General features: G+C 64.7%; 819 protein-coding genes, 5 tRNA genes, 1 other RNA gene and 3 pseudogenes (1 of these 828 cut by a window edge). 439 read left to right on the top strand and 389 right to left on the bottom strand.

Features of this window, described 5'->3' with window-relative positions:
• Positions 1–542 precede the first annotated feature (542 nt).
• From JY500_RS19710 to JY500_RS19610, 21 genes are all read left to right on the top strand, one after another.
• Positions 543–1,040, top strand: coding sequence for a HEPN domain-containing protein (locus JY500_RS19710; protein ID WP_206254301.1), 498 nt, complete (start codon positions 543–545; stop codon positions 1,038–1,040).
• 91 nt (positions 1,041–1,131) lie between these two features.
• Positions 1,132–1,653, top strand: a complete 522-nt coding sequence (locus JY500_RS19705) for a hypothetical protein (protein WP_206254300.1) — start codon at positions 1,132–1,134, stop codon at positions 1,651–1,653.
• A gap of 124 nt (positions 1,654–1,777) precedes the next feature.
• Positions 1,778–2,191, top strand: coding sequence for a hypothetical protein (locus JY500_RS19700; RefSeq protein WP_206254299.1), 414 nt, complete (start codon positions 1,778–1,780; stop codon positions 2,189–2,191).
• A 187-nt stretch (positions 2,192–2,378) separates the two neighbouring features.
• Positions 2,379–2,786: a hypothetical protein gene (locus tag JY500_RS19695; protein WP_206254298.1), complete on the top strand. Its 408-nt coding sequence runs from the start codon at positions 2,379–2,381 to the stop codon at positions 2,784–2,786.
• Between the two features lie 653 nt (positions 2,787–3,439).
• Positions 3,440–3,862 carry a hypothetical protein gene (locus JY500_RS19690; protein WP_206254297.1) on the top strand — a complete coding sequence of 141 codons (423 nt, stop codon included), beginning with the start codon at positions 3,440–3,442 and terminating at the stop codon, positions 3,860–3,862.
• Positions 3,863–3,948: 86 nt separating this feature from the next.
• Positions 3,949–4,383, top strand: coding sequence for a hypothetical protein (locus tag JY500_RS19685; RefSeq protein WP_206254296.1), 435 nt, complete (start codon positions 3,949–3,951; stop codon positions 4,381–4,383).
• Positions 4,384–4,496: 113 nt separating this feature from the next.
• On the top strand, positions 4,497–4,835 hold the full coding sequence (locus JY500_RS19680) for a hypothetical protein (RefSeq protein ID WP_206254295.1): 339 nt from the start codon (positions 4,497–4,499) through the stop codon (positions 4,833–4,835).
• Between the two features lie 557 nt (positions 4,836–5,392).
• Positions 5,393–5,827: a hypothetical protein gene (locus JY500_RS19675; RefSeq protein ID WP_206254294.1), complete on the top strand. Its 435-nt coding sequence runs from the start codon at positions 5,393–5,395 to the stop codon at positions 5,825–5,827.
• 622 nt (positions 5,828–6,449) lie between these two features.
• Positions 6,450–6,719 (top strand): hypothetical protein, encoded by a 270-nt coding sequence (locus JY500_RS19670; protein WP_206254293.1) that lies wholly within the window; start codon positions 6,450–6,452, stop codon positions 6,717–6,719.
• A gap of 704 nt (positions 6,720–7,423) precedes the next feature.
• The gene (locus JY500_RS19665; RefSeq protein WP_206254292.1) at positions 7,424–7,849 is read left to right on the top strand and encodes a DUF695 domain-containing protein; all 426 of its coding nucleotides are present in this window, start codon (positions 7,424–7,426) and stop codon (positions 7,847–7,849) included.
• A 103-nt stretch (positions 7,850–7,952) separates the two neighbouring features.
• Positions 7,953–8,216 (top strand): hypothetical protein, encoded by a 264-nt coding sequence (locus JY500_RS19660; protein WP_206254291.1) that lies wholly within the window; start codon positions 7,953–7,955, stop codon positions 8,214–8,216.
• 929 nt (positions 8,217–9,145) lie between these two features.
• A complete protein-coding gene (locus JY500_RS19655; protein WP_206254290.1) occupies positions 9,146–9,406 on the top strand; it encodes a hypothetical protein in 261 nt (86 codons plus the stop codon).
• Between the two features lie 1,100 nt (positions 9,407–10,506).
• Positions 10,507–10,854, top strand: a complete 348-nt coding sequence (locus JY500_RS19650; protein ID WP_206254289.1) for a DUF2489 domain-containing protein — start codon at positions 10,507–10,509, stop codon at positions 10,852–10,854.
• 101 nt (positions 10,855–10,955) lie between these two features.
• Positions 10,956–11,465, top strand: coding sequence for a T6SS immunity protein Tdi1 domain-containing protein (locus JY500_RS19645; protein ID WP_206254288.1), 510 nt, complete (start codon positions 10,956–10,958; stop codon positions 11,463–11,465).
• Positions 11,466–11,575: 110 nt separating this feature from the next.
• Positions 11,576–11,887, top strand: coding sequence for an SMI1/KNR4 family protein (locus tag JY500_RS19640; RefSeq protein ID WP_206254287.1), 312 nt, complete (start codon positions 11,576–11,578; stop codon positions 11,885–11,887).
• A 92-nt stretch (positions 11,888–11,979) separates the two neighbouring features.
• On the top strand, positions 11,980–12,540 hold the full coding sequence (locus JY500_RS19635; protein WP_206254286.1) for a hypothetical protein: 561 nt from the start codon (positions 11,980–11,982) through the stop codon (positions 12,538–12,540).
• 88 nt (positions 12,541–12,628) lie between these two features.
• On the top strand, positions 12,629–13,069 hold the full coding sequence (locus JY500_RS19630) for an Imm50 family immunity protein (protein WP_206254285.1): 441 nt from the start codon (positions 12,629–12,631) through the stop codon (positions 13,067–13,069).
• An 86-nt stretch (positions 13,070–13,155) separates the two neighbouring features.
• The gene (locus tag JY500_RS19625) at positions 13,156–13,686 is read left to right on the top strand and encodes a hypothetical protein (RefSeq protein ID WP_206254284.1); all 531 of its coding nucleotides are present in this window, start codon (positions 13,156–13,158) and stop codon (positions 13,684–13,686) included.
• A gap of 106 nt (positions 13,687–13,792) precedes the next feature.
• Positions 13,793–14,242: a hypothetical protein gene (locus tag JY500_RS19620; protein WP_206254283.1), complete on the top strand. Its 450-nt coding sequence runs from the start codon at positions 13,793–13,795 to the stop codon at positions 14,240–14,242.
• Between the two features lie 1,232 nt (positions 14,243–15,474).
• Positions 15,475–16,215 carry a hypothetical protein gene (locus tag JY500_RS19615; protein ID WP_206254282.1) on the top strand — a complete coding sequence of 247 codons (741 nt, stop codon included), beginning with the start codon at positions 15,475–15,477 and terminating at the stop codon, positions 16,213–16,215.
• Between the two features lie 219 nt (positions 16,216–16,434).
• Entirely contained in the window at positions 16,435–16,695 is a 261-nt protein-coding gene (locus tag JY500_RS19610) for a hypothetical protein (RefSeq protein WP_206254281.1), read from the top strand.
• Positions 16,696–17,197: 502 nt separating this feature from the next.
• Here JY500_RS19610 and JY500_RS19605 read toward each other — a convergent pair.
• Together JY500_RS19605 and JY500_RS19600 are read right to left on the bottom strand one after the other, a co-directional pair.
• Positions 17,198–17,752: a hypothetical protein gene (locus tag JY500_RS19605; RefSeq protein ID WP_206254280.1), complete on the bottom strand. Its 555-nt coding sequence runs from the start codon at positions 17,750–17,752 to the stop codon at positions 17,198–17,200.
• 1,868 nt (positions 17,753–19,620) lie between these two features.
• Positions 19,621–20,673 carry an AraC family transcriptional regulator gene (locus JY500_RS19600; RefSeq protein ID WP_206254279.1) on the bottom strand — a complete coding sequence of 351 codons (1,053 nt, stop codon included), beginning with the start codon at positions 20,671–20,673 and terminating at the stop codon, positions 19,621–19,623.
• Between the two features lie 480 nt (positions 20,674–21,153).
• Here JY500_RS19600 and JY500_RS19595 point away from each other — a divergent pair, with 480 nt between their 5' ends.
• The 8 genes and pseudogenes from JY500_RS19595 to JY500_RS19560 all read left to right on the top strand — a co-directional run bounded on the left by JY500_RS19595 (position 21,154) and on the right by JY500_RS19560 (position 31,108).
• The gene (locus JY500_RS19595) at positions 21,154–21,633 is read left to right on the top strand and encodes a hypothetical protein (RefSeq protein WP_206254278.1); all 480 of its coding nucleotides are present in this window, start codon (positions 21,154–21,156) and stop codon (positions 21,631–21,633) included.
• A gap of 138 nt (positions 21,634–21,771) precedes the next feature.
• Positions 21,772–22,611, top strand: coding sequence for a hypothetical protein (locus tag JY500_RS19590; RefSeq protein ID WP_206254277.1), 840 nt, complete (start codon positions 21,772–21,774; stop codon positions 22,609–22,611).
• 94 nt (positions 22,612–22,705) lie between these two features.
• The gene (locus tag JY500_RS19585) at positions 22,706–23,299 is read left to right on the top strand and encodes a hypothetical protein (protein WP_206254276.1); all 594 of its coding nucleotides are present in this window, start codon (positions 22,706–22,708) and stop codon (positions 23,297–23,299) included.
• Positions 23,300–23,395: 96 nt separating this feature from the next.
• The gene (locus JY500_RS19580; protein ID WP_206254275.1) at positions 23,396–25,750 is read left to right on the top strand and encodes an arylsulfatase; all 2,355 of its coding nucleotides are present in this window, start codon (positions 23,396–23,398) and stop codon (positions 25,748–25,750) included.
• Between the two features lie 66 nt (positions 25,751–25,816).
• Complete coding sequence (locus JY500_RS19575) at positions 25,817–27,154, top strand: anaerobic sulfatase maturase (RefSeq protein ID WP_206254274.1); 1,338 nt, start codon at positions 25,817–25,819, stop codon at positions 27,152–27,154.
• Positions 27,155–27,221: 67 nt separating this feature from the next.
• Entirely contained in the window at positions 27,222–28,103 is an 882-nt protein-coding gene (locus JY500_RS19570) for a transporter (protein ID WP_206254273.1), read from the top strand.
• A 201-nt stretch (positions 28,104–28,304) separates the two neighbouring features.
• Positions 28,305–29,819 (top strand): DUF1254 domain-containing protein, encoded by a 1,515-nt coding sequence (locus JY500_RS19565; RefSeq protein WP_246479698.1) that lies wholly within the window; start codon positions 28,305–28,307, stop codon positions 29,817–29,819.
• A 139-nt stretch (positions 29,820–29,958) separates the two neighbouring features.
• Positions 29,959–31,108, top strand: a pseudogene (locus tag JY500_RS19560) (IS3 family transposase).
• Positions 31,109–31,139: 31 nt separating this feature from the next.
• Here the strand turns inward: JY500_RS19560 and JY500_RS19555 are convergent.
• On the bottom strand, positions 31,140–32,873 hold the full coding sequence (locus JY500_RS19555) for a hypothetical protein (protein WP_206254272.1): 1,734 nt from the start codon (positions 32,871–32,873) through the stop codon (positions 31,140–31,142).
• Positions 32,874–33,228: 355 nt separating this feature from the next.
• Positions 33,229–33,723 (bottom strand): DUF2938 family protein, encoded by a 495-nt coding sequence (locus JY500_RS19550; protein ID WP_206254271.1) that lies wholly within the window; start codon positions 33,721–33,723, stop codon positions 33,229–33,231.
• Positions 33,724–34,373: 650 nt separating this feature from the next.
• Here JY500_RS19550 and JY500_RS19545 point away from each other — a divergent pair.
• The 4 genes from JY500_RS19545 (at position 34,374) to JY500_RS19530 (ending at position 38,856) form a co-directional block, all read left to right on the top strand.
• Positions 34,374–35,450 carry a sensor histidine kinase gene (locus JY500_RS19545; RefSeq protein ID WP_206254270.1) on the top strand — a complete coding sequence of 359 codons (1,077 nt, stop codon included), beginning with the start codon at positions 34,374–34,376 and terminating at the stop codon, positions 35,448–35,450.
• Positions 35,451–35,492: 42 nt separating this feature from the next.
• Positions 35,493–36,299, top strand: a complete 807-nt coding sequence (locus JY500_RS19540; RefSeq protein WP_206254269.1) for a LytR/AlgR family response regulator transcription factor — start codon at positions 35,493–35,495, stop codon at positions 36,297–36,299.
• 785 nt (positions 36,300–37,084) lie between these two features.
• A complete protein-coding gene (locus tag JY500_RS19535; RefSeq protein ID WP_206254268.1) occupies positions 37,085–37,519 on the top strand; it encodes a FixH family protein in 435 nt (144 codons plus the stop codon).
• A gap of 20 nt (positions 37,520–37,539) precedes the next feature.
• Positions 37,540–38,856 carry a cytochrome-c peroxidase gene (locus tag JY500_RS19530; protein WP_206254267.1) on the top strand — a complete coding sequence of 439 codons (1,317 nt, stop codon included), beginning with the start codon at positions 37,540–37,542 and terminating at the stop codon, positions 38,854–38,856.
• A 205-nt stretch (positions 38,857–39,061) separates the two neighbouring features.
• Here the strand turns inward: JY500_RS19530 and JY500_RS19525 are convergent, their stop codons facing one another.
• The gene (locus JY500_RS19525) at positions 39,062–42,550 is read right to left on the bottom strand and encodes a carbohydrate binding domain-containing protein (protein WP_206254266.1); all 3,489 of its coding nucleotides are present in this window, start codon (positions 42,548–42,550) and stop codon (positions 39,062–39,064) included.
• Positions 42,551–43,070: 520 nt separating this feature from the next.
• Between JY500_RS19525 and JY500_RS19520 the strand changes: the two genes are divergently transcribed.
• The 14 genes from JY500_RS19520 (at position 43,071) to JY500_RS19455 (ending at position 55,681) form a co-directional block, all read left to right on the top strand.
• Complete coding sequence (locus JY500_RS19520; RefSeq protein ID WP_206254265.1) at positions 43,071–44,078, top strand: sulfate ABC transporter substrate-binding protein; 1,008 nt, start codon at positions 43,071–43,073, stop codon at positions 44,076–44,078.
• 225 nt (positions 44,079–44,303) lie between these two features.
• Positions 44,304–44,831, top strand: a complete 528-nt coding sequence (locus JY500_RS19515; protein ID WP_206254264.1) for a rhodanese-like domain-containing protein — start codon at positions 44,304–44,306, stop codon at positions 44,829–44,831.
• A gap of 36 nt (positions 44,832–44,867) precedes the next feature.
• Positions 44,868–45,842, top strand: a complete 975-nt coding sequence (cysK, locus tag JY500_RS19510; RefSeq protein ID WP_206254263.1) for a cysteine synthase A — start codon at positions 44,868–44,870, stop codon at positions 45,840–45,842.
• A gap of 58 nt (positions 45,843–45,900) precedes the next feature.
• Complete coding sequence (gene epsC, locus JY500_RS19505; RefSeq protein ID WP_206254262.1) at positions 45,901–46,863, top strand: serine O-acetyltransferase EpsC; 963 nt, start codon at positions 45,901–45,903, stop codon at positions 46,861–46,863.
• Positions 46,847–47,113 (top strand): helix-turn-helix domain-containing protein, encoded by a 267-nt coding sequence (locus tag JY500_RS19500; RefSeq protein ID WP_172196550.1) that lies wholly within the window; start codon positions 46,847–46,849, stop codon positions 47,111–47,113. Before epsC ends, JY500_RS19500 begins: the two co-directional genes overlap by 17 nt.
• A 99-nt stretch (positions 47,114–47,212) precedes the next feature.
• Positions 47,213–48,142, top strand: coding sequence for a family 2A encapsulin nanocompartment shell protein (locus tag JY500_RS19495; protein WP_172196552.1), 930 nt, complete (start codon positions 47,213–47,215; stop codon positions 48,140–48,142).
• Positions 48,117–49,973: a family 2A encapsulin nanocompartment cargo protein cysteine desulfurase gene (locus JY500_RS19490; RefSeq protein ID WP_206254261.1), complete on the top strand. Its 1,857-nt coding sequence runs from the start codon at positions 48,117–48,119 to the stop codon at positions 49,971–49,973. Before JY500_RS19495 ends, JY500_RS19490 begins: the two co-directional genes overlap by 26 nt.
• Before the next feature lie 298 nt (positions 49,974–50,271).
• Entirely contained in the window at positions 50,272–50,868 is a 597-nt protein-coding gene (gene ssuE / locus JY500_RS19485) for an NADPH-dependent FMN reductase (RefSeq protein ID WP_206254260.1), read from the top strand.
• A 77-nt stretch (positions 50,869–50,945) separates the two neighbouring features.
• Entirely contained in the window at positions 50,946–51,911 is a 966-nt protein-coding gene (locus tag JY500_RS19480; protein WP_206254259.1) for a sulfonate ABC transporter substrate-binding protein, read from the top strand.
• A 32-nt stretch (positions 51,912–51,943) separates the two neighbouring features.
• Positions 51,944–53,116 carry an FMNH2-dependent alkanesulfonate monooxygenase gene (gene ssuD, locus JY500_RS19475; RefSeq protein WP_206254258.1) on the top strand — a complete coding sequence of 391 codons (1,173 nt, stop codon included), beginning with the start codon at positions 51,944–51,946 and terminating at the stop codon, positions 53,114–53,116.
• A 7-nt stretch (positions 53,117–53,123) separates the two neighbouring features.
• Complete coding sequence (gene ssuC / locus JY500_RS19470; RefSeq protein WP_206254257.1) at positions 53,124–53,906, top strand: aliphatic sulfonate ABC transporter permease SsuC; 783 nt, start codon at positions 53,124–53,126, stop codon at positions 53,904–53,906.
• Between the two features lie 13 nt (positions 53,907–53,919).
• Positions 53,920–54,771, top strand: coding sequence for an ATP-binding cassette domain-containing protein (locus JY500_RS19465; protein ID WP_206254256.1), 852 nt, complete (start codon positions 53,920–53,922; stop codon positions 54,769–54,771).
• A 22-nt stretch (positions 54,772–54,793) separates the two neighbouring features.
• Positions 54,794–55,009 (top strand): TOBE domain-containing protein, encoded by a 216-nt coding sequence (locus JY500_RS19460; RefSeq protein ID WP_172196566.1) that lies wholly within the window; start codon positions 54,794–54,796, stop codon positions 55,007–55,009.
• 42 nt (positions 55,010–55,051) lie between these two features.
• Positions 55,052–55,681, top strand: a complete 630-nt coding sequence (locus JY500_RS19455) for an RBBP9/YdeN family alpha/beta hydrolase (RefSeq protein WP_206254255.1) — start codon at positions 55,052–55,054, stop codon at positions 55,679–55,681.
• 54 nt (positions 55,682–55,735) lie between these two features.
• On the opposite strand, the gene JY500_RS19450 is transcribed toward JY500_RS19455, so the two are convergent.
• The 3 genes from JY500_RS19450 to JY500_RS19440 are packed head-to-tail and all read right to left on the bottom strand — an operon-like array spanning position 55,736 to position 57,150.
• Complete coding sequence (locus tag JY500_RS19450; protein ID WP_206254254.1) at positions 55,736–56,542, bottom strand: class II glutamine amidotransferase; 807 nt, start codon at positions 56,540–56,542, stop codon at positions 55,736–55,738.
• 6 nt (positions 56,543–56,548) lie between these two features.
• The gene (locus tag JY500_RS19445; protein WP_206254253.1) at positions 56,549–56,851 is read right to left on the bottom strand and encodes a hypothetical protein; all 303 of its coding nucleotides are present in this window, start codon (positions 56,849–56,851) and stop codon (positions 56,549–56,551) included.
• A 5-nt stretch (positions 56,852–56,856) separates the two neighbouring features.
• Positions 56,857–57,150, bottom strand: coding sequence for a DUF2325 domain-containing protein (locus JY500_RS19440; protein WP_172196574.1), 294 nt, complete (start codon positions 57,148–57,150; stop codon positions 56,857–56,859).
• A gap of 322 nt (positions 57,151–57,472) precedes the next feature.
• Between JY500_RS19440 and cysT the strand changes: the two genes are divergently transcribed.
• The 4 genes from cysT to JY500_RS19420 are packed head-to-tail and all read left to right on the top strand — an operon-like array spanning position 57,473 to position 61,237.
• The gene (cysT, locus tag JY500_RS19435) at positions 57,473–58,303 is read left to right on the top strand and encodes a sulfate ABC transporter permease subunit CysT (protein ID WP_206254252.1); all 831 of its coding nucleotides are present in this window, start codon (positions 57,473–57,475) and stop codon (positions 58,301–58,303) included.
• Positions 58,303–59,193, top strand: a complete 891-nt coding sequence (cysW, locus tag JY500_RS19430; protein ID WP_206254251.1) for a sulfate ABC transporter permease subunit CysW — start codon at positions 58,303–58,305, stop codon at positions 59,191–59,193. Before cysT ends, cysW begins: the two co-directional genes overlap by 1 nt.
• Before the next feature lie 5 nt (positions 59,194–59,198).
• Entirely contained in the window at positions 59,199–60,302 is a 1,104-nt protein-coding gene (locus tag JY500_RS19425; RefSeq protein WP_206254250.1) for a sulfate/molybdate ABC transporter ATP-binding protein, read from the top strand.
• A complete protein-coding gene (locus JY500_RS19420) occupies positions 60,299–61,237 on the top strand; it encodes a CysB family HTH-type transcriptional regulator (protein ID WP_172196582.1) in 939 nt (312 codons plus the stop codon). Before JY500_RS19425 ends, JY500_RS19420 begins: the two co-directional genes overlap by 4 nt.
• A gap of 99 nt (positions 61,238–61,336) precedes the next feature.
• Here JY500_RS19420 and JY500_RS19415 read toward each other — a convergent pair whose 3' ends face one another.
• Positions 61,337–62,392: a porin gene (locus JY500_RS19415; RefSeq protein WP_206254249.1), complete on the bottom strand. Its 1,056-nt coding sequence runs from the start codon at positions 62,390–62,392 to the stop codon at positions 61,337–61,339.
• A gap of 181 nt (positions 62,393–62,573) precedes the next feature.
• A complete protein-coding gene (locus JY500_RS19410; protein ID WP_206254248.1) occupies positions 62,574–64,487 on the bottom strand; it encodes a B12-binding domain-containing radical SAM protein in 1,914 nt (637 codons plus the stop codon).
• Between the two features lie 372 nt (positions 64,488–64,859).
• On the opposite strand from JY500_RS19410, the gene JY500_RS19405 reads away from it, so the two are divergent.
• Both JY500_RS19405 and JY500_RS19400 read left to right on the top strand, forming a co-directional pair.
• Positions 64,860–66,038: an ROK family transcriptional regulator gene (locus JY500_RS19405; protein ID WP_206254247.1), complete on the top strand. Its 1,179-nt coding sequence runs from the start codon at positions 64,860–64,862 to the stop codon at positions 66,036–66,038.
• An 80-nt stretch (positions 66,039–66,118) separates the two neighbouring features.
• Positions 66,119–66,580, top strand: a complete 462-nt coding sequence (locus tag JY500_RS19400) for a tetratricopeptide repeat protein (protein ID WP_206254246.1) — start codon at positions 66,119–66,121, stop codon at positions 66,578–66,580.
• Between the two features lie 143 nt (positions 66,581–66,723).
• On the opposite strand, the gene JY500_RS19395 is transcribed toward JY500_RS19400, so the two are convergent.
• The 4 genes from JY500_RS19395 to JY500_RS19380 are packed head-to-tail and all read right to left on the bottom strand — an operon-like array spanning position 66,724 to position 73,073.
• Positions 66,724–69,870 carry an efflux RND transporter permease subunit gene (locus JY500_RS19395; protein ID WP_172196592.1) on the bottom strand — a complete coding sequence of 1,049 codons (3,147 nt, stop codon included), beginning with the start codon at positions 69,868–69,870 and terminating at the stop codon, positions 66,724–66,726.
• A 1-nt stretch (position 69,871) separates the two neighbouring features.
• Entirely contained in the window at positions 69,872–71,440 is a 1,569-nt protein-coding gene (locus tag JY500_RS19390) for an efflux RND transporter periplasmic adaptor subunit (RefSeq protein ID WP_206254245.1), read from the bottom strand.
• Entirely contained in the window at positions 71,437–72,705 is a 1,269-nt protein-coding gene (locus JY500_RS19385; RefSeq protein ID WP_246479697.1) for a TolC family protein, read from the bottom strand. Before JY500_RS19385 ends, JY500_RS19390 begins: the two co-directional genes overlap by 4 nt.
• A gap of 38 nt (positions 72,706–72,743) precedes the next feature.
• Positions 72,744–73,073 (bottom strand): copper-binding protein, encoded by a 330-nt coding sequence (locus tag JY500_RS19380; protein ID WP_206254244.1) that lies wholly within the window; start codon positions 73,071–73,073, stop codon positions 72,744–72,746.
• A 202-nt stretch (positions 73,074–73,275) separates the two neighbouring features.
• Here JY500_RS19380 and JY500_RS19375 point away from each other — a divergent pair, with 202 nt between their 5' ends.
• On the top strand, positions 73,276–73,956 hold the full coding sequence (locus tag JY500_RS19375) for a heavy metal response regulator transcription factor (RefSeq protein WP_172196621.1): 681 nt from the start codon (positions 73,276–73,278) through the stop codon (positions 73,954–73,956).
• On the top strand, positions 73,953–75,356 hold the full coding sequence (locus tag JY500_RS19370; protein WP_206254243.1) for a heavy metal sensor histidine kinase: 1,404 nt from the start codon (positions 73,953–73,955) through the stop codon (positions 75,354–75,356). The genes JY500_RS19375 and JY500_RS19370 overlap by 4 nt, the downstream gene beginning before the upstream one ends.
• Before the next feature lie 157 nt (positions 75,357–75,513).
• Here JY500_RS19370 and JY500_RS19365 read toward each other — a convergent pair whose 3' ends face one another.
• Positions 75,514–77,172, bottom strand: a complete 1,659-nt coding sequence (locus JY500_RS19365) for a methyl-accepting chemotaxis protein (protein ID WP_172196625.1) — start codon at positions 77,170–77,172, stop codon at positions 75,514–75,516.
• Positions 77,173–77,489: 317 nt separating this feature from the next.
• Between JY500_RS19365 and JY500_RS19360 the strand changes: the two genes are divergently transcribed.
• The gene (locus JY500_RS19360; RefSeq protein WP_206254242.1) at positions 77,490–78,419 is read left to right on the top strand and encodes a transporter; all 930 of its coding nucleotides are present in this window, start codon (positions 77,490–77,492) and stop codon (positions 78,417–78,419) included.
• A gap of 19 nt (positions 78,420–78,438) precedes the next feature.
• On the opposite strand, the gene JY500_RS19355 is transcribed toward JY500_RS19360, so the two are convergent.
• The 5 genes from JY500_RS19355 to JY500_RS19335 form a co-directional block, all read right to left on the bottom strand.
• Positions 78,439–80,682 carry a patatin-like phospholipase family protein gene (locus JY500_RS19355; RefSeq protein WP_206254241.1) on the bottom strand — a complete coding sequence of 748 codons (2,244 nt, stop codon included), beginning with the start codon at positions 80,680–80,682 and terminating at the stop codon, positions 78,439–78,441.
• A gap of 753 nt (positions 80,683–81,435) precedes the next feature.
• The gene (locus JY500_RS19350) at positions 81,436–82,185 is read right to left on the bottom strand and encodes an SOS response-associated peptidase (RefSeq protein WP_206254240.1); all 750 of its coding nucleotides are present in this window, start codon (positions 82,183–82,185) and stop codon (positions 81,436–81,438) included.
• 274 nt (positions 82,186–82,459) lie between these two features.
• Positions 82,460–83,095, bottom strand: coding sequence for a type II secretion system protein N (locus JY500_RS19345; RefSeq protein ID WP_206254239.1), 636 nt, complete (start codon positions 83,093–83,095; stop codon positions 82,460–82,462).
• Positions 83,096–83,193: 98 nt separating this feature from the next.
• Positions 83,194–86,520: a chitobiase/beta-hexosaminidase C-terminal domain-containing protein gene (locus tag JY500_RS19340; protein ID WP_206254238.1), complete on the bottom strand. Its 3,327-nt coding sequence runs from the start codon at positions 86,518–86,520 to the stop codon at positions 83,194–83,196.
• 554 nt (positions 86,521–87,074) lie between these two features.
• Positions 87,075–90,503 carry a hypothetical protein gene (locus JY500_RS19335; RefSeq protein WP_206254237.1) on the bottom strand — a complete coding sequence of 1,143 codons (3,429 nt, stop codon included), beginning with the start codon at positions 90,501–90,503 and terminating at the stop codon, positions 87,075–87,077.
• 440 nt (positions 90,504–90,943) lie between these two features.
• Here JY500_RS19335 and JY500_RS19330 point away from each other — a divergent pair, with 440 nt between their 5' ends.
• The 8 genes from JY500_RS19330 (at position 90,944) to JY500_RS19295 (ending at position 100,785) form a co-directional block, all read left to right on the top strand.
• Positions 90,944–91,813, top strand: a complete 870-nt coding sequence (locus JY500_RS19330) for a DUF4380 domain-containing protein (RefSeq protein ID WP_206254236.1) — start codon at positions 90,944–90,946, stop codon at positions 91,811–91,813.
• Positions 91,814–92,019: 206 nt separating this feature from the next.
• Positions 92,020–93,276 carry an ABC transporter substrate-binding protein gene (locus JY500_RS19325; protein WP_206254235.1) on the top strand — a complete coding sequence of 419 codons (1,257 nt, stop codon included), beginning with the start codon at positions 92,020–92,022 and terminating at the stop codon, positions 93,274–93,276.
• Between the two features lie 97 nt (positions 93,277–93,373).
• Complete coding sequence (locus JY500_RS19320) at positions 93,374–94,342, top strand: carbohydrate ABC transporter permease (protein ID WP_206254234.1); 969 nt, start codon at positions 93,374–93,376, stop codon at positions 94,340–94,342.
• 4 nt (positions 94,343–94,346) lie between these two features.
• Positions 94,347–95,189, top strand: a complete 843-nt coding sequence (locus tag JY500_RS19315; protein ID WP_172203465.1) for a carbohydrate ABC transporter permease — start codon at positions 94,347–94,349, stop codon at positions 95,187–95,189.
• A gap of 28 nt (positions 95,190–95,217) precedes the next feature.
• Positions 95,218–96,579 (top strand): GH1 family beta-glucosidase, encoded by a 1,362-nt coding sequence (locus tag JY500_RS19310; RefSeq protein ID WP_206254233.1) that lies wholly within the window; start codon positions 95,218–95,220, stop codon positions 96,577–96,579.
• A gap of 4 nt (positions 96,580–96,583) precedes the next feature.
• The gene (locus JY500_RS19305) at positions 96,584–97,681 is read left to right on the top strand and encodes an ABC transporter ATP-binding protein (RefSeq protein WP_172203463.1); all 1,098 of its coding nucleotides are present in this window, start codon (positions 96,584–96,586) and stop codon (positions 97,679–97,681) included.
• A gap of 388 nt (positions 97,682–98,069) precedes the next feature.
• Positions 98,070–99,338: a porin gene (locus JY500_RS19300; RefSeq protein WP_172203461.1), complete on the top strand. Its 1,269-nt coding sequence runs from the start codon at positions 98,070–98,072 to the stop codon at positions 99,336–99,338.
• A 154-nt stretch (positions 99,339–99,492) separates the two neighbouring features.
• The gene (locus JY500_RS19295) at positions 99,493–100,785 is read left to right on the top strand and encodes an ABC transporter substrate-binding protein (protein WP_206254232.1); all 1,293 of its coding nucleotides are present in this window, start codon (positions 99,493–99,495) and stop codon (positions 100,783–100,785) included.
• 20 nt (positions 100,786–100,805) lie between these two features.
• Here JY500_RS19295 and JY500_RS19290 read toward each other — a convergent pair whose 3' ends face one another.
• Positions 100,806–101,840: a LacI family DNA-binding transcriptional regulator gene (locus JY500_RS19290; protein WP_172203459.1), complete on the bottom strand. Its 1,035-nt coding sequence runs from the start codon at positions 101,838–101,840 to the stop codon at positions 100,806–100,808.
• 338 nt (positions 101,841–102,178) lie between these two features.
• Between JY500_RS19290 and JY500_RS19285 the strand changes: the two genes are divergently transcribed.
• The 7 genes from JY500_RS19285 to JY500_RS19255 all read left to right on the top strand — a co-directional run bounded on the left by JY500_RS19285 (position 102,179) and on the right by JY500_RS19255 (position 112,745).
• Entirely contained in the window at positions 102,179–105,541 is a 3,363-nt protein-coding gene (locus JY500_RS19285; RefSeq protein ID WP_206254231.1) for a hypothetical protein, read from the top strand.
• A 66-nt stretch (positions 105,542–105,607) separates the two neighbouring features.
• Complete coding sequence (locus JY500_RS19280; protein ID WP_206254230.1) at positions 105,608–106,516, top strand: SHOCT domain-containing protein; 909 nt, start codon at positions 105,608–105,610, stop codon at positions 106,514–106,516.
• A gap of 218 nt (positions 106,517–106,734) precedes the next feature.
• The gene (locus tag JY500_RS19275) at positions 106,735–107,445 is read left to right on the top strand and encodes a putative glycoside hydrolase (RefSeq protein WP_206254229.1); all 711 of its coding nucleotides are present in this window, start codon (positions 106,735–106,737) and stop codon (positions 107,443–107,445) included.
• 79 nt (positions 107,446–107,524) lie between these two features.
• Positions 107,525–109,786, top strand: a complete 2,262-nt coding sequence (locus JY500_RS19270; protein WP_206254228.1) for a glycosyl hydrolase — start codon at positions 107,525–107,527, stop codon at positions 109,784–109,786.
• Positions 109,783–110,667: a glycoside hydrolase family 16 protein gene (locus JY500_RS19265; RefSeq protein ID WP_206254227.1), complete on the top strand. Its 885-nt coding sequence runs from the start codon at positions 109,783–109,785 to the stop codon at positions 110,665–110,667. The genes JY500_RS19270 and JY500_RS19265 overlap by 4 nt, the downstream gene beginning before the upstream one ends.
• On the top strand, positions 110,664–111,680 hold the full coding sequence (locus JY500_RS19260) for a substrate-binding domain-containing protein (protein ID WP_172203454.1): 1,017 nt from the start codon (positions 110,664–110,666) through the stop codon (positions 111,678–111,680). The genes JY500_RS19265 and JY500_RS19260 overlap by 4 nt, the downstream gene beginning before the upstream one ends.
• Positions 111,681–111,860: 180 nt before the next feature.
• Positions 111,861–112,745: an AraC family transcriptional regulator gene (locus JY500_RS19255; RefSeq protein WP_172203453.1), complete on the top strand. Its 885-nt coding sequence runs from the start codon at positions 111,861–111,863 to the stop codon at positions 112,743–112,745.
• A 75-nt stretch (positions 112,746–112,820) separates the two neighbouring features.
• On the opposite strand, the gene JY500_RS19250 is transcribed toward JY500_RS19255, so the two are convergent.
• The 4 genes from JY500_RS19250 to JY500_RS19235 all read right to left on the bottom strand — a co-directional run bounded on the left by JY500_RS19250 (position 112,821) and on the right by JY500_RS19235 (position 116,210).
• Positions 112,821–114,551 (bottom strand): glycoside hydrolase family 17 protein, encoded by a 1,731-nt coding sequence (locus tag JY500_RS19250; RefSeq protein WP_206254226.1) that lies wholly within the window; start codon positions 114,549–114,551, stop codon positions 112,821–112,823.
• 134 nt (positions 114,552–114,685) lie between these two features.
• Entirely contained in the window at positions 114,686–115,252 is a 567-nt protein-coding gene (locus JY500_RS19245) for an arsinothricin resistance N-acetyltransferase ArsN1 family B (protein ID WP_206254225.1), read from the bottom strand.
• A complete protein-coding gene (gene arsN2 / locus JY500_RS19240) occupies positions 115,249–115,731 on the bottom strand; it encodes an arsenic resistance N-acetyltransferase ArsN2 (protein ID WP_206254224.1) in 483 nt (160 codons plus the stop codon). Before arsN2 ends, JY500_RS19245 begins: the two co-directional genes overlap by 4 nt.
• A complete protein-coding gene (locus JY500_RS19235; RefSeq protein WP_172203449.1) occupies positions 115,728–116,210 on the bottom strand; it encodes a MarR family winged helix-turn-helix transcriptional regulator in 483 nt (160 codons plus the stop codon). Before JY500_RS19235 ends, arsN2 begins: the two co-directional genes overlap by 4 nt.
• 187 nt (positions 116,211–116,397) lie before the next feature.
• Between JY500_RS19235 and JY500_RS19230 the strand changes: the two genes are divergently transcribed.
• Positions 116,398–116,952 carry a GNAT family N-acetyltransferase gene (locus JY500_RS19230; protein WP_206254223.1) on the top strand — a complete coding sequence of 185 codons (555 nt, stop codon included), beginning with the start codon at positions 116,398–116,400 and terminating at the stop codon, positions 116,950–116,952.
• Between the two features lie 38 nt (positions 116,953–116,990).
• Here JY500_RS19230 and JY500_RS19225 read toward each other — a convergent pair whose 3' ends face one another.
• Positions 116,991–117,161, bottom strand: a complete 171-nt coding sequence (locus JY500_RS19225; protein ID WP_172203447.1) for a hypothetical protein — start codon at positions 117,159–117,161, stop codon at positions 116,991–116,993.
• A gap of 496 nt (positions 117,162–117,657) precedes the next feature.
• On the opposite strand from JY500_RS19225, the gene JY500_RS19220 reads away from it, so the two are divergent.
• From JY500_RS19220 to JY500_RS19210, 3 genes are all read left to right on the top strand, one after another.
• Positions 117,658–119,292, top strand: a complete 1,635-nt coding sequence (locus tag JY500_RS19220; protein ID WP_206254222.1) for a methyl-accepting chemotaxis protein — start codon at positions 117,658–117,660, stop codon at positions 119,290–119,292.
• 68 nt (positions 119,293–119,360) lie between these two features.
• The gene (locus JY500_RS19215; RefSeq protein ID WP_172203445.1) at positions 119,361–119,711 is read left to right on the top strand and encodes a hypothetical protein; all 351 of its coding nucleotides are present in this window, start codon (positions 119,361–119,363) and stop codon (positions 119,709–119,711) included.
• 51 nt (positions 119,712–119,762) lie between these two features.
• The gene (locus JY500_RS19210) at positions 119,763–120,191 is read left to right on the top strand and encodes an EamA family transporter (protein WP_246479695.1); all 429 of its coding nucleotides are present in this window, start codon (positions 119,763–119,765) and stop codon (positions 120,189–120,191) included.
• Between the two features lie 18 nt (positions 120,192–120,209).
• Here JY500_RS19210 and JY500_RS19205 read toward each other — a convergent pair whose 3' ends face one another.
• Positions 120,210–121,115, bottom strand: coding sequence for a LysR family transcriptional regulator (locus JY500_RS19205; protein ID WP_206254221.1), 906 nt, complete (start codon positions 121,113–121,115; stop codon positions 120,210–120,212).
• A gap of 168 nt (positions 121,116–121,283) precedes the next feature.
• On the opposite strand from JY500_RS19205, the gene JY500_RS19200 reads away from it, so the two are divergent.
• The 3 genes from JY500_RS19200 to JY500_RS19190 all read left to right on the top strand — a co-directional run bounded on the left by JY500_RS19200 (position 121,284) and on the right by JY500_RS19190 (position 124,569).
• Positions 121,284–122,294 carry a zinc-binding alcohol dehydrogenase family protein gene (locus tag JY500_RS19200; RefSeq protein ID WP_206254220.1) on the top strand — a complete coding sequence of 337 codons (1,011 nt, stop codon included), beginning with the start codon at positions 121,284–121,286 and terminating at the stop codon, positions 122,292–122,294.
• A 32-nt stretch (positions 122,295–122,326) separates the two neighbouring features.
• The gene (locus JY500_RS19195; protein ID WP_206254219.1) at positions 122,327–123,409 is read left to right on the top strand and encodes an NADH:flavin oxidoreductase/NADH oxidase; all 1,083 of its coding nucleotides are present in this window, start codon (positions 122,327–122,329) and stop codon (positions 123,407–123,409) included.
• Between the two features lie 146 nt (positions 123,410–123,555).
• A complete protein-coding gene (locus tag JY500_RS19190) occupies positions 123,556–124,569 on the top strand; it encodes a Fe(3+) ABC transporter substrate-binding protein (RefSeq protein ID WP_206254218.1) in 1,014 nt (337 codons plus the stop codon).
• A gap of 58 nt (positions 124,570–124,627) precedes the next feature.
• On the opposite strand, the gene JY500_RS19185 is transcribed toward JY500_RS19190, so the two are convergent.
• Positions 124,628–126,265, bottom strand: a complete 1,638-nt coding sequence (locus JY500_RS19185; RefSeq protein WP_206254217.1) for an ABC transporter permease — start codon at positions 126,263–126,265, stop codon at positions 124,628–124,630.
• Positions 126,266–126,295: 30 nt separating this feature from the next.
• On the opposite strand from JY500_RS19185, the gene JY500_RS19180 reads away from it, so the two are divergent.
• The 13 genes from JY500_RS19180 to JY500_RS19120 all read left to right on the top strand — a co-directional run bounded on the left by JY500_RS19180 (position 126,296) and on the right by JY500_RS19120 (position 144,937).
• A complete protein-coding gene (locus JY500_RS19180; protein WP_206254216.1) occupies positions 126,296–127,360 on the top strand; it encodes an ABC transporter ATP-binding protein in 1,065 nt (354 codons plus the stop codon).
• Positions 127,361–127,456: 96 nt separating this feature from the next.
• Positions 127,457–128,233 (top strand): substrate-binding periplasmic protein, encoded by a 777-nt coding sequence (locus tag JY500_RS19175; RefSeq protein WP_206254215.1) that lies wholly within the window; start codon positions 127,457–127,459, stop codon positions 128,231–128,233.
• A 77-nt stretch (positions 128,234–128,310) separates the two neighbouring features.
• Positions 128,311–130,890, top strand: coding sequence for an ATP-binding protein (locus tag JY500_RS19170; RefSeq protein WP_206254214.1), 2,580 nt, complete (start codon positions 128,311–128,313; stop codon positions 130,888–130,890).
• Positions 130,883–132,055, top strand: coding sequence for a GGDEF domain-containing protein (locus tag JY500_RS19165; RefSeq protein WP_206254213.1), 1,173 nt, complete (start codon positions 130,883–130,885; stop codon positions 132,053–132,055). Before JY500_RS19170 ends, JY500_RS19165 begins: the two co-directional genes overlap by 8 nt.
• A 61-nt stretch (positions 132,056–132,116) precedes the next feature.
• Positions 132,117–133,178 carry an AI-2E family transporter gene (locus tag JY500_RS19160; protein WP_206254212.1) on the top strand — a complete coding sequence of 354 codons (1,062 nt, stop codon included), beginning with the start codon at positions 132,117–132,119 and terminating at the stop codon, positions 133,176–133,178.
• Between the two features lie 40 nt (positions 133,179–133,218).
• On the top strand, positions 133,219–133,668 hold the full coding sequence (locus JY500_RS19155) for a DUF411 domain-containing protein (RefSeq protein WP_206254211.1): 450 nt from the start codon (positions 133,219–133,221) through the stop codon (positions 133,666–133,668).
• Between the two features lie 101 nt (positions 133,669–133,769).
• Positions 133,770–137,270 (top strand): P-loop NTPase fold protein, encoded by a 3,501-nt coding sequence (locus tag JY500_RS19150; protein ID WP_206254210.1) that lies wholly within the window; start codon positions 133,770–133,772, stop codon positions 137,268–137,270.
• Between the two features lie 240 nt (positions 137,271–137,510).
• On the top strand, positions 137,511–140,303 hold the full coding sequence (gene ppdK, locus JY500_RS19145; RefSeq protein ID WP_206254209.1) for a pyruvate, phosphate dikinase: 2,793 nt from the start codon (positions 137,511–137,513) through the stop codon (positions 140,301–140,303).
• A 262-nt stretch (positions 140,304–140,565) separates the two neighbouring features.
• Positions 140,566–141,453, top strand: coding sequence for a ParB/RepB/Spo0J family partition protein (locus tag JY500_RS19140; protein ID WP_206254208.1), 888 nt, complete (start codon positions 140,566–140,568; stop codon positions 141,451–141,453).
• A 66-nt stretch (positions 141,454–141,519) separates the two neighbouring features.
• Positions 141,520–142,584, top strand: coding sequence for an RNA methyltransferase (locus tag JY500_RS19135; protein WP_206254207.1), 1,065 nt, complete (start codon positions 141,520–141,522; stop codon positions 142,582–142,584).
• 177 nt (positions 142,585–142,761) lie between these two features.
• Complete coding sequence (locus tag JY500_RS19130) at positions 142,762–143,880, top strand: cytochrome c3 family protein (RefSeq protein WP_206254206.1); 1,119 nt, start codon at positions 142,762–142,764, stop codon at positions 143,878–143,880.
• On the top strand, positions 143,873–144,559 hold the full coding sequence (locus JY500_RS19125; protein WP_172203427.1) for a cytochrome b/b6 domain-containing protein: 687 nt from the start codon (positions 143,873–143,875) through the stop codon (positions 144,557–144,559). The genes JY500_RS19130 and JY500_RS19125 overlap by 8 nt, the downstream gene beginning before the upstream one ends.
• Before the next feature lie 36 nt (positions 144,560–144,595).
• On the top strand, positions 144,596–144,937 hold the full coding sequence (locus tag JY500_RS19120) for a c-type cytochrome (protein WP_172203426.1): 342 nt from the start codon (positions 144,596–144,598) through the stop codon (positions 144,935–144,937).
• 178 nt (positions 144,938–145,115) lie between these two features.
• Here JY500_RS19120 and JY500_RS19115 read toward each other — a convergent pair whose 3' ends face one another.
• The 4 genes from JY500_RS19115 to JY500_RS19100 all read right to left on the bottom strand — a co-directional run bounded on the left by JY500_RS19115 (position 145,116) and on the right by JY500_RS19100 (position 151,620).
• Positions 145,116–147,206: an MtrB/PioB family decaheme-associated outer membrane protein gene (locus JY500_RS19115; protein ID WP_206254205.1), complete on the bottom strand. Its 2,091-nt coding sequence runs from the start codon at positions 147,204–147,206 to the stop codon at positions 145,116–145,118.
• A 61-nt stretch (positions 147,207–147,267) separates the two neighbouring features.
• A complete protein-coding gene (locus tag JY500_RS19110; protein ID WP_206254204.1) occupies positions 147,268–148,260 on the bottom strand; it encodes a DmsE family decaheme c-type cytochrome in 993 nt (330 codons plus the stop codon).
• A 49-nt stretch (positions 148,261–148,309) separates the two neighbouring features.
• Positions 148,310–148,696 carry a ComEA family DNA-binding protein gene (locus tag JY500_RS19105; RefSeq protein ID WP_206254203.1) on the bottom strand — a complete coding sequence of 129 codons (387 nt, stop codon included), beginning with the start codon at positions 148,694–148,696 and terminating at the stop codon, positions 148,310–148,312.
• A 116-nt stretch (positions 148,697–148,812) separates the two neighbouring features.
• The gene (locus JY500_RS19100) at positions 148,813–151,620 is read right to left on the bottom strand and encodes an OmcA/MtrC family decaheme c-type cytochrome (RefSeq protein WP_206254202.1); all 2,808 of its coding nucleotides are present in this window, start codon (positions 151,618–151,620) and stop codon (positions 148,813–148,815) included.
• A gap of 634 nt (positions 151,621–152,254) precedes the next feature.
• Between JY500_RS19100 and JY500_RS19095 the strand changes: the two genes are divergently transcribed.
• The 3 genes from JY500_RS19095 to JY500_RS19085 all read left to right on the top strand — a co-directional run bounded on the left by JY500_RS19095 (position 152,255) and on the right by JY500_RS19085 (position 154,576).
• Positions 152,255–152,953, top strand: coding sequence for a fumarylacetoacetate hydrolase family protein (locus JY500_RS19095; RefSeq protein ID WP_172203422.1), 699 nt, complete (start codon positions 152,255–152,257; stop codon positions 152,951–152,953).
• Positions 152,954–152,962: 9 nt separating this feature from the next.
• Positions 152,963–153,394, top strand: coding sequence for a DUF2147 domain-containing protein (locus tag JY500_RS19090; RefSeq protein WP_206254201.1), 432 nt, complete (start codon positions 152,963–152,965; stop codon positions 153,392–153,394).
• Between the two features lie 120 nt (positions 153,395–153,514).
• A complete protein-coding gene (locus tag JY500_RS19085) occupies positions 153,515–154,576 on the top strand; it encodes a hypothetical protein (RefSeq protein ID WP_206254200.1) in 1,062 nt (353 codons plus the stop codon).
• Positions 154,577–154,584: 8 nt separating this feature from the next.
• Here JY500_RS19085 and JY500_RS19080 read toward each other — a convergent pair whose 3' ends face one another.
• Positions 154,585–156,042 carry a peptide MFS transporter gene (locus tag JY500_RS19080; RefSeq protein WP_206254199.1) on the bottom strand — a complete coding sequence of 486 codons (1,458 nt, stop codon included), beginning with the start codon at positions 156,040–156,042 and terminating at the stop codon, positions 154,585–154,587.
• A gap of 225 nt (positions 156,043–156,267) precedes the next feature.
• Here JY500_RS19080 and JY500_RS19075 point away from each other — a divergent pair, with 225 nt between their 5' ends.
• On the top strand, positions 156,268–158,892 hold the full coding sequence (locus tag JY500_RS19075) for a fibronectin type III domain-containing protein (protein WP_246479694.1): 2,625 nt from the start codon (positions 156,268–156,270) through the stop codon (positions 158,890–158,892).
• 29 nt (positions 158,893–158,921) lie between these two features.
• Here JY500_RS19075 and JY500_RS19070 read toward each other — a convergent pair whose 3' ends face one another.
• Positions 158,922–161,924, bottom strand: a complete 3,003-nt coding sequence (locus tag JY500_RS19070; protein ID WP_246479693.1) for a transglycosylase domain-containing protein — start codon at positions 161,922–161,924, stop codon at positions 158,922–158,924.
• A gap of 234 nt (positions 161,925–162,158) precedes the next feature.
• Between JY500_RS19070 and JY500_RS19065 the strand changes: the two genes are divergently transcribed.
• Positions 162,159–162,704 (top strand): NanQ anomerase/TabA/YiaL family protein, encoded by a 546-nt coding sequence (locus JY500_RS19065; RefSeq protein ID WP_246479692.1) that lies wholly within the window; start codon positions 162,159–162,161, stop codon positions 162,702–162,704.
• A 63-nt stretch (positions 162,705–162,767) separates the two neighbouring features.
• On the opposite strand, the gene JY500_RS19060 is transcribed toward JY500_RS19065, so the two are convergent.
• The 3 genes from JY500_RS19060 to JY500_RS19050 all read right to left on the bottom strand — a co-directional run bounded on the left by JY500_RS19060 (position 162,768) and on the right by JY500_RS19050 (position 166,973).
• Positions 162,768–163,604, bottom strand: coding sequence for a nidogen-like domain-containing protein (locus JY500_RS19060; protein WP_206254197.1), 837 nt, complete (start codon positions 163,602–163,604; stop codon positions 162,768–162,770).
• A gap of 267 nt (positions 163,605–163,871) precedes the next feature.
• On the bottom strand, positions 163,872–164,471 hold the full coding sequence (locus JY500_RS19055) for a DUF3617 domain-containing protein (protein WP_206254196.1): 600 nt from the start codon (positions 164,469–164,471) through the stop codon (positions 163,872–163,874).
• Between the two features lie 75 nt (positions 164,472–164,546).
• Entirely contained in the window at positions 164,547–166,973 is a 2,427-nt protein-coding gene (locus JY500_RS19050; protein ID WP_206254195.1) for a protein kinase domain-containing protein, read from the bottom strand.
• 22 nt (positions 166,974–166,995) lie between these two features.
• Between JY500_RS19050 and JY500_RS19045 the strand changes: the two genes are divergently transcribed.
• The 10 genes from JY500_RS19045 to JY500_RS19000 all read left to right on the top strand — a co-directional run bounded on the left by JY500_RS19045 (position 166,996) and on the right by JY500_RS19000 (position 181,724).
• Positions 166,996–169,404: an MFS transporter gene (locus tag JY500_RS19045; RefSeq protein ID WP_206254194.1), complete on the top strand. Its 2,409-nt coding sequence runs from the start codon at positions 166,996–166,998 to the stop codon at positions 169,402–169,404.
• Positions 169,401–170,435 carry an ABC transporter substrate-binding protein gene (locus tag JY500_RS19040; RefSeq protein ID WP_206254193.1) on the top strand — a complete coding sequence of 345 codons (1,035 nt, stop codon included), beginning with the start codon at positions 169,401–169,403 and terminating at the stop codon, positions 170,433–170,435. The genes JY500_RS19045 and JY500_RS19040 overlap by 4 nt, the downstream gene beginning before the upstream one ends.
• Complete coding sequence (locus JY500_RS19035; RefSeq protein ID WP_206254192.1) at positions 170,432–171,118, top strand: GNAT family N-acetyltransferase; 687 nt, start codon at positions 170,432–170,434, stop codon at positions 171,116–171,118. The genes JY500_RS19040 and JY500_RS19035 overlap by 4 nt, the downstream gene beginning before the upstream one ends.
• A 79-nt stretch (positions 171,119–171,197) precedes the next feature.
• Positions 171,198–173,162, top strand: coding sequence for a DNA topoisomerase IV subunit B (locus JY500_RS19030; protein ID WP_206254191.1), 1,965 nt, complete (start codon positions 171,198–171,200; stop codon positions 173,160–173,162).
• 92 nt (positions 173,163–173,254) lie between these two features.
• Complete coding sequence (locus JY500_RS19025; protein ID WP_206254190.1) at positions 173,255–174,265, top strand: ABC transporter substrate-binding protein; 1,011 nt, start codon at positions 173,255–173,257, stop codon at positions 174,263–174,265.
• Positions 174,262–176,682, top strand: a complete 2,421-nt coding sequence (locus JY500_RS19020) for an ATP-binding protein (protein WP_206254189.1) — start codon at positions 174,262–174,264, stop codon at positions 176,680–176,682. Before JY500_RS19025 ends, JY500_RS19020 begins: the two co-directional genes overlap by 4 nt.
• A gap of 69 nt (positions 176,683–176,751) precedes the next feature.
• Entirely contained in the window at positions 176,752–177,747 is a 996-nt protein-coding gene (locus tag JY500_RS19015; RefSeq protein WP_206254188.1) for an ABC transporter substrate-binding protein, read from the top strand.
• Positions 177,744–179,744, top strand: a complete 2,001-nt coding sequence (locus tag JY500_RS19010; protein ID WP_172203407.1) for a sensor histidine kinase — start codon at positions 177,744–177,746, stop codon at positions 179,742–179,744. The genes JY500_RS19015 and JY500_RS19010 overlap by 4 nt, the downstream gene beginning before the upstream one ends.
• A gap of 271 nt (positions 179,745–180,015) precedes the next feature.
• A complete protein-coding gene (locus JY500_RS19005) occupies positions 180,016–180,804 on the top strand; it encodes a carbohydrate-binding protein (RefSeq protein WP_206254187.1) in 789 nt (262 codons plus the stop codon).
• A 137-nt stretch (positions 180,805–180,941) separates the two neighbouring features.
• On the top strand, positions 180,942–181,724 hold the full coding sequence (locus tag JY500_RS19000; protein WP_206254186.1) for a carbohydrate-binding protein: 783 nt from the start codon (positions 180,942–180,944) through the stop codon (positions 181,722–181,724).
• 75 nt (positions 181,725–181,799) lie between these two features.
• On the opposite strand, the gene JY500_RS18995 is transcribed toward JY500_RS19000, so the two are convergent.
• Together JY500_RS18995 and JY500_RS18990 are read right to left on the bottom strand one after the other, a co-directional pair.
• Positions 181,800–182,549, bottom strand: a complete 750-nt coding sequence (locus JY500_RS18995; RefSeq protein WP_206254185.1) for a TerC family protein — start codon at positions 182,547–182,549, stop codon at positions 181,800–181,802.
• A gap of 86 nt (positions 182,550–182,635) precedes the next feature.
• The gene (locus tag JY500_RS18990; RefSeq protein ID WP_206254184.1) at positions 182,636–183,118 is read right to left on the bottom strand and encodes a hypothetical protein; all 483 of its coding nucleotides are present in this window, start codon (positions 183,116–183,118) and stop codon (positions 182,636–182,638) included.
• A 169-nt stretch (positions 183,119–183,287) separates the two neighbouring features.
• Between JY500_RS18990 and parC the strand changes: the two genes are divergently transcribed.
• Positions 183,288–185,687 (top strand): DNA topoisomerase IV subunit A, encoded by a 2,400-nt coding sequence (parC, locus tag JY500_RS18985; protein WP_206254183.1) that lies wholly within the window; start codon positions 183,288–183,290, stop codon positions 185,685–185,687.
• Positions 185,688–185,759: 72 nt separating this feature from the next.
• On the opposite strand, the gene JY500_RS18980 is transcribed toward parC, so the two are convergent.
• Positions 185,760–185,918, bottom strand: coding sequence for a hypothetical protein (locus JY500_RS18980; RefSeq protein ID WP_206254182.1), 159 nt, complete (start codon positions 185,916–185,918; stop codon positions 185,760–185,762).
• A 403-nt stretch (positions 185,919–186,321) separates the two neighbouring features.
• On the opposite strand from JY500_RS18980, the gene JY500_RS18975 reads away from it, so the two are divergent.
• Genes JY500_RS18975 through JY500_RS18965 form a run of 3 tightly spaced genes read left to right on the top strand, consistent with a single transcriptional unit; the run spans position 186,322 to position 194,538 of the window.
• Positions 186,322–187,416 (top strand): response regulator, encoded by a 1,095-nt coding sequence (locus JY500_RS18975; protein WP_206254181.1) that lies wholly within the window; start codon positions 186,322–186,324, stop codon positions 187,414–187,416.
• A gap of 7 nt (positions 187,417–187,423) precedes the next feature.
• Positions 187,424–189,622 (top strand): PAS domain-containing protein, encoded by a 2,199-nt coding sequence (locus tag JY500_RS18970; protein WP_206254180.1) that lies wholly within the window; start codon positions 187,424–187,426, stop codon positions 189,620–189,622.
• Positions 189,619–194,538 carry a PAS domain S-box protein gene (locus JY500_RS18965; RefSeq protein ID WP_206254179.1) on the top strand — a complete coding sequence of 1,640 codons (4,920 nt, stop codon included), beginning with the start codon at positions 189,619–189,621 and terminating at the stop codon, positions 194,536–194,538. Before JY500_RS18970 ends, JY500_RS18965 begins: the two co-directional genes overlap by 4 nt.
• Before the next feature lie 22 nt (positions 194,539–194,560).
• On the opposite strand, the gene JY500_RS18960 is transcribed toward JY500_RS18965, so the two are convergent.
• From JY500_RS18960 to JY500_RS18940, 5 genes are all read right to left on the bottom strand, one after another.
• Positions 194,561–194,713, bottom strand: a complete 153-nt coding sequence (locus JY500_RS18960) for a hypothetical protein (RefSeq protein WP_172203397.1) — start codon at positions 194,711–194,713, stop codon at positions 194,561–194,563.
• Between the two features lie 178 nt (positions 194,714–194,891).
• The gene (tfpB, locus tag JY500_RS18955; protein WP_206254178.1) at positions 194,892–196,703 is read right to left on the bottom strand and encodes a type IV pilus assembly ATPase TfpB; all 1,812 of its coding nucleotides are present in this window, start codon (positions 196,701–196,703) and stop codon (positions 194,892–194,894) included.
• Between the two features lie 217 nt (positions 196,704–196,920).
• Positions 196,921–197,235, bottom strand: a complete 315-nt coding sequence (locus JY500_RS18950) for a hypothetical protein (protein WP_206254177.1) — start codon at positions 197,233–197,235, stop codon at positions 196,921–196,923.
• Between the two features lie 119 nt (positions 197,236–197,354).
• Positions 197,355–197,633, bottom strand: a complete 279-nt coding sequence (locus JY500_RS18945; RefSeq protein ID WP_206254176.1) for a hypothetical protein — start codon at positions 197,631–197,633, stop codon at positions 197,355–197,357.
• Between the two features lie 65 nt (positions 197,634–197,698).
• On the bottom strand, positions 197,699–199,885 hold the full coding sequence (locus tag JY500_RS18940) for a hypothetical protein (RefSeq protein WP_206254175.1): 2,187 nt from the start codon (positions 199,883–199,885) through the stop codon (positions 197,699–197,701).
• Positions 199,886–200,199: 314 nt separating this feature from the next.
• Here JY500_RS18940 and JY500_RS18935 point away from each other — a divergent pair, with 314 nt between their 5' ends.
• The 3 genes from JY500_RS18935 (at position 200,200) to JY500_RS18925 (ending at position 204,283) form a co-directional block, all read left to right on the top strand.
• On the top strand, positions 200,200–203,370 hold the full coding sequence (locus JY500_RS18935; RefSeq protein ID WP_206254174.1) for an AfsR/SARP family transcriptional regulator: 3,171 nt from the start codon (positions 200,200–200,202) through the stop codon (positions 203,368–203,370).
• Positions 203,371–203,390: 20 nt separating this feature from the next.
• Positions 203,391–203,603 (top strand): hypothetical protein, encoded by a 213-nt coding sequence (locus JY500_RS18930; RefSeq protein WP_206254173.1) that lies wholly within the window; start codon positions 203,391–203,393, stop codon positions 203,601–203,603.
• 71 nt (positions 203,604–203,674) lie between these two features.
• Positions 203,675–204,283, top strand: coding sequence for a hypothetical protein (locus JY500_RS18925; RefSeq protein ID WP_206254172.1), 609 nt, complete (start codon positions 203,675–203,677; stop codon positions 204,281–204,283).
• A 53-nt stretch (positions 204,284–204,336) separates the two neighbouring features.
• On the opposite strand, the gene JY500_RS18920 is transcribed toward JY500_RS18925, so the two are convergent.
• The 12 genes from JY500_RS18920 to JY500_RS18865 form a co-directional block, all read right to left on the bottom strand.
• A complete protein-coding gene (locus JY500_RS18920; RefSeq protein ID WP_206254171.1) occupies positions 204,337–204,882 on the bottom strand; it encodes a hypothetical protein in 546 nt (181 codons plus the stop codon).
• A gap of 216 nt (positions 204,883–205,098) precedes the next feature.
• Positions 205,099–205,722, bottom strand: coding sequence for a NapC/NirT family cytochrome c (locus JY500_RS18915; protein ID WP_425493210.1), 624 nt, complete (start codon positions 205,720–205,722; stop codon positions 205,099–205,101).
• A 70-nt stretch (positions 205,723–205,792) separates the two neighbouring features.
• A complete protein-coding gene (locus JY500_RS18910) occupies positions 205,793–206,248 on the bottom strand; it encodes a nitrate reductase cytochrome c-type subunit (RefSeq protein ID WP_172203394.1) in 456 nt (151 codons plus the stop codon).
• Entirely contained in the window at positions 206,245–207,126 is an 882-nt protein-coding gene (gene napH, locus JY500_RS18905) for a quinol dehydrogenase ferredoxin subunit NapH (protein ID WP_206254169.1), read from the bottom strand. Before napH ends, JY500_RS18910 begins: the two co-directional genes overlap by 4 nt.
• On the bottom strand, positions 207,123–207,938 hold the full coding sequence (gene napG / locus JY500_RS18900; RefSeq protein ID WP_206256546.1) for a ferredoxin-type protein NapG: 816 nt from the start codon (positions 207,936–207,938) through the stop codon (positions 207,123–207,125). The genes napH and napG overlap by 4 nt, the downstream gene beginning before the upstream one ends.
• 129 nt (positions 207,939–208,067) lie before the next feature.
• Positions 208,068–210,617 carry a nitrate reductase catalytic subunit NapA gene (gene napA / locus JY500_RS18895; protein WP_206254168.1) on the bottom strand — a complete coding sequence of 850 codons (2,550 nt, stop codon included), beginning with the start codon at positions 210,615–210,617 and terminating at the stop codon, positions 208,068–208,070.
• Positions 210,618–210,657: 40 nt separating this feature from the next.
• Positions 210,658–210,978 (bottom strand): chaperone NapD, encoded by a 321-nt coding sequence (locus tag JY500_RS18890; RefSeq protein WP_206254167.1) that lies wholly within the window; start codon positions 210,976–210,978, stop codon positions 210,658–210,660.
• On the bottom strand, positions 210,975–211,478 hold the full coding sequence (gene napF, locus JY500_RS22455; RefSeq protein WP_206254166.1) for a ferredoxin-type protein NapF: 504 nt from the start codon (positions 211,476–211,478) through the stop codon (positions 210,975–210,977). The genes JY500_RS18890 and napF overlap by 4 nt, the downstream gene beginning before the upstream one ends.
• Positions 211,479–211,597: 119 nt before the next feature.
• Positions 211,598–212,656, bottom strand: coding sequence for a GNAT family N-acetyltransferase (locus JY500_RS18880; protein WP_206254165.1), 1,059 nt, complete (start codon positions 212,654–212,656; stop codon positions 211,598–211,600).
• Complete coding sequence (locus JY500_RS18875; protein WP_206254164.1) at positions 212,593–212,964, bottom strand: VOC family protein; 372 nt, start codon at positions 212,962–212,964, stop codon at positions 212,593–212,595. The genes JY500_RS18880 and JY500_RS18875 overlap by 64 nt, the downstream gene beginning before the upstream one ends.
• A gap of 28 nt (positions 212,965–212,992) precedes the next feature.
• On the bottom strand, positions 212,993–213,394 hold the full coding sequence (locus JY500_RS18870; RefSeq protein WP_172203387.1) for a hypothetical protein: 402 nt from the start codon (positions 213,392–213,394) through the stop codon (positions 212,993–212,995).
• On the bottom strand, positions 213,394–213,780 hold the full coding sequence (locus JY500_RS18865) for an MAPEG family protein (protein ID WP_206254163.1): 387 nt from the start codon (positions 213,778–213,780) through the stop codon (positions 213,394–213,396). Before JY500_RS18865 ends, JY500_RS18870 begins: the two co-directional genes overlap by 1 nt.
• Positions 213,781–213,913: 133 nt before the next feature.
• Between JY500_RS18865 and JY500_RS18860 the strand changes: the two genes are divergently transcribed.
• The 3 genes from JY500_RS18860 (at position 213,914) to JY500_RS18850 (ending at position 218,174) form a co-directional block, all read left to right on the top strand.
• Positions 213,914–215,104, top strand: a complete 1,191-nt coding sequence (locus JY500_RS18860) for a class I SAM-dependent rRNA methyltransferase (protein WP_206254162.1) — start codon at positions 213,914–213,916, stop codon at positions 215,102–215,104.
• Positions 215,105–215,461: 357 nt separating this feature from the next.
• A complete protein-coding gene (locus JY500_RS18855; RefSeq protein WP_246479691.1) occupies positions 215,462–217,630 on the top strand; it encodes a primosomal protein N' in 2,169 nt (722 codons plus the stop codon).
• Positions 217,608–218,174: a thermonuclease family protein gene (locus JY500_RS18850; protein WP_206254160.1), complete on the top strand. Its 567-nt coding sequence runs from the start codon at positions 217,608–217,610 to the stop codon at positions 218,172–218,174. Before JY500_RS18855 ends, JY500_RS18850 begins: the two co-directional genes overlap by 23 nt.
• Positions 218,175–218,180: 6 nt before the next feature.
• Here the strand turns inward: JY500_RS18850 and glsA are convergent, their stop codons facing one another.
• The 3 genes from glsA to JY500_RS18835 form a co-directional block, all read right to left on the bottom strand.
• A complete protein-coding gene (gene glsA, locus JY500_RS18845; RefSeq protein ID WP_206254159.1) occupies positions 218,181–220,004 on the bottom strand; it encodes a glutaminase A in 1,824 nt (607 codons plus the stop codon).
• Between the two features lie 92 nt (positions 220,005–220,096).
• A complete protein-coding gene (locus tag JY500_RS18840; RefSeq protein WP_206254158.1) occupies positions 220,097–221,128 on the bottom strand; it encodes a threonine aldolase family protein in 1,032 nt (343 codons plus the stop codon).
• 148 nt (positions 221,129–221,276) lie between these two features.
• Complete coding sequence (locus JY500_RS18835; protein WP_206254157.1) at positions 221,277–222,212, bottom strand: DMT family transporter; 936 nt, start codon at positions 222,210–222,212, stop codon at positions 221,277–221,279.
• 118 nt (positions 222,213–222,330) lie between these two features.
• On the opposite strand from JY500_RS18835, the gene JY500_RS18830 reads away from it, so the two are divergent.
• Positions 222,331–223,233, top strand: a complete 903-nt coding sequence (locus JY500_RS18830) for a LysR family transcriptional regulator (RefSeq protein WP_206254156.1) — start codon at positions 222,331–222,333, stop codon at positions 223,231–223,233.
• A gap of 12 nt (positions 223,234–223,245) precedes the next feature.
• Here JY500_RS18830 and JY500_RS18825 read toward each other — a convergent pair whose 3' ends face one another.
• A complete protein-coding gene (locus tag JY500_RS18825; protein ID WP_206254155.1) occupies positions 223,246–224,259 on the bottom strand; it encodes an AraC family transcriptional regulator in 1,014 nt (337 codons plus the stop codon).
• A 141-nt stretch (positions 224,260–224,400) separates the two neighbouring features.
• Positions 224,401–224,946, bottom strand: coding sequence for a porin family protein (locus tag JY500_RS18820; RefSeq protein ID WP_206254154.1), 546 nt, complete (start codon positions 224,944–224,946; stop codon positions 224,401–224,403).
• A gap of 518 nt (positions 224,947–225,464) precedes the next feature.
• Between JY500_RS18820 and JY500_RS18815 the strand changes: the two genes are divergently transcribed.
• Complete coding sequence (locus JY500_RS18815; RefSeq protein WP_206254153.1) at positions 225,465–227,051, top strand: hypothetical protein; 1,587 nt, start codon at positions 225,465–225,467, stop codon at positions 227,049–227,051.
• A 98-nt stretch (positions 227,052–227,149) separates the two neighbouring features.
• Here the strand turns inward: JY500_RS18815 and lipA are convergent, their stop codons facing one another.
• The 5 genes from lipA to JY500_RS18790 all read right to left on the bottom strand — a co-directional run bounded on the left by lipA (position 227,150) and on the right by JY500_RS18790 (position 231,760).
• On the bottom strand, positions 227,150–228,100 hold the full coding sequence (lipA, locus tag JY500_RS18810; protein WP_172203376.1) for a lipoyl synthase: 951 nt from the start codon (positions 228,098–228,100) through the stop codon (positions 227,150–227,152).
• A 9-nt stretch (positions 228,101–228,109) separates the two neighbouring features.
• Positions 228,110–228,760, bottom strand: a complete 651-nt coding sequence (lipB, locus tag JY500_RS18805; RefSeq protein ID WP_206254152.1) for a lipoyl(octanoyl) transferase LipB — start codon at positions 228,758–228,760, stop codon at positions 228,110–228,112.
• Between the two features lie 153 nt (positions 228,761–228,913).
• Positions 228,914–229,177, bottom strand: a complete 264-nt coding sequence (locus JY500_RS18800) for an HP0495 family protein (protein WP_172203374.1) — start codon at positions 229,175–229,177, stop codon at positions 228,914–228,916.
• Positions 229,178–229,194: 17 nt separating this feature from the next.
• Entirely contained in the window at positions 229,195–230,340 is a 1,146-nt protein-coding gene (locus JY500_RS18795; protein ID WP_206254151.1) for a D-alanyl-D-alanine carboxypeptidase family protein, read from the bottom strand.
• 109 nt (positions 230,341–230,449) lie between these two features.
• Entirely contained in the window at positions 230,450–231,760 is a 1,311-nt protein-coding gene (locus JY500_RS18790; RefSeq protein WP_206254150.1) for a chloride channel protein, read from the bottom strand.
• Between the two features lie 144 nt (positions 231,761–231,904).
• On the opposite strand from JY500_RS18790, the gene JY500_RS18785 reads away from it, so the two are divergent.
• On the top strand, positions 231,905–232,372 hold the full coding sequence (locus JY500_RS18785) for a MarR family winged helix-turn-helix transcriptional regulator (protein ID WP_172203371.1): 468 nt from the start codon (positions 231,905–231,907) through the stop codon (positions 232,370–232,372).
• Positions 232,373–232,381: 9 nt separating this feature from the next.
• On the opposite strand, the gene JY500_RS18780 is transcribed toward JY500_RS18785, so the two are convergent.
• The 8 genes from JY500_RS18780 to JY500_RS18745 form a co-directional block, all read right to left on the bottom strand.
• Entirely contained in the window at positions 232,382–233,242 is an 861-nt protein-coding gene (locus JY500_RS18780; RefSeq protein WP_206254149.1) for a gamma-glutamyl-gamma-aminobutyrate hydrolase family protein, read from the bottom strand.
• Complete coding sequence (locus JY500_RS18775; protein WP_206254148.1) at positions 233,239–234,354, bottom strand: YbdK family carboxylate-amine ligase; 1,116 nt, start codon at positions 234,352–234,354, stop codon at positions 233,239–233,241. Before JY500_RS18775 ends, JY500_RS18780 begins: the two co-directional genes overlap by 4 nt.
• 185 nt (positions 234,355–234,539) lie before the next feature.
• Positions 234,540–235,649, bottom strand: coding sequence for a septal ring lytic transglycosylase RlpA family protein (locus JY500_RS18770; protein ID WP_206254147.1), 1,110 nt, complete (start codon positions 235,647–235,649; stop codon positions 234,540–234,542).
• Entirely contained in the window at positions 235,646–236,773 is a 1,128-nt protein-coding gene (gene rodA / locus JY500_RS18765; RefSeq protein WP_206254146.1) for a rod shape-determining protein RodA, read from the bottom strand. The genes JY500_RS18770 and rodA overlap by 4 nt, the downstream gene beginning before the upstream one ends.
• Positions 236,770–238,650, bottom strand: a complete 1,881-nt coding sequence (gene mrdA / locus JY500_RS18760) for a penicillin-binding protein 2 (RefSeq protein ID WP_206254145.1) — start codon at positions 238,648–238,650, stop codon at positions 236,770–236,772. Before mrdA ends, rodA begins: the two co-directional genes overlap by 4 nt.
• A gap of 16 nt (positions 238,651–238,666) precedes the next feature.
• A complete protein-coding gene (mreD, locus tag JY500_RS18755) occupies positions 238,667–239,188 on the bottom strand; it encodes a rod shape-determining protein MreD (RefSeq protein WP_206254144.1) in 522 nt (173 codons plus the stop codon).
• A 1-nt stretch (position 239,189) separates the two neighbouring features.
• Complete coding sequence (gene mreC / locus JY500_RS18750) at positions 239,190–240,104, bottom strand: rod shape-determining protein MreC (RefSeq protein ID WP_172203364.1); 915 nt, start codon at positions 240,102–240,104, stop codon at positions 239,190–239,192.
• Positions 240,105–240,209: 105 nt separating this feature from the next.
• Complete coding sequence (locus JY500_RS18745; RefSeq protein WP_172203363.1) at positions 240,210–241,253, bottom strand: rod shape-determining protein; 1,044 nt, start codon at positions 241,251–241,253, stop codon at positions 240,210–240,212.
• Between the two features lie 233 nt (positions 241,254–241,486).
• On the opposite strand from JY500_RS18745, the gene gatC reads away from it, so the two are divergent.
• From gatC to JY500_RS18705, 8 genes are all read left to right on the top strand, one after another.
• A complete protein-coding gene (gatC, locus tag JY500_RS18740) occupies positions 241,487–241,774 on the top strand; it encodes an Asp-tRNA(Asn)/Glu-tRNA(Gln) amidotransferase subunit GatC (RefSeq protein WP_206254143.1) in 288 nt (95 codons plus the stop codon).
• A gap of 13 nt (positions 241,775–241,787) precedes the next feature.
• The gene (locus JY500_RS18735; RefSeq protein WP_206254142.1) at positions 241,788–242,774 is read left to right on the top strand and encodes an aldo/keto reductase; all 987 of its coding nucleotides are present in this window, start codon (positions 241,788–241,790) and stop codon (positions 242,772–242,774) included.
• A gap of 27 nt (positions 242,775–242,801) precedes the next feature.
• Positions 242,802–244,274, top strand: coding sequence for an Asp-tRNA(Asn)/Glu-tRNA(Gln) amidotransferase subunit GatA (gatA, locus tag JY500_RS18730; protein ID WP_206254141.1), 1,473 nt, complete (start codon positions 242,802–242,804; stop codon positions 244,272–244,274).
• Positions 244,271–244,900, top strand: coding sequence for a LysE family transporter (locus tag JY500_RS18725; RefSeq protein ID WP_172203359.1), 630 nt, complete (start codon positions 244,271–244,273; stop codon positions 244,898–244,900). Before gatA ends, JY500_RS18725 begins: the two co-directional genes overlap by 4 nt.
• Positions 244,897–245,499: a hypothetical protein gene (locus JY500_RS18720; RefSeq protein WP_172203358.1), complete on the top strand. Its 603-nt coding sequence runs from the start codon at positions 244,897–244,899 to the stop codon at positions 245,497–245,499. Before JY500_RS18725 ends, JY500_RS18720 begins: the two co-directional genes overlap by 4 nt.
• A gap of 57 nt (positions 245,500–245,556) precedes the next feature.
• A complete protein-coding gene (gatB, locus tag JY500_RS18715; protein WP_172203357.1) occupies positions 245,557–247,017 on the top strand; it encodes an Asp-tRNA(Asn)/Glu-tRNA(Gln) amidotransferase subunit GatB in 1,461 nt (486 codons plus the stop codon).
• 334 nt (positions 247,018–247,351) lie between these two features.
• Positions 247,352–248,509, top strand: a complete 1,158-nt coding sequence (locus JY500_RS18710) for an ABC transporter substrate-binding protein (RefSeq protein ID WP_206254140.1) — start codon at positions 247,352–247,354, stop codon at positions 248,507–248,509.
• Positions 248,510–248,704: 195 nt separating this feature from the next.
• Positions 248,705–249,133: a GNAT family N-acetyltransferase gene (locus JY500_RS18705; protein WP_206254139.1), complete on the top strand. Its 429-nt coding sequence runs from the start codon at positions 248,705–248,707 to the stop codon at positions 249,131–249,133.
• Here JY500_RS18705 and JY500_RS18700 read toward each other — a convergent pair.
• From JY500_RS18700 to pyrE, 10 genes are all read right to left on the bottom strand, one after another.
• Positions 249,125–251,107, bottom strand: coding sequence for an acetoacetate--CoA ligase (locus JY500_RS18700; protein WP_206254138.1), 1,983 nt, complete (start codon positions 251,105–251,107; stop codon positions 249,125–249,127). The genes JY500_RS18705 and JY500_RS18700 overlap by 9 nt on opposite strands.
• A gap of 125 nt (positions 251,108–251,232) precedes the next feature.
• Complete coding sequence (locus tag JY500_RS18695; RefSeq protein WP_172203353.1) at positions 251,233–252,027, bottom strand: TIGR00266 family protein; 795 nt, start codon at positions 252,025–252,027, stop codon at positions 251,233–251,235.
• Positions 252,028–252,057: 30 nt separating this feature from the next.
• Positions 252,058–253,836 carry a DUF885 domain-containing protein gene (locus JY500_RS18690; protein WP_206254137.1) on the bottom strand — a complete coding sequence of 593 codons (1,779 nt, stop codon included), beginning with the start codon at positions 253,834–253,836 and terminating at the stop codon, positions 252,058–252,060.
• On the bottom strand, positions 253,833–255,932 hold the full coding sequence (locus JY500_RS18685) for a molybdopterin-containing oxidoreductase family protein (RefSeq protein WP_172203351.1): 2,100 nt from the start codon (positions 255,930–255,932) through the stop codon (positions 253,833–253,835). The genes JY500_RS18690 and JY500_RS18685 overlap by 4 nt, the downstream gene beginning before the upstream one ends.
• Positions 255,933–256,061: 129 nt before the next feature.
• Positions 256,062–256,535 carry a hypothetical protein gene (locus JY500_RS18680; RefSeq protein WP_206254136.1) on the bottom strand — a complete coding sequence of 158 codons (474 nt, stop codon included), beginning with the start codon at positions 256,533–256,535 and terminating at the stop codon, positions 256,062–256,064.
• Complete coding sequence (locus JY500_RS18675) at positions 256,501–257,763, bottom strand: hypothetical protein (RefSeq protein ID WP_206254135.1); 1,263 nt, start codon at positions 257,761–257,763, stop codon at positions 256,501–256,503. The genes JY500_RS18680 and JY500_RS18675 overlap by 35 nt, the downstream gene beginning before the upstream one ends.
• A gap of 29 nt (positions 257,764–257,792) precedes the next feature.
• Positions 257,793–258,179: a hypothetical protein gene (locus tag JY500_RS18670; RefSeq protein ID WP_172203348.1), complete on the bottom strand. Its 387-nt coding sequence runs from the start codon at positions 258,177–258,179 to the stop codon at positions 257,793–257,795.
• Between the two features lie 52 nt (positions 258,180–258,231).
• Positions 258,232–259,488 carry a hypothetical protein gene (locus JY500_RS18665; RefSeq protein WP_206254134.1) on the bottom strand — a complete coding sequence of 419 codons (1,257 nt, stop codon included), beginning with the start codon at positions 259,486–259,488 and terminating at the stop codon, positions 258,232–258,234.
• A gap of 80 nt (positions 259,489–259,568) precedes the next feature.
• On the bottom strand, positions 259,569–260,192 hold the full coding sequence (locus tag JY500_RS18660; protein WP_206254133.1) for a hypothetical protein: 624 nt from the start codon (positions 260,190–260,192) through the stop codon (positions 259,569–259,571).
• Positions 260,182–260,829, bottom strand: a complete 648-nt coding sequence (pyrE, locus tag JY500_RS18655; protein WP_172203484.1) for an orotate phosphoribosyltransferase — start codon at positions 260,827–260,829, stop codon at positions 260,182–260,184. Before pyrE ends, JY500_RS18660 begins: the two co-directional genes overlap by 11 nt.
• Positions 260,830–260,905: 76 nt before the next feature.
• On the opposite strand from pyrE, the gene JY500_RS18650 reads away from it, so the two are divergent.
• The 5 genes from JY500_RS18650 (at position 260,906) to JY500_RS18630 (ending at position 264,273) form a co-directional block, all read left to right on the top strand.
• Entirely contained in the window at positions 260,906–261,706 is an 801-nt protein-coding gene (locus JY500_RS18650; RefSeq protein WP_206254132.1) for an exodeoxyribonuclease III, read from the top strand.
• Positions 261,707–261,801: 95 nt separating this feature from the next.
• Positions 261,802–262,113 (top strand): ElaB/YgaM/YqjD family protein, encoded by a 312-nt coding sequence (locus JY500_RS18645; protein WP_206254131.1) that lies wholly within the window; start codon positions 261,802–261,804, stop codon positions 262,111–262,113.
• Positions 262,114–262,154: 41 nt separating this feature from the next.
• On the top strand, positions 262,155–262,541 hold the full coding sequence (locus tag JY500_RS18640) for a phage holin family protein (protein WP_206254130.1): 387 nt from the start codon (positions 262,155–262,157) through the stop codon (positions 262,539–262,541).
• Positions 262,541–262,861, top strand: a complete 321-nt coding sequence (locus JY500_RS18635; RefSeq protein WP_206254129.1) for a YqjK family protein — start codon at positions 262,541–262,543, stop codon at positions 262,859–262,861. Before JY500_RS18640 ends, JY500_RS18635 begins: the two co-directional genes overlap by 1 nt.
• Before the next feature lie 122 nt (positions 262,862–262,983).
• Positions 262,984–264,273 carry an NCS2 family permease gene (locus JY500_RS18630; protein WP_172203341.1) on the top strand — a complete coding sequence of 430 codons (1,290 nt, stop codon included), beginning with the start codon at positions 262,984–262,986 and terminating at the stop codon, positions 264,271–264,273.
• A gap of 42 nt (positions 264,274–264,315) precedes the next feature.
• Here JY500_RS18630 and JY500_RS18625 read toward each other — a convergent pair whose 3' ends face one another.
• Positions 264,316–264,732 carry a hypothetical protein gene (locus JY500_RS18625; protein ID WP_206254128.1) on the bottom strand — a complete coding sequence of 139 codons (417 nt, stop codon included), beginning with the start codon at positions 264,730–264,732 and terminating at the stop codon, positions 264,316–264,318.
• A gap of 84 nt (positions 264,733–264,816) precedes the next feature.
• Here JY500_RS18625 and JY500_RS18620 point away from each other — a divergent pair, with 84 nt between their 5' ends.
• The 4 genes from JY500_RS18620 to JY500_RS18605 all read left to right on the top strand — a co-directional run bounded on the left by JY500_RS18620 (position 264,817) and on the right by JY500_RS18605 (position 268,242).
• Positions 264,817–266,409 (top strand): tetratricopeptide repeat-containing diguanylate cyclase, encoded by a 1,593-nt coding sequence (locus tag JY500_RS18620; protein WP_206254127.1) that lies wholly within the window; start codon positions 264,817–264,819, stop codon positions 266,407–266,409.
• 131 nt (positions 266,410–266,540) lie between these two features.
• Complete coding sequence (locus JY500_RS18615) at positions 266,541–267,083, top strand: adenine phosphoribosyltransferase (RefSeq protein WP_172203339.1); 543 nt, start codon at positions 266,541–266,543, stop codon at positions 267,081–267,083.
• A gap of 34 nt (positions 267,084–267,117) precedes the next feature.
• Positions 267,118–267,678, top strand: coding sequence for a hypoxanthine-guanine phosphoribosyltransferase (locus tag JY500_RS18610; protein ID WP_172203338.1), 561 nt, complete (start codon positions 267,118–267,120; stop codon positions 267,676–267,678).
• On the top strand, positions 267,679–268,242 hold the full coding sequence (locus JY500_RS18605; protein WP_206254126.1) for a DUF1415 domain-containing protein: 564 nt from the start codon (positions 267,679–267,681) through the stop codon (positions 268,240–268,242). It begins immediately after the preceding gene.
• Positions 268,243–268,269: 27 nt separating this feature from the next.
• Here JY500_RS18605 and JY500_RS18600 read toward each other — a convergent pair whose 3' ends face one another.
• From JY500_RS18600 to JY500_RS18580, 5 genes are all read right to left on the bottom strand, one after another.
• Entirely contained in the window at positions 268,270–269,628 is a 1,359-nt protein-coding gene (locus tag JY500_RS18600) for a DUF1501 domain-containing protein (protein ID WP_206254125.1), read from the bottom strand.
• The gene (locus tag JY500_RS18595; protein ID WP_206254124.1) at positions 269,625–271,352 is read right to left on the bottom strand and encodes a DUF1800 domain-containing protein; all 1,728 of its coding nucleotides are present in this window, start codon (positions 271,350–271,352) and stop codon (positions 269,625–269,627) included. Before JY500_RS18595 ends, JY500_RS18600 begins: the two co-directional genes overlap by 4 nt.
• Positions 271,353–271,457: 105 nt before the next feature.
• Complete coding sequence (locus JY500_RS18590; RefSeq protein ID WP_206254123.1) at positions 271,458–272,075, bottom strand: cytochrome b/b6 domain-containing protein; 618 nt, start codon at positions 272,073–272,075, stop codon at positions 271,458–271,460.
• Positions 272,076–272,091: 16 nt separating this feature from the next.
• Positions 272,092–272,565, bottom strand: a complete 474-nt coding sequence (locus JY500_RS18585) for a diheme cytochrome c (RefSeq protein WP_206254122.1) — start codon at positions 272,563–272,565, stop codon at positions 272,092–272,094.
• A 1-nt stretch (position 272,566) separates the two neighbouring features.
• Positions 272,567–272,977 (bottom strand): DUF1924 domain-containing protein, encoded by a 411-nt coding sequence (locus JY500_RS18580; protein WP_206254121.1) that lies wholly within the window; start codon positions 272,975–272,977, stop codon positions 272,567–272,569.
• 102 nt (positions 272,978–273,079) lie between these two features.
• Here JY500_RS18580 and JY500_RS18575 point away from each other — a divergent pair, with 102 nt between their 5' ends.
• Together JY500_RS18575 and JY500_RS18570 are read left to right on the top strand one after the other, a co-directional pair.
• A complete protein-coding gene (locus JY500_RS18575; protein WP_206254120.1) occupies positions 273,080–273,745 on the top strand; it encodes a winged helix-turn-helix domain-containing protein in 666 nt (221 codons plus the stop codon).
• Positions 273,742–275,142: an ATP-binding protein gene (locus JY500_RS18570; RefSeq protein ID WP_206254119.1), complete on the top strand. Its 1,401-nt coding sequence runs from the start codon at positions 273,742–273,744 to the stop codon at positions 275,140–275,142. The genes JY500_RS18575 and JY500_RS18570 overlap by 4 nt, the downstream gene beginning before the upstream one ends.
• A gap of 17 nt (positions 275,143–275,159) precedes the next feature.
• Here JY500_RS18570 and JY500_RS18565 read toward each other — a convergent pair whose 3' ends face one another.
• Together JY500_RS18565 and JY500_RS18560 are read right to left on the bottom strand one after the other, a co-directional pair.
• The gene (locus JY500_RS18565; protein WP_246479690.1) at positions 275,160–275,618 is read right to left on the bottom strand and encodes an acyl-CoA thioesterase; all 459 of its coding nucleotides are present in this window, start codon (positions 275,616–275,618) and stop codon (positions 275,160–275,162) included.
• A gap of 84 nt (positions 275,619–275,702) precedes the next feature.
• Positions 275,703–276,428 carry a uracil-DNA glycosylase family protein gene (locus JY500_RS18560; RefSeq protein WP_172203328.1) on the bottom strand — a complete coding sequence of 242 codons (726 nt, stop codon included), beginning with the start codon at positions 276,426–276,428 and terminating at the stop codon, positions 275,703–275,705.
• Positions 276,429–276,693: 265 nt separating this feature from the next.
• Between JY500_RS18560 and JY500_RS18555 the strand changes: the two genes are divergently transcribed.
• A complete protein-coding gene (locus tag JY500_RS18555) occupies positions 276,694–278,706 on the top strand; it encodes a methyl-accepting chemotaxis protein (RefSeq protein ID WP_206254118.1) in 2,013 nt (670 codons plus the stop codon).
• A gap of 36 nt (positions 278,707–278,742) precedes the next feature.
• On the opposite strand, the gene JY500_RS18550 is transcribed toward JY500_RS18555, so the two are convergent.
• From JY500_RS18550 to JY500_RS18515, 8 genes are all read right to left on the bottom strand, one after another.
• Positions 278,743–279,429 carry a hypothetical protein gene (locus JY500_RS18550; RefSeq protein ID WP_206254117.1) on the bottom strand — a complete coding sequence of 229 codons (687 nt, stop codon included), beginning with the start codon at positions 279,427–279,429 and terminating at the stop codon, positions 278,743–278,745.
• A gap of 168 nt (positions 279,430–279,597) precedes the next feature.
• Complete coding sequence (locus JY500_RS18545; protein ID WP_246479689.1) at positions 279,598–280,974, bottom strand: alkaline phosphatase; 1,377 nt, start codon at positions 280,972–280,974, stop codon at positions 279,598–279,600.
• Positions 280,975–281,003: 29 nt separating this feature from the next.
• A complete protein-coding gene (locus JY500_RS18540) occupies positions 281,004–282,437 on the bottom strand; it encodes an alkaline phosphatase (RefSeq protein ID WP_206254116.1) in 1,434 nt (477 codons plus the stop codon).
• Between the two features lie 113 nt (positions 282,438–282,550).
• Positions 282,551–283,837 carry an RNA polymerase sigma factor gene (locus JY500_RS18535; protein WP_206254115.1) on the bottom strand — a complete coding sequence of 429 codons (1,287 nt, stop codon included), beginning with the start codon at positions 283,835–283,837 and terminating at the stop codon, positions 282,551–282,553.
• 6 nt (positions 283,838–283,843) lie between these two features.
• Positions 283,844–284,011 carry a hypothetical protein gene (locus JY500_RS18530; protein WP_206254114.1) on the bottom strand — a complete coding sequence of 56 codons (168 nt, stop codon included), beginning with the start codon at positions 284,009–284,011 and terminating at the stop codon, positions 283,844–283,846.
• A 37-nt stretch (positions 284,012–284,048) separates the two neighbouring features.
• Entirely contained in the window at positions 284,049–284,405 is a 357-nt protein-coding gene (locus JY500_RS18525; protein WP_172203321.1) for a YciI family protein, read from the bottom strand.
• 11 nt (positions 284,406–284,416) lie between these two features.
• Positions 284,417–284,902, bottom strand: a complete 486-nt coding sequence (locus JY500_RS18520; protein WP_172203320.1) for a VOC family protein — start codon at positions 284,900–284,902, stop codon at positions 284,417–284,419.
• An 88-nt stretch (positions 284,903–284,990) separates the two neighbouring features.
• Positions 284,991–285,407, bottom strand: a complete 417-nt coding sequence (locus JY500_RS18515) for a YciI family protein (RefSeq protein WP_172203319.1) — start codon at positions 285,405–285,407, stop codon at positions 284,991–284,993.
• 159 nt (positions 285,408–285,566) lie between these two features.
• On the opposite strand from JY500_RS18515, the gene JY500_RS18510 reads away from it, so the two are divergent.
• Complete coding sequence (locus tag JY500_RS18510) at positions 285,567–286,265, top strand: glutathione S-transferase N-terminal domain-containing protein (RefSeq protein WP_206254113.1); 699 nt, start codon at positions 285,567–285,569, stop codon at positions 286,263–286,265.
• Positions 286,266–286,277: 12 nt separating this feature from the next.
• Here JY500_RS18510 and JY500_RS18505 read toward each other — a convergent pair whose 3' ends face one another.
• A complete protein-coding gene (locus tag JY500_RS18505) occupies positions 286,278–288,020 on the bottom strand; it encodes a MalM family protein (protein WP_206254112.1) in 1,743 nt (580 codons plus the stop codon).
• 642 nt (positions 288,021–288,662) lie between these two features.
• Between JY500_RS18505 and JY500_RS18500 the strand changes: the two genes are divergently transcribed.
• Positions 288,663–290,393, top strand: coding sequence for an alpha/beta hydrolase family protein (locus JY500_RS18500; protein WP_206254111.1), 1,731 nt, complete (start codon positions 288,663–288,665; stop codon positions 290,391–290,393).
• Positions 290,394–290,435: 42 nt separating this feature from the next.
• Here the strand turns inward: JY500_RS18500 and JY500_RS18495 are convergent, their stop codons facing one another.
• From JY500_RS18495 to JY500_RS18475, 5 genes are all read right to left on the bottom strand, one after another.
• On the bottom strand, positions 290,436–292,424 hold the full coding sequence (locus JY500_RS18495; RefSeq protein ID WP_206254110.1) for a nitric oxide reductase activation protein NorD: 1,989 nt from the start codon (positions 292,422–292,424) through the stop codon (positions 290,436–290,438).
• A gap of 3 nt (positions 292,425–292,427) precedes the next feature.
• Positions 292,428–293,471, bottom strand: coding sequence for a 4Fe-4S binding protein (locus tag JY500_RS18490; RefSeq protein WP_206254109.1), 1,044 nt, complete (start codon positions 293,469–293,471; stop codon positions 292,428–292,430).
• Positions 293,472–293,477: 6 nt separating this feature from the next.
• Positions 293,478–293,864, bottom strand: coding sequence for a magnetosome magnetite crystal formation protein family (locus JY500_RS18485; RefSeq protein ID WP_343073337.1), 387 nt, complete (start codon positions 293,862–293,864; stop codon positions 293,478–293,480).
• Entirely contained in the window at positions 293,857–294,660 is an 804-nt protein-coding gene (locus JY500_RS18480; protein ID WP_206254108.1) for a CbbQ/NirQ/NorQ/GpvN family protein, read from the bottom strand. Before JY500_RS18480 ends, JY500_RS18485 begins: the two co-directional genes overlap by 8 nt.
• 101 nt (positions 294,661–294,761) lie before the next feature.
• Positions 294,762–295,568, bottom strand: a complete 807-nt coding sequence (locus tag JY500_RS18475; RefSeq protein ID WP_206254107.1) for a PEP-CTERM sorting domain-containing protein — start codon at positions 295,566–295,568, stop codon at positions 294,762–294,764.
• A gap of 446 nt (positions 295,569–296,014) precedes the next feature.
• On the opposite strand from JY500_RS18475, the gene JY500_RS18470 reads away from it, so the two are divergent.
• The 4 genes from JY500_RS18470 to JY500_RS18455 are packed head-to-tail and all read left to right on the top strand — an operon-like array spanning position 296,015 to position 299,608.
• Positions 296,015–297,175: a M48 family metallopeptidase gene (locus JY500_RS18470; protein ID WP_206254106.1), complete on the top strand. Its 1,161-nt coding sequence runs from the start codon at positions 296,015–296,017 to the stop codon at positions 297,173–297,175.
• A gap of 53 nt (positions 297,176–297,228) precedes the next feature.
• Complete coding sequence (locus JY500_RS18465) at positions 297,229–297,891, top strand: TIGR00266 family protein (protein WP_206254105.1); 663 nt, start codon at positions 297,229–297,231, stop codon at positions 297,889–297,891.
• Positions 297,892–297,902: 11 nt separating this feature from the next.
• The gene (locus JY500_RS18460; RefSeq protein WP_172203309.1) at positions 297,903–298,583 is read left to right on the top strand and encodes a TIGR00266 family protein; all 681 of its coding nucleotides are present in this window, start codon (positions 297,903–297,905) and stop codon (positions 298,581–298,583) included.
• A gap of 17 nt (positions 298,584–298,600) precedes the next feature.
• Positions 298,601–299,608, top strand: a complete 1,008-nt coding sequence (locus JY500_RS18455; RefSeq protein WP_206254104.1) for a TIGR00266 family protein — start codon at positions 298,601–298,603, stop codon at positions 299,606–299,608.
• 48 nt (positions 299,609–299,656) lie between these two features.
• Here the strand turns inward: JY500_RS18455 and JY500_RS18450 are convergent, their stop codons facing one another.
• The gene (locus JY500_RS18450) at positions 299,657–300,343 is read right to left on the bottom strand and encodes an alpha/beta hydrolase (protein WP_172203307.1); all 687 of its coding nucleotides are present in this window, start codon (positions 300,341–300,343) and stop codon (positions 299,657–299,659) included.
• Positions 300,344–300,450: 107 nt separating this feature from the next.
• Here JY500_RS18450 and JY500_RS18445 point away from each other — a divergent pair, with 107 nt between their 5' ends.
• Positions 300,451–301,065, top strand: coding sequence for a pyridoxamine 5'-phosphate oxidase family protein (locus JY500_RS18445; protein WP_206254103.1), 615 nt, complete (start codon positions 300,451–300,453; stop codon positions 301,063–301,065).
• Positions 301,066–301,071: 6 nt separating this feature from the next.
• Here JY500_RS18445 and JY500_RS18440 read toward each other — a convergent pair whose 3' ends face one another.
• The 4 genes from JY500_RS18440 to JY500_RS18425 are packed head-to-tail and all read right to left on the bottom strand — an operon-like array spanning position 301,072 to position 303,878.
• Positions 301,072–301,389, bottom strand: a complete 318-nt coding sequence (locus tag JY500_RS18440; RefSeq protein ID WP_206254102.1) for a cytochrome C oxidase subunit IV family protein — start codon at positions 301,387–301,389, stop codon at positions 301,072–301,074.
• Entirely contained in the window at positions 301,386–302,000 is a 615-nt protein-coding gene (locus JY500_RS18435) for a cytochrome c oxidase subunit 3 (protein ID WP_206254101.1), read from the bottom strand. The genes JY500_RS18440 and JY500_RS18435 overlap by 4 nt, the downstream gene beginning before the upstream one ends.
• Before the next feature lie 39 nt (positions 302,001–302,039).
• Positions 302,040–303,440 carry a cbb3-type cytochrome c oxidase subunit I gene (locus JY500_RS18430; protein ID WP_206254100.1) on the bottom strand — a complete coding sequence of 467 codons (1,401 nt, stop codon included), beginning with the start codon at positions 303,438–303,440 and terminating at the stop codon, positions 302,040–302,042.
• Between the two features lie 12 nt (positions 303,441–303,452).
• Entirely contained in the window at positions 303,453–303,878 is a 426-nt protein-coding gene (locus tag JY500_RS18425; protein WP_172203302.1) for a c-type cytochrome, read from the bottom strand.
• Between the two features lie 188 nt (positions 303,879–304,066).
• Here JY500_RS18425 and JY500_RS18420 point away from each other — a divergent pair, with 188 nt between their 5' ends.
• The 5 genes from JY500_RS18420 to JY500_RS18400 all read left to right on the top strand — a co-directional run bounded on the left by JY500_RS18420 (position 304,067) and on the right by JY500_RS18400 (position 308,306).
• On the top strand, positions 304,067–304,519 hold the full coding sequence (locus JY500_RS18420; RefSeq protein ID WP_172203301.1) for a hemerythrin domain-containing protein: 453 nt from the start codon (positions 304,067–304,069) through the stop codon (positions 304,517–304,519).
• On the top strand, positions 304,519–304,740 hold the full coding sequence (locus JY500_RS18415; protein WP_172203300.1) for a DUF2249 domain-containing protein: 222 nt from the start codon (positions 304,519–304,521) through the stop codon (positions 304,738–304,740). The genes JY500_RS18420 and JY500_RS18415 overlap by 1 nt, the downstream gene beginning before the upstream one ends.
• 11 nt (positions 304,741–304,751) lie before the next feature.
• On the top strand, positions 304,752–306,026 hold the full coding sequence (locus JY500_RS18410; RefSeq protein WP_206254099.1) for a hypothetical protein: 1,275 nt from the start codon (positions 304,752–304,754) through the stop codon (positions 306,024–306,026).
• Positions 306,027–306,198: 172 nt separating this feature from the next.
• Positions 306,199–307,491, top strand: a complete 1,293-nt coding sequence (locus tag JY500_RS18405) for an ABC transporter substrate-binding protein (RefSeq protein ID WP_206254098.1) — start codon at positions 306,199–306,201, stop codon at positions 307,489–307,491.
• A gap of 152 nt (positions 307,492–307,643) precedes the next feature.
• On the top strand, positions 307,644–308,306 hold the full coding sequence (locus JY500_RS18400) for an HD-GYP domain-containing protein (RefSeq protein WP_206254097.1): 663 nt from the start codon (positions 307,644–307,646) through the stop codon (positions 308,304–308,306).
• On the opposite strand, the gene JY500_RS18395 is transcribed toward JY500_RS18400, so the two are convergent.
• On the bottom strand, positions 308,294–308,983 hold the full coding sequence (locus JY500_RS18395) for a Crp/Fnr family transcriptional regulator (RefSeq protein WP_172203296.1): 690 nt from the start codon (positions 308,981–308,983) through the stop codon (positions 308,294–308,296). The two genes, JY500_RS18400 and JY500_RS18395, sit on opposite strands and share 13 nt — an antisense overlap.
• Positions 308,984–309,056: 73 nt before the next feature.
• Here JY500_RS18395 and JY500_RS18390 point away from each other — a divergent pair, with 73 nt between their 5' ends.
• Both JY500_RS18390 and JY500_RS22210 read left to right on the top strand, forming a co-directional pair.
• Positions 309,057–309,923 (top strand): DMT family transporter, encoded by an 867-nt coding sequence (locus JY500_RS18390; RefSeq protein WP_206254096.1) that lies wholly within the window; start codon positions 309,057–309,059, stop codon positions 309,921–309,923.
• A gap of 77 nt (positions 309,924–310,000) precedes the next feature.
• The gene (locus tag JY500_RS22210; RefSeq protein WP_246479687.1) at positions 310,001–311,428 is read left to right on the top strand and encodes a carbonic anhydrase; all 1,428 of its coding nucleotides are present in this window, start codon (positions 310,001–310,003) and stop codon (positions 311,426–311,428) included.
• A 65-nt stretch (positions 311,429–311,493) separates the two neighbouring features.
• Here the strand turns inward: JY500_RS22210 and JY500_RS18380 are convergent, their stop codons facing one another.
• The 4 genes from JY500_RS18380 to JY500_RS18365 form a co-directional block, all read right to left on the bottom strand.
• The gene (locus tag JY500_RS18380) at positions 311,494–312,081 is read right to left on the bottom strand and encodes a PEP-CTERM sorting domain-containing protein (RefSeq protein ID WP_206254095.1); all 588 of its coding nucleotides are present in this window, start codon (positions 312,079–312,081) and stop codon (positions 311,494–311,496) included.
• Positions 312,082–312,253: 172 nt separating this feature from the next.
• Positions 312,254–312,982: an anaerobic ribonucleoside-triphosphate reductase activating protein gene (locus tag JY500_RS18375; protein ID WP_206254094.1), complete on the bottom strand. Its 729-nt coding sequence runs from the start codon at positions 312,980–312,982 to the stop codon at positions 312,254–312,256.
• Positions 312,983–313,074: 92 nt separating this feature from the next.
• On the bottom strand, positions 313,075–313,266 hold the full coding sequence (nrdD, locus tag JY500_RS18370) for an anaerobic ribonucleoside-triphosphate reductase (protein ID WP_183636134.1): 192 nt from the start codon (positions 313,264–313,266) through the stop codon (positions 313,075–313,077).
• Between the two features lie 21 nt (positions 313,267–313,287).
• Positions 313,288–315,330 (bottom strand): ribonucleoside triphosphate reductase, encoded by a 2,043-nt coding sequence (locus JY500_RS18365; RefSeq protein ID WP_206254093.1) that lies wholly within the window; start codon positions 315,328–315,330, stop codon positions 313,288–313,290.
• A 98-nt stretch (positions 315,331–315,428) separates the two neighbouring features.
• On the opposite strand from JY500_RS18365, the gene JY500_RS18360 reads away from it, so the two are divergent.
• A complete protein-coding gene (locus tag JY500_RS18360) occupies positions 315,429–316,901 on the top strand; it encodes an AmpG family muropeptide MFS transporter (protein ID WP_246479686.1) in 1,473 nt (490 codons plus the stop codon).
• A 44-nt stretch (positions 316,902–316,945) separates the two neighbouring features.
• On the opposite strand, the gene JY500_RS18355 is transcribed toward JY500_RS18360, so the two are convergent.
• Positions 316,946–317,752, bottom strand: a complete 807-nt coding sequence (locus tag JY500_RS18355; protein WP_172203290.1) for a mechanosensitive ion channel family protein — start codon at positions 317,750–317,752, stop codon at positions 316,946–316,948.
• A gap of 245 nt (positions 317,753–317,997) precedes the next feature.
• Between JY500_RS18355 and JY500_RS18350 the strand changes: the two genes are divergently transcribed.
• Complete coding sequence (locus tag JY500_RS18350; RefSeq protein WP_206254092.1) at positions 317,998–322,827, top strand: EAL domain-containing protein; 4,830 nt, start codon at positions 317,998–318,000, stop codon at positions 322,825–322,827.
• A 93-nt stretch (positions 322,828–322,920) separates the two neighbouring features.
• Here JY500_RS18350 and JY500_RS18345 read toward each other — a convergent pair whose 3' ends face one another.
• From JY500_RS18345 to JY500_RS18300, 10 genes are all read right to left on the bottom strand, one after another.
• The gene (locus JY500_RS18345; RefSeq protein WP_206254091.1) at positions 322,921–324,468 is read right to left on the bottom strand and encodes a cytochrome D1 domain-containing protein; all 1,548 of its coding nucleotides are present in this window, start codon (positions 324,466–324,468) and stop codon (positions 322,921–322,923) included.
• Entirely contained in the window at positions 324,468–325,670 is a 1,203-nt protein-coding gene (gene nirJ, locus JY500_RS18340; protein ID WP_206254090.1) for a heme d1 biosynthesis radical SAM protein NirJ, read from the bottom strand. Before nirJ ends, JY500_RS18345 begins: the two co-directional genes overlap by 1 nt.
• Positions 325,671–325,767: 97 nt before the next feature.
• Positions 325,768–326,376 (bottom strand): LutC/YkgG family protein, encoded by a 609-nt coding sequence (locus tag JY500_RS18335; RefSeq protein ID WP_206254089.1) that lies wholly within the window; start codon positions 326,374–326,376, stop codon positions 325,768–325,770.
• Positions 326,373–327,785 carry a LutB/LldF family L-lactate oxidation iron-sulfur protein gene (locus JY500_RS18330; RefSeq protein WP_206254088.1) on the bottom strand — a complete coding sequence of 471 codons (1,413 nt, stop codon included), beginning with the start codon at positions 327,783–327,785 and terminating at the stop codon, positions 326,373–326,375. Before JY500_RS18330 ends, JY500_RS18335 begins: the two co-directional genes overlap by 4 nt.
• On the bottom strand, positions 327,782–328,546 hold the full coding sequence (locus JY500_RS18325; RefSeq protein WP_206254087.1) for a (Fe-S)-binding protein: 765 nt from the start codon (positions 328,544–328,546) through the stop codon (positions 327,782–327,784). The genes JY500_RS18330 and JY500_RS18325 overlap by 4 nt, the downstream gene beginning before the upstream one ends.
• Positions 328,547–328,648: 102 nt before the next feature.
• Positions 328,649–329,713, bottom strand: a complete 1,065-nt coding sequence (locus JY500_RS18320; RefSeq protein ID WP_206254086.1) for a hypothetical protein — start codon at positions 329,711–329,713, stop codon at positions 328,649–328,651.
• Between the two features lie 81 nt (positions 329,714–329,794).
• Positions 329,795–330,358 (bottom strand): crossover junction endodeoxyribonuclease RuvC, encoded by a 564-nt coding sequence (gene ruvC, locus JY500_RS18315; protein ID WP_206254085.1) that lies wholly within the window; start codon positions 330,356–330,358, stop codon positions 329,795–329,797.
• Complete coding sequence (locus JY500_RS18310) at positions 330,359–331,216, bottom strand: DMT family transporter (protein ID WP_172203280.1); 858 nt, start codon at positions 331,214–331,216, stop codon at positions 330,359–330,361. It lies immediately after the preceding gene.
• Between the two features lie 7 nt (positions 331,217–331,223).
• A complete protein-coding gene (locus JY500_RS18305) occupies positions 331,224–331,463 on the bottom strand; it encodes a hypothetical protein (RefSeq protein WP_172203279.1) in 240 nt (79 codons plus the stop codon).
• Between the two features lie 50 nt (positions 331,464–331,513).
• Positions 331,514–332,239, bottom strand: coding sequence for a YebC/PmpR family DNA-binding transcriptional regulator (locus tag JY500_RS18300; RefSeq protein ID WP_172203278.1), 726 nt, complete (start codon positions 332,237–332,239; stop codon positions 331,514–331,516).
• 159 nt (positions 332,240–332,398) lie between these two features.
• Here JY500_RS18300 and JY500_RS18295 point away from each other — a divergent pair, with 159 nt between their 5' ends.
• Positions 332,399–333,931 (top strand): helicase HerA-like C-terminal domain-containing protein, encoded by a 1,533-nt coding sequence (locus tag JY500_RS18295; protein WP_206254084.1) that lies wholly within the window; start codon positions 332,399–332,401, stop codon positions 333,929–333,931.
• 53 nt (positions 333,932–333,984) lie between these two features.
• On the opposite strand, the gene JY500_RS18290 is transcribed toward JY500_RS18295, so the two are convergent.
• From JY500_RS18290 to ruvB, 20 genes are all read right to left on the bottom strand, one after another.
• Positions 333,985–334,060 (bottom strand) — tRNA-Lys (locus JY500_RS18290).
• Positions 334,061–334,083: 23 nt separating this feature from the next.
• Positions 334,084–334,159 (bottom strand) — tRNA-Lys (locus JY500_RS18285).
• Between the two features lie 72 nt (positions 334,160–334,231).
• The gene (gene queC / locus JY500_RS18280) at positions 334,232–334,918 is read right to left on the bottom strand and encodes a 7-cyano-7-deazaguanine synthase QueC (RefSeq protein WP_206254083.1); all 687 of its coding nucleotides are present in this window, start codon (positions 334,916–334,918) and stop codon (positions 334,232–334,234) included.
• 42 nt (positions 334,919–334,960) lie between these two features.
• Positions 334,961–335,629: a 7-carboxy-7-deazaguanine synthase QueE gene (queE, locus tag JY500_RS18275; protein WP_206254082.1), complete on the bottom strand. Its 669-nt coding sequence runs from the start codon at positions 335,627–335,629 to the stop codon at positions 334,961–334,963.
• Positions 335,626–336,363 carry a tol-pal system protein YbgF gene (ybgF, locus tag JY500_RS18270; protein ID WP_172203274.1) on the bottom strand — a complete coding sequence of 246 codons (738 nt, stop codon included), beginning with the start codon at positions 336,361–336,363 and terminating at the stop codon, positions 335,626–335,628. Before ybgF ends, queE begins: the two co-directional genes overlap by 4 nt.
• A gap of 2 nt (positions 336,364–336,365) precedes the next feature.
• The gene (gene pal / locus JY500_RS18265) at positions 336,366–336,884 is read right to left on the bottom strand and encodes a peptidoglycan-associated lipoprotein Pal (RefSeq protein ID WP_172203273.1); all 519 of its coding nucleotides are present in this window, start codon (positions 336,882–336,884) and stop codon (positions 336,366–336,368) included.
• Between the two features lie 45 nt (positions 336,885–336,929).
• On the bottom strand, positions 336,930–338,225 hold the full coding sequence (tolB, locus tag JY500_RS18260) for a Tol-Pal system beta propeller repeat protein TolB (RefSeq protein ID WP_246479685.1): 1,296 nt from the start codon (positions 338,223–338,225) through the stop codon (positions 336,930–336,932).
• Between the two features lie 18 nt (positions 338,226–338,243).
• On the bottom strand, positions 338,244–339,086 hold the full coding sequence (locus tag JY500_RS18255) for an energy transducer TonB (protein WP_246479684.1): 843 nt from the start codon (positions 339,084–339,086) through the stop codon (positions 338,244–338,246).
• A gap of 12 nt (positions 339,087–339,098) precedes the next feature.
• Positions 339,099–339,518 (bottom strand): ExbD/TolR family protein, encoded by a 420-nt coding sequence (locus JY500_RS18250; RefSeq protein ID WP_206254081.1) that lies wholly within the window; start codon positions 339,516–339,518, stop codon positions 339,099–339,101.
• 79 nt (positions 339,519–339,597) lie between these two features.
• A complete protein-coding gene (gene tolQ, locus JY500_RS18245) occupies positions 339,598–340,275 on the bottom strand; it encodes a protein TolQ (RefSeq protein WP_172203271.1) in 678 nt (225 codons plus the stop codon).
• Positions 340,272–340,715 carry a tol-pal system-associated acyl-CoA thioesterase gene (gene ybgC / locus JY500_RS18240; protein ID WP_206254080.1) on the bottom strand — a complete coding sequence of 148 codons (444 nt, stop codon included), beginning with the start codon at positions 340,713–340,715 and terminating at the stop codon, positions 340,272–340,274. Before ybgC ends, tolQ begins: the two co-directional genes overlap by 4 nt.
• Positions 340,716–340,779: 64 nt before the next feature.
• Entirely contained in the window at positions 340,780–342,078 is a 1,299-nt protein-coding gene (locus JY500_RS18235; protein WP_206254079.1) for a DUF6445 family protein, read from the bottom strand.
• 31 nt (positions 342,079–342,109) lie between these two features.
• The gene (locus JY500_RS18230) at positions 342,110–343,432 is read right to left on the bottom strand and encodes a DUF58 domain-containing protein (RefSeq protein ID WP_206254078.1); all 1,323 of its coding nucleotides are present in this window, start codon (positions 343,430–343,432) and stop codon (positions 342,110–342,112) included.
• 7 nt (positions 343,433–343,439) lie between these two features.
• Positions 343,440–344,411 carry an AAA family ATPase gene (locus JY500_RS18225; RefSeq protein ID WP_206254077.1) on the bottom strand — a complete coding sequence of 324 codons (972 nt, stop codon included), beginning with the start codon at positions 344,409–344,411 and terminating at the stop codon, positions 343,440–343,442.
• Positions 344,408–345,625, bottom strand: coding sequence for a DUF4350 domain-containing protein (locus JY500_RS18220; protein WP_206254076.1), 1,218 nt, complete (start codon positions 345,623–345,625; stop codon positions 344,408–344,410). The genes JY500_RS18225 and JY500_RS18220 overlap by 4 nt, the downstream gene beginning before the upstream one ends.
• Complete coding sequence (locus JY500_RS18215; protein ID WP_206254075.1) at positions 345,622–347,127, bottom strand: DUF4129 domain-containing protein; 1,506 nt, start codon at positions 347,125–347,127, stop codon at positions 345,622–345,624. The genes JY500_RS18220 and JY500_RS18215 overlap by 4 nt, the downstream gene beginning before the upstream one ends.
• Entirely contained in the window at positions 347,117–348,100 is a 984-nt protein-coding gene (locus JY500_RS18210; RefSeq protein WP_206254074.1) for a stage II sporulation protein M, read from the bottom strand. Before JY500_RS18210 ends, JY500_RS18215 begins: the two co-directional genes overlap by 11 nt.
• Positions 348,097–348,783, bottom strand: a complete 687-nt coding sequence (locus tag JY500_RS18205; protein WP_172203263.1) for an RDD family protein — start codon at positions 348,781–348,783, stop codon at positions 348,097–348,099. The genes JY500_RS18210 and JY500_RS18205 overlap by 4 nt, the downstream gene beginning before the upstream one ends.
• Before the next feature lie 7 nt (positions 348,784–348,790).
• Positions 348,791–349,582, bottom strand: a complete 792-nt coding sequence (locus JY500_RS18200; RefSeq protein WP_172203262.1) for a BPSS1780 family membrane protein — start codon at positions 349,580–349,582, stop codon at positions 348,791–348,793.
• A gap of 105 nt (positions 349,583–349,687) precedes the next feature.
• Positions 349,688–350,749, bottom strand: a complete 1,062-nt coding sequence (gene ruvB / locus JY500_RS18195) for a Holliday junction branch migration DNA helicase RuvB (RefSeq protein ID WP_172203261.1) — start codon at positions 350,747–350,749, stop codon at positions 349,688–349,690.
• Positions 350,750–350,971: 222 nt separating this feature from the next.
• On the opposite strand from ruvB, the gene JY500_RS18190 reads away from it, so the two are divergent.
• From JY500_RS18190 to JY500_RS18145, 10 genes are all read left to right on the top strand, one after another.
• The gene (locus JY500_RS18190; RefSeq protein WP_206254073.1) at positions 350,972–352,114 is read left to right on the top strand and encodes a methyl-accepting chemotaxis protein; all 1,143 of its coding nucleotides are present in this window, start codon (positions 350,972–350,974) and stop codon (positions 352,112–352,114) included.
• A 15-nt stretch (positions 352,115–352,129) separates the two neighbouring features.
• Complete coding sequence (locus tag JY500_RS18185; protein WP_172203259.1) at positions 352,130–352,498, top strand: response regulator; 369 nt, start codon at positions 352,130–352,132, stop codon at positions 352,496–352,498.
• Between the two features lie 11 nt (positions 352,499–352,509).
• Complete coding sequence (locus JY500_RS18180) at positions 352,510–352,833, top strand: STAS domain-containing protein (RefSeq protein WP_172203258.1); 324 nt, start codon at positions 352,510–352,512, stop codon at positions 352,831–352,833.
• A gap of 15 nt (positions 352,834–352,848) precedes the next feature.
• Positions 352,849–355,032, top strand: a complete 2,184-nt coding sequence (locus tag JY500_RS18175) for a chemotaxis protein CheA (RefSeq protein ID WP_246479683.1) — start codon at positions 352,849–352,851, stop codon at positions 355,030–355,032.
• 64 nt (positions 355,033–355,096) lie between these two features.
• Positions 355,097–356,734: a methyl-accepting chemotaxis protein gene (locus JY500_RS18170; RefSeq protein WP_246479682.1), complete on the top strand. Its 1,638-nt coding sequence runs from the start codon at positions 355,097–355,099 to the stop codon at positions 356,732–356,734.
• A 14-nt stretch (positions 356,735–356,748) separates the two neighbouring features.
• A complete protein-coding gene (locus JY500_RS18165; RefSeq protein ID WP_206254071.1) occupies positions 356,749–357,288 on the top strand; it encodes a chemotaxis protein CheW in 540 nt (179 codons plus the stop codon).
• An 8-nt stretch (positions 357,289–357,296) separates the two neighbouring features.
• Positions 357,297–358,121: a CheR family methyltransferase gene (locus JY500_RS18160; protein ID WP_206254070.1), complete on the top strand. Its 825-nt coding sequence runs from the start codon at positions 357,297–357,299 to the stop codon at positions 358,119–358,121.
• Positions 358,118–358,639, top strand: coding sequence for a chemotaxis protein CheD (locus tag JY500_RS18155; protein ID WP_172203254.1), 522 nt, complete (start codon positions 358,118–358,120; stop codon positions 358,637–358,639). The genes JY500_RS18160 and JY500_RS18155 overlap by 4 nt, the downstream gene beginning before the upstream one ends.
• A complete protein-coding gene (locus JY500_RS18150; RefSeq protein ID WP_172203253.1) occupies positions 358,639–359,733 on the top strand; it encodes a protein-glutamate methylesterase/protein-glutamine glutaminase in 1,095 nt (364 codons plus the stop codon). The genes JY500_RS18155 and JY500_RS18150 overlap by 1 nt, the downstream gene beginning before the upstream one ends.
• Positions 359,723–360,973, top strand: coding sequence for an EAL domain-containing response regulator (locus JY500_RS18145; RefSeq protein ID WP_206254069.1), 1,251 nt, complete (start codon positions 359,723–359,725; stop codon positions 360,971–360,973). Before JY500_RS18150 ends, JY500_RS18145 begins: the two co-directional genes overlap by 11 nt.
• Positions 360,974–360,995: 22 nt before the next feature.
• Here JY500_RS18145 and JY500_RS18140 read toward each other — a convergent pair whose 3' ends face one another.
• From JY500_RS18140 to ruvA, 3 genes are all read right to left on the bottom strand, one after another.
• The gene (locus JY500_RS18140) at positions 360,996–361,886 is read right to left on the bottom strand and encodes a DMT family transporter (protein WP_206254068.1); all 891 of its coding nucleotides are present in this window, start codon (positions 361,884–361,886) and stop codon (positions 360,996–360,998) included.
• 88 nt (positions 361,887–361,974) lie between these two features.
• Complete coding sequence (locus JY500_RS18135; protein ID WP_172203478.1) at positions 361,975–362,694, bottom strand: UPF0149 family protein; 720 nt, start codon at positions 362,692–362,694, stop codon at positions 361,975–361,977.
• Between the two features lie 45 nt (positions 362,695–362,739).
• Positions 362,740–363,327 carry a Holliday junction branch migration protein RuvA gene (ruvA, locus tag JY500_RS18130; RefSeq protein ID WP_206254067.1) on the bottom strand — a complete coding sequence of 196 codons (588 nt, stop codon included), beginning with the start codon at positions 363,325–363,327 and terminating at the stop codon, positions 362,740–362,742.
• Positions 363,328–363,476: 149 nt separating this feature from the next.
• On the opposite strand from ruvA, the gene JY500_RS18125 reads away from it, so the two are divergent.
• Complete coding sequence (locus JY500_RS18125; protein ID WP_172203249.1) at positions 363,477–363,701, top strand: YgdI/YgdR family lipoprotein; 225 nt, start codon at positions 363,477–363,479, stop codon at positions 363,699–363,701.
• Between the two features lie 48 nt (positions 363,702–363,749).
• On the opposite strand, the gene JY500_RS18120 is transcribed toward JY500_RS18125, so the two are convergent.
• The 4 genes from JY500_RS18120 to JY500_RS18105 are packed head-to-tail and all read right to left on the bottom strand — an operon-like array spanning position 363,750 to position 366,284.
• Complete coding sequence (locus tag JY500_RS18120) at positions 363,750–364,361, bottom strand: glutathione S-transferase family protein (protein WP_206254066.1); 612 nt, start codon at positions 364,359–364,361, stop codon at positions 363,750–363,752.
• Positions 364,358–364,732 carry a hypothetical protein gene (locus JY500_RS18115; protein WP_172203247.1) on the bottom strand — a complete coding sequence of 125 codons (375 nt, stop codon included), beginning with the start codon at positions 364,730–364,732 and terminating at the stop codon, positions 364,358–364,360. Before JY500_RS18115 ends, JY500_RS18120 begins: the two co-directional genes overlap by 4 nt.
• The gene (locus JY500_RS18110; protein ID WP_206254065.1) at positions 364,729–365,376 is read right to left on the bottom strand and encodes an HAD family hydrolase; all 648 of its coding nucleotides are present in this window, start codon (positions 365,374–365,376) and stop codon (positions 364,729–364,731) included. The genes JY500_RS18115 and JY500_RS18110 overlap by 4 nt, the downstream gene beginning before the upstream one ends.
• On the bottom strand, positions 365,373–366,284 hold the full coding sequence (locus JY500_RS18105) for a prenyltransferase (protein WP_246479681.1): 912 nt from the start codon (positions 366,282–366,284) through the stop codon (positions 365,373–365,375). The genes JY500_RS18110 and JY500_RS18105 overlap by 4 nt, the downstream gene beginning before the upstream one ends.
• Positions 366,285–366,922: 638 nt before the next feature.
• Here JY500_RS18105 and JY500_RS18100 point away from each other — a divergent pair.
• From JY500_RS18100 to JY500_RS18090, 3 genes are all read left to right on the top strand, one after another.
• Positions 366,923–367,129, top strand: coding sequence for a hypothetical protein (locus tag JY500_RS18100; protein WP_206254064.1), 207 nt, complete (start codon positions 366,923–366,925; stop codon positions 367,127–367,129).
• A 138-nt stretch (positions 367,130–367,267) separates the two neighbouring features.
• On the top strand, positions 367,268–368,731 hold the full coding sequence (locus tag JY500_RS18095) for a YfjI family protein (protein WP_206254063.1): 1,464 nt from the start codon (positions 367,268–367,270) through the stop codon (positions 368,729–368,731).
• Positions 368,732–369,371: 640 nt separating this feature from the next.
• Positions 369,372–370,538 carry a YagK/YfjJ domain-containing protein gene (locus JY500_RS18090; RefSeq protein WP_206254062.1) on the top strand — a complete coding sequence of 389 codons (1,167 nt, stop codon included), beginning with the start codon at positions 369,372–369,374 and terminating at the stop codon, positions 370,536–370,538.
• 221 nt (positions 370,539–370,759) lie between these two features.
• Here JY500_RS18090 and JY500_RS18085 read toward each other — a convergent pair whose 3' ends face one another.
• The 7 genes from JY500_RS18085 to JY500_RS18055 form a co-directional block, all read right to left on the bottom strand.
• The gene (locus tag JY500_RS18085; RefSeq protein WP_206254061.1) at positions 370,760–371,713 is read right to left on the bottom strand and encodes a hypothetical protein; all 954 of its coding nucleotides are present in this window, start codon (positions 371,711–371,713) and stop codon (positions 370,760–370,762) included.
• Position 371,714: 1 nt separating this feature from the next.
• Positions 371,715–372,851, bottom strand: a complete 1,137-nt coding sequence (locus JY500_RS18080) for a DUF3696 domain-containing protein (RefSeq protein ID WP_206254060.1) — start codon at positions 372,849–372,851, stop codon at positions 371,715–371,717.
• Positions 372,844–374,616, bottom strand: a complete 1,773-nt coding sequence (locus tag JY500_RS18075) for a DUF262 domain-containing protein (protein ID WP_206254059.1) — start codon at positions 374,614–374,616, stop codon at positions 372,844–372,846. The genes JY500_RS18080 and JY500_RS18075 overlap by 8 nt, the downstream gene beginning before the upstream one ends.
• A gap of 12 nt (positions 374,617–374,628) precedes the next feature.
• Positions 374,629–375,978: a DNA cytosine methyltransferase gene (locus JY500_RS18070; RefSeq protein ID WP_206254058.1), complete on the bottom strand. Its 1,350-nt coding sequence runs from the start codon at positions 375,976–375,978 to the stop codon at positions 374,629–374,631.
• Between the two features lie 18 nt (positions 375,979–375,996).
• Positions 375,997–376,314: an XRE family transcriptional regulator gene (locus JY500_RS18065; RefSeq protein ID WP_206254057.1), complete on the bottom strand. Its 318-nt coding sequence runs from the start codon at positions 376,312–376,314 to the stop codon at positions 375,997–375,999.
• Positions 376,315–376,818: 504 nt separating this feature from the next.
• Positions 376,819–377,160: a hypothetical protein gene (locus JY500_RS18060; RefSeq protein ID WP_206254056.1), complete on the bottom strand. Its 342-nt coding sequence runs from the start codon at positions 377,158–377,160 to the stop codon at positions 376,819–376,821.
• Between the two features lie 12 nt (positions 377,161–377,172).
• Positions 377,173–377,316 (bottom strand): hypothetical protein, encoded by a 144-nt coding sequence (locus JY500_RS18055; RefSeq protein ID WP_206254055.1) that lies wholly within the window; start codon positions 377,314–377,316, stop codon positions 377,173–377,175.
• 128 nt (positions 377,317–377,444) lie between these two features.
• Here JY500_RS18055 and JY500_RS18050 point away from each other — a divergent pair, with 128 nt between their 5' ends.
• A complete protein-coding gene (locus tag JY500_RS18050) occupies positions 377,445–377,867 on the top strand; it encodes a helix-turn-helix domain-containing protein (RefSeq protein ID WP_206254054.1) in 423 nt (140 codons plus the stop codon).
• Here JY500_RS18050 and JY500_RS18045 read toward each other — a convergent pair.
• The 3 genes from JY500_RS18045 to JY500_RS18035 all read right to left on the bottom strand — a co-directional run bounded on the left by JY500_RS18045 (position 377,853) and on the right by JY500_RS18035 (position 381,001).
• Complete coding sequence (locus tag JY500_RS18045) at positions 377,853–378,785, bottom strand: recombination directionality factor (RefSeq protein WP_206254053.1); 933 nt, start codon at positions 378,783–378,785, stop codon at positions 377,853–377,855. The two genes, JY500_RS18050 and JY500_RS18045, sit on opposite strands and share 15 nt — an antisense overlap.
• A 129-nt stretch (positions 378,786–378,914) precedes the next feature.
• Positions 378,915–379,940: a YqaJ viral recombinase family nuclease gene (locus JY500_RS18040; RefSeq protein WP_246479680.1), complete on the bottom strand. Its 1,026-nt coding sequence runs from the start codon at positions 379,938–379,940 to the stop codon at positions 378,915–378,917.
• Between the two features lie 92 nt (positions 379,941–380,032).
• Positions 380,033–381,001 carry a DUF932 domain-containing protein gene (locus JY500_RS18035; protein ID WP_206254052.1) on the bottom strand — a complete coding sequence of 323 codons (969 nt, stop codon included), beginning with the start codon at positions 380,999–381,001 and terminating at the stop codon, positions 380,033–380,035.
• Positions 381,002–381,244: 243 nt separating this feature from the next.
• On the opposite strand from JY500_RS18035, the gene JY500_RS18030 reads away from it, so the two are divergent.
• Entirely contained in the window at positions 381,245–381,736 is a 492-nt protein-coding gene (locus JY500_RS18030) for a hypothetical protein (RefSeq protein ID WP_206254051.1), read from the top strand.
• 216 nt (positions 381,737–381,952) lie between these two features.
• Here JY500_RS18030 and JY500_RS18025 read toward each other — a convergent pair whose 3' ends face one another.
• The gene (locus JY500_RS18025) at positions 381,953–382,480 is read right to left on the bottom strand and encodes a hypothetical protein (RefSeq protein ID WP_206254050.1); all 528 of its coding nucleotides are present in this window, start codon (positions 382,478–382,480) and stop codon (positions 381,953–381,955) included.
• Positions 382,481–382,566: 86 nt separating this feature from the next.
• Here JY500_RS18025 and JY500_RS18020 point away from each other — a divergent pair, with 86 nt between their 5' ends.
• Positions 382,567–383,697, top strand: coding sequence for a hypothetical protein (locus tag JY500_RS18020; RefSeq protein WP_206254049.1), 1,131 nt, complete (start codon positions 382,567–382,569; stop codon positions 383,695–383,697).
• 195 nt (positions 383,698–383,892) lie between these two features.
• Here JY500_RS18020 and JY500_RS18015 read toward each other — a convergent pair whose 3' ends face one another.
• From JY500_RS18015 to rng, 3 genes are all read right to left on the bottom strand, one after another.
• Positions 383,893–384,795, bottom strand: a complete 903-nt coding sequence (locus JY500_RS18015) for a DUF6387 family protein (protein ID WP_246479678.1) — start codon at positions 384,793–384,795, stop codon at positions 383,893–383,895.
• Position 384,796: 1 nt separating this feature from the next.
• Positions 384,797–385,993, bottom strand: a complete 1,197-nt coding sequence (locus tag JY500_RS18010) for a tyrosine-type recombinase/integrase (protein ID WP_206254047.1) — start codon at positions 385,991–385,993, stop codon at positions 384,797–384,799.
• Positions 385,994–386,163: 170 nt separating this feature from the next.
• Positions 386,164–387,618 carry a ribonuclease G gene (gene rng / locus JY500_RS18005; RefSeq protein ID WP_172203244.1) on the bottom strand — a complete coding sequence of 485 codons (1,455 nt, stop codon included), beginning with the start codon at positions 387,616–387,618 and terminating at the stop codon, positions 386,164–386,166.
• 154 nt (positions 387,619–387,772) lie between these two features.
• Between rng and JY500_RS18000 the strand changes: the two genes are divergently transcribed.
• The 4 genes from JY500_RS18000 to JY500_RS17985 all read left to right on the top strand — a co-directional run bounded on the left by JY500_RS18000 (position 387,773) and on the right by JY500_RS17985 (position 392,290).
• The gene (locus JY500_RS18000; RefSeq protein ID WP_206254046.1) at positions 387,773–388,966 is read left to right on the top strand and encodes a BaiN/RdsA family NAD(P)/FAD-dependent oxidoreductase; all 1,194 of its coding nucleotides are present in this window, start codon (positions 387,773–387,775) and stop codon (positions 388,964–388,966) included.
• Between the two features lie 78 nt (positions 388,967–389,044).
• Positions 389,045–390,286 (top strand): hypothetical protein, encoded by a 1,242-nt coding sequence (locus JY500_RS17995; protein ID WP_206254045.1) that lies wholly within the window; start codon positions 389,045–389,047, stop codon positions 390,284–390,286.
• A 4-nt stretch (positions 390,287–390,290) separates the two neighbouring features.
• On the top strand, positions 390,291–390,731 hold the full coding sequence (locus JY500_RS17990) for a type 2 periplasmic-binding domain-containing protein (RefSeq protein WP_206254044.1): 441 nt from the start codon (positions 390,291–390,293) through the stop codon (positions 390,729–390,731).
• The gene (locus JY500_RS17985; RefSeq protein WP_206254043.1) at positions 390,731–392,290 is read left to right on the top strand and encodes a sensor domain-containing diguanylate cyclase; all 1,560 of its coding nucleotides are present in this window, start codon (positions 390,731–390,733) and stop codon (positions 392,288–392,290) included. Before JY500_RS17990 ends, JY500_RS17985 begins: the two co-directional genes overlap by 1 nt.
• A gap of 16 nt (positions 392,291–392,306) precedes the next feature.
• Here the strand turns inward: JY500_RS17985 and JY500_RS17980 are convergent, their stop codons facing one another.
• From JY500_RS17980 to JY500_RS17940, 9 genes are all read right to left on the bottom strand, one after another.
• Positions 392,307–392,918, bottom strand: coding sequence for a Maf family protein (locus JY500_RS17980; RefSeq protein ID WP_206254042.1), 612 nt, complete (start codon positions 392,916–392,918; stop codon positions 392,307–392,309).
• A gap of 17 nt (positions 392,919–392,935) precedes the next feature.
• Positions 392,936–393,406 (bottom strand): 23S rRNA (pseudouridine(1915)-N(3))-methyltransferase RlmH, encoded by a 471-nt coding sequence (gene rlmH, locus JY500_RS17975; RefSeq protein WP_206254041.1) that lies wholly within the window; start codon positions 393,404–393,406, stop codon positions 392,936–392,938.
• Positions 393,406–393,777, bottom strand: coding sequence for a ribosome silencing factor (gene rsfS / locus JY500_RS17970; protein WP_172203237.1), 372 nt, complete (start codon positions 393,775–393,777; stop codon positions 393,406–393,408). Before rsfS ends, rlmH begins: the two co-directional genes overlap by 1 nt.
• On the bottom strand, positions 393,777–394,469 hold the full coding sequence (gene nadD, locus JY500_RS17965) for a nicotinate-nucleotide adenylyltransferase (RefSeq protein WP_206254040.1): 693 nt from the start codon (positions 394,467–394,469) through the stop codon (positions 393,777–393,779). Before nadD ends, rsfS begins: the two co-directional genes overlap by 1 nt.
• Positions 394,453–395,265 carry a BPSS1780 family membrane protein gene (locus JY500_RS17960; RefSeq protein ID WP_172203235.1) on the bottom strand — a complete coding sequence of 271 codons (813 nt, stop codon included), beginning with the start codon at positions 395,263–395,265 and terminating at the stop codon, positions 394,453–394,455. The genes nadD and JY500_RS17960 overlap by 17 nt, the downstream gene beginning before the upstream one ends.
• A 1-nt stretch (position 395,266) precedes the next feature.
• Positions 395,267–396,004, bottom strand: a complete 738-nt coding sequence (locus JY500_RS17955) for a BPSS1780 family membrane protein (protein ID WP_172203234.1) — start codon at positions 396,002–396,004, stop codon at positions 395,267–395,269.
• Between the two features lie 87 nt (positions 396,005–396,091).
• Entirely contained in the window at positions 396,092–397,036 is a 945-nt protein-coding gene (locus JY500_RS17950; protein WP_206254039.1) for a homoserine kinase, read from the bottom strand.
• A gap of 39 nt (positions 397,037–397,075) precedes the next feature.
• Positions 397,076–397,417, bottom strand: a complete 342-nt coding sequence (locus tag JY500_RS17945; protein WP_172203232.1) for a DUF2782 domain-containing protein — start codon at positions 397,415–397,417, stop codon at positions 397,076–397,078.
• Positions 397,418–397,427: 10 nt separating this feature from the next.
• A complete protein-coding gene (locus JY500_RS17940; protein WP_206254038.1) occupies positions 397,428–398,156 on the bottom strand; it encodes an LOG family protein in 729 nt (242 codons plus the stop codon).
• Positions 398,157–398,231: 75 nt separating this feature from the next.
• Here JY500_RS17940 and polA point away from each other — a divergent pair, with 75 nt between their 5' ends.
• Complete coding sequence (gene polA / locus JY500_RS17935) at positions 398,232–401,027, top strand: DNA polymerase I (RefSeq protein ID WP_206254037.1); 2,796 nt, start codon at positions 398,232–398,234, stop codon at positions 401,025–401,027.
• Positions 401,028–401,072: 45 nt separating this feature from the next.
• On the opposite strand, the gene hutI is transcribed toward polA, so the two are convergent.
• From hutI to hutU, 4 genes are read right to left on the bottom strand one after another with little or no spacing between them, the layout of a single operon-like run.
• A complete protein-coding gene (gene hutI, locus JY500_RS17930) occupies positions 401,073–402,290 on the bottom strand; it encodes an imidazolonepropionase (protein ID WP_246479676.1) in 1,218 nt (405 codons plus the stop codon).
• Entirely contained in the window at positions 402,287–403,261 is a 975-nt protein-coding gene (gene hutG, locus JY500_RS17925) for a formimidoylglutamase (protein ID WP_206254036.1), read from the bottom strand. Before hutG ends, hutI begins: the two co-directional genes overlap by 4 nt.
• A 3-nt stretch (positions 403,262–403,264) precedes the next feature.
• Positions 403,265–404,809, bottom strand: a complete 1,545-nt coding sequence (hutH, locus tag JY500_RS17920; RefSeq protein ID WP_206254035.1) for a histidine ammonia-lyase — start codon at positions 404,807–404,809, stop codon at positions 403,265–403,267.
• Between the two features lie 25 nt (positions 404,810–404,834).
• Positions 404,835–406,556 (bottom strand): urocanate hydratase, encoded by a 1,722-nt coding sequence (gene hutU / locus JY500_RS17915; RefSeq protein ID WP_206254034.1) that lies wholly within the window; start codon positions 406,554–406,556, stop codon positions 404,835–404,837.
• 143 nt (positions 406,557–406,699) lie between these two features.
• Here hutU and hutC point away from each other — a divergent pair, with 143 nt between their 5' ends.
• The 3 genes from hutC (at position 406,700) to JY500_RS17900 (ending at position 408,973) form a co-directional block, all read left to right on the top strand.
• Positions 406,700–407,434: a histidine utilization transcriptional repressor HutC gene (gene hutC / locus JY500_RS17910; RefSeq protein WP_206254033.1), complete on the top strand. Its 735-nt coding sequence runs from the start codon at positions 406,700–406,702 to the stop codon at positions 407,432–407,434.
• A gap of 242 nt (positions 407,435–407,676) precedes the next feature.
• A complete protein-coding gene (locus JY500_RS17905; RefSeq protein ID WP_206254032.1) occupies positions 407,677–408,429 on the top strand; it encodes a hypothetical protein in 753 nt (250 codons plus the stop codon).
• A 328-nt stretch (positions 408,430–408,757) separates the two neighbouring features.
• Positions 408,758–408,973, top strand: a complete 216-nt coding sequence (locus tag JY500_RS17900; protein ID WP_206254031.1) for a hypothetical protein — start codon at positions 408,758–408,760, stop codon at positions 408,971–408,973.
• 184 nt (positions 408,974–409,157) lie between these two features.
• Here JY500_RS17900 and JY500_RS17895 read toward each other — a convergent pair whose 3' ends face one another.
• The 6 genes from JY500_RS17895 to JY500_RS17870 all read right to left on the bottom strand — a co-directional run bounded on the left by JY500_RS17895 (position 409,158) and on the right by JY500_RS17870 (position 413,989).
• Positions 409,158–410,951 carry a sulfatase family protein gene (locus JY500_RS17895; protein WP_206254030.1) on the bottom strand — a complete coding sequence of 598 codons (1,794 nt, stop codon included), beginning with the start codon at positions 410,949–410,951 and terminating at the stop codon, positions 409,158–409,160.
• 120 nt (positions 410,952–411,071) lie between these two features.
• Positions 411,072–411,809 carry a TetR/AcrR family transcriptional regulator gene (locus JY500_RS17890; RefSeq protein WP_206254029.1) on the bottom strand — a complete coding sequence of 246 codons (738 nt, stop codon included), beginning with the start codon at positions 411,807–411,809 and terminating at the stop codon, positions 411,072–411,074.
• A 24-nt stretch (positions 411,810–411,833) separates the two neighbouring features.
• Positions 411,834–412,565 carry a GNAT family N-acetyltransferase gene (locus JY500_RS17885; RefSeq protein WP_206254028.1) on the bottom strand — a complete coding sequence of 244 codons (732 nt, stop codon included), beginning with the start codon at positions 412,563–412,565 and terminating at the stop codon, positions 411,834–411,836.
• 73 nt (positions 412,566–412,638) lie between these two features.
• Complete coding sequence (locus JY500_RS17880; RefSeq protein WP_172203219.1) at positions 412,639–412,941, bottom strand: hypothetical protein; 303 nt, start codon at positions 412,939–412,941, stop codon at positions 412,639–412,641.
• 140 nt (positions 412,942–413,081) lie between these two features.
• Entirely contained in the window at positions 413,082–413,540 is a 459-nt protein-coding gene (locus JY500_RS17875) for a DUF3291 domain-containing protein (protein ID WP_206254027.1), read from the bottom strand.
• A 44-nt stretch (positions 413,541–413,584) separates the two neighbouring features.
• The gene (locus JY500_RS17870) at positions 413,585–413,989 is read right to left on the bottom strand and encodes a YybH family protein (RefSeq protein WP_206254026.1); all 405 of its coding nucleotides are present in this window, start codon (positions 413,987–413,989) and stop codon (positions 413,585–413,587) included.
• Between the two features lie 153 nt (positions 413,990–414,142).
• Between JY500_RS17870 and JY500_RS17865 the strand changes: the two genes are divergently transcribed.
• Complete coding sequence (locus tag JY500_RS17865; RefSeq protein ID WP_206254025.1) at positions 414,143–414,598, top strand: YaiI/YqxD family protein; 456 nt, start codon at positions 414,143–414,145, stop codon at positions 414,596–414,598.
• Here JY500_RS17865 and JY500_RS17860 read toward each other — a convergent pair.
• Together JY500_RS17860 and JY500_RS17855 are read right to left on the bottom strand one after the other, a co-directional pair.
• Positions 414,589–415,203, bottom strand: a complete 615-nt coding sequence (locus tag JY500_RS17860; protein ID WP_206254024.1) for a hypothetical protein — start codon at positions 415,201–415,203, stop codon at positions 414,589–414,591. The genes JY500_RS17865 and JY500_RS17860 overlap by 10 nt on opposite strands.
• A gap of 31 nt (positions 415,204–415,234) precedes the next feature.
• Positions 415,235–416,098: a metallophosphoesterase family protein gene (locus JY500_RS17855; protein WP_246479675.1), complete on the bottom strand. Its 864-nt coding sequence runs from the start codon at positions 416,096–416,098 to the stop codon at positions 415,235–415,237.
• A 274-nt stretch (positions 416,099–416,372) separates the two neighbouring features.
• On the opposite strand from JY500_RS17855, the gene JY500_RS17850 reads away from it, so the two are divergent.
• The 3 genes from JY500_RS17850 to yiaA all read left to right on the top strand — a co-directional run bounded on the left by JY500_RS17850 (position 416,373) and on the right by yiaA (position 420,714).
• Positions 416,373–417,491: an alpha/beta hydrolase-fold protein gene (locus JY500_RS17850; RefSeq protein WP_206254023.1), complete on the top strand. Its 1,119-nt coding sequence runs from the start codon at positions 416,373–416,375 to the stop codon at positions 417,489–417,491.
• Positions 417,492–417,512: 21 nt separating this feature from the next.
• On the top strand, positions 417,513–420,089 hold the full coding sequence (locus tag JY500_RS17845; protein ID WP_206254022.1) for a TIM-barrel domain-containing protein: 2,577 nt from the start codon (positions 417,513–417,515) through the stop codon (positions 420,087–420,089).
• A gap of 205 nt (positions 420,090–420,294) precedes the next feature.
• Positions 420,295–420,714, top strand: a complete 420-nt coding sequence (gene yiaA / locus JY500_RS17840) for an inner membrane protein YiaA (RefSeq protein WP_172203211.1) — start codon at positions 420,295–420,297, stop codon at positions 420,712–420,714.
• Positions 420,715–420,725: 11 nt separating this feature from the next.
• Here the strand turns inward: yiaA and JY500_RS17835 are convergent, their stop codons facing one another.
• From JY500_RS17835 to JY500_RS17790, 10 genes are all read right to left on the bottom strand, one after another.
• On the bottom strand, positions 420,726–421,499 hold the full coding sequence (locus tag JY500_RS17835; protein ID WP_206254021.1) for a LytR/AlgR family response regulator transcription factor: 774 nt from the start codon (positions 421,497–421,499) through the stop codon (positions 420,726–420,728).
• Entirely contained in the window at positions 421,496–422,566 is a 1,071-nt protein-coding gene (locus tag JY500_RS17830) for a sensor histidine kinase (RefSeq protein WP_172203209.1), read from the bottom strand. The genes JY500_RS17835 and JY500_RS17830 overlap by 4 nt, the downstream gene beginning before the upstream one ends.
• 123 nt (positions 422,567–422,689) lie before the next feature.
• Positions 422,690–423,865, bottom strand: coding sequence for a cardiolipin synthase ClsB (clsB, locus tag JY500_RS17825; RefSeq protein WP_206254020.1), 1,176 nt, complete (start codon positions 423,863–423,865; stop codon positions 422,690–422,692).
• Position 423,866: 1 nt separating this feature from the next.
• Positions 423,867–424,616: an endonuclease/exonuclease/phosphatase family protein gene (locus JY500_RS17820; RefSeq protein ID WP_206254019.1), complete on the bottom strand. Its 750-nt coding sequence runs from the start codon at positions 424,614–424,616 to the stop codon at positions 423,867–423,869.
• A 299-nt stretch (positions 424,617–424,915) separates the two neighbouring features.
• Positions 424,916–426,190 (bottom strand): T6SS immunity protein Tli4 family protein, encoded by a 1,275-nt coding sequence (locus tag JY500_RS17815; protein ID WP_206254018.1) that lies wholly within the window; start codon positions 426,188–426,190, stop codon positions 424,916–424,918.
• On the bottom strand, positions 426,187–426,417 hold the full coding sequence (locus tag JY500_RS17810) for a hypothetical protein (RefSeq protein WP_206254017.1): 231 nt from the start codon (positions 426,415–426,417) through the stop codon (positions 426,187–426,189). Before JY500_RS17810 ends, JY500_RS17815 begins: the two co-directional genes overlap by 4 nt.
• Before the next feature lie 97 nt (positions 426,418–426,514).
• Positions 426,515–427,114: a hypothetical protein gene (locus JY500_RS17805; RefSeq protein ID WP_206254016.1), complete on the bottom strand. Its 600-nt coding sequence runs from the start codon at positions 427,112–427,114 to the stop codon at positions 426,515–426,517.
• 7 nt (positions 427,115–427,121) lie between these two features.
• On the bottom strand, positions 427,122–428,687 hold the full coding sequence (locus JY500_RS17800; protein WP_206254015.1) for a hypothetical protein: 1,566 nt from the start codon (positions 428,685–428,687) through the stop codon (positions 427,122–427,124).
• Positions 428,684–431,788 carry a type VI secretion system Vgr family protein gene (locus tag JY500_RS17795; RefSeq protein WP_206254014.1) on the bottom strand — a complete coding sequence of 1,035 codons (3,105 nt, stop codon included), beginning with the start codon at positions 431,786–431,788 and terminating at the stop codon, positions 428,684–428,686. The genes JY500_RS17800 and JY500_RS17795 overlap by 4 nt, the downstream gene beginning before the upstream one ends.
• Before the next feature lie 224 nt (positions 431,789–432,012).
• Positions 432,013–433,038: a SphA family protein gene (locus JY500_RS17790; protein WP_172203203.1), complete on the bottom strand. Its 1,026-nt coding sequence runs from the start codon at positions 433,036–433,038 to the stop codon at positions 432,013–432,015.
• A gap of 219 nt (positions 433,039–433,257) precedes the next feature.
• Here JY500_RS17790 and JY500_RS17785 point away from each other — a divergent pair, with 219 nt between their 5' ends.
• On the top strand, positions 433,258–433,800 hold the full coding sequence (locus tag JY500_RS17785) for a chalcone isomerase family protein (protein ID WP_172203202.1): 543 nt from the start codon (positions 433,258–433,260) through the stop codon (positions 433,798–433,800).
• A gap of 71 nt (positions 433,801–433,871) precedes the next feature.
• On the opposite strand, the gene nadA is transcribed toward JY500_RS17785, so the two are convergent.
• Together nadA and JY500_RS17775 are read right to left on the bottom strand one after the other, a co-directional pair.
• Positions 433,872–434,975: a quinolinate synthase NadA gene (nadA, locus tag JY500_RS17780; RefSeq protein ID WP_206254013.1), complete on the bottom strand. Its 1,104-nt coding sequence runs from the start codon at positions 434,973–434,975 to the stop codon at positions 433,872–433,874.
• 74 nt (positions 434,976–435,049) lie between these two features.
• Positions 435,050–435,502 carry a rhodanese-like domain-containing protein gene (locus tag JY500_RS17775; RefSeq protein ID WP_172203200.1) on the bottom strand — a complete coding sequence of 151 codons (453 nt, stop codon included), beginning with the start codon at positions 435,500–435,502 and terminating at the stop codon, positions 435,050–435,052.
• A 371-nt stretch (positions 435,503–435,873) separates the two neighbouring features.
• On the opposite strand from JY500_RS17775, the gene glnA reads away from it, so the two are divergent.
• The 11 genes from glnA (at position 435,874) to JY500_RS17720 (ending at position 447,316) form a co-directional block, all read left to right on the top strand.
• Complete coding sequence (gene glnA / locus JY500_RS17770; protein WP_172203199.1) at positions 435,874–437,283, top strand: type I glutamate--ammonia ligase; 1,410 nt, start codon at positions 435,874–435,876, stop codon at positions 437,281–437,283.
• A 153-nt stretch (positions 437,284–437,436) separates the two neighbouring features.
• Complete coding sequence (locus tag JY500_RS17765; protein WP_206254012.1) at positions 437,437–437,913, top strand: DUF4124 domain-containing protein; 477 nt, start codon at positions 437,437–437,439, stop codon at positions 437,911–437,913.
• 146 nt (positions 437,914–438,059) lie between these two features.
• Complete coding sequence (gene glnL, locus JY500_RS17760; RefSeq protein WP_206254011.1) at positions 438,060–439,148, top strand: nitrogen regulation protein NR(II); 1,089 nt, start codon at positions 438,060–438,062, stop codon at positions 439,146–439,148.
• A gap of 62 nt (positions 439,149–439,210) precedes the next feature.
• Positions 439,211–440,605: a nitrogen regulation protein NR(I) gene (gene ntrC, locus JY500_RS17755; RefSeq protein ID WP_172203196.1), complete on the top strand. Its 1,395-nt coding sequence runs from the start codon at positions 439,211–439,213 to the stop codon at positions 440,603–440,605.
• A 132-nt stretch (positions 440,606–440,737) separates the two neighbouring features.
• Positions 440,738–441,529, top strand: a complete 792-nt coding sequence (locus tag JY500_RS17750) for a biotin--[acetyl-CoA-carboxylase] ligase (RefSeq protein WP_206254010.1) — start codon at positions 440,738–440,740, stop codon at positions 441,527–441,529.
• On the top strand, positions 441,529–442,239 hold the full coding sequence (locus JY500_RS17745) for a type III pantothenate kinase (RefSeq protein ID WP_172203194.1): 711 nt from the start codon (positions 441,529–441,531) through the stop codon (positions 442,237–442,239). Before JY500_RS17750 ends, JY500_RS17745 begins: the two co-directional genes overlap by 1 nt.
• Before the next feature lie 70 nt (positions 442,240–442,309).
• Positions 442,310–443,332, top strand: coding sequence for an SPFH domain-containing protein (locus tag JY500_RS17740; RefSeq protein ID WP_206254009.1), 1,023 nt, complete (start codon positions 442,310–442,312; stop codon positions 443,330–443,332).
• A 66-nt stretch (positions 443,333–443,398) separates the two neighbouring features.
• Positions 443,399–445,318: a DUF4178 domain-containing protein gene (locus JY500_RS17735; protein WP_206254008.1), complete on the top strand. Its 1,920-nt coding sequence runs from the start codon at positions 443,399–443,401 to the stop codon at positions 445,316–445,318.
• A complete protein-coding gene (locus JY500_RS17730) occupies positions 445,318–445,458 on the top strand; it encodes a hypothetical protein (RefSeq protein WP_172203191.1) in 141 nt (46 codons plus the stop codon). The genes JY500_RS17735 and JY500_RS17730 overlap by 1 nt, the downstream gene beginning before the upstream one ends.
• A gap of 15 nt (positions 445,459–445,473) precedes the next feature.
• Positions 445,474–445,692: a DUF350 domain-containing protein gene (locus tag JY500_RS17725; RefSeq protein ID WP_172203190.1), complete on the top strand. Its 219-nt coding sequence runs from the start codon at positions 445,474–445,476 to the stop codon at positions 445,690–445,692.
• A 106-nt stretch (positions 445,693–445,798) separates the two neighbouring features.
• Entirely contained in the window at positions 445,799–447,316 is a 1,518-nt protein-coding gene (locus JY500_RS17720) for a polyamine aminopropyltransferase (protein ID WP_172203189.1), read from the top strand.
• Between the two features lie 151 nt (positions 447,317–447,467).
• Here JY500_RS17720 and JY500_RS17715 read toward each other — a convergent pair whose 3' ends face one another.
• Positions 447,468–447,902, bottom strand: coding sequence for a hypothetical protein (locus JY500_RS17715; RefSeq protein WP_172203188.1), 435 nt, complete (start codon positions 447,900–447,902; stop codon positions 447,468–447,470).
• Positions 447,903–448,088: 186 nt separating this feature from the next.
• Here JY500_RS17715 and JY500_RS17710 point away from each other — a divergent pair, with 186 nt between their 5' ends.
• Positions 448,089–450,152 (top strand): ATP-dependent helicase, encoded by a 2,064-nt coding sequence (locus JY500_RS17710; protein ID WP_206254007.1) that lies wholly within the window; start codon positions 448,089–448,091, stop codon positions 450,150–450,152.
• Positions 450,153–450,155: 3 nt separating this feature from the next.
• Here JY500_RS17710 and JY500_RS17705 read toward each other — a convergent pair whose 3' ends face one another.
• Together JY500_RS17705 and JY500_RS17700 are read right to left on the bottom strand one after the other, a co-directional pair.
• Positions 450,156–450,881 (bottom strand): SLATT domain-containing protein, encoded by a 726-nt coding sequence (locus JY500_RS17705; protein WP_206254006.1) that lies wholly within the window; start codon positions 450,879–450,881, stop codon positions 450,156–450,158.
• Positions 450,882–451,044: 163 nt separating this feature from the next.
• Entirely contained in the window at positions 451,045–453,750 is a 2,706-nt protein-coding gene (locus JY500_RS17700; protein ID WP_206254005.1) for a sensor histidine kinase, read from the bottom strand.
• A gap of 364 nt (positions 453,751–454,114) precedes the next feature.
• Here JY500_RS17700 and JY500_RS17695 point away from each other — a divergent pair, with 364 nt between their 5' ends.
• The 4 genes from JY500_RS17695 (at position 454,115) to groL (ending at position 457,022) form a co-directional block, all read left to right on the top strand.
• Entirely contained in the window at positions 454,115–454,327 is a 213-nt protein-coding gene (locus JY500_RS17695) for a HAMP domain-containing histidine kinase (protein WP_206254004.1), read from the top strand.
• A 103-nt stretch (positions 454,328–454,430) separates the two neighbouring features.
• Positions 454,431–454,817 (top strand): hypothetical protein, encoded by a 387-nt coding sequence (locus JY500_RS17690; RefSeq protein WP_206254003.1) that lies wholly within the window; start codon positions 454,431–454,433, stop codon positions 454,815–454,817.
• 222 nt (positions 454,818–455,039) lie between these two features.
• Positions 455,040–455,330 carry a co-chaperone GroES gene (locus tag JY500_RS17685; RefSeq protein WP_172204934.1) on the top strand — a complete coding sequence of 97 codons (291 nt, stop codon included), beginning with the start codon at positions 455,040–455,042 and terminating at the stop codon, positions 455,328–455,330.
• Between the two features lie 48 nt (positions 455,331–455,378).
• Positions 455,379–457,022, top strand: a complete 1,644-nt coding sequence (groL, locus tag JY500_RS17680) for a chaperonin GroEL (protein WP_172204931.1) — start codon at positions 455,379–455,381, stop codon at positions 457,020–457,022.
• Positions 457,023–457,105: 83 nt separating this feature from the next.
• Here the strand turns inward: groL and JY500_RS17675 are convergent, their stop codons facing one another.
• A complete protein-coding gene (locus JY500_RS17675; RefSeq protein ID WP_172204928.1) occupies positions 457,106–457,651 on the bottom strand; it encodes a hypothetical protein in 546 nt (181 codons plus the stop codon).
• A 490-nt stretch (positions 457,652–458,141) separates the two neighbouring features.
• Between JY500_RS17675 and JY500_RS17670 the strand changes: the two genes are divergently transcribed.
• The 9 genes from JY500_RS17670 to JY500_RS17630 all read left to right on the top strand — a co-directional run bounded on the left by JY500_RS17670 (position 458,142) and on the right by JY500_RS17630 (position 467,131).
• Positions 458,142–458,816, top strand: a complete 675-nt coding sequence (locus JY500_RS17670) for a response regulator (RefSeq protein ID WP_206254002.1) — start codon at positions 458,142–458,144, stop codon at positions 458,814–458,816.
• Positions 458,803–460,302 (top strand): sensor histidine kinase, encoded by a 1,500-nt coding sequence (locus JY500_RS17665; RefSeq protein WP_206256533.1) that lies wholly within the window; start codon positions 458,803–458,805, stop codon positions 460,300–460,302. Before JY500_RS17670 ends, JY500_RS17665 begins: the two co-directional genes overlap by 14 nt.
• 148 nt (positions 460,303–460,450) lie before the next feature.
• Positions 460,451–462,124, top strand: coding sequence for an MFS transporter (locus tag JY500_RS17660; protein WP_172204920.1), 1,674 nt, complete (start codon positions 460,451–460,453; stop codon positions 462,122–462,124).
• A 99-nt stretch (positions 462,125–462,223) separates the two neighbouring features.
• Positions 462,224–462,412, top strand: a complete 189-nt coding sequence (locus tag JY500_RS17655) for a hypothetical protein (protein ID WP_172204917.1) — start codon at positions 462,224–462,226, stop codon at positions 462,410–462,412.
• Positions 462,413–462,440: 28 nt separating this feature from the next.
• Positions 462,441–463,184, top strand: a complete 744-nt coding sequence (locus JY500_RS17650) for a metallophosphoesterase family protein (protein WP_206254001.1) — start codon at positions 462,441–462,443, stop codon at positions 463,182–463,184.
• A complete protein-coding gene (locus tag JY500_RS17645; RefSeq protein ID WP_206254000.1) occupies positions 463,184–464,578 on the top strand; it encodes a serine/threonine protein kinase in 1,395 nt (464 codons plus the stop codon). Before JY500_RS17650 ends, JY500_RS17645 begins: the two co-directional genes overlap by 1 nt.
• 116 nt (positions 464,579–464,694) lie before the next feature.
• Complete coding sequence (locus JY500_RS17640) at positions 464,695–465,015, top strand: DUF485 domain-containing protein (protein WP_172204908.1); 321 nt, start codon at positions 464,695–464,697, stop codon at positions 465,013–465,015.
• Positions 465,016–465,018: 3 nt separating this feature from the next.
• Positions 465,019–466,923 carry a solute symporter family protein gene (locus JY500_RS17635; RefSeq protein WP_172204905.1) on the top strand — a complete coding sequence of 635 codons (1,905 nt, stop codon included), beginning with the start codon at positions 465,019–465,021 and terminating at the stop codon, positions 466,921–466,923.
• 132 nt (positions 466,924–467,055) lie between these two features.
• Positions 467,056–467,131: transfer RNA gene (locus JY500_RS17630), tRNA-Phe, on the top strand.
• A 58-nt stretch (positions 467,132–467,189) separates the two neighbouring features.
• Here the strand turns inward: JY500_RS17630 and JY500_RS17625 are convergent.
• Entirely contained in the window at positions 467,190–468,158 is a 969-nt protein-coding gene (locus JY500_RS17625; RefSeq protein ID WP_206253999.1) for a LysR family transcriptional regulator, read from the bottom strand.
• 139 nt (positions 468,159–468,297) lie between these two features.
• Between JY500_RS17625 and JY500_RS17620 the strand changes: the two genes are divergently transcribed.
• Genes JY500_RS17620 through JY500_RS17605 form a run of 4 tightly spaced genes read left to right on the top strand, consistent with a single transcriptional unit; the run spans position 468,298 to position 471,956 of the window.
• Positions 468,298–469,446, top strand: coding sequence for an iron-containing alcohol dehydrogenase (locus JY500_RS17620; protein ID WP_206253998.1), 1,149 nt, complete (start codon positions 468,298–468,300; stop codon positions 469,444–469,446).
• A gap of 9 nt (positions 469,447–469,455) precedes the next feature.
• Positions 469,456–470,040, top strand: a complete 585-nt coding sequence (locus tag JY500_RS17615; RefSeq protein WP_206253997.1) for an NAD(P)H-binding protein — start codon at positions 469,456–469,458, stop codon at positions 470,038–470,040.
• Positions 470,037–471,482, top strand: coding sequence for an MFS transporter (locus JY500_RS17610; protein ID WP_206253996.1), 1,446 nt, complete (start codon positions 470,037–470,039; stop codon positions 471,480–471,482). Before JY500_RS17615 ends, JY500_RS17610 begins: the two co-directional genes overlap by 4 nt.
• A gap of 51 nt (positions 471,483–471,533) precedes the next feature.
• Entirely contained in the window at positions 471,534–471,956 is a 423-nt protein-coding gene (locus tag JY500_RS17605; protein ID WP_246479674.1) for a (R)-mandelonitrile lyase, read from the top strand.
• An 82-nt stretch (positions 471,957–472,038) separates the two neighbouring features.
• Here JY500_RS17605 and JY500_RS17600 read toward each other — a convergent pair whose 3' ends face one another.
• The 5 genes from JY500_RS17600 to JY500_RS17580 form a co-directional block, all read right to left on the bottom strand.
• On the bottom strand, positions 472,039–472,410 hold the full coding sequence (locus JY500_RS17600; protein ID WP_206253995.1) for a c-type cytochrome: 372 nt from the start codon (positions 472,408–472,410) through the stop codon (positions 472,039–472,041).
• Positions 472,411–472,425: 15 nt separating this feature from the next.
• Positions 472,426–473,796 carry a cytochrome C gene (locus JY500_RS17595; RefSeq protein ID WP_206253994.1) on the bottom strand — a complete coding sequence of 457 codons (1,371 nt, stop codon included), beginning with the start codon at positions 473,794–473,796 and terminating at the stop codon, positions 472,426–472,428.
• Positions 473,797–473,842: 46 nt separating this feature from the next.
• Positions 473,843–474,415, bottom strand: a complete 573-nt coding sequence (locus tag JY500_RS17590) for a cytochrome b (RefSeq protein WP_206253993.1) — start codon at positions 474,413–474,415, stop codon at positions 473,843–473,845.
• 65 nt (positions 474,416–474,480) lie between these two features.
• On the bottom strand, positions 474,481–475,872 hold the full coding sequence (locus JY500_RS17585; RefSeq protein WP_206253992.1) for a sensor histidine kinase: 1,392 nt from the start codon (positions 475,870–475,872) through the stop codon (positions 474,481–474,483).
• Positions 475,865–476,542: a response regulator gene (locus tag JY500_RS17580; protein WP_172204884.1), complete on the bottom strand. Its 678-nt coding sequence runs from the start codon at positions 476,540–476,542 to the stop codon at positions 475,865–475,867. The genes JY500_RS17585 and JY500_RS17580 overlap by 8 nt, the downstream gene beginning before the upstream one ends.
• Before the next feature lie 222 nt (positions 476,543–476,764).
• Between JY500_RS17580 and hemA the strand changes: the two genes are divergently transcribed.
• The 4 genes from hemA to grxD all read left to right on the top strand — a co-directional run bounded on the left by hemA (position 476,765) and on the right by grxD (position 480,461).
• Positions 476,765–478,015 carry a glutamyl-tRNA reductase gene (hemA, locus tag JY500_RS17575; protein WP_206256530.1) on the top strand — a complete coding sequence of 417 codons (1,251 nt, stop codon included), beginning with the start codon at positions 476,765–476,767 and terminating at the stop codon, positions 478,013–478,015.
• 39 nt (positions 478,016–478,054) lie between these two features.
• Positions 478,055–479,137, top strand: a complete 1,083-nt coding sequence (gene prfA / locus JY500_RS17570; protein ID WP_206253991.1) for a peptide chain release factor 1 — start codon at positions 478,055–478,057, stop codon at positions 479,135–479,137.
• 79 nt (positions 479,138–479,216) lie between these two features.
• Positions 479,217–480,044 (top strand): peptide chain release factor N(5)-glutamine methyltransferase, encoded by an 828-nt coding sequence (gene prmC, locus JY500_RS17565; protein ID WP_206253990.1) that lies wholly within the window; start codon positions 479,217–479,219, stop codon positions 480,042–480,044.
• Between the two features lie 90 nt (positions 480,045–480,134).
• A complete protein-coding gene (gene grxD / locus JY500_RS17560; RefSeq protein ID WP_172204878.1) occupies positions 480,135–480,461 on the top strand; it encodes a Grx4 family monothiol glutaredoxin in 327 nt (108 codons plus the stop codon).
• Positions 480,462–480,515: 54 nt separating this feature from the next.
• On the opposite strand, the gene JY500_RS17555 is transcribed toward grxD, so the two are convergent.
• The 6 genes from JY500_RS17555 to argH all read right to left on the bottom strand — a co-directional run bounded on the left by JY500_RS17555 (position 480,516) and on the right by argH (position 485,992).
• On the bottom strand, positions 480,516–481,640 hold the full coding sequence (locus tag JY500_RS17555; protein WP_206253989.1) for a nucleotidyltransferase domain-containing protein: 1,125 nt from the start codon (positions 481,638–481,640) through the stop codon (positions 480,516–480,518).
• Positions 481,637–482,563, bottom strand: coding sequence for an HprK-related kinase A (locus tag JY500_RS17550; protein WP_206253988.1), 927 nt, complete (start codon positions 482,561–482,563; stop codon positions 481,637–481,639). Before JY500_RS17550 ends, JY500_RS17555 begins: the two co-directional genes overlap by 4 nt.
• A complete protein-coding gene (locus JY500_RS17545) occupies positions 482,560–482,814 on the bottom strand; it encodes an HPr-rel-A system PqqD family peptide chaperone (protein WP_172204872.1) in 255 nt (84 codons plus the stop codon). The genes JY500_RS17550 and JY500_RS17545 overlap by 4 nt, the downstream gene beginning before the upstream one ends.
• Positions 482,815–482,827: 13 nt before the next feature.
• Positions 482,828–483,454 carry a hypothetical protein gene (locus JY500_RS17540; RefSeq protein WP_172204870.1) on the bottom strand — a complete coding sequence of 209 codons (627 nt, stop codon included), beginning with the start codon at positions 483,452–483,454 and terminating at the stop codon, positions 482,828–482,830.
• 229 nt (positions 483,455–483,683) lie between these two features.
• The gene (locus JY500_RS17535; RefSeq protein ID WP_206253987.1) at positions 483,684–484,574 is read right to left on the bottom strand and encodes a fructosamine kinase family protein; all 891 of its coding nucleotides are present in this window, start codon (positions 484,572–484,574) and stop codon (positions 483,684–483,686) included.
• A gap of 5 nt (positions 484,575–484,579) precedes the next feature.
• Positions 484,580–485,992 (bottom strand): argininosuccinate lyase, encoded by a 1,413-nt coding sequence (gene argH / locus JY500_RS17530; RefSeq protein ID WP_206253986.1) that lies wholly within the window; start codon positions 485,990–485,992, stop codon positions 484,580–484,582.
• 88 nt (positions 485,993–486,080) lie between these two features.
• Here argH and JY500_RS17525 point away from each other — a divergent pair, with 88 nt between their 5' ends.
• From JY500_RS17525 to JY500_RS17515, 3 genes are read left to right on the top strand one after another with little or no spacing between them, the layout of a single operon-like run.
• Positions 486,081–487,118 carry a sensor histidine kinase gene (locus JY500_RS17525; protein ID WP_206253985.1) on the top strand — a complete coding sequence of 346 codons (1,038 nt, stop codon included), beginning with the start codon at positions 486,081–486,083 and terminating at the stop codon, positions 487,116–487,118.
• Positions 487,115–487,897, top strand: coding sequence for a LytR/AlgR family response regulator transcription factor (locus JY500_RS17520; protein WP_172204862.1), 783 nt, complete (start codon positions 487,115–487,117; stop codon positions 487,895–487,897). Before JY500_RS17525 ends, JY500_RS17520 begins: the two co-directional genes overlap by 4 nt.
• A 36-nt stretch (positions 487,898–487,933) precedes the next feature.
• The gene (locus tag JY500_RS17515; RefSeq protein WP_172204860.1) at positions 487,934–490,213 is read left to right on the top strand and encodes a substrate-binding and GGDEF domain-containing protein; all 2,280 of its coding nucleotides are present in this window, start codon (positions 487,934–487,936) and stop codon (positions 490,211–490,213) included.
• Between the two features lie 24 nt (positions 490,214–490,237).
• Here the strand turns inward: JY500_RS17515 and ppc are convergent, their stop codons facing one another.
• Positions 490,238–493,000: a phosphoenolpyruvate carboxylase gene (gene ppc / locus JY500_RS17510; protein WP_172204858.1), complete on the bottom strand. Its 2,763-nt coding sequence runs from the start codon at positions 492,998–493,000 to the stop codon at positions 490,238–490,240.
• A gap of 203 nt (positions 493,001–493,203) precedes the next feature.
• Between ppc and hemC the strand changes: the two genes are divergently transcribed.
• Genes hemC through JY500_RS17490 form a run of 4 tightly spaced genes read left to right on the top strand, consistent with a single transcriptional unit; the run spans position 493,204 to position 497,253 of the window.
• The gene (gene hemC / locus JY500_RS17505) at positions 493,204–494,145 is read left to right on the top strand and encodes a hydroxymethylbilane synthase (protein ID WP_425493209.1); all 942 of its coding nucleotides are present in this window, start codon (positions 493,204–493,206) and stop codon (positions 494,143–494,145) included.
• A 14-nt stretch (positions 494,146–494,159) separates the two neighbouring features.
• A complete protein-coding gene (locus JY500_RS17500) occupies positions 494,160–494,933 on the top strand; it encodes a uroporphyrinogen-III synthase (RefSeq protein WP_206253984.1) in 774 nt (257 codons plus the stop codon).
• 29 nt (positions 494,934–494,962) lie between these two features.
• The gene (locus JY500_RS17495; RefSeq protein WP_172204854.1) at positions 494,963–496,066 is read left to right on the top strand and encodes a uroporphyrinogen-III C-methyltransferase; all 1,104 of its coding nucleotides are present in this window, start codon (positions 494,963–494,965) and stop codon (positions 496,064–496,066) included.
• An 11-nt stretch (positions 496,067–496,077) separates the two neighbouring features.
• Positions 496,078–497,253, top strand: a complete 1,176-nt coding sequence (locus JY500_RS17490; protein WP_246479673.1) for a heme biosynthesis HemY N-terminal domain-containing protein — start codon at positions 496,078–496,080, stop codon at positions 497,251–497,253.
• A gap of 49 nt (positions 497,254–497,302) precedes the next feature.
• Here the strand turns inward: JY500_RS17490 and JY500_RS17485 are convergent, their stop codons facing one another.
• Positions 497,303–498,475 carry an acetylornithine transaminase gene (locus tag JY500_RS17485; RefSeq protein ID WP_206253983.1) on the bottom strand — a complete coding sequence of 391 codons (1,173 nt, stop codon included), beginning with the start codon at positions 498,473–498,475 and terminating at the stop codon, positions 497,303–497,305.
• Positions 498,476–498,823: 348 nt separating this feature from the next.
• Between JY500_RS17485 and JY500_RS17480 the strand changes: the two genes are divergently transcribed.
• A complete protein-coding gene (locus JY500_RS17480; RefSeq protein ID WP_246479672.1) occupies positions 498,824–500,041 on the top strand; it encodes an ABC transporter substrate-binding protein in 1,218 nt (405 codons plus the stop codon).
• 43 nt (positions 500,042–500,084) lie between these two features.
• Here the strand turns inward: JY500_RS17480 and hemF are convergent, their stop codons facing one another.
• The 12 genes from hemF to JY500_RS17420 all read right to left on the bottom strand — a co-directional run bounded on the left by hemF (position 500,085) and on the right by JY500_RS17420 (position 513,493).
• On the bottom strand, positions 500,085–501,005 hold the full coding sequence (gene hemF / locus JY500_RS17475; RefSeq protein WP_206253982.1) for an oxygen-dependent coproporphyrinogen oxidase: 921 nt from the start codon (positions 501,003–501,005) through the stop codon (positions 500,085–500,087).
• A gap of 87 nt (positions 501,006–501,092) precedes the next feature.
• Complete coding sequence (gene purD, locus JY500_RS17470; RefSeq protein ID WP_206253981.1) at positions 501,093–502,367, bottom strand: phosphoribosylamine--glycine ligase; 1,275 nt, start codon at positions 502,365–502,367, stop codon at positions 501,093–501,095.
• Positions 502,364–502,969 carry a phospholipid:lipid A palmitoyltransferase gene (locus tag JY500_RS17465; protein WP_172204844.1) on the bottom strand — a complete coding sequence of 202 codons (606 nt, stop codon included), beginning with the start codon at positions 502,967–502,969 and terminating at the stop codon, positions 502,364–502,366. Before JY500_RS17465 ends, purD begins: the two co-directional genes overlap by 4 nt.
• Before the next feature lie 11 nt (positions 502,970–502,980).
• On the bottom strand, positions 502,981–504,570 hold the full coding sequence (gene purH, locus JY500_RS17460; RefSeq protein ID WP_206253980.1) for a bifunctional phosphoribosylaminoimidazolecarboxamide formyltransferase/IMP cyclohydrolase: 1,590 nt from the start codon (positions 504,568–504,570) through the stop codon (positions 502,981–502,983).
• Between the two features lie 14 nt (positions 504,571–504,584).
• A complete protein-coding gene (locus JY500_RS17455; protein WP_172204840.1) occupies positions 504,585–504,821 on the bottom strand; it encodes a Fis family transcriptional regulator in 237 nt (78 codons plus the stop codon).
• Positions 504,818–505,861, bottom strand: a complete 1,044-nt coding sequence (gene dusB, locus JY500_RS17450; protein ID WP_206253979.1) for a tRNA dihydrouridine synthase DusB — start codon at positions 505,859–505,861, stop codon at positions 504,818–504,820. Before dusB ends, JY500_RS17455 begins: the two co-directional genes overlap by 4 nt.
• Positions 505,862–505,980: 119 nt before the next feature.
• On the bottom strand, positions 505,981–507,366 hold the full coding sequence (locus JY500_RS17445) for a DUF1501 domain-containing protein (protein WP_206253978.1): 1,386 nt from the start codon (positions 507,364–507,366) through the stop codon (positions 505,981–505,983).
• 12 nt (positions 507,367–507,378) lie between these two features.
• The gene (locus JY500_RS17440; RefSeq protein ID WP_206253977.1) at positions 507,379–509,100 is read right to left on the bottom strand and encodes a DUF1800 domain-containing protein; all 1,722 of its coding nucleotides are present in this window, start codon (positions 509,098–509,100) and stop codon (positions 507,379–507,381) included.
• A gap of 111 nt (positions 509,101–509,211) precedes the next feature.
• Positions 509,212–510,375, bottom strand: a complete 1,164-nt coding sequence (locus JY500_RS17435; protein WP_206253976.1) for an FAD-dependent monooxygenase — start codon at positions 510,373–510,375, stop codon at positions 509,212–509,214.
• A 19-nt stretch (positions 510,376–510,394) separates the two neighbouring features.
• Complete coding sequence (locus JY500_RS17430; protein WP_206253975.1) at positions 510,395–511,714, bottom strand: aminopeptidase P N-terminal domain-containing protein; 1,320 nt, start codon at positions 511,712–511,714, stop codon at positions 510,395–510,397.
• Positions 511,704–512,441: an N-acetylmuramate alpha-1-phosphate uridylyltransferase MurU gene (gene murU, locus JY500_RS17425; protein ID WP_246479671.1), complete on the bottom strand. Its 738-nt coding sequence runs from the start codon at positions 512,439–512,441 to the stop codon at positions 511,704–511,706. The genes JY500_RS17430 and murU overlap by 11 nt, the downstream gene beginning before the upstream one ends.
• 50 nt (positions 512,442–512,491) lie before the next feature.
• The gene (locus JY500_RS17420; RefSeq protein WP_206253974.1) at positions 512,492–513,493 is read right to left on the bottom strand and encodes an aminoglycoside phosphotransferase family protein; all 1,002 of its coding nucleotides are present in this window, start codon (positions 513,491–513,493) and stop codon (positions 512,492–512,494) included.
• A gap of 112 nt (positions 513,494–513,605) precedes the next feature.
• Between JY500_RS17420 and JY500_RS17415 the strand changes: the two genes are divergently transcribed.
• Genes JY500_RS17415 through rsmA form a run of 5 tightly spaced genes read left to right on the top strand, consistent with a single transcriptional unit; the run spans position 513,606 to position 519,964 of the window.
• Positions 513,606–515,924, top strand: coding sequence for an LPS-assembly protein LptD (locus tag JY500_RS17415; protein ID WP_206253973.1), 2,319 nt, complete (start codon positions 513,606–513,608; stop codon positions 515,922–515,924).
• A 41-nt stretch (positions 515,925–515,965) separates the two neighbouring features.
• Positions 515,966–517,267 carry a peptidylprolyl isomerase gene (locus JY500_RS17410; protein WP_206253972.1) on the top strand — a complete coding sequence of 434 codons (1,302 nt, stop codon included), beginning with the start codon at positions 515,966–515,968 and terminating at the stop codon, positions 517,265–517,267.
• A complete protein-coding gene (gene pdxA, locus JY500_RS17405; protein WP_206253971.1) occupies positions 517,264–518,259 on the top strand; it encodes a 4-hydroxythreonine-4-phosphate dehydrogenase PdxA in 996 nt (331 codons plus the stop codon). The genes JY500_RS17410 and pdxA overlap by 4 nt, the downstream gene beginning before the upstream one ends.
• Positions 518,256–519,167, top strand: a complete 912-nt coding sequence (locus tag JY500_RS17400; RefSeq protein ID WP_206253970.1) for a patatin-like phospholipase family protein — start codon at positions 518,256–518,258, stop codon at positions 519,165–519,167. The genes pdxA and JY500_RS17400 overlap by 4 nt, the downstream gene beginning before the upstream one ends.
• On the top strand, positions 519,164–519,964 hold the full coding sequence (gene rsmA, locus JY500_RS17395) for a 16S rRNA (adenine(1518)-N(6)/adenine(1519)-N(6))-dimethyltransferase RsmA (protein WP_206253969.1): 801 nt from the start codon (positions 519,164–519,166) through the stop codon (positions 519,962–519,964). The genes JY500_RS17400 and rsmA overlap by 4 nt, the downstream gene beginning before the upstream one ends.
• Positions 519,965–520,022: 58 nt before the next feature.
• On the opposite strand, the gene JY500_RS17390 is transcribed toward rsmA, so the two are convergent.
• The 5 genes from JY500_RS17390 to rpsU all read right to left on the bottom strand — a co-directional run bounded on the left by JY500_RS17390 (position 520,023) and on the right by rpsU (position 525,021).
• Positions 520,023–520,101, bottom strand: a tRNA-Ile gene (locus tag JY500_RS17390).
• Positions 520,102–520,266: 165 nt separating this feature from the next.
• The gene (gene rpoD, locus JY500_RS17385) at positions 520,267–522,231 is read right to left on the bottom strand and encodes an RNA polymerase sigma factor RpoD (protein ID WP_172204814.1); all 1,965 of its coding nucleotides are present in this window, start codon (positions 522,229–522,231) and stop codon (positions 520,267–520,269) included.
• Between the two features lie 47 nt (positions 522,232–522,278).
• Complete coding sequence (gene dnaG / locus JY500_RS17380; RefSeq protein ID WP_206253968.1) at positions 522,279–524,099, bottom strand: DNA primase; 1,821 nt, start codon at positions 524,097–524,099, stop codon at positions 522,279–522,281.
• A gap of 81 nt (positions 524,100–524,180) precedes the next feature.
• Complete coding sequence (locus JY500_RS17375; protein WP_206253967.1) at positions 524,181–524,627, bottom strand: GatB/YqeY domain-containing protein; 447 nt, start codon at positions 524,625–524,627, stop codon at positions 524,181–524,183.
• 181 nt (positions 524,628–524,808) lie between these two features.
• Positions 524,809–525,021: a 30S ribosomal protein S21 gene (gene rpsU, locus JY500_RS17370; protein WP_172204808.1), complete on the bottom strand. Its 213-nt coding sequence runs from the start codon at positions 525,019–525,021 to the stop codon at positions 524,809–524,811.
• Positions 525,022–525,179: 158 nt separating this feature from the next.
• Between rpsU and tsaD the strand changes: the two genes are divergently transcribed.
• Positions 525,180–526,202 carry a tRNA (adenosine(37)-N6)-threonylcarbamoyltransferase complex transferase subunit TsaD gene (tsaD, locus tag JY500_RS17365; protein ID WP_206253966.1) on the top strand — a complete coding sequence of 341 codons (1,023 nt, stop codon included), beginning with the start codon at positions 525,180–525,182 and terminating at the stop codon, positions 526,200–526,202.
• On the opposite strand, the gene plsY is transcribed toward tsaD, so the two are convergent.
• Positions 526,199–526,813, bottom strand: a complete 615-nt coding sequence (gene plsY, locus JY500_RS17360) for a glycerol-3-phosphate 1-O-acyltransferase PlsY (protein ID WP_206253965.1) — start codon at positions 526,811–526,813, stop codon at positions 526,199–526,201. The two genes, tsaD and plsY, sit on opposite strands and share 4 nt — an antisense overlap.
• A gap of 34 nt (positions 526,814–526,847) precedes the next feature.
• Here plsY and JY500_RS17355 point away from each other — a divergent pair, with 34 nt between their 5' ends.
• Complete coding sequence (locus JY500_RS17355) at positions 526,848–527,231, top strand: dihydroneopterin aldolase (protein ID WP_172204802.1); 384 nt, start codon at positions 526,848–526,850, stop codon at positions 527,229–527,231.
• A gap of 69 nt (positions 527,232–527,300) precedes the next feature.
• Here the strand turns inward: JY500_RS17355 and JY500_RS17350 are convergent, their stop codons facing one another.
• The 5 genes from JY500_RS17350 to JY500_RS17330 form a co-directional block, all read right to left on the bottom strand.
• Positions 527,301–527,672 (bottom strand): H-NS histone family protein, encoded by a 372-nt coding sequence (locus JY500_RS17350; RefSeq protein ID WP_172204800.1) that lies wholly within the window; start codon positions 527,670–527,672, stop codon positions 527,301–527,303.
• 145 nt (positions 527,673–527,817) lie between these two features.
• A complete protein-coding gene (xerD, locus tag JY500_RS17345) occupies positions 527,818–528,732 on the bottom strand; it encodes a site-specific tyrosine recombinase XerD (RefSeq protein WP_206253964.1) in 915 nt (304 codons plus the stop codon).
• On the bottom strand, positions 528,729–529,208 hold the full coding sequence (locus JY500_RS17340) for a methylated-DNA--[protein]-cysteine S-methyltransferase (RefSeq protein WP_206253963.1): 480 nt from the start codon (positions 529,206–529,208) through the stop codon (positions 528,729–528,731). The genes xerD and JY500_RS17340 overlap by 4 nt, the downstream gene beginning before the upstream one ends.
• 209 nt (positions 529,209–529,417) lie before the next feature.
• Positions 529,418–529,993 (bottom strand): chalcone isomerase family protein, encoded by a 576-nt coding sequence (locus JY500_RS17335; protein WP_206253962.1) that lies wholly within the window; start codon positions 529,991–529,993, stop codon positions 529,418–529,420.
• Positions 529,994–530,128: 135 nt separating this feature from the next.
• A complete protein-coding gene (locus tag JY500_RS17330) occupies positions 530,129–531,400 on the bottom strand; it encodes a glutamate-5-semialdehyde dehydrogenase (protein WP_206253961.1) in 1,272 nt (423 codons plus the stop codon).
• 206 nt (positions 531,401–531,606) lie between these two features.
• Between JY500_RS17330 and JY500_RS17325 the strand changes: the two genes are divergently transcribed.
• The 5 genes from JY500_RS17325 to efp all read left to right on the top strand — a co-directional run bounded on the left by JY500_RS17325 (position 531,607) and on the right by efp (position 535,485).
• On the top strand, positions 531,607–531,756 hold the full coding sequence (locus JY500_RS17325) for a hypothetical protein (protein ID WP_172204790.1): 150 nt from the start codon (positions 531,607–531,609) through the stop codon (positions 531,754–531,756).
• A 157-nt stretch (positions 531,757–531,913) separates the two neighbouring features.
• A complete protein-coding gene (locus tag JY500_RS17320) occupies positions 531,914–533,203 on the top strand; it encodes an MFS transporter (protein WP_206253960.1) in 1,290 nt (429 codons plus the stop codon).
• Complete coding sequence (locus tag JY500_RS17315) at positions 533,200–533,745, top strand: GNAT family N-acetyltransferase (protein ID WP_206253959.1); 546 nt, start codon at positions 533,200–533,202, stop codon at positions 533,743–533,745. Before JY500_RS17320 ends, JY500_RS17315 begins: the two co-directional genes overlap by 4 nt.
• Positions 533,742–534,869: an elongation factor P maturation arginine rhamnosyltransferase EarP gene (earP, locus tag JY500_RS17310; RefSeq protein ID WP_206253958.1), complete on the top strand. Its 1,128-nt coding sequence runs from the start codon at positions 533,742–533,744 to the stop codon at positions 534,867–534,869. Before JY500_RS17315 ends, earP begins: the two co-directional genes overlap by 4 nt.
• A 58-nt stretch (positions 534,870–534,927) precedes the next feature.
• On the top strand, positions 534,928–535,485 hold the full coding sequence (gene efp, locus JY500_RS17305) for an elongation factor P (RefSeq protein ID WP_172204782.1): 558 nt from the start codon (positions 534,928–534,930) through the stop codon (positions 535,483–535,485).
• A 64-nt stretch (positions 535,486–535,549) separates the two neighbouring features.
• Here the strand turns inward: efp and JY500_RS17300 are convergent, their stop codons facing one another.
• Entirely contained in the window at positions 535,550–536,374 is an 825-nt protein-coding gene (locus JY500_RS17300; RefSeq protein WP_206253957.1) for a symmetrical bis(5'-nucleosyl)-tetraphosphatase, read from the bottom strand.
• A gap of 28 nt (positions 536,375–536,402) precedes the next feature.
• On the bottom strand, positions 536,403–537,176 hold the full coding sequence (locus JY500_RS17295) for a glycosyltransferase family 2 protein (RefSeq protein WP_172204778.1): 774 nt from the start codon (positions 537,174–537,176) through the stop codon (positions 536,403–536,405).
• Between the two features lie 71 nt (positions 537,177–537,247).
• Here JY500_RS17295 and waaC point away from each other — a divergent pair, with 71 nt between their 5' ends.
• Together waaC and waaA are read left to right on the top strand one after the other, a co-directional pair.
• Positions 537,248–538,207, top strand: coding sequence for a lipopolysaccharide heptosyltransferase I (waaC, locus tag JY500_RS17290; protein ID WP_206253956.1), 960 nt, complete (start codon positions 537,248–537,250; stop codon positions 538,205–538,207).
• The gene (waaA, locus tag JY500_RS17285; protein WP_206253955.1) at positions 538,204–539,469 is read left to right on the top strand and encodes a lipid IV(A) 3-deoxy-D-manno-octulosonic acid transferase; all 1,266 of its coding nucleotides are present in this window, start codon (positions 538,204–538,206) and stop codon (positions 539,467–539,469) included. Before waaC ends, waaA begins: the two co-directional genes overlap by 4 nt.
• 45 nt (positions 539,470–539,514) lie before the next feature.
• Here the strand turns inward: waaA and JY500_RS17280 are convergent, their stop codons facing one another.
• The 6 genes from JY500_RS17280 to JY500_RS17255 form a co-directional block, all read right to left on the bottom strand.
• Positions 539,515–540,957 carry a TolC family outer membrane protein gene (locus JY500_RS17280; RefSeq protein ID WP_206253954.1) on the bottom strand — a complete coding sequence of 481 codons (1,443 nt, stop codon included), beginning with the start codon at positions 540,955–540,957 and terminating at the stop codon, positions 539,515–539,517.
• Positions 540,958–540,972: 15 nt separating this feature from the next.
• The gene (locus JY500_RS17275) at positions 540,973–541,296 is read right to left on the bottom strand and encodes a rhodanese-like domain-containing protein (RefSeq protein ID WP_172204770.1); all 324 of its coding nucleotides are present in this window, start codon (positions 541,294–541,296) and stop codon (positions 540,973–540,975) included.
• Positions 541,296–541,946, bottom strand: a complete 651-nt coding sequence (locus tag JY500_RS17270; RefSeq protein WP_172204768.1) for a protein-L-isoaspartate O-methyltransferase family protein — start codon at positions 541,944–541,946, stop codon at positions 541,296–541,298. Before JY500_RS17270 ends, JY500_RS17275 begins: the two co-directional genes overlap by 1 nt.
• A gap of 138 nt (positions 541,947–542,084) precedes the next feature.
• Entirely contained in the window at positions 542,085–545,237 is a 3,153-nt protein-coding gene (locus JY500_RS17265; protein WP_172204766.1) for an efflux RND transporter permease subunit, read from the bottom strand.
• Complete coding sequence (locus tag JY500_RS17260) at positions 545,234–546,331, bottom strand: efflux RND transporter periplasmic adaptor subunit (protein WP_172204764.1); 1,098 nt, start codon at positions 546,329–546,331, stop codon at positions 545,234–545,236. Before JY500_RS17260 ends, JY500_RS17265 begins: the two co-directional genes overlap by 4 nt.
• Positions 546,328–546,984, bottom strand: a complete 657-nt coding sequence (locus JY500_RS17255; RefSeq protein WP_206253953.1) for a TetR/AcrR family transcriptional regulator — start codon at positions 546,982–546,984, stop codon at positions 546,328–546,330. The genes JY500_RS17260 and JY500_RS17255 overlap by 4 nt, the downstream gene beginning before the upstream one ends.
• 725 nt (positions 546,985–547,709) lie before the next feature.
• Between JY500_RS17255 and JY500_RS17250 the strand changes: the two genes are divergently transcribed.
• From JY500_RS17250 to JY500_RS17235, 4 genes are all read left to right on the top strand, one after another.
• On the top strand, positions 547,710–547,943 hold the full coding sequence (locus JY500_RS17250) for a hypothetical protein (protein ID WP_206253952.1): 234 nt from the start codon (positions 547,710–547,712) through the stop codon (positions 547,941–547,943).
• Positions 547,944–547,989: 46 nt separating this feature from the next.
• The gene (locus tag JY500_RS17245) at positions 547,990–548,541 is read left to right on the top strand and encodes a hypothetical protein (RefSeq protein ID WP_206253951.1); all 552 of its coding nucleotides are present in this window, start codon (positions 547,990–547,992) and stop codon (positions 548,539–548,541) included.
• Between the two features lie 513 nt (positions 548,542–549,054).
• Positions 549,055–549,366: a helix-turn-helix domain-containing protein gene (locus JY500_RS17240; protein WP_206253950.1), complete on the top strand. Its 312-nt coding sequence runs from the start codon at positions 549,055–549,057 to the stop codon at positions 549,364–549,366.
• Entirely contained in the window at positions 549,363–550,448 is a 1,086-nt protein-coding gene (locus JY500_RS17235; protein WP_206253949.1) for a tyrosine-type recombinase/integrase, read from the top strand. Before JY500_RS17240 ends, JY500_RS17235 begins: the two co-directional genes overlap by 4 nt.
• Before the next feature lie 82 nt (positions 550,449–550,530).
• Here the strand turns inward: JY500_RS17235 and JY500_RS17230 are convergent.
• Positions 550,531–550,607: transfer RNA gene (locus JY500_RS17230), tRNA-Met, on the bottom strand.
• A 114-nt stretch (positions 550,608–550,721) separates the two neighbouring features.
• Here JY500_RS17230 and JY500_RS17225 point away from each other — a divergent pair.
• The 8 genes from JY500_RS17225 (at position 550,722) to pap (ending at position 559,210) form a co-directional block, all read left to right on the top strand.
• Positions 550,722–551,060, top strand: coding sequence for a hypothetical protein (locus JY500_RS17225; protein WP_206253948.1), 339 nt, complete (start codon positions 550,722–550,724; stop codon positions 551,058–551,060).
• A 54-nt stretch (positions 551,061–551,114) separates the two neighbouring features.
• On the top strand, positions 551,115–552,452 hold the full coding sequence (gene miaB / locus JY500_RS17220) for a tRNA (N6-isopentenyl adenosine(37)-C2)-methylthiotransferase MiaB (protein WP_206253947.1): 1,338 nt from the start codon (positions 551,115–551,117) through the stop codon (positions 552,450–552,452).
• A complete protein-coding gene (locus JY500_RS17215; RefSeq protein WP_374403539.1) occupies positions 552,452–553,429 on the top strand; it encodes a PhoH family protein in 978 nt (325 codons plus the stop codon). The genes miaB and JY500_RS17215 overlap by 1 nt, the downstream gene beginning before the upstream one ends.
• The gene (ybeY, locus tag JY500_RS17210; protein ID WP_172196681.1) at positions 553,395–554,087 is read left to right on the top strand and encodes an rRNA maturation RNase YbeY; all 693 of its coding nucleotides are present in this window, start codon (positions 553,395–553,397) and stop codon (positions 554,085–554,087) included. Before JY500_RS17215 ends, ybeY begins: the two co-directional genes overlap by 35 nt.
• Before the next feature lie 122 nt (positions 554,088–554,209).
• Positions 554,210–555,052 (top strand): CorC family transporter, encoded by an 843-nt coding sequence (locus JY500_RS17205; RefSeq protein ID WP_206253946.1) that lies wholly within the window; start codon positions 554,210–554,212, stop codon positions 555,050–555,052.
• Positions 555,053–555,127: 75 nt separating this feature from the next.
• Positions 555,128–556,588: an apolipoprotein N-acyltransferase gene (lnt, locus tag JY500_RS17200; protein ID WP_206253945.1), complete on the top strand. Its 1,461-nt coding sequence runs from the start codon at positions 555,128–555,130 to the stop codon at positions 556,586–556,588.
• A 48-nt stretch (positions 556,589–556,636) separates the two neighbouring features.
• Positions 556,637–557,641 carry a carboxylesterase family protein gene (locus JY500_RS17195; RefSeq protein ID WP_206253944.1) on the top strand — a complete coding sequence of 335 codons (1,005 nt, stop codon included), beginning with the start codon at positions 556,637–556,639 and terminating at the stop codon, positions 557,639–557,641.
• Between the two features lie 87 nt (positions 557,642–557,728).
• Entirely contained in the window at positions 557,729–559,210 is a 1,482-nt protein-coding gene (pap, locus tag JY500_RS17190) for a polyphosphate:AMP phosphotransferase (protein WP_206253943.1), read from the top strand.
• Between the two features lie 65 nt (positions 559,211–559,275).
• On the opposite strand, the gene JY500_RS17185 is transcribed toward pap, so the two are convergent.
• Both JY500_RS17185 and JY500_RS17180 read right to left on the bottom strand, forming a co-directional pair.
• Positions 559,276–559,815 carry an NADPH-dependent FMN reductase gene (locus JY500_RS17185; protein WP_206253942.1) on the bottom strand — a complete coding sequence of 180 codons (540 nt, stop codon included), beginning with the start codon at positions 559,813–559,815 and terminating at the stop codon, positions 559,276–559,278.
• A gap of 122 nt (positions 559,816–559,937) precedes the next feature.
• Positions 559,938–561,248, bottom strand: a complete 1,311-nt coding sequence (locus JY500_RS17180) for an MATE family efflux transporter (RefSeq protein ID WP_281391224.1) — start codon at positions 561,246–561,248, stop codon at positions 559,938–559,940.
• Between the two features lie 197 nt (positions 561,249–561,445).
• On the opposite strand from JY500_RS17180, the gene JY500_RS17175 reads away from it, so the two are divergent.
• From JY500_RS17175 to glyS, 3 genes are all read left to right on the top strand, one after another.
• A complete protein-coding gene (locus JY500_RS17175; RefSeq protein ID WP_172196695.1) occupies positions 561,446–561,844 on the top strand; it encodes a TerB family tellurite resistance protein in 399 nt (132 codons plus the stop codon).
• A gap of 95 nt (positions 561,845–561,939) precedes the next feature.
• Positions 561,940–562,908, top strand: a complete 969-nt coding sequence (gene glyQ, locus JY500_RS17170; RefSeq protein WP_206253940.1) for a glycine--tRNA ligase subunit alpha — start codon at positions 561,940–561,942, stop codon at positions 562,906–562,908.
• Positions 562,909–562,962: 54 nt separating this feature from the next.
• Entirely contained in the window at positions 562,963–565,044 is a 2,082-nt protein-coding gene (gene glyS, locus JY500_RS17165) for a glycine--tRNA ligase subunit beta (protein WP_206253939.1), read from the top strand.
• A 74-nt stretch (positions 565,045–565,118) separates the two neighbouring features.
• On the opposite strand, the gene pstS is transcribed toward glyS, so the two are convergent.
• Entirely contained in the window at positions 565,119–566,162 is a 1,044-nt protein-coding gene (gene pstS, locus JY500_RS17160; protein ID WP_206253938.1) for a phosphate ABC transporter substrate-binding protein PstS, read from the bottom strand.
• Between the two features lie 153 nt (positions 566,163–566,315).
• On the opposite strand from pstS, the gene gmhB reads away from it, so the two are divergent.
• From gmhB to gloA, 4 genes are all read left to right on the top strand, one after another.
• Positions 566,316–566,849, top strand: coding sequence for a D-glycero-beta-D-manno-heptose 1,7-bisphosphate 7-phosphatase (gene gmhB / locus JY500_RS17155; RefSeq protein ID WP_172196701.1), 534 nt, complete (start codon positions 566,316–566,318; stop codon positions 566,847–566,849).
• Positions 566,846–567,628 carry a lysophospholipid acyltransferase family protein gene (locus tag JY500_RS17150; protein ID WP_206253937.1) on the top strand — a complete coding sequence of 261 codons (783 nt, stop codon included), beginning with the start codon at positions 566,846–566,848 and terminating at the stop codon, positions 567,626–567,628. The genes gmhB and JY500_RS17150 overlap by 4 nt, the downstream gene beginning before the upstream one ends.
• A gap of 25 nt (positions 567,629–567,653) precedes the next feature.
• On the top strand, positions 567,654–568,424 hold the full coding sequence (locus tag JY500_RS17145; RefSeq protein WP_206253936.1) for a M48 family metallopeptidase: 771 nt from the start codon (positions 567,654–567,656) through the stop codon (positions 568,422–568,424).
• Positions 568,425–568,506: 82 nt separating this feature from the next.
• Positions 568,507–568,893, top strand: coding sequence for a lactoylglutathione lyase (gene gloA / locus JY500_RS17140; RefSeq protein ID WP_172196707.1), 387 nt, complete (start codon positions 568,507–568,509; stop codon positions 568,891–568,893).
• A gap of 25 nt (positions 568,894–568,918) precedes the next feature.
• On the opposite strand, the gene JY500_RS17135 is transcribed toward gloA, so the two are convergent.
• From JY500_RS17135 to JY500_RS22205, 6 genes are all read right to left on the bottom strand, one after another.
• A complete protein-coding gene (locus tag JY500_RS17135; protein WP_206253935.1) occupies positions 568,919–569,950 on the bottom strand; it encodes an HD domain-containing phosphohydrolase in 1,032 nt (343 codons plus the stop codon).
• A 44-nt stretch (positions 569,951–569,994) separates the two neighbouring features.
• Positions 569,995–572,364 carry a sensor histidine kinase gene (locus JY500_RS17130; RefSeq protein WP_206253934.1) on the bottom strand — a complete coding sequence of 790 codons (2,370 nt, stop codon included), beginning with the start codon at positions 572,362–572,364 and terminating at the stop codon, positions 569,995–569,997.
• A gap of 118 nt (positions 572,365–572,482) precedes the next feature.
• A complete protein-coding gene (locus tag JY500_RS17125; RefSeq protein WP_206253933.1) occupies positions 572,483–573,610 on the bottom strand; it encodes an ABC transporter permease in 1,128 nt (375 codons plus the stop codon).
• A gap of 2 nt (positions 573,611–573,612) precedes the next feature.
• Complete coding sequence (gene rbbA, locus JY500_RS17120) at positions 573,613–576,351, bottom strand: ribosome-associated ATPase/putative transporter RbbA (protein ID WP_206253932.1); 2,739 nt, start codon at positions 576,349–576,351, stop codon at positions 573,613–573,615.
• A 12-nt stretch (positions 576,352–576,363) separates the two neighbouring features.
• The gene (locus tag JY500_RS17115; protein ID WP_206253931.1) at positions 576,364–577,341 is read right to left on the bottom strand and encodes an HlyD family secretion protein; all 978 of its coding nucleotides are present in this window, start codon (positions 577,339–577,341) and stop codon (positions 576,364–576,366) included.
• A 195-nt stretch (positions 577,342–577,536) separates the two neighbouring features.
• A complete protein-coding gene (locus JY500_RS22205) occupies positions 577,537–577,974 on the bottom strand; it encodes an FKBP-type peptidyl-prolyl cis-trans isomerase (RefSeq protein WP_343073321.1) in 438 nt (145 codons plus the stop codon).
• 72 nt (positions 577,975–578,046) lie between these two features.
• Between JY500_RS22205 and JY500_RS17105 the strand changes: the two genes are divergently transcribed.
• The 4 genes from JY500_RS17105 (at position 578,047) to JY500_RS17090 (ending at position 581,700) form a co-directional block, all read left to right on the top strand.
• On the top strand, positions 578,047–578,796 hold the full coding sequence (locus JY500_RS17105) for a class I SAM-dependent methyltransferase (RefSeq protein WP_246479668.1): 750 nt from the start codon (positions 578,047–578,049) through the stop codon (positions 578,794–578,796).
• A gap of 101 nt (positions 578,797–578,897) precedes the next feature.
• Positions 578,898–580,196 (top strand): tryptophan--tRNA ligase, encoded by a 1,299-nt coding sequence (locus tag JY500_RS17100; protein ID WP_206253928.1) that lies wholly within the window; start codon positions 578,898–578,900, stop codon positions 580,194–580,196.
• A gap of 2 nt (positions 580,197–580,198) precedes the next feature.
• The gene (locus JY500_RS17095; protein WP_206253927.1) at positions 580,199–580,870 is read left to right on the top strand and encodes an HAD family hydrolase; all 672 of its coding nucleotides are present in this window, start codon (positions 580,199–580,201) and stop codon (positions 580,868–580,870) included.
• Positions 580,864–581,700 (top strand): CPBP family intramembrane glutamic endopeptidase, encoded by an 837-nt coding sequence (locus JY500_RS17090; protein ID WP_206253926.1) that lies wholly within the window; start codon positions 580,864–580,866, stop codon positions 581,698–581,700. The genes JY500_RS17095 and JY500_RS17090 overlap by 7 nt, the downstream gene beginning before the upstream one ends.
• A 354-nt stretch (positions 581,701–582,054) precedes the next feature.
• Here the strand turns inward: JY500_RS17090 and JY500_RS17085 are convergent, their stop codons facing one another.
• Positions 582,055–582,234, bottom strand: coding sequence for a hypothetical protein (locus JY500_RS17085; protein ID WP_206253925.1), 180 nt, complete (start codon positions 582,232–582,234; stop codon positions 582,055–582,057).
• 141 nt (positions 582,235–582,375) lie between these two features.
• Positions 582,376–583,176 (bottom strand): GGDEF domain-containing protein, encoded by an 801-nt coding sequence (locus JY500_RS17080; RefSeq protein WP_206253924.1) that lies wholly within the window; start codon positions 583,174–583,176, stop codon positions 582,376–582,378.
• Between the two features lie 223 nt (positions 583,177–583,399).
• On the opposite strand from JY500_RS17080, the gene JY500_RS17075 reads away from it, so the two are divergent.
• Positions 583,400–584,140, top strand: coding sequence for a substrate-binding periplasmic protein (locus JY500_RS17075; protein ID WP_206253923.1), 741 nt, complete (start codon positions 583,400–583,402; stop codon positions 584,138–584,140).
• 27 nt (positions 584,141–584,167) lie between these two features.
• Here JY500_RS17075 and JY500_RS17070 read toward each other — a convergent pair whose 3' ends face one another.
• The 7 genes from JY500_RS17070 to JY500_RS17040 form a co-directional block, all read right to left on the bottom strand.
• Positions 584,168–585,064 (bottom strand): substrate-binding periplasmic protein, encoded by an 897-nt coding sequence (locus tag JY500_RS17070; RefSeq protein WP_206253922.1) that lies wholly within the window; start codon positions 585,062–585,064, stop codon positions 584,168–584,170.
• A gap of 172 nt (positions 585,065–585,236) precedes the next feature.
• A complete protein-coding gene (locus JY500_RS17065; protein WP_172196732.1) occupies positions 585,237–586,532 on the bottom strand; it encodes a sulfate adenylyltransferase subunit 1 in 1,296 nt (431 codons plus the stop codon).
• A gap of 152 nt (positions 586,533–586,684) precedes the next feature.
• Positions 586,685–587,599, bottom strand: coding sequence for a sulfate adenylyltransferase subunit CysD (gene cysD / locus JY500_RS17060; RefSeq protein WP_206253921.1), 915 nt, complete (start codon positions 587,597–587,599; stop codon positions 586,685–586,687).
• A gap of 30 nt (positions 587,600–587,629) precedes the next feature.
• Positions 587,630–588,400: a phosphoadenylyl-sulfate reductase gene (locus tag JY500_RS17055; RefSeq protein ID WP_172196736.1), complete on the bottom strand. Its 771-nt coding sequence runs from the start codon at positions 588,398–588,400 to the stop codon at positions 587,630–587,632.
• 13 nt (positions 588,401–588,413) lie between these two features.
• Positions 588,414–589,013, bottom strand: a complete 600-nt coding sequence (locus JY500_RS17050) for a DUF934 domain-containing protein (protein ID WP_206253920.1) — start codon at positions 589,011–589,013, stop codon at positions 588,414–588,416.
• The gene (locus JY500_RS17045) at positions 589,006–590,694 is read right to left on the bottom strand and encodes a nitrite/sulfite reductase (protein WP_206253919.1); all 1,689 of its coding nucleotides are present in this window, start codon (positions 590,692–590,694) and stop codon (positions 589,006–589,008) included. Before JY500_RS17045 ends, JY500_RS17050 begins: the two co-directional genes overlap by 8 nt.
• A 30-nt stretch (positions 590,695–590,724) precedes the next feature.
• A complete protein-coding gene (locus JY500_RS17040) occupies positions 590,725–591,504 on the bottom strand; it encodes a sulfite exporter TauE/SafE family protein (protein WP_206253918.1) in 780 nt (259 codons plus the stop codon).
• A gap of 108 nt (positions 591,505–591,612) precedes the next feature.
• Between JY500_RS17040 and JY500_RS17035 the strand changes: the two genes are divergently transcribed.
• Positions 591,613–592,554: a CysB family HTH-type transcriptional regulator gene (locus tag JY500_RS17035; RefSeq protein ID WP_172196744.1), complete on the top strand. Its 942-nt coding sequence runs from the start codon at positions 591,613–591,615 to the stop codon at positions 592,552–592,554.
• A gap of 55 nt (positions 592,555–592,609) precedes the next feature.
• On the top strand, positions 592,610–594,385 hold the full coding sequence (locus JY500_RS17030; RefSeq protein ID WP_206253917.1) for a monovalent cation:proton antiporter-2 (CPA2) family protein: 1,776 nt from the start codon (positions 592,610–592,612) through the stop codon (positions 594,383–594,385).
• 21 nt (positions 594,386–594,406) lie between these two features.
• On the opposite strand, the gene JY500_RS17025 is transcribed toward JY500_RS17030, so the two are convergent.
• The 5 genes from JY500_RS17025 to JY500_RS17005 form a co-directional block, all read right to left on the bottom strand.
• On the bottom strand, positions 594,407–595,387 hold the full coding sequence (locus tag JY500_RS17025; protein WP_206253916.1) for an asparaginase: 981 nt from the start codon (positions 595,385–595,387) through the stop codon (positions 594,407–594,409).
• Positions 595,388–595,492: 105 nt separating this feature from the next.
• Entirely contained in the window at positions 595,493–596,221 is a 729-nt protein-coding gene (locus JY500_RS17020; RefSeq protein WP_172200579.1) for an amino acid ABC transporter ATP-binding protein, read from the bottom strand.
• 18 nt (positions 596,222–596,239) lie between these two features.
• The gene (locus tag JY500_RS17015) at positions 596,240–596,905 is read right to left on the bottom strand and encodes an amino acid ABC transporter permease (RefSeq protein WP_172196750.1); all 666 of its coding nucleotides are present in this window, start codon (positions 596,903–596,905) and stop codon (positions 596,240–596,242) included.
• Between the two features lie 10 nt (positions 596,906–596,915).
• A complete protein-coding gene (locus JY500_RS17010) occupies positions 596,916–597,653 on the bottom strand; it encodes an amino acid ABC transporter permease (RefSeq protein ID WP_172196752.1) in 738 nt (245 codons plus the stop codon).
• 95 nt (positions 597,654–597,748) lie between these two features.
• Positions 597,749–598,663, bottom strand: a complete 915-nt coding sequence (locus tag JY500_RS17005) for a transporter substrate-binding domain-containing protein (RefSeq protein ID WP_246479666.1) — start codon at positions 598,661–598,663, stop codon at positions 597,749–597,751.
• A 301-nt stretch (positions 598,664–598,964) separates the two neighbouring features.
• Here JY500_RS17005 and prsT point away from each other — a divergent pair, with 301 nt between their 5' ends.
• From prsT to JY500_RS16990, 3 genes are all read left to right on the top strand, one after another.
• Positions 598,965–601,781 carry an XrtA/PEP-CTERM system TPR-repeat protein PrsT gene (gene prsT / locus JY500_RS17000; protein ID WP_206253915.1) on the top strand — a complete coding sequence of 939 codons (2,817 nt, stop codon included), beginning with the start codon at positions 598,965–598,967 and terminating at the stop codon, positions 601,779–601,781.
• Between the two features lie 156 nt (positions 601,782–601,937).
• Positions 601,938–602,726 carry an exosortase-dependent surface protein XDP1 gene (gene xdp1, locus JY500_RS16995; protein WP_206253914.1) on the top strand — a complete coding sequence of 263 codons (789 nt, stop codon included), beginning with the start codon at positions 601,938–601,940 and terminating at the stop codon, positions 602,724–602,726.
• A 167-nt stretch (positions 602,727–602,893) separates the two neighbouring features.
• Entirely contained in the window at positions 602,894–603,535 is a 642-nt protein-coding gene (locus JY500_RS16990; RefSeq protein ID WP_172196762.1) for a ParA family protein, read from the top strand.
• Here the strand turns inward: JY500_RS16990 and JY500_RS16985 are convergent.
• A complete protein-coding gene (locus tag JY500_RS16985; protein ID WP_206253913.1) occupies positions 603,532–605,340 on the bottom strand; it encodes an ABCB family ABC transporter ATP-binding protein/permease in 1,809 nt (602 codons plus the stop codon). The two genes, JY500_RS16990 and JY500_RS16985, sit on opposite strands and share 4 nt — an antisense overlap.
• A 240-nt stretch (positions 605,341–605,580) precedes the next feature.
• On the opposite strand from JY500_RS16985, the gene JY500_RS16980 reads away from it, so the two are divergent.
• The 9 genes from JY500_RS16980 to JY500_RS16940 all read left to right on the top strand — a co-directional run bounded on the left by JY500_RS16980 (position 605,581) and on the right by JY500_RS16940 (position 618,986).
• Positions 605,581–606,258 (top strand): TetR/AcrR family transcriptional regulator, encoded by a 678-nt coding sequence (locus JY500_RS16980; RefSeq protein WP_246479664.1) that lies wholly within the window; start codon positions 605,581–605,583, stop codon positions 606,256–606,258.
• A gap of 17 nt (positions 606,259–606,275) precedes the next feature.
• Positions 606,276–608,771 (top strand): acyl-CoA dehydrogenase, encoded by a 2,496-nt coding sequence (locus JY500_RS16975; RefSeq protein ID WP_206253912.1) that lies wholly within the window; start codon positions 606,276–606,278, stop codon positions 608,769–608,771.
• Positions 608,772–608,856: 85 nt separating this feature from the next.
• Positions 608,857–610,140 (top strand): acetyl-CoA C-acetyltransferase, encoded by a 1,284-nt coding sequence (locus JY500_RS16970; RefSeq protein ID WP_206253911.1) that lies wholly within the window; start codon positions 608,857–608,859, stop codon positions 610,138–610,140.
• Positions 610,141–610,203: 63 nt separating this feature from the next.
• Positions 610,204–611,157: a DegV family protein gene (locus JY500_RS16965; protein ID WP_172196772.1), complete on the top strand. Its 954-nt coding sequence runs from the start codon at positions 610,204–610,206 to the stop codon at positions 611,155–611,157.
• A 100-nt stretch (positions 611,158–611,257) separates the two neighbouring features.
• Positions 611,258–613,183 carry a 3-hydroxyacyl-CoA dehydrogenase NAD-binding domain-containing protein gene (locus tag JY500_RS16960; RefSeq protein WP_206253910.1) on the top strand — a complete coding sequence of 642 codons (1,926 nt, stop codon included), beginning with the start codon at positions 611,258–611,260 and terminating at the stop codon, positions 613,181–613,183.
• A gap of 8 nt (positions 613,184–613,191) precedes the next feature.
• Positions 613,192–613,593: an acyl-CoA thioesterase gene (locus JY500_RS16955; RefSeq protein WP_172196776.1), complete on the top strand. Its 402-nt coding sequence runs from the start codon at positions 613,192–613,194 to the stop codon at positions 613,591–613,593.
• Between the two features lie 57 nt (positions 613,594–613,650).
• Positions 613,651–615,066: an OmpP1/FadL family transporter gene (locus JY500_RS16950; RefSeq protein ID WP_172196778.1), complete on the top strand. Its 1,416-nt coding sequence runs from the start codon at positions 613,651–613,653 to the stop codon at positions 615,064–615,066.
• A gap of 312 nt (positions 615,067–615,378) precedes the next feature.
• Positions 615,379–617,763, top strand: coding sequence for a 3-hydroxyacyl-CoA dehydrogenase/enoyl-CoA hydratase family protein (locus JY500_RS16945; RefSeq protein ID WP_206253909.1), 2,385 nt, complete (start codon positions 615,379–615,381; stop codon positions 617,761–617,763).
• A gap of 20 nt (positions 617,764–617,783) precedes the next feature.
• Complete coding sequence (locus tag JY500_RS16940; protein ID WP_206253908.1) at positions 617,784–618,986, top strand: acetyl-CoA C-acyltransferase; 1,203 nt, start codon at positions 617,784–617,786, stop codon at positions 618,984–618,986.
• A gap of 94 nt (positions 618,987–619,080) precedes the next feature.
• Here the strand turns inward: JY500_RS16940 and JY500_RS16935 are convergent, their stop codons facing one another.
• Positions 619,081–620,439 carry a phage tail protein gene (locus JY500_RS16935; RefSeq protein WP_206253907.1) on the bottom strand — a complete coding sequence of 453 codons (1,359 nt, stop codon included), beginning with the start codon at positions 620,437–620,439 and terminating at the stop codon, positions 619,081–619,083.
• A gap of 276 nt (positions 620,440–620,715) precedes the next feature.
• Between JY500_RS16935 and JY500_RS16930 the strand changes: the two genes are divergently transcribed.
• The 3 genes from JY500_RS16930 (at position 620,716) to JY500_RS16920 (ending at position 624,442) form a co-directional block, all read left to right on the top strand.
• Positions 620,716–622,161, top strand: a complete 1,446-nt coding sequence (locus JY500_RS16930) for a coniferyl aldehyde dehydrogenase (RefSeq protein WP_425493185.1) — start codon at positions 620,716–620,718, stop codon at positions 622,159–622,161.
• 113 nt (positions 622,162–622,274) lie between these two features.
• Positions 622,275–622,820, top strand: a complete 546-nt coding sequence (locus JY500_RS16925) for a hypothetical protein (RefSeq protein ID WP_172196788.1) — start codon at positions 622,275–622,277, stop codon at positions 622,818–622,820.
• Positions 622,817–624,442, top strand: a complete 1,626-nt coding sequence (locus JY500_RS16920; protein ID WP_206253905.1) for a GMC family oxidoreductase — start codon at positions 622,817–622,819, stop codon at positions 624,440–624,442. Before JY500_RS16925 ends, JY500_RS16920 begins: the two co-directional genes overlap by 4 nt.
• Here the strand turns inward: JY500_RS16920 and JY500_RS16915 are convergent, their stop codons facing one another.
• Genes JY500_RS16915 through JY500_RS16905 form a run of 3 tightly spaced genes read right to left on the bottom strand, consistent with a single transcriptional unit; the run spans position 624,443 to position 626,068 of the window.
• Positions 624,443–624,841: a carboxymuconolactone decarboxylase family protein gene (locus JY500_RS16915; protein ID WP_172196792.1), complete on the bottom strand. Its 399-nt coding sequence runs from the start codon at positions 624,839–624,841 to the stop codon at positions 624,443–624,445. It lies immediately after the preceding gene.
• Positions 624,792–625,244, bottom strand: coding sequence for a MerR family transcriptional regulator (locus tag JY500_RS16910; RefSeq protein ID WP_206253904.1), 453 nt, complete (start codon positions 625,242–625,244; stop codon positions 624,792–624,794). Before JY500_RS16910 ends, JY500_RS16915 begins: the two co-directional genes overlap by 50 nt.
• A gap of 53 nt (positions 625,245–625,297) precedes the next feature.
• Entirely contained in the window at positions 625,298–626,068 is a 771-nt protein-coding gene (locus JY500_RS16905; protein WP_206253903.1) for a YdcF family protein, read from the bottom strand.
• Positions 626,069–626,183: 115 nt separating this feature from the next.
• On the opposite strand from JY500_RS16905, the gene JY500_RS16900 reads away from it, so the two are divergent.
• Genes JY500_RS16900 through ypfJ form a run of 5 tightly spaced genes read left to right on the top strand, consistent with a single transcriptional unit; the run spans position 626,184 to position 629,263 of the window.
• The gene (locus JY500_RS16900; RefSeq protein ID WP_206253902.1) at positions 626,184–626,699 is read left to right on the top strand and encodes a DUF2802 domain-containing protein; all 516 of its coding nucleotides are present in this window, start codon (positions 626,184–626,186) and stop codon (positions 626,697–626,699) included.
• A 4-nt stretch (positions 626,700–626,703) separates the two neighbouring features.
• Positions 626,704–627,432, top strand: coding sequence for an SPOR domain-containing protein (locus JY500_RS16895; protein WP_206253901.1), 729 nt, complete (start codon positions 626,704–626,706; stop codon positions 627,430–627,432).
• 48 nt (positions 627,433–627,480) lie between these two features.
• On the top strand, positions 627,481–627,915 hold the full coding sequence (fliW, locus tag JY500_RS16890; protein ID WP_172196802.1) for a flagellar assembly protein FliW: 435 nt from the start codon (positions 627,481–627,483) through the stop codon (positions 627,913–627,915).
• 28 nt (positions 627,916–627,943) lie between these two features.
• Positions 627,944–628,330 carry a RidA family protein gene (locus JY500_RS16885; RefSeq protein ID WP_206253900.1) on the top strand — a complete coding sequence of 129 codons (387 nt, stop codon included), beginning with the start codon at positions 627,944–627,946 and terminating at the stop codon, positions 628,328–628,330.
• A gap of 60 nt (positions 628,331–628,390) precedes the next feature.
• On the top strand, positions 628,391–629,263 hold the full coding sequence (gene ypfJ, locus JY500_RS16880) for a KPN_02809 family neutral zinc metallopeptidase (protein ID WP_206253899.1): 873 nt from the start codon (positions 628,391–628,393) through the stop codon (positions 629,261–629,263).
• 38 nt (positions 629,264–629,301) lie between these two features.
• Here the strand turns inward: ypfJ and JY500_RS16875 are convergent, their stop codons facing one another.
• On the bottom strand, positions 629,302–630,345 hold the full coding sequence (locus JY500_RS16875; protein WP_206253898.1) for an acyltransferase family protein: 1,044 nt from the start codon (positions 630,343–630,345) through the stop codon (positions 629,302–629,304).
• 171 nt (positions 630,346–630,516) lie between these two features.
• Between JY500_RS16875 and recG the strand changes: the two genes are divergently transcribed.
• The 4 genes from recG (at position 630,517) to JY500_RS16855 (ending at position 636,492) form a co-directional block, all read left to right on the top strand.
• Positions 630,517–632,640 carry an ATP-dependent DNA helicase RecG gene (recG, locus tag JY500_RS16870; protein WP_206253897.1) on the top strand — a complete coding sequence of 708 codons (2,124 nt, stop codon included), beginning with the start codon at positions 630,517–630,519 and terminating at the stop codon, positions 632,638–632,640.
• 28 nt (positions 632,641–632,668) lie between these two features.
• A complete protein-coding gene (locus tag JY500_RS16865) occupies positions 632,669–633,148 on the top strand; it encodes a nuclear transport factor 2 family protein (RefSeq protein ID WP_206253896.1) in 480 nt (159 codons plus the stop codon).
• A gap of 90 nt (positions 633,149–633,238) precedes the next feature.
• Positions 633,239–634,138 (top strand): aldose 1-epimerase, encoded by a 900-nt coding sequence (locus tag JY500_RS16860; RefSeq protein WP_206253895.1) that lies wholly within the window; start codon positions 633,239–633,241, stop codon positions 634,136–634,138.
• A 74-nt stretch (positions 634,139–634,212) separates the two neighbouring features.
• The gene (locus JY500_RS16855) at positions 634,213–636,492 is read left to right on the top strand and encodes a patatin-like phospholipase family protein (RefSeq protein WP_206253894.1); all 2,280 of its coding nucleotides are present in this window, start codon (positions 634,213–634,215) and stop codon (positions 636,490–636,492) included.
• A gap of 63 nt (positions 636,493–636,555) precedes the next feature.
• Here JY500_RS16855 and JY500_RS16850 read toward each other — a convergent pair whose 3' ends face one another.
• The 3 genes from JY500_RS16850 to JY500_RS16840 all read right to left on the bottom strand — a co-directional run bounded on the left by JY500_RS16850 (position 636,556) and on the right by JY500_RS16840 (position 638,170).
• Positions 636,556–637,269 carry a queuosine precursor transporter gene (locus tag JY500_RS16850; RefSeq protein WP_172196818.1) on the bottom strand — a complete coding sequence of 238 codons (714 nt, stop codon included), beginning with the start codon at positions 637,267–637,269 and terminating at the stop codon, positions 636,556–636,558.
• 95 nt (positions 637,270–637,364) lie between these two features.
• Positions 637,365–637,751: an HIRAN domain-containing protein gene (locus JY500_RS16845; protein ID WP_206253893.1), complete on the bottom strand. Its 387-nt coding sequence runs from the start codon at positions 637,749–637,751 to the stop codon at positions 637,365–637,367.
• Positions 637,721–638,170 (bottom strand): YraN family protein, encoded by a 450-nt coding sequence (locus JY500_RS16840; protein WP_206253892.1) that lies wholly within the window; start codon positions 638,168–638,170, stop codon positions 637,721–637,723. Before JY500_RS16840 ends, JY500_RS16845 begins: the two co-directional genes overlap by 31 nt.
• Before the next feature lie 87 nt (positions 638,171–638,257).
• Here JY500_RS16840 and rsmI point away from each other — a divergent pair, with 87 nt between their 5' ends.
• Genes rsmI through JY500_RS16820 form a run of 4 tightly spaced genes read left to right on the top strand, consistent with a single transcriptional unit; the run spans position 638,258 to position 641,413 of the window.
• Positions 638,258–639,037 (top strand): 16S rRNA (cytidine(1402)-2'-O)-methyltransferase, encoded by a 780-nt coding sequence (rsmI, locus tag JY500_RS16835; RefSeq protein ID WP_246479662.1) that lies wholly within the window; start codon positions 638,258–638,260, stop codon positions 639,035–639,037.
• Positions 639,038–639,096: 59 nt separating this feature from the next.
• Positions 639,097–640,131, top strand: a complete 1,035-nt coding sequence (gene pyrC / locus JY500_RS16830; RefSeq protein ID WP_172196824.1) for a dihydroorotase — start codon at positions 639,097–639,099, stop codon at positions 640,129–640,131.
• A gap of 8 nt (positions 640,132–640,139) precedes the next feature.
• On the top strand, positions 640,140–640,610 hold the full coding sequence (locus tag JY500_RS16825; RefSeq protein ID WP_206253890.1) for a hypothetical protein: 471 nt from the start codon (positions 640,140–640,142) through the stop codon (positions 640,608–640,610).
• Entirely contained in the window at positions 640,607–641,413 is an 807-nt protein-coding gene (locus JY500_RS16820; RefSeq protein WP_206253889.1) for a DUF3025 domain-containing protein, read from the top strand. The genes JY500_RS16825 and JY500_RS16820 overlap by 4 nt, the downstream gene beginning before the upstream one ends.
• Positions 641,414–641,420: 7 nt before the next feature.
• Here JY500_RS16820 and JY500_RS16815 read toward each other — a convergent pair whose 3' ends face one another.
• The 6 genes from JY500_RS16815 to JY500_RS16790 all read right to left on the bottom strand — a co-directional run bounded on the left by JY500_RS16815 (position 641,421) and on the right by JY500_RS16790 (position 646,657).
• Positions 641,421–642,248, bottom strand: a complete 828-nt coding sequence (locus tag JY500_RS16815) for an HDOD domain-containing protein (RefSeq protein ID WP_206253888.1) — start codon at positions 642,246–642,248, stop codon at positions 641,421–641,423.
• Between the two features lie 117 nt (positions 642,249–642,365).
• Positions 642,366–642,560: a YgaP family membrane protein gene (locus tag JY500_RS16810; protein WP_172196832.1), complete on the bottom strand. Its 195-nt coding sequence runs from the start codon at positions 642,558–642,560 to the stop codon at positions 642,366–642,368.
• A 70-nt stretch (positions 642,561–642,630) separates the two neighbouring features.
• The gene (locus tag JY500_RS16805; RefSeq protein ID WP_206253887.1) at positions 642,631–643,284 is read right to left on the bottom strand and encodes a Crp/Fnr family transcriptional regulator; all 654 of its coding nucleotides are present in this window, start codon (positions 643,282–643,284) and stop codon (positions 642,631–642,633) included.
• A complete protein-coding gene (gene xth / locus JY500_RS16800; protein WP_206253886.1) occupies positions 643,281–644,042 on the bottom strand; it encodes an exodeoxyribonuclease III in 762 nt (253 codons plus the stop codon). The genes JY500_RS16805 and xth overlap by 4 nt, the downstream gene beginning before the upstream one ends.
• A 66-nt stretch (positions 644,043–644,108) precedes the next feature.
• Positions 644,109–644,606, bottom strand: coding sequence for a glutaredoxin family protein (locus JY500_RS16795; RefSeq protein ID WP_206253885.1), 498 nt, complete (start codon positions 644,604–644,606; stop codon positions 644,109–644,111).
• Entirely contained in the window at positions 644,603–646,657 is a 2,055-nt protein-coding gene (locus JY500_RS16790; RefSeq protein ID WP_206253884.1) for a M3 family metallopeptidase, read from the bottom strand. The genes JY500_RS16795 and JY500_RS16790 overlap by 4 nt, the downstream gene beginning before the upstream one ends.
• A gap of 128 nt (positions 646,658–646,785) precedes the next feature.
• Between JY500_RS16790 and JY500_RS16785 the strand changes: the two genes are divergently transcribed.
• Positions 646,786–647,643, top strand: a complete 858-nt coding sequence (locus tag JY500_RS16785; RefSeq protein WP_206253883.1) for an HDOD domain-containing protein — start codon at positions 646,786–646,788, stop codon at positions 647,641–647,643.
• A gap of 67 nt (positions 647,644–647,710) precedes the next feature.
• On the opposite strand, the gene JY500_RS16780 is transcribed toward JY500_RS16785, so the two are convergent.
• Together JY500_RS16780 and JY500_RS16775 are read right to left on the bottom strand one after the other, a co-directional pair.
• A complete protein-coding gene (locus JY500_RS16780; protein WP_206253882.1) occupies positions 647,711–648,604 on the bottom strand; it encodes a phosphoribosylaminoimidazolesuccinocarboxamide synthase in 894 nt (297 codons plus the stop codon).
• Between the two features lie 48 nt (positions 648,605–648,652).
• On the bottom strand, positions 648,653–649,879 hold the full coding sequence (locus JY500_RS16775; protein ID WP_246479661.1) for an HD-GYP domain-containing protein: 1,227 nt from the start codon (positions 649,877–649,879) through the stop codon (positions 648,653–648,655).
• Between the two features lie 241 nt (positions 649,880–650,120).
• Here JY500_RS16775 and JY500_RS16770 point away from each other — a divergent pair, with 241 nt between their 5' ends.
• The 19 genes from JY500_RS16770 (at position 650,121) to JY500_RS16680 (ending at position 669,563) form a co-directional block, all read left to right on the top strand.
• Positions 650,121–650,711 (top strand): pyridoxamine 5'-phosphate oxidase family protein, encoded by a 591-nt coding sequence (locus JY500_RS16770; RefSeq protein WP_206253881.1) that lies wholly within the window; start codon positions 650,121–650,123, stop codon positions 650,709–650,711.
• A 19-nt stretch (positions 650,712–650,730) separates the two neighbouring features.
• An RNA gene (rnpB, locus tag JY500_RS16765) (RNase P RNA component class A) lies at positions 650,731–651,112 on the top strand.
• A 360-nt stretch (positions 651,113–651,472) separates the two neighbouring features.
• Positions 651,473–651,919 (top strand): division/cell wall cluster transcriptional repressor MraZ, encoded by a 447-nt coding sequence (gene mraZ / locus JY500_RS16760; RefSeq protein ID WP_172196848.1) that lies wholly within the window; start codon positions 651,473–651,475, stop codon positions 651,917–651,919.
• Positions 651,916–652,842 (top strand): 16S rRNA (cytosine(1402)-N(4))-methyltransferase RsmH, encoded by a 927-nt coding sequence (gene rsmH / locus JY500_RS16755; protein ID WP_206253880.1) that lies wholly within the window; start codon positions 651,916–651,918, stop codon positions 652,840–652,842. Before mraZ ends, rsmH begins: the two co-directional genes overlap by 4 nt.
• A gap of 3 nt (positions 652,843–652,845) precedes the next feature.
• Positions 652,846–653,124, top strand: coding sequence for a cell division protein FtsL (ftsL, locus tag JY500_RS16750; protein WP_172196852.1), 279 nt, complete (start codon positions 652,846–652,848; stop codon positions 653,122–653,124).
• Positions 653,121–654,869, top strand: coding sequence for a peptidoglycan D,D-transpeptidase FtsI family protein (locus JY500_RS16745; RefSeq protein ID WP_246479660.1), 1,749 nt, complete (start codon positions 653,121–653,123; stop codon positions 654,867–654,869). The genes ftsL and JY500_RS16745 overlap by 4 nt, the downstream gene beginning before the upstream one ends.
• Complete coding sequence (locus JY500_RS16740; RefSeq protein ID WP_206253879.1) at positions 654,866–656,374, top strand: UDP-N-acetylmuramoyl-L-alanyl-D-glutamate--2,6-diaminopimelate ligase; 1,509 nt, start codon at positions 654,866–654,868, stop codon at positions 656,372–656,374. Before JY500_RS16745 ends, JY500_RS16740 begins: the two co-directional genes overlap by 4 nt.
• Entirely contained in the window at positions 656,371–657,750 is a 1,380-nt protein-coding gene (locus JY500_RS16735) for a UDP-N-acetylmuramoyl-tripeptide--D-alanyl-D-alanine ligase (protein WP_206253878.1), read from the top strand. The genes JY500_RS16740 and JY500_RS16735 overlap by 4 nt, the downstream gene beginning before the upstream one ends.
• 18 nt (positions 657,751–657,768) lie before the next feature.
• Positions 657,769–658,857, top strand: a complete 1,089-nt coding sequence (gene mraY, locus JY500_RS16730; RefSeq protein WP_172196858.1) for a phospho-N-acetylmuramoyl-pentapeptide-transferase — start codon at positions 657,769–657,771, stop codon at positions 658,855–658,857.
• A gap of 2 nt (positions 658,858–658,859) precedes the next feature.
• Positions 658,860–660,251, top strand: a complete 1,392-nt coding sequence (murD, locus tag JY500_RS16725; RefSeq protein ID WP_206253877.1) for a UDP-N-acetylmuramoyl-L-alanine--D-glutamate ligase — start codon at positions 658,860–658,862, stop codon at positions 660,249–660,251.
• Positions 660,248–661,489 carry a putative lipid II flippase FtsW gene (gene ftsW, locus JY500_RS16720; RefSeq protein WP_206253876.1) on the top strand — a complete coding sequence of 414 codons (1,242 nt, stop codon included), beginning with the start codon at positions 660,248–660,250 and terminating at the stop codon, positions 661,487–661,489. The genes murD and ftsW overlap by 4 nt, the downstream gene beginning before the upstream one ends.
• Positions 661,486–662,580 (top strand): undecaprenyldiphospho-muramoylpentapeptide beta-N-acetylglucosaminyltransferase, encoded by a 1,095-nt coding sequence (murG, locus tag JY500_RS16715; RefSeq protein ID WP_246479659.1) that lies wholly within the window; start codon positions 661,486–661,488, stop codon positions 662,578–662,580. The genes ftsW and murG overlap by 4 nt, the downstream gene beginning before the upstream one ends.
• Positions 662,581–662,644: 64 nt before the next feature.
• On the top strand, positions 662,645–664,033 hold the full coding sequence (gene murC, locus JY500_RS16710) for a UDP-N-acetylmuramate--L-alanine ligase (RefSeq protein ID WP_206253875.1): 1,389 nt from the start codon (positions 662,645–662,647) through the stop codon (positions 664,031–664,033).
• A 3-nt stretch (positions 664,034–664,036) separates the two neighbouring features.
• Positions 664,037–664,957, top strand: coding sequence for a D-alanine--D-alanine ligase (locus JY500_RS16705; protein ID WP_172196868.1), 921 nt, complete (start codon positions 664,037–664,039; stop codon positions 664,955–664,957).
• Positions 664,958–665,048: 91 nt separating this feature from the next.
• Positions 665,049–665,774, top strand: coding sequence for a cell division protein FtsQ/DivIB (locus JY500_RS16700; protein WP_172196870.1), 726 nt, complete (start codon positions 665,049–665,051; stop codon positions 665,772–665,774).
• A complete protein-coding gene (ftsA, locus tag JY500_RS16695) occupies positions 665,771–667,000 on the top strand; it encodes a cell division protein FtsA (RefSeq protein WP_172196872.1) in 1,230 nt (409 codons plus the stop codon). The genes JY500_RS16700 and ftsA overlap by 4 nt, the downstream gene beginning before the upstream one ends.
• Positions 667,001–667,160: 160 nt before the next feature.
• The gene (ftsZ, locus tag JY500_RS16690) at positions 667,161–668,300 is read left to right on the top strand and encodes a cell division protein FtsZ (protein WP_172196874.1); all 1,140 of its coding nucleotides are present in this window, start codon (positions 667,161–667,163) and stop codon (positions 668,298–668,300) included.
• 150 nt (positions 668,301–668,450) lie between these two features.
• Positions 668,451–669,371 carry a UDP-3-O-acyl-N-acetylglucosamine deacetylase gene (gene lpxC / locus JY500_RS16685; RefSeq protein WP_172196876.1) on the top strand — a complete coding sequence of 307 codons (921 nt, stop codon included), beginning with the start codon at positions 668,451–668,453 and terminating at the stop codon, positions 669,369–669,371.
• Positions 669,372–669,374: 3 nt separating this feature from the next.
• Entirely contained in the window at positions 669,375–669,563 is a 189-nt protein-coding gene (locus JY500_RS16680) for a hypothetical protein (RefSeq protein ID WP_172196878.1), read from the top strand.
• Here the strand turns inward: JY500_RS16680 and JY500_RS16675 are convergent, their stop codons facing one another.
• The gene (locus tag JY500_RS16675) at positions 669,564–670,019 is read right to left on the bottom strand and encodes a DciA family protein (protein ID WP_206253873.1); all 456 of its coding nucleotides are present in this window, start codon (positions 670,017–670,019) and stop codon (positions 669,564–669,566) included.
• Positions 670,020–670,097: 78 nt separating this feature from the next.
• On the opposite strand from JY500_RS16675, the gene secA reads away from it, so the two are divergent.
• The 4 genes from secA to JY500_RS16655 all read left to right on the top strand — a co-directional run bounded on the left by secA (position 670,098) and on the right by JY500_RS16655 (position 677,503).
• A complete protein-coding gene (gene secA / locus JY500_RS16670; protein WP_206253872.1) occupies positions 670,098–672,827 on the top strand; it encodes a preprotein translocase subunit SecA in 2,730 nt (909 codons plus the stop codon).
• A gap of 117 nt (positions 672,828–672,944) precedes the next feature.
• A complete protein-coding gene (locus JY500_RS16665) occupies positions 672,945–674,390 on the top strand; it encodes an HDOD domain-containing protein (protein ID WP_172196884.1) in 1,446 nt (481 codons plus the stop codon).
• A gap of 60 nt (positions 674,391–674,450) precedes the next feature.
• Positions 674,451–675,692, top strand: coding sequence for a bifunctional glutamate N-acetyltransferase/amino-acid acetyltransferase ArgJ (gene argJ, locus JY500_RS16660; protein WP_206253871.1), 1,242 nt, complete (start codon positions 674,451–674,453; stop codon positions 675,690–675,692).
• Between the two features lie 14 nt (positions 675,693–675,706).
• A complete protein-coding gene (locus JY500_RS16655; RefSeq protein WP_206253870.1) occupies positions 675,707–677,503 on the top strand; it encodes a diguanylate cyclase domain-containing protein in 1,797 nt (598 codons plus the stop codon).
• A gap of 33 nt (positions 677,504–677,536) precedes the next feature.
• Here JY500_RS16655 and apaG read toward each other — a convergent pair whose 3' ends face one another.
• The gene (gene apaG, locus JY500_RS16650) at positions 677,537–677,920 is read right to left on the bottom strand and encodes a Co2+/Mg2+ efflux protein ApaG (protein ID WP_172196890.1); all 384 of its coding nucleotides are present in this window, start codon (positions 677,918–677,920) and stop codon (positions 677,537–677,539) included.
• 134 nt (positions 677,921–678,054) lie between these two features.
• Between apaG and rpe the strand changes: the two genes are divergently transcribed.
• From rpe to JY500_RS16615, 7 genes are all read left to right on the top strand, one after another.
• A complete protein-coding gene (rpe, locus tag JY500_RS16645; protein ID WP_246479658.1) occupies positions 678,055–678,747 on the top strand; it encodes a ribulose-phosphate 3-epimerase in 693 nt (230 codons plus the stop codon).
• Between the two features lie 3 nt (positions 678,748–678,750).
• Positions 678,751–679,437 (top strand): phosphoglycolate phosphatase, encoded by a 687-nt coding sequence (locus tag JY500_RS16640; protein ID WP_206253868.1) that lies wholly within the window; start codon positions 678,751–678,753, stop codon positions 679,435–679,437.
• 234 nt (positions 679,438–679,671) lie between these two features.
• A complete protein-coding gene (gene trpE / locus JY500_RS16635; RefSeq protein ID WP_172196896.1) occupies positions 679,672–681,159 on the top strand; it encodes an anthranilate synthase component I in 1,488 nt (495 codons plus the stop codon).
• Positions 681,160–681,170: 11 nt separating this feature from the next.
• Complete coding sequence (locus tag JY500_RS16630) at positions 681,171–681,734, top strand: anthranilate synthase component II (RefSeq protein ID WP_206253867.1); 564 nt, start codon at positions 681,171–681,173, stop codon at positions 681,732–681,734.
• Between the two features lie 50 nt (positions 681,735–681,784).
• Positions 681,785–682,819 (top strand): anthranilate phosphoribosyltransferase, encoded by a 1,035-nt coding sequence (gene trpD / locus JY500_RS16625; RefSeq protein ID WP_206253866.1) that lies wholly within the window; start codon positions 681,785–681,787, stop codon positions 682,817–682,819.
• A 15-nt stretch (positions 682,820–682,834) separates the two neighbouring features.
• The gene (trpC, locus tag JY500_RS16620) at positions 682,835–683,662 is read left to right on the top strand and encodes an indole-3-glycerol phosphate synthase TrpC (protein ID WP_206253865.1); all 828 of its coding nucleotides are present in this window, start codon (positions 682,835–682,837) and stop codon (positions 683,660–683,662) included.
• Between the two features lie 18 nt (positions 683,663–683,680).
• Positions 683,681–687,700: a translocation/assembly module TamB domain-containing protein gene (locus JY500_RS16615; protein WP_206253864.1), complete on the top strand. Its 4,020-nt coding sequence runs from the start codon at positions 683,681–683,683 to the stop codon at positions 687,698–687,700.
• On the opposite strand, the gene JY500_RS16610 is transcribed toward JY500_RS16615, so the two are convergent.
• The gene (locus JY500_RS16610; protein ID WP_172196906.1) at positions 687,687–687,896 is read right to left on the bottom strand and encodes a hypothetical protein; all 210 of its coding nucleotides are present in this window, start codon (positions 687,894–687,896) and stop codon (positions 687,687–687,689) included. The genes JY500_RS16615 and JY500_RS16610 overlap by 14 nt on opposite strands.
• A gap of 119 nt (positions 687,897–688,015) precedes the next feature.
• Here JY500_RS16610 and msrA point away from each other — a divergent pair, with 119 nt between their 5' ends.
• From msrA to JY500_RS16565, 9 genes are all read left to right on the top strand, one after another.
• A complete protein-coding gene (gene msrA / locus JY500_RS16605) occupies positions 688,016–688,561 on the top strand; it encodes a peptide-methionine (S)-S-oxide reductase MsrA (RefSeq protein ID WP_206253863.1) in 546 nt (181 codons plus the stop codon).
• Between the two features lie 81 nt (positions 688,562–688,642).
• Entirely contained in the window at positions 688,643–689,269 is a 627-nt protein-coding gene (locus tag JY500_RS16600) for a DUF47 domain-containing protein (protein WP_172196910.1), read from the top strand.
• 41 nt (positions 689,270–689,310) lie between these two features.
• Positions 689,311–690,333 carry an inorganic phosphate transporter gene (locus tag JY500_RS16595; RefSeq protein WP_172196912.1) on the top strand — a complete coding sequence of 341 codons (1,023 nt, stop codon included), beginning with the start codon at positions 689,311–689,313 and terminating at the stop codon, positions 690,331–690,333.
• Positions 690,334–690,493: 160 nt separating this feature from the next.
• Positions 690,494–690,703 carry a hypothetical protein gene (locus JY500_RS16590; RefSeq protein ID WP_172196504.1) on the top strand — a complete coding sequence of 70 codons (210 nt, stop codon included), beginning with the start codon at positions 690,494–690,496 and terminating at the stop codon, positions 690,701–690,703.
• Between the two features lie 43 nt (positions 690,704–690,746).
• The gene (locus JY500_RS16585) at positions 690,747–692,558 is read left to right on the top strand and encodes an aminopeptidase P family protein (RefSeq protein ID WP_206253862.1); all 1,812 of its coding nucleotides are present in this window, start codon (positions 690,747–690,749) and stop codon (positions 692,556–692,558) included.
• Positions 692,559–692,576: 18 nt separating this feature from the next.
• A complete protein-coding gene (locus tag JY500_RS16580) occupies positions 692,577–693,644 on the top strand; it encodes an aminopeptidase (RefSeq protein ID WP_206253861.1) in 1,068 nt (355 codons plus the stop codon).
• A gap of 59 nt (positions 693,645–693,703) precedes the next feature.
• Positions 693,704–694,447: a hypothetical protein gene (locus JY500_RS16575; protein ID WP_206253860.1), complete on the top strand. Its 744-nt coding sequence runs from the start codon at positions 693,704–693,706 to the stop codon at positions 694,445–694,447.
• Positions 694,448–694,539: 92 nt separating this feature from the next.
• Entirely contained in the window at positions 694,540–696,822 is a 2,283-nt protein-coding gene (locus JY500_RS16570) for a PAS domain-containing sensor histidine kinase (protein WP_206253859.1), read from the top strand.
• 16 nt (positions 696,823–696,838) lie between these two features.
• Positions 696,839–697,771 (top strand): substrate-binding domain-containing protein, encoded by a 933-nt coding sequence (locus JY500_RS16565; RefSeq protein WP_172196922.1) that lies wholly within the window; start codon positions 696,839–696,841, stop codon positions 697,769–697,771.
• A 27-nt stretch (positions 697,772–697,798) separates the two neighbouring features.
• On the opposite strand, the gene trhP is transcribed toward JY500_RS16565, so the two are convergent.
• Positions 697,799–699,112: a prephenate-dependent tRNA uridine(34) hydroxylase TrhP gene (trhP, locus tag JY500_RS16560; protein ID WP_206253858.1), complete on the bottom strand. Its 1,314-nt coding sequence runs from the start codon at positions 699,110–699,112 to the stop codon at positions 697,799–697,801.
• A gap of 264 nt (positions 699,113–699,376) precedes the next feature.
• Here trhP and pta point away from each other — a divergent pair, with 264 nt between their 5' ends.
• The 10 genes from pta (at position 699,377) to JY500_RS16510 (ending at position 714,187) form a co-directional block, all read left to right on the top strand.
• Positions 699,377–701,428 (top strand): phosphate acetyltransferase, encoded by a 2,052-nt coding sequence (gene pta, locus JY500_RS16555; protein ID WP_206253857.1) that lies wholly within the window; start codon positions 699,377–699,379, stop codon positions 701,426–701,428.
• A 123-nt stretch (positions 701,429–701,551) separates the two neighbouring features.
• Positions 701,552–702,088, top strand: coding sequence for a superoxide dismutase family protein (locus JY500_RS16550; protein ID WP_172196928.1), 537 nt, complete (start codon positions 701,552–701,554; stop codon positions 702,086–702,088).
• Between the two features lie 286 nt (positions 702,089–702,374).
• On the top strand, positions 702,375–702,995 hold the full coding sequence (locus JY500_RS16545; protein ID WP_172196930.1) for a DUF642 domain-containing protein: 621 nt from the start codon (positions 702,375–702,377) through the stop codon (positions 702,993–702,995).
• 265 nt (positions 702,996–703,260) lie between these two features.
• The gene (locus JY500_RS16540) at positions 703,261–703,899 is read left to right on the top strand and encodes a DUF642 domain-containing protein (RefSeq protein WP_172196932.1); all 639 of its coding nucleotides are present in this window, start codon (positions 703,261–703,263) and stop codon (positions 703,897–703,899) included.
• A gap of 179 nt (positions 703,900–704,078) precedes the next feature.
• Positions 704,079–705,824, top strand: coding sequence for an ABC transporter ATP-binding protein (locus tag JY500_RS16535; RefSeq protein ID WP_206253856.1), 1,746 nt, complete (start codon positions 704,079–704,081; stop codon positions 705,822–705,824).
• Positions 705,814–707,568, top strand: coding sequence for an ABC transporter ATP-binding protein (locus JY500_RS16530; protein ID WP_206253855.1), 1,755 nt, complete (start codon positions 705,814–705,816; stop codon positions 707,566–707,568). The genes JY500_RS16535 and JY500_RS16530 overlap by 11 nt, the downstream gene beginning before the upstream one ends.
• Before the next feature lie 14 nt (positions 707,569–707,582).
• Positions 707,583–708,632, top strand: coding sequence for an NADP(H)-dependent aldo-keto reductase (locus JY500_RS16525; RefSeq protein ID WP_206253854.1), 1,050 nt, complete (start codon positions 707,583–707,585; stop codon positions 708,630–708,632).
• A 133-nt stretch (positions 708,633–708,765) separates the two neighbouring features.
• Positions 708,766–711,528 (top strand): type VI secretion system Vgr family protein, encoded by a 2,763-nt coding sequence (locus JY500_RS16520; RefSeq protein WP_206253853.1) that lies wholly within the window; start codon positions 708,766–708,768, stop codon positions 711,526–711,528.
• Positions 711,529–711,530: 2 nt separating this feature from the next.
• Positions 711,531–713,228: a hypothetical protein gene (locus JY500_RS16515; RefSeq protein WP_206253852.1), complete on the top strand. Its 1,698-nt coding sequence runs from the start codon at positions 711,531–711,533 to the stop codon at positions 713,226–713,228.
• Positions 713,225–714,187 carry a hypothetical protein gene (locus JY500_RS16510; protein WP_206253851.1) on the top strand — a complete coding sequence of 321 codons (963 nt, stop codon included), beginning with the start codon at positions 713,225–713,227 and terminating at the stop codon, positions 714,185–714,187. The genes JY500_RS16515 and JY500_RS16510 overlap by 4 nt, the downstream gene beginning before the upstream one ends.
• 357 nt (positions 714,188–714,544) lie before the next feature.
• Here JY500_RS16510 and JY500_RS16505 read toward each other — a convergent pair whose 3' ends face one another.
• The gene (locus JY500_RS16505; RefSeq protein WP_206253850.1) at positions 714,545–716,017 is read right to left on the bottom strand and encodes an aminoacyl-histidine dipeptidase; all 1,473 of its coding nucleotides are present in this window, start codon (positions 716,015–716,017) and stop codon (positions 714,545–714,547) included.
• A 219-nt stretch (positions 716,018–716,236) separates the two neighbouring features.
• Here JY500_RS16505 and JY500_RS16500 point away from each other — a divergent pair, with 219 nt between their 5' ends.
• The 12 genes from JY500_RS16500 to JY500_RS16445 all read left to right on the top strand — a co-directional run bounded on the left by JY500_RS16500 (position 716,237) and on the right by JY500_RS16445 (position 732,296).
• The gene (locus tag JY500_RS16500; protein ID WP_206253849.1) at positions 716,237–717,190 is read left to right on the top strand and encodes an MBL fold metallo-hydrolase; all 954 of its coding nucleotides are present in this window, start codon (positions 716,237–716,239) and stop codon (positions 717,188–717,190) included.
• On the top strand, positions 717,187–717,981 hold the full coding sequence (gene tcdA / locus JY500_RS16495; RefSeq protein WP_206253848.1) for a tRNA cyclic N6-threonylcarbamoyladenosine(37) synthase TcdA: 795 nt from the start codon (positions 717,187–717,189) through the stop codon (positions 717,979–717,981). The genes JY500_RS16500 and tcdA overlap by 4 nt, the downstream gene beginning before the upstream one ends.
• Before the next feature lie 22 nt (positions 717,982–718,003).
• A complete protein-coding gene (locus tag JY500_RS16490) occupies positions 718,004–718,372 on the top strand; it encodes a sirohydrochlorin chelatase (RefSeq protein WP_172196954.1) in 369 nt (122 codons plus the stop codon).
• A 93-nt stretch (positions 718,373–718,465) separates the two neighbouring features.
• A complete protein-coding gene (locus tag JY500_RS16485; protein WP_206253847.1) occupies positions 718,466–722,674 on the top strand; it encodes a PAS domain S-box protein in 4,209 nt (1,402 codons plus the stop codon).
• Positions 722,675–722,676: 2 nt separating this feature from the next.
• Positions 722,677–723,585, top strand: coding sequence for an ATP-binding response regulator (locus JY500_RS16480; protein ID WP_206253846.1), 909 nt, complete (start codon positions 722,677–722,679; stop codon positions 723,583–723,585).
• On the top strand, positions 723,582–725,117 hold the full coding sequence (locus JY500_RS16475) for a SpoIIE family protein phosphatase (protein WP_206253845.1): 1,536 nt from the start codon (positions 723,582–723,584) through the stop codon (positions 725,115–725,117). The genes JY500_RS16480 and JY500_RS16475 overlap by 4 nt, the downstream gene beginning before the upstream one ends.
• 85 nt (positions 725,118–725,202) lie before the next feature.
• Positions 725,203–727,623 (top strand): ATP-binding protein, encoded by a 2,421-nt coding sequence (locus tag JY500_RS16470; RefSeq protein ID WP_206253844.1) that lies wholly within the window; start codon positions 725,203–725,205, stop codon positions 727,621–727,623.
• A 59-nt stretch (positions 727,624–727,682) separates the two neighbouring features.
• Positions 727,683–728,261, top strand: a complete 579-nt coding sequence (locus JY500_RS16465; protein WP_172196964.1) for an ANTAR domain-containing response regulator — start codon at positions 727,683–727,685, stop codon at positions 728,259–728,261.
• 461 nt (positions 728,262–728,722) lie between these two features.
• The gene (locus JY500_RS16460) at positions 728,723–729,982 is read left to right on the top strand and encodes a CmpA/NrtA family ABC transporter substrate-binding protein (protein ID WP_206253843.1); all 1,260 of its coding nucleotides are present in this window, start codon (positions 728,723–728,725) and stop codon (positions 729,980–729,982) included.
• An 88-nt stretch (positions 729,983–730,070) separates the two neighbouring features.
• Positions 730,071–731,006 (top strand): nitrate ABC transporter permease, encoded by a 936-nt coding sequence (gene ntrB / locus JY500_RS16455; protein WP_246479657.1) that lies wholly within the window; start codon positions 730,071–730,073, stop codon positions 731,004–731,006.
• A 19-nt stretch (positions 731,007–731,025) separates the two neighbouring features.
• Positions 731,026–731,820 (top strand): ABC transporter ATP-binding protein, encoded by a 795-nt coding sequence (locus JY500_RS16450; protein WP_172196968.1) that lies wholly within the window; start codon positions 731,026–731,028, stop codon positions 731,818–731,820.
• Between the two features lie 158 nt (positions 731,821–731,978).
• Positions 731,979–732,296: a PilZ domain-containing protein gene (locus JY500_RS16445; RefSeq protein WP_172196970.1), complete on the top strand. Its 318-nt coding sequence runs from the start codon at positions 731,979–731,981 to the stop codon at positions 732,294–732,296.
• A 27-nt stretch (positions 732,297–732,323) separates the two neighbouring features.
• On the opposite strand, the gene JY500_RS16440 is transcribed toward JY500_RS16445, so the two are convergent.
• The 4 genes from JY500_RS16440 to JY500_RS16425 all read right to left on the bottom strand — a co-directional run bounded on the left by JY500_RS16440 (position 732,324) and on the right by JY500_RS16425 (position 736,220).
• Positions 732,324–732,764: a hypothetical protein gene (locus JY500_RS16440; protein WP_172196972.1), complete on the bottom strand. Its 441-nt coding sequence runs from the start codon at positions 732,762–732,764 to the stop codon at positions 732,324–732,326.
• Positions 732,764–734,002: a hypothetical protein gene (locus tag JY500_RS16435; RefSeq protein ID WP_206253842.1), complete on the bottom strand. Its 1,239-nt coding sequence runs from the start codon at positions 734,000–734,002 to the stop codon at positions 732,764–732,766. The genes JY500_RS16440 and JY500_RS16435 overlap by 1 nt, the downstream gene beginning before the upstream one ends.
• Positions 734,003–734,078: 76 nt before the next feature.
• On the bottom strand, positions 734,079–735,722 hold the full coding sequence (locus JY500_RS16430; protein ID WP_206253841.1) for an alpha-glucosidase: 1,644 nt from the start codon (positions 735,720–735,722) through the stop codon (positions 734,079–734,081).
• 3 nt (positions 735,723–735,725) lie between these two features.
• Positions 735,726–736,220, bottom strand: a complete 495-nt coding sequence (locus tag JY500_RS16425; RefSeq protein ID WP_206253840.1) for an SRPBCC family protein — start codon at positions 736,218–736,220, stop codon at positions 735,726–735,728.
• A gap of 145 nt (positions 736,221–736,365) precedes the next feature.
• Between JY500_RS16425 and JY500_RS16420 the strand changes: the two genes are divergently transcribed.
• The gene (locus JY500_RS16420; RefSeq protein ID WP_206253839.1) at positions 736,366–737,187 is read left to right on the top strand and encodes a substrate-binding periplasmic protein; all 822 of its coding nucleotides are present in this window, start codon (positions 736,366–736,368) and stop codon (positions 737,185–737,187) included.
• Positions 737,188–737,951: 764 nt separating this feature from the next.
• Here the strand turns inward: JY500_RS16420 and JY500_RS16415 are convergent.
• Positions 737,952–738,551: a hypothetical protein gene (locus JY500_RS16415; RefSeq protein ID WP_206253838.1), complete on the bottom strand. Its 600-nt coding sequence runs from the start codon at positions 738,549–738,551 to the stop codon at positions 737,952–737,954.
• Positions 738,552–738,792: 241 nt separating this feature from the next.
• A complete protein-coding gene (locus tag JY500_RS16410; RefSeq protein ID WP_206253837.1) occupies positions 738,793–739,248 on the bottom strand; it encodes a hypothetical protein in 456 nt (151 codons plus the stop codon).
• 173 nt (positions 739,249–739,421) lie between these two features.
• On the opposite strand from JY500_RS16410, the gene ahpC reads away from it, so the two are divergent.
• The 7 genes from ahpC (at position 739,422) to JY500_RS16375 (ending at position 746,650) form a co-directional block, all read left to right on the top strand.
• Positions 739,422–739,991, top strand: a complete 570-nt coding sequence (ahpC, locus tag JY500_RS16405; protein WP_172196986.1) for an alkyl hydroperoxide reductase subunit C — start codon at positions 739,422–739,424, stop codon at positions 739,989–739,991.
• A 248-nt stretch (positions 739,992–740,239) separates the two neighbouring features.
• A complete protein-coding gene (ahpF, locus tag JY500_RS16400; RefSeq protein WP_206253836.1) occupies positions 740,240–741,805 on the top strand; it encodes an alkyl hydroperoxide reductase subunit F in 1,566 nt (521 codons plus the stop codon).
• 844 nt (positions 741,806–742,649) lie between these two features.
• Positions 742,650–743,264, top strand: coding sequence for an acetate uptake transporter (locus tag JY500_RS16395; RefSeq protein ID WP_206253835.1), 615 nt, complete (start codon positions 742,650–742,652; stop codon positions 743,262–743,264).
• Between the two features lie 118 nt (positions 743,265–743,382).
• Complete coding sequence (locus tag JY500_RS16390) at positions 743,383–743,874, top strand: RNA methyltransferase (protein ID WP_172196992.1); 492 nt, start codon at positions 743,383–743,385, stop codon at positions 743,872–743,874.
• 80 nt (positions 743,875–743,954) lie between these two features.
• Positions 743,955–745,061 carry an MBL fold metallo-hydrolase gene (locus tag JY500_RS16385; RefSeq protein ID WP_206253834.1) on the top strand — a complete coding sequence of 369 codons (1,107 nt, stop codon included), beginning with the start codon at positions 743,955–743,957 and terminating at the stop codon, positions 745,059–745,061.
• Between the two features lie 91 nt (positions 745,062–745,152).
• Entirely contained in the window at positions 745,153–745,821 is a 669-nt protein-coding gene (lepB, locus tag JY500_RS16380) for a signal peptidase I (RefSeq protein WP_206253833.1), read from the top strand.
• Positions 745,822–746,011: 190 nt separating this feature from the next.
• On the top strand, positions 746,012–746,650 hold the full coding sequence (locus JY500_RS16375) for an alternative oxidase (RefSeq protein ID WP_172196998.1): 639 nt from the start codon (positions 746,012–746,014) through the stop codon (positions 746,648–746,650).
• A 109-nt stretch (positions 746,651–746,759) separates the two neighbouring features.
• Here the strand turns inward: JY500_RS16375 and JY500_RS16370 are convergent, their stop codons facing one another.
• The 10 genes from JY500_RS16370 to JY500_RS16325 form a co-directional block, all read right to left on the bottom strand.
• Positions 746,760–747,044, bottom strand: coding sequence for a sll1863 family stress response protein (locus JY500_RS16370; RefSeq protein ID WP_172197000.1), 285 nt, complete (start codon positions 747,042–747,044; stop codon positions 746,760–746,762).
• Positions 747,045–747,225: 181 nt separating this feature from the next.
• Entirely contained in the window at positions 747,226–748,908 is a 1,683-nt protein-coding gene (locus JY500_RS16365; protein ID WP_206253832.1) for a bifunctional protein-serine/threonine kinase/phosphatase, read from the bottom strand.
• 97 nt (positions 748,909–749,005) lie between these two features.
• Complete coding sequence (locus JY500_RS16360) at positions 749,006–750,220, bottom strand: nitrate/nitrite transporter (RefSeq protein WP_172197004.1); 1,215 nt, start codon at positions 750,218–750,220, stop codon at positions 749,006–749,008.
• A gap of 4 nt (positions 750,221–750,224) precedes the next feature.
• Positions 750,225–751,034 (bottom strand): type IV pili methyl-accepting chemotaxis transducer N-terminal domain-containing protein, encoded by an 810-nt coding sequence (locus tag JY500_RS16355; RefSeq protein ID WP_206253831.1) that lies wholly within the window; start codon positions 751,032–751,034, stop codon positions 750,225–750,227.
• Between the two features lie 21 nt (positions 751,035–751,055).
• Entirely contained in the window at positions 751,056–751,391 is a 336-nt protein-coding gene (nirD, locus tag JY500_RS16350; protein WP_172197008.1) for a nitrite reductase small subunit NirD, read from the bottom strand.
• A gap of 134 nt (positions 751,392–751,525) precedes the next feature.
• Positions 751,526–753,970 carry a nitrite reductase large subunit NirB gene (gene nirB, locus JY500_RS16345; RefSeq protein WP_206253830.1) on the bottom strand — a complete coding sequence of 815 codons (2,445 nt, stop codon included), beginning with the start codon at positions 753,968–753,970 and terminating at the stop codon, positions 751,526–751,528.
• Between the two features lie 343 nt (positions 753,971–754,313).
• Positions 754,314–755,057, bottom strand: coding sequence for a hypothetical protein (locus tag JY500_RS16340; RefSeq protein WP_206253829.1), 744 nt, complete (start codon positions 755,055–755,057; stop codon positions 754,314–754,316).
• 80 nt (positions 755,058–755,137) lie between these two features.
• Positions 755,138–755,650, bottom strand: coding sequence for a disulfide bond formation protein B (locus JY500_RS16335; protein WP_172197012.1), 513 nt, complete (start codon positions 755,648–755,650; stop codon positions 755,138–755,140).
• Positions 755,651–755,795: 145 nt separating this feature from the next.
• Positions 755,796–756,770 carry a DNA-binding protein YbiB gene (ybiB, locus tag JY500_RS16330; protein ID WP_172197014.1) on the bottom strand — a complete coding sequence of 325 codons (975 nt, stop codon included), beginning with the start codon at positions 756,768–756,770 and terminating at the stop codon, positions 755,796–755,798.
• Positions 756,771–756,900: 130 nt separating this feature from the next.
• The gene (locus tag JY500_RS16325; RefSeq protein ID WP_206253828.1) at positions 756,901–759,636 is read right to left on the bottom strand and encodes a nitrate reductase; all 2,736 of its coding nucleotides are present in this window, start codon (positions 759,634–759,636) and stop codon (positions 756,901–756,903) included.
• Positions 759,637–759,896: 260 nt separating this feature from the next.
• Between JY500_RS16325 and JY500_RS16320 the strand changes: the two genes are divergently transcribed.
• Positions 759,897–761,507, top strand: coding sequence for a methyl-accepting chemotaxis protein (locus tag JY500_RS16320; RefSeq protein WP_206253827.1), 1,611 nt, complete (start codon positions 759,897–759,899; stop codon positions 761,505–761,507).
• Between the two features lie 99 nt (positions 761,508–761,606).
• Here JY500_RS16320 and ybiB (JY500_RS16315) read toward each other — a convergent pair whose 3' ends face one another.
• Positions 761,607–762,518 carry a DNA-binding protein YbiB gene (gene ybiB, locus JY500_RS16315; protein WP_206253826.1) on the bottom strand — a complete coding sequence of 304 codons (912 nt, stop codon included), beginning with the start codon at positions 762,516–762,518 and terminating at the stop codon, positions 761,607–761,609.
• Between the two features lie 88 nt (positions 762,519–762,606).
• On the opposite strand from ybiB (JY500_RS16315), the gene JY500_RS16310 reads away from it, so the two are divergent.
• From JY500_RS16310 to JY500_RS16300, 3 genes are read left to right on the top strand one after another with little or no spacing between them, the layout of a single operon-like run.
• On the top strand, positions 762,607–763,494 hold the full coding sequence (locus JY500_RS16310) for an NAD(P)-dependent oxidoreductase (RefSeq protein ID WP_172197022.1): 888 nt from the start codon (positions 762,607–762,609) through the stop codon (positions 763,492–763,494).
• 2 nt (positions 763,495–763,496) lie between these two features.
• A complete protein-coding gene (locus tag JY500_RS16305) occupies positions 763,497–764,003 on the top strand; it encodes an LEA/WHy family protein (RefSeq protein WP_206253825.1) in 507 nt (168 codons plus the stop codon).
• 53 nt (positions 764,004–764,056) lie between these two features.
• Entirely contained in the window at positions 764,057–764,893 is an 837-nt protein-coding gene (locus JY500_RS16300; protein ID WP_206253824.1) for a bile acid:sodium symporter family protein, read from the top strand.
• Positions 764,894–764,999: 106 nt separating this feature from the next.
• On the opposite strand, the gene JY500_RS16295 is transcribed toward JY500_RS16300, so the two are convergent.
• The 4 genes from JY500_RS16295 to JY500_RS16280 all read right to left on the bottom strand — a co-directional run bounded on the left by JY500_RS16295 (position 765,000) and on the right by JY500_RS16280 (position 770,346).
• Positions 765,000–765,941 (bottom strand): carboxylesterase family protein, encoded by a 942-nt coding sequence (locus JY500_RS16295; protein WP_206253823.1) that lies wholly within the window; start codon positions 765,939–765,941, stop codon positions 765,000–765,002.
• A gap of 446 nt (positions 765,942–766,387) precedes the next feature.
• On the bottom strand, positions 766,388–767,026 hold the full coding sequence (locus JY500_RS16290) for a class II aldolase/adducin family protein (protein ID WP_172197033.1): 639 nt from the start codon (positions 767,024–767,026) through the stop codon (positions 766,388–766,390).
• Positions 767,023–768,063, bottom strand: a complete 1,041-nt coding sequence (gene mtnA, locus JY500_RS16285; protein WP_206253822.1) for an S-methyl-5-thioribose-1-phosphate isomerase — start codon at positions 768,061–768,063, stop codon at positions 767,023–767,025. The genes JY500_RS16290 and mtnA overlap by 4 nt, the downstream gene beginning before the upstream one ends.
• A gap of 60 nt (positions 768,064–768,123) precedes the next feature.
• Positions 768,124–770,346, bottom strand: a complete 2,223-nt coding sequence (locus JY500_RS16280) for a putative bifunctional diguanylate cyclase/phosphodiesterase (RefSeq protein WP_206253821.1) — start codon at positions 770,344–770,346, stop codon at positions 768,124–768,126.
• 144 nt (positions 770,347–770,490) lie between these two features.
• Between JY500_RS16280 and JY500_RS16275 the strand changes: the two genes are divergently transcribed.
• The 9 genes from JY500_RS16275 (at position 770,491) to JY500_RS16235 (ending at position 782,748) form a co-directional block, all read left to right on the top strand.
• The gene (locus tag JY500_RS16275; protein WP_172197039.1) at positions 770,491–771,645 is read left to right on the top strand and encodes a methionine aminotransferase; all 1,155 of its coding nucleotides are present in this window, start codon (positions 770,491–770,493) and stop codon (positions 771,643–771,645) included.
• A gap of 58 nt (positions 771,646–771,703) precedes the next feature.
• Positions 771,704–771,943 carry a PP0621 family protein gene (locus JY500_RS16270; RefSeq protein WP_172197042.1) on the top strand — a complete coding sequence of 80 codons (240 nt, stop codon included), beginning with the start codon at positions 771,704–771,706 and terminating at the stop codon, positions 771,941–771,943.
• An 11-nt stretch (positions 771,944–771,954) separates the two neighbouring features.
• Entirely contained in the window at positions 771,955–773,484 is a 1,530-nt protein-coding gene (locus tag JY500_RS16265; RefSeq protein ID WP_246479656.1) for a sensor histidine kinase, read from the top strand.
• Positions 773,481–774,863, top strand: a complete 1,383-nt coding sequence (locus JY500_RS16260; protein WP_206253819.1) for a sigma-54-dependent transcriptional regulator — start codon at positions 773,481–773,483, stop codon at positions 774,861–774,863. Before JY500_RS16265 ends, JY500_RS16260 begins: the two co-directional genes overlap by 4 nt.
• Positions 774,864–774,938: 75 nt before the next feature.
• Positions 774,939–775,469 carry a 1,6-anhydro-N-acetylmuramyl-L-alanine amidase AmpD gene (gene ampD, locus JY500_RS16255; protein WP_206256520.1) on the top strand — a complete coding sequence of 177 codons (531 nt, stop codon included), beginning with the start codon at positions 774,939–774,941 and terminating at the stop codon, positions 775,467–775,469.
• A 245-nt stretch (positions 775,470–775,714) separates the two neighbouring features.
• Positions 775,715–778,570 carry a ribonucleoside-diphosphate reductase subunit alpha gene (locus JY500_RS16250; protein WP_206253818.1) on the top strand — a complete coding sequence of 952 codons (2,856 nt, stop codon included), beginning with the start codon at positions 775,715–775,717 and terminating at the stop codon, positions 778,568–778,570.
• A gap of 372 nt (positions 778,571–778,942) precedes the next feature.
• A complete protein-coding gene (locus JY500_RS16245) occupies positions 778,943–780,058 on the top strand; it encodes a ribonucleotide-diphosphate reductase subunit beta (RefSeq protein WP_172197058.1) in 1,116 nt (371 codons plus the stop codon).
• Between the two features lie 138 nt (positions 780,059–780,196).
• Complete coding sequence (locus tag JY500_RS16240; RefSeq protein ID WP_206253817.1) at positions 780,197–781,540, top strand: hypothetical protein; 1,344 nt, start codon at positions 780,197–780,199, stop codon at positions 781,538–781,540.
• A 470-nt stretch (positions 781,541–782,010) separates the two neighbouring features.
• Positions 782,011–782,748 carry a transglycosylase SLT domain-containing protein gene (locus JY500_RS16235; protein ID WP_206253816.1) on the top strand — a complete coding sequence of 246 codons (738 nt, stop codon included), beginning with the start codon at positions 782,011–782,013 and terminating at the stop codon, positions 782,746–782,748.
• A gap of 91 nt (positions 782,749–782,839) precedes the next feature.
• Here the strand turns inward: JY500_RS16235 and JY500_RS16230 are convergent, their stop codons facing one another.
• Together JY500_RS16230 and JY500_RS16225 are read right to left on the bottom strand one after the other, a co-directional pair.
• Positions 782,840–784,024, bottom strand: a complete 1,185-nt coding sequence (locus tag JY500_RS16230) for a pyridoxal phosphate-dependent aminotransferase (RefSeq protein ID WP_206253815.1) — start codon at positions 784,022–784,024, stop codon at positions 782,840–782,842.
• 76 nt (positions 784,025–784,100) lie between these two features.
• Entirely contained in the window at positions 784,101–785,933 is a 1,833-nt protein-coding gene (locus JY500_RS16225; protein WP_206253814.1) for a phosphoenolpyruvate carboxykinase (GTP), read from the bottom strand.
• Positions 785,934–786,234: 301 nt separating this feature from the next.
• Here JY500_RS16225 and JY500_RS16220 point away from each other — a divergent pair, with 301 nt between their 5' ends.
• The 3 genes from JY500_RS16220 to pbpG all read left to right on the top strand — a co-directional run bounded on the left by JY500_RS16220 (position 786,235) and on the right by pbpG (position 790,956).
• Positions 786,235–788,514 (top strand): NADP-dependent malic enzyme, encoded by a 2,280-nt coding sequence (locus JY500_RS16220; RefSeq protein ID WP_172197073.1) that lies wholly within the window; start codon positions 786,235–786,237, stop codon positions 788,512–788,514.
• 90 nt (positions 788,515–788,604) lie between these two features.
• A complete protein-coding gene (locus JY500_RS16215) occupies positions 788,605–789,843 on the top strand; it encodes a patatin-like phospholipase family protein (RefSeq protein WP_172197076.1) in 1,239 nt (412 codons plus the stop codon).
• Positions 789,844–789,918: 75 nt separating this feature from the next.
• Complete coding sequence (pbpG, locus tag JY500_RS16210; RefSeq protein WP_172197079.1) at positions 789,919–790,956, top strand: D-alanyl-D-alanine endopeptidase; 1,038 nt, start codon at positions 789,919–789,921, stop codon at positions 790,954–790,956.
• Between the two features lie 65 nt (positions 790,957–791,021).
• Here pbpG and JY500_RS16205 read toward each other — a convergent pair whose 3' ends face one another.
• A complete protein-coding gene (locus JY500_RS16205) occupies positions 791,022–791,786 on the bottom strand; it encodes an IclR family transcriptional regulator (protein ID WP_206256519.1) in 765 nt (254 codons plus the stop codon).
• A 210-nt stretch (positions 791,787–791,996) separates the two neighbouring features.
• On the opposite strand from JY500_RS16205, the gene JY500_RS16200 reads away from it, so the two are divergent.
• From JY500_RS16200 to JY500_RS16190, 3 genes are read left to right on the top strand one after another with little or no spacing between them, the layout of a single operon-like run.
• On the top strand, positions 791,997–792,950 hold the full coding sequence (locus JY500_RS16200; RefSeq protein ID WP_206253813.1) for a D-2-hydroxyacid dehydrogenase: 954 nt from the start codon (positions 791,997–791,999) through the stop codon (positions 792,948–792,950).
• Positions 792,950–795,640 carry a cation-translocating P-type ATPase gene (locus JY500_RS16195; RefSeq protein ID WP_206253812.1) on the top strand — a complete coding sequence of 897 codons (2,691 nt, stop codon included), beginning with the start codon at positions 792,950–792,952 and terminating at the stop codon, positions 795,638–795,640. The genes JY500_RS16200 and JY500_RS16195 overlap by 1 nt, the downstream gene beginning before the upstream one ends.
• A gap of 2 nt (positions 795,641–795,642) precedes the next feature.
• A complete protein-coding gene (locus tag JY500_RS16190) occupies positions 795,643–796,983 on the top strand; it encodes a citrate transporter (protein WP_246479654.1) in 1,341 nt (446 codons plus the stop codon).
• 35 nt (positions 796,984–797,018) lie between these two features.
• Here the strand turns inward: JY500_RS16190 and JY500_RS16185 are convergent, their stop codons facing one another.
• The 4 genes from JY500_RS16185 to JY500_RS16170 all read right to left on the bottom strand — a co-directional run bounded on the left by JY500_RS16185 (position 797,019) and on the right by JY500_RS16170 (position 800,922).
• Positions 797,019–798,191: a GGDEF domain-containing protein gene (locus JY500_RS16185; RefSeq protein WP_206253811.1), complete on the bottom strand. Its 1,173-nt coding sequence runs from the start codon at positions 798,189–798,191 to the stop codon at positions 797,019–797,021.
• A complete protein-coding gene (locus JY500_RS16180; protein WP_206253810.1) occupies positions 798,188–799,336 on the bottom strand; it encodes a GGDEF domain-containing protein in 1,149 nt (382 codons plus the stop codon). Before JY500_RS16180 ends, JY500_RS16185 begins: the two co-directional genes overlap by 4 nt.
• Positions 799,337–799,372: 36 nt before the next feature.
• Positions 799,373–800,389: an AI-2E family transporter gene (locus JY500_RS16175; RefSeq protein ID WP_206253809.1), complete on the bottom strand. Its 1,017-nt coding sequence runs from the start codon at positions 800,387–800,389 to the stop codon at positions 799,373–799,375.
• Between the two features lie 77 nt (positions 800,390–800,466).
• A complete protein-coding gene (locus JY500_RS16170) occupies positions 800,467–800,922 on the bottom strand; it encodes a ferritin family protein (protein ID WP_172197097.1) in 456 nt (151 codons plus the stop codon).
• Between the two features lie 258 nt (positions 800,923–801,180).
• On the opposite strand from JY500_RS16170, the pseudogene JY500_RS16165 reads away from it, so the two are divergent.
• The 4 genes and pseudogenes from JY500_RS16165 to JY500_RS16150 form a co-directional block, all read left to right on the top strand.
• Positions 801,181–801,525, top strand: a pseudogene (locus tag JY500_RS16165) (FKBP-type peptidyl-prolyl cis-trans isomerase); the annotation flags it as partial.
• A complete protein-coding gene (locus JY500_RS16160; protein ID WP_206256517.1) occupies positions 801,511–801,852 on the top strand; it encodes an FKBP-type peptidyl-prolyl cis-trans isomerase in 342 nt (113 codons plus the stop codon). The pseudogene JY500_RS16165 and the gene JY500_RS16160, both read left to right, overlap by 15 nt.
• Positions 801,849–803,861 (top strand): pseudouridine synthase, encoded by a 2,013-nt coding sequence (locus tag JY500_RS22200; RefSeq protein ID WP_246479653.1) that lies wholly within the window; start codon positions 801,849–801,851, stop codon positions 803,859–803,861. The genes JY500_RS16160 and JY500_RS22200 overlap by 4 nt, the downstream gene beginning before the upstream one ends.
• 177 nt (positions 803,862–804,038) lie before the next feature.
• A complete protein-coding gene (locus tag JY500_RS16150) occupies positions 804,039–804,521 on the top strand; it encodes a glycine zipper domain-containing protein (protein WP_172197103.1) in 483 nt (160 codons plus the stop codon).
• Between the two features lie 47 nt (positions 804,522–804,568).
• Here the strand turns inward: JY500_RS16150 and JY500_RS16145 are convergent, their stop codons facing one another.
• From JY500_RS16145 to JY500_RS16120, 6 genes are all read right to left on the bottom strand, one after another.
• Positions 804,569–806,272: a potassium channel family protein gene (locus tag JY500_RS16145; protein WP_206253808.1), complete on the bottom strand. Its 1,704-nt coding sequence runs from the start codon at positions 806,270–806,272 to the stop codon at positions 804,569–804,571.
• Between the two features lie 13 nt (positions 806,273–806,285).
• On the bottom strand, positions 806,286–806,669 hold the full coding sequence (locus tag JY500_RS16140; protein ID WP_172197109.1) for a DUF6394 family protein: 384 nt from the start codon (positions 806,667–806,669) through the stop codon (positions 806,286–806,288).
• Positions 806,670–806,723: 54 nt separating this feature from the next.
• The gene (locus tag JY500_RS16135) at positions 806,724–808,595 is read right to left on the bottom strand and encodes a tetratricopeptide repeat-containing diguanylate cyclase (RefSeq protein WP_206253807.1); all 1,872 of its coding nucleotides are present in this window, start codon (positions 808,593–808,595) and stop codon (positions 806,724–806,726) included.
• Between the two features lie 72 nt (positions 808,596–808,667).
• Positions 808,668–809,936: a M48 family metallopeptidase gene (locus tag JY500_RS16130; protein WP_206253806.1), complete on the bottom strand. Its 1,269-nt coding sequence runs from the start codon at positions 809,934–809,936 to the stop codon at positions 808,668–808,670.
• A 103-nt stretch (positions 809,937–810,039) separates the two neighbouring features.
• Positions 810,040–810,840, bottom strand: a complete 801-nt coding sequence (locus JY500_RS16125) for an acyl-CoA thioesterase (RefSeq protein WP_206253805.1) — start codon at positions 810,838–810,840, stop codon at positions 810,040–810,042.
• 16 nt (positions 810,841–810,856) lie between these two features.
• Entirely contained in the window at positions 810,857–811,864 is a 1,008-nt protein-coding gene (locus tag JY500_RS16120) for an NADP-dependent oxidoreductase (protein WP_206253804.1), read from the bottom strand.
• Between the two features lie 257 nt (positions 811,865–812,121).
• On the opposite strand from JY500_RS16120, the gene JY500_RS16115 reads away from it, so the two are divergent.
• The 4 genes from JY500_RS16115 (at position 812,122) to JY500_RS16100 (ending at position 816,675) form a co-directional block, all read left to right on the top strand.
• Entirely contained in the window at positions 812,122–813,015 is an 894-nt protein-coding gene (locus tag JY500_RS16115) for a LysR family transcriptional regulator (RefSeq protein WP_206253803.1), read from the top strand.
• 87 nt (positions 813,016–813,102) lie between these two features.
• Complete coding sequence (locus JY500_RS16110; RefSeq protein ID WP_172197144.1) at positions 813,103–814,872, top strand: sensor domain-containing diguanylate cyclase; 1,770 nt, start codon at positions 813,103–813,105, stop codon at positions 814,870–814,872.
• 63 nt (positions 814,873–814,935) lie between these two features.
• Positions 814,936–815,895 carry a VTT domain-containing protein gene (locus JY500_RS16105; RefSeq protein ID WP_172197147.1) on the top strand — a complete coding sequence of 320 codons (960 nt, stop codon included), beginning with the start codon at positions 814,936–814,938 and terminating at the stop codon, positions 815,893–815,895.
• A gap of 33 nt (positions 815,896–815,928) precedes the next feature.
• On the top strand, positions 815,929–816,675 hold the full coding sequence (locus tag JY500_RS16100) for a 2OG-Fe dioxygenase family protein (RefSeq protein ID WP_206253802.1): 747 nt from the start codon (positions 815,929–815,931) through the stop codon (positions 816,673–816,675).
• Positions 816,676–816,700: 25 nt separating this feature from the next.
• On the opposite strand, the gene JY500_RS16095 is transcribed toward JY500_RS16100, so the two are convergent.
• The 3 genes from JY500_RS16095 to JY500_RS16085 are packed head-to-tail and all read right to left on the bottom strand — an operon-like array spanning position 816,701 to position 819,161.
• Positions 816,701–817,477 carry a ferredoxin--NADP reductase gene (locus JY500_RS16095; RefSeq protein ID WP_206253801.1) on the bottom strand — a complete coding sequence of 259 codons (777 nt, stop codon included), beginning with the start codon at positions 817,475–817,477 and terminating at the stop codon, positions 816,701–816,703.
• Complete coding sequence (locus JY500_RS16090; protein ID WP_206253800.1) at positions 817,474–818,412, bottom strand: electron transfer flavoprotein subunit alpha/FixB family protein; 939 nt, start codon at positions 818,410–818,412, stop codon at positions 817,474–817,476. Before JY500_RS16090 ends, JY500_RS16095 begins: the two co-directional genes overlap by 4 nt.
• Positions 818,409–819,161: an electron transfer flavoprotein subunit beta/FixA family protein gene (locus tag JY500_RS16085; protein WP_206253799.1), complete on the bottom strand. Its 753-nt coding sequence runs from the start codon at positions 819,159–819,161 to the stop codon at positions 818,409–818,411. The genes JY500_RS16090 and JY500_RS16085 overlap by 4 nt, the downstream gene beginning before the upstream one ends.
• 91 nt (positions 819,162–819,252) lie before the next feature.
• On the opposite strand from JY500_RS16085, the gene JY500_RS16080 reads away from it, so the two are divergent.
• Positions 819,253–820,179: a LysR family transcriptional regulator gene (locus JY500_RS16080; RefSeq protein WP_172197162.1), complete on the top strand. Its 927-nt coding sequence runs from the start codon at positions 819,253–819,255 to the stop codon at positions 820,177–820,179.
• Positions 820,180–820,201: 22 nt separating this feature from the next.
• On the opposite strand, the gene JY500_RS16075 is transcribed toward JY500_RS16080, so the two are convergent.
• Positions 820,202–820,402, bottom strand: a complete 201-nt coding sequence (locus tag JY500_RS16075) for a DUF3079 domain-containing protein (RefSeq protein WP_206253798.1) — start codon at positions 820,400–820,402, stop codon at positions 820,202–820,204.
• Positions 820,403–820,923: 521 nt separating this feature from the next.
• Between JY500_RS16075 and JY500_RS16070 the strand changes: the two genes are divergently transcribed.
• Positions 820,924–821,214 carry an STAS domain-containing protein gene (locus JY500_RS16070; protein ID WP_206253797.1) on the top strand — a complete coding sequence of 97 codons (291 nt, stop codon included), beginning with the start codon at positions 820,924–820,926 and terminating at the stop codon, positions 821,212–821,214.
• Between the two features lie 65 nt (positions 821,215–821,279).
• On the opposite strand, the gene JY500_RS16065 is transcribed toward JY500_RS16070, so the two are convergent.
• From JY500_RS16065 to scpB, 3 genes are all read right to left on the bottom strand, one after another.
• The gene (locus tag JY500_RS16065) at positions 821,280–821,525 is read right to left on the bottom strand and encodes a hypothetical protein (RefSeq protein ID WP_172197171.1); all 246 of its coding nucleotides are present in this window, start codon (positions 821,523–821,525) and stop codon (positions 821,280–821,282) included.
• A 199-nt stretch (positions 821,526–821,724) separates the two neighbouring features.
• Complete coding sequence (locus tag JY500_RS16060) at positions 821,725–822,423, bottom strand: class I SAM-dependent DNA methyltransferase (RefSeq protein WP_206253796.1); 699 nt, start codon at positions 822,421–822,423, stop codon at positions 821,725–821,727.
• A 95-nt stretch (positions 822,424–822,518) separates the two neighbouring features.
• On the bottom strand, positions 822,519–823,298 hold the full coding sequence (gene scpB / locus JY500_RS16055) for a methylmalonyl-CoA decarboxylase (protein ID WP_172197177.1): 780 nt from the start codon (positions 823,296–823,298) through the stop codon (positions 822,519–822,521).
• 154 nt (positions 823,299–823,452) lie between these two features.
• On the opposite strand from scpB, the gene JY500_RS16050 reads away from it, so the two are divergent.
• Positions 823,453–824,220 carry an N-acetylmuramoyl-L-alanine amidase gene (locus JY500_RS16050; RefSeq protein ID WP_206253795.1) on the top strand — a complete coding sequence of 256 codons (768 nt, stop codon included), beginning with the start codon at positions 823,453–823,455 and terminating at the stop codon, positions 824,218–824,220.
• On the opposite strand, the gene JY500_RS16045 is transcribed toward JY500_RS16050, so the two are convergent.
• A complete protein-coding gene (locus JY500_RS16045; protein WP_206253794.1) occupies positions 824,217–824,786 on the bottom strand; it encodes a flavin reductase family protein in 570 nt (189 codons plus the stop codon). The genes JY500_RS16050 and JY500_RS16045 overlap by 4 nt on opposite strands.
• A gap of 124 nt (positions 824,787–824,910) precedes the next feature.
• Here JY500_RS16045 and JY500_RS16040 point away from each other — a divergent pair, with 124 nt between their 5' ends.
• On the top strand, positions 824,911–825,807 hold the full coding sequence (locus tag JY500_RS16040; RefSeq protein WP_206253793.1) for an EamA family transporter: 897 nt from the start codon (positions 824,911–824,913) through the stop codon (positions 825,805–825,807).
• Here the strand turns inward: JY500_RS16040 and JY500_RS16035 are convergent.
• From JY500_RS16035 to JY500_RS16010, 6 genes are all read right to left on the bottom strand, one after another.
• Positions 825,755–826,633 (bottom strand): Rossmann-like and DUF2520 domain-containing protein, encoded by an 879-nt coding sequence (locus tag JY500_RS16035; RefSeq protein ID WP_206253792.1) that lies wholly within the window; start codon positions 826,631–826,633, stop codon positions 825,755–825,757. The two genes, JY500_RS16040 and JY500_RS16035, sit on opposite strands and share 53 nt — an antisense overlap.
• The gene (locus tag JY500_RS16030; RefSeq protein WP_206256515.1) at positions 826,633–827,223 is read right to left on the bottom strand and encodes an RluA family pseudouridine synthase; all 591 of its coding nucleotides are present in this window, start codon (positions 827,221–827,223) and stop codon (positions 826,633–826,635) included. Before JY500_RS16030 ends, JY500_RS16035 begins: the two co-directional genes overlap by 1 nt.
• A 144-nt stretch (positions 827,224–827,367) precedes the next feature.
• Positions 827,368–827,844 (bottom strand): cache domain-containing protein, encoded by a 477-nt coding sequence (locus tag JY500_RS16025; RefSeq protein WP_172197189.1) that lies wholly within the window; start codon positions 827,842–827,844, stop codon positions 827,368–827,370.
• An 89-nt stretch (positions 827,845–827,933) separates the two neighbouring features.
• On the bottom strand, positions 827,934–828,335 hold the full coding sequence (locus JY500_RS16020) for a hypothetical protein (protein ID WP_206253791.1): 402 nt from the start codon (positions 828,333–828,335) through the stop codon (positions 827,934–827,936).
• A 166-nt stretch (positions 828,336–828,501) separates the two neighbouring features.
• A complete protein-coding gene (locus tag JY500_RS16015; protein WP_206253790.1) occupies positions 828,502–829,350 on the bottom strand; it encodes a transglutaminase-like cysteine peptidase in 849 nt (282 codons plus the stop codon).
• Entirely contained in the window at positions 829,347–829,577 is a 231-nt protein-coding gene (locus JY500_RS16010) for a DUF350 domain-containing protein (RefSeq protein WP_172197198.1), read from the bottom strand. Before JY500_RS16010 ends, JY500_RS16015 begins: the two co-directional genes overlap by 4 nt.
• A 288-nt stretch (positions 829,578–829,865) precedes the next feature.
• Here JY500_RS16010 and JY500_RS16005 point away from each other — a divergent pair, with 288 nt between their 5' ends.
• The 4 genes from JY500_RS16005 (at position 829,866) to JY500_RS15990 (ending at position 834,900) form a co-directional block, all read left to right on the top strand.
• Complete coding sequence (locus tag JY500_RS16005) at positions 829,866–830,636, top strand: substrate-binding periplasmic protein (protein ID WP_206253789.1); 771 nt, start codon at positions 829,866–829,868, stop codon at positions 830,634–830,636.
• Positions 830,637–830,778: 142 nt separating this feature from the next.
• The gene (locus JY500_RS16000; protein ID WP_206253788.1) at positions 830,779–832,062 is read left to right on the top strand and encodes an acetyl-CoA C-acetyltransferase; all 1,284 of its coding nucleotides are present in this window, start codon (positions 830,779–830,781) and stop codon (positions 832,060–832,062) included.
• Positions 832,063–832,067: 5 nt separating this feature from the next.
• Positions 832,068–833,411, top strand: a complete 1,344-nt coding sequence (locus JY500_RS15995; RefSeq protein WP_206253787.1) for a 3-oxoacyl-ACP reductase — start codon at positions 832,068–832,070, stop codon at positions 833,409–833,411.
• A 157-nt stretch (positions 833,412–833,568) separates the two neighbouring features.
• Positions 833,569–834,900, top strand: a complete 1,332-nt coding sequence (locus tag JY500_RS15990; RefSeq protein ID WP_172197210.1) for an N-acyl amino acid synthase FeeM domain-containing protein — start codon at positions 833,569–833,571, stop codon at positions 834,898–834,900.
• On the opposite strand, the gene JY500_RS15985 is transcribed toward JY500_RS15990, so the two are convergent.
• A complete protein-coding gene (locus tag JY500_RS15985) occupies positions 834,887–835,732 on the bottom strand; it encodes a class I SAM-dependent methyltransferase (protein ID WP_172197213.1) in 846 nt (281 codons plus the stop codon). The two genes, JY500_RS15990 and JY500_RS15985, sit on opposite strands and share 14 nt — an antisense overlap.
• 220 nt (positions 835,733–835,952) lie before the next feature.
• Between JY500_RS15985 and JY500_RS15980 the strand changes: the two genes are divergently transcribed.
• Positions 835,953–836,213, top strand: coding sequence for a DUF1161 domain-containing protein (locus JY500_RS15980; protein WP_206253786.1), 261 nt, complete (start codon positions 835,953–835,955; stop codon positions 836,211–836,213).
• 57 nt (positions 836,214–836,270) lie between these two features.
• On the opposite strand, the gene ycaO is transcribed toward JY500_RS15980, so the two are convergent.
• Positions 836,271–837,995: a 30S ribosomal protein S12 methylthiotransferase accessory factor YcaO gene (gene ycaO, locus JY500_RS15975; RefSeq protein ID WP_206253785.1), complete on the bottom strand. Its 1,725-nt coding sequence runs from the start codon at positions 837,993–837,995 to the stop codon at positions 836,271–836,273.
• Positions 837,996–838,140: 145 nt separating this feature from the next.
• Between ycaO and JY500_RS15970 the strand changes: the two genes are divergently transcribed.
• Together JY500_RS15970 and JY500_RS15965 are read left to right on the top strand one after the other, a co-directional pair.
• Positions 838,141–838,971, top strand: coding sequence for a carbon-nitrogen hydrolase family protein (locus JY500_RS15970; RefSeq protein WP_206253784.1), 831 nt, complete (start codon positions 838,141–838,143; stop codon positions 838,969–838,971).
• On the top strand, positions 838,968–839,309 hold the full coding sequence (locus JY500_RS15965; protein ID WP_206253783.1) for a cupin domain-containing protein: 342 nt from the start codon (positions 838,968–838,970) through the stop codon (positions 839,307–839,309). The genes JY500_RS15970 and JY500_RS15965 overlap by 4 nt, the downstream gene beginning before the upstream one ends.
• On the opposite strand, the gene JY500_RS15960 is transcribed toward JY500_RS15965, so the two are convergent.
• The gene (locus tag JY500_RS15960) at positions 839,306–840,082 is read right to left on the bottom strand and encodes a substrate-binding periplasmic protein (RefSeq protein ID WP_206253782.1); all 777 of its coding nucleotides are present in this window, start codon (positions 840,080–840,082) and stop codon (positions 839,306–839,308) included. The two genes, JY500_RS15965 and JY500_RS15960, sit on opposite strands and share 4 nt — an antisense overlap.
• 57 nt (positions 840,083–840,139) lie before the next feature.
• Between JY500_RS15960 and JY500_RS15955 the strand changes: the two genes are divergently transcribed.
• Positions 840,140–840,778: a LysE family translocator gene (locus JY500_RS15955; protein ID WP_206253781.1), complete on the top strand. Its 639-nt coding sequence runs from the start codon at positions 840,140–840,142 to the stop codon at positions 840,776–840,778.
• A gap of 38 nt (positions 840,779–840,816) precedes the next feature.
• Here JY500_RS15955 and JY500_RS15950 read toward each other — a convergent pair whose 3' ends face one another.
• Positions 840,817–841,248 (bottom strand): tellurite resistance TerB family protein, encoded by a 432-nt coding sequence (locus tag JY500_RS15950; RefSeq protein WP_172197251.1) that lies wholly within the window; start codon positions 841,246–841,248, stop codon positions 840,817–840,819.
• Between the two features lie 10 nt (positions 841,249–841,258).
• The gene (gene htpX / locus JY500_RS15945) at positions 841,259–842,134 is read right to left on the bottom strand and encodes a protease HtpX (RefSeq protein ID WP_206253780.1); all 876 of its coding nucleotides are present in this window, start codon (positions 842,132–842,134) and stop codon (positions 841,259–841,261) included.
• Between the two features lie 307 nt (positions 842,135–842,441).
• On the opposite strand from htpX, the gene dinB reads away from it, so the two are divergent.
• Positions 842,442–843,557 (top strand): DNA polymerase IV, encoded by a 1,116-nt coding sequence (gene dinB, locus JY500_RS15940; protein ID WP_206253779.1) that lies wholly within the window; start codon positions 842,442–842,444, stop codon positions 843,555–843,557.
• Positions 843,558–843,587: 30 nt separating this feature from the next.
• On the opposite strand, the gene JY500_RS15935 is transcribed toward dinB, so the two are convergent.
• Positions 843,588–844,436: a hypothetical protein gene (locus JY500_RS15935; RefSeq protein WP_206253778.1), complete on the bottom strand. Its 849-nt coding sequence runs from the start codon at positions 844,434–844,436 to the stop codon at positions 843,588–843,590.
• A gap of 27 nt (positions 844,437–844,463) precedes the next feature.
• On the opposite strand from JY500_RS15935, the gene JY500_RS15930 reads away from it, so the two are divergent.
• From JY500_RS15930 to JY500_RS15905, 6 genes are all read left to right on the top strand, one after another.
• Entirely contained in the window at positions 844,464–845,387 is a 924-nt protein-coding gene (locus JY500_RS15930) for a M15 family metallopeptidase (protein ID WP_246479652.1), read from the top strand.
• A gap of 13 nt (positions 845,388–845,400) precedes the next feature.
• The gene (locus JY500_RS15925) at positions 845,401–845,667 is read left to right on the top strand and encodes a PAAR domain-containing protein (protein ID WP_172197282.1); all 267 of its coding nucleotides are present in this window, start codon (positions 845,401–845,403) and stop codon (positions 845,665–845,667) included.
• A 10-nt stretch (positions 845,668–845,677) separates the two neighbouring features.
• Positions 845,678–847,057, top strand: a complete 1,380-nt coding sequence (locus tag JY500_RS15920) for a hypothetical protein (protein WP_206253777.1) — start codon at positions 845,678–845,680, stop codon at positions 847,055–847,057.
• 103 nt (positions 847,058–847,160) lie between these two features.
• Entirely contained in the window at positions 847,161–850,820 is a 3,660-nt protein-coding gene (gene tssM, locus JY500_RS15915) for a type VI secretion system membrane subunit TssM (protein ID WP_206253776.1), read from the top strand.
• Positions 850,821–850,839: 19 nt separating this feature from the next.
• Positions 850,840–851,814: a type VI secretion system-associated protein TagF gene (gene tagF / locus JY500_RS15910; protein WP_206253775.1), complete on the top strand. Its 975-nt coding sequence runs from the start codon at positions 850,840–850,842 to the stop codon at positions 851,812–851,814.
• A 1-nt stretch (position 851,815) separates the two neighbouring features.
• Entirely contained in the window at positions 851,816–852,580 is a 765-nt protein-coding gene (locus tag JY500_RS15905; RefSeq protein ID WP_246479651.1) for an OmpA family protein, read from the top strand.
• A gap of 7 nt (positions 852,581–852,587) precedes the next feature.
• Here JY500_RS15905 and JY500_RS15900 read toward each other — a convergent pair whose 3' ends face one another.
• The 4 genes from JY500_RS15900 to JY500_RS15885 form a co-directional block, all read right to left on the bottom strand.
• The gene (locus tag JY500_RS15900) at positions 852,588–853,130 is read right to left on the bottom strand and encodes a DUF4124 domain-containing protein (protein WP_206253773.1); all 543 of its coding nucleotides are present in this window, start codon (positions 853,128–853,130) and stop codon (positions 852,588–852,590) included.
• Between the two features lie 9 nt (positions 853,131–853,139).
• The gene (gene ccsB / locus JY500_RS15895; protein WP_206253772.1) at positions 853,140–854,285 is read right to left on the bottom strand and encodes a c-type cytochrome biogenesis protein CcsB; all 1,146 of its coding nucleotides are present in this window, start codon (positions 854,283–854,285) and stop codon (positions 853,140–853,142) included.
• Positions 854,282–856,309 (bottom strand): cytochrome c biogenesis protein ResB, encoded by a 2,028-nt coding sequence (locus JY500_RS15890; RefSeq protein ID WP_206253771.1) that lies wholly within the window; start codon positions 856,307–856,309, stop codon positions 854,282–854,284. The genes ccsB and JY500_RS15890 overlap by 4 nt, the downstream gene beginning before the upstream one ends.
• Before the next feature lie 180 nt (positions 856,310–856,489).
• A complete protein-coding gene (locus JY500_RS15885) occupies positions 856,490–857,131 on the bottom strand; it encodes a c-type cytochrome (protein ID WP_172197306.1) in 642 nt (213 codons plus the stop codon).
• A gap of 126 nt (positions 857,132–857,257) precedes the next feature.
• On the opposite strand from JY500_RS15885, the gene yihA reads away from it, so the two are divergent.
• From yihA to JY500_RS15870, 3 genes are all read left to right on the top strand, one after another.
• Positions 857,258–857,908, top strand: a complete 651-nt coding sequence (gene yihA / locus JY500_RS15880) for a ribosome biogenesis GTP-binding protein YihA/YsxC (RefSeq protein ID WP_172197309.1) — start codon at positions 857,258–857,260, stop codon at positions 857,906–857,908.
• Between the two features lie 132 nt (positions 857,909–858,040).
• Positions 858,041–859,066, top strand: a complete 1,026-nt coding sequence (gene hemB, locus JY500_RS15875; RefSeq protein WP_206253770.1) for a porphobilinogen synthase — start codon at positions 858,041–858,043, stop codon at positions 859,064–859,066.
• A 41-nt stretch (positions 859,067–859,107) separates the two neighbouring features.
• A complete protein-coding gene (locus tag JY500_RS15870) occupies positions 859,108–859,575 on the top strand; it encodes a GNAT family N-acetyltransferase (protein WP_206253769.1) in 468 nt (155 codons plus the stop codon).
• Here JY500_RS15870 and JY500_RS15865 read toward each other — a convergent pair whose 3' ends face one another.
• The 4 genes from JY500_RS15865 to JY500_RS15850 all read right to left on the bottom strand — a co-directional run bounded on the left by JY500_RS15865 (position 859,576) and on the right by JY500_RS15850 (position 863,272).
• Complete coding sequence (locus JY500_RS15865) at positions 859,576–860,523, bottom strand: hypothetical protein (RefSeq protein ID WP_206253768.1); 948 nt, start codon at positions 860,521–860,523, stop codon at positions 859,576–859,578.
• Positions 860,520–861,629: a DUF2235 domain-containing protein gene (locus JY500_RS15860; RefSeq protein ID WP_206253767.1), complete on the bottom strand. Its 1,110-nt coding sequence runs from the start codon at positions 861,627–861,629 to the stop codon at positions 860,520–860,522. Before JY500_RS15860 ends, JY500_RS15865 begins: the two co-directional genes overlap by 4 nt.
• A gap of 84 nt (positions 861,630–861,713) precedes the next feature.
• A complete protein-coding gene (locus JY500_RS15855) occupies positions 861,714–862,376 on the bottom strand; it encodes a pyrimidine 5'-nucleotidase (protein ID WP_206253766.1) in 663 nt (220 codons plus the stop codon).
• The gene (locus tag JY500_RS15850; protein WP_172197324.1) at positions 862,376–863,272 is read right to left on the bottom strand and encodes a methyltransferase domain-containing protein; all 897 of its coding nucleotides are present in this window, start codon (positions 863,270–863,272) and stop codon (positions 862,376–862,378) included. The genes JY500_RS15855 and JY500_RS15850 overlap by 1 nt, the downstream gene beginning before the upstream one ends.
• A 52-nt stretch (positions 863,273–863,324) precedes the next feature.
• Here JY500_RS15850 and JY500_RS15845 point away from each other — a divergent pair, with 52 nt between their 5' ends.
• The 5 genes from JY500_RS15845 to JY500_RS15825 all read left to right on the top strand — a co-directional run bounded on the left by JY500_RS15845 (position 863,325) and on the right by JY500_RS15825 (position 869,322).
• Positions 863,325–864,194, top strand: a complete 870-nt coding sequence (locus JY500_RS15845; RefSeq protein ID WP_206253765.1) for a LysR substrate-binding domain-containing protein — start codon at positions 863,325–863,327, stop codon at positions 864,192–864,194.
• Positions 864,195–864,227: 33 nt separating this feature from the next.
• Positions 864,228–865,508, top strand: a complete 1,281-nt coding sequence (locus JY500_RS15840) for a glycerate kinase type-2 family protein (RefSeq protein WP_206253764.1) — start codon at positions 864,228–864,230, stop codon at positions 865,506–865,508.
• Between the two features lie 108 nt (positions 865,509–865,616).
• Positions 865,617–866,567 carry an alpha/beta hydrolase family protein gene (locus JY500_RS15835; protein WP_206253763.1) on the top strand — a complete coding sequence of 317 codons (951 nt, stop codon included), beginning with the start codon at positions 865,617–865,619 and terminating at the stop codon, positions 866,565–866,567.
• Positions 866,568–866,746: 179 nt separating this feature from the next.
• A complete protein-coding gene (locus tag JY500_RS15830; protein ID WP_206253762.1) occupies positions 866,747–868,753 on the top strand; it encodes a GGDEF domain-containing protein in 2,007 nt (668 codons plus the stop codon).
• Positions 868,754–868,767: 14 nt separating this feature from the next.
• Positions 868,768–869,322: a BRO-N domain-containing protein gene (locus JY500_RS15825; protein ID WP_206253761.1), complete on the top strand. Its 555-nt coding sequence runs from the start codon at positions 868,768–868,770 to the stop codon at positions 869,320–869,322.
• A gap of 14 nt (positions 869,323–869,336) precedes the next feature.
• Here the strand turns inward: JY500_RS15825 and bioB are convergent, their stop codons facing one another.
• Positions 869,337–870,326: a biotin synthase BioB gene (bioB, locus tag JY500_RS15820; RefSeq protein ID WP_206253760.1), complete on the bottom strand. Its 990-nt coding sequence runs from the start codon at positions 870,324–870,326 to the stop codon at positions 869,337–869,339.
• A gap of 115 nt (positions 870,327–870,441) precedes the next feature.
• Between bioB and JY500_RS22345 the strand changes: the two are divergent.
• Together JY500_RS22345 and JY500_RS15815 are read left to right on the top strand one after the other, a co-directional pair.
• Positions 870,442–870,579: pseudogene (locus JY500_RS22345) on the top strand (double zinc ribbon domain-containing protein); the annotation flags it as partial.
• 9 nt (positions 870,580–870,588) lie between these two features.
• Complete coding sequence (locus tag JY500_RS15815) at positions 870,589–871,101, top strand: ComF family protein (RefSeq protein ID WP_281391265.1); 513 nt, start codon at positions 870,589–870,591, stop codon at positions 871,099–871,101.
• Here JY500_RS15815 and JY500_RS15810 read toward each other — a convergent pair.
• From JY500_RS15810 to metG, 8 genes are all read right to left on the bottom strand, one after another.
• Positions 871,098–874,160: an EAL domain-containing protein gene (locus JY500_RS15810; RefSeq protein WP_206253759.1), complete on the bottom strand. Its 3,063-nt coding sequence runs from the start codon at positions 874,158–874,160 to the stop codon at positions 871,098–871,100. The genes JY500_RS15815 and JY500_RS15810 overlap by 4 nt on opposite strands.
• A gap of 164 nt (positions 874,161–874,324) precedes the next feature.
• Complete coding sequence (locus tag JY500_RS15805; RefSeq protein ID WP_172197348.1) at positions 874,325–874,927, bottom strand: peroxiredoxin; 603 nt, start codon at positions 874,925–874,927, stop codon at positions 874,325–874,327.
• Between the two features lie 193 nt (positions 874,928–875,120).
• Complete coding sequence (locus JY500_RS15800; RefSeq protein ID WP_206253758.1) at positions 875,121–875,411, bottom strand: acylphosphatase; 291 nt, start codon at positions 875,409–875,411, stop codon at positions 875,121–875,123.
• A complete protein-coding gene (locus tag JY500_RS15795) occupies positions 875,408–877,096 on the bottom strand; it encodes a SulP family inorganic anion transporter (protein ID WP_206253757.1) in 1,689 nt (562 codons plus the stop codon). The genes JY500_RS15800 and JY500_RS15795 overlap by 4 nt, the downstream gene beginning before the upstream one ends.
• Before the next feature lie 71 nt (positions 877,097–877,167).
• Complete coding sequence (locus JY500_RS15790; protein ID WP_343073305.1) at positions 877,168–877,911, bottom strand: LrgB family protein; 744 nt, start codon at positions 877,909–877,911, stop codon at positions 877,168–877,170.
• Complete coding sequence (locus JY500_RS15785) at positions 877,908–878,270, bottom strand: CidA/LrgA family protein (protein WP_206253756.1); 363 nt, start codon at positions 878,268–878,270, stop codon at positions 877,908–877,910. Before JY500_RS15785 ends, JY500_RS15790 begins: the two co-directional genes overlap by 4 nt.
• Before the next feature lie 10 nt (positions 878,271–878,280).
• The gene (locus JY500_RS15780) at positions 878,281–878,550 is read right to left on the bottom strand and encodes a hypothetical protein (protein ID WP_172197363.1); all 270 of its coding nucleotides are present in this window, start codon (positions 878,548–878,550) and stop codon (positions 878,281–878,283) included.
• Positions 878,551–878,562: 12 nt separating this feature from the next.
• Entirely contained in the window at positions 878,563–880,653 is a 2,091-nt protein-coding gene (metG, locus tag JY500_RS15775; RefSeq protein WP_206253755.1) for a methionine--tRNA ligase, read from the bottom strand.
• A 252-nt stretch (positions 880,654–880,905) separates the two neighbouring features.
• Between metG and apbC the strand changes: the two genes are divergently transcribed.
• On the top strand, positions 880,906–881,997 hold the full coding sequence (gene apbC / locus JY500_RS15770; RefSeq protein ID WP_172197369.1) for an iron-sulfur cluster carrier protein ApbC: 1,092 nt from the start codon (positions 880,906–880,908) through the stop codon (positions 881,995–881,997).
• 45 nt (positions 881,998–882,042) lie between these two features.
• Here the strand turns inward: apbC and JY500_RS15765 are convergent, their stop codons facing one another.
• The 4 genes from JY500_RS15765 to JY500_RS15750 form a co-directional block, all read right to left on the bottom strand.
• Positions 882,043–883,152, bottom strand: coding sequence for a hypothetical protein (locus JY500_RS15765; protein WP_206253754.1), 1,110 nt, complete (start codon positions 883,150–883,152; stop codon positions 882,043–882,045).
• A 107-nt stretch (positions 883,153–883,259) separates the two neighbouring features.
• Positions 883,260–884,600 (bottom strand): tRNA lysidine(34) synthetase TilS, encoded by a 1,341-nt coding sequence (gene tilS / locus JY500_RS15760; RefSeq protein WP_206253753.1) that lies wholly within the window; start codon positions 884,598–884,600, stop codon positions 883,260–883,262.
• Positions 884,593–885,561, bottom strand: coding sequence for an acetyl-CoA carboxylase carboxyltransferase subunit alpha (locus tag JY500_RS15755; protein ID WP_172197378.1), 969 nt, complete (start codon positions 885,559–885,561; stop codon positions 884,593–884,595). The genes tilS and JY500_RS15755 overlap by 8 nt, the downstream gene beginning before the upstream one ends.
• Positions 885,562–885,652: 91 nt before the next feature.
• The gene (locus tag JY500_RS15750) at positions 885,653–887,125 is read right to left on the bottom strand and encodes a cytochrome P450 family protein (RefSeq protein WP_172197381.1); all 1,473 of its coding nucleotides are present in this window, start codon (positions 887,123–887,125) and stop codon (positions 885,653–885,655) included.
• A gap of 126 nt (positions 887,126–887,251) precedes the next feature.
• Here JY500_RS15750 and JY500_RS15745 point away from each other — a divergent pair, with 126 nt between their 5' ends.
• From JY500_RS15745 to JY500_RS15735, 3 genes are read left to right on the top strand one after another with little or no spacing between them, the layout of a single operon-like run.
• On the top strand, positions 887,252–888,046 hold the full coding sequence (locus tag JY500_RS15745; RefSeq protein WP_172197384.1) for a thymidylate synthase: 795 nt from the start codon (positions 887,252–887,254) through the stop codon (positions 888,044–888,046).
• A complete protein-coding gene (locus JY500_RS15740; protein WP_172197387.1) occupies positions 888,046–888,534 on the top strand; it encodes a dihydrofolate reductase in 489 nt (162 codons plus the stop codon). The genes JY500_RS15745 and JY500_RS15740 overlap by 1 nt, the downstream gene beginning before the upstream one ends.
• A 20-nt stretch (positions 888,535–888,554) precedes the next feature.
• A complete protein-coding gene (locus JY500_RS15735) occupies positions 888,555–889,127 on the top strand; it encodes a DUF4337 domain-containing protein (RefSeq protein WP_206253752.1) in 573 nt (190 codons plus the stop codon).
• Between the two features lie 59 nt (positions 889,128–889,186).
• Here JY500_RS15735 and JY500_RS15730 read toward each other — a convergent pair whose 3' ends face one another.
• From JY500_RS15730 to JY500_RS15675, 12 genes are all read right to left on the bottom strand, one after another.
• Positions 889,187–889,864, bottom strand: coding sequence for a MarC family protein (locus tag JY500_RS15730; protein ID WP_172197393.1), 678 nt, complete (start codon positions 889,862–889,864; stop codon positions 889,187–889,189).
• A 46-nt stretch (positions 889,865–889,910) separates the two neighbouring features.
• Entirely contained in the window at positions 889,911–891,065 is a 1,155-nt protein-coding gene (locus tag JY500_RS15725; RefSeq protein ID WP_206253751.1) for an ABC transporter permease, read from the bottom strand.
• Positions 891,062–892,237, bottom strand: coding sequence for an ABC transporter permease (locus JY500_RS15720; protein ID WP_206253750.1), 1,176 nt, complete (start codon positions 892,235–892,237; stop codon positions 891,062–891,064). The genes JY500_RS15725 and JY500_RS15720 overlap by 4 nt, the downstream gene beginning before the upstream one ends.
• A gap of 3 nt (positions 892,238–892,240) precedes the next feature.
• Positions 892,241–893,212, bottom strand: coding sequence for an HlyD family secretion protein (locus JY500_RS15715; RefSeq protein ID WP_206253749.1), 972 nt, complete (start codon positions 893,210–893,212; stop codon positions 892,241–892,243).
• Complete coding sequence (locus JY500_RS15710; protein WP_206253748.1) at positions 893,209–894,585, bottom strand: TolC family protein; 1,377 nt, start codon at positions 894,583–894,585, stop codon at positions 893,209–893,211. The genes JY500_RS15715 and JY500_RS15710 overlap by 4 nt, the downstream gene beginning before the upstream one ends.
• Positions 894,586–894,809: 224 nt before the next feature.
• On the bottom strand, positions 894,810–897,902 hold the full coding sequence (locus JY500_RS15705) for an efflux RND transporter permease subunit (RefSeq protein ID WP_206253747.1): 3,093 nt from the start codon (positions 897,900–897,902) through the stop codon (positions 894,810–894,812).
• 17 nt (positions 897,903–897,919) lie between these two features.
• Positions 897,920–899,029, bottom strand: a complete 1,110-nt coding sequence (locus JY500_RS15700) for an efflux RND transporter periplasmic adaptor subunit (protein ID WP_206253746.1) — start codon at positions 899,027–899,029, stop codon at positions 897,920–897,922.
• Positions 899,030–899,208: 179 nt separating this feature from the next.
• The gene (locus JY500_RS15695; RefSeq protein WP_206253745.1) at positions 899,209–899,874 is read right to left on the bottom strand and encodes a YiaD family glycine zipper/OmpA-like lipoprotein; all 666 of its coding nucleotides are present in this window, start codon (positions 899,872–899,874) and stop codon (positions 899,209–899,211) included.
• A gap of 120 nt (positions 899,875–899,994) precedes the next feature.
• Entirely contained in the window at positions 899,995–902,238 is a 2,244-nt protein-coding gene (locus JY500_RS15690; protein ID WP_172197417.1) for an arginine/lysine/ornithine decarboxylase, read from the bottom strand.
• 275 nt (positions 902,239–902,513) lie between these two features.
• Positions 902,514–903,080, bottom strand: a complete 567-nt coding sequence (gene dcd, locus JY500_RS15685) for a dCTP deaminase (protein WP_172197420.1) — start codon at positions 903,078–903,080, stop codon at positions 902,514–902,516.
• A 104-nt stretch (positions 903,081–903,184) separates the two neighbouring features.
• On the bottom strand, positions 903,185–903,736 hold the full coding sequence (locus JY500_RS15680) for a hypothetical protein (RefSeq protein WP_206253744.1): 552 nt from the start codon (positions 903,734–903,736) through the stop codon (positions 903,185–903,187).
• 158 nt (positions 903,737–903,894) lie between these two features.
• Positions 903,895–904,380 (bottom strand): hypothetical protein, encoded by a 486-nt coding sequence (locus JY500_RS15675; protein WP_206253743.1) that lies wholly within the window; start codon positions 904,378–904,380, stop codon positions 903,895–903,897.
• Positions 904,381–904,602: 222 nt separating this feature from the next.
• Between JY500_RS15675 and JY500_RS15670 the strand changes: the two genes are divergently transcribed.
• From JY500_RS15670 to JY500_RS15660, 3 genes are read left to right on the top strand one after another with little or no spacing between them, the layout of a single operon-like run.
• On the top strand, positions 904,603–905,451 hold the full coding sequence (locus JY500_RS15670) for a DUF4349 domain-containing protein (RefSeq protein ID WP_206253742.1): 849 nt from the start codon (positions 904,603–904,605) through the stop codon (positions 905,449–905,451).
• Positions 905,452–905,477: 26 nt separating this feature from the next.
• The gene (locus tag JY500_RS15665) at positions 905,478–906,119 is read left to right on the top strand and encodes a glutathione S-transferase family protein (protein WP_206253741.1); all 642 of its coding nucleotides are present in this window, start codon (positions 905,478–905,480) and stop codon (positions 906,117–906,119) included.
• A 2-nt stretch (positions 906,120–906,121) separates the two neighbouring features.
• A complete protein-coding gene (locus tag JY500_RS15660) occupies positions 906,122–906,730 on the top strand; it encodes a DUF2238 domain-containing protein (RefSeq protein WP_206253740.1) in 609 nt (202 codons plus the stop codon).
• 14 nt (positions 906,731–906,744) lie between these two features.
• Here the strand turns inward: JY500_RS15660 and JY500_RS15655 are convergent, their stop codons facing one another.
• From JY500_RS15655 to JY500_RS15640, 4 genes are all read right to left on the bottom strand, one after another.
• Positions 906,745–907,365 carry a zf-TFIIB domain-containing protein gene (locus JY500_RS15655; protein ID WP_206253739.1) on the bottom strand — a complete coding sequence of 207 codons (621 nt, stop codon included), beginning with the start codon at positions 907,363–907,365 and terminating at the stop codon, positions 906,745–906,747.
• Positions 907,362–907,970, bottom strand: coding sequence for a response regulator transcription factor (locus tag JY500_RS15650; protein ID WP_172197438.1), 609 nt, complete (start codon positions 907,968–907,970; stop codon positions 907,362–907,364). The genes JY500_RS15655 and JY500_RS15650 overlap by 4 nt, the downstream gene beginning before the upstream one ends.
• A gap of 59 nt (positions 907,971–908,029) precedes the next feature.
• On the bottom strand, positions 908,030–909,970 hold the full coding sequence (locus JY500_RS15645; protein ID WP_206253738.1) for a sensor histidine kinase: 1,941 nt from the start codon (positions 909,968–909,970) through the stop codon (positions 908,030–908,032).
• 61 nt (positions 909,971–910,031) lie between these two features.
• Positions 910,032–911,165, bottom strand: a complete 1,134-nt coding sequence (locus tag JY500_RS15640) for an HPP family protein (protein WP_246479650.1) — start codon at positions 911,163–911,165, stop codon at positions 910,032–910,034.
• Between the two features lie 233 nt (positions 911,166–911,398).
• Between JY500_RS15640 and JY500_RS15635 the strand changes: the two genes are divergently transcribed.
• The 3 genes from JY500_RS15635 to JY500_RS15625 all read left to right on the top strand — a co-directional run bounded on the left by JY500_RS15635 (position 911,399) and on the right by JY500_RS15625 (position 914,499).
• A complete protein-coding gene (locus JY500_RS15635; protein ID WP_172197447.1) occupies positions 911,399–912,409 on the top strand; it encodes a TRAP transporter substrate-binding protein in 1,011 nt (336 codons plus the stop codon).
• A gap of 96 nt (positions 912,410–912,505) precedes the next feature.
• Entirely contained in the window at positions 912,506–913,216 is a 711-nt protein-coding gene (locus tag JY500_RS15630; protein WP_206253736.1) for a TRAP transporter small permease, read from the top strand.
• Positions 913,213–914,499: a TRAP transporter large permease gene (locus JY500_RS15625; RefSeq protein ID WP_206253735.1), complete on the top strand. Its 1,287-nt coding sequence runs from the start codon at positions 913,213–913,215 to the stop codon at positions 914,497–914,499. The genes JY500_RS15630 and JY500_RS15625 overlap by 4 nt, the downstream gene beginning before the upstream one ends.
• 65 nt (positions 914,500–914,564) lie before the next feature.
• Here JY500_RS15625 and JY500_RS15620 read toward each other — a convergent pair whose 3' ends face one another.
• Entirely contained in the window at positions 914,565–915,041 is a 477-nt protein-coding gene (locus JY500_RS15620; RefSeq protein WP_172197456.1) for a hypothetical protein, read from the bottom strand.
• A gap of 201 nt (positions 915,042–915,242) precedes the next feature.
• Here JY500_RS15620 and ndk point away from each other — a divergent pair, with 201 nt between their 5' ends.
• From ndk to bamB, 8 genes are all read left to right on the top strand, one after another.
• The gene (ndk, locus tag JY500_RS15615; protein ID WP_172197459.1) at positions 915,243–915,668 is read left to right on the top strand and encodes a nucleoside-diphosphate kinase; all 426 of its coding nucleotides are present in this window, start codon (positions 915,243–915,245) and stop codon (positions 915,666–915,668) included.
• An 86-nt stretch (positions 915,669–915,754) separates the two neighbouring features.
• On the top strand, positions 915,755–916,867 hold the full coding sequence (rlmN, locus tag JY500_RS15610) for a dual-specificity RNA methyltransferase RlmN (protein WP_206253734.1): 1,113 nt from the start codon (positions 915,755–915,757) through the stop codon (positions 916,865–916,867).
• A 2-nt stretch (positions 916,868–916,869) separates the two neighbouring features.
• On the top strand, positions 916,870–917,664 hold the full coding sequence (pilW, locus tag JY500_RS15605; protein WP_246479649.1) for a type IV pilus biogenesis/stability protein PilW: 795 nt from the start codon (positions 916,870–916,872) through the stop codon (positions 917,662–917,664).
• Positions 917,661–918,602 (top strand): RodZ domain-containing protein, encoded by a 942-nt coding sequence (locus JY500_RS15600; protein ID WP_206253733.1) that lies wholly within the window; start codon positions 917,661–917,663, stop codon positions 918,600–918,602. The genes pilW and JY500_RS15600 overlap by 4 nt, the downstream gene beginning before the upstream one ends.
• A gap of 5 nt (positions 918,603–918,607) precedes the next feature.
• On the top strand, positions 918,608–919,858 hold the full coding sequence (gene ispG / locus JY500_RS15595; RefSeq protein ID WP_172197468.1) for a flavodoxin-dependent (E)-4-hydroxy-3-methylbut-2-enyl-diphosphate synthase: 1,251 nt from the start codon (positions 918,608–918,610) through the stop codon (positions 919,856–919,858).
• Between the two features lie 37 nt (positions 919,859–919,895).
• Entirely contained in the window at positions 919,896–921,200 is a 1,305-nt protein-coding gene (hisS, locus tag JY500_RS15590; protein ID WP_172197471.1) for a histidine--tRNA ligase, read from the top strand.
• Complete coding sequence (locus JY500_RS15585; protein ID WP_206253732.1) at positions 921,187–921,834, top strand: YfgM family protein; 648 nt, start codon at positions 921,187–921,189, stop codon at positions 921,832–921,834. The genes hisS and JY500_RS15585 overlap by 14 nt, the downstream gene beginning before the upstream one ends.
• A protein-coding gene (bamB, locus tag JY500_RS15580) for an outer membrane protein assembly factor BamB (protein ID WP_206253731.1) crosses the window boundary here: on the top strand, positions 921,831–922,746 show its 5' portion. The gene runs 227 nt beyond the window's last position; 916 of the gene's 1,143 nt are visible here — the first part of the coding sequence; it begins with the start codon at positions 921,831–921,833; its stop codon lies beyond the right edge, outside the window. Before JY500_RS15585 ends, bamB begins: the two co-directional genes overlap by 4 nt.

The raw sequence follows: 922,746 nt of genomic DNA, 5'->3' as shown, positions 1-922,746 counted from the left end.
CAGTTTGGTTCCCTTCGCTGCGCTCAGGCGCCCGTTACGTCCAACGTTAGCGTGAACACATGAGCATCCCGGGGACAGCCGCGCTCGTACCAATCCTTATAATGTCGGTCGTTTGTGGTTGCGCCTGCAACTGCGAAACGTCCGAAGAAGAACTACTCTCCGCTCTGGGGGTTACAGATCAGCAAGCGAAGACGATCTCAATCGCGGCGATCAATCAACACGCAAATTCATTCCTGGTTGGCAAGCCAGTTGCGGCGTTTGCACTCGACATGACCCACCCACCTAAGTCATGCGCTCTGCGGACAGCGGAACGCATCGACTGCATTTACGTATACCGGGAGGGCGTTTTCTCCGACGAACTACTACGGGTGGTCGTCACAGTTTCGCCTGGTGGCGCCATAGCAAGCGTCGCGGTATCACATGCAAACTAGCCCCACGCGTCCTCGCCACGCTAACAAGTCCGTCAACGGGACGCCAAAGTGCTGCGCACTTTGGTTCCCTCCGCTGCGCTCCGGCGCCCGTTACGTCCAACGTTAGAGCACATGAATCCACCAAACGCAATTCACGGCGACGAAACCCGTACAACACCAATTGGCATGTGTCGCTATGCTTGCGAGTTCATGTTGGCCGCAATTGCCACAGATGAAAGCCTTGGAAAGGAGCCAGCCTTTAAACTTGTTCCACCTATTCCGGTTCTATTCCTGGTTGGGCAATCCATTGAACTGTCGCTTAAAGCTTTTCTTCTTTCTAGAGGTGTCACCCTTAGGAAGCTGCGGTTCGACTATGGTCACAATCTTCACGACGCACTCCGCAAGTCAAAGGAGCTAGGCCTGCTTTCTCTGGTCGCCCTTTCTTCCGAGGAACTAGAGACCATTGAGATTCTTGACGATCTATACAGAACAAAACAACTTCAATATATTGTCACCGGCATGAAAACCTATCCGGCGTTCGGCCCCCTAAAGCGTGCAGCAATTAGGCTGCTTCAGGCCATCGGTACCGAAGTCGGATACCCGCCAAGAGGACTGCCAAATGTGCTCTAACAAGTCCGTCAACGGGACGCCAAACTGCTGCGCAGTTTGGTCCCCGTCGCTGCGCTCCGGCGCCCGTTACGTCCAACGTTAGAGCAACCCAATGATTCTCTGGCGCTCCTTCGCTTTTGCCTTAGTTGTACTTCTGTGCGGCGCCTCGAATGCGGCGTCCCTCTGTACGACGGAAGAGGCGGTAGTGTTCAACTGCAAGGTCAAACGAAGCAACCGAATCGCTTCAGTTTGCGCCTCACCGAACCTCAAACGAGACGTCGGCTATTTGCAGTACCGCTTTGGCGCTCCCGGGAAAGCCCCTGAACTGGTATTTCCTAAGTCGCGCTCACGATCTCAGGCGCAGTTCTATTGGCGTCGGCTTCATCCATACCATAGCTCCCTAATTGAGATAGGATTTAGAAGCGGGCCATATTTCTACACCCTTTCGGCTACCGACGGTGCAGAAGACTTGAATGGCATCTCTGGCGGAGTCCAAGCCGGCAATGTTGCAGTTGGCAAAGCTTTTTACAGTAGCAATGTGGCGCTCCTCGAGTGCGACGCCTACCCTGAAGGATCGCTCGATCTTGAAGGCATTGCCCAAGACGGCGATCTTCTGCCCCCCCCACTAATATGACGCCACGAGTGCGCCTTTCGGCATGCTGCTCTAACAAGTCCGTCAACGGGACGCCAAAATGCAGCGCATTTTGGTTCCCTCCGCTGCGCTTCGGCGCCCGTTACGTCCAACGTTAGCCGTCTCGATGACCACCGGCACTCCGCTCTACTCGCTCAATGGTGAACAACCGCCGATCGTCGGTTGTAAATGCACATCGTTCTGCCTATTGCAGCATCAAGAGCACGGTGAGGTCGCAGACCCTGCGAACGTCGCCTATTTCGAGTTCTCTGGTAAGTGGGTTCGGCTCTATTTCGATGGCAACACGATATTTTGGCGCTCGTCTGACCAACCGACAGTGCCGGTAAACCACACCGACTCAAGTGCACTTGTTTTGGTAAACCTATCGGAGATGCCGGGCGTCGTTGGCCGCAATCTAGCGTCCGTCGAGTATTGGGGAGCTTCGACGGAAGTCGGTGCTACGCTGAACTTCGAGGAGGGAAGCACACTTGCGTTTCGCCACTTAGCAGACCATGACAAAACTCTGTTCAGCGCCGGCTAACAAGTCCGTCAACGGGACGCCAAACTGCTGCGCAGTTTGGTGCCCTCCGCTGCGCTCCGGCGCCCGTTACGTCCAACGTTAGGCACACTTCTAATTTCATCTCTATCGAAACATGAGAAAACTAGCTCTGCTCTGCACCTTACTCCCCGCAGTCTCCTCGGCTCACTCTCCGGGCGAGGAGTCAGGCTTGGCAATGCTGTACGCGGATGAAATGCTCGTCGTCCAAGAGCAGGTTTGCACTGCACGGGCGCCCACAGAAGGCAAGCAATTCAGCCAGTCTATTGCGAAGTGGCGGGCTGCTAATCAAGCTCTTTTGGGCGAACTCCAGCAGGCTGCGGTTGATGTTGAGCAATCGGCCTATGAGAAACTAAAGAACCCAGAGAGCTCGAATTCTCTTCAATCCGGTGTAGGCGCTCTACTAGCGCTCACGGGGGCACAACCTTTGGGTGCTACCGCCGTGCTGAACACTTTCGCCAAACTTAACGACGCGCAAGCAAAATCAATGTGTGCGACTTATGCGCATCAGGCCACCAACGAAAGTTGGCTCAGAACAGAGATGCAGTCCGCTCTGAAATTGGCAGCATCGCTCCATTAGGGTTGCGAGTGGCGCCTAACAAGTCCGTCAACGGGACACCCAAATTCTGCGCATTTGGGTTCCCTCGGCTGCGCCTCGGCGCCCGTTACGTCCAACGTTAGGCCAACATGCGGCTACTCCTTCTAGTCCTACTGACGCTGATTCCCGGGTTGTTGCCCGCGTTTGCAGCATGCGATGGCGATATTGCGCACGCCGAAGTTGATGGCATCCATATTTCAATAAACAATGAGTGCGAACCAGAAACGCAAATACTGGTCTGGAAGGTGAATCCTGGACGCGTTTCTGCGCAGCGTACGTATCTGTTCAAGAATGAATGCAGCCTTACTAGCAACGGCTTCACTTGTCGAAAGGGTGGCAACACACCACTAGCCGGCGCCACTTACCAGAGAACGCACTTCGGTCGTAGTCAGAACAATTGTTCAACGGACGTGAACGAACTGGGCGAGAAGTACATCTGCGTAAAGGGTTGCGGAAAGAAGGGCGTTCCAGAGTTTCTGCACGGGAACGACGGCTCATGCTGAGCATTTCCGTGGAGAGTTTGCGGCAGCGGCGGCCTAACAAGTCCGTCAACGGGACGCCAAACTGCTGCGCAGTTTGGTTCCCTCCGCTGCGCTCCGGCGCCCGTTACGTCCAACGTTAGCCCGCACACAAATATGGTCCGCTTTTCAAACGGCGACGACGCTTTCGAATTGACACTTGCCTCAGACGGAAATTCCGAACCGCAAATGGGAGCCGACGCCTATCTGACGGTTGCGGTGAACTCAAATGGGTTCGCCGGGCACAACGACCTTTGGGTTGTCGGCCCAAGTCTCAGATCCTTCTGCTCCAAGCTCGTGGAGCTTGAGCGCACCCTTCGTGGTGAAGCAACGCTCAAATCCATCTCACCAAACGAACTCACGCTCGTCGTATCGTCGGTTACTTCGCGTGGCAACATCGCCGTTCATGGCACTACCGGCTACGAGGTCCAGCGCGAAAACAGCGCCTTCTGGCACTCGGTGTCGTTTGGGTTTGAATTCGAAGTCGCCCAACTTTCTCGGGCTGTAGCGCTTCCATGGTTCAAGCGCTATGCGGGCTAACAAGTCCGTCAACGGGACGCCAAACTGCTGCGCAGTTTGGTTCCCTCCGCTGCGCTCCGGCGCCCGTTACGTCCAACGTTAGCCATATGAAACCCTCTGTTCGCGCAATCATCTGGAACGACTGGCCCGCGTTGGCTTGTGCGCTCGGCATTCCGGTCGTTTGGGTTATCTTCACGGCATTTCCCGTCCTGAAGCGGCTGGATCCAAGCGAGGTTTCGTTTTACGTCGCCCTGGCAACGGTGATTTCCGCGACGCTCGCGGTGATTCTGATTTGGCGCGCAAAACGCATCTTCAATCTCTTTGCCCACGGCACTGAGGTCGCGGGTCAAATCACTTGGGTGCAGATCGTTCGCGACCGAGGGCGCCTCGAGTTCCAGTTTGAAATGAACGGAAAGCCTATGAATGGCTGGACGGCAGTCCATAAATCGAAGCGCGTCATGTCCTTAGCTATCGGCCAGCCTGTGCGTGTTTTGGTTCAACCGTCCACATCCACGGCCATCGTCAAAGACCTGTACGTTTAACCTTCTCTAATCGGCACTATGGCTAACAAGTCAGTCAACGGGACACCCAAATGCTACGCATTTGGGTCCCCTCGGCTGCGCCTCGGTGCCCGTTACTTCCAACGTTGGGCGTCATGAACGAAGAATTCGCAACCCTCTCCGGGCAGCTATCTAGTTGGCCCCCGAAGGAAGAGTTGGCGCGCGTGCTCACTTCTGCCGGGCTTCGTGTGCATATTGGGAGATATTCTGTCCGCGTTGAAGGCTGCGAACGCTCTTCCTTCGAACAATACGGCGGCGATATCAGCCAACCATGTATTGTCGCTGACGCAGAAACAACGGAGAAAATGATCACGGACAGTAGGCTTGTGTCGAACGCACTGGCGGCTGTTGGTATAAGGCATCGGTTCGAGGTCTACGATGGCAACGACAATTTGGCGGCCTATTTCCACCATGACTGGCCGGATAGGCGGTAGCAGTCTGAGCGTCATCGAACTGCCTACCGTGACGCCCAACAAGTCCGTCAACGGGACGCCAAACTGCTGCGCAGTTTGGTTCCCTCCGCTGCGCTCCGGCGCCCGTTACGTCCAACGTTAGCCAGCAACAAGAAAATGAAAGCGGTCAGTATGCAGAGGCTGTTAGTCGTGTCCGCCATTTTGGCATTGCTCGGTCTCTCGGCATGCGCAGAGAGCACTGGCCCAAACTCATCATCCAGTTCGGTATCTTCGTCGGCCGGCGAAACGAAAAGCGTTGAGGGGTCAGTTACCGGCAACGGGTCAATTTCAGTCGCGCATCACCACGTAACAGTTAGTGATGGCAAAGTCACCGTCGACGGCATTTCGTTTGGGAGCGTTCCCGAAAAAGCTACCGTCCGTTACGTCGTCACACCAACCGGCGCCGTCTTGTTCGTTAACGGTGAGCTGCGCAATGCCGCCGCTGGCTAACAAGTCCGTCAACGGGACGCCAAAATGCTGCGCATTTTGGTTCCCTCCGCTGCGCTCCGGCGCCCGTTACGTCCAACGTTAGGCCGCAAATGCCGCTGGAAACCCGCCGCCTCAGCCCTACGAGAGATGCGTCACTAGCCCTTGAGGTCGCTCAGGAGCTCGCGCCGGCATCGACGCTAATGTGGCATCTTGAGTCGCTCAACGGATTGCAAGTCATTGCGAAGAAGTCATGGGCTTTGACCGACGACTTCGAGGCGTATTTCCTCTTTCGGAACCGTCTCTATTTGATGCAAACACCCGTCGTTGATGTCTGGATTCTCCAGTTTGGCGCGACCCCCGACGAATCCGGCTTTGCTGAAATTGAGGCAGCTGTTCAACGTTTTCCGAGCTGGAAGTACGCACTCTCCGTCATCCCAATTGCCAAGTATTTCTTTCTTCCGTTCAATCCAAGCAAAGAAGTGCTATCCCGGTACGGCATATCTTTCCCTGAACGCTCGCCTCAAGGGGACAACGGTGCGGCCTAACCAGTCCGTCAACGGGACGCCAAACTGCTGCGCAGTTTGGTTCCCTCCGCTGCGCTCCGGCGCCCGTTACGTCCAACGTTAGGCGTACCCCTATGCCTGGTACCGAGAGTCAAAACGAATACACCGCAGCAACCCCGACACAAGGTGGCTGGCGGTGGGCGTTGCTGTTCGTTTCCGCATTCGTGCTGCCATGGGCATTAGCTATCGGCTCGGTAAACGCGCTCGAAGCATGGCTGCCGGGTCGGGTGGCCACAGACCATTGGCGAAACTTCTCTTCGGCATGCTTCGTCTTGGGTGGTGCGGTTGCCGCAGGCCAGCTTATTCGGCTACCTCGTCAATACGGGTTTCGTTTCGCACTAGCAATTCTGGTTTTTCTTGGTGGTTTGTGGTTGGCATATACGTTTCAGCTCCGCTCAAACTGTGGTGATGAATCAAAATACGTTGGCACAGTTGAACAAACGCAAGTCGCATCATGTCAGTAGCCTCGGCTGGTCGGCCCTATGCGAACACGCCTAACCAGTCCGTCAACGGGACGCCAAACTGCTGCGCAGTTTGGTTCCCTCCGCTGCGCTCCGGCGCCCGTTACGTCCAACGTTAGGCGCTTGTCGTGACCGATTTTTCAATGATCAACGCTGAAATCGAACGCTTTGATAGGTGGTCCGAGCCATGGTCATTTGAAGCGTCCGTTGAAACTAAGCTCGCGGGCTTCGGTGAAGAGCTTTTGCTGTTTCAGTCTGTGTGGGCGACCGCTTGCGAACCGGAAATTTGGATTAGCGGCACGTTCGTAGAAGCTTGCGCCAATACGGCCATCGCGATTTCAAAACAATATCCGTGGCTTTACGCGAAGGCAGTTCGCCAAATCGCAAACGGGGCGGCATATCAGTGGCGATAAACGCGCCTAACAGGTCAGTCAACCGGACACCCAAACTGCTGCGCAGTTTGGGTTCCCTTCGCTGGCGCTCCGGTGCCGGTTACTTTCAACGTTAGGCGTCAAGCGTGCCTCATTTGCTCACAGCAGGAAGACTGTTTGAATGGTCATTGCAAAGTGGTGCAGAAGAATTCAAACAGTTGGCGCGGTTTGGCGATACGAATGACATCCAAGTGTTGCGCATCTCATCACCGGGGTCCGGCTACGACGTGGCAATTCGCGTAGATACCAGTCGGTACTCCAATGGCATACGTCGCTTTCTCGGGCCATTGCTTGTGCTTGGTACTCAATTCCCAACTGAGCTGCATCCAGTCCAAGCCGATATCATGATCGAATTGCGCTCGAAACTATGCAAACTTGGGCCGGAAGGGACGGAAGCGGTGGCCGTTGAGCGTATAGTCCAATGGTGTAACAGCTCTCATTTTAGGGTCGTGCGAGTAAATTCCAGTGGGGGCCGGTGGGTTGGCTATGGGCACCCGAGCGACGCCTAACACTTCAGTCAACCGGACACCAAACTGCTGGGCAGTTTGGTTCCCTCCGCTGCGCTCCGGTGCCGGTTACTTTCAACGTTGGGCGTCATCATTCGCGACACCTATCGATGTAAGACGTGGAGTGGCAAGCGCTTGTTTTGTCGAATTCTATTAGCCATCCTATTGCTGGGCTCAAGCATGACATCCAAAGCCGAAGGAGGTTGGCAGATACTAGAAAGGCTTGGGCCTAACAACCCCGAGATAGTTAGAGTCGTGCGAAGGCTTCCAGAATCGGCCGTGCGAGCCCGCTTTCCAGTTCTCTTGGAGGTCCGCTGGGGCTACAGATCCTTGCCCAATGGCCTACCTATCGAGGCTGAATTGATTTACGCCAGAACGCTCTACGCTGAGCTCGGAAAGATAGTCGGACAAAATGGGATTCATGCAATGACACGTACGGGCGACGGCGGCCGGACAATCTATTACTACATCGCGAGCGCCGATCCGATTCGCGATTCAGTTAGAAGGTTCTTCGATGCCCAACCACCAATCTCAGTTAGCGTCTCTGCCAGGGCAGATCCAGACTGGAGAGTCGTGAAACAGGTGCTCAATGAAACCATCGAATAGGCGGCAGACGCCCAACATGGCAGTCAACCGGACCCCAAACTGCAGCGCAGTTTGGTTCCCGTCGCTGCGCTCCGGTGCCGGTTACTTTCAACGTTAGGTGTCTATGCCCCTTCCTTCTGAACAGCAAAGGAAAGGCTTGTGCGAGTTAATGCACAACGCGTTCGTAGAGCTTCGCTATCTCGAAGGCGAGCAAGCGCACGATCTGGCCTATGCGTTTCACAATTTGCCGTTGGAAATGTATGGCTGGGGGCAGTGGAGCAGCGAGGAATTCATCGGCCGACTTCGTTGCTACCAATCGAAGCACCACGAACATTTGGGTTTTAACTACGTTGATGCCGCCCAGAAACTCCTTAACCCCGCCACCTAACAGGTCAGTCAACCGGACACCAAAATGCTGCGCATTTTGGTCCCCTCGGCTGCGCCTCGGTGCCGGTTACTTTCAACGTTAGGCGGCTGGAGTGGTGCCCTAATGAATCCGATCGTCATTTGCGCAGCACTGCTAGGCACAATCATCTCGTCACTCAACTTCTACCTGTCGTTCATAAGGCCACTCGCGCATCGCTATTTGAATCCGGCGGGGTCTTACAGGCAGGTTTCTGGTCTTCCGTTGTTTGGGTCCGTGCTGCTTTGGGGCTCAGCTATCCCGCTCTGGTCAGAGCACCTATCATTGGCGCTTGATTGCTTGGCTATCTCTGCCCTAGACACTTTAGGCTTGCACTGGCTTCTCATCAGTCTGTGCATCTCAATCCGCCGCCCTAACCATCAGTGATGCAACGCAAACCGCCGCCTAACCCTGCAGTCAACCGGACACCAAACTGCTGCGCAGTTTGGTTCCCTTCGCTGGCGCTCCGGTGCCGGTTACTTCCACGTTAGGTATCTGAATTCCACTCGGAGACGAACAATAATGCTTGGGCTTCTTCCTTGGGGAAAATGGTTGCCACCTTATGCATTTGCGCCACTCTTGTGCGTCGGCTCAGGCGTTTTGTTCTTTCTGAGCCTCAGCGAGCCTCACTGGTGGAAGCTTGTGTTGTTTCCCCTTGCGTCTTTGTATGGCGGGTGGGGAACATGGCGCTGGTTCAAATACCGAGAAAATGTCTTTCTGCTCGGGGAGCCCCGAAAAAATGAACGCTCGAAAGCAACCGATGGCTGCGATACCTAACAGATCAGTCAACCGGACACCCAAACTGCTTCGCAGTTTGGGTTCCCTCCGCTGGCGCTCCGGTGCCGGTTACTTTCAACGTTAGGCCGAAAATGAATACCGTTGTAGCCTTGATTAGAATCTTTTGGTGGCTAGGCATGAGCTATTTTCCGGTTGCCATCTATCGTGTCACCAAACGCCTGTACATAGAGATCGGCTGCCCACCACAGGGCGATTGCTATTTGCCAGGCACGTCGGCCGGCTTTGAATTTGACTTATTGGCTTATATTGCGGCAATAGGCATCTGGCCTGCCGCGATATGGTTTCTTGGCGGCGCCAAAGTTTTTCGAAGCCTAGTTCTTAAGCTGCAGCGTAGGCCCAACACGGCAGCTCACAGCAATGACGAAAACCTTGCCTAACACTGCAGTCGAGCGGGACAGCCAACAAGCTGCGCTTGTTGGTTCCCTTCGTGCTTCGCACTCCGGCTGCCCCTCACTTCCACGTTAGGCGTCGAAATCCGCAATGAAGAGCCAATTTGGGTCCCGGCTATCGCGCATCATCGGCAGAGGCTCTACGCTTTCCCCACTGGAGATTGCGGTTCTACACGCCTTAGTTGCAGCCCTCCCAGGCTCCTTGCGCGTCGTGGTTGAAGCACAATTCAACGCCTACAACTTGGTGCAGCGCGAGGTCGACGGTCGTGCCCTCAATTTCTACTGCGAATCCCGCGACGCTAAAACGCTTCCTCTCTTTGCCCACAAGCGCGAAACGTTACCGCTCGTCAGGATCACAGCGGCGACCGTCAGTGCAAACGAGCCGCTTCACGCAGTTCTTTCCGCCGTCAACGGCCGCGCGTTTTGCGTTAGCTTCAACAGAAAGCCCGCGCCGTTTGAACATCGGGGCGTAGTCAAATTCGAACACGTTGTGGAGGCGTGGCGAGGCGATGTTTACTTGAACTCACCGACGCCTAACACTTCCGTCAACGGGACGCCAAACTGCTGCGCAGTTTGGTTCCCTCCGCTGCGCTCCGGCGCCCGTTACGTCCGACGTTAGGTGCTTAATGCTTCGATCGCTTCCCGCGCGAATTGCTTGCTCTTTCTGCCTTGGCCTCGTCTGCGCTTTCCTTTATTTCGCTGGGCCAATGGTTGAGCTTCCACGGTGGCTTCCCGAGGTTGCTTACCTGGGAATCATCTCCGCCGTCTTAGTGGCTGTCTCTCAGGCGCTCGGCACGCTCTCCCTCTGGCAAGTCGTGGCACATAGCATTCCCGTCACTGCGGTCACGGTTGTGCTCGCTCGCGCCATGGGCAGCCCGCTCGGGCCATTCATTCGCCCAGTTGCCGCAGTCTGGCTTGGCGCAGCGCTTATATGGGCCATGTCTTACTACCGGCGCTCCAGCGGCCGCGCAAACCTCAATGCAAAGTAGCGCCGCACCTAACAAGTCCGTCAACGGGACGCCAAAATGCTGCGCATTTTGGTTCCCTTCGCTGCGCTCCGGTGCCGGTTACTTTCAACGTTGGGCGTCATGAAACCCGATCGCGCTGCACTCAACGACTCGCAAGAGCACGCACGGCGACAACTCGTCTCCCTGTGCCGTGCAGTGCTTGCCGAAGAACTCTCGTTCTTTGAGGCGGCAATTCAAATCACTCGCCTCCGTCAAAGCGTTGGTGTTCCCGAAGGGGACTCAGACCTAATGGCGTTCGTTGCGATCGCATCAGAGTCGGACCATCTTCCGCCGCACCATATTCAGAACCGTTGGTCACCAGAGGCACTGAAGAAACTCCAGCCTGAGTTCGAGCGGATTGAAGCCTGGGCCAAACCCTTTGCAACCGAGGCTTGCCAAGACATCGTGGGAAGGTTTGGAAGCGCATGACGCCCAACCCTTCCGTCAACGGGACGCCAAAATGCTGCGCATTTTGGTTCCCTCCGCTGCGCTCCGGCGCCCGTTACGTCCAACGTTAGACGCTATTGCTAATGACCCTCGACGACCTCACCGTAAACTTCAAACACCTCAGGCGAGAAACCGTTCTCGAAGATTGGGTGTGGCTGATCGGCAATCGAAAGTTACCAATCCTCCTTGCAGCCGCCGGTGACGCATTCGTGCAAGACACCGAAGACGGAACGATTCACATGCTAGACGTTGCGGCGGGCAAGTCTGGTTTGGTTGCCCAATCCGCCAAAGAGTTTCAGTCTTTACTGTCAGATCGAGAGTTTGTTGGCCAGTACCTCTGCGTTCAGCTGGTGGGGGACTTGAGAATGAAAGGGCTCGTCCTTAAGCCTCGTCAGATCTACAGCTTTATTAAGCCTCCGCTCCTTGGCGGTGAGTATTCATTGGACAACATTGAAGCGTGCGATATTGAAGTTCACTACTCTCTCAATGGCCAGATTGCTCGCCAAGTGAGTGCGCTCCCGCCAGGAACGCCAATCAGCAACATTACAATTGTGGACAAACCAAAGAAAAAGCCACGCTGGAGGTTCTGGTGACGTGGGCCGCGTCTAACAAGTCCGTCAACGGGACGCCAAACTGCTGCGCATTTGGGTTCCCTCGACTGCGCCTCGGTGCCCGTTACGTCCAACGTTAGAGCGCAACACCAATGGCACCTAGCCCCGAACTAATCGCGTACTACGCTTCAGGAAAGCCACTGGTTTGTGAGCTCGATGCCAATCCGTTTCTTTGCGAGTTCTGGCCGCCGGAAGAGTTGGAGCAATACAACCAGGAGTACGAGGTGTCGGAATACGCACCGGGCTATTTCGGCTTTGCTACAAGTGGCGGAGGTGAAATGTTCGCCCTTGCCCCCAACGGTGCGATAGTGTGCCTGCCGTTTGTCGGCATGGGGCCGGCCGCGGCTTCACCTGTGGCTTCATCATGGAGCGCATTTGAGGGCATGCTCCGAAATGCGCTCTAACAAGTCCGTCAACGGGACGCCAAACTGCCTCGCAGTTTGGTTCCCTCCGCTGCGCTCCGGCGCCCGTTACGTCCAACGTTAGGCAAACATTGATGGCGGTCTACGAATTGAAGCCAGTTTCCATCGGCCCCGACTTTTCCGCCGAGTGGTTCGATGATGAAAAATGCGTTTGGAACGACGAACGGCTTCGTTGCCCTGTCTCACTGGTTCATGACTGGAAGACACCCAAGCTAAAACTGCATCGGGCTGGTCGTGCCCCTACAGCGGTGCTTTTCAATCCGAACGCATTTGCAGTCTCACAGGGTGTTCGTGAAAGGCTGTCTGGGTTCGAGGAACTAGAGTTCCTGCCGGTAGAAATCGAAGGCCATGGGAACTATTTCATTCCTCACATCATTGCTTCGTGCGAAGTTCCGGAAGGCTCTCAAGTCTCCCGCCCGGAACCTCCCGTTAATGGCAACATTGTTCAAATTAAGGCCTTTCCCGCGAACTTCGAACCCACAGCGGCTTTCTTTCGCATCCTTCAGCCAAGGAATTCACCCGCCGGAAGGAAAGGGCGCAGCGTGCTTGCGCAATACGCAAACGCGCGCGGAGCCCAAGCAATGGTTTCAGTTGCTGGTCAGTACATATGCACGCATGAGGTACCTCTTGCCTAACAGTGCAGTCAACCGGACACCCACTGCTGCGCAGTTGGGTTCCCTCCGCTGCGCTTCGGTGCCGGTTACTTTCAACGTTAGGCCTTATGTGAGTACGCCCGCCCACATTTCCGGCGCATCGCGCGTCATTGCCGAGTTCGGGTTATGGCCTTCGTTCCACGACGCCGAAGTCGTTTCTTTTGCGCTCGAACGCGCCTTGCCGGTTCAAGCGGGTTCATGTATCGCGCGCATGGCGGTACACGTCCGAACGTATGAAACACTTGGCGACGGAACCGCGGACTACCGGCAATCGTTGCTGAAGAGCGCAGTCATCACATTCGCCTTCCACGCACCAGCGGCGCTGAACCTTGATCTCTCCGAGTTCAATAATCAGAACGTTATCGACTCCATTCGGGTTTCGAGCGCTCAAGCTGGCGCGCCAGCCGAACTAGAGGTTTTTATTGAGCCAATTTGGGGGTTTGGTGGCGGCTTCTATTGCGCGGCCGTTGAGGTCGAGTCCATCAAGGTGCTACCGAATGCGCCGGCCTAACCAGTCCGTCAACGGGACGCCAAAATGCTGGGCATTTTGGTTCCCTCCGCTGCGCTCCGGCGCCCGTTACGTCCAACGTTAGGCCAATGAGACTGCCACGCCGCCGATTTTTCTTGCTTGCTATCGCAATGCCTTGCCATGCGGCCTCGCTTTGCGCACCGAACGAGAGCGTCGTCTTTTCATGTGCAGCGAGAGCAAAAATGGTCTCTATTTGCTCGTCGGGTGGAACAAGTACTCGGTACCGGTTCGGAACAACGAAGAAGGTTGAACTCAGCCACCCCGATCAAAACGCATCGATCGACACCACTTTTCGTGGTTCGTACAGCTATGGTCCAGGTTTCTCGAGCTACGTCACGTTTGAGCGCGGCGGCTTTAGGTACTACACCTACTCGAACTACGGCGACGACGTTCTTTCAGAGACTGGAACAAGAATGGCCAACGCATTTGAAGAGGCCGGGGTCGTCGTGTTCGATGGCGAACAACCTATTCGTCACATCAAATGCACCAAGGTTGCCGTACGGCTTTCTGAGGCCTCTTTCAAGAAATTCGGTTTCGTGATTGAAGACGGGGAAGCGTTTTACGAGGCATGGCGAGCGTCGGACGGTTTCATTCGGTGAGCGCAGCCATGCCTAACAAGTTCGTCAACGGGACGCCAAAATGCTGCGCATTTTGGTTCCCTCCGCTGCGCTCCGGCGCCCGTTACGTCCAACGTTAGGCGCAGTCATGCGTGACCGGAAGCGAATCACTGCGGTGCTAGATGCTCTTCGCCAAGCGTGGGAAAGGAAACCGGACCTACGGCTTGGACAGTTGCTCGTTATTGCCGCGCAGCCGAAGGAACCATGTTCCGAGCTGTTTTACATCGAAGATCATGTTCTTTTGCAGGGGATCGAGAACTACCACTCGCACCTTAAGGCGTCCGACGGTGTCGAGGTCGTCCTTGGGCCTGAATTCGACACAGCACTAATGGAGCGCCTTCGCCGCTGGGTGCACACAGAAGGCGGTCGAATGTCCGAGGGCTCCTTTGGCGTTGGGGGGTCGCAGGAACTCACGCGCTACGATGTCATTCTTCCGACCGGTGACCTTGTCGTCACGTCGGAAACCTACGTTGGACTCTCCATCCGGGGTCCAGAAGAGCTTGTTCGGGCGGTTTGTCTTGCGGTGCAAAGCGCCTAACAAGTCCGTCAACGGGACGCCAAACTGCTGCGCAGTTTGGTTCCCTCCGCTGCGCTCCGGCGCCCGTTACGTCCAACGTTAGGCCAAGCATGAGCGAATCAGCGTTCATCCGGAGCATTGACTGCAATTTTCCGTATGGCCGTCCAGTTCAATGGCGGCGTGTAGTGGCCCGAGCCTGCTCCCTGTCTGCCAACTCAGCATTTATGGTCATTCATGAGCTCTGTCGCCCGCCTCGCGGCGCCAAACCCTCCGAAGAGTGCGCACGAAAGATCCTTGGTCATCTTCTAAAACGCTTCAAACATCCGTTACTCCATTCATTGCAGCCAGTCATCGAGAGCCATATTCAAGGCAAGCATCTGCCGGTTGCCAAGGCTGCGCACCTTATGCGCCAAGTGGCTCGCTACCCTGGTCAATACAACGCGCTGTCCATTTGCTACTTCTCGTGCAACGACAAGCTCGGACTCCTTGAACCAATCTATGACCGCATCGTCAGTGACTGGGCCTCGGCCTAACCAGTCCGTCAACGGGACGCCAAACTGCTGCGCAGTTTGGTTTCCTCCGCTGCGCTCCGGCGCCCGTTACGTCCAACGTTGGAAGCATCCCATGCGCATCCTATTCGCCATATTTGTCGCTTTGGCTTCACACCATTTGTTTGCGGGTAATTCGTCCTACGAATACTACGACATCGATAGTTGCATCCGCGGAGAGATTTCGACAGATTTGTCCGATCAATTTGCGTATGAAGATAGCAGCCCAATCCGAAAAAGAGCAGGTGACTCATGGAACGTGTTCGAATCCACACCAAAGTGTTACGGGTTATGTCGCGAAAGTGGGCAGTCTCTAACTTGTAGTCAAGATTCTGACTCGTGCTTCGCATTGAAAGGCACGGAGTACAAGATGGTGCCATCAAAGAAAGAAAGACCTTATCCGTCTTACAAATGCATTAAAGGTTGCTCTAGAGATCTACCTGCAGAGATCTTCAATACAACCTTCGAGAATGAGGACGGCGAAGTCGACCTAAGGTACGAAAGCTTCGTACGAAAGTTCATGAGTCGATGCAAGAAGTACCAACAAAGGTGAATCGCGCTTCTAACAATTCCGTCGAGCGGGACCGCCTGCAAGCCGCGCTTGCAGGTTCCCTTCGCGGCTTCGCCGCCAAGGCGGCCCCTCACGTCCAACGTTGGGCACCACCATGAACACGACTAACTCTGAATCCCCCTTAAGGACACTCTATGGCACTTGACTACGTACTCCAGTTTCCCTGCGAAGTACGGAAGAACGTACCGGAGGCAAAGCTCGTCGCCCTCGTCGGCTACATGAGCCTAGCCGAATTCGCGGTTGCAGAAATCCGAAAATCCAACCCGGCCGTGCCTATGGAAACCATTCTTGGCAAATACCAAGTGCGTGCAAGCCAGACGCGGCCCGATGGAACCACTGAGCAGGTGCCGATGACGGTCGGACAACTCGTGGCACTGGCGCAGCCTATCGGTCAATACCGTGGCCACTGCCCACCTTGCCGAGCCAACATCGTCGATCGCCCCTTCGGCTGCATCGCCAAGATCAACTATCCGATCCGGAGGGAGTCCGAGGAATGGCTCCTGTCACGGCTACCGGGCGACATGAAAGATCCGAATCTGTCGCTGTTGTTCCGGTTTCTGTCGGATCTTGAGATCGACGGCCGCCCTGTAGACAGAATGAGGCCGAAGATATTTGAACTATCGGAGCCTCTCGTGCGGCGTTGGGGAGCCTCGCCTGATCAGAAGCAACTGACATCCAGCCAGATCATCCAAATGCTGGCATTCGGCGGCAACATCGGGCCACAGCAGGCCGCGCTTTACACGAAGTTGTTCGGGCTGGCTTCCGTGCTGTCCGATCCTCATCCGCCTTCAGCGAACATCGAACAGTTCAAGACACTAATGTGTGGCATTGTCATGTCCGGTAGGTTGAATGCAGAGATCAGTATCGATGCTTGAGTCGGGAAGGCGCGGATCTTTGGGGCCGCAGGGCACCGTCTTTCAGCCGAGCGCGCTGGTGCCAAACCCTTCATCCAAGCGGACCTGCGCGAAAAGCTGCGCAGCCCGGTAAGTTCAGATGTTGAGGGCGCCTTGATGCCCAACGAGTTCACGAGATCCGAGACCAAACTGCTCCGCTGACTTGCGGACGAGGCGTGGGATGCCGAACTCCGAGTCTGCTTGTCGGTGCTTCATGCGCAGTTCGGCTTGTGGGCAAATCAGGGAATGAGTTCGTTTGACCTGGTCCAACGCATCCATGAGTTTCACAATGGAGCTGCTCGTGAGCTCTACGGGCGATACACGAGTTTGAGCCCCGCTATTGCTGTAGCCCGAGCTGTCGCATTGGGGCTGATTTCGGCGGAAGCACTCAGTGCGTCGCTCAAAGAGAAGCTCGATCAGGGCATCGATACGTTCAGAGGTATTTCACAGCGCGAAGGTTGATTCGCTGATTGCGCGGTTCTAGACGTGTCACGGTCCGGTTTAGGAGGTACGGGGAGCTGGACGTCGTACTGGTGTCGGACCGCTTATGGCCGCTCGCGGTCATCGGCGCTGCTCGTCCCGTCGCCTTCTTTCCGGCCATGGACGGTCGTTCGAACGAGTCAAGACTGTCTTAAGCCTGCCCGCCGAAGCCGTCGTTCATGACCGCGCCACCCCCGTGATTTCCTCGCATGCCTCAGGGTGCAGCAAGAATGCGTCCAAGGAATTCGGGGCGATTCAACACGAGTCTGCAGTGTTTTGGCGTGGCCGGCTCATCCTATGCCGCCTATGCTCGCTGCCTGCGCGAGTTTGGCGTCACGCCGCTTCGATAGGCTCCCGGCGGCGCCAGCATGCGCCCGAGGAGTCGCTCACAGAGTGCGCACTCGAGCGCAGTCACACCCTCTGGCAATTTGACGAAGGGCAGCCCCGCTGATCCATCTAGCCGAAGACTGCCAACGGGCGGCGGTCAGTGAGATCCAGTCGTCGATGCTGCCGTAGTCGTCGAAGCCTTGCACGAGTCAAAAGTCTTCTTGACGTCAGCAACAGCGTCAGTTGTGGAGACGGCACTAGAAACACTCATGGCCCGCTTCATGGCGTCCATGTACTTTGCTTGAAACTGCTTGGTCTCCGCGATCTGCTCATCGTTTTGCACGGGCTCGCCGTAGGGCGAGGGCAGCCCATACTTGTGATACCCGTAGGTGATGAGCATCTTGGCAAAGAGCTCGCCGGTCGGCGTGGCAAAGAACTTGTTGAGCTCGGCGAGGTCGTCCGCCGGAATCCCCGCGGTGATGGCTTTGAGTACGTGTGGATACAGCACGTTTGGTGTCAGAGGCACCGCGCACGCAACAGTCTGTGGAGACTCGCCCTTCTTTAGGGTGGCGTACAAAGCTGCGTTCACACCAGCGGCCATCAACTCCGAGTTGAAGGTAACAAACGGGTTGAGTGCACCTGTTCCTGCATGGGAGCTCGTACTCATGCACAGAATTCCGAGCGCCAGACCGAGGGCCTTCATGGCTTGCATTTGAGAGGTTCCTTCCTGGTTGGGTAATGCACAAATGGCACGAAGCAGCGTCCCACAACAGTCGACGTCCTACCTTGACGTGGCTCTTTATTCGACGTCGGGCGAGCACTTGGATGACGCCACGGCACTGCGCTGCAATTGAGTGCTCCACGATATGCCTGCTCGCTACGGTCAGTTGATCACCGCAAACCGGCCATTCAATGCAGGTGTCGGCGGCACCTTTCGACCCCGTCCGCTATGACAGGTTTTGAACGAGCGCAGCCCCAAGTGTTCTGCCAGTCGAACGAGGGCAACCGCTGCGTAACGGCCTCTTTCGGGAGCGCGGCCGGCGCGCCTACATTTCTCGTCTGTTCGGCATTGAGTCTATTGAGCGCGACCACGGCGGGTCACAGGCATGGACGGCAGCAAGACCTTACATCTCGGGAGTAACCCCCTACCGTCCTGGCTTCCGGATGAATCCTCCTTCAGTCTTGTGAGCCGGACCCATCGGCAATGGGGCTATCCCCTGGCTTCGACCACGGCGTCGATCTTGTTCGGGCACCCCCAAGGGGGCACGCAGCACGACTTGCCGGCGCGCCTGAGTGTTTTTGTGCAACGCACGGCTGGCTGATGGGACGAGGGCCGTTTTTCTCGCCCAGTCACACGGGCAGGACGGTAAGTCACTGTTCCTCTAGATCGACGGTAAGACGACACCTGCGTTCCAGGACATGCCAGACACCGAATTCGTGGGTGACGTCGTACTCGCGAAGTGCGTGGATAAGACGATGGTGTTTGCGCTCAACTACAGTCCGCCGTATCTGAAAGGCATCGCCCTGCGAAAGACCCCATTTCGCATGCAGAGGAACGGATCTACTTCGCGGAGAAGGCGCTGCCACGGTGGCTCTACACGTCCAAAGACGACAGTTTGGTCATCATCCCGAACGCAGGACTCGAGACGGACCGGAAGTACCTCGTTTACCGTTACGACGCGGGACACGGTCAGCCGGGAGAGGGGGCGGCGGTCGACTTGCTCCCTCCGGCCAAGACCTACAGCGTCATCGTCATTCGTTAGCCTGCTGGCGCGGTACTGACGGTGGATTCTTGCGCTTCAGCTGGAAATCGCGTTGCCGGAGGGCGCATGGGGCTTAGTTTTCGACTTTGTGGGGGCGGCGATTTGTTTCGAGTGCGTGGAGAACCGCGTCAAATCGTGACGTTAGTTTTCGACTCTAATTATCAGGAACATGTGTGTTGAGTGAATAAAGTCTGTCGGCGCGAAATAAAGTCCGTCGCGATCTGCTCGCGACGGACCTCTAACGCCACATTCGAGTTGACCGACTGTTGGCGGTCCGCTTGGGCGTCCGTGCGGCGAAACGGCCAGCGGAATGTTTGAGGTGGTTCGAACCTGCCGGACAGCTGATCGGCCTTAGCGGTCGCTGGGCTCCGAGGGGAACTGATCGCGAACGTCAGCTAACGAGCGTGATGCGCTCATAGCGCATCCGGCCAAGAGCAGTCCTTTGAGGTCGAATGCCGATTGGTCCGTTCAGGTTGGATGCGGAACCTGAGCCTGACGACAGGCGCGATTTATCTCTGGCGAAAGCTGTCCGTAAGCAGCTGCCAGAAATGGCAGCTGCGAAGCAAACATTCTGGCGGTTGTCCTGCTATTTTCTGAGAGCGAACGCCGTGGTGGAGTCTTGCGACGATTTCGTTGCCATCGTCCGAGTGGCTCATTCACGGCAACATGCAAATCGGAACGGTCGCGCCGCCAGAATCCGATCAGGCCTTGCGGTTTGCAAGTTCGCTCTTGTTCCATCTATTCGGATATGTTGTTCTCGCGCCGCGCCCTACTGTCGTGCGTACTTCTACATGCCGAATGGTCATATTCAATAGGGTTATGCGGAACGGACTTTCCGGTGGCGCCATACATCTGGCGAGACGCCGCACGCTTTCGTGAAGGCGCGCCCAAAGGCGCTGCAGTCGGAATAGCCAAGGTACGCGGCGATCTGTCCGGCGGTGAGGTCAGTATCGCGCAGGAGTTGGGACGCCACTTCCCTACGCGCAGCACTCAGCTCCTTCCGAAACGTGGTGGCGTAGCGTTGGAAGATTCGGTTCAAGGTCCGTTCATGGACGCCGAGGGCGTTGGCCAGTGAGGCCTGGCACGGCGTGTCGTGGGTCAGGATCATCGTTCTGAGTTGTCGCCGGGCGAAGTGCCGCAGGTCGATGGGGGCGGACGTCAGTGCTTCATTCGGCGCCGGTACGTTCGCGCGTGCTTGCCCCTGATCTGCCAAGGCGTTCGGATAGTCCAGCCAAGCTTTTGAAAATACGACGGCCGAGATTTCCGATTGATAGCGAATATTTGCAGAGCCGAAGTGCTGACTAAACAAGTGAGGCCGATCCGGACGACGGCATGGCAGCCGGATGTCAAGAGGCCTCCATCGCGGGCCACAGATCTCTTTGAGTAGCCTGTAGGCCATGAGGATCGCCCCGGCGTTCAAGTGTTCACAGCCGGGGCAATCGGGTACGTAAACGCCGTAGGACAGGTATACGAGCTCGCCTTCGATGGCCAGCGCCACAACGGCGCCCGTATCGTGAACATGCATCGAGTCGACCAGACTTCGCAGTGCAGATCGAACATCCGGTGCGGCCCGCATCAGACGTCCCACTGCGCCGAGATCGCGCGTTCCCCCTTGTGCCGCGACGAGGAGCGGGAGATCGGGGCGCCCCGAGATTTGCGCGCCTCGGTTTAATAGCCAACCAACGGTGGCGTAGTCCAAGTATCGATCCTGATCACGCAGGTCCGCCTCCGTTAGGGATCGCGCGGCGAGCAGTGGTTCGGGGTCGATGCAGAGCCCACGCAAAGCCCCTGGCAGATAAGCAATGATGCTGACGCGTAACTGCCCCTCGCGGGGGGACAGTTGCTTTTCGGAATTGTCCAACTCGTCCATCCGTGCTCCCTTTGCCGATGCCCGGACACGACTGCTTGGGCCGAACCCACCACCGCGTTGCGGGCGCGTGCTCCGTGCTTGCCGCGCGCATTGTGGTCGCAATGTAACGCGTAGCGCCCACCGGCGACCGTGTTGAGTTGCATTCCCTGAGCGAAAGAAAGAACGCTGGCCGAACCCAAGGGCTCGGCCTTTCGCCGCAGATGCCCCTTCGGTCTTGCGTGTTCCGACCAGGCGAGTTCGCGTTCGTGTGGCGGTGCTGCCGAGCATGCATGCTGTCGGCGCAAATCGCCCAGCCAAGCATTGAATGCAGATCAACTTGTGTCGCACTAGTGTCGCAAAATGTCCAACCGGTCTTCTATATCAGTGAAATGATTCGAGCGCCTCACTGTGGTGTTCAGAGGTTGCCCCCCATACGGCACTCCGACTGACGACTGTTCAACGGTCCAGGTCGATGAGTGCCGAGAGATCGAGGACTGGACGATGCGAATTCAACTAAGTCTCTCTGCCGTGCTGCTGCTGGCGACGATGACGGCATCCGCGCAAACCTATGTGTACCCGGCAAAAGGACAGTCGGCTGAGCAGCAGAAGAAGGATGAAGCGGAGTGCTACACCTGGGCTGTTGGTCAGACTGGATTCGACCCGGCCAAGCCTCCGCCCGCGCCAACCACCGCCGCAGCCCCGCCGCCAGCGTCGAAGCCGAGCGGCGCACGGGTAAGGGGGGCGGCTGCCGGGGCAACGGTGGCGGCCATTACCGATCACGACACGGGTGACGCGGCGGTGGCTGGAGCGGTTGCCGGTGGGGCTGCACAACGTGGCGCCAAGCGCCAAGCCAGCCAGCAGCAAGCCGCTGCCCAGCAACAGGCGGCACAGCAGCAAGCCACGCAACAGCAGAACCAGACGTCAGCCTTCAACAAGGCCCGTTCGGCGTGTCTGGAAGGGCGCGGATACACGATCAAGTAGGACTCTTCGCCCTACGCAATGAATTTCATCCGACGCCGAGGCGCGCTCAAGCTCGGCGCAAAGATGAAATCCGCCGGATGGCCGGCCCGACGAGTCTGATTTGTTGCGCGGTACTGGCGCGGGTGGCGACAGGTTTTGATGTTCTTCGAGGGAGTGGCCGACATGCTTGTGCGTTCTGCCTTTACAGCCTTGGCATTGTGCAGTGCAGCCGCTTCGACCAGCGCGCTGGCGGGCAACACCGACGCGTGGTCGGTGACTGGGGGGATCTACGCCTACCTCCCGACGATATCCGGCACTTCCGCTTTTTCGGTGCCGCCCAGCACGGGGGGCAGCGAAGCGAGCGTGGATATCAACAAACTGCTCGATCACCTGAACGGCGTATTCATGGGGTCCTTGGACGTTCGCAAGGGCGAATGGGGTGGCTTTACTGATCTGCTCTACATGGATATCGGCGGCACGAAGTCGCAGACGCGTGCCATGACGATCGGGCCGGCAGGCTTGCCCGCCGATGCGACTGCCACTGCTGACTACAGCCTCAAGGGAATGGTGTGGACCTTGGGTGCCTACTTTCACGCTGAAGCGAGGCCAGACCTGAATGTCGACCTGCTGATGGGCGCGCGTTTGCTGGATCTGGATCAGTCCTTGGGCTGGACGCTTGCCGGCGACGTGGCGTCGGTTCCTGTCATCGATCGTGCGGGCCATCGTGCGGCGGGGATCAAGAGCTGGGACGCCATCCTCGGTGCCAAAGGCCGATACGTATTCGGCGAGGGCCGCAAGTGGTTTATCCCCTTTTATGTCGATGTCGGAGGCGGCGACGCCGACTTGACGTGGCAAGCCATGGCGGGGCTCGGCTACTCCTTCGGTTGGGGCGATGTACTGGCCTCCTGGCGCCACCTCGACTACGAGTTTGCCGAAGGGAAGGCGCTGCAAAACTTGGCATTCGATGGCCCCGCGTTTGCTGCGGTGTTCCATTGGTAATTGTTGTTCAACCTGGCTGACATCTGAGGTCGACGTTCGATCGCGTAAGTGTTTTCGAAGTGACCTCGTGCTCGACTCATTATGGATGGAGTAATTGATGAAAATTCGCTCTCTGGTCGCCGTTCTGGCTTGTCTTGGTATGTCGTTCAGCGCGATTGCGGACGATGCATCTGGTGCGTTTGTTTCGGTGCCCGGCAAGGCTGCGTTGCTTCGTCATCAAACGGTCACCGGCCAGGTTACGGCGGTCGACCCCGCCACGCGCGTGGTGAAGATCAAACCTACCAACGGCGAAGAGCGGGAAATCGTTGCAGGCAATGAGGTCCGCAACTTTGCCCAGATCAAGGTTGGCGACAAGGTGAGTGTGGAAGCGATCCAGGCGCTCACACTTGAGCTCAAGAAAGGCGGCGCCGGCATCCGTGAGCGTGTTGACGCGGTCGATGCCCAACGCGCCCAGGAAGGCGAGAAGCCGGCGGGTGCGGTTGGTGCCAAAGTCACCGTATTGGCCGACGTGACGAAAGTGGATAAGAAGAAGAGCACCATCGACCTGCGTGGCGTGCATCACTCCCTGACATTGAAGATCAGCGATCCGAATCAGCTGAACCTGATCGCTGTGGGCGATCAGGTTCGCGGTACCTACGTCGAAGCGGTAGGCGTCGCGGTGACACCTGCGACTGGCAGCACGCAGTAACGGGCGCCAAGCGAGCGCGTCCGAACGCAAGACTTGGCTGTTGATCGTCAGGCCTGCCGCTCGGACCGTTCAAACAATGAATGGAGGGGCCGTGCAATGACACGCAGGACTAACGTTTACCGAACTCTGGCGCCCGCGGTGGCGTCGCTGTGTGCGACGGGCGTCGTTGCGCAGACGGCAATCGATCGGTCGGTATTGCCGATCGCCGAACCGAAGCGCCCAAAGTACTCCGAAGTCGACGCGCGCAACGTCAAATCGCCGGCGCTGTTTGAGGTGAAGGCGCCGCAGGCGGCGCCAAACGTGGTGATCATCCTCCTTGATGACATCGGGTTTGGCGGACCCAGTACCTTCGGCGGACCGATCAACATGCCGGCGCTTGATCGCCTTGCCGAAAGCGGTCTGCGCTACAACAACTTCCATACAACGGCGCTGTCGTCACCCACCCGCGCCGCACTTAAGACTGGCCGTAACCACCACTCGGTGAACATGGGGTTCATCACCGAGATGGCGACTTCGTTGCCGGGTGCGACCGGCCAGGTGCCAAGCAACGCGGCGCCGCTCGCAGAAGTCTTGCGACTCAACGGCTACAGCACGGCGGCATTCGGTAAGTGGCACGAAACCGCAGCGTGGGAAACCAGTATCGCCGGGCCGTTTGATCGTTGGCCCACGCGCCAGGGCTTTGACAAGTTCTACGGCTTCCTGGGGGGCGAGACGAACCAGTGGGCGCCGTATCTGTATGACGGCACCGCACAGGTGGAATTGCCCAATGATCCCACCTACCACTTCATGTCCGACATGACGGACAAGGCGGTGGCATGGATCAAGCATCAGAAAGCCCTCGCGCCGGATCGGCCGTCCTTCGTTTACTTCGCGCCAGGGGCGACACACGCGCCGCACCATGTTCCGAAGGAATGGATCGAACGTTGGAAGGGTAAGTTCGACCAGGGGTGGGACAAGATCCGGGAAGAAACGCTGGCGAGGCAGATCCAGATGGGCGTCGTTCCACCGGGAACCCGGCTTGCGCCGAAACCGTCGGCGCTTAAAGATTGGGACACGCTATCGGCCGATGAAAAGCGCTTGTTCGCGCACCAGGCCGAAGTCTTCGCCGCCTACGCCGAATACGCGGACCACGAGATCGGCCGCATGCTCAAGGCCTTCGAGGATGTGGGGCAGGCCGACAACACAATGGTCGTCTACATCGCGGGTGACAACGGCACCAGTGGCGAAGGCGGCCAGAGCGGTATGTTCAACGAGTACACCTATTTCAACGGTGTGCAGGAAACCGTGCCGGACATGCTCAAGAAGATCGACCAATGGGGCGGGCCTGAGACCTACCCGCACATGTCGGCTGGTTGGGCTGTTGCATTCGATTCGCCGTTCGGGTGGATGAAACAGGTGCCGTCTGACTTTGGCGGAACACGCAACGGCATGGTTGTGAGCTGGCCCAAGCGCATCACAACGCGGAACGAAGTGCGTACGCAATTCAGCCATGTGATCGATGTGGTCCCAACCGTGTTGGAGGCGACGGGGCTGCCAGTGCCGAAGAGCGTAAATGGCGTGAAGCAGATTCCCATGGAGGGCACGAGCTTCGTCTATTCGTTCGACGCACCGAAGGCAAAGGAACGCCACACGACACAGTATTTCGAGGTGGCCGGCAACCGTGCGATCTACCACGACGGATGGTTCGCTCGCACGATTCACCGCGCTCCGTGGGAGGCAAAGCCGCGTCGTGCGCTGTCCGACAATTCCGCGTGGGAACTGTATGACGTTCGCACGGACTTCAGCCTCGCAAATGACCTCGCTGCAAAGAATCCGAAGAAGCTTGCCGAGATGCAGAAGCTGTATCTCAAGGAAGCGGCGAAGTACAGCGTGCTGCCTATGGATGATCGGCTCTTTGAACGTCTGAACGGTGAGACGGTTGGGCGGCCCGACATCATGCGTGGGCGCAAGTCGATCACGCTCAGCGAGGGCATGACCGGGATGATGGAAGGCGTCTTCCTCAACGTGAAGAACCGCTCCAGCGTGATCACCGCCGACGTCGAAGTTGACGCATCTGGCGGCAACGGGACGGTGTTCGCGCAAGGCGGGCGCTTCGGCGGTTGGTCCTTGTACGTCAAGGATGGCGTGCCTGCCTACGATTACAACTTCCTCGGCATGCAGCACACGTCGATCAAGGCACCGAAGAAGCTCGCTGCCGGAAAGTCGACGCTGCGCTTCCAGTTCGACTACGACGGCGGCGGTCAGGGCAAGGGTGGGCAGGGCGCCCTCTTCGTCAATGGCGAGAAGGTCGCAGAAGGGCGCATCCCCGCGACCGAGGCGGGCTTGTTCTCGGCCGACGAAACGGCAGATGTTGGAGTCGACCTGGGAACAGCCGTGGTGGAGTCGGTGGGGGCCGAGCATAAGTCCCGCTTCACCGGCCGCATTCCGAAGCTGACGATTGAAGTGAAGTAACACCCGCAGTGCTGCCGGGGATTCCCTGCAGGGGGATCTCCGGCCTTCAAGGTTCAGGGGGCAGATTTGACGAATGCGTCCGCTGTTGGCGGTAAGCCCGGAATCCACGTACTCGCCAAACCGATCGGCGCAGTGTGCGACATCGCGTGCGATTACTGCTTTTACCTTGAGAAGCGAGCGCTTTTCCCGGGTAGCGAGCAGTTCAAGATGCCCGAGGCGGTACTTGCGAAATACATAGAGGAATACGTCGCCGCGCAATCCACCCCGGTGGTGGAGTTCGTCTGGCACGGCGGTGAACCGACGCTGCTGGGCATTGACTTCTTCCGCCGCGTCGTTGAGTTGCAGCAGCCTTTCCGTGCGCAGCGTGAGATCCGTAACGTGCTGCAAACCAACGGGCTGCACCTGAACGACGAATGGTGCAGGTTCTTCAAGCAGAACGACTTCTTTATCGGGATCAGCCTAGATGGGCCGCAGGCCATCCACGATCGCTACCGAAAGGACCGCCACGGTGCTGGCACTTTCGAGCGCGTCATGGCCGGTGTTCGTCTGCTGCAGCATCACGGGATCGAGTTCAACGCACTCGCCTGTGTCGGAAGGGGGACGGCACAACATCCGCTAGAGGTCTATCGATTCTTCAAGGCAGCGGGCATCAACTTCGTTCAATTCACGCCGATCGTGGAGCGCGAGCCCGACGCCGAAACCAAGGCAATCAAACTCTGGCTCGCCCGCCCTTCGGTCCTTGATCGCCAAGAGCCCAATGCGCGCGTGACACCGTGGACCGTCGAGCCTGGGGCCTACGGCGACTTCCTGATTGCGATCTACGAAGAATGGGTGCGCAACGACGTCGGTTCGGTCTTCGTCATGAATTTTGAATGGGCGCTGACTGCGTGGCTTGGCGAACCATCACCCGTTTGCATCTTCGCGAAACAATGCGGGCGAGCGGTGGCGATGGAGCACGATGGCAGCGTGTTTGCATGCGACCACTATGTCTATCCGGAATATCGGCTTGGCAATGTGATGAGCGATTCGCTTGAGGCGATGGTCGATCGTTCGGTGGCGTCCGGCTTTGGCCCCCACAAGGAAGCGACGTTGCCACAGTACTGCCGTACTTGTGAGGTGAAGGAAGCCTGTTGGGGCGGCTGCCCGAAGCACCGCTTCGCGATGACGCCGGACGGCGAGCCCGGGCTGCATTACTTGTGTGCGGGCTACAAGAAGTTCTTCAAGCATATCCGCAAGTACCTGCGTGCCATGGCGACCTTGATCGAGAACGACCTTCCGGCCTCGGCGGTGATGGAGGCAACCAAAGGCCCCTTGATCATCACGAAAGCACCACCGCGTGAAGGCAGTGCCGTCACGATGGGCATGAACGCCAAGGCGAGCCCGCCCTCCGGTGGGTCAGTCTGAGATATTCGACCTGCGAGGCCGCGACATGAGGCGTTTCAGATCACTTTGCCGAGCGCTAATACAGATCATGCTCGGGGCGCTGACCATTCAGTGCTGCCATGCGCAGTCGCTCGAACCGCGCAATTATGCGAACTTGCCGGTCGGTATGAACTTTCTGATTTTCGGTGCCAGCCACTCGAGCGGCGGGATCGCCTTTGATGCTGCGCTTCCGGTCCGGAATCCGGAGTTGGATGTTTGGACGAGCGTTGTGGCGTATGCGCATGCATTCGAGTTCCAGGGCCAGACTGGTCGCATTGATCTGGCGTTGCCCTATGCACAGATGTCGGGCAATGCTGAATATGCCGGCCAGCGAACCGACCGCGAACAACATGGTTTCACCGATTCGGTTGTCCGCCTGGCGTTGAACCTCAAGGGGGCGCCGCCGCTGACCTTGCCGGAGTTTGCACGGTTTGAGCCCGACTTGATTATCGGGACGAGTCTGCAAATTACGGCCCCGACGGGCAGCTACGACCCGGAATACGTGGTCAACCTTGGCACCAACCGCTGGAGTTTCAAGCCGGAGCTTGGGCTCTCCAAGGCGTTTGGGCCGCTATCGCTTGAGTTGGCGGGCGCGGTCACCCTGTTTACGCAGAATACCAACTTCTACGGTGGCAGTATGCGTCGGCAAGATCCGCTCTATTCGGTACAGGTGCACGGCGTTTATAACTTTGCCACTGCGGTGTGGGCCTCCATCAGCGCGACGTATTACGGTGGAGGGCGGACCTATGTCAACGACGTGGCTGATGACGACCGCCAGGAAAACTGGCGCATCGGCGCCGCCTTTTCGGTGCCGATTGGTCGCCACTTTTCGGTGAAGCTCTCCGCCAGTGATGGCGTATATGCCCGAACCGGAAACAACATGAGTCTCCTGAGCCTTGCATTGCAGACCCGTTGGGGGGGAGGGCTGTAAGCACGTAAATGTTCGATAGCCAAGGCCGTGCACGGTGTTCGTACGCAACAAAGGTTCGAAGGTGCGCTTTTACCAATCCATTGATGAGAACCAGAATGTCCAGCGCTTTTGGTTCGCTCTGCCGGGTTCCGCTGCCAGCTGCGTTCACGTTAGCGAGCAACGACGACACCTATTACTCACGAGTTTCAGGAGGAGAAGTGAATGAAGGCTAAACCCATGATGGCCGTGTTCGCTAGCGTGCTCGCCTGCGCGCTGGCCGTAAGTCCGGCGCAAGCGAAGAAGCCGCCGAAAATGAAGATGACGACCGAGATTCCGGCAGGCGTCGCCATTCCGGACAAGGTCGAGACCCGCTTGGGTACCTTGAAGTTCTTCGACGGTTTCCCTGACGACGCGACCGTTGAAAAGCTCTACGACAATCTCGATTTCCAGCGCGCCGTGCAGGCGTATTTGTTGGGGCTCGCGCCGGTCAATCAACTGGCCAACCGCAAGGGGATCGCTGAACTCGGGCCGATCAATACGACCGTGCCGATCTTCGAGGATCGCATGGACTCAAAGTCCCTGTTCCTCACGCCCAACAACAACACGCCGTATACGTGGTTCTGGCTGGACCTGCGCGGCGGGCCGTTGGTCCTCGAAGTACCGCCTAACGTGCTCGGGCTGATGGATGACATGTGGTACAGCTTTGTCACCGATATCGGCCTCGTTGGACCTGACAAGGGCAAGGGAGGCAAGTATCTGATCCTGCCGCCTGGCTACACGGGCGAAGTACCTGATGGCTACTTCGTCGTGCGCCCAGCAACCTTCAGCGTCTGGGTGCCGTGGCGCTCCTTCCTCGTTGATGGTGATCCGAAGCCGGGGGTGGACGTTGTCGAGAAACACACCAAGATCTATCTCCTGAAGGACGCCGCCAACCCGCCGCCGGTCAAGTTCGTGCACGTCTCCGGGAAGGATTTCAGCACCTTGGCGCCGGCGGACTATCCGTTCTGGGAGTACCTGAACCAGGTGGTGCAGGAAGAGCCGACCGAATCGATCGATCCGGTTACGCTTGGCTTGTATGCATCGATTGGCATCCAGAAGGGCAAACCTTTTGCGCCCGATGCGCGCATGAAGAAGATCCTGACCGAGGCTGCATTGGTCGGCGATGCCACGGCGCGTGCCATGAATAGCCGTTTGCGGATCAAGGAGAGTTACTACTACCCCAACAGCGCGTGGCGCTCGGGCTTCTACGGCGGCTACAAGTTTGAGCAGAACGGCGTGCGAATCCTCGACGCTTATTCCGCGTTCTTCTTCTACGCCACTGGCGTAACGCCGGCCATGGATTCGAAGACCGTCGGTGAGGGCTCGCAGTACATGGCGGCTTTTGTGGACGCCAACGGTCGCCCGTTCGATGGGGGCAAGAACTATAAGCTCCATCTGCCGCCCAACATCCCCGTCAAGCAGTTCTGGTCGGTCATCCTGTACGACAACCAGACCCGCTCAATGCTCCAGACCGACCAAAAATGGCCTGCGGTCACCAGCCAGAACAAGGCGGTGTTGATCAATCCGGACGGCTCGGTCGATGTCTACTTTGGACCGAAGGCCCCCGCTGGCAAGGAGAACAACTGGGTGCAAACCATTCCCGGCAAGGGATGGAATACCCTTCTGCGCCTCTACGGGCCGCTGCAACCTTGGTTCGACAAGACATGGCGGCCAAGCGAGATTGAATTGATCAAGTAAGCCAGGACCCACGCAACGACCAGCCCAACTGATGGCGACGACGCGCCGTTAGTTGGGCTGGCTTCGTTTGGGGAGAGTGAATCGCCGCGGACTCCTTAGACACATTCTTGCCTCACAGTGAGGCGTACAAGGAGGTGTCATGGGTACGGCGCGTTACACAGAAGAGTTCAAGGTTGAAGCGGTGAAGCAGGTCACCGATCGAGGGCATGCCGTTGCGGAGGTGGCGGCGCGGCTGGGGGTCTCCACACACAGCCTGTACCAATGGATCAAGCGCTATAGTGCGCCCGCGCCGGAGCGGGCGAAGGCGGATGCCGAGAGTGCGGAGCTCCGTCGTTTGAAGAGCGAACTCAAACGCGTCACCGAAGAGCGCGACATCCTAAGAAAAGCCGCCGCGTACTTTGCCAAGCAGTCCGGGTGAAGTACGCGTTCATCCAGGCCCATCAAAGCGAGTTCGTGGTGCGACGGATGTGCAAGGTCATTGGCGTCCATCCAAGCGGGTTCTATGCGTGGAGTCGATGCCACGAAAGTCCTAGGAGCCGCGAGGATCGTCGGCTCCTGGGGCTGATCAAGCACGCGTGGCTTGAGTCGGGCGCCGTGTATGGCTATCGCAAGATCCATGATGATCTGCGCGAGATGGGCGAACAATGCGGCAAGCATCGGTGGCTCGGCTGATGCGGGTCGAAGGGCTGCGTGCGCAAACAGGCTATTCGCGCCGGCGCGGCCACTATGGCGGACGACCGGCAATCGTCCATCCGAATGCGCTCGACCGCCAGTTTTCACCTACGGCGCCTAACAAGGCATGGGTCACCGACATCACCTACATCCGGACCTTCGAAGGTTGGCTTTACCTTGCGGTGGTGCTCGACTTGTTCTCGCGCCAAGTTATTGGATGGTCGATGGGGCCGCGTATGCATCGGGATCTGGCACTCAATGCGTTGCTGATGGCCGTCTGGCGACGCAAGCCGGACACCTCCGTCATCGTGCACTCGGACCAAGGTAGCCAGTTCTCCAGTTACGACTGGCAGGACTTCCTAAGGCACCACAATCTTGTGGGGAGCATGAGCCGGCGCGGCAACTGCCACGACAATGCAGTCGCAGAAAGCTTTTTCCAACTGCTCAAACGAGAACGGATTCGCCAAAAGATCTACGCGACCCGAGAGGACGCTCGGCGCGATGTCTTCGACTACATCGAGTTGTTCTACAACCCGAAACGTCGGCATAGTCACACCGAGAACATGTCTCCGGTCGAGTTCGAACAGCGGTATTTCAACAAGCAGAAAACTGTCTAGGGAAGCCGGGGCGATTCATCTTCCCGTTGCCTCACGCAAACGTCACCTGCAACGCAGTCCCAACAATTGCGAAGGTCGGCGTCATGCCGTCGACGCTGTTGCCGTTGAACTGGTCCGCAGAGAAATCGGCGAGGTTAGGCGCGGTCAGTACGGTGTACGGCGTGCCGGCGCTGACGCCGCTACTCTGGAACGAGAAGGTTGTTGGGTACGGCAGTGCCAGCGCGCCGGTGAGTGTCAGGCTGGTCGGGGTACTGCCGAGCGTCACTCGGATGATGCCGCCGCGGAGTTCGAGGTTGGCCAGCGTGACGCCGCCGGCGTGGTAGCTGAGATCGAGTTCGCCATTGTCGACGAGCGAGATGCTGGACGTACCGCCGGAGGAATTGTCGTAAAACGCGATCTTGCCTCCATCGCCGCCGTTCGTGCCGCCGTACGCAAACAGCACCGCGTTGCCCGCGGTCGAGGTGCCGGAAAACGTCGTGTAACCACCCGAGGCACCCGAAATATAGGCGCCGAGGTTGTAGAACGTTCCCTCGCCGGCGGTGGGAACGTTGCAGCTATCGCCGGCGCTGCCCGTCGAGTCGCTATTGGTATAGACCGAGAACGCAGTGAAACCTGCTGCGCCACCCGGTGCGGCGGCGGGGTGGTTGTAGAAGGTGGCACTGCCCGCCGTCGGAAAATAGCTGCTCGGCTGGTTGATCGAAAAAATCGTATGTCCGGCGGTGGCGTTGCCGGAGATCGTGCTGCCGTAGTTGTTGAAGATGCCGTTGGCCGCAGTCGGCGAACCGTGTCGGGCACTGAACTCAACATGGCCACCGCCGCCCTGTTCGCTATTGCGCGCACCAAAGTTGAAGTAGGCGCCGTTTCCCGCTGATGCGCCCCCCGAGGCTACTTCCGGCGGATTGTTGTTGAAACTCGTAACGCCGCCGTAGGCCCCGGCCGCCGGTGCGGCGTAATTGTAGAAATGCCCGTAGCTACCGCTGGCGGTGCCGTCGAAAGCCACGTCGCCGCCGTTCGCTTTGCTGAAAGTCCCGCCCTTGTTGTAGAAGTGCGCGTCGCCTGCTGTCGAATTGTCGTAGAACTGCGTGTTGCCGCCATCGCCACCGGAAACCGTGCCGCCGATGTTGGTGAAAGTCGCGTTGGCAGCTGTCGAACTATCGTGGAACACGGTGTTGCCGAAGGTGTCGCCATCGCTGCCGAGCGAGCCGTAGATGGTGAAGCTGGCCGACGCCGCGGTCGAAGAATCGCCGAAGCTGATCTCGCCGCCCACCGTGCTGCCATACCGCGGCGGCGTGCCGGCGCCAGTCCACGCCATAAAGTTGGCTGCCCCGGCGGATGAGGTGTCAGCAAAGCGGATCACGCCGCCGCCGGAATCTTGTGCCGTTGCCGGGCCGGCGCAGTAGTAATTGTTGGCGCCGCCCGCCGAAGCGGAATGGGTGAACTTGAGCTGTGGATTCTGATACCCGCTGCTGGCAGCGGCGACAATGAAACTCTGCTGACTCATCGAGCTATTGGTCACGCCGTTGCCGGCAATGACCAGCGTTGGCGTGGTGGGCGACGGCGCGGTGAAGGTGAAGGTATAGGCCGACGCCCCTGCCGCGAATTCGATGCTGTTCACCACACTTCCCGATGCCTGCGAAAAGCTGATGCCCGTCTGCGTCGAACTGGCGAATGCCGCGACATCGCTGGGCACCCCGGTCGGGCTCCAGTTGCCCGCCGTATTCCAGTCGCCGCTGCCTGCTTCAAGGTTCCAGGTGGATGTGGTCATGTTCGTCTCGGTTGTTGTGGGCTGGGTGACCCGCCCCCGTTTGTAGTACCGATAGGGTGGAGAGAAGTTCTAGGTTTGCATGGTAGGTGAAACGGTTGCTGGGATTAGGGCTCTCTCCACGGTGTTGGCGTTGCGACGGTCTTCAGCGGCGAAAGCGGTGGGCGGGATGCGGCCGAACGAGCTGTGCGGCGGCGCCCGGGTTTTAGTCATCGTGCCGGTCGACATTGATCTTTCTGGAGAAAGGAGAAACTCGCCGTCCGGCGATGTCGGCGCATCGATACTCTCGCGTTGTTGGCCGGTGCGTGGCTGCTTTGCGCCATCGGAGCGGGCAATAGCGTGTGCATGGCGGTGTGCGCTAACCGATATGGCGAGCAAATGCGAGTGCGACGCCGACGCCCAGCCCATAGGGGATGTGAGACAGCGGACTTGCAAGCAGGGCATTGGTACCCGCCGGCCCGCGCAGCCCGAAAGCGCCCCATCCGAAGGACGGTAGCAGCAGGAACCACGGCAGCAATGACGTCACGAGACCAAAGATCATGCCCCCTAGCAGATCGTTGTCCGGCTGTGGCAATCCAGCGCCGTGGAAGAACAGGGGATAGAGCAGCGCGACACCGCCGCCGCCAACAAGGAGATGAAAGGCCCACCCTGCCCATGCCTCGCGTTTGAATGGCCGGCATTCGCGAATGTCCTTGTGGGTGAAGCGCCCGCCGAGCAAGCTCAGGAACCAGCGGCCCAGCAAGGCTACGTTCACGCCGCTGGTGACGCCCAACCTCGCCGCGAATGCCTCGGTGGCATCCATCAGCAGGGCGCCGGCCATGCCGCCGACAAACGCTGAAACAAAGCTTTCCATTCCTGATCTCCTCACGGTAGAGCGGGCGCCTCAAGTCGATGTGGCACACGCGTGTTTCCGACTGCGCCTCGTGGTGACTCGGCGGCAAACGGCATGCGCCGCAGCGGCTCCTCGGTCAGCGCCCTTGCCGACCGATGGGTCTCATCAATCAGTGTGGCGAGCACCTGCATACACGGGTGTCTCCGAGCGGTGTCGTCGTGCGAGTTCCCCGTCGTCATCGTCAAGTTGCGTTCGAGCCGCATCGGGCGATTTGCTGCGGCTGGTGTGCACTTTCGGCGACCCGCGCGCGGGGCGACAGTCGGTTGCGACCAACCGTTGGTTTCGGTGCGGCAACGGTCGGCAGGCTCGACCGAGCCGTCGCAGCGCACCTGCGATGGTCGTGGCCGGGGCAGTGCGCCACCATGCCGGGTGAACGCAGCGCCCGGCGTTTGCCACCACGGAGAACGCGAGTCGGGGCGCCCGCTGGAATGATCCGCGCAGCGCGCGAAATTGCGGCCGGTCGGTACTCAAGACCGTTCGGTCGATGAAACCGACCGTTCACGGACAGGCAAGCTCGGCTTCGTCGTCGCCAGCTTGGCGGCGGTTGGCCCAGGAACTAGAGTGACACGGCGTTTTCCACTTCCCTCGCCGAAACCAGCCTGCAGCCCCAAATGCCACTTACCTCGCATCGACATCCTTACCTGTGGCCCGAGACGTTCGGCGACGCGTTGCAGGCCACGGTCTTCTCCGCCCTGGTATGGGCGCTCGCGGCGACGCTGCTGTACTTTCTGGCGCCTGGCCTCGGTTCCTTCCCCCGGGTGCTGATGTTTTCAGAATGCGTGGGCATCACGATGGTCGCCTGCGTGCTGGCGCTCAGGCGGTCTCAACGTTTGGCGCGCCTGCGTCCGATGACCCGATGGGTTGTTACCGGCTTGATAGCGATCCCGACCGGCTTCATTGCGGGGCACCAGATCGCCTTTCTTCTCTTGGGCGAGCCGATGCAGATGGTCGGCAACCAACGGATCAGCCTGTCGCCCATCATCTTCACCGTGCTGGTGGGGGGGCTCGGCTTGTACTACTACGCCACGCGCGAGCAACTCGCCAAGGAGGCGGCGGCCCGCTCCGAGGCGCAGCGGCTGGCGATCGAGTCACAGCTGCGCCTGCTTCGCGCACAACTCGATCCCCACATGCTTTTCAACACGCTCGCCAATTTGCGCTCGCTGATTCGGGAGGATGTCGACCGTGCCGAGTCGATGATCGATCAGCTGATCGTGTATCTGCGCAGCGCGCTCGCGGCGTCGCAGACGGAAGCAGTGGCTTTGAGCCGTGAATTCGCGCAGCTGCGCGCGTATCTCGACATCATGTCCTTGCGCATGGGGCCGCGTCTGAACTTCCGGCTCGATTTGCCGGCTGGCTTGGCGGACACCCTGGTGCCACCGATGTTGCTGCAGCCGCTGGTGGAGAACGCGATCAAGCATGGGCTGGAACCCAAGGTTGGTGCCGGCAGCATCGAGGTCGCCGCGAGCCTGACCGACTCAGGAATCGAAATCCGCGTCAGCGACAGCGGCCTCGGCCTGCCTGCGGATGAGCAGGGCGCGGCCGACATTGCCGCACGCCCCGCAGGCACGAGTTACGGGCTGCAGCATGTGCGTGATCGCTTGCACGCCGTTTATGGATCCGCAGCACAGTTGAGCCTTGAGCGCCGAGTCCCAAGCGGCGTTTGCGCCGTGATACGCATTCCCCGCTGAAGGCCGCGTTTGTCGCACCCAGAACACGTAGAGGAGACATCCATGTCCACGGTTGCCGCAGCTACCGCCGTCATCGCGGAGGACGAACCCGTTCTCTCACGCAACCTGCGCCGCCTGCTCGAACAGGTGTGGCCCGAACTCCGAATCTGCGGTGTCGCCGAGGATGGTTTGCAGGCCACCGAACTCGCGTTGGCACACACACCCGATGTGATGTTTCTCGACATCAAGATGCCGGGCCGCACCGGCATCGAGGTGGCTGAGGCGGTGGCGGATGAGTGGCCGGAAACCAAGGCCGAGCCTCTGTTCGTATTCGTCACCGCGTACGATGAATTTGCCGTGCCAGCGTTTGAGCGCGCGGCGATCGACTATGTGCTCAAGCCGGCCACGCCGGAGCGTTTGCTGCAGACGGTGGAGCGACTCAAGAGACGGCTGAATGAACGTGCGGCATCGCCACATGTCGGGGATATGGCGGCGCTGATGCAGCGGGTACAGGCGATCGCTGAGCCCGCGGATGATGCGATGGAACGAATCAAGGTCATCCGCGCGGGGGTGGGCAACACCGTGCGCATGATTCCGGTGACCGACGTTGCATTCTTTGAGGCCACCGAAAAGTATGTGAACGTGGTGACGCCCCTCGGCGAGGCTTTGGTGCGAATGAGCTTGCGCGAACTGATGGCGCGTATCGATTCAACCGACTTCATCCAAGTGCATCGCAGCGTCATGGTGAACACCAACTTCATCCTGAGTGCGACGCGCGAAGAGAACGGGCTCTACAGCTTGCGCATTCGCGGTGTGGATCGGCTGGTGAAGGTCAGCCGTGCATTCGGGCATCTGTTCCGCCCGATGTAGACCAGCGCGCGCGGGGCCCGTCGGCACACGCTGCCGAACGGGCTCACGCTCAGGGTTGCTGTTGTTGAAGGCGACGTTGCCTTGCCTCCAGATCGTGTGCGTCCGCCGCCCGTGCAAGGTATCGCTCCTCGTAACTGACTGGACGTAGGCGCGCGACCAGCCGCGCGAACATTCGCATCAGGCCTCTCATCGGTTACTCCAGACAAGCTTGAAGTGCCCCGCGTGCTTGGGCGCGGGGCGTGCCGGCGCTCAGCCCTTCGTGCAAGCGCAACTTGCGCCGCACGCACAGTTCTCACCGCATGCACATGCTTCCTGCGCGGGTTGCCGGCAGCCACATGCGCAGAACTCGCCTGGGCACTCGGTGCAGTTGCAGGGGGATGCTTGCTGGGTTTCGTTCATGGTCAGACTCCTTGCTTGCTCGAGGACGGGATGCCTTCGATGGCACTCACTCTCGCCGGATGCCCCGGTCGGTGAAATCAGGCTGAGACGAACCGCCAATTCCGGGCCTGCAGTGGTCGATGGCATCGACCAGGCGGCATGGCGAGCACCTGGCTCATCACTCGGGCAGGGGCTCCGATGAGTGCGCTACCAGATCGGATGTGGCGCGGATCCACACGGCAAACCATTCGGTAGCCGGGAGCTACCGTTGCAGGACGCTGGTGTGCATCTGATCGCATCCCGCTGTCGCCGGGGCAGTCGCGGTACGAAAGTGCATCCGTCGCGTCGCGCTTTTGCGTGACGGGTCGGACCGCTTTCAACCGTCGCCACTTGATCCAGGAGTCGCCATGAACCGCTTCATCACTTCAACCATTTCTTCGTTTGCGCTTGCGGCCGCCACCGCCTGTTCGGCGCTGCCGCCCAATCTCGATACCTCGTTGACCCATACCAGCGTAGGCAAGAAGTACGTGGTCACACTTCAGCCGCCTGCAGGGCCGGTGGTGGTCAACCAGATGCACGCATGGCAGGTGAAGCTTGCGTCGCCAGCGGGCACGCCGATCACCCATGCGCAAATCAAGGTTGATGGCGGTATGCCGCAACACGGCCATGGTCTGCCGACGCGTCCGCAAGTCACGCGGGAATTGCCGAACGGCACCTACCTGATCGAGGGCATGAAATTCAGCATGACCGGCTGGTGGGAGATCAAGCTCGCCATCGACGGCTCCGAGGGGGCCGACAAGGTCACCTTCAACACGGTCGTGCCCGAATCGGCCGGTCGCTGAGAACGCCGGGGGCTACGACCATGGCCAGATCTACAACCGCAATGCGGATGTTCGGCGTTGTCTTTGCCGCCAGCGTGCTCTCGGCCGTCACGCTGGCGAGCGCCGGGTATCTGCATGAGCCCTCCGGCGCGGACGATTGGAGCGCGGAGGAAAAGCAGGTGTTGGCGTCGCTGAGCCTAACGCGCCTGCCCGCCGCTCCGGCCGACCCGTCCAATGCAGTGGAGCGACTGCCGGCTGCAATTGATCTTGGCAAGCGGCTGTTCAGCGACGCCCGCTTCAGCCGCAACGGGGCGGTTTCGTGCGCCAGTTGCCATGACCCTGACAGGCAGTTTCAAGACGGACTGCCGGTCGGACAGGGCGTCGGAACCGGCTCGCGACGAGCGATGCCGGTTGTCGGCGCGGCCTACAGTACTTGGCTGTTCTGGGACGGGCGAAAAGACAGCTTGTGGTCCCAGGCGCTCGGGCCGCTGGAGGATGGCGTGGAGCACGGCGGAACCCGCACACGCTATGCGCGGCTCATCGCAGCCAACTATCGCAAGGACTACGAGGCCCTGTTTGGTGCGCTGCCTGATCTGGAGGGCCTCCCGCTGGACGCCAGCCCGCTTGGCGACGCGGTCGCTCAGGCTGCGTGGAATGCGATGGATGCGCGCCGCCGCGACGAGGTCTCGCGTGTCTTCGCGAGTATCGGCAAGGCAATCGCCGCCTACGAGAAGTCCCTGCGGCACGAGCCCTCGCGCTTCGATCGCTACGTCGACGCCGTGGTGACGGACGCCCCGGCGGCCCGCAGTATGTTGCGGGCCAACGAAGTCAGAGGCTTGAGGCTGTTCATCGGCAAAGGACAATGCGTGAGTTGCCACAATGGCCCGCTCTTGACCGACCAGCAGTTTCACAACACTGGGGTGCCACCCCGAAATGCGACGGCGCCGGATCGCGGGCGCGCGGCCGCGACGAAGAAAGTGCTTGGGGACGAGTTCAATTGCCGGGGGCCATTCAACGATGCCGGCGCATCGCAATGCCCGGAACTTCAATTCATGGTGGCCGACGATCCGGCGCTGGAAGGTGCGTTCAAGACGCCGGGCCTGCGCGGTGTGGCGCAGCGTCCGCCCTACATGCACGCCGGGCAGTTCGCCTCGTTGGAGCGTGTGGTGCGCCACTATGTCGCTGCGCCCCACGCGGTGATTGGACGGTCAGAGCTGAGCCATCGACACGAAGGTTCCAAAGATGATCCGAAAGCCGGCAGGGCACCGATCGAGCTGACCGAGACTGAAATCGCCGACCTGGTGAGTTTTCTTGGGACCCTGAACGCTGATCGATCTGCGAAGGCGGCCACGCCATGACACGCGTTGCGCCTGTGTCGGCCAGCCTCGGTTCGCCGGGTTCGACACGCTCACCAGCAGCGCGAGCGTCGACCTGGGTGATCACGCGCTCCAAAAGCGCTGTGCCGGGAGCGCTGGCGCTCGACAATGAAAAAGCCCCGCCATGGGGCGGGGCTGTGCCTTGCTGCCTGCCGACCCTGGTGACAGGGGCGGCAGGTCGTTGGGCTTACTGCACCGTAGCGGCGTCTTCCAGCAGCACGACGCCGTTGCTGTCTGCCGTGACGCTCACGCGGCCGCCAGAAACGGTTGCGGTGGCGCCGGTATAGGCGTCGCGCACGAGCAGGCCATCGGCGAACACGCCGGCGACGCTGATCGACACATTGCCGCTGGCGCCGAAGGCGACGACGACCTTGTCGCTGCCCTTGGTGCGCGCGAAGGTGTAGGGCGAGTCCGCCAGCTTCTGGTGACTGCCTGCGCCGACCGCGACGTGCGCGTTACGGAACTTGCCGAGCTTCTGCGCATGGGCCAGGGCGGCCGTGTCCGGCGAGCTCCAGTTCATGTCGCCGCGCCACACATGATCACCACAGCACGAAAGGTTCGGACGCCCGCTCTCGTCGCCGTAGAAGATCTGCACGCCGCCAGGCGCCATCAACAGCGCGGCGAGGCCGGTCTTCAGATTCGCGCGGTCGTACAGACCCACGTCGTGGCTGGAGATGTAGGAGAGCAGGTTGTACGGCTTGCTGTTGTCGGTGTTGACGCCGGCCAGCGTGACGTAGGTCGACTCCATTCCAGTGAGGCTGTTGGCGGCCCCCTTGAAGTTGAAGTTGATCATCGAGTCGAAGCCGTTGTCGAAGTAGCCGTCGCGGTCCGTACCGTGGCCCCAGGCTTCACCGGTCATCCAGAAATCGGTGTCACCGGTGAGCAGGGCGGCCTTGGCCGGATTGGCGGCGATCCAGTCCCGGCGCGCGCGCTGGGCTTCGTCCTTGAGCACCTTCCAGTTGGCGAGTTCGACGTGCTTGGCAGTGTCGACGCGGAAGCCGTCGATTCCGAAGTCGCGCACATAGTCAGTCAGCCATTTGACGAGGTGGTTCACCGGCGTGCGCTGGCGGCCTGTCTGCGAGAACCAGGCGTCGAGCGAAGCCTTCTTCTCGTTGAGCGTGCCTTCCTTGGTCCACTTGTTCACCAGCAGCGGCGGCAGGCCGACTGCGGAGAAGTTGTCGGTGCGGAAGTCAGGCAGGTAGCCGACACAGCCGGTCAGGCCGTCGGTGCCGGTACAGGCGCTGTAGCCGACCAGGCCGTTGCTCACACGTAGCCAATCCGGGCTCCACCACTGCGACCAGTTGGCGTTGTTCGGATCCATGTAGGGCTTGATGTGGGTGTTGTAGTCGACCAGATCGTCGGTCTTGAAGGCGGTGTTTTCCCAGCCGTTGACCAGACCACCGAAACCGAACTCCCACATGTCCTTCAGCGTGTCGTAGCCGGCGTGGTTCATCACCACGTCCATCACGATGCGGATGCCCTTGGCGTGAGCGGCGTCGACCACGGCTTGCAGGTCGGCGCGCGATCCCATGTTCTTGTCCATGCTGCTGAAGTCCAGCGCATAGTAGCCATGGTAGCCGTAGTGCTTGTGGCCATCGCCCGATACGAAGCCGTGGATCTGCTCGTACGGCGCGCTCATCCAGATCGCGTTGATGCCCAGCTTGTCGAAGTAACCCTCGTTGATCTTGCTGAGCAGGCCCTTCAAGTCGCCGCCATGGAAGGTCGCGGGGAAGTCGCTGAGGCGGTTGTTGAACGGCGTGCCATCCTTGGCGGATTCGCGCCCATACGAGCGATCGTTCGTCGTGTCACCGTTGACGAAGCGGTCGGTCAGCAGGAAGTACACCGTGGCGTTGTCCCAGCTGAAGGTCTTCTTCGGCACCGTCTGGTTGCCGGTCGTGACTGGCGCCGTGTTGCTCGCGCCCGAGCTGAGTCCGGTCGCATTCTTCGCCACCACCGTGTAGCTGTAGGTGGTATTCGGCGCACCGCTCGAATCCACATAGCGATTCGTGGTGGCCGTGAAGGTTTGTGGGCCGCTGCCGCCGGTACGCGTGATCACGTAGGTGATCGTCGGGCTTTCAGGGTCGGTCGAGGCGATCCAGGTCAGCGTCACGGTCGTGCCGTCTGCGGTACCGGCCAGCGTCGTCGGGTTGCTCGGCGGCGTGGTGTCGATGACGCACGGTGCCGCGGCGTTGGTGGTTACCACGCCATCTTTAACGGTGGTCGTGCCGGCGTTGATGGTGTAGTCGATGCCGCCGTTGTTGTCCCAGGTCGAACCGTTGTTGAAGTCCGCCTTCATGCTGGTCAGCGCGCCGAGATTGACGGTCTTCTTGACCCAGCTGGTACAGCCGGCTTCGTTCATGGCCGTGCCGGGCGGTGTCGTCCAGGTGCCGTTGAGGCCGTAGTGGATGTTCACCGAACTCCAGCCACGCGTGCCGGTGTAGTAGTACACGACGGCGCTGCTGTCGGTGGCCGGCTGCGTGCTGACGGTCAGCGGGGGTGCGCTCTGGGCGCTTTCGTTCTTTGCCGCATCGAAGGCCGAGATCGTGTAGCTGTAGGCCGTGTTGGCGGCGAGTCCGGTATCGGTGTAGCTCGGCGTCGCGCTTGAATTGACCTTCGCGCCATTGCGATAGATGTTGTAGCCGGTCACGCCGACATCGTCGGTCGATGCAGCCCAGCTCAGGCTGATCGAGCTGGCGGTCGTGCCGGTGCTGATGACGCTGGCCGGTACGCTCGGCGGTTTGGTGTCTACACCGGCACAAGGGTTGCCAGCGCCGATCACGCCGCCGCTGACCGTCACGTTGCCGGTGCCCAGCGTGTAGTTCTTGCTGCCGTTGTTGTCCCAGGTGCCGGAGCCGTTGTTGAAGGTCGCTGCGAAGCTGGTCGCGTCGCCCAGGCTGACCGTCCTGGCATACCAGCCGGTGCAGGCGAGCGTCATCGCCACGCCGGGCGGCGTCGTCCAGGTGTTGTTGATGCCGTAATGGATGTTGATCGACGTCCAGCCGGCAGCCGGCTTGTAGTAAACCGTCGCGCTGTTGGTGCCAGCCGGCAGCGTCGTGATCGGCAAGGCCGTGCTCTGTGCCGAGCTCGCACCCGCGGCGTCGCGTGCCGACACGGTGTAGCTGTATGCCGTGTTGGGGCTCAGGCCGGTGTCGGTGAAGCTCGTCGTCGTGCTCGAATTGATCTTCGAGCCGTTGCGGAAGATGTCATAGGCCACGACGCCGACGTTGTCGGTTGAAGCCGTCCAGCTGAAGCTCGCCGAGGTCGACGCGATCGTGCCGGCGGTCAGCCCGGTCGGTACCGTCGGCGGTGTGATGTCGCCGCACGGCGAGGTGGTGGTCACGACGCCGTTGTTGATCGTGACGATGCCGGTGCCGACGGTGTAGTTCTTGCCCGCGTTGTTGTCCCAGGTGCCGGCACCATTGTTGAAGGTGACCTGCCAGCTCGTAGCGCTGCCGACGTCGACCGTCTTGCTCTTCCAGCCGGTGCAGGCGTTGTCCATTGCGACGCCCGGCACGTTTGTCCAGGTGCCGTTCACGCCGTAGTGGATGTTGGTGGTTGTCCAGCTTGTTGCCGGCTTGTAGTAGACGATCGCCGAATTGGCGAACGCCGCGTGCCCGACGGCCGCAAACATTGCGGCCGACAGCACTCGTGCGCTGTGCGCATTCCAGACCTTCATTGCTTCTCCTCTAGCGTGGTGATTGCAGCCGGCGTTTTGATTGTTTTTGTGTTCAAGACACGTTGTGCGGCTCTGCCTGGCTTCGCCAGTCCAGTGGCGAAAACAATGTTGCATAGGCTGTCGTCGCCCAGGCGGTTGCGACGCAGGCCCTGTTGCTGCCGGTCTGTTCGCGGATGCTGCTGATTCGAACGCATGAGTGCTGCTTATGCGCCCATACAAAATACCTATGTTGTTGCGTGCGGACTTGTCCGAATTTGTGCCGGCCGGAGGTCCAGACCGGACGCTGCGATGCGCTTGGGCGCTCGTTCGTGACGTTCGGCGATGTGCACGCAATGCATTTGGCATGGGTTGTGCCGGAATTGCTGGAAATCGGCGCGACGGGTGGCGAACCGGCGAATCGCCGCGACTTCGCAGCAATCCTTATCTGGAATTGCTTATCGATTTTTCTTCGTTCTCGGCTCGGGGGTGGGTCGATACAGTCGGCGCATCGACTTCGCACGAACCCCAGAGAGGCTCCACGATGCAAATTTCCCGACCCCGCCAGACCCTGTTCGCACTGGCTCTTGCCCTCGGCTTGGCCGGCGCGGCGAGCGCCGACACCACGCTGCTCAATGTCTCCTACGACCCGACGCGTGAGCTCTACACGGACTACAACGCGGCATTCGCGAAGTACTGGAAGGGCAAGACGGGCGAGACCGTCACGTTCAAACAATCCCACGGCGGTTCGGGCAAACAGGCGCGCGCCGTGATCGATGGCCTCGATGCCGACGTGGTGACGTTGGCGCTGGCCTACGACATCGACGAGATCGCGGCGCGCGCGAAGTCGCTGCCGCCGGATTGGCAGAAGCGTCTGCCGAGCAACGCCTCGCCCTACACGTCGACGATCGTGTTCCTGGTGCGCAAGGGCAACCCGAAGAAGATCACCGACTGGGCGGATCTGGCACGCAGCGGTGTCGAGGTGATCACGCCCAACCCGAAGACCTCCGGCGGCGCGCGCTGGAACTACCTTGCCGCATGGGGCTATGCGCTCAAGCACACCGGCGGCACCGACGCCAGTGCGCGCGATTTCGTCAAACGCATCTACTCGAACGTCAAGGTGTTGGACTCCGGCGCGCGCGGCGCCACCACCACCTTCACCGAACGCGGCATCGGTGATGTGCTGATTGCGTGGGAGAACGAAGCCTACCTCGCCGTGAAGGAGCTCGGCCCCGACAAGTTCGATATCGTCACGCCGTCGATCTCGATCCTCGCCGAACCGCCGGTCTCGGTGGTCGACAAGGTGGTCGACAAGAAGGGCACACGCAAGGTGGCGGAGGCCTACCTGCAATACCTGTACTCGCCGGAAGGCCAGGACATTGCCGGCAAGCACTACTACCGCCCCCGCGACGCCAAGGCTGCGGCGAAATACGCCAAGCAGTTCGCGCCGGTGAAGCTCTTCACGATCGACGAGGTATTCGGCGACTGGCAGAAAGCGCAGAAGACGCACTTCGCCGACGGAGGCGTGTTCGATCAGATCTACGGCAAGTAATCCTGATTGCCCCTGGCACAAGCGGCCCGGCATTTGCCGGGCCGTTTTCCGTTTACCGCGTCCGTCGTGGGCGAATCCCATATCGCGAATATGGGAATGAACGGAAATTGACTAAGCACTGGAATTTTTCTTGGTTCGCGTGTGAGCGCTGCGCGCCTACGCTTTCTCCATCGCGCGCTCGCCGCGCTGAACGCCCCGCCTGGCGGGCGATTCGTGGAGGAAGACATGGCCCTCATCGCAACATCCCAAACCAGCCCGCTTGCCGCGAACGGCTTTCGCGCGACCGCAAGCGGTTCAGAACCGTCGGCCGCTGCCGAAGCGATCCTTGAGCGTGCGCGTGCCGCGGCGCGAGACGCCGGCCTGCCCTATGCGGGGCGGGTTACGCCGCAGGAGGCCTGGGCGCTATTCAGCGAAGGTGCCGCGCTGTTGGTCGACGTACGTACCGCAGAAGAACGCAAGTTCGTTGGTCATGTGCCCGAGACGCTGCATGTGGCGTGGATGACCGGCACCTCGCTTATCCGCAATCCGCGCTTCGTGCGCGAGCTCGAAAGCAAGACAGGCAAGAGCGCCGTGGTGCTGCTGCTGTGCCGCAGCGGCAAGCGTTCGGCCGACGCCGCCGAGGCCGCCGCGAAGGCGGGCTTCGCCAACGTATTCAACGTCCTCGAAGGCTTTGAGGGCGATCTCGATGCCTCGCAGCAGCGCGGCCGCGTTGGCGGTTGGCGCCTGCACGGTCTGCCTTGGGTTCAGGACTGAACGATTCGCGGATTCCCGCCATTTCTGGAGCGCAACATGTCGAACTGGTTTGCTGATAACTCCCTGTCCATTGGACGTACGCCGCTGGTCAAACTCAACCGCCTCCTCGACGGCGCGCCGGCCACGGTGCTGGCAAAGATCGAGGGCCGCAACCCGGCCTACTCCGTTAAGTGCCGCATCGGCGCAGCACTGATCTGGGATGCCGAGAAGCGTGGGCTGCTCGGGCCGGGCAAGGAGCTGGTCGAACCGACCAGCGGCAACACCGGGATCGCGCTGGCGTTTGTCGCCGCGGCGCGCGGTATTCCGCTCACGCTGACGATGCCTGAGACGATGAGCATCGAGCGTCGCAAGCTGCTGCTTGCCTATGGTGCGAAGCTGGTGCTGACCGAAGGCGCGAAGGGCATGAGTGGCGCGATCGCGAAGGCCGAGGAAATCACTGCATCCGATCCGAAATACGTGCTGCTGCAACAGTTCAAGAACCCGGCCAATCCGGCGATTCACGAGGCTACGACGGGCCCGGAGATCTGGCAGGACACCGAGGGCGCGATCGACATTCTGGTCTCGGGTGTCGGCACTGGCGGCACGATCACCGGCGTAACGCGCTACATCAAGGGTACGCAGAAGAAGGCGATCCAGTCGGTTGCCGTGGAGCCTGCCGCCAGCCCGGTCCTGACGCAGACGCGCAATGGCGAGCCGCCCAAGCCTGCGCCGCACAAGATCCAGGGTATCGGCGCGGGCTTTGTGCCGCAGGTGCTGGATCTGTCGTTGGTGGACTCGATTGAGCAGGTCAGCAACGAAGAGGCGGTGGAGTACGCGCGGCGCCTTGCCCGCGAGGAGGGAATCCTCTCCGGCATCTCTTGCGGCGCGGCGGCGGCCGTTGCGGCCCGCCTGGCGAAGAAGCCCGAGAACGAAGGCAAGACGATCGTGGTCGTGCTGCCGGATTCGGGTGAGCGCTATCTGAGCTCCATCCTGTTTGACGGCGTCTTCGACGCGAGCGGGTTGCCCGTATGAGAGCCCGTCCTCGGCCCTCGAAGGGCGGCAGTCGCGCAACAGCGAAGAGGGCTGCACGATGAGCGACGAGGCCACCGTTTCCGCGCATCTGCTCAGCGCGCAGCCCAACTGGGACCTCGATCGCGTGGTCGCAGGGCTGCGTGAGGCTCGCGACACCTGGCGTACCGCGCAGCGGCGCGGGCGCGATTTCGGCGGACGGGAGCTTCCCTCGCGCAGCGCCCTCAACGAGATCGCCGCTGCGCTGTGCGGTGCGCTGTTTCCGATGCGCCTCGGGCCCGCCGATCTGCGCCAGGAGAGCGAGGACTTCTACGTCGGCCACACGCTGGATGCGGCCCTCAACAGCTTGCTCGCGCAGGTGCGGCTGGAGCTCAAGTACGCCGCGCGTGAAGCACCGTCCAGCCCGACCGAGCTGGAATTGCGTGCGGTTGAAATCGTGCGCAGTTTTGCCGGCCAGTTGCCCGCGGTGCGCCGCCTGCTCGATACCGACGTGACCGCAGCGTTCAACGGCGACCCGGCAGCTCGCAGCGTGGACGAAGTGCTGCTTTGCTACCCCGGCGTGCTGGCAGTGATTCATCACCGCCTGGCACACCAGCTCTATCGACTGGGTGTGCCGCTCATCGCCCGAATCGTGTCGGAAATCGCACACTCGGAGACAGGGATCGACATCCATCCCGGCGCAACGATTGGCGAAAGCTTCTTTATCGACCACGGCACCGGTGTCGTGATCGGCGAAACGGCAGTGATTGGTAATCGCGTGCGTCTATCTCAGGCTGTGACTTTGGGCGCCAAGCGCTTCGAGCAAGACGCGGACGGCAACTTGCTCAAAGGCGCCCCGCGTCATCCGGTGGTCGAAGACGACGTCGTGATCTACGCCGGCGCAACCATCCTTGGTCGCATCACGATCGGCAAGGGCTCGTCGATCGGCGGAAACATCTGGCTCACGCGCAGCGTGCCACCGGGTAGTCATGTAACGCAGGCTAACACGCGGCAGGAAGTGATCAACGATGGCGCGGGAATCTGACACAGCACTCGATGCAGCCCTCTTTGGCCGCGCCGTGCGGCTACTGCGTGGCGAGCGTGGTTGGTCGCAGGAGTTGCTCGCCGAGAAGGCTGACCTCAACCGCACCTACGTGGGTGAGGTGGAGCGCGGCGATGTGGTGCCCTCAATTCTCACTGCGGCAAAGCTTGCCGACGCCTTCGGTGTGCGGCTCTCGATCGTGATGGCGCGTTGTGAGTCCTTGGCTCGGCCCCGCGAGTACACACACTTTTGATGGCGATAGGCGGTTGAGACGGTCAAGGCCGTGTTGCAAGGTGAGTGATTGGAAATTTAGTGCAGTTCATTTCAAGATTTTGCATAAGGAGTAGCGTTCATGGCTGACCACCAAAGCATCCCGACCGCGCTGGGCGATAACGCCGCCCGCCAGTTGGCGAATGCCACGAAGACCGTCCCGCAACTGTCGGTAATTTCGCCGCGTTGGCTGGTCCATCTGCTGCAGTGGCTGCCGGTCGAAGCGGGTATCTACCGGCTGAACAAGGTCAAGAATCCGGCCAATGTGCAAGTCGCCTGTTCGCAGCGTGATGAATCGGAACTGCCGCAGACCTTCGTCGACTACGAGGAACAGCCGCGCGAGTACTTCCTTAATGCGGTGACGACGATCCTCGATGTCCATACCCGCGTATCGGATCTCTACAGCAGCCCGCATGACCAGATCAAAGAGCAGCTTCGCCTGACGATCGAGACGATCAAGGAACGTCAGGAATCCGAGCTGATCAACAACCCCGATTACGGTCTGCTCGCCAACGTCGCTGAAGAGCAGCGCGTGTTCACGCTGACCGGCGCGCCGACGCCGGACGACCTGGACGAACTGATTACCAAAGTCTGGAAAGAGCCTGCCTTCTTCCTGACCCACCCGCTGGCGATTGCCGCCTTTGGCCGCGAGTGCACCCGCCGTGGCGTGCCGCCGCCCACCGTCAGCCTGTTCGGGTCGCAGTTCTTGACCTGGCGTGGCATCCCGCTCATTCCATCGGACAAGGTGCCGGTTGTTGATGGCAAGACCAAGATCCTGCTGATCCGCGTCGGCGAAAAGCGCCAGGGCGTTGTTGGTCTGTTCCAGCCGGGCCTTGCCGGCGAACAGAGCCCGGGCCTGTCTGTGCGCTTCATGGGCATCAACCGCAATGCGATCGCGTCCTACCTGATTTCGCTGTATTGCTCGCTCGCGGTGTTGACGGACGATGCGCTGGCAGTGCTCGAAGACGTGGAGATCGGCAAGTACCATGACTATCCCGACACCTACAAGTGAGGGGCTCGCGGGCCTTGCGCCCGCGGCGCCGCCGGGCTTGCCGGATGTCGGAACGCTCGCGCGACTTGCGGGTGAGTTCTTTGCTGCGCTACCGGGTACCACGCCGCCGAATTTCGACGGCTTCGGTGGCAGTACGCTGACTCAAGCGCAGGCGCCGGAGCCCCGGCTCGATCTGGCAGCTCGCGCACCGACGTTCGCGCCCTCGGCGGCCGCGCCGACCGGTATTCCGGAGTCGTTGCCCGAGGCGTCACCAGTCGCTGGTCGTGCTGGTGGAGCGTCGCTCGGTGTGCCGGAGGCTTACGCCGCCGCGCTGCCGTCGGTCACGCCGCCGCAAGTCGCAAGCGCAACGCCGCCGACCTCGCCGTACTACTTTCTGGGTGACGCACAGACGCTCGGCGCACAGCCTCAGGTCGAAGTGCCGCGGGATGACCGTGTTACCGCCCAGTCCTTCGGCTTGCCCGGTGAATCCGAACTGCGTGCGCTGCTCGCAGGGACCGATTCGCCGCGAGCGGTTTCGCCGGAAGCAGCACGCAGCGCGCCTGGCTACTACTTCGTCGATCATGTGGCATTGCCGCAGGAGCCGCCGCAGGTACAGCCGAGCGGGCATCCGCCGTTCGACGTCAATGCCGTCCGCCGCGACTTCCCGATCCTGCAGGAGCGTGTCAACGGCAAGCAGCTGATCTGGTTCGACAACGCTGCGACTACACACAAGCCGCAGGCGGTGATCGACCGGCTGGCGTACTTCTACGCGCACGAAAACTCCAACATCCACCGCGCTGCGCATGAGCTGGCCGCGCGGGCGACGGATGCCTACGAGGGTGCGCGAAAGAAGGTCGCCAGATTCATCGGCGCCAGTTCGGTGGAAGAGGTGATCTTCGTGCGCGGCGCGACCGAGGCGATCAACCTCGTCGCGAAGACCTGGGGTGTGCAGAACGTCGGTGCCGGTGACGAGATCGTCGTATCGAACCTGGAGCACCACGCCAACATCGTGCCCTGGCAACAGCTCGCGGCGCAGGTGGGCGCGAAGATCCGCGTGATCCCGGTGGACGACTCGGGCCAGATCCTGCTCGAGGAATACCGCAAGCTGCTCAACGACCGCACCAAGATCGTGGCGATCACGCAGGTCTCCAACGCGCTGGGTACGATCACGCCAGTGCGGGAGATCGTCGCGCTGGCACACAGCGTTGGCGCCAAGGCGCTGGTCGATGGCGCCCAGTCCGTGTCGCACATGCGTGTCGATGTGCAGGCGCTGGATGCGGACTTCTTCGTGTTCTCGGGGCACAAGGTGTTCGCGCCGACTGGCATCGGCGTGGTCTACGGCAAGCGCGATATCCTCGAGAAGATGCAGCCCTGGCAGGGCGGCGGCAACATGATTGCCGACGTCACCTTCGAGCGCACGATCTACCAGCCACCGCCCAACCGTTTCGAAGCCGGTACCGGGAACATTGCGGACGCAGTGGGTCTTGGGGCTGCGATCGATTACGTCGAGCGTATCGGCCTGGAGAACATCGCGCGCTACGAGCACGATCTGCTGGCGTATGCGACGCATGCACTCAAGCCGGTGCCGGGCGTGCGGCTGATCGGCACCGCCGCGGACAAGGCCAGCGTGCTGTCCTTCGTGCTGGCGGGCTATCGCACCGAAGAGGTGGGTGAGGCGTTGAACCGCGAGGGCATTGCGGTGCGCTCCGGCCACCATTGCGCGCAGCCGATCCTGCGCCGCTTCGGGCTCGAAGCGACAGTTCGCCCGTCGCTGGCGTTCTACAACACCTGTGCTGAAGTCGATGCGCTGGTGTCTGTCGTGCGTCGGCTGTCGAGCAACCGCGCACAGTGAGTCGCGACAGAAGTAAGGCCCCGTTCGCCCGCAAGGCGACGGGGCTTTTTTCATTCTCGAGGTCGATGTGGATGCCGCGGTTAGCACCCGGTCCGTCTGTCACAAGCCGAAGGCGATGAATCTCGCTGTGTCGCGACCGGCGGCCGTTGAATACGCAATGCAGAAGAAGGGTGAAATGCTTCGCTGAATTCCTTGGTTCGCGATGCGCGCCGCATTGCCTAGATTGCGGACTCCGCAGCGGTGTTTTCCGTTTGCGAGGTCCGCTTCGTCGGGCGGGATTCACCAAGGAGAAAGCAACGTGAGCATCTTGACCATCGCAGGCAGTCCATCAGCTGATTCGCGTTCAGCGAAGCTGCTGGCCCATGTCGGCAACGCCATTGAGGCCGCCGAACTGGACGTCGCGACGCTGTCGCTGCGTAGCCTGCCGGCTGAAGCGCTGCTGCTGGCCGATCGCAGCCACCCGGCGGTCGTTGCTGCGCTCGACGCGGTGGCCGACGCAAGTGCGATCGTGCTGGCGACGCCGATCTACAAGGCAGCCTACAGCGGCCTGCTGAAAACCTTTCTCGATCTGCTGCCGCAGCGCGGTTTCGAGGGCAAGTTCGTATGGCCGATTGCATCCGGCGGCAGCCTCGCGCATGCGCTGGCGATCGACTATGCGCTGCGCCCGGTGTTGGCGAGCCTCTCGGCCGCGCAGATCGGCCGGGCTGTGTTTGCGCTGGACAGCGAAATCGGCAGCGATTCCGGCGGCGGGCTGCAGCTCGCACCGGCGCTTGCGGCGCGGCTGGACGACGGCGTCAACGCACTGGCGCAGCACCTTGGTGCGTCACCCCGCCTTGCCAAGCTGAACGCGTCGAACGGGTTCATGCGTTTCTCGCCGGCGCGTTGCAGCGCCTGAGCGCCCCCTTCGAATTCGAACGAGTCGCGCCGGTGCAGGCGCGCACACATCCTTACCCAGTACTACGGAGAATCCGAATGTCCGTCTTCAATCAGTATCGTCGCCAATTTGCCACGGCCAGCCTGGCGCTGGCCGCCGCACTCGTCGCGCCGGCCACGCTTGCGGAATACAACCCAAAACTGCTGCGCATCGGCTTCCAGAAGTCCGCCAGCGTGCTGTCCTTGCTGAAGGCGCAGGGCACCGTCGAGAAGCAGCTCGCGGGCAAGGGACTGGAGATCAAGTGGGTCGAGTTTCCCGCAGGGCCGCAGTTGCTCGAAGGCTTGAACGTCGGCTCGATCGACTTTGGCTACGTCGGTGAGGCGCCGCCAATCTTCGCGCAGGCCGCGGGTGCGAACTTTGTCTACGTCGGCTACGAACTGCCTGCGCCGGCAGCCGAAGCGGTGCTTGTGCCCAAGGCCTCCCCGATATGCAGCGTTACCGATCTGAAAGGCAAGAAGATCGGGCTCAACAAGGGCTCGAACGTGCACTACCTGCTGGTCAAGCTGCTCGAAAAGCACGGCCTGAAGTACAGCGACGTCCAGCCCGTCTTCCTGCCGCCGGCTGACGCGCGTGCCGCCTTCGAGCGTGGTGCGATCGATGCCTGGGTGATCTGGGAGCCGTTCCAGTCCGCAGCCGAGAAGCAGGTCGATGCCCGCATCCTCGCGGACGGGCAGGGCGTCGTTAATAACCACGCCTTCTTCCTGGCCGAACGCGAATTCGCCGAAAAGCGTGCCGACGTGATCCGCATCCTCTTCGATGAAGCGCACAAGCTCGGCCAGCAGATCAAGAAGGACACGCGTGCTGCAGCGGCGCAGCTGACGACGCTGCAGGGGCTGGATCCGGCCGTGATCGAACAGGCACTGAACCGCTACAACCTGAGCGTGAGGCCGATTGACGACGCAGTGCTGGCCGAGCAGCAGAAGCTCGCCGATACCTTCTACGACCTGAAGCTGATTCCGAAGGCAATCCAGGTCAAGGACGCCACGCTGCCGGCGCGTCGCTGAGCGCGAAGTCATCGCAGACAGGAATGAACGCCATGAAGATCTTCTGGTTCCTGCCCACTCACGGCGACAGCCGTTATCTGGGTACCAGCGAGGGCGCCCGCAGCGTCGATCTGGACTACCTGCAGCAGATCGCGCAGGCGGCCGACCGGCTCGGCTACTACGGCGTGCTGACGCCGACGGGCCGCTCGTGCGAAGACCCCTGGGTCGTCACATCGAGCTTGATCGCAGCGACGAAGCAACTGCGTTTTCTCGTTGCGCTGCGACCGGGGCTGACGCAGCCCGCCCTTGCGGCGCGCATGGCAGCGACGTTTGACCGCCTCTCCGGCGGGCGCCTGCTGGTGAATCTGGTGACCGGCGGCGACCCCAACGAGCTTGCGGGTGATGGTCTGTTCGAGTCGCATGCCGAGCGCTACGCAGCATCGGCCGAATTCATCCGCATCTGGCGCGAGATCATCACTCGCAGTCACGATGGCGAAAGCTACGACTTCGAGGGCAAGCATCTGCGAGTCCAGGGCGCGAAGTTGCTCTATCCGCCGGTGCAGAAGCCGCACCCGCCGGTGTGGTTTGGCGGTTCGTCGGAGCCGGCTCACGAGCTCGCCGCCGAGCAGGTTGAAACCTACCTGACCTGGGGGGAACCGCCCGAGGAGGTTGCGAAGAAGTTTGCCGATGTGCGTGCACGCGCCGCCAAGCGCGGCCGCACCGTGAAGTTTGGTGTGCGCCTGCATGTGATCGTGCGCGAGACCGAAGAAGAGGCTTGGGCCGATGCCGAGCGCCTGATCAGCCGGCTGGACGACGACACCGTTGCGACCGCGCAGGCTGCGCTGGCGCGGATGGATTCGGTTGGCCAGCGGCGCATGGCGGAGCTGCACGGCGCTGGACGGGGCCGCACCCGCGCAGACCTGGAAATCAGCCCCAACCTGTGGGCCGGTGTCGGGCTTGTGCGGGGAGGTGCAGGCACAGCGATCGTCGGCAACCCCCAGCAGGTCGCCGCGAAGCTGAAGGAATACCAGGATGTCGGCGCAGAGGCCTTCATTCTCTCTGGCTACCCGCATCTAGAAGAAGCCTATCGCTTCGCGGAGCTGGTCTTCCCGCTGCTGCCGCTTGAGCACGGCGCACCGAATCAAACGCTGCCCGGTGGCAGTTTGACCGGGCCGTTCGGCGAGGTGGTGGCCAACCACTTCGTGCCGAAGGCATCGCAAAGCTGAGGGCGCGATGAGTACTCTGAAAGTGAGCCGCCGTACGCAGGCTTTGCAGCCGTGGCTGCCGCCAGTGCTGTTGCTGGTGGCGTGGCAAGTTGCGGCGCAGACGGGGCTGATCTCCAGCCGCGTGCTGCCGGCACCGCTCGATATCTTGCGTGCAACGATCCGGCTGGCTTCGTCGGGCGAGTTGCTGAGTCATGTCCTCGTCAGCACCCGCCGGGCCTTGCTCGGCTTCGCCATCGGCGGCGGGTTGGGCCTGGCGCTCGGGCTCGCGACCGGCAGCTTCCGCAAACTCGAAACCCTGCTCGATACCAGCCTGCAGATGCTGCGCAACATCCCGCCGCTGGCACTGATCCCGCTGGTGATCCTGTGGTTCGGCATCGACGAAGCGGCCAAGCTGTTCCTCGTGGCGGTGGGCGTGTTCTTCCCGGTGTACCTCAATACCTTTCACGGCATCCGCTCGGTCGACCCGGCGCTGATCGAGATGGCCAAGAGTTACGGGCTATCCGGGTGGCAGCTGTACCGGCATGTGATCCTGCCCGGCGCAGTCGCGTCGATCCTGGTCGGTGTGCGCTTTTCGCTCGGCCTGATGTGGGTGCTGCTGATCGTGGCCGAGACGATTTCGGCGAACGCGGGTATCGGCTACATGACGATGAACGCGCGCGAGTTCCTCCAGACCGATGTGGTGCTGGTCGGCATCCTGCTCTACGCGCTGCTCGGCAAGCTGGCGGATGTGCTGGCACGTGCGCTAGAGCGCAGCTGGTTGCGCTGGCACCCCGGCTATCAACCCGTTTGAGCGGAGCACGCATATGCAGATTGATTCTCAGGAAACCCGTGCTGTGGCCCAACGGGCAAGGGGTGCGGCCGGCGGCATTCCGCTGCAGATCGAGCAGGTCGTCAAACGGTTTGGCGAGCGCGAGGTGCTGCACCGCTTGAGCTTGAACGTCGCCCCGGGCGAGTTCGTCGCGATCGTCGGGCGCAGCGGATGTGGCAAGAGCACGTTGCTGCGGCTGGTCGCAGGCCTCGACGACAAGACCGCGGGCGAGATCCGCTTCGGTGGCGAACAGCGCGACGCCCGCGGCGATACCCGCATCATGTTCCAGGACTCGCGCCTGCTGCCTTGGAAGCGCGTCATCGACAACGTCGCACTCGGCCTGCCGGACACCGAGCTGGGCAAGGCGCGTGAGGTGCTCGCACAAGTCGGGCTCGCCGAGCGCGCCGACGAATGGCCAGCGAGGCTCTCGGGCGGGCAGCGGCAGCGGGTTGCGCTGGCGCGAGCCCTGGTCCATAGCCCGCGCCTACTGCTGCTCGACGAACCGCTCGGTGCGCTCGACGCGCTGACGCGCATTGAAATGCACGCACTGATCGAATGGCTTTGGCGTGAGCGTGGCTTCACTGCGCTGCTGGTTACGCACGACGTGGCCGAAGCGATCGCTCTGGCCGATCGCGTTGTGCTGATCGACGAGGGCCACATCACGCTCGACTTGTCTGTCGATCTCGCGCGCCCGCGCGAGCGGGGCAGCCCGCGTTTTGCGGCACTCGAGGACTATCTGCTGCGCAAGGTGTTGCAGCAACCGCCAGCGGAACCCGTGGCGGAGCCGGAGCAGGTTGGCGACGTGTCGCTGCAACGCACGGTCAATCAGGTCCGCTGGGCCATCTAAACCGATTCAACAGGAGAGCAAAATGACCATTCAAGCGATCAACGTACGTAACCAGTTCCGTGGCAAGGTGAAGGAGATCGTGCGCGGCGATGTTGTCAGCGAAGTGGATGTCGAGACCCCGTCGGGTATCGTCACCTCGGTGATCACGACGCGCTCGGTCGACGAGTTGGGGTTGAAGATCGGCTCCGAAGTTGTCGCGCTGGTGAAGTCCACCGAAGTGTCGATCGCGACGCTGTAGGTCAGCGCACCGTGGCGGGGGCCGCGACGCAAGGAGGTATCCATGTCTACCGTACTCGTGGTGCCCGGCCTGCATGGCAGCGGGCCGGCGCATTGGCAGAGCTGGTTCGAACGCCAGGTCGAAGGCAGCATCCGGGTCGAGCAGTCGAACTGGGATGAACCCAACCTGGCGCGCTGGGCGGGCAGTCTGAGGCAGGAACTGGACCGTGCGCGTGGCCATGTCTGGATCGTCGCGCACAGCTTCGGTTGCCTCGCGACCGCGCATGTGGCACAGGCCTATCGTGAAAGGATTGCGGGCGCCATGCTGGTGGCGCCGGCCGACCCGGACAAGTTCGGTCTGAGTGAGGCGCTACCCGACGAACCGCTGGGTTTCCCCAGTGTTGTTGTTGCGAGTACCAACGACCCGTGGGTGCGCGTCATGCGCGCCGCCTGGCTGGCCGATCGCTGGGGTAGCCGCTTCGTGAATATCGGTGCGGCCGGGCATATCAACGTCGACTCGGGGCACGGGCCATGGCCCGACGGGTTGGACATCTTCAACCTGCTGCGCCGCTCGCACGGTGATTTCCCTCTTGGTCCCCTCGATGGCGGCGATGCGCCGCCATCGTCGCGTCGGAAACGCGGCGAGAGTCGCCGCACGCAGTTCGACTGGGCGAAGTACCTTGGGACTGCGTGACCTTTGCGCGGAGCGACGCTGCCAGGCGTGGCGCGCGATGCCGCTCGCTGACGTTCAGGCGTAGATCAGCGGGCGTGGCGTGGCCGCGGCCTGGGTGGTTTGCTCGGCACCCCGGACGAAGATCTTTGTTTCACCTGGCGCGAATGCGTGCCAGGTTTCCCCGCGCGTCAGCGGCTGCGTTGCGATCACGCTGATGCGGTCGTCCAGATGGTTGTGCCGTGCCAGGTCGATCTGTTGGCCACAGTCGATCAGTTCCACCTGCGCGAAGGGGTAGCGGCGCTCGACATGGAATAGCTGCGTGGCGCAGCGGGCATAGAGCCGGTTGCCGTCGCTCAGCAGGAAGTTGAAGCTGCCATGCTGCGCGAGCCGGTCCGCCGCGGCGCTTATCGCAGCATCCAGCACATCGTCGGGTGGCCGACGCAGACCAAAGCGATCGACCAATTGGTTCAACAGCAGGCAGAACGCGCGCTCGCTATCGGTCTCGCCTATCGGCTGGAAGAGTCCGTGGGCCCATGGCAGCGCAGAGCCGAGATCGCCGTTGTGCGCAAACAGCCAGCTACGCCCCCACAGCTCACGGCGGAAGGGGTGACAGTTGCGCTCGGCAATACCGCCACGCGTTGCCTTGCGTACATGCACGATGAAGTTGCGCGAACGGATCTGCTGCTCGCGGATGCGAAGTGCGAGTCCTGAATGTGCTGCCGCGCGGGCTTCGCGCAGCATGCGGGCATGCTCGCCCTGGTAGTAGCCGATGCCCCAGCCGTCGGCATGCTGATCGGTTTCGCCGCCGCGCAGCAGGAAGCCCTGAAGCGCGAAGGCCGCGGAGACGGGTTTGCGCGCACTTACTCCGAGCAACTGGCACATGCTGCGTCAGCCCTTCCGCGGTTCGATCACGCTGTAACCATGCCGTTCGAGCAGCGCGATCGCCTGGGCGATGCGCTGAGCGCGCCGCCGCTCGCGCTGCGAGTGGCCGTCGTCGTGTTGCCAGTGGCCCACGGCCTGGCCGGCTTCGAGCAACCACTGCCGGATGCCGGCGATGCTCTTTGGCCCCAGGCCTTGTGTATGGCGGATCACGTGGTAGTCGAGCTGGGCCACCTCCAGCGGCGTGAAGCTGTGCTTGCCCAGGGCCGCACGGATGGCGTTGATCTGTCGGGTCGTGAGTGCGGCACGCATGGGTCTCAGGCAGCTTGCGCCAGCTGCATTCGACGCAGCTCGGCGTCGAGCTGGGTGCGTGAGCGCTGACAGAACACGATCGGCACGCCCTGCGCCTGGGCGCCCGCGCGGATGCGGCTGGCCATCATGTGGTTGATCTGGTCGACCACCACCACCACCAGACGGGTGCTGGGCGGCAGGCGGTGGTGCAGCTCGCCCGGCTTGCGCCCGCTCCAGTGGCGCACATCGGGGTAACCCGCAGCGGCCAGGCTGCGGGCCAACGGGGCGACCCGGTCGCCGCCGACGATGAGTGCAGTCATCTTGCTTCTCCGGCGATTGAGGTGACCTCAATCTACGGCGCCCGCCTTGGCTGCCCAACCAAGGAATTCTGAAGTGCTTATGCGCGATGGCCGTGTTGCCGCAGGCGCGGCTATTCGCTCGAATCTGCCAGAGCGCCTACGCGCGAATCCGCCTGAGCGCTTACGCGCGAATCCGCATATGGAATTGAGTTTTTATTGTTTAGCCTTCTAAGGCTGCACCCATAGACTCGGTGCTCCCCGATACGGAGCATCCGTTCATGAAGATCCGATACGAGCGCGCAGCAAGCGCGCCATCTGCAGCCGAACAGCCACGGAGCCGGCCATGAGTGCCGCCCGCCGCGTGCTGCCCGGCTTTGGCCTGTCGCTGGGCTACACCTTGTTCTACCTGTCGGTGATCGTGCTGATCCCGCTCTTTGCGGTGTTTGCCAAATCGGCCACGCTCACGCTCACCCAGTTCTGGGAGGCAACCACCGCGCCCCGCGTGCTCGCTTCGTATCGGCTGACCTTCGGCGCCTCGCTGCTGGCGGCCACGATCAACACCGTTTTCGGTTTCCTGCTCGCCTGGGCGCTGGTGCGCTATCGCTTTCCGGGCAAGCGCATCGTCGATGCGCTGGTCGATCTGCCCTTCGCGCTGCCGACCGCGGTGGCGGGTATCGCGCTCGCGACGATCTACTCGCCCAAGGGTTGGGTCGGTGCGCTGCTGGCGCCCTACGACATCAAGATCGCCTACACCCCCTTGGGCGTGCTGCTGGCACTCACCTTCATCGGCTTGCCCTTCGTCGTGCGCACTGTGCAACCGGTGCTGGAAGACCTGGAGACCGAAATCGAAGAGGCGGCCACTTCGCTGGGGGCGCAGCGCTGGCAGGTGTTCCGCAAGGTGCTGCTGCCCTTGCTGCTGCCGGCACTCCTGACCGGCTTCGCGCTGGCCTTTGCGCGCGCGGTGGGTGAATACGGCTCGGTGATCTTCATCGCCGGCAACATTCCGCTGGTCTCCGAGATCACGCCGCTGATGATCATCACCAAGCTTGAGCAGTACGACTACGCCGGGGCCACTGCGATCGCCGCGGTGATGCTGGTGGTGTCGTTCGCGTTGCTGTTCCTGATCAACAACCTGCAGGCCTGGAGCGCGCGCCGCATCGGGAGGGTGGGCTGATGAGCACCGTCACACTCAATCTGCACGCCGCACCGCGGCACTATGAGGACAACCCGGCAACGCGCGAATCCGCCTGGGTGAAGTGGACGATCATCGCCGTCTCGCTGCTGTTCTTCTCGCTCTTCCTGCTGTTACCGCTGGCCACCGTGTTCGTCGAGGGGCTCAAAAAAGGCTGGGATGCTTATCTGGCCGCACTGGTGGAGCCCGATGCGCTATCGGCCGTAACGCTCACTTTGCTCGCGGCCGCGATTGCGGTGCCCCTGAACCTGGTGTTCGGCGTCGCCGCCGCATGGGCGATCGCGCGCTTCGAGTTCCGCGGCAAGCAGTTCCTGATCACGCTGATCGACCTGCCGTTCTCGGTCTCGCCGGTGATCGCAGGCCTGATCTATGTGCTGATCTTCAGCACCCATGGCTGGTTCGGCACCTGGTTTGCCGATCACAACGTCAAGATCATCTTCGCGGTGCCGGGCATCGTGCTCGCGACCATCTTCGTCACCTTCCCGTTCGTCGCGCGCGAACTGATTCCGCTGATGCAGGCGCAGGGCAGGGAAGAGGAGGAGGCCGCGATCGTGCTTGGCGCATCGGGCTGGCAGACCTTCTGGCATGTCACGCTGCCCAACATCAAGTGGGGCCTGATCTACGGCGTGGTGCTGTGCAACGCCCGCGCGATGGGCGAGTTCGGCGCGGTGTCGGTGGTGTCGGGCCATATCCGTGGCTACACCAACACGCTGCCGCTGCATATCGAGATTCTCTACAACGAGTACCAGCTCTCCGCGGCCTTCGCGGTGGCGTCGCTGCTCGCGATGCTGGCGTTGGTCACCCTCGTCATCAAATCCTGGGTTGAATGGCAAGCCGCACGGGCGGCGAGCGACGACCTGCGTCCGGAGTAAGTGCAATGAGCATCAAGGTTGAAGGCATCCAGAAACGCTTCGGCAACTTCGTTGCGCTCGACGATGTGTCGCTTGAATTCCCGACCGGCGAACTGGTCGCGCTGCTGGGCCCCTCCGGTTGCGGCAAGACCACGCTGCTGCGCGTGATCGCAGGGCTGGAATCGGCCGACGCGGGCCGCGTGCTGCTCGAAGGCGAAGACGCTTCCGACACCCATGTGCGCGAGCGCAATGTCGGCTTCGTGTTCCAGCACTACGCGCTGTTCCGCCACATGACGGTGTTCGACAACGTGGCCTTCGGGCTGCGCGTGAAGCCGCGCAAGGAGCGCCCGAGCGAAGCGGTGATCGCGAAGAAGGTCAAGCAGCTGCTCGAACTCGTGCAGCTCGACTGGCTCGCCGACCGCTTTCCGTCGCAGCTCTCTGGCGGCCAGCGCCAGCGCATCGCGCTGGCCCGTGCGCTGGCGGTCGAGCCGCGCGTGCTGCTGCTCGACGAACCCTTCGGCGCGCTCGACGCCAAGGTGCGCAAGGAGCTGCGCCGCTGGCTACGCCGCCTGCACGACGAGATCCACGTCACCAGCATCTTCGTGACGCACGATCAGGAAGAGGCGCTGGAAGTGGCCGACCGTGTGGTGCTGATGAATCACGGCAAGGTCGAGCAGGTTGGCACGCCGGATGAGGTCTACGACGCGCCGAAGACGCCGTTCGTGTATGGCTTCCTCGGTGCGGTAAATCTCTTTCATGGCCGCGTCGACGGCAGTCATGTCTCGTTGGGCGGCCATGCGCATCCGCACGGCAGCAGCGAGCTGCCGCATGGCGAGGAGGTCGTTGCCTTCGCGCGTCCGCATGAACTCGATATTCTTGTAGGGGAAGGGCACACGCAAGGCATCGGTGCCACCGTCACACGCATCCTCGGCTTTGGCGCCAACGCGCGGATCGAATTGCAGGGCGAAGCGCAGCCCGGTGTGCCGGAGCAGGTCGAGGTGGAACTCTCGCGCACACGGGTGCGCGAACTGGGCCTGATCGAAGGATCCCGCGTGCGTGTCGTACCCTCTCAGCTGGCTGTCTTCTCGCGCCCCGCAGCGGGCGCACTTGCTACCGGAACTGCATCATGAACTTTCAGCAACTTCGCATCATCCGCGAGGCGGTGCGCCAGAACTTCAACCTGACCGAGGTGGCCAGTGCGTTGTTCACCTCGCAGTCTGGCGTCAGCAAACACATCAAGGATCTGGAAGACGAACTCGGCGTCGAGCTCTTCATCCGCCGCGGCAAGCGCCTGCTGGGGCTGACCGAGCCGGGCAAGGAGCTGGTCGAGATCGTTGAACGGATGCTGCTCGATGCGCGCAACATCAAGCGCCTGGCGCAGCAGTTCAGCCAGCGCGACGAAGGCAAGCTGGTGATCGCGACCACGCACACCCAGGCGCGCTATGTGTTGCCGCCGGTGGTGACGCGCTTCAAGCAGGCCTTTCCGAAAGTGCATCTGGAACTGCACCAGGGCAGCCCGGCGGAAATCGTGGCGCTGCTGCAAGCGGGCGATGCCGATATCGGCATCGCGACCGAGGCGCTCGACGGCGCCCCGGACATCGTGACCTTCGACTATCACCGCTGGCATCACGCGGTGATCGTGCAGGAAGGGCATCCGCTGGCGGATGTGCATCCGCTCACGCTCGAGGCGGTGGCCGAGTACCCGATCATCACCTACCACGAGGGCTACACCGGCCGCGCGCGCATCGACCAGACCTTCGCCGCGCAGGGGCTCGCGCCCGACATCGTGATGTCGGCGCTCGATTCGGACGTGATCAAGACCTACGTTGAACTGGGGCTCGGCATCGGCATCGTGGCGTCCGTTGCGTTCAACCCGGAGCGCGACCGCGGGCTGTTGCAACTCGATTCCTTCGATCTCTTCGAGGAGAACGTCACCCGCATCGCGGTGCGCCAGGGCCACTATCTGCGTGGCTACGCCTACCAGTTCATCGAGGCCTGCTCGCCGCGCCTCACCGAAGCGCATGTGCGCCCGGCGATCAACCCCGCGCGCGATGCGGATGATTGAGCCGGCCGTTTGAGGTGAGCGAGCCGGACATCGATTCCGGCATAAAAAGAGGGCGCCTTGCGGCGCCCTTTTCAATGGGGATTTCGGGACCAGTGTCTGTCAGAACTTGTGGCGGATGCCGACGTTGAAGCCGGTGCGATAGTCGTTGCCGGCGTTCGACGAGTCGGCGACGCTGTAGCCCTTGCCCTTCAGCGAGTCGTTGGCATCGATGCGCGAATAGCCGAAGTAGGTGTCGGTGCGTTTCGAGAACGCGTAGCTGCCGCCGATGCCGTACTGCACTGCCTTCTCGTCGAGATCGTTCTTGTCCTTCGAGTAGGCGTAGGAGGCGAGCAGGGACCAGTTGCCAAGCGGCAGCGTCGCACCGACCAGGAAGCGGTTGTACTTCTTCGCTTCACCCTTGACCGGCGTGGTTTCGAACTTCGGCAGCGCGTAGGCGCCGGTGAGTTTCACGACGTTGAAGTCGAGCACCGCGCCGATGTCCAGCACGGAGTCGGCGTTCGACTGGCCCTTTTCCTTGGTCTCGGAATAGTTCGCGAGGATCTTCACCGTCTTGCCGAACTGCAGTTTCGGCCCAATCGCATAGAAGCGCTTGTCCTTCGCGTTGGCCACCGCTTCGTCACCGCTGCGGTTGAAGGCGTATTCCGCATCCACCGAGAACACGTCGCCGAAGAAGGGCGTCGTCACGTAGGCCGCGTTGTCGGCGCGCGAGATGATGTGGGTGAAGATGTTGCTCGCCTTCGATACCGTGCCGTGGTTGAACGGATCGATTTCGCTGTAGATCAGGTATTGCGGCGTGTATTGGCGGCCGAAGCGTGCCTCGGCGGCGCCGAAGTCGAGGCCGACCCATGCCTGGCGGCCCCAGGTCAGGCCGGACTGTGCAGCCGTGCCGGTGTCGACGTTGATGCCGGCTTCGATGACGAACTTGCCCTTGAGGCCGGGCGTGATTTCCTCGACGCCGCGGAAGCCAAGGCGCGAGCCGTTCGCGATACCGCCATCGAACCCCTGGCGGCTGCCTTTGGTGGCGTCGTAGTTATCGGAACGGTAGGCATAACCGGCATCGATCAGGCCGTAGAGCGTGACGCTGGAATCGACGGCCAGTGCGGGCGCGGCGGACAGCGCTGCGGCAAGCGCCGCGATCGTTGGGTGGAGCTTCAAGGCGGAACCTCTCTCAGGATGTCGTTGGGCCGCCCCGCAACCAGCGCGAGGCGGCGCGACCGATGGTGGTCACGGCCTCAACATTAGAGAGTCGCTCGCCAGACGCGAACGAAGTGATTCTGCTAAGAATTTTCTTACAAAGGGAATATGGTTCTTACGCGCAACGCGCGCAGGGCGGGCATCACTGTCGTGAGCGTAGGGCTTGCTCGATGAAGTGACGTGGCACGCGGGTGCGCGGTACGCGCGTCTGGAACCAGCTGCGCACATCCTCTTCCAGCCCGATGCCGTGCATGTAGTTGTACAGCGCCTTGTTCAAGGCGACGCCCAGCGTGTCGTGATCGACACCGGTTGGGTCGACGAAGCCGATGTCGTTCTTCGCAAAGCTCACTGGCGGCAGCGGCTGCAGCGTGACGCCATACTCCTCCGGGTTCTTGCCGACCGGCGAATGCACGGTGCACGAAAAGCGGTGGAAGAAGCCGGACTGGATGCAGCCGGCCTCGAACAGCTGGCGCACGTATTCGAGCGCATCGACGGTGTCCTGTACGGTCTGCGTCGGGAAGCCGTACATCAGATAGGCGTGTACCAGGATGCCGGCGTCGGTGAAGGCGTGGGTCACGCGCGCCACCTGATCCACCGACACGCCCTTCTTCATCAGATTCAGCAGCCGGTCCGAGGCCACTTCGAGCCCGCCGGATACCGCGATGCAGCCGCTCTGCGCGAGCAGTCGGCACAGCTCGGGCGTGAACGATTTTTCGAAGCGGATGTTGCCCCACCACGAGATCGCGCGATTGCGGCTCACCAGCTCCTGCGCGAGCGCCTTCAGGGATTTCGGCGGCGCGGCTTCGTCGACGAAGTGGAAGCCGCTCTGGCCTGTTTCGGCCACGATCGCATCGATGCGATCCACCAGCGTGGCAGCCGATGCGCCGTCGTAACGCGAGATGTAGTCGAGACTCACGTCGCAGAAGCTGCACTTCTTCCAGTAGCAGCCATGCGCCACGGTGAGCTTGTTCCAGCGCCCGTCCGACCACAAGCGGTGCATCGGGTTGAGCATGTCCAGCACCGAGAGGTAGCGGTCCAGCGGCAGGCCGTCCCAGGTTGGCGTGCCGACTTCGGCGAACGCGATGTCCGGCTCGACGAAGTTCACGTAGCGCACGGCGCCGGTGTCCGCGTCGCGAAGGAAGGTACGCACCAGCCGCTGTTGCGAACGTTTGCCGTCGAGATGCTCGATCAGCGCAAGCAGCGGGCGTTCGCCGGCATCCAGCGTGACGTAGTCGAAATAGTCGAAGACCCGCGGCTCGGAGAGTTCGCGCAGTTCGGTGTTCGCGAAGCCACCACCCAGCACGGTGACGATGCTGGGGTCGATCGACTTGATCGTCTGCGCGATGCGGAACGCACCGTACACCGAACCGGGGAAGGGCACTGACAGCAAGACGATGCGTGGTGTGTGTTTCGCGATGGCCTCGCGCGTGAGCGCCGCGAGTCGCGTGTCGACCAGCGTCGGCGGGGCGGCAAGCGCGCGCGCCAGCGGCTCGAAGGTCGGCTGGCTTTGCGCCAGCGATTCGGCGTAGCGCACGAATTCGAAACGCGGGTCGACCGCGTCGCGCAGCACGTCGGCGAGGTCGTTCAGGTACAGCGTGGCGAGATGGCGTGCGCGGTCCTGCATGCCCAGCGCGCCGAAGGCCCACGCGAGCGGGTCGCCACCATCCGGGTCGATATACACGTCCAGCGATTCGAAGCGTGCCCCCTCGGGCAGGAAGTCGCGGCCGCCGATGCGATGCGCGAGGGTGGTGTCGCGCCCCTGCAGGAAGGCCACCACCGGCGCAATCGTTGCGGCATAGCGCGGGTACTGGGCAAGGAAGCTCGCGACCTGGCGCGTGTGCTTGCGCGCAGGCAGCGCTTCGATGGCCTCGCGGATCGCGGCCAGCCCCTCTGGCGAGAAGAGCTTGAGCACCAGCGCCAGCGCGAGATCCTCCTGCACCGCATCCACCCCTCGCGAACGCAGGAAGCCGGTAAGGTAGGCGGTGGAGGGGTAGGGCGTATTCAGTTGCGTCATCGGCGGGATGACGGACAACACGCGCAAGGATGATTCAGGCATGGTCGCGGGTCGGCTGTGATGCTGGGGGTGGGCCGGCGTCCGGCGAGTCCCCGGTTTTGCGGGGGCGGATGGCGGCGCTCAAGCCGCTCAATGCGTGAATTTTAGCTTGCCGCCCAAGGCCTGTCGTGGGCGGGGCGGTACATGGGCATTTTTCCCGCTCAGCAATCTCAGCAAAGCGCGAATTTGCCAAGAAGGTTATAGTCGCCAAAATTCGTTGGTCGGCCCGAAAATATTGGCTGTCCGGCATCAAGAATGATAGTTGCATTGTTTGGCGCGTGCCCGCCCATGAGTAGAATATGGGCACCCGGCGCGATGTGCCGCTGATGCGCCGAGCACGCTCGATACCCGTAATTTGCCGCGATAGGAATGCGCATGCCCATCACTGGAGACCAGACCCTGCTCAAGCAGATCAACCGCATGGCCATCGTGCGGCGGGTGCGACAGCAGGCGGGGCAATCGCGCGCCGATCTGGCAAAGGAAACCGGACTCACCAAATCGACGGTGAGCCTGCTGGCGCAGGAACTGATCGACGAAGGTTGGCTCGTCGAACATGAAATCCAGATCACTGGCGCGCTTGGGCGTCGGCCGACGCCGCTGTCGATCGACCCGCACCGGCTCGCGATGGTCGGCGCCGAGCTCGGCGTGGATCGCATTCATGTTGTCGCCACGTCGCTGACCGGCGAGATCGTGTGGCAGGCCGATGAAGACTTCCTCAGCGTGGATGCCGAAGGGGTGCTGCAGCGACTCGCGAGCCTGCTGATCGATGGCATCGTCAGCGTCAGAGCCGCAGGTCGGCAGGTGCTCGGCGCCGGTGTCGGGCTGCCCGGCGCGGTGGATGAGTCGGCGGGCATCCTGAAAGTGGCGCCCAACCTGGGCTGGCGCGATATCGACGTGGCCACGCCGCTGCGCAGCGCACTCACGAACGCGGGTCTGGGCGATCTGCCGCTCTACCTGCAGAACGAGGCGGACGTCGCGGCGCTGGGTGAATTCGAATTCGGCGAGGCGCCGGTGCCCGAGCCGCTGGTGTATCTGAGCCTTGGCATCGGTGTGGGTGCCGGCGTGGTCGTAAACGACCGCTTGTTTCTGGGCTCGGCGGGGTTTGCCGGCGAAGTCGGCCATTCGATACTGCAGGTCGCCGGGCCGCGCTGCTCCTGCGGGCGCGAAGGCTGCGCGGAAGCCTACATCGGGCTGCGCGCGATCGCGCAGCAATCCGCCGGCGATGGCGACGTGCAAGCCTCGGCCGGCACGCTGGTGGCACGTGCCAGCGCGGGTGATCCGCTCACGATCAGCGCGGTGCAGCGTGCGGGTCACTACCTTGGCGTGTTGATGCAGAACCTGTGGACCGCCTTCGATCCGGGCCGCTTCGTGCTCGGTGGGCCGACCTGCGAGCTCGGTGCCCCGTTGCTCGACGCCGCGCGCGAAACGCTCGGTCGCTATGCGCGCGATGCCGGCCTGCCGCCGCCGGAAGTCCGCGTGTCGCGCTATGGCGCACGTGCGGTCGCCGCCGGTGCTGCCGGCATGGTGCTGCACAAGCTCGTCCGGCCGCTCTGAACGCAGGTCGCGCGACGAGCTTGCGGCCGCTATAACGACGTCTGGGGGTACTTTCCCTCAGCGCCGGAATGGAGGCCGCCATGAGCAAGATCCGCGTATTTCTCCTTGCTGCCTGCCTGCTGGCTGGCGGTGCTCAGGCCTCGGGCGGCGGCGGTGGTGGTGGCACCACGGTGACCGAGGAACCCGAGATCGTCGCCGCGCAGGCCGCGATCAACAAGTCGGATTGGCAGGGCGCAATCGGCATCCTGATGCCCTATGTCGCGAGCCATCCGCGCAGCGCAGATGGCTTCAACCTGCTCGGATACGCGAGCCGCAAGCAGGGCAAGCTCGACAATGCGTTCCGCTACTACGAGCAGGCGCTCGCGATCGATCCGAAGCATCGCGGCGCGCACGAATACATCGGCGAGGCCTATCTGATGGCCGGCGATCTGGCGCATGCCGAACAACACCTCGCCGCGCTGGACAAGCTGTGCTGGCTGCCGTGTGAGGAATACGACGACCTCAAGGCCGCCATCGCCGACTACCGCGCCAAGCACCCGTAGGGCGATTCAGGGCAGGTGCCGCCCGTTGCAGCAGGTGACACGGGCGGCCTGATGCGCGCGCCGGTTGGCGCGGCACCAGCAGCGAAAGCCGTTACGCAGGCGGAGCAGCATCTGCCGCAAGCGGGAAGCTGCTTGCGGGGCACTCATGATGCACTCGTCGCCGGGATCGATGCCGTGCTCCGCCGCAGCCGGCGGCTCATCACCAGCGCATAGATCGCGGGGATCACCGCCAGCGTCAGCACGGTGGAGGAGATCATGCCGCCTACCATCGGCGCGGCGATGCGGCTCATCACCTCTGACCCGGTGCCGTGGCTCCACATGATCGGCAGCAGGCCGGCCATGATCGCGACAACCGTCATCATCTTCGGCCGCACGCGCTCGACCGCACCTTCCATCACCGCCGCGTAGAGATCCTCGGCCGACGGTGTGCGGCCTTCGGCTGCGCGGCGCGCACTGATCTCGCGCCATGCGTGGTCGAGGTAGATCAGCATCACGACACCGGTTTCCGCCGCGACGCCGCCGAGCGCTATGAAGCCCACCGCGACCGCGACCGACAGGTTGTAGCCGAGCGCCCACATCAGCCACACACCGCCGATCAGTGCGAAGGGCACCGACAGCATCACGATCAGCGTTTCGGTAAGCCGTTTGAAGTTCAGGTACAGCAGCAGGAAGATGATCAGCAGCGTCAGCGGCAGCACGATCTTCATCTTCTCGATCGCGCGCTGCATCGATTCGAACTGGCCGCTCCAGCTCGCGTAGTAGCCGGGCGGGAACTTCACCTGCTCGCTGACTGCTTTCTGCGCATCCTTCACATACGAGCCGATATCTCGATCGCGGATGTCGACGTAGATGTAGGCGGAGAGCAGCGCGTTCTCGGTGCGGATGCTGGGCGCGCCCTTGACGATCGACACCTTCGCCACTTCGCCCAACGGCACCATCGCACGGCCCATGGTCGGTATCAGCACCTGGCTCGCGATCTTCTGCGGGTCGTCGCGCAGCTCGCGCGGGTAGCGCACCGTTACGCCGAAACGCTCACGCCCTTCGACGGTGGTCGTCACCATCTCACCCCCCAACGCGGTGGATACCACGTCGAGCAGATCGCCCACACCGAGGCCGTAGCGCGCCAGCGCATCGCGGTCCGGGTCGATATCGAGATAAAAGCCACCGGTGATGCGCTCGGCAAAGGCGCTGGTGGTACCCGGCACCTGTTTGACGACCGCCTCGATCTGCTTCGCGAGGCGCTCCATCTCGTCGAGATCCTTGCCGAACACCTTGATGCCGATCGGCGTGCGGATACCGGTGGAGAGCATGTCGATACGCGCCTTGATCGGCATCGTCCATGCGTTCGACACGCCGGGGAATTGCAGCGCCTTGTCCATCTCGGCGATCAGCTTGTCGATGTTCATGCCGGGCCGCCATTCGGATTCCGGCTTGAGGTTGATCACCGTCTCGAACATCTCGGTTGGCGCCGGGTCGGTCGCGGTGTTGGCGCGGCCCGCCTTGCCGAACACCGATTCGACTTCCGGGAAGCTCTTGATGATGCGGTTTTGCGTTTGCAGCAGCTCGGCGGCTTTGGTGATCGACATTGCCGGCAACGAGGTCGGCATGTAGAACAGCGTGCCTTCGTTGAGCGTGGGCATGAACTCGGAACCGAGTTTCGATGCCGGCCATACGCTCACCAACAGCGCGACGAGGGCGATGCCGATGGTGGTCTTCTTCCAGCGCATCACGCCAGCGATGATCGGGCGGTAGAGCCAGATTAGCGCGCGGTTAACCGGGTTCCTTGCCTCCGGCATGATGTGGCCGCGGATGAACAGCATCATCAGCACCGGCACCAGGGTTACCGACAGCAGTGCCGCGCCGGCCATCGCGAAAGTCTTCGTGTAGGCAAGCGGCGAGAACAGGCGGCCCTCCTGCGATTCGAGCGTGAACACCGGCAGGAAGGACACGGTGATGATCAGCAGCGAGAAGAACAGGGCGGGCCCAACTTCCTTGCAGGCGGCGATCATCGCGTCGAAGCGTGACTCGTCGGGCTTGAGTCGCTCGATGTGCTTGTGCGCGTTCTCGATCATGACGATGGCGGCGTCCACCATCGCGCCGATCGCGATCGCGATGCCGCCCAGGCTCATGATGTTCGAGTTCATGCCGAGTGCGTGCATCGCGATGAAGGCAATCAGTACACCAACGGGCAGCATCACGATCGCCACCAGTGCGCTGCGCACATGCATCAGGAAGATCACGCACACCGCGGCGACGATGATCGATTCTTCGACCAGCGTGCGCTTGAGCGTTTCGATCGCGCGTTCGATCAGCTCCGAGCGGTCGTACACCGCCTTGATCGATACGCCATCCGGCAGACCGGAAGCGACCTCGGCGATCTTGGCCTTGACGTTGCCGATCACCTCCAATGCATTCTGGCCGAAGCGCGCCATCACGATGCCGGCGACCACTTCGCCTTCCCCGTTGAGTTCCGTCAGGCCGCGCCGTTCGTCCGGCACGAACTCCACCCGCGCCACATCGCCGATGCGCACCGGCGTGCCGCCCTCGGCCTTGAGCACCAGTTTCTCGATGTCGCTCGGGCTGCGCAGGTAGCCGCGGCCGCGCACCATGTATTCAGTCTCGGCCATTTCGACCACGCGCCCGCCGACGTCGCGATTCGACGCGCGGATCACGTCCGCGAGCTTGTTCAGCGGTATGCCGTAGGCGCGCAGCTTGAGCGGATCTACCGTGACCTGATACTGCCGCACGAAGCCGCCGATCGAGGCGACCTCGGCCACACCATGGGCCTTGCTCAACTGGTAGCGCAGGAACCAGTCCTGCGTGGCGCGCAGATCGGCGAGCGACTTGTCTTTGGCCTGCAGCGCGTACTGATAGACCCAGCCGACGCCGGTGGCATCTGGCCCGAGCTGTGGCGCAACGCCGCTTGGCAGTCGCCCCGCAGTGGCGTTCAGGTATTCGAGCACCCGCGAGCGCGCCCAGTAGATGTCGGTGCCGTCCTCGAAGATCACGTACACGAAGGACGCGCCGAAGAAGGAAAAGCCCCTTACGACCTTGGACTTCGGTACCGACAGCATCGCCGACGTGAGCGGATAGGTGACCTGATCTTCCACCACCTGCGGCGCCTGGCCGGGGTATTCGGTGTAGACGATCACCTGCACGTCGGACAGATCGGGCAGGGCGTCGAGCGGTGTCTTCATCACCGCCCAGACCCCGGCGATCACGACGAAGAGCGTGCCGAGCAGCACCAGGAAACGGTTGCGGGCCGACCAGTCGATGAGCGCGTTGAGCATCTCAGTGGCCCTTGTGTGCAGCCGCGTCGCCGGCGCTGAGCGGCTTGATCGTGGTGACGACCCACTCGCCCGGCTGGCGCTCGACGAAGTCGAACTGCACCGCAGCGCCGACCTTCAACCCTTCGCTGAGCGAGGCATTCGCAAGCACGAAGTCCATCGTCATCGCCGGCCATTTGAGGCTGGCAATCGGTTGGTGCGCGAGGCTGATACTTCCGCTCGCGGCGTCGATTGCCTCGATGCGGCCCTCGCCGTGATGCACCGCGCTCGCACTGGCTGCGTCCTTCGCCTTGGGGGCGGAGGGCTGTGCTCCGAAGCTGGAGACCGCGGCCTTCAGGTTGCTCTCCGCATCGATGAGGAAGTTGGCCGACGTCACGACCGGCTCACCGGCCTTCACGCCGTCGAGCACTTCGACGTCGCTCTCGGAGCGGCTGCCGAGTTTCACCACACGCGGCTCGAAACGGCCTTCCGCAACCTGCACCAGCACGATCTGGCGCGCACCGCTGTCGATCACCGCCGAGAGCGGCACCGTCACCGCCGGGTTGCGCGGCGCGGTGCTGAGTTCAAGTGACGCGAACAGGCCGGGCTTGAGTAGGCCGCCCGGGTTAGCCAGCTCGACGCGGACCGGCACGGTGCGGGTCTCGGCGTTGAGGGTTGGGTAGACGTAAGTGATCGCGCCCTCGAACACCTTGCCCGGGTATGCGTTGATCGTGATACGTGCTTTCTGGCCCGGTGCGATGAGGCCGACATCCTGCTCATTGACGTCGGCAATCACCCATACCGACGAGAGGTCGGCGATCTGGTACAGCGCATCGCCCGCGGCAAATCGCATGCCCTGTACCGCCTTCTTCTCCATCACGATGCCACTCACCGGTGAGCGGAAGCTCAGCGTGCGCCGCGTGCCGCCCTGCTGCGCGAGCTCCTTGATCTGCGCTTCGGAGATGTCCCAGTTACGCAGCCGCGCGAGCGACGCCTCCGCGAGGCCGCGCATGCCTTCTCGCGCCGTGCCGTCGGCATCCTTCAGCGCGTCGTTGCCCTTGCTGGCGATGGCGTATTCGCGCTGCGCCGAAACCAGATCGGGGCTGTAGACATCAAACAGCGCCTGGCCGCGCGACACGAGCTGGCCGGTGACGTTCACATGCAGGCGCTCGACCCAGCCCTCGAACTTGGGCGATACGGTCGCGACGCGTCGTTCGTCCACCTCGATGCGGCCCAGCGCACGGACGCTGCGGGTGAGCGCCTGCGTCTTCGCTTCGGCGGTGCGAACGCCGAGCTTCTGGATCTTCTCGACGCTTAGGCGCAAGGTGCCGCTGCCTGACTCGCCTTCGTCGCCGCCCTCATAGACCGGGATGTAATCCATCCCCATCGGGTCCTTCTTCGGTGTGGGTGAGGTATCGGGCAAGCCCATCGGATTGCGGTAGTAGAGGATCTTCCGTGCGGTGCCCGCAGCTGCATTTGCGCCCGGCGCGGCGGCGTTCGGCGTGGCGCTGCGCTGGTGGCCAACGCTGTAGCCCAGCCCGGCGGCTGCGGCGAGCGCGACGACCCCAGCGCCAATTGCGAGTACGCGGTTCACAGTTGTTCTCCGATCAGTCGTTCGATATCTGCCAGCCGGGCTTGCTGGTCGGCACGCGCCTTGATCAGGTCCTGGCGTGCTTTTCGGATTGCGCGCTGCGCATCGATCAGGGTTGCGAAATCGACGCGGCCGGTCTCGTAACCGGCGAGCGCGGATTGAAAGGTGGCTTCGGTTTGCGGCAGCAGCGTGCTGGCGGTGATCGCCTCGATCCGCCGTGAGGCATCGAGCGCAGCGAGGCTGCCACCGAGCTCGCCGATCAAGCGGCTGGCGGTCGACTCAGCGCGCGCGCGGGCGGCGTCGAGCATCCGTTCGGCTTCACGTTCCTGGCTGCGGCGGCTGTCGAACTGCAACGGCAGGTTCACTTCGAACATCAGTTGCCACTCATTGACGCTGGAGCCGCGCTGCACCGGCACGATGCCGAGGTTCAGATCGGGCATGCGATTGCGATAGGTGAGGTCGCGGCTTTTTTCCGCGCCAAGCGTTTTCGCCAGCTCGGCCGACAGCTGCGGGTTACGGCCGCGCAGCCGATCGACCAGCGCATCCATCTGCAGCGCGGCGGGGCTGGGGATGCTGCGCAATTGCTCCGGCTCGGCCAACGGCGCCTGCGGGCCGCGTGCGAGCAGGCCGTTGAGCATCGCGCGCATCGTCTGGCGTTCATTGTCGAGCTGGATCTGCTCCTGCTTGAGGCTGGTGAGTTCAAGCTGGGCGCGGATCACGTCCTGCTGCGCGACCAGGCCGGACGCATAGCGGCTGCGCGCGACCTGCTCCATCTTTTCACCCAGGCTGCCCAGCTCTTGCGTCACTTCCTGCAGGCGGGTCACCTGCCAGTACTGTGCGTAACCGCGTTTGACCAGGGCGAGCAGCTCCTGCGTCATGTCCTCCGCGGTGAACTCGGCGACCCGTGCGCCGGATTCGGCGACGTCGCGGCGCAAGTCGCGCTTGCCCCAGAAGGGCAGTTGCTGGCTGAAGGTGTATTGCGTACTGCCGACCTGCGCCGGGGACAGCCGCACGCTGGTGGTGCCCATGTTGGTCACATCCATCAACTCGATCTTCAGCATCGGGTCTGGCAGGGCGCCGGCGGGCTGGACCCGCTCGCGCGCCGCGGCGGCTTCCTGCTGCGCGGCACGAACCGTCGGGTTGGTGCTGCGCGCCAGATCGAGCAGTTCATCCACCGAACGGCCGGGCGCGCGGGCTTCGTTGGCGAGTGCGTTGCCGCACGCGAGCGCGGCGGCCAGGCTGAACACCAGGCAGATGCGTTTGGACATGGGCGTTCCTGTTTTGCGGGCGACGGCTGTCAGTGTGCTTACTTACGCTGCAGTTGGGTAATTGTCAGCGCGCCACCGACGTCCTCGGCAACAAAATCGATTGCGTCGCCGCCCTTGACCTGGTCGAGCCAGGCAGCGTCCTTCGCCTTGAAGCTCATGGTCATTGCACCCATGCCAAGGTTGACCAAGGGGCCGTGCGCGATCGTGATCGTGCCCTTTGCCTTATCCACCTTCTTCACCGTGCCGTGCGACATCTCGGCATTCTTCGTTGCCGCGGCATGATGGCCCGCATGAGGGTCGGCGGCTTGGGCGGGTGCGGCGGCCAGCAGGGCGATGCTCAGTGCAGCGATGGGGAGAAGGGTGTTCATGGCGGTGACCTCGTTGGAACGATTGAAATTGATCGCGTCTGCGCAGCCCCAATCGTTGGGGTACTGCGCCCGACTGTGCAGGGCGATGATCGGCGTTGGCGGCTGTCGGTATGCTGACCGGTGGATTACATTCCTGTAAGGAAGGGCCGTCCGCGGCGCTGTTCCGGCAGAATCGCCGCCAAGGCCGTGGAGGGGCCGACGCATGAAAATCCTGGTTGTCGAAGACGAAGCGAAGGCGGGCGACTATGTGAAGCAGGGGCTCACCGAAGCCGGCTTCGTCACGGACCTGGCGCGCGACGGCATCGATGGCCTGCACCAGGCGCTCAACGAGGACTACGACCTCGTGATCCTCGATGTGATGCTGCCTGCGATGGATGGCTGGACGGTGCTGCAAGCGATCCGCCGCGCCGGCAAGGACATGCCGGTGCTGTTCCTGACGGCGCGCGACGAGGTCGAAGATCGCGTCAAGGGGCTGGAGAGCGGCGCCGACGACTACCTCGTTAAACCCTTCGCCTTTTCGGAGTTGCTGGCGCGGGTGCGCACGCTGCTGCGGCGGGGCAAGGCGCGCGAGGCCGATAGTCTGGTGGTTGCCGACCTCGAGCTGGACCTGCGCCGGCGGCGTGTGACACGCGCGGGTACGCGGATCGACCTGACCGCCAAGGAGTTCGCGTTGCTCGAGCTGTTGCTGCGGCGCCGCGGCGAGATCCTGCCGCGCTCACTGATCGCCTCGCAGGTGTGGGACATGAACTTCGACAGTGACACCAATGTGATCGAGGTGGCGGTGCGCCGCTTGCGCGCAAAGATCGACGATGGTTTCGAGCCGAAACTGATCCGCACCGTACGCGGCATGGGCTACGTGCTGGAAGAGGGCGAGGCGCAATGAGGCGACCCGCGTCGCTGGCCGCCCGGCTGGCCCTGCTGTTCTCGCTCGCCGCTGCGGTTGTGTTCAGCACCGCAGCCTGGTTCATCGAACAATCGGTCGAGCGTCATTTCGAGGAGCAGGACCTCGATCTGATGCAGGGCAAGCTGGACCTCACCCGTCACGCCCTCGGGCGGCTCCAGTCGCCGGCCGATCTCGACAAACTGGCTGAGCGCATGGCCGACGCGCTGGTCGGCCACCATGGCCTTGAACTCTCGATCCAGCGCGGTAGCGGCGAGCAGGTGTTCTCGACGATGCACCACGGCAAGATGCCGGTATTTCCGATCGATGCGGGCAAGACGCTACTGCATGGCTGGCAGATGGACGGCATGCAGATGCGCGGATTCTCGGCACTCGCCAGCACGGCGATCCCCGGCGAGCCGCCGATGCGTGTGACGCTGTCGGTCGACGTGATGCACCACGAGCAGTTCCTGCGTGCTTTCCATCGCAGCCTGTTCTGGGTGATCGGCCTGTCGGTGCTCGCGGTGGCGGTGCTCAGCCGCCTGATCGCGCGCCGCTCGCTCCAACCGATTCAGGATGTCGCGCGCATGGCGAGCCAGATCTCCGCCTCACATCTGAACGAGCGCCTGAAGCTTGAACGGGTGCCGCGCGAGCTCCACGATCTTGCCGAGCAGTTCAATGCGATGCTCGAGCGCCTGCAGGAAGCGTTCGTGCGGCTGTCCGATTTCTCGTCGGATCTGGCGCACGAACTGCGTACGCCGATCTCCAACCTGACGACGCAGACGCAGGTGTCGCTGTCACGGGTTCGTTCGCCCGACGAGTATCGCGAGGTGCTGTTCTCCAACCTTGAGGAATACGAGCGCCTGTCGCGCATGGTCTCGGACATGCTCTACCTCGCGAAGGCCGATAACGGCCTGCTCGTGCCGCAGTGGGAGGCCGTCGCGCTGGACGCCGAAGTCGATGCGCTGATCGAGTTCTTCGAGCCGGTTGCATCCGAGCGGGGCTTGAGTCTGCAGCGCAGCGGCAGCGCCACCGTGCGTGCCGACCATCTGATGCTGCGGCGTGCGCTGGCGAACCTGCTGTCGAATGCGGTGCGTCACGCTCACGGCAACAGCACCGTGGCGATCCGCATCGAGGTCGCGGAGGGCGTTGCAAGCGTTGCGGTGTCGAACCAGGGGGCGACGATTTCCGAGGTGCATCTGCCGCGCTTGTTCGACCGCTTCTACCGCGTCGACCCCGCGCGCACCCGTTCGAGCGACGGCGCGGGGCTTGGGCTCGCGATCACCCGTTCAATCGTTGCCGCGCACGGTGGCGAGATCTCGGTGGTGTCCTCCGAAGGTACGACTACCTTCTGCATCCGCGTGCCGGTTGGCGGTCTCGCCGCCGAGTCGCCGCGCGGCTGAATCCTGCGGCTCAGGGAAGGTTTGAAGAAGTGAGCGAGACGGATGCAGCGCAAGGCGTGGCGCACACAGCGACCAAGACATATCAAATGGATAGCCGCGGGAGCGAGCACGCCACAACGCCGCGATGCGCCGTCGCAGCCACGTATTCAGACCTTCCTTAGCTGAAGGCCGGTTCCGCCTTCGCGCCGGGCTCCAGCACGAAGCGGCCAACCGAATCTTCCAGCGTGCGTGATAGCTGTTCCAGTGCCTGCGCCTGGGCGGCCGTCTCGCGCACCGTGCTGTCGTTCTGCGCGGCCATGTCGGCAATCTCGGCCACATGGGCGCCGACTTCTTCCGAGGCGCTTCGCTGCGCGACGGCGATCTGCCGGATGCGGCTGACACCCGAGGCGGCATCTTCCACCGACGATGCAGCATCGGTGAGCATGTGTTTGACACCGTCGACATAGGCGTGGCTGCTCGACAGCGCCGACAAACCGCGCGCAACCGACGATTCGACCATGCCCGATTGGGCGCTGAGCGATTGCGTCATCTCGTCGATCGACGCCGCGGACTGGCGCGACTTCTCGGCGAGCTTGCGCACCTCGTCCGCGACCACCGCGAAACCGCGCCCCTGTTCGCCGGCGCGTGCGGCCTCGATGGCCGCGTTGAGCGCAAGCAGGTTGGTCTGGTCGGCGAGCTCGCGCACCGTTGCGGTCATCGAGCTGATCGTCTGCGTGCTGGATACGAAGGCGCGCACCGAGGTGGCGATTGCGTTCATCGCCTCGTCGGCTTCTGAGACTTCCGCCACCAATGCGGCGACCTGCTCGCTGCCGTCGCGCGTCTTGGTCAGTGCGGCGTCGGAAATGTCGCTCACAGACTCGGCCGAGCGCACCATCTCGGCGAGCGAATCGATGAAGTGTTTGAGGCCGTCGCTCGCCGCGCTGGCCATGCTGTTCTGGCGCACCGACGCGTCGGCAACGCTCTGCGTGTTGGCGGAAAGCCCGCTTGATGCGAGGGCGACCTGCCCGGCGCTGTCGCGCACGCAGGAAACCGTCTGTGCGAGGTTGCTGCGCATGCGTTCGAGCGCCGTCAGCAGTTCGCCGATTTCGTCGTTGCCATGTGCGCGGATCGGCTCGGCGAGGTCGCCGCCGGAGACCTTCTCTGCGAGCGCGATCGCTGAGCGCAGTGGCACTGCAATGCGGTTGGCCATGAATAAGGCCAGCGCGATGCCGGCCGATGCGGCGATCAGTGCGACGACACCAATCAACACCGAGGCACGCCGCGTGACGCGGTCGGCATCCGCGCTGGCGGCGGCAGCACCTTGTTCTGCGAGGCTGACCACCTTGCGCAATGCCGCGTCGGCCTGTTCGTATTCGGTTTGGGCCGTGCCGCGCAGCAGGTCGCGCGCGGTTTCCGGGTCATCCTGCTGGGCAAGCAGGATCGCTTTGTCATGCTCGATCTTGTAAGCGGCCCAGTGCTTGGAGAACGCATCCAGCGCTTCGCGTTGTGCCGCGTTGCGCGTGATCTGGCTGAGCGTTGCAACGCGTTCGCCGAGGTGTTTGTCGGCATCCACGAGGATCTTGGCGTAACGCTTGCGGTCGTTCGGGTCGACCGACAGCACGAACTGCAACTCGGCGGTGCGGAAGTCCGCCTTTTCGCCGCTCAGCGCCGCGACGACCTGCACCCCGGGTAACCATACGCTGGCCAGTTCGGCCGACACGGCGTTCACCGCCGCGATCTGCCGGCTCGCAAAAACGCCCAGTACGACGACCGCAAGCAGCAGGGCGGCAAAGGCCGCAGTCAGTTTTGCACGCAAGCGCATGGCGGGCAGCCGCATGTTGTTCTCCTTATTCGTTGGCCCACTGGGTCGAGTTGTCACACGCCTTGTCTATCCTCGCGTCGTGGTCGATGGCCTTGCTGCTCTGGATCGAAGGCTGCGCCGCGTCGTCGTTGCGTGTTCAAGGCAGATACTAGGATCGCCTGACTTGGGCATTCCATGACCGGGATTGCTCTCTTGCGCCCTTGGGTGCGTGATAATGAGCGGGCCGGGCTTTGCGCCGATTCTGCGGGCAAGCGCTGCGGCGTCAACGGACCTTTGCGCGGATTGCCGGCAAAGGCCTTGCCAGTGAATGCTGGGCAAAAAGGGCTACGCAATTGGGCACCGTATCGAACGCATCGCGGCGCATCGGATACCTTGCGCTGCTGGGCCTTGGCCTTACGGCGGAAGGCGCTTTTGCGCAGTCGATCGAGCCGCGCAATTACTCGAACGCGCCGGTGGGCATGAACTTCGCCATCGCCGGCATTGCCCGTTCTACGGGCGGCGTGGCGTTTGATCCGGCCTTGCCTGTCAAAAATCCAGATCTGCGCGTGTGGGCCGGTTTCGCTGGCTATGCCCGCGTGTTCGAGCTGGGCGGGCAGACGGGCAGGGTGGACCTGGTGCTGCCCTATGCCGCGCTGTCCGGTACGGCCGACTATGCGGGTCGCGTGGTGACACGCGAGCAGCAGGGGCTAGGCGACTCGGTGCTGCGGGTGTCCTACAACATGCTCGGGGCGCCGGCGCTGACGGTGCCGGAATTCAGCCATTACACACCGGACCTGGTGGTGGGCGTGAGCCTCGAAGTCGTGGCCCCGACCGGCGCCTATGACGACCGCAAGGCGGTCAATCTGGGTAGCAACCGCTGGGCGATCAAGCCGGAGTTCGGCCTCTCCAAGGCCTTGGGGCCGTACTCGCTTGAGCTGGCTACCGCGGTGACGTTCTACACCACCAACGAAGACTTCTTCGGCGGTTCCGAGCGCAAGCAGGACCCGCTCTATTCGACGCAGGTGCATGGTGTTTACACGTTTGCGCCGGGTGCGTGGGTATCGCTGAGCGCGAACTACTATCAGGGTGGTCGCACCCATATCGACGGCAAGGCCGGCAACGACCTGCAGGAGAATTGGCGGCTCGGCGCAACGGTGGCGATGCCGCTGAACCGGTATCAGTCAGTCAAATTCACCGCCAGCAACGGTGTCTATGCCCGCACCGGCAACAACATGAGCCTGATGGCGCTTGCACTGCAAACGCGCTGGGGCGCCGGGCTCTGATCGAACCCGGCCGGGGCGCTTACTTCGTGTAGCCCAGGTACAAGTAGCCGCCCCACTTGCCTCCCATGTAGTCGGACCAGCCCACCGCCATGTAGAGCGGGCCGAGCAGGGTGTCGACGCCAAGGTAGACCGACGCAGACGGAATGGTTGGCGTGTTCTCGTGCGTGACCAACTGGTTCCACACCTTGCCGGACTCGAGCGAGCCGCCGATGTAGGTGCCCGAGCCCAGTTGCGGCAGCAGCGTCGAGATCTGCTTGTACACCATCACCCGAGCGAGTGCAGTTTGTGCGCCGACCAGTTGATCCGCTCGTAAGCCGGAAAGCTGCAGGAAACCCCCGAGTTGGTATGGCGCAGGGGTGCCGGCCAGCTCGCGCTCCAGCGAACCGCGCAAGCGTGCGGAGCCGCGTACCGTGTAGGTCGCGTAGGTCTCGACCAGGTCGGCGTCGATGGACAGCAACTGCGAGTCCTTGCGCGAGGAATTTTCGGACTCCATCTTTGCCACGCCGTAGTCGGTGCGCAGGTAGTAGCCGTGGCGCGGCCACTTCGGATTATCCAGCTGATCCACCACGCCAGTGAGGCGCAGGCCGCGCACGGTGGAACTCAGCGTATTCGTCGTCAGGGTGCCGGCGATGCCAGTCGTTGCCTCGTTGCGGATCTTCTGTATCAGCAGGCCGGTGCGGACTTCGCCATAGCGGCCGAGTGAGTAACCGATGCCGGCTTCGGCTCCAGCGCGCCGGATTTCCAGCTCCAAGAGTTTGGAACCTTCTTCGCTATACACCGGGAAGAGCGAATTCGCCCCCTCCGCACGAGCGTACGCAAAGACGGGCGAACTCCAGAGTGGCTGATAGATCTCGCTCTCAAGCTCGCCGCCCGCACCCAGGCGCAGGAAGTTGCGCCATTGCGCACCCCACTGGTTCAGCCAGGTCATCTGGTAGTTCGCCAGGAGTGCGACGTTGGCAGTACGGTAGGTGTCGAACGAGAGATCGACACCAAAGCGCAGGTAGTTCGGGCCGACATGCCGCTCGATTGGCGCCACGGTTGCGACACGCTGGCCGCCTTCCTGATTCAGGCGGTAGTTGATGCCGTCGAAGTCGCCCGAGTCGTAAAGCTTGTCGAAGCGCTTCAGCAACTCATCCTGGCTGGCGGGCGCAGGCGGTGCAGTGAGCACCTCTTCTACGCGCTTGGCGGGCACGAAGCGTGTGCTGGCGACCTCAACGCGGTCGTACGGCACCAGCTCTTTGGGCGCCTTGCTCGATACGCGGCTGGCCCAGGCTTGGTAGTCCTGCTCCGGAATCGCCAGTTCGGCCAGTCGTGCTTCGACGCTGGCGACACTCTTGCGACCTCGCTCGATGATGTCTTTCGCGTCGGTGAAGCTGGCGGGGCTGTAGCCGTCCAGATCCGGTTCGATCAGCACATCATCGGGGCCGATCAACTTGCGCGACTCCTGCACGTTGCGCCCGGTGGCGATGTTCATCGCCTGCACCGCGACGTCGAGGAAGCTCTTGATATCGTCGCGCTTGAGCATCGGCGTGCCGACGTCGACCACGATCACGATATCCGCGCCACAACCTTCGGGCGCCTTGGATTTGATGTTCTCGACCGGCAGGTTTCGCACGAACATCCCGTCGACGTACATCCGGCCGCTGTCGTGCACCACGTCGAAGGCGCCGGGCACCGCCATGCTGGCCCGCAGCGCGATTGCCAGATCGCCGCTCTTGAAGACCCGCATGTCGCCCGATTCGAGGTCGGTCGCAATCGCCACGAAGGGGATCGGCAGCTTCGCAAACGAATCAATGAACTGGTCCTGCGTCAGCTCGCGCAGGAAGGCGTCGATGAACTGCGAGTTGACCACGCTGCGCGGCAGCTTCACGCCCTCCGCGTCCAGCCCCAGGGTCATTGCCGCGAGGTTCTTGAAATCGTCCTGCTTGCGCAGGTAGGGCAGGTTCCTCCGGTCGGGCACGCCGCCGATGAGCTTTTCCCAATCGACGGATTCCACGCGTTTGCGGATATCCGGCAGCGGCATCCCGCTCGAATACACGCCGCCCACCAGCGCGCCGGCACTCGTGCCCGCGATGCAGTCAATCGGCACCCGAAGCCGTTCGAGCTGCTCCAGTACGCCAACATGCGCGAGGCCCCGCGCCCCGCCGCCACCGAGCACCAGCCCGATCTTCGGCCGCTTCGCGGCGATCGGCTCGGCGGCCGCCAAGGTGGAGGAGAACACGACCGCACCCAACACAACGCCCAAGATCGCCTGGAGCCGCATACCGAGCCTTTCGCCGTGGAATCCAAGTCGGATTCTCGCAGGCTAGCGCAGCGACGGGAAAGCCAGTTTGATCTGACGCGCTTGCGCGCGCACCTAACGCGTACAGAAACGAAAAAGCAGGTGATTTCTGCGAAGTCCGTAGCAGCGCCGTCCCTTTGGAGGCACTTGCTCGTCGCGGTGTCGTCCCACTTTGCCCTCTAAGCTGTAATGGCCGGGCGGCCCATCGAATTGGAACCGTACCGTCGGCCAACTGGATCCGCGATGCCGGACGATCCTGCGGTTCCAGCGCCTGAGCCCGATCTGTGAAGCTCTGGAAAAACGACGGAACTGCATCGGGGAGTCGTGCGTGCGTTCTTCGGCCAGCGTCTCGGCCACTCGCCGCGACGAGAGAAATATTTGGGCGATCATCACATCCATCCGTCTAGGCTTACCCGATGCCGTCTATAGCGGCAAGCGATGGCGTGGGGCCCGTTATCTGGCCCGATTCTGTCAATTTAGGACGTACGGACTCGGGCGACCTGCAAGTTCGTTGCGGATGCGTCGTGCATGGTCGGAAGAGCCTAGCTCGCGTTGCGACGTGATTGTGTTGTCGCCGAGGTTCGCTGCTGGCGGCGCCAAGTTGACCGAGAGCGGGCGCGGCTCAGATCGCCTTGGGAGCGTCCGGCGGCGCCTTCGAGGCGGCGTGTTTCGATTGACTGGTTCGACCAATTAAGCGGGGCGACGAGGTCGTCTGAGCACGCGGGCAAGCCTAGCTCAGCGGCCGCGGTCTTCCCCGATGCAAGGGCCGTTCGGCAATGGGTCGATCAGGTGTGCGCCATCGCCGACGATCTTGGCCACGGCATGGGCCGCCATTCTCGTCTCGGGATAGGGCTGGAGGACCTCGGTCAGGGCGCTTGCGTCCGATATGGCTGGGTCCAGCCATGTTGCCATCGCGTTGTTGTCGAGGATGACCGGCATTCGAGGGGCGTCGGGTTTGGCGTTATGGATCCAGGCCATCATCGGATTTGCGACACAGGTGACGATGGCGCAACTGTGTAGTGGCGCCAGGCCCGGGCGCTCCCAGGTCGACCAGATACCGGCGAGCGTCCAGCACGGCGCCTCACCGGCGGGCGGGTGGATGTAGAACGGGGTTTTGCTGGAGCCGGGTTTGCCCGGTGTCGCCGCCTGCCATTCGTAGAATCCGCTTACCGGCAGCACGCAGCGCTGGTGCGTGAGCGAGTGCCGGTAGAAGGCGGACTGGGCGAGCTTTTCGGCGCGGGCGTTGAAGGTGGTGTAGCGGCGCACAAAGGCCTTCGGGTCGTCGGCGATCGGCGGTACCAGCCACCATTGCATGATGCGCGGGTGGCGCCCGTTCTCGTCAGACGTGATCACCAGCACCCGGGCCATCGGGCTGATGTTGTAGCGCGGGACTCGGGCCAGTTCGGTCAGCGCGGCGAATCGCGAGACGCGTGTGCGAGAGTCGATTTCTTCCCCGGTCAATTCGTCGACATAGCGGCCACACATTGGATCTGCCCCGTTTGCGCAGTCTGATCACCGATCGTTCGGTGGCGTGCCGCACAGTGGCGGCGAGCTCACCTGCTTTCAGTGTCGGCATGCGGCCGGCTCGGCGCAAGCGCGACGTAGGGGCCACGCCTCTCGCGGCGTTCTCGATCTGCGTTGCAGGCGCCCGTTGTCGCACCCCGCTGGCGATCCGCGTCATGCGCGTTGGCAATCCGCCGTGCCGCGTCGTGGGGGGGCCGATGCTGGTGGCCGCGGCGCAGAGTACCAGCCGCTGACGCTATGGGTTGGCAGGGCCCTCTTCAGTCTGCCTGGCGCGCCAAACGGCGCGATCGGTGCTGGTGCTGCTCGGCGGCGAGAAGCCTCGCGGCGGGGCAACAATGGTTGCGGGTGGAGAGGCCGGTTCGTTTTGCGTGCGGGCCGACGAGGCATTACGCCAGTCCGCCGCGCTACGCGTCGTGATGCGGGGGTCGGCCTGCACGGGCGGCGTGATGTAGGTGAGTGCGATGCGCACTGAGCGGCCATTGCCGACCACGGTGACGGCGTCGTCTGCGATGTCGGCGAGTTGCACGCCATCGGTGAGTTGTTCGCCGACCTGGAATTCGCGCGCGGGCGCACCCGCGACCGAGATGACAGCGTAAGTGCGGCGCGACACCGCATCGCGCACCACGCCTGTCAGCACCATCGGCGGGATTGCTGCGGCGTTGGGTTGGGGGAGCTGGACAGCGCTGGCGGGGGGCTCGGCTACGGTGCTGGGCGTGTCGAGCTGCCGCCCGATCAAATGGATGGCGACGCCAACAAGCAGCCCGCCAGCGATACCGAGCGCGATCCGTGTACCAAGACCACGCCTGCGTGCGCTGGGTGCCGAAGCGGGCCGATGCGCGCTGCGCAGATTGCCGTTTGTCGAAATGCTCATATCGAAGGCCTCTTGCGCACACGGCCGGGAGACCCGGCCGTGGCGATGTTGTCGCATTCAGCCGCCACTCGGGCGGCTGGCTGCGAGGGTGGAGGGTATTACCAGCCGATCGTGTAAGTCACGCTCTTCGGCTTGGCGGTGTGGATCGAGGGGCTGTAGCCACCCACGTCGTCATACGCGAAGCCGTAGGCCAGCGCATTCAGGCTGTGGTCGTGCCAGAACTTGGTGAAGTAGTTGGCTACCGAACCGGCCGGGTAGAAGGCCGACGAGTGCCACCACTTGTCGAAGGTCTGACCCGCGACGTGGCGGTTGAGCGCCGCGCACATTTGGGCCTGCAGTTGCAGCTGCTTGCCGACATCCGTGGTGCCCTTCGGATCGTCGAGCAGGCCAGCGCCCAGCATCACCATCGAGGTGGTCGGCTTGCCGTTGATGTAGTACGTGCCAGCGCTGTCGGTGAAGCGGAAGGTGTCGCCCACCACGCGGCCCGTGAACACCGGCCAGCCGTTCTTCAGATCCATCACCAGATCTTCGTTGCGGTACTTGTCCCAGATCTCCGAGATGTACGCGTCGAGGTAGTGCTCGTTGACGCCGTCCTTCGTAAAGGTCGCGTGCGCCGGGGCCATGATGCGATACGGCGCGTACGGGGCCTGTGCGAGGCTACGGAAGGCTTCCGGCACTTCGTTGATGAACTTGGCGAAGATCTCATCACGCGATTCGGTGAGATTCTCGCCCACCGTCATGTCGAAGCCATCGAGGCCGGTGACATTGAGCTTGACCGGGAATCCGAACTGGTCGACGCGGGTGGTGTTGACGAAGATGCCTTGCGGGTTGGCACCCGGGGGCAGGATTGCGAACTCGCCGAAGTCGAAGATCACATCGATGTTCGGGTCGGTCGGGTTCTCGATGTTGGCGCCAGCGTAGGCGATCTTGCCATTGATGTCGGTATTCACCTGGATGTACATCGGTTCGCCAACGCTCATCAGCAGGCGGGCCGAGTTGATCGCCGGAATCGTGATCGACTTGGTCTGGGCCAGTGAGTAGAAGTAGTTGGCGTAAGGCTGGCCGTTCTTCACCAGCGCACCGTTGTCGCCGACGCTCATCGGGATCAGGTTGCCGTTCATGTCGACATGGACGAAGTTGCCGGTGTTCCAGTCCTTGCCGATGATCGACCAGAAGACCTTGTCATCCGACCACTTGCCCTTGGTGCCGTTGACCACGTTGAAGGTGGTCTTGCCGTTCCAGGTTTCGCCGGTGCCGTTGCCGATCGTGTAGGTTGCGGTGGCCACGCCGGAGCTGATGCCGTTCTTGATTGCAACCACTTTCACGGTGGCATTGCTGCGCACCCACACCGGGCCGCCGTAGATCGTCGAGCTGCTCGTCGGCGTCGAGCCATCCAGCGTGTAGTACAGGGTCGCGCCGTTGGTGGTGCTGAGGAAGTTCACCGCGATCGGTTGGCCATAGTCGCCGCTGGCGTGCGAAATCGTGGGCGTGGCAACGGTCTTGTCGTCTTCACCGATCACATAGGTTTCGCTCGCGATGCCGGACTGGTTGCCATCGCTCTTCACGGTGATGGCATTGATCGTCTTCGCGCTGCTCACCGTGATCGGGCCAACGTACAGCGGCGACGTGGTATTCGGCGCCGAGCCATCGGTGGTGTAGCGGATCGTCGAGCTGGGCTCGGTGGTGAAGAGCTGCACGCTCTGTGCGCTCGCGTACTTGCCACCGACCGGCGAGATCGTCGGCTTTGCTACCGGCGACGGGCCACCAATCGTGTAGCCATAGCGCGGCGTATCGAGCTGGCCCGAACCCACGGCGTAGGTGATGAAGTAGTTGACGAGGTCACCCTTCTTGACCGGCGTCAGCACGAACTCGAAGCGGCCGAGCGTGCTGTTGTAGGTCATCTTCGGGCTGATCTCGCTGCCGTTGTTGATCGAGTAGTGCAGGATCGCGTAGGCGCTGCTGCCGGTCGGCTTGATCCACACCGTCGCGGTGGTGCCCAGCTCGTAGACGCCTTGCACGAAGCCGGTGCCACCGTTATCGATGGTGTAGGCCGCGGAGGAGACAGCGGAATCGGAATAGCCGCTTGCGATCGCGATTGCCTTGATCGTTTGCGAAGTGCTGACCGACAGCGCGCCGGTGTAAAGCGGCGAACTGGCCGTCGGCGTGCTGCCGTCGGTGGTGTAGCGGATCTGCGCGCCAGCCGTCATGCTGCTCAGCGTGACGGTCTGGGTGCTGGTGTAGTTGCCACCCGCCGGGCTGAACACCGGTGCGGCGGCCTTGGTCTGCGTGATCACATAGCTTGCGCTGCCGACATCGGAGTTGTCATAGCCGCTGGCGATGGCGATCGCCTTGATCGTGCGGTCGCTGCTGACGGCAATCGGGCTGCTGTAGAGCAGCGACGAGGCGGTCGGCGTGCTGCCGTCCAGCGTGTAGCGGATCGCCGCACCAGAGGTGGCGCTGCTGATGGCAACGTTCTGCGCGGTCGCATAGGTGCCGGCTGCCGGGGTGAAGATCGGCGTGGCGGCCTTCTTCGGCGGGTTAACCGTGTAGCTGTAGGCCCCAGTGTCGTACTGCGCGGCACCGGTGATGTTGTACGTGAACGAGTAGCTGATCACGTTGCCCGAGTTGACGGCGGTGCTGCTCTCGTAACGCCCGGTGCTGCTGTTCTTCACCATGCGCAAGTTCTGCTGGGGGCCGTTGGCTACGGTGAAGTGGACGTCGACATAGCTGATCGTCGTGCTCGGCTGGAACCAGATCACCGCGGTGGTGCCCGACACATCGACGCCGTTGGTGAACGAGAAGCCGCCACCGGTGTTGATCGTGTAGCTGGCCGTTGCAACAGCGGAATCGGTCATGCCGCTGGCGCTGGCGTAGGCCTTCAGCGTCGCGGTGGCCGAAACGTTGATTGCGCCGCTGTACACCGGCGAGCTCGCCGTCGGCGTGGAGCCGTCGGTGGTGTAGCGGATCGTGGCGCCACCCGTGGCCGTGGTGATCGCCACCGTCTGGGCGCTGTTGTAGGTGCCGGAGGGCACCGAGAACGTCGGCGTGGCAACCGTGCCACCACCGCCGCCGCCGCCGCCCAGCGTGGTGGTCGTGGTCGGCGAATCGTAGGCCAGGCCCGCCTTGTCGTAGGTGAAGGAATGGCTGACGATCTGGCCGGCGCTCGCTGCGAACGTCGTTTCGAAGCGGCCCTTGCTGCTGTTGTAGGTCATGCGCACGTTCTGCTGCGCGCCACCATTGACGCTGTAGTGCGCGTCAACCCAGGTCGAACCGACGCTGGACTGGAACCAGAGGGTCGCGGTACTGCCGACAAGGTCGGCCCCCACGGTGTAGTCCGCGGCACGCGCCGCGAATGGCGCGATCGTCATCAGCAGCGCAAGCACTGCCAGTAACGACCGGTACGCCCGGTGTAACTGCAAGGTCATTTCAAGGTCTCCTCGGTGTGTGGGCATCACCCGGAGACCCCGCGAGGGGCTTGCCGAGCTGACGCCCTGGGCTCGAACGCCGTGTCGCTTTCGTTGTTGGCCGCTAGAAAAGGAAGCGCTTTCATCGATACGGCTGATGGCGTTATACGCGCGGATTTATGGGCAGATAAGCGGTTCGCATGCGTTCCGCAATTCAGCCGGGGGAAACGTCAACGCTTGCGTTTTTCCATCGAATCAATGGTTTGCGCGGCGAACTAATTCAGGCGTGGCCACTGCGGCGGGTTGTTTGCACAGTCGGAGGGCGTGCTGCATCGGTGCATCGCAGGCACGCTAGTAAGTGGGGCGCACGCCGGCGGCGTTTGGTTTTGCGCGCCTGCTGGTCGGGCGCCGGACCGGCGACGTGGATGCAGAGGGGGGGCGCTGCGGGGGCGCGCCCGGGGGCCGGGCGAAAGAAAGGCCGGTGACGTGGCCGGCCTTTTTGTCGGTGCGTTGTCGCGGCGGCCCGAAGGCCGCCGTCAGCGAGGAATCGCCAGGCGCATGCGCGGATTGCTGGTTCAGGCGACCTTTCCGCCAAACAGCGCTGCGGCCGGAATGCGGCAGACCACTCGCTGGACCTCACCGCTGCGCATGAACACCTGACGCGACAGCTCGCGCGTCAGCGCCGGTCCGGCCATCGCCTCGCTGCGGCCATCGACATGCGTTACGGCGACTTCAAGGCTCGCGTCTGCGGTCTGATCCAGGCGGAACACGAAGGGCACTTGGCACAGCGTGAAGCCTAGTTCCCCCGCCGCGAGCGGCAGGGTTTGCGCGCGGTCGTTCACATCGCGATAGCTGAAAGTACGCGCGGCTACGCCGAATTCGGCCGCGTTGAGCAAGGCCGGCAGGATCCTGATGCAGCCTGCGCGAACCAGCACACCCAACTCGCCGAAGCGTGCGATCACTTCTTCCTTGACCTGGCCGGTCATGCCCGGCTGTTGTGCGCCGCTGTGGCCCGGCGTATGCGAATACGGATCGCACGGGAAGGCGCCGTATTCGGCTGGCGTCTTGTTGAAGCCCAAGCCCTTGCGCACGCGGTAGTAGTGTTCGCCGAGGCGTCGGATTGCGGCCTCGTCCTCGCCCTGTTCGATGGCGGCGAAGAAGCTTTCCTGCACGCCAAGCAGCAGCTTCGACACCATGTGCCAGTAGATGCAGCCGAGCCCTTCGAAGCCGAACATCGTGCCGGAGCGGCCGGTGAAGCGCCGGTGCTGGAACACCTCTTCGTAGAGCGCCAGCGTCTGCGCATGCGTCGCCGGCGTGTATTCGGCGTAGTCCTTGCCGGCACGCTCCAGCGCCGGGGCGAGGTCGCCGGCATTGGAGAAGGCCGGGGCGAAACGCACCGTGCCATTCGGGTCCTGTTCGACGATGCGCGTGTCGCGTCGTGCGAGCATTGCGCCAAGCAAGGCGTTCTCCGCGATACGGGCGGCCGGCACGCGGTTCTTCTCGAGGAAGCCGGGCAGCCTGGCATCCGGGTAGAGCATGAAGCTCTGCTGATCCGCCCGATACATCGGCGAAGCGAACAGCGCATCGAGCAGATCGGCGGTTTCGTTCGCACCCAGCACGCCGGACGCGAGCACTGCGACCTGCCCTTCCAGCATCGGGTAGAGGTGGTCCACCCCAACCGTGTCTTCGTGCGGTACGAGCAGGTTGTAGGCGTGATACAGGCCGTCTGCACGCCGGTTGTGCGCGATCGATTCGTCGAGCACCGTCTGCGCAGCCTGCAGGCATTGCAACAGGTATTTGCTGCGGACGACACGGCGCGCGGCGGGGCAGGGCTGGGCGTAGACCTGCGTGCGGTAACGCTCTGCGGCGCGGCCCAGCGCTTGGAAGAGGCGCGTACGCGCGGCGTCGTCCCGCGCGCTACCGGGCCCAAAGGCCACCAGCGCATCGCAGGTATCACGCAACCATTGTTCGACACCAGCGCCGAGCGCGAAATCACCGGGGCGTGCTTCGAACAGGCGGGTCAGGAAGTCCACGTAGCGCCGCGCGTGGTACAGCGTGACCATGGACAGGCCGGCGCCCACCAGTGCGTTGTTGGCGTCGTTCCATTCCGGGCGCTGTGTGTTGAGCCATACGCCGCCACCCGGCACAAGATTGCCGAGCTTGGCGAGCAGCGGTACCAGCAGCTTTTCGGCCAGCGTGACGAGGTAGACCTCGCCGTTGGCATCCAGCACCAGCCGGCCGTCGCTGCCGAGCGTCTCGCAGCGTTCGGCGACCAGTTTCTCGTCGGCCTTGGAGAACCTCACCGTGTGTTTCGGGTCGGCCAGCAGGGCATCGAAGTCGGCGATGCGGTACGGCACGTTGGCATAGCTGAAGAGCGCGTCACCCAGCAACTGCCGCAGCGCCACCGGGTCGTGGCGCTCGCACAGCTCCAGCAGGCGCAGCAGGTAGATCAGCTGGTGGTCGCCCCAGTAGCCGATGTTCGACCACGGGTCTTCCGGATCCTCGACTTCCCAGTCGATGCCTTCGTGGGTAATCCGGTAGGGGTTGTAGCCATCGACGGTGGAGGCGTTGACGAACTTCGCGACGATGCTCGGCGCAAAGCCCGGGAAGGCGAGCAGCAGTGCTTCCCAGTTCTGGAAGATGTCGCGCCAGTTGCCCTGATAGGCGCGCAGCAGGCGGCCGTCGGCGTCGCGGCCGCGGATGCTGAAATGGTTCCACGGCCGACTCGGGTCGCCATGGCGGCGGCCGAACACCAGCGGCAGGTATTCCATGCTGAGGCGCCGCAGCTGCGCATCCCCTTGCTGGGCGAGTGCGATGTGCAGTTGCGTAAGCGTCAGCGAGGCCGGCAGGCTCTCGATCCACGCGGCGTGGCGCTCGACCAGCTTGCGGTTGCGCAGCGCGAGGTTGGCGCGGTAGTCGTCGCGGTCGATACGGTACTGGTCGTCGAATACGCCGCCGCGCATCACGTTGAACAACGTGTTGGCGATGTGGTGGCAGGCGGTGTGCTCGTCCGCCACGGCCTGGAAGGCGTCAGCCGAGGCGAGCAGTTCGCGCAGCGCCGCTTCGTCGGCCGCCTGCGCCGCATCGAGCTCGCGGGCCAGCGCAGCGGTGTCGCGCAGGTCGTTGCAACGTGCGAGCACGTCGCTTTGCTTGAGCGGCGTATCGAGCACGATGCGCCACTGCCTGGTCGCGCCGGCGGCCAGGTTCAGCCGGGAATGCAGCAGGAACGCGCCCGCCACGCCACGGCGCAGCGTGGCCGCGTCGGTTGAGTCACCGCGGCGCAGCGCGTCGAAATCGCTCGCGGCCAGATGGATCGCGGCGCCTTCGAGGCCCACCGCATACGCCACCGTTGCGAGCAGCGACTCGGCCGGCTCGGCGCGATCGCTGATCCGCGCATACAGCGAGTAGGTGGCGAGGCCATTGGCTTCGAGCTCGTTCCACTTGTAGGCGTCGATCAGGTTGCTTGCGCGGCTCTGCAGCGCCCGCGGGGTATCCGCCGGCAACAGGTTGAGCACGCCATCGACGAGCTCCAGATCGACCGCTTGCCCGAGCGAGCGCAGGCTCGCTTCACGCACGATGCCGAAGCGCCCCGCGCTGGTCCAGGTGTAGGAAAAGCACAGGCCCAGATCGTGGTTGGTCTCGCTGAAGACGATGCGCATACCCAGCTCGTCCTTGAGCAGGCTGCGCTCGAGGCGGTAACGCCCACGTTGTTCCAGGTTGAACGGCTCCCACTCGCGCGCGGCGTCGCCGGCGCCAACGCGCAGCCAAGTCCGGCTGCCGGTGTGCAGGCCGCTGCGATGCAGCACGTCCGATGTGTTGTAGGGGAACAGCGCCTGCTCGGGCGCGCCGCGGCCGGCCGTGAGGCCGCCGTGCGACGAGATGAACAGCCACAGATCGCTGGCCGACACCATCGTCATGAAGAAGGGCGGCAGTTCGTCGTAGCCGCGAATCTCGTAGTAACGCCGACCGTCCAGGGTGACAAAACTGCCGCTTGAGGTACTCATGTGTGCTCGGAATTTTCGAATGTGTATGGGGAGCGCCGACGTGCCTGCCTCTGCAAGACCTGCCGCCGGCGCGGTAAGCAAAACCAAAATGAAAGCGCTTACATCTGCCGCCAGTCTAACTGCACAGGAAATGATCCGTCTTGCTGAAAGTGCGCGAACCCGTTTTGTGTGCTGACTAAGTGGCTGCACGGCTTGCAGCCAAAAGGCCGCGGAGTTTCCATGGATTTCCTGCGGGGGCTTGGGTGACGCGTCAGGAGATCGGTGCTTAAATGTGAAAGCGGTTTCATTTGGCGGCGCGACGCCCGGGCGTGTTCCAGCCTTTGCAAGCCAAAGGCTGGCCGGGTTTTGACCCTGGATGGAAGGGCCGGCTTGCGCGTGTTCGCCGTCTGGTTTGCCGGGCTTCGCCGTCCGGGGCTCCACTAACTTTCGGTCATACAGAGATGTCTGTTACCTCCCCCTCGATTCCGATGCATGGCGCCCAGCTGCAGCGGTTGCAATGGCTTGTGGCCGGCGACCTTGCCCTGGGTGTCGATGTCGCCAAGGGCGGGCGGATCGTTTCTTTCTCGCGCAACGGCGAAGAGATCCTGACCCCCGCTTCGGTCCACCCCGACAACTATGGCTCCACGCTCTGGGATTCCCCGCAGCGCACCTGGGACTGGCCGCCGCGCCCGGTGCTCGATACGCAGCCCTACCTCACCAGCCGCGAGGGCGACACACTGGTGCTTGAAAGCGGGGTCGACCCGAGTGGCCTTCAATTCACCAAGCGCATTCGCGCTGAGCCCAGTGCCGAGCGGATCGAGCTGGAATACCGCATCACCAACCGGGGCGATGCGCCGGTGCACGTGGCGCCGTGGGAAGTGACCCGCACCACGGGCGGCCTGAGCTTCTTTCCGTTCGAGGCTGCCGAAGGGCTGCCGGAGACTGACCTGCATCCCGTCATCAAGCAGGACGGCATCTGCTGGTACCCGTTCGCGCCGGCGGTACTTGAGAAAGGGCGCAAGCTCTTCGAGCTGGGGCGTGAGGGTTGGCTGGCGCATGTAGGCAGCGGGCAGCGATTGCTATTCGTCAAAACCTTCCCGGTCACACCGCTTGAGTCCTTTGCGCCGGGCCAGGGCGCAATCGAGATCTGGGGGCACGACGACGCGCTCTATGTCGAGCTGGAGAATCACGGCCCCTACGTGCAGCTCGCACCGGGCGAAGCGCTCAGCTACCCGGTGTGCTGGTATCTCGAGCCGCTGCCGGCCGAGTTGCGTGTGGGCGTCGGTGAGCCTGGGCTGGTGGCCTTGGCACGGCGCATCGCTGCGCGCTGATGCCGTGCCCGCCCGTTGCCTGATAGCCGCCATGGTCCGCTGCGCAGGAAAAGCAAGATCGAGGGGGGCAGGTGACGCGGCTTGTGCCATTGCGTCGGGGAGGGTTGACGCGCCTTACCCCCGGAGCGCTACACTGGCGCCGTACTGAAAGCGCTTTCAAAACATAAAACAGCCTTTCAGGTCGTCCAAATCCAGAGGAGATGAGCATGCGTGTATTGATCAAGCGCCGCGTCATTGCGGCGGCCGTTTTGGCCGGACTGTGCGGATCGGCGGCAGACGCCGCGACGACCATCACGGTTGCGGCATTCCCCGCCCTTGATGCGGCGGTGAAGGCGGCGATTCCCCTCTACAAGAAGCTGCATCCGGATGTCGAGATCAAGCTGGTGAGCCTGGCCTACGCCGACCACCATGTGGCGATGACCACCTCGCTCGCGACCGGTGCCAACCTGCCGGACGTGATGGCGGTTGAAGTGGGTTTCATCGGCAAGTTTGCCGAATCGGGCGGCCTGGAAGACCTGGGCAAGCCGCCGTACAACGCGGCGCAGTTCAAGGACAAGTTCGCGCGCTTCACCGTGCCGCAAGCCACCGGCCCCAACGGCAGCCTTGCTGCAATTCCGGCTGACATCGGCCCCGGCACGCTGCTGTATCGCAAGGATCTGATGGACAAGGCCGGCGTAACCGAAGCCGACCTGACCAAGAGCTGGGAGTCGTACATCGAGTCCGGCAAGAAGCTCAAGGCCGCCACCGGGGCCTACCTGGTCGCCAGCGCTGCGGACATCAAGGACATCTACATCCGCTCGGGCCTGAAGGATGGCGAAGGCGTGTACTTCGACAAGGCCGGCAAGAGCGTGGTCGATACGCCGCGCTTCGTGAAGGCTTTCGAGTTGGCCAAGGCGGCGCACACCGCCGGTGTCGACGGCAAGATCAGCGCGTGGAGCAATGAGTGGTCCGAGGGCTTCAAGCGCGGCCAGATCGGTACGCAGATGATGGGTGCCTGGCTCGCCGGCCACCTGCAGACCTGGCTTGCACCGAACACCAAGGGTGCCTGGCGTGCCGCGCAGCTGCCGGCGGGTGCCTTCGCGTCGTGGGGCGGTTCGTTCTATGCGATCCCGACCAAGGCGGCGCATAAGCCGGAGGCTTGGGAGTTCATCAAGTTCCTCACGCTCGACAAGAACATGCAGATCGAGTCGTTCCGCAAGCTGGACGCCTTCCCTGCCCTGATCGAAGCTCAGAACGATCCGTTCATCGATCAGCCGATTGACTTCCTCGGTGGCCAGAAGGCTCGCCAGTTGTGGAAGGTTGCGGCGGAGAAGATCCCGGCCATCGATGTCGACAAGTACGACTCGATCGCGCAGGAAATCGTGAATGCCGAGCTCGAGAAGGTGATCGAGCAGAACAAGGACATTCCGAAGGCGCTGGCTGACGCCAAGGCGTTGATCGAGCGACGCGCCCGCCGACGCTAAGTTCCCCCGGCCGGGGTGGGCTTGTCCCTCTCAACCCCCCTCTCCCGAGAATCACCCCGGCCACCTTTTCTTTCGGAGTATCGCAATGGAAGCGCCGATGTCTATCACTCGGTCGGGTGCTGCTGCGCCCGCGAAAAGCCGCCGCAGGCTGCAGCCTTGGGAATGGGCACCCTATGTGTTCATCAGCCCGTTCTTCATCCTGTTCCTGTGCTTCGGGCTCTTCCCGCTGCTGTTCTCCGTCTGGCTTTCGTTCCACTCCTGGGATGCTGCAACCGGCCTCGGTGGCATGGTCTGGGTCGGCATCGAAAACTACGAATTCGTGCTGGGCGATGAGTGGTTCCACAAGTCGCTCTTCAACACCTTCTGGCTCGCCATCGCCTCGGGTCTGCCGCAGCACCTGATCGCGATCCCGCTGGCTTTCTTCGCGCATACCTACCTGGCGAAATACCGCAACACCGTGGTCGGCATCTACTTTCTGCCGTTCATCACGTCGAGCGTTGCGATTGCGCTGGTCTTCAACTCGCTGTTCTCGCGTGACTTCGGCATCGTCAACCTGGTGCTGACGTCAGTCGGCAACTTTGAAGTCGCCGGCCTCCATCCACTTGCATGGCTGTTCCCGACGTCCAACATCGATTGGGGCCAACCGCAATACACGAAGCCGATGATCGCCTTCGTCGTGTTCTGGCGTTACGTCGGTTGGAACACGGTGCTCTATCTCTCCGCGCTGCAGACGATTCCGCACGATCTGTACGAAGCTGCAACGATCGACGGCGCCTCGCGTCGCCAGCAGTTCTGGTACATCACGCTGCCGCTGCTCAAGCCAATGATGTTCCTGGCGGTGACGATGACCATCATCGGCAACCTGCAGCTGTTCGAAGAGCCTTTCATCATCACCGGTGGCACGGGTGGCCTGGATCAGGCCGGCAAGACCGCCGCGATGCACATGTACAACACCGCCTTCGTCGACAGCGACTTCGGCACCGCCAGCGCCGTTGCGTGGGTGCTCTTCATGTTGATCGCACTGCTGACGGTGGCGAACAACAAGCTCTTTTCGCAGAAGGATTGAGGCCATGGCTATCGTCACAAAGCGCGTGAGCCCGACCCGTTGGTTTGCGTATTTCATCGTCGCCGCGGGCTCGATCATCATGCTTGCGCCGTTCTGGTTCATGTTCGTGTTCGCTACGCACACGAACACCGAAATCCTATCGGTGCCGCCCCCGGTGTGGTTCGGCGACGCGTTTGTCGGCAACCTCAATCTGCTGCTCGATAAGCTGCCGTTCTTCTGGAAGAACCTCGGCTGGAGCTTCTATATCGCGATTGCGGTCACCGTGCTGAACCTGTTCTTCTGCTCGCTCGCCGGCTATGCGTTTGCGATGTACCACTTCAAGTACAAGGAGCGCTTGTTCGCGGTGATCATGGCCACGGTGATGCTGCCGTCCTTCGTCGGCATGATCCCGACCGCTCTGGTGATGAGCTGGCTCGGCTGGATGAACCAGCCCAAGGCGCTGATCATTCCGGGCGCTTGCGGAGCCTTCGGCATCTTCATGATGCGCCAGTACATCAGCTCGGCGATTCCGCGTGAGCTGACCGAAGCGGCGCGCATCGATGGCTGCAGCGAGTTCGGCATCTACTGGCGCATCGTGCTGCCGCTGATCACACCGGCACTCGGCACGCTGGGGCTCGTCACCTTCATCGGCACCTGGAACAACTTCGCCGGCCCGCTGATCGTGATCCGCGACATGGAAATGTTCACCGTGCCGCTAGCGCTGCGTGCGCTGCAAGGTACCGGCCAAGTGCCGTGGGGTGCGATCTCCGCCGGTTCTGCGATTGCTGTGCTGCCGTTGCTGGTGATCTTCGTGATCTCGTCGCGTCGCCTGATCGCGGGCCTCACTTCGGGTGCCATCAAGGGCTGAGGCCCTCGTGCCAGACCAACCGCGAACCATGAACCCGACAGCCTCTCCTCTGTGCGAAGCCCTCACGAAGCAGCCGTTTCCGGCTGACTTTGTGTGGGGTGTCGCAACGAGCGCTTATCAGATCGAAGGCGCCGCCAACGAAGGCGGGCGCGGCCTGTCGATCTGGGATGTGTTCGCCGGTGAGTCGGGCAAGGTGGCGGGTGGCGACACCGGTGATGTGGCGTGCGACCACTACCACCGCTATCGCGAAGATGTCGCGTTGATGCAGCAGCTGAACATCGACGCGTATCGTTTCTCGATCGCCTGGCCGCGGGTGCAGCCCGACGGCGCTGGTGCCTGGAACGAGCAGGGCTGGGACTTCTACGCGCGTTTGCTCGACGCGCTCGACGAAGCAGGCATCGCCGCGCATGCCACGCTGTATCACTGGGATCTGCCGCAAGCGCTGGAAGATAAGGGCGGCTGGCGCAACCGCGACACGGCGGCCCGATTCGCGGACTACGCGGCGGAGTTCGCCCGTCGCTTCGGCAGCCGCGTGAAGACGATCGCGACGCACAACGAACCGCTGTGCACCGCGATGATCGGTCACGAAGAAGGGCGCTTTGCGCCGGGCCTGAAAGACCGCAAGGCGGCCTACCAGGTCGCCCACAACCTGCTGCTGTCACATGGCTTGGCGATGCGCGCGATGCGTGCCGTCGGCGCGAGTGCTGCGCTGGGCATCGTGCTCAACCAGTCGCCGGCGTATCCGGCAGCTGCGACCGAGGAGGCTCGCGGTGCTGCGCGCCTGGCCGATGCGATGGTGAATCGCCTGTTCATGGACCCGCTGTTCCGCGGCGCCTACCCGGCCGACCTGCTCGCTCACCTGGGCGCCGATGCGCCGGATGTGCAGCCCGGCGACATGGCCCTTATCGGCGCGCCGATGGATTTCCTCGGCATCAATTACTACAGCCGCATCTGGGCTGGCGCCGCCGGCGAGCGCGCGCCGTGCGAGCTGGGCGTGACCGACATGGGTTGGGAGATCTACCCGCAAGGCTTCACCGAGCATCTGGTGCGGATCTCCCGCGACTACAGCCCGCCGCCGATCTACATCACCGAGAACGGCTGTGCATGTGCCGACGTCCTCGAAGGCGATGCGGTGCACGACAGCGGCCGGGTCGATTTTCTCGCCCGCCATCTCGAAGCCCTGCGCGCGGCGATTGCGCTCGGCGCGGATGTGCGTGGCTACTTCCACTGGAGCCTGCTCGACAACTTTGAATGGGACTCGGGCTACGCCAAACGCTTCGGTCTGATTTATGTGGATTACGCGACCCAGCGTCGCGTACTCAAGGACAGCGCGCGCTGGTACGCCGCTTACATCACCGCGCAACGAAACGGCGCGACGACGCAGGGATAGAAAAATGTCGAGTGTTTCTCTTCGAAAGATCAGCAAGCGTTATGACAGCGAGGGGCCGGAGATCGTCAAGCGACTCAGCCTCGATGTGCATGACGGCGAGTTCATGGTTTTCGTCGGGCCGTCCGGCTGCGGCAAGTCCACGATGCTGCGCATGATTGCCGGCCTCGAGGACATCACCGACGGTGACCTGATGATCGACGGCGTGCGCGCCAACGATATCCAGCCCTCCCAGCGCGGCGTCGCGATGGTGTTCCAGAGCTATGCGCTGTACCCGCACATGACGGTTGGCGAGAACATGGGCTTCGCGCTCAAGCTCGCCGGCAAGCCGAAGGAAGAAGTGAAAGCCGCCGTCGGCCGCGCGGCCGAGATCCTGCAGATTTCGCACTTGCTCGACCGCAGGCCCAAGGCCTTGTCGGGCGGCCAGCGTCAGCGCGTCGCGATCGGTCGATCGATCGTGCGCAAGCCGAAAGTATTCCTGTTCGATGAGCCGCTTTCCAACCTCGACGCCGCGCTGCGCGTGCAGATGCGGATCGAACTTGCGAAGCTGCATGCCGAACTGAAGACCACGATGATCTACGTGACCCACGATCAGGTCGAAGCGATGACGCTCGGTGACCGTATCGCGGTCTTCAATGGCGGCAAGGTGGAGCAGGTCGGTCGTCCGCTCGATCTGTACAGCCGGCCGGTGAATCAGTTCGTCGGCGCCTTCCTCGGCAGCCCGCAGATGAACTTCATCGAATGCCGCGCCGGCGTGCTGCGCGGTGACGCGCTCGATCTGCACTTCGGCGATGTCGTTCGCAGCGTGCCGCTCGCCGGCATGGCCGCGCCGAGCAACGGTGACCCACTGCAACTCGGTGTTCGTCCCGAGGATCTGCTGGTGGTCAACGAAGGTCTTGGGCTCCCGGCCACGGTCGATCTGGTCGAGCATCTGGGTGACGCGACGATCGTGTATGCAACCGATGTCGTGTCGCGTCAGTCGCTCACGCTGAAGGCTGCGGACTACCCGGCCGAGGTGAAGGCCGGCGCCCGCATCGGGCTGATGCCGCGCATCGGCAGCTTCCACCTGTTTGCGGCTGATGGCCGCAGCCTGACGCGCCAGTAAAGCGATGAGCCCGATCACGCACCGCATTGATGTGGCGTTGCCCGGCCAGCCGGCGCGGCCCACCGAACAGCCCACCTCCTGCCACTCCTGTGGCCATTTAGCGGCAGACCTCCCGTCACCGGAGGTCTGCCCGCCTTTCTCTGGGCGAGTGGGCGATGCAGCGCGCGTTTTCGGTTCCTTTTTTTGGTTGAAGAATGAAAGCGCTGTCATTTGCAGCGAAACCCGCGAGACGCCGCGGCGTGTTAGCGGCTTTGAATTCAACGATTTCCAGGTTCTTAGTGCGGATGCGGTCGTGAAAGCGCATTCGCAATGTAGTTCGCACAAGCCACGCGCGCTTGGCACCTGAACGCCCCCAGCGGGGCATTTACAAAAAGTGAGGAGAGCAATAATGAGGACCACTCTTACGACCGGCCGCCGTCAGATCGTCTGCGCCGTTGCACTGGCGCTGGCTGGCCTGGCTGCAACCAGCGCACGCGCCGACATCTCGGTCAGCGGCGATGTGCAGGCGCGCGTCGGCACGATGAGCCGCAGCGGCGACTGGAACACCGGCTACGACAACACCAAGACCTCGGTCGACGGTCTGTTCGCACTGTTCCTGTCCGGCACCAAGGATCTGAAGAACGGCTACAACATCGGCTTCAACTGCAACACCGTGGCGACGACGGTGAGCGGTGCGAATGGCGCGTGGCAAAGCAATGCGCTGCCGGTGCAACACAACTGGGACCCGTTCTTCGCTGCGCAGGACAACTACGCGCAAAACGGCCACGGCGGCTTCTCGTCGTACGGCGATGTGAACGGCGACAGCAAGGGCCCGATGTGTAACGACGAAGTCTACGGCACGCTGGTCACGCCGTACGGCCGTCTGCAGGTCGGTAACATCATGAACCCGATGCGCCTGCTGTATGACCTGACGACGGTTGATCCGGTCTGGGGTGACCAGCGCGGTTACTACGCGATGTCCGACATCCGCGGCAACGCGCTGCGTTACGGCAACAGCTTCGGCCCGGTCGGCGTCGAGCTGCAGTTCCAGACCGAAAGCAATGCAAACGCTTCGGGCGACAACCAGAGCAACGGCTACGCCTACACCGGTGTCATGACCTACGACTTCGGCAATGGCAGCCTGCTGGGTGCCGGCCTGTTGTATGCAGACGGCGACTTCGGCGACAAGTACGTCACGTCGAGCGGCGGCAAGGTCAACCACATGTCGTACGGCTTCACCGGCAAGACGCGCCTTGGCCCGGTCAACCTCGCGGCGACCTACCACTACGGCTACAACCGTCCGAAGGACTTTGAGCAGAACTACGGCACCAAGAACTTCATCGAAGAAGGCGACCTGACCTTCAAGGCGACCTACGACATCTCGTCGTGGAGCCTGCAGGGCTACGCCAGCTTCGAAACGATGAAGTGGAACACGCCGGCTGCCTGGGGTGCTGCCTACACGATCCGCGTGGGTGACGACGCCGGCAAGACCTTCAACCGTCTGAAGACCGAGCGCGTGAACCTGGACTTCTGGGCCCTCTACAACCTTGGTGTTGGCGCTCAGCCCTTCCTTCGCATCAACACGATCAGCAAGAAGTACACCACGCCTGATATCTCGAGCTTCGAGGCCGATACCCGCGCCACCAAGTTCGAAGCTGGCTGGCTGATGCACTTCTGATCGGTTTGACCCTGTACCCCACAGTCGCCCCCAGGGTGGCTGCTGGGTGCTGACCCGCGTGCGGGCGGCGACATGCCGTCCGCACCGGTTGCCCCACGACCCGCCGTCAAAAAAGGTGGGCGCAGACTAAAGACCACGTTTGGAGGAGATGGCCATGAGCAGGCTCATCACGCTTGTGCTGGCAATGGGGCTGGCATGCCTTGCGTCGCACGCGGTTGCACAGACTGCGGCCCCGGTGCGTATCGGTGTCGTCGGAACATTCAGCGGCCCGACTGCCGAAGCCGGGCTGTCCATGCGGCAAGGCGTTCGCCTCGCCGTCGAAGAACTCAACTGGAAGGGCGGCCTCGCGGACCGCAAGATCATGCTCGTCGAAGTCGACGACCAGAACGATCCGGATCGCGGCGAGGACGAAGCCAAACGAATCGCCGCGCGCGGCGGTGTCGACTATGTAATCGGATTCACCAGCAGCGCGGTCGCCATGCGGGCGCTGCAACCCCTGCAGGAAGCCGGCGTGCCGGTGCTGATCGCCGGCGCCTCTGACTCGTCGCTGACGCGCTTGTTCGAGCCGCCGATGCACAAACTCAACTACATCTTCCGCGTGGCCGCGAGCGATCTTGCCCAAGCTGACCTGATCGTCCGCGAGACGATCGATCGCCAGCATTACAAGCGCCTGGGCATCCTCGTCGAGTCATCGCCCTATGGCAACGCGGGGCGCGACATGCTGCGCGACCGCCTGCGTCGGCGGCTCTACGCGCCGCCCTTCAACGGCAAGCCGGACGATTTGCGCGCCTGGGTTCGCGACGCCGAAGGCGGCATGCAGGCGCCTTTCGTCGCCCAGTTCCAGAGTGGCCAGACCGACATGGTCGGCCTGCTCAACCAGGCCCGCGCGGCTCAGGTGGATGCCTTGGTTGTGTGGGGGCAGACCGCTGAGACCGCAGCGATTGTGCGCACCCGTGCGCGGATGGGCTGGAACGTGCCCATCGTCGGCGGCAGCGACCTTGCGAGCGCAGCCTTTGTGAAGGGCGCGGGCAAGTCGGGCCAGGCGGTGCGTATGCCGACCACGCTCGTAGCCGATCCGATCAACTCGCGTCGACAGGAATTCCTGCTCGCGCTCAAGCGCCAGGGCGGCGCCGAGGCGATCGCCGCCCTGCCGGCGGCGGCGCAGGGCTATGACGCGATGTTGCTGCTCGCAGCGGCGAGCCGGCAGGTGCAGAGTGCCGAGCGCAACGCGGTGCGCGGCGCGCTCGAATCACTCAAGGCGCCGGTCTTCGGGGTGATCACGACCTATCAGGCACCATTCTCCCGCGAGGATCACGAGGCGATCTCGGCCGACATGGTCGGCATCGGCGAGATCCAGGGCGAGCGCATCGCCTACGCCCATCGCGACGAAGTCAGCGCGATCATTCTCGGCAAGCGGATCGCCGCGGGTACGCCGCAGCGCCCCTGATCGTGTTGCTACGCGCGACCTCAGCGGCGAAGCGGGCGGGACGAGGCCCGGACGATCAGTTCGGGCTGCGGCAAACGCCCCTTCGCCGGTTCGCCGTGGATCATGCCAACCAGCGCGCGCGCAGCGATCTCGCCCATCTCGTAGGCGGGCTGTTTGACACTCGTCAGCGGCGGCACGACGTAGTTGGAGACCGGCAGGTCGTCGAAGCCCACCACCGAAATGTCCTCCGGCACGCGGATCCCATGGCTATGCAGGGCAAGCCGCGCGCCGAAGGCCGATTGGTCGTTCGCCGCAAACACCGCCGTGAAGGGCGTGCGTGCCGCGATCAACTGGTTGATCGCGAGCAAGCCACCCGGCTCATGGAAGTCGGCATGCACCACCAGGTCGTCGTCCGGCTGGATGCCGGCGTCGACCAGCGCCTCGCGGTAGCCGCGCAGGCGTTCGATCGAATCGAAGTGGTCCAGCGGGCCGGCGACGTGCGCAATGCGTTTGTGGCCGAGATCGATCAGGTGTTGCGTGGCCATGCGTGCACCGACGTAGTCGTCGAAACGCAGACTCATCAGGTTGGGGCCTTCGAGGTCGCGTCCGGTCACCACCAGCGGCACTTCCGTGGCGTAGCGGAGCAGCATCTCGTCCGGCAGGCTGCCGGTCAGCACGATCAGGCCATCGACACGGCGCGAGAGCAGGTGTTCGAGGCGTTCCACCTCGTCACGCAGCAGCCAGTGCCCGCTGACGATCAGCGGAATCGCCCCGGTGTCCTTCAGGGCGTTCTCGATCCCGCGCAGCGCTTCGCCGTAGAAGGGCGATGCAATGTCCTGCGTGAGCACGCCAATACTGTTGGTACGCCCTTGAGCCAGCCCGCGTGCGAGCGCGTTCGGGCGGTAGTTGAGCTCCTTGATCACCGCTTCGACGGCGGCCCGCTTGCGCTCACTGACGCGCGCCGATCCGTTGAGGATGCGCGACACCGTGGCCGGAGATACGCCGGCGGTTCGCGCCACCATCTCAAGCGTGATGTTCTCGGGCAGTTCGGACGGGATGGGGCGGTCTGTCGTCATGAAGTGCGGGGGGGCGAGCTGTGTTCAGGGTTGTATATCAGATCAGCCGCGTATCGCGTCTGTCGGACATCTCAAGTGTGCCAATTCTTCGGCATCACGCGACGATGTGCCGCAAAGCGCGGGCGACGTACTGCTGCACTGCAGGCATCCGTGCCGCGCGAGCTGAGCTTCTTGCGCATTGAAAGCGCTTTCAATATTCTGTTCCCTTCAAACGACCCAAGGCAAGCTTTTCCCGCGAAAAGCGGCTTCGAGCGAAGAGAGAACCGAACCATCCATCACTTCCCGGCGTCCGGCGCAGCGCGGCCGGCTCGGGGCAACGCTCTCTTCCTGGTGCCACGATGAATCCAAGCTCCGAACCCGTCTACCTCGTCGATCCGGCTGATCCGCAGCGTTTCCGTATCGAGGGCTATCACCGCGCCAAGCCCTTCGCGAGCTTCTTTCCTGGCATCGCCGGTGTGATGGGCGTGCCGCTGTGGGCGTTCTACGTGAACCGCGGGCAGGGCGTCAGCAGCTTTGGTGTGCAGGACAAGGACGGCGCGATCGTCGAGTTCCAGCCGGCCAACAAGGCCTACCGCCTGACGAGCAGCACCGGCTTCCGAACCTTCGTTCACTGGACGCGCGGTGAGCGCAGCGGCTATGTCGAGCCCTTCCGTGACAGCCTCGCTGCGCGCGCGAACGAGCCGTCGCGTCACTTGAGCATCAGCCCCTGGGATCTGCGCCTTGAAGAGCAGGATGCCGCGCTGGGTCTGCGTTTCCAGGTCCGCTATTTCACGATTCCGAACGAGCCGGTCGCGGCCCTGGCGCGTGAGTTGGTGATCACGAACACGGCCTCCGAGCCGGTCGTGCTGCAGCTTGTCGATGGCCTGCCGCAGTTCATGCCCTACGGCCTCAACGACTGGGCCATGAAGCACATGTCGCGCACGATCGAGGCGTGGTACACCGTCGACAACCTCGACCAGCGCGCGCCCTACGCACGGCTGAAGGTGACCTTCGCCGACACCGCCGAGGTGAAGCCGATCGACAAGGGGCATGCCTTCTTCGCGACGCTCACGCAGGGCGGCGAAACCCGCCTGCTCGACCCGGTGATCGATCCGCAGGAAGTGTTCGGGCGTGTCACCGATTTCGATTTCCCGGAGCAGTTTGTCGGCGGCCAGTACCGCTGGCGCGCCGAACAGCAGTCGGGCAACCGCACGCCGAGCGCGCTGGCGCATGGCGGTGTCAGCCTCGCGGCGGGTGAATCGGTGACCTTGCATGCGCTGTTCGCGAAGGTGGATAGCCTTGCGGACTGGAACGCGCGCCTGCCGCAGTACGCCACGCCCGCCTTCTTCGCCGCCAAGGCGGACGAGAACGAGCAACTGGTGCGCGCGCTGATGGACCGCTGCTTTCTCGTTACCGAGGATGCGCGGCTCAACGCCTATGCCGGCCAGAACTTCCTCGACAACCTCTTGCGTGGCGGCTACCCGCTATCAATCGGCAACGCCGAACGGCGGGATGTGCTGTACCTGTTTTCGCGCCGCCATGGTGACACCGAGCGCGACTACAACCAGTTCCGTCTCGCGCCGACCTACTTCTCGCAGGGGAATGGCGCTTACCGCGATGTGAACCAGAACCGCCGCAACGATGTGTGGTTCAACCCGGATGTCGGCGCCGCGAACATCGAGTACTTCGTCAACCTGATCCAGCTCGACGGCTACAACCCGCAAGTGGTGAAAGGGCTGCGCTACCAGCTCGACGTGGCGGCCGCGCAGCCGGCACTCGACCGCCTGGTACTGCCGGCGCTGCACGACAGCCTGCTCGGCGCGCTGGCGAAACCGTGGATTCCGGATACGGTGATTCGCTGGGCTGCGGAGCATCAGGCGATGCTGCGCGGGCCGCTGTTCGAGCTGGTTTCGGCACTGGTGCTGGCGAGTCGCAAGCTCGAAGACGCCGAGCACGGCGAAGGCTTCTGGACCGACCACTGGTTCTACAACCTCGACCTGATCGAGAGTTTCGAAGGCCTCTTCCCGGATCGCATGGCGGCGCTGCTGACGGCCGAGCGCCGTTTCAGCTACTTCGACAATGCGGTGCGGGTGCTGCCGCGCGCGCAGAAGTACGTGCTGACAGCGAACGGCCCACGCCAGTACGAGGCGGTGGAGCTCGACGAAGGCAAGGCGGCACTGATTGCCATGCGCAGCAGCGAGGCCGACAAGGTGCGCACCCGCGATGGCGCGATCTACCGTTCCAGCCTGCTTTCCAAGCTGGTCCTGCTTGCCACGGTGAAGCTTGCAACCCTCGACCCTGCCGGTATGGGGATCGAGATGGAGGCCGACAAGCCGAACTGGAACGATTCGATCAACGGCCTGCCTGGTCTGTTCGGCTCGTCGATCAACGAGAGCCAGGAGCTGTTGCGTCTGGTGCGGCTGATCCTGCGGTGGTGCGACGACTACGCGCTGCAGGGCGCAAGCGTGACGCTGCCGGAAGAGGCCGCCACGCTGCTCGACGAGGTCCGCCATCTTGTTGCGGTGCGCCTCGGTGGCAGCATCAGCGCGTTCGAATACTGGTCGCAGGCGGCCGATGCGCGCGAAGCCTATCGTTTGCAGCTGCTGGAGGATCTCTCCGGCCGTGAGCGCCGTTGGCCACTGGCCGATCTGCGCGACTGGCTGGCCCAATCTTCCGAGCTGCTGGCTGCCGGCATTGCACGTGCGTTCGACGACAAGCTAGGCATCTGTACCACCTACTGGATGTTCGACCTGGTCGAATATGCGCCGCTCAACATGACGCGCGAGTTGCACGGCAAACCGATGCAGACCTGCCGCGCGATCCGCTTCGAAGCGAAGCCGGTGGCTCCGTTCATCGAAGGCAGCGTGCACGCGCTGCGGCTTGCGCAAGACACTGCGGCCGCCGCGCGGATTGCCGCCGGGGTGCGCGAATCGGAGCTCTACGACGCACCGCTTGGCATGTACAAGGTGAGCGGGTCGACACAGCAGATGCCGCTCGAGATCGGCCGCCTGCAAGCCTTTACGCCGGGCTGGCTGGAGAACGAGTCGATCTTCCTGCACATGGCCTACAAGTACCTGCTCGAGCTGCTGCGTGCGGGGCTCTACGACAGCTTCTGGCAGGCAGCGCAAAGCGGTCTGGTGCCGTGGCGTGACCCTGCTCAGTACGGCCGCTCGATCTTCGAGAACGTCTCCTTCATCGTCACCAGCGCCAATCCGGATGCGTCCTTGCACGGCAATGGCTTCTCCGCGCGCTTGTCGGGCAGCACCAGTGAGTTCTACAACATGCTGCTGCTGGCGATTCTGGGCGAACGGCCGTTCCGCCAGGGCGACGATGGTGCGCTGGTGTTCGAAGCACGCCCGGCGCTGCCCGGTGAGCTGTTTACGACCGACGCGCGGCATGTGCGGCGCGCCAGCGCAAGCGGTATCGTCGCGCCCGGGCCGAGCGGCAAGGAGGTCGCACGCGAAGCGACGCTGCCGGCCGGTTCGCTGGCATTCAGCATCCTTGGCGACTGCCTGCTGGTGCTGGAGAACCCGCTGCGTTGCGACACCTGGGGCCCGGACGGTGTGCAGGTGCAGGGCTATCGGGTCCATTACAACGATGGCGTGCGGCATACGATCAGCGGCCGTCAGCTGCCAGCGCCGCATGCGCAGGCTTTGCGCGATGGCGCAATCGAACGATTGACGGTGGTGCTTGGCCGGGAGGCCGGCGACGCCACCGGTTAGGCAAGACAACAACGCAAGCCGGTGCGGCGCGAGGGCGCGCCGACCGGTTCGAATCAGGAGGCAAGCATGAACAGATCGATCCTTTCCACCCGCCGGCTCTGCCTGGCGCTCGCGACCGCTGCAGCCTTCGCCGGTGCGCCGGCGGCGCACGCCGGTCCGCTTGACGGCCTCACCGATCTGTTCAGCGACAGCGAAAGCCGCATCACCGTGTGGGTCGCGAATCCGACGGATCGGCTGAATCTGAGTCCGTGGGACTACATCGAACTGCAGCAGCGCAGCGGCGCAGAAAAAGGCGCGCCGAATCAGCACCCGGTTCAGCTTTCCGCCGACGCGGTGACACGTGCGCTGAGCAGCGTGCAGGTGATCCTCGGCAAGGACACCGTAGCCCTGTTCGAGCAGGCCGAAGTGTCCCGCTTGGCCCGCGCGATCGCCGGTAGTCTCACGAAGGCCGGCCCGGATCAGGATCTGGTGTTTGTCAGTACCAGCCGCCACAAGGAGTTGGGTGCCTATGGTGCGAAGCTGACGAACACCGGCAGGGTGTTCTATGCCGATGGGGCGTTGCAGCTGATCGTCGGGGTGCAGTTGTCCGATGCGCTGCTTGGCCTGCGGCCGGGCACCAGCCCGACCCGCGCACTTGATCCGGGCAAGCGCGCAAAGAGTTCGGAGCGGGTGAAGATCGTTGAGTCCGGCCAGAGCGGCGCGCGCGTGCTCCGCAACGACTGGATCGCTTTCCAGCTGGATGCGGCGGCATCGGCTGCATCGGCCGCACCGGCAGCCCCGGCCGTCGTGGCACCGGCCGCCGCACCTGCGGCGGCAGCGCAGCCCGCCGCCTCTCCGGCGGTGGACCCCGCTGTGCAGCGCCACTTCAGCCAGCAGGAAAGCCGCCTCGTGCTGCTCAAACGCATGCGCGACCAAGGGCTGATCACCGAAGCCGAGTACGAAGCCAAGCGTGCCGAGGCCTTGAAAAACCTCTGATTGATCTCGCACCCGCCTGCGTACAAGCGCGCGGGCGGGCGCGACGCAGTGCTGAAATCCGCCTGATCCTGCAGGGTACCTGACTCATCCTGCTGTTTGAGGTGACCGTCTTGTAATATGAAAGCGCTTTCATTAGGCTTTGCGCAGGCCTGAATCCAGACAAAGAAGCCGGGCCCCGATCAATGTGCTGCGAACCCAAGTCCATTAAGGAGGATGTCGTGATCAAGGAGATCTCCAAGCTTTCCGCCGGTGCTGCGCTGGCGATGACTGCGCTTTCAATGTCGCTGATGACCGGCTGCGCATCGACGCCCGGTGCAGCGCCTGCTGCAGCGCCTGCCGCCGCGGCAGCCCCGGCCGAGGCCGGCAAGCTGCAGCCGCTGCTGGTCTATGGCGACCAAGGTAGTGTTGACCCGAACGTCCTCTTCCTCGGTACGCCGGCGAACTGGGCCTTCATCGTGCCGAACAAGGGTCTCGGCGCAATGGATGCCGGCAACATCAAGGCCGAGCCGACCAAGGTGGGTGGTGTGAACGGCGTCAAGGTCACCTGGACCGGTGGCGTGGGCCAGATCTACTCGCAGTCGAAGACCTCGCACGATCAGGTCGATTACGTTGACGCAGACTCCGCCCTTGTATTCGACGCCGTTATGCACAAGGCGCCGGAAGATCAGGTGCTGGTGCGCGTCGACTGCCGTTACCCCTGCATGGGCATGGTCGATACGACGGCCTACCTGAAGAGCCTGCCGCTCGAGAAGCTGACCACCGTGAAGATCCCGCTTGCTTGCTTCGAGAAGGCCGGCACCAAGTTCCCGGTCGTGAACACTCCGTGGGTGATCTACACCGCCAAGCCGATGTCGATGTCGGTTGCCAATGTCCGTTATGTGCCCGGCGCGGCCAAGGACGCCGATGTGGCGATGAAGTGCGGTAGCTGATCGCGCATGTTTGAGTAACAGAGAAAGGCTCGATGGCGCACGCGCGACATCGAGCCTTTTGAATTTCTAGGTTGTCCTGATGAATCCGATCAAATTCGCCGCCGTCGCAATACTGGCTCTTTGTGCGACGACGAGCCGCGCCGACACGGTCAAGCACGGCCTTGGCCAATACAGCGCAGCGCAGCAACTCGGCAGCGAGCGCGAGTTGCCGCCGGTGCGCTATGAAGGTGGCCCGGCGCCGACCAACAAATGGTTCTCGTCGCTGCTCTTCTCCCCCTGGCCGCAACCGCTCTACGCGCAGCCCGCCTCGTATCGCCCCACGCCTGAAGGCTTTGAGGTGGATGTGCCGAAGCCGGCAGCGATCCTCAGCGCAACGCGCGAGGAGAACGACATCGTTGCGCCGCATCGCTCACGGCTGAGCATCGCGCCGACAGCCTTCACCCCGGCGGATGCACGGGTCGGGCGCTATTCCGATTGGGCTGTCGATGTCGTGATGGCCAGCGGCGCAGACCGTCTGACGGCCACCCTCGCGCACGGTTCGCCCTACAGCTTCTACGAAATCACGCGCGGTGATGTGCGCTTCAAGGCCAGCGCGCCCTACCGGGTGTTCTCGCGCTCCGACGACGGCCGCACCTTGGGCATTGCAGTCGGCGATCGCGCCTATGCGCTGTATGCGCCAGCGGGTGGCCAGTGGCGCGAGGCCGATGCGGTGTCGCTCGAACTCGTGTTGCCGAAGGGTAAGGGCTACTTCAGCGTTGCGGTGCTGCCGGCGGCCGATGCCGCCCAGGTGAAACTGCTGCGGCGCAACGCCTTTGCCTTCATCACCGACACCAAGGTGAGCTGGCAGTACGACGAGAAGCGCAGCGAGCTCACCACGACCTATCTCGCGACCACGCAGCCGCGTGAGGGAACCGAGAAGGGCACGGTCTTCGCGCTGTATCCGCACCAGTGGCACGACAACCCGCAGCTGCCCGCGGTGCTGCCCTTGAGCTACAAATCGATCCGTGGCGAGCTCAAGCTCATCAGCGGCAACAGCTTCCAGACACGCTACCGTTACCGCGGTTTCGTACCGACCTGGCCGGCACTGGCGGAAGGCCCCGCGCGTGCGCAGCTCGACGCCTTCCTGGCCGAAGATCTTCAGTTCGGGCCCGATCAGCTGCTCGGCAGCCGCGGCACGTACTGGGAGGGCAAGGGTTTCAACCGCGCCGTGCAGGTGATGGGCATCGTCGAAGCGATGGGCCGCACCAGCGATCGCGATGCGATCCTCGCCGCGACCAAGGCGCGCATGCAGCGCTGGTTTGCTCCGGGTGACGAAGTGGAGCGCTACTTCCACTACAACAAACGGGTGGGTTCGCTGATCGGCTATCCGGACGAGTACGGCTCTGCCAACGAACTCAACGACCACCACTTCCACTACGGCTACTGGATCTTCGCCGCGGCGCAGATTGCGCTGCGCGATCCCGACTGGGCTAAGCGCGACAAGTGGGGCGGCATGGTCGAGCTGATGATCGATGACATCGCCAATACCGACCCGGCCAACCGCATGTTCCCGCGCCTGCGGCACTTCGATGCCTACGAGGGGCATTCCTGGGCATCCGGCGGCGCGCCGTTCTTCGACGGCAACAATCAGGAGTCGTCATCCGAGGCGATCAATGCCTGGGCGGGCATGATCCTGTGGGGCGAGGCCACCGGTAACAAGCGGATTCGCGATGCGGGCATCTACCTCTACACCACCGAAATCGAGGCGCTCAAGCACTACTGGTTCGACCTGCACCACAAGGTGTTTGCGCCCGAGTACAGCAACGTCGATGCGGCGATGGTGTGGGGTGACAAGTACATCCACACCACCTGGTGGACCGAAGATCCGCGCGAGGTGCATGGCATCAACCTGCTGCCGCTCACCACTGCATCGCTCTACCTCGCGGCCGATCCGGACTACATCCTGCGTAACCTCGACGCGATGGACGCCGAGTTCGAGCGCTTCCTCGCACGCGATGGCAAGGCGCCGCGCGACATCTGGCAGGACATCCTGCTCGGCTACCACGCCCTGAGCGACGCGAAGACCGCGATCGCACGCTGGAACCCGAAGGGCGCGGTGGAGGACGGTGAAACACGCAGCCATACCTGGCACTGGATGAACACGCTCGCTGCTTACGGGCGCCCGGATCTGAGTGTCGGCGCAGACGCGCCGCTGTACTCGGTGTTCCGCCGCGCAGATGGCGTACGCACCTATCTCGCTTACAACACTGGCCCGCGCGCTCGCACGGTGGTTTTCAGCGATGGCACACGACTCGTCGTGCCACCGCGTTCCGCAGCGCGCACTCAAGGAAAGCAACCATGAACGACTTTGCACGTGCTCGTACCTACATCTGTGCCGCTGCGCTGGGCCTTGGGCTTGCCGCCTGCGGTGGCGGCGATGCAAGCGCTGGTGCCGGTTCAGGCACCGGTGGCGGCGGCTCAACGATGCCCGCTGGCGGCGTGCCGGAGGGCTGGAAGATGGTGTGGTCCGATGAGTTCGATGTCGACGGCCTACCCGATGCCTCGCGCTGGGAGTACGACACCGATCGCAACCAGGCCGGCTGGTACAACAACGAGCTGCAGTACTACGCGCGCGACCGCGCGGAGAACGCAGTCGTCAGCAACGGCAAGCTGGTCATCACGGCGCGCAAGGAGCAGCAGAAGACCGCTTCGGATTGGGGTGGGCAGAACTACACCTCGGCGCGGCTCGTGACCCGCGGCAAGGCCAGCTGGACCTATGGTTTCTACGAGATCCGCGCGAAGCTGCCATGTGGTCGCGGCACCTGGCCGGCGATCTGGATGCTCGGCACCGGCGGGGCCTGGCCTGACGACGGTGAGATCGACATCATGGAGCAGGTCGGGAGTGCGCCCTCGACCGTGCTCGGCACGATCCACACCAAGTTCTACAACCACATGAACGGTACGCAGCGTGGTGGCAGCACGCAGGTGTCGGACGCCTGCACGGCGTTCCACAACTATCAGCTCAACTGGACCAAAGATTACATCGTGATCGGGGTGGATAACACGAACTACTTCATGTTCGCCAACCCCGGCAACGGCTATGGCGGCTGGCCCTATGACAAGCCCCAGTACCTGCTGTTGAACCTTGCGATCGGCGGCGTTCTGGGTGGCTCCGTGGATGACACGATTTTCCCGGTGCAGATGGAAGTGGACTATGTGCGGGTTTATCAACCGGCATCATGAGCACGTCGGGTAAGGCGCCACCCGGCGTCTCGATGGCAGAGATCGCAGCACGCGCGGGCGTGTCCGTCAGCACCGTCGCGCGTGTGCTCAATGCGTCGGGCGGGGTGTCTGGCGAGCGCCGGCGTGCGGTGCAAGAGGCTGTCACGCTGCTTACCGAAGGTGCGCCGGCGGATGCAACGCAGGCCTGTGCGCCGCGGACCATCGGCGTGCTGGTGCAGGCGTCCGAGAGCAGCTACTTCGACGCGCTCTTGCAGGGCATCGACGCGCAGCTGACATCGCTTGGCTACACGATGCTGCGTGTCTGCGGCGACTGGTCTGCGCGTGAGGAGGCCGAGCAAGTGCGGGCACTGGTCGCGAGGCGCGTCGCGGGTGTCATCCTGCCTTGTGGCGTGCTCGACGATGTGCTGCTGCAACGGCTTGCGGAGGAGGTACCGATTGTTGTCACCGGGCGCAAGGCGCATGGCGAACGGCTGCGTTCGCTCAGCATCGACAACTGCGCTGGTGCACTCACCGCGGTGCGGCATCTGCTATCGCTGGGGCACCGGCGAATCGCGCATATCGCCGGCCCGCCCGACCAGGAGGATGCGCGTGATCGGCTGAGCGGTTATCGGCAGGCGCTTGAAGAGGCCGGGCTGCGCTTCGATCCGAATCTGGTTGTGCAGGGCGGGTTCCTCAAGGGCGGCGGGCTCGCAGCGATGCATGCGCTGCTCGAACGCGCGACGGCCTTCACCGCAGTATTCGCGGCCAACGATCTGTCCGCCTGCGGCGCGCGGCAGGCGCTCTTGCGCTACGGTATTCGCGTGCCGGACGACATCTCGTTGATCGGCTTTGACGACGCCGTGGAAGCCCTCAGTACCGACCCGCCGCTGACCACGATTCGGCAGCCTGTGCGCGAGCTCGGCAGTGCGGCTGCGGTGCAGATCGTGAATCTCGTCAGCGGCGCGGGGGACGCGCTGCCAGCGGTGCCGCCACTTGAACTTGTCGTCCGCGGCAGCACGCGACGCCTGCGTTGACATTGTCCGTGCCGGGGGGCACACAATTGCTTTCATAGAAAGGCGCCGCATGACGGCGCCGCATAAGAGGAGGATGGGATGAGGACAGCAACACGACAGCGCCCGCGGCGTCAGCCGGGCACGACCTCGCACGCCGTGAACATCGGGGCGGGGTGCCCGAGTCAGCGAGGGTGACTGGCCATGCCGAGAATCGAGGACAAGCGCCACGACAAGGCGGCCGCATTCGCCCAGCGCATGAACCGGGTGCTGGACTTCATCGATACCCATCTGGCGGAGACCGAACCGCTGCGCCTTGAAGCATTGGCGTCGGTGGCGGCCTTCTCGCCCTTTCACTTCCACCGCATCTTTCGCGCATGGACCGGTGAGACCTTGCAGGACTTCATTCGTCACCGCCGCCTCGAAAAGGCGGGTGGGCAGTTGGTACACAACCCCGCCGTCACGGTTCAGATCGTCGCGCAGCACTGCGGTTTCACGTCGGCAGAGGCGTTCTCGCGCGCGTTTTCGCAGCACTTCGGCATGAGTCCGAGCGCATGGCGTTCGGGTGGCTACCGACACTGGGATCCGGTACAGGGTCGCGCCTGCGATGACCGCCCCTGCGCCGGGCTCGATGTGCGCATGCGTTGGGAACCGGACCGCACTGTTGCCTATTTCCGTTTGAGCGGCAGCTATCAGGAGACGCCGGACGAGGCATGGTCGACATGCATGGACTGGATTCGCGCGAATCATCTTGAGGGGCAGCCGCGCTTTGGTATGGCGCTGGACGATCCGCTCATCACGCCGCCGGTTCGCTGTCGTTACGATGCCTGCGTACTTCTGCCGGACGGCTGGGAGCCGCGTGGCGAGCGCATCTCGCGCAAGAAGATCGAGGGTGGCCTCTACGCCTGTTTGGCCTATGCCGGCCCGCGCGCGGGTATCGCAGCAGCGTGGCTGTCGATGCTCAGCGAATGGCTTCCCAACAGCGGTCACGGCTTGAGTGAAGAGCCCTTCGTCGAGCACTACGCGCCGCAAGTCACGCCGACCGGAGACCCGATCTCGGTCGAGCTCTGCATGCCCTTGAGCGAGTGAGACAAAAACCCCGCGCCGCTCGGTGGCGCGGGGTTTTTCGTTGAGCGCGTCAGTGCCGCGCATCGCGATCAAAGATCACTTGGACCAGTAGATGTTGTCGACCAGCACCTTCGCGGTCGGCTTGCCGGTCGTGCCGGTTACCGCATAGCGGTCGGCGATCACGAAACCATTGGACACCTTGGTCATGTCGAGCACAGCCGTGGTCGGCTGGCCGTAAGCCGGCGCCGCCTTCGCAGCAATCGCGCTGACCGGTACCGATACCGTGTGCCACGCACCGTCATTCACATAGCCATACTGCCCCGGCGCAATCGCGAGATACACGTCGGTGCCGGTGTTGGCGTTGGTGCTGCCGGTGAAGAAGCCGACTTCGAGCTTGCCCGGGTAAGTGGTCTTGATGCTGAAGTTGATGTGGCCCGTCGCGGTGTTGAAGTTGGTCAGGTCATCGGGGTTCGCCAGTTGCATGAAGAAGCCCCAGCCCCAGTCCTTAGGCGCCGGCGTGATCTCGAGTGCGTTGGTGCCTTCGCTGGCGCCACTCGTAACGATGCTGCCCACTGCGGTGTTGCCGTCCCAAGCCATCCAGCTGGTCAGCGGGGTGATCGGGCCGGCGGGCACCGCCGAATCGGTCGCAACGGTGTCAGCGAACAGCGTGTAGGTGTTCGCGGTGATGCGCGGGTTCGACGCTGCGGGGACGAAGTACACCGCGTCGGCCAGCGTGTAGGTGGCAGCTTGGCGCTGGCTTGACGGGTACAGGTCGTAGACCACGTACTTTGCCAGGCGGTTCACATCGAACAGGCCCCAGCCGTCGTCGCCGCCTTTCCATGGCTCGTCGAATGCCTCGAAGGTAAAGATCGCCTTCGGGCCGTTGGTCCACGCCGCCATGCGGTCGAAGTACATCTTCTGGTTGACCGGGTGAGCGCGTTGCGATTCACCGCCGGTGACGGTGCTCTTCCAGCCCGTCTCGCCAATCACGATCGGCATGTTCGGTTGCTTGCTGGCAACGTAGGCGGCAACGGCGTTGTAGTCCTTCTTTGCCTTCGCGAGCGCGGCATCCATCATGGCCGCCGCACGCTGGTCAGCCGGCACGCTGGCTTGTTGCCAATCCCACAGGCCCCAGGGCGTATCGGCCAGCGGGTAGGTGTGCATCGCAACGTAGTCGACCACGTCGAGCACCTTGTTGGTGTCGTACTTCTTCTGGTCGTTGGCAAAGAACGCCCAGTTGTCGTCGGTGGTCACGGGTTGCGTGATGCGCGCGCGCACTGCGGCGATGTACGCGGCCATATCGGCCGGCGGCACCTTCAGGCCGGACCAATCGACCATCGTTTCGTTACCGATGCTCACGCCGAGGACGATGTCCTTATAGGTATTCGCGAGCGCGACGCCACGTTCGATCTCGGCAAGGTTGTCGGCGTCTGAAGTCGCCTTCGGGCCGCTGATCCAGATGCCCAGTTGCACCTTGATATCGAGGTTGTTGTCCTTGATCACCTGAAGCGTCTTTGCCGCATGGGCGTCCGAGCTGTCGAACAGGCGAATCAGGCGGAAGTTGCCTTGCACCAGCAGTTGCAGATCCTGCAGAACTTCGGCGGCGGTAGGCACCGTCGAACGGTCAGCGCCGCGGTAGCCGGAGTACGACACAGCCTTGCGCGAGCTGAATTCCGCGCTCAGCGGGCGCAGCTCGCGCGCCGTCGGCGTGGGGGTCGGCGTCGGGGCGGGGTCGGATGATCCGCCGCCACAAGCCGTAAGGACCAGGCTGGCCGCGAGGGCAGCCAAGCCAAGCAGATTTCTTCTTCGTAAGTCGAACGCGAACACGTATGTCTCCTTAATCGTTTGGTCGTGCGCAGATGCGCCGTCGCAGCACAGGAATTGCGGCGATGAGACACGATAGGAGCTTGCAGCCGTGTTCGACCATGACCCGGATTGCTGATCGGGTTGGCCGGTTTTGACTACGGGACGATAAGCTTTGCGGTGTTTCTCAAGGTGGCGTTGAATTCACGCAGGGCTTGCGGCTCACCTTGTGCTTGCAAGAGTGATTTTTGCCACCAGCCGACGTCGTGCCAGTTGCCGAGTTTGAAACCGACCTTGCGGTACACCCCAACTGATTCAAAGCCGATGGCTTCATGCAGACGAACGCTGGCTGCATTCGGCAGGGCGATGCCGGCGAAGGCCTGGTAGTAACCAAGCGCCATGAGTTGCTCGAAGAGTGCCGCGTACAGATTGCGACCAACGCCTGTGCGGCGCATGTCTTCACGCACGTAGGCGGTAGTGTCCACCGCCCACTGGTAGGCCGCCCGTTCCCGGTGTCGGCTGGCATACACATAGCCGCACACGGCGCCCTGTGGATCGACGCCGACCAGCCAGGGCAAGCGCGGCAGTGTGTCGCGAATCCGGTTTTGCATTTCGGTCAGGCTGGGCGCTACCAGCTCAAACGAAGTGTGGCTGTGCTCAACGAAGGGCCGGTAGATCGCGAGGATCTCGCCTGCGTCGTCAGGTGTCGCGACGCGGATCTTCATGTGTTGACCGCGTCAGCGATGCGAGGTTTGGCCAGCGCGTTACCGAGGCGTCGATGCATCAGCTTCGCGCTGCACGGGCATGCGCCCTGGAACTCGGCGGATGCGAGCAGGGCGGTGGGTACATCTTCCCGCCGCGCCACGGCGAAACCCAGGCGCGGAAAGTAGTCTGCGGCGCTCGTCGTCAGCAGGTAGATGTCCTGCACGCCGCGCGCCGCCGCATCCGCCAGCACGTGGCGGACGAGCCGGCTGCCAAGTCCGCCGTTTTGATGTGCTGCGTCGATCGAGACCGAACGCAGCAGGGCCACGCTGCCACGCATTTCAGTGCCGGCAACACCAATGATTCCACCGTCGAGCGTGGCGACGAAGAAGTCATCGATGTGCGCCTCGGCGCCGTCGCGCGGCAGCTTGTTCCGCGCCAGCAGCGCAGCGACCGCAGGCCAGTCTTGGGCGTTGGCGCGCCGGATGGACAGGGTGTTCATTGACATGAGGATCCCTTGGTGTCGGTTCGCGATGGGGAACAGGCGGGGCGGCTGTCGTTGAGCAGGAGGTCGCGCAGCCGTTGCAGTGATCGCGCTACGTCTTCCCGTTCGCGTTTGCCGAGCGGCGTCAGCAAACCGTCCGCATGGCCGTTTAGCGTGGCGTTGAGCGCCGTCACACGTTGCTGTCCGGCCGCGGTCAGGGTGACCAGCCAGCTGCGCGCATCCGCCGGGTTCGGCTCCTTGGTGGCGAAACCATCGCGCACAAGGCTTTCGACTGCGCGACTGATCCAGCTCTTCTCAAGCAACAGGCGCGCGCCCAGCTCCGAAAGCGGAATCGGGCCGCTGCGCCCCAGTTCAGTGAGGATGTGGCACTGCGTGTTGGTGGTGCCGCAGCATTCGGCTGCGGCGCGCTGTGCGCGGGTGTAGAGGCGCGCTACCTCGCGCAGCAACTCACCTGGATTGGGTGGCAGTTCGGTCATGGCGTGCGTATCGATCAGGTTTTGCTGAACTCTGATCTTTCCGAACATGGTTGTCAATAGCAACCAATGGCATCCGAGCACCGTAATTGTCATACCGGAGGAGTATCGTCACGTCCCGTCACCGCACATCCGCGGTGGCCGCCGCCCGCATCGCATGCGCGGCCGTTTGCGTTTCCACGAGGACCGCATGAACCCGCTTGATCCCCTTCCACTGCACGGCACGCACATCACCCTTCGACGCCTGCGTGCCGAGGACCTCGCCGCTTTCCAGAGTTACCGGCAGGACACCGCGCTGGCGCGATACCAGGGTTGGCAGCCACAGTCCGACGCCGACGCGCTGGCATTCATCACGTCGATGGCGATGGCGCCGATCTTTCCGCGTGCCGATTGGGTGCAGCTCGGCATTGCCGAACGCGCGACCTATGAGTTGATCGGCGATATCGGCATCTGCGTATCAGCCGATGGCGCCCACGCCGAAATCGGCTTCACGTTGAGCCGGCCGGCCCAGGGGCGCGGATTTGCGCAAGAGGCGCTCGGCCTTGCCGCGCAGCTGCTGTTCCAGACCACCACCGTGGCCGAGGTGCGGGGCATTACCGACGCCCGCAACGCGCCCTCGATTGCACTGCTGGAGCGGGTCGGCATGCGCCGCATCGCTTCGTCCGACGCGGTCTTCAAGGGCGAACCCTGCGTCGAACATACCTATGTTCTGTCACGCCCTCAGGGTGGCGCGCACTCGCGCTGACGGCTGCGGATCTGCGGCCGCGCCAGGTACGCGGCGGCTCAGCTGCGATGCGCTTCGGCCGATGCCACCGCGGTCGGTTGTTGCACCACGGCTTGTGCGGCGACCTGCTCGTAACCAACGACGGTGCTGCCGAGGCACAGTGCGGTACCCACGATGGCCAGCAGGGCGGCGAGGACTTTGTGGTGTTGGCGGATCAGTTGGGTTTTCATGATGTTTCCTCTCACTCTTTGACTTGGGGGGACAGCCTCCGTCGGTCTCGATCGGTGCTGCGTTGAGTGAAGGATGGCGACCGGAACGGGCTACCGCGACCGCCATGCGATGAACCGCAGCAATGCGGGGGCAGGCTGCAGAAAATGCGGCTGGTTGGTTCGGCGCAAACACCTCGGCCGCAACGCGCTTGCCCTGTGCCGGCGATCCAACAAGCCCATCGATCAGCGTTTCCGCCGGTGCTTGAGCGGATGCGCAAGAGGCTGATTTGCGTCAGCCGGGCGCCTGCGCCGCGGGATATCGTGCGATCAATCGATTTAATCGCAGATCCATCAATTTTGGCGTTTTGGTGCCGTAAAGAGGGTATTGACTCCCGATTCGCTACGCCCGCGGTTTCAGTGAATTGACGGCGGCGGCACCGGGCCATGTCATGCGTGTCGCTGCGTTTGTCGCAGCCACGCGCCCCGAATTCGCTTGGTAGCCCCCCGGAACCCCAGCATGCGAACCAACCTGCCAGTCACCCAAGTCGAGACGATCCTGCCCGACGGGGTCTTCATCTACTCCCGCACCGACCTCAAAGGCCGCATCACCGAAGCGAACCGTGCTTTCGCAGAGATCAGCGGCTATGAACCCGAGGCCATGCTGGGCGAGCCGCACAACCTGATCCGCCATCCGGACATGCCGCCAGCGGCCTTTGCCGACATGTGGCAGAACCTCAAGGCCGGCAGGCCCTGGAAAGGGGTGGTCAAGAATCGGCGCAGCGACGGCGGCTACTACTGGGTGGTTGCCAACGTGTCGCCGGTGCGAGAGCACGGCCAGGTGGTTGGCTATCAATCGGTGCGCACGCGGCCCAGCAAGGCTCAGATTGCAGCCGCCGAAGCGGCGTATCGCCGCTTGCGCGAGGGTGACCGCAGCATCTGCGTGAAGGATGGCCGGGTGCGGCGCAGCCACGGCCGCGTGCGTGCCGGGCTGCTGGCACACGAAACGCGCGTTGCAGGCTTCGTCACGCTGGCGGTACTGATGGCACTGATGGCGGTTGCGAGCGCACTGCTGGCCAGCCCTGCGCTCATTACTGCGACGCTCGTTGCGGCCGGCTTTACCGCGTTGGCGGGCCTCTACTTGCTGGCGGTGCACATGCCGCAAACCAACCGCCGGCTCGATGCCATCGACGCCTTTCTCGAAGGGGCGCTATCGACCGGGGAGCTCACCGCCTCGCTCACGCCTGGGAGCGACGATCGCATCGGCCGTATCGCTGCGCAGCTCGACACGCTTGTGTCGGCAACGCGGGCAACGCTGCAGATCGTGCAGGACGCTACACGCGAAGTCGGCGAGTCGACACATCAGCTTCACGGCAGTGTCGAGCGCCTCCATGGTGCGGCGGCCGAGCAGAGCGCGATCACGTCGTCGGCTGCGTCTGGCGTGGAAGAGATGACCGTCTCGATCTCCGAGGTTGCCCTGCATGCCAATGACACCCACGGGGTTGCGCTGAGTGCCGGCTCCGCCGCCGAGCAGGGTGTGGCCGTGTCGCTGCAGGCAGGCGAGACGATTCAGGGGCTCGCCGAGGCGATCTCCAACTCGACCGAAACCGTGGCGCAGCTTGGCCGCCGCATGACCGAAGTGGGCCGGGTCGCGGGCGTGATCAAGGAAATTGCCGAGCAGACCAACCTGCTCGCGCTCAACGCGGCAATCGAGGCCGCGCGCGCGGGCGAGCAAGGGCGCGGCTTTGCGGTCGTGGCCGACGAGGTGCGCAAGCTCGCAGAGCGGACCGCCGCGGCCACGCAAGAGATCGACGCGATGATCGCGCGCATCCACGCCGAGGCCGACGACGCGGTGAGCGGCATGCAGCACAGCGTGGATCAGGTAAGCGCGTCGGTTGCGCTGGTTGACGACGCCGAGCGCGCGTTGGCGCGCATCAACGCCGAGATGACCGCAACGCTCACGCGCGTCGGCGAGATCTCGCTCTCGTCGCAGGAACAGGCGAGTGCGATGAATGCGCTGGCACAGAGCGTCGAAAACGTTGCCCGCCTGACGGAGGAGAACCTGACCGTCGCCGATGCGACGCAGCGCTGCTCACATGCGCTGCACCGAAACGTCGAGCGTATGCGCAAGGCGGTGGCGCAATACAACGTTTGATCGGATCGAGGCCACCGGCGCTCGCGCCGGTGTCGACCTGCCGACGCAGCTGGCGCACACTCGGGCCCGTGGATTTCATCTACATCAAAATTCCCGTCAGCGAGACGCTGGCGAGCCAAGCGCACACGCTTCACGAAGCGCTCGAAACCGCGCTCGCGGCGGAGTCGACCGGTGCCGTGATCGGCTGGGGTGCCTCACTCGAGGGCGTGCCCGATGGTCGGCCCACGCGGGTTGCCTTTCACCGCATCGACATTGAGGCCGCCCAGGTTGACCGGGCGCGCGCCGTGCTCCGGCAAGCGCTGAGCGCATTCGGCGTGGCGCCGGGCAGCGAGCTGCACTTCACGCAGGCCGGTGCGCAAATGCTCGAAGTCCTCGGCGCGCAGGGTTGGGGGCCGCCGCAGGCGCTCGGCGAGGCGTAGCACCGCTGCGTCGCCACATGGGCCGCAGCGTTTTCGGATGAGGGCGAGTTGATGGCGTCGAATGGCTGGTTCTTCTGGGCGCTGCTGTCGGCTGGCTTCGCCGCGCTGACTGCGATTTTCGCCAAACTGGGCATCCGCGGTGTTGATTCCGACTTTGCCACGCTGCTGCGCACGATCGTGATCGTGTTCGTGCTGGCGGCCTTTGTTGGATATGCGGGCAAGTGGAGCGACCCACGCGCGCTGTCGTGGAAGACGCTGCTGTTCCTCACGCTTTCTGCGTTCGCCACCGGCGCGTCCTGGGTGTGCTACTTCCGGGCGCTGCAGATCGGCGAGGCGTCGAAGGTCGCTCCGGTCGACAAGTTCAGTCTCGTACTCGTCGCCTTGTTCGCGTTTGCCTTCCTCGGCGAACGGCCGTCGCTGCGTGAGTGGTTCGGCATCGGGCTCGTCGCCTGCGGGGTGCTGGTGCTGGCGATGCGCTGAGCGCACAAACGGCGATGCTCAGCGTGTGCTGGCCGGCTTTCGGTCAAAGGCCGCTTGCAGGTACTGCAGTAGCGCCTGCAACCGCGCCGGTTGGTACTGGCGGCTCGGATAGACCGCATACAGCGGGACCTGCTCGGTCTGCGCTTCCGGAAACAGGTTGATCAGCCGCCCGGCATCAAGATCGGCCTGCATGTCGAGCCGCGATTTGTAGGCGATGCCGTAGCCCTTCAAGGCCCATTTGCGTACCAGTGCGCCATCGTCGGCCGCACGGTCGCCACTGACCTGCACCTCGCGCGCGCGGCCATCGAGGAACAGCCGCCAGTGGTTGTAGAGCTCGCCGTTGCGGTAGAAGCAGATGCAGTTGTGCTCGGTGAGTGCCTCGATCGTTTCGGGGCGCCCGTGGCGTTCAAGGTAAGCGGGGGCGGCGCACAGCACACGGTCGTTGTCGCACAGCTTGCGCGCGATCAGCGCCGAGTCGCGCAGCAGGCCGTAGCGCAGCACGAGGTCGATCGGGTTGCGGTAGAGGTCGTGCATGCCATCCGACAGATGCATCACGATGCGGATCTGCGGGTGCTGTTGGCGGAAAGGGTCGAGCAATTCGTCGAGATGATCGCGCCCGAGGTCCGACGGCGCGCCGAGGTGCACCTCGCCGGACAGGCCCTCGCGGCCGTGGCGAAGCGCAGCCATGCCCTCTTCCAGCAGCTGTGTGGATTGCACGCAGTAGCCGAGGAAGTCTTCCCCGGCCGGTGTGAGCCGCAGCGAGCGGGTCGAGCGCTCGAAGAGCTGGCTGCCCAGCTCACGCTCCAGCCGCTTGATCGCCGCACTGGCGGTCGCGGGCGTCAGCCCCAGCTGACGTGCCGCGCCGCTGATGCCGCCGGTTTCGCTGACACGGATGAAAAGCTGGATCTCCGACAGGTGGGGCATATCACACCCTTTCTCAAATGGCGTTTGATAGTAAATCAAAGCCGTCACGGATTATCGTCGTCCGCGCGAACTCGTAAAGTTGCGCCATCACTTCGCTGCAACTCAGGAGAACACCATGCCCCGCGCGTTCCGCCCCCAAACTCGATCTGACCTTTGGGAGATCCGCAAATGAAGGCAATTGCCTATCGCAAGCCCGGTCCGATCGACGCTCCGGACAGCCTCGTCGACCTTGACCTCCCGCGCCCCGAAGTGGCCGGCCGCGATCTGCTGGTGCAGGTCCAGGCGGTGTCCGTGAATCCGGTCGACACCAAGGTGCGCAGCGGCGCACCGGTGGCCGGAGAGGCCCGCGTTCTGGGCTTCGACGCTGTCGGCGTGGTGCGCGAAGTTGGCCCGCAGGTCACGCTCTTCAAGCCGGGCGACGAGGTCTGGTACGCAGGCGCGATCGACCGGCCCGGCAGCAATGCCGAGTTTCAGCTGGTCGATGAGCGCATCGTTGCGCGGCGCCCGCGCACGCTGTCGGCCGCCGATGCCGCCGCGTTGCCGCTGACCGGCATCACCGCGTGGGAACTGTTGTTCGACCGTCTGCAGGTGCCGCTGGCCGGTCACGGCCAACCGACGGCGCTGCTGATTGTTGGTGCCGCGGGCGGCGTCGGGTCGGTATTGATCCAGCTGGCGCGCCAGCTCACCGGGCTCACCGTAGTCGCCACTGCGTCGCGGCCGGAAACGCGCGAGTGGGTGACGTCACTCGGCGCCCACCATGTGATCGACCATCGTCAGCCGATGGCGCCGCAGCTTGCCGCGCTATCGCTGCCGCCGCTGGGCTATGTGATCAGCCTGACGCAGACCGATCAGCATTTCGAGCAGCTCGTCGAGGTGCTCGCGCCGCAAGGCAAGCTTGCGTTGATTGACGATCCGGGCCCGATCGATGTGCGGCTCTTGAAGCGCAAGAGCCTGAGCCTGCACTGGGAACTGATGTTCACCCGTTCGCTCTACCAGACCGACGACATGCAGGCGCAACACGATTTGCTCGGCGAACTCGCCAAGCTGGTGGATCAGGGCGCGGTGCGCAGTACTGCACGCGTGCATCTGGGCAAGATCAACGCAGCCAATCTGCGCGAAGCGCATCGTCTGCAAGAGACCGGCACCGCGATCGGAAAGATCGTGCTGGAAGGATTCTGAGACGCAGCCGCGTCCCGACCAGGAAGAACACCATGAGCCAACTTTTTACGCCGTATTCGATCGGCCCCCTCAAACTCGAAAACCGCATCGTCATCGCGCCGATGTGCCAGTACTCGGCCGAAGATGGCCATGCCACCGATTGGCACCGCATCCACCTCGGCCAGCTCGCCTTGTCGGGCGCCGGGCTGCTGATCATCGAAGCGACGGCGGTCGAGCCGATCGGGCGCATCTCTCCGGCCGACCTCGGGCTGTGGTCAGACTCGACCGAGTCCGCGCTGGGCGCCGTGCTGCAGAGTGTGCGCAAGTATTCGTCGATGCCGATCGCGATCCAGCTCGCCCACGCTGGTCGCAAGGCGGGCAGCGCAACCCCCTGGCTGCCGGGTAGCGGCGGCGACTGGCAGAACGCGGCGCCCTCGGCGCTGCCGTTCAACGATACGGATGCACCGCCCGCGGCGCTGGATCGTGCCGGACTGCAACGTGTGCTACAGGCCTTCGTGACGGCCGCGCAGCGTGCCCATCGCATTGGCATCGATGCGATCGAGCTCCACGCCGCGCATGGCTATCTGTTGCATCAGTTCCTTTCGCCGCTGTCGAACCAGCGCACCGACGAATACGGCGGCTCACTGGAGAACCGCATGCGCTTCCCACTGCAGGTGTTCGATGCGGTGCGTGAATCGGTGCCGGCCAGCATGCCGGTGGGCATCCGGATATCCGCCACCGATTGGGTCGAGGGTGGCTGGGACCTCGAGCAGAGCGTCGGGCTTGCGCAGGCGCTGGCGAAGCGTGACTGCGCCTTCATCCATGTTTCCAGTGGCGGGCTTTCACCGCAGCAGGCGATCACACCGGCGCCCGATTACCAGGTGCCGCTGGCCGCCCGCATCCGTGCCGAGTCGGGGCTTCCGACCATTGCCGTCGGTCTAGTGACCGAAGCCGAGCAGGCCGAGGCGATCGTCGCGCGTGGCGACGCGGACATGGTGGGCGTGGCACGCGTGATGCTGTACGACCCCCACTGGCCGTGGCACGCCGCCGCCAAACTCGGCGCGCAAGTGAGCGCACCGCCGCAGTACTGGCGTTCGCAGCCCCACGGCGTGCACAAGCTGTTCAAGGCGCAGTAACGGCGCAGGTGCGATCTCTGAGCGGGCCGACGACGGTCGGCCCGCTTCGCTCTGCATGCACGGGCTGCGCAAACGCGAACAATTCGTATTTACGTGCGCGGCGTGGACGGGTACAGTGCTGGCGTGATGTTTCCCGGAGTACCGCCATGTTTGCCCGTACCGTTCTGACACTCGCCTTTGCCACGCTCGCTACCGCCGCCGGCGCCCAGGAGAAGGTCCTCAACCTCTACTCGGCCCGTCACTACCAGACCGACGAGGCGCTCTACAGCAACTTCACCAAGCTCACCGGCATCAAGATCAACCGGATCGAGGGCAAGGAAGACGAATTGCTGGAGCGTATCCGCAATGAGGGCGCCAACAGCCCGGCCGATCTGCTGATTACCGTGGATGCAGCGCGGCTCGCGAAGGCCCATGACCTCGGCCTCTTCGCGCCGGTCAACTCGCCGGTACTCAATGCCCGCATTCCGGCGCATCTGCGTACCGAAGACTGGTTCGCCTTCTCGACCCGTGCGCGCGTGATCATCTTCAACAAGCTCAGCGTCAAGCGCGATCAGGTGCAGACCTACGACGATCTCGCCGCACCGGCGCTCAAGGGCAAGGTCTGCAGCCGCTCGGGCTCGCATCCGTACAACCTGTCGCTGCTCGCATCGATCATCGCCAACCAGGGCGAGGCTCGGGCCGAAGCCTGGGCACGTGGCGTGGTGGCGAACTTCGCACGCCAGCCCAAGGGCGGCGATACCGACCAGATCAAGGCGGTTGCTGCCGGCGAGTGCCAGGTTGCGACGGCCAATACCTACTACATCGCGCGCATGATGCGGTCGGACAAGCCTGAAGACCGCAAGGCGATCGAGCAGATCGGCGTCGTATGGCCGAACCAAGGCACGACCGGCACGCATATCAACGTGTCGGGCGCCGGCATGCTGAAGACGGCGCCGCACCGTGAAGCAGCGGTGAAGTTCCTTGAATACCTCGCTTCGGACGAGGCGCAGCGCTACTTTGCCGATGGCAACAATGAGTGGCCGGTGGTCGACGGGCTCAAGATCGCGAACCCGGCTCTCGACACGCTCGGCAGTTTCAAGGCCGACAAACTGCCGGTGAAGGATCTCGCGCAGTACCAGGCCAAGGCGCAGATGATCTACGACCGCGCCGGATACAAGTGAGCGGTTGCAGGTGAACGGAAAAGGCCGGGCATGCCCCGGCCTTTTTCATGGTGAGTGCTTACTTGCGGGTGCGCGCAATCTGGCGCGACAGCGCGATCAGCGGCAGCAGCCCGACGGCGACAATCGCTAGCGCTGCAGTGGAGGCTTCCGTCAGGCGCTCGTCCGCGGCCAGCGTGTAGGTCTGCGTGGCAAGGGTGTCGAAGTTGAACGGCCGCATCACCAGCGTGGCCGGCAGCTCCTTCATCACATCGACGAAGACCAGCAGACCTGCGGTAAGCAGGCTGCCGCGCAGGATCGGCGCGTGCACCCGGCGCAGGATCGCGAAGGCGCCGTCGCCGAGGCTGCGTGCTGCGTCGTCCATGCTGGGCGTGATCTTCGCAAGACTCGCTTCGACTGTTTGCAGTGCCACTGCGAGAAAACGCACCAGGCAGGCATAGACCAGCGCGGCGATGCCGCCGGTCAGCAGCAAGCCCGGGTTGTGGCCAAACCACTGTTGCCATTGCAGGCCGAGCCAGGTGTCGAGCCGCGTGACCGGAATCAGCACGCCGACCGCGATCACCGCGCCGGGCACCGCATAGCCGAGTCCGACGATGCGATTGAGGCCCTGCGACAGCCAGGTCCTCGAGACCCGTGCCGAGTACGCAAGCAGCAGCGCGAGCAGCACCGCCAGGGCGGCGGTGGTCGAGGCCAGCACGAAGCTGTTGCGCGCCAGTGTCAGGAAGCGAGCGCCAAACTGGGCGTCGCCTTCGGTCAGTGCCATCTTCAGCAGCAGGCCCGCAGGCAGCAGGAAGCCGGCCGCCAGCGGTAGCACGCAGGCCAGTACCGCAGCTGCCGCAGCCGGGCCCCGCAAGCGGGTACGCATCGGCGGGCGGTTTCGGTTGCCGGCGTTGTGATAACGGGCACGACCACGCGTCAAGCGCTCCAGTGCAATCAGCAGCAGCACGAAGCCAAGCAGGATCGCGGCGAGCTGGGCGGAGGCTACACGGTCACCAAGCGAGAACCAGGCTCGGTAGATGCCGGTGGTGAAGGTATCCACCGCGAAGTAGGCCACGGTGCCGTAGTCGGCCAGCGTTTCCATCAAGGCCAGCGTAATGCCGGCAGCGAGCGCTGGCCGCGCGAGCGGCAGCGAGACGCTGAAGAACGCGCGCCACGGCCCCTGGCCCAGGGTACGCGCGGCTTCCAGCACGCCGCCGGCACGCTCGATGAAAGCGGTACGCGCGAGGAGGTAGACGTAGGGGTAGAGCACGCAGACGAACATCGCGATCGCGCCGGGCAGCGAGCGCACATCCGGAAACCAGTAGTCGCCGTGTGACCAGCCGAAGGTGTTGCGTAGCGCCGTTTGCACCGGCCCGACGAACTGCAGCAGGTCGGTGTAGACGTAGGCCATCACATAGGCGGGCACCGCCAGCGGCAGCACCAATGCCCACTCGAACACGCGCCGCCCCGGGAAGTCATGCATCGCCGTGAGCCATGCCGTCGCGGTGCCGACAATCGCGACACCGCAACCGACCCCGACGCACAGCCGAAGCGAATTGCCGATGTAGTCGCCCAGCACCGTCTCGCTCAGATGCGCCCAGGTCGCGCTGGTGCCACCTACCAGCAGGTTGAGGCCCACGCTTGCAACCGGCAGACCGGTCAGCAAGGCGATGACGAGGGCAATCGCGACGAGAGGGGTGAGAAAACGCGAAGCGGGCATGGGCGCAAATGCGAATTATAATCGATACCCATGTTCCGACTCGAACTCAAAGCCGTCGTTCAGCGCTACGGCGCGCGCACCGTCGTCAATGGCGTCGATCTGAGCCTTGCCGCTGGCCGCATCGCGTGCCTGCTGGGGCCCTCGGGCTGTGGCAAGACCACCCTGTTGCGTTGCATCGCGGGTTTCGAGCCGATTGCTGGCGGCGAGATCTGCATCGATGGCAAGCGCGTCAGCGCCCCCGATCACCGCGTCGCGGCCGAGGCGCGTCAGATCGGCATGGTGTTCCAGGACTACGCGCTGTTCCCGCACCTCGATGTGTCGCGCAATATCGCCTTCGGCATCCGCGCCTTGCCGGCCGAGGCACGCGCGGCGCGTGTCGCCGAGTTGCTGCAACTGGTCGGCCTGCAGGGGTACGGCGCAGCCTACCCGCATGAGCTCTCGGGTGGTCAGCAGCAGCGCGTGGCGCTGGCGCGGGCTCTCGCACCGAGACCGCAGCTTGTGTTGCTCGACGAGCCGTTTTCAAGTCTTGACGTCGATTTGCGCGAACGGATCGCCGCCGAGGTGCGCGACATCCTGAAGCGCGAAGGCGCGACGGCCTTGCTGGTGACGCACGACCAGCATGAAGCCTTCGCGATGGCCGACGAAGTGGGTGTGATGGCCGAGGGCACGCTGCGCCAGTGGGACACCCCCTACAACATCTACCACCGCCCGCGCGATCGCTTCGTTGCGGATTTCGTTGGTCAGGGCGCCTTCCTGCCGGGCCGTGTGGTGGATGCGCGCAGCGTCGACATCGAGCTTGGCCGTCTGCGTGCAGCCGAGCCGATCGTGTGTTCGCGCGACGGGGCGCTGTGCGAAATCGACAGTCAGGTGGATCTGCTGTTGCGCCCGGACGACGTGGTGCACGACGATGCGAGCGACTTGCGCGCGGAAGTGGTTCAGAAAGCGTTCCGCGGTGCCGATATTCTCTACACCCTGCGTCTGGCGAGCGGACGCGAAGTGCTCTCGCTGGTGCCCTCGCACCACAACCATGCCCTCGGTGAGCTGATCGGGATCCGCCTCGATGCGGATCATGTGATCGCATTCCGGTCCGACTGATTCGGGCGTGGCAGCATGCTTCGCGGTGGCCGACGCTGGGGTGTTTGCGGAGGCGTAATGCACTTGGGGTGGCGATGGGGGGTGAGGGTTTGCGGCATGCTGGCGCTGTGCGGCGGCTTGCTCGCACCCGTGGTGGGCGCGGCGGCCGCGTCGCAGTTGGACAAGGTTCGCGCGAGCAAGACCCTGCGGGTATGCATCTGGCCCGACTATTACGGACTCAGTTTCCGTAACCCGAAGTCGGGCGTACTGAGCGGCCTCGATACCGACATGGCGCGCGAATTCGCGCGCGACCTCGGGGTGACCTTGCAGTTCGTTGACACCACCTTCGGCCGCTTCATCGAAGACCTGGATGGCGACCGCTGCGACATCGCGATGATGGGGGTGGCAGTGACGCCTCAGCGGGTCGAGAAGCTCGCTCTCTCGCGGCCCTACCTGCGCGGCGATGTCTATGCGGTGACAACGCGGCACAACACGCGCGTGCGGAGCTGGCAGGATATCGATCGCCCGGGCACCCGCGTCGCCGTGCTTGCCGGGACCTATCATGAGCCGCTGATGCGGGAGCGCCTGCAGCAGGCAGAGCTGGTCGTGATCGTGCCGCCGCGGACGCGTGAGGCGGAGCTGGAGGCTGGGCGCGTTGACGTGTTCATGTCGGACTTTCCCTTCACCCGCAAGATGCGCGACAACCACGACTGGGTGCGCGTGTTTGCGCCGCCGACGCCTTACTTCATGGTGAATGCCGCCTACGCGGTGAAGCAGGGCGACAGCGCCTGGCTGCAGCGTGTGGACGCGTTCGTCAGCGCCATCCGCGCGGATGGCCGGCTGTTCGCCGCCGCACAGCGGTACGGGCTTGAGCCGATGATGATCAAGGACTGATCGGGTGCCGCAAATCAACCTTCTGCGCTCGCCGGCATGGCGTTCCGACCCACGCCGCAGCTGTGCTGGAGTTGGCGATGAGCACTGAGCCGCGACAGGGCTTGCGCGCGATACGCCTGCCGCGTGGCATCGGTGCGGTGCTGGTCGCCTTCTGCCTGTTCGGCCTCATCGCGGTGCTGTATCACGCCAACCGGCTGCGCAACGAGGCGGTGCTCACGCATCGTACGCTCGCGAGCAACGTGGCCCGCGTGGGCGAGTATCAGGTCACGTTGATGATGCAGATGATCGACCGCCAGCTCGACGCAAGCCTGGTCGGCTGGCGCGAACAGCCGGGCAATCAGGCGGATGCCTTCGAGGCCCAATTGCAGGGCGCGATCAACGGCTTGCCGGCGATTCGTTCGCTCGCGATCGTCGCCAAGGATGGCCGCATCCTCGCCAGCTCTGCGCCTGGGGTGCGCGGGCGCAGACTCGACGCGGCGGCGGTGAGGGCGATCGGCGGCGCCAGCGACGCGACGCTGTTGCGCGTTTCCGGCGTGTGGATCGGGCGCGACCTGGGCGACGGCGAGCCGTCGCCGGGCCCGGTCGATGCGCGCGCATCGGCGTATTTCTTTACCGTCGCGCGGCCGCTGGTCGACGCTCATGACGAGGGATACGTCGTTGCAACGATCAATCCCGATTACTTCGTCAATCAGCTGGCCAGCGCTGCTGCGCGTGAGGACTTTCTCGTTTCGGTGTCGCGTTACGACGGCTTGATGCTGCTGTCGACCGCACCTGAGCAAGCGGCGCCTGGCACCGACCAGTCCGCGGACCCACTTTTCAGCAAGCTGCTGCTGGACCGCGAGATCGGCCTCGCCAAGGGGGCCGACCCCGCGGTGTCCCGCGCATACCATGCTTCGCGGCTCTATCCGCTGGTCCTGCAGGTGCGCTTCACGCAGGACACGATCCTGCACGACTGGCGCCGCGAGATGGGCAACCTCGCCGCGATGAGCATCGGTGCCCTGGTGTTCGTGCTGGTGTTCGGCGGCTTGGTGCACCGGCTGCAGGTGCGTCGCGAGCGCGAGCAGATGGCCGCGCGGGATGCGCTGGAACTGGCGGCCAGTGTGTTCGACGCCGCTTTCGACGGCATCATGATCACCGATCCGCAGTGCCGGATCCTGCGTGTCAACCGTGCCTTCACGCAGATCACCGGCTACACCGAAGGCGAAGTGGTCGGCCGTACGCCGCATGTGCTGTCGTCGGGCCTGCACGAGGCGGACTTCTACCGCGAGCTGTGGCAAACGATCAACCGTGAGGGGCGCTGGCAGGGCGAACTGATCAATCGTCGCCGGTCCGGCGAGCTGTACCCGGAGCATCTCGCGATTTCGGCGGTGAAGGATGCCCAGGGGCGCGTGTGCAACTACATCGGCACGTTCAACGATGTGACCGAGCGCCATCGCAGCGAGGCCGCGCTGCGCTCTGCAAAAGAGGCGGCCGAAACCGCCAACCGCGCGAAGAGCCACTTCCTCGCCACCATGTCGCACGAGATCCGCACGCCGATGAACGGCATCCTCGGCATGGCGCAGTTGCTGCAGATGCCGGACCTGAGCGACGCCGAGCGCGAGGAGTACGCCCGCACCGTGCTGAGCTCCGGCGAAACGCTGCTTACCTTGCTCAACGACATCCTCGACCTGTCGCGTGTGGAAGCGGGGCGGATGGACCTCAACCCGACTGCGTGCATGCCGGCCGTGCTACTCGACGAGACCTCGGCGCTGTTTGCCGATGCCGCGCAACGCAAGGGCCTCTCCATCGAAACGCATTGGTCGGGCGATGCGCTGGATACGTTCTGGCTCGATCCGGTGCGTCTGCGCCAGATGCTCTCGAACCTGATCAGCAACGCGATCAAGTTCAGTGTCCGCGGTGTGATTCGCGTCGAGGGCGAAGTGCTGTCGCGTGAGTCCGATACCGTGCAATTGCGCTTTGCGGTGACCGACTGCGGCATCGGCATCGCACCGGACAAACTTGGCATGCTGTTTCAGCCGTTCAGTCAGGTCGACACCGCGGCCACCCGTTCGGCAGGTGGCAGCGGACTGGGGCTTTCCATCGTGCGCAGTCTTGCGCTGCTGATGGATGGCGATGTGGGCGTGAGGAGCGAGCCCGGCGAGGGCGCCTGCTTCTGGTTCCGCATCCAGGCGCGATTGCATGGCGCGGCCGCCGCGGCCAGCCCGGCGCTGCGCCCGGCGTTGCAGTCGCTGCCGCATTCACATGGCGAGGACGAGGCGCCTCTCATCCTGGTGGTGGAAGACAGTCCGACCAACGCCAAGGTGATCGAGACGATGCTGCTGCATCGGCACTATCGCGTGATGGTTGCCGGCGACGGACTGCAGGCGGCAGACCTGCTCGCACAGGGTCACTCGCCGGATCTGATCCTGATGGACTGTCAGATGCCGGTGCTCGACGGCTTCGCCGCGACGCGGCGCATCCGGGAATGGGAGTCCTCGCTCGGTCGCGAACGCGTGCCGATCGTCGCGCTGACCGCCAACGCCTTCGCCGAGAACCGCGCGCAGTGCTTTGCTGCCGGCATGGACGACTTCCTCGCCAAACCGGTGGTGCTCAAGACCCTGCTGGAAGTGCTTTCGCGCTGGTTGCCGCAGCGCGAAACGGTGGCCAGCGATGCTTGATCTTACGTCGATTCTCTTTGCCACCACGCTGGTCGCGCTGTGCATGGGGCTGATGCTGCGCGTCTTCATTCGTGGTTTCGATCCGCTGATGCGCGGTGCGCGCCCGATTGCGTGGGCCTGCCTGATGCTGGCGTGTGGTTCAGCGGCGAGTGCGCTGCGCGTGCTCGGGCCGGCGTGGTTGTCGCTCGCGATCGTGCTGGGCAACTTTGGCACGCTCGCCAGTCAGGGGCTGATACACCTCGGGCTCTGTCGCCTGATCGATCGCCACGCGCGTCTGCCCTATATCGGCGCGGTGCTGGCGTGCAGCTTCATCGCGTCGGTCTGGTACACCTTCGCGATGCCCAGTTTGATCGGGCGCGTCGCGGTACTCAGCGTCGGCCTCTTGGTCACGGTCTTGCTGACCTTGTGGGAACTGTATTGCAGCCTGCGCCTGCGCCGCTCGGTCGTGACCCTGGGGTTGATCGTCACCCTCGGTGTTCTGGCCGCGACCCTTGCCTTGCGCGCCGCGTCGGTATGGGTGTTCCGCGACGACTTCGACCGCTTCTATACCGACTCGCCGCTGCAGCCCTTGCTGCTGGTGGTGGTGATGATCACGCTGGTGCTGGGCATCCTGATGTGCATGATGCTGCTCGGCGAGCGTGCGCTTCAACGCCTGCGCGAGAACGCTCGCCGTGAAGACTTGCTGACCGGCCTGCCCAACCGCCTTGCCGCCGACGAGGCGATCGAAGCGGCGCTCGAGCGCAATGCACCACGCGGTCGGCCGACGACCGTAGTGCGGGTGGATCTGGATAACTTCCGCCAGTTCAACGACTGGTATGGCCACGATGTGGGTGACGCGGTGCTGCGCCATGTCACCACCTGCATCCGCAACGTGATGCCGCGCAGCTGCCTGCTCGCACGATGGGGTGGCAAGGGCTACATCGTGGTGATGCCCGATGCCGGGCCGGAGATCGGTGCCGGGCTCGCGCGCGACATCGTGCTGGAGATCAGCCTCAGCCCGCTCGAACTCGGCCACTTCGACATCGAGATCGCCGCCTGTGCCGGGGTCGCCTGTTCCGTGCGCAGCGAGTCGACGACCGACGCCTTGATGCTCAGTGCCGAAGCGGCGCTCGACCATGCGCGTCGCAACCCCGACGGCACCGCTGGCGTGCGCGAACTTGACTGAGCCCCGCGCGGTACGTCGCTGCGGCCGGTAAGATCGACGCTTACCCCCGGCCGGTGAGCCCATGTCCACACATCCCGCCCAGCGTTTTGAAAACTTCGCGCAGCTTGCGCTGACAATCGGCCTCGTCGCCGGCTGCTGGCTCGTGCTCGCTCCCTTCATCGTCACGATCCTGTTCGCCACGGTGGTGGCGCTGTCGACCTGGCCGCTCTACGCGCGCGTGCTGTCCGTGCTGCGCGGCCGGCGCGCGGTGGCGGCGGCCGTGATGTGTATCGCCTGCGTGCTGGCGATCGTGGTGCCGGTGGTGGTGGTCACCAGTTCGGCGGCCGATGGGTTCCAGTGGCTGTTCGGCCTGATTCGGCTGCGTCTGGAGAACGGCCCGCTGCAAGTACCGCAATGGGTGCGTAGCCTGCCGCTGCTGGGGGACTCGTTGGCGACCTACCTGCAGGCACTCCTGAGCAGCCGCGAAGCCATGGTCGGCCTCGGGCAGAAGCTGATGGAGCCGGCGCGCGCGTTCGGTTTGAAGGTTATCGCTGCGCTCGGCGTGGGTGTCGTACAGGTGTCTCTGGCCGTGTTCGTACTGTTCTTCCTGTACCGCGACGGCCTGGCGCTGCGTGATGCAATCGAACGCATGGTCGAACGACTCTACGGCGAGACGGGCCGCGAGCTGCTCACCACTGCACAGAAGACGGTATTCGGCGTGATGCTGGGCATGGTTGGCACCGCGCTCGCCCAGGCGCTTGTCGCGGCGCTCGGCTTCACGATCGCTGGCGTGCCAGCGCCGGTGTTGCTGGCCTCGCTGGTCTTCCTGCTGTCGATGGTGCCGGTCGGTCCGCCCCTGGTTTGGGGGGGCGCGGCGCTGTGGCTTTACGACCGTGGCGAGCTGGGTTGGGCGATCTTCATGGTCTTGTACGGCGTGCTGGCGATCAGCTCGGTCGACAACATCGTCAAGCCATTGCTGATCGCGCGCACTTCGAGCCTGCCGCTGCTGGTCGCGGTGCTCGGTGTGTTCGGCGGCGTGCTGGCGTTTGGTCTCGTTGGACTTTTCCTCGGCCCGACGCTGCTCGCGCTTGGGATCAGTCTGACGCAGCGCTGGCTCAAGTTGCGCGACGCCACCGCGCACTGACACCGCGATCTGCCGCCATGCAAACGAACGGAGCACTAAGATGAAGCACGCACTGATCGCCCTCACTCTTGCCGCACTCGCCGGCGTGGCCGTGGCTGCGCCGCTGCCCGAAGTAATCAGCTACAAGAATCCGTCATGCGGTTGCTGCGGCGGATGGGCCGCGCATATGCGGCAGGCCGGCTTCAAGGTGACCGAGAAACCAGTCGAGGACATGGACGCGATCAAGCGGCGCCTTGGCGTGCCGGCCGCCGCCGCGTCCTGCCACACCGCCACTGTCGGGGGCTATGTTGTCGAAGGGCATGTTCCGGCTGCCAGCGTCAAACGCCTGCTTGCCGAGAAGCCAAAGGTCACCGGCATCGCTGCGCCGGGTATGCCGGCGGGCTCACCCGGCATGGAAGGCGGCGCCGAGCCGCCCTACGAGGTCGTCAGCTTCACGCGCGAAGGCGCGCTGAAGCCGTACGCCCGCTACGTCGGTACACGTCCGCAGTAAGCGCGTTTCCCGCGGCCACGCGGCGTGGCGGCGCTGTTTCGCTTTGCATTCCGTGAGCATCGGGTCTAGCTTGGAGAATCCCCTCCCCGGCAGACGCACACATGCTCAAAGGCGACGCGGCGCCCGCATCGGGCACGGCATCAAGCGGTTCGCGCGTTTCCGCACGCGGCGTGCTGTTCGTGTTCAGCCTCGTGTGGCTGGTGGCGAGCACCGCGCTCGGGCTTACCCAGTCGCTGCGGCCCGATCCGCTCACCGCACCGGAGTTCATGACGCTGGATTGGTGGCGCTATCCAGTCGAGCGCAACGCCGCGCTGCGCCTGCCGCTGATCGGCGGCACCCTGCGTGGCCTGCATGTCGCCAGCGATGGTGAGCAACTCTGGGTGGTCGGCGACGCCGGTCTGATCCTGCATTCCATCGACGCTGGTGCGAGCTGGTCGCGCCAGCGCTTGCCGGGTGACACCAGCGCGCCGGAGCCCGGCAGCGAAAGACCGGCCGCCAAGGGGGCATGGCTCGGCGTGATTGGCAGCGCGAACGCCGCCGCAAACGCCTACGATCCGAAACAACAATCCGCGCAGCAACCGATCGACAGCGCGCTGCAGAGCAAGGCGCCCGACAAGGCGCAGGGCGGTGTCGCAGGGCCCCTGTTGAACGAGAGCGAGATCCGCTTGCTGGGCGAGCCGGTGTCGCCGAACGCCGCGCCGCGCAAGAACCCGAAGGCGGGTGACGCCCCAACCACCGTCACACCGCCGCCCGTACAGCAGCAAGTCGCACCCGCCGCGGTGCAATCGGCACCGCAGCGCGCGCCTGAACGCCCTGTGGTGGTGTTGCCTCCCGATCTGAACACGATCGCCTTCGATGCGAGCGGGCGGCGCGGATTGCTGGGCGCCGCCGACGGGACCTTGTTCGGCACCCGGGACGGCGGCACAAACTGGGAACCGCTGGTAAAGATCGGCAGCGCCATCCTGGCCGTTGCGCTGCGGCCCGACGGGCAGCAATGGATGGTGAGTCGCAGCGGGGCGTTGTATCTGTTCGAGGCCGCGAGCAACAGCTGGCGTGTGCGTGCCGAGTTGGGCGCGCTCGTGGGCGCCGCGATCGACGCAGCGAGCGGACGGGTGCTGATGCTCACGCAGGGGGCTCGCATCTTCGACAGTGTCGACGGCGGTGCGAGTTGGCGCGAAGCGGCTGCCCCACTCGGTGGCCGCGGCCGCATCCTGCAACTGCGTGCCGATGGCGAAACCTGGGGTGGGCAACGCGGTGTCTGGTTGGTGCGTAGCGCGGCCTTGCCCTATGCCTTGGGTGCCCCGGTCGGCACCAAAGTGCCGGATGTGGCACTGCGTGCGGTACGCAGTGGTGGTGGTCGCATGTTCGCCGTGGGCGAGTCCGGCAGCATCTTCCGCCAGCTGCAGGGGGCAGCCCAGTGGCAGGCGCTGTCGGCCGGCGCGGTGGGGGCCCTGCGCGAGATCCGTGTCACGGCTGGGGGTGCGGGCAGCGCCGTCGGTGCCGGCGGCATTCGTTACACCACGCTGGATGGCGGGCTGCACTGGCAGCCGCAGGGGGCGCGCTATCAGCGCTGGCCGGCGCCTTGGCTGTGGTTGGCATGGGTGGTTGGCTTGCTGGGGCTCGCCGCCGCCGCGCTGCGACGCCCGCCACCACAGTCGAACGCAGTGACCGACACGGCGGCGGACGCTTTCGTGTCCGACAAGCCCCTCGCCGCCGCACGCGAGGACCGCCTCGACTTTGCGCCGCTGGCGTGGGGGTTGTCGGCCTTCCTGCGCAACGAGAAGACCGATGCGCCACTGACGATCGCGATCACCGGCGATTGGGGGAGCGGCAAGAGTTCCTTGATGGGGCTCTTGAAGGAGGATCTGTCGCGCTTCGGTGTGCGCTGCGTGTGGTTCAACGCCTGGCACCATCAGAAGGAAGAGGCGCTGCTGGCGGCGCTGCTGACGTCCATTCGCGATCAGGCGATTCCGGGCTGGCTGAGTCTCGAGGGCTTCGAATACCGCGTGCGTCTGCTGTGGACCCGCGGCCGTCGTTACTGGCCGATGTCGCTCGCGGTAGCGTTCTCGGTCGGGCTGTTCGGGTGGACCTTGACCCACCCCGGCACGGTGCTCGACAACTGGCTCACGCTCGCGAACGACCTGTGGTTTGCGCTAAGCGACGACAAGGTCAAACCTGACCCGGATTCCTTCGTGTCCCGCCTGCGTGCGATGGGCCTTGCGGCCGGTGCGTTCGCCCCGCTGGTTGGCGCCCTGCTGCGGATGCGGGCATTCGGCGTGGACCCGGCCTCGCTTGCGGCGTCGATCTCGTCGCGCGCCTCGGTGAAGGATCTCGGCTCTCAGGCGAGCTTCCGGCAGAAGTTCGCAGAGCAGTTTGGTGAGGTGACTGCCGCGCTGGAACCGCGCACGATGCTGGTCCTGATCGACGACCTTGATCGCTGCAAACCTGAAGCCGTGCTTGAGGTGATGGAGGCGGTGAACTTCCTCGTTTCGTCCGGGCGCGTGTACGTGGTGCTCGGCATGGCCCGTGCGCGCGTCGAAGCCTGCGTCGGGCTCGCGTTCGAGAAGGTCGCGCATGAACTGGTCGAAGCCGAAAGCGCCAAGGCCGCGGCCGAGTTGCCGGGCGAGGACAAGGATGCGCGCGCACGCCGGGTGCGGCGTGAATACGCGCAGCAGTACCTCGAAAAGCTCATCAACATCGAGGTGCCGGTTCCGAGGCTCGACCCGACACGTAGTGCCCATCTGCAGGATGAAGATCGCGCAGACGCCACCGGCTTTGCGCTGCCCCAGGCCGCGCGCCGCGTGTGTCGTTTGTGGCCGGTACTGGTCGGTGTTTGTGCGATCTGGGCAGGTGCGTGGCTGGGGTCACAATTGCCTGCGGCGGTGCAGCGCACGCCTGATCTTGCATCGGCACCGGTGGTCAAGGTCGTGGCGGGCCCGCCGGCATCAGCGAGGCCGCCGGCAGCGGGCGTAGCGCTGCCGACCGAGCAGCCACAGGGGCCGGTGTTCTTCACCGCGGCCACAACGCCGCAGAAGGCGTGGGGCAGCGCAGCGCTGCTCTTGCTGATCACGACCGTGATGGCGGGCCTCGGCCTGGTGCGGCGCCCAAGCCCGGTGGTGCGCGATTCGCCTGCCTTCCGCGACGCACTGGCAATCTGGAATCCGGTGGTTGCGACGGCGCTGCGCACGCCGCGCGCGGTGAAGCGCTACCAGAACCGCGTGCGCTACCTCGCAATGATGGCGCGCAACAGCCGCCGCGCGCCGACGCTGCGCGACGAACTGCGCATGTGGTTGCTGCGGCGCCACGAGGCGCTCGTGCCGCTGGCGAGCAGCGATCCGTCGCCGGAACTGGTCGCAATCGGTGCGCTCGACAAAGCAGTGGCGGGCTGGGAGTCGGCCGGCAGCCCGGCCGAAGTCCTTGCGCGCGTCGAATCGACCGAGTTGCGTGACGCGCTGAAGGCGGCATTCGACGCGCATGCCAAGCGCTTTGATCTGGCCGCTGTGCGCAGCTTCGTGCCGCAGTTCCGCCGACTTGCGACCGGCGTTCGGATGGAGGCGGCGCCATCCACAGCACCGACTGGGGCGCCGGTCGCGAAGATGTAGCGCAATGAGCCTTGCGATTGAATCAGGTCTTACATCTGACTGTTGACCTCGCTTAAAAGGGGCGGCCAACCCGAGGACTATCGTCAGCGCAACGGTGTTTCGTCATCACGCCAACTGGCGCCTGACGGATCGACCGTCAGTGACGCTCGCACGCGCCGGGGCTCAGTCTCCGAATTCGCCCCCCACGTCCAACGCCAGGACGGCCAGATGGTGTCAGGTGCCCTTCAGGGAGAGGGAGCCATGACCACCTATGTCTATTCGTTCGAATGCGGCGACGGCAAGAACAAGATGTTGCTCGGCGGCAAGGGCGCAAACCTTGCCGAGATGACGCAGATCGGGCTGAACGTTCCGCCCGGGTTCACGATCACCACCGAAGCCTGCCTCGCCTATCTCGAGCACGACGTGCTGCCCAACGGCGTGATGGACGAAGTGCGCGCAGCGATGCGCGAACTCGAGCAGAAGACCGGCAAGGGCTTTGGCTCCGCGACGAATCCGCTGCTGGTGTCGGTGCGATCGGGCTCTGCGATGTCGATGCCCGGCATGATGGACACGATCCTCAACCTGGGCCTCAACCCCGCGACGCTGGAAGGGCTGATCCACCAGACCGACAACCCGCGCTTCGGCTATGACGCCTGGCGCCGCTTCGTCCAGCTCTACGGCAAGATCGCGCTGGGTGTGCCGGACGAACTCTTCGACGAGGCGATGAACGCCTTGAAGGCGAAGGTGGGTGCCGCGCAGGACGTGGACCTCACCGCGCCGCAATTGAAGGATCTGGCGCAGACCTATATCGGCATTGTCGAGCAGCACACCGGTCATCCGTTCCCGACCGATCCGATGCAGCAGCTGGAGATGGCGATCGCCGCCGTGTTCCGGTCCTGGATGGGCAAACGCGCGGTCGATTATCGGCGGCAATTCAAGATCACTCCCGAGATGGCCAACGGCACCGCGGTCAACGTGTGCACGATGGTGTTCGGCAACATGGGCAACGACTCGGCCACCGGTGTGGGCTTCACGCGCAACCCGGCCACCGGCGAGAACGTGATCTTCGGCGAATACCTCACGAACGCGCAGGGCGAAGATGTGGTTGCCGGCATCCGCACGCCCAAGCCGATCGCGGAAATGCAGCAGGAGATGCCGCGCCTGCACGCCGAGTTGATGGAGCTGCGCAACAAGCTCGAAGCCCACTACAAGGAAGTGCAGGACTTCGAATTCACGATCGAGAAGGGCCGCCTCTACGCGCTGCAGACGCGCAACGGCAAGATGAACGCCCGCGCGATGGTGGTGACCTCGGTCGAGATGGCCAGCGAGGGCGTAATCACCCGCGAGCAGGCGCTGCTGCGTGTGAACCCGGCCCTGCTTGAACAGCTGATGGTGCCGACGCTCGCACCTGGCGCCAATGCAGTGGCGCTCGCGACCGGCCTGCCGGCCTCGCCGGGTGCCGCATCCGGCCGCGTCGTGTTCGATGCGGATACCGCGGAAGCGCGCGGCAAGCTTGGCGAGAAGATCATCCTGGTGCGTGAGGAGACCAAGCCGGAAGACATCCATGGCTTCTTCGCTGCGCAGGGCATCCTGACTGCGCGCGGCGGCAAGACATCGCATGCGGCAGTTGTCGCGCGCGGCATGGGCAAGCCCTGCGTATCCGGTTGCGCCGCGATCCAGATCGACGTGCATGCGCGCAAGGCGCGCGTCGGTGACGCGGAGTTTGTCGAAGGCGATGTGATCACGATCGATGGCAGCACCGGCAAGGTCTACGCCGGCCGTATCCCGACGGTGGAAGCAGAGTTTTTCGACGAGCTGCAGACCCTACTTGAATGGGCCGACGAAGCCGCGACACTGAAGGTGCGCGCCAATGCCGACACGCCAAACGACGCCGCGCGTGCGCGCCGCTTCGGCGCCGTGGGTATCGGCCTGTGCCGTACCGAGCGCATGTTCAACGACCCCGGCCGTCTGCCAGTGGTGCAGGAGATGATTCTGGCCGACACACCGGAAGAGCGGCAGGACGCGCTCGATCGCCTGCTGCCCTTCCAGCGCGAAGACTTCAAGGGCATCTTCCGCGCGATGGATGGCCTGCCGGTGACGGTGCGGCTGCTCGATCCGCCGATCCACGAATTCCTGCCAACCGCATCGCAGCTTGAATTCGAGATCGATCACCTGCGCAACCTCAAACGTGCGGTACGCGGCATGAACGAGCTGCCGGAAACGCTGCGCATGCTCGACCCCGAGCTGCATCACGCCTATGTGGACAGCCTCGATCACCTCAACGCGAACCTGGTGCAGTACGAGCAGCAGCACCGTTTCGATGCCCTGATTGCGCGGCGTGAGGCGATGCTGCGCAAGGTGCATGCCTTGCACGAAGTGAACCCGATGCTCGGCCATCGCGGTGTGCGTCTCGGACTGACCAATCCCGAGATCTACACGATGCAGATCCGTGCGCTCTTCGAAGCGGCGGCGGGCAGCTTGCGCGAAGGCGTGACGGTCAACGCCGAGATCATGGTGCCGCAGGTATGCACCAAGGAAGAGCTGGTTCGCGTGAAGGCGATCTTCGACACCGAACTGGACCGCGTCGCGGCGCTGCTGGGTGAACGCCCGCATGTGCGCTTCGGCACGATGATCGAGGTGGTGCGCGCCTGCGTGCGGGCTGGCAGCCTTGCACGCGTGGCCGAGTTCTTCAGCTTCGGCACCAACGACCTGACCCAGGCCACCTTCTCGTTCTCGCGCGAGGACGCGGAGAACAAGTTCCTGCCCTTCTATCAGGAGTCCAAGATCCTGCGCGAAAACCCATTCGAGGTGCTGGACGTCAAAGGGGTTGGTCGCCTGATGCAGATGGCCGTGCAGTGGGGGCGTGAAGCTCGCCCAGATCTGAAGGTGGGCATCTGCGGCGAGCAGGGCGGCCAGCCGGATTCCGTGCGCTTCTGCCATGCAATCGGCCTGAACTATGTGTCGTGCTCCGCGCCGCGGGTGCCGATCGCTCGCCTCGCCGCGGCACAGGCGAAGTTGCGCGAGAAGGAGTACAGCACGAGCGTGTTCGACTAGACCGTTTTGGAAGGAGAGTGAGCGCGTTCCGGCTATGGCCGGACGCGCTTCTTTTTTTGCGCTGACGAACCGGGGCGCAGCGCGGAGGTCGCACTGTTGCCGCTCGCGAATGCAGCGTCAGGAATGCAACATCCAGACGGCGCGCGGCTTGCCGAAGGGCGCGATCGCCGCAGTTGCCCCGCAGGGCAAAAACCCGGAACATCCCCGCCCTTTTGGTCGACGCACGCGTTGGCCAGCATGCAGCGAACAGGCGGACAAGGCGATGGGCTTCAAAGAGACGGTTCCCGAATTCAAGATGATCGACGTGGCGAAGATCGTGCCGGACCCGGCACACCCGCGTCGCCAGTTCGATGAGGCGGGCATCAAGCGGCTGGCCGATTCAATTTCCGGTGTCGGCCTGATCCAGCCGGTGCTGGTGCAGCCGGCCGACGCCGACGGAAAGTATCGTCTGATCGTCGGCGAGCGCCGTCTGCGTGCGGCGTTGTTGGCCGGCGAAGCGTCGATCCCCGTGCTCGTGCGAGCCTGCGCCCCGAACGAAACGCTGGAGGTGCAGGTCTTTGAAAACCTGGGCCAGGGCGTTCGCCTGCCGCTGGCGCCGCGCGAAATGGCGCAGGCACTGAAAACGATCGCCCGCGGTTTTGAGTCGCCCGAGGCAGCGGCCGAACACTTCGGCCAGCCGGCGACGTGGCTGGAACAGAAGACCGCGCCGGCGAACTTGTCGCCCAAAGTCGAGGCGCTGCTCGAATCCGGCCAGATCACGAGTTGCACCACTGCCGTTCAGCTCGACAAACTCGCGCAGAAGAACGAGGCGCGGCTCGATGCGCTGGTCGCCGAGCTGGAACAGGGCGAGAAATTGCCCAAGAAGGTGGTCGAAGCAGTGCTCGTTCAAGAGGGCGTGAAGCGTGGCAAGAAGAAGGCCGATGCAGACGCGACCGAGCCAGCGCCGCAAACGGTTGCTGCCGCACCGAGCGTCGTTTCGCCGGCCAGCACTGTGGCCGTGCCGGCGAGCAGCGGGCGGCGCGTGAATCCCGGCAAGGTTCGCATGGTGGCGCAGATTCTCGGCCTTGATGCGGGCGACGAGGAGGCGGTGCTCGATCGCCTGATCGACGAATTCCTCGCGCTCAAGGGCGAGGGCAACCCACCTTTCTGATCCCGCGCTACAGTGGCCCTTTGCGCGATCGCTCCCGGCGCGCCAGCCACTCAAGCATCACCGACCATGCGTATCGAAGACATCCGCGCGCGCCTTCTGGCGCACGGCGCCAAACCGATCCACGAGCAGCGCTTGCTGCGTGCGTGGGCGAACGCGCAGCCGATCGACAGTGGCCCGCACAAGGCCGAGGACTTCCTGCCGCTCGCGCTGCGCAACGATCTGCCTGCGCTCAGCGCAGACCTGGCCGGCCTTGCGCGCCTGCGCTCGGAGCACCCGGGCGAGGATGGTTCGGCACGCCTTCTGGTCGAGCTTGCAGACGGCCAGACGGTTGAGAGCGTGCTGCTGCCGCGCGACGGCCTCTGCGTATCGACTCAGGTCGGTTGCGCTGTCGGTTGCGTGTTTTGCATGACCGGTCGCGACGGCCTGCTGCGCCAGGTCGGCAGTGCCGAGATCGTCGCGCAGGTCGTCCTCGCCCGCAGCAAGCGCTTCGTCAAGAAGGTCGTCTTCATGGGCATGGGCGAGCCGGCCCACAATCTCGACAACGTGCTCGAGGCGATCGATCTGCTTGGTACCGCGGGCGGCATCGGCCACAAGAATCTCGTGTTCTCGACCGTTGGTGATCCGCGCGTCTTTGAACGCCTGCCGCAAGGGCGCGTGAAGCCTGCACTCGCACTGTCGCTGCACACGACGAAGGCAGACCTTCGCGCGCAGTTGCTGCCGCGCGCGCCGCGCATCGATCCCGCAGACCTGGTGGAGATGGGCGAGCGATACGCCCGCAGCACCGGGTACCCGATTCAGTACCAATGGACGCTGATCGATGGCGTCAACGACGGCGACGACGAACTCGAAGGCATCGTCCGGCTGCTGGCGGGCAAGTACGCAATCTTGAACATGATTCCGTACAACACCGTGCCGGAACTCGAATTCAAGCGCCCCGCCTGGGAGCGCGCCACCGCGATCGCTCGCACCCTGCACCAGCGCGGCGTGCTGACCAAGCTGCGCAACTCGGCCGGACAGGATGTCGACGGTGGCTGCGGCCAGCTCCGCGCCCGCGAAATCGCCAAGGGCCGCGCCGAGCGCGAGCAACGCGTCGCGAGCCGGCGAATCAGCATCGTACCTAAGGCGAGCTAGCGGACGTTGAGCGGCGGCGAGGCGACGTCTCCGTCGCAATATTGACCCTCGGCGGGTCGGGCCGACGCTGGCGTGTTTCCCGTCGGCCCGGTGCGATCGCGACCCACATTCAGCCCCCGTGGTCGGCGGCTCGGCGAGGGGGTCTGAACCCCGCGCGAGCAGTGGCTGAGCGCGGCCGTGGCGAGCAACTTCTTGAGCGTACGGACCAGTACGGCTGACCTAAATCAGACCATCGAATTTAACCCTCAAAAGTGTGTTGATATTGAGGTTCAACCTTGTTGTAATCCGCCCACGATTCATTGTGCTGAAGGCCTCGCCATGTCATGGAATGCCTGCGGGAAAATTGTGGTGCTGGCGTGTGCCGCCATGCTCAGTTTCACCGCGATTGCGGAAGAGAACGAACCGAAGGGGCCTTCTCCACAAATGCTGGAGAAGATTCGTAAGAAGAACGACGAGTGCTTCGCCTGCCACAGCGAAGAAGGGTTAAAGCACCCGCCGCAGGAAGGCATGGATCTGAAGAAGTTGCGTGGCTTGCTGCGCGACAAGGAGGCCTTCCATGCCTCCGATCACCAGCGTCTGGCTTGCACCAAGTGCCACAACGAAGGCTACGACGATTTCCCGCACGAGCCGGACGCGAAGGAATCGACCAGCAGCTGCCCGGACTGCCATCAGAAGAAGGCGGATCACGCGCAGGCACAGTTCGACAAGTCGGTGCATGCGAAAAATCTTTCCGACAAGTTCACCTGCACGACTTGCCACAACCCGCACGTGATGCGGCGTGCCGACAAGCTGGGCGATCCGAAGAAGATCGTCGAGCAGGACAACCGCGTTTGCCTGGGCTGTCACGATTCGGACGAGCGATTTGCTCAGTTTGCGCCTGAGAAGAAAGATCGTCCGCTGATCGACGACATCCACAAGTGGCTGCCGAACACACGGGCTCACTGGAAGGCGGTGCGCTGCGTGGAGTGCCATACGCCGGTGGTGGCGGCCAATGAGCCGATCTCGCATGAAATTCTCGACAAGAAGCGCGCCGAGAAAAAGTGCGTGGCTTGTCATAGCCGCGATACGCAGCTGAAGGTTCGCCTCTACCGCCATCTGGCGAGCGAGGAAGAAAACAAGTTCGGCTTCGCCAACAGCGTGGTGCTGAACGAGAACTACGTGATCGGCGCGACGCGAAATCCGCTTGTCGACAAGCTGATGCTTGGTTTGGCTGCTTTGACCCTGTTGGGCGTATTGGGCCATGCTGCCCTGCGCGTTGTGATGCACTTCCTGCGCCGGAGAAACAAGAATGACTGATGAACGCCGTCATGATGACCGCCGGCACCAAGAGCGCCGTATTGGAGACCGCCGCAGCGGCAGCGAGGGGGTGCGGATCTACATTCTCCCGGGCTGGGTGCGTGCCTGGCACTGGACGAATGCGATCCTGATCCTCACGATGATCGTCACTGGCTTCAGCCTGCACTACGCGGACGCGAAGATTCCGGTGGTCGAGTTCTCACTTGCCGTGCGCATCCACAACACTGCTGGCGTGCTGCTGGTTGCGCTCTGGAGCTTCTTTGTGATCGCCAATGCGGTAACGGGCAACTGGTGGCAGTTCGTACCAAAGCCGCCGGGCATCCTGGAGCGCTGCATCAAGCAGACCCGCTACTACATGTGGGGTGTGTTCAAAGGTGAGCACGAGCCGTATCCGGTCACGCCGGAGGAGAACTTCAACGCACTCCAGGCGATCACCTACTGGTTCATGATCTACATCGTGATGCCGTTACTGGTTCTGACCGGGCTGATCTTTCTGTACCCGCAATACGCGCCGAAAGAGATGTTCGGCGTCGATGGGCTGTTCCCGATCGCGGTCGTGCATTACGTGTGCGCCACGATCGTCGCGACCTTCATCGTGGCGCATGTGTATCTCTGCACCTTCGGCAAGAAAATCAGCACCACGTTCAAGACCATGATTACCGGCTGGCACGAACACTGAGCCGGTATGTTTTCAAACACCCATAGGAGAGCAAGGATGAAGACGAAATTGATCGCGGTGGCTGTCGGCCTGGTTGGTGCGTTTGCGCTCGCACCGGTGGTGCAGGCTGCGGATGCCGATGCCGCTCAGGCGCTGGCGAAGAAGGAAGGCTGCCTGAAGTGCCATGCCATCGATAAGAAGAAGGAAGCCAAGTCCTTCACCGACATCGGCAAGAAGTACGCCGGCAAGGCCGACTCCGAGGCCAAGCTGCTGCACCACATCACCTCCGGCGAGAAGGTGAAGATGGAAGACGGCACCGAGGAAGATCACAAGATCATCAAGACCAAGGACGTGGCGGAACAGAAGAACCTGATCGCCTGGATCCTGTCGCTCAAGTAATCCGAAGCGTCAAACGAGAAGCCCGTCGGGTGGAATCACCCGACGGGCTTTTTTTTGTCTGTGCGCAGTGACCGCGACGTTCGGTGAGCGTACGAACGGGCCGACCACTCTGGCCGTCGAAACACAAACGCCCGCACAGCGGACTGTGCGGGCGTGTCGGTATTGCGCCGATATTGCCTTAGAAGCTGTAGCGCACCGCCATACGAACGACGTTAACGTTGTAGTGCGGGGCTTCTTCTCCGAGCGCCAGCAGGTTCGGCACCGTGGTCGGCGTTACACCGTCGTAGCGCCAGTCGCGCGAGCGGTATTCTTCATGCCATACACCGCCGGTGATCGAGATGTTGCTCTGCAGGCGGTAGGTGGCATACACCTTCACGCTATCGAGATCCGTCGTTGCTGTCGGGAACGGGGGATCGCTTGGTCCAGCATTCACGACCACGTCGCTGCGCGAGCTGGTATGGGTCAGATCGGCGCCCAGTTCGAGCTTCCCATCCATTGCCATATGTTTGATGCCGAGCCCGATGACGTCGATCTCATCGCTGTTACGCGCCCACCAGTTAGGCAGCGTCGCGGTCGAACTGCCGGCCTGGTTGGAACGTAGCCGTTCAGATGCCGCATACAGCTGCACTTGAGTGCGTTCGCCGAGCGCGGCCGACAGATCGGCGCCATAGCTCTCACTGCGTGCATCCGTCAGGCCGACCAGCGAGTTGCGGTAGTCGTCTTCCGAGTAGTCGTAGTGCAGGCCAATCGTGAGGCCTTCCATCGCCGTGATGTCGGCACGTACGCCGGCCGTGTCGCGCCAGCGATCCGCAAGGTTGTACTTGCGCATGTACGGATTCTCGGCTGGCGACACCCAGGTGGCCGAACCGTAGCCGGAGTTCGTGCGCTCGCCATGTGCCAGCCGCAGCGAAACCGAGAGGTATTCCTGGACTTGCGCAGCGACGCGCCCCCAGACCGTGCCTTCGCGCGTCTTCACGGTGTCCTGCAAGGTGCGCATGCGATCGTCTTCATCGAAGCCAATCGACGTCTTCAGCCAGCTCGGGCCGAGGTAGTCCGCATTGATCTTGTAGCGATCCTGTTTGTACGAGAAGGGCTGGTTGCTGCGCGTCGTGGTGCCAACAAACATGTCGGTCGCCACCGCTGGGTAGGCGAGGCTGTCGGTCTGGTTGTCGTGCTCGTCGCGCGCATAAACCGCGTTGACGCGCAGCTGCGCGATCGGGTTGTAGGCCAGCCGGAAGCTGCCGTTGAACGTGCCGACCTTGCCGTTGAGTGACGAAGCCGGCAGGGCGGGTATCGTCGGCGCCAGTGCTGCGTTCTGTGTGATCGGCAGGTAAGAGGAATCCTGCGTCATGCGGCCGAAGGCGACGTCGGCACTGGCGCGCAATTGCGGCAGGATTTCGTAGGTGCCGGAAGCGAGCAGCTGATGGAACTGGTTGTCCGGTGCGAGTGCCAGTTGGCCAGTGGTCGCGCCGGCAACAACCGGAGTGAAGGGATTCGCCCAGGTCAGCGCGTTCTCATTATTGCGGAACAGCGAGCCATGGTAGGCGACCGACAACTGCCATTTCTGCGTGACGTAACCGGCGGAGACCTCAATCTGATCGGTCGTCTGGTCGACCGGCGCGACGAGCTGCGAGGAGGTGTTGTAGAACGATCCGGCGATGCGCTGTGTGCCGTCGCGGACGTCGTGTCGCACCTTGATACTGCTGGTCCAGTGTTCGTCGCCCAACCAGCTCGCCTCGGCGTCGAGCCGTGAGCGCTTGAAGCCAATGTCTACCGTGTTGAGGCTGCCGGCGGGAAGATCGGCCGTGGTCGAGATCGGGAAGCCGGCCGGCAGGCGCAGCACTTCGCTACCCGCACCGAGGAAGGGCGTCGCGCCAGTATCGGAGGTGTAGTGCGGAATCTCCGAATAGCCAAAGCGGGCCGAATAGCGCCCCTCCTGCCGCACACGGGCGTCAATGGCCCGCGTATCGATACCGAGGTCGGTTGCCTGGAAGCTGCCGCTGAACCCGGTGTCGTTGCGATAACGGCCTTCGCCGCCAGCGATGACGTAGGGGCCCTGCTGGTCGAGGCCGGTGTAGTTGCCAAAGGTCTTTGAATCTTCGGTGACGCTGCCGAGCCCAGCCTCCACCGTGGTGCTGGAGCTGGCCTTCTCGAATGGGCACGACTCGCAGGTCCATTGCGAGGTGTCGACCGCCAGGGCGGTGCCGCTGGTCGTGATCGTCAGTGCGCCGAGGGCGCACAGCAGGAACAAGGGACTAAATGGTTTCATGGCCGCGTCCGTTCTCGCTGAGAGGTTACGCATGTACTCATGGTGAAAGTCTGATCGCCGTTCAACGCAGCAGCTTGGCGCCTGCCGGGTGATTGGAACCATGCACTTGGGCGTGGCAGTTCGTGCAGCCACCCGCGACGACGAAGATTGAACCGCCGCCGCCGTTGCCGGGCAGGGCTGCGCCGGTGCGCGGCACCGCTGGGTGGCCCGCCACCGAGTGACAGGTCTGGCACAAGCTGGTGGTGCTCTTCGTCAGCATGGCCGGGCGAACTGATCCGTGGCTGGTATGGCAGAGGCCGCAGTCTTCCGTGACGGGTGCGTGTTCCCACAGCAACGGGCCACGTTTTTCTGCGTGGCAGCTGTAGCAGGTCTGGTTCAGCGTGGGCTTCTTGAGCATCGCCTGCGTGCCGGAACCGTGCGCGTTGTGGCAGTCGCTGCAAGCCATCAGGCCGAAGCGAACCGGGTGCGAGGATGCCTTCTGGAAGTCGACGCGCTCAGACTTGTGGCAGCGGAAGCAGACATCCGGTTCGGTCTTCTTCGCCAGCACCGGGTCCTTCTCGACGTGCAGCTTGTGGCAGTCGGTACATGCCAGCTGGCTGCGGTCATGCGCTTCCGCGTGCCAAGCGTTGCGCGAGCGGTTCTGGTGGCATGACAGGCACACGGCGTTGCGCTCGGCGGGCGTGTAGAACGAGTTCGCCTTGAGACTGTTGATCGTCTGGATCTTCTTGCTCTTCTGCGTGGAGTGCCGGTCGCCAGGGCCGTGGCAGGCTTCGCACTGCAGACCCTTCGGCCCAAACGGGCTGTGCGCGTCGCCGCGCTGACCGTGCTTGGACTTGAAGATGCCGGCCGTCGTGAAGGTTGCGGTGTCGCTGTCGGCGTCGTGGCACTCAAGGCAGGTGTCTGCCCCCTTCTTGCTGTACTCGGTGCCGGGGCTGGCAATCGCGGTGGGCGCGGCTGATGCAGTAGGCGCGGCCTCTTCGGCGAAGGCCAGGCTTTGCCACGCCAGGCCAGCGAGCACAAGCGCGGTGGAGAACACTGATTTTGCGATGTTCATCGATGTCTGCCCGTTCGTCTTGGTTTGTCTTGTTCCGATACGGCGTCGCCTAGCCTTTGGGGCTCGACTTGGTCTTCTGTATCGCGATGATCTTGTGTTTGTTGGCGACGTAGATGCCGGTGGGTAGTCCGGCTGTCGTGACCAGATCGGTCTTTGTCTTGAACGGACGCGCGGCGATGATCCGATCCGCCTCCGCATCCCCGACGCCATACAGCGTTTTGAGTTGTGCCTTGCTTGCGCTGTTGATGTCGATCAGCGGCGCGGGTTTCTGTGTTGCCTTCTTGCTGCTCTGAGCTTGCTGCGGGTGGCCCGCGGGCAGGGCCTCGGTGCTTGTGCTGGCCGTTGCCGCGAACCCGGTGCCAGCCATCAACCACAAGCTAGTGGCAATCACCACGCTGCGGCCCGCACGACACGATTTGTGGGTCTCTTTGGCCATGCTCATCTTTGCTTGTTCGGCTCTGACTGCCGCGCATTTCGCGAAACAGCTACGCCTGGGTGGAACCGGATGCGGCGGGCTGCCCGCCGCATCCGTGGTGCTTGCGCGACGATCGGTTACTTCGCGTGCATCGCCTTAATGTCACCAACGCGACCGGTTGCGTGGCAGACCATGCAGGTCTCGGTCGTCACCAGCCCCGTGCTGCGCGCTGCGTAGACCGAACCACCGTTCGCGGTGATGTGGGTCTGTGCGAGCGACGAGTCGTGGCAAGCGAAGCAGGCCGTGGTGATCGGCGAGATCACTGCGGTGGTCGCCGCGGCTGCGGTCGATGTACCGGTGGCGGCGCTGTAGCTGAAGCCAGATCCATAATCGAACACGTTGTCCTTAACCACATACGGCGACAGCGAGAACGCGGCGACCGGATCAGCCGAGCTGGTGCCGTTGAACTTGCCGGTTGCAACCGTGCGATACAGCCGGTTCGGCACAGCCGCGGCGGAGTCCGCTGCGCTGAAGTCGTAGGTGCCGGGCAGGTGGCAGGTCTCGCATTGCTTCAGCACACCGGGGTAGCCGACATCGGCGAACGATTCGGTCGTGCTCGACGCGTGCCAGGTGAATTTGACGTCACGCATGGAGCCTGCGTGGATCGAATGCACGAAGCTTGTCGAGTCGGCCGACCAGCCGCTGCTGGTGCGGTTCGGCGTGTGGCACCACGAGCAGGTCGTGCCGTCATTGCGCTGACCCGCGTGGAAGGCATCCTCGGTGAAGGTGCCCAGCTCCTGGTGGCAGGCGTTGCAACGCTTGTCCTCGACGATCGCGCGGCGGCCGGTGTAGCCGGTAGCAACCTTTTGCGCGTTCGGCGTGATCACGATCAGGCCCCCGGAGAGGTTGGGCATTTCCGGTTTCAGTCCGGTTGTGGCGCTGGCGGGCGCTGTTGGATACGCCGCGAGGTTGCTTTGCGTGAGTGGGGGCGCGCTCGTAACGTTGTATGAGTAGCCGATGCCGCCCGTCAGCATTTTCGCCGTGGTCGGAATCACGACGCCAGTCAGGGTGACGGTGTAGTAACCGTCGGCGTCCGGGCCAGTCAGCGTACCGGCACCTGTGCCGGTTGCCTTGCCGTTCCAGATGCTGCGCAGGTAGCCCGACACCGAGGCATTGAAGTCAGCTGGTGCGGTAATGCCATCTTGCGGCACCGAGAACACGAAGTACGCGCTCGGCGAGCCGAAGAAGTTCGCCCACATCTCTTGGGTGGCGACGGGCTTCGTCGAGTCGAAGGTGTTGAAGTCGACGCGTGCGCCATTCTGCAGCATGCGGAAGACCATCACCGGCTGCTTGCTGGCATTGACCGAGACGCTCTTGATGTCGTAGCTCACCTTGATTGCACCGGCCGGCAGGCGGCTGGTGTTCGATGCAATCCACGCTGCGTTGGTGTTGGCGTTGGTGCCGCCCGCCAGCAGAGAGTTGGTCGGGTTCGGCGGTGTCACCGGCGTATGCGCGATGTCGATGCCGTCGGGCTTGTGGCAGGTGCTGCACATCGAGTCGTCAGACTGCGGACCGGCCGGGTGGGCGTTGGTCGTCGAGGTCAGACCCTTTGCCGCATCGGCAAGCGTGACGCCTGTGCCGGTCGCGAAGTTGATACCGTCGTGGCAGGAGCCGCAGGCCAAGCGGTTCGGCATCGCCTTCCAGTTATCACCCTGCGAAGTCTTCGCGGTGGAGGTGGCGGATCCGTCGTGACACTTCGTGCAGTTGCGGATGTCTTGCGGGTAGCCCACCTCATTGGGCAGCACGCCCGCGTAGTTGTAGTTCTTCTTGGCAAGCAGCTTGCCGTTGTGGATCTTGTGGATGTAGTTGGGCAGGTTGCCAACGGCGCGGCCATCCACGATGTCGGTCGACTTCGATGTGAAGGTCAGCGTTGCCGAATTGATCGTTGCTTCAACCTTGCCGTATTTACGCTGTTCGGTGTGGCAGACCACGCAGTACTGCACGTTGTTGCGGTTGCCGCCATGGAAGCCAGCGCCGGAGCTCTCGGTGCTGTCGCCCGGAATGCCGCCAAGCTGGCGGTGGCACTCGTTACACTTAGCGGTTGCGACGATGTCGCGCCCCGATTCCGTCACCTTCTGACCCGTGGCCGGCACGAAGTCGTAGATGTAATCGGTCGGCTTCGTCATCGGCACAGCCGGGTAGACGGAAGTCGCGCCGGTAGGCGTGTTGGTGCCGGTGCCCGGAGCGTTGCCGGAAACCTGGATCGTCAGGCGGTGGGTGAGGTTCGGTTCGTAGGTCAGATCACCGAGATCCGCCTTGTTGTTCGGCGCCGCAACGGTCATTGCGTCGACATCCGCCTTGATCTTGGTGATGTCGCGATAGAACGTGTAGGTGTAGGTGCCGTCCTTGTTGTCTACCAGAGTGCCGGTGGTATCGGTCGTCGGGCGGGTTGGTGCAGCGGCGGCCGTCGTGGTCGGAACCGTGGTCACGATGTAGCTGACCCACTTCGCCGGCGCGCCGTTGGTGCCCGGCACCATCTTCGCGATCGAGAAGGCGAGGTTGGTGAGGCCGGCCACCGTTGCGGTGCTGCTCTTCGAGGTATTGCCGAGGCCTACCACCGGGTAGCCGGAGGCGTCAGTCACCTTGAAGGTCACCACCGGCGGGCTGGAGATGGTCACGCCGGTGACGGTGACTTGCGGGGCCAGCGCAGCCCACGCTGCGGAAGCGGTGTCGGTCGGGGTGGCGCTGTTGCTGGGGACAAGGACAACGCCTGCGCCGGGGCCGGATGGGCCTGACGGACCCGACGGGCCGGACGGGCCGCTGGGGCCTTGAGGGCCGGTTGGGCCCGCGGGGCCGCTGTCACCACCACCACAACCAATCAGCGTGGTGGTTAGCAAGCCTGCGAGCAGGTAGCCGAGCCAAACGCGGCCTTTTTTCTTGTCCATGAATCTTCTCCCCGACGTCCACCCAAATGGTGCAACTCAAGACGCATCAATTTCAGAGGGGATGCCGGTGATCAATGCGCCACCCGGTCCCTCGCTTTGTGTCCCGAATCTACGTGTCGACACAATAATTCTTCTGATTTAGATCATTAAGGCGCTGCGATCCAGCTGCAGCTGCAAGCGCTCCAAGCCAATTCCGAGGCGGGTTTGCGTGAAGGCGCAAGGCCTTTGTCGGAAATGTTTGAAACAAATGGATACAACTTGGCATGCCCCCGCAATGGAACTTAGACCCTTTTTCTACTGACGTCATCCGTTTCGATGCGGGCAGACGGAACCGTATGGCGCACAAGGGCGAGCGGGCGGTTTCAAACTGCAAGGGTGGCGCCAATCCGTCCGCATAAGTGGCAGGCAAATCCCCCCGGCCTCAGAAGCATTGTCGGACGTCAAGGCGATTTCTGAAGGCCATGTCGTTCGCATCTTGCGCCGGGAGACTTGCGGGCACGATGTTGTGGCGAATTGACAACACCCCGCGCGGGCGCGTTGGGCGTGGGGCTCCGCCCTGCCAGGTAAGGCGGTGGCGCTTCGGCGCCTCGCCGTTCAGAATGCGCCGCTTCCGACCCGACGAGAGCACAAGAAAATGACCTATGTCTTCGAGCCGCCGGCGCGCCCGGCTGTGCCAGTGGCGGGCAGCGAGGCGCTGTTCCCGGTGCGCAGGATCTTCTGCGTGGCGCGCAACTATGCGGCGCATGCACGCGAAATGGGCCACGACCCGGAGCGTGAGCCGCCATTCTTCTTCTGCAAGCCGGCCGATGCGGTGTTGCCGGTGGCTTCCGGCGTGCTGGGGGCGTTGCCGTACCCGCCCGCCACACAGAACCTGCATCACGAATTCGAACTGGTGGTGGCGCTTGGAAAGGGCGGGCGTGATCTGACACCCGAACAGGCGGCAGACTGCGTGTGGGGCTATGCGTGCGGCTTCGACATGACCCGGCGCGACCTGCAGGCGCGTGCGAAGGAGAAAGGCCAACCCTGGGATTCCGGCAAGGCCTTCGATTACGCCGCGCCGATCTCGCACATTCTGCATCGCGGTCATGCGCCGCTGCTGACCGCTGGCGAGATCGTGCTGAAGGTCAACGGCGAGACGCGGCAGCGTGGCGATCTATCCGAAATGACATGGTCGATTCCGGAAGTGATCGCTCATCTTTCGCGCCTGTGGACGCTCAAGGCGGGGGACCTGGTGTTCACCGGCACGCCTGAAGGCGTTGGGCCGGTGGCGCCGGGCGATCACATGGAAGGCCACATCGAGGGGGTGGGGTCGATTTCGATCGTTGTTTCCTGAGGGGGGAGCATGAAAGCAGCAATCTGGCTGGCCGTGCTGGTGGCGGGTGGTGCCTGGGCGAATGAGCCCAGCGCCGAGGGTCGCTGGAAGACCATCAGCGATGAGGATGGCAAGCCGCGTTCGATCGTGCGTATCGAGGATCATGCCGGCAACTTCGAGGCGGTGATCGAGAAGGTCTTCTTCAAGCCGGGAGAGAACACCGATCCGGTCTGCGACAAATGCAGCGATGCGCGCAAAGGGCAGAAGATCATCGGCCTGAAGATCATGAACGGGCTCAAGCGCGATGGACTGCGCTACGAAGGGGGCGAGATCCTCGATCCGGACAACGGCAAGGTTTATCGCGCCAAGATGACGCTGTCGCCCGATGGCAAGTCGCTCGAGGTGCGTGGCTTCATCGGAGTGTCGCTGTTCGGCCGCAGCCAGACCTGGGTGCGCGAGTAAGCGTTCAGGCGCAGTCGCTGTGCGTACGTTGTATCTGGCGCCTTGCCTTGGCCGGCGGCGCCTGTTTCTTCAATCTGAGGATTCCTCCGCCGGGCAGTGCGCTCGGCGGGGTCTTTCGCTATGACTGATCCTGTCTTCCGTTTGCGAGCCGGCGCACGCGCGCTTGAACATATCCGCCGCAACGGCTTGTCGCCGGACGATATCGCCTGCATCCCGGCGGCAGCGGGCGGGCCCAAGGGCCTCGCGCTGATACCGCTGGACCGCTGGCTGTTCGGCGAATGGCTGCCGCGTGGCAAGTCGATGCCGACGCTGGTGGGCGCTTCGATCGGCGCCTGGCGCATGAGTGCGGGCGCGCAGGCTGATCCGCTGGCAGCGCTCGATCGCCTTGCACAGGCCTATGTGCATAGCCAGCGCTATCGCGTCGGCGTAACGCCCTCGGAAGTGGCGCAGAAGATCGTCGGCTTGGCCGAATCGGTTGCGAAACCCTGGGCGGCGCGCCCTGATGTGCCCTTGCGGGTGATTGTGTCGCGCGCGGTCGGGCCGCTTGCCGGGCGTACCTCGCGCACCGCGTTTGCTCGGATTGCGGTATCGAATGCACTGTCGCGTGCGCGGCTGGCGAGGCACCTTGATCGGCATGTGTTCGCGAGCGGCCCGGCAAGCCCACTCGATGCACTGTGGCAGGACCCGTTTGCAACCCAGCATCATCCGCTGGGTGCGGACAACTGTGTCGCAGCGCTCACCGCGTCCGGTTCGATTCCGTTGATCTGCGATGCGGTGGGTCATATCCCCGGCGTACCCGATGCCCACTACTGGGATGGTGGCCTGATCGACTACCACATTCATCTGCCTTACCACCGCCTGCCGGGGCTGACCCTTTACCCGCATTTTGTGGAAGGCGTAGTGCCCGGCTGGCTCGACAAGTTTCTGCCGTGGCGCAAGCAGGGTTTCGGCAAGGGGCCAGAGTGGCTTTCCAGCATGTTGTTGATCGCGCCCAGCCCGGCCTTGCTGGCCAAGCTGCCCAACGGCAAGCTGCCGGATCGCAACGACTTTTATCGCTACGCGCTGGATCACGATGCGCGCGAGGCCGCCTGGCGACGTGCGATGGGCGAATGCGAGCGGATTGCCGAAGCCTTTGCGCGCTGGGTCGAGAAGCCCGACCCAGCGGTGCTGCTGCCGCTCTGAGCGGCGTCTTACGCCGCGGCGCGGATCAGGCGGCGGAGTGTCGGCATCAGCAGGAACAGCGCGATGCCAACGGCGAGGCTGCCGAGGCCCAGCTCCAGGAACAGCGCCGAATACGCCGGGTTCGTCGATAGCGCGGCGCCTTCGCTCGGCTCGGGAATCATGCCCGAGAAGTCGCCGGCAAACAGCGACGCCAAGCCGGTGACCAGCATCCAGCTGCCCATCATCACCCCCTGGTAGGCGCGTGGCGCCAGCTGGCCGATCATCGCGTAGCCGATCGGCGAGATCAGCAGTTCGCCGACGCTCTGCAGCACATAGCTGGAGAACAGCCACACAAACGCGGAGCGGCCGTCGCTACCGGCAAGCGAGATGCCGGCCGGCAACGCGAGGAACCCCAAGCCCATCAGCACCAGCGCGAGCGCGAACTGCTTCGGGATGTCGATCGTCCAGCCACGTGAGCGCAGGCGCACGAAGAGCGCCGACATCAGCGGGCCGCCCAGCACGATCACCGCGGCGTTGATGTTCTGGATCCACTGCGGCGCGATCTCGATGCCGAGGACCATGCGGTCCACGTTGTTGAGCGCGAACAATTGCAGGCCGTTCGGCGCCATCTGGTAGAGCGTCCAGAACACCAGCGACCCGAGCGCGAGGATCAGATAGGCCTTCATGTTGTTGCGCTCGCGCCCGTCGCGGTGCTTGAGGGTGAGCACCAGCAGCCAGACGCCCACCAGCGTGCAGATCCCCTTGACGAGCCAGCCGGTGGAATCGGTGTGCTGCAGCATGATCCACACCACTGGCACCAGGCCGACCAGAATCCCGAGACCCGCCAATGCCCGCAGCCGGAAGTGCGCCGGCGTGGCCTTGAGCAGCGGCGTATCGAGATCCGCCAGCACGCGCCAGTTGATGCCGGCGATCACGATTGCCAGCACATTGCCGATCGTCGCGAAGATGAACAGGCTGGGGTAGTCCCCTGTGAGCTGGTAATGGCCCGCCACGGTGAAGCCAACGAAGAAGCCGACGTTCATGCCCGCGTAGTTCCACAGGAAGGCGCCCTCACGGCGGATGTCGTCCGGGTGGAAGCGCTGCGTCAGCATCATGTTCAGGCAGGTCACGTTGAGGCCGCTGCCGGTGAGGAACAGCGCGAGCCCGCTGTAGAACAGCGCGGTGGTGCCGCCGGCGATGGCCGCACAGCCGATCACCTGCAGCACCATGCCGCCGACGAACAGGTTGCGGTTCGAGAGGAAGCGCCCGCCGAGGTAGCCGCCGAATAGGTGCAGGCCGTAGTTGAAGGCGCCGAACACGCCCATCGTCGCCGCCGCTTGCGCGTTGCTGAACTTCAGATGCTGGGTGGCATACAGCACCAGCGTCGAATAGAGCACCGCGAAGCCGAGCGTCGCGAAGATCTGGATGAAGAAGAGCGCGCCTGCGCCCTCGGGGATGTTCGACAGTCGGGCTCTGAGCGCTGACACGGGGTTCTCCGGGCTGGGTCTGGGACGGGCTTGTGGCCCCGGGCGTGTATACCAGAGGCCGGCGCACCCACCAAACGGCTGCCGCCGGAACACCCGCGCTGCGGGCGTGCCCACAGCGCGCAAATCGGGGTCTCACCCCGATGCCGTCAAACCGGCGTGGTGTTGCGCGGATATGATGGGCGAATATCTGCCACTCCTTGCCCGTTGCACTCACCGAGACTCGCCATGCGAACCCTGCGCTTTCTGCTTCTGATGTGCCTGTCAGTCCTGCTTGTCGCCTGTGGCGGTGGAGGCGGCGGCGATGGTGGCGGAGGCGGTGGCGGCACTGCGCCGGTCGCACCGACTGGTGTCGTTGCAAGCGGAGGTGACGCGCAGGTCGTGATCAGCTGGACTGCCAGCAGTGGCGCGACCAGCTATCGCCTGATGCGCTCGACGACTGCCGGCGGGCCCTACACCGCGGTTGCGTCGCCCAGCGCCGCGACCTACACCGATAGCGGACTGTCGAACGGCATCACCTACTACTACGTGCTCAGCGCCAGCAACGCGGCGGGTGAGAGCGCGCGCTCCGCGGAGGTCTCGGCGATGCCGGTGGCGGCCTTGGCGCCGCCCACGGGGGTTAGTGCCCTGGGTGCGGATACCCAGGTGACTCTGAGCTGGAACGCCGTCGCGACTGCGACGGCCTATCACGTCAAGCGTGCCGCCAACGCGGGTGGCCCCTACACCCTGGTGGCCTCGCCCACCGTTGCCCACTTCACCGATACCGGCCGCAGCAACGGCACGCCGTACTACTACGTTGTGTCCGTCGTGACTGCGCAGGGCGAGAGCGCGGACAGCGCCGAGGTCTCGGCCACCCCAAGCGCCGGTTTGCCGGTACTGCCGGCCGAGGATTCGACGCGCAACCGCTTCGGCATGAATACCTGGTTCCTCAGCGATTGGGACGGCGGCCTCGCGTTCGCCGATGCGATGAAGCAGGCGCGTCCGTGGCAGGACGCGATCGAATGGAGCAAGCCGGTGGGGGGCATCGATGCGCTTGGCTGGCCAACCGCGGATGCCTCGACGGTGGTGCTGACCGGGACACCGGCTCAGATCAATGGCACCTACAAGCTCATCTTCAACGGCCAGGCGGACGTTTCGCTGATGTGGGTGGGCGGCACGGTGAGCAACAAGAAGTATGACGCCGCCACGAACACCACGACGGCCGACGTGACCTACGCTGCGACTGCGACGGGTAGCGTCGGCATCATCCTGAAGAACACGCGGCGCACCGCGGGCAGTGCGCTGAATTCCGGTTTTACCAACATGCGGCTCTATCGGCCTGGCTACCCCGCCGACGGCAGCGTCGTGTTTACCGCGCCTTACGTGGCGGCCCTTGCGAAGACCCACGCCGTCCGCATGATGGACTGGACGGCGACCAACTCGAATCTCGTGCAGCACTGGGCCGACCGCATGACGCCGCTGCACTTCTCGCGCCAGGGTGGCCCCTACGTCGGCCCCGGCGGGCTGGTGTACGACAGCTCTGCACTGGGCGTGGCGCTTGAGCACCAGATTCAGCTCTGCAACGCGGTGCACGCCGACTGCTGGATCAACATCCCGGTGGCCGCGGATGATGACTATGTGCGCAAGGTGGCGCTGACGCTCCGCTACGGGAGCGACGGCACGAACCCCTACACGAGCGCGCAGACGAACCCGGCCTACCCGCCGCTGGATCCGGGCTTGCGGGTCTACCTTGAATACGCCAACGAGATCTGGAACTCGGCAGGCGGCTTCCGCTGCTTCGGCGTGATCCAGGACATCGTCGGTGCGCTGCCGGCGGGGCATCCGCTGTTGACACCGGCGGAATCCAGCATCTGGTTCAAGATGTGGCGCTACCCGGCCTATCGCATGGCGTTGGTCAGCGACATCTTCCGTGGCGTGTATGGCGACGCCTCGATGATGACGCGCGTTCGCCCGGTGTTGATGACGCAGCAGGGCGATGGCCAGATGACGCTGTCGCAGGCGCTGAACTGGCTGGATAGCTATGCACGAGGCCAGTCGCCGGCCCGTCAGGTGTCCGACTACCTCTACGGCGCGGGGGGCTCGGGCTACTACGGTGCCACCAACGAGCCGGCGGACAAGACCGATCGCGACGGCTACTTCGCCGCCGGCAACTACCCGCCCGCAGCAAACGTCAAAGGATTCGGCGTCGACGCAGTGTGGGCGGCCAACTACGGCCTCAAGCGCATCGCCTACGAGGGCGGGCCCAGCCTCGACAACTATGGCGACACCGACGCACGCGCGCTGAATGCCGACCCGCGGATGCAGGACATGGTCGTGAAGACGCACGACGCGTGGTCGCAGCAGGGCGGCGACCTGCTCGTGTACTACGTGGCGCGCGGAACGCCGAAGTGGGAGTTCACGCCCGACATCACGACGCTGGCGACCCCCAAGTACAAAGCGCTCGGCCAGCTGCAGAGCCAGCCGCGCGCGGCCGTCACCCTGGGTGCGGCGTTGCCCGGCACGATCGTACCGACCGACCAGATCGACTACAGGATTCGCTCAGGCTACGACTACGTGACGACCTGCGATGCGAAGCCCTGCCTCGGCGGCAACGATGCCGGCGAGTGGGTCGCTGCACCGGCACACGCAGCCAAGGCTTTCAGCGGCACGCTCAGTGTCTTCGGCGTGTCCTACACCGGCGCGACGATCAATGTGTGGATCAACGGCGTGAAGAAGGGCCAGGTGGTGCTGGCGACCGGTGGCACGCTGCTGCAGAGCACCCCCTTGAGCGTCGCGATACCTGCGGGGCTTGTTGTGGTGAGGCTCGAAGTCGTGACAGGGGGTTTGAACCTGCAATCGATCGCGATCAACTGACTCCCGTGCAGCAAAGAAAAACGGCCGGTTCAACCGGCCGTTTTCGTTTCTGCGGGCGCTGCCTCAGGGGCGGCCACCGGTGCGGGTTTGCAACTGCCGGTGCCAATGTTCTCGCTGCGGTTGATCTCGCCAATCAGCTGCGGCGCCAGCACTTTCAGGAGCTGCGCCGGCAGCGAGCTGGTAAAGCTGTAGTTCGCTGCTTCCGGCCCCTTGACGTAGGCGGTGACGGTGCCGAAGTGCCGCTCACCGATATAGAACACCAACGTGCCCGAGCGGCTCACGACGCGTTCCGAAATCAGCACGCCGCCTTTGCCGTACACCTCGAAACGATGGTCGCCGGTGCCGGTTTTGCCACCCACGGTGATCGGCGAGCCGTCCGGGCGTTTGAACACGCCGCTGAGGCGCTTCGCCGTGCCGTTCTCGACGACCAGCGCCATCGTCTCGCGCGCGATGCGAGCGACTTCACTCGGCAGCACCCTTTCGCCCTTCGGCGGCACGTAGGCCAAGCGAGTCTCGTAAGGGGTGCCTTTGGCGAACTGCATCTGGTCGAGCCGCACGGTGGGCAGCCGGACGCCATCGTTGAGCAGCACGCCGACGAGTTCGGCCAGCGCTGCGGGGCGGTCTGCCGAGCTTCCGAGCGCCGTCGCGTATGACGGCACCAGGGTGTCGAAGGGGTAGCCCAGGCGCTTCCACATCTTGTGGATCTCGAGGAAGGCCTCGACCTCCACGAGTTGCTTGATGCGCACGTCCTGGGCGCTCTTGAAACGCGTCTTGAACAGCCAGCGATAGACGTTCTGGCGTTCGTCGGCGCTGTCGGCAATCACCTGCGACAGCGTCGCCTTCGGGTGCGTACGCAGGTGGCCGACCAGCCACAGTTCGAGCGGGTGCACTCCGGCGAGGTAGCCGCGGTCAGCGAGGTCGTAGCGATCGGGCGAGTAGGCCTCGTAGAGCCGTTCGATGCTGGACGATTCAACCGACGCGTTGGGCAGGTTCTGTTCGAGGAAAGCGCCCAGCTGTGCGGCATCGGCGCCGGGATCGAGCGACCGGAATATTGTCGTCAGCCGCTTGGGCGTCGGATGGATGCCCTGCAGCAGGCTTTCGAGCGCTTCGCTGCTGCTCTTGCCCTGGTACTTCTTGTAGAAGCGCAGGATGAATTCCTTGCCTTCGCGGTCGGCGAAGCGGGCGAGGTATTCCTGGCGCTTAGGATCCTTGTGATCGTCGAGCAGCGTTGCGCTGGAACTGGGCATGTTGAACATCGTGTGTCGCACGATGTCGCGCATGATCCGGATGAACGCGAGGTTGATCGAGCGCTGCAGCGATTCGCGCACCGTCACGATGCGGTCGTTATCGCGCTTGTCGAAGTTCTCGAAGGTCAGCAGGCCGCCGCCGGTGAAGAAGCTCTCCGCAGGGCTGGCTGAGTACTTGCGATCCATCGCGGCCTGCAGCATGGCTTCAAGGCTGCGATCCTTGGCGTCGGCGAGGTAGGTAACCGCCCATTGCGTCAGATGATCCTGCTGCGCGACCGGCATCTTCAGCAGGGCTTCGCGCTCCAGCGGCTCAAGCTTGTCGTGCAGGCGGGCGATGATCTCGAGGTAGGAGACCAGCGTGCGCAGCTTGGCGGTCGAGCCGAGGTCAAGCTTTGTCCCCTCGTTGATATCGAAAGGCTGATCGAAGTTGTCGGTTTGTACCCGGACGAGGTTGGCGCCGTTGGCCCGCTCGAACAGCGTGAAGCTGTAGATCACCTTCGACGGATCGCCGCCGCCGAGCATGCGCTCGCCAACCAGCCCGGCTTCCTTGGCGGCCTCGGGGTTCGAGATCGCGCGCAGGGTTTCCGTCACCTTGCGCTGTAATGCGGTGTCGAGCGAGCTGGTTGCGCTCATGTCCATGCGGTCGAGGTCATAGAGCCGCGGCACACCAAGCAGGCTGGAAAGCTGCGTGCGTGTCACCACCGCGGCCTTGCGCCCGCCCAAGGAATGCGTTGCCACGCTTTGCGCGCTGCGCTGCAGGCGCAAGGGCTGCGAGAGCGCTGCGTCGCGCAACGCGGCCGGGATGATGCCTTCGCTCGTGAGCAGCCGCAGGTGCGCGTTGGTAAGCGATTCGAGCGCCTTCTGGTCGGCCAGGAAGCCGCTTGGGCGGCGCTGCGAAATCATCAGCGACAAGGCTTGTTTGTAGGCCAGCCCACGCTGCGCGGGATTCGCGTTCGGGTTACGCAGCAGCGCATTGACCTCGCCGAAGTCGCGCCCGTACCACGCCGCCATGCCGTCGCCAATGCCGATCACCTCACCGTAGCCCGGCTTCGCGGCGAGCGGTACGGTGTTGAGGTAGTCAAGTGCGAGCTGGCGCCGTACAGCCGTTGTGTCCTCGCCCTGCAGGTAGGCCCGCAGCGAGGCCGAGGCCATCTGCTGCAGCTTTTCGCGCGGCGAACTGGTGCGGCCCTCGGGTGAATGACGGTATTTCTCGATCTGCGTTGCCAGCGTGCTGCCACCGTGCGCATCGTGGTCCGCGTCGATCTTGCGGATCAGCTGATCCGCGGCGGCCTTCAGGAAGCGGTCCCACTCGATTGCGGGGTTCTTCGTGGCGTGCTCGGGGCTCAGCAGCTCGCGGTTTTCGATGTACAGCAGGCTGCGCACGAGCAGGTCCGGCACTGACTCGAAACGGTCGTACACGCGTTCCGGGAAGCGCGAGGTGAATAGCGCCTGGTTGTTGCAATCGGTGATCGTCAGGCCGCCTTGCGTCTTTTCGCGATACGGCGCAAACAGCCCGGCGTCGACCGCGCGTGCCATGTCGGCGGAGATCCGCGCTTGTTCCGTCACCACATAGCCACGCGCAGCAAGGCGTGGCATCAACTGCGGGAGCGCGCTGTACCCGAGGCGCTGATCAAAGGGGCCGTTAGCCGGAAAGCGGATCGCGTCGCTCTTGCCCGGTGCCACCTTGAACGACATGCGCTGACCCCACTTGGTGAGGTAGCGAGACTGAAAGTACGAGGTACTCGCCTCGTACCAGGCAAGGCCGCCGACTGCGGCGCCGCCCAAAACTACTACGCCTGCGATCCCCTTCAGGATGCGGCTCCGGCGTTTGCGCCGGGGCGAACCTGGGCCTTGCGCCGCGTTCGTCATACTGTTCCAACCGTGTTTCAGGGTTCAATGCAATCCGGATGTTTCCAGCATTATCGCGAAACCGCCCGCATCGCGTACGCGACGTGGCGAACACGCGACGCCGGCGCAAATATGTCGCAGCCTGCGTGGACCTGGGCCCTGATTCATGGCATGGCGGCGCTCGCTTCGCGCCTCGCGCGGCGGCACAATGTGCGCTTCCCCCTGTTGACGGCAGCTGCGATGTTCCTCTCCGATCTCTCATCCTGGCGCAAGCGCGCCGCCGTGCTACCTGCAGCGATTGTGCGTGCGCTTGAGGCCCTGGAGAGGCGGGATCTCGACGCGCTGGAGCCTGGCCGCTATCCGCTCGACGAGGAGGGGATGTTCCTGCTGATCCAGCAGGTCACCACGCAAGCTGAAGCCGCCACCCGGCCCGAGGCCCACCGGGATCACACGGATATTCAGCTGGTATTGAGCGGCCTGGAGCGCTTTGGCATCGCGCCGCCCGATCCGGCGCTGCAGCCAGTGCAGGAGATGTTCGAGGTGCGCGACATCGCGTTCTACCCGACGCCGCGCCATGAGTGGTTTGTCGACCTCGCGCCCGGACAGTTCGCGATCTTCTACCCCGGCGACCTGCACCGCCCCTGCGTCGCTGCAGGTGAGGCGGCGCCAGTGCGCAAGGCTGTCGTCAAGCTACACCGGCGCTTGTTGGGGCTTTAATCCGGCGTCTGAAAAAGAAAACGGCGGGATTGCTCCCGCCGTTTTGATACTCGTGGCTACCGTTCAGGCGCGGCGGCGCTTTGCTGCACCGATTGCTGCGAGGCCGAGACCAACGAGTGCCAGCGAAGCCGGCTCCGGCACGTCATGCGGATCGACCGGACGCAGCAGCGGGTCGAACCAGATATGGTGGTTCTGAACAACTGACTTCAGGCCGGCTTCCGTCGAACCCTGAAGCACGACAGCGTTACCAAGGCCATCGCCGAAACCGATTGCCGCAACCGTGCTGGTGTCGGTGCGTTCCCAGCCCATGCCCTTGTAGAAGAAGCCAATCGTGCCTTCGCCGACCGGCAGATCATAGTCGCTGCCGCGCAGCACGAGCTGGAAGCTGTTCAGCTGATCGGTGTGCGACGAGTAGTAGCCGACGTTATCCCAGGTGACGATGAACTCGTTAGCGATGTCCTGGCGATAGTGCACGACGCCGCTGGCAGCGCCACGCGTGTCGACGTCGCCGAAGAACGGCGAAATGACAGGTGCGTTTGCACCGGTCGGGCCGGTTGGCACATAGGCCGAAATGCCGTTGCCGAAGCTTACGTTGCCGTTGTTGTTGATATACAGCGAGTTGTAGGTTTGCCCGAAGAAGGTGATCGAGAAACCGAGGCTGATCGGGCCGCGGAAGCCATCGTCATTGCGGCCGGTGGCATTACCGACGTTGGCGGCGTTTCCGCCGCCGGTTGTCACAGAAATGTTGCCGATTCCGCCGCCGATGGTGTCGGTGTAGTAGGTCGTCGACGCAATCAACGAGGTCTGCGGAACGGTGATGATGGCGGCCGAAGCCGCTTGGCCAAAGCCGAGCAGGCACGCGCCCGCGGCTACGAGTACGGATAGGGATCGAATAGTCATGGCGAATAAATGCTACGTGGGTGAAGTTGGTGCTATGTTGCACTTTGTCTCCCTAGCAAAACCTGGGCCACCTAAAAATGACGTATGCAAATCAATATCTTGGCTGCATGCGGCTTAAAGTGGCTGCCCCGCCTGTAAGCGGTGCCGACAAGGTGAATGCAGCTCAGCACATATGCTGAACTGTGTGGCCACCTCTCGGTCAGTCGGGATCATGCGGACAGGTATCTACAGCCGATTGAGCCCCATCGGCTCGGTAAAACGGGGGGCCTATGGCTGGCCGCCTTGCTGCTTCTTCATCGCTTCCATCATTTGCTTCATCTGTTCGGGCGTCATTTTCCCGCCTGGTGGCATGCCGGCCTGCATCTTCTGCATTTCGAGGGTGTTGAAGCGACGTCCGCCTACTTCGATGTCACCGCCCTTCCAGCTGGCTGGGCAGGCGCCTAGCCAGCGGACGCTGACCTTGTGGCGCGCGTCGGCCGTGCCATTCATCGGCGGATCGAAGTGGGTCTGCGAGTCGATCGTGTAGGCATTGCTGAAATCGCCGCTCATCACGGCGTGGGTGCTTGCCGTGGTGTTGCCGTGCTTGCACACGGAATCGGCCTCCCAGCCGGTGGCGGTTTTCTTGAATGACTGTTTCGCGCATTCCTGGCGACCCGGGCCGCCTTCGCCGCGCATCGCGTGCTTCTGCAGTTCGGCGTCCGTCTTGGCGTCGATGCACTGCTTCATCGGTGGCATTTCGCGGTTGCGGGCGTCACTTTCGGCCTTGATTTCCCAGAGCCCTTCCTTGCGTTGCGGCATGTCGGCGGCCACGGCGGCGCCCGCTGAGGCGGCGAGGAGGGTGAGCAGGCAGATCGAGCGGGTATGCATGATGGCTCCCGTTGGTGATTGGCTGCTCTCAGCATAGACCGGCGCGACCGGCCAGGCTGGCGCGATTCGCGGGGTTCAATTCTGCGAGTCGGCCTTGGGGCGGAGCAAGCCACGCTCGCGCTCGCGTTGGCGCAGCACGTCGATCATCACGTTGAACGTGCGGCCCAGCGACCCGATCTCGTCACCTGAGGTGACGCGCACATGGGCGGCGTCGTAGTCACCCCGTTTGAGGGCGTGCGTTGCGTCGATCAGCCGGTGCAGCGGTCGCACGATGCTGCGTGCGAAGACCAGCGCGAGCAGCACGAAAACCACGCCGACGAGCGCGAGGCTGTAGAGCACTTGCCTGAACATGCGGCGAAGCGGGGCCTCGAAGCTGTCGTGCGTCTCGCTGACACCGACAACCCAGTTGTGGCCCGCCACCGGCGCAAAACCGGCCACCTCGGCCGTTTTCGAGATGCTGGAGGCGTAGTCGATGTTGCCTTCACGCTGCGCGCCGACCATGGCGCGGGCGAGTGCAGGCATGCCGAGGCTATCGATGTGGCGGCGCCGAAAGCGCTGATCGGAAGCGATGGTGGCCTGCGTCGCGGGCGAGAGCGTGTCGAGACTGTGGAAGATCAGGCCAGGATCGCGGTGATGGATCAGCACGCCGTCGCCGTCGATCAGGAAGGCGTTGCGGCTCGCGTTGTGCGCGCTGTCCACGATCGCGCCGATCGTCTCTGCCCGGATACGCAGAACGATGACGCCGATAACTCGCCCGCCCGGATCGCGCACCGGGTGCGCCAGGTAGGCGCCCGAGCGCCCGGCGACGGCGCCGACGATCAGGCTCGTTACGTTGGGGCGGCCCGACATTGCCGTCTTGAAATACTCGCGAAAGGCATAGTTGCCACCGACCACTTCCGGCGCGGTGGAAATCAAGGCGGTTCCGGCACCGTCCATCAGCGTCAGCAGGTGTACATCAGGGTTTGTGGCGACCAGCGCGGCGAGCCGGGTGCGGATACGCTCCAAAGCCGCGGCGTTGGGGTTCTCCAGGGTTGCGACGACGTCCTGGTCGTTCGCCACGAAGGCCGTCACGCGGCGGCTATCCTCGATTAACTGAGACAAGCGGCCCGCGGTGCTCAGTGCGAGATGTTCGAGGCTGCGGCGTTCGGCTTGCGCGAGCGCCTCCATGCTGCCCGTGTAGTTGTGGTAGCCGGTAATGCTCATCGGCACCAGTGCAGCGAACACCAGAGCGAGGCTCATCTTGACCGCCAGCGGCCAGGCGCCAGGGTGCCAGATCCAGCGATCGATGCGCAGGCGCTTGCGCTCCTCAGGCCGCGTCGCATCGCCGCCGGCCGCGAGCGCTTCCTGCAGGCCGAGGCTCGACGCATGTGCGGCGAATAGCGCACGGCGGAACACCTCGACGTTTTGCGGGCGGTCCTCCGGGCGAACTTGCAGCGCCCAGTCGATGGCGCGCAGGAAGGCCGGGCTGAAGCGGCCTGCGCCGGCCGTTTCGGCGCTCAGGTCGGCCTGCGGGGCAGCCTGGCGATCCGGCGCCTCGCGCGGGCGCTGGCCGCTCACCATCCAGTAAAGGGTTGCGGCAAAGGCGTAAAGATCGGTCCACGGGCCCTGGTGATCGCCGAGGTACTGCTCGATCGGCGCATAACCGGGGGTCAGGATTGCGGGCGCGTCCACCGCGCTGCCGCTTGCGGGCCGCGCGGCGCCAAAATCGAGCAGCACCAGGCTGCCGTCCTCGTCGCGCACGCTGATGTTGTCCGGCTTGATGTCACGGTGCAGCACGCCGCTTCGGTGGACCAGCGCGAGACCGTCGAGCAGCGGCGCGAGTAACAGCAGCAGATCGGGTTCCGAGATCGTCGGTGCGCCGGCCTCCGCCCCTTGGCCCGCCTTGCGCGCGCCGAGCAGGCGGCTGAGCGCCGGCGTGGCGCGGCCACGCCCCTGCCACCAGTCGGTGAGCGATTTGCCCCGCTCGTAGTCGAGCACCATGTAGGCGGTGCGGTTGGCTTCGAAGAAGCGCGCCACCCGTACGATGTTCGGATGGCGAAAGGTAGCCAGCGTGCGCGCTTCGACGAGGAACTGGTCAAGCCCGTCGAGCAGCGTGCGCACGTTGTCGATACGGCGCGGGCGCACCGTACTGTCGCGTGCGCGATGGGCGAACTGCGCCGGCAGGTATTCCTTGATTGCAACCGATGCATGCAGGTTCACGTCGGTTGCGAGGTAGGTGATGCCGAAGCCACCCTGGCCCAGCACCGCGTCAATCCGGTACTCATGCAAGCGGTAGCCGGCCGGCAGCGCGATCGGTACCGACCCGCCCGCGGCATGGAGCGCGTCGGCGGCTGCACCGGCGGGTAGCAGGACCGTCGAGTCGTCGGCTACGGTGGCGGATGAAGCGATCGCACGCTGCCGTTCGGCAGCAAGCGCTTCGGGCGTGAGCAGTACCGTTTTCTGGTCGTCCATCTCGCGTCGCGGCTTCCGGTGGGTGGCGGCACGGGTGCTACGATAGTTCAAACCTGCACCGGGAGTGCGTTCCATGCGCGCGAAGCGCGAGTCCGCCGAAATCGCCGAGCCCGCCACCGCACCGCTGCGCCGCCTCTTCGCCGTTGCCATTCTGGTGGCTCTGTTCGGCGTTGGCATGAGCGCATTCCTCAACTACTTCAAGTTCAAATCCGCACTCGAGTCGGCCGCGCGTTCGCGCATGGCGGTGCCTGTGATGGCGGTGCGCGAGGGGGTACAGGCTTCGCTCGCACTCGGTCTGCCGCTGGCGAGCGCGGCCGCGGTTCCGGATCTGCTGGCGCGCGAGCGCCAGGCCGACGGCGCGATCCGCACGATTTCGATCTTCGACACCAGTGGCCGGGTGCGTTTCAGCTCTGATCCGCGTGCCGTCGGCACGGTAGTGCCCGCTGCATGGCAGGCGACGGCCGCCGCCGCTGGCAACGACGCATGGCATCTGACCGCGCCCGATGAGGCAGTACAAGGCCTGGCCCTGCGCAACAGCTTCGACTTGACGCTGGGTCATGTCGCAGTTGGCTACGGGCTCGCCGATCAGCACCTGGCGCTGGTGCGCATGCGCGGCGCGCTGCTGCCGATTGCGATCTGGGGAAGTCTTGGCAGCGCGCTGCTTGCGATGCTGGTGGTCTGGGGCGTCCTGAATACCGGGCGCAAGCCGCCGCATGGCAGTGGACTGGGAGCGCGCACCGCGGGTGCCGTCGCGTCTTCGCAGGGCCGCCTCGTCGCGGCGATGCTGCTGGCGGTGATGCTTGGCCTGGGCTGCGTGTCGTGGGCCACGCAGCACGCCTTCGATCGCAATCTGCAACCTGAACTCGCGCGCAAGGCGGTGGTCGTCGGCGGTTCCGTCAGCGAGTTGCTGGCGCGGGCGATCGGACACGGCATTGCGATGCCCGAACTGGTGGGGGTAGAGGCCTATCTGGCCGAGGTGCGGCGGCAGCATCCGGAACTCGCGCATATCGTGGTTCGCGATACGGGCGGTGTGCCGCGCTTTGCGGTTGGCGAGCGCGCGGCGGCGCCCGGCGTGCAAGTGCCGATCGGTGCCGCGAACCACGCCCTCGGGAGCGTCGAGGTCGGCGTGAGCCAGGCCTACCTGCGCAACATGCTGTTCGAAGTGCTGCTCGATCTGGCGGTGGTGTTCGTTGTCGCGGTCTTCCTTACGCGCGAGCTCTTGCAGTTCATCACTGCGACCGATCCACGCCTCGCCGCCGCGCCAGCCAGCGGCGGCACCCTGCTTGCGCGCATGCGGGTGCCGTTGTTCCTATTCATGCTCGCCGAGGAGCTGACGCGCGCCTTCGTACCCGGCTTTGCGCGGAGATTGCTCGGTGCGCATGCCACGGTGTCGGCTGACGTGGCGGTCGGCTTGCCGATCACGGTCTTCATGCTCGTCGTAGCGCTTGGTCAGGCACCGCTGGCGAGCTGGAGCGAGCGCATCGGTTTGCGCCGTGCGATGCAGTGGGGCGCGCTGATCGGCTTTGTCGGCCTCGTGGGGGCGGCGCTGGCGAGCAACCTCTACGTCTTCATGGGTTGGCGGGCGCTGTGCGGTTTGGGCTACGCCACGGTCTTCGTTGCCGCGCAGGGTTTCGTGATCGCGCACACCTCGCAGGCTGAGCGCGCCCGCGGCTTTGCCTTGTTTGTGGGAGCCATCATGGTGGCCGCGGTGTGCGGGCCGCCGCTGGGTGGCATCCTCGCCGACCATGTCGGTGCTCGGGTCGGATTTGGGGTCGCTGCAGCGATTGCGCTCGCCGCATGGGGGGCGGTGCGTTTGCTTCCGCAGGCTGCGACTGCGGCGAGCACAACGCCCGCACTGACCTGGCGAGATCTCAGGCGGGTGCTGAGCGAACGGCCCTTCCTGCTGATCACGCTGCTCGCTGCCGTGCCGGCAAAGCTGATCCTCGCAAGCTTCTGTTTCTATCTGGTGCCGATTTACGTGGTGTCGCTTGGCGCGCCGACAGCCGCCGCCGGGCGCGCCCTGATGGTTTACGCGGTCCTGCTGGTGGTGGTGCTTCCCTTGGCGGCGCGCTTGGCGGAGCGCGGCGTATCGCAGGTGCATCTGATCGGCGGCGGGCTGTGTGTTTCGGCGCTGGGCGGGCTGGGCTTGCTGCTGTGGGATGGTGTGGGCCCAGTGTTCGTTGCAATGGCGCTGCTCGGGCTGGGTCAGGGCTTGTCGATTGCGGCGCAAAGCAGCCTGCTCTCGCTCGCCTGCGCCGACGAGATTCGCCAGTACGGCAGCGGTGCGCTGTTTGGTGCTTACCGCCTGATTGAAAGACTCGGCAACGCCAGCGGCCCGCTGCTTGCCGGCGCGCTGGTGATGGGGCTTGGCTACGCGGGCGCGTTCGCCGCGATCGCTGCGGTGGTGCTCGTGTGTGGCCTGCTGTTCCTGGGCCTCTCCGGTGCCATGCGGGCCGTGCAAGCCGCCGAGGTGCGTGCATGAAGGCGCGATGGCTGGTCGTGCTGATGCTGCTGGCGATGTGCTTGCAGCCGGTTCAGGCGGCACGGCCGTTCCGTATCTATGCGGTGACCTACCGGGGGGTGACCGAGGTGGAGCGCGGCTTTGCCGACTACTTCGCCGCGCGCGGCATCCCGGTCGAGATCACCTACCGCGACATCGCGCTCGACACCGGCCGCCTGCCCGCGCTGGTGGAAGAAATCCGCCGCACGCGGCCGGACCTGGTTTACACCTGGGGCTCGGGCGTCACGCTGGGGATCGCCGGGCCGTGGGATCACGCCGATCCGGCGCGTTACATCACCGACATTCCTCTGGTGTTCAGTCTCGTCGCGGCGCCGGTCAGCGCGCGCATCGTACCGAGCATGCAGTCTTCGCGGCGCAACGTCACCGGCGTCAGCCATGTCGCGAGTGTTGCGGCACAGATGCAGGTGATGGCGGCCTACCGGGCGTTCCGCAGCGTCGGCGTGCTCTATTCGCCGAACGAGCCGAATGCGCTGGCGGTGCTCGACGAACTGCGCGCCGAAGGGCGCAAGCGCGGTTTCGCGGTACAGGCGCGCGCCTTCCGTACCGACGCGGCCGGCAAGCCGACATCCGAGGGTGTGGCTGCGCTGATCGGCGAACTCCGGCAAGCGGGGGCGGAGTGGTTGTATCTGCCGCCGGATTCCTTCCTCAGCACGCAGGCGAAGACAGTGGTGGTGCCGGCGGCCCTGCAGGCCGGGCTGCCGGCGTTTGCATCCACCGAGCCGCTGATGGCGGCCGGTGCGCTGGCCGGCCTGGTGAGCCGCTATTACAACGTCGGCCAGTTTGCGGCCTACAAGGCCGAGCAGATCCTGGTGACCAAGCTGCCGCCAAGCCGCATCCCAGTCGAGACGCTGACGCGGTTCTCCTTGCAGATCCGTTTGCCGGTCGCGCGTCGGCTTGGCCTGCTGCCGCCCCTAGCGATGTTCAATTACGCCGAAATGATCGACGCCGATTTCGCCGCGCTGGGTAAGCCGGCGCTGGAGCCGCAACGATGACTGACCCTTTGCTGCCCGCGGGCTGCAGCCTGCGCAGCCTGGATGAGACCGATCTGCCTTCGCTGCTGCAGCTTTACGCGGCCGTGATGGCTGCGCTGCCCGATGCGTCGATGTTCCGCCTGGCCGGTGGCCCCGAGGCCTTCTTCCGCGGCCACTTCGGCGAGCGGGGTGAGAGCTTGGGCGTGTTGCTGGACGGTGAGCTGGTGGCCTATGGTGCGTTGACGCTGCCCCGTGCGGGCGACCGCGACAACTACGCCAACGACGTTGGCTGGCCCGCTGCGCGCGCCGCGACGGTGGCCTTGTTGTCCGCGGCAATGGTGGCGCCCGAGCACCGGCGCCTTGGGTTGCATGGCGTCTTGATCGATGCGCGCATTGCGCGCGCGCATGCGCTGGGCAAGCCAGATCTGCTGGTCCGGGCTGCGCCGGCCAACGCCGCGTCGCGCCAGGCCGTGATTGAACGCGGATTCGTCCTGGTGTGGCTGGGCGTGCAGGCGGAAGGCTCGCTGCGCCATGTCTTCTGGCGGCCGGCCGATCGGCCGGCGACAGCACCCGCAGCCGGCGAGGCCGTCTGGTTGGACGCAGAGGACCTGGCTGCACAACAGCAGCTGCTGGCGACCGGCTGGATCGGGGCGCGCGTGCGGCCAGGTGACACGGCAATCGGCTTCGTTCAGGCGGGTCCGTAGCGGCGGGCGGCTGAATCGGCAGCCTGGCCGCGCGTATTTGTTACCATCCAACGCAGTTTCCGCATCAGGCCGTTCCCGCATGACCTACAACGAATCCTCCTTCCGCGTCCTCAAAGGGCTTGAGCCGGTTCGCTCGCGCCCCGGCATGTACACCCGCACCGATTCGCCGGCGCACATCATCCAGGAGGTGATCGACAACGCTGCGGACGAGGCGCTCGCCGGTTTCGCCAAGCGCATCCATGTCGCGATGTTCCGCGACGGCTCGGTGGCCGTGACCGACGACGGGCGCGGCATCCCGGTCGGCCTGCATCCGGTGGAAGGCGTGCCGGTGGTGGTGCTGGCCTACACGGTGCTGCACGCCGGCGGCAAGTTCGACAAGACGTCGGGCGCCTCTGCCTACGCGTTCTCGGGCGGCCTGCACGGTGTCGGCGTGGCGGTGACGACGGCGCTGTCGCTGAAGGTGGCCGTCGATGTGCGTCGCGAGGGCAAGGCCTGGCATGTGGAGTTTGCCGATGGCGGTCGCGCGATCAGCGAACTGGTCGAGGTTGGCCCCTGCGGCAAGCAGACCGGTACCCGCGTGCATGTGTGGCCGGATCCGAAGTATTTCGACGCGCCGCGTGCCTCGCTCGCCGAGATCGAGCGCCTGCTGCGCTCCAAGGCGGTGCTGCTGCCGGGCGTGACAGTGACGCTGGAGGTGGAGCAGGCCGACGGCAGCTTCGTCAAAACCGAATGGCGCTACGCCGACGGCCTGACTGGCTACCTGCGCGAGATGGCAGGCGGTGTCGATCCGCTGGTGCCGGTCTTCGCGCAAGAGAAATACGCCGGGCAGGACGAGGATTTCGCGCCCGGCGAGGGTGCGGCCTGGGCCTTCGCGTGGTTCGACGGCTTCGTCGGCAGTGAAAGTTATGTGAACCTGATCCCCACGGTAAACGGCGGCACGCATGAATCCGGCCTGCGCGGCGGGGTGTTCGAGGCGGTGAAGTCCTTCGTCGAGCACCATGCGCTGTTGCCGCGCGGCGTGAAGCTGCAGCAGGACGATGTGTGCGGCAAGATGAGTTTCCTGCTCTCCGCTCGCCTGCTCGACCCGCAGTTCCAGGGCCAGGTGAAGGAAAAGCTCAACTCGCGCGAGGCGGTGAAGCTCGTGTCCACGATGGTGATGCCGCTGTTCGAAGCCTGGCTGAACCAGAACGTGGAGCAGGGCAAGGCGATCGCGGAGCTGGCGATCAAGCAGGCGCAGAGCCGGCTGAAGGACGCGCAGAAGGTCGAGAAGAAGAAGACCTCGGGCGTTGCGGTGCTGCCCGGCAAGCTCTCCGATTGCGAGAGCGAAGACATCAACGACAACGAGCTCTACCTCGTCGAGGGCGATTCGGCCGGCGGCTCGGCCAAGCTCGCCCGTTCGCGTGAGACGCAGGCGATCCTGCCGCTGCGCGGCAAGGTGCAGAACTCCTGGGAGATCGATCCCAACCGGCTGTTCGCCAACAACGAGATCCACGACATCGCGGTGGCGCTGGGCGTGGACCCGCACACGCCGGAAGCGCCGGATACGGTGCTGACCAACCTGCGCTACGGCAAGGTCATCATCATGGCGGATGCGGACGTCGACGGTTCGCACATCCAGACCCTACTGCTGACCCTCTTCCTGCGGCACTTCCCGCGCCTGGTCGCGCGGGGCCATGTGTGGATCGCGTTGCCGCCGCTCTACCGCGTGGATGTGCCGGCCTCGGGCAAGAAGCGTCCGGCGCGGCGCCTGTATTGCCTTGACGAGCGTGAGCTGGCCGCGGTGCGCGACCGGCTGGTCAAGGAAGGCGTCAAACCGGAGCAACTCGAAATCGGCCGCTTCAAGGGCCTCGGTGAAATGAACCCCGAGCAGCTCAAGGAAACCGCGATGGACCCGGCGACCCGGCGCGTGCTGCCGGTCACCCTCGATGACATCGCGCTGACCGATACCAACGAGCTCTTCGATCTGCTGATGGGCAAGGGCGAGGCCTCCGGCCGCCGCGCCTGGATGGAAGCCAAGGGCAATCTGGTCGAGGCCGATCTGTAAGCGCCCCGCGCCGGGGCCGGCATCGCCCCCCGGGTGCTTGAGCGGGTGCCGGGCGGGCTCAAGTCAGCGGCTGCCGTGCCGTTCTCCCGGGCATGTACGCGCTCGCGCCCGCATCGCTGCCTAGCCTGACACGTCGCCGCCTTGTCTCCGCGGGTCTCGGCGGCCTTGCGCTTGCCGGCTTGGGCAGCGGGTGCCAGCCCGAGGTGTTCTCCGTTCCGACCCGCCCGCTGCGCATCGCGATCGACTTGTGGGCCGGGCACTACCCCTTGCTGCTTGCGCGCGAGCGCGGGTTGCTCAAGGCGCAGGGCGTTGACGTCGAGGTCGTGATTCCCGAGAACACCCGGCAGTTGCTGTCGGACTTCGCGGCGGGTTCCTACGATGGCGTGTGTGTCTCGCTTGGCGACATGATCACGCTCACGCGCGCCGCGCCGGATATCCACATGGTGCTGGCCTCGGGCGAGTCGATCGGGGCCGACCGCATCCTCGGCCGCGAATCGCCCTCGCGCGTGGATGATGTCCGCGGTGCCCGCATCGGAACCTCGCTCGGCGGTTTTGGCGAACTGCTGGTGCTGCGTTTCGCCAAGCGCTACGGCCTGTCGCTCGGCGATATCGAGCTGGTTCACGTTGATGCGTCCGAGGTGCCGGCTCACCTTGCCCGTGGCGTGATCGACTACGGCCACACGTGGGAGCCGTATGTCGCGCAGGCGCGCGAGCAGGGCTTTGTCGAGGTCTTTTCAAGTCGCGACACCCCCGGTCTGGTGGTCAACGGGCTGATCTGTCATGGCTCGGTGTTGCAGCGACGCGGGGCGGAGATCCGGGCGCTGATTTCCGCCTGGTTCGAGGCCGTCGATTGGTGGAACCGCTACGAACTGGATGCCGAGCCGATTCTGCGGCGGGCACTGAGTGGCCGCACGAATGAAGTCGTCAGGGTCGCGATCCGCTTGCTGACGCGCGACGACAACCGCGCGAAGTTTCGCCGCGGGCCGACCGAAGAGTCGCTCTACCGCGTGGCGGAGGTGTACGCCGACCATTTCATCGCGCGAGGCCTGATCGGCCGCCGCCCGGCGCCGACCGAACTGCTCGATTCGGGCTTTCTCGCATGAACATTCGCACCCGCTTGCTGCTGGTGCTGGTGGTGGCGGCGCTGGTGCCGCTCTATCTGGCAGGCTGGTTCGCACTGCGGGCTAATTCGGCGGCACGGGCGGAGCGCGAAGACGCCGCGCTCGCCTCGCGCGCGAACGAAATGGCGGCGGATGTCGAAAGCTTCGTCCGCGGCTCGCTTGAGGCCTTGCGCGCGGATGCCGGGCAGCCGATCTTCGAGCGCTACCTGACCGCCGCACCGGACGCGCGCGCGCCGATGCAGGCCGAGCTGCGCGGCGCGCTGCGCAGCGTCGCAGTGAAAGATCCGATCCATGTGATGTCCGCTGCGCTGCTCGATGCCGCGGGGCAGGTATTGGGCGATACCGCGCTCGCACCCGCCGAACGTGAGCCTGGGCAAAGCAGCCCGTGTGCGCCGCTTGCACTGAGCAGCGGCCTTGGCACGCTGACCGGCCCAAGTGTGGATGGACCGTCGCGCAGACCGTTCATCTATTTTTGCCAGCCGGTACGCAATGCGCGTGGCCACATCATCGGGCTGTTGCGCCTGCGCGTTTCGGCGGCGCGCCTGCAGGCCATCGTGTGGCGCGGCGCGCTGAATGATTTGTCGCTGCGTCGCGTGCTGGTGCTGGGCCGTGAGGGCGTGCTGGTGGCACATAGCTCGCGGCCGGAATGGGTTTTGCGTGCGCGCGTCGGTGGCGATGCAGCATCGGATGCGCGACTGCGGCGCGAGGGGCTGCTGGCGCCCGATGGTGAGATACAGCGCTTGCCCGGCGCTTTACCGCCCGCCAGCCAGACTGCGCAGCTCGCGTGGGTTGATACGGGCGCGGATCAACTGCGTGTGGCGGTCGTCGATGTGCGCGACAGCGCCTGGCGAGTGGTCGTGCTGATACCACGGGCCGTTTGGCTTGCAGGCTCCCAGGCGGAAGGCCGCACGATACTCTGGCTGGGCGGTGCGCTGACGGTGTTGCTGTTGCTCGCCGCCTGGTTCGCTGCCGGGCGGATTGCTGAGCCGATCGTGCGCCTCACCGCGCTCGCGGACCAGGTCGGGCTGGAGGGGCCGACGCCGCGTCTGCCGGTGGAGGCGGGCGGCGAGGTCGGGCGACTCGCACGCGCAATCCAGGCGATGACCGAACGCCTCGAAGAGACGCTCGCGCGGCTCGCGGCTCAGGTCGAGGAGCAGCGCGCCACCGCGTCGCGGCTGCAGATCAGTGAATCGCGGTTTGCCGCGTTGTTCAACCTTTCGCCGCTGCCTTTGCTGTTGTCCGATCGCGGCAGCGGCGAAATTGTCGATCTCAATGCAGCCTTCGTGGCGCAGTTCGGCGAAGACAGCAAAGCCTTGCCCGGTCGAACCTTGCTTAACCTGCGCGACGACCCGCGCTACCCCGATCTCGAGCAACTCGCCTGCCGCTTGGGCGAGGGCGGCGATGTCGATGCGCTTGAGACGCTCGACACCGCGAGCGGAGCGGTCTGGCTGCGGATCTTCGCGCGCGCGTTCGAGGCCGGTGAGCGGTCGCTTGCGATCTGGACCTGCGTCGATGTGAGCGAGGCCGAGCAGACCCGACGCGCGCTGGAAGAACTGAACGCCTCGCTCGAAAGCCGCGTGGAGCGGCGCACCACCGAGTTGCGCGAAACCCTTGCGCGCTTGCAACAGGCGCAGGACGAACTGGTCCGTTCGGAAAAACTGGCGGCGTTGGGCGGGCTGGTGGCCGGCGTAGCGCACGAACTCAACACGCCGATCGGTAACAGCGTGACGGTGGCCAGCACGATCGGTGAAATGACGCAGAAGCTCACCGCCGAGATGCGTGCCGGGCAACTGCGGCGCTCACAGCTGGACGAGTACCTTCAAGCGATGGTCGACGCCACCCGTCTGATCGAACGCAACCTCGCGCGCGCGCGGACCCTCGTCACCAGCTTCAAGCAGGTGTCGGTCGACCGCGTCAGCGAGGCGCGGCGCAAGTTCGACCTTGCGGACGTTGTCGCCGAAGTGGCGGAAACGCTCGCTCCGGGCCTGCGCGGCCAACCCGGCCGGCTTGAACTCGATTTGCGCAATGTCGCGATGGACAGCTATCCCGGCGCCATCGGGCAAATTGTCACCAACCTGGTGAACAACGCGATGCTGCACGCCTTTGAGGGGCGCGACGACGGCCATGTCGTGATCAGTTCGGCGCAGTTGCCCGATGGCTCGGCGGAGTTGTGCTGCCGCGACGACGGTTGCGGCATGGATGCCGAGACGCTGCGCAAGATCTTCGACCCCTTCTTCACCACCAAATTCGGGCGCGGCGGCAGTGGTCTCGGCATGCACATCGTCTATAACCTCGTGACCCGCGTGCTCGGCGGCCGCATCCAGGTCGATAGCCAGCCGGGGCTGGGCGCCAGCTTCCGCATCGTGATGCCGCAGGTCGCGCCCGATGCAGGCGAATGATCCGGCGTTAAAGCAAAGCCCGTCGATGCCGTAGTCCTACAGGTGACAAGGGGAGCCAAGGCCACAGGGATGCCAGCAGGAGAAACCGTTTCGCCGATACGCCGCAGCGCCTTGCGCGCTGCGCTCTGCTATGCGACGGTCGCGCTGGCTGGCTGTGATCGACAGGCGCCGGTGCGCGCAGCGCCACCGCTGCGGATCGCGATCGACCTGTGGGCCGGCTACTACCCGCTGCTGCTCGCACGCGAGCTGGGCTACCTGAAGGCGGCAGGGATCGAGGTTGAGATCTCGCTGCCGGAAAATACCCGCCGGCTCCTGAGTGACTTCTCGGCGGGTAGCTACGACGGCGTGTGCGTATCGCTGGGCGACGTCATCACGCTGACGCGAACATCGCCCGACATCCGCATGGTGCTTGCGTCGGACGAATCGGCCGGTGGTGACGTCCTGCTCGCACGCGAGCCCTTCGCCGATGCTGCGGCACTGCGCGGCAAACGCATCGGCACCTCGCTCGGCGGCTTCGGTGAGCTGCTGGTGTTGCGCTATCTCGCGCGCTTCGGCCTGTCGTTCGATGATGTGAAGCTGGTCAATGCGGATGCGTCGTCGGTGCCCGAGCTACTTAAACGGGGCGAAGTCGACGTCGGTCATAGTTGGGAGCCCTATGTCTCGATGGCGCGGAACAGCGGCTGCAAGGCCGTTTTTTCAAGCGCGGATACACCGGGGCTGATCGTGGACGGGCTGATCTTCCGCCTCGGGGTCATCGAATCAAGGCCGGACGCCGTGCGTGCAGTCGTGGCCGCTTGGTTTCGCGCGCTTGCCTGGTGGGACAGCCATCCGGCCGAGGGTGACCAGCGCCTGCTGGTGCTGCTCAAGGGGCGCACCAACGACGTCAGCCGCGATGGCATCAAGCTGTTGGGGGTGGCGGAGAACCGCGCGAAGTTCCGCCAGGGCGACACCGACAGTTCGATCGTTCATGTGGCCGATCAGTACATCCAGCACTTCATTTCGCGCGGTTACCTGATCCGGAGGCCGGAGCCGGCCTCTTTGATTGATTTGCGCATGCTGCCGTGAAGATCCGCGGCCAGCTTCTCGTCACGCTCGCGTTGGTCGCGCTCGTGCCGCTCTACGTGGCCGGCTGGATCGCGCTGCGCGCCAACGAGTACGCGCGGGCGGAGCAGGAGGACCATGCGCTGCTGGTGCGGGCCGGCGAAGTTGCGGCGGCGGTCGACACCTTTGCTGCGGCCACCCTGGACGGCCTGCGCGCGGACAGCCACCTGCCCGCGCTGCGGCGCTACCTCGCCGCCGACGATGAGCGCCGTGCCTTGTTGATCTCGGAGCTGGTGGAAACGCTGCGCAACACCGTGATCAAGGATCCGATCCATGTCGGTTCCGCCGCGCTGCTCGATCGAGACGGCCGAGTGATGGTCGACACCGAGCTTGGGCGGGTTGGCGCCAGCGAGGCCGACAACCTCTGGTTCCGTCAGACGGTCGATTCCGGCATGCCCAGTCTCGCCGGCCCGTTCTTCGACGCCGACGGTGCGACGCTGTGGGCATCGGTGCCGATTCACGATGGCGGTGGTCGCGTGGTCGGCGTGCTGCGCCAGCGGATCTCGGCGGCACGGCTGCAGGAGTTTGTGCGACGTGACCAGGCGCGCGATGCGGGCGGCGGCTTCAGCGTGTTGTTCGACAGTGCCGGCGTCGCCATCGCCCACGGCGAGGATGGTCGCCTGCAGGGGCGCGTGGTGTATGGGGCCGACCGCGCCAGTGTGGCTCGCCTCAAGGCGGAGCGCAGGGTTGCGAGCGATCTGTCGGTGTTGGCGCGCCAGCCCGCGGCGCTGGTTGATGGGGTGAGCTGGGCCGATATCAACGGCGATGGCGCTGACGAACGCGTCGCCGTGGTGGCGCTGAATACCGCGCCTTGGCGCCTTGCGTTGGCCGAACCGACCTCGGTCTACTTCGCACCCTATGCCCGGGTCACGACGGCCGTGATGGCGCTCGGCCTCATGGTGACCATGCTGATCGTCGGGGCTGCTTGGCTGGTGTCGACCCGCATCGCGAAGCCGATCGTGCAGCTGACCGATGCGGCGGAACGCATCGGCACCGGCGAACAGGCAATTCTGCCAACCGGCGCCAGCGGTGAAATCGGCCAACTCGCGCGCGCCTTTGCGCATGGCGATCTGCGCCTGCGCGAATCGCGTGCCGCGCTGGAATCGCTCAATGCCACGCTCGAAGCGCGTGTGCAGTCGCGCACGGCGGAACTGAGCCAGGCGCTGGAGCGACTGCAGCTTGCGCAGGATGAGCTGATCCGGTCCGAGAAGTTCATTGCGCTGGGTGGTCTTGTGGCGGGCATTGCGCATGAGCTCAACACGCCGATCGGCAACAGCGTGACGGTGGCGAGTACCTTGATGGCGCAGTCGCGCCAGCTGCAACGCGATGTGGCGGAGAACCAGTTACGCCGCTCCTCGCTCGTTGATTACGCCAACAACGTCAGCGATGCGGCGGGTCTGCTGGTGCGCAACCTTGAGCGGGCGCACGAGCTGGTGGCGAGTTTCAAGCAGGTGTCGGTCGATCGCGTAAGTGAGAAACGCCGCGAGTTCGATCTGGCGACCACGGTGCGCGAAGTGGTCGCCACGATGGCGCCGGTGATGCGGCACCAGGGTGTCGAGATCGAACTGATTCTGGAAGATGACGTGGTGCTGGACAGCTACCCGGGTCCGCTCGGCCAGATCATCACCAACTTCATCAACAACGCGCTGATCCATGCGTTCGAAGATCGCGAGCATGGCCATCTGCGGATCACTGCCGCGCGCAGCGGGTCGCGCGACTGCGCGCTGTCGTGCCGCGACGACGGTGTCGGGATTCCGCAAGAGCAACTCAAGCGGATTTTCGACCCCTTCTTCACCACCAAGCTCGGTCGCGGCGGTAGTGGTCTGGGGCTCAGTATCGTCTACAACCTGGTCAGCGGCGTGCTGGGCGGGCGGATCGATGTCGAGAGCACGCCGGGCGAGGGGACCTGCTTCGTCGTGACCATCCCGCTCGTCGCTCCCGACGCGACGCCAAACGCTTAGCGCAAAGCCTGGCGCGGGTTTCGCGAAAGCCGGCGCATGTCGGTCGTATGACGCGTGGCGCCACCACAACAGACTTGCTGCGCCGCACAAGTCAAATTGAATATCCCGTTCGGGTCATAAAAATCTTCTAGTGCGGTTCGCGCGAAAAGCGCAGTTTCCGACAAGGCGCCGGATCGGCCGCCGGCACACTCCTGCCTGCAAGCGACACGTACCCCTGTCGCTCGCAAGCGTCGAAGAACGCTTTCCCCCCAACCAGAATACAGAGGTCATCATGAGGAAACTGTTCATTGCCCTGGCAGGGCTTTTGATCGCCGCGCAGGCTTTCGCGGCAGACGAGATCAAGCTGCTGCGTTCGCAGAGCACGGTCTCGTCCAAGTACGGAATCAGCAGTCAGAGCATCCGGTTTGAAGCGATCCTGAAGAACCTTGCCTACGCCAAGCAGGTGTACGTGCACCTCAAGCGGCCCGACGGCAGCTGGACGGATGTCGCCCTTTCCTACCAGCGTGCCGCCGATGCGGGCCGTGAGGTCTGGGCTGGCAGCTACACCGACCCCAACGACACCAACACCGGCCCGAGCTTCAAGACCTTCGATCTGGAATTTGCGCTGCGCTATGTGGTGAACGGCACCGAGTACTGGGACAACAACGGTGGCCAGAACTACAAGCAGGGCCGCGACACCGGCAGCATGCTGTTTGGCACGAACGTGCTGGCCCGCATCTATGACCTGAACAACCCGGCCTGGATTTATGGTGGCCGCTATTACGGCAGCGCGACCCTGAAGAACCTCTCGCCGAACAAGCAGGTCAAGGTGGTCTATTCGACCGATGGCTGGCAGACCACCAAGACGGCTTGGGCCACGTTCAGCAACACCTTCTGGTTCGGTGGTTACAGCAGCGCGCCCAATCCCAACCAGTACGGCTCGGAAGAATGGAACTACGAGCTGGACGTTGGCACCACCGCGACCAAGGTCGAGTTTGCCGTCGGCTACATCGTCAATGGCACGACCTACTGGGACAACAACTTCGGCCGCAACTACCTGCAGCCGCTCAAGCAGAACTGATCCCGCCTGACCCGCGCGCGACACGGCTTGCCGTGTCGCGCGCGGCCCCGGGTGCATCGCCGATGCACCCGTTTCGATCCGCGTGAAGTCAGCGCCCGCCCGGCGAGGCGCGCTCACGCCCCTGCCAGGAGGCAATCATGAAACGAATTCTCATCGCGCTTGCTGCGCTCATCGCTTGCACAGCGGCCATGGCGGCCGACGAAATCAAGCTGCTGCGCTCCCAGAGCACGGTATCGGCCTACTACCAGGTGGGGCTGCAATCAGTCCGCTTTGAAGTGCTCGTCAAGAACATCGCCTACGCCAAGCAGGTGTACGTGCACTTGAAGAAACCGGACGGCAGCTGGATCGACGTGCCGCTCGCCTACAGCCGCCCGGCCGACAGCGGCCGCGAAGTGTGGGCCGGCAATTTCACGGACAGCAATGACGCCGGCCCGACCTACGCCAGCTGGGATCTGGAATTCGCGCTGCGCTACACGGTGAACGGCGTTGAGTACTGGGACAACAACGGTGGGCAGAACTATCGCCAGGCGAAGGATTCGGGCAGCCTGATCCCGTCGGCGCCGGTGCTGGCGCGCTTTGTCGATACCGGCAACCCGGTTACGGTGTATGGCAACCGCTACTACGGCAGCGTCAGCGTGCGGAACATCGGCGCCAATCGTCAGGTGGAGATCCGCTACACCACCGACGGCTGGCAAACCACCCAGACGGCCTGGGCGGTCTGGAACGGTGACTTCTGGCGTAGTTACTACAGCAGCGCCACGAACCCGAACCAATATGGCGTCGAGGAGTGGGCCTACGGCCTGAGCCTGCCGGCCGGCGCCACGCGCATCGAGTACGCAGTGGGCTACACCGTCAACGGCCAGACCTACTGGGACAACAACTACGGCCGCAACTACGTGTTTCGCGTACAGCAACAGTGATCAAGCGCTTTGGTTCAAACAAAAAAAGCCCCGCCAGTGCGGGGCTTTTTTGTTGCCGAGGCGGCCGGCGCTGTATCAGTCCGGCAGATCCTTGCGCAGATGCACCGGTGCGCTGATCCGCTTGCGCAGGCGGATGTTGATCATCTCGACACACACCGAGAACGCCATCGCGAAATAGATGTAGCCCTTCGGCACATGGGTGCCGAAGCCCTCGGCGATCAGCGTGACGCCCACCAGCACCAGGAATGCGAGCGCGAGCATCTTCACCGTCGGGTGACGGTCGACAAACTCGCCGATCGGTTTCGCGGCAAACATCATCACGCCAACCGATACCACGATCGCGCTGACCATGATCGACAGGTTGCTCACGAGCCCGACCGCAGTGATCACCGAATCGAGCGAGAACACGATGTCGATGATCGCGATCTGGATCAGCACCGATGCGAAGGCCGCACGTGCGGCACCCGCGTGCTGATCCTCTTCTTCACCCTCCAGCGAGTTGTGGATCTCGTGCACGCTCTTCCAGAGCAGGAACAGGCCGCCGCCGATCAGGATCAGGTCGCGCCCCGAGACGCCACGATCAAACCACGGCGCAACAAAGAGCGGGTCCTTCAGCTGCATGATCCAGGCAAGCGAGGCCAGCAGGGCGATTCGCGTGCCCATCGCGAGCAGCAGCCCAAGGCGCCGCGCCACGTTGCGCTGGCTTTCCGGCAGGCGGCCGACGAGAATCGAGATGAAGATGATGTTGTCCACGCCGAGCACGATCTCCAGTGCGGTCAGCGTGGCCAGGGCAACCCAGGCGTTGGGGTCGGTAAGCCATTCCATGGTCGGGTATCTCCGGCAGGCGTCTCACAAAGCAAAACGGCCGCTCCGCGTGCTGCGGAACGGCCGCCGGAGTATGCCAGTTCGGCCTACTTGATCGTGTAGCCGCGTCCTTCGAGGCAGGCCGCACGCGCCTTGTTGAAGGCGCTGTTCTGACTCGATGCCTGCTGCTGCGCAGCCTGTTGCTGGGCGGCGGCCTGCTGTTGTTGGGCAGCCGCTTGCTGGCGCTTCTGCCCGCGCTGCGCCGCACCGCCAGCCACTGCGCCTGCCACTGCCGCATCGCCGGTATCGTGGTCGGTGACCGCCGCAACGGTGGCCGCCGCTGCCGCACCACGGACCCGGCCGCCTTTCGGGGCGGGCGCCGGCGCAGGCGCGGGCGCCGGGGCGGCAGCCTGCTGCGGCTTGGCGGGGTCAAACCCGGTTTGGCCGACGGCCCAGGTGTAGCACTCGGCCTCGTCTTTCTTTTGTTGCTCCGCCGACTGCCCCTTTGCGGGGTACACGAACTGCTGGGCCATTGCGGGGCCGGCAAGGCACAACAGGACAATGGAAACTGCGCTCAGGCGTGTCTTCACGTTCGGGTCTCCCTACGGGTGGCCGCGCAAGGCAAGAGGCGGCGCGGGTTCAGGTGGAATCATAGCGCCGCGTTCCCGCGGCGGGCTCTGCGCCACGTCACATCCACTGCGGGCAGGCGCCACCAACCTGCGATAATCGCGGCTGTTTCCGCAGCAGATGCCTTAGCCCATGCACAACGAGCCCGAAACCGGCACCGAAAACAATCCAGAGCTCGACCTCTTCGGCAGCGATGCCGAACAGGTGGTCGAGCCGCAAGCCGAAGCGCCGGCTGAACCACCGGCGCCACCGCCGCCGCCCACGCTCACCGAACTGCCCGACGATCACCTGCCGATTGCCGCGTTTGCCGAGCGCGCCTACCTCGCCTACGCGATGAGCGTGGTACGCGGCCGCGCGCTGCCGCAGGTGGAAGACGGCATGAAGCCGGTGCAGCGCCGCATCCTGTACTCGATGCACGAGATGCGGCTCACGCCAGGCGCCAAGCCGGTGAAGAGCGCGCGTGTGGTCGGCGACGTGATCGGCAAGCTGCACCCGCACGGCGACACCGCGGTGTACGACGCGGCGGTGCGGCTGGCGCAGGACTTCACGCTGCGCTACCCGCTGATCGACGGCCAGGGCAACTTCGGTTCGCGCGACGGCGACGGCGCGGCGGCCATGCGTTACACCGAAATGCGCCTCACACCGCTGGCCGAGCTGCTGCTGGGCGAAATCGACCGCGGCACCGTGGATTTCGTGCCCAACTACGATGGCGCCTGGCAGGAGCCCAAGCTCTTTCCGGCACGCCTGCCGATGCTGTTGCTCAACGGCGCTTCCGGCATCGCGGTCGGCATGGCGACCGAATGCCCGCCGCACAATCTGCGCGAGGTTTCGGCCGCGGCGCAGCTCTTGATCAAGAAGCCGGAATCGACGCTGGATGACGTGATGGCGCTGCTGCCGGGGCCGGACTTCCCCGGCGGCGGCCAGCTGATCTCGCCGCCGCAAGCGCTGCGCGACGCCTACGCCGGCGGCCGCGGCAGTCTGCGGATGCGCGCGCGCTGGCGCGTCGAACCGCTCGCGCGCGGTGCCTGGCGCATCATCGTCAACGAGATGCCGCATGGCGTGTCGGTCTCCAAGGTGCTCTCCGAAATCGAGGCGCTGACGAACCCGCAGCCCAAGACCGGCAAGAAGGAAGTGTCCGCAGAGGAAAAGGCGACCAAGGCGCTGGTACTGGGCGTGCTCGATACCGCGCGCGACGAATCCTCCGACAAGGAGGCCGTGCGTCTGGTGCTCGAACCCAAGAGCCGCGCGCAAGACCCCGAAGAACTGATGCGGGTGCTGCTGGTGCACACCTCGCTCGAATCCTCGGTGTCGATCAACCTCACCGTCATCGGCCGCGACGGACGCCCGGCGCAGAAGGGCCTGCTGGCGGTACTGCACGAGTGGATCGCCTTCCGTTTCGACACCGTCGAGCGCCGCACGCGACACCGCCTTGGCGAAGTCGACCGTCGCATCCACATCCTCGAAGGCCGCGCCATCGTCTGGCTGCATATCGACGAGGTGATCCGCGTGATCCGCGAGGCCGAGGAGCCCAAGGCCGAGCTGATGGCGCGCTTCAAGCTCAGCGAAATCCAGGCCGAGGACATCCTCGAGATTCGCCTGCGCCAGTTGGCGCGGCTCGAATACATCAAGATCGAGTCGGAACTGGCCGAACTGCGCGTCGAACGCGCCAAGCTGGTTGAGCTTCTCGAAGACCGCGGCGCGATGACGCGCCTGATCCTCAAGGAAATCGTCGAGGATACGAAGAAGTTCGGCGACGACCGCCGCACGCTGATCGAAGCCGCGCAGGCGGTGGTGGCGGCCGAGGCGCCGGTGCTCGACGAACCGGTCACGGTGATCCTCTCGCGCAACGGCTGGGTACGCGCGCGCCAGGGTCACGGCGTGGACCGCGCGGCGCTGACCTACAAGTCCGGCGACGGCGAATTCGCGGTGATCGAGACGCGCACGCCCTGGCCGCTGCTGATCATCGACACCCAGGGCCGCGCCTACTCGGTGCGGATCCAGGATCTACCCGGCGGGCGTGGCGACGGCGTGCCGATCACCACGCTGATCGAACTGCAGAACGGCGCACGCGTGGCGCAGGCACTCTCCGGCGACCCGGCGAAGGAATACCTCTTCGCCAACTCCGGCAGCTACGGCTTCATCACCACCTTGTCCGAACTCGCCGGTCGAAATCGCGCCGGCAAAGCCTTCATGACGCTGGAAGACAAGGAAGAAGTGCTGCGCCCGGTGCCCTGCGAAGGCGAGTGGATTGCTGCTGCGTCGGCCAACGGCCGCCTGCTGTGGTTCCCGCGCGCCGAGATGAAGGTGATGCCGCGCGGCCGCGGCGTGATCGTCATGGGCCTGGACGACAAGGAAACGCTGAATGCGGTCGCCTGCCCGGCGGAGCCGGTGGTCACCGTCAGCGGCATCGGCCGTGGCGGCAAGGAGATCGCGGTCGAGGTGAAGGGTGTTGCGCTGCAGGCCTGCGTAGGCAAGCGGGCGCGCAAGGGCAGTGCGATTGCGCCGAAAGTAAAGCCGGCGGCGATGCAATAGGTCGAGATCGCGATCGTCCAGTTGCCGATAGAGGCCGCGCTCCGGAGCAATCCGCGGCGCGGCCTTTTTTCGTCATGGGCTCATCACGGCGAGGAACAAGCTTGCGGCAGTAAGCCCCCAACCCGCGACCAGCAGGGCAGTGACCCAGGTTTCGGCTTTCCCCGGTTTGACCATCCAGGCGGGTAGATCCGAGCGCGCGAGTTCGCGTTGAATCAGGTTTAGCGTAGCCATGTCGCGTACCTCCGATTCGGGGCCGAAATGTTACGGTCAGCCGCAGGCATCTCAAGCCACAGGTTGAGTGTGAGTGATCCTCCAGTACTGGTTTGCGTGCAGGCAGCGCGGGCAAGGACTTGCCGGTTCGGGGGGCTGCGGGTTCTGCCTGTTGCGCCCTTTTGGGGCTTCCGAAGTATAGGAATGCGCCAGCCGCTGAACAGGGTGCAATAGTTTCGTGCGTCAAACTTACTGAGTGGCGCATCTAGGCTGGCTTCGTAGGCGGGTACACGAACGCGGAGTCGTCGGCCTGCGGGGCGCGGGGTGTCGCACCTGTTAATGGTCAAGGAATTCCACCGAGGGCCGTAATTGAATGACGGCCGGGGCGCGTTCCTGCCCCAGCCATAACCGAGTCAGGCCGACCATGCTCAAACCCCCGGGCGCAACGGTACTCATCGTTGACGACGCAGCCGAGAACCTCGATCTGCTCGCCGAGCTGCTGCAGCCCCACTACCGGGTGCGGGCTGCGACGTCCGGCGCGCGCGCGCTGGCTGTCGCGCGCAGTGCGCCACAGCCCGATCTGGTGCTGCTGGACGTGATGATGCCGGGCATGGATGGCCATGAAGTGTTTGCCCGCTTGCGTGCCGATCCGGTAACCGCTGGGATCCCGGTGATCTTCGTGACTGCGATGGGCGAGATCGAAGACGAACTGCGCGGTTTGGAGGCGGGTGCCGTCGATTACCTCGCCAAGCCCATCGTGCCGCCGCTGCTGCTGGCGCGGGTGAGAACCCAGCTTGAACTCAAGCAGGCACGCGACCGCCTCGCCGGGCAGAACGCCTGGCTTGAGGCGGAAGTCGCGCGCCGCATGCACGAGAACGACCAGACCCAGCTGGTTACGATTCGCGCGCTGGCCCACCTCGCGGAGACCCGCGACCCGGAAACCGGCAACCACATCCTGCGCACGCAGGCGTATGTACACACCCTTGCCACGCGGCTCAGCGGTCACGCTCGCTTCCGTGACACGCTGGACGCCCGCTACATCGACCTGCTGACACGCTCGGCGCCCTTGCACGACATCGGCAAGGTCGGCATTCCGGATGCGATCCTGCGCAAACCCGGCCCACTCTCGCCGGATGAATGGCAGATCATGAAGACCCATGCGCGGCTTGGGGTCGAAGCGATCGAGCTGGCCGAGCGCGATGTGGACCAGCCGGTGGCCTTCCTGTCCGTCGCAAAGGAAATCGCCGGCGGGCATCACGAGAAGTGGGACGGCAGCGGCTACCCGGCTGGTTTGGCGGGCGATGCGATTCCGGTGTCGGCGCGATTGATGGCCCTGGCCGACGTGTTCGATGCGCTGATCACACGGCGGGTGTACAAGCCGCCGTTCAGCTTCGACGAAGCGCACGACATCATTCTCGGCGGGCGAGGCAGCCACTTCGACCCCGATGTCGTCGATGTGTTCGATGATGCCTTTGACGATTTTGTCGGCATCGCGAGGCACCATCAGGACAGCGACTGAAACGCCCATGACCGCGCCGCGCTCACTTTCGCAACTCGACATCCTCGGAGTCGTGCTGAGCTACGCGGTGGTGGCCGGGCTCTGGATTCTTCTGTCTGATGGGGTGCTCGCGCTGCTGGTTCGCGATCCCGGGGCGTTGGCCCTGATCAGCGCGATCAAGGGTTGGGTGTTCGTACTGGTCACATCGGCACTGCTTTGGCTTCTCTTGCGGCGCTGGATCTCAAGCGCTGATGGCGGCGTCGCGACAGCCGACCCAGTTTCTTCGCACACAATCCGCCCGTTTCTCTTCATCGCAAGCTTCATCGTTGCGGTGACGGCTGCGGCGGTTGCGGCGACGATTCAACAACACAAGGCAATCGAGCTCGAGCGGCTTCGGGCGATCGCCGATTTCCGCACCCGCCAGGTGTCGGATTGGGTGCGCGAGCGCACGATCGGCGATGCAGCCCTGGTGCAAAGCAGCCAGTTCTTCGCCGATCTCTATAAGCGTTGGCAACTCGACCAGGATGCGAGCGCGGGTGAAACACTGAAACGGCGACTCACCTGGCTGGCTGATAGCCGTGGCTTTGCGGGGGTTTCGTTGTTCGACGCCAACGGCAAACGGATATGGGGCTCCGGCGACGCCCCTCAGCAAGTCGCCGACGAACTGGCGCGAGCGATCGCCAGCGTCCATACGGACGGCCGGATCGCCCGTGTTGGCCCCTACCGTGGTGTGCGCGGCAAGCTCAGGCTGGACTTCGTCGCGCCGCTGGCCGGCTCGCGCCAACCAGACCGCGATACACCGCTGATCGTCCTGCATCTCAAACCCGAGGCCTGGCTGCTACCAACGCTGCAGAGCTGGCCGGTGCCGAGCGACAGCGGTGAAACCCTGCTGTTTCGTCGCGACGGCAAGGATGTGCTCTACCTCAGCGAATTGCGTGGTCGCCCCGGCGGTGCCGCGTCGGTGCGTGCCGCGGCGGGGCATGGGCGGCTGCCGGATCTGGATCAAACCGGCACGCCCGGTGCAGTGCAGTACGGGCAGGATTACCGTGGCGTCGCGGCAGTTGGCGTTGTGCGGCAGATCGAGGGCAGCGAGTGGTTTCTGCTCACCAAGCAAGACACCACCGAGCTTTACAAGGAGGCGATGAAAGAGGGCGTGTGGATTGTCTTCACCGGCCTCTTTGCGCTGGTTGTGGCGGCCGCATACCTGGCCTTGCAGCGTCAGCGCCAGCAACTTGTCGTTTCGGCCACCAAAGCACAAGCCCAGCGCGAGCGGCTCACCGTGCTCGGTTTGCTCGAAGCGATTGTCGAGCACTCTGAAGACTGCATCTTCGCGCTCGACCGGGATGGGCGCTTCACGCTATTCAACCGGGCCGCTGCCAATACGTTCGGCAAGACGGCCGATCAGGTGATCGAGCGCGACGAGTATGCGCTCTTCCCTCCGGAAATCGCGGAGCGTCAGATCGCCGGCAATCGGCGTGTGATGGAGCTTGGGGAAAGCGAATCCTTCGAAGAGACGCTGCCGGTTGGTGGCGAGATGCGGACCTTCCTGACCGTGAAGAGTCCGTTGCGCGACGCCACTGGCGCGGTGGTCGGGGTGTGTGGCATCGCGCGCGACATCTCGGCGCGCAAAACCGCTGAAGAGGCTGCACGCACCGCGGCCGAGCGGCTTCGCCTGGTGCTCGATGCCACGCGCGACGGGGTGTGGGACTGGGATCTTGCGACCGGTTTTGCGGACCTCTCGCCCCGCTACTACGACATGATTGGTTATAGGCCTGACGAGGTGACCGCCGACCTCGCGTTCTTCCAGCGGCTCGTGCATCCGGACGATTGGGCTCGCGTACAGGCCGTCGTGGCATCCGATCTGCGTGGCGATACGTCTAGCAGCGAGGTGGAGTACCGGATGACAACCAAGGACGGTGCCGTTCGCTGGATGCATGCCAAGAGCAAGGTCGTTCTCCGCGACGCCATCGGCAGACCGCTGCGGATTGTTGGCACGATGTCCGACATCACCGAGCGCAAACGCGGTGAGGAAGCCCTGCAGCAACAAGCGGAAGTCTTGCGTGCACGCAACGAGGAGCTCGAGCGCTTCAACCGCGCGATGATCGGCCGCGAGCTCGACATGGTTGAGCTCAAGCGGCGCATCAACGCGCTCTCGGCCCGGCTTGGCGAGGAGCCCCCCTATTCGGTGGGCTTCGCGGACATCGTTCGGCAGGAGTTTGGCGAATGATCCCTGCCCCCAAACGCCGCCTGTTGCTGGCCGCTGTTCCACCCGTTGCCGCGCTGGCAGTCCAATGGGTGCTGTGGCCCTGGCTCGCGCCGCACAGCTGGTTCCTGTTCTTTCCTGCGGTGTGCGTCAGCGTGTGCGTGGCGGGTATGGCCGGTGGGCTGCTCGCGAGCGGGCTCAGCGTCCTTATGGTTTGGGCCGTTTTCGTACCGCCCGGCGCCGGATGGACGACAACGCTATTGCCCGCCTTGCTCTTCTTGGCCGTGGCGGCGATGGTTGGTGTGATGAACGCCCGCATCCTGCGTTCGCGTGAGTATGCCGATACGCGTTTCGAGGCAAGTTTTCGACAGGCCGCCGTTGGGGTTGCACTGGTCGCGCCAGATGGCCGCTGGTTGCGGGTGAATCGCAAGCTGTGCGACATCGTGGGTTACGAGGAAAGCGAATTGCTTGCCTTGACCTTCCAGATGCTTACACATCCGGACGATCTCGCTCCGGATCTGGTCGCGATGCAGCAGATGCTGGCGCGCGAGATCGACGACTACACCATCGAAAAACGCTATCTGCGCAAGGATGGGCGCGCGGTGTGGGTTCGTCTGAGCGTGTCGCTGATATGGCGTGATGGCAAGCCGGACTATTTCGTATCGGTGGTGGAGGATATCAACGCGATCAAGCTCGCAGCTATGGCCCTGCAGCGCAGCGAGCAGGCTCTCAAGGACGCCAAACGGGTTGCGGGCATTGGCAGCTGGCGGCGCAATCTGGAGGACGATAGCTCGGAATGGTGCGATCAGATGAATCGCATTTTCGGCCGTCCGGCAGGGGCTCCCCCCGCGACGATGCGGGAGCTTGCTGCGCTCTTCACGCCAGACAGTTGGGAACGGGTGTCTGCCGCCATCTCACGCGGGAGTGTCGAGGGCGAAGCGTGGGAACTCGATGTCGAGATTGTGCGCGCCGACGGGCGCCATGGTTGGGTGACTACGCGGGGGGAGCCGCTGCGTGACGAGGCGGGGAGAATCGTCGCTTTGCAGGGCACGGTTCAAGACATCACCGATCGCAAGCTCACCGAATCCGCGTTGAGTGCAAGCGAAGCGCGCTTCCGCCACTTGTTTGACAAGGCGCCCCTGCCGCTGGGCTTTGCCGACGCCGATGGCCAGATGCGCGCGATTAACGCCGAGTTCGTGCGTGCGTTCGGCTATACCCGCGACGAATTGCCAACGATCGAGGACTGGTACCGGCGAGCCTATCCGGACCCGACCTATCGGGCAGACGCCATCGCGCGCTGGGGGGCGGTGATGGCCGGAGAGCGCGATCCGAGCGATGACGAGTACCGCGTCACCTGCGCTGACGGCTCGGAGCGTCTTGTGAGGATTCACGCCGTGGCGCTGGATGAGGGCGTACTCGCTGCCTTCGATGACATCACGGAGCGCGAGCGTGTCGCGCAGGCGATGCGCGACATGCAGAGCGCCGCTGTCGCCGAGCAGCAGGACGCCAGGATCGCTGCGCTCAACCTGATGGAAGACGCGCTCGCCGCACGCGCGCGCGTCGAAGCGGCGGCTGATGCGCTGCGTGCCAGCGAGCAACGCTTGCTGCTGGCGCAGGAGGGGGCTCATGTTGGCCTTTGGGAATGGGATCTTGCGAGTGACCGCATGTACTGGTCGCCCGAGTTCGAGCGCTTGTACGGGGTCGCAGGGGATGGCCAGCACACCGAGGCTGAATGGCGAGCCCTGGTGCACCCCGATGATCTCGCGATGGTCGACGCGCGGCGCGCGGCGCATCTGCAGCAGGGGGTGCCGTATGAGGCGGAGTTCCGCATCCGCCGCTCGGACGGCAGCGAGCGCTGGATGCATACCAAGGGGAGTGCACAGTTCGACGCTGAGGGCAGGGCGGTGCGACTGGCGGGCATCAACCTGGATGTGACCGAACGCAAGCACACCGAGGCGGCCTTGCGTGAGAGCGAAGCCCGCTTGCAACTCTTCGTCGAGCATGCGCCAGCCGCGCTCGCGATGTTCGATCGTCAGATGTGTTACCTCGCGGCGAGCCGTCGCTGGCTGAACGACTACCAACTGAACGAAGTCGGTCTTACCGGCCGCTCGCACTACGACTTGTTTCCCGATATGCCGGAGCATTGGCGCGCGATTCACCGGCGTGCGCTGGCCGGTGAGGTTGTTCAGGCGGATGAAGACCGCTACGAACATGCCGATGGCTCGGTGCACTGGCTCAAGTGGGTGGTGCGACCGTGGCGGGACCCGGACGGTGCGATCGGCGGCATCATGATCTTCAGCGAGGACATCACCGACCGTGTGCATGCCGCCGAGGCACTGCGCGAGAGCGAGGCGAGGCTCTCCGAAGCGCAGCGCGTGGCGCACATCGGTGGATGGGAGCTCGATCTGATCAGCGGCGACCTGTGGTGGTCCGACGAGACGTATCGGATTTTCGAGATCGAACGAGGGCGCCGTGTTGGCTATAGCGACTTCATTGACCGCGTGCATCCGGACGATCGCGCGCGCATCGAAAACGCCTATTCAGACGCGCTTGCTGACCACAAGCCCTACGACCAGATGCACCGTATCTGCATGGCGGACGGCCGCATCAAGCATGTGCACGCACGCTGCGAAACACGCTACACGGCAGCCGGGCAGCCGATGCGATCGGTCGGCACCTTGCAGGACGTCAGTGCGCGCGAGGCGGTGCAGGATCAGTTGCGCCAGCTGGCCCTGGCGGTGGAACAGAGCCCGGAATCCATCCTGATCACTGATCTCGCCCAGCGCATCGAGTACGTCAACGACGCCTTCGTTCAAACGACGGGCTATGCGCGCGAGGAGGTGCTGGGCAGAACGCCGCGCCTTCTGCATTCGGGCCGCACCGCGCCAGCGGTGCACGAGGCGATCAAGGCTGCTCTTTCACGTGGTTTGAGCTGGAAGGGCGAGCTGGTGAACCGGCGCAAGGACGGCAGCGAACTGGTGCAGTTCGCCGTCATCACACCGCTGCGCGGCGCGGACGGCCGAATCTCCCACTACGTCAGCGTGCAGGAAGACATCACGCAGAAGAAACGCATGGGTGAAGAGCTTGATGCGTATCGCCACCACCTGGAGGTGCTCGTCGCCACGCGCACAGCAGAGCTGGAGCAGGCCCGTGCGGCGGCGGAGGCGGCCAGCCTGGCAAAGAGCGCCTTCCTCGCCAACATGAGCCACGAGATCCGCACCCCGATGAACGCGATCCTCGGGCTGACGTACCTGATGCGCAACGAAGCCAGCACGCCGCGCCTCGCAGATCGGCTCGACAAGGTGCACGGGGCGGCAAAGCACTTGCTGGCGATCATCAACGACATCCTCGATCTGTCGAAGATCGAGGCCGGGCGCATGGTGCTGGAGGAGCAGGACTTCTCCACCGGCGAATTGCTCGACCAGGTCCGTGCGATGGTGTCCGAAGCCGCAGCGGCCAAGGGGCTGACGCTCGAGACCGAACTGCACTCGATGCCCACCGCGCTACGTGGCGACGCCATGCGCTTGCGGCAAGCGCTGCTCAACTACGCCGGTAACGCGATCAAGTTCACCGAGCATGGCGGCGTCGTGCTGCGGGCGCGGCTGCTCGACACCGACGGCGATTGGGTGCTGGCGCGCTTTGAAGTGAGCGACACCGGCATCGGCATTGACGCCGCGACACAGCATCGGCTCTTCACCGCTTTTGAACAGGCCGACGCCTCGACCACGCGGCGCCACGGTGGCACCGGTCTGGGCCTGGCGATCACGCGCCGGTTGGCGGCGCTGATGGGCGGTGAGTCAGGTGTCGAGAGCGAACCGGGCCACGGCAGCACCTTCTGGTTCACCGTGCGGCTGCAGCGTGTGGGCCATGTGGCGAGCGACGGCGCGGCAAACGAGCGTGGCGCCCAGCCTGAACAGATGCTGCGCGGCCGCGTGTTGCTGGTGGAAGACAGCGCGCTGAATCGCGAAGTGGCGCTCGACATGTTGAGCGAGACCGGCGTGCAGGTGGAGACCGCCGAGAACGGCCGCATCGCGCTGGAGCAAGTGCGTGCCCACGCGTTCGATCTGATCCTGATGGACGTGCAGATGCCGGAGATGGACGGCCTTGAAGCGACGGCCGCAATCCGCGCGCTGCCAGACAAGCAGTCCCTGCCGATCATTGCGATGACGGCGAACGCCTTCGACGAAGATCGCAACGCGTGCCTGCAGGCCGGCATGAACGACTTCATCGCCAAGCCGGTCGACCCGGAGGCATTGATCGCCACCCTGCGGCGCTGGCTACCCGCGGCTCAGGCGCCGCGCCCGACCGCACCTGCGCCAGAGGGCGCGCTCAGCGACACGGCGGCCGCACTGCTCGCGCGGCTCGGTGCTGTGCAGGGTGTAGATGTGTCGCAGGGCGTTGCCGCGATGCGGGGACGCGCCGAGCGCTACGCGGATCTGATGGGGCGATTCGTGCTCGCGCATCGTGACGATGTCCACCTGCTCACCGACCTGCTTGCGCGCGGAGAGACTGAGGACGCGATGCGCGTGGCACACACCCTCAAAGGCTTGGCGGCCACCCTTGGCGCGCGCGCGCTGGCCGAAAGCGCCGGTGCGCTGGAACATGCGGTGACGCCCGGTGCCGAGGATGGCGTTCTAGGCACCGAGCGGGTCTTGCCCGAGTTCGAACGTCACCTCGCTGCGCTGGTGGACGCGGTGCTTGGTGCCCCGAAAGCGGCGCCAGCGATGTCCGACGCTGCTGCGCTAGTCCTCGCCGAGTTGCGACAGCTACTGCTCGAAAGTGATGCACAGGCCTTGGCCCTGTGCCGTCGTCAGGCGGATCTGTTGCGGCCGGCGCTCGGGCCGCGCTACGACACCCTGATCGATCGCCTGCAGGCATACGATTTTGAATCGGCTGCGGCATTGCTGCCGGCGGCGGACGCAGGCATATCGGCGGCCTGATCACGGCGACGCCTCCGCATGCTCAGAGCGCGCTGAGTACGGCCACCTGGCCCAGACCGAATGCGGCAATGATCAACATGGTCAGGGCACTGGCGAGCTTTCCGGGCTTCAACAGCCAGCTTGGCAGGTCAGCGCGCCGGGCTTGTCGTTGGCGAAACAGGGTGGGGTGTGTCATGGCGGGCCTCCAGCTCAGCAGGCTGTTTCGCGCCGGAAGAAGGTTCCTGGCGAGAGAGGCGCATGGGAGGGAAGCCCTGCGCCCTGACCTCAATGTAGGTCGCCCAGCGGGGCGCAGCGGCCGCATTGTCACGGTGTGTATCGCAGCCGCTCGGCGATACGTTACGTGATGCGAATTCTCAGCCGTCGGATGCCGGCGGCACCACCTTGAGCACTTCGTCCAGCGTTGTCGTGCCGCTGGCCACTTTGGCCGCACCCGAAACGCGCAGCGGTTTCATGCCGTCGCGGTAGGCCTGCGTGCGCAGCGCGGCGATGTCGGCCTCGCGTGTGATCAGCGCGCGCAGCGACGGGTTCATCAGCAGGATCTCGTACAAGCCGATGCGGCCCGAATAGCCCGTCATGCGGCACTCGAGGCAGCCGACAGGGCGGTAGATCTGCGCTGGCCGGTTGGCGCGGAAGGGCGCGACGAGCGCATCCCACAACGCGCCCTCGTCTTCCTGAGGCGGCGCCGGCTGCTTGCAGTGCGGGCACAGCGTGCGGGCGAGTCGTTGCGCCATCACACCGAGGAGGGTCGCGCTCAGCAGGTAGGGTGGTACGCCCAGGTCGAGCATGCGGGTGATCGCAGCGGGCGCATCGTTGGTGTGCAGTGTCGAGAGCACAAGGTGGCCGGTCAGCGCGGCCTGGATCGCCATCTCGGCGGTCTCCAGGTCGCGGATCTCACCGATCATGATGATGTCCGGGTCCTGCCGCAGCAAAGCGCGTACGCCGTCGGCAAAGCCCAGGTCAATCGACGGCTGCACCTGCATCTGGTTGAACGCGGGCTCGACCATCTCGATCGGGTCTTCGATCGTGCAGACGTTCACCTCCGGCGTGGCGAGGTGTTTCAGCGTCGAATACAGCGTGGTGGTCTTGCCCGAGCCGGTTGGGCCGGTGACCAGGATGATGCCGTTGGGCTGGCGCACCATCGCATTCCAGCGCGCCTGGTCTTCGTCGCCGAAACCCAGTTCCGAGAAGTTGCGCACCAGCACTTCGGGGTCGAAGATCCGCATCACGAGTTTCTCGCCGAACGCCGTCGGCAGTGTCGAGAGGCGCAACTCGATCTCGCTGCCCTGCGGCGTTCGCGTTTTCACACGGCCATCCTGCGGCCTGCGTTTCTCGATCACGTCCATGCGGCCGAGCAGCTTGATGCGACTCGTCATCGCGCTGAGCACCGACATCGGAAGCTGGTAGACCTGATGCAGCACGCCGTCGATGCGAAAGCGGACGAGACCCACCTCGCGCCGCGGCTCGATATGGATGTCCGATGCGCGCTGCTCGAAGGCGTACTGCCAAAGCCAGTCGACGATGTGCACGATGTGCTGCTCGTTCGCATCGAACTGGCGGTTCGTGCGGCCGAGCTCGACCAACTGCTCAAGGTTCGCGATGCCCGCCGCGCCGCCCGTCGTGGTGGCGTTCTTGACCGAGCGTGCGAGGTTGTAGAACTCCACCTGATAGCGCTCGATATCCAGCGGGTTGGCGAGCACACAGCGGATCTCCTTGCGCAGGATCGGCTGCAGCTCCTTCTCCCACTCGCGCTGGAACGGCTCTGCCGTCGCGATCACCACTTCGCGCGCCGTCACCGCCACCGGCAGCACCCGCCGCCGCGTCGCGTAGGCATTCGACATCACGCTGGTGATCGCCGAGAAGTCGATCTTGAGCGGATCGATGTGCATGTAGGCGATGCCCAGCGCCCCGGCGAGCCACTCGGTCAGCGATTCCAGATCGAGCAGCTTGTGCGGCGGCAAGCGCGACTTCCAGTTCATCTCCGCCACCACCACCAGCGGATGCTGTGGCGTATGCCGCCCCCCGCGCTCCGCCAGCAGCAGCTCCGCATCCTCTGCGCCGACGTGGCCGTCTGCTTTGAGCATGCTCAGCACGCGTTTGAGCGTGAGCCGCTCATCCTTCATCGCATTGGCGGGGGTTTGGTTCTTTGCTGGGGAGACGTTGGCCATGAGCAGGGACGATCAGGTGCGGACGTGGACGACTGCCTAGTCTGCCTGATGTTGGCCACCTGTAAGGTGTCTCAATGCGTCGAGATGATTTGCACACGGCATGCTCGTAGCGTTGGAGTGCCCGAGCGGCCCGTCGCGGGTGCGTTCGCTGGCCCGTGGGCGCGAGCGTGCGGGATGTGGTCGGGCAAGGATCGTCTCGATGCCCGACCAGGGGACGTCACGGCGCATCGTCCGATGCGAGATGGCGCTGCATGTCGTGGGCGTAGATCGCTTGGGTCATGTAGATGAAGCGCCGCAGCGCATCGGGTCCTTGCGCTGCGGCGGCGTTGAGGCGTCTCGCGGACACGCCGGGGTTGGCAGCGCTCGTTTGATCTGACTCCGCGCGCAGTGACGCAGCAACGTCTGCACTCGCCACCAGAGCGATCGCCGCCGTGTCTTGTGTCGCGGCTGGGACGAAGTCATCAGCGCGGAGCGCGCTGGACGTGCTCGCTGCCAGTAGTCCGCTAGCGACAACCAGGGTTCTCTTGAACATGATTTGCTCCTTTGTTGCGGCGGCATGAAAAGCCGCTCGAAGTGCCCGTCGTCCTGCTGCATTCCCGCGGCGCGGGACAACGGGCGGGCGTGTGCGCCGCGGGCCGGGAAACCCCGGTACTAGTGCAAATGCGTGGCGTCCGATTGCGCAGCCGCCAGTACGGGGGCTGACTGTGTTGCGGGCAGCCCGGCCGCACTGGGGGCGGACGCGATCGTTTGGTTGGCGAGTTGCGCGGGGTCGGCCGGGTCTGGTAGGAGTTCGGCGACAAAGGCGAGCAGGGCGCCACCGAACGCGACGACCAGCGCACCGTTCAACGCACTGTCAGCCTTGCCTGGCTTCAACACCCAGCAGGGCACGTCGGCGCGGGGGCCGCGCCGCTTGAAGGGAAACTGTTGCATGGCGGCCTCCTCGGGACGTTCATTGCAGGGCCGCTGACAGCTTGAGGCTGCCAGCGGCGATTGCTTCAGCGCGGGTTGTACGGGCTGAGTTCGTGGTCGAACACGTTGCCGAAGGCGTCCTGGGCTTCGAGCGTGGTGTAGGCCCAGTTGCTCAGGTAGCCCGCGGGCGAGGTGCCGAGCATGAAGCTGTGCTGCGTTGCCGCCAGGCCGTACAAGGGGATGTACTCACTTTGCGTTTTCAGCTCGCCCGATGGGTGTTTGATCTCCCGGTTCATCGAGATCCGCGCCACCTTGATCAGCGGGTCGCTTGGCGCTATCCATGACAGCGGCAGCGTCGCGCCGTTGTGGAACAGCGATGTGCTGCGGTCGTCGCGAATGTTCTTGATCGAGAACTCGCTCGCAGCGTTCGTCTGCACGCGCGGGAAGAGTGCCTCGCGATTGGCCTGGAGTACGGCGAGCGACGGGTCGATCTGAAGTTGGCGACTGTCAGTGCCGAGTGAGGCCCCTGCAGCATCGAAATACTCGAAGGTGTAGAGGCTGCCGCGATGCACTTTGCTCCAGTCGAGCGCGCAGTCGGGGATTACCGGGCGTGCGTCCTCGGGTATCGCCTTGGCGGGGCGCGCGACTTGCGCGCAGCGGTCGGTGGAAAAGGTGTTCCAGTCCCACTGATCGCCCTGCAGGACCCAGAAGCCCCGCGGCACATCGGCTGTGTGGCGGATCAGCGTAAGGCCGGCAGCAGGCAGCCCCGGGCCGGTTACGACGGTACGCACCGCATCGTGCAGACTGCCGCGTTCGCCAACGTAGAACTGCAAGTAACGGATTACGCGGTTGCTGGGCGTGCCGATGAAGGCGGTGTAATCACGGCCGATTTCGCGCTCGTTGTCGGGGGTGGCCGGGTCGTCGAATTCCTGCCCCATCCAGCCGACCAACCCGAAGAAGTCTACCCCGACGGCGCCCAGCCAGCGCTTCTCAGCCCGGCCGGTCACCGCTTGTTCGTAGTAAGTGTGGGCTGGATCCCACTCCGGCACGAAACTCGTCACATCGGGCAGCGCCGCTACGACCGCCTCCGTCAGTGCTGTCGAGGTCAGTCTTGCGCGCAGCGTGACGCTCGACTGCGCGAAGCGCCGGTTGCCCATCATCAGCCAATGCCCGTCGACCTTGCGCAGGCGCTGGCGGAAGGTGGTCGGCGGATGCGGGCTGGTGAAGCGCATCTCGGCTGTCACCAGCAGATCGTCCGGGCCCAGTACATCCGCGATGCGCGCCGCGCCGATCTGCATGCCGACGCGGGTCGGCGTATCGGGGTCGGGGTCTGCGGCGTCGAGTAGCACCCTGTTGAACCACTCGTCCAGCGTCTGGCCGTTGTGGCGGAAGTTGGTGGCGACGAACATCGGCCGCAATGTTTCAGCTGTCGGCAAGGCAGTAGCGAACGCTGCGGCAAACTGTTGCAGCGCGCCGTCGATCTCGGCCAGGGCTGCACGGCTGGCGGCCAGATCCTGCGCTGCCTTGCCGTCATACGCGAGCGGGCCCGGTGCAGCACCGCACCGCTCCACGGTGATCGCATTGCCGGTGCCCAGCGCCGTGACGACGTGCTGCGGCGTGCCCGCGTCGGAGAACTCCATCGACACGCGCAGCGCATCGAGCATCGCATCGAGCCCCTTGTCACCGACTGCGAACTCGTCGGCTCGCAGGCTCTTGGCGCCGACGCCGAAAACAGCGGCGACCTGCGCCAGGCTGCCGCGCAGCGCATCGTCAGCGCTCTTCAGGGCGGCGCTGGTCACGCTGCCTGCATGGCTGGCGAAGTCGCCGAAGGCTGCTGCCGGGTCTGCGCACAAGGCATTGGCGCTCAGCACCTCGGTCAGCGGCGTGAGGTTCACCGTGTTCTTGCCCACATCCTCGGTCAGCGCCAGGCCATGCAGCTGAACTGGCACGCCGCCCAGCAGACCCGTCGCCTGCAGCATGAATGGCGCAGTCAGCCCCGCAACATTGATCGTGAAGCGCCCATCCGCCGCGACGGCGGCCCGGCGTTCGGCGCCCGTCGCGTCGTGCAGGATCACGCTGCCCTGCGCCAGCGCTTCGCCACCGGCCGCGACACCGGCCACGGTATCGGCCGCGCAGAAGGAGCACGTCGAGGTGGGCGGTGGCGTCACCGGTCCGGATTGATCGGTGGAAGGGCTGTCGCTACCGCCGCCACAGGCAGCAAGCAGCACACCGACGGCACTCGCCGCCGCAAACGATTTGCAGTAGGTCTTCATGGTGATTCTCCCGGTGGATGCAATCACAGGCAGCGCCAGACCCTGCAGCGGGTGCGGCGTGTTCGTTGGCCTGTGATTCAGTCTGGGAGGAGGGAACCCACAGATGACCCACGGAATCGGCATGTCGCCGGGTTGGCACACGCGGCGTTTGTCGCCTAAACCTAATTTGATCGTGCCGAAGAATGGATCACGGGTGTTCTTGCCCGAGTCCTTCGGTGGGCGCGAGTGTCTTGATATCCGCAAACAGATGGGCTCTCGCCGTCAGAGGCGTGCCGCGCAGGTTCAGTTGTTGGTGCTTGCAAACAGGGGAAGAGATGACCGCTCCGAGCATCACGGCAAAAGAACTGAGTGTGCCGCCTGTCGCGGGCCTCGTAGGTCGGCCGCGTGTGCAGCAGCAGCTCGAAGGGCTTCTCGATCGTGATGCGGTCTGGGTGTACGGCCCGCCGGGGGCGGGAAAAAGCTCTGCGGTGGCTCAGACACTGGCGCCGCGTGCGGAGTCCGTTGCCTGGTATCGCATGTCGGAGACTGACCTCGCACCGTCTCTGCTGTGCGGCGGTCTGGCGCAGCGTCTGGCTCGTCTGGCGCCGGATGCCAACATCGTGTTGCCCACGTTTGGGGCTGAGTGGATCGGTGCCGAAGCGGAGTTCGCCGTTTCTTGGGCAAATGCCTGGCGGCCGCTGTCTGGCCGGAACGTCGTGCTCGTCCTTGATGATGTCGCACTCGAACCGAACGCATCGTCAGCCATGCTGGTGAGCCTGGTCAGCGGTTTATTGACTCAGTTGCGGATCGTGTTGATCTCCCGCGAGCCGCCCGACGCAAGCTGGCTGGCCGTGTTGACACGAAGCAATTTCGCTATTCTCGACCCGCGATTGCTGGCCTTCGATGAGGCCGAAGTCCGTGGCCTGCTTGCGTGGCTCGGGACTGAGGCAGGACGCTGTGCCAGGATTGTGCGTGTCACCAATGGCTGGGCTGCCGGCGTTCGGGTGGCCGCAGCCTTGCTCGAATTGGGGCGCGACGCCAACCTTGAGGCAACGGTTGGCGACGTCTTCGTCGCTGCGGTACTGGAGACGATTCCTCCGGATCAGCGCGAGCACTTACAAGCTGTCGCTCACTTGCCGTGGATCAGCGCTCAGCTCGTCTACAAGCTCGGATTGCCGGAAGCGGTATGGCGTACCGTAATCGCGCAGGCGGAGCGCCAGTACTTCGCGCAGCGCCTACCAGACCAGGAGCCTGTATACGTCCTTCATGCATTGATGCGTGCGGCGCTGACTCCAGGCGCATCCCGGTCTGCAGACGAAATCCATCGCGTCGTATTGGCTCTGTGCGAACTCAATGCCCTGTCGGATGCGCTGCACTATTCCGCCGAGTACGAATCGGTCGAAGCTCATGCCGACATCCTGAACGAAGTTGCGGAGCAGATGCTTGGGCGGGACGACTTCGAGCAGTTGGTGGATTTCACCGATCGACTGCCGCCCGAGGTGTTGGCGGAGAGGCCGTGGCTGTTGCTGCGCGCTGGGTTTGCCGCTGCAACAGTTAATGACGAGCTCTCGCAGCGTTGGTTGCAACAGGCATTCGACAGTTTCGAACGCGCCAACGACATGCTTGCGTGCGCTTTGTGTGGTGCGGCCGCCGTAATTGGCTTCCAGCTTGGTATGGCTCCGCTGCACAAATGGAGCCAATGGTTCGGCGTGTTGGTTCGAAGCGTGAATGCGCCGAGCGTGGATCTGTCTCATAACGATGGTGTCTGGGTAGGTGCCGCGTTGCTCCTCTCCCTGAATCAGGAATACGCAGCCGATCTTCCGTGGCCGCCTGAGTCGATTGCGACACAGTTTGAGCGGGATTTCTCTCGTCTGGGAACGGAAGCTCCGCCGATTGCATTTGTTTCGCTCGCAACTGGTTGGCTCTTGTATCGGTTGGGATACTGCACCGAGAACGCGAATTTAATTGGCCGCGTCGCCGCAATTAAAGCAACGGCAGCGTATTGCACAGCACCGCTTGCCCTCAGGTTTGAATTCCTAACTATGGAAGCTTTTGTTTGGCGTGATTGCGGCGAACGCCATCTGTTCGAGTCCGCATTCGCTGAGATGCAGATACTGGCCGCGACGCGACCTGGCGCTGAAGCGCGCTTGACTTGCTCCTACCTAAAGGCGAAGGAGGCGCTGGAGAAGGACTGTGTCAGAGAGGCGGCAGAAGTTCTTGCTGAGGTGAGGCAGTTGGCAATGGCGCGACCAAGTCGCATGACGGCTTGGGTCCTGAAGCTTGAAGCGCAGTGCAAATTGCGTTTGAGGCAGTGGGGGGATGCAGCAGTTGCGTCCGAAGCCGCGACGCAAAGTGCGCGGGACCTTGGCGTGTCGGATACGCGAATTTTCTTTTTCCGGATCGAGTCGTACTACGCCCATGTGGCGGCTTCAGAATTCGACCGTGCCCGATCGTTAGCAGATGAGTGTCAGCGTGGTTTGGACGGAAGCGCATTCGGTTCTTGGAACGCCTATCGGTGCTTTGCGGATGCGCTTGATACCTCAATGCCGTCAGACGTGCGGCGTGCGGCGCTCGCCGCTGCACTAAATGCGTGTCGAACCTCGAACACGAGAAATTTCTTTGACGGCCTCCCGTATTTACGGTCTAGGCTCTGTGCCGATGCGCTTGCCGCCGGGATAGAGCCAGACTTCGTCAAGTCTGTGATTTACGAGTATGGCGTGAAACCGACTGATAGTGCAGGCCCCAACTGGCCGTGGCCCATTCGTATTCGTCTGATGGGTGGGCTGGAGATACGCGTGAGGGACGACACCATTAGACATTCCGGAAAACAGCAAAAACGCGTGCTTGATCTGCTCAAAGTACTTGCCGTGCGTCGTGAAGAACACGTCGAATCGAACGTTTTGGGTTTAGCACTGTGGAGCGGGGAGGAAGGGTGGCGGAAGAGTCTGGAGTCTGCGGTCCGCCGCCTCCGCGAACTGTTCGGAGAGCCCTCAGCAGTGATAGTCGAGGACGGAAAAGTTTCGCTCAACCGAGAGTTGGTATTCGTTGACGCCCGCTGGGTATTGAGCCGGCTTGTTGAAATGCGGGCTGAACTGGTGCGTGGCGTTTCGACGACATGCGTGGACGACGAAGACGAAATCGTCCGGTTGGGTGAACAACTCATCCTGCCCGGGGAGACCCATTTGAACGATGTTTCAAGCATGCGTGAGAGCATCAGGACTGCGTGGGTTCGCGTTATTGAGCAACTCGCGCCTCGAATGGCGAAGGCCGGTTCGTGTTCGAGCGCTGTCGCCATGATCGAACACGCGCTTGTTCGTGACCCGCTCAACGAAGATCTTTACAGGGCCCTTATGGTCTGCTATTCAGAAAATGGTTTCGTGTCGAGTTCGTTGGCTGCATATCGGCGATGTTGCCAAATGCTGAGAGTGAATTATGACTGCGGACCGTCACCCGCAACGCTAATGGTGTATGCAAAAATCATTGGCGGAATTGGAGTTTCTGTGTAATTAACGAAGGAGATAGTTAAATGGACTTTCATCCTCCGCAGAGTGCCGATGCTGTAAAAGGCCTGATACTCGCGCTTAACGTATTGGAGGGCATGAACACATCCAGGCAGATCTTGTTCTCGCAAGATGAGGCTGTGTGGTTCACGGAGGCAAAGAACTACGTTGATGGACTACGGGGAGAGTTGGAAGATGGCGACGAAGGTCCAGGAGGGCCGCCGATCATCAAGACGTGAGTTCTATTTTGTGGCGGCCAGCTATTGTCATTTGTGGTTCGATCCTTGATTCCAACTTGGCGGAGTGAGCAATGGGGCAATCTTGGGATGTCCGCGACGGTTTCATTGTTCCGAGTGGCGCCCAGTTCGTCGACTATCCGAACGTAAGCCACAAATCATTCCCGCCAGGGCCAAGTCAAGGCTCCTCAGTGGCGTCGCCGGGCATTTTTCTTGAGGCAAGGGAGGTGGGGCGGATTATAGGCGATTTAAGTGGTGATCAAGTGACCCGGGGGAAAAGGCTAAAGACCTTGGATCCGATCTATTTCGCCCCCCCTCTTCATGAGTATCTAAGAATTCTGAAAGTTGCGGCAACATTCGTTTCGACATGGGTGGATTTCTCAATTGTGTATCCGCCGGGGCCGATTGGTGCCCTCTTGCGACCGGTGGACTGTGATGATGTGGCTTTTGTCGCCAAGTCCGTGTTCGTTCGAGCAGCTTATAAGGATGGACTGAGACGGCCTTCGTATTGTTTCGGTTGGGTGTGGGCAAAAGAGGATAGGCTCAAAGAAGTGTACGAGCACGCATTCAATTGGTTCATTGACGACGAACGGCGCCTCTGGTTCGTTGATGTTCAACCAAAAGGGTTCTGTTACTGGCAGGGATTCAAGGTTTGGCCGGAATATGAGATGTTGCTCGTATAAGCGCGGGGTGGGATCGACCACCCCGCACAACTTTTGGGCACAGGTATTGCGAGTTACATTGCACACGTCGCCCTTTGCATCCGCTGGTACAGGCTCCAGCGGGTCGCGCGCTCGCCGTTGTAAGCCTGCGCTTCATCCGAGGTGGTGACGATGCCCGGTGTGGCGTAGGCGGGGCCGGCGGCGGTTGGGGCGGTTTCGATCAGGATTGCCGGATCCGTGCTGGCGAACTGGATCGAAGTGGGCGCCGGCGCCGCGACGGCAACGTAGTGCGCCTGTTCGGCGGCGCTGGCGGCGTAGCCCGGCCGGAAGGTTTCGGTCACGGCAACCAGTTCGGCATATTCGCGCTGGGCGGCCTCGTCCTTCGAACCGACGAGTTTGCGCACGTAGCTGCGAAGCTGTGCGGTGTCCGCGGCCGCCAGCCAGGCGTCGATGGTGCCGGGCTGGGCGGTGCTGGCCGCTGCGCCGGGGCGGTAGCCTTCGCAAACGGATGCTGCATTGCCGGCAGTGGGCAGCAGCGCCGCCACGAGTAGCAGTGCGGCGGCGTACAGCAGAGATGGAACGATGGGCGCGCTGGGCGCGATTTCAGAGTGCGTTTTCATGATGATCTCCCGGTCGGCATTCAGGCGCCGCGGCCAGGATGGCCGGGTGCCTGATTCCAAGATGGACCGGGATGACCCACGGATAGCCCACGGATCGCGAGATTTGTCGGACGGCGGTGTGCCGATGCGGGCTGTGGTGTTGGCGGCGTCCGTGTTGCAGCGATGAATGAAAAAGGGCCGCGCAAGGCGGCCCCCGTGATCAGATCGCAGCTTCGTTCAGGGCTGGCTCTGTACTGCGCTCGATTCGGCCTGCGCCTTGCCAGCTACCGGCGGGTGGAACACCTCGGGCGGTGCGCCGTTCTTGTCGGCGCCGATTGCCTGTTCAACCGGAGGCAGCGTGTGCGCGATGCCTTTGTGGCAGTCGATGCAGGTCATGCCCTTGGTGAAGGCATCCTGGTGCATGCGCGAGGAGCGGCGGCCTTGTTCGGCGTAGTCCATGTAGGCGAAGTTGTGGCAGTTGCGGCATTCCTGCGAGTCGTTCTTCTTCATCCGCGCCCACTCGTGCTGGGCGAGCGTCAGCCGCTTGGCGTTGAACTTTTCCGGCGTGTCGATCGAGCCGAGGATCTTGTGCAGCACTTCGTTGGAGGCCTGGATCTTGCGGATGATCTTAGGCACCCATTCCTTCGGCACATGGCAGTCGGGGCAGGTGGCGCGAACACCGGTGCGGTTCTGGTAGTGGATCGTGTTGCGGTATTCCTGAAAGACGTTCTCCTGCATCTCGTGGCACGAAATGCAGAACTGCTCGCGGTTGGTCCATTCCATTGCGGTGTTGAAACCGCCCCAGAACACGATGCCGGCTACGAAAACCATCGCGACGAGGCCCAGCCCGGCAGCGCGCATGCGGGTCCAGACGCGACGCGGCACGCTTTGTTGTTGTTCGCTCATGCGTCCTCCTGTGGTGTGGGTGGGCTTACTGCAGACCGGTCGACTTCTGGAAGGTATTGGCCACCAGCGGCTTCGCGTCGGTCTGCGCCACATGGCACTGCACGCAGAAATAGCGCCGCGTCGATACGCCGGCGAGCTCGTGGCCATCGCGATCGCGGAAGTGGGTGACGGAGATCTTCGTCGCGCCGGTTTCCTGGGCGCGATTCCATGCGTGACAGTCGAGGCACTTGTTGAAGTTCTTCGTGATCTGGTAGCCGCGGATATCGTGCGGGATCAGCGGCGGTTGCTGCACGAAGTCGCGCGGCAGTGCGCCGCGATCGTTCGGCACCTTGGGCACATCGGGTTCGAGCGACGGGCCGATCACGTCGGTGCCGCGCAGGCTCTTTACGGCGACCGGTGTATCGGCGGCCTGGATCGGCAGGGCGAAGGCGAGCGTGGCGGCCAGCGCGAGGCAAAGAGAGGCTACTTTTCTGATTGTCATGATTCGCTCCTGTTGAATCGGGTCGTCATCGCGAAAACGTCCTTGCTGCAGATGTCGATGCAGCGGCCGCAGCTGGTGCAGGCAGGCGCCAGGATGAGTGGATGGGTTTGGCCTTCGCCTTTGAGCGCCGGCCGGATCACTTGAGGTTCGGGGCAGACTGTGAAGCAGTCCATGCAGTCGTCACAGGCGTGGCGCTTGTTGGCGCTTACGCGCACGATGGCCGTGCGCCCCAGCAGCGCATAGAAGGCGCCGACCGGGCAAAGATGGCCGCACCAGCCGCGCGGCGCGACCAACAGGTCGTACATAAACACCGCTGCGACGATGCCCCAGGCGAGTCCGCCGCCGAACACCAGCGCGCGGTGCAGCATCGTGACCGGATTGACCCATTCCCACGCGATCGTGCCGGTCAGCGCCGAGACGACGAGCACGACCGCCAGCAGCCAGCGGCGTGTCGCCTCGGGTGGCACGCGTCCGCCCTTGAGCCCGAGCCGGCGGCGCAGCGCCGCAGCCGCATCGGTAACGAGGTTGACCGGGCAGACCCAGCTGCAATACAGGCGGCCACCAACGGCGAGGTAGAAGGCGAGCACGATCGCCGCACCGATCAGCGCGCTGCGATAGGGCAGATGACCGGCCGCAGCGGACTGCGCAAGGATCAGCGGATCGGTGAGTGGCAGCACGCCCAGCGTGAGGCTGGACGCGAGGTTGCCCTTGACGATCCAGACGCCCGCCAGCGGCCCGAGCAGAAACAGCGCGAGCAAGCCGAGTTGCGAGCCACGGCGCAGCAGCAACCACTTGTGCGCGAGCCACCAGCCTTTGTCGGCGATCGCTTCAGCGCCGAGCCGGCGGACAACGGATTGTTGGGCGATCACTTTATTCATGGCGACCACCCGGCGGGCAGGGACTGCGCTGCTGGGGCCTCTGCGCCGGCGCCTTGCGGCACTGCGTCGTCACGACCGCGCACGGGCAATTTGAGTTGTTCGCCGATCAGCGAATGGCCAGCCTTTTCGCGTTCTTCCCAGCCTTTGCGGTAGTGCGCAGCCGGTGCGCCCTGCGCCAGCTTGCGCGGCAGCACCTTGATGGCAGCTTCGGGCAATACGCAGGATTTTTCGCACTTGCCGCAGCCGGTGCAGGCATCCGAATGCACGGTCGGAAGAAGCATTGCGTGGCGGTCGCTGCGCGGGTTGTGCCGCGTCTCCAGCGTGATCGCCTTGTCGATGGCCGGGCACACGCGGTAGCACACGTCACAGCGCAGGCCGAGGAAATTGAGACAGTGCTCCTGGTCAATCAGCACCGCCAGACCCATCTGCGCCTTGCTGATATCGCTCAGCCCGTGGTCGAGCGCGCCGGTGGGGCAGGCCTTTACGCACGGGATGTTGTCGCACATCTCGCACGGCACCTTGCGCGCCTCGAAATACGGCGTGCCACTCGCGACGGTGTCGCCCGGCGTGGCGAGCTTCAGGGTGTCGAAGGGGCAGTCGCGCACACACAGGCCGCAACGCACGCAGCTTGCAAGGAAATCAGCCTCCGTCAGCGCGCCGGGCGGGCGCAGTGCGGTGGCGGGCAATGCGCGGGCTTGCCGCGCGTAGAGCCCGAGGCCCAGACCGAGCACGCAAGCGCCACCGGCCGCACCGGCAGCGGTCTGCAGGAAGCGGCGGCGGTCGAAGGCGGTGCGTGCGCTTGGGCTCACGATGGCGGGCGATCGGTCGAGTGGGTGATGGGCGCCTTGCTGGCGTAGATCCGTGCGGCGCCGCCGCGCTGGTGTGCGGCGGGCGCTTACGGGATCAATGGCGTGCAACGCGCTTCATCGGTTCACTTGGGCTCAGGCTTTCACCACCTTCACGGCGCACTTCTTGAAGTCCGTCTGCTTGGAGATCGGGCAGGTGGCGTCCAGCGTGAGCTTGTTGACCAGCCGCCCCTCGTCGAAGAACGGAATGAAGATCAGCCCCATCGGCGGCTTGTTGCGGCCGCGGGTTTCCAGCAACGCGACGATATCGCCGCGGCGCGAGATGACCTTACAGCGCATGCCGCGTTGCAGGCCGCGCTTCTTCGCGTCGTCCGGGTGCATGAAGATCGTGGCCTCGGGCACCGCCTTGTGCAGTTCGGCGACGCGGCGCGTCATCGTGCCGGTGTGCCAGTGCTCCAGCACGCGGCCGGTACACAGCCACATGTCGAACTCGGCGTCCGGCTTCTCGGGCGGATCCTGGTACGGCAGCGCGAAGACCACCGCCTTGCCGTCCTTCTGGCCGTAGAACTTGATGCCCTCACCCTTCTTCACATACGGGTCGTAACCCTCGCGGTAGCGCCACAAGGTCTCTTTGCCGTCCACCACCGGCCAGCGCAGGCCGCGTGCTTTGTGATACGCGTCGAAGGGCGCAAGGTCGTGACCGTGGCCGCGGCCGAACTGTGCGTACTCCTCGAACAGACCCTTCTGCAGGTAGAAGCCGAATGCCTTGGCCTCGTTGTTGGTGTAACCCTTGATCGCGTGGCCGTTGACCTTCTCCAGCTCGCTGACCGGGAACTTGTTGACCACCTTGTTCGCGTACAGCACGTCGTACAAGGTCTTGCCCTTGTACTCCGGCTTCTTCGCGATCAGCTCGGCCGGCCACACTTCTTCGACCTTGAAGCGCTTCGAAAACTCGACGTATTGCCACAGGTCGGAGCGTGCTTCACCCGGCGCCTGCACCTGCTGGCGCCAGAACTGGGTGCGGCGTTCCGCGTTACCGAAGGCGCCTTCCTTCTCGGTCCACATCGCCGCGGGCAGGATCAGGTCGGCCGACAGCGCAGACACCGTAGGGTAGGCGTCGGACACGACGACGAAGGCTTCCGGATTCCGCCAGCCGGGGTAGATCTCACCATTGATGTTCGGCCCGGCCTGCATGTTGTTGGTCGTGCTGGTCCAGTAGCACTTGATCTTGCTGTCTTTCAGCGCACGGCTCTGCGCCACGGCGTGCAGGCCGATCTTGTCCGGGATCGTGCCTTCCGGCAGTTGCCAGATCTCTTCCGCGTGCTTACGGTGGTCCGGGTTGGTCACCAGCATGTCCGCCGGCAGGCGATGCGCGAAGGTGCCGACTTCCCGCGCGGTACCGCAGGCCGAGGGCTGGCCGGTCAGCGAGAACGGGCCGTTGCCCGGCTCCGAGATCTTGCCGACCAGCAGATGCACGTTGTAGATCATGTTGTTGACCCACGTGCCGCGTGTGTGCTGGTTGAAGCCCATGGTCCAGAACGACACGATCTTCGTCTTCGGATCGGCGTACAGCTCGGCGAGCTTCTTGAGCCGCTCGGCCGGCACGCCCGAGAGCTTGCTGACCTTTTCCAGCGTGTATTCCGAGACGAACTTCGCGAACTCGTCGTAGGTGATCGGCGTCGCGTCGTTCGGGTTGTTCTTCGGCTTGCCGTCGGCACCCGGGTAGCCGTTGAACTTGGCGTCCTTCTCAAGCGCGTGATTGGGGCGCAGGCCGTAACCGATATCGGTCTCGCCGCGCTTGAAGTTCACGTTCTTCTGCACGAAGGCCTTGTTGACCTTTCCCGACTGGATGATGTGGTTGCAGATGTAGTTGAGAATCGCCAGATCGGTCTGCGGCGTGAAGATCATGCCGTTGTCCGAGAGTTCGAAGCTGCGGTGCTCGAAGGTCGACAGCACATGCACCTGGCAGTTCGGGTGCGAGAGGCGGCGATCGGTGATGCGGGTCCACAGGATTGGGTGCATCTCCGCCATGTTCGAGCCCCATAGCACGAAGGCATCGGCGTTCTCGATGTCGTCGTAGCAGCCCATCGGCTCGTCCATGCCAAAGGTGCGCATGAAGCCGGTCACCGCGCTGGCCATGCAATGGCGCGCGTTGGGGTCGAGGTTGTTGGAGCGGAAACCGGCCTTCATCAGCTTCGATGCCGCGTAGCCTTCGAAGATCGTCCACTGGCCCGAGCCGAACATCGCGATCGATGTGGGGCCCTTTTCCTTGATGGCAGCCTTCCACTTGCTTGCCATGATGTCGAAGGCTTCGTCCCACGACACGGGCACGAAGTCACCATTCTTGTCGTACACGCCGTTCTTCTTGCGCAGCAGCGGCGTCGTCAGGCGGTCGGCGCCGTACATGATCTTCGACAGGAAGTAGCCCTTGATGCAGTTGAGCCCGCGGTTCACTTCCGCGTCCGGGTCGCCTTGCGTTGCCACGACGCGCCCGCCTTGTACGCCGACCAGCACCGAGCAGCCGGTGCCGCAGAAACGGCAGGGCGCCTTGTCCCAGCGCAGCGTGTTGTCGACCGGCTCGGCCGCAGCCGGCGCAGCCTTCGGGGCCGCGAGGCTTACGCCTGCGGATGCAGCGGCCGCTGCAGCGGCGTTGGCCTTAATGAAATCGCGTCTGTTCAGTGACATGCTGCCTCCGGAAAGGTATTCGTCTTGTTCTTGTGAAGCCTCAGCCCGCGTGGGCTGCGGCCTCGCATGTATCGGGTTGGGTAGCGGCCGGGGCTGCCGTCGTGGCTGCGCCTTCCGGTTCGTGGTCGGAGTATTCGTAGGCGAGCGTGAGGCACACGAGATGTTCCACCAGTTGCACTTGCGTAAGGGTCTCGGTCGTTGCTGCGCCGGGGACATCTTCAACTGTGACGACGAGCTTGCCGGCATCGTCGTCCCGCCCGTGGATCTCAACGCCCGGCAAGGCCGTCAGCGCTGTGCTGACGGAATCCAGATGCTCCGGCTTTGCGCGTATCACCAACCCGACGATTCGCATGCTGTTCATTCCCCCGCGACTGATTCGGACGGTGCCCGCAAGGCCACCGCATGACTTGGACACACCCCAACACACGCGCCGCAGCCGGTACAGAGCGAGGCATCGATGGCCGGCTGGGCAACTGCACGGAGCTGGGGTCGGAACGTAATCGCCGTCACCTCACATGCTCCGCCGCATACCCGACACTCCACCCCTTGCAGCGCAAGACACCCCGGGCCAACTTGCGCTACATGCGCAAACGCCGCGCGCCCCTCGCTGCGATCGAGCGCGCGCGGCAAACAGGCCACGACACATTCGCCGCAAAGGCTGCACGCCGCCTGGTCGAACTGCGGCGACGGATAGCCTTCCGCGTCCAACGCAAGCAAGCCGATCGGGCACGCGCTCACGCAATCGCCGCAACGTGTGCAGCGGTGCAGGAAGCCTTGCGCGTCGCCGGCCCACGGCGGCAGGTAGCGTTGTGTGGCGGTGGGGCGCGCGCCCCCGAGGAATCGACGTCGTGTTGGATCCATGCACCACCCTTGTGCGCCGGATTGGGCGCGCGTATTTCCGTTGTGGCATTGACGCGCGTCAATGCGGGTGACTTAGCCCTTACTAATCAAGGGGTTATTGTGCGGTGCAAAATGGCGGGTCAGGCTTGCCTGAGCCGCCGCGCGAGGTCTGACACGCGGATCAGGTAGTGGAGGCTGCCGTCTGCGGCTTCACGTTCGCGTGCGAAACCGAGCTTCTCATGCAGGCGCATTGCGATCTCGTGGCCGGGCAGCACGCGGCTGCGCAGCGTTACCGCGCCGCGCGAGATCAGGTGCGCCAGGGTCCGCGTGAGCAGCCGCCGATGCAGGCCGGTGCTGCGGTACCAAGGGTGAATGTTGATCGAGAGGATTTCCCAGCTCTCGGTATCGTAAGGGCGCATCAGTACGTATCCGGCCAGGCTGTGTTGCAGGTGTTCGGCGATCACGCGCCCACCGCATGCGAGGGCCGCGGCGTGATGTTCGCGCTGGGTTTCGGCGGAGAAGAGACCGCTTTGCGCGGCGATCAGGTCGCCCAGCGTCAGCGCGTCGAGCTTCGCCATCTCGTCGAGCAGATGCGCCTCGTGGCTGCGTCCGCGCTCGCTCAGCGGCTGCAGGCCGTGCTTGAGGCGCAGCAGGGTCAGCTGCAGCACGCGCGCATCGTTGCTCGCGCGGTGGCGTTCGACATGCAGTTCAGCCTGAACTTGCGCCTTGGTGTCGTGCCAGCGATTGGCTTCTTCCTCGCTCAGCAGCGTACGCAGGTTATCGAGGCGGAAGGCCGGCACGCGCCCTGCGGCGTCGAACAGCAGCGCCAGCCAGGTGTAGTCGTTGGCCCAGCCGTCGGTATACACAACCTTGCCCGCCAGCTCGCGGTTGAGGACTTCGGCCACATGCTGCGCCGGGCGCCCGTGCTGAAACAGGCTATCGCGCGAGATATGGTGAATCGCTTCGGCGCTGCTGTCCCAGTGGGTCCATTCCGCTTCTGGGCAGACCAGGGTGCACAGCGCCCGGTTGTTACCCAGCGCGAGTCCGATTTCGATCGGATAGCTGCGCGGACCGAAGCCGGAGGCCTCGATGTCGATGACGATCGGCGCCTCGCCGGCGAGGTTCGGCGGGGCGCTCAGCGCCGCTCCTCCATCAGGGCGAGCAGATAGCCATCCGGGTCGCGGAAGAAGCTCATCCACAACTCATGGTCCGGCATGCGGGCGATCAGCTGCGGGGCCCCTTCAAACTCGACGCCGAGGTCGCTCAGTTCGTCCATGGCCGGCTCGATCGCCGGCACCTTGAAGTAGAGGCACACCGTGTTGCCGGGGGAGCGCGGCGCCGGGCCGCCTTGCAGCATCAGCCGCACACCCGCGCAGTCGAAGAACACCAGATTGCCGGAGCGGAACAGGAAGGGCAGGCCGAGCGCGTCGCGGTAGAAGCGCTCGGAGGCGTCGGCATCGGCCACATGCAGGGCGATCTGTCCGAGGCTGGATAGGTGGGTGCTCATGCAACGTCTCCGTGGGCAGCGGTGGCGATCATTGTGGGGTGCCGGCACGGCGCCGTGCAATCGTTGCCGCACGCCGGCCTGCCCAGGTCATCACGCCGCCGAGCGGCAGGCAGACAAGCACTTGGCCGATCGGCTTCAGCAGGTACAGCAGCGCGGCCAGGGTGCCGCTCGGGTGAGCCAGCGCGACGCCGAGCGCGAGCGCTTCTAAACCCGCCATCAACGCGCCGCTCGCCATCGCGAAACGCTCGGCGCCGCGCCAGGCTGAAATCAGCACGATCAGCCAGGGCAGCGCGAGGAAGGCGAACAGCGTTACGGCCGTGATCGGGTCCGGCGTGCCGGCGACGCTCGGGCGCGTGTAGGGCAGCAGCGCGAACACGAGCGGCGTTGCGACCAGCCCGAGCGCGCCGAGCGCAAGCGCGCCACGTCGCATCAAATTGCCGCGCACATCAGCCGCACGCAGGCGATGACGCCGGCGAACCAGACCAGGCTACGCAGCGTCGCGAGGTTGGCGACGTAGCAGGCGAAGTAGGCAAAGCGCGCGACGATGAAGCACACCGCCCAGAAGTCGATCAGTGCCGCGGGCACCCCGGCGGCGTACGCCATCAGCACCGCCGCCGCGAAAATCGGAAATGCCTCGAAGCTGTTCTGCTGCGCCCAGTTCGCCCGCTGTGGCCAGCCGCTCAGGTGCGCCAATGTGTCGCGCGGGGCGCGATTGTCGTAGCGGGTGCCACTGCGTTGCCCGCCGAATTTCGCTGCGCCTGCCCACAGGAAGGGCTGGATGGCAGCGATCAGGATGCACAGGAAGCTGATCTTCATGGTCTTGTCTCCGTAATGTGGGCGGCAGTGTAATCGGCTTGGCGTGGTATCGGCGCCCTGCGGTCGGCCCCAAGCGTCGCGCCTGACCGCCGGGACATGCGAAAATCCCGGTTTGCCCGCAGGAACGCCCCAAATGGCCCAACTCATTCTCAAGCCCGGCAAGGAGCGCTCCGTCATGCGCCGCCACCCCTGGATCTTCGCCGGCTCGGTCGCGAGCGTGTCCGGCAGGGCGCGCGGCGGTGACACGGTCGATGTGGTCTCCGAGCGTGGCATCGTGCTTGGCCGCGCAGCCTACTCACCGGCGTCGCAGATCCGAGCGCGGATGTGGAGTTTCGACGCCGAAACACCGATCGACCATGCCTTCTTCAAGCGCACCGTCGCCGCCGCGGTGGCACGCCGCACGGCACACCCGATGCTCGCCGGGCAGGATGGCATGCGACTGATCCACGGCGAATCCGATGGCCTGCCGGGCGTGATCGCGGATCGCTATCGCGACACCATCGTGCTGCAACTCACCAGCGCCGGCGCCGACCGCTGGCGTGATGCCATCGTCGCCGGGCTGCTGCAGGCCACTGGTTGCGCCAACATCTACGAGCGCTCGGATTCCGAGGTGCGCACGCTGGAAGGGCTGGAGCCCACCGTCGGCGTACTTGCCGGCAGCGAGCCTGATCCGGATCTGGCGATCGAGGAACACGGCGTGCTGCTCGGTGTGGACGCCGTGAGCGGCCACAAGACCGGCTTCTACCTCGACCAGCGCGAAAACCGCCGCCTGACGCGCGACCTGGCACGCGACCGCAGCGTGCTCAACTGCTTCTGCTACACCGGCGGCTTCTCGCTGCAGGCGCTGGCGGGTGGTGCGCGCGAGGTGCTGTCGATTGACTCGTCGGCCCATGCGCTGGCGAGCGCCCAGCGCAATGTGGAGCGCAACCCGCAGCTGGACGCCACGCGCGCCACCTGGTGGGAGGCCGACGTCTTCGCTGCGCTGCGTGAATTGCGTGCGGAGGGCCGCCGTTTCGATCTGATCGTGCTCGATCCGCCCAAGTTCGCACCCAGTGCCGCACATGCACAGCGTGCCTCGCGCGCCTACAAGGACATCAATCTGCTCGGCTTCCGGCTGCTCAATCCGGGCGGCATCCTGATGAGCTATTCCTGCTCAGGCGGCATCGGGCAGGAACTGTTCCAGAACATCCTGTCCGGCGCGGCGTCGGATGCCGGGCGCGACGCACAGATCATCCATCGGCTCTGCGCGGCGCCAGACCATCCGATCGGCCTCGCTTTCCCTGAGGGCGAGTACCTCAAGGGCCTGGTTTGTCAGGTGGTTTGAGGGCCCGCAAACGCAGCCGCTTGACAAGCGCGCGATGACGCGATCCTGAGTTATGCACATCTCGCGCCCTGTGGGCGGAAAAAACGACGAGAAAGACCATTGACTTTTTGGTGTTGACGTAAAGGTTTGAAAAATAAGGCGTTTGTTATTTTTCAATGTTGCGATGCGGTATTGACGCCGACCCGAAATGGTGCGTGCCGCGGCAAAACATCCCCAGTCACCCACAAAGTTATCCACAATTGTTGAAAAGGCCCTTTGTTACGAAAGGGTTAAAACAAACTGTGACGGCTGTATCTCATGTTTGAGTGGCAACGCGCTGAATAAAAAGAGAAAAATACGGTAGTGGAAAACGGCTGTTTGAATTCTGTCGTTCGCGTCGCGCTGCCAGTGCCTCTGCCGCGCAGCTTTGACTACCTGGCGCCGGTGGATATCTCCGTGGCTGATATCGGCCGCCTTGTGCGCGTACCGTTCGCAAGCGGCGAAAAGATCGGTGTGATCCTTGCGCTGCCCGACCTCGCGGCGGTTGATCCGGCGCGCCTCAAACCGCTCGGGCCGGTCCTTCGCGAGGTGCCGGCGCTGCCGGCCGACTGGCTGGCGCTGGTGCAGTTCGCTGCGCGTTACTACCACCACCCGCTCGGTGAAGCGGTTGCGGTGGCGCTGCCGCCCGGTCTGCGCGGTGCCGAACTGATGGACGACCGCAGCGCAGATCCGTGGCTGATGCTCAACGAGGCCGGCCGTGCGGCGCTGGCCAGTCCGGGCCGTGCGTCGCGCGTGCGCGCGCTTGCCGAACACCTGATCGCGGGCGAACAGCCGCGCTCGGCGCTGGTCGAGGCCTTCGGTGCCGCCGCAGTGCGCGAAGCTCGCCAGCGCGGCTGGGTCGACGAGGCGCCTTCCTGCGCCAAGGCTGATCTCAGCGACGCACCCACACTCAATGACGAGCAGACTGCAGCCGTCGAGGCCGTATGGAGCGCGGCCGAGCGGTTTTCCCCGTTTCTGCTGCATGGCATCACCGGCAGCGGGAAGACCGAGGTCTACCTGCGCCTGATCGAACGGGCGCTCGCCGCCGGCAAGCAGGCCTTGCTGCTGGTGCCGGAGATCGGCCTCACGCCACAACTCGAAGCCCGCGTGGCGGCGCGCTTTCCGCGTGCGCGTCGCGTGGCCCTGCACAGCGGCGCGACCGATGGCGCGCGTTGCCGCGGCTTCATCGCCGCCCTCGATGGCAGCGCCGACATCGTGATCGGCACCCGGCTGTCAGTGTTCAGCCCTTTGCCGCGGCTCGGTCTGATCCTGATCGACGAAGAGCACGACGCCTCCTACAAACAGCAGGACGGCCTGCGCTACTCGGCGCGCGACCTGGCAGTGTGGCGGGCGCAGCAGGCTGGCGTGCCGATCGTGTTGGGATCGGCAACCCCCTCGCTGGAAACCTGGCAGGCGGCGCAGAGCGGGCGCTACCGCATGCTGCGGCTGGAGCGTCGCGCCGCAGCGGCCGCGCCGCCAACGGTGCGCCTGATCGACACGCGCCGTATCAAGCTGAAGGACGGCCTGTCGCCGCCGATGGAGGCCGCAATCTCTGCGCGGATCGAGCGCGGCGAGCAGAGCCTCATTTTCCTCAACCGGCGCGGTTATGCGCCGGTGCTGGCCTGCCCGGCCTGCAACTGGGTCAGCGACTGCGATCACTGTTCGGCGCACCGCGTGTTCCACCTCTCCGAACGCATCCTGCGCTGCCACCATTGCGGCACTGAAGCGCCGGTGCCGCGTGCCTGCCCGCAATGTGGCAATCAGGATCTGCACGGTTTCGGGCGCGGCACGCAGCGCGTCGAGGAATACCTTGCCGCGCGCTTCCCGCATGCACGCATCCTGCGGGCCGACCGCGACAGCATCAAGACGCCGGCGCACTGGGCGGCACTGCGCCATGCGATTGAAGCCGGCGAGGCCGACATCCTCGTCGGTACGCAGATGCTCGCGAAGGGGCACGACTTTCCGAAGCTGACGCTGGTCGGCGTGATCGGCGCGGACGCCTCGCTGTTCGCCGCGGACTATCGCGCGCCGGAGCGCCTCTTCCAGCAGTTGATGCAGGTCGGCGGGCGCGCGGGGCGTGCCGGGCTCGCCGGCGAAGTGCTGATCCAGACCGAGTTTCCGGAACACCCGCTGTTTGATGCCTTGCGTCGGCAGGATTTCGACGGCTTCGCCAACGCGCAGCTCGAAGAGCGCGCGCAGGCGCATTTCCCGCCTTGCGGCGCGCAGGCCGTGTTGCGCGCCGAGGCGCCCGAAGTCGCGCAGGCGATCGACTTCCTCAACATGGCGCGCGAAGCCGCCGAGCCCTATGCCGACGCAGTGAGGCTGTACGACGCGGTGCCGATGCGGCTGGTGCGGCGCGCACGGCTGGAGCGCGCACAACTCGTGATCGAAGCCGACACCCGCGGCGCGCTGCAGCAGTTGCTCGCGCACTGGGTGCCGCTGCTGCACGCAATGAAATCGCCGCGCGCGCTGCGCTGGCATGTCGATGTCGATCCGATCGATCTCTAAGCGCCGCTTCCTGATTTCGCTCGTCGCGTTCGCCGCGCTGTTCGGCAGCCTTGGCGCGCAGGCCCGTGGCGGCCGCTTCAACGGCGAGGTGCGCGCGGTGGACGACGGCGACACACTGCATGTGCGCGATCGCAGCGGCAACGTACGGCGGGTGCGCCTCGCCTACGTGGATGCGCCCGAGCACGACCAGCCCTGGGGCCGTGAGGCGGGTGAGAACCTCAAACGCCTCGCGCTCGGCGCATCGGTCACCGTTGAATGGCGTGAGCGCGATCAGTACGGCCGCTATGTCGGCGTTGCATGGGTCACTTCGCCCGACATGCCCTGCGCCGGCCGCGCCGACTGCCCGCACAACCTCGATCTCGGTCACGCGCAAATCGCCGCTGGCCTCGCCTGGTGGTATCGCGCCTACGCCAAGCGCCAGGATCCGCAGGCGCAGGGGCAGTACGACTTCTCGGAACAAGAAGCGCGTCGCCGCCGCATCGGCCTCTGGCGCGACGCCTCGCCGATTCCGCCCTGGGTCTGGCGCAGCGGTTGGCGGGGTTGAGCCCCCTCAGGCCAAGGCCGCGATCCAGTCCGTCGCCCGACGCAGCTTGCCGGCGAGGTCGGCCGCGAGGTTTTCCAGCAGCGTGATCTTCAGTTGAGGGTAGGTTTCGGCAAGGGCGTTGAAATCGTCGGTGCCGATCACATTGCAGACGACCTTGCTGTCCGCAAATACGGAGGCGCTACGCGTGGCTTTGCCGAGCAGTGTCATCTCGCCGAAGTTCATGCCGGGGCTGAGCGATGCGATACGCTGGTGACCGCCTTCGGGGCGTGGTACCAGCACGCTGACCGTGCCGCTGACAATGAAAAAGATCTTGCCGTCACTCACGTCGCCCGAGGCGAAGATCGGCGCTCCGGGCGCGAAGGCGCGCCGGGTGGCCAGCGCGTAAACGCGCCGCATCATGTCTTCCGGCACGCCCTTGAACAGCGGGTTGTCTTCCAGCCGTGCATCGTCGGCGAGCGGGTTGGCGAGATCACCCAGTAGCCGGTTCTCGCACCATTCGACTGCGAGATCGTTGTCCTCGAAACTCAGGTAGCCGTGGTCGCCAGCAGGCAGGGTCTTGCTCAACGGATCCATGATGGCGCGCCGCCCGCGCAGCCGCGAGAACACCACTGCAACGCCCTCGTCGCGCAGATGCTGCCGCGCTTCGTTGAGCAAGCGGGCTGCGCTCTCCGAGATGTCTTCGACGAGGTTCATGTCGAGGATCATGCTGTCGGATTCCGGCGCCAGTTCGCCCATGCGCCGGATCACGTACTCGATGCCGTCGAGTTCCAGATGGCCCTGCAGGCAGAGGTACTTGATGCGCTGGGCCTCCTGCCGCAGCACCTCGCGCATTGCAGGCGTTGGCGCACGGCGCGAGGGGGCGTCGGCGCCGGTGTAGATGCGGCCGACTGCGAGCGCCGGATGGCGTGTCTTGTTGAACACATGCAATCCGAAGTCGTGCGACAGTCGTTTGCAGACCTCGATGCCGCGCACGCTGTTGCCCTTCTCGTCGAGTGGCGGCGAGAAGACACCGATGCCGAAGCGGCCCGGTAGCACCGCGATGATGCCGCCACCGACACCGCTCTTGGCTGGCATGCCGACTTCGTAGAGCCAACTTCCGGCGTAGTCATACATGCCGCAGGTGGCCATCACGCTGAGCACACGCTCAACGTCCTCCGGCGGCAGCGCGCGCTGGCCGGTCGCAGGATGTATGCCGCCGTTGGCCAGTGTTGCGGCCATGAAGGCGAGATCGCGACAGTCGACCAGCACCGAACACTGGCGGAAGTAGTTTTCCAGTGCGGCCATCGGCTCGTCGGCGATGATGCCGAAGTTCTTCAACATCCAGGCGATCGCGCGGTTGCGGAAGCCGGTCTCGCTCTCCGATCGATAGACGGCGTCATCCAGCGCAACGTCGTGACCCATGAATACGCCCAGCGATTCGGCGATCCGCGCCCATTGCCGGGTGGCGTCCTGACCGGCCACCATGCTGGCTGAGGCAATCGCACCAGCATTGATCATCGGATTGAGCGGCGCACCGCTCTTGGGATGCAGGCTGATCGAATTGAACGCGTCACCGCTTGGTTCCACGCCAACTCGTTGCGACACGTAGGCGAGCCCGCGATCGGCCAGCGCCGTGGCGTAGACGAAGGGTTTCGAGATCGACTGGATCGTGAAGGGCTGCGCCGCATCGCCGACGCTGTAAGCCACGCCATCCACGGTGACAAGGCAAATGCCGAACCAGTCCGGGTTGGCCTTCGTCAGCTCCGGGATGTAGCTTGCCACCTCGCCGCCGCGTAAAGCCGCCAACTGGCGGTGCAGCGTTTCGAGATAGGACTGGATCGGCGACTTCATGGCACGGCCCCCCGACTGTGGTGATGCGGGGGGCGATGCAAGCGCAGTGCCAAGTGGCCGGCGGCGAGCGTCGGCCGGTCAGTCGCGCTGTGTCAGCCCAGGCAGGCCCTCACATCCGCCACCAGCGCATCGACTTGCTCCGGCTGCGTCGCCCAGGAGCACACGAAGCGTGCGCCGCCGGCGCCGATGAAGCTGTAGAAGGCCCAGCCCTTGTCCTTCAATGCATCAGCCGCTTGCTGCGGCATGCTGACGAATACCGCGTTGGCTTGCACCGGGAACAGCGGCGCCACACCGGGCAAGCGCGCGAGCGCGTTGCCGAGGCGGCGCGCCATCGCGTTGGCGTGGCTGGCGCGGGCGAGCCAGGCATCGTCCGCAAGCATGCCGACCCACGGTGCGGCCAGAAAGCGCATCTTCGAGGCCAGTTGGCCGGCCTGCTTGCAGCGGTAGGCGAAATCGCGCGCGAGTTCGTGATCGAAAAACACCACCGCCTCGCCGACCGGCATGCCCATCTTGGTGCCGCCAAACGACAGCACATCGACGCCGGCGCGCCAGGTCAGGTCGGCTGGACTCACGCCGAGGCTGGCTACGGCATTGGCAAAGCGGGCGCCGTCCATGTGCAGGGAGAGGTTCATCTCCTTGCAGGCGGCACCGATCGCGCGCACCTCGTCGAGCGAATACACGGTGCCGACTTCGGTCGATTGCGTGATGGTGACCGCGCGCGGCTTGGGGTAGTGGATGTCGGTGCGGGCGGCGACGAGTTTCTCGATGCCGCGGGCGTCGAGCTTGCCGTCGGCGCCGCCGGCGAGCAGCAGTTTGGTGCCATTCGAGAAGAACTCGGGCCCGCCGCATTCGTCGGTTTCAACGTGTGCGAGCTTGTGGCACACGATGCTGTGGTAGCTCTGGCACAGCGAGGCGAGCGCCAGCGAGTTGGCCGCGGTGCCGTTGAACACGAAGAAGACTTCGCAGTCGGTTTCAAAGGTCGCGCGGATCGCGTCGCAGGCGCGGCGCGTCCATTCGTCGTTGCCGTAAGAGGCGAGCGTGCCGCTGTTGGCGGCGAGCAGGGCCTCCATCGCCTCGGGGCAGATCCCCGATGTGTTGTCGCTGGCGAATTCGGTATGTTGCATGGCGGGGTGTCCGCGTTGGTTGACGGGTGAAAGCCAGTCTAGCATCGGCGGTCGAGCGCCTACTTACAGCCACGCGACCAAAAAAAACGCGACGTCGGAACGTCGCGCCGAACTCAAGGTACGAGACCTGAGGGAGGAAACACCGGTACTAGACTCGCGCACGCTTGAGCGCTGCGGGGGCCTCATGTTTCTTGGTGGCGGGGCGGCTGGCGAGTGACACGCCCAGCACGACCAGCACGGTGCCGGCCAATTGCGCGGCCGACAGGGGTTCATTCAGGAAGATCGCGCCGAGGCCGATCGTCAGGACCGGGCCGACACTGCCGAGCATCGCCGTACGCGTGGCGCCCAGTTCGCGGATCGCTGCGCTCAGCATGAAGACCGGCAGCACTGTCGAAAACACCGCCATCGCGAGCGCCAGCCAGATCACCGGCATTGGCTGGGCAAGGCTCTCAATGGGCTGCGTCACGCCGAAATGCAGGAAGGTGGTGGCCGTCGATACGCACATCGCGAGTGCCGTAAAGCGCCGGCTGCCCAGGCGCGACACCATTTCGCCGCAGCCGGTCAGGTAGAGCGCATAGCACACCGCCGAGGCGAACACGAGCGCGCCGCCCATCGCGACCGCGGCCGCATCGGCCGACAGCTGCAGGTCGTGCGCGAAGGCCAGCGCAATGCCGAGCCAGGTGAGCGCAAGCGCGCCGATGTCACGCAGCGAGAAGCTGCGGCTGAACACGAATACTGCGATCAGCATCGTGATCGTCGGGTAGGTGAACAGGATCAGGCGTTCGAGGCCGGCCGAGATGTAGCGCAGGCCCATGAAGTCCAGCAGCGACGCCCCGTAGTAGCCGAGCAGGCCAAGTGCCGTGAGCGCAACCCAGTCGCCGGCCGAGAGCGGCGCGGCATTGCGCGAACTGCGCAAGGCGATGAATCCGAATACCGGCGCGGCGAAAGCCATGCGCAGCGCAAGCAGCGCGAGCGGGCTAACACCGTACGGGAAGGCCAGCTTCACGAAGATCGCCTTGGCGGAGAAGCCAAGCGCGGCGAGGATCGCGAGCCAGAAGCCAGTGGTTTCGGAATTTCGGAACACGAAAGGGTCGGGGCAAATTGCGCCAAATTGACTGGATGTCAATTGGAGTCGATTCCGTGCCGTATGGACAATCGGTATTTTCCGAAGTAATCATTCGCTTTTGACGAACGCAAGCGACATGCGATACGACCTGACCGACCTTCAGCTGTTTGGCGCGATCGCCGCAACCGGCAACCTGACGCAGGGCGCAGAGCGGGTGCACCTGGCTCCGGCCAGCGCCTCGGCGCGCATACGGCGGCTCGAAGATGCGGCCGGCGCGCCGCTGTTTGAGCGACGGCCACGCGGTGTGGCGCTCACACCGGCTGGCGAGGCGATGCTGCGCCATGCGAGGCGCGTCCTGTCTGAAGTCGCCCTGCTTGATGCGGAACTCGGTACGTTTGCGCGCGGCGTGGCTGGCGTGGTGCGCCTGTTCGCCAACACCAATGCAATCGGCGGCAGCCTGCCGCAGGATCTGGCCGGTTTTCTGGCCGCACAACCGCAGGTCGACGTACTGCTGGAGGAGCATTCCAGCCCCGCGATCGTCAGTGCGGTGGTGTCCGGCGCCGCGGATGTTGGCATCGTTGCCGGCGAGGTGGGCGGGCCGGAACTGGCCTTCCTGCCCTACCGTGCAGATCGGCTGGTGCTGATCTGCAGTCCGCAGCATCCGTTCGCGAGCCGCGGGCGGTTGAACTACGCGGACACGCTCGCCGAAAACTACGTCAGCCTGTCGGCCGACAGCGCAATCCACGGCTTCTTGCTTGATCGTGCCCGTGAGGCAGGTCGGCGGCCACGCATCCGTGCCCAGGTGCGCGCCTTCGATGCGGTGTGCCGCATGGTCAGCGCGGGGGTGGGTGTGGCGGTGGTGCCGCATTCGGCGGCCGTAGCCGCCGCCGTACCTTTGGCGGTCGTCGAACTCAACGATGCCTGGGGCAGCCGCGAGATGAAGCTGTGCTTCCGTCGCGAGCAGACCCTGTCACCCTATCAGCGTGAGTTGATTACCCACCTGACGCTGATTTCGCAGTCTGGGCGGTCGGGCGTGTGAGCCCGTGCCCGCTCAGGCGGCGACACCACCGAACTGCGCGTCGCGCCAAGTGGACGGCGCGACGCCGCTCCAGCGGCGGAAGGCGCGCGTGAAGCTCGCGATTTCGGCAAAGCCGAGCAGGTAGGCGATCTCGTTGATCGAGTGCGTGCCGGTGCGCAGGTAGTCATAGGCCAGTTCCTGGCGCAGGCTTTCGAGCAGACTCGCGAAGGTGAAACCCTGGTCGGCCAGGCGCCGCTGCAAGGTGCGCTCGGACAACAGTAACTTCTGCGCGATCACGCCACGGCTCACACCGCCCGACGGAAGCAGCTCGATCAACGCGCGGCGTGCGCGCGCAAGGATGTCGTCCTTGGCGTGGCGGGCGAGGTATTCGGACGCGATGTTTTCGGCCGACAGCGCCAGCTCAGCGTTGCCGCTCGGGAGCGGGCGATCGAGTTCTTCGTCGTCAATCGCGATGGCGTATTCGCTGGCGCCGAATTCGGGCTCAACGCCGTACAGCGCGCGCATCCGGTCGGCGGCTGCATTGCGTGGATGGCGCAGGCGAACCGCAGCAGGCTTGAAGTCGGGCCCTGCGATCGCGCGACACAGCCGCACCAGTGAGGCCATGCGCGCGTCGTAGCTGCGCGGTAGCGTGAAGCCATCTTCGGTATTGAACACCAGCCAGGTGCGCCCGGCTTCCGCGCGGATCTCGACTTCGTCCACCGAGCTGACGATGCGGAAGTAGCGCACGAGGCGGCGCCCGGCTTCGCGCAGGCTCGCGCTCGCCAGCCACGCGAAGCCGACGGCATGCAGCGTCGTGGGGTTGAGCCGTTCGGCGACGTCGAGGCCGAAGCATGGATCCCCATCCACCGCACGCACAGCGGCTTCCCAGAATTGTGCTGCCGGCACGAGCGGGATACGTGTGTTGGGGTCGCGCAGCAGCGCCGGGTCGATACCTGCACTTGCGGCAATCCCGTCCGCATCAAGCCCGCGGTCGGCGAGGGCGGTATGTACCAGCAGCATCACGCTGCTCAGCCAGGTGTCCTGCATGGTCGGTCGCCTGAAGGAATAGTCCCCACATTCTAGGGGGAGATTCACTGCCCGGCGGTGCCGACTGCACGCGTTTACACAAATGACAAAGGGCGGTCCGAAGACCGCCCGATGCGTTTCAAGATGTGCTGCCCGGTGGCATCAGAACTTGTAGTTCACGCCCATCGTGAAGATCGTCTGATTGCTGTCGAAGCTTGCGTTGGTGGTTTCAAACTTCGGGCCGCCGGCGTAGTGCGCCACCTCGGCGCGGATGCCGACGTTCTGTGTTGCCTTGAACTCACCACCGAAGCCCACCTTGGCCGCGGTGCCCGACTTGCTCTCGTCGTAGCCGGCGCCGGTCAGGTCGCGATCCATGTAGGCCAGACCGACCTTGCCATAGACATCGAAGCGTTCCGTCACCGGATACTTGCCGACCAGGTCCACCGAGATCGCTTCGTTCTTGGATTCGAGGCCCGCGGCCTTGGTCTTGCCGAGATCCTGATAGCCCATCTCGACGGCGAAGTTGCGGGTGAAGTCGTAGCCGCCATACACCCCCCAGGTGCTCGGCGTGTCCTTGAGTTCGCCAGCGCCGCTCACGTCGGCCGTCGAGGCACCCACATTGCCGCCAACGTAGAAGCCTTGGTCTGCGGCCATGGCACCACCAGCAAAAGTAGCAGCCGCTGCAGCGATGATCAGTTGGGTCTTCATGTTTGTTCCTTTCGTCTCTCATAAATCCCGCGCGGTGGAGGACTCGTGATTCTCTGAAGCCGCGCTCCGTTCTGGTAAGACGCATCGTACGGAACGGTGCCGCAATCCCCTTTGTCGTACCGAGACAGGGGCTTGGCTCATGCGGCCAGGGGCGGAAAGCAGATGTAAGCGGATGTGTGCTGGAAATGTCATCGACCGCCCAATATTGCGCACGCCTTCAAACGCACGCACTCGGGTCTATCAGCGTGGTCGGTATGATCGCAAGGCGGCGATCATAAGGTCGCTGGCTGATCTCGCTAATGGACGGAAGAGATGAATCAATCTGAAAGAGCGCAATCACGAAGCAGCCAACTCGGCATTCTGTTAGTGGCGCTCACTCTGGCTGGTTGCGGCGGTGGCGGCAGCGGCAGCGTTGGGGGGGCGGAGATACGGCTACGCCCGAACCTCCAGTGGCGCAGTCGCCACCGGTTAGTGGCCCTGCCCCAACGCCGGATGCGCCCGCTACGACGACAGCGCGTTTGCCGGTCGTATCGTTGGTCGCTTCGTCACCTGTTTGCGGCGCTGCTGATGAGCGCAGTGTTGCGTTGGTTGTTGATCAGAAGTTTGGCATTCCACTTGCAAGCGAACTGACGCGTTTGGGGGCCGACATCTCCGCAGACCTTGGCACATGCGTTCGCACTTTGACCGTGCAGGACGGTGATTCGGCGCAGTCGATCCGTAGGTCCCTGCAGGCGCTGCGGAGTGGGCATGGGCTTCAAGGCGCAGTTCTGATTGGCGACATCCCGGCTGTTCTATTTGGCGACTATGCAGGGTTTCCCAACGTGTCGCCATTTCTGACCGATTCATACTATGAGGTACTGAACGATAGGTATTGGGTCGACGCAAACAACAATGGGGTGTTCGACCGAACCTTCGACCTAGATGGAGATGGGGTCGCGTCGTTGCTGTTGGATGTGGCGAGCGACGCGCGAAGCCGCGACATCTGGACTGGCCGACTTACTCCCCCCAAAGGGGGGGCTCAGGACGAACGCGTCGAACAGTTGCGCCGATACCTCGACCGCAATCACGCGTATCGGATCGGCACAAAGTCCTATGAGCCTCGTATGCTCTACATGAACTCGGCCCATCGAGACAGCTTCCCGACCGACAGCTCCTTCCGAGCTGAGGTGCAGCAGAAGGATGCCGAGGCGATGTACCGCGCGAGCCGTCTCTTTGTTGCGCCGCCATCAGAAGCGTTGAGTTCGATCTGGAACGACGAGATGGCAACTCAGCGCCAGATCTGGCGCCAAGCAATCCAGGCGCCAGTGACATACACGTATGTGAACACGCATGGAACTTCGCAGGCGCAGTCAGCGGTAGAAGCCAATTCATGGACTGACTTCACGTCAGCAGACCTGGTGCGCACGCCGTACAACGGTTTGCTATTGGACTTCGTTTCCTGCTCGAACGCCGATTTCTCAGATCAGAACTACTTTGCTGGGAACGCCTTGTTTCTTGGGCAATCCTTGGCGGTGCGAGCCTTTAGCTCAGTAGTGCTGGTCACGGGCCGGGGGGCTGCGCCAATGTCCGTGCGCTTACTAGGCAGCGGACTGACCCTTGGTGAGATCAAGAAGTTCTCGGCGGCGATTGACAGCTATGTGATCGTTGGCGACCCCACTCTAAGGCTTAAGCCGCGATCGGGTTTGTTCGGCGAGATCCCCGTGGTTGCGGAGCTGACCTTTCCGGCTCTTTCGGTGGATTTTGTCGCGACCGCTAATCCGAAGCAGTCGATCCGACTGCGCAACGCAGGCGATCGATCAATTTCGATTCACCGAAGTGAACAGGTTCTCGGGACATCCTGGCAAGAACGCGGAACCTTGAATCGTTCAATACCGATTCCTAGTGCAAATGTTGGTCGTATTGGAATCGAACCCTCGTTCGTTGAAGATGCCGGGATTGTGCCACCTGAGACGATTGCCCCAGGGGAGAGCGTTATGCTGAATGTCTACTTCGTGAAGGCATACGCGGGTTCGAAGCCAGGGGTCTATCGGTGGATGGGTGTATTCGATAGCGACGATCCATCCATGCCAGTCTTTGCAATCAAGGCGTTTCAGAAGTTGGAATGACGGCGCGGCTGAGCTAAACGTCAGGTTTGGTGAATGTGGGTTGGGGTGCTCACAACCCTCTACTAGGGGGCAGCCTCTTCGCCCCCTTTCTTTCGCACTCAGACCACGCCGGCGCCCTGAGCCTGTTGGTCGGCCCAGTAGGACGAACGCACCATCGGGCCGCAGGCGGCGTTCTTGAAGCCCATCTTCAGCGCTTCGGTTTCGAACATCTTGAAGGTGTCGGGATGCACGTAGCGAAGCACCGGCAGGTGGCCGCCGGAGGGCTGCAGGTACTGGCCGATGGTGAGCATTTCGACGTTATGGGCGCGCAGGTCGCGCATCACTTCGAGGATCTCCTCGTCGGTCTCGCCGAGGCCCACCATCAGGCCGGACTTGGTCGGCACGTCCGGATGGCGTGCCTTGAATTCTTTCAGCAGCTGCAGCGAGTACGCGTAGTCCGAACCCGGGCGGGCCGCCTTGTAGAGACGTGGCACGGTTTCGAGGTTGTGGTTCATGACGTCGGGTGGCGCCTGGTCGAAAATCTCCAGTGCGATGTCCATGCGGCCGCGGAAGTCCGGCACCAGCACTTCGATGGTGGTCTTCGGCGAAGCGGCACGCGTTTCGCGGATGCAGTCGACGAAGTGCTGGGCACCGCCGTCGCGCAGATCGTCGCGATCCACCGAGGTGATCACCACATAGCGCAGGCGCATCGCCGCGATCGTCTTGGCGAGGTTGGCCGGCTCGTTTTCGTCGAGCGGGTTCGGGCGCCCATGACCCACATCGCAGAAGGGGCAGCGGCGGGTGCAGATGTCACCCATGATCATGAAGGTCGCAGTGCCCTTGCCGAAGCATTCATGGATGTTCGGGCAGGAGGCTTCCTCGCACACGGTGTGCAGCTTGTGATCGCGCAGCGTGTCCTTGATTTCGTTGAAGCGCGCGGTTTCCTCGGCGCCGCCCAGCCGGATGCGGATCCATTCCGGCTTGCGCAGTTTTTCGGCCACCGGAACGATCTTGATCGGGATGCGCGCCGTCTTGTCCGCGCCGCGAAGCTTCTTGCCGACTTCAGCCATGATGTCCTTTCAGGCCGCTGCCCGGCGGGCAGCGTGGTGGTGGGCGAAGCGCGCGTCGAGCGCGTCCGCCAGTTTGCGATGCACGACGTCGAGTGGATCTGCGACGCCGAAATCCTTCAGTTGGGCCGATTCCAGGCCCGGATAGCCGCATGGATTGATCGCCGAAAACGGCGAAAGATCCATGTCGCAGTTGAGCGATAGCCCGTGGTAGCTGCAGCCGTTGGCGATCTTCAGGCCCAGCGCGGCAATCTTGGCGCCGCCGACATAGACGCCGGGCGCGCCGTCCTTGAGGTGGGCATCGATCCCGTAGCCGCGCAGCACGTCGAGGATCGCCTGTTCGATCAGGCTCACCAGTTCGCGCACCTTGATCTCGCGCCGCGCGAGGTCGATCAGCAGATACACGACCGCCTGGCCGGGGCCGTGATAGGTGATCTGGCCGCCGCGGTCGATCTTCACCAGCGGGATGCCGGTTTCGCGCAGCAGGTGTTCCGGCTTGCCGGCGAGGCCCAGTGTAAACACCGGCGGATGCTCGACCAGCCACAGCTCGTCCGGCGTATCGCCGGTGCGGGCGCGTGTGAACGCCTGCATCGCGTGCCAGGTCGGTTCGTACTCGACGCGGCCCAGCGGCTTGCGCAGCAGTGGAGGGGGCAGGGCGTTCATGCGGTGGCGCTTGCCCCGCAACAACGCAAGGGCTTGACGAAAAAAGGGATTTTATCGGCCGGGCGCCAACCGGGCAACGCTGCGGGCGATGGGGTTATTCCCCCATACCCGCGCGTTTATGGCCGCGTGCGCGCCACGCGGCCCAATGGCTGTTCAGAGCACCACCTTCACGAAGGGGTGGCTGGTCAGCGAACGATAGATGTTGTCGAGCTGTTCGCGCGAAGTGGCGCGCACGGTGCAGGTCAGGCTGATGTACTTGCCGCCGCTCGACGCGCGCATCTCGACGCCGGTGGCGTCGAAGTCCGGCGCGTTCTGCTGCACCACCTCGACGATGGTCTGGGCGAAATCGTCGCGCGTCTCACCCATCACCTTGATCGGGAAGTCGCAAGGAAACTCAAGCAGTTCGGCGTTCGACATCGTGCTTGCTCCGGCGCTCAGAGGTTCTTGATCCAGTAGCGGATAGCGTCCCACAGGCGGCCGAAGAAGCCAGCCTGATCCACCGCTTCCAGTGCCACGACCGGGTAGGTGCCCAGCGGCTTGCCGTCCAGCGTCACCGTCAGCGTGCCGAGTTGTGCGCCCTTGACGATCGGCGCCTTGAGCGGCTGGCGGCTTTCAAGCTGAACCTTCAGCTTGGCGGCGTCACCCTGCGGCACCGACAGCACCAGATCGTTGGTGAAGCCGGCCTTCACGCTATCCGCCTTGCCCTGCCAGACCGGCAAGGTCTGCACGGCGGCGTTGGCGGCGTAGAGCTTGGTCGTCTCCCACGAGAGGAAGCCATAGTTCAGCAGCTTCTGCGATTCCGCGGTGCGCACCGAATCCGAAGTCGTGCCGGTAACCACTGAGATCAGGCGACGCGACCCGCGCTTGGCGGTGGACACCAGGCAGTAGCCGGCGGCCTCGGTGTGGCCCGTCTTCATGCCATCGACGGTCGGGTCGATGAACAGCAGGCGGTTGCGATTGGGCTGCTTGATCTTGTTGTAGGTGAATTCCTTCTGCGAGTAGAAGGAAAAGTATTCGGGGAAGTCGCGGATGATCGCCGCGGCCAGCGTGGCCAGGTCGCGCGGGCTCATGTAGTGGCCGTCCATGGTGAGACCGGCGGCATTGCGGAACTGGGTGTTCTTCAGACCCAGACGCTGTGCTTCCTTGTTCATGCGCGACACGAAGGCCTCTTCCGAGCCGGAAATCAGCTCGGCGAGCGCGATGCAGGCATCGTTGCCAGACTGCACGATCATGCCCTGGATCAGCTCGCGCACCGTCACCGGCATGCCCGGCATGATGAACATGCGGGAGCCGTCGAGGCTGGACTTGCGGGCGTTCTCCGACACGGCGACCTGCTGGTCCATCGAGATCGTCTTGGCCTTCAGCGCGCTGAAGGTCACGTAGGCGGTCATCAGCTTGGTCAGCGAGGCGGGCTCGATCCGCTCATCGGCGCCCTGCGCCGTCAGCACCTGACCGGAGCCAACGTCGTAGAGCAGCCAGGCGCGGGCTGCGAGGGCGGGTGGCGTGGGCTCGTTGGCTTGCGCAAAAGGCGCGGCAAGGGCGAGCGAAAGCGAGATCAGGACGGCGAACAGTCGTGTCATGGGGATTCTGCGGAGGGGCTGCGGACGGAGGGCGCGATTATACCCGGCAAGGCCAATGCGGCCGGGCTGGCTACATGCTGAAACACTTGGCGGCTGGCGTTCCTTTCTGTCATTTCAGACGCGCCAGTTGCAGTTCGGCGAGTGCGGGATAGAGCGGCGCGCTGATCAGTCGCGACAGCCCGCTTGCGATCAAGGTGCAGGCCATCAGGCTCAGCACCAGCTCGTGGCCGTCGACCATCTCCATCACGATGATGAAGGCCGTCAGCGGGGCCTGTGTCACGGCAGCGAGAAAGGCCGCCATGCCGAGCGCAATCAAGGTGGGCGCGTTCGGATAGGCCATCAGCGTGGCGACACTGTTGCCCAGGCCTGCGCCGATCGACAGTGAGGGCGCAAACAGGCCCCCCGGCACGCCGGAGGCCGCGGTGAACCAGGTGGCGACAAAGCGCAGCAGTACCGCCAGATGCGTCGACTCACTCGCGCCGGCAATCATCGCCTTGGTTTGCGCATAGCCGCTGCCATAGCTCGCGCCCTGGCTGACAATGCCGATCAGCGCGACGAGCAGGCCGCAGCAGGCCGCAAAGCGGATCGGCGCATGGCCGCGCAGGCGAGAGACGCGGTCCGTGGTGCGTCCGCTCAGGATCGCGATCAGCGCGCGGGCGAACAGCCCGCCCGCCGCACCGCACAGCAACGCCACCAGCAGCGCCGGCGCCACCATACGGAAACTGAAGCGCTCAACACGGATCACGCCAAAGTAGGTGTTGTTGCCATACACCGACACAGCCATCAGGCCAGCCAGCACGATCGCGCCAATCAGCAGGCCGTTGCGCCGCTGTTCCGGCCGCCGCGAGAGTTCCTCGATGGCGAACATCACGCCGCCGAGTGGCGTGTTGAACGCCGCGGCAATACCCGCCGCACCGCCCGCCATCAGCAAGCCGTTCTCCGAGATCTGCGACTGCGCCGGTAGCCAGCGGCGTGCGTTGCGCATGATGCCGGCGGCGATCTGCACCGACGGGCCCTCGCGGCCGAGCGCCAGTCCGCCGAGCAAGCCGGCGGCCGTGAGGAAGAGCTTGGCGACGGAAAGTTTCATCGACACGAACAGTGGCCGCTGTGCCGCGGCCGATTCGTGTTCAAGCACCGCGATGATTTGCGGGATGCCCGAGCCGGCGGCCCCCGGCGCGAAGCGGCGCGTGAGCCACACGATGCCGGCGGTGAGCAGCGGGGTCCAGATCAAAGGTGCCCACCATGCAGCGCGTTCGAGGCGGAAGAAGGCCGCCAGCGCCACTTCAGCGAGCCAGGTAAAGCCGACGATCGCAAGCCCGCTTGCCGCCGCGAAGGACAGCACCACCAGCCGCGCCGCCCACAACCGCCAGTCGGAGAATTCCTGCTGCAGGGCGTTCGCGACTTGGGGCTGGGGGGGCATGGGTTTCGCTCGCGACGATTTGAATTTGTACAAATATAATCAGTTTCGACGCACGCGTTGCCCACCAGTGCGCGGACGCCACACCTGCACAGATCGCAGTGGTGCGCTGTGCTGAGGCCTATCTCTCCGGATCACGAAAAGACCATGACCCACACCGCCACGCCGGCTGATGTACTGAGGCGTTTTCGCATCGTTTTCAACGCCGTACGCACCCATTTCCAGCAGGTGGAGATGAAGACCGGGCTGGGCGGCGCGCAGGTCTGGGCGCTGAGCCTGGTGCGCGACCACCCGGGCATCGGGATTGGCGAGTTGGCGCGGCGCATGGACATTCACCAGTCCACCGCGAGCAATCTGGTGAAGACCCTGGTCAAGCGCGAGTTGATTGCGGTGGCACGCGGTGAGTCGGATCGGCGCAGCGTGGCGCTGAAGATCCTCGCCGCGGGTCAGCTTGCGCTTGGCAAGGTGCCGGGGCCGTTCGAAGGTGTCTTGCCGGATGCATTGGAGCGCTTGCCGCAGCCGACGCTGGACCGGCTCGACGAGGATCTGCGTGTGCTGATCAACGCACTGCAGGCCGACGAGGAGGCGGGCCGGATTCCCCTCGGCCGCAGTTGATCGTGCCGTTCAGGGCTCGCTGCGGCGCGGGCCGCTGCCGGCTTCTAGCCAGAAGCTTGCTTCGGCGGCCGCCGCGACCTCCGTCAGAAAGCGATCGAGCAAGGGGTTGCAATTGAGCACACCCGGCTGACCCGCGTGAAATTCCGGGTGCCATTGCACGCCCAGCACGAAGTTCGGTGCATCGAGCCGGATCGCTTCGATGATGCCGTCCTCTGGGCTGTGGGCTTCGATACGAAGGTCGCGGCCGAGGCGGTCTATCGCCTGATGGTGAATCGATACGACGTCGCAGCCTTCACGCGTGTCCAGCGTGCGCGTAAGCAGGCCGTCGGGAACCAGGCTGACCGGATGCCGATGGCGATCGTAGGCAGGCGATTCGTGGCGTTCGCCGGTGCCGCAGAGCGAGGGCAGATCCTGGTGCAGCGTGCCGCCGAAGGCCACATTGATCAGCTGCATGCCGCGGCAGATGCCCAGCACCGGCTTGCCGCGCTCGATGAACACCGTCAGCAGCTCCAGCTCGTAGGCGTCGCGCACCGGGTCGCCGGCCCAGGCATCGCAGCGCGGTGTCTGGCCGTACACGCCGGGGCTCACATCGGCGCCGCCTTGCAGCACGAGTCCGTCTAGATAGTCGGCGTAATCGGCCAGTGCGATGTCGCCACGCCGGATCGGGCCATCGCCGAGCACGGACGGCACCATCAGCACCATCACATGCTGCGCGCCGATCCAGTGCGCGATGCTTTGCTCCAGGATCTGCAAGGTGCGGCGGAAGACGCCCTGGCGTTGCGTGTCAGGATGGAAGATCCGCGCCGACAGGCCTATCCGTAGCGGGCGCCCGAATGGGCCGCGTCGGCGCGGGGCAGAGTCATCGTTCATGTGAGGAAGCGCGCCGTGGCGGCGTCGACGAGGGTGTGGCTTGGCAGTGGATCGTGCATCTGCCCGCGCAGCCAGTCGGCCAGGGTTTCGCCTTGTGCGAAGCGCTCCAGCTGCGCGAGGGCATCCGCGCACTCAAGCGCGCGGGCGTCGTCGACAAGTGCTGCAAGCGTTTCGAGGATGTCCTCGCGCAGGCTCTTGCGCGTCAGCGTGCGGGGATTGACGTACTCGCCATCGAAGCCGAAGCGGCAGGCCTCGAAGCGGTTGAAGGTGTAGCAGAGGTAGTCGCGCTCCTGCGGCGGATCGCGGCGGTCGGTCAGCAGCCGTAGGGCCAGCGCCTGAAGGTAGGCCGCCAGTGCGGCCGCGTGGTCGACATCCAGCGGCGTGTCGCAGACACGCAGCTCCACCGTGCCGTACTCGGGTTTGGGGCGGATGTCCCAGTAGAAGTCCTTCATGCTGGCTACGATGCCGGCGGCGCGCATTGGTTCATAAAACTCGTGCTCGAAACGTTCCCACTCGAGGACGGGCGGCGCGTGACCGGAGAGCGGGAACGCGAACACGCTGTTGAGTCGCGACGAGGAAAAGCCGGTATCCGCGCCCTGACAGTACGGCGAACTGGCAGCCAGGGCGATGAAATGCGGCACGTAGCGCGCGAGCGCATGGGTCAGGTACATCGCATCGTCGGCCGACTCAACGCCGACATGGATGTGCTGCCCGAACACGGTGAACTGCCGTGCAAGGTAGCCGTAGCGGTTGGCGAGCGCCTCATAACGCTCGCCGGGGTAGATGCGGCGCTCCTGCCAGAGCTGGAAGGGGTGCGTGCCGCCACCGGCTAGGCGCACGCCGAGGGTGTTTGCGGCGCTGACCAGCGTGTCGCGGATTTCGCACAGCTGGGCGTGCAGGCTGCCGACACTGCGATGAACGTCGGTGGAAACCTCGATCATCGACTGTGTCATCTCCGGTTTGGCTTCGCCCGGAAACGGCTGTGCCGCAAGCAGATCGAGCAACTGTATGGCGCGAGGTGACAGATCGCGGGTATCGCGCTCGATGATCTGTAATTCGAGTTCGACGCCCAGTGTGAGCGGGGCCGAGGGTGCAAAGGTGGCGAGGGTCATGATTGCCTCCGTGTCGGTGAAAAACGAACTCGCGCTGCACGCGCGAGGACAGGAGGCCTGAGGATCAGGCCGGCGGGGGGAGTGTTTCCAAGGTAGCCGGTTAGTTATATTTGGGCAAATATAAAAACAAAATCTAACCAAGTTGCTTATCGGTCAGTGGCTATGCAGAGCGCCCGAGACCGGGCTTAACGTGTGATGACGAAGGGCTTGAAGCGCAGGGCTGCGCTGATGCGGTCTGCAATGCCGCGGGCTTCGCTCTCGCTGGCGTAGGGGCCCGCATGCAGCCGGAAGCGGCCATCGAGCGCCAGAACCTGCAACTGGCCAGCGAGCGAGCTCATTTCGTGGCTGACGAACTTGCGGAAGCTCTCGGCGTTGGCGGCACTCGCGAAAGCACCGAGCTGAAGGAAGATGCCGCTGGTCTTCGGCGCGGCCGGGCTTGCGGTGTTAAGCGGCTTGAGCTCGGTGACTGCAGTTGCGCTGATCGGTGCGGCCGCAAGCACCGGAGCATCGACCCGGGTACTTGCGGGCGCCGCCGGCGCCGGCTTCGCGCTGGCCACTTCAACCGGCTCAGGCGGCACCGGCTTGAGCGGCACGCGCTTCGGTGCGGGCCCGCGCTGGCGGATCGGCGGGATGTTCTCGGCGATGACCTCGATGCCTTCCGGCACGATGGCTTCGATCTCGACGTCGGTGTGGCCGGTATCGAGATAGTCGAGCTTGTAGGCTGCGGCGTACGAGAGATCGATTGAGCGGCCGGTGTGGAAAGGGCCGCGGTCGTTGATTCGCACGATCACCGACTTGCCGTTGCGCAGGTTGGTGATGCGCGCATAGCTCGGGATCGGCAGCGTCGGGTGTGCGGCGGTCATGCCGTACATGTCGTACTTCTCGCCGCTTGAGGTCGGCTTACCGTGGAACTTGCGGCCGTACCAGGACGCGAGGCCTTGCTCACGATACGGTGCGACCTGTTGCGCCGGCACGTATTCCTTGCCGAACACGTTGTACGGATTATTGGCAAAGCGATGCAGCGGCTCGGCTTTGGGTTCTGCGTCCGGTACCGAATCGAGGTTGTCCGGAATGTCGTCGCCGGGGCCGTCGTCCTTGTAGTAGCCGCCGCCCTTCTTCTGCACCACCTTCGGCTTGCTGCCGGAGGCGCTGGGCGGCTGCGGCCGCGCTTCGGGTTGCGGGCTGACCGGGGCGGGCGACGTGGCGCACGCCGACAGCACCAGCGCGGCGGCCAACGCCGAGAGCGTGCCGACCGGCAGGCGGGTGGAACCGTTACGGAAAACGCGGCGGATCATTTCTGGAGCAGCGTCCGGTGGCGGGCAACACTCATCAGGATACCCAAGCCCAGGCAAAGCGTCACCAGCGCAGTGCCGCCGTAGCTCACCAGCGGCAGCGGCACGCCCACCACCGGCAGGATGCCGGTCACCATGCCCATGTTCACGAACGCGTAGGTGAAGAAGGACAGCGAGATCGCGCCAGCCAGCAGGCGCCCGAACACGGTGGCCCCGTTCGCTGCGATCAGCAGGCCGCGCAGGATCACCAGCAGGAAGGTGAACAGCAGGCCGATGTTGCCGATCAGGCCGAACTCTTCCGAGATCACCGCGAAGACGAAGTCGGTGTGGCGTTCCGGGATGAACTCGAGCTGGGTCTGCGTGCCATTGCGCCAGCCTTTTCCGAGCACGCCGCCGGAGCCGATCGCGATCTCGGACTGAATGGTATGGAAGCCCTTGCCCAGCGGGTCGGAGGTTGGGTCGAGCAGGGTGCAGATGCGGTGTTTCTGGTAGTCGCGCAGGCCAGGCCATTGCACATCCGGTGCGCAGATCTTGTCTTCTGTCGCGACGATTGCGCCCACGCCAACTGCGCCGGCCAGCATCACCGGCGCGATCAGCTTCCACGAAAGGCCGGCGAAGAAGATCACGAACAGCCCGGCGGACAGCACCAGGATTGCGGTGCCAAGGTCGGGCTGCTTGGCGATCAGGCCGACTGGAATCGCAAGCAGCACGGTCGCAACGATGAAGTCGCGCACCGCGAGCGAGCCCTCACGGATCTGGAAGTACCAGGCCAGCATCAGCGGCATCGCGATCTTCAGCAGCTCGGAGGGCTGAATCCGCATGATGCCCAGATCCAGCCAGCGCTGCGCACCCTTCGAGATCTGCCCGAACAGCGCCACCGCGACGAGCAGCAGCACGCCCACCACATAAAGCGGCAGCGCGAGAGTTTGCAGCCGCTGCGGCGAGATGTTGGCAACCACCCACATCACCGCGAGCGCCACGCCCGTGTTGATCAGTTGCGCCTGAATGCGATCGGGCGAGGCCGACAACTGCACCACGGTCGTGAAGCCGATCAGCATCATCAACAGCGAGAACAGGAATGGGTCGATCGGCGCCGCGATGCGGCGCCACAGGCGTTGCAGGATCATTCCGCCCCCGGTTGTTCTGGTGCCGCACCTTCCGGCACCTTGCCGAGCAGGTAGTAGTCGAGCACCTGGCGCGCGATCGGCGCGGCCGACTCGGCACCGAAGCCGCCGTTCTCGACCAGGATCGCGAGCGCGATCTTCGGTGCTTCCACCGGGGCAAAGGCGATGAACAGCGCGTGGTCGCGCAGGCGCTCGCCGAGTTTGTGCGATTCGTACTTGCCGCCCTTGAGCGAGAAGACCTGAGCGGTACCGGTCTTGCCAGCCGCGACGTAGGGGGCGCCAGCAAAGGCGCGCGCGCCGGTGCCGTACTTGATCACGCCCACCATGGCGTCATGGATTACCTTCACATGCTCCGGCTTGATCGGGATCGTCTTCATCGGCTCCGGCTCGATGACGCGCTTCTCGTTGGTGCGCGGATCCTGCACAAACTTGACCAGGTGCGGCTTGTACATCACGCCACCGGCCGCGAGCGTGGCGGTCGCGTGCGCCATCTGCAGCATCGTGTAGTTGTTGTAGCCCTGCCCGATGCCAACCGAGATGGTTTCGCCGGCGTACCACTTCTGCAGCTCCGGCTTCTTGAAGCGCTTCTTCTTCCACTCCGGCGAGGGCAGCACGCCAGTCGCTTCGCCGCCGATGTCGATGCCGGTGCGCGAACCGAGCCCGAACTGGCCCAGCGTGCGCGCGATGGAATCAATGCCCATGTCGTTGGCGAGCGCGTAGTAGTACGTATCGCAGGAGACGATGATCGACTTGGCCATGTCGACCGAGCCGTGGCCGCCCTTCTTGTCGTCGCGGAACTGGTGGCCGCCGAACCAGAAGTAGCCGGGGTCCGAAATCGCCTGCGACGGCGTGCGCTTGCCCGTCATCAGTGCGGCAGTCGCCATGAAGGGCTTGAAGGTCGAGCCGGGCGGATACGAGGCGTAGATCGCGCGGTGAATCAGCGGGTGGTCCGGCGAATTGTTCAGCGCATCCCAGTTCTGCGGGTCGATGCCGTCAACGAACAGATTGGGGTCGAAGGTGGGCTTGGACACCAGTGCCAGCACGCCACCGGTGCCCGGTTCGATCGCCACCAGTGCGCCGCGCCGGTTGCCGAAGGCCGCCTCGGCGATCTTCTGCAACTGGCTGTCCAGCGTCAGTACGAGTTTGCGGCCCGGCACCGGCGGGGTGCGCGCAAGCGAGCGCACTGCGCGGCCACCGGCATCCACTTCGATCTGCTCGAAGCCGGTGGTGCCGTGGAGTTCATCCTCGTAGCTCTGCTCAAGTCCGCTCTTGCCGATGTGCTCGGTGCCGCGATAGTTCGCCGCACGGTCGTCATCTTCCTCGATGCGCGTCTTTTCCTTGTCGTTGATGCGGCCGATGTAGCCCAGCACATGCGAGGCGAACTCCCCTTCCGGGTACTGGCGGAAGAGGCGCGCCTTGATATCGACGCCCGGGAAGCGGTACCGCTGTGCGACGAAGCGCGCGACTTCCTCATCGGTCAGGCGGTTGCGGATTGGCAGGCTCTCGAAGGTTTTGCTCTCTTCGAGCAGCTTCTTGAAGCGCTTGCGGTCCTTCGGCTGGATGTCGACGATGCCGGCCAGTGCGTCGATCGTGGCATCCAGATCCTTGATGCGACTTGGCGTGATCTCCAGCGTGTAGGCGGAGTAGTTGCGCGCCAGCACCAGCCCGTTGCGATCGACGATCAGGCCGCGGTTCGGCACGATCGGTACCAGCGAGATGCGGTTGTCCTCCGCTCGCGTGCTGTAGTAATCGTGCTTGATCACCTGCAGCCAGACGAAGCGCGCAACCAGCAGGCCGAAACAGAAAAAGACGAACACGCTCGCTGCCAGCACGCGGCCGCGGAAGCGCGAGATCTCCTGTTCGGGTGTCTTGAATTCCATCGATCTTCGACGCCGCTCAGAGAGGACGGTTCTGGTCGCGCTCGATCGGCTGCATCTGCGGCAGCAGCAGCACGAAGTGCGCGGGGAACCACAGCAACGCGGTGGTGAAGGTGGTGAAGAAGTACTCCCAACCCGGGAATTCCGCCCCGGCGATCAGGCGCACCACCAGCATGACGATCTGCGTCATCAGGAACAGCGGCACCATCTGCAGCGCCTGTGCCGCGGGCGGGAACCACAGCAGGCGGCGGCTCATCGTGCTCGCGATGAAGGCGAGCAGCACATAGGCCAGCGCATGCTGGCCGAGCGCCGAACCGTAGCCGATGTCGGTCAGCAGGCCGAGCCAGAAGCCGGCGCCCATGTTGACGCGTAGCGGTTCGCGCACGCACCAGAAGGCAAGTACCAGTGCGACAAAGTCCGGCACGCCCGGCAGTGCGCGGGTAGGAACCAGATTCAGGGTCAGGCCGAGGAACAGGGTGATCCACACCCAGCCCATGCGGACCGGCAGCAGGATTCGGCTGGAGCGGTGCGTCGGCTGCATGTCACTTCCTCTTCGGGCGGCCGCCCGGCGTGGTTGCGGCCGGGGCCGGATCGTTGGCGGTAGGGTCTTCGAGCGGTTTGACGTTGCGGCCGATCACTAGCACGGCACCGCTGCGTTCGATGCCGGCGACCGGCTGGCAGACGAAGCGTGCAAAGCCGCGTGCATCGTCGCGATTGACCTTCACGACTTTCGCGACCGGCAGGTCGGGTAGGTAGATTCCATCAAGCCCCGAGGTAACGACCACGTCGCCGGGTTCGACGTCCGCGTTGGCCGCGAGGTAACGCAGTTCGAGCATGCCGCCGCCGGCGCCGAACATCACGGCGCGCTGGCCGGTGCGTACGACCTTCACCGGAATCGCCTGGTCCTTGTCGGTCAGCAGCGTCACTTCCGCTTGCAGCGGGAACACGCGGGTCACCTGGCCGACCACGCCGGCGTTGTCGATCGTCGCGAGTCCGCGCTCGATGCCGTCGCGCTCGCCACGATCGATGATCACACGGCGTGCGAACGGATCGCGCGCGGTGTAGAGCACTTCGGCGGCGATGCTGCGGGCGCCGACACGCTCACGCATCGCGAGCAGCTCGCGCAGCTGATGGTTCTCGTTTTCCAGGCTCTGCTGGCGCAGCAGCCGTTTCGCATCATCCAGCGCGCGGGCGCGCAGGCTCTTGATCTCGCTCTGCAGGCTGCTGAGCGACGAGAAATAGTCGTAGGTCCGATTCGCCCACTCGGCCGGTGTTGAAGCAGCGATCTGCAGCGGATACGTCAGCACCGTGACGCCGTGGCGCACGGTTTCGAGATAGCGGAAACGCAAATCCGCGACCAGCAGACCGATCGACAGCACAAGGTAGAGCGTGAGCCGCGCAGAGGCTGGCAGGCCGCGCTTGAAAAATGGAGGAGGCTGGTGACCGACGACGGACATGGTGTCTGGGCGCTTCGGTTCGCGTGCGGAAAGCCTGCGGCGTGGGGTGAACGGGCAACGCGCGCTTCACGCGCGCGCTGCCAAGTGGCTTGCTTCGCGGCGAGCTTACTCGTTGGCGAAGATGTTGCCGAGCTTGTCCATTTTTTCGAGCGCCATGCCCGAGCCGCGGACGACGCAGGTCAGCGGATCATCGGCGACGATCACCGGCAGGCCGGTTTCTTCCATCAGCAGGCGATCGAGGTCGCGCAGCAGCGCGCCACCGCCGGTCAGCACCATGCCGCGTTCGGCGATGTCGGCACCCAGTTCCGGCGGGGTCTGCTCGAGCGCGTTCTTGACGGCCGAGACGATGGAGTTGAGCGGATCGGCCAGCGCTTCGAGGATCTCGTTGCTGGAAATCGTGAAGCCGCGCGGGATGCCTTCGGCCAGGTTGCGGCCCTTGACTTCCATCTCGCGCACTTCGGAGCCCGGGAAGGCCGAGCCGATTTCCTTCTTGATGTTCTCGGCGGTGGTTTCGCCGATCAACATGCCGTAGTTGCGGCGGATGTAGTTGACGATCGCTTCGTCGAACTTGTCGCCGCCGACGCGCACCGAGTTGGCGAACACCGTGCCGCCCAGCGCGATGACGCCCACCTCGGTGGTGCCGCCGCCGATGTCGACCACCATCGAGCCGGTCGCGTCCGCCACCGGCAGGCCGGCGCCGATTGCGGCGGCCATTGGTTCTTCGATCAGGAACACTTGCGAGGCGCCGGCGCCGAGCGCCGATTCGCGAATCGCGCGGCGCTCGACCTGGGTCGAGCCGCAGGGCACGCAGATGATGATGCGTGGGCTCGGCGCGAGCATCGAAGAAGGATGCACCTTCTTGATGAACTGCTTGAGCATCTGCTCGGTGACGGTGAAGTCGGCGATCACGCCATCCTTCATCGGGCGGATCGCGGTGATGTTGCCCGGCGTCTTGCCCAGCATCTGCTTGGCTTGCGCACCGACGGCCTGGATCGTTTTCTTGGCGTTGGGGCCGCCTTCGGTGCGGATCGCAACGACCGACGGTTCGTCGAGCACGATGCCGCGGCCGCGGACGTAGATCAGGGTGTTGGCAGTGCCGAGGTCGATCGCGAGATCGTTCGAAAAATAGGAACGCAGGAATCCGAACATGTCTGAGTAAATCCGTGTTTTGTCTGGGGGTGTGCCCGGGGCGGTGCGGGGTGCGCCCTTGTGGCGCATGGCCGGTTGCGGATGTCGCGAACCGGGGCGGCCGTTCCGCGAGCGAATGAGCCCACGCTTGGCAGCAAACCGCCGTTCGGCGGTGCCCAGCACCCGTCCGGCTAGGGCGGGTAAAGGGTCTATGATAACCTATTCAATTCCTTGTTTTGAATGAAATTCCGGCCATGTCGCTGACTCACGACGACGTTCACCGCATCGCGCGGCTTGCCCGGCTCGAGCTGGACGAACAGGAGGCCGCGGCCTCGCAGGAAAAGCTCAACGGGATTTTCGGCCTGATTGAACGCATGCAGGCTGTCGATACCACCGGTGTCGAACCGCTTTATCACCCCCAGGCCGTTGCGCAGCGCCTGCGCGAAGACCGCGTGTCGGAAACCGATCGTCGCCACGCCTATCAGGCGGTGGCGCCGCAGGCGGAAGACGGTCTCTACCTGGTTCCGAAGGTCATCGAGTAAGCGGGAGGCTGCCATGCAGCAACGCAGGCTGGGCAAGACCGGTTTTGATGTTTCCGAGATCGCGCTGGGTACCTGGCAGGTCGGTGGACGCTGGGGCGATGTATTTTCGGACGCCAACGCCGAGACGATCCTGAATCGCGCGATCGACGCCGGCATCAACTTCATCGACACCGCCGACGTGTATTCGGCCGGGATGTCGGAAGCCGCGGTCGGCCGTGTCGTGCGCGCGCGGCGCGAGCGCGTGTTCGTGGCCACCAAATGCGGCCGCCAGATTTCGCCGCATGTGAATGCCGGCTACACCGTCGAGCGCCTGCGCGGGTTTGTCGAGGCCAGCCTGAAGAACACCGGCCTCGACGCGCTGGACCTGATCCAGCTGCACTGCCCGCCGACCGAGGTGTTCTACCGGCCCGAAATCTTCGGCCTGTTCGACGACCTCAAGCGCGAGGGCAAGATCCTCAACCTCGGCGTCAGCGTCGAGAAGGTCGAGGAGGCGCTGAAGGCGATCGAGTACCCGAACGTGACCACGGTGCAGATCATCTTCAATATGTTCCGCCACCGCCCGGCCGGGCTGTTCTTCGAACAGGCGGCCAAGCGCGACATCGGCGTGATCGTGCGGGTGCCGCTGGCGAGCGGATTGCTGTCGGGCAAGTTCGGCCGCGAGACCACCTTCGGTGCGGAAGACCATCGTCACTTCAACCGCGATGGCGCTGCGTTCGACAAGGGCGAGACCTTCTCGGGCGTGCCGTACGAACTGGGCCTGCAGGCGGTCGAGGAACTCAAGCGGGTGTTCCCGGACCACACGCCGCTGGCGCTCTGGGCGCTGCGCTGGGTGCTGATGTTCCCGCAAGTGTCGACGGTGATTCCGGGCGCATCCCGCCCCGACCAGCTCGACGCCAACCTTGCAGTCGAAGGACTGCGTGCGCTCACCGACGCCGAAATGGCGGCGGTGCGCGATATCTACGAACGATTGATCAAGCCTTCGGTACACCACCTCTGGTGATCGCGGGCACTGCCACACGGATCCAACGTGCTTGAACTGAGCCTCAAACAGCTTGCTGCCGGCCTCTCGGCAAAACAGTTTTCCAGCGTCGAGCTGACGCAGACTTTCCTCGACCGCATCGCCGCGCTGAACCCGGCGCTCAACGCCTTCATCACGGTCGACCGTGATGGCGCGCTGGCGCAGGCGGCGGCCGCCGATGCCACACGCGCGGCCGGGGCGGTGGGCCCGCTCGCCGGCATCCCGATCGCGCACAAGGACATCTTCTGTACCGAGGGCGTGCTGACGACCTGCGGCTCGAAGATCCTGTCGAACTTCGTCAGCCCCTACGACGCCACCGTCGTGGCGCGCCTCAAGGCGGCCGGCACGGTGATGCTGGGCAAGACCAACTGCGACGAGTTCGCAATGGGTTCGACCAACGAGCACTCGGCCTACGGCGCGGTGAAGAACCCGTGGGATGTGTCGCGCGTACCGGGCGGCTCTTCGGGCGGCTCCGCGGCTGCGGTGGCGGCGCGCCTGGCGCCGGCGATCACCGGTACCGATACCGGCGGTTCGATCCGCCAGCCCGCCTCGCTGTGCGGCGTCACCGGCCTGAAGCCCACCTACGGCGCCGTGTCGCGCTGGGGCATGGTGGCCTATGCGTCGTCGCTCGATCAGGGCGGTCCGTTTGCGAAGAGCGCCGAGGACTGCGCGATCCTGCTCAACGCCTTCGCTGGCTTCGACGAGAAGGATTCGACCTCCGCCGAGCGCGAGACCGAGGACTACACCCGCCTGCTCGCGAAGGCGCCGGCCGATCCGGCCAAGCCGCTTGCCGGCGTGCGCCTTGGCGTGCCGAAGGAATACTTCGGCGAGGGCCTCGCCGCCGATGTGCGCGAAGCGATCGAAGCCGCGATCCGCGAGATGGAAAAGCTCGGCGCGGTGCGCGTCGAAGTGAGCCTGCCGAAGACCGAGCTGGCGATCCCGGCTTACTACGTGATCGCGCCGGCCGAGGCGAGCTCTAACCTCAGCCGTTTCGACGGCGTGCGCTACGGCCACCGCGCCGCGGAATACCGCGACCTGATGGACATGTATTGCAAGAGCCGCGCCGAAGGCTTCGGCCGCGAAGTGCAGCGCCGCATCATGGTCGGCACCTATGTGCTGTCGCACGGCTACTACGATGCCTACTACCTGCAGGCGCTCAAGCTGCGCCGCCTGATCGCGGAGGACTTCAAGGCCGCGCTGTCGCAGTGCGATGTGCTGCTTGGGCCGGCCAGCCCGACCACCGCGTGGCCGATCGGCCAGATGGCGGACGATCCGGTGCAGATGTACCTCGCCGATATCTACACCGTCGCGATCAACCTCGCCGGCCTGCCGGCGATGTCGATTCCCTGCGGCTTCGGTGCCGGTGGGCTGCCGGTTGGGCTGCAGATGATCGGCAACTACTTCGATGAAGCTCGGATGCTCGAAATCGCGCACCGCTTCCAGCTGGCGACGGACTTCCACACCAAGGCGCCCGCGCTGTGAAATTCGAGACCTGGCTCGCGTTCTTTGCAGCGTCGTGGCTGATCAGCCTGTCGCCGGGTGCCGGCGCGCTGTCGTGCATGACTGCGGGCCTGCGCTACGGCTTCCGCCGCGGGGCCTGGAACATCCTGGGCTTGCAGGCCGGCGTCGGGCTGCTGGTGTTGGTCGTTGCACTCGGCCTGGGCGCGATCCTCGCGGCCTCGAACGTGGCCTTCATGGCGATCAAGTGGTTCGGTGTCGCCTACCTGATCTGGCTTGGCGTGCAGCAGTGGCGGGCAGAGCCGAAGCCGCTGGTGGAGGATGCCGGTGAGGTGGTGCCGGCTGCGCGCGGCGCGCTGGTGTTGCGCGGTTTCCTGGTCAATGCGAGCAATCCGAAGGGCATCATCTTCATGCTTGCGGTGCTGCCGCAGTTCATCGACCCGCATGCGCCGCAGGCGCTGCAGTACCTGATCTGCGCCGGCACGCTGTTCTTCACCGACGCGGTCGTCATGAGCGGCTACACCTTGCTCGCGGCGCGTGTGCTGGCGGCGCTGCGCGACCCGAATCACATTCGCTGGACCAACCGTTTCTTCGGCAGTCTGTTCGTGTGTGTCGGGCTGCTGCTGGCGAACTTCAAACGCGCAGCATGAGCGCGCGGGTGTCGCTGGTGGCGCGTCGTGTGGCGGTGGCGCTGAGTCTCGCCTTGCTGGCATCTTGCGCGACGGAGAAGGTTGGCAAGAAAGGTGAGGACGAAGTGTTCGAACCGGCCAAGCCGCCGGTGATGGCCGAGAAGGCGCCGAGCGGCAAGGGTGCGGATCGCCCGCTGCCCGCGGTGCCGCTGAAGCCGACGCCACCCAGCCCCGCCGCGCCCGCTGTCGGGCGGCCCAAGAAGGCAATGGAAGCCAAGCCGCTCAATGTGACGTTCCGCTGCGCGGCGCACGACGAACGGCACCACACCGCGCAGGCCGACATCGAAGTCGCTGACGGCAATGTGCATTACCTGCGCACGCGGCTGGCGACGCCGCTGGGCGGTGTGTGCGAATTTGCGCTGCCCGATTTCACGCAGACGCAGCGCATGCCTTCGGTCGAGCTGAAGGCGCGCAGCGGCCGCTGTACCTTGCGGATGTGGGAGCAGGGCCCCAAGGTGACGCTGGCCTACAGCAACTGCGAGCAGTACTGCAAACCGTCATCGACGATGGATTACATCCTGCCGATCCTGTACGACCGGCGGGTCAACCGTTGTAACTGAACCTGATTTGAGACGCGGCGCTGCAAGTAGTGCAGCGCCGGGATTGGAAGACACGAAATGAGCAGAGCCGACTGGGACGTCGTGATCGGGCTGGAGACACATGTTCAGCTCTCGACGCAATCGAAGATCTTTTCCGGCAGTTCCACCGCCTTCGGCGCCGAGCCGAACCGCCAGGCCTCGGCGATCGACATCGCGCTGCCGGGCGTGCTGCCGGTCTTGAACCGCGGCGCGGTCGAGCGGGCGATCCGCTTCGGGCTAGCGATCGGTGCCAAGGTCGCGTCGACTTCGATCTTCGCGCGCAAGAACTACTTCTACCCCGACCTGCCGAAGGGCTACCAGATCAGCCAGTACGAGCTGCCGGTGGTCCAGGGCGGCACGATCACGGTGCAGGTCGGCGAGGGCGACAAGGCCTACGAGAAGGTCATCGAGCTGACCCGCGCGCACCTTGAGGAAGACGCCGGCAAGTCGCTGCACGAAGACTTCCACGGCATGTCGGGCATCGACCTGAACCGCGCCGGCACGCCCTTGCTGGAGATCGTCACCGAGCCGGTGATGCGCTCGTCGGACGAAGCCGTGGCCTACGCCCGCGCGCTGCATTCGCTGGTGCGCTGGATCGATATTTCGGACGGCAACATGCAGGAAGGCTCCTTCCGTTGCGACGCCAACGTGTCGGTACGCAAGAAGGGCACCGAGAAGCTAGGTACGCGCCGCGAGGTGAAGAACCTCAACAGCTTCCGCTTCCTCAAGGAGGCGATCGAAGCCGAGATCGCCTACCAGATCGAAACGCTGGAAGACGGTGGCACGATCCAGCAGGCCACCGTGCTGTTCGACCCGGATGCGGGCGAAACCCGCGCAATGCGCAGCAAGGAAGATGCGCAGGACTACCGCTACTTCCCCGACCCCGATCTGCTGCCGCTGGTGATCTCCGACGAATGGATCGCACGCGTGAAGGGTGAGTTGCCCGAGCTGCCGGCCGCCCTGCAGGAACGCTTCCGTGGCGAGTACCAGCTCTCCGCCTACGATGCGGCAACACTCACCGCTAGCCGCGAGATGGCGCAGTACTACGTCGACACCGTTGCCATCGTCGGCGCGGCATCGGCAAAGCCCGCGGCCAACTGGGTGATGGGTGAGCTGGCCGCGCGTCTGAACAAGGAAGGCCGCGACATCACTGATGCGCCGGTCAAGCCCGCGCAGCTGGCTGGCATGCTCGCACGCATTGCCGACAGCACGATCTCGAACTCGGCCGCCAAGAAGGTTTTTGATGCCTTGTGGAATGGCGACGCGACGAGTGCTGACGAGGCGATCGAGAAGCAGGGCCTCAAGCAGGTCACCGATTTGTCTGCGATCGAGCCGATCATCGACGAGGTGCTGGCGGCCAACCAGAAGTCGGTGGAGGAGTTCCGCGCCGGCAAGGAGAAGGCTTTCAACGCGCTGGTTGGTCAGGTGATGAAGGCGAGCAAGGGCAAGGCTTCGCCGGCGCAGGTCAATGAACTGCTGAAGAAGAAGCTGGGCGCCTGACGGCAGTCATTCGGCTCAAACAGACGGCCGGGCGCGACGCGAGTCGCGGCCCGGCCGTTTGCTTTTCGGCGCCCGTCCCGCTGCCGTCAATCTCACAGTCCGGGGCAGCACTCAGCGCGAGCGGCCTTGCAGCGGGCTCGCGGCGCCGTCGTCATCGCGCACTGAAAAAGGGCAATTCCGTCGAGGGAAGGGGTATCGGTTTCGCTCTTGAGCGGTGCCTATCATCCCGCTCCCCGTGGCACGGCTGCGGGGCATGCATCAACCGCGGCCGCGGGGGCGGCCGGGGGATCGACTTCCGGGAGGCGGAGTGGCGGGGACGAAGCAAGGGACATGGGTGGCATGGCTGATCACGATCGGCATGCTGTGGGCCGGGCCCACATCGGCAGCCGGTGACTGGGTTGTCGCGCAGGTGGCGAGCTTTACCGGCACCAGCGCGCAGATCGGCAATGACTTGCGCACCGGCGCGATGGTGGCGTTTAACGCGATCAACGCGCGCGGTGGCGTCGCAGGGCGCAAGCTGCGACTGGTCGTGCGGGACGATGAACAGCAGCCGGACAAGGCGCTCGCCGCGATCCGTGCGCTGGTCGAGCAGACAAAACCGATCGCGCTGTTCGGACTGAGCAGCAACGAGGCCAGCCTGGCCTTGCTGCAAGCGCGCCTGCCCGAGGCGCTCGGCCTGCCGCTGGTGGGGCCGCGTGCTGGGGTTGCACGCGTGCTGGAATCCGGGCCCGGTCAAGTGTTCGTGACCCGAGCCAGCTATCGCGACGAGATCAAGGCCCTGTTCCAGCACTGCGAGATGTCGGGCATGCGCGAACTGGTGCTGGTGCATCAGCGCGACGAGGTTGGCAGCGAGCTGCTCGCGCTGGCCAATGCGCTAGCGGCGCAACATGGCATTCGCCTGGTTGCCCGCGTCGCCTACGACTACAAGGCCAACGGTGCGGTGCGCGAGCTGCCGAACGTGCGCGACGCCATCGACGCTGCATTTCGCGTGCCGCATCAGGCGGTGCTGTTCGCGGTGACCGACCCCACGCTGGTGGCGGCGATGGTGGCGAGTTACCAGCGCGATCCGCGCCACGCGGTGATGATGACGCTCTCGTCGGCAGACGGGCGCTGGATTGCCGAGCGTGTGGGCAGCGATCGCGCCCGCGGCCTGCTCGTCACGCAGACCGTGCCAGCGGCGGGAAACGCCAGCGCAGCGCTGATGCGACGCTTCGTGAACGATCTGAAGCAGGGCGGCGTGAGCGAGGACGACGCGGCCGCGCTGACGGTGAATTCCGTGATGCTCGAAGGCTATGTATCGGCGCAGGTGCTGATCGAAGGGCTGCGGCGTGCCGGCAGCAATGCCGACGCGGCGCGCCTGGGCGCCGCGCTGCAGGGGCTGCGGGGCTTCGACATCGGCGGCTTTGACATCTCGTTTGGCGGTGCGTCGCGGCAAGGCTCGCGCTTCGTCGAAGTGGCCATCATCGGCAGGCAGGGCGAGCTGGTGCGCTGACGCGGCAGCCGTGCCGCTTGTTCCGCCGCGGCGCGGCCCCGTAGCATGCAGCTTCTTTTCTGGAGATGCCGCCATGCCGCGCTTCTTGCCTGTCATTGCTGGTTGCAACATCTGCAGCGCGGGCGGAATTCGATTGGTCGCCGTCGACCGCCGGGTGGCGCGCGCGGATACGGCGAGCGCGGTCGGGGGGCGGCCATGACGGCGCTGCGCATCTCGACTGTAGTGGCCGAGTTTGATCTCGACGCCGTGTATCGCTTTCTGTCGCAGGAGGCGTACTGGTCGAAGGGCCTGCCGCGGGCGGTTTTCGACCGAGCTGTGGCGAATTCGCTGTGCTTCGGCGGCTTCCTTGGTGAGGCGCAAATCGCGTTCGGTCGCATGATTACGGACAGGGCGACGTTCGCCTATCTGGCCGACGTGTTCGTGCTGCCGCCTCACCGTGGGCAGGGCTATTCGAAGCAGTTGATGGATGCCGTGGTCGCGCATCCGGATCTGCAGGGGCTGCGCCGCATGGTGCTTGTGACCGGCGACGCGCACGGCCTCTACGCACGCTACGGCTTCACCGCGCTGGCGGCGCCCGATCGCTACATGGAGCGCCACCAGCCCGGCATCTACACCTCAGGCTGATGCAGCACCGGCCGCTGCGCGCTGCCGCGCGAAGTCGACGAACCATGCGAGGCTTTCCGGGTTCGCCATGGTGTCCGGGTTGGCGACCTTTTCGAGCGGCTGGCCCATCATCAGCTTCTTGATCGGCAATTCCATCTTCTTGCCGGACATCGTGCGCGGGATGGCGGCGACCTGGAAGATGTCGTTCGGCACATGGCGCGCCGACAGCGCCTGCTTGATCCGCTCGCGGATCGCGGATTCGAGCGCGGGCGTCAGCGTTTCGCCTTCTCGCAGCACAACGAACAGCGGCATGTAGGATTCGCGGCCAAGGTATTCGAGGTCGACCACGAGGCTATCGATTACCTCCGGCAGATCTTCTACCGCGCGATACAGCTCGCTCGTGCCCATGCGGATGCCGTGGCGGTTGATCGTGGCATCCGATCGGCCATAGATCACCGCGCCGCCGCGCGGCGTGATGCGCACCCAGTCGCCATGGCGCCAGATGCCGGGGTACACATCGAAGTAGCTGTCGAGGTAGCGTCGGTTGCCCGCATCGTTCCAGAAGTAGAGCGGCATCGAGGGCATCGGCGCAGTGCAGACGAGCTCGCCGACTTCGTCATGCAAGGCCTTGCCCGCTTCGTCGAAGGCTTCGATGCGCGCGCCGAGGCAGCGGCACTGCATTTCGCCACGCACCACCGGCAGCGTCGGCACGCCGCCGACGAAGGCGCTGACGATATCGGTGCCGCCCGAGATCGGGCTGATCCAGATGTCGCTGCGCACCGCGTCGTACAGCCACTGGTAGTTCTCGGGCGACAGCGGTGAGCCGGTCGAGCCAAGCCCGCGCAGTTCGGAAAGATTGGCCACTTCGGCGGGGTGAATATCGGCTTTCTGGCAGGAAGCATAGAAGGCCGCGCCGGCGCCGAAATAGCTCACGCGGGTTTCGCCAGCGAAGCGCCACAACGCGGTCAGATCGGGGTAGCCGGGGCTGCCGTCGTAAATGCAGATCGTCGCCCCGACGAGCAGGCCGGCGATCTGCGCGTTCCACATCATCCAGCCGGTACTGCTGAACCAGTGGTAGCGATCGTTCGGGCCGAGATCCAGGTGCAGGCCGGCGAGCTTTACATGCTCCAGCACCACGCCGCCCTGCCCATGCACCATCGGTTTGGGTAGCCCGGTGGTGCCGGAGGAATACACCACCCACAACGGGTGGTCGACGGGTACTGGCGTGCTGACGAGCGGCGCATCGCCCTGCGTGACGCTGGCCCAGCTGACGCCGTTACGGAAGCTCGTCGCGTCGATCGCTGCATCGAGCTGCGGCAGCAGCACGAGATGCGCTACCGTGGGGAGCTCGACGAGCAGTTCGGCGACCAGCTCGCGTCGGTCGTGCGTCTTGCCGCCGTAGCGGTAGCCGTCGACGGCCAGCATCGCTTTCGGCGCGATCTGGCGGAAACGGTCCAGCACCGCGACGCGGCCCATGTCTGGCGAGCAGATCGACCACACAGCGCCGAGGCTCGCGACAGCGAGGAAGGCGCTGACCGTTTCCGGGATGTTGGGCATGTAGGCGACAACGCGGTCGCCCGGCCCGATGCCCATGGCGCGCAGCGACGCCGCGAGCGCGGCGACTTCGCGTTGCAGTTGCGCCCAGCTGACTTCGCGTGCCGCCCCCGCCTCGTTGCGGAACACGATCGCAGGGCGCTGATCATTGGCGTGGCGGAACACCTGATCGACGTAATTGAGGCGCACGCCCGGAAACCACTTGGCGCCCGGCATCGCGGCATCAGCCAGCGCGCGACCGCGTGGCCCATCGGCGCGGATGTCGAACCAGTCCCACACGGCGCACCAGAACGCATCGGGTTCGTCTACCGACCATTGCCACAGCTGCGCGTAGTCATCGAAGCGCAGGCCGCGCTCGCGGGCCAGCCAATCGCCGAACGCGGTGATGCGTGCGGCCTTGATCATTGCGTCGGAAGGGCGCCAGGCGATCAGATCTTCCATCCGTCGTCTCCGTTCATGAATGCAGATCGGCGAATCATGCGCGGACTGGCTCGGTGGCGTCAGGCGCTGCGGCGACTATCTGGCGCGATCCGCCGGCGCCGGAGCGCGCGGCGGATCGTGGGCGATCAGTTGTCGCCGTCGAGCAGGCGGCCGAGGCCACCCAGTACCGAGCCTTCCTCGCGCGACTGCCCGCCCGCCGCCGGCGCAGCCATCACGATGCGGTTGGCCATGCGCGATAGCGGCAGCGATTGCAGCCAGATCTTGCCGGGGCCGCGCAGCGTGGCGAAGAACAGGCCTTCACCACTGAACAGCGCGCTCTTGATGCGGCCGACGTACTGGATGTCGAAGTCCACGCTCGATTCATAGGCCACGACGCAGCCGGTGTCGACCCGCAGCGTTTCACCTGCGCGCAGTTCCTTCGCCACGAGCGTGCCGCCGGCGTGCACGAAGGCCATGCCATCGCCGTCGAGCTTTTGCATGATGAAGCCCTCGCCGCCGAACAGGCCTGCGCCGAGCTTGCGCTGGAAGGCGATGCCGATCGAGACGCCGCGCGCCGCGCAGAGGAAGGAATCCTTCTGGCAGATCAGCGTGCCGCCGATCTTCGCCAGATCCACCGGCACGATGTGGCCCGGGAAGGGGGCGGCGAAGGCGACGCGCTTCTTGCCGCTGCCTTCGTTGTGGAAGATCGTGGTGAACAGCGACTCGCCGGTCAGCAGGCGCTTGCCTGCTCCCATCAGCTTGCCGAAGAGGCCCTGCTGCGCGCTGGAGCCGTCGCCGAAGATGGTGTCCATCTCGATGCCGTCTTCCATGAACATCATCGCGCCGGCTTCGCCGATCGCCGCCTCGCCGGGATCGAGTTCGATCTCGACGAACTGCATCGCGTCGCCCTTGATCTCGTAGTCCACAACATCCATGGCCATGGTGGTCTCTCCTTTTGGATTCGTGCCGCTTCAGTGCAGCATCATCTGACGAATGTATTTCACCGGTGCGCTGCCGAAAGACAGGAAGCGCTCATGAAAGGCTTTCAGGTTGAAGGCTTCACCTTCGCGGCGGCGTAGATCCTCGCGCAGCGCGTAGATGCTGGCGAAACCGCTGTAGTAGCTGGTCAGCTGGACCTGGGTGAGCTGCACACGGCGCCATTTCTCCTGTGCTTCCGCTTCCTGCTGGAAGGCTTCATCGCGCAGCAGGCGCATCGCCTGCGCTTCGGTCATGCCCAGCGTATGCACGCTGTAGTCCAGGATCGTGTTGCACACCACCCGCAACGCCCACTTCGCGTAGATCAGCTCCATCTCCGGCTCGTGGTTGCCCCAGCCGGATTCGAGCATCATCCGCTCGGCGTACACCGCCCAGCCTTCGATCATTGCGCCGTTGCCGAGCAGGCTTTTCACCAGGCTGGGCGAGCGGTTGGCGTAGACCAGCTGCGCGTAGTGGCCAGGCACCGCTTCGTGAATGTTGAGGATCTGCAGCATCCAGTGGTTGTATTCGCGCAGGGTGCTTTCCTGCTCGGCGGCGGGCTCGTTGTCGAGCGGATCGACGTTGTACCAGGTGGTCGCCGCTGGGTCGAAAGGGCCGGGGGCATCGATCGAAGCGCCAGCCACGCCGCGTTTGTGCAGCGGTGTCTCGCGCACCTGCAGCGGTTTGTCCGGGTCCAGCGTCAGCAAGTCGTGATCGCGCACCCAGGCCTCAAGCTGCGGGATCTGCCGCTTCACTTCGTCAACGAAGTCTGCCGCCGCGACGTGACGTTCCGAGAGCTTGCCGATCAGCTGGCTGATGCGCTCCAGCCGCGTGGCAGGCAGCGGCGTATCGGCGAAATACTTGGGCCACAGTGTTGCGGCGAGCGCATCCATCTTCGCGTGCAGGCGCTCCTTCTCGGTCAGCGCGGCGCGGTAGAGCTGCGTCGGTGTCAGATCGGTCTGGATGTCGTAGGCGAACTTGCGCGCATACAGCGCTGGCCCGATGCGGAAGCTGCGTGCCTCGCCGCGCGTCAGGCGCGGCAGCATCGTTTCGAGATGGGCGATCCATTCACGCACCGCTTGCCGCGCGAGCGACGCGCGCGTGCGCAGCTCGGCAAGGCGCGCTTCGTCAAGCGTCGAGTCGTTGATCGCCGATTCGAGCGGCACGCCAAGCAGATCGAGCACGCCCTGGCTTTGCTGGATCGCGAGTCGCGTGTGTTCCAGCGTCGGGCGACGCACTGTGTGCCGGGCTGCCGTGTAGTAAGCCGGTACCTGTGCGAGGCGGGCCGAGATCGCGAGCAGGCGGGCGTCGCGCGGCGCGTAGTCGCGCGTCAGCAGGATCGAGAAGCCTTCGCCGATGTTCCATTCGCTCGGATCCCATTCCAGGTTGCGGAATTGGCTGCGGTACCACTGGATGCTGCGTAGCTGGTTCTCGATCAACGCGCGGTCGACGCGGTTCGATTCGGACAATTGCCCGACCGGGTGGCGCGCGAGTTGCCCGAGCCATTTCTGTGCGAACGCAAGGTCTGCCGCGGGGTCCGGAATGGCGAGGCGCTGCGCGTCGCGATACTGGCCGACCTGCAAGGCCCATTCCGGGTTTTGTGTCAGCAGGGCGTCGATGAAGCCCTGCTTGAAGGTGTCGAAGCTCGCATCGGCGCGCGAGACGGGATTGGTGGGTACAACCGGCGCCACATCGGCATTCGCCGGCGGCGCCGCAGCAAACAGGCTGGCGATCAGCGCGGCGGCGACCGAATGGCGCATCTCGGGCTTCTTCACGCTGCGGCCTCCACTTGCACCAGGCAGTCGTAGAAGGTCGGGCCGTTGCCCAGGTCGGTGAGCGCTTGCGAGGTCACCGCGTTGGCGTTTTCACCGTCGCCGGAGAGTTTCTGCCACCAGATCGACGGCGCGCTGACCACGCCGGCGCGGACACCGGGCTGTGCCGCGTCCACCCTCAACGTTGCGTGGAAGGCGCCGCGGTCGTTGAAGATGCGCACACGCTGGCCGTCGGCCAGGTTGCGCGCGGCGGCGTCTTGCGGATGCATGTCGAGCCAGGGCTTGCCCTCGGCCTTCAAGAAGCGCGGGATGTTGGCAAACGTGGTGTTGAGGAAGTTGCGCGCAGGTGGGCTGATGAAGGCGAGCGGGTAGTTTGCCGCCAGCGCCGGGTTGGAGGTTGGCCCCTCGTGCGGAGGCACGTAGGTCGGCAGCGGGTCGTGGCCCTGTGCCTCAAGCGAGGCGGAGTAGAACTCGCACTTGCCCGAAGGCGTCGGGAAGCCGCCCTTGGCAAAGGGGGCGAACGGCGTTGGCAGCGCCATGCGCTGGAAGCCGTCGCGCTTCATCGTTTCCCAGTCGAAGCCCTGGTTGCGCGGGTGATCCTTGCGGAAGGCCTGCGCCGCGATGGCCTCGTCGTCCTCAGTGAAGCAGGCCTCGGTGAAGCCCATGCGGCGCGCCAGTTCGCGGAACACCCAGGTGTTGGGCCGTGCCTCGCCGAGCGGATCGATTGCCGGCACGTTGGCCAGCGCGTTGAGATGGCCGTAGCTCTTGTGCACATCCCAGTGTTCGAGCTGGCTTGTCGCCGGCAGCAGGATGTCGGCGTAGTCCGCGGTGTCGGTCTGGAACAGCTCGTGCACCACCACGAACAGATCCTCGCGGCCGAAACCGGCGCGCACCTTGTTCGAATCCGGCGCCACCGCAACCGGATTCGAGTTATAGACCATGATCGCGCGCACTTTAGGGTCGTCGCGATACAGCAGCTCGTCGCCGATCGTGCTCATGTTGATCGTGCGCGGCGGGAAGCGCGGGTCTTCCGGGTAGAGGTCGGGGCGTTCTAGCGCCGCGCCGTCTACCGCATAGGTGCCGGAGGTCGACAACAGCACGCCGCCGGCGGCGTGGCGCCAGTGACCGGTCAGTGCGGGCAGGCAGGTGATCGCGCGCATCGCGCTGCCGCCGCCTGCGCAGCGATTGAGCCCGTAGTTGACGCGGATCGCAGCGGGCTTGGCGCTGCCGTATTCGCGCGCGAGCTGTTCGATGTCGGCGGCGGCGAGCCCGGTTTCGCGTGCGGCACGTTCGGGTGTCCACGCGCGCACACGCTCCGCCAGTTGTTCGAACCCAAGTGTGTAGTCGCGGATGTAGTCGTGGTCGAGCAGCTTGTCGCGCACCAGCACATGCATCATCGCCAGCGCTAGCGCGCCGTCGGTACCGGGGTAGGGCTGCAGGTGCCAGTGGCTCTTCTCGGCGGTTTGGGTGCGCAGCGGATCGATGCAGACGACGCGCGCGCCGCGCCGCTTGGCTTCCTGCACCCGGCTCCACAGATGCAGGTTCGAGACGACCGGGTTGGCGCCCCAGATGATGATGTAGGGCGCGTCCGCGAAGGCTTCCGGGTCGGTGCCGAGCGTCGCGCCGATGGTTGCCTTGTAACCCTGGAAGCCGGCTTCGGCGCAGATCGTGCGGGCGAGGAAGGAGGCGCCCAGGCGGTGGAAGAAGCGCCGATCCATCGAACTGCCCTGCACCAGGCCCATGGTGCCGGCGTAGCTGTATGGCGTGATTGCGCGCGGGTCGTCCGCGGCAATTGCCTTGAACTTGGCGGCGATGGTGTCGAGCGCCTCGTCCCAGCTGATCCGTTCGAACTTGCCTTCGCCCTTCTTGCCGACACGCTTCATCGGGTACTGCAGGCGTTGCTCGGAGTAGGTGCGTTCAAGGTAGAAGGCAACCTTGGTGCACAGCGCGCCGTTGGTGATCGGCAGATCGGGGGCGCCCTGGATCTTTGTTGCGCGACCGTCCTCAACGGTGACGAGCATGCCGCAGGTATCGGGGCAGTCGTGTGGGCAGGCGGCGCGCACGACGCGCTTGCCGGCAGTGGGGGTGATTTCGCTCATGGCGCTCGCTCCGGGGGGCCGGCGGGTAGCCGGAAAGCGAGATTCTATGTGTTCCGGCGGGCGGGAGTCACACCCGCGTGCGTCGTGCCCGCGCGTGGCGTGCTGCCGTGTTACGACGAGCGCGCCGCGCTAAGGGATGTCGCCCAGCGGGAGCAGCACCCGCAACCCGGGTGGAACGAGTTCGATCGGCAGATAGCCGACGGCCTTTGGATCGTGGAGCAGGAGCGGGATCAGCTCTGCGCTGCCGAGTTGCCGTGGCGGGCGCGCTTGACCGGAGAACACCAGCCGAGCACGCAGCCCGCGCATCATCGCGAGGTTCTTGCCGGCAAGGTGCTGGTAGAAGGCTTCGCGAGCCGGGTCGGTATCCGGCAGGTCGAAGGTCGTGTAGCCGCGGCGTTGGTCCAGCACGAACATGGCGTAGGCGTCATCGCGGCTGAGGCCGGTCAGCGCTGAATCGGCGCGCACCACGATCGCCACCTCGATTGCTTGTGCGCTGGCCGCCAGACAGCCGAGCGCGACCAGGGCGAGCGCTGCCGCTTGCCGGCAGAGGCCGTCGCGACGCCAAGGGTCAGAACTGATAGTCCAGCGCCAGCGTGAAGACATGGATCGCCGTGTTTCGGCCGTCGAAGCCCGGTTGGGCGTTGGCAAAGACGCCGCGCGACTTGGCGCCGTCCAGGGTATGGTTGTCGTACTGCGCCTTGAGCACAAAGCCGCGATCGAGATCCCATCGGATGCCGGCGCTCAGAATCGTGCTTTCCAGCGTTGTCAGCGATGCGTTGTACGCGCGGACGGCGGCCACGGCGGCGGGCGGTGCCGTCGGCACGGGCTCCGGCCCGTAGTTGTCGTCGAAAGTGATTTGCGCAGCCGCCAGAAACGGCGTGAAACGCCCGATTGCGTAACCGGCGCTCGCATACCAGTCGAACTGCTGCGCTACGAGCTTGGTTGGGCTTTTGCGGTAGATCGCTTCGGCACGCGCGGTCCATGGGGCGTCCTGGTACTCCAAGCCGAAATCGAACTGCCAGGTGCTGTTGTAGCCGGTGTTGTAGTTGAAAGCGAGCATTCCAGCCGGCGGGTAACTGGCCGACACCTGGGTCAGTACCGCGTTGAGCTGGCTGGATACCGGCGACACGTTCTTCACATCGGCATGAAAGGCGCCGATGTAACCGCGCCAAGGCCCCTGTGAAGCATCGAACGACAGGCTGACGAGATCGCGCACCGTCACCGCTGCGTCACCGATGCGGCTTTGCAGATTGACCTTGCTGGTGCCATAGGTGAGCCTGCTGCGTACGCGGGCGCCGCCGCAGTTGCTGGTGAGGTTGAGGTCCGCGCCGTCGAGCGAGGTTAGCGGCATCGGGAAGTACACCGAGAGCGGTGCCCGGACCTCCAGCCGGCTGTTCCCGACCCAGCGGGTTTCTGATTGCATGCCGGAAGGCATCGGGTAGCGTCCGAGCCGAAGCAGGATGTCGTCGCGCGGTGCCCACCCTGCATACAGCCAATCAACGCGGGGCTTGATGTCGTCGTAGGTGTCGTTCGCGGCGATCACCTGCGCAACCACGCGCCACGTCGGCAGAGGGGTATCCCAGGTCAGTTGCAGCGCGAAGTTGGAGTCGTTTGCGAAGTCCCAGTCGCGGGTGCGGCCGCTTCCGACGCTCTGGAACTGCGCCGCACGGAAGTCGGCCAAGCCATCGGTGTCGGCGCGTGTCGCCGCGAGGGTGGCGTATCCATCGATGCGCAGCTCACCCCAATCGCTGGCGCTCGCGCCGTGCGCAGCAAGGCCGGCAAGCGCGGCCGAGACGGCAAGGGTGATCCGTCCTCGTGGCGATCGATGCATGCCGGTCCTCCTGTTTGATGCGGGATCGTTCAGGGTGCCGAGGGGTCCGGCTGCAGAATCGCCACGCTGCGCGTGCCGGATGGCAGATCGGCGGCCGGCAGGTACGCAATCGCCTTGTGGTCTGCGGCCAGGCGGCCAAGCAGCGAGGGCATGTCGAGTTGCTGTGGCGGGCGGCCGGCGCCGGTGAATACCAGCTTCGAGCGAAGCGCACGCATCATGGTCAGGTTCTTCTGCGCCAGCCGCATGTAGAAAGCGCCGCGTGTCGGGTCGCTCTCGGGCAGGTCAATCGGGTGGAAGTCGCCACGCCTGTCGAGCACGAACATGGCGTAGACCTCGTCGCGCGTCATGAGGCGGATCGACGAATCGCTGCGCACCACGACCGCGATGGCGCCGACCCCGTTGGGATCGGCGGCCACGACATCCCCGCAGGTCGCCAGCAAACATGCCAGCAGAAGCCCGCGCAGCGAGTCAGAACTGATAGTCCAGCGCGAGCGAGAGCACATTGATCGGGTCGGTACGGCCGATGAATCCGGGTTGCGGGTTGACAAACATGCCGCGCGAGTTCGCCTCGTCCAGCTTGAGCCGGTCGTACTGCAGCTTGAGCGCTGCGCCACCCGGCAGGTCGTAGCGCACGCCGGCGCCAATGCGCCGTTGCGCCAGGCCGATCAGCGTGGCGTTGTAGAAGGCGGACAGCGCCGCGCCGCCGGGCGTGCCGGTTGGCAATTGCTTCGGCGACAGATCGCTGTTCTGCCATTGGCGCCCGGCCGTTACAAAGGGCGTGAAGGCGCCGATCGTGTAGCCGCCCACGGCGTACCAGCCCCGTACCGCGTAGATCAGCAAGGTGTCGGAGCTGCGCCGCACCGCCTCGGTCTTGAATGACCACGGCGCGCCGAGGTATTCGAAGCCAAGGCTGACCTGCGAAACCGGGAACCAATCAGTGGGGTAGGCCGCCGCCATTTCGCCCGCGACGGGTTGGCTGGGTGCCAATGCGGCGAGTGCGTTATGCAGCGACGCCAGCGGTGCCGAGTGCACCCTTGCCTGGGTGCGAAAGCCGCCGAGGTAGGCCCGCCAGACCTCGCCGCCCAGTTCGACGCTACCGGCCGTGACACGACGCAGATCGACTGAAGAAACGCCGGTCCGCGAGGCGGTGTCGAAGTCCGTCTGCCCGAAGCCAGCGCGCAGTTGCAGGTAGCGACCCTCGATGTCGTGGCGCCAGCGCAGCGATGCGCCGTCAAGCGACGTCATCGGCAGATGAAAATAGGTCTCGGGCTGCGGCGTGGTGGTCAGTCGTGCATGACCGAGCCAGCGCACCTCGGAATCCATCATCGCGGGGAACGGGGTTCGCCCGGCACGTACCTTCACCGCGTCCGATGGTTGCCAGCCGACGAAGAGCCAGTCCATGCGCGGCTTGAAGTCGTCGTGCGTGTCATTCGCGAGTACGCCCTGCGCGACGACGGTGACGCCGGATACCGGCGGCGACCACAAGGCTTGCAGGCCGAGGATCGAATCGTTCTGGAAGTCCCACTCGCGGGTCCGGTCCGAGCCTGCGCTCAGGTAGTTCGCGCTGCGGTAGTCGGCCGCACCGCCGCTGTCGGCCCGTGTGGCAACCAATGTTGCGAAGCCGTTCAAGCGCAGTTCGCCTGCCGTTTCGGACGACACCTCGACTGCCTGGGCCGTCACCGGGCACGCGATGCAGCAGGCAAAGAGGAGGGCGTAAGGCTGCATGGCCATGTCGATGCTTACGGCATGGTGCACGGCAAACTTGAGCGGTGATCGTCGCGACCCTCATGGTCGCGGACGAGGGGTCAGCGGGGCGTCGTGCTGCCGCTGGTCAATTCGATGAAGCGGGCGCGGTCGTCGTCGAAGCGCTGACGGATCAGATCCGCCTCGCGTGTCTTCTGTGCGATCACGCTGCGCAGCGCGGCCAGTTCGGAATCGGTGGCCGTGATGTCTTCGCGCAAGCCCGCCGGGGCGGGCTTGCCCTTCAATGCGGCGATGCGGGTGTCGAGTGACTTGCGCTCGGCGACGAGCTCACGCTCGCGACGACGCAGGTTGTTGATTTCCTGCGTGGCGCCCTGCATGGTCAGGTCCCGCCGCGCTTCGATTTCGCTTGCCGAGCTGTAGCTTTCGAGCAGTGCCTTGTCGCGCCGCTGGCGCTCGGCGACACGCGCTTCCGCGTCGCGCCGGGCTTTGTCTTCGAGCGCCTTGCGGGCGCGCTCTTCGGGCGTCAGCGGGGCTTCCACATCGCGCTTGGTCACGCCGCTGCGCGACATTTCCTTGTACGCACGGTTGTAGCAAGCCTGTGGCAATGGGTCGCCGCAGACCTTGTGGCCAGCACCGTCCTCGCAGCAGAACACGCGTTCGCCGGCGGCATTGACCGCCGACGCGGCGAATAGCGAGAGGAGCAGAAGCAGCCGATCAGGCCGCATCGCCGATGCCCCATTGGCGACGATAGGCCTGCACGGCATCGAGATGTGTTGTCAGCTGAGGGTTGCTACCCAGGTAGCCAATCAGGTCGACCAGGGTGGCGACGGCGACGACCGGAACGCCGAACTGGCTGCGCACTTCCTGTACCGCGGAGAGCGCGCCGGTGCCGCGCTCCATGCGATCCAGCGCGATCACCACGCCGGCGAGCTCAGCGCCCTGGGCACGAATGATCTCGACCGATTCGCGTACCGAAGTGCCGGCCGAAATCACATCGTCGAGCACCAGCACGCGGCCCTTGAGCGGTGCCCCGACCAGCGTGCCGCCTTCGCCATGATCCTTGGCTTCCTTGCGGTTGAAGCAGAACGGCACGTTGTGGCCACGCTCGGCGAGCCGGATCGCGGTGCCCGCCACCAGCGGGATGCCCTTGTAGGCGGGGCCGAACAGCGTATCGAACGCGATGCCCGAGCTGGCGACCGCATCGGCGTAGTAGCCGCAGAGCTGTCCGAACGATGCGCCGTCGTCAAACAGTGCAGAATTGAAGAAGTAGGGCGACAGACGGCCTGCCTTGGTCTTGAATTCACCGAAACGCAGAACGCCTTTTGCGACGGCGAGGGCAAGAAAATCGCGGCTAAAATCCACAGTGGTCCTAATTTCAGTTTTGGCGCTTTTGCCGCGCCTGTCAGTTCGTAAAATATTCCGACAAATGGCCCCGCCGATGTTACGCGTCATCACACTCAACCTCAACGGCATCCGTTCCGCTGCCAGCAAAGGATTTTACGAATGGCTCGCGGAACAGCACGCCGACCTCGTGTGTCTTCAGGAAATCAAGGCGCAGGAAGCCGATCTTGCTGAAAACCTGCGCTCGCCCGCGGGCTGGCATGCGCGGCTGCATTGCGCCGAGAAAAAGGGCTATAGCGGCGTGGGCGTGTTCTCGCGCGCGCAACCCGCCGGCTGGGTGGAAGGGCTGGGGCAAGCCGAGTTCGACGCGGAGGGTCGCTACCTTCAGATCGATCTGCAGACGGCGATTGGCCCCCTCTCGGTGATCTCGCTGTATTTGCCGTCTGGCTCGAGTTCCGAAGAGCGTCAGGCGGCGAAGTTCCGTTTCATGGATGTCTTCCTGCCGCACATGGCCGCCCTGCGTGCCAGCGGGCGCGAGGTGATCGTCTGCGGTGACTGGAACATCGCGCACCGCGAAGCGGACTTGAAGAACTGGAAGTCGAACCAGAAGAACTCCGGTTTCCTTCCGGAAGAGCGGGCCTGGCTGAGCCGCCTGTTCGACGAGCAGGGTTGGGTGGATGTGTACCGACGCCTTCACCCCGATACGACCGACGCCTGCTACACATGGTGGTCGAACCGTGGGCAAGCCTGGGCCAAGAACGTCGGTTGGCGCCTGGACTACCAGATCGCCACGCCGGGTATTGCCGCGCTGGCACGCAAGGCGAGCGTCTTCAAGGATCAACGCTTCAGCGATCATGCGCCGCTGACGGTCGACTACGAGCTTGCCTTGCAGGTGTGATGCGCCCGGCATTGCCGCGCATGACGCGCCGGGAGTAAGCTGGGGCAGGATTGCGGCGGGCGCCGCAATCGTTGTTACCGCTACCGGAGACAGCCATGAGCGAGATGACGCAAGCCACGCGTGACAAGATGATCGCGGATTTCAAGCTGGTGATCAGCGACGCCGAGCAGCTCCTCAAACTGACCGCTGACGACGCCTCGGGGAAATTCTCCGACGTACGTGGTCGCTTGGGCGAACGCCTTGCCGCAGCGCGGGCCCAGGTGGGCGAATTCGAGGCCGCAGCCGTCGCCAAGGCCAAGGAAGTCGCCAAAGCCACTGACAACTATGTGCACGAAAACCCCTGGCAGTCGATCGGGATCGCCGCTGGAGTCGGTTTCCTGGTGGGTTTGCTGGCGGGCCGTCGCTGATTGCATGGCTGAGGTGCGACGCACACAAGCGGGAGGCCGCAATGGCCGGTGACGAAGGTGGCGGAATCGCCGAGCGACTGGGCCGGCTCGGCGATGCGGCGCTCGGTACGGCGCAGACCCGGCTCGCGCTGCTTGCCGTCGAGGTTGAAGAGGAAGGGCTGCGGCTTGGAACTGCGCTCTTTCACCTGATCCTGGCTGCGCTGTTTACCGGCTTTGGCCTGCTTGCGCTGGCGGTCTTCGTGACCGTATGGCTGTGGGACAGCCATCGCCTGTTGGCGCTTGGGGTGGACTCACTGCTTTTTCTGGGCCTCGCCGCTTGGACTGCCATGCAGGCGCAACGGCAACTCGCAGGCGGCACCCGCCTGTTCAAGGACAGCATCGCCGAACTTGAGCGCGACCGCGATGCGCTGCGTGGGCGCCACGACTGATGGCGCCGACCGGCTTGGCCTCGCGGCTGGCCCTACGGCGCGCGGAACTGGTCGAGCGCTCCGGTCGCGAACGCGCGAGGCTGGTTGCTGATCTTGGTGCGCTAGCGCCGGCCTTTGGCGCCGCCGACAAGGTGGTTGCAGCGGCAAGCTGGGCGCGCCGCCATGGGGCTGTCATCGTCATCGTCGCAGCCGCGGTCTTGGCCGTGCGTCGCCCCTCCCGACTGTTGAAGTACGCCGGCCAGGCGTGGTCGCTGTGGCAGGTCTATCGCGGTTATCGCGATCGGCTCGATGGATTGATCGAGCGCATCGAGCGTCGTTGAACCGGCCTTTGCCTGGGTGGGGCCGGCCGGCTTGATCCAGCGCAGCCGTGCGCTTTGCAGGGGCTGGGGTTTGTCTGGTCCGGACGCTAGAATCGCGGATTCCTGACCCCCCGGAGCCCACGATGCTCGAGTCGTACTTCAAGTTGAGCGAACACCGCACCACGGTGCGCACTGAACTTCTCGCAGGCCTGTCTACCTTCCTGACGATGGCCTACATCATTTTCGTCAACCCCAGCATCCTATCGGCTGCCGGCATGCCGCACGACGCGGTGTTCGCGGCAACCTGCCTTGCGGCGGCGCTGGGGTCGATGATCATGGGCCTGTACGCGAACTACCCGATCGCGATGGCGCCGGGGATGGGCCTCAACGCGTACTTTGCCTTTGCCGTAGTGCAGGGCATGGGCTTCACCTGGCAGGCTGCGCTTGGCGCGGTCTTCATTTCCGGCTGCCTGTTCATTCTCGTCAGCCTGTTCAAGGTGCGCGAATGGATCGTCAACGCGATCCCGCATTCGCTGAAGCTGGCGATTTCGGCCGGTATCGGTCTCTTCCTCGCGATTATCGGCCTGAAGAACGCTGGGCTGATCCAGGGTAATCCTGCGACGCTCGTCACCTTGGGTGACCTGCATCAGCCGGGACCGCTGCTTGCGATCGGCGGTTTTCTGCTGATCGTCGCGCTGGAGGCGCGCCGCATCACCGGCGGCATCATTCTCGGCATCCTTGCGGTGACCGTCGCCTCGATCGCTCTCGGCTACTCCAAATTCTCCGGCGTGTTCTCCGCGCCGCCGTCGTTGGCACCGACCTTTGGCCAGCTCGATATCGGGGCTGCGCTCAATGCGGGTCTGGTTACGGTGGTGCTGACCTTCTTCCTGGTGGAGTTGTTCGATGCCTCCGGCACGCTGATTGGCGTGTGCCATCGCGCCGGCCTGCTCGACAAGGATGGTCGGCTGCCGCGCCTGAATCGCGCCCTGTTGGCCGACTCGACCGCGATCGCTGCTGGCGCGGTGATGGGCACTTCGTCGACGACCGCATACATCGAGAGCGCTGCCGGCACCGCCGCGGGCGGCCGTACCGGCCTGACCGCAGTCACGGTTGCACTGCTTTTCCTCGCGGCGCTGTTCCTCGCTCCGCTGGCGGGTGCCGTGCCGGCCTATGCAACTGCCCCTGCCTTGATTTATGTTGCGATCCTGATGACGCGCGGGCTTGCCGAGATCGATTGGGAAGACCTCACCGAGGCGGCGCCGGCGGTGGTGTGTGCTGTCACGATGCCCTTCACTTTCTCGATCGCGCACGGCATCGCATTTGGCTTCGTCGCTTACGCTGGCATCAAACTGCTGGCTGGGCGCGCAAAGGAAGTACCGATGGCAGTCTGGGTGATTGCCGTTGTATTCGTTGGCAAGTTCGCATTGCTCTAAGCAAGGCGAAATCGGGCGGCGGCGGACGCGTCGGCCCCCGGGTCAGGCAGACAGGGTGTGAGCACGGCAAGCGAAGTGCGGAGGGCGGGCGCGGCAATATTCCAGGGCATCCTGATGAGCTGCGCGCTGGCCTGCGTGCTCGCTTCCGGCGCTGCCCTGGCGGGGATCGCCGAGGATGTCCAGGCGCTTGCCGCGCGACGCGACGTGTCGACGCGCGAAATCCAGAATCAGCTCGATGCCATGCGTGGCGCACTGACCACCGCGCCTGCATCGGCCCGCCGCGAGGCCCAGCGCCTGCAGGCGGAAGTGCTGATCGAACGTGGCCAGTTCCGCGCGGCCAGTGAGCAGCTCGCACAGCTGATCGCGCACACCGAAGCGGTACACGACGACCAGATGCTCGTTCGCTCGCTGGTCCTCAAGGCTCGCTTGGCCTACTACCGCGGGCAACCTGAACAGCAATACGAAGCTGCGAGGCGCGCCATCGAAGTGGCGGAAGGGCTTGGTGGGCAGGGGCTGCGGGCGACAGCGCAGCAGTCCCTTGGCATGGCGTACATCAGTTTGGGGCGTAACGAGGACGCGATGCGCGTCCTGCTTAATGCATTTGATGGCGCCAATAGGTCGGGTGACGTTCGCTTGGCCGGGCTGACCCTGAAGTCGCTTGCGCTTGTGCAAACTTTTGTTCCAGACATTGCTCGCGCGCGCCAGTACATCGAAGAAGCCCGGCGGACCATAGAACCGTTGGGAGACCAATGGCTACTCGCGGAAATCGAGGTGCTGCGCGCGATCGTATCGGGGCCGGTCGAGGACAATACGTCGGATCTGTCCATTCTGGTCCGCGCGCATCGAATGACTGAGCGGATGGAGTTGGCGCTCCACGAGGAGATGTCCCTTGTCAACTTGTCAGACTGGTACCTGAACAAGAAGGAGTGGGATAGAGCTATAGAGATTTCGCGTCAGGCCGTCGAGGTTGCAGGGCTGTTCGATGAGCCCGAGCATAGTGGCGTTGCATACCTTCAGTATGCGCTTGCATTGGTTGGTAGTGGGCGGGTAGCCGACGGGATTCGCCAGCTAGAGCGATCAGTGTCTGTGCTGAGGCATTCTGGTGAAGACGCGTACCTGGCCAACGCGATTTATGAGCTCGCAAATGCCTACGAGCGTGTTGGCCGCATGAAAGATGCGACGGCGGCTTATCGGGATTACCGCGCGGTGCGCGATGTCAACGAAGGGCGCTCGCGGGCGCGGCTGGTCGCGGAGATGCAGGAGCGCTTTGATGCCGAGCGCAAGCAGACTGAAATCCTGCGCCTGCGTGAGGACAACGTGCGCACTACCGCCGCAGCGGAAACGCAGCGACAGCGCGCGATGTTCTGGAGCATCGTGGCGGGGCTGACGATCGCGGCCGGTGTTGCCATCGGCCTGATGTTCCGTCGCACACAGCTAGTCAACGCGCGCCTGGTTGAGGCAAACAGCCAGCTGGCCTTCCTTGCGGAGCGTGATTCGCTGACCGGACTGTTCAACCGTCGTGCGATGCGTGCCTGGATCGAGACACAGACGGTGTCGTCGGAGGTCTCCCCGATGGCTTTGCTGCTCTTCGATATTGACCACTTCAAGGCGATCAATGATCGACTTGGTCATGCGATAGGCGACGAGATCATCATTGAGTTCGGGCAACGCGTTCAGGCGCTGCTGCGCGACGGCGATCGGCTCGCACGTTGGGGCGGCGAGGAGTTTCTTGTCGTGTTGCGCGGCGTTTCGGCGCATCAGCTCCCGGCGCTGGCGCAGCGGATCCTGCGCAGTATTTCCGACACGCCCTTCGGTACCTCGATCGGCCCGGTGCCGGTCACGGCGTCGATGGGCTTCGTACCGTTCCCGCTTGATCCGGAAGCGGTCGATGAAGGCTGGGAAGGACACCTCGCGATTGCTGACCAGGCGCTCTATCGTGCCAAGGGCAGTGGCCGCAATGCGGGTTTCGGGGTGCTGGCCTTGGTTGCGCCGTGGAGCGAAGTTCGGCGCGGCCTTGCCGAGAGTTTTGATAGCGTGATCGCGAATGGCCTGGTGATATCCGACGCATGCCGCGGCGGTGCGAGCCTGGTCGACAAGGTTATCCCGTTCGGGGGCCGTAACTACTCGCCCAACTGAACACTGCGCTGGTCGGCCGTCTGCCAAGGGCGCAGGAACGGTCGCGGCGCTCGCCCTGCCTGCAGAGCACCCGAACTATTCCGTTTTGTTTTTTGTTTGCCGACGTTGCGTTTGCCGTCGCTGGAGTTTCCATGCTGCTTGACCCGAATTACCTGCGTGACCGTATCCGTACGGTGCCCGACTGGCCACAAGCCGGCGTCCAGTTTCGCGATATCACCCCGCTGCTGCAGGATCCGAAGACGCTGCGCGTCCTCGTGGAACAGTTTGTGTTCCGTTACATGGATCAGGACATCGACCTGATTGCCGGCATCGATGCGCGCGGCTTCATCATTGGCGCGATCCTCGCGCACGAACTGAACGTGGGCTTCGTGCCGATCCGCAAGAAGGGCAAGCTGCCCTACACAACGATTTCCGAAGAGTACGAACTCGAATATGGCAGCGCGACGGTCGAGATGCACAGCGACGCCTGCAAGCCGGGCGACCGCGTGCTGCTGATCGACGACCTGATCGCGACGGGCGGCACCATGATGGCGGGCAAGCGTCTGCTCGAGCGGCTCGGGGCCGTTGTCGTCGAAGGCTGTGCCATCGTCGATTTGCCTGAACTGGGCGGCTCAGCGCTATTGCGCGAAGGTGGGCTGAAGCTCTTCACACTGGTCGATTTCGCCGGCCACTGAAACTGAAACTGATTACGAAACTAGGAGAACACACATGCCTGTCGTCGACATGAAGGAAATCGAGCGCGCGATGGCCGAGGCAGACTGCCTCGTGCCGGATGAAGGCGTCGAAGCCGCGCTGGATCGCCTCGCCGAAGGCATCACCGCTCGCCTGCGCCACACCAATCCGCTGGTGTTCTGCGTCATGAACGGCGGTCTGATCCTCGCCGGCCGCCTGCTGCCGCGCCTGCCCTTCCCGCTGGAAGTGTCGTACCTGCACGCCTCGCGCTATGGCCACGCCTTGCAGGGCAACCTGCTCGACTGGCGGGTGCGCCCGACTCAGGATCTGCGTGGCCGCACGATCCTGGTGCTCGATGACATCCTCGACGAAGGCCATACGCTGTCGGCAATCCTTGAGTACCTCAAGGCCGAAGGCGCAGGGCAGGTTTTCTCTGCGGTGCTGGTGCACAAGTTGCACGACCGCAAGGCCTTCCCTGGCATGCGCGCCGACTTCACCGGGCTCGATGTTGCGGACCGCTTCCTGTTCGGTTGCGGCATGGACTACAAGGGCTACTGGCGCAATGCGCCGGGCATCTACGCCCTGAAGGGGTACTGAGTGCCTGCAAGCCGGGATCAGGTCGTCGAAGCGACGCAGCGCTGGCTGGAGCGAGCCGTCATCGGGCTCAACCTGTGCCCCTTCGCCAAGTCGGTGTGGGTCAAGAACCAGGTGCGCATCACCGTCACTGAGGCGCAGACCACCGATGCGTTGCTCGACGCGCTGATTGCCGAGTTGCAGCTGCTGGCCGACACGCCGGCAGAGGAGATCGACACCACCCTGCTGGTACATCCACAGGTGCTGACGGACTTCTACGACTTCAACGACTTCCTCGACGTCGCGGACATCGCGTTGGCCGAGCTCGGGCTGGATGGTGAACTGCAGATCGCGAGCTTCCACCCGGATTTCCAGTTCGCCGATGCGGCCCCGGACGATATCAGCAACGCCACGAATCGCTCGCCGTATCCGACCCTGCATCTGCTGCGCGAGGCGAGTATCGACCGCGCGGTCGAGGCCTTCCCGGACGCCGCCGACATCTACGAGCGCAACATGGAAAAGCTGCGCGAGCTGGGGCCCGAGGGCTGGGCGGCGCTCGGCGTCGGGCCGGACGCGCCGGAGAAGTGAGCCGAGGCGCCGTTCGACGGCGCCGCCTCAGGGCTTTATGAAGCCGAGGTCGTTGAGCGGGAAGTTCGCGAGCCCTGGCAACGCTGCCGCAATTTGCGCGGCGCTGAGCCCGAACCAGCGGGCCAGCGTCGCGGCGTATTGCTCCACCGACGACGCGGGAATCCAGCGACCCTGGCGCTCCCAGCTTTCCACGCCGACATCGTCAGTACCGCCGAGCACCAGGTCGGGGTAGCGGCCGTAAGTCTTGCCGCCTGCCACGGCGCCGCCGATCACCAGGTGGTGATTGCCCCAGGCGTGGTCGGTGCCACTGCTTGCATTGGGCAGGAAGGTGCGGCCGAAGTCCGACATCGTGAAGCTGGTGACGGCACTGGCCTGGCCGATCCGCACCGTGGCGTCGTAGAACGCCGCCAGCGCTGCGCCGAGCTCCGCGAGGAGCTTCGGATGCCGGGTCAGCTGGTCGGCATGGGTGTCGTAACCGCCCTGGGCGACCACGAATACCTGCCGCCCGCTGCCGTTCGTCGCACCGTAGCGGATCAGTTTGGCCACCTGATAGAGCTGCTTGGCGAGCGGGGTGTCGGTGGCGCCGCTGAGATTTCCAAAGGCGATATCGATTGCGTCCGTCGAACCGCTGGCGGGCGTTGTCTTGAGTACCGGGCCGAGGGTCGCGCTGGTGTCCAGCGCGCTCTTCTGGATGCTGCCGTAGGCCTGCATCAGACGGTTGCTGTAATTGGCGCGCGCCATCGTTTCGAGTGCTGCACGTCGGCTCGCGTTCGGCCCGCCGAACCAGCCGCTGGGCGAGAAGTCGTCGCCGGGGCCCGGCAGCGCCAGCGCCGCGCCGGTGTCGCTGCTGCCGAAGCGGCCCGCACTGCCGAGGGCGAGCACCGGCCGGACGCCCGCCTGTGCAGCAAGTCGCCCACCCCAGCCGGTGCGGGCCAGCACGCTGCGCCCGGCGCATTCCCACAGCGTTTGCTGGTCGGAGTGCGAGAACAGGTTGTCCGGCAGCGTCTTCGTTTTCAGATCGGCCTTGGTCAGTGGCACTGCGAGCGGGCCGACATTGAACACGGGCGCCAACGCACCCGCGGCCCACAGCGGGCCGAGCGGCGCAAGCGACGGGTGCAGCCCATAGTCGCTGCCGAGCGCGACAAGGGAGGACTGCGCCACCGCCAGCTTCGCGCGCACCGCGGCGTACTGCGCGTAACGCGTGGCGTCACGCGGGATGATCGTATTCAGGCCGTCATTGCCGCCGTAGAGGAATACGCACACCAGCGCCTTGTATCCGGGCGCCGATTGCGCCTGTGCCTGAAGGCTGCCAAGCAGGCCGATGCTGGCTGCGGCGGAGAGTCCGCCGGCGTGGGCGGCGGAGCGAAGAAAGTCGCGGCGCTTCATCGTTGCACCTGATAGTCGGGCGAGGCGAGCAGCAGGTAGAAGGCGGTGCGTACCCGCTCGCGGCGGTAGCTGTCCTTGTAGCTCTTGGCATCCCAGGCGGCGATGGCGTCGATCACCGCGGCTCGGGTGCTGGCGCTGCTGCGGTTGCCGGTCAGCACGCGATCAATGCGGTCGAAGAGCGCGGCGGGGTCGTCGGCCGCAGATTCGAATGACGTGACGTTGGTCCGCGTACCGGTGGCACCGGGGATCGAGCTGTCGGGCGAAATGCCGCCGCCGTTGCTCCAGTAGAACAGCCCGTCGCCCAGGTTGTAGCGCGTCATTGCCGTGGATGCATTGGCAACGCCGAACTCTGGCGCCAGGTCGGGCTTGCCCGGCAAGGGATAGTCGGCCGGGAAGTAGTTGAAGACCGAGGGCGCGGTGTAGACCATCTGACCCAGCAAGGCACCGATCCACCAGTAGAAGGGGGCGCCGTCGGTGGTGCCGTTCGCGGCACGCAACAGGTTGATCGTGAATTGCGTTGGTTCGCGCAGGCGTCCGTAGCCCGGGTCGTCGGCGCGGGGTGCGTCGCGCGCTTCCGGGTCGAGCAGGATCGCTGCCAGTGTGGCTTTCATGTCACCGCGCTTGCCGCTGCCGATGCCGTTCGAGCTGCCGCTGGCAATGGCGGTTGCAACACGCTCGACATAGGCCGGCGTCGGGTTGCTGGTGACGAGTCGCTGGATCAACTGTTTGCCGATGAAGGGCGCGAAGTTCGGGTGGTTGAACAAGGCGTCGAGTACGGCATCGGCGGCTTGGCGCGGTGTGCGCGTCGCCGGGATCGTTGCGCCGCCCGGCAGGCTGCGCAGCGTCTGGTCGTGTTGGGCTGGGTCGGCAAGCATTTCGCCGCGCAGGAAGGTGGCGTTGGTCCAGTCCCACTTGCCCCACGGGCTGACACCGCCCGCCGGGTAGGTCCAGCCGGTCAGCGCGTAGGCGACTTCGCGCACGCCGGTGTTGTCGTAGGTCGCGCGGCAGCTACCGCCGTCGAGCTCGCCGCCGGGTGTCAGCGCACAGGGCCCGATCGTGAACAGCTGCATCAGTTCGCGCGCGAAGTTTTCGTTCGGCGCGTCCTTCTCGTTGTTCACCATGTTCAGATAAGCGCCCATCACCGGGTGCAGCGCCATCTTGCCGAGCAGTTCGCGCAGGTTGCCGAAGGCGTTGTCGCGCAGCATTTGCTGATAGTCGCGCAGGCCGTAGGTGCCCTCCACCTCGTGGCCGGAAACGACCCAGATCTGCGAGAGCGCCCAGGCGGTACGCTGCCGCAGCTGATCGCGCCCGCTCAGCGCCTGGCGGTAGAACTCGCGCGACAGCGGTTCGGCCGAGTAATAGTCGCGCCAGCAGTTGCTGCCGAGCATGCGCTCGGTGCAGAAATCCTTGAGGCCCGCGGTATGAATCTCGGCCGAATAGTTCGCAAACGTGGAGGCCGGTGCGTCGAACTGGGTCAGCAGCCATTGTTTGGGGCCAAGTTGGGTGGCCTCCGTGATGGCGGCCTCCGAGGCGCCCCAGCCGCCCTGGTCAAGCAGGCGGACAGCCTCCTGGGCCGTCATCGGCGTTTCGCCGGTCGCGGGAGGTGGCGTGGGGACCGGGGCGGTCGTGTTGCTGCCGCCGCCTCCGCCGCCACAAGCGGCAAGCATCAGCGCAGCGCTGGCCGCGATCAGCGCGGTTAGGCCGCGCAGGCGTTGTCTCTGCATGGGTCTGCTCGGGTTGGGTGATTTTTTTCACGAGCATACCCGAGCCATTCAAAACCATGCGGATGGCATCGGCTGACGTCACCCTTTCGCGCACGCGTCGGCCGCTTACGCTGCGATGCCAAGCCAGACCAGCAGCGCCCAAACGATGGCGGTCGTCCACCCGATCAGCGTCAGCGCGGCGAGCGGGTAGTTGCGGACTTCGGCCCCGGCGGGCGCGGTTGCGCGGCCGGTGAGCATGCTGCGCGGCAGGTTCTGGCGCTCCAGCAGGCTCATCACCATCACCCCGCCGAGGTGCACCACGATCAGCGCGAGCAGGCCTTCGGCGAGCGCTTCGTGCAGCTCGGCAAGCGTTTCGATTTCGTCATAACGGTAGTTGAGCACGCCCGTGATTGCGGCGCCGAGGGCGAGCCCGAGCAGGCCGATGACGGCCCAGCCACCGATCACGGTATGGGTGGCGCGCGGTGCGGCGTGGCCGGCGAGGTGGTCGCGCAGCTCGGCGACGGCCGCTGCGGGGCTGCGTACGAAGGTGCGGAAACGTGCCGAGCGGCTCCCGACAAAGCCCCATAGCAGGCGGAACAGCACGACTGCGCCGGCGACGCTGCCGGCTACGATATGCACCCGCCGCCAAGCTTCCTGCTCCGCGGTGAGCCATGCGATTGCCACGCTGGCGGCCAGCGCCCAGTGGCCGATGCGGACCGGCAGATCCCAGATACGAACGTTCATTACGGGCCTCCTTGGATCAGTCTTCAAAGCGACGGCCAACGGCCGTCAGGGCGTGTTCGCTGAAGCGGCCCTTGTCTGCGCCTTCGTGGCAGGCCTGGCAGTTCGCCGCGCTTTTCACCTCGGGCGAGCGAAAAGCGCTGCTCGGGATCTCGTGGTGCTTGCGTCCGTACCAGCGGGTGTCGGTGATGCGTCCGCTGGCCGCGTCGAAGCGTTCGCCGTCCGGCGCGGCGTTACGTTCAAGGAAGGCCAGGATGGTCTTGGCGTCGGCCGGCGCGAGGCTGGCGTCGCTGCCAAAGTGCTTCTGCAGTCCGTTCATGACGTTCTGCCAGCCGTGCTTTGCGAGAAGCTGCGGAGGGTAGGCCACATGGCAGCTGCTGCATTCGCTCTTCCACACGGGCGGTGCGCCGCTCGGCAGCGTGACGGAGCCGGCTTGGGAGGGTGGTGCGATCAGACCGGCGAGCAGCGCACCGAGCAGGAGCTTGCTTTTCATGTCATGCCCCCGCGCGCAGGTAAGCAATCACGTCGGCCTTTTCGCCCGCGGTGCATTCGCGGCCGACGACCTCGCGGCAATTGCGGCGGAACCACTTCTCGCTTTTCGCGGCATCGGTAAAGCGCTGCGGATTGGCGCGCACCGCCATCGGCTCGATCAGCTTGCCGGTGATGGCGTGCTTGCCGGCGGCGCTCGGATCGTTGCTGTGGCATTGCGTGCAAGCCGGGAAATCGGCGTTGACGCCATGGCGCTTTGTGAACAAGGTGCGACCGCGTTCCGCGGATGCGGCGAAGCCGGCCCCCGCCTGTGCCGCGTAGGCGGCCTGCAGCGTTTGCGGCGTGTCGGCCGCTGTCGCTGCGGTGGCGCAAAGCAGCCCCGCGGCGAGCAGCGCGACAATGGCAACTGATTTCATGTTGAGTCTCCTCGATTGGGTGCGCCCATTGCAGCCGGTGCGCCTTAAGGGGGGCTTAAGCCGTATCGGCGACAGTGCCGCCAACGATCAATGGGAGGCGCCATGCGGGTGCTGCTGGTGGAGGATGACAAGCCGCTCGGGCAGGCGGTGTGCGACGGCCTGGCGGACCTGGATGTGCGCTGCGAGTGGGTCTGCGATGGCGTGGCCGCCGAGGCCGCGCTGGCGACCGATGCGCAGAGCCTGGACGCCGTGGTGCTCGATCTGGGCCTGCCCGGGCGCAGTGGGCTTGCGGTGTTGAGCAGCGCACGTGCGAACGGTCTGCGCCTGCCGGTGCTGATCCTGACCGCACGCGACAGCGCGGAGGACATCGTGGCGGGCCTCGACGCGGGCGCCGACGATTACCTCGTCAAGCCCGCCGATCTGCGCGAGATTGCCGCCCGCCTGCGCGCACTGGTGCGACGCGCGGCCGGCCATGCGCAGGCGCGCCTCGCCTGCCGCGATGTCGTGCTGGAACCCGCCTCGCGCCGTGCTTGGAAAGACGGTGCGGAGGTCGAACTCTCGGGGCGCGAGTTCGATATCGCCGAACTGCTGCTGCGCCACGCAGGGCAGGTGGTTACCCGCGAGCGCATCGAACAGGCGATGTACGGTTGGGACGGTGGCGCAGAGAGCAACGCGCTCGAAGTGCATATCCACCATCTGCGCCGCAAGCTCGGCGCAGACTTCATCCGCACCTTGCGAGGCATCGGCTACATGGTGGAGCGCGCATGAGCCCGCGCCTGTCGCTGACCGCACGCGTCGTCTTGATCGTGACGCTGGCGCTGGCCGCCGGCGGCGCCGGCATTGGCTGGCTGGTGTTTCGTGCCGCGACCGGCCAGGCCGCAGAGCTCTTCGACGGACAACTCGTGCAGACCGCCGAGATGCTGGTCGCGGTGGCGCACCAGGGCGATGGGGCGGCGCCGCGCAGTGGCGAGCAACACGACGCTGACGACCATGACGACGATACTGCCGATGCGCTGCATGGCGGTGCGCCACGCGAAATCCGCTTTGGGCGGCGCTTCCGCCAGGTCCTGGTGTATCAGGTCTGGAGTGCCGGGCCACAGCCACGTCAGCTGGCGCGCAGCCCCCATGCGCCGGATGAATGGCTGCCGGCGGGCACAGAGGGCTTTACCGATGCGCGGTGGGCCGGCGGTGCGTGGCGATTCTTCCGCTTCGAGCGAAGCGGCTGCATCGTGATCGTCGGGCAGAACGCCGAGGTGCGACAACGCCTGGTGCATGAGATCGGCGAGCACGGCTTTACACCGCTGGCGATCGGTTTCCTGGGCGTGATCCTGCTCGCCTGGGGCGCCATCGCGCTGGGCTTGCGTCCGCTCTCGCGCCTGGCGGGCGAATTGCAGCAGCGCGCACCCGACCAGCTCAGCCCGTTGGCCGAAGGGCCGCGGCCGCGCGAGCTGGCCACGTTGGTCGCTGCGCTGAACGGGCTCTTTGCGCGCGTCGCGCGGGCCTTCGAGAACGAACGCCGCTTTACCGCCGATGCGGCGCATGAGCTGCGTACCCCGCTGGCGGCCGTTGCAGCGCAGATTCAGTCGGTGGAAACCGCGCCGGATGAAGCGGTTCGCGCGTCGCGCTTGCGGCAGGCGCTTGCCGGGGTGCAGCGGATGGCCCGGCTGGTCGAGCAACTGTTGGCCGCCGCGCGGCTGGATGCGCTGGATTCGGTGCGGCGCGAGTCGGTCGATCTGGCTCAGCTTGCGCGCGAGCTTGCGGCCGAGCGGGCAGCGGCAGCGCTGACGCGCGACGTGGAGCTTGCGCTGGAGGCGCCGGACAAGCTCCCCGCGCAGGTGCAGCCGGAACTGATGCGAGCGCTGCTGCGCAACCTCATCGACAACGCCGTGCGCCATGCGCCGCCAGGCTCCGATGTCACGTTACGCCTTGGCCGCGAAGGTGCGCGCGTACGGCTCTCGGTCTCCGATGCTGGCACGGGTGTCGATGCGGCCTTGATGGCGCAGCTGGGTGAGCGATTTGTTCGTGGCGAGGCGATGGCCGGCACGACCGGCGCCGGGCTCGGTTTGTCGATCGTGCGTCGCATCGCCGCGCTGCATGGCGGCGAGCTTGTGTTCGCGCGCGCCGACGAGGGCGGTCTGAAGGTCGAAGTGCTGATCGACGCCTGAGCGGTGCTGAGTGCCGATCAGGCCGGCACCGGGCGCCCGCGTGCAATCGCGAGCGCCAACGTTTCGTCCGTGATCACGTCGAAACACTCGCGGAAGCTTTCCGGGATCTCCGCCGGTCGGCCGCTTCGCCCGTCCACGTAGACCCACAGCGTCTCCGCGCGGGCCAGTATCTGGTCGTCCGTGTCGCGCCGCAGCACGTACCGGCGTGGGGATGTCTGGCCGGAAAAACCCGCGATCCAGGTGATCAGCGTCAGTGCGTCGCCCGCGTAGGCCGGGCGCAGGTAATCGATGTGATGGCTGCGCACCACCCAGCTGCTCTGCGTCTCGATGTAGCGCTCAATGTCCCAGCCGCAAAAGGCGGAATGCGCGGTGGCAACGTCCTGCATCCAGCGCAGGTACTCGATGTTGTTCACATGGCCGTTGAGGTCGATTGCACTCTTGGGCACGGTGAAGCGGTGGGAGAAAACGCTGCGCATCGGGGACTCCTGCTGGCGAGAAATGCTGCACTGCAAAATCTAGCAGTGATTCGATTCGTTTGCCAGACGAAGTTTTGCAGTGCATCAATCCAGCCACACCCCTTGGTCGCGCAATTGTTTGCTGGCCGCCTCCGCCCAGCCCCGGTTCGCGGCCGGGCTGGCCGGGCTGGGGTGAAGCACTCGGCCGAATTTAACCGGCAACCCGGCCAATGCGGTGCGCGCGCGAGTTTCCGCCCAGGCGCCCACGCCGATCAGCCATTCCGGTTCGAGAATCTCGGCCATTGTTCGCAGATGCGCGTCGCAGGCAGCCAGAAGGGGGGCCTGTTCTGCGGCCGGGAGCTTGTCCGGCGTGGCGTTGCGGGCCTGCTCGAAGAAGGCGAGTGGGCAGTAGTTGGCGACGAAGTGTTCGGCAAAGAACGCCTCGGCGGTGCCGAAACGCTGCGCGAACAAGCCCCACAGGCGGCGGCCGCTGACCTCCGAACGGGTGCAGGCGAAGCCTTCGATCGGCCGCTTCGGTGTCTCCAACGCAGGCTTCACAACGCCGCCAGAGATACCCATCCAGTCACGCACTGCGGCGATCTCACCGAACGGCACGCCGGTCTGCACCATGCCGAAGGGCCCCGGGTTCATGCCGAGAAAGATCACGCGCTTGCGCCCCTTCGCAAATCGGCGCAGGTATTCGGCGTTGGCCTCGCGAGCGTAGTCCAGCGGGTTGTACACATGGCTGATCGGCGCGGCGAAATGCAGCGCATCGCAGGCGGCGGAAAGGGTGTCGGCAGCGGCAATCAGGCGGGGGGCGAGGTCAGTCATGGCGGCGGCGGTTTGCAAGCGAAGGCGGGAGTTTAAGGCCTGTGGCGGCGCCGGGGTTTGCACTGCGGGGTTTCGTGAACCAAAGTTAAAGCCGCGGTCGCGGCTCGGGGGAAGTCCGCTGGCCGGCATCGGGATAGCAGATCCTGCCCGCAAGCACAATGATCGTCGCCCCCGCATTGTGGATATTCCGGACTCAAGATGCGGCGCCGGATGCCGCTTACCGTTGAATTGATCCGACGAAGCCTCGGAAGGGAGTGCGCGAGTCATGAAAGCCCTGTTCAGTCCGGCAATCTCGCTGATGAACCGCCTCAGTTACCCGAAGAAATACCTCGTGATGGGAAGCATGACGTCCCTCGCGATCCTGATTCTGATGTTCCACCTCTTCACGTCACTGAGCGCTTCGATCCGCTACTCGCGCGACGAACTGGTGGGACTGGAGCGGCTGCAGGAGACGCAGAAGCTGATTCGCGCATTGCAGATCCATCGTGGTTCATCGACGGCGGTGCTGTCTGGCAACAAGGCGCTGGAAGAGACCCGCGCCGGACGCGAGAAGGAAATCGGCGAGTTGATCGGCAGTCTCGACAAGGCCTTCGACGAACGCACGCTTGGCAAGAGCCCGGCGTGGCAGTCGGTCAAGGACAAGTGGGGGCAGATACGGGGTGGTTGGGCGCAGATGGCGCCGCCCGACAACCTGGTCGCACACACGCAGTTGCTGGCTGACACGATTGTCTTTCAGGTGACGGTGGCCGACGACTACGGTTTGATGCTGGACCCGGAGGCCGACTCTTTCTATCTGATCGACGCTGTCGTCAACAAGTTGCCGGGCGTGCTTGAGAGCCTCGGCCAGAGCCGCGCACGCGGTACCGCCATCCTGACCAAGAAGGAAATCTCCGAACAGCAGAAGATCGAGATGGCGGCGCTGCTGGCCCAGATCGATTCGCAGATGCGGCTCTACAAGATCGGGCTTGAAAAGGCGGCGCGCGGTGACGCCCGTGACAAGCTCGCGGGCGCCGGCGACGAGTTGGGCGGCGCGGTGAAGGAGGTCGCCGACGTGATCCGGCAGGACATCATCAGTGCCGCGTTTGCGACCGACCCGAAAGCCTACTTCGATCTGACCACGCGCACGATCGACAAGGGCTACGACAAGATGTTCACGGTGATCCTGCCGACGATCTCGACCCTGATCGACGCGCGGATTGCACGTATGACCCGCACGATGGTGTTCGACTTTGCCAGCGTGTCGGTGCTGCTCGCGTTCGCGATGTGGCTGTGGCTCGGCGCCTACTTTGCGATCGTCGAGCAGATCACGAACTTCTCGAACGAGGCGCGCCGGATGGCGGCGGGCGACCTGACGGCGCGGGTGCCGGTCAGCACACGTGACGAGATGAGCCAACTGGTGCGCAGCTTCAACGACATGGCCGACGCCTTCTCGGGCCTCATCCGGAAGACTCGCGAGGGGGCCGATCGGGTGACGCAGGCTTCGCAGGAAATGGCGCGCTCCGCCTCTGAGATTTCCACCGCATCGCAGCAGGAGGCGGACGCCGCTTCCAGCATGGCCGCATCGGTCGAACAGATGACGGTCGGCATCACGCATATCAGCAGCAGCGCGGACGATGCCGGCAACGTTGCAACCGAGGCAGGGCGCCTGTCGGACGAAGGGGCGGCAGTGGTGACGCGTGTCGTCAGTGAAGTGCGTGGCGTGGCCGAGGCAGTCGCGCATGCAGCCGAGGTGGTGGAAGAGCTGGGCCGGCACTCCGACGAGATCAGCAAGATCGTCGGTGTGATCAAGGAAGTGGCGGACCAGACAAACCTGCTGGCGTTGAATGCCGCGATCGAAGCCGCTCGTGCCGGCGAGCAGGGCCGCGGCTTCGCGGTGGTGGCCGACGAAGTGCGCAAGCTGGCCGAACGCACCGCCAAGTCGACGCAGGAGATCACTACGATGATCGAGGCGATCCAGCGCGGCACGCGCAGTGCGGTGGAATCAATGAAGACCGGTGTCGAGCGTGTCGAGCAGGGTGTCGGGTTGACGGAAGAGGCCGGTGTGTCGATGCAGGCGATCCATCGTGGTGCCGGGCAGGTGACGCAAGCGGTAACGGATATCTCGATGGCGCTGCGCGAGCAGAGCAGTGCAGCCACTGAACTGGCGCAGCGGGTCGAGCAGATCGCACAGATGGCGGAAGAAACGAGTGCCTCGGTGGCGGACAATGCAGGCACCGCGCGCCACCTCGAAGCGCTCGCTGAAGAGCTGCAGGCGGAGATCCGCCACTTCAAGCTCTGAACGGCGCGAGGCGGGGCGCATGCCCCGCCCGGTCGGTCAGTCCAGCAGGTCGGTGTAGTCCTTGCGGCTGTACGCGGCGAGGCTGTTCCAAGGCTGCGTCGGCACAGCGCCCGGCTCAAGCTTCACTACGGTGCGCGACGCGCGGCTGCCATCGTCGCGGCCGGATTCCACGCGCAGCGCAAGCTTCAGCGAATCGGACCACAGCACCCGCATGTATTCGCCGTTGGCGCGCTGCTCGTACCAGCGGGCACCGGCGATGGTGCTCTCACGCTTGCTCGGTGCAAGGCGCGTGACCAGTGCTGGGTCGATCAGCGACCAGGCGCTTTCCCACTTGCCGTCGAAACCCACCGCGTCGTAGTCGCGCGGGCTCATGTCGACCCGGGTCTTCAGGTCGGGACGAATGAAGCTCAGGCTCACCTTGCCCTGTTTGTCGCGGCCGACCAGCTTGGCGGCGCCAGCCAGATCGGAGGGGTGCAGATGTGCTTCGCCGGCGTGAGCGTGCTCGCCGGCCTCGGCCGCTGGCGTACCGGCGGGCTTGATGCGTTCGGTCCACACATGGCTGTCGCTGCGCACCAGGCGCTCGGCAAAGCGAGTGGTCTTCTCGACGCCGTCGGCGGTGATCCAGCGCGATTCAACCTGGACTGTGGCAACCAGCGGTGCCGTGCCGGCGGCGGCGATCAGCGGCAGTGCGCCGAACAGCGCGCAGAGGATTGATTTGTTCATCAGCTTTCACCCAAAAACAAAGTTGCCGGCGAGGCCAAAGCCAACGCCGGCGGAATCACGCCACGGCCTCGCGCGCGCCGCGCCTGCGGTACGTTTCAGCAACAGGGAGAGGAGGTCTGTTGCTGCAACGCTGACAGGCGCGGCCGCGTGGTCGGCCGGACTACGCGATCAGAGCCCCAGCGCGCTGCGCACCAGGCCAAACACCTTGGTGTTGTCCATCGTGCCCTTGAAGCCCGCATTGCCGGCACCGGTGGACATCAGCATCACGTCGCCGCCGCCGTGGGTTTCGGAACCCATGCGCACGCCGGTTTCCTGCAGATAGTCGTCGTGCAGCGCCTGCGTCGCGTCGGCCGCGCCGGACACGATGCTGGTGCGCACATCCTTGCGCGTCGGGCCGTTGCCGAACACCAGCGTGGTGTAGGTGTTGCCGTCGGCATCCAGGTTCGGCGTGTTGTCCTTGTACGAACGCGAGATGTCGAGGATCGGGTTGCCACGCTTCGAATAGCCGTTGATCGTCATCGTGTGGTCGTGGTCAGCGGTCACGACGATCAGCGTGTTCTTCAGGCCCGGATCCTTCGCCTGCATGGCGTCGAGCGCGGCCTTGATCGCATCGTCGAAGGCTACCGCGTCTTCCAGCGCGCGCTTGGCGTTAGTGCCGTGCAGTGCGTGGTCGATACGACCGCCTTCCACCATCAGGAAGAAGCCCTTCTGGTTCTTGGCGAGCACGTCGATGGCCTTGGTCGTCATCGTCGCGAGGCTCGGCTGGTCGAGGTTCTTCTTCACGCGGTCCAGTTCGTAATCGACGTGGTCCATGTGGAAGAGGCCGACCAGCTTGCTGGTCTTGCCGGCGTCGATCGCGGCAAGCGCGGTGCCGGTGTCGGCGTAGGTGTAGCCGGCGGTCTTGAACTCGGTGACGAGGTCACGACCATCGATACGCTTGCCACCATTGGCCTTTGGCAGGAAATGGCGGCGGCCGCCACCCATCAGCACGTCGAGGCCATCCTTCAGCGCCGCGTTGTAGCCGACGCCGCCCGGCACCGCTTGCGCCGCGATGTCGTTCTCGGCGTCGCGGTGGCAGATGTGGGCGTACGTGGCGGCTGGCGTGGCGTGCGTCACGCGGGTCGTCGTCACGGCGCCAACAGCCTTGCCGGCGGCCTTGGACAGTTCCAGCAGTGTCGTGGCCGGCGTGCCGTTGCCGGTTGCGGGGCAGGTGCTGCTGCCGTCGGCGGCCGGTGCCTTGGCGACGGTGTCGCTGCTCATCGACAGCACTTCGTTGTTCATCTTCACGCCGGTCATGTAGGCCGACATCGACGGCGCCGAGTCGGTCGTCTGCGCGTCGTTGGAGAAGGTCTTGATGCGCGCGGTGCGGCGCAGGCTTTCCATGTTCAGCGCACCGGTTTCGCCGTACTTGTAGATGCGGGCTGCGGTGACGGTGGTCGGGCCCATGCCGTCGCCGAGGAAGAAGATCACGTTCTTCGCCTCGCCGGCCGCATGCACGGTGCCGGCTGCACACAGCAGCGCGGCGATCAGGGTTTTCTTGATCATGTTGAATCCTTGCGGTGATGCTGGGGCGGTCACAGGCCGGCCGCCGCTTTGACGAGGCCGAACACGGCGGTGTTTTCGACGAAGCCGCCGAAGCTCTCTGCGCTCTTGCCGGTCGCGCCGATGAACACATCGGTGCCGCCGTGGGTTTCAGAGCCCGCGCCCATGCGCACCGCCGCTTCCTGGTGGTAGGTGCTGGCGAACACGACGTCGTCGGTCAGGTCGGTGAAGGTCGAACGATTGCCCGCCGGGCGGTTCTCGCCGTTGCCGAAGCCGATGATCGTGAAGGGCTTGCCGTCGGCATCCTTGGCCACGCTGCCGTCGCTGTAGTTGCGCAGCAGGCCCAGCACGCCGGGGTTGCCGGCGCTGGTCTTGCCGGTGCGCTTGGCGTAGCCGTTGAGCACCAGGGTGTGGTCATGGTCGGCGGTGACGACGACCAGCGTGTTCTTCAGCGTCGGGTCGGTCTTCTTCATCTCGTCCAGCGCGGCCTTGATCGCGTTGTCGAAGGCGATCGTGTCCTGCAGCGCCTTCTTCGCGGTGGTCTCGTGCAGCGCATGGTCGATACGGCCGCCTTCCACCATCAGGAAGAAGCCCTTCTCGTTCTGCTTCAGGCGCTGGATCGCCTTGACCGTCATCTCCGCGAGGCTCGGTTCCTTGACCGGATCGCGGTCAAGGTCGTAGCTCATGTGGCTGGAGGTGAAGAGGCCGACGAACTTGCCGGCCTTGGTCGCGTCGATCGCGTCGAAGCCGGCGCGGTCGGTGGCGACGGTGTAGCCCGCGGTCTTCAGCTCGGCCGTCAGGTCACGCTTGTCGGCGCGCTTGCCGCCAGCGTCGGTGGTCAGGAAGAACTGCTTGCCGCCGCCCAGCACCACATCGATGCCGTCCGCCAGCTTGGTGTTGTAGCCCTTGCCAGCCGGCACCATCGCGGCGGCGATATCCGCTTCCGCGTCGCGGTGGCAAACATGCGCGTAGGTCGCAGCCGGCGTGGCATGCGTGACGCGGGTGGTGGTTACGACACCGGTGCCGCGGCCAGCCGCCTTGGCGAGCTCAAGCAGCGTGGTAACCGGCGTGCCGTTGGCGGTGCCGCAGTTGCTGGTGAAGTCCGCATTCGGGCTCTTCGCCACGGTGTCGGTCGACATCGAGATGACTTCGTTGTTCATCTTCACGCCGGTCATGTAGGCCGACATCGACGGCGCGGAGTCGGTGACCTGCGCATCGTTCGAGAAGGTCTTCACGAAGCCGGTTTCGGGCAGCGTGTCCATCGTCAGCTCGCCGTCTTCGCCCACCGAATAGATGCGCGCGGCGGTGGTCGTGGCGATGCCCATGCCGTCGCCGAGGAAGAAGATGACGTTGGTCGGCGTCGGTTTCGCGACCACCGGCGGTTCCGGTGGTGTGCTGTCCTTGCCACCGCAGGCCGCCAGGGTGGCGGCGGCAAGCAGCGACAGCGTGAGGGTGTGGAAGCGCATTGCGCAAAGCTCCAGAGATGAAACGGAACGCGGAGGGTAGGCTGCGCAGATGACAGTAAAACTGTCGCGCGGGTTACGACAAGATGACAGGCGCGACCGCGCCGAGGCCGGAACTAGCCGCGACAGCGCGCGGCGCGGGCCTGCAGCAGTCTGCGCTCGCGCTGGTTGCGTGCGAGGCTCGCGGCGTGTTCGAACGCGGCGGCGGCCTCGGCCAGGCGGCCGAGCCGTTCGAGCAGATCACCGCGCACCGCCGGCAGCAGGTGATAGGCCTGCAATGCCGGGTCGGCCTGCAGTGCGTCGACCAGCGGCAGTGCGTCGGCCGGGCCGTACGCCATCGAAAACGCCACCGCGCGGTTGAGTGCGACCACCGGCGACGGATTGCGCTGTGCCAGGGTGTCGTAGAGGCTGACGATGCGCGCCCAGTCCGTGTCCTCGACGCGTGCGGCGCGCGCATGGCAGGCAGCGATCGCCGCCTGCAGGGTGTAGGGCCCGGCGTTTGGCTGCAGCGCTTCGGCGTGGGCCAAAGCAAGCAGGCCGCGCCGGATCAGCAAGGCATCCCAGCGGCTGCGATCCTGATCCTGCAGCAGGATCGGTTCGCCGGAGGCTGATAGCCGTGCAGCAAAGCGCGAGGCCTGGATCTCCATCAGCGCGACGAGGCCGAAGACTTCAGGCTCGTCCGGCATCAGCCCTGCAAGCACGCGCCCCAGGCGCAGAGCCTCTTCGCTCAGCGCAGGGCGCATCCAGTCGCTGCCCGAGGTGGCGGCATAGCCCTCGTTGAAGATCAGGTAGATCACTTCCAGCACCGACGCGAGGCGGCCCGCCAGCGCCTCGCCGCGCGGCACTTCGAAGGGCACGCGGGCCGCCGCAAGGCTGCGTTTGGCGCGCACGATGCGCTGTGCAATCGTCGCTTCCGGCTTGAGGTAGGCGCGGGCGATTTCATCCGTGCTGAGGCCGCCCATCACGCGTAGCGTGAGCGCACAGCGCGCCTCGGGCGGCAACACCGGGTGGCACGCGGTGAAGATCAGGCGCAGCACATCGTCGCCCACGCCGCCGCGCAGCGCATCATCGAGCTTGGCCTCGCGCGCTGCGTCGGCTTCGTCGCTCGCGACGGCATGCTGAAAGTCCAGTTCGCGCGCCACGTCTTCGGCCTTTCCGGCGGCAATCTGCTCATGACGCAGGTGATCCAGCGCGCGGCGCTTTGCCGCTGTCGTCAGCCAGGCGCCGGGCTTGTCCGGGATGCCGGCCTGTGGCCAGTGCTCCAGCGCGGCGACGAGCGCATCCTGCGCGAATTCCTCGGCCAGGCCGACATCGCGCACGATGCGCGCCACCGCACCGATCACGCTGGCGGCTTCGATGTGCCAGATCGCCGCGATGGCGCGGTGCGCGTCGTGCTCGGCCATGGGCGGCTACACCCGCTCTGCGCGCACTGCGCCACTGCCGGCCGCCGCATCTTCGGAGATCCGCGCGGCCCGCTCGACGCTGAAGGCGCCGCGGTGTGAGGCCGCATGGGCCAGCAATGCGGCAATCAGCGCGGCGAGCGTGGCAATGACGAGCAGTACGGTGACAGGGCGCATGTGCTTGCCTACGGTGGGTGCGCGGCGCGAGCCGGGCTCAGTCCGCATTGCAGGGCGCACATTCGCGTACCTCCACGGTGGCCCAGTTCACCGCCGGGCAGCGGTGGGCGATGGCGATCGCCGCCTCGCGATCCGCGACGTCGAGCCAGAAGAAGCCGCCCACCATTTCCTTGGCTTCAGCGAAGGGGCCGTCGCGCACCTGAAGCTCGCCCTCGGCGGCGCTGATCCGCACCGCGTGGTCGTCGATGCGCAGCGATTGCGCGGCACGCAGCACGCCTTCGCGTTGCAGCGTATCGGCGTAGGCCATCATGCTGTCGTAGAGCTCACGCGCGCGCTCGGGCGAGTTGGCGGCGCGCGCACCGCGCTTCTCCACAATCATCAATAGGTAGCTCATCGTTCGTCGCCTCAGGCGGTGGCGTCCGGGCAGCCCTGGGGCATTGCGGCCGCGATCTGTTCGGGGGTCAGGTCGCGGATATGCGTTGCGACCGACCACTGGTGGCCGAACGGATCCACCAGCTTGCCATAGCGATCCCCCCAGAACATGTCGGCCACCGGAAGCGTGACTCGTGCGCCGGCTTCGATGGCACGCGCAAAGGTGGCATCGACGTCTTCGACGAACAGATGGATCGTCACTGGCGATACGGTGCCGGCTTGTGGCCCGACTGCGCCAAAATCCGGGAATTCGTCGTTGAGCATCAGCGCCGAGTCGCCGATCTTCAGCATGGCGTGCATCAGCTTGCCGTCCGGGCCCGGCAGGCGTCCGAGCGTCACGGCGCCAAACGCGCGTTCGTAGAAGGCGATCGCCTCGGACGCATTACGGCAAACCAGATGCGGCGTGAGGCTGTGCATGCCTGCGGGGATCTTTTGCACTGCAGTGTGAGGGGTGTTCATGGGGCTCTCCTTGCCTGGGGTTGGGTGGGAGCACGAGCGGCTCCTTCTGCACGACGCGCGAGCATCGCGTAATTCGACATCCTGCTGCTCAATTCTTGCTGCCGATGCCAAGCGCTTCGAAACGGGACAGCGCATCGGAGGGCGGAAAGGCTTCAAGGCCCATCAGCGGGCGTACTTCAATTTCCGCGGGGCGGCTCCCGCCTGCCGGGTTCGGGAAGCGGCGCGTCCATTCAAGCGCCTCTTCGCGGCTGCGGGCCTGAATCAAGGTATAGCCGGCAATCAGTGATTCGGCTGGCGCGAAGGGGCCGACGAGCAGTTCGCTGCCGGCTTCGCCGTAGCGCACGCGCCAGCCTTCGGCGCTTGGGTACAGGCCCGAGGCATCGAGCAACGCGCCGGCGCGTGCGAGGTCTTCGTGGAAGGCGGCCATTTGCGCGATCAGCGATTCGTCCGGCATTGCGCCGTTCTCGGAGTCGCGGGAGGCTTTGACGAGGATGAGGTATCGCATGGTGGGCTCCGGTTAGATCCCGGCACGGCGCGCCGGGTACATCCGTACGACGCGCGAGCGGTCACGAAATCGACACCCGCTGCCGACATCCTCACCCTGCAAGGGTGTCCTCGCCCATGGCAAACTCGGATGTCTCGATACCCGCTTCAAGGAATGCCCATGAACGACCTCAGCCAGTTCGCCATCACCCGCAAATGGCCCGCGCAGCATCCGGAACGCATCCAGCTCTATTCGCTGGCAACGCCCAATGGCGTGAAGGTCTCGATTGCGCTGGAAGAGACCGGCCTGCCGTACGAGGCGCACAAAGTGAGCTTCGAGACGAACGACCAGATGTCGCCGGAGTTCCTGTCGCTGAATCCGAACAACAAGATCCCGGCGATCCTCGACCCGGACGGCCCTGGCGGTAAGCCGCTGGCGCTGTTCGAGTCCGGAGCGATTTTGATCTACCTCGCGGCGAAGTCGGGCCAGCTGATGCCGGATGATCTGGCCGCACGCTACGAGACGCTGCAGTGGCTGATGTTCCAGATGGGTGGCATCGGCCCGATGTTCGGCCAGCTCGGCTTCTTCCACAAATTCGCCGGCAAAGATTACGAGGACAAACGCCCGCGCGACCGCTACGTCGCCGAATCGAAACGCCTGCTCAAGGTGCTCGACGAGCGCCTCGCCGGGCGCGACTGGGTAACGGGCGACCAATACACGATCGCCGATATCGCGATCCTGCCCTGGGTGCGCAACCTGATCGGCTTCTACGGTGCCGGCGAGCTGGTCGAGTTCGAACGCTTCCCCAACGTGCGCCGCGTGCTGGATGCCTTCCTGGCGCGTCCGGCGGTGGCGCGCGGGCTGACGATTCCCGCCTGATCGGCTGCAGCGTCAGTGCCGCCGCCACTGCGCCTCTGCGGTCGCGAGGCTCTGTGCGGCAATTTCGCGGCAGGCCGCGTCCAGCGTGTCGCGCAGCACCGGTGGGGTGTCGCCGAGCCAGGTGCGCAATGGGTGCAGCTCGCTCTGCCAGGCGAGCGGCAGTCGCTGCGCTAACGCGTCACCTGCGCGGACCCAGTCCCAGTGGCCGCGCAGGTGCAGGCGCACCGGTAGCTCATCCAAGTTGGTCGGCTGCGCCCCTTCGGGCACGAAAGCGATGCCTTCGAGTGCGAGTTGCAGCGCCGGTGCCGCCGGTGCGGCCGAGGCTTTCAATTGCGGATGGCCAGTGATGCCCTGGTCACGCCAGGGTGCCGCCTCGCCCTGAGACAGTGCGGCTTGTAGACAGGCGCGCAGGGATGCGGCGTCCAGCGCCGGCGTTTTGTGCAATGTGATCGCAGCGTGCGTCGGCACTTCGGCCGGCCCCTGGCTACGCCCTTGCGCACGCGCGAGCAATTCCTGGCCGCTCGCGACTACGCCGCCTGCAACCGCGCCGGTCGAGAACAAGGCCGCGCAGGACAGCAGCATCTCCGGCGTGCAGGCGCCGGTCTGGCACAACGCACACGGCAAGGCGACCAGACTTCCGCCGACCAGTGCCGCATCGCTCAGGCGCGAGAGGAATCCGCTTGAACCCGGCTCCACCGAAATCACCGGCAACGTATCTGCCACGCTGATGGCGACCGATTCGTCAATGCGCCCAAGCGGCACCTGATCGCCCAACCAGGCCGCAGCCGTTGTCAGCGCATCGCGCGCCGCCGGTGCGGCGCTGAAGCCCTCGAAGCGCAGCTTGCCGGCCTCCTCAGTGGCCAGCACCAGCATGGCCGGATACTGCGTCGCATCGCTGCGTGCCAGCCGCAATGCGGTGTAGGGCAGGCTCAGTTGCGGGCGTAGCACGTCGCCATGACGGGTCAGGAAGTAGAGATGCTTCTCGCCCAACCACAGCCAGCCGCTCTCGTCGACCAGGCTGCCCAACAAGCTGAGTGCGCCGGCATCACGCAAGCCCGGATGCCAGCTCACCGGCACGCGGAAACGCAGTTGGCGCTCGTCGATCTCGATGCGGCCCACGTCAACGCGCAGGGTGCCGACCGGGCTCAAACCGTGCCGCACCACGCCGCACACCTGTTGCCCGTCGCGCGCCAGCGCGTCGGCGGTGGTGAGCACGATCAGATAGGCGGCGTCATCGGGTGGCTCAATGAGATCCAACCGCGCCGCGAACACATCGGCCAGGGCTTGCGTGGCGCAGGCGCCGTCGGGTGCGGCGGCGGTGATGCGGCGGCGGATCTGGAATTGTGCGTCAAGCACCAGCAGCGTGGGTTCGAACGCGAGCATGCGAAAGTCCGGCCAGCGCTGCAGCATTGAGCCCGGCTCCGCACTGCGTTGGCTCGCGACCACGATCTCGGCCGGGCGTTTGAGTTCGGCGATACGAAACGCGGCGAAGAAGCTCTTGCCGCTATCGAAGGCATGGGCGGGGGATGCGGGGCTGATCGTCAGCGACTGTGTGCCGGCCTCTGCGAGCGTCGCGTAAGTCAGCTTGGCGAGTGAGGCGCAGCAGTCAGGGGCTGCCGCCAGCGCCGCAGTCAGTTCGGCAGGGACGCGGGCATGGGTCTCGAACAAGGTACCGCCGTCGCTGCCCGGCCGGATATCGACCGAAGCGCAACCCGCCAGGCCCACGATCACCATCGCCCACACACCGCGCCACACGGCTCTGCCCTCATTCCCCCAAAGCGAGGCTTCGCTTTCATTCTGGAAGCGCCAACCTAGGTGAACAAGCCGCGCCTAAAGCGGGTTTGCGCGCGGTCAGCCAGAGGGGCCGAGCGCTCCACTCGTTGAATGGGGCCTCTTGTGGACGTTCGGCGGGCGTTCGATCGACGGCAGTTCAGCGTGAGCGAACGCCACGACTCGCCATCGTGATTCCAAAACACACTCAGCGGAATTGCCGTAACGCTTAAGGCCGAATGTGCACCATGCCGCACAGGGGAATACGTCTTTGATGGATTGGCTTGGCGGCGGCGCTAAGCTTTTATGCCTGCAAAGGCAGCCGGTTCTGTTTCCGTGCTGCGTATTGTTGATCCCATTTATGGAGCCCTGAGTTGTCGGGCATCCACTCCGCTAACGGTTTCGCTACCCATGACTATTTGTCGTTTCCTTGCGGCAGGCTTTGCTGCCCTATTGGCTAGTCCCCCCACCTTTGCCGCACAGCCGCCCGCAAAGCCTTCTGTCGAGGCGTTCTTTGCAGTACCGGCGCTGTCCAGTGCGTCCATTTCTCCATCGGGGGACTACCTTGCACTCCGCGTCCGAAATGCAAATGGAAGGATTGCGCTTGCTGTCGCCGAGTCGGGGAACTTGAAGAAGACCACGACACTTGCGAACTTTCGCAATATGGACGTCATCAGCGTTGAGTGGATAAACAATGACCGATTGCTTTATCGCACCGCGGACAAGCAGGGGGATACGTTTGGCGTCAGCGTGTTTGCGGTGAATCGAGATGGCACTCGCGAGCGTCGTATTCAACTTGGACCGGCCCGGATACTCGGCACCAAGGGGGACGGCAGCTCCTACGTGATCATGAAGGAATACCTCATCAATCATCTTGATTGGAGCAGCGATAGTTCGAAGCTCTATGCGCTAGACACACTGGACGAACGCTCATACCCGATGACGACGGGAACTCAGCCGCCGCATATTCGTTCCTGGATTGTTGGCGTTGATGGCACCGTGAAGTACGTTATCTGCAGCTGGAAGGGGATAAGGACGATCTACCGTTGGGCTGATGAGCAGTGGAGCAAAGTCACCGAGTACGACATGTACAAGGGCGTTGGTGTTACGCCCATTACGGTGGATATGGATGGGAAGGTCTATGGAGTCGTGGAGCGAAGCGGCGGCACGACGGCGGTCCATCAACTCGATCCCGCCACGTTGCGCCCCGCCGCTGAGCCTTTTGTTGAGATTGAAGGTTTTGACTTCGACGGCCATCCCGTTTTTGATGCGAAGACGAGCAAGCTACTTGGCGTTCGCCACTTAAGCGATGCGTGGAGCACCACCTGGGTCGATCCGGGCATGGTCGAGATTCAGCGCAGGGTCGATGAGAAGCTTCCGCAAACCATCAATACCGTGCGATGCGGCGATTGCGCGGCCACGCCCGTGTATCTCGTCGAGTCGGTATCTGACCGCCAGCCGGAACAGTACCTTCTGTTTGATCCGAAAACAGACCGTCTGACCGCGTTGGGATCCGTTCTGCCGGATATCGAGCCCGAGCAGGTCGGAAGCCGGGAGTTCTCAAGGTTCAAGGCCTCGGACGGCCTGTCAATTCCGGTGTATGTGACGCGCCCTGCGGGCGGGGGGGCTGGCCCACACCCGGCCATCGTTCTGGTTCATGGTGGTCCTTGGGCCCGTGGCGCGACGTGGGAGTGGTCAACAGAGGCGCAGTTTTTCGCTTCGCGCGGCTATCTGGTCATCGAGCCCGAATTCAGAGGCAGCACCGGCTTCGGGTTCGCTCATTTCAAGGCTGGCTGGAAGCAGTGGGGAAAGGCGATGCAACGTGACGTCGCCGACGCTACGAACTGGGCGATCGCGCAAGGTCTTGCGGACCCCAAGCGGATTTGTATTGCCGGTGCGAGCTATGGGGGGTACGCAGTACTGATGGGGCTCGCTCAAAATCCGGAGCTATTCCGCTGCGGCGTGGAGTGGCTTGGAGTGACCGACATCACTTACATGTTCCGATACACACTGTCCGATGCGAGCGACGAGACGCGGGAGTATGGCCTGCCTGTTCTGGTCGGAGATCCTGATAGCGAAAAGGACACGCTGATCAGCATGTCGCCGGTCTCGGTAGCAGAGAAGATCCATCAGCCCTTATTGATGGCCTATGCTGGTGCTGATAGCCGAGTTCCCGTGGATCACGGGAATGCGCTACGTAGCGCTATACGAGGTGTGAACGACAAGGTCGAGTGGCTTTTCTACGCCGATGAGGGGCATGGCTGGTTCCACGAGCCGGTACGCATCGACTTCTGGTCGCGGGTGGAGAAGTTTCTGGATCAGAACCTACGTGGCACCCCAAGTGCTGGAGCCCATTGAGGGCCAATGCTTTGCCGAGTGCAGCGGCTCCGTAGCTCGTCGCTAGCCGGCGGTGAGTTGGGCGTAGAGCTGCGGTAGCCGTTGCGGCAGTTCCTGCGGGTCGCGGATCACGACGAAGCCGTGCGGGCCGAAGAGGTGGGGCAGGTAGTCGGCGCCTTCGCGGTCGATCGTGACGCAGAAGGGGCGCAGGCCGGCGCGGTGGGCTTCGCGCACTGCGGCGGCGGTGTCCTCGATCGCGAAGCGGCCTTCGTAGTGGTCGATGTCGTTCGGTTTGCCGTCGGTCAGCAAGAGCAGCAGCCGCATGGCGTTGGGGCGTTCGCCGAGCACCTTGGTGGCAAAGCGCAGCGCGGCGCCCATGCGGGTGTAGTAGCCGGGCTTGAGGGCCTGCACGCGGCCGCGCGCGGCGCCGTCGTATTCCTCGTCGAACTCCTTGATGGTGTGCACCCGCACATGGTTGCGCTTGAGTGACGAGAAACCGTAGAAGGCGAACGGGTCCCCAGTGGCGTCGAGGGCCTCGCCCATCAGCAGCAGGCTTTCGCGTACGACGTCCACGACCTTGTGGGTGTCGCTGACATGCGCATCGGTGGAGAGCGACAGATCGGCCATCACGAGGCAGGCGAGGTCGCGCGCGGCGCGCACCGGTGCTGCGTACACGCCGGGCTCCGGCTGTACGCAGCCGGCGGCGCGCTCGGCCTGCCAGCGCACCAGCGCGTCGAGGTCCAGTTCGGGACCGTCCTGCTGGCCGCGCAGCCAGCGCCGCTGTGGCGCCAGCGCGGAAAACTGGGCACGCAGCCGGCGTGCGGCACGGCGCAGCGTTTCGGGCAGTTCGGTGTTGCTGGCGTCGCGGGCGCGCATCGGTTGCACGCGCACGCGGTCGTCGACCAGCGCGCGGCGCTTCCAGTCCCATTCCGGAAAGGCAAGGCCGGGCCCGAGCGGCAAATCGTCCTGCGCCGCGGCGGGCAGATCGAGATCGAAGCGGACTTTGGCGGTGGAGGTTTCGCCGCCGCGCGCCACAGCAAGGGTGTCCATCTCGCGCGCCGCGCTGGCAGCATCCTCATCGCCTTCGTCGGTGGCGCGGTTGACCCGCACATACTCGGCCCACGACAGCAGGCTCTCGGCGCGGAAGGGCAGCACGAAGCCGTCGCGGCCGTCCGGCAGTTCTTCACGCCGCGCCTGCTTGCGTTCGCGCAGCGCGGCGTTTGCCTCGTTGCCGGGTTGCGCATCATCTTCGGCTTCGGTTTCGGCGTGCAGGGGCTGCGGGGGCGGCGTGTCCAGCGCGGGCATCAGCCATAAGGGCACCGCGTGCGGGTCGCGCGTCGCAGCCGGCAGCGCAATGACGCTGCCGGGCGTGAGGAGCGCGGCGCGGATCGCCTGTTCGGCGGCGGCTTCGTCCGGCGGCAGCCGGGCTGGATCTGGGCGCTGCGCCAGATGCGCATCGACCAGGCGGCGGTAGCGCGCCGCGAGGCCCGGGTAGCGCGCAAGGACTGCCGCCACGGCCTGCTGGTTGAGCTGCAACCAAGCGTCGCGCGCGGCATGGGTGCGGGTGTCGGCCTTGTCCCATTCGATTGGGCGCATCAGCACCAGCACTCGCGCGATGTCGCGGGCGCGAGCCCAGAGCGTGGCATCGGGCCGGGCTGAGGGTGCCGGTGCGTCCGCAGCGGCGGGCTGCGCCGGCAAGGGCTGGCGGCTGACTTCGCCGGCCAGTGCGATCAACCACAGGTAGAGCTCGCGATTACGGGCACGTTCCGGGAACAGCGCGATGCGTTCCGGCAGGCGCAGGGTTTCGCTGTCCAGCGCGGCGTGGGTGGTTTTGTCGCCGGTGGCGGCGATGTGGTCGATCAAGCGGCGACGTGCGCTGTGGCGGGTCTCGCCAGCGCTTGCCACACGCAGGCCCGGCTCGCCGCCGAATGCACGCAGCAGTGGGCCCGCAAGGTTGGCGACTTCGTCGAGTTGCACCGCGGCCTCGGGGTAGCTGCGGTTCGCGATTCGGGTGATGAAGCGGTGCCATGCGGCGCCTACGACTTCTTCCATCGCTCACTCCTGGTGTTTCTTGTGGGCAAAGCCGCCTTCGCGGTGCGCTGCGGCGTCGCCGCTGGTCCATTCAAGCAGGCTGCCGCGGGGGTTGTCGGTCTGGATTTCGCTGCAGGCCACCACGCACTGCGCACACTGTGTGCAGGCGAACATGCGGCGCTTGAGGTCGCGCGGATTGAGCCGCATCGGGCAGACATCGGCGCATGCGGCTTCACCGGCCCCCAGCGTTTGCGGGCAGGTGGCGCAGTCCGCCGCGCGTTCGCGCGCGAAGCCGACCACCATGGCGCGGCGGTTCGCGATCCACGCCACGCTTTGAAGCATGCCCACCGCACAGCCATAGCGGCAGAACAGGTGACGCGCGAAGAGGAATTCGCCCGTCAGCACCAGCGTGGCGACGCCGATGAACAGCGCCTGGTTACGGGTCAGCGATGCAGTGAAGAGGTTGTGATAGATCTCGAAGGGCGGCAGCAGATAAGTCAGCAGCACCACCGCCCAGATGAACGCGAAGCCGACTGCGAACGGCACGACGACGAACCACCAGCGCGCGTCGAGCCGCTCGGTGCTGCCGTTCGGGCGGATCAGCCAGCGCTCGCCGCCGTCTTGCAGCAGCGGGCCGGGGTGGGCGTCCCATACGCTGTGCTTGCCACTGGCGCGGCGCATCAAGCGATTCACCGTTTCGACCACCGAAAAATGCGGGCACAGCCAACCGCAGTAGAGCCGGCCCCAGCGCCATGCGACACCGAGCACCGCCACCGCGGTGGCAAGGATCGGCAGCAGCAGTTTGAGCAGCACCTGCGCTGCAGCCTGCGCGGCATCGATACGCCCCGCGGCGAAGTCATCCAGGCCGATATGCCACGGCATTCCGAGGAACCAGGCATGACCGGCAACAAGGTCGTACCGCAACAGGTTGAATACCGGCGCGAGAATGAACAGCACGAAGAAGCCGGCCTGGAACAGGGTGCGACGCGTCTGCAGGCGGTGGCGGCGCGGGGCGTCGACACTGGCAATCGGGATCACGCGGCGTGGCGCGGCGGCGGGAGCGCTCATGGGGTATCAGCCGATCAGCGGGTAGCGCCAGGCTTCGCGGTTGATCGCTTTGACCAGGCCGACAACGCCGAGCAGGATCAGCGACGAGTGCACCACCGTGAAGTAGAGGATCACGACCACCCACACACCCGGGCCACGAAAACCGCCGATCGCGCCGATCAGTAGCGTGGTAAAGATCAACGCGCCGCCGACCAGGCTGACGCGGAAGGCTTGCTCCAGATGGACTCGCGCGACCGGATGCGCGCTGGCGCGCCGCCGCCACCAGAGCCAGGCGAGCACCGCGAAGGCGAGGCCCGGGGCAAGCATCAGGTTGATCAGGTACAGCGCCTCGGCGGCAACGGCGAGCGGGCGGGGATCATCGGCGTCGCGCATCGGCACGTTGGGCTCAGGCACCGAACGTCGCGGCGACGACTTCCATCAAGGCTTCGGCGATTTCGCGGTCGTCCGTCAGGCTTTCGACGATTGCGGCACGGCAGGCCACCAGCGGCGCGACGCCAGAGCCGATCAGGCGTGCGGCGTAAACCAGCAGGCGTGTCGATACCGCCTCTTCGAGGTCGACGTCCTTGAGCGTACGCAGACTGCCGGCGATGGAGACCAGGCGGCGCGCGAGCATCGGATCGCAGGCGGTTTCGCCGGTCAGGATGCCGATCTCGCGCTCTGCGGTCGGGAAGTCGAAGGCGAGGCTGACGAAGCGCTGGCGCGTCGAGGGTTTCAGGCTCTTGAGAAAGTTCTGGTAGCCCGGGTTGTATGACACCACCAGCATGAAGCCGGGCGGCGCTTCGAGCTGCTCGCCGGTGCGCTCGATCGGCAGCACGCGGCGATCGTCGGCGAGCGGGTGCAGCACCACGGTGGTGTCCTTGCGCGCCTCGACCACTTCGTCGAGGTAGCAGATACCGCCTTCGCGCACCGCGCGGGTCAGCGGGCCGTCACACCACACCGTCTTGCCGTCGCCGATCAGGTGGCGACCGACGAGGTCGGCGGCCGACAGATCGTCGTGGCAGGCCACGGTATAGAGCGGCAGGCCCAACTTCGCGGCCATGTGCGCGACAAAGCGTGTCTTGCCGCAGCCGGTCGGCCCCTTGATCAGCACCGGCAAGCGGTTGCGCCAGGCTTGCTCGAAGAGCGCGACCTCGTCGCCGCTGGGGGCGTAGTAGGGAAGCGTGGCTTCCGTTTCGATGCGTGCGTTCATGGGGCGCAGCATCGGCCGCGCGCCCCGGTGCTTCCTTGATTCGCGGCAATTTGCGCGCGGCGGGCGCCGCGCGCGGGGTGACGATCAGACGGTATGCCGGCTCACACTGAACGCCGACGGCGACTCAGTGCCAGTGCTCCGAGTGCGCTGCCGACCAGGGCGAGGCTCATCGGTTCGGGCGTGGGCAGCGGCGGATCGGCCTTGATCACATCGTTGCCACACAGCATTGCCCACTGCACATCAAACGGCAGGCCCCAGTCGGCGCCGAACAGCGCACGCGGAATCGCGGCCTCGATCATGTAATGCGTGTCGGTGCTGTACTTGCCGTAGCCGGTGACTGCACCGCCGGTTGCGATTTGGCCGCTGCCGACCAGCGTGCCCGCCTTCACCGCGACCGGGTCACGCCCGCGTGCATAGCTGCTGTTCTGGTTGTCCCACAGGCCGAAGTACCAGCCGTTGGCGGCGTCGCCGACGCGGTACAGCGATCCGACCTGGATCGTCGGGCGATAGAGGCTGCCGTTCGCGTTCTTGATCACGGTGGTGGTGAAACCGTATTCGAACTTGCCGTCGCGGCCGAAATCGATCAGGAAGTCGCCCGGTGCGTAGGTGTTGTTGCCCATGCGCGTGGCGGGGTTCAGGCCGGTGATGAGGCCGAGGTAGAGGTAGGTGGCGTCGTAGTCGACGTACAGCGCCTCGGCGTCGTAGGCCTGCCCGCCGTAGCCCGGGTCGAGGTAGCCGCTGCTGTTGCGTGTCCAGTCTTCCACCGTATAGCCCTTGACGCTGGCGCCGGGGGTCATGGTCGCCTTGTTGATCGACCAGTCGGATTGAAGGTTGCCGTCGATGACATAAGCGGCGGCAGAGTGCGAGACGAGGGCACAGCAGAGCAGGGTGAGTGCGCGGAATGACATGGTGAATCCACTTTGTCGTGATGTGCTGCACCAGCAGCAATCGTGCCAGTTCAACAAAAACGTAGATTCGGCTGGGCGATCAGGCGACTTTGATAGTTCTGTCGACAGGAACAAATTCACGATTCGGCCGGTGCGCCGTGATGTTTGGCACACCACCCGGTCGTGCTGGCTGCCCAGAGGGCCCATTCGCTTGATCAAGCGCAGTTTCAAGCGGGCCAAAGCTGTAAGAAAATGCGACTTCGATAATTTTGGCGATTTTGGTTGGGCCGCAGCGGAAATCGTGCGCGCTTACCCAAATTGCGCACGCCGTTTGCCGAGCGCGCGCTGCGATTTTGCTTGGCTTGTTCTATGGTTTCCGCCTGAAGAGCTGTCGTGGCTCCTGCCGCGATCTCCGTGGCAAGTGCAGTCGGCGGCACAAGTAAAACAAACAGGAATCGACGCTTCAGATGACTGCCGATCGCGCATTCGACGCGCAAGCCTTCAACGAAAACCTGCCCGGTGGGCGCTGCGCCGGGCGGCTGGCGGTGCGCGCCGGCCAGCTTCACTTCGAGGGCGCCGGCGAAGCGGTGGATCTGCCTCTGGCGGGCTTGCAGCTCAGCCTCGGTGGTGCGAGCGATCGCCTGGTCTTCATCACCCATCCGGCGCTGCCGGCGTGGCAGCTCTATACCAGCGACCATGCATTGCTGGCGGAATCCGCGCTGGCCGAACACCCGGCCGTGCAGCGCCTGCGGCAGCATCGTCGCAAGCGCCGCTTGCTCGGCTGGGGCAGTCTTGCCACGGTGCTGGGCCTGATTGTCTTGCTGCCGTTGGCGCTCTACTTCTCGCTCGATGGTCTCAGTGCCGTGGTGGCGCGGCGCCTGCCGGCCGATTGGGAGCAATCGCTCGGCGAGACGGCGATCAAGCAGTTCCGCGTGCAGAAAACCTTCATGCCGGACAAGACGGCCGAGGCCTTGCTCAAACCGCTGGTGGCACCCCTGGTGGCGCAGGCCGGTGACCGCTATCGCTACCACTTCCACGTGATCAACGACCCCAGCCTCAACGCCTTCGCGCTGCCGGGCGGCGAGGTCGTGATTCACTCCGGGCTGATCCTGAAGGCGACTTCGCCCGACCAGCTGCAGGGCGTGCTCGCGCATGAGATCTCGCATGTGACCGAGCAGCACGGCCTGCGCTCGGTGATCAAGAGCGTCGGCGTCTATGCGGTGGCGCAGGCGCTGATCGGCGATGCCTCCGGCCTGATTGCCGCCGTCGCCGGTGCGGCGCCGATGCTGATCAACCAGAAGTATTCGCGCGACTTCGAACGCGAGGCAGACCGTGCCGGCTTCGACCTGCTGACGCGTGCGCAGATCAACCCGGGCGGCCTGATCGGATTCTTCCGCACGATTCGCGAAGAAGAGCGCAAACAGCTCAAGCAATTGGGCGACGCCGATGCGCAGGATGCTGCGCGCGGCGCGATGGCCTACCTCGGCACCCACCCCGACACCGATGAGCGCATCGCCAAGCTGCAGGCTCGGCTGGCGAAGCTGCCAGCCCAGACCTGGCGCGACGATCGCGCGGCCTTTGCGGCGCTGAAGGCGCAGGTTCAAGCGTTTGTGAATACCCCGGAATGAATGCCGGCGCCGAATGAGACGCCTGGCCAGTACAACCACGACGAAAGACGACGATGAAAGCGGAAATCCGCGGCAGTGATGCTTTTTCCTATGTCGACCTGACACTGGAGCCCGGCGACAGCGTGGTCGCCGAATCCGATGCGATGAGCAGCATGTCGGCCGACCTCGACTTGCAGGCACGCTTCAATGGCGGCTTTTTCGCCGGCCTGCTGCGCAAGTACCTCGCCGGCGAGACGCTGTTCGTCAACGTCTTCAAGAACAACACCAAGCGCCCGCGTTCGCTGACGCTGGTGCAGCCCACACCGGGCGGTATCCGTGCGCTGGAACTGCACAACGACACCTTCTACCTGCAGCCCGGCGCCTATCTGGCCAGCACCGAAGGGCTCAAGCTCAGCGTCGGTTTTGCCGGCTTCGTGTCGTGGATCGCCGGCGAAGGGCTGTTCCGCACTGTCGTGAAAGGCAGCGGCACGCTGTGGTACGGCGCTTACGGCGCGCTGCTCGATAGGGAGATCGACGGTGAGTACATCGTCGACAACAGCCACCTTGTTGCTTACGAACCGGGGATCAAGTTGCGCCTGCAACTGGCCGGCGGCATCTTCTCCAGCCTCTTCGGCGGCGAAGGGCTCGTCACGCGTGTCAGCGGCAAGGGCCGCGTGGTGATCCAGACGCGCAGCCTCTCCGGCCTGACCGGCTGGATCAACCCGAAACTGAGCTGAGCGAGGCGCGCATGCAAGTCGAATTCATTCATCGCCCGGGCAATACCGCAGCAACGCTGCTGCTGGCCGCAGGCGAGAGCTGCACGACCGAATCGGGCGCGATGATCGCGATGAGCGGCCAGCTCGATATCGAAACCACTACGCACAAACGCGGCAAAGGCGGGCTGCTGAAGGCGGCCAAGCGCTTGTTCGGTGGCGAGTCGTTCTTCCTCAACCACTTCACTGCGCGCAGCGGGCCCGGCGAAGTGGTATTGGGCACGGCACTGGCCGGCGACATGATGGACTACACGCTGGATGGCGATGCGCTGCTGGTGCAAGCCGGCTCGTTCGTCGCCTGCGAGCAGGGTGTCGACATCGATACGACCTGGCAGGGCTTCAAGAACCTGCTGTCGGGCGAAAGCCTGTTCTGGCTCAAGCTCTCCGGGCGCGGCAAGGTGGTGCTGAGTTCCTTTGGGGCGATCTATCCGATCGAGGTCGACGGCGAGCACATCGTCGATACCGGCCATATCGTCGCCTTCCAGGAGACGCTGGAGTTCTCGCTGACCAAGGCGGGCAAGAGCTGGCTGCATTCGATGCTGGGTGGCGAAGGCCTCGTCTGCAAGTTCAAGGGCCGTGGCACCGTGTGGTGCCAGTCGCATAACCCGGGCAGCTTCGGCATGTCGCTGCGCCCGACGCTCAAGCCGCGCAAGTAACAGGAAGGGGACACGAGATGTCATTCAAAGTGAGCGTGACCGGTTACGCCGTGGCGGATGTTGCGGGCGCCCAGGCGGCATTTGCCACGGCGTTCAAGATCACGCCGGAGAAGGCTGCCGAGGTGCTGGCGACGCTGCCGCGTGCGATCAAGGTGGACCTCGACGAGGCTACGGCCCAGCGTTACTGCGCCGCGTTGCTGAAGATGGGGCTGACGGCCGTAGCTGCGCCGATGCAGCCTGCCGCACTGGCGGTACTGTCGCCCGCACCCGCACCCGCACCCGCACCCGCACCCGCACCCGCACCCGCACCCGCTGCCGTTGCGCCCGCAGCGGTGATCGAACCGGAAGCGGAGCAACCCGGTTTCAAGTTTGCGATCGAGGGTGCGCCTGACTTTGCCTTCCTCACCGTGAAGCTGCCGGCCAACCACACGATCAAGGTGGAAGCTTCGGCGATGGCGACGATGGACACCCACATCCGCATGAAGACCAAGCTCGGTGGCGGCCTCGGGCGTTTCATCACCGGCGAATCGATTTTCATCAACGAGTTCAGCGCCGAGAAGGTGCCGGGTGAAATCGGCATCGCGCCGGGCGCGCCCGGCGACATCGGGCATGTCTACCTGAACGGTGACGTGATCTACCTGCAGAACGGCGCCTTCGTCGCGTGCGACCCGGATGTCACGATCGAGAGCAAGTGGCAGGGTTTCACGAAAGGCTTCTTCTCGGGCGAGAGCTTCTTCCTGATCCGCGCATCGGGCACTGGTGATCTGTGGTTCAACACCTACGGCGGCATGATCGCGAAGGATGTGGATGGCGAATACGTCGTCGACACCGGCAACATCGTGGCCTTCACCGAGGGGCTCAACTACAGCGTCGAGAAGTTCGGCGGCTACAAATCGCTGTTCTTCTCCGGCGAGGGCTTTGTCTGCCGCTTCCGCGGCAAGGGCCGGGTGTGGATCCAGACGCGCACTTCCGGTGCGCTGCTCACCTGGGCGCAGCAGTTCCGCAAGGCCAAGAGCGCCGACTGAGCGACCAAGGCGGGTGGGGGCGACCCCGCCCGCGTTTCTTGTGCTGCTTCAGGCCCGCTGCGCGGTCTGCCAGCGTGTCGTGAGCCAGGCGCCAATCGCGCGGATCTCGTCAAGGCAAACCGAGTGCGGCATCGGATAGGTGCGCCATTCCACTGCGTAGCCCTCAGCCTGCAAGGTGTCGCGCGCCGCTTCGCCAAGTCGCAACCCAACCACGTCGTCCTGCGTGCCGTGCGCCGCGAAGATCGGCGTCGACCGGTTCGCCTCGGTCAATGAGTCGAGCAGCAACTGGCGCGCAGGCAGGTAGGTGGACAGTGCAATCACGCCAGCCAGGGTCTCCGGGTGCGACAGCGCCGCGGTGTAGGCGATCGCGCCACCCTGCGAGAAACCGGCCAGCACGATGCGGTGCGTCGGCACGCCGCGCGCGTTCTCGCGGGCGATCAACGCGCGCACAGCCTCACACGACGCACGCACGCCAGCTTCGTCCACATCGCGCGTGCTGCCGTCGAGGTACTTGATGTCGTACCACGCGCGCATCAGGTAGCCGCCATTGCAGGTCACCGGAATCACCGGCGCGTGCGGAAACACAAACCGGATCTTTGCATTGCCCGGCAGGCCCAGTTCCGGCACCACCGGCTCGAAATCGCTGCCATCGGCACCCAGCCCATGCAGCCAGATCACACTGAAATCAGCCTCGGCGGCAGTTTCGACTTCAAGGGTAGGTAGAACGTCGGACATGGTTGGGGCTCGCGCGAGTTTGAGTTTGTGTTGGGTGCAGCTTAACGCGTTAGGTTCGGTCGTGCGGACTCACGGATAATCGTGCCTCCTGCCACTGGAGCCGACCGATGACGCAAAGTCTCGACACGATCGATACCGTGGAACAGTTGAACGCGCTGCTCGGGCCTGTCAGCGACATTTCGATACGCAAGGAGTTGCCGCGCATCGTGCCGGCCTACCGCGCGATGATTGAGGCGTCACCCTTCGCGATCCTGGCCACCAGCGGGCCGGGTGGACTGGATGCTTCTCCGCGGGGGGATGCACCGGGTTTCGTGGTGGTTGAAGACGAGCAGACTCTGCTCTTGCCCGAACGGCGCGGCAACAACCGCGCTGACAGCCTGCGAAACCTGATCGCAGATCCGCGCATGGCCTTGCTGTTCCTGATTCCAGGCGTGGGTGAGACCCTGCGGGTGAATGGTCACGCAAAGATCTCGGTCGCGCCGGACTTGCTGGCCCGCTTCGTGGTCCGAGAGCAGATGCCGAAGTGCGTGCTGGTGATTACCGTCGAGACGGCTTACTACCAGTGTTCGCGGGCGATTGTCCGTTCGCAGCTTTGGACCGCGCCGCCCGCCGCCGGGGTGCCAAGCGCCGGCCAGATCAATGCACAGATTACCGGCGGCGCGATCGATGCCACGGAGTTCGATCGCCTTCAGCCGGCTCGGATTCAGGCAACGCTCTACTGATCTCGGTCAGGCGGAGAGGCTCGCGCGCCACCCGACGGCAATCAACGCGATCACCAGCAGCAGCCAGCCGAGCACCGCCGCTTGCCAGCGCAGGCTGACATGGCGCAGCACCATGAATTCGCGCGCCACCAGCGTGCCCTTGATCAGCGTGACGAGCGCGAGCACGACCGCCACCGCGCCTTGTGCGCTGACGATCATCACATGACCGCTGCGGCAGACTTCGCGGTACTTGCCGTCCCATTCGCCAAGCGCATAGGTCACCAGCGTGGCGAGCAGCAGCAATGCGAAGGCGATGTCCTCGCGATGGATTGAAGGTGCTTTCATCGCAGCACGTACACGAGGGGGAAGAGGACGATCCACACCAGGTCCACCATGTGCCAGTAGGCGGCGCCGCTTTCCAGCCCGTTCATGTGTCCGCTGCGATAGGCGCCGCGTCGGGTTTGCAGAAGCAGCACGACGAGCACCGCCAGGCCCAGCAGCACATGCATGAAATGGAAGAAGGTGAGACCGATGTAGAACATGTGGAAGCGGTCGGACGAGAGCGAATAGCCCTGCCCGAACACGGTGGCGTATTCGTGCAGCTTCACCAGAACGAAACCGCTGCCACCGACCAACGCGGCAGCCAGCCAGCGCGAGGCGGCGGCAAGGCGCGCCGCGTTCGCGCTGCGCACCGCTCGCACGACGCACCAGCTTGCGCTGATCAGCAGCACGGTGTTGATCGCGCCGCCACGGCGATCCAGCCCGGCCTGCATCGCATCGAACAAGGCGCGGTCTGACGCACGCGCGAAGGCGTAGGCCACGAACAGCACCGCGAACACCAGCAACTCGGCGAGGATGAATATCCACACCGCGAGGTCTCCCGGCGGGTGTGTCTCGCGCGCCTTGCGGAAAAAGAAGCCCGGCGCGGGGGCCGGGCAAAGATCCACTACAGACATTCGATGTGGCGGGCGACGCCGGCGCCGCCCGCGCCTCCTCTATCGGGTTGCGCCAGCGAGCTTGCCGCTCGTGGCCGGTGCTTCACCCTTGACGAAGAAGCTCGCGATGTAGAGCACCAGCCCCAGCAGGAACACGAGGCCGGTGAACTCGCGCAGCCAGTAGAACAGCGCGATCTTTTCCTGCACCACCATGAAGGGCTGCGGGGTATCGGAGAAGCGTTGCAGATACACCTGCAGGATGCCGGCGGCGGTGAGGAACAGCGTGATGAACACCATGGCGATCGTCATCAGCCAGAAGCTCCACATCTCCAGCACTTGCGAGCGTTCGCTGTTGGCGGCGCGGCCGCGGATCACCGGCATCGCGTAGCTGATCATCGTCAGCACCACCATCACGTAGGCGCCGTAGAAGGCCATGTGGCCGTGCGCTGCGGTGATCTGCGTGCCGTGGGTGTAGTAATTCACCGGTGCCAGTGTGTGCAGGAAGCCCCACACCCCTGCGCCGAGGAAGGCCATCACGCTGGTGCCCAGCGCCCACAGCACCGCCGCCTTGTTCGGGTGCTCGCGGCGACGCTTGTTGACGATGTTGAAGGCGAACACGGTCATCGCGAAGAACGGAATCGGTTCGAGCGCCGAGAACACGCTGCCGATCCACTGCCAGTACTCCGGCGCACCGATCCAGTAGAAGTGGTGGCCAGTACCGAGGATGCCGGAGATCAGCGTCAGCGTGATGATCACGTAGAGCCACTTCTCGATCACCTCGCGGTCCACGCCGGTCACCTTGATCAGCACGAAGGCGAGGATTGCGCCGAGGATCAGCTCCCACACGCCTTCCACCCACAGGTGCACAACGAACCACCAGTAGTACTTGTCCTTGACCAGGTTGTCCGGGTTGTAGAACGAGAACAGGAACATGATCGCCAGGCCCCACAAGCCCAGCAGCAGGATGCTGGAAATGGCGGTCTTGCGACCTTTCAGGAAGGTCATCGTGAGGTTGAACAGGAAGCCCAGCGCGACCACGACGATGCCGATCTTGGTGATCGTTGGTTGCTCAAGGAACTCGCGCCCCATCGTGGGCAGCAAGTCGTTGCCGGTGATCTTTGCGAGTGTCGCGTACGGCACCATCAGATAGCCGAGCACGGTGAGCGCGGCCGCGACGAGGAAGATCCAGAACAGCGCCAAGGCGAGCTTCGGGCTGTGCAGTTCGGTCTCCGCTTCCTCGGGCACGAGGTAGTAGGCCGAGCCCATGAAGCCCATCAGCAACCACACGATCAGCGCATTGGTGTGCACCATGCGCGCCACGTTGAACGGAATCGCCGGGAACAGGAAGTCACCGACGACGTACTGCAGGCCCATGACCAGGCCGAACAAGATCTGCGCTACGAATAGGCCGATCGCCGCGATGAAGTAGGGCTTCGCAACCGCTTGAGATTTGTATTGCATGGTGCGCTCTCCTCAACCTTCGATGTTCGGCGGCCACTTCGCCGTGTTGATTTCGGAGCTGTACTTGAGGAATTCGACCATGTCGTCGAGGTCCTTGTCGGACAGGTGGAAGTTCGGCATCTGGCGCCGACCCGGTGCACCGGTCGGCTGGCCTTTGATCCAGGCCTTGATGAACTCGGGGCCACGGCGCTTGTAGACGTTGCCCAGCTCCGGCGCGAAGTAGGCGCCCTCGCCAAGCAGGCTGTGGCAGCCGATGCAGTTGTTGGTCTCCCAGAGTTTCTTGCCATGCGCGACGGCCGGCGTGATGTTTGCGCTGTTATCGCGCTTGGGCAATGTGCGGTTGGTGTCTACGGTCAGCGCGATGAACAGGAAGGCAAAGAACGCCGTTCCGCCGTAGAAAACATTCCGCGCCATCGAGGTCGATAGTCCTCCGCTCATGGTGCGTCTCCCCTTTGTGGATGCAGCTTGCAAGGTGGGCGCATTCTCGTGATCCGGGCCGGTCGGCGACATTGATTGCAATCAAGCGGCTACCCGCGTTGCCATGGCGGTTGCCGCGTTGATGCGAGTCAAGGCTGTCGATGGCGTCGCGCCGCGACACTGGACGGAACGAGTGAAAGGACTCTGTCATGGCGAGCGTGATCGAACATTTTGCGGCCGACCACCGCGCCTGCGATGAGGTCTTCGCGCGGGCCGAACAGGCGATTGCGCAGCGCATGCAGCTGCAGGCAGCCGACGCCTTCGCGCGCTTTCATCTGCTGCTCGATGCCCACTTCCGTGCCGAGGAAGAGGTGATCTTCCCCGCCTTCGAGGCGGCCACCGGCATGACGGCCGGCCCCAGCGCCGTGATGCGCGGCGAGCATGGCGAGATGCTCGGGCTGTGCGAGGATGTACGTCGCCTGATCATGGCGGGCGATTTCGACGAGGCAGGTAGCCTTGCCGACACGCTGTTCTCGATCATGCAAGCCCACAACATGAAGGAAGAGCAGATCCTCTACCCGATGTGCGATCAGGTGCTCAGCGCCCACCCGCAAGTCGTGGCCGATGCGATTGCCCGCCTTGGTATGCCGGAGGTTTCCTGATGAACGCACCACGCATTGTCGACGCACGTGGCCTAGAGCCCCCGCAGCCTTTGCACCTGATCCTCGAAGCGCTCGATACGCTGCCGCGTGGAGAAGAGGCGGTGTTGCTGCTCTATCGTGAACCGGTGCCCCTGTACGGCATCCTCAAGCAGAACGGCTTCACCCATCGCACCGAGTTCGCCGAGGACGGCACCGTGTCGATCCACATCCGCCACGCCTGACGCCCGCCGCCATGCTGGAAGTGCGCGACGCACCGCCGCTGTCGGTACCGCTGCGCTTCTTTCTCGGCGCGCCGTTGTTCGGCATCGCCGGCGCGCTGTTGTTGTTGATCTACCCCGATACCGCGCTGGCGAGCCGCTGGCATCCACACGCGGTGGCGGTGCTGCATTGCTTCACCGCCGGTTTGATGCTGCAGGCGATGCTCGGCGCGCTGTTCCAGGTGCTGCCGGTTGCCGCGGGCAGCCTGGTGCCGCGCCCACGGCTGCTTGCCGGTGTCGTGCATCCGGCCAGTGTGCTCGGTGCCGTGCTGCTGGTTGCGGGTTTCCTGCTGCCCGGCTACCACCTCACCGGTATCGGCGCCGCACTGCTGGCGCTGGCTTGCGGTGTTTTCGTCGTCGCGATCGCACCGGGTCTGCTGCACGCCACCGCACGCGATCCTGCGCGCCGGCTGATGCGGGTTGCCGTGGCCGGGCTTGCCGTAGCGGTTGCGCTCGGCTTCGGGTTGGCCCACCAGCTTGAGCACGGCGCGGGGGCGCGTTTTGTCACGCTGGTCAATCTGCACGCGCTGTGGGCCCTGGCTGGCTGGGCCCTGCCGCTGGTCGCCGGGGTTGCGGTGCTGGTAGTGCCGATGTTCTACATCACGCCGGCGTATCCGAAGACGCTGCTGTCGCTCGCCGCGGTCGCGCTGCCTGTATTGCTTGCGGCGATCAGCGCCGCGGCATGGCTCGGGGCGGAAGGCCTCGCGCGCGGGTTGGCGCTCGGCGTCAGCGTATTCGCGCTAGGCTTTGCTGGCATCACCTACCGCCTGTTCCTGCTGCGCCGCCGTACCCGCACCGATGCGGCGGGCAGCGGCTGGCGCGCTGCGATGGTGGCGCTGGCCGGCGGCGCGGCCTTGCTCGCGGTCGCCATGCTGGCGAGCGATCCGGATACCGCGCAACGGGCGGCGATGGCCTTGGGGGTGGTGCTGGCGATCGGCGTGTTCAGTGGCGTGATCGGCGCGATGCTGCAGAAGATCCTGCCCTTCCTGATCACGCTTCGGCTGGCGGCGCTGGGCCTGGGTGCCAGGCTGACAGGCGGGCCGGGCGAGCGTGCACTGCGCGCGCAGACCTGGCTGCAATCCGCAGCTGTGCTTCTTCTACTGATCGCCATCTGCCTGCCTCGCGTGGCGGTGTTCGCCGGTGCGGTGCTGCTGCTGGCGCAATGCAGCTTTGCGTGGAACGTGTGGCGTTTCGCGCTCGCCTACCGCCACACTCGCGCAACGCGACAGCCCAACGAACCACACGCTTGATCTGGCGCTGAGCGTGATTCGGCGATTCGCCCAGAATGGCCGGGTGCGATAAAAGCATTGCGGGTCTGTCGCGATGGGCCGATGCCTTCGTTTTGAACGCGCGCCAGATCAGCTGTCGAACCCCGCGGCACGGCCCATGTTGGAATCCCGATCCATGTTTGAATGGTGTGTCATGAAAAGCCGGCTGCTTGCCCTCCTGTGCGGTGTTGCGTTGCTCCTTGGCTGCCAGCGCACCAGCGAGCCGCCCGCGCCGGCCCGTGAGGTGGTGGCGTTCAAGCACTATTTTTCGTTTGGCGGCGCTTATGCCGGCACCGTGGATACGATCGCCAAACGCTTCGACGATGCGAATACCCGCTACCGGCTCCAGGTGCTACCCGTCGAGCATGAGACCTTCAAGCGCCAGATCCGCAGCGAGCTGGCCGAGCATCGCCCGGCAGACCTCTACAGTTACTGGGCCGGCGCCCGGGTGGCCTCGATCCTCGATCAACTGCAACCCATCGACGATGTGCTGCCGCAGGCCGAGATGAACAAGCTGTTCGGCCCGCCGATCGTGAAATCCGCCAGCGTGTATGACGGCCGGGTTTACTTCCTGCCAATCGCGCAGCATTACGTGGCATTCATCTACAACAAGAAGGTTTTTTCCGCGCTCGGCTTGCAGCCGCCCAAGACCTGGCCCGAGCTGGTCTCGCTCGCCAAGCGCCTGAAAGCAAATGGTGTGACACCGTTTGCGCTCGGTTCAAAGGCGCGGTGGCCGGCGCAATTCTGGTTCGACTACCTGCTGCTTCGCACCGCGCCACTGGAGTACCGGCAGCGCCTGATGGACGGGCGTGCGTCGTTCGACGACCCCGAGGTCCGGCGGGTGTTCGATCTTTGGCGGGAGCTCCTGCAGACGGGCTTGTTCAATGCGAAGCCGAATGAGCTCGAATTCGACTCGGGCGCGGGTCTCATGGTGCGCCGCGGCGAAGCTGCGATGACCTTGATGGGAACGTGGCTCACGGGCTTCTACGAGTCACCCGAGGTCAACTGGCACGAGGGCGAAGACTTCGGTTTCTTCCCCTTCCCGCAGATCGATCCATCGATCGCGCCGGTCGCGCTCGGGCCGATCGATGGCCTGGTGCTGCCGCGCGAGGCCAAGCACCCCAACGGCGCCAAGGCGGTGATGCGGCAGTTCGCGCTGGCGGGATCGCAAGTCGAGATCAGTCGCGCGATGGGTGCCCTGGCGCCCAATCTGCTCGTTCTCGATCGGCACTACTCGCCGTCCAAGCAGGTGCTCCGCGATGAGATCGCGCGCAACCATGCCTGGGCCTTCAACTACGACCTCGCCACACCGCCCGAGCGCGCCGAAATCGGCTTGAATCTGTTTGCCGCATTCGTCGACGCGCCCGAGCAGGCGACTGCGCTGCTCAAGCAAACCGCTGCGCAGATGGCAAAGCTGCCCCCTTCGGCGCCCAAAACCCCGCACTAACACCGGGCTCGCCCAGCCGCATGAGGCCACCTGCCGACGGGGCGTTCGCTTGCTATTCTGAAGTCAGGGATATGCGTCGAGTTGGTAGGGCGCCGCGTGCACTCGCGCGAGGCGCCGCAGGAGGTGGGGACTTCGTTGAACGGGGGTGCATCATGGTCCGCCTGAACGCATCAAACCCTTTGGCTCATGCGCGTGCGCTGATCGCGGATCTCGCCCTGCGTGAAACGTGCTGCGCGGGTCATGGCGAACGCGTGGTCGTAATCGCGGAGCGGATTGCCCGGCGCATGGGCTTGTCCGAGCACGATATCGAGGCGGTCCGCCTGGCCGCCGAACTGCACGACCTGGGCAAATGCGAGATCCCCGATGCGGTGCTGACCAGCCCGGCCTCGCTCGACCGCGAAGCCTGGGACATGATCAGTGCGCATCCCACGATCGGCGCGCGCATGCTCGCCGAAAGCGGTGATCCGGCGCTGACCGAGATTGCGCCCTATGTCCGCTCGCATCACGAATACATGTGCGGGAAGGGCTATCCGGATGGTCTGGTTGGCGAACGCATCCCGCTCATCTCGCGCATCATTGCCCTGGCGGATGCGTACGACGCGATGTCGGCGCCACGGCCGTACCGGTTCGCCAGCTCGCATCCGCGCATCATGGATGTGTTGAGTGGCGAGGTCGGTATCCGCTGGGATCCGCAGGTCTTCCTCGCCTTCCAGGCCGTGATGCAGGCCGATCCGGCGCTGGCGGTGAAAAGCCCGCCGCCGGCGATCGCCGCGTGGGGTCTGTCGCCCGCTGGCGACCCCGCTCAGCCTTCGTAGGCGTTGAGCTTCGCGATGTCGTGAATCGTGATGTGCTTGCCGTTCACCGAGATCAGCTTTGACTCGGAGAGCGCATGCAGGATGCGCGAGAAGGTCTCGGGCGTCAGGTTCAGGCGCGAGGCCAGCACCTGTTTGCTGGTTTCGAGGTCGATTTCGGCGGTGTTGCCGTCGGCTTCATCGGCATTGCGCAGCAGGTAGCCGATCAGCCGCTGGGTCGACGAACGCAGCGAATACGATTCAACGTCCTGCACCAGCGTGTGCAGCCGCATCGAAAGGCCGGCGAGCATGCGGCGCGCGAAGCTGCCGTTGCGCTCGATCAGCGAGAAGATCGGGTCGCCGGGGATATGCAGCAGCAGCGTGTCGGACAGCGCTTGTGCGAACACCGGGTACGGCCGGCCCATGAACATCACCGCTTCGCCGAAGCTCTGCTGCGGGCCAAGGATCTCGATCACCTTCTCGTGACCGGACTGCGCCGCGAAGCCCAGTTTCACCTGGCCGTAGACCACCACATAGAAGCCATCGGCGGCATCGCCCTGCTGGAACAGCAGCTTGCCCTTCTCCAGCCGCACCTCGACGGTATTTGCAGCCAGCGTGGCAATGGTTTCCGGTTCCACCTGGGCGAAAAGCGGCAGGCGGGAGAGCAGTCCGTTGATATCGGCCTTGCGACGGGTTTCCATGCGAATTGGGATCACGGTGCGGGAAAGGCAGAATACTAGCGCACCGCTCATACGAAAACAGGACGCTTTCTCGATGTCATTGCCCACACGCGACCGCCTCGGCGGCGTGCTCCTGATCCTGCTTGCCGCGGCGTGTTTCGGCCTGATGCCCTTGTTCAGCGCTTACGGCTGGCAAGACGGCCTGCGCCCGGCCGATCTGCTGACGCTGCGGTTCGCGCTGGCAGCGCTGATCTTGTGGGGCATTGTCGCCGTGCGCGGGCTCGGTGTGCCGCGCGGGCCGGCCTTGTGGGTGCTCGCAGGCATGGGGGCGCTGGGCTACGCGGGGCTCGCGCTGTGCTACTTCACGGCGTTGACCCTGGCGCCCGCAGTGGTGGTTGCGTTGCTGCTCTATCTTTACCCGGCCTTCGTCACACTATTGGCCTGGTTGCTGCATGGCGAGCGGCCCGACCGGCGCCGGCTGCTTGCGCTGGCCTGCGCGCTGTGTGGTTGTGCGCTGACGATCGGCTACGCGAGTGGTGCCAAACCGCTTGGCGTCGCGCTCGGCGTGGCCTCCGGCTTGATGTACGCGCTCTACACGCTGGCGGGGCGCCGTGTGCCGCACGGCGTGCCGGCGCTGGCCCAAGCGGCAGTTGTCAGCAGCGCGGCCTGTTTGGCGATGAGCGTGCTGACGCTGCCCGAAGGGCTGCGCTGGCCGCACAGCGCGGCAGGTTGGGCTGGCGTGTTCGCACTCGCGGTGGTGTCGACGGTGCTGGGCGTCAGCAGCTTTCTGGCTGGTCTGCGCCGCCTTGGCCCGACGCGCGCGGCGACACTGTCCACCTTCGAGCCGGTCGTTACTGCGCTGGCGGGTGTCACCTTCCTCGGCCAACCGCTCGGGCCCGGCATGCTGTTTGGCGGCGGGTTGATCCTGCTCGCGGGTGTGCTCGTCGTGCGCAGCGATTAGCGACGCGCTGCCTTTGCCGCTCAAGCATTGGCCGTCGCGGCCGAAAACACCGGTAGAGGGTTTGCCGGAGTAGCACCATGCGTACCGCCGTTTTCTGCCTGTCACTGCTGGGCCTTGCCGCGACACCGACTGCGCAGGCGGCGGATTGGCTGCACGTCGCACGCGAGAAGGGGCGTAGCGTCGATCTCGACCGCGCAAGCGTGCTCGACTCCGATGCGGGTACCAAGGTCGCCTGGGGCCGCATCGTGCTCGCCGACGAGGAGGTGGATGCGGCGGGTTACAAGACGATCAAGGCGCTCAACCGTTACGACTGTCGCAGCCAGACCTTCCTGACCGTCAAGCGGGTGTACCTCGATCGGGCGGGGCTGACGATCCGTGAAGAACCGGCAGGCACGCAGAAGCCGATCGCAATCCAGCCCGGCACGCTGGACGACCGCTTCTTCAAGGAAGTCTGCAAGCCTGCCTCGTTGCAGCAACTGGCCAAAGTGGCCGAGGCAGCCGAGGCGCGGGCCCGCAGCCAGGTTGCGCCGGCGCCGCGCATCACGCCGCCCACTGCGCCGGTTCAACATGCCGACCTGCAGATGGTGAAGGAAGAGGCGCATCCCGAACCGCCCGCGGAAAAGCCGATCACCGGCGGCAAGCCGCTGATCCAGTTGCCGCCCAAGCCGGCACCGAAAGCGGCTGAGCCGGCACACGCCGAGGCGGCTCCACCGCCACCGCCGACGACTGCGCCACGCTACTACCGCCCGCCGCCGCCGCGGCGCCCGGCGCCACCGCCGGCCAGCCGTGACGCGCCTCCCGTTCAGATGGCAGTGCCTGCAATCAATCCACATGCCCACTGGAGCTACGAAGGCGAAACCGGGCCGCAGAACTGGGGCCGCATGAAGCCGGAATTCGCCACCTGCGCGAGCGGCGCGCGGCAGTCGCCGATCGATGTTCGTGACGGCATCAAGGTGGATCTCGAGCCGATCAAGGTCGACTACAAGCCGAGCTACTTTCGCATCGTCGATAACGGCCACACGATTCAGGTGACCGTCGGGCCCGGGCTCAACATCACCGTGATGGGCAAGACCTACGAGCTGCAGCAGTTCCACTTCCACCGCCCGGCCGAGGAACGGATCGACGGACGCGCCTTCGACATGGTGGTGCATCTGGTGCACAAGGATCTCGACGGCAAGCTCGCCGTGATCGCGGTACTGCTCGACCGCGGCACGGCGCACCCGGTGATCCAGACGCTGTGGAACAACCTGCCGCTGGAGAAGAACGAGTCCTACCAGCCGCCGGTCGCGATCAATCCCGCCGACCTGCTGCCGGCTGACCGTGGCTACATCACCTACATGGGTTCATTGACGACACCGCCCTGCACCGAAGGCGTGCTGTGGATGGTGATGAAGCAACCGGTGCAGGTTTCACCGGAGCAGATTGCGATCTTCTCGCGCTTCTACCGCAACAACGCGCGGCCGATTCAGCAGGCGGGTGACCGCATCATCAAGGAATCGCGCTGACCGGCGTGCCGTCCAGAAAAAGCAAACGGGGCGCCAGGGCGCCCCGTTTGCTGTGGACTGACCGTTCAGGTGCGCGACTTGCGGCGCCGTGCCGCAGCGACCACGCCGAGGCCGGCCAGCAGCATCGCGTAAGTCTCCGGTTCCGGCACCGCGGCCGTCACGGTAACGTTGTCCAGCAGCATGCCAACGTTGTCGCCACCGGCGTTCTTGAAGCTCAGTGAATAGAGCCCAGTGCTCGTTGGCGTGAAGTCCAGCGCAAAGTGTGTCCAACCTGCGGTGCGCGGCAGGCTGTACGTGCCCGACGCTGCGCCGAAGCTGACTGCAACACTCTCGGCATCGTTTCGGACCTGGCTACCAGCGAGATCGAAGAAGGCCGAGTAGTGCTGGCCGGCGACCATGTTCAGTGACACCGACAGCGTGCCAGCCAAACCGGAGGTGCCGTCCAGATCGAGGAACTTGCCGCTGCCCGGCACATAGTCCCAGCCAGTGCCCGCGCCGATCACGTCCACGGTGCCGTCGGTTACGGTCCAGCCAGCGGGTACGGTATTGAGACCACCGCCGTTGGTGTCGAAGTTGTCCTGAAATAGTGTTGTGTCCGCGTGCGCAGGCAGCGCGAGCGCGATGAGTGCCAAACCGGCAACGAGTGATTTCATCGATGAGTCCATTGCAAAGGGGGAACAGGCTGGTCGCGCGAGCGTGTCGGCGACGCGACTCGCCATGGTATCCAAGCCATGTCGTTTGCTTAGGCGCGGAATGCCAACAACATGAATGCCGCTATGCAATATTTCCGCCCGAATGACAGAACGACCCCCTGTTGGGGGGCATTCAATTTGCGCTGCGATAGGTGAAGTGTTCGAACAGTCTGGCCAAGCGCGTCGGTAGCTGCGCAGGAACCCCTGCATGCTGTGCGAGCGATGTCGTTGCGCAACCGTCGGGGCGAAAAGCCTGGAGCGCGAAGCGCGTCGCGCCAAGCTGCGCTGCGAATGCGGCTGCGCGCTCGGCGGCCAGCTCCGACACGAGATCCGCATGGAAGGTCAGACGAAACTCCTTCGCGGTACGACTTTCCGCGACGAGGCGTGCGCTGCGTGCGGCACGCTGTCCGCTGCCGGGGACTGCGGTTACCCGCTCATACTCAGGCGGGTCGGTCTTCAGGTCGAAGCCCACCCAGTCGATCTGTGGAAGCAATGCTTCAAGCCGCTCGGGGTAGGCGCCGCCGGTGTGCAGCCCGACGGCGAGGCCCAGTTCGCGGACGCGCGCGATGGCTTCCGGTAGCGCACGATCTGCGGTCGGTTCGCCACCGGAGAACACCACGCCGTCGATGAAGCCGCGTCGGCGTGCGAGTTGGGCCTCCACCTCGTCCCATGCAATGGGCGCGGGGCCGACGCGGGTCTGCAGTTCCGGGTTGTGGCAGTAGCCGCAGCGCCACGGGCAGCCGCGCAGGAAGACCACGGCCGCGAGCTTGCCGGGCCAGTCGACGGTGGAGAACGGATTGAAGCCGCCCACCTGGATGCGTTGCTGCCAGGGCGGGCGGGGGAGATCGTCGTGCGGAGTCATCGGATTCGGATACGGCCGCTGCGCGGCCGGGGTGCGTCAGCTTCGGCGTGCGCGGTGGTTTGCTGGAGCCCACGCACCGGTCGGCATGTGGTTCAGACCTTGCCGCAGCACGCGGTTTCGCGGAAGTACTGGCGTTCGTAGAACTCGCCCTGTTTGCCGCGGTTGAAGGATGCGACCGGGCGGTGATAGCCCATCACGCGGGTCCAGATCTCGCAGGGCTGGCGCTCGCTGTCATCGAGTTCGGGGTGGCTGGCGAATCGTTCGGTACGGGTTTCGTGAATCATGTGCGGGCTCCTGTGTGGGGTTCAGTGCAAGGGCGCGGCAGCGCGCTTTTTCGCCAGCAGTTCGTCGTCGCACTTGGGGCAGAACTTGTGTTCGCCGGCGATGTAGCCGTGCTTCGGGCAGATCGAGAAGGTCGGCGAGATGGTGATGTAGGGCACCCGGAAGCGTTCGAGCGAGCGGCGCACCAACTGTTTGCAGGCCTCGGCGGAGTCGATGCGTTCGCCCAGATACAGGTGCAGCACGGTGCCGCCGGTGTACTTCGACTGCATCGCCTCCTGCCGCTCCAGCGCTTCGAAGGGGTCGCCGGTAAAGCCCACCGGCAGCTGCGTCGAGTTGGTGTAGTACGGGTGGTCCTCGGTGCCGGCCTGCAGGATCTCGGGCCAGCGCTTGCGGTCTTCCTTCGCGAAGCGGTAGGTCGTGCCTTCGGCCGGCGTGGCTTCGAGGTTGTAGAGGTGACCGGTTTCTTCCTGGATCTGGCTCATGCATGCGCGCAGGTGATCGAGCAGCTTCAGGGCGAGCGCTTCGCCGGCCGGGGTGGTGATGTCGTCGGCGTTGTCGGTGAAGTTGCGGATCATCTCGTTCACGCCGTTGATGCCGATGGTCGAGAAGTGGTTGCGCAGCGTGCCCAGGTAGCGGCGGGTGTAGGGGAAGAGCCCGTCGTCCATGTGACGCTGGATCACCTTGCGCTTGATTTCGAGGCTGGTGCGCGCGAGCTCGACGAGTTCGTCGACGCGTGCAAACAGCGCAGCCTCGTTGCCGCGGTGCAGGTAGCCCAGGCGTGCGCAGTTGATCGTCACCACGCCAAGCGAACCGGTCTGCTCGGCGGAGCCAAAGAGGCCGTTGCCGCGTTTCAAGAGTTCGCGCAGATCGAGCTGCAGCCGGCAGCACATCGAGCGCACCATGTTCGGCTTCAGTTCACTGTTCACGAAGTTCTGGAAGTAAGGCAGGCCGTACTTGGCCGTCATCTCGAACAGCGGCGAGCAGTTGGCGTGATCCCAGTCGAATTCCGGCGTGATGTTGTAGGTCGGGATCGGGAAGGTGAAGGCGCGGCCCTTGGCGTCGCCTTCCATCATCACTTCGATGAAGGCGCGGTTGATCAGGTCCATCTCCGCCTGCAGATCACCATAGGCGAAGGGCATTTCCTCGCCCGCGATGTAGGGGATCTGCTCCTTCAGGTCCTCCGGGCAGACCCAGTCGAAGGTCAGATTCGTGAAAGGCGTCTGCGTGCCCCAGCGCGAGGGCACGTTAAGGTTGTAGACCAGCTCCTGCATGCACTGGCGCACTTCGTCGTAGCCGAGGCGATCCTTGCGCACGAAGGCGGCGAGGTAGGTATCGAAGGAGCTGAAGGCCTGCGCACCGGCCCACTCGTTCTGCAGCGTGCCGAAGAAGTTAACGATCTGCCCCACCGCGCTGCCCAGATGCTTAGGCGGCCCGGATTCAACCTTGCCCGGCACGCCGTTAAGGCCTTCCTGCAGCAGCGTGCGTAGCGACCAGCCGGCGCAGTAGCCGGCCAGCATGTCCAGATCATGGATGTGCACATCGCCCTGCTTGTGCGCCTCGCCCACTTCCGGCGGATACACATGGTTGAGCCAGTAGTTGGCGATCACCTTGCCCGAGACATTGAGGATCAGCCCCCCCAGCGAATAGCCCTGGTTCGCGTTCGCGCGCACCCGCCAGTCGCTCTGCGAGAGGTACTCGTTGATCGAGCCGATCGCATCTACCACCGCGCGGCGGTCGGTGCGCAGCTTGGCGCGCTGCTCGCGATAGACGATGTAGGCGCGCGCCGTGGCGAACCAGTCCGCGGCGACGAGTACTTGTTCCACGATGTCCTGGATCGCCTCGATCGTCGGCGTTTCGCCGTGGAAACGGTGTGCGATCACCTTGCCCACCGTGGCCGTCAGCCGCGCCGCCTCACCCGCCTCGAACTCGCCAGACGCCGCGCCGGCGGCAACGATCGCCTTGCGGATTTTCGCGACGTCGAAGGGCAGGGTTCGTCCGTCGCGTTTGAGGACTTGCGCGGGCAGGGCGCCGAGCAGTGGCTGGGATGTGGCCGAAAGTGTGCTCATGGTGATGCACTACCTGTAGTGTTGAATTGTGTTCCGGCGCACTATATGTCGTATACAGAGTTCGGAAAACCCATCGTCGCCCGAAATGACAGGGGCACTTGATCGCGGTCAAGTGGCGCCTTTCTTCGGGTTGCGGCTCGCGGGTCGGCGGCTCCGTCGCAGCGTTGCAGAACGACGGGCGTCGGGCGAGCGCATCGCGGCCGGCGCGGGCGCCATGCTCTAATTCGCCCATGAGTACCGCATCCGCCCCCTCGATCTGGAAGACCCTGCTGACCCGCAAGATGCTGATCTGCATCGTGCTGGGTTTCAGTTCAGGCCTGCCGCTGTTCCTGCTCTTCAATCTCGTGCCGGCCTGGCTGAAAACGGAAGGGCTGTCGCTCAAGGCCATCGGCGCGTTTGCGCTGGTGCAGTTTCCCTACACCTGGAAATTCCTGTGGGCGCCGTTCGCCGACCGTTTCGGCGTGCCGGGCCTGGGCCGGCGACGGGGTTGGATGCTGTTGTCGCAGCTGGCGCTGATTGGTGCGGTAGTGGCACTGGGCTCGCTCAACCCGGTCGCGGACCTGAGCGCCGTCGTGATTCTCGCCGCGCTCGTCGCCTTCCTTTCGGCAACGCAAGACATTGCCATCGACGCTTACCGCCGCGAGTTGCTGGCCGAAACAGAGCTGGGCTTTGGCAACGCGGTCTTCGTCAATGCCTACAAGATTGCCGGCCTTGTGCCCGGCTCGCTGTCATTGTTTCTTGCCGACCATCTGCCCTGGTTCGAAGTCTTCGCGATCACCGCGGCCTTCATGATTCCTGGCGCATTGCTGTCGCTGGCAGTGAGCGAACCCGCGGCCGCCAGGTCGGCGCCGCGCACCTTGCGTGACGCGGTGGTGGAGCCCTTTCACGAGTTCATGCAGCGGCATGGCTGGCGCAGTGCGGCGCTGGTGCTCGGCTTCATCTTCTTCTACAAGCTCGGCGATTCACTTGCCACCGCGCTGGCGACGCCGTTTTACCTTGAGATGGGCTTTACCAAAACGGACATCGGCATCGTCGCGAAGAACGCCGGCCTGTGGTGCAGTGTGGCGGGTGGGCTGCTCGGCGGCGTGTGGATGATCCGCCTTGGCATCAACCGGGCGCTGTGGGTCTTTGGCGTGGCGCAGGCGGTGGCGATTCTGGGTTTCGCATGGCTCGCATGGTTGGGGCCAGGGCCCGGCGACATCGCGGCGATGCTGGCGCTGCCGGATTTCTCCTGGGCGATGCTATGGCAGCAGCCCGCCGGCCTGCATGTGTTGCAGCTCGGCCTGGTGATCGGCGTCGAGGCGTTCGGCGTCGGCCTTGGCACCACGGCCTTCGTCGCCTTCATCGCCCGCACGACCAATCCGGCCTACGCGGCGACGCAGTTCGCGCTGTTCACCAGCCTGATGGCCGTGCCGCGCACGGTGATCAACGCGTTTGCCGGCGTGCTGGTGGAGCAGTTGGGCTGGGTGGGCTTCTTTGCGCTGTGCTTTGCGCTGGCGTTGCCCGGCATGCTGCTGCTGGTGCAGGTGGCGCCCTGGCGAGAACCCGCGCCAGAGTCCAGCAACGGATAAAACAACGGCGGCCCGCGGGCCGCCGTTTCGCTGGGTGGGGCCGATCAACCCTGGCGTACGTGGAAGTGCTGCTCCGGCACCGGGTAGCCTGCGGCGCCGCAGGTGTCGCGGATCGCCTTGTTGGTGTCGAAGTACACCTGCCAGTAATGGTCGGTATGGCAGAACGGGCGCACGGCCAAGACCGGACCCATCGGCGTGAAATCCAGCACTTCGACGGTCGGGGCCGGCTCGGTCACCACATTTGGAATGTTCGCGAGCGCAGCCTTCAGGCGCGTGATCGCGTCGTTCACATCCACCGCGTGGTTGAGTTGGGCGGTGCGCTCGACGCGGCGATACGGGTTGGTCGAGTAGTTCTGGATCGTGTCGCCGAAGATCTTGTTGTTGCCCACGATGGTCAGCACGTTGTCTGGCGTGTTGATCGCGGAGGCGAAGAGGCCGACCTCCATCACGGTGCCTTCAACGCCGCCGACCTTCACGTAGTCGCCCACCTTGAACGGGCGCAGCACGACCAGGAAGGCACCCGCCGCGAAGTTGGCCAGCAAGCCGGCCCAGGCTGCGCCGATCGCAATACCCATGGCGGCGACGAGGGCGGCGAACGAGGTCGTTTCAACACCGAAGTAGCCAAGGATGGCCACCACCAGCACGATGTTCAGGGCCACGCTGACGATGTTGCCGATGTAGCGCAGCAAGGTGGGGTCGACATGCTGGCGGGTCATCGCGGCGGAGATCCCCCGCACCGCAAGGCCGATTAGCCAGCGACCGACGATCCAGACCGCGATCGCGCCAAGAATCTTGAGGCCAAAGGTCGTGAGCTGGGTGCTCACGGTATCGATGATGTTCTGAAAGTTCATCCTGCACTCCTGGGGTGGGTTGAGGCACGGCGGAAGTCGGGCGTACGGTGCGGGCCCGCACAGACAAGAATAGTCTGCGGCGGGCGAGCTTTGCAGGCTTGTCGTTCCCCGCTGGTGCGGCGGCCAGCTGGCTCGCTTCAGTTCCGGGGCTGGCGGACGTTAATTCAGCTCTGGGCTAAGGGGCGTAGCAGCCGCATTTGAGCCGATGATCGCGTTACGCCGTTTCATTGGGAGTCAGGTCGGGCATGGTCGGAGAGGTCTGCGAACCGGAGGGCAGTGAGCGCGAGATCGGCGGCCTTGCCTTGCTGCGCGCCAACGCCGCGCTGGCAAGCGCCTACCTCATCGCGGGGCTGCTCAGCCTGATGCTCGCCGTGCCACCGGGCTATGCCTCGCCGCTGTTTCCGCCGGCGGGCATTGCGCTGGGCGTGGTGCTGATCTTCGGATGCCGGCTGTTGCCTGGCGTCTTCTTCGGTGCACTGCTGGTCAATCTTGCCCACGGTTACGCGCTTTCCGCGGCGCTGCTGCCCGTCCCGGCCGGCGCGGTGGCACTGGCCGTGACCCTGCAGGCCTGGTGCGGCCGCGGGCTGGTGATGCGGCTGGTGGGCGGTTCGCTGCGGCTCGACGAGCCGCTCGACGTGATGCGCTTTCTGGGGGCGGTCATCCTGAGCTGCGCCGTCGCGGCGAGCCTGGCGTTGCCCGCGCTATACGGCCTTGGCCGGCTTCCCCTGGGCGAACTGCCTTTCTCGTGGTGGAACTGGTGGCTCGGCGATTCCCTTGGCGCGATCAGCTTTGCGCCGCTGACGCTGTTGGTTCTTGCCCGCCGTGGCGATAGCTGGCATGGCCGGCGTCTTGCCGTCGGCCTGCCGATTGCCGTGGCGCTGGTCGCGCTGGTGGTGCTTTTCCTGCAGTTCAGCGCGTGGGAGCGCAGCCGGGTTGATCGCGCACTCGAGCGCGACGCGGCCTTCATGCTGCGTGGTTTGCGCGACAGCTTGCAGTCACCCGTCGATGCATTGTTCAGCATGCGTCAGTTCATCGAGAACTCCGACGATGTGACGCGCGAGGAGTTCAGCCGTTTTGTCCGCCCATGGCTTGCGCGCGATGCCGCCGTGCTGGCGCTGGGTCGCGCCGAGATCGTTGCGGCGCGTGATCTGCCGGCCCTGGTTGCACGGCAGCGTGCGTCGGGGCTGGCGGACTTCCGGATCATCGTGCGCGATGCCGCCGGGGTGCGCCGCCCCGCTCCGCCGGGTGAGGCGCGGCAGCGGCTGGTCATCACGGCGGTCGAGCCGCTTGGCGGGAACCGCGATGCCTTGGGCCTGGACGTGTTCACCGTCGATGCTTCCCGCAAAGCGTCCACGCGCGCGCTGGAGAGCGATCGCGCGGCGGCGACGCAACCCTTCCGCCTTGCCCAGCAGCGGCGGGCGGATGAACGCGGCATTGTCGTGTACCTGCCCCACGGCCGCGCTGGCGGCGATGGCAAGGTTGGCGGTGAGCCGGGAGGCGTCATCTTCGTCGCCTTCTCGCTCGATGATCTGGTTCAGCACCTTGCCGCATCCACACCACCCGGCCTGCTGGTCTGCCTGTCCGACACCAGCGACCGGGCGCCATTGCGGATTGCCGGTGCGGCCGGTTGTGAAACGCTCGACGACGGTGCATTCGTATCGCGCGCGTCGTTCAATGTCGCCGATCGATCCTGGACGCTGCGGGTTGCCGCGCAGCATGCCTACCTTGCCGCGCAGAGCGGCGTTCTGCGCTGGTGGGCGCCGCTTTTCGGGCTGGTGGGCAGCGCGCTGCTTGTCGCGTTCGTGCTCACCTCGGCGGGGCGCACCCGGCGCGTCGAAGAGCTCGTGGAGCGTCGCACCGCCGAGCTGAGCGCCGCGCAGCGCCGCTACGTCGAGCTGGTCAATTCGCTCAACGGCGTGATCTGGGAAGCCGAGCGCGGGCCGCGCGGGATGCTCTTCATCAGCGAGCGGGTGGTGCCGCTGCTGGGCTACCCGGTGGCCGACTGGCTGGGGCCGGATTTCTGGCTGCAGCGCACCCACCCGGATGACCGCGAAGCGGTGAAAGCGCGCCTGTCCGAAGCGATGCAGAGCAACGAGTCCGCTTTCGAGCTGGAGTTCCGAGTCCAGGCACAGGACGGGCGTTACCTGTGGCTGCAGAACATCGTCACGCGCATGCCGGAACGCGAGGGCTACAGCCTGTTGCGCGGCGTTGCGCTCGACATCACAGCGCGGCACGCGGTATCGGAACAACTGGCGGTGAGCGAACGGCGCCTGAGGGCGATCACCTCGAGCGCGTCGGCCTATCTTTACGAAATTGATGCCGATGGTGTGATCCGTTTCGTGAACCGCACCTACGAGGGTGTCACCGAGGCGGAGGTGCTGGGAACCCGGCTGGCTTCATGGTTCCCGCCGGCCATGCAGGGGCGCATCACGGCCAGCCTTCAGCAAGTCTGGCGCAGCGCCACCAGCTATACGCTGGAGTACGCCTTGTCGGACCCCCAAGGGCGCTCGCACGACTACCTGACCGAGCTGACGCCGGTGTTCGAAAACGGGAGGGTGCTGGCGGTGGTGCTCTCGGCGGCCGACATCACTGGCGTGAAGCGGGTCGAGGCACAACTGCGTGCGTCGGAGCGACGTTTCAGCGAGATGCTGGCGAACGTGAAGCTTGCAGCGGTGCAACTCGATCTGCAGGGGCGGGTCACTTTCTGCAACGCCTTCCTGCTTGAGTTGCTGGGCTACCGCAGTGATGAGCTGGTCGGCCAGGACTGGTTTGAACATACGGTATCGGTGGCGCAGCGCGACACGGTGCGAAAGGTGTTCAGGGCGCTCCTGGCTGAAGGGCGCGGCGTCGACCAGTTCGAAAACGAGATCTGCTGCCGCGATGGCAGCGTACGCCACATCGCCTGGAACAACACCTTGCTGCGCGATGCCGATGGCGCGGTGATCGGTGTCGCCAGCATCGGGGAAGATGTGACCGCCCGCCACCAGGCGGAGGCAGAGCGCGAGCGCGCCTGGGCGCTGCTTCAGGCGGCGATCGCCCAATCGCCTGCAGGCATCGTGATCGTCGATGCGCCGAGCATGCGTCTGCGCATTGCCAACCCCGCTGCGATTCATCTTCGCGGCATGGCGCCGGGTGAGGACGAGCAGTCCGTCAGCGCGTTCATGCAAGGCTGGCAGGTGTTCAACTCCGATGGCAGCCCGTGCGCCATGGAGCACTGGCCGATCGCGCGCGCGGTGCAGGGTGAGGAGGTCACCGAGAACGCCGAGTTGATCGTGCGCGATGCCGAGGGGCGCGACCGCTGGATCACCGCCAACGCGGCACCGGTTCGCGCTGCGGACGGCAGCGTGATTGCCGGCATCGTGGTGTTCAACGACGTCACGCTGATCAAGGAGCAGCAACAGCGGCTTGCCCATCTGGCCCACTACGACGCGCTGACGCGGCTGCCGAATCGCGTGCTGCTTGCCGACCGCCTGCAGATGGCCTTGCAGCAGGCCGAGCGCTCGCAGGCGATGCTGGCGGTGGCCTATCTGGATCTGGATGGCTTCAAGGCGGTCAATGACCATCTGGGCCACGAGGCGGGTGACGTGCTGCTGGTGGATGTGGCGGGTCGCTTGCGCGGCGTGCTGCGTGGTGGCGATACCGTCGCGCGCATCGGCGGCGACGAATTCGTGCTGCTGCTGCGCGACCTGGACGACTTCGGCGAATGCGAACAGGCGCTGCGGCGCGTGCTCGCTGAAGTGGCGGCGCCATATCGCCTCGAAGGCTCGGTGGTGGAAATCTCGGCGAGCATCGGTGTCACGGTGTATCCGGCCGACGGCGCTGATCCCGACACCTTGCTGCGCCACGCGGACCAGGCCATGTATGTCGCGAAGCAGGGCGGGCGCAATCGCTATCACCTGTTCGATGCCGAACTCGACCGCCGCGCGCGCGAGGAGCGCGCACTCATCAGCCGGATCGGTGCGGCCATCGCTGCTGGCGAGCTGGTGCTGCACTTCCAGCCTCGCGTCGACCTTCGCGCTGGCAAGGTGGTTGGCGCCGAAGCGCTGGTGCGTTGGCAACATCCCGAGCGCGGACTGCTGCCGCCGTCCGCCTTCCTGCCCCAGATCGAGGACCACCCGCTGTCGATCACGCTGGGCGAGTGGGTGATCGGCGAGGCGCTGCGCTGCCTGCGTGCCTGGCAGGCAGAAGGCCTCCGCTTGCGTGTGAGCTTGAACATCGCGGCGCGCCATCTGCAGAGCGCCAACCTGGTCGGCTTCATCGAGCAAGCCTTGCTGGCGTACCCGGAGGTGTCGGCGCAGTCGCTGGAGCTGGAGATTCTCGAAACCGCGGCGATCGAAGATCTGCAGCACGTCGGCAGCGTTATCGAAGCCTGCCAGCGGCTCGGCATTGGTGCTGCGATCGACGACTTCGGCACCGGCTATTCCTCGCTCTCCTACTTCAAGCGCCTGCCGGCCGAGGTCATCAAGATCGACCAGAGTTTCATCCGCGACATGCTGCATGACCCCGAAGACCTTGCGATCGTGGAAGGGGTGATCGGCCTTTCCCGCGTGTTCCGCCGCACGGTGGTCGCCGAGGGGGTGGAGACCGAGCAGCACGGCCTGATCCTGCTCGCGCTGGGTTGCGACCAGGCACAGGGTTATGCGATCGCGCGCCCGATGCCGGCGCACGAGCTGGTCGCGTGGGCGCGCGACTATCGGCCCTTCCCGAGCTGGGGCGAGCAGGTGCCGCACCTCGCGCGCGAGGACTTTGCCCTGCTCGGTGCTGAAGTTGAGCACTACCAGTGGATGGATCGCATTCGCGCCGTGCTGGTACAGCCCGACGGCGCAGCCCACTTCCCGTATCTGGAAGTGACCGAGTGCCGACTCGGACGTTGGCTCGCGCACGAGGGCACAACGCAGCGCGCGGGCGTGGCCAGCATACGTGTGCTGCACGACCAGTTGCATGTTCAGGCCGACACCATCGCCGCCCATCTGAACGCTGGCGAGCGGGACTTTGCGCAGCGCGAGTTCAAGCTGATGCAGGCGACACGTGACCAACTCTTCGGGCGCGTGCGTGCGTTGATTGGCATCGTCTGAGGTAGGCGGCCACCGACTGATGGCTTGTGCCTCGGTGTCGCGCGGTGATCTCCCCGTTATGCGGTGTATTTCCGCGTGCCGAGGCAGTACAGGTCAGTGACTCGTACCTTCGTCCTTCTGCGTTTTGTTCCAGACGTTGTACTTGCCGACCGGCTTGTCGGCGGGCAGGCGTTTGACTTCCTTCAGCGTCTTCGCGTCGATGATCACCAGCGCGCCGCCGTCGGTTTCGCGCTCCCAGATGCTGACCACCGCGTGGCGGCCGCTGCGGTCGAACTCGACATGGGCGGCGGTCTTGCCGGGGGCGGGCGTGATCGTGCCGGCGGGTTTGAGCGTGGCCTTGTCGATCAAGAGCATCGTGTCCTTCTTAGGACTCATCATCGCGTCGGCCCAGGCGTAGGGCGTGCTGCTGTGGCTGCGCAGGAAGAAGCCGGGGCCGAGCGCGGGGATCTGCGCGATCTCGCGCCAGCTCTTCAGGTCAATCACCGAGATCACGCTCTCGCGCAGGTTTGGCGTGGCGAGCACGGTCGTGCCTTCATAGGCCCAGGTGATGCCCGAGCCGACATGCGGCATGCCGGCGACCGGCAGTTCGGCGACCTTGATGCGGGCGTCGAGATTGACGACTTGCGCGCGGCCACCGCTGCGCGCCGCGCCGATCGCGTTGCGGTAGGGCGGGTCGAAGAAGAAGTCTTCCATCGACTCTTCGAGCGGAACGCGCCGCACGTTCAGATAGCCGGGCTTGGCGATCGCCTCGCCCATCTTGAAGTCGTGCACATAGCCGTCGTGGATCGGCTCGGCCTTTGGGTCGTAGCTGATCTCCCACAGCTCGGGGATGTCGCGCAGCGCGGCGACGAAGCTCTTGCGCGGGCCGGCGTCGTAGATCGCGGCAACGCGCGAGGGCTGATCACCTTTGAGGTTGGCGACGGCGATGGTCTTGATCGGCTTGAGGTCGGCGTCCATCAGCACGATGGTGCGCGGCAGGGTGTTGGCTGCGGCGACGAAATGCCCGTCTGCGGACACGGCGACGTTGCGGGTGTTGAGGCCGACGCGGATCTCGGCGACGGTCTTGAGGTTGTAGAGGTCGTACTTCGAGACCCAGCCATCGCGCGAGGCGAAGAACACGTAGCGGCCATCCGGTGTGAACTTGGGCCCGCCGTGCAGCGCGAATTTCGACGGAAAGCGGTCCAGGCGCTCGAAGCGGTCTCCATCGAGGATGCTGACCGTCGAGTTGCCGGCCTCGACGACGACGAAGAGGTTCAGCGGATCGGCCTTGAACTGAGGCGTGTCGGGCAGGCTGCCCGGTGCGAAGTGCACGACGCGCGACGCGGCGGTGTCGGCCTCGGTCCAATGCGGCGCGGGCTCCACTGGCGTGTAGAGCCAGCCCGCCAGCGCCTCGATATCAGCGGGCGCGAGGCGGTCGGCGAAGCCCTGCATCTGCGTTGCGGCGCGGCCGTCACGGATGGTCTTGATCGCCTCCGGCTTCTTCAGCCGTTCGAGGCTCTCCGGCAGCAGCGCCGGGCCCATGATGCCGAGCCGGTCGGCGCCGTGGCAGCTGGCGCAGTGCTGCTGGAACAGCGCGGCGGGGTCGGCGGCCTGCGCGAGGGCGGCGGCGCTCAGCAGCGCGGCAGCGAGCAGGCGGCGCATCAGCGGGCCTCGACGAGCGGGATCACGCCACGCGCGGAGGGCATGGGCTCGACACCAATCTCCTCATCACTCAGGTAGCAGCCCGGGTCTTCGGCCCAGAAGTCGCCGGTCAGTTGCTGGGCGCGGGTGCGGGTGTTGCCGTTGCAGATCGCCAGATAGGCGCAGGCGCCGCAGCGGCCGGTGACCGGGCGCGGGTGCTGCTTGAGGCCGGCCATCAGCGGGTCGGACGTGTCGGCCCAGATCTCGCCGAAGGCGCGATCCTTCACGTTGCCGAGCGGGTGGTGCCACCACATCGTGTCCGGATGCACGACGCCAAGGTTGTCGATGTTCGCGACATTCACGCCCGACGCGTTGCCACCCCAGCGCACCAGTCGCTCGGCGACGATCGCATGGTGTTGCGGGAAGTGGCGATGCACCCACTGCAGCAGGAACACGCCGTCGGCATCGTTGTTGCCGGTGACGTATTCGCGGGCGCCGCCGGCCAAGGCGTCGGTCAAGGCCCGCGCAAACAAGGTCACCATCGCGCGCCGCGTCGTCGCGTGCTGCGCATCCGTCTTGCGGTTCTTGTTGCCGCGTCCGGCGTAGTTCAGGTGCGAGAAGTAGAACTTGTCGATCCCCTCGCGCTCGCACAGATCGAGCAGCGGTTCGAAATCGTGCGCGTTGCCCTCGGTCATCGTGTAGCGAGCGCCGACCTTCACGCCCCGCGCGTGAAGCAGGCGGATTGCGGCGAGCGAGGCGTCGAACGCGCCCTCCTTGCGGCGGAAGTGGTCGTGCGTCGCGCCGATGCCGTCGAGGCTGATGCCCACATAGTCGAAGCCCTGCGCCGCGACGCGCTCGGCAAGGGCTGCGTCGATCAGCGTGCCGTTGGTCGACAGCCCGACATAGAAGCCCTTCGCCTTCGCGCGGTCGGCGATCTGCCAGATGTCCGGCCGCAGCAGCGGCTCACCGCCGGAGAGGATCAGCACCCGCACGCCGGCGGCGTGAAGATCGTCCATCGTGCGGAACACCTCTTCGGTGCTCAGCTCGTTGGGGAAGTCGGTATCGGCCGAGATCGAGTAGCAGTGCCGGCAGGTGAGATTGCAGCGGCGGATCAGGTTCCAGATCACGACCGGGCCGCTGAGCTGTCCGGCGCGAGTACGCGGCGGGGCCTCGCCGCGTTCGAGCGCGGCGATCAATTGCATGTACTGGCTGATGCGAAACATACCGCCGGCTCCCCCTGTCGTTCGATTCAGGTTAGGCGGCGGCTCCCGGGCCAGCCTTGACTGCCATCAACGGCGCAAACGCGATGGGTGTGGGCCCTCAGCCGACCAGCACGATGTGAACTGCGCGCGGCCCGTGCGCACCGATCTGTATCGTCTGCTCGACATCGCCAGTGCGCGAGGGGCCGGCGATCAGGTTCAGTGCGCGGGGCATTGCGCCACGCTCGCGCAGGCGGGCCCACACCGCTTCCTGATTCGCGACGAGGTCGGCGATGCGCAGCGCGATCACATGGAATTCCGGCACATAGTTGTGCGTGATCGGCGATTCCGGGCCACTGCACATCACCAAGGTGCCGCTATCGGCAATGCCGGCGAATGCGAGCGATACGGCGGCAACGGTGTCCTTTGCGGCGGCATCGCTTCTGCGCGCGAGCGTTGCCGGCCATGCAAGCTCAGCAAGCGGCGACGCCATCCACAAGGTAGTGAGCGGCGTGCGCGATTCCAACCACGCTAGTGCGCGCATTGGCAGCTCATCCAGTGTTGCGATCCGCTCATGCGTGCAGGCGTGGAAGGCGGCGCGTTCGAGGAAGCGCGCCAGCGATGCTGGTTCGTTTGGCGCAGGGTGGTGCCGGACCGGCGCTGGCTGCTCGACGCGCGGTGCGCCCTGGAGCGATGCGCGAATGCTGGCGAATACGGCGTCCCGGCTCATGCCTCACCTCGTTGCTTGCGCCACTGTTCGAGGAAGGTCTCACCCGCCGGCGCTGGCAGATCGCGGCCTTGCGTCCAGGCCGTCGCGCCGGGCAGGGCGCGGATTCGGCCGGCACGGCCGGCGCGTGCCCGCAGCAGCCGGCTGCCGAAGCGCTCCAGCGCGTGGTAGAGGCCTGGCTGGCGCGCGACCCAGCCCCAGGCGGCCAGCAGCGTGCGTTGCCGCGCCGGCATCAGGCCCGCTTTCACCTGTTCGCTGCGCAGCGTGCGGATCAGCTCGGTGAGCGGAATCTTCACCGGGCACACGCTCTGGCAGCGGCCGTTGAGCGTGCAGGCGTTGGGCAGGTCGTAGTGCTCGGCCACGCCGTTGAACAGCGGTGTCAGGATTGCCCCCATCGGTCCCGGATAAACCCAGCCGTAGGCGTGGCCGCCGATGGCGCTGTATACCGGGCAATGGTTCATGCAAGCACCGCAGCGGATACAGCGCAGCATGTCGCGGAACTTGCCGCCCAGCATCTTCGAGCGGCCGTTGTCGACCAGTACGACGTGGTATTCCTGCGGCCCGTCCGGGTCGCCCGCGCGCCGCGGGCCGGTCGAGATCGTGGTGTAGCACTCGGTGTCCTGCCCGGTCGCGCTGCGCGCGAGAATGCGCAGGAACACCGAGAGATCGTCGAGCGTCGGCAGCACGCGCTCGATGCCGGAGGTGACGATATGCACCCGCGCGAGCGTCTGCGACAGGTCGCCATTGCCCTCGTTGGTGACGATGACGCTGCTGCCGGTTTCGGCGATCAGGAAGTTGCCGCCGGTGATGCCGACATCGGCCCGGAAGAACTTCTCGCGCAGCACATGGCGCGCTTCATTCACCAGCCCGGCGACGGATTCTTCGCGCGGCCGACCGGGGTGGTGTGCCTCGAAGAGGTCCGCCACCTGCTCGCGCGTCTTGTGGATTGCCGGCGCGATGATGTGGGAGGGCGGCTCCTGCGCGAGCTGGATGATGTACTCGCCCAGATCGGTCTCGACGACCTCGTAGCCCGCGGCTTCCAGTGCCGGGTTCAGCGCGATCTCCTCGCTGACCATCGACTTGCCCTTGCAGATCGTCTTCGCGTTGGCGTCGCGGCAGATGCCGAGGATGATCTCGCGCGCCTCGGCCGCATCACTGGCGAAATGCACCTTGCCGCCGGCGGCCTCTACCGCGGCGGCGTAGCGTTCCAGCCATACGTCGAGTTCGCCGAGCACCGCATTCTTGATCTGCGCCGCGCGCTCGCGCAGCGCCTCGAAGTCCGCCAGCTCGGCCACCGCGCTGGCACGCTTGGCGACGAACAGTGGCTTGAAGTTGCCGAGTGCCTTCTGCAGCGAGGCGTCCTTCAGTGCGAGCGCCGCGCGCGATTCGAAGCTACCGGCGGCGGGATTCATCGCGGCTCCTCGTCCCCGATCGCGGGGCCATCTGCGCGGCCGGCGAGCACCTCGGCGGTATGCAGCACGCGGATGCGCGATCCCTTGCGTTTGAGCCGCCCGGCGATGTTCAGCAAGCAGCCCAGATCGCCGCCCAGCAGGGTGTCCGCGCCGGTCGCTTCCAGCGAGCGGATCTTGTCGTCCACCATCTTTTCCGAAATCGCCGGGTACTTCACGCAGAAGCTGCCACCGAAACCGCAGCACACCTCCGCGTCGTCCATCTCCAGCAGCGACAGGCCCTTCACCTTGCCCAGCAGCGAACGGGGCTGTGATTTCACGCCCAGCTCCCGCAGGCCGCTGCAGGAATCGTGGTAGCTCGCGCGGCCCGGATAGGCACTATCGACATTCACCTTAAGCTCATCCGCAAGAAAGCTCAGCAGCTCGTGTGACTTGCCCGCCAGCGCCAGTGCGCGGGGCGCCCAGTCCGGGTCGGATGCGAACATCTCGGGGTATTTGCGCAGCGTGCCGATGCAGGAGCCCGAGGCGGCGACGACGTAGTCGAAGCCCTCGAACTGTTCGATTACCTGACGCGCCAGCGCGCGAGCAGTGTCGTCATCACCCGCCGACCAGGCCGGCTGGCCGCAGCAGGTCTGCTCCATCGGCACCGATACCTTGCAGCCCGCGCGTTCGAGCAATGCGACCGCCGAGAAGCCGATGTTCGGGCGGAAGACGTTCATCAGGCAGGTGGCGAACAAACCCACCCGCGGTGTGCCATGTTGCATCGTCCGGGTCTCCCGTCGTGAACTGGTGCCACGATAGGCGCGGGGGGAGAATGACTCAAGTGCAAGTCGCCCCACCTTGGGGGGGCGGTGGAGCGTTCTGCGCTAGAACACCGCTTCTAGAGCTTGACGCGTCAGGATGCGTGTTGTATCGACAGTGCCGTCGCCGTCAACGTCGAGCGCTACGGTGGCGGCGTCGTCGGCAAAGTTAATGTCGAGCGTCGCGGGTTTACCCTCAAGTGAGATTCGTATGGTGCCCGATACGATCTTTCTGTCTGCAGAATACCGAATTGGGTTTGTCGTTCGAGTCAGGACCAAACCGCTTAACGGTGTGTTGACTCCGCCGTCACCAAGTCGTGAGCGAGAAGAAAAGTCCACCTGTACGCCTGCATCAAGCTTGGTGACAGTTGCGTGGTAGCTATTGTCGAGGTAGCCGATGGGAAGTTGGCGCTCGCCATCGCTGTGCATGATGGAAGGCGTGCCTTGCATCGTGGTTTCAGAATGCCCTGCAACGCTACGCAGTTTGACACTCAGGGTGCCACCGAGACTGTTGCTTCGGCTCCCTTTGCTCGCCGTGAACGAAGAAAGACTGACGACGTAGTCAGCTGACGACACAACGTCGCCCTCCCAAGTCAGCGACGTGATGAAGATCTCAAAGTACCCGCTAGCCGTCTCGTCGCCGTCCTTGCATGTGTTCGCCGTCACTCGGAAGGGCTCATTCTGGTCCGCCAGACTGTTGCCGTTGGAGTCCAGAACGGAGATATCTATGTTCCCACCGTCAGGACACGGTGATTTGGAGATTGGTATGAGCAGCTCTGGCGGACGAGGCGGCGACATCGCTAATTCGGGGGGCGTTGCCTGAGACCGGGAGATGCGCGTGCTCGCGGGGATGACCGCCACTGCAGCGTTGAATTGTCGCAGGACGATTGATGAGGCGTTAGCGCCGGAGAAACCACCTAGCCACGCGTCGAAGGTGGCAATGCCGGCGCTCAACATGCCTGATGCTGCGATCATGTTCATGTTGTCGCTAGTGATCTCGGTCGGGGTATTGTCGGTGGGCAGTGGCGACGGTGGCGGCGGTTCGCCGGCACCGCCGCCACCGCAGGCGGCAAGCGTTAAGCTGAGAGCTGCAGTGGTGAGCAACACGGGAATCGTGGAACTCTGAAACATAGTGGCGGCTTCCTTGATATGGATACTGGGCAATGACTTCGGGATAGTCCCAGAAGATGCATCGTCCCCGTGTGACTAACGTCACCTGAGAGGCTTCGCGCCCGGCGGCAGCACGCGCCCTCCGCGGCGACGGCCGCCTGCTGGCGTGGCAATGCCGAAGCCGTGCCCGGTATGCGCATGGCAAATCGCGCACGCCAAAGCATCGGCCGCGTCCGACTGCGGCACGCCGCCGAGGGTGAGCAGGCGCACCACCATGTGCGACACCTGATCCTTCGTGGCACGGCCCTGGCCGACGACGGCCTTCTTGATCTGCATCGTGCCGTATTCCGCCACCGGCAGGCCGGCGGTCGTCATCGCTGCAATCGCGGCGCCGCGTGCTTGGCCCAGCAACAGCGTCGACCACGGATTCTTGTTGAGGAAGACTTCTTCGATCGCTGCCTGGTGCGGGGCGTACTTGGCGATCACTTCACGGATGCTGTCGAACACCACGCCAAGGCGCTGCGGCAGTGGCTCGCGCTCGTTGGTGCGGATACAGCCGCTGGCGACATAGCTGAGTTTTGACCCGTGCTTGTCGATCACGCCAAAGCCGGTGCTCTGCAAGCCCGGGTCGATGCCGAGGATACGGATCGCGTCGATCGACTCCATTCAGCGCCCCTTTGCGAGCCACACGCCGGTGACCGCCGCGGCCATGCCGGCGAGCGCGAGCCCGGTGAGCGTTTCGCCGAATATCGCCCATGCGAGCAGCGCGGTCGTTGGCGGCGTCAGATAGAACAGCCGCGCCACGTTAACCGCGCTGCCGCGGCGGATCAGCAGGTTCAGCAGCGTGATCGCACCGATTGAGAGCACCAGAACGAGCCAGCCGAGCGCGAAGACAAAGGCGCCATGCCACTGCACATGCATCGACTCGGTGGCGAGCGCGACCGGCAAGGTCACCAGCGCACTGGCGCCGAACTGCACGACGGCGCCAGTGCGCAGATCGAAGTGCGGGCAGAAGCGCTTCTGATACAGCGTACCGAGCGTAATGCCCAGCAGGGCTGCAAGCGCGGGCAGGATCATGCCGCCCAGCGTGGCCAGTTCAACACTGCCGGTCTTGTGTGCGACCACCATCGCTACGCCGGCGAAGCCAAGCGCGAGGCCGGCCCACTGCCGCCTGCTCACGTGCTCGCCGAGCAACAGGCCGGCAACAAGCGCCGTCAGCAGGGGCTGTATGCCGACCACCAGGGCCGTGATACCCGCCGGCAGGCCATGGTGGATCGCGGTGAATACACCCCCAAGGTAGAGCGCATGGACCAACAGCCCGCTTACGCCGATATGCGCGATCTGGCGCGCATCGCGTGGCCACGGCGCGCGGGTGGCGAAGGCAAGCAGCGACAGCAGCGCAATCACCAACAGGTAGCGCAGCAGCAGGAAGGTCAGGGGCTCGGCGTAGGGCAGGCCAAGCTTGGCGCCGATGAAGCCGCTGCTCCACAGCAGCACGAAGAGCAGCGGGGTCAGGCGTGCCATGCGGCGATCAGCTCGGCTGTCCGCGCTCGCGCGCCATGCGTCGGGCAACGCTGACGATCAGATGTGCCTGGCTCGCGTCGAGTTCGGGCATGCGATCGCGTAGCGTGCGGTAGGCAAGCATGTCTTGCGAACGGCCGGCCCATTGGTTCGAGGGGTCGAAGAACGGGGCGATCAGCGCGTAAGCGGCGTCGACCTTGGCGCGCAGTGCGCTGTCCGTACGCCGTTCAATCACCGGGGCATTGCTCATCCGGAAGCTCCGGGTTTGCCGGGCGCAGGGTGCGCCCGGCTGGGGGTGAATCACTCGTCGATTGCGGCCGAGGTGTAGACCTCTTGCACATCGTCCAGCGAGTCGAGTGCGTCGAGCAGCTTCTGCATGCGTTCGCCTTCGTCGCCTGCGAGCACCGTTTCATTCAGCGCCTTCATCGTGACTTCGCCGAACTCGGCCTTGAAGCCGGCTGCTTCCAGCGCTTCCTTCACGGCCGAGAATTCCCACGGACCGGTCACGACTTCGATCGAGCCGTCGTCGTTCGTCACAACGTCTTCCGCGCCCGCTTCAAGCGCGGCATCCATCAGCGCGTCTTCGCTGGTGCCCGGTGCGAACAGCAGGGTGCCGCAGTGCTTGAACTGGAACGCCACGCAGCCGTCGGTGCCCATGTTGCCGCCGTACTTCGAGAAGGCATGGCGCACGTCCGCTACGGTGCGAACCTTGTTGTCGGTGAGGCAATCGACCATCACCGCCGCGCCGCCGATGCCGTAGCCCTCGTAGCGGCATTCTTCATACGTGACGCCTTCAAGTTGGCCGGTGCCGCGCTTGATCGCGTTCTCGATGTTGTCCTTCGGCATCGACTCGGCCTTAGCCTTGTCGACGGCCAGCCGCAAACGCGGGTTGGCCGTAAGGTCGCCGCCGCCCATCTTGGCCGCGACCGTAATTTCCTTGATCAGTTTGGTGAACACCTTGCCCCGCTTGGCGTCCTGACGGCCCTTGCGGTGCTGGATGTTGGCCCATTTCGAGTGACCCGCCATGATCCAGATTTCCGGTTAATCGCAAAGCCGGTAATTCTACACCGCAGGCCAGGGTGGCGCGGCCGGTGCGGCTTGCGCTGCATCATGGCGGGCTAGCGGAGAGGCCCGCTGCTCGTGCTACGCTCGCGGCCAAATCCTCGCAGCCCTCCGGAGTCCGCCATGACCGAACCGCTCGTCATTGCCCGCGTCGACCAGCAGGACATCGCCCTGCTGCCCCAGCTTGCCAATCGCCACGGCCTGATCACTGGCGCCACGGGTACCGGCAAGACGGTGACCCTGCAGAAGCTCGCCGAATCTTTCTCGCGCATCGGTGTACCGGTGTTCATGGCCGATGTGAAGGGGGATCTCTCCGGCCTTGGCGCAGCCGGCACTGAAACGCCCAAGCTCAAGGCGCGCGCCGAGCAGTTGGGTATTGATTTGCCAGCCTTCGAGGCCTGCCCGACCGTGTTCTGGGATGTCTTCGGCGCCGCCGGGCATCCGGTGCGGGCAACGATTTCGGACATGGGCCCGCTGTTGCTTGCGCGCCTGCTGAACCTCAACGACACGCAAGCCGGCGTGCTGCAGCTGGTCTTCAAGATTGCCGACGACAACGGCCTGCTGTTGCTCGACATGAAAGACCTGCGCGCGATGGTTCAGCACGTCGGCGACAACGCGAAACAATTCACCACCGAGTACGGCAACGTCTCCGCGGCGTCGATCGGCGCGATCCAGCGCGGTCTGCTGTCGATCGAGCAGGAGGGGGCGGACAAGTTCTTTGGCGAGCCGATGCTCGACATCGCCGACCTGATGCAGACCGATCAGAAGGGCCACGGCGTCATCAACATCCTGGCGGCAGACAAGCTGTATGGCTCGCCGCGGCTGTATTCCACCTTCCTGCTGTGGATGCTGGCCGAGCTGTTCGAACATCTGCCGGAAGTGGGCGACCTCGACAAACCGAAGCTGGTGTTTTTCTTCGATGAGGCGCATCTGCTGTTCAACGAGGCGCCGCCTGCTCTGCTGGAGAAGATCGAACAGGTGGTGCGCCTGATTCGCTCCAAGGGCGTGGGCGTCTATTTCGTGACGCAGAACCCGCTCGACATTCCCGACACGGTGCTGGGCCAGCTTGGCAACCGCGTGCAGCATGCGCTGCGCGCCTTCACGCCGCGCGACCAGAAAGCGGTACAGACAGCGGCGCAGACGCTGCGCGCGAATCCGAAGTTCGACGCTGCAACTGCAATCACCGAATTGGGTGTTGGTGAGGCCCTGGTGTCATTCCTCGACGACAAGGGGCGTCCAGCGGTGGTCGAGCGCGCGTTCATCACCGCACCGGGTACGCGCATCGGCCCGCTGACCGCCGCCGAGCGCGATGCGGTGATCAAAGGGTCGCTGCTGTACGGCCACTACGAAGAAGTACTCGATCGTGAATCCGCCTATGAGCGTCTGCGTGGCGCCCCGGCTGGCGGCAATGGGGCGGGCAAGGCCGCGAATGGCACGCAGGCACCGGGCCAAGCGCCCGCCGAAGGGGGCGGACTCAGCAGCGTGCTGAGTGGGATTCTGTTCGGTACAACCGGCCCGCGTGGCGCGCAGCACGATGGTTTGGTGCAGACCGCAGCGAAGAGCGTCGTCCGCACGCTAGGCAGCCAGGTTGGCCGCGAAATCGTCCGTGGGGTGCTCGGGTCGATTTTGGGCGGCTCGTCTTCACGCCGCCGCTGACGACAAGCGCCAACGAAAAAGCCCAGTCCGTAGACTGGGCTTTTTCTTGTATCTGGTGGGGGCACAAGGACTTGAACCTTGGACCTACGGATTAAGAGTCCGCTGCTCTACCAACTGAGCTATACCCCCAAAGGGTCTTGCATTGTTCGGACTGGTGGGTCGGGCGAGACTCGAACTCGCGACCAACGGATTAAAAGTCCGCTGCTCTACCGACTGAGCTACCGACCCAGGCCAAACAGAGCAAATAATTATAGGTCCCGGACTTTCTCCTGTCAACACCGCCGACAGCGCCGGCGGAAATCAGCGTGACGGGCGGTAACGGGTCGGGTCCGAAATCCCTGCCGCTTCGAAACCGGCCCGGCGCAGCCGGCAGGCATCACACTCACCGCAGGCGCGGCCTTCGTCGTCGGCCTGATAGCACGATACGGTGATGCCGTAATCGACGCCGAGCGCCACGCCGCGCTGCACAATCTGAGCCTTCGAGAGTTCGATGAGCGGGGCGTGGATGTGCATGCGCGCGCCCTCAACGCCGACCTTGGTGGCGAGATTGGCCATCGCTTCGAAGGCGGCGATGAACTCCGGGCGACAGTCGGGGTAGCCGGAGTAATCGACAGCGTTCACGCCGACGTAAATGTCGTTGGCGCCGAGCACTTCGGCCCAGCCGAGCGCGAGCGACAACATCACGGTGTTGCGGGCCGGCACGTAGGTGACCGGTATGCCGGCTTCGATGCCGCCGGTGGGTACGGCGATAGCTGCATCGGTGAGCGCCGAGCCGCCGAATTGGCCGAGGTCGACCTGCGCGGTGCGGTGTTCTCGCGCGCCCAGTGCGGCGGCGACGCGTGTCGCGGCCTGCAGTTCGGCGGCGTGCCGTTGGCCGTATGAGACGGATAGCGCATACGGGACGAAGCCCTCCGCGCGAGCAATGGCGAGGCAGGTTGCCGAGTCGAGTCCGCCAGAAAGCAGGACGACGGCGCGTCGTTCGGTCATGGTCGTTCCTTGATGCATTGTGTGCGTCTTGAGCCGTAGGGCTCAGCGTCCGGGCTGGTTGCCCCAGATCACCTTGTGCAGCTGTACCTGCATGCGAACGGTGAGCTGATCGCGCAGTACCCATTCGGCCAGCTGTGCCGGCGACAAGGCACCCTGGACCGGCGACAGCAGCACCGTGCAGCGCTCGGTCAGCTTATGGCTGGCGACTTGCTCCCTCGCCCAGAGATAATCGGTTTCGTCGGCGAGGACGATTTTCACTTCATCGTCGGATCGCAGCAGCGGGATGTTGGCGAAGAGGTTTCGCGCGACTTCACCGGATCCGGGTGCCTTCAAATCCATGATGCGCGATACACGCGGATCGACCGCGCCAATATCGAGCGCGCCCGAGGTTTCCAGCGACACCGAGTAGCCCGCGTCGCACAGGGCGGTCAGCAACGGCAGGCAGGCTTTCTGGGCAAGCGGTTCGCCACCGGTGACGCATACCGTGCGGGTGCGGTGGCGCGCGGTCTCGGCGAGTATCGCGTCGATCGTGTACCACTCGCCGCCGGTAAAGGAGTAGGTCGTGTCGCACCACACGCAGCGCAGTGGGCAGCCGGTCAGGCGGATGAAGACGGTTGGCAAGCCGACGCGGGTGGATTCACCCTGCAGCGAAAAGAAGATTTCGGTCAGGCGCAATCGTGTTGCGCCGACCGACGATACGGGGTTGCTCATTTCTTGCCCAGGCGCTGCTTCGCGGTTTGTGCGGCAGGGCTGGACGGGTACTTCGATACGATCTTCTCGAGCGATGCGCGTGCGCCCTTCTTGTCACCGAGCTCCGTCTGGCAGTTCGACAGGCCAAGCAAGGCGTCCGGTGCGCGAGCGTCATCGGGCCAACTTTCGGCGGTCTTGCCGTAGTAGCGCGCGGCTTCGGCGACTTCACGTTGCTGGTAGAGCGCGGAAGCGGCCCAGAAGTTGGCGCTGGGCAGGAAGCTGCTCTTCGGGTAGGCCTTGGTGAAGGCAATGAAGGCTGCTGCTGCGTCTTTGTTCTTGCCCGCCTTGACCAGATTCAACGCGGCTTCGTAGTCGCGTGTTTCGTTGGCCGGGTCGGCGGCAGGGGTAGCCGGTGCCGACTGCGAGGCGTCAGGTGCGACCGCAGCGGTCTCGAACTTGCGCAGTCGCGTGTCGAGGTCGACATAGAAATCGCGCTGACGTTTCTGCGCCTGATCCAGATCGTTCGTCAGCACTTCCATCTGGCCTCGCAGCTTTGCGAGTTCCTGCTTCAGTGCTTCGATCTGGTTGGCCAGTTCAATCTGACCACGGGCCGAGGCTTCGAGCGTTCCCAGCCGGTTTTCATGATCGATCCGCACGCTTTCGATCTGCTTGCGCGCGACGTCGTCGTCAAAAAGCCCGGCGCGGGCCGGAAGGGCAACCGCGCCGAGCAGCATTGCGAGCGCAATGCCGCGCATTATCAGTACTCGCCCGAGTACAGCACGTCTGCGCGACGGTTTTGCTCCCACGAAGCTTCGTCATGGCCGGTAGCCTTCGGCTTCTCTTCGCCGAGCGACACTGCTTCCATCTGAGCATCCTTAGCGCCGAGCAGGCCCATCGCCTTCTTGACGGCTTCCGCACGCTTCTGGCCGAGCGCGAGGTTGTATTCACGCGAGCCACGCTCGTCGGCGTTACCCTGGATCAGGACCTTCAGCTGCGGGTTCGAAACCAGGAACTTGGCGTGCGCTTCGATCATCGGCTGATAGATCACGCGGATGTCGTACTTGTCGAAGTCGAAGTAGACGTTGCGGTGCGACAGGATGTTGTTCGGATCCTTGAGCGCAGCCAGCGGGTCAACCTTGACCGGCTCGGCCGGCTTGGTGACTTCGGCCGGCTTGGTCGGCTTGGTGTCGGCGACCGGCGCGGTGGTCTCGGTCGGGGCGGTGCTACAAGCGGCGAGAGCAGCTGCGAGCAGGGAGGGGAGAAGCAGGTTACGCATGATGTGAAGCTCCTGTGTTATTCAAAAATTTAGTGCCCATGCCACTCATTTTGGCAGCGGGCCCCACGCGGGTTCCCGGACATCGCCGGAGAAACCCGAGAGGCGCTGCTTGACGCGCCCGTCGGCGGACACCGCAGACAGAACGCCGCGCCCGCCGACCTCGGTGGCATAGAGGATCAGACGGCCATTTGGCGCGAAACTCGGCGACTCGTCCTTGTCCGAGTCGGTAATGATCTGAACCTGCTGCGATGCCAGATCCATCAATGCGATGCGGAAGCGGCCTTCGCTGCGCGTCAGGTAGGCGAGCGTCTTGCCGTCCGGCGATACATGCGGGCTGACGTTGTAGCTGCCGTCGAAAGTGACGCGAGCTGCTTCGCCGCCGCTCGCCGGAATCCGGTAAACCTGCGGCGAACCGCCCCGATCCGACGTGAAATAGAGGAATTGACCGTCCGGCGAGTAGTGCGGTTCCGTGTCAATGCCGTTCGATTGCGTCAGGCGCCGCAGCCCGCTGCCATCGGTGCGCAATTCGTAAATCTGCGACAAACCGTCCTTGGTCAGCACCACCGCCAGGCGGCTGCCGTCGGGGGCCCAGGCCGGCGCCGAGTTCGAGCCCTTGAAGTTCGAGAGCACCGTGCGTTGCCGCGTCGCCAGGGTATGGATGTAGATGACGGGCTTCTTGGTCTGGAAGGACACATAGGCCAGACGCGTACCATCAGGCGACCAGGCCGGAGAAATGATCGGGTCATCCGAGACCAGCGCGGCGTTGGCGTTCTGGCCGTCGGCATCGGCGATCTGCAGCTGATACTGGCGACCGTTCTTGACGACGTAGGCAATCCGCGTTGAAAAAACGCCCGGCTCGCCGAGCAGTTTTTCGTAGACCCAGTCCGCAATGCGGTGAGCCGCATAGCGGAACTGTTCGGTCAGGATCGTCAGTTCGAGCCCGCCCAGATCGCTTGCCTTGGTCGTGTCGAACAGGCGGAAGCGCACGGCCAGCCGGCCGTCGGCCATGCGCGTGACGCTCCCCGCCACAAAGGCGTCGGCGCCACGGTATTTCCAGTTTCCGAAATCGATCTTGGCGGTTTCGCCCACCGGCTGCGGGCCGGTTTCGACGATGCGGAAGAGCCCGCAGCGCTCAAGGTCGGCACGCACCACATCCGAGATCGAGCGCGGCAGCAGGCCTTCGCCATCGAACGCGGCGACTGCGATCGGAAACTGCCTTGCGCCGGCACCGGTAATCTCGATGCGCAGCTGCGCGTGTGCCGGAACTGCCGCAAGACCGGCGACAGCGGCGCCGGTGTGGAGGAAGTCACGTCGGGAGAGCATCTTGCGATTATAAGTCATTGCAGGCCTTCGGGATTCCTACTGCTGGAGCGGGCGTACGGCCAGCTCCAGACGGCGCTCGAACAGATCACTCTTGTCCGGCAGGGGCAGCGGGCTGGATTTCCGGATCGCCCGCTCGATTGAGGCGTCCAGTGTTGCGTTGCCGCTACTGGTCTTCAGGCGGACATCCATTACTTCGCCGGTCGGCAGTTGCTCAACAATGAATACGGCTTCCGGATTGCCGGAAAGACCGGGCGGCACGACGATGTTGCCGCGCACCTTGACGCGAATCTTGTTGACCCAGTCGTCGCGTGCGCGATCGGATTTGGCGCCGGACAGGCGTGCCATCTCTTCCTTCAATGCGCGATCCTGCTGAGCCTTGGCGGCTTCACGGGCGGCCTTTGCCTGCACCGCGCGGGATTCGGCTTCCGCTGCGGCGCGCAGATCCGGTTGCGCTTCGCGTTTGTCGGTCTTCGTTTTGGGTTCTGGTTTGGGTTCAGGCTTTGGCTTGGGCTCAGGCTTGGGTTCCGGCTTGGGCTCGGGTTTCTTCTCTGGCTTCTTTTCGGGCTTGGGCGTCGGCAGCGCGATATCCGGCTTGGCGACGGGTTTGGGTGCTTCGGCTTCCACCTTGGGCTCGGGCTTCGGGGGTGGCGTCGGCGCGGTTTCGCGCGGCGCTGGCGGCGGGGGAGGTGGCGGTTCCGCGGCAACGCTGGGCGTGTTGGCACGCACCAGTGCAACCTCGAAGGATTCCGGCGCCTTACGCTGCCAGTTCACGCCCCAGAAAAGGATGCCGACGAGCACCAGATGGACCAGCGCGGCCATGCCCGCCGAGAGCCATTTGCCGGGCTCCTCGGGCGTTCGCAGCGCGGGGTTGAACTCCATGCCGGTCGGTCCTCAGCGCTTGCCCTGCTGGACCAGCAGGCCAACCTTCTGCACCTGATTCTTCTGCAGAAGATCCATCAGGTTCATCACGGCTTCGTATTTCACGCGCTTGTCGGCAGCGATCAGCACCGGCTGTTCGGCGTTACGAGCCTGCGCGTCCTGCAGCAGACCGACTAGCTCGTTCTCGCTGACCTCCTTCGTCTGCGCGCCCTTGCGTGCGCGGTCGACAACCGAGAGCTGGAGGTTCTCGTCCAGATGCACTTCGATGGGCTGAGCGGGTGGCTGCGGCGCCTTGCCGACCGAGGGCAGGTTCACATTGCCGGTGGTCATCATCGGTGTGGCCACCATGAAGATGATCAGCAGCACCAGCATCACGTCGATGTAAGGCACGACGTTGATCTGGTTCATCATGCGGCGCGGACGACGGCTCATGGGGCCTCCTGCCGGGTCGCCCCACGGGCGGCGCGCGAGCCTTGGAGGGCCCGCGAACGAATGCTTGAGTGCGGGGCCATCACTTCAACTGGCGCTGCAGGATGTTCGAGAATTCTTCCTGGAAGCTCTCGAAGCGGGTGGCGAGGCGGTCGATGTCGTAGGCAAAACGGTTGTAGGCAACCACCGCCGGGATCGCAGCGAAGAGGCCGATTGCGGTGGCAACCAGCGCCTCAGCGATGCCGGGCGCGACCTGCGACAGGGTGGCCGAGCCGACGTCACCGAGACCTTTGAAGGCGTGCATGATGCCCCACACCGTACCGAAGAGGCCGACATACGGGCTCACCGAACCGGCGGAGGCGAGGAACGCAGTGTGGGCTTCGAGGTCGTCGAGCTCGCGCTGGTAGGTGGCGCGCATCGCGCGGCGGGCGCCGTCGATGATGTCCGAGGCATCGAGGTTGTTCTGGCCGCGCAGCTTGGCGAATTCGCGATAGCCGGCTTCGAAGATGCGGCCCAGCGGCCCGACCATTTCGCGCGAGGCCGATGCGCTGCGGTAGATCGCGCCGAGGTCGCCGCCACTCCAGAACTCGCGTTCAAACTCGGTGGTGCGCGCGCGCGCGGCGCGGATTGCGATGCCCTTGCGGAAAATCCAGTACCACGACATCAGTGACACAACGATCAGCAGCAGCAGCACCAACTGGACGACGATGCTGGCGTGCGCGATCAGCGAAAGGATGGAAAGGTCGTCGTTTCCGGTCATCGATGGGATTCCGAATGAGAGTCAAGGTTGGACGCCATCTGCGTCCGGATGTCAGGCGGCACCGAGGTGGGCTTGCGTTTGTTCCAGTCCACGCAGACAACGCTGACACGGGATTCAAACAAGCGTTCGCTGCCGCGCATGACGGTCTGGGCGAATACGATCTTCGAGCGGCCCATTTCGGCAACGTAGGTTTCTACCGTTAGCGCATCGTCGAGCACACCGCTCTTGAGGTACTCGGCTTCGACGTTGCGGACCACGAAAACCAGTCCGCGTTCCTCGCGCAGCATCTGCTGCTCAAAACCAAGTGCCCGCAGCCACTCGGTGCGGGCACGTTCGCAGAACTTGAGATAGTTCGCGTAATACACGACACCAGCGGCGTCGGTGTCCTCGTAATAGACGCGCACCGCGAAGCGATGCGACGGGGCGTGGTGTCGATGCATCGCACAATTTTACACGCCCGGCACCTACTCACTGGTAACCACACGTAACCAACAGTTTGTCCGTTCAGGCCGGCTCAAAGAAGAAGAGCTGCACCAGGCGCCCGTCCTGCAGGGTCGAGCCGAATACGTTCGACAGCGAATGGAAGAAATGGCCGCGGTACAGAACGAGGCGGTTGTTGCGCATCGGCAGTTCGACGATAGGTTCCCAGGCGTCGCGGCCGTCGGCGATCTCGTTGAATGGGCGGCTCGCCTGATTGGGCAGCCAGCGCTCCTGGAATGCCTTGAAGCTACGGAAGCCCGCGGCGCGGACTTCTTCGTCCGGCAAACGGCGTTCCCAGCCGGTATCGCGATGGCGCCAGAACATCGTGCCGCCTTGTTCCTGACCGGGCAGGTTGAGGTAGAGCACCGCAGCGAAGCGATCCCAGTTGTCGCCGTCTTCGTTGTCGACGTGGATGTCGGTTCGTGCGGTCGAGCCTGCGTAAGACACGCGGTAAGCGCCGGTGTCGGGAGATATCCACTTGACCCGCCGCCCCAGCGCGCTGGCGACCACGGCCATGATGTCCTGCGGATCAGTGCCCTTGGTCTGCAAGCCGGGGAAATTTTGGCCGGCGTAGACGATGGGCTGGAAGTCCTGCTCCAGCGCGTGTTCGCGGTAGCCGAGCGGGTGCTTGAGTACGTCCTCGACGATCGCGAGGCCGGTTGCCTCGGCGAAGGCTGCAAGCGCCTCCGGCTTGGCCATCGACGGATGGCGTGCAGCGTCCGGCTGCAGTTGGATGGTCCGTGGCGCGAGCGCCGGGTCCGGATCCGCGTAGCCGATGCGCCGCTGATCGAGAATCTTTGGATTGAGTGCTACCGCACGCCGATGTGCATCCACGGCGCTTTCGAGCTGGCCTTCAAAATAGCAAAGCTGCGACAGCGCGTCCCACACATCGGCGGCGTCCGGCTGTTGCTCGGCGACGGCGCGCAGATGCGTGATCGCAAGCGCTCGGTCGCCCTGCCGCTCAGCAAGCTGGGCGATGCGTCGCCGCGTATCGGTCTCCGTCGGGTCGATCTCGGCTGCGCGTACAAACGCTGCGAGGCCTTCGCGATCACGTCCGATTTCGCACAGCGCCTGCCCGAGGTTGAAGAAGGCCGATGCATCGTCCGGCAGTTGTTCTGCGGCGCGGCGCATCATCGCCAGCCCAGGCTCCCTCAAGCCCATCTGGAAAAGTGCCAGACCCTGGTACTTGCTCGCAGCATGCAGGTTGGGGGCGGCGCGAAGGGCGGCCTGGTAGGCCTGAACCGCCTCTGGCAGGCGGCCCCGCTGATGCAAGGCCATTCCTTGCGCGAGGAACAGATTCGGATCTGGCTGACGTGCTTTCATCGGCGCATTTTACCCACCGCGCCGGAAAGTCTCAGAGGCGACCCTCTGCCTTGACCGCCAGATAGCGGTTGACTGTTGTAATTGCGAGCGATTCGGGCGTGGTGTCGAGGCAGAGCACGCCGGCTTGGCGCAAGCGGCGAAAGCACGCCTCGCGGCGGCTGCGGTAATCGTGGGCGGCGCCGTGTAGCGCCGCGCTGTCGAGATCTCCGACCGGCATATCGACGATCGCGTCCAATGCACGTTCGCGCAGGCTGGCCACCAGCACCAGATGCCGGCTGCCCAGCAGGCGTGCCGCGGCGAGCAGGTTGTCGTCGTCCTCGTCGCGCAGGTTCGTGAGAATCACCACCAGCGCCCGCTTCTTGTCGCGCGCCAGCAACTGCTGCGCGGCTTTTTCAAAGTCCGAGGCTTCGAGCGTCGGTTCGAGGTCGTACACCGCGTCGAGGATGCGCGTCAGCGTGCTGCGTGACTTGTGCGGCGCCAGCATGCGGCTGTGGCCGCCCAAGGTGTGCAAGCCGACAGCGTCGCCGTGCCGCAGACCGACCTGGGCGAGCAGCAGTAGCGCGTCGAGTGCATGATCGAAATGCGACAGGCTGCCATCGCGCGCACCCATGCGGCGTCCGGCATCAAGCATCAGGATGATGCGCTGGTCGCGTTCGTCCTGGTACTCGCGAGAGATCAGCTTGCCCAGCCGCGAGGTGGCGCGCCAATCCACCTGGCGCGGGCTATCGCCTTCGCGGTACTCACGCAACTGCTCGAAATCGAGCCCCTGGCCGCGACGGCGACGCTTGAGCACGCCGCTGGCGGCGCTGCGAGCATCGGCCGCGAGCAAGGCATGGCGGCTATACACCGTGAAGTTGGGATAGACGCGCACGCGGTTGGCAACGTCGATGCGGTGCTGGCGTTGCCAGAGCCCGAGCGGCGAGCGCACGCGCAGCGCGACCGGGCCGAAATGGTGCTCGCCACGCGCTTTCGGATGCAACCGATAGGTAACGACAGCCGCGCGACTGGCCGAAAGTTGGATCGCCACCGGCATCCCATGCATATCACAGGCGGCCGGCGCATGGTCGCAGACGGAAGCTGATCGCGGCCGCTTGCCATGCCATCCGATCGTCAGCGTCACGGGCGAGCTCTCGCCCAGTGGCAGGGCGTGTTCAACCCGTCGTGCGGCGCTGGGTGCGTGTTCCCACCAGCTCAGCGCGGCGTCGACGGCCGCCAGCACGGCAAGGCCCGCGGCGACGATCAGCCACGCGGGCAGCAGCCAGGGCCAAAGCGTCGGCGCCAGTGCGGCGGCGGCCAGTGCGGCGGCGGCCAGTGCGGCGACACTCAGCAGCAGGGTGCGGGAGGGTAGCAGCATCAAGCGCTCAGGTGCGTGGCGCGTCGACCCGCGTGAGCAGGTCGTCCAGCAGTGCCGTCATTTCGACGCCTTCGATTTCGGCCTCGGCCGAGCGCAATACGCGGTGACGTAGCGCGGCGGGCGCGACGGCCTTGATGTCGTCGGGCAGCACATAGTCGTGGCCAGCGAGCAGCGCACGGCCGCGCGCAGCGCGCACCAGTGCAATCGCGCCGCGTGGGCCACTGCCGATCGCGATGCCGGGCCAGTCACGCGTTGCGCGGGTAAGCCGCACGGCATAGTCGAGCACCGCGTCGTCGACCGGCAGGTGGGCGACCAGTTGCTGCATCGCGAGCAACTGGTCGGTGCTGGCGACGGTGTTGACCGCATCGACTTCGAGCCGGTCCGCAACACGCCCGCCGGTCGCCCAGGCAACCAGCGCGCGTTCGTCGGCGTGCGCCGGGTAGTCGATCAGCACCTTCAGCAGGAAGCGGTCGAGCTGGGCTTCGGGCAGCGCGTAGGTGCCTTCCTGCTCGATCGGGTTTTGTGTCGCGAGCACCAGGAACGGCGGCGGCAGCGGCTCGGCCTTGCCATCGATCGTCACCTGGCCCTCCTGCATCACTTCGAGCAGCGCGGCTTGTGTCTTGGCCGGGGCGCGATTGATTTCATCGGCCAGCAGCAGGTTGGCAAAGACCGGCCCGCGTCGCGTCAGGAACTGGCCGCTGCGTGCGTCGTAGAGCGTATGGCCGGTTACGTCGGCCGGCATCAGATCGGGTGTGAACTGAATGCGCGAGAAGCTGCCTTCGAAGGCTTTCGCCAGCGCTTTCACCAGCAAAGTCTTGCCCAGACCGGGAACGCCTTCGAGCAGCACATGGCCGCCCGCGAACAGCGCACACAGCGTTTCATCCACCACCTGCCGCTGACCGATGAAGACGCGGCTGACTTCGTCGTGCAGCGCGCGGGCAAGGCGGTGGGCATCGCTGAGGGAAAGCGGAGATGTCATCGTGTCTTCCTTCGTGCAGAACCGGGGCGCGCAGCGCGCAGCCGAGTGTCGAGCTGCGCCAGCGTCGTTGCCTGGCGCAGATAGTGATGGGCGTCGCGCGGCGTCGTTTCCAGCGCTTCGGTGATGGCTTCCGGCGTGAGTGCCGCGCGCTTCGCCGCGTCGGTGATTTGTTCGGCGGCGTTGCCGGGCAGTTTGGCCAGCAGCCGTCGGACTTCGTCGCGCGGGCCGCGCAGGAGGGCCTCATATTGGCGCTGACGCAGCAGGAAGGCGGCGAGCGCACGCAAGTGAAGTTGCAGGCCGGGGCGTGAAGCAGGGGGAACCGCCTGCAAGGCGCCGAAGCGTATGCCGGCTCGCCACAACAGAAGCATGACCAGTGTGCCAAGTGACAGAATCAGCAGCGGCGCGCGCTGCCACAGCCATAGTGGCAGGGCTGGGTATTCCGGTTGCGTGGCGAAGATGACTTCGTCACGATCGCCCTCGAGCAGCACCGCTGCGGCGAAGCGCGCGTTGTCCTGCTGGCCGATGTTGGGGTTGAGCATCGGGCGGTCGTCACACAGCACGGTCAACGTGCCCTTGCCAACGCGGAAGCGGGCGACGGCGATCGCCTCCGCAGTGTCGTGCGCCTTGCCGGCAGGCGCCTTGGCGTGCGCGTTGCTCTCGTCGGCCTCGTCGTCTTCGTCGTCACCGTGCCGGGGTTTGTAGCCCTTCACGGTGGCCTGCCACATGACAGGGTGGCTCGTGGTGAATACGTCGCACTGGCGGATACCGACCAGCATCGGGCGCCCCTCAATGTCGAGGCGTGCGCCGGATTTGGCCACGTGCATGCCGAGCGCCTGAATGCCAAACGCTTTTGACAGGCGTTGGGGTTGCCACGAACCGGGCACCGCGATCACTGCGTGGCCGCCGGCATTTACCCAGGCGGCGATCTGCTCACTGGTTCGCCCCGCTGCGGCGTCCGGCAAAGCCTGGTTGAGCCAGAGCGTGGCGTGCTGCGGCAGGCGGGCCAGCTCGGTCGCGTCCTGAATGACGCGGGTGCGGTAGCCCAAAGCCGCAATCATGCGTCGCGCGGCGAGCGCGTCATCGCGCAGCGCCTCGCCGCTCGGGCGGGCCGGCACATCGACCTCGACCCATTCGAGGCGCGGCAGCAGCCAGGCGCTGGCGATCAGGATCAGGCCGATCACCAGCAAGATCGCCAGGCGACGGTCGCGGCTCACTGGCGGCCTCCGAAGGCCTCGCGCCAGCCGGCGCAGAGCGCGTCGCCTTCGCCTTCGGCCAGCTCGACATGGGCGTAGGCGACGGTTTGCCAGGTGCGCGTCAGCAGCGCGAAGTAGGCGCGCATGCCACTGCCCGCGCGGGTGACGCGCATCAGACAATCGCCTTCGGTATCGCCACGTGCGAAGGGGATGTGGGCCTGATGCGCCAGACGCGACAGGGCGCCGCGGTAGAGCAGGCCCAGCGCTTCGCGGTGTCGGCCGGCGGCGAGCAACTGGCGTGCGGCGTCGGCCACATCGTCGGGCAGCGATTCAGGGCGGATGTCCAGGCCCGCGACTTCTGTCGGAGGAGGCGGAGGGGTGCGACGGGCACGAACCACGCCGAGCTGTCGCAGCAGCAGACGCAGCAATATTGCGGCCACAACCGCGATGCCGATCCAGCCCGCAACGCGCAGGCCTTCGGCCATCCAGCGGCCCGCGCCGCGCCAGAACTCGAGCCATCGCTTGAACCAGCCCGGCGCGTCCTTGGCGGGCGCGTCCGGTTCTGTGCGCAGTTGGAGCTCCTGGCGCTTGCGGTGCTTGCCGAACTCGGGCGCTTTCAGGACATCGGCGATGACAGACGGGGCCTTTCTGATGGCGGCCTCACGTTGCGGCTCGGCCGCTTGGGCGTCTGGCAGCGGCAGCATCAGGGTGCCGCAAGCTACCGCCAGCGCCAGCATGGTGAGCCGCTTGGCACCTTCGCTCGCAAGGCGGCGGAACAGCAGCTCCACGTCCCAGGCCTCAAGGTCGGTGCGGCGCTTGAGGTAGAGCGCAAAACCCCCTGCGACATAGAACGGTTCGATCAGCGCGACCACGCAGGCGTAACTGAGGTTGAAGCCGAGCTCAAGCCAAAGCACCTGCTGCGGATCGATAACGTCGTTGCCAGTCATCGCGGGCCAGATGTGTTCGAGGATCGAAACCCGTTCGGGCAGCAGGTTCTCGATCAACGCGATGACGCCCAACAGCAGTACGTACTCGAAGTTGGTGCAGCAGAACATCAGGCCGAACCCGGCGCCGCCAACGCGGTTGGCGACAATGCGGCGGCGATCGCGCGCGATGCGGCCCTTGAGCCCTTCGAGCTGATCCACCGGCAGCCGCGTGCTGCGCAGCGGGTCGAGCCGTCGCCAGAGCAGCGCCGGCAACAGCGCACTGCGGCGGATCAGCCCCGGCAGTGCGCGCCAGGTTTGGCGCACGCCGGGCTGTTCGCCAAACACGGCGTGTGACAGGCCGTGCAGCAGCGCGCGATCGTAGAGCGGCTTCAGCCACCAGATCAGCATCCCGGCCAGGGTGGGCATTTCCAGCCCGTAACCAACCAGGGCGATGATCAGCAGCGCAGGCGGCAGAACGACCGCGAAGCTGCTTGCGAAGATGCTGCGCGCATGGGCTTGCACCAGCCGCATGCCGAGGTCCACCGCTTCAAGGCCGCTGCGTGGGCGCAGCACCAGCGCCAACTGCTCAGGGCGCATCGCGTCTCCCCGCAAGCAGCAGATAGCCCAGCACCAGCAACCAGTTGAAGCCGCCCACTGCAATCTTGATCTGCAGCGGCAGCGTGCGCGGTGACCAGAAGGCTTCCAGCGCGGCGGCGATGACAAGCATTGCGGCTGCACCCGCCACGACGCCGATCACGCTGCGCGCCGCCAAGCGCAGCGCGGCGCCGCGGGTACGCTCGCCGGGCGCCAGCAGCGCGAGCCCCAACCGCAGGCCGGCAGCGCCGCAGAGCACGATGGCGCTCAGTTCGAAACTGCTGTGTCCGGCCACGAAGGAATAGAAGCGCACCGCATGGCCGAGGTTGACCACATGGCCCTCGACAGTGCCCATGAACACACCGTTGTAGAGCAACATCAGCAGTGTGCCGAGGCCTGCGAACAACCCGCTCGCGAAGGTGCGGAAGCCGATCCCGATGTTGTTGTAGATGTAAAAGCCGAACATCGTCAGGTCGTCGCGTGCGCCACGCGCCGTGCCGAGCTCCGCTGCGTCGGGGCCGTACATCGTGTCGAACTGTGCGAGCTGCTCCGCCGGCAACACGATGTAGGCGAAATCGGGCGATAGCCGCACTGCAATCATCGTGGCGACATAGGGCAGCGCGAAGGCAAGCAGCGCAGCGAGCACGACGCGCCATTCACGCCGCACATCGCGCGCAAAGCCGCCAGCGAGGTACTGGCCGAAACGGCGCATGCCACCCCCCGGCGTGCCATACAGGCGATCGTGCCCTTCAAGGGCCAGCCGATGCAGCCGCTCAGTCAGCGCGGGACCGTAGTCGCGCGACTGGGCAAGCGCCAGGTGCTGGCAGATCTCGCGGTAGCGCGGTGCCATATCGTCATCGGCGAAGGGGGCGGGCTGCTTGGCGCGCTGACGCCGCGGCAGGCGCGCGAAGGTGAGCCACTGTTCGAAGGCGTCCCAGCGCGCACCGAAGCGCGCTTCGAACTGTTCCTGCCTCATTGCTCGCGCCCACTCAGGTAGTGTGCGAGGCCGTAAAGCCGTGACACCGCAAGCGCGCCGTGGGCGTCATCGGTCAGCATCGGCGCCTGCTCGGCGAGTTCCTCTGCGCGTTCCGGTGAGAGTCGCGGTGCGCGCTCCGCGAAGGCCAGTACCGCACGCTGTGCGGTGCGCGACATCGGCTGGTGTGGCCGCCAGCGGGGCGCATCGGGCGCGACCGGTAGGGCGACCGCGGCACGCCGGTAGGTCACCACGGTGTCGGCAACGATATCGCCGAGGCGGCGGAATTCCCGCGTGGCAAGCATCGAAACCAGACCAATTGCGTAGAAGAAGGGCAGGAAGTCGACCACGCGCAACAGGTTGCGCGTCATCGATGCAGCCCATCCGATCGGGCTGCCGTCCGCATTCAGCACGACCAGCCCGACTGCACGTTTGCCGGGCGTTGCGCCGCCGGCAAGCACTTCGAACAAAACCGGGTAGAACCATTCGATCAGGAAGGCACCAACCAAGATCAGACCGGTGCCCGCCTTGCCGAAGGCGCTGAGCGGGAAGGCCAGCGCCAGATAGATGCCGAATCGGATCGCGAGGTCGACAAACCATGCCAGCGCCCGGGCGACCGGCCCCGCGCAATGCAGCCGCAGGGCGATCAGCTCAGGTGTGGAGACTTCGCGAACCGTGTCGAGCATCAAGGGGTCAGGCGTTACCCGTCTCGATGAAGATGTCGCGGTAGGCGACATACACGGTCAGCATCAGGACCGGGAACAGCACCAACCAGCCCAGGCCGAGCGGAATCGTCGCAGCGATCGCGAGGACGATGTAGGACAGCATGCCGACCAGTCCGGCGAGGATGTTCTTGAAGCTACCCTTGATGCTTGCCTGCATGGCCTGGATGGCGCTCATCTTCTGTTCGAACACCAGATAGGGCGCGAAGATCACGCTGGTGGCGAGCAACATGATGACAACGAAGAAAAGCAGGCCCATGCCGATGCCGGTGCCGGCCATCGCGGCAATCGACGCACGGCCGCCGAAGAGGGCACCGAACAGTCCGGACGTGCCAACCACGATCGCGACGATAGCGCCGATCGCGAAGATCGCACCGATGTAGATCACCCCGATAAGCAGCAGCTGCCCAGTCTGCTCACGGAAACCATCGAAAATCTGGCCGACTTCGAAGCTGCCCTTGGTGCGCTGGCTTGTTGCACACGATGCGAAGCCTGCCGAGACGAGCGGGAAGGCAACGCCGACGACGATGTTCACCAGCGGGATCAGCGACGCCACCATCATGACGCCGAAGGTGATCAGGATCACCAGCCACCACATCATTGGCTGTTGCTTGAACAGCTGCCAGGCATCGACGAACCAGCCGAACCCGCGCCCGGCGGCGACGGTGCGGCCTTCGGGAATCAGAGTCTCGGCTGAATCGCTGGCGGGGGCTGCGTCACGAACTTCGGCCGACGGCGGTGCGTAGGGGTTTTGTTCAGACATGGTCGCGTCTCACGGTGGCGGGGAAAGCGGCATCTTAATGCAGGCGGAATGGCCGGTGCCGATGTTCCGCCTAGCGCGGCGTGATGCGCCACACGCCCGGGGTGCTCAGTCCTTCCAGAGTTCCGGTGTGGCGCTGTTGGGCGGTAGCAGGCCCAGGTGGCGATACACCGCAGCTGTGGCGACACGGCCGCGCGGGGTGCGCTGCAGGTAGCCCTGCTGGATCAGGTAGGGCTCGAGCACATCTTCGATCGTGTCGCGCGATTCGCCGATCGCGGCGGCGAGGTTGTCGACGCCGACCGGGCCGCCGGAGAACTTCTCGATCACCGCGTCGAGCAGCTTGCGGTCCATGATGTCGAGGCCGACCGGGTCGACGTCGAGCATGGTCAGCGCGGCATCCGCAACCGGGCGGGTGATTTCGCCGTTGGCCTTTACTTCGGCGAAGTCGCGCACGCGGCGCAGCAGGCGGTTGGCGATACGCGGCGTGCCGCGCGCGCGGCGGGCGATTTCGAGTGCGCCGTCGTCCTCGATGCCGACTTTCAGCAATTGCGCGGAGCGGCCAACAATCTGGCGCAGCTCTTCGGCGTTGTAGAACTCGAGCCGGGCGACGATGCCGAAGCGGTCGCGCAGCGGGTTGGTCAGCATGCCGGCGCGGGTGGTGGCGCCGACCAGCGTGAAGGGCGGCAGGTCGAGCTTGACCGAGCGGGCGGCCGGGCCCTCGCCGATCATGATGTCGATCTGGTAATCCTCCAGCGCGGGGTAGAGCACTTCCTCGACTACCGGCGAGAGGCGATGGATCTCGTCGATGAACAGCACGTCGTGCGGTTCAAGGTTGGTCAGCAGTGCAGCCAGATCGCCGGCGCGTTCCAGCACCGGGCCTGAGGTCTGGCGCAGGTTTACGCCCATTTCGGCGGCGATGATGTGGGCCAGCGTGGTCTTGCCCAGGCCTGGCGGGCCAAACAGCAGCACATGATCGAGCGCTTCCTTGCGGTTGCGCGCGGCGCCGATGAAGATTTCCAGCTGCTCGCGGATCTTCACCTGCCCGGTGTAGTCGGCCAGCCGCTTGGGGCGCAGTGCGCGCTCAAGCGCCTCCTCCTGCGAGGATGCGGGGGCGGCGGCGACAAGGCGCTCGCTGGGCGGAAGGGGGCTGAGCCGGTCGGTTTCGATCATGGTGGTGCGAGTTTAGCGCGACTTCCTGCCCGGGCCCGCGGGGCGGTTCACGATGTCCCTGCACGCCGCTACTGCCTAGGCAAGCCTGTTTGCGAAGTTTTACAAGTTGTCTCAAGTTCGTTGCGGGGGCGCCGATAAACCACTCGGGCATCTGGCGCGTCAGTGGTTTCGCGCGTCGGTCCGCGAGCAGCCTTGAATCCCTTCCCTGCAACGGAGACTGAAATGGGTCTGGCGGCAACTCTTTCCCGGCGTCCGGCACTCGTCGCCCTCGTTGTCCTCAATATCCCGATCAGTGCGTGGCTTGCTGCCACATGGTGGTGGGGCCTCGCCTGGTCCGTGCTTCTGGCGGTGGGTTTGCTCTGGGCGGGGCGCGAAGCCTCGCCGCCGAAATCCGCCGTTGCGGTCGAGCCCTCGGAGCGCAGCGGGATGGCACAGCGCGTGGACCACACCTTGCCGCATCTGGTTGCCGACGTCGTGCCGCTCTGGAACAAGCATGTCACGCAGGCGCAGGAGCAGATGCGCTCGGCGATCAATGCGCTGGCGCAGGGCTTCGCTTCGCTGAGCCAGCGGCTGGCGGCCAATGCCGGTGTTGGCAATGACGAAGCGCAGGCGCTGCAGACGATCCAGCACGCCGAGCACGGGCTGCGCGAGATGGTCGAGACGCTCAACCAGACACAGGCATTCCGCGCGCGCTTGATCGAGCAGATCGGCGGCGTCGCGGCATACACCGAGCAGTTGCAGCGCATGGCGGAGGATGTGGCCAACATCGCCAAGCAGACCAACCTGCTGGCACTCAATGCCGCCATCGAGGCGGCGCGCGCTGGCGAGAGCGGCCGTGGCTTTGCGGTGGTGGCCGATGAGGTGCGCAAGCTCTCCACCCAGTCGGGCGACACCGGCCAACGGATACGCGGCATCGTTGCGACCGTGGCGGATGCGATCCGGCAGACCCTCACGATGTCGGAGACCTTCGCCAAGGACGAGCAGGCGATCGTCGAACAATCGCGTGCGACGGCGGAACGCATCATCGGCGATTTCAACGGCACCGCACATGCGCTGCAGGATTCGGTGTCGGCACTGCAGGCGGAACGCCGCGAAGTGGAAGCGGACATCGAGGCGGTGCTGGTCAACCTCCAGTTCGAGGATCGGGTGCATCAGATTCTCGACCATATCCTGCAGGACATGTCGCACCTGGCCGAGGCCTCGCGCACGCTGACCGAGAACCCGGACCAGGCTGCCTTGCTCGACGTGAAGGCCTGGATGGATCGCCTGGCCAGCAGCTACACCACGCTCGAACAGCACGAAGTCCACCACGGCAAAGGCGCCACGAGCGCCAAGCCGATCGCGAGCGGCATCACCTTCTTCTAGCAACCAGGCACGACCATGAGCAAAACCATCCTGATCGTTGATGATTCCTTCAGTCTTCGCCGCACCTTGGCGATTGCCCTCAAGGGCGCCGGCTACGACGTGATCGAGGCAGGTGACGGCAAGGAGGCGCTGGGCTGCCTCGATGGCCGCAAGTTCAACCTGATCATCTCCGACGTGAACATGCCGAACATGGACGGCATCAGCTTCGTCAAGGCGGCGAAGCAGTTGCCGAACTACCGCTTCACGCCGGTGATCATGCTCACCACCGAAACCGACCAGAGCAAGATTGCCGAAGGCAAGGCGGCGGGGGTGCGTGCCTGGGTGGTCAAGCCCTTCCAGCCGCCCGCGCTGCTCGATGCGGTGGCCAAACTGATCGCACCCTGACGGAGGCAGTCATGCCGGTAAGCGAGAAAACGCGGGACGGCGGCCATGTGCTCTGCATCACCGGCGGCATGACGATCTTCGAGGCGGCGGAACTGCGCGAACGCCTCAGCGCCGCGCTGGCTGCGGCGCCACAGGGGCTCGCGGTGGACCTGTCCGGTGTCGAGGAAGTCGATACCGCGGGCACACAGCTGCTGATTGCGCTCAAGCGGCAGGCTGCCAAAGAGGGCAAAGCGCTCGAATACTGTTTGCACAGTGCCGCCGTGCTGGGCGTGATCGATCTGCTGAATCTGGCCGGCGTGCTGGGCGATCCAGTACTCGTTGCCAGCGCGGGGTGAATGATGGAAATGGACATGGCCCGCGAAGCGCTGGTGCAGGAAGCGCGCGAACTGCTGGTGGCGATGGAGAACGCGCTGCTGGAAATCGAGTCCGACGGCGCCAACCCGGAAGCGGTCAACGCGATCTTCCGTGCCGCCCACACGATCAAGGGCTCGGCCGGGCTGTTCGCCTTCAACAATATCGTCAGCTTCACCCACATCGTCGAGAGCCTGCTGGATCGCATCCGCAAACGCGACGTTGCGATCGACGATGCGATGCTTTCACTGCTGCTCAAGTGTGGCGACTACATCGGCGTTTTGGTCGATGCGATCGCCGAGCGCAAGGAGGACGACGAGCCCGACCCGGCGCGCCGTGCCGCCCTCGAGGCCGCGCTGCAGGCGCATCTTGAGCCCGTGCCGGAGCCTGCTGCGGCCGCAACGACGGCGGTCACCGCAACTGCCGATGCTGAACCTGAACCGGTGGCCGGCAGCGCGGGCGTCGCGAGTGACAGCTGGCACCTGTCGCTGCGTTTCTCACCCGATGTGCTGCGCCACGGTCTCGATCCGATCGCCTTCCTGCACTACCTGCGCACCTTGGGCCGCATCGTCTACATGGAGACCGTCTCAGACGAAATGCCGGCGGCGGATGCGATGGACCCGGAGGCCTGCTACCTCGGGTTCGAGATCGGGTTGCAGACCGACGCCGACCGGCAGGCGATCGAAGGCGTATTCGAATTCGTCCGCGATGACAGCCAGATCAAGATCCTGCCGCCCAACGGCAAGATCGAGGAATACGTCGACCTGATCAACTCGATGGCCGATCCGGGTCGGCTGGGCGAGATCCTTGTTCAAGGCGGCGCCTTGACGCCGGCGGAGCTTGAGCGGGTGCTCGAGCTGCAGCAGAAGCAGCACATCCGCAAGCCGATCGGTGGCCTGCTGGTCGAGCGCGAAATCGTGCCGGAGGCGGTCGTCACCGCCGCACTGACGCGCCAGAAGCAGAGTGAAGAACGCAAGGCGCAGGAGCAGAAGTTCATCAAGGTGGAGGTGTCGAAGCTCGATGCGCTGATCGATCTCGTCGGCGAACTGGTGATCGCCGGCGCCGGAACGCGGCTGATCGCTCGCCAGCGCAAGGACCCGGCCTTCGAAGAGGCATCGCAGTCGCTATCCACGCTGGTCGAGCAGATTCGCGACGCGTCGCTGACGCTGCGCATGGTGCCGATCGGGGAGGTCTTCCAGCGCTTCCCGCGCGTGGTGCGCGACATCTCGCGGGATCTCGGCAAGAGCATCGAACTGGTGATCACCGGGGCCGAGACCGAACTCGACAAATCCATGGTCGAGAAGCTCGCAGACCCGCTCATGCACATCGTGCGCAACGCGATGGACCACGGCATCGAAGCCACCGAGGCGCGTGCGACCGCCGGCAAGTCACTGAACGGCACGCTGCGCCTGAACGCGTACCACGATTCCGGCTGCATCGTCATCGAGGTGTCGGACGACGGCCGTGGCCTCAACCGCGACCGCATTCTCGCGAAGGCGATGGAGCGCGGCCTTGTGGCGGCGGACGCGGTGCTGAGCGACGGCGACATCTTCCGGCTGATCTTCGAGCCGGGGTTCTCCACCGCCGAGCAGATCACCAACCTCTCAGGCCGTGGCGTCGGTATGGATGTGGTGCGCAAGAACGTCGAGGCGCTGCGTGGCGAGGTCGACGTGTTGAGCGTCGCAGGTGAGGGCACTACCGTCCGAATCCGCCTGCCGCTGACGCTCGCGATCATCGATGGCTTCCAGGTCATGGTGGGCGAATCGATCTTCGTGCTGCCACTCGATCTGGTGGTCGAGTGCATCGATCTGACTGAGCACCATGCGCAGCACAGCATCGTGCAACTGCGCGGCGAGCCGCTGCCCTTCGTCCGGCTGCGCGAGCTGTTCGACATGCCTTTGGTGGAGGGCGTGCGCGAGAGCCTGGTCGTGGTGCAGTTCGGCAACAACCGGGCTGGCGTGGTGGTCGACCGCCTGCTTGGCGAGTTCCAGGCCGTGATCAAGCCGCTCGGCGAACTGTTCGTTCATTTCAAGACCGTCAGCGGTTCCACCATCCTCGGTGATGGCCGGGTCGCGCTGATCCTTGATGTGCCCCGTCTGATCGAGATGGCGTCGAGCCGTGATCACGAACTCGCCCGGCGCCCTCGAACCGTAGTCGGGCAACTGCCGTTGGCTGGCGAATGACCGTAACGACCAAGACCGATTCAAGAAACCTGCTCAAGTGCCCTCGAAAGTCAGGAGTATGAAAATGAAACTGGTCCACAAAATGCTCAGCCTGGTCCTGGCGGCGCTGTTCGGCATCGTCGTGCTGGTGGGCGTGAATTACCAGAAGGCGAACGACCTGTTCGAGGCCGCGAACTTCTCCACCGTGAATGTGGTGCCGAGCCTCATTGCGCTGAACACAATCAACAACGCTACCGGCGACAACGTCACGGCCGTGTGGCGCATGGCGCAAGCCAAGACGCCGGCCGAGATCGCAGAGATCGAGCAGCACACCGCCGCGAACTCGAAGAAGGCCAACGAGGCCTTTGCGCTCTATGAAAAAGACCTGGTTGCGGACGACAAGGACCGCGCCTTGCTGAAAGAAGAGATCGGCATTCGAGACTCGATACGCGCTGTGCGGACGAAGTACATCGATCTGCTCAAACAGGGCAAGCGTCCGGAGGCGATGGCTGTGCTTTCTGGCGAGCTCGCGCCGCTGTTCGACAAGTACGACAAAGCGCTCGATGCCCACATCCAGTACAACGTGGGGATTGCCAAGGACGCCGAGAAGACTGCTGTTGACGTCAAGTCCCGTTCAACGCTGGTCGCGCTTGCGACGGCTGGCGTCACGCTGTTTGTCGTTGCGCTGATCGGCTTTCTCGTGACGCGCTCGATCTTTCGGTCGCTGGGCGGCGAGCCCGACTATGCGTCGTCGGTGGTGCAACAGGTTGCCGAGGGCGATCTGACCGTCGCCATCCAGACAGCCAAAGGTGACGAGACCAGCTTGCTGGCGAGCATGAAGCGGATGGTCGAACGCCTGACCGGAACGATCTCCGAAATCAGTGAGAACGCAACGGCGCTTGCCTCAGTGTCAGAACAGATCTCGGCTTCTGCGCAGACACTTTCACAGAACGCTTCCGAGCAGGCTGCGAGCGTCGAGCAGACCAGTTCCGCGGTGGAGGAAATCACCTCCACCGTTGCGCAGAACACCGAGAACGCGCGGGTGACCGACACGATGGCCACTACCTCCGCGACCGAGGCGGGCGAGGGCGGCGCTGCCGTGAAGGAAACCGTCGCCGCGATGCGCCAGATCGCGAACAAGATCGGCATCATCGACGACATCGCTTATCAAACCAACCTGCTGGCGCTCAACGCGGCGATCGAGGCCGCCCGCGCTGGCGAGCACGGCAAGGGTTTCGCCGTCGTGGCCGCAGAAGTGCGCAAGCTCGCCGAGCGCAGCCAAGTGGCCGCGCAGGAGATCAGCGGGCTGGCTGGCAACAGCGTCGCGATGGCCGAGCGCGCCGGCGGGCTGCTCGACCAGATGGTGCCGGCCATCCGCAAGACGGCCGACCTTGTGCAGGAGATTTCGGCTGCTTCGCGCGAGCAGACGCACGGCTTGGGGCAGATCAGCTCGGCGATGAGCCAACTGGCCGAGACCACGCAGGCCAATGCCTCGGCGTCGGAAGAGCTGTCGTCGTCGTCGGAGGAGATGAGCGCTCAGGCGGTACAGCTGCAGGAGTTGGTTGGTTTCTTCAAGGTCGCCGACGCAACACATGGCCGCAGTCACGGTGCCATGCGCGCCGTACGCAAGAGCGTGGCGAAGCCCGCACCGGCCGGCACCCGCCGCTCGACGCTGGACCGGGGTGACGATCCGGTCGACGAATCGTCCTTCACCCGGTTCTGAGCGGAGGCGCTGCCATGAGCAATCTGCCTGCCACAACGGCGGCTAACCGCATCGCCCGTCAGCAGGATACGCCCAGCGGTCGTCAATTTCTGACCTTCACGCTGGGTGGCGAGATGTTTGCGATCCCGCTCGAGCACATCCGCGAGATCATCGAATTCGGCGGGCTGACCGAGATTCCGATGATGCCGGAGTTCCTGCGCGGGGTGATCAACCTGCGCGGCGCGGTGGTGCCGGTGATCGACCTCGCTGCTCGGTTTGGCCGGCCGCCCACCGCCATCGCGCGCCGCACCTGCATCGTGATTCTCGAAGTCATGCAGGAAGAGCAATTGATGCCGCTGGGCGTGATCGTCGATGCGGTCAGCGAGGTGCTGTCGGTCGAGCATAGCCAGATCGAACCGCGGCCCAGCTTCGGCGCGAAGATTCGCGCGGAGTTCATCGAAGGCATGATCAATCACCACGACAAGTTCGTCGTCGCGCTGGACATCCAGCATGTGCTGTCGGTGGACGAAATGGCGTCGCTGATCGGATTTGGTACAGCGGCGGCGCCCAGCTGAGGTCATCGATGGGTGTGATGCGGGAGCGACCCGCCGAGGCCAGCGACCAGGAGATGCGGCTGTTCCAGCAGCTCTTCTATCAGCACGTCGGTATTCACCTCGCGGAGTCGAAGAAGCCCTTGCTGTGCGGGCGGTTGGGCAACCGACTCGCCGAACTGGGCATCACCCGTTATCGCGACTATCACGACCTGATTGCGGCACCCGATGGGGTGGAGGAGCGCCAGCGCGCCATCGACCTGATCACCACCAACGAAACCTACTTCTTTCGCGAGCCGCACCACTTCGAGTTCATGCAGAAAGAGGTGGTGCCCAACGTGCCGCCCCACGGCTTCGATGTGTGGAGCGCAGCCTGCTCGACCGGCGAGGAGCCCTACACGATCGCGATGCTGCTGCAGGAACTGCGGCCGGGGGCGCCCTGGCGCGTCGTTGCATCGGATGTCAGCTCGCGGGTGCTGCGTTATGCGCGCCGCGGCTTGTACCCGATGTCGCGCGGCCAGAAGATTCCGCATACTTACCTGAAGCGCTACTGCCTCAAGGGCATCGGCGAGTATCAGGGGCACTTTCTCGTTGAACGCGCGCTGCGCGAACGAGTCGAATTCAAGCAGACCAATCTGACTGAAGTGCCCCGCCACAACGCGCGCTTCGACGTGATTTTTCTGCGCAACGTGCTGATCTATTTCGATCGCCCGACCAAACAGAAGGTACTGGCCAACGTCACCTCGCAGCTGCGGCCCGGCGGTTGGCTGTTCGTTGGCCATTCCGAATCCATGAACGGATTGCTTGAGGGGTTCGAATCCTGGGCGCCTTCGATTCACCGCAAGCCGCTGCCATGAGCCACCGCGTCTTCATCAATCCGGGTGGCGTCTACTTCGGCGAAGGCGACGAGCGCATCGAGACGCTGCTTGGGTCCTGCGTGGCGGTGACGATCTGGCATCCGGAGCGCCGCATTGGCGGCATGTGCCACTTCCTGCTGCCGCGCCGCCCGGTCGATGTGAGGCTGCGCCTTGCTGCGCCGGACGGGCGCTATGGCACCGATGCAATCCAGGCCTTGGTGGACCACGCGCGGCGACGCGGTACGCGGCTGGCGGACTACACGGTGAAGATTTTCGGCGGTGGCCGGGTGCTCGATATGGAGCCTCGCCATGGCAGTGTGGGGGACCAGAACGCGCGATTCGTGATGCAGCAGATCGAATCCCTGGGGCTGGTTGCATCGGCGGTGGATTTGACCGGCGATGGCTATCGTTACCTGCGCTTTGAATTGAGCAGCGGGGATGTCTGGGTCAAGCGCGGGCAGGGTGTGATGGGCGGGCGGCGCTCAGCGGCGCGGCCGGAAACCGGGAGATTGGGCTGATGCCTATCAACGTGATGATCGTCGATGACTCCGCGGTGGTGCGGCAGGTCATGGAAGACGTGCTCAAGCGCCACCACGACATCAAGGTGATCGCCACCGCGGCCGACCCGATCTTCGCGATGGCGAAGATGCAGCAGCAGTGGCCCGATGTGATCGTGCTCGACATCGAGATGCCGCGCATGGACGGCATCACCTTCCTGAAGAAGATCATGAGCACGCGGCCGACGCCGGTGGTGATCTGTTCGACGCTGACCGAGAAGGGCGCCGACATCACGATGGAGGCGCTCTCTGCCGGTGCACTGAGTGCGATCACCAAGCCGACGCTGGGCCTGAAGGACTTTCTGCAGGACAGCTCCGCCGATCTCGTTTCGGCGATTCGCGCTGCAGCGTGTGCACGCGTTGGCCGCCTGCGCACCGCACCGCTGCGGGCGGACCCACAACGCACGAAGGTGCCGGGTGCGCCGGCGCCAAAACTCACCGCCGATGCAGTGCTTGACGCGCCGGTCGCCAACAGCCACTTGCCGACGACCGAGAAGATCGTTGCCGTGGGTACCTCGACCGGGGGTACGCAGGCGCTGGAAGTGGTGCTCTCGGCGCTGCCGCGCAACAGCCCCGGCATCGTGGTGGTGCAGCACATGCCGGAGAAGTTCACGCAGAGCTTTGCCAAGCGACTCGATTCGCTCAGCGAGATCGATGTGAAGGAGGCGGAGCACAACGACCGCATCGTGCCCGGCCGCGCACTGATCGCACCCGGCGGCAAGCACATGGTCGTCAAGCGCAGCGGCGCGCAGTATTTCGTCGAGGTCATCGACGGCCCGCTGGTGAGTCGTCACCGCCCCTCGGTGGATGTGCTGTTCCGCTCGGTCGCCAAGGCGGCCGGGCGCAACGCCGTCGGCGTGATCATGACCGGCATGGGCGACGACGGCGCGCGCGGCATGAAGGAAATGTTCGACACCGGCGCCAAGACCTTCGCGCAAGACGAGGCCAGCTGCGTGGTGTTCGGCATGCCGAAGGAGGCGATCGAGCATGGCGGCGTGACCGAAGTGATCTCGCTGTCGCAGGTTGCGGGAGTGATCGAGCGCCATGGACGATAAACGTTATCCGCAGGTGGACTCCGTGCTCGTCGTCGACGACAGCGCGGTGCAGCGCCAGCACGCGGTGGCGCTTGCGAAGGGGCTGGGCATCGAGCTTGTGTACGAAGCCGGCAACGGCGTCGAGGCGCTCGAATTGCTTGCCCTGCTGACCGTGCCGCCGGCGCTGCTGGTAATCGATCTCGAAATGCCGGACATGGACGGCGTCGAGCTGATCCAGCAGTTGCGCGAGCGGGGCATCCAGATCCCGATCATGGTGGCATCCAGCCGTGATCTGACCTTGATCGACTCGGTCGAGGCGATGACTGCGGCACTCGGGCTCGAGATCGTTGCAGCGCTGCAGAAGCCGTTGGGCGCCGAGCAGCTGGCTGATGCGCTGGACCGCATCGGACGCGCGGGTAAGGCGATTGCCCAGGGTTCCGCGGCGATCTTCGTGCCGCTCGGCGAGTCGGAGCTGGCCGATGCGATCCGCGGTGGGCAGATCGTTCCGTACTATCAGCCCAAGGTCGATGTGCGCAGCGGGATGATCAAGGGCGTCGAAGCGCTTGCGCGTTGGCAACACCCGGAGCGCGGGATGATCGCGCCCGACACCTTCATCCCGCTGGCGGAACGCTCTGGCCTGATCCGCGAACTGACGATGAAGATGACCGAGCGCGCGCTGGCGCAGGCGGCGCAGTGGAACGCGCGCGAGCTGCGCCTGACCATGGCAATCAACCTGTCACCGCTGTCGCTCGACACTCCGGGCTTTCCGCAGGAAATGCGCTTGCTGCAGGAAGCCAGCGGCGTGCCCGCCGAGCAGATCGTCTGGGAGATCACCGAGAGTTCAGTGGTGGCCAATCTCGGCGCTGCACTGGGCACACTCGCGCGGCTGCGTTTGAAAGGTTTCGGGCTGTCGATCGACGACTACGGCACCGGCTTTTCATCGATGCAGCAGCTCGCCCGCATTCCCTTCACCGAACTGAAGATCGATCGCAGCTTCGTTCATGGCGCCAGCCGGAAGCAGCACTTGAAGGTGATCCTGCAGTCCGCGCTTGATATGTCGAACCGGCTTGGCCTGGTGTCGGTGGCCGAGGGCGTCGAGACGATGGAGGATTGGCGCCTGCTGCAAGAGTCCGGCTGCTCGGTCGCGCAGGGCTTCCTGATCGCCAGGCCGATGCCCGGCGACGAGCTCGCGGGCTGGCTCAAAGGCCACCTCACGCGCGTGCGCGAGCTGCGGCAGGAGAAACCCGCGCGGCCGGCTTAGGGCATGTGGCCGGCCCTGCGCTTCAGCCTGCCGGGGTGCTGCGCCGCGGCCAGGCCGTAAGCACTACGCCCGCGACCGCGCAGCCGAAAGCAACGAAGTGCGGCAGGCGCAGTGTTTCGCCGAGGAAGGCGACGCCGACCGCACTTGCCGCGAGTGGCAGCGCAATCGTGAACACACCGGCATGGTTGGCCGGCACGCCGCGCAGGCCGCTCATCCACAACCACACCGAGAACACGCTCGCACCAAGCGCGTAGAACACCAGCAGTACCCACATGCCGGGGGCGACGCCGGCGAAATCGAAGCCGATCGCCTGCCACAGCCCGAACGGCGTCATCAGCAGCAGGCCGACGAGGTTGATCAGCGCCGAGACGCGCAGCGGCGGCAGGTGGGCCGAGACGCGCTTGCCAATCACCACATAGGCGGCCTCGCAGGCCACGGCGCCGATCAGCAGCAGGTTGCCCACCAGTGAGCTTTGGCCTGCCTCGCCTTTCGACAGCCCCAGCGTCGCGATGCCGACGACCGCGAGCAGCACCGCGACGAGGTTCCGCGGCGCGAGGCGTTCGCCAAGGATCACCCGCGACTGCAGCGCGACCATCGCGGGCAGCGTCGCGAGGATCACGCCGGCCGCAGTGGCCGAAGTTTGCGATACGCCGTACAGCATGCAGATCGAGAACAGAAAGTTGCCGAAGAAGCTTTGCAGGAACAGCGCGCGCCAGGTCGCCCCACTGATGCGTTCGTCGCGGCGCGGCAGCGTTTGGCGCAGCATTGCGAGCCCGCCGATGCCAAAGCGCAACCACGCGAGCAGAAACACCGGCAGCGCAGCCACGAGCGGCTTCGACAGCGCGACGTAGCTGCCAACGACGGCCATCGAGGCGAACAACAGGGCGTAACTGCGGAGCGGACGGGCGGACATCAGGCGTGGGTCAATGGATTCGGCCCGCAGCGCGGGCGCGCGTGGCGTGCGGCCCGTTACGGGCCGTCGTCACGCAGTGGCGGGTAGGTCAGTGCAGCTTTTCCGGCGAGCCGCAGCACTTCTTGAATTTCTTGCCACTCCCGCAAGGGCAGATGTCGTTGCGGCCCGGCAGTTCCGGCGCGCGCATCGGCACCCGCGGCGCGGTGACCACGCGCAGATAGCGGCGCCAGAAGGCATAGAGGTACTGCAGACCGGCGACGAGCGGGCTGAGGATCTCGTCGCGCTCATCGTCGGAGAGCGGATGTCCGGCGGATTTCTCGCCCGAGTCCATCGCCGCGATCAGGTTCAGCAGCGTGACGCAGTCTTCGTCCTCTTCGAGCGCATCCCAGTGTGCGTCGTCCATCCACTCCAGGCCATCGCGGAAACCGCGCGCCCAGCCTTCGGCGAGCGGATGGCCGCTCTCTTCCGGGTCATCGAGCAGCGGGAAGTACATCGACTCCGAACCTTCTTCCGCGCTGACGCCGGACCAATCCTCGCGGAAGCCGGTGGCTACGGTGTTCCAGTGCCGCATCAGCAGCTCGATCGTCTGGCGCGCCTGCGCGTCGGATTCCCACTCGGGCTTCTCGGCGCCCAGCACTGCGGGCACCCATTCTGCGGGTGATACGACCTCGGGGCCGACCACCAGCGCACAGAACAGGCCGTCCATCTCTTCGAGCGACAGCGAGTCCGGGAACTGGCTCAGCAAATCATCCAGCGTGTCGAGTTCGTCGTCGTCGAGCGGGCGGTGGATTTCGATTTCTGCGTTCATGATGCGTCCTGCATGTAAGGCCTGCGACGCCCGTCGCGGCGTGGATCAGACTTTGGAGAGCAGCTTCAATGCTGCACGGATGCCATCGGAGACGCCGATGTCGGCCGGCAACTGTTTCATCGCCGCCTGCGCTTCCTTGTCGTTGTAGCCGAGCGCCAGCAGCGCGTTGGCGATGTCGCCCTGGGCGCCGGCGGCCGCAGTTGCCGCATGGGCGTGCGCGGCGGGCAGGGCCTTGGGCAGTTTGTCGCGCAGTTCGAGCAGCAAGCGCTCGGCGGTCTTTTTTCCGATGCCGGGCACCTTGGTCAGGCGGCCGGGCTCCTGGGAGGCCACCACCTGCGCAAGCTCGGTCACCGACAGCCCCGACAGCACCGCAAGTGCGGTTCGTGCGCCGATGCCGGAGATCTTAAGCAACTGGCGGAAGGCCACGCGTTCATCTTCCGACCCGAAGCCGTACAGGAAGTGCCCGTCCTCGCGCACGGCCATGTGCGTGTGCAGGGTAACCGGCTGTCCGGTGGCGGGCAGGTTGTAGAAGGTGCTCATCGGCACCTCCAGTTCATAGCCGACCCCACCCACATCCAGCAGGATCTGTGGCGGGTTCTTTTCGGCGAGGGTGCCGCGCAGGCGTCCGATCATGTTCGAGCACATCAAGTAAAGCGGAGATTGTACGGGTAGCGGCGCGAATCGCGGTGGCAGGGCCGGATTTGCTGGTCTAGGCTTGTTTTGCGGCCCAAAAGAAGAAGCTACGGGCCGGCAACCATCAACGCATCAAGGGAGGTTCGGAGATGAAACAGCTTTCGATGGCCGTGGTGACCGCAGTTGCACTGTCGCTCGGGCTCGCCGCATGCGGTGGCAGTCAGTACATCCTGAGCACCAAGGAAGGCCGCATGCTGGTATCTGACGGCAAGCCTCAACTCGATGAGAAGAGCGGCATGTACAAGCTGAAGGATGCCGACGGCAAGGCGACCATGATTCCGAAGGACGACATCGTCCAGATCATGGAACGCTGAGCGTCTTCTCTGCTCAGAAACAAACAGGCCGCCCGCGGGCGGCCTGTTTCATTCCAGCGGGCAGGCGAGAAATTCGGGCAGCGCCTCGGCACGGGCGGAATGGGCCGCCATGCGTGGGAAGGTTGCCGCGTCAAGCTTGCCGGGCAGCACGAAGTGGGTGAAACGCCATGCGACGGCGCACGCCACGTCGGTGGAGTCCATGTGGTCGCCGCCGAACCAGCCCTCGGCCGGCAAGGCCACTTCCAGCAGCTCGAACGCGCGCTGCAACTGCTGGCTGATGCGGGTGATCCAGTCGTCCCAGCGCTTGGTTTCAGGCCGCAGCGCGATCTCGTAGTACCACTGCACCGCCTTTTCCATTGCAACGAGCGCGACGCCCACACGGTACAGCGCTTGCTGCCGTGCCGGGCCCTCGGCGGGTGTCAGGCGGCGTGTCGCGTCGGCATGGGCCTCGACATGGTCGAGGATCAGCGTGCTGTCCATCAGGATGCCGCCGTCGTCGCAAATCAGCGTCGGCGCCTTGATCAAGGGGTTGATCGCCGAGAAGCGATCCATGTGCCGGAACACCGATACCGATTCGTGTTCGAGGGCAACGCCCATCAGCCTGGCCGAAATGGCCACGCGGCGCACATAGGGCGAGTCGAGCATGCCGATCAGCTTCATCGTGTGTCTTCCTTCGTTGTGCTGGTCGAGGCGGCCGGGCGGCGCGCGCAGTCCTCCGCGGTTTGCCGCAGCTTTTGCATCACCGCGCGTGCCTCGTCGGCCGATTTCACCGGAATCTTCGCGTCGTAGCCACTGCCGAGGTTGCCGCCGCCGTAAGTGATCTGCACCGCATCGGCGCGCGCTTCGACGTATTGCACGATCCCCAGGTTCACCCAGCGCTGGTTGCCGTTCTCCGGCGGCAGCGCAAACAGGCAAAACGCGGTGGATCCGACCGGGCCGTTCGACGTAGCGGGCGCGGCGGTGTTGGGCGTCTGCGGTTGGGCCAGCGCGGAATATGCGCCCAGCAGTAGCGGAAGACAAAGCAGTTTCACGCGAGCTCCTCGATGACGGCAAAGAGGGACGGCACGATGCGCGCCCCGGCGGCGATCACATCGGCATCTGGGGCCAGCAGGTCGGGCACCATGCGAACTTGCATACCAGCGGCCAACGCGGCGCGCGCACCGGCGTTGGAGTCTTCCAGTGCGAGACAGTTCGCCGGCGCAATTCCGAGCCGCGCTGCCGCGGCGAGAAAGATGTCCGGCGCGGGCTTGCCCTGCGGCACCTGGTCGCCGCCGATCACGGCATGCATCCGCGCTGCCAGGCCTACCCGTTCAAGCTTGAACTGCGCGCGCGCGTGGCTCGTCGAAGTGGCAACGGCGCGCGGCAGCGCCAGCCGATCCAGTAGATCGAGCAATTCGGTCACGCCCGGCTTGAGCGGGATCGCGCCCGCAGCAATCAAGGCCTCGTAGCGCCGCGCGAATTCGGCCGCATGGGCGTCGACATGACGCGAGTCGCCGAACAGGCCTTCGAGAAGCAGCGCGTTGTCGCGTGCGTTGCGCCCGATCATCGCGAGGGCTGTTTCCTCGCGCCAGGGCAGGCCCAGCGCCTCGCACGCTTCCCGCCCGCAGGCGTAGGACACGCGCTCGCTATCGAGCAGCAGGCCATCCATATCGAAAATGACGGCTTCAATTCTCATCGCCAGTGTCGTCCGATCAAAAGCAGGGCGCCCGCCATCAGCAGGCCGTGCAGGTGCGCCGCCAGCAGCGTGCTGCGAATCGCAGGGCGCAGCGCAGCGGGCTCGCTCGCATGGGCGACCAGTTCGCGTGATGCAGCTGTTGCCACCGGCAGCATCGCGAGCGAAATGCCGCAGAGTTGGGGCAGATTCTGACGACCGATCATCAGCACAACCCAGATCAGCGCGGCCATGAAGAGTCCGAAAAGCCCCCACTTCGCGGCCTCCGGACCGAGCCGGACCACCAGCGTACGCTTGCCGGCCTGCGCATCGGCGGCGCGGTCCGGGAACTGGTTGATGAACAGAATTGCCGCCGCCATCAACGCGAGGGGCAAACCGGTAACTACGGGCTGGAGGCTCAGCGCGCGGCGTTGCACGGCGTCGCATCCGACAATGATCAGCAGCCAGCACGCCACGATTGCCCACTCACCGAGGCCGCGCGCCTGCAGCTTCAAGGGCGGGGCGGAATAGGCCCAGGCGAGCGCCAACCCGAGGCCGCCGAGCGCCAGCAGGGGCAGGCCCGCGACGGATACGATCCAGGCGCCGATCGCGGCCGCAGCGGAGAGCAGCACAAGCGCAAGCCGGCGCGTTTGCTCGGGCGTCAGGCGGCCGTCCTGAATGAAGCGGCTGCCCCCGGTGTAGGGCGCTACGCGTTCGGTATTGGCAGCGTCGCAGCCGTTCAGGTGGTCGTGATAATCGTTCAGCACGTTTGCGCCGGCGTGCGCGAGCAATGCCACCGCAAGGCTCGCCAACGCGAGCCCGGCGTGGATCGGAATGCCCTGTGATACCGGCGTAGCCAGCCCGACCAGCACTGCAACCAGCGTGATGCTGAGGAAGGCCGGGCGGGTGGCGAGCAGCAGCGTGCCGATCACAGCAGGACGATGTCGAATTGTTCTGGTTGTCGAAAATACATTTATAAAAAACGGGGTCTTGGCGGTGTTTTTCGTGCTGCTTTCTGGTTCTGGCTACCCGTCCGGCTACCCGCGGGCGGCGCCCTAGGAAGACCTCGTTCGTAGTTGGTAAGCCAAGTTTATCCGATCCCGCTCCCAAGTCTTGTTCGTGGGTCATCGAATCCGTCGTACTCCTTTCAGGCAGTTTGGACGGTAGAGAGCGTAAATGGTCTCGAATGTCAAGGCATGAATTTCGGTGCGTTTCTCTGCATTGGCCCGGCGGTCCTGAACGCAGATCCTAGCGGCACGCCGGCAGTCATCAGAAAGCGCCAAGACGAGGATCGTCGTGAGCTGGATGCCTGCAAGTGACTGAGTCCCACAACTGAGGAGAAACACATGACTTTGGAATGTATTGACGCCGCTAACTTCGACACACTCCCTAACGCAGCTCATGTCGACGTGAACGTCGTGGCAGCTTTGTTTGGCTGCAAGGTGCCGACGATCTGGGCTCGGCTTAGAAGGCGCCAGCTGCCGAAGCCTCGAAAATTCGGCGCGCACACAAGGTGGAATGTGGGAGAGCTGCGCGCACTGCTGCGTGCTGAGGAAGTGCGAGGTGACAAATGAAGGTTTACGTTGATTTTCCTGTTTGGGCGTTGTCACCCGCGATTCTCGCCGCCGTAGAGGATGCGATCGCAAAAATGTCCGCGTCAGGCGCCATGGATGATCCTTCGATAGGAGATGCTCGCCGGCCTCTGACCAGCGAAGAGAGCTTGGCTTTCACTGCAGGGGTGTCGCTGATTTATTCGGACGATGACGGTGCGGCATGAGGCAAATCGTGGGCAAGTACAGTCGAAGTCCTTTCGTGGCTCAGCCTTGCCGCTTCGATAGAGCTCAAGTGCTGCCAGGGAAGCTGACCACGGAGCAAACGAAATCAATGTCTGGCGCGTTCGATGCTTGGAGGGCAAATGCTGAATAGCGAAAAATTGCTTTGGGCGCTGGGGCCTGACCTCAGTGCCGTTGTGCTGGAAGTCCACCGCGAGACGGGCGTCTCCATCGAAGCGATCCTTACCGCCCTGATCGCGGTGCTCGGCCTGGTCTGTCAAGGTCGTTTGCGCATGCGACTCCGCAAGGGCCTCATCTCGCCAGTCGCCCTGTGGTTCATCGTCAAACAAGATTCGGGGGAACTTAAGACCGCTGTAATTAAGAAGCTCTTGCAAGGCGTAACGAGATTCGAGGCCGAGCAGGCCGTTCGCTTCACACAACAACTTGAACGCCACAATGCGGAACTTCGGATCTGGACCGCAACCGAGAAAGGCCTCCTGAAGGCGATCCAGAAGAAAGCGGCCGCGCTGGAATCGACTGAAGAGGAAAGCGCCGCGCTGCTGGCACACCAAGCCAAAAAGCCTCAACGCCCAAAACGGTTCAAGCTGGTGCACGAGCGCGTCAGCGTTACTGCACTGCACAAGAACCTCGCCGAATGCTTTCCGACGACGAGTCTCTTGTCCGACGAAGCCGAACGCGTGTTTAGGGGGCAAGCGATGTCCGACATGGGCACCCTAAACAAAGCGTACGACGGTTCCGATCTGATTTCGGATCGTAGCTCTGATGGGGAAACCGTCGCTCGCGACCCGAGCCTGACGCTACTCCTGATGACCCAGATCGGCGTGTTTGACAGCTTTCTCGCAATGAAAGGCGAGCATGCGCGAAGCGTGGGACTTCTCGCGCGGTGCTACATAGTTACACCGCCATCCTCATCGGGCTATCGAATGATTACGCACTCGTCGACCGCGTCCGACGAAGTCATGGAGAAATTCTACGACCGATGCAAGGAGATTCTCGAAAGCCAGATCGGGGACGATCTGTCCGAACTCAAGGAGAAGGTGGAGCTCTACTTCTCGCCAGAAGCCCAAGCCGTCTGGGAAGCGACGCACGACAACATCCAATTGTGCATGCGTCCTGGAGGCTACTTCCAGAATGATAAGGATTTCGCCGCGAAGGAAGCCAATCGAATTGGTCGCCTCAGCGCTCTGCTGGCCTTCTTCGAGGGCTGTGAGGGCGAAATCTCACGTCATGTGCTTGATCGTGCGACTGCACTCGCCGAATGGTTCTCGGGTCAGTTCGTTTCGCATTTCGCAAAACCGCCGGCGATTCCACAGGAGCAAGTTGACTTTAACACCTTGCTGGTTTGGCTCGCTGATTACGTTCGGAAGACGGGCCTTTTCCTGATTAAGAAGAACGAGCTTCGGCAAGGAGGGCCGAATTCGTTGCGAAACATCGTTCGGCTCAACACAACGTTGCTAGCGCTTTGGCAGGCAGGCATCGCATGCGAGGGGAAAATCCCGAACGACAAAGCGTGGTACGTGATCTTGAACGGCAACTACTTCACGCCCGCACAGGTGCAGTTGTTGTGCAGCCAGCCAGCTTTTTAGGCAATACAGCCCTAAAACCCCTGCTATTTCCTGCCAATGGCAGGAAATAGCAGGCTTTCAACCGTGCCACGCGCAAATTCGGCGGTCAGCACCGCCCAAGTTACGAGCCTTATCGCGGGCAACCGCCGCGTTGCTCGCGGATCACCACAGCCCAAACCCCATCATGCATCGAAGCGAGGTTCTTGGTGCCGAGATGCCATTGCAATGCCCAGTCGCCTCACCCTGACATCCGACGGTTGAACCAGCATATACGGCCCCGCCAGCGCTGGATGGTCTCAAGCAAGCATCCGGAGCTACTGCCTCGACGCCTGCGTATACCGCGGGCCCAACACATTACGTCGCAAAGGAGGATCTTTTCGCTATCGGACCCCATATAAGTATGAGGTAGCGAAGTTCACAAGATCGTTCGAGTCGCGGAACCATCAAACTCCATCCTGCGCGTATTCACGGACAATTTATTCCATGACTATTTAGGCGCGTTAGTTATATTAGATTAATTATTGGTATTATTAGATTAAGGAATAGTTATCTCTACCATATTGAACCTTATCCACCCTACGCAATTCATCCATCCACTCATTCACATTCATGCACCACTTGCCATTATCAACTTCATGCTAAAGACCTACTTGGATTCATCATGACTACCGATACCGAACTTCAAGCAGACAAACACCAAAACGTACCATTAGCCAGCTCACAAGCAACACTGATCGACTACGAGTTACTTCGTCAGCCATTGTGGGATATTCATGAATTCGTTGATCACGTACTCTCTCACGACCATCCTGGCTTTGAATGCACCGTAAACAAACACGGTGAGCGTTGCATCAAGCCCATGGCATTAGGCAAAAGGTACTACCACCAGATCAACAGTCTGATTGCTCGAATTCCAATGCCCTGTCAGGCACCTGGGCTAGTCGGCCTCTTCATCGACTGCTGCGTTGAACTGCAGCTGTTCTTCAATCCGTTTGGGAAGCCTGGTGACTACCATCGACCAGGCATGAACGGTGCGGAGCTCTTCAATTCCTTGCTGGAACTGATTCGCAAGAGAGCTAAGAAGGACAAGCGCTGTCGTAAGCTGCTGCGTATCGCTGGCGATTACGATCTCCTTCAGATGAAGAGCATCATTCAGTACATCAACGCCCTCTTCCGCCTGTACTCGAAGCTGCTGGTGGTTCGCGTGGATCTAGGCTATCTCGCCGAGGAAGCAGACCGAATTACGTTTGAAAAGGCTAACGACGACATTACCCGCTTCGTGAATCGTCGGCATTGGTATCCGGAATTCAAGAATTGGGTAGGATTTGTTATTGGCAGGGAATATGGATCAGGATTAGACAACGGCGGGAAAGGTCGTGGTTACCATTTTCATTCCTACGTCTTCTTCGACGGTCAGAAGGAAAAGAACGATGATCGCCTAGCTAAAGCGCTCATTTCGTACTGGGATACACGGATCGTGAATCGCCGTAATACGCCTGACGATCAACGCATCCAGACATGGACCCACAACTGCCATCAACGTCACGACCAGTATGCCTATTCTGGAATCGGGAGGATTGCACACTCAGACGAGGCCAAACGCACTAACCTGCTGTATGCGTTGCTGTACCTGACAAAGAACAGCCAAGAACTGGGAGATGCAGCACCACCCAAGAGCAAGACCATTTCTATGGGTCAGATACTGGAAATTCCGTATGAACCTAGAGGACGCAAACGGCAGCTCATGGTTGGTCGAGACGTCGTAGCAGTACCGAGAATTCCAACAACGGAGGTGTCTCAGGGTCGTTACCCCAAAGCGGGAGCCTGACCGTAGTTCGGCCGATGCGGTCAATCGCGCGCGCAATCGATCCCGTCTGCTAACTGCGTATAGCGGTCGGAGTGTGTGCGCCTTCAAGAAGCAGTACTGACGACATTGCTTACTTAGAAGCAGCCTCCTGATGCGAGTATTCTCGAGCAGGAAAGATCAACACACTCGGGTCAAGTTTCGATGGAAATTACTGCGCCACCTGGGTCAATTCTGGATGGCCGTCAAGAGCTGACTATTTCCTTCGAGAGTTTTCCCCCGATGTACGCAATTACAATCTTGTGCGCAGCCTCATCCACTCGAAAATGGACTCTACCTGCAAACGCTCCCGTAAATCTTGTGTGCCACGAAAAGCACTCTTTCTTGCCGGTAACGTCGTCGTGGACCCAGCACAATTTTTGACGTTGCTCACCCTCATTGCTGTCCTTGGTCGAGAAGTCTGGCCAAGCGCAATCTGGCTTCCAATTGGCAACGTCTTGCGTCAAAGAATCAAGTGCGCCGAGCGCCTGACGATAGGCGGCGCCGCTGCCTTGAAGCTTCACAAGGTCGTTCTCCACACGGGGAAGAAAACGCAGCCCTGGGTATCTATCTAATCGCTCTTTCCAGACTTCCGATGCAGTCGGGTCCTCCGCAAGGCCTAGCCATTTTAGCCAGTCGACATGATCGGTAACATGCGCTACTTGGCTGGCGTTTCTGACACGGCATTGAGATTGCGTGAGTGTGCCGTCGTCTTCTAAAAGGACAAATTCGGAGTCAATCCACGACAGTGACCAGTCCGGGTGTGCGCTTACGCTAACTGTAGCGGTCTCAACAAGTGCGGCCCACGCAAGGGCGTTGGAGCGCACCCGATGGACTTGTGTGCGAAACTCGATGCTGTCGATCTCCTGCCGCAGGCACTCTTCCATGCCTGCAGCAAACGGCGAGCGATTGCTGAGTTGACGTATGAAATCCCATTCCTCTCGACGGGCGTTCCCTGTCAGTATCGATTGAAGAGTCCAATCATCTGCAATCTGATATTGCGCGATTGGGACGGCGGTGCTGAGCGCGAACCGCTTGTTGATATGACGCAATGCCTTGAGGGTAGCCAGCAGAGTTGTCGTTAACTGCTCCGCCATGTCACGGGAACAAATTCCCACGTGCCGAGATGCGTCATCTAAAAACAATACCGGCGTAGTCATGTTAGATATCGAGCAGTTGGTCCAAGGCACGGCTCCACTCGTCGAAGAATCCTTCTGGCCAATCGCTGAAGCGGCCGTTGGCGTGCAAAATCGGAGACGTGATCGAAGACTCACCGCTTTCAATATCACGTGAAAAGAAATGTACGGCTACGTCGTCGCTAGAAATGTCTCCCTGCTTAGCCGCGATTCGAATCCCGTTTAAAATGTGGTCACTATGGGTCTCAACGATAATCTGCACTCCGTCGGCTGCACATTGAGCCAAAAGCTGACCTAACGCGGACTGGCCTCTCGGATGGAGATGAGCCTCCGGATTTTCGAGTAGCAACAAAGCTCCGTTTTCTGCTGCCAAACATGCCACGATAATCGGAAGACAATAGGTTAAACCGAAGCCGACGTTCGAAGGTCTATGCTCCCTGCTTGAGGAGTCTACGGTCGTGCCTGTATATGAGAACCTCAGCGACGTTGCTTCCGCTAATTCGACGCCAGCAGCTCGCGGCCGAACGCCAGGACTTAAATGTTGGAGCCAACCGGAAGTCTGGTCCAGCAAGCTCTCGGTTGGTGCCACTTGATTCAACAACTCCGCTGAAAGTGATGAATGCTCGCGAGGAAATAACCGCCCAACCGGGATTCTCTTTGATTGATTCTGCGACAAAAAGTCGACCGTATATTCTCCCCTGCAACCCAACCAACCTGTCGCGCGCTGTGAAGTGCTTGCCTCTTCGTAGTGGCCCACAGGCGTAATTCGGTCGGCTTGAATCAGTTGGAAACCGACTTCGAATTGGGTGACCAAATCATCGATATCCCCGTGATAACTCAGGGGCAATATGTCGCGATCAGGAATCGTTGGAGATGAAAGTCTGATGTCTCCGTTCGGCGTGCGAACAACAAAACTGATCTCATCGCTTTCTGCGTTTTCAAATCTCACATCTTCGCTACGCCCCAGCCGCACCAAGGGTCCGCGCAGCAAAAGCTCCTGATTAAGAACACCAACGCGGAGGCTTTGCTTCAACAAAGCAATTGCCTGCAGCACTGTACTTTTTCCTGAGCCGTTCAGGCCCGTAAGCACCGTTAGGGGAGCAAGTCTAACCTTTAGGTCGCGCGCCGATTTGAAGTTCCTGAGCTCAAAACTATCAAGCATTAATAGCCTCCGCAACGATCCGATTCAGAACCGCTATACGTGCATTGGATGACTCTGGAGAGCCGGTGCCGTAAAGCAACGATTGCGTAAAGTCTTTGTTTTCTGCAAGGGCGCTCAGGAAAAGCTTCCCAAGGTACTTTTTGGATTTTTCTGCCTGAGAAAGCGCCTTTGCGTTTAGCGAGCCATACACAATCATTTCCGCTTCGAATAATCCACGATTGATCGGCTTTCTTTGCTGCGTGTTCGCACTTTTGCGGAATGCATGTTTCCCACGAACACGACCTGCAGCATCAATCGCATGGTAAAAAGCGTCACTGGCCTCTTCCCATTTTCGGGAATCCCATTTGCATAAAACATTTTCTACGGTAGTGTTTAGAAACTCGTCTAGCGTCTGGTTGCTTGGCCGAAAGTAGGGCGCGCCGATTTGCCAGATTGCAACAAAACGCAATACCAGCTCCATGTCTTGTTGGCGGCTCGTCCGAACCTTACCATCGGTTGCATCGACGAACTCTTTGCTCTCTGCTAGCTTCCGCAATTCATTGCGCCACTCGCCGGGAAAAATCGCATTCCTAATTTCTTGCGCGTTCAACGGCATACCGCCTTGGTTCAAACGTGCAAAAACATTGAACTTAACTGCAGACGGCGTGTTGGCGCGTATGATATTGGCAGTGATCTCCAGTTCAGAAATTCTTCGCTGGAATTTGCGATCCAAATCGGCGAAAGTACTGCCTTCCAGCTCCTTTAGGTACTGCAAGCCTTTTAGCTTTAGCTGCCCCAAGTTTGCGCCGGTAGTTGAATTTAGAAGCGTCGGGTTCTTAAAGTGGAAAACTGCGCAGAGCCGTTGTAGACCGTCGACCACTGCGTAGCCACCATCCAAGTCCTCACTAAAATAGAAGGACGGGAGTGGAATCCTAAGCAGAATAGATTCAATGAGCCTAGCTTTACGCTTAACGTCCCATACATTTGCTTGACGCTGAAAATCCGGCGTCAAATCCAATTCGTTGTTGTCTAAACGATCCTCTAGGGAGCTAATAGTCATTGGCTTAGCAATGATGTCGATCTTTGACGGATCGAACGGCACCTCGATTTCTGAGTCGCGGTCATCATCAGGCTCTAGGCCGTCGTCATCTATTTCGCGAGAGCTCTTGGCCGAGTTAGTTAATAACGCGGCATCGTCTTCCTCCTCGAGTTCATGTGATGGCAATGACGGGGAAAAGCCAGGCATAGTACGGTCTAAAAAAAACTCCATCAAATCCGGATAGACCGCCAATGTCTTGCTCTTCATGCCAGGCAGGATGCCATCTAAAGCGGCGAATAGGCTTCGGAGACTTTGGCCTGATTCAGAAGGGTCGATCCTCTGAACAACCTGACTGCTGTAGTTGTTAACGCCCAATACAGGCATGCCAGCAATGTCGGGATAACGACGGCTTTGCTTGGTTACAATATCCATTTTCGTTATGGATCGCGGGAGCACAACTCCCAAAGAAAGTCGCACAGTTTTGGCTGCGCTATATCCACCGACACCTGAGATTTTCTCTATGCGGCCAAGCGCGCGAACACCTTGGATCCAAGGAGTCTTTCCGCCCTTGTTGTTGTTGGTCCCAAGCCAAATGACGGCAACATCTCCTGGGGATACTCCCTTTGGCACCTGTTTGCAGCTAACCGCAATAGAGAACGGATCGGCAGAATAGGACTGAATCGAATCGATTTGCCGAATCTCTTTTTCGCTGTCCGCTCCCAAACGAATTAGGAAATATCCAATCATGATAATCGGCTCTCAGACAGCGGCGCGCTCTTTGCGCGGAGGGGACGTGACTTCGTTGTTGTTAGAGCCCTGTACGGGCGCAACAATAGTTCTTAACACGGCATCAAGCGGCGGAAACAATTTCCGCCCCTGCTTATCAACGCGCCGCAATATCCCTTGTATCGCATTGGGGCTGAGGAAATACCGTTGATGTACCTGCCTCTTCTCGATGACGTCCATTAGACGAGAAGCAATCGGCACGAGAGGGCTGGAGGAGACCGCCTCAGTCGCGTACCAGCCTTCGTAAGCTATTCCCCCCGATTGCCATTTCATTTCGGCGGAATCTACCGGCCATTTGCAGGCGTCGGCGCTCGGAGACAGAAAGCTCTTTGCGAGATGTTGCATCTGTCCGCTTACGGACGCTTTTCTTGTAGCCGTCTTCTTGTCCATGGTGTCCAAGATGGTTGAAATTCTGCCCGCGACCCACTGTACTACTGGAACGCAAACAGCATTGCCAATGGCATGATATCGATTTGTTTCTATGCCACGAATCGGAACTACGTAGTCTTTGTCGGGCTGGGTCCAGTTGTCGGGTAAGCCTTGCAGCCGTTCACATTCCAAAGGGGTGAGTCGACGAACTGCATTCGGATATGTCACATATGACCTAGCCCAGTCTAAACCGGTATGGCGCCCCGATGTAGCAGAAATGCAAAATGAAACTTGAGGAACAGATATTCCCGACTCAACGCATTTCGATTCCATCATGAAGCCGTGGCGCTCATTTTTTGGCTTTGCGGATATTTCATCTTCAAATAACACCTTAGCCGCATTTGCAGGAGAGGCGTACCACGCGCATATGAAAACTCTGGGACGCGACTGCGGAGCGCCAAAGTACCGAGCGTTGAGTACTCGCCAAGCGACTGCGTAGCCCAAGCCCGTAAGCGATCCAACCAAAGCATTGAAGTCAGCTCCACCATGCGAGTTCAACAAACCAGAGACGTTCTCCAGCAGTACGACTTTGGGCTTATGCGCCGAGAGGAGCTCAAGGAAAGTAAAGAAGAGGCCGGATTGACTTCCTTTCAGGCCACTACGTTTGCCGTGGGGAGTACGTGCCAAGGAAAGGTCTTGGCACGGGAAGCCGGCAGTCCATACATCGGCAGCTGGAATGATCGTGGCATCCAGCTCGCAAATATCGCTTGCATGCTCTGCGTCTGGCCAGTGCCGTTGCAGAACGCTCTTACAAAAATCATTTTTTTCGCAGTAAAACGCAGGCGTAAATCCTTGGTTTTGGAACGCAAGGTCAAAGCCTCCGATGCCCGCAAAAAAAGAATTAATACGCTTGGCTTTCCGGGCTTTTTTCTGCGGCGCGCTCGCTTTTGCCATTTTATTTCCCTAACCAACTCACAATTGCGACGAGGTGTCGTTCAACCCACTTACCAGCTCTAACTGTTCTTGCCTGTCACCGCCAAAGCGGCCCGGTCTTCCACTGCCACGTGGTTTTTTCCTGGCTGATCCAACTCTTTCGATCGCGACTTGAAAAGCCACCCCGCGCAAGTTCATCTCAGCAAGCAACGCAGCTATAACGGCGAGATGTCGTGGCACCTCGCCGTTACTTGCATAGTTCGATACTGAAGTAGGATTCATGCCGATTAATTTAGCAAAAGCTCGGACGCTTAAACCCGCCTTACCAAGCTCAGCCAGAAATTCGTCGTAGGTCATGCTTAGACTAGCCCTTACAAACTTCACAGGAGTTTATGATGAAAACACATAAAACTGTGTGTTTTTGTCGTTCGGGGCGCTTTCTGCGAAGTTTGGGACGCCCATCGGCTGGCGGAACGTAAGCGTCCGGCCAACCCATCTTGAGCCGTCATTCGATGGCGTGAAGGATGGTGTCCACTAACAAACCAGGTGGACACCATGCAAGAGAGTCAGAGTCGGTCCCGTCGTGTGCATAGCGCGGCGTTCAAGGCACAGGTCGTAGCCGAAAGTGAAGTGACGGGCGGTGGTGGCGTTACAGGCGGCGTCACCGGTGTGGTGTCACTCCCGCCTCCGCCCCCACAGGCGGAGAGCAGCATCAGCATGGACGCCGCAATCGGCGTCCGCAAGTAGAACCGTTTCATGGTGAAGCCTTTCGACAAAAAGAAAGGCGTCCGACTTGCCTGTCGACGCCAGAGAGTGGGAGGTTTGCGGTGCACAGCGAACGCATGAGGTACAGCGCCGGTGCTACTTCTTGAAGGTCACCGTCACCGTGCCGGCAAGCTTGTTCTTGCCGATTTCGTAGTCCGGATTGAGCGTGACCAGTTTGTGGGCCGCCATACCCAGGCCTGCCACCCAAGCCACCGGTGCAGTGGGCGAGAAGAACGCACCCGCCAGCGTCGCGGCGCGGTATTCGGTGAACACACGGCAACGCAGCCCGGCTTTTTCGATGCGACCTTCGATCTTGGAGGCGACCGCCGAGAGGTTGTTAACCGCCACGACCAAATAGGAGGTACGTGAACCAATCAGAAGGTCGATCTGCTCGATGGTGAGTTCGTCAGCGGTGAAGCGCGGAAGGTCAACAGACATGAAGGTCTCCCCTCAAACCTGCACCGATTGATCGGGGACACGACCCTGCGCCTTCATCCAGCGGCCGTAAGCCGCGACGCACACCGTCGCGAGTGCGCCAGCCACGAAAGTGATGGCGTACGCCGCCAAGGTTTCCAGGGGAGATGGTTGATTCATGAGCTTTGCTCCTAAGGTGGGAAAGTCGGTACAGCGCGGGCGTGCGCCCGCCCGATGACTAGTTCAAGGTTGTTGCCGCCTATTCTGTAGTTGTCCTAGATCCGGAAGTGCTCTCCCACACTCGCGGCATGGGACAAACAGCCGAGAAGAGCGCCTTCGCGGAACGACTGCGATTGGCTTTGGGGAGAAGCGCCAAGCGGATCAGCACGCCGGCCGAACTGGTGAGACAGTTCAACCTGCGTTACACCGGCAAGCCTGTCAGTCCGCAGGCGGTGCAGAAGTGGTTGGCGGGCGAGAACCGCCCGACGCAGGACAAGATCGAACTTCTGGCGAAGATGCTGGGGGTCTCTTCGATCTGGCTGCAGTTCGGCATCGAGCAAGGCCCCAACGGCACGCCGCAGCGAATCAAGGACATCGCGGTGAAGGACGCCACCGAGGAAGAACTTCGCCTGATCGGTCGTTACCGTCGGCTGTCGGCCTACCAGCAGGAGTTGGTGAGCGGACTGATCGAACAACTGGCACTGAGCGCCAACACCTCAAGCGAGGCCTGAACCCTCATTGCTGTCTGAGCCTGCCGCCGGCGGCAGCTTACTGGCGAGCTTCTCTGACAGACTGGGCTTGCTGGCACTCGCTGCACTCGTCCCTGTCGGTTGCCCTCCTCCCCCGTCTTCTCCCGGTGGGTAGAACTCTTCGATCACGTCGTTGCGCTCCTCCTCCGTATCCTCGAACGCACCGTTGGCAAAACCCACGCGAGCCGCCTGATCCAGCGCGGCTTGATCGAAGCCTGCAGCCTGACGCTCCCGTTCAACCCGCGTGGCGTCAGTCAGTGCTTCCTCGACCGAGAGTCCTGCCCGTACGGTGATGTCGACGTAGAAGATCGGCGTGCCCATGCTCTGGCGTGTCGATTTGCCACGCAGGCGCAGTTCCAGTGGCAGGCAGGAGAGCCGGTTGCTTGAGATCGCCTGGAAGTACTGCAGCCGTGCCATCAAGGTGCGGATCGAGTTGAAACCCGTGGTGCGGAACACGAAGCTGCCGAAAGGATCTTCGTCGCCGATCACGACGTTGAGCCGTCCATAGGGCTTACAGGCACCCTCGCCTAGCGGACACACATCTGGTGAGGGACAAGGCAGGACCGAGATGCCGTCGGGTGTGCGGCGCCGGCACTGCTCGCCATTGCCTACGCACAGTTGCCGTCCGGTCTTGCGATCGAAGAGCGTGTAGTCGGCACGAAAGTTCAGGTCCGGATCGTTGAACAGCAGCCGGATCGGGATGTTGCGGATCTTGCCGCCTTGGGCTTTGCGTAGCCCCTCGTCGAAGGGATGCGGGAGCCAGCCGTCTCGGCCCTGGATCTGGCTGGTGATGGTGAATTGGTCGTCCTTCTCGGGCAGACGTTTGCCCTGTTTCTCGATGACCTTGCCGATCGAGATGCGTCCCACGATCGGCGGGGTGATGCTCAAGCCTTTCAACATAAGAGACCTCGTTGCGGTAGAAAATGGAAAACGCCACGTGCCTTGAGGGGCGACGTGGCGTCATGGGGTGGGTTTCGGTGCCTGCTGCGGTGTTGCGAGGCGCGGGACTGAGTTGTTGCTGGGTGGCGTTCAGGCCACCAGAAAACGCCGACTGCCCGCCTTGGTGCTCGCGTAGGTTTGGGCGTATTCGGGGTGATCTGCGAGCAGGCGCGTCAGGTCAAAACTCGCGCTGTCCTTGGATCGCTTCCAGGTCACGCGTCCGGTCTCAAACAAGGCTGTACTCGCCTCTCCCATCGCTTGCTGGATGCGTTGCTTCAACTGCGATTCGAGCTTCTCGTGCTGCGCCACGGTTTCTCGGACTTGCTGCAGATCGGAGAAGACCGATGACAGGGTGCGGTCGTCCCGAAAATCCAGCACGGCACCGAAGTCCTGCGGGAAGAGACGACGCAAAGCCGTCTCAGCGGATTCGGAGCCGTCAGCCGGTGGTGGCGTGTCGGTCACAACGTACTGCCAGAACTGCGCTTCCAGTTTGATCAGCCGCTCGATGAGAGTGTCGTCACGTTGAATGCGGTGAATTTCCAGCGTCTGACCACCGATGAGGACGGCCACATCCGCCGCGTGTTTGCCGGTGACGGCGAGTTGGTGTTGCACCTGGAGCTGCACATATTCCGGCACGCCATCCCGCCAGAGCTTCGCGCCATTGATCCCTGCGGTTTTGCATTCGAGGATCTGAACCTCTGCACTGCCGGTGACTTCACGATCGATGTTGGCGAGCATCCAGGGTAAGGCGGGATCGGGATGCTGCAAGACGGCGTTGAGTTTGCGAACGCGCCGGCCGGTGCGCTTGGTGTAGTGCGCCGCCACGATGGGTTCGAGGATGTTGCCCCAGTAGGTGGGCGACTCCTCGTCGTGGGGATCGATCTTCGGCAACTGTTCATCACGGCCGGTTTTCTCCAGCCACAGTTCCAGTGCGCTCTTGTAGGGGTTGAGTCCGACCGCTGCTGCAGCATCAGACCCGCCGATACCGCGCTTGCGCACTTCAAGCCAGTCTTCGCGCGGCAGATCGACGGTGGGAACCAGACGCAGCGCAGGACGCTTGCGGGCGTGACTGAGTGAAGCATCTACATTGATGGGTTGAGCCATAGCGGCCTCCAAAGTAAAAGGCCCCCGGATGGCATCAGCCGATCACGGGGGCTTGGGATGGTGGAAAGAATGGGGCCAGCTCGGTGGCACGAACGACACCGGAACTACGCTGCCAGTTGCAGTGCGGTTTCCAGTGCCCGTTGCTTCACGGCTGCCCCTTGACCGAACCAGGCGGAATCGAGCCGATATTCGGTGCTGCGGGCACGGCGTTCGTGGTCGACGTACTCGGTGACCGCGTTAAGCAGACCCCAAGCCGTGCCTTTGGCGGCATCAAGCTCCGCGCCACGTCCAGCGCCGTCGTAGAGGGCCTGGACACGCTTTAACGCACGTTCGTTCGCCAAGCCTTGCGGCTCAGCGTTGCCCGGCTGGGTTTCGCAGAGCACGCGCAGGAAGTAAGCCATCGCTTCATGGGACTTGACCTTGCGCTCGGCGAGGATGCGCATGCGGTACATGAAGCTGTCCCAGTGACCCACGGCGATCCCGAGCTGCTGCTTGACCGATTGGGCGTCGAATCGGGTGCTGTGCGGAACCTTGATCGCTTGGGTCGCGCCATTGACGGCGATCGTGAGGGTGTTGTTGCAGACCACGCGGATGGTGGTCGGCGTGGCGGTCGTGGCGAGCGTGCCGTCGCAACTTGTGGCGAGCAGCAGATACCCATTCACCTGATCCTTGCCCTTCAACGCAACGGATTGTCCTGTGCGGGCCAACGCCCAGAACTTGCGACCGCCCTTCAAGACGCCGGCAGTTTCGAGTTCATAGCCCGAGACTTCGGTGAGATCACGGTAGAACTCCAGCACTTCCCGCGGTTGAACGACTTGGTAGCGCTGCGAGACCACCGACAGGGCTTCCTTCGTGTCCGAGCGGTACAGGACTTTCTGCTCTGGGAAGGAATGAATGGTGCCAAGACTGCCGATGCTGTCGGCCATGTAACGGACGGGGGATTCTTCAATCGTCCAGGCCATGCCGGCTTCGCGTTGCCAAATGTCGATGGGTTGCTGGGCGGGTAGCGCATTGCCGAGGCCATGCCAGGGAACGTCGCCGACGTAAGCCATTTGTTGTACGAGATGGGCCATGGTGGGCATCCTTTCAAAGTAATGGATCGAACAAACGAGCGCAGCCCTTCCGCCGTCGTTGGACGGCAGAACGGGAGCGGTTGAATGGAACTGGGATGAGGTAAGGCTTAAGTCGCTAGGACTGCGGCTGGATGCCGTCAATCAACAACGAACGCACAGATACACCTCTGCGCGGTCTGCGCGGAGGGAACTAGCAATGAATGGCCTCGCGTCCGATTAAGACAAGCATCGAACACTGAAGGCATGGCCGCACGCAACGCAGCGGTAGTTGTCGAGGATGCGCTCGTCGACGACTTCGCCGAGTTGGGCACCGGCAACACCACCGGTTGCACCCCCAACGCAGGCTGCAACCAACGCACCAACGAGACCGCCTGCCCACATGCCAGGTGGGCCAACGATGGCGCCGATCGCCATGCCTGTGCGAGCACCAGACAGCACGCTAGCGGCGCCGCCTATGGTGCCACCGGCAAGACCGACAGCACCGCCAACACGGCGTGCGCGATTGAGCGTGATGACTCGCTCCGAGAAACAGATTGGACACACTGTATGCATATTAACTCCCCTGAAGATGGGTTGATCAGCGAGGGGGAAATCGCCTTGAGGGCGACGCCTCCTTCCGCTTCAGCAGAGTTATATGTGGCCGAAAATATCTGGAATCACGATACACCGACGCACAGAGGGATTAGCTTCCGTCGTGCTCCAGAGCAAGATCGCCAGGAATCTTCAACCGTGTGACAAAGTCGAGCCGCTCATGCAGCACTCGAACTACTTGCACCCGCGATAGACCGAAGTACTTACACACCTCGCTTACAGTCGCACCCTTCTTCTTTTGCCACGCGACGACCTCCGCTGGATCTGGCCCTCCATTGAAATCCGGGAAAGGTCCATCTCCATACCCTTTGAATGACTCCGGCCAGTCCGGATATTCGGTCTGGTCACCAAATTTCACGCTCATGCCTCACCGCCTTCACCGATGCGTGCCAAGTAGGACTCGATGCGGTAGGTCCGCGGCACATACATCCGCACTTGCCCAGAAGACGGAAGTTCCGGAGACTTCCAGGTTTTGAGCGCGTAGTGAAACGGGATTCGAAGGGACTTGCACGCCTTGTCCACGGTGACCACCTGGACCGCCTTTATCAAGTGTGGATAGCCGGCAATCTGATCCTCTGTGCTGGCGCTGAACGAAACGGTATGCGTTGCCACGTACATGACGAAGCCCATGACGTCCAGCGCATGTATGGCCAACCGTAACTGCTCCCGATAGTGGTCGGCCATATCGAGACGACCGTCAAAGGCGCGGTACTCACGCAAATCCGCTGCAAGATCCTCCAGCAGTGCTGCGACGGCCGGTGAGCCGGTACGATTCACAAACGCGTCGAGCTGCGTTCTGAGGAAATGCTCTTCAAGGTCAATCGCGGCGTTAACGCGATGCGCTTCAAGCAAGACCATGTCGGTCTCACGAATATGTTGCTTGTCCAACCTGACACTCCTTTGCTGTGGTTGCGAGCCAATGGGTCGCGACACCGGAATGCTGGCGGGACCACGCACGCTACAGGTTCCGTGAAATGGAAAACTTGACCACCACAGATCCGATCGCTGCACTCCCCTCTTGGGGCGTTGAGTTGTTCGTTGAACAAGAACCTTTTTGGCCGCTGGAGATCGTCAGGCCGATGAGGTTGTTCAAGCCGTACCTCGGGCTAGAGCCAGGACAGCGCGGCATGCCGCGAGACGACTTCCTCTTTCGCCTCATCACTTCTTCCCGCAGTTTCAACGCCTACATCCGTGACGAGCTTCGCCAGCGTTCGCTCTACGGAGAATCGCTCTATCGCGACCTTGAAAACCACAAACGCGGCTTGCATGCCATGTCACGGCGCGTGAAACGTGCGATCGCCGATCTGCTCGACATCGAGCTATCTGCGCTCGACGAGCCGATCGTCGGCCGAGACGGTACCCCGCTACTTCCTTCGCGCTTATCCACCTTCAATGCATTCCCCGAATCGCTGTTCTTTCGCATGTTCCGTGGTCTGACGCGCAGAGGAATGCTGTTCCTTCCCAACGACTACGTTTGGGATTCCGGCTGCGACGTCTGGTGGACCCTGGCTGGCATTCCTCTGCCGCCAGCCGAATCTCGTTTCGTTGACCGGCTCTTGAGCGCAGCAGTCTTTGGATGTCTGGTCATCAACACGAGGCATCGATCGGACTGGTCGTACCGCCTTCGTCGGCTGTTCCACCCCAAGAAACACCCGTTCGGCAACTGGCTCGATTTCATAAAGGAACATCCAAAAGTTCGGGCCCAGACCTACGACGAAATGCTTGGAAAGCTGAGCAGCAAGCGGCTCAAGGCAAACAAACCGCTGCCTGACGAAGCGAGGATCAAAAAGTGGTCGTCGGGCAGCGACATATTGGACATCAACGCTGGCGCCAATCTCATTGGAGGCCTTTCCGGCGCCAAGGCGCTGCAACGTAGTCTCATCCTTGCGAGGTGCATGGCGCTGGTCATCGATTTCGTCTCCGCAGCTGCACTTACACCAGATCGACCAAAGCGGCCTGACCTTCAGCGCGTGCTGCTGGAGCGCGTCGAATACTTGAGCAACGTTTGTGATCGAGCTCGGCTGGCCTTTCGAGATTGCCCTGGCGCCTACCGCGATACCCTGCTTGAGCTCGCATTCATTGGACGAACGTCCCGACACGACTGAATGCGGTTCACTACTGGGCGCCTATGCCCGAGGCGAGCCATTGGTTGCCAGTGGTACGGCAAAGAAATAACAACTAGTAGGACAGCCCTGCGTAAGCATCTAGGGATGTAAGTACGGCGTTGGAAAGTCGATGCCTCTCGCGACGGAGCAGGAGGTTCTTGCTCGCGACTCTTTCAAGGCCGCGATATTGAGTCGCTATGCGACGTGGCGCATCGAGCTGAAGTATGTGTCCTTCATAATGACTTGTGCATACTTCTTTGTTGTCCGGAGCTTGTCGGTATCAGAAACGGATTCGAGCCTGTTGTGAAAGAGAAGCTCAGCCATCTTCTCATTAGTAATCCTGAGGCATGAGGCCTTGGCATATAGAGAGAGGTCGATATAGGCAAGAACCGAGTTGTCGTGCCATTTTTCCAACAAGTTGGCCGAGATCGGAGCGTTTGCGGCCAAGAACCCTGATTCCCGCCTTGTATGTTTCAGCCAAGCTTTGAAGTCACGCACCAGTTCTGTGTCTGGTTTGCCCAAAGAGACTGAGACAAAGAAATCTGGCGTGCCATTCAAAGGCTCGGTTTGCCATAGGGGGCGATTATCAAGATCGTAAAGGCCGCGATCTAGATCGATTCCGGTGTCAGCCGCTGCTGCCCTGATTGCCGCAGATGGGTTGTCCAGGTCTTCGTTTTGCCATACAACGCGTAACTCTTCCCAAGAAGAGAACGCATCGCTTGAGACTCTGTCGGAGCTGATCAACTCGTCGAGCACAGTGCGGTCGCGTACGCCTTGCCTCTCTCTCGAATCGGACGGCTCCATACGCTTTGCCTCGCTGTTCTGTGCGGCGGGGTCTATGAAGAACGACTCCACCTCTTTGATCACGTTGGCTATTGCTACCTTTGACCATTCCGTGTTTTTGTCGTCGTCTTTGTGTTTCTCTTCGTTCTCCATGGCGCGGTGCAGTCTGGCACTAGCAAGTCGCCTGCGATGAAGTGCGTGCCGCCATGCATCAAGGTCCCAAGTGGCGCAGTTATCGTAACGACAAGGCTCGAAGCCTCTGCGGCGACAGTATTCGATGGGGTCGATCTCATCGTCCCCCTTGAATGGCGGCATATTAGCTCTGAAATTTCGTGAGTTTTTCGGTCCACGTTGTCAGTGCTGCGAGGCGTTCTTGAAAGTAGGTGTGCTTGTCATAGATACCTTCTACGCCTGGCTGCTTGTGGTTCAGACACATCTCAGAGATGTCCCTTGGTACTCCAAGTTGTCGCAGGTGGCTCTTCATAGTGCTTCTCAGATCGTGAGGTGTGAAGCGCCTGATGGCCGGCGAATGTCGCTCAATCCAGTAGTCGATGGCCTCTCGGATTGAGTCCTTTGCGCGGTGCGTGTCGCCTCCGAACTGCGCACGCCTCGCGTTTGAGTGCGCCGGCAGAACGTATGCCGAATTCCCGGCAATGTCGATCAAGGTTTTGAACCACGCGATTACTGGTGGCGGTAAAGGAATGTCGATGGCAGCACCTGTTTTGCTGCTAGGGATATGCCAGCGGCCTTCATCAAGGAAGACGTTTTCGCTGAGCGCAGAGTTAAGTTCTGAGATCCGAACGCCGGTTGCGAGCAGAATGCGAATCGCCAGAAGGTTCTCTTCCTTCATCTGTGCGTTCATCAGAACGCGCAGTTCGTCGTCGGAGAGCATCAAGCGCACACGCTTCTCGGGGCGCTTGCCGATAATGGCGTCGAGTTGAATGCCCGCACACGGATTTGTCACGATCAGTCGCTTCCCTGCGGCATGTTTAAAGATACCGCGAAGCGCGCACCAAAGGGTGAAGAGTTCGACCCACCCAGCCTTGACTCGCTCGATCTGGGCGACGACATCCAGCGGTGTGACGGACTGGACTGACATGGCGCCCATGCCGTTCTCTATGCGTTTCAGGTTCCTGCCGTAGCTGGCCTGGGTGCTCTCTGCGAGATGTGTGAGGACCAGTTCGCGATAGTCGTGGATGAGTTCGCGAACTGTCCAGTCTCGGTGTGCTTTGGCGCGTCGAATCTCATCTGCGGGGTTGATGCCTTCGGCAAGAGCGAGGCGCCTCTTGGTAGCCATTAAGCGGGCCGCAGCAAGTGTGAGGTCCGGGTACCGACCCAAGGTGACCTCTTGTCTGCGTCCGCTGTGCCTGAATCTGAGAATCCAGGTTGCCGCCCCGCTGGCGGACAGCGTGAAAGTCAGTCCGCCGCCATCAGATTTCGCGACAGGTGCTCCAGCGCGCACCCACTGCCGCAGCTGTACGTCGGTTAGTTGGTTCGATTGGACCTTCGCCATGCATTCCTCGCCACCGTTCGGGCGCCCTCTGTTGGCTACCCATTTGGCTACCCGATATTAGGTGGTTGGCATTGTACGGGGATGCATGGGTATCAACATCGGAATCGGCAAGATATTGATAGCGCTACGATTTATCCAGTTCTTGTGGCTGGGGTTAACCACGAATTAATCTACAGCAGAACAATGTCGAACTGCTCGGGGTTGTAGCTGGTTTCCGCTTGCAGCGAGATCGGCTTGCCGATGAAGTCCGACAGCATCGCGAGTGCCTGCGACTCTTCGTCGAGGAACAGGTCGATCACCGAAGGGGCGGCCAGCACGCGGTATTCCTTGGCGTTGAACTGGCGTGCCTCGCGCACCAGTTCGCGCAGGATTTCGTAAGCCACGGTGCGCGACGTCTTGATCTCGCCGCGGCCGCTGCAGGTGGGGCAGGGCTCGCACAGGATGTGCGCGAGCGATTCGCGGGTGCGCTTGCGCGTCATCTCGACGAGGCCCAGCGAGGTGAAGCCACCGACCGACACCTTGGTGTGGTCGCGCGACAGCGCCTTGTTGAGCTCGGCCAGCACCGCCGCGCGATGCTCGTCGCTTTCCATGTCGATGAAATCGATCAGGATGATGCCGCCGAGGTTGCGCAGCCGCAGTTGGCGAGCGATCGCGAGCGTCGCCTCGAGGTTGGTCTTGAACACCGTGTCGTCGAAGGTGCGTGCGCCGACAAAACCGCCGGTGTTGACGTCAATCGTTGTGAGCGCCTCGGTCTGGTCGATGATCAGGTAGCCGCCGCTCTTCAGATCCACGCGGCGCGACAGCGCCTTCTGGATCTCGTCTTCGACGCCGTGCAGGTCGAACAGCGTGCGTTCGCCGGTGTAGTGGTCGAGCAACGACACCACTTGCGGCATGTACTCGCTGGCGAAGGCGTTGAGCTTCTGGAAGTTCTCGCGCGAGTCGATGACGATCTTCTCGGTCTCGGGCGTCACCAGGTCGCGCAGCACGCGCTGGGCGAGGTTGAGATCGTGGTACAGCGCCAGCGGCGGATGTGCGCCGACCGAGCGACTCTTGATCTCGCTCCAGATCTTGCGCAGGTACGCGATGTCGGCACCAAGCTCTTCGTTGCTCGCACGTTCGGCCATCGTGCGTACGATGAAGCCACCGGTCTCGTCGGCCGGTACCAGCTGGTGCAGGCGTTCGCGCAGCGCGAGGCGGCCTTCTTCGCTCTCGATCCGCTGCGAGATGCCGATGTGCTTTTCCTGCGGCAGATAGACGAGCAGACGCCCGGCGATGCTGATCTGCGTCGATAGCCGTGCGCCCTTGGTGCCGATCGGATCTTTCAGTACCTGGACGACGAGGTTCTGCCCTTCGTGCAGGATCTTTTCGATCGGCCGCTGCACTTCACCGGCGTGGCGATCGAACCAGATGTCCGCCACATGCAGGAAGGCGGTGCGTTCGAGGCCGATGTCGATGAAGGCCGATTGCATGCCGGGCAGCACCCGGACCACGCGACCCAGATAGACGTTGCCAACAAAGCCGCGCGAGTGTTCGCGCTCGATATGCAGTTCCTGCACGACGCCGTTCAGCAGCATCGCGACCCGGGTTTCCTGCGGCGTGAAATTGATCAGGAATGATTCGCTCATGGTGACGCTTCGAAGTGTGATGCGGGAGCATCCCCTTGCGGAGGTGCTCCCGCATCGCACACCGGCGGCGCCGCGGACCCGGGTTGCGCTTTCATTCTAACCGCCCGGCCTGCTGCCAGCCCGGTAAGATCTCGCGCTCTCGTTGGAGTGCGGCATGGCAGAACAGTTCGATGTGGCGGTAATTGGCGCCGGCGCGGCCGGCATGATGGCCGCGGCGGTTGCAGGGCAACGCGGCCGGAGGGTCGTGCTGATCGACCACGCCGAGCACCTGGCCGAAAAGATCCGCATCTCCGGCGGCGGGCGCTGCAATTTCACCAACCTGCAGGCCGGGCCTGCCAACTACCTGTCGGACAACCCGCATTTCTGCCGCTCGGCGCTGTCACGCTATACGCCGCGCGACTTCCTCGACCTCATCGAACGCCATGGCGTGCGCTGGCACGAGAAGCACAAGGGCCAGCTGTTCTGTGACGACAGCGCACAGCAAATCATCGACCTGCTGGTGGCGGAATGCGCCGCCGGTGGCGTGGCCTGGCGTCGGCCTTGCCGCGTCGGCGAGGTGGCGCGGGACGAGGCTGGCTTCAGTCTGGAGACCAGCCTGGGCCGCATCGAGGTGGCATCGCTGGTGGTGGCGACTGGCGGACTTTCGATACCGAAGATCGGGGCCACCGATTTCGGCTTCCGGCTGGCGAAGCAGTTCGATCTGCCCCTTGTGCCGCTGCGCGCCGCTCTGGTGCCGCTGACCTTCGCCGCAGCTGACTGGGCGCCTTTTGCCGAGCTCTCCGGGGTGTCGCTTGAGGTGGAGGTCTCCGGCGGCAGCGGCAAGCGGCGTGGGCATTTTCGCGAGGATCTGCTGTTCACCCATCGCGGTCTGTCTGGCCCCGCGATCCTGCAGATTTCGTCGTTCTGGAGCCCGGGTGAGGCGATCACGCTGAATCTCGCGCCCGACACCGATCTTGCCGAAGCGCTGCTGGCCGCCAAGCCAGGGAACAAGCAGCAGCTGCAGAACGCCCTGGCGCAGTGGCTGCCGCGCCGCCTTGCGGAACACTGGGCCGCCGCCAGTGGCTACGCCGGCCGGCCGCTGGCCGATATGCCGGATCGCACACTGCGCGAGCTGGCGCAGCGCCTGAACGCGTGGCAGCTGGTGCCGGCAGGCTCGGAGGGCTACCGCAAGGCGGAGGTGACGGCGGGCGGCGTCGACACCCGCGCGCTGGACCAGAAGACGATGATGGCCAAGGCGGTGCCCGGGCTTTTCTTCGTTGGCGAGGTGATGGACGTCACCGGCTGGCTCGGCGGCTACAACTTCCAGTGGGCCTGGGCGAGCGGCTACAGCGCCGGCATGGCGGCCTGATCAGCCCTCAAGCCGCTGCAGCGGGCAGCCGTTAACCCTCAGTGCCGGCGCATGCCCGGCGCACTCCGGAGGGGGCTGGTGAGCGCTGTCCTGAAAACCCGCGTGGTCCTCGCGGCCTTATGCCTCGCGAGCGGCGTCGCCGTACGGGCGGACGAGTCCCCGGACCGACCTTGGCGGCTGGCCGGCTTTGGCACGCTGGGCGGCACCTGGGCCAGCGCCGACGGCATCGAGTATCGCCGCGACGTGACGCAGGCACCAACCGGTGTGGCGGGCGGGGCTGGGGCGGCAAACGTCGATACGCGGATTGGCGTGCAGTTCAACTACCAGCTCGGCGCCGATTGGGAAGCGGTGGTACAGGCGCTGTCGCGCTACCGCTACGATGGCTCGTGGCGCCCCGAACTGAGCTGGGGCTTCCTCAGCTATTCGCCGGACGCGGCGCTGACCCTGCGGGGCGGGCGCCTTGGGCTCGATGTCTATCCGCTCGCCGACTCGACCAACATTGGCTATTCCTACCTGCCGGTTCGTCCCGCGCCGGACTACTACGGCGGCATTCCGATGCAGTCGCTTGACGGCCTTGATGTCAGCTACATCTGGCCGCTCGGGGCCGATGCGCTGAAATTCAAGGCTTATGCCGGGCTGGCGGTGGGCAAGGCGGTGGCGGACGCGCAGGGCGCGGTATTCGATCTGGCCGATTCGCCACTCGTAGGCGCCTACCTCGAATACCAGGGTGAGCCGTGGACCGCGCGGCTGGGCTACACCCAAATCCGCGTCGCACATGATTTTCCCTTCCCCGATATCCACGACGCGCTTCGCAACGGTGGCATTCCCGGCGGCCCCGAGCTGGCCGACCGCCTGTCGGTGGAGGGCAAGCACTTCGGCTACCTGTCCGCTTCGCTGGGCTACCAGCAAGGTGCGCTTCAGGCGCAATTGGCTGGCAGCTATTTTCGTTCCGATAGCGATGCGCTCCCGCCGTACTACGCGGGCTTCGCCCTCCTGGGCTATCGCGTCGGTGCGCTGACGCCATATCTGCTGTTATCGGGTGCGCGCTCGCCGGACAGCCACCCGGTATCGGGTCTACCACCGTGGCCAATGCTTGCGCCGCTGGAGAACGCCGTCGGCAAGATGTTTGAATCCAACCTCAACAACCTGCAGACGGTTGGGCTGGGCACACGCTGGGATCTGTCGAGCCACATCGCGCTGAAGCTGCAGGCCGAACGCATCCACGGCACGCACAGCATCGTGCTGTGGTTCAACGACGCGGCCCCCGGGGACGCTTTCAAAACCACGGTGCTGAGCGCCGTGCTCGATTTCGTGTTCTGACGCCATGGTCGCGATCCGCCTCGCCGCGCTGTGTCTCCTGAGCCTGCTGTGGCCGGCCGGGAGCGCATGGGCGCTGGACCTCGTGGTGGTGGTCAACCCAGGCTGCGCCGTCGCGCGCCTCACCCGCGACGACGTGATCAATCTCTACATGGGGCGGTTGCGCAAACTGCCGGATGGCACCGCTGCGCGCCCGATCGACCTGCTGACCAGTTCCGGGCAGGAGAAACAGCAGTTCTACCAACGGCTGCTGTCGCGCGATCTGAGCGAGGTGCGTGCCTACTGGGCGCGGCTCACCTTCTCCGGCCAGGCTTCGCCGCCGGTGCAGGCGGAGACGACCGAGGAAGTCCTGTCGCTGGTGCAGCGCAATCCGGGCGGTATCGGCTACGTCGAACGCTCGCGCTCGGATGCCCGTGTGCGCATCGTGTTCGAGCTGGGGGACAAGTGATGCTGCGTCTCATCCGTCGCAACCTCGGTCTGCGCACCACCGCGATCATCCTGTTGGTTGGCGGCGTAGTGGGCATCGCGTTTGCGCTGGCCGCGCTGCCCTTCGTCCGTGCGCAAGAGCGCGAGGCCATGCAGCGGCAGAGCATCGCGCTGATCGACGCAGTGGAAGGCACCGTCAGCACGGCGTGTTTCGTCGACGACCGCGTGCTGGCGAAACAGGCGCTTGAGGGCCTGGTCAAGAACCCCTATATCCGGCGGGCCGATGTACGGGTGGCGAACACGGCGATTGCCGAGGCCGGCGGCCCGCCATCCGGTGCCGACTACCTGAGCCGCCCGGTGCATTCGCCGTTTTCCGAGAGCGAATCGATCTGCGAGATCCGTGTGGAACCCAGCGAAGCGCTGATCCGCGACGTGTCCTACGAACGCGCCTGGCGGGTCGCCGCACTGATGGGCGGGCAGATGCTGGCGGTGGTGCTGGCGGCGCTGATGGCGGTCAGCGCCTTCGTGACCTGGCCGATCCGCCGGATCTCCGACAGCCTGCACCGCATCGAAGGCAAGGAAGGTGGGCAGATCCCCACGCCGCGTGGTCATGACGACGATGAGCTGGGGCGGCTGGTGCGCGACACCAACGCGCTGATCGCCGGGTTCTCGGGGCTGATCCGCACCGAGCGCAGTCTGCGCGAGCAGCGCGAGCTGGATGAACAGCGCATGCGCCTGATCTTCGAGAATGCCGAAACCGGGCTGTTCACGCTGACCGGCGATGGCCGCCTGCAATCGTGGAATCCCGCCTGTGTGCGGGTGCTGGGCGGGCCGCAATCACCACACGAAAGCCCCACGCTGGGCGAGTTGCTGCCTTCGCTGGCGGTGCCGCTCGACGCGCTGCGGGCGCGTTGCATCGAGCGCCAGCGCTCGGTCTCCGAAGACTTCGTGCTGACGGAAGAGAGCGGCCTGCAGCGCTGGATCCAGATCGTGCTGACACCGGCCGGCGGCGGCGCCCTGCAGGGGCTTGCGAACGACATTTCGGACCGCAAGCGCGCCGAGGAGGCCGCACAGGAACTGGCGATTACCGACAGCCTGACCGGCGCGATGAACCGCCTCGGCCTCAACCGTCGCCTCGCCAACATGCTCGCCGAACACACCCGCGACCCGGCGCGCGGCTTCGCGCTCGCCATGATCGACCTCGACTGGTTCAAACAGATCAACGACACGCACGGACACGACGCGGGTGACCATGTGTTGCGCGTTGTGGCGCAAAGGCTGGAGCGGGCGGTGCGCCGCACCGACACGGTAGCGCGGCCGGGCGGCGACGAATTCGTGCTGCTGCTCGACGGCGTGACCGAAGCGGACGCCGCGACCGCGATCCTGAACAAGGTACGCGAAGCGGTGCTGGCGCCGATCACGCTCGACAGCGGAGCCGACGTAGCGGTGGGGGCCAGCATCGGCGTGGCGATGACCTACGCGGCAACGAGTGCGCCGGATGAACTGATGCGGCGTGCCGATGCTGCGATGTACGGCGCCAAGAAGGAAGGCCGCAACGCAGTGCGGCTTTACGCGGAGTGATGCCGCAGCGGGTGCGTCAGGCCGGGTAGCCGAACTCGCGCAGCAGCTGCGCGGTTTCGTGCAGCGGCAGGCCGACGATGCCGGTGTAGGAGCCGCGGATCTCAGCGATGAATGCGCCCGCACGACCCTGTATGCCGTAGGCGCCCGCCTTGTCCATCGGCTCGCCACTGCTCACATAGCGCCGGATGTCCTCGTCGCTCAGCTCGCCGAAACGCACTTCGCTGACCGAGAGCCGGTGATCGATGCGTTGCCCGTCCGCCATCGCGATCGCGGTCAGCACACGATGGCTGCGGCCGGCGAGGCGACGCAGGATCGCCGCGGCATCGGCCTCGTCGGCCGGCTTGCCGATGATCTCGCCGTCGAGGTCGATCGTGGTATCGGCGGACAGCACCGGCCGTGGCACCAGATTGCGCCAGGCGAGCCGCGCCCAGCCGCCCTGCGCCTTGGCGCGGGCAACGCGGACCACGTAGGCGTCGGGGTGCTCGCCGGGTAGCACATCTTCGGCCACGTCGGCGTCTTCGCGCGGGGGGGCGCGGAACAGCAGCGTGTCGAACGCGACGCCGATCTGGTGCAGCAGCTCGCGGCGGCGCGGGCTGCGGGAGGCGAGGTAGATTCTGGGTGGCAACATGCGGGCGATTCTGCCGCTCACTCGCGGTGGTAAGGGTGGTTCTTCGTCACGCTCCAGGCGCGGTACAGCGCCTCGGCCAGCAGCACACGCACCATCGCGTGCGGCAGGGTCAGCGATGAAAGGCGGATCTTCTCGTGTGCCGCCTGTTTGAGTGTCGGGTCGAGCCCGTCCGGCCCGCCGATCACCAGCGCAACATCGTCACCCGCACCCAGCCAGCGCTCCAGCCGTTGCGCGAGTGACTTGGTGCTCAGGTCTTCGCCGCGCTCGTCGAGGATCACCAGCCGTGCGCGCGGCGGCAGTGCGGCGCGGATGCGCTCGGCTTCGGCGGCCATCATCTGCTCGGCGGTCTTGCCACCGCTGCGCGGTTCGGCCTTGACTTCGACCAGATCGAGCGTGCATTCACGCGGCATGCGCTTGGCGAAGTCGCCGAAGGCCTCATCGACCCAGCCCGGCATGCGGGTGCCGACGGCGACGATCGCGAGCCGCATCAGAGCGCTTCGCCGTGCGCCTCGGCCGCATGCGGGCGGCGGCGAACCGGCGTATGCGACCAGATCTCTTCCAGGTTGTAGTAGCTGCGTACGGCAGGCTGCATCACGTGCACGACGATGTCGCCGAGGTCGACCAGCACCCATTCGCCGGTCTGTTCGCCTTCGACGCTGATCACTTCGCCACCGGCTTCGCGGACCTTGTCCTGCACATGCCGGGCGAGCGCCTTGGTCTGGCGGTTGGAATCGCCACTCGCGATCACGATGCGGTCAAACAGCGAGGTGAGGCGGGTGGTATTGATGACGTCGATATCTTTGGCCTTGATGTCTTCAAGGGCGTCGACGACCACTTTTTCAAGCTTGGCGATATTCATCAGGACGGTTCTTCCTCCGGTTCGCAGGGCGCCTCGCGATAGAGGCGGTGCTGGGCAATATAGTCGACAACCCCATCCGGCAACAGGTAGCGCGGGCTCTCTAGGCGCGCGCAGGCGCTGCGGATGGCGGTGGCTGAAATGTCGAGCGGGGTGATCGGGAAACGCAGGATGCAGCCGGCTGGCGACGTCGCCAGCGCGCTTGCATCGGTGCTTCGTTCGTCGCACACGGCCGCCAGCTCGGGCGGCAGCGCGTGGGTGTCGAGCGAATGGCCGGGCCGGGTTGCGACGGCAATGTGGGCAAGCTCGAACAGGCTGCGCCAGCGATGCCAGGTCGGCAGGCCGGCGAAGGCGTCAGCCCCCAGCAGCAACACAAGCGGTTGCTGTGCGCCCAGTTCGCGGCGCAGGCGTTCCAGTGTCGGTACGGTGTAGCTCGGTGCGTTGCTGAGGACCTCCGCGGCATCGACTTCCAGCGTAGCGTTGCCGGCGGCGGCCAGCTGCGTCATCGCCAGGCGTTGTTCCGCTCGCGCGCCGGGCGCGCCGCGGTGGGCGGGGCGGCCAGCCGGAATCAGGCGTACTCGGGCGAGCCTCAGCTGCTGGCGGGCCTCTTCGGCAAGCCTCAGGTGGCCGAAGTGGATCGGGTCGAAGGTGCCGCCGAGGATGCCGAGCGGCGCGAGCTCAGGCGAGCGGACCATCCTGCAGGCCCGGGAAGACTTCCAGCGCGTTGACGTAGAACGCCCCGTACAGGCCGGGGATCAGCAGCATCGGCAACATCATCGCGATCGAAGCGCCGAGCGACGGCGAGGCCATCGCGAGCACCGCGCCGATCACGCCGGGGATTAGCCACAGCACCAGCGCAACGGCGAGCCCGAAAACGAAGAACGCCGCGAAGTTGCGCCAGAACGCGACGAAGCTGAAGAACGCGGCCTTGACCGGGGGCACCTTGCGCCAGGCGGTCAGCAGTGGCGCGAACCAGTTGGCCATCATCACCGGCATCGTCAGCCCCATCAGCATCAGTGCGGAGCGCATCAGGGCATCGGCATCGAGCGCCGGGTCGTCGAGCTTGCGGCGGCCCTGCATCACGTCGATCAGCATGCCGCCGTCCCATGCGGTGGTGATCGCCAGCGCAAGCAGGCTGCCGACGTAGTAGATCAGGCCGAGCACCACCAGCTCGCGCAGATTGCGCTGAAAGCCTGAGAACAGCGAAAACGGGAGCACCGGATCGCCTTGCTCGATCGTGCGGCAGACATTGAATACGCCGACCGACAAGGCCGGCAGCAGCAGCGCGAGGGGGGCCTGCGCGATCCACGGCGCAACCGATTCGGGCAGCACCGTGACCAGCAGTGGCACCAGCAGCATGCCGGCGAACATCAGCACCAGCCACATCAGCATCACGTTGGCCGCCAGTGCGAACGGATTGCGCCGGTACAGCGCGAAGCCGGCCTTGACCCAGGCCCAGCCATGCGAGGCGGGCAGCTTGTGCGCCTGCATCTCAGGCCTCCGCGCCGGTGCTGGCGAACACGTCGCGCCAGGAGGCGTAGATCGTCGTGGCGACGAGCGGAATCACGACGACGATGCCGAAACCGAAACTCAGCGTGATCGCCAGCGGCACGCCGAGCACCAGCACTGCGCCGACCAGTGCGCTTGCGCCGGTGTTGTGCAAGGCGGCGCGGAACGACAGGCGCATCGCATCGAAGGGCGAGGCGCGGTTGAGCATCACCAGCGCCGGGGCGAACCACAGCGCCAGCAGCATGCCCATCACGACGACGAAGGATACGAAGATGTCCGCGACCCAACTCAGCGCCAGCGTGATCCAGTCGAAGCCGGCCAGGCCGGTGATGTCGAGCAGCAGCGCAAGGACCAGGCTGGTGATGAAGGTCAGGATGCCGGCTGCGGTCAGCGCGATGCCCTGCAGCACCCCGATCATCGCCAGATTGGCCGCATGCTGGCGCAGGCCGTCCCACAGCTCGTTGATCTTCAGCGTGCCGGTTTCGCGCGAATGATGGGCCGCGGCGACCATGCCGCCTGCCAGCACCTGCAGCACCACCATCGCGAGCACGCGGCCGATCAGCGGCAGCCAAACGGCGATTGCGAGCACCAGGAAGGTCGCAGCGCCCATCACGGACCACACGGCCGGGTGCGCCATAAACAGGCGCCAGCCTTCGCGGAACCAGCTCAGCGCGCTGCTGGCCGGGACTTGGGCCGGGGTGGGGAGGTTATGAGCATGCATGGCGGGTGGGTCGTGCGATCGGGGCGGCGGGATGCGGATCCTACCAAATGCGCGGGGCTTTCCGGGTTGGCGGCCTGCGGCGGCCGCTCACGGCAGGCGCACCGCACCCGGTTGGGCGATGCGTGTGCGCAGGATCTCGCGGAATTCATCCGGGTTCTTCACCAGCACCATTTCGCCTTCGCGCGGGCGGTGGAAATCTTCCAGCCGCGAGAGCCAGAAGCGCAGCGCGGCACGCCGCAGCATCGCCGGCCAGGCTTCGCGTTCGGCACGGGTGAAGGGCCGGTCGGCATGGTAGGCGAGCAGGAAGGCGTTGGCGCGCGCCGGGTCCAGCGTGCCGTCTGTTCGACCGCACCAGTCGTTGAGGGTGACGGCCACGTCGAACAGCAGCGCGTCGGTACAGGCGAAATAGAAGTCGATCACGCCGCCGACATGCTCGCCATCCCACAACACGTTGTCGCGGAACAGATCTGCATGGATCGTGCCGACGGGCAGGTCGAGTTCATCGAGCCCGCGCTGCACGATCAGTTCGGCTTCCAGCAGGGCGCGGTCGCCCGGTGCGAGTTGCGGCAAGACCGCCGCCGCCGCACGCTCGCGCCAGGCCGGGCCGCGCGAGTTGTCCTGCCGGCGGCCGTAGGACATGCCGGCCAGATGCAGCCCGGCGAGCATCGCCCCGAGCCGCTCGCACTGCGCCACGCTGGGCGCCATCTCTGAGCGGCCGGCAAGGCGCGTCACCATCACGGCCGGGCGGCCGGCGAGGGTGCCGAGGTAATCGTTGTCGCGGTTGGCGATTGGCGCCGGCACCGGCAGGCCATGTCGGGCAAGGTGCGCCATCAGGTGCAGGTAGTACGGCAGTTCGGCGCGCGGCACGCTTTCGAACAGCGTCAGCACGTAGCGGCCGAGCGTGGTCGTGACGAAGAAGTTGCTGTTCTGCACACCGGCTTCGATGCCACGCAGCTCGGCCAAGCGGCCGACGGCATAGCCGGCGAGCCAGTCGCGCATCTGTTCCGGAGTGACGGGTGTGAAGACGGACATCGTTTCAACGCGGGCGGCAGCGAGCTGCCGACCTGCCAGTTACCAGGACTTGATCAGCCACATCGGGACCGACAGGCTGCGCTCGTTGTCGTCGGCGCGCGCGAATACGCCATCGCCCTTGTGGTCGACGAGGTAGTAGGGTTTGCCGACCTTGGGCGTCACCTTGATCATGTAGAGCCGGCCCTTGATGCGGTATTCCTCGATCTTGTCCTCGCCACGGGTCGATACGGTGACCTCCGGCGCTTCGTCGGTATCGACGACGCCAGCCGGCGGCGGTGGCGGTTCGGGAATCGGTTCGAGCTTGGGCGGCTTGTCCTGCGCGACCACCGGTGCTGCGGCGAGCATCGCGATCACGAACAGCTTGCGGAGTGTGTGGGACATGGTGCGCCTCTTACAGGTTGAGCATCAGCTCGTGTTCGCCGGGTAGCGGCTCGAATCCGCGATGCTCGTAGTGTTTGAAGATCGCCTCGACCACATCTTCGGGCGAGTCGATCACCTGGATCAGATCGAGGTCTTCCGGGTTAACCATCTTCTCGGCCACCAGGCGCTCGCGGAACCAATCCACCAGTCCTTTCCAGAACGGCGAGTGCACCAGGATCACCGGGATCGGCCGGCTCTTGCCGGTCTGGATCAGCGTCAGCGCCTCCATCAGCTCGTCCAGTGTGCCGAAGCCGCCGGGCATCACCACGTACGCGCTGGCGCACTTCACGAACATGTACTTGCGCGCGAAGAAGTGGTGGAAGGTCTGCGAGATGTCCTGGTACGGGTTGCCGTGCTGCTCCATCGGCAACTGGATGTTGAGACCGACCGAGGGGGATTTGCCAAAGTAGGCGCCCTTGTTGGCCGCCTCCATGATGCCGGGGCCGCCGCCGGAGATCACCGAGAAGCCGGAATCGGACAGCAGGCGCGCGATCTTCTCAGCTTTTTCGTAGTACGGATCGTCCGGCTTGGTGCGGGCGCTGCCGAAGATGCTGACAGCCGGGCGGATCGGTGCGAGACGCTCAGTCGCCTCGACGAACTCTGCCATAATTCCAAAGATCCGCCATGCCTCGCGCGCCATCTGGCTGTGCGTGCCGGGCGTTGCGGTGGTTACGGGCGGGAGTTTCTCTTTCGCGCTCATTCTTGTCTTTCGTCGCAGGATCGATGTGGTGCCGGTACCGGCACGACACCTGCCGCGCTCACCGGTTGAATACCCATGCCGACGCTTCTGCTGGTCGACGGATCCTCTTATCTGTACCGCGCATTCCATGCCATGCCGGACATGCGAAATGCTCGCGGAGAGCCTACTGGCGCGGTGTTCGGGGTGCTGAACATGCTACGCCGGCTGTTGGGTGACTACAAGGCAGACCGGCTTGCCTGTGTCTTTGATGCCAAGGGCAAGACCTTCCGCGAAGACCTCTACCCCGACTACAAGGCGCACCGCCCGCCGATGCCGGACGACCTGCGCCTGCAGATCGAGCCGATCCACGCCTGCGTGCAGGCGATGGGCTGGCCGATCGTGATGGTCGAAGGCATCGAGGCCGATGACGTGATCGGCACGCTGGCGCGGCGCGGCGAAGCGGCCGGCTACGATGTGGTGATCTCGACCGGCGACAAGGACATGGCGCAGCTTGTCACGCCGCGTGTGAAGCTGGTCAACACCATGAGCAACGAGGTGCTCGACGAAGCTGGCGTACTCGCCAAGTTCGGCGTGCCGCCGACACGCATCATCGACTACCTCGCACTGGTCGGCGACACGGTGGATAACGTGCCCGGCGTCGAGAAGTGTGGCCCCAAGACCGCGGTGAAGTGGCTGTCTGAATTCGACTCGCTCGATGGCGTGGTCGCTGCCGCGCAGCAAAAGGTTGCCAAGGGCAAGAAGGAGGACTGGGCGATCGGCGGCGTGGTCGGCGACAACTTGCGCAGGCACCTGGACTTCCTGCCGCTTGGCCGCAAGCTCGTCACGATCGAAACCGATTGCGAACTGCCGGTGACGCTCGATCAGCTGGCGTTTGGCATCAGCCAGAACGAGACGCTGGCCGAATGGTTCGAGCGCTTGCAGTTCCGCACCTGGTTGAAGGAGGCGCGCGCCGCGCTGGGCGGCGAAGCCCCAACGGCAGCAGACTCATCCCCAGCACAGGCAAATACCGAACCAGCAGCTGCGCCGGCGCAGGCGTCGCTGCTGGATGACGCGGGCGCGCATCGCGCGGGCTACGTCACCATTCTCGACTGGACGACCTTCGACGCCTGGTTGGCGAAGATCAGTGCCGCGCCGCTGACGGCTTTCGATACCGAGACCGACAGCCTCGACCCGATGCTCGCGCGCCTCGTCGGCATGAGCTTCAGCGTGAAGGAGGGCGAGGCGGCCTACCTGCCGCTGACGCACCACTATCCCGATGCGCCGGCCCAGCTGCCGCTCGACGAGGTGCTCGCGAAGCTGCGCGGCTGGTTCGAATCCGATGCGCACCGCAAGCTCGGCCAGAACCTGAAGTACGACATGCATGTGCTGGCCAACCACGGCATCCGCTTGCGGGGCGTCGAGCACGACACGCTGCTCGAATCCTTCGTGGTGGAGAGCGACAAGGGCCATGATCTCGACCAGCTCGCCAAGCGCCACGCGGGCATGCTCGATACGCTGAGTTACACCGATGTCTGCGGCAAGGGCGCCAACCAGATCGGCTTCCACGAAGTTGCGATCGCGCGGGCGACCGAATACGCCGCCGAAGACGCCGACGCCACGCTGCGGGTGCACAACGTGCTGTTGCCGCGCGTCAGCAGCGACGCGGCGCTGGCCAAGCTCTACCGCGAGGTCGAGATGCCGGCGATGGAAGTGCTGTGGGCGATGGAGCGCAACGGTGTGTTGATCGACCGCGACCTGCTGCTGCGTCAATCCGACACGCTCGGCCGCCGCATGCTGGAGCTGGAGGCCGAAGCCCACGCGCTCGCCAAGCAGCCCTTCAACCTCAACAGCCCCAAGCAGATCCAGGAGATCCTGTTCGAGCGCGAGAAGCTGCCGGTGTTGAAGAAGACCCCAGGCGGCCAGCCCTCGACCGACGAAGAAGTGCTGCAACAACTGGCACTCGACTATCCGCTGCCCAAACTGCTGCTCGAATACCGCAGCATGGCGAAGCTCAAGAGTACCTACACCGACAAACTGCCGCGCTCGGTGAACCCGAACACCGGCCGGGTGCATACCAGCTTCTCGCAGGCCGGTGCGGTCACCGGGCGCATCTCCAGCTCGGAACCCAACCTGCAGAACATTCCGGTGCGCACCGAAGAAGGTCGCCGTATCCGCGCCGCCTTCATCGCGGCGCCGGGCAACGTCATCGTGTCGGCCGACTACTCGCAGATCGAGCTGCGCATCATGGCGCACCTGTCTGACGATGCCGGCCTGCTCGAAGCCTTCGCACAGGGGCTGGATGTTCACCGCGCCACCGCCGCAGAGGTGTTCGGCCTCGTGCCGTCCGAAGTCACCAGCGAACAGCGTCGTTACGCCAAGGCGATCAACTTCGGCCTCATCTACGGCATGAGTGCGCATGGGCTGGCGAAGGCGCTCGATCTCGAACGCAGCGCCGCGCAGGCCTACATCGACCGCTACTTCGCCCGCTACCCCGGCGTTGCGCGTTACATGGAAGAAACCCGCCGCTTTGCGCGCGACCACGGCTATGTCGAGACGGTGTTTGGCCGCCGTCTAATGCTGCCCGAGATCCGCGCCGCGCAGGTCGGTCGTCGTCAGGGCGCGGAGCGCGCCGCAATCAATGCGCCGATGCAAGGCACGGCAGCCGACATCGTCAAGATCGCGATGCGTCGGGTGTATGACTGGCTGCAGGGCAGCACGCTGCAATCCAAACTCCTGCTGCAGGTGCACGACGAACTGGTGCTCGAAGTGCCGCAGGGCGAGCTCGATACCGTCAAGCCCAAGCTCGCGGAACTGATGAGCGGCGCCGCCGCGCTGAAGGTGCCGCTGGTCGTCGAAGTCGGTGCCGGCGCCAACTGGGATGAAGCGCACTAGCGCTTCGCGCGATAAGGAAAACTGGCGCGTCTCTACTGGGGGCGTTCAGCGCTTGATGCCGCCGATCCAGCAAGCGGCCAGTGGTCGCGCACCGAGCGCGTAGGCCAACGCCGCCGGCTCTCCGATTCGCCATAGCGCGAAATCTGCGCGCTGGCCAATCGCGAGCGTGCCACGGTCCGCGAGGCCCAGCGCACGCGCGGCTTCGCGCGTGATGCCGGCAAGCGCGTCCTGCGGGGTCAGGCGGAACAGCGTGCAGGCCATATTCGCCGCGAGCAACAGCGAGGTCAGCGGCGAGGTGCCGGGGTTGGCGTCGGTGGCGACGGCCATCGGCACGCCGGCGTCGCGCAGCGCGGCGATCGGCGGCAGCCTGGTTTCGCGCAGGCAGTAGAAGGCGCCGGGCAGCAGTACGGCGATGGTGCCGACCGCTTTCATCGCGGCGATGCCGTCGTCCGACAGCCATTCGAGATGATCCGCGGAGAGGCCGCGGTAGCGTGCGACCAGCGCGGCGCCGCCCTGATCCGAGAGCTGCTCAGCGTGCAGCTTCACCGGCAGGCCGAGCTTCGCGGCGGCGTCGAACACGCGGGCGGTCTGCTCGGGCGTGAAGGCGATGCGCTCGCAGAAGGCGTCGACCGCGTCGACCAGGCCTTCGCTGGCGAGCGCGGGCAGCATCGCGGTGCAGAGGTGGTCGATGTACGCATCGGCCTCGCCGGCGAACTCCGGCGGCAGCGCGTGGGCGCCGAGGAAGGTGGTGCGCACGGTGATGCCGCGCAACTCGCCGATGCGGCGCGCGACGCGCAGCATCTTGCGTTCGCTGGGCAGGTCCAGCCCGTAGCCGGATTTGATCTCCAGCGTGGTGACACCTTCGGCCAGCAGCGCATCGACGCGCGGCAGGCCGGCGGCGAGCAGCGCGTCTTCGTCGGCCGCACGTGTCGCACGCACCGTGGAGAGGATGCCGCCACCGGCGCGGGCGATGTCTTCGTAGCTCGCGCCGTTGAGCCGGGCCTCGAATTCGTTGGCGCGGTTGCCGGCGTAGACGAGGTGAGTGTGGCAATCGATCAGCCCCGGCGTCAGCCAGCCGCCGGCGCCGTCGTGGGGCGGCAGCGCGCTGAATTCGGCGGGCAGCTCAGCTTCCGGCCCGAGCCAGGCGATGGTGCCGTCGCGCCACGCAAGTGCGGCGTTGCGGACCGTGCCGTAGCCCTCACCGACGAAGCTCGCGAGATGGACGTTGCGCAGCAGTCCGTCCCGGACCGGCGCGTCGCTCACGGATGCGCCCCCGCGGCGATGCGGGCAACCAGCCGTGCGGCGACCCGCGCGGTGTGGGCGTCGATGTCCTGCGCGGGGTTCAGCTCCGCGATGTCGGCGAGGCGCAGCTTGCCGCTGGCGACCGCCGCGTCGATCAGGGGTTCGATGACTTCCATGGCGACGCCATGCGACGAGGGCGCCGAGACGCCGGGTGCGAGGCCGGGCGGCAGCACGTCGAGGCAGATCGTCAGGTACAGGTGGTCGACTTGCGCGAGGAAGGCGTGCAGCGCAGCGAGCGCGGCGTGGAGCTTCGCAGCGCCCAGCTCTTCATCCAGCATCCAGCGTACGCCCAGCTGCTTGGCGCGCTCGAACAGCGCGGCGGTGTTGGCGAAGCGCGAGATGCCGAAGACGGTGTAGTGGAAGGGCCAGGTTTGCGCCGCGCAGGTCTCGGCGATCTGCCGGAACGGGGTGCCGGAGCTGGCGCGATCCGCGGCGCGCAGGTCGAAGTGCGCGTCGAAGTTCAGAATGCCGATGCGCGGCGTTTCGCTGCTGCGCTTCTTCAGCGCGGTGGCCAGCCCCATGAAGCTGCCGAAGGCGATCTCGTGACCGCCGCCGAGCCCGATCGGCAGGTGGCCGCGCTCGATCAGTTTCGCGATTTCGCCTGCGTAGTGGGCCTGCGCCGCTTCGAGCGCGTCACCGTCGCAATGCACGTCGCCGGCGTCGTAGAGCACCGAGGCCTCGGCGAGTGCGACGTTGGCCAGCGCGCGACGCAGTGCGGTGGGGCCGGCGGCAGCATCCGGGCGGCCGAGGTTGCGGCGCACGCCGGCGTCGCAGGCGAAACCGAGCAGCGCGACGCCATGGCGCTGCGTGGCATCGCCCAGCGGCTGCACCGCCTCATGCCAGCGCTGGCTGAAGTGCGCTTCGTGCGAGTCTTCGCGGCCCTGCCAGATGGCCGTGTCGAAGCCGGTATGCCGTACGCCCTCGGTGCTCATGGTTCAGCCCTCGATGGATGGCAGGAGATCGTGTGCCGCGTGATCGAAGATGCCGGAGAGCACCATGCGCTGCGCGGCTTCCAGATCGGGTGCGAGGTAGCGGTCGTCCGAATGGAAGGGCACCTCGGCGCGCAGTTGCGCATGCACCTTTTCCAGCGGCACCGAGGTCTTCATCGCGCGATGGAAGTCGATGCCCTGCGCGGCGGCGAGCAACTCGATGCCGACGATGTGCGCGGTGTTCTTCGCCATGTCGGTCAGGCGCCGGCCGGCGAAGGTGGCCATCGAGACGTGGTCTTCCTGGTTCGCCGAGGTGGGCAGGCTGTCGACGCTGGCCGGGTGAGCAAGCGACTTGTTCTCCGATGCCAATGCCGCGGCGGTGACGTGCGCGATCATGAAGCCCGAGTGCAGGCCGGGGTTCGGGATCAGGAAGGCCGGCAGGCCGGAGAGCGAGGCGTCGATCAGCAGCGCGATGCGGCGTTCGGACAGCGCGCCGATCTCGGCGATCGCGAGCGCAAGCGTGTCTGCCGCAAAGGCCACCGGCTCCGCATGGAAGTTGCCGCCCGAGAGCACCGACCAGTGGCCTTCGTGCTCGAAGAGCAGCGGGTTGTCGGAGACCGCATTGGCTTCGATCGTCAGCGTGGTGACCGCGCCGCGCAGCAGGTCCAGACATGCGCCCATCACCTGCGGCTGGCAGCGCAGCGAGTAGGGGTCCTGCACGCGGTCGTCGTTGGTCAGATGCGACTGACGGATCTCGGAACCGGCGAGCAGTTCGCGGTAGCGCGCGGCGACGGCGATCTGCCCCGGCTGGCCGCGCACTTCGTGGATGCGGGCGTCGAAGGGCGCGTCGGAGCCGCGCGCGGCGTCCACCGACATCGCGCCGGCTGCAATCGCTGCGGCGAACACACGCTCGGCGAGGAACAGGCCTTGCAGGGTCAGCGCGGTCGAGGCCTGCGTGCCGTTGATCAGCGCCAGACCTTCCTTCGCCGCGAGCTGGATCGGCGTGATGCCGGCTTCGCCCAGCGCGTCGGCCGCGTTGCGTTCGACGCCGTCCACCCGCACGCGGCCTTCGCCCATCAGCGCCAGCGTCATGTGCGACAGCGGCGCGAGGTCACCCGAAGCGCCGACCGAACCCTTGCTCGGGATGCAGGGCAGGATGCCGGCGTTGTAGGCCTCGAGCATCGTTTCCAGCACCAGCGGGCGGATGCCCGAGAAGCCGCGCGCGAGGCTCGCGATCTTCATCGCGAGGATCAGGCGTACGACGTCGTCGTCCATCAGCGGGCCGACGCCCACCGAATGCGAGCGGATCAGGTTGGTCTGCAGCGCTTCGAGCTGGTCTTCCGCGATGTGCGTGTTGGCGAGCTTGCCGAAGCCGGTATTGATGCCGTAGGCGGGCTTGCCGGCTTCCACGATGGTGCGGACCGCGGCGGCCGAGGCGTGCACCGGGCCCCAGGCGGCGGGGTCCAGCGCGAGGCGGGCGCTGCCGTCCCACACCGCGCGCAGTTGCGGCATCGTGATCTGGCCGGGGACGAGGGTGATGGTCTTGGTCATGTCGAAATCCAGTGTGGGATGCAGGTCAGCCCAGCATCGGCAGGTTCAGGCCGCGCTCGCGGGCGCAGTCGCGGGCGATGTCGTAGCCGGCGTCGGCATGGCGCATCACGCCGGTGCCCGGGTCGTTCCAGAGCACGCGTTCGAGGCGGCGCGCGGCGGCCTCGGTACCGTCGGCGACGATCACCACGCCCGAGTGCTGCGAGTAGCCCATGCCGACGCCGCCGCCGTGGTGCAGCGACACCCAGGTCGCGCCGCCGGCGGTGTTGAGCAGCGCGTTGAGCAGCGGCCAGTCGGAGACGGCGTCGCTGCCGTCGCGCATCGCTTCGGTCTCGCGGTTCGGGCTGGCGACCGAGCCGGTGTCGAGGTGGTCGCGGCCGATCACGATCGGCGCCTTCAGCTCACCGCGGGCGACCATCTCGTTGAAGGCGAGCCCGGCGATGTGCCGTTCGCCCAGACCCAGCCAGCAGATGCGCGCAGGCAGGCCCTGGAAGGCGATGCGCTCGCCGGCCATATCCAGCCAGCGATGCACATGGTGATTGTCCGGGAACAGCTCTTTGATCTTGGCGTCGGTCTTGCGGATGTCTTCCGGGTCGCCCGACAGCGCCACCCAGCGGAACGGCCCCTTGCCTTCGCAGAACAGCGGGCGGATGTAGGCCGGCACGAAGCCGGGGAAGTCGAAGGCGTTCGTGACGCCCTCGTCCTTGGCGACCTGGCGGATGTTGTTGCCGTAGTCGACGACCGGCACGCCCATCGCCTGGAAGTCCAGCATCGCCTGCACATGCACCGCGCAGCTCTTCGCGGCGGCGCGGCGCAGGGCCTCGTGCATGCCGGGGTCGCGCTGTGCGGCGAGCCACTGTTCGAGGCTCCAGCCGATCGGCAGGTAGCCGTTGATCAGGTCGTGCGCCGAGGTCTGGTCGGTGACGAGATCCGGCCGAATTTGTCCACTGCGCCCGCGCCGCACCAGCTCCGGCAGCACCTCGGCGGCGTTGCCCAGCAGGCCGATCGACACCGCCTCGCAGCGTGAGGTGTGCTGCGCGATGAGTTCGAGCGCGTGGTCGAGATCGCGCGCCTGCACATCGAGGTAGCGGGTGCGCAGGCGGAAGTCGATGCGCGACTGCTGGCACTCGATCATCAGCGAGGTTGCGCCGGCGAAGCTCGCTGCCAGCGGCTGCGCGCCGCCCATGCCGCCCAGCCCGGCGGAGAGGATCCAGCGGCCGCGCCAGGGGTTGGCGTTGCCATCCGTTCCGTAGTGCTGGCGCCCGGCCTCGGCGAAGGTCTCGTAGGTGCCCTGCACGATGCCTTGCGTGCCGATGTAGATCCAGCTGCCGGCCGTCATCTGGCCGTACATCATCAGGCCCTTGCGGTCGAGCTCGTGGAAGTGCTCCCAGGTTGCCCACTTGGGCACCAGGTTGGAGTTGGCCAGCAGCACGCGCGGCGCATCGGCGTGGGTGCGGAACACGCCCACCGGCTTGCCCGACTGCACCAGCAGCGTCTCGTCGTCGGCGAGCGTTTGCAGCGATTTGAGGATCGTGTCGAAACAGGTCCAGTCGCGCGCGGCACGGCCGATGCCGCCATACACCACCAGCGCCTCCGGGTTCTCGGCGACCTCCGGGTCGAGGTTGTTCTGGATCATCCGGAACGCCGCCTCGGTGAGCCAGCTGCGGCAGCTGCGTTCGGTGCCGCGCGGCGCGCGCACGACGCGGCCGGGGGCCAGACGGGGATCCTGTTCGGGGTGGGCGATGGGCATGAGGTACTCCGCGACTGCAAAAGTTGTCTATACATTTGTAGCGCAGGAAGGTGCTTTGCGCAAGAGTTGTCTATACAATTAAAGCGCGCCACCGACGAACCGATCCGGGCCCGGACGGCGGCGCTCCCTCCGGAATCCGATCGATGACGACACCGCGTACCCCGCCCCGCTACCAGCAGATCAAGGACGAGCTGCTTGCCCGCATCCGCGCCGGCGAATGGCAGGTGGGCGAGGCGATCCCGCCCGAGGAAGGGCTGGCGCGCGACTTCGGCGTGGCACGGATGACGGTGAACCGCGCGTTGCGCGAGCTGACCGATGCCGGCGTGCTGACCCGTACCCGCGGCGCCGGCACCTTCGTTGCGCCACCACGGGTCGATGCGCCGCTGCTGGAGATCCGCAACATTGCTGAGGACATTGCCGCGCGCGGCCACACGCATACCGCAGCGCTGGTGAGCCTCGCGCGCGGCCAGGCCGACGGCGCCTTGGCCGATGCATTTGCTTTACCAGTCGGCGCGCCGTTGTTTCACTCGGTGCTGGTGCATCGCGAAGACGGCCGCCCGATCCAGGTGGAGGATCGCTGGGTCAATGCGGCGCTGGCGCCGGACTACCTGCGCCTGGATTTCTCCGCTGAAACGCCGAATGCCTATCTCTCGCGCGTTGCGCCGCTTGCCAGTGCGCGCCTCACGGTTGAAGCGCGGCCGGCGCCGCGCGATATCGCGACGATGCTGGGTATCGATACGCGCGCTGCCTGCCTGGTCTTGCACCGCGTGACCCGCGGGGCGGATGGCGTTGCTTCGGTTGCGACGCTCTGGCACCCGGGCGAGCACTATCGGTTGCATGCAGTGATTGATGTGGAGCAGGGGGAGCGGCGGCGCTGAATCAACAGCAGGCGCGCACGCCGCGCGGGGTAGAGGTCGGCGAACCCGTTCAGGCGGGACGGCCAGTCCGCGCGGCTCAGTGACGCGTCCACAAGGGTGATCTAGCGGACTGGGCCAGCGTCGGCGCCTGACCCGTGGGCGTGCGTATCAAGCATCTGGATAGGCGATGCTAGACTCGCCCCCTGCGAACCGGGCTCGCGCGATTCCGCCTCATTTCACCGCCTGTGTGCCCGCCCTCCGCAATGCAGGACTTCTTCCCCGCCGCGTTCCTCAACTCGATCCCGCTTGCGCTGCGCGAGCTTCCCCAGCAAGTCCGCGCCCAAACCGGCATCGCGCTACGTGTGCAGGAGATCGACGAAGCGTTCGCGCAACGCCACCCCTCATTCGCCAACGCCGCAGCGGTGCTCGACATTGATCACGTGCAGCAAGCGATCACGATCCGCGTTGCGCACGCGGCGCTGAGCCCGCGCGTCATCGCGCACGAACTGATTCACCTGAAGCGAAACGTTCTTGAATCGGTGCCGAAGTTCTTCCCGGTGGCCTCGGCAAGTGCCGCCGAGATCCAGTCGATCTACTTGCTCGAGAACGCGCTCGAACATTTGTTCGTCGTGCCGGAGGAGATCGCCGCCTACCCGGAAGCGGAGGCCCTTTGGGCGCGCGACTACGCGGCCTGGGTCGAAAGTTCAAAGCACAACGGATTTGCGCTGTGCCTGCATTGGTTCTTCCTGCGACTCGTGCTGCCGGATCAAAAGGCCGTTGCCGAGGCCTGCGCAGCCCACCTCAATGCAATGCAGGATCCGTACCTGATCCGCGTCGCCGAATACCTCAGGCGTACCCTTCAGGATCAGCGGCCCGACAAACTCGCGATGCAGCAGACGCTGCTCAAGGCGATCGACCCCGCGCTCCGGACTCACATCGCAATCGGGCGCTTTGCCGTCCGCGATGGCAGGCTCATCACCGAACGATTGATCGAAGGCGCGTGGGACCCGGCGTAGCGGGCGCGAAACGTTCGATCCGGTCACTCGGTGTCGGTGCATCACAAAGGCGGCTGCCGCGCGATCCCGCGACGATGTTGGGCATCGCTACGCGCGCGGCGTGCCTGGTCGTGCATTGCATGACCCACCTGGCGGTCGACGCCGCTCCGGTGGCCACGCTCTGGCAGCCGGGTGAGCACGACAGGCGGCATGCGTGCACGCCACGAGCGTCGGTCAGATAACGCGTTGTGACGAACGCTGTAGCGACCAAGCGATTTCAATGGGTGCAATAATCGTGGGCGATTGCGCGGCTTGCCTCAATCGCCGGATCACTATCGGAGCGCCAAACGTGAGTGCCTGGAGCTGTCCCCACGACGTCGACAACATCTGCCAACGTGTGCAGGGTGCCGTCTGCGACCCTGGCATGCGGGGGTGCGTGCTGGAAGGGCGGGTGCGCTTTGCGCGTGAGCAGATGAATCTGCCGCGCAAGCCGGTTCGCGCCGATGCGTCATCCCAATCCGACGAGGCAGCGACACACCCGCCGAGGCGCCGCCTGCCTTTCTGACTTCTTGCCAGTGTTGCGGCGACTTCTCGTCGCCACCCGGGCGCATCGAGCGGTTCAGGCGCGAGCCGGTGCTTGTATTCGGCCTGAAAGGCCAGCCAGTCGCCAACGACTGCCGATGGCCAGCGCGTATCGCAACCACGGCAGCGATCGGTGCCCGGCCGGCCTTCGGGCCTGGCGGGCGCGTCTAGAGGTCGAGCCGATCGATCTGCCATTGGATGCCGTCAAAGTCCGGCATCTCGCGACCGTCGTCCACGCCAATCTCGCGTTGGATCTGCTGTTCGAGTTTCTCCCGCATCGTTTCGAGCACGCCAGCGTGTTTTGCGCGGTCGAGTGCCAGGTTGTGCATCTCGTGAGGGTCGGTGTGCAGGTCAAACAGCTCGACATCGTTGCGAGCGAACAGCTCGTCGAGATTCGCCGGGCGATGCCGCTCCACCGGCGCGAAATATCGGGTGAGCTTGTAGCGGCCATCAAATGCCGCACGCAGGCTGCCCCGCTTGCGCAGGTTGGGCCGGTAGCCGGCGGCGGCCATGGCGCCCTTCGGGTCTTGGCCCGCTGCGCGGGCCTCGGACACGATGCGTGTGACCTCGCTGTCGTTGGTGGCGATGCCGCTGTAGGTGAAGAGCACCGCATCGCGCACCGCATGCACCGCAGCGCTTGCTGGCTTGGCAAGCGCCGGCGAGAAGTCGCGGCCCGGTAGCTGCCGCCCAGCGAGCTCACTTGCGTGGGTGGCATCGATACCGGCCAGCGAGAGCAGCGTTGGCACGATGTCGATGTGGCCGGTCAGCGCCTTGCAGGTCTGTCCGCCGCGCACGTCGGGGTGCGCCACATACATCGGCAGGTGAATCGCCTCCTGATAGGCGAAGGGACCTTTGCCACGCAGTCCATGGGCGCCGCCCATTTCGCCGTGATCCGAGGTGAAGACGATGATGGTGTCGTCGCTGAGCCCTAGCGCATCGAGTTCGTCGAGCATGCGCTTGAGTTGCGCGTCGACCGAGCGGATCGAGTTCAGGTAGAAATCCGAGAAGCGCTGCCAGCGTTCGGCCTCGGGCGGAATCGTGCCCAGGGTGTAGCCCCAGGCGCGGTGGAACTCGCGGTGCGCGCCGGGGCGGCCGGGGGCGTCGAGCGGCTGATGCAGCGATGCGGGCAGCGGCGCGTTCCAGCGCGTGCGATAGGCGGGGTGCTCCGGGGCGCGCGCTGCATGCATCAGCAGATGCCCGGTGTCCTGCACCTGCTCGCCCGGGGCGTCGGTGTTGAAGTACATGATGTCGTGCGGATTCACCAGGCTCACGAACAGCGCCCACGGCTTGCCCTCTTGCTGCAGCGCCTGACCTTTCTCGCGCATCCAAGATACCGCGCTGCCGGCGATCATGTGGTCATGGTGGTAGCCGCCCAGTGTGTGTACCAGCACATCGCCCGGCCACACGAAATCCGAGAAGCCGTAGGCGTCCATCTCCTTGGTGAACAGCCGGTCGGGCGATTCGGTGTCGAACGCAGCATTCAGATGCCACTTTCCCTTGTAGGCGGTGTAATAGCCCGCCTTGCGCAGCATGTGGCCGACCGTCGGCAGCTTGGTCGAGAGCGCTGCGACGTAGGGCATGTCCGCGTTCTCGAACATCCGGTTGTCGGCGGTCTGCAGGCCTGTCATCAGCACCGCGCGCGAGCTGGTGCACATCACCGCGGGGCAGTAGTGCTGGTCGAAGCGCACCCCGCGCTTGGCGAGCTGCTCGTGGCCGGGCAGCGTGTAGCCCTTGGGCCATTGCGTGATGTGGCGCTCCTGGTCGGTAAACACGAACAGGATGTTCGGTGCCTTGCCTGCGCGGCGTTGCGGCTTAGGCGTGTGGCCGGGCTGGGCTGCTGCCGCGGCTGGCTCCGCTCCGCCGAGAAGCGGTGTCGTTACGGCGGCTGCGCCGGCAAGCGAGAGAAACTCGCGGCGTGTGAGGCCCGCGTGCGGGCTGGGCGGAACGCGATCGTGCGACATACCGGTCTCCTCATGGGGTGCGCAGCAGGGCGGCGCGTAGTGGGAGCAATGCCGGCGGTTCGATCGCCGCCGGTCATCAAGCGCAGCGAGTCTGCCGCATCGATCAAAGTGACACAAGTGTCACTTGTGGCGAGGGCGACGTGACCGGGACGATGTGGCGTCGGCGTTCTTTCGGACGTGGGCGAGCAGCGACGAGGCGGGAATCTCGATCGGGGCGAGTTCGCGCGTCGCAAAACGTTGCGCCGCTGCGCGTGGCACGCCGAGCGCCTGAAGAACGGCCTGAGCGAACTGTTCCGGGTAGTCCCTGGGGGTGTCGTCGGCTTGCACCGACGCAAATGCTGCGACCACCGGACCGAGCACGAGATCGAGGATGAGCGTAGCGGGCAGCGGGGTAAAACGGCCGGCGGCGATGCCGGCGTCGATGTCGCGCATGATGTTCTGCGTGGCCTGGCCGCCCTGGCGGATTGCGGCGACGCCGCCACGAATCACGAACCCGGCGAACAGCGGGTAAGTTCGCGCCAGTTGCAGCGCATAGCGCAGACCGGCCGCAAGCCGCGCAGCCGGGTCGCGGTGGCGCAGCACCAGCGGGTCGATCACGCGGACGATCTCGTTGCTGACCGCCTCGGCGACGCCCGCCCACAGGGCTTCATGGGTGCGGAAGTAGTTGTAGAAGGTGCCGCGCGCTACGCCTGCCGCGGTGATTACCTCATCGATCACGCCGGGTTCCAGGCCACGCTGCGCGATGACGGCCAGCGCGCAGGCAATCAGCTTTGCGCGCGTTCGCTCGCGCCGCTCTGCTGCGACGCGTGGCCGGTGGTCTTCGGTCGGGGCGGGTTGGGTCGGGCTGGGCGAAACCATGCCGCCGAGTTTAGCGCGGTGCGCTCAGGTATTTGCCGGCGCGGCCGGGCGTGAGGCCGTCAGCGCAGACAGCGCGACCCGTTGCCGCCCTTCGGTATCAAAGTTGTCCGGCGCGAGCCATTGCTCGAACAGTGCTTTCAGCGCCGGCCACTCACTGTCGATGACCGAAAACCAGGTGGTGTCGCGGTTGCGACCTCGGTCGATTCGCGCCTGGCGGAAGCAGCCTTCATAGGAGAAGCCCAGTCGCAGCGCCGCGCGGCGCGACGGGGCGTTGAGCGAATTGCACTTCCATTCGTAGCGTCGGTAACCGAGCGCGAAGGCCTGCTGCATCATCAGGAACATCGCTTCGGTCGCGGCGGGTTTGCCTTGCAGCAGTGGCGAGAAGTGCAGGTGACCCACCTCGATAGAACCCGCCGCCGGGTCGATGCGCAGGTAGCTGCATACCCCGACCGCGCGCCTGGTTGCGGCATCCACGATCGCGTAGAAGCACGGGTCCTGCCCCGCCGCCATGTCGGCCAGCCAGGCGCGATACTCATCGATGGATGTGAAGGGGCCGTAGGGCAGGTAGGTCCAGCTGCGGCCATCGGTGTCCAGCGCGTCAGCCGCGAACAGGTCGTCGGCGTGGCGTGCGGGGTCAAGCGGTTCGACGCGGCAGAAACGCCCTGACAGTACAACGCCACCTGGGCGGAGAGGTGGCGACCAGTTCGGTACTTCGGCGCCAAGCGGCTGGCCGAAAGTGTTTGTCGTGGTGGGCATTGGGCGTGTTGGCTATCGTGGGACTCCGCACTCTACGCCGCCGTGGTGCCGTACGGCGATTGAATCGTGCGCGTCAGATCAGCCCGAGTTCGCGCAGCAGACGGGTGTTCTCGCGCGCGAAGGCCGTATCGGGCAGGCCCAGTTCATAGATGGTGCCGCTCTTGGTTTTTACGCGGCGCGTTTCCGCATCGATGTCGATAACCGAGCTGGTCTTGCCCGCTGCGGTATGTACGAAGGCTCCGATGATGCCGGTGGCGTTGGACTGCCCGGGTGCATGTTCCAGCCACCAGCCGTTAAGACGTTGCTTCGGTGGCGTGCTGCGGAGCGACTTGAGGGGCAGCGTAGCGCCCCAGGGGGAGTTCGAGCGCGAGTTCATGGGCGTGGATGCGAAGCTGGGTAGCGTACTGGCCGTTCGTTGGAACGTGACCGATCGCCTGCAGGGCAGGCACACGCTAGGGTAGTGCGCAGCGCGCGGCTGGGCGTGCGCAGTTTTCCACGCCGCCGAGGCGGCGAGTGTCAAACTTCGTCACGCAGCGGGGCGGGGAATGCGTCGCGGAAGGTGAATGCGAACTCGGTGGGGCCGTGCGCGCGAAGGTGGGCGAGGCGCGCCGCGGCTTCCTGCAGGCTGGGCTGATGTCCGGTGGGCACCCACCACAACACGGCGTAGGCATCGGCCACGCGCGCGAACCATTCGCGGCGTCGGCGCAGGATGTCGGCATGCGCGGAGCGGAAGGCGAACGCATGCAGCGCGGCGAGGTCTTGCCACACGGACATGTTGACGATCACGTCGTCCGCGAACGGCCGGATCGCCGTGGCATCCCCGGTTTCGTCCTGCAGGCGCCAGACGAAGCCGGGCGATTGCTCGGCCAGCTGATTGATCCGGTCAAGGTTGGCGACGAAATCCGCCAGGCGCGGTGAATCGAGTGGCTCAAGCAACTGAGCGATGTTGAGCTGTGCGAGCTGGGATGTCGGCATGGCGCTTCCTGAATGGTCGGATGTCTGCAGGTGCAGCGCGCTGCTCAGCTCGGAGGATAGGGTGAGAACTGGTCCGCAACGACCCACCAGCGACCTGCCTCCCGCACCAGGAAGAACAGATCCCGACCGCCCGTGTTGATGGTCTGCCCGTTCATGTCGAAAGACATGTCGTAGTAGTAGCTCACTACCGCCGCTTCGCCGAAGACCTCGACCACCGGTTCCGTAACGTCGAAGCGGTGAATGTGCGTCGCTTCACGAAAGCCTTTCCAGCCGGCGATGCAGCGTTCGGCGCCGAGGCGTCGCTCGCGATCGACCGGCGTGATGGCGACCATGCGGGGGTGAAAGTATTCCGAGAATGCGTCCGGATCACCGAAAGTCCACGCGGCGTTGAGTGCGACGACGGTCTCCCACACTTGCTGCTGGGCGGGTTCGGGAAACGTGTGCTTCATGAGGCCTCCGCGCGAGACGAGGAAAACGAGCCAGCCAAACCGGTGATGCCTGCCTGATGTGGTGGCCTCTGGATATTCTACAAGGGGGGCGCGCCCGTACATTCGCGCAGTGCGTGTCGTATTCTGTGCGCCCCAGAAACCGAGACGCCCGATATGCAGATTTGGGTTGATGCCGACGCCTGCCCGCGCGTGATACGCGAGATCCTGTTCAGAGCGGCGACACGCACCGCGATTCCGGTGACCTTGATCGCGAACCAGATGATCGCGGTACCGCCGTCGCCGTATATCCGCTCGGTCCAAGTGCCCAAGGGCTTCGACGTGGCGGATGACGAGATCGCGTTGCGCGTGTCGCCCGGCGATCTCGTGATCACCGCAGACATCCCGCTTGCCTCGCAGGTGATCGAGCGGGGCGGCCTGGTGCTGGATCCGCGCGGCGAACGATTGACGAAGGAGAACATCCGCGAGCGCCTGTCGATGCGCGACTTCATGCAAGGCTTGCGCGATTCGGGCGTGGAAACCGGTGGGCCTTCAGGCTTCTCGGCGGCGGATTCGCGGGCGTTCGGTGCGGCGCTGGATCGTTTGCTCGCGCAGCGGCCACGTCAGACTTGAACGCTGGCTAACGTATCGACCTGTTGGAGCAGGGACGCAATCGGTGCGTCCGACCACAGTTGCACTTCGATGTACTTCTCGAAGGGTTTCAGGTGGTAGTCAGCGTGGCCTGCATCCGGCTCGTCGGCCGGCAATCCGTATTGCGCCACGACTTCCGCCAGCGCTTCGAGCCGGAACACCTGGCCGTGGTAGGGGCGTGCCACGTGTGGCAGCCCGAATTGCGGCCCGAAGCCCATCGCGGTGAAGCTGTCCGGATAGGTGAAGCTGAGTTGATCGGCCGGCAACGTGTTGAGCGCGAGCGTGATGGCGCGGGTATCTGCCGCGAGTCTGCGAAACCACTCGCTGGATCCGAGCACGAAGTAGTGCGGTGACTGCCGTTCGGGGCGCCCGCCGGCGGCGACAAACAACTCGCGCATCCGCGCCTCGGTGAGCCGACGTAGCTGCATGTACCGCCGTCCGAAGAAGCGCTGGTAGCCCGCATCGGCGCTGCGTCGCGCGTTGAGTTCATCCAATACCTGCTGCAGCGCATCGTCCGCCAGGTCCGACAGGTTCAGGAAGGGGCGGCGATCCGCGAGGTGGTAGTGCGTGATGTGTGTTGGTGTCATGTGGCGGTGGCTCTTTTCGGCGGCCGTTCAGTCAGCTGACGTAGCCGGTGCGTAGCGCGTACGCCCATTCGGGCCGGCCATTGGCTTCGGCGAGCCGCGCCATCGGTTCAAAGTCGTAGGGCACGGCGTGCAGCGACAGATGCCATGCGCCGTCCCGTAGTGTGGCAATGGCATAGCGGGCATCGGGCGAGCCGGTCTCGATCTTGTGGGGGTGTGGGTATTCGCCGCGAAACGCCTGCAACCCGACGCTGCCAGGGTTGAGCAGCCACTGCCGGCCGATCCGGAGAATGCGCGGCATGTGCGAATGCCCGCAGGCGACCAGGGGTGAGCGCTGCGCGCCAAGTCGTGCGTGGATCTCTTCGGCGGTGGCGATGCGCGCGCCAGCGGGCGTGAGCGTCTCGAAGAAGTATTCCAGGTTGCTCGCTGGTGTGCCGTGGCAGACGAACACCTCTGGCTGCAGTTGCAGGCTGCCGGGCTGGCTGCGCATCCACGCGAACTCGGTGTCGCCGAGTCGGGCGTATGCGTGGGCGTCGGACGCGCCTTGGTGCGCCGGCGCCTCGGTCAGCAATTGGCGCTCGTGGTTGCCGGCGAGCGTGGGCCAGCCGGCGGCGATCAGATAGTGCGCGGTTTCGCGCGGCAGCAAGGGGCCGGACAGGCTGTCCCCAAGATTCACGGTCATGTCTGCGCCGCGCCGATGGATGTCGGCGACGACCGCTTCCAACGCGGGCAGGTTGCCGTGGATGTCTGACACAAACGCGATACGCATGGCGCCCCTGATCTGCCGTTCACCCGGCAATGCGGTGGGTAAGTTCGCAAGGGTAGCGGGGGTGGGCCGCAGGTGAAAGTGGCGGGCGCGGGTCTGCGCCGTGTCAAAAGTCCGCGATTCGTTCGTCATCGCTGCCGACAGCGCCGTCGCCCTGAGACTAGACTACGGGCCAGACAGGCTACGCGGTGCCTCGATGTGCTGCGGGTCCTGTGCGTGGTAGCTCGTCCGCCGCGCCCGCGTCGCCAGTCGGCGTGGCCTCAAACGCCTGCGCAAATGAACCTCGCCTCCGGATCAAAGCACCGAAGGCGACTCGGATTACGTCCGGATCTCGCCCCGCCGCGGTGCCTCACACGCGCCGCGTGAACGGCCGGCCCGGCACCGCCATTTGCGAACAGGAGAAACCATGCGTTTGAGAGTGTTGCGTTCGGCCAGCCTGCTGGCGCTGTTGTTGCTCGCTGCATGTGGTGGCGGCGGAGATGGCACCGGAACCGTTACCCCGCCGATTGCGGGCGATACGATCACCGTGACGCAGGAGAAGCTGGCCACCCCGGTCGACGGCGCATCGAACTACCTGCTCTATCTGCCCAAGGGCTATGGCGATGACGCCTCGGCGAAATGGCCGCTGATCATCTATCTGCACGGCTCGCAGCCGTTTTCTGGCCTCGTGCTCAGCAGCCTGAGTCAGCAGGGCATCATGGGTTACATGAAGGACAACCACAAAGGTTTGCCCGCGATCGTCGTGCAACCCCAGCAGGATGTGAACACCCACGGGCACAAGGTGGATTGGCACGATCCGGCCTTCATCGACAGGGTGATCCGCGACGTGGAGCAGCGCTTCGCGGTGGACAAGACCCGCGTCAGTATCACCGGCGGCAGTCTGGGCGGTTTCGGTTCATGGAGCATGGTGCTCGCTTACCCCAAGCGCTTTGCGGCAGTGATGCCCGTGGTGGGGGGGCTGTCGAACGATACGGACTCCTACGATCGTCACTTGCCGATCACGACCGAAGCGGACTGGGGCGGCAGCTTTGCACGCATCGTTGCAACGCCAATGCGCGTTTATGCAGGTGTTCCTGACGCGAACGTGCCGATCGCCTGGGCGCGCAATCCGGTCGCGATCCTGCGCGCAGCGGGCGGCACGCCCGACTATCACGAGACCAACAAGGGGCACGGCGAAACGCAGTGGGAAGCGCTGCAAGCGGAGCCGATTGGCTGGATGATCGCGCAATCGCGCCCGGACGCCAGCGAGGAGACGACGCCGATCAATGCGGCGGACTACGTGGGCACCTATCGTGCTGCGAACAACCTGACGGTGACGATGAGCATGGCCGGTGACCGACTGATGCTTGGCTTTTCCGACGGTCGTCTGCCAATGAGCTTTCTGCCGATCGGCGATGACCGCTTCATGGCGGAGTGGATGATGCGCGCGAAGCGGGACAGCGCCGGCACGGTGAAGTGTTTTGTCACGCCGATGCTGATGTTGGCGGATCTGGTGCGCGACGGCGCGACCGAAAGCTGTAACTGATCGAAGTGAGGGCTAGTGCTGATGTACGGTAAGACCATTCAAGCGCGCCGCTGGGCGGCGTTAACCGGCGCGTGCTGCGTATTGCTTGCAGGCTGCGGTGGGGGCGGGGCAAGCGCTGCTGCGCCGACGCCGCCGCCAGCGGAAGCGAGCTACTTCCCGTCGGCGACGCCTCAGCTTCGTCTGAGCCAGGGCGGCCATCAGGTGATGCTGACGCTGGTGCGGGACGACATGCTGCATGTTGCCTACAGCGCACAGATTGAGCCGGGCACGCCCTTCATGTCTCCGATGGTGGTGCCGCGCAATTTCAGCGGGCCGGCCAGCTATACCTGGGACCCGGACGCCAAGCGCCTGGTGACCGACGCCCTGTTGGTTGAACTCGATCAGGGCTGCTGGCGGATCTCCGCCCGCCAGCCAGAGGCGCGCGTGCTGACGCGCCTTTGCGTGCAGGACTGGCAGGCGGATCGGCTTCGCTTGGCGCTCTCTGGCGAGGGGGCGACGGAAGTGCTGGGCCTCGGCGAGCGGCTTGTCAGCGGCAGCAAGTCGCCATCGTGGCTGGGCGCGCAACGGGTGCCGGCGAGCAAGTACGGCAACGCGATGACCTATTCCGACATCTCGGCCTCGGGCGATATGCAGGTGCCGGTGGCCTATGTGCTGGGCGAGGGGCAACGGAACTGGGGCTTGTTCGTCGACTCGGCCTACCCGCTGAGCTTTGATTTCCGCGCAGCGACCTGGACCGTCGATAGTCCGTCGCCATCACTCGGGCTCTTTCTGTTTACGGGCGCTGATCTGCCCGATTTGCGACGCGACTACTTGTCCCTTACCGGCACACCGCCGGTGCCGCCATTGAAGGCCTTCGGCCTCTGGATATCGGAGTACGGCTACGACAACTGGGCGGAGCTGGACGACAAGCTCGCAACGCTGCACGGCAAGGGTTTTCCGGTCGATGGCGCCGTGCTGGACCTACAGTGGTTTGGCGGTATCAACAGTGGCTCGCAAAGCACCTCAATGGGCAAGCTCAGCTGGGCGACAGGCAAGTTCCCGGATCCCGCTGCGAAACTTGCCGCCTATGCGGCGAATGGCGTCGGCACGATGTTGATCGAGGAGAGCTATATCGGCGGGGCGCTGCCCGAATTCCGGGCGCTGGCGGATCAACGCTATCTCGCGATGGATTGCGCGCCCCCCTGCAAGGACGCCACGGTCTATTCCAGCAATCCATGGTGGGGCATCGGCGGCATGATCGACTGGTCCAATCCGGGGGCCGGCAGTTGGTGGCACGACGCCAAGCGTGTCGCGCTGATCAACGATGGCGTGCTGGGCCACTGGACCGATCTGGGCGAGCCGGAGATGTTCAGCCCATCGTCGCAGTACTTCGGCATCGACTGGTATGGCGCGCACCCGACACGCCATGCCGATGTGCATAACCTGCTCAATTTCTTCTGGAGCCGCAGCATTGCGAGCGACACGGCACGCACCCATCCGCAGCGCCGGCCGTGGATTCTCAGCCGCTCCGGAGCGGCCGGCAGCCAACGTTTCGGTGTGGCGACCTGGTCGGGCGATGTGCAGTCTTCGTTCGCTGCACTTGGCGCACAGATGACGGCGCAGGCCAACATGAGCCTCTCGGGCTTCGACTACTACGGCTCCGACGTTGGCGGTTTCGATCGCGCCGGCATGAGCGGCGCGCCGCTCTCGAAGCTCTACACGCGCTGGTTCGCCACCAGTGCGCTGCTCGACGTGCCGCTGCGGCCGCATGTGCAGAACCTCTGCAACTGCACCGAGACCGCGCCGGACCGCATCGGCGACGCTGCCAGCAACCTCGCGGCGTTGAAGCTGCGTTACCGGCTGGTGCCCTACCTCTACAGCCTGGCGCACGCGGCCCACGATCAGGGTGATGCAATGTTCCCGCCGCTCGCGTACTACTTCCAGCAGGACAAGCAGGCGCGCAGCGTTGTCACCACCAAGATGATCGGGCCCTGGGTGCTGTTCGGCACGCCCAGCGGCACCGACGCAACGATGGGGGTGTACCTGCCCGCGGGCGCTTGGACCGACTTCTATGCACCCGCGCGGCGTGTTGCGTCGCAAGGGGCTTTCAGCCAGGAGAGTCTGCTCGTCGCCGATCAGTTGCGTGCGCCGATCTTCCTGCGCGAAGGGGCGATCGTGCCGATGCTGCGCGATGCGCCGGGCCATCTGGGCGATCCGCGTGATCGTGCGATGCACTGGTTCGACGACATGCTGGTGCGCATCGTGCCGGCGGCGACTGAGAGTCACTTCACGCTGGTTGAGGACGATGGTGTTACCCGCGGCTACGAGGCGGGCCAGTCTGCGCGCACCACCATGACGACGCAGCGCAATGCGGCCGGCGAAGTGCGCTTCACGCTGCGCCCCGATAACCGGAGCGGTGCCACGGCCAAGCGCAAGCTGGCGCTGGAGTTCCTGCTCGGTGGCAACAGCGTGCGCGAAGTGCGCGTTGGCGGGGCGGAGGTGCCGCAGATGGATGCCGCGGGCGCGTCGGTGGGCTGGTTTGTCAGCGAGGGCGGTATCACACTGCGCCTGGGCGAGCGCAGCGTCGACGAGGCAATCGACGTGGCGCTACTGCCCTGATGGCGTCACAGCGCTGACGGAGGGCGCACCGAAGTGACCCTGCCCGGCGCAGGTTTTGATACCGGCGCCGGGCGCACTTGCCGGCAGTGCGTGCGGCGCGGAATCTTCCGCCGTCGGCCGCAAATCTGGCTCGCGCCGCGGGCGCCGCTAGCTGACAATGCCCACGGGCCGGAAACGCCCGAATCAATCAGACTTCAGAGGAAACATGGCCAGCGAATTTCATAAGCCTTCTGCCGCATTCGTCGGCGCATCGTGGATCGCGTTGTTCCTTGGCGTCGGCGCCTATTGCGCTGGCCTGTGGAATGCGCAGATGCAGCTCAACGAGAAGGGCTATTACTTCACGCTCATTCTCTACGGCCTGTTTGCCGCCGTGTCGCTGCAGAAGAGCGTGCGCGACAAGCTCGAAGGCATCCCGGTTACCGGCATCTACTTCGGCCTGGCGTGGGTCTCGGTGGCGGTCTCGATCCTGCTGCTCTGCGTGGGCCTGTGGAATGCCACGCTGGCGCCGAGCGAGAAGGGCTTCTACGCGATGGCCTTTGCGCTGAGCCTGTTTGCGGCGGTGGCGGTGCAGAAGAACACCCGCGACAGCCGCCACGACTATACGCAGAAGGAAGAAAACCTCTGAGCGCCGCGCGGCTACATCTGCCGGAACAGGTGGGCGTAGCTGCGCGATACCGTCAGGGTCTCCGGCCGGCCGGCGAGCTTGAGTAGTACCCGGCCATTGCCGTCTGGCCGCGCGCTTTGTACATGGCGCAGGTTCACGATGAGTCCGCGGTGGATCTGCTGGAAGTCGGCCGGATCGAGTTGATCCAGCAGTTCCTTGAGCGGCGTGCGGATCAGCGATTCGCCTTCCTGCGTGAACACCGCGACGTACTTGTCGGTGGCAGCGAAGTAGATCACGTCTTTCACGGCGAGCATTTTCACCGTGTCGCCCACTGCGGCGCGCACCCAGTTGAGCCGGGCCGCGGGGGCCGGGCTTACGCCGCGTTGCAGCGCCGCGATCAGGCTTGCGAGATCGGGTGCTGTGGTCGGTTGTTCAAGGCGCTTGCGCAGTTTGGTAATGCAGTGCTCCAGCCGTTGCGTGGTGAAGGGCTTCAGCAGGTAGTCCACCGCTTCGCGCTCGAAGGCCTCTACCGCGAAACTGTCGTACGCGGTAACGAATACCAGCAAAGGCGCAACGCCTTCGTTCAGCAGGGTCTCCGCGACCGACATGCCCGATTGACCCGGCATGCGGATATCGAGAAACGCGATGTCCGGGCGCTGTGCGCGGCAGGCCGCCAGCGCTGCGTCACCATCGTCCGCTTCGGCGACGATCTGCAGTGCGGGCCATAGTTGCCGCAAGGCATCGACAAGGTCGGCGCGTAGCAAGGGTTCGTCGTCGGCGACGACAGCGCGAATGGTCGAGTTCATGCGTGTACTCCAGCACGATCGGCGGGGATCTCAATGCTTGCGCACACGCCGCCTCCCGGCGCGCTCTCAACCGACAGGCGCGCATCGTCGCCAAAACACGAAGCCAGCCGCGCCTGCACATTTTCCAGACCGAGTCCGGTGCCTTGCGTGTTCGAAGCGCCGAGCCCGACGCCGTTGTCGGTCACTGCGAGCCGCACGCGCCCGTCGCGCAACTCGGCCAGCAACGCAATGTGGGCAGGCCCGGCCTTCTGTTCGATACCGTGGGCGATGGCGTTTTCCACCAGCGGCTGCAGCAACAGTGGTGGCAATTGCAGTTCGCGCAAGGCGGGCGCCACGCGCGTCTCGACGGTGAGCCGGCCGCCCATACGGATACGTTGGATGTCGAGGTAGGCGCTCAGCAATTCGAACTCCGCCGCGAGCGTGGTGTGCGGCGTGCGCGATGCCTGCAGCGTGGCGCGCAGCCACTCGATCAGGCGATCGAGCAGGGTGCGAGCGAGCTCGGGGTCGCGCCCGATCAGGCTGCGCAGGTTGGCCAGGGTGTTGAACAGGAAGTGCGGTTCGATCTGCGCCTGCAGCGCGGCCAATTGTGCGCTGGCGGCGGCACGCTCGGCTTCGGTGCGCGCGGCATCGGCCTGCGCCGCGCGGGCGGCGAGTTCGGCGGATCGGCGCTCGGCCACCTCTCGCCACCAGAAGAAGGCGAAGCAGAGCGCAAATGCGACGGCCGAGAAACCAAAGGTGAGCCGCCACGCATAGGGCGACTGGGTCAGCGCGGCGGTGGCCGGATGCCCGCGCAGCGCGGTGGCGAGCATCATGCCGCCGACCACCCCGAGTGCGCCGCCCGCGATGCCCCAGGCGAACTTGAGTGCGGGGTAGCGGATGTAGCGGATCGGGATCGATGACAGGTAGCACAGCCCGCCAATGCACTGGCTATAGACCAGTGCTTCGCCAAATCCGCTGCCGGATACGGTGGTCCACAGCGCCGCGAACACCGTGTTGAAGACAAGCAACAACGGCAGTTCCTGCAGATAGTGGCGCGGCGGTACCGGGGTGCGAGTGCAAGGTTTCATGCCGAGATGATGCCCTGCGGCCGCGCGGATCGGCCAGTGCGCAAGGATGAATCGACGCCAGCGCGGCGCAAAACGCGTGAGGCGGGCGCGAACGGCGGCCCTCGTTGGGCGCAGGCGTTCGCGTCAGGCCGGTGGGCCGCGGTCCGCCGCGCGTACCCCAACGATGCCCATCATGGCGCGCACCACCATGTAGGCGCTCCAGCTCGCGAAGCGCCGATACCATGGCGCCCGCTGGTGTTCGGCCAGTAGCAGTTCGATCGCGCCGTCCTGCATTGCTTGGTCGAGGCTTGCGCGTAGTTCGCCGGCGAAGCCGACGTCACGGACCACTACATTCGCCTCGCGCGCGAGCATCAGGCTGAAGGGGTCGATGTTGGATGAACCCACCGTCGCCCAGTGCCCGTCGCATACCGCCACCTTTGCGTGAAGGAAGCTCTTGCGGTATTCGAAGATGCGCACGCCGCCGGCCAGCAGGTGCGGATAGAGGGCCCGCGTGGCGTAGTGCAACAACACGTACTCCACGCGACCTTGCAACAGCAGCACCACGTTGCAACCGCGCCGCGCAGCTTCGATCAGGGCCTGGCGGAAGCGCCGGCCGGGCAAGAAGTAGGCGTTCGCAATCACGATCTCGCGCCGCGCCTGAGCGATCGCATCGAGGTAGGCGTTCTCGATGTCGCGCCGGTTGCGCAGGTTGTTGCGCACTACGAAGGCGGCGCGTACCGCGCCAACCGGCAAGGGGGAGGCCGCCAGTTCGCTTTGCCAGGCTGGGCGCTCGCGCAAACCGGCCCAACTCACCAGCCACCACACTCGGTGCACCGAGGTGTGGATCGGGCCCAGCAGCGGGCCTTCCACCTTCACCGCATAGTCGAAGCGCGGTGGTGTCTGGCCGGGCGTATCCATGTCGTCGATGATGTTGATGCCGCCAACGAAGGCAACCCGTGCGTCGATGACTGCCAGCTTGCGGTGCAACCGCCGCAGGCGGTGGCGGCGAAAGCGCAGGGCGCGTAGTTCCTGCCGGTAGATCAGCACTTCGACGCCGGCCTCTCGGAGCCGTGGCGCAGTGTGATCGACAAAATCGCGGCCTCCGAAGCCATCCACCAGCACCCGTACCGCGCAGCCGCGCGCTGCCGCCCGGCTGAGCGCCGCGGTGACCGCCTCACCCGTCGCATCGCTGGCGTAAATGTAGGTCTCCAGGTGCACCTCGATGCGCGCGGCGTCGATTGCAGCGATCAGCGCGGGGAAGTACTCCGCACCGCATTCGAGCAGCGTCAGGGCGTTACCGGGGAGCAGCGGCGCAGGCATGTCAGCCGGTGTAGACCAGCTCCGCGGTGAGCGGCGCATGGTCCGATACGTTCGCCCAGCCATGGCCGCGCAACACTTCGGCCTGGGTCGGGCGCAGGTGGCGTACGTAGATCCGATCGAGCGTGAGCAAAGGTAGCTTGCTCGGGAAGCTGCGCGCCGGCCGCCCCGTGAGTTCGGTAAACACCTCCTGCATACCGAGCTGGCGCGCGAGCCACTCGTTCGCCTTGCTGTGCCAATCGTTGAAGTCACCGGCAATGATCACCGGCGCATCCGGCGGAATCTCCTCATGCACCCGCTCGATCAGGCTAGAGAGCTGGCGCCGACGTTGCGCATCGGTCAGCGACACATGCACACAGATCGCGTGCAGCGGCACACCGTTGTCCATGCCCAGCACACAATGCAGCAGGCCGCGTCGCTCGAAGCGGGTCAGCGACACATCCTGGTTATCCGCGGTCAAGATCGGTAGCTTCGAAATCAGCGCATTGCCGTGATGCCCCTGCCGATACACCGCGTTTCCGCCATACGCCGTTTGCTGCCAGTTGCCCTGCGCGAGGAACTCGTGCTGCGGCATCGCGGGCCAGTCGTCGTGCTGCGCCTGATGCCCCAGATGCAGCCCCTGCACCTCCTGCAAGAACACCACATCCGAATTCAACCCCCGCAGCCGCTCGCGCAGGTCATGAATCACCATGCGGCGGTTGAACTGCGAGAAACCCTTGTGGATGTTGTACGAGCAGATCCGGAGGCGCGTCATTGCGGCGAGCGATAAAGGGAGTCGCCTCAGTGTGCCGCAAAGTCGCGATGGCGCACAGAGTGTGGGGGCATGGTTCGGCCGACGATCGCCGCGAGCGAAGCGCGGGCGGCCGCAGCAATGACTTTGCGGGCGTTCCAGTCTTGATTGCCGTGAATGTGGCGGCTACATCGGCTCCGGCTCTCGCCCGGTTGTTGCGGTGTGCCGCACCAGCGAGGTTTGTGGGCCGCGGAACTTGCGAGCGCTCCGGGGTAATCCAGTGGACGGGCGCTCTCACCAGTCCTGCGAGGCCAGAGTGAGGGCTATTGGGCCTTACGCGTCCGCAGTGAGCTCAGCGTCAACTCAAATCGCTTCATGCTCTGCTCGAACGCGGGGGGATTGACCTTGAGATCGTCGGGAGCGGTCTCGCGGTCGAAGCTGCGCATGTTGAGCGACACGAAGGGCAGCACCCGCGAGTGGTCCCAGCCCCGCGCACCGACGTAGAGGCTGTAGCCGGGCGTACCCTCAAGGGTGTAGATGCCGCCCAGCACCGCCGGCCGCGCCCCGACGTTCGTGCCCTTGGGGCCAATGGCCTGGATCTTGCGGCCATAGCCGTTGCCGAGCAGCCCTGCGACCGTTGAACGCGCGGTTGCTTCGAGCAAGGGCTCGGTTGGGTTGAAGTTGCGCTCGCCCTCCACCGCGGTGGCAAGGGTGTAGATCACCCCCGGGCTGTCGGTAAAGCGGTACGACACCTCAGCCTGAAAATGCCCCTGACCATCGTCGCGGATGAAGCCGTGCGGAATGCACAGCCCCGGCTTGTTGGGCACTTGGTAGAGCGGTCGGTATTCGAAGCGCGACAGCAGATCCTTGAAAGCCACCACGCGCTGATCAAACGGCGCTTCGCCCTCTCCTCCCGTGGACATGAACTGGAAGGCATAGCCCCCGCGCAGGACGAAGGCGTAGAGCGTGGGGCCGGCAATGTAGCCGGTGCTGTTGGGCAGACCCCAGTCGGTGGGGTGCCAGTCGTGGTCGAATTCCCGCTTGCTGGCAGCCAATGCCTCCGCATTATTCAGCGCGTCTTGCATCGCCTTCTTGTAGTCAGCCGTTCTCACTGCATCTGCCTTGGTCTCGGGTGCTTCTAACTGCTCTGTGAAGTCTTTGGCGGAAAGCCTTTCTATCCGAATATTCTCGTCAATGCGATGTAACGCAATGTGCTTGTCGTCATCCACTGATTCCTGCATTTCCAAGATCGTCTTGCGAGATGCTTCTGCTGCCACCACCACATTGACGTTCGCCACCCGGATGACGTCTTCCCCGCGCAGGATGCGAGAGAAGCCCAAGATTTCTTCGTTGGTGCGCACGCGCTTAGGCAGGCCCCATTCGAATTTGGGCTGTGCAGGCACTTCGAACACCAAGCGCCCTAAGCATTCCGAGCGCACGCCCGGTGCTACGCTGTAGCCTGGGTGATAGGCCGCCGCAAGGTCTTGTTCGGTGGGGGCCGGGGCGGGCCGCGGCGACTGCGCACCGCTAGGCTGGCAGGCGCAGAGCATGAGGGTCAGTGCGGCCTGCGCCGTGCGGCCTCGAAGGAGGAAGGTCATGCGGCGGTTTCCTTCGGCGAAGTGCTTTCGCGCAGTGCAATTGCGGCGTCAGGGCGCGCGGCTTCGTTGCGCGCGTTGGTTGCAATGTGGGTGTTGGAGAACAGATTATCCTCGCCGCGCGTCCACTCGGTCGGCAAGGCAACAATGAATCCCTGCACGCCTCGCGGGGCTGCCGCGGGGGCCTTGCTGCTGGCTGTATCCGACGCCGGCGCCCAGGAGTGGTTCACGTCTTTGTAGTCTGCTTCTCGCCAGAACAGAGGACCGAATGGCATTCGAAAGAGCTGGCGCCCTCTCTGGTGGAGCATCCCGGGCGTCTGATCGGAGTTATGACCCCGATGTCAGGCGATTCAAAATGGCGATCTTCTGTGCTGGCGCTCCTTCGGTAAGCGTGCGCCAAAGTGCCAAATACTCTGCCTTGGTTGCAGGATTCTCGCGGCTGAAGCCATGTTTGTTAAGAAGCGTCCGCGCGGCGGAGCCTACTGCTGTTTCATCTGTCTCTGAGAGTACGGCACCCTCGAGCATCATTTCGATGTGCCGCGACTCGGCCATTTGAGCTGCATATGCGAAGTACGCAGGCAAGCTTGAGTTCGGCACGGATCGTCTGGATTCAACGAACTTCTTCTCATAGTCCTCTTGGCCGGTGAGCTTCCAAAGCCAGTAATAGAGAGCGTATGCAGCGCGGAATTCACTTCTTGGTTGGTCGTGCTCAATCAATAACAACACTTCGAGAGCTGCTGCTGGCGAAAGACGAGCCAATGGTTCGTAAGCGCCTACGAATTGGGGCGCTTCGGATTTCAGTAACGAGATGGCTTGCTCGCGTTCAACTGCGGTCAAGCCGTCGAGATTCGACAGCGTATAACCATCCAGCTTCTCGTGGCCGGTTGCGCTGTACTCTTTTAAGAATCGATCAAATGCAATAGACATGGCAGGTTTATTTACCAACTACATGGAAGATGATGTCGTCAACGACGCCTTTGTCTTGCAGTGTAGAGAGAACCGGACCTTCTGTACCTTTCCAAATTCCGCCGCCGCCCTGTGCGGCCTTTTCTGCGGATTGAACGACGTTAACGGTTCCGGATGTGCCTTCCGCGTACTTCCTAGATAGGCCGCTCCAGAAGTCGTGGCCGTTTGGTGGTGGGCTTCCTTCCCACCCCGGAAATGCAGTGCCTAGCTCATCCCAACCGTCAACCACTTTACCGCCAGTAGTGCTTTCGAGCGTGACGCCACCGATTTCCTCAGCGAATGATTTTGCGGCTGGTAAGTCTCCAGACCAGAAAACGGCCTTGTCCTTTGCGGAAGAAACGTCAAGTCTGTCAATAAGCGCCTGTGGTTTGTCCTTTGCCGCGATCGCCGGATTATCTAGCACGCGCTCCTTAAGGTACTGCCGCGCCTCTTCGATTTTGCCGGCTCGTGAGAGCGCGCTAACGTGTTCGCGCTCCGCCTGCACTAGGGGGTCAATGGTTTCTTGTCTCTTCGTATTTTTTCCCTCTTCGGCAGTCTTGACGCTGTCCGGTTTGTCCTTCAGAGGAGGCTTGTCGTTCGGTGGGACGGGCGTTTTCTTCGGTGTCTTGCCGGATCCAGATGGTGATACTGGCTTAGGGGGATTGCTTGCTGGAGCGGCCGGCTTTGGGGCTGCGGGAGTTTGCTCCAATTTTCGAACGCTCTGCCCGATGGCATCAGCCACCTCTTGTTTTGGGGGCAGCGCGGCGGCCGTACGTTCAACCTTTACGCCCGACGAGGCGGTATGGATTTCTCTTGGAGCTGTTTGCGCCAGCACTTTAGCTAGCCGGGCATCGAGCTCAACCAGCGCCTTCGGAATTTGCTTGAGAGCATCTTGCTGAACGGCGTAGAACTTCCTCTCCCAATCTGCGAGTTTCGCAATCGCCTGTTTTACCGACTCGAAGTAGCGAAGGCTCTCCAGGTGTAGCCGAAGGGATCTGACCAGTTCGATCAACTTTCCGGTGATTTTGCCGAGTGCGTCGAGCAAGGGTTTTTCGTACTTTGCGAACTTCACCGCACGCAGGAATTTGAGAATGTCACCTTTGATGAACTTCTGAAGGAACCGCACGAGATCGACAAGCTTTTGTGCCTGCTTGACTAGCATGAGCATGACGGCGCGAAGCGCTGCGCCAAGCTCGGAGCCCGCAATGCCTCCGACAACAGCGCCTACTCCGGCTGCCACCGCCCCGCCTGCGGCCATTGCTAGGGGGAGGGCAATCGTGATGAGGCAAGCGCAAAGCAACACCCACTCCATCAGTTCTTCACGCTTCTCCGGGTGTTGGGCCAAGCGTAGCGTTACGGCAATTGCGTCCCGTGCACTGGTGACAATCACCACGCCAGGAACGAAGCTGACCAGCATGTCCGCGACCACCGCCGAAAGCGGGCGGTTGTCGGCGAATTCGCCGATCAGTACGGACTTCAGCCAATCCATCCCGCCGACGACACTTTGCCAGGCGTCGTCGACGATTTCTGCCGCCTTCTGAGCGCTGTCGCTCATGCTTTCTCTCCGGAATTTGGCGCTGAAGCGGCTGTCCATCTCAGCAGTTCGTGGAGATCGTCATCAACAGCCGAGCTAACGAGCGACTTTGCATCGCGGGTTTCGCGCAGGTATTCGATCTTGGCAGTCGTGCCAACCGGAACTCCATCGATTCGGGCAAAGCCCTGTTCGTCGAGTACACCGGTCCTTACTTCGCCGTTACTAAGGAGTGCCTTGAATTTGCGTCCAACGATGCCTTCGCCCCATTCGGTGATATGGCGGAATTCGAGGGTGCTTGCCGGCATATCAATCGCGGGCATGTGAGGTAGGTCTGCTACGACGTGTCCGCCGGCCGCAAAGCTCTTCTGACTCGCATGCACCGTGAGCGTGCCCGGACACTGCACCGTGATGTTGCCGCCTTCGATGGTGATGGCTGCGCCGCCTGCCGTGGCGAGGTGAATCTTCTTGGCGGCGGCGAAGTCGGCTGAGGCGTTGGCGGAGAGGATCTTCAGGTCGTCCTTGGCTGCGATCTGCAGGATGTCGCTGTGGGCTTCGAGGCGCAGCGGGCCGGCGCCTGCGATCATCGACAGTCCCATGCCGCCGTCTCCAGCCTTCTCGGCACCAGCGAGGATGCCGAGCGTCTGGCCGGTGTGCAGCCGCGTGTTGCCTTGCGTGACCCATTCCTGATTCGCACCGGTGGCGAAGAGCGCCGTTTCGTTGGCGGCGAGCGTGATGCTGTCGGCGGCGGTGAGGGCGATGCCAGCTTTGGCGGAGACGGCGAGCAGTGCTGCCGCGCTGTGCGGCACGCCTTGTTTCTTGATCGGCAGCGCGGCATCCATGTAGGCGGCACCGAGGTCTTCGGCTGCTACGCAACCGGAGAGCGCTTCGGTGAGTGCGGCTGCGAGGGGTTTTTGCGGTGTCAGCGCGCAGGCGTTGGCTTTGGTGCCGCCCACATGGCTCGCGTAGGGCACGGTCTGGTGCGTCTTCGCAGCACCATTCATCGCTTCGGCGAGCTTTTGTGCCTGACGCGCGAGCGCAACCCCGGCGGCGTTGTCGCCCGCGACATCCCCGCTGCGCTGCGCGTAGCTGGAGAGCAGGACGCCGCGCCCGCCGTTGATTGCGCCGAACGCGTCGGTGCGCAGCTCGAAACCCTTGCCGCGGAAGCTGCCGCGGTAGTTGTCGCTGGTGTGGATCAGGTGACCCAGTGCGAGGCTCGTTGCCTGCTGCGTAGTGCTGACTTGGGTGCGCAGTTGGTTGTCGGAGTCGTCGAACACCAGCTCGCTCCAGCCGCCACCCCCCCAGGCACGACTGCGGATGCCGGAGAACGCACCCGCGTTGCGGTGGTTCGCGTCCCCCGCCCCTGCGGCATGCCACAGCGGCGCATGACCGCCGGTGAGGTTGCCTTGTGCGCTCGCGGCGCGATCGTTGGCCAACGTGAAGACATCGGGATCGGGCGCACTGGCACGGCCGCCGGGGGAGGGTGCGACCCCATTCTCGCCGCGGCCGTTGAAGGCTGCACCGACGCACACTGGCCGATCGATGTCGCCGTTCATGAAGCTGATCAGAACTTCCTGACCGATGCGCGGGATAAAGCGGGTGCCGGCATTCGATCCGGCATGGCGGGTCACCACGCGTACCCAGCAGGATGCGGGGTCATCCGGCTGCTGCCACAGAAAGCGCACCCGGATGCGGCCCAGCGAATCGGTATGTACTTCCTGTGTACCGGAGGCGACCTCTTCGCCATTGGCGCCGACGACCACGGCGTGCTGGAGGCCGGATGCGGTGGGGCGCGGGTTCAGGCGGGCACCGGTGTCGTCCGTGAGTTGGGGGCGCCACGGGATCAGCGCACGCTGTGCGCTGAAGTGACAAGCGAAACCGTGTTCTTCGCTCGCGGCGAGCAGGGCGGGCGAGAGCGCGATGGCGGCATCGTTGGTGTTGCGCAAGCGGCCGGCCGCTTCCGACAGCCCCACCGGCAGGTTGTTCTTGCCGGCGGCCTCAACCGAGCAGACGAGGAAGCGGCGCTCCTGGCTGCCACCCGCTGCCGAAGGCAACAAGGTCGCAAGATCGTCGATGAGGCTGGTCTTCAGGTCGAACCACGTACCTGGGCGCAGCGTGCGCACCGTTGCGTGGCCCAGCCAAGTTTCCTGGCGCGCCTCGATGGCCTCTCGAGCGAGTCGGGCATAGCGTTCAGCCAGGCTGGAGTTGGCGAACGCATAGGCGCCGGCGAAGTCGTAGTCCTCCAGCGCGGGGGCGTTTGGCCCGCCGACGGGGCGCGCGGCTGGCAGCGATGCGCTGATGCTGGTGTCCGCCTTGTAATCGGTCGACAGCAGTGTGGTGACTGACGCGGTGAAGCGCCGCTGTGCGCCGAAGGCGAGGATGCTGTCCTGCTCTTCGGGGGCGGCTGCGCGATGAAAGCGCAGGCCCGCGCCACCCGCGGCCGATGCTGCGCAGCGATCCTGCGGCAGCGCCGCGGCGTCAGCGAAGATCAGCCACTCATGCAAGGCCTGTTGCGATACGGAGTCGGCCGGTGCGCCATCTTCGGCTAGCTCGCGAAAACAGAAGCCAAGCCCTTCCTCGGCAAGCAGGCGGGAGAGAAAGGCATAGTCGGTTTCCCGGTACTGCACGCACAGCGAACGTGGCGGCAACTCGGCCAGGAATGCGGTGACTTCGTCAGCCAGGCGCCATTGCGCCAGGTTGGCGTACGGCGCCAGGACGCTTTCGATAATTGCGGTGAGCGGCTGCTCAAGGAAAACGCGGCTGTTGGCGGTGTCGTTGGCAAACCATAGCCATGGCACTAGTGTGAGGCGATAGCGCGCAAGGCCACCATCCGCTGCCAGCAGCACAGCGTTGCTGACATAGCCGCTCCGCTGGATGCGGCTGCCATCGGCCAGCGTGATGCGCAGCGCTGCCTGTTTGCCATAGATCGCGCCGGTGTCGACGCTGGCATCGGTGCTCAGCAGGTCGATCTGCCAGGTCGGGAGGTCTGATAGCGCTTCGTGTGCGCGGAAACGCTCCACCAGCCAGGGCGTTTCGTCACCTTCGAGGCTAAAACCGAACAGGCGTGACTCGGAGGAGAACAGCGAGGCGGGGAGCATTGCGGACAGCAGGGACGCGACCGACATGGCGTTGCGGACTCAAACGGGGATGCCGGATGATGACATTGGCAAATCTACATGTCATGGCGGCGTGAGCGGCGGCGTGATCTTCTTGGCAGGCGCGTGTGGCGCTGCATCGGGTGCGGCGCTGGCGAAACGAGGTCGATCCCGCGGGGGCGATGAGGGCGGCTGGTCCGGAATGAAAAAGGCCCCGCATGACGGGGCCTTTTTGGTACAAGCGCGAGCGCCGATCAGTTAACGCGGTAGATCAGGCGCAGCCAGCCGATCGTGCCCTCGGGGCGGTTGCGTGCGCCGAATTCTTGCAGCACCTTGAACTCAAGGCCGAGCGAAGAATCTTCGGTCTGCCAGCCCACCTGCGGGCCCAGTGCGAACACGCGCGCCTTGTTGCCGTTGTCGGCCACTGCGCCGGCAATGTCCGACTTGTCCTTGGTGGTCTGCACGATCATGTAGCCCGCTGCGCCGATGCGCAGGCCATCGCGGATCTGGTACATCGCGGCGCCGTCCGAGTGCAGGTACTGGCCGGAGGTGTACTTGGTGTCGTCGTTCTTGGTGTTGAACGAGTAGGTGGTGCGCGCACCGAACTCCCAGCCGTTCTCGGTCACGTAAGCCAGCGTCAGTGCGGGGCGGAAAGTCCAGAAGTTGCCGGCGCCCGGGTTCACGGCGCGATCCTTGTCGTAGCTGCCCGTCGGCGCGACAAAGGCCGGTGCGAAAAGGATGCGGTAGGTGTCGGTTTGCCAATCGACGAAGGGAGCGATCTCCGTGTCGCCAATGCCGGACTCTTCGCCGGTGTTGGCGGCGGCGAGCTTCGCGATCTGCGCATCAACCAAGGCACCGATCGGGGCAGGCAGCGGCGTCGTGCGGTTGAGGTTGGTGGTCAGCGATGTCTTGATCAGCGGCACCGTGGCAGATACGCCAACGCGGCCGTCCCACAGCTGGTAGTCCGAGATCCAGCTTGCACGCAGCGCGAGCACGTCTGCACGAACCTGGCTGTCCTGTTCCGCGCTTACTTTGCCGATGCCCGGAATACTTGCGCTCTGGACCGGTGTGTTGCCTTCGTCGTCCTTGAACTCGCCGGCGTAGTAGTGCTGATAGTTCGCCTGCACATAGAAACCGGGCATCGCCGGCGAAGTCAGATCCTGCCCGGGCATGCCCAGCAGGGCGCGCAGCTGGCCGCGTTCGGTTGCGATCGCCGGGGCGCTCGCGGTGATCGTCAGCAACATTGCCGCGATCAGATGGTGACTGGAACGTGGTTTCATCATTTTCCTTTTGCCTAGTATTTTTTGGCGGCGTCTTCTGCGAGAATCCGCCCTCTCGCGCGTCCGGGTTGGCTCTTTTCCATACCCATTCGTATGGATTCAATCCCAACAACGGCGCGGATTGTTACACAAGACAGCACACAAAATTAGACGGGGGTGCCCATGCGGTTGCGTATTGAAGGAAAAATGTTGTGTCGGGGCATCGCTCTGGCGTTTTTGATGTTTGTCGGCCAGGCCTTCGCGGCGGTGGATGTGGACGGCGTCAGCTTTGAAGATGGCGATACCGTGGCCGGCCAGAAGCTGGTGCTCAACGGCGCTTCGTCGTCGCAGATTCTCTCTTCCAAGGCGACGGTGGTGGGCCTGTACATGGCGCAGAAGGCGAACACGCCGGAAGCGGCTTTTGCGGTGAAGGGCGCGAAGCGGATTCGCCTGGTCGCGCTGAAGGAAATCTCGGCGAAGGATCTCGCGACGGTGCTGCTGGACCGGATCAAGCAGAACGCGACGCGCGACGAGGTCGAGAACAACATCCTGCAACTGGCGGCGATGGGGGCAGCCTTCAACAGCCGCCCGAAGCTTGTGAAGGGTGACGTGGTGACGCTGGACTGGAATCCGGGCCCCAAGACCACCGAGATCCGCATCAATGGGGATCTGGCAACGCAGCCGATCCAGGGCGATGCGTTCTATCCGGTGGTGATGAAGGTCTGGATCGGTCCGAAGGTGCGCACCAATCTGCGCAACAACCTGCTCGGCGTGCCGAACTGATCGACGCCACGTTGCAATGAAAACGCCCCGCCGCTTGCGCGCCGGGGCGTTTTGTTTGGTGTCGCGGCTTCTCAGGACACCGCAAGCATGCGATCGAGCGCCAGCTTGGCGAGCTTGGCTTCGTGGTCTGGCACGCTGATGCGGTTGACGATGTTGCCGTCAGCCAGGTTTTCAAGGGTCCAGGCCAGGTGCTGCGGGTCGATGCGCTGCATCGTCGAACACATGCAGACCGTCGGCGACATGAATTCGACGATCTTGCCGTCGGCCTTCACTTCCTCGGCCAGGCGGCTGACGAGGTTCAGTTCGGTGCCCACCAGCCAGCGGGTGCCGGACGGTGCAGCCTTGATGGTCTTGATGATGTACTCGGTCGAGCCGACGTGCTCCGATTGGCGGCAGACTTCGAACGGGCTCTCCGGGTGCGAGATCACGATGCCGTCCGGGTACTTGTTGCGCCAGCGCAGGATGTGCGCCGGCTGGAACATCTGGTGCACCGAGCAGTGGCCCTTCCACAGCAGCATCTTCGCGTTGCGGATCTGCTCCGGTGTCAGGCCGCCGTATTCCTGATCCGGATCCCACACGACCATCTCTTCGAGCGGAATGCCCATCGTGTGGGCCGTCCAGCGGCCAAGGTGCTGATCCGGGAAGAAGAGGATCTTCGGGCGCTGCGCAAAGCTCCAGTCGAGAATCGTGCGTGCGTTCGACGAAGTGCAGACGATGCCGCCATGATCCCCGCAGAATGCCTTCAGGTCAGCCGCCGAGTTGATGTAGGTGACCGGCGTGATCTGCGCATCGGGCGATTCGCCCAGCACTTCGGTCAGCTCGCGCCAGCAGCGCTCCACTTTCGCCAGGTTGGCCATGTCGGCCATCGAACAGCCTGCGGCGAGGTCGGGGAGGATCGAGATCTGATGCGGGTTGGAGAGGATGTCCGCGACTTCGGCCATGAAGTGCACACCGCAGAACACGATGTAGTCCGCGTCAGACTGGCCGGCCAGGTGCGATAGGCGTAGCGAATCGCCGGTCAGGTCGGCGTGCTGATACACGTCGGCGCGCTGGTAGTGGTGCACCAGCAGCACGGCCTTCTTGCCGAGGCGCGCGCGCGCGGCGCGAATGCGCTCCTGGGCCTCTTCGTCGCGCAGGGTGTTGAAGCGGTCAAAGCTGATGGGGGCAACTTGCATGGTTGAGCTCAAGAAAGTGGCGCCGGAGCGGCGCGCAATACTGCAGACCTGAAATGTGGCGCGGCGTTCCCGCCTCAGCCTTGGATCCATGGCAAGCCGGCGTGACGCCAGCCGCCGATGTGGCCACGCTGACCGTTCGCATCGCGGTCGCCTTCGAAGCCTTCCAGAATGTTGTAGCAGGCGGTATAGCCCTGCTGTTGGGCGAGGATCGCCGCGTTGTGCGATCGCGCGCCACTGCGGCACAGGAACAGAACAAGGGCCTCGCGATCGACCTGGTGCATGAGCTGTGCCAGGAAGTGCGGATTGCGCTCGCCGCCTGGCCAGCTGTTCCACTCGATTTCCACCGCATTGGGCACTCGACCGACCCATTCCCATTCCGCACGGGTACGCACATCCACCAGCACTGCGCCGGGCGCGTTTTGCCAGACGGTGAAGGCTTCGGCGGGCGTAAGCGCGCCGGAATAGCTGAGGCCAAGCTTTTCACCGCGGTCGCGGGCGAGGCCGAGCAGGTCGCTAAGGTGTCCCATTCAGGAAGTGCCGGAGTAGAGGTGGGGCGAAAAAAACGCCGGGCGGCGAGTATGCGCGCGCGGGCGCGCACCCGCAAGGTTTCCGCGTGCGACGCAGGCCCGCGCCAACTTGGCGCAAATGCACCAAAGCGGTGCTGTCGATGGTGCGACTGCACTGATTTGGGGCGTCCGTGCGCCCGCGAGGCGAGCCTTGCTCTGTGGCACAATACCGCGCCTTTCAAATCGAGATTTGTCCGGTTCGGGCTCGCGGCGCAGCCTGTGTCGCAAGGGTCGGTCGGGCCGCTCTTTGGCACGCTACGTGCTTTTTGAATCCGGATCGCGGTATTTGGCACCGCAGAATGTCAGTTGGCTTCCATACCTTAGGAGTGAATATGTCCCCGCAAGACGTCTTGAAGATGGTCAAGGAGAACGAAGTCAAGTTCGTCGACTTCCGTTTCACCGACACCAAGGGCAAAGAGCAACACGTCGGCGTGCCGGTTTCGGCCTTCGACGAGGAGAAGTTCGAGCACGGCCACGCTTTCGATGGCTCCTCGATCGCCGGCTGGAAGGGTATCCAGGCCTCTGACATGCTGCTGATGCCGGATCCGGCGTCTGCCTTCATCGACCCCTTCATGGACGAGACCACGCTGGTCCTGTCTTGCGATGTGCTCGATCCGACCGACATGAAGCCGTACGATCGTTGCCCGCGCGGCATCGCCAAGCGCGCTGAAGCCTTCCTGAAGGCTTCGGGTCTGGGCGACACCGCCTTCTTCGGTCCGGAACCCGAGTTCTTCATCTTCGACAGCGTCGAGTGGAATGTCGACATGTCGGGCTGCTCGGTCAAGATCAACTCGGAAGAAGGTGCCTGGGCTTCGGGCGAGAAGTTCGAAGGCGGCAACACCGGCCACCGTCCGGGCGTCAAGGGTGGTTACTTCCCGGTTCCGCCGGTCGACAGCCACAACGACATCCGTGCCGCGATGGTGCTGGCGCTGGAGCAGATCGGCATCCCGGTCGAAGTGCATCACCACGAAGTGGCGACCGCCGGCCAGAACGAAATCGGCACCAAGTTCAGCACGCTGACCAAGCGCGCTGACTGGACGCAGATGCTCAAGTACGTGGTGCACAACGTTGCCCACCAGTACGGCAAGACCGCGACCTTCATGCCGAAGCCGATCGTTGGCGACAACGGTTCGGGCATGCACGTTCACCAGTCGATCTGGAAGGACGGCAAGAACCTGTTCGCGGGCAACGGCTACGCCGGCATGTCCGAGTTCGCGCTGTACTACATCGGCGGCATCATCAAGCACGCCCGTGCGCTGAACGCGATCACCAACCCGCTGACCAACTCGTACAAGCGCCTCGTGCCGCACTACGAAGCACCGGTCAAGCTGGCTTACTCGGCGAAGAACCGTTCGGCTTCGATCCGTATCCCGTTCGTCAACAGCGACAAGGCGCGTCGTATCGAGACCCGCTTCCCGGATCCGGGCGCGAACCCGTACCTGTGCTTCGCCGCGCTGATGATGGCCGGTCTGGATGGCGTGCAGAACAAGATCCACCCGGGCGATGCAGCCGACAAGAACCTGTACGATCTGCCGCCGGAAGAAGACGCGCTGATCCCGACCGTCTGCTCCTCGCTGGATCAGGCCCTGGAAGCGCTGGACAAGGATCGCGAGTTCCTGACCCGCGGTGGCGTGTTCTCGAACGACTTCATCGATGCTTACATCGCGCTGAAGATGGAAGACGTGACGAAGATCCGCATGACCACGCACCCGGTCGAATTCGACATGTACTACAGCCTCTGATCGATTCGTCGATCCGAAGCACAGAGAGGACGGGCTTGCCCGTCCTTTTTTTTGTCCGGCGCCAGCGTGAAAGTGCATCGAATCGTGTCGGCGCTTGGCAGCCGGCGCGTCGGCGCCTACACTCGACGACCCGTCCACCCGCGTGACGTCTGCATGTCCACGATTCGCTGTCTGGCCGCTGTTGCGGCGCTTCTCTCTTCGCTGCCGGCCCATGCCGACATCTTCAAGTGTGTCGATCCGGTGTCGGGCAAGATCACCTACACGAACACCAAGATTGGCGAGAAGGGCTGCACGCTGTTGTCGCGCGATCAGAACGTGTCGTCCGTGCCCGGTCCGTCGGCCAAAAAGCCTGCCGCATCGGCATCGCCGGCGGAGTTCCCGAAGGTTGATGCGTCAACGCAGCGCAGTCGCGATGGCGACCGACGCAAGATCCTCGAAACGGAACTGGCTACGGAAGAGCGGGCGCTCGAGTCCGCGAAGAAGGAACTTGCCGAGCAGGAAGGCGCGCGCAGCGGCGCCGAGAAGAACTTCGCCAAGGTTCAGGAGCGTCTGAAGCCATTCCAGGATCAGGTCGAGTTGCATGAACGCAATATCGAAGCGATCCGGGCGGAAATCGCCAAGCTGCGTTGATGTAGTCGGTCGCGCGCTCATTGCTTGCGCCGCGTGGTGCTTGGGCGTGACGCGACAATGTTGTTTCGCAGGCGCGCTTCGCTGCAAGCCTTCGCTTCGGCAACGAAGAAATCCGGTTGGCGCGCTTCTTGCTCGCATTGCTCCGCATGACTCGCGCAACCCTGTCTTCTGACCCCACGCCGCCGGCGCATACCGACGCCCGGATCGCTGGGCTCGATCTGCTCGCATCGGCTGTTGTGCTGGTCGATGATGGGCGTGTCGTTCGTTACATCAACCCTGCGGCGGAAAACCTGTTTGAGGTCAGCGCACGCCAGTCGGTCGGCCGCCCGCTCACCGCGCTGCTGGGCGAGCCCCCGGGGCTCGACGCTGCACTCGACAACGCGCTGGCCAACAACTGGAGCTACACCGGGCAGAACCTCGTGCTGGCGCGCGCCGGGCGCGACACCCTGCATGTGGATTGCACCGCGACGCCGGTCGACGTTTTCGGCGCGCGTCTGCTGATGGAATTCCGCCCGATCGATGCGCAACTGAAAGTCGCGCGCGAAGAGCGTTTGATCGAGCAGCAACAGGCAAACCGCGAACTCATTCGCAACCTCGCGCACGAGATCAAGAATCCGCTTGGCGGCATTCGCGGCTCGGCGCAATTGCTGGCACGCGAACTCAACGACGCGCAGCTCAAGGAATACACGGAAGTCATCATCGCCGAGGCGGATCGCCTGCAGGATCTGATGCAGCGCTTGCTCAACGCACATCGTGCGATGCAGCCTGGCCCGGTGAACATTCACGACGTACTTGAGCGCGTGCTGCGCCTTGTGCGTGCGGAGTTTCCGGGCGTCGTCGTGCGGCGCGACTATGACACCAGCCTGCCGGAGCTGACCGGCGATCGCGAACAGTTGATTCAGGTGGTCCTGAACATTGCGCGCAATGCGGCGCAGGCGATGCAGGGTGAGGGCGAAGTGGTGCTGCGCACCCGTGCGCTGCGCCAGGTCACGCTCGCGAAGAAGCGCCACAAGCTCGCGCTGGAACTGCGGGTGATCGATAGCGGCCCCGGCATTCCCGAATCGATCCGCGACCGGATCTTCTACCCCCTGGTGTCAGGCCGCGACAGCGGCAGCGGCCTCGGCCTTTCGATCGCGCAGAGCTTCGTTGAGCAGCACCAGGGCATGATCGACGTCGAGAGCCAGCCTGGCCGGACCTGTTTCACCATCGTGCTGCCGATTCGCAGCGAAGAGTGAGTGCTAAGGCGTGCGGGTCCGAGGCGGGTCCGCAGTCCTTACCCCTTACAGAAGTGCACACCATGAATCCGATCTGGATTGTTGACGACGACCGCTCCATCCGCTGGGTCCTCGAAAAGGCACTCACCCGCGAGAACATTCCCCATCGCAGCTTTGGCTCGGCCAGCGAAGCGCTCACCGAGCTTGACGCCGGCGCCGCGCCGCCGCAGGTGATGATGAGCGACATCCGCATGCCGGGGGAGTCGGGCCTCGTGTTGCTGGAGAAGGTCAAGGCGCGTTATCCGAGCCTGCCGGTGATCATCATGACCGCCTACTCGGACCTCGATAGCGCAGTGTCCGCCTTCCAGGGCGGCGCCTTCGAATACCTGCCGAAGCCCTTCGACGTCGATCAGGCTGTCGAGCTGGTGCGCCGTGCGATCGAAGAGAGCCGTCACCGCGGTCCGGCCGCCGAGGAAAGTACGACCGTGCCGGAAATCCTTGGCCAGGCGCCCGCGATGCAAGAGGTCTTCCGTGCCATCGGCCGCCTCTCGCAGTCGCATGCCACGGTGATGATCAACGGTGAGTCGGGGTCCGGTAAGGAGCTCGTTGCCCGCGCATTGCATCGTCATAGCCCGCGCAAGGATCAACCCTTCATCGCCATCAACACGGCAGCGATCCCGAAGGATCTGCTCGAATCCGAACTGTTCGGCCACGAGCGGGGTGCCTTTACCGGCGCCACTGCGCAACGTCGTGGTCGCTTCGAGCAAGCCGAAGGCGGCACGCTGTTCCTCGACGAAATTGGCGACATGCCGCCGGAGTTGCAGACACGGCTGCTGCGTGTGCTCTCTGACAACCATTTCTATCGGGTCGGCGGTCACCAGCCGATTCGCGCCAACGTCCGCGTGATTGCGGCGACTCACCAGAACCTTGAGCAGCGGGTTCGCGACGGCTTGTTCCGCGAGGACTTGTTCCACCGCCTCAACGTGATCCGCCTGCGCCTGCCGCCGCTGCGCGAACGCAAGGAAGACGTGCCCCTGCTGGCGCGCCACTTCCTGTCGCGCTCGGCGCATGAACTGGGGGTTGAGACCAAGCGGCTTTCGGAGCAGGCGCTCAAGTATCTGCAGACGCTGGAATTCGCCGGCAACGTGCGCCAGCTGGAGAACCTGTGCCACTGGCTCACGGTGATGGCCCCGGGCCAGACGGTGGACGTGGGCGACCTGCCGAGCGAGGTGCGCGAGCAACCCGCGCGTGTGGCCTCGGAGTCCTGGCTCGACGCTTTGTCGGTGGAGGCTGACCGCTTGCTTGCGACCAAGCCAGGCGAGGTGTTCGACATGCTTACGCGCGAGTTCGAACGCAACCTGATCCGCCGCGCGCTCAACGCCACCGGCGGGCGCCGCGTCGAGGCTGCCCAGTTGTTGGGCATCGGTCGCAACACGATCACACGCAAGATCCAGGAACTCGGCATGGACGCCGAGTAACAACACCGGCACCTCGCGCCGCGCAAGCCGTGGCGCGAAGTGCTGCAGTGTTGACGCAACACCGCCCCGCGCGGGCTGCTCTGGAACGGTGCAGCCGTTACACTGCGCGTTTTCCAAGCTGGATCACGCGCAGTGTCAGATCGCACCGATCAGGAGCTGGCCCGCCTCAAGGCGCAGCTCGGCCCCGTCGCCGCCCGTTTCGACGCCGATCTGCTCGAAACCTGCCCCTCCACAAGCAGCCTGCTTCTCGACCGCGCGGCAGCCGGTGCGCCCTCGGGCGCCGTGCTGTGGGCGCTCGAGCAGACCGCTGGTCGCGGTCGTCGTGGCCGCGCATGGGTAGCGCGACCCGAGGCCAGCCTCACTTTCTCCCTGCTGTGGCGATTTCAGCCTGGCACGCGCCTCTCCGGGCTCAGCCTTGCCGCCGGCCTGGCCGTTGCACAGGCCCTCGAAGGCCTTGGCGCGCGTGGTATTGCACTGAAGTGGCCGAACGATATCTGGCTCGACGGACGCAAGTTGGGGGGCATCCTGATTGAGCTGCACCAAAGCGGTGCGCGTACGGCGGCGGTGATCGGAATCGGCCTCAATCTGGCGCCACCGGCGCCCGGCGATGTGCTGGATCAGCCGGTCGCCGGGCTTTCCGAGTCGAGCGCCGTGTCGACCGATCCGGTGGTTGCGCTGGCTGCCGTGCTGGCGTCGCTGGCCACCACGCTCGACCTGTTCGAGCGCCAGGGGTTCGCGGTCCTGCGCGATGCCTGGCAGGCGCGCCATGCGTTGCAGGATCAGCCGGTGCGCTTGGTCGACGACAGCGGCGAGGCGGAAGGCCTGTGCCGCGGCGTTGATGCAGAGGGCGCCTTGATGCTGGAGCGCGATGGCCTGCTGGTGCGCGTGCTGGGCGGCGATGTGTCGCTGCGGAGGCGCGGCTGATGTACCTGCTGATCGATGCTGGCAATACCCGCGTCAAATGGGGTTTTCACGATGGCAGCCGTTGGCTGTGCCGTGAGGATGTTGCCCATGACGCACTGGCGACCTGCGATTTCATGCGTTTCGGTGTGCCCGAGCGGGTGCTGATCGCGCATGTGGCCTCCGATGCGATCCGTTCGCTGATCCTGGAACAGCTGGGCGATACCGCTGGGCGCGCCGAATGGCTGGCTGCGAGTCTGTCGCGCTGCGGTGTGACCAACCGTTATGCGGAGCCGACGCGGCTCGGGCCGGATCGCTGGGCAGCCGCAATCGGTGCCTGGCATCGGGTGCGCGGCGCGTGCGTGGTGGTGAGCGCCGGTACCGCGACGACGGTGGATGCGATCGACGCTGGCGGCAACTTCCTCGGTGGGCTGATCCTGCCGGGACATGGCTTGATGCTGCGCGCGCTGGCCGGTGGCACGGCGGCGCTGCCGCTCGCCGAGGGCGATTGCGTGGCGTTTCCGAAGAACACCCACGACGCGATCGAAACCGGTATCCGCTATGCGCAGTCGGGCGCGGTGGAGCGTTTTCGCCAGGAGATGCCGGCCCACACGCCGGTGGTGTTGTCCGGCGGATCTGCTGCAGCGCTGGCGCCGCTGATCGCGCCGCCGCGTATCGACTTCCCGAATCTGGTGCTCGAAGGCTTGCTCTGCGTGGCGCGCGACACGGCCTGAACGGCCGGGATCTGGTTCGCAAGCCCGCGGCGCAGTAGCATCCCCGCTCTACCCTCAGGAGATCCCTGCCATGGCTCTGATGGATTTCATCAAGAAACAGTTCATCGACGTCATCCACTGGACGGAAGACGACGACAGCGTACTGGTGTCGCGCTATCCGATGCAGGACATGGAGATCCAGTACGGCGCCCAGCTCACGGTGCGCGAGTCGCAAGCCGCGTTGTTCGTGAACGAAGGCCGCGTCGCGGATCTCTTCGCGCCGGGCCTCTACACGCTCAAGACGCAGACGCTGCCGATCCTGACGAACCTGCAGAACTGGGACAAGCTGTTCCAGTCGCCGTTCAAGAGCGACGTCTACTTCTTCAGTACGCGGCTCAAGCTCGATCGCAAGTGGGGCACGCCGCAGCCGGTGACCATCCGCGACAAGGACTTCGGCATCGTTCGCCTGCGTGCCTTTGGCCTTTATGGCTATCGCATCGTCGATCCGAAGCTGTTCCACACCGAAGTCAGCGGCACCCGCGAGCACTACACGGTGGACGACCTCGACGGCCAACTGCGCGGCACGATGGTGTCGTGCATGAGCGAGCTCTTCGGCGAGTCCGGCGTGGCCTTCCTCGACATGGCGGCCAACCTGTCGGAGTTCGGCGCGCAACTCAAGGCGCGCATGGAGCCGGCCTTCGCGAAGTTCGGCCTGGCGCTCGACAACTTCGTGGTCGAGAGCGTGTCGCTGCCGGAAGAGCTGCAGAAGGTGCTCGACCAGCGCATCGGCATGAACATGGTGGGTGACCTCAACAAGTTCACCCAGTACCAGACCGCCAACGCGATCCCGATTGCCGCGGGCAATGAAGGCGGTATCGCTGGCGCGGGTGCGGGCCTTGGTGCCGGCATTGCGATGGGGCAGGCAATGGCGGGCGCCTTCACGCAAGCTACGCAGGGTGCGGCGCCGGCCGCTGCACCCGCGGCGGCACCGGCTCAGTCGGCGGAGGATGTCGTGGCCTTGCTGGAAAAGCTCCATGGCCTGATGGAGAAGGGCATCCTTACCGCCGAAGAGTTTGCGGCGAAGAAGGCCGAACTGCTCGGCAAGCTCTCCTGAGCGCCGTGTGACGTGGATGCTTGCCGTGCATGCACGCGCTGCCGGCAAGCTCGCTGACCTGCACGCATGCCCGTCAACGTAATTTGCCCCTCCTGCGGCGCCGCTGTGCGCTTCCAGTCCGCCGCCTCGGCGCTGGCGGTGTGCGCGTACTGCCGTGCGACGCTCGCACGCGATGGCGACACGCTGAAGAATCTTGGCCGCATGGCCGAGCTGTTGCCGGACGACAGCCCGGTCCAGATCGGCACGCAGGGGCGTTGGGGCGGTACCGGCTTCGGCGTGGTGGGCCGGCTGCAGTTGCGCTACGACGCCGGCTTCTGGAACGAATGGCACATCCTGTTCGACGACGGCAGGTTCGGCTGGATGTCGGAATCAGGCGGGCAGTGGACGGTCACACTGCCGCATCCTTCGCGACCGGAATTCCCGCCGTTTGAGGCGATCCGCCCTGGCGCGCGGGTGCAGATCGCCGGCAAGGTGTTCGAGGTCAGCAACAAGGAGGAGGCTGTCTGCCTTTCCGGCGAGGGCGAGCTGCCCTTCGTTGTCGGGGCCGGCTACATCGCGCCGGTGATCGATCTGCGCGGGCCGGATGATGCGTTTGCGACGATCGACTATTCGTCCGACCCGGCCACCGTGTATGTCGGCGCCTCGGTGGACCGCGCTGCGCTCAAGCTCGCGAATACGCGCGACCGCGCCAGCGAGGCGCTGGTGGCGACGCCGGCACGGAAGGCTGAAGCGATTGCCTGCCCGTCCTGCGGTGCGCCGTGGTCGCTGCATGATCAGAGCGTGCTGGCGGTGGCGTGCACCAGTTGCGGTGCCTTGTCGGATGTGGATGGCAAGGTCGCCAAGGTGCGCGACGCTGCGCGTTCCAGCTCGCGCGTGGTGCCGCCGCTCGCGCTGGGCAGCAAGGGCAAGCTCGACGGCGTCGAGTGGGAAGCCATCGGCTTCATGCGCAAAGGCGTGCCGCATGAGGTCGGCACCTGGGACGAGTACCTGCTGTACGACGGCAAGGGTGGATTCGCCTGGCTTGTCTCTGAGCGTGGTCACTGGAACTTCGTGCGCCAGATCGACAAGCTGCCGGTGCAAAACGTGGGCGGCGATCGACCGGAATACACGCTTGGTGGCTCGCGCTACCGCCACTTTGCCGATTACCGCGCCGAGGTGATTTCGGTGTTGGGCGAGTTCACCTGGCGGGTGCGACTGGGTGACAAGGTGCAGGTGCGCGACTTCATTGCACCGCCCAACGTACTGTCCTGCGAGCAGACCGACAACGAATGGACCTGGTCCGCGGGCCGCTACCTGTCGCCAGACGAAGTCACCGCGGCGTTTGCGCTCAAGCGCCCCTTGATGCGCGCCTCGGGTGTGAATGCCTGTCAGCCCAACCCGCATGCTGTGACGCGCTGGCCGGTGCTGGGCTTGTTCCTGGTGTTCGCGCTGGTGGCGTGGATTGTGCACGGCGTGTTCACGGGCGGGTCGTCGGCGGTGTTTCATCAGACGAGACTCGAACTGCAGCCGGGCCAGGAAACCTCGCTGACCTCAGAGCCCTTCCGGATTCCGTCGGACCAGCGGCGTGTCGAGGTGGATCACTTCGCGCCGGTGTCGAACACCTGGGCGGGGGTAGAGGTCGAGTTGGTGAATCGTGGCTCGGGCGAGCACTTCGCTGCGGCCAACGAGATCTCGTACTACTCTGGCTACGATTCGGACGGCTCGTGGTCAGAGGGCGGGCAGAGCGGTAGCGCGGTGTTCTATCAAGTGCCGGCGGGTGAGTACCACCTCGTGGTGCGCGGCGAGTTGCCGGCCGATGCGTCGCAGTTGTTGACCGATCAGGTCACGCTGCGGGTGGCGCCGCCGCCGTTCTCCAACCTCGCCAGTTGCTGGTTGCTGCTGCTGTGTTTTCCCTTGTTTGCCTTCGTGCGTAGCTACAGCTTCGAGGTGGCGCGCTGGAGCGAGAGTGACCATCCGATGACCAGCAGTTCGGAGGACGACGACTGATGATCAAGCTCTTCTCGGTCACCGCACTGCTCGCGATTTCGCTGCTCGGCTGGATGGATTCGCGCGGCTATGGCCTGTTCGACGAGCGCGGTACCTCTTCGAGCGCCCGCTCCAGCGGCGGGCGCCTCTATCACAAGTAAGCAGGAGCCCCAATCATGGAACTGTTCTTCAACGCGCGGCCGCTGCTCGGCTCCATCGTCTATTCGATCCTCGGCGTGGTGGTGTTCTGGGTGTCCTTCATCATCGTCGACAAGATCACGCCCTACGACCTGTGGCGCGAGATCGTGAAGGAGCGCAACCTGCCGCTTGCGATCATCGTCGCCGCGATGTGCCTTGGCATTGCGATCATCGTGGCCGCGGCGATTCACGGTTAGTCGCGAGCACCGCCTCGCTTCCGCCGCCTCGCGCGGCGGAAGTGCCACACCACGTCATAGACCCCCTTGGCGGGCGCCAGCTTGATTGGCTGCGTCGCGCATTCAGATGAGCTCACTTCGCACACAGCGTCACGCGCTGCTCGTTTCCGTCTTCATTGTCGCGTCCTGCGGATTGGCCTACGAGTTGGTCGCCGGGGCGCTGTCCTCCTACCTGCTGGGCGATTCGGTGACGCAGTTCTCCACCGTGATCGGCACCTATCTGTTCGCGATGGGCGTGGGTTCCTGGCTGTCGAAGTACGTCGAGCGCAATCTGGTGCTGCGCTTCATCCAGCTCGAACTGCTGGTGGGGCTCGTCGGTGGTTTCACGCCCGCAGCCTTGTTCGGCATCTTCGCGCTGGAGGCAGCACCCTTTCGCGTGATGCTCTACTGCGCGGTGCTGGCGGTCGGCGTTCTGGTGGGGCTGGAGATTCCGCTGGTGATGCGCATCCTGCGGCGCGAGCTGTCCTTACGCGATCTGGTGTCTCAGGTGCTGACGGTGGACTACCTGGGCGCGCTCGCGGTGTCGATCGCGTTTCCGCTGTTGCTCGCACCGCACCTCGGGCTGGTACGCACTGGACTCCTGTTCGGTCTACTCAACGCGGCGGTCGCGCTGTGGGCCGTAGCGGTCTTCCGCGCGCAGTTGCCGCAGGCTCGGCTGGTCGTGGTGCAGTGCGCGGTGACGCTGGCGGTGATCGCGGCTGGCTTCGGCTTCGCCGGGCGCTTTACCGGCTGGGCCGAACAGCAGATGTACCAGGATCCGATCCTCTACACCCGCACCACGCCGTACCAGCGCATCGTGCTGACGCGCTGGAAGGACGATCTGCGCCTGTTTCTGAACAACAACCTGCAGTTCTCGTCGGCGGACGAGTACCGCTACCACGAGGCACTGGTGCATCCGGGCCTCGCGAGCTTGCCGTGGGCGCGCCGCGTGCTGGTGCTGGGCGGCGGCGACGGCCTTGCCGTGCGTGAGATCCTCAAGTACCCGCAGATCGAACATGTCACGCTGGTGGATCTCGACCCGGGCATGACTTCGCTGTTCCGCGATGCCCCGGCGCTTCGGGCGCTCAACGGTAACGCCTTCCATTCGCCCAAGGTGCAGGTCATCAACACCGACGCCGGGCGCTGGCTGGAGGATTCACGCGAGCGTTTCGATTTCGTCGTGGTGGATTTTCCCGACCCGTCCAACTTCGCCGTCGGCAAGCTCTACACCACAGCGTTCTACCGGCTGCTCGCGCGCCACGTGGTGCCCGAGGGGCGCGCGGTGATCCAGGCGACCAGCCCGTTCTACGCACGCAAGGCCTACTGGACGGTGGTCGCGACGCTGGAGGAGGCGGGCTTTCAGACCGCGCCCTACCATGCACTGGTGCCTTCCTTCGGTGAGTGGGGCTACATCCTCGCCGGCCGTGTGCCTTACGAGCCGCCCGCCACGCTGCCGGTGCCAACGCGTTTTCTCGACGGGGGCACGCTGGCCGCGATGTTCAACTTCTCGCGCGATATGGATCGCGTTGCGGCGGAACCGAATCACCTGAACAGCCAGAACCTCGTGCGGACGTTCGAAGACGAGTGGCGGCACGCGATCCGCTGACGAAGGTCTGAATAAGTGGCTGCGACGGCGCATCGCGGCGTTGTGGCGTGCTCGCTCCCGCGCCTATCCATTTGATATGTCTTGGTCGCTGCGCCTTGCGCTGCATCCGTCTCGCTAACCTCTTCCGACCTTCCCCAAGCGCAGGCCGGTGTCAGTGCCGGCGTTCGCCCGAGTCGCTGCCCCGTATCCACGGATCGTTCGGCAGGAAGGGGTTGCGCGGCGGTAGCGCCGCGGTGCAGCGGTCATGCAGTTTCAGCAGCGCGCGCAGTGCCGGCTCCGGGAAACCCTGGCGGCCGCAGCGGGTATCGGTGATCAGGCTGTCGAGGTAGTCCAGCGCGGTGAACGGTTCGCGCCAGATCAGCGCGAGCTGGTTCGCGACATGTGGAAACGTGTCGGCGAGCAGATTGGCGTTCGGGTCACGCGACTCGGCGAGCCAGCGTTCGGCGAGCGCACTCAAGTGGATCCGCGGGTCGCTGCTGTGGTCGTAGCCCGCCTTGCGAACGCCGGGCACGGCGTGCCGCAGATCGGCGTCGAGCGACGCACGGGCGTCGTCGTGCGTCACGTTTTCAAACGGCATGATGTGCATCGCCCCCTCCACCTTGTGTGACTGGTGGACAAAGTATGGACAACGCAGGCCTACCTTGCCGGGCGATTGATGCGTCGTCGCTTCGTCGGCGCGCTGCGTTCGCGTGGCGCTGCCGCCCGCCGCGATGGGCTGGTGCGATGGTTTTGAGGGTGTATATTCATACACCTTTTGCCTTCGGGTCATCCCATGTCAGCCCTTGCCCAAGCCCCTGCCACGTTTGCCGCGCGCCTCAACCCCGAGCAGAAGGCGGCCGTCGAGTACGCCGACGCCGCGCCGCTGCTGGTAATCGCCGGCGCCGGCTCGGGCAAGACCAACACGCTGGCCCACCGCGTGGCGCACCTGGTGCTGGGTGGGGCAGACCCGGCCAGCATCCTGCTGCTCACCTTCTCGCGGCGGGCGGCAGTGGAGATGACGCGCCGCGTCGAGCGCATTCTCGGTAGCGCCAGCGATGACCCGGCGCTGGCGCGCGCGGCCTTGAGCTGGGCAGGCACGTTTCACGGCATTGGCGCGCGCCTGTTGCGCGAATACGCGGAAAGGATCGGCCTCGGGCCCGCCTTCACGATTCATGATCGCGAAGACTCCGGCGATCTGATGAATCTGGTGCGGCACGAGCAGGGCCTGTCGGCGAAGGAAAAGCGCTTCCCGACCAAGCAGACCTGCCTCGCGATCTACTCCCGCGTGGTGAATACCGGGGCTCCGCTGGCCGATGTGCTGCGCGATGCCTTCCCCTGGTGTGCGATGTGGGAAGACGATCTGAAGAAGCTGTTTGGCGCTTACGTCGCTGCCAAGCAGCGGCAGGACGTGCTCGACTACGACGATCTGCTGCTCTACTGGGCGCACATGGCGGCGGAGCCAACGCTCGCTGCCGAGCTTGGCCAGCGCTTCGCGCATGTGCTGGTGGATGAGTATCAGGACACCAACCGGCTGCAGGCCTCGATCCTGCGCGCGCTCAAACCGGATGGTCGTGGCCTTACGGTGGTCGGGGACGATGCGCAGTCCATCTACGCCTTCCGTGGCGCAACGGTGCGCAACATCCTCGACTTCCCCGGCGAGTTTGCGCAGCCAGCGACGGTGGTGACGCTGGAGCGTAACTACCGCTCGACACAGCCGATCCTTGCTGCGTCGAACGCGGTGATCGGGCTCGCCGCCGAGCGCTTCACGAAGAACCTGTGGAGCGAGCGCAGCGCAAGCCAGCGTCCGCAGCTGGTCACCGTGCGCGACGAGGCGGACCAGGCGCGCTACGTGGCCGCCCAGGTGCTGGCGCGTCGCGAAGAAGGCGTGGCGTTGAAGAAGCAGGCGGTGCTGTTCCGCGCCGCGCATCACAGTGCGCCGCTCGAGATCGAACTCACGCGCCGCAACATCCCGTTCGTGAAGTTCGGCGGCCTCAAGTTCCTCGAAGCGGCGCATGTGAAGGACATGCTGGCGGTGCTGCGCTGGGCCGAGAACCCGCGCGACCGCGTCGCGGGCTTTCGCGCCGTACAACTGATGCCGGGCATCGGCCCGAAGAGCGCGGCACGCATCGTCGATCTGGTTGAGGCGGCGAACGACCCGGTGGCGGCGCTGGCGGATTTCGCGCCACCCTCGTCGGCGGGCGAGGCCTGGGCGGCACTCCCCGCGCTGCTGGGCGACCTGCGCTTGCGCGCCGCCTGGCCGGCCGATCTCGAACGTGTGCGCCGCTGGTATGCGCCGCACCTGGAGCGCAAGTACGAGGACGCTGCGATCCGCGAGGCCGATCTGCTGCAGATGGAGCGCATCGCCGCGAGCTACCCGAATCGCGAACGCTTCCTGACCGAACTGACGCTCGATCCGCCGGACGCGACCAGCGACGAATCCGGCGTACCGCTGCTTGACGAGGATTACCTGATCCTGTCGACGATCCATTCGGCGAAGGGGCAGGAGTGGGAGTCGGTCTACCTGCTCAACACAGTGGACGGCTGCATTCCGTCAGACCTAGCGACCGGCAGCAGCGCAGAGATCGAAGAGGAACGCCGCCTGCTCTACGTGGCGATGACGCGCGCGAAGGACGCGCTGCATCTGCTCACGCCACAGCGCTTCTACGTGACGCAGCAGAGCGGCGGCGGCGACCGTCATGTGTATGCCCAGCGCACCCGCTTCATCCCGACTTCGGTGCTGGAGCACTTCGAGCAGGCCGTGTGGCCAGTGGCCGGAAGCAATGCGGCGGGGGCTGTTACGCCGCCGCCGCAAGCGGTGGTCGATATCGCCGCGAAGCTGCGCGGCATGTGGGGTTAGGGTTTAGCGGCTGATCCGCAGCGAGGGTTCGGCGTCGCCAGCCGAGACGCTGCTGGCCACCAGCGGGTCGCCACCCAACTGTGGCAAGCCCAGCGCATGGGCAACGAACACGGCTTCGAGCGCCACGATGACGAGTGGCAGTGCGAGGCCGGAGACATTCGTGAGCTGTGCGCGCAGCGCGAGCCGCATCCGCTCGCCGCGGCCGAGGCGGTGTTCGCCCGGCATGTCCAGCAGCGCGAGGCGCTGATCGTTGCGCGACGGGGTTTCCAGGTTGCGCAGAGTGTCGGCATGGCGCAGCCGGAATTCATCGAGGATATGCGACGAAATCGCGCCGGGGCCGACGTCTTCGCACACCTTCTCGAATTCGCGCGCCAGCTCGCGCAGGCGATCGCCACACTCGAGCAGCACGCGGGCGCGCAGCGCATGGTTGGCCGAAGCGACCAGCACCACGCAAACCAGCACCGAAACGCCGAGGAAGATCTGCAACAGATTCAGCACGTTGGGCGCCAGTGCAAGCCGCACGCCGGCGTTCTGCAGCAGCGGGATCAGGATCAGGCCGAGCGACAGCGCGATCAGCGTTGCCAGCCACGCGCGCCCCTGGCGCTGCAGGCGCAGCCCGGCGTGCGAGCGGCTGCGGGCGGAAGTGCGGATGGCGAGCAACTGGCGCTGCGCAGAATTCGCGCTCAGTTCGTCGGCGCCGGAAACCCAGTCTGAAAAACTCGTTTGCATGCTTGCGTCAAAGCCTCTGCCAGTAAGCACGGCGCGCGGGCGCTGTGCGGGTTCTAGGGAGCGACGGGCATTGCCGGTCGTGGGCCGGTGGGCCGCACGGCAATGCTGCGCGCATTGAACCCCAAATCGTGGGCGGCCGATAGGGCCGCGCGTCACGAAAGACTCAGCGCAGTGCCTCCGGGGGGGCGGCGCTGGTCTCCGGCGTCACGCGCGGGAATTCGAGCGTGAAGGTGGTGCCGCTGCCGGGCGTGCTGGCGACGTCGATGGTGCCCGCCAGCACCTCCTGCACGATATTGCGCACGATGTAGAGACCCAGGCCGCTGCCGCCCGTGCCGAGGCGGGTGGTGAAGAAGGGCTCGAAGATGCGGTCCATCACGGCGGCGCTCATGCCCACGCCGTTGTCGCTCACGCTCAGCTGCAGGCCGTCGTCAGCAAGCGGCGACACGATCAGATGAATTTCGCCGCGTTCGCGGCCTTCGAAGGCGTGGGTCAGCGCGTTGAGCACCAGGTTGTCGACCACCTGTGCGATCGCGCCCGGGAAACTGTCCATCACGAGGCCTTCGGGCACACGCGCATCGAGCGTTACGCCGCGGCGCGCGAGCGTCGGGCTGAGCAGGCCGACGATGTCGCCGAGCTTGTTGTTCAGATCGAATACCAGGCGACGGTCGCTCGATTGATCGACAGCCACCTCCTTGAACTTGCGGATCGTGCCGGCCGCGCGATCGAGGCCGCGCCGCAGCAGATGCACCGCCTCGCGCACGTAGGCCGTGAAGTCGCTCAGGTCGACGCGGCGGATCTTCCCCTCGGCCACTGCTGCGTCGAATCGCTCGATTTCCTCGTTCAATGCACTCGCGGCCGTCACGCAGTTGCCGATCGGCGTATTGAGTTCATGCGCCACACCGGCGACCAGGCTGCCGAGCGAGGCTAGGCGCTCGGCCCGCAGCAGGTCTTTCTGTGCGTGGCGCAGGCGTTCCTCCGCCTGCCGTTGGCGCGTAATGTTCCGGCCCACGCCGCGATAGCCAAGGAAGCGCCCGCGGGCGTCGTACTGCGGCGCGCCGGACAGTACCAGGTAGCGCAGCTGCAAATCGTCCGCGGTGAGCCGCAGTACTTCCTCGGAGAACACCTCGCGGCGCTGCATGGCCGCTTCGATCGCGTGGGCGTGCGTGGCTTCGTCGGCATGCAGGGGGAGCGCGGACACCACGCGGCCGAGCCAGCGCGTCGTATCGATGCCGGACGCTGCGAGATCCTTGCCAACGATTTCGCTGAAACGCAGTTCTGCATCCATCTGCCAGTAGCAGTCGGACGACAACTCGGTCAGCTCGCGGAAGCGTGCTTCCTTGTCCCGCAGCGCACGGATCAGCGGTTGAACGATGCGGCGGAGCGCCCAGCCCGCGACGAGGACAATGCCCAGCACGACGGGCAGGATCCGGTGCCACTGGTGGCGCACCGGTTCATAGAACTCGTCGGCATCCATCGTGATCAGCATCGCGAGGCCGTTGCCGGCGATGCCCATACCCATGCCCACCGGCCCGATCGGGCCATACACCAGCGTGACCGGCCGACCTTGCTCGTCCTGGCTGAAAAGCGGATCCCATGTGGGGCTGGTGTGGCCTGCCAGCGCATCCTCTACCGATGCCGTCATCTTCGCGCCGGGTGGCGGCGTGCGCAGGGATTCGCCGCTGCCCGAGAGGAAGCAGCGGATGCGCTGCGCGTTCTCGCCGCACAGGGCCATCACGCCGGTGCGGCCGAGATCGTAGGTGTCGCTGACGAGTTGTTCCCAGGCGGGCACCGACTGCTCGATCAGCAACTCGCCGACGACGCCTTCTCCAAGCAACTCAAGCTGCAGGCGCATCAGGGCGAACGGCACGCCCTGTTCCCACTTCACTTCAAGCTGAACCTTGCCGCGCGTGTCGCTCCAGATGGCATCCGCCGATGACAGCGTGCCCCGTTCGGCGAGTACTTCGCCGCGCTTACCGCGCGCGCTGAACGCCCGCACCACCCGGAATGGCAACTGCTCCTGAATGCGCTGGAACAGCTGACGCCGGATCTTCTCGTCCGTACTGCGTTGTGCCTGTAAGGCGAGGTGGCCGATCTCCTGATCCTTCAGCAGCGCGTTGGCGTCGTAGAACTGCCTTTCGGTGGCGAAGAAGAAGACCTGCTCGCGGTTCCGCGCCGTCATGCGTTGCTGCTGGTAGAGCGAGCGCTCGATCTGGGTCTCCAGCGCCACGAGCGTGACCAGTGTGGTCACGAACGCCACCGCGATGAGAAAACCAACGCCGATGCGCGCCACGCGAACGTCCTCGCTGCGCGCGGCGGGGCGATGCGCACGGCAGTGGGCGAACAGCCGCAAGCCGAGCAGCAGCAACCCAATTGATACGGCCGGCGGCGGCGAAGCAAGGGCCACCAGGCCGTAGATCAGGGGCAGCGACAGCGATGTCCAGATCAGCGCGGCGAGCGCCGTCGCGCAGATCGCCCAAGCCAACGCCTCGGCCATGCCGCGTGTGATGCGGTCGGCGCGCAGGCTCAGCCCGATATAGCCGGCCGCCCAGATCAGGATCAGGGCGCCGAAGGCCGCCGGCGTATCGGCCGGCCACAGCGCGGCAACGCCGCCCGCTTCGGGCGCGCGAACCGCGCCCAACAGCGGCAGGCCGACCAGCACGGCGATCAGCCCGATCAGGGCGAGCACCGGTTGCCGCCGCTCGCCGCCGCCTCGCAGCGTAAGGGTGATAAGCAGCGCAATGCCGCCCGCAACGGGATGCAGCCACTGTTCGCTGGCAGGTGGTCGAGCTACGGCGCCGCTGGTGCTCAAGAGCGCCGCCGCGCCGTAAGCGACCAGCAGCAGCGCGGTCGGCACACGGGATTTCTTCATTGTCCGTTCTAGTTCTGTCGTCGCTGCGGGGCGAAGCCTCGTGTGGGCGGGGGGCGGCGAAGTGCCGCCCCCGGCGGTTCCGACGTTCGATGCCTATGTGACGGCCGGCGGGGCGCCGACTTGAGCGCTACACACGAATTTCACAATTTCTCGGCCTTGCTGCGTTTGCCCGAACGCGCGCACCAAACGAGCGGGGCTTTTCAGGCCGATGCTTGCGTTGCAACGCTCGCCGAGCACCTTGGGCATCCATTGCTTAAGAACCGATCGCTGCACGGCTTGGCGGGGCGCGCGGAGGTTGCCTGCGTCTGCGACGCCGGCGATCGATCGATATGGCTCCGATCGTCGGTTCCGGCAGTGCGTTGGTATGCCAAGTCGCCATTTGCCCCAGACCTTTGACGCGTTTGTCACCACCAAGCTCTGGCGAGGCAGCAGCCACGTCGGCCTGCACATTGTGCACAACGTCGTGAGCTCGGTGTTGGGGGGCGACATCGTCGCCAAATCGGTCGAGGGGGGCGGTCCCACCTTCCGCGTCGGCTTGCCCCTCACCGCCACCAGCCTGCTCGCGCCGCCGTCTTAAGGACTCTGCTGCGCTGGCCGGACAGGCTATTGGCCGCCAAGGTAAAGCGGCGTGCGCGGAGCGCTGCGAAGATCGCGTCATTCTGTTTGGTTCAGGAGCCTGCATGAGCACCAACTCAACGCTGACCGCCAGCGCAATCCATCAAACCGTTCTCAATGAATTTCGCAGCCGCGGCCGGATGCTGCGTGATCGCTATTCAGGCGCGCCCTTGACGTCAGAGGACGTAACCCGCGCCATCGCAGAGGTCGAGCATCAAATCCACGAAGCGGGTGTTAACTGCCGACGCCGCCTTGCTCGCCGGCTACGTGCGCTCGAGGGGCGGTCGCTTGCTGTCGGCGAGCAGGTCGAGCTGGTTGAGGCGCTCAAGTTCGCGGCCGCACGTGCCCGCAGTAACGCTAACTACGAGTTGTCCATGGCGGCCGGGCTAAGCCGCCCGAACACGGTGCGGACGGCGGCGCGCAGCAGGCTGTCGCCAGCAAGGGCGGCATAGCCGCGTCATCTGGCAGCGTTTGGCGTGCGTCTCGGCGCGCGCGTTGCCGCCGGTTTTTTGAAGGTCGCGACTTGAAAAGGGGGGAGGTCGCACCTATTATTAGCACTCGTCAGGGGTGAGTGCTAACAGCATGGCGCGCAAACGCACCCCGCCGCTACCGTTTTTTCGGGGCCGGTTCGCCGGCCCGATTCATTGAACGTACTACGTACGAGGAGTGACCTGATGAAGATCCGTCCTTTGCACGACCGTGTGATCGTCAAGCGCATCGAAGCCGAGCGCACCACCGCATCCGGCATCGTGATCCCTGATTCCGCAGGCGAGAAGCCGGACCAGGGCGAAGTCGTCGCAGTTGGCCCGGGCAAGTTCCTGGACAACGGTGAAGTGCGCAAGGTTGATCTGAAGGTTGGCGACCGCGTGCTGTTCGGCAAGTACGCCGGCCAGACCGTCAAGGTCGATGGCCAGGAAGTCCTGGTCATGCGTGAAGAAGACATCCTGGGCGTGGTCGAGGCCTGAGCCTCCCGTTCCCCGGTCTGAAATTCCAGAGTATTCAGGAGCTACACAATGCCCGCTAAGCAAGTTCTGTTCGGCGACGACGCACGCGTCAAGATCGTCAATGGCGTCAACATCCTGGCCAACGCGGTCAAGGTCACCCTCGGCCCGAAGGGTCGCAACGTGGTGCTGGAGCGCTCGTTCGGCGCCCCGACCGTGACCAAGGACGGCGTCTCCGTCGCCAAGGAAATCGAGCTGAAGGACAAGTTCGAGAACATGGGCGCACAGATGGTCAAGGAAGTTGCTTCCAAGACCTCGGACAACGCCGGTGACGGCACCACCACCGCGACCGTGCTGGCCCAGGCCATCGTTCGCGAAGGCATGAAGCTGGTCGTGTCGGGCCACAACCCGATGGACCTGAAGCGCGGTATCGACAAGGCTGTCACCGCCCTGGTCGCCGAAGTGAAGAAGGCCGCCAAGCCGACCACCACCTCGAAGGAAATCGCCCAGGTCGGTTCGATCTCGGCCAACTCCGACAGCTCGATCGGCGACATCATCGCCAGCGCGATGGACAAGGTCGGCAAGGCCGGCGTGATCACCGTCGAAGACGGCAAGTCGCTCGACAACGAGCTGGATGTCGTTGAAGGCATGCAGTTCGACCGCGGCTACCTGTCGCCGTACTTCATCAACAACCAGGAGCGTCAGATCGCCGCTCTGGACAACCCCTTCGTGCTGCTGTTCGACAAGAAGATCTCGAACATCCGCGACCTGCTGCCGGTGCTGGAGCAAGTGGCGAAGGCCGGCCGTCCGCTGCTGATCATCGCTGAAGACGTCGAAGGCGAAGCCCTGGCGACCCTGGTGGTGAACAACATCCGCGGCATCCTGAAGACCGTTGCCGTCAAGGCCCCGGGCTTCGGCGACCGTCGCAAGGCCATGCTCGAAGACATCGCCATCCTGACCGGCGGCACCGTGATCGCCGAGGAAGTTGGCCTGACGCTCGAGAAGGCTACCCTGGCTGACCTGGGCCAAGCCAAGCGCATCGAAGTCGAGAAGGAAAACACCACCATCATCGACGGCAACGGCAAGGCTGAAGCGATCCAGGCTCGTGTGGCCCAGATCGACGCCCTGATCGAAACCGCGACCAGCGACTACGACAAGGAAAAGCTGCAAGAGCGCAAGGCCAAGCTGGCCGGCGGTGTTGCGGTGATCAAGGTCGGTGCTGCGACCGAAGTCGAAATGAAGGAAAAGAAGGCCCGTGTCGAAGACGCGCTGCACGCTACCCGTGCCGCCGTTGAAGAAGGCGTGGTTGCCGGTGGTGGCGTTGCCCTGCTGCGCGCCCGCGCTGCGGTTGGCGCCATCAAGGGCGACAACGCCGACCAGGACGCCGGCATCAAGATCGTGCTGCGCGCGATCGAAGAGCCGCTGCGCCAGATCGTTGCGAACGCCGGCGACGAGCCGTCGGTCGTGATCGCCAAGGTGCTGGAAGGTTCGGGCAACTACGGCTACAACGCTTCGAACGGCACCTATGGTGACCTGGTCGAGCTGGGCGTGCTGGATCCGGCCAAGGTGACCCGCACCGCGCTGCAGAACGCCGCTTCGGTCGCTTCGCTGATCCTGACCACCGACGCGATGGTTGCCGAACTGCCGGAAGACAAGCCGGCCGGCGGCATGCCTGGCGGCATGGGCGGCATGGGCGGCATGGACATGGGCATGTAATTGTCCCGGTTCATCCGAACGGCTGAATGAAGAAACCCCGCTCCGGCGGGGTTTCTTTTTTGGGGGCGCCGTTTGCGGCGGGCTCAGGCGGGCGGTGCGAGCAGGCGATCGAGTTCGGCTTGCATGGCAGCCGCCACCACTTCACCTTTGGACTTGCGCGCTGCGGCGAGGAATTGGTCGCGGATCGCAGCGTAGTCGGCGAGCGTTTCGGCCTTCTCGACCTGCAGTTGCAGCATGAAACCGCGCAGCCCCAGCGTTTCGCGGATATGCAGGTTGAAATAGGCGTACAGCGCGCGGCGCTGCTCCTGCTCGTCGGCGGGCGCCGCCTGCGCCACATCTTCACCGGCTGCGGCGGGGATTTCGGTGTCTGGCGCGTCGGGCGACGCTTCGATTGCAACAGGCGGGGCGTTGGCCTCGGCCCCGGTACCCGCGATCAGCCCGTGGCCGATCAGTTCGCGGAAGCTGTCCTCGGTGACCCCGATTGTCTGCAGTGTATCGAGCAGTTCGCCTGCACGGTGCTTGCCGTCGATCAGCACGAGCAGGGAGCGCACGCGCGGATGCAGGCGGATCTGACGCGCGGTGATCTCCTGCGCGCCGGCCTCAGTCTTGAAGAAGACGGTATCTCTCATGTTGTCTCTCTCGCTGGCGCACATCGTTGTATGCGCCTCTTTCTTTTCTTACTGTGCTTGCTTCTGCGGCCCGGCGCAATGCCGCGCCGCGACGGCGTCGAAACGGCTTAACGCGGCGTTGTTGCGGGAATACGACAAATGCAATCCGCTGGCGTATGGCCGCAATGATCGATGAAGGGTATGCGTTTTGCAAATTCCGGGGTTGCTGAACCATGCGCGACAAGGCTTTGGTGCTGATGAGAACGGCTCGCACAAACAGCCGCAGGGAGCCCGCCGCGATTTGCCTCTTGATTTGCGGGCACGCAACAGTAATATCGAAAACGGCTGCCCTCACGTGGCCAAACATTCCTGAGGCCCCGTGCGTTTCGTGCGGGGCTTTTTTTCGCCCTTCCGGCGCCCCGCAGGTGCTGTGACGCCTCAAGGGGGGTGGGTGCTAAACTGCCGTTCGCAGCGCGCTGGCGTCCTGCCAGTGCGGCTCCCGGGGCATCCCATGAGAATCCTGCTCGCTGAAGACGACGAGATCATTGCCGATGCGCTGATTCGCGCGCTCAAACGCGGCGGCTTCGCGGTCGATCATGTGCCAACCGGCAGCGAGGCCGATGCCGCGCTCGCCAGCCAGTCATACGACCTGGTGGTGCTTGACCTGGGCCTGCCAAAACTTCCGGGCATCGAAGTGCTCAAGCGCCTGCGTGGGCGCAAATCGACCACGCCGGTTCTGATTCTCACCGCACAGGATGCGATCGAAGAGCGTGTGCGCGGGCTCGATGCCGGTGCTGACGACTACATGACCAAGCCCTTCGCGCTGCCCGAACTCGAAGCGCGCGCCCGCGCGCTGACGCGGCGGGGCACCGGGCAGGGGCGCTGCATCACGCTCGGGGCGCTGTCCTACGACCAGGCGGACCGCGTCGTTATGGTGGGTGGCCAGGTTGTGGAGCTCTCCGCGCGCGAGATCGGCGTGCTGGAAACGCTGTTGCTGCGCGCCGGGCGCCTGGTGAGCAAGGAGCAGCTGGTCGACCATCTGTGCGGATGGGGCGAGGAGGTCTCGCACAACGCGATCGAGGTCTACGTCCATCGCCTGCGCAAGAAGCTGGAGCCGTCGGGCCTGAAGATCGCCACGGTGCGCGGGCTCGGTTACTGCCTTGAAAAGCCGGATGCGGCTACCTAGATGGCCCGGCTCCGCGTCGTCCAAGGGCGGCGCGGGAGGGCGACGCCCGCCGTATTCCCTGTTCGGCGAGATCCTCGACTGGATGCTCGCGCCGCTGCTGTTCCTGTGGCCCATCTCGATCATCGCTACCCACCATGTCGCGCAGGGCATTGCCGACAAACCATACGATCGGGCCTTGGAAGCGAACGTCGCCGCCATTGCAAGGCTGATGCAGGTCGACGCGATGGGGCGGGTGACGGTGAACTTCCCGGCGCCGGCGCGCGCACTGCTGCGTGCCGACGAAGAAGATGCGATCTACTACCAGGTGATCGGCCCGCGCGGCGAACTGGTCGTGGGGGATGTCGAACTACCGCCGCCACCACCTGAGCCGGCGGAGGACGACGAACACCCCGCGCGCGCCCTTCATTTCGCCGACCTCGAAATTGCGGGCGAGGATGTGCGCATCGCGCGCCGCCGCTTTTTGCTGCCGGACGGTAAGGGCGAGGCGATTGTGCAGGTCGCTGAAACGCGCAACAAGCGCGAGGCGCTCGCCTCACGCATCGTCACCGGCGTGCTGTTGCCGCAGTTTCTTGTGATTCCGGCGACGGTGGTGCTGGTGTGGCTGGGCCTCACGCGCGGGATTGCGCCGCTCAACCGGCTGCAGGCGCTGATTCGCCGGCGCCGCCCGGCCGATCTTTCGCCGATCGAGCCTGCAAGCGTGCCGGAGGAAGTGCGGCCCTTGATCATCGCGTTCAACGACATGATGCAGCGCCTCGACGAGAACCTGCAGGCTCAGCAACGCTTTGTGGCCGACGCGGCACATCAGATGCGCACGCCGCTTGCCGGGCTGAAGATGCAGACCGAACTGGCCTTGTCCGAACACGATCCCGAGGCGCTGCGCGACTCCCTGCAACGCATTCACACCGGCGCTGAGCGTGCCGCGCACTTGATCAACCAGCTGCTCGCGCTGGCCCGCGCCGAGGCGAGTTCACACGGCCGCAGCGGCCTCGAGCGGATCGACCTGGAGCAGCTGGTGCGCGAAGTGGCAACCGAGTTCGTGCCGCGCGCCCTGCACAAGGGCGTCGATCTGGGCGTCGAGACGACCGGCTGGCCGCTTGCGGTGGACGGTATGCCGGTGTTGCTGCGCGAGATGCTGAAGAACCTGATCGACAACGCGATCAAATACACGCCGCGGGGCGGCCATGTCACGGTGTTCTCGGCCTACGATGCAGCGCGCCCGCGTGTTGCGCTGCTCGGGGTGCAGGACGACGGTGTTGGCATCCCCGAGGAGGATCGCGAACGCGTCTTCGAGCGCTTCTACCGCGTGTTGGGCAGCGGCGTGGAAGGCAGCGGGTTAGGGCTGCCGATCGTGCGCGAGATTGCCGATCTGCACGCCGCGACGATTCGCCTCGAACACGGCCCGGGCGGCGTCGGCACCCGATTCCTGATCGAATTTCCACGCGCCGGCGAACCTGTCGGGCCGCGTCCGCAAGCCATGGGCGAATGACCGCCGTTCTGCGTAAACCCGCACCAGCGCTCGTTTTTTGGTGCATTGCAGCGTAAGTCGCCCGTAAGTCAGCCCTCCTAGCCTGCATCCGTCGTACATCCGTCTAGAAAGACGGGGCGACTGCAGCACCAACCCAATTGGAGGAGACATGGCACAAGTTGGCAGCATGGCTATCGAGCCGCAGGCTCGTGGCATCACTGCCGAGGAACGCAAGGTGATCTTTGCGTCATCCCTCGGCACGGTGTTCGAGTGGTACGACTTCTATCTCTACGGTTCGCTGGCGGCCATCATCGCCAAGCACTTCTTTGCCGGCGTGAACGAGACCACCTCGTTCATCTTCGCCTTGCTGGCGTTTGCTGCCGGTTTTGCGGTGCGCCCCTTCGGCGCGATCGTGTTCGGCCGCCTCGGCGACATGATCGGCCGCAAGTACACCTTCCTGGTGACGATCCTGATCATGGGTATCTCGACGGCCATCGTTGGTATGTTGCCCACCTATGCGCAAATCGGTGTTGCGGCGCCGGTGATCCTGATCTCGCTGCGTCTGCTGCAAGGCCTCGCACTCGGCGGCGAGTACGGCGGCGCGGCCACCTACGTCGCGGAGCATGCGCCGAAAGGCAAACGCGGCCTGTTCACCTCGTTCATCCAGACCACGGCTACGCTGGGCCTGTTCCTGTCGCTGCTGGTGATCCTTACCTGCCGCACGCTGCTGGGCAAGGATGAGTTCGAGGATTGGGGCTGGCGGATTCCGTTCCTGATCTCGGTGCTGCTGCTGATCGTGTCGGTCTACATCCGTCTGCAGCTCAACGAGTCACCGGTGTTCAAGAAGATGAAGGAGGAGGGCAAGGCCTCCAAGGCGCCGCTGACCGAGTCCTTCGCGCGCTGGGAAAACCTCAAGGTGGTGATCTTCTCGCTGCTTGGTGGCACCGCAGGTCAGGCAGTGGTCTGGTACACCGGCCAGTTCTACGCGCTGTTCTTCCTGTTGCAGACGCTCAAGATCGACCCGATGACCGCCAACCTGCTGATCGCCGGCTCGCTCGCGATCGGCACGCCGTTCTTCATCGTGTTTGGCGGTCTGTCGGACAAGATCGGTCGCAAGCCGATCATCATGATCGGCTGTGTGCTGGCGGCGCTGACCTACTTCCCGATCTTCAAGGCGCTGACCCAGTACGGCAACCCGGACATCTTCGCCGCACAGGCGGCCAGCCCGGTGGTCGTGGTGGCGGACGACAAGGCCTGCTCATTCCAGTTCGACCCGGTCGGCAAAGCCAAGTTCACCAGCTCCTGCGATATCGCCAAGGGCGCGCTGGCGAAGAAGTACATCCCGTACTCGAACGAGGCGGCTGCCCCGGGCGCAGTGGCGCAGATCAAGATCGGCTCGACCGTGATCTCCGCCTACGAGGGCACCGGTTTGCCGAAGGACGAAGCCAAGGCCAAGAAGGACGCGTTCGACAAGGAACTCGGCGCAGCCCTGAAGGCAGCCGGCTACCCGGACAAGGCCGACCCGGCCAAGACCAACATCCCGATGGTGCTGCTGCTGCTCACGATCCTCGTGATCTACGTGACCATGGTGTACGGCCCGATTGCCGCCTGGCTCGTCGAGCTGTTCCCGGCGCGCATCCGCTATACCTCGATGTCGCTGCCATATCACATCGGCAACGGCTGGTTCGGCGGCTTCCTGCCGACGGTGGCGTTCGCGATGGTGGCGGCCACGGGCGATATCTACTACGGCCTCTGGTACCCGATCGTGATCGCGGTGATGACCGCTGTGATCGGCACACTGTTCATGCCTGAAACCAAGGACCGCGATATTCACCACGCGTGATGCAACGGGGCGGGCGAGCCCGCCCTGATTCAACGCCCGGCTCGTGCCGGGCGGTTTTTTTGGAGAGTACGCACGATGAAGCGGATGCTTCGTATCCCAATGAATCTACGCACCGCTGCCGCGATGGCGCTATGCTCGCCGATGATGGCGCTGGCATCCGGCGGCGACTCCGGCACCGGCGCTGTGGGTGAGATGGAGATCTCCGGTGGCCAGTTGATGCTTGTGCTCGGCGGCGTGGTCCTCGTCGGACTTGCGCTGTGGCTGGTGATCAAACTGATGAACAAGTGATCCTGGGCTGCGCTGCCCTGGGGGCGTCGTGAAACTCGCGCTGCTTGCCGATATCCATAGCAACATCGAGGCGCTCGACGCCTGTCTTGAGCATGCGCGGCAGGAGGGGGCGGACGCTTTTGCGGTGCTCGGCGATCTGGTTGGCTATGGTGCCGATCCCGGCCCGGTGATTGACCGCATCCTCGCGCTAGGGACATCCCTTCATGTTGCCGTGCTCGGCAACCACGATGCCGCAGCCGTCGGTCGCAGCCAGGAGCCGATGAACGACGAGGCGCAGGCCGCGATCGAATGGACCATTCCGCAGCTCAACGACGAACAGCGAGCCTTCCTCGCGCAGTTGCCGCTGGTGGTGAGGGACGACGACGTCACCTGGGTGCACGCCAGCGCGGAATACCCCGAGCTGTTTCCTTACGTTGCAAGCGCGGCCGATGCGCGCGCCAGTCTGCTGGCGGCGGGTACGCGCTATGTCTTCTGTGGCCATGTGCATGATCCGACCTTGTACTACGTCGGCTCCGACGGGCGGCTGACGCCATTCATGCCGACACCGGGCTTCGGCATTCCGGTCGGGCGGCATCGCAGCTGGCTCGGTATTGTTGGGTCCTGCGGCCAGCCGCGCGACGGCCGCACCGGCGCCTGGTACGCGATGTTCGATCGCAGTCGCGCTCGCCTGAGTTATCACCGCGTGCCCTACGACACAGCAAGTGCCGCGGCCAAGATACGCCGGGCCGGGCTCGCCGAACGTTTTGCGCTGCAGATCGAGGGGCTCGCCTGATGCTTGCGACCGAGCTGTCGCCGGGCGACGAGATCGACGGCTACCGCATTGAGTCTCGCCTGCATGCGGGCGGCATGGCTGTGATCTACCGCGTGTCGCGTCACGACTTGCCTGGCCCCGCCGTGATGAAAGTGCCGCGCCTGGGGCAAGGCGAGCCTGGTGCCACCGTAGTCAGCTTCGAAGTCGAACAGATGGTGCTCGAAGCGCTCGACGGCGGCCCGGTGCCAAAGCTCTACGCGGTGGGCGATCTGGAGCGCAGTCCGTACTTGGTGATGGAGCATGTTGAAGGGCTGACCTTGTCTGATCTGCTCGATCAAGGCCCGCTCGCCGAGACCGAGGTGCGCCGCATCGGCGCGGCGGTTGCCAACGCGGTGCAGCAACTGCATGAGCAAGAGGTCATCCATCTCGACCTGAAGCCCTCCAACATCATCCTGCGCCCCGACGGCCGTGCGGTACTGATCGACCTGGGGCTTGCGCGTCATGCCCACCTGCCGGATCTGCTCGCGGAAGCGTTTCGTCGCCCGCTCGGCTCGGCGCCATACATCGCACCCGAACAGGTGCTGGGTATCCGCACCGAGGCGCGCAGCGACGTGTTCGCGCTGGGGGTGATGCTCTACGAATTCGCCACCGGCAGCTATCCGTTTGGCGCACCCAGTTCGCCCGGTGGCATGCGAAAGCGCTTGCGCGAGAGCCCGGTGCCGCCGCGCGCTCGGGTGCCCGCCTTGTCCGAAGCGCTGCAGGAAACGATCTACCGATGCCTCGAGGTGAACGTCGAGCGCAGGCTTGCGAGCGCAAAGCAGCTGGCCTTCGAGTTGCAGCATCCGGACCAGGTCGCGGTCACCGAGCGTGGCCGCTGGACGCGACGGCAGGGTGCGCTGCAGCGGTTGCGCAACTGGATCGTCGGCCTTGGCTACGAGCCTGACGTGACGGTCGCGCCGGCGGCTCGCGCCAGCGATGCGCCGATCATCATGGTGGCCGTGGCCACTGCCTACACCAACGAAAAGCATCAACAGGCAATTCGCAACGCGGTGCGCCGCTTCGCGCTGGCGATGCCTGACGCGCGCGTGGCATGCGTGACGGTGAGCAAGCCACAGCCGGTGATGGGCACCTCCGACGAGGCCACCAGCGGGCCGCGCCAGCATCTTCAACAGCTGATCCAGCTGCGCCATTGGGCGGAGCCGATCGCCTTGCCGGCGAGCCGCATCACTTTCCATGTGCTGGAAGCGGCCGACCCCGCAGACGGCCTGCTCGAATACGCGCGCGGCAACAGCGTCGACCACATCCTGATCGGCGCGCCGCCGCCCAATCTGGTCGGCCGCAACATCCTGCCGCCGGTGGCAGACAAGGTCATCAGCGACGCCCCCTGCAGCGTCACCATCGTGCGCCCGCGCTAACGCGGCGGCAGCAACGCCGTAAGCGAACCGTCAGCGCTCCGTCAGCGCCGAGTCAGGCTCGGCGCCTAACCTCCGCCATCACGCTGTGACAAGCGCGAATAAAAGGAGGAGGGGCAATGAGCAGCAAGGCGATCAACTGGGCGGCGATCGACGCCGACCCGCGGTTCCAGCGACTGCACGCCAAAAAGACGTCATTCCTGATGGGGTTGATGATCTTCTCGGTCGTGTACTACTTCCTGCTGCCGATCGGTGCAGCGTATTTCCAGGATGTCTACAAGATCAAGGTCTTCGGGCCGGTGAACGTCGGCTTGCTGTTCGCGCTGTCGGAATTCATCGTCGCCTGGACCATCGCCTTCTACTACTCGAAGAAGGCCAACACCGAGTTCGACGCGATGGCGGAAGAGCTCGTGCGTGAAGCAGAACGGATCGGGGGCTGAACCATGGAATTGCGCAGCAAACTTCTACCGGGTGCGCTCGGTCTCGCCGCAGTCCTGGCCGCCGGCCCTGCGCTCGCGCAGGGTGCTGTCGCGCCTGAATGGCGCTGGCTGACCTTCCTCGTTTTCGCGGCGATCATCGCGCTGACGATGTTCGTGACCTACGTAGCGTCGAAGCGGGTGCACTCCGCGTCGGACTTCTACACCGCGGGTGGCGGCGTCTCGGGCCTGCAGAACGGCTGGGCGATCGCCGGTGACTATCTGTCCGCCGCATCCTTCCTTGGCATCGCGGGTCTCATCAGCCTTTATGGCTACGATGGTTTCATGTACTCGGTCGGCTGGCTGGTGGCCTACATCACCGTATTGCTGGTGATCGCAGAGCCGTGCCGCAACATCGGCAAGTACACGCTCGCTGACATCCTCGCCTACCGCAACGATCCGAAGAAGACGCGCGTGGTTGGCGCGATCTCGGTCATCACCGTATCGACCTTCTACCTCACCGCGCAGATGGTCGGCGGCGGTGTGCTGGTGAAGACGCTGATCGGTATCGACTACGAAGTGTCGGTGATCACCGTTGGCGTACTGATGCTGGCCTATGTGCTGTTTGGCGGCATGGTCGCAACCACCTACGTGCAGATCATCAAGGCGGTGCTGCTGGTATGTGCATCGCTGGTGCTGGTGGCCTTCGTGTGGGCGCCGTACGGCTTCAGCCTGCCGGGCTTCCTCGATGCCGTCGTAGCGGATCCGAAGGTGCAGGCGCAGGTTGCCGCGCTGCTCGGCGATCCGGCGAAGAACATGTCGCCGGCTGAACTGGGCCAACGCTTCCTCGAGCCGGGCCTCTATTTCAAGGCGCCAATCGATCAGATCTCGCTCGGCATCGCGCTGGTCTTCGGTACCGCCGGCCTGCCGCACATCCTGATGCGCTTCTTCACCGTACCGACGGCGAAAGAGGCACGCAAGTCGGTGATCTGGGCGATGGCGATCATCGGCGGCTTCTATGTGCTGACGATCTTCCTCGGCATGGGCTCCGCGATCAAGGTTGGCCCGGAAGGCATCAAGGCGGTCGATGCCGGCGGCAACATGGCGGCACCGCTGCTCGCGCAGTTCGTCGGTGGTGGCGGCAACAGTTTCCTCGGCAACTTCATGCTGGCCTTTGTGGCTGCGGTCGCGTTCGCCACCATCGTGGCGGTGGTTGCCGGCCTGGTGCTCGCGGCGGCCTCTGCGGTGGCGCATGACTTGTACGTCGGCGTCGTCAAGGGTGGTCACGCCAGCCAGGCAGAGCAAGTGCGCGCAGCGCGCATCGCTACCGTGTTCGTCGGCGCACTGGCCATCGTGATCGGTATCGCCGCCAAGGGCCAGAACGTTGCCCACCTGGTTGCGCTCGCCTTCGCCGTGGCCGCCTCGGCCAACTTCCCGTGCGTGCTGCTGACGCTGTACTGGAAGCGCTGCAACACCGGCGGAATTGTGGCGGGCATGATCATCGGCACGATCACCGCGATCGGCCTCGTGATGGTCTCGCCGAACATGACCTACCCGAAGGCCGTGCGCGCCGCTGCGCAAAAGGTGCTCGACGGTGAGGCCGAGAAGCGTGCGGCGATCGCCAAGCTTGTCGCCGCCGCTGACGAGGCTTCCACCGCCAAGGCTACGAAGCAGACGGCTGCGCTCGACAAGGCGGTGAAGAAGGCCAACGACGACCTCAAGAAAGTCGAAGGTCAGGAGACCTCGATCGTCGGTCTCGAAAAGCCGCTGTTCGAGTTGAAGAACCCGGGCCTGATCTCGATTCCGCTCGGCTTCCTCGCTGTGATTCTTGGCTCGCTGCTCTACCGCGACAAGCGCGCCGAGGACATGTGGGACGAACTCTACGTGCGCCAGAACACCGGCATCCTTGCCGCGAAGGCAGTTGCGCACTAGAACACAGTTAGTGTCACTCCATCTCTCGCCCCTCTGCGGAGGGGCGTTTTTTTGGTCACGAGCCGGCGGGCCGCCCCAAAATCACGAAGTGTTTGACTTTCCGAATATCTCAGCTAAAATGCTTAGCTCTTCGGCCAGATAGCTCAGTTGGTAGAGCAGCGGATTGAAAATCCGCGTGTCGGTGGTTCGATTCCGCCTCTGGCCACCAGATTCAGACGCCCAACCCTTACCGGTTGGGCGTTTTCATTTCTGGGTCTGAAACGCCTTCATCTCACACTTCCGGCAACCCATCGCGTCTGTGCGCTGGCGAGTTCCTCGCGGCTGAGCACGAATTCCGTGCTGTCGGTCAGGCGATCGACGACCAGGTCGATGAAGCGGCGCACGCGCGCGGGTTGGGCGGTGCGGCTGCCGTAGTAAAGGAACAGGCTGTAGGCGTCGGCCACGTTGTCCACCAGCAGGGGCACCAGGCGTCCGGCGCGGATATGCGGCGCGGCGGTGGGCGCGGCGAGCTGGCCGATGACTTCTCCGGCGAGCACGGTGCGCAATTCGAGGATCTCGTCGTTGGTGCAGAAGGAGGGCGGCACCGGACATTCCTGGACTGCGTCGCCGAGCTTTATGTGCCAGGGCACCAGACGACCGTTGCCCGGATGGCGGAACACACTGCAGCGGTGACCGTTGAGCGCCGGATGGCTTTCCGGCAGACCATGCTTGCGCAGGTAGGTCGGCGCGGCGCAGATGATCAGCTGCAGCGGGAACAGGCGGCGCGCGATCAGCCCTTCCTGCGGCGAAGATCCGATGCGGAAGCCGACATCGACGCGGTCTTCCACCCAGTTGCCGATGCGGTCGTCGAGCTGCACGTCGGGCTGCACTTCCGGGTAGAGCCGGCAATATTCTTCCAGCACCGGGCTGATCACCGGCTGCAGCACCGAGCGCGGGCCGACGATGCGCAGCGGCCCGGCGATCTCCTCGCGGGTCTGGCGTGCGCCGTACAAGGCTTGCTGCAGGCCGATCAGCGAGGGGCGCGCAGCTTCGAGGAAACGCTGGCCTTCCTCGGTCAGCGACATGCTGCGCGTGGTGCGATGGAACAGCCGCACGCCCAGGTAGGCCTCCAGCTGCCCCAGCGCCTTGCTCGCCGCTTGCGGCGAGATCTGCTGCGCCTCGGCTGCGCGGCTCAGGCTACCCAGCTCGGCCGTGCGCACGAAAGTCGTAATCGAGCGCAGTTCGTTGATGGACATATGTGACCCCCGCTCAATGCATTTACATCTATAGGTTGTAAATCATTCAACGCTCTTGCGTCTAGTTTGATGTTTATCGGCTGACTAAAGTTCGTCCCATCGGCATGCAACCCGCGTGCGCCCCCTCAAGGAGATCTCGATGGACAACTTCAGCTTCTACAACCCGACGCGCATTGAATTCGGCAAGGGCAAGGAACAGCTCGCCGGGCAGATCCTGGCCGAGCACGGCATCAAGAAGGTGCTGCTGACCTACGGCAGCGAGCGGATCAAGCGCGACGGCCTGTTCGCAACGATCAGCAAGAGTCTGGACAAGCACGGCATCGCTTTCGTCGAGTGCGGCGGCATCGTCAGCAACCCCTTGCTGTCGAAGGTGCGTGAAGCGATCACCGTGGCGCGCGAGCACAAGGTCGAGGCCGTTCTCGCGGTCGGCGGCGGCTCAGTGCTCGATAGTTCCAAGGCGATCGCGGCCGGCACGCTGTACCAGGGTGACGTGTGGGACCTGTTCCTGCGCAAGGCGCCGGTGGAAGCGGCGCTGCCGGTGTTCGCAGTGCTCACGTTGGCTGCGACGGGCAGCGAGATGAACGCGGGCGCCGTCGTCACCAATGAGGTGACGAAGGAAAAGTTCGCGATCCAGTCGCCGCACACCTTCCCGAAGGTGTCGATCGTTAACCCGGCGTTGATGCAGACCGTGTCGCGCGACTACCTCGTGTATTCCGCCGCCGACATCATCGCGCACTCGATCGAGGGCTATTTCACCGCCACGGTGCAGCCGAAGATCCAGTCGCGCCTGGTCGAATCGGTGATCAACACCGTGATCGAAACGACCGATGCGCTGCTCGCCGATCCGCTGGACTACAACGCCCGCGCCGAATTCGCCTGGGCCGCCACGCTGGCTCTGAACGGTGTCACCTATGCCGGCACCGCGGGCTTCGGCTACCCGAACCACATGATCGAGCACTCGCTGTCGGCGCTGTTCAACGTGCCGCACGGAGCCGGTCTGTCGGTCGTGATGCCGGCCTGGATGAAGTGGTACCACGGCCGCAACCCGTCGCAGTTCGAGCGTTTCGCCAAGCAGGTGTTTGGCCTCGCCACGGCGGAGCAGGGCATCGCCGCGCTGGAGCAGTGGTTCGACAAGATCGGCACGCCGACGCGCCTGTCGCAGTTGGGCATCACTGCAGCCGACCTGCCCGCGATTCTCGACAACCTGCAGGGCAATGCGCAGTGGTTCGGCCTGGCAGAGATCTACACGCAGGACGTGCTGGCCGAGATTCTCAAGGCTGCACTGTAAGGAACGGGCGTGACGCGGATTCTGGTTCTCGGCGCAAACGGCCAGCTCGCGCGCAACACGGTCCCGGTGCTGCTCCGGCACGAGCAGGTGGCGCTCACGCTCTACCTGCGCCGTGCCGCGCGGCTTGCCAACCCGGACCCGGCGCGGGTCCGCATCGTCGAAGGCGATGTGCTGGACCGCGCCGCGCTCGAAGCGGCAATGCAGGGGCAGGACGTGGTGTATGCCAACCTTGCTGGCGACATGGCCGCTCAGGCGCGCAACATCATCGCCGCGATGCAGGCCGTGGGTCTGAAACGGCTGATCTTCGTGAGTTCGATGGGCATTTACGGCGAAGTGCCGGGCGAGCGCTACCGCGGCGTGCTGGACCCCTACCGCGATTCCGCGGCGCTGATCGAAGCCTCGGATCTGGACTACACGATCCTGCGCCCGGGCTGGTTCACCCGCGACACGCGCGTCAGCTACCAGATCACGCAGAAGGCTGAGCCCTTCCGCGGCCACGACGTTTCGCTCGCGAGTCTTTCGGATCTGATCGTGAAGCTCGCGCTGACGCCGGGCCTGGAAGTGCGTCGTAGCCTTGGTGTGAGCGCGGCATGACGCACACGGCACACCCCATCCGTCGCGGCGCGGTGCTCGCCATCATCATGGCGAGCTACCTGATGATCGTGATCGACATCTCGATCGTGCTGACCGGTCTGCCGAAGATTCAGGCGGCGCTGGGTTTCACGCCGGCCGGCCTGTCCTGGATCCAGAATGCCTACACGCTCGCCTTCGGGGGCTTTCTGCTGCTTGGCGCACGCGCTGGCGATATCCTCGGACGGCGGCGCATGTTCATCGCGGGGCTCGCGATCTTCACGCTCGCCTCGCTGGCAATCGGCGCCGCGCAATCGCCGGCCTGGATGATCGCCTTCCGCGCGGTGCAAGGCTTCGGTGCCGCGGTGCTGGCGCCCTCCACACTGGCGCTGATCGCCACGCATTTCGAGGAAGGTCATGAGCGCTCCCGCGCACTGGCCTGGTACGCCGCCGCGGCCGGCATCGGCGCGACGCTGGGCTTGGTGCTAGGCGGCGTGCTGGCCGACCTGGTCTCCTGGCGCGCGGGCTTCTTCATCAACCTGCCGATCGGCGCCGCACTCATCGCCGGCAGCCTGCGTCACATCCGCGAGACGCCGCGCCACGCGGGGCGCTTCGATCTTGCCGGCGCGCTGAGCTCCACCCTGGGCATGGGTGCGCTGGTGTTCGGCATCGTCGAGGCGGCTGAGGCGGGCTGGGCTTCGATGCTGACGCAAACCAGCATCGCAGCGGGTCTTGCGTTGCTGGCGAGCTTTCTCTGGATCGAGACGCGGGCGCAGCAGCCGCTGCTGCCGCTGAGCCTGCTCACCAACCGGCGGCGCAACGGCGCCTATGCCGCGCGGCTGCTGTTCCTCGCCGGCATGTCGGGCTTCTGGTTCTTTACCGCGCAGTATCTGCAGGGCTCGCTGCACTTCAGCCCGATGCAGGCGGGGCTGGCCTTCATGCCAGTGACCTTGCCGCAGTTCCTGTCCTCGGTCTCCGTGCCGGTGCTGTCGCGCCGCTTCGGTGCGCGGCGCTTGCTGCTCGCGGGCCTGTCGCTGTGCGTGCTCGGCCTGCTGTGGCTGGGCCTTACTGCGCAGCGGATGTCCTATCTCGGCGGCGTGGTCGGGCCGATGCTGCTGATCGGGCTGGGGCAGGGCGGCGTGCTCGCACCGCTGACGATGGCCGGCGTCGCCGGTGTCGATAGTCGCCATGCGGGCGCTGCGTCCGGCCTGCTGAACGTGGCCCACCAGCTTGGTGCCTCGCTGGGGCTGGCTCTGCTGGTGGTCGTGTATGCGGGCGCGAACGTCGGCGGGGGGGCGCCGGTCCATGACGCAGCCGGCATGGCGCAGCGCACCGGGCTCGCGCTGCTGGCGGCGGCAGGCTTCCTGCTGACTGCCCTGCTGGTATCGGCCCGCTACGTCTGTTTCGACCCGGCGCGGCCCTCGGCGCCGGCGACTTCCACGACACCCGCCTCCCGGTCCGCCTGACGCGGCTGAGTGGCGCAGTACGCAACGCGTGATCCACGAAAGGAAAACACCATGGAACACACCAACATGCCCCCCGCCGTCACCGTAGCTCGCGCTGGCTCGCAGGCGTCCTACGCCGGGCCGGCCGACTGGTTCACTGGCCGCGTGCGCGTCGACCCGCTGTTCGCGGCGCTCGCACCGGCCGCCGCTTCGGGCGGGCTGGTGACCTTCGAGCCCGGCGCGCGAACCGACTGGCACACCCATCCGCTCGGGCAGATCCTGATCGTCACCGCCGGCTGCGGCCGCGTGCAGCAGGCAGGCGGCCCGGTGCAGGAGATCCGCCCTGGCGACGTGGTGAGCATCCCGGCCGGCGTGAAGCACTGGCATGGCGCAGCGCCCACCACCGGCATGAGCCACATCGCGATCCAGGAGCAGCAGGCGGGTAGCGTCGTCAGCTGGATGGAGAAGGTCAGCGACGCTGAATACGCCGGCTGAGCACGCTGGGTCGCAGCGGTGGTGCAATGAAAAACGCCGGGCGGGGCCCGGCGTAACGCGGTCTGGCTACAATCGGTTCAGCTCAGTGCAGCGTGGAGAGGTAAGCGATCAGGTCGGCGCGCTCGGCCGCATTCGGCAGGCCGTCGAACTTCATCTTGCCGCCGGGCACCGCCTTGCGCGGGTCGGTGACGTAGGCGTCGATCTTGTCGGGCGTCCAGCTGATGCCGGATTGTTTCATCGCGTCGGAGTAGGCGACGTCGGGCACGGTGCCGGCCTTGCGGCCGACCACGCCGAACAGCGACGGCCCCTTCTTGTTTTTGCCTTCCTTCACGCTGTGACACTCGGCGCAGTTTTCCGCGAACACGTCGGCGCCATGCTTGGCGTCCGCCGCGAGTGCATGGCCGCCACTCACCGCAAGCAGCAGCGCGGCGAGGATTGAACGGGTGGTCTTCATCTTTGGCTCCATGGCTCAGAACGAGGTCCAGGCAAACAGGTAGAGCGTGTTGTTGTCACGCGCGTTGCGGCCGTATCCGTCGTAGTTGTTGCTCTCTCCATTGAAGCGGGTGTACCAGGTGTACTGGGCGCCCAGGCGCAGGTTCGCCCACGGCGACCCCCAGGACGATTCCTTGCCCCACGGCGTCCAGTCCGCCTGCAGCATGTAGCCGGTGGTGTTGGGCGAGCCGGTCGCGCTACCCATGTCCGGCGCCGGGGCGTACAGCAGCGCATCGCTGCTGCCCTTGGTGCGGAAGGTGCTGGCGGTGAGCCCCCAGGTCTGGTCGTAGTAGTAGGACGCGTTGAGCTGCATTTCCTTCAGCGTGCCGCTCTGGTTCTCTGCTTCGCCGTTGGCGTACGCCACATCACGCTTCTGCTTCTCGTGAATGTAGCTCGCGTACACGGTGCCGATGTGCTCGCGGGTGCCGAGGAACTGGTAGGACGCATCGACGCCGATGTCGTTGTAGCGGTTGGCCGGGCCTTGCACACGATCAGGCTGCACGCCCGCGTTGAGACCGAACAGGCCGACGTGGTAGGCCTGCTTCTTCAGGTCGCCGAAATAGGCGAGGCGCCAGTAAGCGTTGGGCGTGAGACGGCCGACTTCATCCTGCAGCCCGAGTTTGTCGAGCGTCGATGCCGACAGCGCCTTGTAGGTGCCAAGCTCGGCGTAGTAGTGGTTGTCGTACATGCCGTAGGCGGAGACCCCCAGCACATGTTGGCCGAGGCCACCGGCAATCAGCGGCGACGCTGGCGCCGGCGCGAGCTCCGTCGCCATGTACGGGAAGCGCCAGGCGGGCGCGGTGTTGAACGGATCGGACAGGGTCGGGTTGTTGTTCAACGAAAGCCCGGCGATCAGATCCTTGCCGCCGACACTGAAGGTATCCGCCGCGCGCAGCTCGGCGTTGTCGATCGCGGTCTTGCGTTCGGCGCCGGCATAGGTCGTCTGCACGAACGCGCCGAGCTTGTCGGCGAGCCGGCCGGCGAGGAAAACGGAGACCTCCTGTGCAACGGCGTTGCTGTTGGTCTTCGTGTGCTCGGTGGGCGGATCGGTCAGATCCTTGGCCGTGCGGTCAAAGCCCCCGACCAGCATCGCGGAGAGCGGAATCTTGCTGCCCTGTCCGTCGCTGTCGGTATAGCCGCTCAGCTTGAAGCGGATGCCGGCCGGCGTGAGTTGCGGGCCGTAGGCGCCGACGTGGCAGGCGGCGCATTCCATGCCGGTCTGGCGCGCAAAGCTGGGCAGGGCCAGGGCGGGTTGGGCGACGGCTGCGGCAATGGTGCCGGCGGCCAGCCATCGCAACAGACGCCCGCGGCGGGCGAGCGCACGGGCGAGCGAAGTGAATACTTGCATCGAGATCCCCTTGTGGGTTTGCAGAAAACAGGTGATTGGGCTGCGCTCAGCGGCGCCGCGGCAGCATCGCGACGAGTACGGCGTCGCGGCGGAAGAAGTGGTGCCAAAGGGCTGCGCCCGCGTGTGCGAGCACCATGATCAGCAGCGCCCAGGCGGCGCGCAGGTGCCAGTCGGCGAGGCTGTCTGCGAGGTCAAGATCGGCCGCAACGATGCGCGGCAATTCGATCAGCCCGAGCAGGCGCACCGCCTTGCCGTTCGCATTGGTGAGCGCCCAGCCCAGCAGTGGCAGGCCCGCCATCAGCCCGTACAGCGCCAGATGCGTCAGCGCCGCGCCGATACGCGGCAGTGGGCCCAGATCCTGCGCGGCGCTGGCGTGGCCGCTGACGCGGCGCGCGACGAGGCGGCCCGCCATCAGCATCAACACCACAACGCCGAAGCTGCGGTGGGTTTCGATCAGGATCAGACGCAGGGTCTTGTCGTCGATCAGCTCGCGTAGCAGCACCGCTGCGGCGGCGGCAACGATTGCGATGACGGTTGCCCAGTGGAAGAACTTGATCGACGCGGCGTGCCCGGCGGTTGCGGGGCCAGCGTCGTCGAGCGTGAAGGTTTGGGCTTGCATGCCGGGGCTCCAGAGTGAGACACCCCGGACCCTAGCGGTTGCAAGCTTTCGGAAACCTGTCGGCGTTAGCCGCCGATTGCAAGCACCTGTTGCGGAAAGCGGATGCGGAAGCACACGCCTTGGCCGCCCGCCGGCGTCAGCACCTGAACCTCGGCACCGTGCCGCAGTGCGACCTCCTTGACGATCGCGAGCCCAAGGCCGGAGCCCTGCTCCTGGTCGGTCGCGAGCCTGAAGAAGCGTTCAAAGATCCGCTCTCGCAGCGATTCGGGGATGCCCGGTCCGTCGTCTTCCACTTCCAGCCAGGCGCTGCCGTCGGCGGCGCTGCCGCAGCGTGCCGTGACATGCGCGCCAGGCGGGCAGTACTGCAAGGCGTTGTCGATCAGGTTGGCGAGCAGTTCCTTCAGCAGCCATTGCGAGCCCCGCACTGCGGCGGGGGCGGGGGCGAAGCCGAGGTCGATCTGGTGTGCGAGCGCGCGGTCGACAAAGTCGGTCGCCGCCTCTTCCAGCAATTGATCGAGCGCCACGATCTGGTGGCGCGCCGGGTCGGTGGCTTCAGGGGCCGATCGCGCAAGCGCGAGCAGCTGGTGGGTCAGGTGGGCCAGCTTCGAGGTGGCCGCGAGCAAGCGAGCAATGCGGGGGCGGGCCTCTGCGGGCAGTGAATCGGCGGCCAGCTCCAGTTGCGTTTGCAGACCGGTGATGGGCGTTCGCAATTGATGTGCGGCATTCGAGATGAACGCGCGCTGGGCGATGCCAGCCTCGCTCAGCGAGTGCATCAGGCGATTGATCGCAGCGAGCAGCGGGCGGATTTCGCGCGGCGCGTCGTCGTCCGGAATCGGATCAAGCTTGTCCGGCGAGCGTCTGGCGACCTGCTCAGACACGGCGTCGAGCGGGCGCAGCGCATAGCGCACACCGAAGAACAGGATCGCTAGCGCCGCGAGCGTCTGCGCCAGGTTGGCGAGGATCGTCGTGACGACGATCTGGCGTGCGGCGCGCTCGCGCTTGAGCAGCGTCTCGGCAACCACCACGGTTGCGACCGTGCGGCCGGTGCGATGCCGCAGCGCGGCTACGCGCACCTTGTCGTGCCCGATGCGCAGTGTGCGGAACGCGGGTGTGGGGGATTCCACATCGGCGACAAACGGCAGCAACTCCTTGTCTCCGGCGCGGATGCGGCCTTGCGGATCGGCCACCAGCAGGAAGACCTTGTCTACGCTGTCCGCTCGCAGCACCGCTTCCGCCTGCTTCGGCAGGTCGACGTCGACATCGCCGTCTTCATCGTCCAGCCGCGAGGCGAGCGCCACCGCGGTGCTGGCGAGCGAGTGGTCGTAGGCTTCGTTGGCAACGCGCGACGCTTGTCGGTAGTCAGCGACAGTGCCGATCACCATCAGTACCAGCAGCGGCAGTGCCAGCACCGCCAAGAGGCGCCCGCGCAGGGCAAGTGGTGCGCGACGCTCATGCATCACTGCGCTCCGTTTCAAGCCGGTAGCCTATGCCGCGCACAGTGCGGATCACGACGCCGCTATCCGCCAGCTTGCTGCGCAAGCGTGAGACGTAGATCTCCACCGCGTTGTCGGTGATCTCGCGGTCCCAGCGGCTGAGGCTGTCGGCGAGTTTCTGCTTTGCGACTACGCGCGGTGCGGCCAGCATCATCTGCTCCAGCACATTCCACTCACGCCCGGTCAGATCCAGCGTGCGGCCCGCGCAGGCGGCGGTGCGCTGACCGAGGTCCAGCTGCAACGCGCCGAATGCCAGTTCGGAGCTGGACGATGCGCGGCTGCGGCGGATCAGCGCGCGGACCCGCGCCACCAGCTCCGGCAGCATGAAGGGCTTGGTCAGGTAGTCGTCGCCGCCGCCTTCGAGGCCCTCCACACGGTCTTCGAGCCGGTCGCGTGCGGTCAGGATAAGCACCGGCAGCGCATGGCCACGCCGCCGCATCTCACGGATCAGCGCCATGCCGTCGACGCCCGGCAGGCCCAGATCGACGATTGCCAGATCGTAGGCAACCGCGGCCAGCGCGGGTATCGCGTGTTCGGCCGAGGCCAGGCGGTCAAGCTCGAATCCGTGACGTTGCAGGCCTTCGGAAATCCCCGCGGCGACCATCTCGTCGTCTTCGATCAACAGAATGCGCATGGTTCTCCCGAGCCCCTGCCTTGATGCCTGCCGGCGCAGATAGTGCCGCGTAAGCCGAATGCCGACGATGCGGTGCCGGATGGTAAACTGTAACGTTACGTGATCCTGGTCCATGGCCCCGGGCGGTTGCTTGAATTGGCTCAAGCAAATCGGCTGGGCGAGCTTCTCCCCCGCCGGGCCCCAGTGATGTAATTGACACGGTTCCAGACCCAGCCCGATTCGATGCAACTGTTTGCGCTAGGCCTCAATCACCATTCCGCGCCGGTCACCCTGCGTGAACAGGTGGCTTTTCAGCCCGACGGGCTGTCGGAGGCTTTGTCACGCCTGGTACGCGAACGTCCGGTGCGCGAGGCGGCGATCTTGTCGACCTGCAACCGCACCGAGTTGTACTGTGCGACCGAAACGCCCGAAGCCGTGGCCGACTGGTTGGCGGATTTCCACCGCGTTGCGTTGTCGCAGATTTCGCCGCATCTCTTCACGCTGCAGCACGACGCCGCCGTGCGGCACATGTTCCGCGTTGCGTCCGGCCTCGATTCGATGGTGCTGGGCGAGCCGCAGATCCTCGGCCAGATGAAGCAGGCAGCGCGGCTGGCCGAAGAGGCCGGCACGCTTGGCACGCTGCTGCACAAGCTCTTCCAGCGCACTTTCTCGGTCGCGAAGGAAGTCCGCTCGACCACCGCGATCGGCGCCAACATCGTGTCGATGGCCGCCGCCGCGGTGCGTTTGTCAGAGCGGATCTTCTCGACGATTGAAGAGCAGCGCGTGCTGTTCGTCGGCGCGGGCGAGATGGTTGAGCTTTGCGCTGCGCACTTCGCCGGTTGCCGCCCGCGCCAGCTGACCATTGCCAACCGCACGCCGGCCCGTGCCGAGGCGCTTGCCGCGCGTTTCGCGGGCGACGCCCTTACGCTCGACGCCTTGCCGGACGTCCTCGGCCGTTACGACGTGGTCGTGAGCTGCACCGCGAGCCCCTTGCCGATCATCGGATTGGGCATGGTCGAACGTGCGCTCAAGCAACGCCGCCATCGCCCAATGGTGATGGTCGACCTGGCTGTGCCGCGCGATATCGAAGCCGAAATCGCAAAGCTCGACGATGTGTTCCTCTACACCGTCGATGATCTTGCGCAGGTCGTCGAAGCGGGCGTCGAGTCGCGCCAGCAGGCCGTGGTGCAGGCTGAGGCGATCATCACCGATCAGGTATCCCACTTCCTGCACTGGGTCGAGGCGCGCGATGCGGTGCCGGCGATCCGCGCACTGCGCAGCCGCGCCGACGCAGTTCGGCAGGCCGAACTCGAGCGCGCGATGGCGCGCCTGGCGCGCGGCGAAGATCCGCAGGCCGTGCTCGAAGCGCTGTCGCAGGGCATCACCAACAAGCTGATGCATGGCCCGACGCAATTCCTCAACCGCGCGGACGGCGAGCAGGTCGGCGAAGCTGCCGAGTTCGTGCGTCGCCTGTTCAATCTCGATCGTTCCTAGCGCTGAGCGGGGCACGCGCCGCCGCTTTGCCGAGACACCATGAAACCCAGTATCCGGGAAAAACTCGAACAGCTCGTGCACCGTCTGGAAGAACTCGACCAGATGCTGGGCAGCGAGGATGTCACCAGCGACCTCGATCGCTATCGTCGCCTGAACCGCGAGCATGCTGAACTTTCGCCGGTGGTGGCGCTGTGGCGCGACTACCTGCGTGCCGAAGGCGACCTGCGGGCCGCGCAGGATCTGCTGGGCGATCCCGACATGAAGGCCTTTGCGCAGGAAGAGATCGATGCGGCGCGCGGCGCGATCGCGCGCCTGGATGCCGACCTGCAACTCGCGTTGCTGCCGAAGGACCCGAACGACGCCCGCAACCTGTTCCTCGAAGTGCGCGCGGGTACCGGCGGCGAAGAGGCTGCGCTGTTTGCCGGCGTGCTGTTGCGGATGTACACCCGCTATGCGGAACGCCAGGGCTGGCGCGTCGAACTCGTGTCGGTGAATGAATCGGATCTCGGAGGCTACAAGGAGGCGATCGCGCGCATCGTCGGCGACGGCGCCTACTCGAAGTTGAAGTTCGAGTCCGGCGGGCATCGTGTGCAGCGCGTGCCGGTCACTGAAACGCAGGGCCGCATCCACACCTCCGCGTGCACCGTCGCGATCCTGCCGGAAGTCGACGAAGTTGCTGACGTCGAGATCAATCCGGCCGATCTGCGTATCGACACCTTCCGCGCCAGCGGCGCCGGCGGCCAGCACATCAACAAAACCGATTCCGCGGTGCGCATCACCCATTTGCCGACCGGCATCGTCGTCGAGTGTCAGGACGACCGCTCACAGCATCGCAACAAGGCTCAGGCGATGTCGGTGCTGGCGGCGCGGATCAAGGACGCGCAAGTCCGCGAGCAGGCGAGCAAGCAGGCTGCGCATCGCAAGAGCCTGATCGGCAGCGGCGACCGCTCAGAACGCATCCGCACCTACAACTACCCGCAGGGCCGCGTGACCGACCACCGCATCAACCTCACGCTGCACAAGCTGGACATGGTGGTGGAAGGCGATCTGGACGAACTGATCGACGCCCTCACGCGCGAACACCAGGCCGAACAATTGGCCGCGCTGACCGAGGTTGTGTGAGCGCGCAGGGCTGGCCAGCGCGAGCGAGCGATAACCGTCCCGCGGTGCGCTGCGCATACGATTGGCGAGGCGCCCACCAATGAGCCTTCCCGTAACGCTGGGCGACGCGCTGGCCTTGGCGCACGGGCGAGTGCCGGCTTCCGAAGCGCGGTTGCTGTTGCGCGAAGCGAGCGGGGAGCGCGCAGCCACGATCGTCGGCTTTCCGGAGCGTCCGCTGAGCGACGTTGCGGCGCAGTGTTTTGTCGACTGGATTGCTCGGCGTGAAGCCGGGGAGCCGGTTGCCTATCTGCTGGGCGAACGCGAGTTCTATGGCCGCGTCTTTCGTGTGTCACCGGCGGTGCTGATCCCGCGCCCTGACACCGAGCTACTTGTCGAACAAGCGCTGCTACACCTGCCGGACGGTGCCCCCCGCGTGCTCGATCTCGGCACCGGCAGCGGCGCAATTGCGATCACGATTGCGCTGGAAGCGCCGCATGCCCAGGTGTCGGCAGTCGATGTCTCCGCTGCCGCGCTGTCGGTTGCGCGCGAGAACGCGGAACGGCTGGGCGCTCAGGTACGCTGGTTTGAAGGGCCCTGGTGCACGCCGGTGCAAGGCGAGGTTTTCGATCTGATCGCGTCCAACCCGCCTTACGTGGCCGCCGAAGACCCGCATCTCGCGCAGGGCGACGTGCGCTTCGAGCCGCCCGGCGCGCTGGCCTCGGGCCCGGACGGACTCAGCGATATCCGCATCATCACGACCGAAGCCTGGGCTTGCCTGAAGCCGGGCGCCTGGTTGCTGTTCGAGCATGGCTACGATCAAGGCGATGCCGTGCGCGCATTGATGCTGGCGGCGGGCTATACCGATTGCGTGACGCTGAAGGATCTGGGCGACAACGACCGCGTGACGCTGGGACGACGGCCGGTTTGAACGGCTTGATTTGACCCGGTGCGCGGTTTTTTCTAGACTACATACCTGATTGAATCAGTCAGGTATTCTGACTTAGCCGAAGGAATTTACATGAGCGTGCAAGACATCATCCACCAGACGGTCACCGAGAACCCGGTGGTGCTCTTCATGAAGGGCACGCCGCAGTTCCCGCAGTGTGGTTTCTCCGCGACCGCTGCGCAGATCCTCAAGCTGCTCGGCGTTACGCAGTATGCGTCGGTGAACGTCCTGACCGACGACGACATTCGCCAAGGCATCAAGGAATACGCAAACTGGCCGACGATTCCGCAGCTCTACATCAAGGGAGAATTCGTCGGTGGCTGCGACATCATGAAAGAGATGTATCAGTCCGGCGAGCTTCAGCAGATGCTGCAGGAAGCGGGAATCGTCAGCGCCTGATTGGCGCTGCTGAACGAAAACGGCGACCTTCGGGTCGCCGTTTTCGTTTGCGGCCTACAGTTGTCGATCGGGTTTGATGGCGTCGGGCGCTGGCGCCTCGTCATCGTCACTGTGGCCGCTCCAGTTGCGCCACGCCTTGCGCGCCAGATGCGCCGTCAGCAGATGCGGTGGCATCCGCAGCCAGTGCCCGCGCAGGTATAGAAGCTGACGTGCGAGTGGTGTCCATGCGTCGCCAGCGGTTGGGTCGTTTGGCCGCAGCCCCCGCAGGTAGAGCTGTTCGAGCAGGCGCTCGCGCGTATCGCTGGGCCAACGGCCACCGAAGGCGAGTGTCGTCGGCGGGATTGGCGTGGCAAGCATCACCGAGCACATGTGCAAGGCATAGCGCAGCGGGCGTTGCAGGTTCAGCGCGATAGCGCGCGTTTCCAGCGATTGCCAGAAAGCGCCCTGACTTGCGAAGTGTCGCAGCAGGCCGTCCAGATCCACGAGATCGCGCATGCCGTTGTCCAGTTCGCCTTCATGGAACAGGTGGCAGGCGCTGTGCAACACCATGTCGGCCGGTGCCAGCACCCAGACGCCTGGCGTGGCGGCGGCCGGCACGGCCTGATCCAGCAGCAGCGCGGGGTCAGGTGGATGGCGTGCGGTGAGCGGCAGGATGTTGTGATGCACATCCAGCGAACTGCCGCGGTTGACGTGGCGAAGCGGCGGCAGCTCGTGCATCCACTGGCGGTAGTAGCGCTGGTCATAGGCGTTCAGATGCGAACTGATCCAGCCGTGGCGCAGCAGCGTCGACTCGGTGTCCGGCAATGCAGCTTTAGGCACCAGCAGGTCGATGTCACCGAAAACCCGACCGCGTGACGCCGGCAGGTTGGCCGCGAGATAAGCCGCGCCCTTCAGCAAAACCAGGCGGATGCCGCATTCGTCCAACGCGCGGCGTACCCGATCTATCTCGGCCAAGGAAGCAATGCGTTGCCGAGCGCCGACCGCACGCGCGGCGATGAGGTGTTGGCGCGGGCCGGGCGGTACCGCGTCGAGCAACTCGTGGGCTTCGAGATCGGCGGCGATGCGAGCGCTCAGGTTCGCGTTGCGCGCCTGGCGGATCACGTCATCCCACTCGCGTAGCGAAAGTCGCGCGGCGCATTCGGGCGCCCGCAGCAGTGGCAGCAGGGCGTCGCGAATCATGGCCGGGCCTCGTCAGCGAGGCGGTCGAAGGCGGCAATTGCTTCGTCCAGCCGGCTGTAGCGCAGCGCGATGCAGTCGCTTCGATCCACCGTGTCGACCAAGGTGCGGAAGCCAGTCTCGCCGAGCATGCTGTAGTTGAAGGCGTTCTCCGCCAGCTGGATGAAGCCTTCCGCTCGCGGCAAGGGTTTCATCGTCAGCGCTGCACCCGCCTCCCACTGCGGGAAGATGATCCAGCGGGGTAGCGCACGTTCATGCATTCGGGCAACGCTGTCGCGCGGTGGCCGCAAGTGCGCGACGCGGCCTTTGTGGGTGTCGGGGCATTCGGGGCCGAAACTTGCCGACGGCTCGAACTGCTGAATGATGTCGATCGAACTGTTCTTCAAATTCACCGGGCGGGCCAGCGCGACGACGCGCCCATCAACCGGGTCGAGCAAGGTCAGTTCGTCCGAGCACAAACGCCAGCCGCGTTGGATCAGCGCAGCGGTCAGCGTGCTTTTGCCAGAGCCCGGGGGGGCTGGAAGGATGGCGGCCAAGCCGTTGCGTTCCACGACCGCAGCGTGGATCACCAGAAACTGGTGGCAATAGGTTGCGATGCACCAGTTGATGCCCCACTCGAGCATCGCAAAGCTCTGCGCGTGTGGCAGCGGTTTGAACGGTGTGCGGCCGTCAAGGTGAAACTGAACCTGCGGCCGTATCCAGGCGCGGAGTCCGGAGACGCGACCCACCTGCACATGGAAATCTGCAAAGTCGTTTGGCGCCAGCGCGTGATCAGCGTAAAGCGTCTGCACGGCTTTGCACACGACCGGCTCGCGGCTGCGGATGTGCAGTGTCAGGGGGCCGCTGGTGAGCCAGAGACCGTCGCCGGACAGGCGCGCCGACAGATCTGCTTCGTTCAGGTCTGTAACGCGGAGCGTAGCGATCAAATCAGTTCGATGCGGCGGAGTTGGTCAAGTGCCTGAGACACGTTGTCGGTGAGTTCAGGCGAGCACGGCAGCGATAGCAAACCGGCGATGGCGTCCGCTGCCTGCGCCGCATCGTAGCGCGCGGCGGCTGGCAAGGCGAGCACTTCCGCGGCGAGCGGCGACAGCGCGTGCGTCGCGCCGGTCTGGCGATCGTAGAAAACGGAACCGTCGGGCCAGTGGTGACTGACCCAACGTGGACTGGCGTCCTGCATGCGGGGCCCGCGCTTACGGCGAGATGTAGTTGTTCTTGAGGTAATTGACGATGTCGGTGCCGGTCCACGGCGTCGCGCCAGCATAGGGCACGTACTTGCCGTTGAGCGCCCATTCGCGCCAGATTGCGATCACGCCTTCGGCGGTGAGTGCCTTCGGATCGATCAGGCCCTTGAGGATGTTCAGGTAGGCGCCGATGCAGTGGAACGCGACCTTGTACGGATCTTCATAGCCCAGCAGATTGAGCACCTGAAGCATCGTCATCATCGAGCCGTCTGGATTGAACAGGCGGCTGCCGGCAATCGTGCCGACAACGAAGATCGAGTGGAAGGGCGTCGATTGCGGAATCGGCCAGTTGCCGGCGCTGCAGTTCTTCCAGTAACCGGGCGAGCGCCCGTTACAGGTTCCGACTTTGGTGCCGCGGTGACTCAGCGCGCCCGAGAGCGTTTGCGAGGGCGAAATGCACTCACCCGGGTTCAGGCCGCCAAGGACGGGCCGGCTGGTCAGCGTCAGGATGATCGGGCCGGTGGCCATGCCGCCGCGTACCAGCAACCGGCGCCGTGCTTCAGATACGCCCGATTCTGCACGGTCGGGTGACTGGGCGGGATGGTCAGCGCTAGGCATGTTTTCGTGGTTCGACATGGTCTCGATCCTGGAGGTCATGTTGCATTCTGTCAGGCACTCACTGCCAATTCGTGCAAATTGGTCACGGCCTGACAGCAGGATGCAATGGGTTGCAGCTAACCATGCAAGAAACGTGCTTGGCGGCGATTCAATAAAAAACCAATAAAAAACAGTGCGTTGCGTTGCTGGTGTGGTGCGGGCCGTGAGCGGGAGCGGCAGGATGTCAAATGCGCCGACGATTCCTTACTCAGCGTCGCAGGTATTCCGACAGTTCGCGCGCCATGCGCTCAGCCTGGCGCAAGTAGCTCGCGCCGAACAGGTTGAGGTGGTTGAGCATGTGATAGAGGTTGTAGAGCGTGCGTCGTTGCGGGTAGCCCTCGGCGAGCGGCGCGGCTTGCATGTAGGAGAGGTAGAAGCGCTCGGGCAGGCCGCCGAAGAGTTCGCTCATTGCAAAATCGGCTTCTCGATCGCCGAAGTAGGTCGCAGGGTCGAAAACGACCGGCTCTCCCTCTGCGGTTACCGCGATGTTGCCGGCCCAGAGGTCGCCATGCAGCAGTGCCGGTTCGGGGCGGCGCTCCAGAAAGAATGCGCCGATCTTGTCGATGATGCGTTCGCCGTGGTTCTGAAGGTCGCCACGGTAACCGCGTCGCGCGGCTTCGGCGAACTGCGGCGCAAGGCGCTGGTGTGCAAAAAATGCGGGCCAGTCGGCGCGTGGTGAATTGTCTTGCGGCGATTGGCCGATGAAGTTGTTGCGCCGCCAGCCGTAATGTTCGCCGACGGTGCTGTGTAGCTGCGCCAGTGCCGCTGCGCAGCGAGGGGCGTCGGCTGCTTGCATTGGGCGCAGCGGCAGGTGTTCGAGAATCAGGAATGCATGCGCTTCGCTCGCGCCACTGGCCACTATCGCCGGCGTGCGGATCGCGCCCGTCGCGGCGATGGCGGAGAGCGCATCGACCTCAGCATCAAACAGCGCAAGGTTCGTCGCTGCGCCGGTCTTCACGAAGACGCGCCGCGCCGCGCTCCCGACGATCCAATTCCGATGTGTGCCGCCGGAGGCGGGTTCGGCGCTCGTGACGCGGAACGCCGTGCCGAGCGCGCCGCGTGCAGCCTCTTCGACAGCCGCGGCGAGCGAGGCCTCCATGCGGGTCAGCCCAGGCGGTTACGCGCGCGGGCGATCGCGGCGCGAACCTGCTCGGGGGCGGTGCCGCCGATGTGGTTGCGGCCGGCCAGCGCACCTTCGACTGTCAGCACTTGGTAGACGTCCTCTGCAACCAGGTTCGAGAAGCTGCGCAGCACGTCGAGCGGCAGATCGGGCAGATCGCAGCCGCGGGTTTCGGCTTCGCGCACCGCACGGGCGACGGCTTCGTGCGCGTCGCGGAAGGGCAGGCCGCGCTTGACAAGGTAGTCGGCCAGTTCCGTGGCGGTGGCAAAGCCTTGCTTGAGTGCGTCGCGCATCGCGTCGGCCTTCACCCGGATGCCTGAGACCATGTCGGTGAAGATGCGCAGGCTGTCGATCAGCGTGTCGGCGGTGTCGAACAGCGGCTCCTTGTCTTCCTGGTTGTCCTTGTTGTAGGCCAGCGGTTGGCCCTTCATCAGGGTCAGCAGGCCGACGAGGTGGCCATTTACGCGGCCGGTCTTGCCGCGCACGAGTTCGGGGACGTCCGGGTTCTTCTTCTGCGGCATGATCGAGCTGCCGGTGCAGAAGCGGTCGGCCAGATCGATGAAGCCCACGCGCGGGCTCATCCACAGGATCAATTCTTCCGACAGGCGCGACAGGTGGGTCATCACCAGTGCGGCGGCGGCGGTGAATTCGATTGCGAAATCGCGGTCGGACACGGCGTCGAGCGAGTTCTCGCAGACGGCCTCGAAGCCCAGCTCGCGTGCGACGAATTCGCGGTCGATCGGGTAGCTGGTGCCGGCCAGCGCCGAGGCGCCCAACGGCAGACGGTTGACGCGGCGGCGGGCGTCGACCAGGCGTTCGGCGTCGCGGCGCGCCATTTCGACGTAGGCCATCAGGTGGTGGCCGAAGGTCACTGGCTGCGCCACTTGCAGGTGCGTAAAGCCGGGCATCGGTGTTGCGGCGTGCTGTTCGGCCAGATCACACAGCGCGCGCTGGAAGTTGCCGAGCAGTTCGATGGCCTGGTCGACCGCGTCGCGCAGCCACAGGCGGATGTCGGTGGCCACCTGGTCGTTGCGCGAACGGCCGGTGTGCAGTCGCTTGCCGGCGTCACCGACCAGCGTGGTCAGGCGGCGCTCGATGTTCAGGTGAACGTCTTCGAGATCAAGGCTCCATTCGAACTTGCCGGCGGCGATCTCGTCGAGGATCTGCGCCATGCCACGCTCGATGTCGGCGAGGTCCTGCGCGCCGATGATGTTTTGCTTGGCGAGCATCTTCGCGTGCGCGAGCGAACCACGGATGTCCTGCTCGGCCATGCGGCAGTCGAAGAACACCGATGCGGTGAATCGCTTGACGAGATCCGACACCGGTTCGTTGAATCGGCCAGACCAGGCCTTGGCATCGCCGGTTTCGGCGTGCGAGGGTTGTGAACGCTCTGTCATAATCGCGGGAATCCATGAGCACCCGTGCGGCGCTGGGAAGTGGCGCGGCTCAGGCGGGGAAAAGTGCGGCGGCGCGCCGCGGGACACGATGGCAAGTATACGGCAAAAGCCCAAGCAGTCCGGCCCGGCGACACGCGGTAACGCAGTGGCGCCGCCTGATTTTCGCAACCTCGGTGTGATGTTGCGCGGCCTGCTGGGCGTCAACCTGATGGGGCTGGTGACGGTGGCGTTGCGCGGCGTGCCCGGCGATGCGCTGATGCGCGAGGCGTTGGCGATGGCGGGCCTGCTGGAATTGCCGCTGATGCTGGGGCTCTTGCTGGCCTACATGCTGGCGCCAGTGATTGCGTCGCAGACCTATCGCAAGGCGACTATGTTGCTCGTCGCGGTCGGCGTTGTATCGGTGCTGGCGACCTTTCCGCTGCTTTCGTCGCTCGCCGAACGTGCCGATCTGTGGCGCTGGAGCCTCTGGGCGGCCGGCAGTGGCGCGCTGTTGATGGCGTACTTCCACTGGCGCGCGGCGCTGGCGACACCTGCGCTGTCCGAGGCGCGCGTGCTGGCGTTGAACGCGCGCATCCGGCCGCACTTCTTTTTCAACAGCCTCAACGGGGTGCTGGGTGTGATGCGGTCCGATCCGCGCCGTGCTGAGCAAGCGCTGGAGTCGCTGGCGGATTTGTTCCGCAGCCTGATGCGCGAGAACCGTGATCTCGTGACGGTGGGCGATGAGATCGAACTGGCGAATCGCTACCTCGACCTCGAACGGCTGCGGCTGGGGGATCGCCTCAAAGTGGTGTGGGATCTGCGGCATTGCCCACTTGATGCCAAGGTGCCGCCGCTGATGCTGCAGCCGCTGATCGAGAACGCGGTGTATCACGGCATTGAGCCGTCCCCGACGCCCGGCGAGATCCAAGTGCGCATCGCGCAACGCGGGCGGGAACTCGTGATCGAGGTAGATAACCCTGTTCAGGCGGAGACTCGTCAACAACAAGGTAATCGCATGGCTCAGGCCAACATCCGGGAGCGATTGATGCTGTTTTTCGATATCGAGGCGCAGATGGACAGTGGCGTGAAGGATGGCCGTTACCGCGTCCGCATCTGTCTGCCTTTGCGCAGGGAGGGGCGGGCATGAGCGGGCAGGAAGTGCTGGCGGTGCTGAACGTGCTGATCGTGGATGACGAGGCGCCTGCACGCGAGCGCCTGCGGGATTTGCTGGGTGACGTCGCCGCGACGCAGCCCACCCGTATTGTCGGCATGGCCGCCAACGGGCACGAGGCACTGAGATTCCTCACGGCGCAACAGGTTGACCTGCTGCTGGTGGATATCCGCATGCCGGGGATGGACGGCATCGAACTCGCGCAGCACGTGGCAAGGCTCGCGTCGCCGCCGCGCATCGTGTTCGTCACCGCCTACGACCAATACGCGGTCAGCGCCTTCGATCTGAATGCGATCGACTACCTGCTCAAACCGGTGAGGGCGCAGCGGCTTGAGGCGGCGCTGGCGAAAGTGCGTGCAAGCCTGCCGGTGGCGCGTGAGGCACTTGATCGCATCGCCGAACCGCGACGGCATTTCTCGGTGAGCGAGCGCGGCCGGATTGCGCTCATTCCTGTAACCGATGTGCTGTTCCTCAAGGCCGAACTCAAATACGTCACCGCGCGCACCGTCGAGCGCGAGTACCTGCTCGACGAATCGCTGGTGCAGCTGGAACAGGAATTCCCGGAGCGCTTCGTGCGCATCCACCGCAACTGCTTGATCGCGCGGGCGGCTGTCGCTGGATTCGAGCGCGACGAAGCCGCCGAGCACTGGCTGGTGAAGATCAACGGCCTCGACGAAAAGCTCGCAGTCAGCCGCCGCCAGTGGCCAACCGTGCGTGCCGCCTTGCTGGGTGGCGCAGGCGATGAGCGCCCATGACTTCAAGCCCCCCACTTTGCGGCCGTTGATAGCCCCGTGAACGCACAAGCCCCCACCCCCCGACAGCGTCCGCTCACGCTGGGCATTCTCGCGGCTGATATTGATACCGCTGTTGCGCTGCGTCTGGTTGCCGGCATCATCGACGAGGCGCGCCTGCGCGGCGCGCGCACGGTCTTCCTGCCGGGGCATCCGCCGGCGGCGTCGGCCGAATTCGACCGGCAGTTCAATCTGGTATTCCGCTTGCCTGACGCCACGGCCTTCGACGGCCTGCTGGTGATCGGCACCACCTTGCAGTACCACTTGAACGCAACGCAGCTCGACAACTTCCTCGCCACTCTGCCCAAGGTGCCGACGCTTTGCCTGGGGTTTGCGTCGCAGGTCGTGCCCAGCGTCGTCAACGACAACCACGGTGGATTCCGTGCGCTGATGTCGCACCTGATCGAGGAGCATGGCTGCCGCCGCATTGCGATGATTGCCGGCCCGGCAGGGCAAGCGGAGGCCGAGGCACGACTGGCTGCTTGGCGTGACGCTTGCACGGATGCGGGGATCGAGGTCGATCCCGATCTGTTGTTGCAGGGCAACTTCACGCAGGCGAGCGGGCGCGCAGCGATGAGTGCACTGCTGGAGCGCGGCGCTACGGTTGATGCGGTGGTCGCCGCGAATGACGACATGGCCTTGGGGGCGATGGCCTGCGCGGTGGATCATGGCCTGCATGTGCCGCAGCAGCTTCGTTTCGGCGGTTTCGACGACATCCTCGCCGCGGGCCGCCTTGGCGTGGGGCTGACGACCATCAACCAGTCGCACTATGCGCTGGCGCGCGCATCCGTCGCGCAACTGATCGAGCGGATCGGCGGCGCGGAGGTCACGCCGCTGACGCGTGTGCCGACACGGCTGGTGCGCCGGCAATCCTGTGGCTGCGGTGGCTTCTACGCCCGACCGGAGACCTTCGCTGCGCAACTGGATGTGCGGCTTGCCGGCATGCTGGAAGAACTGGCGGTGGCGCCTGAGCACGAGGCCAACTATCGGGCAGCGAGCCTTCTGGTCGAGCAGGGCCTCGCGAGAGCCTTGGCGGAACAGGACTTTCAGCCGCTGCTGGCGGCGGTGCAGACCGTTGCGCGCGACGTGCTTGCGGCGGAGGGCCATGTCTACGGGCTGCAGGCGTTGCTGGTCGCGGCGCAGCGCTGGCTGATCGAGCCGCGCGGCCTGGCGCCGGAGGCCTGGGCCGCGGTTGCCCGCTGGCTGCAACAGGCGCAGATTGCGCTGGCGGGGCTGCAGGACGTCGCACAACAAGCGCGCCATCGGTTGCACAGCGAACGCGCGCTGGCTTTTCGCGACCTGCTCAAAACACGTATCGCCACCTTCGACTTGCAGAAGCTCCTGGAACACCTCTCGGAGGCGCTGGCGGATCTCAGTCTCGATACCTGCTGCATTGCGCTCTACAGCGGTGAGGCGCGCATTTCCAGCCTCGACGATTTCGACCTGCCGGGTGAGGCGCGCCTGCTTTACGCCTTCATCGGCGGGCGTGAGCGCCCGTCGCTGAACGGCGAACGCTTCCGTACGCACGACGTGCTGCCGGCCGATGCCTGGGCCTTGGCGGCGGATAGCACTTCGCTGATCGTCTACCCGGTCTTCCACGGCGCCGAGCACTTCGGCTTCATCGTGTTCAGCGTCGACCCGGTTGCGGGTGGGCCGTGGGAAACGATTCGTGACGAGGTGTCGTCGGCCTTGAAGGCGTCGTTGCTGGTATCGGAGCTCGCCGCCGCGCGCGATGCGCTACGCAGCGACCTCGCACAGGCGCGGCAGGGCCAGCGTGAGCTGGCTGACATCGCGCATCGCGACGAATTGACAGGGCTCCTGAACCGACGCGGCTTCCTCGCCGAGGCGCGCCTGCGTGCGGACATGCTGAGTGCGGATGGCCTTGCGACCGCAGTGATCTTCGCCGACCTCGATGGGCTCAAGCCGATCAATGACCGCCATGGCCACGCAGCCGGTGACGTTGCGATCCGCCAAGCCGGCGAAGTGCTGCGTCGCGGTTTCCGCTCGGCCGACCTGATCGGCCGCATTGGTGGCGACGAGTTCGTCGTGCTGACTGCGAACGCCGACCCGGACGCACTCAGCGCGATGCGCGAACGGATCTACCGTTTGTTCGAGCGGGCCAGCCAGGACTTGCCCTTCCCACTGGCTTGCAGCCTTGGCTATGTAGTGTCGCCGCCGGGCGTGCCGGTTTCGCTGGAGGATCTGCTCGCGCGCGCCGACAGCGTGTTGTACGAAGAAAAACGGCGCCGCAAGGGCGCCGCTTGGCATACCGGGGTCTAGCGGGGGCTGCGCCCCCGGCCCAACTTAACCCGAGTTGCGCAGGCCCGCCGCGATACCGTTGATCGACAGATGGATGCCGCGCTTGATGCGTTCCTCCTCGTTGCCGTCGCGATAGCGGTGCAGCAGCTCGACCTGCACATGGTTGAGCGGATCGAGGTACGGGAAGCGATTGCGGATCGAACGCTTGAGCAAGGGGTTGCCATCGAGCAGTTCTTGCTGGCCGGTGATGGCAAGCAGGGCGTCGATGGTGGCCTGATGTTCGGCGCGGATGCGCGGGAAGATCGCTTCGCGCAGCGCTTCGTCGCGCACCAGCGCAGCGTAGCGAGAGGCGATGGCGATGTCGCTCTTGGCCAGCACCATATCCATGTTCGACAGCATGGTGGCGAAGAACGACCATTCCTTGTGCATCGACTGCAGCACCTGCATGCCGTCCGGCCGCTCGGCGAGGAAGGCGCGCACCGCTGCGCCGAAGCCGAACCAGCCCGGCAACATCAAGCGGCACTGCGCCCACGAGAACACCCACGGAATTGCCCGGAGGTCTTCGATTGCGGTGGTCTTCTTGCGTGACGCCGGGCGCGAGCCGATATTCAGGTTCGCGATCTCGGAGATCACCGTCGATTCCCAGAAGTACTTCTCGAAGCCCTCGGTTTCATAGACCAGCCCGCGGTACGCCTTGAACGCGTGCTCCGACAGGCGATCCATCACTTCCAGGTATTCGGCGCGCGGCGCAGCTTCCGGATGCGCCAGCAGCGTCGCCTCGAAGGTGGCGGCGGCGAGCACTTCCAGGTTGCGCTGACCGACTTCCGGGTTGGCGTACTTCGACGAGATCACCTCGCCCTGTTCGGTGAGGCGGATCTTGCCTTGCACCGCGCCGCCCGGCTGCGCCAGGATCGCCTGGTAGCTGGGGCCGCCGCCGCGGCCAACCGAGCCGCCGCGGCCGTGGAACAGACGCATCTTCACGCCGTGGCGCTTGAACACCTCGATCAGCTGGATCTCGGCCTTGTAGAGTTCCCAGCCGGAGGTCATGAAACCGCCGTCCTTGTTGGAGTCCGAGTAACCGAGCATCACTTCATGCATGTCGCCGCGGCTGGCGACGAGTTCGCGGTAGCCGGGAATCGCGAACAGACGGTCCATCGTTGCGCTGGCGGCTTGCAGGTCGCCGATCGTCTCGAACAGCGGCACGATGTTGACGTCGATCGCGCGCTCATGCGGCCGCAGAAGACCGACTTCCTTCAGCAGCAGCGCGAGTTCGAGCATGTCCGACACGCCATCCGTCTTCGAGATGATGACGTTGTGGATGCAATCGCGTCCGTACAGGCGATGGGCTTCGGCTGCCGCACGGAAGATCTCCAGCTCGCCGACGGTTTCGTCGGAGTACTGCACGAAGGGCGACGCAAGCGGACGCGGCGTCGCGAGCTCTTCGAGCAGCGCGGCGATTCGGCCTTCCTCGTCGAGGGCGCGGTAGTCGAAACCGGGGCGCACCGCGGCGAGCAACTCGGCGACGGTGCGCTCATGCACGTCCGAGTTCTGACGCAGATCGATTGCGGCAAGGTGGAAGCCGAAAACCTTCACTGCGCGGCGAATGCGGCGCAGGCGACCTTGCGCGAGCGTGCCGGAACCGTTCGCGAGCAGCGAACGATGCACCGTCTCGAGGTCTGCCGCGAGTTCGTCGGCGCTGGCGTACGGTTCGGCTTGCCCGACCGGCGGGCGGCCGACGCGGTGGCCGAGCAGGTTTTCTGCGGTGGCCGACATGCGGGCGTAGATGCCTGCGAGCGCGCGGCGATAAGGTTCATCGCTGCGGTGCGGCGACTTGTCCGGCGAGAGGTTGGCCAGTTCGATCAGCTGGTCGGATGCGCTGACCAGCAACTGGGCCAGCGAGAGCTCGCTACCGAGGATGTGCAGTTCATGCAGGTAGAACTCGAGCGCGACCGTGGATTGCATGCGCATCGCTTCGCGCAGCACATCCGCGGTAACGAACGGGTTGCCGTCGCGGTCGCCGCCGATCCAGCTGCCCATGCGAAGGAACGCCGGCAGCTCCATGTTCTTCCAGGTCTCGCCATGCTTGGCGAGCAGGTTTTCGAGCGCGACGTAGAGCTTCGGCAACTCACGCAGGAAGGTGTAGCTGTAGTACGAGAGGCCGTTGTCGACTTCGTCGAGCACCGACAGCTTGGTCGGCCGCAGCATGCGGGTCTGCCACATCGTCAGCACAGCGCGGCGCAGGGCGGCGTCGTTCTCCTCGATCTCCTCGGGCGTCATCTGGATGCGATCGCGCGCATCGAGGAACTGGGCGATCTTGAGCTGGCAGTTGAGGATCGACTTGCGCGACACCTCCGTTGGGTGCGCGGTCAGCACCGGCCCGACGAAAGCTTCTTCGAAGAAGTCAGCGATCTGCTCATTCGTCACGCCCGCTTCGAAGGCCGCTTCGATGGCGCGCGCCATCGTGCCTTCCCGCGGGGCGGAGCCGGCGATCGCATGCATGCGCGAACGGCGGATGTGGTGCTGGTCTTCGGCAATGTTCGACAGATGCGAGAAGTAGCTGAAGGCGCGCACGACATGGATCGTCTGGTCGCGCGACAGCGAATCGAGCATCGCTTCGAGTTCGCGGCGAGCGGCGATATCGTCATCACGACGGAAGCGAATCGAGGTCTGGCGGACCCGCTCGATCAAATCGAATGCCGCCTCGCCCTCCTGGGCGCGGACGGTGTCACCGAGAATCCTGCCAAGAAGACGGATATCTTCTTTGAGGGGGAGGTCCTTCGCTGCTTCCTGCTTAGCCTGATCGCTCATTGTCGGTTTTGCTGTGGGATTGGGGGTGATCCCCGGGCGGCCTTTGTACGGTTCGGGGGCAAGGGCCGTGCGTAAACGTCGCAATTTTGACATTGCACCGCAATATTTTGAAGCTTATCAGGCCTTTGTATGCGTTTGCCGATCAAAAATTGTGCGGTGGTACCATCGCAATCCTTATCGAATCCGGCCGCAAGGCCCTTGTCATCGTGACCAGCCCCGCACCCGAACGCATCGTTATCGCCACCCGTGAAAGCCGTCTCGCCCTGTGGCAGGCCGAGCATGTCAAAGCCCTGCTCGAAGGCCTCTATCCGCAAACCCGGGTGGAACTGCTTGGCATGACGACGCGCGGCGACCAGATTCTGGACCGTGCGCTGTCGAAGGTGGGCGGCAAGGGCCTCTTCGTGAAAGAGCTGGAAACGGCGCTGCTTGATGGCCGTGCCGACATCGCGGTGCATTCGATGAAGGATGTGCCGGCCGAATTGACGGACCCGTTCTGTATCGCCGCGATCCTCGAGCGCGAGATTCCGCTCGATGCCTTCGTGTCGAACAAGTACGCCTCACTCGATGAGCTGCCGCCCGGCGCGGTGGTTGGCACCTCCAGCCTGCGGCGCGAGGCGCAGATCCATGCGCAGTATCCTTACCTTGGCGTGACGCCCCTGCGTGGCAACCTTGATACCCGCCTGCGCAAGCTCGATGAGGGGCAGTACGACGCGATCGTGCTGGCCGCGGCCGGGCTCAAGCGCCTTGGCCTTGGCGAGCGCATCCGCGGCACGCTGCCGGCGGAAGTGTCGCTGCCCGCAGCGGGGCAGGGAGCGCTAGCGATCGAGGCGATCGCCGCGCGCGCCGATGTGCGTGCCTGGCTCGCGCCGCTGGTCGATCGCTCGGCCACCGCCTGCGTGCTGGCGGAGCGCGCGGTGACGAAGGCGCTCGGCGGCGGCTGCGAGGTGCCGATTGGCGCCTACGCGCAGATCGCCGACGGTGAGTTGTTCCTGCGCGGCTTCGTCGCCTTGCCGGACGGCAGCCGTTTCGTGCGCGCCGAGCTGCGTGGTGCGCCGGGCGATGCCGAAGCGATTGGCCTGCGGGTGGCCGAAGCGCTGCGCGCACAGGGCGCTGCCGAGATTCTGTCGCAATTGTCTACGCACTGAGCCGGCAAGCTGGGATGCCCGCTGCGCTGGCAGGCCGCACGATTCTTGTGACGCGCCCGGCGGCGCAGGCGGACGCTCTTTGCGCCGCGATCGAGGCTCAAGGCGGGCGGGCCTGGCGCCTGCCGCTGCTGGATATCGCGCCGATCGAAGAAGCGGCCGAGTTTGCCGACTTGGCGCGCTCGCTCGACGATTACGATTTCGCCTTCTTCGTCAGCGCCAACGCCGTCAACCACGGTCTCGCGGGCGTGCGGGCGCATCGCGCCTGGCCGCCGGGGCCTCGGGCGGTAACCGTCGGGCCTGGCAGCGCGGCCGCGTTGCGCGAAGCCGGGTTTGAGCAGGTGTTGGTGCCAAGCGCGCGTTTCGACAGTGAAGGCGTGCTGGCACTCGACGAATTTGCCCCCGCTGCGATTGCGGGCAAGCGGGTGTTGATCCTGCGTGGCGACGGGGGGCGCGAGTTGCTTGGTGATGCCCTGACGGCGCGTGGCGCGCAGGTGCGCTGCTTCACCTGTTACCGCCGCCTGGCGCCCGAAGTGGATGTCCCCGCGCTGGCGGAGGCGAGTATGCAAGGCCGGCTGGACGCGATCACGCTCACCAGCAGTGAAGCGGTTCGCCACCTCGCGGCGCAGCTGGAGTCCGCTGGCGAATCCGTGCTGCGCGTGCCGGTTTTCGCGCCGCATGTGCGGGTGGCGGATGCAGCTCGCGCAGCCGGATTTACCCATGTTGTGCTGACCGATGCGGCCGATGCTGGCCTGCTGGCGGGGCTTTGCGCCCATTTCGCCGCAGGCTGAGCGCGCGGCATCGGGTTATCATGAAACCCATGGATACCAGTAGCGAAACCTCCACTCCCGTCACGCCAGCTGCCGCACCCGCCGCGCCTCAGGGGCGCCGCGGCTGGCGCAGCCTCGGCCATCCGCTGGTGATCGCTGGCGCTGTGGTGCTGGCCTTGCTTGCCTGGCAATGGATCGAAACCCGCGCGCAGCTCGAAGTGCTCAAGCAGCAGGTTGCGCAGCGGCTTGGCGAATCCGATGCTGCGACCCGCGAAGTCAAAGGGCGCGCGAAGGAAATCCAGGACTCGATCCAGGCGATGGGCAACCGCCTCGCGGTGCAGGAAGCCCGCATGGCCGAGGCGCAGGGCCAACAGGCTGCACTGGAAGCGCTGTATCAGGATCTGTCGCGCTCGCGCGATGAATGGGTGCTGGCCGAAGTCGAGCAGGCGCTGAACATTGCGCAGCAGCAGTTGCAGCTGGCCGGCAATGTGCAGGCGGCGCTCATCGCGCTGCAGAGCGCAGAGGCTCGCCTTGCCGGCTTCGAGCGGCCGCAGCTGCTGCCGCTGCGGAAGTCGATCGCACGCGATATCGAGCGCCTGAAGGCCCTGCCGCTGGCCGATATTTCGGCCATGGGGCTCGCGCTGGAAAACCTGATCGATCGCGTCGACACCCTGCCGCTGGCCTTCGAACATTCACCGCCGAAGCAAGAGAAGGTGGTCAAGCCGCAACCGAAGAAGGGTGCGAAGCCGGTCGAACAGTCCGCGCCGGCCGTCGTCGAGCCGCCGGCCTGGTATGCGCGCTTGCTCGGTGACTTCTGGACGGAGCTGCGCGGCCTGATCCGCATCGAGCGGCTCGACCGGCCCGACCCGGCGCTGCTGTCGCCCGCACAAACCGTGTTCCTGCGCGAGAACCTGCGCCTGCGGTTGCTCTCTGCACGCCTCGCACTGCTTCAGCGCGACGGTCGCGTCTTCCGCGAAGACACCAAGCAGGCCGCTGCGTGGATGGAGCGCTACTTCGATGTCGAGGACCGTGAGGTCGCGATGCGTCTGGCTGATCTGCGCAAGGCGCAGGGCGCGCGCCTGTCGGTCGAGTTGCCCAACCTGAACGAAACGCTTGGCTCGCTGCACAGCGCACGCGTTGCCGGCGCGCGCTGAGGCCCCCGAGCATGATGCGCGCCCTGTTCTGGCTTCTGAGTATCTTCGCGCTGGCCGCCGGCCTCGCGATCGTCGCCCGCTATAACGATGCCTACGCGTTGTTCGTGTGGCCGCCTTGGCGGCTGCATATCTCGCTGAACCTGCTCGCGATCCTCTCGGTCGGCCTGTTCGCTTTGCTCTACATGGCCACGCGGCTGGTGGCGCGGGCGCTCGCGCTGCCGGGGGCGGTCGCGGCGTTTCGTGCGCAACAGCGCAAGCAGCGTTCGATTCAAGCTTTGCGCGACGCGCAGCGCTTCCTGGTGGAAGGCCGCTACGGCCGCGCACATGCGCAAGCCGATGCTGCCTACCGCGCCAACGAATCCCCCGGCCTTGCGGCGCTGATCGCCGCGCGAGCCAGCCACGCAATGCGTGAGCATGTGCGCTGTGAGGAATGGCTGCGCCGTGCGGCCGAGCACGACCGCGAAGTGCGCGTGGCGCGTTTGATGACCGAGGCTGAGTTCGCGGTGGCGGATCGCCGCTTCGACGTGGCTGCCGAGCGACTCGACGCGCTGCGGCAAGGCGGTCACCGGCATATCGCGGCGCTGCGACTCTCGGTGCAGACGGCTGCGGCGCGTGGCATGTGGGGCGATGTGCTGCGTCTGGCGCGACAGCTCGCGAGCCACCGCGCCTTCACCGCTGAACAGGCCGCGCCGCTGGTTCGCCGCGCGCATCTTGAGAGCCTGCGCGAACTCGAGGGCAACCCCGAGGGCATGGTGCGCTACTGGCGCCAGATTCCTAAACCCGAGCGCAACGACCGCGGTTTGGTGCGCGATGCGGCTTTGCTGCTGAACGCTTCCGGCCAGGGCGAACTTGCGGCGGAGGCAATTGGTGACGCGCTGGACGACAACTGGGATTCGGCGCTGGCCGAACTCTACGGCCGCATCGAAGGTGGCACGCTGATCGAGCGGATCGGGCAGGCCGAGCGTTGGCTGCGTGCTCAGCCGCGTGATGAGCGACTGTTGTTGACGCTGGGCCGCCTGTGCCTGCAGCAGCAGCTGTGGGGTAAGGCACAGAGCTACCTGGAGGCTTCCCTTTCCGTAGCGCCTTCGCGCGCCGCACACCTCGAACTGGCGCGGCTTGCCGAACAGCTCGACCGGAACGAGCTGGCGCTCAAACACTTCCGCAGCGCGGCCGAACTCACCGGCTGATGCATCCTGCGTTGCGGCGCCGAGCGTCAGGCGCCGCAACGTACTTCACTCAGTCCTGCAGCAGTGCCGCAAGCATCGTGAGCATCTGCGTCACTTCGTCCGCGCTCACGTTGAGTGCCGGCATCAGGCGCAAGCAGTGGGGCCTCGGCGCGTTCAGAAGCAGCCCGGCCTCACGAGCCCGTTGCACCAGGGCCGTTGCGTCATGGCGTGGGCCGAGTTCCAGCGCCAGCAAGAGACCCGCACCCCGCACGCCAGCCAGGTCGAAACGGGTGACGAGCTCGTTCAGGCCGACGATCAGCTGCGCCGAGCGTTCGCGTACGCCGGCGAGAAACGCGGGCGTGTCCACGATGTCCAGCACCGCATTACCGACCGCCGCCATCAACGGGTTGCCGCAGTAGGTGCCACCCTGGTCGCCGTGGCTGAAGCAACTGGCCGACTTGCGCGCCAGCAGTGCCGCCAGCGGCACCCCGCCGCCGATCCCCTTGGCCAGCGTCAGAATGTCCGGCGTGATCTCGGCCGCCTGATAGCGGAACAGCGTGCCGGTGCGGCCGATGCCGGTCTGCACTTCGTCAAGGATCAGCAACAGGCCGCGTGCATCGCAGAGCGCCCGCAGTGCGCGCAGGAAATCCAGCGTAGCGGGTTGCACGCCGGCTTCGCCCTGGATGGGTTCGAGCATCACGGCCACGGTCTGCGGCCCGATCAATGCCTCGACCGAGGCGAGGTCGTTCAGCGTGGCTTTCGGGAAGCCCGGTACCTGCGGTGCGAAGATCGTGTCCCAGCCCGGTTTGCCGGAGGCCGACATGGCTGCAATCGTGCGGCCGTGGAAGCCATCCGTGAAGGTGATGATTTCGTGCGCGCCGTTTCGATGCAGGCGCCCCCACTTGCGCGCCAGCTTGATCGCGCCTTCGTTGGCCTCGGCGCCGGTGTTGCAGAGGAACACCTCGTCCAGCCCGGAACACGCAGCGAGCCGGTTGGCAAAGCGTATTGATGCATCGTTGAAGAACGCCGGGCTCGGATTGACCAGACGCGTTGCCTGTTCAGCCAACGCCTGCGCGATCGCGGGATGGGCGTGGCCAAGGCAATTGACGGCCCAGCCCTGCACGAAGTCTAGATAGCGTCGCCCCTCCGCGTCCTCCAGCCAGGAACCGCTGCCGCGCACCATGACGGCGGTGGGGCGGGCGGCGATGTCCATCAGCGCGTGTTCGGGATGAGGCGAGTTCATGGGTGTTTCCTTTCGGTGGGCGGAGAAAACAAAAAGGCCGCGGGATGTCCGCGGCCTGGTCGGGGATCCAGCTTGCTTCTCGCTGGACTATGACGCTTCGGCAATCCTGCGCGCGAACGAAGACGTGCCGCAGCGAGTGCGGCCGGCGGGGGTTCGGCGTCGAAGGGATAGGGCCAAGAGAAGCATGTCGCCATAGTGCAGTGCAAAACAAGTTGCGTCAAGCCACTTGTTTGCGGTGTGAGGTGCGCCTTCTCCGTAGTTTTGCGTAGGGGAATGCCTGCGCGGTTTTCGCTGTCCTTATGCCAAGGAAATCACGAAAATCATGCCTTTTGCATGAAGGGGATGAGCGTGTGCAGACTTCGCTTCTGGTCCGTCGGCTTGCTGATGGCGCTTGCGTTCGGCAGTGTCCAGGCTGCGGACGACGCGGCCAAGCCGATCAAGATCGGCGTGATCGGGCCTTACTCGGGCGGTTCGGCCCCGATGGGCATCTCGATGCTCCACGCCGTGCGCATGGCGGTTGCCGAGATCAACTGGAAGGGGGGCCTGCTTGGGCGGCAGATTCAGCTGGTCGAGCGTGACGACGAGGCGAATCCCGAGAAGGGCGAGGCGGCTGCCCGCGAGTTGGTCGAGCGGGAGAAGGTCGAAGCGATGCTGGGCATCGCCAACACCGGCGTGGGCCTGGTGGCGTTGAAGCACTTCCAGCAGGCGAAGATCCCGGTGATCGTGAACATGGCTGCCGGTGCGCCGATCACGCAGCAGTTTGCGCCGCCTCAGGTGCCGGATAGCTACGTCTTCAGGCTTGCCGCGAGCGATTCGATCCAGACCACGCGACTCATCGCCGAGGTCGTCGAACGCTACAAGTTCTCCAAGTTCGCGTTGCTGGGTGACAACACGCCATACGGCCGGCAGGGGGTTGAGAACCTCAAGCGCGCGATGGAAGCCCGCGGCTTGAAACCTGTGTTTGAAGGCGGTTTCGACCTTGGTCAGACCGACATGCAGAAGCTGATCGCGCAATCCCGCGCGGCCGGGGCGCAGGCGCTGCTGGTGTGGGGCATCGGGCCGGAACTGGCGGCGATTGCAAAAGCGCGCGCGAAGGAGGGCTGGAAGGTGCCGCTGCTGGGCAGCTGGACGCTCTCGCTCGACAACTTTATCCAGAACGCGGGCAAGGCGGGTGACGGTGCGCGGATGACGCAGACCTTCATTGCCGAACCGATCACCTCACGCCGCCAGGAATTCCTCATCGCGTACCGCAAGCAATCGGGGCTGGAGCGCATTCCGTCTGCGGTGTCTGCGGCGCAGGGCTACGACTCGATGCTGCTGCTCGCGGCGGCGATCAAGCAGGCCAATTCCACGCAGGGCACCGCCGTGCGCAACGCGCTGGAGAATCTGCAGGCACAGGTATTCGGTGTGGTGACGACCTACCAGAAACCGTATTCACATAGCGACCATGAGGCGATCACGACCGACATGGTCGTGACCGGCGAAATTCGCGATGGCCACATCACCTACGCGCACAAGGACGAAATGACTGCAGTGATCGTCGGCCGTAAGACGACCGATCGCTAGTCGGCATTGATCGCAACGGCGGCGCGATGTCGCCCGTTGCGGCTCAAAGCGCAGCGAGCCAGTCGCGTCCGGTGAGGAACTCGTCGTACAGCCGCGCTTCAGGCGACCCCGCCTCCGGATGCCAGTCGTAACGCCACTTCACGATCGGCGGCATCGACATCAGGATCGACTCGGTACGCCCACCGGACTGCAGGCCGAACAGCGTGCCGCGGTCGAAGACCAGGTTGAATTCAACATAGCGGCCGCGGCGGTAGGCCTGGAAGTCGCGTTCGCGTTCGCCAAACGGCAAACCATGACGGCGTTCGACGATCGGCGTGTAGGCGCCGAGGAATGCGTCGCCGACCGAACGCGTCAGCGCGAATGCACTGTCGAAATCGATCTCGCCGTTGGCGCCAAGGTCGTCGAAGAAAACACCGCCGATGCCGCGCGGCTCGTTGCGATGCTTCAGGAAGAAGTAGCGGTCGCACCATTCCTTGAAGCGTGGATGGTAGTCGGCGCCGAAAGGTGCAAGCGCGTCGCGGCAGCAGCGGTGGAAGTGCTGTGCGTCTTCTTCGAAACCGTAGTAGGGCGTCAGGTCCATGCCGCCGCCAAACCACCAGATCGGATCGCGGCCCTCGGGCGTGGCGATAAAGCAGCGCACGTTCATGTGTACCGTGGGCACGTACGGATTGCGCGGATGCAGCACCAGCGACACGCCCATCGCCTCGAAGGGCGCGCCGGCGAGTTCGGGCCGATGCGCGGTGGCCGAGGCCGGCATGCCGCCGCCCATCACATGCGAGAAATTGCAGCCGCCGCGCTCGAAAAGATTGCCTTCCTCGACCAGACGCGTCAGGCCGCCTCCGCCGGCGGGGCGTTCCCAACTGTCGGTACGGAAGGCGGTGCCATCGAGCGCTTCGAGTGCAGCAACGATGCGCGCCTGCAGGTCGACGAAATAGGCCTTGGTCTGGATCGGGTCAGCGTTCATCAGAGCACTCAAGAGGTAGAACCGGATTTACATGAGACAAGGGCCGGTTGCCCGGCCCTTTCAATGCAGCAGCATACCCGAGCGCTGTCAGCCCTTGCGCGCCACCGCGCGATGCCCGATGTCGCGGCGGAACTGCATGCCGTCGAAGCTGATCTGGCTGATCGCTTCGTAGGCGCGGTTCTGGGCTTCACGCACCGAGTCGCCCAGCGCTGTGACACACAGCACACGACCACCGGCAGTGACGACCTGGCCATCCTTGTCGGCCGTGCCGGCATGGAAGACGTGGACGTCGTCCGTCTTGTAGTCGAGCCCGCTGATCACATCGCCCTTCTTCGGGTCGTCCGGATAGCCCCCTGCGGCGACCACCACGCCCAATGCGACGCGGCGATCCCACTCGGTTTCGGCTTCGTTGAGCTTTCCGGCAAGCGCAGCTTCCACCAGGTCGACCAGATCGGTCTTCAGGCGTGCCATGATCGGCTGCGTCTCCGGGTCGCCCATGCGGCAGTTGAATTCGACCACGCGGGGCTTGCCCTCGCCGTCGATCATCAGGCCAGCGTAGAGGAAGCCGGTGTAGGGCAGGCCGTCGGCGGCCATGCCGGCGAGCGTCGGGTTGATGACCTCGCGCATCACGCGGGCATGCACCTCGGGCGTGACGACCGGGGCGGGCGAGTAGGCGCCCATGCCGCCGGTGTTGGGGCCTTCGTCGCCGTCCTTCAGGCGCTTGTGGTCCTGCGAGGTGGCCAGTGCCAGCGCATGCTTGCCGTCGGCCATGACGATGAAGCTGGCTTCTTCGCCCTGCATGAACTCTTCGATGACGACGCGCGCACCGGCATCGCCCATCTTGTTGCCGACCAGCATCATGTCGATCGCGGCGTGGGCCTCGTCGAGGCTCATCGCGACAACGACGCCCTTGCCCGCCGCGAGGCCGTCGGCCTTGATCACGATCGGCGCGCCTTCGGCGTCGATGTAGGCATGGGCCTGCGCGGCGTCCGAGAAGGTGCGGTACTTCGCGGTCGGGATCTTGTGGCGGACGAGGAACTGCTTGGCGAAATCCTTCGAGGCTTCGAGCTGCGCGGCGGCCTTGGTCGGGCCGAAGATCGGCAGCCCGGCGGCGCGGAAGGCGTCCACCACACCCGCGGCGAGCGGTGCCTCGGGGCCGACCACCGTGAGGCCGATCTGCTCTTTCTGCACGAACGCAATCAGTTCGTCGATCGCCGTGATCGCGACGTTTTCGAGGCCGGGCTCGCGTGCGGTGCCGGCGTTACCCGGCGCGACATAGACCTTCTGCAGCCGCGTCGATTGCGCGAGCTTCCATGCGAGCGCGTGCTCGCGACCACCGGAACCGATGACGAGCAATTTCATGGCTGACTGGGCCTTTCCGCTTGATTGAGCTTGAACCAGATGAAGAAGACATTGCCGTTCCCTTTGCCGCCAGGCACAAAGGCCGTTTCGAGCGCGACCTTCTTGAAACCGAGCGTGAAGGTCGGCAGCGCAGCGGGGAAGGGGGTGTAGTTGCCGTAGTCCTCACGCCCCATGATGAAGGCGGTGACACCCAGCCCATAGTAGGCACCTTCGAGGCGCGGCATATCCCACAACCAGGAGTAGTGGTAGCCCGCCATCCACGACGGCTTGTCGTTGGAATCGCGGAAGCCCATGGCGTACAGCCCATGCCAGTTGCCGTTCTCGGTGTACTTGCCGCGGCCGAAGCCGAAGGCCGGCATCGGGCTTTCGTTGTAGCGGTTGCGCTGCTCGGCCGTGTAGGCCATCGGCAGGTGGTAGATCTTGGTCGGCAGGAAGATGTTCCAGTCGCCGGTGGTCGCGAGATCGGTCGTCTCGTCGACCGCGGTGTTCCACCAACGCTGGTAGAACGGTGCCTCGGCGGCGGGTTCTTCGGCGCGCACGGCCGTACTCACGGCCAGCGCGCAGAGCAGGCCCGCGAGGGCCCGTGAAACGAGTTGCAGCATGACGAACCTGATCAGTGACGGAAGTGGCGGATGCCCGTCAGCACCATCGCGATGTTCTGCTCGTCGGCAGCGGCGATCACTTCTGCATCGCGCACCGAGCCGCCGGGCTGGATCACCGCGGTTGCGCCGGCCTGCGCCAGCACGTCGAGGCCGTCGCGGAACGGGAAGAAGGCGTCGGACGCGACCGCGCAACCCGGGATCGCGAGGCCCGCGTTCTCGGCCTTGATCTTGGCGATACGGGCCGAGTCGACACGGCTCATCTGGCCGGCGCCGACGCCGACCGTCATGCCGTCGCGGCAGTAGACGATGGCGTTGGACTTCACATACTTCGCGACGCGCCACGCGAAAAGCAGGTCCGCCATTTCCTTGTCGGTCGGCGCACGCTTGGTCACCACCTTCAGGTCGGCCGCGGTGATGCGCGCATCGTCGTAGGTCTGCACCAGCAGGCCGCCACCGACACGCTTGAAGTCGAGTTGCGAGACCGGGCCCAGCGCGCAGGTCAGCACGCGCACGTTCTGTTTTGCGGCCAGCACGGCCAGCGCGCCGGCGGTGTAGGACGGCGCGATCAGCACTTCCATGAACTGGCCTGCGACCGCCTTGGCGGTGGCCTCATCCACTTCGACGTTGAAGGCGATGATGCCGCCGAAGGCCGAGGTCGGGTCGGTCTGGAAGGCCTTGCGGTAGGCCTCTTCGGCGCTCACGCCGAGCGCCACGCCACACGGGTTGGCGTGCTTGATGATGACGCAAGCCGTGGTTTCAAACGCCTTGACGCACTCCCATGCAGCATCGGAATCCGCGATGTTGTTGTACGAGAGCTCCTTGCCTTGCAGCTGCGTGTAGCCGGCGATGCCGCCCACCGCGCCGTTCGGGTCGCGGTAGAAGGCGGCGCTTTGGTGCGGGTTCTCGCCGTAGCGCATCTCCTGCACCTTGTCGAAGGCGAACTGGATGCGGCTCGGGTATTCGGCGCGCACCGGGGCTTCGGCCGGCACCAGCTTGTCGGCATCGACCGCGGTCAGCCAGTTGGCGATCGCGCTGTCGTAGCGGGCGGTGTGGGTGTAGGCCTTGCGGGCCAGTTCGAAGCGCGTCTTGTACGACAGCGTGCCGGCGTTGGATTTCAGCTCGGCGACGATTGCGGCGTAGTCATCCGGGTCGGTCACGATGCCGACGCCGCCGGCTTCGGTGCCGTGGTTCTTCGCCGCTGCGCGGACCATGGTCGGGCCACCGATGTCGATGTTCTCGATCGCGTCTTCCAGCGTGCAGCCTTCCTTGGCTACCGTCGCCTGGAACGGATACAGATTCACGACCACCAGGTCGATGCGCGGGATCTGGTGCGCGGCGAGCGTTTCGAGGTGCTCGGGCAGGTCGCGGCGCGCGAGGATGCCGCCATGCACTTTCGGATGCAGCGTCTTGACGCGGCCGTCGAGCATTTCCGGGAATCCGGTGTAGTCACCCACGTCGGTGACCGGCAGGCCTGCATCGCGCAGCGCCTTGGAGGTGCCGCCGGTGGAAAGCAGGCTCACGCCGAGGGCGTGAAGTTCGCGGGCAAATTCGACGATGCCGCGCTTGTCGGAAACGCTGAGAAGGGCTTGGGTGACGTTCATGGCGGGTATGGGACTCAGAGAAGGTCGTGGTCGGTCAGTTTGCGTCGCAAGGTGTTGCGGTTGATGCCCAGCATCTCGGCGGCCACCGTCTGGTTACCGCCCGCGTGTTTCAGCACGATTTCGAGCATCGGACGCTCGACGTTGCGCAACACCATGTCGTACACCCCGGTCGGTTTCTCACCGTCCAGGTCCTTGAAGTAGCGTTCCAGCGCGCGGCGGACGCAATCGGCGATGTCTTCGGAGCGGCTCATGCCGCGAGCTCCTGCAAAGGTTGTGAATCTGCGTGGTCGGCGACTTCGACGTCGCACAGCCGGTCGCCGTGCTCGCCAAGTCGGCCGAAGAAGTCGTCGACGACCGCGAGCTGGCTCGCGACGTCCGGCTGCTGGTTCATCAGCTGCCTGAATGCGTGGGCACCGAAGATGCCCTTGGTGTACCAGCCGATGTGCTTGCGTGCGATGCGCACGCCGGCATCCTCGCCGTAGAAGTCATACAGGTCAGCGAGGTGCGCGCGGCACACGCGATGGATTTCGCCGACTTCGGGCGACGGCAATTCGGTGCCGGTCGCGATGAAGTGTTCGATTTCGCGGAAGATCCACGGCCGGCCCTGTGCGGCGCGGCCGATCATGACGCCGTCGGCGCCAGTGTGGGCGAGCACATGGCGGGCCTTGCGCGGCGAATCGATGTCGCCGTTTGCGATTACCGGGATGCCGACAAGCTGTTTCACCGCCGCGATCGTGTCGTATTCCGCCTCGCCCATGTACAGGTCGGCGCGTGTGCGACCGTGGATCGCGATTGCGCGAATGCCTGACGCTTCGGCGATCCGCGCAATGCGCGGCGCGTTGCGGTTCGCGCGATCCCAGCCGGTGCGGAATTTGAGCGTTACCGGGACGTCGGGGACGGCCTTGACCACCGCTTCGAGGATGCGGCCCACCAGTGCTTCGTCGCGCATCAGGGCCGAGCCGGCGGCGAGATTGCACACCTTCTTCGCCGGGCAACCCATGTTGATGTCGATGATCTGCGCGCCATTGTCGGCATTGAAGCGGGCGGCTTGCGCCATCATTGCCGGGTCGGCACCGGCGATCTGCACCGAGATCGGCTCGACCTCGCCTGCGTGGTCGGTGCGGCGGCGCGTCTTGTTGGTGGCGTACAGCAGCGCATTCGACGTCACCATTTCCGAGACGGCCAGACCCGCGCCCATCCGCTTGCATAGCTGGCGGAAAGGGCGATCGGTCACGCCCGCCATGGGCGCGACAAACAGATTGTTGCGAAGCTGGAAGCCGGCGAACTGCATCGCTCAGGAATCGGGGGGTGCGAAAGCGCGGAAAAAGCGCGTGATTCTACCCGAGTCGACGAGGTCCACGAAGCGCGTTGCGGAGACCCACGACTGGCGCGGGTCTCCGGGCAGCCTACTCAGATGAAGTTGAGGTAACGCGTCGAGAAGCGGCCGATGTTGGGCAGGATGGTGCCAAGGTCGCTGTCCGATACGCCGAACCAGCGGCCAAGTGTGGCGGCGTACTGGTCGACCGAGGTCGTCGGCAGCAGTCGGCCGGAGCCGACGTCTTCCGCGGTGCCCAGTTTCACGACCGGGAAGCTGCCGTAGACATCCTGCCCCTTCACCGCACCGCCGACGATGAAATGATGCGAGCCCCAGCCGTGATCCGACCCGTCGCCGTTACTGGTCAGCGTGCGGCCGAAGTCCGAGCCGGTGAACAGCGTCACGTTGTTCGCGATCCCGAGTTGCACGGTGGCGTTATAGAAGTAATCCACCGCACCGGCAATTGCGGTGTGTAGCGTGGGTTGCTGCGTCAGCTGGTTGTCGTGCGTGTCAAAGCCGCCGATGCTGACGAAGAACACCTGGCGCTTCACGCCCAGCGCGGCCGAAACGCCGGCGAGTCGTGCGACCACCTGCAGTTGGCGCGCAAGATTGTTGTTGGCTTGTGCAGTCGGCAGGGCAACGCGCGCATCGGTGGTCGGCAAGGTCGCGAGAGCCGCAGCGACTGCCGCTTGTGCATCGATCGAACGTTGCACGATGCGACCATGCTCGCGCTCGAACAACTGCGATGAATTGCCGGTGCTGACGGCACGCAGTGCGGCGGCGCCCTGTGGTGAGCCGAACAGGCTGGTGGCATTGATGTTGTTGATGCCGACCGCGCCGCTTGAGCTGATTTGATACTGGAACGTGTTCTTGCCGGACAGGAAGACCGTGTTGCCCGCCGCCGAGACGGCAGTGAAGACCGCATTGCTGTTCATCGAACCCAGCAGATCGCCGAAGCGCCCGCCCCAGCCGAGCTTTGCACCTTCGGGCGTGAAGGCTTGCCAGGTGGCGGTCTGGTCGTTGTGCGAAAAAAGCTTCGGCGGCACCGGCACCTTGCCGCTCTTGTATTCGGCCGCATCCTTGATCGGCGCGACGAGCGGGCCGACGTTGGCGAGAATCGCCGCCTTGCCGCCATCGAACAGCGTCTTGATCGGTGCAAATTCCTTCGGCAGGGCAAGCTGGCGTCCGCCAAGGTCGCTCAGCGTGGTCAGCGGCAGCAGGTCCGCTTGCGCTCGCGCGATGGTGTCGCGGGCGGCGTAGTAGTCGTTGTACGAGGTCGCGTCGTACGGAATCACCGTATTCGTCTGGTCGTTGCCGCCGTAGAAGAACAGGCAGACAAGGGCCTTGTAGTCAGGGTCGGTCGCTGCAGCCGCGGCGCCGATGCCGGCAAGGTTCAGCGCGAACGGTGCGGCGCCGCCGAGGGCCGACAGGGCTGCGGCGCGCTTGAGGAATTCCCGGCGGGAGGCGTTATTGATGCTCATGTTCGTCTCCGCTTACTTCTGGATCAGGTAGTCGTTGGATGCCAGCACGAGGTACACCGCGAGGCGCACCCGGTTCTTGCGGGCGGTATCGGCCTTGGTGGCATCGGTCGGAATGGCGATGGCGTTGACCGCATCACGGATGGTCTGTTTGGTCGTCGCGCTCATGGTGTTGTGCGTCAGCAGCAGATCCAGTCGGTTCAACAACTCGTCAGGCTTTTCGGCGAGCGCCAGTTCGGCGGTGAAGTCCGGCTGCACGTCACGTACGTTGTTGGTGGCGCTGCCGACGCCACTCGCCACGGCACCCTGCATGAAGTTCAGGTAACCGGCGATCGAGGTTTCGTTCGTGATCTGGAATTCGGGCGCCACCAGCGCGCGGTCGGCGAGGGCGGTGCCAGGGGGGACATAGCCCGGCCGGTAGAAGTTGAAGACCGAGGGCGAGCGCAGCGGGCTCTGGCCCAGGGCGCTGCTGTTCGAGTCGGTATTGCCGATCAGGTAGCGGCCGGAGGCCGATGTCGCGTTGAAGGCGCGCAGGAAGTGGCCGAGGCGCACGATTGGTTCGCGCACCTTGCCGAAATCATCACGCACTGCGTAGCTGGCGTCGCGCGCTTCCGGGTCCAGCAGCACCGCGCGGATCACCGCCTTCATGTCACCGCGCACGCCTTGGCCGTTGTTCGCGAACGCTGCCGACACGCGCGAGACATAGGCCGGGCTCGGGTTGCTGGTGACCAGACGCTGAATCAGCTGCTTGCCGATGAACGGACCGACGTTGGCGTGGTTGTACAGGCGGTCGAGCGCCGGCTTCAGGCTGCCGGCCGGGTCGGCCTTGGATTGCGCGGCGACCGTGACACCGAGGAATTTCTTCTCCGACAGCGAGTGAAACTGCGTGTAGCCCTGCATCGACTTCACTTCTCGGTCCGGGTCGGCGTCGGCGCCCCAACCCCAGAAGCGCTCGTCGCCAGTGTCCGGGCCGGCCCAGCTCCAGCCGGTGAAGACTTTGGCGAGGCCCGTCACGTCGTCGTTGGTGTAGGTCTCGATCGGCTTGCCGTCGCTACCGAGCTTCTGTGTGCCGTCGGCGTTGAGTTCGTAGAGCCCGATCGAGAACAGCTGCATCACCTCGCGCGCAAAGTTCTCGTCCGGCACGCGACCTTTGGCGGGGTTTTCCTTCTGGTTGCGCAGGTGAGAGAGGTAGATGCCCATCATCGGGTGCATCGCCACGTCCTCGATCAGCTGGCGATAGTTGCCGAAGGCGTTGCGACCCAGCATGTCGTAGTAGGACGCCATGCCGCGGATGTTCTGCGACAGGTTGCCGTCGAAGGACACCACGAAGATCTCGGACAGCGCGAGGGCGACGCGTTGGCGCAGCTGGTCGTCGCCGGTGACGGCCTGCTTCCAGAAGCTCTCGAAGAAGTGCGATTGATCCAGCGACTTGCCCGCAGCCAGCCCGGCCTGCAACTGATCGACGGTTGTCTTGTGGAGGGTTTGTGGCTTGGCGAATTCGGCGTCGAGCCAGGCGCTGAAGTTGCTGGTGCTCAGCGCATTGATCGATGCCTGGGTCGGGCCGAAGCTGGCCTGCTCCAGAAAGCGGGCGGCTTCGCCTGGCGTTGGCGATGCGACCGGCGTGGGTGTTGTGCCGCCACTTGTGCCGCCGCCCGATCCTCCGTTGCCGCCTCCGCCTCCGCCACATGCGGCCAGCGTAGCCAGTGCCAGTGCGGCAGCGAGATTACGAAATTCCATGAAAGTCCACCCCTGTAAATCAACAAATCCGAGAATATCCTACGAGGATATGCGATCTGAATGGAGTGTGACAAATTATGTATTTCCTGTCGGAAGCCTTCTGACGTGAATTCAGGGCCAGGCGCGGGCGCCGAAGAGCATGCGTTTGGCGACGAAGTGCCGAAGCGGCGACACAAGATCCAGTGCCAGCAGGCCCGCGCCGCGGGCATGGGTGAGCAACGGATCGTCGTTGGAGAACACGCGCACCAGCGAATCGGTGAAGCCGATCGTGCTGCGGCGGTCGAGCAGACGGCGCTGCGCATAGCGGGCGAGCAGCGTTGGCTCGCCGGGGTCGGCCGCCCCCGTCAGGGTGTCCGCGAGCGCCCATACGTCGCGCAGCGCGAGGTTGAAACCCTGTCCGGCGACCGGATGCAGCGTCTGCGCTGCGTTGCCGAGCCAGACCGTGCGTCGCCCCACTGCGTCACCGCGGACGCGCAGGCCGAGCGGGAAGCGCGCCCGCTCCAGTGTTTCCACGAACTGAACACGCCCACCGAAGGCGGTTTGAAGCGCCGCACGGAAGCCGGCTTCGTCCAGTGCCATCTGAGCGTCGGCCTGCGCGGCCGGCATGGTCCACACGACCGAGTAATCGTCGGCCAGCGGAAGCAGCGCCAGCGGGCCGTCGGGGGTGAAGCGTTCGTAGGCGATGCCGCGGTGCGGTGCGGCAAGGCGGGCGCGGCAAATGATGGCGTGCTGACCGTAGTCGCGGGTTCGAACATTGCCGCCCGCTTCGCCTGCGATGGCGCCTTCGCAGCATGCAACCAGCCGTGCGCTGAAGGTTTGGCCGTTCGTGGCGCTGGCTTCAATGCCTTCCTCAGTGGGGCTCAAGCTTGCGATCGCGGTGTCGTGCAGCAACGCGATGCCGGCGGCCGCAACGGCCGCGGCGAGCCGGCGATACAGCAGCGCGGCCGGCGTGACATAGCCCAAGGCCGGAACGCCGTATTCCTCAGCCCGCATTTGCGTGCGGCCGAGCGCGCCGCGCTGAGAAACATGGATCGTGGTGATCGGGGTCGGCCCTTGCTCCGGCCACGCGCCAAGGCGCTCGAGCGTCTGCCTGCTGCCATGCGAGAGCGCCAGCACGCGGGCATCGCGCTCACCAGCGCCGGCCGGGCGCGCATCGGCGAGCCGCACCGCGAGCCCGCGCCGGTGCAGTGCGAGTGCGAGCGCCAAACCAACCGGCCCTGCACCGACGATCAGGATGCCGCGCTCGGGCGTGTTGGCGTGCTCGGTATTGGGCATGATGCGGTGTCCGGTGGTGTCAGCGATCGCGCATCAGCGCTTCGATGTCGGCGACAGTCTTCGGCGCGTGGTGGCTCAGCACCTCCGGTTCGCCGTCGGTAACCAGGACGTCGTCCTCGATTCGGATGCCGATATGCCAGTAAGCCTCTGGAATGTCTTCGGCAGGGCGGATGTAGAGGCCGGGCTCAACCGTCAGCACCTGGTTTGGCGCAAGGGGCCGCCAACCGCCGTCGATCTTGTAACGGCCAACGTCATGCACATCGAGCCCCAGCCAGTGGCCGGTGCTGTGCATGTAGAAGCGGTCGTAGGCCTTCTTTTCGATGAGGCCATCGACGTCGCCATCGAGCAGGCCCAGGTCAACAAGGCCTTGCGTCAGCACGCGCACCGCCGCGTCGTGGTACGCGTTATAGGCTTGGCCGGCGCGCGCCTTGTCGATTGCGGCGAGTTGCGCGGCCAGCACCAGCTCATACAGCGCGCGCTGCGGGCCACTGAAACGGCCGGAGACCGGGAAGGTGCGCGTGATGTCGGCGGCGTAGCCATCCACCTCGCAGCCTGCGTCGATCAACAGCAGCTCGCCGTCGGCAAGTTGTTTGCGGTTATCGACGTAGTGCAGCGTGCATGCGTTGCTGCCGCCTGCGACGATCGGGGTGTAAGCGGCCGAGCGGGCGCCCTGGCTGATGAATTCGTGCATCAGCTCGGCTTCCACCTGGTATTCGAAATGACCCGGGCGGGCGAAGCGCATGGCGCGCGCGTGTGCGGCACCGCTGATGGCAGCAGCCCGGCGCATCGCTGCGAGCTCGTCTGCATCCTTGTGCAGGCGCATTTCGTCGACCAGCACGCGCAGATCACGCACGCTGGCAGGCGGTGTAACGCCGCTGCGGGCACGGCTGCGTACCGCATCGAGCGCGCGCACGATACGGCCATCGTCCGCGCTGTCGGCCCCGATCATGTGGAACACGGCAGCGCGGTTGGCGAGGTAGTCAGGCAGGCGGGTGTCGAGCTCGGCGACTGGCCATGCGGCGCTGAGGCCAAAGCGCTCGCATGCCGCCTCGGGGCCATGGCGAAAACCATCCCAGATCTCGCGCTCCGGGTTCTTCTCGCGGCAGAACAGGATGCTCTCGATGTTCTTGTCATCCGCGATCAGCACCAGCGCCGCTTCGGGCTCACTGAAACCCGTCAGGTAGTAGAAGTTGCTGCCAAAACGGTATGCGTATTCGGAGTCGCCGTTGCGCATCGCTTCGCGCGCGGTGGGAATGTAGGCGACGCCACCACCCGCTTCGCGCATCAGTTGGGCGAGGCGTGCGCGGCGCGCGGCAAAGGGTGCGGGTTCAAAGCTCATCGGGTGTCCTGTCGGCGACGCAGTCAGCACTGCCGGGTGTGACCGTCAGGCGACGGTCGAGTTCGGCGAGCTGCGCCGGCGTGCCGATATTGTCCCAGCCGCCGGTATGTAGCTCTCCGCTGGCACGGCCCTGCGCGATCAGCGCATTCCAGATCGGCCGCATCGCGAGTTTGCTGCCCGGCACGATGTGGTCAAAAAGAGCCGGCCGGTGCAGGCTGAAGCCGGCGTAGTTGTATTTGGGTGAGCCTTCCAATGCGAGGCGCCCGTCGGTGCCGAGCGAGAAATCGCCGCCCGGATGAAAGGGCGGATTGGGCACCATGACCAGATGCGCATCCGGCACTGCCGGATCGGCCACCATGGCCTTGATGCGCGGCACCAGGCGCCCGTAGTCGTAATCACTGAAGATGTCGGCAGACACCGAAAGGAAAGGCTCGTCGCCGATTAATGCGCGCGCGAAGGCGATGCCGCCAGCGGTCTCGAGTGCCGACTCTTCGCGCGACCAGGCGATGGTAACCCCCCAGGCACGGCCATCGCCGAGGTAAGCCTCGATCTGCGCGCCGAGCCAGGCGTGGTTGATCACCAGCTCGTCAAATCCGGCGGACGCCAGTTTTTCGATGTGCCACACAATCAGCGGCTTGCCGCCAACTGCCAGTAGTGGCTTGGGCGTGCGATCGGTGAGCGGACGCATCCGCTCGCCGCGCCCTGCAGCGAGGATCATTGCTTTCATTTATACGGCCCCGCGTGGCGTGTTGTGACGATGGCGCGCGCAGAGGAGCGTCAAAACGTCAGCCCTTCGACCTTCTCGACCGGGTCCAGCTTGTCGAGCAGTCGTGCGAGCGGCTTGAGCTCGCGGTAGCGCTCGGCTGTCTTGCGCAGGTAGCGCATCACCAGCGGCATGCTTTGCAGATAGGCGTCTTTGCCGTCGCGATAGCAAAGCCGCGCGAAGATCCCTAGCACCTTGATGTGTCGCTGCGCGCCCATCCACTCGTAGTCGCGATGGAATTCGGCGAAGTCTTCGCGCACCGGCAAGCCCAGCGTGCGCGCGACTTCCCAGTAACGCACCAGCCAGTCGATCGTCAGCTCCTCGTCCCACTCGATGTAGGCGTCCTTGAACAGTGACACCAGGTCGTAGGTAATCGGGCCGTACACCGCATCCTGGAAGTCCAGCACGCCGGGGTTGCCTGCGGGCAGGTGCATCAGGTTGCGCGAGTGGTAATCGCGGTGAACAAAGACTTTTGGCTCGGCGAGGTTCACCTCGAGGATGCGGTCGAACACCTCGTAGAGCTCGGCTGTTTCGGCGTCGCTCAGCGTAACGCCCTTGTGTCGCGCGATGTACCAGACCGGGAACAGCTCAAGCTCGCGCATCAGCAGTTCGCGCGAATACTCTGGCAACACCCCCGGCTGGCTGGTGCGCTGGATGCTGGCAAGCGCCCCCAGCGCGTCCGCGTAGAGATGGGCGGCGTTGTCGGCGTTGAGCGCCTGCAAATAGGTGGTGCTGCCTAGATCGGTGAGCAGCAGGAACCCGTCTTCGTGGTTTTCTGCCAGCACGTCCGGCACGTGGGCGCCGCTCGCGCCAAAAAGCCGCGCAACCTTCACGAAGGGCTTGCAGTCCTCGTGCGAGGGCGGGGCGTCCATCACGATCAGCGATGGGCCGCCGTCGTCGAAGCTGGCACGGAAGTAGCGGCGGAAGCTGGCGTCGGCCGAGGCAGGGCTCAGCGAGAACGCGCGGCCGGGGTGTTGCTGCGCGACCCAGTTGCGCAGGAGTTCGAGTCGATCCAAGCCGGGGCTCCAGTCACGGCCGTGCGTCCCGCAGGGGCGCGGCCAAGTGCTTGATGTAAAATCGCGCATTTTAGCAAACGGGCTTCGCGCCCGGCCGCCACGCGTGACCCAATTGAGCCGACCGAACTTGCGCCTTGCCTTGCCGCTGCTTGCCTGCGGCCTTGTGGCCGCCCCGCTGCGCGCGGCTGAGCCGGCCGGCTATTCGATCAGCGCCTTCCGGGCCGCGCTCGGGCAAGCTGCGGTTGCAGTGACGGTGCGCCAACCCAAACCGCCAGCCGCACCGAAGGAACACACGGCAACTGTCGTGACCGCGGACAAGATCGAAGGTCAGCAGGATGTGCGCGTGGATGCGAGCGGCCGCGTGGTGGTCGAGCGTGATTCGACAAGGCTAGACGCCGATCGCGTGCAGTACGATCTGCTCAGCGATGAAGCGGTGGCGACTGGCGACGTGGTGCTCAAGCGTGGCGCCGATACGATTCGCGGCCCCCGCCTGCGTTACCGCGTGGAAGAGCAGGTGGGCGAGTTTGATACACCCACTTACGAAATTGTTCGCAAGCGTCCGGCGCGAGTCAGCAAGCAGGCGATCAGCGCGGGCGTGACGCGCCCGGCCGACGTGACGGTACATGGACACGGCCAGGCGGAGTCGATCGCGCTCGAAGGCGAAAATCGCTATCACCTGAAAAACGCCACCTTCACGACCTGCGAGGCAAACGACCCGGCCTGGTATGTGAAGGCGAAGGAGCTGGATCTCGATTTCGACCGGAACGTCGGTGACGCGACGCATGGCACCTTCCATTTCGGCGGGATTCCGGTCATGTACGCGCCTGCTGCGCCCTTCCCGCTGAGCGGCGAGCGGCGCTCAGGTCTGCTCGCACCGACAATCGGTATTTCGAACGTGACGGGTCTTGACGTCACATTGCCGTACTACCTGAACCTGGCGCCTAACTACGACGACACCGTGGTGCCGCGGTATATCGCGCGGCGCGGCGTCCAGCTCAACAACGAATTCCGCTATCTGAACCCCGGCTATGTCGGCAGCCTGCGCACCGAGTACCTTGCACGGGACGAGGTTTATGGAGAGTCGCGCAGCGCGGTCAGCTTCATCCACGACCAGCAGTTTGGCCGCGGCTTCACCGGCCGCATCAACTACAACGCGGTCAGCGACAAGGACTACTTCACCGACCTGAGCTCGCGTGTCACGCAGACCTCCACCGACAACCTGATGCGTGAGGCCTCGCTGAGCTACAACGCCGGCAGCTGGTTCTCCGGCTCGGTGCTGACGCAGCGGATCCAGTCATTGACGGGGTCGCCGCAGTACAACCGCCTGCCGGTCATGACCGGCTTGGCCTACCTGCCCGAGGTCGGTGGCTTCTCGTTGAAGATGCCGATGGAAGCGGCGAATTTCCACCGCGCGGACTCGGACCAGGGCTGGCGGACCTACGTGTATCCGCAAATCGCCTACAACTTTGTGCGACCAGGTGGCTACATCACGCCCAAGATCGGCGTGCACGCGACCCGCTATGCACTGGAAGACCGCGTGTCCAGCGGCCCGCTCGACGAGTCGCGGGTATTGCCGATCGGCAGTGTGGACGCTGGGCTGTTCTTTGAGCGCGACAGCCACATCGGTCATCGTGATGTCGTGCAGACACTCGAGCCCCGCCTGTACTACTTGAAGGTGCCGTACAGGAATCAGAACTCCCTGCCGGTCTTCGACTCGGCGCCGATGGACTTCGGTTTTGCGCAGATCTTCTCGGAGAACCTCTACGCGGGCCAGGACCGCTATGCCAACGCGAGTCAGGTAACCGGCAGCGTGACCTCCCGCTTGCTCAACGCCGAGAACGGCGAGGAGCTCCTGCGCACCGCATTCGGCGTTCGGATGTACTTCGAGGACCAGAAGGTCACCCTACCCGGGGAGACGGCGCGCACCGAGCAGCTGGCCGACTTGCTGGGGGCTTTCTCCGGGCGCGTTCTGCCGAATACCACGCTGGACCTGTTTGCCCAGTACAACCCGCGCGATACGCGGATGGAGCGCGGCACGGTGGGCCTGCGTTACCAGCCAGGCTTTGCGAAGGTGGCTTCGGCGTCCTATCGCTACCAGCGCTTGTCCTACACCGACGTGGATCTCGCGTTGCAGTGGCCGGTGGTCAACAACTTCTATGTCGTGGGTCGCGTGAACGGCGATATCCGCACCGACAAGCTTACTCAGGCGATTGCCGGGCTTGAGTACAACGGCGGCTGCTGGGTGTTTCGTCTCGCGGCGGAATCGCTGCTCAACACTTCCGGCGCTTATACGAACGCGTACTACTTCCAGTTCGAGTTCGGCGGCGCCATCAGTATCGGTAACAGCCCCGTCTCGCTGCTCGAACGCAGCGTGGTGGGCTATGGTCGAATCAGCCAGCCGGTTTCCGATCCGGTCTTTGGCTCGCAATGACACAAGTTCCGGCCGCTCACACGGCCAAGAGGAAGCAACGCATGAAACGTCAGATCCGCACCCTGCTCGCATCGATTGCCCTCCTGGCAGGGAGCGCCTGGGCTGCGCCGCAGCCCATCGATGCGATCGTCGCGGTGGTCAACGACGAAGTGATTACCGCGCGCGAGCTTGACCTGCGCGTCGACCAGGCTTCGCAGCAACTGAAGAAGCAGGGCACCCAGCTGCCGCCACGTGAGGTCTTCTCGCGCCAGATGCTTGAACGCATGGTTTACGAGCGGGTGCAACTGCAATACGCCCGCGAGACATCCGTTCGGGTGGACGATGCGGGTCTTGAGCGCGCATTGCAGCGCGTCGCCGAGAACAACAAGATGACCAGTGCCCAGTTCCGCGCCGCACTTGAAAAGGACGGCATGTCATGGAGCCTGTTCCGTGAGGACGTGCGCAACGAAATGACGCTTGGCCGACTGCGCGAGCGCGAAGTCGAAAGCCGCGTGATCGTGACGGACGCCGAGGTGGATGCCTTCCTCGCTGCGCAGGCTGCCACCAACAACCAGGAAATCATGGTCGCGCACATCCTGCTGCGCGCGCCCGAGGCCGCGACGCCGCAGCAGTGGAGCAAGCTGCAGCAAAGGGCCGAGACCCTGCTCGCGCGCGCGCAGTCGGGTGAGGACTTCGCCAAGCTTGCTGCCGGCAACTCCGATGCGCCGGACGCCCTGCAAGGCGGCAACCTTGGCTGGCGACGTGCCGACCGGTTGCCGACGCTCTACGCGGACGCTGTGCGCTTGCTCAAGCCGGGTGCGTTGAGCCAGGTGCTGCGTAGCCCGGCGGGCTTGCACATCGTCAAGCTGATCGATAGCCGTGGCGGTGCGGACAGCGCGCCGGTGTCGGTGCAGCGCACGCGTGTGCGGCATATTCTGATCAAGACCTCCGAAACGGTCAGCGATGCCGAGGCGCGCCAGCGCCTGGAGCAACTGCGAGACCGCATTCAGCGGGGCGCAGACTTTGGCGACATGGCCAAGCGTCATTCCAACGACGGCAGCGCGCCGAAGGGCGGTGACCTGGGTTGGATCAATCCGGGCGATACGGTGCCGGACTTCGAACGCGCGATGGATGCGCTGCCGATCAATGAAGTCAGCCAGCCGGTGCAGTCGCCGTTTGGCTGGCACTTGATTCAGGTGCTGGAGCGCAAGACGGAAGACGTGTCGGCCGAACGCCGCCGCAACCAGGCGCGTGGCGCCCTACGTGAGCGCAAGTCGGACGAGGCGTTCGACGATTTCGTGCGGCAGCTGCGCGATCGTGCCTTCGTTGAGCTGCGTCCGCCCTACGCTACGACTCAGCCATGAGCGCTCTGCTACCGCTACTGGCGGTCACCTGTGGCGAGCCCGCGGGGGTCGGCCCGGAGCTCGTTGCAACGCTCGCGAAGCACAGCGTCGCGGCACATCTGGTGGCGATCGGTGATCGTGAGCTGATCGCTTCGCGCGCAAACGCGCTCGGCATCCCAGCCGTGCTGCGAGACTGGGCGCCGGGCTTGCCGCGAGAGGCCGGTTGTCTTGATGTGTTGCATGTGCCGCTCGCCGAGCCTTCGCTGCCGGGTGTCCTGAATGCGGCCAATGCGTCGCATGTGCTCGCGATCCTCGACGCCGCGATCGACGGCTGCGTCGGTGGTCGTTTCGATGGCATGGTTACCGCGCCCCTGCATAAGGGCGTGATCAATGATGCGGGTGTCGCTTTCACCGGTCATACCGAATACCTCGCCGATCGCACGCACACAGACCGCGTCGTGATGATGCTGGCGGGCGGTGGCATGCGCGTTGCGCTGGCGACCACGCACCTTACACTGAAGGATGTGCCCGCAGCGCTTACGGCCGAGTCTTTGCGCCAGACCTTGCAGATCCTGCATGCCGATCTGTGTAGGCGATTCGGCCTTGCCAACCCCCGTATTCTGGTGGCCGGCCTCAACCCACACGCCGGCGAGTCCGGGCACATGGGCAGGGAAGAAATCGAAGTCATCAGCCCGGTGCTGGACGCGCTGCGCGCCGAAGGGATGGAGCTGATTGGCCCCTTGCCCGCTGATACGCTATTCACGCCGCACCAACTCGAGCGCGGTGACGCAGTGCTCGCGATGTACCACGACCAGGGCCTTCCAGTGCTCAAATACGCCAGCTTTGGCGGCGGCGTTAACATCACGCTTGGCCTGCCGATCATCCGCACTTCGGTTGATCACGGCACGGCGCTTGATCTGGCGGGCACCGGTCGTGCCGACCCGGGCAGCCTGCATGCAGCAATTGGTTGTGCGATTGAAATGGTCAGCGCACAGCGCCGGGGGCACGCATGAAACGGCGCGAATTCCTTGTTGCGACCAGCGCAAGCGCCTTGCTGGTGGCCTGCCAGACGACGCAGCCGAAGCCGCAGCCAGAGCCCGTCAAGCCGCAACCGCCTGTCGTGCCGCCAGTGGCGCGTGCAAAGCCGAAGATCGGTCTGGCGCTCGGGGGCGGCGCTGCGCGTGGGTTTGCGCATATCGGTGTCATCAAGGCGCTCGAAACCAACGGCATTTCGCCTGATATTGTCGTCGGCACGAGCGCCGGCAGCGTCGTCGGGGCGCTCTACGCCGCTGGGTTCGGCGCCTTCGATCTACAGAAACTTGCGTTCCAGATGGAAGAGAGCGCGTTCAAGGACTGGGCGCTGTTCGATCGCGGCCTGCTGAAGGGTGAAGCGCTCGAAGCCTTCATCAACAAACAGGTTTCGAACAAACCGATCGAAGGGCTCAAGCGTCGCTTCGCAGCGGTCGCGACCGACCTGCAGAACGGTGAGCCTGCTGCCTTTTCGGCGGGTAACGTGGGGCAGGCCGTGCGCGCCTCGTCCTCCGTGCCGGGGGTGTTCTCGCCGGTAGTGATTCGCGGGCGGGAATACGTTGATGGCGGTCTCGTCAGTCCGGTGCCGGCGCGTACCGCGCGCAGCATGGGCGCGGACATCGTCATCGCAGTAGATATCTCGCAGCGCCCCTCGGGCAAGAAGGGGGCCGGGAGCGTCGACGTGCTGCTCGATACGATTGCGATCATGGGCAACCGGATTGCGGACTACGAACTGCGCGATGCCGACGTGGTCGTGAACCCGAACATCAAGGGGCTGCCGGCGGCGAATTTCCAGCAACGCCACGAAGCGATCCTCGAAGGCGAGCGCGCCGGCTTCGGCGCGATCACGCGGATCCGCGAACGCCTGGCCGCATGGGACGCCAAGCGATGAGCCGTCCGATTGATGGTCACCTCGCGCGCAAGCGCTTCGGCCAGAACTTTCTGGTCGACCAGAACATCATCCGCAAGATCATCGCCGCGATTGCGGTGAAGCCGGGCGAGCCGATTGTCGAGATCGGCCCCGGGCTTGGCGCGCTCACCGCGCCGCTGATCAATGCGGCGGGTCACCTGCATGTGGTCGAAATCGACCGCGACCTGATCGCCCGACTGAAAGAGAAATACAGCGCCGAGCAGATCACGATCCACGAGGGCGATGCGCTGAAGTTCGATTTCGGCACCCTCACGCAGAATGCTGCAGGCGCCTTGAAGGTGGTCGGCAACCTTCCCTATAACATCTCGACGCCGCTGCTGTTCCATCTTGCCGACTATGCGGCAGGCGTGAAGGAAATGACCTTCATGCTGCAGCGCGAAGTGGTGGACCGCATGGTTGCCGATCCCGATGAAGAAGCCTACGGCCGTCTCGGCGTGATGCTGCAGTACCGCTTCCACATGGCCAAGCTGTTCGACGTGCCGCCTGGCGCGTTCCATCCGGCGCCGAAGGTCACCTCCGCGATCGTTCGCCTGATCCCGAAAGCGGCGTCGGAACTCGATTGCCGCGATGAGGCCTTGCTCGCCAAAATCGTCACCGCAGCCTTCGGTCAACGTCGCAAGACCCTGCGCAACACCCTCAAGGGCATTCTCGACGACGCCGGTTTCACCACGCTGGGCATCAATCCCGGTGCGCGCGGTGAGACGCTCTCGCTCGCCGACTTCGTCCGCATCGCGAACTTCTGTGCCGTGCCAGCCTGACTGAGCACCGCTCGGGCCAAACAAAAGGGGCACGGCGATCGCCGTGCCCCTTTGTATTTGGTGGGCCTCCTCGGAGTCGAACCGAGCACCAACGGATTATGAGTCCGCTGCTCTAACCAGGCATGAGCTAGAGGCCCTGATGCCTCTTCGCACCGTCAGATTGGGTCTCTCGCGTGGGCGGTTTGCTCGTCGTACTGAGAAGTACTGTTTCGCTCACCACTTCGCTGCGAGCCCACCTGCTCGGCGCGAACAGGCATGTGCGAATCGGCCCGCGCCGGCTGCGCGGGCGTCCGGTGTTGCGATCAGCCCTCGCCGTCGAGGAAGCTGCGCAGCTTGTCCGACCGCGACGGGTGGCGCAGCTTGCGCAGTGCCTTGGCTTCGATCTGGCGGATACGTTCGCGGGTCACGTCGAACTGCTTGCCGACTTCTTCCAGCGTGTGGTCCGTGTTCATCTCGATACCGAAACGCATGCGCAGCACCTTCGCTTCGCGCGGCGTCAGGCTGTCGAGCACTTCCTTCGTGGCATCGCGCAGGCCGGAGTACTCGGCCGCATCGGCCGGTGCAACGGTGGCGTTGTCTTCGATGAAGTCGCCCAGATGCGAGTCGTCGTCGTCACCAATCGGCGTCTCCATGGAAATCGGCTCTTTGGAGATCTTCTGGATCTTGCGGATCTTCTCCTCGGGCATTTCCATCTTCACGGCCAAGGTTGCCGGATCCGGCTCAAGACCGGTTTCCTGCAGGATCTGACGCGAGATGCGGTTCATCTTGTTGATCGTTTCGATCATGTGAACCGGGATACGGATCGTGCGCGCCTGGTCGGCGATCGAACGCGTGATCGCCTGGCGGATCCACCAGGTTGCGTAGGTCGAGAACTTGTAGCCGCGGCGGTATTCGAACTTGTCCACCGCCTTCATCAGGCCGATGTTGCCTTCCTGGATCAGGTCGAGGAACTGCAGGCCGCGGTTCGTGTACTTCTTCGCGATCGAGATCACCAGACGCAGGTTGGCCTCGGTCATCTCGCGCTTGGCGCGGCGCATCTTCGCTTCGCCAGTGGACATCTGCTTGTTGATGTCTTTGAGTTCCTTCAGCGGAATGCCGATGCGTTCCTGCAGGTCGATCAGCTTCTGCTGCTCTTCCAGAATGGCCGGTTGCATGCGCATCAGTGCGGCCGAGTAACTCGCGTTCGCGCTGATTTCGCCCTTCAACCAGTCACGGTTGGTTTCGTTGCCCGGGAAGACTTTGATGAAGTGCTGGCGCGACATGCCGGCGCGTTCGACGCACAGGTCAAGGATCTTGCGCTCGTGCTTGCGGACGTTCTCGACCATGTGACGCACGGTGTCGCAGAGCTTCTCGATGGACTTCGCGGTAAAGCGGATGTTCATCAGCTCGGCTGAGATCTGGCCGTGGATCTTCAGGTAGGTCTTGTCGTCCGAGCCCTTCTTGCCCAGCGCAGCGATCATCTTGGCGTAAAGGCCACGGATCACGTCGAAGCGTTGCAGGGCGTCGGTCTTCAGTTGCAGCAGCGACGCGCTGATCTTGCCCGCGCCGTCACCATCTTCGTCGTCCGCGTCTTCGTCTTCCTCTTCGTCGAGCTCGACGTCGTCGGCCGGCGCCGCTTCTTCCGGCGCATTGGGGTCGATCAGGCCGTCGACGAGTTCGTCGATGCGCATCTCGTCCTTGCCAACCTTCTCGGCCATGTCCAGGATGTCGGAGACGGTCGTCGGGCAGGCGGAGATCGCCAGCACCATGTGCTTGAGGCCATCTTCGATGCGCTTGGCGATCTCGATTTCGCCTTCGCGGGTCAGCAGCTCGACGGTGCCCATTTCGCGCATGTACATGCGGACCGGATCGGTCGTGCGGCCGAATTCGGAGTCGGCGGCAGACAGCGCTTGTTCGGCTTCTTCCTGTGCGGCTTCGTCGTCAACGACTTGCGGCACATTGTCGGAAATCAGCAGCTCTTCAGCAGCGGGGGCTTCGTCATAGACCTGGATGCCCATGTCGCCGAAGGTCGAGATGATCGATTCGATCTGCTCGGCATCGACCATGTCGTCCGGCAGGTGGTCGTTGATCTCGGCGTAGGTCAGGTATCCGCGCTCCTTGCCCAGCGCGATCAGCGACTTCAGGCGGGTGCGGCGCGCTTCGGCGTCGGCAGGCTGCAGCGCAGCGGCTTGGGCGAGCGCGAGATCCTTCTCCTTGGCCTTGGCCTTGGCTGACTTTGGCTTGGACGAGTCCTTGCGGGGGTCTTTGGATTTATCCGTGGCGGCCATGAAATCCTCGGGAAAAGGTCGCGAAAACCGATAATTATAACGTAGTCTCAGACCGTCTGGCCAGACTTAAGTTTCTGTTTTTTCGCAAGAAGCGAGCCCAGACGGGCCGCCGAGCTGTTGTCGGCGCGTCCGCTGGTGACTTGGATCTGCAGATTTTTCAATTCCGTCTCCACGGCCTGGAGCTCGAGTCGATCAAGCAGGCCGCGCAGCGTTTCTTCGAGCTTGGTCTCGTCGATGTAGCCTTCTTCGATCGACTGCATTGCGCGCGTAATCGCCGCCTCGTGCGTGCTGTCGCGGAAGTGCTCGATCCAGGCGCCGAGCGGCGCGTCCAGCAGCGTTCCGTCTTCGCCAGCGTCAATGATCGCCATCACTGCGGCGCGTTCGGCAGTCTCCGGAAGGTGGCCAACCAGGGCGACCGGGACCTTGTCACCGAGGCGGGGACGCGCCAGCAAAACGCGCAGCAACTGCTGCTCGAGCGGGACAACGCCGACACGCGGCTCGGGCGGCGGCAGGCCTTTCTTGCCGAAGCGCCCTTTTTGCCAGTCGCCTTTCTGGAAGGGCTCGAATGCGGGGCGCGGCGGGCGCGGTGGGGGCGCGAGCCCCAGCGCGGACGAGGTCTCCTCCGGACTTAGTTGCGCCACGGCAGCGAGGTCTCGAACGATCTGAAGCCGCAAGACTTGCGCGGCAATCTTCGGGACGAATTCTTTCGCGTTGTGTACGAGGTGCGCGCGACCTTCGGCGGTTTGCAGGTCGCAGCCCTCGGCCAGCGTGTCGAGCAGGAATCGGCCGAGTGGCGTGGCGTCGCGGGCGGCGAGCTGGAAAGCCTCGGCGCCGCGTTCGCGGACGAACGAGTCCGGATCGTGCTCCGCTGGCAGGAAGAGGAAGCAGACGGTCTTGTCGTCGGCGAGGTGCGGCAGGCTGGCTTCAAGGCCTCGTCGTGCAGCTTTGCGGCCGGCTTTGTCGCCGTCGAAACAGAACACCAATCGGTCGGCCTGGCGCAGCAGTTTCTGGACGTGCGTCGGCGTGGTGGCGGTGCCGAGCGTCGCGACGGCGTTGTTGACGCCGTACTGCGCAAGCGCGACGACGTCCATGTAGCCCTCGACCACAATCACGGTGCCGGTCTCGCGAATGCCGACGCGTGCCTGCGGCAGGCCGTAGAGCTCGCGCCCCTTCTCGAACAGCGGCGTTTCCGGCGAGTTCAGGTATTTCGGTTCGCCTGCATCCAGGATGCGCCCGCCGAAGGCGATGACATTGCCGCGCGCGTCCTGGATCGGAAACATGATGCGATCGCGGAAGCGGTCGTAACGGCGGCCGGCCTCATTGTCGATGACCAGACCGGCCTCCGCCAATCCGCCGTCGTCGTACTTGGGGAAGGCCTTGTCGAGGCTTTGCCAGCCATCCGGCGCATAGCCGATGCCAAAGCGCGCGGCGATCTCGCCGGTCAAGCCGCGGCGTTTCAGGTAATCGACGGCGCGCGGGCTGCTTTTGAGTTGCTCGCGATAGAAACGCGCAGCGGTCGACATCACGTCGATCAGCGAGCGCTGCTGTTCGCGCCCGGGGCCGGAAAACGCCGGTCCCTCCTCGGGCACTTCAAGCCCCAGCTGCTGGGCGAGTTCCTTGACGGCGTCGACGAACCCAAGCCCTGAGTGCTCCATCAGGAAGCCGATCGCCGTGCCGTGCGCGCCGCAGCCGAAGCAGTGGTAGAACTGCTTGCTTGGGCTGACCGTGAAGCTGGGGGATTTTTCGTTGTGGAACGGGCAGCAGGCGGAATAGTTTGCGCCCGCCTTCTTCAACGGCACATAGCGCTGAATCAGGTCGACGATGTCAATCCGCGCGATGAGATCCTGAATGAAGGCCTGAGGAATCATGAACGTGCCGGGGCGGGCCGGCGACAGCCGCCAGCCCTAGGTCAGTATAGGCAAGCGAATTGAATCCGCTTGCCCGGTGTGTCAGGCCGAGAGCTTGGCCTTGACGCGTGCGGAGACGAGGCTCATGTCGGCGCGTCCGGCCAACTTGGTCTTCAGCGGGCCCATCAGCTTGCCGATGCCTGCGGGTCCGGTGGCACCTGTTTCGGCGATCGCGGCGTCGATCGCTGCATCGATTTCGTCGGCGCTCATCTGTGCGGGCATGTAGGCCGAGAGCACTTCGATCTCGAAACGTTCGGCGCTTGCGAGGTCTTCGCGCTTGGCTTGCTCGTACTGGGCAACCGAATCGCGGCGCTGCTTGACCTGCTTTTCGATGACCGCCAGCACTGCGGCGTCATCCAGCTCGATCCGTTCGTCAACTTCGCGCTGCTTGATTGCGGCAAGCAACAGGCGCAGGGCGCCGAGGCGAGCGGTTTCCTTCGCGCGCATGGCGGACTTCATGTCTTCATTGATCTGAAGCTTCAGCGACATCGATGACTCCCAAACGAAGCGCGCCGGGTTCGATAGGTGGAACCGGAAGGCGCAAAAGCGCCGCGGAACGCTACCTTGACGGTGCGTTCCGCGGCGCATGTCTTGCGGCTGTTGGCAGCCTAGCTGCCGGAACCCTGCCTGCGCGCAGTTCGCCCCAAGGCGCCCGCGACGCGGTGGATTCTTAGTACAGCTTCGGCGGCAGCTGCTGGCTGCGCAGGCGCTTGTGCAGGCGCTTCACTGCAGCGGCCTTCTTGCGCTTGCGTTCGGCGGTCGGCTTTTCGTAGAACTCGCGCGAACGCAGCTCGGTGATGACACCGGCCTTCTCGATGGTGCGCTTGAAGCGACGGATCGCGACTTCAAACGGCTCGTTTTCCTTGAGGCGGATACCCGGCATTCTCAAAACCTCGAATTGATCAGTAGTCTGGACGGGTTCGACAATAAATCGAGCGCGCCCGTTGAGCGAAGCTCGCTAGTTTAACCAAACTCGTCAGGATTTCCAAGTCCACTGTCAAGCCCCGCCAATCGGGGTGTTCGCGCTACACTCGCGACCCCATGCAGATCCTTGGTATTGAATCCTCTTGCGACGAGACCGGCGTTGGCGTCTACGACACCGAACGCGGTCTGCTGGCGCATCGCGTTCATTCGCAAATCGCGATGCACGCGGAGTACGGTGGCGTGGTGCCCGAGCTGGCGTCGCGCGACCATGTGCGGCGCATCGTCCCCTTGGTGCGCGAGACGCTGGCCGCCGCGGGCTGCAGCGCAGGAGCGCTTGACGGCGTCGGCTATACCGCTGGCCCGGGGCTGGCCGGTGCCTTGCTCGTTGGTGCGGCCTTCGCAGAGGCGTTCGCGTTCGGGCTAGGTATTCCCGCGCTGCCGATTCATCACCTGGAGGGGCATCTGCTATCTCCGTTGCTGTCGAGCGATCCCCCGACCTTCCCGTTTGTCGCGCTGCTCGTCTCGGGCGGGCATACCCAGTTGATGAAGGTCACCGGCGTTGGTGCTTACGAGCTGCTTGGCGAGACAGTGGATGACGCGGCCGGCGAAGCCTTCGACAAAACGGCGAAGCTGATCGGCCTTGATTATCCCGGCGGGCCGGCGCTTGCCCGCCTGGCGAGCGAGGGCGTGGCTGGGCGCTTCAAGTTGCCGCGCCCGATGCTGCATTCGGGCGATCTGCAGTTCAGCTTCAGCGGTTTGAAGACGGCGGTGCTGACGGCGACCAAGGCGCCGAGCTGGTCGCACGATCAACGTGCAGACCTCGCGGCCGAGTTCCAGGAGGCGGTGACGGAGGTGCTTGTCGCTAAGGCGCTCGCTGCACTGAAGGAAACCGGCTTGCGGACGCTGGTGGTGGCGGGTGGTGTCGGCGCCAACCGTCGTCTGCGCGAGCGCCTCGATGAAACGGCAGCCCGCCGCCGCCTTCGCGTGCATTATCCCGAGCTCGCGTTCTGTTCCGACAATGGCGCGATGATCGCGCTCGCGGCGGGCCTGCGCTTCGCCGGTGGCGCGACCGGCCAAACGGATGGGCGCTTTGCGGTGCGCCCGCGCTGGCCCTTGGGCGAATTGCAGCCGCCGCGTTAGACGTTTTCCTTTTTCTTTGCGCCAATCCGGCTTTCCTTGCCGGCAATCAGGCGCGAAATGTTGTCCTTGTGGCGCCAGATCAGGACGGCGGACATTGCGATTGTCGCCGCCGTCCAGCTGACGCTGCTCACCAGAAGATGGGTGAACACCGGTGCGGCCAGTGCTGCCGCCAGTGCGGCGGCGGAGGAGTAACGGGTCGTGAGCGCGACCAGGAGCCAGGTCGCAAGCGTCAATCCGCCTGCGAGGGGGCTCATGGCGAGCAGTACGCCCGCCGCTGTGGCGACGCCCTTGCCGCCCTGGAAGCGCAGGAACACCGAGAAGACATGCCCCAAAAAGGCGAAAATCCCGGCCACAGCGGCATCGTTCTCAGTCAGACCGAGCGGCTCAGCCAGCGCGCGCGCCAAAAGCACTGCCGCCGTGCCCTTGAGTGCATCGCCGATCAGCGTCAGGATGGCGGCCTTCTTGCTGCCACTGCGCAGCACATTGGTTGCCCCCGGATTGCCCGATCCGTACTTGCGCGGGTCTTCGAGGCCCATGGCCCGGCTGACGATGACAGCGAACGGCGTTGAACCGATGAAATAGGCGGCGAGTGCGACGATGACGGTCTGCATTGGATAATGGCGAAATTCGCTTCAGGAAATCGGAATGGACTTTATCTTTGTCGAGGGGCTTCAGGTCGAGGCTTCGGTCGGAATCTACGAGCGCGAAAAGCGCGCAACGCAGCCGTTGGAGATCAATCTGACCTTCGGCGTCCCCGATGCCGCAGCGGCGCGTGATGATATCGCCGATACGATTGATTATGACGTGGTTGTGGACCGGATCCGTGCGGTGTTGGCGGACCGCCACTTCAATTTGCTCGAAACGTTGGGCGAATTCATCGTCGATCTGCTGTTCAGCGAGTTCGGTGTGCCCTGGGTCCGGGTCTCGATCGCCAAGATGGGCGTGATGCGAGGTGTGCGGCGGGTAGGGGTGTTTATCGAACGAGGAAGGGATGAGCCGGCGCCACCGCGGCCACATTTCCAGTTCTGAGCCACGCGGTGGTGGCAGCACGAATTTGAGATGGAAATGAAACGGGCCCTTTCGGGCCCGTTTTTACATTCAGCGAATTTCCAGCTCGTTGAGCGCTTTGCCCGCGGCCAGCCATTCGGCGACCCAGCCCGGCTTGCGGCCGTGGCCAGTCCAGGTCTGCTCGGGTTTGGCCGGATTGCGATACTTGGCGGCACCAACCGTCTTGCGGCCAGCGGCCTTACGGCCCGGCTTGGCGGCTGCGCGCGGTTTGCGCGTCTTGGCGGCAGCGGGTTTCTTCTCGTCGCCCATCAAATCTTCCAGCGACATGCCGGCTTCGGTGACGATCTTATGTACTTTTTTCAGAACGTCGCGCTTCGCGGTATTGGCGCGGCGTTCGATTTCGCCCTCTACGCGCTTGAGCAGGCGTTTGAGTTCGGTGAGATTGAGCTTGGCAATGTCCATTGTTCCCCTCTGAGCTTTTCGCGTTGGTGGCCCGGGGTATCACTGCAGCCGGGTTATTTCATAAATACTGCAATTCCAGAATGAATGCAATCTCGAACTGTAATTCTGTTTCCGGAAATGGCGCCCAAATTGCCGGAGCTGGCGGTCAACCGCGCGGGTGATGCTCCGCATGCAAGCGCTTCAGGCGTTCGCGGGCAACGTGCGTATAGACCTGGGTGGTGGAAATGTCTGCATGGCCAAGCAGCATTTGCACGACGCGGAGATCCGCGCCGTGATTGAGCAGGTGCGTCGCGAAGGCGTGCCGGAGCACATGCGGCGAAATTCGCTCGGCTGCAATTCCGCACGCCATTGCGTAGGCTTTGACGATGTCCCAGAAGCGTTGGCGGCTCATCGGCGCCGCGCGCTGGGTAACGAATAGCGCTTGCGATGTGCGGCCCGATAGCAGCTGGGGCCGCGCTTCTCGGGCGTAGCGCTGGATCCATTCAAGCGCTATTTCGCCGACCGGCACGATCCGTTCTTTCGCGCCTTTGCCGAATATGCGCACGAGCCCGGCGCTGAGATCGATTTCAGTCATTTTCAGTTCGATCAATTCACTGACACGCAGGCCTGTGGCGTAGAGCGTTTCGAGCATTGCGCGATCCCTCAGCCCGAGTGGTGTATCGACGTCCGGCGCGTTCAGCAGATCTTCGACCTGCCGTTCCGACAGGGTCTTCGGGACACGCGGCGTTCGGGCGGGGGAGGCCAGATCGAGCGTGGGGTCGACCTGAATTCGGCCCTCCGCGAGCAGAAGTCGAAAATAGCGCCTGACCGTAGCAAGCACGCGGCGCTGCGTTGCGGCACGTGCGCGTGGTGCAAAGGCGTGCAAATAGGCCTGCAAATCGGACGCGCTTGCGTGGCCCAACCGGACGTTACGTTCGGCGAGCCATTTGGCACAGGCCATGAGATCACTTCGGTACGCCGCCAAGGTGTTCTTTGCGAGGCCGTCCTGGAGCCACAGCGTTTCACAAAAGGTGTCGATGTCGGACTCAATTTCGACTGCGCTGATTCCGGCTTGGCTCATGCAAGGACTCCTTCGTGCCAAAGCAGCCAGCGCTTTGTTTCGATCAGCCAGCCTTCGGTGTGATTCGCGAAACCGCCAATGCCCTTGCTGCCCAGCACGCGATGGCAAGGCACTACAAGCGGAAACGGGTTGGCGCCGCAGGCCTGACCTACCGCACGCGCGGCGCTGCCCAGTGTGCGGGCCATTTCACCGTATTGGCGTGTTTGGCCGGCCGGGATTGCCGAGATCGCGCTCCATACCCGCCGCTGGAACAGGGTGCCGCGTTGCGCAAGCGGCAGCGCCGGAAAGGGCGTGCCGTCTTGCAGATAAGCATCGAGTGCCGTGGAAATCGCTTCGCAGAGCGTGCCGCTTGCCGGAATGGTCGGGGTATTGGGTGCAAGGAAGACGAGCGTGAGTACTTGCTGACGAGCGACTGCAACGCCGAGGCGGCAGGTGGGCATTGCCAGTATGGCTGCGAAGTCGTCGGCAGATGTCATGGCCTTGTCCGTAGGCGGAGGGGCGAGGATCGCATTTTGCGTGGGACTGGCGGGTGACTGGGCAAGAAAAAGCCGGCGATGCTTGCGCACCACCGGCCCATGCTCTCTACCCCAAGAGCGATGAAACTGATATTTGCGAGGAATATATCAGCAGCTTTGGGGGTTTGGTAGTGAAATGTGAAAAACGCCCAGATCGACGCTTGGGCGCCTTACTTCTTGCCGAGTAGGGCGTCCTTCAGATCAGATTGCACCGGCTTGTCGCCGAACCAGATCTTGAGCAGCGCGGCATAGAAGTCTTCGCCCTGAATCTCCTTGCCCTTCGCTGTGCCGTTCATCAGCACACGGGTGGCGCTGCCGGTCCACTCGATACGGATGTCGCTCTTCTCAGGCACCTTGCCCATCGCCAGCAGGTTGGCGCGGAATTCTTCCAGTCGCGCTTTGATCTTCGCCATGTCGGCCTCGGTGCTGTTCTCCTGCACACCATTCTCAAGCGCTTCGGAGAGTTGTTCGGCCGAAAGGTCGCGCAGAGTGACGATCTGGATCCGTTTCGGACCCTTCGCGCCGATTACGCCGCCGGCCGAATCAGCCTTGGCGGGAAGGTAGAGTCCGATCGCGTAAACCTTGAAGAAGGCCTTCTTGCGCAGCCCCGCGCCGTTGAGGACGAGTTCCGCAGTGCCGGCGCTGGCCTTGTCTTCGAACTTCACGCCCGCGACGTCGATTGCCGCGAAGGCGGGGGTGATCAGGGCGGCCGACAGCAGCAGGGCTGCCAGGGTGCGATTGCGCATGGTTGTCTCCTCGTATTGGTTTGTTTTGTCGTCGGTCGATTGACCGCGGGTCCTTCATCCGTACTGTAGCGTACGGCAAGCGCCACAAAAAACAAACCCTCCGCACGGGAGGGTTTGTTTCATTTCGTGGGGGGGTCAGCTTCGGATTTCCCCGTCACCGAAAACCACCCATTTCTGACTTGTCAGGCCATCAAGGCCGACTGGCCCGCGCGCGTGGATCTTGTCGGTAGAGATGCCGATTTCGGCGCCGAGGCCGTATTCAAAGCCATCGGCAAAGCGCGTCGAGGCGTTGATCATCACCGAGCTGGAATCCACCTCGCGGAGGAAGCGCATTGCGCGGGTGTAGTGCTCCGTCACGATTGCCTCAGTGTGCTGCGACGAGTAGTCGTTGATGTGGGCGATTGCCTCATCCACGCCGGCCACGATGCGGATCGCAATAATTGGCGCGAGGAACTCCGTCCGGTAGTCCTCTTCACTTGCAGCCTTGATACCGCCGAAACCGGCTGCTTCAAGGATTGCCTTCGATTCCGCGCAGCAGCGCATTTCGACGCCTTTGTCCGCATAGATCCGGCCGATGCGCGGCAGGAACTCTGCTGCGACGGCTTTCGCGACCAGCAGTGACTCCGCCGTGTTGCAGGTGCCATAGCGATGCGTCTTTGCGTTGTCTGCAATGCGCACGGCCTTGTCGAGATCTGCGTCCAGATCGACATACACATGGCAGTTGCCGTCGAGGTGCTTGATCACCGGCACGCGTGCGTCGCGCGAAATGCGTTCGATCAAGCCCTTGCCGCCGCGCGGCACGATCACGTCGACGAATTCCGGCATCGTGATCAGCTCGCCCACTGCTGTGCGATCGGTTGTCTCGATCACTTGCACTGCCGTTTGCGGCAGGCCCGCGTGAGACAAGCCATCACGCACGCAGGCCGCAATCGCCTGGTTGCAATGTAGGGCTTCCTTGCCGCCGCGCAGGATCGCGGCATTGCCGCTCTTCAGGCACAGGCCGGCGGCGTCTGCGGTTACGTTCGGACGCGCTTCGTAGATGATGCCGATCACGCCGAGCGGCACGCGCATCTTGCCGACCTGAATGCCGGTCGGGCGGCGCTTCACATCGGTGATTTCGCCAACCGGATCGGCGAGCGCGGCGATCTGCTCGAGGCCGGCGGCCATCGATTCGATCGTCTTCGCGCTCAGCGTCAGGCGGTCGATCATCGCCGGCTCAAGGCCGTCCAGCCGGGCCTGTTCCAGATCGCGGGCGTTCGCCGCCAGCAGCGCGTCGCCGCGCTCGCGGATCAGGCGAGCGATTTCGTTCAGGGCGGCGTTCTTGCTGGCGGTTGATGCGGCAGCCATGGCGCGCGAAGCAGCGCGCGCTTGGCGGCCCACCGTCTGCATATAGGTCTTGATGTCCACGAGAAAACTCTGCTGCAAGGGCAAAGCCGCATTCTAGCCGCTGGGCCGGCGTACCCGACGCAATCGCGGCAATTGCAACAATCGTGCGCATTGGGGCGAAAGTGAAGAATGCAACACTCTGATACACGATCGCTTGACGCGTGCATATCGTCCCCCAGAGAATGCACAGCACTTTTTGTTCAATCCCGTTCCCCAAGGAGCGACCCATGCGCAAGTTCAACGACATCGCCAAACAAACCGGCCCCAACGCCGGCGGCGTGCGCATGCTCGCCTCCCATTCAAGCGTTGTGGGTAATGCCATGGCTGCTGCCGCTCGACGCGGCAACCCGTGCATTCACCCGGCTCTGATTAGCTAGCGGCGGGCTCCGTTCCCGCCACCCAATGTGGGCGGGAACGAAAGCAGGCTGTAGCCAAAAACTCCTTTCTTTCCCGCACTTTTGAAGTGCGCGTGACGCTATCCGCGTCGCGCGAATCTCGACGGCGTTCCGCGATCCGGTCGCCAGGAGACGAATTATGTATGCGTACTGGATGCGCGCCCTCGCACCCGAGGGCAGCCTCTGGCGGCATCGCGACTACATGCGGCTGTTTCTGGCCAGCACGCTCGCGACGCTCGGGGCCACCGTTTCTCAAATGGCGCTGCCACTGACGGCCGTGCAACTGCTCGATGCCAGTGCAACGCAGATGGGCATCCTCGCCGCGTGCGAACTGCTGCCCTTTGCGCTATTCAGCCTGCCGGCCGGCGTGTGGGTGGATCGTTCGCGCAAGAAGCGCTTGTCCGCCACCTTTGATTTCCTCGGTGCTGCGGCGCTGGCACTGGTGCCGATTGCGCACCTCGCCGGTGTGTTGTCCCTGCCCGTGCTGTACATCGCCGGCTTCATGGTGGGTTGCAGCTTTGCGATTGGCGGAACCGCGATGCAGGTGTTCATTACCCAGCTGGTTGGGCGTGAGCGCTTGGTCGAGGCGAACAGCAAGCTGTCGGCGGCGGGGTCGATCGCCGGCATCGTTGGCCCCGCACTGGCGGCGATCGTGGTGGATGCGGTTGGCGCGCCATTGGCCATTACGCTGGACGCCTGCGGTTTTGCATTGTCCGGGTTGCTGGTGCTGTCGATTCGCCGCGACGATCCACCCGTGGTGGCCGAGCGGCGCCCGATGTGGCCAGAGGTTGTCGACGGCCTGCGCATGGTGTGGCGCCATCCGCTTCTGCGCTCGCTCGCGGTGGCGGCGGCGATCTGGATCATGTTGTTTGACAGCTTCCGCGCGCTGTATGTGCTGTTCGCGACACGTGAGCTGCTGCTGGGTGCGAAGGATCTTGCGCTGATCAACACCCTGGGCGCGCTTGGGGCGTTGCTTGGTGCCGCCGCCGCGCACCGGCTTGAACGCACGCGCGGCGCGCGGCCGACACTGCTGCTGGGCTATCTGCTGTGCGGTGTCGGCTATGGCGCCTATGCCGCGATGCAGCCGGGCTGGCAGCTCACCGCACTGGGGGCGGGGCTGGCGATGCTGGTGATCGACTTCGGCGCGACGATGTATTCGATCACCTACATCAGTCTGCGGCAGCAGGTTACGCCCGACGCGATGTTGGGCCGCATGACCGCGACGATGCGTTTCCTCAGCGTGTCCGCGGCGCCGATTGGTTCCGCGACGGCTGGGCGGATGGGCGACCTTGCCGGCTTGCACGCCACGTTGTTTGGTGTGGCGCTATTGGGCTGCCTTCTTGCTCTTGGCGCAGCGCGCTGGATGCCCGCGACGCGCAGAAGCACACCGATGGTTTATGAATTGTCCGAACAGGGAGTGATGAAATGAACAAACAGAAAGTCATTCATGTCCGGGCTGCAGAGCCCGACGACTGGCGAGCGGTGCACGCGATCATGACCGCCCCGGTCGCCGCGGCCTGCGCTTTCGGTACCCCTTACCAGGGGCCAGAGCGCTATCGCCGGCAACTGGCGGAGCCCGGGCAGGATCATTGGTTGCTGGCTTGCGCTGGCAACGAGGCGGTCGGCGCCGTGATCCTGATGCCGCAAGTTCCGGCGAGGCGCGCCCACTGCGCACGCCTGGCGATCGTGGTGCGCGACGATTGGCAGCGTCGTGGCGTTGGTGCGCAGCTGATGAAGTCTGCTCTCGATCTGGCCGACAACTGGCTCGGTATTGGCCGGATCGAACTGGAGGTGTTCATCGATAACATTGCTGCGATCTCGCTCTACCGGCGTTTTGGCTTTGATACCGAAGGCTGTTCGCGTGGCTTTGCCCTGCGCAACGGTGTGCTGGTCGATGCCTACCGCATGGCGCGCCTGCGCGGCATCGCGCCGTGGGTGTCGCCGGCCGCCGGTGCGACAATTGCGGCATGAGCGCTTGGCGTTGGGACATCTTCTGCACCGTTATCGATAACTACGGCGACATCGGCGTCTGCTGGCGGCTTGCGCGGCAACTCGCGAGCGAGCACGACGCCGATGTGCGGCTGTGGGTGGATGACCTCGCGAGCCATAGCCGCTTGCTCGGGGATGGCGACGTGTCTGCGAGTGGTGTGGCGGTTCATCACTGGCGTCAGGAGGCTGCGCCCGACGCCTCGGCCGACGTGGTGGTGGCCGGTTTTGGCTGCCGCCTGCCGGAGAGCTACGTTGCGGCGATGGCGGCGCGGCCGCGCGCGCCGGTCTGGATCAACCTCGAGTACCTCTCCGCCGAGGCTTGGGTGGAGGGTTGCCATTTGCTGCCCTCGCCGCACCCGCGCCTACCGCTGACCGAACATTTCTACTACCCGGGGTTCACACAGCAGACCGGCGGTTTGCTGCGTGAGGCGCGGCTGATCGAAGCGCGCGACGCCTTTCGACGCGATAGCGCAGCGCAGGCGGCACTCTGGCAGTGCCTTGGCGTGGATGCGCCGTCGCCCGATTCGCTGCGGATTTCCTTGTTCGCCTACGAGAACCCCGCCTTGCCGGATCTGCTTCAAGCGTGGGCGGAGGGCGGCAATGAGATCTGGTGTGGCGTACCCGAAGGGCGCGTGTGGAAATCGGTGGAGGCCTGGCTTGGTGCGCCGCTGTCGCTCGGGCGTTCGGAAAGCCGCGGGCGGCTGGTGCTTGCGCCACTGAGGTTTGTCGATCAGGCGCGCTACGACCAGTTGCTGTGGTCCTGCGACGTAAACTTCGTTCGCGGCGAGGATTCCTTCGTGCGGGCCCAGTGGGCAGGGCGTCCGCTGGTCTGGCACATCTACCCGCAAGACGAGGCGGCGCACCTGGTCAAACTGGAGGCCTTCCTCGCGCGCCAGGTCGCCGGCTTGGCCGAGCGCGATGCTGAAGTGCTGCGGCGGATGCAGCACGCCTGGAACACAGGCGGTGCGATCGTGTCTGCCTGGGCTGATTTCATGGAGGCGCTGCCGCGATTGCGCGAACACGCGGAAGCCTGGTGCAGAGATTTGTCTGCGCAGCGCGATCTGGCGGCGGGGCTGGCGCAGTTCGCAAAAATCAAGTTAAAATAATAAGTTATCCATGTTTGTGGCGCCGGTTGGCGCCTTTTCCGTTATATCAGGTGCCCCGATGAAAACCGCCCAAGAACTCCGTGCCGGCAATGTCGTGATGGTCGGCTCCGAGCCGCTCGTCGTCCAGAAAGCCGAGTACAGCAAGTCCGGCCGCAACGCCTCCGTTGTGAAGATGAAGTTCAAGAACCTGCTGACCGGCTCGGGTTCCGAAACCGTTTACCGCGCTGACGACAAGTTCGAAGTCGTGACGCTGGATCGCAAGGAAGTGACCTACTCCTACTTCGCCGATCCGATGTATGTGTTCATGGACGCCGAGTACAACCAGTACGAAGTCGAAGCCGAGAACATGACCGAGGCGCTGAAGTATCTGGTTGATGGCATGGCGCTGGAAGTGGTGTTCTACGAAGGCAAGGCGATCTCGGTCGAACTGCCGAACAGCGTCGTTCGTGAAGTGATCTACACCGAGCCGGCCGTCAAGGGCGACACCTCGGGCAAGGTCATGAAGCCGGCCAAGATCTCGACCGGTTTCGAACTGCCGGTGCCGGCCTTCGTTGAAATCGGTGACAAGATCGAAATCGACACCCGCACCGACGAGTACAAGAACCGCGTCAAGTAATCTGCCGGTTGTTGTCACAGCAAAAAGGGCCCCGCGGGGCCCTTTTGTTTTTTGGTCGGCTGATTCATTCCCAGCCGCTCGGCGCCGCAGCCTGCTCGCAGGCCACCTGCACCCGTTCGCCGGTCTCCAGCCACACCCCGGTGAGGCAGCCGCCCCACACGCAGCCGGTGTCCAGCGCCAGCACGCCATCCGCATTGTAGTAGCCGAGCGCCGACCAGTGGCCGCACACCACGGTGTGGCTGGCGCTTCGGCGCCCTGGCACCGCGAACCACGGCAGGATTCCGGCGGGCGCTGCGTCGATCGGGCCCTTGTACTTGAGCGCCATCTCGCCGGTGGCGCTGCAAAGGCGCATGCGGCACATCGCGTTGACGATGACGCGCAGGCGATCCCAGCCTTCGAGGGCGTCATTCCATGCAAGCGGTTGGCTGCCCCACAGGTTCTGCAGGAACACCTGCCAGTGGGGCCCCTGCAGCGCACCTTCAACCTCATGGGCGAGCAATCGCGCTTGCGCCACGCTCCAACCGGGCAGCAGGCCGGCGTGCACCATCGCGAAGGTCTCGTCGACATGCATCAGCGGCTGGAAACGCAGCCAATCGATCAGCGCCGCGCGGTCGGGGGCATCGAGGATGTCGTCGAGCGTGTCGTCGGCACCGCGCCGCATCGCTCCGCTGGCGACGGCCAGCAGATAGAAGTCGTGGTTGCCGAGCACCGTGACAGCACTCTTGCCGAGCGCACGAATGCGACGCAGCACCGCGGCGTTGTCCTTGCCGCGGTTTACAAGGTCCCCGGTCAGCCACAGTTCATCGCGACCGGGCTGGAAGCCGGCGGCGTCAAGAAGCCGGTCGAGCGGTTCGAGTTGTCCTTGCAGGTCGCCGACGGCGAATCTCATGCGTGGCGCTCCTGTTTGTCGGGCCGGATCAAGGCTTGCGCGAATCGCGCGCGGTGGCGCGAATCTCGATCACCTTGGCGTACTTGATGAAGCTGTTGAAGCAGCCGATGCCGATATGTACCAGGCCGGCGCCGCCATCGAGAAAGCCGCGCCGCACGATGTAGAACTTGATGAAGCGGAAGATCGGGCTCAGCCAGAGTTTTGTCGCACTCGGCTCGAAACCTTCGGTCACGAGCGCCTCGGCGGCCAGTGTGGTGTAGCGGTTCTGCTTCGCGAGGTAGGACTCCAGCCCTTCTTCGGAATGGTGTAGCAGGTCGCCCTTGAGGCGCCCGACATCACCCAGCGCGGTGACCTTCTCATGCACCAGGTCGTCGGACCAGCGCGCATGGCGGCGGTCGAACAGCCGTAGGGACAGGTCCGGATAGCCTTCGCCGTGGCGCAGGTAGCGCCCGAGGAAACGGTTGCAGCGCGGGAACTCGAAGGCGCGATGTGTCGGTGCGGCGAGCTCTCGCTGGATCTCGGCCTGCAGCGCGGGCGTCACCACCTCGTCGCCGTCGATGCACAGCACCCACTCGTTTTTCGCCTGATCCACGGCGAACTGCTTCTGCGGGCCGAAGCCGAGCCAATCCTGATGGATCACGCGGGCGCCGGCCCGCTCCGCGATGGCACAGGTGTCGTCGCTGCTGCCGGAATCCACCACCACGATCTCGTCACAGAAGGCGAGGGAGGTCAGCGTCTCGGCGAGGGTTGGCGCGCAATCGCGCGTGATCAGGACGGCGGAAAGGGCTTGGCGTTCGCTCATGCGCGCAATTATAGGCGTCGTGGCGTCGACGCGATTTGCCGATAACGGCCGCCGCCGGAATAATCCGGGCCATGCGAGAGATCCTGATCGTCAAAACCTCCTCGATGGGGGACGTCATCCAGTACCTGCCGGCGGTGACCGACATGCACGCAAGGGTGCCGGACCTGGCGATCGACTGGGTGGTCGAGGCGCCGTTCGCGCCGCTGGTACGTTTGCACCCGGGCGTGCGGCGCGTGATCCCGGTCGCCCTGCGTAGCTGGCGCAAGCGCTTGCTGGCGCCCGCGACCTGGTCGGCGTTCGGCGAGTTCCGCCGCTCGCTGCGCGAAGTGCGCTACGAACGTGTGATTGATGCGCAGGGCCTGCTCAAGAGTGCAGTACTCGCTTGCATGAGCGGCGCACCGGTGGCGGGCTACATGCCTGACAGCGCGCGCGAGCCAATTGCTACCCGGTTGTATGCCGAGAAGTATCGCGTGTCGTGGCAAATGCATGCGGTGGAACGCAATCGACGCCTCACCGCCGCGATCTTCGACTACCGCCTCGACCTGCCCTTGGACTATGGCATCGCGGCGCCTGCGCCGCGCGACGATGCGTGGCGGCCCGCAGAACCCTACGTGGTGCTGCTGACCGCGACCAGCCGCGACGAGAAGCTGTGGCCGGAGCCGAACTGGATCGAACTCGGGCGTGCGCTGGGGCGACGCGGTCTGAGTTGTGTGCTGCCCGCCGGTAGCGATGTCGAGCGTGCCCGCGCACAGCGCATCGCCGCCGAACTGCCGCACGCCTTGGTGGCGCCGCCGATGCCGCTCGATGCGCTGGCAACGCTCATCGAGCGCGCGCAATGCGTGGTTGGGGTGGATACCGGCCTGTCGCACCTTGCTGCGGCACTCAAAGTGCCGGTCGTGGCGCTGTATTTGGCGACAGAGCCGGGCGCCAATGGCGTCGCCGGTGGGCGCAACGCGGTGAACCTTGGCGGCAAGGGGCAGAAGCCTTCCGTGGCTCAGGTGCTGCAAACCCTCGCACCGTGGGTCGCATGATCGGCCGCCTGCTGTACTCAACGGCGTGGTACATCGCCGCGCCGCTGATCTTCCTGCGCCTCGTCTGGCGTGCGCGCCGTCAGCCGGAATACCTGCACAACCTGGGCGAACGCCTCGGCTTTCATCGGCAACCCGTCGCGGCGTCCCTGATGTGGGTGCATGCGGTGTCGGTCGGCGAGACGCGTGCCGCGCAGCCGCTGGTGCGTGGTCTGCTCGCGAAATACCCGCAGCACACGCTGCTGCTGACACAGATGACGCCGACCGGGCGCGCCACGGCGCTGGAGCTCTTCGGCGCGGATCCGCGCGTCAGGGTGGCCTATCTGCCCTACGACACCCCGGGGTGCGTCCGGCGTTTCATGCAGCACTTCCGGCCGGCCTTCGGGGTCGTGATGGAGACTGAGGTGTGGCCGAACCTGTTGCGTGGTGCGCGGCGTGCTGGCGTACCGGTGCTGTTGGCGAATGCGCGACTCTCCGAGCGCTCGGCGCGCGGCTATGCGCGGCTCGGCGGTTTCGCGCGCAGCGTGTTTGCCGACCTTGCAGCCTGTGGCGCGCAGACGGAAGCGGACGCCGCGCGTCTACGCGCAATGGGCGCCGATCCAGTCCAGGTTACCGGCAATCTGAAGTTCGAGATTGCCGCGCCAGCCGAGCAGCTTGCGCTCGGGGCTGCATTCCGGCTGCGCTTTGGCGCGCGCCCGGTGCTGGTGGCCAGCAACACGCGGCAGGGTGAAGAGGGGCCGCTGCTCGATGCGTTCTTGCGCCATGGGCCAGCAGATCTGCTGCTGGTACTGGTGCCGCGACACCCGCAGCGATTCGACGAGGTGGCCCGTCTGATCGCGCAACGCGGCCTGGCCCATGAGCGCCGAAGTGCAGCGGATGCGCCGATCGCGGCTTCAACGCGGGTGTGGTTGGGCGACAGCATGGGCGAAATGTTCGCTTACTACGCCTGCGCGGATGTCGCGATCGTGGGAGGCAGCTGGGCGCCGCTGGGCGGTCACAACCTGATCGAGGCCTGTGCGGTGGGGGTGCCCGCAATCGTGGGGCCACACACCTTCAACTTTGCCCAAGCGACGGCGGACGCGATCGCGGCCGGTGCGGCGTTGCGCTGCGCCGACGCGGATGAGGCAGTTCGCACTGCGCTGGGGCTGCTGGCCGATGCTGCGCGACGTAGCGCGATTGGCGCGGCTGGGCGTGCCTTCAGTGCGCATCATCGTGGGGCGCTCGCGGCGACGCTGGCGCTCGTCGACACGCTCGCGCCGAAATGAAACAGGCCCCTCACGAGGGGCCTGTTGGCGTGCAGCGATTGGCGCTTACTTCTTCTTGGCGGGCTTCGCCGGCGCCTCGGTTTTCTTCGCGGCGGGAGCGGGCTCGGCCTTGGCCGGTTCAACCAGCGGTTGCGGGTTGGTCGCCGGCACCACGATCGGACGACCCGCGGCCGCCGGGTCGAGCAGGGCGTTGATGGTCTTGAGATCGTCCTCACTCAGTGTGCCGGCCGCGCTCTTCAGTCGCAGTTGCGCGATCGCGGTGTCGTAGCGGGCGCGTGCGAGCTGCCGGAAGGTGTCGTAATACTGCGTTTCGGCGTTCAGCACGTCGATGTTGATACGCACGCCCACCTGATAACCCAGCTTGTTCGACTCGACCGCGCTCTTCGACGAGATCAGCGCCGCTTCGTAGCCAGCCACCTGCGCGATGCCACTGCTGACACCCAGGAAAGCCTGCTGCGCACCCAGTGTTGCCGAGCGACGTGCGTACTCGAGATCCGAGCGGGCCTTCTCACGCAGCGCAACCGCCTCACGCACCTTCGACTGCGTGTAACCGCCGGCGAAGATCGGAACGTTGATTTGCACACCGATCGAGCCCGAGGTGGTTTTCGCCTCGGTGGCGAGGATGTCGCCCAGCGATCCGCTGTGGTTGTAGCCGTACTTGGCGACAACGTCAGCGGTCGGCAGGTGGCCTGAACGTGCGCTCGAGACTTCGCGGTCGGCGATCTCGGCGGCCAGCTGTGCTTGCTGGGCAGAGAGGTTGCCTTCGGCCGCTGTAGTCGCCCATTGCGACATGTCGTTCGGCTGCGGTTGTTCGAAGCGCACGCCTTCGCGCAAGGGGGCGAGGGCGCCCTGATCCTTGCCGGTGACCTGCTGCAGGGCCTGCCGCTTGACGATCAGGTCGGCCTGCGCTGCCGCTTCACGGGCGACCGTGAGGTCGTAACGCGATTGCGCTTCATGCACGTCGGTCACGGTCGTGGTGCCCACCTCAAAGCTCTTCTTCGCGAGTTCGAGCTGCTGCAGGTTGGCGGACTTCTGCGCCTGAATGCTGGCAAGCGTTTCGGCCGCGTTCAGCTGGTCGAAGTACGCGGTTGCAACGCGCAGGATCAGGTCTTGGCGTGCGCTCTGCGCCTGCAACTCGGCCACCGTCGCGGCGAGTTCGCCTTCGCGGTACTGGTACCAGTTCTGCAGACGGAAGATGGGTTGCGTGAGCTGGACGCCCCAGTTGTTGCTGTTATAACGCCCGGAGATCTCAGGCAGCGGCAGATCACGTGAGGTGTCGTTGTATTGCGTGCCGGCCGAGGCCCCGATCTGCGGCAGCAGCGCGGACAATCCCTGCGCCTTGCGCTCACGGCCAGCCTCCGATGCCGCGCGCGCCGAGGCGAACTGCGCGTCGTTATCCAAGGCATCACGGTAGGCCTGCATCAGGTCTGCCGAGTGGGCGCTGCCTGCGAACAGGCCTGCGATCGCGATGCTGAGCATTCGCTTCATGAATCCATCACTCCGTCAGTATCTCGGCATTGTCGGGTCGACCTGTTCGGCCCAGCCGGCGACCCCGCCGGCCAGGTTGAACACCTGGGTCAAACCGTGCCGTTCAAGAAAATAGGCCACCTGCATGCTGCGGGCGCCGTGATGACAGATCACCACGACGGGCGCATCGGGCTCCAGCTCTTCCGCCCGCATCGGCACGCTGGCCATCGGCATCAGCTGTGCGTCGGCGATATGGCAGATGTCGTACTCCCACGCTTCCCGCACATCGAGCAGATGTGGTTTGGCGCGCGATTCATCGGCCAGCCATTCAGCCAGCGCGCGGGGCGACAGCTGCTGCATCAGAAGTTGAACGCGCTCTTGGCGGGCACGCGCAGCGCCGGCACCAGGGTGTCGAACACGTTCTCGGTGCTGTACTGGCCTTCGCCGGTGCAGGTGATCAGTTGCCCGACCATCACCGGCGCGCTGCCGACGAAGGCGAACAGACGGCCACCGGGCTTGAGCTGTTCAAGCATTGCTTTCGGCACTTCGGTCACGCCTGCGGATACGACGATGACGTCGTAGGGGCCGCGCTCAGGCCAGCCAGCGGCGCCGTCGCCTTCTTCAACGATCACGTTCTCGATGCCCGCCGCGGCGAGGTTTGCTGCGGCAAGGCTGGCGAGTGCCGGGTCGATCTCGATCGAGCGGACCCAGTCGGCGCGCGCAGCGAGCAGTGCGGCCATGTAGCCGGACCCAGCGCCGATTTCCAGCACCTTGTCCGTCTTCTTCGGTGCGACGGCCTGCAGCACCTTGGCTTCAAGCTTGGGTTCGAGCATCGCGGCGCCACCGGGCAGCGGCACGGCGATATCAGCGAAGGCCAGGTTACGAAAGGCTTCGGGGACGAAGCGCTCGCGCTGGACAGTCATCAGGGTGTCGAGCACCTCGGGGTCCAGAACCTCCCATGGCCGGATCTGTTGCTCGACCATGTTGAAGCGCGCTTGTTCGAAATCCATTTCTTGCTCCTCGACAATGCCTTGAAATCAATGCGTTAAGCCAATGCTCTAAGCCTGCAATTCTAGCCCAGGCTGCGGCCCTGAGGCCGCCCTGTGTAACGTTTGGTAGCTGTCGGTGACCTTTGATACACAGCGCCCTTAGCTTTTTGCCGCCGGCGCCGCGATCCGGTACCACGCGGCGTACAGCGCGGGCAGGAAGAGCAGCGTCAGAACGGTTGCCACCGCCAGGCCGCCCATGATCGCCACCGCCATCGGCCCGAAGAAGGCGCTGCGCGTGAGCGGGATCATCGCCAGGATCGCCGCTGCCGCCGTCAGCATGATCGGGCGGAAGCGCCGTACGGTGGATTCGATGATCGCTTCCCACGGCGTGCGACCGGCTTGCAGGTCTTGCCGGATCTGGTCCACAAGGATCACCGAGTTGCGCATGATCATGCCCGACAGGGCAATGGTGCCCAGCATCGCGACGAAGCCGAAAGGTTTGTTGAAGGCGAGCAGGGATACCGTGACCCCGATCATGCCGAGCGGTGCGGTCAGCACCACCATCGCGACGCGAGAGAAGCTCTGCAGCTGGATCATCAGCACCGTCAGCACGACGAGGATGAACAGCGGCATGCCGGCGGCGACTGACTTGCCGCCCTTGGCGCTTTCCTCCACCGAGCCGCCGACGTCGATGTGATAGCCGAGCGGCAGTTTCGCGCGCAGCTTGGCGATCTCGGGTTCGAGCTGGGCAGTCACGGTGGCCGGCTGCACGGTGCCATAAAGGTTTCCGCGCACGGACACGGTCGGTACCCGATCGCGTCGCCACACAATGCCGGGCTCGAAGCTGTATTCCAGCGTGGCCACCTGCGTCAGCGGCACGCCGCGCCCGCTGCCGGTCGGCAGCATCAGTTCCGACAGCAGCGAGAGATGTTCGCGCTCGACCGGTGCGCCGCGCACCGTGATCTGGATTGTCTCGGTGCCTTCGCGCAGCTCGCTGATGTTCTGCCCGTTCACCGAAGTGTTGAGGAAGTTCGCCACGTCCTGCACCGACAACCCGAGCAGCCGCGCCTTCTCGGGGTCGACGTGCACCTTTACGACCTTGGAGGCTTCGTCCCAGTCCTTCTGCACGTTGGCAAGCTGCGGGTTCTTGCGCATCACCTGCGCGACCTCGTCGGCCAGCTTGTGCGCCACGGCGTGGTCCGGCCCGCTCACGCGGAACTGCACCGGAAACCCGACTGGCGGGCCGTTCTCGAGCCGGTTGATCGACGCGCGCAGTTCGCCGTAATCGTGCTCGAACAGCGTAATCATCTTGCTGCGCAGGGCCTCGCGCTCGGCAGCGCCCTTCGTCAGCACGACGAACTGCGCGAAGTTGGCTTGCGGCAGTTGCTGGTCAAGCGGCAGGTAGAAGCGTGGGCTGCCGGTGCCGACGTAGGCAACGTAGTTCTCGATGCCCGGTTCCTTCGCCAGTACTGCTTCGAGCCGCTTCACTGCATTCTCCGCCGCGTGGTACGAGGCACCCTGCGCGAGGCGCAGGTCGATCAGCAGTTCGGGCCGCGTCGAGTCGGGGAAGAACTGCTGCGGTACGAACTTGAAGCCCCAGATTGCGATCACGAAGGTGCCCAGCGTCGCGCCGATGGTGATCCAGCGGAAGCGCACGCACCATTCCACTGCGCGGCGGAAAGTGCGGTAGAAGCCGGAGTGGTAGATCGCGTCTTCGCCGTGGATGCCCTGATGCGCCGCTGCGCGCGCCTGCAAGCGCGCAGCCAGACCCGGCGCATAGCGCGCGAGCCAACGGTTGAAGCGACTCGGCTTGCCGTTCGCGGCGGCGAAGTCGGGCAGCAGGTGGTAGCCGATGTAGGGCACGAACAGCACCGCCGCCACCCACGACACCATCAATGCAATGACGGTGACCTGAAAGATCGAGCGGGTGTATTCACCGGTGCTGGACTGCGCGGTGGCGATCGGCAGGAAACCCGCTGCGGTGACCAAGGTGCCGGAGAGCATCGGCATCGCGGTGGAGGTGTAGGCGAAGCTCGCCGCCTTGGCGCGGTCCCAGCCTTGTTCCATCTTCGTGGCCATCATCTCGACCGCGATGATCGCGTCGTCGACCAGCAGGCCGAGCGCGAGGATCAGTGCGCCGAGCGAGATCTTGTGCAGGCCGATCTCAAGCTGATGCATGAAGACGAAGGTGATCGCGAGCACGACCGGAATCGAGATCGCGACCACGATGCCGGTGCGCAGGCCAAGCGAGATCAGGCTCACCGCCAGCACGATCACGACCGCCTCGGTCAGTGAGCGCACGAATTCCTGCACCCCGTGCTGCACGGCATGCGGCTGGTCCGCCACGCGTTCGAGTCGCACCCCAATCGGCAGCTGGGAGTCGATACGCTTGATCGCCTCGTCAAGGTGATGACCCAGCGCGATGATGTCGCCGCCGCTGCGCATCGCGACACCGATGCCGAAGGCTTCGTGGCCCATGAAGCGCATCTTGTTGCTGGGCGGATCGATGTAGCCGCGTTTGACCTCGGCCACGTCGCCCAGGCGGAAGCTGCGTCCGCCCGCACGTATCGGCAGCTCGCGGATCGTATCGAGGTTCTCGAACTGGCCGGTGGGGCGCAGGAAGATGCGCTCGTCCACCAGTTCGTAATAGCCCGCCGCGGCCTTCGCGTTCTGGCCGACGATGGCGTCGACAACGGTACGAACATCGAGGCCCAGCGTCGCGAGCTTCAGGTTCGAGAATTCGATGTAGACGCGCTGCTCCTGCTCGCCGAAGAACTCGACCTTCGCGACGTCCGGCACCTTGAGCAGTTCGCCGCGGATCGTATCGCCATAGCGCTTCAGGTCGGCGTAGCTCATGCCTTCCCCGACCAGCGCGAAGATGTTGCCGAAGGTGTCGCCGAACTCGTCGTTGAAGTACGGGCCCTGCACGCCAGCGGGCAAGGTGTAGCGGATGTCGCCGACGCGCTTGCGCACCTGGTAAAACATCTCCGACATCTTGGTCGAAGGCATTGAGTCCTTGAAGATCAGGAAGATCAGCGACTCACCCGGCTTGGAGTAGCTGCGGATGAAGTCGGTCGCGCCGAGTTCCTGGATCTTCTTCTCCAGCTTGTCGGTGACCTGCTGCTCGACTTCGGTCGCGCTGGCACCGGGCCAGTTCGTGCGCACCACCATCACCTTGAAGGTGAAGGGCGGGTCTTCCGACTGCCCGAGCTTGGTATAGGCGATCACGCCGACGAGCGTCAGCACCACCATCAGATAGAGCACCAGCGCTTGATGGCGCAGGCCCCAGTCAGAGAGGTTGAAGCGCTTCATCGCTGGCTATCCAGGGCAACGGGCGTGTTGTCGGGCACCGGCTTGACCTTGTCGCCGGCCGCCAGGCGATGGGCGCCGACAACCACGACGCGGTCGCCATTCGCGAGGCCGCTCTCGATCAGGGCGCCGTCTTCCCGCCAGGCGCCGACCTTCACGCTGCGCGGTTGCAGGGTGCCGTCGGCACTCACCACCCAGACGCTGGGGGCGCCGGACTTCTGGATCAGCGCGCCGTGGGGCAGCACGATGCTCGACTTCTGCTGTGTCGGGAACGCCACCGCGGCGGTGGCGCCAAGCGCGAGCTTGTCGTCCGCACGCGGCACCGAGATGCGAACCGCGTAGGTTCGGGTTGTCGTGTCGGCGGCGGCAGCCACTTCCCGCACGGCGCCCTCGAACACCTGATCCTGGGCCGCCCAAGGGCGTACGCCAACCGGCGTGCCGGTCTTGATGCCGGCGATGCGTTGTTCCGGTACGTAGATCAACACTTCACGCTCGTTCGATGCGGCGATGCGCAGCACCGTTTGCCCGGCGGCGACGACCTGGCCGGCTTCGACCGGCGTTGCCGTGATCGCACCGTCACGATCCGCCACGAGGCGCGAATAGCCCGATTGGTTGCTGGCCACGTCCGCTTGGGCGCGGGCCTGTTGCAGGCGTGCTTGCGCCGCGAGCAGGGCGGCTCGCTTCTGGTCGAGTACCGAGCCACTGATGAAGTGCTGATCGCTGAGCGCCTTGCTGCGATCGAACTCCGCCTTCGCCAGCGCCAGGTCTGCGGAGGCGGCGACGACCTGCGCCTTGGCGGCCTCGGCGTTCAATTCCACATCCTGCGGGTCGATGCGGGCGAGCAAGTCGCCCTTCTTCACGCGGCTACCGAGGGTGACATTGCGTTCGAGCACCTTGCCCCCAACGCGGAATGCGAGGTCGATCTCATGGCGTGCGCGCACTTCGCCGGCATAGACAGCCAGCTGCGCCGTATCACCGAGGCCCACCGTGCGCACAACCGCGGCGCGCGGGGCAGGCTGCGGAGGCGCCTCGTGGGAGCAGGCGGCCAGCGTCAGTCCGAGGACGCCCGTGAGCGCCCCAACAAAACTCTCTCTCATTCGGGGGTTCCTTTCTCGGTGGCGCGAAGGCCGCGCAAGAAGATCTGCAGGAAGTTTTCTAGGAATTCTCGCGGGTCCTGCTGGCAAGCCTCGCAGAACGCAAGTGAATGTCGCCAAACTGCGATGTGCATGGCCGGCACAAAGAACAGGGATACCGTCTGCTCCAAATTGACCGGGCGGAAGAGGCCGCGTTCGATGCCGCGGGTGATCGCTGCCTCCACCATCCGCCGGCCGCGCTCGATCACGTTCTGGTGGTAAAAGCGCGCGACATCGGGAAAGTTCATCGCCTCGGCGATCATCAGTTTCGGGATACCGCCGAGCGGTGTGGCGCCGACGTTGTCCCACCACGCAAACAGGATCGCGCGCAGCATGCCTTCCGGATCGTCCAGCATGCCGGAGAGCTGCGCCTCGGCCGATTCGATCAAGGGCAGGATGCCGTCGCGGATGACTGCGGTGAACAGCGCTTCCTTGCTGTCGAAGTAGAGGTACAGCGTGCCCTTGGATACGCCTGCGCGCGCAGCGATCTCATCCAGACGCGTGGCGGCGAAGCCCTTTTCAACAAAGAGCTCCAGCGCCGCAGCGGATAGCTCGCTCGGTCGGGCTTGCTTGCGCCGCTGTCGCAGCGGCTCGGATGTCTTGGGAACAGCGCTCATGGACTCGGATAAAGGCCGCGCTTCATGCGTGGCAAAAATGACTAACCAGTCAGTAATTAAGCATGCCTCGCAGGAAGAGTCAAACCCAATCTGCGTGGTACGTCCTACTAAAGGTGCAAACGCGCCAATAAAGGTGCAAACGGCGAAAACCCTGCGGGCAAAATAGTTGCAAAGAGCGCCCCAGTACTGGTGCGGTTCGCGGCGATTCTTGGGGTTTCGATGGGAATGGCAAATGCATTAATGAATGCGAGTGGAGTTACGGATATCCAGCCGAATTAAAGGTGCAAACGAGCCAGTCGGCGTCTGGCTCGTTGGGCGAACGACGAGACTCGCGGAACGGATGCGCCCAGCGAACCGCAGTGGGCGCAATCTGCGTGGGGGCGATTGCGGCTAAAGGCTGTAAGCGGTCAGACGAAGATCGCAGGTTAAGGGCAGGGCTCGACCCGAAGCGGAACTTAAGCCGCATCCGAAGCGGCCGCCGACTCCTCAGGCCTCTTGGGCAGTTCCCGCAGTTCGCGGAAGCGCTGCGAGGTACTGGGTGGCCCTTTGCTCCGAAAAGTGGTCGATGACGACCTGTGCGACCACCAGTAGAAGCAATCCAGTCACGACGCCGTGCACCCAGCCTCGGCTTGTAAGCAGCAGGCCCAACACACTCTGAATCGCCCGGGGCGCAGACTCGTCGCTCCCTTGTCGCCACAGTCGACAGGGCTTGGGATGCCTGCGGCGTGAATGCCGAAGAGGTCATCGAAAAAGTGGGGGCGCGAGCGCCTTGGGCCAAGGCACTGGTCGCGCTGATCCACACCCTCGGCTTACGACGCGCCGAAGCGGTTTGCTTCAGGCCGCGGATTGCGCTGATCGAGCGGCGCGGCATGCAAATGGTGTGGATCCGTGAGCGCGGCTGGGGCAGCAAGGGGGGGGCGCGAGCGTTTCATACCGATCTCGTCGCAGCGACAGATTGATGCGATCGCCTATGCGTCGCGCTTCTGCCGCAAGGATGACGACGCGGTGATGCGCAGCATGGGTTTGTCGAAGAAGGCGGCGATCGACAAATTCCGGCGTGTCTGCGCGAGCTGCGGTATCACGAGGAAAGGTTTGGGTGTGACGTTGCACGGCCTGCGTCACCAGTACTACCACGACCGCATCTTGTCGATAGAAGGCGGCATGGAGTCGCCGGTGAAAGTCATGGGCCATCTTCTCGCCATTGGCGACGTTCTGGAGTCGCGGCAATACGAGCAGGAGGGCGAGCTGCGGCAGGCGTTGGAGGCCATGCGCGCCACCCGCTGGGCGGTTTTTGATGTCGAAGACCTCGACGAGATTGAGCGCCTCGACAAAGCACGAGTGCAGGTCAGCAGTGAGCTTGGCCACAAAAGGAAATCGATCACCGGCGCGTATGCCGGCTCGTACGCGACCCTGCTGCATCTGCTCAGGAAGTATGCCTTGGTGCTTAAGGCGTCGCCGGTGGCGAGCATTGATGAGCTCGCAAGTCTGATCGACAAGCCGGTTCGAGCGGTCATGCCCGTCGACACTTCCGGCGAAGAGGGCGACTGGGATTTCTGATCGCCGCGCATCGGGCGCGGAGCGAGAGTGGCCCTCGGATTTCCGAGCCCTCGTGCGCAAAGCGCGAACTCATCGCCAATTTGCGTGCGTCTGACGAGCAGATCGGCGAAAGCGTCTTCACCTAAGTTGTCATGGTGCGCTAAAGAGGCAAGTGCTCTGCATGGGGCTGTGCTGGCTTGGCGGAGATGAGGCCCGCCCCACAGCGCTGCGACCATGAAATGCACGCAGCCGCATGACCTTGCCGGCCCTTAGATCGCGAGGCACCAGCGGCAGAATTCCAAGTATCGGGCCACGCACGGCGGGTGACGTTTTACTTGCTGATCATGGAGGCCGCGTGACACGGATTTATGTCAGAGACAGCGCCGAAATGGCTGTGACTGAAAGGCAATTCCGAGCTCACGCACCGTTACGCTTGGGCAGCGACTATTTGATGTATTAGAAGGAGGGGCTTTGGGAGACAATAAAATGCATGGCGCGATGCAGCCGTGGCGAGATTCAGAGGTGTCTGACTGCATGGATCTGCGTGACGCCGCCGCGCTTCTGAAAGTTTCGCCTGAGACGTTGCGGCGCAAAGCCAAATTGGGTGTCGTGCCCGCCTGGAAGATTGGCGGTTGGCGATTTTCGCGCGCCGAGCTGATGCGCCATCTACAGGGCGCGAGGCCGTCCACGAACGCACGCAGAGAGCTGGTGGGCTCGGATGCTCCTGACCAAGACCGCGGGTCGCTTTCGTACGCCGAAGTCGAGCGCCGATTTTCTGATGTAGCGAAGCGCGTAATGCGCCGTCGGGCCGAGCTCTCTCGCGGCGCTTCCGGGCGTGCGTTATGAGCGTCTTCCTGCGAGGTTCTGTTTACTGGTGCCGATTCACGACCCCTGCGGGGGAGCGCATACGGCGGAGCTGTCAGACGAGCGATCGCAAGGCCGCGGAACAGTATGAGACTGCGCTCAAGCTCACATGCTGGAAGGCCGATGTGCTCGGCGAGCGGCCGGATCGTCTGTGGGGCGATCTGGCTGCTCGCTGGCTGGACGAGAAGATGGATAACCGTTCGATCCAGAGCGACCTGGTGCGGCTTTCAATACTGCTGCCGTACGCCGGGAACTTGCGAGCATCGGAAATCACTCGCGAAAAGATGCAGGGCGTGATGACGCAGCTTGCAGCCGATCGGCTTGCCGCACAGGCCCGCCAGCCGGGCAGGACGTTGCCACCCAAGCCGCTCAAGCCCGCCACCCTGAATCACTACCTCGATGTCGTGCGCCGCGTGTTGAACACGGCCAAGACGGAGTGGGGTTGGGTCGATCACGTGCCAAGCTTCAAGTTCTACAAGGTGAGCAACAAAAGGCGCCGGGTCGAGTCACCGGCAAATGTGTGCCGGATTGCGCGTTGTGCGCCGGATCACCTCGCGGACATCATTGTGTTTGCGGTGATGACCGGTATCCGGCTCGGTGCGATCCTGCAATTGCGGTGGCGCTGGGTGGATTGGGAGCGCCGAGCTGTGCAGCTGCCGGCGTCAGTGATGAAGTCCGAGATTGATCTGGCGATCCCGCTGAACCGGACGGCATGGGCAGCGATGAACCGGCAGGTCGGCAAACACGAGGACTTCGTCTTCACGTATCGTGGCCGGCGAATCGGCGAGATCAATGAGTCATCGTTCTACCGCGCTTGTGAGAAGGCGGGTGTAACCGACTTCAAGATGCACGACCTTCGCCGCTCGTTTGCGACCTGGCTAGGTTCGCTGGGCGCACACGATCGCCATATCAAGGCACTTGGAGCATGGCAGCAGGAGGATCGGACGAACGCGATGTTCCGCTATGTGTGGGCGGAGCTGGAGCCGCTGAGGAAGGTCGCGGAAATGCTGGATGCGCTCTGGGACGAGGCAGAAAAAGCAAACGGCCCAGAGGGCCGTCGCTAGAAGACAATGCTTTGGTTGGCACAAAATCGGCACAAGGCGGCGGATTTTGCTGGCACAGTAAGCACTGATCGCTTGAATTCGTTGGTGGTGATGGGCGGAGTCGAACCGCCGACCTATGGGTTATGAATCCATCGCTCTAACCATCTGAGCTACATCACCGCGCAGCCCGCAAATATAGCGCGGTCGAAAAGCTGGGTCAAGCGTTGCTTGGGCTATAATCCGCGCAAGTCCTTGTTTTGATTCGCCGCCCCCTTGTGGGCCTAAGGAAATCCGATGCTGCGAACGATGATGGCTTTGATGGTGGGGCTGTTTGTCTGGGGTTCGGCTTGGGCCGGCGCGCCGCGGCAGTTCCCGGTCGACAGCCAGGTCACGACGCTCAAGGCCTTCGATGGCAGCACGATGACCTTCGGGACGCGCGTGCTGCTGCTGTTCGAGCGCAACCAGAGTTTCTCGGTGGCGCCGGGCTTGCAGGTCCGCGATCAAAGTAACTTGCTCGTACTGCCGGCCAACCTTGTTGGCGACATGCGTCTGCGTGTCCGGGTGCAGTTCGACAGCCAAGGCGCGGTATGGCGGGTGTGGATCCTCTCCGCCGAAGAAATTGACCAGAGTTGATCGCGTGTCACGTTCCGGGCCGGACGGCCCGACGGTGGCGCGCAGGGTGTTGCAATGACCAAGAAGCTTTATATCCGTACGTTTGGCTGCCAGATGAACGAGTACGACTCGGACAAGATGGCCGACGTGCTGGGCGCCAACGAAACGCTGGTGAAAACCGATAACCCGGAAGAGGCGGACGTGATCCTCTTCAACACCTGCTCGGTGCGCGAGAAAGCGCAAGAGAAGGTGTTCCACGACCTCGGCCGGGTCAAGCATCTGAAGCAGTTGAATCCGAATCTGATCATCGGTGTTGGTGGCTGCGTGGCGAGCCAGGAAGGCGCTGCCATCGTCGAGCGCGCACCGTATGTGGATGTGGTGTTCGGGCCGCAGACCTTGCATCGCCTGCCCAACCTGATCGCGCAGCGCAAGGAAAGCGGTCGCGCCCAGGTGGACATCAGCTTCCCCGAGATCGAGAAGTTCGATTCGATGCCGCCGGCGCGCGTTGAGGGTGCGAGCGCCTTCGTGTCGATCATGGAAGGCTGCTCGAAGTACTGCACCTTCTGCGTCGTGCCCTACACGCGGGGCGAGGAAGTGTCGCGCCCGCTCGACGATATCCTCACCGAGATCGCCGGCCTCACCGCGCAAGGCGTGAAGGAGGTGACGCTGCTCGGTCAGAACGTGAACGCCTGGCGCGCGCCGCTGACCAAGGGCAGCGACGAGATGGGCGACTTCGCCTTCCTGCTCGAATGCGTGCACGATCTGCCGGGCATCGAGCGCATCCGCTACACGACTTCGCATCCCCGCGAGATGACGCCGCGGGTGTTCGAGGCCTACGCCAAACTGCCGAAGCTCGTGTCGCAACTGCACCTGCCGGTTCAGAGCGGCTCCGACCGTGTGCTCGCCGCAATGAAGCGTGGCTACTCGGTGCTCGAGTTCAAGTCGATCGTGCGCAAGCTGCGCGCGGCGCGGCCGGATTTGTCGCTGACCTCGGACTTCATCGTCGGCTTCCCCGGTGAAACCGAAGCCGATTTCGAGGCGACGATGAAGCTGATCGACGATATCGGTTTCGACGGCAGCTTCAGCTTCGTCTACAGCCCGCGCCCCGGTACGCCGGCGGCCGACATGGCGGACGACACGCCGCAGGAGCTCAAGCTCGCGCGGCTGGCACGGCTGCAGAAGCGCATCGACGAGCAGTACGCCGAGCACTCGCAGCGCATGGTCGGCACGGTGCAGCGCATCCTCGTCGAAGGGGCGTCGCGCAAGAATGCCGAAGAGCTCGCCGGCCGCACCGATAACAACCGGATCGTGAATTTCGCCGGCAACCCGCGCCAGATTGGCCACTTCATCAATGTGAAGATCGTCTCCGCGCTGCCGCACTCGCTGCGTGGCGAAGTGGTGATCGCCAGCTGATGAAACCGATCGAGATCTCGCTCAACCCGCTCGACAACGATCGCCTTGCGAAGCTGTGCGGGCCGCTCGACGAGAACATCCGCCAGATCGAAGCCGCATACGACGTAGCCATTGCCCGTCGCGGCGAACGCTTTGCCTTGCGCGGTGACGTCGCCCAGGCGCGGCTTGCTGCGCGTGCGATCAACTTCCTGTACGAGCGGGCCGATGAGGAGCTGACCATCGAGGACATCCAGCTCGGCATGGTCGAACTCAACAACACCTCGCAGGCGATGCAGCCCGCGACGGGTTTGCTAACCCGGAAGGGCGACCTGCACGGCCGCACGCCGCGGCAGACCGAGTACATCCGCAACATCCAGGAACACGACATCACCTTTGGCATCGGCCCGGCCGGTACCGGCAAGACCTATCTTGCCGTCGCTTGCGCAGTCGATGCCTTCGAGCGCCAGCAGGTCGAGCGCATCGTGCTGACGCGGCCCGCTGTGGAGGCGGGCGAGCGTCTCGGCTTCTTGCCCGGCGATCTGGCGCAGAAGGTCGACCCTTACCTGCGGCCCCTGTACGACGCGCTCTACGACCTGATGGGCTTCGATCGCGTGGCGAAGCTCTTCGAGCGCCAGTGCATCGAGATCGCGCCGCTCGCCTTTATGCGCGGGCGTACGCTGAACCACGCGTTCATCATCCTCGATGAGGCACAGAACACCACGCCGGAGCAGATCAAGATGTTCCTGACCCGCATGGGCATCGGCTCCAAGGCGGTGATCACCGGCGACATCACACAGATCGACCTGCCGCGCGGCCACAAGAGTGGCCTCTCGGAGGCGACCCGGATCCTTACGGGGGTGCGCGGCATTGGCACGACCCGTTTCCAGAAAGAAGACGTGGTGCGCCATCCGTTGGTGGCGCGCATCGTCGCAGCCTACGAAAAAGACGCCGCGGAGCAAAACCATGAAGACCATCACCGTCCTGAACGCCAAGGGTAAGCGCCGCGAGATCGAGGTTGCCTCGATCGAGATCCCGCTCACCGACGGCCGTTACCTGCGCCTCGCCTTCCCGCCCGGTGATATGGGTGACCTCGCGATCGAAGCGCATGCGGAAACGGGGCTGCCTGTCATGCTGGTGCAACCGGGCGCGGCTAACCTCGCGACCCTGCATGTGCTGGCGGTGGCTGAACAGGAAGGCGAGGCCGACGCGGCCGAACACGACCTGGAACTCACCGTGCAGAAGGAACTCGGCAAGGACGAGAAGAAGGGCCTGCCGTCCAAGGCTGCGGTTCGCGAGTGGATATCCGCCGCGCTGGGCACCGACGCCGAGATCACCGTGCGCTTCGTCGGCGAGGCCGAGAGCAAGGCGCTGAACCTTGAGTTCCGCGGAAAGGACTACGCGACCAACGTGCTGTCCTTCCCCTACACCGAAGAGCCGCTGATCGTTGGCGACCTCGTCGTGTGCTGGCCGGTCGTGCAGCGCGAAGCGAAGGAGCAGGGCAAAACCCTCGAAGCGCACGCCGCACACATGATCGTGCACGGGGCGCTGCATCTGCAGGGCTGGGATCACGAAAATGACGACGATGCCGAGGAAATGGAGTCGGTCGAGCGCGAAATCCTTGCGGCGCTGGGCTATCCTGATCCCTATGCGGCCTGATCGGCCTTGAAAAACCCGCTGCGGGGGTGTCTTGCCCCCGCGGCACACTATGCGGGGAGCGGTCAGCGGCAAGCTGCCGGGCAGTACCGACAGTTTGCCCCTAACCACTCACCCTTCCTTTTATGGAACCTTCCAGTAGTCGGCCGACTCTGCTCGAACGACTCTCCGCGCTGATGACGCGCGAACCCGAAGACCGCGGCGAACTGCTCGACCTGCTTCACGCGGCCTACGAACGCAATATCTTCGATGCCGACGTCCTTACGATCCTCGAGGGCGCCCTCGGTGTCGCAGACATCCAGGTGCAGGACGTCATGATCCCGCGCACGCAGATGGATGTCGTGCATGTCGATGACCCGCTCGACAAGGTCGCCGCGTTTGCGATCGAGGCGGGCCACTCCCGCTTCCCGGTGATTGGCGAGAACCGTGATGATGTGATCGGCGTGCTGCTCGCCAAGGATCTGCTGCGCTACTTTGCGGGCCAGCCGGTTGGGTTGCGCGAGCTGGTGCGGCCGGCCGTCTTCATTCCTGAGTCCAAGCGTCTCAATGTGCTGCTGCGCGAATTCCGCGTCAGCCGCAACCACATGGCGATTGTCGTGGACGAGTACGGCGGCGTCGCCGGGCTGATCACGATCGAGGACGTGCTTGAGCAGATCGTTGGCGACATCGAGGACGAATACGATTTCGACGAAGATGCCGGCAACATCATCGCCGACCAGGTCGGCCGTTACCGCGTGAAGGCGACAACCGAGGTCGAGGCCTTCAACGAGGCCTTCGCCACCGATTGGCCGCACGAGGACTACAAGACCATCGGCGGCCTCGTGATCCATTTGCTCGGGCGCCTGCCAACGCGCAACGAAGTGGTCGAGCACGAAGGCTTCCGCTTCCAGGTGTTGCGCGCCGACAGCCGGCGCGTCTACACGCTGCTGGTGGAACGCGTACCCGACACGCATGCGGTGGGCGGCTGAGCTTCTCGCCGCACGCCGCTTTCTGAACCAAGCCGGGCGCCAAGTGATGGCGCCCGGCGCGCATCCAGCGAATCCATGAACCGTTTCCTACCGCTGCTGCTTGCTCTGGCGGGCGCTCTTTCGGTACTCGCCTACGCGCCCTTCAACCTTTTCCCACTGATGCTGCCCGCGCTGGGCGCGCTGGTTTGGGTGTGGCGAACGGCGCCGCCGCGCCGTGCGGCCTGGCTTGGCTGGTGCTGGGGTTGGGGCGCGTTCTTCGCCGGTATCGGCTGGTTGATGGTGGCGCTGCACCGCTTCGGTGGGATGCCCTTGCCGCTTGCGATGCTCGCGATCGGGCTGCTCGCGGCGTTCATGGCCTCCTTTCCCGCGCTTGCCGGTTACCTGTTCGCCCGTTTGCGCAGCGGCCACTGGGCTGTTGATGCCGCACTCGTCGCGGCGGCCTGGGCGCTGCTGGAATGGACGCGCAGCTGGCTGTTCACCGGCTTCCCGTGGCTTGCAATCGGCTATTCGCAGACGCCGCCGAGCCCGCTTGCCGGCTATGCGCCAGTGCTTGGCGTGTATGGCCTTGGCTTCGTGCTGATGGCGTTCACTGCTGCGCTGGTGTTTGGCTGGCGCGCTGGCGCACGCGTTGCTGCCTCTGCGAGCGCTGCCGCGATCGCGCTGGCCGGTTTCGGCCTCGCGCAGGTGGTCTGGACCGAGGCCTTCGGTGCGCCGGTGAAGGTGGCGCTGGTGCAGACCAACATACCGCAAGACATGAAGTGGGACCGCGAGCGCTTCGAAACCGTGCTGCGCGCCAACCTCGACGTGCTGCGCGAGGCGCGTGGGCAGATCGTGGTGATGCCGGAAACGACGCTGCCGATGCTGCTCGAACATGTGCCGCCGGAGTACCTCGCGGCCGTCGCAGACAGCCTGCGCGCGCAGGGCGCGGCGGGTGTGCTGGGCGTGTTCACGCGCGACGCCGAGGGGCATATCTTCAACAGTGCCGTCACCATGGGCGAAGCCGCGCCACAAAGCTACAGCAAGCGGCATCTGGTGCCCTTTGGCGAATATTCGCCGCCGCTGTTCGGCTGGTTCTACAAGCTCGCGAACATCCCGATGTCGGACCAGAGTCGTGGCCGAACCGGCGCGCCGCTTGATCTGGCGGGCCAGAAGGTCGCCGTGAACATCTGCTATGAAGACGTGTTCGGCGAGGAGCTGATTGCCTCGCTGCCCGACGCAAGCCTGATGCTCAACATGAGCAACCTGGCGTGGTACGGTGAATCGCACGCCCAGCCGCAGCATCTGCAGATCGCCCGCATGCGCGCGTTGGAGACCGGCCGCCCGATGCTGCGCGCCACCAACACCGGCATGACCGCGGTGATTGCGCCGAACGGCCACGTCGATGCCGTGTTGCCGGCCTTCACGCGCGGCGTGCTGCACGCCGAAGTGCGCGGCTACCGCGGCATGACGCCGTATGCGCGCGTTGGCAACTGGGCAATTGTCAGCGTTGCGCTGATCCTGCTGGGCTTGGCTGCAGTCCAACGGCGCCGCACCTGAGGCGCCGCATCGCGGGATAATGGCGCCGGATTTCTGATGGAGCGCGCCATGCCCAGCGACACCGTACTGCCGATCCAGCATGCCTGCGAGGGCGCCTGGCAGGCCCGCGAATTGCCCCCCGCGTTCGCCAGCGAGTTCGGCCACCATTTCCTGCTTGCGCTGCCCGAAGGCTACGGCGCCGACCCGCAGCGGGCGTGGCCGCTGGTGGTGTTTCTGCATGGCCGGGGTGAATGGGGTGACGACCTCGCGCGGGTGCGCAGTCAGGGCGTCGGTGCGCTGATCGATGGTGGCGTGAAGCTGCCAGCAATCGTGGTGGCACCGCAGACGCCGGAGAACCAGATGTGGCACCCGGACTATGTCGATGCCGTGATGCGCTGCGTGCAGGCGAGTTGCAGGGTCGATGCCACGCGTGTCTACCTCACTGGGCTCTCGATGGGGGCGATGGGCAGCCTCGCGATGGCGGCGGCTTTTCCGGGCCGCTTCGCCGCGATTGCGCCGATTGCGGGCGGCTTTCCGAACGACGGCATGAGCCGTTTCTACAAGCTGCCGCTCGGCGCTCTGGATGCCTGGCAGGCGGCCCTGGCCTCATTGCGTGGTGTGCCGGTGTGGGTGGCGCATGGCGACGCCGATGACATCGTGCCGATCGAGTTCGGTCATCGCGTCGAATCGGTGATGCAGGCGGTCGGGGCTGATGTGCGCTGCGTCTGGATGCCAGGTGTCGGGCACGATAGCTGGACTGCGACTTACCGCGACACGCCGCAGTTCTGGTCCTGGTTGTTCGCGCAGCAGTGCACTGCCGTTGCCACGACACCGCCCGGCGAAGCGAGCGCTTGGGCGGGGCGCTACGTCGGTGGGCGCGGCAGTGGCGCCGAGTTGTCGGCCGAAGGCGATCGCCTGCGGGTGCGCTGGCAGCCTTCAGGGGTGACGGACCTGCTGCTGCCTGCGCAGGCCGGCTGCTTCGTCGGCACGATGCTGGTTCGCTTGAGCCGCGTGCGCGGCAAACGGCGCCTGGAGCTTCCGGGGATGGGTGTGTTGCGCGAAGCCGGCGCTTGAGCCGTATCAGCCCTGAGTATTTCGCGGCGGGCGTATGCTCGTCAGGATTTTCCATCGTGCAGCGTGGCGCTTGAGGGGGGCTTCACCATGTTCGAATCGGCAGAACTCGGTCACAGCATTGACAACAAGACCTTCCGCAAGGAGGTCGAAGCGCTGCGGGTGGAGCTGCTCAACGTGCAGTTCGAACTGCGCGAAGCGGGCAAATTCCCGGTGATGCTGCTGATCTCCGGCGTCGATGGCGGTGGCAAGAGCGAGACGATCAACCAGCTCTACGAGTGGCTGGATCCGCGCTTCCTCTCGACCCTCGCGTTCAGCGAGCCCACCGATGAAGAGCGCGATCGCCCCCACATGTGGCGCTACTGGCGCTCCCTGCCGCCCAAGGGGCGCATCGGCGTCTTCGCCGGCTCGTGGTATTCCAGCCCGATCGCCGATCGCATTGACGGCAAGCTGACGGCCGATGAGACGGATCACGAGATGGCGCGCATCAACCGCTTCGAGGGCATGCTCGCCAACGAAGGCGCGTTGGTGCTGAAGTTCTGGTTCCATCTCTCGAAGAAGGCGCAGCGTGCGCGCTTCGAAAAACTCGAGTCCGACCCGCGCACCGCCTGGCGGGTGACGAAGGAGAGCTGGTCGCGGCTCAAGACGCACGATGAGCTGATCGACGTCGCCGGCCATGTGCTGCGTATCACCAACACGCCCTGGGCGCCGTGGATCGTGGTGGATGGCTCCGACGACAACTACCGCAATCTGCGCGTCGGCAAGGCGCTGCTGGAGGCGCTGAAGTACCGCCTGGCCAACGATACGCCGCAGCACTACCCGGTGGCGCCGCCGATTCCGCCGCGCATCGACGGTCGTGATGTGCTGACTGCACTGGATTTGAGCAAGCAGATCGAGAAGGACACCTACGAACGCCAGCTCGCGAAGTGGCAGGGGCGTTTGTCGGAGCTGGTGCGCCACCCGAAGTTTCGCAACCGCGCGCTGGTGCTTGCGTTCGAAGGGTCGGACGCCGCTGGCAAAGGCGGCGCGATCCGGCGCGTGACGGCGGCGATCGACGCGCGCCAGTTCCAGATCGTGCCGGTCGCTGCGCCAACCGATGAAGAGCGTGCGCAGCCCTACCTGTGGCGCTTCTGGCGCCATGTGCCGCGCAAGGGTCGGATCACGATCTTCGATCGCACCTGGTACGGCCGGGTGTTGGTCGAGCGGGTGGAAGGCTTCTGTGCCGAGGCCGACTGGCTGCGTGCCTATGCGGAAATCAACGACTTCGAGCACGCGCTCGACGTGGCTGGCGTGATCGTCGTGAAGTTCTGGCTGCAAATCGACGCCGACGAGCAGCTACGCCGCTTCAACGAACGCGAGGCGACCGACTTCAAGCGTTTCAAGATCACCGAAGAAGACTGGCGCAACCGCGACAAGTGGGATGCCTACCGCGAAGCGGTGTGCGACATGGTGGACCGCACCAGCACCGGCCAGGCGCCCTGGACGCTGGTTGAGGCCAACGACAAGAAGCACGCGCGCATCAAGGTGCTGAAGACGGTGTGCCAGCGCCTGGAGAAAGAACTCGGCCTCTGATCGCCGCGATACCAATAGCCAACGGCGCACGGCAACGACGTGCGCCGTTTTCATTTTGCCGGGTGTCAGCCCTTGAAGCGGGCGGCGTGGGCTTGCAGCGCGGTGAGCTGCGCCACGATCAGGTCCTGGATGCGTTTGTCGACGAGATTGCCGTCCGCGTCAAAGCTGTCGGAGAAGGCATTGGCGAACACTTCCGGCTTGTTGAGCGGATGCAGATCGAGGAACACGCAGCTCTGCCGCAAATGGTATTGGGCGCGCGAGGTGCCCATGCCACCGCCGGCGCCCATGATCGCGCAGGCCTTGCCCGCAAGCAGCCGGTTGTCCGGTTCGCGCGACGCCCAGTCGAGTGCGTTCTTCAGGGCCGGCGCCATCGAATAGTTGTACTCGGGGCATACCAGCAGCAGGGCGTCGGCCGCAGCCATCTGCGCGAAAAGTGCTTCCACCGCGGCCGGGCGCTCCGTGATGTCGGCGTTGTAGAACGGCATTGCGGAGAGGTCGGCGACCTCGACCGTCATGTCCGCCGGTGCATTCGCGACCGCGTAGCGAAGCAGGCCCTTGTTGCGCGATTGGCGGCGCAGGCTGCCGCAGATGCCGAGTACGTTCATGGGAGGTCTCCGTGCGTGGGATATCGCGGGGTGGACTTGGTGCCGCCTGCAACGCGCAGGCGCAGCATCAATGACCAGCATAGACCCGCCGGGTTCCGGCGACTCCCCTGTGCGAGACGATTTCAGATTGCCGCGTGATCCGCGATGCGGTGGCGTGCGACGCTACGCAGCGTGAGCGCCAGCCCCAACGCGACCAGCGTGAGACCCACGACCAGGCCGATCCAGAAACCATACACGCCGGTGACCGGGTAGGCGTCGAGGCCGTGGTAGCCGAGTCGCGCACCGAGCGGGATCGCGATCAGCCAGAACGCACCGATCATCAGCCACATCGGCATCATCGTGACCTTGTAGCCCCGCAGCGCGCCGACCGCGCAGACCTGTGTGGCATCCGAAAACTGCCACACTGCGGCGAACAGCAGCAGCGTGGAGGCGATTGCCTGCACGGCAGCGTCCGGTGTGTAGAGCGCGACGATCGCTTCGCGCCCGAGCAACACCACGGGCACCATCGCAGCCGCGATCAGCAGCCCGATCAGCACGCCGCTCCACGCGATGAAACGCGCGCCGCGCGGATCGCCGCCGCCGAGCGCCTGGCCGACGCGGATCGAGATGGCGGTGGAAAGCCCCAGCGGCAACATGAACACCAGTGACGCGAAGTTCAGCGCGACCTGGTGCGCGGCGATCTGCACCGCACCGAAGCGGCCAATCAAAAGTGCCACGCCAGCGAACGCGGACACTTCGGCCAGCATTGCCGCGCCCATCGGCAGCCCGAGCTTGAGCAGATTCTTCTGCCGCGGCCAGTGCGGCCAGCTCCAGCCGTGCCACAGGAAGACCTCGCGGTAGATGCGTGCCTGCGCGGTGTACAGCGCCATCATCGCCAGACCGGCCCACATGCCGATGCCGGTCGCCCAGCCGCAGCCGACCCCGCCCAGTGCAGGCAGACCAAGGTGACCGTAGATCAGTACCCAGTTGAGGAAGAAGTTGACGGCGAGTCCGAGCGCGCCGAACACCATCAGCGGGCGTGTGTGGTTGATGCTGGCGGAGTAGAAGCCCAGCGTGCGCGTCAGCAGTGCAGCGGGCAGGCCCAGTACGATGCCCCACAGGAACTGTGTGACCTTGGCCGCCAGCCCCGCCTCGATCTGCGCGGCTGCCAGCACAGCGGGCACTGCCGGCATCAGCAGGAAGGGAATGACCCCCGAAATGCCGGCAAGCCACAGCCCTTCGCGGGTGTCGGCGATGATGCCGGTCTTGTCTCCCGCACCGTGATGATGTGCCACAACCGGGCTCAGCGCTTGCGAGATGCCGAGCAGGGACAGGAACACCGGCGCCCACAGCGCCACGCCCAGCCCCACCACCGCCTGGTCTTCGGCCCCGGCGTGGCCAGCCATCACGGTGTCCATCAAACCCATCAGGATGTACACCATCTGCGCGGCCACCAGCGGGCCAGTAAGGCGCAGCAGTTGGCGGGATTCGGACAGGAAGCGGGGCAGGCGATGCGTGAGGAACCGAGGCTGGCAAAGGCGGCAGTGTAGCCGCCCGCTGTATCCGGCTTGTATCGCCGGCGCGCAGCGAACGGGCGGAAACCGCGCTACGCTGTTGCGAATCGCAATCGAAGCATGGAGATCGCACCCGTATGCGCAGTTACCCCGCCAACAGCCCGCAGGCCGCAGCGCGCCTGATCAGCCTCGCCATCCTCGCCGACGGCAAGCTGCACGAGAGCGAGATCGCGCTGATCGACCAGCACATGATCCACGACGCGGTGGGCTTGTCGCGCGACGAATTCGTCCAGGTGCTGCTCGATTGCTGCCGCGACCTGGTCGACGAGGCCGAGCAGTCGCGCGTGCATCTGCTCGAAGACGCGCGCATCGACCGGCTCGCCGCCGATATCACACGCCCGGCGCTGCGCCGAACCGTGTGTTCCGCGATTCTCGTGATGGCCAAGTCGGACGGGCGGGTCACCGTTGGCGAGCAGCGCTTGCTGCGGCAACTGATGCAGCGCTGGGGCCTGTCGATCGACGCGCTGTCGGAGTAGTTCCGGGGGTTTGCCAATAATCAGGGCGCCGGAACCCGCGAACCCTGTAAAATCGCGCTTTTGCCCCGATCCGGCGGTTCGGCCGCCCTGGACCCATGAGCGTGAAACCCACCTTTCAGGAAGTGATCCTGCGTCTCCAGAAGTTCTGGAGCGAACACGGCTGTGCCTTGCTGCAACCCTACGACATGGAGGTCGGCGCCGGCACCAGCCACACCGCCACCTTCCTGCGGGCGATCGGCCCCGAGCCGTGGAACGCCGCATATGTGCAGCCTTCGCGCCGCCCCAAGGACGGCCGCTACGGCGAGAACCCCAACCGCCTGCAGCATTACTACCAGTACCAGGTGGTGTTGAAGCCGTCGCCGCTCGCGATCCAGGAGCTCTACATCGAGTCGCTGCGCGCACTGGGCATCAACACCAACGAACACGACATCCGCTTCGTCGAGGACGACTGGGAAAACCCGACGCTGGGTGCCTGGGGCCTCGGCTGGGAAGTCTGGCTCGATGGCATGGAAGTCACGCAGTTCACCTACTTCCAGCAGGTCGGCGGCCTCGAATGCAAGCCGGTGCTGGGCGAGATCACCTACGGTCTCGAGCGCCTGACGATGTACCTGCAGGACTGCGAGAACGTCTACGACCTGGTGTGGACGCCGGGCGTGACCTACGGCGACGTGTATCACCAGAACGAGGTCGAGCAGTCGACCTACAACTTCGAGCACTCGAACGTCGACTTCCTCTTCAGCCAGTTCGCCAACTACGAGTCCGAAGCCAAGCGCCTGATCGACGCCGGCCTCGCGCTGCCGGGCTACGAGATGGCCTTGAAGAGCGCGCACACCTTCAACATGCTCGATGCGCGTGGCGCGATTTCGGTCACCGAGCGTGCCGCCTACATCGGCCGCATCCGTGCCAACTCGCGCCTGGTTGCGCAGGCCTACCTCGCCTCGCGCGATCGCCTCGGCTTCCCGATGGCCAAGCTCGACGACCCGAAGCTGCGTGCGCTGCTGGGCGAAGACGAATGCCAGCGCATTGAAGCCGTTCGCGCCGAGCTCGCTGCCCGCCGCGCGTAAGCGACATCCGAACATCGAATTCTGGAGGGGCGCGCTCGCCGTGCCCGGATCAACATGCAAGACACTCTGCTCGTAGAACTGCTGACCGAGGAACTGCCGCCTAAGGCGCTTGCGCGGCTCGGCGAGGCTTTCGCTGACGGCATCTTCAAGGGCCTGGTGGCCCACAAGCTGGTGGGCGCTGCGCCCGAATTCCACACCTTTGCGTCGCCGCGGCGCCTGGCCGTCACCGTGAGCGGTGTTGCCGCGCAGGCAGCCGATGCGCAGGTGCGCGAGAAGATCATGCCGGTCAGCGTCGCGCTGACGGCCGACGGCACGCCGTCGCCCGCGCTGCTGAAGAAGCTCGAAGCAAAGGGCATCTCCCCCGATGCAGTGGCGAGCTTCGAGCGCGCGATGGACGGCAAGAGCGAAACCTTCTTCCACACGATGACCGTGCCGGGCGCGGCGCTGGATGCGGTACTCGCCGGCATCGTTGCTGAATCCGTGAAGAAGCTGCCGATTCCCAAGGTGATGCGCTGGGGCGATTCGACGCACCAGTTCGTGCGCCCGGTGCATGGCTTGATCCAACTGCACGGTAGCCGTGTGGTGCCGGGTGAAGTGCTGGGACTGGCGGCCGGCAACACCACGCGCGGCCATCGCTTTCTGGGCGAGGGCGCGGTCACTGTGGAGTCCGCCGAAGCCTATGCCCGCACGCTGTTCGAGAAGGGTTCCGTGGTCGCATCGTTCGAGGCCCGCCGCAGCCTGATCGCGCATGAGCTGGCGAAAGCCGCCGCGCAGGTCGGCGCGCATCCGGTGGAAGACGCCGCGCTGCTTGATGAAGTCACCGCGCTGGTCGAGCATCCGACGGTCTACGTCGGCGAGTTCGAAGCGGAGTTCCTCGCGGTGCCGCAGGAATGCCTGATCCTGACGATGAAGCAGAACCAGAAGTACTTCCCGCTTCTGGATGCCGCCGGCAAGCTGATCAACAAGTTCCTGATCGTCGCCAACATCAAGGCCGATATCGCCGACAACATCACTGGCGGCAACGCCCGCGTGGTGCGCGCGCGCCTGTCGGACGCGAAGTTCTTCTTCGACACCGACCGCAAGGCGAAGCTCGATTCGCGCCTGCCGCGCCTGGCGAACGTCGTTTATCACAACAAGCTCGGCTCGGTGCTGGACCGCATTGGCCGCCTCGAAGCGTTGGCCGGCAAGATCGCTGCACGCCTGCATGCGGACGTGGCCGCCGCGCAGCGCGCCGCACGCCTGGCGAAGGCCGACCTCGTCACCGAGATGGTCGGCGAGTTCCCCGAGCTGCAGGGCATCATGGGCGAGTACTACGCCCGCCACGACGGCGAGGGCGAAGTCGTCGCCAAGGCGATCGAGCAGCATTACCACCCGCGCTTTGCCGGTGACAGCCTGCCGCAGGGCAACGTGGCCTGCGCGGTTGCGCTGGCCGACAAGCTCGACGCGCTGGTGGGCTTCTACGCGATCGGCGAGAAGCCGACCGGCGACAAGGACCCCTTCGGCCTGCGTCGTGCAGCACTGGGCGCCTTGCGCATCCTGATCGAAACGGAACTGCCGCTCGAGCTTGACGCGCTGCTGGCGGATGCGGCGGCGGGTTTTGCGGCCGAGCACAACGCGGCTGAGGCGATCCCGGCACTGGTCGAGTTCATCGGCGACCGCCTGCGCAACCTGTTGCGCGAACAGGGCACGCCGGTCGAGCAGGTCGATGCCGTGCTGGCCGCGTTGCCGAGCCGTGTTGCCGACGTGCCGGCCAAACTCGCCGCAGTGGCCGAGTTCGTTGCGTTGCCGGAAGCGGCGGCGCTGGCGGCGGCCAACAAGCGGATCGTGAACATCCTGAAGAAGGCTGAGGGTGCGATTGGCGAAATCGACGTTGCGCTGCTCGTCGAGCCGGCGGAAAAGGCGCTCGCGCATGCGGTGATCGAAGCTGCACCGCTGCAACGTTCGCTGCTCGAAAACGCCGACTACACCGGATCGCTCAAGGCGCTGGCCGGCCTGCGCGGTGCGGTCGACACCTTTTTCGAAGAAGTCATGGTGAACCACGACGAGCCGCTGATCCGTGCCAACCGTCTGGCGCTGCTGAAGCAACTCGCGGGCATGATGAACGCGGTGGCGGATATCTCGCGCCTGTCGGTCTGAACGCGAAGGGTGTTTCTGCAAAAAGAAGGGCGGCCAAGTGGCCGCCCTTTTTCTTTGCCGCCATGCGGGCAAGATCAGTACGTCATGCTCCAGGCCAGTGGCTGGCCATTGGCATCGCGCAACTTGTTCATTTCCTTCACCGCGCGCGCTTGCGTGAGATCGGGCATCGACACCCAGCGGTTCTCGGCGGTGATCGCGTCGCCGCGCATGAAGCCATAGCTGAACAGCGCAAGCGCTTGCGCCGCGCGCGCCGGATCGGTGACCTTCTTGCGCATGACGATGAAGGTGCCGCTGGTGATCGGCCATGCGTCCTTGTCGGCCTGGTCGGTCAGCATTTCCTCGAACTTGCCGGCCGTGGTCCAGGCGCTCGCTTTCAGCGCGGCGCGGAAGCTGGCCGGGCCCGGCTGCGGATAGTCGCCTTTGGCGTTGGCGACGCGGGAGTAGTTGAGCGAGGCCTTTTCGACCTGGCCGAACTCGGCGTATGCAATCGCGCCCGGCGTTTTGGCGAGCGCTTCCAGCTGCGCGGCCGTGCCTTTCGCGAGGACCGTGCCGGCGGGCCAATTGAGCTTGAAGTCGGTGCCGAGCGATTTGGCCCAGTCGGTGCTGACCTTGGCCAGGTAGTGACTCAGCACATAGGTTGTGCCGGAACCGTCTTCACGGCCGATCACGGTGATCGCCTGGTCTGGCAGGCGAACGCCCTTGTTGAGCGCGGCGATCGGCGCCGCGTTCCAGCGCGTGATCTTGCCGGACAGCACGTCGGCCAGCACGCTGCCGCTCAGGCGCAATTCGCCGCGCGGCACGCCGGCAAGGTTGATCGCCGGCACGACACCCGCGATCGCAGTGGGAAAGTTCACAAGCCCGTCGCGTTCGAGTTGCTCGGGCGGCAGCGGCACATCCGAAGCGCCGAAATCGACCTTCCCGTCACGGATTGCCTTGAGACCGGCCGAGGAGCCAACCGCGGCGTACTTCAGTTGGACACCGCTCTTGCGGCCCCATTCGGCCGCCCATGCCGTGTAGAGCGGGGCGGCCGCACTGGAGCCGGCGCCGGAGATTTCTGCGGCCTGGCTGTGCGGCGCGAACGCGAGCAAGCCCAGCAGCAGGAGTGAAAAACGTCGCATCGTGCGCAAATCCGTTTGCATAAAGGGGTGGCGACTGTAATGGATTTGGTGCTTGACCATCAAACCGGGATTGCACTGATGTGGCGCCAGCGTCGGTCCGCGAGACCGGCCGGGCTGATAGCATTACGGATTGCCTGAACCGCAAGCCTCAGCATGAAACTGATCATTCTTGACCGCGACGGCGTGATCAACGTCGATTCCGCGCAATTCATCAAGTCGCCCGATGAGTGGCGGCCGATTCCCGGCAGCCTGGAGGCGATCGCCCGCTTCAACGAAGCGGGCTACCGGGTGGTCGTCGCTTCCAACCAGAGCGGCGTGGGGCGCGGCCTCTTCGACATGGATACGCTGAACGCGATTCACGAGAAGATGACCAAGCTGCTCGCGCAGGCCGGCGGGCGCATCGATGCAATCTTCTTCTGCCCGCATCCCGCCGATTCGACTTGCGACTGCCGCAAGCCGCGCGCCGGCATGCTTCGCGAGATCGCCGCCCGTTTCAACGCAGACCTGCGCGGCGTGCCCACGGTGGGTGACAGCCTGCGCGACCTGCTGGCCGGGCAGGAGGTCGGTTGTGAGCTCTTCCTCGTGCTGACCGGCAAGGGAGAGCGCACCGTGAAGGATCCGAACGTGCCGGCCGGCACGCGGGTGTTTGCCGACCTCGCGGCGGTGGCGGACGCGCTGATCGAATGAGCCGGCGGCCTGACCGCGCAGCGTTCTTGCCGATCGGGCCCTTGCTGCGCTCGGCGGTGTTCCTGCTGCTGCAACTGGTGGTGACGGTGCCCTACGCATTGCTTGCGATGCTGACCTTTCCGTTTCCGCCGCAGCGCCGCTACCACATCATCATGGGTTGGTGCCGCATCAACGTGCGGATGATCCACGCAATTCTCGGCATCCGCTGGCGCATCGAAGGCTGGGAGAACCTGCCGTCGCGGCCCGCGGTGGTGCTGGCCAAGCACCAGTCCGCGCTTGAGACGATCCTGTTCCCGGTGCTGTTCCCGCCGCAGAGTTTTGTGCTGAAGCGCGAACTGCACTGGCTACCGTTCTTCGGCTGGGGGCTCGCGATGCTGCCGATGATTGCGATCGACCGTTCACGGGGCGCCGATGCGATGACGCAGGTGAAGCTCGAAGGGGCAAAGCGGCTGTCCGAGGGTTGGTGGGTGTCGGTCTACCCGGAAGGTACGCGGATGCCGGTGGGCGGGCGCCGTCGCTACAAGCTCGGTGGTGCCACGCTGGCGACATACGCTGGCGCGCCGGTGGTGCCGGTGGCGCTGAACACCGGGGAGTTGTGGCCGCGCCGCGCCTTCATCAAATATCCAGGCGAAGCGCTGATCATCGTCGGCCCGACGATCGAGACCGCCGGCCGCAAGCCGGAGGAGGTTAACGCGGAAGTCGAGGCGTGGATTGAGAACACCATGCGCGCGCGCTTTCCGCATCACTACATGCGCGCGGCGCAGACGGTGAACATTTGAAGCGCGAAGGCCCACGGTCGCTCCGATGTTGATGAAGGTGGTTTCCCGCTTGCTCAAGGCCACGCCGCCGCCCCCGCAGCAGCGCGAGATCGTGTTCGGCCAGCGCACCGTGCCGTACACCCTCAAGCGCAGCGCACGCAAGACGCTGGGCATGAAGATTGATGCCGCGGGCGTGACGGTGACGATCCCGTTACGGGCGACGATTACCGAGACCGAGGCCTTCATCCGCAAGAACGCGGCCTGGCTGATCGAAAAGCTGGATGCTCGCGCAGCGCGGCCGGCGCCGGCACGCTTCGATCTGGCAGACGGCGCGGTGCTGCCGGTGCTGGGCCAGCCCTGCACGATCCGGCTGCAACCGGGGGCCGGGCGCGCGCGCTGGATCGAGGGCCACTTCGAGCGCGAGCTGCACCTGCCGCTGCGCCCGGGGCAGAACCCGCAACTGCTGTTGCGGCGTGTGCTGCAGCGCCATGCGCTGGACTATTTCGGCGGTCGCCTGGATGAGTACATGCACCGGCTCGCGATGACGCATCCGGGCGTGCCGCGCCCGGCGCTATCGCTGACGGGCGCAAAGACCCGCTGGGGGAGCTGCAGCCGGCACAGCGGGATCCGCCTCAACTGGCGCCTGATCCATTTCGAGCATGCGCTGATCGACTATGTGGTGGCGCACGAGGTTGCGCACCTGATCGAGATGAACCACTCGCCGCGCTTCTGGTCAGTCGTCGAGTTGCTGTGCCCCACGTGGCGCGACGCGCGTGCCGAACTGAAGGCGCGTGGTCATGCGCTGCCTGAAATCTGACATCCGAAACCCGAGCCGATTGCGCATGGATTGATCCAGCGTGATCGGCGCTCTACTGAACCAGACACCCGAGGAAACTCCGATGCGAATCCTTCACACCATGCTGCGGGTCGGCGATCTCGACCGCTCGATCAAGTTCTACACCGAAGTGCTGGGCATGCGCCTGCTGCGCCGGAACGACTATCCCGACGGCAAGTTCACCCTTGCCTTCATCGGCTATCAGGATGAGAGCGAGGGCGCGGTGATCGAGCTCACGCACAACTGGGGCGTGGAGTCCTACGAACTGGGCACCGGCTACGGTCACATCGCGCTGGAGGTGGAAGACGCCTACGCGGCGTGCGCCGAGATCAAGGCCCGTGGCGGCGTTGTGACGCGCGAGGCGGGCCCGATGAAGCACGGTACGACGGTGATCGCCTTCGTGCAGGACCCGGACGGCTACAAGGTCGAGCTGATCCAGCGGAAGTCCTGAGCGGGGCGCCGGTCTACCGGCGAGCCTAGTCCTGGAAGCGCGCCCGGATTTCCAGCACCTCGTCCCAGCAGCCGAGGAAGACGTCGACGCAGCGGGGGTCGAAGTGGGTGCCACGCCCCTGTTCAAGGAAGCCGCGCGCGTCTTCCAGCGTCCAGGCGCGCTTGTATGGGCGTGTCGAAGTCAGCGCGTCGAATACATCCGCCACTGCGACGATCCGGCCGATCAGCGGAATGGTCTCGCCTGCGAGCCCCTGCGGGTAACCGCTGCCGTCGAACTTCTCGTGGTGGGTCAGGGCGATCTCGGCGGCCATGTGCAGCACCGGTGAGGCGGAGTCCTTCAGAATCTCGTGCCCGATCGCGGCGTGCCGCTTCATGATCTCGAACTCGTCCGGTGTCAGCCGGCCGGGTTTGAGCAGGATCGCGTCGGGCGTGCCCAGTTTGCCGACGTCATGCATCGGCGCGGCGGCGAGCAGCATCTCGCAGACCGCGGAATCGAGCTGCAACTCGCGCCCGATCATGGCCGAGAAATACGCCATGCGCTGGATGTGCGAACCGGTCTCGGGGTCGCGGAACTCGGCGGCTTTCGCAAGCCGCGTTACGGTCTCGCGCTCGCGTTCGTGGATGTCTGCGGTGGCGCGCCTGACCGCCTCCGCCAGCTCTTCGGCTCGATTCGCGAGCATCAGGGAATGCTGCCTCAGGCGCAGCATGTTCCGTGCGCGCGGGATGAACTCGTTCTTGTCGACGGGCTTGGTGAGGAAGTCGGTGGCGCCGCTTTCGAGCGCATCGAAGCGCACTGTTTTCTCATGCGCGGCGGTAACCATGAGGATAGGCACATCCTCGTTGGAATGCGCCTCACGGAAGCGGCGGATCAGCTCGATGCCGTCGAGCTCCGGCATCATGTAGTCGACGATCAGCAGATCGGGCTGCTCCAGCATGCAGTGCGTCAGCCCCTGCTGCGGGTCGGAAAAAGTCAGCGTCTCGCAATTCTCGACGCGGGCCACGAGCGCCTGCATCAAGGCCAGGTTGACCGGCGTGTCATCGATGATCACAACCTTCATTGCGCGATTCCGGAAGTCCTTGGAAGGAACGCTGGTGCTACTCATCATGCAATTCCCGGGTCGTCGTCGTCGGCGCGCTGCGGGGCGCGGCGCGGCAAGGTCAGGATGAAACGGGTGCCTTCGCCGGTGGTGCTCTCGACGCGGATCGCGCCGCCCAGCACGCCGGTGACGATGGTGTAGACGATGTTGAGGCCAAGCCCGGTGCCGCCTCGGCCGAGTTTGGTGGTGAAGAAGGGGTCGAAGATACGCGGCAGGTTTTCGGCCGGAATGCCTTGGCCATCGTCCTCGAAAACCAGCTTCACATGCTGCTCGCCTTCCACTTCGGCGCTGATCTTGATGCGGCCGCCGGTGTGGGTTTCAAAACCGTGCGTGATGGCGTTGGTGGTCAGGTTGGTGATGACCTGGCCCAGCGCGCCCGGGTAGCTGTCGAATTCAAGACCGGCCGGAATCTCGTTGGCGAAGGTGCAGCCTGCCTTGCGGAAGGTTGGTGCCAGCGTGACCTCGATCTCGCGGGCGATTTCGCGCAGGTCGAAGACCCGCCGACGCGCACCGATCTGGTCTACCGCGATCTGCTTGAAGCTTGAAACCAGATCCGCCGCGCGCTGCAGGTTGCGCAGCAGCGTGTCGTTGCCGTCGGCGAGGTCGGCGAGGAACTCGCTCAGCGTGCTGCGCCGCAGCCCGCTCTCCAGCGCGGAATTGAGTTCGTGCCGGTGGTCTTCCAGCGTGGTCGCGACCATCAGGCAATTGCCGATCGGGGTGTTCAGCTCGTGCGCGATGCCCGCCACCAATCGGCCTAGCGCGGCCAGCTTTTCGTTCTGCACGAGGTGCGTCTGCGCGGTCTGCAGACGGTTGAGCAGTTCGCCCAGCTCGCGGTTGGCAGATTCCAGATCGTGCGTGCGGCGTGCGACCTTGTCTTCCAGCGTACGGTTGATCTCTTCGACTTCCGCCTTGGCGTTGATGATCGGCGTCACGTCGATTGCGCTCCAGATGAAGCAGGCGCGGCCGTGCAGCGTAACGCGGCGTCCCGCGATGTCGTAGCAGGCGCGCGTGCCGTCGGCCGATACCGTCCAGGCGCTGATCTTCTCCTGCTCGTCGATCGCGTTGAGCATCCCGTCGAAACGGTCCGCATCGTCGCCGCTCGCCCACAGCCCAAGGCGCGCCAAGGGCCGGCCGATGCAGTCGCTGAGTGAGCGACCGAAGTCGCGTTCAAACTGGGTGTTGACGTCCAGGATCTCGGCGGTGTGCTCAAGATCGACAATGCACAGGGCGACCGGCGCGTGGTGGAACAGTGCTGCAAAGCGCTGCTCGCTCTCGCGCAGCGCCTCTTCGGCGGCACGTTCCTGCGTGATGTCGCGCAGGTTCCAGACCAGCAACTCCTCGCCGCCGGCACGGAACTGGCGGGCCGATGCCTCCATCAGCAGGCCGACGCCATCGTAGGTGCGCATCCAGACCTCGCGTCCTTCGAGCAGGCCCTTCTCATCGATTTCCGCAATGCAGCTGGCGCGCATCTCCGGGTCGATCCAGAGCGGGATGTCGCTGGCACGCTGGCCCAGCACCTCGCCCTTGGCATAGCCGAAGGTGCGCTCCCAGGCCGGGTTCACCATCCGGAACAAGCCATCTTCCTTGCGCGCGACCGACATCGGCGTTGCCGTCAGCGCGAACACGGTAGACAGGCGTTCCTCGGACTCGCGCCGCGCTGTTTCGGAGCGCTGTCGCTCCTCGAGTTCGCGGCCCAGCGCCACGTTCTTGGCTTCCAGGTCGGCGAAGAGGCCCAGCAATTCACGCCGCGTGACTTCGAGGCGGCTTGCGAGGTGGCCGATCTCATCGTCGCCGCGCGACGGGATCTCCTGCGACAGCTCGCCGCGCGCGAGCGCGTCCGCGGCGTTGCCGAGAGAGGCCAGCGGGGCGACCAGGCGCCGCCGCAACAGCCAGAAGATCATGACCGCGGCAAAGCCCAGCTGCAGCAACGCGGTGCCGGCGAAAGCCCCCATCTGGCGCAATTGCTGTGCCCGCACGGTGTCGCCGGTGACGCCTACGTTCACCGTGCCGAGTTCGCGTTCCTTGTAGATGACCTTGCGCCCGGTCTGGCGGATCTGCGCGTTGGGAGCGCCGCGTTTGATTTCAAGCAGTGGGCCGGCGGTACGGTCAACGATCGTGACCAGCACGACGTCCGGGTCGCTCAACACCGCTTCGACGAGGGGCCGCACGGCGTCCGGGCTCAGGTTCCAGAGCGGCTCGCGGGCACCGAAGGCGAGGATGTTGGCGTACTGGTCGAGCTGCAGCGCGATGCGCCGTTCCACCTCGGCCTGATAACTTTTGTAGAGCACAGGCAGCGCAAAAAGCGCTGGTAGCGCCAGGCCGATGGCGACGAACAGCAGGATCGATGTGCGTAGCGATCGGGTTCTGATGAGCATGGGCTGCGACGCGCCTTTGCGTTTCCAGCATGTTATTACGGCGGGGCGCCGGAGAACTTCAGTGTTTGTTCAATGCCAATGAAGGTGCAGTCATGTTGCAGTGCAAGGTGGCTTCCGCCTAGAGCTGGGTCTGCGTGACCGCCTTGCGGAAACGGGCCAGCGCGATCGCAAAGAAGACCCCGCCGATAGCGAGGATCGCGAGAAAGTCCGGCCACACCACATCGAAACCCGCGCCGCGGTAGAGGATCGCCTGTGCGAAGCGCACGAACCAGGTGGTCGGCGCGCCGAGCATGATGGCCTGCACCAGCCGCGGCATGCTCTCTCGCGGTGTCACGCCGCCCGACAGCAGCTGCAGCGGAATCACGATCAGGATGATCAGCAGCCCCAGCTGCGGCATTGAGCGCGCAACGGTGCCAAGCCAGATGCCGATGGAAGCCGCGGCGAACAGGAAGCACGCGGCGCCAACGAGGAACAGCAGCACCGAGCCCGCCACCGGCACCCGCATCACCGCCTGCACGATCACCATCAGGCCGAAGCTTGCGGCGACCAGCACCACCAGCGCATTGGCCCAAACCTTGGCGAGCATGATTTCCAGCGGCGTCAGCGGCATCACCAGCAGGTGTTCCAGCGTGCCGTGCTCGCGCTCGCGGATGAAGGCCGCGCCGACCAGGATGATCGACAGCAGCGTGATGTTGTTGATCACCTCCATCACGCCGCCGAACCAGAAGCCGGTGAGGTTGGGGTTGAAGCGCACGCGGGTGGCGAGCTGGATCGGCGAAGTCGCAGTGCTGCGTGTGCCGGTAAGGTATTCGTTGAGTTCGCCAGCGATGATGTGCTGGATGTAGCTCGCGCCGATGAAGCTCTGGCCCATGTTGGTGGCGTCGATCGCCAGTTGAAGTTCCGGACGCTTGCCGGCGGAGAGGTCACGCTGGAAGTTCGCCGGGATCACCAGCGCAAACGAGAAGCGGCCGGTATCTAGGCCAGCGTCCGCCTCGCTCAGGGTCGCGGCCTGCGGCGGGCGGAAGTAGGGGGCGTAGAAGGCGCCTGCAATGCGTTGCGAAAGCGGCGAGTGATCCATGTCGACGATGGCGACCGGCGCGTTGTGAAGTTCGCGCGACATACCGCTCGCCGCGGTGTACACGCCGCCCGAGAAAGCCCAGACGATCAGGATCAGCAGCACCCGGTCGGCGAACAGACAGCGCAGCTCTTTCAGACCGAGGCGGAAGATGTTGGCGAGCGTTCTCATGTTCAGCGCTCCTGTTTGGCCAGTAGTGCCCAGCACAGCAGCGTCAGCGCCGGGATGAAGGCGGCGAGCGCCGTGTACTGCCAGACCAGTTCGGAGAAACCGAGCGCTTTCGTGAAGATGCCGCGGCTGATCACGAGGAAGTAGGTCGCCGGGTAGAAGCGGCCGATCCACGGGCCGATACCGTCGAGCGAGCTGACCGGCTCGGTGAGGCCGGAGAACTGCACCGTCGGCAGCATCGTCAGGATGCCGGTCGCAGCCAGCGCCGCGATCTGCGTGCGGGTGAAGGTGGACATCAACAGCCCGATACCGGTTGTGGCGGTAACGTAGAGCAGGGCGCCGACCGTCAGCGCGAGCATGCTGCCTTTGATCGGAACGCCGAACACCGTGACCGCCTGCAGTGTCAGCCCGAAGAAACTGACCATCGCGACCGCGATGTAGGGCAGCTGCTTGCCGAGCAGGAATTCGAGCCGCGTCACCGGTGTGACATAGAGGTTGGTGATGCTGCCCAGCTCCTTCTCGCGCACCACCGCGAGCGCCATCAGGATCGCCGGCACGAACACCAGCAGCAGCGGAATCACTGCCGGCACCATCGCGTAGATGCTCTTGAAGTCCTGGTTGTAGCGGTAGCGCACTTCCAGGTCCGCGGGCATCGCGCTCGGAGTGATGCCGGTCTTGCGTGCAACGAGGTCGGCCAGATACGTGAGATGCGCACCCTCGGCATAGCCGCGCACCGTTTCGCCACGGAAGGGCATTGCGCCATCCACATAGATGGCCAGCGTCGGCGCGCGGCCGGCGCGCAGGTCGGCGCCGTAGCGCGGCGGTATCTCGATCGCCAGCGCGAGTTGGCCGCTTGCCACGCGCTGATCCAGCGCGGCGGGGTCAGCGATCGGCGGCTGCACGATGAAGTAGCGGCTGCCCGCGAAGTTCTCGATGTAGGCGCGGCTCTCCGGGCTCTGGTCGCGGTCGAGCACCGCGAAGCGCAGGTCTTGCACATCCATCGAGATGCCGTAGCCGAGGATGAACATCAGCAGCACCGAACCGAGCAGCGCAAAGGTCAGGCGGATCGGGTCGCGGCGCAGCTCCAGCGTTTCACGGTAGGCATAGCCGAGCAGGCGGCGCAGCGAAAAGCGTGGCGGTGGGCTGTGAGACTTGCCCGCTGCCGTGGGCGTTGGCTGCGTTTCGGCGAGCGGGCTTTCGGGTGAGGGGGCGCCGGCTGCGGCTTCGAGGTAAGCGATGAAGGCTTCCTCCAGCGTGGCCGCGCCGCGGCCTTCGCGCAGCGCTGTCGGCGTGTCGCTCGCGAGTACGCGGCCGGCGTGCATCAGCGAGATGCGGTCGCAGCGCTCGGCCTCGTTCATGAAGTGGGTTGAGATGAAGATCGTGACGCCCTGTTCGCGCGAGAGTTCGACCAGCAGCCGCCAGAAATCGTCACGCGCGATCGGGTCCACGCCCGAAGTCGGTTCGTCGAGGATCAGCAGCTGCGGCTCATGCACCACCGCCACGGCGAGCGAGAGGCGTTGGCGGATGCCCAGCGGCAACGCGTCGGCAGCCGCGTCCAGATGTGGCGCGAGGCCGAAGCGCTCGACCAGGGCGTCGATGCGCGGGCCGATGTGATCCGGCGCCAGATGGAAGAGCTGCGCGTGCAGCCACAGGTTCTGCCGCACCGTCAGCTCGCCGTACAGCGAGAAGGCCTGCGACATGTAGCCGACCTGCTTGCGGGTCTCAAGTGATGTGGCATCGACCGGCTTGCCGAACAGCCGCGCGCTGCCTGCAGTGGGCGGCAGCAGGCCGGTGAGCATCTTCATCGTGGTTGTCTTGCCGCAGCCGTTGGAGCCGAGGAAGCCGAAGATCTCGCCGCGCCCGATGCGGAAGCTCACGTTGTCGACCGCGGTAAAGTCGCCGAAGCGCTGCGTCAGGCCCTCGGCCTCGATTGCGATCTCGGCTTCGTGTGCGTCGCGCGGCGGAATCGTCAGCGCCTGGTGGGCCTTGCGGCGCGCTTCGGGCAGCAAGGCGATGAAAACCTCTTCGAGTGTTTCCTGACCGGTCTGCGCGCGCAGTTCGGCCGGCGTGCCGTGGCCGATCACCTGCCCGGCATCCATCGCCACCAGCGTATCGAAGCGGGCAGCTTCTTCCATGTAGGCGGTGGCGACCAGCACGCTCATGTTGCCGTGCCGGGCTCGGATGCGATCGATCAGCTCCCAGAACTGGCGGCGCGAGAGCGGATCGACCCCGGTGGTCGGCTCGTCGAGGATCAACAGATCCGGGTCGTGAATCAATGCGCAGCACAGTCCGAGCTTCTGCTTCATGCCGCCGGAGAGCTTGGCGGCAGGGCGGTCGCGGAAGGGTGCGAGGCCAGTGGCGGTGAGCAGATCCGCGATGCGCGCATGGCGCTCGGCGCGCCCCTGGCCAAACAGCCGGGCGAAGAAATCCACGTTCTCGAACACCGATAGCGTGGGGTAGAGGTTGCGCCCCAGGCCTTGCGGCATGTACGCGATGCGCGGCTGCACGGTGGCACGAGCACGCGCGTTTCGCATCTCGGCGCCGAGCACTTCGACGCTGCCTTGCTGCAACTTGCGCGCGCCGGCGATCAGTGCGAGCACGCTGGACTTGCCGACGCCGTCCGGCCCGATGAAGCCGACCATGCAGCCCGCGGGCAGGTCGAGCGTGATGGCTTCGATCGCCGCGGTGTGCCCGTAGAGGTGGGTGACGCCCGCAAGGCGGGCGACGCTGATTTGCGTGCCCATGCTGACGCCTCCTCAGTGTGCCGGCAGGCTGGCCGGCCAAGCGGCCTGCGGATCAGTACGAATCCAGGCGATACCGGGCACGCCGGGTTTCACCTCGGCGCGATGCTGTGCGAGCCAGGCGGGCTCGATGCGAACCTTGACGCGGAACATGAGCTTTTCGCGTTCGGTGCGCGTTTCGACTTCGCGTGGCGTGAATTGGGCGCGCGGCGCGACGTAGGTGACGGCGGCGGGGATCAGCTCGGTAGTGGCGTCCAGCCTGATACGTGCCTGCGCGCCCAGCCTTACCAGCCCGGCGCGTTGTTCCGGCAGATAGATCGACATCGACACATCGTCGAGGTCGAGCAGGGTCAGCGTCTTGCCACCAGCGGCGAGTACTTCACCCGGTTCGGCCAGGCGATAGAGCACGCGCCCACTGATCGGCGCCTTCAGGGCGCTGTCTGAAATCGTGCTGCGCAAGCGGTCTGCGCGCGCTTCGGCGGCGAGTGCAGCCGCTTCGGCGGCACTGACGCGCACCTGCGCGGCGGTGAGCGCGGCATCGGTGGTTTCAAGCGTGCTGCGGTCGCGATCGCGCTGCGCCACGCTGAGGAAGTTGCGTGCGATCAGTTGCTCGGTGCGTTGGAGGTTGGCTTGCGCCAGCTGGCGGTTACTCGCTGCGAGTGCCACGCCGGCACGCGCTTCGGCAATCGCTTGCCGGGCCTGTGCAACACCGGCCTCGGCTTCGCGCAACTGCGCGTTGAGTTCATCGACGTCCATCTGCGCGACGATGCTGCCGCGGGAGACGGAATCACCCTCGCGCGGGGTGAGCGTAAGCAGCCGACCGGCAATGCGGGTGGCGACATCCACCTCGGTGGCTTCGATGCGGCCGTTGCCCGAGGCGAAGCCGGCAGGTTCCGGCGGCGGTTGAACATGCTGCCAGCCAAACCAGGCGGCGGCGCCGATCAGGGTGAGCGTTGCAAAGATGAGGCTGCGACGGACGAGCGGACTGGCCATGATGGATCCCCTTTCGGGTGAACCTGCACCCGTTGCGGGTGCTGTTGCGGCACGGGACGCGTGCGCGCGATGCTGCTGTGGCCATTGAAGCGCTGTGGGCGGGGGACGTTATTGGCTCAGGTCAAAAAAGACTGTTGCGGCAGTGGTGTGGTAGGTAAGTGACGCCGTCGCCATCGGCGGCGTCACAAGCGGCCCTTACTTGACGATGCCAAGCAGTTCCACTTCAAACTGAAGCGTGGCGTTCGGCGGAATCACGCCGCCCGCGCCGCGCTGGCCGTAAGCGATCGACGGCGGGCATACGAGCTTGGCCTTGCCGCCCACCTTGATTCTCTGCACGCCCTCGGTCCAGCAGGGGATCACGCGGGTCAGCGGGAATTCGGCCGGTTCGTTGCGGGCGTAGGAGCTGTCGAATTCCTTGCCGTCCGGCAGGGTACCCCGGTAGTGCACACGAACCTTGTCGGTGACCTTGGGCTGGGCGCCGGTGCCATCCTTCAGCGATACGAAGACAAGGCCGGACGGGGTGGTCACGGCACCGGGTTCTTTGGCAGTGCGGGCGGCCAGTTCGGCGCCGGCATCCTGGGCAAAGGCGGGGCTGATCGCAAGGGCGGCAAGCAGGGTGATGATGGACTTCACGGTATCCTCCGAGGGTTGAGCGCCGAAGCATACGACAAGCGCATCCCGCCTGCCGCCTTGAGGAGCCTGTGCATGGCGATAGACCTGTTCTCCGCCGATCCCGCCCACTACGCCGCAGTGCGCCCGGGTTACCCCTCCGCACTGTTCGACTGGATCGCCGCAACCGCACCCGCGCGCGGCCGAGTGTGGGATTGCGGTTGCGGCAATGGCCAGGCCGCCGTCGCGCTGGCACATCACTTCGAGCGGGTCGATGCGACGGATTTGTCTGCTGCGCAGATTGCGCATGCCAAGCCGCATCCGGGCGTGCACTACCGCACCATGGCGGCCGAGGCGACGGATTTCCCAGACGAGGCCTTCGATGCGGTCTGCGTCGCGCAGGCGCTGCATTGGTTCGACATGGTCCGCTTCACGCCGGAACTCGATCGCGTGCTCAAATCCGGCGGGCTGTTTGCAGCCTGGGGTTATGGCGGTTTTTCGCTGAACCCGGTTTTCGACGCCGTGTTGCGCCGCACGGTGCTCGACCCGATTGCGGCCTTCTGGGCGCCGCAGAACCAGTTGTTGTGGGGCGGCTATCGGGCGGTGCCTTTGCCATATCCGGATCTCGATGTGCCATGCATCTACATGCCGGTGCAGGCGGACCTGGCGGGCGTGATCGCCTACCTCAAGTCCTGGTCGGCGGTTCGGCTCTATACCGATGCGCATGGCGACGGCCTGCTGCGCGAGGCGGCCGAAGCGCTGCAGCCGGTGTGGGGGCGCCCGCCGAGCGCCGTGCAGACCCTCGATTTCAGCTTCCACCTGCGGGCAGTCCGAAAGCCGCTCTGAATCCCCTCGACTGTCGTATCGCCGTGCGCGCGATTCGTACTCGCGGCCGCGCTTCGGTAGACTCCCGCTTTTGCGTCCGATTTTTCCCCAAGGCGGCATCGATGAGTCAGCGTGTCCTGACCGGTATCACCACCACCGGCATCCCCCATCTCGGCAATTACGTCGGTGCGATTCGCCCGGCGATTCTCGCGAGCCAGCAGCCCGAAACCGAGAGTTTCTTCTTCCTTGCCGACTATCACGCGCTGATCAAGTGCGACGACCCGGACCGCATCGAGCGTTCGCGTCTCGCGATCGCCGCGACCTGGCTGGCGGCCGGCCTCGACACCTCGCGCGTGGTGTTCTACCGCCAGAGCGACATCCCCGAGATCCCCGAGCTGACCTGGCTGCTGACCTGCGTCACCGCAAAAGGCCTGATGAACCGTGCGCACGCCTACAAGGCCTCGGTGGACCAGAACGAACTGGCCGGCAACGAGCCCGACGACGGCGTGACGATGGGACTCTTCAGCTACCCGATCCTGATGGCGGCGGACATCCTGATCTTCAACGCCAACAAGGTGCCGGTGGGGCGCGATCAGGTGCAGCACATCGAGATGGCGCGCGACGTGGCGCAACGCTTCAACCACCTGTTCGGCAAGGGGCGCCAGTTCTTCGTGCTGCCGGAAGCCGCGGTGGATGAGGCGGTGGCGACGCTGCCCGGCCTCGATGGTCGCAAGATGTCGAAGAGCTACGACAACACCGTGCCGCTGTTCGAAGGCGGCGCCAAAGGGCTGCGCGAAGCCATTGCGCGCATCGTGACCGATTCCCGCCTGCCGGGTGAGCCGAAAGACCCGGACAGCACCAGCCTCACCGCGCTGTTCGACGCTTTCGCCACGCCGGCCGAACGCGAAGCCTTCCGCGCCGATCTGCGCGCCGGCCTCGGTTGGGGTGAGGCCAAGCAGCGCCTGGTCGAACAGCTCGAACGTGAGATCGCGCCGATGCGTGCGCGCTACGAGGAGCTGATCGCACACCCGGCCAAGATCGAAGAGGCGCTGCAGGAAGGTGCGCGCAAGGCGCGCGCGCTGGCCACGCCGCTGCTCGCCGAGCTGCGTCAGGCGGTCGGCCTGCGCCCGATGGTCGCGGCACCGACCGCGAAAGCGGCCGAAGCGGTGAAGGCTGCCGCGAAGCCGGTGTTCAAGCAGTACCGCGAGGCCGACGGCCGCTTCTACTTCAAGCTGACCGATCCGCAAGGCCGCCTGCTGCTGCAGAGTGAAGGCTTTGATGGCGGGCGTGATGCCGGCCAGTGGGTCGGTCGCCTCAAGAGCGAAGGTGCCGCGGCATTGGCCGGTGCGCCGGTTCACGCAGCCGATGGCGTCAGTGCCGACGAGATTGCCGCCGCGCTGGCGAGTTTCGCCGAGGAATGAGTGTGGCCGCGCCTCGGCTCGTGATCTTCGATTGCGATGGCGTGCTGGTGGACAGCGAGCCGATGGCGAACCGCAAGTTCGTCGAGCAAGCCGCCCGCTTCGGCCTGCCGCTCGACGAAGTCGCCACGCTGCATGAGTTCAACGGCGCGGCGATGCGGACGCGGGCCGAGGTGCTGGCGGCCCGCCATGGCTGGGTGCCGCCGGCCGACTTCGTCGCGCGTGTCGATGCCGCGGTGGACGCCGCGGTGACCGAGGCCGAAGCGATCCCGGGCGTGGCGGCAGTGCTCGAGCGTCTTGAGGCTTCGCGGGTGCCCGTCTGTCTCGCCTCGAACAGCCGCCATCAAGAGATCGACCTGCGCCTGCGGCATCTTGGATTCGAGCGTTTCTTCCCACGCCGTTTCAGTGGCGCGGACGATGTCGCCGCCCCGAAGCCGGCGCCCGACCTCTACTTGCATGCGGCGCGCGAGATGGGCGTCTCGCCGGCGGATTGCCTCGTGGTCGAGGATAGCGAGAACGGCATCCGTGCCGCCGTCGCCGCTGGCTCCCGGGTACTTGGCCTGGCGCGCTTTACCCCCGCCGAGCGGATCAGCGCGCTCGGCGCGATTCCGTTCGCCGACATGGCCGCGCTGCCTGCGCTGCTGGTTTCGCAAGGCATAGCGCTCGCCGGATGCTGAGTGCCGCACTGCTGATGCTGGCCGTGCTGTCGGCCTGGGGGCCGCGCGTCGCCGGGCGGCCGGTCTGGCCGGCGGTGTTCGCGTTGGCACTGGTCGCGGCCGTGGCCGAGGGGGTGCTGGCAAGTTGGGCCCTGGCCGCCGTGCTGGCGCTGGCGGCTGCCGGCGTGCTGTATACGCAACTCGCGCACAGGGGCCTGGCCCGTGCGCTTGGGGTCGTTGTGGCCTTGCTGGCCTTGGCGCTCGCGTTGCATGTCGTGCCGGGCGCGGCGAACCCCGTGCTGGCCGGGTTGCAACGCTTGAGTCCCCAGTCGTTGCCGTTCCGGCCGTGGCTGAGTGTGGACAAGGGCTTTGCCGGCCTGGTGCTGTTGTTGTGCTTCGTGCCGCTCGCCCGCTCTGCCGCCGACTGGCGTCAGGTCGGTGCGACCTTGCTGCGCGTGGGCGTGCCGCTGGTGGTTCTGATCGTTGCCGCAAGCCTCGCAGCGGGTTACGTGGCACCGGATCCGAAGTGGCCCGCGTTTGCCTTGCCCTTCCTGGCCGGGAATCTGCTGTTCACCTGCGTCGCCGAGGAGGCGTTCTTCCGCGGCCTGATCCAGCGCGGGCTGGCGACGACGATCGGCGCCGCACCGGCGCTGGCGATCGCAAGCCTGTTGTTCGGCCTCGCACATCTGGGCGGTGGACCGCTTTATGCGGCAATTGCAGCCTTTGCCGGCCTTGGCTACGGCTGGGCGTACCAGCGCAGTGCCCGCATCGAGGCCGCGATCCTGTGTCACTTTGCCCTGAACGCGGTGCATTTCCTCGGTTTCAGCTACCCGGCGCTGTCTCCGCATTGAGCGCGCCTGCCGCCGTACGCCTGGCGAGTTTCTGGCGGTAGGGGTAGAGCGGTCGATAACGCGCCTAAGTCTCCGGACACGAACACCCATCCCCCGGTTGTCGCTCCGGCCATGGCTGTCCGGCTCCTCGCGAGCTGCCGACTGGAGCGACAACACCATCAGCAATTGCCGGGGCAAGCGGCTTGCCGAACCGGGTTTCGACCAGGAGGTGGGGCAGCCGATCATCGCCTTCACCCATGTCGGTGGCCGCAAGTAAGTTAGCAGCTTCCTCAACGTCGACACCCTGAAGTTCGACAGCAGTGACCCGGCCAAGGACTCAAACCATGGCGCGCAGGAGCGCCTCGTGTGCAGTCATCAACTGTCGTTGTCGAAGGTCTCGGGAGTGAAGCTTGCAGCAGGGCTGATGAGCGACATCGCGAGACCCTGCTGGATGCCGTCCGGATGGCCGACGTCGGCAAACTCGCGGGCAAGAACGGCACGGTGTTTGCCAGAGTTGGTCATGAGTACTGGCAGAACAAGTTCGGCGCCAATCACGCGACGGCGCCGGGCGCCAACACTTCGACCGGGATGCGGAAGGCCGAGTAGCTTTGCTGACCGCAGGATCCGCCGGAGGGCGGTGCCCTTGCACCCCCTTGCAGGACGGACGCGCGAGGAAGCGTGCTGAAGGTGATCTCGCTAGGGGTGCGTGCGCAAGCCAAGCGCTTCGATCGTCGCCGGTGCGGGCTTGTGCGAACCGCCGTCCGGTTGGTGCACTGTGGTGCGGTTGCGCCCCGCACGTTTCGATTCGTAGAGCGCCTGGTCGGCCTCGCTCAGCAGGGTGTCGATGCCCCGGTCGCTGTAGTGGTGGTAGACCGACAGGCCCGCCGAAACGGTACAACGCAGAGCACCTTTGCCGGTCGCGATGTCTGTCTGCGCGATCACTTCGCGTATCTTCTCTGCAACGGTCAGCGCGCCGGCCTGGTCGGTGTCTGGCAGCGCGACGACGAACTCTTCGCCCCCCATGCGGCCCGCGACATCGCTGCTTCTGAGGTGGGCGCGGACCAGCTGTGCAACCGTGCGGATGGTGCTGTCGCCGATTTCGTGACCATGGGTGTCATTGATCGACTTGAAGTGGTCGATATCGAGGAACAGGATTGCCATCGGGCGCTTGGCCCGGCGTGCCAGCGTCAGGTACTGCTCGCAGCAGACCAGGAAGGGGGCCCGGTTGTACAGTGAGGTCAGGCCGTCGTAGGTCGCGAGCTGGCGCATTTCCTGTTCCAGGGTGTGGATCCTGAACAGGAATCCGACCATCACCCATGAGATCGTGGGCGCCAGCAGCAGGGGGGTCGCAAGCGTGGCGACCCAGCCAACCATTGGGAGCTCGGCGCCGATGCTTCGGAAGATCAGTACGGTGATGGCAACCGATCCGATGACCGAAGCTGCGGTGACGGCGAGCGTCGTTCCGCGCCTCCCCATCCTGATGACCACGGGCAGCATTCAAGGACCTCCTGCGCGCGTCTATGCTGGCCACCGGTTGCATCCGGCGGGCCGGTATGCCTTCAATCTAGCATCGATGCCGGCTTGCCGGCGGCGCCGCAACTCGCGAGCCGTGCTTCTTTACCATCGGGCGCCCACGGCGTTAGGCTCAAGGCTCCGGCCAGATGCCTTCCGAGAGATGTTGCTAACCGTCAAGCGGTTTGGGTGTTTCCTGCCCCTTTCCTTGTCCCTGATCGGCACGGTATCCCCGGCCGACGCGGCATGTGCGCGGCCTTATGTCGTTCTCGGCTCGCCTGGTGGCGCCAACCTCTATGCCGAACCGGGTGGTGTCGGCGGTTTCCTGCCCGAGCTGGTTGCGCTGGTCGGTCGGCGCAGTGGCTGCAGTCTTCGGGTGGAGCTGCTCCCCCCCGAGCGATTGATCGCGCTTGCCGAAGTCGCGGAGGCGGACATCCTTGGCAATGTCAGCCGCGGGCGCACGATCCCGACCGATCGCGATTTCGTCGCGGTGGCGCAGTTGCCAGTCGAGTTCGTCGTCGATCGCCGCCGCGGCATACAGTCGCCGCAAGCAGTGCTCGGGGCCTCCGGCGCCCTGGTTGGCAGGATGCGCCGCGGGGCTGAGCCGACAGAGGTCCGTGCGTTCTTCGATGCGCTGGCTCCGGAGAACATCGATCAGTCGGAGGATATGGACACCCTGGCGCGCAAGCTTGCCGCCGGGCGCATCGTGGGCTTCTTCGGTACGCCGCTGTACTACCGCCACTCCACCGAGTCGGCGGGCTTGGGGGACAACGCGCGTGGCTTGCCTTTCAAGGCACAGCCTTATCGCATCGGCTGGTCGATGCTTCATGCGCGGGTGGCGCCGGCGGATCGGGCCGTGATTCGGAAGACGCTGGAGGCCCTGGTGCGCAGTGGGGAGGTCGACGCCTTGCTGGCGCGGCACGCTGGCAAGGCGCAACCTGCGCCCTGACGTGTTGGAGGCGCGACGGCCGCCCGTTCAGTGCGGTTTCTGCGCTTCGCCGACGCTGCTTCTGCGCGGCTCCGGCGCCCACCACCAGTTGGCGGGGATCTGGTTGCCCAGGTCCGGGAAGTCCGGGTTCGCGAGTTCGATGATCTGCCGCTGATCAAGCCGTGCTTGCGCGAGCACCGGCGCAAAGTACTGCTGGAATACGCGCTCGTAGCTGCCGTCGCGGCGCGCCTGATCGAGCCCGCGGCCGATGCGCTCGGCCAGGTCGCGTCGGGCCGGATTGACGACGAAGAACCAGTCGGCGCGGTAGTGCAAGGCCAGCCTCGGCTCGATCAGCAGCGTGTTGTCGCCGCGCGCATGCAGGGCCTCGTGCTCCGCGAAGATTTCGCCTACGCCGCGCGAGAGGTAGTCCATGCGGCCAGCCTTGAGCATCTTGAACATGCCTTGGTAGTCCGCGCCGTCGACCACCCTGAGCTGATTGGCCAGCATCACCGGGTAATCGGCAAAAGTCCGGACGAAGCCCATCCGCAACGGGCGCAGGTCGTCGAGCGACTGCACATGAGCGAGTTCTCGCGCGCCCTCGGCGTTTGCCAGTAGCAGGCGCCAGCCGAGCAGGCCGCGTTGCAGCGGCACCGGGATGAAGATCACCGGCTGGCGCACCAGATCGCGGCTGCCGATGGCGACCGCGACGTCCAGGTGGCCGCTGCTCAGGTCCGCAATCCGGCGTGCCTGCATCTGCGCCGGCAGCCGCACGATGCGGTCGGGCGCGTCGCTCGCCGGGGCTTTCTGCAGCGCCAGGGTGAGGATCTCGAGCACGAAGTCCCAGCGCTTGTCTTCCGGCGTATCGCCGCCCGGGAAACGGATATCTCCGGCGATGGCCGGCAGTGCGAACAGCGCGACTAAGAGCAGTAACACGCGATGCAGCATGTGGCGGTGCTCCCGTGTGGCGGGCGAGGTGACAGCGATTATGACCGGACTGGCGCGTCGCGGTGCGAGGAGGGCGCGTCGGCATGTCCGCGTGCACCGGCGCCCGGAGCCCAAAAAAGAAGGGCAACCTGTCAGGGTTGCCCTTCTTCCTGTTGCGGCCAGACTTCTTTCTTTACAGCACCATGCCTGCGCCGACCGTGTTGTTGGTCGACTCGTCGACGACGATGAAGGCGCCGGTTTCGCGGTTAGTGGTGTAGGGGTCAGCGAAGATCGGCTGCGCGAGCTTGAAGCCGACCTCGGCGATGTCGTTCACCGCCAGTTGCGTCGCATCGACATGCTCTTGCGAGTTGATGTCGACCTTGTAGGCGATGCCCGAAAGCTTGGCCTTGACGGTGCGCGAGGTGTGGCGGATCAGGTAGGTGCGGGCCGGCGACAGCGGCGTCTCCGACAGCCAGCACAGCATCGCGCGCAGCTCCTTCTTCGCTTCCGGCGCGTTGCCGGACTTGACGATCATGTCGCCGCGCGAGATGTCGACCTCGTCTTCCAGCAGCAGCGTGACCGACTGTTCGGTGTGGCCGACGTCGATCGGCTCCCCGCCGATGTGCACCGCCTTGACGCGCGATTCGATGCCCGAGGGCAGCACCGTGACGGCGTCGCCCGCTTGTACCGTGCCCGATTCGACACGACCGGCGAAGCCGCGGTAGTCGTGCAGTTCGGGGTCGTCCGAGGCTTGCGGGCGGATCACGTACTGCACCGGGAAGCGGAAGGATTCGCTGCGTTCGTGCGTGCCAGCGGGCGGCGCCGTTTCGAGGATATCCAGCAGGGTCGGGCCTTCGTACCAGGGCATCGCATCGCCGCGCTCGACGATGTTGTCGCCAGCCAGCGCGGACACCGGGATGAAGCGCACGTCGAAGCCCTTGGCGGTGAGGCCCATCTTGTCGGCGAAGGCACGGTACTCGGCGCAGATGCGGTCGTACGTGGCCTGGTTGTAGTCGACCAGATCCATCTTGTTCACCGCCACCACCAGATGCGGAATGCCCACCAGATGCGTGATGTAGCTGTGCCGGCGGGTCTGCGCGAGCACACCCTTGCGCGCGTCGATCATGATGATCGCGAGGTTCGCGGTGGATGCCGCGGTGACCATGTTGCGGGTGTACTGCTCGTGGCCCGGCGCGTCGGCGATGATGTACTTGCGCGTGCCGGTGGCGAAGTAGCGGTAGGCCACGTCGATCGTGATCCCCTGTTCGCGCTCGGCCTGCAGGCCATCGGTCAGCAGCGAGAGGTCGACCGCCTCGAGCCCGCGCTTCTTCGAGGTCTTCTCGATCGCGGTCAGCGCATCGGCGAGGATCGCCTTGGTGTCGTACAGCAGGCGGCCGATCAGCGTGCTCTTGCCGTCGTCGACGCTGCCGCAGGTCATGAAGCGCAGCAGGCCGTTTTCTTGGGTCGGAAGGTGTTCCATCGCGGACATCTCTAGGTTCTTTCGTTAAGTCCTACAAAAGGACGCGCAGAGATCGTAGCGAGCGGGGTCAGGCCGGGGTCGAGAAGCGCAGCCGTACATGCGGTACGGCGAGCATCACAGGCCCCGGGATGAGGCCGCGCAGCAGATCTATGCGTGTTCTTTCAGAAGTAGCCTTCTTTTTTTCGTTGCTCCATCGACGCTTCCGAGGTCTGGTCGTCCAGTCGCGTCGCGCCGCGCTCGGTGATCGTGGTGGTGGCGGTCTCGACGACGATCTGCTCGACCGTTCTCGCCGTCGACTCGACCGGCGCGGTGCAGGTGATATCGCCAACGGTGCGGAAGCGCACCATCACCTCTTCCACCACATCACCCGGCTTGGCCGGCGTCAGCTCGGTTACCGGCTGCAGCAGGGTGCCCTTGCGCACCACCGGGCGGGTGTGCGCGAAGTAGATCGACGGCAGCTCAAGCTTCTCGCGCTCGATGTACTGCCACACGTCCATCTCGGTCCAGTTGCTGATCGGGAAGGCGCGGATGTTCTCACCCTTGAAGGCGCGGGCGTTGTAGAGGTTCCACAGTTCCGGGCGCTGGTTCTTCGGATCCCACTGGCCGAACTCGTCGCGGAAGCTCATCACGCGTTCCTTCGCGCGGGCCTTCTCCTCGTCGCGACGTGCGCCACCGATGCAGGCGTCGAATTCGAACTCGGCGATTGCTTCGAGCAAGGTCACCGACTGGTGCTTGTTGCGCGATTCATCGGCCGACTTGAGCACCACCGAGCCGCGCTTCATCGAGTCTTCCACCGAGCGCACGATCAGGCGTTCGCCGAGTTCGGCCGCACGCTTGTCGCGGAAGTCGGTGACTTCCTTGTAGTTGTGGCCGGTGTCGATGTGCATCAGCGGGAAGGGGAAGCGGCCGGGGCGGAAAGCCTTCTCGGCGATGCGCAGCAGGCAGATCGAATCCTTGCCGCCCGAGAACAGCAGCACCGGGCGTTCGCACTGGCCTGCGACCTCGCGCATGATGTGGATGGCTTCGGCTTCGAGCCAGTCGAGGTGCGACAGCGTTTGTTTGGTCAGCGTACTCATTCGTTTGCTTTCAGCGTGAGCGACGCGCGCTCAGGATTTCTTCACGTGCAGGCCGCACTCTTTGGACTCGGGATTCTCCCACCACCAGCGCCCGGCGCGCACATCCTCGCCGACCGCGATCGAGCGGGTGCAGGGCGCACAGCCGATGCTCGGGTAGAACTGGTCGTGCAGCGCGTTGTAGGGCAGCTCATGGATGCGGATGTAGGCCCAGACTTCCTGCTCGCTCCAGTCGAACAGCGGGTTGAACTTCTCCAGCCCGTTGCCTGCATCGAATTCGCGCGGTGCGAGCTCGATGCGGGTGGTGCTCTGCGCGGCGCGCAGGCCGGTGATCCATGCCTTCTTGCCGGCCAGCGCACGACGCAGCGGTTCGACCTTGCGGATGCCGCAGCACGCCTTGCGTAGCTCGACTGAGTCGTAGAAGGCGTTGATGCCTTCGGTGCGCACGTATTGCTCGACGGCCGTCGCGTCCGGGAAGAAGACTTTCAGCTTCGTGCTGTAGCGCTTCTCCACCTCGCCCATCAGGGTGTAGGTCTCCGCCGGCAGGCGGCCGGTGTCGAGTGAGAAGATCTCGATCGGCAGGCGCTCGGCGAGGATCAGGTCCGTCAGCACCATGTCCTCGGCGCCGAAGCTGTTGGCGAAGGTGACTTCACCGGCGGCACCGAATTCCTCGATCGCCGCATGCAGCAGTTCCAGCGTACGGGCGCGCTTCACCGCGACCGTGGTGCGCAGCTCATCGGTCAGCGCCGGCGAGGTCGCCGGGTTCTTTGCGCGCGGCTTAAGGAAGGAAACGCTCTCGCTCATCACTGGACTCCGTTCAGGCGCGAGCGTGGCGGCGCCACAGCGGTTGCGGCTCGGCCACCGAAGCCTGGTAAGGCTCGGAGAAATCGCGCAGCGAGGCCAGCGCATCCTCGGCCGAGCGATCGGCGCGGATCAAGTAGGCGTCGAAGCCGCAGCGCTGCATGAAGTAGAGCTTGTCGCGCAGCACATCGCCGATTGCACGCAACTCGTTCTTGTAGCCGTAGCGGGTACGCAGCAGCACGGCGGCGGAGAAGCCGCGACCATCGACGAACTTCGGGAAGTCGTAAGCGATCAGCGGCAGGGTGTTGATGTCGCCCACGGCGGCTACGAGGTCTTCGACCAACTCGAAGCTCTCCAGCCACACGCCGATTTCGCCGGCGGCGATGCGCGCAGCCAGGTCGTCCTTGCGGGCGCGGAATACCGCCAGCGGCACGATCGCGCGGCCGGCCGGAATCTGCACTTGCGCGATCAACTCGGGCGAGGCGGCCTCGGTGCCGGTGACCTTGAATTGCACCACCTTGCCGGCCTGCTTCTGCACTGCTTCTTCAACCGCCGGGTAGCGCACCAGCGTCCAGTTGTCCTCGACGATGGCGCCGTGCTTGATCAGGTTAGACATTCGCAAGCTCCTTCTTCGGGGCAGCAGCCGGCGTGCCGTACACGCGGGCCTTGAAGGGGTCGAGGCCGATACGGCGCACGACGTCGATGAACAGCTCTTCGCCTTCGCGCTGTTCGACGAAGACGCTGATGATCTTGCTGATCACGTCCGGCACATCGGCCGCTGCAAACGCGCGACCGATCACGCTGCCGATCGTCGCTTCATTGCCCTGCTGGCCGCCGAGCGAGATCTGGTACCACTCCGAGCCATCCTTATCGACACCGAGGATGCCGATGTGGCCGACATGGTGATGACCGCAGCTGTTCATGCAGCCGGAGATGTTCAGTTCGATGTCGCCCAGGTCGAACAGGAAGTCGAGGTTGTCGAAGCGTTCCTGGATTGCCTGTGCAATCGGGATGCTCTTGGCGTTGGCGAGCGAGCAGAAGTCACCGCCGGGGCAGCACACGATGTCGGTCAGCAAGCCGATGTTCGGCGTGGCCAGGCCCGCGGCGCGCGCCGTCTGCCATACGTCGAACAGATCGCTGAGTTTCACGTCGGCGAGGATCAGGTTCTGCTCGTGTGATACGCGCAGCTCACCGAAGCTGTAGCGATCAGCCAGGTTGGCGACGATTTCCATCTGCTCGGCGGTGGCATCGCCCGGCGCGATGCCGGTCTTCTTCAGCGACAGCGTGACCGCGCGGTAGCCCGAAACCTTGTGCGGATGCGTGCAGCGCTTGAGCCATGCCGCGAAGGCGGGATTGGTTGCCGCCTTGCCGTTGAAATCAGGGTCGCAGTCGGCAAGCTTTTCATAGGCCGGCGGCGTGAAGTGCGCGCTGACGCGGTCGAGTTCGGCCTGGGTGACGGTACTCGGGCCGTCTTTCCAGAACGCCCACTCTTCCTCGACCTGACGCTTGAATTCCTCGATGCCGAGCGCCTTCACGAGGATCTTGATGCGCGCCTTGTAGAGGTTGTCGCGGCGGCCGTAGCGGTTGTAGACCCGCAGGATCGCTTCGCAGTAGGTGATCACGTGCTTCCACGGCAGTGCTTCGTGGATCACCTGGCCGATGATCGGTGTGCGGCCCAGACCACCGCCGACCCAGACCTTCACGACAAGCTCACCCGCATCGCTACGCAGGAATTCGAGGCCGATGTCGTGCACCCGCACCACGGCGCGGTCGCTCTGGGCGCCGTTCACCGCGATCTTGAACTTGCGCGGCAGTGCGGCGAATTCAGGGTGGAAGGTGCTCCACTGACGCAGGATCTCGGCCAGCGCGCGCGGGTCGACCACTTCGTCCGGCGCCACGCCGGCGAACTGGTCCGTCGTGATGTTTCGGATGCAGTTGCCCGAGGTCTGGATCGCATGCATCTCGACGCTTGCCAGCTCAGCCAGGATGTCCGGCGTGTCTTCGAGCTTGGGCCAGTTGAACTGGCAATTCTGGCGCGTGGAGAAGTGCGCGTAGCCGCGGTCGTACTTGCGCGCGATCTCGGCGAGCTTGCGCAGCTGTCGGCTGGCGAGCAGGCCGTAGGGGATCGCGACGCGAAGCATCGGCGCATGGCGCTGGATGTAGAGGCCGTTCTGCAGGCGCAGCGGGCGGAACTCGTCTTCCGACAGTTCCCCGGCGAGGTAGCGGCGCGTCTGATCGCGGTACTGGGCAACGCGCTCGTCAACGATGCGCTGGTCGTAGTCGTCGTAGCGGTACATCGTGAATCTCTCTGTTGAAATTGGGGGTAATCAGTGCGCGATCAGCTTCGTGCCAACAAGCACGAGCATCACTGCGAGCGCCGGGCGCAGGAATTTCTCCGGCACCTTTGCGGAAATATGGCTGCCGATCCAGATGCCGGGCAGCGAGCCGATCAGCAGGCTGCCGAGCAATGACCAGTTGACGCTGCCAAGCCACCAGTGACCGAGGCCAGCGACCAGCGTGAGCGGCACCGCGTGCGCGATGTCAGAGCCGACAATCCGCACGGCAGGCAGGCGAGGGTACAGGAAGAACAACACCGTCACGCCCAGCGCGCCGGCACCGACTGACGAAATCGACACCAGCACGCCCAGAGTGGCGCCGGTGATCACGGTCAGGTTGCGCGTCACGCGCGGATCGCGTTCGGCGCCGTGATGCGAGAGCGAGAACTTCTGGATGCGCTGGCGGAAGATCAATGCGATGGCGGTCAGCAGCAGCGCGATGCCGAGCGAGATCGAGATGATCTTCGACGCGCCGCCGATGCCGCCCGGGAAGAAGGTGCCGATCACCACGAGCGTGAGGGCGGCAGCTGGCAGGCTGCCTGCGGCCAGTGCCCCGGTGATCTTCCAGTCGACGGTGCCCTTGAGGTTGTGCGCCACGGTGCCGCCGGCCTTGGTGATGGCGGCGTAGAGCAGATCCGTGCCGACCGCGACCGCCGGGTGGATGCCGAACAGCAGCACCAGCAGGGGCGTCATCAGCGAGCCGCCGCCTACGCCGGTCAATCCGACGATGGCGCCAACAGCGAATCCGGCGATGGTGTAGGCGAAGTCCATGGGCTCAATGTGGGTGAATGTGAGGCGCGATCTTAGCGGAGCGCTAAATTACCTTTGCTGACTGCGTGTTAGACTCTAAGAACAATTCGTTATATAGGTTCGATAGCCATGAACCTGCAGCAACTGCGCTACATCGTCGAAGTGGTGCGCGCCGGCCTTAACGTCTCGGAGGCGGCGGACGCCCTCTACACCTCCCAGCCGGGGGTCTCGAAGCAGATCCGGCAGCTTGAAGAGGAGCTCGGCATCGAGATCTTCGTGCGGCACGGCAAGCGGCTCACCGGGGTCACCGAGCCGGGCCGCCAGGTACTGGCGATCGCCGAGCGGATGCTGGGTGAGGTCGATAGCCTGAAGAAGGTGGGCGCCGAGTTCAGCAACGAGTCCGAAGGCCAGCTCAACATCGCCACCACGCACACCCAGGCGCGCTATGCGCTGCCGCGGGTGATCCAGGCCTTCGTGCAGAAGTTTCCCGGCGTGCGGCTTACGTTGCACCAGGGCAGCCCGCGGCAGATCTGCGAATGGGTGCTCGATGGCGAGGCCGATCTCGCGATTGCCACCGAAGCGGTTGGCGAAACCGAGGGGCTCGTCTCGCTGCCCAGCTACCAATGGAACCGCTGCGTGATCGCCACGCCGCGCCATCCGATTCTCAAGACGACGCCGCTTACGCTGGAAGAGATCGTGAAGTACCCGATCGTCACCTACGACACCACCTTCGCAGGCCGCAGTGAAGTCAACCGCGCCTTCCTCGGGCGAGGGCTGAAGCCCAATGTGGTGCTCGCGGCGATGGATGCGGACGTGATCAAGACCTATGTCGCGATGGATCTTGGCATCGGCCTGATTGCCTCCATCGCGTACGACCCGATCGTCGATCGACGCATCGGGGCGGTCGATGCGTCGCATTTGTTCTCATCGGCCGTGACGCGCATCGGCATCCGCAAGAACGCCTACCTGCGCGGCTATGTGTATGGCTTCATCGAATTGATGTCGACACACCTGACGCGGCGAGTTGTGGATGCGGCGCTGCTCGGCGGTGGCAGCGACGCGGGGCTTTAACCCGTAGTCCTGTCATGCGTGTGTGCGAACCTGAAGTGATGTTGCGGAGTTTTGTATGACCTCACTCACCACCTTTGCGGCGCTGATTGCGGCGGCCGTCATCCTGGTGCCGCTGTTCAAACGTGCCAAGTTGGGCACCGTGCTCGGCTACCTCGCCGCTGGCGTGTTGGTGGGCCCCTTCGGTTTCAATCGCGTGGGCGACCCCGAGAGCCTTCTGCATACCGCGGAGCTCGGCATCGTGCTGCTGCTGTTCGTCATCGGCCTCGAACTGCAGCCCTCGCGCCTGTGGGCGTTGCGGCGTCAGGTGTTCGGCCTCGGCGCCTTGCAGATGGTGGGTTGCGGTGCCGTGATCGGGGCCGCGCTTGCCATTGGCCTCGGGCTCTCGGTGAAGGCGGGCATCCTGCTTGGCTGGACCCTTGCGCTGTCGTCAACAGCCCTGGTGCTGCCGACCTTGGCCGAGCGCAAGGAGCTGACGACGCAGTACGGTCGCGAATCCTTCGCGATCCTGCTGTTCCAGGATCTCTCGGTGATTCCCTTGCTGGCCCTGATTCCATTGCTGGATGTAGGGCTTCCCAAGGCGGGCCGTAATCCGCTGATGGGCCTGGTGGTCTTGCTCGGGATCGTGCTGGTCGGGCGCCGCGTGCTGCACTGGATGTTCGTTTACGTCGCGCGTTTCGGGAGCCGTGAGTTGTTCACCGCGGCAGCGCTGCTGTGCGCACTCGGGCTCGCGTCGCTGATGGAAGCCGTGGGCTTGTCGATGTCGCTGGGCGCGTTTGTCGCCGGCGTGCTGTTGGCCGACTCCGAGTTCCGCCATGAACTGGAGGCCACCATCGACCCCTTCAAGGGCTTGCTGCTGGGTCTGTTCTTCATGGCCGTTGGCATGAACGCCAACCTCGACCTGCTCGGCTCGATGCCGGTGCGCATCTTGAGCCTTGCGATCGGCCTGCTGGCAACGAAGGCTGCGGTGTTGTGGCTCTTGCGGCGTCTGGCACCAGATGGTGCCGGCAGTGCCCGGCCGCTGGCGTTCGCGTTGGCGCAGGGGGGTGAGTTCGCCTTTGTGGTGTTCAGCATGGTGGAGCAAGGGCGCCTTGTGCCGGGGCGTATCGCGGACCAGCTCACCCTCGCGGTCGCGTTGTCGATGGCCTTGGCGCCGCTGCTGTTCCTTGCCAACGACTGGCTCGGGCGGCGCGAGGCCAAGCGCCCGGTGCGCGCGTTCGACACGCTGCCGACAGATCCCCCCACCGTGGTGATCGCAGGCTTTGGTCGCGTCGGACAAGTCGTCGGCCGGGTGCTGATGAAGCAAGGTGTCCGCTTCACGGCGGTTGACAACGACCCGGAGCAGATCGAGACCGTGCGCCGTTTCGGCATGCAGGTTTACTACGGCGATGCGGCTCATCTGGCACTGCTTGAGTCCGCGCATGTGGGTTCGGCCAAGGTGTTCGTGTTGGCGATCGACGATGTCGAGCGTTCGCTGCAGGTGGCCGAACTGGTGCGGCGCCACTATCCGAAGCTCACGATCATCGCGCGGGCGCGCAATCGCTTCCACGCCTATCGGCTGATCGACCTTGGCGTCACGCTGCAGGTGCGCGAGACCCTGCTTTCCAGCATCGAGATCGGCCGTGGCGTGCTCGGCAGCCTGGGCGTGAGCGAGGCAGAGATTGCGCAGACCGTTGCGCGTTTCGTCGAGGCGGATAACCGGTTGCTTGCGCGTCAGCAGGCGGTCTATCACGACGAACAACAGTTGATCCAGACATCGAAGGAGGCACGCGCCGAGCTGGCCTCCATTCTCGATCTGGAGCGCAAGCAGGCCGTGCCGGCGAAGGCGGAGTAGGCCGCCGGTGGCGGCCTCGGGTCAGGCGCGCTGTAGCGTGCCTTGCAGTCGCTCGGCAGGGATGCCGCAGCCCAGCGCCAGCATCAGCGTCACCCGTGCCTGCCAGGGCGTGAGGCGTCCGCAGGCCAGGGTGCCGTGCGCGGCATCGTCGAAGTTGGCCTGCGGCATCACACCACCGCTTGCAACGCGGCTGGCGCGCACTACCGGAATGCTGCGTGCGACGGCGGCGGCAATGGCTGGGTGCCAATCGTCCGGCACGCTGCCGTGCCCCGCGAGCGCGAGCACGATGCCGGCGGCACCGTTTGCCACACTCGCGTCGATCAGGTCTGCCGGCGCGCCTGCGTAGGCGGCCAGCACATCGACACGCGGCAGCGCGCTCGGCAGCGTGCCGGCGAAGCATGGCGCGCCACCATCAGCGGCCTGGTCGAGACGGATGTGTGTGCCGATGGCCACCCCGACCGGGCCGGCATCGACGCCGCCTAGCGCATCCGGCGCATGGGTGTGCCGTTTGCTGCAGTCCCGCGCACGCCAGATCCGGTCGCTGGCGACAACCAGTGGGCCGAGGCCGGCAGCGCTTTGCGTCGCGGCACAGGCGAGCGCCTGCAACAGGTTCATCGGGCCGTCCGCCGAGCGCGCGGTGGCTGGGCGCATCGCGGCCGTCAGCACCACGGGTTTGCTGCGCGGCAGCGTCAGGTGCAGGAAGAAGGCGCTTTCCTCCAGCGTGTCGGTGCCGTGCGTGATCACGACGCCATCGACCTCTGGTGATGCGAGCCGTTCGCGCAGCAGCGCGGCGAGCGCCAGCCAGTGCGTTGGCGTCATGTCCTTGCTGTCCAGCGCAAACGGCTGCTCGGCCGTGATGTGCCCGAGTGTTGAAGCTTCCGGCAGCGCGTGAAGCAGTGTCTCGGCGCTGAGCGCGCCCGCGCGGTAGCGCGAGGTATCGGTGGTGTCAGCCGCGCTTCCGGCGATCGTGCCGCCGGTGGCGATGAGAAGTAGCTTTGGCATGAGCTGCGTTCGGGCCTGAAGAAGGCGCCAAGGATAACGCGGTCGCCGCGCTGGAAACGAAAAGGCCCGCGTGTGCGGGCCTTCTTGCGTGAGCGACCGGCGCGATCAGTGCTGCAGGATCTTCGACAGGAAGTGCTGCGCGCGTTCCGAGTGCGGCTTGCCGAAGAAGTCGTCCTTCGCGGCGTCCTCGACGATCTGGCCGGCGTCCATGAAGATCACGCGGTGCGCGACTTTGCGTGCGAAGCCCATCTCGTGCGTGACGACCATCATCGTCATACCTTCCTTGGCCAGCTCGACCATCACGTCGAGCACTTCGTTGATCATCTCTGGGTCGAGCGCCGACGTGGGTTCGTCGAAAAGCATGCAGATCGGGTCCATCGCCAGTGCGCGGGCAATCGCCACACGCTGCTGCTGCCCGCCCGACATCTCGCCCGGGAACTTGCTCGCGTGCGCCTTCAGACCGACGCGGTCGAGCAGCTTGAGGCCCTTGTCGCGCGCTTCGTCGATGTTGCGGCCGAGCACCTTGGTCTGCGCGATCGTCAGGTTCTCGATGATGCTCATGTGCGGGAACAGCTCGAAGTGCTGGAACACCATGCCAACGCGTGCGCGCAGCTTGGGCAGATCCGTCTTCGCGTCGCCGACGGAGATGTCGTTGACGATGATGTCGCCCTTCTGGAAGGGCTCAAGGCCGTTGACGCACTTGATCAGCGTGGACTTTCCCGAGCCTGAGGGCCCGCAGACCACGACGACCTCGCCCTTCTTGACCTGCGTACTGCAATCGGTCAGCACCTGGAACTGGCCGTACCACTTGGAGATGTTGCGGATATCGATCATCGACATGGGAGCAGTCCGTTAGCGAATGATGGCAATGCGCTTCTGCAGGTGCTTCACAAGCATCGACAGGCTGAAGCAGATCGCGAAGTAGATCAGGGCGACAAACAGGTACATCTCGATCGGCCGGTTGTAGTTCTTGCCGGTGACCTCGGCGGCCTTGAGCAGATCGCTGGCGCCGATGGCGTACACGAGTGAGGTGTCCTGGAACAGGATGATGGTTTGCGTCAGCAGCACCGGCAGCATGTTGCGGAAGGCCTGCGGCAGCACGACGATCTTCATCGCCTGCCAGTAGGTCATGCCGAGTGCAAAGCCGGCGTTCACCTGCCCGCGCGGCACGCTCTGAATGCCGGCACGCATGATCTCGGAGTAGTACGCGGCCTCGAACGCAGTGAAGGTGATCAGTGCGGAGTTCTCTGCCCCCATCGGTGCGCCGGTGAACAGCGGGATCAGGAAGAAGAACCACAGGATCACCATCAGCAGCGGGATCGAGCGCATGGTGTTCACATAGGTCGTCGCTGCGGCTGCCAGCACCGGGCCGCCAGAGAGGCGGGCAAGGGCCAGCAACGTGCCGAGCACGATGCCGCCGCTCATTGCGACGACGGTGAGTTTCAGGCTGAACAGCAGCCCCTTCCAGATGAAGGGCAGGCCCGGGCCGATGATGGAAAAGTCGAGATGATCGAGCATCGTCGTCCCCTTACTTGGCGCCGGCGATGTAGCCGGGCACGCGGGTTCGTTTCTCGATGAAGGTCATCACTCGATTCGCGGCAAACGCACAGACGGTGTAGAGGATGGTCGCGGCGAGCAGGCTCTCAAAAACCTGGCCGGATTCTTCGATCATCTGGCGTGAAATGAAGGTCAGCTCCATGAGCCCGATCGCAAACGCCACTGCGGAGTTCTTGATGATGTTCATGAACTCGGAAGTCAGCGGCGGAATCACGATGCGGAAGGCCATCGGTAGCAACACATGGCGGTAGGTCTGTGCGAGCGTGAAACCCATCGCCAGCCCGGCCATCTTCTGCCCGCGCGGCAGGCTCTGGATGCCGGCGCGCACCTGTTCGGCGACGCGTGCCGACGTAAACAGGCCAAGACAGATCGTTGCGGTGAAGAACTCCTTCGCCGGCATGTCCTGCTTCACCCAGCGCGACAGCTCGGCGGGAAGGAATTCGGGCACGACGAAGAACCACAGAAAGAGTTGCACCAGCAGTGGCACATTGCGGAAGCCTTCGACCCAGACATTGCCGATTGCCACCAACCAGCGGTTTGGCGTGGTGCGCAGCGTGCCGATCAATGCGCCAAGGACCAGCGCGATGATCCAGGCGGACATCGATACCGCCATCGTCCAGCCGAGCGCCGAGATGATCCAGTCGAGATAGGTCTCGTCGCCGGAGCTGACCTGCTCGAGATAGACGCCCCAGTTCCAGTGGTAATTCATTGTGGTGGGCTACCTGTTTTGCTGAAGCAGCCCAGCGGGCTGCGGAGGTCATGCGCGGCGCCCCGCGCGGGGGCGCCGCAGAGCCGCGGGGCGGCTTACTTCTTGTTGTACTGCTCGGCCGGTGCGTCGTTCGGTGTCTTCAGCGCGGCCTTGAGGGCTTCGCTCATCGGCAGGTTCAGGTTCGCGTTCTTCGGCGGAATCGGCTGCGTGAACCACTTGGTGTAGAGCTTCTCGACTTCGCCGCTCTTGATCAGGTCACGCACGGCGGAGTGCACCAGCCCTTTGAACTGCGGATCGTCCTTGCGGAACATGATCGCGATCGGCTCGACCGACAGCGGTTCGCCCACCACGGCGTAGTCGTTCGGCGCCGGCGACGTGGCGATCAGCCCGGCCAGCAGGTTGTCGTCCATCACGAACGCGACAGCGCGATCGGACGCCAGCATCAGGAAGCTGTCGGCGTGGTCCTTGCCGTACACCTCCTTGAAATTCACGCTCTTGCCCTTCTCATGCGCGCGCATCAGCTGGACCGACGTCGTGCCGGTCGTGGTTGCCACCGGCTTGCCGTCGAGTTGCGCCAGGCTGTTGATGCCGGAAGACTTCTTCACCGCCATGCGCACCGTGGTGACGTACGTCGTCGGCGCAAACGCCACCTGATTCTGGCGCGCGGCGTTGTTGGTCGTGGAGCCGCACTCGAGATCGACGGTGCCGTTGGTGACCAGCGGAATGCGGTTCTGCGACGTGACCGGCTGCGTGTTCACCTTGAGGTTCGGCAGCGCAAGCTTCACCTTGATCGCATCGACTATGCGGTTGCAGATGTCGATGTGGTAGCCGACAGGTTTCTGGCTCGCATCGAGGTAGGAGAGTGGAATCGACGATTCGCGGATGCCGAGCGTCACCGCGCCGCTGTCCTTGATCTTCTTCAGCGTGCCTTCGAGCGTTTGGGCTTCGACGCCGCTTGCAAGCAGCGAACCCAGCAGCGTGGTCATGACGAGAGCCGAGCGGGAAATCATGCGATGAGCCTCCTAGCGTGTTTGAGATACCGGGCGCCGCGCCCAGAAACGTGGGGCGCGCGCGAATAGTTGGGCTGAGCGAAAACTGTACCACCTGACCGGCGCCGCACATCCGTAGAAACACGCATGAAGCCACGGGTTGACCAGGCGCAAACCGATTGAACCGGGGTGTTGCGGCTGGCGCACTCGTTCAACGGGTTTGCGATGTTTTTGCCTTTGCGTCGTGCAGGGCAAGAAATGTCACGCGCTCGCCGGGGGCATATCCCTATACTCGGCGTGCCCCATTTGCGTGCCTGCCATCGTGCCCCGAACCGGTTTCCGTCTGCGCCAGCTGCTGCTGGCGTCCGCCCTGTCTGCAATGCTGTCCGCGCCGGCACACGCCGTCGATGCCGGCAAGGCCTCCCGCTTCTACGAAGACGCGCTGGCTCGTTATCAGCGGCGCGACTACACCGGTGCGGTCATTCAGCTCAAGAATGCGCTTCAGCAGGATCGCAAGATGCTGGCCGCGCAGGTACTGCTCGGCAAGTCGCTGCTCGCGGTGGGCGATTCGGTCGGCGCAGAGACCGCGTTCAACACCGCAATCGAACTCGGCGTCGATCGCGCGGAGGTTGAGCTGCCGCTCGCTCAGGCGCTTTACGCGCAGGGGCGCTTCACCGATTTGTTGGCGCGCCCGCTGCCGACCAGCCTCCCGAATTCGGTGCGGCAGGAGCTGCTGATCGTGCGTGGCAGCGCCGCGGGCGAAATCAACGATGCCCGCGCCGCACGCAAGGCGTTTGACGAGGCGCGTGCAATCGACCCCAAGGCGCCGACGCTGGTCATGGCCGAGGCTTCGCTTGCCTTGCGGCAAGGCAACGTTGCCCGCGCGCTAGAGCTTTCGCAACAGGCCATCACACTTGCGCCGGATCGCCCGGAGGCATGGGCGACGCGTGGCGCCGCGCTTGCCGGTCAGCAGCAAGTGCAGGCGGCGATCGACGCATTCGGGCGCGCGCTGTCCCTGGACCCGCGCCAGACCGACGCGCGACTTGCTCGCATCGACCTGTTGCTGGACATGAATCGCGACGCCGAGGCGCTGCGCGATCTCGACGCACTGCGCGAGTTCGCGCCGGGCGATCCGCGCGCCGCCTACCGACGTGGTGTGATTGCCGCACGCAAGGGCGATACCGCTGGCGTTGCGCGCGAAATGGCGGAGGTTGTCAAGGCGGTCGACACCATGCCGCAGGAGATTCGCAGCCGCCGTGCCAACGTGTTGCTGCTCGGCGGCATGGCGCATTACAGTCTTCACGACGGCGAGAAGGCGCGCGTCTACTTCGAAGCGTTCCTGCGCCTGCAGCCGTATCACCCCGGCGCAACCCGCATGCTCGCGTCGGCTTACCTCAACGACAACGATCCGGTGCGTGCTGCGAACCTGCTGGAAGACTACCTGCGCCGCGCGCCCGGTGATGCACAGGCAATGACGCTGCTCGGTTCGGCCTATCTGGTGCAGAAACGCTACAGCAAGGCCGCCGCGTTGCTTGAGCGCGCGGTCATGCAAGGCTCGGCCGACCCGACGATGCGCGCCACCTTCGGCGCATCCCTTGCGGGGCAGGGCTTGGACGTTTCCGGCGCGCAGCATCTGCGCGCCGCCTTCGATGCGAACCCGGGTGACCAGGCGGTCGGCGCATCGCTCGGTGTGCTCCTGTTGCAGCGCGGCGATGTGAAGCAGGCTCTGGAAGTGCTGGAACGCGTCTACACCGCTAATCCGCGCAGTCCGGTTGCTTTGAACCTTCTCGGTCTTGCCCGCGGCCGTGCTGGCGACCGTGCTGGCGCGCGGAAGGCCTACGAGGCGGCGGTTGCTGTCGACGCCCGCTTCACGCCGGCGCAGCTCAACCTTGCTCGCCTCGATGTGGTGGAGGGGCGTAGTGACGCCGCGCGCAAGCGTTTGCAGGATCTGCTGCGGAGTCAGCCGGACAACCCGGACGCGCTGATCGACTTGGCGGCGCTTGATCGTGCCGCGGGCAACGCGGAGGCGGCACGCAAGGGGCTGGAGAAGGCGACGGCGGTCGCCCCACGTCATCCGCGCGCCCCGCTGATTCTGATCGATGAGGCGCTTGCCGCTGGCGATAACGCTGGTGCGGCCAAGATCGCGCGAGCCGCGGTCGCGGCGATGCCCAACGACCTCTCCATCGTCCTGGCGCTGGCGCGGGCACAGTTGGCCAGCGGTGATCTTCAGCGGGCGCGCGAAACGCTGATTGACGCGCGCAAACGCCTTGAGGCGGATCCGGATGCGCTGGTACAGATTGCGCGCATGCAGATCGCGGCGGGCCATCTGCAGGGCGCCACCTATACGGTTGAAAAGGCGCTGGCGCTGCAGCCCGACGCTTTCGCGGCGCTCGAACTGCAGGCTGAACTTGCGTTGCGTTCCAACGATATCGGGAACGCGGAGCGGCTTGCGAAGAGTCTGGCCGAAAAGTACCCAACCCGAGCCGCGGGTTACCAACTCCAGGGCGACATCGCCCTGACCAAGGGGCAGACGGCGAACGGACTGGTACTTCACAAGAGCGGGCTCGACAAGGAGCCGAGCGCCGACAACGCGCTTCGCGCCTTCCGCGCATGTCTGGCTGCAAATCAGCCTGCTCGCGGGGTCGCCCTATTGCAGGATTATCAGCGGGTCAGCAAGCAAAGTGATCCGCGGATTCTGATGGCCCTGGCGGAAGGGCAGATCCGCGCCGGGGATCTCAAAGCTGCACGAGCTACGCTGGAGCAACTGCAACAGCGGGGGCCGCAACCTTCGGGCGTGCTGAATAACTACGCACTGGTGCTGCTGCAGCTCGGCGATGCTGGCGCGCTGCCGGCGGCTGAGCGCGCTTGGCGCAGTGCGCCAAACGATCCGCAGGTGGTAGACACCTACGGCTGGATACTCGCGCGCAACGGACAGCTCGATCGCGCGCTTGGCTACTTGCGTGACGCGCGGCTGCGCAATCCGCGCGACGCAGAGGTTCGGTTCCACCTCGCTTGGGTGCTGGCGAAGCAGGGGCGAACGAAAGAGGCGCGCGAGGAGCTGTCGCCGGTCGTTGCTGATCTGGCGCGTGACGGAATGCCAGCGGAGGCGCGCAAGCTGGCTTCTGAGCTCGGTTTGTGATGTCGGCAGTTTTTACGCATTGGCGGGTTGGCGCTTAAGTTGTGCGCGCAAACCCATGAAATACATGGCTTGGACGAACTGGCCCGAGGTTTGCTTTAACTCGGTTGTAGCGCCGGTAACCCGGAATAGAAAGCGACAGGGCTTGACATGACGCACATGAAAAAAATCGTGTTGTTTGCAGTGTTGTTGGGGGCAAGCCTCCCGGCGGCGGCTGCGTACAGCTGGGCGTTCGACTCGGGCGCGGGCAAATGCACCGTGCCGAATACGACGACCTCCTCGTGCACCGTCACCAGCACGGGGCCAACCGTGACCGCGACGATGTACTCGAACACCAATGGCTCGGGCGCGAATGCGGATCTCTACACGCTTGAGACCGGCTACATGGGTGTTTACACCGGTGGCATCGGCGAACACAACAAGGATGGCTGTTCGAGCGGCTCCACTTGTGACGCTGGCGACCTATATTCAGCCGCACCTGAGCATGCGATCGACAACAATCAGCGTTACGACTCCGTGCTTCTGAGTTTTGCCAGCACAGTAAAGCTGAACAGTCTCTCGATTGGTTGGAAAGGCACCGATTCGGACATGACGGTCCTTGCATATACCGGGACGGGTGCGTGTGCAACGACGAGCACATGCTCGTCCTCGCTCGCTGGCAAGAAGTACTCTGATCTCGCCAACTATGGCTGGTCGCTGATCGGGCATTACGGTGACGTTGCTGTCGGAGCTGCCACGGGCATCAATGCCGGCAACGTGAATTCCAAGTTCTGGCTGATCGGCGCGTTCAACCCGCTGGTCAATGGCAGCACCTTGGGCTGGGGGCGTGATGACGCCGTGAAGCTCAAGTCAGTCGTCGCCGACGTTCCGACCAGTGTGCCGGAGCCCGCTTCGCTGGCGTTGGTCGGGCTCGGTCTGGCCGCCATCAGCCGCCTGCGCCGCCGTTGAGGATTTTGTATTACGAACTGCTCTGACGTTTCTCTCGAAACGTGTGACGCCGCGAAAGCGGCGTTTTTTTTGCGTTTGGCACTTCAGCACGTGCGGCGTCGATCAGCGGATTCCCTGAGCTTCTGCATTAAGATCCTTGCGACAAGGCTGGGCGGAGGGTGGGGCTGATGCGTGTGCTGATGGTGGCAAATCCAAAGGGCGGTGTCGGCAAGAGCACGCTGTCGACTAACTTGGCCGGGCATTTGGCGTGGCGGGGCGCGCCGGACGGATCGGTGCGGGTGATGCTGGGAGATGTGGATCGGCAGCAGTCAGCCAAGGCTTGGCTTTCGCTGCGTCCGGCGGGCGTTCCGAGGATATCGAGTTGGGCGCTTGAGGCAGGTCAGCCTGCCAGACCGCCCAAGGGGACGACGCATGCGGTGATTGATACGCCGGCCGGCTTGCATGGGGAAAAGCTCAAAGGGCTGTTGAAGCTTGCGGACGCCGTGATCGTTCCGCTGCAGCCGTCGCTTTTCGACATCCTGGCGACTCGCAGTTTTCTTGAGGGTTTGGCAGAGCTCAAAGCGGCAAAGGGGGTGCAGATCGCGATTGTCGCGATGCGCGTGGATCCCCGGACGCGGTCGGCGGAGCAGCTGGAGCGGTTTACCGATAGCCTGGGCCTGCCGGTGCTTGCCCATTTGCGTGACACGCAGAACTATATCCAGCTCGCGGCGCACGGACTTACGTTGTACGACGTGCCCGAAAGCCGCGTTGCAAAGGATCGGCAGCAGTGGGTGCCGATCGAGCGCTGGCTGCGTTTGCTGGAGTCTTAGGCGGCCTGCTCTGCCGCCTCGCGTTGCTGCAACGCCCACATTGAAGCATAGGCGCCGTCTCGGCTGAGCAGCGCAGCGTGTTGGCCGCGTTCCACGACGCGGCCGCCGTCCAGCACGAGGATCTCGTCCGCATTCATCACCGTCGAAAGGCGGTGCGCAATCACGATGGCGGTTCTACCTCGAGCCGCAGCCTCCAGTTGAGCCTGGATCGCCTGCTCGGTTTTCGAGTCGAGCGCCGACGTCGCCTCATCGAAGATGAGGATGGGCGGGTTCTTAAGTAGTGCTCGCGCGATCGCGACACGCTGTTTTTCGCCCCCGGAGAGCTTCAGGCCGCGTTCGCCGACGCGGGTTTCGTAGCCGTCGGGCAGGCGTGCGACGAAATCGTGTAGCTGCGCGGCGCGGGCGGCGGCCTCGATTTCGGACTGCGATGCGCCGGGCCGGCCGTACTCGATGTTGTACCGGATCGTGTCGTTGAACAGCACGGTGTCTTGCGGGACGATGCCGATCGCTCTGCGCAGGCTGTGCTGGCGAATATTCCGGATGTCCTGCCCGCCGATTTCAAGGCGACCTCCGCTGACGTCGTAGAAGCGGAACAGCAGCCGCGCGAGCGTTGACTTGCCGGATCCGGAATGGCCGACGACCGCGACGGTTCTGCCTGCTGGCACATCGATATCCACGCCGAACAGGATCTGGCGTTTGGCCTCGTAGTGAAAGTCCACGCTTGCAAAACGCACGCCAAGCGGGCCTTCCGGCAGGTCGCGCGCGTCCGGCTTGTCTTCAACTTCCCGATTGGTTTTGAGAAGCCCGAACATGCGCTCGATGTCGGTAAGCGCTTGGCGGATCTCGCGGTACATCACGCCGAGGAAGTTGAGCGGGATGTAGAGCTGAATCAGGAAGGCATTGACCAGCACGATATCGCCGATCGTCATCGTGCCAGCGATGACGCCCGCGACAGCGCGCCACATCATCGCCGTCACGCCAAAGGCAATGATCAGCGCTTGACCGAGGTTGAGCGCTGAGAGCGAATACTGGTTTCGGATCTGTGCGGCGATCCAGGTCCGCAACTGGGTGTCGTAGCGCTGCGCTTCAAAGTCCTCGTTATTGAAGTACTTCACCGTTTCGTAGTTCAGCAGGCTGTCGATCGCCCGCGCATTGGCGGCGGAGTCGAGTTCGTTGGCCTGCCTGCGCAGGGCGGTGCGCCAGTTGGTGACGGTAATCGTGAAGGTGATGTACAGGGCCAGGGTTGCCAGCGTGATCAGCGCGAAGCTGGGTTCGTAGCGCTTGAGAAGGATGCCGATGACCAGCGTGATCTCGACCAGCGTCGGCAGGATCGAATAGAGCGTGTAGCTGATCAGTGAGCCGATCGAGCGTGTACCGCGTTCGATATCACGCGTCAGGCCGCCGGTCTGTCGTTCCAGATGAAAGCGCAGCGACAGCGAGTGGAGGTGGCGAAAGACCTCCAGCGAAATATGCCGCACCGCTTCCTGCGTTACCCGCGCAAAGACGATCTCACGCAGCTCGGTGAACAGCGAGGTCGAGAAGCGCAATATGCCGTAGGCCAGAAGTAGCGCGGCGGGCACTACGACGAACGCCTGCTCTCGTGTGATCGTCAGCCCATCAATCAACTGCTTGAAGATCAGCGGAACGCCAACGTTCGCGAACTTTGCCGAGAGCAGGCAAAGCATGGCAAAGCCGACCCGGCGGCGGTAGCGCCACAGGTACGGCAGCAGGGATTTGAGGGTGTCCCAGTCGTGGCGTTCGCCGCTGGCTGGGCTTGGAGGGGGAAGGCTGGATCCGCGTCGCATGGCGACATTCTAGCGGTTCGGTGCCGCGGCTCTGCCTTCGCGCAAGGATTCTTGCGGATACCCGCAACGCCAGTGCGGACAATGCTGCGGCGCACATACGGATGCGTACGGAAACTTCTTGACACGCTGTCGATCTGACGTATGATTAAAACGAACGTTTGAACTGCGGGTGGGGGATCCGTGGCAACTCTGACTGGTGAATCGCGTAGTGGGGGGGATACCCGCGAGCGCATCCTGGATGTGGCCGAAGTGCTCTTCACAGAGCATGGCTTCGAAGGCACATCCATGCGCCTCATCACCGGTCAGGCTGGGGTGAATCTGGCGGCGGTGAACTACCACTTCGGTACGAAGGAGGCGCTCTTTCAGGCCGTCTTCCACCGCCGCCTGTTCCAGCTCAATCGGATGCGTCTTGAGGTGCTCGACAGCATGGAGCTGGAGGCCCAGGGCGCGCCGCTCAAACCCAGCCAGGTGCTCGAGGGCTTCTTCGGGCCTGTGCTGGCGATGGCGACCGATACGCGCCATGGTGGCCACACCTTCATGCGCCTGCTTGGCCGGACCTACACCGAGCCGGCTCAGTTCATCCGCAAATTCATGGCCGAGGAGTTCAGCGATGTGATCAGTCGCTATTCCGACGCGCTGCGCCGGGCGCTGCCCGGTGTGCCGCTGGCCGAGATCATGTGGCGGCTGCATTTCATGATGGGGGCGGTGTCGTACGCGATTTCCGGTATCGACGCCCTGCAACTTGTCAGCGGCCGTTTCGATGACGACCCGGCGCTCATGGCGCCGCGGTTGATGTCCTTTCTTCTAGGGGGATTGCGGGCTCCCCTTCCGGAATTGATCAGCCCGCACGCGCAGTTTCCGACGGGGGATGTCGGGGGCGGGGTCTTGACCCCGGATTTCGGTGCTGCGCGCGCCTAACGCTTAAGGAGACGGCGATGTTTTGGCTTCTGGTTTGCTTGCTTCCTCTCATGGCAATCGCGCTCGCCTTTGGGCGGGCGCCCCTTTTTGCCTGGCTTGTTGCCGGTGTGGCATGGCTGGCAGGGATGTCACAAGTGGCAGCGTGGTCGGTGCCGGCTACGGCCGCGAGCATCGGTATCTATGTTGTATTGCTCGGCATCTTCGTGTTGCCGCCCTTGCGCCGTGCGCTGATCACCAGCCCGGTCTTCGGCCTCTACCGGAAGATCCTTCCGGCGATGTCCGACACTGAAAAGACAGCACTCGAGGCGGGTACTGTTTGGTGGGATGGCGAACTCTTCGCCGGCCGCCCGAACTGGAAGCGGTTGCTCGAGATTCCGGCGGCCAAGCTCAGCGCAGAAGAAAAGGCCTTCGTCGAGAACGAGACCGAAGAGCTCTGCCGCATGGTCAGCGATTGGGATACGACCAATCTCTACAACGACCTTCCGCCCCATGTCTGGCAGTACATCAAGGACAAGGGCTTCCTTGGCATGATCATCCCGAAGGAGTACGGCGGCAAAGGCTTCTCGGCGATCGCCCACTCCGAGGTGGTGACCAAGCTTGCGACGCGTTCGTCGGCCTCTGCGGTGTCGGTGATGGTGCCGAACTCGCTCGGCCCGGCCGAACTGCTGCTGCACTACGGCACGAAGGAGCAGAAGGATTACTACCTGCCGCGCCTGGCCAAGGGTATCGAGATTCCGGCCTTCGCGCTGACCAGCCCGGTCGCCGGTTCCGACGCGGCTTCGATTCCGGATCGCGGCATCATCTGCAGGGGCATGTACCAGGGCAAGGAAGTCCTCGGTATGCGGGTGACCTGGGACAAGCGTTACATCACGCTGGGCCCGATCTGCACGGTGCTGGGCCTGGCCTTCCGCCTGTACGACCCGGACAAGCTGCTCGGCGATGTGGAGGACCTCGGCATCACCTGCGCGCTGGTGCCGAACACCCACCCGGGCGTGAACATCGGGCGTCGTCACCAGCCGCTCAATGCCATGTTCCACAACGGCCCGAACTGGGGTAACGACGTCTTCATGCCGCTCGAGTTCATCATCGGCGGCCCGAAGATGGCCGGCCAGGGCTGGCGCATGCTGATGGAGTGCCTTGCCGCAGGTCGTTCGATCTCGCTGCCGGGCTCCAACACCGGCATGATGAAGCTCACTGCACGCGCAGTCGGTGCTTACTCCCGCGTTCGCGCCCAGTTCAAGACCTCGATCGGCAAGTTCGAGGGCATCGAAGAGCCGCTCGCCCGTATCGGCGGCAACCTCTACATGTGCGATGCCGCGCGTACCTTCACTGCCGGCGCGATCGATCTGGGCGAGAAGCCCTCGGTGGTGTCCGCGATCGTGAAGTACCACGTCACTGAGCGCGCCCGTACCGTTGTGAACGACGGTATGGACATACTGGGCGGCAAGGGCATCTGCATGGGGCCGCAGAACTTCCTGGCGCGCGCCTATCAGCAGATCCCGATCGGCATCACCGTGGAAGGTGCGAACATCCTGACGCGCAGCCTGATCATCTTCGGGCAGGGTGCAATCCGTTGCCATCCGTTCGTGCTGAAGGAAATGCAGGCGGCGCAGGATACGGATGTCGCGCGCGGTTTGAAGACGTTTGACGGTGCGTTGTTCAGCCACATCGGCTTTACCGTCAGCAACGCGGCGCGTGCCTTGGTTTACGGCCTGACGGGTTCGCACTGGGTCCGCACGCCGGATGTGGCGCCCGAAACCAAGCGCTACTACCAGCAACTGACCCGCTTCTCGGCCGCCTTCGCCTTCCTCGCCGATGTGTCGATGCTGACGATGGGTGGCGATCTCAAGCGCAAGGAAAAGCTCTCCGCACGCCTCGGCGACATCCTGTCGCAGATGTACCTGTGCTCGGCCACGCTCAAGCGCTATGAGCAGGAAGGTCGCCAGCAGGCTGATGCACCGCTGATGCACTGGGCGATCTGGGATGCCATGTTCAAGGCGCAGAACGCGTTCGAGGGCGTGATCTCCAACTTCCCGAACCGCTTCCTGTCGATGGTGCTGCGTCGTCTGATCTTCCCGCTGGGCCGTCCGTATGTGGTGCCGTCGGACAAGCTGGGCCACAAGGTCGCCTCGCTGCTGATAGCGCCGAGCGAAACGCGCGATCGTCTGGTCGCCGGTTCGTTTGTCGATCGCGGCAACGAAGAAGATCCGGTTGGCGTGCTCGAGCTGGCGCTCGAGGCCACGGTCAAGGCCGACGCGGTCGAAGCCAAGCTGCGTGCCGCACAGAAGGCCGGCAAGCTGAACGCGCGTCAGCCGGCCGAGCTGCTTGCCCAAGCTCAGGCGACGGGTGTGATCAGTCGCGACGAGGCGGAGCTGCTGGCGCGTCGTGATGTGCTGCGCGCCAAGGTGATCCGTGTGGATGACTTCCCGAACGACCTCGGCATTGGCGACGCCAAGTCGCACATCCGCCCGGCGGACAAGCCGGTCGCACAGGCGTCGCTCGCGGCAGCCTGATCGAAGTAAATCCAACCGAACAGGCGGGGCCGGAATGGCCCCGCCATCGCGCCGCACTGGTGCGGTGACCGTAGCAGGGGAATTCATGAAGCAAGCGATCTACATCATCGACGGTGCTCGCACGCCCTTCCTGAAGGCGCGCAACGCACCCGGTCCGTTCGCCGCGGCTGATCTGGCAACTGCGGCGGGCGCTGCGCTGCTTGCGCGTCAACCGTTTCGTCCGGACCAGCTCGACGAGGTGATCCTGGGCTGTGCATCGCCCTCGCCGGACGAAGTGAACATCGGGCGCGTTGTGGCGCTGCGCATGGGTTGCGGCCTCAACGTGCCGGGCTGGACGGTGATGCGCAACTGCGCATCCGGCATGCAGGCGATCGACTCGGCGATCAACAACATCCTTGCTGGCCGCTCGGCGCTCGTGCTGGCCGGTGGCGTTGATGCGCTCTCACGCGCGCCGCTGTTGTTCTCTGACGCGATGGTGCGCTGGCTGTCGGGCTGGTACCAGACCAAGACGGTGGGGCAGAAGTTTGCCGCGTTGCGCCAGTTCAAGCTCGGCTACCTCGCGCCGGTGATCGGCATCATGAAGGGGCTGACCGACCCGATCGTCGGCCAGCTGATGGGGCAGACAGCCGAGAACATCGCGTTCAAGTTCGGCATCAACCGCCGCCGCATGGACGAGTTCTCGGCACGCAGCCACCAGCGTGTATCGGCGGCCCAGAAGGCGGGCCACTTCGCGCAGGAGATCATTCCGCTGATCGACGAGAAGGGCAACGTCTATGCCGAGGACGACGGCGTACGGCACGACTCGACGGCAGACGGCCTGGCCAAGCTCAAGCCCTTCTTCGACAAGAAGTATGGCTATGTGACGGCGGGCAACAGCTCGCAGATCACCGATGGCGCCGCATGGCTGATTCTGGCTTCGGAAGAGGCGGTGCAGAAGTACGGCCTCAAGCCGATCGGCAAGATCGTCGACACCCAATGGGCTGGTCTGGCGCCGGACCAGATGGGGCTCGGGCCGGTGCATGCCTCCACGCCGATCCTGCAGCGCCAGGGCCTTGGCCTGAACGATCTGGATACCTGGGAAATCAACGAGGCGTTTGCAGCCCAGGTGCTCGCGTGCATCGAGGCGTGGAAGGACCCGGCTTACTGCAAGGAGCATCTGGGGCTCGATGCGCCGCTGGGCGAACTGGACCAGAACAAGCTGAACGTGGATGGCGGTGCCGTGGCGCTGGGCCATCCGGTTGGGGCAAGCGGCGCGCGCATCGTGCTGCACGCGTTGCATCACCTGCGCCGCACCGGCGGAAAACGTGCCATGGCAACCATCTGCATTGGTGGCGGCCAAGGGGGTGCGATGCTGGTCGAGACTGTGTAATCTTCAACTCTCCATACGATACAGTACGGTCCACAAGACCTATAACAGGGGGAGACGGAGAGCATGAAGATTGGACTCGTGGTCGATTCGACCTGCGACTTGCCGCGCACATTCTTTGAGAACGAGGGCATCGAACTGATGCCGATCACTTTGCGGATCGGCGATCAGACCTTCGAGGACCGGCGCGACGAAACCCAGACCATCGAGTTTCACTCGGCGAACAAGGACCAGAAAACCGAAACCTTCGCCGAGTCGATCCCGTATTCCAGCGAACAGATCGAAAGCCTGTTCCTCGACAAGCTGGTGCGCGAGTACGACCACGTGTTCTGCCTGACGGTGACGCAGTCGCGCAGCTACATCTACGAAAACGCGATGCGTGCCTCGTTCGGCATCATCAGCAAGTACAAGCAAGTGCGCAAAGACGCCGGCATTCCCGGACGCTTCGCGCTGGCGGTGATCAACAGCCGCAACATCTTCACCGGTACGGCGGTACTCGCGGCCGAGGTGATCCGCATGATCAAGACCGACGCTTCGCCGTCGGCGATCGACTCGCGGATTCGCGAACTGGTGCCGAACACCTACTGCTACATGGTGCCGCCGGATCTCTTCCACATCTACAAGCGCGCGTCGAAGCGCGGTGACAAGAGCATCAACTGGGCGAGTTTCATGCTCGGCTCGATGCTGGACATCAAGCCGATCCTGCGCGGGCACCTCGACGAAACCGGGCCGGTGGCCAAGCTGCGTCACTTCGACACGGCGGTGGAAACCATGTTTGCGAACGCCACCCGTGCAGTGAAGGCCGGTTTGCTCGCGCCCACGCTGTGCATTGGCTACGGCGGCAACCCGGACGCGGTGCAGCACATGCCGGGATTTCCGCGCCTCAAGGAGGCGGCGGACAAGGCGGGGGTCGATATCCATGTCGCGCCGATGAGCATTTCGGGCGGCGTTCATACCGGCCCCGGTTGCGTGACGGTGGCATTCGTGTCGGACAAGCACCAGTTCGAAGAGAAGATATGACCTGTGCCGTCGGCGCCCGCGCCGGGGGGCGCGCCGCCGACGGACTTTTTATTCAGCGGGCGCCCGGCAGGGGCTCCCGGTTTAGTGAGCAGAGGACATCATGCAGGGCTTCAAGCACTGGACACTTCAACGCGACGCTGACGGCCTGGCCTGGGCCTCGCTGGATGCGGCCGATGGCTCGGCGAACACCCTTGGCCGTGAGGTGATGGAAGAGCTGGGGGGCGTGCTGGACTTGCTCGACCGCGAGCCGCCGAAGGGGCTTGTGATCCGTTCGGGCAAGGCGGCCGGTTTCATTGCCGGCGCGAACATCGAGGAATTCACGAAGATCGCCACCGTTGATGACGCCAAGGTGCTCGTTAAGCGTGGCTGGGATCTGTTCAACCGCCTTGCAGCGGTGAAGTACCCGACGCTGGCCCTGGTGCGCGGCCACTGCATGGGCGGTGGTTTGGAACTGGCGCTGGCCTGCCGCTACCGCGTGGCGGTGGATGAACCCGGCACGAAGATGGCGTTACCGGAGGTCATGCTCGGCATCGTCCCGGGCTGGGGCGGCATGCTCCGCCTGCCCGAAGTCGTCGGCCCGGCTGCCGCGATGGACATGATGCTGACCGGCAAGAACATCGATGCCAAGCGCGCCAAGCGCATGGGTTTGGCGGATGAGTGCGTGCCGCCGCGCGTCATGGAAAACACCGCACGCATGGTGGTGTTGTCCGGTCGCCCGCGCCGCCCGCTGCCCTTTATGCAGAAGCTGATGCTCGGGCCGCTGAAGGGCGTCGTCGCCAATGGCGCGAAGAAGCAGGTGGCGCGACGTGCGCGCCCGGAACACTACCCGGCGCCGTACGCAATCATTGATATCTGGTCGAAGTTTGGCGGCAACGCGCTCGCGGTGCCGTCGAACCACTCGGCGTCACTGGAGTCGGTGTTCGGGTCGGCGACGGCGAAGAACCTGATTCGGGTCTTCTTCCTGCAGGATCGCCTGAAGGCCTTCGGCAAGGATTCCGACTTCGCGCCCAAGCATGTGCACGTGATCGGCGCCGGTGTGATGGGCGGCGACATCGCAGCCGTGTGCGCAGCCAAAGGCATGACGGTGACGCTGCAGGACCAGACGGTCGAACGCATCGCCCCGGCGATCAAGCGCGCCGCGGAGTTCTACGCCAAGCGTTATCGCGGCGACAAGAAACAGGTGCGTTTTGCGCTTGATCGCCTGATCGCCGATCCGCAGGGCGCCGGTGTGGCGCAGGCGGACGTGATCATCGAGGCGATCTTCGAGAACCTCGAGGTGAAGCAGAAGGTGTTTGCGGATGTCGAGGCGCGCGCCAAGCCGGATGCCGTGATTGCAACCAATACGTCGTCGCTGAAGCTCGAAGACATCGCGGCGACCTTCAAGAACCCCGCGCGTCTGGTCGGCATTCACTTCTTCAACCCGGTGCCGAAGATGCCTTTGGTGGAAGTCGTCACCGCCGCGAATTCGGATGCCGAAGCGGCGAAGAAGGCGGCCGCCTTCGTGCGCAAGATCGACAAATTGCCGCTGCCGGTGAAGAGCGCACCGGGCTTCCTCGTCAATGCGGTGCTCGGGCCGTATCTGCTGGAGGCGATGCGCTGCGTGGACGAGGGTGTTGCGCCCGAGGCGGTGGATGCTGCCGCACTGGCGTTTGGCATGCCGATGGGGCCGATCGAGCTGGCCGATACGGTCGGGCTGGATATCGCGATGGCCGCCGGCAAAGGCCTCACGGGGGCCGCGGAGCCGCCGAAAAAACTCGCCGCCTTGATGGCTGCAGGAAATCTTGGGAAAAAATCCGGCAAGGGTTTCTACACTTGGGTGAACGGCAAGCCGCAGAAAACGCAGGCGAGTGCACCGGGCGGCTTGGCCGACCGGCTTGTCAAGCCGCTGTTGGATGCGACACAACGTTGTGTGAGCCAAGGTGTGGTGGGTGACGCCGACCTTGCTGATGCGGGCGTAATCTTCGGTACTGGCTTCGCGCCGTTCCGCGGGGGGCCGATGAATTATCTGAAGAACAAAACAGCTTGAGGCGTTTGATGGGTGAAGATTTCGTACCGCATACCTCGGATCTGCAGCCGGCGCTGCGGATCATCCCGATGCCGAAAGACGTCAACTGGAACGGCGACGTTTTCGGTGGCTGGCTGATGTCGCATGTCGACTTGGCCGGCTCGGTGCCTGCGGTCAAGCGTGCGCGCGGGCGAGTGGCGACGGTCGCGGTGAATTCCTTCATCTTCAAGCAGCCGGTCAGCGTCGGGGATCTCCTGAGCTTCTACGCCGATGTCGTGAAGGTGGGCCACACGTCGATCACGGTGGATGTCCACGTCTTTGCGGAACGGAATCCGAAACACCCGGAAGTGGTCAAGGTGACCGAAGCACAATTGACCTACGTTGCAATTGATAGTCAGGGCAACAAGCGAGATCTGCCGCCCGAGCCCTGAGTGTTTTTGTACATCGGCCGCAAGCTGGTGAGTTGATAACAAAGAGGAGAGGAAACAATGAAAAGAAAACAGATCGCGCAGCTGATCGCTGTGTTGGTCGGAGCCGCTGGCGCCGGGGCTGCCCAAGCGTCCGCGTTCCAGCTGCTGGAGCAGAACGGTGCGGGGATCGGCAATGCATTCGCCGGTTCTGGCGCAGTGGCCGAGGATGCGAGCACCGCATACTTCAACCCTGCTGCCATGACGATGATGGCCCAGCCCAGCCAGCTCACGTTTGGCGTTGATCTGGTCAAGCCGACGGCCAAGTTCAAGGACAACGGTTCCACGCCGCCGCGCTTCATTTCGGCAAGCAACGTTGGTGGCAACGGCGGTGACGCGGGCAGCGTACAGCCGGTACCCTCGACGCACATCACCGCTGCGCTGAACGACAAGATGTCGCTTGGTCTGAGCATCGGCGCGCCGTTTGGTCTGGTCACCGAGTATGAGTCGAACTGGATGGGCCGCTTCCACGCGGTGAAGTCCGACCTGAAGACGATCAACATCAACCCGTCGTTCGCGTACCGCTTCAACAAGATGGTCTCCGTCGGTGTTGGCGCGAGCTACCAGCACTTCGAAGCCGAGCTGACCCAGGCGGTGAACTTTGGCGCGCTCGGTTACAGCGGTGTCTGTGCCTCGTCGGGCCTGGCAACCTGTAATGCGCTGGCCGCCGGCGGCGCCTTCACGAACAAGGAAGGCACCAGCCAGGTCAAGGGCGAGTCCGACGATTGGGGCTGGAACGTGGGTATCGCGCTGCAGCCCTCGGACAGCACCCGCGTCGGCTTGAGCTACCGCTCGGCGATCAAGCATCGCTTGACGGGCGACGTGACGTTCTCGCGCCCGAGCTTCGCGGTGCCTGGCCTGGATCCGGCGATTGCCGCCCAGACGCCGAATGGCCCGGTTCAGGTTGATGTGAAGCTGCCGGATACCTGGATCATGTCGGCCTTCCAGCAGATCAACGAACAGTGGTCCTTGCAGGGTGATATTTCCTGGACGGGCTGGTCCTCGCTCAAGACGCTGGACATCTATCGCACCAGCAATACCTCGGTGCCGCTGTCTAGCACCTACGAGAACTGGAAAGACACCTGGCGCGTGGCTATCGGTGGCGCGTACCAGATGAACAGCGCGCTGAAGCTGCGTGCCGGTCTCGCCTACGACCAGTCGCCGGTGGAAGACGACTATCGCACGCCGCGTCTGCCGGATAACGATCGCACCTGGCTGTCGCTGGGCTTGAACTATCGCCTGACGCCGACCATCTCGCTGGATGCGGGCTACACCCACATCTTCATCAAGGCGACGACGATCAATGACAGTGGCTATCACGCCGACTACAACCCGGGCGGCATCAATACCAGCAACCCGATTTCGCGTGGCACCTTGAAGGGTGACTACGACGGCGGCGTCGATATCCTCGGCATGCAGGTCAACTGGGCGTTCTGAGCGCGCAGCATGTGATGTAAGTTGTAATGCGGGGCTGCGGTCGCAGCCCCGCAAGACCTTCCGGCACCCGCGGTGCCGGGAATGCGATGAGGTGGGGGCCACGTCGCATGGGGAAACAGGATCTTCGGGCTGTCCGGTGCCATGCTGAACGTCTTCGTACCGGGGCCAATCAACGGGCGGTTAGTGCTGCTGCCACGTCAATCCTTGTCACGAAAATGCGCTTGCGCCATACGCATCCGTATGGTGGAATGGCTGTCATGACAGGGTCGGTCGGGGAGGTCGGCATGCTGTCCAACTGCAAGGAGTCTTAGCGTGAGTAACTTCATCATCCGCAAGGTTGCGGTGCTCGGCGCGGGGGTCATGGGGGCGCAGATCGCGGCGCACTGTGCAAACGCCGAAGTACCCGTCGTCCTGTTCGATCTTCCGGCCAAGGAAGGCGACCCCAACGGCATCGTCAAGCGTGCGCTCGACGGGCTCAAGAAGCTCGAACCCAGCCCGCTCGCCACGGCCGACCGCGTGCAGTACATCGAGGCTGCGAACTACGAGCAGCACATCGCCAAGCTCGCCGAGTGCGACCTCATCATTGAAGCCATCGCCGAGCGCATGGAGTGGAAGCTGGACCTGTACGCCAAGGTCGCACCGCACATCCGCCCCGACGCGATCTTCGCCACCAACACCTCGGGCCTGTCGATCAACAAGCTCGCCGAGGGCTGCCCGGATTCGCTGCGCCCGCGCTTCTGCGGCGTGCACTTCTTCAACCCGCCGCGCTACATGTCGCTGGTGGAGTTGATCCCCTGCAAGGGCACCGATGCCCCTCTGCTCGACAACCTCGAAGCGTTCCTCACGACCACCCTGGGCAAGAGCGTCGTTCGCGCGATCGATACGCCGAACTTCGTCGCCAACCGCGTGGGCGTGTTCTCGATCCTCGCCGTCATGCACCACACCCAGCGCATGGGGCTCGGTTTTGACGAGGTCGATGCGCTGACCGGCCCGCTGATCGGCCGCCCGAAGTCCGCCACCTACCGCACGGCCGATGTCGTGGGTCTGGACACCATGGCGCACGTCATCAAGACGATGACCGACAACCTGCCGAACGACCCCTGGGCGCAGTACTACGCCGCGCCGCAGTGGCTGCAGGCGCTGATCGCCAAGGGCGCGCTGGGTCAGAAGACCAAGGCGGGCATCTTCCGCAAGCAGGGCAAGCAGATCCAGGTTCTGGATCTGGCCGCGCAGGATTATCGTGACTCGACCGGCAAGCCGGCCGACGAAGTGGTCGCGATCCTGAAGAACCGGAACCCGGCCGAGAAGTTCGCGCAGCTGCGCGCATCAAACCACCCGCAGGCGCAGTTCCTGTGGGCGATCTTCCGCGACATCTTCCACTACGTCGCGGTGCATCTGGAATCCATCGCCAACAACGCGCGCGACATCGACTTCGCGATGCGCTGGGGCTTCGGCTGGCAGCAAGGCCCGTTCGAGACCTGGCAGGCCGCGGGCTGGAAGGCGATCGCCGACGCCATCGCTGCCGACATCGCCGAAGGCAAGGCCATGGCCAGCGCGCCGCTGCCGGCCTGGGTGTTCGAGCGTGAAGGTGTCCATGAAGCCGCCGGTTCCTACTCCTCGTCCGCCCAGGCCATCCAGGGCCGCTCGGCGCTGCCGGTGTATAGCCGCCAGCTCTTCCCCGAGCGCGTCTTCGGTGAAGCCGAAGAGCGCGGCACGACGATCTGGGAATCCGAAGGCGTGCGCATGTGGACCACGGGTGACGAGGACGGCAAGCGCGTCCCCATCCTCTCGTTCAAGTCCAAGATGTGCGCGGTTGGCGCTGACGTGCTCGACGGCGTGCAGGAAGCGATCAAGCGCGCTGAGCGCGACTACGACGGCCTTGTGATCTGGCAGCCGAAGCCCCCGTTCTCGGTCGGCGCGAACCTGCAGCAGATCAAGCCGGTGCTCGAAGCGGGCGACTTCGCCACGCTCGAAAAGGTGGTGGCCAACTTCCAGGCCACCTCGATGGCGATCAAGTACGCCAAGGTGCCTGTCATTACCGCGGTGGCCGGCATGGCACTTGGTGGTGGCTGCGAGTTCGTGATGCACTCGCCGCGCGCCGTGGTGGCGCTGGAGAGCTACATCGGCCTCGTCGAAGCCGGCGTCGGCCTGATCCCGGCTGGTGGCGGCTGCAAGGAATTCGCGATCCGTGCCGCGCAGGCCGCTTCGCGTACCGCGACCAACGATGCGATGAACTTCCTGCAGTCGGTGTTCACCACCATCGCGATGGCCAACGTCAGCAAGAGCGCGAAGAACGCGAAGGAGCTGGGCCTGCTGAAGCAGGACGATGTCGTCGTCTTCAACGTGAACGAGATCCTGCATGTGGCGCGCAAGAACGCGCTGGCGATGCACGAATCGGCATGGCGCCCGGCGCTGTCGCCGGCCGGCATCCCGGTCGCTGGCCGCAACGGCATCGCCACGCTCGAGATGATGCTGGTCAACATGGTTGAGGGCGGCATGATCAGCGCCCACGACTACAAGGTCGCCCGCTCGGCCGCCGTCGCCCTGTGCGGCGGCGAGATCGAGTCCGGCTCGCTGGTTTCCGAAAAGTGGCTGCTCGACATCGAGCGCGCCCAGTTCGTCGACCTGCTCAAGACCGAGAAGACCCAGCAGCGCATCGCGCACATGCTCGAAACCGGCAAGCCGCTGCGCAACTGAGCGCGCGAAGGAGATTTGAAATGACCCGTCAGATTCAGGACGTTTACATCGTGGCCGCCACGCGCACGCCGGTGGCCAAGCGCCGCGGCGCTTTCAAGAACGTGCGCCCCGACGACATGCTGGCCCATGTACTGTCCGCCGTCGTGAAGCAGGTCCCTGCCTTCGATCTCAACGAGATCGGCGACGTGGTGGTCGGCTGCGCGATGCCGGAGGCCGAGCAGGGTATGAACGTGGCCCGTATCGGCACGCTGCTCGCAGGCTTCCCGAACACCGTGCCCGCCATCACCATCAACCGCTTCTGCTCGTCCGGCGTCAATGCCGTGGCGGATGCGGCGATGAAGATCATGATCGGCGAATGCGACATCGCCATCGGTGCCGGCACCGAGTCGATGACCATCATGCCGACCATGATGGGCAACAAGGTGTCGATCAACCCGGTGGCTTTCGCCAGCACCGATGAGAACCGCGCCATCGCCTTCGGCATGGGCCTTACCGCCGAGAAGGTTGCGCAGAAGTACGGCGTGTCGCGTGAAGATCAGGATGCCTTCGCGATGGCCTCGCACCAGAAGGCCTGTGCCGCGATCGCGGCCGGCAAGTTCAAGGACGAGATCACGCCTTACCTCGTGCGCGAACAACTGCCGGACTTCAAGAGCGGTGCGATAAAGGTCGTCGAGCGCCTGTTCGAGAACGACGAAGGTCCACGCCCGGATTCCTCGATCGAGGGCCTCGCCAAGCTCAAGACCGTGTTTGCCGCGCGTGGCTCGGTCACCGCGGGCAACAGCTCGCAGATGTCGGATGGCGCCGGCGCGGTTCTGTTGATGTCCGAAGCCGCCGTGAAGCGCACCGGTGCCAAGCCGATCGCGCGCTTCCGTGGCTTCTCGGTCGCCGGCGTACCGCCGGAGATCATGGGCATCGGCCCGATCGCCGCGATCCCGAAGGTGCTCAAGCGCGCCGGTGTGGCGCAGGGCGACGTCGACTGGTGGGAGCTCAACGAAGCCTTCGCCGCGCAGGCCTTGGCGGTGATCCGCGATCTGGGCATCGACCCGACCAAGGTGAATCCGCTTGGCGGCGCCATCGCGCTGGGCCACCCGCTCGGCGCCACCGGCGCGATCCGCGTCGCGACGCTGATGTCGGCGATGAAGCGCGGCGACGCCAAGCTCGGTATGGTGACGATGTGTATCGGCACAGGCATGGGTGCGGCGGGGCTGTTCGAAGCCGTATAGTCGCTACGGGGGGCGCAAGCCGGCGGATCGTTGTCGGCCTGCTCAATAAGAAACGGCCCGCTTTGGCGGGCCGTTTTCTTTCAAGCGCTACGGATCAGTATGACGTCACCACGTTGCCGCCTTCACCCACAGCGATGTAGCCGCCGCTGTACCACATCACACTGTTCTCATTCGCTCCGGTGCTGGTGGCGACCCATGCTCTGGCATCGCTACTCACCCAAGCCTGACCACCTGTGCCGACCGCCATGAAACGCGAACCGCGCGCCACGGCCTTCATGTCGCCCATGCCAGGAACGGGAATCTCCTCCCACGGTTTCGTGCTCGGATCGGTATTTCGATAGACCTTGCCACCGCTGCCAACAGCGAGATAGATCGCCTCGTTGTAGTAGCCGTACGTGACGGATGTCAGGTTCGCTGGGGTGCTGGAGCTGATGGCGTGTTTGCGCCAGCTGATACCGTCGGAGCTGGTGATGATCCATCCATTGTCGCCAACCGCGTAATACGTGCCGTTGAGCACGCTGATGGACTTGAGGTTGATGGTTGCGTCCGCCGCTGCCGACGACGACGCGGTGTATCGGTCGGTGGCGTTGTTGGCGGTGTTGGCGGCGGTGTCGACTGTCAACCGATACGCCGTCCACGTTACACCATCTGCGCTGATCGAAATCGCGCCGCTGTCGCCCACGGCGACGAAACCGACACTGCCGAGGGCGACACCGTGAAGGGCAGATGTCGTGTTTGAGGTGCGAGTCACCCACTGATCGAGGTAGTTCGTGGACGAGCCATCGCTCGTCCAGATGACGGCCTTCCCGTCACCGTCGAGGTCGCCAACGAGTACTGTCCGTGGTGTCGTACTGTTGTAAGCGGCAGCGTAAAGCGAAACCGACGGAAGTACAGTGCTGGCCTTTGTCCACTTGAGCACTGGCGAGCCGGTATCCCATGCCACGGAGCCCACTTGCACGGCGCCGCTGTCGCCAACAGCAAGGAAGCGACCGTAGGCCAAGGAAACGTGGTTCAAATCGCCGGCACCCGCGGCAACATTGGTCGTCCAGACCGAACCTGATTGGCGCGGAATGACGTTCCCGACGGTCGGCGTCTCGCCGCCGGCAGGGCCGTTGCCATGCGTTGCGTTCATGAAGAACGAGTAGGGTTTGTCGTTAGTCAGGCCGCTCAGAATGTATGGCGAGGTGACCGGCGCGATGATCGCCGCTTCGGGGTACTTGCGGTAGTCGTCGCGCGTGGCGTTCTCTGCCTGTGCTTTGAACAACCAGTAACGCAGATCGGACGTGGTGCTCTGATCGTCCCAAGTGATCGTGACCTGACCATCGCCGGGGATGACCTTGAGGTTGGTCGGCGCATCCGGTTTGTTGTCGTTGCTGCTGCCGCCGCAACCGGCGAGGAGGGCGAGCGAAGTCAGCGTGGCGAGCGCGACGGCGCGCGAGCGGGTGGTGAACACGAGAAGGATTCCTCCAGCAGATTCGGGGCGGCGCGTCGAGCGGGGCTCGCGCAAGTCTTGGTGGTGCGAAGGGGGGCGCACTCGGCGCACATCCCTCGCAGCGGTTGGCCGCCGTGGCAAGAAAACGCATCGAGTCTAGCCGATGGCCCCGAGGCGCACAAACGACGAACGGTGAGCAAATCTTCCCGCGCGGATTAGGCTGTGATCCCTAAGCGTTCCTTTGGCGCTTCCGTTTTGTCGCCCCATACCGTACCGTACTGATACGAGCGGCCGGACTTGATCCACTACAGAGCCGCCGAGGAGACAAGCATGAATCTCACCGATCTGCCGCAAACCGGCTTGGCTGCTGCGTTTGCAGCGCAACGCAGCGCGTTTGCGCGCGAGCCGATGCCGGATGCCGCAGCGCGCCGCGCGAATCTGGACCGCCTCGCGCTGCTTCTGAAGAACAATCAGCAGGCCATCTGCGAGGCGATCTGCGCTGATTTCGGCCACCGCTCCCACACCGAGACCCGCCTGATCGAGATCTTCCCGAGCCTCGAAGCGATCCGCTACGCGCGGGCCAAGCTGGCGGGCTGGATGAAGCCCTCGCGGCGGCACACCGGGCTGTGGTTCCTGCCGGGCCGTTCCGAGGTGCGCTATCAGCCGCTCGGCGTGGTGGGCGTGATCGTGCCGTGGAACTATCCGCTCTACCTTGCGATTGGCCCGCTCGTTGGCGCTTTGGCGGCGGGCAATCGCGTGCTGATCAAGATGAGCGAATTCGGGCCGAACTTCGGTGCGCTGTTCGCACGCCTGATCGGCGAGGCCTTTCCGCCGAATCTGGTCAGCGTGGTGCTGGGCGGCGCCGATGTCGCGGCCGAGTTTTCGTCCTTGCCGTTTGATCACTTGCTGTTTACCGGCTCAACACCGGTCGGCCGCATCGTGATGGCTGCCGCAGCGAAGAACCTCACGCCGGTCACGCTGGAGCTTGGTGGCAAGTCGCCGGCCATTGTGGCGCCGGGGTTTGACATCAAGACCGCAGCCCAACGCATCGGCTTTGGCAAGATCATGAACGGCGGCCAGACCTGCATCGCACCGGACTATGTGCTGCTGCCACGCGGGCAGGAAGAAGCATTTGTCGCAGCCATGCGGGCGTTCGCGCAAAAGCTCTACGGCGATGCCGCGTCGCCAGACTACGCGAGCGTTGCGCATGAGCGTCATTACACCCGCTTGCTGGCGCTGCTCGACGAGGCGCGCAGCATGGGGGCGCGGATCGAAGCGCTGCTGCCCGACGGTGCGATCAGCGGCCGCAAGATGGCGCCGGTGGTGTTGCTCGACGGCACGCCCGACATGCGGGTGATGCAGGAAGAGATCTTCGGGCCGATCCTGCCGGTGATCCCTTATGACTCGCTGGATGACGCGATCGCCTACGTCAACGAGCGTGATCGCCCGCTGGCGCTGTATGTGTTCGACGACCAGCGCGGTCGCGTCGAGTCCTTGCTCGATCGCACGGCCTCCGGTGGCGTCACGGTGAACGACTGCATCCTCCATATCGCACAGGACGACATCCCCTTCGGCGGTGTCGGCCCGTCCGGCATGGGGCGCTATCACGGGCCGGAGGGCTTCAAGACCTTCTCGCAGCAGCGCGCGGTGTTCCGGCAGGCTGCGCTCAACGGTTCGGCGATCCTGCACCCCCCCTTCGGCAAACCGCTGGCGGAAAAACTGATCAAGCTGATGTTGCGCTGAGTCAGTTGCGGCACCGCGCTTGTGGAATTCCGTCGGGGCCGCTGGCGTCCAATCACAAGAGTGATCGTGCTTGGACCGGTAGAAACGCAAGGATGGGACTAGGCCTTCGCACCATGAGCATCAACGCATCACGACGTCGTTTCCTGTTTCTAGGGCTCAGCGCCGGCATCGCCACCGCGCTGGGTGTTGCGGGCGCGTGGCCCGATAGTGCCGCGCTGGAAGACGATGCTTACCGCTACGGTTTTCTGACTGCGCAAGACCGCGCGATCCTCGCGGCGCTGGCGCCTGCGATGCTGGCCGGTGCTTGGCCAGTGGATGCCGGGAAGGCGACGGCCGAAACACTGACGCTGCTGCGGGGTATCGATACCGCCCTGATGGGCATGCCGCCGCGGGTGCGCGACGACATGCGCAAGCTGTTCGGCTTGCTTGGTCGCCAGGCGGGCCGCGTGCTTGCGGCCGGCTCAATGGCGGGCTGGGCGCAGGTCGATCCGCAACGTGCCGCCGGCATCATCACGCGCTGGCGTGATCATTCGCTCGCACTGATGCAGCAGGCCTACGGCGGGCTGCACGACCTCACGTTCGGCGTCTGGTACGGCAACCCCGAACACTTCGCGGACTGCGGCTACAGCGGCCCGCCCTCACTGAAGCTGAATCCATGAGCACGCCCCAGCACAACGCGCAGCACAACCAGTTGCCCGATCCGATCGGCGATGCTTTTGCTGGCAAGTGGCGCGACCGGCATATCGACGGCGCAGCGCTCGACAAGGACCTCACGCTGGAGGCCGATGTCGTCATCGTCGGCACCGGCGCGGGTGGCGGCACCACGGCAGAACGGCTCGCGCAAGCCGGGCTGTCGGTGATCCTGCTGGAAGAGGGCGGACTCAAGACCTCGCGTGACTTCCAGCTCGAAGAGCGCTTGTCATATCCGGCGCTGTATCAGGAGTCGGCCGGCCGCAAAACGATGGATCACGGTGTCGGCATCCTGCAGGGGCGCACGGTCGGGGGTTCGACCGTCGTCAACTGGACGACCAGCATCCGTACGCCGGACAACACCCTCAAGCATTGGCGCGAGCAGCATGGACTCGCGGCGTTCACGCCGGAGGCCCTGGCGCCGTGGTTTGAGCGCCGCGAGGAACGTTTGTCGATCGCCAGCTGGCCGACGCAACCGAACCGCCACAACGCCTTGCTGCGGGACGGCGCCTACAAGCTCGCGATCGAACCGGTGACGATCCACCGCAACGTCAAGGGCTGCTGGAACCTGGGCTATTGCGGCATGGGTTGCCCGACCAACGCCAAGCAGTCGATGCTGGTCACGACGATCCCTGCGGCGATGGAGCACGGTGCGCGCTTGCTTTCGCATATGCGGGCTGAGCGACTGGAGCACGCCAATGGCCGTGTCACGGCGCTGCTGGCACATCCAATCAGCACGCAAGGGCAGGTCCGGCGCGAGTACACCGTGCGGCTGCAGGCCAAACATTTCGTGCTGGCCGGTGGCGCAATCGGTACGCCAGCGCTGCTGCTGCGTTCCAACGCGCCGGATCCGCATCGCCACACGGGCGCGCGCACGTTCCTGCATCCGGTGGTGCTGTCGGCCGCGCTGATGCCCGAGCCGGTCGATGCCTTCACCGGCGCGCCGCAGTCGATCTACATCGATGAGTACCTGTGGCCGAAGGATGGCAGCATGGGCTTCAAGCTCGAAGTGCCGCCGATCCACCCGCTGATCGCGTCGGTCGTGATGTCGGACTTTGGTGCCGCGCACCGCCACTACATGCGCCAGATGAATCACTGGTATGTGGCGATCGCGCTGCTGCGCGACGGCTTCCACGAGCAGAGCCAGGGTGGCCGTGTGGTGCTTGATGGCCATGGCGACCCGCAGCTCGACTACCCGCTCACCGACTACATCTGGGCGGGCGCGCGCAAGGCCTTCCATGCAATGGCTGACTTGCAGTACGCCGTTGGTGCGAAAACCGTACTGCCGATTCACCTCGATGCGACTGCGACAACGCGCGCATCCGACGCTCACGCGCAGATCGATGCGCTGAAGCTCGCCACTCGGCGCACCAAGGTTGTCAGTGCGCATGTGATGGGCGGTGCGGCGATGGCGCCGGACGAGAAGGGCGGCGTGGTGCGGCCAGACGGCGTGCATCACCAGCTTGAGAATCTGTCGGTGCACGACGGTTCCATTCTGCCGACCTCGCTTGGCGCGAATCCGCAGCTGACGATCTACGGCATCACCGCAATGCTGAGCGAGCAGCTCGCGCAGCGTCTCGGCAAGGCCTAATCAGGCGGCCGCGCACGTTGGCTGGATGCCGCGTTCGGCAAACACCTCGCGTGCTGCGAAGAGCCCGTTGAGCGCGGCCGGGAAGCCGGCATACACCGCCATCTGCATCAGCACTTCGACGATCTCGTCTGCAGTCAGGCCAACGTTGAGTGAGGCGTGCAGGTGCACCTTCAGCTGCGGGGTGGCGTTGCCCAGCGCGGTAAGCGCGGCGATGGTCGCGATCTCGCGCTCGCGCAGCCCGAGTTGTTCGCGCCGGTAGATGTCGCCGAAGGGAAATTCGATCAGGTAGCGTGCGAAGTCGGGTGCGATGTCGCGCAGGCTGTCGACCACGCGCTCGCCGGCCTCGCCGTCAATCTGTTGAAGGGTCTTCCAGCCTTGCGTGTAACGTTCGCTGTTCATCGTCTGCTCCGGGTGAAGTGGATGGCGGAGAGACCGATTGGGCAATGGCGTCGCGGTACCACGCGAGCTTGTTGTCGAGCGCAGCGAGATTGTCTTGCAGGCTTGCAAGGCGTGCGGCCACTGCGTCGCGGTGCTCACTGAGCAAGTCCAGGCGTTCGACGAGCGTGGCATTCCCGGCGGCGCGCAGCTGTGCATAGCGGCGCATATCGCGGATCGGCACGCCCATCGCGCGAAGGCGCATCAGGAAGGCCAGCCAGGCAACGTCGCGCTGCGCATATTGCCGGCGCCCGCCGGCATCGCGGTGCACCGGTGCCAGCAGACCGGCGCGCTCGTAGTAACGCAGCGTGTGTGCGCTGACACCGAAGTGCTGCGCCATCTGCGCGATCGACAGGAAGCCGTCCATCGGTTTCTCCATGGCCACGAGCATCGAACTTCGAGCGCGCTCTAAGTCAAGCGCTATTGGCCACGCAGGCGCAATGCGATGAGCCCGACCCATTCGTGCAAGGCGTAAAAGCCGCCATAGGCGCTGCTTGCACTCGGCAGCGCGGGCAAGGCTTGCGCCTCGCCGCCGTGCGAGCCGAGGTATGCAGTGGGGGCTGGATACACGGTGAAGCCGGCACGCTCGAATTCGCCGACCGAACGTGGCATGTGCGCCGCGTGCGTGACCAACGCGACTCGGGTGTAGCCCTTCGGCTGCAGTAGTTTTGCGCTGAAGACGGCATTCTCGTGCGTGTCGAGCGATGCACCTTCGACCCAACGCGCCGCGATGCCGAAATCCTCTTTCAGGGTGCGGCGCATCAGCTCCGCCTCAGAGGTGCCGCTGGTTGGAGATCCCCCGCTGACCAACACCGGAAGGCCGGTCTGGCGTGCCAGGCGCGCGCCGTAGCGCACCCGTTCCAGCGTGATGCGATTGACGGTTTCGCCACCCAACTCGGGTGCGTTGCTGCGCCGGCCGCCCGCGAGGATCACGATCGCCTGCGCCTGCTTGAGCTGCGCTGCCGCGATGGGCGGGTCGCGCTCAAGGCCGCGCAGCAACCACGCGACGCTGTCGGGCCAGCACACGAGCAGGCCGACGCCGAGCCCTGCCCACGCGATCCAGCGGCCGGCGCGCGGCCGCCAGATCTGGCACAGCAGGCCGCCCGCGATGATCACCAGCGGAAGCATCGGCGGCAGCAGGAAAATGCCGATCAGCTTCTTGGCGATGAACAGGATGGAGAGTTGTTCCATGGTCGTCGTTGTGGCGAGCGGGGCGGGGCCAGTATTATCGCAGGCGGTGATCGCCGCCACGGCGTAGGATTCACCCCGTTGCCGTGCAGCGGTTCATTGGAGAGCGATCTTGGGTGTGCGTGAAGTCATTCTGGGCGTAGTGGTGCTGTTGTGCCTCTATCTCGCCTATGTCGTCATGCGCCTGTTCCGCGTATCGCGCCCGCAACGACCGGCAGCGCCGATCGAGCCGGAATACGAAACGATCCTCGATACCGTCGAGGATATTGCGCCGACGCCACCGACGACGCCAATCGCACCGGAATCGCTGACCCAGGCTGATCCGGCGCATTCACGCACCGAACGTGAGGCCTTCGACGCACTGGTCGAGCTCGCGCGCCTGCGTTTCCAGATTGAAGCTCTTGAAGCCTCTAACACCGAGCTGCGCGAAGAAGTCGCGAGCCTGCGCGAGACGCTGAGCGCCGAGATTGCGGCCCTGCGTAATGCGCGCAGCGTGTCGCCGCAGTATGGCGAGGCGGTTGTGCTGGCACAGCGCGGCCTCGAAACCGATGCGATCGCCGAACGCTGCGGTATTTCGATTTCGGAAGCCGAACTTGTTGCCGCGCTGGCGCGCGGCGCTCGAACACAGGAGTAGACGCATGGCCCCAGCCCGCCCCGCCGCCCCACCGGAGAACGACGAGCGACGCCAGTTGCTGATGCGCGGCGGGGTTGCTGCTGCCGTGGTCGGGGCGCTGCTGGTTGGCCTCCTGGTTTGGGAACGGACCGCTCAGGAGCCTGCGCCTACCGTTGAGCCGAAGGCGGCCGTGGTGCCGACGCCGGCGCAGATCCGCGCGGCCAGTGGTGACGCTGCGCCGGTTGCGCAATCAGCGGTCATGGTCGAAGCCTCGGCGCCAGTGCCGGCAGCGGTGGTTGAAACGCCCACGCAGAGCGAACCCGCGTCGGCCGATGTTGCAGAAGAAACCCGTGGCGTTGCAGCCCCCGAGCCCGCGCCGGAGCCGGTGCTGCCACACCCCTCGCGCAAGCCGGCAAGCGCTGCGGCGGAAAGCTCGGGTGGCCGTGTGCACCTGCAGGCAGAAGCGACCACCCCGGCGCCGACGCCGCGCCTGGTCGTGCAGACCGAACCTGCCCCCGCCGGCGTGAAACCACCGCCCGGCCGCGCATTTGCACTGCAGGCTGGCGTATTCTCCACTCCGAAGAACGCCGAAGACCTGCGTGCCCGGCTCGAACTGGCGGGCATTCCCGCGCAGCTGGAAACGCGCGTCGTCGTGGGCCCGTTCCGTACCCGCCAGGACGCCGAGCAGGCGCAGAGCAAACTCAAGGCGCTTGGGCTCACGCGCGGGCAACTGGTAACGGTGAAGCAGCCATAACGAATGACACAAGACGGCCGGAATTGGCCGGACAAGGAGAGGGGAAGCATGCAGATCGACAGCCCGAAGTTCGGCCGCATTGAAGTGGCCGACGACAAATTGATCACTTTCCCGGCGGGCCTCCCGGGCTTCGAGGAATGCCGCCGGTTTGCGCTGCTGCACCCCGATGCGGCCCAGCCCCGCGTGTTCTACCTGCAGTCGGTGGAGCAGCCGGATGTGGCCTTTTCGATCGCATCGCCGGATCAATTCGGGCTGCATTATGAATTCAGCCTCAGCGATGCCGAGCTGGCCGCGATTGGCCTGCAGCGCGCCGAAGACGCAGCGGTAATGGTGATCCTGCGCCGCGACGATCCGGACAACGCTGCAAGCCCGCTGCGTGCGATCCTGACTGCGCCGCTGGTGATCAACCTCGGTTCGCAGATGGGGCTGCAGAAGACGATCGCCAACATTGGTTGCGACATCACGCTGCGTTCGGCGGACTGAGTCGCTCAACCCAATCCAGGAGTTTGCTGTGAGCAAGGAAATCATCTCGACCACCAAGGCGCCTGCGGCGATCGGCACCTACTCGCAGGCGGTGAAGGCCGGCAACACGGTTTATCTCTCCGGCCAGATCCCGCTCGATCCGGTGACGATGACGCTGGTGGAAGGCGGCTTCGAGGCGCAGACGGTGCAGATGTTCGAAAACCTCAAGGCGGTTGCCGAGGCGGCAGGCGGTTCGCTCGCCGATGCAGTCAAGCTGACGATCTACCTGACGGACCTGTCGAACTTCGCGACCGTCAATGCCGTGATGTCGCGCTACTTCACCGAGCCCTATCCCGCCCGCGCCGCGGTGGGGGTGAAGGAATTGCCGCGCGGATCGCTGGTTGAAGCCGACGCGATTCTCGTGCTCGGCGCTTGAGGCTGGACGCAACGAACCGGGCCCGCGTTGCGCGGGCCTTCTTGTTTTGAGGGGGCCGCCATGCGCTTCGAAGACGACACTGGCAGTGACAACATCGAAGACCGCCGTGGCGGCGGGGGCGGCGGATTGCCGATCGGCGGTCGCTCGATCGGCGTTGGCACGATCGTGCTCGCGATTGCCGCGTGGTACTTCGGTATCGACCCTTCGGTCGTGCTGAACCTCGCCTCCAATACCCCGGCGCCGCAGCAGCAGCGACATGCCGGGCCGGTGCAGGAATCTGCCAGCGAAGCGCAGGCCCGCAAGTTGGTCAGCGTGGTGCTGCACGACACCGAGAAAACCTGGAGCCGTATCTTTCAGGCCGGCGGCGCCGAATATCCGAAACCCAAGCTGGTGCTGTTCCGCGGCCAAACGCCCACCGCGTGCGGCACCGGCGAAGCCGCGATGGGGCCGTTCTACTGCCCCGGCGATTCGAAGGTCTACATTGACTTGGCTTTCTACGACGAGCTATCGCGGCGTTTCAAGGCGCCGGGCGACTTCGCGCAGGCCTATGTGATCGCGCATGAGGTTGGCCACCATGTGCAGCATGTGCTGGGCATATCGGACAAGATGCGGCAAGCCCAGCAGGGGCGCAGTGCAGCGCAGAAGAACGCGCTATCGGTGCGGCTGGAGCTTCAGGCTGATTGCTTTGCTGGTCTGTGGGCGAAACAAGCGGTTGCATCGGGCAACCTCACGCTCGAACCCGGCGACGTTGAGGAAGCGCTCACCGCCGCCACCGCAATCGGCGACGACACGCTGCAGAAGCAAGCGCGCGGCGTGGTGGTGCCGGAAAGCTTCACGCACGGCTCGTCCGAACAGCGCGTACGCTGGTTCTCGCGCGGACTGGAGCAGGGCGAAATCGCGGCTTGCGATACCTTCAAGGTACGGGAGCTCTAGCCGGCTGCAGCCGTTGTCCGCTAGTCCGCGCGGATGTTTCAGACCGCGACACGCGGACGCAGCCAAGCAGCAAACTGTCCCTTCTTTGCCAGCGCCGGCTTTTCCACGAAGTGCCACGACGCTATGGCTACCAGACCGGTCAGCGGGAGCGAAATGGCGAACATGTGATAGCCATCCAGCTGCGGCCAAAACTGGAAGAGCACTTGCTGCAGCGGGTAACCGTAAATGTAGAGCCCGTAAGACAAGTCAACCGGCCACCGACCGCCAACTGCCGTCGGCAGGCGTATGCGTGCGCACGCCAGCACAGCGGAGGCCAGAGCAATGGGAATGGCGATCGCCTGAATCGCTTTGGGTAGGGGAGCGGCGACTAGTGACGCCAAAAGGCAGGCTGCGACGATCGCTGGCCCCCGCGCGCTGTCTGACAGCGATCCGATAATCGCGCCAGCAATGAAATAGCGTGAGACGCGAGCCAGCGAAAGTGCATGCTCGCTCTGCTCGAGCTGGATGAAGCGCCACGACGCAATTGCGAACGCCACACAAAGCAACGGAATGAATGCACGCGAAAGCAGCTTGCTTCTGCATAGCAGGCCGATCCCAAGCACCAAACCATACATGGTCGCTTCCTTGGGTAGCGTCCATAACGATCCGTTGACGATAGCCGGGTGCGGGTTTGTGAGGAACAGTTGGGGAAGTTCCTCCTCCATCCATAAGAGGGATGCGTTGCCCAGTACGAACCAGCGCAGATGCCAATCGAACAGGTATTCGGTAAGGGAGGCGTGGCTTAGCGCAGGGCCGATCACGAAGGCGCAGAGGCCGACCGAGGCGAGCAGCGCCGGCATGATGCGCAGCATTCGGGCTTCGGCAAATGCGAGCGCGTTGCTGCGTCGTATCCAGCTCTCGGTAATCAGGAAGCCACTGATGGCGAAGAAGATGTTAACGCCGAGAGCGCCGTCGAACGGTGTGCCGGCCAGAGGGTCATTGTGGCCGGCTGAGAGCGAAAACGCATGGAACCAAAGCACCAGCGTTGCCGCGACATGCCGAAGTAGATCGAAATTGTTGTCGACTTCTTTGCCACGAGCCACCAGCCTTGCTCCTTCGCCGCAGTCATGGCGGCCAGGTGATCACAGGCCGCAATCGCTGAATCAAAGCGGTTGAGTTTGCCCGCTATATCGGGTGATGCCAGGCACTATTTCGCGCAACGGCGCGATTGGTTCTGGGGCAAATATCGCATTGGGTCGGTCTAGAATCGCGCGATGCCCAAGGTTCAAGCTCTTTCGTCGACGTCCGACGGTTTTGGTGCCCTGCCCAAACCGCTTGCGAGCCGGCTGAACAAACTAGGCCTCTTTCGCGAGGCCGACCTGGTACTGCACCTGCCGCTTCGCTATGAAGACGAGACACAGGTGTCGCCGATCGCCGGTGCGCCGCTGGGCGTCAGCGTGCAGGTGGAAGGTGTGGTGCTGAGCTGCGAAATCAGCTTCCGCCCGCGCCGCCAGTTGGTCGCGCGGATCGCCGATGAAACCGGCGAACTGACGCTGCGCTTCCTGAACTTCTACCCCAGCCAGCAGAAGCAGTTGGCCGAGGGAACGCGCGTGCGGGTGTTTGGTGAAATCCGCGGCGGCTTCTTCGGCGATGAGATGGTGCATCCCCGGGTGAAGACGGTACGGGAGGGCGAAGCGCTGCCCGCGGCGCTGACCCCCGTTTATCCGACAACTGCAGGCCTTGCACAGAGCGCGCTGCGCAAGCTGATCGATCGCGCGATGAAGCAGGTGTCGCTCGCCGATCTGCTGCCCGAGGGGTTACGCAAATCCCTGCGCTTGCCGGAGTTCGAGCGTTCGGTGCGCGCGTTGCATCATCCGCAGCCCGGCATGTCGATCGCCGCGCTGGAAGACCGCACGCACCCGGCTTGGCGCCGCATCAAGTTCGAGGAGCTGCTTGCGCAACAGCTCTCGTTACGTAAAGCGTATGCCGCACGGCGTGCGCGCCGTGCGCCGGTGTTGCAAGGCAGTGGGGCACTCAGCGGCCCTTTGGTCGCGAGCCTGCCGTTTGCACTGACCGGCGCTCAGCAACGCGCGGTGGACGAGATTGCGCGCGATCTGGCGACGCCACATCCGATGCAGCGCCTGCTGCAAGGCGACGTTGGCTCCGGCAAGACCATCGTCGCCGCGCTCGCCATGCTGCAGGCGGCCGAGGCGGGTTGGCAAGCAGCACTGATGGCGCCGACCGAGATCCTCGCTGAACAGCACTTCCGCAAGCTCGCTGCGTGGCTGACGCCGCTCGGCATCAAGGTGGCGTGGCTCGCCGGCAGCCAGAAGAAGAAGGCACGCGAGGCGGCTTTGGCGATGCTGGCATCGGGCGAAGCCCTGTTGGCTGTCGGCACCCATGCGCTGATCGAAGACCCGGTCGCGTTTCCGAAGCTCGGGCTGGCGGTGGTCGATGAGCAACACCGCTTCGGTGTGCGCCAGCGGCTCGCGCTGCGTGAGAAGTACGAGGGCTCCGACGCGCCCTTGCCGCACATGCTGATGATGAGCGCGACGCCGATCCCGCGCACGCTAGCGATGAGCTTCTACGCGGATCTCGATGTATCGGTTCTCGACGAGTTGCCTCCCGGTCGCACGCCGATCGTCACCAAGCTGGTGGCCGATGCGCGGCGCGACGACGTTGTTGCACGCGTCCGCGACGCCTGCCGCGAGGGGCGGCAGGCCTACTGGGTGTGCCCGTTGATCGAGGAAACCGAGGGTGCTGCAGACGGTGGGGCTGTACGGGGTGGCAAGGGGCGCGACCGCGAGGCGCTTCAGTTGCAGACGGCGGTGGAAACCTGTGAACGCCTGACCGCTGAGCTACCGGAGTTGCGAGTCGGTCTGGTGCATGGGCGCCTGAAGGCGGACGAGAAAGCCGCCGTGATGGACGGCTTCATCCGCAATGAGGTTCAGGTGCTGGTGGCAACCACGGTGATCGAGGTCGGCGTAGACGTGCCGAACGCAAGCCTGATGGTGATCGAGCACGCCGAACGGTTCGGCCTTGCTCAATTGCACCAGTTGCGTGGCCGGGTCGGGCGCGGCGCGGCAGCCTCTGCTTGTATCCTGATCTACAGCCAGCCGTTGTCACAGACGGGCCGAGCGCGGCTGAAGGTCATTTACGAGAATACGGATGGATTTGTCATCGCGCAGGAGGACCTGCGGCTGCGCGGCCCCGGCGAATTCATCGGGGCGCGGCAAAGCGGCAGCGCACTGCTGCGTTATGCGGATCTGGAAATGGATGTCGATCTGGTTGAGGCGGCCCGTTCCGCCGCGGAAGAACTGCTTGCACGCCAGCCGGCCGCAGCGGCGGCGATACTCGATCGCTGGCATGGCGGTCGCAGCGAGTACCTGAAGGCCTGAGCGCAATGACACCAAACAAGGACAGCGCATGCATCCAAACGCACAGTTGATCCATGACTTCTACGGCGCCTTGGCGCGTAAGGATGGCGCCGCGATGGCGGCCTGCTATGCGCCGGATGGCCAGTTCAGCGATCCGGCTTTCGGTGTGCTGAATGCCAGCGAGGTCGGCGCGATGTGGCGAATGCTCACCGCGCGCGCCGCGGATCTGGAGGTCGTACTGAGCCAGGTGCGCGCCGACGATGCGAGTGGTGCCGCCCACTGGGATGCGAGCTACACCTTCAGCAAGACCGGGAGGAAGGTCGTCAACCGGATCGACGCGAGCTTCCGCTTCCGTGACGGCAAGATCGTCCGCCACGAGGACCAGTTCAACCTGTGGCGTTGGGCTGCGATGGCGCTTGGCCCGGCGGGCGCCTTGATGGGCTGGTCGCCGCCGATGCAGCGAGCGATCCGACGGCAAAGCCGGCAGGCGCTTGACGCCTGGATGCAGCGCGAGGCCGGCGTGCGCTGAAGAAGGTTTGCGCGGCACGGAATCCCCCAGACACGGTGCGGCGCAGCATTTGGTACGATTGGCGAACTAAAAAAGAACAAGAGGTTGTTGATGTCGCAAGAAGAGCTTGTCACGCTGCAGGCCAATGGATGGACGGCGCAGGTCTCACCCGAGTGGGGCGGCCGTCTGTTTTCGTGCCGCGCCGAGTTCGATGGTGCCCTGCGTGATGTGCTGGTGCCCGTTCCGCTGGACCTGCCGCGCGAGCAAGCGATCCGCAATGCCGGTTGCTACCCGCTGGTGCCCTTTTCGAACCGCATCGCCCAGGGGCACTTTCGTCACAACGGGAACGAAGTGCGGATGGCGCCACATCCGCTTGGCGCACCGCATGCGATCCACGGTATCGGCTGGGTGCGCCCATGGGACGTCGACGCCGAAAGTGAACGCGCCGTAACGCTGCGACTCGATGTGGCGGCGGGCGAGTGGCCTTGGGCTTTTTCCGCCGAGCAGACGATCACGCTGGACCCGGGCGGCCTCACCGTCTCAATGCTGGTCACCAACCGAAGCAATGCGCCGATGCCCTGCGGCATGGGCTTCCACCCGTACTTCCCGCGCCCGGCGGGCACCCGGCTGCGAGCCCGTGTGCGAAACCACTGGCTCGTCAACGGCGACCGTATTCCGCATGGCTTTGAACGCGCGCTGGGCCGCTTCCCGCTCGACGGAACAAAGGTTCTCAGTACCGGGCTGGATGACGGATTTTCGGGTTGGAACCGTCGTGCGCGGCTGGACTACGCCGACTATTCGATTTCGCTGACGGCGACACCGGGGTTGGACCACTTGGTTGTGTATTCGCCTGAATCGGCGCCACTGGTGTGTGTCGAGCCGGTCAGCCATGTCACGAATGCCGTCAATCTGCCGTCCGCCGCGCGCCATAGTGCTGGCTGGCGCGAGATCGCCCCGGGTGGTTCATGGCTGGAGTCGATGCACCTGTCCGTCCTGCCGCCAAGGCGCTGAGCCAAACGGGCGCAATCGGCGCCTGATCGGGCTGTGGTATAAGCGGCGAAGACCCTGTCGCCGCCGAATCCCCCATGAAACGCCTGATTCCGACCCTGTGCACCGCGCTTGCGGTGATCTGCGCCCCCACTGCGCAGTCCGCGCCCAAATCTGCACCAAAAGCCCTGCCGAAGGCGGAGGCCACCAGCAAGGTGGCGGCGGCGCCCGCCAAACGCCCACGAGTCGGGCTCGTGCTCGGCGGCGGCGGCGCGCGTGGCCTGGCGCACGTCGGTGTGCTGGAGCAGCTGGAGCGTCTGCATGTGCCGATCGACTGCATCGCGGGCACCAGCGCCGGCGCACTGATCGGCGGCATCTATGCGTCAGGCATGCCCTTGCCGGAGATACGGCGGCGCCTTGAGGACGCCGACTGGGACAAGCTGATCGCGGGCTCACCAGACCGCCGCAATCTGCCCTACCTGCGCAAGAAGGATGACTACCAGAACCTCGCCGCGATGACCTTCGGCGTCGACGAAGACGGCTTGAAAGTGCCGCGCAGCGTCGTCGGGTCTCAATTGATAGACCGGTTCCTGCGCGAGATGACGCGCGACATCTATCGCGAATCGTTCAACGATCTCCCGATTCCCTTCGAGGCGGTGGCTACCGATCTGGAGCGCGGCGACATGCGCGTGTTCAAGGGCGGCGATCTTGCGATCGCGCTGCGCGCGAGCATGGCTGTGCCGGGTGTGTTCGACGTGGTGAGTGACAACGGACGCCTGCTGGTCGATGGCATGTTCGTACGCAACCTGCCGATCGAGAACCTGAAGGAAAAGACGCCGGGCTCGTGTGCCGCGGATGTCGTGATCGTGGTCGACGTGGGCACGCCGATGCTCAAACCTGACGAGATCCGCACCTTCGTCGACGTCGCCGCCCAGGCGATGAATATCGCGACCGGGCGCAACGTACTCGAACAGCGCAAGCTGCTCGCGCCCGGCGATGTGCTGATTGAACCGGACCTAGAGGGCTATTCGCCCGCGAGCTTCACCTCGGTGAAGGACATCATCGAGCGCGGCAGCGCCGCGACGTTGCCGCTTGAGGCGCAGCTGGCGACGCTCGCCGTTGACGACTCGGCCTACCGTGCCTGGCTGGCCGGGATCGCCACGCGGGCAAGCGAATCGCAGAAGCCGTACGACCGGTTGGAGGTAGCGCAGACGCGCTTTGTGCCGCCGGACCGAGTGGAAGGGGTCATCACCGGCAAGACGCCCCCGGCTACGCAGGAGCAATTGCTTGAGCGCTTCGATTCGCTGTACGACACCGGCGACTTCGACTCGATCAACTATCGCCTGCACGACGCGGGCGGACAGCAAGTGGCGACCGTTACACCGCTGGAACGCAGCGTTGGCCCGAACTACTTGCGCATGGGCATCGACTTCAAGCTCGACACCTATCGCACCGCGACGATCAGTTTTCTCGGCAATTACCAGATGACGTGGCTGAACCGGTGGGGTGCGCAGTGGCGCAACGACCTCCGCCTTGGCGCCGACTCCTCGCTGAGATCCGAGATCTATCAGCCAATCGGCCACTCACCGACTTTCGTGGTGGGCGGCGTGTGGTGGGGCAGTTCCTCGCTGCCGCTGTTCGACGCTGAAGGCAACCGTCTGTTCGAGATCGGCGTCAATCGCCGCGGCGCTGAAGTCGGGGGCGGTTACGGCTTGGGGCGTTACGGCGAATTCCGGCTGACCGCCTTTTCCGAGCATGTGGAGGGCGAAGTGCTGACCGGCGGCATCGGCGTCAGCACCAACGCGGCGACGCGCTTGTATGGCGGCCGCGCCCAGCTTGTCATCGACCAACTGGACAACCCAAAGTGGCCGCGCCATGGCTACTTCCTTCGTGCGGACTACGCGGCGGGCCACATCAAGGACCAGGATGATCTTGCGCAACTGGTGGAAGTCGATGGCGATCTGGCCGGCACCTTTGGCACCTTCACCGTGCGGTCGACCGCACGCGTGCGCGGGTCGCTCGACCAAAGGCTATCCACTGTCCCGATTCCTTACCAGCTCGGTGGTTTCCTGCAGGTGTCGGGCATGCAGACGAACGAGCTGACCGGCGCGCGCACGGCGCTCGGGCGCGTCATGGCGTACAAGCAGATCAGCTCGCTGCTGCCCCAGTTGGGGTCTGGCATCTATGTCGGGGGCTCGCTTGAAGCAGGCAAGGTGTGGAACCAGATCTTCACCGGCACCAACACCAAGATCATCCCGGCCGGATCGGCCTACCTTGGGGTGGACACGTTGTTGGGGCCGCTCTATCTGGGCGCAGGCTGGGCCGACTACAACGGTGGCAAGTGGGCCGGTTACCTGTACCTCGGCTACACCAACTGAGCACAGGCGCCACAACGAAAAAGGCCGCGATCACGTCGCGGCCTTTTCTTTGCTCGTGGCAGATCAGTTGCGGGTGTCGAGCTTGAAGGGGTTGAAGTCGGTGTGCCGGTCGTACCAGTCTTCGTTCTCGTGTTGCTTGAGTTTGTTGACGATGAGGTAGGTCAGCGGCGTGAACACCACTTCGACAGCGGTCTTGGTAATGAATTGCGACAGCATCAACGTGGGAACCAGTTCGTTCGGCATGATGCCGCTGTTCCAGAACGCCAGCGGATAGAAGAGCGAGGAGTCGACTGCCTCACCGAAGATCGTTGAGCCGATCGTGCGGCTCCACAGGTGTTTGCCCTGCGTGAGGATCTTCATCTTGGCCAGAACAAACGAGTTCACGAATTCGCCGCAGGAAAAAGCGATCAGCGAGGCCATCGAGATCCGCCAGGTCGAGCCAAACGCCGTTTCGTACACCGCCTGGTTGGGCCAGTTCGGCGCAGGTGGCAGCGCCACGATCACATAGGCCATGATCGACGCGAACGCGAGGCCGGCAAAGCCCGCCCAGATTACGCGCCGTGAGTAGGCGTAGCCATACACCTCGGTCAGGATGTCGCCAAAGATGTAGCTGATCGGGAAGAACAGTACGCCGGCGCCGAAGGTCAGCGTGCCCACCAGTGGCAGGTTCAGTTGCGCGGCCTTGGCGGGGCCGATCAGGTTTGAGCAGATCAGTACGGTGACGAAGGCGACCATCACCAGGTCGTAGTACTTGTACTGCCGGATAGGACGGTTCATTGGGGGGCTCTCTGTCTAATGGATGGGGTTGAAGCCGATCTAGGTCTTGTGTCGCAATTCTGGCACGCGCGGATCAAGCCCGGAACCCATGCACTTCAGGGCAGGACAAACACCTCGATCGTAATTCTGCGGCGCGGGTCTGCGTCGTCAGTCAGTGAGCCGATGCGCGCTTCGATGCCGGTGCCGGCATCCATTGCGGCGCATACCGCGTCGTTTTCGGCGCGCGGCAGATAGCCGAGTTTCTGCCCTTGCCAGCTCACCGCGATCGCGCGGCGGTCGTGCGGGTTGTCGGGCTCGCGTTGCAGCGAGAGTGGTGCCCCAACGCGCAACTGCGTCCACACTCTCGGCGCTTCATAATGTGTGAACCCTGCGAGCGGTGCTCGCTGCACCAGCACTCGCAGGCGCGGTGCGGCGAAGGCGGGGGCCAGTGCCACGAACAGCGTGGCGGCGATCAGTACGCGTCGAACGCGCCGCGGATCCATTCGATGTGTGAAAGGTGAAGCCGATCGAGCAATACAACATCGAAACGGCACGGGCGCCCGGCCCAGGCCTTGCCGCCATTGGCGAGGAACCACTCCGCGGCGCGCACCAGCTTGGCCTGCTTGGCTGGCGTGATGCTGGCCGCGGCGCCGCCGAAACGCGGATCGGTGCGCATGCGGACTTCGACGAAGACCAGCATCTCGCCGTCGGTCGCTACCAGATCGATCTCGCCCAGCTTGCAGCGCACATTGCGTGCGATCACCTTGAGACCTTGTCGAGACAGCCAGGTTTCGGCCAGTCGTTCGGCCAGTGTGCCATCACGTAGATGCGGCGGAACTTGCGGTGCCTCGGGCCCGGCCGCAGAATGCCCGCCGCCCAGCACCTTTGAGAAGCCTTCATGGATTCGTCGGATCAGTCGCACGCTCTACCTCCTGCCAACCGCGTTTTGCTTGCGAAGCCGGCGCTCTACATCGTCGCGACCCCGCTCGGAAATCTATATGACATAACGATGCGTGCGCTGGCTGTGCTTGGCAAGGTGGACGCCATCGCGGCAGAGGACACTCGTCACACCCGCCGCTTACTCGATCACTTCGGTATTCGCACGCGCCTGCTCGCGGTGCATCAACACAACGAGCAGGCGGCGGCCGATGGGCTCGTCGGCCTGCTTGAGCAGGGGCAGCACATCGCGCTGGTGACGGACGCGGGCACCCCGGCCGTTTCCGACCCCGGCGCGCGCGTCGTGGCGCGGGTTCAGGCAGCCGGTTTCCCGGTTGTGCCGGTTCCGGGGCCAAGTGCAGTCACCACCGCGCTGTCGGCGTCCGGCTTGGTCGAAGGGCGCTTCCTGTTCGTCGGTTTCCTGCCACCCAAGGCGACAGCACGCCGCGCGGAGCTCGAAGCCCTCGCCAGCACGCCAGCCGCGCTGGTGTTTTACGAAGCGCCGCATCGGGTCGTGGAGTGCGTCGCCGACCTCGCCGCCGTGTTTGGCGGGCAACGCGAGTTGGTGGTGGCGCGCGAGCTGACCAAGCTGCATGAGCAGATCGCGCGCATGCCCCTGGCGGAGGCCGCTGACTGGTTTGCGGCGGATTCCGACCGCAGTCGGGGCGAGTTCGTGCTGATCGTGGCGCCGCCGATTGTGGCCGAGGGACTGTCGCCCGAGACCGAACGGACGCTGCGCCTGCTGCTCGACGAACTGCCGTTGAAGACGGCCGCAAAGCTTGCAGCCCAGCTGACCGGCGCCAACAAGAACGCGCTTTACGAGCGCGCGCTCGCGCTCAAGGACGCCGGCTGACGCCGGAGCGGCAAGCCCGGCTGGTAAACTGACGCATTCACCGTTTTCCGGATTCAAGCATGCAAACGATCACCATCACCCGACCCGACGACTGGCACCTGCACCTGCGCGATGACGCTGCGCTGGCGGCCGTGCTGCCCGATACGGCACGCCGTTTCGGTCGTGCGATCGTGATGCCGAACTTGCGTCCGCCGGTTACGACGGTCGCGCTGGCTGCGGAATACCGTGCGCGTATCCTCGGTGCGCTGCCGGCCGGCCTCAAGTTCGAGCCGCTGATGACGTTGTACCTCACAGACAACACGTCGCCAGACGAGATCGACCGCGCGAAGGCAAGCGGCTTCGTGCATGCCGTCAAGCTGTATCCGGCTGGCGCCACGACCAACTCGGACGCGGGGGTGACCGCGATCGACAAGGTCTATCCGGTGCTCGAGCGCATGGAGCGTGTTGGACTGCCGCTGCTGGTACACGGGGAGGTGACCCATGCTGACGTGGATGTCTTCGATCGCGAGCGCGTGTTTATTGATCGCGTATTTGCGCCGGTCACGGCGCGTTTCCCGGGTCTTCGCACGGTCTTCGAGCACATTACGACGGCGGATGCCGCGCGATTTGTGAGCGAAGCCGGCGACAACATCGCCGCCACGATTACCGCGCACCACCTGCTGATGAACCGCAATGCCATCTTCGCGGGTGGCATTCGGCCGCATCACTATTGCCTTCCGGTGCTCAAACGCGAGACGCATCGCCAGGCACTCGTTGCGGCGGCAATCTCTGGCTCACGCAAGTTCTTCCTCGGCACTGACTCGGCGCCGCATGCCAAGTCGGCCAAGGAGGCGGCCTGCGGCTGCGCCGGGTGCTACACCGCCAACGCGGGCATCGAGTTGTACGCCGAAGCCTTCGACCAGGCCGGGGCGCTCGACAAGCTGGAAGCCTTCGCCAGCTTCAACGGGCCGGACTGGTACGGTCTGCCCCGCAATACCGATACGGTGACGCTGGCCAAGGAGGCGTGGACGGTGCCTGCGCAACTGGACTACCTCAACGGTGATCCGCTGGTGCCCTTGCGCGCCGGCGAGACGATTGCCTGGAAACTTCTCTGAGCCGAGCCATGCGCTTTAACCCACTGCTGCTGATTGCCGCTGCGACGACCCTGCCGCTCTTGCTCACGGGTTGCGAGAACAACGCGGCGGCGTATGAGGTGGACGGCCGCAATCACGCGATAACGCTGGTGCGCGAGCGCAACTACATCTGGAGCGACGAGGTGAAGCAGGCGCTCGTCGCGGCCCGGTTCCCGGCGTGCCAGCGCCGTTGGGAGATCGTGCCCGGCAATACCGAGGGGCCGAAGATGTCGCTGTACGGGATTCGCGATGGCTTGTTCGTGGCGGTGCAGGGCAAGCACTGGTACGCGATCGGCACTGAAAAATGTGAGGTCGCGAAGATGGAGCCCAGTGGCGATGCGCCACCGGGCCAGCTGCTCGGCGCCTTCGTGCGCAAAGATGGCGTGTTGAGTTTCGTGCCGGATCCTGCCGCCCGTGCCGCAAGCGGCACGCCGGCCGACGGGCAGTCGGCTCCGCAGTGAGTGGCCTCGGGCCGGCCGCGTTTGCCGGGCGGCCACTGTTCGAACCCTACACCGACGCGTTGCTCGCCAGTGGCTCCCGCTTGCCGTCGCGCGACGCGCTCGATGATCTGCTGGGTCGGCCCGGCCCCCGCCCATGCTTGCAGGACGGTACGCGAATCCACCTTGTCGGCGAAACGCCTGCTCTCGGCTACGAGGCGGGCATCGCCGTGAGCGGTGGTGTGCCGACTCGCGAGTACGATTGGCATGACTACTTCAATGCGTTGGTGTGGCGCCGCTTTCCGCAGGCAAAGGCGGCGCTGAATGCGGCGCACATCGCGGCACTGCAGCAGCGTGGACCTCACGCGCCGCGTGGGCGGCGACGCGATGCGCTGACGCAATTTGATGAATGCGGGGTGGTCGTCTCGTCCTCTGATCCGACCTTGCTGGCGGCGCTGCGCGGCCATGAATGGCGCGAGCTCTTCTTCGATGCCCGCAACGCCTGGGGGCGTGCGATCGAGGTCACGGTGTTCGGGCATGCGACGCTCGACCAAATGCGATCGCCGTTTGTCGGCCTGTGCGGAAAGGCGTTGCTGCAGCGCGTGCCGCATGACTGGTTCGAGCGTCCAGTAGCGCAGCGCTGCCAAGCGCTCGATCAGTGGCTGTCGGCGCAGATTGCCGACGAGGGCGGCATTGGTGGCGGCGTGCGTTTGCAGGCGATACCGCTGCTGGGCATTCCTGGCGTGGCCGCCGAGAATGCGCACGCCGATTACTACGCGGATACGCGCCAGTTCCGGCCGCTGCGCGCGGCCGTGGCGCCTGCCTGACGGGCCGTCAGATGAAGGACTGAGCCTCGGCAAGCATCGCCGGGCCGTCGTCGAGGATCGTGCTCAGCTGTTCAGTGTCGAGCGCGAGTTTCTCCAGCCATTCTGCGGGCACCGCCTCGGCGATTGCGTCGCCGGACATGCCCTCCATCAGACCTTGCGCGCAGGCGCTCGATACCGCAACGACAATGGCGAACGGGCTTGCTTGCTTGGAAACCGGGTAGGCATAGGCGCCCAGTGCATTCTGGATCGCGACCGGGAACTGCCACAGGCGTGCGAGTTCCGCTCCCGCGGCGCAGTGGTCCGCACCGAAGCGTTCGCGTTCCGCCTCGCAGCGCTCGGCCGGGCTTGAGTCGGCCATTTCCGCGGCAAGCGCCTGCGCCTCTGCCGGGTGGGCGAGGTGCAGCAGCAGGTCGCCAATGCGGTGCATCAGCGCTGCGGTGTACGAAAACTCGACGTCGATTCGCGCGCGGCGCGCGATCGCGCGGGCGAGCGCCGCGCTCAGCAGCGCATGGCGCCAGAACGGCTGCAGCTTGACGCCCGGCACCGCCTTGAAGGTGTTGGTCATGCCGGAGGCAATCACCAGCGTGCGCAACGCGTTGAGGCCGATGCGGGTCACCGCGTCTTCAATCGCGCCGATTTTTCGGGTGGCGCCGTAGTAGGCCGAATTGGCCATGCGCAACACGCGGGCGGAGAGGGTTGGATCGTGTTTGACGGAGTCAGCCAGATCGCTCAGATCCGCGCTGTCGTCCTCCATCGTACGCACCAGATCCTGCATGACCTTGGGCATGGCGGGCAGGTCAGGAATGCGTTCAAAGAGTTGTGCGATGGCGCTCACGGTCGGACTCCGGCGGACTGTATTCCATGAATATCGGCGTCCCCCGGCCGGACTTGAATGCGGACGCGCCGACCGGCGTGATGGCCAGTCGGCGCTTGCGGCGTTGTTGGATCTGGCTCAGGTCTTCTTCATCGGGCAGGTATTGATGCCCAGTAGCCCGTAGGCCGGGCAAACTCCGAACAGGCCGGTTGCAAGTGGAACAATGCCGATCCAGCCCCAGGCGCCAACGATGCCGGCGGCCGCCAGCCCTACCAGTACGGCACCGCCGCCGATGCGAACCACTTTGTCGATCCCGCCCACATTTGCCTTCATGTCGTGCTCCTTTGCCGGTTTATGTGGGGCCATTTGAGCGCAGCGAGGGGGGCGATGTATGTAACCGCGGTTACATAGCCTCCGGCGCGGCAAGGCGGCGCAGGCCAGCCGGGTCGACAACCTCGATCTGCTCGCGCCCGAGGCGCACCAGGCCTTGGTCGGCGAATCCCTTGAGCAGACGGCTCACCATCTCACGCACGCTGCCCAATTCGTCCGCCAGCTGCTGATGCGTGACGTGAAGCAGGCGGCCACGGCCCAACAGATGGCTGGCGAGGCGGGCATCCAGGCGGCGGAATGCCACCTCCTCGACCAGTTGCATCAGATCGGCCATGCGTTCGGAGATCAGCCGGAAAATGAAGTCGCGGAAGGCGGGCTCCGCCATCAGTGCCTCGAATTCATTCGGCGGCAAAAGCAGTAGGGTGCTGTCGCGTTCGGCAATGCCGCTGGCGTTGTAGTCCGCATGCCCGAGCAGGCAGCTGGTTGAAACGATGCAGGTCTCACCCGGCAGTACGCGATAGAGCGGAAGCTCGCGCCCCTGTGCCGAGCGTTTGATCACGCGGATGGCGCCCTCCAGCACGAAGGGAAACCCGCCGCAGCGTTGATGCTCGTCGAACACCTGGGCGCCGGCCGGCACCTGGATCTGCTGGCTGTTTGTCAGTACGCGTTCCCGCGCCGCCGGCGAAAGCGCTGCGAGTGCGGTGTAACCGTCGAGCGGGTCGTTCATGAGCCGAAGACGGCGATTACCGGCGCATGATCGCTCGGCCGCTCAAGCACGCGGGTGCTCTTGTCGACAGAGCATTGCTCCAGCGTCGCTGCCAGCGGCGCGCTGACGAGGATATGGTCGATGCGCAAGCCAAAGTTACGGCGGAAGGCGTTCATCCGGTAGTCCCACCACGAAAAGCTCTTCTCCGGCTGGTCGAAGTTTCGGAATGCATCGACGAGACCGAGCCCGGTAAGCGCTGCAAATGCCTCGCGCTCTGGAGCCGAAACATGGATTTCTTCCTTCCAGTCGGGGTGTGCGTCGCGATTTTCCGGGGCGATGTTGAAATCGCCGGTCAGCACCAGTTTCGGATGCGCCGCGATTTCGCCGCGCAGCCATTCGGTCAGCGCGGTGAGCCATTCGAGCTTATAGGCGAACTTCTCCGAGCCCACGGCCTGGCCGTTCGGGAAGTAGGCGCCCACGACGCGAACATCCCCGATGGTCGCTGCGATCACCCGCGCTTGCGGATCCGCGAAGCCCGGGATGTTGCGTTGCACGGCATCGATGGGCGCACGCGACAGGATCGCGACGCCGTTGTAGGTCTTCTGCCCGTGGGTTTCCAGCCGGTAACCCGCGGCTTCGATGTCGGCGCGCGGCACCGAAGCATCCTCGCATTTGAGCTCCTGCAGGCACACGATATCGGGTTGCTCGCGCGCGAGCCAGTCCAGCAGATGCGGCAGGCGGACCTTGAGCGAATTGACGTTCCAGGTGGCAAGCTTCAAGGCAGACCCCAAAAGAAAAAGACCCGTCGATTCTACCGGCGGGTCTTCATTTGCAGAGCAGATAGCTCAACGTGTTTTGGCGGGGTAGCCCGCGCCGCTCAATTCTGATGACCATTCCGTCTCAAGAAAACCATGGATTGCTTTCCCGCCGACTAGCAGGGCCGGCACACCGATCTCCTCCGGTTTGCTCTTGCCGAGCAGCTTTGCTGCGGACGCAGCCTCTTCGGAGTTTGTAAGTTTGACTTCCGAGTAGGGAATTCCTCTGCCTTGCAAGTATTTACGCGCAGGATCACACCCATCGCACCGATCTGCTGTTGTGTAGAGGGTCACGGGATAACGCGACGCAGCCTGGCGCGTTGCGTAAGGAAGCTTGTCCATTTGGATCGCGCTGCCCTTGAGCATGCGCTCCTCCACCCGCTTCGCGTCGGGCGGTGGTGGCATGTCCGAGTAGTGCACCCGGCCGGCCGAATCGACCCAGCGGATGATGCTCTCGGCGTGGGAGGCGGGCGCCGCGCCAAGGAGCCCAATCGCAAATATGGCGGAGTAAGCGATTTTGGTGTTCATGCCGTAATCATACCGTGATGGCGCAGCAATGCATCAGGCTTCGGTGGGCGACCGCGGAAAGCAGTGAAGGATTCCAGCGCCGGCCGCGAGCCGCCGACGCCGAGTACCTCCTGCATGAAGCGCTCGCCGGTTGCGCGGTCGAGCACGCTACCCGTCTTCTCGGCCGCTTCTTCGAAGGCAGAGTAGGCGTCGGCCGACAGCACCTCCGCCCAGTGGTAGCTGAAGTAGCCCGCCGAGTAGCCGCCGGCAAAAATGTGGCTGAACGCATTCGGGAAGCGCTGCCAGGCGGGCGGATGAATCACCGCAACTTCGTCACGCACCTGGCGCAACAGCGCCATCACGTCGTCCGCAGCGGGGTTGAATTCGCTGTGCAGGCGCATGTCGAACAGCGCGAACTCCACTTGCCGCAGCATGCCGAGGCCTGCGTGGAAGTTCTTTGCCGCGAGCACGCGATCGAACAACTCGCGCGGTAGCGGGGCGCCGGTTTCGGCATGCGCGGTCATATTGCGCAGCACTTCCCATTCCCAGCAGAAGTTCTCCATGAACTGGCTCGGCAGCTCCACCGCATCCCATTCGACGCCGTTGATGCCGGAAACGCCAGGCTCTGCCACCCGCGTCAGCAGGTGGTGCAGGCCATGGCCGGCTTCATGGAACAGCGTGATGACCTGGTCAAAGCTGTACAGCGCTGGGCGGCCATCGGCTGGGGGCGACGCGTTGCAGACGAGGTAGGCGATTGGCGTTTCGCGGCCGGCAGCGGTCTCGCGCAGCGAACGCGCTTCGTCCATCCACGCACCGCCGCGCTTGGTGTCGCGCGCATACGGGTCGAGGTAGAAGTGGCCGATGTCCTTGCCGTCGCGGGTTAGCGTGAAGTAGCGGACGTCCGGGTGCCACACGGGCGCCGTATCCGGCCGAATCGTCACGTCGTAAAGGCGTCCCACAACCCCAAACAGGCCGTCGAGTACCTTGTGCTCGGGGAAGTACTGCCGCAGCGCTTCTTCCGAGAAGTCGTAACGCGCTTGCCGCAGTTTCTCGGCGGCGTAACCCATATCCCAGGGCTGAAGGTCGGCGATACCCAGCGTTCCGGCGGCGAATTCGCGCAGCTCTGCCAAGTCGCGCTCTGCGGATGGCCGCGCACGGCGCGCAAGGTCAAGCAGGAATTCGATCACCTCGCCGGGCGAACCCGCCATCTTCGGCACCAGCGATACGCTGGCGTGGTTCGGGTAACCGAGCAGGCGCGCGGCCTCCTCGCGCAGCGTCAGGATGCGGGCGATCAGCGGGCCGTTGTCCCACTCGGGGTGGCCGATCTCGGCCGAGAACTCGGATGCGCGTGTGGCGTTCGCACGCCACACCCGTTCGCGCAGCCCGCGGTCGTCGGCCTGGCGCAGCACGGCCATCACGCAAGGGCCTTGCAGCGTGAGCCGATAGCCGGCAACGCCAGCCTTCTCCGCTACAGCCTTGGCATTCGCGATGGTGTCGGCCGGCAGGCCGGCAAGTGCCTCCGGGTTTGCGAAGTCTTCATGCCATGCGTTGGTGGCGTCCAGCAGGTTCTCGGAGAATTTGGCGGACAGGCCAGCCAGCTCTTCCTGGATCGCCTGAAAGCGCGGCTTATCGGCCTCCGGCAACTCTGCGCCAGAAAGGCGGAAGTCGCGCACAGCATCCTCGATCACCTTGCGGCGTGCGCGCGGCCATGCGGCAAAGTCCGGGCGTGCTGCGAGGGCTTTGTAGCCGGCGAACAGCGCCGCGCTTTGACCGAGCTCGGCAAAGAAACGGGTTACCTCCGGCAGCATCGCGTTGTAGGCTTCGCGCCACGGCGGCAGATCGAGCACCGAATGCAAATGGCGTACGACTCCCCAGGCGCGACCGAGGCGGTCGGTCATGTCCGACAGCGGCTGAACAAAGTTCTCCCAGGTCGGTTCCCCAGGCTGGCTGGTCAGCGTCTCGACCAAGGCGCGGCCTTCATCGAGCAAGCTGGAAATTGCCGGCGAGACGTGTTCCGGGGTGACAATGTCGAAGCGCGGCGCGCCGGAGAAGTCGAGCAGGGGATTGTTCATGTCGATGACCCAAAAGTTGTGCCGCTATTGTGCCGAAAACACTGCCAGGGCGGGGCGGGCTTGAGAGCTGGCCCGGCGCGCCCGACCACCCCTTCACGGGGGGATCACTCTTCCGGAGGTAGGACCTGATGGACAACGCCCAGTCGCAGCGCGAGGCGCTTGGCGCCGAGATCGAGCGCGAACTCGCCGACGGCAGCCTGAGTTTCCCGACTTTTCTGGAGGTGTCGCAAAAAATCCAGAAGACGCTTGAACGGGAAGACGCCGGACTCGACGCGTTGGTTCCCCTGATCCAGCTTGAGCCGGTACTGGCGGCGCGTGTCGTCGGTTTGGCGAACTCGGTTCTGTACGCATCAAGCGGCAACCCGGTGAAGGATGTGAAATCCGCGGTCATGCGCATTGGCCATGCTGCAGTGCGCAGCCTCGCGCTGGCGGTGGCAACCGCGCAACTGGCGCATGGCGAGCGCCTTGGTCCGGCACGGCGCTATGCCACGCTGCTATGGGATCACAGCCTTGATGTTGCGGGTTGGGCCTACGCGATCAGCGCAACCTTCCGTACCGTGCGGCCCGACGACGCGCTGCTGGCCGGCATGCTGCACGACATCGGCCAGTTCTACCTGCTGGGCAAGGCCGCTGACTACCCCGCGCTGCTCGATTCCGAGAGCGAGTTGTCCGACATGCTGCTGTGCTGGCACAAACCCATCGGTGAAGCGGTGCTCAAGGCGCTGGGCATGGCACCCGAACTGGCGGATGCGGTGAACGACCGCGAGCTGTACGGTTCCATGTGGCCGCCGGCAAGCTTGCCAGACGTGCTGATGGTGGCTTGCCTGCTGGCGGATACACCAAATCCGCTGACGCTGATGAGCGAGGACGCGCGTACCAGCCTGCGCAAGATCGTCGCGCACGGCATTCCTGAAGACGTGCTTGAGCAACTGCATCTGGATGCGGCGGACGAACGGCGCAAAGCGCTTGCCGCCTTGGCGGGTTGAGTTGGCTCGGCGCTGAACAACAAAACGCCCGCATCACGCGGGCGTTTTCATTGGGTCTGGCGGCGACTCAGCCGAGCGATTTGCCCGTCAGGCGTTCGTAGGCTTCAACGTACTTGGCCCCGGTGCGCTCGGCCACTTCGGCCGGCAGTTTCGGCCCTGGCGCTTGCTTGTTCCAGTCCAGCGTCTCCAGATAGTCGCGCACATATTGCTTGTCGTAGGAGGGCGGCGAGATCCCTTCACGATAGCTGTCGGCCGGCCAGAAACGCGACGAATCCGGCGTCAGCGCTTCGTCGATGATGTGCAGCGTGCCGGCGGCATCGAGACCGAATTCGAACTTCGTGTCGGCGATGATGATGCCGCGGCTGGCGGCATAGTCGCGTGCTTCGGAATACAGGCGGATCGCGGTGTCGCGCACCTGTGCGGCGAGGGCCGGGCCCACCAGCGCTTCGCACTTGGCGAAGTCGATGTTCTCGTCGTGCGTGCCGAGTTCGGCCTTGGTCGACGGCGTGAAGATCGGCTGCGGCAGCTTGGCGGCCTGTTGCAGGCCGGCTGGCAGCGCGATGCCGCACACGGCGCCGGTTGCAAGGTAGTCCTTCCAGCCGCCGCCGATGATGTAGCCGCGCACCACCGCTTCGATCGGCAAGGGCTTCAGGCGTTTGACGACCAGCGCACGACCGCGAACCTGATCGCGTTCATCTTCAGCCACCACGCTTTCTGGATCGATGCCGGTGAGCTGGTTCGGCACGACATGCGCGAGCTTGTCGAACCAGAAGTTCGCCAGCGCAGTCAGCACCTCGCCCTTGCGCGGGATCGGGTCGGGCAGCACGACGTCGAAGGCCGACAGGCGGTCGGTGGTGACGATCAGCAGCTTGTCGTCGCTGACGGCGTAGATGTCGCGCACCTTGCCGCGTCCGAGGAGCGGCAGGCTCTTGATCGAGGACTCGAAGAGCGGCTGGGTCATGGCAGGAATCCGGGCAAAGCGCGGATTATACCGGTCGCGGCCGCCGTCTCAGATGCCCAGGAAGCGCATCGGATCCAGCTTCCACTTCACCGGGTCTTCGTGCCCGACGATACGGTCGCCACCGCCACTGCCCAGCGGGCGCGAAAGGTCGAGCAAGTAGGGTTCGACATAGCCGTTCGACTTGGCAGAGAAGAACACCTTGATCACCGGCGTCAGCAGGCTGCTCTCGTTCTGTTCAGTGACCACGCCGAGCTTGCCTGATTCGAGCTTGACCAGGGTGCCGACCGGGTAAATGCCAACAATCCGCATGAAGGCCTGCACCAACGTCGGCTCGAAGTGGAACTTGCTCCATTCGTAGAGCTTACGCAGCGCGTCGGTGGCGGGCATGCCCTTGTGGTAGCAGCGGTCGGCGGTAATTGCGTCGTAGACGTCCACGATCGCGGCCATCTTGGCGAGCGTCGAGATCTTGTCGCCCGGCAGTTTGTCGGGGTAGCCGCTGCCATCGACACGCTCGTGGTGGTGCAGTGTGATGTCGAGCGGGATCTCGCCGATATCCGGCGTTTTCAACAGCACATCCCAGCCGTCCTTCGGATGGCGCTTGATCAGCTCGAACTCTTCGTCAGTCAGCCGGCCGGGTTTGTTCAGCACCTCGTCTGGCACGAAGGCCTTGCCGGTGTCGTGCAGCAGGCCGCCGAGGCCGGCCTGGTGAGTCAGTTCGGCATCCATGCCGACGCCGCGGCAAAACGCGATCAGCAGCGTTCCAACGCTGACCGAATGCAGGAAGGTGTAGTCGTCCTTGTTCTTGATCCGCAGCAGCGTCAGCAGCGCGCCGCCGTTTCGCAGCACCGACTCGGTGATGTCCTGCACCAAGGGCTCAACGGCCTCCATCTCTACGGCCTTGCCCAGGCGCACGTCCTGCATCACGTTGCGCACCATCGCCTCGGCCTGGCTCTTGATCTGCTTGGCGCGTGCCATCTCGCTGGCTACGTCGACCTTCAGCGGCGCGGCGGGCTTTTGCGCCGCCAGTTCGATCATCTCGCGTTCGATCGTTGCTCGGACCTCTTCTGCGGTCGGCGCGTTCTCGACATCCAGCCCGCGCGAAGTGTCGATGTACACGTCGTGTATCCCGGCGGCCATGACCTTCTCGATCTGCCCCTCATCGGACAGCAGGAAGCGGTTGCGCAGGAAGGGGTGCTCCATCCATCCGCAGTCCAGGTCATGCAGGAACATGCCAACGCGCAATTGTTCGGCGGAGATCTTCTTGATCGATGACACGGCAGGTGTTTCCGGGCGGTGTTGGTGACAACGCTTTAACGGCTGCGTCGGAAGGATCTGAACCGCCGCGGACGGCGGTGCGGTGCGGCCACATGCAATAATTGGTCAGTTGGCGGCCCGCTTCGCTGCAGGGTCGCTCCAGCCGAGACCGAGTCCTGTTCCTGGTTCCGTTCGGTCTGATTCAGCGCTCAAGTTACGCTTGGGTCTTCCTGTTGATCTGTAACCCCCGATTCTCCGACGAATGTCTTCTATTCCCCGCTTGCCGGCCGAGAGCGTGCCGGCTTGGCGTCATGTCCTGAGCGCCGATCTTGCTGCCCATGCGCAGCACCCGGCCGCCAGTTTCGTGCAGCTCGCAACCCTCGATGCGGACGGTTTCCCTGCCAATCGCACGCTCACTTTTCGCTGCTTCGGGCGCGAGGGGGAGCTTGTGTTCACAACCGACCTGCGCAGCCAGAAATGCGAGCAGATCGCCCATCAGGGGAAGGCCGAGGCCTGTTGGTACTTTGCCGATGCCCGGGTGCAGTGGCGCTTGCGCGGGCGCGCGGTGGTGGCCGGCCCTCGAGCCCGAAAGCATCACGCATTGCGCGAGCGTGTTTGGGCGCGGCTGTCCGAGTCGTCTCGGCAGCGCTTCGTGTGGCCGGCGCCCGGGCAGATACTTGCCGCGGCATCCAAGGCTGGCGCAATCCCACCGACCGTGCCGCCCGCCAGTTTTGGCCTGCTGATTTTGTCGCCGCAGCGTGCCGAACGCCTTGACCTGCGCGCTGAGCCGAATCGTCATTTGCGCTGGTTGGCCAGTCGCGGCGACTGGGCGATGATCGAGCTCAACCCGTGACGGGGTACAATCCGTCTCGGAAGTCCGCCAGGCAGTCGCGGTATCGCAAGGTATCGAGGAAAGTCCGGGCCCCGCAGGGCAGAATGCCGGCTAACGGCCGGGCGCTATAAGCCGAAAGGCCCAAGGCGACGGAAAGTGCAACAGAGAGCAGACCGCCGATGGCCCCGCAAGGGGATCAGGTAAGGGTGAAACGGTGGGGTAAGAGCCCACCGCGTCCGTGGTGACACGTACGGCACGGTAAACCCCATTCGGGGCAAGGCCAAATAGGGGAGCGTTGAGGCGGCCCGCTGAGCTCCCGGGTAGGCTGCTAGAGCTTCGCAGCAATGCGTCGACCAGAGGAATGACTGCCCCGTCTCCGCAAGGGGGCGCGACAGAACCCGGCTTATCGGCGGACTTCCACTTCCCGCCTTTTCTCTCCCGCCATGTTCGACCCGGATACGCATCTTGGGTATCGGGCCAATCGCGCGTCGCGCCTGCGATGCGGCGGATGACGACCTTCCGCTAGGCCACAAATTTCAAGCGCTTTCTGCGCTTGTCTCTCTATCCCATTGGATTGATTGAATATTTCTCTTTGTGAAATCTGGCGGAGAGCGATAAGTCATTGTGTTGCTTGAGAAAAACGTCGCGGGGCTCGCTTGACCGGGGTGTTTCTTTTACCTAAAGTGGTGCGAAGTGGAGAAAAATGGGAAAAAGTGGACGTAAGTCAGTCGCGCGTGTCGCGAAGTGGCTCAACCACCTCCCGATGAGCTGAAAGGGTTTCGATGTTTCAGGGCGCTGCCGCGCTGAGTCTCGATGCGAAGGGTCGCCTGGCGATCCCGTCGCGGCATCGTGACGCCCTGACAGTCATGTCGAGTGGTCAGCTCGTGATCACTGCACACCCGCATCGCTGCCTGCTCGTCTATCCGGTGCCCGCCTGGGAACCGATTCGCGACAAGGTGCTCGCTGCGCCCAGCCTTGAGGCGCGTTCCGCATTGCTCAAACGTTTGCTGGTTGGCTTCGCGCGCGACGAAGAAATGGACGCCGCCGGCCGCGTACTAATCGCCCCGGAGCTGCGCCAGTTCGCCCAGCTCGACAAGCAGGTCTGGCTGGTCGGCCAGGGCAATCACTTTGAGCTGTGGTCCGATGCTGGCTGGCAGAAGCAGCAGGAAGAAATGCTGGCGCTGGGCGCCGATTTGCTCCCGCCTGGCCTGGAGACCTTGTCGCTGTGAGCGCCGAACTGGCGCACGTGACAGTCCTGCTGGACGAGGCGGTCGACGCACTCGCAGTCCGGCCAGACGGCATTTATGTAGACGGCACCTTCGGTCGCGGCGGTCACAGCGGCGCGATTCTGAAGCGTTTGGGGCCGGCCGGTCGCCTGATCGCCTTCGATCGCGATCCGGTTGCCATCGCGGCCGGCAAGGCGCTAGGTGATGCGCGGCTGACGCTGGTGCATGAACCGTTTTCCGCGTTCTCCAGCGCTTTGGACGAACTGGGTATCGCGAAAGTGGATGGCGTGCTGCTGGACCTTGGGGTGTCTTCCCCGCAGCTCGACGACGCCGCGCGTGGCATGAGTTTCCGATTCGATGCGCCGCTCGACATGCGCATGGATACGACCCGCGGCGAAACCGCCGCGGAATGGCTTGCGCGGGCATCCGTGCAGGAAATCACCGAAGTAGTGAGGGGGTACGGTGAAGAACGGTTTGCTTACCAGATTGCAAAGGCGCTTGTTGCTGCTCGGGCAGGGCAACCTGTTACAACCACACGGCAACTTGCCGCGCTCGTGGAAAAGGTCGTGCGCACGCGCGAGCCGGGGCAGCACCCTGCGACGCGCACCTTCCAGGCTCTACGGATTCACGTCAATCGCGAGCTTGAGGAGCTGTCGCTGATCCTGCCGCAGTGCGTGGATCGGCTTGCGACAGGCGGGCGGATTGCCGTGATTGCCTTTCATTCCCTCGAAGACCGCATCGCAAAGCAGTTTCTGCGCGATGCGTCGCATTCGGTTGAGCCGCCGCGTGGCGTGCCGGTGCGTGCGGCAGATCTGCCGCCGCCGCCGATGCGCCTGATCGGCAAACCGGTGCGGCCGAGCGCTGCCGAGGTGGCGGCCAACCCGCGCGCGCGCAGCGCAATCATGCGTATCGCGGAGCGGATCTGATCCATGGTTCGCCTCAACGTCATCCTGATCGTGCTGGTGCTGGCAAGCGCACTTGCGCTGGTCTCGGCGCAGCACCAGTCGCGCAAGCTGTTTATCGAGCTTGAACGCCTGCAGACCCGTGAGCGGGCGCTGGAGGTGGAGTGGGGGCAGTTGCAGCTTGAGCAGAGCACCTGGGCCGCGCACTCGCGCGTGGAGAAGGTGGCTCGCGAGCGGCTTCACCTTGTTACCCCGGATCCGCGCCACGTGCTGGTGCTTGATGGCGACGCTGGAGCTGCACGGTGAAGAAGAATTTCACCTTCAACCACAACCCGCTACTCTCCGAGAAGCTGCCGGTCTGGCGCGCGCGTTTCGTGCTGGTGATGCTGCTCTCGGCATCCGTGGCGCTGGTGTGCCGCGCGGTGTGGCTGCAAGGCGTGAAGACGGACTTCCTGCAGGCCAAGGGCGAGTCGCGCTATGCCCGCGTGATCGAGCTGCCGGCCGATCGCGGCAAGATCGTCGATCGCCACGGCGACGTGCTGGCGGTGAGCACGCCGGTTCGTTCGGTGTGGGCGATTCCGGACGACGTCACGCTGACGCCGGCGCAGTCGCGTGAGCTGGCGCGGATGCTTGGCATGGATGCGAGCGAACTCAACCGCAAGCTCGCGTCGGAGAAGGAGTTCGTTTACCTGAAGCGTCAGGTGCCGCCGGAACTGGCTGATCGCATCGCGGCGTTGAACCTGCCCGGCATTCACGAACAGAACGAATTCCGCCGCTTCTACCCGACCGGCGAGGTCGCAGCCCATGTGGTGGGCTTCACCGATGTCGACGACAAGGGGCAGGAGGGCATCGAGCTGGCGTTCCAGAAGGATCTGGTTGGCCAGGCGGGCAGCCGTCGCGTGATCAAGGACCGCCGCGGCCACATCGTCGAGGACGTGGAGTCGATCAAGAAGCCGCGCGAAGGCGCCGACGTCGTCCTGGCACTGGACTCGAAGATACAGTACCTCGCCTACAGTGCGCTCAAGCAGGCGGTTACGGTCAATAAGGCCAAGGCCGGCAGCGCGGTTGTGATTGATGTGAAGACCGGCGAGATCCTCGCGCTGGTGAATAACCCCACTTACAACCCGAACAACCGTGTGCGCCTCTCCGGCGCACAGCTGCGCAACCGCGCGCTGACCGATACGTTCGAGCCGGGTTCGACGATGAAGCCCTTCACCGCAGCGCTGGCGCTGGACAAGGGCAAGTTCCGCTTCGATACCATCATCAACTGCGCGCCGGGCCGCATGACGATCGGTTCAGCGACGATTTCCGACGCCCACCCGCACGGCGCGCTGACGGTCGCCCAGGTGATCCAGAAGTCCTCGAACATCGGCTCGGCGAAGATGGCGCTGTCGATGCCGCCCGAAGAAATGTGGCAGATGTTCGATTCGCTTGGCTTCGGCTCGCAGCTCAAGCTGGGCTTCCCGGGCGAGGCGCCCGGCCGTCTGCGCCCTGCACGGATCTGGCGTCCGATCGAGCAGGCCACGATGTCCTACGGCCACGGCATCTCGGTGAACCTGATGCAGATCGCCCAGGCCTATCTGGTGTTCGCGCGCCAGGGTGATCTGATTCCGCTCTCGCTTACCCGTGTCGATACGCCGCCGCTGCACGGCAAGCCGGTCTTCTCCGAGCAAACGGCGCGTGAAGTGCGCGCGATGCTGGAAAGCGTGACGCAGCCCGGCGGTACCGCCACGCTCGCGCAGGTGCCGGGCTATCGCGTTGGTGGAAAGACCGGCACCGCGATGAAGATCGAGGGCGGTGTATACGCCAACAAGTATGTGTCCTCCTTCGTGGGGCTCGGTCCGATCTCGAATCCGCGACTGGTCGTCGCGGTCATGATCGACGAGCCAACCGGCGGCAAACACTACGGCGGTGAGGTTGCTGCGCCGGTGTTCTCCGAGGTGATGGCGGGCTCGTTGCGTGCGCTTGGCGTGCCGCCCGACGCACCGCTGCGCCCGATGCAGGTCGCACAAACCCAGCGCACCGATGCCGACGTGAAGGAGGGCATGTGAGCCAGCGCGAAGCCCGTCTGATCCTGGATGCGCTGGCTTCCAGCGGTGTTGTGCCGACACGCCTCTGTGCCGATTCGCGCGCGATCGAGCCGGGCGACGTCTTCCTGGCGTATCCCGGTGCGCGCAGCGATGGCCGCCGTTACATCGCCGAAGCCGTGCGCCGTGGCGCCGCTGCGGTGTTGTGGGAGCGTGCCGGCTATCACTGGGATGGCGCGGTTGTCGTGCCGCATCTGGGCTGGGAAGGCCTTGCGCATGTCGCGGGCGACCTCGCGAATCTCGTCTACGGCGAGCCGTCGCGCCAGTTGCGCCTGATCGGCATCACCGGCACCAACGGCAAGACCTCGTCATCGCAATGGCTGGCGCGCTGTTTCACCGCGCTGCATGAACGTTGCGGCGTGGTTGGCACGCTTGGCATCGGCTACCCCGACGCGCTCGAAGAAGGTCTCAACACCACGCCGGACTCGCTGGTGCTGCATGCGGCACTGGCGAACTTTGTTGCGGACGGCGCTCGCGCAGCGGCGATGGAGGTCTCCTCGATCGGGCTCGATCAGGACCGTGTTGCCGGCGCGCACTTCGATACCGCCGTATTCACGAACCTGACGCGCGATCACCTCGACTATCACGGCTCGATGGAGGCCTACGCAGCCGCCAAGGCGAAGCTGTTTCACTGGCCTGCGCTGCGCGCAGCGGTGATCAACGTTGACGACGAATTCGGTCTCGAGCTGGCGGCCGACTGCGGTGGGCGCTTGCCGCTTACGATTGGCTACACCGCCGGCGACTGCCCGGAGCATCTGCCTGCCGGGGTGCGTCCGCTGGTCGCGGCGGACATCCACGGTACCGCCACTGGCCAGCGTTTCACGCTGATGTGGAGTGGCATGCGCGAAGAGGTCGAGGTTGGCATCGTCGGCCGCTTCAATGTCAGCAACCTGCTCGCAGTCGCGGGTAGTTTGCTCGCCGCCGGCCATGCGCTGGACGATGTGGCCGGCGTGCTGCAGGCGCTTCACGCGCCGCCTGGCCGGATGCAGGCGATTGGCGGTGTGATGCAGCCGTTGGTAGTGGTCGATTACGCCCATACGCCGGATGCTCTTGAGCAGGCGCTGAAGGCGCTGCGCCCGGCTGCGCAGGCGCGTGGTGGGCAGCTCGTTTGCGTGTTCGGTTGCGGCGGCGATCGCGACCCCGGCAAGCGGCCGATGATGGGCGCAGTTGCGACACGGCTTGCAGACCGTGTGGTGCTGACGAGCGACAACCCGCGTAGCGAAGATCCGCTCGCGATTCTCGATCAGGTTCGCGCCGGGGCAGGTGCGACCGCCGTCGTGGTTGCTGATCGCGATCGCGCAATCGCCGAGGCAATCGTCCAGGCGGCGCCCGACGATGTGATCCTGCTTGCCGGCAAGGGGCACGAACCCTATCAGGAAGTGGCGGGCGAGCGGCATCCGTTCTCCGACCTTGAACATGCACAACTTGCGTTGAAGCAGTGGAAGGATCCGCAAGGAGCGTCAGCATGATGAAACTGAGTGAAGCCGCGACTGCGTTGGGCGCTGAACTGCGTGGCGTCGATGCCGAGCTGACATCGGTCGGCAGTGACACCCGGGCGCTCGCGGCGGGCCAGCTCTTTGTAGCGCTGCGCGGTGACAACTTCGATGGCCACGACTTTCTCGCGCAGGCTGCCGAGGGTGGCGCCGCCGCTGCGCTGATCGATCAGCGCCATGCCGACGCAGCGACGGAATGGCCATTGCCGTGCGTGGTAGTCGCTGATACGCGTCTGGCGCTCGGCACGCTTGCCGCTTGGTGGCGCGGGCGCTTCAACCTGCCGCTGATTGGTGTAACCGGCAGCAACGGCAAGACCACGGTTAAGGAAATGTGCGCGGCGATTCTGCGTGCGCAAGCCCGGCTCGACGGGGCTGATGACTCGGCGGTGCTGGCAACGGTTGGCAATCTGAATAACGACATCGGCATGCCGATGATGCTGTTGCGCCTGCGGCCAACGCACCGTTTCGCCGTGATCGAAATGGGCATGAACCACCCGGGCGAGATCGACTACCTGACGCGCATCGCGCAGCCCACCGTTGCACTGGTGAACAACGCGCAGCGTGCGCATCTGGCTGGCATGGGCGGGCTCGATGCAGTGGCGATCGAGAAGGGTGCGATCTACAACGGCCTCGGTGATACCGGCATTGCAGTAGTGAATGCGGACGATCCGCACGCTGATCGCTGGATCGCGGCCAATGCGGGCCGGCCTTGCAGTCGCTTCGCGATGAACGCGGACGCGGAAGTGCGTGCTTCGGCTGATTTGGGTGCGCTGGACGCCCGCGTCGTACTCGATACGCCGCAAGGCGCGGTGCGATTCACGCTGCAGGTGCCGGGCGTACACAACGTGCGCAATGCGGCTGCTGCTGCCGCGGCTGCGCTCGCTGCAGGGGCGTCGCTGCAGGCGGTGAACGATGGCCTTGGCGGCTATACCGGTACCAAGGGGCGTCTGCAGTTGCGTCGAGCCGCCGGTTCCGGTGCCACGCTGCTGGACGACACCTATAACGCCAACCCCGATTCGGTACGTGCAGGGCTTGATGTGCTTGCGATGACCGCAGGACGCAAGGTCTTCGTGTTCGGCGACATGGGCGAGATCGGTGACCGCGCGGCGCAGTATCACGACGAGATCGGCGGCTACGCGAAAAGCCAGGGTGTCGATGTGATGTTCGCGCTTGGCGAGCACTCGGCGGTGGCGGCCAGGAATTTCGGCGAGGGCGGTCGTCACTTCGGCGACATCGAAACGCTTATCGCTGCGCTGCGTGAAACGCTGACACCCGACACGGTCGTGCTGGTGAAGGGTTCTCGCTTCATGAAGATGGAACGTGTGGTCGACGCGCTGGCGTCGGCCGATTGATCGGCAGGACTCAAGGCAATGCTTCTCGAACTCGCTCTCTGGCTCGGTCAGGACATCCGCACCTTCAACGTGTTCGGCTACATCACGCTGCGCACGATGTTGGCGGCGCTGACCGCGCTGGTGATCTCCTTCATCTTCGGCCCGGGCGTGATCCGCTGGCTTGCCGCGAAGAAGATCGGCCAGGCAGTGCGGGACGATGGCCCGAAATCGCACCTGACGAAGGCGGGTACGCCGACGATGGGCGGCGCGCTGATTCTCATCGCGATCGCGATCACCACGCTACTGTGGGGCGACCTGAAGAATCGTTACATCTGGGTTGTCCTGTTGGTGACGCTGGGCTTCGGCGCAGTGGGCTGGGTCGATGACTGGCGCAAGGTCGTGTATCGCGATCCGAAGGGTCTGGCATCGCGCTGGAAGTACTTGTGGACCTCGCTGATCGCCGGTGGCGCAGCGGTGTACCTCGGCATGACAGCAACGGTGCCCGCGCAGACTGAACTGATCGTTCCCTTCTTCAAGAGCGCGGTCTATCCGCTTGGCGCCGTCGGTTTCATGGTGCTCGGCTATTTCGTGATCAACGGCACCAGCCACTCGGTGAACCTGACGGACGGCCTCGACGGCCTCGCGATCATGCCGACGGTGATGGTGTCCGCGGCGCTGGCGGTGTTTGCATACGTCGCCGGTCACATCGGTTTCTCGAAATACCTTGGGGTGCCCTACGTTGCGGGTGCTGGCGAGCTGGCCGTGTTCTGTGGCGCGCTGTGTGGCGCGGGACTTGGCTTCCTCTGGTTCAACGCCTATCCGGCCGACGTGTTCATGGGTGACGTGGGTGCGCTCGCGCTTGGCGCGGCGATGGGTACCGTCGCCGTGATCGTGCGCCAGGAAATCGTGCTCTTCATCATGGGCGGTCTGTTCGTTGCGGAAGCGATGTCGGTGATGGTGCAGGTGGCCTACTTCAAGTACTCCGGGGGCAAGCGGATCTTCCGCATGGCGCCGCTGCACCACCATTACGAACTCGGTGGCTGGAAGGAAACGCAGGTGGTCGTCCGTTTCTGGATCATCACGCTGATGCTCGTCCTGTTCGGTCTCTCCACGCTGAAGCTGCGCTGAGCATGGGTGACGCAGTGATCCTCCGCGACAAACCAGTGCTGGTGCTCGGGCTGGGTGAGTCCGGCCTCGCCATGGCGCGCCATCTGGTCAGGCAGGGCGCGCGCGTGCGCGTTGCCGACTCGCGTGCGACACCGCCGGGGCGCGAGGCGCTTGCCGCGTTCCCGCAAGTGGACCTGCGCTGCGGTACCTTCAGCGCCGACTTGCTCGATGGCATCGAGATGCTCGCGATCAGCCCCGGTTTGGATCCGCGCCAGGACCTGGTCGCTACCGCCCGGGAGCGCGGCATCCGCATTACCGGCGAGATCGAACTGTTTGCCGACGCGCTCGCAGCGAGCGGTCAAAACGTGCCGGTCGTTGCGATCACCGGTACCAATGGAAAGACCACCACGACGGCACTCACCGGTGCGTTGTGCCGCGCCGCAGGTTTGGACGTCGCAGTCGCCGGCAATATCAGCCCCGCGGCGCTGGACGAGTGGATGCGCCGTGAGGACGCTGGCACACCGGCTCAAGCCTGGGTTCTCGAACTGTCGAGCTTTCAGCTCGAAACCTGCGACAGCTTTGCGCCGGATGCAGCCACGGTGTTGAACATCAGCGACGATCACCTCGATCGCTACGATGGTCTGGACGCGTATGCCGCAGCGAAGGCCGCGATCTACGATCGCTGCCGGGTGCAAGTGTTCAACCGCGACGATGCGCGCGTGGCGGCGATGCGCCGCGCTGGCCAAGCGTTCAGTTTCGGGCTCGGCACACCGGCCGATGAGGCTGAGTTCGGATTGATGGAGCAGGCGGGCGCAGCGTGGCTCGCCAAGGGCACACAGCCCTTGATGCCGCGTGCTGAATTGCCGCTGGCTGGGGCTCACAACGTCGCGAACGCGCTCGCGGCGCTGGCGCTCGGGCACGCGATCGGATTGCCGATGCCGGCGATGCTCGACGCTTTGCGCAACTTCCGTGGCTTGCCGCATCGTGTCGAACCGGTCGCCAAGCGTGCCGATGGCGTTGTGTTCTACGACGACTCCAAGGGGACGAACGTTGGTGCAACGCTGGCGGCGCTCGAAGGCCTTGGCCAGCGTGTTGCCCTGATCGCCGGCGGTGATGGCAAGGGCCAGGATTTCACGCCGCTGCGCGACGCCTTTGCGCACCACGCCCGTGTCGTCGTGTTGATCGGTCGGGACGCCAAGCAGATTGAGGTCGCCGCAGAAGGCTGTGGCGTGCCGATGGTTCACGCCGCCGATTTGCCGGCTGCGGTAGTGCAGGCCAATGCGCACGCCCAGGCGGGTGACGCCGTGATGCTGTCGCCAGCCTGTGCCAGCCTGGACATGTTCCGCAACTATGCGCACCGCGCCGAAGTCTTTTGCGAAGCGGTCTGGCAACTGCCGGGGGTGGTGAGGCTATGAGCGTATTCGCCCGCCTTGCCGGCATGTTTGCGCGCCCCGAGCCGGGCTTGCCGATGGGCTCGCACGCGGCGCATCGCGCGGTTGGGCGCTTGACCGGCACGCCGCAGACGCCGCGCGAACTCGATCCGCTTCTGATCTGGTCGGCTGCTGCGCTGCTGCTGTTCGGCGTGGTGATGGTGTTCTCGTCGTCGATCGCAACCGCCGAAGGTAACCGCTTTACGCACTACCAGCCGACCTTCTTCCTGGTCCGCCATGTCGTGTTCCTGCTGATCGGGCTCACGGCGGGTGCGATGGTCTTCCAGGTGCCGATCGGGACGCTGCAAAAACTCGCGCCGGCCCTGTTTGCTGTTGGCGTTGTGCTCTTGCTGCTGGTACTGATTCCGCACGTCGGGCGCGATGTGAATGGCGCACGGCGCTGGATCGGATTCGGCTTCGCGAACCTGCAACCGTCCGAGCTGATGAAACTAGGCGTTGCGCTGTACGCCGCCGACTACACGGTGCGCAAGCTTGGCGACATGAAGAGCTTCCGGCGCGGCTTCATGCCGCTCGCAGCGGTAGTGTTGTTCGTCGGCTTCCTGCTGCTGCGCGAACCGGACTTCGGCGCCTTTGTCGTGATCACCGCGATAGCATTCGGCATCCTCTTCCTCGGTGGCATCAACGTTCGCATCTTCGGCATGCTGATCGCGGTTGCGATCGTCGGCTTCGTGCTGTTGATCTGGCTGTCGCCTTATCGCCGCGAACGCATTCTCGGTTTCATGGACCCCTGGCAGGACGCCTTCGGCAAAGGCTATCAGCTCTCGCACGCGTTGATCGCGTTCGGCCGTGGTGAGTGGTTCGGTGTCGGTTTGGGCGCGAGCGTCGAAAAGCTCTTCTATCTGCCCGAAGCGCACACCGACTTCCTGCTCGCCGTGATCGCGGAGGAACTTGGGTTCGTCGGCGTGCTGGCGGTTATCACGCTGTTCGCGATTCTTGTGCAGCGTGCGTTCGCGATCGGCCGGCAGGCGCATCTGATCGAGCGCCACTTTGCGGGCCTCGTGGCGCAGGGCATCGGCATCTGGCTTGGCGTGCAGTCCTTCATCAACATGGGCGTGAACATGGGCCTGCTGCCGACCAAGGGCCTCACGCTGCCGATGATGAGCTTTGGCGGCTCCGGCATTCTTGCCAACTGCGTTGCCTTGGCGGTGCTGCTGCGCATCGATTGGGAAACACGCCAGCTGACCCGCGGAGGCCGCGCGTGAGCGCGCCGTCTCGTACCCTCATGGTGATGGCGGCCGGCACCGGCGGCCACATTTTCCCTGGCCTCGCGATCGCTCAGGCGATGCAGGCACGCGGATGGTCGGTGCGTTGGTTGGGCACCGCACATGGCATGGAAGGTGAGATCGTTCCGCGCCACGGCCTCGCGCTGGACACCATCGAATTTGCAGGCCTGCGTGGCAAGGGGGTCGGCCACGCGGTGCGCGGCGTGTTCGCCTTCTTCTCCAGCTTGGTTCGCAGCATCGGCTTGATCCGTGCTGCGCGCGCCGACGTCGTGTTGGGCATGGGGGGCTATGTGACGGTGCCGGGCGGCATCGCGGCGCGCATCACTGGCCGTCCGCTTGCGCTGGTGAACGCTGATGCCGCGCCCCTCCTGTCGAACAAGCTGCTCGGGCCCTTCGCCCAGCGCGTGCTGTTCGGCTTTGCTGGCGACTTCGGTTCGCTGGCGGGGAAGGCTGTGGTTACTGGCAATCCGGTGCGTCGCGAGATCTGCGCGCTGCCGGACCCCGCCGTTCGCTATTCCGGCCGCAGTGGTCCGCTCAAGGTGCTGGTGGTTGGTGGCAGCCTAGGCGCGCGCGCGCTGAACGAGGCGGTGCCCGCTGCGCTTGCGCTGATTCCGGCGAATGAGCGGCCGCAGGTGACGCATCAATCGGGCAAGGCCAACATCGATTCGCTGCGCGAGCTTTACGCAAAGGCCGGCGTCGAGGCTGAGCTCGTGGCCTTCATCGACGACATGCCGCGCCGCCTGGCCGACACCGACCTGGTGATCTGCCGCGCCGGCGCGGTCACTGCCGCCGAACTCACGGCTGCGGGCGTTGCCAGCATTCTCGTCCCGCTGGTCGTGTCGACGACTTCGCATCAGCGCGATAACGCCGAGTTGCTCGCAAAGGCCGGCGCCGCGCTGCACCTGCCGCAGGCTGAACTGTCAGCGGCGAAACTTGCATCCATGCTGCAACAGATCGACCGCGCACGTTGCCTCGCGATGGCCAACGCGGCGCGCAGCATCGGCAAACCCGATGCAACCGAACGCATCGCAGACATCATCGAGTCGCTCGCCAGCGGGGGTAAGGCATGAAGGCCCCCGGTCTGACGCGCGCGGCCCGGTACACTAGAGGGTTTTTCCCTCCCGGGTGTGAGTCATGAAACACAAGATCAAACGCATCCACTTCGTCGGCATCGGCGGCGCCGGCATGAGCGCGATCGCCGAGGTGCTGGCGAACCAGGGCTACGCCGTGAGCGGTTCCGACCTGGCTGACAATGCGACCACCCGTCGCCTTGCCGGCCTCGGGATCAAAGTGGTGCAGGGGCATGCGGCCGAGCATGTGGCCGATGCAGACGCAATCGTCACCTCCACCGCCGTGCAGCGCGACAACCCGGAAGTACAGGCCGCGCGTGCGCGCCAGATTCCTGTGGTGCCGCGGGCCCAGATGCTGGCCGAGCTGATGCGCCTGAAGCAGGGCATCGCGATTGCCGGCACGCACGGCAAGACCACCACGACAAGCCTGGTCGCGAGCGTGCTCAACGCGGGCGGATTCGACCCCACCTTCGTGATCGGTGGCCGGCTCAACGCCGTCGGCGCGAATTCGCGCGTTGGTACCGGCGAATTCCTGGTTGCCGAAGCGGATGAGTCGGACGCGTCGTTCCTGATGCTGAGCCCGGTGATTTCGGTCGTCACGAACATCGACGCCGATCACATGGAAACCTACGGCCACGATTTCGCGCGCCTCAAGCACGCATTCGTGGACTTCCTCAACCGCCTCGCTTTCTACGGTGTCGCGGTGCTCTGTGTCGACGACCCGAACGTGCGCGAGATCATGCCCTTCGTGTCGAAGCAGATCATCCGTTACGGCCTGAGTCCGGATGCGCAGGTGCGCGCTGAAAACGTGCGTGCCGTGGATGGGCAGATGCACTTCGATGTGGTGCGCCAGAACGGCAGCACCGTGCGCTACCCGGTTACGCTGAATCTGCCGGGTATGCACAACGTGCTCAATGCACTTGCGACGATCGCGGTGGCGACTGAAGTGGGTGTGCCGGATGAGGCGATCGCTCGCGGACTGGCGGAGTTCCAGGGTGTCGGCCGCCGCTTCCAGCGCTATGGCGAAGTGGCGTTGCCCGCAGGCGGCAGTTTCACGCTGATCGACGACTACGGCCACCATCCGGTCGAGATGGCCGCCACGCTTGCCGCAGCGCGTGGCGCGTTCCCCGGGCGTCGCCTCGTGCTGGCCTTTCAGCCGCACCGCTACACCCGCACGCGCGACTGCTTCGAAGATTTTGTCCGCGTGCTTGGCACGGTTGACGCTTTGCTGCTGGGCGAAGTTTACGCAGCGGGCGAGGCCCCGCTGGTGGCGGCTGACGGTCGTTCGCTGGCGCGCGCGATTCGTGTGGCTGGCAAGGTGGAACCGCTGTTCGTCGAGGATATTGCAGAGATGCCGGCGCGCATTCTGGAGTCCGCGCGCGATGGCGATGTTGTGATCACGATGGGGGCGGGCTCGATCGGCGCTGTCCCTGGCAAGCTGGCGCAGGTGTAGCAAATGACGGACGTGAAAGAACTGGGCAAGGTTGCAGTGCTGATGGGCGGCTCGTCGGCCGAGCGCGATGTGTCGCTGATGTCGGGCGGCGCGGTGCTCGAAGCGCTGCTTGCGCGAGGCGTGGACGCGCACCGCTTTGATCCATCGGAGCGCGATGTGATGGCGCTGCGCGACGAGGGTTTCGATCGCGCCTTCGTGATCCTGCACGGCCGCGGTGGAGAGGACGGTACCCTGCAGGGCGTGTTGGAAACGTTGCGGATTCCCTACACCGGCAGTGGCGTGATGGCTTCCGCGATCTCGATGGACAAGTGGCGCACCAAGCTGGTGTGGCTGGCAGCAGGCCTGCCGACGCCGCGCTTCCGCCTGCTCGATGCGGAAACCGACTGGGACGATGTGGCACGTGACCTCGGCCTGCCGATCTTCGTCAAGCCGGTGCATGAAGGCTCCAGCATGGGTGCGACGAAGGTCACCGAGGTGGCGCAGTTGAAGGAAGCCTGGGCGCTCGCAGCGCGCTTCGATTCACTCGTCATTGCCGAAGAGTTCATCGAAGGTCAGGAACTGACGGCGCCCTTCCTGGGTGACAAACCCTTGCCCCTGGTACGTATCGCCGCGCCCGATGGCAAGTACGACTACCAGAACAAGTACTTCACCGATGTCGTGCAGTACCACTGCCCGTGCGGCTTGCCCGCCGAGCGCGAGGCCGAACTGCAGGCGATCGTGATGCGCGCGTCCGCCGTGCTGGGTTGCCGGGGCTGGGGACGTGCAGACCTGATGCTCACCGCCGACGGCCGTGCCTATCTGCTCGAAATGAACACCGCCCCGGGCATGACCTCGCACTCGCTGGTGCCGATGGCCGCGCGCGCTGCGGGTATCGCATTCGAAGATTTGTGCGTCGAAATCCTCAAGGGGGCTGCACTTGGCTGAGCACCAACCCGCCTTTGGCCGCAACGCCTCGACGGCGCGCCCCGCGCGCGCCACTGTTGAGCCGCGCGGACTCTGGCATCGACCGGAGTGGATGAACGGCATCGCGGACGCGCTGCTGCTCTTCGCCTCGGTCGCGCTCGGCTATGCCGCGATGCGCGCCGCGCTCGCCATGCCTCTCTTCGGTTTCCGTGAAGTCGTGGTGGTTTCACCGCTGTCGCAGGTGACCTCTGCGCAGCTTGAGTTCGCGGCTCGTTCCGGCCTGAAAGGCAATTTCTTCAGTGTCAGTCTCGACGACGCGCGTGCCGCGTTCGAAAAGCTGCCATGGGTGCGTCGCGCAGAAGTGCGGCGCGTGTGGCCGGCAACACTTGAGGTGAAGCTCGAGGAACATGTTGCCGCGGCCTACTGGCGCGCCGGTGACAACGGCGATACGCGCCTGGTGAATCAGCAAGGCGAGGTCTTCATCGCAGCGACGAATGCGCACCTGCCGGTCTTCTCCGGACCCGAGGGGAGCGCGTCGCAGGTGCTTGAGCGCTATCGCGACTTCGCGTCTCAGCTTGCATCGATCAGCGCCGTGCCGGCCGCCCTGAACTACTCGCAGCGGCAGGCCTGGCAGATCCGCCTCGAAGACGGGCTCGTGATCGAGCTTGGACGTGATCAGCCTAACACCCCGCTTGGCGAACGCCTGGCGCGGTTCGTATCAGTTTGGCCGCAGGCGCGCACTCGCCTGCAGGCGCCCGCGACGGTGGCGGACTTGCGCTACCCGACCGGATTTGCGGTGCAGGTCGCCGTGGCCCCCAGCAACAAGGCAAAACAATGAGCAAGGAATACAAGGATCTGATTGTCGGCCTCGACATCGGCACCTCGAAGATCACCGCGCTGGTCGCCGAGATGAAGCCGGACGGCCGCTTCGAAGTGGTCGGCGCCGCGTCGCAGCCATCCAGCGGCCTGCGCAAGGGCGTCGTGGTCAACATCGAAGCCACCGTCGAGGCGATCTCAAAGGTCGTGCAGGAGGTCGAGATGATGGCCAACTGCAAGATCCGCGATGTCTACACCGGCATTGCAGGCAGCCACATCCGCAGCTTCAACTCGAACGGCATGACACCGATCAAGGATCGCGAGGTCACGCCGCTCGACGTTGAGCGTGTGATTGAAACGGCCAAGGCGATGCCGCTCCCGGCGGACCAGCAGATCCTGCACATCCTGACGCAGGAATTCATCATCGACGGGCAGGACGGCGTGCGCGAACCGATCGGCATGAGCGGCGTGCGCCTCGAAGTGAAGGTGCACATCGTCACCGGCGCGGTGTCCGCGGCGCAAAACCTCGTCAAGTGCGTGCGCCGCTGCGGCCTCGAGGTCAACGACCTTGTGTTGCAGCCGCTCGCATCGAGCTTCGCGACCCTGACCGAGGACGAGAAAGAGCTCGGCGTGTGTCTCGTCGACATCGGCGGCGGTACGACTGACATCGCCGTCTTCACGCAAGGCGCGATCCGCCACACGGCGGTGATCCCAGTTGCAGGCGATCAGGTTACCAATGACATTGCCATGGCGCTGCGTACGCCGACGGCCGAGGCCGAGGAGATCAAGATCCGCTACGGCGTTGCGATGCCGGCCTTGGTTGATCCGGAAGCGATGATTGATGTGCCGAGCGTTGGCGAGCGCGCTGCGCGCAAGCTCTCGCGTCAGGCCTTGGCCGATGTGATCGAGCCGCGCGTCTCCGAGTTGTTCGAGCTGGTGCAGGCCGAACTGCGTCGCAGTGGCTACGAGGAACTGCTGTCCTCCGGCCTCGTGCTGACGGGCGGCTCGGCGGTGCTGGCCGGCGTTGTGGAACTGGGCGAGGAGATCTTCCATACCCCGGTGCGCATCGGCATTCCGCATTACCAGGGCAGTCTCGCCGACATGGTTTGCCACCCGCAGTATGCGACCGCAATGGGCCTGCTTTTCGAGGCGGCAGCGCAACGGCGCAGGGGGCTGCACGCGCACGAAACACGTAGTGTGAAGCAGTCATTTCAACGAGTTATGGCGTGGTTTGCGCGCAATTTCTAAGCACGCGAGCCAAAGTATTTCACGGCGCAGCAATTGCATGTGGCATGGCGCCGATATTTAGTTGTAAACTTTCATTGGCGTACTATATTTAGGTGGTTGTTAAATTCCCCGACAGCGGGGTAAACCACCTGCGCCAGGGCTGAATCAGGAGGCTAGGCAGATGTTCGAGATCAGGGAAAAAGAAGCCGTCGGAACCGTCATCAAAGTGATCGGGATTGGCGGTGCGGGTGGTAACGCCATCGACCACATGATCCGCGAAGGGGTCAAAGGGGTTGAGTTCGTGTGTGCCAATACCGACGCCCAGGCTCTCAAGCGCAGCAGCGCTGCCACCAAGATTCAGCTCGGCGATTCCGGCCTCGGCGCGGGCGCGAAGCCCGAAGCTGGCCGTACAGCGGCGCTGGATGCGCGCGACCGGATCGCTGACGCGCTGACCGGCGCGCACATGGCCTTCATTACCGCCGGCATGGGCGGTGGCACCGGTACTGGGGCCGCGCCCGTTGTCGCAGAAGTCGCTCGCGAGATGGGCGTGCTGACGGTCGCCGTGGTGACCAAGCCGTTCGACTTCGAGAACCGCAATCGTGTCGCGGACAGCGGCATCGAAGAACTCGCCAAGCACGTCGACTCCCTGATCGTGGTGCTGAATGACAAGCTGATGGAAGTGCATGGCGACGACGCCAGCGTTGAAGAGTGCTTCCGTTCCGCCGACAACGTGCTGCGCAACGCGGTCGGCGGCATCGCTGAAATCATCAACATTCCGGGCCTGGTCAACGTCGACTTCCAGGACGTCCGCACCGTGATGGCCGAAATGGGCCGCGCGATGATGGGTTCGGCTGAAGCTGCCGGCATCGATCGCGCCCGCATCGCGGCTGAACAGGCTGCTTGCTGCCCGCTGCTTGAAGGTGTTGAACTCTCGGGCGCGCGTGGCGTGCTGATCAACATCTCGGCGAGCCGTTCGCTGAAGATGAGCGAAGTCCGTGAAGCGGTGAATACCGTGCGCGCCTTTGCGCATGCCGACGCATTCGTGATCTACGGCACCGTGTTCGACGAAGCGATGGAAGATCGCATTCGCGTGACCGTTGTCGCAACGGGTCTTGGCGTTGCGAAGGCTGCCGCGCAGAAGCCGCCGATGCACGTGATTCGCACCGGCACCGACAACGTCGGGATCGAAGTGAACTATGCCGATCTGGAACAGCCGGCGGTCATCCGTCGCCAGCACCGCCGTTCGACCGTTGAGGCGATGAGCGCCAATGGCTTCGGTACGCTGGACATTCCGGCCTTTCTGCGCAAGCAAGCGGATTGATCGGCAGATGATGAATCGGACGCCCCGCCTCGGCGGGGCGTTTTCGTTTCTGGATATCGGTGGCCTATGCTGACGATAGCGGGTGTCAATCGTCGCCTGCGGCCCGCGTGATAAAATCGTTTCCGATCAATCTCTTGCCGGAGCCCGTCTATGCTCGGACAACGCACGCTGAAGACCATCGTCACCGCCACCGGTGTCGGGCTGCACAGCGGCATCAAGGTAACGCTCAGCCTGCGCCCGGCAGCACCGGATACCGGCATCGTCTTTCGCCGGGTCGATCTCGATCCGCCGGTCGATTTGCCTGCTTCGCCCTACTCGGTCGTCGATACGCGCCTGTGTTCCGGCTTGCAGCAGGGCGAGGCCAAGATCGGTACTGTCGAACACTTGATGTCCGCGTTGGCTGGCTTGGGTGTCGATAATGCCTATGTCGATGTAGATGGCCCGGAAATTCCGATCCTGGATGGGTCGGCTGCGCCGTTTGTATTCCTGATCCAGTCCGCCGGCATCGAAGAGCAGGGTGCTCCGAAGCGGTTCCTTCGCGTACTGAAACCGGTTGAGGTGAGGGAGGGGGATAAATGGGTTCGCCTCGATCCGCATGAAGGCTTTCGCCTTGCGTTCTCGATCCAGTTCAATCACCCCGCAATCGATCGAACCGGCACCGAGGTCTCGGTCGATTTTGCGGAGCATTCATACGTGCGGGAGATTTCGCGTGCCCGCACCTTCGGCTTCATGCACGAGGTGGAGTACATGCGCGACGCGGGCCTCGCTCGTGGCGGCAGCCTCGACAACGCGATCGTGATGGACGAGTACCGCGTCCTGAATGCCGATGGATTGCGTTACGGCGACGAGTTCGTCAAGCACAAGGTGCTGGACGCCATCGGCGATCTCTACCTCGCGGGCCATCCCTTGTTGGCGGCCTACTCGGCACACAAGTCCGGCCATGCGCTCAACAACCAGGTTCTGCGCGCGTTGCTCGAAGACAAGACTGCCTGGGATATCGTGAGTTTCGACCGCGATGAAGATGTACCGGCTTCGCTTTCGCGCGCCTTTGAACTCCACGCCGCGGCCTGAGGCGTGCTGATCTTACGGCTGCTCGTCGTTCTGGTTGCGATCGGTGGCGTTGCGAGCTACTTCGCCTACCTGTTCACCGGCCGCGCAGGCTATTTGCGCTTGGCGAAGAACCTGGCCCGCTTCACTCTCGTAGCGGTGCTCGTATTTCTTGGCTTGCTCCTGCTTGAGCGTGTGCTGATGCCGGTGTTCTGATTACGAGCGGCGCCGCGCGGCGCGCTCGATCAGCCGTGCCAGTGGCGCGGCGAGCGGAGACCGCTCGCTCAACTGTTCTTTCAGGTGCTCCAGTCCGGCGAGCACGTCCGCATCAATCTCGCGTACCGGCTGCGGCCGTCGCGCGTCGGTACTCTTCTGCAGTCGAACGCGCACGCGGATCTCCTCGATCTGAGCGCCTTGCGCCGCGAGGCCCTCGCGAAGTCGCGGCAACAGCATCTTGAGGCGCGCAGCCACCGTTGCGTTCTGCACATGCAGAGCAAGGACGCCGTTCTGCAGGTTCGCGACGGCCACTGCACCCTGCAGGTAGTCAGGCAGTTGCAGGTCAAGCTGGCGCTGCAGGCGTACGAGTTGGCGGGCGTGTTCCTGCAGTCGCGCGAGCGGCGAATCGCCGCCGACCAGGGTGCCAATCAGGCGCGCGCGGGGTGGTCGGCTCATGCGTTTGACCCCCGCGTCCGGGGGCATTGCGCCCCGCGTGTTAGAATCGCCGCTTTTACGCCTGACCCCCGAGTCAACATGATTGCAGGCCTCCTCAAGAAGATCTTCGGCAGCCGGAATGAGCGGCTGGTTCGCCAATACATGTCCACCGTGCGCGCCATCAATGCGCTGGAGCCGGGCATCGCGGCATTGACCGACGAACAGCTGCGTGCGAAGACGGACGAGTTCAAGCAACGCCACGCAAACGGCGAATCGCTCGACAAGCTTTTGCCGGAGGCTTTCGCGGTGGTGCGCGAAGCTGGCAAGCGGGTGCACGGCATGCGGCATTTCGATGTGCAGCTCATCGGCGGCATGGTACTGCACTACGGCAAGATCGCCGAAATGCGGACGGGTGAAGGCAAGACGCTGATGGCGACCCTGCCGGCCTACCTGAACGCGCTGTCGGGCAAAGGCGTGCACGTCATCACGGTCAACGACTACCTTGCCAGCCGCGATGCGGACTGGATGGGGCGTGTCTACGGCTTCCTCGGGCTGACCTGCGGCTGCAACCTGTCGCAAATGACGCACGAGGCCAAGCAGGCCGCGTATAGCTGCGACATTACTTACGGCACGAACAACGAGTTCGGCTTCGACTATCTGCGCGACAACATGGTCTATTCGACCGGCGAGCGGGTACAGCGTGGCCTGAACTTCGCGGTGGTCGACGAAGTTGACTCGATCCTGATCGACGAAGCCCGTACGCCGCTGATCATCTCCGGTCAGGCCGACGATCACACCGACCTGTATGTGAAGATGAACGCCGTCGCGCCGCTGCTGAAGAAGCAGGAGGGCGAGGACGAGAACGTTACGGTGCCGGGCGACTACACCGTCGACCTGAAGGCACATCAAGTCCTGCTCACCGAGCAGGGGCATGAGACCGCCGAAGGGCTGCTGGCAAAGGCGGGCCTGCTGGCCGAAGGCTCAAGCCTTTACGACCCGGCAAACATCCTGCTGATCCACCACCTGTACGCAGCGTTGCGCGCGCATTCGCTGTATCACCGCGACCAACACTACGTCGTGCAGAACGGTGAAGTGGTGATCGTCGATGAGTTCACCGGCCGCCTGATGGCAGGGCGCCGTTGGTCCGATGGTCTGCACCAGGCGGTCGAGGCCAAGGAAGGCGTCCAGATCAACGCTGAGAACCAGACCCTCGCGTCGATCACTTTCCAGAACTACTTCCGCATGTACGCCAAGCTTTCCGGCATGACCGGTACGGCGGACACCGAGGCCTACGAATTCCATCAGATCTACGGCCTTGAAACAGTTGTGATCCCGACCAATCGCCCGATGATCCGTATCGACGCGAACGATCTGGTGTATCGCACCGCCAAGGAAAAGTACGACGCGATCATCCGCGATATCAAGGATTGCCACGAGCGCGGTCAGCCAGTGCTGGTCGGCACGACCTCGATCGAGAACTCCGAGCTGCTGTCGCACCTGCTCGATGCGCAGAAGCTGCCGCATCAGGTGCTCAACGCCAAGCAGCACGCCAAAGAGGCCGAGATCATCGTGCAGGCGGGCCGCCCGGGCGTGATAACGATCGCGACCAACATGGCAGGCCGCGGTACCGACATCGTCCTTGGCGGTAACGTCGAGAAGCAGATCGCCCTGCTGCGCGAAGACGCATCGGTGCCGGAAGAGGAAAAAGCGGCAAAGATTGACGCGCTGCGCGCCGAGTGGAAGGTGCTGCACGAGAAGGTGATCGCGGCCGGCGGCCTGAAGATCATCGGCACCGAGCGTCACGAGTCGCGGCGTATCGACAATCAGTTGCGTGGCCGTTCCGGCCGCCAGGGTGACCCGGGTGCATCCCGCTTCTACCTGTCGCTGGAAGATCCGCTGATGAAGATCTTCGCCGGCGATCGCCTCAACGCGATCATGGTGCGGTTGAAGATGCCGGAAGGCGAGGCGATCGAGGCGGGCATCGTTACGCGTTCGCTCGAGTCCGCCCAGCGCAAGGTTGAACAGCGCAACTTCGATATCCGCAAGCAATTGCTGGAGTACGACGACGTAGCGAACGATCAGCGCAAGGTCATCTACCTGCAGCGCAACGAACTGCTTGAAGCAAACGAAATCGGCGAGACCATCACGGCGATGCGCCAGGGCGTGCTGCACGACCTGTTCCGCACTTACGTGCCGGCCGAGAGCGTCGAGGAGCAGTGGGATCTGCCGGGCTTCGAGCGTGCCTTGGAAGGTGAATTCCAGCTCAAGCTGCCGGTTGCACAGTGGAGCAAGGACGACCAGAGCCTGTCGGACGACGACTTGCTGCGCAAGATCATTGAAGCGGCCGATGCGGCCTACGCCGAGAAGATCGCGCCGGTCAATCCGGAAGCGTGGCGCGGCTTTGAGCGCAACGTGATGCTCAACAGCCTCGATACTCACTGGCGCGAGCATCTGGCTTCGCTCGACCACCTGCGGCAGGGCATCCATCTGCGCGGTTACGCGCAGAAGAATCCGAAGCAGGAGTACAAGCGCGAATCCTTCGAGTTGTTCGAAAGCCTGCTCTCCACCGTTCGAATCGAAGTGACGCGCCTGCTGATGACGGTGCAGATCCGCTCCGAGGAACAACTGGAAGAGGCCGAGCCGCAACCGGCGCCGGTCGACAATGTCCAGTACCACCACGCGGACTACGACGAAGCGCTGGCGGCTGCGGACGCCAGCAGCGAGGCGCGGCCGATGCCGGCTCAAGGTGGCGTCAAGGTGGGCCGCAACGATGCGTGCCCGTGCGGGTCGGGCAAGAAGTTCAAGCACTGCCACGGCAAGCTCAGCTGATCGGCTGTCTTCCGTCCCCAGAAAACGCCGGCCGAGTGCCGGCGTTTTGCTTTCATGCGCTACAGCTTGCTGGTTTCGCTGCCGTTAAGGGTTTGTGACATGTAGGAGCCAGCCATCGTGACCACGCTGCAGGACGCTCGCCGCCTTGGGGCCCAGGGCTTTGTCGCGCGCATACGCGAACGCGACATGCCGGCGTTCGGGCGCACCGTGGACTCGATCCGCGAAGTCGCGGACGACGAGAAGGCGTCGGCCTCGGCGCTGGCTTCGATCATCCTGCAGGACGCCGCGCTGACGACCAAGGTGCTCAAGCTCGCCAACAGCGCGTACTTCAATCCCTCGCGCGCCCACATCAGCACGGTCAGCCGCGCCCTTGTGGTACTTGGTTTTGACGCGGTCGCCAACATGGCGCTGTCGCTCGTGCTGATCGACGCCTTGCTGCGCGGCGGCGTGCGGGAGCGCGTCGTGACCGAGATGGCGCGCGCCTTTCATGCTGCGGTTCAAGCCCGCACCCTGGCCGCGCTGAAGGCAGACCCGAACCCGGAAGAAGTCTTCATTTCCGCCTTGCTCGCCCGTGTAGGCGAGATGGCCTTCTGGTGCTTCGGCGATGAGGCGGCCCAGTCGCTCGACAGCACGCTGTCAACCGGCGTGCCCGCCGAAGTGGCCGAGCAGAACGTGCTGGGCTATCGACTGCGCCAGATTACCTTGGGCTTGGTGAAGGACTGGCGTTTGGGCGGCTTGCTGACCAGTGTCATCGAACAAGGCGAGCGGGGCGGGGACCGCGAGAAATCGGTTGCGCTGGCACACTCGCTCGCGCGGCAGGCCGAGGGAGGCTGGGAGGCGCCCGCCACAAGACAGGTGCTCGACCAGATCTCGAAGCATCTCGACCGGCCCCTGGACGAAATCCTGCCGCTGATCACCGATAACGCCGTTGCCGCTGCGCAGGCTGCGGTGAACTACGGGGCGCATGAGGCGGCGCGACTGATTCCTCTGCCGCGCAGCGGCGGCGCCGTGACGGTGCAGGAAGATGAGGATTCGAGCGGTCCGAACCCCTTGTTGCAACTCAAGATCCTGCGCGACCTTTCGATGCTGATCGCGGGCAAACCGAATTTGAACGACGTGCTGACGCTGGCGCTGGAGGGGATCTTCCGCGGTATCGGCATGGATCGCGCCCTGTTTGCGATGCTGACACCGGATCGCCAGCACCTGGTTGGCAAGGCCGGCTTGGGGCCCGGCGCTGATGCGCTGGTGCGGGCATTTCAGTTTGCGCTCGATGGCAGCCCCGGCGAGCTGGTCAATACCGTGGTGGCGCGCCAGCAGAGTTTCGTCGTTGCCAATGCCTTCGAGGCGCCGGTGCGCCTCGAGCGTCTGACTCGTGCCGGGGGCGTGCCACCGTTCGTTATCGCCCCAATCGTGGTGCATGGTCGGACGATCGGCGCGTTCTACGCAGATCGCATCAAGGCGGATGCGGTGCTGTCCGAAGAGGATGCGACTGGGGTGCTGCATTTCGTGCAGCAGGCGTCGATGGGCTTCGAACACGTAGCGGCTCGGGGGGCACGTGCCTGATCCGTTAAACTTGCAGGCTGATCGGCCGCCCTGTCGCGGCCTTAACTGCCTGGAGCCGCCATGCCTGTTTGCCTGAATCCGCCCATCGCCTCTGAACTGCTGCCGGTCGCCGGCGTCCGACTGGGCGTCGCGCAGGCAGGTATCCGCAAGGCAGATCGTCGCGACCTGACCCTGATCGAATTGGCGGAAGGCAGCCGCGCTGCCGGCGTGTTCACGCAGAACCGTTTCTGCGCGGCACCGGTTCAGGTCTGCCAGGCTCACCTGGAGGCGGGCTCGGCGATTCGCGCCTTGGTCATCAACACGGGTATCGCGAATGCGGGTACCGGCGCGCTGGGTTTGCAGAACGCGCGCGCAACCTGTGAGGCGGTCGCCTCGCGCCTGGGTATTGCGGCGACGTCGGTACTGCCGTTCTCGACTGGCGTGATCCTTGAGCATCTGCCGATGGATCGCCTGGTGGCCGGGCTGCCGGCTGCGCAGTCTGACTTGCGTGCCGATGGCTGGCATGACGCTGCGCACGGTATCATGACGACCGATACGATCGCGAAGGCCACGTCCCGGCGCATCGAGTTGGGCGGCAAGACGGTGACGATTACCGGCATCAGCAAGGGCGCCGGCATGATCAAGCCAAACATGGCGACTATGCTCGGCTTCATGGCGACCGATGCGGCTGTCTCGCAAGCGTTGTTGCAGCAGTTGGTGCGTGAGGCGGCGGATCTGTCCTTTAACAGCATCACCGTCGATGGCGACACCTCCACCAACGATTCCTTCATCCTGATCGCTACCGGGGCGGCCGGCGCCGCAGAAATCACTGACGCGGCCTCCGCCGACTATGCCGCGCTGCGTTCTGCCGTGATCGAGGTGGCGGTGTGGCTGGCTCAGGCGATCGTGCGCGATGGCGAGGGCGCCACCAAGTTCATGACCATCGCGGTTGCGGGCGGCGCGAACCGGGAGGAATGCCGCAAGGTCGCCTACGCCGTTGCGCATTCACCGTTGGTCAAAACCGCCTTTTTTGCCTCCGACCCGAATCTCGGCCGCATCCTGGCGGCAATCGGCTACGCCGGCGTTGCGGACCTCGATGTCGATCGACTGCGCGTCTGGCTGGGCGATGCTGCCGGCGAGGTCCTCGTTGCTGAGCTGGGCGGCCGCGCGGCGGCCTATCGCGAGGCCGACGGTGCACGTATCATGAAATCGCAAGAGATCACCGTGCGTATCGATCTCGCCCGCGGCCCCGCGGCGGCTACGGTCTGGACCTGCGACTTCTCTTACGACTACGTGAAGATCAACGCTGACTACCGCTCCTGATGTCACGACGCCCAATGCCACTCAGATTTCTTGCCTGGCTAGCGCTGGTGCTGGCGGTATTGGGCGCGTCCGTTCCCGCGTGGGCGGTGGCGCCGCAAGGGTTTGCGCGGATTCACTTCCACCGCGCGGATGGCCTCTACAACGGTTGGGGGCTTCATGTCTGGGGTGAGGGGCACAACCTTGGCGAGGACACCCGCTGGACCGAGCCGCTGAAGCCGGCCGGCACCACTGACTTCGGCGTGTATTTTGATGTGCCGATTGCAGAAGAGGCGACGCAGCTGAACTTCATCATCCACCGAGGCGCCGAGAAGAGCGTGTCGACGGATCAGCTGCTGCCGCTTGAGGAATTCAACCGCGAGGTCTGGGTCATCGCCGGCGACCCCAAGCTATACGCCGCCGAGCCGGGCGCGATGCCGATCAAGTCCGGTATCGCGGTGGCGCGGCAGGCCGTCGATCGCCAGCCGATGGCGGTCTGGATCGCGCTTGCGGTATTGATCTCGGTGCTGGTGGTCGGCGTCGTCGCGAGCCGGCGCAGCAATCGCTTGCGCGAGGACATCAGCCGGCAGACTGCCCTGCTCGCCGAGGCGCGCGCTGAACTCGTGCGCCAGACCGCCGCGCAAAGCGAGGCGCATGCGCAAAGCCGCTCGCTGGCCGGCATCGATGAGCTCACCGGCCTTCTTACGCGGACGGGCTTCCGTCAGGCGCTCAACGCCATTCAAGCCAAGGCGCGGCGCAACCGGGCTGGCTTCGCGTTGTTTTTCATCGATCTGGACAACTTCAAGCCGGTCAACGATCAGCATGGCCACGCTGCGGGTGACCAGGTGCTGCGCACGGTGGCAAGCCGTCTCGTTGCCGCGGTGCGCGAGAGCGATACCGTTGCGCGCCTGGGCGGCGACGAATTCGTGGTCATCGCCGACGAGCTGGCCGATCCGCTCGCGGCGGCACGCTTGGCCTACAAGCTGGTGGCCTGTGCCACCGAGGTCATCGAATACGGCGATCATCTGTTGCGCGTAGCGGCCAGCATCGGCGTTGCCGTGTATCCGCATGACGGCGAGGACGACGCCCTGGTTGCGATTGCCGATGTGGCCATGTACCGCGCGAAGAATGCGGGTAAGAACTGCTTCCGCTTCGCCGCACCTGAGTTCGATGAGTTGGTGGCGCAGCAGGACGCGGCGGAGGCGAGCTGGCGTGCTGCCATGGCCGAGGGTGCGCTTGGGGCCCACTGGGACGTGCTCGTCGGTGCGGACGGCCAGATCTGGACCCGACGCCTGCACGCCGCGGCGTGGTCGCGAGACCAGGCGCGTGATGTTCTGCTGCCGGACCTTGTGGCGCCGGATGCTGGTTTGGCGCTGGATGCGGATCTTCAGTTGCTTGAGCGCCTCGCGGTGGCTGCGGAGGGCGCCGCAGGCGGTGTGTGGGCGATGGCGCCTGCGCGGTCCAGTCTCAGCGACCCTCGCTTCGTAACGGCCTGTCGTGGCGTCGTGGCGCGCATTGGCGCGGTGGGCGCAACGCTGGTCCTCGAGTTCGACGCAGGCATGGTGCGTCCTGAAGCGCTGTCGGATCTGATTGCGCGCGGTTTGCGCTGCGCTCTGCGGGTGTCGGACCCGGTGCGTTTGAGAATTGAAACCTTGCTTGGCAGTGCCTTGCACTACGTCAGCGTCTCCGCCGCAGGAGACGACCTGCACCGCCGCGCCGTGGCGGCCGTTGCGGCGGCGGCGGAGTCGGCCGGCGTGCCTGTGGTCGTTCGTCTGATCGGCGACGAGACGGCGCCCGAGTCGCTGCACGCGATAGCCACGTTGCGCCTCGCCTGAGGCCATGCGGCGCGGTTAGGGCCGCGGCCGCGTTCAGTGAAGCATGCCGGGCGCGGCGAGCACGAATTCCGGAATCTCGGCTTCGAACTGTGTGCCGTCTTCCGCCACCATCTGATAGGCGCCTCGCATCGTGCCGACCGCGGTCGCAATGGCGCAGCCGCTGGTGTACTCGAAGGCTTCGCCCGGAGCGAGCCGGGGCTGTTCGCCGATTACGCCGATGCCTCTTACTTCCTGCACATGCCCTGCGGCATCGGTGATCACCCAGTGACGGCTGACCAACTGTGCCGGCGTATCGCCTGTGTTCTCGATCGTCACCTTGTAGGCAAAGACGAAACGGCCCGCCTCCGCGTCTGACTGCTCTTCGATGTATTGCGCTTGCGCGGACACGGTAATCGCTGGCGACTTTGCTTCAGGCATGGCGGGTTGGCCGGGTTTGAGTCAGACCCTCATTCAAACGGGCATTCGCGCGGCGCGCCATGTTCGAATTCACGGTCCGTTTCCGGAATCCGTCCGCATCTGGGAAAATCGTGGTTTTGGGGTGGGGGAACACCGTGAGTTATCGCATCGCGCCGAGCATCCTGTCGGCAAACTTCGCCAAGCTCGGCGAAGAGGTTTTGAACGTTCTGGCGTCCGGCGCTGACTGGATCCACTTTGACGTGATGGACAACCATTACGTGCCGAATCTGACGATCGGCCCGCTCGTTTGCGAGGCGCTGCGCCCGCTGACGAACGCGACGATCGATGTGCACCTGATGGTGGAGCCGGTCGACGCGTTGGTGCCGATGTTCGCCAAGGCGGGCGCCAATGTCATCACCTTCCATCCGGAAGCAACCCGTCATGTGGATCGCACGCTGGCGCTGATCCGCGACCACGGTTGCCAGGCCGGCCTGGTGTTCAATCCGGCAACACCCTTGTCCTGGCTCGATCATGTGATGGACAAGATCGACCTGATCATGCTGATGTCGGTGAACCCCGGGTTCGGCGGCCAGAAGTTCATTCCGCAGACCTTGGTGAAGCTCGCGGAAGCGCGCAAACGCCTCGATGCATGGGAGCTGCAAACCGGCAAGAAGGTGCTGCTGGAGATTGACGGTGGCGTGAAGGTCGACAACATTGCCGAGATCGCCCGCGCGGGCGCCGACACCTTCGTGGCCGGTTCGGCCGTGTTCGGGGCCGGCAAGGCGAGTGACCCCAATCGCTACGACAGCGTGATCGCCGCGCTGCGCGAGCAGTTGGCCCAGGTCTGAACGATGACGACGCCCCGCTTCGATGTGGATGTGGTGCTGTTCGACCTGGACGGCACGCTGCTCGACACGATCCCCGATCTCCACGAGGCCGCACGGCGGATGCTTGAGGAGCTGGGCGAGCCGACTCGCTCGCTGGACGAGGTCACGCGGTTTGTCGGGCGGGGTATTCCGAACCTTGTGGAGCGCTGCCTGACTGACGGGCGTGCCGCGTGTGACGGGGCATCGCTGGAAGCCGCGGTCGCGGTATTCCGCCGTCATTACGCTGCAGTAAATGGGCGCTCCACACGAATTTACGAAGGCGTGGCGGACACGCTCGGTGCCTTGCAGGCACAGGGCATCCGCATGGCGTGCATCACCAACAAGGCCGGCGCCTTTACGCTGCCCTTGCTCGATCACATGGGCCTGGCGCACTTCTTCGGCTGTGTTGTCAGTGGAGACACCTTGCCGGTGAAGAAGCCCGATCCCGCGCCGTTGCTGCATGCGTGCGAAGCGCTGGGCGTGTCGCCGACGCGTGCGCTGATGGTCGGCGATTCGGCGAACGACGCGCTGGCCGCTCAGTCGGCAGGGATACCTGTGCTCTTGATGACCTATGGCTACAGCGAGGGGCGTGCCGTGGACACCATCGAATGCGACGGGTTAGTATCGGCCTTCCCCGGATTGCTGCGCCTGATCGGGCGCGCTTCGGCCTGAACCTCGACCCTCATGACCTGCGAGAACCTGAACATCGGAAAGGAGCACCTCCCGTCTCGCGCCGCCGCACGATGGCAGCGCACCGGGTGCTCGTGGCGGGCTCTTTAAGCCCCCACACCGCAGTTCTGGCGCGGTTCGCCCGCGCCCTGATGTTCAGGACAATCCGCCCGCGACCAGCTTGAAGTGCGCCTCACCGATTGGGCGCCCGGCGCGGGACAAGAACGTGGAGTCATGATGACCGAATCCGAATTTCTCGCGTTGGCCCAACAGGGTTACAACCGCATCCCCCTGACGCTCGAGACCTTTGCCGATCTCGATACGCCGCTGTCGATCTACCTGAAGCTCGCCAACGAGTCCTGGACCTACCTGCTCGAATCCGTGCAGGGCGGTGAGCGCTTTGGCCGCTACTCCATCATCGGCTTGCGCGCCAACACCCGCATCGAGGTGTACGGCCGCTCGGCCCTGCTGCTGACCAATGATCGCCTCGTCGAGCGTCGCGACTACGGTGATCCGCTCAACTACATTGGCGAATTCATGCAGCGGATCAAGGTGCCGCCGCGTGATGGCCTGCCGCGGTACTGCGGCGGGCTGGTCGGCGCTTTCGGCTACGACACCGTGCGCTACATCGAGCCCAAGCTGGCCAAGCATGAGCCGAAGGACCCGCTCGGCGTGCCGGACATCGTTTTGCTGCTGTCCGAAGAGATCGCGATTGTCGACAACCTTTCCGGCAAGCTGACGCTGGTGGTGTATGCCGAGCCGGAAGTGCCCGGCGCTTATAAGCGCGCGCAGCGTCGCCTGAAGGAGCTGCTTGCGAAGCTGCGTGAGCCGGTCGCGATTCCGCAGGATGTGTCGGTCGAGCCGGCCGAAGCGGTCAGCAGCTTCGGCGAAGAGGCTTTCAAGGCGGCGGTCGGGCGCGCCAAGCAGTACATCGTCGATGGCGACATCATGCAGGTGGTGCTGTCGCAGCGCATGAGCAAGCCCTTCGCGGCCAGTCCGATGGCGCTCTATCGCAGTCTTCGCGCGCTGAACCCCAGCCCGTACATGTTCTACTTCAACTTCGAGGACTTCCATGTCGTCGGCGCTTCGCCGGAGATCTTGGTCAAGCTCGAAGACGGCACCGTCACCGTGCGGCCGATCGCCGGCACGCGCAAACGCGGCGCGACACATGAAGAGGATCTGGCGCTGGAGAAGGATCTGCTCGCCGACGAGAAGGAGCGCGCGGAGCATCTTCAACTGCTCGATCTCGGTCGCAATGATGTCGGCCGCGTTGCTGCTACCGGTACCGTCAAGGTCACCGAGCAGTTCATCGTCGAGCGTTACTCACATGTGATGCACATCGTCTCGAACGTCGAGGGCGAGCTCAAGGAACTCGAAGACAAGCGCGCTGCGCCACTTGCCGTGCTGCGCGCCGCGTTTCCAGCGGGCACCGTGTCCGGCGCGCCGAAGGTCCGTGCGATGGAAATCATCGACGAGCTGGAGCCCGTCAAGCGCGGCATCTACGCGGGTGCCGTTGGTTATCTGGGCTTCGATGGCGAGCTGGACGTCGCAATCGCGATCCGCACCGCAGTACTCAAGGACGGCCAGCTGCATGTACAGGCGGGGGCCGGCATCGTTGCCGACTCCAATCCCGAATCGGAATGGCAGGAAACGCAGAACAAGGCCCGTGCGGTCTTGCGCGCTGCCGAGATGGCCGAACGCGGCCTCGACACCCGATTCGAATAAGGAGCCCTGCCATGCTGCTGATGATCGACAACTACGATAGCTTTACCTACAACCTCGTGCAGTACTTCGGCGAACTCGGTGCCGATGTGCGGGTGTTTCGCAATGACCAGATCACCGTCGAGCAGATCGAGCTGATGCAGCCCGAGAAGCTCGTCGTCTCCCCCGGCCCGTGTTCGCCGGCCGAGGCGGGCATTTCGGTGCCGGCGATCAAGCACTTCGCCGGCAAGCTGCCGATCCTCGGCGTGTGCCTTGGGCATCAGTCGATCGGCGCGGCCTTCGGCGGCAAGATCGTGCATGCCAAGCGCCTGATGCACGGCAAGACTTCGCCTATCTCGCATGCCGACAAGGGTGTGTTCCGCGGGTTGCCCAATCCCTTCACGGCAACGCGCTACCACTCGCTGGCGATCGAACGTGAAACGTGCCCCGATTGCCTGGAAGTGACGGCGTGGACCGAGGACGGCGAGATCATGGGCGTGCGGCATCGCACGCTGCCGATCGAAGGCGTGCAGTTCCACCCGGAGTCGATCCTGACCGAAGGTGGCCACCAGTTGCTGAAGAACTTTCTCGACATGTGAAAGCACATGAATGAAGCGGCCGAGCGCCGCTTCATTCACATGTGCGGAGGATGAGCATGACCCCCCAAGAAGCCCTTCAACGCGTCATCGAACACCGCGAGATCTTCCATGAGGAGATGGTCGATCTGATGCGGCAGATCATGTCCGGCCAGGTGTCGCCGGTGATGATCGCGGCCATCATTTCCGGACTGCGGGTGAAGAAGGAAACCGTTGGTGAAATCGCCGGCGCTGCCACGGTGATGCGCGAATTCGCAACCAAGGTGCCGCTGAAATCCGATGTGCAGACCCTGGTCGATACCTGCGGCACCGGTGGTGATGGCGCGCACACCTTCAATATTTCAACCGGTGCGATGTTCGTTGCCGCCGCCGCTGGGGCGCGTGTGGCCAAGCATGGCGGTCGTTCGGTGTCGTCGCAGTCCGGCTCGGCCGACGTGCTCGAGTCGCTCGGTGTGAATCTATCGCTGAGCCCGGAACAGGTGGGCGCCTGCATCGACGACATCGGTGTTGGCTTCATGTTCGCGCCCAGCCACCATGCGGCCATGAAACACGCAGGCCCGGTACGGCGCGAGTTGGGCGTGCGGACGATCTTCAACATCCTCGGCCCGTTGACCAACCCGGCCAATGCGGCGAATCAGTTGATGGGCGTGTTCCACCCCGATCTGGTCGGCATCCAGGTACGGGTGCTGCAGCGCCTGGGCGCACGCAATGTGATGATCGTCCATGGCTTGGATGGTCTCGACGAGCTGTCGATCTCCGCGCCGACGATGGTGGGCGAGTTGCGCGACGGTGTGGTGCGCGAGTACCGCTTGTCGCCGGAAGATGTCGGCCTGCCGCTGCACGCAGCCTCGGCCTTGCGTGCTGCGACCGTTGAGGATTCACGTGAGATGTTGCTGGGCGCATTGACCGGCAAATTGCCTGCGGCGCGCGATATCGTTGCCTTCAACGCCGGTGCCAGCCTGTACGTGGCGGGCATTGCCGACTCGCTGGCCGATGGCGTCGAGCGCGCCATCGCGACGATCGCGAGCGGCGCAGCGCGGGCCAAGGTCGATCAGCTGGTCGAGTACACCAAGAAATTTGCCGCCTGAGCGACGGAAGAGCCGATGTCAGACATTCTTCAGAAGATCATCGCAACCAAGCGCGAGGAAGTTACAGCGGGCACCGCAGCAGTGTCGCGCGAGGCGATGCGTGCGGCGGCCGATCAAGGTGGGCCGCTGCGTGATTTTGTCGGGGCCCTGCGTGCAAAGATTGCGGCGGGGCAGTCCGGTGTGATCGCCGAAATCAAGAAGGCAAGCCCGTCCAAAGGCGTGATCCGCGCCGATTTTCGCCCGGCCGAGATCGCAATGTCCTACGAGCAGGGTGGGGCGGCCTGCCTGTCGGTGCTCACTGACCGTGACTACTTTCAGGGCTCGCCGGACTACCTCAAGGCTGCACGCGCAGCCTGCTCAATGCCGGTGCTGCGCAAGGACTTCATTGTCGACAGCTACCAGGTACATGAAGCGCGCGCCATGGGGGCCGACTGCATTCTGCTGATCGTGGCGGCCTTCCTGCCGCCCGAGGGCGCGGTGGGCCACGCTCCGGCGACTGCACTGGCGCAGTTGTCCGCGCTTGAGGCAGAAGCCAACGCCTTGGGTATGGCGGTGCTGGTCGAGGTGCATGACGCGGACGAACTCGATATCGCGCTGCAATTGAAGACGCCGCTGGTCGGCATCAACAACCGAAACCTGCGCAGCTTCGCAGTGAGCCTCGACGCCACTTTGTCACAGCTGCACCGCATTCCTACCGACCGAATCGTCGTCACCGAAAGCGGCATTCTGTCGCCCGCTGATGTCGCGACGATGCGCGCGCGGCAGGTCAATGTGTTCCTCGTCGGCGAGGCGTTCATGCGCGCGGCGGATCCTGGCGCCGAGCTGGCGCGACTGTTCGCCTGAGTCGGCGTCGGCCGCAGCATGCAGGCTGACGAAGCCACTCCCGAGACCCCGGCGCCAGCCTCGGAGCCGCGACCCGGCATCGTGGGGCGTGCGGCGCGGCGTCCGCTGGCGATTCTGCTGGGGGCGGCGGCGGCGGTACTGCCTTGGGTGGCCATCAGCTGGTCGATCGGTACCGAAGGCGGGTTGCGCTTTCTCGCGCATGCGCTGGACGTCGCGACCCGCGGCCAGATCCGCATCGAGCAACCGAGTGGTCGGCTGGCTGATTCCCTGCGTGCGGAGCGCTTCGTGTTCGCCATGGCGGGCGTCGATGTCGATGCCCGCAAGCTCGCCATCGACTGGTCGCCCTCGGAACTGCTGAGCGGTTGGGTGCATGCAAAGCGGGTGCGGGTGCAGAGCCTTTCGGTCACCTACACGCTGTCACATGAGCCCAGCGGCCCGCTCAACGCCATCGCGTTGCCGATAGGGCTGCGCCTGGATGATGTGGCACTCGGTCATTTCACGTTGTTCCAGCGCGATGGCGCGAAGCTCGACCGCATGTTCGAGTTGCGCGAGGCGTCTGCCGCCGCGGACATGGGGCACGAGCTTTGGCGGTTTTCGCACGTCTCCGGCACCACCGACTGGGGCCCGGCACGACTCGATGGCGCGCTCGCGACGATGGCGCCGTTTGCCATCGACGCCGTGGGCAACATTTCGGCGCACTACGGTGCGCATCCGATCGAGGCCAAACTCGCGGCGCATGGGTCGCTGACCGACATGACGCTGGGCTTGCAAGCGAGCAGCGACGCAATGAAGGCCGATGGGGAACTCGGCTTGCGGCTGTTCGAGCCGATGTTGCTGCGGACCATTGCGCTGGAGGGCGGCCCGATCGATCCGAGCCGTTTTCATCCGGATGCGCCGGAGGCCGCGTTGCAGGTGCGTGTGCGGCTGCAGCCGGCGCTTGACCCGCACGGGGTGCCAGAGGCTGCACGGCTTGCCGAGTCGCGCATCGAGGGGCCTTTTGAGATCACCAACGCCGCACCGGGGCGCATCGACCAAGGGCGTCTGCCGATCGAACGGGCCTCCGGCCGCCTGACCTTTGATGCGAGCGAGTTGATCGTCAAGGAATTGGCGCTTGCGCTGCCGGGGGCTGGGCGTATCGCCGGCGCCCTGGCCTGGCGTCCGTCGCCAGAAGGGGCGCCGGATGCGATTGGCCGCACCGACGCGAGGATCTCGCTCGCTGGCATCGATCCGGCAAAGCTGCACAAGGCGCTGCCGACGGCGCGCCTGGGTGGCGAGTTGGTCGCGCGTGGGGAGCCGGCGCGTCAACGCCTCGAAGGCAAGCTGAGCGATGGCCGCCTGGTTGCGGATCTCGCCGGGGATTTGCGCGGGGAGCGCATCGAAGTGGAGCGACTGCGCCTGACCATGGGCACCATGCTCGCGAGCGCGACGGGCTGGATCGATCTCGGCGCCGCAAAGAATTTCAAGGTCAACGGCGAAGCCCGCGACCTTGATCCGGCTGCGCTTTGGAACCAGGCGCCGCGTGGCCAGTTGAACGGTGCGCTGGCGGCGAGCGGCCGCTTGTCACCGCGTCTGGCGCTCGACGGCCAGTTGCAGCTGACGGATAGCCGGCTCGCTGGCATGCCGCTGTCGGGGGGCGGTTCGCTGTCGCTCGATGGCTCGCGAATTCATCACGCCGATGTGAACCTCGCCGCGCTCGGCAATCGGCTGGCAGTCCAGGGCGCTTTCGGCGCGGCTGGCGATCGGCTCACGCTGCGGATCGATGCGCCGCAACTCGAACATCTGGGGCAAGGCTTCTCGGGCCGCCTGTCCGCTCGCGGCACGCTGGGCGGTACGCTGGATCAGCCCGCCGGGCAGATCGACCTCGTTGCGTCGCAGCTCGCGGTGCCCGATGTCGTCCGTGTGGATGCGGTGAATCTGCGTGGCCGACTGAGTGAGGGGCGAGAAGGCGCGATCGACATACGGTTTACGCTGGGCGGCCTGCGCTCGGCGGCGGGCGCGGAACAGATCGTTCATCGCGGCGCCCTTACCGTGCTTGGCAAGCGCTCGGATCATCGCGTGACCCTGGAGGCGGACTTCCCGCGCTCCCATGCATTGCAGCTCGCCGCGCATGGCGGCCTGTCGGATCGCCTTGACTGGAACGGCATGCTTGACCGCTTCGACCTTGAGTGGAACGGCGAGGCGTCGCTGGCCGAGCCGGCTACGCTGGAAGTCGGGCCAGACCACTTCCGACTTGGCAAGACGCGCTTGCTCGGCGATCGCGCATCGTTCCGGCTCGACGAAACCCGCTGGAACCCGGACGAGATTGTTGCCAAGGGTTCGATGACGGGCTTGCGCCTGGGGCTTGCGCTCAATGAATCGCAGCAGGTGGTCGCACGCGGCAACACGCTGCAGATGGGTGCCGAATGGGACTTGCATCTGCAGAAGGCGGTCAACGGGCAGATCCGTGTGTTCCGCGAAGCGGGTGACCTGGTGCTTGAGGGGGACGCGCCGGTTGCGCTGGGCCTCACCGAATTCGAAGCCATCATCGCAGCCAACGACGACCGGCTTGCCCTTGCTGCAAGTGCTGCCGGTACGCGCATCGGCGTGATTTCGGCCTCCGCCACCGCGCAGTCGCGCCGCGAAGGCAAGGGCTGGCGAATCGCACGCAGCCTGCCGCTGTTGGGCCGCGCGCGCCTTGAGGTGCCGTCGGTTGATTGGATTGGACCCCTGCTCGATCCGAACCTGCGCACCGAGGGCGGATTGACCGGCGACTTTTCCCTGAGCGGCACGCCGGACAACCCGGTTGCTACTGGTGCCATCAGCGGCGAACGCTTGGGGCTGATGCTGGTGGAGCAAGGGCTGCGGCTCGGCGGTGGGGTGCTGAAGGCGCGCTTCGATGCCGATCGGCTTTATCTCGATGATCTGTCCTTCACGTCACCGAGTCGCGTGCGGCCCAACGAAAAGCGCATCGACTACGCGGGCCTGACCGTCCAGCCCGGTAGCGCGACGGCTACCGGCACGGTGGAGCTCGCAACCGGCGAGGGCAGTTTCCGTATCAACGCCGATCGCCTGCCTATCCTGCAGCGGCGTGACCTGTGGCTGATGTTGTCAGGCGAGGGACAGATCAAGACGGGCTGGGATTCGATGGCGGTGACGGGCAGCGTGACGGTGCCGGCCGGCTTCATTGGGCCGACGCGTACCGGCGCGCCAACGCTTGACGACGACGTTGTGGTGCGCGGGCGTACCAAACCGCAGGAGAAGCCGTTCCGTATCACCGCCGATGTCGAAGCCGATCTGGGCAATGCGCTCTACCTGCACGCCTTTGGTGTCGATACCCGACTTGCCGGCGCGATCCGTTTGCGCGCACGCCCAGGCGAGGCGCTGCGTGCCAGTGGGCGTATCGAAACCCGTGATGGGCAGTACGACGCCTATGGCCAGCGCTTGTCGATCGACGAGGGTCTGATTACCTTTCAGGGACCGCTGGACAATCCGACCTTGTCGATCGAAGCGGTCCGTAAAGGTCTGGCGGTGGAGGCCGGCGTGCAGATCAGCGGCTCGGCGCAGCGGCCCAAGGTCCGGCTGATTTCGGAGCCGAACGTGCCGGACGCCGAGAAGCTCTCGTGGATCGTGCTCGGTCGGGCACCGGGCGGCAACTCCGATGGCGATGCGGCCTTGCTGATGGCGGCGGCCGGTGCTGTGCTGGGCGACCAGACAGGCGGGCTGACGAACCAGATCGCGAATACGTTCGGTATCGATCAGATCATGATCGCGCAGTCGGAAAACCGAGGCCTCGGCCATGGCGCGACGAGCCAGGTTGCCGGCTCGGCGACCGGTTTTTCAAGCAGCAGCGCGAGCGCAGGTGGCGATACGGTCGCCGGCCAGGTGGTGATGCTCGGCAAACGGCTGACGCGGGATATCAACCTGACCTACGAGCAAAGCCTCAGCGGTAGTGAGAGTCTGGTGAAGCTGAGCTATGCGCTGACGCGCCGCGTATCGATGGTGGCGCGCGCGGGTAGCGACAACGCGATCGATCTGCACTACAACATCAGTTTCCGTTGAGCCACTTCGCGGACTTCTGCCCGTTGGCGTGCGCCCTGACGAGAATCTCCGCGGTCTGGCGCGATCTGCAGACACCCAAGGTCAGCGCGCCGGCGCGCGCAACCCACTCTCCATAGCGGCCATCGAGGGTTCCCGCGACGCGACCATCAGGTGTGCGAACGATCCAGATCCCGTCCGCTTGTTTTTCTACCTTCATGATTTTCGCGATCGGCAGATCGGCCGAAAAATTGAGCGCTGAACTGTGAAACAGTGTTGCATTGCTGCGGTCGAAACGGAGTGCGATTGGCTGGTCGCAAGTTTACACGGAGGTGAGCGATGGATGTACGGGCAGGTGTGCAGTCGGCAGTGCTGGGCGGGGGATGCTTCTGGTGCCTAGAGGCTGTCTTCGAGCAGATGAAGGGTGTGCTGGCGGTGACGTCAGGCTATTGCGGTGGGCATCTTCCCGATCCGTCGTACGAGGCTGTATGTCGTGGCGACAGCGGGCATGTTGAAGTGGTGAAAGTCGATTTCGACGCGGGTGTCGTCAGCTATCGCGATCTGCTGGAAGTGTTCTTCGCAATCCACGACCCGACGACCCCAAATCGGCAGGGCAACGACGTCGGGCCGCAGTACCGCAGCGCGATCTTCTATACCGACGAGGCGCAGGGTGCCGAGGCGCGATCCTTGATCGAAGCGCTGATGCGTGATCGTGTTTTTGCTGACCCGATCGTTACCGAGATCGCACCCTTGCCACGGTTCTACCCCGCGGAACGCTATCACCAAGGGTATTTTCGGGGTCATGAAGCGCAACCGTATTGCTCACTCGTGGTCGCGCCGAAGCTCGCAAAATTCCGCAAGAAGTTCAGCAACTTGTTGAAGTGACGGGTTTTTCTTGATTGTTGTGGGCGAAAGGCCGTTCGTGGCATAAAATTACGCTTTCGTTACATTTGGCCGAGAGCCCCCATGTTTGCTCGTCTGATGCCCCGAGAGGGGCGTTTTTTTGAATCCTTCGATGCTGTTGCCGTCAAGGCAGTTGAAGCCTCCCGTGAACTTGCTGCGCTGATGACGGACATCAACCAGCTGCCCAGCCGTCTTCGCCGCATTGAGGCGGTGGAGAAGGAAGCGGATACGCTGACCCATGGCACGCTGGAATTGCTGCACAAGACCTTCATCACGCCGATCGACCGCGAAGACATCCACGCTCTGGCGCTGCGGCTCGACGACATCCTCGACGTGTGTGAAGCGGCCGCACTGACGGTGTACGAGTACGACATCCAGAAGCTCACGCCGGAGGCCAAGGAGCTGGCCGACTTGTGCGTGCAGGCCACCGAGAAGGTGCGCGAGGCAGTGGCCCTGATCTCCAACATGGAGAACGCCAAGCGCATTCTGGAGCTTTGCAAGGAAATCGGCAGCATCGAGGACGAGACCGACGTCGTCATGCGTGGCGCGATGGCCCGCCTTTTCCGCGAAGAGCCGGAGGTCCGTCAGGTGATGAAGATGCGTACGGTGTACGAGCGCCTCGAAGACATGGCGGATCGTTGCTACATCGTTGCCACCATTCTCGAAGGCATCGTGTTCGAGAACGCGTAAGCGTTCCCGAACATGATTGCTGGACTCACCGGGGTTTCCTGATGACCTTCGAGGTTTTGCTCGTTTTGCTGGCACTCGCGTTGCTGTTCGATTTCATGAACGGCTTTCACGATGCAGCAAACTCCATTGCCACGGTCGTGTCGACCGGCGTGCTCCGCCCGCAGTGGGCTGTGCTGTTCGCCGCGTTCTTCAATTTCGTGGCGTATTTTCTGTTTCCGTTGAAGGTGGCTGCCACCATTGGCAAGGGCACGATCGATCCCTCGATCGTCGATCACTACGTGATCTTTGGCGCACTGATGGGCGCCATTGTTTGGAACCTGATCACTTGGTGGTACGGCATCCCTTCCAGCTCGTCCCATGCGCTGATTGGTGGCTTGGTTGGGGCGGCGGTTGCAAAGTCGGGCACCGACTCGTTGATCGCCTCGGGTGTGCTGAAGACAGTTGCCTTCATCGTCGTGTCGCCGATGCTCGGCATGCTGCTAGGTTCCCTGCTGATGTTGGCCGTCTCCTGGATCTTCTTCCGAACCGCGCCACGGCGGGTCGATAAGTGGTTCAGGCGATTGCAACTGATGTCGGCCGCGCTCTACAGCCTGGGTCACGGGGGCAACGATGCGCAGAAAACGGCCGGCATCATCTGGATGATGCTGGTGGCGGCAACGGTTTCGCACCCGGAAATGGTGCCGCACTGGATGCAGGCAACGCCGGACCATCTGCCGCACTGGGTGGTGATCGCGTGTTACGTGATGATTGGCCTCGGCACCATGTTCGGTGGCTGGCGAATCGTGAAGACCATGGGCCAGAAGCTCACCAAGCTGAAGCCGGTCGGCGGCTTCTGTGCTGAAACGGGTGGCGCGATGACGTTGTTCCTCGCCACCTCGCTTGGCATTCCGGTGTCGACGACGCACACGATTACCGGTGCGATCGTCGGCGTGGGCTCATGTAACAACGTCAAAGCGGTGCGCTGGGGCGTGGCGGGCAACATCGTCTGGGCTTGGATCCTGACGATTCCGTGTTCCGCGTTTGTTGCTGCGCTGTCCTGGGAGATCGGTCGCCGAATCTTCTGAAGTCGGATCAGCGTCGGGTAGTTTCGCAAGGGCGGCCTTCGGGCCGCCCTTGCTGCATTTTGTGGCGCCAACATGCGATGATCGTAGACCACGATCAGCACGGGTGTTGGTCGTGCGTTCGGCGGGCCACGACCGGCCCGCCTGGTATTTGGAGATCGAAATGAAGAAGTCACCCCTCGCGCCACGCAACCCACTGGTTGCTGCGGCGCTGCTCCGCAAGGCCGGAGCGCATCAGAAGACCGGTAAGGCGCTGCGCCGTGCCGAGCGCATTGCCCTGCTGGCGGCCTTTGGACGTCGTGGCGATCGGGACGACGGCAGTTTTTCCGGCAAAGCCCATGCGCATCGCGTGGGCTTCGCCGGAGCGAACTGACCGTTTGCCTCGCTGACTAAACCGCCACAAGCCGGATAAAACGATGAACAGCCCCAGCACCCAACGCGAAACCGAGATCCGCGCGCGCATCGACCAGCTGCGCGCCGCCCTGCGCCGCCACGGCGTGGATGCCTGCCTGGTGCCGTCTGCCGACCCGCATCTGTCGGAATACCTTCCTGAGCACTGGCAAGCCCGGCAGTGGCTGTCCGGCTTCACGGGTTCGATGGGTACGCTGGTCGTTACAACCGATTTCGCGGGCGTGTGGGCCGACAGCCGTTACTGGGTGCAGGCCGAGGCCGAACTCGCTGGCACCGGCATCACGCTGATGCGCATCCCGACGGGTAACAACACCCAGCATGTCGACTGGCTTGCGGCTAACCTGCCGGAAGGCGGCTCGCTGGCGGTCGATGGCAGCTCGCTCGGGCTGGCCGCGGCGCAACAACTGCGCGCGGCATTCGGCGGGCGCGCAATCACGCTGCGCGCCGATCTGGATCTCGTCGCCGAGGTGTGGTCCGACCGCCCGGCACTGCCAGCGGCGCCGGTGTATGAGCATTTGCCTCCGCATGCCGCGACTTCGCGTGCGGACAAGCTCGCCGGTGTGCGCGCTGCGATGGCGGCACATGGGGCAGGCTGGCATTTCCTCTCGACGCTCGACGACATCGCCTGGCTCTTCAATCTGCGCGGTTCGGATGTCAGCTATAACCCGGTGTTCATCGCTCACGCATTGATCGGTGCCGACACGGCGACGCTGTTTGTGGGTGGAGGGAAAGTGCCGGCCGCCCTGGCTGAGCGGCTGGCAACGGACGGTGTCGTGCTGGCGCCCTACGACGCGGCGCCTGCGGCCCTTGCGGCATTGCCGGCCGACGCGACGCTGCTGCTCGACCCGCGCCGCGTGACGCTGGGGCTGCGCGAAAAGGTGGCGGAAGGCGCGCGTGTTGTCGAGGCAATCAACCCGAGCACCTTGGCCAAGTCGCGCAAGACCGCCGCCGAAGCGGCGCATGTGCGCGAGGCGATGGCACAGGATGGGGCCGCGCTGGCCGAGTTCTTCGCATGGTTCGAATCGGCGATCGGCCGCGAGACGATCACCGAGCTGACGGTCGACGAGAAACTCACCGCCGCGCGTGCGCGTCGCCCCGGCTTCGTCAGCGCGAGTTTCGGCACCATCGCGGCCTGGAATGCCAATGGCGCGATGCCGCACTACCACGCGACCGATGCCTCGCATGCCACGATCGCGGGCGATGGTTTGCTGCTGATCGATTCGGGTGGTCAGTACCTCGGCGGCACCACCGACATCACCCGCGTCGTTGCGGTGGGTACCCCTTCCGCGGCCCAGAAGCGCGATTTCACGCTGGTCCTCAAGGGCATGATCAGCCTGTCGCGTGCGAAGTTTCCGCGCGGCACCCTGTCGCCGGCACTCGACGCGCTGGCGCGTGCGCCGATCTGGGCCGAGGGCATCGAGTACGGCCACGGCACCGGCCATGGTGTCGGCTACTTTATGAATGTGCACGAAGGGCCGCAGTCGATCTCGAAGGCGATTCCGAATGCCGACATGGCGATGGAGCCGGGCATGATCACCTCCAACGAACCGGGCATCTATCGCCCCGGCCAATGGGGCGTGCGGATCGAAAATCTGCTGCTCAACGTTGAGGCCGGCAGCACCGAGTTCGGCGACTTCCTTGCCTTTGAAACGCTGACCCTGTGCCCGATCGATACCCGTTGCATCGACCGCGGCCTGCTGCGCGACGACGAGGTCTCCTGGCTCAACGCCTATCACGCTACGGTGCGTGAGCGTGTTGCGCCCCTGGTGACCGGAGCAGCGCTCGCCTGGCTTGAGGCGAACACGCAGGCGATCTGATCGCGCATGGGCAGGCGCGTGAGACTGGCAGGCATTGCGGCGGTTTCGGCCGCCGTCGCGCTGCTGTTCGGGCTATCCGCGTGTTCCGTCTCGCCCGTGTACTACCTGCAGGCGGCCGGCGGGCAGATCGCGCTGCTGAGTCACAGCCGCCCGATCGAAGAGGTGGTGGCGGAGGGAGATACCCCGGAGTCACTGCGCGCAAACCTCGAACGCGCACGCCAGATCCGCCGCTTTGCGTCCGACACACTCGGCTTGCCGGACAACGACAGCTACGCGCGCTACACCGCGCTGGACCGCCCGTACGTGTCGTGGAACGTGTTCGCCGCCGATCCGCTGTCGGTGCGTCTGAAGGAGTGGTGCGTACCGGTGGCTGGTTGCATCGGCTACCTCGGTTACTTCGACAAGGCAGATGCCGACGCACGCGCAGCCGAGTTGCGTGCGCAGGGCTACGACGTGTATGTCGGCGGCGTGCCCGCCTATTCCACGCTGGGCTGGTTCTCTGACCCGCTGCTGTCCACCTTCATCGCATGGCCCGAGACGGAGTTCGCCCGCCTGCTGTTTCACGAGCTGACGCATCAGGTCGCCTACGTCAAAGACGACACCGAGTTCAACGAATCCTTCGCTACGGCGGTGGAGGAGGCCGGCGTCGAGCGCTGGATGGCGCAGCCGGGGAAGGCCACATTGCGTGACGGCTTTGAACGGGCCCAGCGCATGCGCGAGGACTTTCGCGCGCTGGTGCTCGACTACCGCCGCCAACTCGAAGCGCTCTATGCGAGCGATCTGCCCGCCGCGGACAAGCTGGCGCGCAAGGCTGCGCTGATCGCCGCCATGGGCGAGCGCTACCAGCAGATCAAAACCGAGCGTTGGGGCGGCTACGCCGGTTACGACCGCTGGTTCGCGCAGCCGATCAACAACGCCTTGCTCGCGTCGGTTGGTGTCTACACCGGCAAGGTGCCAGCGTTCCGCCAGATGCTGGCCGCCTGTGGCGACGCCTTGCCGCGTTTCTACAAGGGCGTGAAGCAGATTGCATCGCAGCCGCGCGATGCACGCGAGCGCGCACTCACTGCCGGGGTCTGCCCGAACTGACGCCGGCAGCGCCCTCGGGCACAATCGCGCCTCGCTTTTCTTCGCCGGACGCCGCTTTGATGAACTCCCCGCTTGACACCCTTGATGCCACGGTTGCCCGCGACGCCCAGGAACAGGCTGCCCGCCTAGTCCAGGATGCCTTCGTGCAGATCTTTCGCCACACGCTTGAATCCGAACAGCAGGAGCGCGTCGGCGCGGTGGTGACGATCTGCGGCCAACTCGCCGAGTGGGCAGGCATGGCCGACGCCGAGGGCGCCGCGGCGCGCAAGGCGCTGCTACTGGCCGGCCTCGATCAGTGGGGGCTGGCGTGGAGCCAGGCTTTCGGCCCCGTGTGCATGCTTGGCATCACCGCCTTGGTCGGTGCCTTGCGCGACACGATGGATGTGGCCCAGGAAGGGCGCTGCCAAGCGTGGTTCGCGCGCCTCAACGATGAAGAGGGCTGCGGCTTTGCCTTCAAGGTCGAACTGCGGCGCGGCATCCACCTCGCGCTGTGGCACGCAATGATTGCTTCGGGCGAGCGCGAAGAAGCCTTCGCCGTCCTGCGTACGCTGGGTGGCCTGATGATGGCCCTCACGCGGCAGATGCCGGCCGACGGCTGGCGTCTGGTGTCCGACGCGCTCGCGCACATCCAGCTGCGATGCCTGTCGCACAACTTGGCGACCGAGGGCATCGCGCAGGAGACCACGCAGGCCTTGTTTGCGGCACTCTCGCAGGAACTGCCAAAGGATCTGCGCGACCGCATCATGGCGCACGCCACTCAGGCCGTGATTGCCTGGCAGCGCGCAGCCCGCAATCCGCAATAAGGCTGTACCGATAGCCTGCCGCCCGGCGGGCACCTACGGAAAACCTGCGCGCTGCCGTAATTGCCAGAAGCGGCAAGCATCGGACACAGCGCATGCGGGAAACCTGGCATCGACTATTCGGGGGGGATTCGACCGGGCCGGCGTTCGGCTTGGGTGACGAGCTCGTGCCGGTGCTACGCGATCTGCTGGTGGTCGTTGGCTTGCTGGTCTTTACCTTCGCGGCCTTCATGCTGCTGACTGGCTGGCATTCGAGCCCGGTCGCGATGTATTCCCTGCTCGGCGCGCTGCTGTTCTGGCCACTGTTCTTCGTGCTGATCCGGCGTCGCGTGGTGCGGCCGGTGGTCGTGATCCTGATGCTGCTGTGCTGCGCGATTGCGGTGTCGATCGCGCTGCGGCTGGGCACGATCCGGACCCTGCAGATGTCTGGCGTGTTCGTGGCGGTGGTGGTGGGCACCCTGGTACTCGGGCGCCGCGCCGGGGGCATCGCGCTGCTGCTGGTGCTCGCATTGGTCTGGAGTGGTGGCCTTCTGCAGCTCGCGCACGGCAGCGCGAGCGATTCACGGGCGCTGGTGTTCAACCAGGCGGCCACCTTCAGTTTCTTCGCGATCATGCTCTACGCAATCCTCGTGATCGTGCGGCAGCACTACATCGAGGCGCTGAGCGAACGCGACCGCAGTGCGGCGGACCGGCTGCTCGCGAGCGAGGCGCTGGCCGAGTCGGAAGACAAATTCGCGACGCTGTTCCGCGAAGGGCCGCTTGCGGCGCTGATCCTGTCGCCCGACAACGGCCGGGTGCGTGAGGCGAACCAGGCGTTCCTGCGCCTGGCCGGCATGTCGGCCGCCGAGGTTCAGGACATGCCCTTCGATGGGCTAGGGCTGATGCTCCCCGGCGAATCCTTGCTGGCAGAGTGGTCCGCGCTGGCGGCCGGCGCGCTGCCGATTGAGGGCCGCGCGATCACGCTCGCGGCACGCGATCAGCGGCGGGTGGTCTGTGAGCTGAGCGCGCGGGCGGTGAGCGTGCGCGGCCGGCCATTCGTGATCGCACAGTTTGTCGATGTGACGGCACGGCACGAGGCGGAGCAGCGGGTGCGCGAGAGTGAAGGGCGCATCGCCGCCGCCTTCGAGGTGTCGCCCGATGCTTGGACGCTCAACGATCTGGCGAGCGGGCGTTATCTCGCGGTCAACCGCATCTGGGAGATCTGGTCCGGCTATGCGCGTTCCGAGGCGATCGGCCGTACCGCGCTTGAATTGGGCATCGTGCGCAGCCAGCAGGACATGGCGCAGATACGCGATGCGCTGCAGGCCGGCGGCGGCGCAATCAACCAGCTCGATATCGTGCTGCAGCGACGTAACGGTGAGACGCGGCGCTGCGCCATGTCGGCGCGGATCTTCGCGGTTGGCGATACCCGTTACGTCATCACCAGCTCGCGCGACACGACGGATGAGTGGGCGACACGCGAAGCGCTCGCCGAGCTCAACCACGGGCTGGAGGAAAAGGTTGCCGAGCGCACGGCCGAGCTGGAGCAGGTGAACCGCGAGCTGATCCGTACCGTCGCCGAGTTGGGTAGCGCGCAGGACGAGCTGGTGCGGCAGGAGAAGCTCGCCTCGCTGGGGGCAATGGTGGCCGGGGTGGCGCACGAGCTGAATACGCCGATCGGCAACAGCGTGACGCTGGCGACCACGGTGTCGCATGAGGCGGGGCTGATTCTGCGCGCCGCGCAGGGCGGCGGCTTGCGCCGCAGTGAGCTGCTCAACGCGCTGCACACCTGCGACGAAGCTGCGAAGTTGCTGACGCGCAACCTCGCCTCGGCACATGAACTGATCTCCAGTTTCAAGCAAGTGGCGGTGGACCAGACCAGTGAAGCGCGGCGCGTTTTCGGCTTCGCGCACTCGCTCGAAGAAATCGTCGCAACCCTGCGGCCCTCGCTTCGGGCCACGGCCATCGCGCTGGAGCTCGAACTCGACGGCGATCTGAGGCTCGATTCCTTTCCGGGGGCGCTGGCCCGGGTGGTGACGAATCTCGTGGACAACGCGCGCATCCATGCATTCTCGCCGGGGGCTGGCGGGCATATCACGGTGAGCGGCCGCGTCATCAACGATGATGCGGTGGAGCTGGTCGTTGCTGACAATGGATGCGGTATCCCGCCGGAGAACCAGCGCAAGGTCTTCGATCCGTTCTTCACCACGCGCCTGGGCCAGGGCGGCAGCGGGCTTGGCCTGCATATCGTGTTCACGCTGGTGACGCGGGTGCTGGGTGGGCGGATCGCACTTGAGAGCGCGGGGGCTGAGGGTACCCGGGTCCGCATCAGCCTGCCACGGGTTGCGCCGGCAGGCGGTGAGTCGGTGGAACAGCCGTTTCATGGGGTCGTGCAATGATCGAGAGGCAGCTTTGATGAAGAAGACCGTGCTGATGCTTGCGGCGCTGGTTTCATGCGCCACCGTTCATGCGGGCGATAGCCCGCGGAAACTCGACGTGGTGGGGGTCTCGGTTTCATCGCTGGCGAATCCGTACTTCAGCGCGCTGGCGCGGGGGGCGCAGGCGCGGGCGGAAGAGATCAACCCGCGTGTGCGCGTCATCGTTACCTCCGCCGAGTACGACGTGCCGGCGCAGGTCCGCGAGATCGAGCGCTTCGTCAGCGAGCGCGCAGATCTGATTCTGATCGCAGCATCCCACTCCACGGCGCTGGCGTCCGCGTTGCGTCGCGCGCGCGACGCGGGGATTCCCGTCGTTGCGGTCGACGTGGATACCGAGGGCGCGGAAGTGATGATCCAGTCCGACAATCGGAGCGCGGGTGAGTCCGTCTGCCGCTACCTGGCCGGACGCCTCAACGGCAAAGGCAATTTCATCATCCAGAATGGGCCGCAGGTCTCATCGGTCACCGATCGGGTCGCCGGCTGCAGGGCGGCCTTGAAGGATTTCCCCAACATCCGCTTGCTGACGGATACCGGCGATGGTTTGGCCTCGCCCTGGGGCGGCAGCCACCTGATGGAAGAGCATGTGCAGCGCTTCCCGCAGATCGACGCGATCTTCGCGATCAACGATCGTCAGGCCCTCGGCGCGGAAACGGTCGCAGTCCGGCGCGGGATGCGCAAGCTGCTGATTGGCGGCGTCGATGGCTCGCCCGAGGTGGAAGATGCGCTCAAGCGCCCGGGCCTGATCGTCGTCAGCGCAGCGCAATCGCCCGAAGAGATCGGGCGCCGCGGTGTGGATAGCGGCCTTGCGCTGCGCGACGGGCGTGGCGCCGAGCGCGGGCGGATTCTGCTGCAGACAAACTTGGTAACGCGCGACAACGTCGCGAAGTATCAAGGCTGGAACGCGCGTTGATTGCGGCGCGGGCTCGCTCGCCCGGCGTCAGATAAAGCGGGCCAGGAAGGCGCCTTCGCAGCCGGCAGGCAGCTTCACGCGAACGTGGTGGCCACTGCCCGGCGCAACCGTGGTCGGCGTGCCGTCGGCCTTGAACATGGCTTCGATCGCGACTTCGCGGTTGCCGGCAGGGTGAATCACTTCGACGCGGTCGCCGACCGAGAACTTGTTCTTCACGACAACTTCTGCCAACCCGTCGACGCCGTAACCGGTGAGATCGCCCACGTACTGGCTGCGGTCCGATTCGGAATGCCCGCGCAGGTAGTTCTGGTACTCCTGCGTGTGGTGGCGCTCGTAGAAGCCGTCGGTGTAGCCACGGCTGGCGAGGCCATCCAGCTCCGACAGCAGGCGCATGTCCAGCGGGCGGCCGGCAATCGCGTCCTCAATCGCCTGGCTGTAGGCCTGGCACGTGCGGGCGACGTAGTAGGGCGACTTGGTGCGGCCCTCGATCTTCAGCGAATGCACACCGATCTCGACCAGCTTGGCCACGTGCTCGATGGCGCGCAGATCCTTCGAGTTCATCACATAGGTGCCGTGCTCGTCTTCCTCGATCGGCATCAACTGGCCGGGGCGGGTCTCTTCCTCGATCAGGTAGACCTTCGAGGCCGGGTTCTCCGCGCTGGGTGCTGGCGTGTTGCAGCAGGCGTTGCCGCTGGTGGCGTCACCGGTGGCGTCGATCTCGGCCGGCTTCACGTCGTACTTCCAGCGGCATGAGTTCGTGCAGGTGCCCTGGTTGGGGTCGCGGTGGTTGAAGTAGCCCGAGAGCAGGCAGCGTCCGGAGTAAGCGATGCAGAGCGCGCCATGAACGAAGACCTCGATCTCCATTTCCGGGCAGGCTTCGCGGATCTCGCGGATCTCATCGAGCGACAGCTCGCGCGACAGGATGATCCGGCGCACGCCCATCTTTCCCCAGAAGCGCACGGTGGCGTAATTGACCGTGTTGGCCTGCACCGACAGATGCACCGGCATCTCCGGCCAGGCCTCGCGCACCATGTCGATCAGGCCTGGGTCGGCCATGATCAGTGCGTCGGGCTTCAGGGCCACCACCGGCGCCATGTCGGCGAGGTAGGTGCGCACCTTGGCGTTGTGCGGGAAGACATTGCTCACCAGGTAGAACTGCTTGCCGAGCGCATGCGCGCGGTCGATACCCAGCTGCAGGTTCTCCAGGCTGCCGAACTCGTTGTTGCGCGCGCGCAGGCTGTAGCGCGGCTGGCCGGCATACACCGCGTCGGCGCCAAAGGCGAAGGCGGTGTCGAGCATGGCCAGCGAACCGGCAGGGGCGAGGAGTTCTGGGCGTTGCATGGGGACCACCTGGGTGCAGCGTGTTGCGAAGGGCGCAGATGGTACCGCAGTGCGCGCACGCGGACGGGCGCTGTGCGATGTACAGGCCGCGAGGTGCCGATCAGGCAGCGAAGCGGCCTCGGCGACCCTATGATGGTTAAAGTGTAAAAACTGCGAACAATCCCTGTCTCGTCAACAAAATAGTTAAGGCGGCCGACTATCATGCACCGCACAATTTCCCCCCGGCCTACCGGAGGGGCTGCTGACCACAAGCGGAGCTCCCCCATGCGTACGTATTTCGTTGCGCCGACGCGACCCAATGTCGGCCTTACCTCGGTTTCACTGGGCCTCGTGCGGGCCTTGCAGCGTCGCGGCCTGAAGGTTGCGTTCGTCAAACCCGTCACCAAACGCACGCCGGATACCGAGCCGTCGGTGTTGTTCGCCCGCAGCATTTGCCACGTCGAGCGTACGCCGGACCCGCTGCCGATGAGCCTGGTCACCCAGCGCATCACCAGCGGCAAGACTGACGATCTGCTCGAAGACATCGTCAGCCTGTCGATGTCCGCCACCGAAGGCGCCGACGTACTGGTCGTCGAAGGCATCCATGCCGACCCCAGCCGTGCCTTCATCCCGCGCCTGTCGGGCGACATCGCGCGCAGCTTGCAGGCGGACGTGGTGCTGGTGGCGAGCGCTGCCGACGCCGAAGGCATCGCAGAAACCAACTATCTGATCGCACAGGTGCGCAACGCAGGACGCCGTGTGGTCGGGGTGATCTTCAACCGCGCGGTGGAGGGCTTCGATGAAGCGGCTGCCGCAGCGCAACTCGGCGGCGTGCCGGTGTGGGGCGTGATCAAGACCGATCCGGCGCTGTCGGCGCCGCGCACGATCGATGTGGCGCGCCACCTCGGCGCCGAGATCATGATCGAGGGCGATATCGGTTCGCGCCGTGTCCTCGAGACTGTGGTGGCCGCGCGTTCGGTGTCGGAAGTGATCCCGCGCCTCAAGCCGGGCGCCCTGGTTGTCAGCGCGGGTGACCGCGACGACGTGATGCTGGCGACTGCGCTGGCGGCCAGCAACGGCATCCAGCTCGCCGGTCTGCTGCTGACCCACCATAGCTTCATCAGCCCGCGGATCGAGAAATTCGGCACGCTGGCCTTCCACGGTGGCCTGCCGGTGCTGCGTACCGATGGCGACAGCTATGAGACTGCAGCACGTATCAGCCGGCTGCCCAACGCGGTGCCGCAGGACGATTCGGACCGCATGAACACCGTGATCGAAAGCGTTGCCGAGCAGATCGACGGCGAGGCGATCTGCGCCGGGCTGGAGCTTGCCGTGTCCACCCGCATGTCGCCGCCGGCCTTCCGCTATCAGCTGATCCAGAAGGCGCGTGCCGCGAACAAGCGCATCGTGCTGCCGGAGGGCGACGAGCCGCGTACCGTGCGGGCCGCCGTGATCTGCACCGAGAAGGGCATTGCGCGCTGCGTGTTGCTGGGCAAGCGGGCATCGATCCAGGCTGTCGCGGATGCGCAGGGCCTCGTCCTGCCGCCTGAGCTTGAAATCCTGGAGCCGGATGCGATCGCCGAACGTTACGTCGCGCCGATGGTCGAGTTGCGCAAGAGCAAGGGACTGACGCCGGGCCAGGCGCGCGCCGGGCTGGAAGACACCGTTGTGCTCGGCACGATGATGCTGGCCATCGACGAAGTCGATGGCCTCGTCAGCGGCGCGGTGCATACCACCGCCAACACCGTGCGCCCCGCGCTGCAGCTGATCAAGACCGCGCCGGGTTCGTCGATCGTGTCGTCCTGCTTCTTCATGCTGATGCCGGAGCAGGTGCTGGTCTACGCGGACTGCGCGATCAACCCGGACCCGACCGCAGAAGAACTGGCCGATATCGCCAAGCAAAGTGCTGACAGCGCTGCTGCCTTCGGCATCGACCCGAAGGTGGCGATGATCAGCTACAGCACCGGCGCCTCGGGCAGCGGTGACGACGTCGAGAAGGTGCGCAAGGCCACCGAACTCGCCAAGACGCGTTTCCCGGAACTGGTTCTGGACGGCCCGATGCAGTACGACGCGGCCACCGTGAAGGACGTTGCGGCCCAGAAGGCACCGGGCAGCCCTGTTGCCGGCCAAGCCACGGTCTTCGTGTTCCCCGACCTGAACACCGGCAACACCACCTACAAGGCGGTGCAGCGCTCGGCCAACGTGGTCTCGGTGGGCCCGATGCTGCAAGGCCTGCGCAAGCCGGTGAATGACCTCTCGCGTGGCGCCCTGGTGGACGACATCGTGTTCACGATCGCGCTGACGGCGATCCAGGCGGACGCCAAACCCGCAGCCTGATCCCGTCCGGTTCTCCGCGCAACGGCACACCTTTGGTGTGCCGTTTTCATTTGTGGCGGCGGGCGGCGGCTGATCTACGATGCAGAAAGCGGGTCTTGCCCGCCCCAACCCCGGAGATCATCGATGCCTACAAGAAACATCGCCCTGCTAGCCACTGCCACCCTGCTTGCCGCTTGCGCCAGCACGCCACCTGCACCCCTTCGCGCCGTCGCGCAGATCCGCCCGACCGCGTCGGCAGAAGCCGCCGGCCTGAGCCCGACCGGCGCGGTGTCCTTTGTCGAACTGCCGAATGGCAAAGTACATGTCGACGCGCGGGTGTCAGGTCTCAAGCCCAATGCCGAACATGGTTTCCATGTGCACGACGTCGCGGATTGCTCGGGTGACGGCACCAAGACGGCCGGCCACCTGAACCCGGATCAACATCCGCACGGGCATCCGGGCACCCCGGCGCGCCACGCCGGTGCGATGTTCAACCTGAAGACCGACGCGAGTGGCGTCGGAGTGCTGTCGCAGGATGTCGATACGATCACCCTGACGCCGGGCAAGTACGGCATTGTCGGCAAGCCGCTGATCATTCACCGCGATGCCGACGATTACACCTCGCAGCCGCTTGGCAATGCGGGGCCGCGTGTGGGCTGCGGCATCATCACGGCAGGCTGAAGCACTTCGGAGCGGGGCGCAGCGCTGGCGGCGGCCCCCGCCAAACTGTGGCCCTTCGATGAGGGCGCGGGCCCTGGCTACCCGGGCGCTGCGACGCTTTTGCGAGCGTCGTCGTAACGGTAATCCTGCCGAAAGGCGTGATTAATTGCGCGCCGCAACAAGAATCAACAAATACGACAGCTCTATTGGAAATATCATTCGGGTGTCGATGGCCTGCATATGAGGGCGCATAACTGCCTCGCGCAGCCGCCGTCATTCGACCCGAACATTTCCCCTGGGAGCACACATGACGAAATCCCCCCTGCGTCTCGCGCTAGCTGGTCTGGCCGCTTGCGCATCGATCGGCTCCGCAAGTGCGGCGACCAACCTGATCACCAACGGCAGCTTTGAGAGTGTCAGCCAGCAGGCCGGTACATGGACGATCTACAACAAGCTCTCGGGTTGGCAGGTCGATACCAACGGGGTCGAGGTGCGCAACAACGTCTATGGCAAGGCCTACGATGGCGCCAACTTCGTTGAGCTGGATACGAAGAAGAACTCATCGATCTCGCAATCCTTCGCCACTGTCGTTGGCCAGCAATACAGCGTCTCGTTCTACTACTCGCCACGCATGCAGGTGCCGCTGAACTCGAACGACATCATCGTGTCGCTCAACGGCGTGACGAAGCTGACGGCGACTGGCAGCGGCCAGCACCAGACCGGGAACGTCTGGAAGGAATATGGCTTTGACTTCGTCGCCACCGGCACGTCGTCCACGCTGACGTTCGCCGCTGGCGGCGTCAGCAACAGCTACGGTGGTTCGCTCGACAAGGTCAGCGTGAGCGCGGTGCCCGAGCCCGCCTCGTGGGCGACCATGCTGGTCGGCTTGGTCGGCCTCGGCGCGATCACCCGCCGCCGCCTGCGCTGAAGCCCTTAGGCGCACACCAACGGAAGCGCTCCTGCGGGGGCGCTTTTCTTTTGTGGGGCGCCCCGCGCGAGGTGCGACGTGCGCTGAGGTTCAGCGCCATCACCGTCACCGTGCGTGACGGATTGCGCGGTGCAGCGAGAATCGACAAATACGGATTGTTCGAAGGAAATATCATTTCCTTGCCTTTGATCTGTAAAAGACGGCGTGAGGCTGCCGCAGCAGATTTCTGGCAATCCGACCCCAACCAAAACCCCTGGGACCACTCATGACGCTAACCCCCAAGCAAGTTGTCCGCGCCGCGCTCGTCGGTGTGGCGACCTTTGCACTGATCGGTTCGGCCGCTGCTGCGCCGATCAACCTGATCGAAAACGGCAGTTTCGAAGATGTCAAACAAGCCAACGGGACTTGGAGCATCTACACGAAGAACTTCGCCGGCTGGCAGGTCAACCGGACCTACGGCGTTGAGCTGCGCAACAACGTTGCCGGCACTGCGTTCGACGGCGTGAACTTCGTTGAACTGGATACCACCGCGAATTCCTGGATTTCGCAAACCTTCGATACCACCGTTGGCCAAACCTACAAGGTGTCGTTCTACTTCTCGCCGCGTACTGGTGTGGCAGCAGATTCGAATGACATCACCGCGCTGATCAACGGTGCTTCGGCACTGACCGCGTCGGGTAGCGGCGTTGGCGCCTCCGGTAACGTGTGGAAGCAATACAGCTTCAATTTCGTCGCAGCCGGCGACCTGTCCACGCTGGGTTTCAAGGCGGGCGGGATCAGCAACAGCTACGGTGGTTCGCTCGACAATGTCAGCGTGACCGCCGTGCCGGAACCTGCCTCGTGGGCAACCATGCTGGTCGGTCTCGTCGGCCTGGGCGCGATCACGCGCCGCCGCCTGAGCTGAATCGAATCAGCTGCACGCAAAGGGCGCTCCGCGAGGGGCGCCCTATTTCTTTGTGCGCTGGATTTGTGCAGGCGCTGCGCCGGCAGACACGAACCGGATACGTGAGGCCCTTAGAATGATGCCCTTGGCCGCCGCGCTCACACGGCGCGACTGGCCCCTTCCTGCCCCCGGACACCCCGATGAGTCTCGCAGCCCTCGTAGCCGCCTTCGTGCGCCGCCACTGGCGCGCCTATTCCGCTTCTGCCGTGATGCTGGCCGGCATCGCGATCCTGACCGTGTGGGTGCCTCGCCGCGTCGCGGCGATCATCGACCGGCTGGTGCATGGTCAGGTCACGCCGAGCGCGCTGCTGGGCGAGTTCGCGATCCTCGTCGCGATGGGGCTGACGATTTACGTGCTGCGGGTGGGTTGGCGGCTGGCGCTGTTCTCCGCCGCCTACCAGCTCGGTGTCGAGCTGCGCACCAAGCTCTACCGGCAGTTCACGCTGCAGGGCGCGCGTTTCTTCCAGGGCAGCCGCACCGGCGACCTGATGGCGCGGGCGACCAACGACATCGACGCGGTGGAACTCACCGTTGGTGAAGCGCTGCTCGCGGGCTTCGACGGCACGATGACGCTGATCCTGGTGGTCGCGATGATGACGCTGGGCATCGACTGGCGATTGGGCCTTGCTGCCTTGTTGCCGTTCCCCTTCATGGCCTTCGCGTTCTGGCGCATCTCGCGCCATGTGCACCATGCATGGCGCGATTCGCTCGCCCGCTTCGGCAAGCTCAACGACCATGTGCAGGAAACGCTGGCCGGGGTGCGCACGGTGCGCGCGCTGGGTCTGGAGGCGCGCAGCAGCGCGCATTTCGCCGAACTCACAGCGGCTGCTGCAAAGGCCGGCGACACCGCGCAGCGCTGGGAGGCGGCCTACGAACCGGCGGTCGGCCTCGCCTTGTCAGCCGCCAGCGCGCTGACGCTGTCGCTGGGCGGCTGGCTGGTGTGGCAGGGCGAGCTGACGATCGGCCTGCTGACCGGTTTTTCGATGTATCTCGGGCAACTGATCTGGCCGATGTTCGCGGCGGGCCATGTGCTGTCGCTGATCGAGCGGGGCCGTGCCGCCTGGGAGCGCCTGCAGCCGGTGCTCGAAGCCGCGCCGGAGATGCCGGACCACGGCACGCTGGCAGCGCCCGCCGGTGATGCGGCGCTGGAATTGACCGAGGTGACCTACCGCTTCCCGGGGCAGACGGCTCCGGCGCTCGACGCCGTCAATCTGCGGCTTGAAGCCGGCCATACCCTCGGTCTCGTAGGCGCCACCGGCGCCGGCAAATCAACGCTGATCCGCTTGCTGCTGCGTCAGGACGTGGCCGAATCGGGTGAGTTGCGCTGGGGCGGCCGGCCGCTCGCCGACTATTCGCTCGATGCGCTGCGTGCCGCGATGGCCTGGGTGCCGCAGGAGGCCTTCCTGTTCTCGGCGTCGATTGCCGACAACATCGCACTCGCCAAACCGGATGCGAGTCGCACCGAGATCGAGCAGGCCGCGCGGCTGGCGGCGATCCACGACGATATCCTGCGCCTGCCCAAGGGCTACGAAACACCGGTCGGCGAGCGTGGCGTGTCGCTCTCCGGCGGGCAGCGCCAGCGGGTGGCGATTGCGCGCGCGCTGCTGTCGGACGCGCCGATCCTGCTGCTCGATGACGCGCTCTCGGCGGTCGACACCGAAACCGAGACGCGCATCCTGAGCCACCTGCGCGACGCGCGCCGCGGCCGCACGGTGATCATCGTCAGCCACCGGCTCTCGGCGGTGATGGATGCCGAACACACGCTGGTGCTGCGCCATGGGCGCGTCATCGAAGCCGGTACACATGCCGAACTGCTCGAACGCAACGGCTGGTACGCCAGTCAGTGGCGCTACCAGCAACTGGAGGCGAGCCTCGATGCAGCCTGAACACAACAACACTAGGGGCGACCTCGCCCGCGCTGCGGCGTTGCTGGCACAGGCTGCGCGACCCGAATCGCGGCGGCTGCTGATCGCACTGCTCGGGCTGGCCTGCGCGGCCGGGCTCGAAGTGCTGGGGCCGATGCTGGGCAAGGCCTTCATCGACGGCTACCTGATCCCGCGCCGCGCCGATATCGGCGGCATCGCGCTGCTGATCGGCGGCAGTCTGCTTGCCGTGTGGTGCGCCAACGGCCTGCGCTACCTGCAGCTATTGAGCTTGTCCGGCGTCGCCGCCCGTTCGGTGCAGCGCTTGCGCGAGCGGGTGTACGGCCATGTGCTGCGCTTGCCGGTCGCCTACTTCGACCGTGCGATCACCGGCCAGCTCGTCAGCCGGGTGACGAACGACACCGAAGCGGTGAAGGCACTGTACGTGCAGGTGCTATTCGTGATGCTCGACAGCGTGATCGTGCTGTGCGGATCGCTCGCCGCGATGGCCTGGCTGGATCTGCGCCTGATGGGCGTGGTGACGTTGCTGATACCGGCCGTGATCGGGATCGTCTGGTTCTACAAGCGGCTTTCCGCGCCGGCCGTGGCCCGTGCGCGTGAGCTGCGCAGCGAGATCAACGCGCAGATTGCCGAGTCGATTGCCGGCATGCCGGTGCTGCAGGCGACCGGTGCCGCCGGGCGCTTTTCCGCGCGCTTCGAGCAGGCCAACCGCGCGCACTACGAAGCCCGCCGCGCCGAGTTGCGCGCCAACGCTTGGCTACTGCGCCCCGCGCTCGATCTGCTCAATGTGCTCTTGCTGGTCGGTGTACTGGCGAGCTTCGCCGGTCGCGGCAGCGTGGCCGAGGTGGGCGTGCTGTACGCCTTCGTCGGTCTGATGGCGCGCGTGATTGAGCCGTTGATCCAGATTACGCTGCAGTTCTCGCAACTGCAGCAATCGCTGATCGCTGCGTCGCGCGTCGGTACCTTGCTCGCTGAACCGCTGGCCGCGCCGGCGGGCGAAAGCGGCCACATCGGCGACGGCGAAGTCGCGCTGCGTGAGCTCGCGTTCGGCTACGACCCGGCCCATCCGGTGATCCATGATCTGTCGCTGACGATCGCCGCCGGCAGCTTCCACGGCATCGTCGGCCACACCGGCAGCGGCAAGAGCACGTTGCTTGCGCTGCTGCTGCGCTTCTACGCACCACAGAGCGGAGCGATCGAGATCGACGGCACGCCGATCAGCGAACTGGGGGACGCCACCTTCCGCAGCGCCGTCGGCTTGGTACCGCAAGAGCCCTTCCTGCTCGCCGCCCATGCACGCGAGAACATCGACATGGGGCGCGGGCTCAGCGATGCCGAGATCGAATCCGCCGCCCGCGCTGCCCGTGCGCACGACTTCATCCTCGCGCTGCCCGAGGGCTACGCCACGCCGCTGGGCGAGGGGGGCGCGCGCCTGTCGGTGGGGCAGAAACAGCTGATCGCGATCGCGCGCGCGCTGGCAGGGCAACCGAAGATCCTGCTGCTCGACGAAGCCACGTCGCACATCGACAGCGAAACCGAACAGGTGGTGCAAGCCGCGCTGGCGGAACTTCGCGGCCGGGTGACGATCATTGCCATCGCGCACCGGCTGTCGACGATCCGCGATGCCGACGCGATCACCGTACTCAACCACGGCCACATCGCCGAGCGCGGCCACCATGACGATCTGATGGCGATCGAGGGCGGCATCTATCGCCGCCTCTACGAGTTGCAGCAGATCGAAGACTAGTCGAAGGAGTACCGATGGAATACCGCGAACTCGGCCGGACCGGCCTGAAGGTGAGTGCCATCTGCCTTGGCACCATGACTTGGGGCGAGCAGAACAGCGAATCCGAGGCGCATGCGCAGATGGACTGCGCCCTCGATGCCGGCGTGAACTTCATCGACACCGCGGAGATGTACCCGGTGCCGCCGCGCGCCGAAACGCAGGGCCTGACCGAGACCTACATCGGCACCTGGCTGGCGAAGAGCGGCCGGCGCAAGGATGTGGTGCTCGCGACCAAGGCCGCTGGCCCGGTGCGCAAACCGCACAACCCGCGCCATATCCGCGGCGGCACCACCTTCTTCGATCGCGCCAACCTCGAAGCGGCGCTGCACGACAGCCTACGCCGGCTGCAGACGGACTACGTCGACCTCTACCAGCTGCATTGGCCCGACCGCAGCGTGAATTGCTTCGGGCAGTTGGGCTACCAGCACATCGCCGACGAAGTCACGACGCCGATCGTCGAGACGCTTGGCGTACTGGCGGACTTCGTCAAGGCCGGCAAGGTTCGCCATGTCGGCGTGTCGAACGAGACCCCCTGGGGCCTGATGCGATTCCTCACGCTGGCTGATGTCGCCGGGCTGCCGCGCGTGGCAAGCATCCAGAACCCTTACAGCCTGGTGAATCGCACCTTCGAGATCGGTCTGTCCGAAATCGCCATCCGCGAGCAGGCGGGGCTTCTGGCTTACTCGCCGCTCGCCTTCGGCGTGCTGAGCGGCAAGTACCTCGACGGCGCCAAGCCGGCGGGCGCGCGGCTCACGTTGTTTGAACGCTTCCAGCGCTACACCAACCCAAACACCGCGCGTGCCGCCGCGGCTTATGTGGCGCTCGCGCGGGAGCATGGCCTTGATCCGGCCCAGATGGCGCTGGCCTTCGTCACCTCACGCGACTTCGTGACCAGCAATATCATCGGCGCGACGACGCTGGCGCAGCTGCGCAGCAACCTTGAAAGTGCAGCACTGAGCTTGTCGCCAGAAGTGCTGGCAGGCATCGAGGCGATCCACCAGCAGATTCCCAACCCGGCGCCCTGAGCGGGGCGCCCGCGGCGCGGTTGACCGGGCAGCGTGACAAGCTTCCCGGGCGGCTTGGCGTGTTCAGTGAAAATGCCAAGTGCGTATGCAAAACTGCTAACTTTGCGCACCCCGCAGGTTGGCTGGAATCCGCATGCTCTCGTTCGACTCGCTCACCGCAGCCTTGCCCGGGCTGGACGCCTTCTACCGCGCCCTGTCGCAGCACGCCCGTCTGCTCGAACTCAAGACCCCGCTTGCTGCCGACACGCTGCTGCCGGAGCGTTTCGCCGGTCGCGAAGCGCTGTCGGAGACGTTCTGTTTCGATCTGGACTGCCTGTCCCCCTCCGCGCACCTTGATCTGAAGCCGCTGATCGGCGAGTGCGTCACGCTGAGTTTGCGGCAAGCGGATGGCAGCCTGCGCCGCTGGCATGCTCATGTCACCCACGCAGCGCAGTTGGGCGCAGACGGCGGGCTGGCGCGCTACCGCCTGGTGCTCGAACCCTGGCTCGCATTCCTGCGTCACCGCCGCACCAGCCGCGTCTTTCAGGATCAAAGCGCGCTGGACGTCGTGCAGGCTGTATTGGGCGATTACCCGATCGCCCGCTTCGATGTGCGGGTCGCAAACGCCGGCACCATCGCCCCGCGCCCGCTGATAACCCAGTACCGCGAAACCGATTTCGATTTTGTCCAGCGGCTGCTCGCGGAAGAAGGGCTGTCGTACTGGTTTGAACATGCGGAGAGCGGCGACGAACACCGCCTGGTCATCGCCGACGCTGCGGCGAATTGGCCCGCCTGCCCGCAGGCGAGTGTGCGCTTCACCCGGCTATCCGCTACCGACAGCGCCGACGCGATCCACAGCTTTGGCGCCTGGCGCGAGGTGCGCAGCACACAGGTCACCCTTTCCGCATGGGACGACACTGCGCTGGTCGCCACTGCCGCGCAACAAACCAGCGCCTGGCCGGCTGGCGAGTTGCCGGCCCTCGAACAGTATTTCGGCGAGGGCGAGCGCCGCTACGCCGATTCTGCGGCTGCCGAACGCATGGCCGGCTTGCGCATGCAGGCGCAGGAACGCGCGGTGAAGACCTGGGCAGGGGAAACGTCCGTGCGGGTGTTTGCGCCGGCACAACGCTTCACGCTGGTCGACCACGACGCCTTTGGCGGCCTGTCGGGACGCGATCCGAAACTCACGGTGCTGTGGGTGGAACACGAAGCGGCCAACAACCTCGATTCCGACGTACGCGAATTGCTGACAGCGGTGGGCGTTGAACGTGGCACCTACCGTAACCGCTTCGCCGCGCTGCCTGCTGCCGTACCGATCGTGCCGGACATGCCCGCGCGGCCGCGTGCACCCGGCAGCCACAGCGCCCGCGTCGTTGGTGTCGAGGGCGAAACCGTCAGCACCACACGCGACCACCGCATCAAGATCCAGTTTCCGTGGCAGCGCGGGGCCGCGCCGACGCCGGGCGGCCTCTCGCACGACACCGAACGCGCGCCCGGCAACGAATCCTCGGGCATTTGGGTGCGCATTGCCGAATGGGCCGCTGGCCCCAACTGGGGTAGCCAGTTCACCCCGCCGATCGGCAGCGAAGTCCTGGTCGGTTTCATCGATGAAGATCCCGATCGCCCGCAAGTCATCGGCAGCACCTTCAACGGCAGCCACACCCCGCCGTTCGATGGCGGCGTGGATGCTGCCAGTGGCCAGCCGGGCGTGGTCAGCGGCATCCATCAGCCCACGCTGGACGATGCCGGCCACGCGCAATGGCTGATCGACGACACCCCCGGCCAGCAACGCGCACGGCTCGCGACGAACCTCGCCGCCGCGCGGCTGGAACTCGGCTGGATCACCGCGCAGCGGGGGGCCAGTGGCGCCCGCGGCAACTGGCGTGGCGAAGGCTTCGAACTCGCCACCGACGCGTGGACCACCGTGCGTGCTGGCGAGGGGCTGCTCTTCACCACGCAGGCGCGGCCGCAGGGCACATCGACCCAACTCGACGCCGCTGAGGCCCTCGCGCGCGTGAAGGGCGCCAAACAGCTCAACGAGACCCTCGCGCAACACGCCAGCACCCACACCGCCGGCACCCTGCAGGCCGCGCAAGACAAACAGCCGCTACCCGAACTGATCAAGACGCTCGAAGCGCGTCATGGCGGCCCGCAGGGCGGGCAGAGCGAAAAGATCCACGCTCCCGGTAGTCGCTCCGAGACCGAATCCGCGCACAAGCTCGGGCAGCCGATCATCGCCTTCGACAGCGCCGCGAGCCTCATCGCGACCACGCCAGCCAGCCTCACCTGGATGAGCGGCGAGAGCGCCAGTCTCACTGCCCACGGCGACAGCCACCTCGCCGCAGGCCAAAGTGCAAGCCTCACCGCCGCGCGCGAAGTCAGCCTCTTCACCGCCACAGAGGACCTGGCCGCCGTCGCCGCAGCCGGCCCCCTATCGCTGCGTGCCCACACCGACGCCCTCGAACTCGCCGCCGATAAATCCGTAACCGTCACCAGCAGCGGCGAAGGTGTCGACATCCTCGCCAAAGACAAGATCGTCCTCAGCGCCGGCCAAAGCCAGATCGAACTCAACGGCGCCAACATCACCTTCAAATGCCCCGGCAAATTCGAGGTGAAGGGCGCGAGCCATGCGTTTGAGGGGGGCGGGAGTGCGGCGGCGAAGCTGCCAGCCCTTCCCGCCGATCTGATGCACTTGCACGACGGACAGTTCGTGGTCACTGACCGGCAAAACGGGCGCCCGCTGGTCAATACACCGTATCGGATTAGCTCGCCCTGTGGCGTCTGGCGTGGGCGTACCGACGAAGCCGGGCTGACAGAACGCGTCAGCACCGGCAGCGCGCCACAGACAATGAAGATTGAAATCCTCAACGAGGACGAAATGTTTACTTTCGCCGATGGCACTTCGGAGGGTTGCTGAGCATGGCGCAACAATCTGATGTGCTCGCCAAGGCTGCAGCGACCACGGCTACGGGCTCTCCTGCTCCTGTTCAGGTCAAAGCAAAACCTTCCGTTGTCATCAAGTATCGGCTGTTCGCAGCCGAGCAGACGAAGAAGCTCGATCCGACTCTCAGCGGTGCGGGTCCGTCGAAAACCCTCGCTGGGCTCGCGCTCATTCTCGGCACAGTCGAGGGGGGTGTTTTCAAACCGTTCGAAGATCGGATCCGGGCTGCGCCGATTCCGCTGAGTCAAGTCGGCGAAATGCACAATGGCACCTTCCGGCCGCTGAGTGCTGAGGAGCAGTCCGCAAGGGCCGCTGCTAACGCCCAGCGCAAGAACAACAAGCTCAGTGCTGAAGAGAGGAAGACTGCCGAAGCGGAATGCACCGCCAAGTACGGAAAGGTGGCCGACGGCGTGATGATGCATGTCCTCCCGCTCCCAAAGCGGATCGAACCCGGCACAACGATCGGGATCTGCATCAATGTGGATGCGAAGAGCAAATTTCGCCGCTACCCACTCTGGCAGGTTACGGCAGGCGATCACGACATCGTGATTGATGTGTTCGAGACGTATGGAAAGCGTGGCTTGAACGACAAAGCCACGAAGAAGGACACCCGCGATGAGGGTACCAAGGAGGCCGCGCATCCGGTCGACTACTACGCAGCCGAACTCAACGGCGACGTCTGGCTGCGCAGCACCCACCCTTTTTCTGCGGCCGACGTCGACGCCCTGCCTGCCGAGGTCGCAGGCGCGGCCATGAAGACCGCGTTGAAGAAGATCTACAGCGCCGATTTCACGATGGTCGGCGCCGACTTTGCAATCGATGTACCGCGCGGGCAGGATAAGGCCGATACCGCCACGGCGCGTTTGTACTGGATCGCTGCAGAGAACAACAATTGCGTCAGCAACGTCAAGGCGATCGATATCAAGCGCGATGTCCCGTCGCGCATTCATCCGGCCGCCTATGCGGCGGTTGCCAATGCCGCGTTTGACGTAAAACTTACCGAGGTGCGGTTTTCGAGCAGTTGGCGCCCGATGCTTGGCAGCATGGGGCACCGAAGCGGGCGCGGTCTGGACATGGTTTTGCTGAAGGATTCCGACACCGCCACCCGGCTCAATCGCGAGGGGCTCACTTCCGGCAGTACGACGGACAAGAACCACGACGGCATCGTGGATGACGCCAGAGGCCACCACAACATTCCGGTGGAGGAGCAGGAGGCGTTTAACGCGTGGAAGAGATCTGATGCTGATCGAATATCCGCTAGCGCGGCATGGAAGCGTGCCAGTGGAGCATTGGATGCAGCAAACAAGGCGCTCGCGGCGGCAAAGAAAAGCGGCAACGCCGACGCGATCGAGAAGGCTGAGCATGCGCAGACGGAGGCGCAGAAGTCGGCGGATGCAGCAAGACAAACTGCGGAGGATGCGGCAAAGGACGTTCCAAAGAAGAAAACCAGCTGGGAGAAGCAAGTCGAAAAACACCAGCCGAGCATGGTCGGTCAATTCCGTCGGGCCTTGATGAAAGCCGATGCCGTCACGCAGATCATCGACCCCTGGTACATCGACTTGAATACGCACGACAAGGTGGATGGCGTCGTGAACGAACAGAAGAAAGATGGGCTACAGGACATTCACAAAAACCACCTGCATCTGACCATCTACGATTCGGAGTTGAAGGGATGACGCGAAAGACGCTGCTCTTATGGTGTGGGATGGCGCTTGTTTGCACACCAGCATGGGGAGAGGTTGGAAAACTTACGAAACAATGGATCGAGCGTCCCTGGGAATATCGCTATCTGCTCTATGTGCGGGATCCATACGGCTGGATGCACGCAAGAGAATCCCATGCGAAAGACGTCAACAACGATCCAGTCAATGCTTACGAATACAGTATCGACTTGCCCGTGTATTTCGATCCGCAATGGACGCTCACGCCTAAAGTGCCGGAAGACGAAGCGCCCCAGTCCTGGCCTGCGCTCAATGTCGTGCGCCTGGATGTGGCCAAGGATCGGAAAGTGGCACAGCGCGCGCTGAACGGCGACGTGTTGCGCGCGCGCCTGAACGGCCATGAAGACATTGTGCTCACCCCGTCCGATACCGACCCAGCGTACGTGATCACCTTCGGCGAATTTTTCATGGGTGCACCCGAAGCGGCTGATCCGCGTTATTCCCCCTCGATCTGCTCCACGCTTCATGGCGATACGGTGCCGCCAGATCAAGGGGGGCGATATGGTTTGCCCAGCAAGAACGACACTTGGTCAGGGGAGGGCTTCTTCGGCTGCCGCGAATGGGCGGCCCAACTCTATGACCGCGATCGCCCCTATATCGATGTGACCTCTTACGAGATGGTGGAGGACTACGACAAGAAGCCCAACAAGAAAGGCAAGTACCCGCTCAAGCCGGCGACCTTTATCAAACCGTTTATCGGCTTTTCGCGTTTTTCGGATCCGCAGAAACCCGTAATCGGTCGCTATGGCGAACAGTGGTATTGCATTACGGACTGCCCCAACGGTACGGCACCGGGCGAAATCGCCGACATCCACGCCTGGGCGGCGCGCTTCGGCTGGAAGCCGCCGCAGCGCCCAAAAAATCCGCGTCAGTTCATCAATAAGCGTGTCAATCCGGGAGAGCTAATCGACTGACACACGCAGTAGGTACGCTCGCCGATTGTTTCGTTCTCGCCATACCGATTTTGAGAACGTCTCCCGGCTGATTGGCTGTCACGACGACCGCGTCCGCGAAACGCGCGAACCCCTTTGGCGCAATGCGCGTCTCACCGCGCGTGGGCACGTGCGACCGCCAGCGTTCGATTCTGCTCGCCACCTTGAGCGACCCCGATGTGGGGGGTAACGGCGATGCGGGCACATCTGGACGGCGTTGGCCGTCATGCGCGCGATGCGCATGTCGCTTCGATCGAAGCCTGAGACGCAGATGTGGCCATTGCATTCAGGCGGTTGAGGCCGCCTGAATGCCGCGATGTCGAGGCGCTGCGGCTGGGCTCAGTGCGCCGCCGGTATCGCCGCCACCACCGCCGTCAGCAGCTTCCAGCACTTCGCCACCGACTCGATGTTGACCCGTTCGCCCGGTGCGTGGGCGCCGCGGATATCGGGGCCGAAGGAGATGATGTCGAGGTTGGGGTATTTGGACTTGAGGATGCCGCACTCCAGACCGGCGTGAATCACTTTGACGGCCGCGGGGCCGGTGGTGAATTCGTGCTGGTAGACCTTCTGGAATAGTTTGAGCAGGTCGGAATCGGGGTTGGGTGCCCAGCCCGGATAGCCGCCTTCGGTCTGCACCGCGGCGCCGGCGAGTACGAAGAGGCTCTCGATTTCGGCGGCGAGGGCCTGCACGCCGGAATCCAGCAGCGAACGCACCATCAGGTTTGCAAAGCCCCGGCCGTCCGCGATCTTCACGACACCGAGATTGTTCGAGGTTTCGACGACGCCGGCGACGTGCTGGCTCATGCGGCGTACGCCATGCGGCGCGGCGTGCAGTGCGGCGAGGATGCGTTGCTGGTCGGTGGCGTCGATGGCTTGTTGGGCGAGGCCGTTTTCGGGGCCGAAGCGGACACTGACGCCGTCATCGACGCCGGCGAGTTCGCCGCGTACCAGCAGATCGAAGTCTTCCACGCGGCTGGCAACGCGCTCGGCCTGGGCGATCGGCAAGGCGATCCGCGCACGGGCCTCGCGCGCGAGGGCATTGCGGGCGCTGCCGCCGTCGAGTTCGACCAGCCGGACGTCCTTACCGAAGCGGCCTTCCAGCCCGCGCAGCAAGCGCACCAACAACTTGATCGCGTTGCCGCGCTCGAGATGGATATCGACGCCGGAATGCCCGCCACGCAGGCCGCCGACTTCGATTTCATAGCAGGCGAAGCCTTCGGGTAGCGCTTCGAAGGCGTAGGTGAAGCTCACGTTGACGTCGATGCCGCCGGCACAGCCCAGGTAGAACTCGCCCCATTCCTCGGTGTCAATGTTGATCATCAGACTGCCTTGCAGCAGACCGGGCTCCAGGCCCAGTGCACCGCCCATGCCGGCCTCTTCGTCCACGGTGAGCAGGACTTCGAGCGGCGGGTGAGGCACGTCGCTGGATTCGAGCAGGGCAAGTGCGAGTGCTACGCCGATGCCGTTGTCGGCGCCCAGCGTGGTGTTCGGCGCGACCAGCCAGCCGTCCTGCAGTTCGGCACGGATCGGGTCGCGGTGGAAGTCGTGTTCGGTGGCGTGGTTCTTCTGGCACACCATGTCGAGGTGCCCTTGCAGCACGACACCGGGCCGGTCTTCCATGCCGTGTGTTGCCGGCTTGCGGATGATCAGGTTGCCGGCAGCGTCCACGTGTGTCGCCAACGCGCGTGTCTCTGCCCAGCTGCGGATCGCATCGCGCAAGGGCCCTTCGTGTTTGGAGGGGCGCGGCGTGTTGAGCAGGGTCGAGAAGTGGCGCCAGACGGCGGCGGGTTCGAGTTGGTCGAGTGCGGGCATCGCGGGTCCTGGATTCGGTCTGTGTGCCAGCGCGAACCACTCGGCGGGTAGCCGGGGAACGCGCAGCGGTGGTGCCGGCGCGCGCTGTGCGCGGCGCTTCGGCGGCCGGCCCGGTCGGGCAAGCGCTGCATGGTAGCCCGGCGGCGCACGGTCGGCGACAGTCGGTGCGACGGCTGACCGGTAGAATTGCGACATTCGGCTTTGGCGAGGGAGTAGGGGATGTCTTTCGTGACTGCGCAGGGGCAGGGGGTGTTCGCGATCGATTCGGGCTATGTGCGGCCGATGCTCGATGCGATTCACCTGGTCGTGTCCGATGACGGGCGTGCCGCGCTCGTCGACACCGGCACCGTCCATGCCGTGCCGCGCGTGCTCGATGCGCTGGCGGTGCAAGGCCTGGCGCCGGAGTCGGTCGACTGGATCTGCCTCACGCATGTGCATCTGGACCATGCGGGCGGCGCTGGTGCGCTGGCGCGTGTGCTGCCCAAGGCCAAGGTGGCGGTGCATGCGCGAGGCTCGCGCCACATGGCGGACCCTTCCAAGCTCTGGGCAGGTACCGTTGCGGTCTATGGCCAGCCCAACGCCGAGGTCTTGTATGGCGAACTGGTCGCGGTGCCCGAGGCGCGCATCGTCGAGGTGGGCGAGGGCGACTCGGTGCGTTTTGGTTCGCGGGTGTTCCATGTGCTCGACACGCCGGGCCATGCGAAACACCACGTCTGCTACCACGACCCCGCGAGCCAGGGCATCTTCACCGGTGACACCTTCGGCCTGACCTATCGCGAGATGGATGGTGCCGACGGTCGCGCCAATATCTTCGCCACCACCACGCCAGTGCATTTCGACCCGGCCGCGCTGCACGACTCGATCGATCGCCTGCTCGCCCTGCAGCCCGCCTGCATCTACCCCACGCATTACAGCCGCAGCGCCGATGTGCCGCGGCTCGGTGCGACGCTGCATCGGTTGATCGATGCCCATGTGCAGGCCTGCGACGGCATCGACCCAACCGCTGCCGATGCCCATGCAGTGCTGGTGAAGCGGCTTGAAGCGATCGCGCTGGCCGAGGCTGCCTCGGCCGCATGGGGCGTGCAGGGTGAAGCGGCGCTGCAGTTGCTCGAAGGCGACCTCGATCTCAATGCGCAGGGGCTGCTCGTATGGCTGCAGACGCGAGCGCAATGAAGACCGACGCCCCGTTGCCGCAGACCGAAGCGCCGGATCTGGACCGCCGCTTCGGCGGTGTCGCGCGCCTGTATGGCGACGAGGGCCGTGCGCGCCTCGCCGCGGCCCATGTGTGCGTGATCGGCGTCGGCGGTGTGGGCACCTGGGCGGTGGAGGCGCTGGCGCGCAGCGCGGTCGGCGCGATCACGCTGATCGACCTGGATGTGATCGCCGAATCCAACACCAACCGCCAACTGCACGCGCTGGACCCGGATTGGGGGCTTGCGAAGGTCGAGGCGATGGCGCGCCGCATCCGCGCGATCAACCCGGCCTGTCGCGTGACGACCGTGGATGATTTCGTCACCACCGACAACCTCGCGCAGCTCGTGACCGGCTTCGACCATGTGATTGACGCGATCGACAGCGTGCGCGTGAAAACCGCGCTGGCCGCCCATTGCGTGGCGCAGCGGCTACCGCTGGTGATCTGCGGCGCCGCGGGCGGCCAGATCGATCCGACCCGCGTGGCGGTGGATGACCTCTCGCGCACCGTGCAGGACCCGTTGCTCGCCAAGGTGCGCGGCAACCTGCGCAAGCAGCACGGTTTTACGCGCGACCCGAAGAAGAAGTTCGGCATCCGCGCGGTGTATTCAACCGAACCGCTGCGTTACCCTGAAGCCGCATGCGCGCCCGATGCGGCCGGGCCGCAGGGGCTGAACTGCGCCGGCTTTGGCTCCAGCGTGTGCGTGACCGCGAGTTTCGGCTTCTTCGCCGCGGCGGAAGTGCTCAATGCGCTCACTGCGGCCAAACCATGAACCCCTCACCCGGAGCAAAGCCATGAGCACCGCCATCCTGCTGTTCGCCCACGGTGCCCGCGATCCCGAATGGGCTCGGCCGCTTGAAAAGCTGGCGACTGCGGTGCGCGCGCTGCGCCCGCATGTGACGGTGCAGCCCTGTTTCCTGGAATTCATGTCGCCGGACCTCGCCACCGCGATCGACAGCGCCGTGGCGGCAGGGGCCTTGCGGATCGAGGTGGTGCCAGTGTTCCTGGCTGCCGGCGGTCATGTGAAGCGCGATCTGCCGGCCATGCTGGACGCGGCCCGCGCGCGGCACCCGGGGGTGACGATCGTGCTCTCCGGCGTGCTGGGCGAGGCCGAGTCCGTGATCGCCGCGATGGCCGCCCACGTTGTCGGGCTCGCCGGCTAGCCAAGCCTGCTCAAGCACTGCCGGCCCCTGCCGTAGACCCGCAAGGGAGGAGGCGCGTCGCACCGCTAGGCGGCGCCCTGGCATCGCGGCCGCGTGAACACACATCAGAGCAACGAAGGCGGTGGTTTGATCGAAGCGGGCGCGCGGCGTTCGCTGCTGCCGGCCGTGCTGATTGCCATGGCCGCATTGCTCGCTGGGCTCGCTGTGACGGCCTGGCTGTGGCGTGAGCGGGTTGAGGGCGAACGGGAGGCCTTCGAACGGAATTTCCATGCGACAGCGCAGGAGGTGATCTCCCGCATGGACACCGACGTCGGCAGCGCGCTGACGATTGCGCGCGCGATGGCGGCGTCGATTCGACTCCTGCCCGCCTTGAGCGCCGATGATTGGCGCAGCCTCCAGAAGGATGTGCAGGTCGATCGCATCGAACCGCCGATCGCTGCGCTGATGCTGGTCGATCTGGCCAGCCCTGAAGCGGCCGACATGCGCCTGCGCTTCGATTACCTGACCAACCCTTCGTCAGGCGCGTTTTCGGCGTCCGACCCGTGGTTGTTGCGACTCGCGCAGGGCGCCAGCGCACGTGCCCTGCTGGCCAATGATGCAGCGGTTGCGACAGGCGGTGACACACGCCCCGGGGGCGCCTCGCTGGCGGTGCTGGCGGTGCCGGTGACGCGCGGATCGGTGTTGCTGATGTTCATCGATGCGCAGCGCTGGCTCAATGCGCGCGGCGCGATCCTCACGCAGGATGCTGCCGTTCGGGCGGTTGAGATTGTCGGTGCCGGGCATGACCGGCTGATCGCCGAGACATCGCACTACCCGCGCGAGGCCGACACCACCGAGGTCGGGGTCTTCACGCTGGGTGAGCAGCGCTGGGCCTTTGAGGTGGCCGCACTGTCGGAGCCGCCGGGCTACCTGGCGCGTCTGGGTCTGTTGGTGCCTGGCCTGGTTGCAAGCCTTGCGCTCGCCGCGGTGCTGTTCTCGCTCGCCGCGCGAAAGGGGCTCGCGGATCGCGTGGTGGCGCGGGTGCGGCGCGATCTCGCCGACACCGAACGCCGTTTTGAGCGGGCCGTGGCCGCAAGCGAAGACGGCATCTGGGAGTACCAGCGGGCCTCCGGGCGCTGGCTGTTGTCGCCGCAAGCGTGCGCAATGCTTGGGCTCGCACCGCGGCGCGAGGGCTTCGGCCTGGCCGCGCTGATCGCGAGGGTGCTGCGGGAGGATCGTGCTGCGCTGGTTCGCGCCTTGCGCGAGGCGGCCACCGCGCGGGGTGCGCTGGATGTTGAATGCCGTGTACAGGCGCAGGACGCCGGCATCCGCTGGATCCGCGTGCGCGGTCAGGCCAGCGCACCGGAGCGTGGCAACGAAGGTTCCGTGATTGGCGCGCTGTCGGACGTAAGCCTGCACCGCCGTCTTGCCGAGCGCCTATCGGATCAACAGGCCTTCCTGTCGCGGGTGCTCGATGTGGTGCCGGTGCCGATTGCCGTCAAGGCGCGCGACGGCGAGATCCAGCTGGTTAACAAGGCGTTCGAGCGGGCGTTGGGGCTTGCCCGCAGCCTGACCATCGGCCGTACCACGACGGAGGTTGCAACGCCTCAGATCGCATCGCAGATGGCGGCGCTGGAGGCCATGCTGCGCCGGCCGGGCGACTCGGTCGAAGCGCGCATGTGGCTGGATCTGCCGGCCGGGCATCGGCATCTGCGCGTGGCGCGCACGCTGTGCGAGGGCGCCGACGGCCGTGACATGGTGGTGGCCAGCTATGTGGACATCACCGACGAAACCCACGCCGAGGCGCGTGAGGTCGCCTTCCGCAATTACCTGCAGGGCCTCATCAACGCGATGCCGCATGCCTTCTTCGTCAAGGATGCGAACTCGCGCTTCATCATGGTCAACCCGGCCTTCTGTCGCATGTACGAGCAGGACGGGGCCGAGGTGATTGGCAAGACCCCGTTCGAGGTCTACAGCGATCCGGCGCTGGCGGCGTCACAGTTCGAGGACGATCAACTGGTACTCGCCGGCGGCGAGATCCGTGGTCGCGAACTACGCTTCCATACCCCTGCCGGCACGTTGCGCGTGACCCGGGTACACAAGGCGCGCTGCCTCGACCCGGAAGGCAACCCGTTGATCACGGGTGTGGTGACCGACGTCAGCGACCTGGTGGCTGCGCAGGAAGGCCAACGCGAGGTGATCGAGCGGCTCGATGCCCTCTACCGCAATGCGCCGTTCGGACTGGCCCTTGTCGACGAGACGGGCCGCTTCCTGCAGGCCAACCCGGCCTTCTGCGACATGCTTGAAACCAGCGAAGCCGTGTTGCGCGAACGTACGCTCGATAGCCTGAGCCCGCCGGAACTGCGGCGCGATCACCGAGGGCGGCTGGCGGCCTTGCTCGCGTGCGGCCGACTGGCGCCCTTCGAGACACGTTTCCGCGGTGAGTCGCGCGAGCTTGCGGTGCGCGTCGCCGGCGCGGGCCTTGGGCATACCCGGCGCGGATTCCAGCTTGCCTGGACGATTGTCGAGGACATCAGCGAGCGCGTGGCCGCAGCGGCGGCACTGACTGCGTCCGAGCACCGCTGGCAGTTTGCGCTTGAGGGGGCGGGCGATGGCGTGTGGGACTGGGACCTCACGCGCAATCGTGTCTATTTCTCCCCCCGCTGGAAGGCGATGCTGGGCTACGCGGAACAGGAGATCGGCGACGAACTGCTCGAATGGGAGTCCCGCGTTCACCCGGATGATCTGCCGGTCGCTCTGGCGCAGATCCAGCAACACCTGCGCGGTGAGACGCGGGTGTACTCATCCGAGCATCGGATGCGCTGCCGCGATGGCAGCTGGAAGTGGATTCTCGATCGTGGACAGATCATCGAGCGGGATGGCGAAGGGCGCGCCCAGCGTTTGATCGGCACACATACCGACATCACCGCGCGCAAGGCGGCTGAGGATGCGCTGCGACGCAGCACCGCCATGCTCAGCGCGATCAGCGCCGCGCAAGAGTCCTTCATTCGCGCGCCCGACGCGGGGCGCGCGTTCGACGGATTGCTCGCCGACGTATTGCATTTTGCCGACAGCGAAATGGGATTCATCGGCGAGGTGGTGCAGCGTGAGGCGGGCAGCGTGCTGCGAATTCACGCTGTCGCGCATGGCGAAAAGAACCTTGATGCGCAAGCCTTCTATCGCGCTCATGCAAACGACCTGCTGGAGTTCCACAACCCCGATACCCTGATCGGGGCCGTGCTGCGCAGTGGCGACACGGTGATTGCGAATGACCCGCCGCGCGATCCGCGCGCGGGCGGGTTGCCGCCCGGGCACCCGGCACTGACGAGCTTTCTCGGGCTGCCCGTGCGATACGGCAAACATGTAGTCGGCGTGGTCGGTGTTGCCAACCGGCCCGGCGGCTATCGTCCCGAGGACTGCGCTGCGCTCGAACCGCTGCTGCGTACCTTCGGCGAGATCATCAATGCGCGTACCACCGAACTCGCCCGTCGTGCGGCGGAGGCGGAGCTGGCCCAGCACCGCGATCGCCTTGCCGAGCTGGTGCGCGAGCAGACTGCAGACCTCGTCGCCGCCAAGGAGAGCGCTGAAGCGGCCAACGAGGCCAAGAGCGCCTTCCTGGCCAACATGAGCCACGAACTTCGCACGCCGCTGCATGCGATCCTGTCCTTCGCGCGGCTGGGCGACTCCAAGGTCGGGCGTGCGGCGGAAGATCGGCTGCGGGAATACTTCCAACGCATCGCAACCAGCGGTGAGCGCCTGCTCAACCTGCTCAACGACCTGCTCGATCTGGCCAAGCTGGAGTCCGGCCACATGCGTATCGAGATCTCGGCCGTGCAGCTTGAGGCGCTGGTTCGCGACACGATCGCCGAGTACGAAGCCTGGTTTGCCGCCAAGCACCTGCAGGTGGACGTCCGCCTTGCATCGGGCGCACTGGTCGCCTGGGCGGACCCGGTGCGCTTCGGCCAGGTGCTGCGCAACCTGCTTTCCAACACGGTGAAGTTCTCGCCCGACGGCGGCTCGGTCCGGCTGGCGCTTGAGCCGGCGATGCTGCATGGCCCGGGCGGTGTCGAAATTGATGCGGTCGAACTGAGCGTGCGCGACGACGGCATCGGTATTCCGGAATCCGAACTCGAAACCGTGTTCGACAAGTTCGTCCAGAGCAGCAAGACGCACACCGGCGCAGGTGGCACTGGTCTGGGTCTCGCAATTTCCAGAGAGATTGTCGCCGCCCATGGCGGCGTGATTTTCGCTCGCAACAATCCTGATGGCGGCGCGACCTTCGTCGTGCGCCTGCCCGCCGTCAGGGATCTGCCGAAGGAGTAAGCATGTCCCGCTCGCGCATCCTGGTCGTCGACGATGAGCCCTTCAACCTGGAGATCATCTGCGACTACCTTGAAGACTGCGACTACGACCTGGTGACGGCGCAGGACGGTGCCAGTGCCCTGGCGCATCTCGAGGACCCGGCGCAGCGCTTCGACGTGCTGGTGCTGGACCGCATGATGCCGGGCATCAGCGGCATGGAGGTCCTGCGGCGCGTGAAGCAGCACGAGCGCCTCAAGGCGATCCCGGTGATCATGCAAACCGCCGCAGCGACGCCCGATCAGGTGCGCGAAGGCCTGGCCGCCGGCGCCCACTACTACCTGACCAAGCCTTTCGAATGCGATTCGTTGCGCGCGGTGATCCGCACCGCACTGGATGACCAGCGGCGGCGCGCCGAACTTGCGGATCGCATCCACGAGCATGTGGTCGCGATGCAGATGATCGACCGGGCGGAGTTCTCGGTACGCACATTGGAGGAAGCGGCCGCGGTGGCGACCACGGCGGCCCTGGTCTGCTCACGCCCCGAGGCGGTGGCGATGGGCCTTGCCGAGCTGCTGGTCAACGGGGTTGAGCATGGCAACCTCGGAATCGACTTCGAGGCCAAGGGCGCACTGAAGGAATCCGGCACCTGGGCGGACGAGGTGCGAAAACGTCTCAGCGCGCCGCAGAACCTCGCCAAGCGGGTGCGGCTCACGGTGCAGCGCGAAGGCGCGCGCTGGCACTTTCATGTGCGCGACGACGGGCCGGGTTTCGACTGGCAGCGTTTCATCGAACTGGATCCGTCACGGGCGTTTGCGCCGAACGGCCGCGGCATCGTGCTGGCGCGGCAGATCGCGTTTGACGAGGTGCGCTACGACGGCTGCGGCAACGAAGTGCATGCCTGGTGCAGCGACGGCATGGAGGTGGGCGAATGAGTGCCAGCAACGAAATCCCCGCGGGGGCATGTCGCGTTCTGGTTGCCGATGACACCGCTGCCAACCGTACCCTGGTCCGCGCCTACCTGAGCCGGCTCGGCTTTGAAGTGCTGCTTGCCGAGAACGGCGAGCAAGCGCTGGAGACCTTTGCGCGCGAGCGCCCGGACATCATCCTGATGGACGTCATGATGCCGATCATGGATGGCCTGGAAGCCACGCGGCGGCTGCGCGCGGGCGACGGCGCCTCGGTGCCGATCGTGATGCTCTCGGCACTCGGCTCCGAAGGTGATGTGGTCGGCGGCCTGGACGCCGGTGCGGACGATTACCTCGTCAAGCCGCTGTCCTATCAGATCTTTGCCGCGAAGATGCGCACGGTGTACCGGGCGCTCAGCCTTCAGCGCCAGCGCGATGCCGCGGCCGAAGAGGTGCGCGCGATTTCGCTTGCGATGAGCGATGGTCTGGTGGTGTTCGATGCAGGCGGGCGGATGCGGACCGTCAACCCCGCGCTCTGTGCCATGCTCGGTCAGAGCGAAGCGACGATGATCGGCGCGCCGGTCTTCGGGCTCTTCGTGCCGCCAGGCGACCGCGAGTTACTTCGCGCGATCGAACAATGCCAGTCGGGCGAGCAGCAACCGGCTCGCGAAGTCGCCGCGCTGGGGGTCGATGGCCAGGTGGTGCCGCTTGAACTGGCACTTTCCACGATGAGCGCCGCGCACGGAACGATGTATCTTGCGGTGCTGCGCAACATCTCCGAGCGCAAGCGGGCCGAGCGCGAGCTTGCGGCGTACACGCTCGAACTCAAGCACTACCACGATGAGGCTGAGCGCGAGAACGAACTCGCGCTCGAAATCCTGGAGCGGCAGATCCGTCGCGGTGGCCTGCAGGAAGCCGGCATCGCGTACCGTGTGTTACCCGCGCAGCGCTTTTCGGGCGACATCGTGCTTGCCCAGCGGGCACCGGACGGGCGTCTGTTCGCCTTGCTCGCTGACGCCACCGGCCATGGTCTCGGCGCCGCCGTCAGTGTGTTGCCGGCCGTGGCGGAGTTCTACCGCGCGGTCGCCACGTCGCCAGCGCCGGGCGAACTGGTGGCATCGCTCAACAACGTACTACAGGAATCGCTGCCGATCGGCCGCTTCGTCGCGGCTGCGCTGGTTTGCGTCGATAGTGCTGCCGGGCGTGTTCATGTGTGGGTGGGCGGCACGCCCGATGTGCTGCGGCTGGGGCCGACAGGCGAGGTACTTGAGCGCTACGCCTCGAGCGCGCTGCCCTTGGGGATCGACACGCTGACGCCGGAAGCCGCCGCCTGCGCAAGTAGCCCGGTTACACCCGGCGAACAGGTGCTGATCTTCTCCGACGGTTTGCTCGAAGCCGTCGGCGACGGCGGGGCTCAGTTCGGTTATGCCGGCGTCGAGGCCGCGCTGCGCGACGGCGTGGCCGACGACCGTCTGGCTCAGCTGGAGCGCGAGGTGGCGCGGCACTGCGGAAACGCGGCGCCACACGACGATGTGTCCCTGCTGTTGATCAACGCCTGAGCCGCGTCCGCACTTCCTGCGGGCCGCGCCGCGCGGCCCGCGGCGCTTTTCACTATCATCGCGGCATGGCTCCCCCCAAGCTCCCATGTCGGGTCTGATCGAACCCTTGTCGCGCCGGCTCGACCGCTGGACCTCGACGCGCGTCGAGGCCCTCGTCGGCCTTGGCGGCCTTGCCGTCGTGGTGGTCGCATTGTTCGCCGCAATGGCACCGTTTCAGGAAGCGCGCGAGGCGCGCGAACGCGAAGCGCTGGCTTTGACCGGCCGCGCAGCGACCGATGTGCAGCGCGATCTGCTGCGTATGCTCGACGTCACCGACTTCGTGCTCGACCGCGCTGCGCGGCGTGTTTCGAACGGGGTGCGCGGGCCCAAGGCAGTGCAGGACGATCTGGCGAGCGACCTGAAGGATCTGCTCGGTGGGCTGGTCGTGTTCGACCAGCGCTTCCGCTTGATGGATGCAGCCCGCGGCGGCCCGCGCGACGCCAGCCTGCTTGCCGAGATCGCCGGCAAGGCCGCGCCGGATGTGCTCGACCTGCTGCCCGCTACCGACGACCGCCTGTATGCGGTGCGCGTGTGGAGTGGCGATGCGATGGTCGACGAGACGGCGCCAGCGGGTGTCGTTGCGGAGATTTCGAAGACTGCGCTGCGCGAGATCCTCAGTGTCCACACCTTGCGTGGCGGTGGCGAAGCCTTTCTCTTGCGGCGCGGTGGTGAAGTGCTCGCACACAGCGGCGCCAGCGGGCCGGATCTGCCCGTGCGTTTGTCGGAGAGTGTGCGCAAGGCGATCGAACTGGGCCGGGAAACCGAGTTCTCAAGCGCCGACGACCGGCACCTGTTCGCGCTGCGGCGGCTCGCCGAATATCCGCTGCTCGTGGTGGTGGCCTTGGATGGTGCGGGCGTGCGGGCCGCGGTGGGTACGCCCGGCCGCATCCAGGGCTGGGGCTTCCTGTTGCTGGCGGGCTTCGCCTTCGGCACCACGCTGATGCTGATGGGCGCCACGCGTTCGATGCGACGCGCGCGTCTGCGCGGCGAGCAGGAGTCTGCGCTGTTCGAGGCTTCACCCGACCCGATGCTGCTGGTGCGTCGCGACACGAGCGGCGACTTCCTGTGCGAGCGGATCAACCCGGTCGCACGCCGGCTGTTCCGCGCACAAGGTCGTACCGGCGATGTGCCGATCGGCGAGCTGTCGGCCGGGGAGACGCTGCGGCGTGCGTTGGAACACATTGCGAGCCAGACGCGGCACAGCATCGGCGCCTTTGACCTGAGCGTGCCGCTGGACCGCGACAGCGCGCAGGTCGAGATCTCGGTGGTGGCGCTGCCCGCGTCGGAAGATCGCTTGCCGCGCTTCGCGATCATCGGCCGCGAACTGACCGCGCAGCGGCAGGCGGAGCGCGCGCTGCGCGAGCGGTCGCTGCAGCTTGAAGCGATCATCGATTCCGCGATGGACGCGGTGCTGATTACTGACGCCTCGCGCCGCATCGTCATGTACAACAAGGCGGCCGAGAACATGTTCGGCTACCGCGCCGAGGAGACGATCGGCGAAGACGTGCTGATGCTGCTGCCGGAGCGCTATCGCAGCCTGCCTGCCGAGAAGATCCTGCTGCAGGCGCGGCGGCGCGCCAGCTGGCGGTTGCGCGGCGGCGCGCGGCCCTTGCTCGGGCGGCGTCGCAATGGCGAGGAGTTCCCGCTCGAACTCGCGCTGTCGCGCGTCGAACTGGGTGACGCCACGCTGTTCACGCTGATCCTTCGCGACATCACCGAACAGGTCGGCGCCGAGCTTGAGATCAGCGTGCTCAACGATTCGCTGGAGCAGCGCGTGATCGAACGTACCGCCGAGTTGCAGCGCGCCTACAAGGAAATGGAAGCCTTCTCGTATTCGGTGTCACACGACTTGCGCGCGCCCCTGCGTGCGATTCACGGCTACACCTTTCTGCTGATCGACAGCGAGGGCGAGCGGCTGACGCAGGAGGGCCGCGGCCTGCTCGATCGCGTGATGAAGGCTTCGGTGCGGATGGGGGAGTTGATCGACGACTTCCTCGATTTCTCACGTGTGGGCCGTGCCGAGCTGACGCGGCAGAAGGTGGACATGGGGCGCCTGGTCGCCGAGGTGGTGTCCGATCTGCGCGTGCCGTACCCGGACACCCGCATCTCGGTCGGCCTCTTGCCCGCCGCCTACGGTGACCCGCGGCTGCTGCGGCAGGTATGGGTGAACCTGATCGGCAATGCGTTGAAATTTTCGTCGCACACCAATGAGCCCCGGGTGGATATCGGCGTCACGCAGGTGCGCGGGCAGGTGTACTACTACGTGTCCGACAACGGCATCGGCTTCGACATGAATTACGCCGACAAGCTGTTCGGCGTGTTCCAGCGACTGCATGCGTCGCGCGAATTCGAGGGCACCGGTATCGGGCTGGCGATCGTCAAGCGGATTGTCGAGCGGCACATGGGCGAGGTGGCTGCCGAAGGGGCGCCGGGGCAGGGCGCGACGATCTCGTTCACGATTCCCTGACCAGACAGGCTGGCACGCCGATTGCATTGTTTTGCGGCCAAACCCCCTGAGCCCAATCAATGCTGAGAGTCCTGATCGTCGACGAGTCCAAGGAGCGCGCACTGGATCTATGCCAGGGTGTCGCTGCTGCCGGCCACCTTGTGGCGGCAGTGCTGGCCGACGCGGCCGAGCTGGCAAAGCGGGTGCAGGAGATTCAGCCGGATGCGGTATTGATCAGCACCGAATCGCCCAGCCGCGACACTCTCGAACACCTTGCCACGCTCGATCGCGATTACCCGCGACCGGTGATCGTGTTCTCGGGTGACGACGACGAATCCATCATCCGCCGCGCGATGCGCGCGGGTGTTGCGGCCTATGTGGTGGATGGATTGGTGCCGGAGCGCGTCGAGTCGCTGATGAAAGTGGCGGTGGCGCGCTTCGAGGAATTCCAGGCCCTGCGCCGCGAGCGCGACGACGCCGAGCGCAAGCTATCGGACCGTATCGCGGTTGACCGGGCGAAGGGCATCCTGATGCAGGCGCGTGGTTTGTCAGAGGACGACGCCTACCATGCGCTGCGCAAGCTCGCGATGGAGCGCGGGCGGCGCATCGGCGAAGTGGCGCAGGACGTGATCGAGTCCGCCAAGCTGCTGATCGGCTAGAGGGCCTGCGTCCGGGCGCTTCCTGCACCGAGAACCGACACCCGGCAAAGGCCGGGTGTTTTCGTTTCTGGGGTGCCCCAGTGTGGTGCGCTCGGGTGTCCGTGACGTGCATGTTCGCACTGGCGCAGTGCAGCATTGATCCGGTGCGCCTTCATCGCGGTTTGCACCGCACAAGTGCCGAAAACCGAAGTCTCGCGATCGCGGCGCATACGAATTCCCGGGCTTTTCCTTTTGAACCATGGAAAACCTTTTAAAAACAATTGCATGCAATCGCTGGCACGTCGGTTGCAAAGGGCTGAGCAAGGCAGGCGCCAATGGCGGCGACTGCAGCGGTCCGAGGCCTGCCAATGACGGCAGCCCGGGCGGCAACGGACAAGGGCGTCCTCCGAGCGTGTTGTGCACGCACGGTGGGCGCCTTTTTGTTTTGCGGAAATCCTGACCCTTGCTGCGGAGAGACAACCATGATCGATCGCCCCTCGGACAATGAACTGAGCCGTCGCGGCTTCCTGCGCCAAACGCTCGCCCTCGGTGGTGCTGCGGCCGCCTCCAGCGTGATGCCGTTCTCTGGCGCCTGGGCCGCGGGCTCGGATGCCCCGGAGAAAAAGGAAGTCCGCATCGGCTTCATTCCGCTGACCGACTGCGCATCGGTCGTGATGGCTGCGGTGCAGAAGTTCGACGAGAAGTACGGCATCAAGATCATCGCCACGAAGGAAGCTTCCTGGGCCTCGATCCGAGACAAGCTCGTGAATGGCGAACTCGACGCCGCGCATGTGTTGTACGGCCTGGTCTACGGCGTGCACATGGGCATCGGTGGCCCGAAGAAGGATATGGCGGTGCTCGCCACGCTGAACAACAACGGTCAGGCGATCACGCTGGGCAACAAGTTCCGCGACATGGGCGTGACCGACGGCGCGGCGCTGCAGAAGGCGGTTGCCGCGAAGCCGGGCGAATACACCTTCGCGCAGACCTTCCCGACCGGTACACACGCGATGTGGCTGTACTACTGGCTGGCCGCAAACGGCATCGACCCGATGAAGGATGTGAAGGTCATCACCGTGCCGCCGCCGCAGATGGTGGCCAACATGCGTGTCGGCAACATGGACGGTTTCTGTGTCGGTGAGCCGTGGAACAACCGCGCGATCATGGACAAGATTGGCTTCACCGCGGTCACCACGCAGGACATCTGGACCGACCACCCCGAGAAGGTGTTGGGCACCACCGCGGAGTTCGCGCAAAAGAACCCGAACACCGCGCGCGCAATGACCGCCGCGATCCTCGAAGCCGGCCGCTGGATCGATGCCTCGCTCGCCAATCGCCGCAAGACGGCCGAGACGATCGCACAGAAGTCCTACGTCAACACCGACATGGACGTGATCCTCGAACGCATGCTGGGCCGCTACCAGAACGGGCTGGGCAAGAGCTGGGACGACAAGAACCACATGAAGTTCTTCAATGACGGCGCGGTGAATTTCCCCTACCTGTCCGATGGCATGTGGTTCCTCACGCAGCACAAGCGCTGGGGTTTGCTCAAGGGCGAGGTGGACTACGCCGCTGTGGCCAAGTCGATCAACCGCATCGATATCTACAAGCAGGCGGCCGCCGCCGCAGGGGTGTCGCTGCCCAAGTCGGATATGCGCAGCAGCAAACTGATCGACGGCGTGGTGTGGGACGGCAAGGACGCGAAGAAGTACGCCGGCAGCTTCAAGATCAAAGTTGCCTGACCTCGCCATCGACGCGGGCCGCGGTTTTCTGCGGCCCTGGGACCCCCTTACTGGCGCGGCCGCTGTGAGCCGCGCAGAGGAGCACAACATGAGCGCTGTTTCGATGACTGCCTCCAACCTCGCGGCCGAGCCGCTGGCCGTCGAGCCCCGCACGCACGCCCAAGCCGCCGCGACTTCCGAAACCTCCGCCGCGCCACAGGCGACAGTGAAGCCAGCGCCAGCGCCGCGTTACCGCGCACCGCTGGGGCCGCGGGTGAACGCCGTGCTCAAGAAAGTGTTGCCGCCTTTGTTCGGCATCGGCCTGCTGCTGGGCGTATGGGCGATCGTGGCGATGAAGACGCAAGGTTTTCCTGGCCCGCTGCAGACCTGGGCCGCGGCGGTCGAGATATTCGCTGACCCGTTTTATCGCAACGGCCCGAACGACCAGGGCATCGGCTGGAACATCCTGTCGTCGCTGCAGCGGGTTGGCATCGGCTTCGGCATCGCCGCGCTGGTCGGTATCCCGATGGGCTTCCTGATCGGCCGCTTCAACTTCCTCAACAGCATGCTCGATCCGCTGATCTCGCTGCTGCGCCCGGTCAGCCCGCTGGCGTGGCTGCCGATCGGCCTGCTGGTGTTCAAGAAGGCCGACCCGGCGGCGACCTGGACGATCTTCATCTGCTCGATCTGGCCGATGATCCTGAACACCGCGCAGGGGGTGCAGCGCGTACCGCAGGACTACATGAACGTCGCACGGGTGCTGAACCTGTCGGAGGTCAAGATCATCACCAAGATCCTGTTCCCGGCCGTGCTGCCCTACATGCTTACCGGCATCCGGCTTTCGATCGGCACGGCCTGGCTTGTCATCGTTGCAGCCGAGATGCTGACCGGCGGTGTCGGCATCGGCTTCTGGGTATGGGACGAGTGGAACAACCTGAAGGTCGAGCACATCGTGATCGCGATCTTCGTGATCGGCATCGTCGGCCTGATGCTGGAACAGGCGCTGCTGCTGATCGCCAAGCGCTTCTCCTACGGCAACAACTGATTCGCACCGGAGCCCCGTCATGAGCAAACCCATGGTGAAAGTCGAAAACGTCGGCATGGCCTTCGACACCAAGAGCGGGCGCTTCACCGCGCTGCGCGATATCGATCTGGCGATCGGCGAAGGTGAGTTCGTTTCGCTGATCGGCCACTCGGGCTGTGGCAAGAGCACGCTGCTCAACCTGATCGCCGGCCTTACGCTGCCGACCTCGGGCAACGTGATCTGCGCCGGGCGCGAAGTGGCCGGCCCGGGGCCGGAGCGCGCGGTGGTGTTTCAGAACCATTCGCTGCTGCCCTGGCTGACCTGCTTCGAGAACGTCTATCTGGCGGTCGAGCGCGTCTTTGGCACCCGCGAGCGCAAGGTGAAGCTCAAGCTGCGTGCCGAGGCCGCGCTGGAGATGGTGCACATGGAACATGCGATGCATAAGTACCCGCACGAAATCTCCGGCGGCATGAAGCAACGCGTGGGCATCGCACGCGCCTTCGCAATGGAGCCCAAGGTGCTGCTGATGGACGAGCCCTTCGGCGCGCTCGACGCCCTGACACGCGCAAGCCTGCAGGACGAGCTGATCGGGGTGATGGCGAAGACCGGCGCCACGGTGGTGATGGTGACGCACGATGTCGACGAGGCGGTGCTGCTGTCGGATCGCGTGGTGATGATGACCAACGGCCCGGCCGCGACGATCGGCGAGATCCTCGACGTGAACATCCCCAAACCGCGCAACCGGCTCGAACTCGCGCACGATCCGCAGTACGTCAGCTGCCGCGCCGCGATTCTGGAGTTCCTCTACCAGAAGCAGATGAAGAAGGCCGCCTGATCGGCCGGTCTTCCCGAGAGCAACGGCCCGCCCCGCGCGGGCCGTTTTCGTTGCAAGGGATCAGCCCCCGCACGGCGCGGGCGCTTCGGGTAACCTAGCGGCACAACAAATGCCGCAGGCCACCAGCTGGCGGCAATAGTCCAGGGAGCAGACCCGCAATGAACAACGGACACGGGGATCGCGAACGCCGCACCGCGGTGCGCATCCCGCTCGGCACCGAAGCCTTCATCCAGCCGGCCGCCTCGCAACATCCGCCGCGCAAGGCGCGTTGCGTGGATCTGAGCGTCGACGGCATGACGCTGCATACGGTGTATGTGCCGCGACCCGACGAAATCTTCGAAGTGATCGTGCGCCCGCACGACGGCCCGCTCGCCGGTCCGCCGATGCATGTGCGCGCACAGGTGAAGCGTTGCCACCCGGTGAACGGCTCCGCGATCTACGAAGTCGGCGTGAAGATCGTCGAAGTGCTGAAGTAGCGCCGGCCCAGCGGCCGCGCTGTCCGCCTACGGGAAGGTGAACAGCACCCGCGCGCCCGCTGGCACGTTGGCCAGATTCACGTAACCCAGCGTGCCCGGTTGCTCCAATACGCGCCGGCTCACATCGGCTGGCGAGAGTTCGGGCGGCGGCCGGCCCTGCGCCGAGAAAACGACCCGCGCCCAGTAGGCACGCACGCGCGTGCCGCTCATGCCGGCCACGCCGCTGTAGAACAGATCGCGCGCCTGCTTGTCGGCGTTGTCGACGGGCTGCAAAGCAACCTCGCCTGCCTGTACTTGCTTGCGCCCGAGGAACAGCTCGCGCAGATCCGCAGCGCTGAGCTGATTGATCGCGACCGAGGCGCTGATGATCACCGCGACCCGGTCTTCACCCGCAGCCGCAAGCGCCGCCGGCTGCAGCATGGCCGACAGCCACATCGCCGAGAGCAGGGTGCCAAGTGCCGCGCGCATCAGAAGACAAAGTCCAGGTTGAGGGTGAGCAGGCGCTCGGACTTGGGCGCCTCACGTGAATAGCCGGGGCCGATGTTGCCCTGGAGGCCGGTTCCGCCTGAATCCGGTTTCACCCACTCCACTGCGCTTTTGAGCATCAGGCGCTCGCGCAGTTCGAGATTCATGCCCAGCGTGAGCGAGCGTTGATCGCTGTGCTGGTTGCGGTAGAGCACACGCAGCAGCGATTCGGCCGCTGGGTTGGCGGAATGGATCTTCTGGCCGTGCGTCCAGCGTTCGGCAACCATCAGGTAGGGCAGTGCGGGGCCGAAGCGATGGCCGGCTTGCAGATAGGCGCCGCTGCGATCGATCAGGATGCTTTCGTTCCAGGCCCGAGCCCATTCGGCCTGCACGACCCAGGTGTCGCTGTCGTAGGCCAGCCCCAGCGCGAGCGCGCTGTTCGGCTTGTCTTCCACAATCGCCGCCTCGCCAGCGGCCGGATCGAGCTTCGCCAGCAATTGCAGCGCCTGCCCGACCACGCCGCTGGGCGCGAAGCTGACACGGTCATGCGTGAAGGAGGCGGATGCCAGCCAGCCGCCAGACTCCCATTGGGCGCGCAGGAAGCCGCCGCGATAGACGATTTCGTCGGCCTTGCCTGCCGTTGACGCCACGGCGCCGCTGCTCACTTCGCCGCCGCCCGCCCGCAGCTGTAGGCGCCCGCCGTTGAGCGGCATCTGCCAGCTCAAGTCAGCGCCATCGAGTCGCGTGGTCGGCTGCACGCCATACACTTCGCGCGGCGGGCGCGGCCACGGGTTGGCGAAGCGCACGTAGCGGTAGTCGGTGGCGAGGAAGGTGGAGGACTGAAAGCGCCCGATGCGCAGTGCGAGCTGATCGGTGGCCTCCCAGCGCAGGCTCCCGACGCTCAGGCGCGGCGTCCAGGTGCCTTCCGGCAGGTATTCGGACAGCACTTGCAGCGTCGCGCCGAGACTGCCGGTGATCCGCGCATCGAGCTGTAGCCCCAGGTTTGAATCGAGACTTCCGCTGGACTGGCCGGTGCGGCCCGGGCCGTCCGGCTGTTGCGTGCCGACGTAGTCGGCGTCGGTTGAGCTGTACCACGAGTAACCGGCGGTGCCGAAGCCTGACAAGCGCAGGCGATCCTGCAGCCAGTCGCTGGTGGGCGCAGCGTCGTCTGCCGCACGCGCAGAGACGCCGGCCAACATTGCCACGATGCAAAAGAGGCGGATCAGCGCTGCTGAGACCATCAAGCCATGTCGCTTTGGTGCTGCGGATTGTTCGTCCGATAACGGCAGCGCGGAGCGCCGGGTTGAGCGCGGAACGTCACGCCGGCCCCAGGATTCTTGCCTCCCACGCGGCCAGCGTGTCGGCTGCCGGATTGTGGTGGTTTGTCAGCAGGCAGGGCAGCTCCGCAAGTGCCGGGGGGAGCGGCTGTGTGGTGTCGGAGAAATTCAGCGCGACGACGCAGCGCCCCATTTCACTCGTGCGCTCATAGAGCCAAAGCGCGGGGTGCTCGGCGTCGAGCAGGCGGTAGCGGCCGCTACGCAGCGCCGGTGTGCCTTGGCGCAGCGCGATCAGCCTGCGGGTGTAGTGCAGCACCGAATCCGGGTCGGCCTCGGCGGCGGCGACGTTGTGCCCGGTGTAGTCCGGGTTCGGCGCGATCCAGGGCGCTGCGGCACTGAAGCCGGCGTTCGGCGCTGCCGACCACTGCATCGGCGTGCGCGCGTTATCGCGGCTTTTCTTGCGGATCATCGCCAGGGCGCTTGCCGCATCAAGCCCGCGTGTGTCGGTCAGCCAGCGCCAGGCGTTGAGCGTTTCGATGTCGCGGTAGTCGGCGATCGAATCGAAGGCGACATTGGCCATGCCGATTTCGTCGCCCTGGTAGATGAACGGCGTTCCCCTCAGCGTCAGCAGCAGGGTCATCAGCAGCGTGGCGGATTCGCGCCGGTAGCGGCCGTCGTCGCCATAGCGCGATACCGCGCGCGGCTGGTCGTGGTTACCCAGGTACAGGCTGTTCCAGCCGTGCGGGTCCATCCCGTCCTGCCAGCGCGAAAGTGTGGCGCGCAGCGCGGGCATCCTCATCGGGGTGCTGTCCCACTTGCTGGCGCCGGGGGCGTGGTCGAGATCGACATGCTCGAAGTGGAACTGCATGTCGAGCAGCGGGGCGCGTTCGTCGGTGATCTCGCGTGCGAGTTCGAGTGGCATACCGGGCGTTTCACCGATGGTGACGAGGTCCGTGCCGGCGAAGACTTCACGTCGCATCTCGGCGAGGTAGTCGCGCATCCGTGGGCCGTTGAGGGCGCGATCCATGCCGCCCTCGTTACCGCCCGCCCCAAGGCCATCGGGCTTTGAGATCAGGTTGATCACGTCCATGCGGAAGCCGTCGATGCCCAGCGCCACCCAGCGCCGCATCATCGCGAACAGTTCGGTGCGGAAAGCGGTGCTCTCCCAGTTGAGATCCGGCTGTTTCTTCGAGAACAGGTGCAGGTAGTACTCGCCGGTGGCTGCGTCGTATTCCCAGGCCGGGCCGCCGAAGACCGATTGCCAGTCGTTGGGCGGGCCGCCGTCCGCTGCCGGCGGGCGCCAGATGTACCAGTCGCGCTTGCCGGAATCCTTGGTCGTGCGAGATTCGACGAACCATGCGTGTTCGTCCGAACTGTGGTTGGCGACCAGATCCATCACCAGCCGGATGCCGCGCGCGTGCAGCCCGTCGCGCAGCGCGATCCAGTCCTCCCGCGTGCCGAAATCCGGCTGGATCGCCTCGTAGTCCGAGATGTCGTAGCCGTTGTCGTCGTTCGGCGAGGCGTACACCGGGCACAGCCACACCATGCCGATACCGAGGCTGGCGAGGTAATCGAGCTTGGAAGTGATGCCGCGCAGGTCGCCCACGCCGTCGCCGTTGCTGTCGCAAAAACTGCGCGGGTAGATCTGGTAGGCGACGCAGCGCTTCCACCAGGGCTGGTCCATGGGTCAGCCCTGCTGGCGTTTCATCAGAGCCACGAGCTGGTCAAGCGCCTTGCCCCAGCCTTCCTCAAAGCCCATCGCTGCGTGGGCCTGGCAGTCGGCCTCGGTGGCGTGGCGGGCGAGGGCGTGGTAACGGGTGCCGTTAGCCTCAGGCGTGAGCGTGATTTCGGCCGTGATGATCGGGCCTCCGGCCGAGGTGTTGGCCGGGCGGAATTCGGGCCCGAGCGCGTTGGTCCACACCAGTCGGCGGCAGGGTTCCACTGCAAGGTAGCAGCCCTCGTGCGGGAAGCTCTGGCCCTCGGGCGAGCGCATCACGGTGTAGAAGCGCCCACCGGGCCGCAGATCGATCTCGCTGGCGATGGTCTCCCACGGGGCGGGGGTGAACCATTGGGTGATCAGCGCCGGGGTGGTCCAGGCCCGCCAGATTGCCTCGGGGGGCAGGTCGACGATGCGTTCGAACACCAGATCGAGATTGCGCGTGTCAGGGGTATTGTTGGGCATTGGGGGCTCCTCGATCCGGGTTGGGGTATGCGTAACTGTCAGCGCCGCCCGGGGCTCAGTCAAGGCGTTTGCGCGCCTTGTCGGGCGACAGGCCGCGGCTTGAGCCATACTGGATCACCACCCCCGACCGCTGCCCGATCGTACCGTGACCCGCATTCATCGGATCCTGCTGCTCGCGCTTGCTTTCCTGCTGCCGTTGGCGAGGCCGGCGCTCGCCGGGGCGAACCCCGAATCACGCTGCGCGAGGCCACTGCATCTGGCGTACTCGATGCTGCCGCCCTTGTACTACCAAGACGCCAATGGCGACGGCCGCGGCATCGAGGTGGATCTGGCGCAGGAGCTGGCGCGCCGCACTGGCTGTGTGCTGCAGCCGACTTATGAATCGCGGATTCGCCTGTGGGCGGCCTTCGATGCATCACAAGTCGATATTTCGATGTCCGGCGTTGCAACCACCGAACGCGAGCGATTCGCGGTGTTCCTGCCCTACCTGCATTTCCGCAACGTGCTGCTGATGCGAAATGAGGCCCATGCGACGCCTCCCGCCAGCGCGAATCCAATGAATGATCCCGAGACCTCGCTCGCCCTGACGCGGGGTTTTCACTACGGCCCATCGTGGGAGCCGTGGATCAGTCAGGTGCAGTCGCGCGGGCTCGTGAACCTCGTGGCGGAGGAAGGTGACGCAGTTCGCCTGGTCGCGATCGGCCGTGCGGATGCGACGATCGTGCGCGAGATCGCCTGGCCCTACTACGCGGGCCAGTACAGCGACCGGCCCTTGCGCAAGGTCGACGTGGGTGCGAGCGCTGGCGCGATGTCGGTGGTGTTGTCGCGCAAGACGCTCGACCCGGCTGTCCACAAGGCCTTTGCCAAGGCCCTGTCCGACATGCGGGCGGATGGCAGCCTGCGGCGCATTTTGCAGAAGCATTTGCCGGCGGATCTGACGGACAGGGTGATTGAGAGCGGGCGTTGAGTTTGTTGAAGGCCGACGGTTTGCCCGTTTTCGCCTTGCGATTCGCCGTGTCGCGTTGCGATTGTGTGTCCGCTGAAGCCGGGTCCCGCCCCGGCGGGCGGGTTCCTTTCTTGTGCCGACAAGAAAGGAACCAAAGAAGCGGCCCCCGCTTCAACGCCACGCCTGCGGCAGGGTGCCCTGCGCTGCTCGAATCATCGGGTGGCTGCGCAACTCGCCCTCGCTACGCTCGGAGCTCAAACAGTGCTCGCCACCGCCGCGCTACACGCGTCGGAACCCGATGCTTCTGCGCTGCTCGGCGTTTCAGAGGGGGAAGGAAAAGCGTCGGCGTTTCTCCGCTGCCGGAATCCGAGAAAAGCGGCTGGGCGTTCGGATACGCCTGCCCGGGATTCTGCTGCGCTCCATCCAAGCTAAGAAAGACCGCCGAGTGTCGCTCAGCGGATGGTTTTGATTTTCGGGTCCCGTCGAGAGCGCCGAGTAGCGGAGCGCGATCGGGAAGAAGGCCGAGGACTGTCTGAGCTCCGAGCGCAGCGAGGGCGAGTTCCGCAGGCCCCCGGTCGGGCGAGCAACGCAGGGGAGTCAGGCGCTACGCGCCTGACCGCGAACGCCGGGTCGTCTTTTCTTGGTTACTTCTTTTGACGAAGCAAAAGAAGTAACACGCCCGCTGGGGGCGGGACTCCAGCCAACGCGCCGTCGGTAGGTGTCTATCTCACCTCCTAGACGTTGGGCCTCGCCGGGCTCCGCCCTGCCTACGAGAGCATCCCCGTTCACTTGCCGCGGAGTTCATATTTTGTCGTCGCCACTTCAAAAGGGTTCTGTGACTTCCAACTATCGCAGGTTGGGCTGTAATTCCAGACTTTGTAGCTTCCACTGGCGAACGAACTGCCGGTTTGATAGTCGACGTGCGATGCGAGTATCGCGCGTGTTCGGAGGTCAACAATCTGAGTCTCCAGCCTTTGGATTACGATTGGCCGACCTACATGCTGGATTCGGTGTCGGCGCATGACCGCCTTGTTTGGATACCATCCCTCCCACCCATCTTGGGTTGTGAAGTATTCGAATTCCTGCGGCTTGTTTAGCGGATCAATTCTTAACTCGGCGATCTCGTCCGAGTGCTGATTAATCCACTGCTCGGGGTCCGTGCCTATGATTGTTCCGGCATCTTTCGCGCAGTAGTAGCGGTGCGCGACGATCGTCGGAATGAAGTCCCAGAAAACCGGCAAGTAAAGGCTTAGAAACGCGAGCGTCGCACACGCGATGGCGACGCTGCGGTTCAGTTTCCGCCCCTGCCGCCAAGCCCACCCGACAAGGCAGGCCATGGCGACTACATAGATTGCCCCAAGGACGAGGTAGGCCAAGCCAATCATGTAAAGATCCTTCGCTAGGTGGGGTCGTTGCCGCGATACGTTCGTATCCGCGGCGTTCGAGCTAAGCGCGTGCTATCGACGCATCGGAACTCGTGAATTGCCGCAATCTGAATGCGGCAATTCACGGTCGGCGAACACCGAAACGCTTCTGGTGGATATTGTCGCCATTTCCCTCGCTACCTATGTGAGGGCATGTCACGCTGCACGGCAAATTCACTGGTGGTCGCCGCGCGCGGAGAACCTAATCGCCCACGAGCGGCACAAACAGCCCACTCCATCCCCGCGTAGCGATCCGCAAGTGCTTACTCCCGCGGCGCAGCGTGATCGCGCAGCCGTCGGCCAGCGCCAAGCGGGTGAGCCAGTTGGCGGCGGGGCCGAGGCGGAGTTGGTCTTTGCTCAGGCGGGCTTCGAGGTCTGCGCCGCGGCGGCAGATCACGCCGGCGCCTTCGGCCCACAAGTTCTCTCCGCTTTTCACCAACGTCAGCATCAGCGCACCGTTGCGCTCGGTGATCGATACGACCATCGGGTGACCATCGTCCATCGTGGTTTCTTCCCAGCGCAGCGGGAAGGTTGGCTCGCCGGCGAGTTGGCGCAGCGCGTGCAGGCTCGCGGCACATTGCGCGGAATCGTCGCTCTGCGCGTCGGGGGCGAGCAGCAACGCGATCGCGGCAGTCAGGAATCGGAGCGGGCGCCTCATTCCATCGAGTGTGCCGGGCTGATGTGTCCGGGCTGCGACAGCACGGTCTTTTGATAGGGGCTGCCTATTTAACTGATCGAAACGATCAATTGGATTGATGCTGGCCAAATCCCTAATCTGCATCCCGTCGCACAACACTTTGTCCTTACCCCGAACAGCACAGGAGAAACACCATGAGCGCTTCCCTTATCAACACCGAAATCAAGCCCTTCAAGGCCACCGCCTTCCACAACGGCAAGTTCGTCGAGGTGTCGGATGCCGATACCAAGGGCAAGTGGTCGGTCTTCTTCTTCTACCCGGCCGACTTCACCTTCGTGTGCCCGACCGAACTGGGCGACCTCGCCGACAACTACGCCGAGTTCCAGAAGCTGGGTGTGGAGATCTACGGCGTGTCGACCGACACGCACTTCACGCACAAGGCCTGGCACGACACGTCGGAGACCATCGGCAAGATCAAGTACCCGCTGATCGGTGACCCGACCCACCTGCTGTCGCGCAACTTCGGCGTGCTGATCGAAGAAGCGGGCCTCGCCGAGCGTGGCACCTTCGTGGTCGACCCGGCCGGCAAGATCCAGATCATCGAAGTGAACGCCGGTGGTATCGGCCGCAACGCCGAAGAGCTGCTGCGCAAGGTCAAGGCCGCGCAGTACGTCGCCAGCCACCCGGGTGAAGTGTGCCCGGCGAAGTGGAAGGAAGGCGAAGCCACGCTCGCACCGTCGCTCGACCTCGTCGGCAAAATCTAAAGCCACGATTGCGCCTGCTGCGTGGGCCAATCTCGGGGCTGTGATGCTCGCCGTACCGCTCGTACGGCTGCGCTTCTCGCCCTGACCTTGGCCCGCTCGCGACGGCGCACTCGCGACTTTGGTCGCGCAGCCAGAGCCGCCTCGGCGGCTCGCAGTGCAAAGCGGGTTGGAATGCGCGCTTTGCACTGCGATCCACAGAACCCCCCGGCCCTTGCCCGACGCAAGGGCTCGCAAAAAGGAGTGCCTCCATGCTTGAAGCGAACATCAAGGCCCAGTTGAAGGCTTATCTCGAACGACTCGTGCAGCCGATAGAGCTGGTCGCCTCGCTCGACGACGGTGCCAAGTCGCGCGAGCTGCACGGCCTGCTCGAAGAAGTCGCCACCCTGTCGGACAAAGTCACCCTGCGGGTGGATGGCAGCAACGCGCGCCGCCCCTCGTTTGGCGTCAGCCTCAAGGGCGAAACGCCGCGCGTGCATTTCGCTGGAATCCCGATGGGCCACGAGTTCACTTCGCTGGTGCTCGCATTGCTGCAAGTGAGCGGCTATGCGCCGAAGCTGGAAGAGGGCGTGATCTCGCAGATCAAGGCGATCGAAGGCAAGTTCAGCTTCGAGACCTTCATCTCGCTGTCGTGCCACAACTGCCCGGACGTGGTGCAGGCGCTCAACACGATGGCGGTGCTGAACCCCAACTTTGAAGCGGTGATGATCGATGGCGCGCTGTTCCAGGCCGAGGTCGATGCGCGCCAGATCATGGGCGTGCCCTCGATCTACCTCAACGGCGAGCTTTTCGGCCAGGGCCGCATGGGCGTCGAGGAGATCCTCGCCAAGGTCGATACCGGCGCCGCGGTGCGCGAAGCCGAGAAGCTCAACCAGAAGGGTGTGTTCGATGTGCTGGTGGTGGGCGGTGGCCCGGCCGGCGCATCGGCGGCGATCTACGCTGCCCGCAAGGGCATCCGCACCGGCGTGGTGGCAGAGCGTTTCGGCGGCCAGGTGATGGACACGATGGCGATCGAGAACTTCATCTCGGTCAAAGCCACCGACGGCCCCAAGCTCGCCGCTGGGCTGGAGCAGCATGTGCGCGACTACGACGTCGATGTGATGAACCTGCAGCGTGCCGTCGGGCTGGAGCCGGCCGCCACGCCGGGCGGCCTGCACACGGTGAAGCTCGCCTCCGGCGCCACCTTGCAGAGCCGCAGCGTGATCCTCTCGACTGGTGCGCGCTGGCGTGAGATGGGTGTGCCGGGCGAGCAGCAGTACAAGACCAAGGGCGTGGCCTTCTGCCCGCACTGCGACGGCCCGCTCTTCAAGGGCAAGCGCGTGGCGGTGATCGGCGGCGGCAACTCCGGCGTCGAGGCGGCGATTGACCTCGCAGGCATCGTCGCCCATGTCACCCTGCTCGAATTCGCCGACACCCTGCGTGCCGACGCGGTGCTGCAGAAGAAGCTGCACAGCCTGCCGAACGTGAAGGTCATCACCTCGGCGCAGACCACCGAAGTGACCGGCGACGGCAGCAAGGTCGACGGCCTCTCGTACAAGGACCGCGTCAGCGGCGCAGCGCACCACATCGAACTCGAAGGCATCTTCGTGCAGATCGGCCTGCTGCCGAACACCGACTTCCTCAAGGACGTCGTCAAGCTCTCGCCGCGCGGCGAGATCGAAGTCGACGCCCGCGGCGAGACCTCGGTGCCAGGCGTGTTCGCAGCCGGCGATGCGACGACGGTGCCGTACAAGCAGATCATCATCGCGATGGGTGAGGGGGCCAAGGCAAGTCTGGGGGCTTTCGACCACCTGATCAGGACTTCGGCGCCGGCGTGATTGGCGGCGGAGGTTGAATGGAACAGCCCGCCCGGTGTGAGCCGCGGCGGGCTGTTTGTATTTCTGCGCCACTTCGACGCCCAAGGCTCTGTTGATTCCGGCTCGCGACTGGACATCTTTCATCGCAACGGTGTGTCCGTTCAAGCCGAGACCCGCCCCGGCGGGCGGGTTCCTTTCTTGTGCCGACAAGAAAGGAACCAAAGAAGCGGCCACCGCTTCAACGCCCCGCCCGCGGCAGGGTGCACTGCGCTGCTCGAAGCATCGGGTGTCTGCGCAACTAGGCCCTGCGTGCCTCAGACAGTCCTCGCCACCGCCGCTTCGCGTCGGAACCCGAAGCTTCTGCGCTGCTCGGCGTTTCAGAGGGGGGTGGAAATGCGTCGACGAGCAACCGCAGCGGGACTACGAATACGTGACGCGCGGTAGAGGCTCGACGTTTTTGACTTTGGGTCCCGTCGAGAGCGCCGAACGGAGGTGTCGGCCGGCGGGGTAGTCCAGACTCGCTGTTTGAGGCGCGCAGCGCCGAGTTCGCGAGGCCGGCCGACGGGCGATACCGCAGCGAGGGGAGCCCGCAGGGCCGTGAACGCCGGGTCGTCTTTTCTTGGTTACTTCTTTTGACGAAGCAAAAGAAGTAACACGCCCGCCGGGGCGGGACCCGGCTTCAGCGGGAACGCAGCTCCGATTCATCTCGGTCGATCGACGAATGCCGTCCGCGAAATGTGTGGTGGGTTGTGCAACGCACCTCGATCCCCTCTCCCTTGATCTGCATGAAAGCACGCGATGCTGCATTGCAGCACCCTTGCGGTCCGCCGCGAAGCGGCACCCAATAAAACCAAGGAGCAGTTTGATGAAGGACCATGCAGCGCACGACCACACCGCCAATCCCGCCCCGCTCGGGCTGTTGGGATTCGGCATGACGACGGTCTTGCTCAACCTCCACAACGCGGGCGTGTTTGAGCTCGGATCGATGATCCTCGCGATGGGCATCTTCTACGGTGGTATCTGCCAGGTGTGCGCCGGGCTGATGGAGTGGAAGAAGGGCAACACCTTCGGCACCGTGGCCTTCACATCCTACGGCTTCTTCTGGCTGTCGCTGGTGGCGCTGGTCGTGCTGCCGAAGACCGGGCTTGCGACGGCGACCTCGTCGGGCGGCATGGCGGCCTATCTGGCCATGTGGGGCGTGCTTACCCTGGTGCTGTTCATCGGCACGCTGCGCCTCAACCGTGTGACGCAACTGGTGTTCGCCTCGCTCACGGTGCTGTTTGCGCTGCTCGCGGTGGCGGACGCTACCGGCAACGAAACCCTGAAGCTGGTGGCGGGTTGGGAAGGCATCTTGTGCGGGGCATCGGCGATCTATGCGGCCGCTGCGCAAGTGCTCAACGAAGTGTATGGCCGCACGGTGCTGCCGTTGGGCGACCGAGCCCAGCACAAGGTTGTGCCGCTGCACTGCAAGGCCGCCTGACAGCAGGCACGATGCAGGTGCCGGACGCTGCACGGCCGCGGCGCCCGGCTTGAGGTGTCGTCGGCGGACCAGCGCACGGTCGGCGCTAAAATGGCGGCCCGCCGCTACGTAGCCATCCATGTCCAAAATCGAAACCCTCACCCGCAAGCAGGCCGTCCGCGATTACGAAGGCTATGCCTGCATCGGTCTGTCGAATCCGAAGAACCCGTCCAACGTGGGTGAGGTGATGCGCGCGGCCGGTTGCTACGGCGTGCACTCGGTCTTCTACACCGGCAAGCGCTACGAGCATGCGCGCGAGTTCCGTACCGACACCAAGCAGGTCCATCTGCAGATCCCGCTGATCGGCGTGGAGGATCTGCAGGGCATCATTCCGCTCGGTTGTGTGCCGGTCGCGATCGAGATTCACGCCAACGCGCAGCCGCTGACGCAGTACAAGCACCCGGAGCGGGCCTTCTACATCTTCGGGCCGGAGGACGGCAGCCTGAAGGACAACGTCACCTCATGGTGCCGCGACATCGTCTATGTGCCGACCAACGGTTGCATGAACCTCGCCGCGACGGTGAACGTGGTGCTCTACGACCGCATGCTGAAGCGCTCCCTGGCGGATTGAGCACGGCACTGCTTGCGTGCTGGTTGTCGGCCGGCGTGGCGTGAGCTAGCGTGAGATGACTGCGCCAGTGGGGGTTCGCTATGTTCGGCAGACTGATCTTCCGGCAACTCTTCGACGCCGCGTCGTCGACCTACACCTATCTGTTGGCGGATCCGCAGACGCGTGAAGCGGTCTTGATCGACACCGTCTTCGAGCAGCATCTGCGCGACCTCGCCTTGGTCGAGGAACTCGGCCTCAAGCTCGTTGCGGTACTCGATACGCACTGCCATGCCGACCATGTTACGGGCGCGTGGCTGATGCAGGCGGCGACCGGTTGCCGCATCGGGGTGTCGAAGCGTTACGGCGATGCGATGCAGGGGGCGGACCTGCTGCTCGACCACGGCGACCGCGTGGCCTTCGGGCAGCGCCACCTCGATGTTCGCGCCACACCGGGGCACACCGACGGTTGCCTGTGTTTCGTCAGCGACGACCAAGGCATGGCGTTCACCGGCGACAGTCTGCTGATTCGTGGCGCCGGGCGTTGCGACTTCCAGCAGGGCAGTGCGCACACCCTGTTCCGCTCGATCACCGAGCAGATCTTCAGCCTGCCCGACGAATGCCTGATCTACCCTGCGCATGATTACAACGGCCGAACCATGTCCTCGGTGGCCGAGGAGCGGCGCCACAATCCGCGCATTGGCGGGCAGGCGGACGAGCGCGACTTTGTCGGTTTCATGGAAAACCTCAACCTGCCGCATCCGAAACAGCTTGCTGTAGCCGTGCCGGCCAACCTGCGATCGGGTCGGCCCGAAGATGGGCGGGTACCACGTCCGGCGGACTGGGGCCCGGTGCGCCAGAGCTATGCGGGCTTGCTCGAGATCGAGCCCGAATGGGTGGCCGAGCATCTGGACGAGGTGCAGGTGCTCGATGTGCGGCTGCGCGACGAAATGGACGAGCGGCTGGGGTGCATCGCCGGTGCGCGGCTGATCCCCCTGAACGAATTGCGCGACCGTCTGGCCGCGGTGGCGACCGATCGCCCGGTGATCGCGGTGTGCCATGCGGGCATGCGCTCCGGCCAGGCCAGCGTGATCCTGCGTCAGGCGGGCCTCACCCGCGTCGCGAACATGCGCGGCGGCATGCTGCAGTGGCATCAGCTGGGCTTGCCGGTGGAACGCGGCGCGCTGCGAGCGAGCCAGCCAACATCTTGATGCAATTCCCGGTGTCCTGACACCTTCCGCGCAGGGTGATGGCGGCAGACTTGGCGCTGCCGATTCACCCGATCCATGCCGAGAGGACACCATGAAGAACTGGCTGAAGCAGAACCGCGGTTTCGTGATCTTCCTTGTTTGCCTGGGCCTGTTCCGAACCGCGATGGCGGACTGGAACCCGGTGCCGACCGGCTCGATGCGCCCGACCATTCTGGAAGGCGATGTCGTGCTGGTGAACCGGCTTGCCTACGATGTGAAACTGCCGCTGACCAATATCACCTTGGGCCGCCTTGGCGACCCGCAGCGCGGCGACATCGTCACCTTCAACTCGCCGAAGGACGGCTCGCGCCTCATCAAGCGGCTGGTGGCCTTACCCGGCGACGTCGTCGCGATGCGCGACGATGTGCTCTACATCAACGGCCAGGCCGCCCGTTACAGCGATCTGACGCCGGCTGCCGAGCAACTCGGCACGGGCATCACGGTGCCGGCCTTGCGCGCCACTGAAACCGTCGCCGGCCAGCAGCGCACCGTGCAATTTCTCGATCGTGTCGGCGCGAAGCGCAGTTTCGGGCCACTCGTCGTGCCGCCCGAGCACTACTTCATGCTCGGCGATAACCGCGACAACAGTGAGGATTCCCGCTACATCGGCGTCGTGCCGCGCGATCGCATCATCGGCCGCGCCAACCACATCCTGGTGTCGGCCGATATCACCGACCATTGGCAGCCGCGGCCGGGGCGATTCGCCAGCGCGCTCAACTAAGCCGTGCCCGCTGTAGGCACGGAACCATCTGCATGGTCGATGCGTCTATCTGATCGTTAGCCGGGCAAACCAGCCGCCAGCGACGCTGGCTGGTATGCCCACTTCGCCGCCGCGTTCTGCGGCGCGGAGCCAGGCTGGGGGCAGGCCCACAAGGTAGGCCCCGTGGTTTCCCCATCAGGAGTGCATCACCATGATTGCCCCAGAGCCAACTGTCACCCACCGTACCCCCGTCGGTCTGCAGGATCGCATCGCCTACGGCATCTGCAAATTCCTGCGATTCTTCGCCGACCTCTTCTTCGCCAACCGCTATGGCCATCGCGCGGTCGTGCTGGAAACCGTGGCCGCAGTTCCGGGCATGGTGGGCGGCACCTTGCAGCACCTGCGCGCGCTGCGACATATGTCTGACGACCACGGCTGGATCCGCACGCTGCTCGACGAGGCCGAGAACGAGCGGATGCACCTGATGACCTTCATCCAGATCGCGAAGCCCTCCGGCTTCGAGCGTTTCCTGATCCTGCTGGCGCAGGGCGCCTTCTACAACTTCTTCTTCGTGCTCTATCTCGTTTCGCCGAAGACCGCGCATCGCATGGTCGGCTACTTCGAGGAAGAGGCGGTCTATAGCTACACCGAGTATCTGGCGGGCGTGGATAGCGGCCGCTACGAGAATGTCGCTGCGCCGCAGATCGCGATCGACTACTGGAAGTTGCCGGCCAACGCGCGCCTTCGCGACGTGATCCTGGCGGTGCGTCAGGATGAAGCGGGCCACCGCGATGTGAACCACGACTTCGCCGACGCACTGCGCACGCCGCAAACGCAAGTCGTAGGCTGAGCCCCCGCGTTCCGGTCACACAAAGCAGAACGGCCGGCGTGGAACCTGGGTTCCATGCCGGCCGTCTTTCTTTTGTCGCCCTCGCGGGTAGGCGCGGGCTGCTGGTGCTTTACAGCTGCGACCTGAAGTAGCGGAATGAATGGACGAAGGCGTCGCGCACCTTCTCCATTTCAGTGACGATGTTGTCCCAGGATTCTTCGCCTGCCGTCTTCAGCTCATCCAGCTTGGCGACGGCCAGCTTGGACTGTTGGCGCATCTTGACCAGCTCTTCCTTGTATTTGTCGCGCGCGTCTTCGCGGGCGGCCTGTGCCTTCGCTTCCAACTGATTCATGTTGGCATTCATTTCGTCGAGCTGGTGCTTCACTGTTTCGATGTATTCGTCGCGTTTGGACATGACACGTTTTCCTTGCCGAGTGGAAAGGCCTTGCGGCCGGGGCGCCGGTGTCGCGCAGGGCATCCGCCGCCAGATTGTTCTGACGCAGGCATCGTAGGCCGAGGAGGCGGCACGGGTCTGTTCGCTGGCGTACGCAGACGGCTACCGCGCGGTCGTGCAAGCGCCGAGCGCAGCCTGTGGGTCAACGCCCGAACAGCAGCGCAAGCAGCACGACGTTGGCGAGCAGCGATGCGGCCGCCAGCAGTTTGAGCGCGAGTTGCGGATCGCGTTGTGCGAGCGGGCGGCGACGTGGCACCTGCAGCGGGCGGTGAGCGCCGCGTTCGAGCGCGAGCAGGCATTCCTCGGCGGTTTCGAAGCGCTGCGCCGGGTCGCGCGCGCAGGCCTTGAGCAGGATCGATTCGAGCCACTCCGGGGTGTCCGGCCGGTAGCGCGTGGCGGGGACCGGGTCGCCGAATCGGGGGCGCTGGAAGGGTTCGACTTCCCCGTAGGGGTACTTGCGCGTCAACAATTCGTACAAGGTCACGCCGGCGGCGTAGAGGTCGGTGGCCTCGCTCGCTCGGCCGTCGCCGAACAGCTCCGGCGCCATGTAGGAGGGCGTGCCGGGATTGTTGATCTCGTTGAACAGTTCGTCGTGCCCATCGGATGCTGCAACGCCCAGGTCCAGCAGCCGCAGGCGGCCGTCGTGACCCAGGTGCAGGTTGGCGGGCTTCACATCGCGATGGATGACCGCCAGCCGGTGCAGCGCGCCGAGCGCCTTCATCAAGCGCTGGCCGAGATCGGCGACTTCCACCGCCGTGAAGCGGTGCCCGCGCGCCAGCCGTTGCGCGAGCGTTTCGCCCTCGTGCCAGCTCATCAGGTAGTACAGGTGGCTGCGTTGCGGCCACTCGAGCACCTGCGGGAAGGCGGCGTCGGTCACGCGCCGTGCGAGCCATTCCTCATGCGCCAGCGCGGCGGTGTCCTGTGCGTCGGCATCCGGCCTCAGTGTCTTGAGCACCGCGAGCGTGCCGTCGGCGGCGCGCACGCGGTAGAGCATCGTGATGCGCGATTCGTGCAGCACGTCTTCCACCGTCAGGCCGTCGATCTGCTGACCCGGTTTCATCACCGGGGGTAGCGGCAAGGCGCGGATACGCGACAGCGCATCGCGCAGTGTGTCGCGCGGCAGCACATCCAATTGCAGTACCAACGCACTGCAATTGTCCTGGCTGCCACTGTCGACCGCACTGTCAGCGAGCGCGAAGGCGGCCTCCTGCGGGTCGTCGTATTTCTCCAGAATTGCCAGCAGGCGGGCCTCGTTGAGCGTGCCCCACACGCCGTCGCAACAGATCAGGAAGCGGTCGCCCACTGCGAGTTCGCCTTCGGCGTAGTCCACCGCCAGGTGCCGATCGAGCCCCACCGCGCGCGACAGCACGGTGGAGAGCTCCGGGTGTTCCCACACATGGTCGACCGTCAGCCGCTTCAGCGCGCCGTCGCGCAGCAGGTACAGCCGCGTGTCGCCCACATGTGCGCTGATCCAGCGGCGGCCGCGCAGGACCACCGCAGTGAGTGTGGTGGCCATGCCGGCGGCCTCGCCACGCTTGGCGGACTGCGATACCAGCCAGCGGTTGGCGGCGCCGATCACCTTGTCGAGCGCCTTGGGTACCGCCCAGGTATCGGGTGTCGCGTAGTAGTCGCAGAGCAGGCTGCGCACGGTGAATTCCGCGGCTTCCCGCCCGTCCGCATGGCCGCCGACGCCGTCCGCCAGTGCGGCGAGCAGGCCCTTGTTATCGAGCTCGGCGCCTTCCGGCGTGACCGCGCCGACAAAGTCCTCGTTGCGGGCACGCGGGCCGGTGAGCGAAGCATGACCCAGGCGGACAGACAGGCTCACGGCTGCTCCACAGATGAAAAATGGGGTGCCACGATCGTAGCACCCCGAAAAACCGGCCCTGTTAGGGCCGGGGCAGTTTTGGGCATGACCCCTGCGCTCAGATCCGCGCTGCGGTGAGGTGCGCCGCACCCCAGGTGGTACGCCAGCGGGTCTTCACGCCGGTGAGGCCGGCCAGGGCGAGCAGCGCGAGGCCGGCGAAGATCAGGAAACCCATCTGATAGGAGCCAGTGATCTGCTTGGCGTAGCCGAGGCTGGAGGCAAGGTAGAAGCCGCCGACACCGCCGGCCATGCCGACGAGGCCGGTCATCACGCCGATCTCCTTGCGGAAGCGCTGCGGCACCAGCTGGAACACTGCGCCGTTGCCCATGCCCAGCGCCAGCATTGCACCGACGAACACCGCTGCAGCACTCCAGACCGTCGGCATGCCGAAGCTGACGATGGTGAGGAACAGCGCCGCGAGCGCGTACATCACCGTGAGGCTCTTGATGCCGCCGATGCGGTCCGCCACGTTGCCGCCGATCGGCCGAACCAGCGAGCCCGCGAATACGCAGCCCGCAGTGAAGAAGCCCGCCATCTTCGGATCCAGCCCGTACTGTGCGTTGAAGTAGATCGTCAGCGACGAGGCAAGGCCGGAGAATCCGCCGAAAGTGACCGAATAGAAGAACATGAACCACCAGGCGTCACGGTCCTTCAGCACGGCGAGGTAGTCCGTCAGCGGTTTCGGCGGCGGGCAGTTCGGCGCGTCCTTCGCCACCGCGAGGTAGAACAGGAACACGATTGACAGCGGGATCAGCACCAGCCCGAACACGTTGGTCCAACCGTAGGCCATCGCGAGGCTGGGCGCGAACAGCGCGGCCAGCACGGTGCCGGAGTTGCCGGCGCCCGCGATGCCCAACGCGGTGCCCTGGTGCTCCGGCGGATACCAGCGCGAGGCCAGCGGCAGCGCTACGGCGAAGGAGGCACCGGCGACACCGAGGAAGCCGGCGAGGATCAGCACTTCGTGGTAGCTCGTGATGCCGTGCTGCCATGCGAAGAACAGTGCGCCCATCACGACAACCTGACCGATCGCGCCGGCCATCTTGGGCTTGAGTTGGTCCACCAGCACGCCCATCACGATGCGCAGGAAGGCGCCGGTCAGGAGCGGTGTGGCGACCATCAGACCTTTCTGCGCAGGCGTGAGCGCGAGGTCCTTGGCGATCTGCACACCGAGCGGGCCGAGCAGCACCCACACCATGAAGGCGAGGTCGAAGTACAGGAAGGCGGCGAGCAGCGTGGGCGTGTGGCCGGCCTTGAGGAATGCGGTCTTGTTCATCGTTTCAGCCCAGTTGGGTATAGAGCGCGGTGAGTTTGTCCATCGCGTCCAGAATGTTTTCGGAGGTGGTCGCGACGTTCTGGTCGTGCTCGCGTGAGTTGCCGGCTTGCGAAATCGCCTCGTCGAAGAACTGCCACTGCGTGTCCGCAAGCGCGAGCCAGTTGCGCACCTCGGCGCTGTTCTGCGGTGCGGCCTTCAATTGCGTAAAAGCGGCGATGAAATCGGCACGCGACTTCTTCAGGGCGGCGGTGGTCTCGGGCGCATTGAGGCCGGCGCGTTCGAAGAAGTAGAACTTCGCCATGCGCTGCGAGAGCATCCGCTGCCGGCCGGAGAGGTTCACCAACGTGCCGATCGGCGTCGCCTGCAGCTTTTCAAGCTGCTGCGTGCCCTCATGCGCGGTGGCGAGCACCTGCTCGTTGAGCTTGGCGACGGTGGCGAGGCCTGCGGCGTTCGGTACGGCGGTGACGGCCGCGCGGTAGCTGCCCCAAAGCGCGGCGAGCTTTTCGTAGGTGGCGGCCGCCTCGGCACGATCCTTGGCCGCGGTGAAGCGGCGCAGGTTCGCGAGTTGCTCATCGAAGCGGGTGGCCGACGCTGCGAGCAACTGCTGCGCTTGATCCACCTTCACGCCGAGCAGTTGCTGTGCGTAGCACTTGGCCATGCGCTGCGACAGCATGCGCTGGCGCCCAGCCTGGTTGATGGCTTCGAGCATCGAGAGGCCGCTGTCCTTCGGGGGGGCGGCCATCGCGTTCGACAGGAGGGCGGCCGGCGCGAGGCTGGCCGCGGCGATGATCAAGTGGCGACGCGTGCGATCCATGTGCCGTGTCTCCGCTTTCGATCAGGCGTTGAGCCAGACCACGCCGTCTTCGAGTTTGGCGGCGAAGGGGCGGGTGCAGCCCACATCGGGCGCTACCGCTTCACCACTGTCGAGCCCGATCTTCCAGCTGTGCAGCGGGCAGGTGACCGTCTTGCCATGCACGATGCCCTGCGACAGCGGGCCGCCCTTGTGCGGGCACTTGTCGTGCAGCGCGAAGACTTCGTCGTCCGAGGTGCGGAAGATCGCGATGTCGCCGTGCTTCGTGCCGCGCACCACGCGCGAGCCGAGCACCGGGATTTCGTCGAGCGTGCACACACGCTTCCAGTCGATTGCTGTGTCCATGACGGCTGTACTCATGAATGAAGATCCTCTCTGGCGCCGCGGCCCGTGGGGCGCGCGGCGCGGTGCATTCGGGTGGGGACGGGCGCAGGCCTAGTCGGCTGCGTCGTCGCCTTCAAACCAGTCTTCCCATTCGCTCATGGCGGCTCTCCTTACGCGACGACGGCAATCGGGATGTAGGGGCGCTTGAGCGCACCCTCGGTACGTTCCTGCCACGGGTCCTTGTAACCCTGCAGGGCAAACAGCAGGCGCTCATGCAGCGCGCGGCGGTTGGCGGCGTCTTCGACGACCTTGCTCTTGACGTAATCCAGCCCCACGCGCTGCACGTAGTGCACCGTGCGCTCGAGGTAGTAGCCCTCTTCGCGGTAGAGCTGCAGGAAGGCGCCGGAGTACTCCATCACCTCCTCGTCGGTCTTCACCTTGGCGAAGAACTCGGCCACCTCGGTCTTGATGCCGCCGTTGCCGGCGACGTAGAGCTCGTAGCCGGAATCCACACCGATCACGCCGACGTCCTTGATGCCTGCTTCGGCGCAGTTGCGCGGGCAGCCGGAGACGGCGAGCTTCACCTTGTGCGGGCTCCACATGCCGAACAGCATCTTCTCCAGCTTGACGCCCATGCTCATCGAGAGCTGCGTGCCGAAGCGGCAGTGCTCGGCGCCGACACAGGTTTTCACGGTGCGGATCGACTTGCCGTAGGCGTGGCCGGAGACCATGCCGGCCTTGGCGAAGTCCGCCCACATCAGCGGCAGGTCTTCCTTCTTCACGCCGAGCAGGTCGATACGCTGGCCGCCGGTGACCTTCACCGTGGGCACCTTGTACTTGTCGGCGGCGTCCGCGATCGCGCGCAGTTCGTCCGGCGTGGTGATGCCACCCAGCATCCGTGGCACGACCGAGTAGGTGCCGTCCTTCTGGATGTTGGCGTGAGCGCGTTCGTTGATGAAGCGGCTCTGCGGGTCGTCCTGGGCCTCATGCGGCCAGGTCGAGATCAGGTAGTAGTTCAGCGCCGGGCGGCAGCTTGCGCAGCCGTTCGGTGTCTTCCACTCCATGAAGTGCATCGCCTGCGGAATCGTCAGCAGCTTGTTGTCGCGGATCGCCTTGCGCACTTCGCCGTGAGACAGATCGGTACAGCCGCATACCGCCTTGTTGTTCGAGTCGGCCGGCGTGTAGGCGCCACCGACGGTGGAGGCCAGGATCTGCTCGACCAGGCCGGTGCAGGAGCCGCAGGAGCTCGATGCCTTGGTGTGCTTGCGCACTTCGTCCAGCGTGAAGAGGCCCTGCGTCTTGATCGCCTTGACGATGGTGCCCTTGCACACGCCGTTGCAGCCGCACACCTCCGCCGTGTCCGGCAGGCTCGCGGCGCTGTTGGCGCCCTTGTGGCCCACGTCACCCAGGTGCGATTTGCCGAACAGCAGGTGGTCGCGGATGTCATGCACATCCTGCGCATCCTTCATCAGCTGGAAGTACCAGGCGCCGTCGGCGGTATCGCCGTACATCACCGCGCCGACAATCCTGTTCTCCTTGATCACCACCTTCTTGTAGATGCCCATGCCGGGGTCGTGCAGCACGATGTCCTCGGTGCCTTCGCCGCCCATGAAGTCGCCGGCCGAGAACAGGTCGATGCCGGTGACCTTCAGCTTGGTGGAGGTCACTGAGCCCTGATAGCGGCCGATGCCGAACATCGCGAGGTGGTTCGCGCAGACCTTGGCCTGCTCGAACAGCGGTGCGACGAGGCCGTAGGCGGTACCGCGGTGGTTCGCGCATTCGCCCACCGCATAGATGCGTGGGTCGTAGGTCTGCAGCGTGTCGTTGACGACGATGCCGCGGTTGCAGTGCAGGCCCGCCTTCTCGGCCAGCGCGGTATTCGGGCGGATGCCGGCGGCCATCACGACCAGATCGGCCGGGATCGTCTCGCCATCCTTGAACTTCACCGCCGCGACACGGCCCGACTCCCCGGCGATCAGCTCGGCCGTGCTGGCGGCAAGGCGGAACTGCATGTTCTTCGCCTCCAGCGCTTTCTGCAGCATGCGCGCCGAGGTCGGGTCCATCTGGCGTTCCATGATCCATTCGCCGATGTGCACCACGGTCACGTCCATGCCGCGTAGCGCGAGGCCGTTGGCCGCCTCCAGGCCGAGCAGGCCGGCGCCGATCACCACCGCGTGCTTGTGTTTCGCCGCGGCGTCGATCATCTCGTCGGTGTCCTTGATGTCGCGATACGCGATCACGCCCGGCAGATCCTTGCCCGGCACCGGCAGGATGAAGGGCGTCGAGCCGGTTGCGAGCAGCAGGCGGTCGTACTCGGCTTCGGTGCCGTCGTCCGCGATCACCTTGCGGTTGATGCGATCGATGGTGGCGACGGTCTTGCCGGCATGCAGGCTGATGCCGTTGTCGCGGTACCAGTCCCAGTCGTTGAGGATGATGTCCTGCACGGTCATCTCGCCGGCGAGCACCGGCGAGAGCAGGATGCGGTTGTAGTTCGGGTGCGGCTCGGCCCCGAACACGGTGATGTCGTACATGTCCGGTGCGAGCTTGATCAGCTCTTCGAGCGTGCGGCAGCCGGCCATGCCGTTGCCCACCATCACCAGTTTGAGTTTGCGCATGTTGCATCCCTCGACGAAACGCGCACGGCCAGCGGCCATGCAGAAAAGTGTTTGCGTTCGTGGGGATCTACGCTGATCCGTGCGGCGGCCGTCGTTGGCCGCGCTTGCCACCCGGAAGGCCATCGTGGCCCTGCGGTGGATCATCGCGAAACTGCAGCGGCGGCCTTCGGTGGCGCCCGGCATGCAGCGGATGATCCGGTCGGTACTTCCCTAGCAATGCGCGTGCCTGACGCACGGCGCCCGCCGGATCGGGCTTTCCGTCCAGCCAACGGAATGTCGGCGGGCCGCCACGGCGCACTTGCGGTGCGCTGTGGTCGATTGTGGTGCAGCGCGGTTGCGGCGATCAGCGCGGGGGATCTGCGACAAATCCGGGAAAGGCCTGCGGCGTCGTTGGCGTGACATACGCGCGCCGAATCACGCCGGCGGCAAGCAGGTTGGCGTAGCTGTCGTAGCGGATCTGCACGATCTCGTCGGGTGTGCTGCGCGCGCGTACGAACTCGGTGTAGCTGCTCGGTGCGTATTCACGCTCACCGTGTCCGGTGCCGAGGCGTTCGGCCTTTTGCGCGCCCATGTCGCTCGCCGCTGGGGCGGCGGATTCGGCACTGCGGGCGGCTGCGGAGGGCATCGCCAGCGGCGGTGGCGCGACGCGCTCGCGGAACACGGCCGCACCGATTACGCCCACGTTGTCCGGGCGGCCGGTGCGGGCTGCGTACGATTCCGGCATGGCCGAGAAATAGAACGCCGCCGTCTCGGCCATGTTCTTTCGCCAGCCGGCAATTTCCGCGCTTGCCCAGGGTTCCAGCACATAGCCGGTCTGGGTGACTGCGGCGGTCTCGCCGCTGACGGCGTTGAGGCCATCGACCGACAGTACGACCAGCACCCGGTTGCCGCTTTGATTGGTCAAGCGTAGCGCATAGCGCTGGCCGGGCGTGCCGGCAACGTAGCGCACGCCGCGGTGAGTGTGGGTCTGGATCGGTGTGGCCCGCTCGCGGTCGATGACTTCAAGTTCGACCAGCGAAGCAGTGGCGCTGTGGCACCCGAGAAGGGCCCACAGCAACAGGGTGGCGGTGAGGCGTGGGATGGTCATGATGCAGCTCCGGTGGGTGGTGACACCCACTTGAACGGGGCTGCATCGGAATTCGGGTTAGCGCGTGTGCTGCGCTCGCGTCAGTTTGCGAAGCGGCTGCGTTCGCGGCGCTGCAGCAGCACCGTCAGCGCCATCACGAAGATGGCGGCAAACCACAGGCCTGCCCAGTTCGCGATCGACAAACCGAGGAAGGTCCAGTCCACCTTGGCGCAGTCGCCGCTGCCCTGGAAGATCATCGGCAGTGCCTGCCCGAGCGGGAAACTGTTCATCATGAACTCGAGATCCGGCCCGCACTCCACATACTTGGGCGGAAACCATTGCAGCCAACTCTGCCGCGCGGCAATGCCGAAGCCGGTCGCAGCGGCGAGCCCGATCAAGCCGGCATACAGCTGCCCGCCACGGCCACGTGGGTTATGCAGCGCGGCGATGAGCGCGAACAGCCCGACCACGACAAAGGCGTAGCGCTGCATGATGCACATCGGGCACGGCGCCACGTGTTTGAGCGTTTGCAGCACCAGACCGGTGCCGAGCAGGCCGAAGCAGAGGAGCGCGATAGCGGAAAAGCGCTGGCGTTGCGAGAAGCGGGTGATCATGGCGGGGGTGGTTTGTACGGTTTGGCCGAAGCAAACCGTGGATTGTACGACGCCTTGCGCAACGGCGCGGATTTGTCATATTCGGCAAATCCGCGCCGTTGTGGGGGCGTGTCGGGCCTGGCGACGGGGTCGCCGAGTGACCGGCTCAGGTCAGGCCGATGCCTACTGCGACCATGGCGCGCGCGTGCATCAGGTCGCGTGCATGGCCGGTGGCATACAGGCAGGCCGCCAACTGGTTCGATAGCGGCGTCGGCGTTGCGCGCCGGCCTTCCATGATCTCCCGGATCAACTGCGCAACCGCGTCCGGATCGTTCGGGTCGCAGCGCAGCGGCAGCGGTGCCCAGCCTGTCGGCTCCTCGTCGTAAAGCACGTTGGCTTCACCGTGCCGCAGCCAGGCGATGCGGGGGCGGCGCTCGGCGCTGGCGCAGGACTCTCCGTCCGGCGCGTGCATCAGCATCGCCTCGGCGCCCATATCGAGCAGCAGGTCGTGTAGCGACGAGATCGCTTCGGGCTGGCTGGCGCAGATCAGGCGCAGGCTGTGGTCCGGCATCGGATCGATCAGCTTGGCGACCAGGTGGCCGACGTGGCGGGCGCCCAGCTCGTCCCGCAGCAACAGCAGCGCGTCGAGTTCCGGCGCGAGCAGGCGGGTCGGCACGACCGCGAGGTTGTGCAGCGCAAGCGATTCGGCCGCTTCGGCGAGCGTGGTGGCATGCGGCCGCCCGAGCCTTCGCAGCACATCGAAGCTGGGCGGCAGGCGCCCCTCGCCGAGCGAGCCATGAACCAGCACCGGCACGCCGGTTTGCGCGAGTCGCAAGGCGAGCGCGGGCATCAGGTTGGGCTGGCTGTGGCGGCTGGCGTAGGTCGGGATGATCGCGACGCGGCGCGAGCCATGCGGCGCCTGCATCGAAATCGTGTGTTCGCCGAGTGCCTCGGCGAAACCGAGCAGTTCGTCGATCGTTTCGCCCTTCCAGCGCAGCGCCATCAAGAGGGCGCCGAGCCGCACCGGCGACACGGTGCCGGACAGCATGCGTTTGAACAGGGCGTAGGCTTCGTCGCGTGCGAGGTCTTCGCACAGCGTTGGACCGCGCCCGATTTTCGTGAGCGCGTTGGCAACATCCATCACGCGAACCTCCAGGGGTAGAGAGTGCTTGGCGAGTGTTCTCGTTGTTGTCGATGCGGATTGCCGGGATCGCCGGCAGCCGCACCGGGGAACGGCGTCGTCCGGGGTAACCGTGCGACGCCGCGGCATGTCATTCGGGCTGCCCCATCGAGGCCAGCCGCTTGAGTTCGGGTACGCACGAGCCGCAGTTGGTGCCGCAGCGTGTGCGCGTCTGCAAGGCTTCGAGCGATTCGCCGGCCTTGAAGGCCGCAACGATGTCGCGCTCGGCTACGTCGAAACAGTTGCACACCACCTTGCCGCGCTGCTGCTGCCCGGCGGGCGGTTGCGTCAGCGGCGCCAGCAGCCACTTGCGCGCTTCGCCGGCCGGCGTGCCCTGGGCCATCATGTCCTGCAGCCAGCCGGCGGCTTTCGCTTCGCCGACCAGGCGCACGGCACTGAGCGTATCGCCATCGATGCGCGCGCGTTTGGTGATGTCGCGGCGCGTGTCGCGGTAGATCAGCGCGAGCGGATCGTCCAGCGTGGTGGCGGCATCCAGTGCAGCCATCGCCGCGTCTCGGGTCTCCGGCACACGGGCTTTCAGCACTACCACCGGCGCGTCGCGGCCCGCGAGTGTGAGGCTCGCGTAGCTGGCTTCCGGCATCTCGCGCTGCAGGGCGTCGCGCATGCGCGCCATCACCGCCATCGCACCATGCTCGGCATCGGCGTCCGCCTCGACACGACGCAGCGCCACGACCTCTCGCCCTTCGGCATATTTCTCGACCTGCACCGCCGCGTGCTTGAGCTCCGGCTGCTTCGAGTACGGGTCGAAGGCTGACACGGTGAGCACGTTCACGCCGTAGCCGCCCATCGTGTTTGCGCCCCAATGCATCGGCAGGAAGGCTTGGCCCGGCCGCACCGAATCGCTCGCGGCGACCTTCACGATCACCGCGCCGCGCCGGCTGGACACGCGAACCAGATCACCCTCGGCGAGCCCGCGGCGTTCCAGATCGGCCTGGTTCAGATGCAGCAGCGGTTCTGCCTCATGGGCGAACAGGCGCGCCAGCGTGCCGGTGCGGCTCATGCCGTGCCACTGATCGCGTAGCCGGCCGGTGGTCAGCGCGATCGGGTATTTGGCCGACACCGGTTCGGCGACGGGCAGGTGCTCGGCGGCGACAAACTTCGCGCGGCCGGATTCGGTGGGGAACACGCCGTCTTCATAGAGCCGTGTCTTGCCGCTGCCGGCGCCGCTCGGGAAGGGCCATTGTTGCGGACCCTCGGTTTCAAGCGTCGCGTACGACAGGCCGGTGATGTCCAGATCGCGGCCGCGTGTGGTCTCGCGATGTTCGTTCCAGATCGCCTCTTCGTCCGCATAGGGAAACAGGGCGTCGGTGAGCGGGTTGCCGAGTGCATGGCCGAGGCGGCGCGCGAAGTCGACAGCGATTGCCCAGTCATGGCGGGCTTCGCCCGGCGCCGCGACGGCAGGGCGTACGCGCGAGATGCGCCGCTCGGAGTTGGTTACGGTGCCGGTCTTCTCGCCCCAGGTGGTGGCGGGCAGCAGCAGGTCGGCGTAGGCGGCGGTTTCGGTCGTCGCATAGGCTTCCTGCACCACGACGAACTCGGCCTTGTCCAGCGCGCGGGCAATCTGCGCCGCGTCCGGCATCGACTGCGCGGGGTTCGTGCAGGCGATCCAGGCGGCCTTGATTTCACCCGATTCCAGCGCGCGAAACAGTTCGACGGCGCTCTTGCCGGGTGCGGCGGGCACGTCCGGCACGCCCCACAGGGCGGCGACTTCTGCGCGGTGCTGCGGGTTGGCCAGATCACGGTGTGCGGAGAGCAGGTTGGCAAGGCCGCCCACCTCCCGCCCGCCCATTGCGTTGGGCTGGCCAGTCAATGAAAAGGGGCCAGCGCCAGGCCGGCCCAAGTGCCCAGAGGCGAGGTGGAGGTTGATCAGCGCGGCATTGTTGTGGGTGCCGTGCGACGACTGGTTGAGGCCCTGGCAGTACATCGACAGGGTGGCTTTCGAGGTGGCGAACCATTGCGCGGCGCGCTCGATGTCCGCCGCCGGTACGCCGCAGATGCCCGCCGCCATTTGCGGCGTGTAGGCGCGCACGACCTTGCGCAGCGCATCGAAGCCCTCGGTGTGCGCGGCGATGTAGGCCTCGTCCACCCAACCTTCCCACAGCATCACATGCAGCATCGCGTTGTAGAGCGCGATGTCGGTGCCGGGCAGGATCGCCAGGTGCAGGTCGGCCGCCTCGGCGGTGTCGGTGCGGCGCGGATCGACCACGATCAGCTTCATCGCCGGGTTGGCCTTGCGCGCGTCTTCGATGCGGCGGAACACGATCGGATGCGCGAATGCGGTGTTGCTGCCACTGATGAAGAGGCAGTCGGTGTGGTCGATGTCTTCGTAGCTGGCCGGCGGCGCGTCGGCGCCGAGCGTCTGCTTGTAGCCTGCCACCGCGCTGCTCATGCACAGGCGCGAGTTGGTATCGACGTTGTTGGTGCCGATCAGGCCCTTGGCCAGCTTGTTGAAGACGTAGTAGTCCTCGGTCAGCAGCTGGCCCGAAATGTAGAAGGCCACGGCGTCGGGGCCGTGCTCGCGGACGATTGCGGCAAAGCGTTCGGCCGCATGGTCCAGTGCGCCATCCCAACTGATGCGGCTGCGCGCTTCGTTGCGCGTGGCGCGCAGTTCCGGGTACAGGGCACGCGCAACGCGGGTGTTCGGCGCCGCCGTCAGGTGAAGGGTCGAGCCCTTCGTGCACAGGCGGCCGAAATTCGCTGGATGTTGGGGGTCGCCACGCACGCCGGTAATGACGCCTTCATCGTGTTCGATGATCACGCCGCAGCCGACGCCGCAATAGCAGCAGGTGGATTTTGTTTCAGCCATTTTTTCCTCGTCTCCGGGGACGGGTTAGCAATGCCTGTGCCATGACGGTGCGCGCCTTGCAGGCGGCGACTTCGACAGCCAGACTGAACGAAGCACGCCGGCTGCAGGCACCAGATTGATGCGGCGGGGCGCCGCCTTGGGGCGGATTCGGCATTGCTGCTTGAGCTGTTTCGTGATGCACCGCAATAGGGCGAAAGCGGGGGCTCAAGCCTTGCTTGGCGCTGCCGTAGTCCTGATGTCGTTCCGACCGGAGGAAAGCCATGCCAAGACGTAGGCTGTCGATACAGATGCTGCTGCTGATGCTGGCAGCGGCCGGCATCCTCGCGGTGTTGCTCAATGCCTTGCTCGCGCAAACGGGGGTGCGGCAAGTTGCCGGCGGCATCGACGCGATCCTGCGCACCCAGCAACAGGTATTGCGACAGACCGACGTCGACATGATGCACGACGCGATTCGCGGTGATGTGCTGCGCGCGCTGCTGGCGTCGAGCGGAGGTGGTGACGACAAGGCCGCGGTGCAGAAGGACTTCGCTGAGCACGCCAAGCGACTGCGCGAGAACTTCGATCGGAATCGACAGAGTCTGCCCGTCGACGCGCGTGCGGCCGCGGATGCGGCGGCGCCGGTGGTCGATCGCTATCTGAAGGCTGCGGAGGCACTGCTCGCCAACCCCTCGCCGCAGTCGGCGGAACTCGCCGGTTTTACCCAGGACTTTGAAGCGCTCGAGGGCAGCCTTGAGAAGCTCACCGACCTGATTGCGGCTGCCGCGGAGCAGGAGCGCGTCGCGGCAGCCGCCGCCGTGCAGGCCAGCGTGTGGCGTAGCGCCGCGGTAGGTGTGCTGGCGGCCATCGTGCTGATCGCCACCGCATTGTTCGTCTATCGGCGCATAGGCCCGCCCTTGCGCCGCGTGGCCCGCGAGGCCGCTGCGATTGCAGCATCCGGCGATCTTTCGAGGCGTATCGACGGCGCCGTGGGGGACGAAATCGGCGATGCGATCGCGGCCTTCGATCGCCTGCTCGCGGTGCAGCAGGGCGTGGTGCGCGATGCCCTGCTCGCGACGCAGGAGACCGCGTCGGCGGTGGAGGCGTTGCAGGCGGTGGGGGCTTCGGTACGAGAGGAGGCTGGCTCGCAACAGCTCATGGCCGAACGCGCGAGCAGCGACTTCGCCGCGGTACGCGACAACATCGCCACCGTCGCCTTGAGTGCAGGGCAGGCGCTGGACCGCGCACGTGTGTCGGGTGAATGCGCGCGCGATGGTGCGCAGCAGGTGCGCGAGGTGGCGGGCGACATCCGGGCGATTGCTGAGTCGGTACATGAAACAGCTCGTGTGGTGTCCTCACTCTCTGACGAGGCGGTGCAGATCGCCACCGTTGTGGGCGAGATCAAGGCGATCGCGGATCAGACCAACCTTCTCGCGCTCAACGCCGCGATCGAAGCGGCGCGCGCTGGCGAGCAGGGGCGTGGTTTTGCGGTGGTGGCCGACGAGGTGCGCAAGTTGGCCGAGCGCACTGCGCATTCGACCGAATTGATCGTAGGCACGGTGGGCCGTATCCGAAACACCATCGACACCGCGGTCGGCGCGATCGACCAGAGCGTGTCGGGCGTGCAGGCGAGTGTGGCGCGAGCCGAACAGGCGGGTGCCGCGGTGGATGAGATCCCGCGCGCAGCCGGTGAGGTGGAATGCGGCATGACGGGGATCCAGCAAGCGCTCGCCGAGCAGCAGGCCGCGACGCAGCGGCTCGATGCGCTGATCGGCGATATCGCTGCTGCGGCGGGGCGCAACGCAGCCAGCGCCGCACGTGCGGCTGCGCTGGCAGAGGATGCGGGTGGCGCAATGAGCCGGCTGGCCGGGTCGGTCGGGCGTTTCACCGTATAGGCGAATCGCCGCGATTTAGCGGCGGGGTCTGTTGCAAGCTGTTTTCCCCTGCAAGGGGCGCGCGCCACGCGCGTCCAGCGGTCTCCGGCGCGTGCTGCTTCAGGCCCGTGCCAGTTGGGCCAGCGCGCTGACCTGATCGAGGATCGGTTGTGGCACCGCTTGCGCGCCGTCGAGCATTGCGCGGATCTGCGCCGCATTGTCGGCCACCGCGCAGCCTTCGCCGGGCTCGCGCGTCGGATCGCCATCTTCTTGCTCGAACAGCACGCGCGCCGCACCATCGACATAACCCAGCAGGCGGGGCCGACGCCGCGGGTGCGCGTAGGCCTCACCCTCGGTCGCCCGCATCAGCAGCGCGCAGGCGTGTTCCCGGTCGAGCTGCTCGGCCATGCGCTCAAGGTATTCCGGATGGGTCACCGCGATCACGCGCACGCTGTGGCCGCGGCAGGGGTCCAGCAGCTTGGCAAGCGTGTGCCCGCTGTTGCGCAGGCCGACGCGGCGCCGCAGGGCGAGCAGCGCATCCAACCCGGGGCACAGTGTCGCGACCGGCAGGCACGCGAGGCGACGATCAGCCAGTTGGCGCGCCGCGTCGTCGGTGTCCGCCGCCGGGGTGATACCGAGGGCGCCCAACAGCTCGAAGGGGCTCACGCGGCTCTCGAAGTCGTGCCGCCCCTGGATCAGCACCGGCACGCCGTCGCGCGCGAGCAACAGCGCCACCAGCGGCATCAGGTTGGCCTGCTTGCGCCCGCCGTTGTAGGTCGGCAGCACCACGCAGCGCGGCCCGGCAGGCACCGCGACCTGTGCGGTGCGCGCGTCCATCGCGCGTTTGAAGCCAGCAAGCTCGTCGGCATCTTCGCCTTTGATCCGCATCGAAAGCAGGATCGCGCCAAGCTCGAGGTCGGGCACGCGCTGGTCTAGGATGTCGCCGAACAGGCTTTCGGCCTGCGCTTCGGTCATTGGCCGTGCGCCCTTGGCGCCTCGTCCGATTTCCTTGATGATCGGGGCGTATTGCATGGAGCGTATCTTTCGTTCCGTGGCTTGGATTTTCTCGCCGGCGGCGCACGCAAGCGCCATGCCGGTGGCGGCATTCTACGGAGGAATCATGAGAGTCGGATTTGTCGGTTTGGGGATCATGGGGCGGCCGATGGCGCTCAACCTGCTCAAGGGCGGGCATGAGGTGGCGGTATGGACCCGCCGCGCAGAGTCGATGCAGCCGCTCCTGATCGCCGGCGCCAAACCCGCCGAATCGCCCGCCGCGCTGGCGCGCGACTGCGACGTGGTGATCAGCATGGTGGCCGACGCGCCGGATGTTGAAGAGGTGGCGTTGGGCGCGCGTGGTGTCGCCGAAGGGGCGGAGGCCGCCAACCGGGTCGATCTGGTGTTCATCGACATGAGCACCATCGCGCCCTCTGCCGCGCGGTCGATCGCTGCCCGAATGGCCGAACGCGGCGTGACGATGCTTGACGCACCGGTGTCGGGCGGCGAGGTCGGTGCGATCGCCGGCAGCCTGACGATCATGGTCGGCGGCCATCAGGCCGCGTTCGAGCGGGCGCGGCCAGTGCTGGAAGGCATGGGCAAGACGGTTACCTGGATTGGCGAGAGCGGTGCCGGACAGGTGGCCAAGGCGTGCAACCAGATCCTTACCGGCGCGGGCGTGGCAATCGTGGCCGAGGCGCTGCATTTTGCGCGCGCCTCCGGCGTTGATCCGGCTCGGGTCCGCGAAGCGATGCTGGGCGGCTTTGCCTACAGCCGCATCCTGGAGAACCACGGCCAGCGCATGCTCGACCGCAACTTCAAGCCTGGCTTCAAGGCCTGGATGCATCAGAAAGACCTGCGCATCGTGCTCGACGAAGCGCACAAGATGGGTGTCTCGCTGCCCAACAGCGCGGCCACTGCGCAGATGCTCAACGGCGCGGTGGGCTGTGGCATGGGCGAGGACGATTCGATCTCGCTGTTGCGTCTGCTCGAAAAACTCTCGGGGCGGGAGTGATCATGCGTGCGATCGCCCGCCCGCTGGTCCTCGGCTGGCTGTTGCTCGCGGCCGGCTGCGCGATCATGGCGCTTGGCCTGCAGAAGCCTGAGGTCAGCGTCGAGGATGTATCGCTGCTGCCCGGCGGCGGCATGCTGCAGCAGCGCATGCATCTGACGCTGCGCGTCAGCAATCCGAACGAAAAGGACATCACCGTTGATGGAATGACCTTCGGTTTCGAGATCAATGGACAGAAGGTCGCCACCGGCATGACTGGCCAGTCCGTGGTGCTGCCACGCCTCGGTGAGACGACTGTCGGCGTGGACGTGTCGGCCTCGCTGATCGAATTGCTGGCCAAGCTACCCAAGGTGTTCGAGGGGGGCAAGGCTTTTGGCTACCGGGTGCACGGCGAAGTGCTGACGCGCGACTACGGTCGCCTGCCGTTCGACCGCAAGGGGGAACTGTCGCTCGACAAACTCGCCGAGAAGGCTGGCACCACCGCGCCGGCTGGCCAGCGCGGGCAGTTCTGAACCTTGACGCGCCGGCACGTGGCGTCGGCATGTTTGGCTGACTGGAGGCCGCCTTGCTGGCGATCTTTTTCGGTTTGCTGAAGGGCGCCGTGGCGGTCATGTTGCTGGCCATCGGCGCAGCCTCGTCCGTGCGGCAAGTCGCTTACCTGTGGCAGAGGCCGGCACTGCTGTCGCGGGCATTGCTCGCGATGTATGTGCTGGTGCCGGCTGCGGCGGTGCTGATCGACGAGTTCGTGCCGCTCGGCAACGTCGCGCGCGCAGCGCTGCTGGTGCTCGCGGTGTCGGCCGGTGCGCCGATGCTGCCGCGCAAGCTCGGCGCCATCGGGCGCTCGCCTTACGTCTTCAGCCTCGTCGTGACCTCGTCGTTCCTGGCCGTCGCATTCGTGCCCGTTTGGGTGATGGTGCTCGGCCCGCATTTCGAGCTCGATCGGCAGGTCGAGCCGCTTCAGATCGCGATGTCGGTCGCGCAGACCATTCTTTTGCCCTTGCTCGCGGGCATGGCGCTGCGCGCGATGTGGCCGGCGATCTGCGAGCGCTGGGCGGATCGCCTGATTGCTGCGCTGGGGTCCTTGCTGATGCTGATGGGCCTGGCGATGCTGCTGATGTTTGGCCACATGCTTCTGGATGTGCCGCCGCGGTCCTTCGTCGCCATGACCGGCTTGCTGCTGATCGCACTCGTGATCGGCCATCTGTTGGGTGGCCCGGATCCGCACGAGCGCACCGCCTTGGCCATCACCTGCTCAACGCGGCATGTCGGCCTCGCGGTACTGGTTGCAGCCTCAATGCCCGGCCCCTACGCGGTGCTGCTGATCACTGCCTACTTGCTGTGTTCGCTGATCGTGACCGTGCCCTACCTGATGTGGCGTCGGCGAAGCGCCGCGTCGGGCTGACGCGATGGCGGCCGGGCGGTGAGCGGTGTGGGCTCTGTCGCCCGGCAGCGTTTGCAGGCGGCACCCCCGGGCTTGCCTGCCCCAAGTTGCCGCCATGTGTGATGCGTCAGTTCTGCGGCCCGTATCCGCAAGTGGCCGCGTGTTCGGCGTCGGTGTAGATCGGCGCGCCCCAGAACGTCCCGATCCAGTACATGCAGCTCATGCGCCCGTCCGCATTTCGAACCACGCGGTAGAACATTGAATTGCTGACATACCGGTCGTCACCGATCGGGTAGTAGGCCGTCGTGGTTGCGAAGGTCTCGTTTTCGACAACCAGTCGCCCTTGCGTGTCGACGCTCAGGTGCAGCACTTGCGGGCTCCCCGACGTGCTTGCGAACTCGTAGCGTCCTACGAGTCGGTCTGCATGGTGAATGTGATTAGTCTCGTCGTCGAGACGTTCACCGCGTTGCTTGATCAGCGCGCCGAGACTCTCCGCGTTGAAAGCGTAGTTCGTGCTGCCGAGATGATCGACGCCTGGCATTCGGTCATACGTCACCGTTACCTCTGCGTTGCGCAGCGCCTTGACGGCGTTGTCGGCGACCGCGACCGGCACGTTCATGTCGGCGTCACCATGCACGACATGGAACGGCGTGTTCTGCAGGTGGCGTAGCCCGTTTCCGTATTCAGTTATTGCTTGTGGGCCGAAGAACAGGTCGTCCGTGAAGCCTCCGCCGGCGGCGAGGACGGCCGAGAAGCGGTGAGGAAATGCCAGCGCCACAGGGTAGGCGCCGAGGCCGCCCAAGCTGAAGCCGGCAAGGCTTACGCGCGATCGATCGACCGCGTACTTTGCCTGCGCATCGCGTATGACGGCGTCCACGAAGGCTTCATCATGGAAATAAGAGGCCTCAAGTGGCGACACGACGATCGCCGGAAAGTCCTGGCCGCCATGTTCGATGTAGTAGTTGATGCCGTCACCACGGAGCTGCTCCATGGTTTTCGGCGAGCCGTCTGGCGAAGAACCGTGCAGGTAAACGACCATTGGCCACAGGCGTCCGCGCATGTCGCTCATGCCCGGGCCTGAAGTCCGGAAGCCCTTCGGCAGGTATACAAGGTATTGCGATGCGCCGCCGACCGGCAACGCCAAGGATTGAACGACGAACTCACCCGGCGATTCGACCGTCGCGATTCGCTCTGCGGTGCGAACCTCTGCGGCCGTGGTCGGCTGGTTGCTTGTTGGCGCTGACTCCCCATTGCCGCCGCATCCGCTCAGCGTCGCTAACGATACGATAAGACCTAGCGAAGCAAGGATTGCCGGAAAGCTCTTCTTACAGGCACTCATTCCACTCCTCCTATTATTGGCTGGTAACCGACGATGCGACGGGGGGTAATTCGCATGCCAGTCGTCGCCGGCCATGAATGGTATGAGCGCCTAAATGATGATTGCATTAAATGAGCGTATCGCCGTGACTCATTGCACGACGGTGAGAGCGCGCGCAACTCGGGCCGAGAGGCGCGTCAGCGCACCCCGTAGCCCTTGAACTTTTCGCGGACGCGGGCGATCTCGTCTTCCGGTAGCAGCACCGGGTCGCCGAGCTGGCAGGCTCGCCAGTACTGTTCGGCAAGGCTTTCGAGTTCGACCGCCAAGGCCTGGGCGTGGCGCAGGTCGCGGCCGGCGACCACCATGCCGTGGTTGCCCAGCAGGCAGCCATTGCGATCAGCCATCGCAATCAGCGTAGCCTCGGACAGCGCAGCCGTGCCGTAGGTGGCATATGCAGCGCAGCGCACGTCGTGGCCGCCGAAACGGGCGACCATGTAGTGAAAGGGCGGAATCGTGCGGTGCAGGCAGGCCAGTGCGGTACAGAAAGGCGAGTGGGTGTGGATCACTGCGCCGAAGTCGGGGCGCGACAGATAGAGGTCGCGATGCAGTTGCCATTCGGACGACGGCGCGCGCGGGCCGGTGTAGCTGCCGTCAGCGGCGACGGTGACGAAGTCGATGCGCGTCAGTTCTTCCCATGGCAGGCCCGATGGCGTGATCAGCATGCCATCGCCGTGGCGCACGCTGAGGTTGCCTGCGGCGCCGGGGTTGAGCCCAAGGGCTGCGATGTGGCGTGCGCTGGCGAGCAGGGCGTCGCGTTGGGCTTCGATGCTGTTCATGCAAGCGCCTCCGTAATGCGGGCTGCATCGAAGCGGCCGCGTTCGGTGAGAATGCCGGCGATCAGCGCGGCAGGCGTGACGTCGAAGGCCGGGTTGGCGCAAGGGCCATTGAACATGCGAACCTGCGCCGCCTCGCCGGCGCCATCGATGCCATGCAGCACGCAGATTTCGTCGTCGCTGCGGGATTCGATCGGGATCGCGTCGCCATCCGGGCTGGCTGCGTCGATCGTGCTGGTGGGCGCCGCGATGTAGAAGGGCACGCCGTGTTCGCGGGCGGCAAGCGCTTTCAGGTAGGTACCGACCTTGTTGGCGGTATCGCCATTGGCGGCAATGCGGTCGGCGCCTGTGATCACGACATCGACCAGGCCTTGGCGCATCAGCAGCCCGGCCGCGTTGTCGGCGATCAGGGTGTGCGGCACACCGCCTTCAGACAGCTCCCACGCGGTGAGCAGGCCCTGGTTGCGGGGCCGTGTTTCGCTGACCCAGACTTCGATCGACAGACCTGCTTGATGCGCGAGATAGATTGGCGCGAGGGCCGTGCCCCAGCCGCAGGTGGCAAGCGCTCCGGCGTTGCAGTGGGTCATGACCCGCAGCGGGCGATCGAGCCCTTCGGCGTGGCGGGCGAGCAGCGAGCGGCCATATTCGCCCAGCGCGCGGTTGGCGGCGATGTCTTCGGCGTGAACCGCGAGCGCTTCGCGCCAGGCTGCTGCGCTTCGTAGGTCCGGAGTCAGCGGACGAAGCTTGGTTGCCATGCGGGCGAGCGCCCAGTGCAAGTTGACGGCTGTTGGGCGGGTGCGGCCGAGGCGCGTCAGCGCAGCTTCGAGCGCGTCGTTGCTGGTGTCGTGCCGCATCGCGATGGCGACGCCGAACGCGGCCGTGGCGCCAATCAGCGGCGCGCCGCGGACCACCATGGTCTCGATGGCTAGCGCGCAGGCTTCCAGATTGGCAAGCGTGCGGGTGGTTCGGGCGAAGGGCAGACGGGTCTGGTCGATGACGGCAATCGCGCCGTCGAGCGGTATCAGGGGAGCGAGTTCCATGCGCCGATGATGGCCGCTCGCGCCAAGCGGGGCAAGCCGTCAGGTCAAACCGCCAGCGGTTCAGCCGCGTGCGCGGCGCTCTGCGAGCCAGTCGTGCAGCGCCTCGGGCTCCATCGGGCGGGCGTACAGGTAGCCTTGTGCATCCGGGCAGCCCAGCCCCAGCAGTACCTTGGCCTGGTCGGCCTCTTCAACGCCCTCGGCGATCACCCCCAGGCCGAGCTTCCGGCTGAGCTGGATCACCATTTCCGCGACCTGGCGGCACCGCTGGTTCGTGCACAAGTCCTTCACGAAGGAGCGGTCGATCTTCAGTCGATCGACGCGCAGTCGTTGCAGGTAGGAAAGCGAAGAGAAGCCCGTACCGAAATCGTCGATGGCGACCTTGACGCCAAGCTGTGCCAGCTCGTTGAGCTTGCCGGCGACAAAATCTGCGTCCTCCATGGCCATCGACTCGGTGATCTCAAGCTCGATCTGGTGGGCGACCGCGCCGGTATCGGCCAGTGCCGATCTGACCTGATTGATGAAGTCCTGATGGCGGAACTGCGCCAGCGATACGTTGACCGCCATCTGCACGTTCGGGAAGCCGGCAGCGGCGATCTTGACCTGTTCGTAGCACGCCAGGCGCATGACCCAGTTGCCGATATTGACGATCAGGCCCGAGTGTTCGGCGAGCGGAATGAAGCGATCGGGCGGGATGAAGCGGCCATCGTCACCCCGCCAGCGGATCAGCGCTTCGACGCCGACCGGCTCGCCGCTCTCGATACGAACCTGCGGCTGGTACATCAGGAACAGGCGTTCGTTGTCGAATGCACTGCGCAGGCCGTGGAGCAGCTTGACCCGCTCCTCGATCTCGACGTTCATGTCGCGCGTGAAGAAGCTGTGTTCCCCACGGTGCCGGCTCTTTGCCCGCTTGAGAGCGAGGTTGGTGTTCTTCAAGGCGTCCGCGCTGCTGCCGTCTGCCTCGCGCAGCAGCAAATAACCTTGCGTTGCGGAGATCACGATCTCCTGCTCATCGACGATAAACGGGTCGGCGAAGACAGCGGAGAGTGCTGCCGGCGTGACCACCGACACTTCGCCGAGGATGCCGAAGGTATCGCCGGCGATCCGCGCGACGATGGCGCCGGGCATCCGGTCGCGCAGACGAAGGGCGACGGCCAGCAGCAGCTTGTCACCGAACTTGTGCCCGAGTGCGTCGTTGGTCTCGGCAAACTCGTCGATGTCGACCAGCGCGACGGTCGATTCGTTCTTGCGGTTGCCCTGCAGGCGCTCGTCAATGCACTGAAGGAAGCGCACCCGGTTGGGCAGGCTGGTAAGGGCGTCGACGTAGGCGATGTTCTGCAGGCGGCTGAACAGGGCGGTGTTTTCGAAACCGGCGGCAATGTTGGTGCAGAACACCTCAAGCAGGTGGCGGTCGATTTCCTCGATCGCGTGCGTGCTTTCCAGATAGACGGCGATTCGGCGACCCGAGCCGTTGAGCAACAGCGTTGTGGAGCCCTGGTCGTATTGGTTCTTGCCCGATGCGAGGGCGCGGTTGAGGTGCTCCCGCACCACACGATCCGGGATGTCGCGGATCGATTGGTTGATCAGCCCGCTGAACTTGCCTCCGGCCGCAACGACCTGAACACCGTCGTCGCCGCTGCCGTTTTCCTGCGCACAGATCAGCCCCTCGGGCGGTAGCCGCAGCAGGGCCGCAAGTTGCGTGATGACACCGGCGGCGAAGCCCTGGATGCCACGCAGCTCCATCAGCTCGCCACTGGCTCGCACGATCATGTCCAGCCCGCGGCGGTTCGCGTTGATCGCGCGGATCTGGTCGTAGGACCGGATCGCAACCGTCAGCGTGGTGTAGAGCCGCGTGTGGGTGAGTTCGGACTTGGTCTTGTAGTCGTTGATGTCGTAATCGCGGATCGCCTGGATTTCCGGCGCATAGCCGGGCTGCCCGGTGCGCAGCACGATGCGCGTTTCCTGCAGGCCCAGTTCTTCGCGGATGATGTGCACGAGGTTCAGGCCGGCGTTCTCGCTTTCCATCACCACATCAAGCAGGATCACCGAAATGTCCTGCTCGCGCCGCAGGAACTGCACCGTTTCGGCGGCGCTGTAGGTGTGCAGGAACTCCAGCGGGCGCCCGAGGATCGGTGTGCCCTTGAGTGCGAGCTCCGTCGATGCGTGAACATCCTGGTCATCGTCGACGATCAGAACGCGCCATACCGCCGCCGCGCCATGTTCGACATCGTCATCGCCTTCCGGCGCAAAGACCAGCTCGTCATCCGCCGCCAAAAGATCGGTCACCGCTATCTCCCCGGTGTGGTAGGGCTCTTTGCCGATTCAGAGCCTCTCTTCTCACGTCTACGGACGCGTAGCCCGCGACTTGAGGCTCCTGCGCAAGCTTACGCCGGAATAGACTTGCGGCTCTAGCGTGCGAGGAGAGTTGGTTTGGATACTCCAGTTCCGATCGATAGCCGGTTGCCCGATGTGGGCACCACCATCTTTACCGTGATGTCGCGGCTCGCTCAGGCTTGCGGCGCGATCAACCTGTCGCAAGGCTTTCCGGACTTCTCGCCCGATCCCGCGCTCGCCGCCGCGGTGTCAGAGGCCATTGCTGCCGGCCATAACCAGTACCCGCCGATGGCCGGCTTGCCGGCGCTGCGCGAAGCGATCGCGCACAAGCTGGAGGGCGAATACGGCGCGCGGTATGAGCCCGAGTCCGAGATCACGGTGACGGCGGGCGCGACACAGGCCCTGTTCACAGCCATTGCCGCGCTGGTGCAGCCGGGCGACGAGGTCATCGTGTTCGAGCCGGCGTATGACGCGTACGGCCCGGCAGTGCGGTTGCAGGGCGCGCAATTGCGGGGGATCCCGCTGCGTGCACCGGACTGGCGTCCGGACTGGGATGCCTTCAAGGCAGCACTGAGCCCGCGCACGCGGCTGGTGATCGTGAATACACCGCACAACCCGACGGGCTCGATCTGGCCGCGGGAAGACATGCTGCAGCTCGCTGCGCTACTCGATGGGTCGCGCGTCTGTGTGCTGTCCGACGAGGTCTATGAGCACATGGTCTTCGACGGCGCCGAACACCAGAGTGTTGCCCGCCATCCAGCGCTCGCGTGCCGGGCGATCGGCGTGTCGAGCTTTGGCAAGACCTATCACGTCACCGGTTGGAAAGTCGGCTACGTCTTTGGCCCGGCAGCGCTGATGGCCGAATTCCGCAAGGTGCACCAGTTCAACGTCTTCACCGTGAACAGTCCGGCTCAAGCCGCCTTTGCGACGGTTGCGGGGCGGCCAGAGACCTGGCGGGGGCTGGCCGCGTTTTACCAGACGAAGCGCGATCGCCTGCGCGCACAGTTGGCCACAAGCAGGCTGCGCCTGCTGCCGTGCGCTGGCACCTACTTTCAGCTGGTCGACTACCGTGCGATCTCCGATCTGCCGGACGTTGCGTTCGCCGAATGGCTCACGCGCGAAGCCGGCGTAGCGGCCATTCCGGTTTCGGTGTTTTCGCGCGAGCCCCGCGACGAACGCATCGTGCGGCTTTGCTTCGCCAAGCAGGACGCGACACTGGATGCTGCGGCCGCGCGCCTTGCAGCCCTCTGAGCGCCCATGCACCGGGTGGTAAACTCGGCGGCTTCTGCATCGCGATGGGGCGCCTGACGTGGGCAAAATACTCCTCTTCCTGCTGGGCATCCTTGCTATCTGGTTGCTGCGCCGCAAATTCGATGGTGGCGCATCGCGTCCCCGCCGCGGCAATCCGGCCCCACAGCCACCGGCCGAACCCGAACGCATCACGGCTTGCGCACAGTGCGGCCTGCATGTGCCGGAAAGCGAGGGTGTGATGGAGGGCGGCCACTTCTACTGCAGCGACGCGCACCGCCAACTCGGCCCGCGCGCCTGATGGGGGCCGGCATGCCACATGCCTGGCAGCCCGCTGAATCGCGCTGGGAATCGCTGCGCTACTACAGCCTCTACCGCCTGATCGTTGCGTGCGGCTTGATCTTCATTGGTCGCCTTTTCTTGCTGGAAAGCAGTAGCGGCGAGTGGACTTGGGTTGTTGCGGGTTACCTATTGGCGGCGGTGATCCTGCTCTACTTCCTGCGCGCAACGCGGGCACCCTTCGAGTGGGTGGTGAACACCCACATCACGATCGATATCGTGGCGCTCAGTGCGCTGATGTACCTAGGCGGAGGTCACAAGGGTGGCCTGCCCTACATGATGATGGTGGTGGTTGCTGCCGGCGGACTGCTCGGCGAAGGGCGCCTGGTCTTCTTCTATGCGTCCTTGGCCTCTGTGGCGGTGCTCGCGGTGCAAGGCCTGCGTTCGCTGACTCTCGACAGCGAGGCGGTTGCCGACATCACCGCGGTGGGTTTTGTCTGCATTGGCTTTTTTGCAGTTGCGACCGTGGCGCGCCTGCTGGCGACCCGCGCGCTGGCCAACGAAGCGCTTGCCCATCAGCGCGGTGCTGCGCTGCGTCGTCAGGAGCGCGTGAACGAGCAGATCATTGCCGATCTGCACGATGGTGTGCTCGTGCTCGGCGCCGATGGCGTGGTGATGCAGGCCAATCGCAAGGCGGCCGAGTTGTTGGGGGATTTGCCCCATATTGGCCTACCGATTGACGTACTGTCCCCCGAGCTTGCGGCTGCGGTGGTGAGTGGCGACGCGGAGGTTCGCGTTGGCGAGGCCGGCAGCCAGGTGCGCGTGCGCACCCTGCGATTGGGCGAGCAAGGCGATACGATTGTCTATCTTGAAGATCTTGAGCGCATCGAGCGCGAGGCACAGCAAATCAAGCTTGCGGCACTCGGGCGCCTGACCGGCGGGATCGCGCACGAGATCCGCAACCCCTTGGCGGCGATCAGCCACGCCAGCGAACTCCTTGGCGAAGAGAAGCGCGCCGAGATGCAGCAGCGCCTGACGCGCATCATCCACGACAACACGCGGCGCATCGATCGCATGGTGCGCGACGTGCTGGAACTTGGGCGCCGCGATCGCGCGACCCCGGAGACCATTCCACTGCTTGCCTTCGCCCGCACCTTCTTGGATGAACAGGTCAGCTACGAGGGGCTCGATCCGGCGCTTGTCGAATTGGAGGGCGATGCGGCGTTGCGCGTGCGCTTCGACCGTATTCACCTGCAGCAGATTCTTTGGAACCTGCTTGGCAACGCTCGCCGTTTTGCGAGCGGCGCGCCGGGCAGCGTGAGAATCCAGGTGCTCGCGGGCGGTGAAGACCAGGTCATGCTCGAAGTCGTGGACGATGGTCCCGGCGTGCCGCCGGAGTCGCGCTCACGGGTGTTTGAACCCTTCTTTACGTCCGATCCACGCGGTACCGGGCTTGGGCTCTATATTGCGCGAGAGTTGGCGCAGGCCAATGCGGCCGAACTTGAGCTCTGCGAATCTCGCGGTGGCGCGCATTTCCGATTGATGGCCAAGGGGGTTGCATGAGCAGTGCAAGTGAGCGACGCAGCCACATCGATGCAGCGGTACTGATTGTCGATGACGAGGCGGATATCCGTGAATTGCTGGAGCTGACGCTTCTGCGCATGGGGCTTGGTGCCGACGCGGCTGGAACGCTGGCCGACGCGCGCGCATTGCTGGCGGAGCACCGCTACAAGCTGTGCTTGACCGACATGCGCCTGCCGGACGGCGATGGCCTCACACTGGTGCGAGAAATTGCGCAGCACCATCCAGAACTGCCAGTGGCGGTGATCACGGCCTACGGCAGCATGGAGAACGCAGTCACCGCGTTGAAGGAGGGGGCCTTCGACTACCTCTCCAAACCCGTTTCGCTTGAACAACTGCGAGCCCTGGTCAAATCGGTCTTCGATCTGCCGAAGCGCGCGAGTGAATCACGCCCGGTCGGCGCCAGTTCGTTGACCGGCGAGTCGCCCACCATGCTGCAAGTGCGCAGCATGATCGAACGTTTGGCGCGCAGTCAGGCGCCGGTCTATATCAGCGGTGAGTCGGGCAGCGGCAAGGAGCGCGCGGCGCGCCTGATTCACGAATACGGCCCGCGTGCCGCGAAGCCCTTCGTTGCGGTCAACTGCGGAGCGATTCCCGAAAATCTCATGGAGAGCGAGTTCTTCGGCTATCGCAAGGGAGCTTTTACCGGCGCGGATGCTGACCGCGATGGCTTCTTCCAGGCAGCCAACGGGGGCACCTTGTTCCTCGATGAAGTGGGTGACCTGCCGTTGCCCATGCAGGTAAAGCTTCTGCGTGCTATCCAGGAAAAGCGTGTGCGCCGTGTCGGCGACACGGCCGAGCAGCCGGTGGATCTGCGCATCATCAGCGCGACGCACCGCAATCTGAAGGAGCTCGTGGATCAAGGGCGGTTCCGGCAGGATCTGTTCTACCGCCTCAACGTCATTGAACTGCGCATGCCAGCGCTGCGCGAGCGGCGTGAGGACATCCCGGCCCTGGTCGATGCCTTGCTTGGGCGATTGGCCCAGGAGGCGGGCTTGCCTGTGCCGCGTGTTGACGCCGCTGCGAACGCCGCCTTGTTGGCCTATGCATTCCCGGGCAACGTGCGCGAACTGGAGAACATTCTTGAACGCGCGTTGGCCTTGCATGGCGGCCAATGCATTACGGTCGAGGATCTTCACCTCGAACCGCGCGAGGAGGAGGCCGGTCCGCACGGCATTCCGGGTGGCGGCGTTGCCCTGGAGCGGGAATCCCTGCAGGACTATCTCGACCGCGTCGAGCGCCAGGCCATCAACGAAGCCATCGCCAAGACCGATGGCAACCGCACGGCCGCGGCGCGGCTTCTGGGCGTGACCTTCCGTTCGCTGCGCTACCGCATGGAGCGGCTGGGGATGAAGGAGTAATCGGCGGTGTTCCTGAAGCTGCGCGGTGAGCCGATCGCGAGTTCACCGACCCCCGCCAAGCCGACGCTGAAGGGCATCGATGCGGAGGGTTTTCTTCCCGATGCGCGCTTCGTCGCGTCGCCCAATTTTGACGCCCGCCCGGCGGGCTGCACCATCGATCTGATCGTCATCCATGCGATCAGCCTGCCCCCGGAGTGCTTCGGTGGTCCGGGCGTAGAGCAGTTGTTCACCAACTGCCTCGACCCACTCGCCCATCCGTACTATGCGGGCATTCACCATCTCCGCGTGTCATCACATTTCCTGATTCGGCGAGACGGCTGCATCGAGCAGTTCGTGCCGACCATCCAGCGCGCATGGCACGCAGGTGTATCGAGCTGGGGTGGCCGCGAACGCTGTAATGATTTTTCGATCGGTATCGAGCTTGAAGGCAGCGACACGCAGCCCTTCGACGCAGCGCAGTACCCCGCCTTGGCAGAGCTGATCCGTGCCATCGTACGGCGCCATCCGATCAGCGACATCGCCGGGCATTGCGACATTGCCCCTGGGCGCAAGACAGACCCCGGTCCCTTCTTCGACTGGCCGTTGCTCGCCACGCTTCTGCGCTGATTACCCATTTTGTTCGCCGTTTTATCGCGCCGCGCGAGGGCTTTACACGCCTCATGGCTGCAGCGTTTGAGGCCCGCACGGTGCTTGTTCTTGTCGCATCGCGACAATTTTGTTTCTTGCATGAAATGGGGTGAGGTAACTAGAATTAGTCGGGTATATGGATCGTCATACTAGATCTAGTAGGTCAATAACCGAGTGCGCTGCCGGAGCAGTTTTCCAGGCAACCCCGACAACAGGAGAGATCGATGCAGGTCATCGCCAACGAAGCGGTCGCCAACCCGGCGCTATCCGCGCTGCCGCATGATGCCGCCAGCGAGGCGGAACGCTATGCCGATTACAAGATCATTCGCCGTAACGGAGCGGTGGTCGGATTCGAGCCGTCCAAGATTGCGGTTGCGGTCACCAAGGCCTTCCTCGCCGTCGAGGGTTCTCATGGCGCCGTCTCGGCGCGTGTGCGCGAGGTGGTCGGCAGCCTTACCGAACAGGTCGTGCGCGCACTGGTGCGTCGCCAGCCGCACGGCGGCACGTTCCACATCGAAGACATCCAGGATCAGGTCGAACTTGCGCTGATGCGTTCGGGCGAGCACGACGTCGCGCGCGCCTATGTGCTGTACCGCGAAAAGCGCGCTGCCGAGCGTGCGCAGAAGGCGAAGGCAACGCCGCCGGCCGCGGCGTTGCATGTCACGCACCGCGGCGAACGCAGGCCGCTGGACCGCGCCGAGCTCGCCGATCTGGTTGCGGCCGCCTGCGCTGGCCTTGGCGAGCAGGTGCAGCCCGAGGCGATCCTCGAAGGCGCACTGCGCAACCTTTACGACGGCGTGCCTTTGGACGAAGTGCGCAAGGCGCTGATCCTAGCCGCCCGCACGCTGATCGAGAAGGAACCGGCCTACGACTACGTCACCGCACGGCTGCAACTGCATGTGATTCGCGACGAGGTGCTGGGCGAGGAAGTTGCCCACGCCGCAATGGCCACGCGCTACGCGGAGTATTTCCCGCGCTACGTGAAGCTGGGTATCGAGGCTGAACTGCTCGACCCGAAGCTCGCGCAGTTCGACCTCGCGCGCCTGGGCGCGGCGATCGTCGCCGACCGTGACCTGAAGTTCGGCTACCTCGGCCTGCAGACGCTCTACGACCGCTACTTCCTGCACATCGAGGAGCGTCGTATCGAGCTGCCGCAGGTCTTCTTCATGCGCGTCGCGATGGGCTTGGCGCTGGGCGAGATTGACCGCGAGGCGCGTGCGATCGAGTTCTACAACGTGCTCTCGCAGTTCGACTTCATGAGCTCGACGCCGACGCTGTTCAACGCCGGCACACTGCATTCCCAGCTCTCGTCCTGCTACCTGACCACCGTGGATGACAGCCTCGACGACATCTACCAGGCAATCAAGGAAAACGCGCTGCTGCAGAAGTTCGCCGGCGGCCTCGGCAACGACTGGACGCCGGTGCGCGCACTCGGCGCGCGCATCAAGGGCACCAACGGCAAGAGCCAGGGCGTGATCCCCTTCCTCAAGGTCGTGAACGACACCGCGGTCGCGGTGAACCAGGGTGGCAAACGCAAGGGCGCTGTCTGCGCGTATCTCGAAACCTGGCACCTCGATATCGAGGAGTTCCTCGAGCTGCGCAAGAACACCGGCGACGACCGCCGTCGCACGCACGACATGAACACCGCGAACTGGATTCCGGATCTGTTCATGAAGCGGGTCATGGAAGGTGCCGAGTGGACGCTGTTCTCGCCCTCTGATGTGCCCGGTCTGCACGACAAGTTCGGCCGTGCCTTTGAAGAAGCCTACGTCGAGTACGAGCGCCGTGCGGACCGCGGCGACATCAAGCTGTTCCGCCGCATGCCGGCGCTGCAGCTGTGGCGCAAGATGCTGACGATGCTGTTTGAGACCGGGCATCCGTGGATCACCTTCAAGGACCCGTGCAACATCCGCTCGCCGCAGCAGCATGTCGGCGTGGTGCATTCGAGCAACCTCTGCACCGAGATCACGCTGAACACCTCCGACACCGAGATCGCAGTGTGCAACCTCGGCTCGGTGAACCTGCTCGCGCACCTGGGCAAGGATGGCGAGCTCGATCACGACAAGCTGCGCCGCACCATCCGCACCGCGATGCGGATGCTCGACAACGTGGTCGACATCAACTACTACGCGGTTGGCAAGGCGCGTAACTCGAACCTCAAGCACCGCCCGGTCGGCCTCGGTATCATGGGCTTCCAGGACTGCCTGCACGCCAAGCGCATCCCCTACGCCTCGGAGGATGCGATCGCCTTCGCCGATCGTTCGATGGAAGCGGTGTGCTACTACGCCTACTGGGCCTCGACCGATCTGGCCGAGGAGCGGGGCCGTTATTCGAGCTTCCGTGGCTCGCTGTGGGACCGCGGCATACTGCCGCTCGACAGCCTCAAGCTGCTGGCCGACGAGCGTGGCGGCTACTTGGAAGTCGATACCTCCAGCACGCTGGACTGGGACGCGCTGCGGCGCCGCATCGGCGAGGTCGGCATGCGCAACTCCAACTGCGTGGCGATCGCGCCGACTGCGACCATCTCCAACATCATCGGCGTCGACGCCTGCATCGAGCCGACGTACCAGAACCTCTACGTGAAGTCGAACCTCTCGGGGGAGTTCACGATCGCCAACGAGTCGCTGGTTCGCGATCTGAAGAAGCTCGGCTTGTGGGACGAGGTGATGGTCGCCGACCTCAAGTACTTCGACGGTTCGCTCGCGAAGATCGACCGCATTCCGGACGAGCTGCGCCGGCTCTACGCCACCGCGTTCGAGATCGAACCGAAGTGGATCGTCGAATGCGCCGCGCGGCGCGCGAAATGGATCGATCAGGCTCAGTCGCTGAACATCTACATGGCCGGCGCCTCGGGCCGCAAGCTCGATGAAACCTACAAGCTCGCGTGGCTGCGAGGCCTGAAGACCACCTACTACCTGCGCGCGCTCGGCGCGACGTCGGCCGAGAAGTCGACCGGCCGTGGCGGCGAGTTGAACGCGGTGCCCGTCAGTGGTGGCGTGAGTGCGGCGGCTGCGGAAGCGGTGTCCGAACCCGCGAAGTTCTGCAGCATCGACAACCCTGATTGCGAAGCCTGTCAGTAACGACGCATTGCGGTGATTGAGGCACGCCGCGCGACCGACATGTCGCGCGGCGCATCACCGGATCGTTGCGCATTGCCGTGCATCTGCATCGAGGTTTTGTCGCGAGTGAACTGTCGTCGCGCTGTCGAAAAAATCGTGCGATTGCTGCGCAGTGTGTTTGCTCTTTGCAACAACGATTCTTGGAGAGGCGCACGCAGCAAGGCTTTCAGGGCGTCGTCCGGAGAGCAAGCATTCATGCGGGTTTCCGCGGAGCGATCTCTTTCGGGTGACGCACAACTTCGCGGAAAGCCGCGCCAGCCGGGCTTCTCCGCGAATCATCTGCTTGCAGAATTTTGTTGATCGAATCGGAAAATTGAACTAAAGGATATTGGCATGCTGAATTTTGACGACGACCTCATTTCTGCAAATCGCACCCAGCCCCGCGTGGCTGAGGCAGGGGTATCGTCTTCGGTGGCAACGCATGACGAAGCGCGTCGTATCAACGTCGCAGACAAGCGCGTCATCAACGGTGCGACCGACGTCAATCAACTCGTTCCGTTCAAGTACAAGTGGGCGTGGGAGAAGTACCTCGCGACCTGCGCGAATCACTGGATGCCGCAAGAGGTGAACATGGCGCGCGACATCGCGCTATGGAAGGACCCGAACGGCCTCACCGAGGACGAGCGGCGTATCGTCAAGCGCAACCTCGGGTTCTTTGTCACTGCCGATTCGCTTGCCGCCAACAACATCGTGCTGGGCACCTATCGCCACATCACCGCACCGGAGTGCCGCCAGTTTCTGCTGCGCCAGGCCTTCGAAGAGGCGATCCACACGCATGCTTACCAATACATCGTCGAGTCGCTCGGACTCGACGAGGGCGAGATCTTCAACGCCTATCACGAGATCCCGACGATCCGTGCGAAGGACGAGTTCCTGATCCCGTTCATCGAGACACTCACCGATCCGAATTTCAAGACCGGCACGCCTGAAGCAGATCAGCAGTTGTTGCGTTCGCTGATCGTCTTCGCCTGCATCATGGAAGGGCTCTTCTTCTACGTTGGCTTTGCGCAGATTCTTGCGCTGGGCCGCCAGAACAAGATGACCGGCGCTGCCGAGCAGTACCAGTACATTCTTCGTGACGAGTCGATGCACTGCAATTTCGGCATCGACCTCATCAACACCATCAAACTCGAGAATCCACACTTGTGGACGCCGGCGTTCCGCGACGAGATCCGCACGCTCATGCAGCGTGGCGTCGAGCTCGAATACCGCTATGCCGAAGACACCATGCCGCGCGGCGTGCTGGGTCTGAACGCGTCAATGTTCAAGGAGTACCTGCGATTCATCGCTAATCGCCGTTGCCAGCAGATTGGCCTCGATGCGATCTATCCGGGCGCGGAAAATCCGTTCCCCTGGATGAGCGAAATGATCGACTTGAAGAAGGAGCGCAACTTCTTCGAGACGCGGGTGATCGAGTACCAGACGGGAGGGGCGCTGAGTTGGGATTAAGTCGCCAGGTGTCCTCCTCCGTTCCGGATTGGCTGTACGGTTTTTTCCAAACGCCGCACTTCAGTGCGGCAGCGGCGCGCCACACACGCGTGGTGACGTGCGCAATGACTGACCCACGACGCTACGATGGAGGGTGACATGGCAACAGCAAAAAGCAGTGACAAGACCAAGAAGGCGGCGGCCCCGAAGGCCGCCGCAAAGCCGGCGGCGAAAAAAGCTGCCGCCAAAACCGCAGCCAAGCCGGCGGTGAAGAAGGCAGCGGCCCCCAAGGCCGCCGCCAAGCCCGCCGCAAAGAAAGTTGCTACCAAAGCCGCGGCAAAACCGGCTGTGAAAGCTGCGGCCAAGCCCGCTGCAAAGGCTGCTGCTAAGCCCGCCGCCAAGAAGGCGACTGCTTCCAAGCCTGCGGCAAAGCCTGCGGCAAAGCCTGCGGCAAAGAAAGCTGTTGCGGCGAAGCCGGCTGCCAAGAAGGCCGCTGTCGCCAAGCCGGCAGCGAAGAAGACTGCGGTCGCTAAGCCCGCAGCCAAGAAGACCGCAGCGGCAAAGCCCGCCGCGAAGGTGACCGAGCGCAAGACCACGATCAAGCGTCCGGTCGCGACCAAGGCCGCGCCTAAGGCTGCAGCCAAGCCCGCCGCTAAGAAGGCGACTGTCGCCAAGGCTGCCGCTAAACCGGCTGCGAAGAAGGTTGCTGCGAAGCCGGCCCCGAAGGCCGCGCCGAAGGCGGCTGCGAAGGCCACCAAGCCCGCAGCCAAGCCCGCAGCGAAGAAGGCTGCGCCCAAGGCCGCCCCCAAGGCTGCGGCGAAACCGGCAGCGAAGCCCGCGGCCAAGAAGGTTGCAGCCAAGCCGGCAGCCAAGCCTGCCAAGAAGGCTGCAGGCGCCGCCGCGACCGTGAAGAAGGCTGTAGCGAAGGCCGAGAAAGCGGTCAAGAAAACCGCCGCCAAGAAAGTGACCGCCGCAAAAAAAGTGGTCGCGAAGGCTGAGAAGGCCGTCGAGAAAGTCGCCAAGAAGGCGGCCAGCAAGGCAACAGAAGTGAAGAAGGCTGTCACCAAGGTCGTCGCCAAGGCAGAAAAGGCCGTAGCGAAGGCGGTTGAAGGTGCTGCCAAGCCGGCAGCCAAGAAAGCGGCAGCGAAGCCCGCAGCGAAGAAGGCTGCAGCGGCCAAGCCCGCCGCGCCGAAGGCTGAGGCTGCAAAGCCTGAGGCTGCCAAGCCGGCCGCAGAGAAGAAGCCCGCTGAGAAAAAACCGGCGGTGAAAAAGCCGGCAGCGAAGAAAGCCGCCAAGCCGGCGGCGCCTGCGCCTGCCGCTGAGGCTGCGAAGCCGGCCGAACCGGCGAAAACCGCCGAGGCCCCGTCGGCCGACGCAGCCAAGCCTGCCGAGGCGCAGCCCGCAGCCGAAGCCAAGCCCTCCACGGCAGCAACGCCGGGGCTGAAGTCTTCGTTGAATCCGACAGCTGCCTGGCCGTTCCCGACGGGTTCGCGTCCGTCCTGACACAGGCTGTTTGTGTTGCAAAAAGGCACGTGCTTGCACGTGCCTTTTTTATTGGTTCTTACCGTGACGTGTGTCCAGGACACGCGCTTGCCAATGGTTTACGATTACTCGGATGTCATTGTCCTTGCTGGGCGCGGATCGGCGCAGGATTGACAAAATCGAATTGAATCAATAGACTGCGCTTCGTCTGGTTGCGATCGATATATCGCAGTAGTTCTTTCAGCGAAGCGAACAGACCGCCAGCTTCTGTTTCGTTCCAAGCAGTTCTTCGCGTTTTTTAGTCGGTGAGTCGTCTGGTTGCGGCGGTTCACCTCGATCGACCCTTGACCACTTTGCGCGGTGTCGCCCGCGCGCTGACAACACGGAATCACCGGAATCACACCGAGCCAGACGAGCTTGGGTGCCGGCGTGTCTGCGTGTCCGTCAGACCGAACGGGCGAGTTTGCCGACAGAGCCTCAGAGGAGGAATGATGATCTACGCAACTCGCGTCGCGGCAGCAGCCCGGCACGTCGGTACATTTGTTCTGCACTTCGCCCATGGCAGCCTGCTCGTAGCGGGCTTGGTGGTGACAGTCGTGTTTGGCATGCGCGTATTCGATCAGGGTTTGAGTGGTTTGCCGCTCAACAACCTGTTCGGCCATGCCGAGGCGAGCGTCGCTGCGGAAGATTCGCTGTCGCCAGCTGATCTTGTTGCAGTGGAGCAGGACCCGGTTGTCGTCGATCCTGAGCATCCGGATCGTCTGTCGCCTGAAATGGAACGCGTGACCGAGTATCTCGCCCGTCGTTACAAAGTGGCACGTGCGGCCGTTGAGCCGCTGATCGTGTCGGCACAGAAGGTTGGGCAGTCTGTCGGGCTTGACCCGCTGCTGATCGTCGCGGTGATGGGTATTGAGTCGAGCTTCAACCCGTTTGCCGAGAGTCCGTTCGGCGCGCAGGGGCTGATGCAGATCGTGCCGCGTTTCCATCAGGACAAGTTCGATGAGAAGGCGGGCGACGCTCCACTGCTTGATCCGACCGAGAACATTCGCGTCGGCGCCCAAGTGCTCAAGGAGTACATCCGCCGCAACGGTTCGCTGACCGCGGGTCTGCAACAGTACGGTGGTGCGGCCGATGATCCGGCCGAGGGCTACGCCAACAAGGTGATCGCCGAAAAGCAACGCCTGCAACTGGCGATGCGGCAGGGCGCCAAGCTCGCGCTAGCGAAGTAATGCCTGCTCGGTAAGACCCCACACAGAACGCCGGCCTTGTGCCGGCGTTCTGCTTTATGGCCTCCTGATCACGGTCGGCAGTGTTCTCCGCTCAGGCCAGAACCTGGCGCATGCGTGCGAGCGCCTCCTCGATGCGTGCTTCATCCGTGGTGTAGGCGAAGCGCAGCCAGCGTTCAGGCGATTGCTGGCCGAAATCGATGCCAGGGGTAGCGGCAACGCCCGCCGTTTCGAGCAGGTGGTGCGCGAACGCCGCGCTGTCTTGCGCGTGTGCGCTCACGTCGGCATACACATAGAACGCGCCGGCGGGATCTGCGGGCACGACAAAACCGAGCTCCCGAAGACCCGAGCAGAGCACATCGCGTCGGCTGGCGAACGCCATCCGCCGATGCTCAAGGATCTCGATCGTCTCCGGGGAGAACGCGGCGAGCGCGGCGTGCTGCGCCGGCGTGGATGGGCTGATGAAAAAGTGCTGCGCGAGCTTCTCAAGATCGCGCACATACGCCTCGGGCGCGACGAGCCAGCCGAGCCGCCAGCCGGTCATGCCGAAGTACTTCGAGAAGCTGTTGATGACGAAGCAGGGGTGACGGCTTGCGAGCGCAGTCGTCGGCGCAATGCCGTAGCTCAAACCTTGGTAGATCTCATCGACGATCAGCGCACCCTGGCGTTCCGCAACAAAGCCGGCAAGCTGTTCGAGCGCTGCGGGCGATATCAGCGTCCCTGTGGGGTTGGATGGGCTCGCGACCATCAGGCCTCGCGTCGTGGGGCCCCAGGCTTGATTGACCTGCGCCAGCGTTGGCTGGAACGCGTCGCGTGCGAGCACCGGCAGCGCCTGTGCGACACCTTCGTAGGCGCGCACGAAATGGCGGTTACAGGGGTAGCCGGGATCTGGCACCAGCCAGCTGTCGCCCGGTTGGGTCAGTGCGGCGAGGGCGAGCAGCAGCGCGCCGGATGCCCCTGCGGTGACGATGATGCGCGACGCGGGGACGGTGACGCCGAATCGCGTGGCGTAGTAAGTGGAAATCGCGTCGCGCAACGCTGGCAGGCCGAGCGCGGGCGTGTAGCGAACCTGTCCTTGCGTAAGGAAGCGTTGCGCTGCCTCGATTACGGGCGCCGGCGTGGGGAAGTCCGGCTCTCCGACCTCCATGTGGATGATGTCGCGGCCCCTGGCTTCAAGCGTTTGCGTGCGCGCAAGAAGCTCCATGACATGGAAGGGCTCGATTTCGCGCGCGCGTGCCGCAAGCGGGCCGGCGCACAGGGGCTGAGTGTATTCGGACATGGCCGTACTTTACGCCGCCCGCCCGGACAATGAAAAAGCGCCGCCCTAGGGCGGCGCTCGTATCGACAAGTCCAATTCAACTTCCGATGGCTTCCTCGAACAATTCGCGCTGCAGCGCCAGTGTGCGCGGCAGGCGTGCGCCGAGCTTGTCGAACCATTCCTTGTGCAGGCCGAGCTCGCTGCGCCAGGCGCGCGCATCGATTGCTGTGAGCGCCTCGAACTCTTCGCGTTTGATGCCCAGGCCGGACCACTGGATGTCTTCGTACTTCGGCATCCAGCCGAGCGCTGTTTCGCGTGCGCCCACCGCGCCTTTTGAGCGATCGACGATCCACTTGAGGACCCGCATGTTGTCGCCGAAGCCTGGCCACATGAAGTCGCCGTTTTCGTTCATGCGGAACCAGTTGACGCAGAAGATGTGCGGCGTGTGTTCGACCGTGTGGCCGATCTTCAACCAATGGTTGAAGTAGTCGCCCATGTGGTAGCCGCAGAACGGCAGCATCGCGAAGGGGTCGCGCCGCACCACGCCTTGCTGGCCAAACGCGGCTGCGGTGGTCTCGGAGCCCAGCGTCGCAGCCATGTAGACACCGAAGTTCCAGTTGAAGGCCTGGTACACCAGCGGCACCGTTGTTGCGCGGCGGCCGCCAAACACGAAGGCCGAGATCGGCACGCCTTTGGGGTTCTCCCAGTCCGCATCAATTGAGGGGCATTGTCCGGCGGGCGCGGTGAAGCGCGAGTTCGGATGCGCTGCCTTGCGACCGCAATCGGGCGTCCAGTCCTGACCCGTCCAGTCGATCAGGTGCTGCGGCACTTCCTTGCTCATGCCTTCCCACCACACGTCGCCATCGTCGGTGAGTGCCACGTTCGTGAAGATCACGTTCGCGTGCAGGGTTGCCATTGCGTTGCGATTGGTCTTCTCGTTGGTGCCGGGAGCGACGCCGAAGTAGCCGGCCTCCGGGTTGATCGCGTAGAGCCGGCCGTCCGGGCCGGGCTTGATCCATGCGATGTCGTCGCCGACCGTGGTCACCTTCCAGCCGTCGAAACCTTCTGGCGGGATCAGCATTGCGAAGTTGGTCTTGCCGCAGGCGGACGGGAAGGCCGCCGCCACGTAGGTCTTCTCGCCTTGCGGGTTCTCGACGCCAAGAATCAGCATGTGCTCGGCCAGCCAGCCTTCGTCACGCGCCATCGTTGATGCGATACGCAGTGCGAAGCACTTCTTGCCGAGCAGCGCATTGCCGCCGTAGCCGGAACCGTACGACCAGATCTCGCGCGTTTCCGGGAAGTGGCAGATGTACTTCGTGGTCGGGTTGCACGGCCAGCGAGAATCCTTCTGGCCGGGTTCGAGCGGTGCGCCGATTGAATGCAGGCACGGCACAAAATCGCCGTTGTCGCCGAGTACGTCGTAAACCGCGCGCCCCATGCGGGTCATGATCCGCATGTTCACCACCACGTAGGGGGAGTCGGAGATCTCGACGCCAATCTGCGCAATCGGGCTGCCGAGCGGCCCCATCGAGAAAGGAATCACGTACAGCGTGCGGCCACGCATGCAACCGCTGAAGAGGCCCTTGAGCGTCGCCTTCATCTTCTCCGGCGATTCCCAGTTGTTGGTCGGGCCTGCGTCGTGCGGGTCGGAGCTGCAGATGTAGGTGCGGTCTTCAACCCGTGCCACGTCGGACGGGTCGGACCACGCGAGGAAGGAATTCGGCCGCTTGGCGGGATTCAGCCGGATCATCTGGCCCGCTTCGACCATCTCGTCGCACAGGCGGGCGGACTCCTCTTCGGAGCCATCGCACCACATGATCCGATCGGGTTGGGTGAGGGCGGCAACTTCGGCCACCCATTGTTTGAGGCGGGCATGGCGGACGAAGGCAGGCGCTGAACTGAGCGCCGCTTCGGGAAGGCGTGTAGTCATGAGTCTCTCCTGGTTACCACGTGTTCGATGACACGCTCGGCCCCCTCGGAGGGGATCCGACCGTGGCCCGGCGTCGGTGGGAGGAGAGAAACGACGCTGGAGCACCCGCACGAAAACTATTGTTTTTCGGGTGTGCGGGTTGGAAGTTCTGCTTGAACAGTTGTTTGAAGTCTACGCCGCGGGTCTGATCAGCACAACTACGTACTTCACCCAGTGTCGCTGGCAACTAGAATCCTGCCGCGAACTCGAACAACCCGGATTTTGTCGCCTGCGCGACGGAATCCTGCCCAGGGAGAACCCGATGGACGACCGCCTGAAAGCCGCTGCACTCGAATATCACCGCGCCGGACGCCCCGGCAAGATTGCAGTGACGCCGACCAAGGCGCTGACCAACCAGCAGGATTTGTCGCTTGCCTATTCGCCCGGTGTTGCGGCCGCCTGTGATGCGATCGTCGCCGATCCGGCGGAGGCGAGCACGCTGACGGCGCGTGGCAACCTGATCGGTGTGGTGACCAATGGCACCGCGGTGCTCGGGCTCGGCAACATCGGGCCACTCGCCGCAAAGCCGGTGATGGAAGGCAAGGCGGTCCTGTTCAAGAAGTTCGCCGGCATCGATGTATTCGATCTCGAGTTTTCACAGCCGGATCCGGACAAGCTGATCGAGACCATCGCATCGCTGGAGCCGACTTTCGGCGGTATCAATCTCGAAGACATCAAGGCGCCCGAGTGCTTCTACATCGAGCGCGAACTGCGCAAGCGAATGAACATTCCGGTCTTCCACGATGACCAGCACGGCACTGCAATCGTCGTGGGTGCCGCGCTGCTCAACGGGCTGCACCTGCTTGGCAAGGATTTGTCGAAGATCAAGCTGGTGACCTCGGGTGCGGGCGCTGCCGCCCTCGCATGCCTTGATCTGCTGGTGATGTTGGGGATCCCGGTGGAGCACATCTGGGTGACCGACATCGAAGGGGTGGTCTACGAGGGACGCCCGGTTCTGATGGACCCGGTGAAGGACCGCTTTGCGAAGAAGACGGATGCCCGGACCCTCGCCGAGGTGATCGAAGGCGCTGACGTATTTCTGGGCCTGTCGGCGGGCGGTGTGCTCAAGCCGGAGATGGTGGCGAAGATGGCGCCCAACCCGGTGATCCTGGCGTTGGCAAATCCGACGCCCGAGATATTGCCGGAGCAAGTCAAGTCGGTGCGCGACGACGCAATCATCGCGACCGGCCGTTCGGACTATCCGAACCAGGTGAACAACGTTCTCTGCTTCCCGTTCATCTTCCGCGGCGCACTCGATGTCGGCGCGACAACGATCACCGACGAGATGAAGCTCGCCGCGGTGCGGGCGATTGCCGAACTGACGCGCGCCGAGCAGAGCGATATCGTCGCCGCTGCCTACGGTGAGAAGGTGGCGGGTTTCGGCCCCGAATACATCATCCCGAAGCCTTTCGATCCGCGGCTGATCGTGAAGATTGCGCCCGCAGTGGCTCAGGCGGCGATGGACTCGGGTGTCGCGACCCGGCCGATCACCGATTGGGAGGCCTACCGGCAGAGCCTGAACAATTTCGTGTGGCAGTCCGGCCTGATCATGAAGCCGGTATTCGCCGCCGCGAAACTCGCGCCGAAACGCATTATCTTTGCCGAAGGCGAGTCGGAACGTGTGCTGCGTGCCGTGCAGACCGTGGTGGATGAAGGGCTTGCGCGGCCGATCCTCATCGGGCGCCCCGAGGTCATTGCGCGTTACATCGAGCGTTTCGGGCTGCGCCTGCGGCCGGAACTCGACTTCGAGATGGTCAATCAGGACGATGACCCGCGCTATCGCGAGTTGTGGACGCATTACCACGCGCTGATGGAGCGGCGTGGCGTCTCGGTTGAGTATGCGAAGCGCGAAGTGCGCCGCCGCGCGACATTGATTGGCGCCCTGATGCTCAAGTTTGGCTATGCGGACGGTCTGATCTGCGGCACCTCGGGGCTGCACCAGGTGCACCTGAAATTCGTCGAGACGGTGCTGGGCCGCGCCGAAGGTGTCGGCAGCTGCTATGCGATGAACCTCCTCGCGCTGCCGGGGCGAACGGTTTTCCTGTGCGACACCTACATCAACTACGACCCGAGCGTCGAACAGCTCGTCGAGATGACCTGTCTCGCGGCGGAAGAAGTGCGGCGCTTCGGTATCCAGCCGCGCGTCGCGTTGTTGTCGCATTCGAGTTTCGGCACGGACGACACGCCGACGGCCGAGAAGATGCGCCGTGCGCTGGCGCTGCTGCACGAGCGCCATCCCGGTCTCGCGGTGGAGGGGGAGATGCATGGCGATGCGGCGCTGGATGCGGGTATCCGCTTGCAGGTGTTTCCCAACGCGAGGATGCGCGAGGATGCCAACCTGCTGATCTTCCCGACCCTGGATGCCGCGAACATCGCCTTCAACCTGCTGAAGACAGCCGCGGGCGATGGCATGACCGTGGGCCCGATCCTGTTGGGCTCGGCGAAACCGGTGCACATCCTTACGCCAACGGCGACGGTGCGCCGCATCGTCAACATGACGGCACTGACTGTAGTGGAGGCGGGCCAGCACCGTAGCCGCTAACTTTGCCGCACTAGCGGGCACGACGGCGCTAAAGCTCGCGCCACCCAATGCCGCAAATCCTCTCAGAGGCCATGGGGCCAGGGAGGTGGCATGGAAGACCGGGCGGCTCTGGTTCTGACGGGAGGTGGCGCGCGCGCGGCTTACCAGGTCGGCGTGCTGTGGGCGATTCGCGAACTGACCGGGCGCAGCAAGGCCAATCCGTTTCCGATTCTCTGCGGCACTTCCGCCGGTGCTATCAACGCGGCGGCGCTGGCTTCATATGCCGACAACTTCGACGCCAGCGTACGCCGGCTTGCGTGGATCTGGCGCAACTTCCATGCGCACCATGTGTATCGCGCCGACGCGCTGGCGGTAACCAAGTCTGCCCTGGCATGGGGCGGCACCTTGCTGTGGGGCTGGTTGTTGCGGCGTGGCCCCAAGTCCATGCTGGACAACCAACCGCTGCGCGAACTGCTCTCGTCACGGCTTGATTTCGCCGGCATTGGCCGGGCAATCGACAGCGGCGCCTTGTATGCGCTCAGCGTGACCTGCTCGGGCTATGCGACGGGCGAGAGCCTGACGTTCTACGAGGCGGCCCGCGAAGTGTCGCCCTGGCGGCGCGCTGCGCGTGTCGGCGTGCCGGCTCGGTTGGGTGTCGAACACCTGATGGCTTCCAGCGCGATTCCGTTCGTGTTCCCGGCGATCAAGATCAACCGCGAGTTCTTTGGCGATGGTTCGATGCGCCAGCTCGCGCCGGTGTCACCCGCGGTGCATCTCGGCGCGACTCGCATTCTTGTCGTGGGTGCGGGGCGCGCGAAGGACGAAACCCGCCGCGCGCGCGGTGACCGCTATCCAACGCCGGCGCAGATCGCGGGCCATGCCTTGTCGTCGATCTTCCTCGACGGACTCGCGGTGGATCTCGAACGACTCGATCGCATCAACGCTACGGTCGGCAAGATCCCGCCGGGTTTGCGGGAGGAACTTGGGATTCCGCTCAAACCGATCGAAACGCTCGTGATCTCTCCTTCGGAGCGGCTCGACTATCTGGCCGCCCGGCATTTCCGTGCCCTGCCGCGCCCAATGAGGATCATGCTGCGCGGGGTGGGGGCTGGCGGCCGGTCCGGTTCGACGGTGTTGTCCTATCTGCTGTTCGAGCGGTCCTACACGCGCGCACTGATTGACCTCGGCTATCGCGATGCGATGATGCGGCGGGCCGACCTGATCCGCTTCCTGCGCCTGGATCCATCGGCGGTGAAGCTGGAGACGCGCCAGCGCGCGAGTGGTTTTGGCGCCATGACGCCCGAACAGAATCTTGAGATTCAGTCTGAAATGAGTGAGCTATCGTCTTAATCTGCTGGAGAAATTGTTAGAATCCGGCTATCTAGAAGTGAGTCCGGCCAGCCTGCCGCCGGATGGGGAGAAGTAATGAAGAAGATCAAGCTGATTACCGCGCTGTTATTGGCGGCAGCAATCGCGGCGATGCCCGCGCAGGCGAAAGAATCCCAGTCGAAGACGCACGCCAAGAAATCGGCGACCAAGGCGTCGTCGAGCCATCGCAGCCATACCGTCAAAGCCTCGGTCAGCAGCAAGAAGGGGAAACGCGTCAGTCCGGCGAAAGCGTTGTATCGCGACATGAAATCGGCGCGGACGGCGCCGGTGCGTGCGGTGTCGGTCAGCGTGGATCGCGAAGGCAATCCGTTGCTGCAATCCAACGCGTTCATGGTGCAGGACCTCGGCACCGGCAAAGTCCTGCTCGAACGCAACGCCGAGTCCGTTGTGCCGATCGCTTCAATCACGAAGCTGATGACGGCGATGGTCGTGCTGGATGCAAAGTTGTCGTTGTCGGAAACCCTCACCGTGACGGACGAGGACACCGACAAGCTGAAGAACACCACGTCGCGCCTGGTGGTCGGAACCGAACTCACCCGCGAGGAGATGATCCACCTCGCGCTGATGTCGTCGGAGAACCGTGCTGCCGCCTCGCTCGGCCGCAACTATCCGGGCGGTATCAATGCCTTCGTGTTCGCGATGAATCGCAAGGCGCAGGCGCTGGGGCTCTCGGAAACCGTCTTCCACGATTCCACCGGCCTCAACCCGCAGAACGTGTCGTCGGCGCGCGACCTGGCGAAGATGGTGACGGCCGCATCGCACTATCCGCTGATTCGCCAGTTCTCGACGGACGACGAAGAGACCCTGCCGATCCGTGGGCGCGAGCAGACTTTCCGCAACACCAATGCGCTGGTGCGCAGTCCGGATTGGCAGATTGGTGTTTCGAAGACCGGTTTCATCAACGAGGCGGGCCGTTGCCTGGTGATGCAGGCTTGGCTGGCGGAGAAGCCGATGGTGATCGTGCTGCTCGACTCGGTTGGCAAGTTCACCCGTGTCGCCGATGCCCAGCGGATCAAGCGCTGGGTCGAAAGTGCCATCGCGCATCAGGGCGTTGCGCGTATTCCCGCCGGTTGATCGACACCTTCGCAAAAGAAAAAGCGCGCCGAGGCGCGCTTTTTTGTTGTGCAGCCTGACGATGCTCAGCGACGTTGTTCGCGTGTTGCACGGGCGGCCGGCGCGCTGTCGATCTTCAGATAACCGAGCGTAGCCGAGATTTCTTCCGCGGTATCGCGGACCAGCGGTGCCCAGTCGGGGTTGAAGCGGTCGGCAGGGGTCGAGAGCGACAAGCCCGCGATCAGCTCACCCGAATCGTCGCGAATGCCCGCGGCGATACAGCGGACGCCGTTCTCCACTTCGTCCATGTCATACGCGACGCCATGACGGCGCACGCGCTCAAGTTCCTTTTCAAGCGCCGGCAGTGTCGTGATCGATGCCGGCGTAGAAGGCGGCAAACCGGTGCGGCGTGCGTATTCGGCAACACGGCTGGCGCTCTCTTCCGCGAGAAAGAGCTTGCCGGTGGCGGTGGTGTGCAGGGGCGCGCGCGCGCCAACGATATGCACCACGCGCACGGCGGAGCGGCCGCTTGAGGTGCGCTCCACGTAGACGATGTCGTCACCGTCGCGCATGCCGAGGTTCACGCTCTCGCCCGTGGCGAGATGGAGTCGTTGCATTGCATCGACCGCCGTTTCTCGAACCGAGATGCGCGATTTGACCACGTTGCCCAGTTGCAGCAGGCGGATGCCGAGCCGGTAGACCCCGGCGTCCACCCGCTCCACGAAACCGCGCGCCGTCATCGCGGCGAGGATGCGATGTGCGGTGGACGGGTGCAGCCCGGTCTCGGCCGCGAGTTGCTTCAGCGCGATCGGGTCGGGGTGTTTCGCCAGCGTATCGAGCAGATTCATCATCCGTTCGATGACCTGGATCGAGGACGCTTTAGGTTCTTCGGCAGCCACGGTGCATTGGATCTTTGTTCTGGAATACGGTTGATCATATCGCAATGCGGGATGTTTCGCCCTGTGAAATCGCGTTGGAGTAAAGTTCGAACTGATCTGCTCGGCGCGTCGAACGCCCGGCGCATGCGCCGCGACGCGCTGTTGCCACCAAGGACGTTCGCCATGCCGCTACCTATCGTTGTCTCCCTCGAGTCCGCCTCGTTGCCGGTCGTGATCCCGCGACCCAACACACCGCACGAGTGGCGCGACCACGCGCGTACCGCTGCGACCGAGGTCGTCGAACGCCTCGCCGGTGCTCAGGTGGCGCTGATCAACAAGACCGTGCTCAGTGCTGCGGTACTGGCCCAGCTGCCGGATCTGCGGATGATTTCCGTTTCCGCCACCGGCACCGATAACGTCGATCTGGCGGCCTGCCGCGCGCAGGGCATTGTCGTCAGCAATGTGCGCGACTACGCCGCCGATACGGTGCCCGAGCATGCCTTGCTGCTGATGATGGCGCTGCGGCGCAATCTGCTCGCGTACGTCGAGGATGTACGCAGCGGCCGCTGGTCGCGTGGCACAAGCTTCGGGCTGTTCGACCGCCCGGTGGCCGACCTGAACGGCGCGGCACTAGCGATTCTTGGCCACGGCTCCCTTGGTGAGGGGCTGGCACGGCGCGCTGCGGCGCTTGGCATGCGGGTTCTGCAGGTGGAGCGCAAAGGGGCTGTCGATGTGCGGCCCGGTTACACCGCTTTCAACGAAGCGCTGGCGATCGCGGATGTCGTGTCGCTGCACTGCCCGTTGAACGAGCAGACCCGCAAGCTGTTCGGCGCCGCAGAGTTCGCGCGCATGAAGCCATCGGCGGTGCTGATCAACACCGCCCGCGGCGGGCTGGTCGATGAGCTGGCCTTGGCCACCGCGCTGCGAGAGGGCCGGATTGCCGGCGCGGCTACCGACGTGCTGTCGCAGGAGCCGCCTCCCGCGGATCACCCCTTGCTCGCGCCCGATATCCCGAATCTGATCGTCACGCCGCATATGGCCTGGGCTTCGGCCGACGCAATGCAGCGCCTCGCAAACACCGCCGTGGCCCATGTGGATGCTTTCCTGCGCGGCGAGCCGGTGAGCCGGGTTGCGTGATGACCCGCCTGTGGCACGCCATTTCGCCGGACGAATGCGTTGCTGCACTGGGCGCCGACACCGCTAATGGCTTGTCGTCCGACGAGGTGGTGCGCCGCCTTGCCGCGGACGGCCCGAACCAGTTGCGCGGGAAACCGCCCAAGCGTTTCATCGAGCGTTTCCTGTCGCAACTGCGCGAGCCGCTGATCTACATCCTGCTCGGCTCCGGCGTGCTGGCCCTCCTGCTGCACGAGTGGGTGGACGCGAGCGTGATCTTCCTCGTGGTGCTGATCAATGCCGTGGTCGGTGCGGTGCAGGAGGCGCGCGCGCATTCCGCGATTGCAGCGCTGGCACGCCAGGTGTCGGCGCTCGCCGGCGTGCTGCGCGGGGGCGAGCGGCTGCGCATTGAATCGTCCGGGCTGGTAGCAGGTGACATCGTGCTGCTGGAGGCGGGCGATCGCGTACCGGCCGATCTGCGGTTGCTGAAAGTGCGCGATCTGGTCGTGGATGAGGCAATGCTGACCGGCGAATCGCTGCCGGTCGCGAAGGCTGCGATCGCGGTGGCCGAAGATGCCGCGCTGGTCGAGCGTCATTGCATGGCCTACGCCGGCACGCTGGTGCTTCAGGGCACCGCGACCGGCCTGGTGGTCGCCACCGCCGGCCGCACCGAACTTGGCCGCATCGCGGCTTTGATCGATGCCGCGCCGCTGATCGCAACACCGCTCACGCGCCGCTTGGCCGTGTTCTCCAACGTCATGCTGTGGATCATCCTCGCGCTCGCAGCGCTGACGTTCGCCGTAGGCCTGCTGCGTGGCGAATCGGTGCAGGACATGCTGATGGCCGCCGTGGCGCTCGCCGTCGGTGCGATTCCGGAGGGCTTGCCCGCCGCGCTGACGATCACGCTCGCGATCGGGGTGGGCCGCATGGCTCGGCGTGCGGCGGTGATTCGTCGCCTGCCGGCGGTGGAAACGCTCGGCAGCGTCACGGTGATCTGTTCGGACAAGACGGGCACGCTGACGCAGAACCGCATGACGGTCACCGAGTTGCTGGTCGGCGGCTTTGGCTACACCCTGCATGGGGCAGGCGGAGCGGAGGAGGGGGAGATTCGCCCATCCGGCGCGGCGCCCACCGAGAACCGCGCGCTGCATCCGCTGCTACTCGCCGGCGTGCTGTGCAACGACGCGCAGATGCGGCGCGAAGACGGCCAGTTGGTATTCAGCGGCGACCCGACCGAGTGGGCCTTGCTGCTCGCTGCGCTGCGCGGTGGGCTCGACGTCGATGCCCTGCGCGCGCGACACGAAAGGCTCGATGAACTGCCCTTCGATGCGCGCTATCAGTACATGGCGACCCTCAACACCGGCCCGGAAGGGGTACGGCTGTGGGTCAAGGGCGCACTGGAGCGTGTCCTGGCGCACTGCCGCCTCGCCCTGGACGCGCACGGCGTGCCGGTGCCGCTGGACAGCGTAGCGATTCATGCGGCGGCCGATGAGATGGCCTCGCGTGGCATGCGTGTGCTGGCCTTCGCCTACCGCCCGGGCGGTGCGGCGCCGCTGATGCGCAACTCACTTGGCGATGATTGGGTGTTCCTTGGGTTGCAGGGCATGGTGGACCCCCCACGTGGCGAAGCCGAACAGGCGGTGGCGCGTTGCAAGGCGGCTGGCATCCGCGTCGTGATGATCACGGGCGACCATGCCGCGACCGCCGCCGGCATCGCAGGCGCAATCGGTATCGGCGCAAAGACGCCGCGGGTGATGACCGGGAGAGAGCTGGCGGCGCTGGATGCAGATGCCTTGCGCGCCGTCGCGGGTGAGGTGTCGGTATTCGCCCGTGTCGAACCGGAACAGAAGCTGCGGCTGGTTGAGGCCTTGCAGGCGCGCGGCGATGTAGTCGCGATGACCGGCGACGGGGTGAACGATGCGCCGGCCCTGCGGCAGGCCGACATTGGCGTTGCAATGGGGCGCGGTGGTACGGACGTTGCAAAAGAGTCGTCCGACATGGTGCTGACCGACGACAACTTCGCATCGATCGAGGCTGCGGTGGAAGAAGGTCGTGGGGTCTACGACAATCTGCTCAAATTCATTGTTTGGACCTTGCCGACCAATTTTGCCGAGGGTGTGATCATCCTCGTGGCGGTACTGGCGGGCGTTACGCTGCCGATCACGCCGCTGCAGATCCTCTGGATCAACATGAGTACGGTGCTGCTGCTCGGCCTCGCGCTCGCCTTCGAGCCGATCGAGAGCGATGTCATGGCCCGCCCGCCGCGCCCACCTGGCGAGCCCATCCTGACGCGGGCGATGACCGGGCGCATCACGCTCGCGGGGACCCTGCTGGTCATCGGCGCCTTCTGGCTCTTCGAGCGCGAGCTGGCGGCGGGGCGCAGCGTCGAGTATGCGCGCACCGCCGCAGTGAACGTCTTTGTGTTCGGCGAGATGGCCTATCTGCTCAACTGCCGCTCGCTGCATCGCGCGTGGTGGCGCGTCGGCGTGTTCTCGAATCCGTGGATCTGGGCTGGCATTGCGGCGATGGCGGCGCTGCAGTTCGCCTTCACCCACAGCGCGCCAATGCAGTCGGCGTTCGGCAGCGTTGCGATCGATGCCGCGAGCTGGGCTGAAGTCGTGCTGACGGCGCTCGTGATGAGCGCCATCGTAGGAATTGAAAAGGCGATCGGCCGTTACGTCGCCAAACGAAGAACAACATCAAAAGGGAGTTAGTCGTGAATCACCACACCCCAGGCATACGCCTGTTGAAGCTGGCCGCGCCGCTGGCGCTGCTGGCGATGCCTGCTATCGCGCGGGCATCGGATGGCATCCTGCTCGGCCCGATACCGATGGACTTTGTGCTCTTCGCACTCACCTTGCTGGGCGTGGCGCTGTTCCACGACCACACGCTCAAGGTCGCGGTTTCCGGTCTGTTCGCCATCGTTGCGTACAAGCTGGCCTTCACCGGCTTCAAGTTCGGCGACGGCATGCCGGGCCTCGGCATGCACTTTGCCCACGAGTGGGTGACGCTCGCCAACCTGTTTCTGTTGCTGATGGGGTTTGCGCTGCTGGCGCGCCACTTCGAGAAGACGCGGGTGCCGGTGGTCTTGCCGGCGATCCTGCCTGACGACTGGAAGGGCGGCTTCGTGATGCTGGTGATGGTCTTCGTGATCTCCAGCTTTCTCGACAACATCGCCGCGGCCTTGATCGGCGGCGCGATGGCGCACCAACTGTTTCGTGGCCGGGTGCACGTGGGCTACCTGGCGGCCATCGTCGCGGCGTCCAACGCGGGTGGCTCCGGCTCGGTGGTTGGCGACACGACCACCACGATGATGTGGATCGACGGCGTGGCGCCGCTCGACGTATTCCACGCCTATGCGGCAGCCGGCGTTGCGCTGGTGGTGTGCGGCATTCCGGCGGCCATCCAGCAGCAGCGCTACTCGCCGATCATCAAGAATGCGCATGAGCACACCCGGGTCGACTGGCCGCGTACCGTGATTGTCGTGGCCATTCTGGCTGCGGCGATCGTCGCTAACATCGTGGCCAACGTCAGCTTCCCCGGGCTCGCCGACCAGCTGCCGGTGATCGGCATCGCGGTGTGGCTCGTGCTCTTGCTGACGGCCGGCCTGCGGCGACCGGATTGGGAAATCATGCCCGAGACACTCAAGGGCACGATCTTCCTGCTCTCGCTCGTCAGCTGCGCGTCGCTGATGCCGGTCGAGAAGCTGCCGCTCGCATCCTGGCAAACGGCGTTCGGCCTCGGTTTCGTGTCAGCGGTGTTCGACAACATTCCGCTCACCGCGCTGGCCTTGCGTCAGGGCGGCTACGACTGGGGCGTGCTCGCGTACGCGGTCGGCTTTGGCGGTTCGATGCTGTGGTTCGGCTCGTCGGCCGGCGTGGCCTTGTCGAGCCAGTTCCCGCAGGCGCGCTCGGTTGCGCACTGGCTGCGCCACGGCTGGCATGTGGCGCTGGCTTACGTTGTCGGCTTCGCGGTAATGATGATGGTCGTGGGCTGGCAGCCGCATCCGCCGCACAAGGCGGGGAGCACACCCGCGGCTGCGGTCGCAACGCACTGACCCTCAGCGCATGAGCGGGTTGGCGGCGAGGGCCGTCAGCCCGTCGTGAAGCTCACGTTTGCCCGGGTCATCGGGGCGCCATCGTGTGCATTGACGATCTGGTTCGGCGCGTTGGCGCCGTGCAGCGAAGCGTCGGCCCGCGCCGAGAGCTGCAGGAAGGACAACTCGTTGGGCAGCCGCTCAGCGGCGCTCAACGTGAGCGTGTAAGACACACCGCATTCGGTGCCGGAAACCGTCTCGGCGCGAATCCGCAGGCGTTCCGCCACTTGGTGGGCGCCGTCGAGCGCCGTATCCGGCAGTACGGCACAGAATTCCGCACTGCCGAAACGCCCAAAGAGATCCTGGCGTTGCAGGGTGCCGGCCACCAGTTCTGCCAGATGCAGCACGGTGCGCTCGTCGTCCTGTGGGCTGCGGGTGGGTTGTCCGCCAGCGGGGTCATCCACCTTCATCATCAGCACGCTCAGCGGGCGCTCGCGGCGCTGCGCGCGCGCCAGTTCGCGCTGCCCAAGCTGTAGCAGCGTGTGGCGGTTGTAACTGCCGGTCTGTGGATCGAGTGTCGCGAGGCGATGGCTTTGCTCGCCCTCCCGTTCGAGGTGAACCAGCACCATCGCGAAGCTGCTCGCGAGCAGGCAGGCAATCAGGAACAAGCCGTGGCTCACGTCCAACGTGATCGACGGGTCGCCTGCCAGCATCGGGCGCAATACCGCGACGATGCGCATCGCGAATGCGATGGCGCCGAGCAGCAGGCTGGCCGCCAGCACCGCACGGGTGCGCCGCGACGCGCCGGGAACCGGTTGCAGCGCGACGACGGCGCCGGCCAGGAACAGCGCCACGCCGACGATTGCGCTGAGCAGTCGACGCGAGTCCGCGTCGTCCGGTTGCAGCACCTGCGCGGCGGTGAGCGCGACGATCGGCAAACCCAGCAACACGATTGGCGCGCGTCGCCCGCTGAGCGAAAGCAGGGCGGCAAGCAGCGTCGCGATGCCACCGTAGCTCAGCAGGTTGGTCAGCGCGATGCCCAGCAGCGTCGGCAGGACTGGCTGCAGCGTGAAAGCCGTCAGGCCGAGCCCCAAGGCAACGCAGCCGATCAGCCACTGCCGCAGCGCTTCGTCGCGGCGCAGGCTGTCGCGCAAGAAGAGCAGCGCGATGACGATGCCGGCAACCGTGGTGATGTTCGCGATGAGAAGGGTTAGGGCGTGGAGCTTCATGCTGCCACCTCTGCGCGTGCAACGCGGTTGCGGCCGGCCTGCTTGGCCTGTGCAAGAGCCGTTTGCGCACGCGCCAGCAACGGCGCCGGGTCGCGTTCGCCCGGCATCGCTTCGGCAACGCCGATGCTGACGGTGAAATGCACCAGGTCCGGCCCCACCGGCTGCGCGCCGCACTGCACGCGCATGCGCTCGGCCAGTACGGCCGCGCCTTCTAGCGATGTATCCGGCAGCAGCACCGCGAATTCGTCGGCGCTGATACGTGCGCAGAGATCCTGGCCGCGCAGCGTCGTGGTGATGTCATGCGCGAGCTGGCACAACACCCGGTCACCGGCCAGTGGGCCAAAGCGTGCATTGATCTGGCGGAAGTGATCGGGGTCCACCACCAGCACCGAGACAGGCTGGCCGCCGCGCTCCGCGCGCAGCAATTCGCGCGCAGCCTGCTGCGTGAAACTGCGTCGGTTGAAAAGTTCGGTCAGCGCATCCCGCGCAACCAGCCGTTCGGCATTGGCGCGGCTCCGCTCACGGTGCATCAGCGCGATGCCGAGGTTGCCGACGATCAGATTCACATGGTTGAGCAGGAAGCTCATCGCGTTGATCGGTTCGCCCACGCTCAGGTCGGGCAGCCGCTCCGGCGCCACCAACAGCTCGGCCAGACGCAGCAGCGTCGATACGCTGCCGAGCACAAAGCTGCCGAGCACCATCCAGCGGTAGCGGGCCGATCCGGTGTCGCCGGTGCGCATCAGCGGCCATGCGCAAAGGGCCAGCTGAAACGCCAGCACGGCGTTCGAGGCCAGGGCACGCGTGATGAAATCGTCGGCGTAGATGGCGTGCTGGATGCCCAGCAAGACCGGCGGCAGCACCAGCAGGAGCCTTGGCAGGGGCCGCTCGGCAAACGCGGCCATCGACGCGGCGAACAGGGAAAGACTCGCCGAGAGCAGCACCATGTTGGCGACGATCGTCGCCATGCCGGGCGGTGTCAGCGCCATTGCAATGAACAGCAACATGGCCGCCGATTGCGTCAGCAGTGCAACGACCCAACTCGCTTGTCCGTGCTGCATGCGGCCGACACGCGTCGCGAAGACGGTCGCCGCGATCACCAGGCAATCGAGTGACAGCACGGCAAGCAGGGTTGGAACGTCGATCATGCGTTAGCGCGTTTCGTTGGCATGGTGCTGATGGGCTCAGATCTGTCCGTGGCGGCGCAGTTCGTCCTTTACGTACGCATAGTAAACCGGCGCGGCCACCAGCCCGGCAAGACCGAAGGCGGACTCGAACGCCAGCATTGCAATCAGCAACTCCCAGGCGCGGGCGTTGATGTGGCCGCCGACGATCCGCGCATTGAGGAAGTACTCCAGCTTGTGGATCAAGATCAGGTAGAGCAGCGCCGCTGCACCGACCTTGACCGAAATCGACAGGCCGATGAAAGTGATCAGTGAGTTGGAAATCAGGTTGCCGATCACAGGCAGCAAGCCGGCGAGGAAGGTGATTGCCAACATCGTCTTGAGCAGGGGCAGGTGAATGCCGCAGAGCGGCAGCACGACCATCAGGAAGATACCGGTGAAGGTGGTGTTGATCGCCGAGATCCACACCTGGGCGAACACCACGCGGCGGAATGCGGTCGCGAGGTGGGTGGCGCATTCACGCAGTGCGCGGGACAGTGGGCCGCCCGGCTGGTTGGGCTGCACCTCATGCAACGCCAGCATCGCGCCGATCACCATGCCCACCAGGGCTTTGACGAAGCCGCGGCCGAACGCCGTGCCGGCGCTTTGCAGTTGCGTGGCGTGGGCGGCGAGCCACTTGCCGGTGGCGTGCTCCAGCGCATCCGGGTCGGCCGGCAGGTAGGCGAGCAGCCACGGCGGGAACACGCCGCGCACATCTTCGAGCAAGGTGGCGAGCTTGCGGAACAAGCCGGCAGCACTGCCAACCTCCTGCCCCAGTACTCTCGCCAAAGCAAAGCCGCTGCCGACCAGCGCCGCGACGACGACGACCGAAAGCAGGGTGACGGCGACCAGCTTGGCCTTCTGGTTCGGAATCGCGCGCGCAAGCACCGGTGTGAGCAGCGCGACAAGTTCAAAGACGAGCAGGCCAGCGAAAAGCGCGGGCAAGAGGTGCAGCAGCAGCACTGCAAGCAGGGCACCGCCGGTCAGTAGCCAGGCGGCGATTTGGACGCCTCGGGCGCCACGGGGGGATTCGGACATCAAGGGCCAGGCAAGGATACGGTGCGGCGACTATCTCGCGTAAGCGTTGCCGCCGCAAGTCGCCGCCACGCGCCGGCTCAGCCACCCAGCCGCGCCGAGAGCCTTTCGAGCAGCCGCAGGTGCTCGAATTCTTCAAGGATCATGCCTTCGGCCAGCTCACGCACGACCGGGTCGGGCGAGGTCAGGCTGACGTTCTGATAGAAGCTCACGGCACGCCGTTCGGCCCCCATTGCGATCTGCAGCGCGCCAAGCGGGTTCAGTACGGCGCCGTTGGCTGCGTTGGCGTCGACAAAGGCGGTACGTGGTTCCCGCGATGCGGATGAGGGCATCTGGCAGCCATCGGCGCATCGCTCCAGCTCGCTCGCATGCCCTTCCTCCTGGCGCGCGATTTCACGGAACAACTCGGCTGTCTCGGCATTGCCGAGCGCCTCCATACGTTGGGCGAACTCGGTGTAGCAGGCGATCGCATCATGTTCGATGGCGATGGCGCTGGCATAGAACTCCGGCACCGAGCGAATCGGACGCAAGCTCATGAACGTTCTCCTCCGGCGCAATCTGGCGTGCGCTCATGGCTCAATCTAGACCGCTGTCTGCACCGCGGGAAGCGATTTGGATCAAATGCGGCGGCAGCAATCGGCCGACCTAGGGAATACCCTTGGTCGCGGGGCATGCCGTGCGGTAAGGCGGCCCCTGTCCGCGCGATCGCCAAGCGTGAGATAATCCGCGCGTAGCACGCCGGGCCGCCTTCTTGGGCAGTGTCCGGCGTTTCCCTTTTCTGCAGGAGATTTCCCATGAGCGAACCGATCACCACCGACAGCGGCCTGGTCTTTGAAGACAGCGTGACCGGCACCGGCGCCGAGGCCCAGAAGGGTCGTACCGTCGTCGTGCATTACACAGGCTGGCTGACCGATGGCACCAAGTTCGATTCGAGCAAGGATCGCGATGATCCGTTCAGCTTCGACCTCGGGCGTGGCCAGGTGATCCGTGGCTGGGACGAAGGCGTTGCCGGCATGAAGGTTGGCGGCACCCGCAAGCTGACGATTCCGGCCGAGCTCGGCTATGGCGCCCGTGGTGCGGGCGGCGTGATTCCGCCGAACGCGACGCTGGTGTTCGAGGTTGAGCTGCTCGACGTGCTGTCGAACGAGGTCGTGATCGAAGACAGCGTCGTTGGCGAAGGCGCCGAAGCGGTGGCCGGCCGCCAGGTGGTCGTGCATTACACCGGCTGGCTGACCAACGGCACCAAGTTCGATTCGAGCAAGGACCGCAACGACCCCTTCAAATTCCCGCTTGGCGCCGGCCGCGTGATCCGCGGTTGGGACGACGGCGTGGTCGGCATGAAGGTCGGTGGCACCCGCAAGCTGACGATCCCGCCGCAGCTTGGCTACGGTGCACGGGGCGCGGGCGGTGTGATTCCGCCCAATGCAACCCTGGTGTTCGAAGTTGAACTGCTGGATGTGCTGTGAACAAGCCCGGCAAACCGAAGGCTGAGCGCCCGTCGCTGACCGGTACGCGTACCGGCCCGCGTGCCAGGGCCGCCATGGAGCGCGCAATCGCTGCGCGCCGTGATGCCCCGCCGCGCGACGAGACGCGTCGCAATCCGCGCGAAGACGAAGGTCGCCGCGAAGGCGGCTGGAACGATCGCCCGCGCAATCCGCAGGGCGCCCCCCGCGGCGATGAGCGCGACCGCCCGCAGCGTTGGGGCGACGCCCCGCGCGGCGGCCGTGACGAGCGTGATGCGCCGCGGCGCAGCTACCGCGACGACGATGTTCGGCGCCGTACCGGCGACGATTTCTCCCGCGGCAAGCCGGCGCCGCGCCGCGACGATGAGCGCCCGCGTTTTGAGCGCGACGATCGTGCGCCGCGTGGTGATAACCGCGCTGAAGGCCCGCGTGGTCCGCGCGATGGCGAACGCCCGCGCTACCAGGGCGACCGCCCCCGCTACGAGGGGGACCGTTCGCGTGCACCGTCGGATCGTCCGCGTTACGAAGGTGACCGTCCTCGCGAGGGCGGCGATCGGCCGCGTTACCAAGGTGATCGACCGCGCAACGACGGCCGCTTTGAAGGCAATTCCCAGGGCGACCGCGGTGGCCGTGATGAGAGCCGTCCGCGCGATCAGCGCCAGTGGGGTGATCGCCCGCCGCGCGGCGAAGGTGGCTTCCCGCGCGATGAGCGTCCGCGCCGCGAAGGCAGCTATCCGCGCGACGAGCGTCCGCGTGGCCAAGGTGGTTTCAACCGTGAGCAGGCCCCGCGCCGCGAGGGTTCGTTCAACCGTGATGAACGCCCCCGCGGCCCCGGTGGCTTCAACCGGGACGACGCACCGCGCCGTGACGGTGCTTACAACCGCGACGAGCGGCCGCGCAGCGGCGGCTTCGAGCGCGATGAACGGCCGCGCCGCGAAGGTGGTGGATTCAATCGCGACGAGCGTCCGCGCGAGGGGGGCTACAACCGCGACGGACAGGCCCGCCGCGAAGGCGGCTATTCGCGTGACGGCGGCGGTGCTTACGCCCGTGATGAGCGCCCGCGCCGCAGCGAAGGCCCGGCCGGCGACAGCCGTGGTCCGGCGCGCGACGATCGCGGTGGACCTACCGATCGTCCGGCACGCCCGAGCTGGGGCGATAGGCCGCCGCGGCCGAGCGGCGAACGTGGTCGTTACCCGCAGCCGCCGCGCGACCCCGGCTTTGCGCCGCGTACCCGGCGCCACGAAGTCGAGGAAGACGACGAGGATGAAGAGGACGATCTGCCGCAGGGCGTGCGTGTCTCCAAGCTGATGGCCGCTCGCGGCATCTGCTCGCGCCGCGAGGCGGACGAGTACATCGAGCGCGGCTGGGTCTTCGTCAACGGTGAGCGCGTCAAGGAACTGGGGCGGCGCACCGAGCCCGACGCAAAGATCACGCTCGCACCCGAGGCGGCCAAGCTGCAGGGCACGCGCATGACGATCCTGCTGCACAAGCCGATCGGATTCGTTTCCGGCCAGCCGGAAGATGACTACCCGCCGGCTGCATCGCTGATTACGCAGTCCAGCCAGTACCGGCCGGATGGCGGCCCGGAGCTCAAGCCGGCGCACTTCCATGGTCTCGCCCCGGCGGGCCGGCTCGATATCGATTCGACCGGGCTGCTGGTGCTGACGCAGGATGGCCGTGTCGCGCGCCAGCTGATCGGTGAGGATTCGACGGTCGAGAAGGAATATCTCGTTCGCGTCGAAGGCGAGCTGAGCGCCGAGGGGCTGGCACTGCTCAATCACGGACTGGAGCTGGATGGCAAAGAACTGCGCCCGGCCAAGGTCGAGTGGTTGAACGAAGACCAGTTGCGCTTCGTGCTGCGTGAGGGCCGCAAGCGTCAGATCCGCCGCATGTGCGAATTGGTCGGCCTAAAGGTGACTGGCCTCAAGCGCATCCGTATCGGCCGTGTGGTCCTTGGCGATCTGCCGCAAGGGCAATGGCGATTCCTGCGTGAGGATGAATCCTTCGAGTAATCGAAGCATTTGATGGATCGCACCGCGGCCCGGCGGCAATTGCCCCGGGCCGCGTCTTTTGGTGCGTACGCCACGCGATCGGCGGCGCATTGCAAATTGCAACAATCAGTCATGGATGTTTCCGTCATAGAGATGGGAAAATCTTCCATGTTTCGTTTGAATTGGCAGGAGTCTCGGATGTACAGCAAGGTCATGGTCAAGCTGGCGTTTGCGCTGGCGTGTGTGGGCGTGGCCCAGGCGAACGATGGGCAAACCGCGATTGGTGGTGGGCTTGGCGCCGCCGCGGGGACCGCGATTGGCCATACGGTTGGCGGGAAGTCCGGCGAGCTGATTGGTGGCGCGCTCGGTGGCGCGCTGGGCGCTGGCGTGATGTCGGACAAGCGCGGCAAGAATGGCGCGATGATTGGCGGCGCGATCGGCGGCGCCTCGGGCGCAGCGGTCGGGCGCGCCAGCGGCGGCAAGACGGGCGCCATCGTGGGGGCTGGCGTGGGCGGTGCTGCCGGGTCGGTGCTGGGCAAGAACATCAGTGAGCCGAGCCACAGCCGCTACGATTCGCGGCGTGTGCGCTACGACGACTACGATCATCGCCCGCCGGGTCACTACAAGCACAAACACCACCACGGTCATGGCCACGGCCACGACCACGACTGGGACGATTGAGTCGGTTTCAGCTGCAACAAAAGAGGCCCGCGATATGCGGGCCTTTTTCATCGTGGGCGCGCCTTCAGCGCAGCGCGCGCGCGCCAGATCCATCCGCCCGGGGCGCTGCGCCCGTGCAGCACATAGTCGAACGCGTTGGCGTTCTGAAGTGACAGCTGCAGGCGCGTGAGCGCAGTGCGGGGCCCGGCGATCAACAGCGCGTCGCCCGCCTCCAGGCGCGTGTGTGCCGGTGGCAGCAGGATCAATGCCTGACCGCGGCGCAGCATCAGTGGCACAAGCGGCAGGCGGGTGTCGCGGTCGGTGTTGTCGCGCATCGCGTCGGCCAGCACGAGCGGTGCGTCGGCCATCAGATGCAGATAGGCGGCGCGCGCCTCGGTGATGTTCAAGGTGATACCGCGGATGTCCGGCACTTGCCCGGGGCACACAGATTCAAGCTGCGCGATCACTTCTGCCGCCCAGTGGTTTTCCTGCAGGCGCACTCGGCCGAGGAATTCCGACAGCAGCGGTGTCGTGAGCGTGGCAATGCATTCCTGGGCGATCAGGCGGCTGGGCACCAGTGCGAAGTCGCCGACGAAGGCGTCGAACAGGGCACTGTTGGACGCATGGTTCTGTCGCATCACGACGAAGATCGACGGGTTGAGTTCGCGCGCCGTGACGGCGATGGAGAGGTTGTTCACGTCGTTGTCGGTGCCGGCGACGATACCCACCGCCGTGCGCACGCCGGCCGCCACCAGCGGTTCGGCCTCGGTACCGACCCCGGTGATGCAACGCCGATCCGGCAGCGTCAGCGGCTCTGGCGTGATCAGGGTGACTGGCTGTGCCTCGCTGTCGAGCGCCGCCACGATGGCGTGCCCAAAGCGGCCATAGCCGCACACGATCCAGTCACCGCGCGGTGGGCGGTGCGGCTCTGGCGCAGGTTCGTCCGGAATGCCGGTGAGCAGTTGTTCAAGGCGGAACACATCGGGCGCGCGCACCGCCAGCGCAAGCTGATCGGCGAAGCGGCGGAACGGATTGATGATGTGGTCGGTGCCGAACGAGGCCATGTTCGCGTTGACGGAATCGGAGCGCGCGCGAGCGAGCACCGGCACATCGGGCCTTAGCAGGCGTACGGCGATGGCGACGGCGAGGTTGGCCTCCTCGTTGCTGGTCACCGCTAGCACGCCGCGACACTTTGGATGCAGCAGGCCGGCCAGCTTGAGTAGTTCAGGCTCCCGCGCGTCACCCGCGAGTGCGGGGGCGTCGGCACGCCATTCAAGCAAGTCGAGCTCCTGCACACGATGCTCCGAGAGCTCCAGTACCACGAAGCGGGTGCCGATGCGGTCCAGGGCGCTGCCGATCAAGGTGCCAGTCTCACCGCAACCGCAGATCAGGTAGAACGGCTCGCCGAGGCGCCGCACCGAGCGGGCGAAGCGGATCTTCGCGAATGCGGCCTGGAAGCCCTTGTCCTGCAGCAGCCCGAGCAGGGTGACGATCGAGTAGGTCCAGCCGACCACCGTGAGGTAGATGCACAGCACGGTCCACATCCGCTGCGCGTCGGAAAACGCGTTGGGGATTTCGCCAAAGCCGATGGTGGTGGCGGTGTAGCTGACGAAGTAGAAGGCGTGGAAAAAGCTCATCGGCGGCGCTGGCCGGCCGTTTGCGTCCGCGCCGGGGATCAGCGCGAGACCGAGCATCGAGATCGCGTAGATCGCGATCAGCACGATCAGCGGCGCACGCATGCGCCGCAGCATCAGGAAGATGACGCTGTCCATCGCGGGTCGCCGCTCAGCGACGCATCATCACCGTTTCGGCAATCAGGATTACGACCGACACCACATTGGCGAGCATCGCGCCGGCTGCCAGCGATACGACGCTGGCGGTAACGCCGGGCGTCATGCCGACGCCGGAGACGTGCACCGAGTAGGCCCAGTAGATGGCTGCCGCGATCAGCTGCAGATCGGCGACGAGGCTTGTTGCGAGATGGATGGCGCCGATCTGTGTGCGGTCACCGAATTTCAGAACCGTCGCAATCAGATTCACGACGATCGCCACGAAGAGCTCGAACACATCGTGGTGTACCGGATTATCGATGTCACCGATGAAGAAGCCGAAGTTCATCGTCGCAGCCAGCACGATGAAGAAACCGAAGACCACTTTCTCGAGGTTCACAGTCCGCTCCCGCAGTGTCGATCGCGCGGATTATGCGGCTGCCGCCTGCGGTGGTCACGCGCAGTGCGCGGTCACCCGGTTACGGCCGGCGTCCTTCGCTTCGTAGAGCGCTTCGTCGGCGCGTCGGAGCATCGTGCTGACCGTGTCGCCCGCGACCGCCGTGGTAAGGCCGAAGCTCGCGGTGATCGGGCGATCGGCGAACCAGCGGGTGGCATCGATCGCCATGATCTGCTCGCGCAACCGTTCGGCGACGATGATGGCGTCGCTGAGCGCCGTGTCGGGCAGCAGGATCAGGAATTCTTCCCCACCGATACGGCCGACGCAGGCGGGCGCGCGCACGGTCGCGTTGAGGGCTTGTGCGACGACCTTGAGGATCTCGTCGCCGATCAGGTGGCCATACTGGTCGTTGATCGGCTTGAAGTGATCGAGGTCGGCGATCAGCACCGCGCAGGGCTGCGGCTCGGCGGCGCGTAGCAGCGTGCCGAGGCGGTTCAGGATGTCGCGTCGATTGGGCAGGCCGGTCAGCTCGTCGGTGTGCGCGAGCGCTTCCATGTGGCGGCTGGTGCGGCGATGGCGTAGCAGCAAGGTGGCGAGGATCAGCGTCAGCACGGTGGCCAGCGCGATCACCGCGGCCTGCAGGCGGCCAACCGTGCGCTCCTGCGCCAGGGCACGTTCGGCGACCGCCTTTTCGCGCGTCAGCAGCGCGTTTTCCTGATCCTTGGAGGCGGTGTCGAACTCCACCTTCAGGGTGGCGAAACGTTGGTCGAGCTGACGCAGCAGCAGCGTGTCGGACGTGTTCTTGAATTCCACCAGGCGCTCGTAAGCGGCGCGCCAATCGCTCGATTCCGCGTAGCTGGCGGCCAGCGCACGGTAGGTGTCGCGCAACTCGGCGAGCGAGTCGCCGCTTGCGAAGGTTTCGGCGGCGACGAGCAGCACCGCGATGCTCTCGGGGTAGCGTTTCTGCAGGCGCAAGGTGATGCCGCGCTGTAACTGGATCTGCGCACGCAGCCGCGCATCGGGAGCGGCCTTGGCGTCGGCTTCGGCCTTGTTCAATTCGGCGTCGGCACAGCGCGCGTCACCCAGCGCATTGCACACGCTTGCAAGCCCGCGGTGCGCGTAGGCGGCACCCCGCGGGTAGCCCAGCTCATTGTGGATGGCGAGGGACTGTTCGAAAGCCTGCCGTGCTTCGCTCCATTCGCCCAGATTCTCGTGCGCGCGACCGAGGTTGTGCAGCGTCACCGCCTGTTCGCGGCGTGCGCCTTCGGCGATGTGCCCCTTGAGCGACTGCAGGTAGTAGTGCTTGGCTTGTGCGTAGTCGCCCATCCGGTTGTACAGGATCGCGATGCCATTGACCGCGGTGCGGGCGCGCGAACGCAGGTGGAGCTTTTCGTAGAGGGCAAGCGCCCGGCGCTGGTCGACCAGGCCTTCGGCGTACTGGCCGAGCAGGGCGCGGATGTAGCCGCGCTGGTACAGCGCGTCGGCGAGCATTTCGGCGTCCTGCGCGCCCTCGGCGAATTGAGCGGCTTCGTCGTATTTCGCCAGCGCCTCGTGGGTCTTGTTTGCCAGCTCAAGCAACTGGCCCTCGCAGGCCAGCACGCCGGCGCGCAGGCCGCGCCGCCGCACCTTCGGCAGCAAGGCGTTCGCGGCGTCGATTTCGGACTGGGCGGCCTGCGGACTGCGCTCACCCTGGTAATCACAGAGCACCAGCCGAGCGGCGACTTCCAGGTCGGCGTCCGGCGCCCGTTTGAGGGCTTCCAGCGCGGCGTCGGCATAGCGTCGGCTGGCTTCCGGGTCCAGACGCACATTGGCGCGCGCCTGCTCGACCAGCGTAGCAGGCGTGCCCTCGGGCGCGTCTGCGGCAGGGCTGGGCGGGGCGAGGGCAACGAGCAGCGCCGCAAGCGTAAGGGAGCGAAAGGTTTGCGGCATGCGTGGGCGACTAGGACGAAAGCTGGATTCTGGCTGAGCCGCCCCGCCTCGGCAATGCGGTGCGGCGCAAGGTCATTGCGTGCGCTGCGTGTCGTTCAGGTGTTCGGCCTTCCATTGCATCGCGGTACGGATGCGGGTGCGGCCACTCGGGTGGTCGTAGAAGATGAATTCCTCCCATGCCGCCGGCTCCATCTTGCGATATTCGGCAAGCTGCACCGCGACTTGTGCGAAGCCGTCAGGCTCGCGCGCGGCATTCAGGCCATACAGGTCGGCTTCGAACTCGGCGGTGCGGATGATTGTGTTGTTGATCGGCGTGCCGACGAATCCCAGTACCGAGAACACCGCAAACAGCAGCGGCAGTGCCGCGACGTCGCCGATGCCGCGCAGCCCCCACGCGGTACCGAAGCGGGCGATCAAGCGATCCATCATCCAGCGGGCCAGCGCAAAGCCGATTACCGTCAGTACCGTGAAGGCGAGCAGGTGTTTGTAGATGTGGTTCAGCGCGTAGTGCCCGATCTCATGCCCCATCACCGCGCGGATCTCGGCCGGGCTGGTGCGCTTGAGCAGGTTGTCGTTGAGCGAAATTCGCTCGGTACCGAGAAAGCCGCTGACATTGGCGCTGATGCGCTTGGTCTGGCGCGACGCATCGAACTCGTACACCTCGGTGGCCGGCACTTGGTTGGCGCGTGCCAGCGAGAGGATGTCGTCGCGGATCGGGCCGGCTGCCAGCGGCTTGTAATCGTTGAACAGGGGCGCGATGAAGACCGGCCCGATCACGATGCCGATCATCAGGAACACCGTCGCAATGCCAGAACCCCACAGCCACCAGGTTTTCGGCGCACGTCGGATTGCGGCCCAGATTGCGGCCACCGCCGGCGCCAGGAAGAGGATCGACACCAGCAGCCCTTTGAGCTGGTCGAATGCCCAATCGAGTGCGCCCTGGTTCGACATGCCGTAGGCGTGTTCGCGCCAGTAGCCTTCGTACCAGTTCAGCGGCAGCGTCAGCAGCGCGGCGAGGACGAGATACTGCACGGCATACGCCATGTTTTGCAGCGCCGTGCGGCGCGTCAGGCGCTCGGATAGGTTGCGCAGTCTGGCCGATAGCCCGCCGCGCAAGAACAGCCATGCAAGCACCAGCCCGTACATCAGGTCTGCGAGTTGCAGCCAGTAGCCGCCCTCGTAGTAAGCGTTGGAGCGTGCCCGGGCTTCAGGTGGAATCGTGTCGAGCCAGGCACGCGTGGCTTGTTCTGCATCGAAGCCGCTGCCCGCCGCGTGGGCGCATATCGGTGCAGCAAGCAGGGCGAGTAGCGGCGCGAAGGCCAGGATACGACGCAGGTTCATGGCAGGGCGTTCCGGTGAGGGCGGGCCGCCGCATTATCCGGAACGCATTGCCGCTTGTCGGCGTGCTTTGTATCGAAGCTTGTCGGTGCAAAGGCTCGTGCGTTCAGCCAAATACCGCCACGATCTGGTAGCCCACCGCGGCGAGTTCGCCCTGTGGTGTCCACAGCGCGGCGCGCTCATGGGAGTAGCCGGCGCTGAAGGCAAACATTTCGGTGTCGTGGCGCCACCAGGCGTCGGGTGAGGGGGCTGGCATGCAGGGCAGCAGTTCAAGTGCCCAGGTCACCGAACTGCCCGGGGTTGGGCGATCGAAATGACCGAAGGCGACCGGTGGTGCAGCGTCGCCGAGCAGCACGCAGAGCAGTTCATGGTCGATCGCTTCGTCGCGCAGCCGCATGTACACCTGCATGTCGCGCGCCGTGCCGCCGCTGAATGGGTGGTCGCCCGCGGCCCAGCGGAATTCCACATGCTGGGTGAAGGCGGGCGAGATGCCCGGCAGGTAGGGCGTGGCGCGCAGCGTGTCGACGGCAGGGGCCGCCGCTTGCGCCGGCGCGAAAGCCGGGATCACCGACTCGCGCGCCAGGCCGAAGCTGCCAAGCAGCAGACATGCGGTCTCCTCGCCCACCTTCACTGCGGCTTCCACTTGCCGCATTGCACGCCCCTCACGCACCACCCGGACCTCTACGCGCAGCTTGCCGGCCGGCACAGGCCCGATGAAGCTGGTCTGCAGGCCGCGTAGCGGCCGATCGGCTCCGGCCACATCGCGCATTGCCTGCACCGCCAGCGCGGCGCTGACACCACCAAAGGCGGTGCGGCCCTGCAACCAGTCTTCCGGCAGGTCGTAGAACACCGTGTTACCGAGGTGTCGGCGGCTTTCCAGCAAGGCAGAGAAGGGCGTCAGGAGCATGTGTGCGGCCTTGTCCTCAGGCGAGTTTGACGAGCATTTTGCCGGTGTTCTCACCACGGAAGAGACCAATGAAGGCCTCCGGCGCGGCCTCCAGCCCTTCGCGCACCGTCTCGCGCGTCTGGATCTTGCCGGCCGCCAGCCAGGTGGCCATCTCGCCGACAAACTGCGGGTAGTGATCCCAGTGGTCCGAAACGATGAAACCTTCCAGCCGCAGCCGTTTCATGATCACTTGCGCGAGGTTGGAGGGGCCTTTCGGCGCTTCGGTTGCGTTGTACTGCTCGATCATGCCGCACACCGCAACGCGGCCGTTGGGCTTGAGCGCATTGAGTGCAGCTTCAAGATGCGCGCCGCCAACGTTCTCGAAGTACACATCGATGCCTTCCGGCGCAGCGGCCTTGAGCGCGGCCGTGAGATCACCCGCGGTGCGGTAGTTGATCACCGCGTCGGCCCCCAGTTCGCGCACCCAGTTGGCTTTCTCGTCGCTGCCGACGCTGGCAACGACGCGGCAACCGTGGAGTTTTGCGATCTGTACCGCGATAGCGCCTACAGCACCCGATGCGGCCGATACGAACACTGTCTCGCCGGCCTGGATGTGGGCGATGCGGGTGAGGCCAGTCCAGGCGGTCATGCCGGTCATGCCGATGACGCCGAGCCACGCCTGCGGCGGCGCCAGGCGCGTGTCGACGCGATGCACTTGCGTATCGGCGGCAACGAAGTGCTCGCGCCAACCGAACGAGCTCAGCACGATGTCGCCCACCTTGAATTTCGGGCTGCTCGATTCCACCACCTCGCCGACGGCGCCGCCCTCCAGCGCCTTGCCGACCTGGAAGGGCGGCACGTAGCTCTCGCGATCGACCATGCGACCACGCATGTAGGGGTCGACCGACATCCAGAGATTCTTCACTAGCACCTCGCCAGCCTTCAGCGGCGGCACCGGCGTGGTGGCGATTTCGAAATTGGCGGCGGTGGGCATGCCGGCCGGGCGGGAGGCAAGGCGGACTTCGCGGGTCGATTCAAGGAACATGGGTCGTCTCCAAACCCTCGCGGTCGGCCGCGGGGTCGTCAGGGCATCAGTGATCAGGACTCGGCTACCGGCGCGGGGTATTCCTGTTGGCGCAGGCATGAGCGGCATGGCGTTGGGCGCTGCGATCAGGCAGCACTCGACGCCGGAACAGCCACTCTATCGGGCGGACCGCCATCAATCCAATGCATGGCTAGAATGAAGTAAATGACTGTGGGTAATGGTCTTGTATGGCGGATCTGAGCCGAATCGATCTCAACTTGCTCGTTTCACTGCAAACGCTGTTGCAGGAAGCGCATGTGACCCGCGCGGCCGAGCGCCTGGGGGTTACGCAGCCGGCGATGAGTCGCACGCTGGGCCGTCTGCGCGTGCTGTTCGACGACCCGCTCTTTGTGCGCACGCCGGCCGGGTTGCGCCCAACCCCGCGGGCGGAAGCGCTGCGCGAGCGCCTTGATGCGACGCTGGCCGATGTTGCGGGGCTGATCGCGCCGCCGCGGTTCGACCCTGCCAGTAGCCGCGGCGTCTGGCGTATCAGTACGACGGATTACGGCGCCAATTCGATGCTGCCGCGGGTGCTGGCGCGATTGCACCGGGAAGCGCCGTATCTGGACATCGCGGTGGACGTATGGCGCGACGATCAGGGGTTTCGCGAGCTCGAGGCCGGGTCGGTGCAACTGGCGCTGAGTTCCGTGGCGCAAGCCCCCGCGGGCATCCACGGACGCGGGTTGGGTGACGACCATTTCGTGACGCTGCTGCGTACGGGCCACCCGGCCTTGGCGCAGCCGCTTGATCTGGAAGCCTTCCTGCGCATTCCGCAGATCCTGATCCACATGGGGGGCGTTGATCCGCGCGGCGTGGTTGATCTGGCGCTGGAGCGAATCGGGCGAGAGCGCCGGGTTGCGGTGCGGGTCGCGAACTTCATGGCCGCGCTGGCGATGGCAGCGCGCACCGACATGCTGGTGAACGTGCCGCGTACCCTCGCGCGCCTTTACGCCGGGCCGGTCGGGCTGGTCGAGCGCGAGATCCCGCTCGCGTTGCCGCAGGTACGCTACGCCTTGCTGTGGCACGAGCGTTTGCACCACGATGCAGCCCATAGCTGGCTGCGCACCTTGTTCTATGAGGAAATCACGGCTGCTTTGGTCGCCAGCGCATGAGTTGTCGTCAAAACCCCATGGTGACGCTGCGCAAAACCCCGCGATGCTGGGACAATGCCGGTCTGCCCGCGACCTGAAGCATCCACCATGAGTCAACCCGCCCGTTCGGCGCTCTCGCTGCGCCAAGTCCTGATCGTGCCCTACGTGGCGCTGGTGCTGTTGCTGGCGATCGTGATCGGTGCGCTGTCGTACGTGGCCGGCAGCCGGGCCGTGGCCACCGTGTCCGATCACCTGCTGATCGAAACGGTCGGCCGCATCGGGCAGGCGGTGGATCGTCATGTGGTGGGATCGGGCGCGGTGCTCGAAGCGGTGTTCCCGAACGGAATGCCGGCGCCCGCGTCGATCGGCAGCGATCTGGCCAACCTGCGCACCCGACTGTGGATCGCAACGTCGCTGCACATTGATCCGAACAACTACGCCTACTACGGCAACCGTGCCGGTCAGTTCATCGGCCTCTGGCGCAATTCGCTGGACGATGGCGAACTGCGGCTCAAGCTCAAGGGCGACGAGCCGCGCACCTTCTTCAACTTCCAGGGCATCAACGGTGAGTTGCACGAAGCCTCACGCGAGACCAAGGTCTACGACCCGCGCGTTCGCCCCTGGTACAAGGCCGGCGAGAGCGCGAAGCTGCATACCTGGACCGCGGTGTACATCGATTACCGCCACGGCGGCCTCGTCGCCACCCGTGCGAGGCGTGTACTCAACGCGGCGGGCGAGTTCGAGGGCGTCGTCGCGACGGATATTTCGCTGAAGGGGCTCAACGATTTCGTATCGACGCTGGCGCTCTCGAAGAACGGTATCGCCTTCATCGTCGAGCCGAACGGCGATCTGATCGCCTCGTCGGCGAGCGCCAACATCGCCCGCCAGCCGGACGGCAGCAACAAGCGCCTTGCCGCGGCGGACAGCGGCCATCCACTCTTGGCGGCAACCTACTCCGAGGTGCGCGATACGCTCGCATCGCTCAAGCAGGCGCAACTGCCGCAGACGCGTACTTTCACCGGCCCCGGTGGGCAGACGATCCACGCGGCCTTCGATCGTGTGAAGGACGACGCCGGCCTCGAATGGATCACCGTGGTGGCGGTTCCCGCCAGCGACTTCATGCAGGGGGTCACCGCAAACGTGGTGCGCACCGGCTTGGTGGGCGGCATTGCGGCGCTCCTGGCGGTAGTGCTGGGCCTGCGCATTCTCGGTTGGGTGACCGGTGATCTGCGTCGGCTGTCGAAGTCGGCGCGCGCGATCGGTGACGGCGATCTCGAATCGCCGGTCGACGTGCATCGAAACGATGAGATCGGGCAGCTCGCACGCACGTTCGAAACCATGCAGGAACGGCTGCGTACCGACCGTCTGACGGGCCTCGCCAACCGTGAAGCCTTCATGCGGCGGCTGGATGGCCGCGTCGGCCGGCACCGCCGTGCCGCGGACATCGGCCCGTTTGCGGTGCTGTTCGTCGATCTGAACCACTTCAAGCAGGTGAATGACCGCCTCGGCCACGACGCGGGCGACAAGGTGCTCACCGAAATCGCCGAGCGCCTGCGCGAGGCGGTGCGCGCGAGCGACTTTGTGGCGCGCTATGCCGGCGATGAGTTCGTCGTGCTGCTCGACCGCGTCGAGAGCCGGGAACAAGCCGAACGGGTGCGCGCGCATATCGAGCATGTGCTGGCCCAGCCGCTGCGCAGCGTGGACCCCACACCGCTTGGCGAGCAGGCGTTGGGTGGTGCGGTCGGCATGGCGATCTTCCCGGACGACGGCGACGAGGCCGAGTCGCTGATGCGTTTTGCCGACCACGAGATGTACACCCGCAAGTTCGGCGCGCGCGGCGAGACCCCATGGGCCGACTACCACGCAACGCCGCGCTGAGCGTGTCGCCACCGATGCAGCGCCGTACTGGAAATTCGGGGCTGGCGCCCCGATCATTGTCAGATGGATAACGCCGATATCGCACGCGCCTTGCAGCAGGATGGCGCGCTGCTGGTCTTCATCAATGTGCTGCTGCAACAGCTGGGCCTGCCGGTGCCGGCGGTGCCGACGCTGATCGCCGCGGGCAGCCTGGCTTTCGGCGCGCCGGCGCTGGCCTGGATGCTCGTGGCCGCGGTGCTCGCGTCGGTGCTGGCCGATGCGGTCTGGTACTTCGCCGGCCGCGCGTTTGGCTACCGCGTGCTCAATGGCCTGTGCCGCCTGTCGATCAATCCGGCCTCCTGCGTCAGCCAGACGGAAAGCCGCTTCCTGCGTTGGGGGCTTTGGTCGCTCGTGATCGCCAAGTTCGTGCCCGGGTTCTCGACCGTCGCGCCGCCGATTGCCGGCGCATTGCGCATGCCGCTCCCCGCCTTCCTGTCCGCTGCAGCGATCGGAGCTGCCTTGTGGGCTGGGCTCGCTCTGGCGGCTGGCTCGCTGCTGCGCGACGAGATCGCGCTGCTGATTGAGCTTGCCTTGCGCTACGGCGTGAATGCGCTTTTGATCCTGCTCGCTGTGGTGGCTTTGTGGTTTGCGTGGAAGTTCTGGCTGCGGCAGCGTTTCGAGCAGATGGCGCGCATGCCGCACATATCGCCGAAAGCGCTGGGCGAAGCCCTTGCCGCCGGGCAGCCCGTGCGCCTGATCGACCTGCGCGGCGCCACGCTGCGTGCCGAAGGGGGCGAGCTCGACGGTTTCACCGTGGCTGACTACGAGGCGCTTGACCGTGCGGTGCAGGGCTGGCCACTCGATGCGCTGGTCGTCACGCTGTGTGCCTGTCCGGAAGACGCCGGTGCCGTCTATGCCGCCAAGGAAATTCAGGCGCTCGGCTATCGCAATGTTCGCCCACTCAGCGGGGGCTACGAGGCGTGGCGCGCGTATCTGGCCGCGCAAGGTGGCCGGCGTTTCCGAGGCGACCCGGTCGCCGGCTAGACTGGCGGCCCTTTCTGATTCTCACTGAGCGCGATGAAGCCACTACCTCCGCCCATCACGGCGCCTGAGCAGCTCGATGCCGCGCTCCGCACGCAAGGCTTTGTTGCGCTGGATGCGGCCGGTTTGACCGCTTTGAGTGGCGCGACTGCGGCCGGTCTTGCCGCGCTTCAGCCCGGCTGGAACAACCTGCCGCCCGATACCTTCCTGCGCGACGGCGGCCGTTATCGCTTTCGCCGCCACGCCTGCTTCGTGCTCGACATTGCAAGCGGCGAGCTGACGCAAACCCCGCACCGCGCGCACTGGCAGCCGGTGGCCTACAACGCGTTGCACGGCGGTTTGGAGCGCTGGTTCGAACCCGTCGAGACCGCGACGCTCGCATCGCCGGATTGGCAGGCCTTGCTGTGCGGTCTGGGGCAGTGGCTGGGGCGCTTTGCGGGCGTGCCGCAATGGTTCATCGAGGCGCACCAGTTCCGCATCGACACCACCGACGGCATCGGCCGCCCGACGCCCGAGGGCGCGCACCGCGACGGCGTCGATTACGTGGCAGTACTGCTGGTCGGGCGTGAGGGCATCAAGGGCGGCGAAACGCGCGTGTTCGAGGCCGATGGCCCGCAGGGCATGCGCTTCACGATGACCGAGCCGTGGACGACCCTGCTGCTGGATGACGCACGGGTGATCCACGAATCGACGCCGATTCAACCGCTGGCCCAAGGCGGCCACCGCGATACGCTGGTGCTCACCTTCCGCCGCGGTGGCTTCCAGGGGCCGGGCAACGCGTGAGCGTTGGCCCGGCGCGCGGGCCGGCTTACTTCTCGACGAAGGCGCGCTCGATCACGTAGTCGCCCGGCGTGCCGATATTCGGCGAGACCTTGAAACCGCGTGCGTCGAGCATGTCCGATAGCTCCTTGAGCATTGCCGGGCTGCCGCACAGCATCGCGCGGTCGTGCGCCGGATCGATCTGCGGCAGGCCGAGGTCGGCGCACAGCTTGCCGGATTCGATCAGCGTCGTCAGGCGGCCCTGGTTGCGGAAGGGCTCACGCGTCACCGTGGGGTAGTACAGCAACTGGTCGCGAATGTAGTCGCCAAGGAACTCGTGTTCCGGCAACTCGCGCTGGATCTGTTCGGCATAGGCAAGTTCGCTGACGCTGCGCACGCCGTGCGTAACCACCACCTTGTCGAAGCGCTCGTAGGTTTCCGGGTCCTTGATGATGCTGAGGAAGGGCGCGAGTCCGGTACCGGTGCTGAGCAGGAAGAGGTTACGGCCGGGTAGCAGGTCGTCGATGATCAGCGTGCCGGTCGGCTTGCGGCTGACGAGGATCTCGTCGCCCGGCTTCAGGTGTTGCAGCCGCGAGGTGAGCGGGCCGTTCGGCACCTTGATGCTGAAGAACTCCAGGTGCTCTTCGTGGTTGGCGCTGGCGATGCTGTAGGCGCGCAGCAGCGGGCGGTTTTCGTCCTGCAGGCCGATCATCACGAACTGGCCGTTGGCAAAGCGCAGGCCGGGGTCGCGCGTGGTCTTGAAGCTGAACAGCGTGTCGTTCCAGTGGTGGACGTCGATCACGGTTTCGGTGGCGAGCTTGCTCATGCGGTGGCTTCCGTGTGCAGATGGCGCACCAGTTCCGGTACGGCATCGAAGAGGTCGGCAACCAGCGAGTAGTCCGCCAGTTGCATGATCGGGGCTTCGGGGTCCTGGTTGATCGCAACGATCACCCGGCTATCCTTGATGCCCGCGGTGTGCTGCAGCGCGCCCGAAAGGCCCACTGCAATGTAGAGATCCGGCGCGACGACGGTGCCGGTCTGGCCGACTTGCCATTCGTTCGGCGCGTAGCCGGAATCGACGGCGGCCCGCGTCGCGCCGATCGCAGCGCCGAGGCGGTCGGCGAGTGGTGCGAGGCAGGCGTGGAAGCGCTCGGCGCTGCCCAGCGAACGCCCGCCGGAGACCACGACGCGCGCGCTGCCCAGTTCAGGCCGCTCACCGCCGGCCGTCTTCTGCCCGGTGACGCGACTGCGGCCGTCGGCGGCCGGTGCGGTGATCGCAACACATTCAGCCTGCCCGCCCTGCGCGGCGGCCTCGAAGCGCGAGGCCCGCACCGTCAGGATCTGCAGGCCGGGGCGGTTATCGACCGTGGCGAGCAGGTTGCCGGCGTAGATCGGGCGCTGATAGCTGTTCGGGCCGAGCAGGGCGACCGCTTCGCTGATCATGCCGACGTCGTGCAACGCAGCGACGCGCGGCAACGCATTGCGGGCAAGGCTGCCGTGCGCGGCGAGGATCACCGTGTAGTCGCCGGCGAGGCTATTCAGCAGGCGAGCGACATCTTCTGCCTGCGGCTGCGCGAACCGCGGCGCATCGGCATGCAGCACGCGGCGCACGCCGGCGATCTGCGCGTGGGCGGCGGCCTCTGTGCTGCCAAGCACCAGCAGGTCGACCGGCAGGCCCCAGTGCTGCGCGGCGCGAACAGCCTGGCGTGTGGCGAGGGCGACGCCGGTGGCGGCGATATCGGCGAGGACGAGGACGCTCATGCGATCACCTGTGCATCGTTGCGGAGTTTCTCAATCAGTTCGGCGACCGAACCGACGCGCTGGCCAGCCGGGCGCGGCGGCGGGGTTTCGACGCGCGCACGCTGCACGCGCGGCGTGAGGTCGATGCCCAGCGCAGCGCAGTCGAGCGTCTCGATCGTCTGGCGCTTGGCCTTCATCAGGTCCGGCAGCTTCACGAAGCGCGGTGCGTTGAGGCGCAGGTCTGCCGACACCACGGCGGGCAGTCGGATTTCGAGCGATTCGCTGCCGCCGTCCACCTCGCGCGTGACGTGCAGCGTGTCGCCATCGACGGCGAGTTCGGACACAGCAACCGCCTGCGGCCAATCGAGCAGCGCGGCGAGCATCTGCGCGGTTTGCCCGGCATCCTCGTCGATCGCCTGCTTGCCCAGCATCACCAGCGAGGCCTCTTCGCGCTGCGCGACATGGCGCAGCAGTTTGGCGACCGCGAGCTGATCGAGCGCAGCCGGCGCCTGGCCCCAGATCGCGCGGTTCGCGCCGAGCGCGATCGCCTGGCGCAGCGATTCCTGCACGGTTGCGTCACCGAAGGACACGACGACGACTTCCGACGCAATGCCGCGCTCGCGCAGCCGCACCGCTTCTTCAAGCGCGTTTTCGTCGAACGGGTTGATGACCATCCGAACGCCGGTGGTGTCGATATCGCTGCCGTCGCTGCGCGGGCGCACTTGGACGTTGTGATCCACCACCCGCTTGATTGAAACGATGATTCGCATGAATGACCCTTCTGTTTGGCGGGGCATTCTAGGCAAGAGCTGGTAATCTACGAAGCGGATTGTGATGACGACGCTTATCTAAGAAATAGATATGAGATTCACGCTGAGGCAACTCGAGATCTTCGTGGCGGTCGCGCAGACCGGTTCCGCCAGTCGCGCCGCGGAGCGGCTGGCGCTCTCGCAGTCGGCGACCAGCACGGCACTTGCCGAGCTCGAACGCGCCTACTCGCAGGTGCTGTTCGATCGCGTTGGCAAGAGCTTGCGATTGAACGACACCGGCCAGTGGCTTCTGCCTCGCGCGACGCAGATCCTCGACCGCGCGCATGAGCTCGAAGAGTCGCTCAGCGCGCACACCGCGGTCGGGCCGCTGCGCTTGGGGGCGAGCCTGACAATCGGCAATTACCTTGCCACGTTGTTCGTGGCGGACTTCCTGCAGCGGCATCCGGAGTCGCGGGTGCAGTTGGCGGTGCATAACTCCACCGCCATTGTGTCCTCGGTGGCACGCTTCGAACTGGATCTGGGGCTGGTCGAAGGCGATCTGCAGCATCCGGATGTGATTGCCGAGCCGTGGTTGCGGGATGAGCTGGTGGTCTTCGCGGCACCCAGTCACCCGCTGGCCGGTAAGGGCAGCCTGACCCGCGACCAGGTGCTGGCGCAGGACTGGATTCTGCGCGAGCCTGGGTCGGGCACCCGTGGCACCGTGGAGCACGCGTTTGGGGAGGACCGCCAGCGCCTGAAGGTGCGCCTGGAGTTGGAGCACACCGAGGCGATCAAACGCGCGGTGGAGGCGGGCCTTGGGCTCGGCTGTATTTCCCGGCTCGCGCTGCGCGACGCCTTCCGCCGTGGCAGTCTGGTCCCGCTGCAGGTGCGTAACCTCGATCTCGGTCGCGCCTTCTATCTGGTGCGGCATCGCCACAAGTACATCAGCGGCGGGCTCGCGAGCCTGATCGACCACATCCGCGCTTCGACCGCCGGCGCAACCTCCACCGACGACATTCATCTTTCCCCTGTGCCCTGACGCTGACCGGGCGACCGGCTTTTCAGCCCGGCGTGGCGCTCTGTTCGGCTGCCGCGAAAAATTCCGGATCATCCTTGTACCAATCGGGGCCGAAGAATTCGATTGGATGAGGCGTCCGCTCCGACCCGTTGCCGCAACCCAACGAGTCCGTCGGGCAGTAGTGGTCGCAACCCCAACAGATGCGCTCGGGGTGTTTCGGATGAAGCGGGAAGCGTTTGGCCATCGGGAATACCTGAGAAGGGTTGGCGAATAGCCAAATCCAATCGCCGGACTGGCCGGCCGCGCTAATGGCCGCTCAATTGCAATCGTTTTTGCGACCGTTGCTCGCCGCATGGAAATGCCCTCATGCAATGGTTGTCTGGGCAATAACGGCCCGCCTCTCTATTCCCACTTCTTTGCTGTGGGTATTTGCGGTGCGACCGAATAACCATTTACCTAAGGCGGTTAATCGCGACAATTCAAATCGCTCTGCTTTGGCCTGAAAGCCGCGTAAGAGCTCGATTGGCGCGGTGTTATGGCGGCAATGATCAATCGCCGGCGTGGCGGGGCGCCTTTGCAGGGGTCAAGAAATTTGCAATGCGTAACAACGCGCGCAGGCCTGGCCCGTATTCGCCGATCCGAATCGGCCTAACATGAGTGCCGATAAAGGCAAATAAAACCGAGGGGGAAATGCAGCACGGACATGTCGTTCGTCTGCCCGTGCAAATGAGAATGAGGGCGCGCAGTTAATGCCGCAACAGCATCATGGTTAATTCAGAAGGCGCTGCGACGATTTGCCTGAAGGGGAATTTCGTTTTTCAGATGCATCGCGAGTTTTCGGCGGCGCTGGGCAATGCGCTGCTGCCCGAGGTGCCGGAGATTGTCATTAATCTCGCCGACGTCAGCTACATCGATAGCGCGGCGCTTGGGATGTTGTTGGTCGCGCGCTCACGCGCACTTGAGCGCGGAAAACGCGTCGCGATATCCGGCGCTGTCGGCCATGTGCTCCAGGTACTCCACATTGCCAACTTCGAGAAGCTATTCGAGATCCGTTGAAGCCCGGATGGCGCAGCGTGAGAACGGGCAATGATGCCCGCGCTGGTGCGTTGGGCTTCGGGCAGTCAGTCCGGCATCGAGCGCTTGCTGACGTAGTCCGGCTCCGGCGGTATCACCTCGCGCCGGCCGCTGTTGCCGAAGATGTCGCTGAACTCAAATGCAGTGAAGCACAGGTGCAACACACCGATCACGACGGCGCACAGGATCAGGCCCGGGAGCATGCCGCCAACGTTCAGCGCAAGCATCAGCAGCGCGCTCGCAACGGCCAAGGAATAGGCGATGGCGACGCGGGTGAGTTGTTTGCGGTTCATGGGGGTCCGAGTCTTTGAAGTGGCAGCGCGACTGCGCCGTTTTGCGTACGCTTGCGGCGCGTGTGGTTTGGCCGAACGCGAAGTGCATGGCCGCGTGTTGGCGTTTGCTGATTGTATGACGACCTCGGTGGAGTCACGTTTGCCACGAGTTCGATGTCGGCCGCCCAGGCCCGCAGCGGCACCGGAGCAGGCCGCGCCTTTAGCCCGCCTCATCGTCGGATGTCGATGCGGCCGACGCGGGGACGCGTTTCGCCAGGATAGCCAGATCGGTGGTCGCGAAGCTCGCATTGCTTGGACTCGGCATCTGTTCGCAGAACTCGACCGAGAAACCGTGGCTTTCGACAAGCTCAACAATGGCGTCCGGTGATCGATAGAACATGAAGACCCGGTCGCCGCTGCTTGATTGCTCGTAGCGCGCAGCGCCTTCCGGGCCGGTCACGCTGGTTAGAAGCAGAAATGCATCGTCAGCCAACACGCGGCGCAGCGCGGCAAAGAATCGGCGCGCGTCCGCATCGGGCAGGTAGCTCAGGCCAAACGCGAACGCTGCGCCGTGGAATCCGCAACCGACGCCTGTGATTTCGCGACAGTCAGCGACGTGGAATGCGACGTCAGGCACACGCCGTCTGGCTTCGTCGATCATCCTGGGCGCCATGTCGATACCGACCAGCGACAGATCCGGGCGCACGCGCTTCAGATGGGCGGCGACGTTGCCCGGGCCGCACGCGATATCGATGACCGAGCCGCCCGTGGGCATGCGATCCGCCAGCATCGCGTAGTAGCGGTCGTACTGCGTCAGCGCGAAGTACTTGGCCGCGTAGCGGTCCGCCAGCTTGTTGAAGGTTTCAACCGACTCCCGGCACACATCCGACGCTGGCATCGCCCATCCGATCGCGAACATGCGGACACCGCTGCCCGCTCAGCACTCATGGTAGCGGGCGGATTGGCGCGCACCAATCCGCCACCGCACGGGGAGGCAGTGCCGCGTTCGTCGCGCTACTTGCCGACAAAGACCGGCTTGCGCTTTTCGCGGAAGGCGTCCAGGCCCTCCTGGTAGTCGTGGCTGTCGTAGACGGTACGCCGCAGGGCCTGCACCCGTTCGAAGAGTTCGGGCGAGATCGAGTGGGCGCCGGCGAGCAGGCGGATTTCTTCCTTCATGGCGGCGATCGACAGCGGTGAATTCGCTGCGATAGCGCGGGCCATGTCGGCGACACGGGCGTCGATTTCGGCGGCGTCGCAGATCGCGTTGATCATGCCGAGGTTGAAGGCCTGGCGCGCCGGGATCGGCCGTGCGGTGAACAGCATCTCGCGTAGTACCGGGTGCGGCACCATGTTCATCAGCGTCAGCACGCCGCCAAGGTTGTAGGGCACGCCAAGCTTGGCCGGGGTAATCGCGAAACTCGCTTCGGTCGTGGCGACCAGGATGTCGCAGGCGAGCGCGACTTCGCAGCCGCCACCCCAAACCGAGCCTTCGATGTGGGCGATCACCGGCGCGGGCGATTCCTGTATCGCGCGGATCACCACGCGCAGCGGATCGCCCCAGCCGAGCGGGTCACGCCCGCGGTCCGGCAATTCGCTGACGTCGTGCCCGGCTGACCAGACGCGGCAGCCCGCAGGCGCGCGCAAGATGATCACGCGGGCGCCGCTGGCATTGAAGTGCTCGATCGCGCCGAGCATTTCGTCGATCAGTTCCATGCTCAGCGCATTGCGCTTTTCGACATGGTTCATCACCAGCGTGCCGATCGAATCGGCGAATTCGGTTTCGATGAGAGGCATGCGGGGCTCCGATGGCGTGCGCGTCGTGGCGACGAATGCCCCCTAGGATCGGCGTGCTGCCATGCAGGGGTACTGACCCAACGCAAGCCCCTGGTGCGCCTCGACGTTGGCCGCGTACTTGGCCGCGGCGTTGGCTTGTCGCACCATTCGCCCGATGAACCTGTGCATTGATCGAATCCACGCTTGGCGCACCTGGCTTGCGGCACCGCTTGTCGCGGGGGCGCTTGTTGCCTGCACGCCCGCGTTCAAGGCGGGCCCGCTGGCTGACGAGGTCCGCCCGTCGCCCAATTACGGCGCGCGGCGGGTCAGCCTCGTCGTGATCCACCACACCTCCAATGGCAGCGCGCTACCGGCGCTGCGAACGCTGACGAACCCCTTGTCCGAGGTGAGTGCGCACTACCTCATCACGCGTGAGGGCCGCATCGTGCAACTGGTGGAGGAGGGCGAGCGTGCGTGGCATGCCGGTCGCTCACGCTGGGGGTCGATCAACGACGTGAACTCGGCATCGATCGGCATCGAACTCGACAACGATGGCGTCGAGCCCTACGGCGAGGCACTGATGGCGGCGCTGTATCGCTTGCTGGCGGATCTGCGCGCACGTCACCAACTCACTGCACTGGCCTTTGTTGGCCATGCGGACGTCGCCCCCGGTCGCAAGGTCGACCCCTCCGCGCTGTTCCCTTGGAGTGACATGGCTCAGCGCGGATTCGGCCTGTGGTGCGATGCGCCGTATCCCGAGCCGGCTGCCGGTTTCGATGTGGCGTTGGGCTTGCAGGCGATCGGTTACGACCTCGGCGCGCCCGACGCGGCCGCGTGGTCCTTCGGGCTGCATTACGGTGGCCGGCTAGGGGGGCTGGCCGAACTCGATCCGGCCCATGTTGCTTGCGTCGCCGCCGCAGCGCGGGCAGCGGGCGCGCCTTAGTCGCTGGCCACCTGAAGCGAGTCGCCGGTAGCGTAGAACTGCCCGCCCGCCACGTAGTGCAACGTGCGCAGGTTCGGATCGGTGGCCTCGTCGAACAGCCAGTGGCCGTCGCGGAATACGCGCGCATCCGCCGAGGCGGCGACGACTTCGCCGAGGAAGAGGTCATAAGCCTGCTCATTGTGCGGTTCGCGAATCACGCGGCATTCAAGCCAGCCCACGCAACCGGCCACGCGAGGTGCTGCAACCACGGCGGATGGCAGCGTGGCCAAACCGAGTGCGTCGAACTTGTCGCCATCGCGCCCGCTGTGGCCGCCCGCGGCAATCACCTGTGCAGCGATGCCGCGCGCAGGGATATTCAGCACGAACTCGCCAGAGGCTTCGACGAGGCCTCGGGTGAAGGTCTGCTTGTCGATCACGACGGCCACCTTGGGCGGCGAGAAGTCCAGCGGCATCGCCCAGGCCGCCGCCATCACGTTGCGCTGATCGCCGTGCGCGCTGCTGACGAGCGTGACCGGGCCGTGGTTGAGCATTCGGTAGGCTTTGGCGAGATCGACAGGGATGATCATGGTGGCTGCTTACGCGGCTAAATCGCCATTGTCGCGGATCACGGGCGGCGACTGATACACCGCCGACATTCTTGGCGCGATGCGGGCGCCTAGACTGTGGGCGACCTTCTTTGCGGTGTAACCGATGCCGGCCTCTCACCTGTTGCTCGCCCTTGCCGTGGTGTTCGTGTGGGGCACCAATTTCGTCGTGATCAAGCTCGGGCTGCACGAGTTGCCGCCCTTTCTGTTTGCTGCGATGCGGTTTCTGCTCTCTGCGGTGCCGCTGGTGTTCCTGCTCAAGCGCCCCGCGGTGCCGTGGAGCAAGCTGGCAGCCTTTGGCGTACTGCTAGGTGTGGGGCAGTTCGGTCTGCTGTTCCTCGCGATGCAGCACGACATTTCGCCGGGCTTGGCGTCACTGGTAATCCAGTCGCAGGTCTTCTTCACGATCGGCCTTGCGCGTTGGCAACGCGGCGAGCGCTTGCGGCGCGAGCAGGGCGTTGCGCTCGCCCTCGCGCTGGCCGGCATCGCGGTGATCGCGGTGCATGTCACCGGCGTGCCGGGGGCGGCGGTAACCGCCACCGGGCTGGCGCTGGTATTGGGTGCGGCGCTCGGCTGGGCGGGTGCCAACACCGTCGCGCGCAGCGTTGGCCGCGTCGATGTGCTCGCGTTCATGGCGTGGTCCAGCCTGTTCGCGGTGCCGCCGCTGTTTGCGCTGAGCGCTGCGGTCGAGGGGCCGGCGTTGATGTCGCAAGCCTTGACCGAGGCCTCCTGGGTGGCGTGGGCTGCGGTGCTGTGGCAGGCGGTCGGCAATACGCTGTTTGGCTACGGCGTGTGGAACTGGCTGCTGGCGCGCCATCCGGCCGCGGTGGTCACGCCCAGTGCCCTGTTGGTTCCCGTGTTCGGCATGGGGGCGGCGAGCTTGCTCGCCGGCGAAACGTTGCCGGCCTGGAAACTCCTGGCGGCTGCGTTGGTGATGACCGGACTGGCGATCAACCTGTTCGGCGATCGTCTGCTGCAGCTGCTTCGAGGTCGTCCGGGCTGAGGCGGCCACCGGGCGGCGTGAGCGTCAGTGCCATGCGCGACAGCGCCCGATACACGTCGCCCAGCGGAGCGTCGACCGCCGCAGTGGCGGCCCATTCCGCCAGCACGGTATCGCGGTCGTCGCGCGCAACCGGGCCGGTCAAGGCGGCACGCGGCCCGACGCGATCGAGGTTCGCAAAGGTGCCTTCGATCAACGGACGTAAAGCAGGCCACGCCGCGTCGCGCGGCACGCCGGCCGCTTCCATGCTGCGCAGCGCCGCCTCCATCAGCGCGACAAGGTGGTTACAGGCGAGTACGGCGCCGGCGTGATAGAGCAACTTTCCGGCGGGGTCGATCGCAAAGCGCCGTGCGCCGATGGCGTCGAACATCGGGCCGAGCACGGCCAGCGCGGCTTCGTCGCCCTCGCAGCCGCAGGCGGTGCCCGCGAAGTCTGCAACGGCTTGGTCCGGGCTGGCGAAGCTTCGCAACGGGTGCAGGCTTGCGATGGCGCAGCCGGCTTCACGCAGTGGCGTGAGTGCGCTGCTGGGCAAGGCGCCGCTGCAGTGAAACACGATGCTGCCTGGCGGCATCTGGCAAGCGAGCGCTGCCGCGACCTGCGCGATGGCGTCGTCCGGCGTAGCGATCAGCGTGATCGCGGCGGGGCGCAGCGATTTGAAAGCGACGGGCTCGCCAGCGCCGACGAACGCTTGCGTCGCACGGGCGGGTTCTTCGGCACAGTCAATCAGTTGGGCAACACGCACCAGCCCATGTGTGTGCAGCAGCCGAGTGATGCTGCGGCCCAGGCGCCCGCAACCGACGAGGTTGAAGTCCGGCGGGGTGTCTGGCATCAGAAGGGCGCCTCGCTGCGCAAGTTGAGCCGCTCCCCGCTTGTCGGGTGCGGCAGGCTGAGCGCGGCGGCGTGCAGCAACAGGCGCGGCGCCGCGTCGCGATCGGCGGGCAGGGCGTAAAGCGGATCGCCGAGGATTGCGTGACCGATTTCGGCCAGATGAACCCGCAACTGGTGAGATCGTCCGGTCACCGGTTCGAGCTCCAGTCGCGAGCGGCCGCCTTCGCGCGCAAGCACCCGCCAGCGGGTCAGTGAGGGCTTGCCAAGCGCGTGGTCCACTTTCTGGCGCGGCCGATTTGGCCAGTCGCAGATCAAGGGCAGGTCGACCGAACCGGCTTCCGCGTCGGGGTCACCGGCCACGACGGCGATGTAGCGCTTTTCCACCGCGCGCCCCTGGAAAGCTAGGCTTAGCGTGCGGTGGTGTGCGGCGCCGCGCGCCATCACGATCAGGCCTGAAGTGGCGAGATCCAGCCGATGCACGATGAGGGCTTCCGGATACGCTGCCTGCACGCGGCTCGCCAGGCTGTCCTGCATCGCGTCGCCGCGTCCCGGCACCGAGAGCAGGCCCGCAGGCTTGTTCAGCACGATCATCGTGTCGTCGGCGAAGACGATGTCGAGGCCGCAGTGCGGCGGTGGGTGATACGGAATCTGATGCGACACAAGAGCGGTGGCGTGCGGGCGAGACCCGGACTCTACCGCAGTTGCGGCGGCGCGGCCGGCGCCGCCGTCTTGGCCTTACTTGCCCAGGTTGTAGATGCCGCTACCAATGAAGGCGTCCATACCGGGGATGCGTTTCACGTACGCGCTCTTCTTCTCAAGCGCCTTGGTCTGCGGGTGCGGCCAGTCGTAGTCGATCCAGCCTTCGCCCTTGCTGCGGGTCATTTCGACCATGTCGCGGATCAGCATCTTGCCGTCAGCGGTCTTCAGGTCAATCAGGTTGGTGTTGCGAAGCTTCGGGTTCGCGCCGTGGGCGATGTTCTTGCCGGTGAAGTCGTACGCGAAGAGGTAGAGGTCGCGATCGTGCCAAGGCTTGCTGCCAGGCGTGCTGAAGTCGGTGAAGGCGGCGTCCGGTCCGGCACTTTTGATGTGGGCCAGCGCCTTGTCGACGAGGGCTTTTGCCTCCTCGCGACTGGCCTTCTCCTCTGCAATCGCTGCGGTATTGGCCGTGAGGGCGACCAGGCCTGCGATCAGGATGTTGCGAAAGATCTTCATTTCCCCTCCTTTGTGGAACGTTGTGCGGAGCCCGCTGGGCTCTGCCGCGTTAACGGCCGTTCCGGGGAAATGCGTAGCGTATCGTTGTGTCAGAACCCCAGTTTGCGCAGCACATGGCGACCGCGCGCCGCGAAGGCGGTGTCGGGCATGCCCAGCTCGTAGATGCTGCCCGATTCCGTCTCGATGCGTTTGCTCAGCGGATCGTAGGCGACGATGGGGGTCGTGCTGCCGCGGTGGCTTCGCAGCACCGCACCGATCACGCCAGCGGCGTCGGTCATTTGCACATTGCGTTCTTCGGTGGTCAGCCACCAGCCGCTGATCCGGCCGCGTACGCGGTGTTGCGACAGATGAGTGGCGCCAGGGGGCAACACCTGCGGTGCGCCGTCGGCAGCGTGGGGGGTGGGTTGAACGACTTCTTCCATCTGAGCCAGCAGATGGTCGATGCCCTCGATGAAGTTTGTCTCCACCTGGGCCTGCATTGCCTCGGTCATGGTTATGCCTTTGGAATAGTTTTAAGGGCGCAGTCAGAATACCCGTTCGGCATGCCTTGGCAAGGCCTAGGGAAAACCCTAGAACCGGTACTGTCGCACGGTGCGCTGCGAAATATGGGCACCCGCCCCATTTCGGTGCGGAACGGAGGCGTTCCGGCGTCGGCGCTTAGCTGCCTGAAGCGGGGTTCGCGCCAGACGGGGCCGGGCGCTCAAAGCGTGCGCCAAGCAGCCAGTGAGAGCCTGTGTAATCCACGGTTGCACCGCCAGTGTTCTGCCACCAGCGTTCGCGGTCGAACATCTCACGTGGCACGTATTCCGGATGCAGGCTCGCGAGCGGGTAGGACCAATGCCGCGTGCGCCGCTTGCGGGTGGCTTCGAGCAGCCAGGTCTGCTCGTTTTCTCGAACCACCACCCAGGCGTGGCCGCCGCCATTCATCGTGCCGAGCACGACGCGGGCGTCCTTGCCGAGCCCGATCAGCCAGTCAGCGAGGGCGATCGCGTGGTCTTCGCAGTCGCCGCGAGGATTGCCCATCGACTCGCGCGAGGTCTGCCACATCTCGCGCACGCCGTACTGTTGCGGATCCTCGACATAGGTCTTGCGATGCGCAATCACGTACAGCGGCACCCAAGGCTCCGCTTTCGGCATCGGCACGAAGCCCTCGAGGAAGTGATTGACGAAGTGATGGTGCCGATCGGTCCCTGGTGCAACGGTGGTGACAGGGGCGCCGCCCACACTGAAGTGGTAGGGCAGCCAGCGATCCGGCCCCTGATGGCGCGCAACGGTGCGGTCGAGTTGTTGCTCATGCACCTGTTTGCCGTTGCTCAGCCGCACCACCGAATCGGTGCCGGCAGACGCCTTACCTTGCTGAGTTGCCGCGTGCCAGTCGATTCGCCAATCGGGTTCGATGACCAGCGGCACATCGCTGCGGCCGTAGGCGCCAATCGCAACCAACGCACAGGCGAGGCCGCTTAGCAGCAGGAGCGGGCGGTGGGCGCCCGGCTTGCCGGTGGTCATCCGCGCAACCCGAAGGAGAGCAGCACCGCAATGAACAGCAGCATCGTCGAGGCGAAGATCGCGACCGCGATGTTGCCCTTCTTGAGTTCTTCCTCGAAGTCGAGCGACTTGAGCAGCACGCTGTCGACGAAGCGCAGACCAACGACCCCTGCGATCAGACCCAGCACGGCGTGCAGCAGGTTCATGCCCAGATTGAAGGCGGTGGCGGTGATGAAATCAGGAGTCATGAGGTTCTCTGGTGGGCGAGGAAAACGCGGCGAGTCTAGCCGCCGCCCATCCCAGGGCGCGTGCGGTCTGCCACGCTGGGGGCTCGGAGCACGTTAAAGCGGCCGTTGGAGGTGCCGTTAAGCCGGAATGCTGTAACGGCAGTCCGGCCGCTACAGGCTTGCTTCTGCAGCGACGACTGCGATGGGCGGGACGCTGGGGACACGGGAGGGATATGTCGGGTGCGCGCGATTTGCTGCTAAGCAGGGGCCCGTGTTGTCGAGCGAATCGGCAGACATGGACTCGCGCCAATGGCTGAATGGATGACAGTCCGCTCGCTCGGCCTGACGGCCCTGTTCGGCGGCCTCGCGCTATCCGCTGATGTGTGCGCCGACGATGTCCTGACGCTGTATTTCAACGAACGGCCGCCCTTCAATTCGACCGACCCGTCTGGCAAGGTGAGTGGCCTGACCGCGACACCGGCTGTCGCGGCCCTGCGCCGCGCCGGTATTCCATTCCGCTGGGAAGCAACGCCGTTGGCGCGGCAGTTCGCGCTGATCGAGCGTGGCGACACCTATGCATGCGCGGTGGGTCTCTACCGCAACCCCCAACGTGAGTTGGTGGGAAAACTCTCCGCGCCGCTCTATCGCGATCGCGGCATGGTTGCAATCGCACGAGCCGGCCTCGGGCTGCAGGATGGCGCCAGCTTTGCCGAACTGCTGCGCAACCGGCGCTTGCGCATGCTCTACAAGACCGGGTTGACCTACGGTTCGAGCGTGTCGCGCTTGATCCAGCAAACACCCCCTGTGGTGGAGATGGTGTCGGTCGAAACCCCGGTGATGGTGCAGATGATCAGGGCCGAGCGTGCCGATTGGATGTTGGCGGCCGAGGAGGAGGCCGACTACCTGATCGCGCAGGCTGGTGTGCCGCCTGCATCGGTGACGGTTGTGCATTTCCGGGACCTGCCCGGCGGCGAAACGCGCCATTTGTTTTGCACCCGTGCCGTGCCTGACGCATTGCTGGAAAGGATCAACGCCGCGCTGGCTGACGCCGCGCGCACAACGACCGGCGAACGCCCCTGAGCCCGCCGCAAGGGAAACCACTGCCTTGACCGTCTTCCGTACGGCTGCGTACAGTGCCGGCCAATGCGACGGCCATCTGCCCGTCGCCCGCGTTCCATATCGCCTGGCGTGCGCATCACGCCGCCCTTGAAAGGACTACGCCATGCCGACTGCGCTGCCGCGCCGTGTCGCGATCGTGGGTGCAAACCGCATCCCGTTCGCCCGCTCGAATACTGCCTACGCCCAGCTCACCAACAAGACCATGCTGACGGACACGCTGCGCGGCCTGGTCGAGAAGCTCCATCTGCAGGGCGAACTGCTCGGCGAAGTTGTCGGTGGTGCGGTGATGAAGCATTCCCGTGACTGGAACATGGTGCGGGAATGCGTGCTGTCCTCCGGATTGAGTCCGAATACCCCGGCCTTCGACGTGCAACAGGCCTGTGGCACCGGGCTGGAGGCGGCGATCCTCGTCGCGAACAAGATTGCGCTCGGACAGATCGACGCCGGTATCGCCTGCGGTGTGGATACCACGTCGGACGCGCCGGTGGCGGTCAACCGTGGCCTGCAACGTGCGCTGATGGATCTCAACGCGGCGAAAACCACCAGCGCCAAGCTCAAGCACCTGATGCGTGCGATCAACCCGAAGCATCTCGTGCCAGAACTGCCAGCCAACGCCGAGCCGCGCACCGGCAAGTCGATGGGGCAACACGCCGAAATCACTGCAAAGCGCTACGGCATTAGCCGCGAAGCGCAGGATGCGCTGGCGCTGGCCAGTCACCAGAACCTTGCGCGTGCCTACGACGAGGGTTTCTTCGACGACCTGGTGATGCCGTACCACGGCCTCAAGCGCGACAACAACCTGCGGCCCGACTCCTCACTCGAAAAGCTCGCCAAACTGGCGCCGGCCTTCGATCGCAACGGCGGCACGATCACCGCGGCGAACGCGTCCCCGCTGACCGACGGCGCCTCGGCCGTGCTGCTGGCGAGCGAGGAATGGGCGCAGAAGAAAGGCCTGCCCATCCTTGCCTACCTCGTCACCGGTGAGGTCGCGGCCGTCGATTTCATTGATGAGCGCGAAGGCCTGCTGATGGCGCCGGCCTATGCCATTCCGCGCATGCTTGCGCGCCTTGGCCTGACGCTGCAGGACTTCGATTTCTACGAGATTCACGAAGCCTTCGCCGCGGTGGTGCTGTGCACCCTGGCCGCGTGGGAGAGCGACGAGTTCTGCCGCACGAAGCTGGGCTTGCCCGGCGCGCTTGGCAGCATCGACCGCTGCCGCCTCAATGTGAAGGGCAGCTCGATCGCGGCCGGCCATCCGTTCGCCGCGACCGGCGGCCGTGTTGTCGCCACGCTCGCGAAACTGCTCGCCGAGAAGGGTTCGGGGCGCGGCTTGATCTCGATCTGCGCGGCGGGCGGGCAGGGCGTCACCGCCATCCTGGAGCGCTGATATCCATGGCTGACCTGCTGCTGCGCCTCGCCAACGATCGCCGCACCGCTGGCCTGATCCGCAGGCTGGGTTTGCCGACCCCGGTGCGTCTGGCACGCGCGCCCGGAGGCTATGACGCCCAGCCTTTGGCCGGGCGCGTAGTGGTGTGCGGTGCGGCGCCCGGCGGCATCGCGCAGGCGGCGCTCCGGCAGGCAGCCGAAAGCGCTGGGGCAAGCTGCACGCTCGAACTCGCGGAGGGTCAAAGCGCGGATACCTTGCTGTTCGACGCTACGGGCTGCCATACCCCAGCGGACTTGGCGGCATTGCACGCGTTCTTCGCGCCCAAGCTGCGGCGGCTTGCGCGCAACGCGCGCGTACTGGTGGTCTCGCGTGATCCGGCGGCGCTGGATGATCCGGTGGCCGCAGCGGCTGCGCGCGGCATTGAAGGTTTCGTTCGCGCGCTCGGCAAGGAGATCGGGCGCCGCGGTGCGACGGCCAACCTCGCGCGGCTGGCGCCTGGCGTGGAGACACAACTCGCCGGACTGGTGCGCTTCTGCGGTGGGCCGCGCTGTACTTACGTGTCCGGGCAGGTGTTCCGGCTGGCGCCCGCAGCTGTGACCGAAGCGGGCGCGTGCCAGCTTGCCGGCAAGGTCGCGCTGGTCACGGGTGCAGCGCGCGGGATTGGTGCGGCGACCGCTCAGCGCTTGGCGGAGGAGGGCGCGCGCGTGGTCTGCATCGATGTCGCTGCGGCACGCGATGCCTTGTACGAAACCGCAACCCGGGTCGGCGGACTACCGCTGGTGCTCGATATTGCCACGCCGGATGCGCCCGCCACGCTGGCGGCCTTCCTGCGCGACAAGACGGGCGGCGTTGACGTGGTCGTTCATAACGCCGGCATCACCCGCGACAAGACGCTTGCCAACATGAAGCCCGAGCTTTGGGATGGCGTGATGGCGGTGAATTTCGCCGCGATAGCGGCCATCGATGCGGCCTTGCTGGCGGGCGAGGTCTTGCACGATGCCGGCCGCATCGTGTGCCTGTCGTCGGTCAGCGGCGTGGCGGGCAACTTCGGACAGACCAATTACGCAACCAGCAAGGCGGCGCTGATCGGCTATGTCGCAGCGCAGGCGCCGCGGCTTGCTCCACGTGGCATCACGATCAACGCAGTGGCGCCGGGCTTCATCGAAACGCCGATGACCGCGAAGATTCCGCTGATGACACGCGAAGCCGGGCGACGCCTCAATGCGTTGTCGCAGGGCGGTTTGCCGCGCGACGTGGCGGAGTTGATCACCTTCCTCGCCTTGCCCGCCAGCGGTGGTTTGAGCGGCAACACGATTCGCGTTTGTGGGCTCGCGCTGATAGGAAAATGATCCTGTGAACCGACGTTTTGGTCTCCGTATCGGGATTCGGGCCAATTTGATCGGAGTCGAACATTTAGCGGTTCGTCGGCGGAAATGATAGTGGAATTGTCCGAATTGGTCCTACACTAGCGAACTTTGGACCTTCGGCACCCGCTGCGGATCGGTGATGAAGCGACGTATTCGCAACCTTGCACGCAAAACGATGAGGCTCGCCGCCGGCTTGTTGCCGCGCAGCTCACGCAATGCTTTGTTGCGCAACGCTGTGCGATGCGAAGAGACGCCGCCGGACAATCTGGTCTTCAAGCTCGCTGAGACGCGGGAGGAGCTGGAGGCCTGCTTCAAGCTGCTGCACGAGGCCTATGTCGGCGCCGGCTTCATGCAGCCGGACGAATCGGGCATGCGTGTCACGCTCTACCACGCGCTGCCCACGACGACCACACTGCTCGCGAAGTACGACGATCAAGTCGTTGGCACGATTTCGCTGATCCGCGAAAGCGCGCTTGGCTTCCCGCTTCAGCGGATTTTCGATATCGATGCGATCCGTGCCGAAGGCGGCAATATCGCCGAAGTTTCGGCGCTGGCCGTGCATAAGCGCTTCCGCATGCGAGGCGGTCTGGTGCTGTTCCCGCTGATGAAGTTCATGCGCGAATACGCGGTGAAGTACTTCGATACGCGCCACCTGGTGATTGCGGTGAACCCGCGCCATATTCCGATGTACGAGGGCTTGCTGTGCTTCCGGCGCCTGCGGCAGAACCCGGTGAGCCACTACGACTTCGTCAACGGCGCACCTGCCGTGGGCGCGCATCTCGATCTGAAGAAGATGCCGGAGCTCTACCGGCGTGCCTACGCGCACCAGCCACCGTCGAAGAACCTGCATCGCTACTTCCTAGAGCTCAAGCTCAAGCACTTCCAGTTTCCGGACAAGCGTTTCTTCACCACCAACGACCCGGTGATGACGCCGGAGCTGATCAACTACTTCTTCAATCAACGTACCGACGCTTTCCGCCGCGCCAGCCAGCGCGAAAAGGTGCTGCTGCACGGCATCTACGACTTGCCCGCGTACAAGGCCTACCTGCCGCCGCTGCCGGACGATTCATTCCGCACCGAGCTCAAACGGCGTCAGCACCAGCGCTTCTCGGTAATGTGCCCGGCCGGTTTCCATGTTCGCCAGCCCGACGGGCAGCGCTCGCGCGTGTATCCGATGCGGGTCATCGAATGCTCGCGCACCGGCTTCCGTGCGCAGTGCGAGGAATCGATCCCGCTCGATGCCGAGGGGGTGGCTTTCGTCGAACTCGGCGAGGCCGATCGTTGCATGTTGCGCGCGCGGGTGTTGCGGCATGGCCGCAGCAGCGATGCGATTGCGATGTTCAAGCTTGTCGAGCCGGATCCGGTCTGGCTCAAGTTCGTGCGCGCCCTGCGCATGGCGCGCACGCATGACGAACTGGGCGACGCGACCCAGTTCCTCAGCGAGTCGCGGCCCCTGTCTACGCCGACTTAGCAGCGGCGGCGGGCACGAAGAAGCGCTCGCCAAGCTCTTCCAGCCCCAGCGTCTGCAGAATCTCCTGCAGGCGTTCGCTTGGGCGATTGCGCGGCAGATTCTTGTCGCTGGCGATGATCAGCTCGTTCTTCATCGAGTGTTCCCAGCCTACCAGTTCGGTCACGTTTACCTGGTAGCCATGCGCTTCCAGTTGCAGGCAACGCAACACATTGGTGACCTGGCTGCCAAATTCGCGCGTGTGGATCGGGTGGCGCCACAGTTCGGTCAGCGGTGACTTGAGCGCTCGCCCCTTGTTTTTGCGCAGCACCGCGGCCACCTCGGCCTGGCAGCAGGGCACCAGCACGATATGGCGCGCACGCTTGGCGAGGGCAAAGCGGATCGCGTCATCAGTGGCGGTGTTGCAGGCGTGCAGCGCGGTGACGACGTCGATGCGCGCCGGCAGCGCGGTCGAAGTGATCGAATCTGCTACGGACAGGTTGAGGAAATGCATGCCGCCAAAGCCCAACTGCGCCGCCAGCTCGCGCGAACGCGTCACCAGTTCGTCGCGCGTTTCGATGCCCCAGACGGTGCCTTGCGGTGCGGCTTCCTTGAAGAACAGGTCGTACAGGATGAAGCCGAGATAGGACTTGCCCGCCCCGTGGTCCACCAGGTTCACGTCCGCATGGCTGCCGAGTACATCCTGCAGCAGCGGTTCGATGAAGTGATACAGGTGGTAGACCTGCTTGAGCTTGCGCCGGCTGTCCTGGTTCATCTTGCCGTCGCGAGTCAGGATATGGAGTTCCTTCAGCAGTTCGACGGATTGGCCGGGGCGGACTTCGTAGGTCTTGTTCATGGCTGTGCGGCGGTCGGGCAAGGGCGGATCAGGACCGCGATTATGCGGCACGCCGGCAGCTACGCCGGCGGCGCAGGTGGTGTTGTATTCGTCACGATGCGACACCAGGTCGGGGGCTGCACTTGTTGCCGCCGCCCGTTACGCTGGCGCTTGCCATGCGCGGCGCTGCGCGCGCGCTGGCCGACGCGGCCACGACTGGCCGTATCCTGGGAGGAAGGCGATGAAGAAGCTCGTGCTTGGCCTGGCATGTGCGCTGGCTGTTGCGCCCGCATTTGCCAAGATGGACTGTGAAACCCTGAAAGGGCAGATCACGGAAAAGATCGAGGGCAAGGGGGTGAAGGACTACAGCCTCGAGATCGTCGCGAAGGGCGAAGGCAAGGACGGCAAGATCGTCGGCTCCTGCGACGGTGGCACGAAGGAGATCGTCTACCGGCGTACCAAGGGCGAAGCCAAGGCGGAAGCGAAGCCGGAAGGCAAGTAGGCCGCTCGCTCAGGCCCGGCACGCAAAGGCGAACCGGGCCCAAGGTTGACGCTGCACTCAGCGAAGCGTTGGCCACACCTTTCGATAGGCAGCGAGCAGCCGCTGATGCGTGGCGCTGGCTTCGAAGTTGGGTCCCAGCACATCAAGGCCGAAGAAGCGCAGCTTCCCGCTCGCAAGCGCTTCGGCAGTGGCCAGCGCTTCTCTGCCGTAGAGCGCATCGAGCGCCGGCCCGTAGCGGTCACCCGGAGGCAGACGCAGCACGGCCTCCAGCGCCCGGTAAACGCGCGCTCGAGCCGCGTCCAGGTGGCCGAACTGGCTGACCCATGCGCAGCCCTCCGCAGCGGCGTCGGTGTCGCCAACTGCCAGTGCGAGCAGCGCCTTCAGCTCCCCGACCCGAAGCGTGCGCCAGGGCGAATCGACGTCGGGCGCGAGCCCGATCAACGCGGCAACCGGGCGTTCGTCGGCGAGATCAAGGCTTTCGAGCGCGTCGCGCAAGGCTTCGCACTCGGCCTCGTCGAGCTCCGGCAAGCGTTGCAGCGCCGGGCGCAGCAGGTTGCCGACGCTGTTGTTCTCCCATTCCAGATCTTCGACCGGGTAAATCTCTGACATGCCCGGCACGACGATGCGGCAGGCGTACGCGCCCAGGTGATCGAAGTCCGCGATGAGGATGTCGTGCCCGGCGGCGTGGATCGTGTCGCACAGATGGCGGAATTCGTCTGCTGTGCTGCCGGCAAAATCCCAGTCCGCAAAGTCGAAGTCCGGCGTGCCTGCGAGCAGCCGCCAACCGACGACGCCGGATGAATCAACGAAATGCGTTTCGATGTTCGACGGATCGGCGACCTCGTCGGCGTCGAAGGCCGGCGGCGGAAAGCCCGTGAGTGCGTCGAGCGCGCGCCCTTGCAGCAGTTCGGTGAGCGCACGTTCCAGCGCAACCTCGAAGCGCGGGTGTGCGCCGAAGCTGGCGTAGCAGCCGTGGTCTGCCGGGTTCAACAACGTCACCGCCATCACCGGGAATTCACCGCCGAGCGAAGCATCCTGAACGCGGATGCCGAAGCCGGCGTCGCGCAGTGCAGCCACGCCGGCGGCGATGCGCGGATGGCGCTCCAGCACCTCGGCCGGCACTTCGGGCAGGCAGAGATCTTCGCGCAGCACGCGGAACTTCACATGGCGCTCAAGGATCTCCGACAGCGCCTGGGTCCGCGCCTCTTCGGCGGAATTGCCGGCCGCGAGCCCGTTGCTGACGTAGAGATTGCCGATCAGGTTCACCGGCATCCACAGCGTCTCGCCATCGCGTTGGCGTACATGCGGTAGCGCGCAGATGCCGCGAGCGGCGTTGCCACTGTTGTGCTCGACAAGGTGCGAGGCGGGCACGCTGGCGTCCGGGTTGTAGAAATCCTGCAACGCGGCGTCCAGCAAACCGCTTGGCCAGCTTTCGTCCTCACCGAGCGGGAACCAGCGCTCATGCGGCGTGTGGGCGAACTCGTGCTGTGCGATCGTCTCGCCAAGGTGGTAGTGCGACCAGAAGTGATTGCAGCTTGCGCGCTCGACAAATTCGCCAAGCGCGCTGGCGCGGGCTGCCAGCTGCGAACCGCCCTTGCCGTTGGTGTAGAGCAGCGGGCAATCGGCGTCGCGCAGATGCACCGACCAGCAGTCGGCGACCGGGTTGAGCCAGGCGTGCTCTTCGAGCCGGAAGCCGCGCTCGGCGAGCAGGCCTTGCAGGCGCGCGATGCTCGCTTCGAGTGAGGCGTCCTTGCCCGGGATGAAATGTTCGGGGGCGGTCATGGGGGATTTCCGGGGGGAAGGAAAGGCCGCGATTCTGCGGCGTGGGGCGGCCGGCGTCCCTGACCGGGGACAAGCGTGCGGCACTTGCGAGCCTGAGGCGCTGATCACGTATCCTCGCGCACTTCGTCTTCATAGGTCGAACACCGTGACCACACTTGCCAACCCCTTTACGCTTGCCCTTGCTGCGCCGCCACTTGCTCGGTCCATCGCCGAAGGCATGCGGCATGTGGCCGACTATGTTGCCCAGGCGGCCACAGCGGGTGCAGCGCTGGTCTGCTTCCCCGAGGCCTATGTGCCGGGGATGCGCGGGCTGGATTTCGACGTCGAAGCGCATGACGCGGCTGGTCTCGCGGCGGCGCTGGAGCAGACCCGTGCGCTGGCCCGGCAGCACCGCATCGCGGTCGTGCTGCCGATGGAGTGGCCGAGCAAGGCAGGCGGGCTGCACATTCTGGCGTGGGTGATCGGGCCAGACGGCGAGGTCGTGGGGGCGCAGACGAAGAACCAGCTTGATCCGGATGAGGATGCCACCTACACGCCGGGAGATACGCGCCAAGTGTTCGAACTGGGTGGGCTGCGTTTCGGGATCGTCATCTGCCACGAAGGCTGGCGCTACCCGGAAACAGTGCGCTGGGCGGCGGCGCGCGGTGCGCAGCTGGTGCTGCACCCCCACTTCGGTGGCAGTGATTTCGCGGGCGAGGTGCTGCGCGAGTGGGGTGCCCCAGACGGGCCGATCTACGAAAAGGCCATGCAATGCCGCGCGGCTGAAAACAGCATCTGGTTTGCCAGCGTGAACGTCGGCCTGCGCTATTCGGTGTCCGGCAGCGCGGTGATTTCGCCAGAGGGCCGCTGCGTCGCCCACTTGGGGCATGAGGGGCCAGGATTGTTGGTGACCACGATCGACCTGGCCGCTGCAAGTGGCCGCCTCGCACGCCGCTATGCGCCGCAGCGCTATCGTGAAGCGGGAGGTGCCGCATGAGCGTGGTCAGCACCGAGAATGCCGAACACTACGTCTGGGGCGAGGGCTGCGACGGCTGGCATCTGCTCAAGGACCCAGCACTCAGCGTGATCCAGGAGCGCGTGCCGCCAGGCAAGTCGGAGCAGACGCATCGCCATGCGCTGGCGCGTCAGTTCTTCTACATCCTTGAGGGCCGCGCGGAGATGTGGCGCGCAGGTGAGGTGCTTGTTCTTGCGGCGGGGCAGGGGATCGAGATTCCGCCGGGCGTCCCGCATCAGTTTCGCAATCCCTTCGATCGCGAGGTCGTGTTCCTCGTCGTTTCGAGCCCGACCACGCGGGGCGATCGCGAGAACCTCTAGCGCATGCTCAGGCCGTAGCGCGCGGCCAGGCGTCCGATCTCGCCGCTGCTCACGAGGGCTTTCAGCGCAGCGTTGACCTGCGTGAGCGACCAGGGCGATTTGGGTGACACGAGACACTGCGTATCCACGGTCGTAAAGGCTTGTTTGCCGACCTCGAAACGTTCCCGCTGCGCAGGGAACTGGCGGAACTGGCCTTCGATTTCCGCCTCCGACGTGATCAGCACGTCCGCGCGATCGGTGAGGAGCAGGCGGAACAGGTTGTCGACGCGGGTCTCCTCAACCGGCTGCGCCGCCTTGGCATCGAACAGACCCTGAATGGCCGGATAGTGGTAGCCGAGCATGATCGCTACTCGCAGGCCTTTGAAGTCCTGCGGCGCTTGGCTTGGCAAGCGTTTGCCACGCAGCGCCACAACCCGTTCGATCTGCGGCAGCACCGGGATACTCCAGAGGCCGTCGCGTGCTTCGTCCGACCAGATCGGGCTCAGATAGCACGCAATGTCGGCGTCACCCGCCAGCACAGCCGCCTCGGTGCGCCGTCGCGACCACAGACTGTGCTGTGCGCTGGTCCCCAGCTTTTCGGCGATTCGATCACCGAGTGTCTTGAGCAGGCCTCCGCTGACCTTGCCCTGCGCGTCCACCTCAACCAGCGGGTAGCGCAGCGATTCGAGCTGCGCGACTCGAAGCGGCGGTGCGGCGTGGGCCGGTGGTATCGCCAGCATGCAGCCCAGCGCGACGAGGGCGATATGGAACGTGTATGAGCGGGTGTGGCGCATACCTTAGTTTAGACTGCGCTGGCTTCGTGGAGAACGGCTTAAAGATTGGGAGCAGGCATGGCGGCGATTTCGAATCCTTGGCTCTTCGTGCTGGCGGTGATGGTGCTCAACGTCACGCCGGGGCCCGACACGATGCTGATCGTGGGGCAGAGCGTCTCACGCGGGCATCGCGCAGGACTGCTGGCTGCGATGGGCATCTCGCTGGGTTGCGCGACGCATGTGCTGTTTGCGGTGCTCGGTCTGTCGGCGCTATTGCTGGCGTCTGAAACGGCGTTCAACACGCTCAAGGTGGCGGGCGCGATCTATCTCGTCTGGCTCGGTATCACGATGCTGCGCGACAAAGGCGAAGCCCCTGCGCAACGCGTGGAGGCGCCGCGCGTCTCTCGTCGCGGACTGCTGCTACGCGCTTACTTGACCAACCTGCTGAATCCCAAGGTGGTGTTGTTCATGGTGTCCTTCTTTCCGCAGTTCATCCGCCCCGGGGTGCCGGGCACCACCACGGCGCTGCTGATCCTTGGCGCGATCTTCGTCGGGCTCTCTACCGTCTACAACAGTGGCATGGCGTGGGCGTCTGGCCGGCTCGCTGCGCGGATCAGCGGCTCTGGCATGTGGCGCGTATGGGTGAACCGAGTCACCGGGGTGGCATTTCTTGGCGTGGGCTTGCGTCTGCTGTCGGTCAGTCGGCCGACCACCTGAAAGAAAAACGACGCCCGTTTGGGCGTCGTCGTGATGGCTCAGTTCAGGTGCTGCGCCAGATAGTCATGCAGCTGTTCCAGCGTCAAACCCCACTGATCGAGCATGTAGTGCAGCACTGCCTGCTCCGCCGGCGCGATCTGTTCGTCTGCGCCGCTTGCGTGGATCGCCAGCGCACACGCTTTCAGACGCAGCGCGGGGTCGGTGACCGGTGCGAGCACCTGGTCGAGAATCGCCGGGTCATTCACCCGTGCTTCGTGCGGTTTCGGGCTGGCCAGCGCCACGTCGACCAGATGGTCGGCCAGCACCGTGCGTAGCCCGTGGGCGTCGAGGCCCACGCTGGCGAGATGCTCCGGGTCGGAGAGTGCTGCCAGTTCGGCCTCGGCGAGGCTGCCGTCCGCGACCATCATCATTGCGACGATGCGGCCGACGGCCTGCGGGCTGTTTTCCGGATAGGTACGGATCGGGGTCATGCGGATCTCCTTAGCGGCTGGCGCGCAGCGCGGCAATGCGTTCATCAAGCGGCGGGTGCGACATGAAGAGTTTCATGAACGCCGGCCCACCCGAGATGCCGAGCGCCTTCACACCGTCCGGCAGGGCGCCGCCTTCGGCGTTGAGCTTCAGGCGTTCAAGCGCGTTGATCATCGGTGTGGCGCCAACCAGCTTTGCGGCACCTGCATCTGCGCGGAATTCACGCTGACGCGAGAACCACATGACGATGATCGAAGCCAGCACGCCCAGCACCAGCTCGGCGACGATGGTGGTGACAAAAAACGCCGGGCCGTGCCCTTCCTCGTTCTTGAACACCAGCTTGTCGACCACGTTGCCGACAATGCGCGCGATGAACATGACGAAGGTGTTCACGACGCCCTGGATCAGCGTCAGCGTCACCATGTCACCGTTTGCTACGTGGCTGACTTCGTGCGCCAACACCGCTTCCACTTCGTCGGGCCGCATGTTGTGCAGAAGCCCGGTTGACACGGCCACCAGGGCGTTGTTGCGGCTCGGTCCGGTGGCGAACGCGTTGAGCTCCGGCGAGTCATACACCGCCACTTCCGGCATCTTGATGCCAGCGGCCTGCGCCTGACGCGCCACCGTGTCGAGCAGCCAGGCCTCGACCTGATTGCGCGGTTGCGTGATGACCTGGGCGCCGGTCGAGAACTTGGCCATCCACTTCGAAATGGCGAGCGACACAAAGGCGCCACCGAAGCCGAAGATCGCGCAGAACACGAGCAGGCTCTGCAGGTTCAGGCTGCCGTTGGCTTCGAGGTAGCGATCCAGCCCCAACAGACGGGCGGTGATCGACAGCAGGATGACGATCGCGACGTTGGTCGCGACAAGCAGCAGAACGCGTTTCACAGGTTTTCCTTTCAATGCGCGTTGATCGATCCGGCGCACGGCCCGTGAAACGAAAAGGGCCTTGCGCCGTTGCCGGACAAGGCCCCTCTCCGTTGGATGGACGAGCGACCGCGCCGGACATGCCGGTAACGGTCTCGCTCGCGGCCCCTCGCGGGCCCGCCTGTGCGCCGGATCGCGTCAGCGATCGTGGTGACGACGCAGCAGAAGTGAGCTACTCCCCATCAACCGCACCGGCTCTCCTGAACCGGTACGCTGGTGTAGATGGCGACGGCAGCGGAAAGTTCAACCCCTCCGGTAAACTTTCGCGATGTTTCCGAATCGCCGCATCGCCCACCTCGACATGGACGCGTTCTTCGCGTCGGTCGAACTGCTGCGCCAGCCCGAACTGCGCGGGCTACCGGTGGCAATTGGCGGCATCGGCGACTCGCGCACGCCGGAAGGGCGTGCGCAGTTGCTGGCGAGCCGCGGCGTGCTCACCACCGCGACCTATGAGGCGCGGGCCTTTGGCTGCCGTTCAGGGCAACCGATCCGCACCGCGCTGCGCCTATGCCCTGATCTGATCGTGCTGCCGGTGAATTTCGGCGCGTATCGGCATTACTCGCGCCTGTTCAAGGCGGCCGTGGCCGAAGTTGCCGACTGCATTGAAGATCGCGGCATCGATGAAATCTATATCGACCTGACCGATGTGCCGGGCGATACCGAAACGCTTGCGCGGGCAATCAAGGCGCGGGTTACGGCGGCGACCGGCCTGACCTGTTCGATCGGGATCGCGCCGAACAAGTTGATCGCAAAGATCGCCTCTGATCTGGACAAGCCGAACGGGCTGACAATCATCGATGAATCGGCGATAGCAGCGCGGATCTGGCCGCTTGCAGTCAGCAAGATCAACGGCGTCGGCCCGAAGGCAAATTCAAAGCTCGAACAGTTGGGCATCCGCACGATCGGTGAACTGGCGGCCGCATCACCCCACATGCTGGTGCGGCACTTCGGCCAGAGCTACGGGCGCTGGCTGGCCGATGCCGGGGCGGGGCGCGACGAGCGGCCCGTTGAAACACATCAGGAGCCCAAATCGCGCTCAAGGGAGATCACCTTTCCCCACGACACCCGAGATCCGCTCACGCTGCTATCGGTGATCGTGAAGCTCTCTCGGCAGGTGGCTGCCGACCTGGCCGCCAAGGGCTACGTCGGCCGAAGCATCGGTGTGAAAGTGAAGTTCGATAACTTCGAGCAGGTAACGCGGGACCGCAAACTGACCTACGCCACCGCCGATTTCATGACGATCCGCGATGTGGCGGTCGATTGCCTGCGCCGCGTGCCGATCGAGCGAAAGCTCCGCCTGCTTGGCGTGAAGGTGGCTGAGCTGGAACCGCAACTCAAGGCGGAAGCGGAGCCGCTGGGCCAGACCCGCTCCCTGTTCGACTGAGGCGCTTGCCGCGCGTCGAATGTGCGCTGCTCAACGACTCGGGCAGGCCGGGTCGCTACCCCACAAGCCCTTGCAGATGCGCTTACGGCATAGCGTGCCTTCAAGCCCACCAAGCCGGTCACAACGCGCGACCAGTTCCGCGGTGCTGCCCTGCTGTGCACTGGGCCCCACCACGTCGCGGTTGGCCGTCTGCGCAGCGGTATGGTCAATGTGCGAGACCAGTGCAGCGAGCAGGGCGGTGTCCGCTTCGCCTTTTGGTTTGGTGCTGCGCGGTTTGGGCTTCTCGTTCAACGGCTTGTGCTGCGTCGCCTTGGGCGTCGCGCTTGAAGCGTGACGGGGCGTGACCTGCGTGGGTGCCTCGGCGGTGCGCGCCGCTGCGATTGGGGACGCAGTTGTCGCCCCTGTCTCGTCAGCGGTCTTGGCTGCGAGCGCTGGCTGCATGGCCTCGGCGGGATCCAGGGTGTCCACCATCGTTGCGCCAGGCGCGGGGTTAGCTACGACCGCAGCTGTCGCTTGGGATTGGGTCGGCTCTTCTGGCGCCACGCTTGCAACCGCCGGAGCCGCCGCATGTGCCGCAGCAGGCTTTGCTGGCGCGCGTTGCGCCACCGGCGGGGTCGGCGCTGCTTGCTCCGAGTTGCCGCCATTGACTACCGCCCACAGGGTGGCGCCGGCCAGCAACGCAAATGCCGAGGCGACTGCCGCAACGCCCGCGGTGGCCCAGCGCACCGAGGGCTGTGCCGGTTTCGGCGTCGCGAACGGAGCGAGCACGGCGATCTCCCGGTGCGGCGTGCGCGCATTGCCGGCAGGCTGTTCGAACAGCGATGGTCGACGGGCTGCTCCGGTCTGAACCGGGCTCGATTCCGGGGATGTCATGGGCATGAATATTAGCTGCGAGCAAATCGGATTATGCGAGAAGAATTACCTCATATGCCAAATGTATCGACTCGTATAATCCGATCGTCATTTTTTAAAGCCCTGGCGACGTTTGTGGAACTGCTCTTAGGTCTGTCCGCCCTCATGATTGTTGCCGTGCTCGGCGGGAGCCTGATGTGCTTTCCGGCGCTTCGCGATGCGGCGATACGCGGCATGCAACGGCAGGTGCAGTTGGCCTGCGGCGCGCAGCGTCGGATCGGCGCCAGCGGACGTGACGCCCTTGTCGTGATGGGTGCGAACGGCACCAGCATTGCCGCGCGTGGATGGAGCTGGGCCCGATCCAATCGCCGGGCGATCGGATTGAGCGCGGTGGCGGTGATCCTTCCTGTGGTGGGCGCAGTGCTGCTGTCGATGACCCGTCCGATGGCGGGCTTTGAGGATAAGGCCGAGGTTCGGGATCCGGTGCTCGCGGCCTTGCTTGACGGTGAGCATCTGGTGCCACCTCCGGCGCTACCGCCCGAGGTGTTCGTGACAGCCGAACTGCAGGCAGAGCGACCCGAGATTGCCTCCGCCAGCCGCGACTGGACCTTGATGGATGGTGAGTTCCGTCAGCGCATCCTGGTGTTGTTCCAGCAAATGAGCGAGCGCGGCTATGAACTGGCGCTGCTGGAGGGGTATCGCAGTCCAGAGCGCCAGGCGCAGCTTGCAGCCATGGGGCCGCATGTGACGCGTGCGGGCGCCTTTCAGAGCTATCACCAGTTTGGTCTTGCAGCGGACCTGGCGTTCTTTCGCGGCGGCAAGATCGTCATCAGCGAACGTGACCCATGGGCGATGGAGGGCTATCGCCTGCTCGGAGAACGGGCGGAGGCGCTGGGGCTGACTTGGGGCGGCCGGTGGAAGCTGATGGATTTCGGACACGTCGAACTGCGCCGGGCAGGTGTGCTCGGCCGCAAATGAACAGGAGCGGTACGTGGGGCGTCCATTTATTGTGATTGGGGACAAGACCAGCCACGGCGGCGTCGTGGTCGAGGGGAGCCCTCAGAGTGTAACGGGCGACAAGGCGATCGCGCGCGTTGGCGACAAGGTGACCTGCCCGAAGAAGGGCCATGGTGGCACCACGGTGATCGTCAGCGGCGACCCGACGTGCATGATCGATGGACGCCCGGCTGCGCGGCACGGGGACAAGACCGCGTGCGGCGCGGTGTTGATCGCGGGGCAGGCAAACACTTCGGACTGACCTGAATCGCATGTCTGGTCGCATCCGTTTCGTGCTTTTGTTGATCGCGCTGCTGGCCCTGTGCTGGGGCGGTGCGGTGCTGTGGTGGCAAAGCAGCCCCCAGGTCGTTACGCCGTCAGACTTGCTGGTCGGCCTGGTGTTGGTGCCCGTTGGCGTTTGTTTGGTGGCTGGTCTTGGGTGGATGGTGCTGCGTCGAATCGGCTCGCCGACAGAGGCGCCGGTCCCGGTATCGACCGGTCAACCCGAGCAGCCTGCGCAAGCGACGGTCGGCGTGACCGAGATGTTGGTACTGGCGGCGGGTGTGAGTACCGCTGGGGGCGAGTCGGCCAGTGCCGTGATCGAGGCAATCGCCGCTGGCGACTTGGCGCCTGCGCCGGAGCCCGACTATCTCGACTTTGACGGCATGCCGGTTCGCATGGCGCGAGCGGCTGAGCTGAGCGTTGAGGATGTGAATGACTGGCTCGCGCACGTAGGCGCCGATGACATCGTGCCGCCGGCCGGATTTGTGCGCGCGCTGGCGCTCCTGACGGGGGCTGCGTCGCCGGTTCTCCAGCAGCTCGTTGCAACAATGCCGGAGCCGGCATCGCGCCACGCTGCCCCGCGCGCGTTGCCGATTGTGGTGAGGGCGATCGTGCCTCGAGCATGGAACGAATCCATGCAATCGCTGGCGACGCGCTGGATCGAACATTTGATTGCGCAGGTTTGGTCTGAGGCCTTGCCGGCGGTGTATCTCGTTGCGGCCGAAGACAGCACCGCGACGCTGGCTGAAGTCAGGGCCTGGCAGGCGGATAAGGCGCAGATTCGGAATCTGCTCTTGCTCGCGTTCGACAGTCACATCGATGAGGCCGTGATCGAGCGCGCGGCGGGTGAAGGCAGGCTTTTCGCGCACGACAAACCCGAGGGTTTGGTGCCCGGCGAAGCGGCCGCTGCCCTGCTGCTCGGTCGTCCAGAGACAGCACATGGATGGCCGACGCTGGCTCGCCTATCGATCCCGCTTAACGCTCGCCGCGATGCCCCGCCGCGCATGACCGGCCGGAGCGACACGACCTTGCTCGAGTCGCTGTTGCACGCTGCGCTCGAAGCCGGAAAGACGTCGGCCGATGCAGTCGCTGCCGTGGTCAGCGAGGGCGATGTCCGTCCGACTCGTGCGGTCGAGATCGCTGCTGCGATGAACAACGTGCTGCCGCATCTCGATCCGGTTGCGGAGCGCGTGGGGCTTGGTGCGGCGCTGGGGGACCTGGGCGTTGCGGGTACCACGCTCGCGCTAGCACTTGCCGCCACGCAAACCGAACAGACCCAAAAACCGACCCTGCTCGCCGCCTTGGCCGATCCGCTGGAGCGGGGCGCGCTGCTGCTGCAAGCCTACGAACCTGAGCCAGCCACCTCCTGAAGCTGGCCACACTACGACGACCCAAACCATGCGTGGATTCTGGAATTTCCTTACAGACAGCCGAACCTTGACGGTCTTGGCGCTGTTGCTTGCGAGCGCTTTCTTGCTGCTTTCTGCTCACACGCTGAAGTTGGCGTTGTGGTGGGCGATTGCCGCGATCGTGCTGATTCTGCTGATTGTGCTCGGTGCATGGGGCTTGCGTCGCCGACGGGCTGCGCGCGAGGCGGCTGCGTTGACTCAGATGCTGACCCAGGAGTCGGAGCGTGCGGTCAGCCGCGCGACGCCGTCCAAACGTGGCGAGGTCGACGTGCTGCGTCGGCGGATGGGTGAGGCAATCGCAACGATCAAGGGGTCGAAGCTCGGCGAGCTGTCGGGGCGCGCTGCACTCTACGAACTGCCGTGGTACATGGTGATCGGCAACCCGGCTGCGGGCAAGAGTTCGGCGGTCGTGAATTCAGGCCTGCAGTTTCCGTTTGCCGATCAGGGCGGCAGCATTGTTCAGGGCATCGGCGGCACACGAAACTGCGATTGGTTCTTTACCACCGAAGGCATCCTGCTCGATACCGCTGGGCGCTACGCAGTGGAGGACGAGGACCGCGGTGAATGGCTTGGCTTCCTGCACCTGCTCAAACGCCATCGCCCCAAGGCGCCGATCAATGGCATCGTCGTCGCGGCCAGCGTGCAGGAGCTGACCCAGAATCGCCCTGAATACGGCATCAAGCTCGCCAAGCAAATCCGCGCGCGCGTTCAGGAGCTGACCGCCGAACTCGAAGTGTTTGCGCCGGTGTACATCGTGTTCACGAAAGTGGATCTGATCGCCGGTTTCGCCGAGTTCTTTGACGACTGTGACGCTGCCGAACGTGCCCGCGTGTGGGGGGCAACGCTCGCGTATGACGCAGACGGGTCGGCTGATCCGGTCGCGCGCTTCGACGAGCACTTCGATCGGCTGTATGAGGGGCTGCGCGAGCAATCGGTCGCGCGCATGGCGCTCTACCGCGGTGAAAAACTCGGCGCAGGGGTGCTGACCTTTCCGCTTGAGTTCTCGGCGGTGCGCCCGGCTTTGCGCGCATTTGTCGCAACGCTGTTCGAAGACAACCCGTTCCAGTTCAAACCGATATTCCGCGGCTTCTACTTCACAAGCGCGCTGCAGGAAGGGCGTGCAGCCGGTACATCAAGCGAGCGTATTGCCGACCGTTTCGGCCTCAAGCTGGCGCCCGCGGTCGATATGCCGGTGTCGTCGCAGGGCGGGTTCTTTCTACGGGATCTGTTCTCGAAAGTCATCTTTGCCGATCGTGCGCTGGTGCGGCAATACGCGAGCCGAACGCGCACCCGTATGCGGGCGGTGGCCTTCGCGGCGTCGGTGGTGGGCTTCGGGCTCGTGCTTGGTGCGCTGGCCTGGTCCTATGTGTCGAATCAGCGCCTCGTGTCGCATGTGCAGGCCGATCTGGCGAAAGCCGTGCGCCTGCAGGAAGGCCGGCAGGATCTTGCCTCCCGTATCGAAGCGCTCGAACTGATGCAGGACCGCATCGAACAGCTGGAACGCTATCGTGAGGACAGGCCCGCGGGCCTTGGTTTCGGCCTTTACCAAGGTGACACGTTGGAGGCGAAGTTGCGCGCCGAGTACTTTCACGGCGCGCGGCAGATCTTGCTGAAACCGGTCGCGGAATCGCTCGAAGGCTATCTGGCCGAGGTGAATCGCCGCAGCGGCGAGCTCGCGCCCGCACAGACCGGGGCGGCCGAGAAGGTTGCCGCGCGGCAGGACGGTGCTGCCCAACCGTATCGCGATGCGTCCCCGACGGATGTCCAGGACGCTTACAACGCACTCAAGACCTACCTGATGCTGGGCAGCCACGAGCATGTCGAGCCTGGGCACCTGAACGACCAGCTTGCGCGCTTCTGGCGTAACTGGCTTGAGAACAACCGCGGCGAGATGCCCCGCGAGCGGATGATCCGTTCGGCGGAACGCATGTTGGCCTTTGTGGTTGCGCAGAGCGCTCAGCCGGACTTCCCTCTGGTGGAAACCCGCCTCGCGCTGGTCGATCAAACGCGCGATGTGCTGCGCAAAGTGGTGAAGGGGCAACCGGCACGTGAGCGGGTGTATGCCCAGATCAAGGCGCGTGCCGCTACGCGCTTCCCGTCGATGACGGTGGCACGGATCGTTGGCGATGATGCGCGAGACCTCGTGGCCGGCAGTCACGCGATTCCCGGCACTTTTACGCGCGAGGCGTGGGAAGGCTACGTCGAGGCGGCGATCAAGGAGGCTGCGAGTAAGGAGTTGCAAAGCACCGATTGGGTACTGAAGACCGCTGCGCGTGACGACCTGTCGCTTGAGGGCAGCCCGGAGCAGATCCAGAAGGCGCTGACGCTGATGTACAAAACCGACTACGCGGCGGAATGGAAGAAATTCCTCCAGGGCGTGACGGTTGCCGATTTCGCCAGCTTTGACGATGCGGTCAAACAGCTCAATCGTCTGGGTGATCCGGTCAATTCGCCGATCGGCAAGGTTCTGGATACGGTCTACCGGCAGACCTCGTGGGATAACCCCTCGCTGCTCAACGATGGTTTGGCGAAGGCGCAGAGCGGATTCGTCGAATGGTTCAAGCAGACGATCCTGCGGCAGTCGCCTGCGCAGGTCACCGTGAATGTATCCGCCGGCAAGACCGAGATCCCGATGGGGCCGGTCGGGCGCGAGTTTGCGGCGATCGCGAATCTTGTTGTCGAGCGGCCCGAGGCGCGCGACGGCTCGCTGCTCAAGGGCTACCTGCAATCGCTCGCCAAAGTCCGCTCGCGCTTCAACCAGATGAAGACTGCCGGCGACGCCGGACCCGCCGCGCGACAGTTGATGATGCAAACGCTGGAAGGCTCCGGATCCGAGCTGTCGGATGCGCTGCGTCAGGTCGATGAGCAGGTGCTGGCTTCGATTCCGGATTCCGCTCGCGGCACCATCCGGCCGCTGCTGGTACGCCCGCTGATGATGGCGTTTGCAGTGATCGTCAAACCGGCAGAAACCGAACTCAACCGCACATGGGCGGCGCAGGTCTACGACCCCTTCATGCGTAGCCTCGCCGAGAAATATCCCTTCACACAGAACGCGCGCGTCGAGGCTGGTGCAGGCGAAATTGCGCAGGTGTTCGGTCCGGAAGGCGCTGTCTCCAAGTTTGTGCAGACCTCGATGGGGCCGCTCGTCGTGCGTCGTGGTGACACATTGGCCGCACGAACCTGGGCGGACATGGGGGTCAAGCTCGCGCCCGAGTTCGCCGACAACTTCGCGCGCTTCGTGGCGCCGGTTGCCGGTGCTGCAGCAGGCGCAGGTGGCGATCCCGCGGGCGGCAGCACGCCGCAGACGGTGTTCCAGATTCAGCCGCAACCGGTTTCCGGTGTAACCGAGTACACGATTGAAATCGATGGGCAGGTGCTGCGTTACCGCATGGGTGTGCAGGACTGGGCCAACTTCGTGTGGCCGTCGGGCAAGGGGGCGCCAGGCGCGCGCATCACCGCGGTGGCTTACGACGGGCGCACGGTCGAGGTCGCCAGTCAGCCCGGAGCGGCTGGCCTCGAGCGACTGATCAATACCGCGCAGAAGAAGCGGCGCAGCGACGGCACCTTCGAGATGACCTGGAGCAACAACGGCGTGGCGGTGACGGTGAATCTGCGCATTGTCAGCAGCGCGCAGGCCGATACCTCGGCCAACGCCAGCGCACCGCAGAAGTCTGGTCTGCTTGGTATCAAGCTGCCGGCGGCGGTTGCCGGCGGCGGGGCGTGAGGGGCCGATCACGATGCGAATGACTGATCTTGCCGGACGCGTCTGCTATTTCGGGAAGCTGCCAGGACGGGCGGATTTCGTACGGAGTGGCAATGGCGCCGCAATTCTTGATCCGCTTGATGCCTGGGTTGCGCATGGGCTTGAACTGGCGGCGAGCGACCCTGGTTGGAAGTCCGCCTATGACCGCTGTGCGCCGGTTGATTTTGTCTTCCTGGGGGCGCGCAGTCCTGTGGCCCTGGTGGGGCGCCTTGTGCCCAGCCAGGATGCGTCCCAACGCCGCTTCCCCTTCATCGCCGCCGTGGCGCTGCCGACGGAGTCGCCGATCGGTCTGATGGCCGAGTTTCCCGCGTGTTTCGACACGGTGTGGCGGCTGCTCGCGACCGCCATGGACGCAGCGGTGACATCGGAGGACCCTCGCGCCGCGCTGGACGAACTGGCTGCGATCGAGTTTTCGCCGCCGATGCTCGGTCGTGCCGAGACGCTGATGCCGGAGTACGACCGTCTGACCCTTGCGGATGTGGAGCGGCGTCTGCGCGAAGCGGGGCATCCGTTGGTACTCCGCCGCAGTGTGCTTGCGCTTGGGCTCTTGCTCGAACCCTTGCTCACTCAAGCCAGCGCCCGGATGCAGCGCGGCCTGGTGCTGCCGTTGCCGGCGCAGGGGGATGCGCGTAATGCGTTGGCGACATGGTGGGCTGGCGCTGTGGCGCCCTTCCTCGCCCGCTCCGACTTCGAAGTCGGGGCCTTCAATGTGCATCGCGCTGGTCGGCCGGAATTGATGCTGAGCTTCGCCGGTGCGGATGCGCGGGTGCTCGAAGCCTTGCTGTCAGCGACCGCCGCGCAGGACTACCTGATCGACGTCTGCGATGCAGAGTGGGTCGAAGACTATCTGGATAACGACTATGCAATTCGCAAACTGGCGAGTTACCTCGACATCCCGCGGCTCTCATTGCGGCAGGCCGCGGATACCTTCAGTGAGGCCTTCCTTGGACGCTAACTTGCTCCGATTCGCTGCGGCGATCGTGCTGGGCATGGCGTCGTGGGGTGCCGTTGCCGCGACGACCCAGGACGCGCCGATCGTGGCGACCGGCGCTGTGCCTGACGATGCGTCGAAAGCGGCGATTCTCGCGCGGCTGCGTGAGGTTTTCGGCGCGGCGCGGGTGGTTGATCAGATCACCGTTGGCGGCGTGGTCGCGCCGCCGCGCTGGGCCGAACAGGTGCAGCGCTCAATCGGGCCGCAGCTCAAGACGGTGAGCGCCGGCAGTCTGAGTGTCGATGGGACGCAGGTCGCCCTCAACGGCACCGTGTCGAGCGATGCGCAGCGAAAGACAGTGGCGAGCGATGTCGCGAGCAGCTTCAACAACCAGTTCGTGGTGAAGAACGGCCTCGCCGTGGCTGCCAGCGAACAGCAGTTGCTCGACGACACGCTCGGCAACCGGATCGTGGAGTTTGAAAGCGGCAAGGCCACATTGACCCAGGCAGGGCAGGCGATCCTCGACGAGATGGCCAAGGCGCTGCTGAGCGTGCGCGGCCGTCGGGTGGAGATTATTGGTCACACCGACAGCGACGGTTCGCGTACCAGCAACCTGGCCTTGTCGCAGGCGCGCGCGAATGAAGTACAGCGTTATCTGGTGGCCAAAGGCGCCGAGCAGGCCATGCTGAGTACCACCGGCATGGGGCCCGACCGGCCGGTCGCGTCAAACGCCACGCCGGACGGGCGTGCGCGCAACCGGCGCATCGAGTTTCGCGTTCTGGCGCAGTGACGCGCGGCTACTTGGGTTTGACCGGCTTCGGGAAGGGCGCGATCGGGTAGTTCAGTGGGTCGTCCGGTGTCGTGCTGGGCTTGGGCTTCGGTTTCACCGGCGGGTGCGGTTTGTGAGGCGGGTGCGTCGGCACGATCCAGACGGGGCCTTCAATCGCGCTGTTCGCCGGCGGCGTGCCGTCGAGCATGCCGTCCACCGCGTATTCGCAATCAACACCCCGCTCGCGTTCGCAGCGTTCGATCATTCTTTGCCGCTTGGCTTCGCGCTCTGCTGCAGCCTCATGGCTGGTGGTGTTGCTCGCCGGGCGCTCGGCCGTTGGCGCGGCGCGCGCGGGGCTGGCTGAGGCCGGAGCCGGGGCGGCCGCTTCGGGCGTGGGCGTCGAGGGGATGACCGACACGCCCGCGTCCCCCACCTTGCTTGCTTTCACCCCCGGTGGTGGGCTGTCACCGTAATGGGTTTGGCCGGCGCTGTCGGTCCACTTCCATACCTCGGCTTGCGCCACGGTCGGCGCAAGTAGTGCAAGCAGAAGCAGGGTGGCGGCAGCGCGCATGGTCTTCGCTCAAAGCGAGCCGTAGGAATGCAGGCCCGACAAGAACATGTTAACGCCGAGGAAGGCGAAACTGGTGACCAGCAGGCCGATGATGGCCCACCAGGCCAGCACGGCACCGCGCAGTCCCTTGGTCAGTCGCATGTGCAGCCAGGCCGCGTAGTTGAGCCAGACGATGAGGGCCCAGGTTTCCTTCGGGTCCCACTGCCAGTATGTGCCCCACGCCTCAGCGGCCCACAGCGCCCCGAGTATCGTGGCCACGGTGAAGAACGCGAAGCCGATGCCAATCGCCCGATACATCAGATCGTCGAGCACCGCGACGCTGGGCAGGCGGCTCGCCAGCAGGCCGCGCGATGCACACAGATAGGCCACACCAACCATCGATGCGAGCGCGAAGGCGCCGTAGCCGACGAAGTTGGCCGGCACATGGATCTTCATCCAGTAGGACTGCAGGGCCGGGATCAGCGGCTGGATCTCATGCGCGTCGCGGCTGAAGCTGTACCAGAGCAGAAATCCGACGGCCGCGGCCACCACCGGCATCACGAAGGCGCCGAGCTTGTTTGTTGCGTAGTGCCGTGCGTAGTACAGATACAGCAGCGTGGTCAGGATGATGAACAGCACGAAGACTTCGTAGAGGTTCGATACCGGGATGTGGCCGACATCGGCACCGATCAGGTAGCTCTCGTACCAACGCACCATGAGGCCGGTGAGCCCCGCTCCGGCGGCGACCCAACTGAGCGCGGTGCCAACGCGTTCGGCAAATGGGGCGCGGGCCAGCAACCCGAGCCAGAACGCACCGGTCGAAAAGAACACCAGCGCGCTCATCCAGGCGATGGCGGTTTGGCTGCTGAAAAAGTACTTCAGCCAGAAGACCTGCTCGGCGCGTGCGAGGTCGTGCTGGTAGAGCTCAATGCCGAGCAGGGCGGCGCAGGCGGTGGCGGCCAGCAGGTTGCGCAGGCCGTGCCAGTGCCACCCGAGCACTGCGAGTGCAGGCACCGTCAGCAACAGAATGGCCTTTTCGTAGACGTCCATGTAGCTGCCGTACTGCCGCAGTGCGAAGGCTGCACCCAGGGCAAGGGCCAATGCTGCAAGCCAGTCGCCGCGGGTGATGCGGCGAAAGCCGGGCTGCGGTGAAACGGAATGGGCGAGGTCGGTCATGATGCAAGGTCTCCGGCAGCCGGTTTGCTGCCCAGCAAGGCGTCGCGATGACGCAGGAATTCCTGCTCGACGTCCAGCGACACGCGGTTCGCGCTCATCGCGAGCAGCGCTGAGCCGTCGCGCCGCAGCAGCAGGAACAGCCTGCGTTCCCGAACGTAAAGCATGGCGAACACGCCCAGCGTGAGCAAGAGCGAGCCCAGGAAGACCCATTTCTTGCCGGGTGAGCGGGTGGCCTGAAGCACGGTCGCCTGGACCTGCTCATAGCTGTCGAGCTGCAGGATCAGGGGCGCGTTGTAGTGGAAGGCGTCACCCACCGCCTTGAGCACGTCGCGGGCGTACTGCGCACGCGCGGGGCTTGCTTCGAGCGCAGGCTGACCGGCGTCTTCGCGCGCCATCAAGACCGCTTCCCACACAATGCCTTCGAGCACCTGAAGGAAGATGCCTGCGGCGCGTTCCTGCTCAGCTTTCGGAATGGTCTTGTCGATGAATGCGCCGAGCGATTCAAAGCCCTTGTCGGAAAACAGCTGCAGTGTGCGCAGCGAAGTCTCCTCAAGCCGCAGCGTGGCGTTTTCCGCACCGCCCGAGGCGCGCTTGGCGAAGCGCTTTGCCAGCGTTGCCTGGGTCGTCTTGTCGAGCAAGCGTTGGCGTACCGCATACCAGGTGTCGACGCGACCGTCTTCGTCGAGCGGAATGCGCAGGTAACGGAAGCCCTCGGCCGCATCTTCGCGTATCCCGGCGAGCAGGAACCAACGGCCGTCCTGCTCCACCGGCAGCATGTAGTTCATGAATTCGATCGCCTGCCCGGCGCTGTCGCGCAGCTTGTAGGTGAAGCTTGGGCCGATGTTGCGTTGGTTCTTGTGCGCCGGGTCGCGCGCACCGCTGCCGAGGCGATCCTGCAGGCCGGCGAGGCCGCCGCGTGCAGCAGGCGCTTCGCCCATCGTTTCCACGTTGATGGCGCGGAAGCCGGTGAATTCGACGCTGTAGGCATAGCCCGGGCCCTTGAGGTCGCCGCGCTCACCCACGATGCCGGTGATTTCGCTCGGTGCGTCTCTGCCCGTCGCGAGGTTGCGAACGCGAAGCTTCAGGCGGCTACCGCCGTCGTCGAAACTGGCTTGGTAGAGCGTGACGCCGTGCGTCTCGAAGGGTTTGTTTACGTCGATCGTGCGCACCTCGGATTTGCCGCTGCGCTTGTCGGTCACGATGATGTCGCTGGCGAAACGCTTTGGCTGCCCGGTCTCATAGTGTTCGATGTGAAATTTCTGCAGCGACACGTCAAAGGGCAGTTCCTGCAGCAGCACGCCGTCGCCTTCGCGCAGTACTGCCACGCCGGAAGACTTGCCTTCCGGGATGAAGATGTTGCCGCGGTAGCTCCAGTTGTCTTCGGCGAGCCGGCTTTGCGCAGGAATATCCGCGATCAGTTGATCGGCCTGCGTTGCCTGCTTGCCTCCCAGCCACATCTGCATGCGCAGCGGCAGGTTGCCGTCCAGCAGACCGCCGACGCAGATCACGACCAAAGCGCCATGTGCGAAGAAGTAGCCGACACGGCTCCAGCTGCCGCGCTTGGCAGCGATGAGCACGCCGTCGTCGCGTTCTAGCGTGCGCGCCCGAAATCCGCTGCGCGCGAGATAGGCCTCAGCCGCTGCGCGTGTTGGCGCGCGGTCTGCACTGGCTTCAGCATGGAGCTTGAACAGCCGCAGCGAGGTCTCGCGCGCGTGCTCCTTGAATGCGCGCATTTCGCGCAGCATCGGCTTGCTCTGGCGAAGGATGCAAGCGCTGGTCGATAGCACCAGGAAGCACAGGATCGCGAGGAACCAACCCACGTTGTATACGGCATACAGCCCGAGCTTCTCGAAGATCGGAAACCAGAAAGGGCCGAACTGGTTCAGGTAGGCGTTGTACGGCTCGTTCTGCTTGAGCACCGTGCCGATCACCGATGCGATCGCGAGGATCGTCAGCAGGCTGATCGCAAAGCGCATCGAGCTGAACAACTCGTACAGCGCGCGAGCGTTGGAGGTTTTTTTCATCGCGTGCAGTCTGCGGCGCGTCGCGCGCCACTCACCTTGAGCATGGGCAAGCGGGAAGGTTCCCGGCCGCCCGTGGGTTGGCCGAGACTGTTCGTCGGGCCGGGTGGATTCTTCCGGAAGCCAGAATAGAAAAAGGGGCGGATTGCTCCACCCCTTTCTTTAACACCCTGTGCAGCTGTATCAGCGCAGGCCGGCGATGTAGTCCGAAACCGCCTTGATTTCAGCGTCGGTCAGCTTCAGAGCAATCGTGCGCATCATCTTGTTCGGATCGTTGGCACGTTCGCCTGCGCGGAAGGCCTTCAACTGGGCTTCCGTGTATTCAACATGCTGACCGTGCAGCGCCGGGTATTGCGCGGGCAGGCCAGCGCCCGCCGGGCCGTGGCAACCGGCACAGGCCGGCACGCCCTTGGCTGCGATACCACCGCGCCAGATCTTCTGGCCGGCTTCGACGCTCTTGCGATCCTTGGCTTCGCCGAGGGTCAGTTTCTGGCCCGCGAAATACATCGCCAGGGCCTTCATGTCGGCATCTTCCAGCGGTGCGGCCATGCCCCCCATGACCGGATTCGCGCGTTCGGCGGGTTTGCCGTCCCACGACTTGAAGTTGCGCAACTGCTTGTACAGGTACTCCCAGTGCTGCCCGGCAAGCTTCGGGTTCTGCGGGATCGTGCTGTTGCCATCGGCGCCGTGACAGGCTACGCAAACGGTTTCCACGGTCTGCTTCGCCTTGGCGAGGTCCGGTTTGGCGGCCGCGTCAGCGGCAAATGCTTGCGTTGCGGCAAGCAGGCTCAGAATCAGTGCGTGCCCGAGAATCGGCTTCAACATGGTCCCCTCAAACCCGTGTCGGTCTTCAAACCTGATATTCTAATACAGCCCCACGCTGCACCGCCATGTACCGCCTGCCGCACAATCTCGTGCCCGTCGGCGGCTTGGCCATTTCCGGCCCGATCCATGTCAATTTTCCGCCACGCCCGTTTCGAGACGTCCTTCGCCAAGCCCAACGCTTTGCCGGATTCGTCCGAGCCCGAAATCGCCTTTGTCGGGCGCTCCAACGCCGGAAAGTCCAGCGCGATCAACACCCTGGTCGGGCACAACCGCCTCGCCTTCGTCTCGAAAACGCCGGGCCGCACGCAGCTGATCAACTTCTTCCGCCTGCCGTCCGGCGTGGCCTTGGTCGACTTGCCCGGCTTCGGTTACGCGCAGGTGCCGGAGCCGATCCGCCGCCAGTGGCAGGATCTGCTGGAGAAGTACCTGACGCGGCGGCCCAATGTGATCGGCCTTATCCACATCATGGATTCGCGCCATCCGCTGACGCACCTCGATCGCCAGCTGCTGGACTGGTTCACCCCGTCGGGGCGGCCGGTGCATATCCTGCTGACGAAGTCCGACAAGCTCACCCGCGGGCCGGCCGCGCAGACCCTGATGGATGTGCGGCGCGAGCTGGCGCAGTGGGGGCCGGCAGTCACCGCGCAGCTCTTTTCCAGCCTGAAGAAGACCGGCATGGAAGAGACCGAGCGCGTCGTGACCAACTGGCTTGAATCGCTGATTCCCGACCCGGACCAAGAAAAACCCCCGGCGGAAGGGGATTCAGACCGGGGGTAGAACGCCTGGCAACAGGCACCCGCTCAGGGAGGTGAAGCGGGAGACGGTTGGGCACCATCCACTGTCTGTGATAGTCCATCCCTGCGAATAGTTCCTGAGAAAATTGCTCAACCATTCTTGGCCTGAACGATCATGACCGCTGCGCAATCCCAGTTTCCGAACATCCGCATGCGCCGTATGCGCCGCGATGACTTTTCCCGCCGGCTGATGCGCGAGCATCGCTTGTCCGCCGATGACCTGATCTATCCGGTCTTTGTGCTTGAAGGATCCGGGGCGACCGAACCGGTCGCGTCAATGCCCGGCGTGTCGCGCGTGTCGCTGGACAATCTGCTGCGCGTTGCGGAAGAGGCGGTCGCGCTGGGCGTGCCGGCGCTCGCGCTGTTCCCGGTTGTGGGTGCCGAGAAGAAGAGCGCCGACGCTGCCGAGGCCTGGAACCCGGATGGCCTTGTGCCACGCGTGGTGCAGGCGCTCAAGGCGCGCTTCCCGGAATTGGGGGTGATTACCGACGTAGCGCTTGACCCCTACACCAGCCACGGTCAGGACGGCCTGATCGACCCGGCTGACCCGCGCGGCTACGTGATGAACGACGAGACGCTGGCCGCACTGGAGAAGCAGGCGCTCTGCCATGCTCAGGCTGGTGCCGACGTGGTGGCGCCGTCCGACATGATGGATGGCCGGATTGGCCGCATTCGCGCCGCGCTGGAGGCGCAGGGCCACATTCACACGCGGATTCTGGCCTACTCGGCCAAGTACGCATCGAGCTTCTACGGGCCGTTCCGCGATGCGGTGGGCTCGGCCGGCAACCTCGGCAAGGGCAACAAGTACACGTATCAGATGGACCCGGCCAACACCGACGAGGCGATTCGCGAAGTGGCGCTGGACATCGCCGAGGGCGCGGACATGTTCATGGTGAAGCCCGGCATGCCTTACCTCGACATCGTGCGCCGCGTGAAGACCGAACTGCAGGTGCCCACCTATGCGTACCAGGTCAGTGGCGAATACGCGATGCTGAAGGCCGCGGCCCAGAACGGCTGGCTCAACGAGCGCGCCTGCGTGCTCGAAGCGTTGCTCGCCTTCAAGCGGGCGGGGGCGGACGGCATCCTGACCTACTTCGCGCTCGACGCGGCGCGCTGGCTGAAGGAAGACGCGGCCGCTTAAGGCGGCGCCGAAAATAAACGCCGATGCTTCACGTAAGGCCGATGACACCGGGCGATCTCGACCCGGTGTTTGACTTGCAATGCCGGGCGCACACCCCGGACTACCACGAATCCCGCGCCGCGCTGGCGAGCCGTTTCGAGCGCGGTCGCAAGACCTGTTTTGTCGCCGAACTGGGTCACCATGCAGTGGCCTACCTGTTGGCGCACCCGTGGTCCGGCGCGCCGCCCGTGCTGCACCACCCCTTGGGCAAGCAGGCGCAGGCGGACCACCTTTTCCTGCATGACCTTGCCGTGTTGCCGGAAGCCCGCGGTGCCGGTGCTGCGGCGGCGCTGATTGCGGCGCTGGAAAAGCAGGGGCGGCGCGATGGCTTTCGAGAGATCCGGCTGGTTGCCCTGGTCAATGCGGTGAGCTTCTGGCAACGACTGGGCTGGAAGCCGCTCACCAGCATCGTGCTCGACCGCAGCTATGGCGTGGGCGCGCGCGTGAAGGCGCGCGCCATTTCCGCCTGATCAGGCGTTCTTCTTGTCGCCGACCGGCGTTCCCGATGAGCGCAGGTTGCTGATCTTCAGCAGTAGGTCGAACCAGAAGGGCGCGCCGAAGCTCACGCTCAGAGCGGTGAGCAGAAAGCCCAGCAGTTTCAGCGCCCGCTCAAGCCAGCTGGTCTGGTGGAATTGCTTGAGGCACAGCCGGAAGGAATCCTCCACGCCGCGATCCGGCTCCGCAAGGCATGTGTAGCCCACCGGCAGACCGCGTTCACGGCCCGCATCGAGCAGCGCGTTGAGCTCGATCTCGCGTTCGCTCGCCACGCGTTGGGCCTGTGAGCTGGCCAGCATCCGCAATGCCGGATCATGGGCCAGCCCGCGCGCGACCTGCAGGGTATCCACGTTGAGGCCGATGGCCACAATCAGGCCGACGACGAACAGCAGCCGTTGCACATTGCGCTTGTACCAGCCGCCGGCTCGGTCCATCTGGCTGTCGAACCAGTCACCGAGTGCCTTGCGCAGTTCATCAAGCGATTTACCGTTGCGAATCGCGAGGCGAGACAGCGGATCGCCCACCGCGATGCCGCATTCGCCGATAAAAGCGGCCGAGCGGGCGAACTCCGCCACGACCGGGTCCATGTTTTCCGGCATCGGCCTCTCGGCAAACCCGCTGATGCCCATGGCAGCGGCGCGCGCCGGAATCAGATCCAGCATCGCCGCAACGAATCGTTCCGTCGCCAGGTAGGACGGCGCGCTGCGGCTGCGATGGCGCACTGTATGGGACACGGCCGGATGCTGCAGCAAGCGGCGATAGAGCGTTTCCTCGCCGAGCAGGTGGAACAGGCTGTCGCGCAGGAATCGCCCGCGCAGTCCGCTGCGCGCCGCGAGCATTTCGACGACGGAGGAGCAGAACACCGACAGCGCCGCGAACAGGATCGCCAGCCCCAGCACTACATCGAGCATCGTGAGCATCATGCGCGCACCTCCGGCCCGGCAAAGCTGCGGTCCGCATCACTCGCCGAATGCAATTGTTCGCGTCCGGCGTGGGCCAGATTCAGCGGCCGGTAGTCCGGATCGTTGCTCCATTTGTCCCACGCGGTGCTGTGGACCGTTTCGTTGAGCCCCTCGACGCAGATGCGGCGCAGGTGGCGCCTTGAGAACAATCGGTAGAGGCCGCCGATGAAGTCACGCCACGCATCAATCGTTGGCGCGAGGTATTCGCTGCCGTCCAGCCGCAGCCGGCGTGGCGCGAAGTGGCCACCGCCCGGTTCCTCGATGTGCTGGCGGAAGCGCACCACCGGCGCGGCCTGCGCGGCCATCCACAGCAGGCTGATCTCGCACAGTGCGTCGTCGGGGTATCCGCCGCCGACCTGGGCATGGCAGCCGGGGAACCACACCTGCAGCACATCGGCGCCTTCGCGGGCGCCCGTCCAAAGCACCGGCGCGTAGTCGGCGCGATGTTCGTCGATCGCCAAGGCCTGGCGTGCCACCCGCACATGGTCGGGCAGTTGGGTATTGCCAAACCTGAGCCGGGTGCGGCCGATCGGCGGCCAGCTCAGGTTCAGTGTCGGCACGCCCAGCGCGCCGACGGTATCCCACACGCCGAGGAAGTCGACGGGCACCGTTTCGCAGCGCCAGTTGCCTGGCAGCACCGGCGCGCTGCGTGTTTCGCGCGCAAGCGATACGGCATCGAGTGCAGCGTCAAAGGCCGCGGCGTCGCCGCCGCGCAGCAGCCCGGGCGTGCCCAGCATCGACGCCAGCACGCGAGCCGTGTAGGCGCCGCGCGAGAAGCCCACGATCGCGATTCGGTCTCCGTCCCGGAAGCGGGTCGACAGCCAGCGGTAGGCCTGCATCACGTTGCCCAGCAGGCCGCTGCCAAATGCGCCGCCGAAGATGCGCTCACGCAGGCGACGGCGCCGCGGGCCGGTTTCGGGAATGCCGACGCCTTCGTCGTAGTAGGTCAGCTGCTGTTCGTCGCGCATCAGCTGTTCGAAGAAACGCACGACGTTGGTGCGCGAGCCGACGTCGTTCCAGGTGCCGTCGAGGCAGACGACGAGCGTGCGGGCTTCGGATTCGGGCATGACGGTCGGATCTATTGGGGCGCCAAGTCTCTTGATGGCACGACCGGTCTGGATTTGCAAGCGCTACGCGGGCCGCGGCGCTGCTTATCGCACGAGGTGTGCAGCGCGACGCAGATCGAGGATGTTACGCAGCTTCACGTCGACACAGGCCGGATGCACGCTGCCGCGGTTGATCCACACCGTGCCCATGCCCAGCGCTTTGGCGGCGCGCAGGTTGGGCAAGGTGTCTTCCACCAGCACACAGCGGTGTGCGGGCAGGCGCAGCGTGTGCAGCACCCGGCGAAAAGCGCGGGTCTGCGGCTTGGGCTGGAGGCCGAGCTGCTCGATACCGAACACCGCCTCAAAGCTGCGCTCAAGCCCGATGCCGCGTAGTACCGCTTGGGCGTAGGCCGCCGGCGCGTTGGAGAACAACACTTTGCGGCCCGGCAGCTGCCGCAGCCGACCAGCAAGTGCGCGATTGAAGACGAGCATGCGGCCAAGCTGCGGGAACTGATGTGTCTCGCGGAGGAAGTGCGCCGGATCGGTGCCGTGGTTGCGCATCAGGCCAAGCAGGGTGGCGCCGTAGCGATGCCAGTAGTCCATCCGCAGCGCGTCGGCGGCCGCTTCGTCGAGCTGCAGATGACGCATCAGGTAATCGGTCATGGACCGATTGATGTGCGGAAAGATGTGCGGGCTCGCGTCATGCAGCGTGTTGTCGAGATCGAACAGCCACACACGGCTGGCGGGTGCGTGACGGGTGGCGGCCATCAGCTACCGCTCTCCGGGCGTGGCTTGAACTGGATCACCGAGCGGCCGTCCTCGGTCGTGCGGGGGGCGGCCTTCCAGGCGTGGCCGTAGATCACCTCGAAGCTCGCCGGTAGTCGGCCGTTCTGGCGCAGCTGATCGTACGCCGCGCGTGCGCGCGCCCAGCCCCCTTTGCCGGCGAGGCCACGCGGCCGCGCGGTCGAAACATTCGTGGCGCCAGCCCGGCGCAGGTCGGCGAGCAGGCCATCGAGGTCGGCGTAGGTCAGGGTGATGGTTTCCATGTCCATCACCGGTTCGGAGAAGCCTGCCTTGACCAGGCAGTCGCCCAGGTCGTGCATGTCGATGAAGCGGTGCACGCGCTCGCCGGCACCGGCCGGCATCACGGCGCGAAGCTCTTTCAGGGTGTCAGGCCCCAGCGTCGAGAACATCAGCATGCCGCCTACCTCAAGCACGCGATGCATCTCGCGGATCGCGGGCATCGGGTCGGCCAGCCAGTTCAGCATCAGGTTGGACCACACCATCTGAACGCAGGCACGCGCCAGCGGCAGGGCTTCAACATCGCCGCAGATCAGGCGCGGGTCGGTGTCGCGCGCGCCGCCGAGCAGGCGCTGGAAGAAGCTGCGCTCGCCGCGCGCCATGCGCACCAGCGGCAGCGCGTAGTCGACGCCGATACGTTCGGCCTGCGGGTAGCGCTCGCCCAGCAGCGCGAAGTCCGGCCCGATGCCGCAGCCCGCATCGAGCAGGCGCCGCGGCTCGTGGCGGATGTAGGTGAGCCTTTCGGCCATGCGTTGTGCGACTTCGCGTGCAAGGAAGCCGGCTTCGTCGGCATGCGGCGCGCTGCGGGCGAAATGGCGGCGGGCGGCCAGGCGGTCGAGCGAAAAATCCTGCGGGATCGTCATGGGGCGGGATTCTACCTGTGCCGCGGCAGCAGCATCGGGCATGATCGGCGCTATGAAATTCCGTCGCCTGCCGCCGCTTGCCGTGCTGCACACCTTCGAGGTGGCATCGAGCCTGTTGTCCTTCAAGGAGGCAGCGGAGGTGTTGCACCTGACGCCGTCGGCGATCAGTCATCAGATGCGTGCGCTGGAAGGCTTTGTGGGCCAGCCCTTGTTCCACCGCTACAACCGCCGACTGGCGCTGACCGAGGCGGGCGAGCGCTATCTCGCCGAGGTGCGGCGCGCGCTCGAATCGCTGCGGGATGCGACGGATGAACTGCGCCGCGGCGCCGGCATCGAACGCCTGACGATGTCGGTCGGCACCTTCATCGGCACCGAGTTCGTGCTGCCGCGGCTGGCCGATTTCCAGCGTGCACACCCCGAGATCGAATTGCGCGTCGTCGCCGAACAGGCAGAGCGCGATCTGCTGCGCGGCGAGGCGGACATCGCGGTGCGGCTCGCCTACAAGGCGCCGCGTGGCGTGCATGTGACGCCGCTGGCCGGCGTGGCGGTGTTGCCGGTGGTCAGCCCAGCGTTCGACGGCGCGGTGCTGGGCGGCGACACCGCGCTGCTGCAGATCGCACAGATGCCGTCGGCGTGGTCTGCCTGGTTCGACTGGGCCGGCATCACCCACGCGTCGCCCCGGCGGGGTCCGAGCTTCGACAGCTATGGTTCGTTGTTGGCCGCCTGCGAGCGCGGGCTTGGCGTGGGGCTCGGGGTACTGCCGGTGGTGGCCGGCTGGCTGGCAAGCGGCCGGCTCAAGGCTTTGCACGCCGAGCCGATGCCGACGCCGTTTTCCTACCTCATGCTGTGTCGCCCCGCGGACGCCCGTCGGCCGGCAATGCAGGCTGTGGCCGATTGGCTGCAGACCTTGTTTGCCGCCTGAGTGCGCGTCGCCGGAACGCAGCCGGAACCGCCCATGAGACCAGTATCGACCACCCTACTTGCGCCGCGTGATCTGCTGCGGCGGATGTTCGATGCGGCGATTGCTGCCGCGCAGCCAGCGCATTGTGTACCGCCACATCTGCCGGATCGTCCCCGTGGGCGCCTGATTGTGGTTGGCGCCGGCAAGGCTTCAGCCGCGATGGCGCGGGCCGTGGAAGACCATTGGGACGGTCCACTGGAAGGTCTGGTCGTCACGCGGTTCGGGTATGCCGTACCGTGCGAACGGATCGAGGTTGTCGAGGCCGCCCATCCGGTGCCCGACGAAGCCGGCCTCGCGGCGGCCGCGCGTATCGTAGCGCGGGTCAGCGGACTCACCGCGGACGACACCGTGCTGTGTCTGATCTCGGGCGGCGGCTCGGCCCTGATGCCACTGCCGATCGCGGGCATCACGCTGGCGGACAAACAGGCGATTGCCCGCGCGCTGCTCAAGTGCGGCGCCAGCATCCGCGAGATCAACTGCGTACGACGCCATCTCTCCGCCATCAAAGGCGGGCGGCTTGCTGCGGCCTGCTATCCGGCGCGGGTCGTGAGCCTCCTGATTTCCGACGTACCGGGGGAGGATCCTTGCGACATCGCCTCCGGGCCGACCGTGGCCGATCCGAGCACCTGCGACGAGGCGCTCGCGATTCTGCGGCGCTACGAGATTGCGCTGCCGGACGCGGTGCGCGCGGTGCTTGCGTCCGGTCGTGGCGAGTCCATCAAACCAGGGGACTCACGTCTCGAGAATGTGTCGACCACGCTGGTCGCCACGCCTCAAGGGGCACTCGAAGCCGCCGCTGCGGTGGCGAGGGGCGCCGGCATCACGCCCTACATTCTGGGTGACAGCATCGAAGGTGAAGCGAGGGACGTGGCCAAGGTGATGGCGGGGATCGCGCGACAGGTCGCTCTGCGTGGCCAGCCCTTCGCCGCGCCGTGCGTGCTGCTGTCCGGTGGCGAGACCACCGTCACTGTGCGCGGCGCCGGTTGCGGCGGGCGCAATGTGGAATTCCTGCTGTCGCTTGGGTTGGCACTTGAAGGCCTGCCGGGCGTGCACGCGCTGGCGGGCGACACCGATGGCGTCGACGGCATGGTGGATGTTGCCGGCGCCTATCTTGCGCCAGACACGCTGCCGCGTGCGTGGGCCTTGGGTTTGCGTCCGCAGGCCAGTCTTGACGACAACGATGCCCACCGTTTCTTCGGCGCCCTGAGTGACGCGATCGTCACGGGGCCAACGCTGACCAATGTGAATGACTTTCGCGCGATCCTGATCCTTTGATGGGGTGTTCGCATGAATTGAACTCATGCGAAGCCACGCTCGAACTCGTTTGTCGTCGGCTCAGGGGCCCTCCACACTGCAGGCATCCCCCACGAGAGAGCCACGGCCATGCAGATCGAAGAACGCCGAATCGAAGCGCCCGACGGCCACCCGCTTGCGGTGACCCTGTTCCACCCCGACACGCCTGTCGGCCTGTCGGTGCTGATCGGAAGCGCGACCGGCGCGCCGCGCCGCTACTACGCCAACTTCGCCCGACACCTGGCGGCGCGCGGCTGCACCGTGGTGAGCTTCGACTATCGGGGCATCGGCGACTCGATCGATCCGATGCTGCCGGGCAGTGCGCTGCGCTTCCGCGACTGGGGGCTGCAGGATATGCCCACAGTGTTGAGCATGCTCGACGACATCGCGCCCGCCCATCCGATCGTCGCGGTCGGGCATTCCGCTGGCGGGCAGATGCTGGGCCTGCTGCCCAACAGCCACCGCCTCGCCGCGGCGGTCACGGTGGGCTCGCAACTCGGTTACTGGGGCTATTGGCCCACGCGCAGTTGGCGCTGGCGGATGCGTGCCATCACCGCGCTGAGCATGCCGCTGACGGTGCGCAGCTTTGGGCGGCTACCCGGGGTGTTCATGGGTGGCGTGTCCTTGCCGGCTGGTATCGCGTTGGAGTGGGCGCGCTGGTGCGGCCATCCCGACTACTACCTGGACGAGCGCGGCGCGCCGCACCCGACCACGTTCGCGCAAATGCGCGGACCGGTTCGGCTGTATGCGATATCCGACGACCACTTCTATGCGCCGCTTAGCGCGGTGACCGCCTTGCAGCGACGTTTCACTGCCGGCACGGCGGAGTTGGTGGTTCGCCATCCGAGCGACTGGGCACGAGGTGACGTGGGGCATTTCGGCTTCTTTCGAGCATCAATGCCACGCAGCGCATGGGATGAAGTGATTGAGTGGCTCGCTGCCGCTGCGCATGTTCGCCTGCTTGCGGAAGCTGATTGGGCGGTGCCACAACGGGGTGCGTCGGATCGTGTGTGGCGGCATCCCCAGGCCCAGCCAGCCTAGCTATGGGCGCGAGAAAGGGTGCTCGGGTGGGGCGATAAGCTTGCGGGAATGCCGCTCGTCGGCGATGGGGGTGCTGGACGCCGCACGCGGATCGCGGCACGCTGCGGGCTCAAGCGGACGCCTCGTGGCGCCGATAACTCGACCTCCAGCGCTGCGCGCGAGCCCTCCGCCCACATCTGATGATTCTTCCCCCGGTTGTCTTCCGAACCCTGTTGCGCCTGGGTACGTCGCTTGTCGCCGCGATGCTGTCGGCGCACGTGTTGGCCGGCATCGCGGATGACATCAACGAAATAGAGCGCGCGCACGGTGCGGATTCCGATGTTGTGATCAGCAAGATTGCGGGCATGGAAAGCGCTGCCCGCAAATCCGGCGGTGCGGACTTGCGCGTCTTCCTCGCGGCTTGGGGCTATGCCCATGCAATGACCGGTGGCAGGGCGGTGGCCGAAGCCGCGGCGAGCGAACTGGAAGACCTTGGCGTACGCACGAAGGACAACGAAACCCTCGCGGCAGCCTACGCGCTGCGTGCAAACATCCTCGAACTGCAGGGCCGCTCACGGATAGCGCGCGACTGGGTGCTCAAAGCGATGCCGCTGGCCCTGCGCTCGCCCGATCTATCCCTGCGCTACTGGGTAGCGACCACCGCCGGCTTCAGCGCCTACGAATCGGGTGCGCTTGAGGAAGCGCTGGCGATGTTCCAGTCCGCCTTGAGTGCCGCCGAGGAAACCAAGGACGACCGACGCCAGGCGCAGACACACATCAACATGGTGTCGCTGCTGCTCACGCTCAAGGATGCGGCCGGCGCGCTGCAACACGCCGAGGCGGCCTACCGGTTCGCCGAGACTGGCAATCAGCGCGCGCTGGCGGCCCAGGCCAAGGCGCTTGAAGCGGTGGCGGCGGAAGCGATGGGCGATGCCGAACGCCAGCGCAAGGCCACCGAGGCCTCGATCGCGCTGTCGAAGGATGTGGGCGGGCCGGCGGCGCAGCTTGGCGTGTTGCTGAACCTTTCGGACCTGAACCTGCGGGCGCACAACTTTGCCGCTGCGCGCACCCAAGGCGAACAGGCGCTGGCCCTGGCACGCAGCCTCAAGGACGAACCGGGCGAAGCAACGGCCGAACTCAACCTCGGATTCGCGCTGATCGGCCTCGGCAAGATCGCAGATGGCCGACGCATTGCAGACCACGGCGTGGCCTACTACCGCAAGATCGATTCGAAGAGCGATGTGCTCTCCACGCTGAACCAGTACGGCGAGCTACTTGAGCGGGCAGGCGACGCCAAGCATGCACTGCAGGTGGTGCGCGAAGCGCAGGCGATCGAGGACGAGATGCTGCGTGGCGACCGCCAGCGCACCGTGGTCGAGATGCAGCAGCGCTACGAGGCGGAGAAGCGCAGCAAGGAAATCGAGCTCCTCAATCGGGACAACGCCTTGAAAACCGCAGAACTCGGGCGCCAGCAGATGGCGCGCCGTTCGTCGTGGCTGCTTGCCGTGGTGCTGGCCCTGGCTTCGATCATCGCGATCCTGCTGTATGGCCGGGTGCGGCGTGCCAACCAGCAACTGGCGGCGAAGAACGCCGATCTGGAGTTCATGAGCAAGCATGATCCGCTGACCGGCTTGTTCAATCGACGCCACTTCACCAGCCTGCTCGAAGCGCTGCCGCCCGAACTACCGCATCGACGCGAGGAGGATTCGGCCGACCTCGTGCGTGCGGTGTTCCTGCTCGATATTGATCACTTCAAGCAGATCAACGACAACTTTGGCCACCGCGATGGCGATGCGGTGCTGGTTGAAGTGGCGCGGCGCTTGCGAGAGGCCTTGCGCGATAGCGAGACAGTAGTGCGCTGGGGCGGCGAGGAGTTTCTCGTGCTGGCGCCAGCGATTCGCCGCGCGCATCTCGACGAGTTGGCCACACGGCTCTTGCGCACCGTCGGCGCTTCTCCGATCGCGACCTACGGCGAAACGCTGCGGGTCACCACCAGCATTGGCTATTCGCCGCTGGAGCTGCCGGGCGACCCGAGTGTGCCGGATTGGGAGCGCGCGCTGCACCGCGCAGACCTCGCGCTGTTCCTGGCCAAACGGCGCGGCCGCAATCAGGCGATCGGCGTGTGCGCCTTCAGCGATGCCGAGGCGATCGAGCAGAATGACGAAGCGGCGCTACCGCCGTCGATTCCGGGGCCGCTCGCGGCCTGACGGCACCATCGCCGATGCTGCGCGACGCCTGGCAAGCCTTTGAAGCGTGGATCGCTGCGCGCGCCTGGGCGCAACTGATCCTGCGCTTGGTGCTGGCTGGTCTGATCGCGTGGCCGATGGTGCGATGGCAGGGTTTGGTCGGTCTGGTGCTCGCCCTGGTGCCGATGGCTGTGTTGATCGCCGTGCCCTTGACGCACAGCGGCTTCGATCTGCTGCGCTGGCTGCGCAAGCGCCACCTCAAGCGCTGGAACGGGCGCTGGTATGCCTTCCGCGACTTCCAGATCCGCCTCTTCGAACTGCATGATCACACTTGGCTGTGCGCCGACGACGTGCTGCGCGCACTCGGCGAGCCGGTCGACCGGGTGGTGCATGAGCGCTTTCAAAACCAGTTCGGCGCGCTCGGCTACCGCGAGCCACCGGGCGAAACCTTGATCTGCTTTTCGGAGGCCGCGCTGCGCCGCTTTCTGTCACTGCGCAACGATGCACGCTCGCGTGAATTCGCCCGCTGGCTGGAGCGTGACGTACTGTTCGCCCATGAAAAACGGCGCCGTGAAGCGCCGTTCTCCTGAGCGTTTGCGCGCAACTACACCGACTTCATGCCGAGGCGTTCGAGCAGCGTGCGATCGCCCTCGACGTCCGGGTTGCCGGTAGTGAGCAGCTTGTCGCCGTAGAAGATCGAGTTGGCGCCGGCCATGAAAGCCAGTGCTTGGCCCTCGTCGGTCATCTCGCGACGGCCGGCCGACAGGCGCACATAGCTCTTCGGCATCGTGATGCGCGCGGCGGCGATCGTGCGTATGAACTCGAAGGGGTCGATCTTGGGCTGGTCGGCAAGCGGCGTGCCTTCCACTGCAACGAGGCTGTTGATCGGCACCGATTCGGGCGGCGGCTCCATGTTTGCGAGCTGCGCGATCATCGCGGCGCGGCCACGGCGCGATTCGCCCATGCCGACAATGCCGCCCGAGCAGACGTTGATGCCGGCATCGCGTACCTTGTCGATGGTGTCGAAGCGATCGGCCTGCGAGTGCGTGCCGATGACCTTGCCGTAGAACTCCGGCGCGGTGTCGATGTTGTGGTTGTAGTAGTCGAGGCCGGCTTGCTTGAGTTTCTCGGCCTGACCTTCACGCAGCATGCCCAGCGTGACGCAGGTCTCCAGGCCAAGCGCCTTGACCTGCTTGACCATTTCGATCACCGGCTCGAGGTCGCGATCCTTCGGGCCGCGCCATGCGGCGCCCATGCAGAAGCGGCTGGCACCATTGGCCTTCGCCAGCTTGGCTTTCTCCACCACTTCGGCGACCTTCATCAGCTCTTCGCTCACCACGCCGGTGTGGTAGCGCTTGGCTTGCGAGCAGTAGCCGCAGTCCTCCGAGCAGCCGCCGGTCTTGATTGACAGCAGCGTCGAGCGCTGCACGGCGTTCGGGTCGAAATGCTCGCGATGGACCTGGGCCGCACGGAAGACGAGTTCCATGAAGGGCAGGTCGAACAGGGCCTGGACCTCGGCAGTGCTCCAGCGTTGGGCCGCCTTGGGCGCCGGCGCCGTGGTGACTGATTCGGTGACAGTTGCGGACAAGCTCATAGGGATGCTTCCTGCTGCGGTGTGACAATCACCGAATGGTCGGTGAAAGGCGAGAGTTGTGTCAAACCGGATTGTCGCGCTGCAGCAAGCCTGGCGTCGTATCGCGGGTCGCCTGATGCCCCAGGCGTGCTTTGTTTGCGCGGCCCCGGCGGCGGATCAGGTGCTATGCGAAGCATGTCGTGCCGCGTTGCCGGCGGTCGCTAGCGCCTGCTGCCCGCATTGCGCGCTCGACAGTCCCGGCGGTGCGGTCTGCGGGCGTTGCTTGAGCCAGCCTCCGCGCTTTGACGCAACGCGGGCGGTGTTTCGCTACGCGTTTCCGGTCAGCGAGCTGGTGCAGGCCTACAAGTTCCAGGCGCGTTTTGGCGTCGGGCGCTATTTCGCCGAGCAGCTGGTGGCGGCTGCACACGGGTTGCAGATCGATGCGGTGCTGCCGGCGCCACTGCACCCGCATCGCCTGGCGACACGGGGCTTCAATCAGTCCGTGCTGCTCGCGGAGCCGGTTGCCAAGGCGCTCGGTGTGCCGCATCTGCGCGATGCCGTTCGCAAGGTCCGGCGTGTCGCGCCGCAGGCGGGGCTCACGCTGGACGAGCGGCGGCGCAACCTGCGCGGTGCATTTGCCGTGCAGCGCCGGTTTGACGGCATGCGCGTGCTGGTGATCGACGATGTGATGACGAGCGGAACGACCCTCGATGAACTGGCCGGCGCACTCAAGGAGGCTGGCGCCGCGCGGGTCGAGGGCCTGGTGGTCGCCCGAACCCCGGCGGGCCCGGCTTAGCCGATGCTGAGCATCGCGCGATCGGCCTCGGGCGTGATGATGCCCCGATGCAGCATGCTCTGGAACACGCCCGGCGGTACCGGCGGGCACCAGTAGTAACCCTGCGCTTCCGAGCAGCCCTCGCGGCGCAGGAATTCAACCTGCGCGATCGTTTCGGCCCCTTCGGCAATCACGTCGAGCTTGAGCGCTTCGCCCAGCTGGATGATCGCGCGCACGATCGCCGCATCGTCCGAGTCAATCGGCACGTCGCGCACGAAGCTCTGGTCGATCTTCAAGCGATCCACCGCAAAGCGCTTGAGGTAGGAGAGACTTGAATAACCGGTGCCGAAGTCGTCGATCGACAAGCGAACGCCGAGCCCCTTCAGTTGCTGGATCGTCGAGAGCACCTCGCCAGCGTTTTCCATCAGCAGCGATTCGGTGAGTTCGAGTTCGACGCGGTCCGGCTCGTGACCGGTCTCTTCAAGTACCTCGCGCACCATCGCGACGACGTTGTCGCGGCGGAACTGCAGGGCCGACATGTTCACCGCCATCATGATTGGCGGCAGGCCCTGTTTCTCCCAAGCGCGCGCCTGCCGGCAGGCTTCGCGCAGCACCCAGCGGCCGATCGGTACGATCAGACCTGATTCTTCGGCGATCGGGATGAAGCGGGCGGGCGAGATGAAGCCGCGCTGCGGGTGCTGCCAGCGCAGCAGCGCCTCGGCGCCGACCACCATGCCGTCCTTCAGCGACACCTGCGGCTGGTAGTACAGCGTGAGTTCGTTGCGTTCCACCGCCTGGCGCAGCGCGTTTTCGAGCTGCAGCCGTTCCAGCGCGTTGGCGTTCATCGCCTCGGTAAAGAAGCGGAAGGTGTTCCGCCCGCTTTCCTTGGCGTGATACATCGCCGTATCGGCGTTCTTCATCAGGCTTTCAGGGTCGCGGCCGTCGTTCGGATACACCGCGATGCCGATCGAGAACGAGGTGCCGATCCGGTGGGTATCCACATCGAAGGGCTCGGCCAGCGAGCCCAGGATCTTTTCTGCCACGCGCGCAGGTGCGCGGGTGTTGGGCATGTCGTTGAGCACGATGATGAACTCGTCACCGCCCTGGCGGCAGATCGTGTCCGAGTCCCGCACGCAGGTACGCACCCGTTCGGCGACCTGCTGCAGCAGGCGATCGCCGGCGTGGTGGCCGAGCGAGTCGTTGATCATCTTGAAACGATCGAGATCGAGGAACAGCAGGCCGACCATCGTGCGCTCGCGGTGCGCACGGGCCAGCGACTGGGACAGTCGATCCTGCATCAGCGCGCGGTTGGGCAGGCCGGTCAGCGGATCGTGGTGGGCCAGGTAGGCGATGCGGGCCTCGTTCGCCTTGCGCTCGGTAATGTCCGAGAACACCGCGACGTAGTTCGATATCAGACCATCGTGGTCGCGCACCGAGCTGATCGACAGCCAGGCCGGGAACGCTTTGCCGTTCTTGCGGGTGTTCCAGACCTCGCCTTGCCAGAAGCCGTCGCGTTCGATGCTGCGCCAGACGCCCTCGAAGAAGCCGGTTTCATGGCGGCTACCGGTCACATCCGGCAGGCTGTGCCCGATCACGTCGCGCACTTCAAACCCGGTGACGGTGCTGAAAGCGGGGTTCACCCGCACGATGTTGCGGTCCGCCCCGGCGACGACGATGGCTTCGACGCTGTTCTCGAACACCGATGCGGCGAGGCGCAATTCTGCTTCGCCCTGCAGGCGTTGCGTCATGTCCGTGACGGTTGTGACCACCGCATACGGGCGGGGGTCGTCCTCGCGATGCAGCGGCGTGGATTTGGTCCAGAGGGTCCGGATCTCGCCGTCTTGGTTGCGGAAGGCGATCATGTCCGCCACCGGTTCGTCACCGGCGAGAGCAAGCATGGGCGGCAGGGTTTCCGCGGCGCGCTGGGAACCGTCCGCGAATACGAATTCGATCTGGCCCGAGTCCAGCCGGAAGCGGTAGAACTCCGCCAGCGTCATGCCGTAGATCTTTGCGACCGCCTCGTTGCACACCTCGACGTCACCGGCTGCGTTGCGCATCACGATGCCTTCGTCGAGCGAGCTGATGATGGTGCGCATGCGCGCTTCGCTCTCACGCAGCACCGCTTCGGTCTGCTTGCGGCCGCTGATGTCCTCGATCACGACCATGTACTGGCTCGGATCGCGCGACAAGGCGCGGACCACGCTGACCGTCATGGCGACCCACACCAGGCTGCCATCGCGCCGGCGGATGCGCATTTCGAGCGTGATCACCTCGCGGTCGGATCCGGCGAGGGGCATCAACTGGGCGTCAAAGCGCTGGGCGTCGTCCGCGTGAACCAACTCGCGGAAGCCCATCTGCAGCAGATCCGCTTCGGAATAGCCGGAGATCTCGGTGAATCGGCGGTTGACGCGCGAGTAGCGCCCGGCCAGCGAACACATCGCGATACCTACCGCGGCCTGTTCGAAGGTGGAGCGGAAGCGGGCTTCGCTGTCTTCGAGTGCGGCCTCGGTGGCCTTGTGCACCGACAGGTTGATCAGCAGGCTGCTGATGCGATCGATGCTGCCATCGGGCTTGCGGTGCACTGTCCGCATGTCGCGCACGAAGACGGTCTGGCCGTCGGCATGCAGCATCCGGTACTCAAGTTCATGGTCGTAGCCGAGTTCGGTCTGCGCGCGGAAGAACTCGATGACGAAGCTGCGATCTTCCGGATGAATGTTCTCGCGCCAGAAACCCGGTTGCGTCCAGGCGTTCAGCGGAAATCCCAGCAGCAGCTCAGCCTGGGGCGAGACATAGCTGCACAGGTTGTTGGTGGGGTCGAACTCCCACGCCACGGCATTGGTGCCTTCGATCGTCTTGCGAAAGCGTTCGGCTTCGGTACGCGCCTCATCGCGCAGCTGTTTCAGCGTCTCGGTGCGGCGGCGCGCCTCGATGGCGACCACGATTGCCAGCGCAGCCATGAGGATCGCGATGACCGAGATCCAGATCCACATGCCGGCGCCGCCGCCAGCGTCGCTGGCAAAGGCCGGTGCGGTGGCGGTGAGGGAAGCAAGTGCGAGCGGGATGTGGCGTACTGCGTGCATGCGGCGAACGAGCCAAGCTCCCGTTTATGGGCGGACACTCCGGTTTACGGTCAGGGGGCGCAGAACTTGAAGGCGTCGTTCGCTGCGCCAGGCTTTGCGCCAAAAGCAAAGGGCCCCGCCAAGGCGGGGCCCTTTTGTCGACCTTTCGGACGAACCGGTTTTGCTTACAGTTCCTTGGCGTGGCTGGCCAGGTACTCGGCGACACCGGCGGTCGAGGCCTTCATGCCGGCCTTGCCCTTGTTCCAGCCTGCCGGGCAGACCTCGCCGTGCTCTTCCGTGAATTGCAGCGCATCGACCATGCGGATCATTTCGTCGACGTTGCGGCCCAGCGGCAGGTCATTGACGACCTGGTGACGCACGACGCCGGCCTTGTCGATCAGGAAGGAGCCGCGGAACGCGACACCACCGGCGGCTTCCACGTCGTAGGCACGGCAGATGTCGTGCTTGATGTCGGCAACCAGGGTGTAGCCGACTTGGCCGATACCGCCGTTGTTGACCGGGGTGTTCTTCCACGCGAGGTGGGTGAATTGCGAGTCGATCGAGACGCCGATCACTTCAACGCCGCGCTGCTTGAACTCTTCCAGGCGATGGTCGAAGGCGATCAGCTCGGACGGGCAGACGAAGGTGAAATCCAGCGGGTAGAAGAAGATCACGCCGTACTTGCCCTTGAGGGCGTCCGACAGCTTGTAGTTTTCAACGATCTCGTTGTTGCCGAGAACGGCGGTTGCGACGAAATCCGGGGCTTGCTTGCCGACGAGAACAGCCATTTGATTCTCCTTGTTGAATGTCCGGGAAGCCGGGAGTCTTGCCGCGCGGAGCCCCGTGATGTGTCCGGTGCGAGCACCGGGCCGGGGTCTGCACTGCTTGCGGGCAGGACGCACTGGCTTCCAAGTGGGTTGGGCGCGGGAGTATTCCCGACACCTTGAAGGGCGTCAAACCTTGCTGTAGCAAACTCTCATTCTAGACCGTCGGGCGCTCGGAAAAACCCCATGTCACCGAATCGTCATCTTCGGCCGGATTGCGCAACACCTCGGTGACCCGCGCGGCCGGCGGGCCGCGTCGAGCCCAGGTCACGAGCGCCTCGATGGCTTCTGGCCGGCCGCGCACGAAGGCCTCCACGCTGCCATCGCGGCGATTGCGCACCCAGCCGGCGATCTCGAGTCGTTCGGCCACCTGCACCATCGACCAGCGGTAGCCAACGCCCTGGACGACGCCGGTGATCAGCAGGTGTTCGGTGCGCAGTGTCTTCATGCCAGTTTCCTCAGAAGTCGTGCCTCTTCCACGCCCGCTTGCAGCGTGTCACAGAAGTGGTTGTTGCCAAGACGGTCAGCGAAGCCGGAGCGCTGGATGATCGACAGCGGCTGCTTGTTGAGGCCGCACAGCACAAGGTCCGCCTTTGCCTTGCGCAGGTCGCGCAGCAGGTTGTCGAGCATTTCCAGTGCGGTGGTGTCGAGGTTGATCACCTTGTACATGTCCAGCACCACGATTGTGCCTTCGAGTTGCTTTACGTCGAGTTCATCTTCGATCTTGCCGACCGAGCCGAAGAACATCGAGCCGAACAGGTGGAAGGCCGCGATGCCTTCGTTGCTCGCGCCGTCAGGCCCCTGTGCCGGCAGGGCGAGGCGTTCTACACCCGACAGCGTCTGAACCCGGTAGATGAAGAACAGGCTCGCCAGCACCATGCCGATTTCGACCGCCAGCGTGAGGTCGAAGATCACCGTGATCAGGAAAGTCGCCAGCAGCACGACGCGGTAGTTCAGGGAATAGCGCCGCAGTTCGCGGAACTCATGCCACTCGCCCATGTTGATCGATACCAGCACGACGATCGCCGACAGGGTTGCCAGCGGCACATAGGCGGCCGCCGGCGCGGCGATCAGCACCACCAGCAGCAGGGTGATCGAGTGGGCGATGCCGGCAACCGGCGTGCGGCCGCCACTGCGCACGTTGGTTGCGGTGCGGGCGATGGCGCCAGTGGCGGCAAAGCCGCCGAACAGTGGCGCCGCCAGATTCGCGAGCCCCTGTGCCATCAACTCCTGGTTGGGGTCGTGGCGGTCCTCGATCGCGGCATCCGCCACCCGTGCCGACAACAGCGATTCGATTGCGCCGAGCAGCGCAATGGTGATGGCCGGCGAAATCAGGCGGCCAAGATCGGAGAGCGTCAGTTCGGGCAGGCTGATCGGCGGGATCGCCTGGGGGATGCCGCCGAAGCGACTGCCAATGGTTTCCACCGGCAGCTTCAGCACGGCGTTGGCCGCCGTTGCGATGACCAGCACCGCGAGCGGGCCGGGCACCCGCGCCATCCATGCCACACGCTTTGCCATGCGGTTCCAGCCCAGCAATACGCCAAGCGATGTGAAGGCGAGGAGCACCGTGGGCACATCGGCATGTGGGACCGCATAGAACAGCGTGCGGACCTTGGCGAAGAACTCGGCCGGCAGGTTTTCGATCGGCAGGCCGAGGAAATCCTTGATCTGTGCGAGGAAGATCACCACTGCGATGCCGTTGGTGAAGCCGATCACCACGGTGCGCGGGATGAAGCGGATCAGGCTGCCGAGCCGCGCGAGCGCGAGGCCAACGAGGATCGCACCGGCCAGCATCGTCGCGATCAGCAGATTCTGCACGCCGTAGTGCGCGACGATGCCGTAGATGATCGGGATGAAGGCGCCGGTCGGGCCGCCGATCTGTACTCGTGACCCGCCAAGGGCTGCAATCAGCAGGCCGGCGACGATGGCGGTCCAGATGCCTGCGGTGGGCGACATGCCGCTGGCAATCGCAAAAGCCATCGCAAGCGGTAGCGCGAGCACGCCGACGGTCAGGCCGGCCGAGAGGTCTTGTGTGAGTTGTTGCCGGCTATAGCCGGGCAGGGTGACGAACAGTTTCGGTTTGAAGTTGATCACGGTGAAGCGCTCCAATGCATTGACGGTAGGTGGGGTCATGCATGGCGCAGGCGCCGGGGCCGACCCGGTGCTGCGTGATCCAGCGTTTGGTACGGGTCAACGGCATCGCGTCACACCAGCTTCAGCCACAGTGCAACGATCAGCGGAATCAGCATTGCCGCGACCAGCCCGTGGATGCCGAGCGCGAGGCCCGCGAAGGCGCCGGCCTCCGGGTGTTCCTGAAAGGCCCGCGCGGTGCCGATACCGTGCGCAGCGGTGCCCAGCGCAAAGCCCCGCACCGCGGGGCGATGTACGCCGAAGTTGTCGAGCAGGCTGGGGCCGGCCACGGCGCCGACCACGCCGGTGAGAATGCAGAACACTGCAGTCAGCGATGGCGGCCCGCCGATCTGTTCGGTGATACCCATCGCGATAGGCGTGGTGACGGACTTCGGAATCAGGGCCAGCAGCGTTTCGTGGCTGGCGCCCAACGCCCACGCGGTGAGCACCGCACTGGCGGCACCGGCCGCGCCGCCGCCGATCAGGCCCACCGCAAGCGCGAGGCGGATGCGCCGCATGCGCGACCACATCGCGGCCATCGGCACCGCGAACGCCACCGTAGCGGGGCCGAGCAGGAAGTGCACGAACTGTGCACCTTCGAAGTAGCGCTGATAGTCCTCGCCAACGAGCGAGATGCCGGTCGCCAGCAGCACGATCGTGATCGCGACCGGGTTGGCCAGCGGATGGTTGTTGAGGCGGCGCGCCAGCGCCAGCGCCAGCAGGTAGGCGCCCAGCGTCGCGCTCAGCGCGAACAGTGGCGAGGCCGATAGATAGACCCACAGCCGGAAGATGTCGTCGCGGATCGGCAGCACCGTCACGATTCGTCCTCCTGCGGCGACTCCGGCTCGGGCGCCAGCCGGTGCGCGACCCAGGCCGTGACGACCAGGCCGACCGAGGTGCTGACCAGCAGCGCGACGACAATCGGCAGCCATTCGGCCCGCAGCCGCGGCAGGAACATCACGACACCCACGCCGGCTGGCACGAACAGCAGCGCGAGATGGCCATGCAGCATTTCTGCCGTCGGCCGCAGCCGTTCGATCCAGTGCGGCCGGGCGCGCAGCACCGCGAAAAGCCCCAGCAGGCCGAGCACCGGGCCGGGGATCGGCAGATGCAGCAGGCGCGCAAGCCCCTCGCCCACCAGTTGAAATACGAGCAGGGCGAGCAGGCCTTCCAGCATCAGCGTGTCATCAAGGTTGGGTTGTCGATCCGTCCTGCGGCATTTGCTTCAGGACTTCGGCGAGCATCTTCACTGCAGCGACCAGGATCGTTGCAAGGCCGCCGAAGGTGAAAACCAGCGCCTGCAGCGTCGAGCCCGGAACGTTGTTGAAGAAGAAGCCAGGACCATGCACCAGGTAGCCGGCGCCCAGAGCGAGCGCCAGCACGCCCGCCACGTCCACCAGGGCCCACATCATGATGGTGGGCGTCGGGCGGACGCGGCGTTTGGGGCGGTTGAGCATCGCTGCGTGGCCTCAGCGGACCCGCATGCCGGGCGTTGCGCCCGAATCCGGCGACAGAATGAACAGGCCCGGCGTGTTGCCGGTGTCATCCGATGCGGCGAGCACCATGCCTTCACTCATGCCGAACTTCATTTTGCGCGGCGCGAGGTTGGCTACCATCACCGTGAGGCGGCCGACCAGCGTGGCCGGGTCGTAGGCCGACTTGATTCCGGCGAAGACCTGGCGCGGCTTCGCTTCGCCGATATCCAACTGCAGCTTCAGCAGCTTGGCAGCGCCTTCGACATGCTCGGCCGAGACGATCTTCGCGATGCGCAGATCGACCTTGCCGAAGTCATCGATGCTGATGAAGGGCTCGAACTCGTCAGCCTTCTTCGCTTCTTCCACCGCTTCGTGCGTCTGGTGCTGGCTGTGGCGCTGGGGCTGCTCCGGCGCCGTCGGCGGGATGTTTTCGGGCGGCGGGAACAAGGCCTCAAGTTGCTTGGGATCGACGCGGGTCATCAGATGCTCGTAGGGGTTGATCGTTGCCAGCAGGCTGCTGTCGTCCCAACGCGAGAAATCGCAGTTGAACAGACGGCCCACCTTGCCCGCCACGGCAGGCATCACCGGCGCCAGCATGCGGGTGAGGCGCGCGAAGGCGTTCAGCGCCACCGAGCAGACGCGGTGCAGGTCCGCTTCGCGGCCTTCCTGCTTCGCCAGTTCCCACGGGGCATTGGCATTGACGTATTCGTTGGTGCGATCGGCCAGCGCCATGATTTCGCGGATCGCCTTCGAGTACTCACGGCCTTCCAGGAAGTCGCCGACCGGGCCGGCTGCCGCGGCGATGGCCGACAGCAGCGCGGCACCCTCGGTGCCGAACTCGGTCGAGACCTTGCCGCCGAAGCGTTTGGTGACGAAACCGGCGCAGCGGCTGGCGATGTTCACGTACTTGCCGATCAGGTCGGAATTGACGCGGGCGAGGAAATCCTCGGAGGTGAAATCCACATCCTCGACGTTGGCGTTGAGCTTGGCGGCGATGTAGTAGCGCATCCACTCGGCGTTCATGCCGAGTTCCAGGTAGCGCAGCGGCGAGATGCCGGTGCCGCGCGACTTGCTCATCTTCTCGCCCGACACGGTCATGAAGCCATGCACGAAGACGTTGTTCGGCACCTTGTAAGGCGTGCCGGCGAAATGCAGCATCGCGGGCCAGAAGAGGCAGTGGAAGTAGACGATGTCCTTGCCGATGAAGTGGATCTGTTCGGTCTGCTTATCGGCGAGGAAGGCGGCCATGTCACCGCCGAGCTTGTGGAAATGGTTCTTCAGGCTCGCGAGGTAACCGATCGGCGCATCCAGCCAGACATAGAAATACTTGCCCGGCGCATCGGGGATCGGAATGCCGAAATACGGTTCGTCGCGCGAGATGTCCCAGTCCGCGAGCCCGTCACCGGACTCCAGCCACTCCTTCGCCTTGTTGGCGATCTGCGGCTGCAGCCGGCCGTCCTGGGTCCAGCCGCGCAGGAACTCGACGCAGCGCGGGTCCGACAGGCGGAAAAAGAAGTGTTCCGACTGCTTGATCACCGGCGTGGCGCCCGAGAGCGCCGAGTACGGGTTCTTCAGCTCGGTCGGTGCGTACACCGCACCGCAGCTCTCGCAGTTGTCGCCGTACTGATCCTTCGCGCCACAGCGCGGGCACTCGCCCTTGATGTAGCGGTCGGGCAGGAACATCGACTTGACCGGGTCGAAGAACTGCTCGATCACCTTGCGGTCGATGAAGCCCGCTTCGCGCAGTCGCACGTAGATGTCCTGCGACAGTTCGACGTTCTCCGGCGAATCGGTCGAGTGCCAGTTGTCGAAGCGGATATGGAAGCCATCGAGGTACTGCGGGCGGCCAGCCGCAATGCCGGCGACCAACGCCTGCGGCGTGATGCCCTCGGCCTCGGCCTTGAGCATGATCGGCGCGCCGTGCGCATCGTCCGCGCAGACGAAGTGCACTTCGTGACCGCGCATTCGCTGATACCGCACCCAGATGTCGGCCTGGGTGTATTCCATGATGTGGCCGATATGGAAGGCGGCGTTCGCGTAGGGCAGGGCGGTCGTGACGAAGAGCTTGCGATGTGGCGCGGTCATGTGCGTTCCGGGACAGCGGGGAAAACGTGAATTCTAGCAAGCGGCGCGCGCTTCGGCCGCGCCAGTACTGGAATTCGTGGGTTTCATGCGCGAGGTCAGCGCCCTCGTCGGCGCTTGTCTGTGCTGCGCGGCGGCCGCAGCGACGCGGTTATTGGAGATCGAGTGCGCGGAGTCACCCGTTTAGCCGTGATAAACTTGAGCAAATCAGTCGGGTTTGCGCCCGGGTTTGTTCCGTTTCCAGCGAGTGCATCGATGAGTCTCAGCCAGCAACAGCTTCTCGAACACGTCGGCAGCCTGACCGACCCTAACACCGGCAAACCCTACGCCGCAGCCAAGGCCGTGAAGGCCGCATCGATCGATGGCGGCCGCGCCAAGGTAACGATCGAGCTTGGTTACCCGGCCAGCAGCCAGTTCGCTGCGATCCGTGCGCAAATCGAGACCGCAGTGAAGGCGCTGCCGGGCGTCGAGTCGGTTGCAGTGGAAGTCAGCAGCCGCATCGTGCCGCACACGGTTCAGGGCAACGTGAAGCTGTTGCCGGGCGTGAAGAACATCATCGCGGTGTCGTCCGGCAAGGGCGGCGTCGGCAAGAGCACGACGGCGGTGAACCTCGCGTTGGCGTTGGCCAGCGAAGGCGCGCGGGTCGGCATTCTGGATGCCGATATCTACGGCCCGAGCCAGCCTCAGATGCTGGGTCTGAACGATGCGCGGCCCGAGAGTGAAGACGGCAAGACCATGATTCCGCTGCAGGCTCACGGGCTGCAGGCGAATTCGATCGGTTTCCTGGTCGATGTCGAGCAGCCGATGGTGTGGCGTGGGCCGATGGCTACGCAAGCGCTGCGCCAGTTGCTGATGGATACCAATTGGGACGATCTCGACTACCTGGTGATCGACATGCCACCGGGCACCGGCGACATCCAGCTCACCCTGGCGCAGATCGTGCCGGTGACCGGCGCGGTGATCGTTACCACCCCGCAGGACATTGCGCTGCTCGATGCCCGCAAGGGCCTGAAGATGTTCGAGAAGGTCGGCATCCCGATCCTTGGCATCGTCGAGAACATGAGCATCCACATCTGCTCGAACTGCGGGCACCAGGAACACATCTTTGGCGCCGGTGGTGGCGAGAAGATGTGTGCCGATTACGGCGTGCCCTTCCTTGGTGGCCTGCCGCTGGATATCCGCATCCGCGAGCAGACGGATTCGGGCTCGCCGACCGTGGTGGCCGACCCGACCGGGCCGCTGGCCGACGCCTACCGCGGCATCGCACGCAAGGTGGCGATCTCGATTGCGGAGCGTCAGCGCGACATGCGCTTCAAATTTCCGAATATCGTGGTGCAGAACACCTAAGAAAAAACGCCGGCACTGCCGGCGTTTTGTTTTGGTGCGAGGTGGTCAGCGTACCGAGACCCACCAGACCAGCAGCGCGACCACTGCGGCGCCGCCCAGTAGGGTGGCGATCAGCCGGACGCGGGCACCACCGTCGCCGACCGGCGTCGAAGGCACCGGCGTATCGCTGTCCGGCCCCATCACCATGATGGTCGTCGCCGCATGCTGGTTCGGCATGACGGTGGGCGGGTCCGGCAGCCGGTTGACGCGCGGCGGCGGAGCGATCGGCGTAACCGTCGCCGGGCCGGGAACGTGACGCGGCACATCCTGCAGGCGTGCGGCAGCGCGCTGAGGCGTCGGCCGATACTCGTCCGGCAGCACGGGTGGTGGTTCGTCGTCGGTCGCGTCGTCGTGTGGTTCCGACGTGAGCGACTGGATCGATTCCAGGTACGTGGCGACCATGCTGTGTTCGGCCGCCGCATCGGTCGGCATGTCGGCGAGGGCCTCGGCGATTTCGGGTTGCGCAGGCGCTGCACGCCGCGCCGACGGCGGCACGATCATCGTCGGCATCACCGAATGGTCTGCGGTATCGACATGGCGCGCGTCGAAGCTCTGCTGCACCCCTTCGGTTCGTTCGAAGGTCGGGTGCGGTTCAGCGACCAAGGCCGGCGAGGCGAGGTGGGTACGCTCCGGATCGAAAGGCTCGGCCATGCCGGCGCTGCGTTCGGGTTCCGGCGTGTTCATGTACGACGGCGTCAGCGTATCCGGCAAGCTGACCGGGGCCAGCACATCGGTGGGTTGCGTTGCCGCTGCGACGGGTGCGCTGGGGGCGCTCGCCGGTGCGGCGGCAGGCGCGACGACAGGCGCAGCGGTCACCACCGGTTCTGCCGCTGCGGCGACTGGGGCTTGCGCGGCCGGTGCGGGTGCGGGGGCCACGGTGGCATCGGGCATCGGCTCTGCGTAGGCCTTCATGCCGATGCGCGCGAGCACGGCGACGTAGCGCTGGGCGCTGACCGGGTCGAGCCCCTTCTTCAACACCGCAAGGCGCCCGGAGAACATCAGGCCGGCTTGTTCGATCGTGGCGCCAAGCCGCTCGGCGGCGGTCTGCATGACCTGTTCGCGGACATGTCCATCGAGCACTTCACCCCGGAATGTGATCCGGTAGCGCGTTTCCATCGGGATACCTGGCCTTTCGGTGTAGTCGTATTGGACCGGCGGGGGCCGGAAAACCTTGAATGATAGACGGGTAGCGATGCCCTGACAGCCTCAGCCTTCCCGCCGAATCAGAATTTTGCGTTGGGGCGGCGAATCGTGATGTGCCATCCGTCACTGCCGCGCAGACCGGCGTCCCATATTTCACCCCAACCGACCACTTGGCCCGCTTGGCGGAACACCGGCAAGGCTGTGCGCCACCATGGCGGCACGCCCGCGTCGCGGCCCAGGGTTTTCAGGTCGCGCGCCGGGCGCGCTGCGTGCGGCCGCAGACGTTCGCCGCCACGGCGCGCCGAGAGCGTCAGGTCGCCGGGTGTCAGCTGTAGGCCCGCCGTGCTCGTTTGCTCGAAGTGCAACTCGACGCAACCCCAATGCAGCAGCGCCTCACCCTGCCAGACGCAATCCGGGCCGGCATGGGGTACGGGCGCGCGCTCGAACCAGACGTCATCGTCTTCGACACACAATGCCCAGGCGCCAAAACCGGCACGCCAGGGGCTCGTTGCGCAGCGCAACTGGCGCAGCGCTTCGGTGAGTTGATCGGTGTCGGGGGCTGCGTAACCCTGTGCGGCAAGCCGCGCGCGCAGCAGGTTGCGCAGGCGCGCATCGCTCAGGGAGAGCAGAGCCGCGCGCGATGCGCCGCGAGTGCTTGCAACATGCGCGTGGTCGATGGCGGCGAGTTCGTCGAGCAGGCCGGCAGCTTCATCGAAATGCCCCGCCGCCCGCGCGAGTGCCGCCTCGGCTCCGGGAAAGCGGGTGCTCAGCGGGGCGAGGAGTGCATGGCGGATGAAATTGCGGCTGAAGTGCGTGTCGGCGTTGCTCGGGTCTTCAATCCAGCAGAGTTGCTCCGCTTGCGCCCAGGCGAGCAGTTCGGAACGCGGGGTGTCGAGCAGCGGACGCAGAAGGCCGGGCGGGCCGCCGCGCTGATCCGCTTCGCGCATCGCGGCGGCGCCGTGTACGCCTGAGCCGCGGCTCAGGCGGTGCAGCAGGGTCTCGGCTTGGTCGCCGCGATGGTGTGCTAGCACCAGCCAGTCGCCGCCGAGTTCGCGCAGCGCGGCGTGGCGGGCTGCGCGGGCTGCGGCCTCGATGCCGATGCCCTGTGTGGTATCGACCTTGACTCGCAGGGTCGTCAGCGGCACGCCCAGCCTGTCGCAAACGTCGCCGCAGTGCGCGGCCCATGCGTCGGCGCTGGCTTGCAGGCCGTGATGCACATGGGCGGCGCGCAGCGTGAGCCCGAGCGTGGGCGCCCAGCGTGCGAGCAGATGCAGCAGTACGGTGGAATCAAGCCCGCCACTGAATGCGGCGGTGAGGGTTTGGCCGGGCTGTGTAAGCCGGGCCAGGCGCAAGCGAAAGTGTTCGACAAGCGGCACGGCGCCCGGAGTGCCGGGCGCCTTTGGCCGCTCTGGATCAGGCAACCGCCTGCTCCTTGAAGCGGCCGTAGCTCATGATCTTCTGGTAACGCTGTTCCAGCAGTTCATTGGTCGGCAGGTCAGCGACTTGGCGCAGTGCATCGGCCAGCGCGCGCTTGAGGCTCTGCGCCATGGCGCGGTGGTCGCGGTGGGCGCCGCCGACCGGCTCGTTGACGACCTTGTCGATCAGGCCGAGCGACTTGAGGCGCGACGCGGTGATACCCATGGTCTCGGCGGCGTCGGGCGCCTTGTCGGCGCTCTTCCAAAGAATCGACGCACAACCCTCGGGCGAGATCACCGAGTAGGTCGAGTACTGCAGCATCAACAACTGGTCGCCCACTGCGATGGCCAGCGCACCGCCCGAGCCACCTTCACCGATGATGGTGGCAATCAGCGGCACCTTCAGCTCGGCCATCACATAGAGGTTTCGGCCGATCGCCTCGGACTGGCCGCGCTCTTCCGCGTCGATGCCAGGGTAAGCGCCGGGGGTGTCGACGAAGGTGAAGATCGGCAGGCCGAACTTTTCGGCGAGCCGCATCAGGCGCTCCGCCTTGCGGTAGCCCTCGGGGCGCGGCATGCCGAAGTTGCGCAGGATCTTTTCCTTGGTGTCGCGCCCCTTCTGGTGGCCGATCACCATGCACGGCGTGCCATTGAAGCGTGCCATGCCGCCGACGATTGCCTTGTCATCGGCAAAGTTGCGATCGCCGTGCAATTCCTTGAAGTCGGTGAACAGGTGCTGCACGTAATCCAGCGTGTAGGGGCGCTGGGGGTGGCGCGCGACCATCGCGATCTGCCAGGGCGTGAGCTTGGCGTAGATGTCCTTGGTCAGCGCTTGGCGCTTGACTTCAAGGCGGGCGATTTCCTCGGAGATGTCCACCGCGGAGTCGTCCTGTACGAAGCGCAACTCTTCGATCTTGGTTTCAAGCTCCGCGATCGGTTGCTCGAAGTCGAGGGCAGTGATTTTCATGCCATACCGCTTTTTGAAAGGTGGGCGATTGTACCCGATGGGCTCGCAGGGATATTCCGTTGCTGCTGAAGCAGTTGATTTGGTGCCGCTTTCAGGAGGCGGCCACCTGGTAGCTGCGGATTTCGTGGTCGGCGCCGCGTTCGATCAGCTCGCCGGGCAGCAGCTTGAGGGCCTTGTTCTGCCCCAGCAGGAAGAGTGGCGCGCCCGGCCGTACGCCGGGCAGGGGCACCGCAAGGCGGATCGTGGCGTCGCGGTGCAGGGGGTCGAGCAACAGCACCCGCACGTTTTGCGCGCCATCGTCGGCATGTGCAGCCATCGGATGCCAGGAAATGACTTCGACGCCGACGTGCAGCGTGTTGTCCGACAAATGCTGCATCCGCCGGACGATACCGGCGAGCCAGCGCGTGCCGTCGTGCGAGTGCAGGCCGAGCAGCGCGCCGACGCGCAGGCGGCTGCGTTCGTCGACCGGCAAGGTCAGGCCGATGCCGTGCAGGCTGGCGTCGCGCTGTTCCCACAGGCTCATCTGAGCGCTGGCCTTGCCCGACAGAAGTTCAGCGAGCGGTTCGAGGCCCTCGATCACATGCAGCTGGCCCGGCAGGGCGTGGCGCCGATGGCGCCGCACAGGCGGCTCTTCCGACCAGTGGCGGGCAAAGTGGCGCAGCAAGGGGCCGAGGTGCGGCGCGTCATCCGGTTCGACGCCGAGGGCCGGCGGCAGCGTACCGCCGCGCACCATCAGCTCCATTTCGAACAGCGCGTCGAGTGTTGAGCCGCCGCTGAAGTAGCGCACAGTCGGGCTTGCTTGCGGCTGCCGAGCCATCCGCACCGGGCTTTGTGCCAGCGCCGGGTCCACCCAGAAGACGCTGTCGCGCTCGGGTGTTTCGGTCAGGCGAAGCGTGCCCAGCACGTAGTGGATTACGTGGCCGGCGAGCAGGATCTGGCGCTCGTCCAGTTCGTCCATCGCGGCGGTGGCAAAGGCAACCGTGCGCAGGTACTCGCGTGCCGTGGTTGTTTCGGTTTGCCGGTTGCTGCGCAGCCGCACCGGTTGTTCAAGCAGATTGTGCTGGGCCGCGGCCAGATAGGCCTGGCCGCAGCGCCGCCAGTGGTTCGGATCATAGGGGCCATAACGAAGCGCATCCCAGCGCTGGGCGGCGCTGGCTGCCCGCAGCAAGCGCACTGCGACGTCGGCGGTGAGTTGCACATAGGGCTTGCGGCCATTGCCGAGCAGGCGCAGCAGGTCTTCGTAGCGCTCGCACAGCAGGTGCAGGAAGGCGCGTGTTGCCTGCCAGCGGGCGGTCGAGCTTGGCGACCATTTCAGGCGGCTTTCGACATAGCGGTCGGCCAGCGCGCGGGCGTGCGGCTGCATTGCCTCGTCGAAGCTCACGAGCAGGCGCAGCAAGGCGGTCGGGTCGCTGCCTTCTTCCGGTGCGCCAACCGTCTCAAGCCAGCCGGTCGCCTCGCGCAACGCGTCGTCCGGCGTGTGCGCGCCGATTTCCGTGACCGCGCGCTGCAGTTCGCGCAAATCGGCCAAGGGGTGATCCGGGCGGGAAGGGAATAGCTTGAGCATGCCGATTCTCTGTGAATTCCGTCACGATTCTACGCTGTGGTGGCGGCGCGTCTCTACCTTCTTAATCAGCCGTGCAAGCGCGCCGCCACCGGTACAATGACGGCTTTTTCCGGCCGGGCTTTACCCATGCGGCAGTATCACGAACTCATGCGCCATGTGCTCGAACGCGGTCATCGCAAGTCCGACCGCACTGGCACTGGCACCCTCTCGGTCTTCGGCTGGCAGATGCGTTTCGATCTGGCCGAGGGCTTTCCGCTCGTTACAACGAAGAAGTTGCACCTTCGCTCGATCATCCACGAACTGCTGTGGTTCCTGCAGGGCGATACGAACATCCGCTACCTGAAGGAAAACGGCGTTTCGATCTGGGATGAGTGGGCCGACGAAAACGGCGAACTCGGCCCGGTGTATGGCAAACAGTGGCGACGCTGGGAGACGGCGGACGGCCGTACGGTCGACCAGATCACCCTGCTTGTCGAAGGGCTTAAGAAGAACCCGGATTCGCGCCGCCACCTTGTGTGTGCATGGAACCCGGGCGAAGTGGACAAGATGGCGCTGCCGCCCTGTCACGCGCTGTTCCAGTTCTACGTCGCAGACGGCAAGCTCTCCTGCCAGCTATACCAGCGCAGCGCGGATATCTTCCTCGGCGTGCCGTTCAACATCGCAAGCTATGCGTTGCTGACGCTGATGATTGCGCAGGTCTGCGGCTACCAGCCGGGTGACTTCGTGCACACGCTGGGCGACGCGCATCTGTACTCAAACCATCTGGATCAGACCCGCCTGCAGCTCTCGCGTGAGCTGCGTCCGCTGCCGACGATGCGCCTGAACCCCGAGGTGAAGGATTTGTTCGCCTTCCGCTTCGAGGATTTCACGCTTGAAGGCTACGACCCGCATCCTCACATCTCTGCGCCGGTGGCCGTGTAATGACGAAACTTGCCCTGATCGCCGCAGTCGCGCGCAACGGCACGATCGGCCGTGACAACGCGCTGCCATGGCGCCTGCGGGATGATCTCAAGCGTTTCAAGTCGCTCACGCTCGGGCACCCGATCGTGATGGGCCGCAAGACCTGGGACTCGCTTGGGCGCCCCTTGCCGGGCCGGCGCAACATCGTGGTCACGCGCCAGCGCGATTTGCAGCTCGAGGGTGCCGAGGTCGTGCATTCGCTCGACGAAGCGCTGGCGCTTTGCGGCGCTGTCGAGCGCGCCTTCGTGATTGGTGGTGCGCAGCTGTACGCCGAGGCGCTGCCGCGCGCCGACGAGCTGTGGCTGACCGAGGTGCAGGCGGAGGTCGACGGTGACGCCCACTTCCCGGATTGGCGGGATGCGGGCTTTACGGTGGTTCGCCGCGAGGGGCACCCGGCCGACGAGGCCCACGACCACCCCTTTGATTTTGTTGATTACGTTCGTTCCTGAAAACTGCAACGCAGAAGACCATGTCCGGAGATCATTTCCACGTCCACGGGCCGCATGACCATGCGGTCGAACACGCTGGCCACGGCGGCGACAATTTCTCGTCGCAAATCGCCGTGATGACCGCCATCCTGGCGACCGTCGGCGCGCTATTCAGCTACGAAGGCGGCGCCACGCAGAACGACGCAATGCTGCACAAGAACCAGGCTGCGATCCTCAAGACCGAAGCCGCCAACCAGTGGGCTTACTACCAGTCCAAGGGCAACAAGCAGAACCTTGCCGAGCTGGGCAGTGCGCTGAGCGTCGAGGACAAGCGGCCCAAGTTCGAGGCAGACGCCGCGCGCTACAAGGCCGAGAAGGAAGAGATCAAGAAGAAGGCCGACGAACTGGAGGCTCGCGTCAAGGAAGAAGACGAACTGAGCGAGCAGGCGATGCATGTGCATCATCGCTGGGCGCAGGCCATGACTGCGATCCAGATCGCGATTTCCCTTGCTGCGATTACCTTGCTGACGCGCAAGAAGTGGCTGCAGTACGGCGCCTGGGGCACGGCCGCATTCGGCTCTGCGCTGGCGGCGCTGGCGCTTGCCCACATCTGAGCGGCACGCGCAGCAAAGAAGAAAGGGCCCCGCGGGGCCCTTTCTTTTGTGGGGTGGTCCTAACGACGATGCAGAACGAGTGGTTCCAGCAGGTCGGATGCGCCGCCCCAGAATATCTCTATGCCGATGCACAGCAGCACGAAGGCGGTGAGGCGCAGCATCACGGTGGTGCCGGTCTTGCCGAGCAGGCCGACGATGCGGTCGGCGAAGCCGTAGCAGAGGTAAATGATGATCGCGACGATCAACACTGCGAGCAGCGCGCCGAGCGGTGCGGCGATCGGGCGTTTGCCGCCCTGGTAGACACTTGCGCCCAGCGTCAGCGCAACCGCGATCGAGCCGGGCCCGACGGTGAGCGGGAAGGTGTGCGGATAGAAAGCGCGGCTTTCCGCGACCGGGCGGCTCCATTCGATGTGCGAGCCCGCGTCGTCGTGGTGGGCGTCGTCCGTCTGCAGCATCTTCCAGCCGATCGATGCGACCAGCATGCCGCCCGCCACCTTCACCGTGGCGGCTGAGATGCCGAAGTACTCCAGCACATACGAGCCGATGAACATTGCCGCGAGCAGCAGCAGCGAGGCGTTCCATGCCACTTGCCGCGCGAGGTAGCGGCGAGTGTCGGCCGACGCGCCACGGGTCAGCAGCAGGAAGATCGGTGCGCCACCCGGCGGGTTGATGATCGGCAGCAACGCGGCGAGGATCAGCGCGGTGTTCTTGACTGCGTACTGAAAGATTTCGAGCATCGGGCCGGCACCTGCGGGGCAAAGCGCGATTGTGCCGCAAGCCGCCTTACTGCGGCGCCCAGCGGCGGCGGAACAACCATGCGGCCGCCGCGCCCCAGCCGACGGTCTGTGCGGCCAGCGCGAGCAGTTCCGTCGTGACCGCGGAAAACGGCGCGCCCAGCTGGTTCACCGCGAGCGATGCCTGAATGCCTGGCGTGCTGGGCAGCAGCCAGCGCAGCGTGGCGATCGGCTCCGGCAACGATTCGGCTGGCCACGGAAAGCCGGAGACGAACAGCATCGGGATCGACGAGAACAGCAGCAGTTGCATGCCGCGCTCACGCACGCCGAAAAACTGCCCGAGGCACAGCCCAAAGGCACTGCTTGCCAGGGCGAAGAGCGCAGCCAGCGCAAGCATTTCGACCAGACGGGGCGCCTGCGGGTAGCCCTGAAAATGAAACACGAAACCGAAGAAATACAGCGCGTTGAGCAGGCCGATCGCCGCGAATGCCGCCCACAGCCCGAAGAAGCCTGACCAGGGGCGAGCCTGCAAGCGGGTGGGCAGCGGCGCGAGGCCCGCGCGTCGTTGCTCAGCCCACAAACCCAGCAGCAAAGACATGCCGATCACGAGCGTCTGTTGCACGATCAGTGGCGCCACGCCGGGCACGACGTAGCTGCCATAGCCTTCGTTGACGTTGAACGCCGGCCGCGCGATGTAATTCACCGGCAGTGCGGCGTCCAGCGCCTGCTGCATGGACGCGCCATGGCTGGCGAAGCGCCGCACATCAATGCCGGCTGACAGCGTGCCGGCGGCTGCCGCAAAGCCACTCAGCACCGTTTTGTTGATCAGCGCGTAGGCGGCGTTGCCGGCGATCTGCACCTCCACCCGTTTTCCGCGCTGCAGGTCGGCCTTGAAGCCGGCGGGAATCAGCGCAAGGCCCATCACCTCGCCGCTCGCGAGTGCTGCCTGTGCCGCCGGTAGATCGCGGCCGACCTGCCGCACGGCGAGTTGCGGACTGGCCATGGCGAACCGGATCAGCTGTCGGGAGAGCGGTGAATCGTCCTGATCCACGACTGCCACGGGCACGCGTTCGACGGTCTCGCGCTCGTACGGCAGCGGGTAGAAGAAGGAATACGCTACGCAGGCACCGAGCAAGAGCAGCACCGCGCCTGCGTCGGCGAGCACCGCTCGCCAGGTTGCCAACATCGCGCGCACGAAGCTCATCGGGCGCCCCAGCGCTCAGGCTGCGATGCGACACGCCGCAGCGCGAGCACGCTGCCAAGCGCGCCAATCGCGAGCATCAGCAGCAGCGCTGAAACGGGCTTCGCCGATGCGGCGATCGGCACATCCATCAGCCAGTGCTGGTTTTGCAGTTGAATCCACCAGGTCAGCGGCAGGATCGCCGCCCAGGCTTTTGCGGCCGCCGGCATCGCCATCAGCGGAAACGCCTGGCCGACGTAGGCGAAGGCTGGCGCGGTGTAGAAGCCCACCACGCTGAGTGCGCTGCGCAGGTTGGCGGTGGCGGCGGCGACCAACGCACCCAGCAGCAGGTAAGCCGCCACCATCACCAGCATGCAGCTCAGTAGCAGTGCGCGCGAGGCGGCGGCGACCTCGGCCCTCAGCAGCCCCCAGGCGAGCAGAAAGATCACGCCCCAGGCGCTGAATGCGATGAAGGCGGGAAGCAGCTTGCCCAGCAGCGCCGAGGCGTGGTGAGCGTCGGCCGCAGGGAGCCACTCAGGCACGCTGCGGTCGCGGATCTCGCGGCCCACGGCGCTGGCACCCACGACCATGATCAGGATCTGCAGGATCGCCGGCACCAGTGCGCCGCCGAGAAAGGTCTGGTAGTCGATCGACTCGTTGTAGAGGCTCGTCAGGCGCAGATTGATCGCTTGCACGCTGTCGCGCACCGCGATCGCGGATTCGCCGCGCTTCTCGCGCGCGACCATGCGGATGCCGGCGGCGAAGGTCATCGTTGCAGCCTGTACATCCTTGGCGAGGATGCCGGCTGCCGTCGCGAACTGTGCGTCGTAGAAGCACAGCACATCGCCTTGCTCGCCGCGCTTGATCTGGCGCTCGAAGCCTTGCGGGATCTCGATCACGCCGTAAAGCGAGCGGCTGCGCATGGCCTGCATCGCGGCCGTGTGATCAGCCGGGTTGGCGGCGATACGAACACCGGGCGCCGCGTCGATCAGGCGCGCGAGCTGGCGCGAAAGAGGTGTGTGATCGGCATCGATCAGACCGACCGGCAGTTCGCGGATCTGCCCGGCAGAGAAGATCGCGGCGATCATCAGACAGGTCAGCAAGGGCAGCCATAGCAGCAGCGCTTGGTCCCAGCGGTCGTGTGCCAGGTGCGAGAGCTCGCGCCGCAGGCTGCGGCGGAAGGCCGACGTGGCCATGCCTCAGGGGCGCACGATCACGCTCATGCCGGGCCGCAGATCCGGCGGCGGCGCGAGCGGCTTTGCGCGGACCTCGAAGGTGCGCAGGTCTACCCCTTGCGTACCCCGCACATTCTTCCAGGTCGCGAAATCGGGCAGCGGTGCCAGCCAGATGACTTTCATTCGCAGGGCCTTGCCGAGCGCGGGCAGTTCTGCGTCGAATTCCGCTCCTTGCTTGAAGCGAGCGAGTTGGTCTTCGCGCACGTTGAGCACCGCCCAGCTGTCACCCCGGTCCACCAGCGACACCACCGCGTAACCCTGCGGCGCGATCTCGCCTGCGCGGATCTGCACCTTCGCGACTTCGCCCGCCGCCGGCGCGAGGATGCGCGTTTCACGCCGATAGGCTTGCACCTCCGACATCGCACCGGCCGCCTGCCGCACTTGTGCCGCCGCCGCCGCCTTGTCCTCGCTGCGCGCGCCGTTGCGGGCCATGTCGTACTGCGCGCGGGCGGCGTCGGCCTGCGCACGGGCCGCATGCGCCTGGGTTTGCGCCTCGTCGTGCTTCTGCTGCGCGATCAGGCCCTCGCGGTAGAGCGAGGCCACGCGCCGCGCGGTGGTTTCGGCGAGCTCGGCACCCGCAACGGCGCGCTGCCAGTTGAGCTCCGCCATGCGGATCTCTTCGCTGCGCGCGCCGCTCTGCGCCTTGGTGCTGACCGACTCTGCGGCGTCGTGTGCCGCGGTGGCCTGCGCGAGCTTCGCGTCGAGTTCCGGGCTTTCCAGTTCGAAGAGTGCCTGCCCCGCGCTAACGCGTTGCCCTTCCTCGACCAGCACGCGGGCAACCCGGCCCGGCACCTTGCTGGCGACGTCGACGGTGCGCGATTCGATCTGCCCCTGGATTGGCAAGGGGGCCGGGTGCGTGGCGGCCCAAACGCCCCAGGCGACAAGCCCTAGCGCGGCGATGCCGGCGATTGCGGCGACAAGTGGTTTGCTGTTCATGGTTGGCGACCCGCGGCAGGGTTGGGGCGTTCGATCCGGATGTCGGCGTGTGCGGCGTATTCGGTAAAACGCTCGCTTTGGCCGCTGGCTTCCAGCAGCTCGGCGAGTGCGACGACATAGTCGCGGGCGGCCTGAGCGCGGTCGATCTCGGCGCGTGACAGTGACAGCCGTGCGTCGACCAGATCGAGCGAGGTGCTGAGCCCCTCACCGAAGCCGCGCTCGCGCAGTTGCACGTTCTCCTTCGCCAGCGCGATGCTCGATTCGAGCAGCAAGTAGCGCTGGCGGGCCTGTTCGAGTTCGCGCCAGCGTTTCTCGATCAGCGTAGCGATGTCGTCGCGCGCCTGTTCTGTGTATGCAACGACGCCCGCACTCTGGCGCTGGCTCGCCGCAATCATGCTGCTGCGATCAAGGCGGTCGAACAGCGTGAAGCGCACGCCGACGCCGACGATCCAGTCCGGTTCCACCGGTGTCAGCACTTCTTTGTTGAGCTGGTAAGTGCCGAAGGCGAAGACCTCAGGCAGCAACGCCGAGCGGGCGATGGTTTCGAGCTGCGCAGTCTGCTGGCGCTTGGCGTCAAGTAGCGCGAGGCCCGGATGCGCGGCGAGCCCGTGCTGGGTCCAGGTCTCGATCGGCTCGACCGGCGCGCTGCGCACGAAGAGCGGCGAGGACGGCACCACATCCTGTGTGGCGGCGAGCATCCGGTTCAGTGCAATCTGCGCGAGTGCGCGATCGTCCTGCGCCTTGAACAAGTTGCGCTTCGCTTCGTCGTAGGCGACTTGTGCGTGCAGGCGGTCGGCCCGCGCGATCAGGCCGGTCTTCTCGAAGCGTTCGGCCTGGTGCAGGTGCTGGGTCAATGCGTCGAGCACGGCGCTGCGGACTGCGACCGCATGCTCGGCGAGTTGCAAGCCGTAGTAGTACTTCACCAGCTGAGTGGTGAGCGCTTCCTCGGTATGGCGCACCTCGGCGCCGGCCTCGGCCGTTCGCGCGGCAGCGAGATCCTGCGTGGCGCTGATCTTGCCGCCGGTAAATAGCGGCCAGTTGAAACCGAGGATCGGCCGTACGCCTTCGTTCTTGTACTTGTAATCGAGCGTGGCGGGCAGCGCCGGCAGCTTCACGCCGGTGGCGCCGCCGATCGCACCGACTGCCTGATTGAGCGCGCCGGTAATCGGTGCCACATCGACTTCGTAGTCGCGCTCCAGTTTCGAATACGCCACCGTTGCATTCACCTGCGGTAGCGATAGCGAGCGGGTGGCTTCGGCTTCGAGTTCGCGGGCCTCGCGGTTCAGCCGCGCTGCACGCAGCGTGCCGGACTTGTCGGCGAGGCGCAGCTGGGCCGCGTCGAAGCTCATCGGTTCGGCGTGCACGCTTGCCATACCGATGCTCAGGATGAGGCCGGCGAGCGGGCGCCAGGCGCCTGTGCGGAGAAAAGGCGGGCCTGCAGTGCGGGCGGGTTTGAACACGTTGGCTTCTCGGTTCAGCGGAACCGCATGTTAGCCCTCGCATCACTGCTCAGGCAATTGCGGAAGTAGGCGGCGGCCATGGGTTCGACGGCCGCCGGTTTCAGCCTTGTGCCGCAGCTGAAACCGGCGCGGCCAAACTACGCAGTCTTGGTCGTGGCGTTTGCCGGGTGGTGCTGGCGGTGTGGCAGGACGCGCTTGATCAGGTTGATGCCATCGTCGACAAACGTGAATACCACCGGGATCACCAGCAGGCTCAGGAAGGTCGAGGTGATCAAACCGCCGATCACGACGATCGCCATGGGCGCGCGGAAGCTCGGGTCTACGCCAAGGCCGATGGCGATCGGCAGCATGCCGGCACCCATCGCGATGGTGGTCATCACGATCGGGCGTGCGCGTTTGCGGCAGGCGTCAAGCAATGCGTCCCAGCGCGACAGGTGATGCTCGCGGCGGGCCATGATCGCGTATTCGACGAGCAGGATGGAGTTCTTCGTGGCCACACCCATCAGCATGATCAGGCCGATCATCGAAGGCATCGACAAGGCCGTGTGCGTGATGAAGAGCGCCAGGAATGCGCCCGGCACCGATAGCACCAGCGCCGCAAGGATCGTCACCGGTTGCACGAAGTCGTGGAAGAGCAGCACCAGCACGATGTAGATGCACAGCACGCCGGTCAGCATCGCCAGCCCGAAGCTGGAGAACAGCTCCGCCATTGCTTCCGCGTCGCCAACCGTGGTCTGCGTAACGCCGGGTGGCAGATTGGCGAGGCTCGGCAGCTTCAGCGCCTGGGCGGAAACCTCGCCGAGTGGCTGACCGTTGAGTTCGATCTCGAAGTTGATGTTGCGGGCGCGGTCATATCGGTCGATCTGCGCCGGGCCGCTATCGACCGTCAGCGTTGCGATGTTGCCGAGCATCACCGGCCCCTTGGTGCCGGGCACCGAGAGCCGTGCGATCAGATCGAGGTTCTCGCGTGCGTCAGCCTTCAGGCGCACGACAACCGGTACCTGCCGTTGCGACAGATTGAGCTTGGCGAGCCCCTGGTCGTAATCACCAGAGGTGGCGATGCGCAGCGTATCGGCGATCGCGGCGGACGTCACACCGCGCTCCGCGGCCTTGGTGAAGTCGGGCCGCACGATCACTTCCGGGCGCACAAGGCTGGACGTCGAGGTCACCGCGCCGATGCCGGGAATCGTGCGCAGTTCGCGCTCCACCTTGGCCGCATGGGCCGCCAGTAGGCGACCGTCTTCCCCCGCCAGCACCAGCACGTACTTCTCGTTGGCCCCTGCGAGGCCGACTTTGATGCGCGCGCCGGGGATCACTTCGAGCGCACGCCGCAGCTCGCCCTCGATCGACTGTTTGCTGATACCCGGCCGCTGCTTGCGTGGCGTCATGTTGATTGTCAGGGTCGCTTTGCGAACCTCGGCAGCGCCCGCAGATGCGAAGGGGTCGCCACCGGCCAGGCCGCCGCCGACTGCGGTGTAGACGAGCTTCACATGCGGGTTCTTCTCGACGATCAGGCGTGCCTGCTCGGCCAGCGCAAAGGTCTGCCGGAAGGTGCTGCCGGGCGGCAGTTCAAGCGTCACCTGTGTTTGCGACAAATCGTCCGGCGGCATGAAGCCTGTGGGCAGGAAAGGCACCATCGCAAAGGAGCCAAAGAAGAACACCGCCGTGGCGGCCATCGTGAGCCATCGGTGCTTCAGGCAGGAGGTGACCCAGTTCGTGTAGGTCGCCAGCCAGCCCGGCTCGCGGTGATCGTCACGCGGCGGCTTGAGCAGATAGGCCGCCATCATCGGTGTCAGCATGCGCGCCACAACCAGCGACGCGAACACCGCAATTGCGGCTGTCCAGCCAAACTGGACGAAGAACTTGCCCGGCACCCCGCCCATGAAGGCGGTGGGCAGGAAAACCGCGATCAGCGTGAAGGTGGTGGCGATCACGGCGAGCCCGATTTCGTCCGCGGCTTCCATCGCCGCCTGGTAAGGCGTCTTGCCCATGCGCAGGTGGCGGGTGATGTTTTCGATCTCGACGATCGCGTCGTCTACCAGAATCCCGACCACGATCGACATCGAAAGCAGCGTCACCACGTTGATCGAGAAGCCGAGCAGGTGCATCCCCGCGAACGCCGGGATGATCGAGAGCGGCAGCGCGGTGGCCGATACGAAGGTGGCGCGCCAGTCGCGCAGGAACAGCCACACAACCAGCACCGCGAGGATTGCGCCTTCGAACAACAGGTTCATCGAGCCACTGTAGTTCTCCGCAACCGGGTCGACGAAATTGAAGGCCTCGGTGACGACCACATCCGGATGCTTGGCTTTCAGCGTCTTGAGCACCTCCGTGACGCCCTCGGCAACTTCCACCTCACCGGCACCGCGGCTGCGGGTGATCTCGAAACCGACTACCGGTTTGCCGTTGAGCAGCGCGGCGGACCGCACTTCGGCCACGGTGTCGCGTACCGTGGCGACTTCGTCGAGGCGGATGCGGCGGCCATCGGACAGCGGAATCTCCATCGCCGCGAGTTCTTCGGCCGACGCGACCGTGGCGATCGTACGCACCGACTGCTCCGAGCCCCCGAGGTCGGCCCGCCCGCCCGAGGCTTCCTGCTGCACCTGGCGCAGCTGGCGCGAGATGTCGGCGGCGGTTGCCTTCAGGGCAAACAGCCGATCCGGATCCACCTCGATCCGCACCTCGCGCGTCACACCGCCGACACGGGCGACGGCGCCAACGCCGCGCACGCTCAGCATCGCCTTGGTGATGTCGTGATCGACGAACCATGACAGCGCTTCGTTATCCATCCGGCTCGACGCGATCGTGTAGGTCAGGATCGGCATGCCGGCGAGGTCCACCTTGGCGATGACCGGGTCGCGCAAATCGCCCGGCAGGTCGGAACGCACGCGTGAAACCGCATCGCGCACATCATCGACGGCGTCCTGCGTGGCCTTCTCGAGGCGGAACTCCACGGTGATCGTGGCGGTGCCGTCCTGGATCTTGGTGTAGATGTGCTTGACGCCTTGCAGCGTCGCCATTGCGTTCTCGAGCTTGCGTGCGACCTCGGTTTCCAGCTGTCCTGGCGATGCGCCGGGCAGGCTGGCGGTAACCACGACCATCGGCAGATCGATGTCCGGGAAGTTCTGGATCTTCATCGCGCGGAATCCGACGATACCCGCGGCGGTCAGCAGCACGAAGAAGAGCAGGGCCGGAATCGGGTTGCGAATCGACCAGGACGAAACGTTCATGGTGGCCATCTTCGCGCTCAGTTCTGGGCGGGCGCGACGCGGACCGTGTCGCCGTCGGCAAGGAAGGCGGCGCCGGCTGCAACCACGGCGGTGGTCGGTTGGAGCCCGGCCAGGATCTCGACGCGGTCGCCGTTGCGGCGGCCGGTTTCCACTTTCTGTTCGCGCACCCGTGTGCCGTCCAGCGCCAGCACGTAGCTGAATCCGTCGCGCAACACGACGGCGCTCTGCGGCAGCGTGAGCGCTGCCCGTTTGCCCAGTACGAACTGCCCGCGCGCGAACATGCCCGCCCGCGCGGGGCCGGGTTCGGTGAGGTCGACATAGGCGAGACCGATCCGCGTTTGCGGGTCCACCGTCGGCGCCAGCATGCGTAGGCGCCCTTCGGCGGCGCCGCCGCCGGCGAGTGTCAGGTGCACGAGCGTGCCGGGCGGCACCGAGGCCATCTCAGCTTCGGCCAGCTCGCCGCGCCATTCGAGGCGGCCGCCGCGAATCAGGTGGAACAGTTCGCCCTGAGCGATCGAGCCGGCGGTGGCGTTGCGCGCGGAAATGATGCCGTCGTCAGGTGCCACGACGCGGGTCTGCGCGAGGCGTACATCCTCAGCCCGCAGGCGTGCGCGCTGCGCCTCGACACGCGCCTGCGCGGTATCGACCGCGGTTTCGGCCTGTACCAACTGCTGGGCGCTGGCCATGCCCGCCGCGCGCAGCTGGCGCGTGCGTTCAAGGTTGGCGCGGGCTTCGTTCAGGGTGGCTTCCGCTTCGATCACGCCGGCCCGGGTTTGCGCATGGTCGGCCGCGACCGTTTCATTCGCGAGCTTGGCGAGCAGTTGGCCTTTCTTAACCTGATCGCCAACGTTGACGAGAATCTCGGTAATGCGCAGTCCGGCGATCTCTGCACCGACGGCGGCTTCTTGCCATGCCGCGATGCTGCCGTTCGCGCTCAGCGTCTGGGGCCACTCGGCCTGTTGCGGCTTGACGGTCTGTACCGTCAGCGCGGCCTTGTTTTGCGCCCCGGTCGCGGCGTTGGCCGGTGCTGTGTTGGGGGCCTTGTTACCCTTGACGGCCAGCGAGATTGCGATGGCGACGACGAGCACCACCAGGCCAATCAGGAGGGTGCGTTTTCGGACTTGCATGGGAACCTCGGGGGATTCGGATAGGCCGGCCGTCCGGCCGGTGGCAATCAGGCGTTAATCGGCGCTTGTGTTGCTTGCAGCGTGCATTATCGGGGTATCGTCGCCCGCATGCTGGTCCGGCAGGTATCGCCGTGCAGGCGCCTGCAGCGATGCGCGCCTGCACGTGGCTGCGAGCCGGGTCAGCGGGCGGCAGCCTCCGCGACGAAGATCTCGACGCGCCGGTTGCGGGCGCGCCCTTCGGCGGTGTCGTTGCTGGCGATCGGGTTGCGCTCGCCGCGTCCGTCGATGCTGATGCGGTTGCTGGCGACGCCGCGGTCGGCGAGGTAATCGCGCGTGCTGGCGGCGCGGTTCAGCGAGAGCGGGTCGTTCACCGCGTCGGAGCCGGTGTTGTCGGTGTGGCCGATGATGCGGATGTGCGTAGCCCGGTTCTCGTTCAACGTGGTCGCAAAGCGGTCCAGCACCGGGCGCATGTTCGGTTTGATGTCGGCGCGGCCGGTGTCGAAGGAAAAGTCGCCCGGCACTTCCAGTTTGAGCTGGTTGTCGCTGGTTTGCGATACCGATACGCCAGTGCCGGCGGTGGCCTTCTCCATTTCGCGCTTCTGTTTCTCCATGTGCGACGACCAGATGTAGCCGCCGGCCGCACCGACCGCTGCGCCGATGGCGGCATCGCGGCCGACCTTGTCGCTGCCGGTGACCGCGCCGATCAGTGCGCCTGCGGCTGCGCCGCCGAGCGCGCCCAGGCCGGCGCCCTTGGCCTTTTCCTGTGAGCTCTCGTCCATCGTTGCGCAGGCGCCAAGCGCAATGCTCGCGGCAGCGAGCAGACAGGTCAGTCGGGTAGGTTGCATGCGGGTACTCCAGTCAGCCGAGTCAAGCCGCGAATTTTGCGCCCGCTGCGGCGGAATCGCACCCGCAGAAATGCGAAAAGCCGCTTTCGCGGCTCTTCGATGATGGCACGGTGGGGCTGCTCAACCCTGGCGTACGCAGTCCACGTAATACTTCTTCTTGCCGTCCACCACTTCGCTGACGAGGCCATGCACGTCGGTCTCGAAGCCGGGGAAGCGTTCGTTGAACTCGCGCACGAACTTCAGGTAGTTGCAGATTGTCGCGTTGAAGCGCTCGCCCGGAATCAGCAGCGGGATGCCCGGCGGGTAGGGTGTCACCAGCATCGCGGTGATGCGGCCTTCGAGTTCATCGATCGACACGCGCTCGATCTCGCGGTGGGCCATCTTCGACCAGGCATCGGTCGGGCGCATCGCCGGCTCCATGTCCGAGAGGTACATCTCGGTCGTCAGGCGTGCGACGTCCTTCGCGGCGTAGAAATCGTGGATCTGCTGGCACAGATCCTTCAGGCCGATCTTCTCGTAGCGCGGCTGCTTGGCGATGAATTCCGGCATCACGCGCCAGAGCGGCTGGTTGCTGTCGTAGGCGTCCTTGAACTGCTGCAGCTCGGTCACCATGGTGTTCCAGCGGCCCTTGGTGATGCCGATGGTGAACATGATGAAGAACGAGTAGAGACCGGTCTTCTCGACGATGATGCCGTGCTCGGAAAGGTAGCGCGTGAGGATGCTCGCGGGGATGCCCCAGTCCGAAAAATGGCCCTCAACATCCAGCCCCGGCGTGATGATCGTCGCCTTGATCGGGTCCAGCATGTTGAAGCCTTCGGCCAGCTTGCCGAAGCCGTGCCAGTGGTCTTCGGCACGCAGCATCCAGTCCTCGCGCAGGGCCATGCCGTCGTCGGCGAGGTAGTCCGGGCCCCAGACCTTGAACCACCAATCCGCGCCCCATTCTTCGTCGACCTTGCGCATGGCGCGGCGGAAGTCGAGCGCTTCGGCGATCGATTCTTCGACCAGCGCGGTGCCGCCCGGCGGCTCCATCATCGCGGCCGCCACGTCGCACGAGGCGATGATCGCGTACTGCGGCGAGGTGGAGGTATGCATCAGGTAGGCCTCGTTGAAGCTCGCCAGATCGAGCTGACGGTTCTCCGAGTTCTGCACCAGGATCTGCGAAGCCTGCGACAGGCCGGCGAGCAGTTTGTGCGTGCTTTGCGTCGAGAACATCATCGACTCCTTGCAGCGCGGGCGATCGGCGCCGATCGCGTGGTAGTCGCCGTAGAAGTCGTGGAAGGCAGCGTGCGGCAGCCAGGCTTCGTCGAAGTGCAGGGTGTCGATCTTGCCGTCGAGCTCCTGCTTGATCTCCTCGACGTTGTAGAGCACGCCATCGTAGGTGCTCTGCGTGATCGTCAGCACCCGCGGCTTGGCGTTCTTGTCGGTGATGAACGGGTTCTTCGCGATCTTCTTCTGGATGTTCTCCCAGCTGAATTCGCTTTTCGGGATCGGGCCGATGATGCCGAAGTGGTTGCGCGTCGGCATCAGGAAGACCGGAATCGCGCCGGTCATGATGATCGAGTGCAGGATCGACTTGTGGCAGTTGCGGTCCACCACCACGATGTCGCCCGGCGCGACGGTCGAGTTCCACACGATCTTGTTCGAGGTGGACGTGCCGTTGGTGACGAAGAACAGGTGGTCGGAATTGAAGATGCGCGCGGCGTTACGTTCCGACGCCGCGACCGGGCCGGTGTGGTCGAGCAGCTGGCCCAGTTCATCCACCGCATTGCAGACGTCAGCGCGCAGCATGTTCTCGCCGAAGAACTGGTGGAACATCCGGCCGACCGGGCTCTTCAGGAAGGCAACACCGCCCGAGTGCCCCGGGCAGTGCCAGGAATACGAACCGTCCGCCGCGTAGTGCACCAGCGCACGGAAGAAGGGCGGCGGCAGGCTGTCGAGGTAGGCGCGGGCCTCGCGCACGACGTAGCGTGCGATGAATTCCGGCGTGTCCTCGAACATGTGGATGAAGCCGTGCAGCTCGCGCAGCACATCATTCGGGATATGGCGGCTGGTGCGCGTCTCTCCGTGCAGGAAGATCGGGATATCCGGGTTGCGGAAGCGGATTTCCTGTACGAAGGCACGCAGTTCGCCGATCGTCTCTTCAGCCTCGTCCGACGTCAGCTCCTCGTCATCCACCGACAGGATGAAGCCCGACCCGCGGCTCTGCTGCTGCGCGAAGGAGGTCAGGTCGCCGTAACTGGTGACGCCCAGCACTTCCATGCCTTCTTTCTCGATCGCCTCCGCCAATGCACGGATACCGAGGCCCGAGGCGTTTTCCGAACGGAAGTCCTCGTCGATGATGATGATCGGGAAATCGAAACGCATGGCGGATTCTCCGCGAAGCCAAAAGAGAAAAACGGGGCCGGTGCGGTGGCACCCCCCGTCGGAAAGGCGCGAATGATAACAGCGTCAGGCTGCAGGGGAAGTGGCTTGGCACAGCTTGTGTCGCAGATGCGGAAAACTGTGTCGTGGCCTTGTGAAAAAGGCTTTTCGATCAAGCGCTTGCGGTGTTCGCCAGCAGGGCGCCATCCGCGCGGCCTCTGATCCAAAACAAACGGCCCTGCAAATCTGCAGGGCCGTCTGGGTGCGCAAGCGCGGGTTCAGATCTTCGGCAGCGTCACACCGGTCTGGCCCAGGTACTTGCCGCCGCGATCCTTGTACGAGGTTTCGCAGATCTCGTCGGACTCGAAGAACAGCATCTGCGCCACGCCCTCGTTGGCGTAAATCTTCGCCGGCAGCGGCGTGGTGTTCGAGAACTCCAGCGTCACATGGCCTTCCCACTCGGGCTCGAGCGGGGTCACGTTCACGATGATGCCGCAGCGCGCGTAGGTACTCTTGCCCAGGCACACCGTCAGCACCGAGCGCGGAATGCGGAAGTACTCCACCGTGCGGGCCAGGGCGAACGAGTTCGGCGGGATGATGCAGTAGTCGCCGGTGAAGTCCACGAAGGTCTTGTCGTCGAAGGCCTTGGGGTCAACGATCGTCGAGTTGATGTTCGTGAACACCTTGAATTCGTTGGCCACGCGCACGTCGTAGCCGTAGCTCGAGGTGCCGTACGAGACAATCTTGTTGCCATTGACCGAACGCACCAGTTCGGGCGCAAACGGCTCGATCATGCCGTGCTGTTCCGCCATGCGGCGGATCCACTTATCGGATTTGATGCTCACGGTTCGAGCTTCCAGCGAAAATTTAAACCGCCCATTCTACCTGTCCGCCTCGATTTCGTAATGCGGAGGCCGGCAAAGCGCCGGCTTTCCGCACTGGTAGGCGCCTACAGGCTGGTCTTTTCGGCCGCGGCCTTGTCTTCAGGTGCGGCGTCTTTGGGGGCTGCTTCGTCTTCGATCTTGTAGCTCGGGTCGCCCGCCCAGCGGGAAAGGTCTTTAGCGAGCGCCACTGCGCAGCGATCCAAGATCGAGCAGGTGCCCTTGAAGCCGCCCCACATGCCACCGGTGGACCAGCGATTGGCGCGCGTCTTGCGCACGACCTTGCCGTTCTCAAGCAACTCGACGTGTACGGTGATCGCCTTCGGGCCGCTCCAGCCGCCGCCGCCAACCCCCAACACATGCGAGACCTGCATGCGCATCACTTGCGCACCGTTGGCCTCGGTTTCCGAACTGATCGGGCTGCCGCCGCCGTATTTCTTGTTCAGCGCCGAGCTCATCGCACGGGCGACCTGTTCTTCCGGGCGGCACTCGTCCTTCACCTTCTGGACGATGCTTGAATCCTGCGTATAGGTCACGGGTGCCAGCAGCACGACGCGGTCAGCGGCGAATGCAGGAGTTGCCAGGGCAACTGCGAATACGGTGGAGAGGATGCGTTTCATTGAGGGAGCCTGATCGAATCTGACTGTGTTGGGAGAGCCCGCGCCAATGCGATGTCGGCCCGGGCGGAAAGCGCCGAACGCTAGCACGACACGGCCATTGCGACCGTGAGATCTGTCGTGTGTGCGCCGCGCCCGCCTTCTCGACTCCGGGGCGTCCGTTACTTCCTTCCGCCTGCAGCGCTTTGGGGCTGCGCCGTGGCACTGCACTCGATCGCCATTTCTTGGCAGATTCGCAGCACGGCCTTGACGGCGGTCGAACTGCCAGACTCCTGTGACGGCGTAGTGTTTGAGACGATCAGCAGTTGGCTCAGGCGTTCCTCAATCGGGGTGACCTGTATTCCGGCGACGCGCTTCCCGTCGGATATCTCGAGCGTCAGCGTACTGTCGGTCTGCCGCGTGAGATGAAACTCCTTGCTTGCTTTGGCCAGCTCGACCGCTTTCCGATAAACGTTCTCTGCGCGTGCGTTAAGCATCACTGTCGCCGAGTCGTACCCGGTACCTTGTCCGTTTTCGGCCTCGCCCGCCATTTGGCGAACCACGCCGACGGCCTTCCTTGCGACAAACACCCATTGGGCCTGAGCGACGCCAGCGGAGGACAAGAGCACGACCAACGCCGTGGCGACGAAACGAGAGATCCCCTGCATTGCCCACCTCACTCGTGTTTTCCTGCTGTGATTCACTGACTGAGCTTCACCGATGACCAACCGTGTAAAGCCGGTCGAACCCAGCCGACACGATACCGGAAGCGGCTCTGTTCAAGCGCAACGCAGCGCTCACCGGCCCAGTTCGATCCACCTTGTCCGGAACGCGCCATCGCGCCAAACTGTCGCCCCGCCCGCATGGGTTTTGTCGCCCGGATGTGCCGAATGCTTACTCCGCGTCGTGCAGCATGCTTGTCCTTGCTACTTGCGTTGAGCGTGCTGACGGCCTGCGGCCGCAAGGCGGAAATTGCGCCAATGCAGGGCGAATCGCCGGCAGCGGCGCCTGCCGCGTTGAGCAAACAGGCGGGCGGTATCGAATCGGCGGCCGCTGAGCCGGCGCAGCAGCGCTACCTCGTGTTGACCCACCGGTACACGATCGAGGCGGCGCCCCAGCGCATGCGGGCGGTGATCGACGCGCACCTTGCGCGATGCCGAGCGCTTGACTGCATTGTTCAGAACGAGAGCTTCACCTCGCCGGCCAATGATTCACTGCCCAACGGCCACTTGGCGGTGCGCGTCGCGCGCAAGCAGGCGGCGGCCTTCGCGGCGGGCTTGGCTGGGCCGGATGCGCGGGTTCTGCGCCAGATGACCGATACCGAAGATCGTACGCTGCAGGTGGTGGACGTCGAGGCCCGCATCGCAAACCTGCAGCAACTGCGCGAACGCTTACGGGCGCTGATGGGCGATGCGCGCAGCGGCGTGAAGGACCTGGTTGAGATCGAGCGCCAGCTTGCCGAGACCCAGGGCGAACTCGACAGCCTCGCCGCGCAACGCAAGGTGCTGGCGATGGAGACCGATCGCGAGCTGTTTGAGATTGACTACGTCGCGCAGCGCAGCGCGGTGGAGCGCGGCATGCTTGATCCGGTGCGCGATGCGCTCCTTGGTGTCGGGCACACCGTGGCCGGGAGCCTCTCGGCCTTGATCACCTTCGTTGCCGGTGCAGCCGTTTGGTTGCTGCCCGCCTGGCTGCTGTGGCGCTTCCTGCGTGCTCGTCGCCGGCGCGATGAAGACTGAACCGGATTCCCTCAGAAGGACGCTTCATGATTGAACTGCACTACTACCCGAGCAACGCGAGCCTGGCGCCGCACATGCTGCTGGAAGAGATGGGCTTGCCATATGCGTTGCGCCTGGTTGATCGCGAGCACGGTGCCCACAAGTCGCCCGAGTATCTGAAGCTCAACCCGAACGGTTTGATTCCCGTGCTGGTGGATGGCGATCTGGTGCTGTACGAGACCGCCGCGATCTGCCTGCATCTCGTCGACACCCACCCAGGTGCGGGCCTTGCGCCGGCGCTGGGTACCGCGCAGCGCGCGCACTTCTACAAGTGGATGAGCTGGCTGACCAACACCCTGCAGGCCACGCTGATGATCTACTACTACCCGGAGCGCTGGGCCGACGCGCCGGACGCGGTGGCGCAGGTCCAGGCGCACGCCGAAGCGCGGATCGGCGAACAACTGAATCTGCTCGATGCCGAATTTGCGCGCCACGGCGGCGACTGGTTGCTGGGCGATCGCATTTCGGCGGCGGATTTCTTCGCGTTGATGCTGTGCCGCTGGACTCGCGGCTTTGCGCGGCCCGCACGCAGCCTGCCGCACCTAGGCCCTTTCATCGCAAGCATGCTGGCGCGGCCCGCGGTTGTCCGCACCTTCGAACAAGAGGCCTTGCCGCAACCATGGGCCTGAACATGTCCGGCAACCGCGGCGTCGCGGCGCTCTACCTCGGTGTGCTTGTGGCCTTTGTGGCGTCGGCGATCCGCCCGCACGACTACCCGACCTGGCTGCTCGAAACCCTTCCGGCCATGATTGCCTTGCCGCTGCTCTGGGCCACGCGCGAGCGCTTTCCGCTGACGGCCCTGCTCTATGTGCTGATCGCGCTGCATGCGCTGGTGTTGATCGTGGGCGGCACCTGGACCTATGCCGAGGTGCCGGCGGGCTTCTGGGTGAAGGACTGGTTCGGGCTGTCGCGCAATCCCTACGACAAGCTGGGCCATTTCATGCAGGGTCTGGTGCCAGCGTTGCTGGCGCGCGAGATCCTGCTGCGCAAAGGCTACGTCACGCACCGCGGGATGGCGGCCTTCCTGTCGCTGTGCGTGGCCGAGGCGATCAGCGCCTGGTATGAACTGATCGAATGGTGGACAGCCCTGGCCTTGGGGCAGGGCGCTGACGCGTTTCTCGGCACCCAGGGCGACCCGTGGGATACGCAATCGGACATGTTCATGGCCGGCATCGGCGCCGCGGTGGGCTTGCTGATTCTGCGCCGCCTGCACGACGCGCAGATCGCGCGTCTCGCTTAGCGGGCAGACTGCCGTCAACGGTCGTTGAGTGCGGCGATCAGGCGTTCGAGCGCTGCGTCGTGGTCCGCGGCCTGGCGGGCCTCGAAGTCTTGTCGCTCGCGGTCGTGGCCGGCAAGGCTTTCCACGGCGCGCTCGATGTCCAGCATCACGACCGGCGCACCGCAGTACGGACAATTGCAGTCGTTCAGCGCGTGCAACGGTGCACCGCACTGCCGGCATGAGAGCGCCATCAGGCGGTTGCGCTGCGCGAGGTCGGCCTCCGTTACATCGCGCAGCAGGCCTTTCTCGGCGAGGAACTGCGCATGCGTCACCGCGTGTCCGTCTGCCTTGCGGCACCGGTAGTGGATCATGCGGCCGTAGCGGCTCATGTTGTGGATGCGATCCAGCGGGCCGGTGCAGCGCGGGCACTGCAGGCGCTCGCCAAGTGGCCGCTCGGCCGACAGCTCGGCCGCGGCGATCAGGCGGAAGAGTTCCAGCAAGCCGTCGCGTGCGAGGTTGGCGGTTTCCATCTGGTCAAACCAAAGCAGGCGGCAGGCTGCGCAATGGTCGATCTCGACGACGGCGCCGTAATGTGCGGCAAGCGAGATGCGCGCCATTGCGCTCGCGCAGTTGGGGCAGGGTGCAACCAGGTTCATGTCGGTTTGCGCAGCGGGCTCAGCAGTTGCGATAGTTCGACCGCCGAGCGTACGCCCATCTTGTCAAAGATCCGCGCACGATGGACTTCCACGGTGCGCATCGAAATATCCAGCGTATCGGCGATCTGCTTGTTGAGCTTGCCTTCGAGAATGCGGTTCATCACTTCCTGCTCGCGCGGCGTGAGCGCGGCCAGTCGTGCTTCGATGTTGGCACGTGAACCTTGGTCGGCGCGGTTGCGGGCATCAAAGGCAAGCGCTTCCTGGACGAGGTCCACCAGCTCGTTGTCGTTGCATGGTTTTTCCATGAAATGCCAGGCGCCGCGACGCAGCAACTGCACCGCCATCGGCACATCGGCGTGCCCGGTGAGAAAGAGCACCGGCAGCGTCACGCCGCGTTCGAGCATCTGCTCGAAGCATTCCGGCCCGCTCATGCCGCCCAGCCGAACGTCGAGCACGACGCAGCCGCGCATCGAAGCGTCCAGCGACGCGAGGAAGTCTTCGCCACTCGACCAGGTGCGGCATGCCAGGCGGCGGCTCTTGAGCAGCCAGGCTAGCGCGTCGCGAATTGCTTCGTCGTCATCAACGATGTGAACCAAGGGTTCCATGTCAGTCTCCGGCGGCCCGAGAACAGGCAAGCAGGTTGGGTGTGGTGCGGCGGCGCATCCTAGACCTTGATCGGCAGGGTCAGGTGAAACAGGGTGCCGCCTTCCGGGTTGGCTTCAAACCACAGCCGCCCGTGGTGCAGTTCGGCGATCGAGCGGCAGATGTTAAGCCCCATCCCCATGCCTTCCGCCTTCGTGGTGAACAGGGCTTCGAAGAGGCGTTCGCCGACTTCGGGCGCGATGCCGCTGCCGTGGTCCGCAACGGATACGCGCACCCAGCCTTCAACCAGCGCCGTACGCACGGTCAGCACCCGGCGGCCCGGCGGGGTGTCGCGCATCGCATCGAAGCCGTTGCGGATCAGGTTAACCAGAACCTGTTCGAGCATCACCGTATCGGCATGCACCGGCGGCAAGTCGGGCGACAACTCCGCGATCAGGCGCACGGCGCGGCGGCGCGCTTCCGATTGCACCAGCTCGAAGGCCTCCTTTACGGCGGCGTTGATCACGGCTGGGCGGAAGTTCGACTCGCGCTTGCGCACGAAGTCGTGCACCCGCCGGATGATCTGACCTGCGCGCGTGGCTTGCTGTGCGAGCTTTTCGATCGCCGCCTCGATCTCGCTCTGCGGCAGGCTGCCGGTGCGCAGTGCGTTGAGCGCGCCGGTGGCGTAGCTGGTGATCGCGGCCAGCGGCTGGTTCAGCTCGTGCGCCAGCGAAGAGGCCATTTCGCCCATCGTGACGAGGCGTGCATTCGATTGCAGCTTCTCCTGCTGCTGGCGGGTCAGCTCTTCGGCGCGACGCCGCTCGGTGATGTCGAGCACGGAGCCCATCCAGCCGGTGTGCTTGCCGTCGGCATCGATCAGCGGCGCTTCGTAGATCAGCACATCGAACTTCTCACCGTTCTTGCGCCGGAAGCGCAGTTCCACGCCTTGCGAGGGGGCGTCGCCCGCGAGAATGCTGTCATGCACCGCGCGGGTGCGGTCGAATTCATCGGGTAGCCAATACGGCATCGGCGGGGCCATGCCGACCAGTTCTTCCGCGCTCCAGCCAAACATGCGGCAGAACGCCGGGTTCACGTAGGTGATGCGGCCACTGAGGTCGCGCGCGCGCAGACCGGTCAGCAGCGAATCTTCCATCGCCTGTCGCACCGCCATTTCGCGCCGCAGCGCCTGCTCGGCAAGCTGCCGCCGTCGCATGTGCCGGCGCAACATCCAGAGGCTCCATACGGTCGCCGCGGCGAAAACGATCACCGCGCCGGCGAAGGCCAGCGGCACCAGGCGGGTGCCGCTTCGGTAGCCCTCAACCTTCAGTGCGAGCCCGTGCCCGGGCGGATCGAAGGGGACTTCGTAACTCAGCTCCCCGGCGAGCGGGGCGACTTGCGATTTGGCTGCGACGACGGCGCCGCGCTGATCCAGGATTGAAAGCCGGTAGCGTTCAGAGAACCACCACGGCACCTGCGTCGAGAGCATCTGCTGGAAGCTGTAGACCGCGACAACGTAGCCGACGAGGCTATGGCCATCGTGCCACGGGGTGGCGACGGCAAAACTCGGTTCGCTCGGTGGGCCGGGCAGGTAGGCGTAGCCGGCGCGGCCGAAGGCGCGCGACATGTCGGCCGCCTCCTGCACCAGCTCAGGGTCTTCGGGCCGCAATTCGGGTGGCCAGGCACCGCGTGCCGACAGCCGCGCATCCACCCACAGCACGCGCACCACGCCGCTGTCGCCACCGGTGAGCTGCCGCAGCCGCGCGATGGTCTGCTCGCCGGGCGTCTGCGATGCGAACAAGTCCGGCGCCAGTTGGCGCAGCACGCCTTCGTTACGCTCGAGCTGGAAGCGCAGGTTCTGCTCGATCCACAGCACGTCGGAGACGAGCGTGGCGCGCTGCTCGTCACGATCCTGCCGCAGCGTGAGCGCGACGAAGCCGGCGATGCCCGCCACCAGGGCGATCAAGGCCAGCGCGGGCAGGCGCCAATACCAATCGCTGGTGTGGTGGGAGGGGGCGGTCGGCATGCTCACACCGATACTCTAGCTGCGATGCCGCGAGCTGGGCGAAGCGTGCCGCGGCATCGCCTCAAGCCTCGCGTGCCGGCGGCTCGGCGAGCCGCCCCTGGTAGAGCGCGGCCACCATGTCGCTCTGCGTGACGATGCCGACGAGCCGGCGTTCGTCATCAACCACCGGGATGTGGCTGTGCCCGCCGCCCGAGAGCAAAGGCACAAGCGTGACGAGGTGCATCTCCGGATGTGCCGTTTGTACCGGGCTGCTCATCAGTTGGCCGACGACCTCTGGCTTGTCCGATGTCATGCTCGCGGTGCGGCGGATCAGCGCCTTGAGGCGTTTGTCGAAGCTCGGGTACACATCGAGATCGAGCTGCTTCATGAAATCCACTTGCGTGACGATGCCCGTGACGCGACGCGCCCGATCAACCACGGGCAGCGCCTTGATCCGATGCCGCCGCATCAAGGACCAGGCGTCCTGCAGTTCGGTGCCGAACTCGGCCGAGATCACGTTGCGCGTCATGATGTCGCCAATCGTGATTTCCCCCATGCGGCGCCGGTAAGCGTGCGCCTCGGCCTGCTGGAACATCGATTGCAGGTCGTCGCGGTCAATATCCAGCACCTGGTTGTACTCGCGCAGCACTGCGTCGAGATCCGCTGCGACGAAGCCCAGTCGCTCCGGTGGCGCGTCCGCGCCCTTCGTTGGCGGATGCCGATGCGGATACGGCCGGCCGGAGAGGTTGTTGAACGCGAGTGCCACGGCCAGCAGCGCGGCTGAGTTGAGCAGAACCGGGGCGAGCGCGAAGCCGAATCCCAGTGCATGGACTGCCGGGCCGCCCAGGACGGCGGTCAGCGCGACGGCGCCGCTGGGTGGATGCAGGCAACGCAGGGCGAACATTGCCCCGATCGCGATGGACACCGCGAAGGCGCCGGACATCAGCGGATCGTGAAAGACCTTCCAGCTTGAAACGCCGATCAGCGCGGCGACCAGATTGCCGCCAATGATCGACCAGGGTTGGGCAAGCGGGCTCGACGGCACGCCGAACAGCAGCACGGCGGACGCACCCATTGGCGCAATCAGCAGCGGCAGTTGGCTGGCCTTCCCCAGTACCGCGTGGGTAATCAGCCCGGTCAGCAGAATGCCCAGCAAGGCACCGGCGCAGGCGCGCAGCCGCTCGGTCGAGTTGGCGGTGACCGGTGCCGGGATCATGGCCCTGAGCGCTTGCAGGAATCGGTGGTTGCGGAATCGCATCGGTCTGGGCGTTGGGGGCGTTGGGGGCGCGGGAGGCGCATGGTAGCGCAGCGGCTGGCGGCGGTCCGTGAGTGCTTGGTTGTGGAACTCCACAATGGCCCGATGTGCCGCGTCGCCCTAAAACTCCATCATCCGCAGCTCGATCTGCGGTGCAGCGCCGACTAATCGTAATCGCCCGAGGAGACACCACCATGCAACGTCGAACACTTGCTGCATCCCTGCTGGTCGCGCTTGCAGCCTGGTCGCTGCCCGCGGCCGCGCAGCAGCAGATCGTGATCAAGTTCAGCCATGTCGTGGCACGCAACACGCCCAAGGGCGAGGCCGCCGAACGTTTTGCCCAGCTTGCCGCGGCCAAGACCGGTGGGCGGGTCAAGGTCGAGGTCTATCCCAACAGCCAGCTCTACAAGGACAAGGAAGAGATGGAGGCGTTGCAACTGGGTGCCGTCCAGATGCTCGCGCCGTCGCTGGCCAAGTTTGGGCCGCTGGGCGTCAAGGAATTCGAAGTCTTCGACCTGCCCTACCTCTTCGATAGCTACGACCAGCTCCATCGCGTAACCAACGGCCCGATCGGCAAGGATCTGCTCAAGCGCCTGGAGCCCAAGGGCATCGTCGGTCTGGCTTACTGGGACAACGGCTTCAAGGACTTTTCGGCGAACAAGCCGCTGAAGACACCGGCGGACTTCAAGGGTCTCAAGATGCGCATCCAGTCGTCCAAGGTGCTCGACTCGGAGATGCGGGCGCTCGGCGCCAATCCGCAGGTCATCGCGTTCTCCGAGGTCTATCAGGCGCTGCAGACCGGCGTCGTGGACGGCACCGAGAACCCGCCTTCCAACTTCTACACCCAGAAGATGCATGAGGTGCAGAAGTTCGTGACCCAAAGCGGCCACGGCTACCTCGGCTACGCGGTGATCGTGAACAAGAAGTTCTGGGAAGGTTTGCCGGCCGACATCCGCGCCCAGCTGGAGGACGCGATGGTGCAAGCCACGCGCTATGCCGACGCGGTGGCGCAGAAAGAGAACAACGATGCCATGGAGGCCGTGAAGAAATCCGGCAAGACGCAAGTCGTTGCGCTGTCGCCCGCAGAGAAGGCCGAACTGAAGAGGGTGCTGCTCGCGGTGCATAAGGAGCAGGAGTCGCGTGTCGGCGCCGAGCTGATCAAGGCGATCTACAAGGAGACCGGGTTCAACCCGGCCAAGCCCTAAACCCGTTTCGGGGTGGCGCGTGGCGGTTCGGGGGGACTGCCGCGCGCCCGCTGCCCGCCCGGCCGTATCTGGCCAATTCTTATCCGGAGACATCCAATGAAGATCCTCGATCACATCGAGGAATGGTTGATCGCGACCCTGATGGGCGCGGCCACGGTGATCATCTTTGTCGCCGTGCTGCATCGCTACCTGTCCGGCTTCGCCATTCCCGGCCTGCAGGACTGGCTGCTGTCGATCAACCTTTCCTGGGCACAGGAGCTGTGCATCATCATGTTCGTCTGGATGGCCAAGTTCGGCGCCGCCTATGGTGTGCGCACCGGCATCCATGTTGGCGTGGATGTGCTGATCAACCGACTCGATGATCGGAAGCGCGCGAAGTTCGTGCTCTTCGGTCTGTGCGCCGGTGCGTTCTTCACCGGCGTTGTTGCCACGCTGGGGGCGCGCTTCGTGTGGGAGAACGGTTTCCATCACGCGTTGTTCACCAAGCTGGGCATTCCCGGTGACACCTTTGAAGGGCCGACCACGCCAGACCTCGAGTGGCCGACCTGGATCGTCTACTCGGCGATCCCGCTTGGCTCTGGTCTGATGTGTTTCCGCTTTCTGCAGGTAGCGTGGGCCTTCGTGAAGACCGGCGAGTTGCCGCACCACGATCACGGTCACGTCGATGGGTTGGAGGACGAGCCCGACGAGAAGCTGCCGTCGGTGGGCGAAGCTTTTGCGGAAGGGGAGGACATCGCCCATGGCTACGGCGGCTCGCGCCGTTTCAAGGCGGCCCACCAACGCGACGACGAGGAGGGCAAGCAATGAGCGCGCTCATCATCTTCGGCCTGCTTCTTGCCTTGATGCTCACCGGCATGCCGATCTCGATCTCGCTCGGCCTGACGGTGCTGACCTTTCTCTTCACGATGACCACGGTGCCGATCGAATCGGTTGCACTGAAGCTCTTCACCGGCATCGAGAAGTTCGAAATCATGGCGATTCCGTTCTTCATCCTGGCCGGCAACTTCCTCACGCACGGTGGCGTCGCGCGGCGGATGATCAATTTCGCCACTTCGATGGTCGGCCACTGGCACGGCGGCCTTGGGCTTGCGGGCGTGATGGCCTGCGCGCTGTTCGCCGCGGTGTCCGGTTCGTCGCCGGCGACGGTCGTGGCGATCGGGTCGATCCTGCTGCCGGCCATGGTCAAGGCAGGCTTTCCGAAGCGCTTTGGCGCCGGTGTGATCACCACCTCGGGCGCGCTGGGCATCCTGATCCCGCCGTCCATCGTGATGGTGATGTACTCGGTCGCGACCAACACCTCGGTCGGCGCGCTGTTCATGGCGGGCGTGGTGCCGGGCCTGATGCTGGCGGGTTTCCTCGGCTTTACCACCTGGTACCGTGCGCGCAAGTTCGGCTACCCGCGGCAGGCCAAGGCAAGCTGGCCCGAGCGGTTCAAGGCGTTTCGCGAGTCGATGTGGGGGCTTTTCCTGATCATCGTCGTGATGGGCGGCATCTACACCGGCATCTTTACGCCGACCGAGGCGGCCGCGATGAGCGCGGTGTATGCCTTCATCGTCGCGGTCTTTGTTTACAAGGACATGCCGCTTGCCGGCGTGCGCAAGGTGCTGCTCGACTCGGCGAACATGAGCGCGATGCTGCTCTACATCATCACGAACGCGGTGCTGTTCTCCTTCATCATGACCAACGAGAACATTCCGCAGCAGCTCGCCGATTGGCTGTTGGCTCAAGGCCTTGGCCCGATTGCCTTCCTGCTCGCGGTGAATGTGCTGCTGCTGGTGGCCGGGAACGTGATGGAACCGTCATCGATCGTGCTGATCATGGCGCCGATCCTGTTTCCGGTGGCGGCCAAGCTGGGCATCCATCCGGTGCACTTCGGCATCCTGATCACCGTGAACATGGAGGTCGGCATGTGCCATCCACCGGTGGGGCTCAACATGTATGTGGCCTCGGGCATTACGAAGATGGGCATTACCGAGCTGACGGTGGCGGTTTGGCCCTGGCTGCTGACGATGCTGGCTTTCCTTGGTCTGGTGACCTATGTGCCGACGCTGTCGCTGTGGTTTCCGCGCATGCTGGGCATGCTCCAGTAGCCTGCTGCGGTTGAAGCAAAAACGGGCGCCAGTGGCGCCCGTTTTCTTTGCCGCTGCGGTGCGGGTTATTGCGCGAGCGGGATCGTCGCCGCCTGATCAAAGCGCAGCAATGCGTCGATCTTCGCTTCGATCTGCATGAAACGTGCTGCCTTGGCGGCCGGAATCACCTTCGACATCTTGTCGAAGTAGGTCACGCGGAGCTTGATCAGGTCGCGCTCGGCGCCGTTGATTTCGCCGATCAGACGCTTGGCGTTGGCGTTGGTGAGCTTCGCATCCACAGCGATGAAGTCGATCATCGCGAGCGTCAGCCGTTGGCGGATCGTCGTGCCTGCCTTCTCGTACTGGTCATAGAGCGGCCAGAATTTGTCTGCCTCAGCCGCCGTCAGCAGCATGTTGTCAGCGACCAGCTTCTTCTTGTCTGTGCGGATCTGATCGCGCAGCGCCTGGACTGCTGCCGGATCCGGCGCGGCCGGCGTGGCGGCCTCGGCAATCGGGGCGAGCAGGGCGGTGGAACAGATGAGGGCGGCTAGAAGGTGCTTCATCATGCGTCCTTTAGGCTGGGAAAACCGCGAGTTTAGGCGTTTGAGGTGCCGCCAGACTATCGAGCGTGCGCCAGAAAATGTGCCCAATTGACAGCCTCTGGCGCCGTTTCGTTTTGGCACAAGAAGGCTGAGGTCCAGCAAATTTTCCCTGATATAATCAAAAGTTAGCTTTTTTGCACCCAACAATCGTGGAGTTTGAACATGGCTATCGAACGCACCCTATCGATCATCAAACCGGACGCCGTCGCGAAGAACGTGATCGGCAAAATCTATCAGCGTTTTGAAGACGCGGGTCTGAAGATCGTTGCCGCCAAGCTGGTGCACCTGTCCGAGCAGGAAGCCGGTCAGTTCTACGCAGTGCACAAAGAGCGTCCCTTCTTCAAGGATCTGGTCAAGTTCATGACCTCCGGCCCGGTGATGATCCAGGCGCTGGAAGGCGAGAACGCGATCGCGAAGAACCGCGAGCTGATGGGTGCCACCGACCCGAAGAAGGCTGCGCCGGGCACGATCCGCGCCGACTTCGCCGAGTCGATCGACGCCAACGCCGTGCACGGTTCGGATGCCCCGGAAACCGCCGCCGTTGAAGTGGCGTTCTTCTTCCCGGGCATGAACGTCTACTCCCGCTAAGCGAGGCGTAGCGATCCAACGGATTCGCCGGCGGGAATTTGAACCCCCGCTGGCGGTCTGAACGGTCTCTGCCCCCGGAGACAAACATGACGACAGCACAAGAAAACCGCGTCAACCTGCTCGATTTCGATGCGCAGGCGATGACAGACTGGTTCGCCGCGCAGGGCGAGAAGCCGTTTCGCGCGCGCCAGGTGCTGCGCTGGATTCACCGCTTCGGGGAGACCGATTTCGAGGCGATGACCGATGTCGCCAAGAGCCTGCGCGCCAAGCTGCAGGAATCGGCCTGCATCGTGCCGCCCAATCCGATCCGCGACAGCATCTCCACCGATGGCACGCGCAAGTGGTTGTTCGATGTGGGCAACGCCAACGCGGTCGAGAGCGTGTTCATTCCGGAAACGACGCGGGGCACGCTGTGCATTTCCTCGCAGGCCGGCTGCGCGCTGGACTGCTCCTTCTGTTCGACCGGCAAGCAGGGCTTCAACCGCAACCTGACGGCCGCCGAGATCATCGGTCAGCTGTGGATGGCGAACCGCCTGCTGGGTGCGGACCCGGACGGCGAACGCATCATCAGCAACGTCGTGATGATGGGTATGGGCGAGCCGCTGGCGAACTTCGACAACGTGGTGTCGGCGCTGAACCTGATGCTCGACGATCACGCCTACGGCCTTTCGCGCCGTCGCGTGACGGTGTCGACTTCGGGCATCGTGCCGGCGATGGATCGCCTCCGCGACGCCTGCCCGGTGGCGCTTGCCGTGTCGCTGCACGCGCCCAACGACGCGCTGCGCGACGTGCTCGTGCCGATCAACAAGAAGTACCCCCTGGTGGAACTGATGGCGGCTTGCCGGCGCTATCTCGAGCGCGCGCCGCGTGACTTCATCACCTTCGAATACGTCATGCTCGACGGGGTCAATGACCAGGACGAGCATGCCCGGCAGCTCATCGCACTCACGCGCGATGTGCCGTGCAAATTCAATCTGATTCCGTTCAATCCGTTCCCGAATTCGGGCTACGAACGCTCACCGGCACCCCGGATCAAGCGTTTTGCCCAGATTCTGATCGATGCCGGAATCGTGACGACCACCCGCAAGACCCGCGGCGACGACGTCGATGCCGCCTGCGGTCAGCTCGCCGGGCAGGTTATCGATAAAACGCGCCGCACTACGCGGCGCACCATTTCGCTTACGGAGGTCAGATCTTGATCGTGGCTCGTTCGCTCATGCTTGTGCTCGCGACTGCGGCGGCAGTATCCGCCTGCAGTACCCCTTCGTCGCAAGGCGGAGCCGGCGTTGCTGACCGACCCTCGACCGATCAGCCGGTCACCACCGAGGCGCGAAAACGCTCGCGGGCCCACGTCGAGTTGGGCAATGAGTATGTCAAGGCCGGCCGCCTTGGCGTTGCGATGGAGGAGGCGCGGATTGCGGTCCAGGAGGACCCGAGCTACGCCGCTGCGCATCATCTGCAGGCGCTGGTGCATATGTACCTGGATGAGCAGAAAGCCGCGCAGTCGGAGTTTGAGCGCGCCCTGTCGCTGGCGCCCGGTGATCCCGAAATCAACAACAGCTTCGGCTGGTTCCTGTGCAACGGTGGACAGGAGCAGCGCGGTCTTGAGTTGCTCGCGAAGGCAGCCCAGAACCCGTACTACGAAACCCCGACCCGCCCGTACACCAATTCGGGCCTGTGTTACCTGAAGCTCAAGAACGAGGATGCGGCCCGCGGGCAGTTCGCTCGCGCCTTGGCGCTCGACCCGAATAACGCAACCGCGCTCTTCAACCTTGCGAACATCGCATACCGCAAAGGCGAGATGCAGAAGGCGCGCGACCTTGTGGCCGACCTGAACCGTGTAGGCGAACCAACCGCGGCCTCAGTCTGGCTGGGTTTGCGTGTTGAGCGGAAGCTGGGCAACCGGGAGGCCGAAGCCGCTTACACCGCGCAGCTGCGCCGCCGCTTCACCAGTTCGCAGGAATATCAGGACTATTTGCAGGAGCGCTTTGATTGAGCGCTACGTCAATGGAATCACACAGCTACGCGAATGCCCCCGGCGTTGCTGCGTCGGGCGTTGCCCTGAAGCAGGCACGTGAGGCTCGCAATCTTGGTATCGCCGAAGTCGCTTCCACGCTGAAGCTGACCCCTCGCCAGATCGAAGCGATCGAGAGCGAGGCTTTCGATCAGTTGCCGGGCAGTGCCTTTGCACGCGGCTTTGTCCGCAACTACGCGCGTTATCTCGGTCTGGATCCTGCACCGCTGCTTGAACGCATGGAGCAGCCCGCACGTGGCGAGGATCTGAAGCTCGCGCCTGAATCGAATGCCGAAGGCTCCGTGCCGCGCCGCCCGTCGGGCTATCGGTCGGCGTCCCCGTTGCCAGCCGTCATGGTGGTAGGCGCGATTGTCGCGCTGGGGCTGGTGTGGTCGAGCTTCAATTGGTTTGGCCGTGGTGCCACTCCGGGTGTTGAGCGTGGGGTGAGTCAGTCTGCGGCCGTTGCGGCGTCCGAGCCGATCTTCCCGCCGCACACCGAAGAGACGGCCGTTGTGACCGCGCAGGTCGAGCCTGCCGCGAGCGCGTCCGAGCCGGTTGTTGCTCAATCGCTGCCGGCTACCGCCTCGGCGGCGCAATCGTCACCCGTTGCCGCAGTCAAACCTGCCGCTCCGCAATCGGCGCCTACGCCACTCGCGCAGCAGTCGGCGCCGGTTGGTGCAGCGCAGGGCGGTTTGAATTTTTCGTTCGCGCAGGACGCATGGGTCGAGGTGCGTGATGCCTCCGGCAGCGTGGTGTTCTCGCGCCTTAGCAAAGCCGGTTCGACACAGACGGTGCAGGGCACGGCACCGTTTGCGCTGGTGATTGGCAACGCGCCGAACGTCAAAGTCGAATACAACGGCCGCCCGGTCGATCTCGCGCCCTACACCAAGGTGAGTGTGGCGCGCCTTTCCGTGAAGTGATGCTGATGCCTGTTCTCGATCCATTCGGCGGAAAGCCGGCCGCTCGCCACCGTACCCGTGAAGTTCGCATCGGGCGTGTCCGCGTTGGGTCGGATGCGCCGATCGTCGTGCAGTCGATGACCAACACCGACACGGCAGACCACATCGCGACGGCAATCCAGATCGCGCAACTCGCGCGGGCTGGCTCCGAGATCGTGCGCATCACGGTGAATAACGAAGAGTCGGCGGCGGCAGTGCCGAAGATTCGCGAGCAGCTGCTGAAGATGAACGTGGATGTGCCGCTGGTCGGTGACTTCCACTACAACGGCCATCGCCTGCTGACGGCCTACCCCGAGTGCGCGGAGGTGCTGGACAAGTACCGCATCAATCCGGGCAACGTCGGCTCCGGCCAGAAGCGCGATCCGCAGTTTGCGGCGATCATCGAGCTGGCCTGCAAGTATGACAAGCCGGTCCGCATCGGCGTGAACTGGGGCAGTCTCGACCAGTCGGTGCTCGCGCGCATCATGGACGAGAACGCCAGCCGTGCCGAACCGATGGATGCGCAGGCGGTGATGCGCGAGGCGCTCGTCACCTCGGCGCTGGAGTCCGCAGCCAAGGCTGAAGAGTTTGGCATGGCCGGCAACCGAATCATCCTGTCCGCCAAGGTGTCGAGCGTGCAGGATTTGATCGCCGTCTACCGCATGCTGGCTGCGCGCTGCGACTATCCGCTGCACCTTGGTCTGACCGAAGCCGGCATGGGCAGCAAGGGCATCGTGGCCTCCACCGCGGCGCTGGGTGTGCTGCTACAGGAAGGTATCGGCGACACGATTCGTGTCTCGCTGACGCCGGAACCGGGCGGCGCCCGGACGCAGGAAGTGATCGTTGCGCAAGAAATCCTGCAGAGCATGGGCTTGCGTGCCTTCACCCCGATGGTGACGGCGTGCCCCGGCTGCGGGCGCACGACCAGCACCTTCTTCCAGGAACTCGCGCAGTCGGTGCAGGGCTACGTGCGCGACAAGATGCCGGAATGGAAGACCCAGTACGACGGCGTCGAGAACCTCACGCTTGCAGTGATGGGGTGTGTCGTCAATGGGCCCGGTGAGAGCAAGCACGCGAACATCGGGATCTCGCTGCCCGGTACCGGTGAAACCCCGGCGGCGCCGGTCTTCGAGGATGGGGAAAAGACCGTGACCCTGCGCGGTGACAACATCGCCCAGGAGTTCATCGGGCTGATCGACGCCTACGTAGCGCGCAAATACACAAGAAAGACCGTCTGAGCGTTCCGACGCCGACGAGACATTGAACAGGTAGCTGATGGCACAGAAACTGATTCAGGGCGTGCGTGGCATGCACGACATCCTGCCCGACGACGCCGAACGCTGGGAGCTGTTCGAGGAGATCGTGCGCGGCTGGCTGCGTAGCTATGGCTATCGCCCGATCCGCACGCCGATTCTTGAATTCACACCGCTCTTCGTGCGTGGCGTCGGTGAGCACACCGACATCGTTGAGAAGGAGATGTACGCCTTCGAAGATCGCCTGAACGGCGATCCGCTGGTACTGCGTCCCGAGGGCACAGCACCGTGCGTGCGTGCCGTGCTTGAGCACAACCTGATCAATTCGTCAGGTCCGCAGCGGCTCTATTACAACGGCCCGATGTTCCGCCACGAGCGGCCGCAGAAGGGGCGCCAGCGCCAGTTCCACCAGTTTGGTGTGGAAGCCTTCGGCTACACAGGTCCGGACATCGACGCTGAGCATATCGTGATGCTCGCGCGTCTGTGGCGCGATCTGGGTCTTGAAGAGGACATCACGCTCGAGCTCAACACGCTTGGCTCCAGCGACGAGCGTGCAGCGCATCGCCAGGCCCTGATCGCCTATTTCGAGGCGCATCGCGATCAACTGGACGAAGACGCTCAGCGTCGTCTGCACTCGAATCCGCTGCGCATCCTGGACACCAAGAATCCGGCGATGCAGGCGCTCGTCGAAGCCGCGCCGAAGCTCGCCGAATTCCTTGGCGTCGAATCGCTGGCGCACTTCGAAGGCGTTCAGACGCTGCTGCGTGAGGCCGCGATTCCTTTTCGCATCAATCCGCGTCTGGTCCGCGGGCTGGACTACTACAACCGCACCGTGTTCGAATGGGTGACCGATAAACTCGGTGCCCAGGCAACCGTGTGTGGCGGCGGTCGTTACGATGGCCTCGTCGAACAGCTGGGCGGAAAGCCGACCCCGGCCTGTGGTTTCGGCATGGGGATCGAGCGTCTGATGATGCTGTGGGAGGTCTCGCAGGGCGATGCCGCGCGCTCGGTTCCCGATGTATATCTGGTACACCAAGGCGATGCCGCCTCGCGCTTCGCATTCCGTCTGGCGGAACAGCTTCGCGAGGATGGCTTTGCGGTCGTGTTGCATTGTGGCGGCGGCAACTTCAAGAACCAGATGAAGAAGGCCGATGCGTCCGGCGCGGCAGTTGCGGTCATCGTTGGTGACGACGAGGCGGCAGCCGAAGAGGCCAGTTTCAAGCTTTTGCGGGAAGGCGGCGAGCAACGCCGGCTGCCTGCTGCACAACTCGGCGAGACCCTCGCCGCTCTGCTCTACAACGTGGAAGAAGAAGATGGCAGCGTTTGACCTCGAAGAACAGGAACAGATTGCAACGCTCAAGGCCTGGTGGGAGAAGTGGGGCAATTTGCTGACGATCGGCGCAGTGGTCTTGGCCGTGGCCGTTGTTGGCTGGCGTGGCTGGGAGTATTACCGCAACAAGCAATCGGGCGAAGCAAGCGTGATCTACGCAAGCCTGATGCAGGCCGTTGAGGCCAAGGATGCACAGAAGATCCGCGAAGCGTCGGGCATCATCGCCGAACGTTTTGGCTCGACCGCCTATGCCGATCTGTCTGCGCTGCTCGCTGCGGAAGCACAGGCGGCTGCCGGCGATCGTGCAAGCGCCAAGACCAAGCTGGAATGGGCTGCCGAGAAGGGCAATGACCCTCTGACCCGCGATCTCGCGCGTCTGCGCCTGGCTGCCGTGCTGCTGGACGAGAAGGCCTACGACGCGGCGCTCAAGCAACTGGCGGTAAAGCCGAACAAGGCATTTGCGGTGCGTTATGCGGACTTGCGTGGCGATGTGCTGGTTGCACAAGGCAAGCCGGCTGACGCCCTGACGGCCTACAAGGAGGCGCTCGACGGGCTTGGTTCCGAACAGGGTTCGCAGGCATTCAAGTCGGTTCTTGAGCTGAAGGTCGACGCGCTCGGAGGCGGCAAGTGAAATTGCGCGCGCCGATTGCGCTCACGCTCGCTCTGGCGCTGCTGAGCGGTTGCTCCACGGTCAGCTCATGGTTCAGCAAGACAATCGTCGAGCCGATGGCGGAGCTCAAGCCATTCACGGCATCGGCGCGCTTGGAGCTGGTGTGGCGCTTCAGTGTCGGCGCTGCCGGCAAGGCCCTGATTCAGCCGGCCTCGAATGGCGATGCCGTCTTTGTCGCGAACGAGGGTGGCGACGTCTATCGTATTGAGAACGGGCGGCAGGTCTGGCGTGCCCGGACCAAGGAAGACATCGTTGCTGGCGTAGGTGCGTCGAGCGGGCTGGTTGTGGTGGGCACGCATCGCGGCATGGTTGCAGCGTTTGATGCCGCCACGGGAGCTGAGCGATGGACCGTCGACGTCGGTGGCGATCTTGCTGCCACGCCGCAGGTCGAGAACGACATGGTGGTGGTGCGCGTTGGCGACTCGCGCCTTGTGGCGCTGGACGTGGGGAACGGCCGCCGTCGCTGGACCTACACGCGCAGCACGCCGCCCTTGTCGCTGCGGGCGTTCTCCGAAATGCGCCGCGTTGAGAACTACCTCTTCGCGGGCTTCTCGGGCGGCCGCGTTGCAGCGATCACGACCAATAACGGTCAGCTGGCATGGGAAGGTGCGGTCGCGCAGCCGCGTGGCACGACCGAGCTTGAACGTCTTTCGGACGTTGTGGGTTCGCCGCTGCTCGGCGGCGGTGCATTGTGTGCTGGTGCCTTCCAGGGGCGCGTTACCTGTTTTGACGTGACCAAGGGTGTTGCCGTCTGGGGGCGTGACATTTCGACGCCAGTCGGCATCGCCATGGACGCCAGCAATGTGTTTGCGACGGACGAACGTGGCTCGGTGCACGCACTTGATCGCGGTACCGGCGCCACTGCCTGGAAGC

The sequence above is a fragment of the Niveibacterium microcysteis genome, assembly GCF_017161445.1.
Classification (GTDB): Bacteria; Pseudomonadota; Gammaproteobacteria; order Burkholderiales; family Rhodocyclaceae; genus Niveibacterium; species Niveibacterium microcysteis.
This window is presented reverse-complemented; position numbering and strand designations above follow the sequence as displayed.

Coding starts and splice junctions, on each gene's coding strand:
- JY500_RS19710 (WP_206254301.1), top strand. CDS start 543: ATGAATCCACCAAACGCAATTCACGGCGACGAAACCCGTACAACACCA.
- JY500_RS19705 (WP_206254300.1), top strand. CDS start 1,132: ATGATTCTCTGGCGCTCCTTCGCTTTTGCCTTAGTTGTACTTCTGTGC.
- JY500_RS19700 (WP_206254299.1), top strand. CDS start 1,778: ATGACCACCGGCACTCCGCTCTACTCGCTCAATGGTGAACAACCGCCG.
- JY500_RS19690 (WP_206254297.1), top strand. CDS start 3,440: ATGGTCCGCTTTTCAAACGGCGACGACGCTTTCGAATTGACACTTGCC.
- JY500_RS19685 (WP_206254296.1), top strand. CDS start 3,949: ATGAAACCCTCTGTTCGCGCAATCATCTGGAACGACTGGCCCGCGTTG.
- JY500_RS19680 (WP_206254295.1), top strand. CDS start 4,497: ATGAACGAAGAATTCGCAACCCTCTCCGGGCAGCTATCTAGTTGGCCC.
- JY500_RS19675 (WP_206254294.1), top strand. CDS start 5,393: ATGCCGCTGGAAACCCGCCGCCTCAGCCCTACGAGAGATGCGTCACTA.
- JY500_RS19670 (WP_206254293.1), top strand. CDS start 6,450: ATGATCAACGCTGAAATCGAACGCTTTGATAGGTGGTCCGAGCCATGG.
- JY500_RS19665 (WP_206254292.1), top strand. CDS start 7,424: ATGACATCCAAAGCCGAAGGAGGTTGGCAGATACTAGAAAGGCTTGGG.
- JY500_RS19660 (WP_206254291.1), top strand. CDS start 7,953: ATGCCCCTTCCTTCTGAACAGCAAAGGAAAGGCTTGTGCGAGTTAATG.
- JY500_RS19655 (WP_206254290.1), top strand. CDS start 9,146: ATGAGCTATTTTCCGGTTGCCATCTATCGTGTCACCAAACGCCTGTAC.
- JY500_RS19650 (WP_206254289.1), top strand. CDS start 10,507: ATGAAACCCGATCGCGCTGCACTCAACGACTCGCAAGAGCACGCACGG.
- JY500_RS19645 (WP_206254288.1), top strand. CDS start 10,956: ATGACCCTCGACGACCTCACCGTAAACTTCAAACACCTCAGGCGAGAA.
- JY500_RS19640 (WP_206254287.1), top strand. CDS start 11,576: ATGGCACCTAGCCCCGAACTAATCGCGTACTACGCTTCAGGAAAGCCA.
- JY500_RS19635 (WP_206254286.1), top strand. CDS start 11,980: ATGGCGGTCTACGAATTGAAGCCAGTTTCCATCGGCCCCGACTTTTCC.
- JY500_RS19625 (WP_206254284.1), top strand. CDS start 13,156: ATGAGACTGCCACGCCGCCGATTTTTCTTGCTTGCTATCGCAATGCCT.
- JY500_RS19620 (WP_206254283.1), top strand. CDS start 13,793: ATGCGTGACCGGAAGCGAATCACTGCGGTGCTAGATGCTCTTCGCCAA.
- JY500_RS19615 (WP_206254282.1), top strand. CDS start 15,475: ATGGCACTTGACTACGTACTCCAGTTTCCCTGCGAAGTACGGAAGAAC.
- JY500_RS19605 (WP_206254280.1), bottom strand. CDS start 17,752: ATGCAAGCCATGAAGGCCCTCGGTCTGGCGCTCGGAATTCTGTGCATG.
- JY500_RS19600 (WP_206254279.1), bottom strand. CDS start 20,673: ATGGACGAGTTGGACAATTCCGAAAAGCAACTGTCCCCCCGCGAGGGG.
- JY500_RS19595 (WP_206254278.1), top strand. CDS start 21,154: ATGCGAATTCAACTAAGTCTCTCTGCCGTGCTGCTGCTGGCGACGATG.
- JY500_RS19590 (WP_206254277.1), top strand. CDS start 21,772: ATGTTCTTCGAGGGAGTGGCCGACATGCTTGTGCGTTCTGCCTTTACA.
- JY500_RS19580 (WP_206254275.1), top strand. CDS start 23,396: ATGACACGCAGGACTAACGTTTACCGAACTCTGGCGCCCGCGGTGGCG.
- JY500_RS19570 (WP_206254273.1), top strand. CDS start 27,222: ATGCTCGGGGCGCTGACCATTCAGTGCTGCCATGCGCAGTCGCTCGAA.
- JY500_RS19565 (WP_246479698.1), top strand. CDS start 28,305: ATGAAGGCTAAACCCATGATGGCCGTGTTCGCTAGCGTGCTCGCCTGC.
- JY500_RS19555 (WP_206254272.1), bottom strand. CDS start 32,873: ATGACCACATCCACCTGGAACCTTGAAGCAGGCAGCGGCGACTGGAAT.
- JY500_RS19550 (WP_206254271.1), bottom strand. CDS start 33,723: ATGGAAAGCTTTGTTTCAGCGTTTGTCGGCGGCATGGCCGGCGCCCTG.
- JY500_RS19545 (WP_206254270.1), top strand. CDS start 34,374: ATGCCACTTACCTCGCATCGACATCCTTACCTGTGGCCCGAGACGTTC.
- JY500_RS19540 (WP_206254269.1), top strand. CDS start 35,493: ATGTCCACGGTTGCCGCAGCTACCGCCGTCATCGCGGAGGACGAACCC.
- JY500_RS19535 (WP_206254268.1), top strand. CDS start 37,085: ATGAACCGCTTCATCACTTCAACCATTTCTTCGTTTGCGCTTGCGGCC.
- JY500_RS19530 (WP_206254267.1), top strand. CDS start 37,540: ATGGCCAGATCTACAACCGCAATGCGGATGTTCGGCGTTGTCTTTGCC.
- JY500_RS19525 (WP_206254266.1), bottom strand. CDS start 42,550: ATGAAGGTCTGGAATGCGCACAGCGCACGAGTGCTGTCGGCCGCAATG.
- JY500_RS19520 (WP_206254265.1), top strand. CDS start 43,071: ATGCAAATTTCCCGACCCCGCCAGACCCTGTTCGCACTGGCTCTTGCC.
- JY500_RS19515 (WP_206254264.1), top strand. CDS start 44,304: ATGGCCCTCATCGCAACATCCCAAACCAGCCCGCTTGCCGCGAACGGC.
- cysK (WP_206254263.1), top strand. CDS start 44,868: ATGTCGAACTGGTTTGCTGATAACTCCCTGTCCATTGGACGTACGCCG.
- epsC (WP_206254262.1), top strand. CDS start 45,901: ATGAGCGACGAGGCCACCGTTTCCGCGCATCTGCTCAGCGCGCAGCCC.
- JY500_RS19500 (WP_172196550.1), top strand. CDS start 46,847: ATGGCGCGGGAATCTGACACAGCACTCGATGCAGCCCTCTTTGGCCGC.
- JY500_RS19495 (WP_172196552.1), top strand. CDS start 47,213: ATGGCTGACCACCAAAGCATCCCGACCGCGCTGGGCGATAACGCCGCC.
- JY500_RS19490 (WP_206254261.1), top strand. CDS start 48,117: ATGACTATCCCGACACCTACAAGTGAGGGGCTCGCGGGCCTTGCGCCC.
- JY500_RS19480 (WP_206254259.1), top strand. CDS start 50,946: ATGTCCGTCTTCAATCAGTATCGTCGCCAATTTGCCACGGCCAGCCTG.
- ssuD (WP_206254258.1), top strand. CDS start 51,944: ATGAAGATCTTCTGGTTCCTGCCCACTCACGGCGACAGCCGTTATCTG.
- ssuC (WP_206254257.1), top strand. CDS start 53,124: ATGAGTACTCTGAAAGTGAGCCGCCGTACGCAGGCTTTGCAGCCGTGG.
- JY500_RS19465 (WP_206254256.1), top strand. CDS start 53,920: ATGCAGATTGATTCTCAGGAAACCCGTGCTGTGGCCCAACGGGCAAGG.
- JY500_RS19460 (WP_172196566.1), top strand. CDS start 54,794: ATGACCATTCAAGCGATCAACGTACGTAACCAGTTCCGTGGCAAGGTG.
- JY500_RS19455 (WP_206254255.1), top strand. CDS start 55,052: ATGTCTACCGTACTCGTGGTGCCCGGCCTGCATGGCAGCGGGCCGGCG.
- JY500_RS19450 (WP_206254254.1), bottom strand. CDS start 56,542: ATGTGCCAGTTGCTCGGAGTAAGTGCGCGCAAACCCGTCTCCGCGGCC.
- JY500_RS19445 (WP_206254253.1), bottom strand. CDS start 56,851: ATGCGTGCCGCACTCACGACCCGACAGATCAACGCCATCCGTGCGGCC.
- JY500_RS19440 (WP_172196574.1), bottom strand. CDS start 57,150: ATGACTGCACTCATCGTCGGCGGCGACCGGGTCGCCCCGTTGGCCCGC.
- cysT (WP_206254252.1), top strand. CDS start 57,473: ATGAGTGCCGCCCGCCGCGTGCTGCCCGGCTTTGGCCTGTCGCTGGGC.
- cysW (WP_206254251.1), top strand. CDS start 58,303: ATGAGCACCGTCACACTCAATCTGCACGCCGCACCGCGGCACTATGAG.
- JY500_RS19425 (WP_206254250.1), top strand. CDS start 59,199: ATGAGCATCAAGGTTGAAGGCATCCAGAAACGCTTCGGCAACTTCGTT.
- JY500_RS19420 (WP_172196582.1), top strand. CDS start 60,299: ATGAACTTTCAGCAACTTCGCATCATCCGCGAGGCGGTGCGCCAGAAC.
- JY500_RS19410 (WP_206254248.1), bottom strand. CDS start 64,487: ATGCCTGAATCATCCTTGCGCGTGTTGTCCGTCATCCCGCCGATGACG.
- JY500_RS19405 (WP_206254247.1), top strand. CDS start 64,860: ATGCCCATCACTGGAGACCAGACCCTGCTCAAGCAGATCAACCGCATG.
- JY500_RS19400 (WP_206254246.1), top strand. CDS start 66,119: ATGAGCAAGATCCGCGTATTTCTCCTTGCTGCCTGCCTGCTGGCTGGC.
- JY500_RS19395 (WP_172196592.1), bottom strand. CDS start 69,870: ATGCTCAACGCGCTCATCGACTGGTCGGCCCGCAACCGTTTCCTGGTG.
- JY500_RS19385 (WP_246479697.1), bottom strand. CDS start 72,705: ATGTCCAAACGCATCTGCCTGGTGTTCAGCCTGGCCGCCGCGCTCGCG.
- JY500_RS19380 (WP_206254244.1), bottom strand. CDS start 73,073: ATGAACACCCTTCTCCCCATCGCTGCACTGAGCATCGCCCTGCTGGCC.
- JY500_RS19375 (WP_172196621.1), top strand. CDS start 73,276: ATGAAAATCCTGGTTGTCGAAGACGAAGCGAAGGCGGGCGACTATGTG.
- JY500_RS19370 (WP_206254243.1), top strand. CDS start 73,953: ATGAGGCGACCCGCGTCGCTGGCCGCCCGGCTGGCCCTGCTGTTCTCG.
- JY500_RS19365 (WP_172196625.1), bottom strand. CDS start 77,172: ATGCGGCTGCCCGCCATGCGCTTGCGTGCAAAACTGACTGCGGCCTTT.
- JY500_RS19355 (WP_206254241.1), bottom strand. CDS start 80,682: ATGCGGCTCCAGGCGATCTTGGGCGTTGTGTTGGGTGCGGTCGTGTTC.
- JY500_RS19350 (WP_206254240.1), bottom strand. CDS start 82,185: ATGTGTGGCCGCTATGTCGACGAATTGACCGGGGAAGAAATCGACTCT.
- JY500_RS19345 (WP_206254239.1), bottom strand. CDS start 83,095: ATGAGCATTTCGACAAACGGCAATCTGCGCAGCGCGCATCGGCCCGCT.
- JY500_RS19340 (WP_206254238.1), bottom strand. CDS start 86,520: ATGACCTTGCAGTTACACCGGGCGTACCGGTCGTTACTGGCAGTGCTT.
- JY500_RS19335 (WP_206254237.1), bottom strand. CDS start 90,503: ATGAGTACCTCAAGCGGCAGTTTTGTCACCCTGGACGGTCGGCGTTAC.
- JY500_RS19330 (WP_206254236.1), top strand. CDS start 90,944: ATGTCTGTTACCTCCCCCTCGATTCCGATGCATGGCGCCCAGCTGCAG.
- JY500_RS19325 (WP_206254235.1), top strand. CDS start 92,020: ATGCGTGTATTGATCAAGCGCCGCGTCATTGCGGCGGCCGTTTTGGCC.
- JY500_RS19320 (WP_206254234.1), top strand. CDS start 93,374: ATGTCTATCACTCGGTCGGGTGCTGCTGCGCCCGCGAAAAGCCGCCGC.
- JY500_RS19315 (WP_172203465.1), top strand. CDS start 94,347: ATGGCTATCGTCACAAAGCGCGTGAGCCCGACCCGTTGGTTTGCGTAT.
- JY500_RS19310 (WP_206254233.1), top strand. CDS start 95,218: ATGAACCCGACAGCCTCTCCTCTGTGCGAAGCCCTCACGAAGCAGCCG.
- JY500_RS19305 (WP_172203463.1), top strand. CDS start 96,584: ATGTCGAGTGTTTCTCTTCGAAAGATCAGCAAGCGTTATGACAGCGAG.
- JY500_RS19300 (WP_172203461.1), top strand. CDS start 98,070: ATGAGGACCACTCTTACGACCGGCCGCCGTCAGATCGTCTGCGCCGTT.
- JY500_RS19295 (WP_206254232.1), top strand. CDS start 99,493: ATGAGCAGGCTCATCACGCTTGTGCTGGCAATGGGGCTGGCATGCCTT.
- JY500_RS19290 (WP_172203459.1), bottom strand. CDS start 101,840: ATGACGACAGACCGCCCCATCCCGTCCGAACTGCCCGAGAACATCACG.
- JY500_RS19285 (WP_206254231.1), top strand. CDS start 102,179: ATGAATCCAAGCTCCGAACCCGTCTACCTCGTCGATCCGGCTGATCCG.
- JY500_RS19280 (WP_206254230.1), top strand. CDS start 105,608: ATGAACAGATCGATCCTTTCCACCCGCCGGCTCTGCCTGGCGCTCGCG.
- JY500_RS19270 (WP_206254228.1), top strand. CDS start 107,525: ATGAATCCGATCAAATTCGCCGCCGTCGCAATACTGGCTCTTTGTGCG.
- JY500_RS19265 (WP_206254227.1), top strand. CDS start 109,783: ATGAACGACTTTGCACGTGCTCGTACCTACATCTGTGCCGCTGCGCTG.
- JY500_RS19260 (WP_172203454.1), top strand. CDS start 110,664: ATGAGCACGTCGGGTAAGGCGCCACCCGGCGTCTCGATGGCAGAGATC.
- JY500_RS19255 (WP_172203453.1), top strand. CDS start 111,861: ATGCCGAGAATCGAGGACAAGCGCCACGACAAGGCGGCCGCATTCGCC.
- JY500_RS19245 (WP_206254225.1), bottom strand. CDS start 115,252: ATGAAGATCCGCGTCGCGACACCTGACGACGCAGGCGAGATCCTCGCG.
- arsN2 (WP_206254224.1), bottom strand. CDS start 115,731: ATGAACACCCTGTCCATCCGGCGCGCCAACGCCCAAGACTGGCCTGCG.
- JY500_RS19235 (WP_172203449.1), bottom strand. CDS start 116,210: ATGACCGAACTGCCACCCAATCCAGGTGAGTTGCTGCGCGAGGTAGCG.
- JY500_RS19230 (WP_206254223.1), top strand. CDS start 116,398: ATGAACCCGCTTGATCCCCTTCCACTGCACGGCACGCACATCACCCTT.
- JY500_RS19225 (WP_172203447.1), bottom strand. CDS start 117,161: ATGAAAACCCAACTGATCCGCCAACACCACAAAGTCCTCGCCGCCCTG.
- JY500_RS19220 (WP_206254222.1), top strand. CDS start 117,658: ATGCGAACCAACCTGCCAGTCACCCAAGTCGAGACGATCCTGCCCGAC.
- JY500_RS19210 (WP_246479695.1), top strand. CDS start 119,763: ATGGCGTCGAATGGCTGGTTCTTCTGGGCGCTGCTGTCGGCTGGCTTC.
- JY500_RS19205 (WP_206254221.1), bottom strand. CDS start 121,115: ATGCCCCACCTGTCGGAGATCCAGCTTTTCATCCGTGTCAGCGAAACC.
- JY500_RS19200 (WP_206254220.1), top strand. CDS start 121,284: ATGAAGGCAATTGCCTATCGCAAGCCCGGTCCGATCGACGCTCCGGAC.
- JY500_RS19195 (WP_206254219.1), top strand. CDS start 122,327: ATGAGCCAACTTTTTACGCCGTATTCGATCGGCCCCCTCAAACTCGAA.
- JY500_RS19190 (WP_206254218.1), top strand. CDS start 123,556: ATGTTTGCCCGTACCGTTCTGACACTCGCCTTTGCCACGCTCGCTACC.
- JY500_RS19185 (WP_206254217.1), bottom strand. CDS start 126,265: ATGCCCGCTTCGCGTTTTCTCACCCCTCTCGTCGCGATTGCCCTCGTC.
- JY500_RS19180 (WP_206254216.1), top strand. CDS start 126,296: ATGTTCCGACTCGAACTCAAAGCCGTCGTTCAGCGCTACGGCGCGCGC.
- JY500_RS19175 (WP_206254215.1), top strand. CDS start 127,457: ATGCTGGCGCTGTGCGGCGGCTTGCTCGCACCCGTGGTGGGCGCGGCG.
- JY500_RS19170 (WP_206254214.1), top strand. CDS start 128,311: ATGAGCACTGAGCCGCGACAGGGCTTGCGCGCGATACGCCTGCCGCGT.
- JY500_RS19165 (WP_206254213.1), top strand. CDS start 130,883: ATGCTTGATCTTACGTCGATTCTCTTTGCCACCACGCTGGTCGCGCTG.
- JY500_RS19160 (WP_206254212.1), top strand. CDS start 132,117: ATGTCCACACATCCCGCCCAGCGTTTTGAAAACTTCGCGCAGCTTGCG.
- JY500_RS19155 (WP_206254211.1), top strand. CDS start 133,219: ATGAAGCACGCACTGATCGCCCTCACTCTTGCCGCACTCGCCGGCGTG.
- JY500_RS19150 (WP_206254210.1), top strand. CDS start 133,770: ATGCTCAAAGGCGACGCGGCGCCCGCATCGGGCACGGCATCAAGCGGT.
- ppdK (WP_206254209.1), top strand. CDS start 137,511: ATGACCACCTATGTCTATTCGTTCGAATGCGGCGACGGCAAGAACAAG.
- JY500_RS19140 (WP_206254208.1), top strand. CDS start 140,566: ATGGGCTTCAAAGAGACGGTTCCCGAATTCAAGATGATCGACGTGGCG.
- JY500_RS19135 (WP_206254207.1), top strand. CDS start 141,520: ATGCGTATCGAAGACATCCGCGCGCGCCTTCTGGCGCACGGCGCCAAA.
- JY500_RS19125 (WP_172203427.1), top strand. CDS start 143,873: ATGACTGATGAACGCCGTCATGATGACCGCCGGCACCAAGAGCGCCGT.
- JY500_RS19120 (WP_172203426.1), top strand. CDS start 144,596: ATGAAGACGAAATTGATCGCGGTGGCTGTCGGCCTGGTTGGTGCGTTT.
- JY500_RS19115 (WP_206254205.1), bottom strand. CDS start 147,206: ATGAAACCATTTAGTCCCTTGTTCCTGCTGTGCGCCCTCGGCGCACTG.
- JY500_RS19110 (WP_206254204.1), bottom strand. CDS start 148,260: ATGAACATCGCAAAATCAGTGTTCTCCACCGCGCTTGTGCTCGCTGGC.
- JY500_RS19105 (WP_206254203.1), bottom strand. CDS start 148,696: ATGGCCAAAGAGACCCACAAATCGTGTCGTGCGGGCCGCAGCGTGGTG.
- JY500_RS19100 (WP_206254202.1), bottom strand. CDS start 151,620: ATGGACAAGAAAAAAGGCCGCGTTTGGCTCGGCTACCTGCTCGCAGGC.
- JY500_RS19095 (WP_172203422.1), top strand. CDS start 152,255: ATGACCTATGTCTTCGAGCCGCCGGCGCGCCCGGCTGTGCCAGTGGCG.
- JY500_RS19090 (WP_206254201.1), top strand. CDS start 152,963: ATGAAAGCAGCAATCTGGCTGGCCGTGCTGGTGGCGGGTGGTGCCTGG.
- JY500_RS19085 (WP_206254200.1), top strand. CDS start 153,515: ATGACTGATCCTGTCTTCCGTTTGCGAGCCGGCGCACGCGCGCTTGAA.
- JY500_RS19075 (WP_246479694.1), top strand. CDS start 156,268: ATGCGAACCCTGCGCTTTCTGCTTCTGATGTGCCTGTCAGTCCTGCTT.
- JY500_RS19065 (WP_246479692.1), top strand. CDS start 162,159: ATGGCGGCGCTCGCTTCGCGCCTCGCGCGGCGGCACAATGTGCGCTTC.
- JY500_RS19060 (WP_206254197.1), bottom strand. CDS start 163,604: ATGACTATTCGATCCCTATCCGTACTCGTAGCCGCGGGCGCGTGCCTG.
- JY500_RS19055 (WP_206254196.1), bottom strand. CDS start 164,471: ATGCATACCCGCTCGATCTGCCTGCTCACCCTCCTCGCCGCCTCAGCG.
- JY500_RS19045 (WP_206254194.1), top strand. CDS start 166,996: ATGCGCGCGAAGCGCGAGTCCGCCGAAATCGCCGAGCCCGCCACCGCA.
- JY500_RS19040 (WP_206254193.1), top strand. CDS start 169,401: ATGAAGGCGCGATGGCTGGTCGTGCTGATGCTGCTGGCGATGTGCTTG.
- JY500_RS19035 (WP_206254192.1), top strand. CDS start 170,432: ATGACTGACCCTTTGCTGCCCGCGGGCTGCAGCCTGCGCAGCCTGGAT.
- JY500_RS19030 (WP_206254191.1), top strand. CDS start 171,198: ATGACCTACAACGAATCCTCCTTCCGCGTCCTCAAAGGGCTTGAGCCG.
- JY500_RS19025 (WP_206254190.1), top strand. CDS start 173,255: ATGTACGCGCTCGCGCCCGCATCGCTGCCTAGCCTGACACGTCGCCGC.
- JY500_RS19020 (WP_206254189.1), top strand. CDS start 174,262: ATGAACATTCGCACCCGCTTGCTGCTGGTGCTGGTGGTGGCGGCGCTG.
- JY500_RS19015 (WP_206254188.1), top strand. CDS start 176,752: ATGCCAGCAGGAGAAACCGTTTCGCCGATACGCCGCAGCGCCTTGCGC.
- JY500_RS19005 (WP_206254187.1), top strand. CDS start 180,016: ATGAGGAAACTGTTCATTGCCCTGGCAGGGCTTTTGATCGCCGCGCAG.
- JY500_RS19000 (WP_206254186.1), top strand. CDS start 180,942: ATGAAACGAATTCTCATCGCGCTTGCTGCGCTCATCGCTTGCACAGCG.
- JY500_RS18995 (WP_206254185.1), bottom strand. CDS start 182,549: ATGGAATGGCTTACCGACCCCAACGCCTGGGTTGCCCTGGCCACGCTG.
- parC (WP_206254183.1), top strand. CDS start 183,288: ATGCACAACGAGCCCGAAACCGGCACCGAAAACAATCCAGAGCTCGAC.
- JY500_RS18980 (WP_206254182.1), bottom strand. CDS start 185,918: ATGGCTACGCTAAACCTGATTCAACGCGAACTCGCGCGCTCGGATCTA.
- JY500_RS18975 (WP_206254181.1), top strand. CDS start 186,322: ATGCTCAAACCCCCGGGCGCAACGGTACTCATCGTTGACGACGCAGCC.
- JY500_RS18970 (WP_206254180.1), top strand. CDS start 187,424: ATGACCGCGCCGCGCTCACTTTCGCAACTCGACATCCTCGGAGTCGTG.
- JY500_RS18965 (WP_206254179.1), top strand. CDS start 189,619: ATGATCCCTGCCCCCAAACGCCGCCTGTTGCTGGCCGCTGTTCCACCC.
- JY500_RS18960 (WP_172203397.1), bottom strand. CDS start 194,713: ATGACACACCCCACCCTGTTTCGCCAACGACAAGCCCGGCGCGCTGAC.
- tfpB (WP_206254178.1), bottom strand. CDS start 196,703: ATGGCCAACGTCTCCCCAGCAAAGAACCAAACCCCCGCCAATGCGATG.
- JY500_RS18950 (WP_206254177.1), bottom strand. CDS start 197,235: ATGTTCAAGAGAACCCTGGTTGTCGCTAGCGGACTACTGGCAGCGAGC.
- JY500_RS18945 (WP_206254176.1), bottom strand. CDS start 197,633: ATGCAACAGTTTCCCTTCAAGCGGCGCGGCCCCCGCGCCGACGTGCCC.
- JY500_RS18940 (WP_206254175.1), bottom strand. CDS start 199,885: ATGAAGACCTACTGCAAATCGTTTGCGGCGGCGAGTGCCGTCGGTGTG.
- JY500_RS18935 (WP_206254174.1), top strand. CDS start 200,200: ATGACCGCTCCGAGCATCACGGCAAAAGAACTGAGTGTGCCGCCTGTC.
- JY500_RS18930 (WP_206254173.1), top strand. CDS start 203,391: ATGGACTTTCATCCTCCGCAGAGTGCCGATGCTGTAAAAGGCCTGATA.
- JY500_RS18925 (WP_206254172.1), top strand. CDS start 203,675: ATGGGGCAATCTTGGGATGTCCGCGACGGTTTCATTGTTCCGAGTGGC.
- JY500_RS18920 (WP_206254171.1), bottom strand. CDS start 204,882: ATGAAAACGCACTCTGAAATCGCGCCCAGCGCGCCCATCGTTCCATCT.
- JY500_RS18915 (WP_425493210.1), bottom strand. CDS start 205,722: ATGCGCGCTGCCGGGCTGGGCCTCGTCGCGATGGTTTTCGTAGCCGGC.
- JY500_RS18910 (WP_172203394.1), bottom strand. CDS start 206,248: ATGACAATCAGAAAAGTAGCCTCTCTTTGCCTCGCGCTGGCCGCCACG.
- napH (WP_206254169.1), bottom strand. CDS start 207,126: ATGAATAAAGTGATCGCCCAACAATCCGTTGTCCGCCGGCTCGGCGCT.
- napA (WP_206254168.1), bottom strand. CDS start 210,617: ATGTCACTGAACAGACGCGATTTCATTAAGGCCAACGCCGCTGCAGCG.
- JY500_RS18890 (WP_206254167.1), bottom strand. CDS start 210,978: ATGAACAGCATGCGAATCGTCGGGTTGGTGATACGCGCAAAGCCGGAG.
- napF (WP_206254166.1), bottom strand. CDS start 211,478: ATGGATCCAACACGACGTCGATTCCTCGGGGGCGCGCGCCCCACCGCC.
- JY500_RS18875 (WP_206254164.1), bottom strand. CDS start 212,964: ATGAGCACCCACCTATCCAGCCTCGGACAGATCGCCCTGCATGTGGCC.
- JY500_RS18870 (WP_172203387.1), bottom strand. CDS start 213,394: ATGCGACGTGGCGCGCTTGCGCTCGGCGCGCTCGGGCTGGTCGCAACG.
- JY500_RS18865 (WP_206254163.1), bottom strand. CDS start 213,780: ATGAAGATCAGCTTCCTGTGCATCCTGATCGCTGCCATCCAGCCCTTC.
- JY500_RS18860 (WP_206254162.1), top strand. CDS start 213,914: ATGGCCCAACTCATTCTCAAGCCCGGCAAGGAGCGCTCCGTCATGCGC.
- JY500_RS18850 (WP_206254160.1), top strand. CDS start 217,608: ATGTCGATCCGATCGATCTCTAAGCGCCGCTTCCTGATTTCGCTCGTC.
- glsA (WP_206254159.1), bottom strand. CDS start 220,004: ATGAAGTCGCCGATCCAGTCCTATCTCGAAACGCTGCACCGCCAGTTG.
- JY500_RS18840 (WP_206254158.1), bottom strand. CDS start 221,128: ATGCAACATACCGAATTCGCCAGCGACAACACATCGGGGATCTGCCCC.
- JY500_RS18830 (WP_206254156.1), top strand. CDS start 222,331: ATGCGATACGACCTGACCGACCTTCAGCTGTTTGGCGCGATCGCCGCA.
- JY500_RS18825 (WP_206254155.1), bottom strand. CDS start 224,259: ATGCAGGACACCTGGCTGAGCAGCGTGATGCTGCTGGTACATACCGCC.
- JY500_RS18820 (WP_206254154.1), bottom strand. CDS start 224,946: ATGAAGACCCAACTGATCATCGCTGCAGCGGCTGCTACTTTTGCTGGT.
- lipA (WP_172203376.1), bottom strand. CDS start 228,100: ATGGCTGAAGTCGGCAAGAAGCTTCGCGGCGCGGACAAGACGGCGCGC.
- lipB (WP_206254152.1), bottom strand. CDS start 228,760: ATGAACGCCCTGCCCCCTCCACTGCTGCGCAAGCCGCTGGGCCGCGTC.
- JY500_RS18800 (WP_172203374.1), bottom strand. CDS start 229,177: ATGTCGAACGCCGAACTGCTTGAGTTTCCTTGCGACTTCCCGATCAAG.
- JY500_RS18795 (WP_206254151.1), bottom strand. CDS start 230,340: ATGACACGACTGTTCGCCGTCCTGATCTCGCTTTCGCTCGCCCTTGCC.
- JY500_RS18790 (WP_206254150.1), bottom strand. CDS start 231,760: ATGCCCCCCCAGCCCCAAGTCGCGAACGCCCTGCAGCAGGAATTCTCC.
- JY500_RS18785 (WP_172203371.1), top strand. CDS start 231,905: ATGACCCACACCGCCACGCCGGCTGATGTACTGAGGCGTTTTCGCATC.
- JY500_RS18780 (WP_206254149.1), bottom strand. CDS start 233,242: ATGAACGATGACTCTGCCCCGCGCCGACGCGGCCCATTCGGGCGCCCG.
- JY500_RS18775 (WP_206254148.1), bottom strand. CDS start 234,354: ATGACCCTCGCCACCTTTGCACCCTCGGCCCCGCTCACACTGGGCGTC.
- JY500_RS18770 (WP_206254147.1), bottom strand. CDS start 235,649: ATGATCCGCCGCGTTTTCCGTAACGGTTCCACCCGCCTGCCGGTCGGC.
- rodA (WP_206254146.1), bottom strand. CDS start 236,773: ATGATCCTGCAACGCCTGTGGCGCCGCATCGCGGCGCCGATCGACCCA.
- mrdA (WP_206254145.1), bottom strand. CDS start 238,650: ATGGAATTCAAGACACCCGAACAGGAGATCTCGCGCTTCCGCGGCCGC.
- mreD (WP_206254144.1), bottom strand. CDS start 239,188: ATGCAGCCGACGCACCGCTCCAGCCGAATCCTGCTGCCGGTCCGCATG.
- mreC (WP_172203364.1), bottom strand. CDS start 240,104: ATGTCCGTCGTCGGTCACCAGCCTCCTCCATTTTTCAAGCGCGGCCTG.
- JY500_RS18745 (WP_172203363.1), bottom strand. CDS start 241,253: ATGTTCGGATTCCTGCGTTCCTATTTTTCGAACGATCTCGCGATCGAC.
- gatC (WP_206254143.1), top strand. CDS start 241,487: ATGTCGCTGACTCACGACGACGTTCACCGCATCGCGCGGCTTGCCCGG.
- JY500_RS18735 (WP_206254142.1), top strand. CDS start 241,788: ATGCAGCAACGCAGGCTGGGCAAGACCGGTTTTGATGTTTCCGAGATC.
- JY500_RS18720 (WP_172203358.1), top strand. CDS start 244,897: ATGAGCGCGCGGGTGTCGCTGGTGGCGCGTCGTGTGGCGGTGGCGCTG.
- gatB (WP_172203357.1), top strand. CDS start 245,557: ATGAGCAGAGCCGACTGGGACGTCGTGATCGGGCTGGAGACACATGTT.
- JY500_RS18705 (WP_206254139.1), top strand. CDS start 248,705: ATGACGGCGCTGCGCATCTCGACTGTAGTGGCCGAGTTTGATCTCGAC.
- JY500_RS18700 (WP_206254138.1), bottom strand. CDS start 251,107: ATGGAAGATCTGATCGCCTGGCGCCCTTCCGACGCAATGATCAAGGCC.
- JY500_RS18695 (WP_172203353.1), bottom strand. CDS start 252,027: ATGGCCATGGATGTTGTGGACTACGAGATCAAGGGCGACGCGATGCAG.
- JY500_RS18685 (WP_172203351.1), bottom strand. CDS start 255,932: ATGAGCGAAATCACCCCCACTGCCGGCAAGCGCGTCGTGCGCGCCGCC.
- JY500_RS18680 (WP_206254136.1), bottom strand. CDS start 256,535: ATGTCTTCACGCTGGCGCTGGACTATCAGTTCTGACCCTTGGCGTCGC.
- JY500_RS18675 (WP_206254135.1), bottom strand. CDS start 257,763: ATGCATCGATCGCCACGAGGACGGATCACCCTTGCCGTCTCGGCCGCG.
- JY500_RS18665 (WP_206254134.1), bottom strand. CDS start 259,488: ATGCAGCCTTACGCCCTCCTCTTTGCCTGCTGCATCGCGTGCCCGGTG.
- JY500_RS18660 (WP_206254133.1), bottom strand. CDS start 260,192: ATGCGGCCTGATCGGCTGCTTCTGCTCCTCTCGCTATTCGCCGCGTCG.
- JY500_RS18650 (WP_206254132.1), top strand. CDS start 260,906: ATGTTACGCGTCATCACACTCAACCTCAACGGCATCCGTTCCGCTGCC.
- JY500_RS18645 (WP_206254131.1), top strand. CDS start 261,802: ATGAGCGAGATGACGCAAGCCACGCGTGACAAGATGATCGCGGATTTC.
- JY500_RS18640 (WP_206254130.1), top strand. CDS start 262,155: ATGGCCGGTGACGAAGGTGGCGGAATCGCCGAGCGACTGGGCCGGCTC.
- JY500_RS18635 (WP_206254129.1), top strand. CDS start 262,541: ATGGCGCCGACCGGCTTGGCCTCGCGGCTGGCCCTACGGCGCGCGGAA.
- JY500_RS18630 (WP_172203341.1), top strand. CDS start 262,984: ATGCTCGAGTCGTACTTCAAGTTGAGCGAACACCGCACCACGGTGCGC.
- JY500_RS18620 (WP_206254127.1), top strand. CDS start 264,817: ATGGCGTACATCAGTTTGGGGCGTAACGAGGACGCGATGCGCGTCCTG.
- JY500_RS18615 (WP_172203339.1), top strand. CDS start 266,541: ATGCTGCTTGACCCGAATTACCTGCGTGACCGTATCCGTACGGTGCCC.
- JY500_RS18610 (WP_172203338.1), top strand. CDS start 267,118: ATGCCTGTCGTCGACATGAAGGAAATCGAGCGCGCGATGGCCGAGGCA.
- JY500_RS18600 (WP_206254125.1), bottom strand. CDS start 269,628: ATGAAGCGCCGCGACTTTCTTCGCTCCGCCGCCCACGCCGGCGGACTC.
- JY500_RS18595 (WP_206254124.1), bottom strand. CDS start 271,352: ATGCAGAGACAACGCCTGCGCGGCCTAACCGCGCTGATCGCGGCCAGC.
- JY500_RS18590 (WP_206254123.1), bottom strand. CDS start 272,075: ATGAACGTTCGTATCTGGGATCTGCCGGTCCGCATCGGCCACTGGGCG.
- JY500_RS18585 (WP_206254122.1), bottom strand. CDS start 272,565: ATGAAAAGCAAGCTCCTGCTCGGTGCGCTGCTCGCCGGTCTGATCGCA.
- JY500_RS18580 (WP_206254121.1), bottom strand. CDS start 272,977: ATGAAATCAGTTGCCATTGTCGCGCTGCTCGCCGCGGGGCTGCTTTGC.
- JY500_RS18575 (WP_206254120.1), top strand. CDS start 273,080: ATGCGGGTGCTGCTGGTGGAGGATGACAAGCCGCTCGGGCAGGCGGTG.
- JY500_RS18570 (WP_206254119.1), top strand. CDS start 273,742: ATGAGCCCGCGCCTGTCGCTGACCGCACGCGTCGTCTTGATCGTGACG.
- JY500_RS18565 (WP_246479690.1), bottom strand. CDS start 275,618: ATGCGCAGCGTTTTCTCCCACCGCTTCACCGTGCCCAAGAGTGCAATC.
- JY500_RS18560 (WP_172203328.1), bottom strand. CDS start 276,428: ATGACTGACCTCGCCCCCCGCCTGATTGCCGCTGCCGACACCCTTTCC.
- JY500_RS18555 (WP_206254118.1), top strand. CDS start 276,694: ATGAAAGCCCTGTTCAGTCCGGCAATCTCGCTGATGAACCGCCTCAGT.
- JY500_RS18550 (WP_206254117.1), bottom strand. CDS start 279,429: ATGAACAAATCAATCCTCTGCGCGCTGTTCGGCGCACTGCCGCTGATC.
- JY500_RS18545 (WP_246479689.1), bottom strand. CDS start 280,974: ATGATCAAGAAAACCCTGATCGCCGCGCTGCTGTGTGCAGCCGGCACC.
- JY500_RS18540 (WP_206254116.1), bottom strand. CDS start 282,437: ATGCGCTTCCACACCCTCACGCTGTCGCTGCTTGCCGCCGCCACCCTG.
- JY500_RS18535 (WP_206254115.1), bottom strand. CDS start 283,837: ATGGCCGAGCACGACGCGCACCGCGCCATCGCGGCGATCTGGCACATC.
- JY500_RS18530 (WP_206254114.1), bottom strand. CDS start 284,011: ATGCGCCCTGTCACCGTACTGCTCGTCATTGCCACGCTCGCCGCGCTG.
- JY500_RS18525 (WP_172203321.1), bottom strand. CDS start 284,405: ATGAGCTACCTATTGATGATTGTGGAGAAGCGCGGTGCGCGCGCCGCC.
- JY500_RS18520 (WP_172203320.1), bottom strand. CDS start 284,902: ATGAACACCCCTCACACTGCAGTGCAAAAGATCCCCGCAGGCATGCAC.
- JY500_RS18515 (WP_172203319.1), bottom strand. CDS start 285,407: ATGCGATACCTCATCCTCGTCAAAGCCTCCCGCGACTCCGAGAACGGC.
- JY500_RS18510 (WP_206254113.1), top strand. CDS start 285,567: ATGAACGACCTCAGCCAGTTCGCCATCACCCGCAAATGGCCCGCGCAG.
- JY500_RS18495 (WP_206254110.1), bottom strand. CDS start 292,424: ATGGAAGAAGTCGTAGGCGCCGCATGGCACCGCTTCATCACCCGAATC.
- JY500_RS18490 (WP_206254109.1), bottom strand. CDS start 293,471: ATGAGCGCTCCCGCCGCCGCGCCACGCCGCGTGATCCCGATTGCCAGT.
- JY500_RS18480 (WP_206254108.1), bottom strand. CDS start 294,660: ATGAACGCACGCATCGAAACGGAAGCCACGCTTCCCTACTACGCCCCC.
- JY500_RS18475 (WP_206254107.1), bottom strand. CDS start 295,568: ATGTCATTCCGCGCACTCACCCTGCTCTGCTGTGCCCTCGTCTCGCAC.
- JY500_RS18470 (WP_206254106.1), top strand. CDS start 296,015: ATGACTGCCGATCGCGCATTCGACGCGCAAGCCTTCAACGAAAACCTG.
- JY500_RS18465 (WP_206254105.1), top strand. CDS start 297,229: ATGAAAGCGGAAATCCGCGGCAGTGATGCTTTTTCCTATGTCGACCTG.
- JY500_RS18460 (WP_172203309.1), top strand. CDS start 297,903: ATGCAAGTCGAATTCATTCATCGCCCGGGCAATACCGCAGCAACGCTG.
- JY500_RS18455 (WP_206254104.1), top strand. CDS start 298,601: ATGTCATTCAAAGTGAGCGTGACCGGTTACGCCGTGGCGGATGTTGCG.
- JY500_RS18450 (WP_172203307.1), bottom strand. CDS start 300,343: ATGTCCGACGTTCTACCTACCCTTGAAGTCGAAACTGCCGCCGAGGCT.
- JY500_RS18445 (WP_206254103.1), top strand. CDS start 300,451: ATGACGCAAAGTCTCGACACGATCGATACCGTGGAACAGTTGAACGCG.
- JY500_RS18440 (WP_206254102.1), bottom strand. CDS start 301,389: ATGAAAGCACCTTCAATCCATCGCGAGGACATCGCCTTCGCATTGCTG.
- JY500_RS18435 (WP_206254101.1), bottom strand. CDS start 302,000: ATGTCTGTAGTGGATCTTTGCCCGGCCCCCGCGCCGGGCTTCTTTTTC.
- JY500_RS18430 (WP_206254100.1), bottom strand. CDS start 303,440: ATGCAATACAAATCTCAAGCGGTTGCGAAGCCCTACTTCATCGCGGCG.
- JY500_RS18425 (WP_172203302.1), bottom strand. CDS start 303,878: ATGAGCGGAGGACTATCGACCTCGATGGCGCGGAATGTTTTCTACGGC.
- JY500_RS18420 (WP_172203301.1), top strand. CDS start 304,067: ATGGCGAGCGTGATCGAACATTTTGCGGCCGACCACCGCGCCTGCGAT.
- JY500_RS18415 (WP_172203300.1), top strand. CDS start 304,519: ATGAACGCACCACGCATTGTCGACGCACGTGGCCTAGAGCCCCCGCAG.
- JY500_RS18410 (WP_206254099.1), top strand. CDS start 304,752: ATGCTGGAAGTGCGCGACGCACCGCCGCTGTCGGTACCGCTGCGCTTC.
- JY500_RS18405 (WP_206254098.1), top strand. CDS start 306,199: ATGAAAAGCCGGCTGCTTGCCCTCCTGTGCGGTGTTGCGTTGCTCCTT.
- JY500_RS18400 (WP_206254097.1), top strand. CDS start 307,644: ATGGTCCGCCTGAACGCATCAAACCCTTTGGCTCATGCGCGTGCGCTG.
- JY500_RS18395 (WP_172203296.1), bottom strand. CDS start 308,983: ATGGAAACCCGTCGCAAGGCCGATATCAACGGACTGCTCTCCCGCCTG.
- JY500_RS18390 (WP_206254096.1), top strand. CDS start 309,057: ATGTCATTGCCCACACGCGACCGCCTCGGCGGCGTGCTCCTGATCCTG.
- JY500_RS22210 (WP_246479687.1), top strand. CDS start 310,001: ATGCGTACCGCCGTTTTCTGCCTGTCACTGCTGGGCCTTGCCGCGACA.
- JY500_RS18380 (WP_206254095.1), bottom strand. CDS start 312,081: ATGAAATCACTCGTTGCCGGTTTGGCACTCATCGCGCTCGCGCTGCCT.
- JY500_RS18375 (WP_206254094.1), bottom strand. CDS start 312,982: ATGACTCCGCACGACGATCTCCCCCGCCCGCCCTGGCAGCAACGCATC.
- nrdD (WP_183636134.1), bottom strand. CDS start 313,266: ATGATTCACGAAACCCGTACCGAACGATTCGCCAGCCACCCCGAACTC.
- JY500_RS18365 (WP_206254093.1), bottom strand. CDS start 315,330: ATGAGCACACTTTCGGCCACATCCCAGCCACTGCTCGGCGCCCTGCCC.
- JY500_RS18355 (WP_172203290.1), bottom strand. CDS start 317,752: ATGAACTTTCAGAACATCATCGATACCGTGAGCACCCAGCTCACGACC.
- JY500_RS18350 (WP_206254092.1), top strand. CDS start 317,998: ATGGTCGGAGAGGTCTGCGAACCGGAGGGCAGTGAGCGCGAGATCGGC.
- JY500_RS18345 (WP_206254091.1), bottom strand. CDS start 324,468: ATGCGCCGCCTGCTCGCTGCCGCGCTGCTGAGCGCCGCCGCCCTCGCG.
- nirJ (WP_206254090.1), bottom strand. CDS start 325,670: ATGTTTCGCATCAGCCAGTACATGCAATTGATCGCCGCGCTCGAACGC.
- JY500_RS18335 (WP_206254089.1), bottom strand. CDS start 326,376: ATGAGCCGGGACGCCGTATTCGCCAGCATTCGCGCATCGCTCCAGGGC.
- JY500_RS18330 (WP_206254088.1), bottom strand. CDS start 327,785: ATGAATCCCGCCGCCGGTAGCTTCGAATCGCGCGCGGCGCTCGCACTG.
- JY500_RS18325 (WP_206254087.1), bottom strand. CDS start 328,546: ATGCAACATGGCACACCGCGGGTGGGTTTGTTCGCCACCTGCCTGATG.
- JY500_RS18320 (WP_206254086.1), bottom strand. CDS start 329,713: ATGTTTCAGAGTTCCACGATTCCCGTGTTGCTCACCACTGCAGCTCTC.
- ruvC (WP_206254085.1), bottom strand. CDS start 330,358: ATGGAGTCGATCGACGCGATCCGTATCCTCGGCATCGACCCGGGCTTG.
- JY500_RS18310 (WP_172203280.1), bottom strand. CDS start 331,216: ATGGCACGCCTGACCCCGCTGCTCTTCGTGCTGCTGTGGAGCAGCGGC.
- JY500_RS18305 (WP_172203279.1), bottom strand. CDS start 331,463: ATGAGCAATGCCCCGGTGATTGAACGGCGTACGGACAGCGCACTGCGC.
- JY500_RS18300 (WP_172203278.1), bottom strand. CDS start 332,239: ATGGCGGGTCACTCGAAATGGGCCAACATCCAGCACCGCAAGGGCCGT.
- JY500_RS18295 (WP_206254084.1), top strand. CDS start 332,399: ATGACCGAACCGCTCGTCATTGCCCGCGTCGACCAGCAGGACATCGCC.
- queC (WP_206254083.1), bottom strand. CDS start 334,918: ATGACCGAACGACGCGCCGTCGTCCTGCTTTCTGGCGGACTCGACTCG.
- queE (WP_206254082.1), bottom strand. CDS start 335,629: ATGAGCAACCCCGTATCGTCGGTCGGCGCAACACGATTGCGCCTGACC.
- ybgF (WP_172203274.1), bottom strand. CDS start 336,363: ATGCGCGGCATTGCGCTCGCAATGCTGCTCGGCGCGGTTGCCCTTCCG.
- pal (WP_172203273.1), bottom strand. CDS start 336,884: ATGCGTAACCTGCTTCTCCCCTCCCTGCTCGCAGCTGCTCTCGCCGCT.
- tolB (WP_246479685.1), bottom strand. CDS start 338,225: ATGACTTATAATCGCAAGATGCTCTCCCGACGTGACTTCCTCCACACC.
- JY500_RS18255 (WP_246479684.1), bottom strand. CDS start 339,086: ATGGAGTTCAACCCCGCGCTGCGAACGCCCGAGGAGCCCGGCAAATGG.
- JY500_RS18250 (WP_206254081.1), bottom strand. CDS start 339,518: ATGAGCCGTCGTCCGCGCCGCATGATGAACCAGATCAACGTCGTGCCT.
- tolQ (WP_172203271.1), bottom strand. CDS start 340,275: ATGACCGGAAACGACGACCTTTCCATCCTTTCGCTGATCGCGCACGCC.
- ybgC (WP_206254080.1), bottom strand. CDS start 340,715: ATGCATCGACACCACGCCCCGTCGCATCGCTTCGCGGTGCGCGTCTAT.
- JY500_RS18235 (WP_206254079.1), bottom strand. CDS start 342,078: ATGAAAGCACGTCAGCCAGATCCGAATCTGTTCCTCGCGCAAGGAATG.
- JY500_RS18230 (WP_206254078.1), bottom strand. CDS start 343,432: ATGCTGCTACCCTCCCGCACCCTGCTGCTGAGTGTCGCCGCACTGGCC.
- JY500_RS18225 (WP_206254077.1), bottom strand. CDS start 344,411: ATGACATCTCCGCTTTCCCTCAGCGATGCCCACCGCCTTGCCCGCGCG.
- JY500_RS18215 (WP_206254075.1), bottom strand. CDS start 347,127: ATGCGCCCTGAGCAGTTGGCGCTGGTGCTGCGCCCACGCAGCGGCCTT.
- JY500_RS18210 (WP_206254074.1), bottom strand. CDS start 348,100: ATGAGGCAGGAACAGTTCGAAGCGCGCTTCGGTGCGCGCTGGGACGCC.
- JY500_RS18205 (WP_172203263.1), bottom strand. CDS start 348,783: ATGCTCGACACGGTTCGCGAAGTCTCCACACCTGAGCTGATCGCCCTG.
- JY500_RS18200 (WP_172203262.1), bottom strand. CDS start 349,582: ATGTCTGAACAAAACCCCTACGCACCGCCGTCGGCCGAAGTTCGTGAC.
- ruvB (WP_172203261.1), bottom strand. CDS start 350,749: ATGATCGAAACCGACCGGCTCAGCCCCCTTCCGCCCAGCGAGCGCCTT.
- JY500_RS18190 (WP_206254073.1), top strand. CDS start 350,972: ATGGGTCTGGCGGCAACTCTTTCCCGGCGTCCGGCACTCGTCGCCCTC.
- JY500_RS18185 (WP_172203259.1), top strand. CDS start 352,130: ATGAGCAAAACCATCCTGATCGTTGATGATTCCTTCAGTCTTCGCCGC.
- JY500_RS18180 (WP_172203258.1), top strand. CDS start 352,510: ATGCCGGTAAGCGAGAAAACGCGGGACGGCGGCCATGTGCTCTGCATC.
- JY500_RS18175 (WP_246479683.1), top strand. CDS start 352,849: ATGGCCCGCGAAGCGCTGGTGCAGGAAGCGCGCGAACTGCTGGTGGCG.
- JY500_RS18170 (WP_246479682.1), top strand. CDS start 355,097: ATGAAACTGGTCCACAAAATGCTCAGCCTGGTCCTGGCGGCGCTGTTC.
- JY500_RS18165 (WP_206254071.1), top strand. CDS start 356,749: ATGAGCAATCTGCCTGCCACAACGGCGGCTAACCGCATCGCCCGTCAG.
- JY500_RS18160 (WP_206254070.1), top strand. CDS start 357,297: ATGGGTGTGATGCGGGAGCGACCCGCCGAGGCCAGCGACCAGGAGATG.
- JY500_RS18155 (WP_172203254.1), top strand. CDS start 358,118: ATGAGCCACCGCGTCTTCATCAATCCGGGTGGCGTCTACTTCGGCGAA.
- JY500_RS18150 (WP_172203253.1), top strand. CDS start 358,639: ATGCCTATCAACGTGATGATCGTCGATGACTCCGCGGTGGTGCGGCAG.
- JY500_RS18145 (WP_206254069.1), top strand. CDS start 359,723: ATGGACGATAAACGTTATCCGCAGGTGGACTCCGTGCTCGTCGTCGAC.
- JY500_RS18140 (WP_206254068.1), bottom strand. CDS start 361,886: ATGTCCGCCCGTCCGCTCCGCAGTTACGCCCTGTTGTTCGCCTCGATG.
- JY500_RS18135 (WP_172203478.1), bottom strand. CDS start 362,694: ATGAACGCAGAAATCGAAATCCACCGCCCGCTCGACGACGACGAACTC.
- ruvA (WP_206254067.1), bottom strand. CDS start 363,327: ATGATCGGACGCCTGCGCGGCACCCTCGCCGAAAAGAACCCGCCACAG.
- JY500_RS18125 (WP_172203249.1), top strand. CDS start 363,477: ATGAAACAGCTTTCGATGGCCGTGGTGACCGCAGTTGCACTGTCGCTC.
- JY500_RS18120 (WP_206254066.1), bottom strand. CDS start 364,361: ATGAAGCTGATCGGCATGCTCGACTCGCCCTATGTGCGCCGCGTGGCC.
- JY500_RS18110 (WP_206254065.1), bottom strand. CDS start 365,376: ATGAGAATTGAAGCCGTCATTTTCGATATGGATGGCCTGCTGCTCGAT.
- JY500_RS18100 (WP_206254064.1), top strand. CDS start 366,923: ATGAAGGTTTACGTTGATTTTCCTGTTTGGGCGTTGTCACCCGCGATT.
- JY500_RS18095 (WP_206254063.1), top strand. CDS start 367,268: ATGCTGAATAGCGAAAAATTGCTTTGGGCGCTGGGGCCTGACCTCAGT.
- JY500_RS18090 (WP_206254062.1), top strand. CDS start 369,372: ATGACTACCGATACCGAACTTCAAGCAGACAAACACCAAAACGTACCA.
- JY500_RS18085 (WP_206254061.1), bottom strand. CDS start 371,713: ATGACTACGCCGGTATTGTTTTTAGATGACGCATCTCGGCACGTGGGA.
- JY500_RS18080 (WP_206254060.1), bottom strand. CDS start 372,851: ATGCTTGATAGTTTTGAGCTCAGGAACTTCAAATCGGCGCGCGACCTA.
- JY500_RS18075 (WP_206254059.1), bottom strand. CDS start 374,616: ATGATTGGATATTTCCTAATTCGTTTGGGAGCGGACAGCGAAAAAGAG.
- JY500_RS18070 (WP_206254058.1), bottom strand. CDS start 375,978: ATGGCAAAAGCGAGCGCGCCGCAGAAAAAAGCCCGGAAAGCCAAGCGT.
- JY500_RS18065 (WP_206254057.1), bottom strand. CDS start 376,314: ATGACCTACGACGAATTTCTGGCTGAGCTTGGTAAGGCGGGTTTAAGC.
- JY500_RS18060 (WP_206254056.1), bottom strand. CDS start 377,160: ATGTCTGTTGACCTTCCGCGCTTCACCGCTGACGAACTCACCATCGAG.
- JY500_RS18055 (WP_206254055.1), bottom strand. CDS start 377,316: ATGAATCAACCATCTCCCCTGGAAACCTTGGCGGCGTACGCCATCACT.
- JY500_RS18050 (WP_206254054.1), top strand. CDS start 377,445: ATGGGACAAACAGCCGAGAAGAGCGCCTTCGCGGAACGACTGCGATTG.
- JY500_RS18045 (WP_206254053.1), bottom strand. CDS start 378,785: ATGTTGAAAGGCTTGAGCATCACCCCGCCGATCGTGGGACGCATCTCG.
- JY500_RS18035 (WP_206254052.1), bottom strand. CDS start 381,001: ATGGCCCATCTCGTACAACAAATGGCTTACGTCGGCGACGTTCCCTGG.
- JY500_RS18030 (WP_206254051.1), top strand. CDS start 381,245: ATGGCCGCACGCAACGCAGCGGTAGTTGTCGAGGATGCGCTCGTCGAC.
- JY500_RS18020 (WP_206254049.1), top strand. CDS start 382,567: ATGGAAAACTTGACCACCACAGATCCGATCGCTGCACTCCCCTCTTGG.
- JY500_RS18015 (WP_246479678.1), bottom strand. CDS start 384,795: ATGCCGCCATTCAAGGGGGACGATGAGATCGACCCCATCGAATACTGT.
- JY500_RS18010 (WP_206254047.1), bottom strand. CDS start 385,993: ATGGCGAAGGTCCAATCGAACCAACTAACCGACGTACAGCTGCGGCAG.
- rng (WP_172203244.1), bottom strand. CDS start 387,618: ATGAGCGAATCATTCCTGATCAATTTCACGCCGCAGGAAACCCGGGTC.
- JY500_RS18000 (WP_206254046.1), top strand. CDS start 387,773: ATGGCAGAACAGTTCGATGTGGCGGTAATTGGCGCCGGCGCGGCCGGC.
- JY500_RS17990 (WP_206254044.1), top strand. CDS start 390,291: ATGGTCGCGATCCGCCTCGCCGCGCTGTGTCTCCTGAGCCTGCTGTGG.
- JY500_RS17985 (WP_206254043.1), top strand. CDS start 390,731: ATGCTGCGTCTCATCCGTCGCAACCTCGGTCTGCGCACCACCGCGATC.
- JY500_RS17980 (WP_206254042.1), bottom strand. CDS start 392,918: ATGTTGCCACCCAGAATCTACCTCGCCTCCCGCAGCCCGCGCCGCCGC.
- rlmH (WP_206254041.1), bottom strand. CDS start 393,406: ATGCGGCTCGCGATCGTCGCCGTCGGCACCCGCATGCCGGGCTGGGTC.
- rsfS (WP_172203237.1), bottom strand. CDS start 393,777: ATGAATATCGCCAAGCTTGAAAAAGTGGTCGTCGACGCCCTTGAAGAC.
- nadD (WP_206254040.1), bottom strand. CDS start 394,469: ATGGTCCGCTCGCCTGAGCTCGCGCCGCTCGGCATCCTCGGCGGCACC.
- JY500_RS17960 (WP_172203235.1), bottom strand. CDS start 395,265: ATGCAGGCGCACAAGCTGCCCGCCTCGCATGGCTGGGCCTGGGTCAAG.
- JY500_RS17955 (WP_172203234.1), bottom strand. CDS start 396,004: ATGCATGCTCATAACCTCCCCACCCCGGCCCAAGTCCCGGCCAGCAGC.
- JY500_RS17950 (WP_206254039.1), bottom strand. CDS start 397,036: ATGTCCGTCTTCACACCCGTCACTCCGGAACAGATGCGCGACTGGCTC.
- JY500_RS17945 (WP_172203232.1), bottom strand. CDS start 397,417: ATGTCCCACACACTCCGCAAGCTGTTCGTGATCGCGATGCTCGCCGCA.
- JY500_RS17940 (WP_206254038.1), bottom strand. CDS start 398,156: ATGAGCGCGAAAGAGAAACTCCCGCCCGTAACCACCGCAACGCCCGGC.
- polA (WP_206254037.1), top strand. CDS start 398,232: ATGCCGACGCTTCTGCTGGTCGACGGATCCTCTTATCTGTACCGCGCA.
- hutG (WP_206254036.1), bottom strand. CDS start 403,261: ATGAGCACCGAGGGCGTACGGCATACCGGCTTCGACACGGCCATCTGG.
- hutH (WP_206254035.1), bottom strand. CDS start 404,809: ATGACCAAGACCATCACCCTCGTCCCCGGCCAGATCACGATGCCGCAA.
- hutU (WP_206254034.1), bottom strand. CDS start 406,556: ATGCCCATCGCCCACCCCGAACAGGATCCCCGTCTGGCCCCCGGCCGC.
- hutC (WP_206254033.1), top strand. CDS start 406,700: ATGACGACACCGCGTACCCCGCCCCGCTACCAGCAGATCAAGGACGAG.
- JY500_RS17905 (WP_206254032.1), top strand. CDS start 407,677: ATGCAGGACTTCTTCCCCGCCGCGTTCCTCAACTCGATCCCGCTTGCG.
- JY500_RS17895 (WP_206254030.1), bottom strand. CDS start 410,951: ATGTCGCACGATCGCGTTCCGCCCAGCCCGCACGCGGGCCTCACACGC.
- JY500_RS17890 (WP_206254029.1), bottom strand. CDS start 411,809: ATGGTTTCGCCCAGCCCGACCCAACCCGCCCCGACCGAAGACCACCGG.
- JY500_RS17885 (WP_206254028.1), bottom strand. CDS start 412,565: ATGCCCACCACGACAAACACTTTCGGCCAGCCGCTTGGCGCCGAAGTA.
- JY500_RS17880 (WP_172203219.1), bottom strand. CDS start 412,941: ATGAACTCGCGCTCGAACTCCCCCTGGGGCGCTACGCTGCCCCTCAAG.
- JY500_RS17875 (WP_206254027.1), bottom strand. CDS start 413,540: ATGCCGACATCCCAGCTCGCACAGCTCAACATCGCTCAGTTGCTTGAG.
- JY500_RS17870 (WP_206254026.1), bottom strand. CDS start 413,989: ATGAAGCACACGTTTCCCGAACCCGCCCAGCAGCAAGTGTGGGAGACC.
- JY500_RS17865 (WP_206254025.1), top strand. CDS start 414,143: ATGCAGATTTGGGTTGATGCCGACGCCTGCCCGCGCGTGATACGCGAG.
- JY500_RS17860 (WP_206254024.1), bottom strand. CDS start 415,203: ATGACACCAACACACATCACGCACTACCACCTCGCGGATCGCCGCCCC.
- JY500_RS17855 (WP_246479675.1), bottom strand. CDS start 416,098: ATGACGAACGAATCGCGGACTTTTGACACGGCGCAGACCCGCGCCCGC.
- JY500_RS17850 (WP_206254023.1), top strand. CDS start 416,373: ATGCGTTTGAGAGTGTTGCGTTCGGCCAGCCTGCTGGCGCTGTTGTTG.
- JY500_RS17845 (WP_206254022.1), top strand. CDS start 417,513: ATGTACGGTAAGACCATTCAAGCGCGCCGCTGGGCGGCGTTAACCGGC.
- yiaA (WP_172203211.1), top strand. CDS start 420,295: ATGGCCAGCGAATTTCATAAGCCTTCTGCCGCATTCGTCGGCGCATCG.
- JY500_RS17835 (WP_206254021.1), bottom strand. CDS start 421,499: ATGAACTCGACCATTCGCGCTGTCGTCGCCGACGACGAACCCTTGCTA.
- JY500_RS17830 (WP_172203209.1), bottom strand. CDS start 422,566: ATGAAACCTTGCACTCGCACCCCGGTACCGCCGCGCCACTATCTGCAG.
- clsB (WP_206254020.1), bottom strand. CDS start 423,865: ATGCCTGCGCCGCTGCTCCCCGGTAACGCCCTGACGCTGCTCGAATGC.
- JY500_RS17820 (WP_206254019.1), bottom strand. CDS start 424,616: ATGACGCGCCTCCGGATCTGCTCGTACAACATCCACAAGGGTTTCTCG.
- JY500_RS17815 (WP_206254018.1), bottom strand. CDS start 426,190: ATGACCTTCCTCCTTCGAGGCCGCACGGCGCAGGCCGCACTGACCCTC.
- JY500_RS17805 (WP_206254016.1), bottom strand. CDS start 427,114: ATGTCTATTGCATTTGATCGATTCTTAAAAGAGTACAGCGCAACCGGC.
- JY500_RS17800 (WP_206254015.1), bottom strand. CDS start 428,687: ATGAGCGACAGCGCTCAGAAGGCGGCAGAAATCGTCGACGACGCCTGG.
- JY500_RS17795 (WP_206254014.1), bottom strand. CDS start 431,788: ATGTCGGTCGCGTCCCTGCTGTCCGCAATGCTCCCCGCCTCGCTGTTC.
- JY500_RS17790 (WP_172203203.1), bottom strand. CDS start 433,038: ATGAAACCACGTTCCAGTCACCATCTGATCGCGGCAATGTTGCTGACG.
- JY500_RS17785 (WP_172203202.1), top strand. CDS start 433,258: ATGTTTGTCGGCCAGGCCTTCGCGGCGGTGGATGTGGACGGCGTCAGC.
- nadA (WP_206254013.1), bottom strand. CDS start 434,975: ATGCAAGTTGCCCCCATCAGCTTTGACCGCTTCAACACCCTGCGCGAC.
- JY500_RS17775 (WP_172203200.1), bottom strand. CDS start 435,502: ATGGGACACCTTAGCGACCTGCTCGGCCTCGCCCGCGACCGCGGTGAA.
- glnA (WP_172203199.1), top strand. CDS start 435,874: ATGTCCCCGCAAGACGTCTTGAAGATGGTCAAGGAGAACGAAGTCAAG.
- JY500_RS17765 (WP_206254012.1), top strand. CDS start 437,437: ATGTCCACGATTCGCTGTCTGGCCGCTGTTGCGGCGCTTCTCTCTTCG.
- glnL (WP_206254011.1), top strand. CDS start 438,060: ATGACTCGCGCAACCCTGTCTTCTGACCCCACGCCGCCGGCGCATACC.
- ntrC (WP_172203196.1), top strand. CDS start 439,211: ATGAATCCGATCTGGATTGTTGACGACGACCGCTCCATCCGCTGGGTC.
- JY500_RS17745 (WP_172203194.1), top strand. CDS start 441,529: ATGTACCTGCTGATCGATGCTGGCAATACCCGCGTCAAATGGGGTTTT.
- JY500_RS17740 (WP_206254009.1), top strand. CDS start 442,310: ATGGCTCTGATGGATTTCATCAAGAAACAGTTCATCGACGTCATCCAC.
- JY500_RS17735 (WP_206254008.1), top strand. CDS start 443,399: ATGCCCGTCAACGTAATTTGCCCCTCCTGCGGCGCCGCTGTGCGCTTC.
- JY500_RS17730 (WP_172203191.1), top strand. CDS start 445,318: ATGATCAAGCTCTTCTCGGTCACCGCACTGCTCGCGATTTCGCTGCTC.
- JY500_RS17725 (WP_172203190.1), top strand. CDS start 445,474: ATGGAACTGTTCTTCAACGCGCGGCCGCTGCTCGGCTCCATCGTCTAT.
- JY500_RS17720 (WP_172203189.1), top strand. CDS start 445,799: ATGAGCTCACTTCGCACACAGCGTCACGCGCTGCTCGTTTCCGTCTTC.
- JY500_RS17715 (WP_172203188.1), bottom strand. CDS start 447,902: ATGCACATCATGCCGTTTGAAAACGTGACGCACGACGACGCCCGTGCG.
- JY500_RS17710 (WP_206254007.1), top strand. CDS start 448,089: ATGTCAGCCCTTGCCCAAGCCCCTGCCACGTTTGCCGCGCGCCTCAAC.
- JY500_RS17705 (WP_206254006.1), bottom strand. CDS start 450,881: ATGCAAACGAGTTTTTCAGACTGGGTTTCCGGCGCCGACGAACTGAGC.
- JY500_RS17700 (WP_206254005.1), bottom strand. CDS start 453,750: ATGAAGAAATCCCGTGTGCCGACCGCGCTGCTGCTGGTCGCTTACGGC.
- JY500_RS17695 (WP_206254004.1), top strand. CDS start 454,115: ATGCCAAGTCGCCATTTGCCCCAGACCTTTGACGCGTTTGTCACCACC.
- JY500_RS17690 (WP_206254003.1), top strand. CDS start 454,431: ATGAGCACCAACTCAACGCTGACCGCCAGCGCAATCCATCAAACCGTT.
- JY500_RS17685 (WP_172204934.1), top strand. CDS start 455,040: ATGAAGATCCGTCCTTTGCACGACCGTGTGATCGTCAAGCGCATCGAA.
- groL (WP_172204931.1), top strand. CDS start 455,379: ATGCCCGCTAAGCAAGTTCTGTTCGGCGACGACGCACGCGTCAAGATC.
- JY500_RS17675 (WP_172204928.1), bottom strand. CDS start 457,651: ATGAGAGATACCGTCTTCTTCAAGACTGAGGCCGGCGCGCAGGAGATC.
- JY500_RS17670 (WP_206254002.1), top strand. CDS start 458,142: ATGAGAATCCTGCTCGCTGAAGACGACGAGATCATTGCCGATGCGCTG.
- JY500_RS17665 (WP_206256533.1), top strand. CDS start 458,803: ATGCGGCTACCTAGATGGCCCGGCTCCGCGTCGTCCAAGGGCGGCGCG.
- JY500_RS17660 (WP_172204920.1), top strand. CDS start 460,451: ATGGCACAAGTTGGCAGCATGGCTATCGAGCCGCAGGCTCGTGGCATC.
- JY500_RS17655 (WP_172204917.1), top strand. CDS start 462,224: ATGAATCTACGCACCGCTGCCGCGATGGCGCTATGCTCGCCGATGATG.
- JY500_RS17645 (WP_206254000.1), top strand. CDS start 463,184: ATGCTTGCGACCGAGCTGTCGCCGGGCGACGAGATCGACGGCTACCGC.
- JY500_RS17640 (WP_172204908.1), top strand. CDS start 464,695: ATGAGCAGCAAGGCGATCAACTGGGCGGCGATCGACGCCGACCCGCGG.
- JY500_RS17635 (WP_172204905.1), top strand. CDS start 465,019: ATGGAATTGCGCAGCAAACTTCTACCGGGTGCGCTCGGTCTCGCCGCA.
- JY500_RS17625 (WP_206253999.1), bottom strand. CDS start 468,158: ATGTCCATCAACGAACTGCGCTCGATTACGACTTTCGTGCGCACGGCC.
- JY500_RS17620 (WP_206253998.1), top strand. CDS start 468,298: ATGGACAACTTCAGCTTCTACAACCCGACGCGCATTGAATTCGGCAAG.
- JY500_RS17610 (WP_206253996.1), top strand. CDS start 470,037: ATGACGCACACGGCACACCCCATCCGTCGCGGCGCGGTGCTCGCCATC.
- JY500_RS17605 (WP_246479674.1), top strand. CDS start 471,534: ATGGAACACACCAACATGCCCCCCGCCGTCACCGTAGCTCGCGCTGGC.
- JY500_RS17600 (WP_206253995.1), bottom strand. CDS start 472,410: ATGAAGACCACCCGTTCAATCCTCGCCGCGCTGCTGCTTGCGGTGAGT.
- JY500_RS17595 (WP_206253994.1), bottom strand. CDS start 473,796: ATGCAAGTATTCACTTCGCTCGCCCGTGCGCTCGCCCGCCGCGGGCGT.
- JY500_RS17590 (WP_206253993.1), bottom strand. CDS start 474,415: ATGCAAGCCCAAACCTTCACGCTCGACGACGCTGGCCCCGCAACCGCC.
- JY500_RS17585 (WP_206253992.1), bottom strand. CDS start 475,872: ATGCATGAGCGTCGCGCACCACTTGCCCTGCGCGGGCGCCTCTTGGCG.
- JY500_RS17580 (WP_172204884.1), bottom strand. CDS start 476,542: ATGCGCATTCTGTTGATCGAAGACGACGAGATGGTCGCCGCGGGGATT.
- hemA (WP_206256530.1), top strand. CDS start 476,765: ATGCAACTGTTTGCGCTAGGCCTCAATCACCATTCCGCGCCGGTCACC.
- prfA (WP_206253991.1), top strand. CDS start 478,055: ATGAAACCCAGTATCCGGGAAAAACTCGAACAGCTCGTGCACCGTCTG.
- prmC (WP_206253990.1), top strand. CDS start 479,217: ATGAGCCTTCCCGTAACGCTGGGCGACGCGCTGGCCTTGGCGCACGGG.
- grxD (WP_172204878.1), top strand. CDS start 480,135: ATGAGCGTGCAAGACATCATCCACCAGACGGTCACCGAGAACCCGGTG.
- JY500_RS17555 (WP_206253989.1), bottom strand. CDS start 481,640: ATGATTCGCGACGCCCTGCTGCCACTGCTGCGGGCGCCCGAATGCGCC.
- JY500_RS17545 (WP_172204872.1), bottom strand. CDS start 482,814: ATGCAGGACGCCAGTCCACGTTGGGTCAGTCACCACTGGCCCGACGGT.
- JY500_RS17540 (WP_172204870.1), bottom strand. CDS start 483,454: ATGTCGAACCACGAAAACATGCCTAGCGCTGACCATCCCGCCCAGTCA.
- JY500_RS17535 (WP_206253987.1), bottom strand. CDS start 484,574: ATGGAGGCCTCGCTCGCCGCGGCTGTCGAAGAGGCTGCACGCGGCGCG.
- argH (WP_206253986.1), bottom strand. CDS start 485,992: ATGACAGAGCGTTCACAACCCTCGCACGCCGAAACCGGCGATGCCAAG.
- JY500_RS17525 (WP_206253985.1), top strand. CDS start 486,081: ATGGCAAGTATACGGCAAAAGCCCAAGCAGTCCGGCCCGGCGACACGC.
- JY500_RS17520 (WP_172204862.1), top strand. CDS start 487,115: ATGAGCGGGCAGGAAGTGCTGGCGGTGCTGAACGTGCTGATCGTGGAT.
- ppc (WP_172204858.1), bottom strand. CDS start 493,000: ATGAGCGATCAGGCTAAGCAGGAAGCAGCGAAGGACCTCCCCCTCAAA.
- JY500_RS17500 (WP_206253984.1), top strand. CDS start 494,160: ATGCCCGCTGCGCTGGCAGGCCGCACGATTCTTGTGACGCGCCCGGCG.
- JY500_RS17495 (WP_172204854.1), top strand. CDS start 494,963: ATGGATACCAGTAGCGAAACCTCCACTCCCGTCACGCCAGCTGCCGCA.
- JY500_RS17490 (WP_246479673.1), top strand. CDS start 496,078: ATGATGCGCGCCCTGTTCTGGCTTCTGAGTATCTTCGCGCTGGCCGCC.
- JY500_RS17485 (WP_206253983.1), bottom strand. CDS start 498,475: ATGAACTCGCCTCATCCCGAACACGCGCTGATGGACATCGCCGCCCGC.
- hemF (WP_206253982.1), bottom strand. CDS start 501,005: ATGAACGCTGACCCGATCCAGACCAAGGCCTATTTCGTCGACCTGCAG.
- purD (WP_206253981.1), bottom strand. CDS start 502,367: ATGAAATTGCTCGTCATCGGTTCCGGTGGTCGCGAGCACGCGCTCGCA.
- JY500_RS17465 (WP_172204844.1), bottom strand. CDS start 502,969: ATGCTGCAACTCGTTTCACGGGCCCTCGCGGGCCTGCTCTGCGCGCTG.
- purH (WP_206253980.1), bottom strand. CDS start 504,570: ATGAACGTCACCCAAGCCCTTCTCAGCGTTTCCGACAAGCGCGGCATC.
- JY500_RS17455 (WP_172204840.1), bottom strand. CDS start 504,821: ATGAGCCGCTCCGAAGACATCGCCGATTGCGTCCGCCGCGCGCTGGAA.
- dusB (WP_206253979.1), bottom strand. CDS start 505,861: ATGCAGTTCGCCGGCTTCCAGCTTCGCAACAATCTGTTTGTCGCGCCC.
- JY500_RS17445 (WP_206253978.1), bottom strand. CDS start 507,366: ATGAGCATCAATAACGCCTCCCGCCGGGAATTCCTCAAGCGCGCCGCA.
- JY500_RS17440 (WP_206253977.1), bottom strand. CDS start 509,100: ATGGAATTTCGTAATCTCGCTGCCGCACTGGCACTGGCTACGCTGGCC.
- JY500_RS17435 (WP_206253976.1), bottom strand. CDS start 510,375: ATGCCCAATACCGAGCACGCCAACACGCCCGAGCGCGGCATCCTGATC.
- JY500_RS17430 (WP_206253975.1), bottom strand. CDS start 511,714: ATGAGCTTTGAACCCGCACCCTTTGCCGCGCGCCGCGCACGCCTCGCC.
- murU (WP_246479671.1), bottom strand. CDS start 512,441: ATGAAAGCAATGATCCTCGCTGCAGGGCGCGGCGAGCGGATGCGTCCG.
- JY500_RS17410 (WP_206253972.1), top strand. CDS start 515,966: ATGAAACGTCAGATCCGCACCCTGCTCGCATCGATTGCCCTCCTGGCA.
- pdxA (WP_206253971.1), top strand. CDS start 517,264: ATGAGCGCTCTGCTACCGCTACTGGCGGTCACCTGTGGCGAGCCCGCG.
- JY500_RS17400 (WP_206253970.1), top strand. CDS start 518,256: ATGAAACGGCGCGAATTCCTTGTTGCGACCAGCGCAAGCGCCTTGCTG.
- rsmA (WP_206253969.1), top strand. CDS start 519,164: ATGAGCCGTCCGATTGATGGTCACCTCGCGCGCAAGCGCTTCGGCCAG.
- rpoD (WP_172204814.1), bottom strand. CDS start 522,231: ATGGCCGCCACGGATAAATCCAAAGACCCCCGCAAGGACTCGTCCAAG.
- dnaG (WP_206253968.1), bottom strand. CDS start 524,099: ATGATTCCTCAGGCCTTCATTCAGGATCTCATCGCGCGGATTGACATC.
- JY500_RS17375 (WP_206253967.1), bottom strand. CDS start 524,627: ATGTCGCTGAAGCTTCAGATCAATGAAGACATGAAGTCCGCCATGCGC.
- rpsU (WP_172204808.1), bottom strand. CDS start 525,021: ATGCCGGGTATCCGCCTCAAGGAAAACGAGCCGTTTGAAGTCGCGATC.
- tsaD (WP_206253966.1), top strand. CDS start 525,180: ATGCAGATCCTTGGTATTGAATCCTCTTGCGACGAGACCGGCGTTGGC.
- plsY (WP_206253965.1), bottom strand. CDS start 526,813: ATGCAGACCGTCATCGTCGCACTCGCCGCCTATTTCATCGGTTCAACG.
- JY500_RS17355 (WP_172204802.1), top strand. CDS start 526,848: ATGGACTTTATCTTTGTCGAGGGGCTTCAGGTCGAGGCTTCGGTCGGA.
- JY500_RS17350 (WP_172204800.1), bottom strand. CDS start 527,672: ATGGACATTGCCAAGCTCAATCTCACCGAACTCAAACGCCTGCTCAAG.
- xerD (WP_206253964.1), bottom strand. CDS start 528,732: ATGAGCCAAGCCGGAATCAGCGCAGTCGAAATTGAGTCCGACATCGAC.
- JY500_RS17340 (WP_206253963.1), bottom strand. CDS start 529,208: ATGACATCTGCCGACGACTTCGCAGCCATACTGGCAATGCCCACCTGC.
- JY500_RS17335 (WP_206253962.1), bottom strand. CDS start 529,993: ATGCGCAATCGCACCCTGGCAGCCCTGCTGCTGTCGGCCGCCCTGATC.
- JY500_RS17325 (WP_172204790.1), top strand. CDS start 531,607: ATGCGCAAGTTCAACGACATCGCCAAACAAACCGGCCCCAACGCCGGC.
- JY500_RS17320 (WP_206253960.1), top strand. CDS start 531,914: ATGTATGCGTACTGGATGCGCGCCCTCGCACCCGAGGGCAGCCTCTGG.
- JY500_RS17315 (WP_206253959.1), top strand. CDS start 533,200: ATGAACAAACAGAAAGTCATTCATGTCCGGGCTGCAGAGCCCGACGAC.
- earP (WP_206253958.1), top strand. CDS start 533,742: ATGAGCGCTTGGCGTTGGGACATCTTCTGCACCGTTATCGATAACTAC.
- efp (WP_172204782.1), top strand. CDS start 534,928: ATGAAAACCGCCCAAGAACTCCGTGCCGGCAATGTCGTGATGGTCGGC.
- JY500_RS17300 (WP_206253957.1), bottom strand. CDS start 536,374: ATGAGATTCGCCGTCGGCGACCTGCAAGGACAACTCGAACCGCTCGAC.
- JY500_RS17295 (WP_172204778.1), bottom strand. CDS start 537,176: ATGAGCGAACGCCAAGCCCTTTCCGCCGTCCTGATCACGCGCGATTGC.
- waaC (WP_206253956.1), top strand. CDS start 537,248: ATGCGAGAGATCCTGATCGTCAAAACCTCCTCGATGGGGGACGTCATC.
- waaA (WP_206253955.1), top strand. CDS start 538,204: ATGATCGGCCGCCTGCTGTACTCAACGGCGTGGTACATCGCCGCGCCG.
- JY500_RS17280 (WP_206253954.1), bottom strand. CDS start 540,957: ATGAAGCGAATGCTCAGCATCGCGATCGCAGGCCTGTTCGCAGGCAGC.
- JY500_RS17275 (WP_172204770.1), bottom strand. CDS start 541,296: ATGCAGCAGCTGTCGCCCCGCGCGCTGGCTGAATGGCTGGCCGATGAA.
- JY500_RS17270 (WP_172204768.1), bottom strand. CDS start 541,946: ATGGATTTCGAACAAGCGCGCTTCAACATGGTCGAGCAACAGATCCGG.
- JY500_RS17265 (WP_172204766.1), bottom strand. CDS start 545,237: ATGAAGCGCTTCAACCTCTCTGACTGGGGCCTGCGCCATCAAGCGCTG.
- JY500_RS17260 (WP_172204764.1), bottom strand. CDS start 546,331: ATGAGAGAGAGTTTTGTTGGGGCGCTCACGGGCGTCCTCGGACTGACG.
- JY500_RS17255 (WP_206253953.1), bottom strand. CDS start 546,984: ATGAGCGCTGTTCCCAAGACATCCGAGCCGCTGCGACAGCGGCGCAAG.
- JY500_RS17240 (WP_206253950.1), top strand. CDS start 549,055: ATGGATCTGCGTGACGCCGCCGCGCTTCTGAAAGTTTCGCCTGAGACG.
- JY500_RS17235 (WP_206253949.1), top strand. CDS start 549,363: ATGAGCGTCTTCCTGCGAGGTTCTGTTTACTGGTGCCGATTCACGACC.
- JY500_RS17225 (WP_206253948.1), top strand. CDS start 550,722: ATGCTGCGAACGATGATGGCTTTGATGGTGGGGCTGTTTGTCTGGGGT.
- miaB (WP_206253947.1), top strand. CDS start 551,115: ATGACCAAGAAGCTTTATATCCGTACGTTTGGCTGCCAGATGAACGAG.
- JY500_RS17215 (WP_374403539.1), top strand. CDS start 552,452: ATGAAACCGATCGAGATCTCGCTCAACCCGCTCGACAACGATCGCCTT.
- ybeY (WP_172196681.1), top strand. CDS start 553,395: ATGAAGACCATCACCGTCCTGAACGCCAAGGGTAAGCGCCGCGAGATC.
- JY500_RS17205 (WP_206253946.1), top strand. CDS start 554,210: ATGGAACCTTCCAGTAGTCGGCCGACTCTGCTCGAACGACTCTCCGCG.
- lnt (WP_206253945.1), top strand. CDS start 555,128: ATGAACCGTTTCCTACCGCTGCTGCTTGCTCTGGCGGGCGCTCTTTCG.
- JY500_RS17195 (WP_206253944.1), top strand. CDS start 556,637: ATGCCCAGCGACACCGTACTGCCGATCCAGCATGCCTGCGAGGGCGCC.
- pap (WP_206253943.1), top strand. CDS start 557,729: ATGTTCGAATCGGCAGAACTCGGTCACAGCATTGACAACAAGACCTTC.
- JY500_RS17185 (WP_206253942.1), bottom strand. CDS start 559,815: ATGAACGTACTCGGCATCTGCGGCAGCCTGCGCCGCCAATCGCGCAAC.
- JY500_RS17175 (WP_172196695.1), top strand. CDS start 561,446: ATGCGCAGTTACCCCGCCAACAGCCCGCAGGCCGCAGCGCGCCTGATC.
- glyQ (WP_206253940.1), top strand. CDS start 561,940: ATGAGCGTGAAACCCACCTTTCAGGAAGTGATCCTGCGTCTCCAGAAG.
- glyS (WP_206253939.1), top strand. CDS start 562,963: ATGCAAGACACTCTGCTCGTAGAACTGCTGACCGAGGAACTGCCGCCT.
- pstS (WP_206253938.1), bottom strand. CDS start 566,162: ATGCGACGTTTTTCACTCCTGCTGCTGGGCTTGCTCGCGTTCGCGCCG.
- gmhB (WP_172196701.1), top strand. CDS start 566,316: ATGAAACTGATCATTCTTGACCGCGACGGCGTGATCAACGTCGATTCC.
- JY500_RS17150 (WP_206253937.1), top strand. CDS start 566,846: ATGAGCCGGCGGCCTGACCGCGCAGCGTTCTTGCCGATCGGGCCCTTG.
- JY500_RS17145 (WP_206253936.1), top strand. CDS start 567,654: ATGTTGATGAAGGTGGTTTCCCGCTTGCTCAAGGCCACGCCGCCGCCC.
- gloA (WP_172196707.1), top strand. CDS start 568,507: ATGCGAATCCTTCACACCATGCTGCGGGTCGGCGATCTCGACCGCTCG.
- JY500_RS17135 (WP_206253935.1), bottom strand. CDS start 569,950: ATGAAGGTTGTGATCATCGATGACACGCCGGTCAACCTGGCCTTGATG.
- JY500_RS17130 (WP_206253934.1), bottom strand. CDS start 572,364: ATGCTCATCAGAACCCGATCGCTACGCACATCGATCCTGCTGTTCGTC.
- JY500_RS17125 (WP_206253933.1), bottom strand. CDS start 573,610: ATGAGAACGCTCGCCAACATCTTCCGCCTCGGTCTGAAAGAGCTGCGC.
- rbbA (WP_206253932.1), bottom strand. CDS start 576,351: ATGGGCACGCAAATCAGCGTCGCCCGCCTTGCGGGCGTCACCCACCTC.
- JY500_RS17115 (WP_206253931.1), bottom strand. CDS start 577,341: ATGGCCAGTCCGCTCGTCCGTCGCAGCCTCATCTTTGCAACGCTCACC.
- JY500_RS17105 (WP_246479668.1), top strand. CDS start 578,047: ATGGCGATAGACCTGTTCTCCGCCGATCCCGCCCACTACGCCGCAGTG.
- JY500_RS17100 (WP_206253928.1), top strand. CDS start 578,898: ATGAGTCAGCGTGTCCTGACCGGTATCACCACCACCGGCATCCCCCAT.
- JY500_RS17090 (WP_206253926.1), top strand. CDS start 580,864: ATGCTGAGTGCCGCACTGCTGATGCTGGCCGTGCTGTCGGCCTGGGGG.
- JY500_RS17080 (WP_206253924.1), bottom strand. CDS start 583,176: ATGCTGCCCGTGGTCATCAGGATGGGGAGGCGCGGAACGACGCTCGCC.
- JY500_RS17070 (WP_206253922.1), bottom strand. CDS start 585,064: ATGCTGCATCGCGTGTTACTGCTCTTAGTCGCGCTGTTCGCACTGCCG.
- JY500_RS17065 (WP_172196732.1), bottom strand. CDS start 586,532: ATGTCCGCGATGGAACACCTTCCGACCCAAGAAAACGGCCTGCTGCGC.
- cysD (WP_206253921.1), bottom strand. CDS start 587,599: ATGAGTACGCTGACCAAACAAACGCTGTCGCACCTCGACTGGCTCGAA.
- JY500_RS17055 (WP_172196736.1), bottom strand. CDS start 588,400: ATGAGCGAGAGCGTTTCCTTCCTTAAGCCGCGCGCAAAGAACCCGGCG.
- JY500_RS17050 (WP_206253920.1), bottom strand. CDS start 589,013: ATGTCTAACCTGATCAAGCACGGCGCCATCGTCGAGGACAACTGGACG.
- JY500_RS17045 (WP_206253919.1), bottom strand. CDS start 590,694: ATGTACCGCTACGACGACTACGACCAGCGCATCGTTGACGAGCGCGTT.
- JY500_RS17040 (WP_206253918.1), bottom strand. CDS start 591,504: ATGGACTTCGCCTACACCATCGCCGGATTCGCTGTTGGCGCCATCGTC.
- JY500_RS17035 (WP_172196744.1), top strand. CDS start 591,613: ATGAACCTGCAGCAACTGCGCTACATCGTCGAAGTGGTGCGCGCCGGC.
- JY500_RS17030 (WP_206253917.1), top strand. CDS start 592,610: ATGACCTCACTCACCACCTTTGCGGCGCTGATTGCGGCGGCCGTCATC.
- JY500_RS17025 (WP_206253916.1), bottom strand. CDS start 595,387: ATGCCAAAGCTACTTCTCATCGCCACCGGCGGCACGATCGCCGGAAGC.
- JY500_RS17020 (WP_172200579.1), bottom strand. CDS start 596,221: ATGATCGATATCCGCAACATCTCCAAGTGGTACGGCCAGTTCCAGGTG.
- JY500_RS17015 (WP_172196750.1), bottom strand. CDS start 596,905: ATGCTCGATCATCTCGACTTTTCCATCATCGGCCCGGGCCTGCCCTTC.
- JY500_RS17010 (WP_172196752.1), bottom strand. CDS start 597,653: ATGAATTACCACTGGAACTGGGGCGTCTATCTCGAGCAGGTCAGCTCC.
- JY500_RS17005 (WP_246479666.1), bottom strand. CDS start 598,663: ATGATTTCCCGCTCGGCTCTCGTCATGACCACGCTGCTGGGTTCGCTG.
- xdp1 (WP_206253914.1), top strand. CDS start 601,938: ATGAAAAAAATCGTGTTGTTTGCAGTGTTGTTGGGGGCAAGCCTCCCG.
- JY500_RS16990 (WP_172196762.1), top strand. CDS start 602,894: ATGCGTGTGCTGATGGTGGCAAATCCAAAGGGCGGTGTCGGCAAGAGC.
- JY500_RS16985 (WP_206253913.1), bottom strand. CDS start 605,340: ATGCGACGCGGATCCAGCCTTCCCCCTCCAAGCCCAGCCAGCGGCGAA.
- JY500_RS16975 (WP_206253912.1), top strand. CDS start 606,276: ATGTTTTGGCTTCTGGTTTGCTTGCTTCCTCTCATGGCAATCGCGCTC.
- JY500_RS16970 (WP_206253911.1), top strand. CDS start 608,857: ATGAAGCAAGCGATCTACATCATCGACGGTGCTCGCACGCCCTTCCTG.
- JY500_RS16965 (WP_172196772.1), top strand. CDS start 610,204: ATGAAGATTGGACTCGTGGTCGATTCGACCTGCGACTTGCCGCGCACA.
- JY500_RS16960 (WP_206253910.1), top strand. CDS start 611,258: ATGCAGGGCTTCAAGCACTGGACACTTCAACGCGACGCTGACGGCCTG.
- JY500_RS16955 (WP_172196776.1), top strand. CDS start 613,192: ATGGGTGAAGATTTCGTACCGCATACCTCGGATCTGCAGCCGGCGCTG.
- JY500_RS16950 (WP_172196778.1), top strand. CDS start 613,651: ATGAAAAGAAAACAGATCGCGCAGCTGATCGCTGTGTTGGTCGGAGCC.
- JY500_RS16940 (WP_206253908.1), top strand. CDS start 617,784: ATGACCCGTCAGATTCAGGACGTTTACATCGTGGCCGCCACGCGCACG.
- JY500_RS16925 (WP_172196788.1), top strand. CDS start 622,275: ATGAGCATCAACGCATCACGACGTCGTTTCCTGTTTCTAGGGCTCAGC.
- JY500_RS16920 (WP_206253905.1), top strand. CDS start 622,817: ATGAGCACGCCCCAGCACAACGCGCAGCACAACCAGTTGCCCGATCCG.
- JY500_RS16915 (WP_172196792.1), bottom strand. CDS start 624,841: ATGAACAGCGAACGTTACACGCAAGGCTGGAAGACCCTTCAACAGATT.
- JY500_RS16910 (WP_206253904.1), bottom strand. CDS start 625,244: ATGGACGGCTTCCTGTCGATCGCGCAGATGGCGCAGCACTTCGGTGTC.
- JY500_RS16905 (WP_206253903.1), bottom strand. CDS start 626,068: ATGGAACAACTCTCCATCCTGTTCATCGCCAAGAAGCTGATCGGCATT.
- JY500_RS16895 (WP_206253901.1), top strand. CDS start 626,704: ATGGCCCCAGCCCGCCCCGCCGCCCCACCGGAGAACGACGAGCGACGC.
- fliW (WP_172196802.1), top strand. CDS start 627,481: ATGCAGATCGACAGCCCGAAGTTCGGCCGCATTGAAGTGGCCGACGAC.
- ypfJ (WP_206253899.1), top strand. CDS start 628,391: ATGCGCTTCGAAGACGACACTGGCAGTGACAACATCGAAGACCGCCGT.
- recG (WP_206253897.1), top strand. CDS start 630,517: ATGCCCAAGGTTCAAGCTCTTTCGTCGACGTCCGACGGTTTTGGTGCC.
- JY500_RS16865 (WP_206253896.1), top strand. CDS start 632,669: ATGCATCCAAACGCACAGTTGATCCATGACTTCTACGGCGCCTTGGCG.
- JY500_RS16860 (WP_206253895.1), top strand. CDS start 633,239: ATGTCGCAAGAAGAGCTTGTCACGCTGCAGGCCAATGGATGGACGGCG.
- JY500_RS16855 (WP_206253894.1), top strand. CDS start 634,213: ATGAAACGCCTGATTCCGACCCTGTGCACCGCGCTTGCGGTGATCTGC.
- JY500_RS16850 (WP_172196818.1), bottom strand. CDS start 637,269: ATGAACCGTCCTATCCGGCAGTACAAGTACTACGACCTGGTGATGGTC.
- JY500_RS16845 (WP_206253893.1), bottom strand. CDS start 637,751: ATGGATCCGCGGCGCGTTCGACGCGTACTGATCGCCGCCACGCTGTTC.
- rsmI (WP_246479662.1), top strand. CDS start 638,258: ATGCGTGCGCTGGCTGTGCTTGGCAAGGTGGACGCCATCGCGGCAGAG.
- pyrC (WP_172196824.1), top strand. CDS start 639,097: ATGCAAACGATCACCATCACCCGACCCGACGACTGGCACCTGCACCTG.
- JY500_RS16825 (WP_206253890.1), top strand. CDS start 640,140: ATGCGCTTTAACCCACTGCTGCTGATTGCCGCTGCGACGACCCTGCCG.
- JY500_RS16810 (WP_172196832.1), bottom strand. CDS start 642,560: ATGAAGGCAAATGTGGGCGGGATCGACAAAGTGGTTCGCATCGGCGGC.
- JY500_RS16805 (WP_206253887.1), bottom strand. CDS start 643,284: ATGAACGACCCGCTCGACGGTTACACCGCACTCGCAGCGCTTTCGCCG.
- JY500_RS16795 (WP_206253885.1), bottom strand. CDS start 644,606: ATGAACACCAAAATCGCTTACTCCGCCATATTTGCGATTGGGCTCCTT.
- JY500_RS16790 (WP_206253884.1), bottom strand. CDS start 646,657: ATGAACAATCCCCTGCTCGACTTCTCCGGCGCGCCGCGCTTCGACATT.
- JY500_RS16785 (WP_206253883.1), top strand. CDS start 646,786: ATGGACAACGCCCAGTCGCAGCGCGAGGCGCTTGGCGCCGAGATCGAG.
- JY500_RS16780 (WP_206253882.1), bottom strand. CDS start 648,604: ATGACCCAGCCGCTCTTCGAGTCCTCGATCAAGAGCCTGCCGCTCCTC.
- JY500_RS16770 (WP_206253881.1), top strand. CDS start 650,121: ATGTCTTCTATTCCCCGCTTGCCGGCCGAGAGCGTGCCGGCTTGGCGT.
- mraZ (WP_172196848.1), top strand. CDS start 651,473: ATGTTTCAGGGCGCTGCCGCGCTGAGTCTCGATGCGAAGGGTCGCCTG.
- ftsL (WP_172196852.1), top strand. CDS start 652,846: ATGGTTCGCCTCAACGTCATCCTGATCGTGCTGGTGCTGGCAAGCGCA.
- JY500_RS16735 (WP_206253878.1), top strand. CDS start 656,371: ATGATGAAACTGAGTGAAGCCGCGACTGCGTTGGGCGCTGAACTGCGT.
- mraY (WP_172196858.1), top strand. CDS start 657,769: ATGCTTCTCGAACTCGCTCTCTGGCTCGGTCAGGACATCCGCACCTTC.
- murD (WP_206253877.1), top strand. CDS start 658,860: ATGGGTGACGCAGTGATCCTCCGCGACAAACCAGTGCTGGTGCTCGGG.
- ftsW (WP_206253876.1), top strand. CDS start 660,248: ATGAGCGTATTCGCCCGCCTTGCCGGCATGTTTGCGCGCCCCGAGCCG.
- murC (WP_206253875.1), top strand. CDS start 662,645: ATGAAACACAAGATCAAACGCATCCACTTCGTCGGCATCGGCGGCGCC.
- JY500_RS16705 (WP_172196868.1), top strand. CDS start 664,037: ATGACGGACGTGAAAGAACTGGGCAAGGTTGCAGTGCTGATGGGCGGC.
- JY500_RS16700 (WP_172196870.1), top strand. CDS start 665,049: ATGAACGGCATCGCGGACGCGCTGCTGCTCTTCGCCTCGGTCGCGCTC.
- ftsA (WP_172196872.1), top strand. CDS start 665,771: ATGAGCAAGGAATACAAGGATCTGATTGTCGGCCTCGACATCGGCACC.
- ftsZ (WP_172196874.1), top strand. CDS start 667,161: ATGTTCGAGATCAGGGAAAAAGAAGCCGTCGGAACCGTCATCAAAGTG.
- lpxC (WP_172196876.1), top strand. CDS start 668,451: ATGCTCGGACAACGCACGCTGAAGACCATCGTCACCGCCACCGGTGTC.
- JY500_RS16675 (WP_206253873.1), bottom strand. CDS start 670,019: ATGAGCCGACCACCCCGCGCGCGCCTGATTGGCACCCTGGTCGGCGGC.
- secA (WP_206253872.1), top strand. CDS start 670,098: ATGATTGCAGGCCTCCTCAAGAAGATCTTCGGCAGCCGGAATGAGCGG.
- argJ (WP_206253871.1), top strand. CDS start 674,451: ATGCCTGTTTGCCTGAATCCGCCCATCGCCTCTGAACTGCTGCCGGTC.
- JY500_RS16655 (WP_206253870.1), top strand. CDS start 675,707: ATGCCACTCAGATTTCTTGCCTGGCTAGCGCTGGTGCTGGCGGTATTG.
- apaG (WP_172196890.1), bottom strand. CDS start 677,920: ATGCCTGAAGCAAAGTCGCCAGCGATTACCGTGTCCGCGCAAGCGCAA.
- JY500_RS16640 (WP_206253868.1), top strand. CDS start 678,751: ATGACGACGCCCCGCTTCGATGTGGATGTGGTGCTGTTCGACCTGGAC.
- trpE (WP_172196896.1), top strand. CDS start 679,672: ATGACCGAATCCGAATTTCTCGCGTTGGCCCAACAGGGTTACAACCGC.
- JY500_RS16630 (WP_206253867.1), top strand. CDS start 681,171: ATGCTGCTGATGATCGACAACTACGATAGCTTTACCTACAACCTCGTG.
- trpD (WP_206253866.1), top strand. CDS start 681,785: ATGAGCATGACCCCCCAAGAAGCCCTTCAACGCGTCATCGAACACCGC.
- trpC (WP_206253865.1), top strand. CDS start 682,835: ATGTCAGACATTCTTCAGAAGATCATCGCAACCAAGCGCGAGGAAGTT.
- JY500_RS16615 (WP_206253864.1), top strand. CDS start 683,681: ATGCAGGCTGACGAAGCCACTCCCGAGACCCCGGCGCCAGCCTCGGAG.
- JY500_RS16610 (WP_172196906.1), bottom strand. CDS start 687,896: ATGAAGGTAGAAAAACAAGCGGACGGGATCTGGATCGTTCGCACACCT.
- msrA (WP_206253863.1), top strand. CDS start 688,016: ATGGATGTACGGGCAGGTGTGCAGTCGGCAGTGCTGGGCGGGGGATGC.
- JY500_RS16600 (WP_172196910.1), top strand. CDS start 688,643: ATGTTTGCTCGTCTGATGCCCCGAGAGGGGCGTTTTTTTGAATCCTTC.
- JY500_RS16595 (WP_172196912.1), top strand. CDS start 689,311: ATGACCTTCGAGGTTTTGCTCGTTTTGCTGGCACTCGCGTTGCTGTTC.
- JY500_RS16590 (WP_172196504.1), top strand. CDS start 690,494: ATGAAGAAGTCACCCCTCGCGCCACGCAACCCACTGGTTGCTGCGGCG.
- JY500_RS16585 (WP_206253862.1), top strand. CDS start 690,747: ATGAACAGCCCCAGCACCCAACGCGAAACCGAGATCCGCGCGCGCATC.
- JY500_RS16575 (WP_206253860.1), top strand. CDS start 693,704: ATGAACTCCCCGCTTGACACCCTTGATGCCACGGTTGCCCGCGACGCC.
- JY500_RS16570 (WP_206253859.1), top strand. CDS start 694,540: ATGCGGGAAACCTGGCATCGACTATTCGGGGGGGATTCGACCGGGCCG.
- JY500_RS16565 (WP_172196922.1), top strand. CDS start 696,839: ATGAAGAAGACCGTGCTGATGCTTGCGGCGCTGGTTTCATGCGCCACC.
- trhP (WP_206253858.1), bottom strand. CDS start 699,112: ATGCAACGCCCAGAACTCCTCGCCCCTGCCGGTTCGCTGGCCATGCTC.
- pta (WP_206253857.1), top strand. CDS start 699,377: ATGCGTACGTATTTCGTTGCGCCGACGCGACCCAATGTCGGCCTTACC.
- JY500_RS16550 (WP_172196928.1), top strand. CDS start 701,552: ATGCCTACAAGAAACATCGCCCTGCTAGCCACTGCCACCCTGCTTGCC.
- JY500_RS16545 (WP_172196930.1), top strand. CDS start 702,375: ATGACGAAATCCCCCCTGCGTCTCGCGCTAGCTGGTCTGGCCGCTTGC.
- JY500_RS16540 (WP_172196932.1), top strand. CDS start 703,261: ATGACGCTAACCCCCAAGCAAGTTGTCCGCGCCGCGCTCGTCGGTGTG.
- JY500_RS16535 (WP_206253856.1), top strand. CDS start 704,079: ATGAGTCTCGCAGCCCTCGTAGCCGCCTTCGTGCGCCGCCACTGGCGC.
- JY500_RS16530 (WP_206253855.1), top strand. CDS start 705,814: ATGCAGCCTGAACACAACAACACTAGGGGCGACCTCGCCCGCGCTGCG.
- JY500_RS16525 (WP_206253854.1), top strand. CDS start 707,583: ATGGAATACCGCGAACTCGGCCGGACCGGCCTGAAGGTGAGTGCCATC.
- JY500_RS16520 (WP_206253853.1), top strand. CDS start 708,766: ATGCTCTCGTTCGACTCGCTCACCGCAGCCTTGCCCGGGCTGGACGCC.
- JY500_RS16515 (WP_206253852.1), top strand. CDS start 711,531: ATGGCGCAACAATCTGATGTGCTCGCCAAGGCTGCAGCGACCACGGCT.
- JY500_RS16510 (WP_206253851.1), top strand. CDS start 713,225: ATGACGCGAAAGACGCTGCTCTTATGGTGTGGGATGGCGCTTGTTTGC.
- JY500_RS16505 (WP_206253850.1), bottom strand. CDS start 716,017: ATGCCCGCACTCGACCAACTCGAACCCGCCGCCGTCTGGCGCCACTTC.
- JY500_RS16500 (WP_206253849.1), top strand. CDS start 716,237: ATGTCTTTCGTGACTGCGCAGGGGCAGGGGGTGTTCGCGATCGATTCG.
- tcdA (WP_206253848.1), top strand. CDS start 717,187: ATGAAGACCGACGCCCCGTTGCCGCAGACCGAAGCGCCGGATCTGGAC.
- JY500_RS16490 (WP_172196954.1), top strand. CDS start 718,004: ATGAGCACCGCCATCCTGCTGTTCGCCCACGGTGCCCGCGATCCCGAA.
- JY500_RS16480 (WP_206253846.1), top strand. CDS start 722,677: ATGTCCCGCTCGCGCATCCTGGTCGTCGACGATGAGCCCTTCAACCTG.
- JY500_RS16475 (WP_206253845.1), top strand. CDS start 723,582: ATGAGTGCCAGCAACGAAATCCCCGCGGGGGCATGTCGCGTTCTGGTT.
- JY500_RS16470 (WP_206253844.1), top strand. CDS start 725,203: ATGTCGGGTCTGATCGAACCCTTGTCGCGCCGGCTCGACCGCTGGACC.
- JY500_RS16465 (WP_172196964.1), top strand. CDS start 727,683: ATGCTGAGAGTCCTGATCGTCGACGAGTCCAAGGAGCGCGCACTGGAT.
- JY500_RS16460 (WP_206253843.1), top strand. CDS start 728,723: ATGATCGATCGCCCCTCGGACAATGAACTGAGCCGTCGCGGCTTCCTG.
- ntrB (WP_246479657.1), top strand. CDS start 730,071: ATGAGCGCTGTTTCGATGACTGCCTCCAACCTCGCGGCCGAGCCGCTG.
- JY500_RS16450 (WP_172196968.1), top strand. CDS start 731,026: ATGAGCAAACCCATGGTGAAAGTCGAAAACGTCGGCATGGCCTTCGAC.
- JY500_RS16445 (WP_172196970.1), top strand. CDS start 731,979: ATGAACAACGGACACGGGGATCGCGAACGCCGCACCGCGGTGCGCATC.
- JY500_RS16440 (WP_172196972.1), bottom strand. CDS start 732,764: ATGCGCGCGGCACTTGGCACCCTGCTCTCGGCGATGTGGCTGTCGGCC.
- JY500_RS16435 (WP_206253842.1), bottom strand. CDS start 734,002: ATGGTCTCAGCAGCGCTGATCCGCCTCTTTTGCATCGTGGCAATGTTG.
- JY500_RS16430 (WP_206253841.1), bottom strand. CDS start 735,722: ATGGACCAGCCCTGGTGGAAGCGCTGCGTCGCCTACCAGATCTACCCG.
- JY500_RS16425 (WP_206253840.1), bottom strand. CDS start 736,220: ATGCCCAACAATACCCCTGACACGCGCAATCTCGATCTGGTGTTCGAA.
- JY500_RS16415 (WP_206253838.1), bottom strand. CDS start 738,551: ATGATTGGCTTGGCCTACCTCGTCCTTGGGGCAATCTATGTAGTCGCC.
- JY500_RS16410 (WP_206253837.1), bottom strand. CDS start 739,248: ATGAGGCGCCCGCTCCGATTCCTGACTGCCGCGATCGCGTTGCTGCTC.
- ahpC (WP_172196986.1), top strand. CDS start 739,422: ATGAGCGCTTCCCTTATCAACACCGAAATCAAGCCCTTCAAGGCCACC.
- ahpF (WP_206253836.1), top strand. CDS start 740,240: ATGCTTGAAGCGAACATCAAGGCCCAGTTGAAGGCTTATCTCGAACGA.
- JY500_RS16395 (WP_206253835.1), top strand. CDS start 742,650: ATGAAGGACCATGCAGCGCACGACCACACCGCCAATCCCGCCCCGCTC.
- JY500_RS16390 (WP_172196992.1), top strand. CDS start 743,383: ATGTCCAAAATCGAAACCCTCACCCGCAAGCAGGCCGTCCGCGATTAC.
- JY500_RS16385 (WP_206253834.1), top strand. CDS start 743,955: ATGTTCGGCAGACTGATCTTCCGGCAACTCTTCGACGCCGCGTCGTCG.
- lepB (WP_206253833.1), top strand. CDS start 745,153: ATGAAGAACTGGCTGAAGCAGAACCGCGGTTTCGTGATCTTCCTTGTT.
- JY500_RS16375 (WP_172196998.1), top strand. CDS start 746,012: ATGATTGCCCCAGAGCCAACTGTCACCCACCGTACCCCCGTCGGTCTG.
- JY500_RS16370 (WP_172197000.1), bottom strand. CDS start 747,044: ATGTCCAAACGCGACGAATACATCGAAACAGTGAAGCACCAGCTCGAC.
- JY500_RS16360 (WP_172197004.1), bottom strand. CDS start 750,220: ATGAACAAGACCGCATTCCTCAAGGCCGGCCACACGCCCACGCTGCTC.
- JY500_RS16355 (WP_206253831.1), bottom strand. CDS start 751,034: ATGGATCGCACGCGTCGCCACTTGATCATCGCCGCGGCCAGCCTCGCG.
- nirD (WP_172197008.1), bottom strand. CDS start 751,391: ATGAGTACAGCCGTCATGGACACAGCAATCGACTGGAAGCGTGTGTGC.
- nirB (WP_206253830.1), bottom strand. CDS start 753,970: ATGCGCAAACTCAAACTGGTGATGGTGGGCAACGGCATGGCCGGCTGC.
- JY500_RS16340 (WP_206253829.1), bottom strand. CDS start 755,057: ATGACCATCCCACGCCTCACCGCCACCCTGTTGCTGTGGGCCCTTCTC.
- JY500_RS16335 (WP_172197012.1), bottom strand. CDS start 755,650: ATGATCACCCGCTTCTCGCAACGCCAGCGCTTTTCCGCTATCGCGCTC.
- ybiB (WP_172197014.1), bottom strand. CDS start 756,770: ATGGATGTTGCCAACGCGCTCACGAAAATCGGGCGCGGTCCAACGCTG.
- JY500_RS16325 (WP_206253828.1), bottom strand. CDS start 759,636: ATGGCTGAAACAAAATCCACCTGCTGCTATTGCGGCGTCGGCTGCGGC.
- JY500_RS16320 (WP_206253827.1), top strand. CDS start 759,897: ATGCCAAGACGTAGGCTGTCGATACAGATGCTGCTGCTGATGCTGGCA.
- ybiB (WP_206253826.1), bottom strand. CDS start 762,518: ATGCAATACGCCCCGATCATCAAGGAAATCGGACGAGGCGCCAAGGGC.
- JY500_RS16310 (WP_172197022.1), top strand. CDS start 762,607: ATGAGAGTCGGATTTGTCGGTTTGGGGATCATGGGGCGGCCGATGGCG.
- JY500_RS16305 (WP_206253825.1), top strand. CDS start 763,497: ATGCGTGCGATCGCCCGCCCGCTGGTCCTCGGCTGGCTGTTGCTCGCG.
- JY500_RS16295 (WP_206253823.1), bottom strand. CDS start 765,941: ATGAGCGACATGCGCGGACGCCTGTGGCCAATGGTCGTTTACCTGCAC.
- JY500_RS16290 (WP_172197033.1), bottom strand. CDS start 767,026: ATGAACAGCATCGAAGCCCAACGCGACGCCCTGCTCGCCAGCGCACGC.
- mtnA (WP_206253822.1), bottom strand. CDS start 768,063: ATGGAACTCGCTCCCCTGATACCGCTCGACGGCGCGATTGCCGTCATC.
- JY500_RS16265 (WP_246479656.1), top strand. CDS start 771,955: ATGCCACATGCCTGGCAGCCCGCTGAATCGCGCTGGGAATCGCTGCGC.
- JY500_RS16260 (WP_206253819.1), top strand. CDS start 773,481: ATGAGCAGTGCAAGTGAGCGACGCAGCCACATCGATGCAGCGGTACTG.
- JY500_RS16250 (WP_206253818.1), top strand. CDS start 775,715: ATGCAGGTCATCGCCAACGAAGCGGTCGCCAACCCGGCGCTATCCGCG.
- JY500_RS16245 (WP_172197058.1), top strand. CDS start 778,943: ATGCTGAATTTTGACGACGACCTCATTTCTGCAAATCGCACCCAGCCC.
- JY500_RS16240 (WP_206253817.1), top strand. CDS start 780,197: ATGGCAACAGCAAAAAGCAGTGACAAGACCAAGAAGGCGGCGGCCCCG.
- JY500_RS16235 (WP_206253816.1), top strand. CDS start 782,011: ATGATCTACGCAACTCGCGTCGCGGCAGCAGCCCGGCACGTCGGTACA.
- JY500_RS16230 (WP_206253815.1), bottom strand. CDS start 784,024: ATGTCCGAATACACTCAGCCCCTGTGCGCCGGCCCGCTTGCGGCACGC.
- JY500_RS16225 (WP_206253814.1), bottom strand. CDS start 785,933: ATGACTACACGCCTTCCCGAAGCGGCGCTCAGTTCAGCGCCTGCCTTC.
- JY500_RS16220 (WP_172197073.1), top strand. CDS start 786,235: ATGGACGACCGCCTGAAAGCCGCTGCACTCGAATATCACCGCGCCGGA.
- JY500_RS16215 (WP_172197076.1), top strand. CDS start 788,605: ATGGAAGACCGGGCGGCTCTGGTTCTGACGGGAGGTGGCGCGCGCGCG.
- pbpG (WP_172197079.1), top strand. CDS start 789,919: ATGAAGAAGATCAAGCTGATTACCGCGCTGTTATTGGCGGCAGCAATC.
- JY500_RS16205 (WP_206256519.1), bottom strand. CDS start 791,786: ATGATGAATCTGCTCGATACGCTGGCGAAACACCCCGACCCGATCGCG.
- JY500_RS16200 (WP_206253813.1), top strand. CDS start 791,997: ATGCCGCTACCTATCGTTGTCTCCCTCGAGTCCGCCTCGTTGCCGGTC.
- JY500_RS16195 (WP_206253812.1), top strand. CDS start 792,950: ATGACCCGCCTGTGGCACGCCATTTCGCCGGACGAATGCGTTGCTGCA.
- JY500_RS16185 (WP_206253811.1), bottom strand. CDS start 798,191: ATGAAGCTCCACGCCCTAACCCTTCTCATCGCGAACATCACCACGGTT.
- JY500_RS16180 (WP_206253810.1), bottom strand. CDS start 799,336: ATGATCGACGTTCCAACCCTGCTTGCCGTGCTGTCACTCGATTGCCTG.
- JY500_RS16175 (WP_206253809.1), bottom strand. CDS start 800,389: ATGTCCGAATCCCCCCGTGGCGCCCGAGGCGTCCAAATCGCCGCCTGG.
- JY500_RS16170 (WP_172197097.1), bottom strand. CDS start 800,922: ATGAGCTTGCGTCCGATTCGCTCGGTGCCGGAGTTCTATGCCAGCGCC.
- JY500_RS16150 (WP_172197103.1), top strand. CDS start 804,039: ATGTACAGCAAGGTCATGGTCAAGCTGGCGTTTGCGCTGGCGTGTGTG.
- JY500_RS16145 (WP_206253808.1), bottom strand. CDS start 806,272: ATGGACAGCGTCATCTTCCTGATGCTGCGGCGCATGCGTGCGCCGCTG.
- JY500_RS16135 (WP_206253807.1), bottom strand. CDS start 808,595: ATGCCGCAAACCTTTCGCTCCCTTACGCTTGCGGCGCTGCTCGTTGCC.
- JY500_RS16130 (WP_206253806.1), bottom strand. CDS start 809,936: ATGAACCTGCGTCGTATCCTGGCCTTCGCGCCGCTACTCGCCCTGCTT.
- JY500_RS16125 (WP_206253805.1), bottom strand. CDS start 810,840: ATGCTCCTGACGCCCTTCTCTGCCTTGCTGGAAAGCCGCCGACACCTC.
- JY500_RS16120 (WP_206253804.1), bottom strand. CDS start 811,864: ATGTTCCTTGAATCGACCCGCGAAGTCCGCCTTGCCTCCCGCCCGGCC.
- JY500_RS16110 (WP_172197144.1), top strand. CDS start 813,103: ATGAGTCAACCCGCCCGTTCGGCGCTCTCGCTGCGCCAAGTCCTGATC.
- JY500_RS16105 (WP_172197147.1), top strand. CDS start 814,936: ATGGATAACGCCGATATCGCACGCGCCTTGCAGCAGGATGGCGCGCTG.
- JY500_RS16100 (WP_206253802.1), top strand. CDS start 815,929: ATGAAGCCACTACCTCCGCCCATCACGGCGCCTGAGCAGCTCGATGCC.
- JY500_RS16095 (WP_206253801.1), bottom strand. CDS start 817,477: ATGAGCAAGCTCGCCACCGAAACCGTGATCGACGTCCACCACTGGAAC.
- JY500_RS16090 (WP_206253800.1), bottom strand. CDS start 818,412: ATGAGCGTCCTCGTCCTCGCCGATATCGCCGCCACCGGCGTCGCCCTC.
- JY500_RS16085 (WP_206253799.1), bottom strand. CDS start 819,161: ATGCGAATCATCGTTTCAATCAAGCGGGTGGTGGATCACAACGTCCAA.
- JY500_RS16080 (WP_172197162.1), top strand. CDS start 819,253: ATGAGATTCACGCTGAGGCAACTCGAGATCTTCGTGGCGGTCGCGCAG.
- JY500_RS16075 (WP_206253798.1), bottom strand. CDS start 820,402: ATGGCCAAACGCTTCCCGCTTCATCCGAAACACCCCGAGCGCATCTGT.
- JY500_RS16070 (WP_206253797.1), top strand. CDS start 820,924: ATGGTTAATTCAGAAGGCGCTGCGACGATTTGCCTGAAGGGGAATTTC.
- JY500_RS16065 (WP_172197171.1), bottom strand. CDS start 821,525: ATGAACCGCAAACAACTCACCCGCGTCGCCATCGCCTATTCCTTGGCC.
- JY500_RS16060 (WP_206253796.1), bottom strand. CDS start 822,423: ATGTTCGCGATCGGATGGGCGATGCCAGCGTCGGATGTGTGCCGGGAG.
- scpB (WP_172197177.1), bottom strand. CDS start 823,298: ATGCCTCTCATCGAAACCGAATTCGCCGATTCGATCGGCACGCTGGTG.
- JY500_RS16050 (WP_206253795.1), top strand. CDS start 823,453: ATGAACCTGTGCATTGATCGAATCCACGCTTGGCGCACCTGGCTTGCG.
- JY500_RS16045 (WP_206253794.1), bottom strand. CDS start 824,786: ATGATCATCCCTGTCGATCTCGCCAAAGCCTACCGAATGCTCAACCAC.
- JY500_RS16040 (WP_206253793.1), top strand. CDS start 824,911: ATGCCGGCCTCTCACCTGTTGCTCGCCCTTGCCGTGGTGTTCGTGTGG.
- JY500_RS16035 (WP_206253792.1), bottom strand. CDS start 826,633: ATGCCAGACACCCCGCCGGACTTCAACCTCGTCGGTTGCGGGCGCCTG.
- JY500_RS16030 (WP_206256515.1), bottom strand. CDS start 827,223: ATGATCGTGCTGAACAAGCCTGCGGGCCTGCTCTCGGTGCCGGGACGC.
- JY500_RS16025 (WP_172197189.1), bottom strand. CDS start 827,844: ATGAAGATCTTTCGCAACATCCTGATCGCAGGCCTGGTCGCCCTCACG.
- JY500_RS16020 (WP_206253791.1), bottom strand. CDS start 828,335: ATGACCGAGGCAATGCAGGCCCAGGTGGAGACAAACTTCATCGAGGGC.
- JY500_RS16015 (WP_206253790.1), bottom strand. CDS start 829,350: ATGACCACCGGCAAGCCGGGCGCCCACCGCCCGCTCCTGCTGCTAAGC.
- JY500_RS16010 (WP_172197198.1), bottom strand. CDS start 829,577: ATGACTCCTGATTTCATCACCGCCACCGCCTTCAATCTGGGCATGAAC.
- JY500_RS16005 (WP_206253789.1), top strand. CDS start 829,866: ATGGCTGAATGGATGACAGTCCGCTCGCTCGGCCTGACGGCCCTGTTC.
- JY500_RS16000 (WP_206253788.1), top strand. CDS start 830,779: ATGCCGACTGCGCTGCCGCGCCGTGTCGCGATCGTGGGTGCAAACCGC.
- JY500_RS15995 (WP_206253787.1), top strand. CDS start 832,068: ATGGCTGACCTGCTGCTGCGCCTCGCCAACGATCGCCGCACCGCTGGC.
- JY500_RS15990 (WP_172197210.1), top strand. CDS start 833,569: ATGAAGCGACGTATTCGCAACCTTGCACGCAAAACGATGAGGCTCGCC.
- JY500_RS15985 (WP_172197213.1), bottom strand. CDS start 835,732: ATGAACAAGACCTACGAAGTCCGCCCCGGCCAATCCGTCGAACTGCTG.
- JY500_RS15980 (WP_206253786.1), top strand. CDS start 835,953: ATGAAGAAGCTCGTGCTTGGCCTGGCATGTGCGCTGGCTGTTGCGCCC.
- ycaO (WP_206253785.1), bottom strand. CDS start 837,995: ATGACCGCCCCCGAACATTTCATCCCGGGCAAGGACGCCTCACTCGAA.
- JY500_RS15965 (WP_206253783.1), top strand. CDS start 838,968: ATGAGCGTGGTCAGCACCGAGAATGCCGAACACTACGTCTGGGGCGAG.
- JY500_RS15960 (WP_206253782.1), bottom strand. CDS start 840,082: ATGCGCCACACCCGCTCATACACGTTCCATATCGCCCTCGTCGCGCTG.
- JY500_RS15955 (WP_206253781.1), top strand. CDS start 840,140: ATGGCGGCGATTTCGAATCCTTGGCTCTTCGTGCTGGCGGTGATGGTG.
- JY500_RS15950 (WP_172197251.1), bottom strand. CDS start 841,248: ATGACCCCGATCCGTACCTATCCGGAAAACAGCCCGCAGGCCGTCGGC.
- dinB (WP_206253779.1), top strand. CDS start 842,442: ATGTTTCCGAATCGCCGCATCGCCCACCTCGACATGGACGCGTTCTTC.
- JY500_RS15935 (WP_206253778.1), bottom strand. CDS start 844,436: ATGCCCATGACATCCCCGGAATCGAGCCCGGTTCAGACCGGAGCAGCC.
- JY500_RS15930 (WP_246479652.1), top strand. CDS start 844,464: ATGCGAGAAGAATTACCTCATATGCCAAATGTATCGACTCGTATAATC.
- JY500_RS15920 (WP_206253777.1), top strand. CDS start 845,678: ATGTCTGGTCGCATCCGTTTCGTGCTTTTGTTGATCGCGCTGCTGGCC.
- tagF (WP_206253775.1), top strand. CDS start 850,840: ATGACTGATCTTGCCGGACGCGTCTGCTATTTCGGGAAGCTGCCAGGA.
- JY500_RS15900 (WP_206253773.1), bottom strand. CDS start 853,130: ATGCGCGCTGCCGCCACCCTGCTTCTGCTTGCACTACTTGCGCCGACC.
- ccsB (WP_206253772.1), bottom strand. CDS start 854,285: ATGACCGACCTCGCCCATTCCGTTTCACCGCAGCCCGGCTTTCGCCGC.
- JY500_RS15890 (WP_206253771.1), bottom strand. CDS start 856,309: ATGAAAAAAACCTCCAACGCTCGCGCGCTGTACGAGTTGTTCAGCTCG.
- JY500_RS15885 (WP_172197306.1), bottom strand. CDS start 857,131: ATGTTGAAGCCGATTCTCGGGCACGCACTGATTCTGAGCCTGCTTGCC.
- yihA (WP_172197309.1), top strand. CDS start 857,258: ATGTCAATTTTCCGCCACGCCCGTTTCGAGACGTCCTTCGCCAAGCCC.
- hemB (WP_206253770.1), top strand. CDS start 858,041: ATGACCGCTGCGCAATCCCAGTTTCCGAACATCCGCATGCGCCGTATG.
- JY500_RS15870 (WP_206253769.1), top strand. CDS start 859,108: ATGACACCGGGCGATCTCGACCCGGTGTTTGACTTGCAATGCCGGGCG.
- JY500_RS15865 (WP_206253768.1), bottom strand. CDS start 860,523: ATGATGCTCACGATGCTCGATGTAGTGCTGGGGCTGGCGATCCTGTTC.
- JY500_RS15860 (WP_206253767.1), bottom strand. CDS start 861,629: ATGCCCGAATCCGAAGCCCGCACGCTCGTCGTCTGCCTCGACGGCACC.
- JY500_RS15855 (WP_206253766.1), bottom strand. CDS start 862,376: ATGGCCGCCACCCGTCACGCACCCGCCAGCCGTGTGTGGCTGTTCGAT.
- JY500_RS15850 (WP_172197324.1), bottom strand. CDS start 863,272: ATGACGATCCCGCAGGATTTTTCGCTCGACCGCCTGGCCGCCCGCCGC.
- JY500_RS15845 (WP_206253765.1), top strand. CDS start 863,325: ATGAAATTCCGTCGCCTGCCGCCGCTTGCCGTGCTGCACACCTTCGAG.
- JY500_RS15840 (WP_206253764.1), top strand. CDS start 864,228: ATGAGACCAGTATCGACCACCCTACTTGCGCCGCGTGATCTGCTGCGG.
- JY500_RS15835 (WP_206253763.1), top strand. CDS start 865,617: ATGCAGATCGAAGAACGCCGAATCGAAGCGCCCGACGGCCACCCGCTT.
- JY500_RS15830 (WP_206253762.1), top strand. CDS start 866,747: ATGATTCTTCCCCCGGTTGTCTTCCGAACCCTGTTGCGCCTGGGTACG.
- JY500_RS15825 (WP_206253761.1), top strand. CDS start 868,768: ATGCTGCGCGACGCCTGGCAAGCCTTTGAAGCGTGGATCGCTGCGCGC.
- bioB (WP_206253760.1), bottom strand. CDS start 870,326: ATGAGCTTGTCCGCAACTGTCACCGAATCAGTCACCACGGCGCCGGCG.
- JY500_RS15810 (WP_206253759.1), bottom strand. CDS start 874,160: ATGCACGCAGTACGCCACATCCCGCTCGCACTTGCTTCCCTCACCGCC.
- JY500_RS15805 (WP_172197348.1), bottom strand. CDS start 874,927: ATGGCTGTTCTCGTCGGCAAGCAAGCCCCGGATTTCGTCGCAACCGCC.
- JY500_RS15800 (WP_206253758.1), bottom strand. CDS start 875,411: ATGAAGACACTGCGCACCGAACACCTGCTGATCACCGGCGTCGTCCAG.
- JY500_RS15795 (WP_206253757.1), bottom strand. CDS start 877,096: ATGACCCCACCTACCGTCAATGCATTGGAGCGCTTCACCGTGATCAAC.
- JY500_RS15785 (WP_206253756.1), bottom strand. CDS start 878,270: ATGCTGGAAGGCCTGCTCGCCCTGCTCGTATTTCAACTGGTGGGCGAG.
- JY500_RS15780 (WP_172197363.1), bottom strand. CDS start 878,550: ATGCTCAACCGCCCCAAACGCCGCGTCCGCCCGACGCCCACCATCATG.
- metG (WP_206253755.1), bottom strand. CDS start 880,653: ATGACCGCGCCACATCGCAAGCTCTTCGTCACGACCGCCCTGCCCTAC.
- apbC (WP_172197369.1), top strand. CDS start 880,906: ATGAGTCTCAGCCAGCAACAGCTTCTCGAACACGTCGGCAGCCTGACC.
- JY500_RS15765 (WP_206253754.1), bottom strand. CDS start 883,152: ATGGAAACGCGCTACCGGATCACATTCCGGGGTGAAGTGCTCGATGGA.
- JY500_RS15755 (WP_172197378.1), bottom strand. CDS start 885,561: ATGAAAATCACTGCCCTCGACTTCGAGCAACCGATCGCGGAGCTTGAA.
- JY500_RS15750 (WP_172197381.1), bottom strand. CDS start 887,125: ATGCTCAAGCTATTCCCTTCCCGCCCGGATCACCCCTTGGCCGATTTG.
- JY500_RS15745 (WP_172197384.1), top strand. CDS start 887,252: ATGCGGCAGTATCACGAACTCATGCGCCATGTGCTCGAACGCGGTCAT.
- JY500_RS15740 (WP_172197387.1), top strand. CDS start 888,046: ATGACGAAACTTGCCCTGATCGCCGCAGTCGCGCGCAACGGCACGATC.
- JY500_RS15735 (WP_206253752.1), top strand. CDS start 888,555: ATGTCCGGAGATCATTTCCACGTCCACGGGCCGCATGACCATGCGGTC.
- JY500_RS15730 (WP_172197393.1), bottom strand. CDS start 889,864: ATGCTCGAAATCTTTCAGTACGCAGTCAAGAACACCGCGCTGATCCTC.
- JY500_RS15725 (WP_206253751.1), bottom strand. CDS start 891,065: ATGAGCTTCGTGCGCGCGATGTTGGCAACCTGGCGAGCGGTGCTCGCC.
- JY500_RS15720 (WP_206253750.1), bottom strand. CDS start 892,237: ATGGCCACGTCGGCCTTCCGCCGCAGCCTGCGGCGCGAGCTCTCGCAC.
- JY500_RS15715 (WP_206253749.1), bottom strand. CDS start 893,212: ATGAACAGCAAACCACTTGTCGCCGCAATCGCCGGCATCGCCGCGCTA.
- JY500_RS15710 (WP_206253748.1), bottom strand. CDS start 894,585: ATGGCAAGCGTGCACGCCGAACCGATGAGCTTCGACGCGGCCCAGCTG.
- JY500_RS15705 (WP_206253747.1), bottom strand. CDS start 897,902: ATGAACGTTTCGTCCTGGTCGATTCGCAACCCGATTCCGGCCCTGCTC.
- JY500_RS15700 (WP_206253746.1), bottom strand. CDS start 899,029: ATGCAAGTCCGAAAACGCACCCTCCTGATTGGCCTGGTGGTGCTCGTC.
- JY500_RS15695 (WP_206253745.1), bottom strand. CDS start 899,874: ATGCAACCTACCCGACTGACCTGTCTGCTCGCTGCCGCGAGCATTGCG.
- JY500_RS15690 (WP_172197417.1), bottom strand. CDS start 902,238: ATGCGTTTCGATTTCCCGATCATCATCATCGACGAGGACTTCCGTTCG.
- JY500_RS15680 (WP_206253744.1), bottom strand. CDS start 903,736: ATGAAACGCATCCTCTCCACCGTATTCGCAGTTGCCCTGGCAACTCCT.
- JY500_RS15675 (WP_206253743.1), bottom strand. CDS start 904,380: ATGCAGGGGATCTCTCGTTTCGTCGCCACGGCGTTGGTCGTGCTCTTG.
- JY500_RS15670 (WP_206253742.1), top strand. CDS start 904,603: ATGCTTACTCCGCGTCGTGCAGCATGCTTGTCCTTGCTACTTGCGTTG.
- JY500_RS15665 (WP_206253741.1), top strand. CDS start 905,478: ATGATTGAACTGCACTACTACCCGAGCAACGCGAGCCTGGCGCCGCAC.
- JY500_RS15660 (WP_206253740.1), top strand. CDS start 906,122: ATGTCCGGCAACCGCGGCGTCGCGGCGCTCTACCTCGGTGTGCTTGTG.
- JY500_RS15655 (WP_206253739.1), bottom strand. CDS start 907,365: ATGAACCTGGTTGCACCCTGCCCCAACTGCGCGAGCGCAATGGCGCGC.
- JY500_RS15650 (WP_172197438.1), bottom strand. CDS start 907,970: ATGGAACCCTTGGTTCACATCGTTGATGACGACGAAGCAATTCGCGAC.
- JY500_RS15645 (WP_206253738.1), bottom strand. CDS start 909,970: ATGCCGACCGCCCCCTCCCACCACACCAGCGATTGGTATTGGCGCCTG.
- JY500_RS15640 (WP_246479650.1), bottom strand. CDS start 911,165: ATGATCCCGGCACCGGTCACCGCCAACTCGACCGAGCGGCTGCGCGCC.
- JY500_RS15635 (WP_172197447.1), top strand. CDS start 911,399: ATGCAACGTCGAACACTTGCTGCATCCCTGCTGGTCGCGCTTGCAGCC.
- JY500_RS15630 (WP_206253736.1), top strand. CDS start 912,506: ATGAAGATCCTCGATCACATCGAGGAATGGTTGATCGCGACCCTGATG.
- JY500_RS15625 (WP_206253735.1), top strand. CDS start 913,213: ATGAGCGCGCTCATCATCTTCGGCCTGCTTCTTGCCTTGATGCTCACC.
- JY500_RS15620 (WP_172197456.1), bottom strand. CDS start 915,041: ATGAAGCACCTTCTAGCCGCCCTCATCTGTTCCACCGCCCTGCTCGCC.
- ndk (WP_172197459.1), top strand. CDS start 915,243: ATGGCTATCGAACGCACCCTATCGATCATCAAACCGGACGCCGTCGCG.
- rlmN (WP_206253734.1), top strand. CDS start 915,755: ATGACGACAGCACAAGAAAACCGCGTCAACCTGCTCGATTTCGATGCG.
- ispG (WP_172197468.1), top strand. CDS start 918,608: ATGCCTGTTCTCGATCCATTCGGCGGAAAGCCGGCCGCTCGCCACCGT.
- hisS (WP_172197471.1), top strand. CDS start 919,896: ATGGCACAGAAACTGATTCAGGGCGTGCGTGGCATGCACGACATCCTG.
- JY500_RS15585 (WP_206253732.1), top strand. CDS start 921,187: ATGGCAGCGTTTGACCTCGAAGAACAGGAACAGATTGCAACGCTCAAG.